Raw genomic sequence first — 922746 nt, 5'->3', positions numbered from 1 at the left:
GGGTATCACCCTCCTCCCTTGTTCCAGAATTCTCCAATGCAATGGTCGCTCTGAATCCTGGACAAATCACCCAGACTCCAGTTAAATCACAATTTGGGTGGCATATTATCAAACTGGATGAGGTTCGTGAGCAAAAGGTTCCAACTTTAGCTGAAGTCAAACCACAGTTGATTCAAATGCTGACTCAAGACCAAAATTTCCAAAAAGCAAAATTTATGGAAATGATGGAAAGCTTTAAATCAAAAGCAAAAATCCAATAAGATTTAAATACTTAGGAATTTTTTGGGTTGAACATTACATTTTTTTAAATGTTTAACCCACCTCTTCGTCGGTAGTCCGGTTTCTTTTCTAAGATATTGGGATCTCTTTTCTACATCATCCCAAGAAATTTCTAAGTGTGGTCCTTTAAATGCAAGAACCACCACATTGCAATCATGTACTTCATTCAAAAGTAGAACTCGATTATCAAATACGTCACAAATGTGATTGATATTGGTCTTAAAACTGGGATGCCTACTAAATAAATTAACCGTCATTACTCCAACTTCCTTTAAGGTCTTGTAGCAGCCTTGATAAAAATCCAAAGAACTTAATGCAGGTCCTGATGCTTCACCATTAAAAATATCCACTTGAACACTATCAAATTGATGATGGTTGTTGGTATCTTTGACATAATGAAGGGCATTATCTTGAATGATCTTCATTCTTGGACTTTGAACATCCAACGAAAACATGGTTTGTGCAGCAACAATAATTCCTGGATTAAGTTCGACTGCAACGGTTTGAATACTGTCGTTTAAACGGTTTGTAAATTTGGTTAAAGCCCCAGTTCCAAGACCTAATTGCAAGGTTTTCTTATTGTTTGCATCCAAAAATAATAACCAAGACATCATCTGTTGGGCATATTCCAACTCAATTGCATAAGGTTTTTTGATACGCATAGCACCTTGAACCCAAGGGGTGCCTAAGTGTAAATAACGGATACCTTGGATTTCAGAAAAGGTAACGGGTTCGTGTTGCATTTTAGTCATCTTTAATTATCAATTGATCCAATAACGTGCATTTTTGAACATTCTCATCCAAGGACTTAAGCCATCCTCCCACGCAGACCATTCAGTCGGTGACCAACTCATTTGCGCTACGCGGAAAACACGTTCTGGATGAGGCATTAAGACTGTAAAGCGACCATCTAGAGTTGTAACACTAGTCAAGCCACCAGGTGATCCATTTGGATTGAGCGGGAATTTTTCAGTGGCTTGGCCATAATGATCGGTGTATCGAAGTGATACCAACTCTTGATTAACTAAGTTCGATAATGAACCTTTATCGGAAAAATTGGCATAACCCTCTCCATGCGCAACGATGATGGGTAACTGGCTACCATGCATTCCGTCAAAAAAGATGGACTTAGAAGGGAGAACTTCCACTTGTACAAGTCGAGATTCGTATTGCTCAGATGTATTTTTCGTAAAATAAGGCCAGTCTTCAGTCCCCGGAATGATTTCAGAGAGTTGAGTTAACATTTGACAACCATTGCAAACACCTAATGCGAAGGTATTTGGCGATTGAAAAAATTGTTCAAAATTATCTCTTAAACGGGTATTAAATAAGATGGATTTCGCCCAACCTTCACCCGCACCTAAAACATCGCCATAACTAAATCCACCACACGCAACCAAGCCGTTAAAAGAACTTAAATCTTGATGACCTTGAATCAGATCAGTCATATGTACATCATAAGCATCAAAACCAGCTAAAGAAAATGCATAAGCCATTTCTTGATGAGAATTTACACCCTGCTCACGAAGAATCGCAATTTTAGGTTTTTGGTTGACACTCAAGTAATGTACAACAGGCTGATCTTTAGGATCAAAACTCAGAATCGGAACCATGCCAGGATCTTTAACATCTTCAACTAAAGATTGCTCACTAAGTGCACATGCAGGATTATCCCGAAGTGAGACGATAGCACTACTTGGCTTTTCCCAAAGCTTTTGAAGGTCTTTGCGTGAGGCTTGGAATATCTGTTGAGCATCACGCCAAATCTCAATCACATCTTTTTGATTAACTTTACCAATGACGTTTGAAAAACCACTCAAGTGATAATGACGCAGAATATCAAAGACCTCATCACGATCGCTTCGCTTGATTTGAATTACAAGACCAAGCTCTTCATTAAATAGTGCTCTTAAGGTATTTTCATCTCTTCTACCCGAGACTTGTTTAGCCCAATTTTTTGCATCTCCATAGTCAGACTCATGACCCTTTTCTAGTACTAAAAGATCGACATTAAGGGCCACTCCTAGATGAGAACAAAAGGCCATTTCACAAATCGTTGCAAGAAGGCCGCCATCCGATCGGTCATGATAAGCAAGGACATAACCTGCATCTTTTAAGATGCTCATTGCTGTAAATGCATTAATCAACAGTTCAGGATTTGCAAGATCAGGACAAACAGATTCTTCTTGATTAAAAACCTGAGCTAAGATACTAGCCCCCAAACGGTTTTCAGCTTGTCCTAAGTCAATTAAGATAATCTCTGTGTCATCAATATTTTGCAATTGAGGAGTAATGGTTTTCAATACATTTTCAACTGGTGCAAATGCAGAAATAATCAATGAAACAGGAGAAGTCACGTTCTTAGATTCTTGTTGATCTTGCCATTGTGTGCGCATCGATAAAGAATCTTTACCAACTGGTATCGAAATACGAAGTGCTGGACATAATTCCAACCCAACTGCTTTGACAGCGTCATACAATTTTGCATCTTCTCCAAAAGAACCACAAGCCGCCATCCAATTGGCCGACATTTTGATGTGAGAGATGTCTCTTACATCGGCACTTAATATATTGGTGATGGCCTCTCCTACCGCCATTCTGGCTGCAGCCGCAGAATTAAAAATTGCAATCGGGGTTCTCTCCCCCATAGCTATCGCTTCACCTCTGTAACCCGCATAATCCATCATAGTCACGGCGCAATCAGCCACAGGCACTTGCCATGGACCAACCATTTGATCACGATGGGATAAGCCACCAACAGAACGATCCCCAATGGTAATTAAAAAAGATTTACTCGCAACAGTAGGGTGTTGCAGCACATGATGAATAGAGTCTTGTAAGGTAAATTCAGACCAATCAGATCGATGAGATACTTGCTCTACTCTTTGAACATCACGATGTGTTAATGGCGGCTTTCCAAGTAATACCTCCATGGGGATATCAATCGGTAAATGCTGACGATTTGATTCATCATAATGTTGATCAAACAAGACCAGTTGACGATTTTGCGTTGTTTTACCAACAACAACAAATGGACAACGCTCTCTTTCACAGATAGCTTGAAAACGATTTAAATCTTTTTCTTGAATAACTAGAACATACCGCTCTTGAGATTCATTACACCAAATTTCGGCGGGACTCATTCCAGTCTCTTCAAGAGGAATGCGTCTCATATCAAAGATAGCGCCTAATTTTGCGCTATCCGCTAATTCAGGAAACGCATTCGATAATCCACCGGCGCCAACATCATGAATTGAAACAATAGGATTATCAGTTCCAAATCGAATACAGGTATTGATGACCTCTTGCGCACGACGTTCAATTTCAGGATTACCACGCTGTACAGAGTTAAAGTCTAAGTCTTGAGCATTTGCGCCAGTGTTCATCGAACTTGCTGCGCCACCACCCATACCGATTTTCATACCTGGGCCACCAAGCTGAATTAAAAGATCACCCTCTTGAATATCTTTTTTATGAGTATGCTCATCACGAATCGTACCTATACCGCCGGCTATCATGATGGGTTTGTGATAGCCCCATCGCTTACCTAAAAGACTTTGCTCAAAAACTCGAAAATATCCACCAAGTATTGGTCGACCGAACTCATTATTAAAAGCTGCGCCACCAATAGGGCCTTGAATCATAATATCTAATGGGGAGGCGATGGTATTGGGTTTTCCATAAGGTGATTGTTCCCAAATCATGGACATATTTGGAATATGTAAATGTGAAACAGAAAAGCCTGTTAAACCAGCTTTTGGCTTACCACCAATACCAGTAGCTCCTTCGTCACGAATTTCTCCACCAGCGCCGGTTGAGGCACCAGGAAAAGGCGATATAGCTGTCGGATGATTATGGGTCTCTACCTTCATTAAGGTATGAACCAAATGATGTCGCTCTTCATATAAATTGGACTGTGGAGATGGTCCCCAAACAGCGGATTCACAACCTTCCATAATGGCTGCATTATCAGAATAAGCAACGATGGTACCTTCCGGTCTTAAGCGATGAGTATTCCGAATCATGCCAAATAAGGTTTGATCCATGTTTTGCCCATCAATCGTCCATGAGGCGTTAAAAATTTTATGACGACAATGCTCACTATTCGCCTGAGCAAACATGATGAGTTCGACATCCGTTGGATTACGATTTAATGTTGTAAAACTTTCTAATAAATAAATAATCTCATCATCAGAAAGAGCTAATCCAAGTTCAGTATTGGCTTGATCAAGAGCTTGCCTACCTGCACTCATGATATCAATCAACTTGAATTCTTGATCGGCTAATACTTGATACTGATGCTCAAGATACGAGGATTCAAGAATCACTGACTCCGTCATACGATCATGAGTCAATTGATATAAGAGCTGCTCTTGTTCTTTAGATAAATTTGCTTTAGAGGCATATCTATACTCAATACCCTTTTCTAGACGGAGTAATTGAAAATTACATAATTTGGCTATTTCAGTAGCTTTACTCGCCCATGGAGAAATAGTTCCTACTCGAGGAATAACAAAATAACTCTTCACGTTCTCAAGTTTAGAAGGATGATTACCTGGCAGATTAAGTAACCGATTGAGCTGACTTAGTTGTTCAGCACTTAATGCAGTCTGCGTCCATATTAAATATTGTTCTCGAGCCTCAAAGGACAGAATGGGCAGATGATACTTTTGAAAAGTATCAATAAGACCTTGCTGACGAAATTGGGAAAGTGCGGGTGATCCGGATAATAGGCAAAAAGTAGGCATATCTAGATTATACGAAATGCCGATGTGCTTGCGTTAAATGATGATCGGCTGATCAGGTAATTCATTCGGGGTAATAACCTCAGCAGGGTAGTGTTGACGTAAAACCTCATGAATCCGTTTAATTCCCAACAAGACACCTTCTTCAAATTGCTGACTTTTTAGTAAAATTTCCATCTCTTTACAAACACTCACCCAATAATCCTGTCCAGCCTTCACATGTATATTTCTATCAGCAATAATTTCAAAGTCATGATCCGCCATAAGAAGATAAATTAATACCCCATTATTTTCAGCAGTGTCCCACACCTGAAATAAGGAAAATATTTCTATAGCCCTTTCTCGAGCAGATTGACGATGATAAAGAGCCATTGGCGATAGAGATGTTTCAACAATAAAACGTATTTGACCGCTGTGCGTCATCTCGCTTTGAGCTATCGCTTGCTCAATTCGCATTAATACATCTTTACTGAAGTATTTTTTTGTATTGCTGTTACTTGCAAATAAGTGCTTTAAAAGTCTTGAAAAATAGTTCATTACCATCCTCCTGAGGCACCGCCTCCACCAAAGCCGCCTCCACCACCGCCGAAACCTCCACCGCCTCCACCGAAACCGCCCCTACCACCAAAGCCTCCGCCACCACTAGGGAAAATAATTGGGCCCCCTCTTCCTCCGAGCCCTCCCATCATCGATGCCACAAATCCAATCAGTCCTGCAATGATGGCTATTCCAATAATTCCAGTCAGAACGAAGGCTAAAAAGCCAACAATTCCAGCAGTTGTTAAACCCCCGAAAGTCTTACCTAAGATTTTTTTCAAGATCCCACCCAAAAAGAGTGACCCCATAAAGGCAATTAATAAAATACCTTCAACTCCACCAGAGTCATTGGCAAAACTGCCTTCGCTACTTTTTACAACCGGTGGGGGTAATTCTTCGCCATTGATAACTGTAATTAAAAGATCAATACCTGCATTAATTCCCTCATAGAATTGTCCTTGACGAAAATACGGGGTAATAATTTCTGCAATAATTCTTTTCGCAGTTAAATCATTGACAGCACCTTCGAGCCCATATCCAACTTCAAAACGTAAGCGACGATCATCCTTGGCTATCAATAATAAGATGCCGTCATCTATTTTTTTTCTACCTAACTGCCATTTCTCTACAACCCTTAAAGTATATTGTTCAATTGCCTCTGGTTGGGTACTAGAAACAATCAAAATAGCAATTTGGCTACCTTTTTGAGTTTCAAAAGCTGCTAATTTTTGCTCTAAAGCACTAATTTGACTCGGCGTCAAAGTTCCAGTTATATCAGTTACCTGAGATTTTAGAACGGGAATTTTTACCAAATCAGCATCTCTTGCAGAACTCTTCTCGTAGGCTACGCCTCGGCCACTTGGAGTGTTACTCAAATTCTGCGCATAAACAGAACCATAAATGGCCAGGAAAAAGAAAAAAAGTGCTAGCAACTGTCGTTCTAGCACCTGCACCAATTTAAGCATGGCTTATTTTTTATCGTTGTTGAACTGCACGGTTGGAGGCTTAGCAATTACTGCTTCATTTTCAACGGTAAAGTTGGGTTTAGCTTTATAACCAAAAATCATTGCTGTTAAGTTATTCGGGAAAGTTCTTACTGTAAGGTTATATTCCTGAACAGCTTTAATGTAACGGTTACGAGCAACCGTAATACGATTTTCAGTACCCTCTAACTGTGCGGATAAATCTCTAAAATTTTGATCAGACTTAAGGGCTGGGTAGTTTTCAGAAACAACCATTAAACGAGATAAAGATCCTTTTAATTCATTTTGGGCCGCAATATATTTTTTGAAAGCCTCAGGATCATTAATAAGTTCTGGAGTTGCTTGCATCGATCCAACTCGTGAGCGAGCTTCAGTAATCTGAGTCAATACTTCTTTTTCTTGAGTAGCATAACCTTGAACCGTTGCCACGAGATTCGGGATTAAGTCAGCGCGACGTTGGTATTGATTGAGTACTTCAGCCCAATCAGCTTTTACTTGCTCATCAGTTGTTTGGAATGTGTTGTAACCACAACCATGAAGAAATAATGTGATCAGTGTTAGTAATGAAAAAATCAAACCACGTTTTAACCTTAAATTCATCATTGCCCCTAAAGAAGATAAATTAATAATTTAAACCCTAATTATGAAAATTAATCGTTTTTCAAACATTCACTCATAAATGCTCTGAAATCAGCTTGATTACGTCCTTTACCCATGGCTGAACATTCCCCCATTTTCATCTGTTGAGTTGTTAATTGTTTACCATTTTTGTCAACATCATTTGGGCCAGGCTTCAGATCACCAATTTTCGCTCTGGCTGCTGCACCCTCAGCAGCTGGGGACCCTGCTGGAGCAGATGATTTTGGAGTTTGCTTTGCAACAGGTGCTTTTTCTTTTACTGGCTCAGGTTCTTTTTTTGGAGATGGAAGTGGTACTGGGTTTGCAGGTGTTTTTACTTCCGATTGTTTAGTAGCTTCTTTGACTTCTTGTTTTTTTTCAGTGGAAGAACTTTCGGCTGCTTTTTTAGTTGAGCTCGCTTTTTCAGTTACTTCGGTCTTCTCTTTCGCTACTTTATCTGACTTTTCTTTTGCAGTAACTTCTTTATCTTCTTTCGCCTTAGTTACTTTTTCCTTTACAGCGGGCGTAGTTTCTTCTTTCGCTTTAGCAACTTTCTCTTTTGCAGCAGGAGTAGTTTCTTCTTTCGCTTTTGCTACTTTGTCAGCCTTTTCTTTTGCTAAAGCCTCTTTATCTTCCTTTGCTTTTGCTGCTTTGTCAGCCTTTTCTTTAGCTATTTTTTCTTTGTCTTCTTTTGCTTTAGCGATTTTTTCAGATTTTTCTTTGGCTGCAGCTTCTTTAGCTTCTTTGGCTTTTGTAGCATCTTGTTCTTTTTTAGCGGCTATGGCTTTTTTTTCTTCAGCAATTCGCGCTTTTTTTTCTTCAGCGGTTTCTTTCTTTACAGCAGTCTCAGCAGCTTGCTTGGCTTCTTTAGGGGAAGCATTTACATCGATGGGATCTTTAGCAAAAGCGAACGACATTGTGAATAAACAAAAAGTAATTAATATTTTTTTCATTATTTTTCCTTTGTTGTATTAAATTCGTTGGTTGGATCTTTCAAACCAAACAACCTGCCTTTAATGTTAAAACTCTATCACATTGTTGAGAAACTTCCATGTCGTGAGTGACCATCACGATGGTAGTGCCAAAATCTTGGTTTAATTCAAACAAGAGTCCAATCACTCTTTGGCCATTTTCAGTGTCTAAACTACCTGTCGGCTCATCTAAAAATAAGATTTTAGGCTTACTTATAAATGCTCGAGCTAATGCGATGCGCTGCTGTTCCCCACCTGACATAGTAGCTGGATAATGATTTGCACGATCCGAAAGTCCGATTCTTTCTAATAAACTCTTGGCAAAATCGATTGATTGTGGATTGATTTGTCCAGAAATTTCGAGCGGTAAGCAGATATTTTGAAAAGCACTCAATTCTGGAATTAATAAAAATGATTGGAATACAAATCCAACATCATTTTTTCTCAAGGCGGAACGTTGATCTTCATTCAAATCTTTTAACTCTTGACCAAATAAACAAACTGATCCTTCATATTCTGGGTCTAGACCTGCCATAATACTTAATAAAGAGGATTTGCCAGAACCAGAAGCGCCTAAGATTGCTATAGTTTCTTTTGTGTATATTGCAAAATTAATATCGCTTAGAATTTTTAGTAATCCAGAATGGGCAGAAACCGTTTTTTGCAAATGTTTGACTTCAACCAATGGATTATTAAGCATAAAAAGCCTACCGATGAATAGAATAAACTTCATTATCTTACAGAAATTGATTTTGCTAATATCCCTGATGTTGTGCGGTATTCATCTGAGTGCTCAAGAGAAAATACCTCATCGCATTCTTGTATTGGGAGATAGTATTTCAGCAGAATACGGTATTCCCGCTGGGACAGGCTGGGTCAATCTTTTACAAGACAACTTAAAGAAAAGTAACTATCAATTTACTTTATTTAACTCAAGCATTAGTGGAGAAACTTCCGCAGGTGGAAAAGTCCGTATCGCAAGTCTATTGCAACAACATCAGCCGAATATAGTTATTTTAGAGCTAGGGGCAAATGATGCCTTACGAGGCTTCCCCCTTAATACTAGCTATCAAAATTTACTTCAGATCATTCAAATGAGTAAGTCCAAGGGAGCTCAAGTACTTATTCTTGGAATGAGGATCCCGAGTAATTACGGCCCTGAATATACTGCGCAATTTGCTAATATGTATGCTGATCTAAGTAAAAATACACAAAGCGCTCTTGTAACCTTCTTTTTCGAAGGTATTGCTACCAAACGAGAGTATTTTCAAGACGATGGCATTCATCCTAATGAAGCCGCACAAAAAATTCTCTTGAGTAATATGCTTCCCTCAGTCAAAAAGTTATTGAAGTGATTTCAACTTTTTAACTGGAAAACGATCTTTCATATTTGAAAAATATGCTGCTAATTCATTTTGCAAATTCAAATCTGCAATTTGTTTGAATTGCTCAATTTGCGCTTTTGGATTATTTTCCTTAGACTCTCTCACTTGATTCACCCTGTAGAGGGCAATACCAGATCCTGGAAGTTTCGCGGAAACGACTTGGGGTAATTTATTTGCGTCAACACCAAAAATCTTCTCAAAGGGCTCACCACTTAAATCTAATGGTTTATTTCTAGAAACCCAAACAGACTTAGAAAATTCTTTGCCTGGTAATTTTGCTTGAGGATCCGTTTGCAATTTTTCTAACAACTGACTACCTTCTTTTACTGCTAAATCTTCTGCTTTTTTGACACGCACAATTTTTTCAATTTCAGTTTTAACCACCTCAAAATTTTGGGTTTTGGATTCATTGAATTGGGTAACATGTAGTGAAATCAAATCTCCATTAGCAAGTTGAACTACTTCTGAATTTTTATTTAATTTCAACACATCATCTTTAAACAAGGTTTTTAAAACTTTTGCTTGATTGACGGGATGGTCCTTGGGAAGGTTCGCTTTACCAGAGATGCTTACTCCTGTAACCCTTTGAATGCTTAGTTTTAAAGTATCCGCTACAGCTTGAAGACTATCTGCCTGTTCATAGACGATATTAGCAAATGAGTCGGCTTTTTGTGTGTAATCTTTATCATCCATTTTTGCATCACGATGCAAAACAACATATTCAACATCTGCAGTTGGAGTTGTCTGGAAATCACTTGGGTGAGCCTGGTAATAATCTTTCAAATCAGACTCTTCTACTTTGATATTTTTCGCATATTGATCTGCCAAGAAAAAAACAACTTGAACTTCTCTTTCTTTGCCATACGCAGCAATTAACTTTTCCGATACAGTATTTGAATTGATACCTTGCTGATTAGAAGCTATCGCATTTTGCAAATCCGCACCCATTAACTCAGAACGTTTGATATTTTGAAATTGATTAACACTAAGGCCATTACTTTGTAGCAGCTGTTTATATTTCTCGGCATCAATCGAACCATCAGCTTTTTTTAAAGCTTGTATTTCAGGAAAACGATTTAATTCATTTGTTAAACGCTCATCAGATACTTGAAGATTTAAAGACTGTAATTCATTTTTGAGGAGTTTTTGTTGAATAATTTGATCGAGAACATTCGATTTAAAGGCACTGGAATTCGCATATTCAGCTGGTAAACCACTTTTTTGCGCTTGATTTTTTACAGTATTTTCAAATTCAACAGCAGTAACTATATCCTTACCCACTTTAGCAATATCAGAATCTTTACTTCCCATACTGGTGTAACTTTCTATGCCAATAAAAGCAAAAGATGGAAGAATCAAAGCAAGTAAAACAATTTGTAGTAATTTTTGATGAGTGCGTACGAATTCAAACATGGAATGAGAATAGTTATTGATTAGTAATGGGTAGAGTATAACGGAGTAAGAAAGTGTGGTGGGTGCTGACGGGATCGAACCGCCGACATTCTGCGTGTAAGGCAGACGCTCTACCATCTGAGCTAAGCACCCTCTTGAAGGGATCACTGAAAATCCCACTTCAGAAAGCTTTCTTGGATTTAATATACGATCCAAGAAAGTCTTCTATTATATATTGAAATTTTTCAGAATTCAATCTTCTTAATGCTTTAATACATCCTCAGTCTCTGGTTTCGCTGGAGTTGCCTCTTGAACCACAACTACCTCTTCCTCTGTAAGAGGTTTTGGCATTGTTTCAAGGGCCATCTCTAATACTTTATCAATCCAGCGAACAGGTACTATTTCGATAGAATTTTTTACATTATCTGGGATTTCAGTCAAGTCTTTAACGTTTTCCTCTGGGATTAACACAGTCTTAATTCCACCACGATGAGCTGCAAGAAGTTTTTCTTTCAATCCACCAATTGGCAAGACTTCACCACGCAAGGTAATTTCACCAGTCATTGCAACATCCGCTTTCACCGGAATACCCGTCAAAATCGAAACAAGTGCTGTGGAGATCGCAATACCTGCCGAAGGACCATCTTTTGGTGTAGCCCCTTCAGGAAAGTGAATGTGAATATCTTTTTTCTCAAACATCTCTTCACGAATCCCTAACTGTCTAGAGCGGGAACGCACAACAGACCGCGCCGCTTCAACAGACTCCTTCATCACATCACCAATAGAACCCGTGCGGATAATATTACCTTTACCTGGCATAAGAGCAGCTTCTATGGTTAATAAATCTCCGCCAACTTCTGTCCATGCAAGCCCAGTAACTTGACCAATTTGATTTTCTTTATTTGCAAGCCCAAAATCATAGCGTTTGACAGATAAGAATTTCTCTAAATTAGCAGAGTCAACAATAATCGGTGCTTGCTCTTTTTTCAGTAGCAATAATTTAACTACTTTTCGGCAAATCTTACTAATCTCGCGCTCTAGAGCTCGAACACCAGCTTCCCGAGTGTAATAACGAATAATATCTTGTATTGCAGATTCTTTTACATCGATTTCACCATGTTTTAAACCATTGTTTTTAATCTGTTTAGGTAAAAGATACTTCATCGCAATATGGGTTTTTTCATCTTCTGTATATCCAGCAAGACGAATCACTTCCATACGATCCAATAATGGTCCAGGAATGTTGAGTGAGTTTGACGTAGCAACAAACATCACATCCGACAAATCAAAATCTACTTCGACATAATGATCCTGAAAGGTATGGTTTTGCTCTGGATCTAAGACTTCTAACATCGCACTTGCGGGATCGCCCCTAAAATCCATCCCCATCTTATCGATTTCATCCAATAAGAATAGTGGGTTTCGCACACCAACTTTTGTCAAACTACTCAGGATTTTTCCTGGCATAGATCCTATATAGGTTCTTCTATGACCACGAATCTCTGATTCATCACGCACCCCGCCTAGCGCCATTCTGACAAATTTACGATTTGTCGCTCTAGCAATGGATTGTCCTAAAGAGGTTTTACCAACTCCTGGAGGGCCAACTAAACATAAGATTGGAGCCTTCACTTTGTCAACACGTTGCTGAACAGCAAGATATTCCAAAATACGTTCTTTGACCTTATCAAGGCCGTAGTGATCATCATTTAAGACCGATTCAGCATGCGTTAGATCGTTATTCACCTTACTTTTTTTCTTCCAAGGTAGATTAATTAACGTATCAATGTAATTTCTAACAACAGTAGCCTCAGCTGACATTGGAGACATTAGCTTCAATTTTTTTAGTTCTGATTCAGCTTTTTTCAGAGCTTCTTTGGGCATTTTTGCGAGTTTAATCTTCTTTTCTAACTCTTCTAAATCAGCGCCCTCTTCACCCTCTCCAAGTTCCTTTTGAATCGCTTTAACTTGCTCATTGAGATAATATTCCCGTTGACTTTTTTCCATCTGACGTTTAACACGCCCACGAATCCGCTTCTCAACTTGTAAGATATCAATTTCACTCTCTAATTGACCCAAGAGGCTTTCAAGACGCTTGACTACATCGCTCATTTCAAGCAATAACTGTTTTTGATCTAACTTGATGGGTAAATGAGCGCAAATGGTATCTGCCAAGCGACTAGCATCATCGATACCTGTTAAAGAAGCTAAAATTTCTTGAGGAATCTTTTTGTTTAATTTTACATATTGATCGAATTGAGCAACTATGGCACGTTTGAGGGCCTCAGTTTCTGATTGATCAACATTGGCAATTGCCTGTGGCGTTGCCTCACAATTAAAGTAGCCTAAGGAATCCTCGATTTGACTCACATCAGCTCGCTGTGTTCCTTCAACCAGTACCTTAACCGTTCCATCGGGTAATTTCAACATTTGCAAAATGTTGGCAATACAGCCAACATGATATAAATCTTGGACCGTTGGTTCATCTTTTGATGCCGTTTTTTGGGCTACTAACAAAATACTTTTACCCGTTTCCATTGCAGCTTCAAGCGCCTTAATGGACTTCGGTCTTCCAACAAATAAAGGCATTACCATGTGTGGAAACACAACCACATCGCGCAAAGGTAGCAATGGTAACTGAATCGGTTCAGTTGGTAAGAGTAGATTGCCAGGCATATTTAAATCTCCAATTAGGCGAAAAGCATTAAATAAGTATATCTAAATAGTATTTAGTGCCAAATGGTTCAATAACAAGATTAGAATACACTTTTTTTATTGAACATGAGAACTTCTAGTCTTTTTCATAGGATCGCTTCATTGCTTAACTGGTAATGAGCTTAAGCTACTGAGGATGGGCTTTGATGAACTAAGGTTGGCTTACCACCGCCAACACAATTTGCATCAATCACTACTTTTTCAATCGTTTTCTGAGATGGCAGCTCATACATAACATCAAGCAAAATACCCTCAAGAATCGAACGTAAGCCCCGAGCCCCAGTATTTCTTTCCATAGCCTTTTTTGCTATAGCTTTTAAAGCGTCTTCGCGGAACTCAAGAGTGACATGTTCAAGGTCAAATAATGCTTGATACTGCTTGACTAAAGCATTTTTAGGCTCAGTCAAAATTTGTATAAATGCATCCTCATCGAGTTGATTTAAGGTAGCAATCACAGGTAAGCGACCTATTAATTCAGGTATTAAACCAAACTTAATTAAATCTTCAGGCTCCACTTGCTCGATAAGCTCACCTAAGTTTTGTGAACTTTTACTTTGTACACTTGCATTAAAACCAATGCCTGCTTTGGATGAGCGTAAATTAATAATCTTTTCAAGACCATCAAACGCCCCACCACATATAAATAAAATGTTCGTTGTATCAATTTGCAAAAAATCTTGATTAGGGTGCTTTCTACCACCTTGAGGCGGTATGGATGCAACAGTTCCCTCAACGAGTTTTAGCAAGGCTTGTTGAACACCTTCTCCTGATACGTCTCTAGTGATGGATGGGTTCTCAGACTTTCTAGAAATCTTATCAATCTCATCAATATAAACAATGCCTCGTTGAGCTTTTTCCACATCGTAACTACATGCTTGCAAAAGTTTTTGAATGATGTTTTCAACATCTTCACCAACATAACCAGCTTCAGTCAATGTCGTGGCATCGGCCATTACAAACGGTACGTCTAAAAGTCTAGCCAAAGTCTGAGCTAATAGTGTCTTCCCTGATCCAGTTGGACCTATTAACAAAATATTACTTTTTGCTAATTCAACTCCATTGACCATGGCGGTCTTACGAGTAGACGCATTGTCTTTATTTTTTAAATCAACTGGCTGAAGATTATTAAGTCTTTTGTAATGGTTATATACCGCTACAGCGAGCGCTTTTTTTGCCTGGCCTTGACCAATGACATATTGGTCAAGAATCGTTTTAATATATTCTGGGGTTGGTAAAGCAGATTGAGATGCGGAAGATGCTGCAGACTTGGCTTGGTCCCCACCTTCGGCAATGACCTCGTTACATAAATTAACACACTCATCACAAATAAATACTGAAGGTCCGGCAATCATCCTCATGACTTCGTCATGATTTTTTCCGCAAAAAGAACAAATCAAATTTTTATTAGAGCTGTCGCTTCCACTAGTCGTCAATTCGGCTTACCTCGAAGCAATCACTTTATCGATTAAACCGTATTCTTGAGCCTGATTTGCCGACATAAAATTGTCGCGATCTGTGTCTTTAGCAATCGTTTCAATGGTCTGACCTGTTCGCTCAGAGAGAATCTTATTCAACTGTTCACGCAAATACAAAATTTCACGTGCCTGAATCTCAATATCAGATGCCTGACCACGGGCACCACCCAATGGTTGATGAATCATGATTCTGGAGTTTGGCAAGGCAAAACGCTTACCTTTTGCACCAGCTGATAACAGAAAAGCGCCCATGCTAGCGGCTAAGCCCATACACAATGTACTAACGTCAGGCTTGATAAAATTCATCGTATCAAAAATTGCTAAGCCGGAGGAAACAGATCCACCAGGTGAGTTGATATATAGGGAAATATCTTTGTCTGGGTTTTCACTCTCCAAAAATAACATCTGAGCAATCACCAAGTTAGCTGTATGGTCATTTACTTCACCCACCAGAAAAACAACGCGTTCTTTTAATAAGCGCGAGTAAATATCATATGCTCTCTCACCTCGACCTGAAGTTTCAATCACCATTGGAACTAAGCCAAGATTTTGTGGCTGGAGTGATGGATCAAAATCTTTTAGCGACATAACTATTTCCTTTAAAAGTAATTTATATATTACTTGATGACGCTTAATTCTTCAAAACTTACCTTTTTATCAATTACTTTTGCTTTTGATAATACATAAGTTACAACATTGTTTTCAGTTACTAATGACTCTACATCTCCAAGTCGACTGGGGTCGCTATAGTACCAACGAGTCACTTCCTTAGGATCTTCATAACTAGCTGCTTGATCTTCAATTTCTGCTTTAATTTGGTCTGCAGTTGCTTTTAAAGACTCATCTTTCACCAATTGATTAAGAATCAAACCTAATTTGACTCTTTGTTCTGCTTGAGGTGTAAACATCCCTGGAGGAATCGGTGCATTTTTGGCGTTCGGTACACCACGTTGCTCCAAATCACTACGCGCCATCTCAATTAAACGCTCTTCTTCTTGGCTGACCAAAAATTTAGGTAATTCTAGAGTTGTAGCATTGGATAAAGCATCTAATGCTTGATTTTTTAAGATGCTTTGTTTTCTGCGTTCGATTTCACGCTCTAAATTCTGACGAACTTCATTACGCACCTTCTCCATACCACCTTCTGCCATACCTAAACTTAAAGCAAACTCTTCATCTAATTCAGGTAAGTAAGGCCACTCCACTTTTTTCATGGTTATTTTAAATTCAGCAGTTTTTCCGGCAACTTCTTTACCGTGATAATCCTCAGGGAAATTTAACGGAAAAGTTTTGTCTGCTCCCTGAACTAAACCAAGGGCAGCTGCTTCAAACTCAGGCAACATTTGCCCTTGACCCAAAACGAACGTAAAGTCATCTGCTTTGCCACCGTCGAACTCAATTCCATCAATCGATCCAACAAAATCAATCGTGACTTGATCTCCGGATTGAGCTGATTGATCAGCCCCACCATCACCGTGACCATGATCTTCGCCACGTGGATGGTAATGAACACGTTGTTTACGAAGTAAATCAATCGTTTTATCAATCTCCGCATCGTTTACTTCTGTATCGTAACGTGTAATTTCAGTTTGACTCACATCACCAATCGTGACTTGTGGAAACACTTCAAAAAAGGCATCAAAAACGATTTGATCAGCGTCTAACTCACTTTTTGGTTCTAAACGTGGTTGACCAACTAATTCAATTTTCTCTGCTTGGGCAAATTCAAAAAAACGATTAGAAGCGTGATCAAAGGACAATTCGAAGTCGACCTGTTGACCATATTGCTGCTCAATCATTTTTAATGGCACTTTTCCAGGTCTAAAACCGGCCATTTTCATATTTTTACCAAGTTGTTTTAATTTTGCTTCGCGCTTAGGCAAAAGTTCAGATTTGGAAAACTCTAAAGAAACTTTTCTTTCCAGAGCGCCAATATTTTCAATTTGAAGTGACATAAGTATTTAAGGTAATAAAACAAGTTAATCATTCTTGGGAAATTCAGCTTTTTATCATTGTATTCAAGCTCATGAAGATCAATACACAATAATAAAAGGCCTATCTTGGTGCGAGGAGGGGGACTCGAACCCCCACACCATTTCTGGCGTCAGGACCTAAACCTGGTGCGTCTACCAATTTCGCCATCCTCGCAACTTCAATTTCTCAAAGTAATCCGACATTTTACAGTGTCTTCGCCTAGAAGGTCATATTTTAGAAATAAGTTCGATAAATTTATTGATTTAAGCTTGGATAATCGGTATAGCCTTTTTCTGATCCGCCATAAAAAGTATCACGAACATATGGGTTGAGGGGTGCGTTTTGCGCAAATCGTTCAACTAAATCAGGATTTGAAATATATAACCTTCCATAAGCAATGGCGTCCGCTTGGTTATTTTGCAGAGCAGCTTCACCAGATTGTCGATCATATCCTCCAGCACTGATAAAAATACCTTTATAAACATTTCTAAACTGATCTGAGGTACAGGGAGCTTCAGTTGCTACTTTGTCATTCGCACCTGCAGATGTAGATCTTGGCTCAATCACATGCAAATAGGCTAATTGATAAGTATTTAACACTTCAATCACATGGGTAAATAAGCCAATTGGATCTTCATCAGAGATATCACCAAATGTTCCAAATGGAGAGAGTCTTACTCCAATTCTGAATGAATCAAAAACGGTCTTTACACGATCCAAAATTTGTTGCATCAGTCGTGTACGGTTTTCCTTAGATCCACCATATTCATCCGTTCTTTGATTTGTCGATGATTGTAAAAATTGATCCAATAAATAACCATTCGCATTATGAATCTCAATACCATCAAAACCTGCTTGTTTGGCATTTACTGCAGCTTGATAAAATTGCTCAATCAGTGCATGAATATCTTCAAGGGTCATTGCTCTTGGGGTCTCATAAGGCACCATACTCCAAGAATTCGTAAATGTTTTTCCTTCAGGTTTAATCGCTGATGGGGCAATGGGTAAGCCTTCATTTTCATGAAAAGAGCTGTGAGAGATTCTTCCCACATGCCATAACTGGGCAAAAATTTTACCGCCTTTAGTATGCACATCTTGAACAATTTTTGACCATGCTGCGGTTTGTTCGGCACTGTATATACCTGGGGTTGCTGGATACCCCTTACCTAAAGGACTAACTTGCGTGGCTTCTGAAATAATTAAACCTGCACTTGCTCGTTGAGCATAATAGGTCTGAGCTAAGGGATTGGGGACATCATTTTCTATCGCACGCATCCGTGTCAAAGGCGCCATAATCAATCGATTCTTTAGTTCTAAAGAACCCATTTTTAGAGGCTTTAATAATTGCAAGTTTTCTTGTGACATGTACATTCCTAATTAATTGTTTGAAGTAATACTATCGCCTGAGTTTCAATTGCCTCAGAATTTCCTAAATAACCAAGACCTTCATTGGTTTTAGCTTTGATGTTGATTCTTGAGGCATCAACAACTAAAGACTCACTAATCTTGGCAATCATACTGGATATATGTGGGGATAGCTTGGGGCTTTGGCAAATAATCGTTGCATCCAAATTGATGAGTTCAAAGCCCTTCTCTTGAACTAGTTGATAGGTTTTTTTTAATAAATCAATACTATTCGCATTTTTATATAGTGGATCTGAATCAGGAAAATGTTTTCCAATATCACCAAGTCCAGAAGCCCCTAACAATGCATCTGTAATGGCATGCAATAAAGCATCTGCATCGGAGTGACCCAATAAACCAAGCTCGTATGGTACCTCCACTCCTCCCAAAATAAGGGCTCGACCTTCAACAAGTCGGTGCACATCATATCCTTGACCAATGCGCATGAATGATTCCTTACGATATAACTTTTCCATGGTAAATAAATCCTCTTGATAGGTAATTTTAAAATTCTCAAGGGAGCCCTTGACTAATTTTGGTGAAAATCCCAATGCTTCCATGGCACTTGCCTCATCTGTGATCTCTGCCCCTCTAGTATGGGCTTGTTCAATCGCTATTTTTAATTGACCGAGTTGAAACATTTGTGGGGTTTGTGCTTGCCACAAGAGATTTCTACTCACTGTCTTTTCAATCAGGGCATGATCCATACTAGATTGCTTAAGGGTATCAGCCACAGGTAAAGCCAAAATACCCCCACAGGCAGATACGTCCTCTAAAACAGCAGAGATTAAATTCTGCACATCTTTTTTCCTGACCCCAGGACGCGCGGCATCATGGACTAATACCCAATCTGTCAATGGGATTTGTTGATCAATCATCCACTTTAAAGTGTTTAAAACGGTTTGTGAACGAGTTGCTCCACCTGTTTGGGTTATATGAATGGGCTTAGATAAAGATGGTATCAATTGCAGGTCTGGATGAGAACTTCCCACCCAAATTGATGAGATTTCTGTCATGGATGCAAATAAGTCCAGCGAATGATCAATTACCCTTTTACCTGCAAGCATCTGAAATTGCTTAGGAATATCTCCCCCAAATCGTGACCCATTGCCTGCGCTTGGTATCAATACGTGGCATCTCGGTGAATTCGGTGCGTTTGACATACAAAAGTTCTTTCAATAAGTTTTTAAGCGAACATGCTTCAATTCTATAATGTAGACAATGTCCGATAACAAAGTTGTAAAAACGAATACTCCGCCAAGCTTGATTCAGCTCACGCCCCCCTTAACTGGACCTGAGCTCGGGAAACGCTTTACCTGGAATCATTGTATTGGTTCAAGTGACGCAGGTGTCATTGCAGAACACGCTAAATTTTATAGAAGTAATTTTTCTATTATGGTGGTGATTTGTAGTGAACCAACGACTGCTCAAAGACTCTCCCAGGAAATACCACTGTTCAACTCCGAACTTCGGGTTTCTTTACTGCCAGATTGGGAGATTTTGCCTTATGATCAGTTTTCACCGCACCATGACCTCATTTCTGAACGACTAAAAACGCTTCATGAAATGATGACAGGTGTTTGCGATGTGGTCATTATCCCTATTAGTTCTGTTCTTACTCGCCTTGCCCCGCCTGAATTCTTAGCTGCTAATACTTTCTTTTTCAAACAAGGTAGTAGCATTAATGAATCTGCCTTACACCACCAACTTCAACAAGGTGGCTATGATCCTGTATCTGCAGTTGTAAGGCCTGGTGAGTACAGTATCCGTGGTGGCTTAATTGACTTATTTCCGATGGGAGCAGCACTGCCCTTCAGAATTGATTTGTTTGGCGATGTGATCGATCAAATCAAAGTCTTTGACCCTGATACGCAACGCAGTCTCTACCCTGTAAAAGAAATTAAACTACTGCCTGGTCATGAATTCCCATTTCATGAACAAGCCCGTAAAGATTTTCGTGGTAAGTGGCGTGAAGTTTTTGAGGGCAATCCTGCTAAATGCCCTCTATACAAAGATGTTGGCTTAGGTATCCCTGGTGCAGGTATTGAGTCCTACCTACCTCTATTTTTTGATCAGACATCGGTCATTTTTGATTACTTACCTAAATCTGATCATCCTGCTTGGATTTGGGGGGTTGGAAACTTACAAGTAGCCATACAGGAGTATTGGAAAGGGATTCAAGAGCGCTATCATTTTTTATCACACGACTCTGAACACCCGATTCTACCGCCGGCAGAACTTTATCAAAACGAAGAGAGTTTTTTCGCTCTTCTCAAACCATTTGCTAGAGTCTTCTTAGATAGTCCAGAAAAAGATTCAGATAATCCTTATTTTTCACCCCCACCAGATGTAGCGGTGATTCGCCGTAATAAAGACCCCATATTGCAATTAAAACAATATGTTCGTGCGTCTACTCATCGAATTTTAATTTGCGCCGATAGTCCCGGTCGTAGAGAAGCGATTAAACAATTGCTCGATGAATCTGTCGAGCCTGATGCCAAAGACAATTTTCATGTTGAAGAATTTTCCAATATTCCTGAATTTTTAGTCAGTGAACAAAGAATTGGTATGGTGGTTGCACCTTTGTTAGATGGTTTTATTTCTAAGCATCTTCAACTTACCCTGCTGACTGAATCAGAAATTTTTGCGAACTCTTCAGAACAAAGAAAAGCTGGAAAAATTGGTAAAAAAGATCAAGCAACAAATGTCGATTACTTGGTAAGAGATCTTTCTGAATTAAAAATCGGCGACCCCGTTGTTCATTCAGAGCATGGGATCGGCCGCTATCAGGGATTATTGATCATTGATCTGGGGCAAGGTGATGAAGAATTTTTACATCTACGATATGCCAATAGCGCTACTTTATATGTTCCAGTTCATCAATTACATTTAATTTCTCGGTACTCAGGTTCTGATCCTGAGAATGCACCTCTTCACAATCTAGGTTCTGGCCAATGGGAAAAAGCCAAAAGAAAGGCCGCTCAACAAATCAGAGACACGGCTGCTGAACTTCTGAATATTTATGCAAAAAGAGCTCTCAGACACGGCCATGCTTTTCAATACTCAAGCCATGATTATGATGCGTTTGCTGAAAGTTTTGGATTTCAAGAAACCATTGATCAGCAAAATGCGATTGATGAAGTAATTAAAGATATGACGAGCGGTCAACCCATGGATCGCTTAATTTGTGGTGATGTTGGCTTTGGCAAAACTGAGGTCGCGTTAAGGGCAAGTTTTGTTGCTGTAATGGGGGGTAAACAAGTTGCTGTTTTAGCACCTACCACCCTATTGTCTGAGCAACATGCGAATACTTGGAAAAATCGCTTTGCCGATTGGCCTGTAAAAATTGTTGAAGTCTCGCGTTTTCAGTCAGCAAAAGAAATTAAAAATGCACTCGAGTCTCTTGAGAGTGGTCATGCCGATATCATTATCGGCACGCATAAACTACTGTCTCCTGAAATTAAATTTAATCGCTTAGGACTCGTAATTATTGATGAAGAACATCGTTTCGGGGTTAGGCAAAAAGAAACGTTCAAAGCATTACGCGCTGAGGTAGATGTTCTAACATTGACAGCCACCCCAATTCCACGCACTTTAGGAATGGCCCTTGAGGGCTTAAGAGAGTTATCAGTCATTGCAACGGCTCCCCAAAAACGTTTAGCAATTAAAACTTTTGTCAGGCGTGAAGGGGATGGTGTGATTCGTGAAGCTATCCTGCGTGAATTAAAACGCGGTGGACAAGTCTATTTCTTACACAATGAAGTTGAAACCATTAGAAACAGGCGTCAAGCACTAGAAAAATTAATTCCAGAAGCTCGGGTTGGAGTTGCTCACGGGCAAATGCATGAGAGAAATCTAGAGCAAGTCATGCATGATTTTGTCGCCAAACGCTGTAATGTTTTACTCTGTTCGACCATTATTGAAACAGGTATTGATGTCCCATCGGCCAACACCATCATCATGCACCGTGCCGATAAATTTGGTTTGGCGCAGTTACATCAATTACGTGGTCGTGTCGGAAGATCTCACCACCAAGCCTATGCCTATTTACTTGTTCCAGATCCTGAGGGTCTAACCAAACAAGCCAAATTACGCCTAGATGCCATTGTCTCGATGGAGGAGCTTGGATCTGGTTTTTATTTGGCTATGCATGATCTTGAAATTAGGGGTGCCGGTGAGGTTTTAGGTGATAAACAATCAGGCGATATCCATGAAATTGGCTTCCAGCTTTATACAGAAATGCTCAACAAAGCAATTTCTGAATTAAAAAAAGGTAAGGAACCTGATTTATTAAGTCCAATGCATGCCATTACAGATATTTCATTAGGCTGTCCAGCCCTATTACCAAATGCATATTGCCCCGATGTTCATGAACGACTATCCTTGTATAAACGGCTATCTAGCGCTAATATTCATGAGGATATTGACGATATCCACTCAGAAATCATCGATCGCTTTGGTGACCTTCCTGAATCTGCTAAAACTCTTTTAGATAATCACCGCCTACGATTGCAAATGGAAAAATTGGGGATTAAAAAAATTGAGGCTTCTGCTGAGGCCATTAAAATTCAATTTATTCCTAAGCCAAATATTGATTCGATGAAGATTATTCAGCTGATTCAAAAAGATCGATTTGTCCAATTATCCGGACCAGATCGACTACGAATTTCCCCAAACCCGGCGAATGGTTTTCAATTACTAGAGCAGCGTACCTTTGCCTTAAAAAAACTGCTCTCTTACCTTTCCTAATCACATGAATCGACTTATTCTCACCCACCTTAGTGAAGTACCTCAACTGCTTGTTGAAGTTATCCTTAGAAACTATGCGGTTAAATCCTATAGGCCTCTTAGCTTGAAGACCATAGAATTTATCCTTAATCAGCCTTGTGATTTACATCATAAAAAAGAATTACAAAAAATTGCCTTTGAATATTCTACAGATACCATTTTTTTAAAAGATACTTTTGATCCTAACCAAATTCGATTGCTCGCTTTTGATATGGACTCCACTTTAATTAATATTGAATGTATCGATGAAATCGCCAGACAATGTGGCAAGGTTGAAGAAGTTAGCAAAATCACAGAAGCAAGTATGCGCGGCGAAATCAAAGATTTTTCAGAAAGTTTAATCGCCCGTGTAAGCCTCCTCAAAGGTGTACCCGCAACTGATTTAGATATCGTTTATCAAGATCGGTTACAACTCAATCCCGGTGCGAAGCACTTAATTCAAGTAGCACAAGCATTAGGCTGGAAAACACTTCTCGTATCTGGTGGATTTACTTTCTTCACAAGTAGAATCAAGGATCTTTTACAACTCGACGAAGCTCATTCAAACACATTAGAAATCATCGATGGGTACTTAACCGGTAGAGTATTAGGTGCAATTGTTGATGGTGCAGCAAAAGCAAACTTTGTGCAGCTTGCCTGCGAACGATTAGGAGTCTTAACTCAAGCAGCTCTAGTAATGGGTGATGGCTCCAATGATCTCCCCATGATGGCAAATGCTGGCTTATCCATTGGTTATCAGCCTAAACCAATTGTGCAAGAAAAAGCCGACGGAACTTTTCAGTTCGTCGGCTTAGATGGTGTGCTTGATTTATTTCAAGCGACTTAATTAAAGACGCTCAAAAATTGCAGCAATACCTTGTCCACCACCAATACACATTGTTACTAATGCATACTTGCCGCCAACTCTGTGCAATTCATAAATCGCCTTCGTTGCAATAACAGCTCCAGATGCACCAATTGGGTGACCAATCGAAATTGCTCCACCATTTGGATTGGTTTTCGTCATATCTAATTCGAGAACCTTAGCAACGGTTAAAGCTTGAGCAGCAAATGCTTCATTGGATTCGATCACATCCATGTGAGCTAAAGTTAGCCCTGCTTTTGAAAGTGCTAGGCGTGTTGCAGGAATTGGGCCTTCTCCCATGACTTCATTGGGTACACCCGCTACGGCATAAGAAACTAAGCGTGCAATCGGCTTTTGCCCAGCTTTTTGAGCTGCCTGAGCAGATGCTAAAACAAAGAACGAAGCGCCATCATTGATGGTCGAGGCATTTCCTGCAGTAACGGTACCATTCTCTTTTAAAAATACTGGCTTAAGTTTACCTAAGCTTTCAATGCTTGTTTCTGCTTTAACGCCCTCATCATTATCAACAATGACGTCTCCTTTACGAGTCTTGACAGTAACAGGAACAATTTGTTCTTTGAAACGACCAGACGCAATTGCTGCAGCAGCTTTTTGATGCGAAGTAACTGCAAAAGCATCTTGCTCTTCACGCGTTATATTCCATTTTTTTGCTAAGTTTTCAGCAGTAATACCCATATGACCAACGCCAAATGGATCAGTCAATGGAGAAACCATTAAATCGATTAATTTAGTATCACCCATTCTGGCACCATTTCTCATTGCTTGAGAACCGTATAAGCCGCGTGACATGACCTCTACTCCCCCACCAATTGCATACTCACAATCACCTAACATGATTTGCTGAGCTGAAGTAACAATACCTTGAAGGCCAGAACTACATAAACGATTCACAGCCATTGCCACAGAGTCCATGGACAAACCGGCTTGGATTGCTGCAACACGAGCAACGTAAGGATACCTAGTTTCTGTCGGAATACAATTACCAACAGTAACGTAATTGATTAATGCTGGATCAACTTTCGAGCGTGCAACAGCCTCTTTCATCACAACTCCAGCTAAATCAGCTGGTTCCATGGCACTTAATGACCCATTAAAACTTCCAACTGCTGATCTTACTGCACTTAAAACGACGACTTCTTGCATAAATCCCCCTTAGAAAATTGAAACTTCAAAAAATACCTATCCTCATATTCAATCACGAAATTATGAAACAAATACGGCATTACGTCTCAAACCACATATTCAAGGGATTGCAACTAAATCATGGCCTTGGGTATCGGCAATCGTGACCTTAATAAATTCGCCACTTCGATAACGTTTTGAAGGACGCTCTGGGGGTTGGACAAAGACAAAACCATCGATTTCCGGAGCATCTGAAAAGCTTCTTGCTATTCCACCCTGTGAATTAACAGAGTCAACTAAAACTCGAATTCTTTTACCAATCACAGCCGACAATTTTTTTGTTGATATTTGTTCTGCCATTTGCATAAATCTTGCACGTCTTTCTTCTCGTACTTCATCAGGTACGGGATTTGCCAACTCATTCGCCCTAGCCCCCTTTACAGGAGAGTATGCAAAACAACCTACGCGGTCTAATTGAGCTTCTTCCAGGAAGGACAATAAATGGGTAAATTCTTCCTCAGTCTCGCCTGGAAAACCAGCAATAAATGTACTGCGAATGACTATATCAGGACAAATTGAACGCCAATTGGCTATTCTTGAAATAGTCTTTTCTCCACCAGCAGGTCTTTTCATACGCTTTAACACGTCAGGGTGAGAATGTTGTAGAGGTATATCTAAATAAGGCAGTAGCCCGTTACCATGCTCTGAAAAATCAGCCATTAAGGGAATGATGTCATCGACATGAGGATATGGATAAACGTAGTGTAAGCGAACCCAAGCATCATGTTCCCTTGCTAATATCTTCAGCTCTTGAACTAATTCGAAGAGTCTAGACTTCATTGGGCGGCCATTCCAAAACCCTGTCCGATATTGAATGTCAACACCATAGGCACTTGTGTCCTGAGAAACAACTAATAATTCTTTTACCCCGGATGTGAAAAGTGCTTGTGCCTCACGCAATACCTCATCGATTGATCTAGAGACTAAACCACCGCGCATATCCGGAATGATGCAAAAAGTACATGAATGATTGCACCCTTCAGAAATTTTCAGATAAGCATAGTGCTTAGGTGTTAATTTAATACCAATGTCAGGAACCAGATCCATAAAAGGATCATGTGGTTTGGGTAAGTTTTGATGAATAGCATCAAGTACTTCATTGGTAGCATGCGGGCCAGTGACAGCCAACACTTTCGGGTGATGTTTAAAAACGGTATTTTGTCCATCATTTTCAGTCTTAGCACCTAAACAACCGGTAACAATGACTCGTCCATTTTCCTGTAAAGCCTCTCCAATGGCCTGCAAACTTTCCTCAACTGCTGAGTCAATAAATCCGCAGGTATTAACCACAACAATTTCTGCATCGCTATAGTTTTTCGCAATTTCATAACCCTCGGCACTCAACCTGGTAAGGATTAATTCAGAATCAACAAGTGCTTTAGGGCATCCTAAAGAGACAAATCCAACTTTTGACAAAACGCAGTTCCTTTATGACTTAAATGGTTTAAATGGAAAACCCGACATCATCTTTGGCGATTGAGTCTGGATTTGGTCCCAAAATTGCGCTCCTGCATTCGTAAAAAATTGCATTGGATTCATCAACTCATTTTGTGACCGATTATTGATAAAACTTAACCAAGACTCTGGGGTAGAAAGCCCACCAATTTTTTGACAATGAAGAACATATTGATTTTGTAAATCAACAAATTGATTGATGTTTTGCTCTAAAAAAGGGGACATCATCCCTTGTAAAGAGTTTCCATAAAAACGAATCATTTGCATCAAACTTTGCGTTGAAAATAGCGGGTGTCCTCCCGACTCTTCCTCCAAAATGATTTGCATCAAAATGCTGCGCGTAATTTCTTCGCCTGTTTTTGCATCTAATACAACAAAAGGCTCTTGTGTCATGACAAGGCCTTTGATATCAAACAATGTAATGTAGGTGCTGTGTTTCGTATCGTAAAGACGACGATTAGGATATTTTTTAATAATCCGCTGACCATGAAACATATCAGAGGTTTCTGATTGATTGTCAGTGGTTTTGGTAGCTGAAGAAGTCCTCGCTGTCGCTGAGGTCTTCTTCGCTGCTACTTTTCTTGCTGGTTTGGTATTTGGACTTGCCATAATCAATCTACGACCTTTATATGCCTAGGGATATGGCTTATTGTAGTCTGATTATTTGTTAGTTCCATTAACTCATATGTAAACCACCATTTAAGGAGAAATCTGCGCCAGTAGCAAAACCACCATCTTCAGAAGCTAACCAAGCCACAATTGAGGCAATTTCTTCAGGTGTACCAAGTCTCTTTACAGGGATGGTTTCAATGATTTTGTTTAAAACATCTTCCCGAATCGCTTTGACCATATCAGTTCCTATATAGCCAGGAGAAACGGTATTGATTGTTACTCCTTTGGTAGCCACTTCTTGAGCCAAAGCCATTGTAAATCCTCTTAAACCTGCTTTTGCAGTGGCATAGTTCGTCTGTCCAAACTGACCCTTTTGGCCATTTACAGAGGAAATGTTTACTACTCTACCCCAACCATTTTCAACCATTCCATCAATAACCTGTTTGGTCACGTTAAAGAGCGAATTTAAATTCGTGTTAATCACTGCATTCCAGTCGTCAGGCGTCATCTTCCTAAAGACGGTGTCTCTCGTGATGCCGGCATTGTTAACCAAAATATCCACTGTACCAATCTCTGCTTTTACTTTGTTAAATGCAGCCACAGTACTATCCCAATCGCCAACATTTCCCTCTGAGGCATGAAAGTCATAACCAATCGCTTTTTGCTCGCTTAACCAACGGTCTTTACGTGGGGAGTTAGGACCACATCCTGCAATCACAATACAGCCATCTTTGTGTAGTTTTTGACAAATAGCGGTTCCAATCCCACCCATACCACCTGTAACGTATGCAATTTTTTTACTCATGATTTCTCCTCAATGTTTTAATTAAACTTTTACTGCTTTTTCTTTTACATAGCTACCGGGTGCGGGCTCGATAACTTTGAACTTAATGTTGCCTAGTTGGCTTTTGGCTTTTATCTTCTTACCACTTTGAGACGCTAACCACTGTACATAATCTGGCCACCAGCTTCCTTCAATCAAATTGGCTGTTGTATACCAATCTTGCGCTTCACGAGGAAGTTTGGTTGATGTCCAGTAATTACGTTTTTTCTTATGGGGAGGATTGATGACCCCTGCAATATGACCTGATGCACCAAGCACGAAGCGTTTTTGACCTTTCAGAATTTGCGTAGAGTTATAGGCTGACTTCCAGGGAACAATGTGATCTTCACGGGATGCATAAATATAAGCAGGACATGCTATTTTCGACAAATCCACTGGGGTAGAACACATCGTTAGGCAATTGGGTATTTTGAGTTCGTTATTCAGGTACATATGTCGCAAATAATAGGCGTACATAGGGCCAGGTAAATTAGTTGAATCACCATTCCAAAATAACAGGTCAAAGCTCGGTGGGGTTTTACCTAATAAGTAATTAGAAACAACATAGTTCCACACCAAATCATTCGGTCTTAAAAAAGAAAAAGTGTTGGCTAATTCAGTTCCACTGAGAAGTCCAAAATTACCATTTTTCCCACCTAAGGTATTTTCACGATGCTCCACCATGGCTTCATCAATAAAAACATCCAACATTCCTGTATCAGAAAAGTCTAAAAATGAAGTTAACAAAGTTAGGCTAGCAATTGGATGAAGATTCTTTGCCGCCAAAATAGCAAGGGCACAGGCAACAAGAGTTCCACCAACACAAAATCCTAATATATTAATTTGAGCTTGTTTCGATATTTCAACACATACCCGAATGGCTTCAATAACTCCAAGTCCAACATAATCATCCCAAGTGACTTCAGCCATGGATTGATCTGGATTTTTCCATGAAACCATATACACCGTAAAGCCCTGACTCAGTAAATATTGAACGAGTGAACTTTGCGGTTGTAAATCTAGTATGTAGTATTTATTGATACAAGGTGGCACCATCAATAAGGGCTTTTCATAAACCAATGCGGTACTGGGCTTATATTGAATCAATTGAAACAATTGATTTTGGTAAACAATAGCCCCTTCTGTTGTGGCAATATTTTTTCCTATTTCAAAGGCGTTGGTGTCCGTTTGAGAAATTTTTCCGATTTGTAAATCAGATAAGAGATTTTTTAATCCATTCGTAAATGATTGGCCATTAGAGTTAATTAACTCTTGAATAGCTTCGGGATTAGTTGCTAAGAAGTTCGTGGGGGACATCGATGAAATCACTTGCTCGGTAGCAAAGATGATGCGATGTTTAATTTTAATATCTGCTTCTACTGCATTTGCTAATGCGGTCAAATGCTGTGAGTTAATTAAATACATCTGATAAACAAATGATGAAAAACCTTCATGCCAAATCTGTGAACGAAAACGGGGATCTTCTAGTGGCTTATCTAACTTACCAGTCCACAATTGATACATATCAGTTGCATATTGATGCTCAATTTCAGATAACTTTTCTTGGGGAATTAAAGCCATATCCATTTCGGAAAGTTTTGGTGAGTTAAATCCACCAAAGGGGAAAGCATGATTATTCAAGAAAAACCTCTAAGAAATGAAATATTACCTATAAGATAACAATTTATTCTTAAAGTTCAAAAATAGTTATCAGCGCAAACCCTATGCCCAATATTTAAATATCACTCAGATTTCCATAAAAAACTGGCGAAGCGACCTGTTTTCTTATCTCTACGATGAGAATAAAACAAATTAGAATGTTCAAAGCAACAGATTTCTTCTGAAAAAATACGCTCTATCCCAAGGTGATTTAATTGAAATTGTGCAATAGCAAATAAGTTGGCGAGATATTTACCAGTCTGAGCGGATGATACAAAAGACGAATCCAATTGCTGCGAATGTAAGATCATAGAAAATGCATCATAAACATCTCCCCCCACTTCAAAATGACTCGGTCCGATGGTTGGTCCTAAATAAACATTGATTTCTGAAATATATCGTTTGGTATCTTTAGGCTGTTTTTTGCGAATCATTTGATCGAGTGTTTTCTGAATTACTCCTTGAGCCAAACCTCTCCATCCAGCATGACAGGCACCCAAAATATCACCCTGCTCATCACAAAACAAAATTGGCATGCAATCGGCGGTCATAATCGTTAACACTTGATTAGACTGCTCTGTCACTGCCCCATCTGCTTCAAGACTAGATTCAAAGCTTGTCCATATCTGAGTTCCATGAACTTGGTTAAGCCATAGCGGTTGTGCAGGTAAAATTTGTTGTAGTAGTTCACGATTTTTCTCGACATCATGGATTTGATCTCCTACATGTTTACCAACATTAAGAGAATCATAAGGTACCTGACTCACTCCACCAATGCGGGTCGAAACAAATGCCTGAACATGTTCGGGTACGAGCCAATTAGGTACTAAAATATCTAAACCATGATTGGTATGTACTAAATTCATCAATCAAATACCTTTTCCCATGCGGTGCGTGGAATATTTAAAAAATCTAGGGTTTGGACAAAAGCGATCGGCGGATCCACATCGAAACGAAGATGTTCTCTCGTTCTTGGATGCTCAAGACCTAATAAACCAGCATGTAAAAATTGACCTGGAAATTGAATGTCATTGTCAAAGAGTTGATTTTTTAAAATTAGAGCGGTTTGATGAGGAATTTTATTTTTATAAATTGGGTCGTTGACTAAAGCATGGCCTAAAGACTCTAAATGAACTCGTATTTGATGGGTTCTACCTGTATCTAATTGACAACTCACTAAAGAAATAGGCTTATCTTCAAATGAAGCGTGATACAGCGTTGTTACATGTGTTGTCGCCTCTTTACCTCCAGCAACTTGCATACTCATTCTTAAACGATCTTTGGAATCTCGACCAATTGCGCCGTGAATGACTTTGCTCAGTGGCGTTTTACCCCAAACCAAAGCAATATATTTACGCTCCATACTGCGGCTTTGGAGTTGTTGAACCAAGCCATTTTGCGCCGCAAGGGTTCTAGCAATCACCAACAAGCCAGAGGTATCCTTATCCAACCGATGGACTATCCCTGCTCGTGGAACTTCAGAACATTCGGGAAAATGGTGTAACAAGGCATTAAGAAGGGTTCCAGACCAATTGCCTGCTGCTGGATGAACAACCAATCCATAAGGCTTATAAATCAAGGCAATATCAGCGTCTTCATAAATAACCTCAAGTGGTAAGTCTTCTGCTTGATAGGCGCTATTTTGTGGGTCAGGAGGAATTGATATCCGGACATGCTCCATCCCCATTGCATGATCTTTGGCTTGAATTTGTCGTTCATTTTCAAATACCAAACCTGCTTCAATCCACTGCTGAATCCTGCTTCTAGAATATGAAGGTATTACTTTGGCAATCGCCTTATCAATCCTTTCACCCCTTAATTCAAGGGGTAAATCGAATTCAATCACCTGTAAAGGGGGAACTTCTTCCCCTCCTTCAGCATCATCGATATAATCAGAGTATTCCATCATGCTCATATAAGGTGAGTGTTGGCTTTTTAACCATGTGTTTTTATTTTTAGAGATTCAATTGTTTACTAATCTATCTAGTTTAAAGCGTATATCAGTATATTCACTATATTTATCACTCATTTTGCTGATGGGAATATTTTCAGGATGTGCAGGAAAAGACGTGGATGAAACTGCTGGCTGGTCTCAGAGCAAATTAATAAGCGAAGCAAAATCTGCTCTTAAAGATAATGATTATCCAAACTGCGTTAAATATTATGAGAAACTCGAGGCCAGATATCCTTTTGGTCCCCTTGCAGAACAAGCACAAATTAATTCAGCTTACTGCAATTGGAAGCGCAATGAGCAAGAACTTGCTCTAGCTTCTATCAACCGTTTTATTCAACTTCACCCAGATCATCCTGACATCGACTATGCCTACTATCTTAAAGGCCTAATAACATTCAATGATAATTTAGGTTTTTTAGCAAAATTTTCTGGGCAAGACCTCAGTGAAAGAGATCCGAAAGCTTCCAAAGATGCCTATGAGGCTTTTAAAGTTCTCACCTTAAGATACCCTAATAGCAAATATACTCCAGATGCCCTTGATCGCATGCGTTATATCGTCAATGCTTTAGCGGAAAGTGATGTTAATGCCGCTCGTTATTATTATCGTCGTGGTGCTTATATAGCGTCCATTAATCGCGCTCAAAATGCCTTAAGGGACTACGACCGAGCTCCAGCTCTTGAGGAAGCCCTTTACCTGATGGTGAAGTCATATGATGCATTGGGTATGAAAGAATTAAGTACAGATACTATGCGTATCTTTACTAGCAACTTCCCAAATAGTGAAATTTTTAAAACTGGCAAAAGACAGGCCGTTACGGCTCAACAGGCTAAGTGGTGGCAGTTCTGGAACACCAGCAATTAAAGAATTTCTTGCCTGACCCGGTTAGCAAGACCACACATTAATTCATAACCGACTGTTTTTGCTGGAAATGCCACATCATCAATAGGGTTAAGTTCTCCCCATAACTCTATTGGCGAACCAATCTGTGCGTGGGCAATGTTTGTAACATCTACCATCATCATATCCATAGAAACTCTACCAACTAAAGGAACAATTTGGCCATCCATCATATTTTCTGATTTCCCAATCCAAACCGGAGTTCCATTAGGCGCACTCCTCGGATAACCATCCGCATAACCACATGCAATGACGGCAATCTTGGTATTTTTCTTGGCCTGATACTGACTCCCATAGCCGACGGTGTCCCCCGCCTGAAGTTCTTGGAAGGCTATTATTTCCGAGCGTAAATTCATTCCAGCCTTTAATCCTAAATTCGCAATATCTTCATACTTTCCTGAAGGTGATGCACCATACAACATAATTCCTGGACGCGTCATGTCAGCATGAGTAAAGGAATGTCCAATGATTGCAGCAGAATTTGCGGCACTCTTTAAACCGTCGACATACTGTGTTGCTTTACTAAAAATTTCCCATTGATCTTTTACAGATGGCGAAACTTGAGGATCGTCTGCATTTGCAAAATGTGTTAGATGATGGACCGTACACCCCATCTGCTTCAAGATTTCATAACTAACACCGTATTGGGCAGATTTAAAACCCAATCGATTCATGCCTGAATTCAGCTTAAGCCATAGGGGACAATTGGCCAAAAACTGAGTTACATTTCCTGAACTCTGTCTTCCAAACCATTGGATTAACCAAGTAACTTGCTGTTCATGATGAATCACTATTTCACAAGATAGATTCAAGGCGTCATCCAGATCGCCCTCAGTAAAGATACCTTCCAATAATAAAATCCGGCCTTGCCAACCACATTCCCGTGCCAGTGCAGCGTGCTCCATATCTAAAAGGGCAATCCCCTCACTATTTTGAAAGGCTTTGAGCGCAGGCTTTAAACCATGTCCATAAGCATTTGCTTTAACCACTGCCCATGTTGGTGCCGAATTGGTCATTTTTTTAACCTTTAAAAGGTTATGACTTAGATTCTGTGTCAAAATCGATGCTTTAGTTGGTCGATGCTTCATGTTTAGTTTGAATTAGGAAATTATTTAATGTTTAACTTATCATTGTACGAATGAAACCAGGTTTTTATTCAATTATGGCAGCGCAGTTCTTTTCGTCGCTTGCCGATAATGCACTTCTCATTGCTGCCATATCTTTATTGATACAAATTCAATCTCCTGATTGGATGACCCCTCTACTCAAATTGTTTTTCGTATTATCCTACGTCTTGCTCGCAGCATATGTAGGTGCTTTTGCTGATTCCCGCCCTAAAGGCAAAGTCATGTTTTTAACCAACTCCATTAAAGTTATTGGTTGTCTTACGATGCTAATGGGAGTTCACCCTCTTTTGGCTTACGCCATTGTTGGCTTTGGTGCTGCTGCCTACTCACCAGCAAAATATGGTATTTTGACTGAATTATTGCCCCCCGAAAAATTAGTCGCGGCCAACGGCTGGATTGAGGGCTTAACGGTTTGCTCGATTATTGCAGGAACTGTCCTTGGTGGGGTCCTCATCAGTCCAAAAATAGCTCAAACACTGCTTTTACTAGATTTTCCTTTGATTGATACACACATTGACACACCTCCAGAAGCTGCTATTGCTCTCATCGTTTTTCTGTATTTAATTGCTGCTTTAATTAATTTACGCATTCCCGAAACTGGTGTTGTTTACACCGCTTCCACTAAAAATCCAATTAAACTAATCAAGGATTTTTCACATAACTTTATGACTCTTTGGAATGATCGCTTAGGACAAATTTCTTTAGCGGTAACCACATTATTTTGGGGCATTGGCGCAACTCTGCAATTCATTATTCTCAAATGGGCTGAAGATGCTCTGGATATGAACCTTTCCCAAGGGGCTATTTTGCAAGCTATTGTGGCCTTCGGCGTGGCCGGAGGTGCTATGTGGGCTGCTGCGAGAGTTCCTCTTAAAAACTCCCTCGTTGTTCTTAAATACGGTGTCATTATGGGCTTTTTAGTCATTACCCTTGCCGCTTTTCAAAAGGAACAGTTTGGTGATTTATTTGTTAATTTAGGCTTTATAAAAATTCATGCCTATTTATTGTTTACCTATATCTTCTTAATTACCATCGGCTGGATGTCAGGCTATTTTGTGGTACCAATGAATGCCCTTCTCCAACATCGTGGTCATGTTCTCTTGTCCGCGGGCCATTCCATTGCGATTCAAAATTTTAATGAAAATTTATCTGTACTATTTATGCTGGGCCTCTACTCATTGCTTATCTGGTTTGATTTGCCAGTTCAGGTAGTCATTCTTTTATTTGGTTGCTTTGTGATTATCACCATGGCTCTAGTGATCTACAGGCACCAAAAAAATCAAGCACAGTATGATTCTTTATACTTAATCGGTGAAGAAAAACACCCCCACGCTTAAGACATCGTATCTAAATATACATTTCTTGCAAAAATTAAGTCATCCCAAAGTTGTTTCTTTTTAACAGCTGCACTCAGTATTTGTCGAACTGAATACGTAACAATTACTGGGATCTCACCTCGTTGCTCACTGCTTGTTTCAAACAAAATTTCTCTTAAATCTTCAACCGAATTTGTTTCTCCAGAAAAGTATTGGCCAGATGTCTGTCCAAAGCAAAATACGATATCCCCTTTTATCTGCGTTGAATTTTTAGCTCCTTGAAAAGGCAATACTTGGGTTTTGACACCAAAATTTTGTACAACAAGCAAAATATTTTTCGTTAAGGTAGTTTGCATCTCATCTTCATCAAAGATCAATGTCCAAATAGGAAATTCTTCAGTTGTCATTACACTCTCCATTTGGGTTGAATTGAATGCTGGTGGCTCTGCAATTGCTTTTGACTTCCAAGAACTAATACCCATTTCTTTTAATAGGATTGCTTTATTCATCTGATTTCCTTAGAAACTTTTCCATAACCAATGCATCTTCTCTAGAAAAGTTATCACCTTTTGCCATTGGATAATAATCTTTTCGGACTCCAATCAATTGGTAACCTAATTTCTCGTACATTCTAATCGCTGAAGTATTACTACGCCTGACCTCTAGTAACATTTTTATATAATGGTGAGTCAAGCCAATTTCCTCGATTGCAGATAAGGCTCTCGAAGCAATATTCTGACGACGAAATTGAGGATGTATGGTGATATTTAACAAATGTAATTCTTCAACCCCGGGCATCACAATACAATATCCAACTTTCTGACTATGAGAACTTTCTTCCAATAAAACATAATTCCAGTATTGATGCTCTAAGCAATCCATGAAGTTTTTTTCACTCCATGGATGTAGGTGAGATGCTGATTCAATTTCACATACTTGACTGATATCACTCTTTTCCATCACTCTAAATTGAAAATTAATACTCATGATCGTCAGTCTAATTAATGTTGATCCTGTAATCGCTGGGCAATGGTTAAGGCAACTTGATCCCTAATGTATAAGGGTTGACAATCCTTTGGCGAATAAATCTGATCACCATTTTTTAACGAGGCTAAATAGGCAATCCCCAGTGCATGCGGGGTTGCAGGAATGAATTGCATTCCTAGCTGAAGCGAGCCATCTTCTTCATAAGATTGCATATCATAAGTGTAATCAATGGATTGCTGTTTGAAATCAATATCTTTTACATCTATCAACTGTATCGCTTGTTGACGATTCAATAGATGATGTTCATCGATTTCATATGAAGCACAGTAAACTTGTTGCATACGAGCATCCAATAGAACGCGATAGGTTTGAGACTGTAAAACCTTGGCGTTAGAAAAAAATAGTGCAAATGCAATCATGCCATCTAAACTAGGTATTGGAATTAAAGGTTTTTGCTGAGCATATGCCAAGCCTTGAGCAACACCTAGACCAAGTCGAATTCCCGTAAATGCTCCGGGACCTTGAGAGACAGCTATAACCCTGATGTCATTCCAAGTAATATTCGCTTCAAGCATAAGATCTTGAATCCACGGCAAAAGAACTTGACTTGCCGTATTACCAACTTTTTCATGACGAACGAGATAAGTCTTATTCGGAAAATAAATTGCCACCGAACACCACTGGGTTGAGGTATCGATGGCAAGAATTGGCATTCTTTCGAATCCAATATTCAAATCAATTAAATTTCTTCGTACAACGGCAGGGTTAAAAACTCTTCAAAGTTCTCACCTGTGGACATATGGTCAAATATTTCAGCTGCACGATTCCAGTGTCCAACTGCTCCTGAATTACTGACTTTCACCAATTCTTCTTTAATAAAACCTTTCACCATTTCAACAGTCACTTTACGACCATCATCTAATACTCCTTTGGGTGAACGTATCCACTGCCATACTTGTGAACGACTAATTTCAGCAGTCGCGGCATCTTCCATTAAATTATGAATCGGTACACAACCATTACCAGCCAACCATGCTCCTAAATAATGAATACCCACATTAATATTCATTCTTAAACCAGCCTCAGTAATTGGTGTTTCAGGTTGAAAGTTTAATAAGTCTGAACCCTTCACTTGCACTTCTGGCTTTTGCTTTTCAAACTGATTGAGTTTATCGCCCAGCACTTTTTTAAACTCAATCATCGCTGGCTCAACTAATCCAGGATGCGCAACCCAACCACCGTCATAGCCATCTTCCGCATCACGCTTTTTATCGGCAATAATTCCAGCCATGGCAATCGCGTTCTTTTCAGGATCGTTTTTAATTGGAATTAAAGCACTCATCCCACCAATTGCAGGTGCTCCACGGTGATGACAAGTTTTCAACAAAAGTAATGCATAAGCACGCATAAACGGTGCGGTCATTGTTACTTTGGCACGGTCAGCCAAACAGAAATCCTTATCAACTTTGAATTTTTTAATGCAAGAGAAAATGTAATCCCAACGGCCTGCATTCAACCCAGCACTGTGATCCCGTAACTCATAGAGGATTTCATCCATCTCAAAAGCCGCCAGAATTGTTTCAATCAGTACCGTAGCCTTAATCGTTCCTTGAGGTAAGCCTAATTCATTTTGCGCCATCACAAAAATATCATTCCATAAGCGTGCCTCTAAATGACTTTCCATCTTTGGAAGATAAAAATAGGGTCCAGCACCACGGGCTAATAATTCACGTGCGTTATGGAATAAAAATAAGGCAAAGTCAAAAATACCACCAGAAACACGCTTACCATCAATAGTTACGTGTTTTTCTTCTAAATGCCAACCTCTTGGACGTACTTGAAGTACAGCAATCTTGTCATTTAATGCATATGTTTTGCCATTCTGCTCAAAACGCAATTCGCGTTTAATCGCACTTCTCAAATTAATTTGACCTTGAATTTGATTATTCCAATTGGGACTATTAGAATCCTCAAAGTCCGTCATATAAGAGTCTGCACCAGAGTTGTAGGCATTAATCACCATCTTGGCATCTACTGGACCAGTAATCTCAACACGACGGCAATGTAGTGCCTCAGGAATTGGAGCAATTTTCCAATCACCTTCACGAATCGCCCTAGTTTCTGGTAAAAAGTCAGGAATCTCACCAGCATCCAAACGTTTGGTTCTTTCAACACGTGCTTTTAAGAGTTCTTGACGACGTGGCTCAAACGCATGATGTAGCTTTGCAACTAAAGCCAAGGCCTCCGGTGTTAACACCGTTGCAAAATCTGGGGTAATTTCGGCATGAATTTCCATACCTTGTGGCAAATTAGACATTCTCTCTCCTGGGAATCAAATTAAAGAATAAGGTCTAATTATGCCAAAAAGACAAAACAACTGATAAAAACCCCCAGTGAAAGTTTTAAATGTGAGTCTGATCAATCACTTCCGGTGGAGCTTGTATCAATTCAATCAAAACACCAAACCCAGAAATGGGAAATTCTTCGTTACTTTTTGGATGAATAAAAATAATGTCATGTCCATCACCACCACGACGAATTCCACCTGGCGCAAAACGCACGCCATTTGCTGTTAACCACTCCACGGCCTTCGGTAAGTCATCTACCCATAAACCAATATGATTGAGAGGAGTTGTGTGGACTGCAGGCTTCCTTTGAGGATCTAGTGGTTGCATGAGATCAAACTCAATGGGATGAGCACCAGCGCCAACTGTAAAAATATCTTCATCTACATTTTCTTTTTCAGAAATAAAGTTCGTCTTAAATGTAAAACCAAGCATATCTTGCCATAGGGTTTTTATTTCATTTTTATTGAGTGCGCCAATAGCAATTTGTTGAACCCCTAAAATCTTAAATGGTCTTTGCATCTTTTTATCCCTTATCAAATTTGATGATCATTTGATCGACTGATAAACTCTCACCTTTTTTCGCCAATATTTGCGCAACAACTCCTTCGTGTTGAGCTAACATCACATTTTCCATTTTCATGGCCTCAATCACTGCCAACTTTTGTCCTACTTGAACCTTTTGCCCAACTTCAACCGATACCTCAGAGAGTAATCCAGGCATTGGTGAAAGGAGGTATTGAGACATATCTGGCGGTGCTTTAAACGGCATGAGTCTTTGTAAATCCGCCTTACTTCGAGACATCACCATAGCTTGAAAACGAATACCGTTATATAAGAGTTCATAAAAAATAGATTGCCGATTGGCTTGTAAAACAATCGGTGAATTATTTACTAATCCCTCAAAAATGATTTCACCTGGACGCCAGTTACTCATAATGTCAAATTCTTTATCTTGAATGACGACATGATCACCATCCCCATCTGCTTCAATCTCAATCGGAATAAATTCTTGTTTACCATGATCACCAATCACAACGGTCAATTGATTGGTTACTTGTGAACTATGACCCTCTAACTGACCGGTAATATTTCCCGATCGATTGACATATTGCAAATGAATCGAGCCAGCAATCGCACTCAATAATAATTTAGTATCGTTATCTAAACTTGCCCCCATAAAACCTTGCGGAAAGTGCTTACTAATAAATCCAGTATTGATTTGTCCTGACTGAAATTCAGGATGCTGCATTAGCGTCGCTTGAAACGGAATATTTGAATCTATTCCCCGAATCACAAATTGATTCAAAGCAATTTGCATTTTGCCAATAGCTTCTTCACGAGTACTACCGTGAGTAATTAATTTAGCAATCATGGAATCATAAAACATGGGGATTTCACCACCTTCATATACTCCCGTATCGACTCTGACGCCATCAGTTTTCCGAGGTGGTTGATACTTTACTAAGCGACCCGTGGATGGTAAAAATTGACGATAAGGATCTTCGGCATTGATTCGGCATTCAATAGCCCAGCCATTTCGCTGAACGTCCTTTTGCCCAAAAGTTAATCTCTCACCTGCAGCAACCCGAATCATTTGCTCCACTAAATCTAAGCCTGTAATCATTTCAGTTACAGGATGCTCAACCTGTAAACGTGTATTCATTTCTAAAAAATAAAATGATTGATCTTTACCGACAACAAATTCAACGGTTCCAGCAGATTGATATTGAACTGCTCGCGCTAATGCAACAGCTTGTTCACCCATGGCTAAGCGTGTTTTTTCACTGATAAATGGGGATGGTGCTTCTTCAATAACTTTTTGGTGTCTTCTTTGAATCGAGCATTCACGCTCCCATAAATACACAATGTTGTTAAATGCATCGCCCAAGATCTGGATCTCAATATGTCTGGGCTCTTCAACAAACTTTTCTATAAAAATACGATCATCACCAAAAGAGTTTCTTGCCTCATTTTGACAAGAAGTGAATCCGTCGAAAGCTTCTTGATCGTTATATGCTACTCGAAGCCCTTTACCCCCTCCTCCAGCAGATGCTTTGATCATGACTGGATAACCAATTTTTTTCGCAATATCGACTGCCAGATCTGCATTTCCAATTGCCTCATTGTGACCTGGGATAGTATTGACTTTCGCCTTTTCTGCTAGTTTTTTGGAAGCAATCTTGTCACCCATTGCAGCAATAGAATGATGTTTGGGCCCTATAAATATAATCCCTTGTTCTTCCACAATGCGGGCAAACTCTTCATTTTCTGAGAGAAAGCCGTACCCTGGATGAATTGCTTGAGCACCTGTTGCCTTACATGCGGCAATAATGTTATGCATGACTAAATAAGATTCTCTTGAGGGCGCAGGCCCTATGCAAACCGACTCATCAGCTAATTCCACATGACGCGCATCTTGATCTGCTTCTGAATAAACAGCGACAGTTTTAATCCCCATTTTTTTTGCTGTTTGAATAATTCGGCAAGCAATTTCACCTCGGTTAGCAATCAGTATTTTTTGAAACATCATTTTTTTCCCATCCGAATTTATAGTGGAATATTGTCGTGTTTACGCCAAGGATTTTCGAGCTCTTTATTCTGAAGCATGACCAAGGATCTTAAAATACGTTTTCTTGTCTCATTGGGCATAATGACATCATCGATATAGCCTCGACGTCCTGCAACAAAAGGATTTGCAAATTTAGCCTTATATTGAGCTTCTCTTGCGGCTAACTTTTCAGGGTCTGACTTTTCATCGCGGAAAATAATTTCTACAGCACCTTTTGGTCCCATCACAGCAATCTCTGAAGATGGCCAAGCAAAATTTACATCCCCTCGTAAATGTTTCGAAGACATCACGTCATAAGCTCCGCCATAGGCTTTCCTGGTAATGACAGTAATTTTTGGCACGGTACACTCCGCGTATGCAAACAGAAGCTTAGCGCCATGTTTAATAATGCCACCATATTCCTGTGATGTACCAGGCATGAATCCTGGTACATCTACAAAAGTAATCACTGGGATATTAAAAGCATCACAAAACCGAACAAAACGTGCAGCTTTGATTGAGGATTTAATATCTAAACAGCCTGCCAAAACCAGTGGCTGATTGGCAACTATACCAATTGTTTGTCCCTCCATGCGACCAAAACCAATAATGATATTTTTTGCATAATCGGGTTGAACTTCAAAAAAATCACCATCATCAACTGTCTTTAATATCAACTCCTTCATGTCATAAGGCTTATTCGGATTGCTCGGTACTAGAGTATCTAAGGAGTAATCTATCTGATCAGAGACTGAGGAGCTTGGACGAAATGGTGGCTTTTCACGATTAGACAAAGGTAAATAATTAAAAAATCTACGCAACATTAAAATCGCTTCAACATCATTTTCAAATACTCGATCACACACCCCAGACTTCGTTGAATGGGTTAGCGCTCCACCCAACTCTTCAGCAGTAACTTCTTCGTGCGTCACGGTTTTAACTACCTCTGGGCCAGTTACAAACATATAGGAGCTATCTTTGACCATGAAAATGAAATCTGTCAGTGCGGGGGAATAAACCGCTCCACCGGCACAAGGTCCCATAATGAGTGAAATTTGTGGAATAACTCCGGAGGCTGTTACGTTCCTCTGAAATATCTCCGCATACCCACCCAAAGAAGCCACTCCTTCTTGAATTCTGGCGCCTCCTGAATCATTTAATCCAATTACAGGCGCACCAACTTTCATTGCTTGATCCATAATTTTGCAAATTTTTTCAGCATGCGCTTCAGACAGTGACCCACCAAACACCGTGAAATCTTGAGAAAAAACAAATACTAATCGGCCGTTAATCATGCCATATCCAGTCACTACACCGTCACTGGGAACAGACTCGTCCGCCATATCAAAATCCGTGCAGCGATGCTCAACAAACATATCCCACTCTTCAAATGAACCTTCATCAAGTAATAAATGAATCCGCTCACGTGCAGTTAATTTACCTTTTTGATGTTGAGCCTGGATACGCTTTTGTCCTCCACCAAGATAGGCTTGTTCTCGTTTTGCCTCTAACTGTTTAATGATATCTTTCATCATAATGCGCGAGAAACCTCGGCATTCATGCCGGGGAGGGATAGCGCGGATTGCAAAGCAATCCCCTTGACTCGACTTTGTTTGCTATCTTGGTTAAACAAATATCCATAGCCATCTGCACGTTGAACTACCTTGCAGTATTTATGCGATACACCTTGAATGACACCAGCGTTGGTGCTGATGTTAAAACTACCTGATTCCCGAATGGCGACCTTGCCAAAATAAGAGCCGATCTTCTTACCTTTAGTGACTTCGGCTCGGACGATATCTCCCGTTGCAAAACCATGTACTTGCTTTTGACGCAGGCAATAGCCGCGCGGGAAACCGTAAGAATCTAATTTGGTTCTTGCGTAGGTTCCACGACCAGAGCACTTGATGGAGAGCGTAGGCTTTTGCCAATCGGAAATGAACTCAACATGACCAGTACAAGCAGCGTCCAGGGCATGGGTTTTGGGTATCTTGTTTTGTAAACGATTAAATTTTGTTTGACCACCGGTGCCTGTTTTCACAACAATACCCATCGTCTTTAGTTCGTTAAACAGCCTCCAGCGCGTGGAGTTCACTGCCGCCGCGTCTTTGAGAGGTGCTTTTGCTTGCGCCAGAATTTTCGCCAAGCGTGTTGGATCGCTTGCTAAAAACTCCCGTATGTCTAGATTATCTTTCTTCTCGTTGCAAGGTCTGCAAGCAAGTGTGAGATTGGAGATACGATTTGAGCCACCTTTTGATTTTGGGTGAATATGCTCAACCTCAAAAGGCACATTCTGAGCATCGCAATAAGCACAAGCACGATGCCACTTGTTGAGTAGATACTCACGCACCTCGTAGCCGAGCAGTGTGCCTTGCTGATATTCGACACCAGATATCTCTGGATTTTCGAGCTTTTGTGTATCGAAGCGGACTAACTCTTGCGTGATAAGAGGCACTGGAGACCAGCGCACGATCCGATCAACCCATGCAGTTGTGGTATTGACGCGGTGCATCAGCGATGGCGCTAACCAGCCTCTTTGCTTGTTGCCACGATTTAAAAAGCGAGCCTGCCGATACCTCGTATGACGATTTCTACGAGTTCTTCGCAGCGCTCGTCTTTGTTCTAACCTCTTGCTAATGAAAGCACCACGATGTATGAGTTCGAACAGATTTAAAACTGCTTCAGTCGAACCATCTACGCGGTTTAATGCCACACCAGTTGTTTTACTGCCTGGATCGAGCTTGAGATTTAACTCTTGGAACTCACAATCCTCTGCAAAGCGGTCCACGAGTCGGATAACCATCGGATACAGGCGATGAACACGTGCACGACCTCGTTCGAGCAAGATTCTTGCTCGGCGCTCCGTGCATGGCATTAAAGGCTTGCCGCGTTTATCTAAAACAAAGACCAACTAAAACTCCTTTTAATAAAAAAATACTGCTACTGCTATTACTGCACTGTTACTACGTATCCCTTACGGGATCTTGTTACGACGCCTAACGGCGTTCTCCCTTCGACAATGTTAGCAGTCAGCTCGTAGCGATGTTTTGCTACCGAAGTAATCGTTGGCAGTTTTACCTTGCTGCTTCTTCGACTACTTCTTGCAGAGCTTGGAACTAAGGAAGCATTCCAAGGTGCGTCTTGACGACTTACTGCTAACGTAGTAGCGGTGTTCTGCTAATGAGTCTGGTCAACCTGGCTCTTAAGGCTTTTGACCCTTCAAGCCCCTTCCTTTAGGAAGGGGTAGTTGACAATTACGCCTTACTTTTGAAATCAGTTTTAAAAACATCTAATATTTTTCTTGCTGCAACTGATGCAGCGATTGATCCCTGTTCAACTTGTTGTTGTAATTCTGGTAAGAGCAAAGATACTCCAGCATGTTCTTTAAACTCTTGTGACAAACCAGATTGGATTCGCTCCCACAACCAAGTTTTTGATTGATTCATCCGCCTTTGACTAAAAAGTCCATTCGATTGTTGTATATCTTGAAACTCTTTCATCTTTTGCCAAAGAGCCTCAAGGCCAGTCCCATCTAGGGCACTCATAGAAATAACTTGTGGATTCCATTGCTGGTTTGATATCGAGAAGTGGTCAACATGACCATGCTGACTAAATATCCGCAGGGAGCCAACAATATGCGCCATCGCTCGCATCGCTGCATCTGGATCGATATCGGCTTTATTAACGACAACTAAGTCAGCAATTTCCATAACCCCTTTTTTAATGGCTTGTAAGTCATCTCCTGCATTTGGTAACTGAAGAAGAACAAACATATCAGCCATTTTTGAGACAGCAATTTCGCTTTGTCCCACGCCAACTGTTTCAACTAAAATAATGTCATATCCAGCAGCTTCACAAACCAACATAGTTTCTCTTGTTTTTTCTGCAACCCCGCCTAAATTACCCGACGAAGGCGTTGGGCGAATAAATGCATTGGGGTGAACAGATAAATGTTCCATGCGTGTTTTATCACCTAGAATCGATCCACCAGAAATACTCGAGGACGGATCAATTGCTAAGACTGCAACACGGTGACCTTGAGCAATTAAATACAAGCCTAAGGACTCGATTAAGGTCGATTTACCAACTCCAGGGACACCAGAAATACCAATCCGAAAGGATTTTCCTGAAGAAGCAATCAACTCATTCAAAATATGATCTGACTCTACTCGATGACTCGCCTTGGTCGACTCAATTAAGGTAATAATCTTTGCCAGTGATCGGCGTGCTGCCGTATTCACTTGCTCTCGACCACTTAATAAGTCAGTCACCAATGGATGAGAATGATCCGTCATGAATTATTTTGTAGCTTCTAGGGCTTTGCGGATATGCTCCAAAACATCTTTAGCAGATGCGGGTATGGGAGTACCAGGGCCGTAAATACCTTTGACTCCTGCTTCATATAGAAATTCGTAGTCTTGTTTAGGTATAACCCCGCCAACAAACACGACAATATCTTTTCCACCTTGACGCTGAAGTTCTTCAATGATCGCTGGAACTAAGGTGTTATGACCAGCAGCTAGGGTCGAGATACCCACTGCATGCACATCATTTTCAATGGCTTGGCGCGCACACTCGTCAGGAGTCTGAAACAAAGGACCCATATCTACATCAAAACCCAAGTCTGCAAAAGCTGTAGCAACTACTTTTGCACCACGGTCATGGCCATCTTGTCCTAACTTAGCAATCATCACTCGTGGACGGCGTCCAAACTCATCACCAAATTGAGCGATTTCTTGTTGTAGTTTTTCCCAACCCTCGGCTGAGTCATAAGCAGCAGCATACACACCGGTCACCTTTTGCGTATCAGCACGATGACGACCATATACTTTTTCTAACGCATCAGAAACTTCACCGATCGTTGCTCTTAGTCGAATCGCAGCAATTGTTAACTGTAATAAATTTCCCGATTGCTGCTCAGCAGCATCTGTAATCTCTTGTAAGGCTTGTGACACTTTGACTGAATCTCGAGCGGTTTTAACTGCTTGCAACCTGGCGATTTGATTATCTCTTACTTGAATGTTATCAACGACTCGAACATCAACTTCACCTTCCTCGTCGAGCTGGTATTTATTAACACCGACAATTACATCTCTACCAGTATCAATATTGGCTTGCTTTTGGGCAGCGGCTGCTTCAATTTTAAGTTTAGCCCAACCACTTTGCACAGCTTTAGTCATACCTCCCATGGCTTGTACTTCTTGGATGATCTCCCAAGCCTTATCAGCCATTTCTTGAGTAAGTTTCTCCATCATATAAGATCCAGCCCATGGATCAATCACGCTGGTTATATGCGTTTCTTCTTGAATAATTAACTGCGTATTTCTGGCTATTCGTGATGAAAATTCGGTAGGTAAAGCAATCGCTTCATCAAAGGAATTCGTATGTAATGATTGCGTCCCACCAAATACGGCTGCCATCGCTTCAATACTAGTACGAACAATATTGTTATAAGGATCTTGTTCTGTTAAGGACCAACCTGAAGTCTGGCAATGCGTTCTCAACATCAATGACTTTTGGTTTTTAGGAGCAAACTCTTTCATAATTCTCCACCAAAGAATTCGGGCCGCACGTAATTTAGCTACTTCAAGATAAAAGTTCATGCCGATGGCAAAGAAAAACGATAATCTACCTGCAAAATCATCGACATCTAAACCCTTATCCAAAGCAGTTTTTACATACTCTTTGCCATCAGCAAGGGTGAAAGCTAACTCAAGAGACTGATTAGCACCTGCTTCTTGCATATGATAGCCAGAGATGGAAATCGAATTAAACTTTGGCATATGCTTGGCGGTATATTCAATAATGTCACCAATAATGCGCATGGATGGTTCTGGTGGGTAAATATAGGTATTACGCACCATGAACTCTTTTAAAATATCGTTTTGTATCGTGCCAGAAAGCTGGTCTTGCTTAACACCACTTTCTTCTGCTGCAACGATATAACCCGCCAAGATGGGTAATACAGAACCATTCATGGTCATGGAAACAGAAACCTTATCCAAAGGAATCTGATCAAATAGAATTTTCATATCCTCGACAGTATCAATCGCCACACCTGCTTTTCCTACATCACCGGTTACCCTTGGATGATCAGAGTCATACCCTCGATGAGTTGGTAAATCAAATGCAACTGATATTCCCTGACCACCACCAGCTAATGCTTTACGATAAAACGCATTGGACTCCTCAGCCGTTGAAAATCCAGCATACTGACGAATCGTCCATGGTCGAGACGCATACATCGTTGCTTGTGGGCCGCGAATAAAAGGCTCAAAACCAGGCATCGTTTTGGTAAACGATAAATTTGCTAGGTCGTCTTGGGTATATAAAGCTTTTAAAAATATATCATCAGGTGTTTTCCAACCAAGCTCATCTGAGTTTTTATTCGGTGATGATTTAGCTGCTAAGGCCTGCCATTCTTCTTTACTTGTTTCTGGAAAACTTGGCCATTGTTGAGGTGTTGACGAATGATCTGACATATATTCTTTCTGCAATTTAAATAAGCATTTTTTATTATAGGTATAAGAATAACATTGACAACTCAAATAATACATAGTTAAATGAATTATGAATTATGAATTCAAATTTATAATTTAGTGTATTGAATATTAAAAAATTAATTAAATATTTCTATAAATTTCATTTAATATCAATAGTTTATAGATTAAATCTCATCAATAATTTAAAGTCAATATGAATCAAACCTTAGCAAGTAAACCTCTCTATGAAGAAGTCGCCGATTTGATTCGAGGAAAAATATTTACGCATGAACTCACACCTGGTAGTTGGATTGATGAAAAATCACTTACTACTCAATTTGGTATCAGTCGCACTCCCCTGAGAGAAGCTCTAAAAGTACTTGCCTCTGAGGGTCTTATTACCATGAAAATACGTCGTGGCGCGTATGTTACGGAAGTCGACAAGCTTGAGATTGCTCAAATTTTCCATGTCATTGCTCTACTGGAAGGTAATGCCTGTAAAGTTGTCGCAAATACAGCAACTGATCAACAATTAGAATGGCTTGATGGGATTCATCTCAGGCTAGAAAAAGCTGCAGCTGATCGAGACATCGATCGTTTTTTTGAATTAAATCAGGAATTTCATGACAAAATCCAAGAAATATCCGGTAATCGCTGGATGCGAAAGGTCATCACAGATCTAAGACAAGTACTGAAGTTGCAACGCAGAAACTCACTCACGAAATTAGGCAGACTCGAGCAATCGCTGCAAGAACATCGTCAAATTCTATCTGCCATCATTGCTAGAAAAGGTGACATTGCTCAGGAATTAATGATCAACCACCTTCAGCAAGGTCAAGTTGCAGCCAGTTAAGACTACTTTTTAAGTACCAAATCACTAGGAAGTGTTGCAATATAGGCTGCCATATCTTTTAATTGCGCAAGATTAAATTGCTTCGCTTGTCCAGCCATGATCGCATTGCCACGACCAACTTGTGGATTATTTTCAACTTGATAGGCTTTTAATGCATAAAAAAGGTAATCTTGATGCTGTCCAGCAATCTTTGGATAATTAGGAGCAATCGGACTTTTTAAGTCAGGTCCATGGCAAGAAGCACAGTTATTTTTTTCAACTAATGCTTTACCAGACTCAATACTCGCAGCAAATGAACTAGAAGCAACAATAAACGATACAGCAACGATAGATACAAAACGTTTCATATTTAACCTTTCAAATACATTTCTTATTTAAGCTTATTGGCTTTGGTTTCGGCATTTTGTGCAGCATAGTAAGCTGCTAAATCAGCCATATCTTGATCTGAGAGTGATCCAGCAACGCTACGCATTGTGGGATGCTTTCTTTCACCTTTTTTGTAGGCTTGAAGCGCAGCAACGATATAACCAGGAGATTGGCCACCAATCAATGGTACCGTATAAATTTCAGGGACGGATGAGCGATAACCGGGAATGGCATGGCATCCAGCGCAAAGTCTGACGTTTTTGGCACCTTGCTCAGCATTACCTTGAATTTCGGCTGCATGAACTGTCAAACTAAGTGCTGTAATGGATAAGGTTAGGGAAAGTAATAATTTTGTAGGGGCTGTAACTTGGATTTTCATCATTTTTAATCTAATTTAAAAAACAAACTTTATAAGATAATAGTATAGAGGATAAGTATGAATGAAGAGTTCATTTGTAGAATTCAAGCAAATTATTTAAGGATTATCAATGACAACGACCAGTCAAAGCTTTCAGGGCTCAACAAATTATGTTGCAACTGATGATTTAAAAATGGCAGTCAATGCCGCAATTACGTTACAACGCCCACTTCTCATAAAAGGTGAACCCGGTACAGGAAAAACGATGCTAGCTGAAGAAGTGGCGGCATCTTTAGGTATGCCTTTGTTACAGTGGCATATCAAATCAACTACGAAGGCCCAGCAGGGCCTTTATGAATATGATGCTGTCAGTCGTCTGCGTGACTCTCAGCTAGGTGACATTAAGGTTCAAGATATTCGTAATTACATTGTTCAGGGAGTTTTATGGCAAGCATTTACCGCTTCCGAACCAACGGTCTTATTGATTGATGAGATTGATAAGGCTGACATCGAGTTCCCAAATGACTTATTAAGAGAACTAGATCGTATGGAATTTTTCGTGTACGAAACTAGGGAAATGATCCAAGCCATTCATCGTCCTTTAGTCATCATTACTTCTAATAACGAAAAAGAATTACCTGATGCTTTTTTACGGCGTTGCTTTTTTCACTATATTGCCTTCCCAGATCCAGTAACTATGCAAAAAATCGTTGATGTGCATCATCCTAATATCAAGAAAGATCTTTTAGCAACCGCTCTACAAACGTTTTATGAGGTTCGAAATCTCCCGGGACTCAAGAAAAAACCATCCACTTCTGAACTTATCGACTGGCTCAAACTTCTCATGGCTGAAGATTTATCTGCTGATGATCTCAAAAGTAAAGATGGCAAAGCATCTATCCCTCCTCTTCATGGAGCACTTTTGAAAAATGAGCAAGATGTACATTTATTTGAACGATTAATTTTTATGAATCGTCAAAATCGGTAAAGTATCTGTATGCTGATTGACTTTTTCTATGCTCTAAAAAAATCGAAGGTGCCGGTTTCGATTCAAGAATTTTTAACCTTGTTAGAGGCTTTAAAAAAGCAAGTAATTACGCCTTCTATCAATGATTTTTACTACCTCGCACGGCTGACACTTGTCAAAGATGAAAAATTTTATGACCGTTTTGATAAAACGTTTGGTACATATTTCAATGGTATTGAAAATTTTCTTGAACTTTACCCAGATATTCCCCTCGAGTGGTTAGAAGAGAAGTTAAAACGTGATCTCACTCCAGAAGAAAAAAACGCCTTAGAGAAATTTACAAGCCCTGAGGAGCTCATTAAGCGTTTAAAAGAGTTATTAGACGAACAAAAAGAACGTCATGAAGGAGGTAGTAAATGGATTGGAACTGGTGGCTCTTCAGCTTTTGGCAATAATGGGTATCATCCTGAAGGTGTTCGCATCGGGGGTAAATCAGCGGGTAATCGGACCGCCATCAAGGTCTGGGATGAACGCAACTTTGCTGACTATGATGACTCAGTCGAATTAGGCACAAGAAACATCAAAATTGCTTTGAGACGTCTTCGTCGTTTTGCTAGAGAAGGCCAACAAACGGAGTTAGATCTTGATCAAACAATTACTGCGACAGCTACGAATGCAGGATTTTTAGATATCAAAATGCGCCCAGAGCGGCATAATCAAGTCAAAGTGCTTCTATTAATGGATGTCGGTGGCTCCATGGATGATCACATCGCCCGGGTTGAAGAACTTTTCTCAGCGGCCAGTTCTGAATTCAAGCACTTAGAGCATTATTACTTTCATAACTGCTTGTATGATTTTGTATGGAAAAATAATCGACGCAGGACGCTTGAAAAAATACCTACGATCGATATTATTCGAAAGTATGGGTCAGACTATAAATTAATTTTTGTAGGTGATGCCACCATGAGCCCCTATGAGATTTTGGCTGTTGGTGGCTCTGTAGAGTACTCCAATAGTGAACCAGGAGCTACTTGGATCAATCGCATGTTAGATCACTATACACATCATGCTTGGCTCAATCCAGAACCGGAACAGGTTTGGCAGTATCGACAATCGGTTTCGATTATCAAAGATCTTATGAAATCAAAAATGTACCCAGTTACTATTCAAGGTCTCGAGAGCGCCATGAGAGATCTATCAAAATAAAACATTATCATAGAGCTATTAGCTAAACTGAATCTATAGGAGTCTCAGATGAACCGAATGATTAACACCCCCTCTCTTTTAACTCAACGTATCAAAGCTTTAGGTATCAAGATTCCAAAAGCAACTTCGCCTACAGCATCATATGTCATGGCAAGCCATGTCGGTAATCTCGTGTATGTCTCAGGACATATTGCCAAAAAGAATAATCAAGTATGGGTTGGTAAGCTTGGCTTAAACATGACTACAGATGAGGGTAAATTAGCTGCGCGGGCTGTGGCTATTGATATCCTAGCAACATTAGATAAGCATTTAGGCGATTTAGATCTAGTGGAGCGCATCATCAAAGTAACTAGTCTAGTCAACTCTACTCCTGAATATACAGAACAACATCTCGTCACGAATGGTTGCTCAGATTTACTGGTAGATATTTTCGGTGATGCTGGCAGACATGCGAGAAGCGCATTCGGTGTGGCTCAATTACCTCTGGGTGCTTGTGTAGAAATTGAGCTAGTAGCAGAGATCCGTAATTTTATTTAAACCTGTTGCAACTTCGCATCTTTAAGTTTAGGTTCAATCGCATGACCTTTCCTGGCCCTTTGCGCTTTAAAATCCATTAAAGTTTTATAAGAGACATTTACGGATGTCGGCTTTCCAGAACGCCCTAAACCATCCATTTGCAAACCTTTTGGTCCAAATGCAATCGCACTTTGCAAAGACTCTTTGGCATCAAGATCCATTAATATAACGCCCTTACCACCTGCTTGAAGTCGTTTTAAATCCGCGGTCTCAAAGGTCAATAAGCGCCCATTACCAGAAAGGCAAGCAACCATATTCATACCTTCACGGACAACTTGTAAAGGCAGCACACGATCACCACCCTCAAATTTTTCATCAACACCAACGAAACTCTTACCAGCCTTATTCCTGGTCACCATATCACTCACGTTGGCTAAAAAGCCATTACCCGATGCTAAGGCAATCAACAGTAAATCATCTCCTGAACCTGCGTAATAAGAAACCATCTGCGTTCCAGGTACTAAATTGATAAATGAGGTGTAAGGAGATCCGTCTCCTCTAGCTCCAGGTAAGTCGGAGACAGGGACGCTATATGCTCGACCATTACTACCAATTCCAATCATGACATCAATAGTTCGACATTCATAGATCGCAAATAATGCGTCACCTGCTTTAAATGCAAATTGTGATACATCATGTCCATGGCCTTGGCGAGAACGTACCCAACCCTTCTGGGAAACAATCACGGTAACTGGCTCATCAATAATTTTCGTTTGGACAACACTACGTTTTTCTTCTTGAATAAGTGTTCTACGATCATCGCCAAAAGTCTTCGCATCTGCTTCAACTTCTTTGATGATTTTTTTACGCATAAGAGTGTCGCTTCCCAACAAACTCTCCAAATCTTCTTTTTCAGACTTTAACTCTGATAACTCTTGCTCAATTTTGATAGCTTCAAGCCTAGCTAATTGACGTAATCTAATTTCTAAAATATCTTCAGCCTGACGATCAGATAATTTGAAGGCTGCCATTAAATCAACTTTAGGCTCATCACTATTACGGATAATTCGAATCACTTCATCAATATTCAACAGGACAAGTTGACGTCCTTCAAGAATATGCATGCGATCATCAACTTTACCTAGACGATGCTGCGTCCGTCGCGTCACCGTCTCGATGCGAAACTGAGCCCATTCTTGAAGAATAGTCAAAATCCCTTTTTGCCTTGGACGTCCGTCTGTGCCAATCATGACAAGGTTGATCGAAGCATTGGATTCTAAAGAAGTATGGGCTAATAAAAAGTTAGCAAATTCTGCTTCGTCAATGTTTTTAGTCTTTGGCTCAAACACCAAACGCACGGCAGCGTCCTTACTTGACTCATCTCGGACTCCATCTAACAGCGCCAAAGTAGCTTGTTTGAGGGAATTTTGTTCTGCTGTTAAAGCTTTTTTACCTACTTTAACCTTTGGATTGGTTAGCTCTTCGATTTCTTGCAATACTTTTTGCGTGGAGGTGTTCGGTGGTAATTCATTCATGACCAACTTCCATTGGCCTCGAGCCATCTCCTCAACGCTCCATCTAGCTCTGACTTTCAAACTACCGCGTCCTACTTTGTATATTTCTGCAATTTCCTCTACGGAAGAAATAATTTGTCCGCCACCGGGAAAGTCGGGCCCCGGAATCAAAGACAAAATTTCATCTTCATTGATCTTTGGATTTTTTAATACCGCAATACTAGCAGCAGCAACTTCTCTTAAATTATGTGATGGTATTTCAGTTGCCATCCCTACTGCAATTCCAGATGCACCATTCAGGAGAACAAACGGGAGTCTTGCCGGCAATAAAGCAGGCTCTTCCATCGTGCCATCATAATTTGGAATAAAATCGACAGTTCCTTGATTGATTTCCTCAAGTAACAAACTGGCAATTTTTGTCAATCTTGCTTCGGTATATCGCATGGCAGCAGCACCATCACCATCACGTGAGCCAAAATTTCCTTGGCCATCAATGAGTGGATATCGAAGACTAAAATTTTGTGCCAATCGAACTAAAGCATCATAAGCAGATTGATCACCGTGTGGATGAAATTTACCCAATACATCACCAACGACCCTAGCACTTTTCACTGGCTTAGCATCAGCTTTTAAACTCATTTCATTCATCGAATAAAGAATTCGACGTTGAACTGGTTTTTGACCATCTGCTAACTCAGGTAATGCACGTCCTTTGACCACACTAATTGCATAATCTAAATAAGCACGCTCTGCATAATTAGCAAGCGTCAATGTATCTGTAGGTTCAGGAGGTATGTTAGAAAATAAATCTGGTTCGTTATTCGACATAAATTATTCTTGATTAAATATCCGCTTCTACTTCATTACCATGCTCTTCTAACCAATTCCTTCTTGCAGAAGATTCTGATTTACCCATCAACATATCCATCATCTTATTGGTGTCGGTTAAGTTAATCTCACCTGTCAAAATCGGTAAAAGTCTTCTTGTGTCAGGATTAAGAGTGGTATCCCATAATTGCTCTGGATTCATCTCACCTAAACCTTTAAACCGAGAAATTTGCCAACTACCATCTTTCAAGCCATCTTTTTTGAGCTTATCTTCAATTGCAGTTAACTCACCACTATCTAATGCATATATTTTTTGTGCAGGCTTTTTACCACGAGCGGGTGCGTCAACACGAAACAATGGTGGCCTTGCAACGTAAATATGTCCGCGTTCAATCAGTTTAGGGAAATGCTTATAAAACAGCGTTAACAATAAGACTTGAATGTGTGATCCATCGACATCGGCATCCGATAAGATACAAACCTTACCGTAACGTAAATTACTCAGATCAGGGTTTTCATTCACGCCGTGAGGATCTACCCCAATTGCAACAGCAATGTCATGAACCTCATTATTGGCAAATAATCGATCTCGCTCTGTTTCCCAAGTATTTAAAACTTTCCCGCGAAGGGGCAAAATAGCTTGATATTCTTTATTACGTCCCATCTTTGCAGATCCACCAGCAGAATCACCCTCGACTAGGAAAATCTCATTAATAACAATATCTTCACTTTCGCAATCAGTTAATTTGCCAGGCAGGACAGCAACTCCTGAAGACTTTCGTTTCTCAATCTTTTGTCCCGCACGGGTTCTAGCCTGCGCTTGTTTAATGACTAATTCAGCTAATTTTTTACCATAATCAACATGTTGATTAAGCCACAGCTCAAGAGCTGACTTTACAAATCCGGAAACTAATCTGACAGCATCACGCGAATTTAATCGCTCTTTAATTTGCCCCTGAAATTGTGGATCTAAAACCTTCGCCGATAAAACAAATGACGCACGTTGAAACACATCTTCAGGCATCAGCTTCACCCCCTTGGGTAAGAGAGCATGCATATCGATAAAACTTTTCACTGCATTGTATAAACCTTCACGTAACCCACTTTCATGGGTACCGCCAGCAGTAGTTGGAATAAGATTCACGTAACTTTCCCGAACTGGAGCGCCCTCTTCTGTCCAAGCAACAATCCAAGAAGCTCCTTCGCCCTGCGCAAAGTTCTCTTCACCAGCACGATCAGGTTCTGCAAAATGCTCCCCATCAAACGCTGGAATGAGCAACTCACTATGTCCAGCTTGCAACATCGCTTCGTCTAAATACCCCTTCAATCCATTCTCATAAAACCAAGACTGTGTTTCACCAGATTTTTCTTGGATCAGGGTTACCTTGACTCCAGGTAATAAAACAGCTTTAGACCTGAGCAAACGTTGTAATTCGGCAAGAGGAATCACAGCAGAATCAAAATATTTAGCTTCTGGCCAAGCACGAACTCGCGTACCTGAAGATTTTTCACCTGAGGCAATCGCTTTACTAGAAATCTTATCTACTAAAAATCCATGTTCAAATGCAAGGGTGGAATATTGTTTATCGCGCCAAACCTGAACTTCTAAGCGCTTAGATAATGCATTAGTAACAGAAACACCGACGCCATGAAGTCCGCCAGAAAATGCATATGCTCCTGCATTGCCTTTTTCGAATTTGCCACCTGCGTGTAATTGAGTAAATACAATTTCTACAACAGGTATTTTCTCCTCAGGGTGCAATCCCACAGGAATACCTCGTCCAAAGTCTTCCACACTGATACTTTGATCAGTATGTAGCGTTAATATGATTTCTTTACCATGCCCCCCCAAGGCCTCATCCGATGCGTTATCAATAACTTCTTGAATAATATGCAGAGGATTATCTGTTCTGGTGTACATCCCCGGTCTTTGTTTAACTGGCTCTAAGCCTTTTAAGACCTTAATGGATGATTCGCTATATTGTTCTTTACGTGTTGCCATAGTTGGAAATTGTAGCTTGAATATGAATCTCTCTAAAAAACCGTGTTTTTTGAGACTCCTTTACTAAATCTTATCAAGTTTCAAAGTCTTTCTGAAACAAGTTCATGATAATAAAATAATCATATATATATCAATTACTTTGTGAATTGTTCTGAAGGATTTACAATGTTGGATGTATGTCCCTGTAGTTCAATGGATAGAATAAGCCCCTCCTAAGGGCTAGATACTGGTTCGACTCCAGTCGGGGACACCATTTAGCAATTATTTATTTTCATTTTTGGTACCTTTTCAATACTTTTAAATACCTTGTCAATACCCTATTAGGATAAATACTAAGATACTTATCCACAGGTTTTGTGGATAAGTAAAACAAAAATCATAAAATATCTAAGAATATTAGGGCTTGAGCTGACTTGCTAATTTTTTAAGCAGCATAAAAAAAACTAATAAATAATTTTTCAGAAATTGATTGCTTTTTTTTAGAGAACACAAATTATTAGTGAAATCCCTAATAAAAATTGGTCCTTACTTTTAACGTAAATGCACATGAATAACTATCAATTAAATACAAACTCGAGATCTGCACTAAGGGAAATTATTGAGACCTCTTTTCGAAATATCCCACATGATTTATTACCCGTTCAGTTGAATGATCAAATCATTGGTTATGTCACTCATACGATTTTTGTGGCGATACAAAATTTCTTGGATCAAGAAGAACAAAATATCAACTTCATTCATTGTGCAAATCAAAAAATCATTATTGATGCTACAACACCAAACCTATTAAGTATTGAACTTCGAATCCTGGCGCAGTATTTAAGAGAGATTCATCTTCTCACGGGCTGGAGAGACGAAGAGTTTTCTTATATTGATGAACATGCTCATGAACGCTTTCGGGTGGAGAGAACTTTCTTTCGTGCCTTCGGCTTTCATAGTCGCGCCATTCATATCAATGGATATACGTATAATCAACAACTATGGTTAGCACGTCGCAGTAATACAAAGCATATCGACCCCAACCTCTTAGACAATATAACTGCTGGTGGAATTGGTGCAAACGAAACATTGCTTAACTCTGCTCATCGAGAATTACGTGAAGAGGCGGGTATTGTCTCTGAACTAGCTCAGCAATTAAACCCGATTAGTTCCATCACAGTGAGAAGAGGTTTAACTGATTCAAGTTTGCATCATGAAACTTTATATACCTATGATCTTGAATTGCCCATCACATTTCAACCACAAAACCAAGATCAGGAAGTCAGTGATTTCATCTTAGTAGATTACGAACAAGCGCTTAAATATGTTCTCAATGAAGAACTAACTATCGATGCTGGTGTGGTTACTGCAGATTTTTTATTGCGGCACTGTTAAGGTCATTAATACATGCTCGATACCAGCTTCCATAAATATTTCTGGATGAGCAATAAAGCCTAATTTTTTATAAAAGAGCTGACTGATACTTTGTGCATGGATACAACACTCAGTTGCCCCTTGTTGTCTTGCATGTTGAATCAATGTCTTCATTAAATATTCACCGTATCCTAAACCACGGTATCTTTTTAAAACACACAATCGACCAATAAAAAAGACATTACTAGTAATTTCTTTTTTAAATACCCTTCCAGTTCCAACTGTAAGACCATCGACCCATAAAAGCGCATGCGTTGCCTCGATATCATATTCATCTAACTCTAAATCTAAGGGTACACTCTGCTCGTTTACAAAGATTTCCGTACGTATGGGAAGTGCGATTTCTTCAGCCTGCTGCCACTTCAGTAATTGAATATCCATGAATTCGTAGTAAAATTTGCGTTGTTGTAAGAAAAAAAGTTATAATACTCTTTTATTCCCTGATAGCTCAGTCGGTAGAGCGACGGACTGTTAATCCGCAGGTCCCTGGTTCGAGTCCAGGTCGGGGAGCCAAAAAATTAACTTTAAATGACCACCTTTTCAGGTGGTTTTTTATTACCCAAAATTTTTAGCTAAACAATTTAAGGGCACTTAATCCAGTGCGATAGACCCCCCAAGCAAGAGGTAATCCCACAAAGCCCCAAGCTAGAACAATTTGCAAGGTAGTTGTTTGATTATTCGAGATACTTGTATTAGATACAGTGGCCAAACTCTTTTCATGCGCCAATCGTTTTTCTTCCGCCAATTCAGCATCACTCATGAACCATTTATCAGCTACTGGTTTAATGAGTAAATTACAAATCAAACCAATGAATAACATCCCCACTAAGATATACATGGTTTGGTTATACACTTGACTTTTAGGTATGCCTAAACCAAGTTGATAGTCGCGCATATAGTTCACTACGACAGGTCCTAAAATGCCAGCAGTTGACCAAGCCGTGAGTAAACGTCCATGAATAGCGCCAACCATTTGCGTCCCAAAGAGATCAGCAAGATAAGCCGGAATCGTCGCAAAACCGCCACCATACATACTTAAAATAATGCCAAAAGCAATAACGAAGGCAAATAGATTTCCGGAGTTCGCACTTGAGGGAACACTTGCATACAGAAGCCCTCCTAGGATGAAGAAAATTGTATAAGTGACCTTGCGGCCAAGCTTATCGGATAAGCTAGCCCAAAAGAATCTTCCAACAATATTAAATAAACTTAGCAAAGCAGTAAAACCAGCCGCTATGCCGGCAATGGTTGTTAATTGAGACTTGTCTAAGTCATTAAATTTAAGATCTAAGCCCATCAATTTTCCAGCAAAAACTTCTTGCAACATTGGGGAGGCCATACCAATCACCCCAATACCGGCAGATACATTCATCATGAGAACCATCCATACTAACCAAAACTGTGGAATCCCCCAGATCTTTTTAACATGTACACTGCGCGAAGTGATCATTGCGTTGCTGGTAGTTTTCTGAGGTGGAATCCAACCTTTTGGCTTCCAATCAGTCGCAGGTATGCGATAACTCATCGCTCCTACCAACATATAAATGATATAAATAACCCCCATTACCAAAAATGCTTTAGCAACACCTACATCAGTTGGTGTGGCGAAATTTTTAATTAATAGCGCTGCAAGAGGAGAGCCAATCATGGCGCCGCCACCAAAACCCATGATGGCCATTCCAGTTGCCATCCCTCGACGGTCTGGAAACCATTTGATCAACGTCGAGACAGGGGAAATATACCCAAGACCAAGTCCAATTCCACCAATCACTCCAGACCCTAAAATCATGATCCAAAATTGATGGGTGTAGATTCCAAAAGCTGAAATCAACATACCACCACCCCAACAGATGGCAGATACTACTCCTGCTTTTCTAGGACCAGATCGCTCCAACCATCCACCCCATATCGCCGCAGAAATTCCTAAAAAGACAAAAAATAAGGTATACATCCAACCTAAGGTGGAGATCTTCCAATCACAACTCGTAGTAAATAACTCTTGGAAAAAACCTACTTCCGGTCCACATTTAATTGCTTCGGTTAAACCTTGTGAAACAGCTAAAGATTTCGATAAAGGTAGCCAAAAAACGGAGAAGCCATATGCCATCCCAATACACAAGTGAATCGCAAGAGCTGCAGGAGGAACTAACCATCGATTAAATCCCGGGCCTGCAATCGTGTACTCTTTATTTAAGAAACTAAACATAGTATTTTTCCGCTTGATCAAGTAATTTAAAAAATAGGTCTTTTAGAAAAGACCTTTAATGGTACCGTTATCATCAATTCCAATGGCATTTGCTGCAGGAGTCTTCGGTAAGCCTGGCATGGTCATGATGTCACCACAAATCGCCACAATAAATTCTGCACCGGCAGACAATCGTACTTCACGAATATTGAGTGTATGACCCGTCGGCGCTCCCCGAACACTTGCATCTCCTGAAAATGAGGATTGCGTTTTGGCGATACAAACAGGATAGTTTGCATATCCAGCACTTTCAAAATAAGTAAGACGCTCGAGTACCGCTTTATCAGCAGTGACTTTTTCTGCGCCATAGATTTTTGTTGCAATTGTTTTGATCTTATCTAATAAAGAGATATTGTCTTCATATACATATTGGAATTGGTTTTCACTTTCAGATAAATTGACGACTGCCTGTGCTAATTCTGCCGCACCTTGTCCACCCTCACCCCAATGCTTGGCAAGGATCACTTCTACACCATATTGTTCGGCTGTTGATCGAAGGAGATTAACTTCTGCTTCAGTATCTTCTGTGCGGTGGTTGATTGCAACGACACACGGTAAGCCGTAATGATTTTTAATATTGAAGATATGTTTTTCTAGATTAACGAGACCTTTTTTAAGGGCCTCTAAGTTTTCATGAGAAGTCTCTTTGACCTCTACTCCGCCATGATATTTAAGGGCTCGAATCTTTGCCACTAAGACAACTGCGGAAGGCTTTAGGCCAGCTTTACGACATTTAATATCAATGAACTTTTCCGCACCTAGGTCTGCGCCAAAGCCTGCTTCAGTAACCACATAGTCAGCTAGCTTGAGCGCAGTTTTAGTTGCAATCACTGAGTTACATCCATGAGCAATATTAGCAAATGGCCCACCGTGTACGAATGCTATATTACCTTCAAGAGTTTGCACAACGTTCGGTGCAAACGCTTCTTTTAATAAAGCAGCCATTGCTCCTTCAGCTTTTAAGTCACTCGCCAAAACAGGCTTTTTGTCTAGGTCATAACCTATTACGATTTTTCCTAAGCGTTTTTTGAGATCAGTTAAATCGTTCGCCAAACAAAATATTGCCATGACTTCAGAAGCAACCACAATATCAAAGCCATCTTCACGCACAAAACCGTTACCTGGACCGCCTAAACCAATAGAAATTTTGCGTAAAGAACGATCATTCATATCCATCACACGTCTCCAAGTAATGCGTCGTGTATCTAAATGGAGTTCATTTCCATGATGAATATGGTTATCAATCATGGCTGAGAGTAAATTATGCGCAGAAGCTATTGCGTGAAAATCCCCAGTAAAGTGTAAATTAATGTCTTCCATCGGAATGACCTGGGCCATTCCACCTCCAGTAGCCCCACCTTTCATGCCAAAAACCGGCCCTAAAGATGGCTCACGCAGACAAATCAAGGTCTTTTTGCCAATAAGGTTTAAGGCGTCACCTAATCCAACCGTTGTTGTCGTTTTCCCCTCACCAGCAGGAGTCGGAGAAATAGCGGTCACAAGTATTAATTTGCCGTCTGACTTGGCTTCAAGCGACTTGATATACTCTAAAGAGAGCTTTGCCTTGTAGTGTCCATAGGGATTAAGATCTTGGTCAGGTATACCTAATTTTTCGTGAACCAGAGGAATAATCGCCTGGATTTTTGCTGCTTGAGCAATTTCAATGTCACTTTTCATAGGTAAGAAGATTATTTAGATTTAATTATTAATCCAATAATATAAACAATTTCACTCAGAAGAAATACTAGGTTTTACGATATCAATCCCTAAAATGTGTTTAAATTATTAAAATTATTTTTTAATACAAGCAATCCGATCCCCCTTTTAAGGAATTCATATGCCAGGCCTACTCCCAAATGTCGATCCAGACGGACTATTAGAATACTCCGTAGTGTATACCGACCGTTCATTGAACCATATGTCAAAAAAGTTCCAAAAAGTCGTTCAAGATATCACGATGGTTTTAAAAGAAGTCTATAACGCGGACACTTGTGCTCTTGTTCCCGGTAGTGGAACTTTTGGAATGGAGGCAGTTGCGAGGCAATTTGCAAATCAAGAAAAATGCTTAATCCTCAGAAACGGTTGGTTTAGTTACCGCTGGACTCAGATTTTTGATATGGGTCATTTCGCAGGGGAATTACATGTTTTAAAAGCTAAGCGACTAGGTGATACCAATCAATCTCCTTTTATGCCCCACCCCATTGATGATGTTGTGGCTTACATTAAAAAAGAGAAGCCAGCCGTCGTATTTGCACCGCATGTGGAAACCTCAGCAGGGATTATTCTGCCAGATGACTATTTGAAACAAGTTGGAGATGCGGTACATTCAATTGGTGGCTTATTTGTTCTTGACTGTGTAGCCTCAGGCGCCATGTGGGTTGATATGAAAGCTTGCGGAGTAGACATCCTAATTACTGCGCCACAAAAAGGCTGGAGTAGTTCACCGTGTTGCGCAATGGTCTGCCTTAGTACCTTAGCTCGCGAAAAAATGGAGCAAACAACAAGTTCTAGTTATGCAATCGACCTAAAAAAATGGACCCAAATTACCGAGGCTTATGCAACAACTAGTTTTGTTTATCACACCACCCTTCCAACTGATGCCCTCAGAATCTTGCGTGATGTAATGCTTGAAACCAGATCATTAGGATTTGATCGTTTAAAGGCCTCACAAGCAGAACTTGGCACAAAAATCAGAAAAGTTTTAGTGGATCATCACTACCCGTCAGTTGCCGCTGAAGGCTACCAAGCTCCTTGCGTTATTGTGAGTTACACCACTGATCCAGATATCCAATCTGGTAAAAAGTTTATTGAGCAAGGCCTACAAACTGCCGCAGGTGTTCCGTTGCAATGCGATGAGGGTGCTGATTATCGCTCTTTCCGACTAGGACTTTTTGGACTTGAGAAACTTCAAAATGTGGATCGCTCAGTAGCATCATTTGCCCAAGCACTAGAAAAACTCTGAAACATTGTTAAATAGTGCAATCTCTGTTCGGCTTTTAGGGAAATCATTATTAAAGATAATGTCATCATAATAAAAATATGATGACATCAACCAATAAGATTGCTCTTTAATATTGACAAATAGTTGGGCTTTGATAGAGTTTTTTGATTACTGAAATCGTTATTTATTAGTATCCTCTAATTTAACTATTGAAAACTATTGGTTGGATTTAATTTGGTGAAAATAATGTAAATGTTTTCTTTTCGCCAAAATTTTTGATATTAGTCCACAATAACTCATCATTTACTAAATGATTAAATTTCATTTGCATATCATGCCAGTTGATCGGATTTCCTGGATGACCTTTTGAAATTGCAACTTCAACCAACTTGCTCTGACCATCTTTTAATTGAGCATGTAATCTCGCTGACGTATAACCCATTTCAATACTTGGCTTAATGCTCACCAAATCTGTCAATTGAATAGTTTCTTGATTATGAATGGCTTGATCACTGAAATCCCCCACCATTAAATCAGAACCTTTTAATGCAAGTGCAACGCAGTACTTCAGATCAAACTTACCCTCCAATGGAGATTTTGGTTTACCAGACTTTTGCCCAGTCACTTGCATAGCCAACTCCCCTACTTCGATTTCTAATGACCGAATGTCTTTTATAGCTGTAAAAGTTAATAGTTTCTTGATTGTGTCAACTGCTGGATGAACCAAATGACATGCCGCATATGGTTTAAAGCTATTGTTCAAAATTTCCCACTGATCAAAATTAACTGCAGTTAATGAAGCTGATTGATCTTGAACAAGCGCTTGTATAAATCCACCATCTAAGGCAAACATATCTTGCTGAGCAACAAATCCATGTTTCGCTAATCTGGCAGCCATCAAACCATTAAACGCCGCTTTTCCAGCATGAAATGGCTTCGCCATTGTTCCAAATGAAATCGTAAAACCACTCGCTTGTGTGGCTGCTGCTGAGAGTGCATTGATGATTTGAGCCTTATCAAGTTGATAAAGAACACAAGCTGCGGCAGCAGAGCCTATTGCACCAAATATCCCCGTGCAATGCCAACCTTTTTCAGTAATGATTTCACCTACGCCATAACCGACTCGGGTCGATACTTCGTAGCCAGTAATAAATGCTCGAAGTATGTTTTCTTCAGATGATCCAAGTTCCTGACCCAAAGCAATTGTGGCGGCAAAGAGTGGTGCACTCGTATGGGTATTCGACTTAATATGCGTATCATCAAAATCTAAGCAATGCGCTAAAGTTCCGTTACATAATGCGGCGGTTAAGGCATCAGCGACGCCGCCTAATAACAAGTTAGATTTCCCTCTATCATGATTTTCTTTAGTGGTTTCATAAACAACCCTTGCTGCATTCTCAGCAATGGCACCTTTGGCAACACACAGCCAATCAGCTAAGCACAGACGACCATAATCTAAAACTTCATCAGGGATTTTTTTTGAATAGTTAGCAAATACATATTCAGCTATTTTTTGTGTGTTTGTCATTTATTCATTAGCTCCTTGATTTCTTCATCTGAATAACCAATATTTTTTAAAATTTCTTCTGAATTTTCTCCCAGTAATGGCGCTGGATGATGAGACTCAATTGCTAAGCCAGACCTTGCCAATGGATTGACCAAGTAGGGAAGTTTTCCTTCGATCGGGTGATCAAGCCAATCAATCGCTCGTCGCTCTTTGACATGCTCTAGATTCATGACATCTTGCGGCGAACATACTGGGGCAATGGCAATACCTGTCTTTAACATATGCTCCATGATTTCATCCCACGTGAATTGTGAGAAGTATTCTTGTAAAGCTTGTCGATATACAATCCCACGCTCACCATGAGTGGATAAACGATCTGCTGGAGTTTCATCCTGAAAAATCAAATCAGGTCGATCAATTTTTAAACAGAACTCCTTCCAAATCTTGAACTCTAAAAGAGTAATGGCAATACTTCTTCCATCTTTAGACTTGTAGATCGAATATCTTGGATTCCCTCCAAATGACTCCATTCTGGGGTCACCACTGTAACCTGCAGATTTTGCAAATGGCGTACTTAAAGGAATTAAACACATATTCAAGAGCGATTCATACATCGATATATCAATATCACAACCTTTACCTGTTTTTGCTCGTTGAGCTAAAGCTGCTTGAATAGCAATTACGCAATATAAAGATCCTGCAAAATCAGCAGACTGCATCCCTGGTACGTTTGCTTGACCATCTGGAGCACACCCTAGCAAACCAGTCATCGACTGAATCACAAGATCATGTCCAGCGATATGGGATAAGGAACCTGTCTTACCAAAGCCAGATATAGAACAGTAAATAACCGCAGGGTTTATCACTTTAGCAACGTCATAATCTAAACCTAATTTTGTCATCAACCCAGGTCGAAACGACTCCACTACGACATCACAATTGGCAATTAAACGTTTAGCAACTTCTTTGCCAGAGGGCTCACGTAAATCAACGGTTATACTTTTTTTGCTCCCGTTAGTCGCATGAAAATATACACTATTTTGTTTATATCTCGGATAAGAATGTCGACTTGGATCGCCAATGTCAGGCTCTTCTACTTTATATACTTCTGCCCCTAATTCAGCTAACATTTGCGTAGCCCAAGGTCCTGGAAGTAATCGACTAAAGTCAACAATTTTGATGCCACTTAATGGTAAGTTGTTTGTTTTCATTTTTGCGTATTTAATAAGTAATTATGGGTTCCTAATGGATGTAAGATCTTGGGCTCATAAACTGGCATACCCAGTGGTGGAGAAATTAGATCTGCCATGTCATCATTTTGCGTTTGAATTTGGTACATAAATCCTCGACAGACTAAAGACTCTTGGATAATGACCTCATCCACTTCTAAAATTTGAACTGCTTGTATCTCTTGCTTTTTTAAATAACCAATGAGATCTTTACAATTGAGGTCTTTCGGATATTCTTGCACACTAGTTGTAGAAACAATCCAACCATCAGTTGCTTGTATTTGAAAACCAGCTATTTCCATCGATGAGTCATTCCACATTAATTGTGTAAGCCATGCAATGGAATCTGACATAGCAATATCAACAATCTGACCACTGCTTATTTGACTTCGCTGAATTAAAGCAGCAACCATTCCTGCTGCTGCAAAATGCCCTGAAAGTTGATCTGCGATTGAATAACCAACACGTATTGGACGGTTACCATCCCCAAAAAGCCCAGTAAGGCCTAGATGACCTTGTATCACTGTATCAAGCGCTCCTAATTTAGGGCCCATTAACCCATAACCAGAAATTGAGCAATAAATTAAATGCGGATTAATTGTAAGTAATTCATCTACGCCAAAACCCAATTTATCCATTGCACCAGGACGCATATTATGCAAAACAATATCAGCCGTTGCAATTAAGTCGTAAAGTTTCTTTTTATTCTCAAGACTCTGTAAATCAATTGCAATAGATTTTTTGCCCGCATTGTAATTAATAAAATAACCACTAACCCCTCCAAATTGAGGCTTAAATTTTCGCCCCTCTTCTCCATGAGGAGCTTCAATCTTAATGACTTCTGCACCTAAGCTGGCTAATAAATATCCTGCCATAGGTCCTGCAGCGTAAGCAGTAAACTCAATCACTTTAACGCCCTCTAAAGGCAGTGTTGAAGCATGGAAAGAAGACTTCGACGGATAAGGCGTCGAGGGGCCTATAGGTGATATTTGTATAGGCATTCTCGCAAATGAGAACTGATCTTCCTGCTGAATAGTCCCAGCTTCTATTAAATCGGCATCAAAAGGTACTTCTCGCGGAATAGCCGCTGGACCACTTGGCAACCCAATTGTTCGTAATTGCTCAGTGATACTCGCAACTTTTAATTGACTAGTCCATGATGTAACAATTTCATCAACTTCTTTTTTATGTTGTCTTCGAAGTGTCACGTTCATAAATCGACTATCGTCAAGTAAATTCTCAAGATTTATTAACTTCAGTAATGCGTGCCAATGGCCATCAGAAGAAGCGCAAATAATTACCCACCCGTCACTTGCTTGATATGCATCCCAAGGACTACAAAGGGGGTGTCCACACCCAAGCCTAAAAGATCCTTTTTTATTGTCTGTCAATAAAGATACATGAGTCCTTAATTGATCTGCCATGATTTCTAATTGACTTAAGTCAATCAACTTTTTCGACGGTGAGTAAATGGCCGTTAATATGGATAAACAAGAAATTACTGCGGCACACATTTCAGAAATTGGAATTTTTGCAAACTCTGGCTTCTCATTCGGCAAGCCACTAACCGCCATCAGGCCACTTAAAGCCTGAATAAATATCTCATTCGATGGCGTAGAAAAATTTTCAATTCCTATACCTTGATCTGTGATGGAGCAGATGACTTGATGTTCATCTTGATCTGGTAAAAAATTATATATCAGCTGCGTTTTTTCGTCATTAGAATCTCCTAAAGAAGTAATGATGACTCTAAACTTTTTAAAAAAAAGATGATGATCTGTACTTGGTAAATTAAGGTAAATTCTGCCCTGCTGTTTCAGCCGCTTTTCAAATGGGGATGAGAATATTTTTCCATCTGTGTCATTAATCACTGTAACTTGTGCACCTAATTCGGCTAATAAAAATCCACAAGCAGAAACAGAAAGCCGCTGAGAAAACTCTAAAACCTCAATACCTTTTAGTGGCTTATAAGTAATCATTAATTAGAGTGTAAATATTCTATTCTGATAAATCACAGAATGGATTTAATTGAATAGTAATAAGACGAAAAGGTAAAAAAATTATTTTAATTTTCTACTTATTTATTCAAAGCAATAGGCTCAACCTTGGCTGCAGAAACAGCTGATTTCCACAACTTTAATTCAGAGTCATAAAAACGATCCATATCGGCAGGTGTTCCACCAATCGGATCAATGGCTTGGATACTCAATTTTTTAATATTTGCAGGATCACTCAACACCACATTCACTTCTTTATTGATAAGATTGATGATTGCATCAGGAGTACCAGCCGGCGCAGATAAACCCATCCAATAACCAGCCACTACAGGTGGCAAACCAGCTTCTGCCAATGTTGGGACATCCGGCATATAGTTCGATCGTTTAGCCGAAGTAACAAATAAGGGCTTTAAATCCCCCTTCTTCACAAATTCTTGTTGTGATGAAATCGTTCCACAATAGCCATTAATATTTCCACCTAAAGTATCTAAAATAGCGGCGGCAGCACCTTTGTATGGAATATGATTGATTTGTATTTGTGCCTTTTCTGCAATTAATTCCATCATTAAATTATGGATTGAACCAACTCCAGATGAACCATAAGAAAATTTCCCTGGATTTTTTTTGGCATAAGCAATCATTTCTGCCGCATTATTAATTCCTAACTTAGCATTGACAGCAAATAGATTGTCAGACACTCCAAGTAAAACAATATTTTTCATGTCCTTTTTAAAATCATAGGGCATATTGGTATACATCCAAGGATTGATCGCACTAACAATATTTGTTAAGTAAATGGTGTATCCATCTGGAGGAGATTTAGCAACAATATTATTCGCAATAATGGTGTTGGCGCCAGGCTTATTTTCAACAATGACTGGAACTTTTAAACGCTCACTTAATCCACGCGCAACTTCACGCGCCAAAAAATCTGTGGATGCCCCAGGAGTAATACCTACAATAATTTTGATTGGTTTGTTAGGATACGGGTCCTCAGCTCGAACGAATGTACTTGAAATAAATAGCCCGAACAAGAATAGTCCTGTTAATACTAATAATTTATTAGATTTCATTGTCTCACCTAGTTTTATTTTTTTTGTTAAATCAGTATACAATCAAAAAAGATATTTTTCAACTCTATTTGCCGGTTACGAATATTTTACAAAAATGTATCTGCAGATAACATCATGAAAAAGGAGCTTATATGATGCATGTAGATGGGTCATGTCACTGTGGAAATATTCAATTTGAGGCTGAGATCGACCTTGAAAAAGTTACTATTTGTCACTGCACCGACTGTCAAAGAATGACAGGTGCTGCTTTTAGAACCGTGGTACCAGCAATCAAACATTCATTTAAGTTATTACAGGGTGAGCCTGCAACTTATCTCAAAATTGCTGAAAGCGGTAATCGCCGGATACAAGGGTTTTGCCCAAATTGCGGAACCTCTGTTTATGCCACTAGTGAATTGAATCAAGAAATTTTTGGGCTAAGGGTTGGAACATTGAACCAAAGAGCTGAGATTATTCCCAAAAAACAAATCTGGCATCAATCTGCCATGGAGTGGGTTTCTGATATCGACCAGCTGCCTACATTCGAAAAACAACCAACTTAATTTCTTTATTTCATCAGCCTTTAATAATGAATTCAGGTTTTAAAAAAGTATGGATTTGCATTTGAAGTAAATAGTGTTTGCTATACTTTTAAAAAATATATCGGAGACCATGAGATTGATCAGTTCGCTGATGAAGAGTTTAATCATTTGATTCAATGCCTTTATCAGACCTTGAGTAACCAATCATCTCTCTATTTTAAATTATGCTAAGTTCTGATGAATCATTTGATTTAATTATTGTCGGCGGTGGTATTGCCGGTCTTACTACTGCAGTTCGTGCTGCAGAAATTGGTCTTCGCCCTCTTTTATTAGAAAAAGGTACAGGGGTCGAGTACCCCAATAATTCCAGATTCTCTGGAGGAATAGTTCATATTGGATTTCATGATCCTTATCGCCCTCCTGAAGAACTAGAACAACTCATTCATAAAATAACTAGCGGGGAAGCCAAACCTGAACTCGCAGCCGCTTTAGCAAAAAATGGTGCCAGATTAATCACATGGCTTCAGGATAAAGGTGGAAAATTCATGCGCTTTAATCCCCAAGAGGGTTATCGCTGGTGTATGGCACCACCTCGCGCACTCCGTGCTGGTAATGACTGGAAAGAACGTGGTCCCGATTTGATGTTAAAACGACTTGTTCTTGCACTCGCAGAACTTGGCGGCAAGATTCAATATGGTGCTCGTGCCACGAATTTAGTGATGCAAGATGGGCAATGTATTGGTGTTCGTGGCATATGCGACGGGCAAGAGACCCTTTGGAAAGCTCCATATACTGTGATTGCTGATGGTGGCTTCCAAACGAATCCTGAACTTTACAAAAAATATATTGGCTCTAATTTTTCATCGGTGTTTCAAAGAGGTGGAAGAACTGGCTATGGTGATGGTATCAACATGGTTCTTGAAGCTGGTGGGGTTGTCAACAACTCAGGGAATCGTTTTTACGGCCATATTTTATGTAGTGATGCAAAACATAATGAAGCTGTTTGGCCCTACCCTGAACTGGATGCTATTGCTACAGCAGGTCTCGTCATTGACGCTCATGGTCGACGGATTGTAGATGAAGGTCGATCTGGTGTGCATCTTGCTAATGAATTAGCAGCAAAAGCAACAACTGAAAAATTATTTGCGATTTTTGATCAAGACATATGGAATGGTCCAGGAACCTCTGCCCGTATTCCTGCCAATCCTTTACTTGAACGTGCTGGCGGAACTATTTTGAGGGCTTCATCATCTGAAGAACTTGCTCAACTGATGTCAGTTCCAAGCGAAATACTCAATCAAACGGTTACAGAATATAACCAAGCGTTAGAAAACGGTTCTTTAGATCACCTACCAATTAAACGCTCTAATCTGATGAAGCCATGGCCGATCAATCCATCCCAAATCATGGCAATACCAATCTGTCCAGGCATCACTTATACGATGACTGGAATCGACATTGATCAACATGCTCAAGTACTTGATCAATCATCAAAGCCAATACCAGGTCTTTTTGCTGTAGGTGCTGCAACTGGAGGACTAGAAGGTGGTACCGACTCCGTTTATATCGGTGGACTCATTAAATCAGGAAGCTTTGGCTTAATTGCAGCAGAACGTATCGCACATTTACAAGGTAAAAACATCGAGATTCAATATCCAAAACGTATCGGTGATGATTCTAAAAATTTAGATAAAGCATCAGATGTAAGTACGAATGTTAGTTATGGCCTTGAACGCTTTCCTGTACTGCGAAGTCTCATTCGTTTTGGTAAGCCCATCGCCATGATACTTGGCATACTTGCAGCCATCATCACATTTAGCCTTCTACCTGCTTCTCTCGGATGGTTAAGTCCACTGTTTGCACTTGGTATTGGCGGATTCATTCTGGTCATCATTTTAGGCGTAGTTGAACTGGTTGTTCTGATTACCGAGTTTTTAATCCCGGACCAGTGAAGCAGATGATCTAAGAATTAATACAATACGACTAACCTAGTATTGTTTTATTATGTTCGCCAAGTTTTGGGTAATCCAAAGACTCTTCATCACGTCGAAGATGATTCACAATCGGAATTGGTAAAGCCATTATTTGACCATCATTGTGATTGATCAACTTCTTGAATATTCCCCTACTTGCAAAATGTTTTGACTGTAATGCCTCATCAAATGTTTTCACAATGACGGAACATACGTCATGTCCTTCAAAAATAACCTCCCACTCATGAGCGGTCTTCGTTTGAATAATATTTGCAATCGCTTCAGATGCCTCTTTGGGCGAGCAAGCAACATCTCTATATCGATCCTCCAAATGAATGAGATGACAAAAGTTATTCCAAAATTTATCCTCTAATGGGGCCGCCGCTAAAAAACGCTCGTCTTTTGTTTTGTAGATTTGATATCTTGGCGTTCCACCAGTAACTAGGCTTGAAGCTGCGCTCGGAGACTTGCCATCTAACTGCTGTTCAGCCATCACCCAATACATAAATGTAAATAAATTATCACTCATGGAAATATCCAAATATGATCCTTCACCAGTAATATCCCGTTGACGCAGCGCTAGCAAAATATTACTAAATGCTGGGTAAGCACCCCCGGCTATATCCGCAATCAATGCTGGTGGAAGTGATGGATAACCATTGGTATCGACTACTAAAGAAAGCATGCCGGTCTGCGCAACGTAATTTAAATCATGTGCTGCCAGCATCGCATCTGGTCCGGTTTGCCCAAACCCTGTAATCGAACAGTAAATTAACTTAGGGTTAATCGCTTGAAGTGTTTCATAGCCTAAGCCAAGTCTTGCCATGACTCCAGGCCTAAATTGCTCAATAAGAATGTCACACTCTAAAATGATTGGCGTTAATTGCGCAATGGTCTTAGGGTCTTTAAGGTCAACAGCGATACTTTGTTTACCTCGATTGAGTATGACAAAGTTGCCACTATCTTCCCCTGCTTTTGGATGATAGCTACGCATTTCGTCCCCACCTTGTGGGCGCTCTACTTTAATCACTTCTGCCCCTGCCTCAGACAAAAGTAAAGAGCATACGGGACCAGGCAATAGAGTACTAAAATCTAAAACTTTTATACCGGTCAGTGGTAACTGTTTAGATAAACTCATCACTAGTTCGATTTAATTTTTTTGGCAACAAGCGCTCTTCTTGCTGGGAAAAAACCGGGGTTACCCAAGGCTTGATACAAACTTTCAGTCACATGCGCATGATGTTCTAGACCCGTTCTTTGCAACATGGATAGTGGACCTTCAGGATATCCCAATCCTAATTTAAGGGTTTTATCCATATCTGTAGCAGTTGCTAAACCATCATCAAGACGTCTCAAAACAGAATTTAAATAAGGTCTAATTAACCGGTCAACAATTCTTCCAGGAGTATCGGCACATACCGCCACAACTAATTCTAAGGACTCAAAAAATGATTTGGCTGTTTCAAGCGAATGAGCATTGCTTTTTGGTTGCTTCACTAATTCAATTAATTTAGTCGCGGGATCACTCCCCATCTTGTATCTAGCAAATCCTAAAACTTGAGAACCCTCTTCTCCAAGAGATTCACCTGTATGTGTGCCAAGACATTCCACACCGAGCTCTAACAAAATGAGTTGATATGCACTCGCATCAGAAATAGCTTTATATGCTTGCTCAACATCTTGTCCGATAATAAGTAAGATATCTGCATTCGTATCAGAGATTAAGCCAAACTCCGCCAAATCAGGAAATGAGCGACTTCGACCTGTATCAATAATTTGTACGTTCAACATGATTAAGCTCCAAACATTTTTGAATCTTTATAGGTAAAAAATCCTCGTCCAGATTTTTTACCAAGATGGCCCGCAGCAATCATTCTTCTGACTAGTGGCGGACAGGCTGCATCAGGCTCATTGGTTAAATTTTGCATTGCATTACAAAGCAGTCTTTGGGTATCCATCCCAACAAGATCCAAAAGCTGCATTGGTCCCATGGCATATCCTAATGCTGTCTTAATCGCTTTATCAATATCTTCCGGTGCTGCAATTCCAGCTTCAACCATACGGATTGCATTGTTATTGAATGGAATTAAAAAATAATTAAGGATAAAGCCCGGAGTATCTTGGGTCTTCACTGGAGATTGCCCTAAATCAATACAAAACTTCCACGCTGCGCTAAAACTTTCTGCACTCGTATTCAGTCCTGGAGACATTTCTACTAGTTTCATTAACTGTGCTGGTAAACAAAAGTGCATACCAACAAAGCGATCATCGCGACCACTTCCACCTGCTATTTCTGTAATCGAAATTGTCGAGGTATTAGATGCAAAAATAGTTTCTTGTTTACAAATAGTATTTAACTTTGAAAACAAATCGTGTTTGACTTGGAGATCTTCAAAAATAGCCTCGATCACAACATCGCAATCTGCTAAATCGGCCATGTTTGAAGTGGCTTTTAACCGTTGAAGAGTAGGCTTAAGATTCTCGACCTGCATTTTTCCACGGGCTACAGATTTTTCAAAAAAATCTTTACTTTGCTTGGATAAATTTTCAAGATTTTTACTATTTGTATCATATACGTAAGTTTCAAATCCAGCTCTAGCAGCCACAATGGCTATACCTGAGCCCATAGTGCCACTGCCCACTACACCGACTTTTTTAATTGAGCTCACAGTACCTCCTTATTTTTGAATAAAGTGCCTACCAACTAGTTGGCGATGAATTTGATTAGTGCCTTCCCAAATTTGGGTGATTTTGGCATCTCGCATCAGTCGTTCAGCCCGATAATCCTGACAATACCCATATCCGCCCAACAAACCAACAACATCAGATGTGATTCGCATCGCTGCATCCGTAGCTCGGTATTTAAGAATCGAGGCTTCAATACCAAAATCTTTGCCACCGTTATCCACTAATCTTCCAATGGTCCACATGAGGTTTTCACATAAATATAATTCACTGGCTAAATCCGCCAATTGAAATTGAATCCCCTGAAACTCAATAATTTTTTTGCCCGATTGCTTGCGCTGATTAATATACTCAACACCGTCCTCAAGTGCCGCACGTGCTATTCCTAAAGCATGGGCAGCAACACTTGGACGCGACTTATTGAGTGATGACAACAGGATTTTTAAGCCATCACCAGGGTTCATCAATAAATTAGCACGTGGTACGCGACAATTATCAAAGGCTATCGCTGCTGTACTTGCTGCACGGTGTCCCATTTTCTTTTCAATACCGAGAACGGAAAATCCTGGAGTCCCTTTTTCAAATACAAGAGCACTGATGGCTTCTTTAGATCCTTCAATTTCAGACCACTTCCCAAATAAAAGATATAAATCAGCAAAGTCACCATTGGAGATAAAGATCTTACTGCCATTGACGATAATGTCATCGCCATCTGGAGTAAAACTTAATTTCATGCCAGTGGCATCTGATCCTGCTGAGGGTTCGGTAATCGCCAATGATCCTAGTCCACCGTCTGCAATTCTGGGAAGCAATCGTAATTTCTGTTCCTCATTACCAAAATCAATTAATGGCTTCATACCATGAAAATTAGTTGCCCAAATAATACCCGTCGAAGCACAGGCTTTACTAATCTCACGCACGCAAGCAAGGTAAGCGGTGTAAGACAATAAGGCGCCGCCATATGCCTCAGGAACAAACATGGCATTTAAACCAAGTTCATTAATAGCTTTGATATTTTCCCAAGGAAACTCTTTCGACTCATCAAATTGAGCAGCATTCGGCGCGATGACATTTCGACAAATGTCCTTCACACTATCTAGTAATTGCTTTTCTTCAGAATTAAGCAATATCGATTCATCAAGTCTTTCTAATATATTCATAGGATTCTCTTTAGTGTGCGATGGCGTGAGCACCATCTAGATAGATGGTTTCACCTGTTAGAAACGACATATCGTCTTGGACAATTGCAGCAACCACGGTCGCAACTTCTGCTGGAGTGCCTGGCGTTTTCCTTGGAATACGCTTTGCCAAAAACTCACCAAGGGGACCATTCATTGCGTCAATATTTAGTTCGGTCGCAATATAACCTGGAGCAACATCCATGACTCTTACACCCTTACTCGCCCACTCAACGGCTAGACACCTGGTAATTGCGCCAACAGCTGCCTTTGATGCGCAATAGGCTAAATTGTTTTTCACTCCCATCTTGTCAAAAAAAGATCCCATATTGATAATGACACTAGAAGTTTGTTGTATCAGAAAAGGATAGGCTTCTCGACAACTCATGAATACTGCACGTGCATTCGTTGACATCACATCATCCCACATCTCATTTTTCATCAAATGTGATTTTTCTTGTTCATGTATACCAGCATTATTGACCAATCCATCTAATCGACCGGTTTGCTCAACTAAATATGTAAATGCTTTTACTAAAGATTCATCGGAGTTGACATCACATGCAATATGAATGACTTGGCTCTGTAACTCTTGAGGCAAACTACCATCTTCTACTCCCTGCCCCTTCCGTGATAAACAACCGACAATCCAGCCATCATTTGCCAGTTTTTTGACAATCGCCGCACCAATTCCTCGACTTCCTCCAGTAACGGCAATTACTTTCTTGCTTTTATCTGATCCTTGCATTATAAATCCTTAAAGATAGGTTTTCTTTTTTCAACAAAAGCATTCATACCCTCATTGGCATCTTCTAATGAATAGGCGAGTGTCGATAAGTTAGACTCTAGATGAAGCCCTTCTTGTAAGGTAACATCACCCGCTCTTCGAATCGCAGACCTTGCAAACGACAGCACTGGCAAACTATAAGATGAAAATGTTTTACAAAATTCAAAGGTTTTTTCTAATGCATTTTCTGCTTCAATAATTTGATTCAAGATTCCATACTGAAGAGCAGTTTGAGCATCAATCGTCTTACCTGTCAAAATCATTTCATTGGCTTTTGTCTGACCAATCACTCTTGTTAAACGTTGCGTTCCCCCATAACCTGGAATCAAACCCAATTTAACTTCAGGTAAACCCATCTTCGCATTCGGCGTTGCTAAACGAAATGTACACGCTAGCGCCAACTCTAAACCACCACCAAAGGCAAAGCCATTGATCAATGCAACAGATGGCATTGGTAAATTTTCTAATTTAGAAAAAACCTGTTGCCCTAGTTCAGATCCACGTTGTTGCTGCATCCGTGACCGATTCATTAATTCTTTAATGTCCGCACCAGCACAAAATGCTTTTTCTCCTGCTCCAGTAATAATCAGAGCTCGAGCAGATGACGTTGCTATTTCATCAATTAATTGGGAAAGTTTTTGAATAATTTCAAAAGAAAGAGCGTTTAGTGCTTCTGGACGATCTAGAGTAAGAATGAAATAGTCGTCAATTTGCTTCGCATGTGGATACATAATAGAGCTCTATTTTTTAGGTTCGATAAAACGAACGGAATTTAGTTGAATTGTCCCAGATTGATACTGTTCTTGAATTTCACGTTTTAAGATTTTGCCGCTAGCTGTTAAAGGGAAAGATGTAAAAATACCAAAATACTCCGGCATATCATATTTAGATAGGCCTGCAACATACAGGTGATTTAAAAACTCTTCACCAGTCATGGTTGGCACACCATCTTTGAAGATAATACCTAGTGCAACTTTTTCTCCAAGTCTTGTATCCGGAACACTAAATGCAGCACATTTCAAAACGGCTTGGTGTCTATAACTTAACTCCTCAATATGGCTTGGATGAATATTGTGTCCACCACGAATAATTAAATCTTTTTTTCGTCCAACAATTCTTAAACAATTATTTTCATCCAGTGTGCCTAAGTCCCCTGATAAAAACCAACCATCTCGATTAAAAGAGTCTTCCGTTGCGACTTGGTTGTTGTAATATCCAAGCATTAAGAGCGCACCCTTTGTGGCAATTTCTCCAACTTCACCAATTCCAACATCGATATCTGGGTTATTTTGATCAACAATCTTGGTCTGATAACCATAAGCTGCTCGACCACATGTTTCAACAATCGTTTTTGCATCATCTCCTGGAGATGTGAATTGATGAGAGCCATTCTCGGTCATTCCATAAATATTTTGTGGCGTAATACCCATATCTAAAAATGCCTGAGCTACCTCAATCGGAATCACAACACCTGCCATATAGAATATTTTGACATCACCTAATGTGTTTAGATTCTTTTTTGCTAAATCTTCTAAGATATTCATCGCATGCGTTGGTACACCCATCAAATAAGTCGCTTTGGTATACACAATCCAATCAATGATGGACATTTTTTCTGGCAAATGATTGAGAACTAATTCATAAGCTCCAACAATCCACTGCTCAAGTCCTACAGTCCCAATATGATGACTCATCGGACTTAAACTCAAAATCACTGTATTTTCTGGATACTTCCAATCTTGAACCATCGCTCTGCCATTCGCCAACAAGGTATTGCTCGAATGCATGACACCTTTTGGGGTACCAGTTGTTCCTGATGTAAACGCAAGATAAACAATCGCTTCTGGATCATGTGTAGCGTCAACTGAAGTATTTATTTGCTGATTGATCTGCGGAAAATCTTGTACGGAATCATCTGCAACTGGCTCAACCGATAATACTAACTTCATATCAGATAATTGAAAAGCTTCGGCAGCAAATTGAGCGGTATCTTTATTTGCTCCATAACCCGGCATCAGAACGAGTGCCGCAGCGCGACTACGTTTCAAAAACTCTAGGATTTCATTGGCAGTATAGTTTTGATGAAGGGATGGACATGCTACATAACCATTTCTGGAGCAAGCTAAAAAAGTTGCCACGCCCTCCACTCTTGATGGTAACCAAATAGCAACACGATCACCCTGCTTCAATCCAGCTTGATGCAGAACTTCACTAATCGAGTCCACCCAATGCAATAAACCCTTCCAAGTAATTCGCTTTAAGCCATCGCGCAGTGCAAATGAATCGCCTTTTTCTTTTGCATGGTTTACTAGCAAAGAATACAAAGTATCGTCTTGCCAATATCCGGCGGCGTAATATTCTTGCGCTTTTTGATAAGAAAGAAGAGTTAACATCATCGTAATTAAATACCAAACTTATCAGAATTAGGTTTTCTTCGCTCAGCAAAGGATTCTCTCAGTTCATGCGACTCATCCGTATCCAAATATGGGCGCAAGAGTAAATCATGCGTCACGCGAGATAAACCACTTACTCCGCCATGACGCGCTGAGAATGCTGCCTTAATAGATGCAATTGCAAATGGCCCTCTATCCGCAATTTCAAGTGCCATTTTGCGTGTTTCTTCTTTGAGTTGATCATCTGGCACAACTCGATTAATCAGACCCATGGCTAAAGCATCTTTAGCGCTAATTCGGGGATTGAGCATCCACATTTCTTTTGCTCTTTTTTTCCCTATCAAATCTTCAAGATACCAAGTTCCATAGCCTGCATCAAAGCTACCCATCATCGGTCCTACTTGCCTAAAAATAGCACTTTCCTTGGCAATGGTTAGGTCACAGACCACCTGAAGAACGTTACCCCCACCAACAGCAAAGCCATTAACACTGGCAATCACGGGTTTTTGAAGACGCTCAATCGCTTCATACATCTCCAAAGTAGGCAATACGCCTGCATATAAATTCGTTTCTGGCATGCCATCTTTTCTACCACCAATACAAAAAAACTTATCTCCAGCGCCCGTTAATACGACTACTCGAGTTCTGGTTTCACGACGTATTTCATTGATACAGTCTCTCAGCTCATGACACATTGTCTCGGTAAACATATTGCCATCGTCAGGACGATTTAGAGTAATCCAAGCAACTGGCCCTTCTTCTTCAAACAATATGGTTTCGTAAGTCACTTGATGCTCCTTAATATGAGTTCTATGGGTTAAAAATATGGATTACTTGATCTTTTGCAAATTGAAAGATTTCTTCTTTAGATAAGCCTAACCAATTTTCAAAGATCACTTGTGTATCTTCGGCTAGCCTTGGTGGTGGTTTCTCACAATAAGAACTTGAACCATCAATACGTATTCCAAAACCAATTTGAGGAATTCGCTTACCTTCTCGTTCAACTTCGTAAAACATGCCTCGTGCATGCATTTCTGGATCAGCAGCAATTTGATCTAAACGATTAATCGGTCCTGCAGGAATTCCTGATTTCTGGAATAGTTCCAACCAATATGCGCGTGGTTGAGTTAACAGGCGCTTTTGAATCTCATTTACCAATTCACTGCGGCATGCTCTTCGATCAGTATTACTGAGATACTTTGAATCAGTAATGAATGATTCCTCTCCTAAAATCGTCCAAAAACGTTTCCAGATTGCGTCATTTCCGAGGCCTAATGTGATTAATTCATCTGCCGTTTTAAATACTTGATAAATAGCGATGACACTCTCTTTTGCACCATCTCTTCTGGGCAAAATACCTGACCCTAAATAGGATGAAAGTCTTGGTGCCATAAAGCGCGTCATACTATCAATCATGGCAATATCAACAGAGTACCCTTTACCATCTTGATTTCTTTGAATAATTGAAGCCATAGCAGCCAAGGCCAAATCCATACCGGCTAATAAATCTGCGGCAGGTGTGCCTACTTTTTGCGGATCTTGATCGATTTCTCCTGTCATTTCCATGACGCCACTATAGCCTTCGGCAATGAGGTCATAACAAGGGAATGAACTTCGTGCGCCCTCTAAACCAAAACCTGTAAGGGATATATGAATCAACTGTGGATTAATCAACTTTAATGTTTCATAATCAACTTGCAATTTCGTTTGCAATCTCGGTAAAAAATTAGTAACAACAATATCTGCTTCTTTAGCTAATCGATGCAGTAACTCTTGCCCTTTTGGGCTAGTCATATCAATGACAACACTTGATTTATTGCGATTTACACTTAAATACCAAAGTGACTGATCATCTAAAAAAGGAGGACCCCAAGCTCTTGAGTCATCACCACCATTGGGCTTTTCAATTTTGACAACTTCAGCACCAAAATCAGCTAATATTTGACATCCATAGGGTCCTGCAACAGATGTACTAAGGTCAAGAACTCGAATTCCATTTAAAGCACTAAACCTCGAATTCTCTTGTGCAAGAGGCAACTTAACTTGTGTCATAAAACGATCTAAGCTGCCATCAAACCTGCATTGATTAATGCTTGTTTAATTTTTGCACGTTCCGTATCATGAATTTTTACAAGTGGTGGGCGCACAACTGCTCTGGGTATCTTACCCATCAGAACAAGTGCTTCTTTCATACGGTTATGCATATCCACCCAAGGACTTGCATAAAATACATCTGCCGCAAATGTAATTTTTTGATGAAGTTGGCGAGCTCTGACTAAATCATTGGCATTAATTGCGTCAAACAACTCAGATTGAAATGCTGCAATCACTGAACCACTACCTGAAAGCAAACCATGACAACCTAGTACTAACGAACTAAATAACCAAGCGCTATGTGTGGAGAGAACATGCACTGGATTTTTTCTAGATTGAAGGATTTGGATTTGAGTATTGTGCAAAGCAGGATTTGAGATCCAGTCTTTAATCGCTCTCACTTGAGGGACTTTGTCGCATAACTCTAATAAAGTATCTAAGGGATAGCTTTGCGGTGAATTCTGAGCGTATTGAAATGCAATTAATGGCAGACCACTCGCATCAGCAATGCGTCGATAATGATCAACCACCATTTCAGGGCGATGCCCCATTGTGAGTGGCCCTGGAGGAAATACTAGTAAGCTCGCAGCACCACCGTCTGCAGCCATTTTTGCAATCTTGGCAGCTTCTAAACTTCCTTCAGCATATACTCCATTCACGATAGGCATGGAATCGCCAATTTCATCCTGTGTAATTTCTAGGACACGCTTTTGCTCATCAAATGTGCAAGACCCTACTTCTGTAGAATGCGCATTAATCGTTACCGCACTGAGCCCTTTCACAGATGCTACATCACGTAAGTGGGATCTAAAAGAAGCCTCATCGATTTCGAAATCATCAAAAAATGGCAGAATAACCGCAGGAATAACCCCTTTGGGCTCAAAGTTTGGGCGGCGCTTCATCATAGTCTCCAGTTATATTATTTTTCTTAATTATCAATGGGGTAATGAATCTTGTCAAGGATATGATAACGTAAACAAAAAATAATATGTATTTTAAATATCAATGACTGAGAGCGAAGTTACCCTCAATGAATCTACTCAGTTATCTGTGATGTTTTATTTTCAACAACTACTGATTTACTCCTCGACTGACTTAGATGCTGAGTGAAGAGTCTTCCAAGAAAATCGGTTTTACACTTGAATTCAACTATATAACTTACTGTCTATGTAGCAAGAACCACCAAATAGTTGATTCTCCATTTCGTGAGCAAAGTTTAATAAGGATTTTTCCGTAAAAGGTCTGCCAATAACCTGAATACTGATCGGATGTTCCTGATCATCATTGCCGATAGGAAAGCTAATTGCAGGCAATCCTAAATAATTGACCCAGCCCATCATATGAAACAAACTCAAATAAGCTTTTCTAGAAAATTCCGGATGACCAATTTCTACTTCCTGCCATAAGGGAATAGACCCCGTCATACACGGCACAATTAAAAAGGATCCATTACTTAAATAACGATCGATAAAGTGACTTGTCAATTGTGCTTTTATCTCAATACAGTTTTCGTAATCTTTTTGATTGATTTGGGATGCCAACTTTCCAACGGCTTTTAAACCCTTAGGAGCATCGGGTGATTCAATTATTTTTGCATAATTACGATTTATTTCGTAAGCCATAACAATATCTGCAGCTTGTTTTATTTGAGAAAACCCCTCGATATCAATTGCATCTGTATGCTCAACTCGAGATAAAAAAGACATTACATGAGAGGCAATGTCAGGATCCATTACGTCTTTCGGTAGCCAATAATTGAAATGACTAATTGCTTCCAGCGGCTCTAGGCTATGACTGATGGCTACGTCAAGAATCAGCTCAATATCCTTCGCATATCGGCCCAATAGTCCAACAGTATCTAAAGATTCGGATAAAGTAGTTACCCCTTGAAGACTAATTAACCCTTGAGTGGTTTTTAATCCGGTGATACCACAAGTTGCAGCAGGGATTCTGATAGAACCAGCTGTATCACTACCTAAGGATACGTAACTCATTTTAGAGGCGACAGCAATAGCCGACCCACTAGATGATCCTCCAACTGCATAATGTTCATTAAGAGGATTACGACATTTAGGAAAATAAGGGTTTTGCGATGTCGCGCCGCAGGCATAGGGTGCCATAACAAGAGTTCCTAAAATTCCACAGCCCGCTTGTTTTAATTGCGCAATGACTTGGGCGTCTTCTTGTTCGGGATTCTTCATCCCTAACGAATGACCAAAGCCAGGGGTTCTTCCAGATAAATTAAATAAATCTTTATGTAATAACCCAATGCCTTGTAATGGACCAGTCAAGGTTTCATCGATTACTAAAGTTTCTACAATCGCCGGAAATTGTTGATTTAACTGATTGATATGGTTTATTTGATCGCGCAGACAATCCAAGGGCTTGATCTTAGCACTCTGTATCAATGTTTGTAATTCAGTAAGACGATCTGGAAATTGAATCACTATAGGCTTTGAATGAGATGAGCTTCCTAAAACATGAATAAAATAAACCAACTCATTTAATTATCTCAGAAGGAGTCTAGAAAGCTTTACATTGTGGGGCTTTTAAACTCGCCACCAAGATGAACCAACCCAAAAGGAATGAACTGCGCATCTAGATTAAATACTACGTGCCCAGCGGAAGCATGCGCATCTCGAAAACGGCGCTCAAAACTATTTTTTTCGTAAATTCCATTTGCTCCTAATAATTCGTGCATGATATCAACTGCTTCATTCGCCATCTTCATCGCCATGGCCGTATTACGCTTATAACGTAATTTTGTTGGTGTATCAAATTCAATATGATTTTTATAGGCAATTTCTGCCTCAATTGTGTTGGCTGTTAACCATTCATAGGCTGCTTCGATTTTGCCATCTGCTGTGGCAATTTTCATTTGTAGGGTCGGTATTGCTGACATCTTTGCCCCTGTATAACTGGTACTTTTTGATTTTATCCAGTTAGTCGTCTCCTCCAACATCATCTTTGCATTTGCAATCATGGCGCCAGCTATTCCATTACCTCCAACAGAACTTGTTGGTACCTTAAACATGGGATTTTGATGAATCTTAAAACCAGGAAACTCGTGTTCAGGATGATGAATATTCATGGATAACACGCGATGCGCTGGAACAAAAATATCTTGACACTTCACACTCCGACTACCAGTCCCACGCATACCCATGGTCTGCCAGTCATCAATAATTTCATAATCATTTCTCGGAACTAAACATACACACCAATCGACTGTCTTATCGCCATCTTTCACTTGGCAGGAGAGCATATTCCACTCGCAGATATCTACGCCTGAAGAAAATCCCCAATTTCCGGATAACAACATACCGCCATCAACCCGCTGACCAGCCCCTTGAAAATAAGCCACACCTGACGCTATTAAAGCATTTGGATTTTCACCCCAAATATCTTCTTGGGCTTGAATCGGCCACTGGGCTAACTGGCGATTATGAGAGGCAATATTGGCAAATACCCATCCAGTTGATGGACACCCTAACCCTAATAAATACGGTATCTCCATGAAACCACGAAAATCGACCTCCATGCCACCCCACATCTTGGGCTGTTGATAACGAAATAAGCCACTCTCATGTAAGGCATTAACGACCGCATCAGTTAAATACGTTCTATTTTCAGTTTGATCCTGCTCAGCACTTAGTAACGGAATGAGATCTTTCGCGCGCTGCACAGCCTCCTCATAAGAAACATCCTGAAATGACTTGGCAGATTTAGATAAGCTTGATTGAATGATCGGTTCTGGCGCGTTCATGAAAAATTACATGTAAGGTAAATTAGTAAATATAGATTGATAGTATTTTTTAGTTAGCCAATTGTCAATACAATTCAATTAAAAATGATTAGGACATACCCTAACCTTCCATTATAAATATGTAAACAATTGTTTTATATAGAAATAAATTAATCAAGATAAAATGGTATTTGTTAGTACAAGAAAAAAACAGGCGTAATATATTAAAAATGAATAGTTACATTTTGTCCGACCAAGTTTCAATTAAATGAGGTAAATAGGATGCCAATACTTGGATTTGCTCATGTAAATGTCAGTACTCAAGATTTAGAAAAATCTCGTAAGTTCTATGCTGAAATCTTAGGCTTAGTGGATGGTTACCGCCCGCCATTCGGTCGAGTTGGTGCCTGGATGTATTTAGGTGATCAACCCATTGTACATATCTCCACTTCCAGAAACCCTACCCCACAACCGAAAAAGACTGATGCCTTTGATCATCTGGCTCTTTGGACAAAAGATATTCATCACTATCGTGAAACTTTAAATAGACATGGGATTAAATTTGTTGAATTTGGAGTTCCTGAAAATGATCAATATCAACTATTTTTTAAAGATCCTGATGGCACTGAAATTGAATTGATTTTTAGTGGTGAGGAGGCTCGTCTAGCAAGTCAAGCAGAGGGCGCGCATGTAGATGGAAGTTTTGGTAGAAATTTATAATCGATCAAAACAAGTAATACAATTCTATTTATGGTTGAAAAAGCACTTCCCCTGCATTTACAAATCTATCATCGCTTACGAGAAGATATACAAAAGGGAGTCTATCCTTTAGGGAGTCGCCTGCCGACTGAAGAAGAATTATCTACAAGTTTCAACGCCAGCCGCCCTACTCTTCGTCAAGCGCTCACAAGTTTGTCCAACGAAGGTCTTATTATGCGTCGACCGCGAACTGGATCGACCGTGGTTGCCAGTCAACCACAAGTGGTGCTTTCTCACTCGGTCAACTCTGTTAATGAACTCTTAGACTATCCAGGACAAATGACGCGAGAGATTTTAGATTCCGGCTTTGTCAAGGCAGATCAAGAACTCGCTAAGGAACTTCACTGTCCGTTACATATGGAATGGTTTCGTTTAGTAACTCTAAGATTCCAAAATCATGCATCACTTCCTTTATGCCTTACCACCTATTACATCCTTCCCAAATATGCAGGTGTTATCAAACATAAAAAACATTTGACGATTCCCATTAGTGAGCAAATTGTTGAAATGTTTGACGAAGCAATTCTACGGGCTAAGGTTGAGGTCTATTCAGAAATCATTCCAAAAAAATATTTCTCTGCTTTACAAATCACCAACCAAGATTCTTCATTAGTGGTGATGCGTTCCTATATTGGTAAAGATCAACAAACGTTTCAAATTACAACAAGCCACCACCCACAAGATCGATATCGCTATAGCTTTGAACTCATCCGCGAACAACGCTCAGCTAACTCTGGCCTGCGCAAGAGCTAAAAAAAATCCCCACTAAAAAGTGGGGATATGGTCAAGCTTAATTGCTTATACTGGTGCAAACATCTGACCACCGTCAACGTTAATTACTGAGCCACTTAGATAACCGCAGAGTGGTGATGCGCAAAATGCTGTTAGGTGAGCAATCTCATCTGGCTCTGTCATTCTGCCAAATGGTAATTTTTGCGTGAGTTCAGTCCAACGCGCTTCATCACCTAATTTATTTTTCGCATTCGCCTTCATCATATTTTCCATACGATCACTGCGTGTTGGTGATGGGTTAATACCAAACACACGAATACCATTCTTATGACTTGTAGCACCAACTGCTTGAGTAAATGCCATCAAAGCAGCATTCGCTGTTACACCGCAAACATATTCTGCTCGTGGTGCTGCACCGGCCATACCAATAATGTTACCAATCACGCCAGAGCCTTGTTTTTCCATGGCAGCAAGGTAAATACGAGTTAAATTAATATAACCAAATAATTTAAGTTCCCATGCATTACGCCATTTTTCTTCATTGATATCAGCAAGTGTCCCACCAGGAATAGCGCCAGCGTTATTAATCAAAATATCTACATTACCAATTTTTTCAAAAAGTGCCTCTGCAGATTTAGGTGCAGCTAAATCTAATTCAACTGTTTGACAAGCAACCTTATAGGTTGATTCGATATGGTTTTTACCATTCTCTAGATTTTTGGCATCACGTGAAGTAATAATTGGTAAAGCACCTTCGGCGGCAAAAGCTGCTGCTACTGCTAGACCGATTCCTTTTGAACCGCCTGTAACTAAAACTTTCTTGCCTTTTAATTGCAAATCCATTGTATTTCCTTTCTAAGCACTTCTTAACGTTAAAAAATTATTTAAAACCTAAAATACCTGTTCCTAATGAGCGTCCATCACGGAGTGTCCAACGACCAGCCAATATCGTAAAATAAAAATCGGATAAATGACGATTAAACAAATCAGGATCTTCAATATTGTTGGTATGACCCGCCTTTGGAAATACCACAAGCGATGCACTTGGAATATTTCGTTTCATCAATAACGCAGGCTCAAGACATGGGTCATCCTCATCTCCTGTAATAACCAGGGTTGGAACAGTGATAGTCTTCATACCATCTATCAACTCCCATAGGGATGGGCGCATTTTTTGTACACCCCTCAAGGTATTCGCTGAACCAATCGCAGGATGCTCAAGCATCTGCTCAACAAACTCATTAAAGCCACGTGGATCTTTGTTTTGATATTGAACTCTTGTTGGCCCAAGTGTATATTTTTTTCCACCATCAACTGGACCAAGTTCAAGGAACATGTTGGCGGCAGCTTCCAATTCCGCTTGGAAATTTGCTTTTTTAGCAGGCTCAGCCCCATAGCCGCAACCAGCAATGACCAATGAAAGTAGTCGATTTGAATAAGAAATTCCCATATGCAAAGCGGCAAATCCACCCATCGATAAGCCACAAATATGTGCTTTTTCAACCTGCAAATGATCCATGATCGCAACAATATCTTTTACAGCTCTCTCTTGAGAATACATTTTTGTATCCTCTGGAACGTCAGATGGCAAATAGCCTCGAGCAGAATATGTAACGCATCTAAAATAACGGGCAAAATGACGCATTTGATTTTCCCAACTGCGATAATCACCCGCAAATTCATGGACAAAAATCAAAGTCTGGCCAGATCCAGCCTCTTCATAATATAAATTAACGCCATCGTCTGTTTTTGCATACGGCATACATCGTCTCCTATCTAATTTTTTTTAATTTCTTAAGATTCTACGTCATCATAATTTAAGTTGATAAATATTGCTTTGAATATCGACTTTCAATGAATGGCGCGAAGCAATTCTTGATGAAGAATAAAATCATCAAATGCCTTTAGTCCTAAATACTCTGCTTGAAATGAAAAATCTTTTTTTATACGTTTTATGCTCATAGGTGACCTAGGTAATGGTCCATTCTGCCCTATGGTACATTCCTCTAAATGCTTGGTAAATCGATATTGAAATGCTGGATAAAGTCTTTGCAAATTTTGTAACCAAAACTCTAATGACCAAGATTTTCCAGTAGCGAGGTGATAAAGCGGCTCTGGCGAATGCCCCTTTGTCAACATCAGAGCAAGACCTTTTGCAATATCCGTACCATAGATATAGTCCGAACCGCCATTTTCATGAAGAACAATACTCTCGCCCCGAACTGCACTCCAGTAAGTCTGGAGAGGCAAACTCAAGGTATCTCGGTGACCTGTATCGTACTCCCAACGCCCATATCCAAGACCTAAACGGACTGTAGTGACGTTCAAACCCCTTGTCTTACGATACCTTATAGCTAACCGCTCTGCGGCTAACTTACTAATACCATAAACCGTTTCAGGCAAGACTGGGCTGGTCAGTTCATCAATTACCTCATCATGAGTACCTACATTTCCGAAAATCGAACCTGAAGATAGTTGAATCATTTGATCCACAGAGTACCGTAAGGCATATTCAAATATATTGACGGAGCCCATCAAGTTTGTCTCTAAAATTTCCTTCGTATGTTGTTGTTCCCGATCTTGATCGGCGGTAATGGCTGCGGCGTGGATGATTTTTGAAATCTTATATTGATCAAAGAGTTTTTGAAGATCATCCTCATGATCCACTCTTCCCTGAACAAATTCATAAGCTATATTTTTTTGAGAGAAAGCCTGCTGGAATTTTGAAGGCAAGTCACTGGGACCAAAAATAACTAGGGTTTTCACTAGCGAGGATAATTCCTCAATAAGGTTCAAACCTATAAATCCTGCACCACCAGTGATCAATATTGTCATTGTCTCAATTTTTTTTCTGTAGGATATGGATATTACACCTACTTGTTAAATCTATTTATTTCGACTAAAGTACTTTTACAACATTTTATTAAAAAACTTGGAGACACTATGTTTAGTTTTGTACGCGTACCTTCACAAAAAAATGCCATACTGCGCAACTTGAATGGTTTGATTTTAGGATCAGCATTTGTTGCGATGTCCTTTGCTAGCCATGCACAAGAAAAAGTGGTTCGAGTTGGAGCCTTATTACCTGCTTCTGGACCTGGCTCTTACTTCGGTGTTATGGGAAAACAAGGTGCTGATCTAGCTCTTGAAGAAATCAATAAGAACGGTATCAACGGCTATAAATTAGCCATTGAATATGGTGACTCTCAGTGTGCTCCACTTGCTGCTACCAATGTGGCAAAAAGAATGCTTGAGACTTTTAAGCCTCATGTTGTGATTGGTGAAGAGTGCTCAGATGCGACTTTAGCTGCAATGTCTGTATTAGAAGAAGCAAAAGTTCCATTACTGAACGCTGGCTCTGCAACGAATAAATTTACTGACTCTGGTTTTAAATACGCTTTCCGAATTTTCCCAAGCGCTCAACAACAAACAGATAGTCTTGCAACAAATGCAGTAAAGAAAATGAATGCTAAAAATGCAATTCTTCTAAACGTAAAAACAAATGCTGGAATCGATATTTCCGATAACTTCGAGAAAACCTTTGTAGCCAATGGTGGAAAGGTGTTAGGTAAAATTGACTTTGCTAATGATGTAAGTGACTTTACTTCGATTGCCACTCGTGTCGCATCGATGGGTAATGTAGATGTCCTGTTGGTGTCTGCACTTGAAGGTCAAACCATCAAGCTCGCCCAAGCTCTAGCTCAAGCAGGTGTTACTAAAGGCGGTGGTGGTAAAGCTGTCATGATTGGAACGATTTGGGTACCTTGGGGCTTTGATCAAAAAGCTGGTAAAGCTTCTGTTGGTTACACAAGAATTTCACAGTTCGATCCAAATGATCCACGTCCAGTCGTGCAAAACTTTGTGAAAAACTTCAAGGCTAAATATGGTGCAGATACTGTTCCAACACATATTAATGCGCATGCCTATGATCAAATCTTAATCATCGCTGAAGCTGTGAAAAGAGGCGCGAAAGATTCCGAAGGCATTCGTAACGAATTCACAAAAATGAAAGATGTTGAAGTAACTACAGGTAAAATTACTTTTGGCCCAACCGGTCAAAATCAAAATTTATCCGTAATCCACTATGTTGAAACTAACCCTGATTTAAGTTGGAAAACACTTAATTGGTAACTTAAGGTTTAGTAGATAAAAAAAGTCCACTTTACATTTGAAGTGGACTTTTCAACACTAGTTTTCAACATTTAGGATTTTTATGTCTGATTTTTTGAACTTGTTTGCCCAACAAGCAATCAACGGTATCGTGATGGGCTGCTTATACGTCATGGTTGCACTTGGTTTAACCCTGATTTATGGGGTCATGAATCAAATCAATTTTGCCCATGCAGACTTTGTCACACTCGGTGGTTTTGCTGCTTACTTTTTTGTTCAATGGTTTGGTGGAGGCTATTTATTAAGTATTGTTGTTGCCTTTATTGCTGGTGGAATATTAGGTTATTTAGTTAATTTAACTATCTTTGCTCCTCTGCGAAATCGAGGAGATGAACTTCGCCCCTTGATTGCAACTATTGGTGTTTCTGTACTCTTAGAAAATGGTGCTTTAGTTCTTTTCGGTCCGGTTCCTTATCAATTTAATAGTCCTTATGATGAAACGATTCGTTTTGGAAAAATCTTCTTCACCACACAAAGTTTATTAGTGGTTGTTGTCGCCTCAAGTGCAATCGCTGCGCTTTATTTCTTTATGAAATATACCTTTACTGGAAAAGCTCTCAGAGCTATTTCACAAGATCGCGAAACTGCTGGTCTGATGGGTATTAATCAAACATTTTTAATCATGCTAACGATTGTGATCGCTTCAGCGATGGCGGGCATGGCTGGTGCGATGTTAGGCCCAATTCTCGTTCTCACGCCTTTTGCTGGTGCATCTGTGATTGTTAAAGCTTTTGCAATTGTGATTATCGGTGGCTTTGGCAATATGGCGGGTACGATTATTGCAGGACTTCTCGTAGGACTCATTGAAGCATTTACTACTCAATATCTTGGCTCAGGTGTCATTGATCTAGTCGTATTTGCTCTCCTACTCGTGATGTTACTCGTCAAACCAACGGGTCTTATTGCAGAAAAGAAAGAAGAAAATGTCTAAGCTCTTATCTAACTCTAAAAAAATTCCAAGTTGGGTCTATTACGGTCTTACGGTCCTTATTATTCTTGCTTTACCTATAGTATTGGGTGGTTCAGCTTATTGGCGCAGTATTCTGATTACGATTGCTTTAAACATTATGTTGGCTATTTCGCTGAATCTGATCCTCGGATACACTGGCCAGCTCCATCTTGGTCATTCAGGTTTCTATGGTGTAGGTGCTTACGCAACAACTTTACTGATTAAAAAGGCCGGGTTTAGTTTTTGGATTGCGGTTGCAGCAAGTTCTCTTTTGGCTGGTATTGTAGGTGTCTTATTAGCTTTTTTTGCAACGCGTTTAAAGGGTCATTACCTAGCTATTGCATCGATGGCTTTTGCTATTATTTTGCATCAAATCCTTTTAAATTGGGATACGATGACTTCTGGACCATTAGGCATTTATGGTATCCCGCCACCTCCTCCAATGAATATTATGGGAAATGAAATTAAATTTAGCAATCAGGTCAATTTATTTTATTTAATCTCATTTGTGGCTCTTCTAACCTATATTGTTTGGGGTAACATATTACGTTCTCCCATCGGCGATACGCTACGAGCTATTCGTGAAGATGAAATTTCAGCTGCTTCTTTGGGGATCAATACCAAACTTTGGAAAATCTTTTCCTTTGGAATTGGCGCCATGATTGCAGGTCTAGCCGGCTCATTCTACCCGAGCTTTGTTGGCACACTTGTACCAGATGCCTTTGTAGTTTCAGAGTCGTTCACTTATCTTGCCATGGTCATTGTTGGTGGATTGGGGACCATGATTGGTCCAGTCATCGGGGCAATTGTTTTAACACTCTTGCCTGAACTGCTCCGCGGTATAGGTGATGCACGACTTTTGGTCTATGGTATTTCACTCACATTGGTCGTGTTATTTATGCCAGGAGGAATATTGCAAGCAATGCAAACCTTAAAAGCAAAATTCATTAAAACCAACAAATAAATATTGAATCTATGTCGAATCCTATTTTAGAAGTTCAAGGTCTTTGTAAGTATTTTGGCGGGGTCAAGGCGGTAGATGGTATTACTTTAAAAATACCTCAAAATGCTATTCAAACGATCATCGGTCCTAATGGTGCTGGCAAATCAACCACTCTCAATCTTTTGTCCGGAACCTATTTTCCAACCCACGGAAAAATTACCTACAACCAAGCCGATGTTACGTCTCTCAAACTGCATCAACGTGTGCATCTTGGTATGGCAAGAACGTTTCAAAAAATTCGGTTGTTTAAACAATTGTCTGTTCTAGAAAATGTCATTGCCGGTTTTCATATTCATCATCAAATACCTGCATGGCAATACCTAATTCCTGCTGGTGCTTTTAAGAAAAATCGAAGCGATTGTCAAAATGAAGCGATGGCCTTATTGGAGTTTCTTGGTCTTTCTGACAAAGCCAATGAACGTGCTGGATCACTTCCTTATGGCACACAACGTTTACTTGAAATTGCAAGGTCGCTAGCCACCCGTCCAAAATTATTTATGCTGGATGAACCCGCTGCAGGTCTGAATGATACTGAGGTGCAATTTTTAATGGGTCGTTTAAAAGACCTACAAAATCAAGGAATGACAATCGTTCTGGTTGAGCACAATATGAAGCTTGTTATGAACGTTGCTGATGAAATCTTTGTGATGGATCATGGTGAATATTTATTCGATGGTAAACCTGCGGAAGTTCAGTCCAATCCCAAAGTCATTGCGGCGTATCTTGGTGCCGATGGAGTTCAAGTATGAGTATCCTTCTTGAAGCTATTGATCTAGAAATTGCTTATGGTGATGTCGCCGCTTGTAGTGGTATTAGCTTTACCGTAAGTGAAAAAGAAATTGTGACACTCATTGGCTCTAATGGTGCTGGAAAATCCACTACGATGCGAGCTATTGCAGGTGCCATGTATCCTCGTAAAGGGAAAGTTCTTTTTGAGGGAGTTGACGTCACTAACATGCCATCCTTTCAAAGAAACCAATTAGGTATTGCTCTTGTACCTGAAGGTCGTCACGTATTTCCCTTCTTGACTGTTTTAGAAAATCTTGAAATGGGTGGCTATTGTCATCGTAACAACCGTGCAAAAATGAATTCTCTCATTGAAAAAATGTATGCGATGTTTCCTCGCTTAAAAGAACGCTCAAAACAAAATGCAGGCACATTATCTGGCGGGGAACAACAAATGCTCGTCATTTGTCGTGCCTTAATGTCTGAACCAAAATTGCTTTGTTTAGATGAACCTTCTCTGGGCTTAGCACCAATTATTGTGCAAGATATTTTTCGGACGATTCGTGAGATTAATGCTTCTAATACCAGTGTTTTGCTCGTTGAGCAAAATGCCCACTATGCTCTTTCAACAGCAGCTAGAGCTTACGTTTTACAAACTGGAAAAATCTTAACTTCAGGTAAAAGTAGTGAACTCGTCAACGATCCAAAAATAAAAGAAGCATATCTAGGTAGTCATTAACTATAGGGGACAATCATGGAAAATATACTCGACAAATATTCCTTAAAAGGAAAAGTTGCCATTGTTACTGGAGCTGGTCAAGGGATTGGTCGTGCAATTTCCATCGCCTTTGCTCAAGCAGGTGCTCAAGTTGGCTGTTTAGACTTTCTTGAAGAAAATGCAAAGCGAACCGCCGCTGAAATTACTGATATGGGCGGTCAAGCAATTGGAGTTTATGTAGATGTGAGTGATGAGCCAGCGACGCAAGCTGCTGTAGCAACAGTTGCCAAAGCCTACGGAAACTCGATTCATGTCCTCATGAATGGTGCCGCAGCAAAAGATCCTAGTGGTAGTGTTGCTGACTATTCCCTAGTTGATTGGAATAAGGCTATTTCTGTCAATTTGACGGGTGCTTTTTTAATGAGTAAGGCCACCATTCCACACATGATTGCCGCAAAATCAGGATCAATTATTCATATTGCATCTCAACTTGGTAGAGTTGGTACTGCAAATCGTGCAGTGTACTGCGCCATAAAAGGTGGCCTTATTAACTTAGCTCGCGCGATGGCAATTGATCACGCTGCAGATCAAATTCGCACCAATACGATCTCTCCAGGTGCTGTTGAAACGGAGCGGATGACGCTCCGTTTTGGTACGATGGAAAAGGCAAGAGAGGCTTTAGGCCCTATGCATTTATTAGGCAGACTTGCGCAACCCGAAGAAATCGCTCTCGCAGCAGTCTATCTAGCCAGTGATGCATCTGCATTTGTAACTGGTTCAGATATATTGGTTGACGGTGGATATGCAGCTCAATAAAACAAACTGACTATTTAAAATTTTCCTTATCATTAACGGGGCTTGTTATCACCAAAAAGACCAAATTTTCTAAGCCCGTGTTGTGTAACTCATGGACAACGCCAGGAGGAATATAAGCCACATCATGTTCACCCATGATGTATTTTTTATCATCCAGTATTAACATCCCTTCGCCACTTAAAAAGTGATAAATCTGTTCTTGTACTTGATGAACGTGACTTTCTACAAAGGCTCCAGGTTGATAGGTGGAGATCCGATAATCAAAAATCTTACTATCTGTCGTATTCGGTGAAACAATTTCTTTCGATAAAGCCCGATCAAAATGACCTGGATACTGTATCCAAGGTATTTCAGATAGATGACGAATAACTGCTTGACGGGTTTTTGTTTTTTTCATCAATTACTCCATTAGTTGGGTTGCCATGGTTTACCAAAGACGGGTTCTCTATAGGGTATTGGTGGTAATTGCCAAGTTCCTGTTGATGGGGGTTTGATATCAGCACTGACATGGACATCAATCACCGTTGGTCTTTTATTTTGAATGGCTTGCGCTAAAACACCCCGAAAATCTTCACTTCTGGTCACCGTGTAACCATCGGCTCCACAAGCTTTCGCCCACATCGCAAAATCAGGATTATATTTTTCGCCACCAGGACCCTGAGTCCCTTTATAAAATGCCGTGCCAATCTCACGTCCTTCAAACATGCCTAACTGAATATCCCGAATCGCTGACCAAGCAAAATTATTCCAAACGACCCAAATACAAGGCAGATTATATTCAACCGCAGTTGCGACAACATGGGGTGCCATCATAAATCCACCGTCACCAACTACAGCAATACAGGTTCTTTCTGGCGCAGCAAGCTGAGCACCTAACACCCCACAGACACCAAATCCCATAGAGGAATAGCCCCAACTATTGAGCATACTTTGTGGTCTTTTTGGTTTCCAAAACTGCATAAACCAATTGTGATGCACTCCTGAATCTAATAATAAAATTAAATCATCTGGCGCTACATCATTGATGCTAGCCACAATATATTCAGGACGAATAGGCGTCTCAATTTTAGAGAAATTGGGATTCATGAACTGATTCCACTCCTGTTGCCAAACAGCAATTTCTCCATGCCACGCTAAATAAGTATCAGCTTTTATTTGGGTCTCATTTGCAAGCCCTTGCAGAAGTTGTCGCGTAAAGACTTTCGCATCTGCTATTAAGCCTAATGTTGGTGGATAGTTACGCCCTAATTCAGCTGGATCAATATCCACTTGAATGAGTTTTGTCGATGGAAAGTTCCATGAATAACCAGGATGCCATGATGATGAAGAGCGATCATCAAAGCGTGTACCTATACAAATTACTAAGTCTGCATGACGTCCTGCTTGGTTCGCAGGATAAGCGCCATTTCGGCCAATGAAGCCCAGTGTTAATGGATTATCCATTGGCACGCACCCCATACCATTGGGTGAAGTAATCACAGGTATGCCAAATGATTGGGATAGCTCGGTAATCTCTGGACTAGCTTCCGATAAACTCACCCCTTGACCAATAAATAGTACAGGCCTGCTGGATGCTTTAATTAACTGCACCACCAATGCAATATCTTGTGCATTCGCGCCAGGACGATGCTCACCTAGGCGATGTCCAGGAGCTTGTAATTCAACATCATCGGATTCTTGAAAAACATTATAGGGAACATCAATATTCACAGGTCCTGGTCTGCCAGTAAGCATCGTATCAAAGGACTGTCGCATCGCAAGGGGCAACATATCTACTCGAGAAGGCTGAAAAGTACGCTTCACAACAGGTCGCAACACTTGGGCAAAATCTGCCTGATTATGCGCGTATAACTCTTGAAATGGCGCACGATTAGCTTGTGATGTAGGCACATTCGCCGTGATCGCTAAAAATGCAGAAGAGTCAGATAAGGCTGTTGCTAATGACATAACCAAATTAGCAGATCCTGGGCCAGTGGATGTTAACGTTGCAACAGGTTCATGCTTCACCCTAAAATACGCATCAGCCATATGACCAGCGCATTGCTCATGCCTCGGTGAAATCAAAGTAATTTGATCTTTAAGATGATATAAAGCATCTAAAATACCAACGTTACCGTGCCCACAAATACCAAAGATATAGGGAACTTTTTGCTTAACTAAGTACTCGGCTATGACTTCTCCACCATTCATTTTTGGCATCGTATCTCCATATTTTTTATATTCATATCAGCATAACTTATTTTATAAAAAATTCATTATAAAAAGGAATTGCATATTTCTTCTATGTTAATCTACATGCATAACAAGGAGACACTAATGACTCAATTCTTAAAAAGTTTTGTGCTTTGCCTTTCTGTCATATTCACAACCAATTCTTGGCATGTCAATGCCAATGAATTTCCGAATAAACCTATTAAAATAATTGTACCCTTCGCTCCTGGTGGATCCAATGATGTCGTCATGCGCCTATTAGCTCCTTCTCTTTCAGAAGAGTTAGGTCAAAGTGTCATTGTCGAAAATCGTCCTGGTGGAGGGGCAACCATTGGCATGGACCTTGTTGCCAAATCTAAACCTGATGGTTACACATTAGGTGTTGCCAATACAGCATTTGGAGCAAACCCGTTTGTTATCAGTAAAATGCCATTTGACACACAAAAAGATTTAACTCCAGTATGTCTGGTAGGAAAAGTTCCTCTAGTGGTGATTGTAAATCCGCAATTTCCGGTTCGAAGTATCAAGGAATTAATTGAGTACGCAAAGAAAAATCCTGAAGCGATCAACTATGGATCCGCCGGAAACGCAAGTGCACCGCATTTGGCAGGCGCCTTATTCGAATACTCTACAGGTACAAAATTAACGCACATCCCGTATAAAAGTGGTGGTGAGGCCACTGCGGCAATTTTGGGTAATGTTACCCAACTTCAGTTTGCTGCCGTTCCATCAGCGATTCAACAAATCCGTTCGAACCGCTTAATACCTTTAGCCGTAACAACCTTGGATCGCGATGAGAGCTTACCGGAAGTGCCGACGGTTGATCAATCTGGAGTAAAAGACTTTGACATGTCTGATTGGATCGGTATTGTGGTGCCAACAGGCACACCTGATATTGTTGTTAAGAGACTCAATGAAGCTTTCGTAAAAGCTCTTGCAAAACCAGAGAATCGTGCCAGCCTATCAAAGGCAGGAGCTAGACCTATTGGTAGCTCTCCTGAGGAATTAAAAAATTTAATCAATAAAGAATCAAATACTTGGCAAAAAGTTGTTAAAGCAGCAAATATAAAAGTTAATTAATCTCATCAGGACTTCATATGATTCATCGCATCGGCATGTTATTACCTGCCACTAACATTGCAGTAGAAATTGAATTCAACCGTGTTCTACCAAAAAATTATCAGCTCTTTATCTCACGTGTAAAAGTGAGCTCTGTCGATGAAATTGGCTGGAAAGAACACGATGCAGATATCAACTATCAAACAGAATTAATTGGCACGATTAAACCTGAGGTAATCATCCTCTTACAAACTGCCGCAAGTCTTTATGGTCCAGAAAACTACGATGCTGATATTGTTCAAAGAATTACGGAAATTTCAGGAGTGCCTGCAGTAACTACTGCGCATTCTATTGGAAGAATCTTAAGAGCAATCGGAGCAAAGAATGTCGCAATGCTTTCACCATATAACAGTAGTTTGGCAACAAATGCCAAAGCATACTTTAGAAAAATTCATGGTGTAGAAATCACCTCCGTTGATTTTTTTAACCTAACGGACGTGAAAAAAATTATTGAACTCGGTCCTGAACCTGCAGAAAAAGCGATTGCAAAACTGGCAGCAACTAAACCAGATGCCATTATTCTCGCAGGAGGGGCATATCAAATCATGGAGCACATTGATGCCTGGGAGAAAAAATACGACTGCACGATAGTCTCAACCAATCAAGCTGCTATCTGGGCTGCAATTCAAGCGTGTCATGGTACTGAGAAAATAATTGGTAGCGGGAAAATATTAGAACTCATGCCTAAGGGTTAAGAATTCCCCCTCAGCAAAAAAATGGGCAGCTATGCTGCCCATTGAACAATCAATTAACCTAAACTATCCGCCCAAATATTTCGAGCCCAACCCCATGCATATACTCCCTCTAAAACACTAGGTTCAGGTGACAACCCTCCAGAGCCTGGAACAGTTTTAAATGTTTTCTCAGCTGGATTATATTGATGAACACTGGCCACATGCACCACCTTTTGAGCATCAATAAAGCTGTAACAAGTATTGGTTAAAACTGGTGCTGGATTAATATCCCAGCCGTTGAGTTCAGCAACAATTGCAGCAGCTGCAACTTTGGCATGGGAGTTGGCCATATGCCCTGATTTAGGCATGAGAGGCGCAATTTGAATAGAGTCCCCAAGCACATGAATATCTTTCGCAGAAGTTGATTCAAAGTTCAAAAAGTTCACTTCAGCCCAACGACCATTCGCATTTGCAATTCCTGCATTGACTGCAATATCTCCAGCGCGCATAGGTGGCAAAATATTCAAAACATCCGCTTTGATATCCTCTTGCACTTCAAACTTGATGGTCTTTGTTTTACCATCAACTTCAGTAACGTTAAATTGTGGGCGATATTCAATCATGCCAGGATACTCTTCTGCCCAAGCTTTTTTAAATAGCGCAGGTTTAGATACGATATCTTGATTCGCATCTAAAATAAGGATCTTGGACTTGGGTTTATATTTTTTAAAATAACTCGCAACCTGACACGCTCGCTCATAGGGGCCTGGAGGGCAACGATAAGGCGCAAGTGGGATACTGATCGCAAACACTCCACCGTCTTCCATCGCTGCTAATTGTTGATGAAGCGCAACAGTATCCGCTCCCGCTTTCCAAGCTTGAATAGTTGCACCAGATTGATTAGCACTGGCAAGACCTTCAATTTTGTCAGTCATCATACTCACGCCGGGAGATAAAAGGAGTTTATCGAACTTCACTGTACTCCCAGACGCGAGTTTGAGTGTCTTTTTATCACGATCAATGGAAGCAACATAATCTTTGATGACTTTAACTCCATGACGAGTCTTTAAATTAGCATACGAAGATGTGAGATCACCAATTGATCTTGAGCCACCCACAACTAAATTAGATAATGGACAAGAAACAAACTGCGCATTAGGTTCAATCAGGGTTACTTTTGCCGTGTAATTGGAAAACAGTCGTAGGTATTTAGCTGCAGTTGCGCCGCCATACCCTCCTCCAACAACAACAATTTCTGCTTTATTTAAACTCGCAGCACTTCCTATCGATGGGTAAGCAGCAAGTGCACCAAGCGTTCCTAAAAAATATCGGCGATCCATAGCGATTCCTTTTTATTATTTTTTACCGAGATAATCGGCAATCGTTTGTATTTGCTCATCGGTATAGCCTTTTGCTAACTGCGGCATGATGGTACCTGTTCTAGCCCCACTTTTAAATGCTTTTAACTGAGTCAATATCTGCTCACTTGTTAACTGATCTATTTTAGGCATACTAGCGTTTTCTTGACCCTTGCCCTCTGTTCCATGGCAATTGGCACAAGTGGCCGCAAGACCTCTTTGATAAAGTTCTTGAGCAGATTTGGTTTGCGCCATTACAGTAATATTCAAAAAAAGCATGCTAAAACTTGTGATGAAGAATGCCTGAACCAACTTATATTTTTTTAAATTCATTTTTTACCTTTAAAACTTTATTTTTAGATAGATATATTAATCTGCATCGACATATAAATATGTTGTAAGTCAGCACTTTTTTAGATTGTTTTCTTATTATCTTATAACTTAGTTTTTATCCAAAACACGTCACAAAACCCCTTGCTTTAGCTGGGGGATAAGTGACGTAAAATGATGTAAATGTTGATATTTAAGGTCTGCACTGTTAAAATATACAGTATATGGTAATGACAAAAACCCTTTCATTACGCGTTAAGGATAAGCACGCAAAATTCCTACTCTCTCAAAGTAAGGAAGTTAATTTCATATGGAATTTCGTTAATGACTTGTCCTATACTCATACCAAAAAAACAGGCAAATTCTTTTCGGCTTACGATTTAAGCCAATACACTACTGGTGCAACAAAAGAAGGCTTGAGTTTGCATAGCCAATCAGTCCAAGCGGTTAATGAGGAATTTGTAACGCGTAGAAAACAATTCAGAAAAGTAAAATTGCGATGGAGAAAGTCTCATGGTTCTCAACGCTCACTAGGATGGATTCCATTCAAGAAGTCTGCTATCAAATATAAAAATGGACAGGTTCACTACCAAGGAAAAGCAATCAGTCTTTGGGACTCTTACGGACTCTCAAATTACGAACTTGGTACCGGATCGTTCTGTGAAGATTCTAGAGGTCGTTGGTATTTCAATACAACAGTGAAAGTCAAACTAAAAGCCAATGAGGCATCCAAGTCTGTTGGTATTGACCTCGGTTTAAAGGAGTGCGCTGTAACTAGTGATGGGCAACGTCTTGAAGGTAGAAACTACCGTAAGTTAGAAGATGCCTTGGCAGTTACTCAACGAGCGAATAAAAAGTTAGAGGTAAAAAACATTCATGCGAAGATTAAAAATCGTCGCAAGGATGAGTTACATAAATTTAGTACCATGCTCACCAAAGAGTATGGCGCAATATTTGTCGGGAATGTATCAAGCAGTCAATTAGTAAAAACGAAGATGGCTAAATCTACGCTAGACGCTGGATGGTCATCACTCAAAACCATGTTGGTATATAAAAGCCGTCAGGCTGGCGTGATATTTGAGGAAGTGAATGAAGCGTATTCAAGCCAAATCTGTTCGAGTTGCGGAGAAATCTCCGACAATAGTCCGAAAGGTAGAGCTGATTTGAATAAGAGAAGTTGGAAGTGTCATTGTGGATCTGTTCACGACAGGGACATCAATGGAGCTCTCAATATTCTTGCGTTCGGACATGAACGTCTAGCGGTAGGAATCCCCGTCCTTTAGGGCGGGGAGGATGTCAAGGATTTTTATCTGCCACACACCGAAAGCCGATATACACCACGGCAATATCAGCTGACTTCGATTCAATATCTGCTTCTTGTTGTCTTTCTGGCCCATACCACCAAGATGCTCTACGAGTGATATAGCCGCCATTACGTTGCGTCGACGTCCACTCCCAAACATTCCCCCCCATATCAAATAAGCCATTCACTCCAGGTAGGGTGGTTTTTGTTAGTACATGTCCAGTTCCTCTATTTAATGCACCAAGGGGTGCAAGTCCTTGATAGTTTCCACAACCATTTAAACAATGGGCATTCAGGGGATTACTCCCTCCAGGATATGGATAGCGTTGACCTTTCACAAACCCTGCTGGAGGGTTAGGTCTTTGTTCTAAAAATGCCGCAGAAGTCCACTCATCATCTGTAGGTAATCTTTTGCCGAAGAATCGGCAAATCTTTTCTGCTTCATTTTGATTGAGGTGAACCGCAGGTTCATGTTCATTTGCCGATACTCCATAAGGAGTTTTCCAGGTCCAACCCGGTTTTTTAACAAATCCTGCCTCATACGATAGTCCTCCACCATTTTTTTCGGCTTGACTAATAAAACCGGTTGCGCTTGCAAAAATCTGAACATCCTTGATCGTCATCTCAGACTGATCCCATGACAAATTACCAATCTGTACCAATGGTATGCTGGACTTTGGCGGGCTATTTGCTAGGGTGTGCTGTACAGCAATAAAGAGAATGAACAAAATAGATACTTTGAAAGTATTCAAATAAAGGTGAGGTATTTTCATAAAATCAAACCTTCATATGTGGTCAGTGATAAATTTGTGTCAATATGGATATCTTAATAAAGAAAGTAATTCATGACGAATTTTATCCAAAAATTAATTGATATTTTAGGTCCTTCGGGTGTCATGACTGACCCAAACGAAACGAAACCTTACCTCTCGGATTGGCGTGGAATTTTTCAAGGTACTGCTCTTGCAGTTGTTTTTCCTAAAACTACTGCAGATGTTCAATTGATTGTTCAGTTATGTATCAAACATTCCATCGCAATTATTCCTCAAGGCGGTAATACCAATTTAACTGGCAGCGCAACTCCTGAACCTATTGGTCAGCAAATTATTCTTTCACTCAAACGCCTGAACCAAATCAGATCAGTTGATCTAGAAAACCAAACGATGACCGTTGAGGCGGGTTGTATTCTTCAAACAATCCAAGAAAAAGCATCTGAATTAGGCTCTTTGTTTCCATTAAGTTTAGCTGCTGAAGGAAGTTGTACGATTGGTGGCAATCTTGCCACCAATGCAGGCGGTATTAATGTCCTGCGCTATGGCAATATGCGAGATTTATGTTTAGGGATAGAGGTGGTAACTGCTTCAGGTGAGATACTTCATAGTCTTCGTGGTCTTCGTAAAGATAATACGGGCTACGATTTACGTAATTTATTGATTGGCTCTGAAGGTACTTTGGGGATTATTACTGCCGCTGTAATCAAACTCTATCCTGCTCCGATCAACCGTTGTGCCGCACTGATTGCAATCAATGATTACTCAGTCATGGTCAATTTATTGCAAGAGCTACAAAGAAAAGCAGCTAATGAGCTATGCGCTTTCGAGATGATGTCAAGGGAATCACTTGATTTAACTGTTCACCATTTTCCACAATTTGCCAATCCAGTATTTCAACTATCTAGTCATACTTTACTCATTGAACTAGCTGAGTTCTCAACAGAATCTCGGGCCTCTCAAATATTTGAAGATATTCTTGGAAAAGCCCTTGAAAAAGATCTCATCCAAGATGTAGTCATTTCAACATCACTGACTCAAGTCAAACAATTTTGGGGTATCAGAGAACACATCACTCTTGCTCAAGCTAAAGAAGATGCAAATATTAAATTTGATATCTCTTTTGAGATTTCAAAAATTGGTGACTTTATTACGCATACTTGCGATTTACTCTCTAGAAATTTCCCCGGCATTCGAATCATTAATTTTGGTCACTTTGGCGATGTTAATCTGCACTTCAATATGTGCGCACCAATCGGTTCAGATAAAGGTTTTTTAAAAATGAATGAGGATGAAATCCATCGCATCGTTTATGCGCAAATAAAAAAGTATCAAGGTTCCATCTCGGCTGAACATGGCATCGGTCAATTAAAAAGAAATGATCTTCAGAATCATCGTGGGCAAGTTGCTTATCAAATGATGCAGAATATTAAGCAAGCACTAGATCCACAAAACCTCCTCAACCCTCATAAGGTTTTGCTTTAGTTGCTTGAGTTGCTTTTAATCGACTTTGATGTGGGCTTTAGCAACAACCTCTTTCCAGACCCCTTGTTGTTGCGTAATCAGCGCGGCAAAATCTGCAGAAGGTCCACCGCCTATCACAGCATCTTCACTGGCGAAACGCTCAACTACTGCCGGCGATCTTAAAGCCTTATAAGTTTCTTCTTGAAGTTTTTTGACGATTCCTTCAGGGGTCTGTGCTGGAGCCATGATGCCGTACCATTGCACGGACTCAAATCCTTTGTAGCCTTGTTCCGCAACGGTTGGTAAATTAGGTAATGAGGGTATGCGTTGAGGTGTTCCAGTTGCAATTGCTCTTAATTTTCCACTTCGAATGTATTGCAATAAGGCAGGAGTTCCTGCAGAAAATACTTGTATTCTGCCGGCGAGTAAATCTGTAAGAGCTGGACCTGTTCCTTTATAAGGGATATGCAGTAACTCTATGCCTGTTGCTAATTTAAGATATTCCATTGCCAAATGACCAGCGCTGGCATTTCCTGCGGAGCCGTAATTTAATTTACCTGGATACTTTTTGGTGTATGCAACTAATTCTTTCAGATTATTTACGGGTAAGTCCGGATGAACCACAAATAAACTTGGTACTTTTGCAATTAATGTAACAGGTACAAAATCTCGATTCACATCATATCCAGTATTCGTAAAAATATAGGGATTGACCGCCATCGAGCCAACATGACCCAAAATGATGGTATGCCCATCGGGAGCTGATTTAGCAACTTCTAACATTGCTGGCACTCCGCCACCACCTGCTTTATTTTCAATCATCACTGGATAAGGCAATAACTTCGATAACTCCTGGGCTGTTAAGCGTGAAACAATATCCGAAGTACCCCCTGGTACAAAGGGTACGATAAAACGAATCGGCTTTTGTGGCCAATTCGTTTGAGCCAATGAATGATTGAACATTCCAGCACTGGCGGTTAAAAAGGAGGTTTTTAGTACGAGTCGTCGAATCTGGTTCATGGTTATATCTACTGGTTAATTTAAACAATACCTCTATAAGACCCACCATCAATCTGAATATTTTGCCCAGAAATAAATGAGGCTTGCTTACTACACAAATAAGCACACATATCGCCAAACTCTTCCGTCTTACCAAAGCGTTTTGCGGCAATGGTTAGTTCAATTTTTTTTCTTGCATCAGCAAAAGAAATGTTATCAATCTTCGCTTGTCGCTCTGTCATTTGGATTTGACGACCTGTGTCGATGCGTTCTGGCAATAAATTATTAATGGTCACATTGTCTTGCGCTACATCTCTAGAGATAGCTTTACAGACGGCTGTTAGAGCGGTTCTTGCTGCCGTAGATAAACCTTGATGAGGCAATGGTGACTTTACCATCGCAGAAGTAATATTGACGATACGGCCAAATTTTCTTTCGCGCATTCCAGGCAATACGCCACGAATCATCAGAACAGGTCCCAGCATATTCGCATCAAATGCTTCTAAATACTCATCCCTACCCCAATCAGCAAAGTTTCCTGGTTTTGGTCCTTCATTATTAGTCACCAAAATATCCGCATCAGGACATCCTGCTAGAAGGGCAAATCTTCCCTCCTCTGTCCGAATATCTCCCGCTACTCCATGGATTCGTACTCCTGTGGCTTGATAAATTTCTTCAATCGCCTGATCAATCGTCGCTTGAGTTCGTCCATTAATAGTGACTAAAACACCTTCTTTGGTAAGGGATAAGGCGCATGCTTTTCCAAGTCCTTTGGATGACGCACAAATAATTGCTTTTTTACCTTGTATGCCTAAATCCATTTTTTTGCTCCTTATTATTGCGCTCTATTTAAGAATATCTCTTACCAAACTAAATAAATGCTAGTCAGTATCTTAAAATTAGAAGTTCCAACCGTGACAAACATTTCAGGATTTACAAAGGCAGTCTAACGGGCATTCCAGTGGCAACAGCTTTTTCGATTGCTAATGTAGTTTCTAAATTTCTTCTAGCTTGCATTGGATTACAGTGCATAGTTGCCTGACCGGTGACTAATTGATCAAGCCAAGAACGTGTTTCGTTCCCTAAAGGCCCCCAAAAATCTCCACACGCCCAATCACCAGCAGTATTACTGCCTAAAAATGCCATGTTGACTGCATGATCAGGTACATAGGCATGAGGAATCCCTCTGTCAGAATACAGCAGATGATCCATGTGATCATCATCAATGATCATCGTTCCTTCAAGACCAAGTAACTCAAGTCGATCAGATTGACCAAGAGTTGGGTATTTTGCTGGTAAAGCATAGCTAATACCTAAATTAATGACTGCACCATCTGAAAAAGTCACAATGGCCCAAGTGACATCATCTGCTCCAAATCCTGCTTCCTTGAAGATTCCAGCTTGACCACGTGCAATAATTTCTACTGGATGGCATTGATCTTCCAATAACCAACACATTAAGTCCACATAGTAGGTCAGTACATCAACTACTGGAGTTGCATGCGGATCTCTTTTTAATATTGAAAACGCTTGTGAACGGGAGTTATACACGCGAGCCTGCCCACCAACAATTTTTCCTAAACGTTGATGGTTCATTTGTTCTTTGGCGCGAAGATAACACTCTTTGAATCGCCGACTGTATCCAATATGTAAACTTCCATTGGTTTCTTTTAAAACTTTCAACACTTTGTCAGCATCTTCTAAATTCATAGCCAAGGGCTTTTCAACAAGTACTGGTTTGCCTAACTCCAACGCTCGAATGATTGGTGCCACATGGTAATTTTCTGGTGTCGAAACAAAAACAGCATTTACCTGAGGATGTGATATCACGTCATCATTGTTAGACGTATAAAAGTCTGCTTGACATGTTTGGGCCAATTGCTTTGCTTTTGCTTCGTCTTGGTCAGATATGGCTAAAAAACCTACCGAGGGATGTTTGGATGCCAATCTAGCGCGTAAAGTACCAATCCTGCCAGAGCCTATAACTCCAATACCTAATGGTTTACCCATGATATGTCTCCTTTTTTTATAAGAAGATTTTACACTTACTTATGTATAAACGAGGTGAATTCCTAGTACCATCATTTTTGAATATAATGAATTCATCAAAATTAAAAAATACGGAGACATACGGTAGTTATCCTCAATAGATAACAACTTAGTGTGTTTGGTTTTACCAAAACATAAGGAGTGTTTATGAAGGTATTCATTGCATTATTTTTTGTAGTTCAAAGTCTTTTTATATCCGTAGGTCATGCGGCAGATCCTTATCCTACAAGACCTATTAAAATAATCGTACCACTTGCACCTGGAGCAACTGCTGATTTTCTAGCACGCAATCTTGCCGTCGAACTTTCTAAATCATTAGGTCAAACAGTCATTGTGGAAAACAAACCTGGTGGTAATCAAATAATTGGCAATAATGAAGTTGCAAAAGCTACTCCAGATGGCTATACGATTGGCTTAGGAATTAGTTCTTTAGTGATTAATCCGTATGTTTCCAAAAATATTCCCTTCGATGTCATGAAGGACCTGATACCGCTTGCGATGCTTGGCATCATGCCTGGTCTTATGACAGTTCATCCGAGTATTCCTGTAAAAACCTTCCCGGAATTTATCGCTTATGCAAAAGCAAATCCTGGTGTTTTAGCTTACGGTCAACCTGGTGGCTTATCTTCAGGACACTTAACGATGGAATACCTCAAGAAAGAGGCCGGTATTGATGTTTTAAGTGTTCCCTACAAAGGTGGTGGTCCTGCACTAACCGATTTTCTGGGGGGTAGATTCCAGGTCTTTATTAATAGTCCAACTGCAACAATTCCACATGTCAAATCTGGAGCGATTCGTGCTATTGCAACTACGGGCTCCAAAAGACCCCCCGCATTAGCAGATGTCCCAACGATTGCCGAGTCTGGATATCCTAATGTGGTTACCAACGAATGGTATGCATTATTCTTGCCTGCGAAAACTCCTCCAGCAATTGTGAATCAGTTAAATACTGAAATTGTCAAAATCATGAATAGTCCTGCCATGCTTAAAAAATTAAATGATATTGGCGCAGAGACATTTACCGACAACCCAGAACAATTCGCTAAATTTATTGCCAAAGAAAATCAATTCTGGGGCAAAGTCATTCAATCCCTCAACCTCAAACCTGAATAGAAAATAACTTATGTCCGTCATGTATTCTGATTTAAAAAATAAAATTGTCATCGTCACTGGAGGCTCAAAGGGTATTGGTTTTGCCATTGCCAGAGCTTTTGCCGCTCAAGGATGTGCAATTCGTCTTGTTGCAAGAGATTCAGTCTCGTTAGAAAAAGCCCATCAAGACCTTGTTCACGAGTTTGGTGTCGATGTTAAGTCAATGGCGGTCAATCTTTCTGACGACAAAAATATTGATTCACTCGCGCCGTTTTATGAGGATGCCGATATTTTGGTGAATTCTGCAGGTGCCATGGGTCGCGGAACTCTCAAAGATATCGATCCTGCAAAATTTCGTGATGCTTGGGAAGGTAAAGTCATGTCTACCATATTCCTTACACGAAGAATTTACCCATTTATGCAAAAGCGTCCTCATGGTGGGGTCATCATTAATATTATTGGTATTGCAGCTGATCGCCTCAATTTCAAATCAATTGGCACCAGTACTGCAAACGCAGCACTTGCCGCGTTTACGAAAGCGATGGGGTCAGAAAGTACAAACGACAATATTCGTATAGTCGGTATCCATCCTGGCTTAATCCGCACGCCTAGAACAGAGGTATTGGTTAACCCAACATCAGATGCCGACCGTAAAGCTTATGAAAATTTAATGAAAAACTTACCCTACGGCCGTATGGGCGAACCATCAGAAATTGCCAACCTCGCCCTCTTCCTTGCTTCAGAGCAAGCTGCTTATATTAGTGGTGAAGTCATGAGTGTGGATGGCGGCTCACGCTATAGATATTAATTCTTCTTATTAGGAAACCCTATGAAATATCGCTTACTTGGACCTACTGGTCTTTATGTTTCAGAACTCTGCTTAGGAACCATGACCTTTGGTAACCAAGGATTTTGGTCTGTCATGGGTGGACTCCAGCAAAAAGATGTCAATCAATTAGTTCAGACTGCTTATGATGAAGGTATTAATTTTATTGATACAGCCAATGTTTATTCATTTGGTGAGTCAGAATCTTTTTTGGGTCAAGCGATCAAAGACACGCGTATAACTAGAGATCAAATCGTTATTGCTACAAAATCAACTGGCATCATGGATGAAACTCCAAACGGTCGTGGTCAATCAAGATTCCATATTTTTAATGAGGTAGACGCTAGTCTCAAACGTCTTCAACTCGACTATATCGATTTATATCAAATACATGGCTTTGATCCTTTAACTCCTTTAGAAGAAACATTGGGTGCTTTAAATGATGTGGTTCGGAGTGGCAAGGTTCGTTATATTGGTCTTTGTAATATGGCTGCTTGGCAAATCATGAAATCACTGGGAATTTCTAGAGCAAAAAACTATAGTGAATTTATCAGTGTTCAAGCCTTCTATTCCATCGCTAGTCGTGATCTGGAGCGTGAGGTTTTCCCATTATTAAATGATCAAGGTTTGGGCTTGATGGTCTGGAGCCCTCTCGCTGGTGGCTTTTTATCTGGAAAATATCAACGTAACGTAAATGCTCCAGCAGGCTCTAGACGATCTGGAGAGTTTGATTTTCCGCCAATCAATAAAGATCGAGCCTACACCTGCATCGAAGCCATGGAACCAATCGCTAAAGCCCATGGTGTTTCAGTTGCCAGAGTTGCATTGGCTTGGGTTTTAGCTAAGAAAGAGGTTTCTTCAGTCATTATTGGTGCCAAAACAAAGGAACAACTGTTAGATAATGTCGAAGCTTCTTCTCTGGTTCTAAGCCCTGATGAAATCGCTCAACTTGACTCAATCAGTGCGATTCCTAAGGAATATCCTGGCTGGATGATCGATTTTCAAGCCGCTTACCGAGCAAATCCACCAGTAAAAGTAAAGTAAAACCTTAATTTATGTTAAATTAAGGCTTGGATGAAACAGGGGTGCTAATAGATGTCTATTGGCTGAGAAATACCCTTCACTCGAACCAGATAATGCTGGCGTGAGGAGTTTCAAAAATTGATCTCTGTTCATCCCAATGCATTGCTACGGAGATCAATCATGAATAAACCCCAAGAACTTACTTTAGGTAGCCTAGAACAAGACCTCGGTCAAAAGTTCGCCTATCCAGCATCTACTAAAAGATACCTCACTGGCTCTCGCCCAGATATTTTGGCACCGTATCGTGTGATTGAACAAACTGCTACCAAAACTTCAACAGGGGAATTACTAGAAAACCCCCCGATTCCTGTCTATGACACTTCAGGCCCTTACAGTGATCCCGAGGTAGTCATTAATTTAGAAGAAGGTTTACCAGTTCCAAGAAAACCTTGGATTATTGATCGAAATGATACGGTTGAACTCGCAGGCCCAACTTCCATATACGGAATAGCGCGTGCTCAAGATGCCAAAACGAAACATTTACGTTTTTCGCACATAGCCCCTCCTCGCGTTGCGAAGGAAGGTCACAATGTGAGTCAAATGCATTACGCAAAAAAAGGCATTATTACTCCTGAAATGGAATACGTTGCCCTGCGGGAATCTTTAAATCTGGCTAGTCTGCGCAAAGATCCTCGTTATCAACAAATCCTCAAACAACATCCTGGTCATTCCTATGGAGCCAATCTTCCTGAAGAGGTTACTGCAGAGTTTGTGCGTCAAGAAATTGCTGCTGGACGCGCTATTATCCCGGCCAATATCAATCATCCCGAATTAGAGCCAATGATTATCGGTCGTAACTTCCGTGTCAAAATCAATGGCAACTTAGGTAATTCCGCTGTCACGTCTTCCATCAATGAAGAAGTTGAAAAAATGATTTGGTCGATTCGTTGGGGCGCAGATACGATCATGGATTTATCTACTGGCGATAACATTCATGAAACCCGTGAATGGATAATTCGTAACTCCCCCGTTCCGATTGGTACGGTACCGATTTATCAAGCTTTAGATAAAGTGGGTGGTGTTGCTGAGGATCTCACTTGGGAAATTTTCAAAGATACGCTGATTGAACAGGCTGAGCAAGGTGTCGACTACTTTACGATCCATGCGGGTGTTTTACTCCGTTATGTCCCGCTAACAGCAGACCGCATAACAGGTATCGTTTCTCGTGGTGGATCAATTATGGCTAAGTGGTGTCTTGCACATCACAAAGAAAACTTCCTCTACACACACTTCAATGAAATCTGTGAAATCATGAATGCCTATGACGTTTCATTTAGTCTTGGCGATGGACTTCGCCCTGGTTGTATTGCTGACTCAAATGACGCAGCCCAATTTGGTGAACTTCGCACACTTGGCGAACTAACGCAAATTGCTTGGCAGCATGACGTACAAGTCATGATTGAAGGTCCTGGTCATGTGCCAATGCAACGCATCGAAGAAAACATGCATGAAGAACTCAAGCATTGTTTAGAAGCTCCCTTTTATACGCTTGGCCCTCTTATTACTGATATCGCTCCTGGCTATGATCACATTACCAGTGGCATTGGCGCTGCACAGATTGGTTGGTACGGTACTGCCATGTTATGTTATGTCACGCCTAAAGAGCACCTTGGTTTACCAAACAAAGAAGATGTTCGTGTGGGAATCATTACCTACAAAATTGCCGCTCATGGTGCAGACCTTGCTAAAGGTATGCCCGGTGCTCAGTTACGGGATAATGCCCTTTCCAAATCGCGCTTCGAGTTCCGCTGGGAAGATCAATTTAATCTTGGATTAGACCCTGAACGTGCGCGGGAATATCATGATGCAACTCTGCCCGCTGATGGCGCAAAAATTGCTCACTTCTGCTCGATGTGTGGTCCTAAATTTTGCTCAATGAAAATCACTCAAGAGGTACGTGATTACGCTGCTAATCAGGGAAATAATCCTCAAGAGGGTATGCAAGAGAAATCGATTGAATTCCGTAAAAAAGGTTCACAAATTTATCAATAAGCATCTAAGTGACTCCTTCTCGCAAAAACATCGCAATTCTGGGCGCTGGATTATTAGGTAGACTGCTTGCAGTTGAGTTAGCAAATGCAGGCTGCCAAGTCAGCGTCTATGACAAAAGTAGCCCTCAAAGTCCGCAGTCTGCGGCTTTTGTCGCTGCTGCTATGCTTGCCCCTCTTGCCGAATCTGTCAGTACCGAAGAGAGTATTGTGAGGATGGGTTACTACAGTTTAGTCCGCTGGCCGAAAATCCTTAAACTCCTAAAAGAGGATGTTTTCTTCCAACAAAATGGTTCATTGATTGTTTGGCACCAACAAGACGCTTCTAGTGCACAACACTTTAAAAACCAATTAAAAAAAACCACCGAATCCCTTACCCATTCGCACCTTGTGCAAAATCTCAACAAACTCGACTTAATCCAACTTGAGCCACAGTTAAGTCGTCAATTTGAGGAAGGTATTTTTCTACCGGAGGAAGGTCAGTTAGATAATCGGGAGCTATTGGATGGCCTCCTCAAAAAAGGTATTGAATTGGGAGTGCAATATCAATGGCAGTTCGCGGTTAATGTAGAGGAATTTCCTACAGATACGTTTGATCATGTGATTGACTGTAGAGGCTTAGGCGCAAAGTCCAATGTACCCGACTTAAGAGGGGTCCGCGGCGAAGTTATCCGTATCTATGCTCCCGAAGTAAAGCTTACTCGCCCTGTTCGTTTAATCCATCCTAAGTACCCAATTTATATTGCCCCAAAAAGAAATCATGTTTATGTGATTGGCGCGACAGAAATTGAATCTGAAGATGATTCACCGATGAGTGTGAGGTCTGCTCTAGAGCTACTGAGTGCTGCCTATACCGTTCATTCTGGATTTGCAGAGGCACGCATCCTAGAATCAGGCGCTCAGTGTCGACCTAGCTTTAAAAATAACTTACCCAAAATAATGCTTCACAAAGACCATCGTTTCATTCATGTCAATGGCTTATATCGTCATGGCTTTTTAATTGCGCCTGCCATCGTAGATCGTCTGTTAAACATTCTTCTAGAGGATAGAAATCCTTTAGCAAACCAATTAGATATTGAAATCCAAGACTTATCTTATGATCATATTTGTTAACCAAGTCCGCAGAGAACTTTCTGAGTCCATGCAACTTGATGAGTTACTTCATGAGTTACAACCAAAAAATCCTTTTGCGATTTCGATTAATTCTCAATTTATTGCAAAAGCACATTATGCGATGACCATGGTGCAAGAAAATGATTCCATCGAAATCATCTCACCGGTCACAGGAGGCTAATGATGTCCAATTTGAATGATTCTGGTTTTACTCTATACGGTCAGACTTTTTCAAGTCGACTTTTACTGGGAACTTCACGTTATCCGTCACCACAGATTTTGGAGGATGCTATTCAGATTGCGCAACCTGCCATGGTCACTGCTTCACTACGTCGTCAAGGTGCAAACCCTTCTGAGATCTCTAGTGGCTTTTGGGACCTGCTAAAAAAACTTCATATTCCTGTATTGCCCAACACGGCAGGTTGCCATCGACCCGAAGAGGTGATTCAGATTGCTCACATGGCCCGTGAGGTGTTTAATACTGACTGGCTTAAATTAGAATTAATCGGTGATGACTACACCCTGCAACCGGATACTTTGAATCTCGTCGAAACAGCCAAGATCTTAATAAAAGATGGTTTTAAAGTACTACCCTACTGTACGGAGGACTTAGTCGTTTGCCAACGTTTGGTTGATGTCGGTTGTGAAGCAATCATGCCTTGGGCGGCACCGATTGGCACTGGCATGGGGCCAAGTAATCCTTATGCATTACAAATTTTGCGTGAGCGTATCCAGGTTCCCATGATTGTGGACGCTGGCTTAGGACTGCCCTCTCACGCCACGCAAGTGATGGAGTGGGGATATGATGGGGTTTTACTCAACACTGCAGTTGCCTTAGCGCAAAATCCTACGCAAATGGCTCAGGCGTTTTCCTTAGCAGTCATTGCTGGACGACAAGCCTTTCATGCAGGTGCCATGCCCGCCAATCATATCGCTCAGCCAAGCACTCCAACTTTGGGTACCCCATTTTGGCATCAAAGTTAATGTCTCTTTTAAGTTCTAAAGAACGCATTCTCGCCGAGAAAATCCTTGAGGCACATCACGCGCTAAAAATTGAGCAAAGAGATACTGATCAACATATTGTATTGACAAGCGAGGACACGATCTATCGAATCGTCAAAGTCGCTTGCTTTGAACTAGGGTTTATTCAGCAAGATGCTGAACTAATTGCAAAGGCTTGGTCAAAGCAATCATCAAAATCGTCCTTCGATCCTGAAAAGTGGCCTGGTGATCTGCAAGATTTTGATCGCCATCCCAACCGTTTGTCGCCATTTGCTAACTGTCCTCAACAATTAGGCCTGTATGTTGTAGCACCCACCGCAGAATGGGTGGCTAAACTAGCTCAAGCAGGTGTCAAAACGATTCAGCTACGTTTTAAATCATCGAGTGAAGAACTCATCTATGAAGAGGTTCAAGCGGCAGTTAAGAGTGTTCAAGGTTACCCTTGCCATCTTTTTATCAACGATCATTGGCAAGCTGCGATCAAATACAAGGCTTATGGGGTTCACCTCGGTCAAGAAGATCTCAGTAGCGCAGATTTTGACGTCATCGCGTCGGCGGGATTGCGATTAGGTATTAGTACTCACGGATACGCTGAAATGCTTCGGGCTATTGCTTATCACCCTAGTTATATCGCCTTAGGAGCCATTTTTCCAACCACATTAAAAGCGATGGAGACAGCACCCCAAGGTATTGGGAGATTGCGCCAATATGCCAAACTACTCAAAGATTATTCTTTAGTTGGTATTGGCGGTGTTGACGCAAGTAATATGCGTGAGGTTATTGACTGTCAAGTGGGTTCTGTTGCAGTAGTTCGTGCCGTCATTCAAGCGCAAGACTACGCATCAGCAATTGCACAACTGCAGTCTTATTTTGTGTCTAATTGAGGATACTGCTCATAAGCATGCCAAATGGGACCAGATCCCAAAGTCATTGTTAGTTGCGATCCATGTAATAAAGCTTGTTGCACGAACTCTATAGCAACATCCACCGCTTCCTCAAGAGAAAGTCCACCACCTAAACCACAAGCAATGGCACTCGACAAACTACAGCCCGTTCCATGGGTATTTTTAGTTATCACTTTAGGATGGGGAAAATGCCTAATTTGCAAATTCTCTCCTTGAAGATAAACCAAAACATCATCAAGAGAATCCGTATTTTCCAGATGACCACCTTTTAATAAGACGGCCTTTGGTCCGAGCTGCAGTAAATCAACAGCAGCTTGCTCCATTTGATCGATTGTTTTGATTTGGCGACCTAAAAAAATACTTGCTTCATATAAATTGGGCGTTATAAGGCTCACAATCGGAAACAATTCCGCCACCATCGCTTGAGCGGTCGATTTATCCCCAAGCGCAGCACCTGAGGTAGCTACAAGAACAGGATCTAAAACCGTATGGCTCAAGTTATATTTTGTAATTGCCTGAGCAACACAGTGCACCATTTCTATACTACCGAGCATTCCTATTTTGACAGCTCCCACGCCAAAATCAGCTGTTACTGCATGTATTTGAGTATCCACAGATTGACAACTGAGATGTTCAATCCAGTGAACACCTAATGAGTTTTGAGAGGTTACTGCGGTGATTGCAGTCATCCCAAAAGCACCAAAGGCAGACATCGTTTTTAAGTCCGCTTGTATGCCTGCTCCACCACCACTATCGGAGCCGGCAATCGATAAAATATGAGGTATTCGGTTTGTCATGATTTTCCAATACATTGAAGTTATGTAGCAAAGAAGGTATTACAATCATACCAAAGTGTTTTTAGATAAAGGTATAAATTATGCGTTCTCATCTATTCAAAAAAGTAAGCAGCTTTTTTCTTCTAGTTATGTTGTTATTTATGACTGCTTTCATTCAGTCATTTTCATTTGCTCAAGAAAAATGGCCTTCAAAAACCATCACGATGGTCGTGCCTTTTCCCCCAGGTGGTGTTGCCGATACTGTTGCAAGGCCCGTTGCTGAGGCAATGAGTCGCCAATTAGGTCAACCAGTCATTATTGAAAATAAAGCAGGTGCTGGCGGTGGTGTCGGAATGGCATACGTAGCAAAAGCTAAACCTGATGGCTACACCATCTTGATGACTCTCTCTTCTATTTCCATTATTCCTGAAGCGGATAAAATTTTAGGTAAAGATATTTCTTATCAAATTAATCAATTTAAGCCGATTGCTAGATTTACAGCCGACCCAACGGTTTTAGTTGTGCGTGCCGATAGTCCCTGGATGACTTATGATCAGTTTTTGGCTGATATGAAGAAAAATCCCGGTAAATACAATTTCGGATCATCCGGTAATTACGGAACTATGCACATCCCAATGGAAATGATTAAGCTCAGCGATCATTTCGAGATGAAACATATTCCTTACACAGGAGCAGGTCCTGCAATTGTTGGCTTATTAGGTGGGCAAGTAGATGCAATTGCGACAGGCCCTGCTTCGATTGTGCAACAAATTAAAGCCGGAAAAGTTCGTGCACTAGCTCATTGGGGTAATACGAAACTCAATAGCCTACCGGATGTCAAAAGTTTTAAAGACTTAGGCAAACCTGTTGAGTTTGCACAGTGGTCAGGGTTATTTGTGCCAGCAGGTGTTTCCCCAGAAATAACGGATCGACTTCGTGAGGTAGCTAAGCTAGCGGCTAATGACGAAAAGGTGAAAATCGTGCTCGAAGGTGCTGGCTCTCCGATTCAATATCTTGACGCACCTGCCTTCCAAACCTACTGGAATACCGATGCTAAAAAAATGGCTGATATTGTCAAATCCATTGGTAAAGTCGAATAAATTTGATGCATCCCACCATTGGAGCTCTCCCTTTTGAAAAAGGTTTTTTAGAGCTCGGGCCTGAGTTTTCTACCCGCTTACAACCAACCCCACTACCTCAACCCAGTTGGGTCGTCACGTCCCCTGAATTGGCATCTACAATCGGACTTGATGCAAGGTTTATCGAGGATCAAGAGTCTTTAAACATTCTGATGGGTAATACTGTTCCAGATGGTATTCACCCTTTTGCAAGTGTCTACTCTGGCCACCAATTCGGTGTTTGGGCGGGACAATTAGGGGATGGTCGTGCCATTTCTCTTGGCCAAATTACCCATCAAGATAAGATCTGGGAAATCCAACTCAAAGGTGCAGGGCCAACTCCTTATTCAAGAATGGGTGATGGTCGCTCCGTGCTCAGATCTTCTATTCGTGAATTTTTATGTTCTGAGGCAATGCACCATTTAGGTATCCCAACGACAAGGGCTCTTGCCATCACTTCTTCGACGGCTCCAGTGTTAAGAGAGTCGCTAGAAACTGCTGCAGTTGTGACGCGTATTGCTCCTAGCTTCATTCGCTTCGGACATTTTGAACATTTTGCTGCGAATGGTCTTCATGAACAATTACAAGTCCTTTGCAACCATGTCATTGAGCATCACTATTCACATCTTCTCAAAAGTGATCTGCCTTACCTTGTTTTATTTAAAGAAGTACTCGAACGATCTGCGCACTTGGTTGCCCAGTGGCAATCAGTAGGCTTTTGCCATGGAGTTTTAAATACCGATAATATGTCAATCCTAGGACTGACATTAGATTATGGACCGTTTGGTTTTATGGATAAGTTCTCGATGAACCATATCTGTAATCATACGGACTCTCAAGGCAGGTACTCATTTGCTAATCAACCATCGGTCTTTTATTGGAATCTCGTACGACTTGCCCAAGCTTTACTCCCCGTCATTGCTCATAACGAGAGTGATGAGGCTATGGAGCAAGCGATTGAACAGATTAAACCCATACTTTCCACCTTTTCGGATATCTATCAACAACATTACCGTCAGTTGATGTCTAAAAAATTAGGTTTCCAAGGCTCAGTTGGGCATCAGTCAAACGAACTCATTCAAGAACTCATCAAGATCTTGGATCACAATCGTGTAGACTACACCTTCTTTTTTAGAAATTTGACGAAGGTCATTCTTCAACCAAACAATCCCATTTTGAAAGACCTCATCATTGATAGAAATGCTTTCGATCAATGGTTGCAAAATTACTTGAACTATTTACATACTTTCAACATACCTTTATCAGATATCGCTACACAAATGAATCAAGTGAACCCTAAATATATTTTGCGCCAGCACCTCGCACAAAATGCGATTGCACTATCACAAAGCGGGGATCACTCATTAACTCAAGCTTTACAACGATGCCTCGTTCATCCGTTTGATGAACAACCGGAGTTTGAAGACTTTGCCAAGCTTCCGCCAGAGTGGGCTGAACATCTTGAAGTTTCTTGTTCTTCTTAAGGAATCCACATATGCATGATGATGACGATTTAGAAGAAGACTTCGGCCCTAGTAAATCTGAGGTCAAACGTCAAATGCTTGCAAGGCAGGATTTGGCAAAAACCTTATCTGAATTAAGTAGTGATGCCATCAAATCTTTACCGGTTGATGATCGACTCAAAGAAAAACTCCTAGAAACTGAAAAAATCAAAACCTTCGGTGCCATCAAGCGACATACTTTATTCCTTGGCAAATTAATGCGCGCTTATGATGATGAGGAAATTGCCGCTATTCAGGAGCGTCTAGACGCAATTCAAGGAGTAAATAAAGTAGAGATTGCCAAATTTCATTTTCTGGAACGCTTACGTGATGAACTTGTACAAAGTGATGATCGTTTAACGCAATTTATCAAAGATCATCCCCAAATTGATGTGCAAACGCTAAGAACCTTGATTCGTAATGCGCGTAAAGAAAAAGAACAAAATAAACCACCCAAATCCTTCCGTGAAATTTTTCAGGTGTTAAAGACGCTCGATTTGTGAGTCCGCAAAGTAAATGCCATCGTCTTTGACAATGATCGGTACCGTAATTAACTTGGATCCCTTTGGGCATGGCCCACGCAGGCATTGACCACTTTGCGGATCATACACAGCATAATGAGTTGCACAAATCAGGTGCTGTTGCTCTTCATCAAAAATTTCACCAGGATTCCAATCTAATTCCATCGCGACGTGAGCACAACGATTGAGATAAGCAAAATAGTGATGTTCATATTGAATGATAAAAGCAGGAAGGTAATCATCCGGATCGGCATTCATACCTGGAAAAGATTTGATTTCACCACAGAGCACTTGAAAACGAAAAGCACGTCCACCAGATGATAATTTACTCTGAGGACAAATGATTTGTCCTTTTTTTACTATAGGGTCAGATGGTGGAAGCAAACTAGTATTCATTAAAGATATAAAATAAGTATTCGATTAACCAATTTAAAATTACAACGATGACAAAACAAATTATCCCTTATCAGCCGATTGATCTTGTTGAACCTAAAGCAATTGTTGATGCCGTTCGTGCAAGACGTGGCGGTACATTACTCAATCTTGACCGCATGTTACTCAATAGCCCCAATCTTACACGTGGCTGGAATGCACTCTTAAAAGAAGTTCGGGAAAATCTTTCTCTCGATGCACGTTATAAAGAAATTGGAATGTGCGGTGTTGCGATTTTAAATCGTGCAGAATATGAGTTTTTTCATCATGCCCCAGAGCTCCTTAAAGCAGGTGGGACTCAAGAACAAGTCAATGAATTACGCAAAATCGGAACGGATGCTTTTAACTCTTCTTTATTTAGCGCCATTGAGCAAGATGTGATTGCCCTAACTTTAGCCATGACAAGAGAAATAGAAGTTCCTGAAGAGATTATGGAGCGCTTAACAAAGTCTCTTGGTAACCAAGCGACCGTAGAAATGGTTGCAGTCGTTGCAACCTACAATATGGTATCCAGGTTCTTAATTGCGACTGGCATTGCACCTGAAAATCATTAATTGATCACTTCTTGTACAAAATAAAGATATTTTCGAGTATCCAAGAAATTTCAAGTATTGCTTGGAATTCTTTAATTACTCAACCACATGCATCGCCTTTTATTCGTCATGAATATTTACTAGCGATGGAGGAAAGTGGCAGTGTTAGCCCCAGCACTGGTTGGACACCCTGCCACTTCACCATTTGGGATGAGATGGGTCAGCAACTCCTTGGAGCTATGCCCTTTTATTTAAAATCTCACTCCTATGGTGAGTATGTGTTTGACTGGGCATGGGCAAATGCCTACAAAGAACATGGCTCACCCTACTACCCTAAACTATTGAGCGCAATACCATTTACTCCAGTAGGTGGTTCTAGAATCTTAGGGTCTGACCAAGTCGTCAATGGTCACTTACTGCAGGCGATTCTTGATTTTGCCAAGGCAAAAGAGATTTCAAGTGTACATATCTTGTTTCCGCCACAAGAAGATGAGAAATCTTTTACTGATCTTGGGTTTTTAAGGCGTGAGTCAATTCAATTTCACTGGCAAAATCAGTCACTTGATCGACCTGGAGAGTTCTTGCATGATTTTGAGGAGTTCTTGTATACCCTAAATAAAAAGCGCCGCAACAATATTATTCGGGAAAGACAATCTGTCATCGATGCTGGGGTCAGTTTTACCCACATACCTGGTGCAGAAATGACCGAGGCTGATTGGGATTTCTTTTATGATTGCTATGCTGCGAATTACTTCAATCATGGTAACGCACCCTATCTGAATCGTGAATTCTTTTCCCGCATCGGCAAAACAATGCCTGAATATATTCATCTAATATTTGCCAATTTAGGGGATAAAGCTATTGCAAGCTCCATGATTTTCAGAAATCGTGATGCCAACTTTCAGGAACGCGCTTATGGTCGATATTGGGGGGCAATTCAAGGGGTTAAAAACCTACATTTTGAAACAGCTTATTATCAAAATATTGAATTTTGTATCCGTGAAAAAATCGCAGTTTTTGAGGGTGGAGCTCAGGGGGAACATAAAATTCACAGAGGTTTAATCCCCGTCAACTTATATTCGATGCATTATTTGGTCGATGAACGCTTTTATGATGCTGTTCAACAATTCCTAAAAAGGGAAGGAATGTCGATGTATCGCTACATCGACGAACTTTCAGATCATCACCCAATCAAACAATCTTCTTGATGATTACTGATGGTTGGAATTGACGTAATCAAAAATCAACTTTTCTACTTCGTATAAATTACTCGGATTTTGACTTTTAACAAAAGCCTCACATTTACTTTGACTTGATAAAAAATCAAAAGTTTTAGAAATTTGATGGATAAATTTGCTCATGGTACATTCCTTATTGGGGTTAACACCTAAGTATTATCCCTTATCTAAGAAAATATTGCACAGCAACAAATCAAAGTCAGTAAGCAATACTGATCAAAGAATATAGTCCATTGATTTATATAGATTTTTTAAGAAGCCGGCTATTTTTTGGCAGATTAGCTGCCAAAAATTCCATTTGATCTGCCAAGATATTTCTTCCTTTAAGAATCATATCTTCGTACAAACTAGGTATGTAGGGGGCATAAATTAAGGACATACCTGCTTTTTCAGGAGATCGATTTCCTTTTTTCTGATTGCACTCGCGGCAAGAGATGACTAGGTTCATCCAGGAGTAATCGCCTCCTCGACTGGCTGGGGTTATGTGCTCTGCTTCTGCATCAACTTCAGAAATCTTGTGAGCACAGTAGGCGCATACGCCTTGATCGCGACGATACAACTTACTCTTTGTAATAGCCGGAGTTACATCAAATAAATTAATTCTGGAGGAGCCTTTAGTGGCAATGATCGAGTGAAGTTCGATGATGGACTGTTTACCAGATTGGCGGGAAATTCCTCCCCGCATCACCGCAATCGGTTTACCTAAAGTCCAAGCTATACTTCCTTCTGCATAGTGCTTGGTAGCTTCCTCAGCATTTACCCAACTTTGAGGGATACCACCAACGTCTAGCTTCAATATATGGAGCACGTTTTCCTCAGTTTCTTTTACACTTTGAATTCAACTACACTTTTATATAGTACTCAATATTGAATGACAGTGCTGAAAAGATTTCAAAGTGTGGCAAATCTGCAATTACCTTCCACCGATTTTGAGTTCCTTAAAGACATGTTGATGTTCTCTAGGTAAGCAACGCCAATATTGTTCAACCGCTTCAACCTGCCCGCCAAGAGCTGCTGCAGCCTCCCAACCCCAACGTGGTTTGTATAGGAACGCTCTGGCAAATGCGACTAGATCAGCTTGACCTTGTTCAATAATCGCCTCTGCTTGCAAAGGCTCAGTAATCATCCCAACAGCAATGGTAGGCAAGCCAGTTTTTTCTTTAACCAATTGAGCAAATGGTACTTGATAACCTGGCCCTACAGGGATTTTTTGTCCCGCAGCAACTCCACCACTCGAGACATGAATATAAGAGATTTGATATTCTTTTAAACGCTCTGCGAACACAACGGTTTCTTCAGGTGTAAAACCACCATCAACCCAATCGGATGCAGATACCCGCATACCAATTACCCCATCATAGACAGCTCGAACTGCTGCAGTGATCTCTAAGGGAAACCGCATCCTATTTTCTAGAGAACCACCATATTCGTCAGTGCGATGATTCGCTACTGGTGATAAAAATTGATGTAATAAATATCCATGCGCGCCGTGCAGTTCAATAAAATCAACGCCTGCTCGTTGCGCTCTTTGTGCTGCCTTCGCAAATGCTTGTTTAATATCCTCTATACCTTTTTTATCTAATGACTCTGGTGGATGTTCATGAGGAAGGTGAGGAACATCAGAGGGGCCCAAAGTTTGCCAACCCATGGGGTCGGATGGCGGAATAGATGCACCACTTTGAGAAGGTATATGACTGGAAGCTTTTCTTCCGGCATGAGCTAATTGAATCCCCACTAGGGTCCGAGGCGCAAGTGCCCTGGCTCTTTTTAAGTTATCCGTTAAAGCTGCTTCACAAGCATCATTCCACAAACCTAAACAACGCGGAGTGATTCTGCCAACATCGGTCACTCCTGTCGCCTCAATAATGAAGGCCGCTGCACCACTATTCATCAAATTAGTCCAATGGGTCAAATGCCAATCATTGGCAAGACCATCATGGGATGAATATTGACACATAGGAGCTACAACCATACGATTTGGAAGTGTAAGGCCGCCGTTGGGTGCAGGAAGATGATAGGGTGAGAATAATTGGCTCATATTTTCTATATTTGTTAATTAAATTGACTTATTGTATCTCGAAGAATTAACACAACAATGCAATCCTTTTTGAAAAGATATAGAATAAACCATGAATATCAAATTACCCCTTATTCCCAGTTCCGAAATCACCCCACAACCGGTGTTTGAAAAAAGACGCGAGCTTATGAAACTTGCTGCGGGTGGTGCTTTAGGACTAGAAATGAGCTCTTGGTTTTCTCGTGACGCTTTGGCTCAAACCAAGATGACCGCACCTCTCAATCCTTCATATAACTTGATGGAAAGAAAAACATCTCTAAACGATGTCACTAGCTACAATAATTTTTATGAATTTGGTACTGATAAATCTGACCCCGCAGCTTATGCCTCAAACCTTGTCACTAGTCCTTGGAAGGTAAGTGTCGAAGGACTAGTAGGCAAACCTCGCGTCTTTGACATCGATGATTTACTGAAACTCGCTCCCCTCGAAGAACGTGTTTATAGAATGCGGTGTGTGGAAGGTTGGTCCATGGTCATTCCTTGGATTGGCTACTCCTTAAGCAATCTACTAAAACAGGTCAATCCATTAGGCTCTGCAAAATATGTTGAATTTGTCTCCTTGGCAGATAAAAAACAAATGCGTGGTGTCAATAGCGATATTCTTCAATGGCCATATGTTGAAGGCTTGCGTTTGGATGAGGCAAATCATCCGCTCACCCTCCTGACCCTTGGTCTTTATGGACAAACTTTACCGAAGCAAAGTGGTGCGCCGGTTCGCATGGTGATTCCTTGGAAATATGGCTTTAAAAGTGGTAAATCAATCGTCAAGATTAAATTAGTTGAAAAGCAACCTGCTACCAGTTGGAATATAGCCAATCCTAGCGAATATGGCTTTTATTCGAATGTTAATCCCGAGGTAGACCACCCACGCTGGTCACAAGCTAGCGAAAGACGTATTAGCGATGATAAAAGTATCTTCTCGCCAAAAATTAAAACTCTAAAATTTAATGGTTACGGCGATCAAGTTGCCTCTTTATATGCCGGCATGGACCTTAAAAAACTCTATTAAGGACTTTGGTAAACCCATTGTTTTTTTTCTCGCGCTCACGCCATTCATAAGACTCATCTGGTTTGGATTTCATGATGGGTTAACAGCCAATCCAATTGAGTTCATCACTCGATTTACAGGTACTTGGGCGATTGTAATGCTGTGCATTACTCTAGCCGTTACTCCACTGCGCATCACTTTTGGCTGGAACTGGCTTTTAAAATATCGCCGAATGCTAGGCTTATTTTGTTTTTTTTATGCCTTATTACATTTTTTGACTTGGTCAGTCATCGATCAACAACTAGACCTTCAAGCTATTTACCAAGATTTTTTTAAACGTACTTTTATTACTCTTGGACTCATCGCTTTTATTGGCTTAATCCCTCTTGCCCTTACGTCAACCAAAGGAATGCAAAAACGACTCGGTCGCAATTGGTCCAAACTTCATGAATTGATTTATCCCATTGCCATCTTCGTCGTTCTCCACTACTACATTCATAAAGCCGGTAAAAATAATTTTGGCGAAGTACGTATTTATATTGCCATTCTTGGAGCCCTTCTCACTTGGCGACTTACGCGGTGGCTTTTAAAAAAATATAGGCTTAAAACTTGAGGCCTTTATGTCATTTTTATGGCAAAAGTTGGATTCAGGATTAAAATAAACTTTACTTATGAATTCTTTTTCACCTCCCTATACTCCTTTCTCCCGAAGTGTTACTTACCTTCAAGAAAAGGGCTTTGCACTGATTCGTAGCGAAGAGTTTTTTTCTTTAAGTGAGCACTCTTTAAACGATTGGCAAGAACTCTCGCTCTCTTGGAATAGTCTTGCTGAGGATCAGTACTTAAAGGATGGTGGTAAATACCGTAAGCGCAAGCACGCAAGTGTGATCGTCACGGATAAATCGATCGACATTCCGCCTTATCGTCCGCACTTCCAACCACTTTCTTATAACGCTCTTCATGGCGGCATGAATCGTATTTTCGCACCGTGTGATGATGCGTTTTTGAAACATCCGGCGATGTACGATTTTTTAATGCAATTAGGTGATCTCTTTTCTCAAGTGGTGATTAAGGAAAATAAACATCTTAGCCCTTGGTTTGTGGAGGTTCATCAATTTCGGATTGATACCTCCCATGGTATTGGCAGACCTACCCCAGAGGGAGCTCATCGTGATGGCGTTAATTTTGTTGCTGTACTTTTAGTGGAAAGACATTGTGTCACTGGTGGCGAGTCGAGGGTATTTGATGCTAATGGGCCACAAGGTCAGCGCTTTACTTTAGACCAACCTTGGACGCTTCTTTTACTGGACGACACTAAAGTCTTGCACGAAACTACCCCAATCCAACCTCAAGATCGCAATCATCCTGAAAACACCTGGCGTGACACGCTTGTTTTAACTTATCGTCAAGATAACTTTTTAGAAGCCACCTCGTAAGTATGTTTTATAACGCCACGCCGTGGTATCGATATACGATAACCACGATTGTTCTAGCCGTCATTATCCACTTGGTGTTTGGCTTCATCTTAGGCTTATCTGTCGATGAAGCGCATTACGCTCTTTATGGATTACACCTTGATTGGAGTTACTTTGATCACCCTCCTTTGGTGGGTTGGATCCAGTCTCTCCCCGTCCATTGGAACTGGTCTGACGGTTGGTTACGGTTAATACCTGAAGCTTTATGGCTGATCGGCCTTCTCCTAAGTCTACGTATCGCCCATATTCTTCTTGAACAAAATCGCTATTCTTTTGATTACATTACTGCCAAAGCAGCAACGTTCTGGACTAGTCTGATTCTCATATTAGCTCCCCTGATGCATGTATTGGGTGTGGGTTTATTACCTGATACCCTCCTGTTGGTTTTAGTTCCAGCGATGATGCTCATCACACTCCATCTAAAAGAGATACTCGATCAACGAAAACCACAAGATCTAATGCAATGGATCTTACTAGGCATTGTCCTTGGGTTATCTGGTCTTGCAAAATATACGGCTCTATTTTTTGCACTTGCTATTCCTTTTTGTTTAATGAGTTGGCATGGCTTCAAGATTTTTAAGCGTCCAGGTTTATATCTATGCTTAGTGATCGCAGCGCTCTTAATTACACCAGTTCTTTACTGGAACTATCAACATGAATGGGTTTCATTTATCTATCAATTCGGTCATGGAACAGGTGGCCAGTGGCAGTTGAAAAAAGTTTTCGTTTTTATTCTTAATCAATTGGTGACTTATGGGCTTTTAATCATTCTCGGAATTGCCTGGCGCATTCGTAAAAGATCTTTAGCACCAAAGGCATTACTCAGCTTTTTCTGGATTCCATTTGTTTTATTCGCTTATTTTGCTGGTGGCGGTGGCAGCTTACCCCATTGGACAGCTCCCGCTTGGTTGGCACTTGCCCCAATTGCTGGCATCGGCCTTGCCCAAGCCTGGGAATCAGGTCGTCGCTTCTGGATTGGCTTCGTTGCGTTTGTCCAACTGCTGATTTGTATTCTTGGTTTTACCCTCCTCTTCTTTGGAGGGATACCGCAAATTGATAAGGATCATGCTTGGGGCAAAAAAAATCCAATAGCAGATTTGTATGGGTGGCAAGAAGCTGGGCAGCGCATGAAAGAACTTTCTGAGCAATATGAAATACCTCATCTTGCTGTGCAAAATTGGACGCTAGCGAGTCGCTTGGCATGGTATGCAAAACCTCTTCAAGTGTTCGTATTAGATGAACGAGTGGATCAATTTGACCTATGGTCTGGACCTCTTTCTGTTGGTAGTGACGCACTTTTACTAGACTGGTCACAAATGGCCTTTGTAGTACCTGTATCAACTACTGGCTTTGAATCCTGTGAGGTGCTGGAAACTCAAGCGGTTCATCGTCTTGGTCGGGATATTGCTCAATTTGACTTTATATTATGTAAAAATTGGCAGGGTCATATCTCACCACAGCGACTACCCTAGAACCTAATGATCCCTAATACCCTGCCAACTGAAAAAGTGAAAGAGAGTTTTTGGTCTCGTTACGGCTTATATATTCGCTTACTGATCTCTGTGGTTTTGCTCACCCGTGCTTTTCAATCGATTGATTGGGGCAAAATCGAAAATGCTCTGCCATCGATTGAGATTACTTGGATATTACTTTCCTTAGCCATGTTATGGGTTAGTAATGCGATATCAGGTACGCGTTGGGGGCATATTATGTATCATGCGGGGTTTCAGAAACAACCAATCGCCTATATTCGTTTATATTTTGCTGGAGGTCTGATTAATCAGGGTTTACCAACCACGCTTGGGGGGGATAGCTACCGTGCGATTTCCTCTTTTAAGCAATTACAAACTCCAGAAAAAACTCCCCAATCACTTCCTCAAAGTTTTTTAGGAGTCTTGCTTGACCGGTCTCTTGGTTTTGCTGGTAACAGTATTTTAGGGGCAATTGGACTCACTCTTGGTGGTGCTGTCTTAGGGGCTTGGGTCCCTAATCTAGGTCTTTTCTTATTGATATCCATGCTATTAGGTGCACTTTTAATTGCTACCTTATTGCGGATTCCAAAAACTCAAGAAATGTACCTCCAATTAATGAGTAGACTCAAAATGACTCATGCTTTAAAGCCTACTCAAACTGCTTGGGGATTCCCAAATGTTTGGTGGCAAATTGTTTTAGCTACTGCCATTCATTTTTTAACTTTAGCTGCCTTTTGGGCCTGTCTTAAAGCTTGCCACGTTGAGGCCCCGATTGAGTCTTTACTAATTGGTATTCCTGCCATTGGTCTACTCATGCTTGTCCCGATTAGTATTTCTGGTTGGGGACTTCGTGAAACCTCACTTGCTGGCATGTTAGCCCTATGGGGGGTTGATCCCAGCTTGGTCATATTAAGTTCGCTACTCTATGGCTTAACCATTCTCATTACTTTTTTACCTGGGTTACCCAGAATCATACAAAAGGGCTGATTGACCTGTCATAATAGAGGACATGACTATACGTGTAGACACGATGCGTCGCATCGATCATCTTGCTGGTGTGCCTTTGTGTGCAATATTAACGCCGTTCGTCTACCTGTACGACTTCATTTATCGACTGTTTCATGGATCATCTACCTCGCCGAAAAAAGTTTTATTCATTGAACTTTCAGAGATGGGTAGTGCAATCTTGGTAGACCCTGCGATGCGAGATACGATTGCTCGTGGTGCAGATATTTATTTTTTAATTTTCAAAAGTAATCAAGCAAGCCTTGAACTTCTCCAAACAGTTCCATCTAATCGAATTCTGACGATTGATGCCAGCGGCTTATTCGCGTTAATTCGAACCACCCTTACGACACTCATCAAGATACATCGTTTGAATATTGATACGGTGATTGATCTTGAGTTATTTTCTCGATTTACTGCGCTACTCACCGGTTGCTCTGGCGCTCGGCGACGGGTTGGTTATCATATATTCCATGGTGAAGGTCTCTGGCGTGGTGACCTCCTCACCCATAAGGTTCATTACAACCCTCACATCCATATTGCCAAGAATTTTTTATCCTTAGTCCACGCTGCATTTTCAACAGAAGCTGAATTACCTTTTAGTAAAGTTCCTCTAGCGAATCAAACGATTGAACTGGCACAAGCAAAAGTTTCAGAAGATCAAAAAGCCCAAATCGCTTCTCGTATCCAAACATTGATTCAAGATCGGTTTCCCAGTCTGCCAACAACCATTATCTTAATTAACCCCAATGCGAGTGATTTATTACCGCAAAGACGTTGGGCTCCGGAACGCTTTGCAGAACTGATACAAGCCGCAGCAATCGAGTGGCCGAAAGCCGTTTTTTTAGTGACCGGCTCTCCAGAAGAAAAGCAATATGCACAACATGTAATTGAAATGGCCAATACCCCGAATGCCTATAATTTTGCAGGTATGGTGAAGTTTAATGAATTACCTGCCCTCTATCATGTATCCCATGTAATGGTAACGAATGATTCCGGACCAGGACACTTCTCATCTGTTACCCCACTACCAACCATTGTGTTATTCGGTCCAGAAACTCCAGCACTTTATGGGTCTTTAGGTAAGTCCATACCGATTTTTGCTGGACTAGCCTGCTCACCCTGTGTTTCCGCGGCCAATCATCGTAAGACACCTTGCACGAACAATCTTTGCATGCAAGCTATTACTGTCCCTAAGGTGATCGAAGCGATGCAGCATTGGTTATCTAAATAACCCTATGTTCAAAGATAAAACATCCATATCTTGGTGGATTTACGCCATTCCACTTCTGCCCTTTGCGATTTATTTATCAGATCTTACTTCTTCACAAAATCAAGCATGGTTTATTAGCATCAATCAACAAACAGCACGTTTACCTGACTTTCTTTGGACGAGCCTTTCCATGCTAGGCAATGGTTGGTCGGTATTTGCACTGGCGCTACCAATGCTTCTATTTGCCAGAAAACCTCTTTACGCAGCAATTATTTCTGGGGTATTTGCGGGGATATTTTCTAATCTTGCCAAAACTTTTTTTAATACCAGTCGTCCTGCAGGAGTCATTGATCAAGGTGTGATCCATATTATTGAAAACCCCCTTTTACATTCAGCAATGCCCTCAGGTCATACCATTACGGCATTTAGTATTGCTACTGCTATTTACTTTAGTCTTGATTCTCGTAATAGAAAATTAGGTTTGATTCTATTTATTCTTGCCGCAGGTGTGGGACTATCGCGAATTGCTGTTGGTGCTCATTGGCCAGAAGATGTTTTTGTAGGATGCGCGCTCGGCATTACTTCAGGACTTATCGGCGCTGTCTTAGTGCAATACGTCCCTACGTCTCTTTTTGCAATGAAAGCTTGGCCGGTGAAAGTGATTTTACTTGCCAGCCTCATGAGTCTTTATTTATTAGTGACTGACACCATTGATTTTGTGCTCAACGCCGATCTTCAAATTGTATTGGCGGGTCTGATCGTCATCACATGGATTCAGGCGATTCCTCGAATCATCGATCAAGAGCGATAAGTCGTATGTTTAGTTATCGACATGGATTTCATGCAGGCAATCATGCGGATGTTCTAAAACATCTCACCCTACTCACCTGTCTTGAACTACTTCACAAAAAAGAGACGCCACTGATGTTAATTGATACCCATGCGGGTGCTGGCATCTATAACCTGCAAGATCGCTTTGCAACCACCAGCCTGGAATCAGAGGAAGGAATTGCAAAACTCTTCCAAATGAAATCATCATCTTCTCTGACAGATAACATTCGTCACTATCTTTCTCTGATTGAAAATCTACAAACACCCAGCAATCCCCTCGAAATCTATCCTGGTTCACCGTATCTGCTATGGCAAAGCATGCGCAGCCTCGATAAATTAAGACTGATGGAGCTGCATCCTACAGATTTTCCTGTTTTAAAAAGTAATATCGAATCCATACAACTCAAACGACAAGATATTAAAATTGAACTTACGAATGGCTTTACTCATCTAAAAGCGTATCTGCCTCCTCCATCGCGCCGTGCCTTGGTTTTGATAGATCCATCTTATGAGGATAAGGGAGATTATTTTCAAGTTATCCAAACTTTACAAGAAGCCCTTAAACGCTTTTCTACGGGTGTGTATGTAATTTGGTATCCCATCCTGAGTAGACTCGATGCGCAAGAGTTTCCGGATCGTTTAAGAAAGCTGTGTAGCGAGTTTCAATTACCGTGGCTTAGCGCAGAGTTGCGCATCAAAAATCATCAGGAATTAGGTTTATCTGCTAGTGGCGTTTGGGTCATCAATCCTCCGTGGAAACTCAAAGAGACTTTAGAGCTTGATTTACCAGTTTTACAGTCTATTTTAGAAATCGACGGTATGGGGCAACACTTGATCACCCATCATGAATAACTAGACTTTATATTTAAATGGGTTGAAATCCGTCTTGATATCAAAGTAATCTTCATGTTCTTTTTGTTTTAAAAAGCTAACGATCTTGTAGGTCAGGGGAACAGCTAAGATTTCCCAAGAGGTTTTGAGAATATATTGCACAAATGCCACTGCAATAACTTGCTCTGTTGGCCATATCCCATAAAAGGCAAGCATATAGAACAAAATAGAGTCAACAAATTGACCAACGGCAGTTGAAGTAATAACTCTTAACCATAAATACTTGCCAGAGGATAAAATTTTCATCTTGGCAAGCACATAGGCATTACACAAACTTCCACACCAAAATGCCACCATGGAGCCAAAGACAATACGCCACGTATTACCAAACACTGATTCTAGGCCTTCTTGCAAGTGCGCGTTATAGGCACCAGGTGCGGGCTGTAGGTTGATCACAATTTGTGACATGACTACTGCAAACACTAAAGCGCCAAAGCCACACCACACTGCCCGACGATCATAGGCATAACCATATACTTCGGTAAAAATGTTGCCAAAGGCATAAGAAATCGGAAAAAATAATACCCCCGCCCCAAAGACGACGGTCCCAAATAATGGTAAGTCAACCTGGGCTGCTTTACCTGCGCCAATGAGGTTAGAACACAGCAAGACAGTAACAAAACCAGCTAGCAAAAAATCGTAATATTTAAACGATTTTTTTTCAAGTGGAGGGGTCTGATTGATGTCCAATGTAGGTTTAATATTTATAAATACTCAAATTAGTCTAAACTACTTTATAAAAATATGTTCAACAATTATCACAAATACTAATTCATATGGGCACAAAAATACAATTTCAGTGGGATGATCCTCTTCAAATAAGTTCACAATTAAGTACTGAAGAGCGGATGGTTCAAGATGCCGCTCGTCAATATGCTCAGGATCGATTGACTCCACGAGTGCTTCAAGCATTCCGAGAAGAAAAAACAGATACTGCTATCTTTCAAGAAATGGGCGATCTTGGCTTTTTGGGTCTAACCCTACCAAGCCAATATGGTGGCTCAGAAATGAACTATGTCAGCTATGGTCTTGTTGCCAGGGAAATCGAACGGGTTGATTCTGGTTATCGTTCCATGATGAGTGTGCAATCATCTTTGGTGATGCTGCCTATTTTTGAATTCGGTAGTGAAGAACAAAAACAAAAATACTTACCAGGTCTTGCCAGTGGCAAACTCATTGGCTGCTTTGGTCTGACTGAACCTAATTTTGGTTCAGATCCAGGTAATATGATTACACGCGCAAAATCAGTTCCTGGAGGCTTTCATTTAAATGGCTCGAAGACATGGATTTCGAATGCGCCTTTTGCAGATGTTTTTGTGGTTTGGGCGAAAAATGATGATGGCATCATTCGGGGTTATATCTTGGAGAAAGGCATGAAAGGTCTTTCTGCACCAAAAATACATGGCAAGATGGGTCTGCGTGCTTCAACTACCGGTGAGGTGGTCATGGATGATGTGTTTGTTCCCGCAGAAAATGAACTTCCGCATGTGCAAGGTCTTAAAGGCCCATTTACTTGCTTAAATTCTGCACGTTATGGTATCGCTTGGGGTGCTATGGGTGCGGCAGAATTTTGCTTTCATGCGGCTAGGCAATACACGCTCGATCGTAAACAATTTGATAGGCCTTTGGCATCCAATCAACTCATCCAAAAAAAGCTGGCTGATATGCAAACTGAAATTGCCTTAGCGCTTCAGGCTTGTTTACGTCTAGGTCGGATGAAGGATGAAGGTACTGCTAGCCCTGAAATCACATCCATTCTTAAACGTAACTCCTGTGGTAAAGCTCTAGACATCGCTAGGATGGCACGTGATATGCATGGTGGTAATGGTATTTCTGATGAATATGGTGTGATTCGACATCTTCTTAATTTAGAGGTAGTTAACACCTATGAGGGTACGCATGATATCCATGCCCTCATTTTAGGAAGAGCAATTACCGGAATATCGGCTTTTTAAAGCAAGCCTTTTTGACGCTGGGTTTGCATCATCACAAGAAGTGCCCTCGTACTTTGCAACATGGGCACTGGCACTCCTTCTCGTTGAGCAGCACGAATTGCATGATCTAAAATCGCTTCGATTTCAAGGTCTTGCTTTTTTTCCCAATCAATTGCCATACTGGTCTTATAAGGTGGTGCTTCATAGGTAAGCTTGATGTAATGATCGGGTACTTCGGCTGGTACTTCATTGCCTGTGGCTTTTGCAATTGCTAATACCTCTGACATGATTTGACGAATCAAAGACTCACCTCCCGGAGCACCAAGGATCGCCAAGGTATCAATCGCACCCCCCAAAACAGATACTGGATTGAAGGCAGCGTTCCAGACTAATTTTTGCCAACGTCCCTGAGTAATGTTTTCATTCAAAACAACTGGCACTCCACCTCTCTCAAATAACTCTGCTAATACCCGACACTCTTTACTCACTTCCGATGGAAAGTTTCCCATGGTTAATTCGCCATAAGCATAATGCTCAATCAATCCCGGAGCAATCCTGATCACTTGAATAAAAGCTAAGCAACTGATGATCTGATTATCAGGAAAGGCGGCTTGGATTTCTTGTTCAATCTCAACGCCGTTTTGAATCAATACAATCACTGTATTTGGCCCAACGGCTGGTGCCATTAACTCAACTCGATTAATTCCTTGAAGGACTTTTAAAGAAACAATGAGGTAGTCTGGATGTTTACCCTGGTAATAATGGCAGGAAGGTAAAACTTCGTGAGGGAAAAATAATTGCTCCCCCAAGGTTTGACTGATGATTTTATAACCTTGGGTTTTTAAGAGGGCATATTCTGATCGCGCAACTAATGTGACATGAGCCTGCGCCTTCGATAGTGCATTTCCGTAAAACCCACCAATCGCTCCAGCACCTAAAATCAATACCCGTGGCGTATCATCAGGACTTAATACTCTTGGGGTTGTCACGAAAGTTGGCTCATTTTTTTCAATTCAACCGTCCTGGGTTAAATCTCGATTTTGGCACCAAGCTCAACAACGCGATTCGTTGGTATCTGAAAAAAATCTGCGGGTTTTGCTGAGTTTTGAAACATCCAAGCAAATAATTTTTCACGCCATAAAGCCATTCCAGGAATTGCTGATGGAATCACCGTATCTCTTGCCAAAAAGAACGATGTCTCCATGAGATCACATTCCACACCAAACTCTTTACCAATCAACTCCAAGATTTTAATCACGTCAGGAGTTTCTTTAAAACCGTAAATAGCTCTGACCAAATACATACCCGAGCCCATGTCTTTGAAGGTTAAACGCTCATTGTCTTCTACATAGGGCACATCCCAAACACTAATTTTTAAGAAGATTACACGCTCATGCAAAATACGATTATGTTTTAAGTTATGCAACATCGCAACTGGCACATAGTCGACGTGAGCAGTTAAGAACACTGCGGTACCTTCAACGCGGTGCGGCGGATGCGCTTGCAGAGAATGCACAAAACTTTCTAAAGGAATACCGCTTTGAATCGCTTTTTCACGTAATAAGCGACGTCCCTGGAACCATGTCATCAACAGCAAGAAACAAAGTGCACCTAACAATAGAGGAAACCACCCTCCTTCAGAAATTTTTAAAAGATTTGCAGTTAAGAAAGCAAGATCGACGGCTAAAAAGGACGCAATCACTAAGAAGATCACGATTGGATTCCATTTCCAAACAAAACTCATCACAATCGCTGCAAGAATCGTGGTAATGATCATGGTAGTGGTCACAGCAATACCATACGCTGCCGCCAAATTACCTGAATTCTTGAAAGCTAAAACGATTGCTACAACTACCGCCAATAAAAACCAATTAATAGTCGGCATATAAATCTGACCAATTTCCTTATCAGATGTATAGGAAATTTTCATTTTTGGCACAAATCCTAACAAAATCGCCTGTGAAGTCATCGAATACGCACCTGATATGACCGCTTGGGAGGCAATCACTGTAGCGAGTGTTGCAAGAATCACGAGGGGCAAAGTGAAGGCATCTGGGACCATTAAGAAAAACGGATTCTCAATCGCACTCGGATTGGTTAACAACATCGCACCTTGACCAAAATAGTTCAGTAATAAGGCAGGCATTGCTACAAAAAACCATGCTAAACGTATTGGCTTAGGTCCAAAATGTCCCATATCGGCATATAAAGCCTCAGCACCTGTTAAAACCAGAAAAACCGCACCTAAGACAATGAACGCTTGGACAGAATGCTCATATAAGAACATCACCGCATATAAAGGACGAACTGCTGTTAAGACCAGAGGATTATCAATAATATGATAAATACCCATCAGGCCTAATACGAAAAACCAAATGAGCATGATGGGACCAAATAAACTCCCCACAATATGGGTCCCCGTTCTTTGGATTAAAAACAAAAAGATTAAGATTACTAAGGTAATGGGTATCACGTATCTCGATAGACTCGGAGAAACAATCTCCAAGCCCTCAACTGCAGATAAAACGGAGATCGCTGGAGTAATGACGGCATCGCCATAAAACATACATGCGCCAAAAACACCCAGCATGATAATGATAAGTGAACGTTTTGAGTTTTGCGGAACGGTCCTCAGTGCTAACGCCATCAGCGCTAAGATACCACCTTCGCCATTATTGTTGGCACGCATCACGAACAAGACATACTTGAGTGATACAACAACTAAAAATGCCCAAAACACCATGGACAAAACACCAAAAACACTCTCTTGTGAGAAAGGAATGCCGTGTTCGGGACTAAAACACTCTTTTAAAGCATATAAAGGACTAGTGCCAATATCCCCAAAAACTACTCCCGTGGCAGCTAAAGTAAGCGCTGCTAAATTTCCTTTATTTTCATGAGTTTCGGTATGTAAAGTGATAGGGCGAAGAATTTTTGATTCTGAATACTCAGGATTACTAAGGGACATAAATCACCATATCAATTGAAGTACAGAAATTGTAATCCTAAAAAATGCATAAATGATGATTTATCCTAGCCATACTCCCATCCCTTGTGCATTTAATTCAATATCCGTGCTTAATAACTGATCAATTTTGCTATCACTGAGCCTACATCCATGATCTCTAAGCTCCTGAATATAAAGATTTAATAAACCATTTTTGAGCAACTCATGGCGATGCTCGGCACTTGCTAATGATTTACCTAAGTTTTCTACTTTGGTGAGCATATCGGTGAGTTTTTGATATAAAAGCGGCACTCCAGTGACTTTACTGAAATGGGTGGGATATATACATTCGGGTTTTAAAGCCATGATGCGCTTTAAAGAAACTCTTAACGCCTTGGGATCAAAATGAATGGGGGTGGTTGTCGGAATAATAAATGCGCCCTTTTCTGTATCAAATTCTCGATAGGACAATCCAAAAGTATCCCCAGTAAATGCCCCGTGGGTCATCTGATCCCAAATGGTAATGTGATGTTTTGCATGTCCTGGGGTATCTAAACAAGTCAATATACGACCAGCAAGATTGATCATCATGCCGTCGCTCGCCTCAATCACGCGACCAGACTCTATAGGTATTAAGGTACCGTAATCTTTCTCGACAGTCTCTTCGCCATATACCCCAACAGCACCCGCACGCAGCTGGGATGGGTCAATCATATGTTTGGCGCCTCTTGGATGCACCACCAATTTAGCTTGCGGACAAGCTTGCATGAGTTTGCCTGCCCCTCCTGCATGATCTAAATGAACATGGGTCAGAATAATGAAATCAACTTGTTCAGGATGACACTCCAAATCAGATAAGGTCGCCAAAATTCGAGGAACAGAATAGTTTGTACCAGTATCAATAACGGCAATACGCTCACTTGAGGGCGCTCGTTGGGTAACGACATAGCTCGCATCAAATTGAGGTCTTACAAAGCCTGTGTCAACGGCATATACACCCTCACCTAAATCACTGGCATAACGAAATGAATAATTTGACATCTATTTATTTATGTTTAAAAGAATCATTTTAATCAAGACAATCGTCTAACTGAATTATTAAAACTTTATACTGTGATTATGAAAAAATCTGCAACCTTACTTTTACAAAAAAATGAACTTGATTATTTAGTTGATTGGGTTGACTTTATTTTTGTCTTCATTGAAGTCTCGATTGTTATTTTAGTTGCTTGGTTATTTATTCGTATCATCAGAAAAATTATCAGTGGTATTGAACATCGGGTGTCTAGTCGTGCCTCGGGAGATGATGTTAAAAGAATCAAGACGATTTCAAGAGTACTTCGCTATATTACAACCGTGATTATCGTTGTCCTCACGGTCATGTCTGTTCTGGCAGGATTTGGTGTATCAGTTGCGCCCTTTCTAGCAACAGCTGGTGTAGCTGGCTTAGCCGTCGGCTTTGGTGCGCAAAGTCTTGTAAAAGACTACTTTACCGGATTTGTGATGTTGATCGAGGATCAAATCCGTCAAGGTGATATCGTAGAAATCGCTGGAAAAATTGGTACAGTTGAAGAAGTCACTCTGCGCTATATTCGCCTTAGGGACTACGAGGGTGTCGTTCACTTTGTCCCAAATAGTGTGATTACAGTTGTAACTAATCGCACGAGGAGCTATGCCTACTCGGTCATCGATATTAACGTCTCTTATAAAGAAAATATTGAACACGTAAATGAGGTCTTAAAACGAGTGGCCGCTGAAATGCGTCAAGACCCTGAATTGAAAGATCAAATTTTAGAGGATCTAGAAATCGCAGGAGTTGAGAACTTTGCCGATTCGTCAATTACGATTCGTTCCCGAATCATGGTCGTGGCGAAGTACCAAGGCCCCATCCGCAGAGCCTTTCAAGCAAGGATTAAGGAAGCTTTTGAGCGCGAAAATATCTCAATCCCTTACCCTCACTTGGTTTTGGCTAAAACGCCGCCGGGAAGTACGTAACTTGCATTTAGAGGGTAAACATGCTATAGTAACCCTCTTAGTACAGAACAGACGCGGGGTGGAGCAGTCTGGCAGCTCGTCGGGCTCATAACCCGAAGGTCATAGGTTCAAATCCTATCCCCGCAACCAATAGATAGAAGGCTTTCAGGTTAAACGACTTGAAAGCCTTTTTGGTTTTCTAGACCTGTGTAACCACCATGCAACGCAATTTGGGAAATGGAAATTAAGGTATTAGCTCTACTTGAAAAACTGAATGGTCAGAAATACCCTGTTCTCTTGAGCTATGCAGGTATTGAATACGCGCAACTTTGGAGTCTAACAATTTACTGCAAAACACATGGTCAATTCTGAAACCATTACCATGACTGCATAACTTACTCTACTTTTGAGTTAGGTTATTAATGGGGGGATTACCATCCTAAGTTACATAAACTGTTGTAAGTAAATAATTTCTCAATGAACATGAACAAAACTCTACTTCTCATCATTCTCACAATTACACTTATTGGATGTTCTGTTTCTGATGTATTGATTGACCAATCAAAAAATGGTGATACACAAATCTTTCAAGTCCTTGGGGATGGGGAAGTAATTATCCGAGCAATCACAACAAATAAAGAGTGCCCAAACGTTATCTGGGATCAATTACCTGCTCAACAATTAAAGACTAGAGCTAAAGCGGCAAATATTCCTCTGCGTAAAAAATCAGATGAAGTCGCTTCAAATTTTCCAATTACAACTTGTGAGATCACTTGGCCAAAAGGAGTTCAACAAGCAACAATTAATGGGCAAACTTTACGAGCATTAAAATTGGAAATTCAACGAATTGTGATCATCGCAGATACTGGATGTCGCTTAAAAGCTGCTGATAACTCATTTCAAGATTGCAATGATGGCAATCAATGGCCATTTAAAAAAATCATTCAACATGCATTAAAGACAAATCCAGACCTAGTTGTCCATGTCGGCGATATTCACTACCGTGAAAGCCCATGTCCTGAAGGCCGAGCGGGTTGTAAAAACTCACCATATGGTTATGGCTTCGATACTTGGAAAGCTGATTTATTTGATCCCGCAAAACCACTATTAAATAAAACTCCTTGGTTATTTATTAGAGGTAATCATGAGTCCTGCCAACGTGCTGGTCAAGGTTGGCATCGCTTCATAGATAATCGTCCTTGGGATGACAACCTTAGTTGTAATGATCCCAAAAATGATGCTGGGAGCTTTTCAGAACCATACGCTGTTCCTCTTGGAGCAAAAGCACAAATCGTTAGTTTTGATTCGGCAAATATGCCTTCCAAAGACATGAAACCTGAAGATGTGAGTTATGCGATTTATAGTAAGCAAATCGCTCAGGCAGAAGAACTTGCAAAGAAAAAATCATTCAGTATTTTTGCCAATCACCACCCTATTTCAATTGTTCTTCCGTCTAAGACGGATTCGAAGGATGATCTATCTCTCAAATTAAATAGCCTAGGATTACTGATGAAAAATATTCAAGGTGAAACTCTCTTATCTTCTAATTTTCAAGCATCATTACATGGACATGTTCATACTGTCCAGGCAATCTCCTACGAAAATCCTCATCCTGTAACTATCATTTCAGGTAATGGTGGATCCGCTTTAGAGGAATTAAAAATAAAAAATATCTCCTTAAGCCAAGAACAAAAGAAAAAAATGAAAATTAAAGAATTTGAAAGTTATTTAGATTTTGGTTACGCAACTTTCGATCGACAAGACAAAGAGGGGCTTCAATGGCTATTTACAGAATATAGTCAAGACGGAAATAAAATCTTTAGTTGTGCAATTACTCAAAACAAAATTCAATGTAACCGTTAATTACTCTATTTTTTTCAATTACTTGATGATTGTCAAACTGTGAATTTTCCGTCTCGTTGAGGTCTCCGTAATTAGCAATCAGGAATTGCATCGTTTAAGGAATCTTTACCGTAAGTTCCACAATAATAGAAGTAACCCCAACCACAAGAACTAGTAACAAACAAATAATATCCCAACCACCTATGGAAAAAATCCCAAAATCTATCTACATAAAACATTAAATAAGTTTCTTTGATAAGAGTCCTCGAAGCCTTTTTTTTGCGGATATATAACGGGGCTAGAACCAAAAGTCTTCATAACACGCCCTTTCCCCATGCGATTTTCTGTCCAGGTAAGATTCAATTCTTGCATGCTTCCTTGAAGACAACGAATAGATACAGTAGATACAGCAGATAAACCCCACATTTGAGCGCTTGTTATTTCATCATATGAATCCAAGATCGGAACTGTAAATCCTCGCTCCTTGTCTCCATTAATCCTAGTCCAATCCACAAATGTATTCGAGTATGGAATTGATAATTTTGTCCAGCGGTATGAGGAATAGTCTTGAGCATTAGCAATTTGTAAAATCGATAAAGCCGAAATGACAGCTAATGTAAATGATTTCGAATGTCTCATAATTTATATAATCTAATATGTGTGTATTGAACTGACTGCTAGGTTGCAATCGCTTACAAATAATTACTGAATGATTTGATGGATTACTCTAGTAAGCTTGACCATAATCCTATCAATGCAAGAAAGAGAATTAGCAAAATAAAAACACCAACAACATTCGCGATAAGAGGTTTTTCTTCTACAAAATTTTCACCAAATATAGAACGTAATATTTGCCCCAACAAAGTATGCTTAACCCAAAACAAAATAAAACGTTTCATTAAATCCCCTTTTTATAACAATATCTGTTTATAAGTGTTTCACTTATATTTATTTTCTTGAGTATACCGTTGCTAGTGCGATTAACACAGATGCATGTTCTCATTAAATTCTTGAGGATTGTAATTTAAGTATAAAATAAATATACAAATAAATTTTCAAGAGACAATCAATGTACAAAAACAATATAAAAATATTATTCGCTGGATTTACTTTAACTCTGCTATCTCACTCTGCTCATGCTCAATTTGGTGGCTTACTTGATAATCTCAAAAAACAAGCTGAGCAAATCACGCAAATCAACAAAACAGAAACCCCAGTTAAAGCACCAACTAGTCAAAACAATAGTAAAGAAATAGTCCCTGCGAAAGTTGATGTCCCATCAAATGTCGCAAAGGATTCTAACTCCAACGCGTTTACCCCGAATATCAATACTGCCTTCGCTTGCAAAATAAAAGGTAAACAACTTGTCTACACCAAAAATCTTGATTCAGAAGACCCCAATATTTCAGTTAACTTTAATTTAATAGACGTGACAAGCAATACCTATGACTTTAGATCAACATTCAAAGAACCAATCCTGCTTTCAATTAACGAGGGCAATCGACAAACCATTACAAGCTATTACTTCCAAATAAAACAAATGACCTACGCTATATCTCATTGTGAGGGGATGCAATGCGGTAACCCATCACAACCTTATTGGTTCACTGTATTTGAGAATAATAAGAAAATTAAACAAGATGATTGCGATGAAAATACCGCAACTGACTTTAAATTTCCGATCATTACCGAGAAGAACGGAATGATTAAAACTCAAGATAAAAATGTATTAATTATTAAAAAATCAAATCTTAAATTTGACCCTTTTAATTAATCTGTACTTATGCAGCTAGTAAATTAAATCTTTAACCCTAATACTCTAGCTGCATTTCCAGATAAAATTCCAATACGCTCAGCATCAGTAAGATTAGGTGTTGCCATCACATGATCTACCGGTTGTTCAGCCCATGGTATCGGATGATCTGAACCAATCATAATCTGACTAGCTCCTACTTGAGATTTTAAATAATTAAGAGCCTCGGGTGTGAATACTAAAGAGTCAAAATACATCTGCTTAATATACTCAGTAGGTTTTTTCTTAAGAACAATATTGGGATCACACATGGTTGGCGATACGGTACAACTGTGATCAGATCGTGGGGCATAGGATGGGAAATACCCTCCTCCATGCGCCGCAATGATTTTCAAAGCAGGGAATTTATCTAAAGTTCCATCAAAGATTAAATGCTGTAGTGCAATCGTGGTGTCTAGCGGATTGCCGATGGTATTGGATAACCAGCCATTACCTTTAAATCGCGATGCTAATTGTGGGGTACTTTGTGGGTGAATAAATAATGCCACATTTAATTCTTGTGCTTTTGCAAATACTGGATGATATTTGGAATTCGAGAAATCATCCCCTGCCACACTTCCACCAATTGCTGCACCTACAAGGCCATATTTTTTTACAGCTTCATCTAATTGTTGGACAGCCAAGTCCGGAAACTGCATGGCTAAGGATGCAAAGCCGGCAAAGTGTTCAGAATTTTCCTGGCAAAGTTTTGCTAAATTGACATTATTAATCTTACAAATTGCCTCAGTAGTTTCTCGATCCTTTCGATACCAAAAGGGATTAATACTCAATACTTGCATATCAACACCCTGTGCCTGCATGGCTTGAACTCGCTCAGAAACTTTAATGAAATTCTTATCCTGACCTCTTGTCGGAGCTAAAACAGATTTCGCTTCCGCACCCATTAAATCAATTGCATCTTGGAAAAAACAATGGGCATGCACATCAACCGCTTTGATTTTTTTACCGTTAATGATGACAGGAGGCTTTTTAACCGGAATACTTTGCGCATTGGCTTTGCTTAATAGTCCACAGGAGCAAAAGGTTAATCCCCCAACTAAAGAGCTAGTAGTTTTTAAAAATTGTCGACGAGTAAACATACTTATTTCCTAACGGAGCAACGCTTCTCTTGTGAGCAGTTATCACCAATGACTCCTGTCGCTTGGATTTCAATTTCAATACCGGGTCTTGCAAAATTAGTAACGGTAATCAAAGCACTACCCGGATAGTTACCATTTTTAAAGTAGTCTTTACGCATTTCAACAAATCGATCACCATATCGAGACTCTTTGATAAAGACGGTCATTTGCACAACATTGGCCAGTGATCCACCTGCATCTTTTAATACCTGATCAATTTGTCCAAATACTTGTTTTACTTGAGCTTCAAAATTATTCGAGATGTCTTTACCTTCAAAATCTCTTGTGGCTGTTTGACCTGCCACCCAAACTATCTTGCCCCCTTCAGTAATAACTCCCGGAGAAAATGCTCTTGATAATTGAAATGGCGTTTTATCCATATATTCAGCTGCAAAACTGAGATTACATGTTACGCAGAAAAAAACCACGACGAATTGAATTAATTTTTTCATGAATGTCTCCATTGATTGTTTTAATAACTTCATCTTAATACAAGACCTATTTTTCACAATAGGTTTAATACCTAGCAATGCAAGCTGACAAGTTAATCAGCTCTGATTTTTGCACTTTTGGCAACTTTGGCCCACTTAATCGTTTCTTCTGAAATATACTTCTCGAACTCTTTGCGACTCATTGGCAATGGATCGGCACCTTCACTCGTAAACCGATTTTTAATCTCTTGTTCACTGAGTATTTGATTAATCTCAGTATTCAACTTATCCAAGAATTCATTTGGAGTTCCAGTTGGAGCAAGGATTCCCCACCAATTCATGGCCTCAACATCAATTCCTGATTCTTTGAGTGTTGGTACATTTGGAAATAGTGCAACCCGCTGATTACCCGCAATCGCTAATGCCCTTACTTGTCCTGTTTTAATAAAGTTTTGGTTTTGGATCAAACTACCCATGCAAATTTGTACATGGCCTGCAACCGTATCAAGAAGTGCTGGGCCTCCTCCCTTGTAATGAACCAATGAAATATCTGCATTGGTTTTCATCATCAAAAGCTCCACAGCAAAATGCTGAAAACTTCCAACTCCAGCAGTTCCAAAATTCGTGCTTTTCGGGTTTTTCTTAGAATAAGCTATCAACTCTTTGATGTTTTGAACTGGTAGTTGATTATTCACAACAATAATACTGGGGCCTACTCCTAGCATGGCTACTGGGGTGAATGATTTCACAGGATCATAATTTAATTTCATGATCGCTGAATTCATGACAAAACTGGCTGATGCCAGAAGTAATGTACTACCATCAGGTTCAGATCTTGCTACCATTTCAGCACCGACAGATCCACCAGCACCAGGCTTATTGTCGATGATGACTGAGCGCTTCAATTTAACCGATAACTGTTGAGCAATTGCTCGACCAACAATGTCGTTACTTCCGCCAGCCGAAAATGGCACAATGATTTTGATGGGTTTTGTTTCTTGGGCATTAGCGCCTGAAATACCAATCCAAAAGAAACTGAGAATGAGCTGACCACATATAACCACCTGCTTCATTGGATTCATGAAAAACTGTCTCCTTGATATTAATTGTTTTATCATTTCCTCTGATGGGAATTGTTAAATCCATTATAGAATTATTTTGCGCTCAATTGGAATCCTTTACCTTCATCAACTTCGAATAAAATGAATTAAGTTCGTTATTTAATCATTTACTTCGACTTTTATGAAACTACTCTCTCAAGTATTACTTTGTTTTTTTACTACATCTTTACTGTTCCTCGGAAATGCAAATTCTCAAGAATTTCCTCCAAAGAAAACAGTCACGATGTATGTTGGCTTTGCTGCTGGTGGTGGCGCAGACACCTCTGCTCGTATCATCGCAAAAAAATTAGGTGAAAATATTGGTCAAAATGTTGTGGTTGAAAATCGACCTGGCACTGGGGGAAACATTGTTCACGGTACGGTTGCAACTGGACCTACCGATGGCTCTGTCATTTTATTAGGATCGATTGGCCCCTTATCAATTGCGCCGTACTTGATGAAGCTTAACTATGATCCCGTAAAGGATTTAGCTCCCCTCACAATGGGTGTGGCTTTTCCGAACATTTTAGTTGTACCAACTGATTCCTCGATTAAATCCCTCAAGGATTTTGTTGATCAAGCGAAAAAAGATCCCGGAAAAATTACTTTTGCATCTACAGGCAACGGCTCTGCATCTCATCTGCAAGGTGAGCTTTTCAATAGCTTGGCTGGCATCGATACGACTCACGTTCCCTACAAAGGGGGAAGTCCCGCATTAGTCGATGTTCTTGGTGGTCGTGTCAATAGTTATTACTCTACGATCTCCTCAGCACAACCCCATATTAAAAGTGGCAAACTTAGAGCCATTGCTGTGACAAGTTCAAAGCGAGTGCCCTCTTTACCTGATGTTCCTACCATCGCAGAATCAGGCTATCTAGGCTTTGACTCAAGTAATTGGTACGCATTTGTTGCTTCAGCCAAAACTCCTGAACCCATTTTAGATCGTTGGAACCAAGAAATTGTGAAGGTTTTGAAAGACAAAGAGGTTGCTCAAGTGCTCAATGAACATGGTCTTTTCCCTCTTCCAGGGAGTCGTGACGATTTAAAAAACTACATGGCCAAAGAGTCTCGCGTTTGGAGCAAAATCATAAAAGATAAAAACATCACGAATGATTAAATTGAAGACCAAGCGCCTTTTTTTAACCTGTGCTGTTTTCTGTAGTTTTTTATTAAGCTCCTGTAGTTCAATTCAATTAGCCTACAATCAAATTGATTTTCTGTTGAAGTGGTGGATCGATGATTATGTTGACCTCACCGCCGAACAGTCACAGATATATGATCAAGCTATTCCTCTGGTTGTCAAAAAACATCGGCAGGAAGAACTGCCAAAAGCACTTCAATTCATAAGGCAGTTAAAGGCCAAAGTAGAACAACCTCTACAAATTGATGATGGCATCAATATCGTTAAAGATATCAAGTCATTTTCTAGAACATCTATTAATCTATTACAAGATGATGCTGTCAACCTAGCTCTCAGTCTCCAAGCGAAACAGTTTACATATATGGAAAATGCTTTCGCAAAATCAAATAAAAAGTTTCAAAACGATTTTCTCAAAGGAACAACTGAGGATCGTCTAGAAAAAAGAGTGGAAAAAATTATTGAACGCACAGAATCATTTTCGGGTAATCTCACTAAATCACAGAAAACGCAAATAAAAGAAATTGCACGAGAGTATCTTCTGGATATGGAGATGGTCTATCAAACACGTCTTTATAAACAACAATTGATCATGAAGACTTTGAAAAAAATAGCGCAAGATCAACCTCCTCCTGCGCAAGCAAAAATGATAATCAATCAATTATCTAATGAAATCGAACTCGGCAGTACTCCTGAACAAAAAGAGTTTGAGAAAAAAAGAGATCTTCATAGTGGTATTGTCCTGGCAAAAATTACAGAGTTATTCGATGAACAACAACGAAAGAAAACACAAGCAAAAATCAGGAGCTGGGAACAAGATATTCAGAAATTGATTCAACAAGCTTCCAAAACCTAAATCGTTCATGGATTCCACATAGAATTGACCAATTAGCAGATCAAGAAATTGCCCTTAGATGAAATCCAATAAAAAAATTAGTCAGATCATCATTGCTGGAATAAAGGAAGCTTATACCAAGGACGGGGGAGATTTTTACCATGAAACTCTTAAAGTTTCTCATGGTAAATTTATCGGTATTTTTATTACGATTTTTTTGTCTTTAAATGCTTTTTTTGGATCTTTATATTACTTTATTCCAGGGATGATTTCTGGGCCAGGTGAACCTAATTTTGTCGACTGCTTTTCTTTTAGTGTACAAACGATGGGGACTGTTGGATATGGCACCTACTACCCGAAGAGTTTATTTGCCCATATTTTAGTCACCATTGAGGTCATGATCGGTTTACTTGGCATTGGGACATTTGCGGCTCTTGCTTTTGCACGAATCTCACTACCAAATAGTAAGCTCATCTTTAGTGATAAATTGCTAATTAATCTCGATGAGGGTGAACCCCATTTAATGTGTCGTGTTGCTCATCTGCGGAATAATATTGTTGTCAATGCGCAAATTAGTTTGCAATTAGTACACCCCATCACCAATCGAATGGGTCAGAGCGAAATGGCGATGGAACCACTCCATTTAATTAAAAATAATTATCACATCATGACAGGTGCTTGGATTGTCAAACACCCTCTCACAGAAGGTAGTCCGATTTGTGGAAAATCATCATCTCAAATGAGGCAAGAAAACTGTTCAATCATTGCAACCATTACTGGGATTGATGGGACAACTTCAGAAGCGATCAATCATGTTCACTCCTACTCTCCTGACGATATTATTTGGCATCAACGTTTTAAAAGTATTATCTTTAAGGACCCTCAATCGGATGGTCATATCGTCGATCTAACTATGATTAATGAAATTGAAAGTGCCAAACCGTCAAAAAATAATAGGACTGTTCTTAACCTGGCTGTCCGTGTGGTCGAACCGGAATGGTGGGTTTGATAATCTTATTTTTAATTTCTTGAATATTGATATCGTAGCGAAGGGTATTGGTAATCCCGGTTTGCCCAGGTAGGGTCTCATTACATTCCATACAGGTAATAAAAATCGGCTTAATCACCTCGTAGCCCGTATCTGCCCGTATATAGGTTGATAAGTCGTACTTATTATCTTTTTCTCCAAAAAGAGTTAAAGGGCCATCAATCAAACCGTCAATCCGTATTGGGCCAGCTGATTTATCAAACGATGTTTTGGATACTTTGATGCCGGTCTTTTTAGCACGTGTCATATCGATATCAGAGCCGATCACTCGCTCATTTTTTGAGTCGCCAGTCAGCATCTTAAATGTATCTGAAGTGGCAACAATTAGATTTAGGCCAAGGGTTAAGCCAGTGACCACGATTGTTCCTACTATATCTGGTGGCTTTTTTTCAACGGCAGTTTTTTCAACTTTAGGTGCTTCTAGTTCATCATACTCAGTGATTACTTTGGGATTGACTGTCATCATCCCAAATTCATCAACCTTGACATAATTGATGGCTTTATAGGTCTTTAACGGCAATTTTGGGTCATAGGTTTTTTCGTATCCTATATCTTTTTCACGCACAACGGTTTGGTACTTCGGGAAGGCACACCCTCCTAAAGAAAGAATCAAAATGCTGACGATAAATGAACGAACAAATTTCAAAACCTGAGCCCTTAACCTTAGTTAACTCGTCGATATTCGCCAGCAACACCATTTCTTGGAGAACACGAGTAAAAATCAGCAATAATTTTGGTCTCAGATATATCCACTTTCCAATCATCATCCTTAGGAATTAATTTCCCATTCACTCTTTTTAACTCTAATTCTTCATTACAAATAAAACCCCTTGGGAATGGCTCAGGTCGGTTCATATCCGGCATAAATGAGCCAAACATACTGATATATTGTTTGCCACTTTTTGTATATATCTGAAGTACTGAATCTTCAGGAGTATAGGCACCTGCACCGTTAAAGTACACTTTAGCTAGGCTATAGTTCTGTAGTTCTTGAGTGCGCTGATAGGTTTGCGTTAAACAATTATTTAAGCTCACATTTAGATTTTTATCGTCTGCGCAATATTTATAGTTTGCTAAAAAGGCAATTTGAGAGCTTTTGATAAAACCCTTGACTGGAAAAGTATTCAAGGCGTTTTTATAGGCAATGCCCATGGCTGTATCCGCATCATTGAGGCTAGGGTTATTACAGATTAATAGCTCTAATTTAGAGCGTGCTTTACTACAATCAAAACTCGCTGCTTGACTAACACTCCCCATCATCAAAAGGACGAAGAAAATACTGTATCGGATCTGGGCAAACATACACTCTCCTATTTCATTTATTTAAGCATTATCTCAAATCAATTCATCATGGGCTCAATTCCAATTTTTTTCATGATTTGAAGCGCTGAATCTTGCTTAAAAAATTGGGTTAATTGTTGAGCTTCTTTTGGATACTTAGATCCCTGACTCACACCAGCGGAGAAACCAATCCAGGTTTGTAATTCTGGTGGAATTAAACCTAAATACTGAACTCCAGAAACTCCATAAATGCGAGAGGCAACAACAACGATCATATCAACCTCACCCTTCGCAACACCCTCCACATTATATTCACCGGACATGGGGCGAAGTTTGGTTTTCATTTCTTGCTCAATACCCATACGACTTAACAAACTAAGAAAATACTTACCACTAGCACCATCACCAGGAAATGCTACAGAAGATACTCCAAGTAAACTCTTTTTAAAACTTTCAGTAGTTGAAATATCGAGTTTTGTGGCGTTAGCACCAATTGCGGCACCTACTCCTATCCTTCCAAAGGGCGTTTTACTAGAGGCTATGACTTTTTGGGACTGAACCAACTCATCTAATACTGGAGGGTTCAACACTACCACGTCAACATACTCTCCACCATCGACTCGCTCTCGCACATGCGGATTCACAGCAAATTCAACTTTGACTTGGTGACCGGTTTGCTCTTCAAATAATTTACAAATTTCAATCACAGCGGGACGTGAACCATTGCCACTAAGGACTTTTAACTCTACGGAGTTTGCAGATTGAACTCCAGCAAGCCAAAACCCCAAGATACCGATCAAAATATGAATCATCCGCTGCTTCATTAGATTTTTTTGCATGAAGTCTCCAAAGTCATTGCATGTTGTATTTATCAAGTAATATAAACCAATTACGATATTTCAATTCTTCTTCTGATGCTGCTTGGTTTTGAAAGGACCTTTTTATGGTAAATTTTCTCAATGGGATAGGTCAAGTCACCACAGATCAACTCAGCATCGACGAAAGAATAGCTCTTGGTAAAAAAATACGCCAAGATGTCCCTAGAAGTACTCACGCAAATTACAAATCGTCGAGCTCTAGAAGATACCCAGTCTCAATCATTATGGAACAAGATCAAACTCGTATTGCGGAATTAGTTCCAATTCGCCATGCCAGAATGCTAACATCTTCCTTTGCTTTTTTAAGAGGCACTGCCAAAATCATGATTGAAGATATTGGTAAGCAAACGACGAGCAAGATCCCCGTTCTGGCAAATGGTGATATGCATGTATCCAATTTTGGTATCTATGCAACGGCTGAACGCAATATTGTTTTTAGCATGAATGACTTTGATGAAACCCATCCCGGAGCTTGGGAATGGGATATGAAGCGTTTAACCACGAGTGCAGTGGTATGCGCAAGGTTTCTTGGTGGCGATCAAGTTGCGTGCGAGACCGCTGCACGAGCAGTTGTGAGGTCTTACCGCGAACATATGGCCAACTTTGCAAAAGAAACTAATCTGAGCATTTGGTACAAAACTATTCAAATGCATGAGATTCTGAACACTTTATCAGCAGAGGCGAAAAAAGAAACTGAAGCGATTATTGCTAAAGCTCAAACCCGAACCCAACTCCAGTTATTTGAAAAAATGGCGCATTTGGTCAATGATCGTCCGCAAATCATGAGCACTGGTCCTCTATTAACCCGTGATGTCAATCTAGAATCCAAGCATCAAGTTGAGATATTAGAAGAAGCCATTTTAAAAAGTTATATCGAATCATTGAACTATGATCGAAGAAACTTATTAGAACGCTATCAGGTCTTAGATATTGCTCGTAAAGTCGTCGGTGTTGGCAGTGTTGGAACGCGCTGCTGGGTCATTCTATTGCAGGGTGTGAATGATAAAGATCCTTTATTTTTACAAATTAAAGAAGCTCAACATTCTGTATTAGAGCCATATTCACATACGAAATTACCATTTCCCAATCAAGGTCGTCGAGTAGTCTTTGGACAAAGAACGGTGCAAGGTGCACCAGATATTTTCCTGGGCTGGGGCCAATTACCAGACGGCTTACAATTTTACGTTCGCCAACTCAGCGATATGAAGGGCGGTGTTGAACTCGTTCCTGGAAAAACGAAGCTATCTTTCTTTATGGAGTACTGCAGTATGTGCGGTTGGGCTTTAGCGCTTGCACATGCCAAATCCGGCGATTCCGCAGTCTTATCTGGTTATTGCGGCTCTAGTGATGAACTAGATGCCAGTTTTGCCAAATTTGCGTTTGCCTATGCAGAGCAAAATGAGAGAGATTATGAGGCAATGCAACAAGCAGCTAAATCAGGTCGAATTGCTGTAGCAAAAGATTTTTAAAAGCCCTCTCGGCCAAAATCGGTCTACAATCCAATTGTTATGACACCTCGACAATTAAAGTATTTTCTCCGTATTTCTGAACTAAAAAGCTTTACTAAAGCTGCTGCTGTTTTGCATGTTGCTCAGCCAGCCCTCTCTCGACAAATTCAACAGCTAGAAGCTGATTTAGGGGTACAGCTTTTTATTCGCTCAGATAGTGGGGTAACCCTTACTGATGCAGGTAAAGCTCTCAGTAGTCGCGCAGTTAAACTGCTCGATCATTTAGCCTCGGTTCGCGATGAAATCAGTTCATTTTCAGATGAGATTCACGGCCAACTCAAATTTGGTATTCCGCCATCCTTTTTTGATTTACTTACTTCACCACTGATTCAGCAGTATCGTGCTCAGTTCCCTGCAGTTGAGTTAACCATCATCGAGGATATTAGCTCCACGATCCATGAGCTCATTCTCAATGGTCGTTTGGATATTGGGATTGTTCTGTCCATAGAATCGATGAATGGCTTATCCCACCGCCACTTATTCAATGAACAACTGTTTATCGCTGGTGCACATGGTTTACTCGATGATGAGCAATCAATGCCTCTTGAGGCTATTACTTCTCGACCACTCCTATTGACCCAACAACCCAATTCCATGCGCATGATTTTAGAAGATGCGCTACGCTCTCGTAATATTAGTCATCATGTCATTTTAGAAACCAACTCCACTCGACTGCAAAGTGAAATGGCCGCCGCTGGTCTTGGCTTTACGGTGCTTACCTACAGTGCACTCTCGAAAGAAATCGAAAGTGGTAAATTAACAGCCACACCGCTCGAAGACTTGAAAGTAACGTGGACTTTGGTGTACTCAAAAGATCGTGAGCTCGGCAATGCCGCTCAACAATTTATTGAACTGCTTCTTGAATTGACCGTTGAAAGATCAAAAACCGGAAAATGGCCTGGTCTCACTCTTAGAGCGACATAAAAAAACACCCCGAAGGGTGTTTTCTATTTCGCTTGAACGAATCACTTCAGAATGATTGGATTAATCGGGGATCCTACACCGCCTGTAATTGGTAATGGAGGCGCTGTGAATAAGAACTCATACACCTTATCTTGGTCACAATCATCGGCTAATTCTTTTAAGTTGAAAATTTCACCCATGGTGATTCCAATCATCGGAATCACAATCCAGTGCCAAGGCTGACTCACACCAACCACTTCATTTGGACGTACTTCACATCCCCAAGTATCAGTACAAATGGCAGCAATCTTTTTCTCGAAAATCCATTTACAGGTTTCGAAACGAAGGCCAGGCGCATCACCAGCAGCATAGGAATCCCAATCACCTCTGGCTAAACGCTCTTCCATCATACCAGTACGAACGATTACAAAATCGCCCTCTTTGATTTCAACACCTTGTGCCTTAGCACAGTCATCTAAATCTTGATTAGAAATACCATAACCATCAGCTAAAAAATCACCGCCCTTAAAGCGTGCTATATCGAGAAGAACGCCACGACCAATCATTTTGTCACGGGTTTTTTCAATACCGTTTTTCTTGGCACCAGTAGAATCTACGAGAGCGGCATCATAGCCGTTCCACATTTTGTCGCCATAAAAAATATGGCCTAATGCATCCCATTGTGTACCACACTGCAATGGCAATGAAACCATGTCATCGGCGTAACGTAATCCATGTATGTCTTGATTACCTGCAACTGCATCCGTTCCTGTCGCAAGCATCGTGTGAATTGGATTAAAACGACCACCCCAACCGGTTGTTTGTGGACCGTGTGAATTAAAGTCTAAGCCGAGGGAAATTGCTTTTCCCTTTTTTACCAATTTTGCAGCTTCTTTTAACTGCTCAGGCCCAACATAATTAAGAGTACCAATCTCATCGTCCGGTCCCCATTTACCCCAATTACAAGTGTCTTTGGCCATTTGCTCAATAGCAGCTTTGGTTAAAGTACGATCAATGTTGTTATAGGGTACACCAATCATGCCTGGGGCTGTTTTTTTTGCTGTCATGTATATCTCCATAAGTTATTTTTTTTTAATGATACAAGAATAAACAGTCTTTTATGAAAATACAAATATCAAATTGATATTGATATGATTCGCTTCAGGCATGAAGGCATAGGCTCTTGAATCAACAAGTAATTGCATGTATTCCTCCAAATCTAGGGTTTGTACTGATTAAAAAAAGATGCAACTCATTAAAAATGCATAGTATCAATACTCTTTTGATATTGGTCATTTACAGAATTATTCATTAATCTAGTAAAACTAAAAAACTAGCTTAAAGAGCACTTCATAAAATCATTTGTGGAGGAGACATGATCAAACCCAAGCCATCGCTTGGGTTTGAACTTTCTTCAGACACAAAACATCTAAGAAAGGTTGTTCAAATGTCCGCAAAGCAAAAAAAAGTAATCGTTACTTGTGCGGTGACTGGCTCGATTCATACGCCGACGATGTCACCGTATCTTCCCATTACACCGAAAGAAATTGAAGATGCTGCTGTGGGAGCTGCAGAGGCTGGTGCGTCGATTGTGCATTTGCATGCTCGTAATCCTGAGAATGGCTTACCTGATCAAACTCCAGAAGCTTTCATGAAGTTTTTACCGCAAATTAAAGCAAGATCCAATGTGGTCATCAATCTCACGACCGGTGGTTCACCTACTATGGCTGTTGTTGACCGACTCCAGCCCGCATTAAAACTTAAACCTGAAGTGGCTTCCCTCAATATGGGTTCCATGAATTTTGGTTTATATCCGATGTTAAACCGCTATAAAGAGTTTAAATATGATTGGGAGCAACCCTATTTAGCAGGCTCTGAAGATCGTATCTTTAAAAATACATTTGGCGATATCCGTTTTATTCTAGAGTCATGTGCAGAAAACAATACGCGTTTTGAAATTGAATGCTATGACATCTCCCACCTTTATGTTGCAGCACATTTTGTAGATCGGGGCTTATTAAAAGGACCTTTATTTATTCAATCTGTCTTTGGTTTATTAGGCGGTATTGGTCCTCACCCTGAGGATGTTCTCATGATGAAGCGGACCGCAGATCGCCTCTTTGGTGAGGATTATTACTGGTCTGTCTTAGGGGCTGGTAAAAATCAAATGCCTATCGCTGCGATGTCGGCAGCCATGGGTTCTAATGCCCGCGTTGGTCTAGAGGATTCACTTTGGGATGGTCCAGGCACATTATCTAAAACCAATGCAGATCAAGTTACACGTATCGTGAGTATCTTAAAAGCACTCAATTTAGAACCAGCAACTCCAGATGAAGCACGTCAAATGTTGCAACTTAAAGGGGCAGACAAAGTCAATTTTTGAAGTTAAAAAATCCCTGAACTTTCAGGGGTTTTTACTTTAGAGACGAATCGTATTGGTCGAGTTCAACAAATATGCAGATGAACTCGACATCAACATCATCATCAACACACACAAACCAATCATCGCAAGAACAATGCCAATGGCCCATTGGGACCAACGTCGTTGTACTTTCTGAAAATGCTCCACACTGTCCCAATGGTCATTTTGCCAAGCCCATTCACGACCTTTAAATCCCAAAATAATGTGCATTACAAAACCTACCCCAGGCAGTAAAGCTAGCAAACCAATCCACGTCTTATTGCAAACGGCCCAAAACCAACCAAAAATAAATGCTCCCCATGACCAACCGGCTACTCCTGGAGGAATCGGTACATGATTGCGCTGCGAACTGATTGGCGCTGAATCGATTTGCTCTGCAACAGAATCTATTAAGGGCAATGTGTTTGGTTGAACGATTGCATTCCCACACTGGCTACAAAATTTGGCAGCTTCTTGATTAAGTTTTCCACATTGTTGACAATACATGATCGACTGACCCTAGCAAGTTTTAACGAAATGTTGCAATACCAGCCAATATAAAATATGAAAAGATAGAGAAAATGCCCACTGTCCAAAATATCGTTCTTAAAGTCGCTTTATCCATTAAATAACAGGCAATAAACCCTATTCTGGCAAGAATAAAAATAACAGCAATCACATCAGCTGTCCCCAGCGAAACTCCTTTGATCGCTCCAACGAACACGGCAATTGCAAAAAACGGAAAAGCTTCAAAACTATTCTGTTGTGCGGCATTGGCACGCGCTCGAAATCCTGTCTGCGCAGCTAACCACTGACGTGGATTGTGATTATCAAAGTTCTGAAATCCCCACTTTGCTATCCCAGCACATATATAAGGTAAAACACCTGCAACAAAAACACACCAAAATGCAATTGTCATAATTAATCCCAAGTATTGAAACACAGCCAACATTTTCTTATAGTACAGTACAAGTTGCATTTATTTTACTAACAATAAGGAATAGGGGAAATTATGCAATTTCAAGAATCAGTAAAAACCTGTTTGAACAAGTTTGTTGATTTCAAAGGACGTGCTTCACGTTCTGAGTTTTGGTGGTTTGTGTTGTTTACAGCAATCGTTAATTTTGTCTTGGGTGCCATATCCGATAAGTTACAAGGCGTTGGTGCTTTGATTCTCTTATTACCTTACTTGGCAGTTACTATACGAAGACTCCATGATATTGGCAAAAATTGGTATTGGATTCTCATCGGCATTATTCCTCTCGTTGGATTTTTAGTATTGATTTATTTTTATGTACAAAAGTCTATGCCAACGGCAAATGCGTTCGGTGATGTTCCTGCTGGTGCAGATGTTGCCCAAATCACGCAATAACAGTAGTTATCAGATGACAAAGGCACCTTATAGGTGCCTTTTGTTTATCAGCAAGCGCTAATTAAGCAGTCGTTTTGGTATTACCCAAAAACTGTTTTGCTAATTCAGCAAATTGATCTGCACTTTGTGGTAATTCACCATTGGGTGAGAGTTTGTCTAAAAAGTTAGGCAATGCTTGTGCTAATTGTTCAGAAGCTTGATGATGATCAACGCCTAAAGTTTGAGCAATTTGCGCAATTCGCTCTTGACCGAATACTTTAGTAATGTCAGCACCTTGAACCGCTTGATTTGTGCCAGTCGATAACCATGACTGCACTTGATCACCAAGTCCAGATGTTTTAAACATATTTACCAATGCCATTGCACCAGCAGCTCCAGCAGCTAATTGAGTCATATTCAAACCACCAGCCGCTTGGCTAGTTGGATTGCCAGCTTGTTGCTGACCTGTTGGATTATTTAATAAAGAAGCTAATACTTGTGCCATCGGTGACTGTTGACCTGCAGCAGCATTATTTTGTGATAAAAAACCAGATACTAAATCAAGAATACTCATGGGAAAGTCTCCAAAAAAAGGGTGAAATTTATTATCACAAAGGAATATGACGATAAAACGATGTCATACAAGATTTTTGATATTCGTGCATGACTTTAAATTGTCAAGAAAAGTAGGCTTACAATAGAGTGATAATTCGTTTCAAATTTTACATTTCAGGAGAAAATGATGTTAGAAGCATATCGTGCCCATGTCGCAGAGCGAGCAGCCCTCGGAATCCCCCCACTACCCCTCTCAAAGGCACAAACTGGCCAGTTAGTTGACCTACTCAAAAATCCTCCAGCAGGTGAAGAAGCTACTTTAATTGAACTCATTACACACCGCGTACCTGCAGGGGTGGATGATGCTGCTAAAGTAAAAGCTGAATTTTTGGCATTGGTGGCTTCTGGTCAAGAAAAATGCACTCTCCTAACAAATGTTCAAGCTACCGAATTACTCGGTACGATGCTCGGCGGCTACAACATTAAGCCTTTAATTGATTTACTCGGTGATCATCAATGCGCGCAAACTGCAGCCAATGCGCTTAAAAAAACTCTCTTAATGTTCGACTTTTTCCACGATGTGAAAGAGCTTGCTGATCAAGGTAATACATTTGCAAAAGAAGTCATGCAAAGCTGGGCTGATGCTGAATGGTTTACTAGCCGCCCAACTCTGCCAGAAAGCTTAAAAATTACTGTTTTTAAAGTTTCTGGTGAAACGAATACCGATGATTTATCTCCAGCACCTGATGCTTGGAGTCGTCCTGATATTCCATTACACGCTCTTGCCATGTTGAAAAATGGCCGTCCTGATATTACGCCCGATGAACTCGGTCAACGTGGACCACTCAAGCTGATTGCTGAACTCCAGAAAAAAGGTAATTTAATTGCTTATGTGGGTGATGTGGTTGGTACAGGCTCTTCCCGTAAATCTGCGACGAACTCCGTTCTTTGGTATACCGGTCAAGATATTCCGTTTGTACCAAACAAGCGTTTTGGTGGTGTTTGTATTGGTAGCAAAATTGCTCCTATTTTCTTCAACACGATGGAAGATGCTGGTGCCTTGCCGATCGAACTCGATGTAAGTCAGATGGAAATGGGTGATGTGATTGAACTTCGTCCATTTGAAGGCCGTGCCCTCAAAAATGGTCAAGAAATCGCTCAGTTCAAATTACGCTCCGATGTGATTTTTGACGAAGTACGTGCCGGTGGCCGTATTCCTCTCATCATTGGTCGTGGTCTGACGATGAAGGCTCGTCAAGCGCTTGGCTTACCAGCATCCACAGTGTTCCGCCTGCCACAACCTGCTGCTGATAATACGGCTGGCTTTACTCTGGCACAAAAAATTGTTGGTCGTGCTGTTGGTCTTCAAGAAGGCCTCGGTGTTCGTCCTGGTACTTACTGTGAGCCACATATGACTACCGTTGGCTCGCAAGATACAACAGGTCCTATGACGCGTGATGAATTAAAAGATTTAGCCTGCCTTGGCTTCTCTGCTGATCTCGTGATGCAATCGTTCTGCCACACTGCTGCTTATCCAAAATTAGTGGATATCAAAACACATCGCGATTTACCTGCATTTATGACAAGTCGTGGCGGTGTGTCACTGCGCCCTGGTGACGGTATTATTCATAGCTGGCTCAATCGTTTATTGATGCCAGATACAGTGGGTACTGGTGGTGATAGCCACACACGTTTCCCTATTGGTATCTCGTTCCCTGCGGGTTCTGGTCTCGTTGCTTTTGCTGCGGCTACTGGTGTGATGCCTCTGGATATGCCTGAGTCTGTACTCGTGCGCTTTAAGGGTACTATGCAACGTGGTGTGACTCTGCGTGACCTCGTCAATGCAATTCCGTTATATGCGATTAGACAAGGTTTGTTAACGGTTGAGAAAAAAGGTAAGAAAAATATTTTCTCTGGTCGTGTTCTAGAAATCGAAGGTTTGCCTGATCTCAAAGTTGAACAAGCTTTTGAATTGTCTGATGCTTCTGCTGAACGTTCTGCGGGTGGCTGTACCGTGCACCTCAATCAAGAACCGATTATTGAATACATGCGCTCAAACATCGCTTTAATGAAGTGGATGATCGCCAATGATTACGAAGATGCGCGTACGCTTGGTCGTCGTATCAAATCAATGGAAGACTGGATTGCAAACCCACAATTATTAAAAGCTGATCCAAATGCGGAATACGCAGCGGTGATTGAGATTGATCTTGCTGACATTAAAGAACCGATCCTTGCTTGCCCGAATGACCCAGATGATGTGAAGTTCTTATCTGAAGTTGCTGGCGATAAAATCGATGAAGTATTTATCGGTTCTTGCATGACGAATATCGGTCACTTCCGTGCTGCAAGTACGATTTTAGAAGGTCGTGACGATCTGCCAACCCGTTTATGGATTGCGCCACCAACAAAGATGGATGCGATGATTTTGACGGAAGAAGGTTATTACAGTAGCTTTGGTAAAACCGGTGCTCGTATGGAAATGCCTGGTTGTTCACTCTGTATGGGTAACCAAGCACAAATCCGTAAGGGTTCTACGGCGGTCTCTACCTCAACTCGTAACTTCCCGAACCGTCTAGGTATTGATACACGTGTGTACCTGTCCTCAGCAGAGCTCGCAGCAGTATGCGCACTCATGGGTAAAATCCCAACGGTTGCTGAATACCTTGAGCGTTATGAAGTTCTTGTCAATAAATCAGCAGAGATTTATCGCTATATGAATTTTGATCAAATTAGCGAATTTAGTGACTTAAGCAATATGACGCACGCATAAAAAGTTTTATACGTTTTTCATGAATTTGGCATATACTGTATATAAATACAGTATATGCCAATTATGCACCGAGTCCCCTCCTTTTTAGCCCCTCTTTTTCATGATGCTGTACCAGCAGGCTTTCCTTCGCCTGCCTCGGATTACATCGATCAACGTCTTGATTTATACGATTACTTGGGAGTCCACTCAGAAGCGACATTTTTCTTAAGGGTCCAAGGTGATTCAATGCAAGGTGCTGGTATCTATGATGGGGATCTACTGGTGGTTGATCGCTCCCGAAACCCAAAATCCGGTCAGGTCGTCATCGCAGTCATCGATGGTGAATTTACGGTCAAACGTCTACAAAAGTCAGGGGGGCGAACCTGGCTCAAAGCAGAAAACCCTCTTTACCCTCCAATTGAATTACACGATGGTCAAGAACTCGAGGTGTGGGGTGTGGTCTCACATGTCGTACACAAACCCTAAATATCATGCTAGCCCTCCCCTCAGAACGTGCCATCGCGCTCATTGATGGTAATAATTTTTATGTCTCGTGCGAGCGTGTTTTTAATCCCAAACTGATCACTCAACCACTCGTTATTTTGTCGAATAATGATGGTTGTATTGTGTCGCGTAGTCAAGAAGCTAGGGACTTAGGTATTCCGATGGGGCTGCCATTTTTTAAAGCGAAACATTTTGTGAATAGTCATGGTCTGCAATGGCTCAGCTCAAATTACACTCTCTACGGTGATATGAGTGCCCGCATGATGCATGTGCTTGCGGAATTTTCACCTGATCAAGAAATCTATTCAATCGATGAGTGCTTTTTAGACTTATCACACATGATGAGTAATCAGGCATTAGTGAGTTATGGCAAAACCATCAAAGAACGTATTTATCAATACTTAGGATTACCGACCTGCGTGGGTATCGGCCCTTCCAAAACGCTAGCAAAACTGGCGAATCATATCGCCAAAAAAAATCCTCAATTTGGTGGTGTCTTCGCTTGGTCGGCACTCACCCCCGATGAACAATGGTATTGGTTACAACGTATTGCCGTGGGTGAAGTATGGGGTGTAGGACGGCGTATCAATACGAGTTTAGAGCAAATGGGTATCAAATCTGTTGCGGATCTCGCACAAGCCAATCCTGAGATGATTCGACGTCGGTTTTCTGTTGTCATGGCAAGAACGGTTGCGGAGTTACAAGGTATCTCTTGTCTGGCGATGAGCGATATTGAAGATACACCACCCAAGCAACAGATTATTTCGAGTAAGAGCTTTGGTCAGGAAGTTACCGACCTACAACATTTACAAGAGGCCATCGCTAGTTATATTTGTCGAGCTGCTGAAAAACTCCGTGCACAAGATAGCGTCTGCCAATACGTCACGGTGTTTGTCAGAACCAATCCTTTTGCACAAAACCAAACCCAGTACCGCAACCAAATAACAATTCCCTTATCCATCGCCAGTAGCGATAGTCGTCGCTTAATCAAAGCCGCCTTCTTTGGCTTAGAACGTATTTATCAACCTGGTCTACGCTATAAAAAAGCTGGGGTGATTCTTTCAGATTTATATCCTGCGGCACAACAACAAGAAGATCTTTTTACTAAAATCGATCAAAAAAAATCAGCTCAAGTGATGCAAACCATGGATGATCTCAACCACCTCTATGGGGCCCACACGGTTACGCTAGCAAGTACTGGTGCTACCATCGGAAATGTGCGCAATTGGCGCATGCGAGCCAACCATAAAAGTCAACGCTTTACCACGCGCTGGGATGAAATCCCTCTTGTTCGCGCCTAAATTAGACAATTGATTTGAAAATAGTGAATAATAGAATGATTCACATTAATCAAAAATAACTCCTATGAAAAAACTCTTTTTGTTACCACTATTTCACAAAATTATTCTGACTTTGGTCCTCAGTTTTGGGATGCAGCTTTGTTTTGCTGGTCCACAAGTTTTGTTTAAAACGACAAAGGGTGATTTTGTGGTGGAGCTCGATGATGTTAAAGCACCCAAGAGCGCCGAGAACTTTTTAAATTATGTAAAAAGTGGTTTTTATAGTGGCACAATCTTTCACCGTGTGATTAATGGCTTCATGGTTCAAGGTGGTGGTTATACAAAAGATATGCAAGAAAAACAAACGCGTCCACCGATCGAAATCGAATCCCAAAATGGTCTGAAAAATTATAAATATACGATCGCTATGGCTAGAACGAATGATCCTAACTCTGCTACTTCACAGTTTTTTGTCAATGTGAAAGACAATGCCATGCTCGATTATCCTAGTCGTGATGGCTTTGGCTATACGGTATTTGGTAAAGTGATTTCTGGGATGGCGACGATTGAAGAAATCAAATTTGCACAAACGACCACGCGCAATCGGATGGCGGATGTGCCGGTTGAGCCTATCATCATCCAATCTGCAACTATCGTTAAATAATCGATAGTATCTATGAAATTTTGTACTCAATGTGGCGATGAGGTTCATCTTAGAACACCTGCAGATGACAACCGGGAACGCCATGTGTGCAAAGCTTGTGGTGAAATCCACTACTTCAACCCCAAAAATGTGGTTGGCACAATCCCCCTGTGGGAGGATAAGATTCTACTGTGTCGCCGCGCGATTGAGCCGCGCAAAAACTACTGGACATTACCCGCCGGATTTTTAGAGCTGCATGAAACCACTGCTGAAGGAGCTGTCAGAGAAACATTGGAAGAGACAGGTGCACATGTGGATATCAAAGGTCTCTTTACAATCCTCAATGTTCCTCATATCGGTCAGATTCATTGGTTCTATATTGCTTTGATGAATAGTCCAGAATTTAGTCTATTTACCTCTGAAAGTACGGAAGTAGCCCTATTCACTGAAGCAGAAATCCCATGGGATGATCTGGCTTTTTTAACTGTCAAAACTTGCCTACGTCAGCTCTTTGAGGATCGTCGTGCTGGCAAAGCTCTTGATGCCGAATCGCTACAGACACACCTGATTGATTTACGTCCCGCAACGAGTTAAATCATGACGGCAATACCGTGGATTGAGCTCCATAGCCCATTCTTTCCATCGCCAAGAACGTTTGTACAAGATAACCCAGAATTACCTGATGATTTGATAGCCCTGAGCGATCAGATGGATGAGCGACTATTATTAGCCGCTTATCGACAAGGTATTTTTCCATGGTACAGCGAAGGTCAACCTGTTATGTGGTGGTGCACCTCCCCCCGTATGGTTTTAGATACCCGTCAGATCAATCTCAGCGATAGCCTGCGTAAAAAACTGCGGCAAGTACTAAAAAATCCAACTTGGGAGATCAAAGTCGATACGGCGTTTCGGGAGGTCATCACATCTTGTGCACAAGCACAACGCAAAGATCAAGATGGTACTTGGATTACCGAAGAAATCATCGAATACTATGCCAAGCTACACCAAATGGGGATTGCCCATAGTGTCGAAACATGGCTCGATGGCCGACTTGTTGGGGGTCTATACGGCATTAACCTTGGCACCATGTTTTATGGCGAATCGATGTTCAGAAATGTCACTGACGCTTCTAAAATAGCTTTAGCAGCTCTATGCGCTTGGTGCGTCCAAGTCAATATTCCTCTGATTGATTGCCAACAACAAACAAGCCACCTACAGTCAATGGGCGCACTCCCTATACCTAAAGATGCTTTTTTAGATTGGCTTGAAAGTCATATCGATCAGCCTGCTCCCACATGGAAATGGAATAAGTCAGTGCTTTGTGCCTATAATAAAAACTCTTGAGAGATATGTATGGCAAACCTGAAAGATATCCCCTTTAACTCTTTACAGTTTTATGCAACAGCTCCATATGCATGTAGCTATTTGCCGAATCACGAAGCTCGTTCTCAAGTAGCAACGCCACCACAACTTATCACCACAAAAATTTATGGTGAATTAATCAAGTCAGGATTTAGAAGAAGTGGCCATTTTACTTATCGCCCTTATTGTGATCAGTGTCAATCTTGTATTGCTACCCGGATTCAGGCAAACTATTTCATCCCCAATCGGAGTCAAAAAAGAGCTTTTCTGAAGCACTCCAATTTGCAAGCCAAAATCATGGCCTTGCAATTTATCCCTGAACACTTTGAACTATACAAACAATATCAACAAAGTCGGCACGCCATACAAATTGATGGCAGCGCAGCAGATTCAAGTGATGACGAGGAAGATCAATATCGACAATTTTTAATCCAATCTCATATTGATTCTTTTTTAGTGGAATTCAGGGAAAATGGTGTTTTGAGAATGGTCAGTGTGATTGATGCTGTCAGCGATGGTCTCTCTTCGGTATATACCTTTTATGATGCTTCAGAAACGAAAGCTAGTTATGGTACTTATGGCATTTTATGGCAGATAGAGAAAGCAAAAGAATTACAATTACCTTTTGTGTATTTAGGTTACTACATTCAAGAAAGCCAAAAAATGTCTTACAAAGCTTTATATCAACCGATTGAAGGTTTGGTCAATGGCGTGTGGATGAACTTGAATAACCGCTCTGAAAATTCCTAATGAACTTATATCCTTTTGCTAGACCTTTATTATTTTGTTTCGATGCAGAAACTGCACATCACGTATCTCTAAAAACGATTGATCAGGCGTTTCGTATTGGTTTACTCCCCGCAATCATTGGTCAAGTGCCTCAATGTCCAACTCAATTTTGTGGTTTCAATTTACCTAATCCAGTCGGACTTGCTGCTGGCTTAGATAAAGATGGTAAACATATTGATGCACTTGCTTCCCTGGGCTTTGGTTTTCTAGAAATTGGTACGGTGACGCCTCTTGCCCAACCTGGCAACCCTCTCCCACGCATGTTTCGTCTTCCTGAACAAGATGCCATCATCAACCGTATGGGCTTTAACAATGATGGTGTGGATGCTTGCGTTACTCGCGTGAAGGCTTCTCAGTTTTATCAATCGGGCGGTGTGATTGGACTCAATATTGGTAAAAATGCCCTCACCCCCATTGAGGATGCCAGCAAGGACTATATCACCTGCTTACAGAAAGTCTATGAAGTGGCTTCTTATGTAACGGTAAATATTTCTTCTCCCAACACGAAAAATCTTCGCCAATTACAAGGTGGTCAAGACCTCATTGATTTACTCAATGCTTTAACTTCTGAGCGCGAAAAACTGAGTCAAACTTTTGGTAAACGGGTACCACTTTTTTTAAAAATTGCGCCCGATCTGGAGCATGACCAAATAGAGTCTGTGGCTAACGCACTACTGGAATTTAAGATTGATGCCCTTATCGCGACAAACACAACGCTGACTCGCACAGGTGTCGAACATCTGAAGAATGCCGCTGAAGCAGGTGGGCTTTCCGGAAAACCTGTGAAGCAACTGGCAACGAGGACGATTCAATCTTTTGCCGATCTTTTGCAGGGGAAAATCCCAATTATTGGTGTTGGGGGCATCATGACCGGATATGACGCTCTTGAAAAGCATCATGCTGGTGCATCCGTCGTGCAACTCTATAGTGGCCTTATCTATAAGGGACCACAACTGATTAAGGACGCGATTGTAGCCTTCCAATCGAATTAATTCATGATTTTTTTCATGAATCCATATTTCATGATGTGCAATTAAATAATTGATTGATACAATCAAGTTATGGCTAATATTGAAAAAAAGATTCCAATCTTACCAACGGGTAAAACAGCGATTCAAGTGATTGAGCGGATGATGAATTTGCTGGATGTTCTGGCAGATTCTGATGAGGCTTGTAGTTTAAAGTTCTTATCTGAAAAAAGTGGCTTACACCCTTCTACTGCTCATCGTATTTTGAATGATATGGTGGCTTGTCGCTTAGTCGACCGTTCAGATGGTGGCAATTATCGTTTAGGTCTTCGTCTTCTTGAATTAGGCACACTCGTTAAGGCACGTTTATCCGTCCGTGAAGCAGCTCAATTGCCGATGCGCGCATTACACAAATTAACCAATCAAACTGTCAATTTATCCGTGCGTCAAGGTGATGAAATCGTCTATATCGATCGCACCTACAGTGAGCGCTCTGGGATGCAAGTGGTCAGAGCCATCGGTGGTCGTGCCCCTCTTCACCTGACTTCCGTAGGTAAATTATTTTTAGCGCAAGATGATGCCAATAGAGTCCGTGCCTACGCAACTAGAACTGGTCTTGCAGGACATACTCGAAACAGTATTACGCAAATTGGCCCTCTCGAACAAGAGTTAAATGAAGTAAGAAAAAACAGTACTGCCAACGATAATGAAGAACTCGAATTAGGTGTGAGTTGTATGGCCGCAGGTATTTATGATGACTCTGGGCAAATGGTCGCAGGTCTTTCTTTATCCGCACCAACCGACCGACTACAACGTGACTGGGTAAAACCTCTCATGGATACTGCGATTCAGATCTCGCGTGGTATTGGTTTTAAAGCTTCTAACGATTACAAGCCTTAATCCGCGTATGGCCATCCAGATTCTTTGTTCAACCGCGTTTCATGCCGCAATGCCATCCATATTGGAGGCATTTTCAAAAATTTCTACTCAAACCTGTGAAGTTACTTTTGGTACAACCGTGGCTTTAGTCGAACAGTGTAAATCCATGTCCAATGCTGATGCGGTCATCCTCACAGAATCTGGTATTCAAGAATTATTAAAACATCAAAAGATTCAAGCGCCAACAATCACACCTTTTGCTAAAACAGGGGTTGGGGTGGCAATCGCTAAAGGTGCCTCTCCAGTCGATATTTCTACCAAAGATGCTTGTGTAGAGGCACTCATCAATTGCCAATCAATTGCCTTTACAAAGTTTGGTGCCAGTGGGATGTACTTTGCACAATTAATTAAAACTCTTGGTATCGAAGATGTGATTCTTGCTAAAGCAATCCGCCCTGATGGTGGCCTGGTCGCTGAATTAGTTGCTCAGGGAAAATCGCAACTTGCGGTACAGCTGGTGAGTGAAATCAAGGCTGTACCTACAGTGGACTTATTAGGATTTTTACCCGAGGAGCTCCAAGAATGGAGTATCTTTAGTATTGCGCAGACAACCCACTCTTCACAAACTGATGTACTGTTACTCACGCAACTCCTGCAAGATCCTCGCCTTCAAAAAAAGCTCGAACCCTTCGGTTTAATTTCTTAATTTGTTACTGTCTTTGTATTGGGTAATTTACGAAGAGTGGCATGTTCTGCGCTTTCAATCCATTCTTTGACACGAATGGCATCCGCAAATCGAGACTGTACTCCTACTGAGTCCAAAAACACCATGGTATAGGGCTTATTGTTGACTAAAGCCATCATGACCAAACAACGACCTGCCTCAGATATATAACCGGTTTTCTGAATCAACACTTCCATATCTCCAGATCGTACGAGTCGATTACTATTTAAAAACTGTTGTTCGCGTTGATTGATTTCTTTGGTGTGATTGGGGGTTGTCGTAAATTGACGAATCAATGGATATTGATAAGCAGCATTAACCAAGATAGCTAAATCTTCTGCAGAGGCAACATTTTTACTAGTCAGTCCTGTCGGATCTTCAAAGGAGGCATGTTTCATACCAATTTCTTTTGTCTTACGATTCACGGCTGCCATAAAGGCTTTGATTCCTCCAGGATAGTTTCTACCTAATGTATAAGCCGCACGATTTTCCGAGGACATGAGAGCCAGCAAGAGTGCTTCTTGCCTTGTTAAGGTCGTTCCTTTGACTAAGCGAGAGTTTTTATAAATCGCGGCATCTTGCTCATTGATCTCCAAGGTTTCATCCATTGGCAACTTAGCATCTAACACCACCATGGCGGTGAGCAATTTAGTAATCGATGCTACAGGAAGAGACACTTGAGAATTTTTATCAAAAATAATGTCTTGATTTTGTTGATCAACAATAATCGCTACATTCGATTTTAAATTTAACTCATCGCCTTGCTTACCAAGCCCTAAGGCGGTTCCAGCAGATACTCTTGGAGCTACAGGCTCCCCTTTCTTAACCGTGGATCGAGGAAGAACGGTTGGTCGAACCTCTCTAGGGTTTTTAGGTGATCGAACATTTTTCTTGGACTTATCAGAACTAGTAGATTTTGATTCTTTAGAAGACTTACTTGATTTATTTTTTTCAGCTTGAATATTTTTCTTACTAGCTGCTTCATCGCTTGTTTTAGCATACACATGCGATGAACAACCTAATACAAGAATGAGTGCAGCAGTTAATAGCTTAAAACGTGACTTTTTTGGCATGGGCATCAATAAATGAAGTTTGATAAAACACTATTTTAAATCTTTCACTTTAAGGAAAGATAAAAATGCAGGAAGAGATTGATTAACTAAGAGGACACCAAGTGATGTCACCACAGTACCTAAGATAATGATTGGAGTTAATGGCTCTCTAAAGAAAATCCAAGCCAATACAGCTGTTGTTGGTGGAGTCAAATACATCAAGCTGCTAACTTTAGTCGCATTACCTCTGCGAATAAGAATAAACAGCAAACTGATCGCCCCAATAGAAATACATAAAATAGACCAGACCAATGACCCAATCATTTCATGACTCCAAATAATCTGCCTGGTTTCAAATAAAAATGCACAAATTCCGCTAATCACTCCACTGGTGGCAAATTGAATAAACGAACCAATACGTAAATCAAAACTTGGACAATATTTTTTTTGATAAATAGTGCCAGAGGTTATTGCAAATAACGCAAAAACATTCCAAAGAATATTTGTTAAAGTAACTCCGTCGGTATTGAGCTTAGCGGACAAAACCATCACAACACCTAATAATCCAAAGATCAAGCCTACCCACTGTCTTGATGTAATTTTTTCCGCAATAAAGTAAGCAAACAGAGCTGTTAGTATCGGTTGCAATCCAACAATAAGAGCGGATAATCCAGCGGGCATTCCGCCACGAACGGAGATCCACACGCCACCTAAATAACCAAATTGAATGAGGCTTCCTGCAACTGCAATGTGCATGATTTGTGATTTGCTCGGCCAAGCAAGATTTTTCCAAAAGATGATGGGTAACATCAAGATGCATACGCCAATAAAGCGCAGAGACAAATAGGTCATGGGTTCAGAATATGGCATCCCAAAACGGGAAACAATAAAACCCGAACTCCAAATCAGAATAAAAATGGGATAAATTAAATTACTTTGAGGATTTACCATTGAAATGCAATTGCTTTTCTAATTGTTTGTGCGTGAATTGCTACAGTTTCTTCTATGGTATTGCCATATCCACCTGCCATGGCAATTGCTATAGGGATCTTTCTTGCAAAACACCATTGTAATACCTTCTCATCACGTTTCCCTAAACCTTCAATGGATAAATGGAGTCGTCCCAATCGATCTCCCTCATAGGGATCAGCTCCCGCCAAGTAAATCACAAACTCGGGTTGAAAATTGCTTTGAATATGATCTAAACCATCCTGTAATGCCTTAAGGTATTCTTCATCCGCACACCCGTCAGACAATCCAATATCAAGATCACTACTCTCTTTACGAAAAGGAAAGTTTTTTTCACCATGCATAGAGAAGGTAAACACACTCGGATCATCTTTTAAGATGGATGCTGTGCCATTACCTTGATGTACATCTAAATCAATGATCGCAACCCGAAGTTGACGCTGGAAGTAATCCTGCAATTTTAATTGCATTTTTTTGGCGGCAATCGCTGCATCATTAAAGACACAAAAACCACTTCCTTTATCGGCATAGGCATGATGCGTCCCACCTGCCAAATTAACTCCAACACCATTTTTCCAAGCTGCACTGCATGCAGCAATCGTGGCTCCAGCAGATCTTCGAGAGCGAATAACCATTTGCTCACTCCACGGAAATCCAATCTCTCGTTGTTCAGCGTCTGTTAATTGACCATGCACGACTCTTTCAATATAGGTTTCATCATGCGCTAATAAGAGCTCTTCTAATGATGCAAGTGGCGCTTCCTCTAATTCCACGTCAAGATAGGTGACTACCTCATCGCGCAGCATCTGATACTTCTTCATGGGAAATCGATGTCCAGGTGGCAACGGCAAGACAAAATGATCTGTGTAATAAATTTGCAACATAAAAGTTCAGATTAAAGGGGTTATTTTGATAGTGAATACTTCTCCTATTATCCTCTGCTCTTTGGGGTATTAATTGATTCATCTATGGGGATATTCAAAGTACTATTTTTTGATCTATATCAATCATCTTTAACATGAATCAGTTAAGATTTAATTAAACAATAATATCTACCACCATACCACTTTAAAGGATTAAATTATGCTATTAACTCAGGAACAAATCACTGCAGCCAATAAAGCAAACTTAGAAACTCTTGCACAACTCTCACGCAAAGCATTTGATGGCATTGAAAAATTAATGGAACTAAATCTTCAAGTTGCAAAAACATTAATGCAAGAAAATGTTGATCATTTACAAGACTCATCAAAAGCAAAAGACATCAAAGAGTATATGAGTATGCAAGCTAATTTTGTGCAACCTATGACGGAAAAAGCGATTGCCTATAGCAGACATATTTATAGCATCGCTAATGAAACTCAAGCAGGTATCAACGAAGTTACTAAAGCGGATATCCAAAAGCGTCAAACTGAAATGCAAAAATTAATGACTGAATTAAGCTCACAAACTCCTGGCAGTTCTGATGCAATGGTAAACCTCATTAAACAAGCTGTTGCAAATGCAAGCACTGCATTTGAATCTTCACAAAAAGCGGTAAAACAAGCAATCGATATGAGCGCCCATCAAACTCAATCTGCAACTGAATCGGCTTTAAAAGCAAGTGAGAAATTATTCAAAAGCACTGTCGCTAACTAAGCAATTCTCGAACAAAATATAAAGCCCAGTTCTGCTGGGCTTTTTTTATCTCGTGACAAATTCCGCGACTGTTTTATAGGTTGATGGACCTTGCTCCCAAGGTCTTCTATACTCAAATGTAATACGATATAGCCCTGTGCAATTGGTTTGAAATTGCCACTCTTGCTTACCTGGTGACCCTACTTTTCTGACACCATCGGAAAAACTCTCTTTATCGTCATACACCATATTTCTGCTAACAACATCTAAACAATTCTTCACAGGCTCTTCATATTTCATTTCCCAGCGATATCCAGTGGATGGGTTACTTACAATTTGAATCACATGTTTTTGTCCAACTGTCGAATGAAATCGTTGTAATCCTGAATTAGGAAGCTGAATAGGTGACAATTGTGTAGGCATCGATTGTGAAAGAATTTGTTGAGAACGAATATAAGGCTGCTCTAGTGGTGAAATCTCGGTTGAACATGAACTTATCAACAGCACGCCTGACATAAACAAACTGTGAAATACGATCCGATTGTTCATGACTGATCTAATAAATCAATGGCTTGTTTAATATAAAAACCTCTCAATACTAAAAATACGCCCACTCCAAACAACAACAGAAAAAAAGCCTGCTCATACCACTTAGGATCTTGAATGGCTCGAAAAAAAATAAGAGCGGCTATTACTGAAAATACCAATCCAGCCAATGCGGTCATCCACCAGGAGTTCGATCCTGTATATTGCAGGGTTTCATTACGATACGCAACCACATCAAAAAACTGCTCGGTCTGTACGCCACTGACTCGTAACATATCACCCTCATTAATTTGATAAGGGTCTTGAAACTTAGCGACTATAGGACTGCCCCCCAGTTGGAATTTAGCAATATAGGTATAGGCTTTGAGATCTTTTACCATTGGATCATGGGGATCACCAATATGTCGTTCCTCGACTGCTTTTTCAATACCACTCACCACACCAACTCGCGTCGTAAGAGATTTTCCAAATAAAACACTCGGCTTAATTGACATCAAAAGAACCCCTCCTATTGCGATGATTAATATCATCAATTGTGCAATCAGTTTTTTCTTAGCATTCATAAATTGATTCTACAAAGCAATTTTTACAACTTCACCGTTGATATCGTTTGGGCTGCATCTTTTGCATGCTCACGAGCAAGATCAGTATTTGCCGCACTTGCTAATGCTACACCCATTCGTCTTTTAGTAAATGACTCAGGCTTGCCAAATAAACGCAAGGTCACACCCTCTTGCAATAGGGCTTGATGAACATGCTCAAAACCAATTCCTGGCGCTTGTATACCCCCATAAATCACTGCACTGGCTCCTGGTGTTTTTAATGTCACCTGAGTCGGTAAACCTAGAATGGCTTTTGCATGCAACTCAAACTCGCTCTGCACTTGACTGACTAAAGTAACAAGTCCGGTATCATGCGGTCGAGGACTGACTTCAGAAAACCAAACTTGATCTCCTTTAACAAACAACTCAACACCGAAAATACCTCGACCACCTAAATTGCTGGTAATTTTTTCTGCAATATCTCTTGCGCGCTGAATCGCTAGAGAACTCATTGCCATGGGTTGCCAACTTTCTACATAATCACCATTTTTTTGGACATGACCAATTGGTTCACAAAAACTGGTTTTGATTGTGCCATCGCCACCAAAGGATCTGACTGTCAAAAGTGTGATTTCGTAATCAAAATCAATTAAGCCTTCCACAATGACCCGACCGCTATCCACCCGACCTCCTGATGCCGCATATTCCCAAGCTTTTGTCACATCTTGTGGACCATCTAGTTTGGATTGTCCTTTACCGGAGGAGGACATGACCGGCTTTACAAAGCAAGGATAACCAATCCCATTGTCAATGGCTCTTTGTAACTCTTCTAATGAACTCGCAAAAAAATAAGGGGATGTTGGTAATCCTAATTCTTTCGCCGCCAAATCACGGATTCCTTCCCGATTCATGGTGAGATAAGCAGCCCTGGCGGTTGGAATGACCTCCACTACCCCCTCTTGCTCAAGCTCCATCAATGTTGTCGTGGCAATCGCTTCAATTTCAGGGACAATTAAATGAGGCTTTTCTTTAGCTACCAAATCGCGCAAGGCTTGACCATCCGTCATATCTATCACATAGGAACGATGCGCCACTTGATGTCCAGGCGCGTGCGGATAACGATCAACCGCAATCACTTCAATCCCAAGTCGTTGCAGCTCAATAATGACCTCTTTACCTAACTCACCGCTACCAAGCATCATGACGCGTATTGCGTGATCAGTAAGGGGAGTTCCGATGATTGGAAAGCGTGGGTAATGGTTCATATTGAATCCTAAAAAAAAGACATGGGATATTTTCCCATGTCTTTTACATCTTTCCGAAAAAGCTTATTTTTTTCTTTGTGGAGGCAAATCTGTGCATGATCCATGCGCTACTTCTGCGGCTAAACCGATCGATTCACCCAGTGTTGGATGGGGATGTATTGTCTTACCAATATCCACCTGATCAGCACCCATTTCAATTGCAAGGCATACTTCACCAATTAAATCTCCCGCATTGGTTCCAACAATGCCACCACCAATAATGCGATGTGTGGTCTCATCAAAAATGAGCTTGGTAAAACCTTCACTGCGTCCATTGGCGATCGCACGGCCACTCGCAGCCCATGGGAAAACGCCTTTTTGATAGGCAATCCCTTGAGATTTACATTGCTCTTCTGTCAGACCTGACCAAGCTACTTCAGGATCGGTATAGGCGACTGAGGGGATTTGCTTGACATCAAAATAAGATTTTTCACCAGCGGCTACTTCGGCAGCCACATGACCTTCATGAACGGCTTTATGCGCTAACATTGGTTGTCCAACAATATCACCAATTGCAAAGATATGGTTCACATTGGTACGCATTTGATTGTCCACAGGAATAAAGCCACGCTCATCCACCATGACACCAGCGGCACTGGCTGCTATTTTTTTACCGTTTGGAATGCGACCAACCGCAACTAATACAAGGTCATAACACTGCATCTCTGCTGGTGCTTTAGGTCCTTCAAACTGAATCCAAATACCATCTTCTTTTGCTTGGGCAGAAGCAGCTTTAGTTCCTAACATGACTTGATGGAAACGGGATAAGTTCATTTTCTCCCAAACCTTCACTAAGTCTCGGTCTGCTCCAGCCATCAATCCATCTGTAAGTTCAACAATATCAATTTGTGAACCTAAAGCGCTATAAACAGTCGCCATCTCTAAACCAATAATCCCTCCACCAATCACCAACATCCGTTTGGGGATCGACTTGAGTTCTAATGCGCCGGTACTATCAACAATTCTTGGATCAACTGGTAAAAACGGCAGAACGACTGACTGGCTGCCAGCTGCAATAATGACTTTTTCAAAATGAATCACTTGTTTCTTGCCGGTTAAATCCCAACCTGTTCCTGATGTCTCTTCTAGTTGTAGATGATGGGCATCTAAAAATGTTCCAACACCTCGTATAACTTTTACTTTTCTGGCTTTAGCCATACCAGCCAAGCCTGTTGTCAGTTGACCAATAACACCCTCTTTATGCTGACGCAGCGCATCGATATCCACGGTAGGCGCACCAAAGTGAACGCCGTGTTTCGACATGGATTTTACTTCTTCCATAACCGCTGCTGTATGCAATAAGGCTTTGGACGGTATGCATCCAACATTCAAACAAACACCACCAAGAGTGGCATAACGCTCGACTAGAATCGTCTCTAAACCTAAATCAGCGCCACGAAACGCGGCACTATAGCCACCAGGTCCAGACCCCAACACGAGAAGCTGACATGCATAATCCGCCACTCCAGAATAGCTTCCGGCACTTGGTACGGATACCGGTGTGGGTTGAGGAACTGGAGTTACAGGTGCTAGGGAAGCTGTTGCTTCTTCTTTTTTGGCTGGAGCTTGTGTCGAGACTTCTACTTTCATGATCGGTGTGCCAAAGCTAACTTTGTCACCAATTTTGATATCTACTGATATAACTTTACCAATCACATCACTAGGTACTTCCATTGTGGCTTTATCTGACTCTAAAATTAATAAAGCTTGGTCTTTCACAATCTCGTCACCAACCTTCACCAAAATCTCAATGACTGGAATATCTTTAAAATCGCCAATATCGGGAACCTGTATTGTTTGCGTAGTCATGTTGATTCCTTATAGAGTAACTCGACGAAAATCTGAGATTAACTCAGCAACATAAGCATTAAAACGCGTGGCTAAAGCACCATCTATGACGCGATGATCGGCCGTGAGGGATAAAGGGCAAATCAATCTTGGGACAAATTGCTGTCCATCCCAAATCGGTTTCATGGCCGCTTTGCTCACGCCTAATATGGCGACTTCTGGCGCATTAATGATCGGTGAAAAATAAGTTCCACCAATACCACCAACAGAAGATATCGTAAAGCAGGCCCCTTGCATTTGGTCTGGCTTCAGTTTGCCATCACGCGCTAATTTCGCTAAATCACTGGTCTCTTGGGCAATTTCTAAAACATCTTTTTGATCAACATTTCGAATCACTGGAACAACTAGGCCATTCGGTGTATCAGCAGCAAATCCTAAATGAAAATACTGCTTCAGAATTAACTCTTCCCCATCAAGCGAGCTATTAAACTCTGGATATTTTTTAAGTGCTTTGACACAAGCTTTCATTAAAAAAGCCAGTAATGTAACTTTAACTCCTAATTTTTCATTGGCTTTATTGGTTTGAACTCGGAAGGCCTCTAGTTCAGTAATGTCAGCATCCTCATGATAAGTAACTGCCGGTATCATGGCCCAGTTACGTGCTAGATTGGCAGCTGAAATCTTCTGAATTCGGGAGAGTGGTCTGGTCTGGATTTCACCGAATTTCTTGAAATCAACTTTGGGCCAAGGTAATAATTGCAAACCATTGCCACTCGATGCGGTGGCACTCGAGGTAGTAGATTGGCCGCTTAAAATACCTTTGATATAAGCCTCTACATCTTCTTGGGTAATTCGTCCTTTTGGTCCACTACCTTTGACTTGCGTAACATCAGCTCCTAATTCACGGGCATATTTACGCACCGATGGACTGGCATGACTTGCCTGAGCCATACTACTTACTTCTGCTTTTACACTGATAGGTGTGGCATTCTCGACTGCTTTTGCCACTGGACTGGCTGGCGCCAAGGCCTTGGTTTCTGAAGGTGCCGCTGGCTTTGCCTTTTCTTCGGTATTTGCTGCTGGTATTGGAATTGGCGTTGTATTGCTTGATTGACTTGTGGATGCGTCGGTTTGCTCTAATAAAAGAACAAGGCTGCCTTCAGATACGTTATCACCTAACTTGACTTTTAACTCTTTAACGATACCAGCATGGGCGCTAGGAATATCCATCGTCGCTTTGTCAGACTCTAAAGTAATTAAGGATTGCTCCTTGGCAACTTGATCACCAACTTTGACATGTAGCTCAATAATGGGAATTTCTTTATAGTCACCAATATCTGGAACTTTAATTTCGATCATTTGTGTCATGAAAAGCTCCTTAAACAGTCATTGGGTTTGGCTTCGAAACATCCACACCATATTTAGCAATAGCTTCAGCTACTTTTTTGGCCTCTATTTGACCTTCATCTGCTAAGGCTTTTAATGCAGAAATTGTCACCCAATAACGATCTACTTCAAAGAAGTGACGTAACTGTTCACGTGTATCCGATCTACCATACCCATCGGTCCCTAAAACGGTATAACGTTTACCTAGTTGTTGAATTGCCGGACGAATCTGCTCTGCAAACAATCGTACATAATCAGTAGAAGCAATCACTGGGCCATTCGATTTAGCGAGTAACTCTTCGACATGGGATTTTTGTGGCTTATCTAAAGGATTTAATAAGTTGTGACGATTGACGCGCTGTATATCTCTGGCTAACTCCGTAAAGCTTGGGCAACTCCATAAATCTGAGGCAACCCCCCAATCATCGCGGAGTAATTCTGCGGCAGCCATGACTTCTCTAAAGATTGTGCCACTGCCTAAGAGTTGCACGCGTAATTTAGTTTTTGCCTCGCCTACACTTTGCAGGTGATACATCCCTTTTAAGATGTCTTTTTCTGCACCTTTTGGCATCGCTGGATGGGCGTAGTTCTCATTCATCAAGGTGAGGTAGTAATACACGTCTTCTTGATCAGTCAACATCCGACGCATACCATCTTGAATCACCACCGCTAGTTCAAAACCAAAGGTTGGATCATAACTAATACAGTTTGGAATACCTAAACTAAATAAATGACTATGACCGTCTTCATGTTGCAAACCTTCACCATTGAGTGTCGTTCTGCCAGCAGTACCGCCAAGTAGAAAACCACGGGAGCGCATATCTCCTGCAGCCCAGGCTAAATCACCTATCCGTTGGAAACCAAACATGGAATAGAAAATATAAAATGGCAACATCGGTACGCCATGGGTCGAGTATGAAGTGGCAGCTGCAATCCAATCACACATCGCACCAGCTTCATTAATACCTTCTTGTAATATCTGACCTGTCTGATCTTCTTTATAAAACATGAGTTGATCACGGTCTTGTGGTTCATATAACTGACCAATATGACTCCAAATACCTAATTGACGGAACATTCCTTCCATACCAAACGTACGAGATTCATCGGGCACAATCGGGACTACTCGTTGACCGATGACTTTATCTTTCACAATCATATTCAGTAAACGCACAAATGCCATAGTTGTAGATACCTCTCGACCTTCAACCGTTGCTTCCAATAAAGGCGCAAACGTTTGTAATGAAGGGACATCTAAAGATTCTGCTTTGGACCTTCTTTGCGGCAAATATCCACCGAGATCCATACGTTTTTTGCGCATATACTCAAGCTCTGGACTACCTTCAGCAAATTTAATATAAGGAACGCTTTCAAGCTCCTCATCCTTTACCGGTAAAGCAAAGCGATCGCGGAAAGCCTTAACATCGGTAATACTCATTTTTTTCTGTTGATGGGCAATATTCATTGCCTCGCCAGAAGCTCCCATCCCATAACCTTTAATAGTCTTTGCCAAAATCAAGGTTGGTTGACCTTTATGATTGACTGCCGAATGAAACGCAGCATATACCTTATGGGGATCGTGTCCACCACGATTTAGATTCCAAATATCCTCATCGCTCCAATCAGCAACTAACTCCTGTAACTCTGGTGTATTGAATACATGGGCACGAACGTAAGCACCGTTTTTGGCTTTCATGGTTTGATACTCACCATCCACAATTTGCGCCAAGCGATTCATGAGAAGACCTTTTTTGTCACGCGCAAACAAAGCATCCCAATGGGTTCCCCAAACAACTTTAATCACATTCCAACCAGAACCTCTAAACTCACTTTCAAGTTCTTGAATAATGCTACTGTTGCCTCGAACAGGGCCATCTAAGCGCTGTAAATTACAGTTAATCACAAAAATGAGGTTATCAAGTTTTTCACGGCCAGCCATACCAATCGCACCAAGTGACTCTGGCTCGTCTGTTTCACCATCACCTAAAAATGCCCAAACCTTACGTCCCTCTGTCTTTGTCATGCCTCGATCTTGCATATACTTCATGAAGCGGGCTTGATAAATCGCCATGATCGGACCAAGTCCCATTGAAACGGTTGGAAACTGCCAAAAATTAGGCATTAACCATGGGTGCGGATAACTAGAAATACCCTTACCACCCACCTCTTGACGGAAACTATCTAATTGGTCTTCTGACAATCGACCTAATAAGTAAGCTCTGGCATAAATACCAGGTGCAGAGTGACCCTGTACATAAATTAAATCACCGCCATGTTGGTCAGATGGGGCATGCCAAAAATGATTAAAACCAACATCATATAAAGTCGCTGCGGATTGAAAGGAGGAAATATGTCCACCTACATTCGTGTCTTTGTTCGCACGCAAGACCATGGCCATGGCATTCCAACGCGTATATGAGCGGATTCGGTGCTCTACTTCTTGATCACCTGGGATGCGAGCTTGGCGCTCGACGGGAATGGTATTTATATAGGGCGTTTGCGCATGAAAAGGCTGATCGACACCATTGACTCGGGCAAAAGCAATTTGCTGGTCAATCAAAAAGGCGGCACGCTCCGTTCCTTCAGCATGTATAACCCCATTCATGGCATCAAGCCACTCTCTAGTTTCTAACGGATCAACATCAATTGCATCGATATTTGATAATTTGGAATTAAATTCTGTAGGAACGACTGCCATTTTGATCTCCTTATTAATTTCTCATATTCTAAATTTAGATTAGTTAAACACAAGTTTTTTTTCATATCTTGATAATATTTATCATAATATGAAATTATTTATGAAAATATGTCAAATAATTCAACCTATAAACGACAGTTCAAGCAAAATAAGCCCTATGAAGAAAATGCCTACCTTCTCTTTTAGTCAAATCAAAAAATGGCTTCAACCAAGGTCTTTGAAAAAAAAACTAAGTCAACAATCTGTTGATTATTTATACATGCCGATTATTGCCATCATGTTATTTATGTTGGCTATGTTTGCAATTTTGTGGTCTTTATCATCTCAAGAAAACGAACAAGCAGAAATTATCTTTTATCGTGAAATCGCTTATGCAGAGCAACGATTACAAATTAATTTTGAACAAAATGAAGAAGAACTTGTCAATATTACTAAAAACCTTCGGTTTTCAAACGACTCAAAATGGAATAAAGATTTTTATCGAATCGCTAGCTCTTTAATCAATAAACATAATGAACTTTTATTGATTCAATCGAACAATCAAGCGTCAAAGAATTCGGTTGTGTTTCCGCAAATCGATGAAGGGGATTGGAATTATGATCCATCCATTGCGGCACAATTAAATAAGGCTTTACAAGCCACTCTCAAAGATGCTCAAGCCTCCGGAAGAGGAACTTACTCAAGTTTTATCAATTTAGAACTAAAGGGTAAAAATCCGAACTTTAATCAAGAGCGCTCCATTGTATTTTGGTATGTTCAACCCGCTGCAAAATACGCTGAACAACAGCAAAATATCGCCGTCCTGTATTCTGTACCATTGTTGATCAATCGAATTATCCCGAAGGATATTTTGGCGCGTCATCGCTTCTCTATTTTGGATAATCAAGGTCAAATGATTTATTCACAAAGTAATAGATCATTGGCGAAAAATCATAGTACTTATCAAATCAAATTAACAAAATTTGCTGACAATATCATCCTTCAAGGTGAGAGCTATCCTCTGCCAAGTAATCTTAGTTTTCAAATGCTCTTCTGGCTAGTGATTGGATTATGTTCCTATGTAATTTGGAGCTTTTGGTCCATTTGGCGACAAATGAAATTTAGACAAGATATTCAACGAAGTCTGATTAATGAAACTAACTTTAGAAGAGCCATTGAAGAATCTATGCCCGTGGGACTTCGTGTTCATGAATTGGATGGCAGTATTAGTTATGTCAACCCTGCTTTTTCTAAATTGGTCGGCTGGAGTAGTGAGGAATTACAGGGATTAAAGCCGCCTTTTCCATTTTGGGCCAAGGCCGATGAAGAATCTAACTCCATGAAACTGGAGGATGCCTTTAAAAATAATTTTGGCCCTCCCAACGGTATTGAAGCGATTCTGACGAATCGACAAGGTAAAAAGATTTTTGTCAGAAACTATGTTTCCCCCATGGTCGATGCTAAAAATAAACAAACGGGCTGGATCGCTTCCCTGGTTGATATTTCAGAACCACGTCGTATTCGTGATGAATTGGCAATCTCTCAACAACGTTTTATTACTGTGCTAGAAGGTTTAACAGCTGGTATTTCAGTCGTTAACCCAAAAACAGGTGAAATGCTGTATTCCAATAATTTATACCAAGAAATGTTTGATGCCACTCCTCATGCACATCATCTACTTCTTGGTAGCGAAGCGTTTTCTGAAAACAATCTTGATCTTGATGAGGACAATGTGGACGGTTTTGCCGGCCTTCCATCCGCGGTTCTTACGCCGATCATTGGCGACTCTAGGGAGGTACAAATACCTGATAATCCCAATTGGTATGAAGTCCGAAGACGTTATATTCCTTGGACAGATGGCCATCTTGCACAAATGCTGATCACCACAGATATTACGGAACGTCGCTTAACTGAAGACAGTCTACGCATACAAGAAGAAAAACTGCAGTTTTCGAGTCGTTTAACCACGATGGGAGAAATGGCCTCATCGATTGCGCATGAATTGAATCAACCCCTTGCCGCAATTAACAATTACTGTATGGGGCTGATGAATCGTCTGCGCGCAAAACATGATCCCCAAATTGATCAAGAAATTATTCCCGCGATTGAAAAAGTGAGTACCCAAGCATTAAGGGCTGGAACGATTATTCAACGAATCCGCAATTTTGTTAAAAGAAGTGCACCACAACGTCAATCTTGTCACCTCGAACAAATTATCTATCAATCAATCGAACTCGCTGAGATTGAGGCAAACCGTCAGGGTCTTTATATTGAAAAATCACTTTTACCGAATTTACCTGAGTGTTTTGTTGACCCTATTTTGATTGAACAAGTTCTTGTCAATCTCATTAAAAATGCCATCGATAGTATGTGCGATCAGTATCCTCGCTCCCGTCGTGGCAAGGCGCCTCCAATTAAGGTCATTGCAGACATGGAGAATAATGTTCAACAACCGATGCTGAGAATTCGGATTATCGATAGTGGTAAAGGAATTGCCGCAGAAATCGCTGAACAAATTTTTGATCCTTTTTTTAGTACAAAAGAAGAAGGTATGGGTATGGGACTCAACATTTGTAGGTCGATTATTGAATCTCATGAAGGCCGTTTAATGGCAGAAAACAACTTCCAAACGAACTCTGATCAGCCCCAAGATAACACGCAACAACTGGATCATTTGAATGGTTGTACCTTCACCATTTTGTTGCCTTTAGAAAATTATCTAATACCCCCGTTAAAGAGCCAAGAAACTTCTGCGGAGAATGAATAAAAACCGTTATTATTGCCATAGACACTTTTATTTTTTATTTTTTAGTCAAGGTTACGTATGAATACCATCTATACAGATAAACCCAAAGAAATTATTTATATTGTTGATGATGATGAAGCCGTTCGAGACTCTCTTAGCTGGTTGCTGGAAAGTAACGGCTATTTAGTAAAATGCTTTAGTAGTGCGGAGCGCTTCTTACAAGCGGTTACTGGATCAGATCGTGATGTCACTGCTTGCGCGATTCTAGATGTCAGAATGCCTGGCATGTCAGGCCTTGAACTGCAAGAGCATTTGATTGCAGAGTCGATTCCAATGCCGATTTCCTTTATTACTGGTCATGGCGATGTTTCCATGGCAGTGACTACGATGAAAAAAGGTGCTATCGATTTTATTGAAAAACCTTTTAAAGAGAATGAGTTACAAAACTTGGTGGATAAAATGCTTGCCACTGCCAGAAGCTCATACAAAGAAGCCTCTTTACAGAAAAATAATCAAAGCTTGTTATCAAAACTCACCGGTAGAGAACGTCAGGTACTCGAGCGTATTGTGGCAGGTCGTCTTAATAAACAAATCGCTGATGATTTAACCATCTCGATTAAAACTGTAGAAGCTCACCGCGCCAATATTATGGAAAAACTCAATGTCAGTACGGTGGCCGATCTACTCCGCTTGGCTTTGTCCGAAAAAATTTAATTGATTTATGCCCGCTAAACTTTTAGATGGTACTCTTCTCTCAAAGCAAATTCGTGCTGAAATTGCAACCTCAGCGGCTATTCTGACTGCAAAAGGTACCAAACCAGGTCTTGCAGTTATCCTCGTGGGCGAGAATCCTGCCAGTCAAATTTATGTCAGAAATAAAGTCAAAGCATGCGCAGAGGCGAATATTTATTCTGAGCTGATTCAGTTACCCAGCGATATCTCTGAAGCGAAATTACTCCATCATATTCAAGAACTCAATCAAAACTCAAAGATTCATGGCATCTTAGTACAGCTGCCTCTGCCTGCTCATATTAATACTCATCTGGTGTTGGAGGCGATTGATCCTCTCAAAGATGTCGATGGCTTTCATGTGGCGAATGCCGGCGCCTTAATGACTGGCAAACCTCTTTTTAAACCCTGCACGCCATATGGTTGTATGAAGATTTTAGAAAGTATCGATTACCCGATTCGTGGTGCTCGAGCGGTTATCGTCGGAGCCTCCAATATCGTGGGTAAACCGATGGCTATGCTGCTTTTACAAGCAGGTGCAACCATCACTATTTGTAATAGCAAAACAAGAGATATTGCAACCCATACCAAAGAAGCAGATATTTTGGTGGTGGCAACCGGTATTCCAAAAATGATTTCTGCCAATATGGTCAAACCAGGTGCAGTTGTCATTGATGTCGGTATTAATCGTTTACCCGATGGTAAATTATGTGGCGATGTTGATTTTGATGAGGTCAAATATGTTGCTGGCTGGATTACTCCTGTACCTGGCGGCGTAGGCCCGATGACAATTACGATGCTGTTACAAAATACCCTCGAAGCTGCCACTCATTTCCACCATTAAGAACACCCCCCACATGAGCAATCCTTTATTAGAAATGGGTCATGATTTACCCAATTACTCGGCTATCGAACCTGCCCATATTGAAGAAGCGATTTCTAGCTTGCTTCAAGCTGCTCATCAATCCTTAGATCAAGCAATCGCACTCCAGGTTGCTCCAACTTGGGATAACCTGATTGTGCCTCTGGAAGAAACAAATCAAGCATTAGGTCGAGCCTGGGGTGTGGTCAATCATCTCACTAGTGTGGTCGACTCTACTGATCTTCGAGCGGCTCATGCAAAAATGTTGCCCGAAGTAACTGCCTATTCCAGCGCCTTTGAGCAAAGCTTAGAATTATTTGAACAATATAAAAAAATCCACACGTCAGACCAGTGGCAACAGCTCACCACTGCTCAACAAAAAGTCATTACCAACTCGATTCGGGATTTTCAATTAGGTGGTGCTGAACTACCTGAAGCATTAAAACCTCGTTTTGCAAAAATATCCGAAGATCTTGCCCAACTCACAAAAACCTTTTCGGATCATGTTCTCGATGCGACTGATGCTTTTTTACATGTCGTGAAAGATCTTCATGAACTTGATGGTCTTCCAGAGGATATTCTTGCTGCTGCAAAAGAATTAGCAATAGCTCATAATCAGGAGGGTTGGGCATTTAATTTGAAGTTTCCTTCGTACTACCCTGTCCAACAATTTGCTCGCAATCGCCAGCTACGTCAAACCTTATACCAAGCCTACGTTACCCGCGCTTCTGAACTTGGGGCGCAATATGCTGATGGAAATTTGGATTGGGATAATAGCCAAATCATGCTGGACATACTGAAACTGCGCAGTGAAGAAGCTCATCTTCTTGGATTTGAAAACTATGCGGCACTCAGTATAGTTACTAAAATGGCAAGTTCTGTCAAAGAAGTTCGCTCATTCCTCGGTGAGTTTGCCTCACGCGCGCATGCAAGTGCAAAAAGAGATTTAGAGGAGTTACAACAATTTGCCTCTTCCGAATTAAACATTACATCTCTTGAACCTTGGGATATTAGTTTTGCTTCTGAAAAACTCAAGCAAGCTAAATATTTATTCTCAGAACATGATGTCAAGCAATACTTTCCGATTAATCAAGTTCTTCAAGGTTTATTTCATGTCATCCAAACTATCTTTCAGGTGAAGATTCAAGCAAGTACATTACCTACTTGGCATGCGGATGTGCAGTCATTCGAGGTCCGAAATGACAATAACCAAATCGTTGCCTACTTTTATCTCGATGCCTATGCTCGCAGTGGTAAGCGGGGTGGTGCCTGGATGGATGATGCGCGTGGCAGAATGTTGCTGCAAAATGGCGACGTTCAAACTCCAGTAGCGTACCTTATTTGTAATTTCCCTGCGCCAATTACGGTCAATGGTCAATTACGCTCAGCCACCATCAGTCATGATGATGTCATTACCCTCTTCCACGAATTTGGTCACGGCTTGCACCATATGTTGACTCAAGTAGATGCTCTAGGCGTTTCCGGCATTAATGGTGTGGAATGGGACGCGGTGGAGCTTCCTAGTCAGTTTATGGAAAACTTCTGCTGGGACTATGAGGTGATTCAAAAACTATCTCACCATATTGAGACGGCTGAGGTTTTACCGCAAGCATTATTTAATAAAATGCTTGCAGCGAAAAATTTCCAGAATGGTCTTTTCACGCTCAGACAAATTGTCTTTGCCAGTTTTGATTGGGAACTCCATTCTAGTTTTGATGCTGCTCAGGCAAAGCCGACAGACATCTTAGCCCTATCCAACACCATCAATCAACAGATTCATGTATTACAGCAGTCACCGATTTCGCGCTGGCCTCATTCCTTCAGCCATATTTTTGCCGGTGGTTACGCTGCTGGTTACTATAGTTATAAATGGGCTGAGGTGCTTTCTGCTGATGCATTTGCCGCTTTCGAAGAAAAAGCTTCAAGTTTTGGTTCCATCTTAAATCCTGAAGTTGGTATTCATTACCGCAAACATATCCTCGAAGTAGGTGGTAGTCGTTCTGCAGCAGAATCCTTCAAAGCCTTTAGAGGTCGTCCACCAGAGATTGATGCTTTATTAAGACACGGTGGTTTATTAGAAGAAAGTGCTTAAGCAGATGTCGATGATTCGAGTTGCTACCTGGAACGTGAACTCACTCAAGGTGAGATTACCCCATCTATTGCAATGGTTAAAACTCTGCGATGAGAATCATCAATCGATTGATTTGATCGGTCTTCAAGAATTAAAAATAACGGATGATAAGTTCCCGACTCAGGAACTTGAACAAGCAGGATTTTATAGCTTACCTCTTGGTCAAAAAACTTATAACGGTGTTGCTCTACTTGTACGAAAATCCTCTTTAGCACAACTGTATCAAGATCCTGAAACAGCCTTTATACAAGTACAAAAAAATATCCCAGATTTTGTAGATGAACAGCAACGCCTCATTGCCAGCACGATTCACTTTAAAGAAACTCCCCCAATACGCATGATCTGCGGCTACTTCCCGAATGGACAATCCCCTGAAAGTGATAAGTTTGCTTATAAGATGCAATGGCTAGGCGCTTTAAAAACCTACCTTTCAACTCAACTACAAGAACATCCTCGCCTGGTCTTAATGGGCGATTTTAATATTGCTCCTGAGGATCAAGATGTTCATGATCCAAAAGCATGGGTGGGACAAAATTTAGTATCTCCAGAAGAGCGTGCTTTTTTTAGTCAATTTCAAGAATTAGGACTCATCGATAGTTTTCGTTTATTTGAGCAAGAACCTAAATCATTTAGTTGGTGGGATTACCGTATGATGGGCTTTCGTCGCAATGCAGGTATGCGCATCGATCATGTGATGGTCTCCCCAGAGCTAAAAGAAAATTGTACGGCCTGTAGCGTTGATAAAGTCCCCAGAAAATGGGAACAGCCTTCAGATCACGCGCCTGTGATTCTTACCATCGAAAAATAAGCCGTCTATTCAATACCTAATTCTTGTAATTTTCGCGTAATCGTATTGCGTCCAATACCTAAGCGCTCGGCAGCTTCTACTTTTCTTCCTCTGGTAGTCTCAAGTGCAGCTTCAATCAGGGTCTTTTCAAATTGTTGCAATAGTTCTTGAAACACATTTTCACGACCATCCTCCAACATCTTTTTGGCAATCAAATGTAATTGCTGATCCCACTTGCCCCCTCCAGATGGGGCAGCAAAATGAGTGGAAGCACTCAAATCTTGGCCCTCAGTAAAGGTAGGCATAACATCCCCACCACGACTCATGACAGGTTTAGACAACGGTGGTGGATAGGTTAAATCACGTGGTAAATCCATTGCACGAATCTCAGGCGCAGAGATCATCACGGTTAGCCAATGACATATACTTTGAAGTTGGCGCACATTACCTTGAAACGGTAGCTTGGATAATGCTTCAATCGTTTCAGGCAATAACACCTTCGCCTTGACATTTAATTGTCGCGCACTCATTCCTAAAAAATGCTGCGTCAAAATCGGAATATCTTCGAGACGATCTCGTAGTGACGGCAGTCTTAACCGAATCACATTTAATCGGTGAAATAAGTCTTCTCTGAAAAGTCCATTAGCAACTAAATTTTCTAAATTTTGATAACTCGATGCAATGATTCTGACATTCGCTTGCAGTTGAACATTGCCACCAATCCGGTAAAACTTACCATTTTCTAATAATTGCAGTAATGAACTTTGAATCGATAAAGGCATATCCGCAACTTCATCAAGAAACAAGGTGCCACCATCTGCCAGCTCAATTTGCCCACGTTTCATTGTGTTGGCATTGGGAACTGCACCTCTTTCGTAACCAAATAATTCCCCTTCAATGAGATCTTTAGGGATCGCCGCTAAATTAAGCTCCATAAAGGGAGTATTCGCACGTGAACCATGCTTGTGCAGTGCACGCGCAAGCAACTCTTTACCAGTGCCTGACTCGCCAGTAATGAGGATTGTGGCATTCGATGACGACAACCGACCCACAGCCCGAAATATTTCTTGCATGGCAGGTGCTTGTCCAATTAATTCTGGAACTATATTTTTGCTCTGCAAACCAGTTGGCGCAAATTGAGTTCTAATCTCTTCCGCACTTTTACTTTCTGATATGGCACGTTGGATAATGCTCATCACAGTTGCGATATCAAAGGGCTTTGTAATGTACTCAAATGCCCCGCCTTGAAAAGATGCAACTGCTGAGTCCATATCAGAAAAAGCCGTCATGATTATCACTGGCAGTTTCGGATAATCATGCTTTAACTGTTGGAGTAAGTTAATCCCATTCCCTTTAGGCATCCGAATATCAGAAATCACCACTTGTGGCTTTTCTTTATCTAAGGCATCGAGTACATCATTTGGATTAGAAAAACTTTTGAAAGGAATCATCTCTCTTGTTAAAGATTTTTCTAATACCCAACGAATGGACTGATCGTCATCAACGATCCAAACTGACTTCATAGTTCGCCTCTTAATTCTGAATTATTTAAATACTCTAAAGATGTATAAGGAATTTGAACATGAAAATCGGTATTGCCCGGCTCACTTTGCACACTTATGAAGCCTCCATGCATCTGAATGAACGATTGCGCCAAAGTTAAGCCAAGTCCACTCCCTGATGCTCTACCAGATACTAGCGGTAAAAAAATATGATCAATGATTTCAGTGGGAATACCAGGCCCATTATCAATAATATGAATATTGAGAGCTAATTTAAAACGTTTTTTACCAATCGTGACATTGCGCGAAACACTGGTTTGTAACTGAATTTTTGCATCACCAATCTGACGACGATCTTCTAAGATTTGCGCAGCATTGTGCACAATATTGAGTAAAGCCTGAATCAGAACTTCTTTGTCACCAACGATTTCTGGCAAACTCACATCATAAAAACGCGTAATTGCAAGCCCCGCAGGAAACTCTGCAAGCACCACACTTCGCACGCGTTCGAGCACTTCGTGAATATTTAATTCAGAGATATCTTTTTTACGTTTATGAGGGGCTAAAAGGCGATCAACTAAAGTTTGCAGACGATCAACTTCTTTAATCATGACCTTGGTATATTCTTTCAACGAAGGATCTGGTAATTCATAATCTAACAATTGCGCAGCACCTCGAATACCCCCAAGCGGGTTTTTGATTTCATGTGCTAAATTTCTCATGAGCTCTTTATTGGCCCTTGCTTGAAGGATTAGACGCTCTTCCCGGGCACTCTTCATTTGCTGGTCGATTTCAAACCACTCAAAGACAAGCAATTCCGTTCCTTCAATGGCGGATAAGATCACATAAGCCAAACACTCTTTTTGATCAGAACGTAATGCTCCATGTCCTAAGGTTAAATCAATTCTTTGAGTGCCTCCATCCATGTGAAATTGCGCAAAAAGATCGTCTAGTGCGGGACTATCACCAAACACATCCTTCATTTGATAGCCAAAAAGATTTTTTCGAGAAATTTTTAATGCGACTTCCGCTGCTGAATTTGCATAAACAATGCTCGACAACGCTCGATCTAGCAACAAAATCGAGTTTGGCATTTGGTCCAATACGTCTTGTGGACTAAAAAGGGCAGCCGTAGCTGCCCTGTTTTCAGAAATGCGCATGGCGCTAATTTCTAGTCTTAGAGTGAATAATACATATCAAACTCAATCGGGTGAGTCGTCATACGGAAACGTGTGACTTCTTCCATTTTGAGAGCAATATAAGCATCAATCATCGTATCTGTGAATACTCCACCGCGTGTCAAGAACTCACGATCTTTATCCAAGTACTCAAGAGCCATATCTAAACTACTACATACGGTTGGGATCTTTGCATCTTCTTCTGGAGTCAAATCATAGAGATTCTTGTCCGCTGCTTCACCTGGATGAATCTTGTTCTGAACACCATCAAGACCAGCCATGAGCAAAGCAGAGAAAGCCAAGTATGGATTAGCAAGTGGATCTGGGAAACGTGTCTCGATACGACGGCCTTTTGGATTGGCAACGTAAGGAATACGAATCGATGCAGAACGGTTACGTGCTGAGTATGCCAATTTAACGGGAGCTTCAAAACCTGGCACTAAACGCTTATAAGAGTTTGTACCTGGGTTTGTAATCGCGTTCAATGCACGAGCGTGTTTGATGATACCGCCGATGTAATAGAGAGCGAATTCAGACAAACCAGCATAACCATTGCCAGCAAATAAATTAATGCCATCTTTCCAAACAGATTGGTGAACGTGCATACCAGAACCGTTATCGCCAACTACTGGCTTAGGCATAAATGTAGCTGTTTTGCCATAAGCATGCGCAACGTTATGGACAATATATTTTTGCAAAATAGTCCAGTCAGCACGTTGTACTAAAGTACTGAATTTAGTTCCTAATTCGTTTTGTCCTTGACCAGCAACTTCATGGTGATGAACTTCAACAGGAATACCAACTGACTCTAATAAGAGACACATTTCTGAACGCATATCTTGGAAAGTATCCAATGGCGCAACTGGGAAATAACCACCCTTCTTACCTGGGCGATGTCCTGTATTTCCACCTTCAAATTCAAGTCCTGATGACCATGGTGCTTCTTCAGATTCGATCTTAACAAAGGATCCCTGCATGTCTGAACCCCAACGCACGCCATCAAATACGAAAAACTCTGGCTCTGGTCCAAAGTAAGCTGTATCGCCAAGACCTGTACTCTTCAAATAAGCTTCGCAACGCTTCGCTATCGAACGTGGGTCACGATCATAACCTTTGCCATCAGATGGCTCAACGACATCACAAGTCAACACGAGGGTTGGCTCTTCATAAAATGGGTCAATATAAGCAGTAGATGCATCAGGCATCAAAAGCATATCGGATGCTTCAATCCCTTTCCAACCAGCAATGGAAGAACCATCAAATGCATGGCCACTTTCAAACTTATCTTCATCAAATACAGAAACAGGTACTGAAACGTGCTGCTCTTTTCCTTTTGTATCTGTAAAACGAAAATCAACAAAAGTGATTTCTTTCTCTTTTACCAACTTCATAACGTCAGCAACTGCTTTACTCATCTAGTTCTCCTAATACGATGAAATGCAAAAAATAAATTCCTTATTCATTAAAACAAAACAAGGTCTCTCAAAACAACCAAGATGCACCATAATAGTGCATCTTCGTGCAATTGGTAAATAATATTTTACTAGGTTAAATCATACGTGATGGTGTTGAAGGCTTCAACCCCAACGCGAAGTTCTTTTAAAACTTCTTCAACCAAACCTGCTGGCCCCTTCACCCCTAGCTCCATATGGCGCTGCGACAAAATGCCTTCTTTGGTCGGATCTCCCACCGATGGCAAACTAAATACCTTAATTTCGGGATATTTTTTTTCAATCTCTTCCATCAAAGGGGTAATCGTGGCTTCCATCGCACCAGCAGCAATAAAACTTTTCTCAACAAAATCAATTTGATGAAACAACTCACTATAAAACGTATCCAAAATCCAAATCATCATCGGACCAGCCATCACAGGAAAACCTGGCATGAAATAATGCTCATGGATGTGAAAGCCTGGAATCTTGTTGTAGGAATTAGGAATAATGCTCGCCCCAACAGGGAACTCACCCATTCTTAAACGGGGAACGTTGAGAGGTGAATTGACATCGGCTTTCACAGGGTCACCCTCTGCCATTTCAACAATCCGTTGGCCAATTAATTCTTTTGCCTCTGGATGCAGCTCTAACTCAACACCTAAGGCTTTTGCAGCACATTGACGCGTATGGTCGTCTGGGGTGGAACCAATACCGCCGGTCACAAAAACAATATCGCCACTGGCAAAAGTTCTTTTAAATGTACTAATAATGCGCTGCGGATCATCGGCGATATATTCTGCCCAAGATAATTGCAAGCCTCTTTCTTTTAATAAACCCAAAAGATAAGGCATGTGCTTATCACTTCTTCGTCCAGACAATATTTCGTCACCAATCACAATTAAACCAATGGTTCTATTTTTTTGCTGCGTCAAATGCTTTCTCCTTTTAACTCTCTATAGTTTTTCAGTGCAAATAATAAATAATGCGCAAACCATAAAGCGGCAAATATAAATACTAAACAATAAACCCACATCATGAACATCGATACAAGTGGAAATAATACCAAGACAAAGACAGATGATAACCAAAAGAATGTGGGGGTTGCACCTAAAAGACCTACTAAAATACCTATCATCAACAATGGTCCGCGATGGAGTTGAGTTAATTCGATGCGTTCTGCTTCAGTGGCATGTCTAGATAAGACATCATAGGTCATCAATCGTGTCGTTAACCAGCCCCACAAAACGGGGGGAATCAGGGCAAATATAGGTGGAATCCACCAAATTGGCAGAGTAATCAAGAATAACAATAAGAAAACAAAACAAGAACTCACAGCCACCCAAATGCTACCGAAAACTGAACCACCCTGCTCTTTTTTCAGTCCAATATAAGCGTTTTGTTTTTCTACATGGCGTAAAACTGACGTAATGGAGGTAAAAGATACCAAAACCATCATACTCACAATGACGATCGGCATGATCAGCACAATTGAAAAATACGGGGTAATCACTGCTCGCACGGTTTCCCATCCTACGGAGCTTAATATCTTCTCAATCCAAGCGGAGGCAAAAGAATTCGTTAAAAACTCTTTCATCCAATCGAGCAAGGGTGTCCAAATGACCCATAAAATACCAAACCAAATGACGGCTCCAATAACAAATGGGCGCAAGGTCAGCCAAAGGACCCAGGGATGAAAGATCCCTGTTAACGCTAACCCAAACGATCGCATCATAAGTTTCAAGGAGTTATACCTTCTGAAATAATGATTGCCAACTCATTTTTAAACTCAACCACTGCTGCTTAATCAATGCATTCGGCGGAGAAAAATCCCGCACGCCACTGGGGTAATAAGCTTCATCAAACTGCGCAGTTTTAAACAGCATATCCCACCACGGAAACAGCACCCCAAAATTACATCCCCCAAGAACTCCAGGCTTACCTGGCACTTCATAGCCGAGATCAATCGCATGGTGATAACGATGAAAATTAGGGGTCACAATGACATACTTGAGAAATCCATAATGGTAAGGATAAAAACCATGTTGCCAACTTTGAATCAATCGGCTGGTAATTATCAACATCAAAAATTGACTAGGCTGTACTCCCAAAAATAATCCAATCCCTGAAAATATAAAAGCTCTAAACAAATCATCGACGATATGATTTCGGTTATCCGACCAAGCTGTCATATGCCGCTGACTATGGTGCAGGGCATGTAATCTCCACCAAAAATTGAAGCGATGAGATAAGCGGTGATAGCCATAATCAATCAGATCAAATAAGACTAGGTACAGCACAAAACTCACCACAGGAAGGGATGTGATCCCAGGTAACCAATTCTCCACGTTCATCCGTAAAAACCGGACATCATGCAGCAATCCACCCATCGCGAAAAAAATTCCTGAAAATAATGTAAAAAACATCAGTTGGAATAAGCCAAGTCGATGCAAACTACTGTAAAAAACATCGATTCGTATCGCTCCTTTAAGATCTTTCAGCCATGCATCTTTACTTTGTGTATTGGAATGAAAGACTTCTTCCTCTTTTTTTTCTAATGGTCGCAAAATAAAAGCAATGAAGAGTATTTGTAAGATACCAAATAAGAACCAATCAACGATCAGATCTGCATCATCGGCGTATCCCATCCAATCAAAAAAATACAAGATTTGCAAAACGATTTCTTGTACAAACCACTCATGAATCTGATCGTAGATTTCTATCATAAGGAAGGCTTAATCCAAGGTCGCAAAACAAAAGCCCTGGGCTTTTAAACCAACAATTAAAGGATCCAACACACCCAACGCCCAAGGATCTTTTCTGGACCAGATCCCTAAATGCGCCATGGTGATATCACCATCTTTGATTTCTCCCAAAGATTTTTTAAGTAATTGCTCATTCGGATATTGCGATGAGGAGAGCTCATCACCTAAAAATCCTGTTGGTGCCCAGCCAATATGCTTAAAGCCACAAGCATTGCCCATCTGAATAAGTCTAGGTGAAGTTTTACCGCCAGGGGCTCGCCATATTTTTTTCAAATGAGCTCCTGTGAGTTCATAAAACCGTTGATCAACCAATTTGATTTCATGGCAGACTTCCAGTTGATCCGCTACATATGCCTGACCTGCTCGGGGACCAAATTGAGGCTTTAAAACAACTTCACTTGGACCCTTGCCATCCTTTTGAAAATAAGCATGATGCATGGTATGACTGCCAAATGAGTGCCCTTCTTGCTGGAGTGTTCGCCAAAAGTTTTTCCAAGAGTCATCTAAAGCCATATCGCCACGATTGGTTTTTTCGTTCGCCAAGAAAAACGTCGCCTTCACCTGATGCTGACGTAAGGTATCTGCTACAAATTGCGCAACGGACATATTGCCTGTATCAAATGTTAAATAAACGGTTTTTTGACAAGTTTGTGCAACGGCATGAAACGACAAGAAGGAGATGCAACTCACGCACAAGAGTCGCCAGTTGAACTTCATACTGTTCATCTGAACTCACTGCCAGGCAGCATTAGGGGTAAAGAAAACCCCGTGCGGACTATTCCCCACCTTGATGGTTTTTTCCAGTTCATTCGTGGTCAAATTAATTACACCCACTTTTTTGGAAAACCGAAAAGTCACCCAAAGCTCTTTTTGATTGGGCGTGATATCCATACAATCAGGCCCAGCTGGCAATCCTTTAATGGTGGCTACGTTTTCTAAAGTTTCCATGTCAATCTTACTGATCGTTGCGGCGACGCGATTGGTCACGAATACATATCGTCCATCCCCTAAAGGTCGGAAATTATGAGCACCTTTTCCTGTTTTAATGGTTTTAACGATTTTCTGAGTTTTCCAATCAATCACCTGTACAAAATCCTCACCTGTGACTCCGAGTAACAAATATTTATCCCCAGGAGTCATCCATAAACCAGCCGGCATCTTTCCGACTCGCATTTTCCATAACTCTTTTTTAGCTTGTAAATCAATCGCTACAATTTCATTGGAATCTTGCAAGGTCACAAAGGTGATCTGACTATCACTCGTAAATGCAATATGACTTGGTGTTTGTGGGAGCTTATAGATATCTGGCTTGGCAACGATATTGCCATTATTGACGGGGTAAATATCAACACGATCTAGACGGTTTCCGGCGACAACAAACCATTTATTATTCGGTGCAAATCCAATTTGATAGGGATCAATAATTTTTGGTATTGTCCCTAACTTATTGCCGGTTGTAGCATCTAAAAGTACTAAATTATCCGCCGCAGCATTTGCCACAATTAAATTTTTACCATCCGGCATCATCATCAAATGATGAGGCTCTTTACCAATTGGAAAATCATCGATCACTTCACGTTTTTGCATGTCAATACGAGTGACTGAAGCAGATCCAGAATTGAGAATAATAGCCAACTTGGGCGCTGTTTCTGTATCTGGTTTTGCTATGGGTTTTTCCACAGCCATAACGGCAAACACTAAGCCACATAATAGGCTTGCGAGAATACGATTGATAGTTGAGCGTGAGCAAATAGTCATATTGGTATTTTAACCCCGAATCGCATTTAAAATCTTTTCAATTCGTTTCACGGACATTGGTGTCGGGGTTTTTAATTCTTGAGCATATAAAGCGATTCGAAGTTCTTCCAATTGCCAACGAATATCTTGTAACTCCCGGTTGATTTCAGTATTTCCTTGATTTTTCATGACCTGTACATATTGCCGTTGTAAGAGCTGCCATTGTTTTTGATTGTCTTGATCTCGAGTAAGATTCGATCTTAATTTTTCAACCCGCACCATCATGCCTTTTAAATACCTCGGTAAGTGAACCATTTGCTCATAAGGCGTCTGTGCAACAAATTGACGATTCACGAGTTGTTGATATTGGTTTTGCATATCTTCATATGCTGGTGGACAAATACTCTTTGCTAAATTGAGCTTTTTCGGAATTTCTGCAGATAATTCTAGGCATTGCAAGGCTTGTTTCGCAATATCTTGCGCAATTAAGGAGAGTTTGGTTTTAGCCACTTGCATGCGTGCTTTAAATTCCTCGGCATTTTTTGGTAAGGGTTCAACTAGACATGAACGCTCAATCGCTAAATCCAATATTTGCTGCATGATTTCTTCATGAGTGCCAATTTGCATGAAGAGTAAGCCAATCTCGCGTCCACCAGGTAATTGTTTTTGTAACAGCTTGAGGGTCTCTTTATGGGCAAACGAACAGAGTCGCCTCATCCCACGAAAATGGATCTTTCTGGCAAGCTCAGGATCATCATAGACATTAAGTTCACAATGGGTTCCACAATCTTCAAGTGCGGGATATCCATAAAAACTTTGTTTACCCTTTTGGATTTCTAACATTTCCGGTAACTCACCAAAACTCCAATCTGTTATCTTGGTTGGTTCTGCTTGACCATCTTGGGGCGTCAATGGATGCGTTGGCTTCGATGTGGGCTCGCTACTTCGACTTACCTCTTGTATCGCCATACTTGCTGCTTCTTGAAAAATCTCACGGGCATCTTTGGCATAAAGCGTTCGAAGTTGGGCTAAATTACGATCTAAATCAAGTTGTCGGCCATGCTCATCCATCATTCGGTAATTCATCATGCAATGCGAGGGTAGATTTTCTGGACGAAAATCAGCTCTTGTCACGACAACTTGAGTTTTTTCTCTGATGTATTTAATCAAAGCATCGAACAATTCTCCTTTACCAAATAGTTCATTTTCCAAACAATCGTCAATGAAGTTTTTGGCAAATTCCGGCAAGGGGACAAAGTGACGACGCAATTTTTGCGGTAAAGTTTTTAATAAAAGATGTATTTTTTCCACGCACAAACCAGGCACTAACCAGGCACATCTTCTTTCATCCACTTGATTGAGCAAGGCCAAGGGCACGACCAGTGTCACGCCATCTTTCGGGCTTCCTGGCTCAAAGTGATAATGTAATGCTAATTGAGTACCCATCATCGGCATCTGCTTGGGGTAGCGATCATCACTAATATGCGCGGCTTCATGACGCATTAAATCTTCTTTACTTAAAATCAGTTGTGGTGCGTGACTGGGATGCTTATCTAACCAAGTCTGTAAGGAACTTCGACTTAACACAGTTTCTGGCAATACTTCTGCATAAAACTCATAGATGATTTGATCACCGACCAACACGTCTTGCCTTCTCGAACGATGCTCTAGTGCTTCGACTTGTTGAATGATTTGTTGATTTTTCCAAAAAAATTGAAAAGTTTTACCGGATTGTTTTTGTATTTGACCAATGTCGACTTGACCAAGTAAGGCTCCTTCAACTAAAGCACGCTGAATAAATATCTTACGTGCCTCAATGGGCTCCATCAAAGCATATTTAATTTTTCGGCCATGATACAAACTCAGGCCATACAGCGCACCTTGCTCATGTGCCATCACCTCACCCGTTCTGGTATCCCAAAATGGTTCACTCCAGGTTTTTTGTAAACGATGTTGACAAATTCTCTCGACCCATTTGGGTTCAATATTGGCAATATTGCGGGCATACAGGCGATTCGTCTCTACTAGTTCGCCCGCAACAATCCATGACTTTGGTTTTTTGAGCAGATGATTGCCAGGCCAAAGAGTTAACTTAATCCCTCTAGCCCCCTCAAACCATTGATCTTCATCTGACTTCTTGCCAATATTTCCGAGTAAGCCTGTTAACAAGGATGTATGGATTTGTTCATAAGTAGCAGGTAAAGCGTTCATACGCCACCCTTGCGCAATCAAGATTTCTTGTAATTGTTGATGCACATCACGCCATTCACGCATGCGACGGGGTGATAGAAAATGCTTTTTACATAGTTCATCAAACTGTCGATTACTCGTTTTTTTCTCAGCCGCTTGATGATACCAATCCCACAATTTAATAAAACTGATAAATTCAGATTGCTCATCTGCAAATATTTTGTGCGCCACATCTGCTTGCTGTGCAAACTCCGGCGGCCTCTCTCGTGGATCTTGGAGGGCCATGGCTGAGGCAATGATGAGAACTTCTCTCAGAGCTACGTGTTCTTTTGCGGCAATTAACATGCGTGAGACTCTAGGATCAAGAGGTAACTGCGCCAACTCTTGCCCAATGGGGGTGAGTGTGATTTCTCGGGCACCCTCTTTGTATTGCGCCTCTAATGCGCCTAACTCTTCTAGTAACTGTATCCCATCGCTAATGGCTCGCCCAGTTGGTGCTTGAATAAATGGAAACTCATCAATTTTCGATAAGCGAAGAGACGCCATGCGCAAAATCACGCCAGCAAGTGAACTTCGCATGATTTCCGGATCGGTATACGCAGGACGCAGTCCAAACTCATCTTCACCATATAAGCGAATACATATACCATCGGCGACCCGTCCGCATCGTCCTGCACGTTGATTAGCCGCCGATTGAGAAATAGCTTCAATTTGTAATTGCTCTACTTTGTTCCTGTACGAGTAGCGTTTGATTCTTGCCGTGCCGGCATCGACCACAAATCGTATGCCTGGGACGGTTAAAGAGGTTTCAGCGACGTTGGTCGCAAGAATGATTCTTCTGCCGCGCCCTGTCTGAAATACCCGCTCTTGCTCTGCCACAGATTGTCTTGCAAACAAACTCAATATATCGGGATGATAACGCTGCTGGAGTGGGATACTTTTACGTAACAATTCTGCGCAATCACGAATCTCTCGCTCCCCTGGTAAAAAGACCAAAATGTCTCCCATTCCAGAAACGCCTTGTCCCCATAACTCCATGATGGCGTCTAAAACGCCTTCTGAAATTTCTTTATCTTCTTTGACATTGCCAACTGTTAAAGGCCGATAACGAATCTCTACGGGGAAGAGTCGTCCACTAACCTCGATGATGGGTACTTCTTTACCAAAATCAAAGTGTTTTGCAAACATCGATGCATCAATTGTTGCTGAGGTAATAATGACTTTTAAATCGGGCCTTTTGGGTAGTATCTGCCGTAAATAGCCTAATAAAAAATCAATATTCAAACTGCGCTCATGGGCTTCATCAATGATGATCGTGTCATAAGCGAGCAATAAGGGATCTTTTTGGGTTTGCGCTAATAAGATTCCATCCGTCATCAACTTAATCGATGCGGTGGTACTCGTTTGGTCACTAAACCTAACTTGATAGCCCACATCTTGCCCAATGGGCGTTCCTAATTCGTCAGCAATTCGCTTGGCGGTCGATGTGGCGGCAATTCTGCGTGGTTGGGTATGTCCAATGAGGCGCTTTGTGCCATTGATCCGACCGCGTCCCATGGCTAAGCAAATTTTGGGCAATTGGGTGGTTTTCCCCGAACCAGTCTCGCCACATACAATAATGACTTGATTGGCCTCTAAGGCCTCCATAATTCTCTTGCGCTGTCCGCTAACAGGCAAAAGTTCTGGAAACTCAAGGCGAATGTGAGATTTTTCCAACTGATTCTGAGTATTTTTAGCATTTTGATTCATAAGCATCCTATAATTTTCGCTTATGTCGACAAAATCATCCGAAAACCAATTAAACGAGAGCAATAACTCTGATACTTTTCCATTTGTCAGTTGGTTAAGAACGGTTGCTCCCTATATTCATTCCTTTCATGGCAAAACATTTGTCATCGCTTTTGCTGGTGAACTTGCCACCGATAGTGAATTAGAAAATCTCGTGGAAGATATTGCGATGCTTCACGCAATGGGCATGAACATCGTGCTCGTCCATGGTTCTCGTCCGCAAATTCAGGAACAATTGGCTCTGCACTCAATTGATGCCAAATACGGTCAGGGACAGATGCTAGGCTACCGGATAACGGATGCTGCTACCATGGAATGTGTAAAAGAAGCCGTGGGTGAATTGCGTTTAGATATCGAGGCTTGCTTTAGCCAAGGATTACCAAACACACCGATGGCAGGGTCACGTATTTCTGTGATTTCTGGTAACTTTATTACTGCACGGCCGGTTGGTATTGTGGATGGTGTGGATTTTATGCATACGGGTTTGGTGCGTAAGGTGGATGCTGAGTCCATCAATATGTCACTAGAACACAATAAGATTGTACTTTTATCTCCTTTAGGATTCTCCCCTACTGGTCAAGCATTTAATCTCGCATACGAAGATGTGGCATGTTCCACAGCCACTGCTCTTAAAGCCGATAAATTGATTTTCTTGTCTAGTGTGGACCGACTGTTAGATGCTGAGGGCTTGCCAATTGCAGAAATCGCCCTGCCTGAACTCTCAAAACTGGTGGGTGATGAAGGTTTACCTCCAGGCGAATTACGCTCATTACTTGTTACTGCAGGTAAAGCCGTCAAACTGGGCGTAAATCGTGTGCACATCCTGCCACACAACCGCGATGGCGCAGTTTTAGAAGAATTATTTACACATGATGGTGTGGGCACCATGATTGTTGCTTCTGATATCGAAAACTTACGTGAAGCCAATATGGATGATGTGGGTGGTATTTTACAAATCATTTCTCCTTTAGAGGAAGAAGGTGTTTTAGCCCCTCGTGGCAGATCAGTGATTGAGCGCGATATTTCTAATTTCTCCGTCATTGAACATGATCATGTCATTTTCGGTTGTGCTGCACTATTCCCTTTCTCCCATGGCATGGCAGAACTAGCCTGTCTTGCGGTTGATCCGGATACTCAAGGGGTTGGCGACGGTGAGCGTTTATTGAAACGGATCGAGGCGCGGGCGAAAGATTTAGGCATTAAAAAACTTTTTGTTCTGACTACAAGAACGGAGCACTGGTTCTTAAAACGTGGCTTTGTCAAACGCTCGGTTGAGGAATTACCCAAGGAACGTAAATCTCACTACAACTGGGATCGTAAATCCATGGTTCTGATTAAAAATCTATAATACTTTAATCATCTTATTTATCTTCATTCACAGGAATTTTTATGGCACGTACCGTTCAATGTATTAAATTAAATAAAGAAGCTGAAGGTCTAGAATTTGCTCCAGTACCTGGCGAACTAGGAAAAAAAATCTGGCAACAAGTTTCTAAAGAAGCCTGGGCAGATTGGCTCAAGCAACAAACAATGTTGATTAATGAAAACCGCCTCAATATGGCCGATGCGCGTGCAAGACAATATTTGTTAAAACAAACTGAAAAATTCTTTTTCGGTGAAGGTGCTGATACAGCAACTGGATACGTACCTCCTCCTAGCGCTCAATAATCAATCCTTTTTACCCCTGCAGAGCTACTGACAATCAAGGTATTTGCAGGGTTTAGTGCAAAAATTCCATTGCAAATCACACCGGGGATTTGATTCAGTTCGATCTCCAATTCTTTGGGATGGGCAAGCGTTAAACCACTCACATCTAAAATCCATCCGCCATTGTCGGTAACAAAGATCTCCGAGGCTTGGGTTTTACTATGACGTAATTGCACTTGCCCGCCAAAGCGCTGTTCCAACAGGCGCTGAATATGTCCACTGGCCAATGGTATTACCTCGATTGGTAAGGGAAACTTCCCTAAAATGGCCACTTGCTTACTAGAATCACAAATACAAATAAACCGCTTGGACATCGAGGCCACGATTTTTTCACGGGTAAGTGCCCCACCGCCACCTTTGATCATTTGACCATCTGGATTAATCTCATCTGCACCATCGACATAAGCCACTAAGCCACTGACTTCATTGGCATCTAATACATGAAATCCATGTCCTTGTAATCTTGCAGTACTGGCCTCGGAGGAAGAAACCACTCCTTTAAAATGGTTTGCGTGAGGAGCTAAGGCATCAATTAATAAATTTACGGTTGATCCGGTTCCTATTCCGAGGATTTCACCTGCTGAAATTTCTTTCAAAATCAATGACACGGCTTCTTTGGCAACTAAGGCTTTTTGTTCATCTTGGTGCATCATTGATTCCTTCATATAAATATCAAATTATTTTACCGACTTTCATCGGCACAAAACAGCTTTACTGTATAAAATCATCTATATGAATTTATTAGAACAAATGAAAAAACATACATTCATGGTCGCCGATACAGGCGACTTTGAACGTCTGCATGCTTATCAACCAAAAGATGCAACGACCAATCCAACTCTGATTTTACGTGCTGCGAAATTGCCGTCTTATCAACATTTGATTGCAGAGGTCAAAGCGCAGCATGCCGACTTATCTACCGCCGATAAGATGGATCATCTCTTGGTGCGATTTGGTATGGAAATCTTAAAAATCATTCCTGGTAGAGTCTCCACCGAAATTGATGCTGAATTATCTTTTGATATTGAGGACTCAGTCAGTCGCGCAAGAAAAATCATTGATCTTTATAAAGCCAATGGGATTGATAAAGATCGCGTACTGATTAAAATCGCGGCAACATGGGAAGGGATTCAATCGGCGAAGATTTTAGAAACCGAGGGTATTCATTGCAACTTAACGCTAGTATTTAATTTGCCGCAAGCTCTTGCCTGCGCTGAGTCAAAGGTCACTTTAATCTCTCCTTTTGTAGGCAGAATTACTGACTGGTATAAAAAATCCTTAGGTGATCAGTGGGATGATGCAAGCATGTCCGGTATCAACGACCCCGGTGTGAAATCGGTTTCGAACATCTATAACTATCTGAAACACCATGATTTCAGAACCGAAATCATGGGTGCTAGTTTTAGAAATATTGATCAGATTACCGCTCTTGCCGGTTGTGATTTATTGACGGTCAGTCCTGAACTGTTGGACCAATTACAAAAATCCGAGGGGGAAATTAAACCCAAACTCAGTTTTTTAGCAGCTAAAAATATGCGCTTTGAGCGCATCATGGTGGATGAAAAAGCCTTTCGGCAACTCATGAACGATGATCCTATGGCTACGGAAAAATTAGCCGAAGGAATCCGTAACTTTAAAACTGATATTGATCTTCTAGCAGAACTTTTAGAAAACTAATTATTTGGTTTTTTGAATTCGCTGACGAGCAGCTTCATACAAACATACACCGCTAGCAACGGAGACGTTTAAACTTTCCACGCCACCAAACATCGGAATACTCACGAGTTCATCACAGGTCTCTTTAGTCAAGCGGCGCATACCTTCCCCTTCCGCGCCCATGACAATCGCCACTGGTCCGGTTAAATCAACGTCATAGAGGGTTTTTTCAGCATCATCAGTGGTGCCAATTAACCACACACCCGCTTCTTGAAGCTCGCGCATCGACCGAGCTAAATTCGTCACCGCCACAAATGGCATCGTCTCCGCTGCGCCGCTGGCAACTTTACTCACGGTGGTATTGAGTTGTGCAGAACGATCCTTGGGCACGATAATGGCATCTGCACCTGCACCATCCGCCACGCGTAAACACGCCCCTAAATTATGGGGATCTGTCACACCATCGAGAATCAAAAGTAAGGGTTTTTTATCGCCAATACTATCCAACAACTCTGCAACGTTACGCGCCAACGAGGCAGGTTCAGCAAACGCAACAACGCCTTGATGACGATCATGACCGGCGAGTTGGCGCAGTCTCTCAGAATCCGCTTGATGAACTTTACGGCCAATCGTTTGTTGGGTGATTTCAATAAACTCTTTCATGCGCCGATCACGGCGTGAGACATCGTAATAGACGGTTTTTAAACTATCAGGCGCTTGTCTGATCCGCGCAATCACCGCATGAAATCCCACTAAGATTTGTTGTTCCATTAATGACGGCCTCTAGATTTAGAGCGCGAACTTGCCGAAGTTTTTTCTGCTACTTGTGTGCGCTTGGCATTACTCTTAGCTTTAGGCTTATGCCCGGCTCTTGATGCCCCTGTCTTTTTCGAGGCTGTAGTTCTGCCTACCTGTGGCGCTTTTTCAGGCGGTCGACTTTGTTTCGATGCAGCTCGCTTTTTAGGCTTGCCCATATCATCCATCGTAATGGGAGAGGCAAAACGATTTCGCTCAAAGGTATTTTTAACCAAGCTAAATTCAATCTTACGCGCATCTAAATCAACACGACTGACTAAGACATGGACGCGGTCACCGAGTCGATAACGAATCCCAGTTCGCTCACCGCGTAACTCTTGACGGGCTTCATCATACTGATAATAATCGCCACCTAATTCAGAGACATGGATCAAGCCTTCCACAAACAAGGTTTCTAGTTGCACAAATAAACCAAAGGTGGTCGCACCTGTAATCGTGCCAGCAAATTCTTGACCAAGGCGATCGCGCATAAAGTAACACTTAAGCCATGACTCCACATCTCGAGAAGCCTCATCTGCACGCCGTTCGTTGGCAGAACAGTGCACGCCTAACTGTGCCCAAGAGGCCATATCAATGGTATCCATCGCTGGCTTTTTCCGTCCACGTGGTGCAGGTGCTGACGGTTGCGCTTGCTCATCAGCTAAATTCTTTTTGACTAAGGCCGCATTGACGCGTCCTGGCCCATTTTTTGGCATAGTTAAATTCAGGGGAACATCTTCCGGAATCTGTGGCTTATAGTGTTTTTTCGCCAAAATCGCCTTGATGACACGGTGCACTAATAAATCGGGATAACGTCGAATCGGGCTCGTAAAGTGTGTATATGCTGGATAGGAAAGACCAAAATGCCCTAGGTTCTCCGGTTGATATACGGCCTGTTGCATAGATCTTAGTATCACAGTTTGCAACATGCTGGCATCGGGACGATTTTTAATCAGTTGTATTAATTTGGCATAATCCATCGGATGGGGCTTATTACCACCTTCAAGGGTTAAACCTGCTGAGCGCAACACATCTCGCAAAGCATTGACTTTTTCAATCGTTGGCTCACCGTGCACACGGAATAAGGAGGTATGATTTTTTGCACCAATGAAGTTCGCGGCACACACGTTGGCCACCAACATACATTCTTCAATTAAGCGGTGCGCATCATTCCGGATTCTGGGTTCAATACGTTCAATCTTGCCAAATTCATTACTAATGATTTGTGTTTCAGTCGTATCAAAATCAATCGCACCACGTTTCTCACGTGAACCTTTTAAGACTTGAAACAATTTATAGAGGTTTTGTAATAAAGGCTTTTGTTTGGCAAAGCGTGCGGCCTCAGGACCATTGGTATTACTGATGATTTCCCAAACAATATTGTAGGTAAATCGTTGTACAGAATGCATTAAGCCGGGATAAAACTGATACGCTTGCACAATCCCTTTGTGATCAATAATCGCATCACACACCATACATAAACGATCCACTCCTGGCTTTAATGAACATAAGCCATTGGAGATTTTTTCCGGCAACATCGGTATGACTCGTCTTGGGAAGTACACCGAAGTGCCTCGACGAATCGCATCTGAATCAAGTGGATGCCCAGGTTTAACGTAATGAGAAACGTCCGCAATCGCCACAATCAAACGCCAAGCTTTAGCCCCCTTAAAGGTCATGGGCTCACAATATACGGCATCATCAAAATCTCTAGCATCTTCGCCATCAATGGTGACCAGTGGAATATCTCTTAGATCAACACGACCTTCCAAGTCTTCTTCACGTACTTCATCCGCTAAGGCTGCTGCTTCTTTGGCGCTGGCTTGTGAGAACTCATGAGGCACGCCGTATTTACGTACGGCAATCTCAATCTCCATCCCAGGATCATCAATCTCACCTAAGACTTCAACTACACGACCTACCGCTTGGCGATAACTATCGGGATAATCAATAATCTCACAACTCACAACCTGTCCAAGTTTGGCATTAAGATGTCCTTTGGGGGGGATCAAAATGTCATGGGAAATACGTTTGTCTTCGGGAGCGACGATGAGTACTCCGTTTTCATTGAGTAAACGACCAATCACATGGCGTGTTGCGCGCTCTAATACTTCTGTAATTTGCCCCTCTGGCCTGCCCCTGCGATCAGTACCCAGTATCTTCACCAATACCCGATCACCATGCATGACCCTAGTCATCTCTCGTTCGGAGAGAAAAATATCCAGCTGACCATCATCCGGGATCACAAATCCAAAGCCATCGCGGTGACCTTGTACTGTTCCAATACGATCTTCTTTTTTTTCGTGTAACGCGGCTTGTGGTTTTATCATGGATGAATTCTTAATTTGTTCGATTTTTTGAATATCTCTAATTTAACTCATTTAAAAAGACAGTCATGAAACCCAGAGTTGTTCTAGACACCAATATACTACTTGACCTTTTTTACTTCAAAGATAATAGTGTCACGTACTTGTATGAATGCCTAAAAACTGAACAAGTTCAAGCATTTACCTGTGAACTGATCTGGGAAGAATTTGCAGAAGTATTAATGAGAAAGCCATTTGACCAATCGGTCGAAGAAATCCATGGGATTCGGTCAAGTTATCAGCACGTTTTAACCTGGCAAGCACCAGAAAAAAACAACTCAGGCATCAAGTGCCGCGATCAGGATGATCAGATTTTCGTTGAATTAGCGGTAGAAGTAGCGCCTTGTACGCTTATTACAAAAGACAAAGACCTGCTAATACTGCAGAAAAAATTACAAAAATTTCAGGTCCAAACCGTAAAACAGTATCTACCTGAAAAGTCTGTGCAGAAAACGTTTTAAGCTTTTGTATCAAGGAAAGACCCCTTAGTATCAATCGTTGTCACATTTTGTGACTGTAGGTTTTGACTCATTTGCTGTAAAAAAGAAGCTAATGAAGAACTATTCGTACTATCTACGTTCGCGCTTTTAGCATTGGCACCCATCGAGTTGAGTAAAGACTGATAAGCCGCTTGTAAACCTTCGAAGGTATTTGCACCACCGGCGGGATTAGCGCTTTTGAGCGTTGAAGACAATGTATTTAAACGTGCTGGTAAATTATTTAAGTACGTATTATTTGGACCAGGCGTCACAGATGGTAAGGGCCCAAGTCCCACACTCTTAGAATAAGGATTGGGTTGCACATTACCATTTTGTAAATTTTGAAACAACGAGTAAGTAAAGGCTTGTAGTGCATTACTTGAATCCGCAATAGAAGGCAAAATTGAGTTCGCATCTGCAGCTGTACCTTGAGTCTGTGCTGCAGTAGTTGCAGAACTACCCGCGTTATTTTGATTTTTTTGATCAATTTGGCTTAAAGTCTGAAAGAAAGCAGACAAAACTGGGCTACTTGCACTAGGTTGGACTGCATAATCACTCACCGCATTGGTGGGAGCTGTAGGTGCGGTCTTATTCGCAGTGCTTAAAATAGCGCCGTACGTATTCTGTATCGTAGATGTTGCTACTTGCATTGGATTTTGTAGGATCATGATATTTCTCCAGTCAAGATTTTTCCTTATATGTCTTTTACGACACGAAACTTTAGAACTTAAGGGTTTAGATGAAAAAAATTAATTAGTGCCATTTTTGGCTATTGTTTCGTCTTTTGAGAAGCCAAAACTTCGATACAGTGGTTATATATCTTATATGGAGCGTTTTGTCATGATTCCAGCTATTGCTAGCTTATTGAACCCCGTTTCTTCAATCAAGGGTGTCTCCACTGTCTTGAATTCCATCGGTTCAGCGGATGCCAATATTCCAGAGGTAGATTCCAACGCCAATCCAAGCAAGATGATGCAATCGATTCTGCAGTCTTTATCGACATTGCCAAATACCCCCGCCACTAAACCTGCGAAAGACTCGGGCGATTCCATGCCGAGCTTCATCGACAGCTTATTAAGTGCAATTCAGTCGCAAGATAATCAGCCTAAGTCATCTGGCGGCGCATCTAAGAATACATTTATTGGAAGCGATCCTTTAGAGCGTGGTTTACAAAACTTAATCGACCAAGTGGGTAAATCGAGTTCAGCCACTTCTTCAACTGATTTAAAACAACTCGAACAAAGTGCCAATCAATTATTTGGTGCCATGGGTATTCCTGGTGGAGACCAGTCTCTCAATCAGTTTTTAAATAGCTTCAAACAATCCATGTCAGGTAATAGCCCAGTTGGCAATATTTTGTCGACAAAAGCTTAAAAAACCGTACAAGTTGAGATACAATCTCTCCCTTGCCTGATGTTTTCGGGCCCAGGTGGCGAAATTGGTAGACGCACCAGCTTCAGGTGCTGGCGATGTAAAAGTCATAAGAGTTCGAGTCTCTTCTTGGGCACCAAACCTAGTAATTACGACGTTCTGAGCCTTAAAAAAATAAGGCTTAGGTCTGTGAGTTTGCGTCGCTTACCGTCATCGACCACTGTGTACGAGTTTGCGAATAGGCTGTTTCAAGCTGTTCCAACACGGCTGCTGCAACACTTTGCTCGCATCGCTCGAAATCCCCTGCCAGCGACGCCACCGAATTAAATCCTAGACTTGCCGACGAACCCTTAAGGCTGTGCGCAGCACTACGTCGAGCCGCCATATCCTGCGCAACGACCGCAGCACGGCAGGTTGCCAAAAGGGAATCGCTTTGTGTCCAATAGATGTTAACAGCCTCCGTCCAGAGGTCGATTCCGAATTCTTCGCGCATACGGCTGATGGGCTCAGCATCTATCGGGGCGGAATGTTTTGGGACCTCACCGCCCTCCACGCCATCCGCCTCGACCAAGGCCACTTCAGAGTTTGCCTGGGCTGCTGGGGCATCGACTGACGCCCAAGGCAGATGACGCAGGATGGTTGCATAGAGCGCAGCCCAGTCAATCGGTTTAGTCTGATAGTCGTCAAGGCCACTAGCCATATAAGAATCGCGTAACTCCGGCAGAGCATCGGCCGTAAGGGCAATGATCGGAATTCGGTTGCGTTTGGCATCGGGTAACGCACGGATCGCACGGGTGGCTCCCATGCCGTCGAGCACTGGCATCTGCATATCCATCAGGATCAGGTCGAAATCTCCAGTCGATGCTGCGGCAAGCGCCTGTTGCCCATCATCAACCATCTCCGGTATATGACCAGCGCGGCGCAGGCGGGACTCGATTAGCAGGCGATTCGTTGCGTTGTCTTCAGCCACGAGGATGCGCAAGCTACGCAACCTCGGACTAGCATCAGACGACATGCGCGCAGGCTTTGTCACTGCCAAGCCCTTGGCCTGGGCAAGGGTGAGTTCGACAACAAAGACCGAGCCCTTTCCGACTTCACTTTCAACGCTGATCTGGCCATGCATCGCGTCGACCAAATGCCGGCAGATCGCAAGACCCAAACCGGTTCCACCAAAGCGGCGTGTGGTCGAGGTATCAGCCTGCTGAAAGGGCTGAAAGAGAGTCTTCTGCACCTCGGGGTCGATACCGATGCCGGTGTCACGGACCTCAATGCGCAGCGCCACTCGTCCGTCAGCCTGCGGTAGCTGAGCCGCCAGATGGATAACAATCGAACCACCTTCAGTAAACTTGACTGCATTGCCGACTAAATTAAAGAGTACCTGCTTGACCCGCGCCGGATCCCCATGCAGCATCGGCAACCTATTGTTGCCCCACTCCGCACGAAGGATGTTATGACGCTGACGCGCTACAAGTGAGAACCCCTCCAACACTTCGTTGACAATTTGCGCAGGATCGAAGTCGATTTGTTCGAGTTCGAGGCGACCGGCTTCAATCTTCGAAAAATCTAGAATATCGTTGAGTACCAACATCAGTGCATCGGCCGAATTACCGAGGACTCCAACCAGGCGGTGCTGCTCTGCCGGCAGGTTGGCATCAGCCAGCAACTCAATCATGCCGAGGATGCCAGTCATCGGCGTGCGTAGTTCATGACTCATGACGGCAAGAAAGCCTGCCTTGGCTTTTGCGGCGGCGTCGGCGGCATCGCGCGCCTGACGCAAGCCATCCTCGTAGCGTTGCTGCTCGGTGATATCTGAACAAGTAAATAACATAGCTTCAGCATTGTCCAGATAGATTGGCGTCATCATGATTTCGAGGGGGATTTCACGGCCGTCGAGCGCACGTGCTGCCCAGTTCATGCGACAGGCGCCGAGTTCGCTTGCGATTTTGCGGACATTGCGGAATTCATTCACCAGTTGCAAACCGTTCATTTCCTTGACTGCCAGATCCTCGATCCGCAGACCGAGTAAAGCTCCCTTGACCTCGGCGCCGAACAGTTTGACAGCTGCCTGATTGCAATCGAGAAGCTTGCCCTCTGCAAAAAGCAGAGTCGGCTGGCCTGAGCGCTGAAACAGTGTTCTGAATCGATCATTGGCCTGCTGTTCCTCGGTCTCATCTCGAAAGATGCAGGTCAGCAGCCGCTCGTCCTTGATGGTGACTTCGCTGATGGCATAGGACAGGATCATCTGGGTACCATCACGGCGCCTGGTCTTGATTTTTCGACCATCTGCAAAGACCGGGGCCGAACCAGTGCGCAAGAAGTAGTCAACGAGTGCCTGATAACCTGTGGACTCCTCCGGTGCAAGGAGCATAGAAGCATGGCGGCCAATCGCTTCATTGGACGGAATGCGAAACAACTGTTCGGCCGCTCGGTTGTATTCGTGCACGATGCTGCCGACATCCACCGTGACGATTGCGTCAGCCGCCGAATCGAGAATATTACGCAGGCGCTGTGCCTGGCTCGTGGACTCTTCCTGCATGGTGGCACGTTGCCGCACGGCCCACTGAGCGGCTCGTGTGAAAACGAACAATGCCACCAGTGTCGCAACCATAATCGACAGCGGCGTGATCATCTCGGTTCGCCAGCGTGCCGCAACCTCTTCTTGGGGCAACTTGACTTCGACCACAACGGGGAAGTCGGACGTGGTAGCAAAATAAGCCAACCAACTAGTACCTTCGCGGGTGGTATCTGTAAAGTTGCCAGTTTCTCGGTTCGGCAAAAAGTCCCTGAAAATCGGATGAGATGCCTTATCCGGAGCGACTACACCTTGGCTTGTAGCCAGCAACTTTCCATCATAGCGATAGAGGGTCAGCACATTCGATTCCATCGACGCCATGAAGCGCAGATCACTGATCAGGCTATCAGCCCCGATAACTGCCACCGCAAGCAGGCCCGAAAGATTACCGCCTAGGGGACGCGACAAGGTGATGAAGCCGTCAACCGCTTGATCCGAACCTTCTTGCCTCTGGGAATTGCGCGTGAAGCTGCGACCCGCCTTGGGTTGCCCAATGAACAGTCGCTGGCGTGCCTCAGCTGTTGCAAAGTCATAGCCCGAGACATCAACATCGATGCTGCGTGGGTTTGATGAAGCGATGATGCGGCCGTCGCGATCGACGATTGCTACTTCACGAAGCAGGAAATGCTGGCGGGTCATCGCCTCAAGCCTGGCAATGTAATCAACCGATGCAAGCGTCTTGAGGCCACTGGACATGTTTTCGATTTGTTCCAGCAGGCCGCGGGTTCGCATCAGGCTGCGGTTAACCTCTTGCGTCAAAATCCGTGTCACGGTCTTTACTTGCCCCTGCGCCTCACCACGCATCTCTTCGCGCAGTTGCAGGCCGTGAGTAATCGTGGCGCCAATAATCAGGAGGGCGAACAGGATGCCGGCCACCACGATCATCCGCTCGAAGCGGATGTTGTATTCCGTGGGTAAACGGTCAGAAATGCTCATTGGGTGATGATGATCGGATCCAGCTTAAAGGCCTTGGCGGCATTTAACAGCCGCCCATCGCGCTTGATGTCAGCCACGAACTTATCGATGCGCGCAAGCCAAGCATCATCTCCAGGGGCTACTGCATAGGCATAAGACACCGGGCTAATCGGACGATCCGGAGGAATCACCCGAGCCCAGTCGGCGTTATCGAGTACTCGGCGGCTGTAGGGAAAGTCAGTCATAAAGACATCGGCACGCCCGGACTGCACCTCGCGCTCGCGGGTATTAGGTAACTTCACTAACATCAATTCGGCTTGCTTGAGGCTGGCTTTCATCACCGGTTCCATGAAGGTGCCGGTCTGAACCGCAACCACGCGACCGGGCTTGTCAATGTCGTCCCAGGTCTTGAGCGAGGGATGACTCTTAGTCGTCACCGCGTAAATGTCGCTACGCAGATAGGGTTGGGAGAACTTCACGAGGGCGGCACGCGCCGGCAGGATGCCGACGCCGAACATCGCAATGTCGCAGCGGTCCGCAAGCAGCTCATCCGTGAAAGTTGCGAAGGTGGTATCAATATAGACTGGCTTGACACCGAGTTCGCGAGCAAACTGTTCCGATAGCGTTACGTCGATACCCGACAACTCCCCATTCTTGGGATTACGAAACGAGATGCCATAGTAATCGGGCCATATACACACTCGAAGAGTAGCGCTCGTCTTAATGCGCTCAAGGTGCGGGCTTCTGGCTGTCGCTGCGCTAGATTGTGCCTGAGCACTTGCTGTAAAAACTCCCATTACCAGCGCTAGGGCACCGAGTTGAATTGAAATACGCATGCTGGACAGAATCCCCTCTTTATTGTCAGGACATGAATGTATGGTGGTGTGCCTTTTTTTTTTCAAAATACCATATATGGAAACTAAATTCAACCGCGTGAGGCCTTTCAACATATCAATCAAACAAGAAGCGTGCGAAATATTGGTGCCTATGACGATTTAATCAAACCCAAGGTATCAGTGCACATGTGATTTTTCTAGAAAAATGACCATTTTTTTACTGGTTCTTGAAGTTGGCTTTTCTTTTCTCTACAAAAGCGGCCATACCCTCTTTTTGGTCTTCGGAGGCAAATGCCGAGTGGAACAACCTTCTCTCGAAACGGATGCCCTCAGCCAAGGTGGACTCATAAGAACGATTGACTGACTCTTTGGCCATCAGCACAATTGGTATCGACATTTGTGCGATCTTTTCGGCGACTTTCAAAACCTCTTCACGCAGTTGTGCTAGTGGCACTACTCTACTCACTAGTCCAGACCGTTCTGCTTCTTGCGCATCCATCATGCGACCTGTGAGAACCATTTCCATGGCCTTGGATTTACCAATAAAGCGAGTTAAACGCTGCGTTCCACCAGCACCTGGCAATATACCCAGGTTAATTTCTGGTTGACCAAATTTGGCATTGTCAGCCGCTAAAATAAAATCACACATCATCGCGAGCTCACAACCACCACCAAGAGCAAATCCCGCTACTGCAGCAATCGTTGGCTTACGGAAGGTGGTGATTCTTTCCCAGTTCTTGGTAATAAAATCACCCTGGTACATTTGCATGTAAGTCATGTCTTTCATGGCTTTGATATCTGCACCAGCAGCAAAGGCTTTTTCACTTCCAGTTAATACGACTACAGCAACTTCAGGATTATCTTCTGATTGCGTGAGGACGTCGCTTAATTCCGTCATTAAGTCTGGAGATAAAGCATTCATCGCCTCAGGACGATTTAACGTGATTAACTGTACTTTACCAATCTGCTCAATGATTAAATTAGACATTACCAACCTCCATGAATTTGAATTCCTCAAGTATAGAATCGATTCATGAAGGTTGGAATGCTCAAGCCATTTAAATCTATTTAGGTGGGTTTATCTCCAACCATACCTTGAGTGACCACGCCAACCCCATCCCCAATTTACATTAGGTCGATAGTAGTGTGGGGCTACGTAAGCGCCTTGATATCCTGGATTGACCGCACAACCAACCAAACTTAATGCACCAAAACCAATTGTGATTACAAGTAAATAACCCATCATTCTTTTCATATTTTTCTCCTATGAAATCTATATTTCTTTAACGTTTTCATTAAAGAAAGGGATTACATCGAAAATAAATATTTTTGCTAAGTGAATATATGAATAGAACTTCAGCAAATAATGAAGAGTCCTTTTAAATATTCAGCTTTATTTTTAATTGCTCTGTTTGGTCAAGATATTTTGCAGGATTATCCAAGCTTAGCTTTTCTAAATTTTGTAACTTCCACTTAATCGATGGAAATTCTTTGAAGTCATAGATACTCCAATCCGGTTCTAAATTTTTAACGCTCAGTAAAAATTTCCGATCTTGAAAAGTTAACTTTTCCTGAATCACATCAAGCAGTAACTGCCTAGTATTTTCAAAATCAGCATATGTAAAAGGTTCTAAACTCATTCCATCAAACTGATTCTCGAATGTCTTTCTTTGGTCAAACAAAGGAGGCATAAGAAGTTCATGAATTGGAGAACTACTTGATAAAAGATGATATAAAAAACCTTTCTTGATTTCTTCCGTAAAACCATCATTCAGAAAAAGATATTTGATATCAAATAAATCTCTAGGATGTTGCCGATCCAAAGCAGCACAAATCTTGCCACCATATAACTGACCCGTTGAAACAACGTTCAACTCAACAAATCGATCAAACTCCTCTTGAGCTTTTTCACATAAAACCATTTTTTGAGTTCCAGAAATGACCCCTCTTCCAACAGGATTAACTTCAATTTTAATTTGCGCTTTTTGATTTGAGACAATCAACTTATATGTATCTTGCTGATGCTGGACGAATAACCCAAGCACTTTTTCAATTTTTTTTTGTAGTCTTTCTAATGCTTCATTGATGTGGAAAAGACTTACAGAACGCTCTTCTACCAAACAATAGGTTAAGTCAATATCAACGGAGAGTCTTGGCATATTTCGAACAAAAAGATTAATTGCCGTTCCACCATGCATAGCAAAACAATTCTCCTGAGCAACCATTGGCAGTACATCTAATAAGATCTCAACCTGCTTTCTGTAATTACCCGTCATTCAGCAAGCTCTTTCGGCAAGGTAATTTGATATTTTGTATTTAACAAACCGCCCGAAACAATACTTCGCTTCCCAACTCCAAAATGGATGTTACTCAGATCCACATGCTTTAACCAAGCATGTCCTGCTCTATCGGCCATAAAAACAAACAATCTTTTAACCTTAATTGATTCGCAAGTCTCTAATATTTTTTGGACTTGAAGAGGTCTCAAGTTATTGAGTCCTTCCATTAGTTCATAACACTCTATCAAGTCTTGTTTTTCTGGCGCCAGGTATAAACACTCGAACATTGCTCTGAGTGGGCTCGATATTTTGATTGAAAAATCTTTTACTTCAAAATCGATGACATCAAGATCTGCAGGAAGAAATGAAGATCGATGATATTCAAGTTGCACTCCCCAATCCGTATTTGAAAACCACAAGGGCAAATGCTCCTTCCAATGACCAAACAAAGTTACAAAACGATTATTGAAGTTTAAATAATGCAACCTACCCTGCAACTCTAATGCAGATTTACCCCCAACATGAATCGATGATTGAAGCTGAGATTGAAGCGCATATAAAGCACCTTGATACCCAACTTCATCGCCTATCCTTTTGACAGCACCGCTCCCCACAGACTCTAACCAACCACTTTTTTTATATCTATTAAGTAACTGACCCGATATTCCTGCCTCTTTAAGCCATGACGATACGTAGACCGTGCCAGCAGGCCAATCATGCATTAATTGGTTTATTTTTTTAGGATTTATTAAACTCATGGTTTAATTTTAAAACACTATATAAACTATTGCAATAAAATGGTTTATATTTTTATATAAGAATAAACTTAAGATTTAATTCTATTTAATTATTTAAACTTTAGGAATTTACTTCTTTTTACTAGGAGTCACAACGTCTACGACGGTATCGACTGCACCGGTGACGACATTCACACCGGTAGAGACCACATCTGCGGTAATGGATACCGCAGAACTAGCAACGGAATATACGGCACAAGCCTGCAAGGATAGAATCATCACAAGGCTCATGACGTATTTCATCTTTAGGCAAATGGGTGTTGCAACAAAATCGTTTCTTCACGGTCAGGTCCTGTAGAGACCATCGCGATTGGTGTTTGTGCCAGTTCTTCAATACGACGTAAATAGTTTTGCGCTTCAACAGGCAATTTATCCCACTGAGTAATGCCAACTGTACTTTGTGTCCATCCCGGGAAATACTCATAAATCGGTACGCAGCGCGCTACGGCGTCTGCACCACGAGGTAATACGTCTAAAACTTCACCATCTAAATGATAGCCAGTGCACAAACCAATTTGTTCTAAACCGTCAAGAACATCAAGTTTGGTCATACACAAGCCACTCACACCATTAATTTGTATGGAGCGCTTGAGAGCTGCACCGTCTAACCAACCAGTGCGTCTTGGACGACCAGTGACTGAACCAAATTCTTTACCAACTTCAGCCAAACGAATACCAATGGGATCTTGACGCTCTGGATTATCATGATCATACAACTCACTTGGAAATGGGCCTGCGCCAACGCGTGTACAGTACGCTTTCGTAATCCCTAATATGTATTTCAAACTGCCTGGACCAACTCCAGATCCAGCCGCTGCGTTACCTGCTACGCAATTACTCGACGTGACATAAGGATAGGTACCGTGATCGATATCTAATAAAGTACCCTGTGCACCTTCAAAGAGTAAATTTTTACCGGCACTTTGTGCTGCATATAACGCACTAGAAACATCCACTACCATCGGCTGTAAACGTTTAGCATACGACATCGCTTGATCATAGGTCGTCTGGAAATCAATCGGTGCTACGCCATAATATTTTTCTAAACAAAAATTATGAAACTCTAAATTCTCTTTTAATTTTTCCGCAAACAATTCCGGGAAAAATAAGTCTTGCACACGTAATGCACGACGGGCCACTTTATCTTCATAGGCAGGTCCAATCCCTCTTCCTGTGGTGCCAATTTTGGCACTACCGCGCTTGATTTCACGGGCGTGATCGATGGCCACGTGATAAGGCAATATCAAAGTTGCGGCTTCTGATACTTTGAGTCTGGAGCAAACATCTAAACCAGCAGCCTCTAACTCATCGATTTCTTTAAACAAGGCTTCAGGAGATAGAACCACGCCGTTACCAATGTAACAAACTACGCGTGGATGCATGATCCCGGAGGGAATCAAACGCAAAATCGTTTTCTTACCACCAATGATGAGGGTATGACCGGCATTGTGCCCCCCCTGAAATCTTACGACTCCTTGTGCATGATCAGTTAACCAATCAACGACTTTGCCCTTACCTTCATCACCCCACTGCGTGCCAATGACAACGACATTTCTACCAATATTGAGTTGCTTCATTTGATACCTTTTAAACGTTTATTTTTTGGGCACTACTTGCCATGCTTGATTCTCAAATACCAACTCCCGATCACCATCCATGGTCGATTCATTATGCTCATGCCCAGGAAAGGATTCAATCACGACTTCACCCTTTTGGCGCAATGAACGAATCAAAGACCTAAGCTCATCCGAATCATTCCACGGGGCCATGATGGCATGGGTACTGATTTTTTTATTCGATAGTCCAGCAAGGGCTAGCAGATCGACTGAAAAACCTGTGGCGGGTCTTGAACGTCCAAATGCTAGACCGACCTGATCATACCGTCCGCCTCTTGCGATCGCCACTGGGTACTTTGGTACATACGCCGCACATAAAATACCGGTGTGATACTGAAAACCGTCTAAATCGGCAAGATCAATGTTGAGCTGAATATCTACCGATGTTTTTTTAATTCCAGAACATAATTGCTCAAGATCTTTGATCACCTGCTGAGATACCTCACTCTTCGGCAACTTACTCTTCGCCTGTGTAAGTACATCCTCGGCATTACCACTTAAATCTAATAAAGATAAGATCGTGTTTTTAGCAGATTCATCCCAGCTGTGCATGAGGTTTTGTAAACTGCTACGATCTTTGGCCTGCAAGAAACGATACATCTCCGAGATATCATCTGCGGCTAATTGTTTTTTATCTACAATATCTTTTAATAAGCCTGCATGACTTACATCTAAGGTGATAGGGCCTACCTGCGCAAGAAGCAATGACTGAATCATCAAATTGACGATCTCAATATCCGCTTCAATCCCTTGATGGCCGTATACCTCAGCGCCAACTTGTAATTGCTCACGAGAAAATATTCCTGGAACAACACGTGTTTGAAGAGTTGTTCCCGCGTAGCAGAGCCGAGCAATATTTTGACGATTGAGAATGTGCGCATCGATCCTCGCGACCTGTGTGGTCATATCGGCACGCAATCCCAATGTCCTACCAGACAATTGATCAACTAATTTAAACGTTTGTAAATCCATGTCACTGCCGGTGGCAGTCATCAAGGATTCGATATATTCCAACATGGGTGGTATGACGAGCTCATATCCATAGGACTCAAAAAGATCCAAAATATCCCGACGCAATGACTCCACCAGATTAGATTGACCGGGTAAAACATCTGCAATATTTTCAGGAAGTAACCAGCGGTTTGTCATAGCTATTAAAAGTAAAGTTACTTACTTTTCTTCATAAATTTAAAGAAATCACTATCTGGTGATAACACCATGAGATCTTTTTTATCTTTAAAGGTCGCTTTGTACGCTTCAAGGCTACGATAAAACTGCGCAAATTGAGCATCACGACCAAAGGCATCATTGTAAATAGCATTTGCTTGCGCATCACCCTGACCTTTGATTTTTTGTGCTTCTTTATATGCTTGCGCCAAAATCACATCACGTTGACGTTCTGCATCTGCACGAATTTTTTCAGATTCAGCAGCACCGGTTGAACGTAGTTCATTGGCAACGCGTTTACGCTCTGCTTCCATACGGCGATATACAGAATCACTAATCTCCGCTAACAAATCCACGCGCTTTAAACGTACATCGACGATTTCAATACCAATATCAGCTGTATCGTCAGCCACTTTCTTCTTGATACCTTGCATGACCTGCTCACGTTGCTCAGAAATCAATTCGCGAACAGTACGTTTCGTGAACTCTTCATTCAGGGCAGATTTAACGAGCTGCGATAAGCGGTCTTGTGCCAAACGCTCATCACCCTTGAAACTGATAAAGAATTTACGTGGATCTACAATGCGCCACTTGACGAAAGAGTCAACCAGCAAGTTCTTCTTTTCAGAGGTGATAAAGCGCTCTGCTTCAGGATTATCAATCGTCATAATGCGACGATCAAAAAACTGAACGTTCTGGATGGGTGATGGTAGCTTGATATTTAAACCAGGCTCTTCAATCACACGCTTGATTTCGCCGAAAGAAAACACCACAGCAAATTTACGCTGATCAACTAAGAACAAGGTGGAGGACAACAGGTAAAAACCTGCTAACAGTAATACAAGAATGGAAAGTATGCGTTGGTTCATATATTGTCCTCTTAGCGCAGTTCTCTTTCACGACTTCTGAAAGTTTCTCGTTTATCGAGTGGCGTATTCGCACTATTTTGTGGCACTGAATTCACACCAAGGTTGGAGGAAGGATTGAGGGGCACGGTGACAGAACCACTTGGCGGCTGAGATCCCGTATTTGGAATTCCGCTGTTTGGCGTGGTTTCTGGTGTGGTTTGCTGAATAATCTTATCAAGGGGCAAGTACAGCATCTGATTATTGTTACGCGTATCAATCATAACTTTGGTCACGTTGTTGTAGACCTGCTGCATCATATCGATATACATCCGGTCACGTGTGACCTGTTGTGCTTTAGAGTACTCGGCATAGACTTGCTTAAAGCGCGATGCATCACCTTCTGCGGTTGCCACTACTTTGGCTTTATATCCCTCAGCTTCTTCAATTAAACGTGCGGCAGCTCCCTTAGCGCGTGGAATGACGTCATTGGCATACGCTTGACCTTCATTCTTTTGTCGCTCTTGATCCTGACCTGCTTTAACAGCATCATCAAACGCCGATTGCACTTGCTCAGGTGGTTGTACGTTTTGCACATTCACACTCGTAATATAAATACCTGTCTTATAACTATCGAGAATCTTTTGAATCGAGGAAGCGAGTTCAATACCAATCCGCTCACGACCAACATATAAAACGTCATCCATTTTGCTCTTACCAACAATTTCACGTACAGAGGTCTCAGCCGCTTGAACGACCGCTCCATCTGGATCACGATTATTAAAGATGTATTCGGTTGGTTCTTTTAAACGATATTGAACAGCAAATTTGACATCAATAATGTTCTCATCTTCAGTGAGCATCGAAGAATCTTTTAAGTTCGTCGCTTGAATGACGAACGAACGACCAATTTCTACAGAACGAACATTGGATACACTTACCACTTCATGGGTTTGAATCGGATACGGTAAGCGCCAATTAATACCGGGTTTGGTCGTATATTTATATTTACCAAACTGCAATACAACTCCAGCCTGACCTTCTTGAACAATAAAAATTCCGCTAAATAACCAAATCGCAAAAATACCAAGTCCTATCACTCCAAGACCAATATTCGGGAAACTAAAGCCGTTATTTTTCCCAGAACCGCCTGAACCACCACCTTTATTCATGTTCTTCTTGATCCAGTCCTTTGCCATATTGCCAATATCACTTGGCTTTTTAGAATCTTGATTATTTTGACCGCCAAAGTTAGGTCGGTCTACGGGGGGCTTGGGTTGTTGATTATTTTGTGAGGGATCTTTTGCATTACCACCAAATAATCCGCCAAGACGACGATTAAAGTCTTTCCATAATTCATCTAAATCTGGTGGGCCATCTTCCGCATTTGGGCGTTGGGGCTCAGCTGGTTTTTTTTCATCCTTACCAGAATCTTGTGGTGGTTGTCCTTCCTGCATATAAGCAGGACGGTGAACCCAATCATAAATCGACCATAAAACTCGATTTTTATTGGTACTCATCATTACTTTTACAGGATTTATCACCCGATCAATCATTAATGTCTTCAATTCAAATATCCCTAGGGAGGTAACCAACGTTTATATTTTTTAAGCCATCAACATCATCAGCACCAATAGGTCTTTCACCGACTGATTTTGTCAAAATATCATTATCTCTCAGATCTTTCTTTATTTTATCAGTGTCTTGAGCAATTTTGGCTAAGACCTCACGAAGTAAGTGGAGCCCTTCTCCACTTTGCGCAGATAAGTAGATTTTTGCAACGGAACCATCCTTTTCATAGCGGATCTCAGGCCCTCTCCCCACATACTCAGGCAACTGATCAATTTTGTTCATGATGAGTATGACCGGAATATCTTGTGCACCGATTTCAGCAATAACCTTCTCAACTTCAAGGATTTGCTCATCACGCACAACACTTGATGCATCCACCACATGCAATAACAAATCGGCATGCACGGTCTCATCAAGGGTCGCTTGGAAAGCTTCAACGAGTTGATGCGGTAACTCGCGAATAAATCCCACTGTGTCGGACACGACGGCATTACCATGATCTTGCAGATAGATGCGCCGGGTGGTTGTGTCTAAGGTGGCAAATAGCTGATCCGCTGCATACGTTCCAGCTTTCGTTAAAGCATTGAACAAGGTCGACTTACCAGCATTGGTATAACCTACGAGAGAAATCGAAAAAACTTCTTTTTTTACTCTAGAACGTCGCTGATTCGCTTGTTGCTTTTGTAATTTAGCAAGATCAACTAGTAAACGCTTCGCTTTATTTTCGAGCATACGACGATCCAACTCCATCTGCGTTTCACCGGGACCACCACGCAGACCAATACCGCCTTTTTGTCGCTCTAAGTGACTCCATGCTCGAACCAGACGCGAGAGTCGATACTTTACATTTGCTAGCTCTACTTGTACTTGTCCAATATGAGATTTGGCACGTTGCGCAAAAATATCCAAAATTAAACCGGTGCGGTCAATCACATGATGACCTAAGGCACGCTCCAGATTTCTTTGTTGAGCAGGGCTTAATGGATGATTAAAAATAGCAATCTCTGCATTCTTTTCATTCATCAAATCACGAATCTCCGTAGCTTTACCACTACCAATAAATAAGGCAGGATCAGGTTTTAAGCGTTTGGTGAGAACCATTTCAACAGGATGAGAGCCAGCCGCTTGAGTTAATAGATTTAACTCAGACATGCTCTCGGAAAAATTCGACTGTCCAGAATCAACGCCTACGAGAACAGCGCGAATTTCCTCAGTGTGAGTTGCTTGATTAACTTGCTGCGTCCTCTTCAACGCGGAAGGTTACAGCCTTAGCTGGCACGATTGTAGAAATAGCATGCTTGTAAACCATTTGTGTCACCGTGTTACGTAGTAACACGACGTACTGATCAAAAGAGTCGATATTGCCTTGTAACTTGATGCCATTGACAAGGTAGATCGATACTGGAATGTGCTCTTTTCTGAGCGCATTGAGAAATGGATCTTGCAAAAGTTGACCTTTATTGCTGTTCATAATGCCCTTTTATTTTTTTTGTTGGATCTTAAAATTATTGTAGTTTGTTTTTAATGATTTAATACTGCAAAAAAATGAAACTTTCTTTACACAAGTATTAATATATAACACTTTTACCTTTTATGGGGTGAGATTCCCTGCTCCAAAAAAGGGTTTTTAGTTGACCTGAACTCAATTCGCAGGGGTGTGCCCCTTAATTTGAATTCTTCTCTAAACTTTCCTTCTAAATAGCGCTTATAACTATCAGTAACGCCATCTAAACCATTACCATGAATGATCACAATCGGTGGATTCGATCCACCTTGGTGAGCGTAACGTAATTTCGGTCTAAATCGTCCAACTCGTTTCGGTTGTTGGAATTCCACTGCTTCACCTAAAATGCGCGTGAGGCGTGGTGTTGGTAATTTGGTCATGGCCGCAGCATAGGCTAAATCGACATCTTTAAATAACTCTTTTAAGCCAAATCCTTTAATCGCAGAGATGGTATGCACATTGGCAAAATCTAAAAAGCGTAATTTTCTAGCAATATCGTTTCTAGAAGTTTCTTTTTGATGGGCATCTAGGCCATCCCATTTATTCACGGCAACGACTAATGCTCTTCCGGCTTCGACAATAAAACCAGCAATATGCGCATCTTGCTCAGAAATATCTTGCTGTGCATCGAGCATCAAAATCACCACATTGGCATCGGCAATTGCTTGTAAGGTCTTCACTACGGAGAACTTTTCAATCGCCTCAAAGATCTTGCCTCTTTTACGCAGGCCCGCTGTATCAATCAAGGTATAGGGTTTACTCCCCCGCATAAAGGGAACTTCGATCGCATCTCTCGTGGTACCTGGCATATCAAAGGCAATCACCCGCTCTTCACCTAGCAAGGTATTAATCAGGGTGGATTTACCGACATTGGGGCGTCCCACGACGGCAATCCGCGTCGAGCGATCTTTAGATCCTTCATCGTCTTCATCGGGCTCAGGAATACCGAGTGCATCTAAAGCTTCATCTAAGACGTCTTTAACTCCATCGCCATGCGCTGAAGAAATCGGATACGGTTCGCCAAGTCCGAGTTCATAAAATTCAGCGGCAACGGTTGACCGGGTCATCCCTTCAGACTTATTGACCGCCAAAATCACAGGTCGACCTGTTCTTCTTAAAAAATCAGCAATCACGCGGTCTTGTGGTGCCATGCCTAAGCGGCCATCAACTAAGAAGACGACTAAATCTGCTTCCACCACGGCTTGTTTGGTTTGTTTGGCCATTTCTGCCAAAATGCCCGACTTAGCAACGGGTTCAAAACCACCGGTATCAATACAAATAAATTCACGTTCACCCAGGCGGCCATTGCCGTAGTGACGATCACGCGTCAGTCCAGAAAAATCTGCTACCAGGGCATCTCTTGAACGCGTTAAGCGATTAAAAAGTGTCGACTTGCCGACATTGGGGCGGCCGACGATCGCAATGACTGGTTTCATTGTATTTTGTATGCGGCTAGAGTTCCGCCCTTCGTTTGCACAATCACTAAACCTTGCGATGCAATGGGTGCTGCAGAGATCCCGGTACTATCCACCCGAACTCGTCCTACTATGTCGCCAGTTGACTGAGCAAATAAGTGTAAATAACCCTGTGCATCCCCCGCAAGAATACTTGAGCCAACGGCAAGTGGCTCTCCCACATCACGCCACTGAAGTTTTTCATTACGCCAGAGTTCAGTGCCACTATTGGCATTAAAAGCTGCAAGGTAAGACTTATCATTGACGGCATATACGCCATCGGCGGATTGTGTGGTACCACTAAAGCTTGAATAATCTTTTACCCAAGACATCCGGGCATTTTTAATATCGCCACAACCAATTTTTCCTTGATAAGAAACCGCACACATTCTTGGACCTAATAAAGATGGTTTGGCCGTGATATCGCTGAGGCGCTCAATTTCTGAGGTGCCTCGCGGCGGGGCGAGTAAAGATTCCCATACTGTACTGCCATTGCTAAGCGCTAAAAGACCAAATTGTCCACCACTAAAACCGGTAAAAATGACCTCATTATTAATTGAGGACATGCTGTAACTAGCACGCAGAGATAAAACCGAAGGATTTTTAGCGGTGACCCAGCGGCGCTTACCTGATTGAGCTTCTAAACCAATAAAACGGTTATCAATCGTCCGAATCACCACAACTCCAGCAGCAACTAAAGGTTCAGTTAAGACTTCTGTACCAACGCTGGTATCCCACTTTTTGGCACCACTTTGCGCATCAAAGGCATACACTTCGCCTTTTAAACTACCAACCACTAAGGTATTACCGTCAGTTCCAGGTCCAGTCGACAAGCCTTTAGGCGCAGAGATCGACCAAAATACTTTGCCTGTTGCAGCATCAATACGGTAAATCTCGCCACCTTCAGAACTGGCATAAATATCACTGCCAATCAAGAGCGGTTTGAAGGAGTAGTTGAGTGATTTTCCTAGATTGACTGACCATACACGTTCCAAGTTCACTGGATTAGTAATGGGTGTTAGCTCTGCCGCTAAGCGTCGTTTATTGCCCTGACATCCCTGCAAACCGAGTAAGCTTGCAACACATAATAAAATCAACGCACTGCGCAAAAATGGCCAAGTGTTCATCGTGTTACGCATCAGAAACCTCCCAAACTATCAATCTTCACTTTTAATAAGCGTTGATCAGGTCCTGGATTTTGTTGTTGTAGTTTTTTAAGCGCTGGATCGATTTCTTTGACGCCAGTTCCTTTGGTACGCTCATCTGATAATACGTTCCAAGCAGCGATATAAGATTTTTTGGCATCGTCAAGTTTGTCTTGTGCCCAATACCAATCACCACGACGCTCGAGCTTAAGAGCCTCAAACCCAAAAGCTATTTTGGAATTTAATAACTGATCGGCTTGCGATAAACCTTCAGGTGTTTTTTGATCAATATAGAGGGACGATAAGCGGAGTTTGGCAATGGTTTGAAAACTCTCACTCTTCGCCGAATTAGCAACCCATTTGAGTTGCTCGATCGTTGCATCTTGATCACTCACAGAATAAGCTAAATTGGCAGCCAGTAAGCCAGCCATTCCTGCATAGGCGGTTTTGCCATACTCTTGTTGGATTTTTTTTGCGGTACTCAACACGCCTGGCAAATCATTTTTGGCAGTTTGCTCGAGCAACACTTCATATTGTTTAGACGCGGCCAGTGACTGGCTATTTTGGTAACTTTGATAACCCCAATAGATGGCAGAGCCAATCACGGCAATGGCTACACCAATCAGTATCCAACGGCCATAATCCTGCCAAAATGCTTTTAATTTGGCAAGTTGTTCTTGTTCTTCTAAATCTAAATCCATCGTACTTGTCCTTCTTACTTCTTCAAGAGGTTGAATCGGTTAATCGGAATTGCTTACTAATAAATCGATTACTTTATCTAAAACATCATCTAAAGCAACTTGATCTTGTGCGCCAGTTTTACGTAAATCTTTAATTTGTGCTTGTTGGAGCTTTAATTCATCTTCCCCAATAATAACTGCATATAAAGCCCCACTGGCATCTGCCTTTTTCATTTGGGATTTAAAACTAGGTGTTTGACCATCGGCGCTTGCATGCACGATCACATCCACACCTGCTGTTCTCAGTCGCTCAGCTAATACAAAAGTGGGCTCTAGGGTCGCGCCACCGCCATGGATCATGTAAATATCACATTGTGTTTGTGCTTCTTCGCCTAGGCCCTGCTCTTTCATGAGCTCGATCACGCGCTCCATCCCCATCGCCCAGCCACAGGCAGGAGTAGGTTTGCCACCCATGCGCTCAATCAAGGGATCATATCGTCCGCCACCGGCGACGGTGCCCTGCGCACCTAACTGATCAGTGACCCATTCAAAGACGGTTAAATTGTAATAATCCAGTCCACGAACTAAACGGGGATTAACCTTAAAGTGCAGATTATTGGCTTTGAGAAGTGACTGGACTTGCGAAAAATGCTCTAAAGATTCTTTGCCTAAAAAATCGATTAACTTGGGTGCGGCAGTGACTAATTCTTGCATTGCCGGATTTTTAGTATCTAAAATCCGCAGTGGATTGGTGGTTAAGCGTCGCTTAGAATCTTCATCAAGCTCTGAGGCGTGTTGCTCAAAATATTCGACTAAGGCAGCACGATGCTCTTTTCGCTCAGCTTCATTACCTAAGGAATTAATCTCTAAACGCAAACCCGTTAATCCTAAATCATCCCAAAGTCTGGCACACATCAAAATCAGTTCGGCATCTAATTCTGCTCCGGCAAAGCCTAAGGCTTCGACACCAAATTGATGGAATTGGCGATAACGGCCTCGTTGTGGTCGCTCATGCCTGAACATGGGACCAATATAAAAGAGGCGTTTAGGGCCTTCATAGAGTAAGTTTTGCTCAACGACAGCGCGCACAACTGCTGCAGTGCCTTCCGGTCGTAAGGTTAACTGTTCACCATTGAGGCGATCCTCAAAGGAATACATTTCTTTTTCAACGATGTCGGTGACTTCACCAATCCCGCGCTGAAACACTTCGGTATGTTCCACAATCGGTGTGCGAATATTCTGATAGCCGTAGGATTTGGCGAGGCTCTGAATCGTGCGCTCGACAAACTCCCAGCGATAGGCTTCCTGGGGCAACAGGTCGTTCATCCCTTTGACACCGGTCAGCTTTTGGATTTTGGGACTTGCTGCTGGACTTTTCTTCGAAGAATTGGAATCAGTCATGCTTTAACTTTAATTTGTATCGATCTTTATTTTATTTTGGCGCCATAGCGACGCTCCACATACTCTTGAACAATTTGTTCAAATTCCGCAACGATATGATCGCCACGTAAGGTTTTTACTTTCTCGCCGTCAATAAAGACGGGGGCTGCTGGTGACTCACCAGTGCCAGGTAAGCTAATGCCGATATCGGCATGTTTACTCTCACCAGGACCATTGACGATGCAGCCCATCACGGCTACGCTCATGGATTCGACGCCAGGATAGTGTTGTTTCCACTCGGGCATTTGATGACGCAGGAAACTCTGAATTTTGGAGGCGAGTGATTGGAAGAACGTGCTGGTTGTTCTGCCACACCCAGGACAGGCAATCACCATGGGTGTGAAATGACGTAAATCCATAGTTTGTAAAATTTCCTGAGCAACAATCACTTCGTTTTCACGCGGCGCGCCAGGTTCTGGTGTTAATGAAATACGAATCGTATCACCAATACCTTCTTGTAATAAAACGGCTAATGCAGCAGTAGAGCCAACAATGCCTTTACTACCAATACCTGCTTCGGTTAAGCCAAGATGTAATGGAAAATCACAACGACTGGCTAAATCGCGATACACGGCAATGAGGTCTTGCACGGCACTGACTTTGCACGACAAAATGATTTGGTTCTTCGGCATGCCAATCTCAATGGCACGCTGCGCAGATTGCAAAGCGGACTGTATCAAAGCTTCGACCATCACTTCACGGGCTTCTTTGGGTTGGCTCAGAGCCGCATTTTGATCCATGAGGCCCGCAAGTAAGTCTTGATCCAAACTACCCCAGTTCACGCCAATCCGCACGGGCTTGTTATAAGTGCAAGCCATCTCAATCATTTGCGAGAACTGCACATCACGTTTGGCACCTTGGCCAACATTACCTGGATTGATTCGATACTTAGATAATGTTTTGGCACACTCCGGATAATCTTTTAATAAGGTGTGGCCGTTGTAATGAAAATCTCCCACCAAGGGCACATCCACGCCCATTTTGTCGAGTTGCTCACGAATCGCTGGCACGGCAGCAGCCGCCGCTGGGGTATTGACGGTAATGCGGACCATCTCAGAACCTGCTTTGGCAAGTTCTTTGACTTGGATGGCGGTACCAATCGCATCTTCCGTATCGGTGTTGGTCATGGACTGCACACGAATAGGAGCCTCACCGCCAATAGTGACGATGTTTGAGCCCCACTGCACGGTGGCTTGCTGGGTCTTATGGCGTTGATATTGGTTAATTTGTAATAGGTTAGGATTATTCGTCGTCATCTTCATCTACCTCAAGGGGCTTTGTCCACACAATGCGCTGTTCTGTTCTTTTTGCTAAATTGGTTCGGTCCTGTACATCTCCAGCTAACTGCCCGCAAGCAGCAGCGATATCATCACCACGTGTTTTACGAACCGTTGTGACGATTTTCGCATCTAAAAGTATTTTTGCAAATTGTTCGATGCGCGCCCGTGGCGATTGTTTGAGTCCAGACTCCGGAAATGGATTAAACGGTATCAAATTTAACTTACAACGAATCGGCGCTAAGAGCTTGACTAGCTCTCTAGCCATTTGATCAGAATCATTGACGCCATCTAGCATGCAATATTCAAAGGTTAAAAAATCTCTCGGCGCATAAGGAAGATAACGCTGGCATGCGGCCATTAATTCTTCTAAAGGATATTTGCGATTGATCGGCACCAAAATATCACGCAGTTTATTGTTGGGTGCGTGTAAGGAAACAGCTAAAGCAACAGGCATGTCTCTGGCTAATTTATCAATAAATGGCACAACTCCCGAAGTGGATAAAGTGACCCTTCTTCTGGATAAGCCATAGGCATTGTCATCCAACATGAGACTCATCGCCCCAATCACGGGTTCATAGTTAAGGAGTGGCTCTCCCATACCCATCATCACGACATTGGAGATCACACGCCCTTCGCCATGGGCAAGCTTCGTTTTATCGTAGGTATCAATCCGTTTGACTGCAGATGGATCATTACGCAAATGATGCTCGGCATACCAAAGCTGTCCAATGATTTCACCGACAGTAAGGTTACGGGCAAAGCCTTGTTTACCGGTGGAGCAAAACTGACAGTTCACGGCACATCCGGCTTGGGTTGAGATACACAAAGTACCTCTCTCATCTTCTGGGATGTAAACCATTTCAATGGCATTGCCGTCGCCAACATCGAGCAACCATTTTCTGGTGCCGTCGGATGCGGTTTGATCACTAATGACCGGTAGAGATTTAATCTCTACCGTGCCATCTAATTGCTCACGAAAACTTTTGGCCAAGTCGCTCATCAAATGGACATCATTGACACCACGCTGATGCACCCAGCGCATCAACTGCTTGGCACGAAATGGCTTTTCGTTCAGACCAGCAATGAAAGTTGCTAGCCTTCCCCCATCGAGATCTAATAAGTTCGTACGGGGAATTTGCGTCACCTATTAACGTGAGTAAACTTGCAAGCCAGCAAAGAAGAAAGCGATTTCTTGCGCAGCTGTTTCTGGACCGTCAGAGCCGTGTACAGCATTAGCATCAATGCTTTGTGCAAAGTCCGCACGGATCGTACCTTTGTCTGCTTTAGCAGGATCAGTTGCGCCCATGAGTTCACGGTTTTTAGCAATGGCGTTTTCACCTTCTAATACCTGAATCATCACAGGACCAGAAATCATAAAACCAACTAAATCTTTAAAGAATGGTCTTGCAGCGTGTACTGCATAGAATTGACCTGCTTCTACTTCAGACAAATGCACCATCTTAGAAGCAATCACTTTTAAACCTGCGTTTTCAAAACGTGTATAAATTTGACCGATGACATTTTTTGCCACTGCGTCAGGTTTAATAATGGATAGTGTTCTTTCGATTGCCATGTTTAAAGCTCCTAAAAATAGAATTAAAGTTTAAAAAGGAGATTATACAGACTTATATTAGTTAAAACCCTTAATCGTTTTTGGAGTTTTTATATCTAAGTATCTGTTTTTATTCGAATAACCCTTTTTTTAACAGTGTGATTTATTACATACACCCCTATTGAAATTAAAAAAAATACCTATAATTAGACATCAGTTGGATATCCAACTTTTTACTAAGGAGAATGTTTCAATGAATGATCAAAATACTTTTGGTTATAGTGTTGGTAACTCGCTGTCTGGTGCTCTAGCCACAAACCGTGTGCTACGTAATACCTTTGCTTTACTTGCTCTAACAATGGTACCTACCATTCTTGGTGCATGGATTGGTGTTTCAACAGGATTTTCTTTTTTCCAAACAAGTCCTTTCATGGGCATGATTGTATTCTTAGGTCTAGCCTTTGGTTTTTTCTGGGCGATTGAGAAGAATAAGAATTCTGGAACTGGCGTCCTCTTATTATTAGGCTTCACGTTCTTCATGGGCTTAATGCTCACTGGTCTTTTAACGCACACACTGCAGTTTAAAAACGGTGGTCAGTTAATCATGATGGCGTTCGGTACAACCGGTGTCATTCTTGCTGGTATGGCTACTTGGGCTGCTACTTCTAAATCGAATTTTGATGGTCTTGGTAAATTCTTATTTATCGGTGTGATCTTGTTGATCTTGGCTTATGTGGCTAATATCTTCTTACACATCCCTGCTTTGTCACTCAGCATTATGGTGCTTGCTGTTGGTATCTTCTCTGCATACATTTTGTATGATGTGAAGCGTATCGTAAACGGTGGTGAGACAAACTACGTGATGGCTACTTTATCAATTTACTTAGATGTGTATAACGTCTTCACGAACTTACTGGCTTTATTCGGTATTGTTGGTGGCGATCGCGACTAAGTAACAACAGCTTCAAAGAAAAACACGGGCTTGCCCGTGTTTTTTTATGCTCTTTTTGCTTTGAAATTACATTGAATTAATCCGATTAAATACGGCGATCGACTCTACATGGGAAGTGTGAGGAAACATATTCATGATGCCGGCTTGCGAAAGTTCATAACCAGCCTCGTTGACAAGTATGCCGGCATCTCTTGCTAAGGTTGCTGGATTACAGGAGACATAAACAATCCGTTGGGGTAATAGCTTCAGATTTTCTTCTGTCTTAGTTTGATAAGCATCTCTGAGGGCTTGCACGAGAGAAAAGGCACCGTCTCTAGGTGGATCAATTAACCACTTATCATACGCTCCCCAGTTTTGGAGGTTTTGTAACTCTACTTCAAATAAATTGACGTGTTGGAAATGAATCTTAGAAGTAATGTTATTTTTTACTGCATTGTCTTGTGCGCGCTGGCATAGCTCTTTGCTACCTTCAATCCCCATCACTTCTTGAGCGAGGGTCGCCATCGGTAAGGTAAAGTTGCCAATCCCACAGAAAAAATCAATGACTCTTTCATCCGGCGCAATCTCCAGAAACCGGATCGCCCTTCCCACTAAGACTTGATTCATGGTGTGATTGACTTGGGTAAAGTCCGTCGGATGAAACGGCATGGTAATACCAAACTCGGGTAAGTGATATTGCAACAGACCTTCTAAGGGATAAAAGGGTTTGACGGTTTCCGGGCCCTGGGTTTGGGTCCATACCCATACCCCATGTTCATCAGCAAATGCTCTCAAGATAGCTTCGTCTTCTTTCGTTAAAGGTAATAAGATCCGAATCACCATCGCGGTGACTGACTCACCGCCTTGATCACCCATCGCCAGTTCAATTTGCGGGATACGATCCCGAATCGATAGTTTCATGACGAGTGTGCGTAGCTCTAGTAATAAATTGGACCAGGCTTTGGGCAAGACTTCACAACTGGTCATGTCCGACACATAGCGATTTTGCGGTTCATGAAACCCCACCAAAACTGTACCTTTTTTAATCGAGCGATTGACTACACTGAGCCTTGTACGATAGCGATAGCCCCAATCAGGACCTGCAATAGGACTGAGCATCGTTGATGCTTTGACTTTACCTAAAAAGTGCAAGTTGTCTTCTAAGACCCGTTGCTTCAAAGCAAGTTGTGCGCGTGAGTCGAGATGCTGCATCGTGCATCCACCACAATTGCCATACCAAGGGCAAACAGGGGTTTTACGATACACGGCAGGTTTGATGACCTCGGTTAACTTGCCTTTCAGAAACTTACTTTTGTCTTGGGTAATTTGGTATTCAACTAATTCACCAGGAAGAGCACCCGCAACAAAAATCACTTTATTGGGACTATGTTCATCGTCTTCTGGAACGCGACCAATACCCTGCGCTTCAAGGTCCATGGACACAATCGCAATTTTCTTTTTAAGGCCGACAAGTGGACTGGGTTTAGAGCGACGTACCAATTATTGTGTAAATCCAGCTAAGTATTCGGTCCAGTGCGCACAAGCTTCTTGGGTTGCTTGGACACTCAGTTCTTTTTTAACAAAATCTACTTCGAGAAGATATTCTTCTTCGGTAAACGCCCCACGAAAAAGTTGGTAGCGGCAATACATCAGATACGTATTAACAACATCAGTTTCGCAATAGGCACGAATCTCATTGAGTTGTCCTACCTGAAACGCTGGCCAAACTTGTGAGCCATCCATGCCCATTTTTCCGGGGAAGCCACAGAGCTTAGCGAGGGCATCGAGTGGCGCATTGGCCTTACCTTGATAAAACGCCAATAAATCCATCAGGTCTAAATGACGTAAATGATAGCGACTGATGTAATTGTTATATTTAAAATCCCGGGCATCATGATCACCACTCTCCCCCATCTCCCAATAACGTGACGCACTGACTTGATTGACTAAGGCGCGGTAATTGAGAACGGGTAAATCAAAGCCACCACCATTCCAAGAAACTAACTGCGGTGTGTATTTATCAATCAACTGATAAAAGTCAGTAACGATCTCTTTTTCTGAGCTGTCTAGAGTCCCGAGACTACCCACTTTAAATTGTGGCAAGCCATCTTTGGTGGTTCGGCGCATCACACAGGAGATCGCAACCACTTTTTGTAGATAATGTGGGAAGAATGCATTTTGACCATTAGCAGCGCGTTGCTCAATCACAGCATCCACAACCTGGGCATCTGTGAGATCTGACGCAAAGTCGTTGAGCTTACGCAATCCTGCAACATCCGGAATGGTTTCAATATCAAAGACTAAGACGGTTTTCATGTTTTTAGCTATCAAAATAACCCGTAGGGTCGATTGGCTTACTATCGCGGCGCAGTTCAAAATGTAATTTGATGCGATCGGATTCAGTATTACCCATCTCCGCAATTTTTTGTCCACGCTTCACAGTATCGCCCTCTCTTACAAGGTTTTTACTGTTATGCGCATAGATGGTGATGTAATTATTATTGTGTTTCACAATCACTAAATTGCCATAACTACGCAAACTATTCCCGGAGAAAATCACTTTGCCTTCACCAGCAGCATTGACGGGATCACCCATCTTGCCACCGTAATCAATCCCTTTATTACTATTACCATTAAACACGTCAATCACAGGAGCTGTGGAGGGTTTACCAATCTTAAATCCCGGGTCAGAAACGACAGGCTCTGTTTTGGGTGGTGGTGTTTCTGTAACAGGTTTGGTTTGCTTGGGTTCTGTCTTGGCTGTGGTACTAGGTTTTGATGTTGTCGCCGGAGTTGTATTTGTTGCAGGTTTTTGTGTTGTATTACTTACAGACCAATTAGGGATGACAACAGGCTTAGCTTGATTGATCGGTGTGGATTGATCTTTAATCGGTGCGGGCTTAGGTGTTGAACAAGCAACACAAATGATTGGCAATCCAATACAGAAAAGTCGTTGGATGAGCGTCTTTATGCGGCTCATCGCTTAAATAGTCCCTGACTGCAGTGGTACAAAAAATACTTCATCCATCGTCGTCCTTTGATAACGCTGTGAACTTAAACGTTCGATCAATAACAATTGTTGCTCAGTCTCACTTTTTGCTACAGGTGCTATTAATTTACCACCAATGGCTAATTGATCTAAAAGCGGATCAGGAATCCCTAGTCCTGCGGCAGCCAAAATAATCCCATCAAAAGGTGCTGCTTGTGGCAGTCCACGAATACCATCAGCATAGATTAAGCGTAAGTTAGCAATCCGAAACGGTCGCAGTTTAGCGCGCGCACTATCGTGCAAGGAGCGAATCCGCTCGACCGAATACACTTCTTCCGCTAAAAGACTGAGTACGGCTGCTTGATAACCACAGCCAGTACCAATCTCTAAAACTCGCCCCATTTTCTTTTGGGATTGCATCAGTGCCTGAATCATCTTTGCCACAACGGAAGGTTTGGAGATCGTCTGTTCTCGGCCAATCGGTAATGAAGAATCTTCGTAAGCCTGAGAGACTAGTCCTGGGTCAATAAAGGCATGTCTTGGAACGGTCGCCATCGCTTGTAAAACTTCATGGTGTGTAACGCCACTGCTGGCTAAGCGCTGCGCCATTTGGCGTCTTGCATTGTCCAAAGCTTTGTCGGTCTTGACCACGTTTTACTTAACCCCGATTCCAGTTGGCGGACAACATACTTAAACGACGCTGTTCATCCGACAGATTTAACTGCAGTGGTGTGAGTGACAAATAGCCTTGATTGATCGCATCAAAGTCGGTCCCATCAGAAGCATCTTTCGCTTCACCTGCTGGTCCAATCCAATAGATTGCATCACCTCGTGGGCTTTTTTGCATGATGACGGGCTGTGAGGGGTGACGATTACCTAATCTCGTCACTCGCCAACCTTTGAGAGATTCATAGGAGTGATTGGGTAAGTTCACATTAATCAGGGGGGCATGGTATCCACCACCTGTAGGTAATCCGCCATCCATCGCATGCTTAACGACATCATGGGCTATACGAGCGGCATCTTCAATTTTGGCCCAACCACGATCCACTTGCGAAAACGCAATGCCAGGTATACCAAACATCACGCCTTCAATTGCAGCCGCTACTGTTCCAGAGTACAGCACATCTTCACCCATGTTTTCGCCTTGATTGATCCCAGAAATCACATAATCAGGCATCTCATCTAAAAAGCCTGTCAAAGCGATATGGACGCAATCAGTGGGTGTGCCATTGACAAACAAAAAGCCATCGCGCTCACCACCAGCCACTCGGTGAATCGATAAAGGTCTAGATAAGGTTAAAGAATTAGAAGCACCACTATGATTTTGCTCAGGAGCAATCACCGTGACTTTACCTAGTGGACGCAACGCATTGACCAGGGCTAAAAGTCCTGGGGCCAAATAACCATCATCGTTAGAAACTAAAAAGTGCATGGCAAGTAAATGACCTTATGTCGTATTGTGGAAATTGCTTTTTATGATGTTTCTATTTTACTGATTAAGTTTGACCTTTTTGAATTTTCAGATAAATTCAATACAGAAAAAATGGGTTTAGTTCAAAATCAGCAGATACTGCAACTTTCCGGCTTAACTACCGACGGGTTTACGGTCCATCATCGCGCGCGCCAGTGTACCGGCATCGACATACTCAAGCTCTCCACCAACAGGGATACCTCTGGCAATCCTCGATACCTGAATGCCCTTGGACTTGAGGATTTCGCCTAAATAATGGGCCGTTGCTTCACCTTCACTGGTGAAGTTGGTCGCAAGAATCACTTCCCTGACACTCGGAAATTGTGGATCTTCAGCAAAGATCCGTTGCATGAGTTTTTCAAAATGAAGCTCTTTGGGTCCCTGTCCTTCCATGGGCGATAAACGTCCCATGAGAACAAAATACAAACCACGATAGGCTAAGGTTTGTTCGACCATCAATTGATCTGATGGAGTCTCTACAATACACAGAATCTGACCATCGCGTCGATCATCATCGCAGGTCTTACACAACTCAAATTCTGAAAAAGAATTGCACTTTGAACAATGACCAATAAGTTCTACGGCTTCTTGCAAAGCAACTCCTAAACTCAAGGCACCTTGCCGATCATGCTGCAATAAATAGTACGCCATGCGTTGGGCCGATTTAGGCCCAATACCAGGCATGACCTTGAGTGCCAAAATCAGTTTTTGTAGAGCATCTAATGCATCTCTGGATGTCTCTTGATAGGGTGTCTTCAAAATGGCAACTTAAATCCAGGAGGCATCGGCATACCAGCAGTCGCACCAGACATGCGGCTTTCTGCTGCAGCCTCGGCTTGTTGATGCGCATCAGCAAGAGCTGTCACGAGTAAATCTTCTAACATCTCACGGTCATCCATGACACTTGGATCAATTTGAATACGTTTGATCACATGCTTACCATTCGCAGTTACTTTGACCATACCGCCAGCAGCTTGGCCAACAAGTTCAAGACTAGCTAACTGCTCTTGAGCTTGTTTCATTTTTTCTTGCATCTGCTGGGCTTGTTTCATTAAGCCAGCAATTTGACCCTTCATCATATAACTTCCTCTCTATTTTTTTACTTCACAAATTATGACAATGGTCGTATCGACCCTTCAATGACAGTAACACCAATCTCTTGTTTGAGTTGCTCTAAAAAGGGATCTACGGAAACCGTCTTTTCTAATTCGGTTTTAGCAATCGCTTGATCTTTTGCTTCTAAGTGCGCCACAGTCACCACTTCAGTACTTTTTTCAATGGTAATTTTAAACGGTATGTTGAAATACCTTTGCAATGCATCTGCTAATAGCTGAATCGATGATGGCGTAGCAAGTTGCGGTAAATCAGTTGCCAGTTTGATAAAAATCGTGCCTGATTTATCTTGATAAGAAATCAAGGCAGTTTGCAAAGCAAACTGCCCTTCAAAACCTTTCAGCGCTAATTGATTGACGATATCACGCCATGACTCGGGCGATAACTCTTGGAGTGATCGCGCTCCTGCTGATGGTGGAGTGGTCGTGCTTACTGTATTTGCGGAAGGTGTTGCAGGTGGTGCTATGCTTGGTGATGGTTTGACTGGTACAGCCGGTACCTTGGGTTTATTCAATCCTTGTGGGGCTGGTGGCGCAGGAGACCTTGGCGCTGAAGGTGTTGATAAACTATTGCTCTGACCATCGTCTGGCATAAATGCCAACATTCTGAGCAAGGTCATCATGAAACCAGTCTCTTCTTCTGGGGCTAAAAGTAAATCAGCACGACTGGTAATGGCAATCTGATAGAACAGCTGTACTTCTTCTTTGGAGATCAAGCTCGCTAAACGCACAATATCCTGTGCCTCAGGCCATTCTTCTAGAACAGATTCTGGAATGACTTGTGCCATCGCAATTTTTTGCAATAAAGAAGCCAAATCCTGCAATGCTGTCGTAAAAGAAATACTCATCAGTCCCATCTCAGAACTGACATCAATTAAGTCTTTGCCATTTTTACTTGCAAGAGCATCCACCATGCGAATGAGATAACGATCATCTAATGAGCCGAGCATGTTTCTGACGGCTTCTTCTGTCATATTTGAAGACGAATACGCAATCGCTTGATCGGTAAGTGACAACGCATCACGCATCGAACCTCTTGCCGATTTGGCAATGATGCGCAGTGCCCCTTCATGAATCTCAATCTGCTCGGCAGATAAAACGGTTTTGAGATGATTCACGATCAAGGTAGAAGGCATTTGCTTGAGGTTAAATTGCAAGCAACGGGACAGAACAGTAACGGGTATTTTTTGTGGATCGGTCGTCGCCAAAATAAACTTCATATGCGGTGGCGGCTCTTCCAGTGTTTTTAACATCGAATTAAACGCTTGATTGGTGAGCATGTGCACCTCATCAATCATGAAGACTTTAAATCTGCCACTCGTTGGTCCATAGACTGCTTTTTCGAGTAAGGAAATCATGTCATTGATTCCGCGATTACTGGCCGCGTCCATCTCAACATAATCCACAAATCTACCAGCATCAATCTCGGTACAAGCGGCACATTGTCCACAGGGGGTTGAGGTAGGTTGTGTGATGGGATTATCGATCGTCCCTGTACAGTTAAGGGACTTTGCCAGGATTCGCGAAATCGTAGTTTTACCGACGCCTCTCGTACCGGTGAATAACCATGCATGGTGTAAGCGATTTTGATCGAGTGCATGGCTCAGGGCTTGGACAACATGGTCTTGACCGATGAGAGTAGCAAAGTTACGAGGACGCCATTTTCTGGCTAAAGCTAAGCCAGGAGTGGGTAATTCAGAGGATTCAAATAAAGAGATATCAGACATAAGTTATATTCTAACAATCATCAGAGTACAATAGTAAGAGACGGGCCTCCCCGCATATTGGCATGGCAACCTGGTCAGGTCGGGAACGAAGCAGCCAAACCCATTTCCCAGTAGTGCCGGGGGTAAGGCTCGTCTCTTTTCACTCCAAGTGATTGTTTCAATTGATATTACTAATTTAGATAGCTATTTGTATCAGTTAACGTATTGGGTGAATTAATTACCCGGAGGCACATTGATATATTCATACGGGCAATGACGGCACCGATTACCACAGCATGTGCCACGATTCAGGTGGGCTTGACTCGTTAAAACCATGAAGCCAGATTCTGGATCAATATAGGTTTCTTGACCGTTTTCACAAGCCTGACGATGAAGTTCTTCAATACTTTGCATGTTGGTATTTGATTGAGATTGGATCTTTTATAAATAGGATCCGATAGCTTCCATACTATAGTCCCACAGCTCTTTTTGTAATTGTGTATTTTGTGCAAGGGGTGATAATGCTGCTGGTTTGCAATCTGAAAAATATTGACCATTCGGAAATGTCTCATTTGTTAAAGCACAAAAGAGTGTTGTCTGAGCCCCCTCTTTCGGGTTTTTAAGAACAGGAATCGAAGTTAACAGATTCAATGGTTGAGGCATATGACGCCAAATACCCGTCTTGATTACCCCAGGATGCAAACTATAAGCAGTGATATTCTGATATTCAGGAAGTGTGACTAGTTCTTTAATATGCCAAATGTTCGCCAGTTTGGAAAACCCATATTCGGAAAATGCCGAAAAAGAGGAAGTCTTGGTTCTCATCGCATCCCAATTTGTAAAGTTGGCTGACCGGTGGGCATTACTCGCTACATTGATGATTCTAGAATTGGGAGTGCTGGCGATCATCGGCCTCAACAGATGGGTCAGTAAAAAATGTCCTAAGTGATTGGTGCCAAAGGCTATCTCATAGCCGTCTTTCGTCAAACCTTTTTTACCTAATACGCCTGCATTATTAATCAGGATATCTAGTGGTTCTTGAAATGACAAAAACTCTTGCGCTGCATGTCTCACAGACTGGAGATCATCAAGCTCCAGACGGATATATCGTACTTTCGATTGGGGAGCGACTTGACTTACATGCTGGATGAGCTCTTTTGTTTTATCTTCTGAACGATTCGCCAAAAATAAATTACAGTTTTGTTGAGCCAAGCTAATCGCTGTCTCATAGCCAATGCCCGATGTAGTCCCAGTGATGAAAACGTTTTTCATAATAGTTTTTTAAGTAGGGAGGATACCCCTTTTATATAATTAAGTTAAAGTATGCATGAATACTCACAAATCTTCTTGAGCCATGCCTAAAACATCAAAAATCCTATCTTTAATTGCTCTATTCTTTGCGGCTCAACTACAAGCTGAAGAACTCTCGGTTCAATTACAGAAAACTTGCGTCCAACAACAATTAAGCGAGCATAAAGGCTTAAGCAAGCGTCCACTCAGTGCCAAAGACTTCGCGGCCTATTGCTCATGTGAGACGGAATATATCCAAAAGAATACGTCCGATGAGCAAAAAAATGAGCTCAAGAAGACAAGTAAACCCCCTGAGTTTCTGGGAGAATTAAAGGTCAAGGCTTTTAAGAGTTGCCTTGATGATGGCAAAAAAATCACTTCCTAGTCTATTACCTTCAATCACTTCACTATTGAGAACAAGATGCTACCTAATATAGAAATCAAGCGTATTAACGGAACTTCAGAAAATCTCCAAAACTACAATGACAAAGTCTTGCTCGTCGTCAATGTCGCAAGTAATTGTGGATTTACTGGGCAATATAAAGAATTACAAGCCCTCTATGAAGAGCTTCAGCCTAAGGGATTAGAAATCCTAGCTTTTCCGTGTAATCAATTTGGTGGACAGGAGCCTGGTACATCTGAACAAATCCAAAACTTTTGTGAGAAGAACTATTCAGTCACTTTTCCAGTTTTCGAAAAAATTGATGTGAACGGTTCAGACACGCATCCTGTTTATGAATTTCTGAAGACAGCACTACCTGGACTATTAGGTACTACTTCCATTAAGTGGAATTTCACGAAATTTTTAATTGGTCGTGATGGTGTTCCTGTCAAAAGGTATGACTCAACCACTAAGCCTAGTGCGATCGCTAGCGATATTAAAAATTTATTAGGCTGATTCAATTGGGTTGAGTGATGTGATGGAATGAGGCTGTTAAACACGTTGATTAAAAGCACCCTTTAAAGGCTCTCTTCCAAGCTCTTGACATGTTTTTAAATAATCATCCACAGCTTCATGAAAAGCTTTTTCTAATTCCTCAGGATTAAGCGTTTGGTAGGTAACCAAATCCTCAATAAACAAAATCTTTCCCCTAAAGAGCTTTTGCTCTAAGGAGATTTCGGCAATACCTTCAAAACCTTTATAAGTCAGATATTTTTCCATCACTTTTCAATCAATCTATTTTCAATTCAATGATCTACAACATCGCAGATACTTACCTTATCTAATTTAAAAACTCACTTTCAATTAAATCGATTATTTTAGTAGATGCTCTTAGGATATCTAAATCATTAACCTTATAAAAAACAGGCGATGTTTAAGAATTTTTTAATATGGATAGTAAAAAAGTATCTTAATTAATTAATCAATCAACAATCCTTCATGTTCAATGATCTGAATATCAATTCCACCATTTTATGAATTTCATTTGAGAGTAAGTCTTTAATCAAATGTTCTTGATTAGACTATTAAATGATTATCGTAGATCCTCGTAGTTGCCTTTATATGGAATGACATGTCTGACTCCACCTTTGGGGTATTCAACATCACCTTTTCTGCGGGGGATTAAATGGACATGGCAGTGCCATACGGATTGACCTGCTGTTTGCCCACAGTTCATCCCAATATTAAATCCATCAATCGTAGGATCTAGTTTCAGTAAGAGATCTTTTTGAGTATGCAACAAAGCATGGATGGCATTAACTTCGGGTTGAGACACTCCAAAGTAATCTAAGACATGTCGTTTGGGGATAAACAGTGAATGAAGCTCTGTGACTGGAAAAGCATCACGCACGACAAATGCTAATTCGTTTTCCTCAACAATACGACCACGATCAATGGTTTGAACATCACAAAATAAACAACCCACATGCCTCTCCTGATACTTAACGTTTAATTGACGAAAATCTGTATCGTCATTATTTTTCTTTTGAGCATTACATGTATAACAAAGAGCTTGGTAATTTGCAATATCATCTTTGCCCCCAAGACTTTTTGGCGTGATGTGATCCACTTCTAAATTTTTAAGTTCATTAGATATTCCACACAATTCACATCTACTATTTGCTCTTTTTAAAACCTCATATCGAATTGAACCAGATACCGGACTTCTTGTGCGTCTACGATGATCCCACTGCGCACCTTCTCGCTTAACTTCATAATCAATTATCTTTTGCTCACATAAAGAAATTAATTCTTCAATCTCTATATCTGAAAGGGATTCAATTCCTCTTAGCGAATAAATATCTTTATCTTTGCTTGTGATTTTTCTCTTATTAGTTAAAACATCTCCCACCATTTTTTTGACAATCTGGGAGTAATATTCGACTTGAGATGGGTCTCGATTAAGGATGGCCTGAGCAATTTCTTCAACAGAGGCTATTCCTTTATTCCTTAACAATTCAATCAGCATCACCGGTTGATAGATATGAGACATTGACATATCTTTTGTTATGAATTGAAGGAGTTGTTCGTAGGTCATTTGGTATATATTTGATATTACTTAAATATATACCAAGAATGTAAAAAGTATTAAATCCTCTTGAATTTACAGGGGTTAACTTTGTGAATCGGAATTTCTACCCTGTGAAGTTTTCTTCCTCAAGAATGCTGGCTTGATTGATTCCTCACTGATACTAAACCGAACATTATCCTCTAGTCCAGAAGAGCGATTTTTCATGGAGCGAGAGGCATAGACTAATTCTTTTTCCAAACGGGCTCGATCTTTATCCTCCATTAGTTTGCGCAGATACTTCACACTCTCTTGTACCCATGGATTATTACGAGAACGCTCTTCGAGTTCAATGATCATGCGCTCCACTCGTTCCCAATCACCATCTCGTACCAAGTTTCTTGCTTCTCGTTGGATATCTGCCATCTCCACTTCTTGAAACCGCCTTGCAACGAGTTCATCTTCTGGTGCTTCAAGATACGCTTGGGTACTCACCACCGGCATATCGAGTAATTTCGCAAAGAGATTATGACGACGATTATGGCTATCAGTTACTACGAGTTCAATTTCAAGAATCGAACCATCGTGCTGAATATCGATCACTTCACGCATTGGCATAGAAAATGCTACCCACTTTTCTGAGCCTAAGGCGATACCTGAGATTCTCCAGGTATTTTTCTTGATGGATAGATAGTCATTTCTCATCTTCAATTGACGACCTGCGTAATGCGCAATCACTTCAACTTCTTTAAACACCAGTTGTGATAAATAACTCATTTCTGAATCAAAGGATTCTTGAAGATCTTCCACACGCTCACCATACCAAGCATTACCTTGTCCGGCATTAGCCATCGCGGTCATAAGCTCTTCATTGAAATCGAGTCCAATACCTACCGTCGTTGTAGAAATCCCCACACGTGCAAGTTCAGTCACTTGATCACAAATGCGATCTAAACAAACAATTCCAGTATTGGCTTGACCGTCAGAGAGCAATATCACGCGGCACAGATGATCACCATTAGATTCTGGGGCTAAAATCTCAGCACCTTTTAACCATCCCGCATGCAGATTAGTTCCCCCTCTTGGATGCAGACCCCATAAATGATGCTCGATTAAGATTCGGGCCGATGGCACTGGCATAAGTTCTAAATGTACTTCCACAGTATTGTCGTAAGAAATAACACTGACTAAATCGTGGTCTTGCAAACGGTGAATAATATCTAACGCAGAACGTTTGGCTTGGTCTAATTTACCGCCATCCATGGAGCCAGATCGGTCAATCACAATCGAAATAGCGAGTGGTGTTTTTTTGATTTCCTGACCTGAAGTTTCATGGGCGCGCAGTCGTAACATCACGTCGAGGTTTTGATTGGGGGCATCCACGAGCACTTTTTTACGTGGCGTTAAGAGTACTTCTAAAGCAATAGGGTCAAACATAGTGATCTCTCTTTCTAAAAAGGATTCAGTTGAATGTTGGTACAGCAATTACAGCGATGGTTTTATGTGTTTTTGGAGCTTTGCGGGGGCACTTCGGGTGTTACGTTTGAGGCTTGCGCTCGCTCGGGTGCTGGCGCTCGTTCGGCCTCGATCGGTGGAAGTCGATCATGAATCATTTGTTTGAGCTCGTGGAGCTCTTGATGCCACTGATTGCGTTCTTCTTGGAATTGCTCATGGAGCTGTTGTATAACTCGGTGTAAATCATCTACTTGGTGAAACTGTTTCTGAAACTGTTTTTCAATACGTTCGCTCATCTGCAGCAGGCCATCATCTAGACGTGCTTGCATCCTTTGCATCTGATTTTGTAAACGAGCAATTTCGCGTTGACAATTTTCATCGGCATCATTTTTAGTTGAGTTCGCAGAGATTTTGTTCTCAGACGGCACTTTACTAAATAAGTCGTTCAAATCTTCAGTTAAATCCAACATACTCGACTGAGACTTTACAGAAAACCGAATGTCATTCTTTTCCAAACGTGGAGATTTTTGAGTGGATCGCACTTCTCTCTTCGATTGATTGATACTCTCCAAACCAGTGTTACTCCCTTTAGCAAAAGAAGCGACGAGTAATTCTGCTAAATTGGGTTTTGTGGGATGACTCACAAACTTCTCTAACTCATCGATGTTACGACTGGCAATGTAGGGGGCAACCTTGGCCATAGGGTAACCCGATGCAACTAAATACCGACTTGCTAAAAACTGCAGTAAATGGATGTACTCATACTCCGCATCTCGACCAATCCTTGTGGGACGATCAACTAAACCTTCGGTCACGTAATACCGAATGGTGCGTTCATTGATTTTTTCTGTTTCACCAGGTAGACCCAAGAAGTTAGAGCACTTGATTGCCAAATCTGACAAATCAAGGACATTGCCTCTAAAGTCTTGATAATCTTGGATAAAAAATCCCATACCTACCTTTATAAAAGAATAAATCACATTAAATACAGTATAAACTGTTATATTGACAGCAATAAATGACAGTGTCAATAGGTGTTTTAAGTATTTTTGCTACTTTAGGAAAGATTATTGGATGAGAGGATCATGGGGCGACCCAGGGGAACAAATAAAGTTAAATAAGTAGCAAAATCATTAAAAAGAAGTAATACTATTAACAAAATGATTAAATTCAACTTTCGGATAACCAAGTCTATTTAAAATCATGCAATCAAGATCGATTTTTCAAGAAGTAAATATAGATAGAAAGTTGAACTGATGTCAGTTTAGTACCACGGTTAAAGAGAGTATTCTTATCTTATCATTGGATCATGATTGGTTGATGGTGGATGAGCTTTGGTACTTGGGTTTGTGGTGCTAAAAATTAGGTCAGATCACTGAATATAACCAAGGAAGACCTTTTATCGCTTTGATGCCCATCTTCAATGTTGGTACAAATAGGATATCTATCAACATTGCAATTATTCCCAAAGTATCTCAATTCATGGACGCTGGGGTTATCTTTGCTCAACTCAAGTTCAAAATCTAACTTTTTAAGAATTAAAAAAGTGACGTACGTAGAAGCCTCAAGGTCAATATTAATAGAGGAGCTTTACAAATTTTTATAAAATCAAAAACAGATGATGATCATCATATTCAAACGGTGTAAAGCCATACTCGATATAAAAATCGCGGGCTTGAGAATTTTTTGCATCAACAATCAATGCCTTGGCTCCAACTATTTTTTGTACCTCCTGACAACGAAGTAAGGCTTTTCCGATGAGCAATTCTCCAATACCCTCGCCAAGGTATTCCAAGCTTCTAGCTAATCTCCCTAGTCGAATACAAGGTATCGGATAGCGAGGAAGCTTCTTCTTTAAACCCTCAGAAAAGTCCTGATGGTCGACTTGTGCAGTACTCAAAGAATAAAATCCTACAATGACTGTGGGATTTGAAGGATCAACCAATACAAATGTTTTGGTAATATTCCGTTTCTCTAACTGAGCCGCTTCCTTTTGCAGAAATTGATCCAATAAAGGTTCACCACAACGAAATGAATTTCTGTCATGGATTTTTGAGTTTAAAGGTAAGTCTTCAAGCAATCTCTAAATTCCCTGCCTTTTCCATTGCTCTTTTTAACGCTTTATTAGGTTTGAAGCCACCATTTAAAGCTTTTGCAAACTTGGTAAAATCATCTTCGTTCAAGGATAGGCGCGTTTCTTGATCAATCATTTGACGCGCTTTTTCTTTAGCTGCACTTCTTACGAAGTTAGCCATGGAGGTACCTGCCAACTCTGCCGCAAGACTAATTGCGTTTTTATCAGAGGAGTTCAGAACCATTTCAAAACGTTGCGTATTTTTCATATTATTATTCCAATAGAATTTTACCGTAATTATACCGTAAAAAAATAAATTTTATTGATTTTTTTTGATTTGTTTTGATATCCAACTGTTAAAAAATTAATTTAAGTAGGCTCATTTCATGAGCCTAAAGACCTTCATGATGGAGTTATATCAATGGAGGATCTATGAAAAAAATATGGCTTTTATTTGTTGTCTTTGTCGTTAGCCCAGCATTTAGTCAAATCATCACTTGGGATAACTCTCCAATGAACTATAAAAATTCTGAACTCAATTATCAGAACTCCCCTCTTAACTTCAACAACTCACCTCTCAATTACCAAAATTCCCCTTTAAATACCAATTCAAAGAATGGTGTCTATGACAACAATGGCAATCGAATTGGTTATGAGACAAAGACTGATCAAGGTGTTACTAATATTTTTGACAACAACGGCAACCGCATTGGTTATACCCCGTCCAAACAGAAATAATCACTCCTCATGAAATACTTCATCAGCTGCTTACTTCTTTCAATTTCTATTCTAGGACTTGCCCAATCCAGTAAGCAAGTCTCAATGCGCAAAGAACTTACTAAAGTGAATGATTATTATCAAAAACTTTATGCTCAAAGCCCTAAGATTGATCATCTCTTTAAAAAAATTGTTGAGTATCGCTCTGATCCCGCATTAGGAATCCATGAGTACGCCAGTCAAGATGAGGTAGAGGGTCTTGAATGGTTTGAGGTTCTACAAAAGCAACGTGATCAGGTTACTATTTCGATCTATACCGATTATCAATCTGCAGGGTATGTGGAGCTGATGAATGAATATAACAAAAATCGTAAAGTCTTACGACTGCAATTAACTAACCGAGAGATTACCTGGCGTCAATTTGTGGACGAGCTACAAGTACTGATTCAAAAAAATCAGGCACAAGAAAAATTATATTGGGAAGAATCACCTAGAGCTTCTATGGCAATTTTCATACATTTGAAAATGCTTACTCTTTGATGATCTCACTGCAGATAAGCTTATCGGTTAAGATATTTCTGGATGATTTCAGCTAATTCATTTATCTCAAATGGCTTAACCAAATAATCATTCATCCCACTTCTTAAACTCTTTTCACGATCTTCAGCGGCTATTGCAGCACTGAGTCCAACAATAGGAAGGTCCTTGAACTTTTCATTTGATCTAATCTGGGATGTCGTTTGTATGCCATCAATATTAGGCATTTGGATATCCATCAAAACTAGATCATAGGAATTTTTTTCAATCGCCTCAAGACATTCATTACCATCCAAAACAAAATCAGCATCGATCTTCATAAATTCTAAATAATGTCGAATTACTTCCACATTAATTGGGTTATCTTCAGCAACTAATATGCGTTTTCCTACCAACATATCTTTAGCAATCAGAATCAAACCAGGGTCCTGAGGGTTTGGTTTTAAGTTGATGGAATCTGATTGAAGTTTGGACGGAATCTCTAAACATAATTCAAAGGACGCTTCGGTCCCAACACCTGGTTGGCTTTTGATATTGAGCGGGGAGTTCATGGTGTTTAAAATACTCTGGACAATCGACAAGCCCAATCCGACACCGTCATAATTCCGTGTATTTGTGTTATCCAATTGTCGAAATGGTTGAAATATCTCCTCCATGGATTCAGAAGAAATACCGACGCCAGTATCTTTCACGCTGATGGTTAAGATTACCTTTTGATCCTCAATCTTTTCTAAACGAGCATGTACGTCAATCGAGCCATGGCGTGTAAACTTAATCGAATTACCTATCAAATTGAATAATACCTGGCGCAATTTAAAGAAATCACCCATGAGCACTTCAGGGATCTTAGGGTCAAGATCAAAGCGTAATTCGATTTTTTTATCAGTTGCAGAAATCAAAAACAAATCAGAAACGTCATCAAACAGATGCTTCAATCGAAATGGCTCTATATTGGCTTCAATCTTACCCGCTTCAATTTTGGCGAAAGATAAGATATCGTTTAAAACATACAGCAAGGCTTTTGAGGAATACAAAGCCTTATCTAGTGACTTTTTAATTTCCTCTGACATGGGGGATCGTAAGACAATCGATAACATTCCAATTAAACCATGTAAAGGCGTGCGGATTTCATGCGAAACATTCGCTAAAAACTGGCTTTTGGTTAAATTCGCTTTTTCGGCAACATTTTTTTCTGCCTCTAATTGAGACATTAAGTCATCTTTTTCAGAAGATAATCGGGTGATTTCATCAAGTTGATTATTTTTTCGGATTAGCTGCAATCCAAAAAAGAAAGCATGCTTGATCACAAAGATCATCGTCAAGAGTAACATGGTAAACCAATTAATAAAGCCTGGGTCGAGTGACTCTCCAAAACTATAATACTGAGCTGAAAAGACTCGGATTACCCAAATTAACAATGTAGTCAAATAACAATAAGCAATTAACTCGGCAAATAAATTAGGAATGTGCTTGCGTATTCTAAAAAGTTTGACAAAAATCCATGAATGAAACATGCAGTTAGAAACCCCGACATATAAGGCAATCAGATTTGGATCGTCGTGGCAAGTTTTGAGGTAGATAAAGCCTAATCCATAAAAAACACAGAATAGCTTCATCATGTCGTTTTTTTTATTTGATCCACAAGCCATGTATTGCATCGATCGAAAACACATGAGGTGAGAATAGAAAATTAAAAAATTACCGATGGCATAACCTAAAAATAGAGGAATAAGGGCTCTAGTTGAAGCCAGTAATATGCCTATGGAGAAGTAAAAACATCCCTTAATCCAAAAGTCCACTTCTTTCAGGTTGTCTTTTCTAAATAATCCCCAAAAAATAATGCCGTAAATCAAGTTAATAATAAGCATGACCGGAAAAAGACTGGTCGCGGCAAACTGGAGTTCTCCATTATTCGATAACATATGTACGTTAACGCACCATATAAAGGAACTTGATAATTATTAAAAAGATTTAAATTATTATAGTTAATTGTTTAATCGTTTAAGTAAAAGCATCTGTAGTCTGCTCTTATGAATAGTTTTTTCCTTGTAAATAAAATCACTTAAAAGTTAAAAAAATAGAAAAAAAATGCTATTGGTAGGTATCCCAATAGCACTCTTGTGTTACTGCAGATGATGTTTAACCGTTCTTATCGATCTTACCCATCTGACGTCTAATCACGCGCACGATGGTAGGTATCAAACCAATTAAGATAAACCAAATAATGGATGGGAATGATTTGTTGGATTTTTGTTCGTCTGTCATTTCTAGGATCGCCTTTTGAGTAGATGTTTTTTGCTCTAATTTACTAATCGCTTCTGGATCACATACGGGAGGTACTTTTTTCCATACTTCATGTGGCATAGCGTTTGCTTTTAATTCTTCGGCTTCTTTCAAACACTTCTCTTGGGCTGACTGAATCCCAGATTGTTTACTGCTTTGAGAAAACTGATCATAAAAAGTCGTGGCTAAACCAACAGCAACAAATCCGATAAAGAATTTTTCTGCAAAACCTAATTCATTAAACTTCGATAACATATTTTTCTCCCCTGATTGAATAGCACTACTTTATACAATTTCTTTGACATTGGCATGTTGATCTACAAGTACAGCTCGTACTGGCTTATCTTGGCGAAGTTTCTTCACTAATGCTTGGTAATTTTTGAGTTGATTGTGATATTTATTAAAGAACTCAGTACTCTCTTCTGGAATCGTTAACTTATAGTCCAAGATCACGAGTTCATTTTCTAGCTCTACTAATCGATCGATTTTGAATAAAACTCCTCCTTCACCAATCATTTCTAATTCATTCCAAATAGCCACAATGTGGTGGCCATAAAAATAATCTTTTAAATGGTCCGTATTCAGAATCTTCTGCACAATGGGTATCGCCTTGATAGTTATATCTGTAGGTGCTTTTTGCCCTGTCGCCATTTTCTGGAGGATCTCGAAACTTATCTCACCATGGATAGGTTCTTGGGTAGTTTGCTCAAGAAACCAGTGCACCCAAGTTCCTAAGGCCAGGATCTCTTGCTTCGGTTTGTTTTCTTGGGTACTTGATTGATTGGTTTCTTCAAAGGTTTTATTCTCTTCATCCTGAACTTGCGGCACATCTTTGAATGGTATCTTTGGAATCTCCGGGAACTTCAACCGAGTGTCATTGACAATAGATGTTGCTTGGATTGCTATCGGGAGATGTTCTTCTTCAGGCACAATATCCGCGATGGACTTAACGGCTATTTGCGCCCTCATCATCAGTGCATACCAAGATTTATCTTTTAAATCACCATTGCCACATGCCACAAAACTTTGTTTCGAACGAGTCATGGCCACATAGAGTAAATTGGCATTTTCTCTTTGTGCAATTTGGTTCTCTTCGTCTTTTATCGGCTGTAGGATGGTATTCAAGCCGTCTTTTTGATAAGCGAACATGAGGTTTGGTGCATTTTGATTGGTGGGCCAATCCATTAAAACACCGGTACTGTCTTTTTCTGATGGAACATAGTTGGTATTCATTAAAAACACAAATGGGGCTTCCAATCCCTTCGCCGCATGAATGGTCATGATCTTAATAGCGGTTTGATCCGCCTCTATATCCTCATCGTCTTCTTCATCACTCGCTTCTAGTACTTCCCCCTCATCGGGAGTTTCGGTTTCCAATCCCTTCGTGAGTATTTGTAACTCTTCAATCAATCGACTTAAGGATGGATATCTTCCGCCATTGGTATCTAATGCCAGCTTCAAAAACGCTTCTAGATTCGCAAGCACCTTGGTATGCATCAGCGGCGGGCAAACTCTGGTGTAATTTTTATACACCTCACCCTCTTCATAGATACAATCGAGTAAATCATGTACTGGCATGTGATTCGCAAGTCCTCGCCAACGATTCAGTAAGCGATGCGCTTTTTGCATATTTTCTTGCGGAATATGCTCTAGATGATTCCACCAAGATTGCTTATTCGCCAAACTCGCTAATTGTTGTAACTGTTGCTCATCGCAGGAAAATATCGGACTTCGCAATACTTGAGCCAGAGCCAAATTATTACTCGGAGTGAGTAATACATTGAGGAGCGCACGAATATCGGCTGCCTCTAAGGTTTGCAATAATCCGCCCTTACGGGGACTTTGATATGGCAGTCCATAGATCCTCAGGGCTGTCTCCATTTCTAGGACATGGGTTTTGTTGCGGACTAGAATATAAAAATCACTTGGGTTCGCTGTTCGAACTCCTGATTCACTCTGATCATCTTTTACGTATTTGGTGGCTAACCAATGACGGATGATGCTAGCGACTTGTTTGGCTTCCATTAAGTTTTGCTGTGCGGCTGCTCCTCGGGTGCTATCTAATAGCCCTTCCTGAAATGGATTTCTGTTTTCAGAAGCAGTTTCTGTGCCAATCTTGGGTATCAGCTCTAGGCAAAATACCTCTGTATCGAGAGGCGTCTTTGGATGGTTCTTCCAGAGGGTTTGATGATTGATAAACCGGTAATCGGGAATTTGTTCTTTCACTTGGGTAAAGACTTGATTGACGGCTTGAACAACAGCCGGTGGATTGCGTCTTGTATCGTCTTTATTGAGTAGTTTTGCTTTGTAATCCTTTTGCAGGAAATCTTGTACGGCTTTAAATAAGCGTGCATCTGCTTTACGAAAACGATAAATGGACTGCTTAGGATCCCCCACCACAAATATTTTCGGCAGGTCTCCTGCTGTGCCATACCCACTTAACCAAGCTTTCAGAATCATCCATTGGGTAGGATTCGTGTCCTGAAACTCATCAATCAAGATATGTTTATATTTGGCATCGAGCCTTACTTGAATATAACTCGCAAGCACTTCATCTTTTAATAACTGCGCGACATTCATCTCAAGATCATTGAAGTCCAGAATGCGGTGATTCTTTTTATATTCTCGGAAGTGGTTCGCAATCGAGGTTCCTAAGATGATCCATGACTGATTGAGTTGATAAAGGTTTTGTTCTTTTTGCCAATCTTTATATCTATCCAGTAAATCAAGCCAAACTCTAAATAGCCTTGGAATTTCAGTCTGCAAATCTGCTCGTCCGGCATCTGTCAAAATATTATTTAAAGCTGTAGAACAATTTAAGACAACCGGTTTTGGGTTGTGAGGTGCTGTTTTATTAAGTAATGCCGACTTGAGCAGATGGATTAAAGTTTCTTCCTGAGCTCCTGCTTGTTGAGCATCTAATAATTGTCTTAGGGGTATTGTTAGCTTCACATCGTTACTAGCCAAACTTTGCGAATACCATTGATAGCATGTTCGTAAACCTTGCCAATCAAATTGAGTTTCGTCTTGTAAATTGTGACAAGGACTTGGTTGATGCAAAAGAGGTAATTTTTCTTCTAGCATTTGTAGTGGATCTTTACCTCCTGGTAACGAATCCACATACTGTTGCCAAGCGCTCAATTGCTCCAAAATACTCGAAGGACCCTCTAAAAACGCGTCAGCTGTTTTTTTAGAAATCAATTCCAATAGGCGTAAGTAATGTTCTTGTAGTATTGCAAACTCACCTTCGCCAGCACCAAGTTGCTTCCACCAATCGGCCATCGCTTCTTTTAATAAGCGTTGTCGATCTTCTCTAAGACTTCCTTGATTGACAATGCCAGAGGTAATTGGTGCAGCTGAGCTCACTCTGCTAAACCAACCATGGAAGGTTTCCATGGCAATCACTTGGGGCTGAGTTAATACTTCTTCATATAGGGCTCTAGCATGGGGTAATTGTTGCTGAGCTTCTTCTGCACTTAAGCCCCGAATCATTAACTCTTGGAGGACTTCGGCATCTGGTTTTTGATGCATCTCTAATAGAAGTGTGGCCAAACGATCATTCATCTCCTGCGCGGCTTTGCGAGTAAATGTGATAGCTAAAATTTGACTTGGTTTAACACCTATCAAGAGTAAGCGAAAGATCCTAGAAATAAGCAGCCAAGTTTTACCACTACCTGCACAGGCCTCCACCACAACAGATTCTTTAGGGTCACAGGAAATTTTGGTCAGTTCGTCAATCATGCTTCCCACATTCCTTTTCTGCAAATGCCACGTGCATCACAATACTTACAAACCTGCTGAGGGCCATTCGCTGGCATGGCTATACCTGTCCAAACTTGATCCAGATCCTCACGGATTTGATTTTCCATCTTATCTAAGATGTCTGGAGTGACAGCCAACTTGAAGTCTCTTTGTGCTTCTTTCGCTTCTCGTAAACTGACCCAACCCGCCTGCTTCACATTTTGATGGCGGTAATGATGGGTCTCCGAAAGAGCTTTACTGTAGATCAAGATCTGCGGATTATCCCAGAGATGCTTATTAAATATTTTTAAATCTTTACCATCTTTCAATTTATAGTCCCAAACTTGTAGCTCTGAATTATCATTGCTATCCACACGATCTACCCGACCATAAATGGTAATTAATTCACCACTACTCAGTTGCAACTTAAACTCTACGTCTTTTTCTGATTCTACAAATGTAAAGCTGTTCTTTTCTAGGTCCAATTGCCAATCCACTAAAGACTCAATTTGTTTGAACCACTTTTGTTGATCTGCAAATAATTGCCCATTTTGTTCGATAAGAATTTTCCACTGCTCTTTTGAAATTCCTTCCAAATGATCCATCATCCATTGACGCTGACTGATTGGGTCTGAAAATGTTTGTTGTTGATACTCTTGATAAAACTGGTGCAAGATGGCATGCAAGGCACTCCCAATTTGCCCAAACTCAGATGGATCTTGTAAAGCTTTCGGGGACCTTAGTCCCAATACATACGATACATAAAATTGATATGGGCAAGCGCGCAAGGCTTTATATGCACTTGGACTGAGTTTGTTGGGTAATAGCCCTGGCAAGAGAATCGGTGTGCTCGATTGGGGTTGGGGTTGACTTTGTTCATCACCTTCATAAATAGCAATCGATTTATCTAAAGAAGGCATGTCGATTTGCAATCTTGCTAACCAAGGACATATGCGGTTTTTTTCTTGTGCTTGTTGATACTCTTGCCATAACAAATCGACATGTGCATGGGTGGTGAGTAACTGCGAGAGATCTCTGGCTTGTTGAATGTACTCTGCTTCTGGTAAATCTTGATCAAGCTCTTTTAACATCGCCCTTGAAAAGATGGAGCCGTAATCTTTATTACTTGGCAACTGCTTTGCATCACAACCTATAAACACCACGGCTGAATAATGATGAAAACGAATCGCGGATAAGGTAATAAAAGAAATATTGACGGATTTTTTGGGGGATTTTTGGGTATAGGATGCTTGATCAATCCACTGATCTAAAAGACTCGTCCATGCGCTATTCTTTAGAGTTTCTTCTTGTAATTCACGTAACTCATCCAACATGTTCAAATAACTTTGACCTGCTTCATCTTCGGTTAAGGTATCAATCATGCCAAAACTGTCTAAATGCTCCTTTAATCGATCCACCCATTCTTGACTAGTGGATTGTGAATTTTGCCAAGCAATACTAAAACTTTGTAATTGGGTGAGTATTGCCTGAGCAATCTGGCGATAATCCGCACTCTGTGAATGTTCATCATGTCTACTCTCTTGTGCAAAAGCGGACTGTAACTCTTGCCACCCTATTCCGACTTGGTTCGCTAAGAGTCGACTTTCCATCCACCACGAAAAATCAAGATGATCGATGGTTTGATTTTGTGTATGTGCTGCAAGCAAGACTTGCCAATCCAGCATCGGATTTTTTAAAAAACCAATGAAGGTCACAAGACTCGGCCCTTCAGAACTAGCAATCAGTTGCAGATAACTCTGCACCGCTGCTGCCGCACTGGTAGTGGCGAGTTTCCAACCGGTGGGGTCTTTGATGGAGATGCGATCGCCATAACGCGCCAGCAACGCTCGTACTCTTCTTGCAACTAATCGATCTTGGGCAACGATAGCAATGTCGTTTCGTTCATGTTGGATGTGCTCTTCTATACACGCAAGTGCCGCCCAGGCCATCTTCTCAAAATTTGGCTGTTTGATGATGCGCCATGTTGGCTGTTGATGTTTCTGACGATTCGTTTGTATTTGTGCAATAGTTGCGGCGTCAAAGTCACTGGTTGTTTTTGTGATGCACTCTGGCCATAAGGCACTTTGTTGCCAATTGATCCCAATCTTAAGTACTGCTTGATGCTGAGCATACGCATTTAAGAATTCAGCTTGAATAGTCTGTACGGTTTTGGTTGGTGTTGCCATGTCTAACCACACGAGGGGTGGTGGGTTTGCTGTTGCAAGTTCTTGTTGACGATATTGATATGCCATGCGCTCTCGCACCAAAGAATCTTCTGTACGTGTGAGGTATTTCCAAAAGGCAAAAATAAGTTGCCCTTCTTCATTAGCATATGCCGTATCATTTTTATAAGCCTGATGAATGATGGCATCTAATTGCGCTTGCACGTGTTCGTAGGTTTGATCTTGATGCTGGGGTTTTGGGGGAGCAAAGGCAATATTGGCTTGTGTTAAAAAATCACATGCCTGCACAATCGCTTTGGTCAACGCCCATCGTCCACCTTCGCCAATGACGCCAAACTGACGTTGAATTTTGGGATGCTTTGCAAGCTCACCATACACTTTTTCCCATCGCTGCAAAGAACTGAGGACTGGGGGAAGTGTGAGCAAACTCGGTGTTTTTTCCAACCAATCAGACACACTGAGTATTTTGGGTAAAAAGGCAATCTTCGGATCAATCGCAGTCGGCCTAGATGTTTCGAGTAGTTTTCGTAGATCGGTAATGGGGCCTGAAGTCGATGTTAAAACAATGGGTGATTGACCACATTGCTGTGCATGCGCCCAGATTGCTTTTGCCACATCTTGCAATGCACCATGATGCGCTAAGACACTTCTTTCTATCAATGACATATTAAAAATATTTTTCTAGCGAGAGAATTAAAGTGTTTTAGGTTAAGATATTCAATATAGTTAAATAAATCTAACTCTTATCTTACAAGTATTTCGTATTACTTTTAAATAATAATGAAGGAAGCATCATGAGCGAAGCAATTAAACATATCACAGACAGTTCATTTGAAACCGATGTCGTTCAAGCCGGTAAGCCCGTCTTATTAGACTTTTGGGCGGAATGGTGCGGCCCTTGCAAAATGATTGCCCCAATTCTGGAAGAAGTGGCAAAAGAATATGGTGACAAAATTCAAATTGCAAAAATTAATGTTGATGAAAATCAAGAGATTCCAGCAAAATTTGGGATTCGTGGTATCCCTACTTTGATCCTGTTTAAGAATGGCGAAATCGCTGCGCAAAAAGTCGGTGCTCTCGCAAAATCACAATTAACAGCATTTTTAGACTCCCATTTGTAAAACAACCATTCCCCTACTGTTGTTTTTTAGTGGGGGAAATTTGTAGCTATTGAATTTATAGTGTTAGAATCATCTCAAACATAGATTTAAGTGTGATGTTAATTTAAGTCTACCTGTTGCCATTCGGCTACCTCCCCCTCTTATTATTGGTGTTTTATATTTATAGTTTCTCAACCCTCTCTCATCTAGCCAATCTCAATATGGCAATTCTTTAATCACTACAACTACTCCAGACTATGCAACTAACTGAATTAAAAATTCTGCACGTTTCTCAACTTTTAGAAATGGCCGCCTCCCTTGAAATTGAAAATACCCAAAGGATGCGTAAACAAGAACTGATGTTCGCGATTCTGAAGAATCGTGCCAAAAATGGCGAAACGGTATTTGGTGATGGTGTTTTAGAAGTGCTGCCAGATGGATTTGGTTTCTTAAGATCCCCTGAATCTTCCTATCTTGCCTCCCCTGATGATATTTATATCTCCCCTGCCCAGATTCGTCGTTTTAATCTGCATACGGGTGATGCCGTAGAAGGTGAAGTCAGAACACCAAAAGAAGGTGAACGCTACTTTGCTCTTGTCAAAGTAGATAAGGTCAATGACATCGCTCCGGAAGCACTGAAGAACCGGATCATGTTTGAAAACTTAACGCCGCTTCATCCTGATCGTCCAATGCATTTGGAGCGCGATATTAAGGCGGAAGAAAATTTAACGGGTCGTATCATCGATATGATCTCCCCAATCGGTTTTGGTCAGCGTGGCTTAATTGTTGCTTCGCCTAAATCCGGTAAGACGGTCATGATGCAACACGTCGCCCATGCAATCTCTACCAATCATCCTGACGCTATTTTGATTGTGTTACTTGTCGATGAGCGTCCTGAGGAAGTCACCGAAATGCAGCGCTCCGTGCGCGGTGAAGTGGTTGCCTCTACCTTCGATGAACCTGCTGTGCGTCACGTGCAAGTTGCTGAAATGGTGATCGAAAAAGCTAAACGTCTCGTGGAAATGAAAAAAGATGTGATTATTTTGCTTGACTCTATTACGCGTTTAGCTCGTGCCTACAATACGGTCGTACCTTCTTCCGGAAAAGTGCTCTCTGGTGGTGTGGATGCAAATGCGCTGCAACGTCCAAAACGTTTCTTTGGTGCAGCCCGTAATATCGAAGAAGGTGGATCACTCACGATTATCGCTACAGCTCTAATTGAAACTGGTAGCCGTATGGATGATTTGATCTATGAAGAATTTAAAGGTACGGGTAACTTAGAGGTGCACTTAGAGCGTCGCTTAGCGGAACGTCGTGTCTATCCTGCGATTAACCTCAATAAGTCCGGTACTCGTCGTGAAGAACTCTTGATCAAACCAGATATTTTGCAAAAAGTGTGGATTTTGCGTAAATTACTCGCCGATATGGATGACATCGAAGCGATGAACTTTATCGTTGATAAACTCAAATCGACTAAAAATAATGCGGAATTCTTCGACTTAATGCGTCGCGGAGGCTAATTAGGTCAGTTTTTTGGCATAAAACTGCCTTTTTGTGTAGTTTTATGTCATAATTATCGTTTTCGTGGGAAAGTATTGGATTGTGTCAGTTGACCTTTGCAATGGCTACCTCATCATTTAAGGAACTATCATGAAACCAGGTATTCACCCAGATTACAGAGAAGTTGTGTTTGTTGATGTATCAAACAATTTCAGCTTTAAAACTCGCTCTACGATTTCTACTCGTGAAACAATCAAGTGGGAAGACGGTAAAGAGTATCCTCTTTCAAAAATTGAAACTTCTTCTGAATCACATCCCTTTTATACGGGTACCCAAAAGATTATGGATACCGCAGGTCGTGTTGAGAAGTTCAAACAAAAATTCGGCTCCAAAGCTAGTGGTAAAGCTACTGCTAAGTAATGATTGGATAACCAAACAAAGGCAGCCGGATGGCTGCCTTTTTTGTTACTATGAATAAAACCCTCAAATTATCTGCTGCAGCAACCGCCAGTATGCCCCGCATTATTATGGTGGCACTAACACTGGTGTATGCCCTCTCTGGTCTGTTTTCTCATGACCCTTGGAAAAATGATGATGCGGAGGGTTTTGGTGTCATGTGGACCATGGCACATGGCAATCTACAAGATTGGCTCTTCCCTCATATTTCTGGTCGTGATGCGATTGCGGGGCCACCTTTGCCTTATTGGATTGGTGGCTTATCGATTCATTACTTGGGGCCGATCATTGGTGAGATCAATGCCGCTCGTTTAATCTCTGGTTTGTGCTTTTTAGGCACTACATTACTTATTTGGTATGCCACCTACTTATTGGCGCGTCGCAGTGAGGTTCAACCGATGGCATTTGCATTTGGTGGTGAACCAACGCCAAAAGAATATGGCAAAACGATTGCGGATGGTGCTTTATTAATCTTCCTAGCCTGTATTGGTCTGGCGATTCGGGTACATGAGGCGTCACCTCTGATTGTCGAACTGCTCGGTATTAGTCTCTTACTCTATGGCTCCATGCGAGGCTTTGATAAACCGATTCAGGGGGGCTCTATTGCCGGTACTGCTCTTGGGGTGATTGCCTTATCCGGAAATCTTTGGACGGCTATTCTGTTATGTCTTGCAAGTCTGGTGAGTTTTCATCTTCGTAAAAAGAACATTGTTTATGCTTGGGTCGCCCCTCTGCTAACTGCTTTTGGTCTGATGCTCAGTCTTTGGCCGATTCTGTGGACACTCAACCATGCTCCTGCAGATCGCATTCATGAAGCCATGGATGTTTGGTGGGGAATCTATCAATTTCATGGGTTCGTTACTCTCAATAGTCTTGAGTTCTTGGGAATTAACTTTTGGAGTTATACCTGGCCTGTTTGGCCTCTGTGTTTTTGGAGTATTTATATTTGGACCAAAAATGGTCGCGCAGGTCTTAATGCTTCTCATCTCATTATTCCTGGATTGATCTTATTAGCGGAACTGATTCTGTTTTTATTTAATCAAGACTTGAGTGAGCGCTATCTGATGCTCCTCATTCCAGCGATGTCGATTTTGGCTGCTTTTGGTTTACCTTTTTTACGTCGCGGTTTAATCAGCTTTATTGATTGGCTCTCCCTACTCTCATTTACGGTAGTTGCGGGTTTTATTTGGATGATTTGGCTGGCTAAATTAACTGGCTATCCTGAGGCTACAGCTAATAATGTAGCGCGTTATTTACCAGGATTCGTAGCTAAGTTCGATGCTTTGGATTTGCTCGTTGCAATGATGATTACCGCAATTTGGTTTTTGATTATTCGTTGGCGCATGTCCCGAGCTCCTAAAGTCATTTGGCGTTGTTTGGTGATTTCTGCATCGGGCACAACCTTGATGTGGGTGCTTCTCATGACTTTATGGTTACCGACAATCAATTACGCTAAAACCTATCAACCTGTGGCACAGCGTTTTGCCAAAGCCCTGCCAAGCAAGTTTCGGTGTATCGATAGTTCCTTTTTAGGCGATTCGCAATTAGCATCATTTGTATATTTCACGAGATTGCCCTTAAAGGATGATCCAGAATGTGATCTGATGCTCACCCACTCCGCAGAAGAAGCGAAGGCTTCAGCCATCCTCAATCAACAACGCTTAACTTTACTGTGGGAAGATCGTCGTGATAGTGACAAAGACGAACGTTTACGTCTTTACTCAGTGAAATAACATCTTAGGTACTTCATGACTTTTTCTTTAGCATCGATTTTCTCTCGTTTAAAGCGAGATGTTCCAAAAATTCTTGATCTAGCAATTCCGATTCTTTTAGGTCAGTTGGCGGTGATTACCTTTGGCGTAATGGATACGGCGATGGCCGCTCGATACTCAACCGATGATTTGGCAGCCTTGGGTATGGCTTCTTCGATCTTTATTAGTATTTATGTCGGGCTTACGGGTATTTTGTCAGCTCTGAACGCGATTGGTGGGCAACTGTATGGTGCCAATAAATACCCGGAGATCGGTGAAGATACGAGACAAACACTTTGGCTCGCCTTGTGTACTTCGGTTGTGGGTATTTTTGTGCTGCTCCATCCCGGTCCGTTTCTGGCTCTTGGTGATGTCTCTCCTAGTATTGAAGCAAAAGCCCGGCTCTATCTGGAGATTCTGGCATGGGGCACCCCTGGAACGATGATCATGCGTACCTATATGGCATTGCATAACGCGATCTCTAAACCAAAGGTCATTACCAAACTTCAAGTCATCGGTCTGTGCTTAAAGATTCCGCTCAATTATTTATTTATCTTCGGTGGTTTTGGGATTCCGGCGATGGGTGGTCCTGGTTGTGCTTTGGCTTCTGTCATCGTGCAATGGTTTTGGGTAATCTCGGTGACGGTACTGATCTGCACACAAAAAAGTTATCAACCTTATGGCATATTTTCAAAATTTAGTCTGCCAAACTGGCCTAGAATTTGGAACATCCTTAAACTCGGTGCGCCGATCGGTTTTAGTTATTTGATTGAGGTAACTTCTTTTGCTTTTATGGCACTCTTTATTGCACGATTCGGTACGAGTGTTTTAGCAGGTCATCAAATTATTGCCAATATGGGCACGGTTCTTTATATGATTCCGTTATCTTTGTCGATTGCAACGATGACGGTGATCGCCCAACATCTTGGTGCAAAAGAAACACGCAATGCTGAAGAAGTGGGTTGGTCTGCGGTGATTTTTATTACTTCTGTGAGTGTTGGTTTAGGCATTCTGGTTTGGTTCTTTCAAGACTTTTTACTTGATCTTTACTCACCAAAACCAGAAGCGCGTGCCATGGCACATAAATTATTTATCTTTATCGCTATCTATCAAATGGCAGATGCCTTGCAAGTGACCGCTGCATTTATTTTGCGGGGTTATCGTGTAGCCTTCTGGCCAATGCTCATTTATGCGGGATCTTTGTGGGGCGTGGGACTGCTTGGTGGCTATTTAATGGCCTTCCAACATCTATCCTTTGTGCCTGAATACTTCCATGGCGCGGCGGGATTTTGGACGGGTAATAGTATCAGTCTAGCCATTGCCGCCTGCTTTTTACTGGCACTCTTTAAATATACCGCCCGCGGTATTCAGCGTAAAGGTGTGGAACTGCCGCTCTAAGTGATTTACTAAGTGAATTATTCAGGGCGGATGTTTTGGCGCTGGGCTACTTTAGACAAGCTCTCAATATCTCTGGCAACTCTTGCCTTAAATTCCATCGGGGAACTGGCATAGGGTTTGCCACCAAAATCAATGAGGCGTTGTTTAAATTCTGGTTCATTTGAAATCGAACGAATCTCTTTATTTAAACGCTCCACGATCGCTGGTGGCATATTCGGGGGTCCAGAAACACCTAACCAAGACTCATAAGTCACTCCAGGATACAAATCGGCTACGGTTTGCGCATTGGCAACGGGACTGGCACCTTTAGGTGCAGTAGTGGCTAAAAGCTTAACGCGTTTATCTTTGAGGAGTGATGCGGTCAAGGTCATGGTATCAATCATGACGTCTACACGACCACCTAACAACTCCTGAAACGGTTGTGTGCCACCTTTAAAGGGTACATGCACGACATTGACTTTGGCTTCTGAGAAGGTCCACTCACCGACGAGATGCATCGCTGATCCAACGCCAACGGATGAGTAAGTATATTTACCTGGCTCATTTTTTGCAGCCTGAATGAAGTCCGCTAAATTATTAAATTTAGAGTCTGGCAATACGGTAAACGCAATAGGATAGGTGGTGACCATACTGATCCAAGAAAAATCATTCACGGGGTCATAGGGGAGCTTGGGACGAATGGCCGCAGTACTGGCATGAGCACTCGGTGCAAAATATAGGGTATAGCCGTCTGGGCTGGCTTTTGCCGCAAGATCGGTAGCAATGGTACCGCCAGCACCAGGGTGATTTTCTACCAAGACGTTTTGTCCTAAGCGATCACCAAGACTTTTTGCCACTAGGCGCGCTACGATATCCGAACCTCCACCAGGTGCATAACCAAGCAACATCCGTATCGGTTTATTCGGCCAATTAGATTCTGCGGGCTTTTGTGCCCATAGTGCGGATGAAAAACTAAGTCCTAAACTTAAAAAAATAATCGATAAGCGTTTCAATGTGATTCTCCTGGATTCATTTTGAGGTGCATCTTTGCCAACCACTCTTCTCTTGAACAAAAGCCTGGTCTAGACGAGGCGCTTTGATAGGCGATTTGCATGATGTCTTCTTCAGATAAGTCAAAGTCCACTATTTCACGTAATGGTTGTTCACAATACCAAGGGGTATCAAAAAAGATTTCAACTCGGTTACCTTCGGGGTCTCGAAAATAAATCGATAAGGCATTGCCATGACAAATACTCACCAAATCATGTGTGCCAGCATTGGCCAAGGCACGCTGGCGAAACATTTTTAAGTAGGCCAGATTCGGTACCCGAAACGAAATCTGATTGATCGGATTGAAGGCGAGTTGTTCAGGTCTACCGTTGGCCATCACAATCTGATGGTGCTCTTTTTCGTTACGCGATAAAAAGACCAGGCTAACCGCTCCCAATTGTCCTTGATCGGTGATCTTAAAATCCAGTACTTCTTGATAGTAGGATGCCATCTTCTGTATATCATGTACTGCAAACCCCATATGACTTAATTGCAATGCGTCCTGTGGGAGTGAAGTGGTCATTGTCATTTCTTTTTAATCAGCTTTGATATGGTTGTCTTTAATTAATATGGCGTATTTGACTTTCTCAAGTTCGATCGCAACAGCTTAAGTCCATGACTTTCCGAGTTTTTGCCCTACGACAGGGGTCATGATGTCGGAACTACCACCTGGTGGATAAGTAACGATAACTTGTATCGGCAGAGGGGGAATGTTTTGTGCTTGTACGACACCAACAAACAATAATACAAAAATAAATATTACTGGTTGAAGCATCAAATGCGATTTTTTTAAAGAAGCTAAAACATCAATCAGGGCTGTTAATTTCAAGAGGGAGTCTCCACTTTTAGTATTTTTTATGGATTACATTTTTTATTTGTAAAATACTAGCACATGATGTATTGAATACGAACTAGGTAAAACCTTTATAAAGAGACACACTACTATGCAAGCACCACAAGCCAGCGCCAAATCTGACCAAACTCTCTCGCGTAATATGACCCTTCTTGCTCACCATGAATTAGGTGGCTTTGGTGGCTTAGGTGAAGGAATGGGCTTACAAATCACCAAAGATGGTCGCCGCATCATGTGGTTGGCCCACGAATCTGCCCCGAAGAATTTCTCTGGTGTGGATGTCACAGATCCAAAGAATCCCAAGCTGATCGTACAAACGGATTTGCCCCATATGCAACTGCGCTCCAACTCTTTAGATGTTTGGGGGGACATCCTCGCTGTGGCTTACCAAACCCAAACGGTGGGGCTCAAACCAGCAGGTGTCGATCTGTTTGATGTGAGCGATCCTGAACATCCACAACTGCTCTCCCACTTTGACTGCTCAGGCCCATTCTCCCGCGGGGTACACGCCTTATGGTTTGTGGATGGCAAATATATTCATATGTCTTCTGGATCTGAGGATTTTGAACCGACTCACCCATTAGATGATCAGTTCTACCGCATTTTAGATGTGTCCGATCCAAGAAATCCTGTTGAAGCAGGTCGCTGGTGGTATCCGGGTACTCGCGTCGGTGACTCTGCCCCTCCTCCACCGCGTCATCCTAAATTTGATACGGGCTATCGTGTGCATAACACCAATGTGTTCCCGCGTGAACCGAACCGTGCTTATGTTGGTTATATCGATGGCGGTGCTTTTGTATTAGATATTTCGGATATGAAAAATATTCAAGTGGTTTCTCATTGGAATCACTCGCCACCTCTGAATGGCTTCATCCATACGGTACTGCCTTTATTTGATCGTAACTTATGGATTGTGAGCGATGAGTGTGTGTTTGATGATGGCATCGATTGGCCAAAATTGGTCTGGGTCATCGATAGTAGTGATGAAAAACACCCTCTCTCGATCTCCACCTTCCCAATGCCGCCAGTGGAAGTGTTTAGTCAACGAGGAGGTCGCTATGGTGCGCACAACTTGCATGAGAATCTTCCTGTTCCCGGATCTTTTTATTCCGATACGATCATCATTGGTACCTTCTTTAATGGTGGTATCCGTGTATTTGATACAACGGATCCTTACCGTGTGGAAGAAATCGCCTACTACGTCCCTGGCGCTCCGAAACTCTCTCCTGCAGGTGCTGTCCAAATCAATGATGTCTATGTCGATGAAAATGCCATCGTCTATGGTGTGGATCGTTTTAGTGGTGGTCTGTACATCTTGGAGATGAATATTTAACTCATGAATTTTCAGAGGGATGTACTCGCGAGCAAAATTCCAGTAACGATCATTACTGGTTTTTTGGGTAGTGGTAAAACAACTCTGATTGCACAATTAGTTCGTCACCCAGAAATGAATCGGGTGGCTCTAGTGATCAATGAGGTAGGTGAAATCGGTATTGATCACGATCTAGTACAAAGCTCAACTGAAAATATCTCGCTTTTATCGAATGGCTGTATTTGCTGCTCAGTGCGTACGGATATGCAAGAAACGCTGCGGGATTTATTTGCCAAACGCTCGGTCGGTGAAGTCTTCGATTTTGACCGTGTGATTATAGAAACCACGGGGCTTGCGGATCCAGCACCAGTTCTACAAACCTTAGTCAGTGATACTTTATTAGAAGCACAATTTCGGTTTGATGGCTTGGTGACTTTAGTCGATGTCGTCAATTTCCCCTCGATGGTGAAGACCCAAAAAGAAATCGTCAAACAAATTGCCATTGCCGATAAGCTCTTTTTAACCAAATCTGATTTAATCGAAGCTTCTGCCTTAGAGTCCATTCAGGGGAGCATTCGGGAACTCAATACCACAGCACCGATGATTCCAGTTACCAATGGCAAAGTCTCACCATTGGAACTGATGAACTTGGGTTTATCTACCACGAAGTCTTCCAGCAAGATCCTGTCCTTTTTAGGCGAAGAGTCAGAATCGGGTGCGTATTTAGGGAAGTTTGTCCAAGCACATGACTCGGGCATCCAAACTCTGTCGTTACGCTTTAACGATCCTTTTACCTGGGAGGCTTTCTCAAGTGCCCTCGATTTACTGAGTAATCTGCGAGGTCCTGATCTACTGCGCATGAAAGGCATTGTCAATGTCTCAGGCAATCCCGTCGTGGTACAAGGTGTGCAACATATCTTTCATCCGCCTGTGCATCTGAAGCATTGGCCCAGTGATGATCATGACTCTAGAGTGGTGTTTATTACGCGCAATATCGATGCGCAACTCATCAAAAACTTATTTGATACGGTGCGCTTGTTAAACCTCTGATGATTGTGATTAAGAGTTTTTCTTTAGCCAGTCTTGTAACTGGCCTTCGAGCAATTGATACTCTTTGAGGATAGTCTCAAACGCAGGTTGATCCATCGTGCCACCACTTTTTAAGAGCCCATTGAGATCATTGAGGATCGTGGATAACCTCACTGAACCTACTTGGCGTAACAATCCTTTTAAAACATGTACGACTGCTCTGGTTTCAATCCAATTTTGCTCTTCAATGGCTTCACGTAATAACTTGAAATAATTGGGCATGTCATTCATCGCACCATGCAGTAAAACACTGGCGAGTTTTTTGTGATTCAAAACAAAAGCCGTTAACCACTCTTGACTAAATATCTCTTCCTGACGATTTTCAATTAAATTTCTTAAATTGATTTCGGAGTTATTCGTTTGCAATGCACTGAGATCAATTTTTTTGATGTTCAGGTATTTTTCAACTGTTTTGGCTAAGGTTTTTAAGTCTGCTGGTTTAAACATGACATCATTCATGCCAGCATCCATGCAACGTTTAATATCTTCAGCAAAATCGAATGCTGTCACGGCAATAATGGGAATCGCACTCAGCTTTTTAATCTCTTCCCACTCACGAATCACCACCGTTGCCTCTATGCCATCCATAACGGGCATCTTGACGTCCATCAAAATAAAATTAATCGTGGGGTCGGCTTTAAACATCTCAACTGCTTCTTTGCCATCAACCGCTTGTAAACTTTCAATTTCTAGTGTTTCAAGTAAAGATGAAAGAATCAAGCGATTGGTCTTGATATCTTCAGCAATTAATACTTTGCCTTTTTTAGGCTTTGCCTCATCTGCAAAGGCATCGAATGCATCATCAACTGGATTGTTTGACAAAGGTGAATCCTCTTGATTTATGAAATTTCATTTATATATAACAGATTATATAAATGTTTATTACAATAAATCAAAATACTTTGGAGAATCCCTATGAATGACTTTATTAAAGATACGCAAGCCTTAATCCCAGAATCTTCTTTTAATCGTCGTGACTTTATGAAAACATCCGCTTTGGGTGGTCTTGGTTATGCCGTCGCTTCTGCTCCTGTGATGGCGCAAGCGATTAAAACTGACTTTAAGGGTCTGAAATGTTCTGATGAAACCGTTGCCTATGGCGACTCCAAATTACCTATTTATGTTGCAAGGCCAGAAAATGCCAAGGGCCCTTTGCCAGTGATGATTGTGGTCAGCGAAATCTTTGGTGTGCATGAATACATTGCCGATGTGGCACGTCGCTTTGCCAAACTAGGTTACTTAGCCATTGCTCCTGAGTTCTTTTACCGTGCTGGTAATCCACAACAAATTGCAACAATCGCTCAGATTCAGAGCGATATCGTGGCCAAAACACCTGATCAACAAGTCATGACGGATGTGAAAGAAACTCTCAACTGGGCAAAAGAGCATGGTGGCAATATGTCACGTGTAGGTATTAATGGCTTTTGCTGGGGTGGTCGTATCGTCTGGTTGGCTTGTGAATCCCTTCCAAGTTTCAAAGCTGGGGTTGCTTGGTATGGTCGTTTAACAGGTGATAAATCGGCGAATTTCCCCAATCACCCGATCGATCTAGCAACGCAATTAAAAGCTCCTGTATTAGGCTTATATGGCGCGAAAGATACGGGTATCTCCGTTGCGACGGTTGCCACGATGCAAGATGCTTTAGTGAAACAAAAAACCAATCGCGCCGCACAACAGTCACAGTTTGTGCTCTACTCTGCGGCAGGTCATGCCTTCCATGCTGACTATCGCCCAAGTTATGTGCCTGCAGCTGCAGCAGATGGCTGGGATAAGGCAGTTGCTTGGTTTAAAGAAAAAGGCGTTTAAGCAGTTCGCTCTAAATACCGTAGCCCCAAAAATACGCCGAGTATCATGGCGGCTACGGTTATAAATGAGGATAAGGCTAAGGTGGACATACCACTTAAGCCTTGTCCAAATGTACATCCCAAAGCGGTCACGCCGCCAATCCCCATGAGTGCGCCACCAACGAGGTGATTGAGGGTATCCGCGGTATTTGAAAAGCCTTGGAGTCGCCACTGCCCTTGTAACACTGCACCTAGACACGATCCCGCAATAATGCCAAGCGCAATGACAATGGCAAAGCTAATGGTTTTAGAGGTGTCACTGAATAGGGTTAAATAATCCAAGAGATAAGCCATGGGTGCAACTAGCGAGGCACTTTCCATGCGTCCACTATTGGTGGCAACAAAAAGAGGCTCTAGGGTATTGGGATCCTCTGGCACAAATCCTAAATGACCAGAAATGAACCAAAAACCAACAATTACCACTCCAACAAGGATACTTACCCACCACTGCCCCTCATCACGAAAAAGTCGATCTTTGAATGCAAAGGCGAGTAATACTCCTGCAAATACAATACTGATCATAAGCGATATCACGGGAATCGAAAACGGCAATGTCTGACTGAGGAGGGAACCGAGATCCTGATAGGTCGGTAATTGAAGGAAAATGCTATCAACGGTATTCACGCGCAAGACACCAAAGACTCCCCGCAAAGTCATTTGCGCAAAGATGCCCATGACGAGTAACACCACCAGGGATTTAAGGCTACCTGCGCCTAAACGGACGAGATTTTTAGCCCCGCATCCAGAGGCAATCGACATCCCAATCCCAAATAAAAGACCACCAACCAGATGCGATAGCCATAATAATTTGGGATTGGTGTAAATGGTTTGGTGAATATCAATCCACCCTCCCAAGTACAACAAGCTGGTCCCAATAACGGCAATAGCGAGTGCCACACACCACTGACGAGCGCGACTCCAAGACTTCATAACAAAGACATCACTGATGGCACCCATGGAACAAAACTGGGTTCTTTGCATGGCAAAGCCCAAAATTGTGGCGAGCGAAAATGCACTCAGGAGAACGATGTATTTGAGTTGTATAAGATCCATTTGTGTATTTTACTACCCCACCTCGCTAGGCTATAAAACGCAAGAATTGCCGGTGGCGTTCACATTGACGACGCGCTTGTTTTGAATCGTAAAGGTGGTGCGACATTCGCTGGTATAGGAGTATCCGGGGCTTCCTGGAATGGGGCGCGTAAATACGGCATCACCTTGACGAATCACTTGCACCGATGACGGCGTTGGTGGAATGTAATTTTGTTGGACTTTTTCATAAGTCAAATACTTGGCCTGATCGGTTTGGTAGTTACTTGTTGGCGCACCCCAAGTGGCAATTAAGGTGTCTTCATCCACACCAACCCATTGATTAATCATCTTGGTATATTTTTCAGCAGAGACACAAGCCGTGAGTAACATAACACTCACTCCAAGCATCATCATTCGCATAATCCAAACGTTTTTTTGCATATTATTTCCTCTTGAATGTTTCAAGTATAGAAGTATTTTCAAATTAAAAAAGGACTTGAAAAATTGGAATTCAAGTTCAAGATTGCTTTGATGAAATCATCATAAAAAATTCATGAAAATCGTGATAGCAATTTTTGTCTATTAGGCACATGATTCGAATAAGCGCCATATGTTTACTCATACTCATCAACGCTTAAAGTCGTTGGTTTTTTCTATAAGGAAATTAATGATGAATCTACATTGGCTGAGCTATGCATTAAAAGTCACCGCCCTCTTTAACGTGGCTGCGGGTATTTTAAATCTCATGATTGAGAGCTACTCCTGGGCAATCGGCAACTTCATGTTTGCGCTCATCCTCATGGTCAGCGCTATGATGGCGGCTCATCTGTTTGGACAATTTGCCAATGTCAAAGTAGCAAAAATCAAGAAGAAACCTTGGCAACCCTAGGACTAATTCATGAAGGTAGGCAGTATTGACTGCACGCAATCAATTTTAGTCATGTTCCACAGCTGTGTGAAAAGGGTTTTCATTTCTGCTTCTGAGGCAGCACCACTAAAAAGTGCTAATCGAATCGCCTTCTCTTCTATCTCGGCGCGGGATAAGGTATTGCCTGGATCACCCTTGGGCTCATCCACTCGACCATGGAGGATTCTGCCGTCTTGTGTTTTAACGGTAACTTTACCAATCCAGCGTGCGGGATATGCGGCGTCTACTTCAGGATCTAGTTCCATGGTGATGCGCGAACATAATGCTTTGATCTGTGGGTGATTGAAATAGCGCTCGAATTCATTCAGGCCTGCATATCCATACTGCGCTGCTAGTGCTAAGACAGTCCCCATCGAAAACTTCGATTGATGGACTGTTGTTGGATTAACCACTGGCCCTAATACATCAATTGCACCCTGATGAACAAGCGTTTTAACTTCAACAATCTCTTCCACCTTGAGGTGATGATTCTGCATGACCTGTAATAAAGCATCTGCAGCTGGATGGGTGTGACGACAGGAGGCATGATATTTAAAGGAGGTCTCGACCAATGCCCACCGAGTACCTAAACGATCGGTGAGTTTTGTTATATCTGAATCACTCGACATCCCAGCGGCCATCCCTTGTGAGCCTTCTAAAATCTTTTTAGCTCCTGTAAAACCATCCTTAGCTAAATAGGCTGCTGTCAAACCAGCCCCTGCGGCATGGGCGGTATGTAATTGCTTGGAGTCTGCAGCATCTTTTAAAAACTCCCACAAACCTGCGGCTTGAGTTCCTGCAGATCCAAAGGCATGCAACATCTGCTCAGGGGATAGTTTTAATAAACGACCGACCGCTGCCGCAGCTGCAATCGTGCCGGCAGTTCCTGTCGTATGAAAGACTTTGTAATGCGAGCGCCCTAAAAACTCTCCAACACGAATACCAACTTCATAGCCGGCAATGCATGCAACCATAAACTCTTCACCACTGGCCTTGATTGATTGCGCTACAGCTAATGCGGGAGAAAAGACGACAGTTGCTGGATGAAATACCGAGGCATTATGCACATCGTCTTGCTCGACCACATGGGATGCGGCAGCATTGACCATCGCGGCAAAATACGGTGTGGTGTGCGTGCGATCAATGAGGATTTCTGAGGGGCCCGTAGTAGGTCCCATCTGCTTAGTAAAGCGATTGACGATTTCAACGGCGCGAGCGCCCTTCCCTGCGAGAGTTGAACCGACCCAATCCACCAGTAAATCCTCAGCTTTACGAAAAACGTCTTGCGGAATATGCTGCGCTTGTAAATTAGCAGCGAAGGTGGATAGTTCTTGGGAGGGAAAGGAGCTTGATGTGTTCTTCATCTTTTTTTATTTGTCTCTTTTAATTTAATTTTTTTAAAAACTTTACATTAATCATATTGATTGTAATAAAGATTCTAAAAATCTTAAATATGTTATATTTTGGTGAGTTCAATTACCCTGACATCACCCTTCATGACTTCTTCTCAGCGTCTTCGATATCAATGTCATCACTGCTTGGAAGAGGCGAAAATTGCTACGCCTGGATGTAAGACTTGTGGCTCAACGAGTACCAGTCATTTTGTATTAGACCCTCTCAACTCCAATACCACCCTTGTTTGTAATGCTTGCAACGAAGTCCAAACTTCTCAGGATCGACCCCCTATCGATTGTTTAAATTGCCATCAAGGCATGTTTGATTGGTGGGATAGTCAAGAAAATACTTGGTTTAAATTAGATCTTCAACCTAAAACAACTAGTACAAACGATGTATGGGTCAAGGGAGACTTTGATGGTGATTACGAGGGAGTCCTCAAACCTGAATTTAGAACCAAATCAGAAACTCCTGGTAATGCTCATTATTTTGATATTTTATTTAAACATTCATTTTTAAAAAATATCGTTCGTATCCCAAGTCCGCCAACAACGATTGGCCCAAATGAGATAAGACCTTTTACGAGTCCACTGATCTTCCCTGTCGATGTACAAACTCCTCATCTGAATTCTGAGGAACCACAGGTCAATCGTGTGGCTCTTCGTGATTTTCGGCTCCACGAATGGGAATTTGTTGGTAGTGTCGAGTCTGCTGCGCATGATGCAACCAAACGCTTTGGTCGCATCAAAGGAACTGGCTATGGGATTGTGCAAGAACATGATCCTAAAGAAGATGTAATAGAAGAAGAACCGAAAAGCATCGTTGAACAAGCTGTCACCAAAGTTCAAGAGTTTAGTAAAGGTCCGCAAAAAGAAACTGTTGTGGATGATCAAGTCATCACAGAGCCAGAATACCCTTACGATACCTGCTTTAGTTGCTCGACCTTCTTACATATCCTTCTTTTTATCCTGATTTGGATCACCTGCACACTAAAAATCGCTGGTTTATTTATTCTCTTTATTACTATTGTGTGTTGGCTAGATGAGGCACTTGGCAAAAATGATTTACAAATCAAAAATCGATTCTTAAGCATCCTCTTTGGACTTATCTTATTAATTGCCTCTGGCGCTGCTCTAACCATTGGCTATTGGCCTTCATTTATTCAACAGTGTCATGAGCTAAGTCAACAGGCTTTAATTGTGACGGCGGTAGCTTTCCTACTGAGCGCCTTTTTAAGGTCATGCTTTGTGAAGACTTTACTGCTGGCTTTCTTGGTGGTTGCCCTAATATCTTGGTGCAAAATCCATGATCGGGACTGTCGATTTACACCAACAACGAATTCTTTTGAGATTGCTGCAAGTCACATCCAACAACAAGTGAATATCCTCACCGATCATGATGTGAACTCTGAAATGATCAATGATGCCTCACAAAATAACCCGAATGGTCAACGCATATCCTTAGATCAAGCAAACCAAAAGCCAGAATTACTCGATAACTGCAATAATCGAATTTATATTCCGTTTGCCTTTAATAGTTCAGACATCGACCCCAACACCAATATCAAACTTTACCGCTTGGGTATGATTTTGAAACAATATAATCCTGAGAAAATTATTATCTCTGGATATACCAGTAAAGATCTTGGCGATGAAACACCGAATGGATATGTGAACAACATTAACCTGAGCGTGGAAAGAACCAACGCCATTAAAACTTACTTAGTCGAAAACGATTTTATTAGTGCCGAGAAAATTGAAACTCGAGGCTTTGGCTATAGCTTACCCATTCTTCCGAATGACGTCGCCAATTCCATCAACCGCCGGGTTGAGGTAAACATTCAATGCGCAAACTTTAAGACCCAATAATTAGCCATGAACTACTTTCGCCCTCAAATTACTGCAATCGATTTTCCTCATATTGTTAGGGGATCAGGTCCTTTTACGCGCTTACAAGTCCAAGTATCAGGCTGGGGACGACTCAAGGTCTCAACGCTTGAAAATGAATCAATCCCATTCTCGCAATGGGTTTGGTGGAAATCACGTGTTTACGAATTAGACGTTCCAAAGAATCAAGCGATTACGATTAGTTTTAAAAATCTTTTTGGACATATCCGTCAGCAAATTCAATCTCCAAGTAACAACCTTGATGTTGCCCTCGTCCAACCTGCAGTCTTAAAGGTTGGACCCTTGCCGCAACCTAAGCTGAGTCGCTTGAAGAGCCAAGTGCAGGGTTTAAAAAGTGTTTTCTCAAAAAGTTTGTCAGCCAAAATCACGGTTCCAAGAATCCGAATTTTTTCACCCAAAATGCAGCTTCGCCAATCGGTTAAGCAAGAACATTTAAGTACTTACCGTTTTACTGCCCCACCTCTTAAAGCCAGTATCAATTATCAAGAAATTAAATTTATACCAAAATCGAATAAACAACATCAGAAAGGGAGTTAGAAATGAGCCTTGTTGAGAGTATTGACCAATATAGATACCCGGATGAGGGTGAGTTACATCAAAGCAAAATCAGTAAGTTTTTATGGTTTTGTGCAGGCGCTGATCTGCAATTATTAAAACATTGTCCGCAATCTGAACGAATTAAAGAAGAAGGTATTGGTGGGGTTGTATTAGCAACAGGGGTTTTGGCCTTCATATCTTCCTCTTATGCCTTTTATATTGTGTTTAGAGATCCAAATATCAGCGGCCTGATTACCTCTATTATGTCTATTGCATTTGGTTTTGTTTGGGCATTGATTATTTTTAATCTCGACCGCTTTATTGTCTCCTCCACAGGTCATGGTGATGGTACTGAAAAAATTACATGGGAAGAGTTCACGGGTGCGATTCCACGTTTAATCATGGCCTTGATTATTGGCTTTACCTTATCCAAGCCGCTTGAAATTCGGATCATGAAATCCGAATTAGAAGCCATCTATCAACAGAAAAAAGATGAGTATATTCAAAATAGAACTCCTATTGAAAATGAACGCTATGAAAGTGAGCATAAAATTTCTCAAGAAAAGTTTGACACGGTCAGTGCTGATCGCGTCCGATTTGAAAAAGAAAGACAAGAACTGCAAGATAAAGCTGTTCAAGAACGGGTCGATGCCAATAAAGAGGCTTCCGGAAAAAATGGTAATGGCGTTTCCGGAACAGGCCCTATCTATAAAGCACGGATGGCAAATGCTGATAACTTAGAAGCTCAAGCTCAGAAAAAAGCGGATGATATCAAAGCCTGGGATGAACAGCATAAAGATGAAGTGGATAAATTTAAAGATGAAATCGATGGCATTGACAAAAAACACGCAAAAAAACTAGCTGAAATCAATACAAATGGTGAGAAACTCAATGGTCTGGTCAATCAAATTATGTGGGCACATGAAGCTTATCCTGTCGTTTCATGGGCATTAACACTGCTCTTACTTTCTATTGAAATAGCCCCTATTCTTTATAAATTGATGATTCGTAATGGCCCTTATCACTATTTAACTGAGAACCAAAGAGAGATTGTGGCTGCAAGATATGCCGTTGAAAGAAAAGCCATTACTATGTCTGGTAATTATGGTCAACAAGCAGAAATTGAGATATTTCATCAAGCAGAGGCATCTCTAAAGTCTTCGATTGCCCATTTAAATTCCGAAGCACGATTATCGTCGCAAGCTTTGGAGCAGTTTGAAAATCTCGTGAGTAAAGACATTTCAAATAGTCCGGAAAAATACGTGCAATTAGCTCCATCAAAAAAGGTCTAATGTATTTGACTTAAGTCGATATGTTTTTTTCCAAGCTCTCCGGGTTTGATATTTCAAACCTCGTTAAACTTCCTGCGCCAGATCGCAGGAAGATTGAGCTATACAGTCTTTGGTCTATTATCAGTTGCATATTATGTGCACTCTCGGCAGTCTATCTTTTTAAAATCACTACCCAATCATATCTCGTAACCATCATTGCGGGACTCATAGTGTTGGTTTGCTTTATTGCGATTCAAGGTCTTTTAATCTCCAATCGCGGGGAGCATTTTGGAACCCAAAAAAGTGATGACATTGCTAGTGAGCCGAATCGTTTTAATATATTTATTTATTTACTACTCACGGTCTTATTCACGCAACCAATCTTAATTTATATCAGCCACCAATTCGATAAAGACAAAGTTGCCAGCCTCAACCAACTCGAATACCAATTACGTATCCAAAGCTTAGAGGATTTACATAACGCTGAATACGCCGATGCTAAATTTGATCTGGCAAAAATTCGTGAAAAAATTAATTCTCTAGGTGGAAATTTAAGTCTCTATATTCCGCAAAATGATACCCAAGTTGCGAATAATCAAAATGCTAATGGCTCATTGGATATTTCTCGTTCGGCTCGTAAAGCACTTGTATTTGGAAATCAAGCATATCCCCAAGATCCTTTATATAACCCCATCAACGATGCTAAGGGTATTAGTGCTAAATTAACTAAGATGGGATTTCAAGTGACTAAGGTTTTGGATGCTAAAAGATATGACATGGAATCGAACATCGATACTTTTGTGAACTCTTTACAGCCTGGTGATGTGAGTTTTGTCTACTACAGTGGTCATGGTACTCAAATAGATCAATATAACTATTTTGCTCCAATTGACAGTGGATCTGATTTTGAGGCACTTGTTAAACTCAACAATATCATGCAAAAAATTAGCGACAAAAAGGTATTAGCTAACATTTATGTCATTGATGCTTGTAGATCTAACGCAGCAAATAAAAATGAGTCGGGTTTTGCCACTCAAGGTGCTGGCCCAAATACATACATTGCGTTAGCTGCAGCTGCAGGTGAAACCTCTAGCGATGGACCAAGAGGAACTAATGGTGTATTTACTAGACCTGTCATTAAATACATTAATGAAGAAATAGATATAGATTCTATTTTTAAGAAAGTTCAGGCTGAACTTGCGAAAGACTTTTGGGTCCAACAACATCCTACTTCGATTAATTTTCTCGAAGAGCCGTTAATTCTAGCAATTCAAAATGCAAAGCAACAAACCAATGAAGTTGCAAAAATCAAACCGGATCAAAAAATATCAAATAACAAATGTCAAAATACAAAAATATCTAATGACCCCAGCTTTGATAGGCAGGACCTTTTATTTAACTGTATTAGCGAATATGTCAAAATTTCCGAGGACTTAAAACAAGATTTGACTGCAAGTGAAAATAATCGGAAAAATAAGATTGAAGAGAAATTTAGTGAGGATCACTTCAACCCGCTTTACTACTACTCTTACTTATGGTCAAACCAAACCTTAGGTGATGACGATGGCTCATCTATCAAGCCCTCCCATCGCTCTGCACTTCTGAGTCTTCTTATTTGGTTTATTCTCGCGGGCGGATTTATTTATCGTGAAAACATGGGGGTGGCTTTAATGAACTATCGTCGCTTCAGAAATGAAGAGGATAGTGTCAATCTAAACTCTCTATTCCATCAATACCAACTCAAATCGAAAGAGAACTACACTAACTTTAAAAATAGAGTGAGAGATAAGATCTCTTCAAGGTCCCTACTCAATGAGTCCATCAATACGCAACTACCTAATCCTTTTTCTGAAAATGCAGATGTTTTAGAACGTCGAAATAAAAATATTCGGACTGGACGTGAAGCGGTCGACGACCTGTATCAGGCTTTGGGAAAATCATGAGCTTAGGACACTTTCTACAACGAATTGCTGGAAAAGATAATCATCTTCTCGACCTATCCTCAGATGCTGAACGTGTGATGTACAACTGTTTAGGGATCTTGGTTTTGGTTATCTCTCTTCTTGCCTTATGCTCTATTAGTTATTCATTATATTTAGTCCATTTCCCTAAGGGATTCAATCAAACGACGCGAGATTTTTTTAATATTATTTTTATTGTTTTACTTTCGTTTGTTTGGACCTTAATCGTCTTTAACTTTTATCGTTTTTCTCTATCCTCAGTCTCTACCCACAAACAAGAATTTACGATTGGATTACTTCCGCGACTCACTATTCAATTATTTTTTGCCATATTAATTGGCTTATCCATCAGCATACCTCTCACCGTAGTGGTTACTCATCACGAATACAAAGAAGAGGTTTTAAAAAATGAAGCCGATATATTAACTAAGCTTAACCAAAGTATCGATCAAAAACACAATGCTCAACTATTAAAACTATATAAAAATTTAATTGTTCTTGATGCTAAAGCCAACACCAATCAATCTCAATTACAGGACTTAGAATCAGTCACACTAAATGTAAAAGATCAAGTCACCCAACTGCAAGAGGAATCAACAAAGTTAAGTGAAGATTCTGAGGCGGTAAAAACTGAAATTGAAACACTTAGATCGAAAATTAATTTTGAAAAAGAACAACTAAAAATTGCTATCCAAAATGATGATGGCTTAATTAAAAATATTCAGAAAGCATATGCTAAAAATAGGAAATTAATGCTCTTAATATGCATATTCATTTGTCTGATTCTGGTGTTTCCGTCTTTATACCAAGCACTTTATATCCCAGGTATCTACGATTATCTGGTGGAATATGAAAATCATGAAACTTTAAGCAATCACGGTGTGCTTCCAGAATCTAGGAACGTCTTTGTCGGAACTGAGTCTGTTCATATTCCTTACTACACTCTTCCCGAAGAATTACTTCGTGAGAAAAAACTGGAACTTGAACAATTATCCAAAAAGGATGCGCAGTCTATTCTTCAGAAAGAATCATCTACTTCAGTTTGACGTACTGCTGGATATTGGTATTGATTTCTTTAATACAAAAATTAAACATTTGCTCTGTTGGATTTTTAACCTTGCGATATTTCGTGTCTAAGCATTTGAGGACTGCACCAGCACATAAATCTCTAGACTTTTCTTCCGATCTTTTAAATTGACTTTGTCTGTTCTCATTCGCTTTATAAATTTTCATGGCGCACTCCTTGGTTTCATTACGCACTTTCTTCTTTGCGTAATCTCCAAATCGTCTTGCCAATTCATTCTCTAATTTTGTATCGACAGGTACGCCAATCATCCTTTTAAACCATTTAAAAAAATCGTCTGTAACTCCCGATGTGTCGTCAATTACTTTGCCACCATTCGCCAAAATTTTGCCTTCTTCTTTCACAATAACGCCCTCAGCAGGAGCTGCTGCCTTAGAAAATAATCGAAAGATACCATCAATGACTCCCGCATTGACTGGGGTACAAATTACTCCAAACGAGAGAATAATTGTCAGAGTAAGTTGTTTTGTTTTTAGTAGCGACATCTCGCTTCAGATTTATAGTTCGTAAAATGAACAATTAAATCTGCCTCTGACTTGTATTTGGTGTAATAAATAACTGCCCGAGCCTCGCTCTTGTAATTGGTAAAGTACCAAACTCCGGATCCTGTATCGGATTGATATTTGGTCTCATACACAATACAGTTCGCCTCAGACTGATAGGTGGTTACATACACTTTTGCCTGCGCTTCAGAAGCATAATCAGTCACAAATATTTTGGCTGCATACGTATTCCAGGACAAACTCAGCAAAGTGCCGATGAGCAATCGTCTAATCAATGGAATCATAGCTTCTAGGTCTTTCATAAAGAGGTCGAATGTTATACTTTAAACAAAAGTTTAACTTATTTTCAAATCCCCTTCTATGACAGACTCCGAACTTATTTCAAACTACTTAGCCTTGGGCTGGGAAACCTTTTCTGACGAAGGCTTTATGCAAATTGCAGGTCCATTCTTCTTCAAAACAGATGGTCCCAACATGCACTTTCTTTTTCCTTCCGGAATAAAACATAAAAATCTCCGTGGCATCGTCCAAGGCGGTGCTCTAATGACATTTACCGATCGCGCATTCGGGGCATTTGCCCGTCACAGCACAGGCACCAAAGCAACGGCAACCATTCAATTTAATTACAACTTTGTAGATGCGGTCAAACTCGGTGAAGTTGTTGAGCTAACTCCTATAGTGACCAAAATTACCAAAAGTATGGTGTTCTTAAACGGTCAACTCTGTGTGGGCGATAAACCAGTGGGATTTGCTACAGGTGTTTGGAAAAGGTTTGATTAGTAAACCTTTTCCATAAAAGCATCGAGTTACTTGATCGATACTGGTGCTAAGGCACGAGATAAACTAGCTTCACCTCTGCCATAAACTGCAGCATTGTAGTTTTTAACTGTATCTGTACGTGCTGTAGTTAATAACTGATTGGTGATCGCAGTTGGGGTCGCGGTTGTAAACTTACTACCCAAAATAGATGCATATCCGGAAATAATCGGTGCCGCAAAGGATGTTCCTGCAATGCCCATTTTTGAACTATCCACGCCAACAACTAAAAATTGTTTTTGTGTTGTTAGATCCGTTCCCGCTTTATTAGAATAAGAGGCCATGGACGCTTGACTGGTTGTTGTTCCATTGCTTGACAAGGCTCCTGCGTAAATGGTCGTTGGTAAACCTTTTAAAGATTTATTCAGTGCGTCAAAGTTACCGGAGGCATTAACAGTCCCCATGTTGATGCCATCATTACCAGCTGCTTTAACGATAATTGCGTTTCCGCCTTTAGCGTAGTTAACCATGGAGGTCTCTTCTGCGCCATAGGAAAAGTTATAGTTAATATAAGCACCTGGAGCATACATACCGTAACTTGCGTTAATCACGTTCAAACCTTTTGCGGCAAGGGGCACTGCCGTATTTCTGCCAGTATTAAAGTCTTGACGATTAATTGTTGCAGAATAGGCAATTAACCCAGTTTGTTGGGATGTCCAATAACCGTGGCCTTGGTTTTGTACCGTACCATTGATATTGCCACTAAATTTAGAGGCATTCGAGTAATCATCGACTACAGTAATCGTCGTTCCTTTACCTGAAAATCCAGCTGACCAAGCCGCAGAAACATCAGAACTCATCCAATTTTGGGATTTAGGTATCACTACAGCAGTCGTTGCCATTGCTGATGGGTTACTTCCAATAGCTGTGGAAACTAAATCAGATTGAGCAAAAGAAATCGGTGCAAAAACCATGAAAGATGCGCTAAAAATAATTTTGGAAGATAAGGGAAGTGCCGCAGATTTCATGATGACTCCGAATAAATTGATTGGTATCTACGTTAACGGCAGTTCATTGGAAAACTTGATACGTTTAAAAATATAATTTGTACTCGATTGAAACAACCGTCTGGTTGTAGGGTCGATCATTAAATAGATACTGAAGTGTTTCAGATGGTGGTATTGGACTAGCGGCTAAGCGGCAATTGACCATTTGTACTCCACCAATCTCTCCATAATCGGCCGTACAGGGATACTCGGTCAAATTACCACTCAAAATGGTCGTAGCCTTCAAAGATAGGGTTGAGTTTTGTCCAAGCTTCTCAAAATAGGCGATTCCTATCTTCAAACTAGGATAAATCTTATATTTATCACCATGCTCTCCACTACTCATGCCCCAGATAATGCCGATAGTTTCTGAAATTTGTGTCATAAAAGTGACTCTGGCATCTGTCCAATGATTGATATACCAAGGGGTATAGGAGATAAAACTACCGTTTGCAGATTCATATCCACCCACGGTGTAAAAATTGACCTTGTCGGACAACTCAGATCCTTGCCTTATTTCTATTAAATGGGTTTGATCGATGAAATCAAAACCATGTGCGGAAAATGACATGGAGATATACAAAACGATTAAAACCCCCAGCTTTTGTAAAAGGTTTGGGGCTTTATATAAACATCGCTTGAAATAAGTCAATTTAAAACTGGGCACAAAGAAGTAATCCGTAAAAATAGATATACCTGTTACGGATGATTTTGCTAAAAATCAAATCAAAAAAACCACCGTCATCAGAGGTTTAATTCATAAGCAGGATCTTTAAAGGGCATCTGTAAAATCAATATTTGTAATCCTTGATTCCCAGTTTGTAATGGATAACTTTGTTCTTGTTGATGTAAATACACAGTTTCATTTTTTCTTAAGATTTGATTTGTCACAATCAGTGCTCCTCGCATGACAACCAGAAAAATACCTGCGATGTTTTGCAATACCGCCAACTGATATTCGGTGTTTTTGGGTAACTTGAGGATACCAACGCCTAAACCACTAGGCTGATCTTGATGAATCCAGTTCATTTGCGCATGATCCAATTGATCTAACACTTCCTGCGACTCTTCTTCGATCGAAGGTGAAGTGTAATGATGCTTTGGACCCTTTTTAAAGAGCTCCATTTGAGCCGGTAGAAACTTAGCGCCAAGATCTCGACTACCTCTTAAGGTGAGGTAATCAAGTCCTTGTTCACACCGCAATGATCGGTCCGTAGCCAGTATAGGCCCCTGCATAATGCACAACGTAAGGATTGACTTCATGTCGACCAAAGCTACCCGATCCTTCAATAAAAACCTGAAACTGATTTTGCGCATGAAAATGCAATGGATTCGTAATGTTGGGTAATTGTTTGATTAAGTAGGATTGCGGACAATTTTCTAGATCATCGTGGATATCAAAATAATCGTATCGATAATATTTCAGGCCATTGTCATGCTCATAGTATTTTCAACTGCTCGCCAGCCTTAAGTCCCAATAATACGTCTTTACTCATTCAATCTTTGCTCCAGATTCTTTTACACGCTGTCCCCATTTAATATATTCATTTTGAATAAATTCTTCAAATTCGGCAGGATTTTTACTGAGCAAGGTTTCTGAACCTAAGCCTTGTAATTTTTTCACGACCTCGGGTTCTTGCATCGTTAGATTTAGTTCTCGATGCAGTCTTTCCACAATCGCTTTTGGAGTCCCTGCTGGGGCGAACAAGCCTAACCACGCACCACCATTAAACCCTTTAAGTCCAAGCTCATCGACGGTTGGCACATCCGGCAAAAATGAGGTTCTCGTTAATCCGCCAGTTGCCAAAGCTTTTAATTTGCCAGCTTTAATATGTGGTTGTAATGTCAGAACAGTATCAAAAGTAACATCCACCTGACCTGCAATCACGTCGGTTTGTGATTGAGAACTCCCTTTATAGGGGACGTGAACCATCTTAATGCCCGCTTGACTACAAAACATACTCATCATGAGATGCGTAGTGGCACCATTACCAATTGAAGCATAGGTGTACTTATCTGGCTCTGCTTTGGCTTTGTCAATTAAATCTTGAAGACTATTGATGCCTGATTTTGGATTGGTCACCATCACATACGGCAACCATGTCACTAAACCAATCGGGGCAAAGCTTTTTCTAGAGTCATAGTTGAGTTTGCTATACAGGTGAGGATTCGTGGCAAATGGAGCAGTAGCGCTGAGTAATAAGGTATGCCCGTCAGGTGCTGACGCAGCTGCAACTCCAGCACCTAAACTTCCACCTTGTCCAGGCTTATTATCAATGATGAAAGGTTTACCAAACTTGACAGCAAAACGTTCCGCCATAATACGAGCAACGGTATCTGTCGCAGTCCCTGGTGGAAACCCGACAATCATCGTAACGTTTTTATCAGGATAGTTCGTTTGGGCTTTGGCTTGCATGGCTACTACAAAAAAACAAAGCAAAAGAATCATCTTATTCATGTGAGTCCCCTTCTATTTTTATTTATAGGGTTTAGCTTATCACACCCCCCTATTTTTTACTCCTCTTGTAAGGCTAAGCAAAAAGCACTTTGAATAGCTCCATCACTCTTGCCAGGTGTTTTAGCATCGCCAATGATGTGCACTTTAGGTGCAATCTTCTTATCGATCATCCAAGTAGGGAAGTTTGGTGAGCGTGCTTTGTAATAAAACCAGTTCTTGAGGGCCTCAGATGTAAAAATACTTGCTATCAAAGGCAACTTTGCAATCCAAGGATGGAGTAACAGATTGACTAGCCATGACAACCTAAAACGATAGGTGGCTCCTGAAGCGATCACGATGCGATCAAAACCAGATAATCGCGCATCATTTTCTTGCAAATGAACTCCCATTTGGAAGTTGACTCCCTGCATCTTGCAGGTTTGCTGGAGTTGTTGGCAAAAGTTTTCAAATGATGCTGGATTGGTTTTTACTTCCTGAAATCTAGGGGCCTTTGCTGCCAATAACCATGCCCCACCTACTTGCAGGTTCTTATCAAAAATGGTCACATCATTGTTGGTCGATACGATGGCTGCGTAAGATAAACCTGCTGGGCCCGCACCAATCACTGCGATACGCTCTCCTACCACCTTGGGTGTCATGTTTGGATACTGCAGCTCATGAGCCGCTGTGGGATTGACTAAACACCCGAGTTGTTTGCCGCCTCGCATTTCATTGACACAGGTATTACACGCAATACACGGACGAATAGGAACAGAAGCGGCAGCTTTATTAACCCACTCAGGATCTGCTAACAAGGTTCTTCCAAGCGCAATAAAATCAGCTTGCCCCTTCTCTAGAAGTTGGTTTGCAATCGCAGGATTGCCAAGTCGGCCTACTGTAATAACAGGTATGTCCACCACATCTTTAATCTGCCGTGCAAAATCAGCAAATGTGGCCTCGGGATAGTTCATTGGCGGAATCATTCGCTCGGCTGAGGGTAATGACTTATAGTGCCCCGCAGTGATGTGGATTGCATCTATACCACTTTTAGCCAATATTTTAGCCATCTCAAAGCCATCGCTAAACTGTAATCCTTGCGGAAATAAATCATCGACATTTAATCGGTAAATCAACGGAAAATCTGGTGCAACGGCTTTAATACCTTGAATAATTTCAAGCGAGATACGCAATCGATTGTGGATGGAGCCTCCATATTCGTCTTGACGTATATTTTCTGCTGGGCATAAAAATTGCGATAGTAAATACCCATGCGCACCATGGATTTCTACACAGTCAAATCCGGCTTTTTGCGCCCGTAGCGCCGCCTGCACAAAAGTCTCAACCGTTTGCGCAATGCGCTCTTTAGAAATTTCATCGGGCATGATGGTTTGCATCGTCACTTCATAGACATCATGCGGCAATGCAGAAGGCGCTAATGGGGTTAATCCTGAGATATCCTTGCGGGTGTGTCCACCGGCATGGCCCAGCTGTATCGAAGCTTTTGCCCCACTAGCATGAAGAGCATCAACTAAACGGGTAAGGCCCGGTATGTATTGATCCCCATAAATACCCAACTCATGTGCCCGATGACGGCCCTCGATTTCTGGGGAAGCCATCTCAACAGTAATTAAGCCAACCCCACCTCGTGCTCGTGCACAAAAATAAGCAATCGAGGCATCAGTGACATATCCATCTACAGTAGCCAACCGAGTTGTCATCGGCGCCATGATTACGCGATTTTTAATCGTCAACATACCAATCTTAGCAGGGGTATGTAAGGTCATCATGGTGCTATTTCAAACAGAAAACTGATCTATTTATCGACCCCGACCGGCCGCTTTTTTCATAACCTTACCTGCACCAACAGGCGGGGGGGTTCTTTTTGCCGATTTAGCGTCGCCTTTGCCATCTTTGGATTCTGGATGCGCAGCCGCTTGTTTTTTGGCTAATGCTTCTTTAATACTTGAAGAAAATGATTTTTTGACTTCAGTCATGACGTACTCCTTAATATGTCTCATCTAACCGATGTGATACCTCTATGATATTCCATCTTACTTAAGAAGTGCGTTTTATATCGAACTACTTATTGCGGTAGGAAGGTTTTTAATACCTTGGCAGTTCCATCTTGGTTGACTTGAACCAAAACCATCTCTCCGGAACTGGTATTCACACCGGTATAGGCCAAAATATTGACCTGGTGAGTGACCATGATCTGAGGCTTACTATTGGGCTTTTTCACATGCGCTTGCATCCATTCAATCAGACTCTTTTTGGCGGGAGTGGCGTAATCTTGCTCATTAAAAGTGGAGGCGATGGCTTCCAATATTTGAGGCGAACCAAGATTGAGTAACTTAGCAGTGTCGATACAACGGCACCAAGGGCTTGAATAAACAGTTGCCTCTGTTAATCCTTGTGCGCGTAACCATTTACCAATCGATTGGGCTTGGTTCATCCCCTCTTGATTCAGATTACGCTGGGTCGAACAATCATTGAGTTTAAAGTTCGTCGGATCGCCAACACCTGGCGCGTAAGCATGGCGCATCATCAGGACCATATTACCTTGTTTCATGAGTTCGGATAACTCACTCGCACATACTTGTGGCCCGATGAGAATCAGCGTTAAGAAAAAAAAGAAAAATTTGTTGGTGAGTGTATTTAGCATATGATTATTTTAAGGGCCTCTAAGAATATTTTCACGGCACAAAAAAAGAACCCGAAGGTTCTTTTTTGATTGATAGCTTTTGTAACTTATTTCGCTGGTGGTGCTGTTACTTGTACAGCAATGTTTTGTGTAATGATCGCTTCAATTTGATTTCCGACTTTAACTCCTTTTAATATTTCCGGAGTTAGCGCTACTTGCACGGTTTTATAAGGTCCCTTGAGGGTTACGATATTTTTCTTCGCATCAATTGCAGTCACATCAGCAACTAGCTTTACTTGATGTTCAACAATACCAGCTGGCTTGTCACCAGTTTTTGCGCGTGAATAAGATAGTGTCTCTTCTCTTTCTTTAATACCATTGTTGATGACTTTGACATCAGAAACAATCACTTTAGTAATCGTCATTGTCACAATATCACCCACCTTGATCTTGTCGAAGTTTTTCACTTCATCACCTAAGATGGCTTCTAATTCACGTCCTTCTGGTCCAACAATAACCACTTTACGTGTTTTAGCATCAACGGATTTAAATTTTCCCTGAAACTGAACACCTTCTAATGCATTCAACATACCAGGACCTGCATCAACCGCAATGATTGCTTGTGGTTTATTTTGCGCCATGACTGGGCTCATACCAGTAATCGCAACCAACATCGAAGCAATAATTAATTTTTTCATTACAGAATCCTTTTTTATGATTGAAAAAGTAGTGTAGTCGCTTAGTGTGATTAACAAGTGAAGATTCATTACACTTTTTATAATGAATATTTACTCATTTGGTCATTTAAAACTTTAAAGTGTCTCCTGGCTTCATCACCATCACTTGCGTTTTGGTTTTGCCAAGTGCAGCAATAAATTCTTCAGGTGTGCCAATATTGTAAGGATTGGTTTTAAAGTGCATCGGAATAGCAAATTTCGGTTTTAAATAGTCATTAATGGCCATGGCTGCACCTTTTGGATCCATCGTAAAATTGCCGCCAATGGGTAGCAAAACGAGATCAGGATGATATCTTTTCTGAATTAATCCCATATCGGTAAATACATCTGTATCACCTGCATGGTAAATCGTAAAACCATTCTCTAACTGAATAATGAAACCTAAAGGCTCTCCTCCAGGATGACTTTCGTCTTTATCCGTTTGTGGGTTTCGCCAAACATAGGTAGATGAATGCTCGGCGCGAACTGCTGAAATCTTAACACCCGGAAATGGCGAAATCGTGCCACCTTTATTCATGCGAGGTAATTGCTTAGCTGGCAAAATATTTAGATTCATGAAGGTTTGGTTTAAGTCCCCTGGTCCATATAAGGGAGCATCATTCATTTTGGCGATATCTGGAGCGTCTGCCATATGATCCCAATGCGCATGGGTCACTAAAACAAGGTCAACTTTGCCGATTTTTTCTAAATTCTTCAACTCTGGTGGTGTGACAGGGTTTTTTAAGATCCAAGGATCAATCATGATCACTTTTCCAGTTTGCGTCGTAATTTTAAAAGCGGACTGACCGTACCATAAGAGTTCGGTTGTAGCTTGGGCATGCACTAGACTTTGCAGAAAAAATCCACTAAGGATCATCAGCACTTTTATAAGGGTCGATTTCATTGGCTCTCCATTGATATTGATTAATTGGCTCGATTCATCCCAATGATGACCAAGTTCTCATGCATAATATATTTATATCACTAAAACAATAACGGGAGAATAGTAATGGCAGTCACACTTTATGGATTTTGGCGTTCTTTAGCAGCGTATCGTGTTCGAGCGGCACTCAACTACAAAGAGATACCCTTTACAGAAAAGATCATTAATTTACTGGAAGGTGATCAATTCTCAGAGGACTATCACAAACTCAATCCGCAACACGTCATCCCTCTTCTCGAGCATGATGATCGCAAAATCACCCAATCCATGGCAATTCTGGAATACCTCGAACAGGTGTGGCCGAGTCACTCGATTCTTCCTAAAGATGCTTACGAGCAGGCTTACTTACGTTCCATCTCGATGATCACGACTGCTGATACTCACCCCTTAGTCGTCCCCAGAATCCGCGCCTTTTTACTCAAGAACTATGGCCAAGATGATGCAGGTCAAGCTGCTTGGGCTCAACATTGGTTCAATGAGGGTAGCAAAGCAATTGAAGCCCGTTTACATAATGAGAAGCTATTTGGTGAGTTTACCTTGGGCAATCAAGTCACGCTTGCAGATTTCGCCTTATGTTCTCATGTGATTGGGGCACGTTTATTTGGCGCTGATTTAAGCCATGCACCTCAATTAGTTAAAATTGCTGATCACTGCTTAACTCTTGATGCTTTTGCTAAGGCACATCCCATGAATCAACCAGGTGCTCCTGTCAAAAAATGATCAAAGAGTTTTTAAGCGGATATGTTCGTCGTATGGAATATGATCCACAAGAAAAACAATTAGATATTCAGTTTGACAATTCCAACACCCTTGCTTACAAGGGTGTTCCTCTTTGGGTTTTTGAAAAAATGAGTCGCGACCCCAGTCCCAAGTCCTTTTGGGAAGACAACATTAAAGATGAATACTCACCCACGCAGCCGAAAAAAACATCGAGCTCTTCCTCGATGGATTCACTCAAGAACTTATTTGGTGACCCTTCATAAGTTTTGCTTGGAGGAAACATGGTGACTCACAATCTGCCATTGATCCTCGCAATAAACCAACACATGGGTGATACGGAGTTCAAGTGGTGTTTGCGAAGAGCGTTGGAAGTTGGCACTTCCAGCAATGCTAATGACATCTGGAGTGACTCTTTTTATATACTCTGGCGTGAAAACTACACCCGTAAATAACTCAGGTGGTAAGTTCTCAAAATACGATTGGATCGCTGTCCTTCCAATATAGGGCGGAATCCGACTACCAAACAGAACAGCATCTTCGGCATATAGATTTGCTAATGATTGTGAATTGAGTGGCGCAAAATGCTGCTGCCACTGTTCATAGACCTGCGCAACAATTGCCTGATCAGTTTGACGATTCATTTGATTGACTCCTTGGAAGATATCAATATAACGGATATCTTCCAAGAATCAAAACAAGCTATTTGAATTTATCTTGTGCAGGTATTGTTGATCGCTTGAGTGGATACGACTTTCATTTGACTGGGTACTTTTTTTCCAGTAAAACTCATGGACTTCACTTCATCTTCGTGCAGATAAAAATCTTTCCAATGTTTACCATTTTTTGCGTTTTGAATACTGATACAGCGATCTTCATGAAGCTCATCTTTCACTTCAATAAAAGTTCTACCAAAGACATCACATTTACGCAGCAATACATCTCCAGAACTCATCGCACTCTTCTGCCAATTTGCCTTACCATCACACTCTGATGTCTCACTGGCGGATACTGAAAATACACTAGCGCTCATCAAACAAACTAAAAACAATTTTTTCATATAAAACTTTCTTGATTAAAGATGATTTATCCTATCGAAATGAAAAAAATATTAGATGAATGGTTGGTGATATTTTTAAGAAGATATGATGATGATTCAGATGGTGCAACGTGATTCATCTAAATTTCATTAAAAAGATGTTGAGGCCTTATCATTTATAAATGAATCAATTCATCCATACGAAAGAATTTCATCATGGCTCTTCTCCTCAATGGATTTACTCCGGGACAATTCTCCTACACCCATCCGACCGATGGTGAAATCACGATTGCCTATCAAAAGGCTGGTAATGGACCGCCATTACTTCTTCTGCATGGTTTTCCGCAAAGTAAAGCCATTTGGCATTTAATTGCCCCACAACTCAGTGAGCGCTTTACTGTCATTGCAAGTGATTTGCGTGGCTATGGCGAATCGTCTAAGCCAACTGGAAATTTGGATCACTCCAATTATTCAAAACGGTCCATGGCCATGGATCAAGTTGAACTCATGAAACATCTAGGTTTTAAGGATTTTTCACTCTTAGGTCATGATCGTGGTGGTCGTGTGTCACACCGACTCGCGGTAGATCATCCTACATGCGTAAAAAAGCTGATGGTGCTCGATATCTCACCCACTCTCGCCATGTATGATCAAACGAGTATGGCATTTGCGCGTGGCTATTGGCATTGGTTTTTCTTGATTCAAAAAGCACCTATTCCTGAAACCATGATCGGTGCTGATGTCGAGTTCTTCCTCAAACAATTTATGGGTGGTCGCTATGCAGGTCTTGATATTTTTGCCAAAGAATGTTGGCATGACTACGTGAGTGCCATGCAAGATCCCGCATGTACTCATGCCATGTGCGAGGACTATCGAGCTGCTTCAACCATTGATCTCGAGCACGACCGCGTTGATATCGCTGCTGGTAAAAAACTACAGATGCCTCTGCGAGTCCTTTGGGGAGAGCACGGTCTAGTCAATGCCTGCTTTACACCACTGAGTGATTGGAGTAAGGTCGCATCTCATGTTTCTGGAAAAACCGTCAATAGCGGTCACTACATTCCAGAAGAAGCTTCAGAGGAACTTCTCACTGACGCTCTAGCCTTTTTTCAATAAAGCCGATGTGTATTAGTTTTGCATCGACTTACAATCAAGTTTGGGTGAAGAAGAACTTTGATGTTGACTTACCCAGCCCTTATCCAGCGGAGGCTTTTCCAGGATATGCCGCTCCTTTAATTGTCAAAAGTCAACAATCAGGAAGAATCGCCTGTGGTTTGGCGCAATTTGGCCTCATACCGCATTGGTCCAAAGATCGCAAAATCCAAAAACATACCTACAATGCTCGCCTAGAAACGATTGCCGAAAAACCTTCTTACCGAACCGCTTGGAAATCAAGACGCTTTGGGATTGCTTTGATGGACCACTTTTATGAGCCTTCTTATCTTTCTGGTAAATCAGTTCGAACTGCCATCTCCTCCTCGAACGATGAACCTTTGGGTGTTGCAACGATTTGGGACACCTGGATGGATACCACCAGTGGCGAAATCATCACAAGCTTTTCACTAATTACCATCAATGCTGATGAGCACCCCTTCATGAAAAACTTTCATCGTCCAGATGAAGAAAAAAGAACGATTGTGTGCCTAAAGCCTCATTTATTCCATGACTGGTTATCCACCACGCCTGAACAAGCTTCTCAATTTTTAAACCATGCATCCATGACGGAATTACAATAAATTATGGCCATCAAACCAATCCTCAAAATGGGCGAACCCCTATTACTTCAACAGGCAATTTCTGTTCCTCTAGAAGCGATTGCCTCGACAAAAATCCAAGGTTTCATTGAAGATCTGCTTGATACGATGAAGCATGCGAATGGCGCTGGACTTGCTGCGCCACAAATAGGTATTTCATTACAAATTGTCGTTTTTGGCTTTGAGAAAAATGTGCGTTATCCCAATGAAGATCCGATTCCCCAGACGATTCTGATCAATCCGGTGATTACTCCGCTCAGCCCTGAACTAGAGAGTGGTTGGGAAGGTTGCCTATCGGTTCCTGGGCTACGTGGCTTAGTCCCACGTTATCAACACATTCGTTATCAAGGGCTAGGTGAACAGGGGCAAATCATTGATCGCACGGTAAGTGGCTTTCATGCGCGTGTAGTACAACATGAATGTGATCACTTAATCGGCACACTCTACCCCATGCGGATCGAAGATATGACCAAGTTTGGCTTTACGGAGATTCTATTTCCAAATCTATAAGCTTTCATTCAGAATGGATGGAAATGAATTATAGTTACTAGAACTAAGGGAGATAAAAATGCAATTAACCGTCAATAATCAGGTTCACAATATCGACGTTGAACCTAATATGCCCCTTCTATGGGCGATTCGTGAAATCATCGGCTTAACTGGCACCAAATATGGTTGTGGTATTGCTCAGTGCGGCGCATGTACGGTCTATATGAATGGCGAGCCTGTACGCTCTTGCTCCATTCCTGTTTCTGCTGTGGGTAGCATGAAAATCACCACGATTGAAGCTCTCTCTCCTGACAATACTCATCCTGTGCAAAAAGCATGGATCGCTCTAGATGTTCCTCAATGTGGCTATTGCCAATCGGGTCAAGTGATGGCTGCCGCAGCTCTTCTGAAGCGGATTCCTAAACCAACGGATGCTGATATCGATAATGCGATGTCTAATATCTGCCGTTGTGGAACTTACCAAAAAATCCGTGATGGAATCCATGTGGCATCGGGTAAGAAAAAATTAGCCGATGTGCTCGCTCAATATGATGCAACACCCCAAACACGCGGTTAAGGAGATACATATGACTACAAATACAATTAATAGTACTTCACGTCGCCGTTTTATTATTGACACATCACTTGCTGGTGGTGGTCTGATGATTGGTTTTGGCACAATACCTCTCACGGCTTTGGCACAGAAAGCAAAGACTACAGCCTATAACCCGAACACCATCATGAATGCGGGTGATCCTGAGGTCAATGCATGGGTCAATATCAAACCGGATGAAACTGTTGTGATTCGCTTTGTAAGATCTGAAATGGGTCAAGGTACACGAACTGGACTATCTCAGTTAGTGGCTGAAGAACTTGAATGTGACTGGAAACATGTGATTACGGAATCTCCTACTCCGGGTCAAAGTGTTGCACGTAAGCGCGTCTGGGGCGAAATGGGAACTTTCGGCAGCCGTGGCGTTCGTACTTCGGAGGACTATATTCGTCGAGGTGCAGCAGCAGCTCGAATGATGCTGATGCAAGCAGCCGCTAATGAACTCAATGTTCCTGTCAGTGAGCTCACCGTCAATAAGGGTGTCATTACACATGCCAAATCTAGTAAAAAAACGACCTATGGTCGTGTTGCAGAAGCGGCTTCTAAGCTAACGCCTCCTGATCCAAAATCCATCACCTTAAAAGATCCAAGAACTTGGAAAGTAGCAGGTAAGCCAATTACTCGCCTAGATACAGCAGACAAAGTCAATGGCACCAAGGTTTATGGTGCTGATCTGCAATTACCAGGTATGCTCTGTGCTGCTGTCAAAGCCTGTCCTGTCTTTGGTGGCAAGGTGGTTAGCTACGATGAAGCGAAAGTGAAAAACTTACGCGGCGTAAAAGGTGTTGTTAAAGTCAATGATTCCACCATCGCTGTCGTTGCAGACACATGGTGGCGAGCCAAAACGGCTTTAGATGCTCTTCCAATTGTTTGGGATGAGGGTAAAGGTGCCGCAGTTTCTTCTAAAGAAATTGATCAAATCATGCTGAGTAGTCTCAATGAATCTGGTGATTTTGCTCTGCGTAAAGAGGGTGATGCTTTAAACGCCATTAAAAACTCTTCAAAAACTATAGAAGCAATTTATTACACACCATATCAAGCGCATGCCACGATGGAGCCCATGAATGCGACCGTGCGCTGGACACCAGACCGGGCAGAAGCTTGGGTACCTACGCAAACTGGCGAGGGCTCATTCGCGGCCTTATCAGAAACAGCAGGACTTCCTTTGGAAAAATGCGAATTATATAAATTAGATGCGGGAACGGGACTTGGAAGACGCGCCGCGGCCCAAGACTTTGTGCGCTTGGCTACCTTGATTGCAAAAAACTTCCCTGGTGTTCCTGTAAAAATGCTCTGGAGTCGCGAAGAAGATATGACGCATGACTTTTACCATCCCTTAGCCGTTGCAAAAATGTCTGCAGGTCTTGACGGAAGTGGCAATATCACAGGAATGCATATGAAGGTTGCAGGTCCTTCCATACGCGCAACCTTATTTCCAATGGCTTTAAAAGACAATAAAGATGCCTTCCAAATGCAAGGTCTTTATGCAGAACCTGATGATGCTCAGTTAGGTTACCAATTCCCTAATCTGCTAACTGAATATGTCATGAAAAATACCCATGTTCCTGTGGGGCATTGGCGTGGGGTGAACACCAATCAAAATGCAATTTTTACTGAATGCTTTATTGATGATTGTGCAAAAGCCGCTGGCAAAGATCCTCTAGCGTTTCGTCAAGCCATGATGCAAAAGTTTCCAAAACATTTAGGAGTTTTAAATGCTGCGGCAAAAAAAGCCAATTGGGATAAGCCATTACCATCTGGAGTTCATCGAGGCATAGCCCAGTTTATGGGATATGGTAGCTACTCAGCGTGCGTGGCAGAAGTGTCAGTGAGTGGCAATATGGTCAAAATTAAACGATTAGTTTTTGCTCTGAATCCAGGGCATGTCGTTAATCCATGGTTAGTTCGTGAACAAATTGAAGGTTCTGTTGTCATGGCTCTTGGTGCCATATTTAATCCCGAAATAACGATTGAAAATGGCCGGGTCAAACAAACGAATTTTGACTCCTACCCGCCACTGCGCTTAGCCTCAGTTCCCAAGGTGGAATCCGTACTTGTTCCGACCTATGATTTCTGGGGTGGTGTTGGTGAGCCAACGATTTGTGTTGTAGGACCTGCTGTCATTAATGCAATCTCGAATGCCATCGGTCGACCACTGCGTAACTTCCCACTGCATAAAGAAAATTTAAATCTTGCTTAATGTAATAGGTATTCATAGACAAAGATTGATTGCACTCATATGAATAAAATAAGTTCCAAAAAAATGGACGATGATGCACTTTTACTAGAACTCCAAATAGAACTAGTAAAAATGCAAAAACATATCATCGAAAATAAAGAACGCGTTCTAGTGATCTTTGAGGGACGCGACGCCGCAGGTAAAGATGGCACTATCAAACGTGTTGTGGAATACTTAAGTCCTAGAGAAACGCATGTTGTAGCTCTGAGTAAACCCTCCGAGCATGAAAATGGTGAGTGGTATTTTCAGCGCTATATCAGTCATCTCCCTGCACATGGTGAATTGGTCTTTTTTAACCGCAGTTGGTATAACAGGGCTGGTGTAGAGCCTGTCATGGGTTTTTGTTCGGCATCTGAATATCAACGTTTCATGAAAACTGTCAATATATTTGAGACCATGCTGGTTGATGATGGTATTACTATCATCAAATACTATTTAGATATCTCTAAAAAAGAACAAGCGGAACGTTTATTGGATAGAAAAAATAATCCTCTAAAACAATGGAAGACTAGCCCAATTGATGAAGTGGCCCAAAAAAAATGGGGCACCTATAGTAAATATAGAAACAGTATGTTGTTAAAAACGAATCACATCTCAGCGCCGTGGAACATTATTCATGCGAACAATAAAAAATTAGCTCATCTCAATGTAATTCGAGATTTACTGTCCAAAATTAATTATCCAAATAAAAATAAGAAAATCCTCAAATTAGACCCAGATATTATTTGCACATGGAAGCCAGGCGCTGCTGAGTTACCAGCCTTAGAAAAATAATCTCTAAAAATTGATAATTATTTCTCTTTCTTACCTACTAATTTGCTAGTTTTGTAATCATAACGATCAAATCCTGAAGCCATATCTCTAGTCATATCAAGTTCAATATCATGAATGATTTGATCTTTATCCTGAAAACTAAATTTTAATTTTTCACCTTCAAGGCTAGGCTTCATGATGGGATAAGTTTGCTGTTCAATCGTTAAAGTACCTCCCACACGCTGTTGATATTGGACCAATTGCAAACTCGCTTTTTGTGTTGGATGTACACCATAGACTCCCCACGTACCTGCAATTTTTGCAGGTACTACCCAATAGTAAGCGCGGGTAGGATTACCAATCTCGACATCTGGCTCCCAATCGCCCATATGAAAGGTATTCGAGACGATCCGTGTGCCCGGTTTCATATTCAAAATAATAGGCTTTAACTGAAGATTTAGCTCTGGTAATAAATAAAGCGTTAATACGGTTGCTGATGAAAAATCTTCTTTAAAAATATCTCCATTGATGATTTTTACTCGCTCCCCTACTCCTGCACGGTCAGCATTTCTTTGGGCAAGTCCTGCCATCTCGGGATTAAACTCAACACCAAACGCTTTTGCACCAAAATCTTTCGCGGCTGCAATCGCAATTTTTCCATCACCAGCACCTAGGTCATAGACGATATCGTTTGATGTGACTTTCGCTGTGCGTAACATTTGAGTGACTAAATCTGTACTCGTTGGTAACCAAATGACATCTTTACCCGATTGCCCTAAGCGAGGCTCATATTTTTCATCACCGTATTTCGTGTTGTACTGAGCATGACTACCTAAGCTGATACAACAAAAAAGTGCAATGAGCACCTGTTTTACAAATAAAGTTTTATGATTCATTAATTTCATTCACATCACCTTTTATCAAGATATCTCAAACTAACTTATCGTCCAATTGGACCAAATTGCGGCGGACTAATGCGCCTCTTTGATGCTGCCTCGTAAGCACTCGCAATCGCAATCAGTGAGTCTTCCATGCCAGGCTCAACTCTAAAAACCAATGAAAATGGTAATCCTGGTTCAGCTAATTGCGTTGGCTCTGCAGAGGTTTTACCTATATAAGACTGTCCATCTTTTGCTAACACATAGTGGGCATCATAGGCTGTCTGAACATAACCTGCGGGAACTAAAATCTCCGTTAAACCTGCATTAGGTCCATACAGCATTTCATTACGAATCTGATTGATTTCCCCTGGCTCTTCTGGCCAGCCGATCTTCGCAGGTGGTAGTGGTGTGTGCAGCCTTACCAATACATCGAGTTGATTCTCCAAAATCACCATCATATCGACACGCCGTAATAATTCTCTAAGCATGATTCGTTCATCAACTCCCTGCCTTCCACCAAGAAGATTTCTGGGATCAGTTGTCTCTTCCCAGTTCTTAAATGCTGCACGTTGGTCATCGCCCCAAAATTTAGAGCGCTTATTGAGCGTCGGCCAGTCAATGAGCGTCTCCCGAAAGCCCGCAGCCTGCCAATCAGTTGCCCTTCGAGTCAAATATTGTTTGATATGAAATCTAAATGAATTGGCTAAGATTTGATGTTGAATCGTCGCAATATTCAAATTTTTGGGGGGTGCTATGTTTAAATCAGCCAGTTCCACAAGGTAATCGATTGGAGCCATGGTTCCAGTACCAAATACTTTTCCAGGCGCAAACTCAGTTGGGATGATTGCTTTTTCAAACTCAGGAAATAAAGGTTGACCTACTTCATCTAAACGAAACAATATATCAGGCATAAACACAGGAACAAGCCTTGATAGAGCTTTTGTAAAGTCGATATCCATTTGCTCCATGGCAGAATCTTTTTGCCAAAGTGGATGTGTGGACTCTACTAAAATTGCACCTAAATGATTGCCAAGTACGTCTTTAATTTCTTTGGAAGCCGCGCTAATAATAGGCTCAACAGCTTTAATACCTGGATTAATCATAGACTCACGAACCACGCCAATCCGCTTCCCACTTAATGAGCCCGCCTGTGCATGATGTGTGATGTGATCTTGATAACGTGTTCGCAAAATAGAACTTCGCGGCACAGTTGTATAAGGGTCTCGTGGATCATAATAACCATGCTCAGAATCCTTTAGAGCATCTAATATTTTGGTACAGTCGGTTAATGTTCGACCTAAGATACCCGTTCGATCACAATAGATATCCGCCCCAATGGCTCCTCCATCAAAACCTAACATGGCTTTATGAGGAAGTATCAATGCTAACGAATTATGATTTGCTGGGCCACGCGTGGACATTCTGGTCTCTTCACCTAAACTTGCCATGACGAAGTTCACACTGACCGAAACTCCAGAACCTGAACTAGACCCTAATGAGGCCGATCGAGTGGTGTCATATGGATTTGAGGGATTGCCTCCCCATGTAGAGCGCTGATATCCCAATACAGAAGGTAATACTTTTTCTGGATGATTTTTACCACCTGGATCACCTGCTCGTCCGTTATATTCTGTCATCACTGCTTTGGCCATAATAATGGCCCCTTTTTTGCGCAGTTGATCTACTAATAAATGATCACGAGCTGGAAAATCAATATCGTATGCAGCATCACCACCACCCGTTGAACGCATATCCTTGGTATCAAAAGCATCTTTAAATGAGAATGTCACACCATATAAAGGTAATTTTTCAAGGTCTGGATTTGAACCATACTCTTCATCTAAAGCCGCCGCTTGCTCTAACGCATCTGGGTAGTGCCTAAACATTTCGCACACAGGTGGAGCACCTTTTGGTAAAGGCCCTAAAGACGGATGTAAATCATAATCACCCCGACAAGTGACAGAGCGCTCACCGCGAATATTTAATGTGGCGAGTGCATTGACTTGTCCAGCATTAGGCTTCCCGACGATCATGCCAAATTGTTGAACGACCTCTGGCTGTGATACGGTAGATTCCATTCTGCCAAATTCTAAAGGTGGGCCTTGATAAGATTCTAAATTAGGCAATAATTGACTTGCTTTGACAGTTGCTTGATCAAACTGAATAGGCTCTCCAGCTCGAACGGTACCACTACTTGGAGGTATATCAGCGCCGTCTTGGGTCACTAATAAACTCGATGGGCCGTTATATTTTTTGATGCGAGCTAGATATTGTTTGACTACGTCAACACAGGTCGTTCTACCTGCTTGAATTGCTTGATGAAGATCCGCAATGCTTGCCTCTTCCACAATGAAGTTTGTGTTTGAACTTCTTTCTTCCATTTTTATCTCCACATATTTTTATTTTTTAGCTTGTTTTATTTCTACCAAACTACTTGATCATCTATCGCATACTACTTGCCATTGGATTGAGCCTTCTTTTCACATCGACTCAAAGCACCTTTAAGTCGATTATCCAAACTATATTCCCAGCCAAAATTTCCAGTCTAGCTAATTGCAATATCTTTAGGATATGGCTTTTTTAATTACAAATTATATGCCTGCCTCCCCTAATGATTGATAAGTAGCACTTGATCAACTTGAGAAATTCTAGCAAAGCCACTGAGGGGTGGACTTATCATTTTAGGAGAAGCCTGGAAATTTGCATTCACCAATTGGAATGGCAGATCAACTGATTGAAGAAACCTCTCCATATAGGGCTCCCAAATAGGTCTTCCTGTCTGCCTAGTGAAAAGTAAATGGGAGTCTTTTTCAAATTGCCCAAATGTGACAAATTGAGAATTTGGATTTCCTTTTGAATATTGCTCGAACATAGGGTTTGAAAGAGACCGAGGAAAAAAGCTGTCATTATCACCATAAAACCAAATAGATGGGGTCTGAGTAGTTAAGCCAAATTTTTGTGAACCTTCAATCAAGGTATTTTGCCAACCGACACAATCGTCTTTTTTTAATCCGCCCGCAAAATTGACAATTCCTCTTACGGCAGGATTTTTGTTCATTGAACCAAATGCTAGGGAAGTCCAACCTCCATGAGATTGACCTACTACTAATACTTGCTCCTTATTTACATCCGGGAGGTTAAGAGCAAATTCCAGAGTGGCTTGCACATCCGCCGCTTGAGCAATTCCATTTGAAATGATGTTACAACCAGGATCAATATATGAGCCCTCAGATTTAGAAAAGCCCTGCCTCATGGGAACTAGAACGATATAGTTTCTTTCTAAAAAATACCTCACCGGGGATAAGGGGCGATATCTAGGCTGAAAATGGGTATTACCTGGTGCTTTTCCATGATTAATAATGACTAAAGGATGAGGTCCTATTCCAACTGGCTTAAACATGGTTGTCTCTAACTTGGTCTGAACCTTCATTCCCAAAATGTTAGAAAACTTCGGTATAAAAATCACCTCTTCTGGCAATTCATTATCGGCGATTACGCTAAAAATACTGAATGCAAATGACAATAACAAGAGAGGTTTGATCAATCTACGATTCATCCGAGTATTGTAATTATTTATCAAGTAATTGACAATCTAAGAAGAGTCCCCGAAATACTTAATCTATCGGAGAGCTTCTCACTTTAAGCGAAGTACTCACGAATCTTTCCCCTGTTTCTATCGCCCTGATACGATGATCCATACTAGGATGCGTCGCACTATTATTAAATCCAATAATGGCTGACAATTCTTTAAAACCACTGATACCACTCAAACCGATTTCATTGGCTAAGCGAATACCGTACAGGTCAGCCACATATTCTTTTGACCAATTTTTTTCGGTATAAGATAAGCGGCTAAAGGCATGAGATAAAGGCTCAGTCTCACAATGCCCCATTTCATGACCAATCACCACAGCAATTGCACTTTCTGATAATTGATGGTTCTTTATATATTCCGTATTCAAGCGAATATGACACACGCGCATCGGTAAAGTATTTCTAGATAAGTCTTGTTCAAATACTTTGGTATTAGCCATAGGTCCTGTTTTTTGCAGTGTCAGAATAAACGGAGGACTCCCTCTTCTATCATTCAATCCACTAGCGATTTGATGAACATAGGCATAGTCTTCCTCTGCAAATAAAACTGGAGGGTATATAAGAAATTGAAAATATAAAAAGATGAATAAATTTCTATATTTTTTATAAAAAAGAAATAAGCCGTACATGTTATGGTTACGGCATTTCTTGACATTATTTTAACTTTATATATTTTTTATTCACCATCAAGTTTTTGGAAATGATGCCGTAAATAAAGGGTGGTTAAAAAGATATATCAAAATAAAAAGCCCCATACGACTGAACTGACCGATGGGGCTTTGATAGTACAAGTAGGATTAACTGAATACTAAAAGTAATAACTTCCTTTTAACCACAACTGAACTGTATTGTAATTACTATCAACATTCAGCTGCTGACCACTTTGGTTATAAAGTGGGTTATCGCCAAGGCGAAGTGCCAAAACACCATTAATCTCCGCTTTTTTCTTATAGCGATATTTTGCTGTCAAACCAGTTGCATACAAATTGTAATTATTGCCTGCGTTTGTTTGACCCTGCCAATTGGTATAGGTATTTTTATATTGCTGAATGTAGCCCAAATCAATAAACGCCCCAATTTGTACATTATTGGGATACGTATGATTAATTTCAGCAGAGATAATCGCCCCCTGAGAACCACCCCCTTGAGAAACCGGATACGCTCTCACACCATATGGTCCGCCTAAATATAACTGCTCAGAGGTATTCAAATTCGTGGTGGCTAGCTGACCATTGAAGGTGAGTATTAAATTAGTCGATTTAATGGGCAATGGCTGAGTCAGAGAACTGTATATCGCAAGTTTTCCGTAAGGACCGCTTATATTGGCGCTAAATTGATCACTCTGTGCCTGAGATGGATTCATGATGTTTACTGTCCCAACAACTAGGTTACTTGACCATAACCAACTAGCATCTCCAACCAATCGGTTTCCTTGTATACCTAAGGTTGCGCTGTTAATACCATAGTGACTGACCTCAACACTGTCAGTCGTATTGTAGTATTGACGATTTTCCAAGCTAAAGTTAATGGTTTTGTTTGACTTGGCAGTTCTTTGCAAGGCGTAGTTGGAGTAAAAACCAAATGCGTTGGCTGTTCCGTAGAAATTAGTCGCTGAAAAATTAGCAAGCGTGTTGTAACTTAACATCGATGCTCCAAGACCAACTCTTAATCCATCAGCATTACCAGGAATAAAGTAACGTGCTTGTCCAAAAATAGAACCTTCCGAACCAATGATATCGATTGTTCCACCATCACCAATACCTGCTAAATCATTTAAATTGATACTGGCAACTGCTTGAGCTACGCCTGTACTTGCTGATCCATAATTCGATAAATCAGCTCGACCGGATACTCGAGATAATTCATCTACAGTCAACATAATGTTGGAAGTACCATCTTCCTGTCCTGGTTCAAGGGCTCCTTCTACGTGAATCCCAGGCAACTCATTCAACAAGGACAAACTTCTCTCTAACGCATCAAGATCAATTAACTGGCCCTTGGAATTGTGATATGAAATAAAGTTATCTACTACTTTTGAAGAAATTCTAGGAGGATCTTCTTCAAAGGCAGGTTCAATCACAATCTTACCAACTCTACCCTCTAAGATCTTAATTTCGACAATGCCATCTTTTATCTGCTGAGGAGGAACAACTGACTGCGCTATACGCCCTTTTTCTTTATAAAAATCATCAATGGCAAATGCAGCCTCGTTAATTTGAGCTAAGGTTAATTTACGATTAATGAACGAAGAAGTAATCTCTTTCGCCTGTTCCTCTGATATAAACGTGTTTCCAGAAAATTTAAATCCCTTGATGTCAATCAAGGTTTGATTTTTTGATGGAGGCGTTGGAGTAGGCTCTTTCTTCTTTAACTGAGACTCCATTTGTACTTCATTTTGCTCATTCTCAATTTGACGTTGTAGGTTTTGTTGCAAAGCTCCAGCATCCGGACCGGCAGCAAAAACAACGTTTTCAGTTAAAAAGAAAAAGCCAGCCAAAAGGGCCAGCTTGCTTCGAGTAGGTTTCATTATTATTTTTTAGGTAATGTAACAAATGACAGTTTAACAACTCCTGCAGCCTGTGACAATCCCATCATCTCAGCAACTCGACCATAAGGAACACTTTTATCGGCGAATATTTGTAATTGGAATTCAGGATTCGAGGAACGACTTTTTAAAGCAGCACTTAAATCACCCTCAGTAATAGGCTTTTCATCAAAGAGGAGCGATCCATCTTGATTAATGACTAACTGTCCATCTTTGATCTTACTATCTAGAGAAGTTGATTCAGTCTTAGGCAAATTCACTTGCATATTTTGTGGAACAATGAGTGGTGCTGTAATAATAAATACAACCAACAACACCAACATCACATCAACTAATGGAGTAACGTTAATCTCTGTAAAAGCACTATCTCCACTATCACCTTTTTTTACTTGCATGATGAGTCCTATTTATTTTTAGCGTTGATTGAAGCAAGTCTTAAAAAAGCCTCGACAAATGTTTCCATCTCTATCGATTGCAATTTCAACTTACGTACTAAATAGTTGTAAAAGAACACGGCTGGAACCGCAGCACCGATACCAATCGCTGTAGCAATCAAAGCTTCACCAATCGGACCTGCAACTACATCAATACTTGCCTTACCACTTTCGCTAATTGCGGTCAAAGCATGCATAATTCCCCAAACCGTACCAAACAATCCAATGAATGGTGCTAAGGCGCCAATCGAACCTAGTTCTGCTAAACCTCTTTCTAAACGACGTGCAATGCTTTCTTGAGTACGATTCATCGCTCTTTGCAATACATCACCTGGATCACCAACGAATTTAAGTCCCTCAGGGTGCTCCATATAGGCTCTAAATTCTGCATATCCAACTCTGGCTAATTGACCATTGAGGCTATTGTTGTCTTGCACAAAAGCTTCACCTGCCGCCCAATCCTTCGCTTCCCAAAAACCAGCCTCAAACTGCGCCGTACTTTTTTTAATCTGGCGAAGTTGCCATAGTTTCCAAATACTGACCCCCCATGTATAAATAGATAAAAGTATGAGTAAAACAAGAACGAAATTAACAACTGTAAATTCCATATAAAGCCTTTCTGACTAAAGTAAAATTATCGTAATTTGAATGTGATTGGAACCCGAACATACTGCACAACTGAGTTACCACCTTGAACTGCTGCGGTAAAACGCCATTTTTTAACGGTTGATAATGCAGACTCATCTAGCTCATCATTACCACTGGACTTGGATAACTCCACTGTGCCAACCGTACCGTCCTCTAACACTTGCACTCTCAACCAAACAGTCCCCTGAATTCCTTCACGATAGGGCCCCATTGGATAACGTGGTTTAGGATTTTTAGAGTAATCTGCATATTTATCAGCATCAACCGTGGGGGCACTCTTCTCTCCTGTTATTGGAGGTGGCGCAACAGGTGCTGGTGGGGCGGGCTTAGCTTCCTCTGCCTTAGGCGCAGGGGCTGGTATCTTCGGTTGATCACTTGACTCTGTTGGTTTCTTCGGCTCTGGTGATGGTTTTTTTACATCATCGGTCGTCGGCTTTTTCGCTTCTGGTGGCGGTGGTGTTTTTTTGGTTTCACCTTCAGAAACGCCACTCTTTGGCGCAACAATTTCAATGGTCAACGGTGGTGGAGTTTTTGGAAGTAAGTTGAGCTTTTGAATAATGCTCCCAACAAAAAATAATCCATGTATGGAAAGAGCAATAAATAAAAATATCCAAAAAAACTTAAGCCACTTCTCATCCAGTTTTTTTAGACGTTCAAACTCTTCAGGATTAAAGTATGCAAATAACTCTAATCGCGATGAACTAATAATACTCATTTAATTAACCTCACTTTTCATCTTGTTCAAGCCCACCAACTTCAACAACAGCCACACCTAGCGGCGCTCTATCTGCAGCAAGAGTTGGCACTGAATCTTTATTCGTCGATGAACCAAATAATGACATCAAACCACCTAGTGAAATAGCGCCTAATGAATCACCTGACTTCGCTGGTGCAGGACTATTGGCTTCAACTACTTTCACAGGAGGAATTGATGTTCCACCGGAGGAAGAGCTCGAGGATCCTGAAGAAGTACTTGGCGTAGATGAACTCGAGGTGCTTGAGCCACTTGATGATCCACCACTATTTGAACCACCAGATGAGTTACTTCCGCCACCAGCATTACTTCCACCACCGGAATTATTACCTCCACTATTTGTGCCTCCACTGGAGCTATTACCACCGCTTGAATTTGTTACACCACTGGAACCACCGCCCGTAGAAGTTGTACCACTTGACGGGGCTGAGAATCCACTACCTCCAGAGAAACTTGTCTCTCCAGTTGGCGTACCATTCACAGCAACTGTAGATGTGGTCGATGGATTATCAATGGTAGGCGGTGAGGTAACCAAAATTCTGACAAAACCTGGCGTACTTCCATTGGTAATTCCATAACTCGTAGGATTAAAAGTAAATGGTGTTAGTAAAGTCAATTTACCTGGAGGAGAATGTTGGATCGGTTGATAGTTTCTTGCCATACTCCATACATTATCTGTACGGTAGGTTTGATCGGAGGCGGTAATCATTTGCTGATTATTAAAGTTCACACTACCCCAGAAAGTGCCATAAGGATCCCAACGATCGATTACCTGAGCATTAATTGATGCTAAAGGACGAATGTTCCCAGATCCTTTGTTAAAGTTAATCTGCGGATAGTACTGCCAATTTTCGGCGATAGCAGCGACTAATAAAGTGTGCGTTGGAGTGGCATCATAATCATTCAAGTTACCATTAAAGGTAACGAATGGATCTAACGAAATCAGAGTACGTATGTTACTTGTTGCAGTTGAAGTCACATGACTATGCCACTGCTGATAGTTGTAGTTAAAAGTTGTATAGAATTGATTCGCAAGGAAGCTACTATTCACACCACTCATTGTTTGAGTTAACGCAGACCTGACTGGTACAGCCATATCAGATCTTAAGCTTGCATTGATCGCCGGTGCAACATTACTTCCACCACCAATCCAAACATCGGCATTATAGGTTTGTCCATTACCTGAGTAGACATCACCAAATACATACGCATTCGTTGCATTTACTGTAAAGGCATCAATTTGTTGATTTTGACCAATATGACCCATGATGTAAACACCATTGGTAGCATTGATATTGAGTGAGAAGAGTTGGCCACTTGGAATGATAGTGCCATCTTGATTTGCACCGTCAACTGTGCCTAGTAAATAAATATTGGAATTCGCACCTGATGCAGTTAAGGTCGTTATATTGGAACGCGCCCATGGATTAAGAATCAGATTTGCTTTATATACTTGATCGCCACTAGTAGTTACTGAGGCAGGTAATTGCGCAGTATTACTATCGACTACGAAATAAGCTAAAGATTGATTAGAACCAATATTGCCACCAAAGATTACTTCTCTTGGAGCAGTAACGTAAAGTCCATAAGTGCCGTTGTTGGCACTATCAATCGCAGAATGGAAGGTGATAGAGTTCAACGCACTTAAGGCCACATTAGCACCTAAAGTAACTGCTCCCTGATAGGTCTGATTTACAAGAGCTGATGCATCTAAATTGTTACCTAAATAGGTATTTCCAGTAACAGTTAAATCCGTAATGTTGGTCAAGACTAAATGAGTACCCTGCCCAATGGTGAGGTTGCCAAATGTAAATTGTCCGTTATTAGTGGCATTATCTCTGGGCAAATAAAGCGATCCATAATTGACGGTCACATCACCAAAGTTGCGGCGTAAATTAGTAATGGTGATGGCATCTACACCGTTCTTCGTAAATCCTTGAACGTCAGATAAATAAGATCCACTAATGGTGACGGCTCCCCTACTCCACTGAATTCCTGCACTACCCGTCAAACTACCTGAACTATTCGTTGTGTTCGACGCTAATGACAAGACGCCAATATGACCCAAAGTGCCGTTAATAAAATACTGTCCTGTACCACTATTTAAACTGAGGTTAGAGACACCATGCTCAACAGGAATACTGAGAATCACAACACCAGAACCACCATTGCCCGGTGTACTACAACACCATCCACCGCCGCCACCACCACTACCGGTGTTGGCTTGTCCATTACCACCTGGCGTCCAGTAATAATATGGCAATCCAGGCGCAGGATTATTACCGGTGTAATAAGACCCTTCTCCTCCACCACCGATTCCGCCGGGCGATCCAGTCGGCCATGAGTTGTTGCCGTTCTGACCACCATCTTTGCCACCACCACCGCCGGCGGCATAGTAAACCACTTGTCCTGTGATGTTATTGGCAATACCAGCGCCGCCATTACCACCACTATTGCTAGATGTTCCTATTGGATTGCCCCATGGATTACCGGGTGTGGTTGTATAAGTTGGAGTTCCACCGGCTCCACCACCGCCGCCGGATTGCCAATAGGCATAACAGCCGTTTTGACACCAAGGTGCATTGAAGATGAGCGTTGCACCACCCCCTGCTGAGCCTTGGCCTAATGTACCCATAGTGCCATGCTGATCCCAATTATTGATCGCATTACCGCCCGCAGATCCACCAGTCTGACCAGGCAACCAACAACAACCATTACCATTCGGGCCTATGAGACCACCGCCACCACCACCACCGACTGCGGTATTTTGCGCAAATTGAGAATTACCACCATTGTTGCCTGAACAGTAAGACGAATTACAACCGTTATTACCACCCGCACCAACAATCACTTGATAGGCTTGTCCATTACCAACGGCAATCCCTGAGAGATACTGAACGCCACCACCGCCACCACCACCCATGCCACCAGCTCCGCCTCCACCCACTAAAAGAGCATTGATCGATGCATCATATGGCGCAGTCCAAGTATAGGTATCTGTATTCGGGTCATAGTCTACTTGTACGCCAGCAGGTGCTGCACTACCTGATCCAACAACATAATTAACACCCTGATAACGATAGTTGCCAAGTCCGAAGAATTGCAAAATCGCTTGATATACGCGATCACCCAAAACATTACCATTGATCGTAATGTTGCCATTGACTGAATTTAAACTTGTATGATCAACCAATGTGACATCGCCGTTATACGTCTGATTACCGGTCGTATTAATTGTGCCGCCAAGGTTAGATGCCCCATTCACGGTTAATGACAACAATGGTCTTAACTCACCAAGCTCGCCACGAATAGTGGATGTTCCGGATGGTGAAAGTACCATCGTATGTGTGCCACTGACTACATCATTGATCGTTGAATAAAAACTAATCGAATTACCATTTTGCGTTTCAAATACGGCATTAGAGGCAATTTGCACAGGCCCATTAAATACCTGAGATCCCTCTGTATTTAAAACTCCACCGATGGTTGCAGAACCATTGACGGTAATGTTGTCTACTTTAAGAAGATTACCTCCCGTGAAGACAAATCCGCCTAATACTAAGTTCTGATTGGTGCCTAAATCAAACGTACCACCCAGAACATGTAATGCACTTAAATAGATGGTACGAGTGCCATCATCTGGTGCCAAGATTTTTCCATCAGTTACGCCAACAAAATTACCATATGAATTCGTTTGCGTTAAGGTCAGCGTACTTGAACCGCCTTTAATAAACCCTTGTGTACCGGTCAAACGAATTGCATTTAAAGCAAAGTTGGTATTGGTGTTAACTGTCAATACTCCAAGCGATTGGAATTGTGTTGATACACCAATTGGATTAGCACTACTGTTAGGAACATTTAAAGTCAAACTTGGCGTGTTCTGGATTTGGAGTGCCACAATGCCAGAGCCACCACTTTGTGATACCGGTTGTGCACAACACCACCAAGCACCACCGCCACCACCGCCGGTATTAGCTGTCCCTGCGGTTGGTTGAATCCAATCATAAGCCCGAACACCTGTTGGTGGATTTGGACCCGAGTAATAACCACCATTACCACCACCGCCAATACCACCAGTGGTTCCTGGAGCCCACTGATTAGGTCCTACTTGACCACCATCAACTCCACCGCCACCACCGCCACCGTAATAAACCGTTGTACCAGTGATATTACTTGCCAAACCAGCTCCACCATTACCTGTGGCATTGGTTGCAACGACCGTTGGTTGACCCCATGGATTATTGTTGCCGGTTTGTCCTGGCCAAGTCGCTGTAACTGGCGCAGTTGGTGACCCACTAGCTCCTCCGCCACCACCCGCTTGCCAATATGCATAACAACATTGGAAATTATTAGCTTGGTTGTATGTCCAAACTAAGGTACTTCCGCCGCCGGCAAAACCTTGACCATGTGTACCTGCACCACCTGGAACATTCCAATTATTTTCTGAACCACCGCCACCGGATCCACCGGCGTTCCCAGCCATCCAACAACAGCCAACATAGTTCGCTCCATATAAACTACCACCGCCACCACCACCAACAGCAACTAAGTTTCCGAATTGTGAATTACCACCATTACCACCAGGCATTGCTCCATCATTCGGTCTTGTACCGCCTGCTCCAACCACCACGGTATATAAGGAGCCAGCACCTAAGGTAAAGTTATTCGTTAAAAGAACGCCACCACCTCCGCCACCACCAAGAGCTCCAGCTCCACCACCTCCAACTAACAAGATTTGCGCGGTGCCAACAAATTGTGTACCAAAGGAGTACTGTCCATTTGCTGCATAAGTTAAGCTAAGGCCACCACCCAAATTGATGGCATTCGTGGCACCTGCAGTCATCGTTTGGCCATTATTTAAAACGTATTGACCATTACCCAGGAATTGCAAAGCCGCACTAAAGCCAATAATCTTTCCACCAAAATTAACATTGCCAGTGACACTAGTTAAGGTCGTATCTGCCCATAAAATCACATCATTGTTATAGGTTTGATTACCAATCGATGAAATACTGGATCCTAAATACGCCTGCCCAGTCACGGTCACAGATTGTGCATTGGTGATAGGACTATTGGCATAAGTAGTTAAATTGTTAATCGTTAAATCTTGCGGATGAGAAGCATCTAAAGCTAAGCCGCCACCTTGTAAGACGAGCGTATCAATCGATAAGGTATTACTTGGTGAATTAATTAAAGAAAGTGTTCCACCCATGACTGAAATCGTATGGGTGTAATTACTGAGTCCACTAATCGTGACAGTACCTGTGCCACCGGTGGTTAAACCAGTTGTGTTGGCATTGGTGACAATACCTGTAGATAGGGTTTGGTCGTTACGATTAGTGAAGATCGATAAGGTACCAATGTTATTAAAGACCTTACCACTTGCAAAATGAATGAGTCCTGTATTGGTTGTAATGGAGAGGTTTGCCCTTGAGAAAGAAGCAAGAGTGCCATTCAGAATCACAACTCCAGAACCACCAGAGCCGGCTTGACCACAACACCAATAACTTCCGCCACCACCACCACCCGTATTGGCAACACCATTCGTTGCAACGACCCAACTTGATCCGGTGTAATAGGCGCCATTACCGCCGCCACCTAAACCACCCAATGCAACAGGCGCCCATTGATTTGGTCCAATTTGACCACCATCAACACCACCGCCTCCTCCACCAGCATAATAAACAGGTGAACCAGTTATATTGATTACCTGACCAATACCACCTACACCTGTAGCATTCGTTGTAACTACACCCGGTTGACCCCAAGGATTATTATTGCCTGTTTGACCACTGTAGGTTGCTGTTGGCTGAGATTGGGGTGAGCCACCTGCTCCACCGCCACCGCCAGCTTGCCAATAACCATAGTTATTGCCATTGACAATATTCCAAACCAATGTGGATCCACCACCTTGGTTACCTTGACTAGCTGTACCAAGTCCACCAACTTGATTCCAACTATTGGTCGGCGCACCACCACCAGAACCACCAACAGCACCTGTTAACCAGCATCCATTCGGACAATTACCCGTCGTATTAACTACCGCTCCACCACCTCCGCCACCAATCGCTATGACTGATCCAAACTGTGAATTTCCACCGTTTTGTCCCATCCAATAAGAATCGTGCGGATTTGTACCGCCTGCACCAATAGCAACTTGATACGTGTTTCCAGAAGTAATTCCATAACCAGTGTTATAAATCACGCCACCAGCACCTCCGCCACCTTGTCCACCAGCACCACCACCACCAACTACTAATAAATCAACATTTCCAGTATCAACGTTGTTCCATGAATACTTACCAGAGGTGGCGTCATAAGACAAACTAATTCCAGAAGCAGGATTGGTTGACGTATTAAAACTTGCACCATTAATCGAATAGTTGCCACTTCCTAAGAATTGCAAAACAGTATTCTTAAAGCCAGTCACATTGCCATTGAAATTGACATTGCCAGTAACTGTGGACATGGAGATATTATTTAAAACACTTTGAGAATTCGTCAACGTTAAATCATTGATGTAAGTTTGATCTCCAACGGTATTGATCGATGTTCCAATAGTTGCTAAACCATTCACAGTTAAACTGCCGATTGGCTGGGTAGCACCAATCGCACCATTTAATGTCATCGCACCAGTTGTATTAGCAACTGTCAACACCAAGTTACTTAAACCCGCTTGCAAATCATCGACTGATGCATTCAGGGTAATTTGACTGCTAGATCCAGTGGTCTGAATCAATGTATCGCCACTTAGCAACATGTTACCGTTATAGGTTTGCGATCCCGGGGTAATAATGCTTCCGCCAAGAGAAGCTAATTGATTGACAACTAAACTATTTAATCCTAATAAATGTGCACCTGAATCCATGAATAAGGAATTGATGGTCAAATCAACCAAACTTGGATTACGCAAATCAAATGTGGAACCATTATTGATGGTCAATGAGTTCATGACTAGACTAGTATCAGAACCATGATTCGCAACAACACTTCCACCATTAATAATCAAAGCAACTGATTTAGCAAAAGCTGAACTAAAGCCAGACAAACTTAGAGTTCCTAGACCACCTTTTGTGAATAAAGTGCTATTAGCAATTTGATTTGCAGACAAGCTAAATGCATTATTCGAGTTGACCGTTAACGAACCAATTTGGAAACTAGCGGATGGTCCTGCAGAGAATGTACCTGCAGAACTACCTAATCCAACATTAATAGTAAGCGTAGATAACTGGCGAACAACAATGATGCCTGAGCCACCATTTTGATTACCGGAACCTTGTTGTGCACAACACCAGAAGCCACCACCGCCACCTCCGCCGGTATTAGCCGCTCCTGCAGTTGGCTGTATCCATGTATTAGCGGGTACTCCGGAAGTTGGATTTTGTCCAGAATAGTATGCACCATTACCGCCACCACCCATACCGCCGGTAGTTCCAGGTGCCCACTGGTTTGGTCCAATTTGACCACCATCAACACCTCCACCACCACCACCTGCGTAATAGACTGTGGTGCCTGTGATATTACTGGCTAAACCTGGTCCACCATTACCCGTGGCATTGGTTGAGACAACCGTTGGTTGACCCCATGGATTATTGTTACCTGTTTGTCCAGGCCAAGTAGCTGTCACAGGCGCAGTTGGAGATCCACCTGCTCCTCCACCGCCGCCGCCTTGCCAATAGTTATAACAACACTGGAAATTATTGGCCAGGTTATATGTCCAAACCAAAGTACTACCTCCACCGGCATAACCTTGACCAGGTGTACCAGCTCCACCCTGTATATTCCAGTTATTCGTTGAAGCTCCTCCACCAGAACCACCCGCACTACCAGACATCCAACAGCAGTTGTAATTAGAAGCGTATAAAGATCCACCACCGCCGCCACCAATGGCTGTTAAATTTCCGAACTGAGAATTACCGCCATTACCACCAGGTAATGCACCATCATTTGGTCTTGTACCACCTGCACCAATCGATGCAATATAGGAGGTGTAAGGAGCAAGAAGTGTCGAAACTAAATTCACACCACCACCTCCTCCGCCACCAAGTCCACCAGCACCGCCACCACCAACAATCAGAATCGATACTGCATTTAATGAGGAATTCGTGACATTGAATTGATTATTAGCATAAGTAATCCCCATTCCCAAACCACTGATATTGGTTACTGTTGTATTGGCAGTGCCTGAAACCACATTACCTGCAACTGAATATTGGAAATTACCGTTGTCTAACAGTTTTAAATAATTTGTTTGATTACTGTATTCAGTTAAACCACCAGCAAAATAAATATTTCCTGTTGTACTAGTTAAGACCATATTGGCACCAACACGAACTGATTGTGTTGGGTCGGTACTGTTATATTGTTGATCACCGGCAGTTGTGATGTTTGAGCGAAGAATCGCATTGCCCGCAACAATTAAATTGTTGACCTTGGTAATGACGCTATTTAAACCTAGTGTGAAAGTGCCGCCTACTGTTAAATTGACTGGTACTCCCGAATAAACTAAATTAACAGTAGCGCCTGCTGGTTGGTCATTACCAACTGCAAAATTCATGACCTGAATCGTTGCTCCACTTGCATTCAGATTCATCGTGCCACTATTGGTAATAATCGAACCAGTACTGTAGTTCCCCATATTATTAATAGTGATGGTATTGGAATTGAGTTTAATAAGTCCGGAAATTCCGCTGATTTGACTAAAGTTAATCGTCTTATCTGATGGTGTATCTAGGGTCAATGCTCTACCAGATACATCTTGTGTCAACGTTCCGAACAATAAATTACCCGCGTAATTCTTCAAAGTCACATCACCATTTAACTGAATATTGTTAAATGATTGCCCGAGCGCAGTTGTAATATTGCCGGCAAGTTGGGATGAACCACTCACGGCAATGGTACGAATACCTTGTTGTGAAACACCTAAAGTATTGAGGAACGGTGTACCAATCGACTGTGCGGAAAAATTACCGTTCACCGTGATGGTATCCAAACCTAAATGATTTATATCAAAGTTGGAGTCATTCACCGCTGCCCCAAAGTTAACTGTAGAGCTATGACCAGCGGTAAAGATTGGACTTCCAGTTAAAGTCATAGCACCAGAGTAGGTTTGACCATAATCTGAAGTAATGTTACCGCCAATAATAGTTGTACCATTTACAACTAGTCCAGTTGAATTGGAAATATTCAACAAGGCGCCCGTAGGTAATACCAAATTATTCATCACTATTTGATTTTGGGTACCAACTAAATTTAAAGCACCTGCCAAAATTGAAATATCTTGACCAAAGTTACTGACGCCTGTGATCGCTAATGCACCAGTTCCATCTTTAACGATTCTTAAAACATCAGAGATCTGACTAACAGCAATGGTTGATGGTGTGTTGGAATTGACCTTGTAGCCAAATTCATTAATATGCGAAACACTTCCAGAAATCCCCGCTTGGCCAGAATTACTAGATAGGTATAAGCTAGCTCTGCCATGTGGGACCGGTACATCAAGAATCACAATTCCGGATCCACCATTACCGGCGTTACCACAGCACCAATAAGAGCCGCCACCACCGCTACCCGTATTTGCTAATCCAGAAGTTGGCTGAATCCAAGAACCATTGCCGTTGTAATAGGTTCCGTTACCGCCACCACCAATACCACCTAGAGAGGCTGTTGGCCAAGAGTTGTTGCCATTTTGTCCACCGTCTTTACCACCAGCACCACCAGCACCATAGTATTGAGTTGTGCCTGTAATACTGCTAGCAGCACCTGGTCCGCCGTCACCTACGTTCGAATTTGAAGCCCACCCACCCCATGGATAACCATTAAAGACAAAAGGTATCTGAGCGGGACCAGTTCCTCCTGCACCTCCTCCACCTCCCGCTTGCCAATAACCCCAAACCTGACCGTTACTGTTTCCAGTACCAACCGTAATCGAATTACTGCCGTTATAACCCTGACCTGGAGAACCTAAGCCACCAGGATTGGATGTGTAAAAGGATGCGCCACCACCAGATCCGCCACTATTTCCGCCAAACCAACAGCACTGTGAACCATCATTACTGTATGGTCCACCACCACCGCCACCACCTTTAGCAATTAAGACATCAAATTTGGAGTCTCCACCATTACCACCAGCTCTGCCACAACAGTTTGGAGCAATGCCACCGGCACCAACAATCACCGTGTATTGGGTACCAGCAACAGTGGCATAGTTATTGACCGGGATGACGCCACCGCCACCGCCACCACCCATGCTACCTGCACCACCGCCACCAACGATTAAAGCATTGATGTTTGCATTGTAATTAGCTGTCCACGTATACTCTCCCAGAGTAGAATCATACGAGACTAGAACTCCTGGGGCTTGTGTCCCAGTGCCTGCTTGGTATACGGTATACGTTGAGTTGTTATTAACACCAAGTGTTTGGTAGGCGTAAGAGCCGTTACCTAATAGTTGAATAATGCCTGGATAAAAAGCATCGCCTAATACATTTCCATTAATTTGAATATTTCCAGTGACCGCATTCATCGCGGTATCCGCTATCAAGCGAATATCACCGTTATAGGTTTGATTGCCAGTCGTATGAATTGCTCCGCCAATGGACGATGGACCATTAATGGTTAGTGAGGCCAGGGCATAAGTACCGCCAATCACACCATTGAGATTAACCATTCCAGTAGAACTCACTCCAGAATTTAATGTCAATGTATGCGTACCAGCAACAACATCATCAATGCTTGAGTTGAAGGTAATCGGTGCAACTCCAGAAGTTTGCACTGTCACATTAGCAGAAATCTGGACAGGACCACTATAAGTTTGTGAACCTGATGTACTGATGTTTCCACTCAGGGAAGCAAGACCAGTGACATTTAAATTATTAATGTTTAATAAATTACCGCCATTGACCATCGTGAAACTACCAAGATTTAAATCTTGCCCACTTGGAGTTCCCAGATCAAATGTTCCACCATTCGCCAAATACAAGGATCCCATGGTCAGTGGACCTGTTAATCCCGGGGTAACTATGGTGCCGCCTAAAACGCTAATGGATCCTGCATAGGAAGTAATGTTGTTCAGTGTCAAAGTTCCCGAACCCATCTTCGCTAATCCTGCTGAGCTTGCAATTTGACTAGCTGCATTGAGGCTAAAGTTCGCGCTGGTATTAACTGTCAGAACTCCAATATGACTGAAGTTCGTGCCAGTGAGGATCCCAGAGTAATTAATTGATGGTTGAGCGGCAATGGTTAAGTTGGGAGCAATACCAATGTTCAGAACAACAATACCCGAGCCACCATTCGCCGCATTACAACACCACCATCCGCCACCGCCACCACCACCAGTATTTGGGGCACCTGGGGTTGAGGAAATCCACTGATAATTATTTGGACCTGTGTTGTATCCACCATTACCACCGCCACCTAAACCACCAATAGTTCCAGGATTTGTCCAATCAGGTGATCCACCACCGCCACCGCCACCATAATAGGTTGGCGTTCCAGTAATGTTTGAACGAAGTCCAATACCACCATTACCCGTCTGATTACTTGAAGTGTAGTTAGAGCCGGTATTTACAGGTGATCCACCAGCACCACCACCGCCACCCGCTAACCAATATTGACCGTATTGACCGTTACCAATAGTTGAAGCTCCACCACTATATCCCTGACCAGGAACACCTGAACCACCTTGAGTCCAATTCCAGAATGCGCCGCCACCACCAGAGCCACCGGCGTAACCAGACATCCAACAACAGCTTTGTCCATTTGGGCCGACAACACTTCCACCACCACCACCACCGAATGCAATAAGTTGTGTACCAAATCTTGAATCGCCACCGTTACTGCCAGAGCAATATCCACCACAATTCGTGTTACCACCTGCACCAACGACAACAGAATAAAGACTGTTACCATCAATCGAGAAATTAGTTTGAAGTACGCCACCACCACCACCGCCACCAAGGGCACCCGCTCCACCGCCACCAACAATTAAGGCAATACCTTGACTGCTGAAGGCCGATTTAAATCCATACTGACCTAGGACTGAATCATAAGAAAGTATGAATCCACCAGGTAAAGTTGCAGCATTGCTGACCGTACCATTCGTATTCGTTCCATTCGGATCTTGGAAAAGGTAATCCCCGTTCCCTAAGAATTGCAGTGTAGAAATATATCCAACAACTTTGCCACCAAATACTACATTACCGTTCGAACTGGTCAGCGTTGTATTACTCCACAGGGTGACATCATTGGCGTAAAACTGATCACCGCTAGATGTAATACTTGAACCTAAGTTCGTAACACCATTGACTGTAACTGTCTTTGCGTTGGTAATTGGACTATTAGCATACGTAGATAAGTTATTGACAACTAAATCTTGTGGACTTGCAGCGTCCAGTGCTAATCCGCCACCATTCAGAACTAAGTTATTAACATTGAAAAGATTGTTTGGTGAATTAATAACAGATAAAACACCACCCGTTACGGTTAAGGTATTTGCGTAGTTACCTAAGCCATTGACTACATAGGTATCAGTTCCACCCTTTGTAAAGTTAGTCGTTGATTGCACCAAACTCAAGGGAATATTGATCGGTGTTGATGAGCCAGAACTTGAAGATAAGGATAGATTATTGATATTAGAAATATTCTCAATACCAATAATTGCCCGACCACTATTAATTATTAAATCTGTAGCTTGTCCGTAAGTTGGTCGAGCAATAATCACTGTTCCTGAACCACCACTAGCTGCTCCAGGGCCATTCCAACAACAAACAATGGGTCCTGCACCACCGCCACCGCCAGTATTTGCTTGACCAGCTGTACCAGCAACCCAGTTTGCGGAATTTCCTTGATCACCGGGGTTGCCTGTAATGTAACCACCGGCACCACCGCCACCTATGCCACCAACAGACTTGGCAGACCCAGGATTACTTCCCCAATCATAAAATGGCGATGCACCTCCGCCGCCACCGTAATACATATTGGTACCGGTGATGTTACTAGCGACGCCAGAACCACCATTACCTGAGTTTGCATTGGCCACGTTCGAGCCATTCGTTGGAATGACTGGTGAGCTACCTGCACCACCACCACCGCCACCCATCCAATATTGACCATTGACCCAAGTTGAAGATGTGCCAGCATTACCTTGATTTAAAGTACCTAATCCAGAAGTCCCGGGATGACCATTCCAACCCCAGTTGTACCATTGAACAGAAGATCCACCACCGGAGCCGCCATCATTACCACCACCCCAGCAGCATCCACCACCGCCACCACCACCGAGTGCAACGATCGCTGTACCAAATTGTGAATTACCACCATTTTGACCTTGACTACCAGGCCAACCATTTGGATCAAAATAACCGCCAGCACCAACACGAATGGTGTAAGTTGTATTCGGCGCAAGAGATACTCTTGGGTTAAAAAGAACACCACCGCCACCACCGCCACCACCAGATCCGCCGCCTGCTCCGCCACCAGCAACTGCAAGAACCTTCACTACATCGTAATACGATGGTAACCATTGATATGAGTTGGCATTGGCATCAAAAGTAACATTAGCAATTTGGGTGCCACTGAAAGCTGTCGTGTCAGCAGTGTAAGTAATCCCTTGATATATATAGTCGCCATTACCTAGGAACTGAATCAAATCACTCGGCGTTACCGATGCGGCATTGCCGGTAACGTTCGCCATGAACTGGACATTACCGCTAACTGTATTAATCGTAACTGCATCTAACAGCAAAACACTATTGTGATAAATCTGATCACCAATCGTATTAATCGATGTTGTTAAATTTGCTGTTCCGTAAACATTCAAACTTCCAAATGGACTCCTAGAACCAATCGGGGAAAACACATTGATCGCTGATGAACCTGCCGAAATAATCAAGTTGTGAGCATCTGCAGTAACTGGAGCATCATCAACTGTTGAATTAAACGTTATTGGACTATTTTGCGTAACAATATATAAGCATGAGCCATTCGGACACTGTGTACTAACTGTTTTAAACGGAATAGATGTTGTACTAGTTTTGGTAAAGATGACTGGACTATTCAACTCAATCGTACCTAAAGGATTGTTATAGCCAATTGAATCACCAATCAGAATCGTGCCTGTCCCAGCATTCAGAGTTAAACCATTGATACCAACACCTGCACTCGAAGCATCAATCGTCGAGGTAAAAGTCATCGTGGCACAACTCACGGGTGTTAAACAGTCACTAGGCGCATTAGCTGCCAGGATAGTCACTGGAGCATACAACTGAACTGGGCCATCCAAGGTAATGGATTTGAAAATATTTGTTAAGCCAATATTTCCGGTAAGGGCAATGCCACCACCGCCATGAATTACTAAATTGGTATTGCCAGTTTGATTCCATGAAGCAACATCATCAATCGTTGAACTAAAACCAATAATAGAAGGTGTAGATAAGGTTAAGATACTCCCCTGCTGAACAGATCCATTGACTTGCACTGTTGAGGCGTAGGTTTGATTACCATTGGTAACAATATCTTTAGTGATGTAGACGGGACTGAGAATCGTCAGGTTACGAATTGGACTTAAATTTCCAATTGAGTCATACAAATTGACTGTACTTGTGCCAGCATCTAAAGTGAGGCTATGGCCCAACTGTCCTTGAGCTACGACTGATTCATTCACCGATGAATACATATAGATCGGTGCATTTTGCGTGGTCATGGTGGTATCACCTGACAAGAACACATTCGTTACGTTGTATTGCTGATAACCAGTTGTATTGATCGAGCCTTTGGTAAATAGACTATCACCAGTAACGATTAGACTATTCAGAGGTGTAGTTGCTCCAACTGAACCACCCAATGAAACGGCTGCAGGATATTGTGTAGACAAGTTCAGTTGATTACAGCCACTACAAATATCGTCAACGGTCGAACCAAAAATAATGTATCCACCATAATTACTATTGAGACTTGGGTTGTTATTGATCACTACCGGACCGTTATAACGCTGATTAGATGAGGTGGTGACATTCGCCGCTATATTAATCACCGCACCTTGAACGAACAATTCACTTGCGATACCACCTAAAAAGATACTCTGATTAATATTGACGGCTCCAACCGCTCTTAAGGTCAAGGAACCATCTTGAGAATTGATGGGAGCATTGACGGAAATATCACCATTTCCGGAACCTGAACTACCGATCGTTGTGATGGTGATCACTTGACCAAGGTTCAATGCTCTTACGAGATTGTCAACATTGATGATTGAAGTACTACTAGAATTTGGGGAGTACAGCTGATCGGAGGTGGGGGTTACTTCTGAGTTACGGCCTGTTGCAAAACTGTTTGGTACGTTGTAAGAAATGTTTGTTGCGGTATCTGAATCGTAAGAAATAATAATGTCGGTTGGGTCAAGCAGCCAAATTCCGCCACGACCAGCATTAATAGCAGATAATAAATGTAGAGTATGTCCTGAGGTTTCAATATATCCACCAGGACCATTTACAGAAAATGCATTAATCATTGTTTGATTATCGATACTCGTAATAATAGAAAAAGGCAATGTGCCATATTGTGCATCATTGCCTATTTTGATAATCCCCCCGACTGTGTTACCTATTGCCCGAATATTAGCCGCAACTAAATTCGTGCTGAGCAGTCCAGAGATATGAATTGCTCCACCACGACCATTTCCACCATTCGTTTGAATTAATGCATTTTCAATAACCACACTACCTTGATTCGATATGAATGTTATCGACCCACCATTATCACCATCGGAGATAATCGAAGCATTAGGTCCAACATAAACTAAATCAGTTCCACTGACTAAAATCTTGGCACCATTATTGTCCGTAGAGTTATTTTGTGCGCCAAGTGTATTTACTGAATTCGTATTACTTGACCCACGCGCAGAACCATTCATCGAACCTAAAATTCGAATAATTGCACCAGCTAAATTAATTTCAGAATTACTACCACTACCGACATTTATCGAACCATGAGAATTAATCGCAACCATGGTGGCCTGAATATGTACGGATGAAGATTGAATATTACTGTCAATAATAATACTACCGAGGGCATTTAAACTGAGAGTTGTACTATTATTAAAACTAATAATATCTGCATTAGATTGAATATTAATATTATTAGAGGATGTATTAATAATATTAACTACATTAATTATATTTGAATTAATATTATCGATTAATTGATTCATGTTACCTGCATTGATGGTCACACTCGAAGTTCCCAAAGCTTGTGAGATGACATTCGCTGTAGGGGTATCAATCGTCATGGCAGGTGTGTTCACAATCCAATTACCCACAACACCCATCGGAGCAGATGTATCCACACGCAGTGTATTTGCCGTTACTACTGTTCCTGCAGATCCAGTGGTAATCGTTCCTCCATTACCACTCAACTGCCCACCTTTAGCATTCAAGAACCCTGCCAAGGTTGTAGTCATGGTCGACCAAATATTGATCGATCCACCATTGCCAACTTTAGTTGCTGAAACATCCACTATCGCACCTGCTGCAACTTGAACCGTTTGTGCCTGGAGTGATGACTGCGAAGGATTTGAAGAACTGGTACCAAGATTAATCGTTCCACCACCCTGAGTACCGGTTGCGGATGTCGTGGATTTACCGCTTAAATTAATCTGATTACCATTTAGGGTAATAGTTCCACCAACACCAGCAAGGGAAGAATTTACCGTACTAGATGAGGCAGATGATGCGTTTGATGAGCTTGTTACAGATGCACTCGAAGTGTTCTGTGAAATGTTCGGTTGCGATACAACTGTAGTTTGATTCGAAGTTGAGGTGCTAGTCTGTGCTAAAGGTAAAGCTGGAGCTTGAACTGGAACCGAAGGTGTCACATTTGGAGTAACTACATCAGAAGTAATTGAATTTGCTGAAATTGTTCCTGACTGATTGACTGTTCCAGCGGTCAAAGTAACTACCCCACCCTGGACATTAACGCCATCAGCAGAAACTGTTCCCGTGTTTTTAATCACAGATCCCAACAAAGCATTTGCTGAATTAGCAGCAATGATCACTTGGCCACCATTGACCTGAATTAATCTTTTGTTTGAAATCAATGAGTTAATCACTGAAGCATCTACGGAGACTTTTACTAATTGATGCTCAGAAAAAGTTAAGGTTACTTTTTGACCGCTCACTAATGCAACGGCATTTTGACCAGATAATGTCGCTAAAATGGCGCCTTCATTTCTGACTTCTGGGGCCATTAAAGCGATGAAACCTTTTACATCTCTGACCGTAATGCGACCTTGATTTACAACTGCTCCAGTTGTTCCACCAGAAAATGACATCGAGTCTTTTCCAGCCATAAATTCGTCATTAGAAATACTCATCGTGGTAGCAACCATACCGCCCACATTGACCTCTGCACTTTTACCAAACACAACGCCATTTGGGTTCACAAAAACAACTTGACCGTTGGCATTTACAGCCCCGTTAATCATGGATGGGGTTGCACTATTTACTCGATTAAGCGTAACGGCTCCAGCATTTGGCTGATTGAAGTTCACTGTATTACCTTTTGCAACATCAAATGACGACCAACTGACGACAGCGCGCTGACTAGATTGATTCACGTTCATAGTCGAACTATTTGGTTGTGAAATCGTTGCCTGACCTGCCTCAACTTTACCGCCAGTAGGTAGTGGCGCAGCTAAGCTTTGTGTGCTTAATATTACTGCTGTAGTTGTAAATATAAATAAAGATTTTGTCTTACAAAAATTTATAAAGGATTGTTTAGTATTGCGTTGCAATTGATCAGAAAAAGAATGCAAAAAGCCCTGCCATGCTTGGCTGGAAAGCTTTTGAGACACATCAGAGACAAACTTTTTCAAAAAATTAAACGCGTGTATAAATATGGAATTCAAACTATACATCAAATGTAAGATTTATGTAAATCTTTTTGTAAGAATTACTTACATTTAATTAAATTTAGTATATATAATGAAATCATTCTAATATCAATAACAATTTAATTATAGAACCAAATAAAGTTTATGCGCCATATTAGTGCATAAACTTTAATACATATCAAGGAGTGAAAACGTGTTTTAATGAGCGGATTAAATAGCTCAAATGAACTTCAAAACCTATTTAAGTAAAGTGTATCTATTGAGATTTATTTAAGAAATTGATTAAATAATAAGAATTGAATCAATTAAATGTGCATAATTTATGTTGTACTACTTACCTATTTTATATATGTAGATATCATTTAAATTAATTATGTTAGGAATATCTTATAGAAAATGATAAATAACAAATAAATAGAATGGAAATTGAATCGATTCATTCTCTAAAGGTCGCAATTCATATATTTAATAATTAATAAATTTTTAATCAATTTAATAAATATCTTTAAAAAGATAAATATTTATTAATAGAAACTAAAAATAGAAATATTAATATTAGCGGAGTGGACAAGAGTCTAAAACCAATATCTTATTTGGCTCTACTACCTAAATTCAATAAAAACACTGTAAAAAAATATTTACTTTATTTATAGATAATCTCCCAAATCAGTTATTTATATAATGGATAGTGGGGGGATTATTTAGGCATGCTGACTTAAACTTCTTCGAAAGTAAGTTAATTACCATTCGACTAAAAGGGAGTCATTTGCTCAACTTAGAATATGCTTGCATAATAACAATTATTCAATGAGGTTTTACAAATGATTGATTGGTTGAACTGCCCTGCTGTTGGTCAATTAATACACTGTTGAAAATCTGCTGAACCGGGAACAAGCCCCAAGCGGATACATTTTTGACGCTTGATATCTTGTGCGTTATTGACAGATGGTTTAGGAACTACTGGCGGAGGCACTGCTGGAGGAGTTTGCGCTTGAACGAACTTGTCATCTCTCCATAATCCTTGTTGTTTAATCGAGCCGTCGGCATTGTGTAAAGTTCCAAATCCATCATATCTACTACCTTTCCATTGCCCATCGTATTTCCTCCCATCTGCATATGTAAAAGTTCCTTGCCCTTGAAAGCTGGTTTCAAACCATTCCCCTACGTATTTCCTCCCATCTGCATATGTAAAAGTTCCTTGCCCATTAAATTTTTCATCTTTAAATTGCCCTACATATTTATTCCCATTATTAAATACCTCGGTTCCTTGCCCGTTTTGTTTGTTATCTTTAAACTCCCCTGAATACACACTCCCAAAACGGGACTCACGGACTTCAAAACAATTATTCCAATAGTCACCACTACAGGGCGGTAAATTACTCTGTGCATATGAAATGCACGATATGAAGAGGCTAAAAAAGATTAGAAATGATTTTATAAACATTAGACTATCACAAGTTATTTTCAGTATTGTTTGCGCAGATTAGTGCGTAAGGTGAGGTAGGTACCATCAAACCAATTTTAGGGGGTGGGGGTACGGTGGGGTAGAGGTATTCCAAAACAGCAAGGTATACCCACCCATCGGCGAATCAAATTTGATGCTCAAGAACTAAAACCAGCGACTCCATAACAATTAGAATTTCGTGCTTGTTTGGTCAGGAGTCAAATCTCTTTGGTATGTTTAATGGTATGTATAAATAAAAATAGCCCGCTAGGGCTTTATCTGTAAGAATGTTGGCGGAGCGGACGGGACTCGAACCCGCGACCCTCGGCGTGACAGGCCGATATTCTAACCAACTGAACTACCGCTCCTTCTTTTGCCTTTTATGGCGTCCCCAGGGGGATTCGAACCCCCGTACTCACCGTGAAAGGGTGATGTCCTAGGCCTCTAGACGATGGGGACCTAGCACTACGGAAAACTATTTATTCACTGTCACCTGAACAAACTTAAAACAATTTTTTAATCACTTTTTGGTGGAGCTAAGCGGGATCGAACCGCTGACCTCTTGCATGCCATGCAAGCGCTCTCCCAGCTGAGCTATAGCCCCGATCGTATTAGCTCTAAATCTGGCACTACTTAAAAACGATCGTTTTATTAGCAATCAAAACAATCTAGTATTTTAGCCTATTTTTCTAAACATTGGCAAGTATTCCCCTACTCCAAACTTTAAAAGCTTATACACAGTTAATTAATTCTAAAAGTTCTGGGTATTGATCCAAGATAAAAAATAGCTTAATCAAGGCGATGGGTGGTTTTGATTTGCCGTTTTCATATCTAGAAAATGCGTTGACGCCCCCTCCAAATATTTTTCCAGCTTCTTTTTGATCTAAATTCAATTTTTTTCGCACTCTAGATATCAAACTAGGGTCAAACAAACTTTCATTCACTTTTTTATTAAATTTCAATAATTTTGCGTTAAATTTTTGACCGTCAATATCGTTAAAGTAAACCTCACCGCATGAATCGCAATAATCCCCTTTAATTTTTTTAAAGATGATGGTTTGGTTTTTGTATTGATAGGGGTAATCTCTGGTATCAGTGATTAATTGTGCTCCACCACAACTGGGACATTTCATCTTATAACTCCTTAAAGGATACGACAGCAACTTGCTCAATAACTGTAATTTTTAAATAAATATTTATCTCATCAAATTTCGTTCTATAAACATCTTGCCAAATTTTATGGTCCTTATAGGTAGTCATACTTTTATAGAATTGCTTTGGCGTTAATTCACTAACAATTTTTATGATGTCCGACTTATCCAAACCCAACCTAGCAGCTCCTTCATAAGCCACATTTGAAATCATGACTTTTTTCTGTACTAACAATCTTTTAACAATAATTAACTTACAGTGTGGTGTTGATTTTTCCATGGGCAATAATAACCTACTAGGTTAGTATACACAATTAGTCCTACCATTACTAGGGAATTAATTAGACGATAGAAAGTCTCTTAACGACTTCTTCTTTGCCGATAATGGCCATCATTGCATCAATTGCTGGGGTTTGCGTGGTTGCAAACATCAGGTATCGGATGGGCATGGCTAAAGCTGGCATTTTGATCGCATGCTTGGTCAGCGTGGCTTTCATGGCTGCAGCAATCGCTTCTTTGGTGCCATCACTTGTCTGCAATTGCTCAACAAAATCATGAATCGCTGGATAAATAGCTGGTTGAACCATTTTTCCAAACTCTTCTGAGTTCTTATCATGTACTGGAGTATCTATATAGAAGAGCTTTGCACCTTGAGCGATTTCAATTAAGGTATTGGCACGTGCTTTGAGCAAATCCACCACTGCCACAAAATCAGGTCCACCCTTGACTTGCTCACCATCAAAAACAATACCCTCTTTTTTTGCAAACGGAATCGTTCTTATTGCTAAATCTTGGCTATCGGCATGTTGGATGTAGTGATGATTCAAAAAGACCAACTTCTCAGGACTAAATTGTGCAGGAGACTTCCCTAAACTATCTAAATCAAACCAGCCAATAAACTGCTCTTTTGTGAAGATTTCTGCATCGCCATGCGACCAGCCTAAACGAGCTAAATAATTGAGAATCGCTTCTGGCAAATACCCTGCTTCTTGATAATCCCGAACACTCATAGCGCCATTGCGCTTACTCATCTTCTCGCCTTGCTCATTGAGCACAGTCGGTAAATGTCCATACACTGGCAACTGCCCTCCTAGCGCATGAATGATATTAATTTGTCTAGGGGTATTATTGATATGATCATCCCCTCGTATCACATGGGTGATCTTCATATCTAAGTCATCAACCACTACACAAAAGTTATAGGTCGGGGTACCATCGGGTCTTGCGATCACTAGGTCATCTAACTCTTCATTCGAAATCGAAATCACACCCTTGACCGCATCTTTCCAAACAACATTGCCATCGATCGGGTTTTTAAATCTCACAACAGGTTTTACCCCTTGTGGAATTGGTGGTAATTGCTTACCAAGTTCTGGTCGCCAAGTGCCGTTGTAGCGTGGCTTTTCTTTATTGGCGATTTGCGCATCACGTAGAGCATTCAACTCCTCTTCACTCATATAACAATAATAAGCAAGTCCAGCATCAATCATTTGCTTCAGCGTTGCTTGATAACGATCCAAGCGTTGCATTTGATAAAAGGGGCCTTCGTCAATATCAAGTCCTAACCACTGCAAACCCTCGATAATGACATCGACCGCTTCTTGGGTTGAACGCTCTTGATCGGTATCTTCAATCCGTAAAATAAAATCACCGCCCTTGGCTCTTGCAAATGCCCAAGGATACAGGGCACTTCTTAAATTACCAAGGTGAATAAAACCTGTGGGGCTAGGCGCGAATCGGGTACGTATACGTGTGCTTGAATTTTCCATAGCATCTATTATCCCATGCTTATAGGTGTTGCTCAACGCTCCTGAATCAGAGATTTTTGTTGAAAGCTGATGTAACTACCAATGAGTAATATGGTTCCAGAAAATAATAGCCCCACGCCCAAACTACCTGTTAGATCAGATAAATACCCCACCATCACTGGTCCAATAATCTGTCCAATAGCAAAGGCAATCGTAAAAATACGAATTCCGTAGAGCCAATCTTCAGCTGGCAAATTGTGTTTAACAAAAGCCGTTGTTGAAGCGACTGCTGTAACAATACTAGAGCCAAACATCATCGCAGACAAAAATATAAGAATAATCTGCCACATCCGTACTTGAGATGGATCACCTGTTAAAGCAATAACGGCAGGAATAAAACAAGCAATAGCTAAAACAAGATTTACTTTGCCAAGAACTGCACCATCTTTTTTTTGATCTAATTGAATAGACCAAATCTTGGAGGAAAACATAATAAAAATGCCGAGTAAGCCATAAAAATAATCTAACTTACTTCCAGTAATGCCGATTTCTCGAACGAGCGCTACCGAAAAGGTCATGTATCCGATATAACCCAAGCCATATAAAAAGTAACCCGCATTCATTGGCAACATTTTTTTTAAGGAAATACGTTCATTTAGATGCGTAACTGCAATGGGATACTTCATGGATTGCACTGGGCTATATATGAGCATTCCCATGACCAATGAAATAATAGCTAAACCCCACCAAGCGTATTGCCAAGCATGTTCATACCCTAAACTACTTGCCCAAGACTCCATCGGATGAACAAAAATACTGGAGAGAACAATCCCAAAACCAACTCCACCATAATAAATACCTAAGATCCAACCAGAACGCTTGGGATGCAATGCACTTACTTTAGCGGCTAACGCCCCACCACCAACAAATACCCAAGTACTCGTCGCGCCCACCAAAAAACGGATAGCGAATAAAGGGGCGATGTCTGTAAAAAAACCCATCAACATAATCAAGCAGATGGTCGCAAAGGTACTCCATAAAAACACCTTATTTAATGCCATCCGCTCGAATGCCCAATTACAGGTAAGTGCTCCAACTAAATAACCGATGGCATTAGCTGTATTCATGTTCCCGGAGATGAAATAACTCCAGTTCAAATCTTCCCGCATGAGAGGTAAAAATAAAGTGTAGGAAAAGCGCGAGATACCCAAGGCGATTGCCGCCCCTAAAGCTAGTGCAATTGCACACCAAATGGGATATTGTTGCTGAAATTTAATAGAATTGTGCATTAACCAATACAATAACAAATTATTCTCAATATTCTGCCTATTTTATTCATGAGCAACTCCCCAAATTCCCCATCTACGCCAGAATTTGATGTGCTACAGACTTTTTTATTCGAAAAGAGTCAAGTACGGGGAGAGATTGTTCGCTTGAATTCTGCTTGGCAAACGATTCAACAACGAAGAAGCTACCCACCAGCCATTAAACGCCATCTTGGTGAGATGGTGGCAGCTGGTGCTTTACTGAGTGCCACTTTAAAATTTGATGGCACACTGATTATTCAAGCGCAAGGCACTGGAATTGTGCGCCTGCTCGTCGTCGAATGCAATGCAAACTTGGGTTTACGAGCAACGATTAAATTAGCGCCCAACATCGATGGCTCTCTCATCGATGATCAAATATCATTGGCTGAGTTGATTAATCCAGATGGGCTTGGCAAACTAGCGATTACGCTTGATCCATCCAATCGGGGTGAAGGTCAACAAGCGTACCAAGGGATTGTGCCCCTGATGTATCAAGGCAAACCCGTTGAATCCATTGCTCAGGCTATGATGGCTTATATGCATCATTCGGAACAATTAGAGACGCATATCTCCCTATCGTGCAATGATCAATACGCAAGCGGTATTTTGATTCAGAAACTGCCGCAAATGGGTGGCAAGGTGTTAGAAAATATCTCGCAAGAGGAGTTATTAGACGACTGGCATCGATTTCATCTGCTCGTCAACACCGTCTCTGATGAAGAAATGTTAAACACTCCTCCAGATATTTTGATGCAACGCCTGTTTTCAGTTGAAGCGAATGATCAAAAGGTCATGGCATTTGAACCACGTCCTGTCTATTTTGAATGCCAATGTTCCAGAACGCGTGTAGGCAATATGCTCCTCATGCTAGGTCATGCTGAGGTGCTGAGTATTTTGGAAGAACAACATCAAGTAGAGACGACCTGCGATTTTTGTGGGGAGGTCTATCTGTTTGATCCTGTCGATTGTGAGCAACTATTTAAGGCTCAGAATTTACTTGATGGTATACGCCCCGCTCAAGGCAAACACTAATTCTTATTGCGCTACTTTTTCGGTAGGCGCTTCTTTCTCTTTGCTCGAGTTTGGTGCTGGTTTTGCTTTGCTGACTTTAGTTTCTTTTGAAGCGCTTGTATCTTTAGTTGCTTCTTCTTTCTTTTCAGCCTTTGGCTTTGTTACGGCTTTTGGTAACTCTTCATCACTTTGCACGATTTGCACCATGGTTTCATTTTCTTTCACCATGCCATGCTCGATTCTGGCACGCTCTTCTACTGCGCGTGTCCCTTGACGCAAGTCATTTACATCACCAGCTAATTTATTATTACGATTTTCTAATTGATTATTTTTCGCTTGTTGTGCCTGAACTTCTTTATCCATTTGATAGACATGCAACCATCCACCTTTACCAATCCACAATGGGTATTGGATCGCAATGAGTAATCCTAAAAGGCCATAAACGATATAACGCAATTAATACCCTAAATTATAAAAAGTGGATTTACCTGGATAAGAAGCAACATCACCTAAATCTTCTTCAATACGAAGCAGTTGATTGTATTTAGCAATCCGATCAGAACGAGATAATGAACCCGTTTTGATTTGACCAGCATTAAGACCAACAGCAATATCCGCAATCGTCGTGTCTTCAGTTTCACCAGAGCGATGACTAATTACACTGGTGTAATTGGCACGCTTGGCCATTTCAATCGCAGCAAAAGTTTCTGTGAGTGTGCCAATTTGATTAATCTTAATCAAGATCGAATTCGCAATTCCTTTTTGAATTCCCTCTTTTAAAATTTTCGTATTGGTTACAAATAAATCATCACCTACCAATTGAATCTTATTGCCTAAACGTTGTGTCAGAGTAGCCCAACCATCCCAGTCACCTTCATGCATACCATCTTCAATCGAAACAATCGGGAACTTGTCAGCTAAGTTACCAAGGTAGTCCGTAAATTCACTAGAAGTTAATTGCAAGCCTTCTCCAGCTAAATGATATTTACCGTCTTTATAGAACTCACTTGCAGCACAGTCAAGGGCGAGAAGAACATCCTCACCTGGACGATATCCTGCTTTTTCGATGGCTTGCAAAATTGTATTTAAACACTCTTCATTACTTTTGAAGTTCGGCGCAAAGCCACCTTCATCACCAACTTGGGTTGGCATGTTTTGATCATTAATAATTTTCTTGAGCGCATGAAACACTTCTGCACCACAGCGCAATGCTTCTCTAAAACTAGTCATGCTTACTGGCATGATCATGAATTCTTGAATATCTAAACTATTATTGGCATGCGCACCACCGTTCACAATATTCATCATAGGGACTGGTAACTGCATAGCACCCGATCCACCAAAGTAACGATATAGTGGCAGTCCGGCTTCTTCTGCAGCAGCTCTTGCCACTGCCATAGAAACAGCCAATGTCGCATTCGCACCTAAACGAGCTTTATTGTCAGTGCCATCCAAATCAATCAAGGTACGGTCTAAAAAGGCTTGCTCAGAAGCATCTAAACCCATGATGGATTCAGCGATTTCGGTATTGATATTGTCTACTGCACGTCTAACACCTTTACCAACATATCTACCTGGCTCACCATCACGCAACTCAATCGCTTCTCTTGAACCCGTCGATGCACCAGACGGAACTGCTGCTCGCCCCATCACTCCAGACTCTAACAATACGTCACACTCCACGGTAGGGTTGCCACGGGAGTCTAAAATTTCACGGCCAATAATGTCAACAATTGCACTCATGTGTTTCTCTCAAAATAATAATTAAGTTTAATTTAATTCAAAATGATCTTCTGAAAATTGACCAGGCGCTTTGACGAGTTGATCAATCCCTTTTAAAGACTCAAGTAATTCTTTCATTTTATGCAGGGGCACAGCATTCGGGCCGTCCGACATGGCATTGGCTGGGTCTGGATGGGTTTCCATAAAAATACCACTAATTCCAACTGCAATCGCAGCTCTTGCAAGAACCGGCACAAATTCACGCTGACCACCACTACTTGTGCCCTGCCCACCAGGGAGCTGCACGGAATGCGTGGCATCAAAAACCACAGGGGCCTGGGTTTGACGCATAATCGCCAAACTTCTCATATCGGAAACTAAATTGTTATATCCAAAGCTTACGCCACGCTCACAAGCCATAAAATTATCTTCATCAAGGCCAGCTTCTTTTGCTGCGGCTCTGGCTTTATTAATCACATTGATCATATCGCCAGGAGCTAAAAACTGACCTTTTTTAATATTGACCGGTTTACCACTCTGGGCACACGCATGAATAAAGTCCGTTTGACGACATAAAAATGCAGGCGTTTGAATGACGTCCACGACTTCACAAACGGGTTTAATCTCATCAATGGCATGAATATCCGTCAACACATGCACGCCTAATTGTTTTTTGACTGTTGCCAAAATCTCTAAACCTTTTTCCATCCCCAAGCCACGATAAGAAGTGCCTGATGAACGGTTGGCTTTATCAAAGGATGATTTATAAATAAATGGAATATTGAGGCTAGTTGTGATTTCTTTTAAAGCACCTGCGGTATCAAGTGCCATCTGCTCAGATTCAATCACACAAGGTCCGGCAATTAAAAAAAAGGGGTGATCTAATCCAACTGGAAATCCACAAAGTTTCATGCTGTTTCCTTTTCAGAAACGGTGACACCTGAATGCATCAATGCAGCTCCAACAAAAGCATTAAACAAGGGATGGCCATCACGTGGGGTTGAAGTAAATTCTGGGTGAAATTGCACACCAAAAAACCAGGGATGCATTGCTTGTGGAAGTTCCATCATCTCAGGCAATTCTTCGGCTGGTGTTCTTGCGGAAATCACCATTCCAGCAGCCTCTAACTGATTGACATAGCCATTATTGACTTCATAACGGTGGCGATGACGTTCATTCACTTCTGGACCATAAATATCTGCAGCCATCGTTCCATGCTTGACCGGACATTTTTGTGAACCGAGTCGCATCGTGCCACCCAAATCTGAATCATCCGTTCTTGTCTCTAATGTGCCATCACGATTCTTCCATTCCGTAATAAGAGCAACTACAGGATGTTCTACTTGTTCATCAAACTCGGTGCTGTTAGCATTTTTGAGACCCACAACATGTCTAGCGAATTCGATCACAGCGAGTTGCATACCTAGACAAATGCCTAAATAAGGAATTTTATTCACTCGTGCATATTCAATCGCCAAAATCTTACCTTCAGTTCCACGCTTGCCAAATCCACCCGGAACTAAAATCGCATCCAAGCCCGCTAGGCAATCAACGCCCTCTTCTTCAATGACCTCAGAATCTAAATAATTGATGTCGACTTGCGTCTGATGATGGATTCCGGCATGTCTTAAGGCTTCAATTAATGACTTATATGACTCAGTTAAATCCACATACTTACCGACCATACCAATGGTGATGTGATGTTTTGGATGCTCCATCCGCGCCACCAAATTACTCCAAACAGATAAATCAGCCGGAGGAGGATTTAAATGGAGCTCTTTACAAATGATGTCATCTAAACCTTGCTCTTGAAGCATTTGTGGAATCTTATAAATCGTATCCACATCCCATACCGAAATGACCGCTTCTTCGCGCACATTGGCAAAAAGAGATATTTTTGCTCTTTCTTCATCGGGAATCGGTCGATCAGCACGACATAACAACGCGGTTGGAATAATACCGATTTCCCGCAATTTTTGAACCGAGTGTTGGGTTGGTTTGGTTTTTAACTCACCCGCACTAGCAATATAGGGCACTAAGGTCAAATGAATAAACGCGGTATCACCACGGTCTTTACGAAGATTCATCTGTCTAGCGGCTTCCAAGAACGGCAAAGATTCAATATCACCCACGGTGCCACCAATTTCACAAATCGCAACATCAGCTTGACCGTGATGACTATCTGCTGCACCACGTTCAATAAATGCCTGGATTTCATTGGTAATATGCGGAATCACCTGAACGGTTTTACCTAAATATTCACCGCGGCGCTCTTTTCGAATCACCGAGTCATAAATTTGACCTGTCGTAAAGTTATTGCTTTTACGCATTTTGGCAGAAACAAAACGTTCGTAATGTCCGAGATCTAGGTCGGTTTCAGCACCATCTTCTGTAACAAATACCTCTCCATGCTGAAATGGACTCATCGTGCCAGGATCAACGTTAATATAGGGATCTAATTTTAAGAGGGTGACTTTTAGGCCGCGGGATTCAAGAATCGCAGCCAAGGATGCGGCTGCAATTCCTTTCCCGAGGGAAGAAACCACACCGCCTGTAACGAAGACAAATTTGGTCATCGCATGAGCTCTATTGGTAATACTGAATTATATACAAGACTTGTTCAAATCACGAAAAATTCTCGATTGTTGACTACCATGGTATGTTTTTTATTCCAGAAAATACGTTTCTTTTATTCTCAAACGCATGTGCCACTTGATACAAAAGGTATTCGTCATGATATTGGCTAGCAATCTGTAGGGCCAAAGGCATGCCATGAGCGCTAAACCCCATAGGTAAGGTGATGGCAGGATGACCAGTCAAACTATACAGCCGATTGCAGGTACTCCTCGCTCCAGTGGGATGCTGATATAAATCAGCCATCGTTTGCGCTGGTGCTTCCCGACCAACAGATACAATCACGTCAATATAGGATTCTTGTTGACGATTAAATGCTTGTGTTAACTGCTCAGCATAACTTTGTGCTGTCAAAATAGCATCTTGATAATCCATCTGACTGACTTTGCTAGATAGGTCTAGTTTTTTTTGCAATCCTAGTCCAAGGCTTTCTTTTTGTTCTTCATAAAAGCTTTTTAATTCTTGCCATCCTTCATAGTTGATGATGGTATTGGCTACTTGAGCAATCGTGTTTAAATCAGGCAATCGTATCGATACAATGTTTGTACCTAATGTTTTCAATATTTCAAGAGAATCTAAAAACGTTTTTCTGACTTCATCGGTAATATCAGGACTCTCCAAATGAGCAAAATCCACTCCAATCCGAATGCCAGGCAATTCGGGGCGTAATTCATTTAAAAAAGCCTGATAATCTGAACCTAAAATCGCACACAGCATGATCAAGTTGTCACGTACATTCCGCGTAATAATGCCTACGGTATCTAAACTTGGCGCTAAGGGAATTAAGCCTTCTTTAGAGATGAGATCTCTGGTTGGCTTGAAACCAACTAAACCACAGGCTGCGGCTGGATGACGTACTGATCCGCCAGTATCCGATGCTGTGGCAGCATAACAGTAACCTGCCGCAACTGCTGTTGCGGATCCACTGCTAGAGCTTCCCGGCATATGATCGGGGTTCCAAGGATTGCGAGCGGCAGGGAAAAAATCATCTTCCGCCGGTGAACCAAAGGCAAACTCATGGCAATTGGTTTTGCCAATGGATATCGCTCCTGCGTTATCTAAAATTTGTATGATATGGGCGCTGATATCCGGTTTAAAGTTACTCAGGACTCCTGAACCTGCAGTAGTTCTTACACCAGCTGAAAAGAAAACATCTTTATGCGCAATCGGTATACCTGCTAAAACGCCCAACATATCTTGCGCACTTCTTGCTTGATCAATTTGGTGAGCCTTCGCTAAGGCATCTTCTCTAGTAACCGTAATCAGCCCATGCAATTGACTATCTTTTTGATGTACTAATGCCAAAGCATGTTCTAACAATTGAGTAGCACTGATTTGCCCACTTTGCAAGACAGTAAGTGCTTCTTCTAGGGTTTTTGGATAGTTCTTATGGATATCCATACTTCGCACTAGATGTTTTTCTGGGTTGATTCATACCAATCACAAATTTGCGTTCCATTCCAAAATACAACTCCTGGTAACTTACGCAAATACTCAAGCATCATTTCAAAATACTTGATGCGGTGGGTTGCTCCCGTGATATACGGATGCACTCCAAATGCTAGGATCTTGGCACCTTGCGATGATTCCTCTAAAACCCTTTCAATCGAATCTTTCATCCGAATGAACAATGCATCTGAATCTTGCAAATTCGTCAACATAATCGCAATATCATTTAATTCAACTGTATAGGGAACCGAGACTAATGGTCCATGCTTGGTTTTAACCATTTGTGGCTGGTCATCTAACACCCAATCACCAAACCACCGAAATCCCGCTTCCTTCACATAATCGAGTGTGGCAAAAGTTTCACTTCTGCCGGGACCTAACCATCCTTGTGGTTTGTTACCGGAGAACTTTTCAATCACTTCAATGGTTTGCGCAATCATCGCACGTTGATCAGCAATTTTTTGAATCGGAATTTGTTCATAGCAATGCGCCATGATTTCCCAACCATGATCTAAGGCCGTTTGTGGGACGAGTGGCCTTGTTTCACAGACCTTCGCATTAAGAGACATGGTTGCTTGAATATCGTACTTTTTAAATGCCTCAAAAATACGCCATATTCCAACTCGCATACCATATTCATGCCAAGTCCAATTCGGCACATCGGGAACAGGCGGAACTCCTCCAGGAGGAGGGGAGGCCATCCGTGGCATGGGGCGAGTAATATCCCACTCTTCAATATTTACCACCGGCCACACGACAACTTTGGCATTGCCAGGCAGTTGAATGGGCTGGCGGGTAATTATTGGACTGTAGTCAAGCCGCTCATGCGGCTTCATTGCAGTAGCTTCTTCTTGTAAAAATGTTTGATTAGGTTCTGTCATAGTTATTTTGATTTATTTTATGGTCATGGATTTCCCTAATATAATGGAATTTATTCATTAAAAATAAATTTCTCCTAAGGAATCTGTATGAGACAACTTGCAAGTCGTGTGCTATCCGTCATTTTATTGACATTGGTCCTCACCCTATCTTTTACCAATACCCCTAGCTACGCCCAAAATTATCCCAAGAAAAATATTGTCATTGTTGTTCCATTTGGTCCTGGTGGGTCGGCTGATTTAATGGCTCGTACTTTTGCTCAATACCTAGAGGCAGCTCTTAAGCAAACAGTGATTGTGGACAACAAACCTGGTGCCGATGGCATGGTGGGTACTGAGTTTGTCAAAAATGCTGCGCCTGATGGCCATACGCTATTGCTTACCACTAATACAACCATGGCTGCAAATTCGGTATTTTATAAAAAACTACCCTATGAACCTTTTAAAGATTTTGACCATATTGGCCTCTTTGGACAAGCTGCCTCCGTTGCCATCGTCCCGAAAGATTCCCCCCTCAATACAATTGCTGATCTAGTTGCGGCTTCTAAAGCAGCTCCGGATAAGTTTTTTTACGGTCATTACAATTCTGCATCGCGGATGACGGTGGAAATGCTTAAAACGCGAACTGGCGCTAAATTAACTCCGATTCCTTATAAGGCTGTCGGAACCGCCCTTCAAGACTTTTACGGTGGACAAACCCAAGTTCTTTTTATTGAATATCCACCAGCAAAAGCTCAAATCGCTGGCGGTAAGATCAAGGCTCTTGGGGTTACAGGGTCTACTCGTTTTAGAGAATGGCCCCAAATCCCAGCGATTAATGAAACCTATCCTGGCTATGAACTTGGTTTTTATCTGGGATTTGCCGCTCCAACTGGACTTCCGGCAGATGTCTTACAAACTTTAACGAACACTCTCGAAACGGCCCTAAAAGATCCAGCTTTTATTGCTAAAGTCAATAATTTAGAGCTCGACCCCGGCAAACTCAATCGTGAACAGTACCTTCGATTTATGCGCAATGAAAAAGATCGCTGGGCCAAAATTGTTCCTGAAGCAGGGATACAACCAGAATAGGCTTTTCTCTTTAAAATACTGATTACCTCTTAACAAGAAAGTTCAACATGCGTCTCGGATATTTCACAATGCCACTCCATCCTCTTCATCGGGATGGCACAGAAACTTTACATGAAGATCGTCAAACCATTATTCATGCCGATCAACTTGGTTTTTATGATGCGTTTGTTGGTGAACATTTAACTGATCAAGCAGAAAATGTCACAAATAGCATGATCTTTTTAGCGACGCTGATTTTTGAAACGAAAAACATCAAATTAGGCACTGGAACTTCTAATTTATCTCATGCACACCCGACGCTCATCGCGGCTCAAGCGGCAATGTTTGATCGTTTAGCAAAAGGTCGTTTTGTATTTGGTATCAGCCCTGGTGCACTCGCCTCAGATGCTGAAGCGTTAGGCATGTTATGTGAAGATCGCGGCAAGATATTTGCTGAAGCAATCGATGTGATTTTAAAAATTTGGGAGGGAGAACCACCTTACAACATCGACCTTCCAGACAACCGCTTTAAAGTGAGTGTCCAAAATACTCAAGTATTAGAAATTGGTCGTGGTTACATGATGAAGCCTTACCAACAACCGCGTCCAGAAATCGTCGGTACCGTAGTTGCACCATTTTCAAAAGGTGTGATCGCTATGGGTAAAAGGGATTTCCATCCGATGTCAGCCAACTTTCTTCTTAGAAACTGGCTGCCTTCTCACTGGAAAAATTACTCAGAAGGAAAAGAATCTGTTGGTGAAGTAGCTCAAGTCAAAGACTGGCGTGTTGCACGTACGGTATTTGTTGGTGATACTTCAGCGATTGCAAAATCCTATGGCAAAGATGATGCCAATAGCCCATACCGCTATTACTACAAACAAATGTATACCAAAATGAAGCTCTCGAACCGTCATGTGATTTTTAAGAAAAGCCAAGAAGCAGACGACAGCACGATTACTCTAGATGGTATTTTGGATGACTTAGTCATTTCCGGAACAGTGAATGAAGTGGTCGATCAGATTTTGGCGATGCAAGAAGAAGTCGGTAATTTCGGTGAAATTGTTTATGCTGGAATGGATTTAGTCGACCCAGTTTTAGGTAGAAGATCAATGGAACTGATGGCGCATGAAGTGATGCCAAGAGTCAATGAAGCGATGGGTCTTGGGTATGTCACTAATGCGGATGCTAACAATTAAGGTTTTGAAGTTTCATTTCTGAACTTTTGGATTCTGAACCAATCACCTTCGGTACGCCAAATCTGAGCTCCAGTATTCACTGTATCTAGTAAATCAATTTTCCCGTCTTGATATCTTTCAAGGATATCTGGATGGGGATGCTGATAGCGATTTTTATATCCCGTTTGCGAAAATGCAGATTCTGGGTCTAAATATTCTAAAAAAATAGGCGTCGACGATGTCTTACTGCCATGATGTGGGGCCATGAGAATTACATTTCTGTTTTTGATTGCATGTAGTTGGTTTTGATCCTGCGTCAAGCGTTCAACGATCAATCGCTCCGCATTCTTTTCTACATCACCGGTCAACCAAATGGAGTGATGGGTATGCCGCACTTCAATCACACAACTCATATCATTGGGTTTGGTAGTTTTATATTGAGAACGCGGATCTTCTTGAAGTTGGGGATGCCAAACATAAAATTCAATTCCGTCCCAATGCCAAGACTGGCCTACTTGGCATTTCTCAAGTAGTATTTTGTGTTTCTTCAATAATTGTTGAACTTGATGATCAGGGGCTATCGATCCCATGACATGTTGAATCGGAAAGTTTTCTAAAAGATATTTCAGTCCACCAATATGGTCAGCATCTTGATGACTAATCACTAACTGATCAATGTTTCTTATACCCTCAGCTTTTAAATGAGGAACTATTATTTTTTCTCCTGGATCAAACTTCCCAAAACTGATAGGACCTGTATCAAAGAGTAAGCGATGGGACTTTGTTTGAATCAGGACGGCATTACCCTGCCCAATATCCCATACGGTCATCTCTAGCTCTCCATGAGGTATTCCACCTAGAAGATATTCCTTTGGTATGAAAAGAGTTAAACACATCACAAAGCCAAGTATTCTAGATTTCCAAGATTCAATGAGTACTCCAGGTCGAATACAAATGACAACCCCAATGAATGAGATTAGTAAAAGCCATCCAGATGGTTTAGCACCTGTAATAGAAGCCCACTCCCATTGCGCTAATGGCCGAATCAAGATCATCAATACAGAAAATATCGTATGGGCAATCCATAAGAAAACATCTCCCAAAAACCATGGCAAGAATGCACCCAACATGGCAAATGGCGTAACTAAAAAGCTGACTACCGGTATTGCTATTGCATTGGCAATTGGTGAAATCAAGGAGATTTGATAGAACCAATACAACGTCAGGGGAATTAATGCAATGGTGACGACAGCTTGCACGCGAGCAGCTTCGCTAAAAGATGTCTTCAATTTTTCCAGAAACAAAGCATCAATATCGATTACTTGTTGTGGATCATGCGGTAATGCAAAGATCATCGCTAGCACCGCACCAAAAGATAACCAAAAACCCGGTGAATAAACTGCCCAAGGATTACAAGTGAGGACGATCAACAAAGCCCAAAACCAGATATCCATGGGCTGTAATCGCCTTCCTAAATACAGCGCTAATGCAGCGATACCCACCATGTAAGTAGTCCTTTGCGCTGGAATCTGAAATCCGGCTAACCAGGTGTATATGAATGCGGTCAAGAACCCAATACAACTTGCAATATATTGTGCTGGTTGCCAATAAATCAGTCGTGTTCGTTTGACGAATAAAAGGCTTAACCATGCCCCAAAGCCAGCCAACATGGTCACATGCAAACCCGAAATAGAAATAAGATGTCCGATACCTGTTGCTGAAAATACTTTCCAATCCTCAGGGTGAATCATCTGTTGATCACCAATGACTAAGGCACTCATCACTCCAGCGTATGGCGAATCTTGTCCTAATGATTTCTGAATTTTTTGACGAATCTGAAAACGTAAACTTTCAAAGGTGATTTTAAAGTCGTGAGGGGTCGCATCTAATAACCGTATGCCACCTTTTTGAATGATTCCTTGGGCATCATAATTTTGGATATACATCCACTCTTCTACATCAAATCCATACGGGTTTTTGAGCCCACGGATCTGTTTTAATTTGACCTTTAACTCCAAATATTGCCCAGGTTTTAATACCTGAACCAGATCATTTGATGGGTAAAGTAAGGAAACACGCTTTGGGAAATCTTGATCACTCTCTGGTTTTTGTTTGGCGTACGGAACTTCCCAATGCGTTACCTTAAAGCCAAACTGCACAGATTTGTCTGAGACTCTAGGTAACTCATCAATATACCCTTGAAGGAGGGTCAGTCTATTATCAAATTGAGCACTTAATTGCTGCTGCGGTTTTTCAGTTTTCAAATACTCTACCCAGAAAAAACCTGCGCATGCAATACAGCTTGATCCTAGAAGATATAAGCCAATGAGTTTGTATTGAAAATCTTTACTTATTTCATAGAGCAGATAAACTAATCCACAGCATCCAAATGGAATGAGTACATCCCATGGAACATGCGAGTAGTCAATGAGTAAAGAAAACATCTCCCCGGCAATCCATGCCGTGATCAACATGCGCATAATGTTTTAAAGGAAGTTTTTGGTGCGTGGTAAAACGCGTTTGATATTATCTAAATTCGCTTTTGCTAATGTGTCTAGATCAATCGATCTTTCTTTAGCAAAAAACTCTGCAATCCTTGGCAAATGGGCAGGCTCATTTCTTCTATGATCCTCATCCATTAACCACGATGGCGGAATATCAGGACTATCTGTTTCAAGCACATAAGACTCTAGGGGATATTCTTTGGCCAATCTTTTAATTTGCAGTGATCTCTCATAAGTAATCGTTCCGCCAAATCCAAATACAAAATTTAGCTTGAGAAAATGTTCAGCTTGAACAAAACTGCCATTAAAAGCATGGGCAATGCCACCGGATACTGGAATCATTCGTAATCTTTTGAGGAGTTGGTCTTGTGATTTGCGGACATGCATAACGATGGGCAAATCAAAATCTCTCGCAATTTTTAATTGTTCTTCAAAAAACCACTCTTGTTTTGTATTGTCTAGAAAATCTACAAAATAATCTAAACCAATCTCACCAACAGCAACCATTCTTGGATGATGCATATATTTTTCAATCGCATCTCTTGTTGCAGCAATGTCGGACTCGACTGCTTCATTGGTATATAAGGGATGTACTCCAAGTGAGAAACAGATGTGCGGAATTAACCCACTCCACAGATCAACGATACTCACCACTTTTTCATAATCTGCTACCCGAACAGCAGGTATTAATATCCCTGTTACGCCCTGTTCTGCTGCCCTAGCAAGAACTAAAGACAAATCATCTTTAAATTCTGGCGCATCAATATGGCAATGCGTATCAAACCACATGATCTATCCGTTTTGGACTTCTTCGGTTACATCAATCAAACCACCTTGGGTCAACTTCAGAATGCGATCACATCGTTTCGCACGCAGAGGGTCATGTGTCACAATCACAAAAGCAGTTCCTAAACTTTGTGCTACTGTCATCATTAAATCAAATACTTGATCAGCGGTTTGCGTATCCAAATTACCCGTTGGTTCATCAGCTAAAACACAACTTGGGTTACCCACCAAAGCTCTTGCAACTGCGACGCGTTGCCGCTCCCCACCGGAAAGCATGGCTGGTGTATGCTCAAGCCGATTTGCAAGCCCTACTTGCTCAAGCATTGTCTTTGCCATCGCAAATGCTTGTTGGCGTCCAAAGCCCCGAATCCGTATTGGCATAGCGACATTTTCAAGGGCAGTAAACTCAGGGAGAAGATGATGAAACTGGTAAATAAATCCCAATTGTTGGTTGCGTAATTGATTCCGAGAAACTTCATCAATATCTGAAAACCTCACTCCACCAAGTTCAATATTGCCACTTGTGGCTTCATCTAAGCCTCCCAGAATATGTAATAAGGTACTTTTACCGGAACCAGAGGCGCCAACGATGGCGACCTTTTCACCTCGCCTGACTTGTAAATCAATACCATTGAGAACCTCTATAGCCTCGACGTCACTTCCAAATACTTTTCGTACTCCTGATGCAACAAGTGCATAAACTTCATTATTCATAACGCAGTGCCTCCGCAGGTTTTACTTTCGCTGCGCGGTAGCTAGGGTATAAGGTTGCTAATAAGCTCAATATAAATGCCATACCCCCAACCTTCACCACATCCTCAAGATGAACATCCGAAGGTAGCTCACTAATAAAGTAGATGTCTTTGGGTAAAAAATGTACTCCAAATAAAGACTCAATAGCAGGTACGATGACGTCGATATTCGTCGCAACCAATAACCCTAAAAGAACGCCAAAAATAGATCCTAAAATACCAATTGCCATTCCTTGAACAAAAAATATTTTCTGAATCATGCGCGCAGAAGCTCCCATGGTTCGCAAAATGGCAATGTCCGCTTGCTTATCCGTAACCGTCATCACGAGTGTAGAAACTAGGTTAAATGCCGCAACGGCGATAATCATCGCTAAAATAATAAACATCATTCTTTTCTCGGTCTTCACCGCAGCAAACCATGTCCGATTTTGCATCGACCAGTCCATGGCTACCATCCCAGGTGGTAATGCGCCATTCAGATTGGAGGAAACTTCTGGGGCTAAATACATATTATCTAATTTGACCCGAAGTCCGGTTGGGAAGCGATTTTGCGTTAAGGCAGCGGCATCCTTCCAATGAATCACAGCAAGGCTACTGTCGTATTCAAAATGACCGCTATCAATCAGTCCAACTACCGTAAATGACTTTTGTCTTGGCAAAACGCCTGCTGGAGTTAAATCCCCTTGAGGCACCATCACAGAGATCCTATCTCCCTTTTGAACTCCAAGGCTCTGCGCCAGCTCAACCCCTAAGGCAATATTAAAGGCACCTGGCTGGATTAACGCAATTGCTCCACCTGAGATTTGCGCTGGTATCTCAGAAACTAATTTTTCCGTATCAGGTTCAATACCACGAAGCTCCATACCCCGCATCATGCCGTTTCGGATAATCAAACCTTGGGTGTAAAGGATCGGTGATACTCCAATAATATGATTTTGCTTTGACAAGAATGTCGCCATTTCTTGCCAATTTTCAATACCACCTTGGGATCGAATCTCAACATGGGATAAGACCGATAACATCTTATCCCTTACTTCTTTTTGAAAACCATTCATCACAGACAGAACAATAATTAAGGAGGCAACTCCTAAAGCAATACCAACCATCGAAAGAGTCGAAATAAATGAAAGAAAGCCGTCTCTTCTTTTGCCTACCGATTTACGTTTGGCGCTGACATAACGTAAGCCAATCTCCATAAAAAGGGGTAATTCGAAAGGTAATATTTTGTTTTGCATTCCTATAGTTTAGTGTTTTATTAATTCCCTCATAAAATATGTCTTATGAATACTCAATTAAGTTTCCTAATCCCTGAATTTTCTTTAAATTCAACAGATTTACCTGAATCAGATGATGCTATTTTTGAACAAAAAGGCAGCTCTGAGGAAATTGTACTTTTAGGCAAAAACGTCCCAATTGCAGCCAAGTTGTATCATTCCCCAGGGAGTAAGTCTTTAGCTTGCCTGGAATTAGTGCACTTGCATGCCACTCGCGACCATGTAGTCCTCATGGATCCCTCTCTTCTTCAAATCACGCCGGAAGAAGAAATTGCATTAAGAACGAGTGTGAAAGAAACCTTAGACCATTATTTAGGGCCTGTAGGTGAGTTTTATCCTCATCGCTGGATTTATCCAGCGGAAGAGTTTACTGAATTACTGACCCATACTCCCAGCTTGGCATCTGGTCTGAATATTGATATATGGATGCCAAAAGATATACATTCTTTAGGTCTTGCAAAAAAATGGCGCAGACTCCAAAATGAAATTCAGATGATTTGGCATGATCATCCAATCAATGAGGCACGCTTAGAGCGTGGTGAACTTAGTATTAATTCCGTATGGATGTATGGCATTGGGTCGCATGCTGATATTGCACAACATCCTATACTCAAGGATATTCATCGAATTTTCAGCAATCACCTCTTAGGGTCTGCTTTAGACGATAGGATCACCCCACTATCACTTGATCACATTATTCCAGGCCCTACTCAACATCACTTTGTTTTTGCGCAAGATCTCAAACTATCCCAATGGGAAGATTACTGGGATCAAAGTGTGGCGGCCTTTCAGAAAAAAAAGGTCGATGAGATTCATTTATATCGTTTTCATCACGGAAAACTCCAACGTCATATTCTGCAGTCTCATGAATTTAAACTTGGATTTTTCAAAAATTTATTTCAAAAAAATGTAAATAAAAAACAATTTCCTACTTGGGTAGAGTATGCTAAAAAAATTCACTGGACTGAAGATCACGAATGACGATGCAATTAGTTGAACGCAACACCTCAAGCAACTCCGCTGAAGAATTAATTGCTCATGGTATCCATCCCATCTTAGCAAAGCTGTGGGCTACTCGAGGCATACAATCCTTTGAGCAAACAAGTCTAGAGTTGAAGCATTTAATTCCACCTCAAGAACTCAAAAACTGTGCGGCATCTGCCGTTTATTTGGCTGATGCTTTAGCAAATCACAAAAATATACTCATCATTGCTGATTATGATTGTGATGGCGCTACCGCTTGTGCTGTGGGTATCCTTGGATTAGAGCAACTCGGGAAACCTTATGGTACAAAAATCCACTTTTTAGTCCCCAATCGTTTTACGATGGGTTATGGATTAACGCCAGAGGTTGTCGATCTTGCTGCGCGACAAACGCCTAAACCCGATATTCTCATTACAGTGGATAACGGCATTGCTAGCATAGCCGGTGTCGCACGCGCAAATGAATTAGGAATGGAGGTTATAGTTACAGACCACCACCTCCCTGCAGATGAACTTCCTTCCGCAAAACTTATTATTAACCCCAACCAACCTGGATGTATTTTCTCAAGTAAAGCACTGGCTGGTGTTGGCGTTATTTTTTATATTCTCTTAGCCTTACGAGCTGAGCTTCGCCATCGTGGCTTATTTGATCAAGAAACTCAACCCCGCTTAGAAACACTTTTAGACTTCGTTGCTCTGGGAACAGTCGCTGATGTAGCAAGCCTGGATCGTAATAATCGCATTCTAGTTTCTGCGGGAGTTCGTAGAATGCGTAACGGTCAAATGCATCCCGGTATTCAAGCACTGTTTGAAGCAAGTGGTAGAGACTATCAAAAATCAAATACCTTTGACTTAGGTTTTGGCTTAGGTCCTAGACTAAATGCTGCTGGTAGACTAGCTGATATGACTTTGGGAATTAAATGCTTAATTTCGCAGGATCTGTTTGAAGCAAGAAAATTTGCTAAGGAATTAGATACGATGAATCGAGAGCGTCGGGAGATTGAGGGCTCGATGCAAGAAACTGCACTCATCAATTTAGCAGATATCTCAACGGGTGATACCTACAGTTTATGTATGTTTGATACATCTTGGCATCAAGGGGTCATTGGTATATTAGCCTCTCGATTAAAAGATAAGTACCATCGTCCCGTCATTGTGTTTGCTCCTGGTGAAGAAACTTCCCCTTCAGGCTCTCCCGTTCTGAAAGGCTCTGGTAGATCGATTAGTGGCTTTCATTTACGCGATGCGATTGACTATATTTCGAAAAAAAATCCGGAGATGATTTTAAAATTTGGCGGTCATGCCATGGCTGCTGGACTATCAATTGAGCAGACTCATCTTGCATCCTTTCAACAAGCATTTGAATCGATTGCTAAGGATTGGATTGATGAGGATACCTTGCTACGAAAATTAGTACATGATGGCGAACTTCCCTATGAGATGATTAACGCTCAATTGGCCGAACATCTATCAAATGAAATCTGGGGTCAAGGTTTTCCTGAGCCTGTTTTTACAGGAAAGTTTAAAGTCATCAAACAATCTTTATTAAAAGAAAAACATCTCAAACTGGAATTGCAGGCGTTAGATGGTGAAATGAAAAAAAATATCTTAGGTATTTGGTTTGGACATACGGAACTCCTTCCCCCGCAAACCCACTTAGCCTACCGCTTATTAGTTGATCATTACTTGGGATATCCGCGTGCGCAAGTCCATGTTGAGGCGGCTTTCGATTCTCCAACATAAAAAATAAATCAATTCGCTTACTAGGCTTTATAATATTGCCATGGAAGCTGAACGAATAAATACATTACAAAACAATCTTACTCAACTACGTAATCGTGTTGAAGACCTTCGGGGGTATCTTTGACTACGATACCAAAAGTAGACGCCTCATTGAACTCAATCTTCAATTAGAAGATTCTAAGATTTGGGATGATCCCAAACTCGCACAAGCCCTTGGCAAAGAGAAAAAAATGCTCGATGGCGTTGTCTCGTCTATCAAAAAATTAGATGATGATCTGACGGGAGCTCTAGAACTATTTGAGTTAGCTGCCGTTGAGAGCGATGTTGAAACTTTACAAGCGATTGAAGAGGATGAAAAAGGAATTGAAGCCATTGTTGCTGATCTTGAATTCCGTCGTATGTTCTCCCACCCGATGGACCCTTGTAATTGCTTCATTGATATCCAAGCAGGTGCCGGTGGCACAGAGGCTTGTGATTGGGCCAGCATTTTAATGCGTCAATATTTGCGTTACTGCGAACGTAAAGGCTTTAAAGCGGAGATTCTTGAAGAGTCTGATGGTGACGTGGCTGGTATTAAAAGTGCCTCCATCAAAATCGATGGTGAATATGCCTACGGTTTTTTAAGAACAGAAACAGGCGTTCATCGTTTAGTACGTAAATCACCATTTGACTCCGCCAATGGCCGCCATACTTCCTTTGCGAGTATCTTCGTTTATCCGGAGGTGGATGACTCGATTGAAATCGATATCAACCCCGCAGATATTCGGACTGATACCTATCGCGCATCTGGCGCGGGTGGTCAGCATATTAATAAAACAGACTCAGCAGTTCGCTTAACCCATTTACCAACTGGTATCGTGGTTCAATGCCAAAGCGATCGAAGCCAACACCGCAATCGTGCCGAAGCCATGACGATGCTCAAATCACGTTTATACGAACACGAACTTCGTAAACGTCAAGTAGAACAAGATAAATTAGAAGCTACTAAAACCGACGTGGGTTGGGGACATCAAATTCGTTCCTACGTATTAGATCAAAGCAGAATCAAAGATCTTCGTACCAATGTGGAAATTTCTAACACACAAAAGGTTCTCGACGGTGACCTTGATCCTTTTATTGAAGCAAGTCTCAAAATGAATGTGTAAGCCATGACAGATCAACAAAACCCCAATCCAGAAGAAGTTCTCATTGATGAAAACCATATCATCGCGGAACGCCGTGAAAAGCTTGCCTATCTGCGTGAGCAAGGTGTGGCTTTTCCGAATGACTTCGTGCCGACTCATTTAGCTGCCGACTTACATCAAAGCTATAACGACTTATCCAAAGAAGAACTAGCCGAAAAAAATATTTCCGTCAAAATGGCCGGTCGTATGATGCTCAAACGCGTCATGGGCAAAGCCAGTTTTGCGACAGTGCAAGATCGTTCTGGACAAATCCAGTTCTATATCAATGATCAAGAAACCGGGGCTGATGCTCATAGTGCTTTTAAGCATTGGGATATGGGCGATATTATTGCTGGTGAAGGTACATTATTCAAAACGAATCGTGGTGAACTCTCCGTATCAGTCAAGACCTTACGTTTACTGACAAAATCTCTGCGCCCTCTTCCAGATAAATTTCATGGCTTACATAGTCAAGAACTGAAGTATCGTCAACGTTATGTTGATTTGATTGTTTCCCCAGAAACACGCCAAACTTTCATTGAAAGAAGTAAGGCAATGTCTGCGATCCGCGAATATATGCAACAAGCTGGATTTATGGAAGTTGAAACACCGATGTTGCATGTGATCCCTGGTGGCGCATCAGCAAAACCTTTTATTACGCATCACAATGCCTTGGACATGGAAATGTTCATGCGTATCGCTCCAGAACTCTATCTCAAACGCTTGGTTGTTGGTGGTTTTGAACGTGTCTTTGAAATTAATAGAAATTTCAGAAATGAAGGTGTTAGTCCACGCCACAATCCAGAATTTACGATGATGGAATTTTATGCGGCCTACACCGATTATCAATGGCTCATGAATTTCACAGAAGAATTGATTCGTCATACGGTCATCAAAGCACACGGTACCGCAAAATTAACGTATCAAGGGCGTGAATTAGATTTAGGAAAACCATTTGCACGTCACACGATTACGCAAGCAATACAACTATATGGTCCACAGTCTGGTAAGAATTACACAAATGAGCAATTAATCCATGTTGCCTTTATTCGTAACGAACTCAAATTAGCTGGTGAGCATATTGATGGTCCCGCCCTCAAAAATGCGGGACTAGGCGCTCTGCAACTGGCTCTTTTTGAAGCATGTGCAGAAGAGCATCTGTGGGACCCAACTTACATTATTGATTACCCAATTGAGGTTAGCCCTCTTGCACGAGAGTCTGATACGCGTCCAGGTATTACGGAACGTTATGAACTCTTTATTACAGGTCGTGAAATCGCGAATGGTTTCTCAGAGCTCAACGATTCTGAAGATCAAGCTAACCGATTTCAGCAGCAAGTTCTACAAAAAGATGCGGGTGATGAAGAGGCCATGTACTTCGACCATGACTTCATCCGTGCTCTAGAGTATGGATTACCCCCAACTGGAGGTTGTGGTATTGGAATCGATCGTCTGATGATGCTCATTACAGACTCACCAAACATTCGAGACGTAATTCTATTTCCACATTTACGTCGCGAAGACGTCTAGTAAGTCCATTAAAGATGGACTTACTGTTTATTATTCGACCTTAGCTCCAGAACTAACCACAACAGCAGCCCATTTCTTAACTTCACTTTGTAAAAAAGTACCGAATTGCGCTGAGGAGTTTTTAGTGGATTCCATACCTTGCAAAACAAATTTTTCTTTCGCTTCTGGAGTTTCCATCGCACGATTGATCGCAGCATTCATTTGTTCAACCAAGGCTGGGGGCGTTCCTACCGGAACAAAAAAACCTACCCACGTATAGTCATCAAAGTCTTTATAACCAAATTCTGTCACTGATGGTACATCTGGCAATAATGTAGAACGCTTTGCGCTCGTAACTGCAATTGCTCTGACATTACCTGCTTTAATTTGTTGAACCGCTGGAGGCATCGAGGTAGAAGATATTTGTGTGTGACCGGCAACTGCAGCTCCAACAGCCTGAGCTGGTTGATAAGGCACATGGGTAATATCTACTTTAGCAGCTGTTTTTAAACGCTCCATTGATAGATGGGTGGTGGTGCCAATTCCGGAAGATGCATAACTCAATGGTTCTTTTTTAGCTAATTCAATTAATTCTTTTAAATCTTTTGCAGGTACTTTTGGATTAACCGTAATAATGTTTGGTGTACGAGGCCCAAGTGCTAAAGGTACAAAATCTTTAATCGCATCATAGCCAGCATTGGGATAGAGGGAAGGATTCACGGCATAGGCAACACTATGTACAAGAATTGAGTAGCCATCAGCAGGTGCTCTCTTTACGAATTGCGTAGCGATATTACCACCTGCACCGGGCTTATTCTCAACGACAAAATTACCGCCAGTTGTCTTCGCTAATTCTTGACCAACAATACGCGCAATTACATCAGTAAATGCGCCAGGAGCAAAGGCTACATAAATCGTGACATTTTTTGCTTTAGGCCAGTCAGTTTGGGCAACTACTGAATTTGAAAAAAATCCACATAGTGCAACAAGCATTAGGATTTTTTTAATACTGAATGTTTTCTGAAATGATTTGAACATTTCCTATCTCCTATGAAGTAATAGGTGACAGTTTAATACACTAATAACTCAATCACTACTATTTAATCTAGTGGTTTTCCTTAGCATGATTAATCGAGTATTTAGGAATCTCAATCACGAGATCTTTTTGCGCCACAATAGCTTGACACGACAATCTTGACATAGGGGTTAAGCCCCAAGCTCGATCGAGTAAATCATCTTCATTTTCATCACTAGGATTCAGCGAGTTAAATCCTTCCCGAACAATCACGTGACAAGTTGTACAAGCGCAAGACAACTCACAGGCATGTTCAATTGGAATGTCATTCTCTAGTAAGGCTTCACAAATAGATGTTCCTGCAGGTACATCAATCACGGATCCATCTGGACAATATTCTTCATGGGGCAAAATTACAATTTGTGTCATAGCGTACTCATTTCATTCAATATCATTCAAATTTTTACCGGTTAGTGCTCGGCGTATATTGGCATTCATTCTTCTTGCAGCAAATTCTTCTGTGACTTCGGACAGAGCACTAATGCCCTTTCTTAATTCGTCTACGTCATTCGAGTTTGCAGATAATTGACGTAACTGATTGAGTTCTTTCTGAATATCTGCCTGCTCTTGCGGACTGAGTAAGTTCGCATCCGTTGCTAGCGAATTATTCACAGCATCAATTAAGCGCATCGCTTCTACTTGCTCTTCGCGCAGAGCTCTTGCCAACATATCTGACTCTGCTGTCTGAAAACTCTCCGATAGCATACGAGCAATGTCACCATCTTCAAGTCCATAACTTGGTTTGACGGTAATGGCGGTTTGCACACCTGAGGTTTCTTCTTTGGCACTCACCGACAATAGTCCGTCTGCATCCACTTGATATGTGACACGAATCCTGGCAGCTCCTGCGACCATCGGGGGTATACCTCTTAACTCAAACTTGGCTAAAGAACGACAATCTCCAGCTAATTCTCGCTCACCTTGCAAGACGTGAACTGCCATTGCAGTTTGACCATCTTTGAACGTTGTAAAGTCTTGCGCCCTTGCAACAGGAATTGGGGTATTGCGGGGAATAATTTTTTCTACTAACCCACCCATCATCTCCACACCTAAGGAAAGAGGAATGACATCAAGGAGCAACCACTCATCATCTTTATTTTTATTACCGACCAACAGATCAGCTTGTCTTGCAGCGCCCAATGCAACAACTTCATCGGGATTCAAATCATTTAAAGGAGTTTTCTGAAAATATTGTGCAACTTCCGCCTGAATATTGGGCATTCTTGTAGCCCCACCAACCATCACCACACCCTGAATCTCTTCAAGATCAATCTCAGCATCACGCACTGCTTTTTTAACACTCACTAGTGCTTTTGTGACTAAACTTTGCGTCATTTTTGCAAAGTCTTCTTGAGAAATACTTTTTTGTATAGCGTGTCCATTAGCAAATGTGAATTCAAATAAAACGGCAGGATGCGAACTTAAAGTTTCTTTAACATCCCGACACTTCAAAATGAGTGAACGTTGATCGCCCGAAGAAAGCTCTGTTTGCCCAGATTCTTGCAAAATAAATTGCATTAATGCATGATCAAAGTCATCACCGCCAAGTGCTGAATCCCCACCCGTTGACAAGACCTCGAAAACACCTTTACTTAGACGAAGAATAGAAATATCAAAAGTACCACCGCCTAAATCAAAAATAGCATAAACGCCTTCTGAACCATGATCCAAACCATAAGCTAATGCAGCAGCGGTTGGTTCATTGAGTAGTCTTAGTACTTCAATACCGGCAAGCTGTGCGGCATCCTTTGTTGCCTGTCGCTGCGCATCATCGAAATAAGCCGGTACTGTGATGACAGCACCTTCAATGTCGTCGGAGAATGAGTCTTCTGCTAATTGTCGCAATCTCGCAAGAATTTCTGCAGAAACTTCAACGGGGCTTTTATCGCCCTGCACTGTTTTAATTTTTAACATCCCAGAGGTATCAACAAATTGATAAGGCAGGTTTTTTGCATGACTAATATCCTTGATGCCTCTTCCCATCAAGCGCTTCACTGAAATAATCGTATTTTGAGGATCAATCGCAGCCTGAGCTAGCGCTTCATATCCTGCTTGTGTTTTGTTTCCCGGAAGATACCTAACCACGGATGGCAACATGGTGTGACCCGCTTCGCTTTTTAATACTTCAGGGATAGCATTTTTCATACAAGCAACTAAAGAATTCGTGGTTCCTAAATCAATACCAATAGCAATCCTTCTCTCATGCGGATTTCGGGACTGACCAGGTTCTGCAATTTGTAATAAAGCCATTATTCACTCACGTCTGTAATTCGTTGATCTAGTTCTTCTAAAAACCGTTCCAAAAATAAAGCAGCTCTTAAATTGATTAGAGCTGCTTCTGGTTGCTTCATTTCATCAAACTGCTGTCCAATTTGATTAATTCTTTTTTTAAGTTCAAGACTGACTTCATCTTGTAATTGATTCAGAGCTAGCGGGTCATTTTTCACATCATCCATGGACTCACGTAACTCCATTTGCTGAATCAGAAAGTCCTTTGGCATAGCTGTATTAGTTTCGAGCTGTGGGTCTAAACCATTCAGCTCACATAAATATAATCCACGTTTGATAGATTGCTTAAGAGTTTGATACGCAGTATTTGCAAAAGTAGCAATTTGCAGAGACTGGCGCTTCTCAGAATCAGATGCCCGCGCAAACTTATCAGGATGAACTTCTTGCTGTATTTTTAAATAAGCGGCATCTAAAGCTTTGCGGTCGATTGAGAATTGTTGCGGTAAATGAAAAAATTCAAAATAATTCGCAATATTTGCCCTAAATTCTGAATGATTCACCACACCCACACTCATCCTTCACATTCGGATTCTGAAATTTAAACCCTTCATTTAAACCTTCTCTAGCAAAATCTAATTCTGTACCATCGATATAAGGCAGGCTTTTCGGATCTACGAACACCTTAATCCCATGAGACTCAAACATTTGATCTGTCTCATTTGGCGCATCTACATACTCAAGTTCATAAGCAAGGCCTGAGCATCCAGTGGTTCTTACGCCTAAACGCAAGCCCATGCCCTTACCTCTTTTTTCAAGGTTACGATTGACATGCTTTGCTGCTTTTTCAGTCAAACTAATTGCCATATACTTTCTTTCAACAATTACTTCGTGTGCTTCTCGCGATAATCTTGGACAGCTGCTTTAATTGCATCCTCTGCCAAAATGGAACAATGAATCTTTACTGGGGGTAAGGCTAATTCTTCAGCAATTTGTGCATTTTTAATTTCAAGAGCTTGATCTAAAGTTTTACCTTTAACCCATTCAGTCACGAGTGAAGATGATGCAATCGCAGAACCACATCCATAGGTCTTAAATTTTGCATCTTCAATAATGCCGTTTTCATTTACACGAATTTGCAGTTTCATTACATCACCACAAGCAGGCGCCCCGACCATACCGGTACCGACTGCTTCATCACCTTTTTCAAATGCACCCACGTTACGTGGATTTTCATAATGATCAATTACTTTGTCGCTATATGCCATGATATTTCCTTAAAAATTGGTTAGTGTGCTGCCCATTGAATCGTACTTAAATCGATACCATCTTTAAACATTTCCCACAAAGGTGAGAGTTCTCTTAATTTCGCAATTTTGTTTTTTATCAACTCGACGGTAAAGTCGACTTCTTCAATCGTTGTAAAACGACCTACACTAAAACGAATTGAACTATGTGCAAGTTCATCATTGCGCCCTAATGCTCGTAAAACAAATGATGGCTCGAGTGAGGCTGAAGTACATGCTGATCCGGAAGAAATCGCAACATCCTTAAGTGCCATCAACATGGACTCACCTTCTACATAATTAAAACTGACATTCAGGTTATGAGGCACACGTTGCTCCATATCACCATTTAAATAAACTTCTTCAATTGTTGAAAGTCCTGCCCATAAACGGTCACGCAACATACGAATGCGTTCATTTTCAGTACCCATTTCTAAGCGCGCTAAGCGAAACGCCTCACCCATACCAACAATTTGATGGGTCGGTAAAGTTCCTGAGCGCATGCCACGCTCATGACCACCACCGTGGATTTGAGCCTCAATACGAATCCTTGGCTTACGACGCACAAACAATGCTCCAACACCTTTTGGACCATAAGTTTTATGCGCACAAAAACTCATTAAATCGACTTTTAGTTCGGCTAAATTGATCACAACTTTACCTGTGGCTTGTGCTGCATCCACATGAAAGATGATTCCCTTCTCACGACAAATCTCACCAATTGCGGCGATATCTTGAATAACACCAATTTCATTATTCACATACAAAATGGAAACTAACATCGTGTCAGGTCGTATCTGGCTCTTAAAATAATCCATATCTAAAAGTCCATTTTCCTGAACATCTAGATAGGTCACTTCATAACCTTCACGCTCTAACTCACGGCAGGTATCTAATGTGGCTTTGTGCTCAGTCTTTAAGGTCATGATGTGACGACCTTTGTCTTTATAAAAATGAGCGGCACCCTTGACGGCGAGATTAATACTTTCGGTTGCACCACTGGTCCAAACGATTTCCCGTGGATCAGCACCTACTAGAAGAGCTACCTCGTTACGCGCTTCCTCAACCGCTTCCTCCGCCTCCCAACCATAAGCATGGCTTCTTGACGCGGGGTTTCCAAATTGTTCACGAAGATAAGGAATCATCTTATCCACTACACGTGGATCAATCGGTGTGGTTGCTGAATAATCCATATACACAGGGAAGTGTCTTGCACTAAACATGGGAAGTGGATTTAATTTTGGGGTGTTATGTTCTTGGCTCATTGAATTCTCTTCGATCTTTAGTTTTGTTGTGCCAAATTGAATACTGAATTAACAATAAATCGTTTTGGCGCAGGCTCTTTTTTGGCAGACTTGGCATCCACTACATTGAGTGAAGGGTTTTTATTTGGCGCAATTTGAGCTGGTTTGTTTTGGTTAATAAAAGGCGAAAGGACTACCACTTGACGCTGCTCTTGCTGCGCAACTAAGTCTTTTAAGGTAACCGACTGGAGGTAATCCACCATCTTTTTGTTCAAGTTGGACCATAAATCATGCGTCATACACTGCATATTGAGTTCATCTTGACCGTGACAGTTACCTTTACCACCACACTGGGTCGCATCGATTGGTTCATCAACAGCAGTAATGATGTCTGCCACCGTAATGGTGGATCCATCTCGACACAAGCTATAACCCCCACCTGGTCCACGTGTACTTTCGACGATTCGATCACGGCGCAACTTACCAAAGAGCTGCTCTAAGTAAGATAGGGAAATTTTTTGCCTTTTACTGATTCCTGCGAGTGTCACAGGACCTTCAGCCTGGCGCATGGCCAAATCAATCATTGCGGTTACTGCAAAACGACCTTTTGTGGTTAATCTCATATTTAAACTTTATCTTTCAATCATTTAGCTAAAATCCAGATTGGTTTCTGGGACCTCTAAATACCTCCGCATGCATGGGTAATACCTGACGGATTAACTCAAGTATAGCAAATAGTTGAGTGTTTTGCTTGGGTCTAAGGAAGGGGGTGATCTGGTGTCAGCGCACCAAATGCCATCGCTCTAATTTTACTCAAGCGATCTCTAGCTTGAGCAGCTTTTTCGAACTCGAGATTGCGTGCAAAATCTTGCATCTCTTTCTCTAGTCTCTTGATTTCTTTAGCTAAATCTTTCTCTCCCATATCTTCATATTTAGCTTTTTCTTTCTGCGACTGCCACTGGGATTTCTCATCATCGACATCATAAACACCATCAATAATGTCTTTGATGCGCTTAGTTACCCCTACTGGCGTAATGCCATTGGCTTCGTTAAATGCCGTTTGTTTTGTCCTACGACGCTGGGTTTCAGCAATCGCTCTTTGCATAGAGCCCGTCATTCGGTCTGCATACAAGATAGCTTTACCATTGATATTTCGTGCTGCACGACCGATCGTTTGGATGAGACTGCGCTCTGATCGTAAGAACCCTTCTTTATCCGCGTCCAAAATCGCCACTAAGGAAACTTCTGGGATATCCAAGCCCTCCCGCAACAAATTAATACCAACGAGCACATCAAACATGCCTAAACGTAAATCACGAATAATCTCAACGCGCTCAACGGTATCAATATCAGAATGAACATACCGAACTTTAACGCCATGATCGGATAAAAAGTCCGTTAATTGCTCTGCCATTCGCTTGGTCAAAACGGTCACTAATACTCTTTCGCTCTGCGCAACTCTTAATTTGATCTGATCCAATAAGTCATCGACTTGGGTCGTTGCTGGTAATACCTGGATCTCTGGGTCAATCAGGCCTGTTGGTCTCACTACTTGCTCCACAACATTTCCGGTTTTGGTATTTTCATAATCAGCAGGCGTTGCACTAACAAAAACCGTTTGACGCATTTTGCTCTCAAATTCATTGAATTTAAGTGGTCGATTATCTAAGGCTGAAGGTAAGCGAAAACCAAAATCTACTAAGGTTACTTTACGTGCTCGGTCACCGTTATACATGCCATTGAACTGCCCAATCAAAACGTGGGACTCATCTAAAAACATTAAGGCATCTTGGGGCAAGTAATCAATCAAGGTAGGCGGGGCATCTCCTGGTTTGCCACCGGATAAATGACGTGAATAATTTTCAATACCTTTACAGAAACCTAACTCCGCTAGCATTTCAAGATCAAATCGTGTTCGTTGCTCTAAGCGCTGTGCTTCCACCAACTTATTTTGCGAAATAAGTTCCGCCAATCGCTCTCTTAATTCAACTTTAATGTCCTCAACAGCACGTAAAACGGTTTCTCTAGGGGTAACATAATGCGAACCTGGATATACCGTGAAACGGGCAATACGTTGCTTCGTCTTTCCGGTTAATGGATCAAAAAATTGCAAACTATCAATCTGGTCATCAAAGAGCTCGAGTCGCACAGCTAATTCGTTATGCTCTGCTGGAAAAATATCAATCGTGTCGCCTCTTACGCGAAAAGTACCTCGCGAAAAATCAATTTCATTGCGCTCATATTGCATCGCTACTAAACGTTTAACCGCGTCGCTTTGTGACATCTTGTCACCTTGACGAAGGGTGAGAACCATTTTGTGATAATCCCCTGGATTACCGATACCGTAGATTGCCGATACACTGGCAACAATGATGACATCACGTCGCTCGAGCAAACTTTTTGTAGCCGAGAGCCGCATCTGCTCAATATGCTCATTAATCGATGAATCTTTTTCAATGAATAAATCTCGCTGTGGGACATATGCCTCTGGCTGATAGTAGTCGTAGTAACTGACAAAATACTCAACCGCGTTTCTTGGAAAAAACTCACGAAACTCACTATATAACTGGGCTGCTAAGGTTTTATTAGGGGCAAAAATAATTGCTGGTCTACCCTCCCGTGCAATCACGTTCGCCATAGTGTAGGTTTTACCTGAGCCAGTAACTCCAAGAAGGGTCTGAAACGATTCGCCGTCATTAATCCCTTCCACTAAACCAGCAATCGCAGTTGGTTGATCGCCCGCTGGCTGAAATGGCTGGTATAAGTGAAAAGGAGAGTTCGGAAAATCAATAAACTTGGACTCGTCTAATTGCGGGGCTGAAATCGGCGCTGCGCGCTCTGATTTGCCACTTTTACCTTTAGATTGTCGTGAGGCCATGAGAGTTTGTTTAAAATAGAAGAAGTATGTTTGATTAGTTCTACATTATTGCAGTTTTTTTATATTTTTTATTTGTAATGAGGCTTTCATGTAGCTTGTCTACATTCATTCATAGATCACTTTTTACTTCTTTTTGAATCGATTAATAACTTATGACACTCTTTTCCTCCGTTGAACTTGCCCCTCGTGACCCCATTCTTGGTCTTTATGAAACATTTAATGCAGATACGCGTGCAAATAAGGTGAACTTAGGTGTAGGAGTCTATTTTACGGACGAAGGAAAAATTCCTCTTCTGCGTGCTGTGCAAGTCGCTGAAAAACAAATTTTAGAAAACCCAAAATCTCGTGGCTATTTACCAATTGAGGGAATTGCTACTTATAACAGCGCTGTTCAATCCTTGGTTTTTGGTGCCGATAGTCCAATTATTGCCCAGCATCGTGCCGTGACCTTCGAAGGTCTTGGTGGTACTGGTGCTTTAAAAGTAGGGGCAGACTTTATTAAACGTTTAAAACCTAATTCACAAGTTGCGATTAGCGATCCAAGCTGGGAAAACCATCGTGGACTGTTTGAAGGTGCCGGCTTTACAGTCGTGAACTACCCCTATTACAACCCGGAAACACGTGGCGTGAACTTTGTCGCCATGAAAGAATTTCTTTTAACCATGCCTGCTGATAGCGTCATTGTCTTACATGCCTGCTGCCACAATCCGACTGGCGCAGATATGAGTACTGACCAATGGCAAGAAGTGGTGCAAATCTGTCAAAGTAAAAATTTAATACCATTTTTAGATATGGCTTACCAAGGCTTTGCGGATGGCATCTTCGAAGATGGCATCGCCGTTCGACTCTTTGCCCAGTCAGGTATGTCATTCTTTATTTCAAGCTCATTCTCTAAATCGTTCTCACTCTACGGTGAGCGAGTAGGCGCACTTACCGTCGTTACGCAAAATGCCGATGAGTCATCTCGTGTTGCATCACAAGTCAAACGCGTGATTCGTACAAACTACTCTAATCCCCCAACGCATGGTGGAGCCATTGTTTCGATTGTGCTCAACTCCCCTGAACTGAGAGCGATGTGGGAAGAAGAGCTTGCCCAAATGCGTGATCGTATTAAACAAATGCGTACCCAATTAATTGCAGAACTCAAAGCCGCAGGTGCAACTAAAGACTTCTCCTTTATTGCTGCCCAACGTGGCATGTTCTCCTACACAGGTCTTTCTAAAGATCAAGTAGATCACTTGATCGCTGACCATGGCGTTTATGCGGTTGGAACAGGCCGAATTTGTGTGGCGTCTTTAAATACAAAAAATATTGCCTATGTTGCAAAAGCAATAGCAGCTGTTTTATAGATAAAAAAGGGCTCTTTTATCTAATTGACACAGAAAAATCATTAAGCAAAGTACTGAACTGGTGTAATATCAAGTTGTTGCGATGCAATATATATTGAATTAAAGGTTTAATACCTTCAACTACCTCATTGTGGCAAAGGATTGATGTTATGTTGTATCAACTCCAAGAATTTAATCGTGCTTTATTAGAGCCGCTAAGCTCATGGGCTCAAACGACTGCAAAAGCGTTTATAAACCCTAATAATCCCCTTTCTTATTATCCAATCTCGCAACGTATTGCAGCCGGATATGAACTTTTATACCGACTGGGCAAGGAGTATGAAAAGCCTGATTTTGGTATTAGAACGATTGATGTTCTGGGTAAAAAAGTAACTGTTACTGAGTTCACCTCTTTAAAAAAACCATTTTGTAATTTAATGCGTTTTAAGCGTTATTCTGATGATGTCGATGTGATTAAAGCGATGAAGAAAGAGCCGATCGTTTTGGTTGTTGCTCCATTATCTGGTCACCACTCTTCTTTACTCAGAGACACTGTTTCTGTTTTATTGCAAAACCATAAGGTTTATTTGACTGATTGGGTCGACGCTCGCCTCGTACCAACTTCTGAAGGCAAGTTTCATCTCGATGATTACGTCTACTATATCCAAGACTTCATTCGTTTCATTGGCGCTGATAATTTGCATGTCATTTCTGTATGCCAGCCTACAGTTCCTGTACTTGCGGCGATTTCTCTAATGGCTTCGAATGGTGAAAAAACACCTGTGACAATGACAATGATGGGCGGCCCCATCGATGCACGTAAATCACCAACAGCGGTTAACTCTTTAGCAATGACGAAATCATTCGAATGGTTTGAGAACAATGTGATTTATACCGTACCACCTAATCACACAGGTGCAGGTCGTAAAGTGTATCCAGGCTTCCTTCAACATGCTGGATTCGTCGCTATGAATCCTGATCGTCACTTGCGCTCACATTGGGACTATTTTCAGGACCTTCTTAAGGGTGATGCACTAGACGCAGAAGCACATCGTAAATTTTATGATGAATATAATGCTGTCCTTGATATGGATTCAGCCTATTACTTAGAAACCATTAAAACCGTTTTCCAAGAATTTGCACTCCCTCAAGGAACATGGAAAGTGGGTGGACAACTCGTTCGGCCGCAAGATATTAAAAAGACGGCTCTTCTTGCCATTGAAGGTGAACTCGATGATATTTCTGGTAGCGGCCAAACGAGTGCTGCTCTTGAGCTCTGTGCAGGTATTCCAAAAAATAATAAAGAAGAATTCGAAGTTAAAGGGGCTGGACACTACGGTATTTTCTCAGGCCGTCGTTGGCGCGAAAGCGTTTATCCAAAGATTTCTGAATTTATTCGTAAACACCCAGGCACTCCAATCACGCCAGTGGTTACCAAAACAACTACTGAGGCCATAAAACCCTCAACTCAGCGGGTCACAACTGCAAAGAAAGTAGCTCAACCGGTAGCGGCAAAGAAAACTGTTGCTGTTAAAAGTGCAGCAAAACCTGCTGTTGCAAAAAAAGTGGCTACTAAAGTGACTCGTACAAGAACATCTGCAACTTCTAGGTCGAAGGCCTAAACTCTTTACAAGAGTGACTACGGTTTTATTCCAGCCAAGCTCATCTAGTTTGTTACAACAACTAGATGATGCTTTGCCTCAAACACAATGTACAAAATGTGGCTACCCAGATTGTCATGCCTACGCGCAAGCAATGGCTAATGACGAAGCTACTCAGAATCGTTGTCCGCCAGGTGGGCAAGAAGGTATTATTCGACTCTCAAACATACTCGGTAAAGCCCCTCTTCCTCTCGATTCACAACGCGGTGTTGAGCGACCAAGGCCCTTAGCTGTCATCCGCGAGATGGAATGTATTGGTTGTACTTTATGTATTCAGGCATGCCCGGTGGATGCGATTGTTGGAGCGCCAAAACAACTTCATGTGGTTGTGAGTGAACGTTGCACTGGATGTGATTTATGTGTTCCTCCCTGCCCTGTCGACTGTATTACGATGCTGCCCATCACTGAAAATCAAACCGGTTGGAATGCTTGGTCAGAAGCTCAAGCGAAGATTGCTAAGCAACACTATGAAACAAGAAAAATTCGGCTTGAACGCGAAAAAAGAGATTTACTCAAAAGACAAACTCTAAAAGCAGCTACCAAGCTGAAAGCGATTCAGAAGGAAACTCCTTCAGACTCCAGCATGCTCATTGAACAGGCTCGTAAAAAAGCCATTATTGAAGCTGCGATGGCCAGAGCGAAGGCTAATTTAGAACAACGCGACTCTAAATCAACTGATTAAGTTCGTCAATATAACGATTCATATCAGGTGCGGTTCCAGCGCGTGATGCTTCCCACAACACTTTACCAAGACATTCCATCATCTGATGATGCGCACGATGCTCATCATCATGACGCATCATTAAAACCTGGCTGATTTGTCTGATTCCGACTGGCTGATCAATCTGAATCTGCTCAGATAAGCTCATATGCATTGATAAATGTAAAAAGGGATTCGTTTGACCATTTTCTACAGAAAAATCTTGTGCCTTAGCTTCCTCTGCTTGACTCAATAAAGCATGATACTCAGGATGTTCGACCATCCATCTTGCGGCAATTGATTCAAGGGGAGTTAACACGCCACTATCTTGTTGTTTTTTCCAAGCAAGACAAAAAAAATCACGAACTTGATCTTTTGTCGGATTAAACATAATCGATATTTTTTTCTTTGAATTGACACACTGGTGCTACTGGACAACTGGCACATACTGGTGTTCTTGCTTTGCAAATGTAACGACCTAGCAATATCAACCAATGATGGGCATTGATTAAATAATGAGCAGGCACTCTTTTGAGTAGTTTTTTCTCGACTTCTAAAACATCTTTTCCAGGAGCTAAACCGGTTCGGTTCGATACTCGAAAGATGTGTGTATCTACCGCCATGGTGGGTTGCCCAAAGGCTGTATTGAGGACAACATTTGCAGTTTTACGCCCAACTCCAGGCAACGCTTCAAGTGACTCACGATCTTGAGGAACTACTCCGCCATGCTCTTTCACTAAGATTTGACATGCTTGGATTAAATGTTTTGCTTTGGACCTATAAAGCCCAATAGTCTGGATATATTTGATTAACTTTTTTTCTCCAAGATCTAAAATCGCTTGGGGGGTATTTGCTACAGGAAATAGTTTTTGAGTCGCTTTATTCACAGAAATATCAGTTGCCTGAGCAGATAAGAGAACTGCAGCTAATAACTCAAACTCTGAGGAATACTCAAGTTCTGTTTTTGGATGAGGATTAATCTTTTGCAGCGTCGCAAAAAAAGCTTCACGCTGCGCAGGATTCATGAGCTTAGGCATTGTATTGACTCTTAAAATCAAAGCTACGAATCGCTTCATACAAGTCTTGTGCTTGTTGATGTCTCTCTTGTAAAAGATCATCTGCGATGTCACGTAACTTGGTTCCCCAAATTGATTCAGGGAAATAAGAGTCATCCTCCCAACGAGGAATAATGTGCCAGTGAAGGTGTGGCACAAAATTACCAAAACTAGCAAGGTTCACTTTATGCGGATGCAAGACATCACGAACCAATTGCTCAACTTGACACACCACTTGCATCAAGGCACTTCTGTGCTGAGAGGGTAGATCAGTCATCTCACCAAGATGAGCATTCCAGATCACCCTGATAAGTCCTGGAAACTCAGGTTCTTCTGGAGCGATGATCCGAAGTAAGGCGTTAGAGGCGAGTATATCTCCGCCATCGTTTGTGCATAAAAGGCATTCTTTAGTTTCCATACCTCTATTTTACCGTGTCATGTTAAACAGTTTTAAACTATCCTACCCCACTGTAAAGCCTGATGAATGACCTCTTGATACGGTGTGGTCACGGCTAAATCGACCCCTCGGTCTAAATCACCCTCATTTAAACCAGGCCAATGACCCATCATTTGTGGATTGGGTAACTGACTCCCCATGACAAAAGAAAGTCCTCCATGTCCATGATCAGTGCCGTTACTGTTATTACTTCTAAAACGACGACCAAACTCTGTCAAAACCACGAGGGTATATTTTTTATTTTGCGCTTGCATATCCTGATCAAAGGCTTGTAATCCTTGACTAAGTTGCCCAAGAACATTTGACATTCTGCCTGGCTCACCTTCATGCATATCCCACCCTCCTTGATCAACCCAAGCATATTGCAATCCAATGTTCGCTTGAATCAAACGTGCTACAGACCGAAGGCCAATACCAAGATCATTATTAGGGTAAGGTGTCTGCCCAGCTGATTCATAGGGCTTCACTCTTTTTTCATTGCCCATGAGGAAACTCTGAATTTTATTGAGATTCTCTAAAGTTACTTGAATGTTAGATGAGGCCGGATGGTTTTTATCAGCCATCACTAATTTCTCAAGAATCTTTAGCTGATCTACGCCACCCGGAAAGGGCACACCATTTTGTAAATCTTTAACTGCCATTGCTGGTAGGTTACCCTGCATTGCTCTAGGTAAGTTATTCGATCCAGCATATAAAAATTCAGAATTTTTCATTCCGCTTTGCGAAGCAATCCGGGAGATCATGCCATACGTATCAGGAATTATTTGTAAACTATCAACTCCCCGCTCCATGATTTCTTGCGCTTCAAAATGTGAGCGTGTTTCATTAGTCAGGCCAACAGCATGCCACGGTACTAAACGTTTAGCCTCCATCAGCTGCGCTAGAGGAGCGGCGGCAGGATGCCAATACCAAGTCATAGCACCCTTTTTGACAGTGGTCATGGTTGGCTCAAAACGCATCTGCGGAGGTCTTGCAGCGATGAAGTTGGGATCATCAAGTGGGGATAATATTCCTAGCCCATCTGCACCACCTCGTAAAAAGACAATAATGAATGGGCCGGCTTGGATTACGCTCTTCATTTTTGATGGGGTTTGCGCTAATGAAAACTGGCTAATCCCCGACATCAAACTAAAAACAGAAAAACCTGTAGCGCTCATAAATGTTCGACGATCCATGATCTCTCCTTACCCTTTTTCATTATTAGGAAAAACAACTTCTGTCTGAAAACTCGGCGCACATGCTAGCATACCAACCAACTTACATGCCCTTTTGTTGTCCTTCACAATATCCGCTGGATTTATTTTTAGACCACTCAAAATAACTTGACTTAACTCTGGTCTAAATCCACCGAAGAGTGCTTTTTCCCAGCGAGTCATTAACTCTTGATAAGTACGATCAGAACTCGTTCCAGCAAAGGCATCCCACTCACCGGTACCCCACCAATTTTCTGCCAACCCCTGAATCAGAGTCATCCGTTGACGCATATATGCCGAAGATAAAATCCAACTCATACCATCTGGGGGGCCATCAGGACTAGGCCAACCATACGGTGGTACGCCAGCACCTTCCACATTACCTAGCACTTGCCCCTCACCTAATGTAAAAGGAATATTGGTTACTCTGATAAATTTAGCGGCTAAGCGGGTGGGTCGCATGGCCTTTTGTTTTTTTGTTACAGGAATTTTTTTTGCTTCACTCATTAAATGATTTAAAACGAGCCTGAGTTGCTCTGGATGATTAATCTGATTGATCCAGACTTTTATAGTCGACTGAATAAGTTCTTGAGGCGGAGTATCAGAAATAAAGCGCCGTACTAATTTCTCGGATAAATGCTTGGCAGTGGCAAGATGGGAAGCACAGAGATCAAGCACTTTTCTACCATCGGCCATGGCTCCTGCATAAGGAGAAAATTCTGTAGCTAAAATCCGTTTTTGATAATTATCATGTCGTGACTCGATATAGATAAACTTACCCGAACTTGGTAAATTTTGTTTGCCACCTAATCCAGATCCATCTTCCACCGTCCAACCAGTAAATGCTCTGGCAGCTTCATATACATCCTGATCGATATATCCTGTAGGTTTTCCCGCTTGAGCACCAGGGACTTTTTTCCAGTCTGAGTAAAGAGCATTCAAATATGCGCCCTTGCCTAAAGTATGTAATTCAAATAATTCACGAGCGAAATTTTCATTCGCTGCTCCGGCTTTTGAAGTACGATTATTCAAGTAATACAGCATGGCAGGATGACTTGCTTGCGCTTCTAAAATAGTTCGAAAATTAGTGAAGCAATATTTACGAATAACTTCTTCTTCCCAATGCGGTGTGAATGCTCCGACGTTTTGATCATAGCCATAAATAGAAAAATGATCACGCCAAAAACTCACCCATTCTTCTTCCCATGGCTTCTCAGTCGCAATTGCACGCATCAAAACAGCAACTTGAACTTCTTGGCGAGGACGACTTCTTTCAGGATTGGGAATCGAATCGCCAAAGCCAGTGTAGGGAAACAAAGTTGGCAAATCTGCTTTGAGAAGACCTAGCGGCCTTTTTTCATCAACGTCTGGATATTCGCCTTCACCTTTACGAAACTTTCCACCCTTATATTTTATTTTTAACAAGGTGTTTTCTGGATCAAAGGTATAGGTCATTCGAACTCCCTTAAGTTTTACTTATAACGTCTACATCCAGTTTACGTTGACGAACGAATTTTTACAAAAGAAAAAACCCGAGGATTATGTCCTCGGGCTCTTCTAGCGTTCATAGGTAATGAACAAAAACTATTAGTGGAATTGCTCTTCTTCAGTAGAACCAGTGAGTGCTGTTACAGAAGATGTACCACCTTGAATCACAGTCGTTACATCATCAAAATAACCTGTTCCTACTTCTTGTTGATGTGAAACGAAACTGTAACCACGTTCACGTGCCGCGAATTCTGGCTCTTGAACTTTTTCTACATATGCAGACATACCACGCTGCGCATAATCTTGAGCCAAGTCATACATGTTGTACCACATAGAATGAATGCCAGCTAATGTAATAAATTGATACTTATAACCCATTGCACCTAATTCACGTTGGAATTTTGCAATCGTTGCATCATCCAAGTTCTTTTTCCAATTAAAGGAAGGTGAGCAGTTATAAGCGAGTAATTTACCAGGATACTTCGAACGTACCGCCTCAGCAAATTTTTGCGCAAATGCAAGATCAGGAGAACCAGTTTCACACCAAACCATATCAGCATACGCAGCATATGCAACGCCACGAGAAATCGCTTGATCAAGACCTTTACGTGTTTTATAGAAGCCTTCAGCAGTTCTTTCACCTGTAATAAATGGCTTGTCATTTTCATCATAGTCAGAAGTCAATAAATCAGCTGCTTCAGCATCCGTTCTGGCTAGAATCAAAGTTGGCACACCCAATACGTCAGCAGCAAGACGTGCAGAATTCAATTTTTGTACGGCTTCTGTCGTTGGCACTAATACCTTACCACCCATGTGACCGCATTTTTTTACAGAAGCTAATTGATCTTCAAAGTGCACACCAGCAGCACCAGACTCAATCATCGACTTCATTAATTCAAAGCCATTGAGAACGCCACCAAAACCAGCTTCAGCATCAGCTACGATTGGTGCAAAGTAATCAATGTAACCAGCATCGCCAGGATTTAAACCTTTTGACCACTGAATCTCATCAGCACGTTTAAATGTGTTGTTAATTCTTTCGACGACTTTAGGAACTGAGTCAACTGGGTAGAGAGATTGATCAGGATACATTTCTGCACCACTATTAGCATCAGCCGCTACTTGCCAGCCTGAGAGGTAAATTGCTTTGATACCAGCTTTAACCTGTTGCATTGCTTGCCCACCTGTCAAAGCACCCAAACAATTGATATAAGCCTCATTGTTGACCATATTCCATAATTTTTCTGCACCATGACGAGCTAAAGTATGCTCAACATGTAAAGAACCTCTCAAACGGACAACATCATCCGCAGTGTAGTTACGTTGAATACCTTTCCAACGCGGGTTGGTATCCCAATCTTTCTGAATTTCTGCTGCAGCTTCTTGACGTGTCTTCATTTCATTCTCCAAAAATGTATTACAAAACGGTGATTCATAAAAAGTAAATATGTAAAAGTCTTATATAAGACTGTAAGAATTTTTGCTCTGCAACACAAGCGCAAAGACCATCTTTATTTAATATTTTTAATTATTAAAAATCAATGATTTATACATTACATTTCAAATTATGAAATGAAAATTCATTATTTAAGATATTTTATTAACTTATTGAAGTAGGTATTTTTACTGATAGGAAATGCATTTCACAATGTGAAATTAATTGAGGATTTGACTTAAATAACGGCTAATTTATTTTTATTATGCTGATTTAAGAGGTGAGCCACTAATACAGCAAATAGTTGCAACACTGCAATGGAGTAAAAAATAATCTCAGGACTTTTCCAGTCCATAAAGAGCCCAAACAAGACTGGGCCTGAAGCAGCCCCAAAATCTATACCCGAATAAACTAGGCCAAAAATGCGACCAGAAGCTCCTTTGGGTGTTCCAGCCCGCACCATCAGATCTCGCGCAGGTCCTGCCATGCCACCACCAAACCCCATGAGGGCGAATAAAACTGGAACCGTCCACCCAGGGAATATTCCCATCCCTGTCACAATTGCCATCACCCCAGAAATCAGGAATGCGGTTGTAATCACTCGGTCAGGATCAGATATTTTAGTTGCCACAAAACCACCTGCAATTAAGCCTAGAGCACTACAAATCATGAATAAGGTATAGGAGGATGCCGTCAAACTAATTGGAATTTGGTAAATATCCACCAAAGCGCTAGATGAAAAGCTCTGAATTCCAGCAAAGCCAAATGAGGTTAAGTAAAAAAATAACCAACTCATCCACATGCTGGGCAATTTAAAAATTGCTAAGGTCGCAATCGGTGCATTTTCTTCTAGTTGGTTTTCTTCAACCACATCATCTTCTAGTTGTTTACGTCGGTATAGCAAAATAAGCAAAACAACACCCGCAAGTATTCCAGCGCCAAACTGTGCGACGCGCCAACTATCAAACAAAGCAGTCAAACTCAATAAAAATAAAGGTGCGGCAGCCCAGCCAAGATATCCCGTGACACCATGAACCGAATATGCGTGGGCTAAGTTCTTCTGTTTTACAAGATGATTGATCATGGTGTAATCCACCGGGTGAAAAACTCCATTACCAATGCCGGCAATAGACACCCCGATGAGCAACATGGTGTATGTTTGTGATAACCCAAGTATAAAAGCGCTGATCATCAGGAAAAAAATCCCAATGAACAATAGAGGACGAGCTCCGTAACGATCAACTAGGAGCCCACTTGTAGACTGTACGACTGAGGAAACCACATAGAAAGTGGTCATCAATAATCCTAACTCGGCATACGTTAGGCCAAACTCTTCTTTAATCCAGGGAAATAAAGGGGCAATGATTAAATGAAAAAAATGAGAAATACTATGGGCTAAGCCAATTAAACTAATAATCTCCACATCTTTTTTATTTGAATTCATCCCCCTATTTTACGATTAATGGACTTTTCTGGTGAAAACGAACTCATTATTTTCAACATCAACCGGAATTAAGTCTTTAGGACCAAATTTACCCTCCAAAATCAATTTCGAAATCGGATTTTCAATCGATTGCTGAATCGCTCGCTTCAATGGTCTTGCTCCAAATACTGGATCAAACCCTGCATCCGCAATTTTTAATAAAGCAGCATCACTCACATAGAGCTGCATATCCATCTTCGCTAAACGTTCAATTAAGCGCTGTAACTGAATCTTTGCAATGGATGTAATTTGGGCTTTATCCAATGCGTGGAAAACAACCACTTCATCAATGCGATTTAAGAACTCTGGACGAAAATGATCTTTTACTTCATTCCATACCGCATCATGAATATCTTCTTGAGGCTGACCCACCATCGCCTGAATAATAGGTGAACCGAGATTACTGGTCATGACGATCACTGTGTTTTTAAAATCGACAGTTCGACCTTGACCATCCGTCATGCGACCATCATCTAGTACTTGCAACAAGACATTAAATACATCTGGATGAGCCTTCTCAATTTCATCTAGCAAAATCACACTGTATGGTTTACGCCTAACAAGCTCAGTTAAATACCCACCCTCTTCATACCCCACATATCCTGGAGGGGCTCCTATGAGTCTTGACACACTATGTTTTTCCATGAACTCACTCATGTCAATCCGAATCATATGCTCATCGCTATCAAACAAAAAAGAGGCTAAAGCTTTGCATAATTCTGTTTTACCAACGCCTGTAGGACCTAAAAATAAGAAGGAACCATAAGGTCTCCCTTCATCAGATAAACCTGCCCTCGATCTCCGAATGGCATTGGCGACGGCGGCTATTGCATCATCTTGACCCACCACCCGATCGTGCAACTTTTCTTCCATGCTAAGTAACTTATCTCTTTCACCCTGCATCATTTTCGAAACAGGTATCCCGGTGGCACGAGAAACGACTTCCGCAATTTCTTCAGCCCCCACTTGGGTTCTTAAGAGTTTATTTTTCTTCACTCCAGGAACTTCTTCAGCTGTGGCAGCACTCTTTAACTTACCCTCCAACTCGGGTAATTTTCCATACTGCAACTCCGCTACTTTATCGAGCTTACCCTCTCGTTGTAACTTAACAATATCTGCTCTTACTCGATCAATTTCTTCTTTAATGTGTGCCGTACCCTGCGCAGCACCTTTTTCTGACTTCCAAATTTCTTCAAGATCTGCCAACTCTTTTCCTAGGCGGCTAATTTCCTCTTCAATCAAGTCAAAACGCTTAATAGAAGCTTCATCTTTTTCTTTTTTCACCGCCTCTCGTTCAATTTTTAATTGAATAATGCGACGCTCTAACTTATCCATCACTTCAGGCTTTGAATCAATTTCCATCTTAATTCTTGAGGCAGCCTCATCAATTAAATCAATGGCTTTGTCCGGTAAAAAACGATCGGTAATATATCGATGAGAAAGCTCTGCCGCAGCCACAATCGCTGGATCAGTAATTTCTACGCCATGATGTAACTCATAACGTTCTTGTAAGCCACGAAGAATCGCAATGGTTGCCTCAACACTGGGCTCATCTACAAGTACCTTTTGAAAGCGTCGCTCAAGAGCTGCATCTTTTTCAATATACTTACGGTACTCATCTAAAGTTGTTGCACCAATACAATGTAACTCCCCTCGAGCGAGAGCTGGCTTTAGCATATTGCCGGCATCCATCGATCCTTCTGTTTTGCCAGCACCAACCATGGTGTGAATTTCATCGATGAAAACAATTGTTTGACCTTCATCTTTAGCTATATCAGATAAAACAGCTTTTAAACGCTCCTCAAACTCACCACGAAATTTTGCGCCAGCTAAGAGTAAAGCCATGTCTAAAACTAGCACACGTTTATTCTTTAGTGACTCCGGAACTTCACCATTTACTATCCGCTGCGCAAGTCCTTCAACGATAGCTGTTTTTCCTACACCAGGCTCACCAATCAACACTGGATTATTTTTAGTGCGACGCATTAAAATTTGAATAACGCGACGAATCTCATCATCACGCCCAATCACAGGGTCGAGTTTACCCATACGTGCACGTTCCGTTAAATCGACTGTATATTTTTTCAGCGCTTCACGTTGACTTTCTGCATCATTACTATTCACAGACTGCCCTCCTCGGACTGCATCAATGGTCGCTTCTAAACTTTTACGGGACAATCCTGCTGCTTTAGCAGCCTTTCCTAAATCACCTTTATCATCCGCCAACACTAATAAAAATAATTCAACAGCAACAAACTGATCCCCACGCTTATTGGCCTCTTTTTCTGTTAGGTTTAACCAAGCACCTAGACTTCGACCAACCTGAACATCACCCGAGCCTTCAACCTGAGGTAATTTTTGCGCGATGGTCTCAATACTTTTTTCTAACGCAGAAGTATTGACACCTGCCCTGGTTAATAAACTTCGGGCAGATCCCTCTTTGTCATTTAAAAGAGCCAACAACACATGTTCTGGCTCAATAAATTGATTGTCAGCACTGACTGCCATGCTTTGACCTTCAGCCAAGGCTTCTTGAAACTTAGTAGTTAGTTTTTCAATTCTCACAGGATTCTCCATTCATTAAGAATTTATTCATACCCTATAGATACGTCCAAACCTGAACTTTTCAAGAGCCCGACTAAAATAGATTCATGAAAAATGCGAACACATTAGATAAATCTTGGGTGATATACCTATTAAAGTGTATCGACGGTAGTTTGTATACAGGTATTACAAATGATTTAGAAAAAAGATTGGCCAGTCACAATGCTGGCCTTGGAGCAAAATATACTCGTGGCAGAACACCAGTTACTTTATTGGAATTCAAAACAGTCGCAAGTCAATCAGAAGCATTGCGACTTGAATATCAAGTGAAGAAATTACCTCGATTAAAAAAAAGGCAGTTTTTTAAGTCCTGATTAAAATTATTTAGACCAAGATTGCAATTCATATCTAAGAAAATCTTCTTTCATGTCATTCCTTCTAGATCCCGCCATAATGAAGTATGTTCCACTAGTTTCACGCACTACCCAGCGACCAATTTCTGGAGAATACCAATATCGATCAGTACGCGTTGAATCTAACCTTGATGAATCGTTATGCTGAAACCGAATCAGTTTCTCAATTTTCATTGCAGTAAAAGTGCCGCTAGAAATCGTAATACTTTCCCATCCTAATTGACGAATGGTTATTGCAATTGGCAATCGATAAGAAGAATTTCCAACTTGATAGTTTGTCCTGACGGTGTCAGATAAATTGATTTGATTCAGGTTAAGATAAATAGGCACTGCAGACTGATAGGTCTGACTTGCATCCCAATCCGAATCCGACAATAGCTTGCCATAAGGCGACTGAACTTCATTTCCTAAGTTCTGGCTTTTCTGACCTTTACGGGAAATTATGATCTGCCCGTTTTCAATAGCACTAATTTGATCTTCAATTAATTCAATTGGGTCAGAATTAAATTGATTGATCTTTAAATATTTCCAAGACTGACCTACCCTAGCCTCACGAAGATTTAATGGAGTGGGTTGGAGTGTTGGGGTTGTCTTTATTGGTGGCAATGATTGAATAGCACAGCCAACAAAGGGCAGGCTTAACGGCAAGGTTAGTCCCCCAATAACAAAAGCTCTTCTTGATTCTTTCATTATTTTCTCCATTTCATTAAGCGTTCTTCATCACTAATTCTAGCATCAACCCACCTAGCACCATCGGGTGTGTACTCTTTTTTCCAAAAAGGGGCTGATGTTTTTAAAAAATCCATTATAAATTCACAAGCAGCATAAGCATCACTCCGGTGTGTACTCGCAACCGCAACTAATACAATTTGATCAGTAGGATAAAGTTTACCTACACGATGAATAATCGTTGAATTCAAAACATCCCAACGACTTTTCGCTTGATCGACAATATCTTGTAGGGATTTTTCAGTCATACCAGGATAATGCTCGAGCTCCATCGCCGCTACCTCATCGCCTAGATGGGAGTCACGAACTGTTCCAACAAAAAGGTTAATCCCTCCAATACCAGGCAGTCCATGACGAAGCAGTTCTAATTCAGTAGAAACATCAAAGTCTTCTGTCTGAATAACGATTTTCATTTAACCTCCAGTTACTGGCGGAAAAAAAGCAATTTCTGCACCTTCTTGAATGGGTTCTTCCATCAAAACCATTTCTAAATTTTGCGCGGCTCGAATGTTCTTATGTGGTGCAAGTGCTTCAGCCCATAGAGCATCTTTTTTGGACAAATACACTCTTAAATCACCCATAGTAATAATGTGATTGGGTAGATCTTCTTCTAGACAATCAGTTTTTAAGACTTCTTTGAGAGAGGCAAAAAAACGTATAGAGATTTTCATGACTTAATGCCCTAAGAGTTGTGAAAAGGGAATATATCGCACCTTATCACCTTTACGAATAGGTTGTCCTGCAGGCACATCCGCTAGGCCATCTGCCCATACAGCACTTGTTAAAACGCCTGAACTTTGATTCGAATATAACTCTAATTTTCCATGAGAATTAATTCTTACCCGTAAAAATTCATTTCTTTTATCAGGCTTAATCCAATCAAAATCAGCCTCTAATTCATAACGCGGTTCATCCTTGACTTGCGATCCTTGGAGTGCTCGAATAAAAGGCTTCACAAATAAAAGGAAAGTAACAAAGCTAGATACGGGATTACCGGGCAACCCCATAAACCAGGCTGGCTCTGTCTGATTTCGTTTGATGGTGCCAAAAGCTAAAGGCTTTCCTGGCTTAATGGCAATTTGCCACATATCCAATTCACCTTCTGCCTGAACAGCAGGTTTAATATGATCTTCTTCACCAACCGATACGCCACCGGATGTCACAATTAAATCATGATCTACAGCAGCGGCTCGTAACGTTTTTCTGGTTGCTTCTAATGTGTCTGGAACAATACCAAAATCTGTATAGTCACAGCCCAATGCTTTTACACAAGCAATGAGGGTATCTCGATTTGAATTATAGATACCACCAGGCTTTAAGGGCTGACCAGGTAATGTAAGCTCATCGCCGGTAAAAAATAAAGCTACTTTTACTCGCTCCTTGACTTCCAAATGAGTCATACCAGACGATGCTGCAACGCCTAATTCTTGCGGACGAAGAAATGTTCCTGCTTGCAAAATAACCGTGTTTTCACGAATATCTTCACCCTTTTCACGAATCCACTCACCAACTTTTGGTACGTGATTCACTTTGATCTGATAATTAATTCCTGATGCATCAGGAGAACCTAGCACTTCGCAATCTTCTTGCATCACTACTGCTGTTGCCCCCAAAGGAATAGTCGCCCCAGTAAATATTCTTGCCGCAGTATTCGGCTCTAGGGTCTTTCCAAGATGACCCGCAGGTATCCGTTGAGTCACTGGTAGGATGGTACCTGACTCTGTAATGTCCTCGGCGCGTAAAACGTAACCATCCATTTGGGTATTGTCCATCGGCGGAACATTCACCGTGCTCATCACATCTTTTGCTAAAACTCTACCCAAAGCCTCTTGTAAAACAACTGTTTGGGAATGTTGGACAACCTTTGCCTGCGAGAGCAATATTTCCAATGCCTGAGCTGCAGTTTTCATACTCATTGAGTATTCTCAATAATAAATTCTTTAATCAAGTTGACTTGCGGTGACAAGGTGAATATGCGTTGCGGTAAGTCTTCGATACCAACAAATGCATCTGGTCGATCTGGTAAATAGCCTAAGGCAGTCTCAATGGTTTCAGAAAACTTCACAGGTAGAGCGGTCTCTAAAACCAACATTTTGATGCCTGGTTGTAAATAATTTCTTGCAACCTGAACACCATCAGCAGTGTGCGTATCAATGACAACACCATATTTTCGTGATACTTGTTGAATGGTTTCGATACGATTGGTATGGGTACTTCTACCTGACACAAAACCAAATTGTTGGATCCGCTCACGAGCTGGATGTTGTGAGTAATCAAATCCACCATGTTGTTCCACTTGAGCAAAAAGATCTTTAACTAAAGAACCATCTCGCTCTAACCAATCAAATACAAATCTTTCAAAATTACTCGCCTTAGAGATATCCATAGATGGACTTGATGTATGAAAGGTTTCAGCAGATTTTCTGGCTCGGTAATGTCCTGTTTTAAAAAACTCATCGAGCACATCATTTTCATTGGTCGCAACAACTAATTGATGGATTGGTAGTCCCATCATTCGAGCAATATGACCAGCACACACATTCCCAAAATTTCCTGAAGGGACACAAAACGATACCTTCTCTGAACTAGAAGAAGTAGCTCTTAAATATCCCGCAAAATAGTACACCACTTGGGCAACAACCCTAGCCCAATTAATAGAATTCACCGTACCAATCTTATATTTGGATTTGAACTCCAAGTCGTTACTGACTGCTTTAACAATATCTTGAGCATCATCAAAAACGCCTTGAATAGCAATATTAAAAATATTGGGGTCTTGCAAAGAATACATTTGGGCACATTGAAATGCACTCATTTTTCCAGCTGGAGAAAGCATAAATACACGAATGCCTTTTTTGCCACGCATCGCATATTCAGCAGCACTTCCAGTATCTCCAGAGGTAGCGCCTAAAATATTTAATTCTCGCCCCTCTTTCGCTAGAGCATATTCAAAAAGATTACCAAGTAATTGCATAGCCATATCTTTAAAGGCTAAGGTTGGGCCATTGGATAAACTCAATAAACCAATTTGCGTTCCTGCTTCTTCACCGAACCAATGAACTGGTGTAATTTGAGTTGCATCATCATCCGCACGACCATTACAGTAAACCTTTGAGGTATAGGTCTTGCGCACAATCTGACGTAAGTCTTCCTCAGGAATGTCATCCGAGAATAATCTCAGTACCTCAAAAGCAAGATCGGCATAACTGAGTTTGCGCCAAGAGTCCAAAGTCGCCGAGGATATCTGCGGATAAGATGCCGGCATATATAAGCCGCCATCTGGAGCTAAACCCGCCAACAAAATTTCTAAAAAGGAAAGTTGTTCAGCCCCTCCTCGTGTTGATACATATTTCATGAATATCCTAGCTTAACTCTTCTAATCTGATTTTAGTAACCGAACCTTTAACAGTAACTAGTTGTTCGATCGAACCAATGGCTTGCAACATACATTTTTCTTGAGTTTGATGCGTCAGTATGACAAGGTCAGTTTGACTTTCGCCCTGCGCTGCTTCTTTTTGCAATAAGGCATCAATCGAAATATTATTATCAGCCAGTATCTTCGTAATATTTGCCAAGACGCCTTTTTCATCAGACACTTTTAAACGCAAATAATAACTTGTCGTGATTTCGCCAATCGGCATCACAACTGTAGGCATGACCTTATCTTCTTGGAATGCTAAATACGGGACACGTTTACTAGGCTTTACCGATTCATAACGGACTACATCAACTAAATCTGCAATCACCGCTGATGCTGTTGCTTCAGACCCAGCCCCTTTACCGTAATAAAGGGTTGTCCCAACCGCATCTCCATGAACCTGAACGGCATTCATAGCTCCTTCGACACTGGCAATCAGTCTTTTAGCTGGAATCAAGGTTGGATGAACACGTAACTCGATGCCATGCGATGTTTTTTTGGTAATGCCCAATAACTTGATCCGATAACCTAATTGCTCCGCATATTGAATATCAATCGGCTCTAATTGAGTAATGCCCTCAATATAAGCTTTATCAAATTGAACAGGAACACCAAAAGCAATCGCACTCATAATCGATGCTTTATGAGCTGCATCAATGCCTTCAATATCAAATGTGGGATCGGCCTCAGCATAACCAAGACGTTGCGCTTCTTTGAGGACATCATCAAAGGAAGATCCTTTATCTCTCATTTCTGAAAGAATAAAGTTAGTCGTGCCATTAATAATGCCAGCAATCCATTCGATTCGGTTGGCAGTTAAACCTTCTCTTAAGGCTTTAATAATGGGGATACCGCCTGCAACTGCAGCTTCAAAAGCAACAATCACACCTTTTTCTTTCGCTGCTGCGAATATTTCATTGCCATGCACTGCAATCAAGGCTTTGTTCGCCGTCACCACGTGCTTACCATGCACAATAGCTGCCATGACTAATTCTTTAGCGATGCCATAACCACCAATCAATTCAATCACAACATCAATTTCAGGGTTTTGAATCACCTGATAAGCATCGTTAACGATTTGTGCACGACCCTGCACAATCTCTTCGGCACGTGCTGTATTAATATCAGCTACTATTTTGATCTGAATATCTCTTCCAGCACGACGCTCAATTTCCGTATGATTGCGTTGCAAAACAGAAAATACACCACCACCAACCGTGCCAGCACCTAATAAACCAACTTGTAAAGGTTTCATTTCATTAACCATAAGAGATACAACATATTTGAAAAATTACTTAACCGCTATTTTAAGGGAGTTGGTACCCATCCGCACACGGTAACGAGCCAAAAATTTAGCTAGACGCGCTATGGCTTCTCGTAAGACATCTTCATTCGGTAAAAATACTAAGCGAAAGTGGTCTGGATGAGGCCAATTAAAGCCAGATCCTTGAACTAAAAGAACTTTCTCTTCCTTTAAAAATTCAGCAATAAATTCTTGATCATTTTTAATTGGGTACATCTGCGGATCTAATTTAGGGAACAAATATAATGCCGCATCAGGCTTTACACATGTCACACCAGGAATTTGTGTTATTAAATCATAAGCAAGATCGCGTTGACGTCGTAAACGACCACCTTCGGCAACCAGTTCATCAATACTTTGATATCCACCCAGCGCTGTCTGAATTGCCCATTGACCAGGAACATTCGAACACAATCGCATCGAAGATAACATATTGAGGCCATCAATATAGTCCTTAGCAGGTTCTTTATTGCCAGACACAATCATCCAACCGGCGCGATAACCACAAGAACGATAATTCTTTGATAAGCCATTAAATGTAATCATCAATACATCTTCTGATAATGATGCAATCGAGGTATGGGTTTTACCTTCATACAATGTCTTATCGTAAATTTCATCTGCAAAAATGATCAAGCCAAATTCTTCAGCTAGCGCAACGATCGCTTTTAAAGATTGATCACTGTAAATAGCTCCCGTGGGATTATTGGGATTAATTACGACAATACCCTTGGTATTTGCGGTAATCTTTGCTCTCATATCGTCAATATTGGGCGCCCAATTATGATCTTCGTCACACAAATAATGTACGGGTGTTCCACTAGACAAACTCACTGCAGCTGTCCACAATGGATAATCTGGAGCAGGCACCAAAACCTCATCACCACTATTTAGTAGTGCATTCATTGCTAAAACAATTAATTCGGATACACCATTACCTGTATAAATATCATCTAATGTGACCCCTTTGATATTTTTTTCTTGGGAATAATGCATGATGGCTTTTCTGGCAGTAAAGATTCCTTTGGAATCAGAGTAAGCCGCAGAATTAACCAAATTCCGAATCATGTCTTGTTGGATTTCTTCGGGAGGGTCAAAACCAAATACCCCAACATTACCAATGTTGAGCTTAATAATTTTCTGCCCCTCTTCTTCCATACGTGAGGCAAGTTCCAAAACAGGTCCACGAATGTCGTAACAGACATTGTTTAATTTGTCAGATTTTAAAAAAGTTTTCACAATAATTTAAGTTTTAAGATTTCCAGCTTCATTAACGCTAGCTATAATGACTATATTATGACAGAGCCTACGCCGTGAAACTACAACCAGACCCAAAACAGTCACTCAATACTGTTACTCGCTATGATGCCGAATATATAGAAATCAATGAGCAACGCTTTGAAAACTCAATTATTGTAATGCCCGAGGGGGAAGTACTTCCCTGGAATGTGAATTATTTTGCACAGCTTGAACAACCAGACTTTCATCTGATCCTGGAGAAAAAACCCGCACTGGTTATCTTTGGTAGCGGTAAACGTTTACGTTTTTTACATCCAACCATCCTCCAAGACCTCATTCAAGCAAAAATTGGTTTTGAAACAATGGATACTCAGGCAGCTTGTAGGACCTATAACATCCTCATGAGTGAAGGACGCCTCGTTTTGGGCGCATTTTTAATCGAAAAGTAATGATCATTCAAAACTTCAAAAAAAGCGCATCTTTCTTTTCGAATAAAAATTGGGGTATGAGTCATCTCATTTGGATTTCATTATTAGCAATTGTCTGGTTAGGGTCTTTAGGTTGGCGTCATCTGATTCCGTCGGATGAGGGTCGTTATGCGGAAATTGCCCGAGAAATGCTCCTTAGTGGCAATTGGATCGTGCCGCGCTATAACGGTTATTTATACTTTGAAAAACCCCCATTGCAAATGTGGGCAACTGCCTTCACTTTTCAACTTTTTGGACTGGGTGAATGGCAAGCACGTCTTTGGACTGGACTTACGTCACTCTTTACCATTCTTTTAGTTGGTTATACCGGATATCGATTATGGGGTATTCGAGCCGGCACGATCACGGCTTTAGTACTAGCATCTTGCCCCCTTTGGATTATTGGTGGTCACTTTAATTCTCTCGATATGGGAATTGCATTTTTTATGTCAGCTGCTTTATGTACACTGATCCTTGCTCTTCATGCCACAGAAGACTCACGCACAGAACAGCTTTGGATGCTGACGTGTTGGGCCATGATGGCTCTATCAGTTTTATCCAAAGGACTAATTGGTGTCGTTCTACCTGGTTTAGTACTCGTGGTTTACTCTATCACGGGTAAAGATTGGCACTCTTGGAAAAGGCTTCATTGGCTTTGGGGTATTTTGCTTTTCTTTGTTATCACTACACCTTGGTTTGTATTAATTACTCAACAACACTCCAGCTTTCTTGATTTTTTCTTTATTCATGAACATTTTGAGCGCTTCACAACCAATGAACATCAAAGAAGCGCTCCTTGGTATTTTTTTATTCCACTGATATTAGTTGGCGTTATACCCTGGTTACTGCATCTTCCACGAGCCCTTTTTTTTGGCCTTAATGGCCGACAAGATAACTCAAGCGCATTTAAACCACTTTGGTTATGCTTGACTTGGGTAATCTGTATTACTGTATTTTTTAGCTTATCCAACTCAAAGCTTACTGGTTATATTTTTCCGGTCATTCCTGCATTGGCGATGTTGATCGGTTATTCGATTTGGCTACTTCTAGAAATTAAACAGCGGTTAAATTCTCTCGGCCTCAAGCTCTGGGTTACACAACTGATCATATTTGGCCTTCTATTTTTGATTGGGCTTTTTTTCGTACCAAAAATTGCTGCAATGGGCGAGGTCTATGAAGGGCAAGGTTATGCCTCTTATGCAAAATTGATTGGCGGAGCACTTTTGATTGGTATATTGGGTTGTTTCTTGGCTTGGATATATCGCCAACATGCAATTAAAAGTGTCTTGATTTTTTCCAGTACGATGATCGTGGTTGCCTTAACGGCTGGGACAGGACATGAGACAGTCGGGCGTTTATTGTCAGGCTATGATCTTGCGCAAAAAGCTAAACCATATATACAACAGAGTGATCCGTTGTATGGCGTCAGAATGCTGGACCATACAGTTCCATTTTATTTGGAGCATCCATTAATCATGGTTGAGTTTAAAGATGAACTAGCTTTTGGAATTTCTCAGGAACCTAAAAAATGGATTCCCACCATAGAAGAATGGATGGCACTTTGGCTAGCCAATCCCTACAAAAAGGAGTTCGCATTGATGACCCCTCATCTATATCAGGAGCTTCTTCAAAAAAAATTGCCCATGGAAGTTGTTGCAGAAGATCCTTTACGCATCATAATAAGTAAACCAACTGCGAAATAATTGATGAATCTAACTACGTTTTCTTATCTATTTGCCGGTATTTTACTGAATGCATGCGCACAATTGCTCCTTAAAGCCGGGACACTTCGTTTAGGGGAAGTTTCTCTTGCGCCTAGCACCCTCATCCCGACTCTTGGCCATCTGGCAACCAATCTACCCATTATTGCTGGCTTATGTCTTTACGGCTTATCTGTCATTACTTGGATTGCTGGCCTATCTCGAGTGGATGTTTCCATCGCCTATCCGCTTTTATCCTTAGGCTATGTCGTCAATGCTGTAGCCGCTTATTTTCTTTTTGGTGAAGCTTTGACGCCTCAAAGACTGATCGCAATTGGCATTATTCTTCTTGGTGTTTATATTTTGGCACGCTCTTAAGATCGAACCTCATGAACCACTCTCATTCTTCTTTTCTGCCTTTTACCAAACCCACGATTGATGAAGCAACCATTGCAGCGGTAGGTGACGTTCTGCGCTCTGGTTGGATTACCAATGGTCCTAAATGTCTTGAGTTTGAAAAATTATTGTCCGATTATTTTGGTGGTAGAACGGTTCGCTGTTTTGCCAATGGTAGCGCCACAATGGAAATCGCTTTACGTATTGCAAATGTTGGACCAGGTGATGAAGTCATAACGACACCCATGTCCTGGGTTTCCACTTCAAATGTTATCTTAGCCGTTGGTGCAAGACCGGTATTTGTGGATATTGATCCACGCACGCGCAACATCAATTTAGAACTCATTGAAGCTGCCATCACACCTAAAACTAAAGCCATCATGCCAGTCTATTTGTCAGGACTTCCTGTAGATATAGTACGTCTTTATCAAATCGCCCATCAATACAAACTCCGTGTTGTAGAAGATGCTGCGCAGGCATTAGGTTCAACATGGTTGGGCGAGACCATCGGTAGTGCGAATAATTTACCCTCAGATTTGGTAAGTTATAGTTTTCAGGCCAATAAAAACTTAACAACGATCGAAGGCGGTTGCTTGGTGATGAATAACGAAACAGAAGCTATTCTTGCCCAAAAATTACGCATTCAAGGTGTGACAAGAACAGGTCTTGACGGGATGGAAGTGGATGTTTTAGGTGGAAAACACAATTTAACTGATGTCAATGCTGTCATCGGGATTCATCAACTCAAACGATTGCCTGAATTCATCAAGCAACGTCAAGCTTTGGCAATGCATTACATTGCTTGTTTTAAGAAATCAAACCTTATAGATAAGGGCCTAGAACTCCCTTTAGAGGACTTTACTCATTCCAATTGGCACATGTTTCAAGTGGTTTTACCGATTGAAAAACTCCATCAATTAGGTATGAATCGCGCAACGGTCATGCAAAAACTCAAAGATATGAACATTGGGACTGGTGTTCACTACCCGCTGATTAGTGACTTTAATCTCTACCGAGAGTTGGGGTATAACTCTCATCAAACACCTGTCGCGCAGCGGGTGGGCTCTGCCATACTGACTTTGCCTCTATTTCCCTTAATGACAACTTTCGATGTAGAGCGGGTGGTGCATGCTTTACAAGTTGTCTTGCATGAAATTTGAGTTTTTTCCTATTTTCAAAAATTCGACATAAAATCGAACCATGCAGACAATTTCTGATTCTTTACTACAGCTAACCCCCCAAATTCCATCTAACCCACTGGTTTCCATTGTGATACCTGTATATAACGAGGAAGATGGCTTGGAGCAATTATTTGCTCGTCTCTACAATTCACTAGATAAGCTGGTAGTCGACCTATCGGTTCGTTATGAGGTGGTCTTTGTGAATGATGGAAGTCGTGATCAGTCTGCGGCAAAACTTGCGGCACAATTTGAAAAACGACCAGATACAACTCGGGTGGTCCTATTTAACGGTAACTTTGGCCAACATATGGCCATTATGGCTGGCTTTAGCTACTCAAAAGGTGATTTTATTATCACTTTAGATGCTGATTTACAAAATCCTCCGGAAGAAATTCATCGTATTGTTGAAAACTTATTAAAGGGACATGACTACGTTGGCACGATTCGAGTCGCCAGAAAAGACTCGCGCTTTCGAAGATATGCTTCAAAAGCAATGAATCAATTGCGTGATCGGATTACCAAAATAACCATCACCGATCAAGGCTGTATGATGCGTGGCTATAACCGACGTATCGTCGATCTCATGAAAAAGAGCAAAGAGTTAAATACTTTTATTCCTGCTTTAGGTTTTACTTATGCGAGCAACCCCATCGAAATTAAGATTAATCATGAGGAACGTTTTGCCGGTGAATCTAAATACTCTTTATACCAATTGATTCGTCTGAACTTTGATTTGGTTACTGGATTTTCTGTACTGCCATTACAAGCTTTTTCGTTAATAGGCTTCTTTTTAGCGCTTGGATCTGCCACTTTATTTATCTATCTCATCATACGAAGATTTATTATTGGCGCTGAGGTAGAGGGAGTTTTTACCTTGTTTGCCTTAAATTTTTTCCTGATGGGAGTCCTCCTTTTTGGACTTGGATTGCTCGGAGAATATGTGGGGCGTATCTATCAACAAGTACGTAAACGTCCTCGCTATGTTGTCATGGGAGTATTGGAACAGGATGAGCAACAATAAAGCCATTGTCTTTGCATACCATACGGTAGGCTTCGAATGTCTTCGTACTCTCTTAGATCATGGCTTTGAGATACCTCTAGTCATTACCCATGAGGACTCTCCAACAGAGAATATTTGGTTTCGGTCAGTGCGTGATTTATGTCTCGAACGAAAAATTACATTCATCACTCCAAGTGACTTGAATGATCCCGAATTAATGAATCGCCTGCAATCCCTGGAGCCAGACTATCTGTTTTCTTTTTATTATCGAAACATGATTCCGCTGCAGATTTTAGAAATTGCCAAAATTGCTGCTCTTAATATGCACGGCTCTTTATTACCGAAATATAGAGGTAGAGTACCGATCAATTGGGCCGTGCTCCATGGGGAATCCAAAACAGGGGCTACTCTTCATATCATGGAAGAAAAACCAGATGCAGGGGATATCGTGCATCAAAAAGCTATTCCCATTCTTCCAGACGAAACAGCCTATGAGGTGTTTAATAAAGTGGCCATCCTTGCAAAAACCACTTTAGAAGAAGTGATACCTGATTTACTCTTGGGAGAATTTTCAAGACGTCCAAACCGCTTACAAGAAGGCAGTTATTTTGGTGCTCGTAAACCGGAGGATGGCAAGATTGATTGGCAAAAAAAGGCGCAAGACGTCTATAACCTCTTTCGTGCAGTTGCTCCACCCTATCCCGGTGCTTATACTGAAATAGCTGGTAAAAAATATATCCTTCATCAAGCGATGCTGGCAAGTCCCCCATATCGCCAAAACAATCATTTACTTGGTTTGCAAGTCGTTGATAATCGGATTTATGGCTTTTGTGGGGATGATCGTGCCATCCTCGTGATGCAATTAGTCTGTGACGGTGAAGAGGTTTTACCCGCCGATCTTCAACAAATTCTATTAAGCACAACAAAAGCATAAAATAGAGTTTATTTACCAACGGAATTCACTTATGAGCAAAAAGGTTTTAATCCTGGGCGTTAATGGCTTTATCGGACACCATCTTTCCAAGCGCATTCTTGAAACAACCGATTGGGATGTCTATGGCATGGATATGCAAGACGATCGTTTAGGCGACCTAGCAAATCACCCGAAAATGCACTTCTTCGAAGGTGATATTACGATCAATAAAGAATGGGTTGAATACCATATTCGTAAATGTGATGTGATTTTGCCTTTGGTGGCGATTGCCACCCCTGCAACCTATGTCAAAGAACCATTAAAGGTTTTTGAGCTTGATTTTGAAGCTAACTTACCCATCGTTCGTTCTGCTCATAAGTACGGTAAACATTTAGTTTTCCCTTCTACATCTGAGGTCTATGGTATGAGTCCTGATGCAGAGTTCGATCCTGCGTCATCACCCCTGGTGTATGGACCAATCAACAAACCGCGCTGGATTTATGCCTGTGCGAAACAGCTCATGGATCGTGTCATTTGGGGTTATGGCATGGAAGGACTTCGCTTTACCTTGTTTAGACCCTTTAATTGGATCGGACCTGGATTAGATAGTATCTATACGTCCAAAGAAGGTTCGTCTAGAGTTGTCACTCAATTTTTAGGTCATATTGCTCGTGGTGAGCCGATTAATTTAGTTGATGGTGGGGCTCAAAAAAGGGCATTCACCTATATTGATGATGGTATCGATGCACTCAGTTTAATTATTGAAAATAAAAATGATATTGCCAATGGCAAAATTTATAACATCGGCAATCCACAAAATAACCACTCTGTGAAAGAGTTAGCCAACATGATGATGGAAATCGCCAATCGAATTCCTGAATATCAAGAAACAGCAAAACAAGTGGTTATTCAAGAAACGACTTCAACTCAATACTATGGAACCGGTTATCAAGATGTACAAAACCGCGTGCCTAAAATCGAGAACACCATGCAAGAACTCGGTTGGAAACCTAGTACAACCATGTCTCAAGCTTTAGAGCATATTTTTGAAGCTTATCGCTATGACGTGGTGAAAGCTCGTCGATTAGTCGACCACTAATTGTGGGAAGTATTGCCTTAAAAGTTGATGTTGATACGCTTAGAGGAACGCTCGAAGGTGTTCCTCGTTTGCAACAACATTTTCTGCAAATGGGTGTCCCCGCAACTTTTTTGTTTAGCCTAGGACCTGACCATACGGGTTGGGCCCTCAAACGAATCTTTCGGCCTGGTTTTTTTCAAAAGGTTTCTCGCACTTCTGTCGTGGAGCATTATGGTCTGAAGACTCTAAGCTATGGTGTTCTATTACCAGCACCAGATATTGGCTTAAAAGCAAAACATATTATGCAAGCTGTTGCCAAAGATGGCTTTGAAGTAGGAATTCATACTTGGGATCATATTGTCTGGCATGATCAAGCTCGCTATGCCGATCAAGCATGGACTTTGTCACATATGTCGAAATCATTCGATCGTTTTGTAGATATTTTTGATCAGCCGCCAAAAACACATGGCGCAGCGGGCTGGCAAATGAATCTCGATGCACTTAAACAATTAGATCAATGGCAGATGTCTTATTCGTCTGATGGGAGAGCCCCCATTAACCTCGTCCCCTATCGTATACAGTTTAATGACGGCCCTTCGAAACATATTCAATATCCTACAACACTGCCCACTTTTGATGAACTACTAGGGGTGAACGATATGAATGCTCAAGATGCCGTCAAATATTTATTAAAATTAACCGCCGAAAATCCTAATGATCAGGTATTTACCCTGCATGCTGAACTTGAAGGTCAAAAACTCCTTCCTTTTTTTATGCAACTCGTTAAAGGCTGGCTGGATCAAGGGCATCAATGTGTCGATATGCGTACTTTGCATGCCTCATGGACAGCGACCGGTCAAACGAAACACTTGATCAGTTTGCCACTGTATTTTGATCAGATTGCGAACCGCAGCGGTGAACTAATGATGATGCCAAACTCGTAAAAACAAGAAATAGTAACGAATTCGTCATACAATAGAATGCTTTACAGCTAATTTAGGAGAAAAAGAATGTCCATAAAAATTGGTGACACATTTCCAGCGTGCTCTCTGCCTGCCACTTCTGGATTAACTTTTAGTCCTTCCTCTTGTGAAGGTAAAAATGTTGTTTTATATTTTTATCCAAAAGATGCGACTCCAGGTTGTACGATAGAAGCTGGTAATTTTCGTGACAATATCGATGCTTTCACAAAAGCGAATAGCTTGATCATTGGCGTTTCAAGAGACTCTTTGAAATCTCATGAAAGTTTTAAATCAAAGTATGAGTTACCTTTTGAACTAATTTCTGATGCAGATGAGACTTTATGTCATATTTTTGACGTCATTAAAACAAAAAATATGTATGGAAAACAAGTTCAAGGGATTGAAAGAAGTACTTTTATCTTTGATTCTAAAGGGATTTTACGTCATGAATGGCGTGGTTTAAAGGTTGCTGGTCATGTGGAAGAAGTTTTGAAAACCGTGCTTGCAATGTCTTGAAATATGCGTTAACTTATAGTTAATGCAAAGAAATCGAAGTCTGTTCACTGTTTCAAAAAATCTTGATAACACTTCTCGAGATAGGCAATCTTCCCCCCAAGATTTAAACAAACTTCACTCAAGATCGCATTTCCCGAATTTAAAAAATCGCGTCAATCGATGCGATTTTTTTCATGTTTTCTATCTTTCACTTTTATAACCATAAGGAGCTAGTGCATGCCACTCCCCCCAGCACCAACACAAACAGCTGATGAAATCAATCTTCCTAGAATAAAAAAACCGGAACTTAAAAAACCACCGACACCTCAAGCTATTGCCATTGTTGCTGATGATGAATTAGATGAACTAACCACGCAAGATGTGATCGAAACACCACATGCTTCTCACATAGCACGCGACACGATTAACAAAATGAAACAGGTCGCACCAGCAAAGCCTACAAGGGGCAATCCAAAAAATAAACGTTCGGATATCTCCAATAAAATACGTTTGTTTGTTTTAGACACGAACGTTTTAATGCACGATCCATCTTCTTTATTTCGCTTTGAAGAGCATGACGTTTACCTACCAATGACTACTCTAGAAGAATTAGATAATCATAAAAAAGGTATGAGTGAAGTCGCAAGAAATGCTAGAACCGTAAGCCGCGCTCTAGATGGCTTAATCGATGGTACAAGTGGTGCTCTTGATGAGGGTATTCCGCTATCTAAACTAGGCAACAAAGACGCAACTGGAAAATTATTTTTCCAAACGGATTTAAAAGAAATGAAATTACCTGAAGGCTTGCCCGAAGGTAAAGGCGATAACATGATTTTAAGTGTGGTTCGCTCATTACAAGAAACACACAAAAATTACGGTGAAGTGGTGTTGGTATCCAAAGATATCAACATGCGTATCAAAGCACGTGCGCTAGGTCTTCCTGCGGAAGATTATTTTAATGATCAGGTGCTTGAAGACCGTGACCTGATGTATGCCGGAGTACTTGCTCTTCCTGCAGATTTTTGGCCTAAACATGGCAAGGGCATGGAGAGCTGGAGTGATGGTAAATCAGGCACGATGTACTACCGCATTACTGGCCCCCTAGTTATGTCAATGATGGTCAATCAATTTGTATATCAAGAAAACACGGATGGCAGCACGCCCTTTTATGCTCAAGTCAAAGAAATCAATGGCAAAACTGCATTACTACAAACACTGAAAGATTTTTCTCATCAAAAAAATAATGTGTGGAGTATTACGGCGCGTAATCGTGAACAAAATTTTGCACTCAATTTACTCATGAATCCTGAGATTGATTTCGTGACCTTGTTAGGTCAAGCTGGAACTGGTAAAACACTTCTCGCTCTAGCTGCTGGACTTGAACAGGTTCTTGACAGTAAACGGTATAACGAAATCATTATCACTCGAGCAACAGTTCCTGTCGGTGAAGATATTGGTTTTTTACCAGGTACCGAAGAAGAAAAAATGCAACCTTGGATGGGGGCATTTGATGATAATTTAGAGGTACTTCACCGAAGTGATGACTCCGCTGGAGAATGGGGGCGTGCTGCAACTCAAGAACTAATTCGTTCGCGGATTAAAGTCAAGAGTATGAACTTTATGCGCGGTAGAACTTTTGTGAGTAAGTTTGTAATTATTGATGAGGCACAAAATCTAACCCCAAAACAAATGAAAACTTTAGTAACTCGCGCAGGTCCTGGTACGAAATTAATTTGCCTCGGAAATATCGCTCAGATTGATACGCCTTACCTAACGGAAGGTTCATCTGGTCTGACCTACGTTGTTGATCGATTTAAAGGCTGGCGTCATGGTGGTCACATCACTTTGGCACGAGGTGAACGTTCACGCCTAGCGGATCATGCGGCGGATATTTTATAGTCAATGTCTGATATACAGCCTGGTAGTCGTGCTATCAGGCTGTAGCTCGCTTGTTGGCAACAAAAGTTCATCCACGAACGATGCTAGATTGCCTGACTTTTCTGTTGAGAAAAATGCTGGGCTCGATGATATTTCTGTTGCGGCCGTGAGCCTAATCGGCACCCCCTATAAATGGGGTGGCAATACCCCTCAAAGTGGCTTTGACTGTAGTGGTCTTGTCGTTTATGTCGTGAAAAATACAAGGCAAAAAAATCTTCCACGTACCACGGGTGAATTAGGAAAGTATGGCAAATCACTCGCTCAAGACACACCTGCTCCGGGTGATTTGGTTTTCTTTAACACTTTGGGTGAAAGCCACTCACATGTCGGTATTTACGTTGGTTCTGGACGATTCGTGCATGCCCCAACAACCGGAGGCACAGTACGTTTAGATGAAATCAAAAATCCCTACTGGGCGCCCAGATATACTGAAGCGCGCCGAGTAGTTAATCCTTAATCTTCAAAGGCTTCATCTTCAACGAATTCTTCATCCTCGAGACCCCAAAACTCTTCGAGAAGTTGATTGAAAACTTCTGTTTGCTCAACATTGGATATATGTGATGCATCAGGAATGATGTGCAGCACAGAATCTTTAATTTGTGAATGAATTTTTTTCGCCATCTCCGGTGGAGTGCCATGATCTTCTATACCAACCACAATCATTGTCGGGCAATTGATTTCGTTTAAACGATCAAAGGTATTGATATGGGCAATCGCACTACTACATCCAGCAAAACCCTCTACTGGAGTTGCGAGTATACCCTGAGCAATTTTTTGCAGTTTAGCTGAATTGGCCTCTTTATAGGCTTGGGTAAACCATCTTGATAGGGTACTATCTAACAATCCCTGCATGCCTTGTTCGCGAGCAATATTTGCGCGATCCGCCCACATCTGCACTGCATTATCTGGACGTCGGCTCGTTGTATCCGCCAAGACGATCGAGAGGAACAGTTGTGGCCATTTTAAAATCATGGTCTGACCAATCATTCCCCCCATGGATAAACCCATCCAATGGGTTCTTTGAATACCTAACTCGACCAACAATTCAGCAACATCAACAGCTAATTCATCTAATGAATATGGTGCTGCTGGAACATGACTCTTGCCATGCCCCCTAGTGTCAAAACGTAAGACTTTAAAGTGCTTCGTTAATAATTCCATTTGTGGATCCCACATATGAAGATCGCATGCTAAAGAATGTGAAAGTGTTAGCCACGGGCCATTGCCCTCAATCTCGTAATACAAACCGTTTTTACTAGTTCCCTGCATTTTTTCTCCTCAAATTATTCTGCTGAAATCTTTGCTGCTTTTGCTATACGTGTAAATTCACTCACTTCAGATTTAATCATCTTGTCAAATTCTGTAGGTGTATTGGATACTGGTTCAAGCCCCAAACTTGCATATCGTTCTTTGACATCAGCAAACTCATTAATTCTTTTTACTTCTTGAGCTAATTGTTGCAAGATCTCTTTTGGCGTATTCATTGGCGCAATGAGTCCATACCAAAATTCCCATTTATAACCCGGCACTGTTTCCGATACGGTCGGTAAATTAGGGAACTCTTTACCTCTTTGAAGCGAGGTTATTGCAATCACTTTTGCTCGTCCATCTCGAACCATATTAATGGCGCTGGCATATGGACTAATAAAAAAATCGACGCGGCCAGATAAAACTTCAGTGATTCCCTCCGGAATACCTTTTGTAGGGACATGCAAAAAATCTGTGCCCGTTTTAGCTTTTAAAATTTCCACAGCAAAATGTGACCCACTTCCAATACCTGCTGAGCTATATGAATACTTGCCCGGATCTTTTTTGGCTAAAGCAATTAATTCAGCCATGTTACTAACCTTTAAGTTTGGGGAAACTAAGACAAGTGCCGATCCTGTTGCAGTTAATGTGACACCCTCTAAATCCTTAATCGTGTCAAATGGCAATTTGCTATAAATGGCAGGTGCAATCGCAAACGCATTCGAAACTGATAATAAGGTGTAGCCATCTGGTTTTGAGGTAGCAACTACTTGCGTAGCAATATTCGCTCCAGCACCAGGACGGTTTTCAACAACAACAGGCTGGCCCCACTTATCTGTCATTTTTTGACCGATAACCCTTGCTGATATGTCAGGACCGCCTCCTGGAGAAAACCCTACAACAATCTTGATAGGCTTATTTGGATAGCTTTGTGCGTGAACTTGGAATGCAAAAATAGCACAAAAAAATACACTGATAAGGCATACTTTTTTCTTTAAATTGATAAACATGTGGTCTCCTTAGATACCCTTATAATACTGAAACAATAAGAACTGTTCTAAAACCACTCAAAATTCCACCTCGAAATGATACTTAAAAAAAACCGTTTGACCACTTTATGGATTAGTTTCATTGCAGTCTTTATCTGTTTTTCCCAAAACGTGGTCGCTGATACCTATCCATCTAAACCAATCACTATTGTTGTTCCAACCTCACCAGGTGGGGCAAACGATGCGATGGCACGTATTATTGCTCAGGGACTCAGCCAAAAATTAGGTCAATCCGTCATCGTAGAAAATCGAGCTGGCGCAAATGGTTCTATCGCTAGTGAATTCGTGGCAAGGGCTCCTGCTGATGGTTATGTGTTGATGTTTGGCTATATCGCTACTCATGCAATTAACCCAGCTCTGCAAAAATTACGCTACGACCCTATTAAAAGCTTTGAACCGATTTCTTTAGTAGCAACTTCGCCTACTCTACTTGTGGCCAATAACAATTTACCAGTAAAAAATGCCAAGGAATTAGTCGCACTTCTCAAGTCGCAACCCGGTAAGATTTCCTACGCCTCTTCAGGCAAAGGCACCGCGCCCCATTTATCAGGTGAGCTTTTTAAATTAACTACAGGTACGGATATGCTTCACGTCCCTTACAAAGGCTCGTCACCGGCGATATTAGATACCATCGGCGGCACTACTCAAGTCATGTTCCCAAGCCTCTTTACAGCTTACCCACAAATCAAGGGTAATAAGCTGATTGCCCTTGGTATCGCTGGAAAAAAACGTAGTCCTGTTCTCCCCAATGTACCAACCTTGGCTGAACAAGGTATTCCAAATGTTGAAGTAGATCAGTGGTACGCTATGTTTGCCCCAGCAGGAACGCCTAAACCAATTATTCATTTACTCAACAAAGAATTAATTGCGGTTTTAAATGAAAAATCGAATGAAACTAAAATTGAAGAGCAAGGCGCAACTGTTGATACCTCGACTCCAGAGGAGCTAGCAGACCTTGTAAAAAAAGAAGTTGCTCGTTGGAAAAAAGTGGTTGAATCAGCCAAAATTACTGTGGATTAATCATGTCAAATCAAACTATCTCCGTCATTACATCTGGTGCATTTGCTGCTGCATTAAAACTTCTTGCGCCACTGTACGAAAAAAAATCAGGTCATACGGTCAATCTTTCGTTTGGCTCTTCCATGGGGACTGCCCCAGACTCTATCCCAACGCGACTAGCTCAGGGTGAAGTCTTTGATGTGCTTGTTTTGGCAGGACCCGCACTAGATCAATTTATCAAACAAGGGGTGATTGCTTCTGACTCGAAAGTAGATCTTGCTGGTTCAAGAATGGCCGCTGCAGTAAGAACGGGTGATCCTATACCAGACTTGTCTTCTGTGGAATCTTTCAAACAAGCTCTTCTGAATGCTCCTCGAGTAGCTTATTCCGCTAGTGCAAGTGGTACTTATTTATCGGAAGAAGTTTTTCCAAACATTGGCATTGCAGATCAAATGGCCATTACTGCAAAAAAAATCTTTGGTGAGCGGGTTGGTACTATTTTGATGAGAAACGAGACGGATCTTGGATTCCAACAATACTCAGAATTACTACCCATTGCTGGAATTGATATTATTCGGGATCTTCCTGCCGAAATACAAAAAACTTTCTTCTTTACGGCTGGTATCGGTGCTGCTAGTCAACAGCGTCATTTAGCACAAGACTTGATAGCTTTTTTGGCGTCTGAAGAAGCAGCACCAACTATCAAAGAAACAGGTCTTGATGCTGTGTTAGCACCACTTCCTTGGAGTAATTAAGTCTTTCTTGATTAATTCATCTTTAGTAATAGTACTAATAGGTTATACACCTATGTATTAAAAGACTTTTTTCGTCTACATTAACCTTCTATCATTTATTATGAGAAAAGGTTATTGTCATGACGACGCTCAATGTCAACGGACAATTAGTTGAAATTCAGTCACATCCTAGTACGCCATTGATTTGGGTACTGCGGGAGCAACTTGGCCTCATTGCGACAAAATATGGTTGTGACCATTTTGAGTGTGGTGCCTGCTCAGTTCAAATCAATGGTAAAACGATTCGTTCTTGCTCCATCCCTTTGAGCTCCATGAATTCAAGCGATGAAATTCTGACAGTCGAAGCTTTTTCTAATTATCACTCCCAAAAAACACCTGCAAAAGACCTCTCAATTAGTTTATAAGCAATTAATTGAGAATAATGAAAGTGCAAAGATGATGAAAGTGCCTAGCGCAAGGGCTGCTTCTTCGCATTTGGGAAAAAGAGTTGTTTACCGTCAATCTTATATAGAGAAATGACTTCTTGCTCATCTTTAGAAGTAATCCAATCAATGAAGTCCTGTCCTTCTTTAACCTTTACATGAGGAAACTTTGCTGGGTTAACTAACATGACCCCGTATTGATTAAAAAGTTGGGGATCACCCTCAACCAATATGTCTAGATCGCCACGGTTTTTAAATGACAACCAAGTACCACGGTCTGCCAAGATATAACCATTCATTGCCGAAGCTGAATTTAAAGCTGGGCCCATTCCGCTCCCAGTGTCCTTGTACCAATTCATATCTTTAGTAGGCTCAAGCCCTGCAGCTTTCCAATAACGAAGTTCGGCCGCATGGGTACCGCTCTTATCCCCTCTCGAAACAAACGTGGATTTTGAATTGGCAATTTTTTGTAATGCAACCTTGATATCTTTACCACCTGCAACCCTAGCTGGATCTGACTTAGGTCCAATCAAGACAAAGTCGTTATACATGACGTCGTACCTTCTCAAAGCATTACCTTCTTCCAGGAATTTCATCTCAGCTACCCTGTCATGTACAAAAACGACGTCAGCATCTCCACGACGACCAATGTCTAAAGCCTGTCCGGTACCTACCGCAATCACTTTGACTTCAACTCCAGATTTACTCTTATAAATCGGCAAGAGAAAGCCAAATAATCCAGATTGCTCCGTAGAAGTTGTTGAAGAAAGGATGATGGATTTCTGTGCGAATGATGGAAACGAAAGAGCAACAGTGATTGCTAGCAACCCAATCGAAAATAGACGACGCATGAGGTATTTCCTTGATTTAGTCATTTAAAAAGCTCAAATGAGCTTGCATGGCACCATAAAATTCTAAGCCCTTATGAGGGTGTCGGCCGTTCTAGATGTTGAATCGCTTCATCTTGTATTTCATGCCACTCAGCTTTACTTCCGACAAAAATATGCGAGCTCACTCGCTCAGTAATTTCCGTATCAAGGGTACCTAACCTGACTCTCATTGTTAATGGGGTAGCAGCTCTTTCACTATACAGTTGCGATCCGCAATATGAACAGAAAAAACGATCCACTGCGCCAGGGTTCTCATATTTTTTAATGAGCTCTTTGCCTTGCGTCACTTCAAACTTAGCTCGATGAACTTCTGTCGATGTTACAAATGCAGAGCCACTCGATTTTCTACAGCGTTTGCAATGACAATAAATAATGGGGCCTATTGCCTCATTGATTTGATATTGAACTTCACCACATAGACAACTTCCTTTGATCATCTTTAATCCTAGGTAGATGCACAAGATGGCATTTTTTTATGCCACTGCGTTTGTGTTTGATAAGCATGGCCAATGCGCAAAATGAGTTCTTCACTAAAATCCCGCCCCACCAACTGAAATCCCACCGGCATATCTTGATTCGAGAATCCACCAGGCAGACTGATGGATGGAAGACCTAAATAATTCATAGCTTTGGTAACATGAGTTAACCGCCCCACCCCTTTTAAAACCTCTTCTAAACTGCCTCGGGTACTCTCTTCGATGGTTGGCGTATGTACTTGAATCGTTGGCATGAACATCACATCACAATGCGCAAATACCTGATCATCAAATTGTTGTCGATACTCTTTGCGCAAATCAATCGCTTGACGATAATCTTCATTCGAGTATTGATAACCTAGCTCAATGCGCGCTCTTACTTGATCAGCATAATCATCTGCAAATTGTCTAAGCCATTCATGATGAACTTCTAGAGACTCAACTGCCATGACTACTGCCATCATTTGATTGATTGGCTCCATTGGAGGATTATCAATTTGTACAATCTGCATACCTAGTTCTTTAAACACAGCAATATTCTTAAACAGCACTTCCTGAATATTTTCGTCAACCCCCTCCCAAAAAAAGTGTTTGGGTATACCAACTCTCAATCCCTTAACGGGTAACTCAATTGATTTTTCGTAATTAGTTTGTTGATTTGTTAATACGGTTAGCATCTTGGCGCAATCCCTAGCACTTTGCGCTAAAGGACCAATACAATCCAACGTATGCGACAAGGGGAATGCCCCTTCAGTCGGGACTAATCCTCTCGTGGGCTTGAGTCCAGTCACACCACACATCGTCGCCGGATGACGAATTGAACCACCAGTATCACTACCAATCGCGCCAAAAACCAATCGAGAACTGACAGCAATAGCGGATCCACTTGATGATCCACCACATACATATAAAGGATTCCAGGGATTTTTAGCATGCCCATAGTGCTGATTAAATCCAGTTGGGCCTAAAGCGAACTCGGTCATATGTAATGACCCACAATATACCTGTCCTGCAGCTTCAAAATAGTCCATCACCACCGAATTGTGGTCTGGAATATTTTTTTTCAAAATTTTAGAGCCTACATGCGCATTTCTACCAGCCATAAAAATTAAATCTTTATGGGCAAATGGAACACCATGCAACATCCCTAAAGGTCGATGATGCGCTTGTATATCATCTAATACATTGGCTCTTTTGATCGCACTTTCTTCATCCAAGCGAAATACTGCATTGAGTGGTCCACCAATCTTTTTTAATCGATCAATGGACCATTTGGTTAGCTCTAATGAACTAATTTTTTTTTGTTGAATCGCTTTAACTGCAGCGCATAAGTCCCAATGCAAAATATCATTCATACTATTTCTCAGGATATGCCTGGTTATACCAGTCATAGATTTGCTCGCCGGTCATATGAACGACACCTTCGTGTTTGTTGATGTAGTCATACACTTTCTTGAGATAAGCGATTCTAAAAGGCATACCACTGATGTAAGGATGAATAGCAATTGATAAAATCTTTGGGCGCTCCTGCGCTTCCAAATAATATTGATCAAAGGTATCAATACATTTTTGCGTCCAGTAATTTGCTTCGTGATGTTGTACGATCATCATCGGAATATCATTGTTTTCGACGGTATATGGCAGTGTTACTAACGAGCCATGTTCAGTTTTAATGCGCGTCGGCTCATCATCATACGGAAAATCACCTACATACTTGACGCCTGCTTTCGCTAATAGATCAGGTGTTTCAAATGTCTGTGTAAGTCCAGGCCCTAACCATCCAACGGGACGCTTACCAGTAAATGTCTCGATGGTGTCCATCGATTTAGCAATCATTTCCGCTTGATTTTCAACTTTATGAATCGGCATTTGTTCATAAGAGTGCCCCATAAACTCCCAACCTGAATCAAGGCAAGCTTGTGCTACACGTGGGTAATCTTTACAAACACGGGCATTTAATGCCAATGTTGGTGTGATGTTGAGTGAGTCGTATAAGCTTTTAAAACGCCAAAAGCCAACACGCATGCCATATTCATGCCAAGCCCAATTCGGTACGTCTGGCAACAAAGGAACACCTGTGGGTGCTGGAATGACTTGCCTTGCCATTGGTCGAGAGATATCCCAGACTTCCAAATTAACAATACTCCAAACAATTACTTTTGCACCACCCGGGAATTTAAGCGGCTCACGATCGACAATCGCAGAAAATGGAGTTCTTTCAGAAGGCATCATTGACATATGTTTTCTTTCTATGAATTAAGATACGGAATGGAAGGGATTAAAACCTTGTTGAATAATTTGCGACAAAGTGCAGTACAAATACTTTGCTCCCTGTTGTGAATATTTAGGCTGGCTTTCAGGTAAACCTGGGATTCCCCAAAGGCGTTGATGAGTCTTAAGCTCTTGGATCACCTGATCAATCTCCTCCCATAAAGCTGTCGGTTTCAAATCGCCTTTGAAACCCATACTATGGGATAAATCATTCGGTCCAATTAAAAAACTATCGACATCGGTTGAAGATGCTAAAGATGCAATATTTTTGACCGCATTGACTGACTCTATCTGAGCAATCGTCATGAATTGATCGCTGTTACCTTTACTCACATAATTAACCACTTCAGCAATCATTTTTAAATCTTCTACTGTCTCGGTATGAGGGACAACCAAAGCATCGATGCCCCGATCTAAATATCGAATCAATGTTTCAGGCTGTTGGTTTTCGCTGCGTAGCATCGTAAACATACTATGACTTTTGGCTGCCAATACCATCGGTCTGATACTTTCAATATGAATAGGTGTTCGTTCGCAATCAATAAAAACACACTTAGCCCCAGCATTTGCCAACATATCAATCGTATCAATGGATGAACCACCAACATTAACAGCCCAAGTCATGGGCTGTTGTGTAAGAAATGCTTTAAAAGAATTCATAGAACCTTAATGATCAAAACATACTACTTCTATTGCTTCACTTGATGATTAAACAAGAAGTGATTTTACGCGTTGTGGTGATAAAGGATATTGACGAATTCTGACTTGTGTCGCAGCAAATACGGCATTAGCAATCGCTGCAGGCAAAGACACCAATCCAGGCTCAGCAACACCGCCTGAGGCTTTATCTGGCCGATTTAAAATCACAATATCAACCTTTCCTGGAACATCTTTCATCGAAGCAATTCGGTAAGTATTCCAATCAACACTTGTGACACGATTATCGTCAAATTTCACTTCTTCATATAGCGCTCGACTAATCCCTTGCATAATTTGACCTTCAAGGGCGGCTTTAACTCCCGATGGATTAATGACAAGACCACAATCCATACCAACTACGATTTTCTTGACCCAAATACGACCTGTTTTTTTATTGACCTCAACTTCACAAGCAACGGCGGCATATGATTGGTAACCGTTATAAAGTGCAACACCTCTACCTGTGTAAACATCACCAACTTTCGTCGGTTTGTAATTCGATTCCCAGCCAAATTTCTTTACAACAGCTTCTAAAATCTCTTTTTCACGAGGATCTTGAATATGCTTTAATCTAAATGCAACTGGATCGATATTGCTAGCAAGAGCAACTTCATCAATAAAACACTCCTGCGCAAAGCGCGTCTGCATTTCTTGAGGTGCCCTAAAATGCGCAGTTCTCATCGGGGAGGCTTGCTCTACATAAGGTGCGACAGTTTCCCACCAATGTACATGGTTGGCGAATTTATAACTTTCTTCAGGAATATTGTAGTTATATGCAGTCCATTTTTTATGGCCGGTTTGCATACCCACTAAGGTATGCTCTGGACTTTCTGCATTAAATTTGACATCCCAGCCATTAAATCCTTTAGCCTTAAATAACCAAGCGGTAACATTGTTTTGTGCATCAAGACCGGCTTTTAAAGATAGTACAGCAGCGGGACCTTTTGGACTCCAAGCAATACCTTCTTCTCTAGACCACTGAACCCTTACAGGTTGACCATATTCTTTTGACAATAAAGCTGCCTCATAGGGTGCCTCATCTGCATCAGAACGGCCATATGACCCTGCACCATGCATCCATTTAGCTTCTACTTTTTCTGGATTCCTATCTAAAAATTTAGCAATCCCTTGTCTTTGAAAGTGTGGCTTTTGCGTATCGGTCCAAATTTGTACGCTATCACTCTTTACATCTACAACTCCACAAGATGGTGCAATACGAGCATGCGCCTGAAAAGGGGCAAAGTATTCAGCTTCTAATACCTTAGCAGAAGTTTTAAGCGCATCATAGGTTGGTTGGGCGTTGTATTCTTTTTTACCAAAAAACATAGGTACTGCATTGGTAAAAGTTGGGGTAGCATTTTTGATGTAATTAAACATCTCTTTATCACCACCTTTGAGTGGTTTATTTTCTTTTGTCCAAAGGACTTTTAATACTCTCGCTGCACGCACTGCATCCCATTCAGTATTGGCAACAACTGCCACGAAATTATCTTTCTGAAAGACTCGAACATTTGGCACAAACGCCACTGAATTTTTGTCAACTGAAATGACAGATGCGCCTGCTTGTGGTGGACGAATTGCTCTACCATGTAACACATTATCTGGACGAATGTGAGCGGTAAAGTGCTCTTTTCCTACAACGTGATCTTTAATATCTCTGCGCGGGGCATCTTTACCAACAATTTTATAGTCAGTAACATTTTTGGGCTTTGCTAATCCAGTCACATTTAAATCATTACCGAATTTCTTATTCCATTCAAGATTCGTCGAAAAATCCTTATTCGCAATGATCTGAGAATATGTCAAAGATTTAGTCGGATTGTTTTTGACAAATACTTTGCCATTCACAACATCTAATTGATCTGGGGAAGTTTGCAATTCTTGGGCAGCCATTCCGACCAAAACTCTTCTTGCTTCAGCGGCAGCATTTCTAATCGGGATAGCGCCTTGACGGATTCCAGAACTTGCACTCCCGCCACCTTGATTCGCTGAATATCGAGTATCTCCAAAAAGGACAACCACTTGACTTAAAGGAACATCTAATTCTTCAGCCGCAATTTGCGAGTAAGCCACGTCCAAACCTTGACCACAATCCATCTTCCCAGAATTAATCGTAACTAAGCCATCTTTACCGATCTTGATCCAGGTATCTAATTGCGAGGGATTAGGCCCCAATATGGTTGGCGCAGCATTTTGCGCTAAAGCATCTAAGCTTGGCAAAACACCTGAGACACCAACAACTAAAGCACCTGAACTCTGGAGAAACTCGCGTCGTGTAATATGTGCTGATTTCATCTTGATCTCCTTAAGCTTTCATCGTTTCACGAGCTTTTTTAACAGCTCTTAAAATAGCTAAATGCGAACCGCATCGACATTGCAAATTATCTAAACCTTGAATAATTTGCTCATCAGTAGCTCTAGGATTTTTTTCTAATAAAGAAATGGACTGCATGATCCAGCCATTGGTGCAATACCCACATTGGGCTGCCTGTTCTTCTATAAAGGCTGTTTGCATAGGGTGTAATTTGTCGCCATTTGCTAAACCATCGAGCGTACGAATCTTGGAACTGGCATTGGCAACTGCACTAGTGGGAGTTACGCAAGAACGTACCGCTTGATTATTGACTAGGACGGTACAAGTTCCACACTGTGCCAAACCACAACCAAATCTGGGACCTTTGAACTTTAATTGATCTGTTAATGTGTATAAAAGCGGCTGATCTAATGGCACATCTACTTCATGGTTTACACCATCAATTTGCAAAGTCATTTTTGACATATTGCCTCCTATATTTTTGCTTATTCATATATTTATATCACATTAATACTTTTTGAATAAGGCTTAGAAGCTGACGATGTAACTAATTTTGTACGTATTTTAAAAAGGAACGTTGGAATTATTTGTAGCGGGGCCTTTTTGGAATGGCGGTGTGTATCCCAAAGCTAAGTTATCAAACTTAGTAAACTCGCCCTGCCATGAAAGTTTGACTGGGCCAATCGGGCCATTACGTTGTTTACCAATAATGACTTCAGCAATACCAACTGCGTCAGTTTCAGGGTGATAAACTTCATCACGGTAAATAAATAGGATCACGTCCGCATCTTGTTCGATCGCGCCAGACTCGCGTAAATCAGACATCATCGGACGTTTGTTTTCACGATTTTCTAAACTACGATTGAGCTGTGACAAAGCAATCACAGGACATTGCATCTCTTTTGCTAAAGACTTTAATGAACGAGAAATTTCTGAAATCTCGGTTGCACGATTTTCTGTTGAACCACTACTTTTACCAGACATGAGTTGTAAGTAATCAATGACAATTAGTCCTACATTGCCATACTTTCTTGCCATCCTTCTAGCGCGAGCCCTTAACTCAAGCGAGTTTAACGAACCGGTTTCATCAATCAACATCGGCGCTTTTGTTAATAATCCAATCGAATGGGTCACTCTTGGCCACTCCTCATCATTCAGACGCCCTGTCCGTAATCGACCTTGATTAACTTTCCCCACGGACCCTAACATTCTAGCGGCCAACTGTGAGGCGGACATCTCCATCGAAAAGATCAAAACAGGCAAGCCTTCTTTAATCGCGACATGCTCAGCAATGTTCATGGCAAAAGAGGTCTTACCCATACTTGGACGACCAGCAACAATCACTAGATCACCCTTTTGTAGTCCACTTGTCATACGATCCAGATCAATAAATCCAGTCGCTACTCCCGTGATTTCATTCGATCCACCTCGCGCATACAACTCTTGAATGCGCTGTACGGTCTCAGTCATTAATTTTTCTATTTCATGAAACTCATTTTGACGACCATTATCTTGACCAATTGCAAGAATGCGAGCTTCTGCTTCATCTAAAAGTGTTCTCACCCCTTTTTCGGGTGAAAATGCAGAATTAGCAATACTGTCAGCCGTCTGAATTAAACGTCGCAAAATACTGCGATCACTAATGATTTGCGCATAACCCCGAATGTTTGCAGAGCTAGGGGTGTTCGATGCTAATTGATTGAGATAGGTAATACCAAAGTTCTCTGCAATACCATAAGTCTTTAATTCTTCATGCACTGTAAGTACATCTGCAGGCTTATTATCATTGACTAGTTTGGAAATGGCCTGATAAATAATGGCGTGCTCAGATCGATAAAAATCAATTTCCCCCAATACAGCAGCAACCATATCAAGAGAATTGTTGTCGAGGAGTAAGGCACCTAAAACAGATTGTTCTGCCTCAATGGAATGAGGTGGAACCTTAAGTCCTTGCACAGCCCGATCCTCTTCACCCGTAGGTGTTAATAATCGGAGCGGGCCTGCGTCAGGCATCTGTCTTCCCTAAATGATTGTAGGTGTTAATTAAGCGGCTTCGCCAATAACTTTTACAACTACTTCAGAAACTACATCTGTATGCAATGCGATTGCAACTGGGTATTCACCAACAGCTTTGAGGGGACCATTTGGCAGGCGCACAGCACCTTTTTCAATAGTGAAGCCCTTTAGTGTTAACTGCTCAGCAATGTCATGGTTCGTTACAGAACCAAACAAACGACCATCAACACCAGCTTTTTGATGAATCTCAACTACTATACCTTGCATTTTTTCACCAATTGCCTGGCAAACAGCTAACTTTTCAGCAGCAACTTTTTCTAACTCAGCACGACGTGCTTCAAAGTCAGCAATTGCAGTTTCAGTAGCACGACGTGCTTTACGTTGCGGAATTAAAAAGTTACGTGCAAAACCATCTTTAACACGAACTACATCACCTAAATTGCCTAAATTGGCTACTTTTTCAAGAAGAATGACTTGCATGAATATATCTCCAATTAGTGTTTATGTTGATCAGTAAAAGGTAAAAACGCTAAAAAACGCGCACGCTTGATAGCAGTGTCTAATTGACGCTGATATTTAGCTTTAGTACCTGTTAAACGAGCTGGCGTGATCTTGCCATTCTCACCAATGAAATCTTTTAATGTATCTACATCTTTGTAATCGATCTCAACTACGTTTGCAACTGTGAAGCGGCAAAAACGCTTACGTTTAAAAAGCGGGTTTTGTGCCGGCTTCTTTTTGAGATCTACATTTTTTTTACCAAATGCCATGTTAGTTCCTTTAAATAGAAATATGAGTTATGTGAAAGACGAGAGCTTGTCGTCGAATACTCTGGTGCGCAATAAATCCTTGAAAATTCCCTAATTCACCGATTTGCATTTGGTCTAAGGTATTTACCTCTTGGCCAATTGCAATTGCTAGAATTTTTAAATCTACTTTTCGTTGTATTCCTGCTTCAACCACGTTTCCTGAATACTCTAATTGACACTCAAGAACGGTTTGACCTGCTGGTGTGTAACGAATGGTATCTTTATGTACTAATCTAGCTGTCAGTCGAAAGTCATTAAAAGGCTGACCAGACTTCGTCATTAAGCAGCAGGCGCCTCCACTTGTTGATTTTTACGAGACTCTTCACGCTGAACTTCTTTCATCATGATCGAAGGCTCAGTTTCAGCTTTTTTCATCTGAATAATTAAATGACGCAAAACAGCATCATTAAATTTAAAAGCATGTTCAAGTTCAGCAAGCGTAGCCTGATCACACTCAATATTCATACAAACATAATGGGCTTTTGCTAATTTATTGATCATGTAAGCCATCTGACGACGACCCCAATCTTCAATGCGATGAACCTTACCATTTGCTGCAGTTAGTACAGCTTTGTAACGGTCAATCATCGCGGGCACTTGCTCGCTTTGGTCCGGATGGACGATAAATACGATTTCGTAATGACGCATCAAACACTCCTTATGGTTAATAGCTACCTGGGCGTCAATTCCCTGTTTAGGAATAGTCAGTGTAGCAAGGGTGAAAATTAAATAATTGCAAAATGCAATTTAGCCTCACATTCTAACAAATAACCGCAATTTAACCAAGTCGTTTTTGAATTTATACACTTTAGCTATAAAAAACTTGTACTTATGCGTACTATCTGTATATAATAACAGTGTGTATATAAAGTCAGGTGAAAATATCTCATGGATCAGACTCTCCCCAAATTAACTGCTCGACAAGAAGAAATTTTGCAACTTGTTCATGACTCGATCGCTGAAAATGGAGCTCCTCCTACCCGATCAGAAATTGCTCAAAAATTAGGTTTTGCTTCTGCCAATGCCGCTGAAGAACATTTAAAAGCACTTGCTAAAAAAGGGTATCTTGAATTAAGTCCGGGAACCTCCAGAGGAATCCGTCTTCGCGAATCGATTCGTCAAACAGCCAAGCAACTCCACTTACCTTCCCAGATGATTGCACAACTAACGCTACCGCTCATCGGCAGAGTGGCAGCTGGATCTCCCATTTTGGCGATGGAACATATTGAAAAACAAGTTCCAGTTGATCCTTCATTATTTTCTCAAGGCGCTGATTACTTATTAAAAGTAAAAGGTCTAAGTATGAGAGATGCTGGAATTTTAGATGGTGACTATTTGGCTGTCAAAAAAGCATCAGAAGCACGCAATGGAGATATCGTTGTTGCGCGCATCGAAGATGAGGTCACGGTGAAACGTTGGCTTAAAACAAGAACGAGCAAGGGTGTTCAAATCCAACTCATTGCAGAAAACCCTGATTTTGACCCCATCATTATTGAGAATGATGGCAGAGATTTTTCGATTGAAGGTCTAGCGGTTGGACTCATTAGGCCGAACGGCTTGTAAAATAAAAAAGCCAGACAAAGCGTCTGGCTTTTTTTATATAAGATTCTTACTTCTTCACTGGCTCAACAAATGTCTTTGGTGCCGGAGCATCTTTACCCATTACTTTCAGATCTGAATTGTTAGGATTGATGCCAGCATTTTTTAATTGCTTCACAACATCATTACCTAATGAATCAGTTGCTGACTTGAGAACTTGATTACGGTTGAAACCTTTGGCAGTTGCAGTATCCATTCCTGTGCCACGCGCATTAAATGAAGTAACAACTTTTTTCGTATCATAATCAATCACATCAAACTTAACTGTCGATGTATAACCTTTGTTGATTAACTTCTGGTCATCGCCATAAACATAATTATCTGAGTTTACTGAAGAAACCTTCATAACCGTACCAACCAAAACAAAAGCAGCATTTGCAAAATTACCACTCATATTGGAAACCGCGTCTTGAACACGTGCTTCAGGAGTAGATGCATCAACAACTTTTTTGTCCATTGATTTTGTTTCAAGAACAGAGTAACCATTCTTGGCCAAAACATCTCGTACACCTGCTGTCACTGAATTTAAATCTGCAACGCTAACACCTTTAACATCTGATGCAGCACCAGTTATATAACCAATTTGTGGAACAGCTAAAGTGTTAATAATACGTGGTGTTGTCTTTGGAATGTTGTAATTGTCTTGTGTACGAACAACTGGATTACCTTCGTTCACAGTAACCACTTTGCTTGGTGCAGACTGTGCAAAAGCAGTGGAACCAAATACAACTAAAGATACGATAAGTGCTAACTTGCTTGATTTCATGAAAACCTCCAATATAAATAAGATCAGTGTATTGGGGGTTTGTTAATTCTTATTGACAAATAAATGACAATTTGAAATTGTTAACGGCGTTGCTGCTTTCTGATTTCTTTCTCGTCTTGCCACTCATACGTTCCTGATTCATTATTAATCAAGCGTAGAGTCAAAACATAGTAAACATCCTTAATATTTTTATCAGCCTTAATAATGGAGCTTATATCACCTTCAATACGGTACTGCGCCCCATCCATATTGCCAATCTTAGCTGCTGTCTCTTTTTTGTACATGCCAGAATTTTGACGCGTTAACTCGCCAGTTTGATTCGACATATCTGTCGCCTTTACAGCAAAACGGACCTGTCCACTTTTGAGCAGTTGGGTTTCAATCTTATTCGTTATCAAATTAGTATCGATATACTCATTTGTTTTGTTTTTTACTGGCGCCACTGTAATGATCGGTGGTGTCGGTGAATTCATAATCACACGTGTTTGCAACAACGATCTTGTCATCGATTCCGCCAACACCTGCAAATCATTCACACCATATTCGGCAGAGATAGTCTCAATCTTATTAGGATCTACATAAGATACTTTTGGAGGTGAAGAGCAAGCAACTAAAACTAAACTAGTTGCGCCAATCAATCCAAGCTTTACGTAACGTGTTTGCATAATGTCCTCAATCTTGATTAATACGAATCTAATTCAATTTTATATTCAGAAGCTTCCAAATTCGGCGCCACACCCTCAATCATTGCTGTTCGCCCTTCCGGAATAACCAATGGCTTCCATGCTTCATCACCCCAAACTCTTTCACCTTTATCTCCAAACCATTGGAAGCGATACTGAACAGGTTTTGAATTGCCATTATTTTTAAGCGTTGCCTGAGCAACCAAAAGGCCATTACGATCAAAACTCTTCATATCCTGAATCTTGATATCTCCCGTCTTACCCATTCTGACAGAATGCTTATCAATATAAGAGGAACACGACGCAAGAAACACTACCGCAAATAATGTAGCCAAATTTATAAGTTTGCCTATTTTCATACAAGCACCACTTTCAAATAATTCAAATTAATATTTAACAAATCTAACATATCAACGTTTAATCTCTAACATTGGTTGACTTCCTGGTGGAATTATAGGTGCCGCAGGGTTTTTAAGGACAAAAGAGATCGGTTGTCCAATTGCTCCATAACCAGCCTGAATATCATTACTCGACATGATACTTGCTCGATCTCGAAAAACACGTATATAAACAATGTTTTTATCACCCTGAAAGCTAATTTGTCGTCCGACCATTGCCCCGCCAGGAACACGAATGAGTAAATCTTGAGTACCATTAGGGATTTGTGCCCTAGCTAAAAATACGTTTGCTGGCAAATTAGACCAATGCCGAACATCTGCCGAACTAATCTCAGCCATCGTTAGTCCAGTAATCAGACCTGCAATCGCCCCCAAAGTAGCTTGATTGGAATTGTTAGGATTATTTCCCTGAACAGCGCGCTGAGTGCCTACTTGAGCCAATACTTGTGCCACTGCTCGACTAGCGCCACGAATCATATAACCAGGCATTTCATCTCGTAGATCACGCCTCGCCATACTGTCAACACTAGTGACCATACTCAAATTAACCAATTGACCCCGAATGGCAACTTGCCCAGGGTTATATAACTCGGTATTTGGAGCGATGTAGGGATAAGATACCGTAGCAAAACGAATTTGACCTCCAATCGGAATCGGAATACTCGATTTAAAGTTATCGATAAAAGGTAAAAACCCCGTCTCCACAATAAATAAGGTATCCGTTGTGCCATTGGGTGTTGTGTTGATAGGCTTATTGATATTTGCGTCCAGGTTTTTTAATCCTTCTTGCAAAAATGGCAGGTCAGGACGTAACTCAATAGCCTGACGATAACCTGGTGCCGCTAAAGAAGGCTCGCGTAATTTTTCAAAAATAAAACCTGCTAAGTAATGTGCTGCGGCACTTTGATAGGAGTTTTTCAAACTCAAGGTTTGTGGGTCGGAAATCGAATTGACCGGATAGCCATTAATCATCGGATTTCCTTGAAATATCCGATTATCGACAGTTCCCTGCATACCATTAATTCCCTTGTTCCTAGCCTCTGCAAGGGCTTGATACTTCACATCATTAAAGCTCGCAATATCTTGCTCACGTTTAACCATTTTCATCACTTCAACACGCGCGTTATCCCAATCTCCTAGTAAGACATGATTCAATGCAATCGAGTAAGCCAACATCGTCCCCTCGAACCCCTTCATGATGTAATCCTTCCCAATTCCCTCCGCCAGGAAATAACCGCTAACGTTAGACAAAGAGGATTTAATCGTAGAGCGCGTTAACTCGTTTTGACGCAGGAGGTTATCTGCTGCCAAAAATTCAGCATTACTTTGTGCCAGGCGATAGGTGCCCATCAAACGCAAAATGCTGCCCTGTTCTAGGTTATAGACATTATTTTTTGATGGGATGGACTGCTCAATTGCAGCAGAAGCTGCAGGTAAATTACCCATTGCAAATATCTGTCGCGATTGGTTTACCTTGGTTTGTTGACTTGCACAACCCGAAAGAGTTAGAAGCACTAATACAAAGTAAATACGAAATTGTGTAAAAAAACTCGTCATATCGATTTGGATCATCAACTTATTCAAATGAAAAGGTTACATGATTTTTCATGATAAATCATTTAGATAGGCATAAAAGCCTAGAATCGCTTAAAATAACGCACTATGAACGCTCCGCGCACACTATTTTCGATTCCCTCTGCGCCCCATCTTAATTCTTATCCGAAATTTTGGGCTGAGTGTTACGGGCGCGCCCCGTTTTTGCCAATGTCCAAAAAAGAAATGGATACATTAGGTTGGGATAGTTGCGACATCATTCTTGTAACAGGCGATGCTTATGTAGATCACCCAAGCTTCGGCATGGCGATTATTGGCAGACTTCTTGAATCTCAAGGATTTCGGGTAGGAATTATTTCACAACCTGATTGGCAGTCTGCAGATCCATTCAAGATCCTAGGCGAACCTAATTTGTATTTTGGTGTGACTGCTGGCAACATGGACTCCATGATTAATGGTTATACCGCTGATCGAAAAATTCGTAAAGATGATGCTTATACTGCTGGGGGCATGAGTGGTAAGCGCCCTGATCGCTGTTCTTTAGTATACGCACAACGTTGTAAAGAAGCTTACCCACAAACCCCCATCATTATGGGTGGTATTGAAGCTTCCTTAAGAAGAATCGCCCATTACGATTATTGGCAAGACAAGGTTCGCAGATCTATCTTGGTAGATGCAAAAGCAGATATTTTGCTCTTCGGCAATGCCGAACGCGCTTTAGTGGAAATCACCCATCGTCTTTCTCATGGGGAAAAGATTCAAGATATCACCGATATAAGAGGTACGGCATTTATTCGTCGCACCTCTGCCAAAGACTTTTTAGAAATTGATTCATCTGAAGTGGATGAACCTGGCAAGATTGATGCCCCAATTAATCCTTATTTAATGCCAGATGAACAAGCAGCTGCTCAAGGTGAAACTTGTGCTAAATCTGATTCCACTGATCAAAAAAATGTCACTGAACAACCGATTCAGTTTCAAATACCTAAGAAACAAAAGTTACACCGTGATACCACCGTCATTCGACTTCCTAGTTATGAAGCAGTTAAACGTGATGCCGTTCTTTATGCACATGCCAATCGTGTTTTGCATTTGGAGACGAACCCAGGTAATGCTCGCGCACTGGTGCAGCAGCATGGTGAAGGTGCATCCATTAGAGATGTTTGGTTAAATCCACCGCCCATCCCACTGACCACTGAAGAAATGGACTTTGTCTTTGATCAACCTTATGCTAGGGCTCCGCATCCCGTCTATGGCGATGCGAAAATCCCCGCTTGGGAAATGATTCGTTTTTCTGTCAATATCATGCGTGGATGCTTTGGCGGCTGTACCTTCTGTTCAATTACAGAACATGAAGGTCGCATCATCCAAAATAGATCTTCTGATTCCATCATCCGCGAGATTGAAGACATACGAGACAAAGTTCCAGGATTTACGGGTGTGATTTCTGATCTTGGTGGTCCAACAGCGAATATGTATCGCATTGCCTGTAAATCACCTGAAATTGAAGCCCATTGCCGTAAACCTTCTTGTGTATTTCCTGATGTTTGCCCAAATCTAAATACCGATCACACACCATTGATTCAGTTATATCGCAGAGCGCGAGGTATTAAAGGTGTCAAGAAAATCTTAATCAGTTCAGGTGTACGCTATGACCTTGCAATTAAAGCCCCGGCCTATATCAAAGAACTCGTGACGCATCACGTAGGGGGATATCTTAAGATTGCTCCCGAACATACTGAATCAGGCCCACTCGATAAAATGATGAAACCTGGTATCGGTAGCTATGACCGATTTAAAGAGCTCTTTGATAAATTCTCTAAAGAAGCTGGTAAAGAACAATTTTTGATACCCTACTTTATTGCAGCCCATCCCGGCACAAGCGATGAAGATATGATGCATCTTGCGATGTGGTTAAAGTCCAATGGCTTTCGGGCAGATCAAGTGCAAACTTTCTACCCTTCTCCAATGGCAACTGCTACTGCTATGTACCATACCAACAAAAATCCTCTGCGTAAGGTGACTCGCGATAGTGAAACAGTTGATATTGTTCGCGGAGAAAAAAGGCGTCGTTTACATAAAGCGTTTTTACGCTACCATGATGCCAATAACTGGCCACTCCTGCGTGAGGCTCTCAAAAAAATGGGGCGTGCTGATTTAATTGGTAATGGTAAGCATCAATTGATTCCGAGCTATCAACCAAAAACAGATGGCACTTATCAAAGTGCGCGTAGAAAAAATTCAACGGCAGTTGCAGGCGCAAACCTTGCCAGTCGGACACGAATTGGTTCAAAAACAGTCAATAATCCCCGCGACTTTACTATCCCAGAAAATGAGAAACGATCTTCCAGTCGACCATCTAAGGGAAGTATGTTGACACAACACACTGGCTTACCACCTCGTCCAGGCATTCGCTCAACTCGGAAAAAGTAAATGCATATGTGGCGTGTCATTCAAGAATATTGTTTGGCTTTTCCAATAGAAGCGCCAAAACTTCTCGAGAAAACACGCTTTTTAGAGGTAGTTACTGATCCATTTCCTCGTCATCTTTTACCTGGTCATATCACCGGTAGCGGTATTTTGATTCGGAATGAAAAGATGCTCTTAATTCATCATCGATATATTAAAGAATGGTTTCAGCCAGGGGGGCATATCGACCCTGGCGAATCTCCACTGGAGGGGGCTATTCGAGAAGTTGCTGAAGAGACAGGTTGGCAATCCATCCCATCATCTTTGTGGAAGATTGATTTACCAATTGATATTGATGTTCATGTCATTCCAGCTAACCCAAAAAAGGACGAACCCGAACACCTTCACATCGACTTTGCTTACTTACTTGAGCCAGTATCTGAGGGTATTGCAAGTGATCCAGAGAATGTAGCTTGGTTCGACTTCACTTCTTGTTCTGCAGAGCGTCTTGCACGATGTGTTGAAAAATTTCAACACTTAAATAGAGCCCAATAAGCCACTCGCACCAATCACGGCACCACCTGCCAATAGCCACAAAATATGGATTTTAGTACCCCATACAAGTAACAGTGTTGTCAGCGCTATGAGCCATATCGGCCAGTTATTGGCCAGCACAAAATCGCCACGCACAATCACCCAGCTTGAGACCAACATAGAACCAATCACGACTGGTGCCAAACCTTTTTTAAATGCAACCACACCCATTTTTTCGTTATTGTTCTGTACCCATCTTGTCGCGGTAAAGGTTAAGACACAGGAGGGTGTCAGCGCACATAAAAGACAAGACACAAATCCCATGATGGCAAATACATAATGTGAATATCCGGCTGGAGTAGCATTCATACCAAAGTTCCACCCCATCATAGCTAACATCAAAGCATTGGGCCCAGGAGAAGCTTGTGCTAGGGCAATGCCAGATGAAAATTGTGACTCCGTTAACCATGCATGCTCATCAATAAAGAAACGATGAAATTCAGGAATAAGCGCAATCGCCCCGCCAATCGCGAAAAATGACATCGTTGCAAAATGAAGTAAAACTGTTAACCAATCACTTAACGATATGTTCATTCACCACCCTTTGCAACATGGGAGTGTTTGATCTTCAAGTAAGTGATTAATACACTTGATGTACCCATCAATAATAGAACAGGGATTAAAGGAAACTTAAACACAGCCAAAAGAACAAACGTCACTACTGTAAAAGCAATCGCACCTAAAAAAGTCAATGGATGAGTCTTTAAACTCCCGGCCATTTTGAGTGAAGTTCCACCAATTAAACCTGCAGATACTGCCCCCATGCCATGGAGTGCACCAGCGATCGCAGGATATTCACGAAACTGTTCAAAAAAGATAGCCACTAAAATCAGCAATAAAGCCGGCATTGAAAAAATACCAGCTACTGCCACAAATGCGCCCATGGCACCAAACCACCTACCACCGAACATCACTGACAAATTAACAATATTCGGCCCAGGAAGGACTTGAGCGACGGCCCACTCTTCTAAAAATACTTGTGGGGTAAACCATTTACGCTCTTCGACAAGGACCCGCTGGGCAACTGGAAAAACGCCTCCAAAGCCTTGCAATGCAAGTTTAGTCATTGCCCAATAGAGCTCAGCTAACGATTTGGGACCCTTTTGAGTAATACTGACTTTTTGTTCCATATAATAGTTTTTGAGACGAATAACAAAAGAATACATTAAGATACTATGAAAAGACTAATCATACTTGCCCTCACAACCACACTTCATTTTTTTTCTACTATGACACAAGCCAACTCACTACAATCGATTCAATCAGAACTTGCTCCTTCTGGAAAAATCCGTGCATCTATTAACGTAGGCAACCCGATCTTGGCCAAAAGAGATTCCGAACAATCTGAACCTTATGGTGTTTCGATTGATCTGGCTAAAAACTTGGCGAAGGAACTCGGCGTTCAATTGGAACTCGTTGTTTTTGACTCTGCTGGAAAATCAGTTGATGCAGTTGCTAATAAAAAAGCTGACTTTGGGTTCTTTGCGATTGACCCAGTGCGTGGTAAAGAAATTACCTTTACGAATGCTTATGTTGTGATTGAAGGCGCTTATGTAGTACCAAGTAACTCTGAGATCAAAGCAAATGAAGAAGTTGATCAAGCAAAAAACAGAATTGTTGTTGGCAAAGGTAGCGCTTACGATCTTTATCTCACACGCGAAATTAAACATGCACAAATTGTGCATGCACCTACTTCACCAAAAGTGGTTGAATTTTTTGTAAGCGGTGGCTATGAGGTTGGTGCTGGAGTCAAACAACAATTAGAAATGGATTTAAAAACATATCCCAATTTAAGATTATTACCGGGTCGTTTTATGCAAATTAATCAATCCATGGGTGCGAATAAGGATGTCAGTGATGCCACAATGGCTTATTTAAAAAATTATGTTGAGCGCATGAAAGCATCTGGATTTGTTGCGGATGCATTAAAAAGGCATCAAATACAAGGTGCAGCAGTTGCGCCAGCGCAAGCAGAGTAAACGCTCAAGAAAATTAATATAAATATCGGTCCAACAGTTGCACGACAAAAAAATTGACGATTTGATCAATCGTCTTTGAGTTGTCGTACAGCTTGGATTTTGAAAATGTGTTCCATAGTTTCTCCTCAGCACGAAATGCATCAAACAATTCTTGTTGATAAGACAGATTTCGATCTTTTTCATGAGCATAAAACTCTATTGGGCAATTGATTCTTCTCGCCGCTTTGAGCATTCTTTCTTGATGACTGCGATGGGTCCCCCACTGACCAAAAACTGCGGCACTAATTCTTAAATCGGTAGCGACCACTTCAATACCATAAGCTGTGCCCATCGATATACCTAAATAACCAATACACCTTGAATCAACCTCACTCAGTTCACAAAGAGCATCTAAGGTCAACTTCCAATCCAATACCATCGGCGAAATACTTTCGTCCCCATCCTTCCACAATTGATCAAATTCTTGACCCATTAAATCTTCATCTGTCGTACCAAACCGTCTCTCTCCATGAATCGGTCCATCAATCAGAGCCACAACAAAACCATATTTACCACACATCAATTTAATGAAATCATGAATTTCACTGGAATCTTTATGCTCTGTCTCTTGATGCCCAATTAATAGCAAAGGGCGCATTCCTGAAGACGCTTGGGAGTGCCACACCTTTCCAGCCACAACACGTTTTTCCTGTTCAATCTCGACAGTAAAATCTCGCGTAATCATGCGCGGCTTTAATGAATATACCAATGGAGTATCTAAGGTTAAAAAAGGCATTTTTCTTTTATGGTCAAAATTTTCATGAAATAATATCGGGTATCTATATTAGTTAAATATAGTATGAAATCAATATTTCCTGATGAAAAAGCCTGTCATTAAAAATCCTGTAGCAAAAAATATGGCTAAACTCCATAAAAATGCTGGCGCACATGGAAAATCTGAAAAAGCCAAACGTCGTTCTGAGGCTGTCGAGTTACAAACTAAAGTCGCTCAAGAATTAACAGACAAAAAAAACCACTCTTAAAAAGATGAGCCTGGTTGCTTGAGAAACTCAAGTTCCGTAGGTGTGGACTCTCGCCCGAGAATCTTATTACGATGCGGATAACGACCAAATCTTTCAATGATATTTTGATGTCGTTGTTGAGAGTTTGCATAGGACTCACAACCTGCCTGTGCAAAATACGCCTGTGAGTACTGATGAATTAACAAAGATTCACTATGCATCATGGGCATAAATAAAAGACCTTTTTGATCAGGACTAAGGCCCTCCTCTGCATGTTGCTCTAGAGCCATTTGCGTGAGTGCAAGTGCTAAAGGGTCACTCGCAAACGAGGATGGGGTATCCCGATACATATTTCTCGAAAACTGATCCAAAATAATAATTTCAGCAAGACGCCCAAGCGGCTCTTTGCGCCATTCAAATAATTCGCACTGATTTGCCTTTCGATGAATTTCAGCAAATCGATGCAAAACCATCTGATCAAATTCAATTGATTTTTCCCACCATTGTTTTGGAGATATTTCAACAAACCAAAACTTGATAATAGCTTCAAAACTAGTTGTCACCCGGCCATCCTTTGTCTTTATCTCAATGTACCTAAATTAAATGTCAATTAATCGCAATCATGTTTACAACGATTACCATTCATTGAAAACATAAGTCTATTCATATAAATAACTTAATATTTTATAAATGTGATCTTTATTTTATATTCCCCGAACTCATCCACATCACATAAGGAAAAAAATGAAATTTACGCAAAAATTACTCGTTGCTGCTCTGACCGTTGGTGGCGTTGCTCACGTAAGTGCTCAATCAAAATTTGAAGGTCCATTTGTGCAAGGTGCCGTTGGCTATACCAATGTATCTTCTAAATTCAATGAAACAGTCACAGTTGGTTCACAAACAAGTAATCCTGAAAATTTTTCAGCAAACAACTTATCGGTTCTCACAGGTAACATTGGTGCTGGTTACAACTTTCGTGTTGCCCCACAATGGCTCATTGGTGTGAGCGTTGACTATATGCCGACTGCCTCAGGCTCTGCCAGTACTAATATTAGTTTTGCAAAATTTCCTAGTTTAGGTGTAACAGGTTCTTATCAAATGAAGAACCCATACAACCTTTCTGTGATGCCTGGCTATGAGATTTCTCCAAATCAGTTAGTATACGGAAAAGTTGCTTACACAGGCGCATCTGTTGTGTATAGCGATGCCAATATTGCTGCTACGAGCACGAACATGACAGGCTATAGCCTTGGTTTTGGTTATAAACAAGCCCTTGAAAATCAGTTCTATGTGTTTGCTGAAGGTTTATATACCAAATTCCAAGATCAAACAGCAAGTGTTTCTGGCCCTGCAGGCATCTCCAATCTTTCACTCACGGTTGGCGCTTCAGGTTACACTTTCTTAGTTGGTGCAGGTTATCGTTTCTAAGATTTCTGTTCCAACCAAAAAGATATTTTTATCACTTTTTTAATTAGGAGCCGCCATGTCAGAAGATCATTCTCATATCGATTGGAAGCATCATGGCGTCCGCGTAGTACCTGGTAATCAGTTAGACACGAATACCGCCCAAACTCAAGGCATGAACCGCGCAGCAGCGATTAATTTAGCTAGAGTGGGCGCACAAAAACTATGGGCAGGAACCGTTACTATCCACGCCAATGCTAAAACTGGCGCCCATCATCATGGTGAATTAGAAAGTGTGATCTACATTGTCAAAGGTCGCGCCAGAATGCGCTGGGGTGATCATCTAGAATTTACTGCTGAAGCAGGTCCAGGCGACTTTATTTATGTCCCACCCTTTGTACCTCATCAAGAAATCAATGCGAGTAAAGATGAGGTTCTCGAATGTGTACTCGTTCGCAGCGATAACGAAGCGATTGTGATGAACTTAGATATTGAACCTGTCGAACATCCTGAAAATGTCTTTTGGGTGGATCCAATTCATAAAGATCCAATAGATAAAATTTAATCTAAAAGTTCAGGTTTATTTTTTCTTAGCCAATCTTCAATCCGAATAATCAGCAGGCCTGCTTGTCGCACAGCTTCATTTGCAAGACTTGTACTAACTAAGTCTCCAGAATAATCAATCACGTTTCGTTGTTTACGCATTTGATCAAGTAAGATCATCACATCATTTTCAAGTCCAATCGTTTGAGGCAGGGACTGAATCATGATTTGATGATGTCCTGGCTTACTTGTTAGAGTCCTATAACCATTGGCTTGAAGTGCAATATTTGATAGCTGCATAATTGCTTTTTGACATCCTCCCCGCCCTAAATGACGGGGACTTCTACTGCTAGACGTTCATGTCCGAACGCAAGAATATTGAGAGCTCCATTGATATCCCTGTCGTGAACAGATCCACAATGACACTTCCAACTTCTCTTATTCAAATCAGCTCTACCTTTCGGACTATTGTCGGAGATTTCTCCGCAACTCGAACAGATTTGGCTTGAATACGCTTCATTTACTTCCTCAAATATCACGCCAGCCTGACGGCTTTTATATTCCAACATGACTATTTTTTCAATAACTATAAAGGGTTTCAGTTAATTTTCTGGAAAATAGTCACACCCTAAGTCATTGATTTATATAGCACGCAATATAGCTTTATCCAAACTTTTCGAAATTTAAAAGGTATTTCAAAACCGAGAAAATCATAATGAAATTCAGTATGTGTGAATTTTGCCCATACTGCCAAGGATAAGCTCTTCAAATTTTCAGGTTAAAAATTGTCGTGATTTTTTAAATTAATTCAGAACAAATAAAGTATCTTATTAAACCCCACCAACCTCATAGGTTTTAGAATCTTTTTTATTAATAAATTATTGTTTTATATGTACTTTATTATTTAAAAAATTTACAAAAATAAGACATTAGTGTCTTATTTTTGTATATAATATAAACTTGGAAATATAAGGGAGTTCCATATGGCTAAAGCAACAACCAAAGACCGAATATTGGCAAGCCTGCGCGGCACTAAGAGTAAAGTCTTTTTACGGGATGACTTCAATCGGTTTGGTACTTATCGCCAGGTCTGTCGCGTTGTCAAAGAACTATCCGATGAGGGCAAGTTAATACGCCTTGGCTATGGCACATATGTTAAAGCCCACCCTTCTACCATCTCTGGTAAACCAGTTGCGGATGAAAGCCTCATCAATATAGGACTTGAGACGATGCAGAAATTGGGGGTGAAGGCAGACGTAGGTAAAGACTTACGAGCCCTCTTTCAAGGCGAAAGTACACAAGTACCCATGGTTCCCGTAGTGAATATTGGCAAATCTAGGGTAAGCAGGAAAATTGCTTTAGGAAATAGAAAACTAGTCTATGAAAAAAATTAGTGAAAGACAACGGTTGCTAGTAATCGATCTAATTGCTGAAGAAGGGTTAAGCATTTCCGAATACGCCCTAGAAAAAGATTACATTGTTACCGATGCTCTTCAAGCAATATTTAGCCTTCAGCACCCACAATTTGATTTTGTCTTTTGCGGAGGTACTTGCTTTTCTAAAGCATATGGTGGTTTAGATCGAATTTCTGAAGATGTTGACATCAAGGTAATTCTCAAGCCAGGTGCAGTTCTCTCGAAATCAGAGTTGCGAGATGCATTAAGTAAATTAAAGCCAACTGTAATCTCAGCACTTGTTAAAGCAGGCTTTGATGAACAAGACATTAGCAAACAGGCTAGTGATGAAAACAAGTATCTTGTCTTTGATGCCGATTACGATACACACTTCATCAAAGCTAAAGAGATGCGCTCTAATATGAAATTAGAGCTTAATTACACGACTCTAGCCCTTGCTCCGCAAGATCAAACAATTGGACTTCTTCTTACGGGACTGTCCGATGGCAAGCCATACACATTCCAAACTAAATGCGTTGATTTACGTGAAGGTCTCATAGAAAAACTTATCTCATTTCCAAGAAGATTAGCTATGCATCTTGTTGATTCAAGTCGAGAGTTGGATAAAGCGTTGGTACGACACTTATTTGATGCGCACCAAATTATAAAAGCTCACCCTGGTGTTTTGGATGAAACCCAGCTACTTCAAAACATTTTCATTGGGAAATTAAATCAAGATGCAAAAGATTTTGCTAATCAGCATCCTGAATTTTTAGTTGATCCAATGGGTGAACTTCGTAAGGCGATGCTGTTTGCCAAGGAAAATCCAATAATCTCAACTATGTATATAAACTTTATACGGGATATGGTTTACAGTTCAAACCCACCATCATTTGATGAGGCATTCCAAACTTTTAATCTGAACCTAGAAGGACTATTACCCAAAGGTAAACTAAACTTCACTGCAAATTAAAAAGATGAACTGATTATTGGGGTGGCTGATGGGGCTCGAACCCACGACAACAGGAATCACAATCCTGGACTCTACCGACTGAGCTACAGCCACCATAGAAAAGATTACTATTCTACATCAAGTAGGCTGCGCAAACAATGCTCCTTCTCGAGAATTAAATACTGTCTTTGCAAATCCACTCTTTGCGACCAAACTCACCTAAGCTCTCATCAAAAATGAGCCAAACTAAAAATGATTTCAAACCAAAAGTCATTGTTTTCATGATGTATCTCCTTCGTTTATTGAGATACCAATATACTGTATATATACACAGTATTCAAGTGATTTTTTAGATTTTTGTTGTTTTTTTACTGTTTATATCTACAGTATAAATTATACATTCTTTTTACGATCCGATGGACTCCAAAACTCTACAGGAGCCATATTTTGTGGAAATCTGCCTACTTTTTCTTGATAATGCTGTCGAATCAATGACATATCAAGGGACTCATCACCCTGCAAATAAGCAAATTCAGTTACTCCCACCTCTTTTTTAGCATAATCTAAATAGGCAAAACCTACGGGATAACCTGTCAAAAGGGCTAAACGATAAAACCCACTTCTCCAACCGGGTGTTTTTTTTCTAGTACCCTCGGGTGTGATCACTAACCAAAAATACTCTTTTGATTGCATCTCATTAGCCAACTCCTCCACATAACCCTGAGGACTAGACCGAACTACCGGTATGCCGCCAACACGCTTTAACCACCAACCGACTAGCGGAATCTTAAATAAACTGTCTTTGGCCAAATAGTTGACTGGGATACCTATTGCCCACTTTGTCAAAATCCCTATAAAAAAATCAACATTCGATGTATGTGGATACACAATTAAAATGCCATGATTTCCGGGTAAACCGTCGAAATGTATTTGCCATCCTAGCAATTTCAATATCGAGCGACTCAGGCTACTGCCTGAAAATTGCAGCCACTTACTTTTATCCTGAATCCTATTGTCGGATTGTTCATTAGACATATTTTTTTAATTCCTGACGCAATTCTTGTAAAAACTCATTTCTCAATGAAACATGCATAAATTGCCCAATTTCAACATTCTGTCCCTGATACACCAGTGCAATTAATTTCCGAGGACTTAACAATCGCTCTAACCTTACCCATGTGGGATTAAATACTTGTCTCTTTACACTCCCCGCACTTGATGTCTCAATCACTAATTCACCGGTATTTAAGGTAATGCACTCGTAATCGGTTGCATGGCGTGCATAGATTAATAACGCGATGCCCAAAACAACCAACTCTAAAATGGTGAAGGGTAATACCAACCAAACACCTTGACTTAAAAAAAAGCCTGCGACAATCAAAGACAAGCTGGATTGAGCTAGATAAAATAAACCCACCTGCTTGGGCGTAAACGAGCAGTTTTTTTTAAATACCCATCGAACATGGGCACTCATAGAATTAATCATATTAATGAATTATATAAAAATTACATGTTTAGTGATTGCACTAATAACCCTTTGGGGATGTGATCGTCGCGATTATGTTACGTGGAAGTGCCAACCAAGTTCTCCAACAGAGAAACACTTTACGATGATTCTTGAAGGTTCCAATCTTAAGATCGATCAAAACCAATATAGCTACTGTGGGAGCTTAGGGCCTGTTAGCTACTTCAATCAAGAGTGCCCGCCTATCATTGATCGGTCCGAATTTGTATTTGAACAAAAATTAGGTATATTAATGATAAAAGGTGTACGCTATCAATGTAATCCTTTATAAATAATAAATGAGCCAATTTAAATCACTTCTTGAAAACACCCAAGTCATTGCCGTAGTAGGCTTATCCAATAATCCGGAGAAAGCTTCCTTTCGGGTCTCTGAATATATGCAACAGCGGGGATACACCATTGTTCCTGTGAACCCTAATGAAGTAAATATTTTGGGTGAAAAATGCTACCCTTCCTTAGAGGCAATTCCTCATCCAGTAGATATGGTCAATGTTTTTCGCCCTGCCAAAGATTGCCCAGAAATTGCCCATAGTGCAGTGACCATCAACGCCAAATCCATATGGTTACAACTCGGCATTGTGAGTGAAGAAGCACAAGATTTAGCAGCTCAAGCAGGTCTTGATTTTGTGATGGATCATTGCCTCAAAATTGAATACCAAAATTCATAAATGAAGTTCTTAAATACATTAACTAAGCAAGTAACTGTACAAGTAACTAAGCTATTTACTGTATTCATATTTTGCAGCTCCGTTTCTGCAGCGGGCCAATCCTTTGAACTTCAAGAGCTTAAACCCTATTTAAACAATCCCAAACTCGTTGGTACCGGACCTTTAACCTACTTGGGTTTTAAGGTCTATGAAGCATACTTCTACAGCACAGATGATTTAGGAAAAGCGGGATTTGCACTTCGACTTGATTACGTTCGTAAAGTATCGAATGAAGATTTAGTCAAAGCGACGATAAAACAAATGATTCGATTGGGTGGATCAGAAAATGAAATTGCAAAATGGCAAAACGAATTAGAAAAAATCTATCCCAATGTAGATCAAGGTCATCATATTACTGCGATTTATCAACCATCTGGATCGACTACATTTATCCATAATGGAAAATTGGCTGGAAAAATTAATGATCAACAATTTTCAAAAATATTCTTTAGCATTTGGTTTGATCAAAAAACAAACTCCCCTGATTTACGCACAAAACTTTTAGGGGAATTATGCCCGCCAAGCATTATTTCGAACTCCTGTATAAAATAAAAATATGAGAACACTTTTGACATCCCTAGAACGCAAGAATCTTCAAACCACCATGCCCAGTTGGGAATTTGTTGATGGTATTGATGCTATTCACAAGAACTTTTTATTTAAAGACTTTAAAGAGGCTTTTAGTTTTATGACCAAGGTAGGTGATATTGCTGAAGAAATGAACCATCACCCAGAATGGTTTAATGTTTGGAATCGCGTAGAAATTCGCTTATCAACCCATGACTCTAAAGGCTTAACGCAATTAGATGTCAGTCTCGCCAAACGGATCGACGAGACTTATACACTCATCAAAAATTAAGCTTTTTGACCGATCTTAGTCACTTCGTGATGGATCGCCATCTTATCTAAATCTTCCATCGGCAAATCTAAAAGAAGATCTAAACGGCTACGAAGACCCATTTCAACACTTACAAATGCTTCACGAATTTCTTCTTCGGTACCAGTGACTTTAGTTGGATCAGGAAAACTCCAATGAGCAGAGACAGGATCACCCTTCCATTCAGGAGCTGATTCTTTTGCAGCGTCATCACACAAAGTAATGACAAAGTCCATTTCTGGGGCATCTGGAGCCATATACTCGTTCCAATCCTTTTTACGCATCTTTTGCGTTGAATAACCCATATCATGGACTAGCTCTACAACCATTGGATGAACATCTTCACCTTTAGTGTGCTCAGTACCTGCCGAGTGCCCGATAAAACGTCCATGACTTAGAGTATTGGCAATAGCTTCAGCTAACTGTGAACGTGCAGAGTTACCAGTACACACAAACAGGATATTGTATTTTTTGCTCATTTGTCTTTCCTTTAATTTAATTACCAAACATGATTATTACGAAAGATTGTGAATGTTTTGTATTCCGATTTCTTCTAAGATATCGACTACCAAATCTAAACGCAACCGTGGATTTGCTAGACCTAATAAATGCTCCCGTTGTCCTGCTGACATGGGTAATATCTCACACCAACGATTGGCTACCCAGCCACAGTCATTCAGTAAATAGGGCGCCATAAATGGCATTTGTTGCTCTGTCAATCCTTGCTTAGTCATCGCTTGAATTACTTTTTGTAAAGTATCAGCAGCAACTCTTAACTCAGGTGGTATAGACATTGCCTCATCATCTTCCATCGTCTCAACATCTGCAACCCACAAGCCATTCTTTTTCCGCTCACAACCACGAATCGTAAAACGCGAACCACCTTGGCACTGGATAAAATAGAGACTAGGCTGTACAGCATCAAAATGCGTAATATTAGCAAAAGTTCCAACCCTCGCAAAACTGATTTTTTCATGCGGGGTTCGGACTTCATTCCCTTGGTCAAGAGTCACAATTCCAAAGGGGGTATTTTCTCTGACACAGGTTTTAATCATGTCTAAATATCTAACTTCAAATATCTTGAGACTTAAAAGTCCAGAAGGATAAAGGGTATTTCCTAAAGGAAACAAAGGTAAAGTTATAAATTCAGTGTTGTTCATTATTCAGCATCTCTCCATATTGGATACTTTGCCATAACCTGATGAAACAAATCTGACAGGATGAAGAAGTTTAGCCACTCAGCAAGCTTTTTTAGGGGTAATTCATGAAACTTTTTTGAATCACTTGCCATAAACTGTCGAACGAATGGAAAAAGAGCAATATCTAACATACTGATTTTGTCACCTAATAAAAAAGTTTTGTTTTCCAGTATCTCATTAAGGGGTAGTAAATATAAGTTCATCGCAGCATCTAAAACCTCTGCTCTTACAAGCTCTGGGAATCTTTCTGGATATTTATATTGGTCTAATAGTTGCTTAAATGACCCATCATTGACCTCTATCCACCTCTCCATCTCCAGTCTTTGAAATGAATCTTTTTCCGGCAACCACTGTTGCGGATCATTCTGATCTAAAGCCCAATACATCACATCGATGCTTTGATCAATCACCAATTGATTCTTTGTCAACAAAACTGGTACGGTGCCTTTCGGTGAGATCGTCAACATACTCTGAGGTTTAGAGCGTAATTCAATTTCCCGAATCTCCACATCAATTTTGGCATAAATCAGCGCACATCTTGCTCGCATCGCATACGGGCACCTTCGGTAAGAATAGAGAATGTGTTTCAACTAATCATCCACGCTCAGACGTTGTTGACGCGATGGTAGTTGAACCACGCGTTGTGGTGGTAATGTCTTCAGATATTTCTTGATCATCTTATAGATATCTAAATCAAACTCAGGCTTACCCCCTTGAATTAATTCATACACCTCGTCTTCATTAAAGGCTGAACCAAGATAACACCAATGATCAATAACATGGATTTGGCCTCCCTCTTGAATACCGACGGGTCCACGATAGGGCCAAACTTGCACTTTAAACTTTGATAGTACCGTTTGTAATCGTAAGTGATATTGTGACAACGCTTCTTCGCCTACACAGGCGCCGGAACATTGCTTGACTTGATAACCAAAACAAGGCTTACCAGGTGCAATTTTTTCAAGCCCCAACAAGCCCTCACATAATTGATTCTTTTTCGCCAAACTTTGTAAAGTTTGTAATGCCTCTCTTCTGCTGTAAAAAAGTCCGTATAAGTTTTCTTGAACACCCGGTTGTAAATCTTGATGTCGCACTAATGCAGGAGTTAATACGCCATATTCATTGAGATTCATTTGCCAAGCACATAAGTCTCTTGAACGACGTAACTTCACATTCATACTAGGCAATTGCTCTTTGATTAATCGTGATTCAAGCAATAAGGCACCAATTTCACCTGAAGTTTCTATCCAATCAATGTCTTTCACTTGCATTGCCAACTTCATTTCTTTTCGTACTTTTAAAGCACTCGAAAAATGACTCATGACTCTAGTTTTCATGGAGTTACTTTTACCAATATATAAAGGCCTACGATTTTCAGCATAAAAAATATAGACGCCTGGTTTTTCAGGAATCTCGTCGACTAATTTAGCATCAATGTTTGGTGGCAAAGATGGGCTTTGCAACAACTCTTGAACCGCTTGACGCATTCGATCTTCCCCAAATTGCGCAAGACATGTTTGCCAAAATTGCTGGAGAACATCGGCATCCCCAAGTGCCCGATGACGACTAGATACGTGTAACCCATGAGTTGCAATGATGGTGTCTAAGTTATGCCTTGCCTGAGTCGGAAAAAGAAGTCGGGATAATTTCACGGTACAGATGACTTTTGCTCGAAAATCTATACCCATCCTCTCAAATGAGGCTTTAATAAATCCATAATCAAATCGCGCATTATGAGCAATAAAAATCTTATCTTTTAACTCAAGCAATATTTCAGAACTAAGATCTTCAAAACTAGGCTTACTAATTACCATGGCAGGAGTAATACCAGTTAATTGTTGAATGTTTTGAGGTATTCCTGTACCTGGATTGATGAGCTGTTCCCATTGATGGGACTCGCCTTCGTGATGGGTAATAATACCGATCTCCGTAATGCGATCCCTATCAGGGTTTCCCCCAGTGGTTTCAATATCGACAAAAGCCAGTGGCGGGAAATGATCAATCAGTGAGCGCATCGTAAAACGATAATGGATTTACCATCTTTTCGCTTGTTATATTGATATTTTGTTGTAATCGACGATTCGATGGATACCCATCACTCTTTAACATTTTTGGTAATGTTTGTGAACCTAATAATTTTTGTAATAAATTGTGTGGTGAAACAATTTCTAACATAAAATGATTCTTAGTAAAAAAACCAAGGGAGATGAAGATGCAATTAACTGTTAACAACCAGGTTCACAATATCGACATTGAACCTAATATGCCCCTTCTGTGGGCGATTCGTGAAATCATCGGCTTAACTGGCACCAAATATGGTTGTGGTATTGCTCAATGCGGCGCATGTACGGTCTATATGAATGGCGAGCCTGTGCGCTCCTGCTCCATTCCTGTCTCTGCTGTGGGTAGCATGAAAATCACTACGATTGAAGCTCTCTCTCCTGACAATACTCATCCTGTGCAAAAAGCATGGATCGCCTTAGATGTTCCACAATGTGGCTATTGCCAATCCGGTCAAGTGATGGCTGCCGCAGCTCTTCTGAAGCGGATTCCTAAACCAACGGATGCTGATATCGATAATGCGATGTCTAATATCTGCCGTTGTGGAACTTACCAAAAAATCCGTGATGGAATCCATGTGGCATCGGGTAAGAAAAAATTAGCTGATGTGCTCGCTCAATATGATGCAACACCCCAAACACGCGGTTAAGGAGATACATATGACTACAAATACAATTAATAGTACTTCACGTCGCCGTTTTATTATTGACACATCGCTTGCTGGTGGTGGTCTGATGATTGGCTTAGGTTCTATGCCACTGACTGCTTTGGCACAGAAAGCGAAAACTGTAGCTTATAACCCAAACACCATCATGAATGCGGGTGATCCTGAGGTTAATGCTTGGGTCAATATCAAACCGGATGAAACAGTAGTGATTCGTATAGCCCGAACAGAGATGGGTCAAGGAACGCGAACGGGTTTGGCGCAAATGGTCACTGAAGAGTTAGATTGCAATTGGAAAAACGTGATTACAGAATCTCCTACGCCGGGTCAAAGCGTCGCACGTAAGCGCGCCTGGGGCGAAATGAGCACTGGGGGAAGTCGTGGTATTAGAATCTCAGAAGATTATGTTCGTCGTGGTGCCGCGGCAGCAAAAATCATGCTGATGCAAGCAGCCGCTAATGAACTCAATGTTCCTGTCAGTGAGCTCACCGTCAATAAGGGTGTCATTACGCATGCCAAATCTGGTAAAAAAACGACCTATGGTCGTGTTGCAGAAGCGGCATCTAAGCTAACGCCCCCAGATCCAAAATCCATCACCTTAAAAGATCCAAGAACTTGGAAAGTAGCAGGACAACCCTATGCACGTCTTGATACTGCCAATAAAGTTAATGGCACTAAAATCTATGGTGCCGATTTGCAATTACCAGGCATGCTCTGTGCTGCTGTCAAGGCCTGCCCTGTCTTTGGTGGCAAGCTGGTTAGCTATGATGAAGCGAAAGTGAAAAACTTACGCGGGGTCAAAGGAGTTGTTAAAGTCAACGACTTTTCCGTTGCTGTCGTGGCCGATACTTGGTGGCGCGCTAAAACGGCTCTTGAGTCGTTGCCCATTGTTTGGGATGAAGGCAAAGGTGCCAACACTTCCCAATCCGATATTGAAAAAATGCTCAAAGATGGTCTTCTAGAAGAAGGTAATTTTTGGCAGCGTAAAGAGGGTGATGCATTAGCCGACATTAAAAATGCCGCGAAAAAAGTCGAGGCTGTTTATTTCACGCCATACCGCTCACACGCTTGCATGGAACCGATGAATGCAACGGTTCGTATTGGTAACGACCGTGCTGAGGCATGGGTTCCAACACAAAACGGTGAAGCTTCACATGCGGCTTTAGCTGAAGCGGCAGGTCTGCCACTTGAGAAGTGTGAAATTTATAAACTTGATCCTGGAACTGGTCTCGGTCGTCGTGGCGGTACACAAGAATATGTTAGTCAGGCGGTTGCGATTGCTAAACAGTTTCCTGGTGTTCCTGTCAAAATGCTCTGGAGTCGTGAAGAGGATATGACGCATGATTACTACCATCCAATCGCGATGGCAAAAATGTCTGCTGGTCTTGACGGAAGTGGCAATATCACTGGGATGCATATCAAGGTCGCAGGTCAATCGATTAATGCGACTGTCAGCCCAATGGCCATTAAAGATAATAAAGATGTACGTCAGATGCAAGGCTTTTATGCTGAAGCAGGCGATGCACAACTTGGCTATCAATTTCCCTCACTACTCACTGAATACGTGATGAAAAACACCCATGTTCCTGTTGGTCCATGGCGTGGCGTGAACACCAATCAAAACGGCATTTTTATGGAATGCTTCATGAATGAGTGCGCGGTAGCTGCAAACAAAGATCCTTTAGCTTATCGTCAAGCTCTGATGCAAAAGTTTCCGAAACATTTAGGAGTTTTAAATGCTGCGGCAAAAAAAGCTAATTGGGGATCGACTTTACCAGCGGGAGTGCACCGCGGAATCGCTCAGTTCATGGGATACGCTAGTTATTCTGCTTGCGTAGCTGAAGTTTCCGTCACGGGCAATATGGTCAAAGTTCATCGTTTAGTATTTGCGTTAAACTCCGGACATGTTGTCAATCCTTGGTTAGTTCGTGAACAAATTGAAGGTTCCGTACCAATGGCTTTAGGCTCTATTTTCAATCCAGAAATCACGGTAGAAAATGGTCGTATTAAGCAAACCAATTTTGACTCCTATCCGATGTTAAAACTTGCCTCAACACCGCATGTAGAGTCAGTTTTAGTTCCAACATATGACTTCTGGGGTGGCGTTGGTGAGCCAACGATTTGCGTTGTAGGACCTGCAATTATCAATGCGATTTCTACAGCGCTGGGCAAGCCAATGCGCAACTTCCCTCTTTATAGAGAAAATTTAACCTTGGCTTAAGTTGAGTGATTTTGCTGCATAAAGGGTCACAAATAGTGGCCCTTTTATCTTCTATCTTCTGAGTGATGGTCCATCCCACGGCATTCCTTCAGAACGTTTTTTCAAAAAGAGTTCAAGTGCGCGAAGTTCAGGGCTTTGGGCTGCTGGAACACTCGCTTGAACACCTGAATAACATGCCCGAAGACGACGATCTAGATTACCCATCGTTTGCCATGAAAAACGGTAGATAGGAAATCCCGTTAAAAAGGCTGGACTCACTACATCGGATCGTAAATTTTTACCAATCTGTTGATCATGGCACTGAGTGCAAGATAAATTTAAGCGCCCCTGACGACGGACATAAATCTGCGCGGCTAGATTCATTTGCTCTTGCCAATGTTTTTTTATCATTGGGTCTTGTGGTTCACGCACCTGGATTGACATTCCCTTGGCAGCATCTGATAAAAATACGGACATCGTTAACACTTCAGACGCGTCACTCGATATGGCTTTATCACTTTTTTTAGACCAACATTCTGCAATTTGGTCTTCTAAGTTAATAAGCTTACCTGATGTCGGTGAGGAACTTTTCCAAGTAGGAAACTGTACAACAGCTTTTGCTGTTTCAGATACAGACTGATGACACTCTTGACACTGCGATTTCCATACCTCTTGCCCCTGATCTAACCATAATGAAATGGGACTTAAGCTTGCATCATGTTGCTGTCGCAGCATGTCTGGGCTTAAAAAAGTATTACCAGATTGACGGGATGGTTGTGCCTGAGATTGAAGAGTAATACAAAAAAAACTACAAGAGACAAAGATTGCAAATAACTTCATGCCACTACGAGCATTTTTTCAGCTCGTCCCTGAGCGCCTTGATCATCCAACCACTCTACAGAAACCATGCCACCTTTTGCTGGCACTTCCATAAAGACACTCATTAAAGGATTTGCCGCAATCCCTGTTCCGAGTTTTGCAATCATGATGGGTTCTTGATTGAACTTAATGATAATACTGTCAATGATATTTTTGGGGATGCGTTCATTCCCATCACCACCAAGTCGGTAACCAGTTTCCATCGGGTGAGCAATTAACACTCTGATTTCGACCACTTGGCCAACAATTGGAGTACCAATAATGTTTAAACGAATCGGATGTTGATTGAGAGTTGCCATATTTAGGTTGCGTCAAAACACGCATTTAAAGTAACAACACAATGCAAGGATTGAGCCATTTTCGAGCCATCTTCCAAAGTTGCAATGACCCAAACATCTTGGCTGAGCGCTAAACGAATCCGAGTTGCAAATTGGTAGTTTACTTGAGATTTCGGCAGGGAAACTTTCAAGACCATCGGATTGGGATTTTCTGGAGCAACAATCTCAAATGACTGTATTTTTTGGGGGGCTGGGGCTTTAAAAACAATCCCCATCGGAATTGAGTTCCCAGTATCCGCTAATGGTGGCATATCTATTTTGATGCCATCACTTTTTTGATAGCGTTTTACCAATTCTTTTTGCTCGTATTGCGCCTCACTCTCACTTGCCAAAGCTAGGCCAAAATATGGAACAGTCAAAGATAAACTAATCCCTTTTAGAATCGTTCGTTTGCGGTATTGAACTGACTTCATGGGTTCATTTTAGGGTTAATAATGCCTCAACAACCAAAGCAATTTGTTCTTGAGTCAAGAGTGTATTTGCTTGATTCGGTATTGTAATATCCTCTAGACTACCATAAGGCGGCATGAATGTCTGCGGACGAATTTTTCTTGCATCAGTCACCCACTGAGTCATTAGTGCTTGGTTATATTTACTACCTACTTTACTTAAATCTGGACCGAAATTGCCTTGCTTTTCAAGAGAAATTACAGGATTTGAAGCAGACTTATCAATTTGATGACAGGTGACGCAATTTCCTAAGTTCCTGTTGTAAATAATCTCAAAACCACGCCCTACTCTATCAGCGTAGATGGTTTGAGCATGCGTTATGCTGCAGTTCAACAAAAACCCTAACAGTAAGTATTTTATGTAGTATGTCCGAAGGCTCATCAGCTAATCCCAATAGATTAGCTTATTGTGCCACTACTAGAAAAAAATATCTTTTAGGCTTTCCAGGGGGCTTTTAAATCAGTCAGGCCAGAAAGAACTTTTGGCATCATAGACAAATAACCGCTTTGACGGCCAATGACCCACGCCTGAGCGATATCCACGTGGTCCAAATTACGCTGGGCTAATAACGCTTCTGCTGTCGCTAGATCATTCATTTTCCCAAGCAATTCCTGAGCTCGAGCTAAGGACTTCATGTAACGTGAAATCCTTTTTCTTGGATAAAGCTCCATAAAAAAATCAAATGAATAACGTAGTTTTTTCAGATCGAGGCGCAATTGATGACTTTGCTCTAAATTACGATTAGGTACTAATACTTCCCTCATAAAACGACGATGCTTGCGCCTTAAAAGTCGAGTCGCAAACTGTTGTGTATCTTCTTCAACAATTGGCTCGGTTGTACTTTGACTTTCTAAAATCATTTTTTGACGATTCTTAACTTCTGGATGGGTATCCAAACTCATGACCGCTTCGGCAAAAGAAATTAACTTAACGGAATAAGCACGACTGCTAAAGCTGGCCACAGCATATGTATGTGCTTTAGCGCGCTGTTGGGAAGCAAATTTTTCTAAAGATTCAATCTCTTGATTATTTGGAAAGGCTTCTTTTAAATGTGGCAAGAGTTCACTGCAAAACACATCCCAATTACGTGCATCACCCAATTCGTTGGCTAAATCTCGCCAAACCCCATTCCATTGATTGACAAAACTCATTGGCAATACTGGCGAGAACAATTTAATCGCTGAACGAATTCTACGCATGGCTACACGTGCTTGATGAATATATTCATCATCATCGTCCCTAACAATACCTACATCATTAATTTGCAGATGACTCAAACACTCTAAACAAACGCGCTCAAAAGTTTCTAGAGGCGATGACTTGGGATTAATTTCAAGCGAAGGTGGCTTGAGGGGACTTGGCTGAATATCTTGAAAGAGTTTATAACCCCTAGCAGCTTTAGAATCATCACTGGGGTGCAAACGAACTCTACGACTTAAAACTCTCGCCAAGCTAAACAACGTAACTGGACTTCCCTCTTTAAGCTCAAGTTCAACTTCACTGATTGCTTCTTCATATAGCTGACCATCACGCCTTGTGACAATCGTTCCTTGATCAACTGCAATTTCAATTTTGGCACCACGGAACAAAACTTCCCAAGAACGTCTTATAAAGTCCGTTGTAAAAATAGGAATTAGCTGAGGCGATAATAAAGTCATTTTTTGCGCAATGACTGGATCATCCACTAAAGTCTGAAAATCGAACTGTCCTTGAACAGTTGGAGCCTCCCATTCTGAACGCTGTGATAGACCGCCGGTATTGGTATGATTTATTTTTAAAGTTAACAACAGTTTTCTGAGAATCTTACGTTCCCTAACTGCAATACCCTGACGCATTAAAGTTAACTCGTTCGTATCGTAATAGATGTTGTAAAGCTTTTGCCTCTTTCCAGTAGTTTGTAGTAAAGGATGTTCCAGAAGAAGGGGTAATTCTTTTGCGTTAAAGCTGAGTTTGAGTTCGGTTTCGATAGACACTGTTCTTAATTTACCTTTAAAAATAAAATATAAATTGTTTAAGACGAAATTTTAATCTTTTTGTAACAAAAATACTATCTAGATTTTATAAATGTAAAAGAATTTTTAATGACAAATTCATGTATAGCGAAATTAGTTGATATAAACATAATGGATGTTATCGAAGGAATATGACGACTCTTCTATCAAATGGATGTGTCAAAATAACCATATGCTTAAAAAACTATCTTTCTGCCTATTTTTGGCCTTTATCATTAGCGCTTGCACGACTGGCATTGCGCCTACGATTCAGACCAGTAAAGATCCAAAACCACTCACCCTACTCATTTCGATAGACGGATTTAAACCAGAGTATTTGCAACAAGAATCTTCTCCAACTCTCTATCAACTTGCTCAACAGGGAACTTCATCAAAAGGTATTCAACCTGTTTTTCCAAGCTATACTTTCCCTAATCACTACAGCATCGTCACTGGCCTATATCCGGACCATCATGGCATCGTCAATAACTCCATGAAAGATCCTCAAATACCTGAACCATTTCGTCTTTCATCTAAGTCAGCTGTAGCTAATTCCGCTTGGTGGGAGGATGGTACTCCGGTTTGGGTTACTGCTCAGAAAAACGGTCTTATCACTTCCACCTTATTTTGGCCAGGATCTGAAGCAAAAATCAAAGGAGTCCAACCTAATGATTGGTTGGTCTATGATAAAAACATGTTACCTCCTGAGAGGGTCAAGACCTTACTAGATTGGCTTAATCGCCCCAATGATCGCCGCGCAGATTTTGCAACACTATATTTTGAGGATGTAGACTCGATGGGTCACAGATATGGTCCAAAAAGTAATGAAGTCAAACGCGCGGTTCATGAAATTGATCACGCAATTGAAAACTTAATTCAAGGATTAGACCGCCTCCATCTTTTGCCAACAACCACTATCCTCATTGTTTCAGACCACGGTATGGTAGAGGTTCCCTCCAATCAAAGGATTCAATTAAAAAGCCTTTTAACCTCATTTGATAAACCAAGTATTGAATGGCAAGGACCACTGGCAGGCATCAATCTAAATGGTGAAAAACCACTTCCTGTTCTCAATGCCCTTAACCAGAATAAAAACATACAATGCTGGCAAAAAAATAATATTCCCAGTAATTATCATTTTGGCACCCATAAAAGAATTCCAGATATTGTCTGCCTAGCTAACCTTGGATATGCCATGGTAGATAGTAATCTGCCGTTCACGATTCCAGGTCAGCATGGATTTGACCCAGAATTAAAGGATATGCATGGGATTTTTATCGCTTCAGGCTACCGCATCAAACGCACTCAATTAGATGTCTTTGAAAATATCGAGATCTATCCTCTACTCTGCCATTTACTGAATTTACCAGCAGAAAAAAATGACGCCAAAGATATCTTGTATCGTCAAATCATAAATAAATGATTTATTGCTTGTAGATTGTGGCAGTTTCTGCAGACCAACCACCACCTAGGGATTGATACAAGGAAGTAGTATCACCTAGATAAATAGCATAGGCTTGCAAACTATTAATCCGGGCTTGAAGGTAAGTTTGTTGCGTCAGTAACGCGGCAGCTTCTGATATATATCCTGCTTTGAGTTGTCGATCAGATTGATCATAAATTACTTTATTTGCAGCCTCATTTTCACGCGCAGTTTTATAGTACTTTCCATCGGCTTCGATCGCATATAAAGTATCAGCAACGTTTTGGAAGGCACTTAGTACGGTACTTTTATATTGACCAATCGCAGCATCTAAACCAGCCTCAGCAGCTCTTTTTCTGGCAAATAATGTGCCACCCTGAAAAATCGGCTGTGTAATACCCCCTGTAATACTCCATACCGAATTAGCACTGTCTGATAAGTCACCAAACAATGTTGCCACATTACCTATATTTCCAGTTAAGGATATCTGCGGCAGCATATTAGCAACTGCTACGCCAATTTGCGCATTTGCAGCTCTTACATACTCCCCAGCTATTCTGATGTCAGGTCGTTGTTCTACAAACTGTGAAGGGATCGATGAGGGCAATGGATTAGGCAGCTTAATGGAATCAATACTTGGTAAAAGCAATTTTTCATTAGGCATCTTGCCACATAAAACAGCTAATAAATTTAAGGACTGCTCACGGGCTTTTTCAAGAACAGGAACTTGAGAAACAGCCTGAGCATATAAGGACTCTTGTACAGCTAAATCGACACTACTCGAATACCCTGCAGCGCGCAGACGTCTTGCGTGTTCTAGCTGAAGCTGACTTGCTTTAGCTAATTCTCTCACAGCCTTGACTTGCTCACGCAAGGTTGCTTCTTGAATAGCAGTTGCCACAACGTTATTTGCAATCGTTGTACGCAATGCTTCTAATTGATAAGATTGTGCATTACCCAAAGCTTTCAGAGACTCAACCTGACGTCGGTTCCCACCGAAAATATCAGGCACAAAACCAACCGACAATCCTGCCGTATTTAAATTATAAATTTGCGCTCCTGAATTCACACTAGATTGCAAAACAGGTCCTACATTTTGACGAGTTAAAGAATACCCAGCGCCAATTGATGGAAAGAACAATCCTTGTTGTGCACGCACATTAGCTTGTGCCACACGTAAATTAGCCATCCCACTTTCAATATCGGGATTGTTTTTCAAGGCAAGATCGACTAAAGAATTGATTTCTTCTGAGCCATAAGCCTTCCACCACGACCGATCAATAGATGTTTGATTGGGTAATGTATTTATCCCTAAATTGCCCTCACGCGTAAAGCTCGCGGGGGGATTCATTTCAGGCTTTTTAAAGTCTGGGCCAACTGAGCAAGAGATCAAAGTCATACTACTCATTACGAGTGCTATGGCTTTGAGGTTAAACTTCACGATCATCTCATTACCCCCCAAGTCCTTTTCGACGCATCTTTGGGTTATAACGCTTCAACACTTCATGATAAATAGCTGGAACTACAAGTAGCAAAAAGATAGGGCCAATAATCATTCCGCCAACCACTACGGTTGCTAATGGCTTTTGCACCTGACTACCAATACCATTGGAAATCGCCGCAGGAAGTAAACCAATCGCTGCAGACAAAGCAGTCATCAGTAATGGACGCATCCGCGTTTCATGGGCTTCAAAAATAGCTTCAAATTTACTTTTACCTGAAATAATCAACTCTCGGTAATAGGTTTGCACCAAAATACCATTCATAACAGACACGCCGAGCAATGAGATAAATCCAATAATTGCAGAAATACTGACTGCTTGACCGGTAATAAAAAGTGCAAAAACACCTCCAAGCATCGCAAAAGGCACTCCTGCAACCGTTAACATACAGTCCATCAAGTTATTAAACAATGCATATAAAAGTGCAAGAATCAAGAGAAGGGCTAACGGCACAACGATTGATAAACGTTTTTGCGCTGCTTGTAACTCTTCGAATTCTCCAGCATAAGTGATGCGATAACCCTCCGGTAAAACAATCTTTTTACCAATTTTTTCCTGAATTTCCTCTACAGTACTCCCTAAATCTCGACCTCGAGTACTGAATTTAATCGGAATATAGCGCTCATTTTTTTCGTGATAAATATAACTAGCACCTGTATCCAAGCTGATGTCAGCAATATCACTCAAAGGAATGTAAGCAACTCCACCACTCGAGGTAGTGTATCCAATTCGCAAATTGGATACATCTTCTAGACTATCTCGACTCTCACCTCTCAACCGAACGGTCAAAGCAAATTGTCGAACGCCTTCAATTACTCTTGTCACTTCAGTACCCGCAAAAGCAGCTTGAATCACCGTATTCACATCACCTGTGTTTAAACCATAACGTGCTGCTTTTTCACGATCAATTGAAATATTCAAATTCGGCTGGCCAAGAATGTAAAAAATACCTAAATCTGACACGCCCTCAATATTCGACATTACAAATTTAACGTCATTAGCCAAACTCTCTAAGGTGGCTAAATCCGGGCCAATCACTTTTACTGAGTTAGCGCCTTTGACTCCAGATAAACCTTCTTGCACGTTATCTTGAATGTATTGCGAGAAGTTCGTCGTTACACCAGGAAATTCATTTTCAAAGTCTTTTTGCAAACTTGCCACTAATTTTTCTTTAGTGGAACCCTTTGGCCAATCATCAAAGGGTTTTAGTGGGGCGAATAACTCCACATTATTAAAGCCTGCAGCATCACTCCCATTATCTGGACGACCATGTTGTGAAACAACTGTAACAACCTCAGGATGACTCTTAATCAACTCACGCATTCTGTGAACACTATCAGTACCTGCCTCTAGGTTGATTGTCGAAGGCATGGATGCACGAATCCATAAATTACCCTCTTCCAAGGCAGGAAGAAATTCACTGCCAAGCTGGGTCAACATCACCAAACCAACCAATATTGAGGCGATACCACCAATTAAAACTTGTTGAGTGTGTTGCATCACCCATGTGAGTTTGGGCGTGTAAAACTCTCTAATCGCTTCAACAATCTTCGTTTCATGCTCTTTAACACGACGAGGCAATAAATAACTTGCAATCACGGGGGTAATCGTAAAGGTGGCTATTAAGGCGCCCGCTAATGCATACCCATAGGTCCTTGCCATTGGTCCAAAAATCTGACCCTCAACACCCTGCATGGTGAATAGCGGTAAAAAGGCAGCAATGGTGATTGCCGTTGAAAACAGAACGGATGTATCAACTTGAGTCGAACTTAAAAATATCAACCTTAATCTAGCAGTCCAACCTTTAGAAGGGTCGGTAAGCAAACCATCGGGGCCAAAGGCCATTTTACGTAAGGTTCTAGAACGCTCTTCAGGTGTCTGCTGAAAGTTACGGAATATATTTTCTACCAAAATCACAGCCGAATCGACAATAATGCCAAAGTCTACCGCACCTAGGGATAGGAGATTGGCTGATTCTCCAGTTAAGGTCAGAATGATGATACTGAAGAAGAGCGCAAAAGGAATATTGATACTGACAATCACCGCACTCCGTAAATCCCCTAAGAATACGAGTTGGATAATGAAAACTAATAAGCATCCAAAAACCAAGTTATGAATAACTGTATGCGTCGTAACGCCAATTAAACTGGATCGGTCGTAGTATGGCTCTACTTTGACTCCATTGGGTAAAGACCCATCTGAATTGATTTTATTAATTGCTTCTCTTGCTTTTTCAATAACCTGGTTCGTTTGCAAGGTTCGATTCATAATCACAATGCCAGTAACAACGTCTTTCTGATCATCCCTTCCAGCCTCACCTAATCGAGGCGCATATCCTTCTGAGATCGTTGCAACATCTTTTACACGAATCGCAAAACCATTTTGCTGAGTTAAAACAATGCGTTCAATATCAGATAAGTTTTCTACCAAACCTACGCCACGAATGTTCATGGATTGATCACCAACACTCACGGTTCGGCCACCCACGTTTGAGTTGGAGTTACCAATGGCACTGATCAGTTGTTGGAATGTAATACCAAAACCCTCAAGTCTTTTAGGGTCAACTTCAACGTGATACTCCTTAGTAGTTCCTCCCCACGTAACCACCTGCACAATTCCAGGAGTAGTTAATAAGCGTTTGACAACTACCCAATCTTGAATCGTACGTAAATCAGTCAAACTATAGGTTGATGGACCTTTTAATTGGTATCTGAAAATTTCACCAACTAAGCTTGAGGCTTGTATTTGGGGTTGAACACCATTAGGTAAATTCACATTTTGCGAAAGACCATTGGCCACCTGCGTTAGCGCAAAGTAATAATCGATACTGTAATTAAAGGTAACGCGAACAAATGAAAGTCCCGCAAATGATGTCGAACGAATCACCTCAACTCCAGGCGTTGTCGCTAACCCAATCTCCATTGGACGAGTATAATACCGCTCCATTTCTTCGGAGGATGCGCCAGGATATTGAGCGGTAATTTCAATAATTACTGGAGCTGGATTTGGGTATGCTTCAACGTTGAGCTTTAAAAAAGCAATCACTCCAGCAATAATAAAAGCTAATAAACCCAAGACCACAATTGGTCTTCTTGTTAAGACAAAATAAAGTATGGGTTTAAACATGAAGTTTTAATTCAGCCATTGAACTAGTGTGTAACACTGTATAAATTACTTAAAAATAAAGCTTTATTCAAAGCAATCATTTCACCAGCTTGCAGTCCGTCTAAGACTTGTACGAGACCAGCTTGGGTGATGCCAATACTGACCACACGACGTTTAAATAATTTTCCATCAGATGTCGTCCAAACTACTCTTGTTCCATTGTTTTCTCGAACCACTGCTTCTGCAGGAATCGCGGGATAAGGTTCTGGTTTGGTAATTTCAATATTGAAACTAGCTAACATCTGAGGCTTTAATTCACGCTCAGGATCACGAATTTGTGCATATAAGGTTAAGCGCCGAGTTGCAGGATCAACTGAATCTGCTACATAAACAACTTTTCCTGGGAAAAGTTTATATTTATATGCCTGCACTTTCACAATAACACTTTGACCGATTTTGTAAAAAGGAGCCTCTGACTCTGGGACTTGCGCAACCATCCATAAATTCGTTGTATCAGAAACAGTCATTGGCGCTGGGGCTACCCCTGGTTGAACAAGTTGACCGGTGGCTACATTTCTCGTAATGACACGTCCATTAATTGGACTCTTAATATTAAGCTCTATATCCACTTTTCTAGCGCTAATCACTTGATCAATTTCTGCGTCTGAAAAACCAAACAAAGCCATCGATTTTTTGGCGGCAATATAATTTCCCTCTGCAGTCTGATGATCTGAGATGTTTTGCTCTAACTCTCTTTGAGAAATACTTTTAAATTCATATAAGTCACGAGCACGCTTAAGCGTTTCGTTTGCCTGCTTGTAAACCCCTGCCGCAGATAACAAAGCAGATGAAGCCTGTGCAACATCTGGAGCCAGAACTGTATATAAGGTTTGACCTTTTTTAACGTCACTCCCAGCTTCTACAAAAACTTTATTGATACGCCCTTGATACGGAGAAAATACCTCAGCAGTTTTATATTTATCAAAGTCTATTACCCCGACGGCTTCTCGAAGTTCCTGAAAGTCATAGCTAGCTACCAAGCCTGTCTTAATTTCTTTGGCTTGTTCTACTGAAATTTGTACGGTATTTTCTGCGCTTTGCTTTTCTTCCAAAATGGGCTTTTTATTTAATCCCTGGAGAAGATGAATAAAGCCCCAAATTAAAACTCCAAGGATAAGTACTCCTAAGACAACCAAAAGTGGTTTATTTTTTGAAAACCTTTGAATGGCAGAGCCTTTTAAATTTTGGAAGGACAATTTAGAATTGTTATTAGTTTCATTCATTGAAACACCATTCGTTTTCTTTGGAATTTGTATATTTTAAGAGTTTAATAAAACACATCATATAATAGCTTAGTTTTAAGAAAAATCTTTAAATATTGAACCAATCAACTTTACTTTATGACCATAATGAAATATTTTGATCATAATATAGTTCTTTTAGACGTCGAATTTAGGGAAAGCTTATGTCACAAATGAATCAGGATGATGATCAAAATTATGTTTTAGGGATTGTTGGGGCAGTTATTCTTGCGATCCTAGTTGGTGTGGTCAGCCTTAGCATCAATGTGGCCGACTCCATGAACTCTCCCAATCAATCAGTTCAATCTGAGACCAAAAACCCTATATATTTAGGCAATTTTGATTTTTCAGTATCTAATGGAAAAATTACTCTTGCCGGAGATGTGGTGGATGAGAAAGCTAAAATGAGCCTTCTAAACCCAGCTAGACTTTTATGGGGAAACGACAATGTCGTGGATCAATTAACCATCAAACCTGATGCGCCACGCTTTTGGTGGAATGTAAAACCTTTTGAAGTCTTATCTAAACTTAAGACTGTTCCACAACTGAGTCTCCATTTAGGAAATAAACTCATCACTGGTGAGGCTAGCGTTGGGTCTGAAGATCAGAAAAGTACTTTATTAGCTGGACTTAAAAGCTGGTTTACTTCTGATGCAACAACTGATGTATCTGTGAATGTCGACCCTCAATTGAATCAAGAATCTCTAGACGCGAGTACTCTTCTCAATCTCCCCATCGAATACAACACAGGAGAATCCGAGGTACCAGATAATGTTAAACCCATCCTTAATCAAATTGCCGATATCTTGAAAAATGACACACTCAACGTGTCTATCAATGGTCATACGGATAATGTTGGCAATCCTGAAGAGAATAAAGTTCTTTCACTTACACGCGCAGATAAAATCAAATCCTATTTAGTAAGTCAAGGAGTTGCTATTAGTCAACTCAAAACTGCTGGTTTTGGAGATACAAAGCCCATCGCAGAGAACAGTTCTGATATCGGCAAAGCAAAAAATCGCCGCATTGAATTTTCTACCAAGTAAAAATAGAGAAAGATTCTTAGAGTCTTTCTCAAACACTCATTTCTGGGCTGACCGTTCGATTAAAATCAAATTTTTAGTTGAGAGTTTCTATGTCTAATACTTTTCATTCTTACGAGCCAAAAAATGGGCACGGATTACCACATGATCCATTTAAATCGATAGTTGGGCCTCGCCCTATTGGTTGGATTGCTAGCCAAAGCAGTCAAGGCAACCTAAACCTGGCGCCTTACAGCTTTTTCAATGCTTTTCATGCATCTCCCCCCATTATAGGTTTTGCAAGCACGGGCTACAAAGACTCAGTTAGCAACATTTCTCAAACTCGAGAATTTACTTGGAATTTGGTAACCTTAGATTTGGCTGAACAAATGAATGCCACTTGTGCAGAAGTACCGCCAGATGTGAATGAATTTGAATTGGCAGGATTAACCCCTCTAGCCTCATCGGTTATTCAGGTGCCACGTGTGGCGCAGAGTAAAGTTTCTTTTGAATGTAAATTAACCCAAATGATTCACATGCAAAATGCTGAAGGTAATCAATTATCTAGTTGGCTTACTTTGGGTGAGGTTGTTGCTGTTCATATAGCAAAAGAGTTACTACAAGACGGTATTTTCAATACCTCTACAGCGAATTTCATACTGCGTGGAGGTGGTCCTGCGGATTATTTCAAAATTGGTCCTGAGCAATTATTTAAGATGTATCGCCCAAAATAAAACGAGGGTTAAACCCCTCGTTTTATAACTTCACAAATAAATGCATCTTTAATTGATTTGCTGAATTCCGCACAAAATCCATCCGCTAGAACTGTCCATTGGTTTTGACCAATTCCAAACCTCTGCAAAATCTTCGACTGGTCCATTTACTTCTTCGCGTAAAGAACCTGAGAATCGAACACTTGCCAAATACTCATGATTCTCTTCTTCAACAGCCAATAAGTCAGCTGCCAAAGTTAATACTTGCGTATGACTGATCGCTGTAACTCGAGCAAGCATATCTTTTCTTAAATGAGTGAATAGCTCAGGGCTTGTGTACTCTTTTAAAACATCAATATTTTGCTGATCTGAGGCTTCTTGAAGCTGTAAAAATAATTTCTTCGCATTTTCTAGAAAATTTTCCTTATCGGCAAATGAATTTGGCGTTAAATTCGCTTGAACACTTGATGGCAAATCATGATGAGCAGGCTCAGTGATGAGCGGCATTTGATTTGAACTTGGCATCGTTTGTAATGGTGATACATTAGATGCCTTACTTGCTGGGTAAGAATTTCCAGCATTGATAGAAGCATCAGATTGTTGGAAATTCATGCCAGGAATGCCAGTACTTAATGTGGGTGACGCAGCGCTTCTGCTCATAAACTTTCTAAACAACCACAATCCAATGAATGCAACTGCAATCACAATGAGTAATGAGGAGAACATGGAACCCATCTCTGCCCCCATTCCTAAATGCGAGAACAAGTAACTTAAACCAATACCGGCAGCAATTCCACCTAAAATTCCACCCATTCCACCAAAACGACTAGGTGCTGGTGCTTGTGGAGCAGCAGGAGTTGGTGTAGATGGTTTTGGTGCGGCGTTAACCGGTGCAGCAGCAGGTTTGGGAGGTAGGGCACTTTGGCTGTTTGTAACCGTGTTAGATTGTCGACCCATGCTAGATCCTCCACCTAATTTTTTTGCCTCAACGACCGTTCCACTCAACATAATGGTTGACGTAATTGCAACAACTGCTAAAGCTTTTAAATAACTCAACTTCATTATTGATTTCTCCTAAGAAATTTACATGTAACCTATTAGATACTATCTTCAACAATTTGTCATTAACCCTTTACCCTATAAGGGTTTTCATCGTCAAATATGTGTTCAGATTCAATCTTTTAAATATCAAACCATGCTTAAAGATGCAGAAAAACCCCAAAGACTAATCCTCTATTCATCCACACATCATTCTGAGGCTTTAGATGAAGAATTCCAAAGGTTTCGTTGACATCCTCCCCGTCCTGAAGGACGGGGGATTTCTTACTTAACATTTTGTTAACATATCTAGCTCATGCTGTCGATAGAACCAATCTCTTTCACTAACGTGCATAGGAAGAAATTTGAAAAGTTTTTTGAAAATTATTTTGGGTCTGTTCATTACCATTCAGTTATATTTTTTTGTGCAAGTGGTTTGGTACTTGGAGTTTAACCCCAAAGAAACCGCTTTTATGCATGCTGAAAAAAATCGTCTAAGTTCGCAAAGCCCGCCTCGTTTAATCACTAAGCAATGGGTGCCTTATGAAAAAATATCTTTATCTATTAAGCAAGCAGTGATTGCATCAGAGGATGCTAATTTTACAGTTCATGATGGAGTCGATTGGGATGCTTTAGAAAAAGCCGCGAAAGAAAATGTTGCAAATGGGAAAATCAAACGTGGAGGCTCAACCATTACGATGCAACTCAGCAAGAATTTGTTTTTATCTGCAGAACAAAGCTATATTAGAAAAGCAGAAGAAATGCTCATTACTGGAATGCTCGAAGTCGTTCTAAGTAAAAAACGTATTTTAGAAATCTATCTCAATGTCGCAGAATGGGGTGTTGGTATTTTTGGCATTGAAGCCGCAGCAAAGCATTATTATGGAATTTCAGCATCGCAGTTAAGTCCACAACAAGCGGCTTGGTTAGCTGCCATTCTGCCAGCGCCTAGAAGATTTGATCAAATGAGAAATTCCCCTATGGCATCTCGTAAAGCCAACATTCTGCTATATCGTATGCGCATGGTAAGTGTTCCATAGCCATTTAGACTAATCTAATTTAATATTACCTTTAGCAAATACTGTTTGCCAACGATTTGTCTCCTGACGAATAAATTGCGCAAATTCTGTTGGAGAATCTCCCACAGGTTCTAATCCTAAATCATTCATTGTTTTAATTACTTCAGGATCTTTCATCGCAATTAAAATACTTTTTTGAATCAATTGAACTTTATCTGATGAAGTTTGTTTTGGTGCTGAAAGTCCAAACCAATTCTTCAACACAAATCCTGGAAGAGACTCTGAAACAGTAGGTATCTCTGGCAATATGGATAAACGCTTACTATCCGTGGTGGCTATTCCCTTTAATCTTCCAGATTTAAGGTAAGGTAAGCCAATTGCAATAGCTTCAAAAGTTAATTGCACCTGCCCACCAATGACATCAGTAATACTTGGCGCACTTCCTTTGTAAGGAACATGAATTATTTTTGTGCCAGCGGCTTCATTAAAAATTTCTCCAGCCATATGTGGTAAACCACCATTACCACTTGATGAAAAATATACTTTACCCGGATTTGCTTTTGCATATCCGATTAATTCAGCTACATTTTTAATTGGCAACTGTGGGTTGGTAAAAATAATAAATGGCGAGGAGGCTACCTGAGTAATAGGTACAAAATCTTTTTGCACGTTATATGGCAAATCTTTCACCATAGCAGGAGTAATGCTGTAATTACCTAATGTTCCTAAAAATAATGTGTAGCCATCAGGTTCTGCATTGGCGACAAATTGCATACCAATAACACCTCCTGCGCCACCCTTGTTGTCTATAACTACTGGTTGGCCAAGCTCTTTAGATATTTTTGGTGCTAATACTCTGCCAAGAGTATCAATCGCTCCGCCAGGCGGAAATCCAATCACAATATGGATTGGCTTATTAGGGTAGGTTTGTGCTTGAGATGTGACATGAACCATACCAATAAAAAAACTAAAAAAAACTTGAAGTAGTAATTTTAGGCAATTCATCTTATCTCCTGATATTTTAAAAATGTAATTAGATATAATATAAAGCATTGGATTAGGATACTTCCCATAACAATAGACATTGGAGTCTTTATGAAAAGCCGGGTTGAGGTGTATGCGGGCACTGCCGGTCATTCTGTATGGTTTAGCGATGATGTTGGTGAAAAATTTGTTCACCCCAATAGCCACTCCGGTATGTACCTTGAAGCGAGAGCATGGTGTTTTTCAAGCCACTTAAAACAACCCCAATTTTTACTTTGCGGCACAGACATGGGTTTATTTCAATGGGATGAAAATCTAACCCGCTGGAAACTTCTCGACAGTCCAATGCAAGATGTTTGGGCTTTAGCCCAGGCTCCAGATAATCCAAGCATCATTTTTGCTGGCTCAAGACCTGCTGAACTCTATCGATCGATAGACGCTGGTTTAACTTGGGGGAAAATTGATATTCTAGGTCTTGCCTCTTTTTCAAAAATTAATATGGGGCCAACCCGTTTTACTCAAATTTTATATGATCCAATAGATACTGGAATGATGTGGGCTACCGTTGAAATTGGTGGTATTTTTAAAAGTATTGATGATGGCGCTACCTGGGAAGAGGTTTCTAATGGCCTAATTTCAATTGATGTTCATGGTATATGTGTTACACAAATACCTAATGGTACAAAAATTATTTATGCAACAACGAATCAAGGTCTTCATCGCTCAACAGATAATGGCGCTAACTGGGAATTTGTTCTGTTAGATTCGCCATGGCAATATACCAGAGCAATTGCTATTCAAAAGGACGATCCTTCAACTATTTGGCTTTGTAACGGTAATGGCCCTCCAGGAAATAACGGAAAACTTCTTAAAAGCTCTGATTATGGATATACATGGACTGAAGTAAATTTACCTCAATCTCTTAATTCCACTCCCTGGTGTATTGCCATGCACGAATCCAATGCTAGACTACTATTCCTTTGTACCAACTTAGGGCAATTATTTAAAAGTATAGATAAAGGAATTACTTGGGAGAAGCTACCTCATGAGTTTGGTGAGTTACGCGCTCTTCATTGGCGTACGACTGAATATAGTGATGATCGACCGCCACATTCAATGACTATTCGTCGCCCCCCTCCAACACAATCATAAAATAATAATGAATCCATCTACAAATCCTCTTCATGTCATGTTAGTTGTTCCTGAAAATAATACGACAATGCACCAAGAGCTTTTACATTGGTTACCTAAAGGCTCATCTTGTGAAGTTGTTAAAGTTCCAAGAGGAAAAGGCTTACTCACCACAGAGTCACTACCTGCCTACAAAATCTCCACAATTGAAGTTTGTGAACAAGCTGCCAAACTTGATTTGGATATTGTTGCTTATGGTTGTACTGCGGCTGGATTTATTCTAGGTCCTGAGGGAGATCGTGAGATGGCACAGCGGATTGGAGAAGTTACAGGTAAGCCTGTTGTCACAACAGCCTACTCGATGGTCCAAGCCCTTCAAGAAATTGGTGCGAAAAATATCTCCTTACTGACACCCTATCAAGATCACGTCAATGATCAACTCAAACTGTTTCTCAAATCTGGCGGCATCGAAGTTCGACATTTCGATAGCTTTTATGCTCAGGATGTCATCGCGCTTGGACAAATCACCGCGGAACAAGTTGCAGAAAAGGCTAAAACTTTATTTTCTGATGATATAGATGCCCTTTTTATTGCTTGCTCACAATTACCGACCCAAGAAGTTCTTCATCCTCTATCATTACTCTTAGGCAAACCAGTCTTATCCTCCATACAAGTCACAGCTCAATACCTCAATCAACATTTCTCATAAATGAATATTTCCATGAAAAACCTCTTTCGATTAACCTTACTCTGCTTTGTTGCTCTTTTTAGTATGTCAAACATTGGATATGCTCAAACCAACAATTGGCCAAATAAAGTAATTAAGATAGTTGTGCCCTTTGCGCCAGGCTCATTTACTGATACAGCAGCTAGAGTAATCGGTGCAGAAATTACTAAACATACTGGCCAAACGGTCATTATTGAAAATAAAGGTGGCGCTGGAAGCACGCTAGGTACTGATGCAGTAGCAAAGTCAGCGCCTGACGGATATACTTTTTTACTGACGGATAATTCATTCGCAGTATCAACCGCTCTATACGAAAAGTTGCCTTATCAGCCTTTAAAAGACATAACTCCCGTATCTTTAGTTGCTGATGCTCCAGCTGTTTTAGTAGGTCGTCTCAATTTACCTCAAAAAAACCTAAAAGAAATTGTGCAAGCGGCTCGTTCAAATCCAAATGGCTTTAACTATGGCTCTGGTGGTATTGGATCTTCAGCACATCTGGCAATGGAGGCATTCCTCGTTCAAAATAATCTTAAAATGACGCATATTCCCTTTAAAGGAATTGCTAGTGCGATTGTTGATGTTGTAGCTGATCGTGTAGATCTTGCGATCGGAAGTGTTGGCTCTACCGCTCCCTTTATTCGTGATGGAAAATTAATGGGTGTGGCTATTAGTGGTAATCAAAGACACCCTTTGTTTCCTCAAGTCCCCACCTTTGCACAGGCAGGTTTTCCAAACTATAAAATGACCTATTGGTTTGGGGTCTTGGCTCCAACGGGCACACCAAATGACATTATTGAAAAGATGCACCAAGAAATCGTTCATGCCATTCAAACTCCTCAGGTCATTGAGGTTTTCAAAAATGCGGGGGTAAATCCAACCTCCAACTCACCTGCCGAGTTCTCAAAAATGATCCGAGATGAAAGCACCATGTGGTCAGATATTATTAAAAAATCTGATATTAAAGCAAATCTCAATTAATTGAATATAAGGAACTTTATGTCTTTTAATCCTAGTGAAAAGGTTCAATTTACTGCTCCAGCACATGCTTGTGATGCGCATTTTCATGTCTTTGGTCCAGCAGAGTTATATCCCTATAGCTCTGATTTACGTTATGCACCGCCACATGCTCCCCTTGAGGATTACCTTCAACTCGCAAAGCATTTAGGTATTTCAAGATATGTCTTTGTCCAACCGAGTGCCTACGGTCGCGACAATTCTTGTATGTTAGATGCCATGAAAATCATTGGTACCAAAAACTGCAGAGGCATTGTTGATATTGATGAAAATGCTCCAGATGCTCTAATAGCTTCTATGAATGATCTTGGAGTAAGGGGAGTTAGAGTCAATGTTAGCCCAGTTTTTCCAGAAACTTCAGGGCTTGCAGATCAACTAAAATCACGAATTGAAATTCTTGCTAAACGATGCTCTGAAATTGGTTGGCATTTGGATTTCTTATTACCTGGTTGGTTAACTGCAGAGTTAATGCCTGTTTTTCAAAAACTAGAGCTGCCTTTCTCTATGGCCCATATGGGTATGAATCTTGCAAAAGATGGTGTTGATACACCAGCCTTCAAAAACTTTTTAAATTTACTAAAAGACCCTAATCAACTCGCTTATGCAAAATTTACAGGCATTTACAGAATGTCAAAAACACCTGGGTTTGTTGACGCAGATCCTTTGGCAAAAGCGATTATTGCTGCAGCACCGCAACAAATTATTTGGGGAAGTGATTACCCTCACTTGTCATTTGGTGAAAAAAGCTCAGTGGAACTTTTTAACTTATTAGGACGCTGGACAGACCAAGAAAGTATCAGAAAGCTGATTTTAGAAGACAATCCAGCGCGTTTATTTGGTTTTTAATATTCAATTTTTTGAATTTGTTTTGCTTTTTCTGCAGCGATTGATATTAAAAAAGCCATATCAGTTCCTGCAGAAACGTACCTTGCACCTAGCTTGACATACTTTTCAACTAAATCAGGTCGAGAAGATAATCCCCCGACGCCACACCACTTACCATATTTTTGACATAAGTTAATGGTTAAACGATATGCCTCATCTACTCGTGCATGATCATACTGACCAGCGATTCCCATATCAGCAGTTAAATCATTTGTGCCAATCAATACAATATCAACTCCTGGCGTAGAAATGATTTCCTCCGCTTGATCAAGAGCTTGCTGACTTTCAAATTGAACAATGACTACCGTATTAACATTCAGGATGGGGTAGGACTTGGTAGCGGGAAGTGAATGGTAAGCTAAGTGCGGTAATGCTCCTGCTGCAGATCTCTCACCCATCGGTGGAAATTTAGCAAACTTGACTACTTCTGCAGCTTCTTTTGCTGACCTAATATGCGGCGCTATGATGCCTAAAGCGCCAATATCTAAGACCCTAGAAATCCACTCAGGAGTATTTGCTGGAACCCGAACGAATGGCGCTAATCCAATGCTTAAAGCGGCCATACAAATTTGACTGGTGGTTTCTAAAGAAAAACTACTATGCTCTAAATCAATATAAATCGAGTCAAAACCAGCTGTTTTTGCTATTTGAGCAATTTCAATCCCCTTCACCATCCGTACTGTCATGGACGAAACTAATTCATTATTTTTTAATTTTTGTAAAAAATAATTTGTTAATAGATTTTCATCTTGTTTATTTTGAATAGTCATTTTGATCTCCTGAATAGGTATTCATCAATTATCATCCAATTGAAATTACTGGCAATCAATTCAGCTAAAATAACTTTTATAAACTATTTTTAAAATGAGAAAAAATTGAAAAATATCCTGATTGGCGCCCTTTTCTTGATTATTAGTCCACTGAGTTTTGGGCAAGCATATCCAAATAAACCTGTCACCATTGTCGTAACCTATGCTCCTGGAGGTCTTGGTGATCTTTTAGCAAGACAGCTTGCTGAACAATTAACCCTTAAAACCAAACAATCTTTTATTGTTGAAAATAAACCTGGAGCGACGGGAGCTTTGGGGACGCGCTTTGTAACAAAAGCAAAACCAGATGGTTACACCCTCTTGCTGGGTCAAACTGGGGAAATGGTGATCAATACGCTTGTTAGTAAAGATTTAGGGTATGACCCTTATCAAGATCTCAAACCTGTTGCCCTCATTGGCGAAGTTCCATTAACCTTGGTTGCACCATTAAATTCTCCTTATAACTCTCTTCCAGAATTTATCAAACTGGCGAAATCACAACCTAATAAATTCACCTACGCCTCATCTGGAACTGCCACACCTGGTCATTTAGCTGGGGCATCTTTAGCGCAATTGACTGGTATTGAAATGATCCACGCTCCCTATAAAGGTGCTGGCCCAGCGATGACCGATATTTTAGGTGGACACGTCAATATATTTTTTGCTAGTACACCGTCTGTGATTCAATTTGTTGAAGGTAATAAATTAAAAGCACTCGCAGTTTCTTCACCAAAGAGAACCAATGTTTTTCCTCAACTTCATACTGTTACTGAAGATATTGGTAAAGAGTTTAGCTTTACTCTTTGGGGAGGTGTATTTGCTCCTGCAGAAACTCCAGAGCCAATTCTGCAATCCTTAAATGTACTGATCAACCAAATATTAAATGATCCTCAATTTAAAAAACAATTTGAAAAAGATGGCATTAACATCAAACCAAATACGCGTGAGGAGTTTGCTCAATTCCATCGCACCGAACTCAATAATTACAAAAAAAACCTTCAATCCCTCAACTTAAAATTAGAATAAATTTATGAAAATTGTTGTTATTCCAGGGGATGGTATCGGTCCCGAAACCATGGCTGTCTGTACTCAAGTTTTAGAAGCAGTTTCAGATAAACTTCATCTTCAATTACAGCTAGTTCCTGAGATAGCCGGTCATGATAGTTTAAAAAAATATCAAGCAACTGTAACCCCAGAATTACTTGCTAAAGTAAAAGATGCTGATGGTCTCATGTTAGGACCAATGGCTACATTTGACTTCAAAGATGAATCAAAAGGTGAGATTAATCCTTCTAAATATTTTCGTAAGCAATTAGATTTATACGCCAATATTCGTCCTGCGAAAACTTTTCCAAATATTCCAACGCGTATGAATCCCTTTGACCTGGCTGTGGTTCGAGAAAATACAGAAGGGTTTTATGCAGATCGTAATGTAGAGTCAGGCAATAGTGAGATTTTGGTAACTCCAGAAGTCGGTATCGCTCTGCGAAGGATTACACGCCTATGTTGTGACCGAATTGCTAAATCAGCTTTTGAATTAGCGATGACAAGAAAAAAACATGTGTCGATAATTCACAAAGCAAATGTTTTAAGAATCACCGATGGCATGTTTATGGATAGTTGCTATAACGTCGCAAAAAACTACCCCGAAGTCACGGTTGATGAATTTATTGTAGATGCCATGATGGCTCACGTTGTTAGAAATCCTGAGCGTTTTGATACGATTGTGACGACAAATATGTTTGGTGATATTCTTTCCGATTTGACGGCGGAATTATCCGGCAGCCTTGGCTTAGGCGGATCTCTCAATGCTGGTGACTTATACGCGATGGGTCAAGCTGCGCATGGTTCCGCCCCTGATATTGCAGGAAAAGATATTGCCAATCCTTTTTCTCTCATTACCTCAGCAAGCATGCTCTTAAATTGGTTAGGGCAAAGACATCAACTGCCAACTTATATCCAAGCCGCAAAATTAATCGACTTATGTATGGAGCAAGCAATTGACGCTAAGGAAACGACTAAGGATATTGGTGGATCTCTTGGCACAAAACAAACTGGACAACTTTTTATTCAACGAATGAAAGCTGCTTAATCTGTATTGGGGGTTTTCTTTACTGGCATGTTCGGAATTGCATCGTAACTTCTCCTATCGATGTAGTCCTGATCTCTCTCCATCCATAAACCCTTAGTGGCGTCTAGGGCATTCTTATCCCATTGCTCACTCCAGTCGCCTAGATCATATCCGTACCAAGGAGACTCAGGTCTTAATTCAGGTAAACCAAGTTTTTCCCATAACTTTTTGGCATTTTCCATATATTCTTTTTTAGGAAGCGCTAGAGGAGGCATTGGATACTTCATCGTGGCATCGATGAGCATTGCAGAATCAATCTCAGGCGTATATTCGCTTCTAGGCCCATGCCCCATCTCTCTATACCGAACAATTTGTATATCTTGCCCAGGATCACAGCGGTAGGACATTGCCCACAAAACAGCGTCTATGTTATTCGGATCAATGTCTTCATCAATCGCAATCACAAATTTTCCAATGGCTGCCTGCAATGTCATCGTGCCATTTAAGGCACGCCATATTTCAGTTTTAGCAGTTCCTCTTGCAAACTGTAAGAAAACCACTTTACGTAAATTAGTAAGTGCTTCGTGTAGCGTGACTTTTTTAATCCCTTTAATGGATAATCGGTTTTTTAAATGGCTAAGGTATAAAGGCTCGTATGCTAATTTTTTTATAACACTTGACTCACTCGGTGTGACTTGCGAGATGATGGACATGATCGTCGCTTTTTTTCGCCGAGTGATGGCAGTTACTGTAACAGCGGTATTGTAGTCCTCCAGAGCGACATAGCCATGCGATTCACCAAAAGGCCCCTCAGGCTCCAGAAATTCTGTATCAACGAATCCTTCTATTACAACTTCTGATTCGGCTGGCACCAAAATATCTACCGTATGACCCTTTACCGCTCGAATAGGCTCACCAGCCAAACCACCCGCAACAGAAAGCTCATCTAAACCGATTGGAAGTTTTTGTGGTCCTTGGAAATTAACGAAAGGAGGACAGCCAATCACAATTGCGACTGGCATCTTCTCTCCCCTTGCTTTGTATTTCCGCCAATGCTCTAAACCACCCGCTCTCAAATTAGCAAGCATCATCATCCCAAGTCGGGTAGGTGATTTGATTTGCCCACGATATGTTCCCATATTCTGAACACCTGTATCTGGATCGCGGGTAGTTACACAAGCTGCAGTGATATAAGGAGCAGCATCAAAACCTGGCGTTGAAATTGGAAAAGGAATAGACTCTAAGCCGTTCCCAGAACCCTCTAAGTCTCGACCTTGAATAATCATCTCGTGACATGCTGCATCTTTAGAATCAACAATCATCGGCGGTATGGGATTGGCAATTGCTCTCTCCCAAGCAGGTCCAATATCTTCAAAATTAGCTACATTCATGCCAATTCGATATATTTCTGGATTTGCAGCTAATGCTCCTACGACTACATCAATATCATAGCGCCTGCCTTTACTATCCACTACATTTGTAAATAAAAAAGCCTTTCTCTTTTCTTCCGCTATACCGCCACGAAATTGCCATCTCACTAATGGATGTAACTCTGTATCTTTATTAACTGGCTCATCAATTCTACAAAGCAAACCGGCTTGGTCAAGCCGTTCTATATGTTGTCCTAAATCAACATAACCAAACTGCTTATTTTGTAAGGGATCATTTTTATTCATTGTATCTTTCATTAAAAATTATTCTGGTTTGATATTTGCTTTGTTATAAATATCTTTATTACGTTTAAATTCTTTTGTAATATGCTTTGCTGTATCTTCAGAAGAAACCCAAGCAGTATTAACCCCCAACTCTATAAGCCTTTGTTGTAATTCAGGGTCTTCACTGACTTTTTTTAATTGTTGGCTGATTTTTGATACTTGCGAAGAAGGCACCCCTTTAGGCCCCCAAAAACCATAAGAGTTCTCTAACTCAAATCCTGGCATACCAGCCTCTGCGGTTGTAGGAATATCTTGCAAAGGTGAAAAACGATTTTTAGATGTTACTGCTAAAGCCTTTAATTTACCCGCCTTAATAAGAGGCATCACTGCAAGGGGTGTAACTACCATTAAATTCACATGGCCTCCAGCCAAGTCAGTTACTGCAGGACCAGTACCACGATAATTAATCGTTGATAACGATAAATTAGTTTTCGACTTAAATATTTCTGCACCAAGTTGTGGAGATGAGCCCGCACCTGAAATCGCAAAATTAAATTTCTCAGGATTGAGTTTAATTTCATCGATCAATTGCGTCAAATTGTTAGATTTAACAGAATCTGGATTCACAACAAATATTAATGGCGCTTTAGCAACAAGGGATATAGGGGTGAAGTCATTAATCGCATCATATGGAACAGATTTAATCACCAACGAAGCCATTGAATGAACATCTGCACTAAATAATAAAGTTTTACCATCAGGCTTAGATTTAGCTACATGTGATGCCCCAATAACCCCATTTGCACCACTTATATTTTCAACGATCCAATTCTCATTAAATTTTTCACTAACATATTTGCTATAAACACGAGCAATATTATCTACATTACCACCAGGCGCATACGGAACAATAATCTTAACAATATTGGATTGAGCATTTGCATAGTTAAAAGTAAAAATATGGAATGCCAAAAAAATCATGATATTTTTTAACATATTGAACCTATTACTTTGAACTCAATACTAATGCTAAGGAATTTTTTGCATAATTTGCTGCTTGACCAAACTCATCCAATCGACAATTTGCCAAAAAGTCTTTAACCGTAGCTAATGCAGGAATCGATCTCGCTCTTAACTGGGTAAGCAGTTTGTCTTGAGCAAGTAATAATTCATTGAGTAGCACTACTTCACTCACTAAACCAATTTGACAAGCCCTTTGGGCAGAAATATGCGCATTTGTATAGACAAGCCAACTGAGTGCCTTTGGCCCCACTCGATCCATGACTGTTGCCATTGCTAAAGTTGGCGGCATATCTACTAATAATTCAGGAAAAGAAAATTGTGCATTATCGGCCGCGATAGTGATATCAGCTGATCCTGCTAAAGCAGCGCCAAAACCATTAGCCTCCCCTTGAACAATAGCAACTACGGGAACTTGTATAGCACGCAGTGCAGAATAGACTTTGGTAATTGGCCCCATCATTTTTTCCCTGAGCTGAAGAGGCGTTGGTGGAGTTTCATTCGCTTTTTTCCCACCATCTCGGCCTTGACAAAAATGCTCGCCATGTGCATTTATCACGACCGCTTTCAATGAATGATCTAGGCTAGCTTGTTCTAGTAACTCGCCTAATCTGGTAACAACAGATTGTGGAATCTTGTTGCCGGTATCTGGCATGTTTAAAGTGATAAATGAAACTTGATCAATCGTCTGAAACAATACATTTTCTAACTGTTGTTGCATAAAATTCCCTAAAAATTAAATTTAAACTGGATAAACTAATGAGGTTGGTAAAAGTATTGAATCATAAATACAAATACGATTTCGAAATTTATATTGACCTTCCTCAACCACTATTTCATCCAGATATCTTCCAGATAATAAAATTTGAGTTTTGTAATCAACCACAGTTTCCGCTATCAATACATTAGCCTGTGAGTAAATCACATCATCTTTTATTTGATTAATTGTGACTCCAGAAATTAAATGCCTTAAGTATCTAGGGCGATATAAAGTTGAATCTCTCAATGCTAAAACTCGATCTCGTAACATGGCTTTGCTATCACTATGCCACACAGCAATCGGCATATCCAACTCATGATTCTCACGCGAAATGATTCTATACAAACATTCCTCAGAAAAAAATGAAAGCCACTTATCAAGATTATCTTGATCTAATGCCAAAGCATATTCGTTGTTGAGGGTTTGTATTTTGTGATTTAAAACAATTGCTTCTAATTCTGCCGGTAAAATTTGATTCATAAACCCATTACCTTTGCATAATGTTGATAAAACCCTCTTATTGCAACTTCTGTAATCATGTGTTCCGTGTCTTTAATTTCTCGACCACCCATCTCCAATACAACTTGATCATTATCATAAGGAAACATTCCCGACTGTGACATAGCTAAGACTTCACTATCATCAACGGATACCAAGCCAGATGGCCCCATTAAATTAGCTTGACGAACACGCCGTTTAATCATCTCCTCACTATCACTAGCATAACCAAAAAAGGTCCAATGCAATTCAAATACTCCAGGACTTCTTGTAACAATTTGACGCATAGCTAAGGTATTGGATTGTTGTTGAACAATGATATTGGGAAATAAAGTTAACATCACCACACTATTGTTCCCAGGGAATTCTTTTACAACATCAAGTAAATCTGGATCCTCTAAAGTGAAATTACTTCTTAAATTATTTTTCATCTCTTGAGCTGCTTCAGCAGTAGCTTGACCAGCTCGCCGACTAATTAAAGCACTATGACGACCTGTTTCGTCCATTTCCACAGCAGACTCTTGATCCATCCTAAATAAACCAAATGTCATTAAAAAAACATGTAAAACACTTGCGTGATAAGGATCTTTAATATTTTCAAACATTAACTTCCAATTACAATCGATGCTTTGCCTTTCATACCCAAGTACTTTTAATTCTCGACCATCAAATACTCGATCAAAGTAACTCAGCATGTTAGTTCCAATGTATTCCTCGAAGGGCTCTACATGATGATCAAAGCTAGCAAAAATAACACCATGTCGACTATGGACTTTTAGGGATCTAACCGAGTGCTCATTTAAGTCAAAATCATCCGGCATGCCACCTTGTTTCTTATAACCTCGGCGAAAAGGAATACCCACTAATTTGCCTTTGAGATCATAATTCCACTGATGATATGGACATGTAAAACTTTGTGCATTCCCTCTAGACTCTTTACAAAAGGCGACGCCCCGATGTGCACAACTATTAGCAATCACATTGATTGAGCTATCTTTGTCTCGGACTACGATGACGGGTCTATCACCTATGGAAGTTTTTACAAAATCACCTGGATTGGGAATTTCAGTTTCTAGTGCAACATAGTTCCATGTTGCACCGCCAAATATTTTTTCTTGTTCCCTACGGTAAATTTCATCATCGGTATATACCCAAAAAGGCACCCTTGTGGCACCTCCTTCAGGCCAACGATAATCTGAAGGTGTTCGAGATAATTTACGTATTACTTGTTCCACTGATAACTCTCCATTTACTTTGGTAATATGCCAGCTTTTTTAGCCGTATTTTTTAATGATTCCGCATCTTTATCCAACGCTTTTTTAAATGCTTCGGATCCTTGCCCTATAGGTTCTACACCAATCACGGCCAGCTTTTGAATCATTTCTGGCTCTTTCATGATTTCGGCAAATTCAGAATTTAACTTATCAATCGCTATTTGCGGAGTTCCTGGCCTACCAATCACTCCTAGTAAAAATGCATAATCAAAATCTTTTATATCTTGCCCCATAGGTTTAATATTCGGCGCTAATGGGGATACGTTCGCACTTGCTGAAGCTAATATACGAACACGATCACTTGCTACAAATCCAGCTAACGAGGGCATTGCGGCTAATACACAATCTACCTGACCAGCAATCACCGCAGGAACAGACTGCCCAGTACCTTTATAGGGTATATGTAAAACCTTGATGCCAAACGCAATTTGCATCGCTTCAATCGTTAAATGATGTAAAGAGCCCTCACCCGAGGATCCACAACTAATTTCACCTGGCTTGCTTTTTGCTAATTGAATAAACTCTTCTAAATTTTTGGCTGGTACTTTAGGATTAACGGCGAGAAAAAATGGTGCTTTAGCCACATAAGATATGGGTAAAAAATCCTTTTTCACATCGTATGGAACTTTGCTAAATACGAGCGGTGTAATAGAGAGCATGGCACTATCTGAAAAAATAAAATGATATCCATCAGCTGGTAAATTCATTAATGCCTGCCCCGCATTGATTCCACCAGCGCCTGGTAAATTATCTATAACAACCGGTTGTCCAATTTTTTCTGACAGTCGTTGTCCAACTCGCCGTATAACTATATCGGGCAAGCCCCCTACAGCATATGGAACAATAAACTTAATCGTTCTGGTGGGGTATGCATCTGAGCCAAAAGATATATTGGCTTGAGTAGCAAAGCCAATCCAAAGAAGAAATTTTATCCACTTCATGTTTTGTCTCCTATTTTTTTAGTTTTTTATATCTAACTAATATACTACTTTTTACACTACTGATTTCGCAAATGATCAATTAAAAATTTCATTTGATTGTGATCAATCGTATGCATGAGCTCTAAAAGTTCTCCAAGTTCACCTTTGGGGAACCCTTCCCTTGCAAACCATGCCAAATAATGCCCTGGCAAATCAGCCAGTTTTATCCCAGCGTATTTGCCATAGGGCATTTCCCACTCAATTAATTTCATCAAGGATTCTGGTTGCAATGGAGTAAGCGATCAATGTTAGTATGTTTCAAGGAATAATTCATATGACAAATCATCAAAATACATTTTTACCGGGACAAAAATTACAACACGTAAAAACAGGTGGTTTTTATCGCATTTTACACTTGGCAAAAATAGAGGCTACTTTAGAAGATGCCTATGTCTATGAAGCATTGATTAACCATACCATTTGGATAAGACCCAAGTTAGAAATGGAAGATGGTAGATTTATTTCTATAATTGAAAATAATTAAATCCAAGGAGACTAAAATGCCCCTAAAATTTATGGAACATATTCTCATATTGACGCATGATCCTGAGGGAACAAGAGATTGGTTTTGTAATAATCTTGGTTTTGTGAGTGGTTACCACCCTGAATTTGGCTTCCCAGTCTATTGGCTTTATATCGGTGAACAAGATGTCGTACATATTGGTAAAGCCAAGTTCTCTGATCATCAAGATGTCTATTTAAGTACTCCACAAGATGAGGCTAATAAAGATTATTCTGGTGGTGGCAATCTAGGCTCAGGCCGTATCGACCACGTCTGCTTCAACTGCAGCGGTATGCTCGAATTTATCGAGCGCTTACAAAAAAATGGTGTGGAATATAGTGAAAGAAAAGCGCATAACTCCAATTTGTACCAATTGTTCATGCGCGAACCAATCAACGGCATCAAAGTAGAACTGAACTTTTCTGCTCAAGAAGCCATTCTTGCTGGTCGAGTTCCAAGTTGGACTGATGAAGGTGCTAATACTTAATCAATGCCTGTTCTTTTAAAAAGTACTTTGGATTTGTCAGATTGCAAATACTCAATCAATTGCTGAGTTTCTTTTGGGTGTTTTGAGCTTTTCATCACTGCCCCTGAATAATTGGTGTAATTTTGATAGTCATCCGGCAAAGGTCCAGCTAAAACAACGCCCTTGGACTCATTGAGTTTGATTTCAGCAATTGCACCAAATCCAATTTCATTCACAGTGCCACGAATCACACGTTGTATCGCATCGTCACCATTGACAAAACGCTCAGTTTTACTCTCTAACTTATCTGCTAATCCAATTTTTTTAAATAATTGATCAATGTATAAGCCCGTTGAGGCTTTGTTATAAATAAGCCGATCTGCCTGTGTAACTGCATTTCGAAATGCTTCTGGGTTATTCATAATTGGCAGAGTATTACCTTTTTTTACCATAATACCTACACCACCTTTACCAATTAAAGCCATAGTACCGTCCACTAACCTTGCTTGATTTTCTGGTCGATTCATTAGATTAGTGGCGGTCAACATGAGATCTCCACTTACATTATCAGTCAGTTTTTGCTGCAGTTGAGGCGCCGTTCCATATTCAATGACTAACCGATTCCCTGTGCTGGCTTCAAAATCCTTTGCTAATTCATGAAAAGCTGCTTCAAATGGACCGCCGCTAAATACTTTCAATTCAACCGCAAAAGATGGCTTGATGAGTAATGTGAAAATACCTATTAAAATAGTTTTGAGGAAAATTTTCATGATATTCCTTAAAAATGTTTGGCAATCTCTGGATCAAATTTCCCGTCAATTAAGACAAACAACACCTTACATGGCTTACCAGACCTGTTAGCCCAAGCATGATTGGTGCCTCTTTCGACTAAAAAGTCACCGGTTTTCATCAAGCGCTCTTCTTTATCTAAAACAATATAAATTTCACCTTCCAAAATGAGTGCGTAATCAACAGTTTCGGTGCGATGCATCAAAGGATGCCCCCCCGGTCGATAAGTCGATGCTTTATCTGTACCCATTGCCCCAAATGCGGTCTTTGCCCCATCATTATCCAGCTTTTTTAACCACTCACCCTCGGGCCCAAATTCAATAATTCTGACAACAGAGCCATTTTTAGGTGGTTCAAGTTGTAAGGGCGCCGAAGTTGGATCAGCATCATTATTAATTGGTGCCGGAGTTTCATGGGTAACCCATAAATTCGTTAGATGAAACCCCTCCCGTTTTGGGTTCGTATGCACTGAAGGAGCTGCTCCATCTTCAGTAAAAATCGCATGCCCTTGATCGTCATGTCCCGTGACGATTCTTCTGACAAAACCCTTAACATTCTCCATGGATTACCTTTATATGAATTGTTATTGAATATTTTAAATACTATTATAGTTTTTGATAGTTTTTGGGTAAATAGTATATCCCTAGGTCACGGTTATACCTGAGGTTGACCCCCATCGATCAAAGATCGTTCTCTAAATCTGTTTGTCGAATCATATTTTCTTTTATTAGTTCATCTAAAAATATTTTATAGTCCTTTTCAATTTCGGAAATTTCCATTGGGTCTACAAATAAACCCTGCTTTAATTGATGATCTAATTGAAGAAACTCATTAGCTAAATGATTTGCCCCTAACTGTGCAAACAAACCTTTTAAAGTATGGGTAATTGATTTTGCTTCAACCCAATTCCCCTCAGTAATTGAACTATATAGCTGATCAATGAACTTTGGCATCTCTTGTGTTGCCGATAATATAATATTGACGGCTAATCGACGATCTCCGCCAAGCCTCGTTAACATACCCTCTTTATCGAATATTTGAAGGACGTTTTTTGGTTCAGAATTGATTGGCGCTAAGACACTATCTTGATTAGGCAACCAACTAGTAAAGATTTTTTTAAGCTCATTAATCTCAATAGGTTTTGCTAAAAAATCCATACCCAATGTCAAATACTTTGTTCTGTCCTCAGCATATGCGTAAGCTGTAACAGCAACAATTGGAATTTTTTTCAACCCATTATTTCGCTGGAATTCTCGTATTTTTTGTGAGGCCTCAATACCATCCATTACAGGCATCTGAATATCCATCAAAATGAGATCATAATCTGGGCTCTTCATATATGCTTCTAAAGCTAATTTGCCATTAATTACTTCTTCAATAATCATTTTAGGGGCTATGCTTTTGATCATCGCAGACATAACCAATCGATTCGTTTGGTTATCCTCAGCAACAAGTACTTTTCCGATAGATTCTTGCAATTTCAAATGGTGATCTTGACCCACCGTGATCGCTTCATTTTTTTGAGGTAAATTTGCATCCATCTCCAGACATTTCACTGGAATTCTGAACCAAAAAGTCGAGCCCTTTCCAATAGTCGACACTACTCCATAAACTCCATTCATCAGATTAACTAAATTAGCGACGATGGATAAGCCCAAACCTGAGCCACTTTGAACGGACTTATTGGTAGTATTTACTTGGGAAAATGATTGAAATAGTAATTTTTGGTCATGCTCATTAATCCCCATGCCAGTATCTGTTACTGCAAACTCTAAAACCGCACGATCACCCTCTCGTGTAACTTCCTTCGCCGCAATCCGAACAAACCCCTCATCCGTAAATTTAATGGCATTATTTGCAAGGTTTGAAAGCATTTGCCGCAAACGGACGGGATCAGCTAAATACATTTGATGATTGGGTCCTAGCCAAACTTTCATTAATTCTAAGTTTTTACTTTTAGCAAGTTCAGAAAATAAATCGATCGTTTCTTGAATTAGCTCAGTCGGAACAATCGGTGATTCAAACAATTCAATCTTTCCCGCCTCTACTTTGGAAAAATCAAGAATATCGTTTAAAAGTGTTTGTAAATTTTTACCTGAATTAATAATTGTTTGAATATGATGAGTTTTATCTAAATCGCTTACTTTTTGACTTAATAGAATTTGAGCCATCCCCAAAATACCGTTCAGAGGAGTTCTAATCTCATGACTCATGGTTGCCAAAAATTTTGATTTAGTTTGGTTAGCCATTTCTGCAGAAGTTTTTAACTCTTCTAACTCTTGAAAATTAACTTCCTGCAAATTCAAAGCCCTTATAAAATATCGCATACCAATCGCAATCGCCAAAATACCAGACAAAATAACAAAAGCAATTTGGTAAGCCACTTTATACCAACCACTTAAAACCACATCCATTGGAACGATAATGACATTAATGAGTGGGTATTTTTCAACCAATCTGACGGATGATAATCTAGGCTCTGCAATTCCAGTTGTTACTCGCACATTATTTAATTGCAAGATACCATTTTTCTTTTTCTGAACTTCTATTATCTGATATGCTGCTCCCTCAGTAACCTTCATCCCAATTGCAACATCTTTAGATGGATACCTTGCCAACAAAGAAAAGTCATCTTTGAAAAGATTAATGGTTACACCAGGCCCTAAATTTTCAGCAATTTTTTCATAAAACTCAATTAAATAATCTACTGAAAAACCAACTAAAACTATTCCAACAAAGCGACCTTGAGCGTCATTAATCCGTTTACTTAAATAAAAAGTCCATTTACCATTTCCCTTATTTTTTACAGAATTACTAACATATAAAGGTAAATTTGAATTTTCTTTTTGTGCTTGAAAGTAATCTCTCTCACTTAAATTAATGCCAGTAACTGGATAAAACCTCGAAAAGTTTAGATTATCGCCATTGGCTCCAATGATTGAGACCACCTCAATTTGAGAAAGACCCATTTTTCGATTTTGTAAAATGTCAAAAACTTCTTTTGTTGACATTTTCTTTCTAAAATCATCTTCATCCTTAAACTCATATTTCGTAATTGCATTCACTAACGTGTCTAAAACGACATACCCTGTATCAATGGATTGGGATGTTTGGATAGAAAGTGACAACGTAATGCTCTCGATCTGTCGTTCCCAAGATTCAGTTTGACGTAACCTTGCTGCCTCAATTGCAATATACCCAAATAAAATCAAGGTAAGGATAAGACCCAAACCTAACCAAATCACTTTCTTAGTGGTTTGGCCGTAATTTTTGAGTAAAAAAGGAAATTTCATTTAGTTATATTCATAGTCGTATTACTAATAATATAGGCTATTTGGATGAATAAACAATCTTCAATGTTCACAAACGGCTTTAGCTACTGAACTACTGAGCAACTGAGACTGTAGGGGGTGGTATTTGTGGTGTATATGCCGAAGATGGATCTGTTTGAATAGGCTTCCAAGCTTCTGGGCAAGTCGCCACATTAGGATAAAAGTTGTTTTCTGACTCACAGAAATACCAAATGGAAGGATTGGCTGCAGTGGGAGATGGTATCTGATAATTTGAAACAGGTGGGGCCTGGATCACTATTGGTTGTTGATATATGACTGGCGGCGGATAAGGTTGATAGTAATAAGGTCGAGGATATTGAGATGCAACAACTGCGCCACCTACAAAGCCTGCTCCAACTCCCCAACCCCAACGAGGATGCCAGTTTCTATAAGCCATCGCTTCAGAAGCGACCGTTAAAGACGCTAATATGGCAATGATCGATAAAGCTTTTTTATTGAAGCCTCGCATACTAAATCCCCAATCAAAGAGTAACTTTAATTCTGAAAACAGAAACTACTTAATTCACATTCCATTAACGCTAATCGGCATTAACTAGTTGACATTTATTTTATAGAAGTTATTTTCCCCAACTGAATTGGCAGTTAGTCTCTCAAGTTAAACGAAAAATCAGAAAGAAATCCCCTTCTTTCAGGAAGGAGAGGATGTCAATCAATTTTCACATTACTTTTGGCAACCAAAGGCACCCAACGATTAATTTCATCCTGCAGAAATGCTTGTTGATCTGCTGCTGATACATTTAACATCCTGCCACCGTCTTTTTCTACTAGGGCAATAAATTCTGGGTCTTTGTTGACTTGAGCTAAGGCTTGACGCAATTTGGCAACAACTGGGGCTGGGGTATTTGCCGGAGCAAAAACACCAAACCAACTTTCTCCTTGAAATTTCGTTAATCCTGTTTCATTAATAGTGGGTAATTGCGGAAACAAGGGAGATCTCTTTTCACCTGAGGTTACAAGCCCTTTTAATCGCCCCGATTGAACAAAAGACTTGGATGCTGCCACATTATCAAAAATCATGTCCAAGCGACCTGCCATCATTTCTTGATAAGCTTGTGGTGCACCTTTGAATGGCACATGAGTTAGGCTTAGTCCTAATTGATCAGCCAAAATATTTCCCCAAACATGCTGTAATGTACCAATGCCAGCAGATCCATAGGTGAACTGTCCAGGCTTATCTTTCATTAACTTAACCATATCAGACAAAGAGTTGACGGGCAAATCTGGTCGAACGGACAATACAAATGCATTCGCTGAAATGTATCCTATGGGGATGAAATCTTTGATAGGATCGTAGGGCAAGTTTTTCATCAAGGCCTTATTCATGACCATGTTAAATAAACCACCTACTAATAATGTATAACCATCTGGTGGAGCTTTGGCAACAAACTCAGTACCAATTAAAGAACCTGCACCCGCTTTGTTTTCTACAAATGTGGATTGTGGCAAGATGTCACTTAACTTTTGCGCTACCTTTCGCCCAATAATATCAGTCCCACCTCCTGGAGCAATTGGAACAATTAACTTAATTGGATGGTTGGGGAAGTCCCCAGTTTGAGCGTTTACCTTAGAACAAACGATGAGTAACAATAAGCTTAGCTGCAGCAATAAACATGTTTTAATTTTCATTTTTTTACTCTGATTTATAAGGTTAAGGGGCTTTAATACCTGCGGATTTAACAATTTTCTCGTAAAGCTCAAGATCTGATTTCATTTCATCAGAAAAAGTTTCTGGCGATGTCGGTGTCACCAAAATACCAAGCCCACTTAGCTTTTCTTTTGTCTGCTCAGAATTTAATATTTCGTTGAGGGCTTTATTTAATTGCGCAATCACCGGCCTAGGAGTTTTTGCAGGAGCTAATAATCCTATCCAAGACATGACAGAGATATCTTTAAAGCCACTTTCTATGAAAGTTGGTACGTTGGGTAAACTCGATACGCGACTCTTTGCTGATACTGCAATTGGTTTTAATTGACCACTATCTACATACTGAGTTGCCCCAGCTAAATTAGTGAAAGCTAATGGAACATCCCCACCAATCAAGCCAATCAATGCCTGACCACCACTTTTATAAGGAATCGCAACTAAATTAGCCTTCGTTTTTTGCTTTAACAATTCCCCAGCAATATGCGGAGTTACACCGATACCTGATGTTGCATAGGATAAGCCCTTAGGCTCTTTCAAAGATAAAACAACCACATCTTTTACTGTCTTTGCAGGTAAATTGGGATTTGCCAGCAAGATAAGAGCAGCATCTCCAATCTTACCAACAGGAGAAAAATCATTCATTGTATTGAACGGAATTTTTTCAAAAATATGCGGATTAATCACTAACGTGCCATCAAAACCCACTAATAAGGTATAACCATCTGGCTCAGCTTTTGCGACATAACTGGCGCCTATGTTACCAGAGGCTCCAGACTTATTTTCTGCATAGACTTCAACGCCTAATTTTTGAGAAAGCTGTTGAGCAATATATCGCCCCCCAATATCGGTAACTCCACCGGGCGCAAATGGTATGATCAAATGTATGGGTTTATTGGGAAAATCTTTCCCTTGCGCATGTGCTTGCAAAATTAAAAAATAACTAATGAATAGAGTGATAAAACACTTTGATATAGTAGGTATTACATTCAAATGAGTGCCTCTCTTTTTTTAAATTGGAATCAATATGCTTAAGATAAATCGACTATTGCAAACGATCATTTTTGTTTTTGGTTTATCACATGTATTGTATACATCAGCTCAAGAATATCCTAATAAACCGGTAAAGGTAATCGTACCATTTGCTGTCGGTGGAGGTGCAGATATTGTTGCAAGACTCGTATTCCAGAAATTATCAATACGACTAGGACAATCTTTCGTCATTGATAATCGGGGAAGCGCGGGAGGCATTGCCGGCTCTGATGCTGTCGCAAAAGCCAGTCCTGATGGTTATACCCTTCTTCTAGGACAGACTGGTCCAAATGCCATTAATCCCTCATTATTCCCTCAAGTGCCTTATGACCCAGAAAAAGATTTTTCACCGATTATTCAACTCACTAGTTATCCCTACTTAATCGCTCTGAATAATCAAATTCCATTTAAAAATTTAACAGAATTTATTCAATCAGCTAAAAGCAATCCTGAAAAGTACTCTTTTAGTACAGCCGGCAAGGGAAGTTCTGCGCAAATCGCAGCTGAATTATTTATGCGTTCAACACAAATAAAAATGATTCATGTTCCCTACAAGGGAGCTGGTCCGGCTTTAATGGATGCAATGGCTGGTGTAGTCAGTCTTACGTTTGGTGACGCCGGATCAAGTACTCCCATGGTACAGTCCAACCGAATTAAAGGTTTAGCTGTTACTAGCAAGAATCGCTCTAAACTGCTACCGAATGTTCCAACAGTAGCGGAATCTGGTTATCCCGGATTTGAGGCTGTTGCCTGGCATGCAGTCTTGGCCCCAGCAAAAACTTCTCCAGCTATTATTAATAAATTAAACTCAGAACTCAATGAAGTTCTAAAAGATCAAGAAATTCGTGAAAAACTAATCAGCAATGGTCTTGAGATCGTTGGTGGTAGTCCTCGGGAGTTTAGTGACTATATCCACTCAGAAATTCTAAGTTATAAAAAAATTATTCAAGAAGCGAATATTAAGATTGATTAAACTGTAATTCATGCAACAGGGTTTCTACATCCTTCATTTGATCAATCGACCATGTAAGGTTGATAATTTTTTCTGGGTCTAATTTCAATTGATGATAGTCAATTTGATTTCTCAGTTTATTTTCTAAATCCTCATCAGATAATGGTCTAATGACAGACCCTTTGGCATGATCAATTTGTTTTTCAATGATTCTATCTTTACATAGCAATTGGATTTTGACACCGTCAACTGCAATTGTAGAATCGTCTATAAAAGAGACTTTCGAATAAAACGCTTGAATCTTCTCATTCTTGACTATTTCATCACTAAATTCTTTCAGACCCGCTTGACCAAAATGTAATGCCACAGAAACAGCATGTTGGCCACTGACTTGTGACTGTCTGCCATTTTCAATCGAAGGTCGATCAGTTCGTTGTTTTAATAAAGGATTACCAATAATTCGAATGGCTTGTATTGAGGATAAAAACTCACGGTTAGATTGCTCTTCATGATAGATTTCTAAACAAGCCTCAATCACAGGATTAAGGACAACACCACATGGAAATGGCTTATAGGTATTATTTAAGACTTCCCAGTGGGTTCCTAATTTTTCATTTAAATGATGTATTTGAACATGGTCGCCGAAGACCTGTAAAAAACCTCTCGCCCCCTCCAAAGGATCCTTGGGGCCATCGAAATTTTCGGCCGCGCATATTGCAGATAAAAGTCCGTTTTTTGCAGCATTGCCAACACTTAAGCTCTTTGACATCGTTCCTAGATTTTCTACTAATCCACACGCTTGTGTTGCCGCATTCCCCAATGCCCACAATATCTGTTGTTGATCTAATCCCATCAACTTCGCACTACCAATCGCTGCACCAAACACGCCACAAGTTGATGTAATATGCCACCCTTTGCTGTAATGAAATGGTGAAACAGCATTGCCAATTCGGCACTCTACTTCCATACCTAAAATGAAGGCTAATAAGAACTCCCTACCAGAGGTCATTTTTTGTTGCGCAAGCGCTAATAATGGCGCAGCAACAGGTGCTGTAGGATGAATAATCGTTGGGATATGGGTATCATCAAAGTCAAAGACATTTGCCGCCATCGCATTGATTGCAGATGCTTGCAAGATATCTAACTTGTCTTTAAATCCCATCACATTCGCCTGTGCTTGACCAGAGAACTGACTAAAAATTTGATAAGCTTTAACAATCGTTGGATCTTGATTTGAAGCAATACAAACAGCAAAATAGTTCATTAATGAACGTCGTGCTTCATGCACAACATGACTTGGTAAATCTTCGTATTGACATTGCTCAATATATTGAATTAATTCTTCTGTAATTCTTGACATCGCAAAATGATTCCTATGAATAAGTGGTGTATATTTCTAAATAAGAATAACCTAAAAATAAAGCTTTTAGGCTACAAATGAGACTTCATCTATTTAGATAGGACATGTATATGCAAAATAAAACCATTGGCGTGATTGGCCTTGGCATGATGGGAGTTCCCATGACAAATAATTTATTACAAGCTAATTTTCAGGTAAAAGGCTTTGATATAAATCCTCTAGCTCAAGAAAAAATAACTAAAAGTGCCAATTTCGAATGGTTAAATAGCCCAGAAGAAATTGCCAAAACCTGTCAGATTATTATTTTGATTCTTCCTGATAGCAAAATCATTGATCAATTACTTTGGGGTAATCATCAAGATGGTATTGTGAGTCATTTTCAAAAAGATACTTTAGTCATTGATATGAGCTCTTCAAGACCGACCAATTCAAAAATAAATGCAGAGCGTTTAAAGAGTTTGGGCTTTGGCTTTATTGATGCCCCAGTATCCGGCGGAGTTAAAAGGGCTATCGATGGCTCTTTAGCCATTATGATTGGTGGCGATGAACACCATATTCAACCAGTCATACCTGTTTTTCAAGCCCTCGGAAAAACAATTGTTCATGTGGGTACTGCAGGTGCAGGACATGCGGTTAAAGCTTTAAATAATTATGTTTCTGCAGCCGGTTTATTGGCGGTGAGTGAGGCTTTAGTTGCTGCAGAAAAGTTTGGCATTAATCCACATCTAGCCAACCAAGTTTTTAATGCCTCTTCGGGCAAGAATAATACTACGGAGGTTAAAGTAGAAAACTTTATGTTATCTGGCACTTTTAATTCTGGTTTTGCCATTGCTCTGATGCGAAAAGATATTCAAACAGCAAAAGATTTTATTGAGGAAATGCAATCACCTGGTAGCTTTTCTGAATTATGTTTTCAAGAGTGGGAGGAAGCGGAAAAGTCTCTTCAAAAAGGTGCGGATCATACGGCGATGTTTGCATATATCAAAGATAAAAATCTAGAAAGCTAACTATGAGCTTAGGTACTTGGGAAGTATTTGCTATGCGTTATGCGACGATTAGTCGTAGAAGACTAGAAAATTTTATTGTTCATGATTTACATGATGCACAAACCCAAATGGACTATTATGTTTGGTTTCTAAAAAATGATAAGGAAACTATCCTCATCGATACAGGGTTTGATCAAAAAGCTGCGAATGAAAGAAAAAGAAATCTATTACGGTGCCCAATCCAATCCTTACAAGATGCAGGTATTGCGGTTCATGAAATTAAAGATACTGTATTAACCCATGCTCACTATGATCATGCGGGTAATATAGAAAAATTAAAAAATACTCGCTTTCATCTGCAAGAACGTGAAATGTCCTATTCCACAGGTAAAGATATGCGTCATGCCTTTTGCCGGCATGCCTATGACCCCCATAATGTATGTGAACTTATTTATGCAAATTACGAAGAGCGCGTAGGTTTTCATGATGGTGTTTATGAATTACGCTCAGGAATTGAAGTCTATTGGGTTGGAGGTCATACTCGAGGTCTGCAAATCGTCAGGGTTCATACGAAAAGGGGCTGGATTGTTCTCGCCTCTGATGCAGCGCATTATTTAGAGAATCTTGTTCATCGCTCTCCTTTCCCAATCGTTGCAGACACTGTAGATATGCTCAATGCCTATGAACTGATCGAATCACTTGCTGAATCTGAACAACATATCATCCCAGGTCATGACCCTCTCGTGATGCAATCATATTCAAGGTCAGGTCCTGATCATTTAGAAATAGTCTCTTTAAGCAATCCACAACGCATATGATGAAAAAATACTCCCTTCTGGTTTTATTTATTTTCTGCAATCTGTTTAGTTTATTTACTTATGGCCAAAGTTCTTTTCCGAACAAACCGATACATATGATTATTCCCTTTCCTCCGGGAGGTTCTACGGATGTGCTTGGAAGATTACTCGGTGCCTCCATGTCAAATAATTTAAATCAAAGTGTGATTGTAGAAAACACTGGTGGTGCAGGGGGAACTATTGGCGCCAATAAGGTTGCAAAATCTCAGGCGGATGGCTATACCTTACTGTTCCACAATATGGCTCATGCAAGCGCACCCGCCCTCTATAGCAAATTAACCTATAGTCCTATCCAAGATTTTGAACCTATTGGTATCGTTACTGAAGTACCGATGATTCTTGTAGCGAGAAAAAACTTTCCAAGTAACAACCTCAATGAACTACTTGCTTATGCAAATCGAATGGCGACAAATTAAATTTCGCAAATGCTGGAGTTGGGGCAACATCTCAATTATGTGAAGCTCTCTTAAAAAGTGCAACAAATAGTAAATGGACTAGCGTACCTTACAAAGGTACGGGACCTGCACTGAATGACTTATTAGGTGGTCAAGTTGATTTAATTTGCGACCAACCAGCAAGTACCATTGCACATATTAAAGCGGGTAATCTTAAACCCATCGCTGTTGCGACAAAAAATCGTTTAAAAATCCTGCCTCAAGTACCTACATTTTCTGAGTCTGGTCTGCCAGGTTTTGAGTTAACCGTTTGGCATGGCTTATATGCCCCCAAGGGCACTCCAAAAGAAGTGATAGATCGGCTTGCGATTAGCTTAAGAGAGGCTCTTAAAGATCCAAACATCATCGATCGTTATCAAGAAATGAGTGCCTCTATTGCATCGCCCTCTCAGGCAAATCCTGAAGCTTTACAAGTCTTTTTAAAAGCGGATGTAGATCGTTGGAAAACTGCCTTAAAAGCTGCGGGAATACAGCCTGAATAATCCTCTATTTCAAATCATACTTTTCACCTGAAAAGAAATGGTTTGGACTCATAAACATAGATAAGAAAGTGGCGCCATTCGGCGCTACTGCGATATGCCTACTCCCACCTGGACGCCAAACATAAGTTCCAGGAAAAGCTTTACCCTCTTCATCCTCAAGACTTCCTTCCAACATAAATGTTTGTTCAAGTCCAGTATGTTCGTGAAAAGGGACAATCGCCCCTGGGTCCATTTGAAATAATACGGTAGACATTCCAGATATTGGTTCTGAGTACAAAACTTTAATCTTGATACCCGGAAATGGTGTTGGTGACCAAGTCATTTCATGAGGGTCAATATAGTGCGAACGAAGTGCTTCTTCAATCGGAGTGCTTGTCATTTTTTTCCTGTTAAAGGGTGATTATATTAATTAAGTGCAATGTTTTTTTCACGAATAATTTTTATCCATTCCTGAATTTGATTTTGAATGAATTGATTTCCTTCAGCAACGCTACCTTGATAAACATCACCACCAAGTTGAGAAATTCTGTCTTTCATTTCTGGACTTTGCATGGCTAAAGTGATTGCTTCGGATAGTTTCTTTACAATCGGCTCTGGGGTTCCTGATGGGGCAAAAATAGCATTCCACTCATATACTTCGTAGGCTGGAACTCCTGCCTCAGCCATGGTAGGTACATCTGGCCAGATACTAGATCTCTTTTTACTAGTGACAGCGAATACGTTTAATTTTTTTGCCTCAACATAAGTCTTTGTTGAAGCAATCGTACCAAACATGATTGGCACTTGACCTGCCATCACGTCATTTACAGCTAGAGCTCCACCCTTGTATGGAATTCCTTGCATTTTTATATCTGCCTTGATTTCAAACATAGCCCCTGCCATATGTTGTGCAGAGCCGTTGCCTGAAGTTGCATATGCAATTTCTTCGGGTTTATTTTTAGCCATCGCAATTAGCTCTTTGACATTTTTAGCTGGAAAATTGGGATTTACTAATAAGGCATTTGGAAATAATGCTAACAACCCCAAGACTTTAAAATCTCGGGTGGCATCATAAGGTAGCTTTTTGAATAAGCCTGGATTAACGGCATATGATGAAGCATCTAGCAATAAGGTATAACCATCAGGGGCACTTTTTACAACAAGCGATGCTGCTATTTGACCAGAGGCACCAGGCTTATTTTCAACAATTACTGTCGTACCTAAGGCTTTTCCTAAAGGCCCTGACAAAGATCTCGCGACAGCATCAGCTCCACCACCAGCAGGATAACTAACTACTAATGTGACAGGTTTATTAGGCCAAGTTTGTGAAAAACCCTGTTGGGAAAAGATCAATAAACCAAGAACGACAATACTATTTTTAAGATTCATCTTGTAGCTTTCTCAGGAGAAATTGCCATATTTACTAGGTATACTTTTTTTTATATTAATGCATTTTTAGTCCTCAAACCTACTAGTTGATACCCCTATGAAAAAATCATCTTTAACTAAAATTGAAATCCCAAAACAATTTAAAAAAGTACTCGCATTTCAAGGTGGCGGTGCACTAGGCGCTTACCAATTGGGTGTCTTTAAGGCATTGTATGAAAAAAGAATTGAACCTGACTGGGTCATAGGAACATCAATAGGGGCAATTAATGCCGGAATTATTACAGGCAATCCTCCTGAGTTAAGGCTAAAAAAACTACAAGAATTTTGGGATCAACTACAAAATAAAAATCGCACTTTGGCTGAAAAAAATAAATCTTTATTTAACTTTATGACCGTATCCTATGGGGTAAAAGGATTTTTTACGCCAAGCTTTTCACAATGGGTCAACCCCAACTTACCTTTAGGTATTGAAAAGGCCGCCTACTACAGCACAGACCCCCTAAGAAGTACACTCAATGAACTCATTGACATTGATTATTTAAACTCGAAAAAAGTTCGATTTACTGTAGGTGCTGTGAATGCAAATAGTGGCGAAATGCGCTATTTTGACTCTCATAAAGAAATCATTGAACTAGACCACATCCTTGCTTCTGGGGCATTACCGCCAGCATTTCCAGCCATTCGTATTGATGGGGAGCCTTATTGGGATGGGGGAATATTTTCTAATACCCCGATTGAGGCTGTATTAGACGATACCCCTAGAAATAGTTCGATTATTTTCTCCGTACAGCTTTGGAATCCAGTAAGTGAAGAACCAAAAACAATTAATGAAGTCTTATCTAAACAAAAAGATATCCAATTTTCGAGTCGTGATCATTTTTTAGACAAGGAAAAAAAAATACACCGTTTAAGACACACAATCCGACAATTGACTAGCCTTATGTCAGAGGAAGAAAAAAAAGATCCTCGAGTTCAGGAACTCATGACTTGGGGATGTGAAAGCATCATGCATATTATTCATCTCACAATAGATCGGCTCGATGGTGAAGATCAATATAAAGACATTGATTTTTCTACTCAAGGAATAGAGTCAAGGTCTCAAACTGGTTACAAAGAAACAACTCGAGCTATTGAATCAGAAATTTGGAATGCCAAACATGATGAGCATGAAGGCATTCATATTCACACCCAATTTCGTTAAAACAAATTAGGGTGCTAATCTTACTTCTTTAGATGAATGAGTTGGAGAGTTTCTTGAGTCAATGAACTTTCAGGTAAGGAGGACAATATATCAAGTCTTCTTTGAAGTTCAATTTTGACTTTTTTGAAAGCCCTTCTTTTCAATTCATCACTGCCTTGAATAAGAGCAAGATCATCAAAGGTCCAACTTGCTATGATAGGACTACCCGGCCAATAAGGTTGACCAGTCACCACAGGGCCCTCACAAACAATAATAATAAAGTCCATGTTAGGCGATTCAAAACTAGCATACTCATTCCAAAGTTTAGTCCGCAAGTTATCTCGTGGATAACCACATTCATCGGCAATTTCTAAAGCAAATGGGTTAATAGATTCTGCTGGATGTGATCCAGCAGAATAACCAACGAATTTTTTACTAATATGCGTGTTCGCAATAATTTCACCAATAATCGACCTTGCTGAATTATGTGTACAAAGAAACAATATATTATAAGTTCTCAAAAAAAATCCCTAGATTTAAAATATTATGTGTTCTATCAAATACAGATAAGAATTTACCACATTTAAATAATACGTTTAGTTTGCAGAAATTAACTTAGCTAATTGCTCAGGTTGGCTTAGCAAATCCTCACTTTTACCATGATGGGTTACTTGTCCACGATTGAGAACCAAGACTTGATCCGTGACTTGCAATGCCAATTTTGCTGACTGCTCAACTAATATAACCGTCAAATTTTCTTCTCTTATGAGCTTTTTGATGACATCCATCAACATTTGCACAATGACTGGGGCTAGACCTTCCAGGGGTTCATCTAACAAAAGTAAGCTAGGATCACAAATGAGTGCTCGCCCAACGGCCAACATCTGCTGTTCACCGCCTGATAATTGATTCCCCATATTATCTTTTCGCTCAGCTAAACGAGGGAATAACTCATACACCCTCTCCAGTGGCCAACGACCTGGTCTAGCTGCAATCAACATATTTTCTTCAACAGTTAACGATGGAAATATGTCTCTCGTTTGCGGAACATAGCCAATGCCTAGCCTAGATCGTTCATAAACGGGCAAAGATTGAATGTCCTTACCAAACAGTTCAATCCTGCCAGAATGCAAAGTGGCATGCCCCATGATAGTTGACATCAAGGTTGTCTTACCAACCCCATTCCTTCCCAAAAGGGCTAAAGAGGTGTTGGTTGGGATTTCAATATTAATATTTTCTAAAATATTTAACTCTCCATACCCGGCATGAACACCTTGTAAGCGAAGAGCTATTTTATTTTTATCTTCACTCATTGGGCTCTCCTAAATAAACTTGGTGAACTCTGGAATCATTTGCAATCTCAGCTGGAGTTCCCTCACACAAGACTGCACCTTGAACCAATACAGTAATTTTTGAGGCAAACTGAAATACCAAATCCATATCATGCTCAATCATCAAAATGGCAATATCTTTTGGTAAAACATCTAAAGCCTGCAAAATACGTCCCGATTCCATCGATGGAACTCCAGCCGCAGGTTCGTCTAAAAGTAGCACCTTAGGCTTCAAACCTAAAGAAATCGCAATTTCAACTAAACGTTGTTTACCATATGGCAATTGATTAACTCTTTCATGAGCATCATCGGCAATTCCTAAAAGACTTAAGATTTCTAGTGATTCTTCTTTTAAATGTGTAAATGCGCTTGCATTTCTCCACATTTTTTTTGAAATACCAAGACGTTCTGAAATGCCTAAAGAGACATTATCTAAAACGGTCATCTTATTAAATAATGAGTTAATCTGAAATGTTCGCCCAAGGCCCATCTTGACTCTTTGGCTTTCATTGAGTGAACTAATTTCTTGCCCCATCATTTTTACCTGTCCAGATGATGGCGTTAATCGTCCTGTTAGTAAATTGATAAATGTGGTTTTACCGGCTCCATTAGGGCCAATTAAAGCATGCCTTGCACCCGGCTCTAGTTGAAAATTAATCTGATCGGATACCGTCAAGGCTCCAAATTGTTTAGATAATCCAATCGTCTCTAGAGCTAATGTCACTTACTAGATCTCCCAAGTGCGATTAATTTGTCAAAGACTCCTAAGACTCCACCTTTGGCGAATAAAACCACAATTAATAACATCAAACCGATTCCTAAATTCCAATACTCTGGAAATTGTTTGGCTAAAAAATCCTGAGCAACTAAAAATACGATGGGTCCCACAAATGCCCCATAGATTCTGCCAACACCACCTAAAATCAACATGACAAGTATTTCGCCAGATGGTTCAAAACCTATGACATTAAGGCCTACAAATTGGTTGGTTTGTGCGATCAAAGCCCCTGCAATACCAGCAATCATCCCTGAAAAAGTGTATGCCTTCAATAGATAAGAGTTAACTGGTACGCCAATAGCTTGCATCCTTTGTTTATTCTCTTTAATTCCAGTTAGAGTAATGCCAAACGGCGAATAAATTAATCGTCTCACCAGAAACCAAAAAATAAATAAAATCCCTAAACACCATAGGTAGGCTGTTTTATTCAAAAAATCAAATTTAAATAAACCAAAAACTGGACCGATGATTACTCCAGTCAATCCATCTGCCCCACCCGTGATGGTCGTTGCCTTATTTGCCACCTCAAAACATAATGCCGCGATTGCTAGAGTTAACATTAACTGGGTTAATTTTTGTGTTCGCAAAATAATCAGGCCTGTACTCACTCCTAGCAAACCACAAACGATGGCACTCATCAGAAGAAGTAACAATGGGTCAGTTATACCCAGCTTGGCAGATAAAATCCCACAGGTATAAGCCCCAACTCCAAAAAAAGCTGCATGACCTAACGTCACCACACCAGCATATCCTGTGATCAAATCTAAAGAGAGTGCAAACAAAATATAGGTGAGTATTTGCGCGCCCAATGATAGATAATCCGGCAAAACAAAGAAAACTGCTAAAGCCAACACCCAAGTGATGAGCTCTGAAATTTTTAAGCGTGGATTGGATTGGAAGCCGACTAAATTACTCATGCACGTTTTCCCATTAAACCAAGAGGACGCCACAATAAAATTCCAATTGTCACTATATAAATTAAGAATGCACCTACTTCAGGTATCCAATATTTACACGCCGTATCGAGTACACCGATCAAGAGCGCGGCAAAAAATGGTCCTTTTAAACTACCTAATCCACCTACTGAGACAACAATCAGAAAGAACACTAATTGCTCAAAAGGGTAAGTTGGCTGAATAGCAATAATTTCTGCGCCTAAAGCCCCTCCCATACCAGCAAGACCACTTCCAACCGCAAAAGTAATGCTGAATAGCAATTTGGTATTAATCCCAATGGACTGCGCCATAGCACGGTTATCCACTGTTGCCCTAACCATTGCACCCCATTTGGTATTCTCAACACCAAACCATAAAGCGGCAATGAGGATCGTGCTAAAAATTATAATAAATACTCTATATGCTGGAAAGTCTCTTCCCATCAAGGTAAATTGATCTTTTAAGTACTCTGGCAACACCACAGGCTGTTGCAGAGTTCCGAAAATCAAACGGGCAATTGCTATTGAAATAAAAATTAAGGCAATACTAAATAAAACTTGCTCAAGTTCAGGAGCATCGTATATGTGCTTGTATAACAAACGATCAAGAAAAACACTAAAAAAAGCAACGATTAAAAATGATAGGGCAAGTGCAATTGGAAATGGGATTTGATATTTAGCCAAGGCGGTCACAAGAATATAACCACCACACATCGCAAAAACTCCGTGGGCCAAGTTAGCAATACCCATCATCCCCATTGTGATGGATAAGCCTACGGAAATGACATAAAGAACCATTCCGTAGGCAACGCCATAAAATAAGACACTAACAACGGCAGCAAAAAAAGAGTCCATTCAGTTTAATACTGATGAAAAAAAATAAAAGTTAAAAACAATTATTTCTTTTTATCAAATTCCTTCATTGGGTCTTTAATTCCAGTACTGAGAGTTTCAATCTCAACGTTTGCCAGTTTTCCATTCACTTTACGAACTTCACGTAAATATTCTGGATTAATTACATCTCTCGTCTCAGGGTCGATCGAAAACTCGCCGCGAGGACTTGTTGTACTTTTATATTTCTTCAATAACTCCATAGTTTTATCTGGATCAATTTTTCCATTTTGCTCACGAATGGTATAAAAAATCGCTTCCATGGCATCCCATGCGCCAACTGCCATAAATCCAGGTTCTAAGTTCTCACCAAACTCTTTTTTGTAAGCAGCAACAAACGCACGATTGCTAGCACGATTGGAATTGGCTGAATAATGATGTACCGTCGTCACGCCAAGTGCAACATCACCCATGCCTTGCAATTCTTCATCAGTCACAATATCACCAGTACCAATAAACTTGATGCCAGCTTTGGCTAATCCAAGGTCTGAATAAGCTTTCATCATTCCAGTAGCTGCTTTTCCTGCAGGGTTAAAGCCAAAGATCACATCAGGTTTTACATCTTTAATTTTTTGAATAAATGGCGTGAAATCAGGATTGGCCACAGGGATTCTGACACTTCCAAGAATCTCACCGCCGCCCTCTTTGAAACCTTTGATAAAACCTTCTTCAGCTTCATGACCAGGTGCAAAATCGCTCACAGCTGTGTAAGCTTTTTTATATTTTTTCGCTGCCCATTGTCCTAATGGGTAAGCTGATTGCCAAAGCGTAAAGGATGTACGAGCCATGTAAGGCGCATTAATCATCACTCTTGCTGCAGCAGCGTTCATACTTACGTAAGGCACTTTTGCCTCGGTAGTTAAAGGCCCAATTGCCGCCATGTTAGGGGACCAAACAAAGCCAGTAAGGTAGTTCACTTTTTCACGCACAATCAATTCCTGCGCAACACGCTTGGCAACATCCGGATTTGGTCCAGTATCGTCACGCGTAATAATTTCGACTTTCACACCAGGTGGTAATTTGTCGCCATTCAACTTTATGAAAAGCTTTACACCCTTATCCAACTGATCACCTTGAGCAGCACCTGGGCCGCTATAGGTTCCCATAAATCCAATTTTGACAGTTTGCGCTGATGCAATGGTCATCATCAATCCACTTAAAACTACCAAACCAAGTTGTATGAACTTATTTTTTTTCATCATGCCCTCAATTAATCTCTAAGAAAAAACAATTATTGAAATTTTACATGACAAAGAATAACATGCGATTCTGAGTTTAGGTGACCTTTTAAGGGCTAATGCGGATCAATGCAAAATGGATAAATATTTTGTTTTTATCGTAGATATCAATTAGAAACTAGCTGCAATCCCAATCGAATATCCTGAAATATCTGGGGCAAATTGGTACCGAACCATTAATCTTGCTCGGGTAAAAAAGATATCGTAGTCTTTGATGTCAAGCTCTAAGCCTGTGCCTATGCTTGAAAGGAAGTTAAAACCTAAAGCACCTCTAGAGTCCCCCAAATACTGTGTATGAGCAAATTCGACAACACTCCTAACAGTACTACCCATCAGGGTAAACCCTGTAGGCACTCTTCGGCGCGACCACAAACCTAAACTTTGTGCACTTGAGTGACCCTCAACAGATTTTGAAGAGTCAAAGCTGGTTAATTGAATATTGGTATAACGTAGTTCAAATTCATTTTCTTGATCAGGGCGATAGTCCTCATAATCAAGCACGATAGATCCGCCTAATCCATAAGCATTCAGGCGCCCACTATTTAAGAAATCAAGACTAACGCCAGTTTTATTCTCAATCACTCTTGAGGCAATTGAAATATCACTTTCTACATGACCTAGAGAAACATTAAATATGGGTCTAATTTTAAATTGCTCATTCAATTTAAAATCCCAACCAATCCCACCCGTTCCAGAAATACTATTCCATCTCACTGGGATTGTTACAGGGGTAGTACCACTACTGACAAAAGTCGGGTTATAGCGATTTAAAGCGATTGTGCCCTCTACATATAACGGAAAACTCTCACTAAGTGTTCCCCCGCCACCCAAGGACGTCATTGACAACTCAGGATTACTCAATGCACTATCATTCAATGAGAGTGAACCCGTTGTGACATCGGGGGTCAAAGAATAACTAATAACCGTTAAAAAGGCGTTGGCTCGTTGTTGCAGTAAACCATTGACCAAGCCTTCAGAAAAGGATTGCGGCAACACACTTACTCCGAGGAGAAGTGTAATAATTTTTAAACAATTAAACTTCACTTGATAGAAAACTCATTTGATATGTAAATTGATTGGTTACGGCTAAAAAAATTAAAAATGTAGGTATTGCTAGCCATCATAAAAGTTATTCAAGTTAATTAATTATTCCGACATTATCCTATTTGATGCATAAAATATGTAGGATATGTAAGATTAACTGACCTCAAAGACCTCTTTGGCATGTAAATGGATTTTGACTGATTTTTCATATTCAACGAATAAGGACTTTGGGTTTTCTGTTTTTGCTTGTTTTAATAAGTAATAATTCCAAAAGAGTGTAGTCACTTGATTAATGCGCTCCCAAGTATCAGATTCGCCATCTATACCTACTGGAATATCACGACTAAATGATTGCTCATCAACTGTCTCTCCAGCAAAAGTCATATGATCTGCAGGACTTACAATCCATAACTGACGAGCTCCACGTGGAAGGTTATCGTATACCCATCGACGCTTAGCTAAAGTCATCCCTAAGGTCATTTTCTCAAGTCCCTTTTTAAAAGTAACTTGATTATCATGATCCCCCATAATGCAGAAAAATGGTATTTTGACATTTGCCATTTTTTTAGCACTTGATTCTGTCATGGATCCTGGTGAAAAAGCGATCGCTGCTTTTATACGATGATCAATCATGCCGACACTTCCTTGACCACAAATCGATTGAACAGTTAAGGCACCATATGAGTGGCCAGCAATACCAATTCGCTCAGGATCTATATAGTCCTCCAACTTCAAATCATCTTGAACTAGTCCACCTTTTACTAAAAAAGATGATTGAGACCCCTTTAACAATTCACTAATGACAAACTTACAATCTAATACCCTTAAATCATATTGTGGTCCAGCGAGAGACTGTTGTAATCGATTCGTAAAAGTTGTCTTTTGCGTATCCCAAATAATGTCATTGGTGACTGGATGAGAAATAGTCACGACAATATAACCAGCATTAACCCAAGCTTCACACCAAGATTGTCCATTAGATAATCCACTACCAAGACCTGGTGAATAAATAATTAATGGTGATTTTTTCTTCTCCTGTGGTAAGCGAATTCGAATACTTAAATCACGCTGTGTTTTAGGATCAATGATCTTACCGTCAATAACATTTTTTTTAGAATCACTTTCTACAAGAGAGAGCTTTTTTGTTTGTGCGAAACCAAATGGATTTAGCGAAGTTAAAGCTATCGCGGTTAAAACTTTTCTGCGTATGCTTAAATTGAATGGCATGAAAACCTCATATAATAATTTCATTATAGATAATATAAGGTTTATAAATGTCTGCCAAAAAATATTTCGTTATGCTTTTTTTACTCTTGTCTAGTTGGTCTAGTTTTGTGCATAGTCAAAATGCGCAAACACTTTTTTACTCTCATGGTAAATACGTTGGCGAAGTTTTGAATGGCAAAGCTCATGGCTTCGGAACCTACACGGCCTATAAAAGTGGTGGTATTTATACAGGAAATTTTCAGCAAGATACTTTTCAAGGGCAAGGCACATACACTTGGCAAGATGGATCAAGATATGTTGGCAGTTGGCAAAACGATGCCGGTATTCAAGGAACTATGTTTTATCCGAATGGAGCAACTGCTCAGGGTACTGTCAGAAATGCTGTCTTTATACCAAGTGCTACCCCCTACATTGCGCCAATTATTCCAGTCACTCCTCCAGCAAGCAAGCCCAATAACCCAAATCAACTGAATAAGGCTTTATATAATCAATTGGGTCCATCAGGATGGGCTAATTGCACAGCAGGTCAAGTAGCCATTTCGGCACTGATTGCAAGAGGTGATCAGATCAACCAGACCATCAAAGATACCAACCGATCTCTGGGAACTATTCTTGGATCATTGCGTCAATATATGCTTGCAAATGGTACCCCCGCTTCGACTTTGGATGACTTAATTCGAAACTACAGTTCTCAAATAAAGACTGGAGATCAAGCTTTACGAATCGTCAATGACTGCTCTAGCCAAATTGCACTTGTCAATTATTAACGAATGGCATTCTGAAGTGAATCACGGAAGTTCTTTAGAGCTTTTCAAAATCATACAATTGTGCGGGATTATCTGATAGGATTTTCTTCAATATAGTTGAATCCTTGACCCATTGATTCAGTCGATTTAGCGCATGACCATCATTAATGAGATGGAACGGCTCAACTTCTTCTTTGATTCTTTTCTTTCCGGGTTGCGCCCCTGAATGCGGCCAATCCGACCCCCATACTAAACGATCTTGATTTGCCCCGATTAATTGATTCACAAACTCTGCCATTTGATCGGAATCTGGATCATCAGTAATCCGTTGCGGTGCCGAGAGCTTCATCCAGACATTGCCAGACTTTAACATTTCGAATAATTGCAATATGAATGGCTGATCTAAACCAGCATCGATTGAAGTTCGTGCAAAATGATCCAAAACAACAGGCACTGCACAATGCATGATTTCATGGCTGAGCTGGGTTACCAATTGTGGATTAGAATAAATCTGAATATGCCACCCAAATGATTGAATTAATTGCGCTGTTTGTACCAATTTATTTTTTGCAAAGAGTGGATCTTCAACTCCAGATGTTTCTAGATTTAAACGTGCGCCTCTAAAACCAGCTTGATGCAGTTTCTCAATCTCTTGAATCGTTGCTGTACTTTCATCAATAACAGCCACTCCCCTTGCTTGACTTCCTAGTTCACGAATGGCTTGTAAAGTGCGAGTATTGTCGACCCCATAGGGACTCGGATGTACGACTACAACTCGTTCAATACCTAATTGATGCTGTAATTGCTGCAGCTGTGTAATGCTGGCGTCTGCCGGGGTATATGCTCTTTCTGACCAATAAGGAAATTGTCCCTCAGGACCAAAAACATGTGTATGACAATCACAGGCGCCTCGTGGCATCTCAAATGTAATAGCTTCTTGTTCCTGAATAGACAGCATGTCAGTTTCCTCAATTAAAAAAATAAATAGTAATATATAGAAATAAAAAATATGAGGAGAATTATGAACTACGGTACTAACTTTCCATCTCTTCAAGGATCCGTCAGTCCAGAAGAGTGGCAAACTCGAGTTGAACTCGCTGCATGTTATCGTCTGATAGATATCTATGGAATGACGGATTTAATCTATAACCATATTACTGCAAAAATTCCCGGTACTGAGCATTTTTTGATTAATCTGTATGGTCTACTTTATAAAGAAATCACTGCTTCTAGCTTAGTGAAGATTGATCTAGATGGCAACATATTGGCAAAGCCACCTACGGATTATGGTATCAATAAATCTGGCTATGTAATCCATGGAGCAATTCATGGGGCAAGGGAAGATGTGAACTGTGTGATTCATACGCATACTCGAGCCGGAATGGCAGTCTCCACTATGGCATGTGGCTTATTACCCCTCACTCAAACTTCAATTCGCTTTGTGAACCATTTGGGTTACCATGATTACGAGGGCCCAGCCATCGATTTAGATGAACAAAAACGCTTGGTAGCTGATTTAGGCCCACATAATGCAATGATTTTTAAAAATCATGGTTTATTGACTTGCGGCCCTAGCGTTCCAGAAGCATTCAATACCATGTATCAATTAGAAATGTCATGCCGCGCGCAAGTTGATGCAATGGCTAGCAACACTCAACTCGTCATTCCAGATGAGTCTGTTTTAGCAAAAACCGCTCATCTATATCAACCGGGTACTAGAAGACCCTACGGTGTACTAGAGTGGCACGCGATGATTCGCCTGTTAGAAGCACAATCAAAAAATTCTTCTTATCCTCGTTACGATCAATAACGGAGAACGCTCATGATCACATCAATGATTCGTTATATATGCTTGATCACTAGCATGTTTTTTTCAATCTTTTGCTATGCACAAAGCTCAGCTGATTATCCCAATAAACCTATTCACATCATTGTTCCGGTAGCTGCGGGTGGAAATGTGGACATCGTTGCCAGAACACTGGGTAATGAAATGTCCAAAATACTTGGGCAATCTGTCATTATTGAAAATAAGCCCAGCTCTGCATCGATTGTAGGAACACAATATGTTGCTAAAGCTCCTCCAGATGGCTACACACTACTGGCGCATTCAAGTACCTTTTTTGCAGCTCCTCTGATTTCAAACAATGCTGGTTATGACCCTGTAAAAGACTTCGCACCGATTTCATTAACCTGTAAAGTACCGATGTTCGTAATGGTAAATCCAATCATACAAGCAAAAAATATTCAAGAATTTGTTCAATACTCTAAAGCCAACCCAGGGGTTGCTGTTGCTAGCAGTGGTAATGGTTCTACGGGTCATATTGCTGCAGAAGTATTTGCAAATCGTGCAGGTATTAAATTTACAAATATTTTTTATAAAGGCAATGCGCAAGCGATGATCGACGTTTTTAGTGGGCAAGTACCCATGATGTTCGATCAAATTAGTACCGGTGTACAAAATGTCAAAAGTGGTAAGTTAAAAGCTCTAGCCATTACAAGCTTGGAACGGTCTTCACTGATGCCTGAAATTCCGACGATGGCAGAATCAGGATATCCTGGCTACGAGGACGTCACCTTAAACCTCCTTCTTGCACCCGCTGGCACTCCAAAAGAAATCACCCAAAAATTGCATGCTGCAGTAGTAAAGGCGCTGAATCAACCGGAACTTAAGGCAAAATTTGCGGAAAGAGGAATTGATTTGGTGACCAGTCCAAGTGCTGATGATTTAGGGGTATTGATTAAATCCGAAGTAAGTCGGCTACAAAAACTCGCAAAGTCGGCCGGCATCAAACCTGAATAAAAGTCTCTAGTTCACTCCACTAAATCGGCAGGATCTAAAGGCTGACCACTTTCAAAGCGCGCAATATTGTTAAAGCCATGCTGGACTATTTTAGTCACTGCCTCCTTCACACTTGCTCCAGCATGAGGTGTCACAACGACATTATCTAGACTGAATAGTGGATTATCCATTTGCGGTGGTTCACTCACAAACACATCTAGCCCTGCTCCAAAGAGGCGTTGTTCCTTAATGGCCTGAACCAAGGCAGGTTCATTAATAAGTTCCCCTCTTGCAGTGTTGACAATAATCGCACTTTGCTTCATCTTATTTATTGCTTCATGGGAGATAATGTCACGCGTTTGGGCATTGAATGGGGCATGCAAACTCAACACATCACTCTGCCTAAGTAATGTATCAAAATCCACATATTCAGCTTTGAAAGTTTGCTCAATGTCCAAAGCAACACGTTGGCGACTATGGTAAATAATTTTGGCATCAAAACCTTGCATTTGCTTGGCAACTTGCCGAGCAATATTACCAAAGCCAAATAAGCCAACAGTTTTACCTGTTAACTGTAAACAAATTGTGCGCAACTCTGTGTTTGGCCATTTTCCAGCCATAAAACTTTTTTGTGCATAACTCAATCTTCGTAATGTAGCTAGAGTTAATAAAATAGCTTGCTCAGCAACTTGAGCAGCATTCGATCCATTGGTAATGGCTACTGGAATATTTCTGGCTTTGGCTGCTTGTACATCAATCTTATCAACCCCAATCCCCCACTTCTGAATCATCTTTAACTTGGTTGCTCCTTGAATCAATTCAGCATCTAAATAGCTAGCACCCAAGAAAACATAATCAGCATCTTTTAAGAGCTTTCTATGACACTCTTTTTCATTGACCTCAGCAAATTCAATCGTAAAACCTGACGGTAATAAATTCTGCATCTCAGTTCGTAAAGCTGGAACTGATGGCGTTAAAAAAACAATTTTTTTTGTACTCATTATTTAAAACCCGTAAAGAAGTGCTGGATTACGCACAAGGATTTGCTCTCGATCTTTTTCTGAGGGCAACCAGCGTAATAATAAATTGGTCAAGTCTCCATCATCTGGAATCGCTCGTTCATCAAAATAATTGATATGCGGCCAATCAGTTCCCCACACAACACGCTCCATGTTTGCCTGGATTAAAGCTTTTGCAAAGGGATCTACATCATCATAACTATCCAAAGTGGCACGGATTCGATCCGCTCCTGAAATTTTTACCCATGCAAGACCTTCCCCAACTAAACGAAGTAACTCTTGAAAACCTGGATGAGAGATTCCATTAACTGTATCCATGCGCCCCATATGATCAAACACTAAAGGCAAATGACATGCCAACAACCTTGGAGCCAATTCGAGTATGTCAGGAGCATGTGCCCAAATTTGTGCATGCCAGCCGCGCGCAGCCATTCTTGGAGCCAACTGCTCTAATACCTCTAAACCTACACCGTTGCGATAGACTGCTTTGCCATTTTTACGTAATAAATTAAAGCGCACACCACGAACTCCCAGCGCATGCCAATCATCGAGCTCTGCATCTGTTACATCTGCAGAACACACCACAACTCCTCGGAATTGATCTGGATATTGACGAAGACCTTCAAGTATTGCCCCGTTATTTGTGCCACAAACACTGGCAGTTACCAAAACTCCTCGAGAAAATCCAATTCTCTTTAAGTGGGCCATAAAGTCGTCTGCAGAAAATTCAGCAGGGGTGTAGCTGCGATCATCACTCAGCGGATATTTTGCAAATGGCCCAAATACATGGACATGACTATCACATGCCAGAGGGGGAGGAGTAAAAGCTACCGGTTGATAGCTATTTTTAGGTAGGCAACAAATCTTTGTCATAGGAGTTACTCAGCTTTTAATTTACCGGCTTGCGAAAGTTTTTGAGAGTTGAGAGACTCTTGATTCAGAAGACTCGCCCACTCTTGTGGTGTTGATGATTTAGGGACGCTACCAACGGCTATTAATCTATTTTTATAAGTACTATCATTTACAACTTTATTTAATGCCAAATTTAATATCTTAATAATTTCTGGTGGTGTACCAGGTGGCGCTAATAATCCAGAGGTGGTATTGGCTTCTACGTCTAGTTTGGTCACTTCATTAAAAGTTGGTACTTGAGGAATACTAGAATCCCTCTCCTTGGAAAGTACGGCTAATATTTTTAATTTACCTGAGTCAACAAAGCCCTTAGAACTTGATAATTGGTCAATCATAAAATCTAATTGTCCACCCATTAAATCAGTTAAAGCGGGTGTGGACCCCTTATATGGAATGATATTAAATTCAGTTTTTGCAGCATCTTCGATCCTTAGAATGGCTAGGTGATTGGAAGTGCCCAATCCTGAGTGACCCACGGAGACTCTCGTTGGATCTTTTTTTGCAGCAGTTATCAGCGCATTCACATCAGACAATCGCTTATCATCTGCTCGAACCACAATCACAAGTGGCGAAACAGCCGCTAAACCAACTGGACTAAATCCGGATGGTTTATAAGGTGGTGATTTCATCATATAGGGCAAAACAGAAATGGTATTTGTTGTGGCAAGTAATAAGGTATAACCATCCGGCTCTGCCCGAGCCACTGAGGAAGAACCAATCGAACCACCCGCACCGGCGCGATTATCAACTAATACAGATTGTCCAAGAACAGTACTTAAACCTTGCGCTACTGCCCTAGCAACAATATCGACATTTCCACCAGGTGCAAATGGCGCAACAATCGTAATAGGTTTATTGGGAAAAGTTTGTGCATATGCAGGAAGAAAGTTCATCCACAGAAATGCCAAGGCTAAATACCTTTTCAGATTGATCATTTTGTCTCCGATTGATTATTTTATTTGTTCTTTATGGTTGATTTAATCTCTAAAACTAGGATCTATTCGATCCATCATACGAAGTAAAGCGGGCCACTCCATCACTCCATATGGACGCCTTACTTGTGGCTGATAGTTCATGTAAGTCTCCTGCAATACTTTTTCGGAAACTTCTTGTAATGGCACATGACATGACATCGCCGCTATCTGAGCGCGACAGGAAAGTTCTAAACGATGCATCCAATTAAATGCTTCACCAACCGTTTTTCCCAAGGTCAGTAAACCGTGATTCCTAAGAATTAATGCTTCACAATCACCTAAATCACGCACTAAGACTTCTTGCTCTGCCATATCTAACACCACACCCATATAGTCATGATAGGCAATCTTCAAAAAGCGCATTGAGGTTTGATTGAGTGGCAATAGTCCACACTGTAATGCAGAAACTGCCATACCAGCGTAGGTGTGTGTATGTATAACGCAACCAACTTCGGGACGCGCATGATGAATCGCGCTGTGCAAAATATATCCTGGCTTATTAAATCCATAATCGAGGTCCCCAAAATCAGGCTTGAACAGAATCTCTCCAGCATGTGTGATTTTGATAAAACATGAAGCGGTCATCTCCTCATACATCATGCCATAAGGATTAATCAGAAAAGCGTCATCTTCGCCAGGTACTCTGAGTGTAATGTGATTAGCCACCATATCAGACATTTCGTAATGGGCAACTAGTCGATAACACGCGGCTAGGTCAATTCTGGCTTGCCATTCTTCATCTGAAACGATACCCTGCAAACTCTTTAACTGTAATTTTCCTAATGCCATCATTACTCCTCTATTTGATTAGAAGCAGATTTTCATCTTATGTGGAATATTATACTTTTTAAATATCTTAAAAAAGGACAATTCAAACCATGCATAAAATCATCTCTTGTATCGTATTTATTTTTTCTATCCCGATGGCATTTGGGCAAACATTTGTTTCAGGTAATTCATTTCAAACACCAAGTGGCAACATAGCATGCACCATGGAGGATGCTACTAGTCTGCGTTGTGACTTGATGTCTCAAACCAATCAAAGACCACCTAAACCAGTAGACTGCCCAGTTGAATATGGTGGCGCTTACGCCCTTCAAGCAAAAGGTAAGGCATGGATTCTTTGTCATGGAGATACCATTTATAACCCAAGTTATCCAAAACTACCTTACGGGGCAACTTGGACTAACAATGGCATCATCTGCGAAAGTAAACAAACTGGACTGACTTGTAAAAATTTTGCTGGTCGTGGATTTTTTCTGAGTAAAGCGAATCAACAACTTTTTTAGTTTGATGCAAACGACTTCTGCGTCTTTAAGGGTTTTCCCTCATTTAATTTTGATCAGTCAAATCATTTTTAAAGTAGACTTTATGCATTAAAAAATAAATCAAATAGGGGAAAATTTTGGAAGAAGTTAAAGTTGCAATTGATGCACTATTCATCATGTTAGGCGCACTCATGGTTTTAGCTATGCATGGGGGTTTTGCTTTTTTAGAGTTAGGTACGGTAAGACATAAAAATCAAGTCAATGCCTTAGTAAAAATACTGCTTGATTTTAGCGTCTCAACCATTGCCTATTTTTTTATTGGTTATGGTATTGCCTACGGTGTTGGCTTTTGGGAAACATCAGATGTATTAGTTCAAAAGAGTGGCTTTGAATTACTTAAATTTTTCTTTTTATTAACCTTTGCTGCAGCAGTCCCAGCCATCGTCTCCGGTGGAATTGCCGAACGTGCAAAATTTAATCCTCAATTAATCGCTACTTTTGTTTTAGTTGGATTTGTCTATCCTTTTTTTGAGGGGATTGCATGGAATCAACATTTTGGTTTTCAAGCATGGCTGAAGGTATTTGGTGGCGAAGAGTTTCATGACTTCGCAGGATCCGTTGTTGTCCATGCCATGGGTGGTTGGATTGCCTTACCTGCAATTATTTTATTAGGTGCTCGTCATGGACGATATGGCAAAGATGGTCAGATTTCAGCTCATCCACCGTCAAGCATACCGTTTCTCGCGCTGGGTGCATGGGTACTTGCTGTAGGCTGGTTTGGTTTTAATGTGATGAGTGCTCAAACTATCGATAAAATTAGTGGTCTTGTTGCCATTAACTCTCTCATGGCAATGGTTGGTGGTACTTTATCAGCTTGGTTGATTGGTAAAAATGATCCGGGCTTTGCCTATAACGGTCCTCTCGCTGGTTTAGTGGCTGTATGTGCTGGCTCAGATTTGATGCACCCCATCGGCGCTCTTATTGTTGGCTTAATCGCTGGCGCTCTATTTGTCAAAGTATTTACCCTAGAACAAAATCGTTGGAAGATCGATGATGTATTAGGTGTTTGGCCTTTGCACGGTTTATGTGGTGTTTGGGGCGGACTCGCAGCTGGTATTTTTGGTCAAACTAGTTTAGGTGGCTTGGGTGGTGTTTCATTTTTGAGTCAACTAATTGGAACTTCATTAGGGGTTATCGTTGGGCTCTTAGGTGGTTTGATTGTCTACGGCACTTTAAAAGCCGTAATGGGTCTAAAAATGACTCCGGAAGAAGAACATCGTGGTGCTGACTTATCTATCCATCATATTGCTGCAAATCCTGGACGCGAAACGGATTGGTAATTTGGTATTTAAATAAGACAATCTATGATTTAACAAAGAGTTATACATAAACTCAACATATAAAGAGAGACAAATGATGAACATCAAATTACTGTGGGTTGGCGTGCTGTTTTTTTTATCTCAAACAGCACTCTCACAAACTCCTGGGTGGACCGCAACTAAGCCTGTGCGGCTCATCATCCCTCAAGTCGCAGGGGGTGGAGCAGATGCGATTGGTAGAACCATCGGACAAGCCCTGTCAGAGAAATTAGGTCAACCGGTAATTGTGGATAATCGCCCGGGCACCAATGGTGGGGTGGGCATGGATGTCCTCATGAATGCGCCGGCTGATGGTTACAATCTCATCCTCGTATTTACCTCCATGATGGCGATTAATCCAGCGGTCTATGAAAAAATCAATTATGACCCTTTAAAAGACTTACGCTCTCTCGGTGCTGTTTGTGAAGTTCCTTTAGTGATGATCGCGAGTTCCAAAGTACCTGCGAATAATCTCAAAGAACTTATCTCTTCTTTAAAATCTGACCCTCAAAGTATTTTTGGTGCGTCTAGTGGTAACGGATCTTTTTCTCATATGATGATTGAAATGCTCAATACTAAGATTGGTGTCAAAATGACACACATCCCTTTTAAGGGTGAAGGACCAGCTGTAGCGCATGTCTTAAGCGGTCAGGATTCGATTATTTATATTGGTACTCCAGCAATTATTTTGTCGCAAGTTCAATCAGGAAAGTTAAAGGCACTTGGCGTTACTACGGCAAAACGTATGAGCCAAATTCCGAATGTGCCCACGTTGGCTGAAAGTGGTTTAACTGATTTCAACGAGAGTTTTTGGTATGGTTTAGCTGCTTCTTCAAATACCCCACCATACATCTTAGACGCCTATAATAAAGTTGTGAATGATATGGCGCGCTCAGATAACTTACAAGCTAGTTTAGGCAAAATGGGATGTAATTCATTGCCTTTGAATTCTGCTGAATTTACAGAAAAAGTACGTAACGATATTAAAAAATATTCTGCAATTGCAAAATCAGTCAACATGAAAGTAGACTAATTAATGAAAAAAATTCCGCAGTTAAAACACCTCGGTTTATATGTCGACAACTTAGACCAAATGGAACAGTTCTATACCTCCGTATTCGACCTTATTGTGACTGACCGTGGCCAAGTGCCAAGACTGGGTAATCGTAATATCGTTTTCATGAGTGGTAGCGATGATGCACATCACCAGTTAGTTTTAATTGATGGTAAGGATCCAAAATCTGGTCCAAGCGTAGTCTTTCAGATGTCGTTTTTCGTTGATGAGTTAGATGACTTACGTCGTGTGGAAAAAAGATTAATCAACAACGGCATTACCAGCATCACCCCAATCACTCATGGCAATGCTTGGTCAATCTACTCCCACGATCCTGAGGGTAATGGTTTAGAAATCTATATGGATACTCCATGGCATGTTGCTCAACCTCATGGAAAACCATTCGATTTATCTTTAACCGATGATCAAATTTATGCTTATACAGAAAATATGATTAAAGAAAACCCAAGCTTTAGCTCTCAAGAAGATTGGCGTAGAGTCATGAACTCACGCCTACAAGCACCCAATTAACTCTTACTTTTAACTTCATCTCATACAGGAAATTTTATGAAACTCGTCTCATTTTTACACGCTGGAAAAAATCACTATGGTGTCATTAAGGGTAATAAAGTCATCGATTTAAGTGCACGACTTGGGGGGCTATATCCAGACATCATCAGCTTTATTGCCAATGATGGCAAAGCTGTTGCGCAAACATTAATCCAAGAATCTGCGGGTGATTATGACTACGATAGTCTGCACCTCTTATCAGTCGTTCCTAATCCAGGCAAGACCTTTTGTGTTGGCCTTAATTATCATGATCACGTGGATGAGGCAAATCGCGCCATCGGCAACCGTAAAGCACCAGACAGAGCAATGATTTTTGCGCGTTGGCCAGAGTCATTAACTGGTCATAAACAACCTATCATGCGCCCGAAAGTCTCCCACATGCTTGACTGGGAAGCTGAACTATTGGTCGTGATTGGTAAACCTACTGGACGTTATGTACCTAAAGATAAAGCTTTGAGCTACATATTTGGTTATGCCTGTTTGAATGAGGCTTGTCTGCGTGACTATCAACGTCACTCTAGTCAAATCAATCCAGGTAAAAACTTCGAAAAGACTGGCGCTAATGGCCCATGGATGGTAACTGCCGATGAAATCCCTGATCCAATGAACCTCAATATTGAAATGAGACTCAATGGTGTTGTGATGCAAAAAGCAAATACCGTGCAAATGATTCATTCGATTGAAGCAACGATTGAGTACATCACTGAGTGGACTACCTTACAACCTGGTGACCTCATCGCAACTGGAACAATGGGCGGGGTTGGATTTGCTAGAACTCCTCCTATTTTTATGAAGCCGGGTGACACTGCAGAAGTGGAAATTGAAAAAATTGGTATCCTCTCCAATCATATTGAAGATGAAGCAACGAATTTAGGACCTCTATAATTTTTTTGTAACTACGGGAAGCTAGTTAGCTTCCCGTTTTTTTTCCAATCTTTTTATTTTTTAAAAGTACCTTTTATCCATCCTAATGGAACAGGTTCAATATTGCGATGTGGATCTTTTATCCCTTCAAATACTTCCCATAATTTCTCTTGAACTACAAATTTTGTAAATAAGCCCCGAGACATGCCATAGGCTTCTATTTCCCAGGGATGATTGAAGTAATCTACATCCTCAGCGATCAACTGCCCCTTCCAGCTCGTTAAAGATTCATTGGTCTCGCCATAGACATATTGCTTGATATGCACCATTTCATGGGCGAGTGTGTCCAAAATATCTCTGGCGCCAATATGCGGATTAATCTCAATGAGATAGTGCCTTCTTTTTTTGATCGATGCGCGTTGCTTGACGGAAGCATACCCATATTCTTCAAGCTTGCTATCAAACTGAATCTTTAAATCAATCTGCTGCAACATTTTAGGGGAGATAATTTGCTCAGCAAAATAATAAGCAGCTTTTTTTATGATCGGACTAAAATGCTGACGATCAGGACAACGAATCACACTTAAATGCATCATTCAGAACTCCATAGATTCAAAAAACACACATTACGAAATCTACGATAACTCTAAATCGTATCGAAAAACGGATAAAAATAGGTTTGTAACTGAATCTTCTTGATTGAAACTAATTTGCAAAATAAGTCATTAAAAATTCACTATATATTCAAGAAATTGAAGCAAATAACCCTAATATTTTATTTTTTTGTGAAGAATTCTACTAATTTCATCCCAACAACCATTGCAATCACAAAATACACCACATCCCCATTTCCAAGTCCGATTGAAACAATGGCAGGACCAGGACAATATCCGGCTAGAGCCCACCCAATACCAAACAACACACTTCCCCCAATCAAGGGGAAATCAATGTGTTTTTTTCCCGGTAAGTGAATCGGCTCATTGAGAACTGTGGATTGTTTTTTTTCTAACCAACGAAATGCAATAAATGTAATTGGGATTGCCGCTCCCATCACCAACATTAAGGATGGGTCCCAATTGCCAAACAGGTCCAAAAAGCCAATGACTTTCTTTGGATTGGTCATGCCAGAAACAATTAACCCAACGCCAAAAATGAGTCCTGATAGATAGGCTATAACCAGCTTCATATTAAACCACTATGTAAAATTAGATAAGTAGCAACAAAACCAGCCGTCATGAAACTTAAGGTCGCAATTAAGGACCTCATTGATAAGCGCCCTAGCCCACAAACACCATGCCCACTCGTACAACCTGAACCTAGTCTAGTACCTATCCCAACCAACATTCCTGCAATCATTAATATATCAACTGAGCTACTCGATTTCATCGCTGGCAGCTGGAAAAATAATTGATACATCCAACCTGAGCTAATTAAGCCAATTAGAAATAGGACTCGCCACGGCAGATGTTCTTGGGGGGCACTCTTAAAATGCAGAAGTTGAGAAACAATCCCACTGATTCCTGCAATTCGGCCATTGAATAAAGCTAACAAGCTTGCCGCAATGCCAATCAAAACCCCTCCAATAATTGCACTCCAAGGGGTAAAAGCAATCCAATCGATGGTCATAAAATATTTAAAGGCAATTTAAGATAAGAGACTTGATTAGACTCCTTGGGGGGAAAATGTCCTGCTCGAATATTGATCTGTATCGAGGGAAGGATTAATGTTGGCATTTCCAAAGTTGCATCACGTGTTTTACGCATATTGACAAACTCTTCTTCACTTACTCCATCATGAACATGAATATTCTCTTTTCGTTGCTCTGCAACCGTAGTGAAGCATTGCACCTCTCGACTAGAGGGTGGATAGTCATGACACATATACAACTTCGTTTGATCTGGGAAACTTAAAATTCTTTTGATAGAGCGATATAGGCTCTGAGCATCGCCCCCCGGAAAATCACACCTAGCTGTGCCTACATCTGGCAGAAATAGCGTATCTCCAACAAAGATGGAATCTGAACATTGATACGCCATACAAGCGGGAGTATGTCCAGGAACATCAAAGCATTGAAAAATTAAATCTCCACAAACTAACTGTTCATCATCTTGAATCAAATAGTCAAATTGCGCTCCATCGGCAACAAATGTTCCTTCTAAATTAAAGATATCTTTAAATGTCGTTTGAACTTGTTGGATATGCTGACTCATAGCAACCTTTCCACCAAGCTGCGCTTTTATCAATTGGGCAGCACTTAAATGATCCGCATGCGCATGCGTTTCCAAAATCCATTCTACTTGAAGCTTCTTGTTTTGGATAAATGCAATAACAGGCTCTACAGAGGAAGTATTGGTTCTTCCAGACTTTTGATCAAAATGTAAAACACTATCTATCACTGCGCAAGAACTGCCCTCTTTTTCATAAACAACATAGGTGAAGGTACTTGTTGCAGTATCAAAAAATGAATTCACTATGGGAGTCACGAACTAATCCTCAAAAAAATGATTCACGTTGAATCTAAATAGGCATCTAATATCAGATAAACCTGCATTACTAATGATTATATATTTATAATCACTTCAAGGAAGCATATCAATACACAGAGTATTGATTTTTATCAAGGATCACTGTCCCATGGATCAAAGTATTCTCATTATTTTTCTAGGAATTTTTGTTGGTCTATTGATGGGTCTAACTGGGGCCGGTGGAGGGATTCTTTCTGTACCTCTGCTAGTATTTTTTCTTCATCTTCCCATGGCACAAGCTAGTCCAATTGCGCTATGTGCAATCGCATTTTCAGCAAGTATCGGTGCAATTATTGGCTTTAAGAATCACGTTTTACGCTATAAAGCCGCCATGTTTATGTCCATTTTTGGACTGATACTTTCTCCAGTTGGATTATGGATTGCGAAAATAATACCGAATACGCCGTTACTCATTATTTTTAGTGGTATTTTGATCTATACCTCTGTCCGTCTTTTTATTCAAGCAAGTCAAACCATCAGAGGTATTACACCTCCAGTTAAAACACCTCCCCCTTGCCAACTAGATCAATCAATTGGCAAGCTGATATGGACTGTGCCTTGCGCTCGCGCTTTAATGTACTCAGGTGCAGGAGCTGGTTTTCTATCGGGCTTACTAGGCGTTGGTGGTGGATTTATTATCGTTCCGGCGCTGAAAAAATTTACTGACTTACCAATGAAGTCGATTGTTGCTACTTCGCTTGGAGTTTTAGCCATAGTATCTATGGGTGGTGCAATGATCTCTTTAGCGGCTGGCAATTTAAATGTAGCAATTGCTCTGCCCTTTTCTGTTGGTGCACTCGTGGGTCTATTAATTGGGAAATTTTTAGAAAAGAAAATTACTGGGGCTAGGGTACAACAAATATTTGCCATTTTTACTTTTGTAGTTGCAATTAGCTTAATTATGAAAGCAACCCACCTTGAGAGCTAAAATATTAACCGATTGTTATTTTTTATCTTGATGATAAATTCGCAATCAAAAACTAATTACTTGACTGTTTACTAGACCATTTTTTGATATCTTTAAATTCAACGGATCCTAAAATACGTTCTTTTTTTCCATCTTTACCTATGAGAATAGTCATCGGAATTTCTCCATGCCATGTTCTATCGACTTCAAAATAAATAAATTCATCAAAATTACTCGCTAGATAATAGTGATCGTACTTCTCTAGTTTAGCGCTCTGCAATCTCTTGCGGATCATCGCACCAGAAACATCATCCACCTGCACAAAAATAGCCTTGATATTTTTGTCCAATTTTAAGTACTTGCCCCACTCTGGGAGTTCTGTAATACATGGCCCACAGGTTGTTCCCCAAAAATGGATAGCGACAGCTTGATTGGGATATTTTTTTATTATTGCTGACCAGTCGCCAGATTGATAAGGTTGCAATTTTATCTCTGCATATGCAACAGAAATAGAAATGCAAATCCAAAAGCTCAATAGGCATAATATTTTTTTCATTCTCGATTCATCTCAATCAACTGGTAACCGCTCTGGCGTGTTAACCATGATAAATATACCCTAGCTTTTGAACTGATCAATAAAGGATGGTCAGAATAGCCTGATGTTTCAGATATCAATTTTTTATCACTCCAAGTCTTTCCATCATTTGCAGAAAACTCGGCATACACGCGAGACTTTTCACCATCAAACTCTTTCCACACCAACCAAACTTGATTGTCTAACGATAAAAGATAAGGTCGACCCACATTACTGCCCTCATCTCCTAATTGACGTGGTGAAGAAAAACTTACTCCTTGATTACTGGATTTGGCATAAAACACCCCCGCACGATTAGCTCCTTGCGTAAACCAGGCAGTATGAATCGTGCCATTTTTGGATACCGTCATCGTGGGTCCATGGTGTGGGCAAGTATCTGTTTTCCATTGATCATTAGCGATGGGTAAAATTTTGCCGACTTGTCCATTTGCTTGAATGATTTGCACTGCATGATCCCGAATTCCTTGATCAAAAATAGCTCGGTATATAAAAGCCGGTGATTGATCAGGAATAAGCGCAACACCAATTCGGCAACACTCGCAGGTGCTTGGATTGGCAATCACTTCCTTACCAGCAATTACCCCTTTTTGATCTAACCAACCATAAGCAACTGAGCCACCTAATTTCTTTTTACCTTTTTTATTTTCTTCGGCAATCAAGCGTTTATCAATCCATGTGATAAATACGCCATTCCTACTATTAATCAATGATGGAAATCGTTGACTTGTTTCATCTTTAACAATACTAATTGGTCTAGAAAAACTCTTGCCTTGATTCTCTGATACAACTGTATTCACTTGTGCATTCCAATTACTATCCTTAAAGAAGGCATAAGCAATGACAATTCGTCCCTGAGCATCAATGGCAATTTGTGGTCTTGCATCTCCACCATTATCCAAAGATTTTCCATGCTCAGCCAATCGAGTCGGAGCCTCAAACGACTTTCCTAAATCATTCGATTTTGCTAAAGAGACTACCCCACCGGCTGTCCAAGTTACCCACAACTCGCCATCATTTGTCATAAAAGGAGTGGCTGCGTTAGCACATTCCATGCCAATTGTCGTGCAACTCACAACAGGCTTTTTCATCTCGTGCTGATGGGTTTGAGCATGTGTTAAAGCTGAAATAGACATCAATAGCATCCCCAAAATACCTAGTTGTCTTTTCAGTTGATTGGCCATATTTACAAACATCTCTATTCCGATTCTAAAGTTTAACTATCATCAATTTGCAGGTTAACTTACCATTTAAAATTTATAACGCAATCCAACCATCACTAACCTTGGCATTCCCACGGTGGGAGTTGTTGAAGATGAGCCGCCATCGGTATAGTAACCTTGATTGAGCAGATTGATGCCATTGGCTGTAAGGGTGGTCTTATTGTCATAGTCATAAGACAAACTAAAATCGACCGTTATATATCCTGGCATTTGAACCGTTTGCGCAGTATCAAGATACGCTTGGCTGACCGCACGCGCTTGCCAATAAGTTTTCAGCTTAGGAGTGATCTTCCAGTCAATCCCCAAAATACCCACATTTGGCGAGACACCTCCTAATTGTTGAAAGGCTGGATTTTTTGAAGGGTCAATCGTATTTGTCAAATACGCGTTGGTATACATATAGTTAGCAATTAACGACAAATTACTTGCCAGATGCCACTTTGTACCTAGCTCTATACCATTTGATCTAGAATCAAATTGATCAAGATAGTAATTAAAAGAAGAAGCGGTAATGCCATACATACTTTTAACACTCGAATAATATTGTGCTGCAACGCCAGTTGATGAACTTGACAATGCCATCGAGTAGTTCATGTTTTGCACATAAAGGCTATAGTAAGTGAGATTAAGATCAACCAAAGTAGACTGGTAATCTGTGCCAACTTCCCATCCATAGAGATTCTCTGGAGAAAGATTGGGGTTTGAAATTGAAGTAGAGGTACTCGAAGTACTACCAAAACTTCGATACATATTATTCATACCTGGTGCACGAAAGCCTTTATACGCAGAAGATCTTAAAGATAAATTATCATCCGCAAAATACTTCAGTGACAAGCTAGGATTAAAGCTATACGTCGTTTTATCATCTTGCGCATTTGGATTATTATTAATCGTAATGTTCGCATTTGAGTTTATCCATGAATCTAAACGCAAACCAAGCGTTGCTTCGAATTCATCGATAGGGCGATATTTTTGCTGGTAAAAGGCTCCTATAAACTGCTGGGTAGCTTGAGAAGATATAAAAGTATTGACGGTTGGCGCAACTGTCACAACACCATTAACGACCGTGGGAGCATTGTAATTAAACTGGGAATCTTTGGCACTTAACCGGCGCGAGTCAACACCTAGCGTGCTGGTTCCAATTGAATGATTGTTGGAATATACGAGTGATGCGCCAACTTCGTTATAGGGTTGATAATCCGTTTGTCCAATATATTTATAAATGGGTGCAGCATCTGATGGGACAACACCTGCACTAAATGAGGTACCACAAGTTTTGTTATAGGCGCTTGTTGTAGGCGCATACACACCATTCGTTGTATTGATACCTGGCCAACATCCGGTTGCGTTGTTCTTATTAAAGACAATAGATTGAAACCATAACTTGCCATCAATAGTGCTTTTATCGGACAGTTGCGAAGTAACGCCAGCAGATAAATCATAGGCTTGTTGGAGATTTTGTCCAAGCTCATTGTTGATATATTGATTTTGTTCGTGATAGCCTAACTTAAAAAAGCCAGATGTGGCAGCATCCAATTGATAGTACGAATCAACTCTCAAGTTGGCTTGCTTGTCTGAATTTTCAACTTGCCCAGCACTGAGTTTGTAGGACCCATTAAAAAAAACAGGTGTTGGGATATATCCGTCCGTATGAAAATAATCTGCAGAAATACGCACTTTTAAGTTGTCATTCACTTGCAGATTTTTAGCTGCATAAAAATTTTGCGTATTCATGTTTCCTAGGCTTGCAGAAATCTCTCCGTCAGGACCCTCCGGTTTTTTAGAAATAATATTGATCACACCCGCAACGGCCAAATTTCCCCAAAGGGCAGAACCTCCTCCGCGAACTACCTCGACCCGCTCAATCGAGGCCAAAGGAACTTTAAACCACTGGATTGTCGAATAAAAGGGATCATGAATGGGAATTCCGTCCAACATCACAAGTACTTTGGCATTAGCTAAACCGCGCATCTTCAAACTTGTCCCTGTGGGGTCTGATACGTAGTAAGGCGCTCCTGATAAATTTACAGAACTGATATTGCGAAGTAATTGATCTAAGCTTAATGCAGGACTTTTTTGAATGTCCTCTTGAGTAATCAAAGTTGTAAAGACTGGCATCGATTCTAATTTGGTACTAGACCTACTCGCATCAACAGAAATCTCAGTAACATCTGATTGAACGTTACTTAACATCACTGAATTACCAGGAGAGTTTTGTGCCCAGATGGATGTTGCCCATAGAGCAGTAAGTAAAACAAATAATTGACGTTTATTCATCATCTATTGAATAAATGCCTAAAGGCATTTATTCCCTCCAAAAATTAAAAATATTTTGCTATCGCTAAACTAATTAAGCGATGTGAGGAGGTGCCCGAGAAGGTTGGGTAAGCCATACGATGAATGGCCGAGGAGCTTGCTCATCCAAGATTATAAAAGTGATTGGATAATCTGCAATGAAAGCATGTGTCTGAACTGTGACAGGGATGTATGACACATGTTGTAATGTGCAATAAGGGCAATGCTCTTCACTAGAAAGATCTGTGCCTTTATTAGAGTCAATCTGAATATGATGAGAAATCTTCGTACCAAGTGCAGAACAAACTTCAGCATCAATCGTAGTTACGGAAGCATTCAAATTGATGGCCTGAGAAATCACCGGCGCCATGAGGCTCATCAGAATAGCTAAAACAGCTATCCAATGCACCCATGAAGAACGTTGACTTAATTTCATGAAGAAATTGTAGCATTTCTGACTATCTTGCTAAGGTTAGTCATCTTTGTTTTTAAATTGAATTCAAATACTCTAATTAGTTGAAAATAAAAGAAAAGAACTACTTCTAAGCCCCTTTATGAATCATAATGGGTTTATAACTATAAACAAGAAGAGGTATCTATGAATCCATTACAACAAGCAGCAAAATGCTCTACTTGTGTCATTGGAAAGTTTTGCCTCCCTCTCGGTCTATCAAAAGACGAAGCTGAGCAAATTGATATTTTAGTTAATCAAAAATTAAGAATCAAAAAAGGCGAATACTTATACCGTCAAGGTGATCCTTTTGTTTCTATATATAGTATTCGTTTTGGCTCCATGAAAACAGAACTTCTCTTACAAGATGGTAGAAGCCAAATTATAGGTTTTCATTTGCCAGGGGAAATATTAGGACTCGATGGCATCGGCAATAATCACTATCAGTCAGAGGCCATCGCTCTAGAAGAATGTGAAGTATGTATTATTCATTTCACAGAATTTGAAATTTTGTGTCAAAAAATACCTTCTTTACAACGACACCTCTATCAAATTTTGAGTCGTGAAATCACACAAGACCATCGTCATTTACTGACTTTAGGTAGTTTGAATGCCGAAGAAAAGTTGGCTTATTTATTTATTTATTTATCAGAACGACTTGTGAAACGTGGTCTATCTGCAATTGATTTTAATTTAGCGATGGGTCGTGAAGAAATCGGCGACTACCTAGGTCTTACGATAGAAACAGTTAGCCGCATCTTATCTAAGTTTTCTCAAGCAGGTATTATTGAAATTAAAAATAAACATTTACAAATTCTCAACATTAAAGAATTGTATCGATTGGCTGGATCTGAATTAACCCAGCCAGTACGACAGTAATTAGAACTACTTAGGCATTCAAAATCAAGACGGGTATTTTGCTATGCAAGATAACCTCATGTGCCTCACCCCTTAAAAAGAATCCTTTAATACCTTTTCTTTTGTGGGAAGCCATCATAATCACATCTGCTTTTACTTGTTCAGCCGCATCAATTACACCATCTGCAATATTCGGATGAAATACATGAATGCTACCAACCTCTAAATCTTCCGGAATCAATGCTTTTGATTTGGTAAAGAGGTGCTTTGCAAAATCATTACATGCTTTTTGATGCGCTTTTTCACTTATGACTACTTCATTGACCATATCTGAATACATATACGGTCCTAGTGGGTCAGATACGTAAACTAAAGTAATCTTCGCACCATCGATCTTCGCTAGGCGAATAATTTTTTTGAGTTCTAATTTGGTTAAGTCGTCCCCGCTGACTGGGGCTAAAATATGTTTAAACATGACATCCTCCTTGGTTGATTCCACAATAGCAAATATGCTATTTTTTTATTTGATATAAATCAAATTTTTTGGACTTGATGAATATTCTTTTTGTTCTATGAATTGATGATTAATTCACTAAAATTACGGATCCAATTCCATTTTATAACATCAAAACAATGGATGCAATGGCTTTATACTTTTTCCAATTATTTAGATATTTTTATCCATTAAAAACCCACTCGATAATTTACTTAATTAACCAATACCGGTCTAGTCGAATTAGACCCGCCATTAGGAGTAAAAGCATTCGTAACGCTAATGTTTCCGCTACCACTCAAATTGATATTTTTGACGATAATTTTGCCTATAGGGAGAGTTGTACCACTACTTCCAGTTAAATTAACCCCAGCAGTAGGAGCGTAAATATTGCCGTTTAGTGTTGAGTTTCCACTACCTTTAATATTCATATCATTAGTATTATTTGCTGATTGAAAAAACAACATACCTGCATCGGGACCAGTCATAGGGGCGGATAAGTTAAAACCACCACTTCCTGTTGCATTGAGAGCGCCTGGTGGATAAGTAGCATTGCCAGAGTTATAAATAAGTACGCTAGTTCCGTTGACATTCCCACTTCCAGAGAAGTTTGCTCCTCCGCCGAACACTATATAAGTTCCTGCTCCAAGCGTAACTGATCCACTACCGCTTACATCTATCCCATTGCTGTAGATAACATAATTACCCGGATTAAATTGTAATGATCCAGAGCCAGATGAAGAGATACCTTTGAAATAACCGGGGTTTAAGGTAACATTTCCGCTACCGGTAATAGAAACTCCACCACAGTAATTTCCGAGGGGGACGATTGTCGTACCGCTGTATTTAACTAAATTATTTTGAGTGCAAGTACCTGGTGGTGGGGGATCGAATCCAACTTTGGATGATTGCAATCAGTATTGCATTATTTATTATTTTCTTAGGTCTTTATACGAGTTACGTTTTTTATCAAAATGCTATTCAATACCGATCAAAAGAATTTACAACAATAACATTTGTGTTATCTAAAAATGTTGAACAAATTATTAAAAAAAATGAAACTCAATTAAACAACCTAACTGATTTAATTAATAATCTAAGTTTAAAAAATGCATCAGAATTTAAACGATTTGCCTCAGAAAAAAAACAGTTCGAAAGGCTTGTCGATACACTTAAATCAGATCCAATTATCGATGTTGTCACACTTGTTGATGAAGATGGTTTCGTATTAAATTTTTCAAGAAAATATCCACCACCCCCAATTAACTTATCCGATAGAGATTATTTTATTTATTTAAGGAGTCATACTGATTCAAATACTTTTTTTAGTGCGCCAGTAAAAAATAAAGGTACAGGTGATTGGGTTTTTTACTTAGCAAGGCGGATAAATGGTCCTAATCAAGAATTTTTAGGCGTCGTACTAATCGGTATATCCGTTCAAATCTTCTCAGATTTATTTGCCCAAATAGGTGAAAAACTTGGTCATGGTTCAAGTGTCATTTTATACAATCAAGACAAAATACTGATCAGTAGGTGGCCACTCAAGGAAGAAAATATTGGCAAATTAAATCCAAATCAAATCATTGATCAATCCTTAAAAAATCCAGATCGTAGTAATAACACCATCATTGTTAATGATTTTGGATTTAATCGTGGGACCGATCCTATTGAAAGAATGGTGAATTTCCAACAAGTCCCGGATGTTCCTTTCATTGTGGGGGCTAGTATAGTCAAAGAGGCTTACTTATCTGAATGGTTCAAAAGTGTGCATCTTATATTTCTCTCAACCATCTTTTTCCTCATCTTTATAGTTATCCTGTATTTGGTTTTAGAAAAATCCTATCGTAATAATGTATCGATTCAATTTAGAGCAGATCATGATCCTTTAACTGGTTTATTAAATCGAAGTCTTTTTCAAGACCGTCTTCATCAAGCAATCAGTAAATCAAAAAGGCAAAATCATCTATTCGCTCTACTTTTTGTGGACGTGGATCAATTTAAAAATATTAATGATCATTTTGGTCATCATATTGGCGATTTGACCCTCATTGAAATCGCCGCTAGACTTAAATCCAGTGTTAGAGAAGATGATTCTATTGGCAGACTTGGTGGTGACGAGTTTTTAATTCTTTTAGAAAATATTGATCATCCAAGTAATGCTCTTCAAGTTGCTGAAAAAATTCGGTTAAAGCTTCATCAATTAATGCAATTGAATGAAATATCAATCAATATTAATGTAAGTATTGGAATATCGATTTATCCTCTTGATGGGATTGATGCAGATATACTCATAGATAAGTCGGATCAAGCTATGTACAACGTGAAGCAAACAGGCAGTAATGCTTGTCAATTATTTTCATGATTATCTAAATTAATACTGCTAACGATAGCATGCACAATTACTGTAGTATGCACTGAAAACTGATCGCATCTAAAAGCATTTATATAATTGTTAATTAATAACGATGATCGCTTTTTATAAATTTTTGAAGTAACGAGAATTTTCTTCTACGAAGATAAATATTTAAGCAGTATCTTCGCTAAATCCTCAATCTCAAATGGCTTGCCTAAGAAATCATTCATGCCACTTTGCAAACAAATCTCTCGCTCATCTTCACGAACCCCAGCACTCAGTCCAATGATAGGAATAGCTTTTAATTCTTCTAATTGTCGAATTTTTTGCGTAGCTTGAATACCATCTAAAAGGGGCATTTGAATATCCATTAAGACAAGATCATGAGGATTCTTTTGCAACTCCGCAATACACTCCTCACCATTGGTGACTAATGTAAATTCTATATTTAAATAACCTAAATAATGTCGAATAACTTCTAAGTTGATGGCATTATCTTCTGCTACCAATATCCGTTTATTAACGATGGCATCTAATGCTTCTTGATCCTCTTCGAGGGAAGACAAAACCACTGGTCGAGTAATTGATTCATTACTTGATTTGATTTCTAACTGGAGTAAAAAGGATGCTTCAGTACCTACATTTAATTGACTTCTCATATCGAGATGTGAACCCATTTGCATTAAGATGTTTTGACAGATGGATATCCCAAGTCCCACACCATCATATTTACGTGTATTTGAGTTATCAATCTGATGAAACGGCTCGTAAATATTTTTTATATCCTCTGCAGATATGCCGATACCCGTATCAATTACTCGAAATATTAAATTAGCCCATTGATTATCAATACGGACAACTTCAGCCCTTACCTGAATCGTTCCTTGTTCAGTAAATTTAATTGCATTACCAACCAAATTAAATATGATTTGACGCAATTTATAAAAATCACCCAAAAGATGGGACGGCATATTTTTATCTATATAAAACTGAATTTCAATATTTTTTTCTGATGCGGCGTCTACAAATAAATCGGAGGTGTCGTTAAATATGTTTTTTATACTAAGTGACTCGTTAACAATTCGATATTTACCAGATTCCACTTTAGAAAAATCTAAAATATCATTGAGAATAACCAATAGAGCTTTTGATGAAAATAAAACCTTATTCAAGGACTTTCTAATGTCATTTGACATGGGTGATTTTAGAACTGCTGATACTAGTCCAATTAAACCATGTAAAGGTGTTCGAATCTCATGAGAAACATTTGCTAAAAACTGAGATTTTGCAGTATTTGCTTGTTCTGCTTTTGATTTCTCTACCTGTAATTGAAGAATAAGACTTTCTCTTTCCTTTAATAATTCTTCAATATTTTCTAAATTGGCTGAAGATTGAGTTAATTGCATTGCTCCGTAAAGGAAGTGCTTTAACAAAATAAACATCGTGATGATTGATAAAGTAACCCAGTCCGCAAAACTATGGTCCCCATACATCTGTAATTGATAAAATAGAGATATAAATGATCTAGAGAACCAAACAATCGAAGTGGCTAAGTAGCAAAGGGCAAGTACATTTGAGAATTTATTGACGGCTACTACTCTCATCTTATAAATTTTGAAAAATATCCAAAACTGTAAAATAAAATTTGCTGCTCCCGCATAAGTTCCTACAAATTCAATATAGTCATCATCGACAAGAAAGCTGTAGCCTAGGGCATAAATTCCACAAAACACCTTCATTCCGAGATTATTTACATTTTTACCTTTATTGAAATATTCAATACTTTGGTAGCATAAATAGTGAGAGTAACTCAACAAGAAATTTGCAAAGATATAACCTACAACCACAGGCAGGTAATTACGTGCAGCAATCAAAAATGAACCGATGCAAAAAGAGAAGCATGCATAAACCCAATACTTGACTGAAATGTTATTCTTTTTCTTGAATAAGACTAAGAGCAATAATCCAAACATGAGGTTGATGATAAATAACACCGGAAATAGGCTTTCCGTGGCAAACATCAACTGGCCGTTATTACCGATATACATATTAATTCAAATATTTTAAAAATTAATATGCTAATCATAGCACTTTGATGGCTCCTATTAAGTTGCCCCTCCCAAAGTGATGCACCAGAGTATCACGAATAATCAAAGGGTAGATTTTGTGATCTAGATTGATATTCCAATGGAGTATGAAAGTTAAAAGACTAAATCTAATCGAATTCTCAAATTCCTTACTGAAGATTGATATGAATCAAATTTATTTACATTCTCCATGCTAGGATGAATTCATCGAGTAGTCACCATTTCGTTTACTGATAGTTGCTTACTCGTATAGAGTAAATCTAGTAATTTTGCATATTGTTTTTTGATGATAAAGGAATACACATGAAAGTACTTTTACCCATCGATGGTTCTAAATCATCCCTCAATGCCACAAAGTATGTAGCAAAAATGGCCAAAAATTCTCGTAGTCCAACGATCGTAACTTTAGTAAATGTTCATGACGATTCAGGGCTTGGGTACGTAAAGAAATTTGTGGATAAAAGTATTGTTGATGATTACTTGCGAGAAATTAGCGAAAAAGAATTAAAAGCTGCACAAAAAATCTTAGATATGGCAGGCGTTAAACACAATATGGCTATCTTGCGTGGACATGTTGCTGAAGAAATAATTGCTCTTGCAAACAAAGATAAGGTTGACTTCATTGTGATGGGGGCTAAAGGTAGAAGTGGCTTTTTGGATATCTTGATGGGTTCAATAGCACAACGGGTTAGTAGCACAGCGAAGCAACCTGTTCTACTCATTAAATAGATTGCTTAGTTAGATTAAACCATTTGGTAATGGAGTTAGGATCATCTAACTCCTATCGCAGTAAAAATTCTGCTCATAAATCCAGATATCCGGCGAAATAATTACAGGTGCTTTAATGGTTCATCATTTTTTTGGGCTCATATTCATCATTATGCGCGGTTACCGCACGATAAAGAATCACGAGAATTCCTACCCCAAAGATAATCGGCCTGTACCCCTGAACGTATAACATAAATCCCCCAAGGATTAATGCCAATCCAACAAAACCCCACCCTATATTATTTGCAACTTTGCTCACAACAATCTCCTTTAAGCGCTTAGATAGTATATTTTGACATATTTTTATGATTGGAGTTAATCCAATGGCACGATCATCTGTCATGAATATATTTAAAAAATTAAAAAATAAGCATGGTGAGATTCTATAGATTACGTGATAGGTTATTTAATACTGGATGACGACGGTTCAATTGCAGTGCTGTTACTATAATGTACATGTAACTAAAAGATATCGAGAAATAAGAGTAACAGAACTCTATAAGCTACCAAGTAAATTGATAGCTTATCAAGGCAGATTACGTATTTTATTTTCATACAACTTTGAAGCTAGCATAAATTGAAAATATTCCTGTTCAAATCCAAAGGGTACTTTTTCATTTGAAATTTCTAAGTTCAGTTGATCTATTTCAAAAATGAGCTTTTTATAATCTTCTTCTTGTAATTTATTTACATATACTTTTTTTTCTATTTGTAATAATTTTCTATATCCTTCTCTCAGTTTCATACGGTATCTGATCGCACTCAAACGAACATTAAATTTAGTTAATGTATAAATAATGGTTGCAAAACTAAGCATCAATACCCAAAATCGATTAGCAAATCCTGCAATTGAATGCGGGAAGTACCTCATTATTTCTGGAATACCATAATCATAAAATTTCAAAGCGACTTGACTTGCCTCAATCGTTGCATCCATATATGCCGGAAATTCTTGTCTTTTACTAAAAAACATCATATCGGGATTGCGATTTAGGTTTTTCATAGCTATTAGCATTAAAAACTGTAAGTCTTTATTAAAATCTTTCCGAATTGCCAATGAAGTTGTCGTTGCAATTAACTTAACATCCCGCGGTGGAATCATCCCCTCAATTTCTATAGATCCTTTAGGGATAGTAACTTCCTCTATATGAGGTATTTTTTTCACATATGCAGACGCTAAATCAAAGTTGAATAACTTCACCTGAGGTTCACGAAGTAGTTTTTGAATATCCGGACTTAAGAAAGGTGTGACCACAATAATTGCATCGAGCTTGCCTTCTTGAAAATCGCGATTATTATTATCATATGAGTCAACGATAAAATGTTGATTTTTCTCAATCGAGATCCCCTCTAATAAAAACAATTCTTTAACTAATGGTCTTGTTCCACCTTTTTCTGGACCAACACCAACGCGCAATTTAGATAAATCTTTTAAAGTATTAATTTCTTTACCTAGAGATTTTTGGTAGAAAATCCAAACGGGTTCGTACGCAACACTTCCTAAAGATTGTATTTTAGAAGCCAATTCTTTACTAATTGAACCGCCTTGGATAAATGCAACATCCACATTTGAATGATCAGCAGCTAATAACTCTGCATTCTGTATTGAGCCCTCTGTGGATAATGATTCAACTTCAAAACCTTCTTTTTCGAAATACTCTTTAATTGGCTCTACTAATGATATGTAGCCAGCTACTCTTATTTTCTTTGGCGGTGTCGGCTCTAAGTAGATTACTACCATGATTAACGCGGCTATAAATATGAATGTTAAAAACTTTTGTTCTAGGACAATTTCCTTGATAGTTTTTAGCTCCTCTGCAACTATCTCAAAAAAATAACTTTTAGATTTCATGCTTACTTTCTGTTGTCATCTATTATTTACTTTATTCTTTATCCACTATCAAAAAGACGAATGATTCTTTCTTTTCATTGAATTGATTATTCGCTGGGACAGTTCTATTTCTAATTTTTATTTGGCAACCACTTCAAAATGGCACGTTTTTTTACGTCTCGTAATAAATATTATAGCTCGGTGTAGTTTCAAAAACGACTTACCTTGGGCATGTCGATTAATCCCATATTGATATGTTCAAATGAACTTGTACTACCTAAAACAACTTTGAAATTAGCCTTCTTTGTGAAATTCTAATTTGCCACTAGTAACCTTAAATGGGAAAAGCCTATTTAAAAAATAATGAAAAAATATGTACCAAAAGCAGCGTAAAGCCTCTCGCTTTAGCCATGGGGGAGTAGTCAGGAGATCATTCCATCAGTATGGTAGATATTATTTTATTTTCCTAAGAACTTATGAATTTGAAAAAGAATACCCTTACCCTGCCCTGATTGATTGTTGATAGGAAAAACAGCCTCTGCCGAAAGGTTAAATTCTGATCCAACCCAGACCACACCTGGATTCATGGAACCAGTGACCTGTCCATTGCACATGCCACTCATACAAGTTTGTAATGGAAACTCCACAACAGCTACGAGGCGGTTCCATGGTTCACCCCAGCCTGTTGGCTGAACATACTTATTCAGATATAGAAAACTATATTGAATCGTAAAACCCCAATTGAAAGCAGTTGGTTGAGATTGATTAGTAGATGCCTGATAACCTAACACACCTGTGATTGCCATTGGTTTTAATAAACTCATTGAGTTGGGTAAATCACCAAAGCCTTTAGCATAATAGATTGTAGGCGTATAGGTCGAGGCATTAGAGCTAACTGAAGGGGCAGTTCCCCCAATTTGACCGTTAACTCCTAAGGTTAGGGCAAACTCATGTTGATCGTTAATCGTGAGTTCTTTTTTTACGGTGTAATATAAATTATCAAAACCATTTGCTTCTGGAGTTAAATTAGCATTAGGACTTCGATATACTCCATCAATAGCAATGCCAAAACCATCCATTGGTTCTATGCCACCACCAATCATGAATTGATTAGCCATCTCATTATTAGTCCCTAAACTAGAAACTCTTCCAGCACCTGCATGAATCTCTTTTGCAGCAAATGGATCATCGATGGAAATAGTGGGCGGGAAATACCGATTTCCAGCGATACCATGTGCAAAAACACCTCTTTGACTAAGCGCCAACAGAATAACTAAACTACAGTAAATGTGTTTTTTTGACATAACTCATTTTAATTGACGAGCATGACTATAGTCCCATTCCTATGAATAGAGCTTGAAATGAATTAATCTAGGTAAGTAATGCTAGAGACTGAATTAAACAGATGTTACTGTTTTCATCAGTCTTAATAAATCATGATCATGTTCTGGCATACCGTCTAATACCTTAGCCATTTCTTTGAAATGCTTTGCGATTTGCTCTGCCCCATGAAATCTAAGTTTCCAATTGGGATAACTGCGTTTCTCAATAGAGTTCAACTCTAGACGTCTTAGAATATGATGCCTTTTATCATTGCTGATTCTTTCCCAGACATTCAAGATTTCATATTTATCACCCTCTAAAAGTTGGCAAAAATGGCCATTGTCGTAAAACAAAACTCCAGTAAGTTCGTGAGCTTCATTCCACCTGACGGAACTGTCTAAAATTTGGGTTAAAGAAAGCATCCCCATCAATTGGGTTGCTTTGCTGACATATATGAGTTGAGTAAGATTCATAAAAAGAGTTTTAGACATTCTTCTCTTATTTCAAATTAAAAATACTGTGGGAAACCCTAGTGTAGACATAAGGTTTACCACTAGATAGCGGTTATCAAACAAACATCATTGAAATAGAAAACAGACAGAATAACCAGTTCCAACGCACAACAGAGGTCAATACAGCAAGTGCGCTTCAAGGTGCTCTGCAAAATGGACTCTCAGCAGTGATCAGTAACATGTCTGTATTTTCACAAAGCCAAACCGCTGCTAAGAACCGTATTGTTGATGCCGACTTTGCTGCAGAAACTGCAAGATTATCAAAGAACCAGATCTTACAACAAGCTGGAACTGCAATGCTTGCTCAAGCAAATCAAATACCTTCTTCGGTCTTATCTTTACTCAAGTAATTTTTTGGAGTTTTGGCCTGCCCAGCACGACTCGAACCTGCGAACTTGAGCTTCTTAGACCGTAGGTATTTAATTACCCATTAATTCTTTTTAAAAGATATTTTCTTGAAATTATCTTTTACTAATTGACGCCAACGTCTTTGCCTATAGTGATAAAAACACACTGCAAAAGCCCAAACTACAGGCGTCAAAATACCTGCTTCCACCCGAACATTATCTGTATATGAAGTAACCTCACCTTCAACTTTTATGACAATTCGATGGTCCCAAACTTTTGCTATCCATCCTGAACCATTGTCTCGACCAACATAATAACCATTTGTATTGTGTTCAATTTCAATATTAATATTTTGTAATCCTAACGGAATGAACCCAAATGCGAATAACCATACTTGATAATGTCCTGGCACCCATTTATCAGGAAAGTTGTTTTTATCGCTAGGCAAAATCGTTATCAATGGCCAAGCCACAAATTTCCAAGTGTTCACATACTCAACGTACTTTGCAATAGTTTCTGGCGGGGAGCTAAGGCAGGTAGAAATATTAATATTCATCCTTAGACAATATCAGATTTCCAGACATATACTTGAAGAAATCTCTTGAATGTAGTTAAGTAATTTAAATAGTATTATTTTCACTCATAAAGATTTTTTTATCAAAACACTATTTTTACTAATGATTTCCCGAAAAGCTTCAGAAATAGTTTCCCACTGGACTATGTCAACTTTAAAGGTAAGGTCTGAATTAGAAAAAGCATCCCTAAGATCGGCTAACGAATTCAAAATTAAGGGCGTTTCACCTTTTAAAGCAAGATCTAAATCGGAGTATGGTTTTGCTAAAAACTTAGCTCGTGAACCAAAGGCTAATACTTCTTGATCAGGAACAATCTTCATTAAAATTTCTTCAATAATTTTCCACTCTGAAGAACTAACCTCGATGGGAGGATGAATTTTAGACATTTCTTTTTTGAAGTTGATCTAAAAGTGCTTTTGCTTCTGCAATAAAGTCTGCGATGACAGATACTACCTCTAGTGCAATGTCTTCGTCATAAGTATGACTTGATTTTGATCGCATTTCGCGAAATATCTTCCATTTATTCCAATCACTTAAAAGTAAGGATTGTTCATTGCCGCTTCGGATCAAATCAGCGAACGGCATGGAGTCGAACTGCTCAGGATTTGGGGAAGTTCTTTCAAGATAACGTTTAAGCATCTTATGGCTTATTTCATAAGTAAATTCAAATCTTTGAATTAATCCATCCCGAATTTGGCTATCTTTAATATCTTGTTGATAGCGTGCATAGCCCTCTTGAAGTCTAGCAAGCGCATTCTCAAAAGGAGTTAGATAAAGTTTATCAGTCGACATTTAGAGTATTTCTCATCGGTTCTATTTTAAACTAGATGCTTTGAGCCCTATTAAACCAATTAAAAAAACTTGTGATTATTAGGATTTAAAGAGAAAAGAAGTAATAAGTATGTACTCGGTACAAAGTGTAAAGTATGTGTCCGGTACAGACCTTACAGTTTTGGTCTGCCCAGCACGATTCGAACGTGCGACCTTGGGCTTAAATGGTGTGAAAATTTCGATGAAACAATACACTGCCATTGATTAAGTCAAAATTACGGCAATGATAGACTTGCATGTGTTCAAATACAATTCAACGCATTGTGATGCATATAGAACAAAAGTATTTTATAAAATCAGAACAGATTGGATAGGCATGGAATTTATAAATCAATATAACTTAGGATCCTTGGAGGATACGACAGTGAGTCTTTTGACTGCTTTTATTCTTGGCGGAATCATCGGGCTTGAGAGACAGTTTAGACAAAGAACTGCAGGACTTAGAACTAATGTTCTTGTCGCATTAGGTGCCTCTATATTTGTTGATATTGCAAATCGTATTCATGGTCATGAAGGTGCGGTGCATGTTATGGCCTATGTAGTTTCTGGAATTGGTTTTTTAGGTGCTGGTGTCATGATGCGCGAAGAGGGCAATATTCGTGGACTAAATACCGCAGCCACTCTCTGGGGCTCTGCCGCGGTTGGTGCGGCTTCTGGCGCTGATTTAATTTTTGAAGCAATGGTTGGGACGGTTTTTATCTTAATGGCAAATACCTTACTTCGTCCCGTTGTTAATAGCATCAATAAAAGGCCTATTGACTTAAGTAAAAGTGAGGTTACGGCTACGATTAATATCGTCGCAGAAAAGACTTATCAGAAATTAATTATGTCCAATCTATTGAAACTTCTCAATGAAATTCAATACCCAATTGATGATTTAGATATCACTACATTTGGTTCAAATGATATAGAAATTGAGGCAAAAATGATTTCAACTTCGATGGACAATCATCTTCTTGACCATGTTGTAGAGGAAATGCTAAAAAGTGAACATGTTAGGCAAGCTTTTTGGACTCCCAGCACTACTGAATAAAAAATAAATCCATCTCACTCGATATACTCAATAATAAATAATTTTGAATTAGGTAAGGGTTAAAACAATATATAAAGGGCCAAACCAAATGTCTGGTATAGGCCTTACAGTTTTGGCCTGCCCAGCACGATTCGAACGTGCGACCTTGGGCTTCTTAGACCGTTGTAACTATGAGTTACCGATTTACCAATCTATTAATTTGTATTTTCAAATCTGGCAAATTAACTTGGATGGTTTTCCACAAAATATCTAAGTCAACTTTGAAATACCCATGTGACAAAGCATTTCGCATTTCATAGGCATCAATAAATGGAATATCAGAGTGTTCTTCTATAAATTCAGGAAATAGACGTTCAATATTTCTTGATGCTTCTCCAATAATTTCAAAGTTTCGAATCACTGCATCTTGAATCATTGTATTAGTGATGAAAGCTAATTGATCACAATCTTTTATATAAGACTCAATTCTGTCGATGGCTTGATTGATATGCTTTAGATAGTCATCCAACCTTAGTGGATGTTTAGTCATACTGGTATTGAAGAGGATATCACTTCATCACGAAAGTGCTCAGGTAAAGCATTCGGGGTAAGGACATCCACTGTCACTCCTAGAAGGCTTTTTAATTTCCTTCGAATTGCTCCAATATCAAACAAAGTAGTCTCATTTGTGGGGTCAATCAAAAGATCTAAGTCACTTTGATCAGTGTCCTCACCTTTAGCCACTGAACCGAAAACACGTGCATTACTGGCGTGATGAGAAGCAACAATTTGTCGTATTTGAACTCTATTTTTATTGAGGGCTTCAGATGGCTTCATGGTTCAATTATGCTAATAAATTCATGAAAGAGCAACTTAGGGGTATTTTGGCCTGCCCAGCACGATTCGAACGTGCGACCTACGGCTTAGAAGGCCGTTGCTCTATCCATCTGAGCTATGGGCAGTTAATCAATGATTATATATTTTATAGGCTTTTAAGGCTACATAATTTTTAAGCGCCAAATAAACAATTAGTTGCCTCGGATTCTTTAAATCTTACAAAGGAGATTGCGAGCCTTTTTAAAGTTTGCAACTTTACTTTAAGGAATTGCTAATTCAAATAGGGATATTTTAATAATTTGATCAATGTTTCCTTTTTTCATCTGTAATAAAACTGCATTTTTATTCAAATATGATGCTTAGAAATATTTATTTTTTTAATAGACTGCCTGAAAGTCATCTAAGTTAATTTTTTAATGCCATCTCTTGCTCTGCCAAATTCTTTTTTTGTTTTGGCTATCCTATTACTTCAGATAGGTGTTTTTTACCCTAAAGCATCTCTCTTTGCGTCTGAGCTCGAACAAGACTCTCAAACAATAGAAGCCCCATCAAGCTCCCCTTTATCTTTCAATATAGGAATTGATAGTGATTATCGCTATCGTGGAATATCTCAAACTAAAGGGAAGCCAGCATTAAGCTTTGGCTCTGATTATGATCATTCAAGTGGCTTGTATGTAGGTACATGGGCATCAACGCTCACTTGGCGAAATGATGACTCGCAAATACATTTAGGCCCCTTAGAGCTTGATTTTTATGGTGGATACAAGTTTAACCTTGGCAAGTTAGATTTAGATGTGGGGGTTTTACATTTTGAGTATCCATATAAAAACACTCCCTCGGGACCCGGTCGACTAACACCCTTCGGGACAAACACTACAGATTGGTATGTGGCAACTACCTATAAACAATTAACGCTCAAATATTCACAAAGTTTTACTCTGATTTTTGGTGACCCGGACTTTGTAGGTAGTAAATACATTGAAGCTAGTATCCCATTTGAACTAGGTAATGACTTGAGTCTAATTGCACACATAGGTAGACAAACCTTTCAGAACTCAACCTACACAAAAGCTAGATATACAGATATTTCACTTACGTTAAGAAAAAGCTTTAAAAATGGCATAGAAGCCTCCTTAGTTGCTATATCGACTAACGCACTGCAGGAGGACTATACATCAGACAATGGCAACTTTGACGGAAAACCGGCACTAATTGTTGGTATTAAGTATATTTTTTGATTCTCCCTAAATATATCGCTGAGATACGCTGAGATATATTGGTACTGAGATGTATCGAAGAATTGGTCGGGGCGGTGGGATTCGAACTCACGACCCTCTGCTCCCAAAGCAGATGCGCTACCAGGCTGCGCTACGCCCCGATCATCTAGTATTCTAACCTGTTTTAGAAAACTTTCCTAATTGTTTGTGCATCTTGAGCTATTTATTTTTCCCCAAGCCTCATCAGAGAGGGATTTTCTGTCTAGTCTGCTCTGACATTCTTCCATGATTGCGACAGTAACTTTGATTGGCGCTGCCTTCACGGTATTTGCAATTGATTCCAACAACCCCATATCTCCAATAAATGCAGGGCCATAACTGATTCCCCCACTCTGTAAATCGGTGTAAGTAATAGAAATTGGCTGACAAGCGACCTGCGCTTCTAATGCCGCCTGAAATAAATTCGGCTTAAAAGGTAAAACATGATCCCCAATAGATGAGGTTCCCTCAGGAAAAATACAAATATGATCCCCAGAACCAAGTGCTTGAACCATCTGTTTAGAAACATTTTTAGAGTCGCCTTTTCGCTGACGATCAATAAATAAGGTATTAAGTTGTTTGGCAAACCAACCAAAAACTGGCCATTCCCCAACTTCTTTTTTTGCCACAAAACGCATGGGTTGCCATGCATTGATCACGTGAATATCCAGCCATGAAATATGATTCGATACATAAAGTACTCCAGAAGCTGGTTGGTTTAAATTACCAGTAATTTCAATTTGTACTCCTAAAATACGCAGTAATTTTTGACTCCAATTCTGCAAAAATTGATTTCTGCGCTCTTGATCTGCAAACCGAAATGGCAAAATAACAACATAAAAACCATACAGAACGTGACCAACTATTTCTAAATATTTGAATAAAATCATAGGCTTTTTTAAATAAAATTACATGTAACACAAATGACTTAAATCGTTCATGCTCCAGTCATTGTACTAGGGCTTAATGAATTTCCATGATGCAATATCGCGCAATTTGGATTTCTGATATTCACTTGGGTACCTCTGGTTGCCAAGCGAATTACCTCCTCGACTTTTTAAAACACAACGATGCCCAAACATTTTATCTGGTTGGGGACATTATCGATGGCTGGCGTTTAAAAAAGTCTTGGTATTGGCCGCAAGCACACAACGATGTGATTCAAAAGCTATTACGCAAAGTGCGTAAAGGTGCAGAAGTGTTTTATATACCAGGCAACCACGACGAGGTGGCACGTCAGTTTATCGGTATGTCTTTTGGCGAAATTCAAATACAAAATGAAATGATTCATGTGACTGCCGATGGTAAACGACTCTGGGTCACTCATGGCGATTTGTTTGATAGCGTGATGCAATATGCCAAGTGGTTAGCCTATTTGGGGGATACGGCATATACCTGTATTTTGGTTGTCAATCGTTGGTTCAATAATATTCGCATCAAACTAGGCTTTCAATACTGGTCTTTATCTCAATACCTTAAACACAAAGTAAAAAATGCCGTGAGTTTTATTGCCGACTTCGAGGCAATTATGGCTCGTGAAGCTCGCAAAAGAAAATGTGATGGTGTTGTCTGTGGCCACATTCATAAAGCAGAAATTAGAGATATTGATGGCCTACTGTATTGCAACGATGGTGACTGGGTGGAAAGCCTTACCGCCCTTGTTGAAACGTTTGATGGTGAGTTAAAAATTATCCACTGGCCACATATCCTGCAAGGTTCAGAAGAAGTGGTATTCGAACCTATTGTCATTACTTCACACCAACCTCTGAGTATGCCAGTTAAACCTTTTCCAATACACGCACCAGCTGTTGCAAAAAGCTCCACTCCAATCCCAACCTTAGAGTTAACCGAATGAAAATAATGATCATCACCGATGCTTGGGAACCTCAAGTCAATGGAGTAGTAAGAACTTTGAAGCAAACAAGGAAAGAATTAACTTTAATGGGCCACGAAGTCGACATGATTACGCCATTAGAATTTAAAACCTTCCCATGCCCCACTTATCCTGACATTTCCTTATCGATACTGCCAGCTAAAAAAGTCTCAAGAAGAATCAAAGCATTCAAGCCTGATGCAATACATATATCTACAGAGGGGCCACTTGGATTAGCTGCGCGTTCGTTTGCAATTAGAAACAAAATTCCTTATTCAACGGCATATCACACTCGGTTTCCAGAATATGTTCATGCGCGTATCAAAATTCCATTAGCGTGGACCTATCGATTTTTAAAATGGTTTCATGGCCCGTCATGTGCTGTCATGGCACCAACCCCTGCGGTTATGCAAGACTTACAAAAATATGGCTTTACCAATGTGGTTCTTTGGAGTCGTGGTGTGGACTTAGATCGTTTTCAATTTCAGGAATCGAACATTATTAATCATCCAAAACCTATCTTTTTATATGTCGGTCGTGTTGCCGTTGAAAAAAATATCGAAGCATTTTTATCTCTTGACCTGCCTGGTTCAAAAGTGGTGGTTGGTGACGGTCCAGCTCTTGCCTTACTCAAAGATAAATACCCAAACGCCACTTATCTTGGGGGTAAAGACCAGGCTGACTTACCACCTTATTATTCTTCTGCTGATGTTTTTGTATTCCCAAGCAGAACAGATACTTTTGGTTTAGTTCTCCTGGAAGCGATGGCTTGTGGACTGCCGGTCGCCGCCTTTCCTGTTACTGGCCCCATTGATGTGATTGGCAATTCAGGCTCTGGTGTTTTAAAAGAAGATTTGCGCGAAGCGTGCTTGGAAGCTCTAAAAATCCCCAAGGAAGCTGCGATTGCACATGCAAAGCTATATTCTTGGAGAGCTGCCAGCGAACAATTTGCAAAACATTTAGTGCCAGTTCCAGAGGGACTCGTTGAACATAGTACCGAAATAGAGATCTAATGCCATGAGCGAGAAATACTCCATTGACCAAAACCCGCATAAGGGCAACAAGGGGATAACAAGGGCTTTTCGTGCTGCTGTGAACTCTTGGAATGGATTGGTATTTGCTGTCCGTGAAGAAAGCGCCTTTCGTCAAGAATTAACCCTGGCAAGCGTGTTAGTTCCGCTTAGTTTTGTTTTACCAGTCTCACCAGCAGAACATATTATTTTATTCGGATCCGTCATCTTGGTTTTAATCGTTGAACTACTGAATTCAAGTGTCGAAGCAGCAATCGATCGTATCTCATTTGAAAAACACGATCTCTCACAACGCGCTAAAGACTTTGGTAGTGCCGCAGTCATGCTTGCACTTATTTTGTGTTTATTTTCATGGGTTTGTATCTTATTACCCATCATTTCAAGATGGTCATCTAGCGATTAAGTTTTATAAGCTGTAATCTCTGTGACATTAAATTTAAATATAATTATCATAAATTAAACGAAGAGTTGAACATATGAAAGAAATCCCTAATCCTTTACAGTCATTAAACTCCATTGGAGAAGGGATCACGACGAAAATTGCTGGAAAATTAACTAGTAAATTTTCTGAAATTCAAAAGTTTAATAAATTTGCCAAGATTTTTCCCTTAAAAAAGAAGGCTAAATCTAAAAAGCGCCTCAAACGAATCAAGGCTTTGCGCAAAACATTGGCAGAAACTCCATTAGCAGCTCCCGCCATCAAAACGCAAAAACAAAGCCCAATTCAAGTCTACGTAGCGCGTGATTCTTCTGAAATCAAAGAAGCCCAACGTCTGCGCTATCGAGTTTTTGCAGAAGAAATGGGTGCTAGCCTACCTTTCAATGCTGAGGGACTTGACATTGATTATTTTGATGCCTATTGCGATCATTTAATCGTTCGTGATCGTGAAACCCTTCAAGTTGTTGGTACTTATCGCGTCTTACCCCCTGAACAAGCAAAAATAATCGGTAGACTCTATTCCGAGTCTGAGTTTGACTTAGCTCGACTGAAACATCTTTTGCCAAAAACAGTTGAGATTGGTCGTTCATGCGTGCATGAAGATTATCGTTCTGGTGGAGTAATTATGGCTTTATGGGCGGGCCTTGGTTCATACATGAAGCAACATGGATATGAAATTATGTTGGGTTGCGCAAGCGTTCCAATGGGCGATGGTGGTCATTATGCAGCTAGCTTGAACCGTATTTTTCAAGAAAAATACTTATCGCCAATTGAATACCGTACCTTCCCAAAACTTCCATTACCACTTGATAAATTAAATACCACTCTAGAGGTAGAAGCACCGCCACTGCTCAAAGGCTACTTAAGGGTAGGAGCAAAAATTTGTGGCGAACCAGCCTGGGATCCTGACTTTAATACCGCTGATTTTTTAACAATGTTTAGACTTTCAGACATCAGCCCCAAATACGCTAAACACTTTTTGGCTTAGCACTAACCGATCGTCTTAGTAAAGGTCAAGGATGTACTCGCTGTTGACCTTGGCCCAATCTTCTGCTTCTTTTTTAAGACTAAACTCGGTCAAAGGATGGTCATCTAACCATTTCTTTGGAATGCTTACTTTATATCCTTTAACTGTTTGCTGAACCAATATCTCCGGAATCTCTTCATGAGTTCTTCTTCTAGCTAAAACCAAAGCAAGGCGCAAACAAAACAACATCCGCCAATCGATAAAATGGTTGTTCGATGATACTTTGGCAAGCTTTCCTATATGACCTAATAAGAGAGCCGATAAACGCGCCTGATCATTTTTCGAGAATCCAGGCATGTCTGCATTTGCAGATATATAAGCAGAATGCTTGTGATAACCATTATGTGAAATGGACAAACCAATTTCATGTAACCTGGCAGCCCAACCCAATAAAGAAAGATTATTGATTCGATCTTCATTTTCAGGCATCGGAAATTGCTCTAAAAATAAAGTCGCTAATTGCTCTACGCGCAATGCCTGCTCAATATCCACGGAGTAACGCTTCATGAACTGTTCTACCGTAACAAAGCGCATATCATGGTGCTGTGCTCGACCAAGGAAGTCATATAAGACCCCCATCCGCAACGCCGCCTCTACAATCTCCATTGAATCAATTCTTAATTCGTCAAACGCTGCAATCATAATCGCTAGGCCGCCGGGCAACACTTGCCGACGATCTGGCTTAAGACCAATCAATGTAGAAGCTTGCATCGACTCCGACTCAATCAAAGAACTTTTCAGATTCTCTAAACCGTCCCGAGTTATCAGCCCACTAGAATCAAAGCCTGTATACCCGCCACTCATTCCATCAAATCCATTCAAAACAATGAGCTCAGCAATTGCTTTTGCTGTCCCAGATGAGCCAATCACCTGATCCCAACCTTTTTTGCGATATTCTTTTGCCAAAATCTGAATCTCTTGTCTAGCAGCTAACTCGGCTTGCTTAAAGCTGTAAGCATCCACCGCGCCATTAACGAAAAACTTTTGACTATGAGATACACAACCAATATATAAAGACTCCATGAGCTTTGCTTCATACCCATGACCAATAATAAATTCTGTGGAGCCACCACCAACGTCAATCACTAAGCGATTACCTGAATTAGCAGGTGCGCCGTGCGAAGCACCCACATAGACCAAACGTGCTTCCTCACGACCAGCAATCACCTCAATGGGAAAGCCCAAAGCAAGCTCAGCTTGTTGAATGAATTGGGAGGCATTTCTAGCGACACGCAGTGTATTGGTAGCAACTGCTCGAACTTGCATTGGGGAAAAACTTCGTAAACGCTCCCCAAATCTGCGAATCGAGCTTAAGCCTCTAGCAAATGCCTCAGCATCAAGATTTTTTTCACTATCTAAACCAGCAGCTAATTTAATCGGATCTCTAAGAGTGTCTACTGGACGCAACTGATATCCAGAGGGAGTTTCCAAAATTTGTGCAACAACCATTCTAAAACTATTTGAGCCTAAATCAACCGAAGCAATGAGCTTAGGATCTGATTCTTTTTTAGTCGATGATTGCAGTTCGAAAGACATACCTTCTTTTATATTTATATACAACTGAATAATATTTCATTTTTGTGATACTTTAATGAATTACTATCATCAAGATGAAATATTTAACTGAAACAATGATTTAACATGCTTACTTCCCACATCCCACTGCTCAACCGAGAAATTGGTCTTTTAGAGTTTAACTCTAGAGTATTGGCTCAAGCTGAAGATCTTACTGTTCCTCTTCTTGAAAGACTACGTTACGTTTGTATTGTATCAAGTAACATGGATGAGTTTTTTGAAATCCGCATGGCTGGTCTCAAAGCTCAATTAGCCGAAAATTCTAATAAAACGCTTGAAGACGGACTTACTATTGAGGAATCCTATCAACGGCTTACTGAATTTGCCCATCATTTGGTCAATAAAAAGTACGCGTTGTTACAGCAATCCATCTTGCCAGCACTTGCCTCAGAAAAAGTACTTTTTAAATATCCTTCAACTTGGACCCCAAAACTGCATCAATGGGCTCGGGATTTTTTTCATCGTGAACTAGTTCCATTGTTAACGCCAATCGCTTTGGATCCCGCGCACCCTTTTCCACGGGTGATCAATAAAAGTTTAAATTTTTTAGTATCTCTCGACGGGAAAGACTCTTTTGGACGCAATGCTTCTTTAGCCGTGGTACAAGCCCCTCGATCTTTGCCACGCGTTGTCAGAGTGCCAAAACAATTTGAGTTAAAGGAAGAAACTTGCTTTATCTTGCTTTCTTCGTTCATGCAAGCATTTGTGGGAGAGCTTTTTCCGGGCATTCAAGTAACGGGCTGTTACCAATTTAGAATTACGCGAAATTCTGATCTTTTTGTTTCTGAAGACGATATTACAGACTTAAGAAGTGCTCTTCAGGGCGAGTTACCTACTAGGCACTTAGGTGATGCAGTTCGCTTGGAAATTAATGCAAGCACACCTGATAGACTCGTTGAGCGAATCTTAAATGAGTCAAACCTTCAAGAGTCAGATTGCTATCGGGTTAGTGGTCCCGTCAACTTAGTGCGGTTAGTTCAAATCCCCGATCTAATTGATCGACCAGATCTGAAGTTTGTGGCTGCAACACCTCAATACCCCTCAGTTTTTATGCAAGATCAGACAATCTTCGAAACAATCAGTAAGAGGGATATTCTCCTGCATCATCCTTACGAAAGTTTTGAACCCGTTTTAGAACTGCTTCGCCAAGCTGCTCATGATCCTCAAGTGCTTGCCATTAAACAAACGGTCTACCGAACGGGAGATGAGTCACTTGTGATGGATGCACTCATGGAGGCAGCTAAAAACGGCAAAGAAGTTACGGTTGTTGTGGAACTGTTAGCGAGGTTTGATGAACAAACGAATTTGCAATGGGCGGCTAAATTAGAGGCGGTTGGTGCACATGTGATCTATGGTGTTGTGGGGCATAAATGCCACGCCAAAATGCTACTGATTGTGAGACGTGAAACCATTCAAGGAGCAAGGGGTAAAGGTAAAACTATCCTGAAACGTTATGCCCATTTAGGTACCGGGAATTATCACCCGCGAACTGCAAAACTTTATACGGACTTCGGCATCTTAACGGCTAATGAACAAATTACATCTGATGTTCATTATGTGTTTCAGCTACTGACGGGTACTGGCAAGCAAATCGCCTTATCTCACCTTTGGCAATCCCCCTTTACGATGCAAGAAGAAATTATTAAGCATATTAGAGCAGAAACAAGAGCTGCAAAGGCAGGCAAAAAAGCTCATATTATTGCCAAAATGAATGCTCTTTTAGAGCCAAGTGTGATTCAAGAACTATACCGAGCATCTCAAGCGGGTGTAAAAATAGACCTAATTATTCGGGGTGTTTGTGCTCTTATGCCGGGTGTGCCTGGGTTATCTGACAATATCAAAGTACGCTCTATCATTGGGCGTTTTTTAGAGCATCATCGCATTTATTACTTTTATGCGAATGGTTTGGAAAAAGTCTATCTTTCCAGTGCAGACTGGATGGATCGGAATTTATATCGTCGCGTAGAAGTAGCATTCCCAATCCTTGACCCCCAAATTAAGGCGCGAGTAATTTTTGAAGGTCTCAAAGCACTACTTCAAGATAATCAAGCTGCATGGATCATGCAACCAGAAGGTCATTATCAAAAAATTAAATCCAAGAGTAAATATCCGTTTATCGCACAACTAGAACTTCTCAAAATGATTCAAGGATAAATTAATCAAGTTCTTTTTCTTCTTTACTCATTCGATCTTTATTAAAAATAATAGAAAAGACGCTACCTACCGCTAGGGTACTTTCGATATTCAGTAAAGCCGAATGACGCATCGCTACGTGTTTCACAATAGCTAAACCTAAACCCGTCCCGCCCGTATCTCTAGAACGACTTCGATCAACGCGATAAAACCGTTCAGTGACGCGAGCAATATGTTCAGGTGCAATGCCAATCCCTGTATCTCGCACAGAAAAAATAGCGCCACCATCTTGGGTATCTTCCCAGTACACATGTATCGTGCCACCTTCCGGTGTGTAACGAATCGCATTCGTAAGCAAATTACCAAAAGCAGAAAATAATTCATTCTCGGCACCAAATATATTCTTCTGCGACAAAATAGACATACGAATGATGTGGTTTCCGTTAGATAAACCTCGCCCATCTTCAACGATCCTTTGCACCAAATCAGCAATTTTTACAACCGATGTTTTTGGCGAAATAGGGCTATGATCAAGTCGTGTCAAAATCAACAGCTCCTCTACCAAAGTCAACATACGTGAGGATTGCGCACTCATCATATGGATATATTTTTTTCTTTCAACTTCGTTCAGCGGTAAATCTCGTAAGGTCTCTAAAAACCCATTTAATACAGTCAGCGGAGTACGCAGTTCATGCGAAACATTGGCTACAAAATCTTGACGGATAGATTCATTTTTTTTCAGAATAGTAATATCCTGACTGAGTAACAGTTTCCGATTTTCTCCGTAGGGAAAAACTTGCAGTAACAGCATCAAATTACCATTGACTCCCATGAAGTCTAAATTTAATGGCTCAGAAAAATTGGCCTTGACCATATACTTTACAAAATCAGGATGTCTTAACAAAAAGGTGATGGGTTGACGAGCATCACGCAAGGGGTCAAGCCGCAAATGTTCTTTACAAATATTGTTGCACCACTCAATTTGATCTTCTTCGTCGAGCATTACTAGTCCATTTGGTGATGCTTGTACAGCTTGAATAAATCGCTTGTACTCCAACTCAGACTGAAGAATTTCTTGTCGCCAATCTTTGGCTTTTCTCTCTATGTTTGAAAAAATATCTTGCCAAATACCTAAACCACGTCGATGACCAATAAGATCATCGTCTTTTAATGCTTTTAAAAGACGGTATTGATTCCAGGATTGATAACAGACAAAAATGCTCAGGAAGAAAATACTAAAGTAAAGACCGTATTCAACTGAAAAAAAATGGCCTATAACTGCACTCAGCAGAAATATAGACCCTAAAGAATAAATTGTCCGAAGCCCCATGAGTATCATGGAAGCTATTATTTCACGAAACGAGTGAAGGGTTGCGCGTTAAGCGATAACCGCTGCCACGAACGGTTTCAATCATGTTTTCGCAACCGACTGGCGCTAAGGCTGCGCGTAAACGCTTGATATGAACGTCAACTGTTCTTTCTTCAACAAAAACATGATCTCCCCATACCTTATCTAGTAATTGACCACGAGCATGGACACGCTCAGGGTTCGCCATTAAAAAGCGTAAAAGTCTAAATTCTGTAGGCCCAAGTTCAATTTTTTGCATTTCATCATGATTTTGGAAAGTCACGCGATGCGTAGTCGGATCCAATTTCAGAGCATTAATTTCAATCACTTCATCGGTTAACTGTGGTGATTTGCGACGTAAAACTGCACGTATTCTAGCAACTAACTCTTTGGGAGAAAATGGCTTGGTTAAATAGTCATCTGCGCCAGCATCTAAACCTGCAATTTTATCCATCTCTTCGCTTCGAGCCGTCAAAAATATGATTGGAATATCTTTTGTACGATCGTTATTGCGCAAGTCTTTTGCAAACTGAATACCAGACTTACCAGGAAGCATCCAATCTAAGACGATTAAATCTGGCAACACATCTCTCATTAACATCGCTGCTTGATCAGCCTGAAATGCCCTAACAGGTAAAAAACCTTCGTGGCTTAAATTAACAGAAATGAGTTCTGCGATGGACGGTTCATCTTCGACGATTAGTATGCTACTGGCCATATTATTTATTCGCTTCTTGGATTAATTGTTCATGCGGTAAATGCCTCACGTCCATCCCTTTATCTACATAAATCACAAACTCAGAGATGTTTTTAGCGTGGTCACCAATTCTTTCAACTGCTTTAGCAATAAACAAAATTTCAAGTGCTGTAGAAATAATGCGTGGATCTTCGCTCATATAAGAATTTAACTTACGTACAAAGCCACGGAACTCATTATCAATTTCTAAATCATCTGCAACAATCGTTGCCGCAGCCTTAGAATCCATTCTAGCAAAAGCATCTAATGAACGGCGTAATAAGCCTAATGCCATTTGACCAGCAATACGTATTTCAGCAACGTTGATTTGGTATGGTGCATTAACTTCTGCAATTTTTTTAATTCTTGCAGCGATATGATCTGCCTCATCACCTACACGCTCAAGATTTGAAATCGCTTTTGCAATAGCTAAAACTAAGCGTAAATCTTTTGCAGTCGGTTGACGACGTGCCAAAATTTCAGCACACTCTTTGTCAATATTGATTTCAAAATCATTCACAGCTTTTTCTTTTGCTAAAACCTCAGATGCGAGTTCAGCGTCCATCGTTGAAAATGCCTTCATTGCATTAGCTACTTGAGCTTCAACTAAACCACCCATTTCTAATAAATGAGCACTAATCGTATTTAAATCAGCTTCAAATTGTGAAGATAAATGTTTCTCAGTCATGTCGTTCCCCTATATCCGTATGTAATTAACCAAAACGACCAGTAATGTAATCTTCTGTTTCTTTACGATCTGGCTTTAAGAAAATTTGTTTAGTTTCATTAAATTCAATTAATTCGCCAAGGTACATAAACGCTGTAAAGTCAGAAACACGAGCAGCTTGTTGCATGTTATGCGTAACGATAGCAACTGTATAGTCATTTTTTAATTCATGAACCAACTCTTCTACTTTACCAGTTGAAATTGGGTCAAGAGCTGAGGTTGGTTCGTCAAGTAACAACACTGAAGGCTTCACGGCAACTCCCCTTGCAATGCACAAACGTTGTTGTTGACCGCCAGATAAAGACAAACCACTTTGGTTCAGCTTTTCTTTAACTTCATTCCATAAAGCTGCTTTGTTTAAAGCCCACTCGACACGCTCATCCATATCTGCTTTGTTGAGGTTTTCATACAACTTTACGCCAAAGGCAATATTGTCATAAATTGACATTGGGAACGGCGTAGGCTTTTGGAAAATCATACCAACTTTAGAACGTAATAAATTGAGATCACGCTCTTTATCTAGAATGTTTTCACCGTATAAATTAATTTCACCTTCAGCACGCTGTCCTGGATATAAGTCGTACATACGGTTAAATGTACGCAATAAGGTAGATTTACCACAACCTGATGGCCCAATGAACGCAGTAACTTTATTTTCTGCAATGTTTAAATTAATACTTTTCAGACCCTTAAATTTTCCATAAAAGAAATCCAAGTTACGAACTTCAATAGCGTTTTTCAAGTTATTTGTATCTAGCGTCATGATTTCTCTCTAAAAAATACGCGGGCAAGAACATTCAGGCCCAAAACAGTTAAAGTAATAAGTAATGCACCACCCCAAGCTAAATTCACCCAGTTTTCATATGGACTCAAGGCGAATTGATAAATCACAACGGGTAAGTTAGCCATCGGCTTATTCATATCAGTACTAAAGAACTGGTTGTTAAGGGCGGTAAATAGTAATGGAGCAGTTTCACCACTCACGCGTGCAACTGCCAATAAGATACCTGTCATCACACCACTTTTCGCCGCTCTTAAAATGACTGAAAATGAGACTTTCCATTTTGGAGTACCTAAGGCATATGCTGCTTCACGTAATGTTCCTGGGACAAGACGAAGCATGTTTTCAGTAGTTTTTAAGATCACAGGCACTGCTAGTAAGGATAAGGCCATTGTTCCTGCCCAACCTGAAAAGTGCTTTACCTGAGCAACTAAGATCGCATATACGAAAAGACCGATCACAATCGATGGGGCTGACAACATAATGTCAGTCACAAATCGTGTAATACCGGCAATCTTGCTGCGATCACCATATTCGGCCATAAATATGCCAGCCAAAACACCAATCGGCGTACTGATCAACGTACATGACACAACCATCATGAGCGAACCCACGATAGCGTTTGCAAGTCCACCACCATCAGATCCCGCAGCTGGTGTACTCTGAGTGAAGAAATTGCCACTCAACGCTGCAAATCCTTTTGAAAATAGAATGAATAAGATCCATAAAAGCACAACCATTCCAAGCAACATCGCAACCATCGATAGGGTTAACCCAATCTTGTTGGTGCGCTTCCTTCTGTTGTAAATTCCGATATCCATAAATTAACTCTTCGCTCCCTTTTGTTTTTCCATTCTTACAAGCATCCACTTCGCAGCTGAAAGTACGATGAAGGTGATGATGAAGAGTGCTAAGCCCAATGCAAATAATGAAGCGTAATGTAAGCCTGGTTCTGCCTCTCCAAACTCGTTTGCGAGGGTAGAAGCGATGGATGAGCCTGGTGAGAATAACGAAGCACGAATACGATGTGCATTACCAATCACGAATGTAACAGCCATCGTTTCACCGAGAGCGCGTCCAAGTCCTAACATGACTCCACCAACCACACCGGCTTGTGTGTATGGCAAAACAATGCGTGTGACGACTTCCCAAGTAGTACAACCAATTCCGTAAGCAGACTCTTTTAAAACAGGGGGAACAATCTCAAATACGTCTCGCATCACAGAGGTAATAAATGGCACAACCATGAACGCCAGAATTAAGGCCGCACATAACAAACCAATACCATTTGGTGCGCCTTGGAATAAAGCCCCTATCACTGGAACTTGACCAATCGTGTCTGTCAAAAATGGCTGAACGTAGGTCGCAAACAATGGTGCAAAAACGAACAATCCAAACATACCATAAATAATTGATGGTACAGCTGCAAGTAATTCAACCGCAGTTCCTAAAGGACGACGCAACCAATTTGGACACATTTCTGTTAAAAACACTGCAATACCAAAACTGAGTGGCACTGCAATCACTAGCGCTAATGTTGCTGTGACTAAAGTTCCGTAAATGGAGGTTAAGCCACCAAACTTTTGATTGACAACGTCCCATTCATCACTGAAGAAAAATCCTGGGCCAAACTCTTTCAAGGCAGGCCAAGAGGTCATGATTAAAGAAACTAAAATTCCAGCTAAAACAATTAATACGAGGGATGCGAAAAAGAAAGTTACTTTATGAAAAAGAAAATCTTGCATCTTTTGATTACGTACAATTTTTGCCATTTCAGGCGTGAGTTGTATTCCAGAGGACATACTAGTCATTTTATTTTCCATAAAAAACTGTTTTCAGAGAAATACACCCCGGGAGTCCAGGGTGTATATACCATCAATTACTTAGCGATTTGAGTCCAAACATTCTTGGCAATCATATCTGTTACAGATGCAGGCAATGGAACATATTCAAGATCAGAAGCAATCTTGCCGCCGTCTTTAAATGCCCACTCAAAAAACTTGAGAGCTTCGTTAGATTTTTCTTTGTTAGCTGGGTTCTTATACATAAGGATAAAAGACGCTGCAGCGATTGGCCATGAAGCTGCACCAGGCTGATTTGTCATAGAAATACCCATTCCAGGAACTGAGGACCAGTTAGCACCAGCAGCTGCAGCTTTAAATGAATCCATGCTTGGAGAAACGTATTTACCATCAGCATTTTTCAACTGCAATGTAGTCATTTTATTCAGCTTTGCGTATGCGTACTCAACGTAACCAATTGAACCTTTAACACGAGTTACGTTCGCTGAAACACCTTCGTTACCTTTACCACCTACGTTTGAGTCAGCAGGCCACTTAACAGTAGCGCCTTGTCCAACGCTGTCAGCCCATGCTTTACTTACTTTTGATAAATAATCAGTAAATACTGCAGTAGTTCCAGATCCGTCTGAACGCGTTACAACAGTAATTGCTTGATTTGGTAATTTTTTACCTGGATTAACTGAAGCAATTTGTGGCGCGTTCCAATTTGTAATATCACCTCTAAATACAGCAGCTAATACGTCACCGTCCATTTTTAATTCGCCAGGAGCAAAACCAGGCAAGTTAACAACAGCAACAACACCACCGATCACTGCAGGGAATTGAACCATGCCGTCTTTGTCTAAATCAGCACCTTTTAATGGATTATCAGTTGCACCAAAATCAACTGTTTTTTCGCGGATTTGCTTGATACCACCTGAAGAACCAATTGAAGCATAGTTCACTTTGTTCTTTGTAACCTTTTGATATTCTTCAGCCCATTTTGAATAAACTGGAGCTGGGAAGGAAGCACCGGCACCAGTAATGTCGATTGCCATAGCACTGATTGAAGTAGAAACTAAAGCTCCAACTAAAGCTAATTTTAGAAATTTATTACGCATTTTCATCCTCATTAATTGAAAGTCATATGACTTGATAAAACTTTAATGCTTTAATGTGAGGAAAATATGACAAAAGCATGATTTGTCACGTTAATGAAAAAAAATGTTTAAAAATCAGTTGGTTTGATTATCCAACAGGGATTTTTTCAGCAATTCTCTGTGCAAAAGACTCTGCAATTTCATGGGTTTTAGCTTCAACCATGACCCTTAAAACAGGCTCAGTACCTGATGCTCGCACCAAAACCCGTCCATTTGACCCTAATTCCTCCATTACTCGATTGTGCACCTCTTGCAAAGCATGATCATTTTTCCAGTCAAACGACTTTTTATAACGAACATTGATCAAGACCTGAGGAAACAGTTGCACACTCGACAATCGTTCGCGTATACCCTTACCACTCCGACGAATTGTCGCTAAAACCTGTAGTGCGGCCACAATACCGTCTCCAGTTGTATGCTTATCCAAGAAAATAAGGTGACCAGAACTTTCCCCACCCATCATCCAATCATGCTGCTTGAGTTTTTCCAGTACATAGCGATCACCCACCGCAGCCCTCTCAAATGGCACTCCAAGTTCCTGAAATGCTTTTTCAATGGCGAAGTTGGTCATTAATGTGCCAACTGCCCCACGCACCTCTTTGCCAGACTCAATGCGGTCTTTAGCAACTAAATACAATAATTCGTCTCCATTAAACAAGTTACCTTGGGCATCAACCATTTGCAAGCGATCTGCATCACCATCCAGTGCTATGCCGTAATCGGCTCCTGATGCTTTGACTTCAGATATACAAGCTTGGGGTGCTGTTGCACCAACGCCATCATTGATATTCATACCATTCGGTTGATTACCAATCGCTATAACCTCTGCTCCTAATTCATGAAAAACATTAGGGGCGATATGGTAGGCAGCACCATGGGCGCAATCTACAACAAGCTTGAGGCCATGCAAGTCAAATTGATTAGGAAAGGTACTTTTACAAAATTCAATATAACGGCCAGCAGCATCATCTAGTCGACGAACTTTACCCATCTCCATCGATGTGGCGCAAACAAATGGCTCGTCCAACATACTCTCAATTTGATTTTCAATCACATCCGCCAACTTATCACCGTCAGCTGAGAAAAATTTAATGCCATTATCTTGATAAGGATTATGCGATGCTGAAATAACCACCCCCGCCGATAAGCGCAATGCCCTTGTGAGATAAGCAACTCCGGGAGTTGGGGTAGGTCCACATAAAACCACATCAACACCTGCTGCAGTAAAACCAGCCTCTAAAGCAGATTCCAACATATATCCTGAAATACGGGTATCTTTACCGATAAGTACGGTTGCACGTCCGTGACCACCACCTAGACGAGCAAAGACTTTACCTGCAGCATAACCTAAGCGCATCACAAAGTCGGGAGTAATAGGGGCTATTCCCACCTCACCACGAATACCATCTGTACCAAAATATTTTCTGTTCATTGTTTGATTTTAGTATGAATCAAGTTAACTGCTCTTCATGCATCGCAGACCATACCTGTATTGCTTCCACGGTGGGTTTTACATCATGCACACGGAGAACTTGAGCGCCTCTTTCTACAGCTAATAAAGCGGCCGCCACACTCGCTGTTGTGAGATCAGTCACTCGATCTCCCAATATTTTTCTTAAAGTTTTTTTTCTTGATAACCCCACCAGCAATGTAGTTCCACTCAAGGGGAGTTCAGCCAAACGATGCAACAGAGTCAGATTATGTTGCGTGGTTTTCCCAAAGCCAAAGCCTGGATCAATCGCAACTCGTTCAGGATGGATTCCTAAGCTTGATAATTGCAGAACCTTATTATTTAAAAACTGTCCTACTTCTTGAATCACATTTTCGTAATAGGGCTGCTCCTGCATGGTTTGTGGATTATTTTGCATATGCATAACGCAAAGTCCAACTTCCTTTGAGGCTCTAGCAACGGCAAGATTGGCTTCATCCTCAAATCCACGAATGTCATTCAAAATATCAACACCAATTTCTAGAGCATATTGCATGGTTTGAGATTTATAGGAGTCAAGTGATAAAGCCACACCAGCAGACTGAAGTTGTTCTAACACAGGAAAAATTCTGTCCTGCTCTTCTTGAGCACTTACTGGAATTGCTCCAGGCTTGGTTGACTCACCACCTAAGTCAATTATTTTTGCGCCATCTTCAATCATCTGATAAGCATGATCGATGGCTCGAGTATAGTCAAAATACTTACCACCATCTGAGAATGAGTCAGGGGTAACGTTCAATATTCCCATGACAACCGGTGATGGTGTTACAAGCCAATCAAAATAAAAACGCCCACAGCGCCATGCCGTGGGCTTTATTAAAGGTAAATCCATCATCAAACAACAGTTGCAGGTGCACCACCTTGGCTAGGTGTTGGAGAATTACTGTCACCACCTGACGTATTTACTGGATCCGCAACTTTTGGCGGACGAGGAGGATTACCCGCCATGATGTCATTGACTTGATCTGCATCAATGGTTTCCCACTCTAACAAGGCAACAACCATCGCTTCTACTTTGTCTCGATTTGTTTCAAGTAAGTGTTTGGCTAACGCATATTGAGTATCAACTAAAGAACGAATTTCAGCATCTACTTTTTGTTGAGTTGCTTCAGAAACTGTTTTGGAATTCATGCGTCCAAAAATACTCTCTGATTCTGTATCAACGTAAACCATTGTCCCCAATGACTCACTCATACCATATCTAGTCACCATGTCACGCGCCATTTTAGTTGCACGTTCAAAGTCGTTAGAAGCCCCTGTACTCATCGAGTTCAAGAAAACCTCTTCTGCAGCACGTCCGCCAAAAAGGATTGCGAGATCTTCTAACATGCGGTCTTTATATAAATTGACACGATCAAACTCTGGAAGTTGCCATGTAACGCCCAAAGCCATACCGCGTGGCATGATGGTTACTTTATGAACCGGATCCGCTTTGGGTAATAACTTAGCTACTACAGCATGCCCTGATTCATGATAAGCCGTATTACGTCTTTCATCTTCACGCATGACTGCAGATTTTCTTTCAGGACCCATGTAAATTTTATCTTTAGCATCCTCAAAGTCACTCATATCGACCGCGCGCTTATTTCGTCTGGCAGCAAAAAGTGCAGCTTCATTAACTAAGTTAGCTAAATCCGCTCCAGAAAACCCTGGTGTACCTCGAGCAAGTACCGCTGCATCAACATCTGCATGAATCGGTACTTTACGCATATGCACTTTAATGATCTGTTCACGACCACGAATATCAGGCAATCCAACAAATACTTGACGGTCAAAACGACCTGGCCTTAGAAGTGCTTTATCAAGAACATCTGAGCGATTCGTCGCAGCAATAACAATCACGCCGCTATTTGCCTCAAAGCCATCCATTTCAACCAGCATTTGGTTTAATGTCTGTTCTCTTTCGTCATTACCACCGCCAGTTCCAGCTCCACGATGACGTCCTACTGCATCAATCTCATCAATAAAAATGATGCATGGGGCTTGTTTTTTTGCGTTTTCAAACATGTCACGGACACGCGCAGCGCCCACCCCGACAAACATTTCCACAAAATCAGACCCGGAAATTGCAAAGAAAGGAACTTTAGCTTCTCCAGCAATTGCTCTGGCCAATAATGTCTTACCAGTCCCGGGAGGACCAACCAACAGAACTCCGCGCGGAATTCGACCACCTAATTTTTGAAACTTAGTAGGATCTTTCAGAAAGTCCACCAATTCTGCAACTTCAGATTTTGCTTCGTCACACCCTGCAACATCACCAAAATTAACTGAATTACTATTTTCATCGATTAATCTTGCTTTAGATTTACCAAAAGAAAAAGCGCCGCCTTTTCCGCCGCCTTGCATTTGGCGCATCATAAAGAACCAAAAACCAATAATTAATATAGTCGGTCCAAGGTAATAAAGTGCGGATACGAAAACATTCGGCTCATCTTCTGCTTTACCTGTGACCTGTACACCGTACTTCATCAAATCACCTACCATCCAGATATCTCCGGGTGAAATAATGTTGTAACGATTACCGTCTACCGCAGTAACCTGTAATGTTCTTCCTTGGACATCTACGCGTCTGACCTTACCAGCCTTGGCATCATCCATAAACTGTGAATAAGTAACCTGATTTTGTGAAGGAGTCTTGTCAAATTGCTTAAAAAAGGTAAAAACAACTAGTGCTACGATCAGCCAAATGCCGACTTTTTGCATCGTTTGATTATTCAAAATATCTCCAAAATCCGAAATGTTCGGTACATGTAGAGTAAATAATTCTACTACCCCTTACTTTCAAGTGCTTAAGTAAAAATAAATATCTTTCATTGTTCACTCTTTTAAACCATTTGTCAATAAATACAATAGCTTAGATAAAACACCTTCAGGAAGATTTTAAAAACCTCCCTAGCAGAAAGGTTTCTGCCGATCGATTTCTGGAAGCAAGAGGCTTTCTAGGAGCCACAACTTTGAATACTTTCTTGAATGATTCCACAATTTGACTATAACCACTGCCATGAAAACATTTAATCAATAATGCACCATCCTCTTTTAAGTGCATTTTCGAGAACTCTAATGCAAGTTCCGCTAAATGCCCCATCCGCGCAGCATCTGCAACGGCAACTCCCGATAGGTTTGGTGCCATATCAGATAAAACTAAATCAACTTTTTGCAAGCCAATCTCACCTTCTGGGAATATAACTTTCTCTAATTCATGTATAACCTCGTCTTCTCTGAAGTCTCCCAGCAAAAAAGTAACATCAGCAATTTCCTCCATCGGCAATAAATCAATGGCAACTATTTTGCCGTCAGGTTTACCAGGGTCAACTTTAGAATTATTTTTACCTAATTCCACTAAACGGTTTCTTGCATATTGACTCCAACTACCAGGCGCACTTCCTAAGTCAACAATGATCATACCCGCTTTAATTAAGTGATCTTGATCATCAATCTCTTTTAATTTATAAGCCGCACGAGCCCGATAGCCCTCTCTTTGAGCCATCTTTACATAGGGATCATTGAGATGATCTTGCAGCCAATCTTTGTTAAATTTATTTTTAGCCACGATAGGTTTAAAAAACTCTTTCTGTTAAGGGTTAAGTCAGCGATAATACAAGTATGACTATTTTAGAACTTGATTCAACTACAAGAGCAGATTTACGCTCAAAAGCACATAGTATTTCACCGACTGTGATGATCGGCGCTGATGGTTTAACACCAGGCGTTTTAAAAGAAGCTGAATTAGCACTTGGCTCCCACGAACTTATTAAAATTAGAGTTCTCGGTGACGACAGGGAGCTTAGGCTAGAAATCTATGAAACGATCTGCAATAAGCTACATGCCGCTAAGGTACAACATATCGGTAAACTTTTGGTGATCTATCGCCCTAATCTGACTTCGAATGCATCTCAATCTACCCGAAAATCCACTCGAAATGAAGATGGCTTTGGTAGCCCTAGAACTGTGATGGTAAAAAAGTTTACGCGCAATCCTCAAAAAAGACCTAAAGCAATTGCAACCAAAGTTTTAGGTAATGAACGCGTTGCAGCAGGTGGTCAAATTAAGCGCGTTAAACCTAGACAAAAGAGCGTCAAGAAAAAACAACTTTCTTAGTCTACTCCTGGTTCAATTGTAATCGTGAAGCTAACCAAAATACGCCTGCACATACCATCACTTCTAATGTAAATAAAACACTGGAAAGTTGATGGAGTGTTTTAAATTCTTTAGCTTGTGGAGATTGCATAACTGGCGCACCTTCACTTAAGGCAAGCTCTCTTAAGTCATTCATCATCGGCTGCACGACAAACGTACCAATAAGGGTTAATACAATACTAATCAACAATAACCAACGACTCCATTTGAATTGATGAAGGCCTCTTTTCACTAAAAGGTTCGAGTAAATCAATAAAAAAACACTAATTAACAAACTAAACAGACTTGTATTTTTAAAGATTTCACCAGCAATCATCCCAGCCACTTGCTTATCCGCCAGCACAAAAAATAGACTTGGTGTGACTAGAAAACCTACGGTCGCAAGGCCCCCGAATAAGAGCCCTGAAATGATTAAAAAAATACGTTGTGCTAAAAAGGAGTTAGAACCTTTTTGCATGCTTTTAAATATATTGCACCGAAATAATTTCCACTTCTCTCACTCCACCTGGCGTGGTTACTGTAACAACATCTCCCGCCTCTTTACGAATTAAGGCTCTAGCAATTGGGGAACTAATTGAAATTTTATTGGCTTCCAAATCTGCCTCATCATCGCCAACAATTTGATAAGTCATTTTTGATGCGTCTTCTAAGTTTTCTAATTCAACCGTAGCGCCAAACACAACTTTACCGTCAGCATCAATCAACGATGGGTCAATAATTTGCGCAGCAGCTAATTTACTTTCAACCTCTTTAATCCTACCTTCAATAAATGCTTGCTTTTCTTTAGCAGCATCATATTCAGCATTTTCGGATAAATCACCTTGCGCTCGGGCTTCAGAAATGGCGTTAATAACAGCCGGTCTTTCTACAGACTTCAAACGCTGTAACTCTTCTTTTAGGCGTTCGGAGCCATTTCTAGTAATTGGAATCGTACTCATAAAATCAACTTTATAAAATATAATTATTGTAAGGATTGATGCAAACTTTGCAAATCATAAACCTCTAGTTCGTTGATGGCACGAAGACCCTCAACGGCTGCTAATGCAGCACTAATGGTAGTGTAATAGGTAACTTTATTCGATTGCGACGTAGTTCGTATAGAGCGAGAATCTGCAATCTCACCCCTGTTTTCATCCACTGTTGTAAAGACCAGAGTGATTTCACCATTTTTAATGAGATCAACAATATCCGGGCGACCCTCTTTTACCTTATTGACTGATCGCACAGGAATACCTGCCGCTTCAATCGCCTTAGCTGTTCCGCGAGTAGCCACAAGGGGGTAGCCCATCGCATGCAACATTTTCGCGACTTCAACAGCCCGAGGTTTGTCACTATTTTTTACAGATAATAAAACGGTACCGCTACTTGGAAGTAATGTACTAGCAGCTAACTGGGATTTAAATAGCGCCTCACCAAATGTCCTACCAACTCCCATCACCTCTCCAGTAGAGCGCATTTCCGGCCCTAAAATCGGGTCAACACCAGGGAATTTGTTAAATGGAAAAACTGCCTCTTTGACAGAGAAATAACTTGGCTTAACTTCGTCTCCAATGCCTTGCTCATCTAAAGATCTTCCAGCCATACATCTCGCAGCAATCTTAGCTAACTGTAGACCGGTTGCTTTGGAAACAAATGGGACGGTTCTTGATGCACGCGGATTAACTTCAAGGACGTAAACAATGTCCTCACCATTAATTTGTTGAATAGCAAACTGAACATTCATTAAACCAACTACATGCAGACCCTTTGCCATGGCTTGGGTCTGACGTCTTAACTCTTCAATGGTTGCTTGAGACAAGGTATACGGAGGAAGCGAACAGGCTGAATCCCCAGAGTGAACTCCGGCTTGCTCCACATGCTCCATCACGCCACCAATAAAGACACGCTCACCATCACTTATACAATCTACATCACATTCAATTGCATCGTCTAAAAAACGATCCAAGAGTACCGGTGAGTCATGGGAGACTTTGACAGCTTCACGCATATAGCGCTCAAGATCTGTCCCATCGTTGACGATTTCCATTGCACGACCACCCAATACATATGATGGGCGAACTACGAGTGGATAACCAATTTCTAAAGCTAAACTCAAGGCCTCTTGTTCTGTTCTTGCTGTTCTATTTGGTGGTTGTCTTAAATTGAGTTCATGCAACAGTTTTTGGAAACGTTCTCTATCTTCAGCAGCATCGATCATATCTGGAGATGTACCAATAATAGGTACGCCATTTGCTTCAAGATCAAGTGCTAATTTGAGGGGCGTTTGACCTCCGTATTGCACAATCACTCCTAGTGGTTTTTCTAGAGCAACGATTTCTAAAACATCTTCTAAGGTTAAAGACTCAAAATAAAGACGATCAGAGGTATCGTAGTCTGTAGATACTGTTTCAGGATTACAGTTGACCATAATCGTTTCATAACCGTCTTCACGCATCGCTAAAGCAGCGTGGACACAACAATAGTCAAATTCAATACCCTGTCCAATACGATTAGGGCCACCACCTAAAACCATGATTTTTTGTCTAGCTGAAGGCTTGGCTTCACACACTCCATCTGCATTTTCATAGGTGGAATACATGTAAGCTGTATTAGTCGAAAACTCGGCAGCACACGTATCCACTCGCTTATAAACGGGCCGGATATCAAATTCGTGACGACGAATTCTAACTAAACTCTGATCAGACTTCATTAACTTGGCTAAACGACGGTCAGAAAAACCCTTTTGTTTAACATAGCGCAGCTCTTCTGGGGATAAGGTTTCAAGCTGACGAGTGGCAAGGAGTTGTTCAATTTCAATAATTTCTTGAATTTGAATCAAAAACCATGTATCGATTGCAGTATGTTCATGGACTTCCTCTAAACTCATCCCTGATCTGAAAGCATCTCCTACATACCAAATACGCTCAGGTCCAGGTGATTTAATTTCTAAAATAATTTCATCAACATCCGTTGTTTTCTCATCTAAACCATCCACTCCAACTTCTAAACCTCTTAAAGCTTTTTGTAATGACTCTTGAAAAGTTCTACCAATCGCCATGACCTCTCCAACAGATTTCATTTGAGTGGTTAAATGCTGATCAGCTTCTGGAAATTTTTCAAATGCGAATCGCGGGACTTTTGTCACAACATAATCTATTGATGGTTCAAAAGATGCTGGCGTCGCTCCACCTGTAATTTCATTTTGCAACTCATCCAAAGTAAATCCAACAGCTAATTTGGCGGCAATTTTTGCAATCGGAAAACCTGTGGCTTTTGAAGCCAAAGCGGATGACCTGGAAACTCGTGGATTCATTTCAATCACAATCATCCGCCCATCTTGAGGATTAATCGCAAATTGAACATTCGATCCACCTGTATCAACACCAATTTCACGTAAAACAGCAATCGAGGCGTTTCTCATGATTTGATATTCACGATCGGTCAATGTTTGCGCAGGGGCGACCGTAATAGAGTCCCCTGTATGAACTCCCATAGGATCAAAGTTTTCAATTGAACAAACAATAATACAGTTGTCGTTTTTGTCTCGAACAACTTCCATTTCATATTCTTTCCAACCAAGCAATGACTCTTCGATCAATAGCTCGCGAGTTGGAGATAAATCTAATCCACGTTTACAAATTTCTTCAAACTCTTGACGGTTATACGCAATACCACCCCCGGATCCACCCATAGTAAAAGATGGTCGAATAATGACGGGGTAGCCATTACCACCAATTAATTTAGCAATATTTTGTTGAACCTGTTGGGCAGCTTCCCATGAGTGAGCGACATCTGACTTGGCAGAGCCTAAGCCAATCTTTGTCATTGCCTCTTTAAACTTTTGACGATCTTCAGCTTTATCAATTGCTTGTGGGGATGCGCCAATTAACTCACAGTTGTATTTTTCTAATATGCCATTACGAAACAAATCAAGCGCACAATTCAGAGCAGTTTGACCACCCATAGTCGGCAAAATAGCATCAGGCTGTTCTTTTTCAATGATTCTTTCAAGAACTTCCCAAGTAATTGGTTCAATATAAGTAACATCTGCCATTTCAGGATCTGTCATGATCGTCGCAGGGTTACTATTGACTAAAATAACTTTATATCCCTCATCTCTCAGGGCTTTACAAGCCTGAGCACCAGAGTAATCAAACTCACAAGCCTGGCCAATCACAATGGGGCCAGCTCCTATAATTAAAATACTTTCTATGTCGCTACGCTTTGGCATCTAAACTCTCACATCAACTCAATAAAGCGATCAAATAAATATCCGACATCTTGTGGGCCTGGAGAAGCTTCAGGATGTCCTTGGAAACAAAAAGCTGGACGATCTAGCCAAGCCATACCTTGAAGAGATCCGTCAAACAAGGATACATGTGTAGGCTCAACATTATTTGGCAAAGTTGTAGCATCTACTGCAAATCCATGATTTTGAGAAGTAATGACAACTTTGCCCGTTTTTAAGTCTTTCACAGGGTGATTTGCGCCATGATGTCCAAACTTCATTTTTAAGGTACTTGCGCCAGCGGCAAGTCCCATAATTTGATGACCTAAACAGATCCCGAAAAGTGGGATTTTTTTATCTAAAAATACTTTGGTAGCCGCAATTGCATAATCACAAGGCTGCGGATCACCAGGGCCATTTGATAAGAAAACTCCATCAGGATTCATTGCCAAAACTTCTGCAGCGGAGGTTTGAGCTGGCACTACTGTCACGCGAGCCCCTCTTTGAGCAAGCATTCTTAAAATATTTTTCTTAACGCCAAAATCATAGGCCACTACATGCTTATTCGGTATGACTTGATTAAATCCGGTTTTTTCATCTGATCCTGATAGATGCCACTCCCCTTCTAACCACTCATAAGGGGAAGTAGTGGAAACTACTTTTGCCAAATCCAAGCCAGTCATTCCAGGGAAAGAACTTAATTTTTCTTTGGCCAACTCAATCAGCGACTCTAAAGATTGCCCCAATTTACCTGTAGCAATGGCACCACTTTGTGCCCCATGCTCACGCAAATGCGTAGTCAAATGCCTAGTATCAATCTCGGAAATTCCAACAATCTGCTGCTCTGTCAGAAAATCTTGAAGAGACCTTTGACTTCTAAAGTTTGACGCAATTGGGGATAAGTTCCGAATAATAACGCCTGATGCATATATTTTATTGGATTCGCTATCCTGATCATTAATACCCACATTACCAATATGTGGATATGTCAAGGTAATCATTTGTTGGGTGTAACTAGGGTCAGTAAAAATTTCTTGATAACCAGTCATGGAGGTATTAAATACGACCTCTCCTGAACTGACACCCTGAATACCAATTGATTTTCCAATAAATTGAGTTCCATCAGCCAAAAGAAGCACGGCTGGCGGTAGTTGTGAAGTTAATGTAGTTAGTTTATTTTTTGATAGTGGCAGCAAATCATTCTCCATTACCCTGCTGCCCCAAGATCTACTTCACCCAAAGACTTGTCCCGGAGGTGAGTTTAACGGGAGGAAATTGATCTAAGCGCTAGGGATATGTAGGAAGTTACGAAACATATCTATTATAACAAGCAAAATAATATTTCCTCAAAATTATTGGTGATCCAGTTTTTTAAGCCTTAAAAATCACTTCTTTAATTTGATTCAATACATTTTTATCTTCCATCGTACTAATATCTCCAGTATCCCGATGCTCAGCAATCGCCTGTAATGCCCTTCGAACAATTTTTCCTGACCTAGTTTTTGGTAAAGCGTCGACGATGTAGATTCTTGCCGGTCTTGCTACAGGGCCTAACTGTTGATCAACTACATTCATTAATTCTTTTTCAAAAGTATCTTCATATGAATGGCTTTTAGGTATTGCAAATGCAATGGCTACTTGCCCCTTCAGCTCATCGGCGACACCAACAACGGCTACCTCAGCAATATTGGGGTGACTAGAAATACTCTCCTCTATTTCTCGAGTCCCTAAACGATGGCCAGCGGTATTAATGACATCGTCGGTTCTACCCAAAATAAAGAAATAGCCATCCTCATCTTTAATTCCCCAATCAAAGGTGGAATATACAAGTCTTCCCGCAAAACTTTGCCAGTAAGTACTAACGAATCGCTGATCATCACCCCATACTGTTTGCATACATCCGGGGGGTAAGGGTCCCTCAATCGCTAATAGCCCTTTGGCATTTGCGGGTAACTCTTCGCCAGTTACGTCATCTAACAACTTCATGTTGTAACCAAAAACTGGCACTCCAGGAGAGCCGAATTTATTTGGCATGTCCTCAATGCCCCGCTGCAATGACAAAATGGGCCAACCAGTTTCTGTTTGCCAGTAATTATCAATAATTGGTTTTTGTATGGCGCCAGAAATCCACTGAGCGGTTGGTTCATCGAGTGGCTCACCCGCCAAAAAGAATGACTCTAATGAAGACAAGTCGTAATTATTGATAAATTGAGGATCTTGTTTTTTTAATACCCGAATCGCCGTAGGTGAAGAAAACATAGTTGATACGCGATACTTCTCAACCAAACTCCACCATATGCCTGGATCTGGCTTGAGTGGCGTACCTTCAAACATGATCGTTGCCATACCATGAATCAGGGAGCCGTAAATAATGTACCCATGGCCAACAACCCAGCCAATATCTGAAGTACAAAACATCGTTTGACCTGGCTTTGCACAAAAAATGTATTCCATACTAGTGGCAAGTGCGACAGCATATCCGCCTGTATCTCTTTGAACTCCTTTAGGTTTTCCTGTGGTTCCTGAGGTATACAGAATATAAGAGGGATCGGTAGCATTTAACCACTCACATGGCACCAAATCATCCATATGTTTTTGTCTTTCAACTGCATAATCTACATCTCGACCTGCCACTAATGCGAAATCACAAAGGCCTCTTGAAACAATCAAAACATGCTCAGGTTTGTAAGCAGAAATCTTTATAGCTTCATCTAATAACGGCTTATACGGCACAACCTTTCCAGCTCTCATTCCTGCCTCAGCTGTAATAATGAATTTAGGCTCTGCATCTTCAATTCTGGCAGCTAAACTATGCGCAGCAAATCCTCCAAATACAACTGAATGGATAGCGCCTAAGCGCAATACTGCCAACATGGCAAAACAAGCTTGCGCCACCATGGGCATATAAATCAAAACTCGGTCGCCCTTACCTACTCCATAGGATTTCAGAATGGCAGCCATGCGATTCACTTCTAAATAAAGTTCTTGATAACTATATGTTTGTTCGGTATTGGTTTCTACCGATACGGCAATTAATGCAGTTTGATCAGCTCGGTCTTTTAAATGTCGATCTAATGCGTTGTAGCAAATACTGGTTTTTCCATCAACAAACCACTTCGCAAAAGGTGGCGCAGAATAATCTAGAACCTGCAAAAACGGCTTTTCCCAATAGATTCTCTTGGCTTGTTCGCCCCAAAAAATTTCAGGCTGTTGGATAGACTGTTGATGTGTTTGAAGGTAATTTCCCATTGAACAACCCCTAGTTTATTTACTATTAGATTTTTTTGTGGTCGATGATTTACTTGTTGACTTACTACCCACCTCACTGTTTGGAGGGGATGATTTTGAAGATTTACTCGATGATTTGCTACTAACGTCTTTGGAAGAAGATGCCTTCGGTTGATTGGATGCGCTCATGACCTTTGCACTATCTTTAGAGTTATAGTTGGCAAGATTACTAGGAACAGCAACACATTTCTTTCCTTTACATCTCATCACGATAGGTACAGGTACAAATTCACGCTCTAAACTTAAGCTTGGATTTTGCGCTAACTCAACCGGCACATTACCCTGATGAGTCCCATTTCTAGGAATAATTATGGTTGATCCAGAACGAATTTTCATTCCCTTCGGAATTTTATTTACATCCCGAATTTGATCCGCATCGGTATTTAAGCGACTTGCTAAAGAATCAACAGTATCGGTTCGATCTATCTTCACCACAGTCCAACTAGTTAGTGGGGTTTTGTTAGAACTTAAATTTTTCTTAAATAACTCCGCCTTACCATATGGCAGCAAAATCTCTTGATTAAACCCCGATAAAATGACTGGTCCATAATACGAAGGATTAAGCGCTAAAAACTGTTCTCGGGTTATTTCTGATAGTTGAATTACCTTATCAACGTCAATATCTTGAGTCACTGGGATAGAAACAAAATAGGGATGATTGGCAACTTTAGGTAACTTAAAGCCATATTTGGCAGGTTCATCAATAATTCTTTTATAAGCTAATAGCTTGGGTACATAATTTCTGGTTTCATTAGGCATCGACAAGCTAAAGTAATCTGTTTCTAAATTAGCTGACTTATTCTTTGCAACTGCTCTGCCTACTGAACCTTCACCCCAGTTATAAGCCGCCAAGGCCAAATGCCAATCACCAAACATATCGTAAAGCTTTTGGAGATAATCCAGCGCAGCTCTTGTTGATTTAACTATATCGCCACGTTCATCACGAAAAATATTTTGATCTAACTTAAAATATTTTCCAGTCGCTGGCATAAATTGCCACATGCCTGCAGCCTTAACCGGAGAAACTGCTTTAGGATTGAAAGCACTCTCCACAAAGGGCAATAAAGCTAACTCACTTGGCATATCTCTGGCTTCAACTTCTTCAATAATATAAAAAAGGTAGGAAGACGATCTTTCTAATAAGCGGTCAACGTATGCTGGATTAGACTTCAACTGGCGCACATGACGGTCAATAATTTCTAAATTAGGGTCTTGAACATCAAACCCTAGACGAATCCTCTCCCATAAATCATCGTAAACCTTAACCTCCTTCTTTGGTTTTACAATTTCCTGAGATTTTTTAATCGGCTCATTGGTCCAAGTGTTACTCTCTGTGTTATTGGTTGCACAGCCAGTTACTAAGAGGGTGCAAAACATCGCAATAAAAATAATTCGCGTCATTTAAAAGCTATCTTTCATTTTTCTAATCACAGCAAGTACTTCAGAAGGGGCACTCACCCTTCCTTGTGACGCTCGTTGAGCTATTTCCATCATACTAGGTAAATCACATCTCATAAAGGGGTTTACTTTTTTCTCTAAACCAATTGTGGTTGGGACTGTAGGTAAATGATGCTGACGCAATTCTGCTGCCTGCTTTGACCAAGCTAATAAATCAGGGTTTTTCTCATCCAGGGACAAAGCAAACTTGATATTTGACAAGGTGTACTCATGGGCACAACAAACTAAAGTCACATCAGGTAACTGAGCAAATTTTTTAAGTGATTGGTACATATCTTTTGCACTTCCTTCAAATAACCGGCCGCAACCTGTTGCAAAAAGCGTGTCGCCACAATACAACCGTGGTATTGGATTGAGTGTTGACTGAGATAAATAATAGGCCACATGTGAAAGTGTATGTCCCGGAACTGCAAGCACTCTAGCATTCAATTGAGGAAACAGTTCCACCTCATCTTGATCCTCAATCACTCGATCTAAAAATGTAATCCCAGGATGTAATGGCCCTATGGCAGTCACTGGTGGTTGATTGAGTTTTTTGCTCCATGCCAATAATTGCTCTGCACCGCCAATATGATCCAAATGGTGGTGGGTAATAAGAATACCTTTTAAAACAATGTTTTCTTTTTCAAAAAAACTAATAATAGGAGTAGCATCACCTGGATCAACTACCCAAGCGTGTTGATTTTGTATGATTACCCATAAGTAATTATCATTAAATGCGGGAATTTGTTTAAACTGCAGGGAAGTATTTTCCAATTTATCTTTCAAGAAAATGTCTTAATCACTTTGATTTGAATCACATACCGATGATACCAAGCACTTCAGAAAATTCCAAATACTCTCAAAATGAATGGGATCAGTGGTTAAGTACATCTCCAGGTCAATACGTACTTGATTGGGAGAGTAAGCAATTTAGCAAATCCGTGGAAGATTCTTTTGGTTTTGAAGCATTGCAAATTGGACTTCCCCAATTATCCTGTCTCACAAATAACCGTATTACTCACCGTTGGCAAATGCTATTACCAACTCAGCCTTTTCATGATGAGCTACTGGACTCGAATATACCTATTATTTGTCAGGGATCTATTTACGACCTACCTTTTGCGAATGAAAGCTTTGATTTGATTGCCTTGCCTCATGTCTTGGAGTTCATGGAAAGTCCTCATGAAGCCCTTCGAGAAATTCATCGTATATTAAGGCCAGAGGGCCGAATTGTGATCTCAGGATTTAATCCCTACAGTTTGTGGGGTCTGCGTCAATATAGTGGCAATTTAATTGACCGCCCCTTTCTGCCCAAAGACGGACAGTTTATTAGTCATCGTAGGATTAAAGATTGGCTAAATTTGCTCAATTACTCAATAGATCGTGGCAGATTTGGTTGTTATGGCATTCCGATTAAACATAGCTCACGATTACATGGTCAAACTCTTCTTGATAAAGTGGGAGATCGATGGTGGCCTTTTATGGGCTCGGTATTTATTTTGAGTGCCATCAAAAGAATTCCGGGAACTAAAATGGTGGGGCTGATTAAACCCAATCGCAAAATCCTTCCTACTGCCTTAAAGCCCGTGGCAAGATCCAACTCTAACTATGAACAAAAATAAACACTCAGTCATTATTTATACCGATGGTGCCTGCAAAGGAAATCCGGGACTCGGCGGTTGGGGAGTTGTTTTACGCTCAGGTGATAATGAAAAACACCTTTATGGTGGAGAAAAAAATACGACCAATAACCGTATGGAAATGACAGCAGTGATTGAAGCCTTAAAAGCCCTCAAGTCTTCTTGCCATGTTCAACTTTTTACAGACTCGCAATATGTCAATCGCGGTGTCAACGAATGGCTACAAAATTGGAAAAAAGCTGGCTGGAAAACGGCCTCGCGAGCACCAGTCAAAAATGTAGATTTATGGCAGGTTCTTGACGGACTTTTAAATAGACACGAGATTGAATGGCACTGGGTTAAAGGACACTCCGGAGACCCCGGAAACGATCTCGCAGACGAACTTGCCAATCGAGGTGCCTTCGAGGCTGGAATTACTTAATTTTTAGCACTTTAAACACAAGTTTAATATTTTTAAACTTTTCTAAAAAACTTGTGAGAAAATCACAATTTGAGAATTTCAACGCCTTTACTTGTTGAATTTAAGGCTTTTAATAATTAATATAAGATTCGAATTATTGGAGATTCATGAATACATCAGCAACTAGGCGTTTTACTCTAAAAAAAACGATTATTTACTTCATTGGCTTGGCATTAATTGCTGCTTTAGCCTATTTTCTCTATTCCTCATTTTTAAGTCCTAAAAAAAAGCCAGCTGAGGTAGTCCAAACCGTTGTAACAACCAAAGCTGTCCAACAAGATTTCCCTGTCATTATCGAAACTTCAGGAAATATTGTTGCCACCAATATCGTGGACATTCGTCCTCAAGTAGCGAATGTCATTGCTCAAATCCACATCAAAGATGGTCAAGACATCAAAAAAGGTGATTTACTGTTTACGCTTGATGACAGAGCTGATAAAGCTAATTACGAAAAGTTTAAAGCATTGGCAGAAGATGCTGAGCGTCAATATCAACGATCTTTAGAACTAGCGAAACAAAATTTTATTTCTAAAGCCAGTGTTGAAACTTCAATGGCAAATGCTAACTCAGCTAGAGCTGCAGCCAACTCAGCTCAAGTCACTCTGAGTTATGACTATATTCGCTCCCCAATTTCTGGGCGCGCAGGTGTAATTAATGTATTTCCAGGGTCGCTAGTCTCTCCGAGTAATGCCGTTTCGACCACCTCGCTTGCCACGGCAACTAGTACGCAAAGTTCGATGGTGACGATTAGTCAGTTAAATCCTATCAATGTGCAATTCACTATTCCTGAAGCGTATATGGCTGAACTCATCAAACTTCAACGTTCTTCTACTGGCTTAATTGTCAATGTCGACATTGGTGGAGGTGTTCTCAAAGAAGGCAAGGTATATGTGATTGATAATCAAATTGATCCTGCCGTAGGCTCAGTTCGCGTTAAAGCAACTTTAGATAATTCTGATTACGCATTAGCTCCAGGTAGATTTGTGCATGTCAATTTACAAACCAAACTCCTCAAAGATGCCATCGTTGTCCCTAGTCAGTCTTTAGTCTCCAATACCCAAGGGGATCTTATTTACACAGTAGACGCAGATAACAAAACGGTACTCAACAAAGTTAAGATTCTCAGTCAAGGCAATGGTAACGTTGCTGTAACTGGTCTTAAAGAAGGTGATCGCGTGGTTGTTGAAGGTAAGCAAAACATTCGGCCAGGTCTAAAAGTTGTTGAAGGTTCCGCAAGAAAAGCAACCGAAGAAGAGTCTAAGAAAGCATCTTAATAGGTATTCGAGCCTAATCCAACCAGGAATTCTCTATGACAATTTCAGAATTATGTATCAGACGCCCAGTAATGACAGTGTTGTTATCACTAGCAGTCATTGTTGCTGGAACGATTGCCTATACGAAAATTCCGGTTGCGGCATTGCCGAGTTTTAACTCACCAGTCATTCAAGTATCTGCCTCACTTCCAGGGGCTAGCCCGGAAAATATGGCTTCCAGCGTAGCTTTACCGCTAGAAAAAGAGTTTTCCACGATTGATGGTATCAACGTTATTAGCTCTACGAACTTTCTAGGTAGTACAAGTGTCACCCTGGAATTTAATAACTCAAAAGATATTGATAAAGCTGCCGTAGATGTGCAAGCAGCCTTGTTACGCGCCCAAAGAAGACTGCCTATCGAAATGACAATTCCACCATCGTATAGGAAGGTCAATCCCGCAGATGCTCCCGTTTTATATCTGACCATGACTTCGCCTTCGATGAGTCTTTCAACTATCAATGATTATGCGGAAAATTTACTATCGCCAAATTTATCTACGATTGATGGCGTTGCGCAAGTGATTATCTTTGGCGCAAAGAGATACGCCGTTCGTGTTCGAGCTCTGCCAGCAAAATTAGCCCTGAATAATCTTACGTTAGATGACATTAGTGTTGCCATTAACAAAGCCAACTCGAATTCTCCAGTAGGGTTACTAGAGGGTCCAAGACAATCATTAACGATCTATGCCAATAGTCAAATGATTAAAGCTTCTGAATACTCAGATCTTATTATCGCCCAACGGAATGGTTTTCCGATTCGCTTGGGTGATGTGGCTGAAGTTTCAGAGTCATTTGAAAACGTAAGAACAATGGGTAGGTATAAATCTGATCGCTCAATTACCTTGGCTATTCAAAAACAACCCAATGCAAATACTGTGAAGGTGGTTGATGCCATTAAAGAAATGCTACCGCAGTTTCAGGCGCAACTACCTGCATCCATTCAAATTAACCAACTCAATGATCGTTCAAAGTCGATTAAAGAAGCGATTCACGATGTGAACCTTACTTTAATGCTGACTATTTTCTTAGTTGTGTTGGTGATTTTCCTATTCTTAAAACACGTCTCAGCTACTGTCATTCCTGCTCTGAGTTTGCCTATTTCATTAATCGGTGCTTTTTTCTTAATGTATTGGATGGGGTATAGCTTAGATAACATCTCCTTACTAGGTATTACTTTAGCGGTTGGCCTTGTGGTTGATGATTCGATTGTGGTTTTAGAGAATATTATTCGCTATCTCGAAGAAGGTATGTCTCCTTTACAAGCCGCCTTAAAAGGTAGTAAAGAAGTTGGGTTTACGATTATCTCTATCTCTATTTCACTCGTAGCCGTTTTTATTCCTATTTTCTTTATGCCAGGGCCTGTAGGTCTTCTCTTTAGAGAATTTGCCGTTGTTGTGAGTTTATCTATTCTCGTTTCTGCAGTCGTTTCTTTAACCGTAGTGCCGATGTTATGTAGTCGCTTTTTACCAAACATGGCGAATCACGCGAACCAACCCAAAGAATATTGGATTACCAGAAAATTTGATATTTTGTTCAATGCTATTTACCATGGCTACTCTAGTACTCTTCTTGTAGCTCTCAAGCATAAACAAATCGTTTTAGGTATTGCTTTTGCAACTTTTGCGATCACTATTGCTATGTTTATTTATGTTCCTAAAGGATTTTTTCCAGAGGAAGATATTGGCCAAATCATTGTGACAACAGAGGCATCTGAGGATATTTCTTTTGAATCAATGCTAGCGCTTCAGGACCGTGCAGCAGATATGATTAATCAAAGTCCTTATGTGGAAAGTTTTGTTTCTGTATTGGGTGGCGGTGCTAGTACAGGTATCAACTCAGGTCGAATGTTCCTTAATTTAAAGCCCAAAGGTGAACGTCCGAAAATGAGTAAGTTGCAGGAAGAGCTACGCAGAGAATTTAGAAAAATTCCTGGTTTAGTTGTTTTCATGCGCCCCATTCAAAATCTACAACTAGGTGGAAGATCGAGTAAAAGTAGATTTCAATATATTCTTCAAAGTGTTGGCTTAGAGGGTATTAACGAATGGTCTGAAAAAGTACAAGCACAGATGAAAAAGGACCCGATCTTTAGAGATGTTACAAGCGACTCACAATTAAAAGGACTTAGCTTAAAAGTTGATATCAACCGTGAAAAAGCCGCTTCATCAGGAGTCACGATTCAAGATATTCGAACAGCTCTTTATACTGCCTATGGCGAAAAACAAGTTTCTACTATCTATACTCCGGTGAATACCTATCAAGTCATTCTTGAAGTCACTCCGCAAGATAAACAATTTGAATCAGACCTTAATTCAATTTATATGCGTGGTCGTACAACGGATAAACTAATTCCATTGTCAAGCCTTGCCACATTCAAACGATTTATCGGTCCTACCGCGGTGAACCATCAAGGACAAATTCCAGCGGTTACTATCTCTTTTAACTTAGCACCTGATGTTCCATTAGGCGATGCCACTAAAAAATTAGAGAACATTACTCGGGATATCAAATTACCAAATACAATCCTGACCAGCTATGGTGGTGATGCTGCTGTATTTAAAGACAACCAGGGCGGTCAAGCAATTTTATTGATTGCTGCATTAGGTGTGATTTATGTTTTACTTGGCGTGTTGTATGAAAGTTATATTCATCCACTCACCATTCTTGCTGGACTACCTTCCGCAGCTATTGGAGCTTTAGTCTTTTTGCAAATGTTTGGTATGGAGCTCACCATTATTGCAACAATCGGTATCCTATTATTAATTGGTATCGTGAAAAAGAATGCGATTCTGATGATTGACTTCGCACTAGACGCAAAGAGATCTAGAAACCTGCCCGCTCATGAAGCGATTCATGAGGCCTGCTTAGTTCGCTTTAGACCTATCCTGATGACAACTCTTGCTGCTATGATGGGGGCGTTACCAATTGCGCTTGGTCTTGGTGCCGGCGCAGAATTAAGACAACCTCTTGGTATCGCCGTTGTTGGGGGACTAGCATTCTCTCAAGTGATTACTTTGTACATCACTCCAATCATTTATATTTACTTGGATAAGTATGCTGGTAATGGTCCAATGCAAATCTCGGAAGAAACACTCAAAGGAATTTAAGGTATTCAATTGAAAATTACGCGTCAAATTATTTTAGATACCGAAACAACAGGTTTGCACCCGAATAACGGTGACCGCCTAGTCGAAATAGGCTGTATTGAGCTTATCAATCGCAGAATGACTGGTAACAATTTACATTTTTATATCAATCCTGAAAGAGATATGCCTGAAGCGGCTGCGGCAATCCACGGTCTTCGTCAAGACTTTTTAAAAGATAAACCAGTTTTTGCAGATGTTGTCTCTGAAATTGCCTCTTTTTCTAAAGGGGCTGAGGTGATTATTCATAATGCCGCGTTTGATTTGGGCTTCTTAGATATGGAGTTTAAACGTCTAGGTCTGGATTCTTTTAGTTCCATCGTTGTCGGTGTGATTGATACCCTGACCGACGCCCAAAGGATGTTTCCTGGTAAAAGGAATCGTCTTGATGATTTATGTAACCGGTTTGGTGTAAAAAATGATCATCGCACTCTCCACGGGGCCCTTCTCGACGCAAAACTCTTGACCGAGGTCTACTTGTGCATGACGAGAGGTCAAAATGATTTAATGATGGATTCAGGGGTTGAAACATCCAATCACTCTAGCGTGGAATTGCAGTTACCTTCGGCGTCTGATTTAATTATTCTCAAAGCCTCTTCTGAGGAAGAAATGTTGCATCAACAATTAATGGAAGATATTGCCAAAAAGGCTAAAAATCCTCCGACTTGGTTGCATTAGTTCATACTAGAAAAATTCTCATGAGTCCGATGACTCAATTAGATAATATTCAAGATGAAAACTAGTCCCATCAAAACAAACAATGACAAATATGAAGTACGTGACAATCAATCGATTGAATTGTTAAAAGAGCTTCATATCTTGACTCGTGATGGCAAAATGAATCAAGATAGTCGCAGAAAATTAAAGCAAGTTTTTCATTTGGTGCAGTTTATCGAACCAATCATTGCGGATCTCTCCCAGAAAAAACAATCATTTAATCTTGTTGATTTTGGAGCAGGCAAATCCTATTTGGGTTTTTTACTTTATGATCTAGTTGCTAAGCATCTGCCCCATCCGTTTCAAATCATAGGGATCGATCTCAGAGAGGATTTGGTTCAACACTCCAAAGAATTAGCCCAGCGAATCCATTTTGAGCAGATGCTTTTCTATCACTTAAATACTCAAGAAGCTCTTGTCTCAAAAGATCTTCCCCAACAAATCGATATCGTCACGGCGCTGCATGCATGTAATACGGCTACAGATGATGCCATCAATTTCGCACTCTATCGAAATGTTCCGCATATTGTTTTAGTGCCTTGTTGCCAAGCAGAGCTAGCTGGGTTACTGAAAGAAAAAAAATCTCAGGTATTGAAAAATAATTACTTTTCAGCACTTTGGAAATTTCCAATCCATACTAGAGAATTTGGCAGTCATCTAACCAATGTCATGCGCTGTTTATATTTAGAGTCCTGTGGATATGAGGTCACGGTAACCGAACTAGTTGGCTGGGAACACTCGATGAAAAATGAATTAATCATCGCAAGGAAACTTCAATCCTCCAGCAAATCGCAACAAGCAAGCGAACAACTGAAACACCTTTTACTTGAATTCAACCTAGAAAGCATAGCCCCCAGGTTTAAAATTAATTTGTGAGACAAAAACTGTAAACTTTTTCTGGTTTATGACGTTATACTAAGTAAGAAATCTCACAGAGGAGTTGGTCATGAAAAACCTATTAAAAGTAATGATTACCTTGTGTTTCATCGTGCAAGGAGGTGCATCTGCTGAAGAATGGAGTTCTCATCAACCCTCTTCGCCAGATTTTAAAGCACAAGATCGTGGTTGGAGTGTTTCCACACGACCTAGTTTTCGACCCTTTGAGCCTATTGCTCTTCCAAGAATCATAGTGGTTCCTGTCATTCAATCACACAATCCTAATCTGTATTATCAACAAAGATTTGAGCGTTATCACCGTCACTATAGACACTTTGAGAGACGGTTTTATCGATAATTAACGAAGTGTTAGAGTTTTCGAGTGGCAACAATGAGTGCGTAGTTGCCATCTTTAAAGTAACCAATTCTGAATGGTAATTTTTTTTCGTCGTCGCGAAGCTTATATGCCTTTGCAAGCTCGGTGTTGTAAGTTGAAAATACCTTGTACGCTTTCACAAAGCTGCCGTATAAAACGGTATTAAATTGTTGATTGAGCGGTTGATAATCCAAACCAGTTTCATCTTGAACAACCATCGGTGCATTATTTAACATCTCATCACGAATCATCGTAAATCCCTTGTGCTGAGGTAAATGAGATGCTGCTTTTAACAGGACGGGTGATTTTGCAGACTCACGAAAAAATGCCAAATGAGCAGGGCTATCTTTCATGCCGTCATTTGATAAATCCATTCTCACGTAATCTAAGATGACTGGTCTATTGTCTTTCACGAGATAAAAGCGAACTGAATCCCAAGATTGATCTTCAGTTAACTCTTTGACAGAACCATCAGAATCAATCGATATGGGGACAATTTTCTGGATGGAGAATTGATGCAGATGGGCAAATGAAGCGATTAAAGTAGTCGCCCCAATCTTTACTTTATTCGTCGAGATGTACTTGAATAAATACTCTGTAACAAAAAAACCATCACTACCAAAACTTTTCCAAGCTGAACTTAAAACTTCCATTGTTTGGGATGCCGCACTTGGACTGAGCTGACTTAAATCTACTAAGCGCTCTCCTCTTTGCTGAGCAGACATTACATAATGATCTGCTTGTGGGTAAATTTGATACAAGGTCGTAAAATCTGGTCCAGAAAATGGATAAAACACTTTTTTAGCATCACTATGAACTTCATTACTAGACCAACTCAACATGGGTTTTCCCATTTTGGTGGAATAGTTTGACCAACTCCCCTGAATTAACTCATTAATTTTTTGCCACTCTTCTTGTTTTAAGTTGGCAGGTTTATTTTGTGCCAGCGTATTTCCAGTAATTAAATCAACGGTTCGATCAATACTCGAGGGAATTTGAAGTTGAGGAGAAGAATCTGCGGAAGTGGTACTTTGTTTTGCAGAAATTACTTGCTCAGGTTGCTCTAAAGCCTTTTGTTGATTTTTATTTAAATGCCAGAGTAAAAAAGTAAGTAAACTCGCAAGCAGCATTACAGAAGAGGTGACAAAGGCGGATTTTCGACTCATTATCTATTTTTTTAAAATAAAAAGATATTTTAGCCTTCTTTTATGACGGTTTTTTCGCCAATAAGGTGTAGGACTGTTTCCTGACCTCAAAATCATGAGCCCAAGTAATCACTGCAATTTCTTCAATTCCAAGATCCTGTGAAAGATCATGCATCTTTTGAGTAACTACTTCAGCTGATCCAACGAAGCCTTTTTGACACATGGCTTTAAATTGAGCTTCATCTTGCGCATTTTGCCAATTCCCGGCTTTGTCTGGATGCATCATCGTTCCCAGAATTCCTTTTTGACGGTCGATTTTCCAACGCGCCCTACTTCTAAACTGATAAAAAGCTTCTTGTTCGTCCTGTGCCGCTAATGCCCATAAACAAACAATCACCTGGGGTTCTTGCAGTCGGTCCGAGGGCTTAAATTGATGATGATATAAATCGATCGCTTGTTTTGCACCTTCTCCATCGGTAATAAAGTGAGCAAACACATAGGGCAATCCTAAATATGCTGCAAGTTGTGCCCCATAGTCAGAACTCCCTAAAATCCATAAGTCTGGAAATGTATCCCCCAATGGAAACGCCTGCACGCCTTTAGCTAAATGTCCTGTCGGAAAAGTCTCATTTCGTAACCAAAGATCTAACTCTTGCACTTGCTGCGGAAAATGCGCTGCAGATTGTGCTTGCGGATTGAGTATTTGAGCAGTTCGCATATCACTTCCGGGCGCTCGTCCAACACCTAAGTCAATTCGTCCTGGCGCTAAGCTTTCTAAAACCCGAAACTGCTCAGCAACTTTTAATGCACTATAGTGAGGCAACATCACTCCAGCACTACCTAGTCGAATACGATTTGTTTTTTGCGAGATGGCGGCCATCAATATTTCTGGGGCAGTTCCAACAATACTAGGATGACTGTGATGTTCAGATACCCAAAAACGTCGATATCCCAACTCTTCTGCATGCACAGCTAGATCAACCGCATTCTGAATCACTGCTGCATGAGAAACACCTTCTACCGCAGCAGATTGATCCAGAATCGATAGGTGTTTAAGCATGATTGTTAAATAGCGTCGGCAATAACCTTACCAAAATCCTGCGTATTACCTGTGCCGCCCATATCTGGCGTAAATGGTGCATGCGCTGGACCCGCAGCTAGCACTTTTTCAAAGGCATCCACAATCGCTTTCGATGCTTCAGGATAACCTAAATGTTCAAGCATCATCGCTGCACTCCAAATTTGTCCAATTGGATTAGCAATTCCTCGTCCAGCGATATCAGGGGCTGAACCATGAACGGGCTCAAATAAGGAAGGATAGATTCCTTCAGGATTGATATTGCCCGATGGAGCAATACCAATCGTGCCGGTACAAGCAGGTCCAAGATCAGACAAAATATCACCAAATAAATTACTACCTACGACAACATCAAAATGCTGTGGTCTTTGCACAAAGAAAGCCGTCAAAATATCAATATGAAATTGATCAACTTTCACTTCTGGATAGTGTGTTGCCATATTGGCTACTCGCTTATCCCAATAAGGCATCGTAATGGAGATGCCATTTGATTTAGTAGCAGAAGTTAAATGCTTTTTTTCACGCTTATTGGCTAATTCAAAAGCGTACTTTAAGATTCGATCAACACCTGTTCTAGTCATGACTGTTTCTTGAATCACAAACTCACGATCAGTTCCTTCAAACAAAATACCACCCGCATTGGAATACTCACCTTCAGTATTTTCACGGACAACATAAAAGTCGATATCGCCAGGTTTGCGATTGGCTAATGGACTTGGAACTCCCGGAATCAGTTTAACTGGGCGCAAGTTGACATACTGATCAAAGCGCTTACGAAATTGAATCAGACTTCCCCATAAAGAAATATGGTCAGGAACCAACTTGGGCATGCCAACTGCACCAAAGAAAATCGCATCTTGTCCAACCAATAAATCAAACCAATTATCAGGCATCATCTTGCCATGTTTTACATAGTAATCACAACTTGCGAAGTCATAATGATTCAATTGCAGATCAATACCAAATTTTCTACAGGCCGCTTCAAGTGCTCGTAACCCCTCCGGCATAACCTCTACGCCAATACCATCTCCTGCAATGACTGCAATTTCATGTTTTTTTGTCATTTTTAACTTACCGCCCTATGAATAATTTCTTTTTGTTGATCATCGACATTCTCAATACTTGGTTCAAAAGTTTCTTTTGCGTATTCTTCCATCCTTATTTTATCCTTTGGACAAATAGGTGCTCCATAATCTGCCCAACGCTTCAGAAGACTCACCTCATATCCACATTCAGGACATTTTGCTTTGGCTCTAGTTGCATTACTTGGCCTTGGTGGTGGAAAGTTAAGGGCGCGATGAGGATAATCTCCTAATTTTTGACTAATTGTCATTAATCGAATCTTCAGTGCAGGACCAGCCATTGCCATCCGTGCAGGTCCCTCAAGCCCTACAACCTGTGCAATTCCTTGAAAATCAGCTCCATGACCAGATTGGCAATCATCAACCGCATGGCAGATTTCATGGACTAAAGTGTCTAATACTTCAACTGGATCATCAATTTTTGGGGAAATAAAAATCTCGTTAACCATTTCAGTCGATCTTTGACGAGGCCAGCACTGGCCTAATGTGGTTCTAGGACTGCTTGATGCAGCAAATCCACAGGAAACTTTGAGCGGTGGAATACCATACCCAACAGCTGAAAAAATAGGCTCTAAGGCCTGTACAGCGTTTTGAAGCCATGTCTCTCGATTCACAGGTGCATCCATCTCATTTCGTATCATTGATCAAAAATTCTATTATCGCTCGAATTATTTAAATGCTTTTATAGAGTTTTGTTATTTATCAGCATTAAGTGGTTCAAGAATGTAAAATATTCTAATTATTCAATTGATTTCCTTTGGAGACTTGTATGACAACTGCCGCCTTTACTTCTTCTGATGATGTAGTTCACTATGTTGCCGGACAACGATTTTCTGGAACATCTGGACGCTTTCAAGATGTCTATCATCCAGCGAGCGGTCAAAAAAGTCGCCGAGTAGCGTTGGCAAGTACAGCAGATGTCAATCAAGCTGTTGCAGCTGCTCAAGCAGCCTTTCCTAAATGGGCTGATACTCCTCCGCTGCGCCGTGCTCGCATCATGTTTAAGTATCTTGAACTGTTAAATAAACATCAAAACGAATTAGCGGCAATTATTACTGCAGAACACGGTAAGGTTTTTACAGATGCGCAAGGTGAAGTAACTCGCGGTATCGAAATTGTTGAGTTTGCATGTGGCATTCCAGAACTCCTCAAGGGTGAATATACGGAACAGGTCTCAACGAATATTGATAACTGGACAATGCGCCAACCTTTAGGTGTAGTTGCTGGTATTACGCCGTTCAACTTCCCAGTCATGGTTCCTATGTGGATGTACCCAATGGCGATTGCTAGTGGTAATACATTTATTCTCAAGCCAAGCCCTACAGATCCATCTGCCTCTTTATTTTTGGCAGATCTGTTTAAAGAAGCTGGTCTTCCAGATGGTATTTTTAATGTGGTTCAAGGAGACAAAGAAGCGGTCGATGCATTAATTGAGAATCCTGATGTCAAAGCTCTCAGCTTTGTAGGCTCAACTCCTATCGCTAATTATATTTATGAGCGTAGCGCGCATTTTGGTAAGCGTGTACAAGCGTTGGGTGGCGCTAAAAATCACATGGTCATCATGCCTGATGCCGATATTGATAAGGCGGTTGACGCCCTTGTTGGCGCTGCTTACGGTTCGGCTGGTGAGCGATGTATGGCGATTTCGGTTGCAGTTCTTGTTGGCTCTGCCGCAGAGCGTGTCATGCCCGCTTTGATTGAAAAAACAAAATCATTAAAAATCAAAAACGGTATGGAACTCGATGCAGAGATGGGTCCAATTGTGACGTCTATTGCTAAAAATCGTATCAGCTCTTATATCCAAGCTGGTGTGGATGAAGGTGCAAAATTATTAGTTGATGGTCGCAACTTTACTGTGCCTGGCTTAGAAAATGGTTTTTGGTTGGGTGGTACGTTATTTGACAATGTCACAACTGACATGAAAATCTATAAAGAAGAAATTTTTGGCCCAGTTCTTTCTTGTGTACGTCTAGAAAACTTTAGTCAAGCTGTCGACTTAATTAACGCTCATGAATTCGGGAACGGTGTTGCTTGCTTCACGAGTGATGGCAATATTGCTCGTGAATTTGCGAGACGCATCCAAGTCGGAATGGTTGGCATCAATGTTCCAATCCCTGTTCCAATGGCTTGGCATGGTTTTGGTGGTTGGAAAAACTCATTATTCGGTGATATGCATGCTTACGGTCGTGAAGGTGTGCGTTTTTATACGAAACAAAAGAGCATTATGCAACGCTGGCCTGAGAGTATTTCTAAAGGTGGCGAATTCGTTATGCCAACGATTAAATAATTCTCTACAAAACAAAAGCCCTCAATTTAATTGAGGGCTTTTTTTATATTTAAAAAACTTATTGCAGTGTATTTTTTAACGATGGTGGCACCGGCAACGAGTAAACCTCAATACCCTCATCCATTAGTTCAGCTGCTTCATCAATCGTAGTTACCCCACGAATACTTCTCTCAGGAGATTCTTTGTAATGAATTTTGCGCGCTTCTTCAGCAAAGCATTCGCCCACGTTTTCTGTCTTTTCCATGATTTCACGAACGACTTGCAACATCATGGCCTGCATTTTTTCTTGAAACAGTACTTTTTGCTCAGGACTCAAATGCATCGCATCGCTTGTTGAAGGCATATTGAGTGCTGCCTTCTCAAAGGCATCAAATGTGGAACCGCTATGTTTATGACCTTTACCGCCAATGTATGGCGCAGATGGCATACGGGCAATTTCAACGCTATCACACATCGGACAGCATAATACTGAGCGCTCTTTTTGTGATGAAAAATCTTCCTCAGAGGTGAACCATCCTTCAAATTGATGGTTAAGAGGACAAGCCAAGTTATATACTTTCATATTTTTCATATTTCAAATTAATATTTATTCTAAATTATGACACTAATTCATATTCTATTTAAATAATAGAATATGATTGATTTAACGACTATTAAACTCTTGAAGCCAATAGAAGCTGATAATAGTTTTAACGTCAGTTATTTTTCCTTCTTTAATCCATTCGTGGATTTCTTTTAAAGAAGCACCAAAAATGTCTAAAAACTCACCGTCATCTAGGCTGGCTTGGGTCATTTCTAAATCTTTAGCTACATAAATATCAATAAATTCAGTGGAGTGCGAAATAATCGGGTGTATCTTTCCTAAAAAATACCACTCCTTCGCAATAAAACCAGTTTCTTCTTGCAACTCCCGCTTTGCACAAGTGAGTGTGTTCTCACTTAGATCTAATTTTCCAGCAGGTATTTCGATAAAAGCTTGATGTAAGGGATAGCGATACTGCCTCTCGAGTAAGACTCTGCCATCTGGCAATATCGGTACTATGGCAACTGCTCCGGGATGGATGAGGTACTCTCTACCTGCAGTTTGACGATTGGGTAACTGAACCTGATCTTGAATCAATTTCAAGTAGTAACCTTCATAAACAGACTTTGACTCTACAGTCACTTCACGAAGATGCTCATCACCCTCGGGCAAATCGTCAAGATTGGGAATCAATGGGAAACTCGTTGCCATCAGCCCTGCAGAGATGTTCTCATGGCCTGTAAACAAAGTGTTGTAAGGAATGCAGGGAAGATGCCTGCTAAAAGGATAAAAATCCCGTTAATAGTCAATATTCCTTTTGCAAATCCCTGCCCAGTAATTACACTATTATCCGTTGGCTCTTCAAAATACATTGTTTTTACAACACGCAAATAGTAAAACGCGCCGACTAAAGATGCCATAACGGCAAATATGGCTAAGCCAAGATATCCTGCATCAACCAAAGAATCCAAGATAGATAATTTTGCAATAAATCCAACTGTTGGTGGAATACCCGCTAAGGAGAACATGAGCAACAACATAATGAAGGCCAGTAATGGACTGCGGCGGTTAAGACCCTTTAAGTCATCTATGGTTTCACATTCAAAACCTTTTTTCGACAAAATCATCAACAGGCCAAAGGTGCCGAGTGTGGACAAAACATAAGTGACGGCATAAAAGAAAGAAGCGCTGTATGCAAGCTCATCATATACACAAAGGAATCCAAGCAGCATAAATCCCATATGAGAAATCGTTGAATAAGCCAACATCCGTTTAATGTTGGTTTGAGCAATTGCCGTTAAGTTTCCAACGATTAATGACGTAACGGATAAGAAAATTAAAATCGGTTGCCAATCCACATCCAGATTTTGTAAACCACCAACTAATAATCTAAAGGTAATTGCAAAGGCAGCGATTTTAGGTGCTCCACCTATTAACAGGGTGACAGATGTCGGCGCCCCATCATAGACATCAGGTACCCACATATGAAATGGTGCTGCGCCTAATTTAAATGCAAGGCCTGCAAGCAAAAACACAATACCAAAAGAAAGCACTAAGTGCATCACAGCATCATTGCTGGTGTTACGCAAAATATCGTCTAAATCTAATGAGCCTGTAGCACCATAAATCATGGACATCCCATACAGCAAGAACCCCGATGATAAGGCTCCTAAAATGAAGTATTTCATGCCAGCTTCAATGCCTCTAGGAAAGTTCGGGCGCATAGCAGTTAATGTATACGTCGATAAGGCGAGTAACTCGAGGCCCAGATAGAGGGTCAACATATTCGCGCCTGAAATCATTACGAACTGTCCCAGCAAAGCCAATAAGACAAGTGCAATGTAGTCTATTCTAAAGAGTTGACGATCGATTAAATATTGTTTTGAATAAATGAGTGTCACCATCACTGCAATCGCAGACACGGATTTTAAGACGTTTGAAAATGGATCAACAATGTACAAACCATTCATGATGCGCATAGGTACATCACTCACCCGCATCGCAAACATGATTGCTAATACAAGTAATGTCAGAATTGTTAATTGATAAGCAAAACTAGCTGCATTTGGAGTGAAAAATACATCGTCATCATTTACTTCTTTTTCTTTAAAGAATGGCGTAACTAATAAAATGAAACAAATTACGAGTAATAAAATTAACTCGGGCAAAATTTCTAATAAGTCAATGGCTTGCATGCTAGTTCCAGTTCTTTAAATCTTTGTCATCGCGACATGCTTGAGTAACTCAACCGCCGCTGGATGAATAATATCGGTGAAAGGCTTTGGATAAACGCCCATACCAATGGTTAATATCGCTAGTATTCCAAGAATGAGATACTCTCTTGCATTGATATCAGTTAATTGAGCAACATGATCATTAGTCACGGCGCCAAAAAACACTCTTTTAGTCATCCATAATGAATAGGCAGCTCCAAGGATGAGCGCGGTAGAAGCAAGTACTCCAATCGTGAAATCATAATCAATCGCACCAAGTATGACCATAAACTCACCAATAAATCCTGAAGTTGCAGGTAAACCGCAATTAGCCATCGCAAACAAAACGGCAAACACTGCAAAGCGCGGCATTGTGTTTACGACACCACCGTAATCCGCGATTTCACGAGTGTGCATCCGGTCATATAAAACCCCAATGGAGAAAAACATCGCGCCAGAAATAAATCCGTGTGAAATCATTTGAATAATCCCACCTTCAAGTCCCATCTGGTTAAAAATGAAAAATCCTAAGGTCACAAAACCCATATGAGCGATCGAGGAATATGCCACCAATTTTTTCATATCTTTTTGTACAAGAGCTACCAAACCAACGTAAATAACAGCAATCAAAGATAAAGCAATGATAAATGGTCCCAAATAAATGCTGGCATCTGGTGCAATAGGTAATGAGAATCTTAAGAAGCCATAAGCTCCCAACTTCAGCATAATCGCAGCTAAGACAATCGAACCGCCTGTTGGAGCTTCAACGTGCGCATCTGGCAACCAAGTGTGTACCGGCCACATGGGGACCTTCACTGCAAACGCCATTAAGAATGCAAAGAATATCAATAACTGTTCTGTGAAATTAAGTTGTGCCTGATGCCACTCAAGAATATTAAAAGAGTCTGTTGCGTTATATAAATACAAAATCGCAATCAACGTGAGAAGCGACCCAAGCAAGGTATACAAAAAGAATTTAAATGCTGCATAGATTCTTTTCTTACCACCCCATACACCAATGATGATGTACATCGGAATCAGTGTAGCTTCAAAGAACACATAGAACAGCAAACCATCTAAGGCTGAAAATACACCAATCATTAAGCCTGACAAAATTAAAAATGCTGCCATATACTGCGCAACACGATCCTGAATGACTTCCCAACCGGCAAGAATAACAATCACTGTAATGAAAGAGGTGAGAACAACAAACCAAACAGAGATTCCGTCAACACCCAAATAGTAATTTAGGTCATAACGCTGAACCCATGGAATGTTTTCAACAAACTGCATACCAGCACTCGCCGTATCAAAATCTGTAATGAGCGGAAGCGTAATGATAAAACTTAAGGTCGCTGCAAATAATGCCATCCAACGGACATAGGACTTATTGGTGTCAGAACCACTTCCTAAAATCAATACTCCGAATACAATCGGCATCCAAATTGCTAAAGATAAAATCATAACTGGCCGCTTATTGAATTGAACCCAAATGGGTGAAAAGTATCCAAGCAATCAAACCTACTACGCCAATAATCATGGCAAAGGCGTAATGATATAAATACCCAGATTGAAAATGTCGAACTAATTTGGAGAACCAATCAACGACCTTCGCACTCCCATTGACAATAAATCCATCAATAGCAGCTTGATCACCTAACTTCCAAAATCCATTACCGATGATCTGTGCACCACGACCAAATACAGCTTGGTTGAAATCGTCTAAATAATATTTGTTGTCCAACACTTTTTTGAGTGGTGCAAAGATTTCAGCAATCTTTGCAGGAATCTCTGGCTTGACTAGATAGAAAATCGCTGCGGTTGCTACCCCGGCTATGGCTAACCATAAAACAGGCGATGTCAAAGAATGAACCACCATATTGAATGCTCCATGAAAGGCCCCTTCTAACTCTTCCATTGCTGGATGAGCCTTGGCATCAATGAAAATTGACTGGTCAAAAAATCCACCATATAACATCGGCTCAATCGCAATGTAACCAATAAAGACCGAAGGTATTGCTAATAGAATCAGTGGCAAGGTAACAACTAACGGAGACTCATGTGGCTTTTGCCCGGGAGCTAACCCGTGATGGTGATGGTCATCGCTATGGCTATGATCATCATGAGCATGCCCAAAGCGCTCTTTGCCATGGAAGACTAAGAAGTACATTCTAAATGAGTAAAAAGCGGTTACAAAGACCCCTGCCATAACGGCGAAATAAGCAAAACCTGAGCCATAAATGTGGCTCTCGGCAACTGCTTCAATAATGGAGTCCTTTGAGTAAAAACCTGAAAAGAATGGGGTTCCAATGAGGGCTAGACTTCCAATCAGTGAGGTAATCCAAGTAATCGGCATATATTTTCTGAGGCCACCCATATTACGCATGTCTTGATCATGATGCATTCCCATAATCACACTACCCGCTCCAAGGAATAGGAGTGCTTTGAAGAACGCATGGGTCATTAAGTGAAAAATCGCGACTGGATAAGCCGAAACTCCTAAGGCAACGGTCATATATCCTAACTGGGACAATGTTGAATAAGCCACAACTCGCTTGATATCCGTTTGGACGATACCTAAAAAACCCATGAACAAGGCGGTAATCGAACCAATAATTAAGATGAATGAAAGTGCGGTGTCAGATAACTCAAAGAATGGTGACATCCGCGACACCATGAAAATACCAGCCGTAACCATGGTCGCAGCATGAATCAACGCTGAAATAGGTGTTGGACCTTCCATCGAATCAGGGAGCCAAACATGCAAGGGGAACTGTGCAGATTTACCCATAGCCCCGATGAATAAACAAATACAAGCAACGGTCATTAATTCCCAACTCGTGCCTGGTAATGTTTGGGCTGCAATATTTTGCGCTTGGCCAAACGCCGTTTGATAATCCATTGTGCCAGTATTTGCAAAGATCAATCCAATACCCAGTATGAAGCCAAAGTCACCGACACGATTGACTAAAAAGGCTTTCATATTGGCAAAAATCGCTGTTGGCTTGGTATACCAAAAACCAATCAGTAAATAGGAGACTAATCCTACTGCTTCCCATCCAAAGAAGAGTTGTAGGAAATTATTACTCATCACCAGCATCAACATTGCAAATGTGAATAATGAAATATAGGAGAAGAAACGGTTATACCCCTCATCCTCATGCATGTAACCAATCGTGTAAATATGCACCATGAGTGAGACAAAAGTGACGACGACCATCATCATCGCCGATAGTGGATCGATTAAAAATCCAATATTAAGGACCAGCTCATCACCAAAACGCATCCACTCATACAAATTGCCGTTAAAACGAGCTCCAGCCATCACTTGGGTCAATACATAAATCGATAAACCGCAAGCAATCGCAACGCCAAGAATCGTAATCCGGTGGCAGGCTGTTCTACCAAGTTGATTGCCCATGAATTTGGTGCCCAAAAAACCGGCTAATATCGCACCAATCAACGGCGCCATGGGAATAAGTATTAATAGAGAGGGATTTAATGTTGACGTCATGATGTTTTCTATCGAATAGCCCTATTAACCTTTTAACTGTCCAAGATCTTCTGTACTGACGGTATCACTGCTTCGGAATAGAATCACTAAGATAGCTAGTCCTATAGCAGCTTCTGCCGCAGCAACTGTCAAAATAAAAAAGACAAATACTTGACCTAGCATATCGCCCCAATAATGCGAGAATGCAATGAAATTAGTATTGACGGCAAGAAGCATCAACTCAATAGACATCAATAACACAATGATGTTTTTACGATTTAAAAAGATACCAATGATGCCAATGGCAAATAACATGGCAGCCAAGACTAAATAATGAGCGAGTGTAATCATGATTTTTTTCCAGTCTGACGATTCTCATTTTCTGACTCCATCGATACAATCCTGACTCGATCTGCAGGATTGGTGCGAATCTGTGAAGCAATATCTTGTGTCTTATGATCTTTACGACGACGAAGTGTCAAGGCAACGGCGGCAATAATTGCAACAAGCAGAATAATTCCTGCAATTTCAAAATTAAACACATAGTCCCCATAAATCATCTTGCCAAGACTCATGGAATTACTTTCGCCTTCTGGGGTGGTCTTTGGTAATGGATTAACGGTACCAATAAAGCCTCTCACTAAAACTAATGTCATTTCAGCAACAATTACGGCGCCAACTAAGGAGGCTACAGGTATGAACTGTTTAAATTGATTTCGCAAGTGCGCAATATCTAAATCGAGCATCATCACCACAAACAGGAATAAAACCATCACAGCACCAACATAGACCAAGATGAGCGCAATAGATAAAAATTCGGCTTCTAACAACATCCAAATACCAGCTGCATTAAAAAATGCCAAGACTAAAAACAAGGCTGCATGGACAGGATTTTTTGCTGTAATCACTTTTAATGCTGATAGTACAAGCACTGCGGCAAAGCTATAGAAAAATATTAAGGTAGGATTGAAGTTCATCATTTTTATTCTTATCGATACTTTGCATCTGCTGTTTTATTCGCTGCAATTTCTTTTTCAAACTGATCACCAACTGCTAGTAACATATCTTTTGTAAAGTACAAATCACCACGCTTTTCGCCATGATATTCATGAATGTGTGTCTCTACAATCGCATCAACTGGACAAGCCTCTTCACAAAAACCGCAAAAAATACACTTGGTTAAATCAATGTCATAGCGTGATGTGCGGCGTGTACCGTCGTCACGTAAGTCTGATTCAATCGTGATTGCCATCGCTGGGCAAACTGCTTCACACATTTTGCAGGCAATACAACGTTCTTCACCGTTAGGGTAACGACGCAACGCATGCAATCCGCGAAAACGTGGTGACATCGGTGTTTTTTCTTCCGGATACTGAATCGTAGTCTTCGGCGCAAACAAATAACGACCTGTAAGACCCATGCCTTTAAACACTTCCTTCAGAAGTAAGCTGTTTAAAAATTCGCGGACATTATTTAACATTTGTGGTTCCTGTAGTGTAGAGCGTCATTATTTCCAAACACTCCATGGTGAAACAATCCATGCGCCAACAACGACAACCCAAAAAACGGATAAGGGTATAAATACTTTCCATCCCAAACGCATAATTTGATCGTAACGATACCTAGGCAATGAAGCTCTTAACCAAATAAAAATCGATAAGAGAATAAAAGTTTTAGCAAATAACCAGAAAAATCCTGGAATGTCTCTCAGTATGGGTAAGTCTAAAATTGGTAACCAACCACCCAAGAATAAGGTTGCGCACATGGTCGTAATCAAAATCATGTTGGCATACTCTGCAAGGAAGAACATCGCAAATGCCATTCCTGAATACTCAATCATGTGACCTGCCACAATTTCAGATTCGCCTTCTACAACGTCAAATGGGTGACGATTAGTTTCAGCAACTCCTGAAATAAAGTAAATCATAAACATCGGTAGTAATGGCAACCAATTCCAAGATAAGAAATTAATTCCATGAGAAGCAAAAAAACCTTGCGATTGTGAACGGACAATATCCCCAAGATTAAGGGATCCTGTCACCATTAAAACGGTAACTAATGCAAAACCCATGGCGATTTCGTAAGAAACCATTTGTGCTGAAGCCCGCATGGCGCCCAAGAATGCGTATTTTGAATTCGATGCCCAACCAGCGAGTATCACTCCGTAAACACCTACCGAAGTAATTGCCATCACATAGAGTAGTCCAGCATTCACATCTGCGAGAACCATACCATCCTGAAATGGCACTACAGCCCAAGCTGCAAATGCAGGCGCAATCACCATCACAGGACCCACGATATACAGTAATTTATTCGCACGAATCGGCTGGATGATTTCTTTTAGGAGTAATTTCAAAGCATCGGCAATTGGCTGTAAAAGTCCTAAAGGTCCCACACGGTTAGGACCCATCCGAGTATGCATCCAACCAATCAGTTTACGTTCCCATAAGGTAAGATAAGCAACGCAGGCAAACATCGGCAAAACGATAATAACGATACGTAAAAGCGCCCACACCAATGGCCATGCTTGACCAAATATGGCTTCGCCTTGAGTTGTTATGGTTTCAATCATTTCAAGCACGCTCCACGATTAATTCACCAAAAGAACTTCCAAGTTCTGCACTTGCTGGTGTTCCAGTTGCAATTCTGATAACTCCTGCGGCTAATCCTTTTTGTAATGTGGCCGGTAAAACAACAGAATGATTTCCTTGTGAAACTTTGATCACATCACCCTCTTTGAGCTCAAACTTGGCAAATAAGTCTGGTGATAGTCCTGCCTTCATGGCATTCTTACTATCGACAGTCAAATGCAAAGATGGTGCTCTACGCACAATCGAGTCAGTAAAGTAAATTGGGACATCTGCTACGCGCTCGACACCATTTGTCGTAGGTGATGGACCTTGTGCAAGACTCACTTGAGTTTTATTCGATAAAGATGCTTGAATATCAAGTCCACCTAATGCCGCATTCATTACCTCATCTACTGCATTGAACTGGAAGCCATCTAACTTGAGTAAATCACCTAATACGCGAAGTACTTTCCATCCTGGTCGAGCTTGACCTAAAGGTCTTACAGAGGCTTGAACTGTTTGTACATCGCCAACAATATTGATATAAGTTCCAGCTTGTTCACTGTAGGGCGTGATGGGCAAAATCACATCTGCCAGTTCCAGTAAATCATCCGATATAAAGGAACTCATCGCAATGACTGTCTGTGCTTGTAGGAGGGCTTCTTTTGCTATGCCAGGATTTGCCAAGTCCATACTTGGTTCAACTTGATACAAGACAACTGCTTTTTTAGATCCGTCTAAGATCGGCTGGATACCTTGGCTCGTTGCACCAACTAATTTTGCACCAACAAAATTTGCTCCTTCACCAAGGAAACCTAGTGTCGCGCCAGTTTGATCGGCAATCCACTGCGCCCAAGCTACGATTTGAGTTGCTTGTGGATGTGCTAGAGCTGTATTACCAATGAAAATCGATTTTTGTTCACCACTTAATAAGGCCTGTGCAAATACTGCTGCTTGTACATTCCCTTGGGAACCATTCAAAGGTGCTGAGATGGATTTGGCTGTTGCAACTTCAGTTGCAATGGCTTGCAGAGCGCTCAACCACATAGAGGGTGCAAGTGTCATCGGTTGCGCTGGCATGAACCAATCATCAGCCCCTGTATCCAACCTTAAAACTTGTAAACCAGCTTTCGTTGCTTTACGTAAACGCGTTGCAATGAGTGGATGATCTTTACGCAAAAAGCTCCCGATAATCAAAGCTTTTTGTAATTTTTCTAGCTCTGCAATCGGACGACCTAACCAAGGCACTGCAATATCATTCGTTGGATCTATTTGACGCAGACGTGTTTCAACGTCATCTGAACCTAAATCTTTAATGAGTTTTTGTAACAAATAAAGCTCTTCAACAGAGCTCATCGGATGCGCAATCGCTGCAATCGCTTTCTCGGTATGATCTGCTTTGACGCCAGATAGTCCACTTGCAACATATTCTAAAGCACTCTGCCAATCAGTTTCTAACCACTCACCGTTTTGTTTAATCAGTGGTTGTTGCAAACGGTCTTCACTATTTAAACCTTCATAAGCAAAGCGATCTTTATCAGAAATCCAACATTCGTTAATAGCTTCATTTTCAAACGGCACAACACGCATGACACGGTCAGATTTCGTTTGAATGATGGTGTTACTCCCCATCGAGTCGTGCGGGCTTAAAGATTTTTTCCGACCTAATTCCCATGTTCTAGCAGCGTATCTAAATGGCTTACTAGTTAAAGCACCTACTGGACAGATATCAATCATATTGCCCGACATCTCGGAATCCACCGTTTGACCTACAAAAGATGTGATTTCTGAATGCTCCCCACGTCCCAACATGCCAAGTTCCATCACGCCAGCAATTTCTTGCCCAAAGCGAACGCAGCGCGTGCAATGTATACAACGGCTCATTTCTTCCATAGAAATCAATGGTCCTACATTTTTATGAAACACGACTCTTTTTTCTTCTTGATAACGTGAGGTTGATTTTCCATAACCCATCGTTAAATCTTGTAATTGACATTCACCACCTTGATCACAAATCGGACAATCTAAGGGATGATTAATCAGCAAAAACTCCATCACTGATTTTTGAGCATTAACGGCTTTTTCAGACCTAGTAAAGATCTTCATACCTTTATTAACTGGTGTAGCACATGCCGGAACTGGTTTAGGTGCTTTTTCAACTTCAACTAAACACATTCTGCAATTGGCCGCGATCGATAATTTTTTGTGATAACAAAAATGCGGAATGTACGTGCCAATGCTTTGCGCGGCTTGAATGACCGTTGAGCCTTCCTTGACTTCGACTAATTTGCCATCAATCTCAATTTCAACCATTCTGCTTACTCACTTTGATCTTTAATCATTAAACATATTGCGGAACAAGACAACGCTTATTCTCGACGTGATACACAAACTCAGGCATGTAGTGCTTCAACATGCCTCGAACAGGCATCGCAGCAGCGTCACCTAAAGCACAAATCGTTCTTCCCATAATGTTGCCAGCAACATCATTGAGCAAATCTAAATCCTCAGGACGGCCTTGACCATGCTCAATACGATTGACCATACGCCACAACCATCCAGTACCTTCTCGACATGGAGTACATTGCCCACAAGACTCTTCATGATAAAAATAAGAGAGTCTTAATAAGGACTTGACCATACAACGGGTCTCATCCATCACTATCACCGCTCCAGAACCTAACATGGAGCCAGCTTTTGCAATGCTGTCATAGTCCATATCCGTCGCTAACATCATCTCTCCAGGAATCACGGGAGCTGAAGAACCGCCCGGAATTACCGCTTTAATTTTTTTACCATCTCGCATGCCGCCAGCAAGTTCTAAAAGCTTTGCAAATGACGTACCTAGTGGAACTTCATAATTACCTGGGCGAGTGACGTCGCCTGAGACTGAAAAAATCTTAGTACCACCATTATTTGGTTTACCTAACTGCGCGTATTGATCAGCCCCGATTGCAAAGATGAACGGCACAGCGGCAAAGGTTTCCGTATTATTAATGGTTGTTGGTTTGCCATACAACCCAAAACTCGCCGGAAATGGTGGTTTAAAGCGTGGTTGACCTTTTTTACCTTCTAATGATTCCAGTAAGGCTGTTTCTTCGCCACAAATATATGCGCCATATCCATGATGCGCATGTAATTGAAAGGAGAATTCGGAACCCATGATCTTGTCACCTAAGAATCCTGCAGCTCTAGCTTCATCTAGAGCATTTTCAAAGATAGCGTATTCATTCCAGATCTCACCATGGATATAGTTATACCCAACTGGGATACCCATTGCATATGCTGCAATAGCCATACCTTCAATTAGGGCATGGGGATTGTAGCGAAGGATGTCACGATCTTTAAAAGTACCCGGCTCACCTTCATCTGAGTTACAAACTAAATATTTATCTCCAGGCAATTGACGTGGCATAAAACTCCACTTCAGTCCTGTTGGAAATCCTGCACCGCCTCGACCTCTGAGTCCTGATGCTTTGACGGTTGCGATGACTTGATCTTGAGTAATTTTTTCTTCCAAAATTTTACGTAAGGAAGAATATCCACCTCTAGCTACATAATCTTGTAAATGCCAATTCGCACCATTCAGATTAGCCAAAATTAAAGGCTTAATATGTAAATCATGGAGTGAAGTCATTATTTATCCCGTCACTTTCTGATCAGCAGACAACTCATCCAACAGCGCATCAATTTTGTCGTTTGTCATCCAACTACACATTCTTTTATTGTTCACTAGCGCCACAGGTGCGTCTCCACAAGCCCCCATACACTCTCCCTCTACAAGGGTAAATGTACCGCATGTGGTGGTTTCACCAAATCCAATACCCAGCTTTTGCTTCAAATATTCTGCAGCGCGTTTGCCACCAGACAACTCACATGGGAGGTTGGTACAAACGGATAATTTAAATTTGCCAGTTTCTACGGTGTTATACATATTATAAAAAGTAGCAACTTCTTGAACCCAGATAGCAGGCATGTCTAATATCGTAGCTACCTCAGCAATCGCATCAGCTGTTAACCATCCATACTCATCCTGAGCTACTGCTAATGCAGCCATAACAGCTGATTGCTTTTGCTCAGCTGGATACTTTGCTACATTTCGAGCAATTTCCTTTAAAGAATTTTCCGACAGCATCTCTATTTTCCTAACGATCTATTTCGCCAAACACAATATCTTGGGTGCCAATAATGGTCACAGCATCTGCAATCATGTGACCTCTTGCCATTTCATCTAAAGCCGCTAAATGAGGGAAACCTGGGGCGCGAATTTTTAAACGATAAGGCTTATTAGCTCCATCAGAGATTGCATAAATACCAAACTCACCTTTAGGATGCTCTACCGCAGCATAAGCTTGACCCGGCGGCACATGAATACCCTCAGTAAATAACTTAAAGTGATGGATCAACTCTTCCATATTGGATTTCATATCCACACGATTAGGTACAGCTACTTTATGGTTATCACTAATGACGGGCCCAGGATTCGCTCTTAACCAGGTAATACATTGTTTAATGATGTTATTCGATTGACGCATTTCTTCCACGCGAACTAAATAGCGATCATAACTATCACCATTCACACCAACTGGAATATCAAATTTAAGCTTGTCATAGACTTCATAAGGTTGCTTCTTACGTAAATCCCATTCAATTCCGGAACCACGTAACATTGCGCCAGTAAAGCCTAATTGCAATGCACGCTCTGGAGTGACGACGCCAATTCCAACCAAGCGCTGTTTCCAAATCCTGTTATCGGTAAGCAATGTTTCATATTCGTCCACATAACCAGGAAAACGGTTCGTAAAATCTTCAATAAAATCGAGTAAGGAACCTGTTCGATTTTCATTAATCTTTTTAATTGCTTTTTCACCACGAATCTTATTCGCTGTGTACTGTGGCATTTGATCAGGCAAATCACGATAGACCCCGCCTGGTCGGTAGTATGCCGCGTGCATACGCGCTCCAGATACTGCCTCATACATATCAAATAAATCTTCACGCTCTCTAAACGCGTAAAGGAAAATTGCCATTGCGCCAACGTCTAAGCCGTGACATCCAATCCATAACAAGTGATTGAGGAGTCGCGTGATTTCGTCAAACATGACACGAATATATTGTGCGCGCTCTGGAACATCAATTTGCAATAATTTTTCAATCGCCATGACATAAGCATGCTCATTGGCCATCATCGAAACATAATCGAGACGATCCATGTAAGGCACATTCTGAATCCAAGTTCTTGTCTCTGCTAATTTTTCAGTAGCACGGTGCAATAATCCAATATGTGGATCCGCGCGCTGAATCACTTCGCCATCTAACTCCAAAACCAATCGCAACACACCGTGTGCGGCAGGATGCTGTGGTCCAAAATTTAGGGTGTAATTTTTAATTTCTGCCATTTTAAGCGCCGTAACTTTCTTCACGTATCACTCGTGGCGTGACTTCGCGAGGCTCTATCGTTATTGGTTGATATATGACACGTTTTTGCTCTGGGTCATAACGCATTTCAACCTGACCTGAGACGGGGAAATCTTTTCTAAATGGGTGGCCAATAAAACCATAATCAGTCAAAAGTCTTCGAAGATCATCATGACCTTCGAAAATAATTCCAAAAAGATCAAAAGCCTCACGCTCATACCAGTTCGCGGAGCTCCAAACGCCAGTCAAGCTTGGTATAACTGGAAAATCATCATTAGGAACCAAAACAATCAAACGTAAACGCCAATTATTACTAACTGACAGGAGGTGCGAAACCACGCCAAAACGAAGATCAGTTCTAACCGAATCTCCATAGGACTGATAATCAACTCCACATAAATCAATTAATTGCTCAAAAGCAAAAGTGGAATCACTACGTAATTTTTCAGCTACTGTTAGATATTGGTCAGCAGGAACTGTGAGAGTTAACTCGTTTATACGAGCTTCAATCTTACCTGTACTGCCAAAAGCTTTTTCTAATATCTGCTGCAAATGGATTAGTCGTTCGTTCATCATCAGCAATTACTCTTTTCTTGCAATGGTTGACGTGCGACGAATTTTTGCCTGCAACTGAATAATGCCGTACATAAGTGCCTCTGCTGTAGGAGGACACCCGGGAACATACACATCAACTGGAACGATACGATCACAACCTCTCACAACGGAATACGAATAGTGGTAATAGCCACCTCCGTTAGCGCAAGAGCCCATTGACAATACCCAGCGAGGCTCGGGCATTTGGTCATAGACTTTACGCAGGGCTGGGGCCATTTTATTGCACAAAGTTCCCGCAACAATCATGAGGTCAGACTGCCTTGGAGATGGTCTAAAAACTACACCAAATCGGTCTAAGTCATACCTTGCGGCTCCGGCATGCATCATCTCGACTGCGCAACAAGCGAGCCCAAATGTCATTGGCCATAATGAACCAGTCCTTGTCCAATTAATCAGCTTATCGGCTGACATCGTGACAAAGCCTTCTTTTAATAAACCTTCTAGCGCCATTGTATTTTTATTACTCTTAACTATTCCCAGTCAAGAGCACCTTTTTTCCAAATATAAACAAATCCAACAACAAATTCCAAAAGAAACACAATCATTGACATGTATCCAGCCCAACCAATCTCTTTAAGCGCAACACCCCATGGAAACAAAAAGGCCGTTTCGAGATCAAACAAAATAAACAAGATAGCAACCAGATAGTATCGAACGTCAAATTTCATGCGTGCATCTTCAAATGCATCGAAACCACATTCATACGGGGAAATTTTTTCAGGGTCAGGATTAGAAGGGCCAAGCAATTTGCCCAAAGCCATTGGTACAAGGCCAACGCCTATGCCAACTAAGATAAATAAAAAGACTGGGAGATAATTACCAAGGTTCAATTTTGTTCCACAATTTATTTATGTCAAAAAAATTACACATTCACATATAAGATTGTAGAACATATTTGATGACAGAAATAAAACTTGGTGCCGTCGGCGAGACTCGAACTCGCACAGCCTTAGGCCACTACCCCCTCAAGATAGCGTGTCTACCAATTCCACCACGACGGCATCTGTAAAACAAGGTGTTATTTTATCCCTTTTGATGAGGAAGGGCAAAATTATTTCATAATTATCTATTTATTTTGGTACAGAAGACCCTTGAGTGGAGTCAACTTCTTTTGCTGCAGGTTTTGCTGGATCAGCTCCAGGTTGATCAGGAACAGTAATCGCACTAGGCTTTGATAAAACACCAGCATCAGTTTCATGTTTAGTGCCAACATAACTAATCGAAAGCGTCGACAAGAAAAACACCGCAGCTAAAATGCCCGTTGTTCTGGATAAGAAGTTGGAAGAGCCTGTTGCGCCAAAGATACTGCCTGAGGCTCCAGATCCAAAAGCGGCCCCCATATCAGCCCCTTTACCTTGTTGGACTAATACGAGCCCAATCACGCCAATAGCGGAGATAATTTGCACCACCATGAGTAACGTTTTTAACCATTCCATATTTTTCTACCTTTCCTACGTTATATAACTTTGCCAGCTTGGCAAATTGCTAAAAATTCTGAGACTACTAATGAAGCCCCGCCAACGAGTAAACCATCAATATCAGACATCTCTAATAACTGTTTAGCATTATCAGACTTCACACTTCCGCCGTAAATAATTGGTAAATTTTCCGCAATACTATGGCTTGTTTTGCCAATTGTTTCTCTTAACCATCCATGCACTTCTTGAGCTTGCTCAGCACTAGCTGTTTGACCAGTGCCAATTGCCCAAATGGGCTCATAAGCCAATACGATCTGCTCTGCCTGCTCACCCAAACCCTGCAAAATAGAATCTACTTGCTTCGACAACACTTCTTGCATTTGCAAGGCTTGACGCTGTTCTAAAGTCTCACCAACACAAACTACAGGTATCAAACCTGCAGCAATGGCATTGAGCGCTTTTTTCACAACCACTTCATTGGATTCTTGATGACGCACTCTGCGTTCAGAATGTCCAACTAAAACATATCGACAACCAAACTCTTTGAGCATGACCCCTGAAATTTCTCCAGTAAATGCGCCAGAAATTTCATCAGAAAGATCCTGCCCACCAAAGTAAATTTCTTGATCAAGAATCAAACCATTCAATTGCTGTAAATAAATACTGGGTGGACAAATCACGATCTGACGCCCTGTTACATCAACCTCTTTTAAACCATTTGAAAATGCGCTCGCATACTCTTCATTAAATGACCAATTACCATTTAACTTCCAATTCGCAATAATGAGTATGGGGCGCATTTCAACTACAAAATGAATTACTGTTCTGCAGGTGGTTGCTCTTGAACTACAGGAGCAGCCTCTTCAGCAACAATCGCTGGTTGTTGTGCTACTGGAGGCAATGGACCACCTTCTTCAGGTGACAATGCTTTCATAGACAACTTCAAACGACCACGCTCGTCAGCAGCTAACAACTTCACTTTAACGATTTGTCCTTCTTGCAAGAAGTCTTTTACTTCCTTAACGCGCTCATGAGCGATTTCAGAGATATGTAATAAACCATCTTTGCCTGGAAGAATATTAACTAATGCACCAAACTCTAAAATCTTGACCACTGGGCCTTCATAGATTTTGCCCACTTCGGCTTCAGCAGTTATTCCTTCAATTTGACGCTTTGCCTCTTCCATGCCTGAAGCACTTGTTGAAGCAATCGTTACTGTACCGTCATCTTGAATATCAATACTGCAACCAGTTTCTTTCGTTAATGCCTGAATCGTCGCTCCACCCTTACCAATCACTTCACGAATCTTGTCTGGATGGATCTTAATCGTAACCATTCTTGGAGCATGCTCTGACAACTCAGTACGAACTGTAGACATTGACTCTTGCATTTTTGACAGAATATGCAAACGACCTTCTTTAGCTTGCGCTAAAGCAACTTGCATAATTTCTTTCGTAATACCTTGTACTTTAATATCCATCTGCAACGCAGTTACGCCATTTGCAGTACCAGCCACTTTAAAGTCCATATCACCTAAGTGATCTTCATCACCAAGAATATCTGTTAACACTGCGAAACGGTTACCATCTAAAATCAGGCCCATTGCAACTCCGGCGACATGCGCTTTTACTGGAACTCCGGCATCCATCAAGGCTAAGCATCCACCGCAAACGGAAGCCATGGAAGATGAACCATTTGATTCAGTAATTTCTGATACCAAACGAATACTGTATGCAAAATCTTCAGACTTTGGCAATACAGGAATTAAGGCACGTTTTGCCAAACGACCGTGACCAATTTCACGACGCTTAGGACTTCCTACGCGACCAGTTTCACCTGTGGCAAATGGAGGCATGTTGTAGTGGAACATGAAACGATCACGATACTCACCTTCTAAGGCGTCGATAATTTGTTCATCTCTTGCGGTCCCTAATGTTGCTACTACTAAGGCTTGAGTTTCACCGCGTGTAAATAATGCGGAGCCATGCGTGCGTGGCAATACACCTGTTCTGATTTCAATCGGACGAACTGTTCTTGTATCACGACCGTCAATACGTGGCTCTCCACTGAGAACTTGGCTACGAACAATCTTGGACTCTAAACCAAACAAAATATTTCCAACAGCAACATCATCAACGTCACCTTCGGCAGATAACTGCTCAAGAACTTTAGAAGTTACTTGTTTGAGCTCTGTTGAACGTGCTTGTTTTTGACGAATTTGATAAGCAGCACGAAGACCTTCTTCAGCTAAGGCTGTTACCTTAGAAATGAGTTCTTCATTCTTCGGTGCAGGCTTCCAATCCCATTCTGGTTTACCAGCTTCGCGTACTAAATCTTGAATCGCATCAATGGCTATTTTTGCTTGATCATGTCCGTATACAACTCCGCCTAACATGATTTCTTCTGACAACTCGTGAGCCTCTGATTCAACCATTAACACTGCATTTTGTGTACCAGCAACAATTAAATCTAACTGACTTTCTAATTGCTCTGAACGAGTTGGATTGAGCATGTACTCACCATCTTTGTAACCAACTCTGGCAGCGCCTAAGGGGCCATGGAATGGAATACCAGAAATCGCAAGAGCTGCAGATGCACCAATCAATGATGGAATATCTGCTGGCACTTCAGGATTGATCGACATTACATGAATCACAATCTGCACTTCGTTATAAAAATCTTCAGGGAATAATGGGCGGATCGGACGGTCAATCAAACGGGAAGTTAATGTTTCGCCTTCAGATGGACGTCCTTCACGACGGAAAAAACCGCCTGGAATCTTACCTGCCGCATACGTTTTTTCAACATAATCAACTGTTAATGGGAAAAAATCCTGGCCAGGTTTAGCATTCTTGGCAGCTACTACAGTAGCTAATACAACGGTATCATCCACATTTACTAATACAGCACCACCAGATTGACGTGCAATTTCGCCAGTCTCCATAGTTACAGTGTGCTTACCCCATTGAAACGTTTTTGTTACTTTATTAAACATACTCATCTTTTTCTCCAATTCATGAACAATAGACGCAAAACATCATTGCGTCACTTATCGACGGTGATTTAATTCCCTCGAACATTAGAGCGTGAGATTTATTGATGAAATGAACAAGAAAGGGCATGCCATTCCATTGGTGTTCTATCCATTAAAAAAACAACAATGGAATGACACATACCCAAATATTTCTCTTTAAACCCAAACTCTATTACTACTGATAAAACAATAATGCCCGCATATGAAAGCGGGCATATCTGATTTACTTACGTAAACCTAATTTTTCAATTAACACTTTATAACGATTTAAATCTTTACCTTTGAGGTAATCTAAAAGACGACGACGGCGAGATACCATCTTTAATAAGCCACGACGACTGTGATGGTCTTTTAAATTTGCCTTGAAGTGAGGGGTTAAATCATTAATACGAGCAGTTAAAAGCGCAACTTGCACTTCAGGACTACCTGTATCATTTTCTGCACGGGCGTGCTCTTTTACAATACCTGCTTTTGCTTCTGTATTAACAGCCATTTCTTACTCCTTACTTGCGAACACCAAAGTCTAAACACACCATGTGTTGTAAACCTTTTAAAGTGCCGTGATTAAAAAACTATCCTTATTCAATAGGATAGCTTCCCATTGTAGCAAAATTCTACATTTATTAAAAGATTTATCTTCCTAAGACTCTTTTATACTCCAACCTAAAAAACTAAATATGTAAGAGAATCATCTATTTAACAAGCAACCACACCGAAACAGGTTGCATGACCAGCAACCTGTAGTGAAGTTCATCTTAAAGATAATCGAATTCCTAATTATGGCGCCATCTGAGCATTGAGTTTTTCTAGTGATGGATCGTGTAAGCGATTCAGAGCACCAAGATAAGCTTTAGCAGAGGCTGCAATAATATCTGGGTCTGTTCCCACACCATTCACAATCCTTCCACCTTTCGCTAACCGGACAGTCACCTCACCCTGAGATTGCGTACCGGTCGTAATTGCATTGACTGAATATAGCAATAACTCTGAGCCACTATTTGCCTCTTTTTCGATCGCATTAAAGGTGGCATCCACTGGACCATTGCCATTAGCGCTTGCCTCCCTTTCTAGACCGCCGACCTCCATCACAATCTTCGACTCAGGCTTCTCACCCGTTTCCGAACGTTGGGACAAGGAAACAAATCGATAATGATCAGAGCCGTCTTTCACCTCAGCATTCGAAACAATCGCCAAAATATCTTCGTCAAAAATTTCTGACTTTTGATCAGCCAATGCTTTGAAGCGACCAAATGCCTCATTAATTTCTACTTCTGAATCAAGGCTAACACCTAACTCTTGTAAGCGTTGTTTGAAAGCATTTCTACCCGACAACTTACCAAGAACAATCTTGTTCGCACTCCACCCAACATCTTCAGCACGCATAATCTCATAGGTGTTTCTTGCTTTTAAAACTCCGTCTTGATGAATCCCCGAAGCGTGGGCAAAGGCGTTCGCACCAACTACGGCTTTATTCGGCTGAACAACAAAACCAGTGATTTGAGAAACCATTTTTGAGCTTGCAACAATTTGAGAAATATCGGTATCAACGCTTAAATTAAAATAGTCTTTACGTGTTTTGATTGCCATCACAATTTCTTCAAGTGCTGTATTACCAGCTCGCTCACCCAGTCCATTAATTGTGCACTCTACTTGTCTTGCTCCGCCAATATGAACTCCCGCTAAAGAGTTTGCAACTGCTAACCCTAAATCATTATGACAATGAACTGACCAAATGGCTTTGTCAGAATTTGGTATTTTGTTACGCAAATCCAAGATGAACTCACCATATAATTCGGGTATGGCGTAACCAACGGTATCAGGCACATTGATCGTTGTTGCACCCTCTTTAATGACAGCTTCAAGAACTTGATATAAAAACTCTGGATCAGATCGGTAGCCATCTTCTGGAGAAAATTCAATATCATCCGTAAAATTGCGAGCGAACCTTATCGACTGTATCGCCTGCTCCAGGACTTGCTCCCTAGTCATTCTGAGTTTTATCTTCATGTGCAACTCACTCGTGGCAAGAAACACATGAATCCTTTTTGAATTGGCCGCAGCTATCGCCTCAGCTGCTCTCGAAATATCTTTATCATTGGCTCTTGCTAAAGAACAAATGGTGGAGTCTTTGACGGCTGCTGCTACTGCCTTGATGGCTTCAAAATCACCAGGTGAACTTGCTGCAAATCCAGCTTCAATGACATCAACCTTCAAACGCTCGAGTTGACGGGCAATTCTGACCTTTTCATCTTTAGTCATCGACGCACCTGGGGATTGCTCACCATCTCTTAAAGTGGTATCAAAAATAATGACTTTTTCTTGCGCTACTTGATTCATTCTCGTTCTCCTAAAACTTCATTTCCTAAAATAAAAAACCCCAGCAAATTTGCTGGGGCTGGTATGGTGAGCTTCAATCTAGTGTTTTATTGATGCGCCCTTATACCGGCCCCGATGTTTAGATCAAGTCCTAGTAGGTTTAACAATAATAAAGATTGAAAGATGAAATTCATAGATTTACTATACACCGAAATGACTTTTGTGTCATTTTTCTTATTTAGGACTCGTTTTATTGTGATTAATCGTCTTGAAATACTCCCATACCCACAAAACGTATCCTGATAAGGCATAAACCAGAAAAAAGCAAAAAATAGTCAGTGGTGGATAGGTGGACATTAATACTAATCCCAATATGACAAAAACCATCACACCAAAGGACACCTTGTAGCGAATGTCTAAAGCCTTACCACTATAAAACTTAGCATTAGAAACCATCGTTATACCCGCATAGACCGTTATACAAAACATCGTCCAGGGTATCGCAGCATCACTCACTGGTAAATGATTATCCTCGGCTAACCATACAAATCCCGCCACAATAGAGGCTGCGGCCGGGCTTGGCAATCCCTGAAAAAAACGTTTATCAATGACGCCCGTACTGATATTAAATCTCGCTAAACGAAGTGCAGCCCCTGCGCAATAAATAAACGCAGCAACCCAACCCCATTTACCTAAGCCTTTAAGAGCCCACTCATAAGCAACCAAGGCCGGTGCAACACCAAAGGAAACCATATCAGCGAGGGAGTCATATTGTTCACCAAATGCACTTTGCGTGCGTGTCATACGCGCAACGCGTCCATCCATACCATCTAAAATCAGGGAACAAAATATCGCCATCGAAGCGACTTCCCAATGCTGATTCATCGCTTGAACAATCGCAAAAAATCCGAAGAATAATGCTCCTGTTGTAAAGGCATTTGGTAATAAATAGATGGCTTTATTGCGGGGACGCTCTACTAGCTCTTCATGATCATCTTCAAGCAAATCATCTTGAAACACATTACGTCGTCGATGAACTTTCGTTCGACTAAAAATTCTAGGACGTTTTGGTCTTACTCTAGGCTTCATGAATCCAAATGACTCAAAATAGCTAACAACGTTGTGGTGGCATATACGGTGTCCCCAACAGAAACTAAAGGCTCAACATCTAGGGGCATATACACGTCTACTCTTGATCCAAATCGAATAAAGCCATAACGCTCGCCCTTCTTCACAGCGTCGCCAACCTGCGCGTAACACAATATACGTCGCGCAATTAAGCCAGCCACTTGAACTAGCGTAATATCGTGACCATTTGCATCAATCACAACAGCATTTCTTTCGTTTTCAACAGAGGCTTTATCTAAGTCTGCATTGAAAAACTTACCCGGAAAATACTCAATTGATTTGATACGCCCATTCACTGCAATACGATTGGAGTGAACGTTAAACACGTTCATAAAAATACTAATTTTTAAAGCGTCTCTTTTTGCATATGGATCAAAGGTCTTTTCAACCGCAACAATCCTGCCATCAGCTGGAGCCAAAATTGCATTAGCGGCGATAGGAACCAATCTGGGTGGATCGCGAAAAAACTGCAAAACAAATATAAATAAAATCCAAATCGGCAGGGCGTAATACACCCCAATGAATTTCGTAAAAATGATAGCCAATATCCCTAATCCAATCAGATATGGCCATCCTTCTCGAGCAATAATGGGGTGCTTATAGACTGACATTAATTAGTTCTTGCTTTGATCAACTAATTTGTTTTTTGCAATCCAAGGCATCATTGAACGTAACTTACCACCGACTTGCTCAATTTGATGCTCTGCATTTAACCGTCTGCGAGAAATCAATGTTGGTGCACCTGCACGATTTTCTAAAATAAAACTCTTTGCATATTCACCAGTTTGAATGTCTTTGAGAACATCGCGCATCACTTGTTTAGTCTGTTCAGTAACAACTCTTGGGCCAGTAACATACTCGCCATATTCTGCATTGTTAGAGATAGAATAATTCATATTGGCGATACCGCCTTCATAAATTAAATCAACGATTAATTTAAGTTCATGCAAGCATTCAAAATAAGCCATCTCAGGAGCGTAACCTGCTTCAACTAAAGTCTCAAAACCAGCTTTAATTAATTCAACTGCTCCGCCACATAAAACTGCTTGTTCGCCGAATAAATCAGTTTCAGTTTCTTCACGGAAATTAGTTTCGATAATGCCGGCACGACCACCACCGTTTGCTGTTGCATATGAAAGAGCGATGTCACGTGCAGCGCCTGACTTGTCTTGGTAAACAGCTACGAGATGAGGTACACCACCACCTTGTGCGTATGTACTTCTTACAGTGTGGCCTGGGGCTTTTGGTGCAATCATGATGACATCCACATCATCACGTGGAATCACTTGACCATAATGCACATTAAATCCGTGCGCAAATGCTAAAGCTGCTCCAGCTTTGATATTTGGCGCAACTTCGTTTTTATATACTTCAGCAATTTGCTCATCAGGTAAAAGCATCATCACAATATCAGCGCCTTTAACTGCTTCAGCAACTTCTTTTACTTGTAAACCAGCATTCACAGCTTTGTTCCATGATGCACCATTTTTACGTAAGCCAACAGTGACTTTCACGCCTGAATCATGCAAATTTAATGAGTGAGCATGACCCTGTGAGCCATAACCAATAATTGTTACTTGTTTACCTTTTACTAAGGATAAGTCCGCATCTTTATCGTAAAAAACTTTCATTTTTATTCCTATTTAAATATTGTTTTAATCATGTACTGCAACAACTCATTACAAGTACTACACCCGTAAAATTCTTTCACCACGGCCAATTCCAGAGGCGCCAGTTCTGACAGTTTCCAAAATGGCAGATTTATCAATTGATTCAATAAATGCATCTAACTTTGCAGAATCACCTGTTAATTCAATCGTATAACTCTTATCCGTGACATCAATGACCCGTCCACGGAAAATATCCGTAGTTCGCTTCATTTCTTCACGCTCTTTACCTACGGCACGAACCTTAATCAACATGAGTTCGCGTTCAGTATGCGCACCTTCGCTTAAATCGTAGACTTTAACAACTTCAACCAAACGATTCAAATGCTTTGTAATCTGTTCAATCACTTCATCTGAACCTGCAGTCACAATCGTCATACGTGAGAGAGATGAATCTTCCGTCGGTGCTACCGTCAAACTTTCAATGTTATAACCACGCGCAGAAAACAAACCAACAACGCGTGATAACGCGCCGGGCTCATTTTCTAGAAGTACAGAAATAATATGTCTCATTCGGCATTCTCCGAACCTAAAATCATCTCAGTAATTCCTTTTCCTGCTTGAACCATTGGCCAAACGTTCTCAGATGGGTCTGTTTGGAAATCCATAAAGACTGTTCGATTTTTGAGTGCTAAAGCTTCGCGCAATGCGCCCTCAACGTCTGATTTTTTCTCAATACGCATGCCCACGTGACCATATGCTTCAGCTAATTTCACAAAATCAGGTAAAGAATCCATATAAGAGTGTGAATAGCGTTTGCTGTAACTGAGCTCTTGCCACTGACGAACCATACCTAAATAGCGATTATTAAGTGAAATAATTTTAATTGGCGTGTCGTATTGCAAACAAGTAGAAAGCTCTTGAATACACATTTGTATCGAACCTTCACCTGTAATCGTACAAACAGTTTCATCCGGAAACGCTTTTTTAATTCCCATGGCATATGGCAAACCAACACCCATTGTGCCAAGACCACCTGAATTAATCCAACGACGCGGCTTGTTAAATTTATAAAATTGTGCCGCCCACATTTGATGCTGCCCAACGTCAGAACAAATAAAAGCATCGCCATGCGTTAATTCAGATAATGTCTCAACAACATATTGTGGCTTCACAATCTGAGATTCACGGTCATACTTTAAGCAATCTGTTTTACGCCATTCATTAATCTGATTCCACCAAGCATCTACCGCTAATTTATTTTTTAACGGGCCTGCAGCTCGCAACTGAGCAATCATCTCTTGTAAAACATCTTTTAAATTACCAACAATAGGCACATCTGCACGAACTCTTTTCGAAATCACAGATGGGTCTATATCAATATGAATAACTTTTCTTGGCAAGCTCATAAAGTGCGCAGGATTACCAATCACGCGATCGTCAAAACGTGCACCAATGGCAATCACGACATCTGAATGTTGCATAGTCATATTCGCTTCATAGGTACCATGCATACCAGGCATACCTAGGAAATTAGGGTGCGTCCCTGGAAATCCACCAAGACCCATTAATGTATTGGTGACCGGATAACCCAGCAACTCAGCAAATTCCTTTAATTCAGCAGAAGCATTTGCCAAAATAACACCACCGCCTGTATAGATGTATGGTCTTTCAGCTTCACGTAACAAACTTACTGCTTTACGAATTTGACCTGAATGTCCTTTTAATACTGGACTGTAAGAGCGCATATCTACAGATGTAGGATATTCATAAGTAGTTTTATGGAAAGAAATATCCTTCGGAATATCAATCACAACAGGACCTGGACGACCGGTCTGTGCAATATGAAATGCTTTTTTAATAGTTACCGCTAAATCACGCACATCTTTGACTAAAAAATTGTGCTTCACGATTGGCCGGGTAATACCTACGGTATCACACTCTTGGAATGCATCTTCGCCGATCATATTGGATGGAACATTACCGGTAATGACTACTAGCGGTATCGAATCCATATATGCCGTTGCGATACCTGTAACAGCATTAGTTACGCCTGGTCCTGAGGTAACTAAAGCGACGCCAACATTACCTGATGCTCTTGCATATCCGTCCGCGGCATGCACTGCACCTTGTTCATGTCGAACTAATATATGTTCAAATTTATCTTGCTTGTGGATCTCGTCATAAATATACAAGACTGACCCACCTGGATATCCCCACACATACTCAACGCCCTCTTCGGCTAATGCACGAACTAGGATTTCTGCGCCAATTACTTCAGGGAGATTTGGGGATTTTTGATTCATCGAATCAAGGGGTGTTGCTTCTTTAACTGTATTCATATTCTTTCTATAGTCCTTTGCAATTTTCGGCAAAAAATTGGTTGGTCTGCTCTTGGTTTTGCTTTTGACTAAACTTTGAGCCCTTTGCTTATATTGATCTCAATCCATCTTTTGAAGGGTTTTGTATAAGCGAACTTGTGATTGTATTACATTTTTAGGGTTTTTTTCCACAAAACTTTTCAATTGAAGTCTAAAATTCAGTCTATGGCATCTGAAAAAGAACTATCTGACTTTCTTAAAGCAAGTGAAAAACGCGCGTTTAAGCAAGTACTCTATTCTGTAAGAGATGAAGATGCTGCTTTGGACATTGTTCAAGACTCCATGATTAAACTCGCCCAAAGTTATGGTCACAAAAATATCGAAGAATTGCCATTACTTTTCACAAGAATTGTGCAAAACTGCACGAAAGATTGGTTTAGGCGTCAAAAAGTCCGCAATACATGGGTCACCCTCTTCTCAAAATTTGGTAAAAATGATGATGGGGAAGATATTGATCCACAAGACTTTTTTGAAAATTCTGAAGATTCTAGCTTTGGCAAAGAATCTTCATTACAGATAGAAAGAATGGAATTATCAACAATTTTGGAAAAAGAGATAGAAAAGTTACCTAGACGTCAACGAGAAGCCTTCCTCATGCGTTATTGGGAGGAGTTAGATATTTCTGAGACTGCTGTAGCTATGGGATGTAGCGAAGGAAGCGTAAAAACACACTGTTCAAGAGCTACCCAAACTCTTGCAGCAGCCTTGAAAAAACTTGGAATTACCTTTTAAAATTGAAATTATGAACGCATCGCAAACGAATATTACTCTTATCAACTCTCAAGTAGTCAATCCGTTGACTAGTGATGATCTTTATGTTGATCAAATTGGTAAAACTATTGCTCGGTCACTCGACAAAGAACTAGCGCACCTATCACCCAAGGTGCTTCAACGTCTTGAAAAATCAAGAGAAATTGCCTTATCTCAGCAAAAACATGGGACATCATCAGCTTCACCTATCCGTTCATCAAAGAGTTCATCAAAATCTAGCTTCTTGCCAAAGTTGGGACCATTAAGCCCTATTTTGGTCGTTCTATTATTGGTTTTTGGAATTGCTCAATGGCAACAAAACGCTCGAATCGATAACATCGCAGATGTTGATACTGCTATTTTGACGGATTCTGTCCCTCCAGATGCTTATGCTGATGATGGTTTTAGATTATTTTTGAAAAAGATGATGAGTCCTTCAGAAACAAAACCTGAAACAGATTTAGTAAAGATAGAAGAGTCCTCATCAGCTCCCAAAGAAAATACCCCTGCAAATATTGAGAATCGTGCTCCAGATATCAGTACTAATCAGTAAGCCAATTTAATGAAGGCGAAAAGTTACATATGATCGGTCGACGGTTTTTTCTAGCGTGCGCTGTTTTGACTTTGTTTTTTACAGGGGTATCATATAGCTTCGCCCAAGGGGTCATTCCAAACAATACGTCCTGGTCAAGCTTAACAAGCTCCCAAAAGGAAACATTAGCGACTCTTCAGGAAGATTGGGGCACTCTTTCTGCCGAACAACGCTCAAAGTGGGTTCAATTAGCCAATCGCTACGAAAAACTACCAGAAGCAGATCGCGAGCGCTTGAAATCAAGAATGTCTGATTGGGCAAAACTGTCCACCAATGATCGCAGGGTAGCTAGAGCTAATTTCATTAAAAGTCTCGATATTCCAAATGATAAAAAATCTGAAGCATGGGAAGCTTACCAACAATTAACTCCTGAGGAAAAAAAGCAATTGGCTGATGAAGCTGCAGAGAAGAATAAATCGAAAAAACCTTCTTTAGTTAATTCGCCGACACTCAAATAATCATTAATTATATTTTGCACTTGATCACACCTGCCCCAAGTATTCGTCTACGGATTTGCGTCACTCTTTATGAAATGCTCATACTCGTGGGTGTTTGGGCATTAGGTTATTTAGTACCGTCCCTAATACTCGGTGTCATCTTTCAAGTCCAATTACCTAGTTGGCTTGCATTTGGACATGTATATATTTTGTTCGGGATTTATTTCACTTGGTACTGGACTCATACTGGCCAAACATTGGCCATGCAAACTTGGCATGTAAAAATGGTCGATGAAAATGAACAGCTTCTGAAAAGAAACCAAGCCCTGATTCGCTATGCAATTTCAAGCCTATGGCTATTTCCAACGGTGATTATTTATATTCTTTTTAAACATGTATTTTTGATGCCACTGGGGAATTGGCCAACGATTGAGTTAATGTTTTGTATGGTTCTATTTTTCTGGCCACTTACTTGTCTATTTGATCGATCAAGCCCTCATGGAGCTCAATCTTTAGCCGATAGGCTAGCCAAAACTAAACTTATTTTGGTTCCTAAAATACCGAAGATGGATTAAGTTTTAAGAATCATATTAGGTGAAGTCTGAAGTGTCTTTACCCTTAACCAAATACTTGCCATACTGTTAATTGCAACCCCTAAGAGAATGCCAAACCATATCAGCCATTTGGGGAATGCCATCTCAATCTCCAATATATAGTTGGATAAGTACCATCCAGCAAAGCTAGCAAAAAAACCACTCAAAATACCAGCAATACCTCCGCAAATGAATAACTCTAACAGCCATACTCGAGAGAGATATTCTTGACTTGCACCCAATGTTTTTAAAATAGCTACCTCATTCATTCGCTGTTCTTGAACGGATAAGAGAGCAATCATTAACACTACAAAACCAGCTAATAGGGTAAATAAAAATAGAACTTGAATTGCAAAAATCAATTGTTTCAAAATATCCTGCGCTTGAGCAATCGACTCTTCAATATTGACAGAGGTGATATTGGGAAATCGATAAATAATATCCATATCTACTCTTTGATCAGACTCCTGTCGAAAAGCCATAATCCAACTCTGCGGAGCTTCTTTCAATAAATCAGGAGGCATCATTGCAAAGAAATTAACTCGCATCGAATTCCAGTCCAGTTTGCGTACTGAAGTAATCTTGACTTGATAGGTTTGACCTGCTACTTCAAAGCTTAGAAGATCTCCAAGCTTTAAACGTAAAGACTTCATCATCCCTGCTTCCATAGACACTTGCTGGGTATCAGCGCTTTCAAACCAACGACCTGAGATGATACGATTTTTTACTGGGATTTTATCTGCATAGGAAAGGTTAAATTCCCGCTCTACTAATCGCTGGGTATTTTGATCTGAAAAATCTGCACTCCGAATCTCTCGATCATTAATCGCCATTAATCTACCCCGAATCATCGGGTAAGAATCAAAATCTTTACTCCGCAGTTGCAGCGATAAGATATTCTCTACTGCTTCTTTTTGATCAGGTAAAACATTTAATATAAAGCGATTATTTGCACCAGGTGGAACACTGGTTTGCCAAGCATCCAATACATTAAATCGAATAACAATGAGCAATAAAATGGCAAGCATAGCAATACCTAGCGCCGTAATTTGGAAGCTAATCCAAGACGGGTCACCTGCTATGCGCTGTCCTGCAAATCGAATACCCGGTAAAGAAACATGCCGATTACTTAAAAGCTTGCCAATCCACTTAGCAAGTAAGTAAGCACTTCCGGCAAAAATAACGCAGGCTCCAACAAATCCTCCAAGAACCATCAAGCTCAAGCGCAAGTTATTGGCGATCCATAATAATAAGAAAAAATAACTGCTGATGCCTAAACCTACTGTCAAAAGGTAATTAAACCTAATTTGGGTGCTCTCTTTTCTTAAAACGATGTTAGGCGAAACTTGGGTAAGCGCTAATAATGGGGGAAGTGCAAATCCAAGTAACAAAACACAAGCTACAAGAAGTCCCCAGATCAAGGGCCAAAGGGTCGGACTTGGTAAATCTTTGTCTAACAAATTTTGCATAATTTGGATCAAAACTTCTTGTAATCCATAGCCGAAAGCCACTCCCAAAGTTCCACCCAACAACATTAATAAAAAGAATAAATACAAGTGTGTCTTAATGATTTGAAATCCTGAAGCGCCAAAACATTTTTTGACTACGGTAGAAATCACCTGCTTTTTGGCATATCGACGACTTGCTAAAGCAATACCTACTGCGGCAATCATCCCAGTCAATAACGCAACTAATGATAAAAAACGATTAGCCTGGTCAATTGTTTTACGAAGTAAAGGCTGACCGCTTTCCAGATTTTCAAGATTGACGCCTCGAATCTTATGTTCTTCTATCCAGGATTTTGACCATGTGGTAAAAGCTTGTATCGACTCTTCACTTTGCGTGAGCGATTGATTTTCTGTACCAGCGATTAACAGTCGATAACTTGCACGACTGCCTAGTCCAAGTAATCGTGTTTGGGATAGGTCAGCTTCATGAATCATGGCGCGGGGTGCAAAATTCATAAAACCGGCGCCACGATCTGGTTCACGAATAATCAAATTACTAACAACAAACTGCTTTTCACCTAGGGTGATGACATCACCCATCTTTAATTGATAGATGGACGCCAGCTGAGGATCCAACCACACCTGACCAGGTAATAGAGGTGCGCTTCTATTTTCTAATGTCAAGTTCCCACGCAACGGATAGCTTGATGAAACGGCTTTTAAGGAAACCAACTTACTCTCTTTTCCTACTTGCATCATGGTAGAAAAAATAGTAGTTTTTGCCACTCGTAGTCCCAATGCATTCGCTTTACTTTCAAAAGCTTGGTCTAGGGTTTGATCACCTCTTACAATCGTATCTGCAGCAATCATCTCACGCGCTTTTTGGGAAAATGATTGTTGTAACCTGTCTGACAAAAATGTAACGCTCGTGATAGCTGTGACTGATATCACTAATGCAATCAATAGCCAGATAAGTTCACTGGCTATTGCAAATTTTTTTTTATATTCCAGCAAAACTTCCACCATCTACCCGCAACGTGGTACCGGTAATATAAGATGCTTTCTCACTAGCTAAAAAAGTTGCTGCATCAGCATATTCTTCAGGTGTTCCATAGCGCTTCATTGGTATTGAACTCACGCTACGCTTGGTAATGTCTTCTAAAGGCTTACCTTCATTATTCGATCGTTGCTGATCAAGATACAAAATACGCTCTGTCAAGATTCTACCTGGCAGAATAATGTTTACTGTGACACCTTCACCGGCAACTTCATTCGATAACGTTTTTGTCCATCCATTTAATGCCAAACGTAAGGTATTCGAAATGGCTAAATTGGCAATGGGTGCAATGGTCCCTGAACTCGTTGTTGTAATAATGCGTCCCCATTGACGCGCGCGCATACCGGGTAAAACGCGATCAGTTACTTTCATAATCATTAAAACCATGTGATTGAAGTTGGTCTGCCAAGATTCAATCGATTGATTAAACGCTTGACTCATTGGTGGACCACCTGAGTTATTAATCAAAACATCGACTGGTCCAACTTCATTCTCAATTTGGGTAATTTTTGCATCAATCTGGTCAAGCTGATGTAAATCCCATGGCAATACATAAGCAAACCCACCATTGTCTTTAATCTGTTTGGCAGTCTCTTCCAATAACTCAACACTTCTACCTGTTAAAACTACCTTAGCACCTTCTTTTGCAAGAGATACGGCAATTGCTTTTCCAAGCCCTTTGCTCGATGCCAATACAAGTGCTACTTTGTTATTTAATCCCAAGTCCATCTTGTTCTCCTTTTTACTTTTTAATTCGCCATCAATTCTTCCCATTTTGACATGAGATGATCTAATCGTTTTTGAATTGTTAAAGCCCGTTCCTGAAGTTCTTTCGCTAACTCAGCTTGATCGATATAAATTTTGGCATTACTCAGCTGTTCGGTAATACCCGTCTGCTCTTGCTCTAGTATCTCGATTTCTGAAGTAATTTTATCTAATTCAACTTTTTGATATTTATTGTTCGACTTCTTTTGAGGAGTTGGCTCTTCCTTTGGCTTTGCAAGCTTGGCTGTTTTATTCTCTTCAGCGGGTATGGATTTTTGTAAATCTAAACGACGTTGGTTCTGAATCTTCCAATCTTCATAGCCGCCTTCATATTCTCGCCACTTTCCATCGCCTTCAAAGGCAATCATACTGGTCACTACGTTATCTAAAAATTGACGATCATGACTCACTAGAAACACAGTTCCTTTGTAGTCCTGTAAAAACTCTTCCAACAAATCTAAGGTATCAATATCTAAGTCATTGGTTGGCTCATCTAAGACTAATACATTGGCGGGCTTTGCAAAGAGGCGCGCCAACAATAAGCGATTACGCTCTCCACCTGATAATGTTTTGATCGGTGATCTAGCACGCTGTGGTGAAAACAAAAAATCATTGAGATAACTTTTAACATGCTTACGCTGCCCACCGATTTCAACCCACTCACTTCCGGGGCTAATGAAGTCCTCTAGCGTAGCTTCTAAATCTAAAGATTCTCTGAGCTGATCAAAATAAGCAATTTCAATCATGCTGCCCTGCTTCACTTCTCCTTGATTTGGCTGTAATTCTCCAAGAATAATTTTTAATAGTGTCGATTTACCAGCGCCATTCGGTCCCAATAGACCTACTTTATCGCCGCGCAAAATGGTCCCTGTAAAGTCTTTCACAATCTGTTTATCACCAAAGGCTAAGGAAACATTTTCTAATGCGGCAACGATTTTTCCAGTTTTTTGTCCGGAATTAATATCTAACTTTACCTGTCCAACGAGTTCTCTTCTTTGTGATCGCTGTTCACGTAAGTGTTCTAACCGAGCGATTCGACTCACGCTACGTGTTCTTCTAGCTTCAACTCCTTGACGAATCCAAGCCTCTTCTTGAGCCAATAACTTGTCCGCTCTTGCGTTTGCAAGAGATTCATCCATCAACTGCCGCTCTTTTAAGCCTAAATAGGATTGAAAATTTCCAGGATAACTGCGAATAATCCCTCGGTCTAACTCAATAATCCGCGTCGCCACTCGATCTAAAAATGCCCGGTCATGGGTAATAAAAACTAAGGATCGATTCATGTCAATGAGAAGCTGCTCCAACCATTCAATAGAATCCATATCTAAATGGTTAGTTGGCTCATCAAGCAACAATACATCTGGTTGCGTGACCAATGCCTGTGCAAGCGCTACTCTTTTTTTGTTTCCACCAGATAATTCAGACATCAAGCGTGAACCATCTAAATGTAATTGATGTAAAACTTCATCAATTTTTTGCTCCCAAGCCCAGCCTTGGTTGGCATCAATTAGTCCATACAACTGATCCATGCGATGTTGCACATCATCAGTCCACTCCTGCATGCTCAATTCTTCATATTCAGCTCGACAATTTCTGATTTCTTCAAGACCTTTTGCTACGGTATCAAAAACACTATCTGTGGAAAGAAAGATCGGTTCTTGAGCCACATACGCAATTTTAATCCCCTGTTGCTTCTGAATAAGTCCTGAGTCTGGCTTTTCTAATTCAGCAATGATTTTTAAAAAGGAAGACTTCCCTGCACCATTTCTGCCAATCAAGCCAACTCTTTCACCCTCCTCTAAGGAAAATGAAGTATTTGCGAGTAAATCCACATGCCCATATGCAAGCTGAGCATCACTAATAACGAATAAAGCCATGAAGAGTAAACAATCTATTTAGATGAAGGTAAATCCAGTGGGATTTGCCTGAAGAACGTATTTTAAGCCGAACTTGTGTCGATTGCTTGATAATAGAGGGGTGGAAAAAATACGAATATCTAAATTACTCTCTGAACAAGGCCTCTGCTCTCGAAGAGAAGCAGATTTGTACATTGAACAAGGGCTCGTCACTGTTGATGGTGAGGTTATAACCGAACTCGGCTCAAGGGCTTTTGCTCATCAGAAAATTGAGCTTAAAAAAGAAGCCAAGCTAGCCCAAGCGGCAAGAATTACGATTCTGTTGAATAAACCTGTTGGTTTTATCTCTCATTTAGATGAAGATAAAGAATATGAGCCGGCCGTTGCTTTAATTACCCCAGATCGTTTTTTTAGAACGCATCTAGATGCCAATAAGAACGCGAAAGTCAATACTAGGGGATTAGCTCCAGCGGGTCGATTGGATATTGACTCCACGGGTTTATTAGTCCTTACTCAAGATGGTCGTATCGCCAAACAAATTATTGGGGAACACAGCAATATTGAAAAAGAATATTTGGTTCGCGTAGAGGGATCTATCGACCATACGGGTCTTGCCATGCTTTGTCATGGCCTTTCATTAGATGGTGTGGCACTCCAACCAGCAAAAGTCAGTTGGCAAAATGAAAATCAATTGCGCTTTGTTTTGCGCGAAGGTCGAAAACGTCAAATCCGTCGCATGTGTGAAATGGTTGGTTTGCATGTCATTGGCTTAAAAAGAATTCGGATTGGTCAAATCACTCTTGGCAACTTACCTCTAGGGCAATGGCGCTTTCTTCGTCCAAATGAGAAATTTTAGTGAGGAGTTAGATCTTGTTTTTAAATATCTCAACTTATCGCTTTTGTGAGCTAGAAAATCTCGATAATCTTCGAGAACAACTCTTAGAGCAGTGTTTAATCAAAGAATTAAAAGGAACTATATTGATTGCCCCAGAGGGAATCAATATGTTTTTGGCTGGAAAAGAGAATCATATTCGTGAATTTTTTAAGTGGCTGAATCAATTTCCAGAATTAGCAAATATCGTCACAAAGGATAGCTGGTCAGAGTACCAGCCTTTTAAAAAAATGCTCGTCAAGGTCAAAGACGAAATCATACGGATGAATCATCCAACGATTCAAGCGTTTAAAAAAAGAGCTCCAAGTGTCAGTGCAAAAAAATTAAAGGAGTGGCTATCTCAGGGTTGTGATGATGCTGGCAAACCCATTGTTCTTTTAGATACGCGTAATGCTTTTGAAGTGGAATACGGCACCTTCAAGGATGCCATTCATTTAAATATAGAAAAATTTAGTGAATTTCCGCAAGCACTTGCGCAAGAAATAGAACAGCTGAAAAATAAAACCGTTGTTAGCTTTTGTACAGGTGGGATTCGTTGCGAAAAAGCCAATTTATTGATGCAAGAAATCGGTCTTGATAATACGCTGCAACTCGACGGTGGCATCTTAAAATATTTTGAAGATGTGGGTCAAGATTTTTATGAGGGTGGATGCTTTGTTTTTGACAACCGCATCGCTCTTGACCCTGAGCTTTCTGAGCATCCTTTAGAGAATGCTCCTCGCCGTAATTACTGAGTCAGTAATGTGAAATGCTCGACGACTGGAGGACCCGCAAAGAATGGACCAACAATCTCACGCCATTTTGCATAAGCTGGGGAGTTTCGAAAGTCAACCATATGATTATCTAAAGTTTCCCACTCAATCATGAGTAAATAGCGCTGTGGATTTTCTATCCCTTTTTGGATTTTGAAATTTCTAAATCCTTCTGCTCCTGAAATAACTTCACGAACACCCTTCTCGATAGCAATATCAAACTCAGCGTTTTTGCCAGCTTGGATGGTGATATCTGCGATTTCTAAAATCATATAATTCTCCTTAACCTATTTTTTTAAGATTCTTTTTAAATGAACTTGCGCGTTCAATGTAGTGTTTCGCACTAGTCTCAAGTCGGGCAACATTTTCTGGGCTGAGTTCTCTAGCAACTTTAGCTGGAGCCCCAATGATCAAAGATCCTGCGGGAAACTCTTTGCCTTCAGTGACAACCGCGCCTGCACCCACTAGGCAATTTTTACCAATTACAGCATTATTCAGAACAACCGCTTGAATACCAATCAAAGCTCCATCCTCAATGGTGCAGCCATGCAGCATCACTTGATGCCCGATCGTGACGTTATTACCAATCTTCAAAGGACATCCTTCATCAATGTGCAACACAGTGCCTTCTTGAATACTTGTGCCCGTTCCTATCGTGATTGCGTCGTTATCGCCACGAATGACTACTCCTGGCCATACAGAAGAAAATGCTCCAATCGTTACGTTTCCAATGATCGTTGCTTCAGGGGAAATGTATGCATCTTCATGAATCTTTGGAACTAAATCACCTAATTGATATATTGCCATGTCTGCCTCTTATTTGAAAAGTTGGTAGGTATAAATACCCAAAAATGTCATTACTAATGAACCTATAACGTGAATCATGACGGTTGTTAGGGCAGTGCCTAACTGACCCTCCCCAATCATTCTAGTGACTTCAGCTGAAAATGAAGAAAAAGTGGTCAAGCCACCTAAAAAACCAGTGATGACGAGCAATCGCCATTGCGGTGAGAGTTCAGTATGCATAGCAAAAAAAGCAATTGCGATACCAATGAGGTATCCACCAATGAGATTAGCCGCAATGGTACCGATAGAAATAGCTACATACATGGAATCTAATATTAGACCCAATGACCACCTTAATAAGGCTCCTAAAGACGCTCCAAGACTGATGGCTAAAATAGAATTAAACATATAGTTTTTATATCATCATTCATTGAGTAAATAACTTAAACGCTTGGTCCTTTTTGTCCATGTTTTTCTTTATTGTAAACAACTCAACACATCATTTGAGATTTCAATCCCGAACCTTAAAATTCAACTTGTATTATCATTTTTATGATGATGAAAAATATTTGTGTTTTTTGTGGTTCAAGGCCTGGAATAGACCCTAATTTTGCAACGTGGGCTTATGCCTTAGGCACCCAAATTGCGAATAATAATCAGACACTTGTCTTCGGTGGGGGTGGCGGGGGCCTCATGGGAATTCTTGCTCAAGGTGCTCTCGAAGCAAATGGCCAAGTGATTGGCATTATTCCAAATCAACTACAAGTTCAAGAAGCTTTAGTAGCAAATCTTAGTAAGGTCTACTTCGTACAAACGATGGGTGAGCGTAAACAACTCATGGATCAATTTTCTGATGCTTACATCATTATTCCAGGCGGTATAGGCACTTTAGATGAATTATTCGATGTTTGGGCAACAGCACAAACTGGGTTTCATACTAAACCTATTATTCTTGCCAATTGGTCAGGATATTACGATGGCTTATTGAGCTTTCTTCATCAGTGTGTACAAAATGGTTTTATGTCTACTTCTCATTTTGAAAAAATTCAAGTAGTCAACTCTCAAGAAGAGTTATTACAAGCCCTCTCCCCTCATCTAGAGAAGACTGTGAGCGCAGGCATATCCACTTGACCATGCCCATTGAAAATTATGCCCACCCAAATGTCCAGTGACGTCAACACACTCTCCAATAAAAAATAGCCCTGGATATTTTCTGGACATCAAGGTTTTGCTATCCAGTTCTTTAGTGTCAACTCCGCCAAGCATGACCTCAGCCTTGTTCCAACCCAAAGTTCCTGCTGGTTTCACCTGCCAATGACAAATGAGATCAATGACATTTTGTCGAGATTTTTTAGAAACTTCTACCCATTTTTTGCTATGCAATCCTAATTGTTTTGCAAACTCTTTGGCTAATCTAGCCGGTAAAAACTCAATTAATAATTGATCAAGCGTTTTCATTCTTGAGGTCTCCTGCTCAAACAAATCTTCTAAAGCGGTTTGATCTGTCCAAGTAACATGTATCTCTTGACCCTCTATCCAATAAGAACTGGCTTGTAATACCGCAGGGCCAGATAAGCCCTTGTGCGTAATCAATAAATCTTCCACAAAACTGCCTTTGCCATATCTCTCTTTTGACTGACCTGCAGATATACTCACTTTGGTACTTAATCCTGCAAAATCTTCAATGGCTGAGAAAATTTGGGACGTAAACGCCAAGGGCACTAAGGCTGGTCTTGGTTCAATAACTTTCATTTGAAATTGTTTAGCAATTTGCATGGCAAAATCACTTGCCCCAATTGCGGGAACAGGCAAGCCCCCCGTAGCAATGACTAAATTTTTAGTATTAAAAGTATCTTGATTGGTATGTACTTCCCATTGACCGTCTTTATATGTTACTTGCTCTACTTTGATAGGGTGTTCAATTTGTACTTCACCCTTTTGACACTCGCTGAGCAACATCTCAATCAAATCTTTAGCAGACTCATCGCAAAACAACTGCCCTTGGTGCTTTTCATGAAAAGGAATTCCATATTTTTCAACAAGCGCAATAAAGTCTTTACTGGAATAACGCGCTAAAGCACTTTTAACAAAATGAGGGTTTAATGATAAAAAATGTTGGTGAGTAGTATGCAAATTCGTGAAATTGCATCTTCCACCGCCACTAATACGAATTTTTTCACCAAGATGCTCTGCATGATCAATCAGAAGTACCGACTTTCCAAGCTGACCAGCCGTTCCCGCACAAAACAAACCCGCAGCACCAGCTCCAATCACAACCACATCGAAAGTTTTCACTAGAACCCAATTCTTTAGAATGTCAAAATAGATCCTCTATTGTATTTGTTAGGCGATTTTTTCAACAGTTTTATGAAATCACGGCAAAATAGAGGTTTACAGTATTTTTATAAATTACGCAGGAGATTTTTAATGTCCAAAGACAATAGCCCCATCAACCGTCGTTCACGAAATATTACTGAAGGAGTTGCACGCGCTCCAAATCGCTCCATGTACTACGCCATGGGTTACCAAGAAGAAGATTTTGGCAAGCCAATGATTGGTGTTGCCAATGGGCACTCCACCATTACTCCTTGTAATAGTGGTCTTCAAGTGCTTGCTGATGCTGCTGTGGAGGCGCTAGAAGCTGGCGGAGCAAATTCGCAAATATTTGGAACTCCTACTATTTCTGATGGTATGGGTATGGGTACCGAGGGCATGAAATATTCTTTAATTTCTAGAGAAGTAATTGCCGACAGTATCGAAACCTGTGTCAATGGCTTATGGCAAGATGGTGTCATTGTGATTGGCGGTTGCGATAAAAACATGCCAGGCGGCATGATGGCGATGGCAAGAACAAATGTTCCAAGTATTTACGTTTATGGTGGAACGATTAAACCAGGTCATTACAAAGGCCGTGAACTCAATATTGTTTCCGCGTTTGAGGCCGTTGGCGAATTTACTTCTGGTCGTCTAAGTGCAGAAGATTTAAAGGGTATTGAACAAAACTCCTGCCCAAGTAGTGGTTCTTGTGGTGGTATGTATACCGCCAATACCATGAGCTCAGCTTTTGAAGCTCTCGGTATGAGCTTACCTTATTCTTCTACGATGTCGAATATTGATGAGGAAAAAAGACAGAGTGCGGCAGAGTCTGCAAGGGTTTTAATCGAAGCCGTAAAGAATAATCTTCGTCCACGCGATATTATTACTAAAAAATCCATCGAAAATGCCGTGTCAGTCATTATGGCTGTAGGTGGTTCAACCAATGCTGTACTCCACTTTTTAGCCATCACCAGTGCTGCTGATGTCGAGTGGACGATTGATGATTTTGAAAGAATTCGTCGTAAAGTTCCGGTTCTTGTTGACATGAAACCGTCAGGTAAGTATTTAGCGACCGATTTACATCTTGCAGGTGGTATTCCGCAGGTCATGAAAATACTTCTTGATGGCGGCTTATTACATGGTGATTGCATCACCATTACTGGCAAAACCATTGCCGAAGTATTAAAGGATGTTCCTTCTACTCCGCGCAGTGATCAACACGTTATTCGCCCTCTGAGCAATCCAATCTATGCGGAAGGTCATCTCGCAATTTTGAAAGGTAATCTTTCTCCAGAGGGTTGTGTAGCTAAGATTAGTGGTCTAAAAAATCCCAGCATTACTGGTCCAGCACGGGTATTTGACTCTGAGGATGATGCAATGGCTGCCATCATGGCGAATAAAATCACTCACGGTGATATCGTTGTGATTCGTTATGAAGGTCCTAAAGGTGGTCCTGGTATGAGAGAAATGCTCTCTCCAACATCGGCACTTGTTGGTCAAGGTTTTGGTGAAACTGTAGGGCTCATTACCGACGGTCGCTTCTCTGGTGGTACTTGGGGTATGGTGGTTGGTCATGTCTCACCTGAGGCTTACATGGGAGGAACCATTGCTTTAGTAGAGGAAGGTGACTCGATTACGATTGATGCCCATCAACTCCTTATTCAACTTAATCTTCCCGAGGAAGCAATTGCGAAAAGAAGAGCAAAATGGGTCAAACCAAAGCCACGTTACACCCGTGGGATCTTAGCAAAGTATGCCAAGCTAGCTAGCTCCGCAAGTCTTGGAGCAGTTACTGACCTGAATTTAAATTTAGATCAAGATTAAAAAAACCGCTTCGGCGGTTTTTTTAATGCATCTTCATGCCACCCATTGCATGACTTGGGAATAGGACGTCGACCTTGCCAGATTTTTCAAATTGGAGAGTCATTTTTATTTGCTCACCATCTTTAATTGGACTTTCTAAGCCCATTAACATTAAATGATAGCCTCCAGGCTTTAATTCAACTGAAGCGTTCGCAGGAATTTCAATACCCGTGATTTGGCGCATCATCATTTTGTCGCCATCCATCTTCATTTCATGTAACTGCACTTCTTTTGCTCGAGCATAACTGACAGCTACTAATCGATCTGCAGTAGAACCTTTATTCTCAACCGTCAAATAAGCGCTACTGATCGATTGGCCAGGAGCTGTCGATCTTGCCATCGGCTTCATAATTTGCAAATTACCTACTTTAGTTTGCGCGTGCGCAATCGTCATGACAAGCAAACTTGCAACAATGATTAACAGCTTATTCAATTTCAACATATTCAGCATAATTCCATTAGATAAAGATAAAGGAGTATTTTAAGACAAATTCATTCCTTTCTCTTATGATAAGGAATATGACGAATTCACGAATTGCATTTTTTGCTGATGTCCATAGTAACTTAGAGGCTCTTGAGGCTTGTTTAGATCATGCACGTCAACAAGGTGCTGAAAAATTTGTGTTTTTAGGTGATTTAGTAGGATACAACGCTAATCCAATTGAAGTTCTAGAGCGTGTGATGCAACTGATCAGTTTGGGACAGGCGGTTGCGATTCGAGGTAATCACGATACCGCGTGTTTTGAAAACTATAAAGACCGTATGAACCCAATCGCTCATATGGCAATTGAGTGGACGATCTCCAAGTTATCAGATGAACATATTGAGTTTTTGCAAAACTTACCACTGATTCACCATGAGGAGGATAGATGCTATGTTCATGCCTCGGCATACCAACCAGAAGCTTGGCATTATGTTACGGATGGTTTATCCGCTTGGCGAAGTGCTGAATCATCTGGAAAAATTTATACATTTTCTGGACATGTACATGAGCAAGCCCTTTACTATCAAAGCTCGGTTGGTAAATTAATTTGTTTTACTCCACACCCTGGAGATGGTGTACCAACCGGCCGCCATCGTCGCTGGGTCGCCATTGCTGGCTCTGTTGGGCAACCAAGAGACAACAACCCAAAAGCTAATTATCTGTTATTTGATGCAGAAAATGAATGTACTTATTTTCATCGAGTATCCTACAACCATGTCTTAACTGCCGATAAAATTATGTCGGTAGGACTCCCTGAGGATCTTTCTAAAAGACTCTTAAAAGGTTTATAAGTTTCCCATGTTTTCCCTATTCCAATCAGCTTCACCCTATTCGATTGATATCGAAGCGGTGGATGATATTTTTCAAACAGGCAAAATTGTCGACAATTTTCGAATAGGCAATGAAGTTCATCGGGGTGGGATGGCTACTCTGAAAGAAGCCTTTACCGATGAAAATGAAGAGCCGATTCTTCTTAAAATACCCCGCGTTGGAAAAGATCAACCTGTGGAAAATCTCATTTGCTTTGAAACTGAATTAACTATTTTGAGATCTCTCAATAGTCCCTATGTGCCACGCTTTATTAAGGGTGGCAATTTAGCAAAAACACCTTACATCGCAATGTCAAGAATTCCAGGAGTCGCTTTAGAAAAGATTCTGATTGAAAAAAAACAATTTTCTATTGAAGAAACTATAACCATTGCCCTGAATTTATTAAAGGCCCTTCAAAACTTACACGCTCAAGAAGTGATTCATTTAGATTTAAAACCCGATAATATTCTAGTAGATGACAATCATGAGGTCTATCTAATTGATTTTGGTCTAGCCCATCATTCAAGGTATCCAGACTTATTAGCGGAGGAGATGCGAAAAGGAATCGGTTCTGCACCTTATATTTCTCCCGAACAAATCGTGGGTGTGAGAGAGGACTCAAGAAGTGATATTTTTGCTTTTGGGGTAATCGTTTATGAAATGCTCACGGGCGAATTACCCTTTGATAATCCACAAACACTAAATGGTCTAAAAAAACGTTTTTGGGCGCAAGCAAGGCCTCTCAGATCTGTTCGCGCGGATATACCTCCTTGGTTGCAAGAAATCGTATTACGATGTTTAGAGCCTTTTGCGAAAGATCGTTACCAAAGTGCCACCCATCTTCGTCAACTCCTCAGAGAACCAAGTAGTATCAAATTAACAGAGCGATCGGAACGTTTGGCACCTCTTTCCACTTGGGAAAACATGAAACGCTGGTTTCGTGTTGCTGGTTATGAACCTTCGCCCATATTAAGAAGTGAAATTATTTACGAACAAGCACCCCTAATGGTCGCAGCCATCGACGTCAGCGGAGAAAATGAACAGATGTTTGACAGAATGCAGCGCGCAGCTTCAAACATCATGAAAGTTTTTCCTGAAGGACGTATTTCTTGTATCAGCATTATCACGAGCACTCCTACTTTTGAGGGAGATCGTGAGATTGACTCCGCAAGTGGACAATTTCGTCGACACTTAGTAAGGTTGAAGGATTGGGCCAAGCCCCTTAATATGTCGGAAGAGCGTATTTCTTATCATGTATTTGAAGCATCAGATTCAGCGGCAAAAATTGTCGAATTTTCCAAAGATAATGACGCCGCTGTTATCCTATTAGGAGCAAGTCGTTTTATACCAAACCGAGTTGTTCCGTGGCGCTCCATCATGACTAAAGTCATTGAAGAGGCTCATTGTAGTGTTCATATTGTCAGAATTTAAACCAATCAAACTATGTCTATCGATTCAAAAATTTATTTAAAAAAAGTGTTCCTCATCTGATGTGGGATACGATTTATAAAGCGTTTGTACTCGTTTTTGATCTCGATCCTGAGGTTTGGAATATTGCGTTTACCTCGATCTTGGTGAGCTCCTCAGCACTTATCGTTGGTGTCATCTTAGGACTTCCAATTGGAGCATTTTTAGCTATCGCTAATTTTCCTGGAAAAAAATGGTGTATTGCTTTTGTCAATACCTTCATGAGTGTGCCTACTGTCGTTATTGGCGTCCTAATCTATTTACTTTTATCCAGAAGTGGTCCTTTAGGTGATTTCAGTCTTTTATTCACTAAAACTGGCATGATTATTGCGCAATCTTGCTTAACGATTCCAATCATTGCCGCTGTTTCAAGACAAATTATTGGTGACGCTTGGCAGATTCACCAAGATACTTTTTCTGCTTTGCAATTTAAGTTACGTTATCGTGTGAAATGGATTCTTTGGGACTCAAGATTTTCACTGATTATCGTTATCCTTCTTGGGTTTAGCCGAGCAATTTCAGAAGTTGGCGCTGTGATGATTGTTGGCGGTAATATTGCCCAACATACGCGTACTCTAACGACTGCTATCGCATTAGAAACGAGTAAAGGTGACCTAGTTCTTTCTTTATCCTTAGGTATCGTTCTATTAATGATTGTTTTCGTCATCAATGTCATATCTCACTTTTTAAAAGTGAGTGCTGAGAAAAAATATGGTTAATATTTCTCTGAGTAATATCTCGATTCGTAAACAAGGTCGTCTTGTACTAGATATTCCGCAAATCGATCTACCTTGTCATCGTATTACAGCCATCATCGGCCCCAATGGGGCAGGTAAATCGATGCTTTTAAAGACGATTGCAGGCTTAATTAAGCAACCTGAATTTCAGATATCTACTTCAGCTAAGCAGCTCGGTATTGTTTTATCGCAAACACCATTTATAAAAATGTCTGTACTGGACAATCTTCTTTTTCTAAGAGACGTGCAACCCAGTTTAAGTGTTACTCAAGTCCATCATGCTTTGAAAATATTTTTATTAGATCATCTAAGAGATCAGCCTGCGACCAAACTATCTACGGGTGAAAAACAACGTCTAGCTATTGCGAGGGCATATCTGATGGGATCAGATTTATTGATTCTAGATGAGCCAACGGCGAGTCTTGATCCGCAATCAACTTCATTAATTGAATCCAAAGTAAATGAGTTAGCACAAACGGGCATACGCTTTTTAATTGCGTCCCATGATTTTGCTCAAGTCAAACGCATCAGTGATCACATCATATTTGTCAAAGATGGCAAGATTGTTGAGACGGGTCCAACGGAATTATTTTTTTCTGCGCCAACTACCCAAGCAGCAAAAGAATTTATCACGACTCATCTTTGAAATCTTGAGGTCCCCAAATTAGCGACTCTTTTTAGAAATTGGTAATATGCCAATTGCAAGTGCGGTGCCAAGAATAATAATCACCCCACCCAATACCATATTAAGAGTCGGAACCTCACCTAAAAAGATATCGCCCCACAAAATACTAAATACCGGAACAATGAATGTAACGGTAATGGCAACTGTAGGTCCTGCTCGTTCAATTAGTCGGTAATAAAGCACATAAGCAATCGCTGTAGAACCAATGCCAAGACCAAAAATAGAAAGCCAAGTGAGTGCACTGAGTGGCTGAGTAGGTAAATACATATAAGCTGGGATTGCAAGTAAAAAGGAACCTATCATTAAACTTGAGAATGCGAGGCCAATCGGATGAATGCCAGCACCGTACAACTTGATATAGTTCGTTGCAATACCATAGGACAGCGTCGCGCCTAAACCAGCTAAGACGGGCAATCCAATACCTCCTACATCAAAATGAGCTTTACCCCACATCAAAAAAACAATCCCTAAACACCCAAGGAATAAGCCCAAAATCCGACTAGAACTCAGGCGTTCTTTTAACCAAATAGACGCAATAATCGCAGTCCAAATCGGGGAAGTAGAATTAACAATCGCACCAAATCCAGCGTTTAAATTTTGCATTGAGTAACTAAATAGTGCAAATGGTATGACAGAATTAAAACAAGCAATCATCGTAATTCTGCCGAGATCATTTTTAGAAATCACTAGCTGAGATCGCCAATATTTTTTACACATGGCAAATGCAAAAATACCTAAAGCCCCAATGAGTAATCGTGATTCTGCTATGACAATCGGCTCAACTTGCCCAACAGTGAAGCGCATAAATACATAGGACATGCCCCACAAGGCACCTAGTAGCACAAAAACGATGATGTTATCTGATTTCACATTCCCATTATCCAATAAAAAAACGTGGCATTGGCCACGTTTGTCCTTGAGCAGTTTCTTGTATTAAGACAAGTCCGTCAGAAAAGAGGCTAAAGTTTCTTCTGGTAAATACTCTATATGCATAGGATACTCCGGATGATCACAACCAACCATCATCTGCGCACCTGCTTGTAATGCTTTTTTCATATCAATAGTTAACTCAAAGCGTAAAAAATGTACCGCTGAAGTTTTATGTTCTGTAGAACGCTCCAAATCTTCATCGGCGATTGCGTACACTCGAGCTTGACCTTCAACTTGAACAAACATTTTATGTTCGATATTGACTAATTTTCCGAGTGCAATTTTACGATCCGCTTCATTGGGATACTCTAGCATCATCGTTGCCTTGAAGTTAGAGCCATCTGGTATTAAAGGATTATAGGCATCAAGTTCATCTTGCATGCCTTCTTCTGTAAAGACTTTCTCAACACGTAACATTTCTTGAATCTGATATTTCATCAGAAACTCATTCTCAAAAATTAAGTTTAAGTGGTCTCCTAATGCAACCGTTCGTAATTTACGCATTTCTATCGCTTGCGCACGAATTTGTGGTCTTGCTTTGTGATAGGCCTCTAAAGTCATCAAGTGAGCATGGGTAAGTTTTGACATGTCGATTTCTTTCTAAAATAATTACGATGATTTCTTCAGGCCATAAGCCATCGCAACCAGTGATAACGGATGCTCCATTTGTGCAGACTTCAAGCCCGCTTCAGACATACCTTGCTCAATGTGATGACCCGCCAACTGACAATCCGAACTAATATAGTCAGGCTCATCATTGGCCATATTTTTGAATACTGGTTTACCAATTTTCATTGACATAGCATGGAACTCTTTCTTGACACCCCAAGTACCGGAATGTCCGGAACATCGCTCAACCACATTTACTTCAGTTCCAGGAATCATCTGTAAAGTTTCTGCGGTTTTCTTACCCACATTCTGGACGCGAGAATGGCACGGCACGTGATAACTTACTTTACCCAATGGCTGAGAAAAATCTGTTTTTAATAAGCCATCTTTTTTACGTGCAATGAAATATTCAAAAGGGTCCCACATCGCAGCTTTCACCAATTGCACATCTGCCTCCTCAGGGAACATCAGCGGTAACTCTTGCTTAAACATGAGGGTACATGAAGGAATTGGAGTGACAATCGCATACCCCTCTTTCGCCAATTTTGCCAATTGAGGAATATTGATATTTTTATGTTTTTCCACTTCTTCAAGATCACCAAGTTCTAACTTTGGCATCCCACAACAAGCCTCTTTATCGACGAGCTCATAAGGAATCTCATTATGGGTAAGGATTTGTAATAAATCTTGGCCAATGCCTGGCTCGTTATAGTTGATATAGCAGGTGGCATAGACAGCTACTTTACCTGGAGTTTTCGCTCCGTTCTTCACTTCCCATGACTGAGAATCTTTTGCAACTTGTTTAAATGTTTTTGCTGCAAAATCTGGTAGCCAAGCATTTTTATCAACGCCTAATGTCGACTCCATAACCGATCTAACCATGCTGTTGTGATTCACCGCATTCACCACTTGTGTAACGACGGGAATACCAGCAAAACGCCCAATTTTATCTGTTGAAGATAATAAATTATCCCTAAAGTTGGACTCTCCTTTTTTATGCCCAATCGCCTTAGCACGTAGCATCAAATGAGGAAAATCTAAGTTCCACTCATGCGGTGGAACATAGGGACATTTTGTCATGTAGCATAAATCACAAAGATAGCACTGATCCACAACAGAGGCATAGTCAGCTTTATTAACGCCATGTACTTCACCATCATCCGTGGCATCAACTAGATCAAATAAGGTAGGAAAAGAACCACAAAGACTCACGCATCGACGACATCCATGACAAATATCGAAAACTCGCTCTAACTCAACATTGAGCTTTTCTTCATCATAAAAGTCAGGATTTTTCCAATCCAAGGGGTGACGTGTTGGTGCTTCTAAATTTCCTTCGCGACTCATAGCATTTCCTTTATTGAAGACTTTTTAGAAGATTCCCGATATGCTCAGGAATCTAAAAAAAGTCCTACAAATATCTATTTTATTAATCTACATAAGCATCTAAAGCTTTTTGATAACGGTTAGCATGTGAGCGCTCAGCTTTTGCTAATGTTTCAAACCAGTCAGCGATTTCATCAAAGCCTTCTTCACGGGCTGTTTTAGCCATACCTGGATACATATCGGTATATTCGTGTGTTTCACCTGCTACTGCTGCGGCTAAACAATCTTTTGAAGATTTAATTGGCATACCAGTTGCTGGATCGCCTGACATTTCTAAAAACTCTAAGTGTCCGTGCGCATGACCTGTTTCACCTTCAGCTGTTGAACGAAATAACGCTGCAACATCATTTTGACCTTCTACGTCTGCTTTGTTCGCGAAATATAAATAACGACGATTTGCTTGAGATTCGCCTGCGAAAGCATCTTTCAAGCACTGCTCAGTTTTAGTACCTTTTAAAGTTGGCATAACATTCTCCTTATTGGTTAGAAAAATACGCATATCAAATTCAAGAATAAGTTCCAGAAATGATGGATAAATTGTATCTACAGTCAACTAAATAGAAAAATTGTATTTATAAAAATAATCGATAGTTTTTTACTATCGATTCATTGCTTTGTAACAAAGTTCTTTGTTTTGTATGACTCACATCCTACAGAAGCAATACAATATCTTGATGAACTCCCCACAAAATATAAAGACTTTCTTTAGAAATCAATATCAACCGCCGAATTTTTCTTTTTCAAATGTGGCGTTTGACTTCCAACTCAATCCGATCAAAACAATTGTTTCCTCAAAAATAGACGTAAAAAGAGTGTCTTCAGGATCTTTAGTATTAAAAGGAGAGGATTTAGAGCTGATTTCCTTAAAAATCAATGGCGAACTCTTTAAAACTTATGAATTATCCTCGCATGAGCTAATTCTTCATCATCTACCGGATGTATTTGTCCTAGAAATTATTTGTGTTACTCGACCTGATCAAAACTCTAGTCTGATGGGCCTTTACGTGTCTGAGGGTAATTTTTTTACTCAATGTGAAGCTGAAGGCTTTAGAAAAATTACCTATTTTCTAGATCAACCTGATGTATTAAGTTGTTATCAGGTTCGACTCACAGCAAATAAAATAAATTATCCAGTATTGTTATCCAATGGCAATCTCATTGAGCAAACAGATCTTGATCATGGGATGCATACCGCGCTATGGAATGACCCATTTCCCAAACCTTCATATCTTTTTGCAATTGTTGCTGGTCAATTACATTGCGTCGAAAAAACAATCACTACTTCCTCAGGCGCCAAAAAATTACTCCAAGTCTGGGTGCGAGAGGCGGATCTCTCAAAAACTGCTCACGCCATGGAGTCATTAGTTAAAGCTATTTCATGGGATGAGGCACGCTTTGGATTAGAACTTGATTTAGAACGATTTATGATTGTTGCTGTAAGTGATTTCAATATGGGCGCAATGGAAAATAAAGGTTTAAATATCTTTAATACCAAATATGTACTTGCTGATGCTCAAAGTGCAACAGATACTGATTTTGCCAATATTGAAAGTGTGGTCGGTCACGAATATTTTCATAACTGGACTGGCAATCGAGTCACTTGTCGAGATTGGTTCCAGCTTTCTTTAAAAGAAGGCTTGACCGTTTTTAGAGATCAAGAATTTTCAGCAGATTTAATGGGCTCGGTTTCAGGCAGAGCCGTCAAACGAATTGATGATGTACGTTTATTACGTCAAGTCCAATTCCCAGAAGATGCTGGTCCCATGGCACATCCCATTCGTCCAGATAGCTATCAAGAAATCAACAACTTTTATACCGTTACCATCTACGAAAAAGGTGCTGAAATTATTCGTATGCAACACACGTTACTCGGTGAAGCTGGTTTTAGAAAAGGCATGGATCTCTATTTTGAGCGTCATGACGGTCAAGCAGTTACTTGTGATGATTTTATTCATGCAATGTCAGATGCTAATCAAGTCAATTTAGATCAATTCAAAAATTGGTATAGTCAGGCAGGCACTCCTCGAGTGCGGGTTGAAGAAAGGTTTGATGATCAAAAGCAGTCTTATCATTTGACGCTGAGCCAATCCTGCCTCCCGACTCCCGGCCAAGAGCGTAAGCCACTATTTCATATTCCTTTGAAAACAAAGTTATTGATTCATGATGTTGCGACTGATGAAATGATGATTGAGTTAAAAGATCAAACTCAAACCTTTAATTTTGAAAATTTGACAAGTAAACCCATTTTATCAATCAATAGAGATTTTTCAGCTCCAGTTATCCTTGATTTTGAACAATCGATTGAAGATCTTTACTTTCTTTTTGAACGTGATGACAATCCATTTAATCAGTGGGAAGCTGGGCAAAAAATTGCAATCGAATTAATTCTTTCAAGTAAACAAGCTCCCCAGGAATTATTAGCTATTTGGGAACAACACTTACGTAACCCAAAACTTGATCCCTCTTTTAAAACACTTGTACTTACCTTACCCGCGGAAAGCTATCTGCATGAGCAAGTGCAAGAGATCAATCCCGCAAAAATTCATTTAGCAAGAAGAGCTTTTCGCCATGCAATGGCCGGCTCTCTAAAGCAAACTTGGATAGATATCTTCGAACAAAATCAATCGACGGATGCATACTCCCCAACTCCTGAGCAAGCCGGAAAACGCGAACTAAAAAATATAGCTTTACAAATGATTCTTGAAAATGATGTTACCGAGGGTGGTAATCTTGCAGAACATCAATTCAAAACAAGTAACAATATGACAGATCGTCTTGCCGCATTATCTGCTCTAGTTCAGTATGAGTCTCCTTTAGCAGATGCTTGCTTAGAGAATTATTACCATCGATATGAAGCTGATGATTTAGCGATTGATAAATGGTTCTCAATACAGGCAAGCCGACAAGTCAACAATCACCAGAATCTACTTGAACAAATTTACAAGTTAAAAAAACACCCTGCATTTAAAATTCGTAACCCGAATCGTGTTCGAAGTTTAATTCATACATTTTGTATGAATAATCCGGGTGGATTTCATGACATCTCTGGTGGTGGATATCAATTCTGGCTAGAAAATATTTTAGAACTCGACAAAATTAATCCTCAAGTTGCCGCTCGACTAGCTAGAGCACTGGATCGATGGAAAAAATTTGCGGATCCTTATCAAACTCAAATGCGGATTTGCTTAGAAAAAGCCAATCAACACCCTTTATCCAATGATGTATCCGAAGTCATTCAAAAAGCACTTACTTAATCATTCACTATGGCATCTCAACCAATGACTACACTCTCTGATTTTTTAAACTCTTGTCAAATTGATGCAGATCTCAAATTATTAATTGTTGATATTGCCACGTCCTGCACCTCGATATCTGATGCGGTCCGTAAAGGAGCCCTAGCCAATATTTTAGGCTCAGCAGGTACTGGTAATATTCAAGGTGAGACACAGCAAAAATTAGATATTTTTGCCAATGACCTTCTTTTGAAAAGTAACGAGGCTACTGGCAGACTTGCTGCAATGGCATCTGAAGAAAATGAAGAAATTTATCCCACTCAACAATCAAATGGTAAATATCTTTTACTCTTTGACCCTCTTGATGGATCTTCCAATATTGACGTAAATGTCTCGATTGGTACGATATTTTCTATTCTTGAAAAAAATTCAACTACTCAGGTTACTGAGCAGGATTTTCTGCAAGCAGGTTCTAAACAAATAGCTGCTGGTTATGTTTTATATGGTCCACAAACGATCTTGGTATTAACCACTGGATCTGGAGTCAATATGTTTACCCTTGATCAAGCTAGTCAGGTATTTTTATTGACCAATGTAAATGTTCAAATACCGAAAGATACAAAAGAATTTGCAATTAACATGTCGAATATGCGTCACTGGGCATCCCCGGTTAGCAGATATGTCGACGAATGTTTGGCAGGTTCAACGGGGGTTCGTAATAAGGACTTTAATATGCGCTGGATTGCCTCTATGGTGGCTGACGTTCATCGAATCTTGATTCGAGGAGGTGTTTTTATGTATCCATGGGATCAACGTGAACCAAATAAACCTGGCAAACTTCGTTTAATGTACGAGGCCAACCCAATGAGCTTTTTGATCGAACAAGCTGGTGGTGCTTCGATTAATGGAAAATCAAGAATCTTAGATATTCAACCGAGTCAATTACATGAACGCGTGTCTGTTATATTAGGTTCTGAAAATGAAGTACAACGTCTTATGAATTATCACAACACTAACTAATCAGGAGAAATAAATGGCAAGTGAATTATTTGAAAAAGGCTTAAAAACACGTCGCGAAGTTCTTGGATCTGAATACGTAGATGCTGCAATCAGAAATGCAGACTCTTTTACTCAGGAACTCCAAGAGTACGTAACCTCTCATTGCTGGGGTGATATTTGGAATCGACCAGGTTTGGATCGTCGCACAAGAAGTTTTTTAAATCTTGCCATGCTCACAGCACTCAACCGCCCTCATGAACTTAAACTGCATATTCGTGGTGCAATGAATAATGGTCTTACTAAAGATGATATTAAAGAAGTATTTTTGCATGCATCAGTCTACTGTGGCGTTCCTGCTGCTATAGATAGTTTCCGTGTAGCTAAAGAGGTTTTTAAAGAAATGGGCATTTAATTGGTTGTTTTGTTGTAAAAAGGGACTGAATACTTTCAGTCCCTTTTTTATTGCTATAAAATCACGCTTTGCCCATAGTAAAATGAATATGACATTGCGGCCGATACAATTAAAGAATCAATATCTTTTTGTGGATTTTTTAAAAACCATTGCAGTACAGATTATTATCTTTCATCATCTGTGCAATTATGGAATTATTTCTCTTAAGGTTCACGAACTTTTTCCTCACTTGATCGACTTCGTCGGCTTACATGGTAGATATGCCGTACAAATATTCTTAGTGATTGGCGGCTATTTAACTGCAAAAAGTCTGCCACAAACTCTCGAAAAATTTGGTCTATGGAAAACAATCATTAATCGCTATTTACGTCTTGCTCCAACCTATATCGTAGCAATCATGATTACGCTTCTCTGCGCCATGATTGCAAGAGCTATCCATTATGATGAATATATTGGTGAATCAGAAACCATTTCTCAACTTGTTGCCCACTTCTTTTTCTTACAAAACATTCTTCAATTTGAATCCATTTCAGTTGGGGTTTGGTATGTTGCAATCGATTGGCAACTTTATATTTTTACTGCATGTTTATTATTTTTTATGAAGTCTTTCAAAAAAGTCTTGTTCATTTTACCAATCGTCGTTTTTTTGTCTTTGATGTACTTTAGTCAATATCCTTTATATGAGGATTATTTTATTTACTTTATCGGCGCATATGGTCTTGGAATGATTGCATTTTTAGCAGAGGACTCATCACACCATGAAACAAGACAACCCGCTAGGATTTTATTGCTGATTTTCTTACTTTTAATCCTCAGTGATACTTTTTTTGAGTTACGAATAAAAAATGTCATTGAAATATTATTGGCGGTATTACTAACTCTTTATGGAAAAAGAGCTTACAACTCTAAAAATATGAAGTGGTCTAAGATTTGTATTTGGTTTAGTCAAAGGTCTTATTGTGCATTTTTAATACACTTCTCATTGTTGCTTCTTGGTAATTCTGTTTATTATTATTTTCAATGGGAAAGTCCAATGACAGGTTTGTTCATGATGATTTTGATTTGGATATCTAGTTGGTTTGTGGCTCACTTTCTTTTTAATTTAGTTGAATTTCCCTCTCGGAAAATTCAACTTAAGTCATCTAATGTTACCCAAGTAAGGTCAAAATATCTTTAAATGGTCTTTTTTGAGATTGTGCTACCGCGGGGCAGATTAAGTGATGATCATATACACTCACTCCAGCACGCAGATCACTATGTTCGATGACAGCTTTCTTAAAACCTTTATTCGCTAATTGTTGAATATACGGAAAAGTTGCATTCGTTAAGCCATAGCTCGAGGTTCGTGGAACTGCACCAGGCATATTGGCAACACAGTAATGAATGACTCCTTCACACTCAAAAGTTGGTGAATCATGTGTTGTTGCCTTTGAGGTTTCAAAACACCCTCCCTGATCAATTGCCACATCTACAATCACACTGCCTTTACGCATTGTCTTCAAATGCTCCAACTTGAGTAATTTAGGTGCGCTTCCACCAGGAATCAGAACTGCTCCAATAACAACGTCCGAGTCTTTAATGAGCTCTCCTAAAACTTGATCATCAGAAAATGCTGTTTGAATTTGATTACCATACGTAAGATCTAATTCTCTTAAGCGCTGAATATTTTTGTCAACAATGGTTACTTTTGCCCCCATTCCTACTGCCATTTGTAGTGCATTTAGGCCAACAATACCAGCTCCTAAAATAAGCACCTTTGCAGACTGAACTCCTGGGATACCCGCCATTAAAATCCCACTACCACCCTGCCTTTTTTCCAAGTGATGAGCCGCCGCCTGTATGGACATTCGTCCTGCTACCTCACTCATAGGAGCTAGTAATGGCAAATACCCATTCGCAGTTTTTACAGTTTCATACGCAATTGCTCTGACTCCACTAGCAATTAATAAATTGGTTTGATGAACATCAGGAGCCAAATGTAAGTATGTAAACAATATTTGCTCTGGCTTTAACATAGCAATTTCTTTATCTTGTGGCTCTTTCACTTTAATAATGAGATCAGAACGATCAAATATCATGGAAGCATTGTTGATGGTTGCACCAGCCATAGCATATTCGTTATCGGATATCCCAACACCACAACCCGCATTCGATTCAACGATTAATTCATGACCTTGCTGAACTAATGCCCGGACTTGACTCGGCATTAAGCCTACTCGATATTCTTGATTCTTAATTTCCTTTGGTATACCAATAATCATTTTTTCTCTCCTAAATGTTTGTCGTGACGATGAAGTCCTACTAAATAAAAAACTATAATTAATATGAGCACGATAGGTACGCCAACATAGACTCCTACTCTAGTTTGCTCCTGTATTGCTAATAAAACTAATACAAATGCAATTGCGGATAATGCCACCCATGATCCATATGGGTATAAAAAGCTTTTATATTTCAAAGAGACGGCATCCTCAGAGGAGATTTTTTTTCTAAACATCAGTTGTGTAGATAAGATTGCAATCCACACCATTAAGCCTATAAACGTTACAGCAGAGGTGACAAGTAAAAATGCCTCGTCGGGAACAAAGTAATTTAAGAATGCTCCGATACTAGCAATACTCACGGTGGTTAATATCGCAATATAAGGTACTCCTGTTCGAGATATTTTTTTCATGACTGAGGGAGCATATGAATTGATAGATAAGCCATACAATAAGCGACCGCCACTAAATATTCCTGCATTACAAGAAGATAATGCGGCCGTAATGACTACAAAGTTCACAATCCCTGCGGCTTCTCTTAAACCTAATTTTTCAAACATGGCTACAAATGGGCTGCCAACTTGACCTACTTCATTCCACGGATATATGGAAAGAATGACAAACAAGGCTCCGCCATAAAACACCAAAATTCTGACAATTAATGAGTCAATTGCAATTGGAATAGTTTTCTCTGGATTTTCTGTTTCTCCAGCTGAAAGACCAATCATTTCAATACCAACATATGCAAAAATTGCCATTTGTAAAGATAATAAAAAGCCATCTAAACCTGTTGGAAAAAATCCTCCATGAGCCCACAAATTAGAGATACCAATGGCAACTCCATCATTCCCAAAACCAAAGAATATAACTCCAAAGCCAATCGCTATCATCGCAATAATGGCAACAACTTTAATCAAAGCAAACCAAAACTCAAATTCACCAAACAATCTAACCGCAATGAAATTTAAGCCCCCCATTAAGATTAAAGAACCAACTGCCCAGATCCACTGTGGAACATCAGGAAACCACAAGCCCATATAAATACCAACAGCAGTGACTTCAGCTACTCCCACAATCACCCAATAAAACCAATACCCCCAACCCACTAAATACCCCGCAAGTGACCCCACATAATCGTGAGCATATTGAGCAAAAGATCCCGCTACTGGGTTGTATACAGCCATTTCACCTAAAGCACGTAGTACGATAAACGCAACAATTCCTGACAATAGATAACCTAACAATATGGCAGGTCCCGCTTGAGAAATTGCTGTTCCTGAACCTAAAAACAAGCCTACTCCGATGGTTGATCCAAGTGCCATCAATCGAATGTGCCTTGCCTTTAAATGCCTCTTTAAAGAATGCTGATCAGATAACTCTGATGTGGTTTCTGCTTGATTGAGCAATTTATTCTCCTTTTTTGTATGAACAACAAAGTCTAAAAAAGAGAAGAAAAAATAACTAGTGGTACTAATCCACAAAAATATCAGAAGTAATTTATTTGATTGTGTTGATTAAAAAATATGTTTAATAATCAATCATCATTTGAAATATAAATTTTGAATCTGATATGAATATCAGAAATTTCCTACACATACTTAATCAACAGAATTTAAGGTTTGGTTACCTTTTGCAGGTACTCGAGGGACTCTTCTACCTGATCAATTAAGATTAAACATAAATCATTTGGATTTAATTGCTCAAGGGCAGTGTCAATCGCCAAAAATTCACCACGAATTTCTTCAATATGTTTCGTTTTAGTTGCACCCTCTAAACCTTCACGTAAAAGAGTGATTACCTCACCATCCTCACGGCCTCGTTGGCATTGATCTTGGTACAAAATGACTGAGTCAAAAGCCTCTCCCAAGATCTGTGTTTGACGTCGAATATCATCATCACGACGATCACCTGCTCCAGAAATAACCACATGACGACGCTGTGCTGGTATCGAATTTGTGGCCTGAACTAATGCTCTTATCGCATCTGGATTATGACCATAATCTGCAATCACCGTTGCGCCATTATGCTTAAATAAATTAAATCGTCCTGGGGCAGTTATTACATCACTAACAAAACTACCTAAGCCCTTTTCAATCGTCTGCCAATCAATATCTAATGCCCATGCAGCAGCGATGGATGCTAAGGTATTTTCTATCTGAAATCCAATTTGACCGCCCTCTGTCAATGGAATATTCGCTAATGAAATTCTTCTAACGATACGGTTGCCGATTGCTGCAATAAGGTATTCTTTGTCACGAAAAACTGCTTTCTTACCACGGGCACGGTGGGTTGAAATTACAGGATTATGAGCATTTAATCCAAAGAAGATGATTTGTCCTCGGCAAGATTTTGCCATTTTAACAACCATCGGATCAGCAGCATTCAAGACGGCATGACCTGTGGGAGCAACGTTTCTTACAATCACGCTTTTTACTTCAGCTAATTCTTCAACGGTTTCAATGTAACTCATACCGAGGTGATCACCCTCACCTATATTGGTAATCACGGCAACATCACAAGCGTCATAGCCTAAACCTTCTCGCAAGATTCCACCACGCGCCGTTTCAAAAACTGCTGCATCAACTTCTGGATGCATTAAAACATTTCTAGCGCTTTTAGGACCGCTACAGTCGCCAGAGTCAATTCGTTCATTTTCAACATAAATGCCATCTGTTGTCGTCATACCCACACGATTACCTTGGGCTCTTAATAAGTGCGCAATTAATCGAACCGTAGTCGTTTTACCATTCGTTCCAGAAACAGCAACTACTGGAATTCGGCCATTTTCAGGGCGTGGATATAGCAATGAAATAATGGCTTCGCCAACGGGCTGACTTTTTCCATAAGAGGGATTTAAGTGCATTCTCAGGCCTGGTGCTGCATTGACTTCAACAACTCCACCACCTTGCTCTTCGAGTGGTTTGTAGATTGCTTCACAAACAATATCAACGCCGCAGATATCTAAACCCACCATTTTTGCTGCAGTAATTGCACTTGCAGCTAAATCAGGATGAACATCTTCTGTCACATCAGTTGCACTGCCGCCTGTACTTAAATTGGCATTATTACGTAATACGACTCTTTGACCATTTCGCGGAATTGCATGGACATCTAATTTTTGCTTTGCTAGTGTAGCAATAGCAATATCATCCAAACGAATTTTAGTGAGGGGGGTTGCATGACCATCTCCACGTAGTGGATCTTTATTGATTTCAGCAACTAATTCAGTAATTGTTAATACTCCATCTCCAATGACCTGCGGTGGATCCCTTCTAGCTGCTGCGATTAACTGATCACCAACGACCAACAATCGAAAATCATGGCCGGGCATATACCGTTCAACAATAATTTTTCTACCATAATGTTGTGCAACTGCAAATGCAGCTCTAACTTGCTCCTCAGATTTGATGTTAACCGCTACACCTTTGCCTTGATTACCATCTCGAGGTTTAATCACAATCGTTGAGCCTAATTCTTGCGCCACTTTCCAAGCATCATCGGCGTTATCAACTACCTTACCAAGTGGCACTGCTACACCAGCAGCATGAAGTAAATCTTTCGTCAATTCTTTATCTTGAGCAATCGACTCTGCAATGGCGCTAGTAAGACTAGTTTCTGCTGCCTGAATACGTTTTTGCTTTGAACCCCAACCAAACTGAACTAAACTGCCGTCAGTTAATCTTCTATACGGAATGTTTCTTTCAACAGCTGACTGCACGATCGATCCTGTACTTGGGCCTAAACGCACATCTTCATCTAAACGACTTAAGTCATCTAAAGCATTTTGCAAATTAAAATCTTGATTTTCTCTTGCTGCAATAACCAATTTCCAAGCTAAATCCAAGGCCATCCGACCAACAGACTCTTCACTATATTCCACAACGACTTGATAAATTCCATCTTGATTGGCTTTGACTGTTCGACTAAATGTCACGGGACATCCAGCCTGTGCTTGCAGTCCTAAAACTACATATTCAATAACATGTGCCATCGAAATTGAATTTCTTGAGGGTCCAGTATTCGTAAAATGTAATTGCGGAAATAAAGTTCTTAATTGAATTTCAAAATCAATTAACCCTTGTATGGAGCGCTCTTCTTCCTCACAAAAAATAATTGCTTCAATAGCAGTATGCCTACTCCACAAATTTGGTCCACGTAAGGCTCTTACACGCTGTAATTCCATGATTACGCGACCTCCTCAGGATAAAAAGTTTCTATGCCTGTTTCGATAATTTCAAAAGGTAAACCACTCGCCCATGTAGCCGCAACCGCAGCAAGCATGGCAGACAAATTGTTTGAATTATCGTCTTGATTTAAAAAGTTTGACTCACTTACACCAAAAGAATAAATATGATTGAAGCCTTGTCGAAGGATGATTTTTTGATCTAAGAAAGTCACGTTACGACCACCATTATTCGACAAGTTAGTCAATGCTGTATTACTTGGATCAATACTATAAAACATAACTTCTGCTGGGCTAATTTCTGCCATCTCTACAACGAATGAATCATCTGCATTTAATACAGCAACCCCATTTGCATCGGGTATGACAACATCCACTTGGGTGCGGTAGATAGAAAATAATTGTTTCTCTTCAACAATGGATTGCTCTGGATAAAAAACAGATCGATCAATGCCTGTAACCACTCCAACAGAACATAAATCATAAGGCATACCTTGCATCAAAATTCCTTTGGCAGTTGATTCAATAACTGCTGCCTCTACTAATGGATTCAATAAAGTTCTTCTGCCACAATCCCATTCCGAACCACCATTTTTTTCAACTGGGCGATGATTAAAGCTAAGTCCATGCTGGGTAGATAGTGCTATGTAAAAATTATTTAATTTAAAGAAATATGCGCAGATTTGTGAAACTTGTGCAGATCGATAAGAACCACAAACTCCAATAATAGGAATACGGCTAGTTCGCTCTAAAGGGAATAAATGATTAATAATCGCCTGCCCCACTGGCTGAGCATTACCTTTTGCTGGTTTAATGTGCATGAGAAGCCCTGGACCAGCATTCACCTCTACAATTGCTGCGCCTTGCTCCTCTAAGGGTCTAGAGATATCCATCGCCACTAAATCAACTCCAGCAACATCAAGACCAACTACTTTTGCAGCTAGCACAACTTTTTGGGCTACTGAAGGATGAACCAAATCAGTCACATCAAATGCAACATTGCCATTACGTTGGATTAACACTTGTTTACCATCCTCAACAATACTCTCGGATGTGTAACCTTGACTTTTTAGCTCTAACTCCGCAATCGAATCAATGCGCACATGATTGAGAGGAAAATCTTCTGATGAGCCCCGTCTTGGGTCTGAATTAATTTGAATTTGAATAAGTTCTAGGACGGTGTGTTTACCGTCACCTACCACCTTACATTCCTCACCTTTTGCTGCAGCAACTAAATGATTGCCGACAACTAATAATCGATGCTCATCTCCAAGTATGAACTTTTCAACAAGGACGCCACTGCCTTCGTGTCTTGCAACTTCATACGCGGCGTAGACTTCTTCTTGCGTATGCAAATTAGTAAAAACACCTCTACCGTGATTGCCATCTTGTGGCTTAACGACTACAGGCAAGCCAATTTCTTGAGCAACTTCCCATGCGTGTTCTTGATTTTGAACTAATTCGCCATAAGGTATGGGTACTCCGACAGAGGCCAGTAATGATTTGGTTAAATCTTTATCTCTTGAAATAGTTTCAGCGATCGCACTCGTCTGATTGGTTTCTGCTGTCCAAATTCTTTTTTGTTGAGCGCCATATCCGAGTTGAACTAAATTTCCGGCAGATAAACGAATGTGCGGAATCAACTTTTCTTTAGCAGCATTGACGATACAACTCGTACTTGGACCCAAACAAAGATCATCAATCATTTCTTTCAAATGATCAATATTCGTTTGTACATCGTAATCACGATCTTGTATTAAAGCCAATAACAAATCTCGAGCATAGTGAATCGCTTGTGTTGTTACCTCTTGATGAGGTGTAGCAACAATTAATTTATAAATACCGGTCGTCGTACTTTCTCTTGCACGCCCAAACCCTCCAGCAAAACCTGCTAACCCTTGTAACTCAAGAGTTAAATGTTCCATGATGTGAACTGGCCAGGTGCCTTCTTCGACGCGCTTTAAAAAACCGCCTCTTTCTTCATAACTGCAACGATGTTCGACTAAGGATGGTAGCTTTGCCACTAAGCGATCATAAAATCCCGGAATTTTGTCAGAGGGATATTCTTCTAACTCGCCAATATCAACCAAAGCTTCTAAGACTTCTACCCAACACCACATGTTGGGGCCACGAATATACTTGATATCAAGAATATTAATTGTTTTATCAAGGAGTTGTGGCATCTAATCCAAGCTTTGAAAAAGGGTTAATTTGAAGTTAAAAAATCATTAAAATTGTCTTAAATTCTAACTTATAAATGCTATAACTCTAGAATGCTGAAAAAGTTGACAAATTTGTCCAAATTATGAGCTTTTGTTGAATTCATCGCTTTTACTTTGTTCTAGACTATACTTTTTTAATGTATCATCTGCGACCGTTACCGAACATAACCCCTCCGATTCATCCCCATTGGGAGAAAAAGGTGGATTCATCTTCGAAAATACTCTTAACTTGGGTTGAAATTGATCTTAACAATATCCTTCACTTTGAGAAATTTTTGTTAAGCTTATCGACTCAATCTGACAATAGTTCATCTTTTTATATTTCTCAAACCGATGAACAAGGTGTCGTTACTAATTGGTCAATTGAGGATGACTCCTACCTCAAACTAACCGATCATGCTGGGGTGGGTCATTTGTCACTGTATGGCAATCAAGGACTGATTCACACTTGGCATTACACCTTAGCGATTAACTCTCTAGTAACTCAATTTAAAGATCAGTTCCAAGAACGTCATCTTCTCATTGAAAAAAAACGTGCTCAAGATGCATCTATAGCGTCAGTGACGACATGCCCTAATTGTCAAAGCCCAATACCGCCGGAACAATCAGTGTGTATGGTATGTGATCCAGAAACTGAAATACCCCCATCAACCTTAACTTTGTTCAAGTTGTGGCGCTTTGCAAAGCCCTATAAAAAAGATCTTATTCTTGGTTTTATTCTCACGCTACTCTCAACTGCAGCTACCTTAGTTCCACCTTATATCAGCATGCCCCTCATGGATGATGTCCTCATTCCTTTTCAAACAACCCATGTAATGAACTATGAATTAGCTGCCATGTATTTGGGTGGGCTGTTATTGGCAGCGCTTTTTGCTTGGGGCCTTGGTTGGTGGAAAACGTATATTTTGGCTCTCGTGAGCGAACGTATCGGCATGGAACTGCGTACAAAAACATTTGCGCATTTGATTCATTTATCTCTCGAATATTTTGGTGCAAAACGAACTGGTGATTTAATGGCGCGAATCGGTAATGAAACCGATCGTATTTGTATCTTTTTATCCCTACATTTATTAGACTTTTTAACAGATATGATCATGCTGTTTATGACTGCAGCTATTTTGATCAGTATCGATCCTTTGCTAGCCTTGGTCACATTACTTCCATTACCTTTTATCGCCTGGATGATTCATTTTGTAAGGGATAAGTTACGCTATGGCTTCGAAAAAGTGGACCGCAATTGGTCCGAGGTTAATAACGTTCTTTCAGATACGATTCCAGGTATTCGAGTGGTAAAAGCGTTTGCTCAAGAGGACCGCGAAAATCAGCGATTTATCGTTGCCAATCAACGCAACTTAGAGGTTAATGATCGCGTCAATCAAGTTTGGTCTTCATTCGCTCCAACGGTTACTCTCTTGACCGAGGTTGGTCTATTAGTCGTTTGGGGATTTGGTATTTATCAAGTTGCTAATGAACATATTACGGTGGGTGTTCTAACAGCTTTTTTAGCCTATATCTCAAGATTCTATGGGCGCATGGACTCAATGAGTCGGATTGTTTCCCACACGCAGAAGGCGGCTGCAGGAGCAAAGCGTGTGTTTGATATTCTTGATCATGAGTCAAGTGTGCCAGACACAAAAAATCCAGTCGCCCTACCGAAACAAATCCGTGGTCAGATTGATTTGACGAATGTTGGTTTTCGATACGGCAATCGCGCTGTCACTAAAAATGTTAATTTACAAATAAAACCGGGGGAAATGATTGGGTTAGTTGGTCATAGTGGCTCTGGTAAAAGTACGCTCGTGAACTTAATTTGTCGGTTTTACGATGTTAGCGAAGGTAGTGTCAAAATTGATGGCATTGATGTTCGAAATATTGGAACAAAAGAACTTCGTCAATTATTTGGGATGGTTTTACAAGAACCTTTTTTATTTTTTGGCACGATTGCAGAAAATATTGCTTATGGGAAACCTCAAGCTACTCGGGCTGAAATCGTTCAGGCAGCAAAGGCTGCCAATGCGCATGATTTTATTTTACGCTTGCCCCTGGGATATGACTCCTTAGTTGGTGAGAGGGGTCAATCTCTCTCGGGTGGTGAGCGGCAACGTATTTCTATTGCAAGAGCGTTATTGATTGATCCGAAGATTTTGATTCTTGATGAAGCGACTTCTTCTGTAGACACAACGACTGAAAAAGAAATTCAAAAGGCATTGGATAACTTAGTCAAAGGTCGAACAACTTTGGCAATTGCTCACCGCCTTTCCACTCTCCGAAAAGCTGATAGGCTCATCGTCCTTGATAAGGGTGAAATTATTGAAGTGGGCAATCATGATGAATTAATGGTTGCTGAGGGAACGTACTATCAACTCTATCAAGCACAAGCAAGACACGCCGCAGAAATCGCTGAGTCTATTTGATGAAAGATCTATTGATGAACTTTAACCTTGAAAAAGATACTTTTGGGAATATTCGATTAGTTTTAGGTGATGGTCAGTCGCATGATCAAGTAAGAATTATTCGTGCATTCCCGATTTCTGATCCAGAAAATGGGTTTTCAATTGTGAATCAGGATGGTCATGAATTGGTATGGTTTGAATCTTTCGATCAATTGAGTGCAGAAAATCAACATATTGCTCGTTCATCTCTGGAGCAAATTGAATTTATTCCGGTGATTAGTAAAATCACTGACCTCAATACTTACGCCTTACCTAGCATTTGGGATATCGAGACTGATCGAGGTATAACGAAGTTAAAGTTAAAAACAGAACAAGATATCCGCCGCGTTTCTGCAGAAGCACTCCTCATTACGGATGCCAATGGGATTCAATACTTAATCAAAAACCGTAAAACCTTAGATAAATTTAGTAAAAAAGTTCTAGATCGTTTTATGTGAGTCAATTAATTGTTGCAGAATTTCTGCGGCTGCAATAAAACCAAAGGTTGCGGTAACTGTTACGGCTGAACCAAAACCAGCGCAAGATAATCCGCCACTAGCGACCCCTAATCGAGGCTCTGGTGAGTAAACAACCCGGAGGTTCAGTTTCTTTTTGGGATCTTTTTCAAAGCCGTATTGTTGTCTCAAACTAGCCCTAATTTTTGCCAGCATGGGATCATGTGTCGCCCGAGCTAAATCAACAACTTCAATTTTAGAGGGATCAAGTTTTCCACCAGCACCACCACTCATCACATAAGGTACTTTCTTTTGATGAGCCCATGAAGCTAAAGCTAATTTACTTGCAACATCATCCATAGCGTCCAAAATAGCAGCGCCCGGAGGCAAATACTCCTGGAAATTTTCTGGTTTTAAAAAATCATCGATGCAATTGATTTTTAACTCCGGATTAATCAGGGATAAACGTTGTGCCATAACTTCAATCTTTGATTTACCAAATTCTCCATCAAGTGCATGAAGTTGTCGATTGGTATTACTGATCGATACGTGATCAAAATCTATCAGGGTGATTTCGCCAACAGCACTTCTTACTAATGCTTCTGCGGCCCATGAACCAACCCCACCTAATCCTATAACAACGACATGTGCTTGTTGGAATATGGCATATGCAGAGTCGCCATATAAACGTGCAACCCCGCCCAAGCGACGTTCAACGAGTTCTAAAGTGGTGTCATTTGGAGTATTCATGATTCATTATTATCAATCATCTGTGAATTCGATATACTATCTTTATGCAAAATCTAGCTGATCTCAGAAAAACCTACGCAAGGGGAAGTCTTGCGGAAGAGGATGTTCATCAAGACCCCATGAAACAATTTGAAATGTGGTTTGAACAAGCATCACAAGCTCAGTGCCCTGAACCACATGCAATGACGCTAGCTACTGTCAATGGTGATGGTTCGCCGAGTGCGCGGATTGTTTTACTCAAGGGCATCATTGATCAACAATTTGTCTTTTACACCAATTACTTAAGTCAAAAAGGGAAATCCATCGCGACTCATCCTCAAGTGGCTTTATTGTTCTTTTGGCATGAATTAGAACGGCAAGTTCGTATTGAAGGTACTTGTGTCAAACTTTCTCCCGAGCTAAGTGATGTCTATTACCACTCGAGACCCATCGAATCCAGAATTGGTGCATGGGCCTCACCTCAAAGTGAGGTTGTTGAAAATCGCCATTATTTAGAGGCCCTTGAAAAAGAATATCGGTCACAGTTCGGCGATCATCCGCCAAGACCACCTCACTGGGGAGGCTATTGTGTGTTGCCCCAAAGGATCGAATTTTGGCAAGGTCGTCCCTCTCGGCTTCATGACCGTATCAATTACATTCAAGTCAATCAGTTTTGGAAAATTGAAAGGCTCGCTCCTTGAGCTTATTTCTTTTTCAGCTGTGCAAAAGTTTTACGAAATTTTTCTAACTTGGGTGCGACAACCCCCATGCAATATCCTTGAAATGGATGAGTTACAAAATAGTTCTGATGGTACTCTTCAGCCTTATAAAATGTTGGTGCTAGCATGATTTCTGTAACGATTGGATCACGATAAGTCTGTTGTTCTTTTAACTCTTGAATCACATCAAGTGCTACATTGATTTGCAATTCATCTTCACAATAGATCACAGAACGGTATTGACTACCAACATCATGTCCTTGACGATTCAAAGTGGTTGGATCATGAATAACAAAAAATACTTCAAGAATTTGTCGAAGTGATATCTCTTGAGGATCAAAATGAATTTGTACTACTTCAGCATGTCCAGTGGTCCCGTCACAGACCGATTCATAGTCTGGAAATTCAATAAATCCTCCAGCATATCCGGATATGACCTGATGAACGCCTTTTAATTCTTGATAAACTGCCTCTAAACACCAGAAACATCCACCGCCTAAGGTGATGAGTTGAGTTTGCATGTAATTTCCTTTTTCTTAGCTAAAATATCAATCTATGAATCCCCTACTTTACGACTTTGAACAAAATAAACTGGCTTTTATAGCTGAACCTCATCCAACGATTGAGGTGCGCAAAAATCGAATTCAACGACTCATTACTATGCTAAATGAAAATGAGGAAAATTTGTGTAAAGTCATAGAAGCTGACTTTGGTTACCGTCATCCTGTTGAAACACAACTCGCTGAAATTATATCTATCCGCCAAGAAGCTGCCTTGACGATTAAAAACTTAAATAAATGGGTAAAACCTGTAAAGATTAAAACACCATTTCATTTATGGCCCTCAAAAAGCTACTTAATGCCACAAGCAAAGGGTGTAGTTGGCATTATGAGTCCTTGGAATTACCCGTTAAGCTTAGCTCTTATGCCAACCATCTCAGCCCTTGCCGCCGGAAATCGAGTCTGGCTTAAGCCCTCTGATCGGACTCCAAGAACATCTGGGTACCTTGCCACATTAATTACCCAATACTTCAACCCTTTTGAAATTCAGGTAATTAACGGTGGTCCCGAAACTTCTGAATATTTTGCTAATCTCCCTTTTGATCATTTACTCTTTACGGGTAGTACAGCTACGGGGCAATTAGTATCCAAAGCTGCTGCAGAAAATCTTACACCACTCACTCTAGAGTTGGGTGGTAAATCTCCGGTTGTAATTGATACTACCGCTTCAATTAAAGATTGTGCCAGTCGTCTTTTGTATGGAAAACTCTTTAATGCTGGTCAAACTTGTATTGCTCCGGACTACATCCTTGTTCCTTATGCACTACGAGATGAACTTATTACTCATTTGAAAGATGCTTATGCATTGATGTATGCCGAGCAAACGCAGTTAACCAATGCTATTGATGAAAGACAAGAGTCCCGTTGGGCTGCTCTTTTAGAAGATGCAAAGTTAAAAGGCGCCCAACTCATCCCTCTTGGGGATACGCATCACCCAATGAATCATTTTATGCCTACCCTGATTATTGACCCCATCAGTTCAACGAAAATCATGCAGGAAGAAATTTTTGGCCCGATTCTGCCGATCATTAGTTATGGTGAACTCAGTGAAGCCATCGCATTTATTAACTCAAAACCACACCCGTTAGCCATGTATTGGTTTGGTCGTCATCGTGGTCGGTTAACTCAATTATTAGAACAAACTCAAGCTGGCGGAATAACTGTCAACGATACACTTCTTCACTTTTCCAATCCTTACTTACCGTTTGGCGGTATTGGGGCTAGTGGTATGGGTGGCTATCATGGTCAACATAGTTTTAATACTTTTACACACCTTAAGCCGGTTTTATCGATGAAAGGGTTTTTAGGAATCAGTAGGTTAGGCGGAACTAAGCTTGCCCACCCACCTTATGGGAAAAAAATAGACCATTTGATGAAAATACTTGGTAAGAAACAATAATTTCTTTAAAAATAGCAATATATTAGGGACAACCCTGAGTAATTCGTGCTATAGTCGCTCCTGTAGTATTTTCATCGTCCCCAGCACTGCTGACACAAATTACCTTTTTGGTATGTCTGTAAGTCTTTAAGACGTAGTCGTATCTAGATCTTATGGATAATTTCCCTAGAAATTCGGGAAGCGCCTACTCCTCATGTTGATGGTCGATGCCTTTTGACGACCTGTACCTATTTACGGTACTTACAACTTGGAGATCCCCTTGCGGGGAATTTATATGCCTATTACTTTTAAAGAGTTAAATTTACACCCAGCCATTCTTGAGGCGACAGCCGCACTTGGTTTTGAAAATGCCACACCAGTTCAAGAGAAGGTGATTCCCGCTGCCATTCAAGGTGGTGATTTAATGGTGAGTAGTCAAACGGGTAGCGGTAAAACTGCTGCATTTTTGATTCCACTGATTCATCAATTATTAATCGCCAACCCAAATGGCAAACCAGTACCAGGTCGCGCAGAACCGCAAATTTTAGTTCTCTGCCCGACTCGCGAACTCGCGCAACAGGTTGCTGCAGATGCGATTGAAATTGTTAAATTTGCGCGCGGTATTCGTATTGCCACAATTATGGGTGGTATGCCTTACGGTAAACAAATTGCCTCACTAAAAGGTGCGCAAATCGTAGTTGCAACACCTGGTCGACTGATTGATTTAAATGATAGTCGTGCGATTCGCTTAGATAAAGTGGAACATCTTGTTGTTGATGAAGCAGATCGTATGCTCGATCTTGGATTTGCTGAAGATTTAGAAAATATCCATCAGCGCTGTGAAAATCTCAAACAAACCATGATGTTCTCCGCAACTTTTGCACCAAGAATTATGGAACTTGCCAATGAATTAGTGAATGAACCTACTCGTATTGAGCTTGCTCATGCTGGTGATGTTCATACCAACATTACGCAAACGATGCACTGGGCAGATAGCATGTCGCACAAACATAAAATTCTGCGCCACTGGTTGTCTGATCCAAGTTTAGACCAAGCGGTTGTATTTGCAAGTACCCAAATTGAAAGTGAAGATATTGCTGATAATTTGCGTGCTGATGGTTTTGCTGCAAGCGCACTCCATGGTGCGATGCCCCAAGCCGTGCGTAATCGTCGCTTAGATTCTCTGCGCAAAGGTGTAACCAAAATTTTGGTAGCTACCGATGTTGCGGCTCGTGGTATTGATGTTCCTACCATTAGCCATGTGATTAATTTTGGCCTTCCTATGAAACCAGAAGACTATACGCACCGTATCGGTCGTACTGGCCGTGCTGGACGCTCTGGTATCGCAATTACGATTGCCTTACATAGCGAACGTGTCAAGATTCGTGGGATTGAACGCTTTACACAAAATACTTTAACGCCTTCTATTATTCCTGGACTTGAGCCACAAAAGAAACCTGAATCGAGTAGCTCTCGCCCTGGTGGTCGCTCCGGCGGTCCTGGACGATCTGGTGGCGGTCGTTCTGATCGCTCAGGTGGCGGAGGTAGTGGTCGTTCCGATCGCTCAGGTGGCGGTGGTCGTAGCAGAGCTCCAAATCGCTCAAACAGTGAATCGAACTTTACCAACAATGAACCACGTACAAGTAGCTTTTCTAATCCAAAACCACGTCAAGCTAGCGAAGCTAGCCCATCAAGTGGTCAGGAATTTAAAGATAGCAAATATGGTAAAGGTCAACGCAGCGATGCGAGAAGATCTGAGCCTAAAACGGAGAGCTTTGCCAAAAGTCCATCAAAGCCTTTTGGTGAATTTCCAGCAAAACCAAAAGTGAATGCAAATACTTCCGAACAGCGCTTTACCAAGCCAAGAGGTGAAGGATTTGCTGGTCGTGATAAACCCACTAAATCGTTTAGCAAATCAGGGTTTAAACCACGTTAAACCGAAGGGTGTAATTCCAACATGAGGCGCAATACTTCTTTTTGATGTACTGCGCTTTTTTCATGGTCTTCTATGTTTTCATAGATGCGCATCATACCTAATTCAGCACTAAGCTTCATTTTTGGAGTTGACCGTGAAGAGTCAAGCGTTTGCTGAAAACTAAAAAGTGCTTTACCCCATAATTGGCCATGTTGACATAATTGACCCAAGGCTAAATGAAGCGCTGGATGAGCAGGATCTTTTTGTATCCAATGCTCTAGCTTTTGAATCAAGCCAAGGCTTGGCGTGTTCGAAAGCGGATGGGTTGCACATTGAGGATATACACTCAATAAATCTTCATTCGCTGCAAGTTCTAAAGCATGATCTAAAATTCTTTTCGCCATATCTGAATTACCAACCATTAAAAATCCTTGGGCAAATAACTTTAACCACTGGGGATTTTTTTGAAACTCAGGATCAAACTCATTCCATTGCTTGAGTAATTCATCTTGAGAAATCCGACCACTTTTAATCCATTGCGTTAATGCTTCATGTATCCTGGCCTTACCTAAAGCGGGTGGCAAATATTTCTTTTTTAATAGACTATTTGCAATCTTTAACATTTCTGGCCATTGCTGCAAAATTTGATGTGCCCGCATGGCCAAAGATTGAACCACAAATTGTCGAGCACCACTCTTTTGGATTTGACTTAAACTTTTTAATGCATCACGTGCTTGTCGTTGATCAATCAACATTTGCGCATTTAAAATAAGCTTAGTCGTTTGAAATTGCTCCTCCTCAATTCGCTCCAACCAGCGGTCTCTGTCTTCATACTGTTTCATTTGATGACTCGCCTGAGCAGCCAGCATGTAACTGACTTGTGAAGTGCCCTCAAACCCCATCGCCACTTGCGCAGACTTCAAGGACTTTACATATCGTCCTGCAAATAAATGCTCAGTTGAATTTTGTAGTTCTTGCAGGGATCTTAATTCAAGTTGACGTTGACGATAATGCTTTGCTCGAAGCGGTAATTCAATGAAAAGAGAAATAATTTTAAAAAAATTAAATACAATAAAAAACCCGACAAACCCAAGAATCATAAAAAGATTCATCGATAAGTCAATTCGGTAAATTCGCCAATACATCGTGACATGTCCTTGGTTATTGGCAAATAACCAAGCTGCGAGAACTGCAGTGATCGCTAAAATAGCTAACCAACTAATCAAACGCATTATTTTTTATCACCTATCTCTTGACGATTGGGAGATGCATTTTTATCTAATTCTTGTAAATTCTTAAGAATAAGTTCAATTTCTTCCGTCACTTTCTGGGTATTTACATCATTCAGAAGGAAGTTTTTTTCAACTAAATTTTTTACCGTCATGACTTCTTGACTTGTTTGTTTAATATGCCCATTGAGCAATAAAGTTCTTGAGGTTAATAGACGTACTAAAATTTCTTCACGCAACACTTTTTGACTGTAATCCGTCATTGCTAAGTGCGTCACACTAGAGTCCATTACCTGGATCTTAACCAATTGATTAAAGTAATTCTTGAGAGGGTCCAATATATAGTTCCCTACTCTAGCCCACCATCTCATTTCAGCATTGACCGAGGTTTTATTCATCTCTACAACCTGTTTAGCTTGAGAAACTACTGAAGATGGCGATTGTTCAAACGGACGGATAGGGAGTTGTTCAACCAAGATACTTAAAGTATTTAATTTTTCAAATATCTCAAGTGATGCTTTGATTCCCACTGGAGAACTATTGACATTCTCAGCCTGCACATCTAGTGCATGTCCCAAGATTTGATTAAAGTTAATCAATTGCTGACTATTCGTTGCTAAGACTGCTTCTATTTTTTTGATCTGTTGCGATAAAGAATATATTTTCATTCCACCCCAAATCATCAGAAGAACCACAAGGGTCGCTCCAATCATCAATAGCCAATTCTGAGCTGGATTTTTAATTGGTGAGGCTTTTATGGCCTCGGATGGTTGCGCATCAGTCATGCTGCTTTATTCTTCTCTATCAAGATTAACTTTACTCATTACATCATAATGCTGTTTTACATAGATGAAGCAGGGTTTTAATCAACTCTTCATCTCCTGGCTCAATCATGTCCACAGAGCCCAATCCTAGTTGTTGCATTTTGGCACCAATTCGTGGATGAGAAACAATAGCTTTGTCATGGCTTAAGAAACTAGGATCGATACCTAATTCTGGCAACCTGGTCGCAAGAAAGTCTCCGGCCTGTGATGAATTAAAAACCCATAGAGATGATTGCTTGGGATCGACTAACTTCCATGCGGGATGATCTAAAGACAATGCTTGACGTTGGTAGACGGCAAACTCTTCAATGTGAGCCCCGGCTTCCGTTAAATGCTCTGCGAGAAAATTTCTACCGCCTTCACCATGAATCATCACCATGCGACAATCTTTCCAATCAGCTTGCGTATTTTGTAAAGCTTGCCATAATCCTTCTGAGTCCCAGGCACCTGAATCAGTTGGCTTGACGATCTCCTGAAAAGAAATCCCAGCATCCCTGATACTTTTCTCACTTCCACCGCCAACTACTGCTACATGAAGATGACAAGGCCACTTTAAATCATGCTTTTTTAAAAGTTGATCACTCATCAAAAATGCGTTAGGGCTTACAAAACTGACCCATTTAGCTTGTAATAATGCGCGGTGCATAGCTTGTGCTAAACCTTCTTGATCAACCGGCACAATCTCAATCAGAGGTAAAGAAATAATTGGAACTTCAATTTGATGTTCTAAAAATATTTCAGACAAGCGCTTTTGCAGTTTGATGTTCTGAGCGTGTGGTCTAGTAATCAGGATTTTGGCAAATTGCATTGATTTGAATTTACTTTCCTAAGTCTGCAATCAATTGCTCAGCACCATCTTGAATCAAGGAGTCTGCTACAAGATTCCCTAAATCAATTGCTTGTTGAAAATCCTTTACTTTGCCACTCGACGACGCTTCAATGATCTGTGTCCCATCCATATTTGCCACTAGCGCTTTGAGATGTAGGGTGGTTTGGTAATTATCCCAAGTCGCATAGGCTGCAATCGGGATCTCACAAGATCCTCCAAGCCGTCTAGAGACCTGACGCTCAGCAGTAACTTGATACGTAGCTAATACGTCACGCAAGGGGCTTAATTGCTCTGCTAGATTCTGATTATTGGATCGTATTTCAATACCCAAAGCTCCTTGACCTGCGGCTGGCAACATGTCCTCCGGTAAGATTTTCATCTTCATTCGAGAAGCAAGCTCTAGACGTGTCAGTCCTGCCGCAGCTAGAATCATTGCATCAAACTCACCTCGATCTAATTTAGCTAACCTTGTATCTAAATTGCCGCGCAGTGGCACAACCTCTATATGGGGAAAATTCTTTTTAACTTGAGCTTCTCTTCTTAAACTGGAAGTGCCAAGTTTTGAGCCTTTGGGCATTTGTTTTAGGGAGTCATATTGATTAGAAACAAATGCATCAGAAGGATCTTCACGCTCCAAAATAGCCGTTAATTCAAAACCATCTGGCATTTCCATGGGAACGTCTTTTAGGGAATGAACCGCCAAATCGGCGTGACCTTCTAGAAGAGCATTTTCTAATTCTTTAATAAAAAGGCCCTTGCCGCCAATTTTTGATAAGCTTTTATCCAGAATTTGGTCGCCTTTAGTGGTCATTCCGAGGATAGTAATTTCACAACTTGGATATAATCCTTGTAATAGTGCTTGAACGTGATTTGCTTGCCACATGGCAAGCCTACTTTCACGAGAAGCAATGACTAACCTCTCTGGGGGCATTAAACTTATATTCATGTCATCATCCAATAATTCACTCGATAATAAATCACAAGCGTGGTCAGCACGTTTTTCTGAACCAGTTTCGGAACTTGTTCAACGATATACCGCTTCCATCGGCTTCGATTACCGCATGGCCGAAGTCGATATTCAAGGCTCTTTGGCTCATGCTCAAATGTTAAGTGAACAGGGCATCATCAACTTAGATGACTTCTCTAAGATTCGCTCAGGCCTTCAACAAATTCTGCAAGATATCCAACAAGGTCATTTTACTTGGAAATTGGAGCTGGAAGATGTTCATCTCAACATTGAAGCAAGATTAACCCAATTAATCGGCGATGCTGGTAAACGTTTACATACGGCAAGATCACGTAACGATCAAGTGGCGACAGATATTCGTTTGTGGTTAAGGGATAGTATCGATCAGTCCATTCACCAACTTCAAGAGCTTCGTTTAGGCTTTTGCTCGCTCGCTGAAAAATATGCCCATATGATCATGCCTGGGTTTACCCATTTGCAAGTTGCTCAACCGATTACCGTCGGGCATCACCTCATGGCCTACGTAGAAATGCTGGGCAGGGATGTCAGTCGCCTAAAGGATTGTCGTCAAAGACTCAATTATTTACCCCTAGGCTCTGCAGCATTAGCCGGCACAAGCTACCCAATCAATCGTCAACGTGTTGCTGAACTCCTTGGCTTTGATGGTGTTTGTGAAAACTCCTTGGATGCGGTATCAGACCGTGATTTTGCTATTGAGTTTTGTGCATGTACCAGTTTAGTCATGACCCATATCTCGCGCTTTTCTGAAGAACTCGTTATTTGGATGAGTCCACAGTTTGGCTTTATCCAATTACCAGATCGCTTTTGTACCGGTAGTTCGATCATGCCACAAAAGAAGAATCCTGATGTGCCAGAACTTGCTCGCGGTAAAACTGGTCGAGTCAATGGTAATTTAATTAGTCTTTTAACCCTGATGAAGGGTCAAGCCCTTGCCTATAACAAAGATAACCAAGAAGATAAAGAACCATTGTTTGACTCTGCAGATACGTTGATTGATACCCTGCGCATTTTTGCTGATATGGTGCCTCACATTACATTTAATGAAATGGCGCTGCGTCAAGCGGTGCAAAAAGGATTTGCAACAGCGACTGATTTAGCTGATTACCTAGTCAAAAAAGGCATGGCGTTTAGAGATGCTCATGAAGCAGTTGCCAATGCAGTGAAGGTATGTGCCGCTCAACAGATTGACTTAGCTGATCTGAGTCTTGCTGATCTCAAACAAGCTTGCCATCTCACAAATGATGCCATGATGAGTGAGGATGTGTTTTCGGTGTTAACACTTGAAGGCTCAGTGCAAGGACGCAGCCATATTGGTGGCACTGCGCCCGCACGAGTGATTGAGGCTATTGCTAAAGTTAGAGCAAGTATTGCAAATTCTTAGTGGATTAGGTGTTCTTCACACAATCCACGAAGTAAGTCTTGCGACCATGCACTTCTTCTTTAACCAAGCCATGAATGTCAGTTTCAAAGCCTGGGAACTTCTCATTGAATTCTCTGGCAAATTTCAAATAATCCACGATCCTTTTATTGAAACGTTCGCCGGGTATGAGCAACGGAATCCCCGGTGGATATGGCGTGACTAACATCGCTGTAATGCGATTTTCTAAATCGTCAATATTCACACGTTCAATATCACGGTGTGCCATTTTTGCAAAAGCTTCTGAAGGAGGCATCGCAGGAATCATATCCGATAAATACATCTCAGTGGTCATCCGAGCCACGTCATGACTTCTGTAAAAATCATGGATTTTATTGGCAACATCTTTTAAGCCCATGCGCTCATATTGCGGGAACTTAGTTGCAAAATCCGGCAAAACACGCCAAATTGGCATATTTTTGTCGTAATGGTCTTTAAATTGCTGTAACTCCGCGACGAGCGTATTCCAACGACCTTTCGTAATCCCAATCGTGAACATGATAAAGAAAGAATATAAACCGGTTTTTTCAACAATCACGCCGTGCTCAGCCAGATACTTGGTCACGATACTTGCAGGGACACCTTCTACACCAAAGTTACCTTCAATATCTATGCCAGGAGTCACTACGGTTGCCTTGATTGGATCAAGCATATTGAAGCCTTCAGCTAAATTGCCAAAGTTATGCCAAGTATCATTTTTATGCAAAATCCAATCATCTTGAACACCAATACCTGAGTCAGATAAATGATCCGGGCCCCAAACTTTGAACCACCAGTCATGTCCATACTCTTCATCTACTTTTAACATGGCGCGACGAAAATCAATAGCCTCAGCAATCGATTCCTCAACAAGCGCAGTACCGCCTGGTGGCTCCATCATTGCAGCTGCAACGTCACATGAAGCAATAATGGCGTACTGAGGGCTCGTTGAGGTATGCATCAAATACGATTCATTAAAACACGTTGGATCTAATTTACGATCTTCAGAGTCTTGCACCAAAATTTGCGATGCCTGAGAAATACCCGCTAATAATTTGTGCGTCGATTGTGTTGCAAATACTAAACTTTTCTTTGGACGATTTCGATCACGTCCTACTGCATGCATGTTTTTATAAAAATCATGGAAGGTTGCATGTGGCAGCCATGCTTCATCAAAGTGCAGGGAGTCCACTCTTCCATCTAACATCTCTTTAATCATCTCCACGTTATACACAACGCCATCATAGGTACTTTGCGTAATTGTCAAAACACGCGGCATCACATTTTTATCTTTAATAAATGGATTGTTATCAATCTTCTTTTGGATATTTGCCCACTCAAACTCTTCTTTCGGAATCGGGCCAATAATGCCGAAATTATTACGCGTTGGCATTAAAAATACGGGGATGGCGCCCATCATCATGATCGAGTGCAGTACTGACTTATGACAGTTACGATCTACAATCACGACATCACCTGGGGCTACAGTGGAATGCCAAACAATCTTATTGGAAGTAGATGTGCCGTTGGTCACAAAATATAAATGATCAACACCAAAGATGCGTGCCGCGTTACGCTCAGATGCGGCTACAGGACCTGTATGATCCAACAACTGCCCGAGCTCTTCAACTGCATTACAAACGTCGGCACGAAGCATGTTCTCACCAAAAAACTGATGGAATATTTGTCCAACTGGACTCTTTAAAAAAGCGACGCCGCCGGAGTGACCTGGGCAATGCCAAGAATACGATCCCTCAGATGCGTAATGAATGAGTGATTTGAAAAATGGTGGCGCTAAAGAATCTAAGTAGACCTTCGCTTCACGAATGATGTGACGTGCCACAAACTCTGGAGTGTCTTCATTCATGTGAATAAAGCCATGCAACTCGCGCAAAATATCGTTCGGAATATGTCTAGATGTCTTGGTTTCGCCATACAAAAAGATTGGAATATCTTCATTACGACGACGAACCGCTTTTACAAACAAGCGGATTTCTTCAATGATTTTTGTCATGCCCTCTGGGTCAGGATCAATAAACTCCTCATCATCGATCGACAAAATAAAACAAGAAGCTCGTGCTGCCTGTTGTGCAAATGAAGTCAAATCACCATAGCTGGTTAAACCCAAAACCTCCATACCTTCGTTTTGAATGGATTCGGCTAGATCACGAATGCCAGAACCTGAGATGTTTTCTGAGCGAAAGTCTTCGTCAATAACAACGATGGGAAATTTGAGTTTCATGGATTTCCTTTTAAAAAGGGTTATTAAGTTGGACTTATTATCAACCTAAATTCTTTCAATTGTAAAAAACTATTAACTTAGCTGTGGACAACCCCATTAAGGAGTCATTAACCGCATTTTATGAGGCCCTAATTGATAGAGGTATTGAGGGTTTTGATCTCCTGAATCAGCCCATTACCTTTTTATATTGGGCCTCAACGGCATCAAATATCTCAACTGGAACTGTTGCGACAAACTTCTTACGCCGGTTAGTCGATAGCTTTCCATTTTGTTCCATACAGGTCAGAATTAGCGTATTAAGATCCTTGCCCCGAACATCATACTGATCATCTATAGCACGATAAATGAGATCGTACTTTGCCAAGAACTCCATTTCTTCCCTTAAGTCTTTTTCTAATGCTTGCTTAGCCATCTCCAATCCAAACTCAACACAGGCAGTAGCATTCCAATAGCGATATAAAGAATCATCAGATTTGAATGTCATTCGATAGTCATCACCATCAATCCAAATAACCTCCCAACGCTTGCGCGCGGGTTCAGAAAAGCTCTTAAGAGCAGCAAGGTATAAATCTTCATTACGCTTCATCGCAATAGATACTGGTAGAAGTAAGCCATTCTTCAAAGAACCAGACTGGCACAAAGCATGATGAAATAGAAATCGTGACAAACGCCCATTACCATCCATAAATGGGTGGATGAAAACAAAACCGAATGAAATAATCGAAGCTGCAACCAAGGGGTCAATCTGATTTGGAGATACATTAGCAAAATGGACCAGGCTCTTCATCAAATCATTAACGATCTCATGTGGTGGCGGAACATACGTTACGCCAGCAGCCCCTCGTAACGGGCTACTTAACCAGTTTTGCTCATGTCGATAATGAGTTGCTTTATCTAATGGATTTGTTATGGCGGTATTTTGTAATCCAACCAAGTACTCTTCATTCAATTGCGTTGTTAGGTGCGCTTTTTTCAGCAACTCTACAAATGCTTCTGCCTTAGAAGCACTTGGTGTTTCATGTTCAATCTCAAAAGAGCTTCTGGTCTCGCTTAAATATGCCCAGGACATGGCTCTATCTGATGCTCCCTCACCTAGCTCTGACAGAAATTGATTGGCTTTTTGCAAAATATTGAACTCAAGCAAACTATTAATACGTGCAGTTCGCTCCACCGTTACGCAGTAATCCAAAGAACCCAGGCCATTGAAATTAACCCGCCATTTAGCGTTGCGTATGCTTGGGCCAGTAATGTATTTTTTAGGGTCAAATAAATTAACCATTAGCCCAGTAATTGTTGGCACACCCTTTAACTCTTGCTTATTAAAGGCTTCCCACAAAAAACAAGCCGTACGAATGTATACCCCCGTTGGCGATTCGCTCATGGCAACTAGCATATCTTGGGCTGGGATTTTTCTTAGAGCCTGCGATAGCAATTGGAGATTAACCCCCTCATGCTTTAATGCAAATAAAAGGTGACTTAATGGGCGACCATCCTTGGGGGCTACTTTTGCCGGTATCAATAGCGCGCCTCGGGTGGCTGTTACACTGGTTACCGAGGCAAGGCGTGCGGGTACTAGCGGTTCAAAAGCACTCAGACCAAGCTGACTTTTTACTTGTGAATAGCCTATATCACTCATGTTTTTCTCATGCCACACTTTTTCGTACAAAAACTTATCTTCTCACACTTTTTCGTACGAAAACATACTTTTTCTTACAAAAACATACTTTTAAATACTTTTTCTTACAAACTTCAACAAATTCTTACATTTTTAAACATATCCTCACTTTTTCGTACGAAATAGAGGTCTAAGCACTTTTTTAATATACAGCACCCAAAAGCTTGTATTTCCTTGAATATGCAGTTTTGTTGGCACGTCACCTAATGATCAAGAGAATATGTCAACCGATGAACTGAACCATCGTTTGCCAATGCTCTAGCTAATGGGTCTGCAGAGAAACTTACCAATTTAAACGAATCAGTCAATTACTTTTCCAAGTAATTAAGTCTTCGGTAATGTAACTCCGACTTGTCCTTGATATTTACCATTTCGATCTTTATAAGAGGTCTCGCATACTTCATCGCTCTCAAAGAACAAGACCTGCGCACATCCTTCACCAGCATAGATTTTAGCTGGCAATGGTGTGGTATTGGAAAACTCTAGGGTGACGTAACCTTCCCACTCAGGTTCAAATGGGGTGACGTTCACGATAATGCCACATCTTGCATAGGTGCTTTTACCCACACAAATAGTCAGTACATTTCTCGGAATTCGGAAATACTCAACCGTTCTTGCTAAAGCAAAAGAATTGGGGGGGATAATACAAACATCTCCATGGAAATCCACAAAAGACTTTTCATCAAAATTTTTCGGGTCAACTATGGTGCTATTGATATTAGTAAAAATCTTGAACTCAGGGGCGCAACGGATGTCATAGCCATAACTAGATGTGCCATAACTCACTATTTTTTGTCCGGCATCATTCGTACGAATTTGCCCAGGCTCAAATGGTTCAATCATGCCCTGCTCGGCACACATTTTTTTTATCCAACGATCTGATTTAATTGCCATTTCAGTTATTCTTTACGTTAATTGATGATGTTTAATTATGAAACTTACGCGGTTTGACTTGGTGCTCTAAATTGTATTCTGTTTGCACCTTCATAAACTAAAAAATGTTCTCCAGAACAACGGGCCATGATGGTCATTTTAATTTGTTTTGCAAGAGACAGTCCCATTTGCGTAACTCCTGAGCGAGTGAGCAAAAATGGTATCCCCATTTGTCCGCCCTTAATGACCATCTCAGACGTCAATCTTCCAGTTGTATAAAAAATTAATTGCTCACCTGACATTTGATCTAACCACATGAGTCCTGAAATCGCATCGACTGCATTGTGACGTCCAACATCCTCAATGAAATAAACCAACTCTGGTCCATCTTCATTATTTTTAAATACAGCGCAGGCATGCACTGATCCAGCTTTTTTATAAATAGAAGGATGGGTGCGAATACAGTCAATCACCTTTTCAATATGTCCCTGAGATAAATAAACATCTTCTGGTATCTGAAGTGCTTCTAGCTCACTCATAAAGTCCCCAAACATGGTCCCTTGACCACATCCAGAGGTGACCGTTTTTTTCTCTGTTCGTTGTGCGACTGACTCTGGTGAAACATTGGTTTTAACAGCGACGGAGTCCGTCTCCCAATCCACCTGAATACTCTGTATATCAGTGATCGATGTAACTAGGCGCTGATTTCTTAAATATCCTAAAGTTAGGGCTTCAGGTGCCCCTCCAAGAGTCATCAATGTCACCACTTCTTTTTTATCAAGGTAAATGGTTAAGGGACGCTCACCTGGAATTTCAATATCTTGGATTCGCCCCTTTTCATCAATCACCTGAATTTGATGAGTTAATGGTAGTGCTTCGTTCGAAAGCTGGGGACGATAAGAGTTCATGAAATGATGATACAAGAAAGCCCTTTATGAAGAACATAAAGGGCTTATTAGTAGTTAATTAATTATTTTTTAGCAGTGTCTGCAGGTTTTGCAGGTGCATTAGCCACTTCGGCTGGTTTTGCAGGAGTAGCCGTTGCAGCAACATCAGGAGCCTTGAATTCCCCTGGATCAACACACTCAGGTGTTGAAACCACTTTATCCTTCACAGCATATGTTTTTGCAACTTTATTTTGTGCATTACACAGCAAATAGGCTGCTTTTTTATCACCATGTGCGGCTTTCGCTTTAGCTAAATCAGCAGCTTCTTTTGCTTCAGGAGTTAAATCTGGCAACTTGGCCAAGCTTGCAAAAGAAACGCTCATCGCTAACAAAGCAACGGATGTTAAATAGGTTATTTTTCTCATGTTGTTGTCCTTACTATTTTCTTCGCAATATTACTTAAAGGTGCATTTTCTGGTTCGCGTGAAGCAGGTATTTTTCCAGAATTGATGTCATCTAACCAAATACCATGATGCTGCCTTGCCCAAGATTCATCACAGTAACCGGTTTTCATACCATCAAGGGCACCTTCAGTTCCGATGGTACCAATGTAGATATGGCCCATCACAAACACCATAATGAGGATAGCGCTAATAACGTGCACGATATTAGCAACTTGCATAGTGCCACGCCAATACTCTAAGCCAGGAACAATCATATCTAAGACCCAACCTGAGCCTGCAACAATGGTACCAAGTGCTGTCATACCTAACCAAAAGTAGATTTTCTCACCGGCATTGAATCTTGCGGCATCAACGTGTCCAAAGATTCCACCACCAGATTTTATCCAAGCCCAGTCGCCTTTTTGCGGTAAGTTATCTTTTACTACCATCACAAAAAATACAACAATGCTTACGGTAAACAGTGGTCCAACGATATTGTGTACATTTTTAAAGATAAACAAAATAATGCCATGCACAGAGTGTCCAATAATTGGCATCAAGACATGTTTACCAAATAAGATAAATAAACCTGTTATGGCTAATGTGACAAAACTATAAGCCATTGTCCAATGTACTAATCTCTCAAGAGCAGTGAAACGCTCAATTTTTCGGCCAGTTGGGGGTTCGTTCAGTTTGATTGCACCTTTCATAAAATAGAGCGCTGCAATAGCTGAAACAACTAAAACAAGGAGCCACCCACCAAACACAGTAATGACGCCATTACGCAACAAGCGCCAATCTTGACCTGACTTTTGAATCAAAACGCCCGCTTCTTTATTTGGAATTGAAACATAGTGCGCTTCATCAGAATTCACGGCACGCCACATAGGAGCGTTGTTTGCTGGTTGAGTTACTGCACGTTCCCGCTGCGCTTTTGCATCAGACCCTTTTTCTACATCCATAATGTTTGCAGATTCAACTTTTGGGGCGAGTGTTTGCGCGTGAGCAAAACCAAGCATTGAACAAACGAATACCACCATAAAACTTGCAAGTAATTGTTTGAAATGATTCATGCCTTATCCTTTTTGAAAATTACTCGACGCGAGTATATTCGTCTTGCCCTTTTGCGCGAGACTTTAATTGTACTTCCCAGCTTGTTTTATCGCCTGGAGTCCAATTTTTCTCTACATAACCATTTTTAGCACCCATATAGGATGGCAAATCTACATTTTTACGAGTTCCAATGTTCTGAACTTTTTCTGAACAAGCAACTAAAAATAATAAGCAGAGTAATGTCGCGATGATTTTCATGATTTTGCTCCAGCAGCAGGAGCAGCATCTTTCTTCGGCATACCGTAAGCTGTACCCCAGCCAAATACATCTCCACCCGCAGCTTTACCATTACTTTGACGATGTGTAACACGGTTTCTGAAAATATCTGAAACCACATCACCATCACCAGCTAATAGCGCCTTGGTTGAACACATTTCTGCACAAGCAGGTAACTTACCTTCAGCTAAACGGTTACGGCCATATTTTTCAAACTCAGCTTGTGAACCATGCTCTTCAGGACCGCCGGCACAGAACGTACACTTATCCATTTTGCCGCGCATCCCAAATGTTCCTTGGCTTGGGAATTGAGGCGCGCCAAACGGACATGCATAGGAGCAGTATCCACAACCTATACAGGTATCTTTGTTATGTAATACAACACCTTCATCTGTTTTGTAGAAACAATCTACAGGACATACTGCCATGCAAGGTGCGTCTGAACAGTGCATACAAGCGACAGAAAGGGATTTTTCTGCGCCAATTTCACCGTCGTTAATCGTAACAACACGACGACGATTCACGCCCCAAGGTACTTCGTGTTCGTTTTTACAAGCTGTGACACAGCCGTTACATTCAATACAACGCTCTGTGTCACATATAAATTTCATTCTTGCCATGATATTTTCCTCTGATCTTTTACTGGTTTAGGCAAATTTTTCAATTTGACATACTGTCGTTTTGGTCTCTTGCATCATCGTCACTGTGTCATAACCATAGGTTGTCACGTTATTCACAGGTTCACCACGAACGATTGGGGCAGCACCTTCTGGATAGTATTTCAACATATCTTTGCCTTCATACCAGCCTGAGAAGTGGAACGGAATAAAGGCATGTTCAGCATCGACTCGGTTGGTCACCATTGCTCGAACTTTGATCTTTGCCCCTGTTGGACTTTTAACCCAGACATAATCGTTATTTTTAATTCCGCGATCAGCTGCAGCTTTTGGATTAATTTCAACAAAGTTTTCTTGTTGCAATTCAGCAAGCCAAGGATTCGATCTAGTTTCTTCACCACCACCTTCATACTCCACTAAACGACCTGAAGTAAGAACAATTGGGAACTTCTCATAAACCTTGTCCGCAATATTCTTGTCTTGTACTGTTTTATACAATGTCGGTAATCTCCAGAAGGCTTTTTTATCACCTTGCGCAGGATATTTTGCGGTTAAATCTGGGCGGTTACCATACAAAGGCTCACGATGTTTCGGAATCGGATCTGGGAAGTTCCAAACAACTGCACGAGCTTTTGCGTTACCAAATGGATGACAATTATGTACTTTAATCACCACACGCTGGATACCTCCAGATAAGTCAGTCTTCCAGTTCTTGCCTTCAGCTGCTTTTTGTTCAGCTTCAGTTAAATCTGACCACCATCCGAGTTTTTTCAGTAAGACGTGATCGAACTCAGGATAACCAGTTTTGATGTCGGCATCTTTTGAGTAAGACCCATCATCAGCCAACAAACTAACGCCATCTTTTTCCACACCAAAGTTGGCGCGGAAATTACCACCACCATCCATCACTGTTTTACTTGTGTCATAAAGGTTTGGCGATCCTGGATGTTTAAGTTCGGCGGTACCCCAACATGGCCATGGCAAACCAAAATAATCACCCGTAGTGTCATACCCAGTTTCTTTATCCACTCCACCTTTTGACTTCAATGTCTTAGGATCGAAGAGATGCATGTTACGCATATGCGCCTTAAGGCGATCAGGGGTTTGACCTGTGTAACCAATGGTCCAGCAAGAACGATTGATTTCTGTGAGGATCGATTCAATTTGTGGCTCTTTCCAATCTTTGCCAGCAAATTTAGAGTCCATCATCTTGAAGTTTTTCGATAACTCAGTTCCAAATCCAAGTCGATCAGCAAAAGCTTGCATCAACACATGGTCAGGAACAGACTCAAAGAGTGGGTTAATGACTTTTTCACGCCATTGAATCGAACGATTCGAAGCAGTACATGTTCCGGATGTTTCAAATTGTGTTGCAGCCGGCAACAAATAGACTTGGCGATTGGCGACTGGCGTAGATCCCTCAATCGTCATCGCAGCCATACCTGCAGTAGCACTTGGGTATGGATCAACCACTACTAAGAGCTCTAGTGCATCCATCGCTCTTTGCATATCCACACCACGCGTTTGTGAGTTCGGTGCATGACCCCAAAAAAACAGACCTTTTACATTACTAGGTTGATCGATGAGTTCATTCTTTTCAAGAACTGCATCTACCCAACGAGAAACCGTCGTTCCAGATTTCTCCATCATGCCAGGTGAGTACTGCGCCTTAATCCAGTCGTAATCTACATCCCAAACTTTAGCAAAGTGCTTCCATGAGCCTGCTGCCAAACCGTAATAGCCCGGCAACGAATCTGGATTAGGGCCAACGTCTGTTGCACCTTGCACGTTATCGTGACCACGGAAAATATTCGTACCACCACCAGATTTTCCAACATTACCTAATGCCAATTGCACAAGGCAAGACATTCTAACGATGGCATTACCCGTTGTATGCTGAGTTTGTCCCATACACCATACAAGTGTTGATGGGCGATTTTTTGCCATCGTTTCAGCCACTTGATAGACCTGCGCCTCAGGAACGCCACATGCCTCTTCAACTGTCTTAGGGTCCCACTTTTCTAAAGCTTCTTTTTTAATTTGATCCATGCCATGAACACGAGCCTTCAAATAGTCTTTATCTTCCCAACCATTTTTGAAGATGTGATACAAAACACCGTACAAAAACGGTATATCACTACCAGAACGAATCCGTACATATTGATCAGACTTGGCGGCTGTTCTTGTGTAGCGAGGATCAACAACGATTACCTTACAACCGTTCTCTTTGGCATGTAGCAAGTGCAACATAGATACTGGATGTGCTTCAGCAGCATTCGAGCCAATATACAAAGCGGCTTTGGCATTTTGCATATCGTTGTAACTATTCGTCATGGCACCGTAACCCCAAGTATTCGCTACCCCAGCTACCGTAGTAGAGTGGCAAATTCGCGCTTGGTGATCGGTATTGTTGGTACCAAAGAATGATACAAATTTACGAAGTAAATAAGCTTGTTCATTGTTGTGCTTTGATGAACCAATAAAGAACAATGAATCAGGTCCATTGTCAGCCTTGAGTTGCTTCATCTTGGCAGTAATCTCTTCAAGGGCAGTATCCCATGAGATGCGCTTGTACTTGCCATCAACTAACTTCATTGGATATTTGAGACGATGCTCGCCATGACCATGCTCACGCAAGGCGGCACCTTTGGCACAGTGGGCTCCCATATTGATAGGAGAGTCAAACACGGCCTCTTGTCTTGTCCAAACACCATTTTCAACCACGGCATCTACTGCACAACCTACTGAGCAATGAGAACAGACGGTACGTTTAACAACAATACCTTTTTCTCCACCTGGATTGGGTTTAGAGCCCATGGCATCGGCTTTTTTCACTAATGTCAATTGTGAGCCAGCAATACCAACTCCAACACCTAAACCTGAGCGCTTTAAAAAAGCACGACGGTCCATGGTTGGGATGATGTTATCAAGGCCTCTTGCTAAATGTTGTACAAAATGCTGCGAAGAAGCAGCGCGACTACTGGATTTACGTGTCAGATTCATAGGAAATGTTCCTTAAAAGGGAATGCTTAAACTAAAGTCGTTTTGTAATACTTCTTAATATGTTCCGTGAGCTGATAGCCCTTTTTTTCTGGCTTGAGCACTTCCTCGACCTGAGCAATCACTTTGGTCCCTGGCGCTGTTTTAGAAAGAACAACCGCTGTACCAGCGATTGCAGCGGCACCTGCAAAAAAATGCCGACGATTAAGTTGTTTTGCTGTTGTTTTAGACATTTTAATTTCCTTTATAACTTATTGAATTTATATCTAATTTCTAATTTCTCTTATTATCCAACAATTTTATCGCTTGAGTATCCCCCAGATGCTAGTACTTACCCTAGAGCATGTCAAAAGCCTGACCTTCGATTGCAAAAAAGGTACCTGCTAGCGCTCCAACTAAGGCGTAATATTTTAAATTAGGATGATTTTGAAGGGTCTCAAATAACTCACTAGACCATGTGCGGATGTGTTGGTCAAAAAAGATTTTTTGCTGAGTGAGATTACAAACACCCAAATCTTCTCCCGCAATCAAATACCTCATGACTTCACACAAACAAGCAATGTGATCCTCGGTTTCAGTAATATCTGATGAGGCTTGTAAGCCCAATTTTTGTAGGTCGCCACGCAAGGCAGCCAAGGGTTTTTCATTTAAAAAACCTGTTAAATAATACGATCCGTATAAAAAAATCTCTTGTTTTCCAACGCCAATAAACGCATTTTCATACTCTTCTTGCCAATCTTGGGCCCTGGAATCTTTTGCCATCTCTACCAGATCTAGCCATGGTCCATGTAGCAAGGATGCTTCATCTTGCTGCCCAACTTCGACATCTTGACCAAATTGTGCGATTTTTTCCAAAAGTTCTGTGGACGGTGCTTCATAAAACAATAAAGCAAGTAAGCCATATAAATCGGCTCTCGCCAAATCCTCAGGGGATAAATTAGTATCTAAATCTAGAGATGTTTGCGGATGGTTTTCTGTCATATCAATTTTGAGATTATTTTTAAGATTGCATCATGTCAATCACACGGCAATCACTACACATTTTTAAGCGCTTTTGTGCTTCCCCCGAAAATGCTGGATGCCCACCAATTTTGGCCAACATGGTTTCCATCATTTTTTCGGTAGCAAACGGTTTGGCGCATTTAATGCAATGAAACGGTTTTGTTTCATTTAAAGTGACGCGTGTTTTACGTTGCTCAATCGTTTTTAATCTAGGCTGCAAGGTCAGTGCATTCTCTGGACAAGTGATTTGGCACAAGCCACACTGTACGCAATTTTTTTCAATAAAGCCTAATTGTGGAATCTCTAAATGATCGAGTAACGCCCCCTCAGGGCAGGCACTCACACACGACATACAAAGTGTGCAAGAGTCTTGATTGATTGCAAGACCGCCGATGCAAGAGGCAGAGCTGAGTGGTATAGCTTCATCTTCCCCAAGAGCAAGTGGGGCATGTTCAAGCAAATGTTCTAAAGACATCTCTAAGGTGGCGCGCTTTTCTTTTGCAAAGGCAAAACTAGCTGATGGAACCAAGCACTCTTGAGATTGAAGTTGCGATAGCGATTGATCTAACAAGATAAGATCTTCAAGATGCTCTGGCTTTTTAGTGGCACTCATCTCAATCAGATGAATTCTTTCTTGGTACCCCAAGCCAAGCAAAATCTCTGAACTAATCTTGATTTGATCTTTGAGCATACCAAGATACTGGGGCGATTCCTCGCCGCTAGCTAAGATCGCTATTTCTGCAACGCCATGGGTCAACATCCCTAACCATAGATCGATTCCTGTAGAAGCAATGTGATGAAGAGATATTGGAATGACTTGCGCAGGGATTCCGTTGATTTTTTTGGAGTGTAGTTTAGATGCTCTACCTAAAGCATTGATCCACTGATCTCCCCCTTCCACTCCCGAATGAAAGAGTACTGTTGGAGAGGCGCCAGAAATCGCTGTCTTAGCGAATGTATCAACCATGGTTTTAAATTTTGTACCTAAATACGGCACGGTTGGGTTTGCATAGGTCATCGCCCCAGAGGGACATGCCGTAGCACAAGCTCCACAGCCCATACATAAATGGGGATTAACACTGACTCGGCCTTTACCAGCCTCAAAGATGGAGGTAATTGCCTGTGTAGAACAAATGTCTATACAAGCATTACACCCCACTTGGCCATTACGTCCATGTGCACAAATTTTTTCTTGATAAGCAAAAAAACGGGGCTTTTCAAATTCACCAATGGAGTTATTGACCTGATTCACTACTTGCGCTTGCTTTATAGGATCTAAGCCAGTAAAGAAGTATCCTTTGGGTGGCTCTGGCATTTTCATGCAAGACTCAGGGTGCAAGTCAACAATCACATCAAATTCATCTTCCAAAAGAGTATCTTTTTTCTGAAACTGAATCGCGCCAATAGCGCCACAAGCTTTTTCACATTCCTGATGTGATTTACAAGCTTGCATGTCAATTTGAAAACTTTCATCAATCGCTTGTTCTGGGCAAGCATCAATGCACGCTCCACAACGTGTACATAAATCTAATTGAATAGGATTAGAGGACTGCCACGAAACTTTAAATTTCCCCAAAAATCCCGAGACCTCTTGGATATTTGCATTGACGATCATGTAATTCTTTTGTATTGGCAATATTGCACGATCATTCACAATCACGGTCACCGCTAAATCCTGTGCAAGTTCTTGTGCCAAAGCAAATGCTGTTTTACCCGGTCCAATAATGCATACCCGACCTCGGGTACTGTCGTAACTAACCGTTGGCAATGGCTCTGGTGCTGGTAACTTAGCTAATTCCAGAAGGGTGGCTATTTTCGGTAATGCCTTTTGACTGTCTCGTCCCCAACCTGCTGTCTCACGAATATTGATAAACTGAATCGGTGCAACCAAGGGTTTTTCAGATTGCATGCTAATGGCATTAAATAGTTCACGCTCCTGTGTGCAAGCGACCACAATGGTTTCATCCCCAGCAACTTCTTTAATAAATGCGCCAATTTCCTGTCGGCATAATCCATCATAAATTTTTTCGTGACCTTCTACATACTTTTTAAAAAAAGCATCCTCTAGAGGCATTGTGTGATTACAGCTACAGACGAGTGTCCGAGTCATCAGATAATCCTTTAGTCATCGTTATTTGGTCCTCTTGATTCTCCTGCGAAACATCTTCCATTTCTGCATGATTAACTTGTAGAGCTTGTTCATTTACATCAAGATTGGGTTGATTTTCTGATAAAACAAGATCCGGTAATTTTTCTTCTACCTTGTTAAACAAACCTAACATGGAAGACTGAACCATTTTTTCTAACATTCCCGGTGGCAATGGATCTTCTTTTGAATAATCACCAATATAGATATCTAAGCCATCCATGATGTTGTAATGCGGGTCGGAAAACAGTTTTTTCATGGCGGCATGATGCACATCTTCCCCCACATCAGCATTCACAAATGAAGAAAAATCGGAGTCTTTATTTAGTCTCTCTACATCATCTAAAGTTGGTCCAACACTTTCAGTGATAGATTTTTCTTCTAAATCCTTGACAAGCTGTTGATCAAGCACTTCGGGGCTCAAAGTTTCTTTGACTTCAGTTTGCTCTTCAGTTGGTGTTTCAATAGGTAGTGACTTAGTCTGTGATTGTTTTAAGTCTGACCAACGCTTGAAAAAGTTACTCATTTTATGGCGCCTTTTGATCTACGCCACGAGCTGCGCCTTTAAATGATTCTGGTCGATGTCTTTTTTTCACTTGTGGACGGTAATTTTCTGCAACAAATTGCTGAAGTGACTCCAAGATGAGTGGGTCAAGTGCAATTTGATCTACTTGCTCTCCTCCGTCAAGAAGTCTGGCTGCTTCGTTGTAACTTAACATCACTCGATGAGGAACTGCAGTCGCTTCTTCTAGCGAAGGTATTTCCTCCAAACGCCACATGACAAACCAACATGGTTTTTCACTACTGACATTTAAAAAATAACCTTCTGCCTCATCGACGTAGACATCAAGATCAAATCCTGTGAAAAGCCACCGGCAACCCTGATGATTATCGGACAGTCGATATGCACGAATCTGATCTACAGCAAAAGCTTCTTGAATCGTGTATTCGGCAAATTGCCCCATATCAACACTCACCTCTTCCAAAACCCATTGATGTGTAATCCAGGGATTTTCTATTGGTTGATGTCGCATCACGACGGCAAGCTTGATTCCCATATTAAGTGTTTTGAACCACAATACTTGGAAACTTACTAGTCATGTCTTTTGACATATTTGCAATCTGAATGGCTACTTGTCTTGCAATGGCTTTATAACTTGCACTAATTGCACTATCAGGCTCAGCAACTACGGGCGGACGCCCAGCATCTGACTGCTCACGAATGGATAAATTAAGTGGCAAACTGCCCAAAAATGGCACTTGATAATCTTTACACATTTTTTCGCCACCACCGGTCCCAAAAATATGCTCCGTATGGCCGCAACTTGGACAAACATAAGTGCTCATATTTTCCACAATGCCCAAAATTGGAATTCCGACCTTTTCAAACATCTTAAGACCTTTTCTAGCGTCTAATAATGCAATATCTTGAGGGGTTGTAACAATCACAGCACCTGTTACTGGTACCTTTTGTGACAATGTTAATTGAATATCTCCTGTACCAGGTGGCATATCTACAATTAAATAATCCAATTGCTGCCAATTTGTTTGTCGTAATAATTGCTCTAGTGCAGAAGTAACCATCGGTCCTCGCCATACCATCGGACTATCTTCTTCAATTAAAAAACCAATGGAACTGACTTGAAGACCATGACCTTGCATCGGTTCAATCGAGTTTTCTGCATAGGAGTCAGGCCTTCCGGAGATGCCCAACATCATGGGCATACTTGGGCCATAAATATCGGCATCTAAAATGCCAACTCTTGCACCTTCAGTGGATAAAGCTAGAGCAAGATTGACTGCTGTAGTGGATTTTCCAACACCACCTTTACCGCTGGCGATAGCAATAATATTTTTTACTTCGGGTAAGAGTTTGACGCCTCTTTGAACGGCGTGTGAAACAATCTCCATCGAGATATTCACGCTCACATTTTTTACTCCTGGTAATTCTCGAACAGCCCCAATACAAGCTTTGCGAATGAGATCAAATTGGCTTTTAGATGGATATCCTAGTACAACGTCAAACATGACCTCATCACCATCCACTTTGATGTTTTTAATCGCTTTGGAACTAACCAAATCTTTTTTGGTATTGGGGTCGATAACACCTTTTAAAACTTCCATTACTTGTTCGCTTGAAAGCTGCAAAATCTTCTCCTTAAATTGGCCTAATTTTTCACTAAATTACCCATTACTTTAATGGGATACTAAAATTGAGGTATGAAATTAAATCATAAAAGAATTTTAGTCACTTCTGCCCTCCCTTATGCCAATGGTCAAATTCATATTGGACATTTGGTGGAATACATTCAAACTGATATTTGGGTGCGCTTTTTACGCATGCAAAATCATGAAATCTACTACATCGGTGCTGATGATACACATGGAACGCCAATTATGTTGCGTGCCCAGGCAGAAAATATATCTCCCCAAGAGCTGATTGATAGAGTATGGCACGAACATAAGAAGGATTTTGATGACTTTTTGATTTCTTTTGATCATTACGGCTCTACTAACTCCCCAGAAAATCAAACTCTTTCTGAAGATATCTACAAAAGCCTGCGAAGTGCTGATTTAATTGAGAAAAAATCGATTGAACAAGCTTATGATCCGGTCAAAGGCATGTTTCTGCCAGACCGTTTTATCAAGGGTGAATGCCCAAAATGTCGCTCCAAAGATCAATATGGTGACTCGTGTGAAAAATGTGGCGCAACCTATTCGCCAACTGATTTAATTAACCCTTTTTCAGTAGTCAGTGGTGCCACTCCAATTAAAAAAATCTCTGAACACTATTTTTTCAAATTATCTGATCCAAGATGTGAGGCTTTTTTAAGGGACTGGACGCAGGTGAAAACTCCTTTGCAGCCCGAAGCACGCAACAAAATGAAAGAATGGGTGGGTGAGCCTGGGGAGAGTAAATTAAGTAATTGGGATATTTCTCGAGATGAACCCTATTTTGGTTTTCAGATTCCAGATGCGCCAGGGAAATACTTTTACGTTTGGCTAGACGCTCCAATTGGTTATTTCGCTAGTTTTAAAATTCTGTGCGAGCGCCAAGGTCTAAGTTTTGATGAATGGGTGCGCCCAGACTCCACCACGGAGATGTATCACTTTATTGGTAAGGATATTTTATATTTCCACACGCTTTTTTGGCCAGCAACCCTTCATTTCTCAAATTACCGCACACCAACAAACGTCTTTGCGCATGGGTTTTTAACGGTCGATGGCGAAAAAATGAGTAAGTCGCGCGGCACTTTTATTACCGCCAAAAGCTTTATAGACTCTGGCCTGAACCCTGAATGGTTGCGGTATTATTTTGCGGCTAAGCTAAACGCTTCATTGGAAGATTTAGACTTAAATCTGCAAGACTTTATCGCTCGGGTCAATAGTGACCTTTTAGGCAAATACATCAATATTGCTAGTCGAAGTTCTGGATTTTTAGTCAAATGGTTTGGTGGTGTCATTTCCCCTGAGTCTCTGAATCATCCTTTAATTGATAGTCTAAAAAATGCAAGCCCAGATATTGCCCAACTCTATGAACAACGAGAGTTTGGTAAAGCTCAGCGTTCAATCATGGAATTAGCCGACAGGGTCAATATTTTTGTTGATACGAATAAACCTTGGGAAATTGCCAAATTACTCAAAACGGAAGAAACTCCTGAGAGCCTCAAGCGTTTGCAAGAGGTTTGTAGTGTCACTTTAGAGGCATTTAGGATATTGACTGTTTACCTCAAGCCTGTTTTGCCAGAATTAGCGAAGAATGTAGAGGTTTTTTTGAACATTGAGCCATTGAATTGGTCGAGCGTTGATCAAAGCTTAACAGCGAAGAATGTCATTCAACCCTATCAACATCTCATGAGCCGTGTAGATCCTGCCTTGATTGAGCGTCTCATTGACGCAAATAAGTCGACAAATCCTGTAGCAAGCTAAAATACTAAAAAATTCATGAATAATGCATAAAATAGAGCAAGATGTTCCACTGAACCACTACTGAAGAAACTAGGATATGGCGCACTATCAATCAACGATCACATTGTTTTTGAATGAACTTAAAACTAAAAATCCCGAAATCGAAAAAGGGCAATTAGAGGGTCGCGCTCTTTTATGGGATAAAAAACCTATCAGCATGGATGAACAAAAGCGAAATAAACTTGCAAGAATTCGACAAAAACCTTACGTCTACTCCAATGATTGATTCCACGCCATCCTTAATGGATGGTATGTCGGAATCGTTCGCCAAGCTGTACGGCGAACCCTTGTTTCAGTTACCAACAGACCTTTATATTCCGCCGGATGCTTTAGAGGTCTTTTTAGAGGCGTTCGAGGGTCCTTTGGACCTATTGCTATACCTGATTCGTAAACAAAACTTTAATGTGCTAGATATACCCATGGCACAGGTAACACAACAATACTTAAGCTATGTTGAACAAATACGTCACCATAATTTAGAGCTCGCTTCTGAGTATTTGCTGATGGCTGCCATGTTGATTGAAATTAAATCGCGCATGCTATTGCCTATGAAAAAAGCAGATAGCGATGAAGATGTTGAAGATCCAAGAGCAGAACTCGTGCGCCGACTCCTTGAGTATGAAAAAATGAAAATCGCTGCTCTAGAGCTCGACCGAATTCCGCAAATGGGCAGAGACTTCTTTCGTGCGCAAGGTTTTATTGATCGCACAGTCACGTTAGTTCCTCCTCAAGTTGATCTAGTCGATTTGCAAATTGCTTGGCGTGATTTACTTCATCGGGCAAAACTAACGCAACATCACACCATCACTCGCGAAACTTTATCCGTACGCGACTTCATGACGCGTATTTTAAGACGTCTACAAACACAAAAATTTGTGGAATTTAAAGAGCTCTTTGAGGATGCCATTGAAGCGGGTCAAGGCACGCAAATTCTGGTAGTTAACTTTATTGCGCTTCTTGAACTTTCTCGGGAATCCTTGGTGGAAATTACCCAAGCTGAAGCGTACGCGCCTATTTATGTTCGCTTATCGTTTAATCCCCAATCATGAAAATTATTACCAATATTCATGATTTAAGAAATCATCTTCGCGGCCAAAATCGTGCTTCCTTTGTGCCCACCATGGGCAATCTTCATGAAGGCCATTTATCTTTAATGCGCCTTGCCCGCTTACACGGTGATCCTGTAGTTGCGAGTATTTTTGTGAACCGACTACAGTTTGGCCCTAGTGAGGATTTTGATAAATATCCCCGCACATTTGAAGATGATGCAGCCAAGCTAGAAAAAGAAGGTGTCTATATTCTGTTTGCACCAACAGAAAAAGATCTCTATCCAGAGCCTCAAGATTACCGTGTTGATCCTCCAAAAGATTTGGGCGATATCCTAGAGGGTGAATTTAGACCTGGTTTTTTTAAAGGGGTTTGTACCGTTGTTTTGAAATTATTTTCTTGTGTGCAACCTAATGCTGCGGTTTTTGGTAAAAAAGATTACCAACAACTGATGATTATTAGACGTATGGCACATCAGTTTGCACTTCCAGTTGAAATCATTGGAGCGGAAACGATTCGTGCAGATGACGGCTTAGCACTCTCCTCCAGAAATGGTTATTTAAGCACTGAGGAAAGACTAGAAGCACCGCAACTGTATAGTGCTTTAAATGAGGTTAAATCGGCTTTAAATCAATCATCGTCACTGCAACTTCCCATGATCCAAGAGATTGAAGAGATGGCTAAAAATAAATTAGCGCAACGAGGTTGGGCGCCAGATTACCTCTCCGTGCGCTTAAGACATAATCTACTCTCTCCAAGTATTGAAGATTTAGCAAGTGGTCAAGAGCTTGTAGTTCTTGCTGCTGCGAAATTAGGTAAAACACGATTGATTGATAACTTAGAAATCTAGTAGGCAAATATTTGGAAGCTATCTGCCTGCACTATTGGTTTTAATGCTCGCTGATAAGGCTCCATTTTTACTAAACCATAACTAGACATGGTTTTTAAAGTGCGAGATAAATTACTTTGCTTTCTGCCCGACAAACTGGCTAATTCAGAAATAGAACTTGGCTCCATATTTTTTATCATATTTAATAAAGTACGATTTTCATCGCTGAGAACCTGAGCAAGGGAACTCATGGAAGTGAACCAAATCTTTGGCTCTCCTGATTTAACCTTATATTTACCAGAAGCGATATCAATCATTCTCTGATGGATTTCTTCCTTGGATGCGATGCCAATCTTAAGAATTTTTTTGGTCATTTTTTTGCTGTAAAACTTTGTTAACTTCATTAAAAAAATCAATTAATAATTGTTGTGGTCCTTCAAATTTATATTCAACCACAAGATCTTTACCATTTAAGTGCCTATGATCATAAGGTCGATTTTTAGTAGCACTAAATTTTTTTCTTTTTTCCTTCAATTGATGCGCATTGTCATATCCTAAAATTCGATTCCCATGAAAATCATGAAGCGTCAGTGAGTAACGTATTCCATGAGGAATTTGGTAGGATTTAACAACCTCCCATGCTTCAATTTTTACCCAATATCCTTCATCGTAAGCAATTAATTGTTCATGTAAATCCAAAAGGGTATTAAGTTCAGAATCATTCATCAATTAATTATATCAACTGATGATATAAATATTAACATAAAACCTTTTACATAGTAGTGGTTTGTGAATAAATTTTGATTTCTTTTGAATTCAACATCTCATGACAAATATATTTATTAGAAGTGTCAACTAAACCCTCCCCTGAAGACGTTATTAGCTCATGTTGTAATCCCTTTCAGGAGAAGAGTCATGAGAAAAGTCATTATTAGTATTGCTAGCCTACTTGCTCTAAGTGCAAGTTCACTTAGTTTTGCTTGGGGTCATGGTGGAGGTTGGAATCATCAGCATGGCTTTAATCCAATACCCTATGTAATTGCTGGAGCAGTGATTGGTGCTGGAGGTGCTATTGCTTATAACTCAGTTCCTGGTCCTTATTATGCGCCCCCAAGAACTTATTATGAACAACCACGTACTTATTACGCTCCGCAACCTTACGTGGTTCAACCTCAGGTAATCATGCAACCCCCTGTGGTCATGCCACCTCAACCCTATCCTTATCGTCCTTATTATTAATAAGAAGAGATAAAAAAACCGCCTCCCGGCGGTTATTTTTATGCTCATATTTTTATAAATCAAAGTTGTACTTCAGAGTTGCAAAGAAAGTTCTTGGAGGGGCAGGTTGGTAATTGTATGGTCCGTAAGGCGCTCCATACGATACCTGATTACTGCCATAAACAGCATATTGGGTGTTGGATACATTTCGAATTGTGAAGCGCGCTTCCAAAGAACGCCAGCGATACTCAGCATAAACGTCACCAAAGGCATATGAAGGCATTTTGTTATAGGCGTTTTGCTGGTCCCCATCGTAATACTGCGAACCAACATAATTAATAACTCCACCTAAAGCAAATTGATCATCTAGTTGATATCTTGCCCGCAAGTTCAAAACCAGCTGTGGCACAAAACTAACTAGATAACCATTATTTGCACCATCGGTATAAACTGCCCTCTGATATCTTGCCCCAAAGCCGAGATTAAAACGCAAACTAAGTTGAGATAAGGTATTTAAGTTCACCCCGACTCTACGAATATCTGCATCATTAATATTATTTCCGGAATTAGGGTCATATCGGATTTCGTCATGTGAATTCGTATTAAATATATTCAAATTAATTTTCGACGATGCATAGCTAAAATCTCCACCCGCTTCGTAGGTTTTATTTATTTGTGGGCGTAATACAACTCCATTAAAGAAGGGCTGATAGGTAATTGGGTCAAATCCATAATATTCATCAGTATTAGCAAAACGGTAAGACTGATTGAATTTTGCATAAATACGCTGTCCAGTTGCATAGCGATAATTGATTCCAAAATCGTATGCATTCGCAGCAAAACTGGATAAATAACTGCCGTCTGGAAACCCAAACGTATTATTTGATGAATTTAAAGAAACATCTTGTATTTGACGTCGAACTCCTCCAACCAATTCAAATTTTTCATTGATATTGAAGTTATGTAAAAAATAAAGTGAACGATTTTTCAAATTGACGTGCGACAAAGGTAAAGGCGTTGATGTGGGATATGAATTACCAGCATCTGATTGATTAAAGTCAAAGCCAAGAACGGAAGTTCCAAAGCGTTCCCAATTTGCCTTTAATCGTGGGGTTAAATCAAGTTGTCTTTTATCTTGTAAAGAAGTATTTTTGTTGTAAGTGTCATTGGTCAAACTATAGGCATTCGCGACTGAAATACTCGAAGTGTTACCGTAAGCAGCTTCCATTTCAAATAAGAAATTTTGTGCAATGCTTTTAGTTATTCCCGCCCTTGCCGAACTACCATCCTGCACAAGTCCATTACCTTTTTGATAAGGGTCTAAAAGATATGGGCTCCCTTTACCAACTTCTGCATTTAAAATAGCGTAAGGATAACTGGCTTGCGCATGGTATGCAGATGCCTCAATAAATACTGCATCATTTCCTCCCAAATGCTGAGTCAATCGTCCCTTAAATGAATTTGATAAAGCATCTGAGTTTTCTCGCCAACCATTCGTTTTTGAAGCATTTGCAGAAATGAGAACACTCGTATTATCCTGACGAGTTCTAATACTTGCGTCCCCGATGATGGTGCCAAAACTACCATATGTTAAGGATGCTTGGCTAGATTGCTTGCCACCCTCTTTAGTGATGATATTAATCACTCCTCCAGTAGCATTGTTCCCGTATTGAACACTTGCTCCACCATTAGTAATTTCAATACGCTCTATGGCACTTACAGGTACGGAATTTAATGGAGCACTTGTTGAATCAATAGGATTAATTCTGATACCATCCACCAACACTAATGTATTACTAGAAGCATTTACCCCATATCCACCCAAGTCTGGCGTTGCACCAATGCCCAGTAAACCGCCGCTTTGATTACTCATTGGAACATTGCCAACTTGTTGCAATATTTCCGCAAGATTCGTTGAAGAAGATTGCTGTATTTGTTCTTTTGTAATCACCTGAATATTGGCAGGGATGCGATCAATATTTTCTTCAAAGCGCGATCCCGACACCACCATAGTTTCTAGATTTGACTGAGCGGATACTCCTTGTGATGCTACTAGACCACCGCCTAGGATAAAAGTACAGGCGAGTTTGATCATTTGATGCTGATCAGGCAGTTTTTTTAAAGGCTTCATGAATATTCCAAATAAAAGCATCCTCTGACTTGTTCCCCGACAAGTACACGGATTTTTTGCATTGTCACTTACCCCGTAACAAAGCAATACTTGTTAGGCCGGTATCCGGGCTGACATTCACTCAAACCGCCTTCCCAGCTAAAGCCAGTGGCAAAATGGTCGAGTCGCTAAAACTTCTTAGCAGAATGCTTACCGTTGCGGGGGCAGCTCAGGTGGCCTTAACTTTTAGGGTTAAAGTTCCTGATTCCCGTTTAACTACGACTATAGAATCAAATCGTGAGCACCTTACATCTCGAATTATATACAATATTGGTATGGATCAAAATAATTCCGATATAAATATGGCGAACCCCCAGTCTCTTTCCGAGAGAATGGATGCTATCAGCGTGAAATTAGTAACACTTCAACAACAGATTAAAGTATTAGTTCAAGAAAAATCATTTATGGAAAATAAGATTTCTGATGCGCAAGGTAGGATTCAGAAAATATTGAATAAATTACCTCAGACGACTGATACCCGCCAACTCACTCTTTTAGATAACTCTGCAGAGACCCCTCATGAGTGAGCCTAAATCAATCCGTGTAGATGTTGAACTTGCTGGTCAAAAAATGGCTTTTATGACTTCATTTGAAAATGAAGATAAATTAAAAATTGCTGCACGTGCGGTGAATGATCAAATTGCTCAAATTACCTCAGGCCCTAATAAAAGTATTGAACGAGCCGCGCTAATGACTGCGGTAAGCTTTGCTGCCCAAATACAAGATTTAAAAGAGCAAATCCAAGTTAGTGCAGAACCTGGTGTGTCATCTGCAACGATGAAAGAATTAAGTAATAAATTAGACGCAATAGAAAAAGAAGTTGATATTGCGTTAGACTGTCTATCCCTGCCTGGTTCGCCAAGGTCAATAGTTCCTTGAACCGATGCTAACGCATAAGGCGCTGAACATCTGTAGTGGGCGAGCGCGCCTTGTTTTTATAGAGTATGACTTCGGGTCATATTCTCCCTGGAAATACTGACGTGCCCAAAGCTATTCTGTCGCGCCACCTTGAACTCTCTGGGTTCAGGATGACGACCTAGCGGCCAAGGCGGGGACCCACCTTTTATGAAAGAATCTTCTTGAGCTTTATTCAGATTTTGTTATTGCTGTGTTTAGGCTCAGTCACAGGCCTTATTGCTGGACTGCTGGGTATCGGCGGCGGAATGATCATGGTTCCCTTCTTAACCATCCTGTTTACTTCCTTCGAGTTTCCGCCGGAACACGTTTTACACATGGCCATCGCCACTTCGATGACAACCATTTTATTTACCGCTATTTCATCAGTGCGCGCACAACAAAAAAAGAAAATGATCCGCTGGGATATTGTGATTGCTCTCGCTCCTGGAATCATATTTGGAGGCATCGTTGGCGGTGGAAAAATATTCGCTGTACTCCAAGGCCCTTGGTTAACTGTTTTTTTTGCAAGCTTTCAGTATTTCTCGGCGTATCAAATGCTCGCGAATAAAAAACCCAAAGCAACTCGTACTTTGCCTGGTAAGGTAGGTCTATTTGGCACGGGTAGTTTAATTGGTTCAGTTTCAAGCTTGGTGGGTGCAGGCGGAGCTTTTATCTCCGTTCCTTTTATGACTTGGTGTAATGTACCAATCCATAACGCCCTTGCGACTTCATCTGCTTTGGGTTTTCCAATTGCTGTTGCCAGCGCAATCGGCTACATCATTGGGGGTCTAGAAATCAAGGATTTACCAAGCCATTCTTTGGGCTATATTTATTTACCTGCGGTTTTATGTATTTCTGCGATGAGCATGCTCACCGCATCTGTTGGTGTTCGCATTGCTCATCAACTCAATACCATTCAACTCCGCAGAATCTTCGCTATAGTTCTTATTTGCATCGCAACCTACATGCTTTGCAAAAATGTATTTCAAATCATTTAACTCTATTAAACGGTTCCTGAAGTCTTTAACTCTGCAATTTCTGCTGCAGTTTTATGCAGTACTGTTTCTAAAATTTCTTGTGTGTGCTGCCCAAGTGCCGGTGGGGGTGTTTCATATTGGATCGGTGTCGCGGAGAACTTCATCGGACTACCCACTAAGGTAACTTTACCAGCTGTGGCGTGCGGCAGCTCAATTTGCATACCTCTCGCTTGTACTTGAGGCTCTTCAAATACTTCCGCAATTGTATTAATTGGCCCATTCGCCACCCCTGCATCATCTAATAATTGAACCCATTCTTTGGTGGTTTTTTGAATAAAGATGTTACCCAATAGCTGAGTAATTTCAACACGATGATTCACTCGCTCGCCGTTGGTTGAAAATTTAGGGTCTTTTGCTAAATGCTGGCACTGCGCCACATCACAAAATTTATTAAATAAATTATCATTTCCGCATGCCAAAATGATGGCGCCATCGGCAGTTTTAAAGGATTGATACGGCACAATATTTGGATGCGCATTCCCAATCATCTTTGGAGAATTCCCTGTAGAGAAATAATTCATGGCCTGGTTTGATAAAAGTGCGACGCAAGAATCCAATAAAGCCACATCAATCCATTGACCAACGCCAGTGACAGCTCGGTGGGCAATCGCTGCACAAATCGCAACTGTCGCGTACATACCTGTGGTCATATCAATGATCGGTACACCTACGCGTTGTGGACCACCACCCGGCAGATCATCGCTTTCACCAGTAACGCTCATCAGGCCGCCCATACCCTGCGCCATAAAGTCATAACCGGGACGATCTTTATATGGTCCTGTTTGTCCAAAACCAGTTACTGAACAATAGATGATGCCAGGATTAATCGCCTTCAGGTCTTCATAGCCTAAACCGTATCTCGCCAAATCTCCAACCTTGTAGTTTTCTACAACAACGTCAACTTCTTTGGCTAAATCTTTGACTAACTGCTGTCCTTGAGCACTCGATATATCAATGGTGATTGATTTTTTGCCACGATTGGCTGCGCAGTAATAAGCAGACTCCTTAGTGATATTCCCTTGTTCATCATTTAAAAATGGTGGTGCAAAAGCACGTGAGTCATCGCCTTTTACGGGACGCTCAACTTTAATCACTTGCGCCCCTAAATCAGCTAAATTTTGCGCAGCCCAAGGACCAGCTAAAACTCTAGATAAATCAAGCACTTTAATATGAGATAAGGGACCAGACATAATAATTTCCTAATAATGAATTATTTAAAAAACAAAAAAGCACCTTACCATCAAGGTGCTTTTTAAATTGATTTTTGGTTAATCTAATTTAGCTCCGGAAGCCTTCACCACCGCAGCCCAACGCTTGATATCAGCAGATACAAACTTTGCGAAAGTATCGCCAGTCATATTGGGAGTCTCAGAGCCATTATTCATCCAAATTTCGGTAAGTTCGGGGGAGTTCATTGCCTTCGTTACTTCTGCTTGCATTTTATCGACGATATCTTGCGGTGTACCTTTAGGCGCCCATAAACCGTACCAAGTACTTACTACATAACCTGGAACTCCTGCTTCTGTAGCTGTGGGCACATTAGGGAATGCCGGTACACGTTTTTCTGAAGCAACAGCGAGTGCCTTAATCTTGCCACTTTTGATATGCTGCGAAGAAGAACCTAATCCGTCAAACATCACATCTACTTGGCCAGCAATTAAATCGGCTAATGCAGGACCTGCGCCACGATAGGGGATGTGGGTAATAAATGTTTTCGTTTGCATCTTAAATAATTCACCGGCTAAATGATGCGAACTGCCATTACCAGCACTTCCATAGTTATATTTTCCAGGGTTCTTTTTTAATAATTGAATAAATTCTTTTAGATCATTTGCTGGAACTTTAGGATTGATAACAATAACTTGTGGTGGTGATGCAACCAACATCATCGGGATGAAGCTTTTTTCAATGTCGTAGTCTAGTTTTGGATAAATGGCAGGTGCAATCGCGTGATGTGCTGCACCCATAAAAAAGGTATAACCATCTGGCGCAGCTTTAGATGCAATACTGGCTCCTAAAGTACCACCCGCACCACCTCGATTATCGATGATAATTTGCTTACCAAGATTTTTAGTTAATTGTGCAGACAAGGGTCTAGCAAAAGCATCTGTTCCTCCACCCGCTGGAAATGGAACAATGATCGTAATGGGCTTTGAAGGCCAATTATCTGCAAATGCATTCAAGGCGAAGCAACTCAAAAGTACACATATGAGTTTGTTCAAAGACATTTTTATCATTTGATTTATTTTCAAGATCATCTCCGGTTTCAATAATTAAAGTATTTTGGTAACCAATCGTGAGTAGATGACTTCACCATTCACAAAACGTTCATGATTATCCTCTATTTTGTCCAAATCGTACATATAGTTCACCATCAGACTAGCGGATTGACGTAATCCCTTTTTCGATAAATCACCTGCCCAATTAATTCGATACAACTGCGCGCCATTGCCTAAGTGGAACTTAGCAACTGGATTTCCTCCTCTTCTGACCGAAAATTTTGCTAAGTAAATAGCGCATAGTCCAATTAGCGCATTTTTTTCTTCCTCAGGAGCCGTATCCGGATGCCACCCACTCGATAATTTTTCTGGCCAAGATTGCTTCTTTAAATTAATTTGTTCAAGATACTTTGCCACTTTGGCCAAAACGGGCTGTTCTGTAAAGTTTTCACCTAAATTAGCGCCCGCAATCACCCAATCCATAAAGCCTGGAATGGGCGATAAGGTGACAAAGGTTTTTAAACTTGGGAATTCATTTTTTAAGTAAGTAGCCACTCTCTTGATCAGAAAGTTACCTAGGGATACGCCTTTTAATCCTGGCTCACAGTTACTAATTGAATAAAAAATGGCTGCTTTGAACTGAGAGGAGTCGACAGTCTCTGATTTCTTATTTACTAAAGGCCCAATGGCTGCCGAAATTTCTGGAACTAATGCAACTTCAACAAAAATGAGTGGTTCATCTGGCAACTGCGGGTGAAAGAATGCAAAGCAACGACGATCAGGCTGCAATCTTCTTCTTAAATCATCCCAGCCATCAATCTCATGAACCGCTTCATGCTGGATAATTTTTTCTAAAATATGCGCAGGTGAACGCCAGTCCACTCGGTGCATCTTTAAAAATCCTGGATTAAACCAAGATACAAACAAATGATGCAAGTCGTAATCTAATGGCTTTAAATCGGGTTGTTTGTCGAGTATTTTAATGAGATGGCGACGCATTGCCACAATCTCTTTGGTCCCACCATCAACACGGTTAATGCGTCTTAGTAACTCTTGACGTGGGGCTTCAGTAACTTTCGTTAATTGAATTAAGTTTTTACCGGTAGGATCTTGGGCATACTCTTGCGCAACTTTTAAAACAACGCTTGGATCAGGATTAAATTTTGTTGCAAGGGCGTGATAGAAACTAATTTTTTGCTCTTCATTGAGTAAGCGGTACTGACCTAAAATGTCATTAGCCATACTTGTTGAATTGGCTTCTCCACGCTCCGTCAGAATTTTTTTTGCTGCATTGATTGCTCTGGATAAAGATCTCACTTGAGATATTTTTTGCAATATGGTCATGCGTTTTTTCCCTAAAAAATGAAAGATTCAAAAACTACTAATCGAATATACTAATATAAATCAGTAACTTATTTGTCTTTTTTTGATCGAAGTAGCAAATAAGCTCCCAAAAGAATCATGGGAAGGGATAACCATTGCCCCATCGACAATCCAAAAGATAGGGTTCCTAAAAAACGATCTGGTTCACGTGTAAATTCTGCTAAAAAACGAAAGACGCCATAACCAATCATAAAAACACCGGATGTTTGCCCACTTCTACGAGGATGTCTTGCGTATAACCACAGAATGATCCCAAGCAATATTCCCTCACCAGCAAACTCATATAACTGTGATGGGTGTCGTACCAATTGATCTCCTGCTTGTGGAAAAATCATACCCCAAGCAACATCTGTTGGTCGTCCCCAAAGTTCGCCATTAATAAAGTTACCGATTCGGCCAAATGCAATCCCAAAAGGTACTAAAGGCGCAATCATATCGGCCACATGAAAAAATGGAATCTGACGCTTTCTAGAAAACCAAGCAATTGCGGCAATGACTCCTAAAAATCCACCATGAAATGCCATTCCGCCCTGCCATACTTTGAAAATATCTAAAGGATGACTTAAATAATGGCCTGGCATGTAAAACAAACAATACCCCAATCGACCACCTAAAATAACACCTAAAACAGCATAAAACAAAAGATCTTCTAAATCTTCTTTGACAAAACCCTGAGCCTTGATATGAGGTTGAGCAACTCGTAAACGTCCTAGCAATAAATATTGTATAAATGCTAAAAGGTACATCAGCCCATACCAATGCACTGCAATTGGACCTATCTGAAGTGCTACAGGATCAAATTGAGGATGAATCACTTGGCTCCCTTTTGATCATGATTGAAGAGTTCTACACCCATCGATCGATATTGTTTATAGCGTTGCCTACCAGCCAACACTTCATGCTCTGCAAGGGATACGACTTCAATCACTCGAGCAAAACGATCAGTAATTTTTTCAATATCTTCTAAAAAATCTTGTCCCAAATGAATGAAAACATCTTGATGCGGGATGTTCTGAAATTCCGATTCATCATAGACGGTTGCTAATAGAATTGGGGTGAATTCTGCAGATTCGTCATCGATTAAACAGTGCGGCAAAAACTCTTCCGCACTAAAACTCCAAAGCATTTGATTGAGTTGTTCAATGTCCGCTGATGAACCAACAATAACTATTTTTTTTATTGGCTCAGCTTCCGTGGCAAGTGAACATATTTTTCGCACGAGCCGGCACGTATAAGTTAACTTATCACCAACTTGACTATGAAAATCAACTCGAGCCACGTGCTTATTTCACCTTCATCAAATATTCTGTCAACAATGGCACCGGTCTACCAGTGGCACCTTTTGCAGCCCCACTTTTCCAAGCTGTTCCTGCAATGTCTAAATGCGCCCATGGGTAAGCATGTGTAAATCTGGATAAGTAACATGCAGCTGTAACGCTTCCTGCAGGTCTACCGCCAATATTCGCCATGTCCGCGAAATTAGATTTTAATAAGTCTTGGTATGCGTCATCTAATGGCATATGCCAAGCGGTATCCAAAGAACGTTGGCCAGCTTCTAAAAGATCTTTTACCAAATCATCATTTTTACTAAATAGACCAGTATGTACCCCACCCAAAGCAATCACACACGCTCCAGTAAGTGTTGCAATGTCAATGACTGCTTTTGGTTTAAAGCGCTCCACGTAGGTCAGCGCATCACATAAAATCAATCGACCTTCAGCGTCTGTATTTAAAATCTCAACCGTTTGACCCGACATGGTCACAACAATATCCCCAGGTCGAGTGGCTTTACCTGATGGCATGTTTTCACAGGTCGGAATGACGCCAATGACATTTTTCTTGAGGCGCATTTGCGCAACAGCTTGCATCGTGCCTAATACTGAAGCGGCACCACACATGTCGTATTTCATCTCGTCCATGCCTTCACCGGGCTTTAAAGAAATACCGCCCGTATCGAATGTAATCCCCTTACCAACAATCACAATGGGCGCCTCTTTAGCCAGACCACCTTGGTGGTGCATGATGATAAATTTTGGCGGAGAGTCGGAACCTTGAGTCACCGCCAAAAATGCCCCCATACCCAATTGTTCCATATCCTTACGCTCTAAGATTTGAACTTTTAACGCATGATCTTTACTAATCGTTTGCGCCGTTTTAGCTAAATAGCTAGGGTTGCAAATATTGGGAGGTAAATTACCGAGATCCTTTGCCAAGCTCATACCCTGTGCAACGGCCACTCCAACTCGAATGATTTCTTTCAGTGACTTTTCAAATTGAGTCGTTGTTGCAAAAGCCACGGACTTTAATGTCACGGCAATATCTTCAGGCTTGGTCTTGAATTGTTTGAACCGAACACCAAAACGATAACAAGCTTCTTCGCTCAAACTAATGGTCTGACGAATGATTTGGCTATATACGTGATCTTTTTGCTGATCAATCTCTTGATCTAACAACCAAAGTACAGTTTGAGAATTCGAAGAGATAATTACTCTTAATGCCGAGCGTGTTGCTTTTGTGTATTCGGCTAGTAATTTACTTTCAGACGTTTTTTCCGATAATTGCGTATGTTCACCTAAACCCACAATCAGGATACGTTGCGCATGTATTCCCTTACCCTTCCATGAACTATTTTGGTGAATCATCAAAGTCTCACCTACTTTTCCTGAAAAATCTTTATTTTTAATGGGCGCACTCAAGGCTCCATCAAGTAATTTATCAATTCCTGCTAAGGATTTTGGCAAGACTGACTTTGCCGCCTCTTTCATTTGGCAAAGGGGTAAAATGATACAGTCAACTGAAGAAGATAATTGTGCAGTTATACGATTTTGATCTTCAGGGAAAACTTTGGTTATAAATTTTGTTTGCATCGTGCTTTGCCTACCTCATGTTATGAATATCTCTATTATCCATCTAACTATAAAAAAATGATTTTTGAACAATCTCTCAGGAAAGAACTATCCTACACTACAGGTGCTGTCTTTCTTGTGCTCATGACCATTATGATGACTACCCTTGTGATTCGTATTCTAGGGTATGCCGCAACTGGCTCAATTAATCCGAAAGATGTTGTTATCCTCATTATGTTAGCTGTGATTGGTTACATTGCAGTCATTCTGTCGGTTTCGTTGTTTGTGGCAACTATGATGGTTTTAATTCGTTGGCATAAAGACTCAGAAATGGTGGTCTGGTATGCCAGTGGACTGAATTTAAGAATGCTCTATGGTCCTGTTTTGCGTTTCGCAAGCCCTTGGATTACCATCATTGCGGTCATGGCAATTTTTGTTTGGCCCTGGACCAACGCTAAAACTTCTGAAATCACTCAAAAATTTAAGGGGCGCGATGAAACGGCCATGTTGATTCCGGGTCAATTTTTTGAATCCGTGAATTCCAGCCGAGTTTTTTTTATTGAAAATATCGATGCCGCAACGAACAAAATTCATAATATTTTTGTTGCTGATCATAAAAATGCTCGCTTGACAATCGCCATGGCAGAGTCTGGAAAAATTAATTTTTTAGACAATGGTATTAAGCAGATACAAATTGAAAATGGCAAGAGATATGAGGGAGAGCCAAATAAAGGTGATTTCAAAATCTTAGAATTTGAAGGCTATACGGTTGATATTGAAAAAAAAGCTCCTAAACCACTTAATTACAGCCCTAAGGAATCCACTAGTTTATTTCTGTTAGAAAACCCTAACCCAATCGCCATGGGTGAAATATTGTGGCGCATAGGACTACCATTAATGGCGTTTGGACTTGTGCTTATTGCTGTTCCTCTTGCTTATGTGAACCCTCGCAGGGGTAATTACATCAATCTGATTTATGCCGTATTTACCTATTTAATTTATAGCAACCTTTTAAATATTTCGCAAACATTGGTCTCTGATGGTAAAGAATCCTTTATGAAGGCTTTTTGGCCAATCCATCTGTTTGCTATTTTGATTGCGTTTTTCTTAGTGCAACATCGCATTAACCCAGCCATCAGCTGGAGGAAGCGGCAGATTCCTGGTGGATACAAACTGTAATGTTTTTACTCTTTCCAAAAATCTACGAAAAGTATTTGGCGCGCCAAATCTATACTAATTTCTTTTTTATTTTGTTTGCCTTAATTGCACTCTTTATCTTTTTTGATTACTTGAATGAAGTCAATAATCTGCGTGGCAATTACACGAACTATCTTGCATTTATTCATATTCTATTAAAGTCCCCAAGTCGTTTAGTAGAACTTATTCCCATGGCTGGTTTAATTGGTGCGATTTATGTTTTTGCCCAAATGGCAAGTCAGTCCGAATTTACAATTCTTCGTATGGCAGGTCTCAATACCTCAAAAGGCTTATGGACTCTTTTTAAAATTGGTGTGCCTATCATTATCTGCACCTTTATGTTGAGTGAATGGGTTGGCCCCTATTGCGATACCAAAGCAGAAGAAATGCGCTCAAATGCGTTAAATGAGGCTTTAGGAAATACGCTAAAGACAGGTACTTGGATTAAAGATAAACTATCAGATCCTGATGGTGATGGTCCTAAAAAACCAGGTATTCGGTTTGTCAATGTGGGTAGCATCAAAAATCGTGGAGAAATTTCTGCAATCCGCATGTATGAGTTTGATGAAAATCGTTATCTTCAAGTGATTCGTGAGGCTCAATCCGGCAGTTATGATGAAAGAGGATTTTGGAACTTATCTAAGGTTACTGAAACTCGCGTCATCGAACAACCACAAAAAAATCCTTTAGATACTCAATATCGCTCAGTTAGCACCAGCTTTGCATTACAACGTCTTCAATCAGAAGTAACTCCAGATATCCTCGCTGTTCTTTTAATTTCTCCGGAAAGAATGTCAATCTTCAATCTCAATCGTTTTATTGATCACCTTGATGACAATAAACAAGATAGTAAAACCTATCAATTGGCTCTGTGGAAAAAACTGGTCTACCCCTTTACGATCCTCGTCATGCTCTGCCTCGCTTTGCCATTTGGTTATTTACATGCTCGGTCTGGTGGTATTAGCTTAAAAGTTTTTGGTGGGATTATTTTGGGGATGAGCTTTATTTTATTTAATACCCTGTTCTCACACATCGGACTGTTGGGCTCTTGGCCTCCACTAATGACAGCCATTCTTCCTCTTGGGGTTTATTTAATGATGGCGATCATCGCACTTATATGGGTTTCTAGAAAATGAAAGCTGTTATTTTTTTTGGTCATGGCGCAAGGGATATCAGATGGCGCGAACCTTTTGATCGCCTGGCTCATCTCTGGACTTCTCAATCGCCTGATATTCAAGCAAAAGTGGCTTTTTTAGAATTAATGTCCCCTTCTTTACCAGAGGCAATTGCTGAGTACTGCGCAATGGGTTTGGTTGATGTGGTGGTGATCCCAGTTTTTTTTGGACAAGGCGGTCACCTGCGTAAAGACTTACCTGTTATCTTAGATCAATGTCGCGAGCAATTTCCGGAAATCAACTTAAGCACTTCTCCGGCTGTTGGTGAGAGCGATGAAGTTTTGCAATCGATCATCCACTTCACTATGGCGCAAATCACCTAGTAAGCTTTGTTGTGCGTTGACTCTAGAAAAGGCATCGCCTATCATCAAGATTGCTGGCGCATCTGGATTAGACCACTCATCTAAAAGACCTTCCTGGAGACCTCTCAGGCTCAAAAATAACTTTCTTTCTTTTGCTGTACTAATGGACTCAACAACGACAACGGGAGTATCGATCGATCTTCCTGCTTGGATCAGCTGGCTCGCAATACGCTGTCCATCTTTTCGTCCCATGTAATAAATAAGGGTATCAGCATTGGGGACTTCTTGGAGGGCTGTCGTTTGATCCGCTTTTGCAAGCGTCACAAATGCAACACTTCGGGAAATTCCACGTAAAGTTAATGAGCTTTGCACACTCGCTGCTGCCGCTAGTGCACTGGTAATACCCGGTACTACTTCAAAAGCAATACCGTTATCTTGTAGTGCCACAATCTCTTCATCCGCTCGTCCAAAAATCATGGGATCGCCACCTTTTAGTCGGACGATATGCTCATATTTTTTTGCTGCATCCACTAATTGTTTATCAATAAATTTTTGCGCTGTGGAAAGTTTTCCGCAACGCTTGCCGACTGCAACTAACTTGGCTTGTGGACAAAGCAAAAGCATCTCAGGATCAACCAAGGCATCATAAAAAACAATTTGTGCTTGAGAAAGTAATTTCGCACCTCGAAGTGTCATTAAATCCTGAGCGCCTGGTCCAGCACCTATTAAATATACTTTACCTAAGATAAGACTCATGAATGAATGCCACCTTCACGAATCATGCCTGCCGCAACTGTATGATTGCTGACTTCATCAATCAGAATAAATGCACCTGTACTCAAAGAATCATCAAACTTATCCGCCACAATATTCTTTTGCAAATGAATCTGAATCCGCCCAATATCGTTCATTTGAATCAAATCTTGATGTTGCATATTGGTTACTGTACTCACATCAAATACGTGATCAATCGACTTTATCTTGGCAACTACTTGATTCGTTGTTTGACGCAAAATATATTTTCGTTGCAGCGATAAAGGCTCACGGTTTAACCAACAAATATCTGCCAGTACTTGTTTGGTGATCAGCACTTCATGATTGTTTGCATCAAGGATCATATCACCACGAGAAACATCACAATCTCTATCGAGTTCAATAGCAACCACTTGCCCAGCATGCGCTTGTAAAACTGAATTATCATTCGAATGATGCATAGTGTGATGAGCAAGGTGAATGGTTTTCACTTTGGCAAAGATAGCCGCAGGCTCAATCCTGATTTCTTGACCAACTGTAATCATGCCAGCTTCAATACGTCCTAAATATCCACGGTAATCTTCACTCCTACTGCCATCTTGTCTAGCAACTAGTTGCACAGGAAAGCGTAAATCACTTTTTTGATGTTTTAGCTGAGGTGTGAACTCTAACTGCTCTAAACAAGCCAATAAGGTTGGCCCCTGATACCAAGGAGTCCTTTTACTTGGATCGACCACGTTATCCCCCAATAATGCTGCAATTGGAATAATCGTCACATCTGGTAAATGAAGCTGTTCAACAAGTTCATGAATCGCAGCACTTACTTTTTCAAAATGAGATTGTGAAAATTCATATAAATCCATTTTATTAACTGCAAAGATCAAATGACTTATACCCAATAGCTTCAATATCGCACTATGCCGAATCGTTTGCGCAAGCAATTGAAGCTTTGGACTCGTTAAATCGAGTCGACTAATATCGACTAAGATAACTGCAGCATCCGCTTGAGAAGCTCCCGTAACCAAATTTCGTGTGTACTGTTCATGACCTGGGGCATCTGCAACTATAAATTTACGTTTTGCAGTGGCGAAGTAACGATAGGCAACATCAATCGTAATCCCTTGCTCACGCTCAGCCTCTAAACCATCTGTCAATAAAGCTAAATCAACTGCAGCATCACTTGAGGTAACACGGGCATACTTAGTTTTACCAAGAGCTGCCAACTGATCGGTTAGGACTGCTTTTGTATCAAATAAAAGTCGTCCAATTAAGGTACTTTTACCATCATCAACACTTCCAGCTGTAATGAAACGCAATAATCCTGTTTGCATTAGAAATACCCCTCTTTTTTACGACGTTCCATCGACGCTTCGCTGGTTTGATCATCCATTCTAGTAGCACCTCTTTCGGTCACTTCAGCAATCACCGTCTCGGCAATAATATCTTCAGGATTTTGTGCTTCACTTTCTACTGGGCAGGTACAACTAATATCACCAACGGTTCTAAACCGAACCGAAATCACCTCACTCACATCAGCTTCCTTTTTAGGCGTTAAGGAAGTAACAGGAACAAGGAGTTTTCCTTTTCGGACGATTTCACGTTGATGGGTATAGTAAATGGATGGCAATGCTAATTTCTCGCGCGCGACATATTGCCATACATCGAGCTCTGTCCAGTTCGAGATCGGAAAGACACGCATGTTCTCACCTTTAGATGTGCGCGCATTATATAAATTCCATAACTCGGGTCGCTGCGCTTTAGGATCCCATTGACCAAATTCATCACGAAATGAAAAAATTCGTTCTTTTGCACGTGCTTTTTCTTCATCACGTCTTGCCCCACCCATGAGAGCGTCAAACTCGTGTTCTTCAATCGCTTCGAGTAAGGTTACTGCCTGCGCAGCATTCCTTGAGTCTAGAGGATTCTTTAATTTCACACTACCGCGTCGAATCGAATCTTCAACATGCGCAATAATCAATTGGGCATTAGTTTGCTTGACGATTTCATCGCGAAACTCAATGACTTCAGAATAGTTATGTCCGGTATCCACATGCAAGAGTGGAAATGGCAGTTGAATATTCCGACCACCAAACCAAAATGCTTTTCTAGCTAAATGAAACATCACTATAGAATCTTTACCCCCAGAAAATAGTAATGCAGGACGACTACACTGGGCAACCACTTCACGAATGATATAAATGGATTCCGCTTCTAAATAATCTAAATGTTGATTTTGAATATTGGTTGTTGTCATTTTTCTACACTCTCTGCAACGTGCAAACCACACTCTTTACTATCTTGTTGTAACCACCACCAACGACCAGCTCGTATATCTTCATTTTGTTTAATTGCTCTGGTGCAGGGCTCACAGCCGATACTTGGATAACCTTGCAGATGTAAGGCATGAATCGGCACCTGACGTTTTTGTAAATAGGCCCATATTTCTTTTTCAGAAAAATCAAAAATAGGATTAAATTTAGTTATCCCACGAGCCTGATCTTGTTCTTCAAATTCTAATTGCGCACGTGTCACCGCTTGTTCACGGCGTTGTCCTGTTAACCAGGCATCTGCCCCTTGCAAAGCCTTTTGCAAGGGCTGAACTTTTCTGATATCACAGCATTTTTTTTTCGCATCTTCAGAATGATAAAAGCCGTTAAGTCCGCGCTCAAGAACAAATTGCTTCACTAGTTCTGAATTGGGTTCTATAGCTTGGATATGGATCTTATAGTGTTCTTGTACCAATTGATGCATATCAAGAGTGGATTGATGCAACCTACCCGTATTCAAGGTAAAAAGTTGAATACGGATATTTTCTTTAGCAATCGCATCGGTAATCACCATATCCTCTGCAGCTAAACTCGTTGCAAAACGTACATCTTGATATTTATCTGCAATTTGTTTGAGGCGTGTAACTAATCTTTCGAACAAGTGGTCCACTTGAGCTAAAGTCACATGTGATTCTGGAATAGTCCATAGTTGAGGTTTCAAGCGGCAACTCCTTGTAAGATGGTTCTTTGACTTCGCCAATCGTTTTGCATTTTGACGGGGAATCGTTTTAATTGAATGAGGGCTGTCTCAAGACTCTGATCTTCGCGCAGAACAAAGGCATCAAATCCTACTCTGGCCATTTGAACTAATTGGTCAATCAAGACATCACCAATGGCTCTCAGTTCATGTTCCCAATGAAACTGCTCACGCAATATCGCTGCAGTACTAAATCCTCGACCATCTCTAAAGATTGGAAAATCAATAGCAATTACACCCCATGCTGACATAGCAGATTGAATCACTTCACTTTCTTGAACAATATCATCATCGACTGTAAAAAATATACCCACTTCTTTACGATCCACTTTCGCTTTCAAAGATGCTTGATGCTCTTTCCAATAGGTAAAAGAAACAATCACCCTACCTTCTGGTAAAGATTCAATTGCTAGGCTCTCATCTTTCGAAACAACCCAGGCATTTTTGCCAATTGTTGGCTCGGTACTCTTTGGATATTCTATATATTTAGACATGTTCAACATCCCTTTCAGCCTTTTGATATACAAATTCTTTAAAGGGCTCCATACCAATTCTTTGATAGGTTTCAATAAATGCTTCCTGCGCTAATCGATGCTGCTCAAATACTTCAATGATTTGAGCAATCACCGATGGGATTTGTTCTGCACTAAATGAGGGTCCAATGACCTTACCAATCGCCGTATCATTCCCTTGATCTCCGCCAAGTGTGATTTGATACCACTCGGTACCATCTTTATCCACACCCAAAATACCAATATTGGCAACATGATGATGCCCGCAAGAATTAATACATCCAGAGATATTGATACTTAAATTACCTAAGTCATATAAGTAATCTAAATTGTCGTATTGCTCTGCAATAGCTGCCGCAATCGGCAACGATTTTGCATTCGCAAGGGAACAGAAATCACCACCAGGACAAACAATCATATCTGTGAGCAGACCAATATTGGATCTGGCCAAGCTGTGCTGAGTTAATTCTTGATACAACGCAAAAAGCCTACTTTGTTCAACATCTGCCAGTACTAAGTTTTGCTCATGGGTTACCCGAATCTCTGAAAAACTAAATTCTTGAGCCAACTTTGCTACCGCCATCATTTGCTCAGATGTTGCATCACCTGGCGCACTTCCTTGATGATTTTTTAAACTTACCACCACACTGATATATCCTGAAACTTGATGCTCTTTTGTATTGCGTTCTAACCATTTTGAAAATGCTTTTTGTGCCGTAGCTGAGGATTGATGAATCATATTTTCACGGGTTTGATTACTCAAACTCTTATATGCTGGTTTTGTAAAACTCTTCGCTACACGCGCTAATTCTGAATCTGTAAAATCTGCACTTCGATCACGACTCACTATCCATTGATCTTCTACTTCTTTGGAAAATTGCGTGGCACCTAATGCTTTTACGAGTATTTTAATTCTAGCTTTATACAAATTATCTCTACGACCATAGCGGTTATAAACACGCAATAATGCGTTTAAATAACTGGGCAATTGCTGCCATGGCAAATCACTTTTAACTAAACTGGCTAACAGCGGGGTTCGCCCCATGCCACCGCCTGCATATATATCAACTGTCATTTTTTGGTGCTCATCTTTTTTAAGAAGCAGACCAACGTCATGAGCCATGATCACCGCACGGTCATAGGTTGCACCATTAATGGCAATCTTAAATTTTCTGGGTAAGAAGGCAAACTCAGGATGTAAGGTTGACCATTGACGGAGTAATTCACAGATGGGTCTTGGATCAACCTGCTCATCATGAGCAACTCCCGCAAATGGATCACTCGTAATATTACGTACAACATTGCCTGACGTCTGAATAGCATGCATCTGAACTTTAGCTAGATAGGCCAGGATTTCGGGACTTTCTTCTAACTTAAGCCAATTAAATTGAATATTTTGACGAGTAGTGAAATGCCCATATCCACGGTCGTAGCGATTAGCAATCATCGCCAATTGCTCAAGTTGTCTTGAACTTAAGATCCCATAAGGAATCGCTACTCGCAACATATATGCGTGGCGTTGAAGATATAAACCATTTTGTAAGCGAAGTGGACGGAACTCTTCTTCTGGTAGAGAACCATCTAATCGACGTTCGACTTGATTTCTAAACTCATCAACACGGGCATCTACTAATGCCTGGTCAATCTCATCGTATTGATACATTGCAATCTTTCATTAAAAACAATCTTAAATGTAAGCAAACACTTACAAAAATGATGCGTGATTTATTCTTTTAGAAGTTATTTCCAAGAAAGTCATTTTCCATTGTTCAAATAAGATTTACAAATAATAAAAAATCGTTTTATTATATTGTTTTTGATATAAAGGATATTTCCAATGAATATTCATCAGTTTCGCTTTGTCCGTGAGGCTGTTCGCCAGAACTTCAATCTAACCGATGCAGCAAAAGCTCTCTTTACTTCTCAACCAGGGGTTTCAAAGGCCATCTTGGAACTTGAGGATGAACTGGGTGTGGATATTTTTCGTCGGCATGGCAAACGTATTAGAGACCTGACCGAACCTGGCAAAAAAGTCCTCATTTGCATCGAAAAAATCCTCGGGGAAATTGAAAACCTAAAAAAAATTGGTTCAGAGTACGCCGCAACCGATCAGGGTAATTTTGTGATTGCTACAACCCATACTCAGGCAAGATACTCCCTACCGCAGGTCATCGCTGAATTTAGAAAGCGTTTTCCTAAAGTTAGGGTCAGTATCCAACAAGGAAGTCCTGAACATTTGGCGCAGTTAGTGTTAACTAATCAAGCAGATATTGCGATCGCTACTGAGGGTTTATCGGATCATCCTCAACTGGTTTCTTTACCCGGCTATCAATGGCAACATGCCGTAGTAGTTCCCCATGGTCACCCTCTTTTAGCCAAAAAACCTTTAGCGCTGGAAGATTTGGTTGAATACCCCATCATTACCTATGATCTTGCCTTTGCAGGTCGCCCCAAAATTAATGAGGCTTTTTCCAAGAAAAAATTACATCCTGATGTTGTTCTTGAAGCTATCGATGCTGACGTCATTAAAACCTACGTCGAAAATGGTTTGGGGGTTGGCATTGTTTCCGCTCTTGCTTATGATGCCCAGCGTGATACCGCACTTGAAATGCTACCTGCTGGCCATCTATTTGGTACCAATACGACTCGAATTGCAATCAAACAAGATGCATATCTCAGATCATATACCTACACGTTTATTGAGATTTTTGCCCCAAGCCTCAACAAAAAACTAGTTGATCAAGCGTTACAAAATCGTGGACAGTCTGATGAGGAAAATGCGAGTTATGATATTTAGACCATCCCTCGCACAGAGCTTTATTTACCTAAAATCTTTTCCAAAGCAGCATAAACGGCTTGACGCTCATTTGTTCCAGCATCTTTCTTTGCTTGCTTAACTTGTTCTACTGAACAATTATATTTTTTAGCAACATAATCTAATTCGTGTTTCTCATCGCTAATGGTTGCTGCATCTTGTGCATGTGACATGATTTTTCCTCTCTGATTTTTTTAATGAACTACTACTTCTTTTATAAGGTAATTTGATTAAACAATTATTTCAAAGTTGATATTTTTAGTAGATTGTCATCATAAAAAAACCGCCCGAAGGCGGCTTTTAAGAAAAAATTGAATCTATTAAAAAATTTGACTAAACAGGAAGAAGAGTGATGCGGATAAACACATCGCTACAGGGAGGGTTAAGATCCAAGCTAAGGCTAAGCTACGAATCGTACTTGCCTGCATTCCAGAGCCATTTGCAACCATCGTCCCAGCAACGCCTGAAGATAAAACTTGCGTCGTCGAGACAGGTAAACCATAGTGGTCAGCTGCAAAGATGGTAGTCATAGCAACTAACTCAGCTGAGGCGCCCTGACCGTAAGTTAAATGCGTCTTACCAATCTTTTCACCAACGGTTACAACGATACGCTTCCAACCAACCATCGTACCCAGTCCAAGAGCAATCGCCACAGCAACCTTCACCCAAGTTGGAATGAATTTTGTTGCGGTATCTGTATTGGATTTAAATGCTTTTAAATCGCCAACAAGATCTTTATCTAAATTAGCTAATTCTTTTTTCTTTTCTAAAATCTTAATCGTCTCAGATGCTAAGTACATATCATTTCTGACGTTAGAAACAGAATCCGTTGGCAAACCAGCAATAGAACCACTGTCTTTTACTTGCTTACCAATATTCCCCGCCATTTCACCAAGTGCAGGAATAACATTTGGATTCATCTCTTTTGTACGGACATATTCTGAGAGAACTTCACGACTTTCAACCCTAGCAGAGCCTGCTGCTGGCAGAATATTCGCTAATTTTGTGGACGTTTTTTCTGACAAAGCAACGAATGCAGCAGATTGATCTTGTGTCATTGCAGAATTTAGAGCATAAGCAGTCGGAACACAACCAATTAAGATCAGCATGATTAAACCCATACCTTTTTGACCGTCATTTGAACCGTGAGCAAATGACACACCTGTACAAGTCAAGATAAGCAAGCCACGAATCCATGCAGGCGGAGCCTTACCTTTTTTAGGCTCTGTAAATAAATCTTTGTTCTTCACCACAACCTTCATTGCATATAACAAAAGTGCTGCCGCACAAAAACCAATTAATGGTGAGAGTAATAATGAGTAACCAACTTTTGAAGCTTGTGCCCAATCGACACCACTTGTTGCATCACGACCGTGCATGAGTGCATTTGCCACACCAACACCAATAATTGAACCAATAAGTGTGTGTGAGGAAGACGCTGGTAAGCCTAACCACCAAGTTCCAAGATTCCAAATAATTGCAGCGATTAACAAGGCAAATACCATTGCAAATCCCGAAGAAGAGCCAACTTGCAGAATTAACTCTACCGGTAATAAGGAAATAATACCGAACGCCACAGCGCCACTTGAAACAAGTACACCTAAGAAGTTAAAGAAACCTGACCAAATAACCGCAAAATTGGCAGGTAATGCATTGGTATAAATCACTGTTGCCACCGCGTTTGCAGTGTCGTGAAATCCATTCACAAACTCAAAACCAAGAGCAATTAAAAGAGCAACGCCTAATAAAAGAAAGGGCACCCAATTAGTCACTGGAACGCCATGATTGGTTGCTGTGACGTCATTAGAAATACTATAAGCTGAGTACAACAAACCAGCAACGAGTAAACCAATAAAAATAATTGCCGTAATCATGTTCGGTTTTGCATCCAAATTAGGACGCATTACTTCGTCGTGACCACTATGATGACTTTTTGCCGAAGCGCTCATAAATTCTCCTTATGTTGAGAATTTAAATGCTAATGACAAAAAGTAACAAAATTATGAAAATCTCGTTAAAATCAATCAATCAAGTTATGTATTTAATAATAAATACAAAATTTAGTTATTAAATATAACGTTTAGATACCTCAATTAAAAAAATTAGAGATGTTATTTAATTGGCTTGTAAAACAAGAATTGTATTTGTCATCACACCTCCTCGAATAAGAGGCTCAATCTGAAAATATATTTGAACTTGTTGACCATCTGCTTTAGTTAATACAGTTTGTCCTTCATAAGGTAAAACCTCATGATGCATGGCGGTCATAATTTCATTGATATCAGTCATACTTGAAGCTGGGTCTTGTGACAATTCTTTACCATGACTCCAGCTAGATTGTCCAAATAGAGACATCAAAGAATCGCCCAGTAAATCATGGGCCGCTGGATTAATAAAGACAATTCTACCGCTACGATCATGAACAATAATTCCTTCTTGAACAGAGTCCATAATCAACTGAAAGGTTTTATTTTGATGTTGATTAATCATGTAAGTCTGTATGATATTTTTGAAAGCAACTAAAAAGCCTCTTTCTTCTTGAGTCAATGTTCTTGGATGATCATCAATCAAACAAAGGGTGCCTAAGTTATTTCCTCTAGCACTTTTTATTGGGATCCCTACGTAAAAACGAATTAGTGGATTGCCTGTTACCAATGGATTATCAGCAAAACGTTGATCCTCTAAGGCATCAGAAATTTCAAATATATCGTTTTGTAAAATCACATGTCCACAAAATGAAATATCTCTAGGGGTTTAAGTCGCATCAAGTCCTTGACGAGACTTGAACCATTGTCGATTGGCATCAATCAATGAAATTAAAACGGTTTTGACATGAAAAACATTTTGCGCTAAATGGGTTACCGAATCTAAAAACTCATCAGGTGATGTATCTAGAAGTTCATGACTTAATAAATCTTTCAGTCTTGCAATTTCATCAACTGGATAAGCTGGTCTTTGCATGTCGTAACCCTAAAAATTGAATATAGGAAAATATTAACATTTAATACACCACTACATCTTTATTAGTAAAGCTTAAATAATTTGTGGAAAGTTATCTTTTAGGATTGGTGCCGCGGGTCGGACTCGAACCGACACACTTATTAGGCGGGAGATTTTGAGTCTCCTGTGTCTACCAATTTCACCACCGCGGCATAAAAGTTGACTATTATGACACGTTCAAGGGGTTAAGAGCAATATGACGATGCTCAAAACCCCCTTTTTCATTGATCCACCCCAGTGGCTAGGGTGGATTTTTGAACAACTTTAAGGTATGAGAATGATGGATCCAGTGGTTTTACGTTCTTCCATATCACGCTGTGCCTGCGCAGCTTGCTCTAATGGATAACGATGGGTGATTTCAATCTTCACCTGCCCACTCATGACCCTTTGGAATAAATCTGCCACCATTGGCTCTAAAAGAGCACGATTGAGCACGTATGTTGTCAACGTGGGGCGAGTAACCTTGATAGAGCCCTTCCCTGCCAAAATAGAGAGATCTAAAGGAGGTACAGGGCCAGAAGCATTTCCAAAAGTCACCATGGTACCAAGTGGTGATAAACAATCCAGTGACTTCATGAAGGTATCTTTACCAATGGAGTCATAGACCACTGGTACGCCTTTACCATCAGTAATTTCTCTGACGCGTTTCACAAAGTCTTCATCTCGATACAAAATCGTATGATCACAACCCATTGATTTTGCTAATGCTGCTTTTTCAGGACTACCAACGGTGCCAATGACTGTTGCACCCAATGCTTTTAACCATTGACATGCAATCGTTCCAACGCCACCTGCTATGGCGTGAAATAAAACGGTGTCACCTTTTTGAACTTTATAGGTGCTGTTGAGTAGATACTGTACTGTCATACCTTGTAACATCATTGCAGCAGCTTGTTCAAAGCTAATGGCATCGGGCAACTTCACAATAATGTCAGCAGGCATCACTCGAGCCTGAGAGTAAGAACCTGCAGGTCGACCTGCATAGGCAACACGATCGCCAACCTTTACATGGGTCACATTAGGTCCCACTTTTTCAATGACGCCCGCGCCTTCTTGACCCACTCCAGCAGGCAATGGTGAGGGATATAAACCATTTCTGAAGTAAATGTCTAAGAAATTAACCCCAATAGCGTGATGGCGCACTAACACTTCACCAGGACCAGGCTCCCCTAGCTGAACATCAACATATTCAAGGACTTCTGCTCCACCTGTTTTACTCATTCGGATGGCTTTTACTGTGTTTGTTGTCATGAAATATCTCCTTTTATGGTTTTACTTTAGAAATTGCCTAAAATTAACATATTACACAATTCATACAAAGTTTATTTGAAAGGAAATCTATGGCCGGTCATTCTAAATGGGCCAATATTCAACATCGTAAAGGTCGACAAGACGAGAAGCGCGGGAAGGTTTGGACGAAAATCATCCGCGAAGTAACTGTTGCTGCCAAGATGGGCGGTGGCGATATTAATAACAACCCGCGTTTAAGATTGGCTATCGATAAGGCAAAAGATGCCAATATGCCAAATGAGAATGTGACAAGAGCTATTCAAAAAGGTACGGGGTCGCTGGAAGGGGTCCACTATGAAGAAATTCGTTATGAGGGTTATGGTCCTGGAGGTGTTGCTGTCATGGTGGACTGCTTGACGGACAATAAAACACGAACTGTGGCTGAAATTCGTCATGCATTTTCAAAAAATGGTGGTAATTTAGGAACTGATGGCTGTGTTTCTTATCTTTTCATGCATTGTGGTCAACTCATGTTCGCACCTCATATTGAAGAAAATCAACTAATGGATGCCGCTCTAGATGCTGGAGCAGATGATGTCATCGTGCATGAGGATGCTTCAAAAGAAGTGATTACTTCACCTGTCAATTTTTCTGCAATTAAAGACGCTCTGATTGCCCAGGGTCTTCAACCTGAATTCGGTGAAGTCACGATGCGCCCTGAAACAGAAGTAGAACTCTTAGTGGACTCCGCTACAACCATGCAAAAATTATTAGATGCGTTGGAAAACTTAGATGATGTCCAAAATGTTTACTCCAATGCAAGTTTTGATGAATAATTAGGATTTATATGAAAATATTAGTTGTAGGATCTGGCGGCAGAGAACATGCCCTAGCGTGGAAAATTGCCCAATCACCTAAGGTACAAATGGTCTATGTTGCCCCGGGAAATGGTGGCACTCCATTTGAATCAAAACATCTTCATGGGATTACCAACATTCCAATTACGGATATTGCAGAACTTGCGCTATTTGCGGAAGTTGAAAAAATTGCGTACACCGTCATCGGTCCTGAAAAACCATTATCTGAAGGTATCGTCGATGTTTTTCGTGCAAAAGGATTAAAAGTTTTTGGTCCCACGCAAAAGGCTGCGCAACTAGAGTCTTCCAAGGATTTTGCAAAAGCGTTCATGAAACGTCATGGGATTCCTACGGCAGATTATGAAACCTTTCATGACGCTTTAGCAGCGCATGCATACATCGATCAAAAAGGTGCTCCTATCGTCATCAAGGCGGATGGCTTAGCCGCGGGTAAAGGGGTTGTTGTTGCGATGAATCTAGAAGAGGCTCATCAGGCGGTAGATATGATGTTAAGTGACAATAAATTAGGCAATGCTGGCGCGCGTGTTGTCATTGAAGAATTTTTAACAGGTGAAGAAGCCAGTTTCATTGTCATGGTAGATGGTAAAAATATTTTACCGATGGCAACTAGCCAAGATCATAAGCGCCTCTTAGATCATGACCAAGGACCCAATACGGGTGGCATGGGCGCTTATTCACCGGCACCTGTGGTCACTCCAGAATTACATGCCAAAGTATTGCGTCAAATTATTAAACCTACGGTTGAAGGAATGGCTAAAGATGGTATTCCGTTTACGGGTTTCTTATATGCAGGTCTGATGATTAGCCCCAATAAGGAAGTTAAAACGCTTGAGTTTAATTGCCGTATGGGTGATCCTGAAACGCAACCGATTATGGCAAGACTCAAAAGTGATTTTGTTGATGTTTTAATGCATGCGGATAACCAAACACTTGATCAAGTCGAATTACAGTGGGATCCAAGGGTGGCTCTGGGGGTTGTGATGGCAGCGCATAACTACCCTAATACTCCAAGAAGTGGTGATGAAATTACTGGTATTCCCGAAGAAAGCGAGCACCACATCGTGTTTCATGCCGGCACAAGCTTCAAAGATGGTAAGCTAGTCACTAGTGGTGGTCGAGTTCTGTGTGTTGTAGGTCTTGACGGAAATGTGAAGGGGGCTCAAACTCGTGCCTATGAGGCTTTAAAATCTATTCAATTTAATGGCTCTCAGTATCGAACTGATATTGGGCACCTTGCGATAAAAACGAAATAATGTCTATACAAGTAACTGAACTCAAGCATTTCTTTTGGAATTTACAAGAATATATTACCCAATCGTTCTCTGAACTTGAGCGTCAATCCTTTCTGAGTGATGAGTGGGAAAAACCCGCTGATAGCCCTCTGCAAGGTTATGGCCGTACGATGATTGTTGAAAATGGCCATTTTTTTGAACGTGCTGGTGTTGCTTTTTCCCATGTCAGCGGGAAAAAACTACCTCCATCTGCAACTGCTCAGCGCCCTGAAATTGCAGGCGGTAGTTTTGAAGCGATGGGAGTCTCTTTGGTCTTTCATCCATGGAATCCCAAAGTACCAACGGTTCATATGAATGTGCGATGCCTGGTGGCACAAAAAGACGGTATAGATCCCGTCTGGTGGTTTGGTGGCGGCATGGATCTAACTCCTTACTATGGCAATCTCGAAGACTGTCAACATTTTCACCAAACCTGTAAAAACGTTCTTGATACTTTTGATGAAAAATACTATCCGCTCTTTAAAAAGAACTGTGATACTTATTTTTACTTGCCACATCGCCAAGAACCAAGAGGTATTGGTGGTATATTTTTTGATGACTTCAGCGAACTCGGGTTTGAAAAAAGTTTCGCTCTGACACAGTCGGTAGGTAAATCATTTGTGGATGCGTATCTGCCGATTGCGAAAAAAAATCAACATCAAAGTTACACCGAAGCAGAAAAAGAATTTCAAGAATATCGTCGCGGCAGATACGCTGAATTTAATTTAGTGTACGACCGTGGCACTCACTTTGGTTTGCAATCTGGTGGTAGAGCAGAATCTATCTTAATGTCAATGCCTCCAATTGCAAGGTGGCAATATCAACGCCCTATTCAGCCAGGTAGCCCTGAACATCAACTCACTGATTTTTTCCTGCAGCCACGTGATTGGCTCAACACATGATCGGTATTTTTGGCGGCACATTTGATCCACCTCATTGGGGTCATGTCAAATTAGCGCAAAATTTTATTGAATTACTCAGACTCGATGAACTATTATGGTTACCCGCTGGCCAACCATGGCAAAAAAGTACCCATATCACTTCAGCAAAAATGCGTTATGAGTTAACTCTCGCCGCCGTAGAAGATTTAAAAATTTTATTATTTGATACTGACAATAAAACACACGTTGGCGTCAGCCGAATTGAGCTTGATCGTCAAGGTCCAAGCTATACGATTGATACTGCAAAAGAATTAAGGCAATTGTATGGGGCCAATCAATCAATTGTCTGGCTCATGGGTGCAGATACATATCAAAATATGTCGACGTGGAATGATTGGCAACACCTGCCAGATTATCTCCACCTAGCGGTTGCAAGTCGAAAGCTTTCCCCATCTGTCACAAAAGCTCATATTGATCCAGACCATCCTCAAACCATCGTTGAAATGATTGAACTATTTGATCAAAGGATTACGGATAATGTGAACGACTTGAGGCAAGCGCCGCACGGAAAGGTCTTTTTTGATGAAAATTTTCATGTGGATCTTTCTTCTACCGAATTGCGTGCCCAACTCACCCAACAAGCATCTCGTTCTGAATTAGCCGAATCTTTATCCCCACAAGTGTTAGACTACACGCAACTCCACCATATTTATCAACCGCAAGACTCCACTAATTGATCAGGAAAAATTTTTACGCATGGAATTAAGAAAATTACAACGTACTGTGATTGATGCATTAGAAGATGTGAAAGCCGTCGATATTCGTGTATTTGACACTTCAAAATTAACCGATTTATTTGATCGTGTAATTATCACTACTGGCAACAGCAATCGTCAAACGAGGGCTCTGGCATTTTCTGTAAGTACCAGCGTAAAAGAAAAAGGTGGCGAAGTGATTTCCATCGAAGGTCTTGATACCGGAGAATGGGTACTTGTTGATTGTGGCGATGTCGTTGTCCATATTTTGCAACCTGCGATTCGTGCCTATTATCAACTCGAAGGTATGTGGGGTGGAAAACCGGTTAGAGTTAAATTAAATGCACAAAAAGGCCCCACCAGCGGCCCAATGAACTTTAGTGATGACCTGGATGATGAATGAAACTCTTTGTTATTGCTGTTGGACATAAAATGCCTCAATGGGTTGAAATTGCAATCCAAGATTATGTCAAACGGATGCCCAAAGAAGCTCCTATTCTGATTAAAGAGCTTAAACCGGATGTAAGCCCAGCTAAAGAAGCTATTAAGATTCGGGAACAAATCCCTAAAAATAGTTTTGTTATTGCCCTTGATGAGCGTGGTAAAGATTTAACAACAGTGCAAATGTCTGAGCAATTTGCGCAGTGGCAACAGATGGGTAAAGATATTTATTTAATCATTGGCGGGGCTGATGGTCTAGATAGTGATCTGAAAGCCTCTTGCCAAGCGCTATGGCGTTTATCAAGTCTAACGCTTCCTCATGCACTTGCAAGGTTATTATTAGTTGAACAACTGTACCGTTCTTGGACTATTTTGCAAAACCACCCCTATCATAGAGAATAAAATGTTGTATCTTGCTTCCCAAAGTCCAAGACGCCAAGCGATATTGAATGATCTGCGGGTGAACTTCCAGCTATTGTTGCCCGATTCTTCTGAAAACCCTGAATTACTCGAAACCGTTCTTCCGCAAGAGGCATCTCAAGATTACGTGCTTCGGGTTACTCTTCTCAAGCTTCAAGCTGCGGTTGAACGTCTCAATCGTCAAGGACTACCATGGGCCCCCATCTTGTGTGCAGATACGACGGTCGCACTAACGAAAGACGGGAAAGAGATGATTTTAGGTAAGCCCCATGATGATAATGATGCGTTATCGATGCTCGAGTTACTCAATGGTCAGTGTCATGTTGTACACACGGCGATCGCCATTCAAATGGAGCAAAATCAAGCCCCAGAATATGTGATGAGTTCATCTAAGGTCTATTTTGCCAATAACTCAACGCAAAAATTAAAGTCCTATGTTGCTACCAATGAACCTCTTGGTAAAGCTGGCGCTTATGCTATTCAAGGCTATGGCAGCTGTTTAATCGAAAAAATAGAAGGTAGTCATAGTGCCATCATGGGCTTACCTATTTTCGAAACGAGCCGCCTCTTGGAGAAGGCTGGAATTGGGTTTATCCTATCTCCATGAATGAAGAAATTTTAATTAACTTTACCCCACAGGAAACAAGGGTTGCTCTTGTTCAACATGGTGAGGTACAAGAACTTCTCATCGAAAGAGCGCAAAACCTTGGCATTTTAGGGAATGTTTATTTAGGTAAGGTTGTACGCGTTTTGCCTGGTATGCAATCCGCCTTTGTAGATATTGGGCTTGAAAAATCAGCCTTTATACATGTTGCCGATATTAATAATGGCGCTGACATGCCCATTGAAAAACTCGTCTTTGATGGACAGACTATTCTTGTTCAGGTTCTAAAAGACCCCCTTGGGACAAAAGGTGCTCGCTTAACCACGCACATCAGTATTGCTGGTCGTAATTTGGTGTATCTCCCGCTCGATGAAAAAAATGGTCAAATTGGCATTTCTCAAAGAATTACGGATGAGGCTGAACGGGACCGCTTAAAACAAAGGCTAAGGAGCATCCTTCCTGAAGAGTTAAAAGGCTGTTTGATTATGCGCACAAGCGCTGAGGAAGCAAGCGATAGGGATTTAGAGCAAGATTTAAATTATCTTTTACTGACCTGGTCAAGGATTCATCAACAAACCTTAACCAAGCCTACCCCATCCAAAATTTATGAAGAGCTCAATCTGATTGAGCGTGTCATGCGTGATATTGCTGAAGAATCTACAACCGTCATACGTATTGATTCAGCAGAAAACTGTACGAAACTCCAACAATTTGCTGCAACTTATATGCCGAAGCTAGTGGATAAGATTCAACTGTATCGTGGTGAACGTCCTTTGTTTGATTTATTTGATGTGGAAAATGAGATCAACTTGGCACTCAATCGTAGGGTCAATCTCAAGTCCGGTGGTTATCTGATGATTGATCAAACGGAATCCATGACTACGGTTGATGTGAATACGGGCAGTTATATTGGGGCTAAAACCTTTGTTGATACGATCTACAAAACCAATCTTGAAGCGGCTAAAGCCATTGCGCGGCAATTACGCTTAAGAAATTTAGGTGGCATCATTATTGTTGATTTTATCGATATGCATACGGCAGAACATCAAACCGCCGTCTTGTCTGAACTCAATAAGAGTTTGGCACTAGATCGGATGAAAACGACAGTGAATCAATTCTCGAATCTCGGTCTGGTTGAGATGACGCGCAAACGCACGCGAGAATCATTAGCCCATCAACTGTGTGAACCCTGCCCTGTCTGTGAGGGTAAGGGTGAAGTAAAAACTGCTCAAACGATTTGCTATGAAATACTTCGGGAAATTGTTCGTGAACACCGTCAATTTAATCCTAAAGAATTTAGAATTGTTGCATCGCCCGATGTGATTGATTTATTTCTAGAAGAACAAAGCCAATTCCTAGCTGAACTAGGCGAATTTATTGGTAAACCGATTCGTCTTCGCTCTGAAGGAAGCTTTGCTCAAGAACATTACGATATTGTGTTGCTCTAAGCCTTAGCTGAAAACTGTAATCGATGTAAGCTGGAGTAGAGACCACCCCGCTCAATCAGCTCAGCATGCGTTCCTAACTCGACAATTCGTCCATACTCAAGAACGGCAATACGGTCTGCATTTTCAATCGTTGATAGGCGGTGAGCAATCACTAATGTTGTTCTACCCTGCATCAAGTACTCCAACGCTTCTTGCACGAGGCGCTCTGATTCAGAGTCGAGGGCCGAAGTAGCTTCATCTAGAATAAGAATCGGGGCATTTTTATAAACTGCTCTGGCAATCGCTAAACGCTGTCTTTGACCACCTGATAATCGATTACCGTTATCGCCAATTACGGTATCGATACCATCTGGTAAATCACGAATCATTTCAGATAAATTAGCCGCGGCTATTGCTTCAGCAACCTTCACCCTATCGATATCCTCTTGATGCACAACACCATACGCAACGTTGGCTGCAATAGTGTCATTAAATAAAATGACGTCTTGGCTTACAAAACCGATTTGCAAGCGTAAATCAGCTAACTTATATTCTTCAATTGGATGACCGTCGAGCAATATTCGCCCGGTCGTTGGCGTATAAAATCTCGGCACTAAATTAACTAATGTTGTTTTACCGCTGCCAGAGGGTCCAACAAAGGCAACTACTTCGCCAGGTGCAATGTTTAACTGAATATCACGTAGAACTTCCCGCTGAGGATCAGTCGACTCTTGATGAGCTGCTTGGTATGAGAAACTCACATGATCAAACTCAATATTTCCTTTAGCTGTTTTTAGAGATTTTGCATGCACTTCGTCTACTTGTTTTTCTAAGGGCTGATCAATCAAACCAAAAATCATTTCAGCAGCAATTAAGCCTCTTTGCAGTGGTTGATTAATATCTGCCAAATGTTTAAGCGGGGAAATAATCAGCATCATGGCAGTGACAAAAGCAGCAAACTCACCAACAGTCGTGCCGCCAGTGGATGATTGTAAGATCGCAATCAACAAAACCCCGGATAATGCAATGGAAGCCACAATCTGAGTAATCGGTTGATTTAATCCTCCAGCAATTGAGGAACGAATGGCGAATTTTCTGAGCTGTTTGGCCATTTCCGTAAAACGATACATCTCATAATCCTGCCCACTATTTAATTTAACAACTTTATGTCCAGCACTTGCCTCTTCAACTACATACGCTAATTCACTAGTATATTTTTGTTGATCACGACCTAAGGATCTTAAGCGCTTATTGATTCGACTAATCGTGTAACCAATGATTGGAAAAATGACCATCACAACAAGTGTTAATTTCCAATTGAGATAAAACAAGTAGCCTAATAAACCCAATACAGTTAATGAGTCTCTGACTAAATTGATCGCAACACTACTTAAAATACTCAATACGTTATTTACTTCAAAGACAACGGTATTGATTAGGTTTGCCGCCGTACTTTGTTGAAAAAATTCGGTAGGAGCATGCAATAGACGCGCAAACATTTGTTCGCGAAGAATTAATAAGACTTCATTAATGACCCGGTTTAACCAATAGTTAGATAAAAATTGTGCCGCCCCCCGAATAAAGGCAAGACCAACCAAGAACAAAGGAATTTGCCACAACTTATCGTTTAGTCCACCTGTAAAACCGCGGTCTAATAAGGGTTTCATCAATGCGGGAATTGAGGTTTCAGTGGCAGCTACTACAGCCATTGCCAATAAGGCCAATATAATCATTGACTTATGCGGCTTTAAATAAGATAGTACTCGGAGAAATACTTGATGATGGGGGAGCTTCATATAATGAATTATGCCAATCTTCTGTCACAAACACATCATATTAAAGAAAAATAGTTGATTTCCATAAAATTACCCCACCAATGAAGCCAACATCATTCAAAAAAATATTGATTATTGCCACGCGACAAATCGGTGATACTCTCATTACTACTCCTCTGATCGAACGCGCTCATGAAGTTTGGCCTCATGCAAAAATCGATTTTTTAGGATTTACCAACTCTGTAGGGATTTTAGAGGGCAACCCGTTCCTACATGAAATCATTGGTGTAAGCAAGAAGCCCAAGATCAAGGAGTACATCAAACTTCTTTGTAAAATATTTTTTCAATATGATCTCGCGATTATCACGCAACCTAGCGATCGCGCTTATCTATATGGATTATTTGCGGCACCTTATCGTGTAGGGGTTTGTCATCCTGGAAAAGAAGATCATGGTTGGAAAAAATGGATTACTCAACATCAAGTTCCTATTGATTATTTCTCGCAACATGTGGTGACTGAAAAGCTAAAGTTACTTGACCCTTGGATGAAAGATACTCAAGTGACTCACGAAGTGAAAGTAAGTCCTCCGCAATTTGAGTCATTGCCGGTCGAGCTCCAAGATATTTCCCAGCAATATGTCGTGATTCATCCAAGCCCACTCAATGACTATAAATGCTGGCCAATTGATTCTTGGGTACAAATCATTGAGTATTTTTCACAACAAGAAATCTTGGTGGTGATGAGTGGTGGACCCGATCAAAAGGATCATCTACTTGCAGAAAAAATACTCTCCCGCCTGAGTCCTCATGCAGCACAAATTATTCTCAACATGACGGGCAAACTCAGTTTTGGTGAGTTAGCGAACGTCTTGCATCATGCTAAAGCCTATATTGGGGTGGATACTGCCATTACCCACCTGGCAGCCGCATGTGCAGTTCCAACGATTGCCTTATTTGGCGCTACTCCTCCCACTAATTTTGGGCCTTGGCCTAATGGTTTTTCTCATACACAACCCTATTTATTAAGAGCGTCAAGTCAAACCGTAGGGAATGTAACTATCCTTCAAGGGCCCGGAGAATGTGTGCCGTGTAGAAAAGCTGGATGTGATGACAAGCCAAATAGCCGTAGTCTTTGTCTACAGGAGCTGAGCGCTCCGAGAGTTATCCAAGCCTATGACAATTTGTTTAGAAATACTATCCCTGTAACGCGTATTTAACTTGCAAAGCGGATGTTATGCCTAATTGATGTAGCAAATTACTGAACCCCTGAATCGCTCGGTCATCTGGATACATATTCCAAGTTTGCGGAAACTGAATTTGGCAAACCCCAGAGTTGGAGACGAGATCAGCAGTCATTGGCAAGTTAATGTGTTGTACGGAATCAGCGGATGTTTGGCGAGAGGCATTTTGCTCATGAATGTAGGATTGGGCTTTTTCTTTAAACGTTTTTAGATTCACTTGAGAAGTCATCTCAAAGTGTATACTTTTCGCGTAACGCAACCTTGCTGCTGGCATTGACATCGCGGCTAGGATTGAATGCCTTACACTTCCTGAATAGTTTTCTGTCGAAGGCTGTACCTTGGTCAAGATCTTAGCAATTAATAACTCATCCTCAACAAAACAAGATCGGTAGTTTTCATAGGTGTCTTCATAGACCACCAACTCTATTTGACCCGTACCGTCATCTAGAACAATATTATTCATTACACCACCATTACTGGTTTTTTTGGTTCGTTGCGAAACGATGATTCCGGCAACTAATTTTTCACCACTTTTTGGTGAAATCTTTTCTATTGGAACTCTTACAAATTGTCGAACTTCTTGGGCATAGACATCAAATAAATGCCCTGAAATACAAAACCCTAAGGCAGATTTTTCTTCTTGTAAGCGCATCTTTTTCATCCAAGGTGCGATCGATATATATTCTGGCTCAGAGCCGTCTTCCTCACCAGGCATCGCAAATAAATTCGTCTGATTCGCAGAAGCGATGGCCTGCTCTGCTGCTTGCATCGCGTTGGGAAGGGACGCTAGTAAGGTGGCTCGCCCATCCATACCACCTGGGGCAATGCCATCAAAAGCTCCTGCCCTGATTAATGCCTCAATCGCACGACGATTCACAATGCGACGGTCTACTCGTTGGCAAAAATCAAATAAATGTACGAAAGGTTTTTCAGCTCGAACTCTCACAATTTCTGTGATGGCGTTCTCACCTGTACCCCTTACTGCGCCCAAACCATATTTGATGGTTCGAGAACCTCCTTGGTTTTTTTCTTCTTCTTTTAAGATAGGTAGGAAACGGTATTCTCCTGAATTAATATCAGGCATCAAAATTTCTAGCTGATTATCTTTTGCATCTTCAAATAGAATTTTGACTTTATCCGTATCATCCATTGCCAATGACAAGTTGGCCGCCATAAATTCTGCGACATAATGCGCTTTTAACCAAGCCGTCTGATAGGCCAAAACAGCGTAAGCGGCAGCATGCGATTTATTAAACCCATAGCCAGCAAAGGCTTCCATGTTTTTAAAGATCTCATCGGCTTTTTCTTGGGTGAGGCCACTTTTCATTGCGCCTTCAGCAAATATTTTGCTTTGTATCGCCATCTCTTCTGGTTTTTTCTTACCCATCGCGCGACGCAATAAATCTGCACCGCCTAGAGAATAGCCACCCACGATTTGTGCCATTTGCATCACTTGCTCTTGGTACACCATAATTCCATAGGTTTCTTCAAGAACAGGAATGACTCGCTCATCTGGATAAACAACTACTTGCTTGAGGTGTTTACGCGCGATGTAATCCGGTATCAAATCCATTGGTCCGGGACGATAAAGAGCAACTAGGGCAATAATGTCTTCAAAGCGGTCTGGCTTTGCATCTTTAAGCATATTCTGCATGCCACGACTTTCCAATTGGAAGATGGCAACGGTATTTGCGGCCTTTAAAATATCAAAGGCTTGAGGATCATCGAGTGGAATATCCTCTAATTGCCAATCTTTCTTCTCAGGATAAAGTTGGTGTATATATTTTTGGGTGAGATCAAGTATGGTTAAAGTGGTCAAACCTAAGAAGTCGAATTTGACAAGGCCAACAGCCTCAACGTCATCTTTATCAAACTGACTGACAATACCTGAATTCTGATCATCTTTCCCGGATTGAGAATAGAGTGGGCAAAAATCCGTCAACTTTCCTGGTGAAATTAACACTCCGCCAGCATGCATCCCCACGTTTCTGGTAATTCCTTCTAGCTGTATTGCATGGTCAATGAGGTTTTTCGCCTCTTCATTGTTTTGATACAAATCATCTAAAGCAGGCGTATTTTTCATCGCTTCCTGAATCGTGATTTGTGCTCCAGGCTTAGCTTCTATCAGCTTCGAAATTCCATCAACAAAACCATATGGTTGTTGCAGAGCTCTACCGACATCTTTGATTGCTCCTCTAGCAGCCATCGTGCCAAATGTTGCGATTTGACTAACAGCTTCATGACCATATTTATCTTTCACATACTGAATGACACGGTCACGACCCAACTGACAAAAGTCAATATCAAAGTCGGGCATAGAAACTCGCTCTGGATTTAAAAAGCGTTCAAAGAGTAAGTTATATCTCAGCGGATCAAGATCAGTAATACCCAAGGAATAAGCAACTAAGGAACCAGCTCCAGATCCCCTGCCAGGTCCTACGGGAACTCCATTGTTTTTAGCCCAGGATATAAAGTCCGCAACAATTAAAAAATATCCAGGAAATCCCATCTGAATAATGGTTTTAATCTCAAAATCCAATCGACTGATATATCGATCAGATTCCTGATCGCGTTTTTCAGTATCAGGGTACAAATGCAATAAACGATGCTGTAACCCTGTGTGCGCCTGTTTTTCGAGATAAGCTTCTAGTGTAAGCCCGTCAGGCGTTGGGAAATCAGGTAACTTTGGTTTACCTAACTGCAATATTAAATTACAGCGTTTCGCAATTTCAACTGAATTGGCTAGCGCACTTGGTAAATCAGCAAACAACTCCATCATTTGCTCAGTGGTCTTAAAATATTGTTCTGGAGAAAAACGAACAACCCTTTTTGGATTCCCTAATTGATCTCCATCTGCAACACATACTCTGATTTCATGAGCCCTGAAATCATCTGGTTGCATAAATTGAATGGGATGTGTGGCAACTAATGGAATATTGAGACGACTTGCAATCGCTGCAACTAAGTGGATATATTTTTCTTCCTGCTCTTGCCCGATACGGCTAACTTCAATATAAAAATTTCCGGGAAATAAATCCTGCCATTGACGTGCACACTGCTCAGCAACTTCGAATTGCTCTGAAAGTAATGCTTGTCCAATATCTCCTTGCATACCACCAGAAAGAACAATTAATCCTTCAGATAATGTAAAGGGTTGTTGACTCGCCATGGAGGAGGTACTTGGTAAGGAAAACCAACTAGGATGTATTTCATGACGACCTAAGTGTTGGTTTTCTAGGGTGGCTTTGGATAATAGCTCACATAAATTGAGATAACCCTGGGTGTTTTTAACCAGTAAAAGAGCCCGATGAGCTTTATTGCTTTGTGTCGGATGCGAAATCCAAACATCCGCTCCAGCAATTGGTTTTAATCCTGCACTCCGTGCATTTGAGTAAAATTTAATAAGACCAAAAAAATTCATGAGGTCTGTTAACGCAAGCGCCCCCATCTGATCAGCGACTGCTTGTTTAATGGCGTCATCTAGCCGAACTATTCCATCAACAATGGAATATTCAGAATGCAGACGTAAATGAACAAAATTTGGACTTGGCATGACTTCTATTTTAACGATGTTGAGAACCTCTTATCACGATCGCTTCACACCCTCTCCTACAGGGCTTTTGACCGATGGTTCGCTCGCAACTGCCCTTACTAGTTAGCTCAATACGAAAGTAGCTTGCGGTATATGGCTGACGTGGGTAGAGAATGATTGCAAAAAAGGATAAACCATGTTGTTAGGGGTGGCGTTTGGAGTCCAAGACAACACGAGCGCAAGAGCAAGCAATCGGGGCTTGGCAGTTTTTACTTAGTTTTTTTAGCCCCGCCAAGCAAAGCGCCTAGTGCCTTAGTTGGACTAACTGATTTTGTTATAGATTTCGTTGGTTCATCTACAGGGTTAGTTGTTGAGACCGCTTCTGATTGATAAGGGAGATAGAAAAATGGATCCATATTTTCTCGGGAACTAGTACTCGGCGTTGGTATTTTAATTAACGGTTTTTTAGTTAATTTTTCAATATCAGCAAGTAGTTTCATTTCAGATGGGTCTACTAAGGCGATTGCATCACCCTTAGCTCCTGCTCTGCCCGTTCTACCAATTCGATGAACGTAATCCTCAGCATTGAATGGTAATTCAAAATTAATCACGCACGGCATACTCGGTATGTCTAATCCTCGAGCGGCGACATCAGTGGCAACTAGCGCATCAATTTCCCCTTTCTTGAATTGATCAAGAATACTCATGCGCTCTACTTGACTTTTATCGCCATGAATCGCTTCTGCTTTGATACCGCTTTGACTTAGAGCTCTAGAGAGTCGTGCACAGCCAATCCGACTATTGGCAAAAATAATGCACTGCGTCGGTAATCCTTTTACTTGACGTTGATGCAAAATCGTTTGAAGTACCTTTAACTTATTCGATGAATCAACTAAGTGCACCATTTGAGTAACGGTATCTGCTGTTTGATTTTGTCTCGATACCTCAATAATCACCGGATCTTTTAGGTATTGTTGCGCTAATTTTTTTATTTCTGGAGAAAACGTTGCTGAAAATAATAATGTTTGTCTAAGACCAGATGGGATCAACGACATGATGCGTTGAAGATCCGGCAAAAAACCCATATCGAGCATGCGATCTGCTTCATCTAATACTAATATTTGCACTTGCGACAAGTTCGCATTTTTTTGTGATAAATGATCGAGTAATCTTCCTGGAGTTGCAATCAACAATTCCACTCCAGCTCGCAAAGATTGGGTTTGCGAAGAAATATCCACTCCACCAAAAACTACTGCTGTTCTTAAATCGGTATATTTTGAATATTTAAAAGCATTCTCTGCTACTTGATCACTTAACTCACGGGTGGGAGTAAGAACTAAAGCCCGAATTGGGTGACGCGCAGGAGATGAACTTGTATTGGCGAAGGGAGAAATCTTCTCCAAAATGGGTAAAACAAATGCGGCAGTTTTTCCAGTTCCTGTTTGAGCGGCACCCATCACGTCTTTTCCTGCCAATACGTGCGGTATTGCCTGCTCTTGGATTGGGGTTGGATGGGTATAGCCCTGCTCTTGAACTGCTTGGAGAATCTTTGGACTTAATCCGAGCTGAGTAAACTCAAGCTTTTTTGAGGAAAGTTCAGCTGCGCTTTCCTCGACAGAAAGAGTTGGGGGAGTTGGATTTAATTCGTTCACAGCCCTCTATTATGAGGCCAATTAGGAATTAATCCCTAAAGCGGCGATTCCTGCCTTAGCAATGAGGGCATCGTCAGAGGATTTAACTCCTGAAACGCCAACTGCACCAATGGTATGTCCGTCAACGACAATATTGACGCCACCCTCTAAAACACCATGTAATGCTGGGGTTGCACCCAAAAAGGCAGTCCGACCATTATTGATAATATCTTCATAAATCTTGGATTCACGACGCCCTAAAGCAGATGCGCGAGCTTTTTCTTGTGAAATATAGGCTGTTACAGGCGCTGCACCATCGCGTCTTAATAAGCCCAATAGGTGACCTCCGTCATCTACTACAGAAATCGTCACGGCGAAATTACCTTGCGCAGCATAAGCTTCAGCTGCAGCTAGAACTGCGGAAATATCCTGTTGAGTCAAGTAAGTACGATTTGCTGGCATATTGTTCTCCTTAAAATTGATTTTTTATTTTACCTAATCTTCATGATTGAAAAAAAGACGGCGTATCCACCCCAATGAATACGCCGTTAACGCCAACTAAAACATTTATGCAGTGATTGATTGTTGATTCGCTTCGAAGGATTGTTTATTAAAGCTTTTTTTACCAATTTTTATGTGTAGGAAAAACACAACTCCCGTTAAAGTTCCTGAAACCAAATGCAATAGATGTGCTTGCTCATGAACAACTCCACGTCCGTAGAACAATGCCAAAATCGACCCAATTAAAAGTAAAGATGTGGCGATAAAAGCTCCCCCCATCCATACGTTCTTTTTCATGCGGAGGGTCAATTGCACATGGTGGTACAAAGCCATGCCTAAGATTAATAAAAACAAATGTCCCACAATGCCATGCAAATTGATCCATAAACTTAATTCTTGAATCGGTTTGCCCATCAAATCATCTGATACGAACCAAACTACGCCAGTCGTCAAACTTAAAATAACTCCCATAAAGCTTATATATTTGTGCCATTGACTCATTTTTCCTATTTTTGATGCTGCTAATTGCTGTTTACTTTCCATGTTTACTCCACAATGATTGGTATTGCTCCAAATGTTTCAAAATATGGTGCATGAATATTTTTTTCGATTGCTAATGCTTTTGTTAAGCAATCTGCGACAACGCAGGTTGACGCAACAATCGAATAACTTAAATCATCTTCTATGCACTCCCCTGTTTTCGGATGTATTAAATACGACATTCCCCCTTTCTTGTTATCTCGACCAAACCGAGTGGACGAGGTTGCAACTGCTCCGTCTTTTAACTTCCCCATATAAATATAAGTATCACCATGCAAAGACTCTTTTAAATAAATAGACTGCTCAATTCCTCCGATGATTCTTAAATCTCCTCCCGCATTAATCAAAGCATTTTTAATTTCAAAATTTCTTAATACTTCTATGCCTCTGTCTACTGCATAACCCTTGGCGATTCCTCCTAAATCGAAATGCACATGTTGATTTAATCTAATTTGGTGGTTTTCTAGTAAATCAATTGAAGCTATTCCGCCCTCTTGATGATGATCTGATGATCTTTGGAAGGATGGTGCGAATTGACCAATGCCACAATCAAATAATCCGCCTGTTTCCTTAAAGACTTTCTGAGCAATCATGAATACTTCATATGTCCAGGGATGCACAGAACAGATAATTCCTGATGCTGTTTTGGATAATCGATTTAACTGGGTAATCTCACTAAAAGTGTCATGACTTGACATTAAAGTCTGTACTTTTTCCATTTGTTGGTAAACGACATTTCCAATTTCTTGGTTAAATGCCATTTGCTCTGGATTGATGTAACGATCTTCCTCAATCCACAACTCCACAAATGTACCTAGCATTGGTCTGCTTCTTCTCACGTCAAATCCTACTTAAATGTTCTCGATATAAGACCATCAATCTCTGCACGCCATTAGTGACATGCTTAGAGGAAAGTGTGGCTCCCGTAATATTTTTAATTTCTTGATTAAATCTCAACTGCTCTGAAGCTCCTCTTCCCTTAAATTGTTCTAACCATTTTTTTTCACGTATTTGCTCACCATATGATTCGTTATATTCAAGAATTTCCACTCCCTGAATTTGCCCTTTGTTATTAACTCCAACTGCATAGGTAATCATTTCGTGCTTCCCCACCACTTCGTCAATCAATAACCAAGATCCTTGACTAGATTTCCAAATGTGTTTTTGTTGATAGGCGTGTCGCACGCCAGATTCTTTTCTCATTTTTTCTTTGATCAATTCCGGAACCTCAATGTCGATTTTGGTAAAGACTTCTCCACTAAACATGGCTTGTTTGACTTCATCAACACTGAGATAATGCTTCGCACATACATGACCTAAAGGGGCAGTAGTTGCCAAACAAATAACAGCTAGATAACTAGGGGAATGCCATTGCATTAGAAGGGCATCCCAAATTTAACGATATATTCATTACGGCCATGGCTATCCCACACTTTTCCATCAGAGCATTCGGCTGTTCCTGGAGCCCAGCACTGCCCGCCCACTTGCGTTCTCATAGCAGCAGTTATCCACCAATCTTTTGTTGCGTAATGAACATTAGGGCCTATGAAGTGAGCTCTTTGGGTTTGATTACTCAGTGAGTACCCATCAAAATCATTGTGGAATCGATATTCCAAGCCGGCATTAAGATTGGGCATGAATCGATAGGTAAGACCTGCAACTACATCTAAAATAGTTTCTTCAATAGGCTCTTCATCAAATTTTAATTTTTCTACTTCGTAGACTAAGTTACCCACAAGTTGCAAGCGATCATCTAAAAAGTTGGATTGCAATATAAGTCTTGTTTCTAAGGCATTTTTTAAATGGCCAATGGTTGGCTCTAGGTAAAGTCCTACACCAATGGGTGAGGTTACTGGATTGGTGATACGCCAAATACCTTCTACCGATACGCCATCAATCCCTGTTTTTGCATAGCCACTTCCATGACTTTCACTTCCGGGAACGCCGTACCCTCCTGTACAAGTGGTATTTTCTTGTTCGCAATATTCACTATTCGTGTAATTTTTAGAAGAGTTAATGGAATAACTGTTAAGGTATCCTGCAAGTTGAAAGTCATTACTAACGCCATACTCCATTTCTGTTCTACCTTGCCATAAATCGTATGTGCCACTTGCTTGACCTCTTGTAAGCTGCAAACGTTGTTCAAACTCCCATTTACCCTCAGGCTGAAGATCAAGGCTATACACCCACCCAAAATATCCTTCACCCGCACTGCTATTGAAAGATAAAATACACGCCCCAACACAAATACTTTTTTTAATAAGATTTTTTACTTTATGAGTTTGATTTAGCACTACAACTTCCTTTCTTAAAACAATTTATCAAAAACAAATGATAATCATTCTCATTAAGAAATAAAAGTCACTTTATCAATAAGGCTAAATAACCTTAATTTTTATAGTTCTTTATCAAGTAGATTGATACGACAAAAATAATCCGTAGGCAGCCATTAAAAGGCTCCCCAGAATTAATCCGCGACTAAGACCGCTTTTAAATTTCATCATATAAACTAAACAGATGCAGCAAACCATGATCCGATAAGTCATGGGGACCTGAGCTAAGGCACCAATCGGTAACAAAATCAGTTTGAATGTTAAGGCGCCAACCAAAGCATACGTAACAGCAGACAACCATTTGAATACTTCACTATCTTGTGACACATGACCTGCTAACAATACGCCAAGACCTCTCCAAAAATAGGTCCCCAATACTACAAATAGTAGAACCGCCCACCAACCGAATTCTGCAATAGAAGTTTCAATAGCACTCATGAAGAAGTCTTCCTTTTTCTTCTGAGGTAATCAATGCCATATACAAGACTGCCAAAGCCAAGACCTGATATCAATAATGCATTTTCTGGATAGATTTGATAAAAAAATGCACCTGCAATACCTCCAACAATAATCGCCATTCGATTTAAGGGGATAACAACATCCACAAATGAGAGAAGGAAAAAAAGAGGATTAACAAATACCAGCGGAATCGTTACCCAGATGGGTACATATTCAGATAAGACAAATCCTAAAATAGTGCCAGGTATGGCAAGTATCCAGCACAGAATACCTATTCCTAAAAAGTAACCATATCGAACTTCGGGCTTTATTTTCGGAAAATCTCTCATGCAATAGGCCCAAGCACTCATCGCAACTAAGTGAACCGACAACATTCTAGAAGGCTCTTTGTTTGTTTTTGGTATTTGCGGAAACAAGGTCAATACCATCGTTAAAAAACGGGTTGACGTTAATGCAACGGCAATTGCAACAACACTAGATGATGCACCCATCGACATCATCTCAATAAAGACAATTTGACCTGGCAATGCATACATAAACGTTGAAATAGCTGTAGCCTGTAATACGTTTAAGCCAACACCTTGACTCATCGCCCCAAAGCCAACCATGCCGGCAAGTAAAACAGGACCAGGGCCATAAAGACCTGCTTTTACACCAAGGCGAAAGGCTTGCTTAAAAGTTTCTGCATTTTTTAATTCTTGTATGATTTGATCCATCTGCCTATTGTAATGCTCTATATCTTTAGGCTCTAGAAACTAACTGCCCATTCAATATGCTCATCGACTAAATCATTAATTTTTTGATGTTGTTGTTGCAAAGAATGACGGGCTTGTTGTTTGATTTCTGCACTAGTTGAATCATGTCGTATGAGATTGCCTAATCCCACTGCAATATTACGCATCCACTGTTCATAGCCAATGCGGTAGATAGCACTGCCCTGCATCAATTGCTCAAAAGTCGCTTTGCTCCATAAAAATACATCGAATAATTGCAATTGACCTAATTGATGCCGCTCATCAAAATCTCCAATATTGCTTGAGCTTGCAAATTTATTCCATGGACAAATCAGTTGGCAATCATCACATCCATAGACACGATTACCAATGAGAGGTCTAAATTCGATTGGTATTGATCCACGATGTTCAATCGTTAAATAGGAGATACATTTTCTGGCATCTAATTGATAAGGGGCAACAATCGCTTGTGTCGGACAAATATCGATACAAGCCTGACATTGCCCACAATGATCACTAATAGGTGCATCAATCGGTAAGGGTAAGTCGATTAAGATTTCACCCAAAAAAAACATGGATCCGGCCTCCCTATGGAGTGCAAGAGTATGCTTACCGCGCCAAGCTAATCCTGATTTTTTGGCAAATTCAACTTCCAGCAACGGTACTGAATCAACAGCAACCCGGTAGTTGAGTGGGGATATTTTTTCTTCTATTTGCTGCGCCAATTGCTTGAGTCTACTTCGAAGGACTTTATGGTAATCACGCCCCCTGGCATAAACCGAAACAACTGCAGCCTGAGGATCATGTATTTTGGACCACTCAGTTTGTCTCCAGTCGTTATTTTGCTCAAATAAACTCTTTGGTAAATATTCCATCCGAAATGATAATATTCGTAACGCTTGAGGTAATATCTTTTGCGGGTTGGCTCGCAAATCAGCATGCTCAATCATATAATTCATATCACCATGACGACCTTTTTCCAACCAATCCTGCAAATGTGGCAATGCTTGACTGACATCCAAATCAGTAACACGCATTTCACTAAAGCCAAGTTGCTTAGCCTGGCTTTTGATCCAAAGAAGCAGTTCTTGATGATTAAAGGTTTCCATTAATGAACATTGTAGGCAAAAACTTCCTTTTTGAATTAAGTTCAGAAGATGCGTGTATCGATCTTGCGGAAAAAATCGGGCATATGATCCAATCCACAGCACTTAATCATCGGGGTTTGCATATTTGGCTAATCGGTGACTTAGGTAGCGGTAAAACGACCCTTGTTCGTTATATTCTTAGAGCTTTAGGATATCAAGGCAAGGTCAAAAGTCCCACCTACAATCTTTGCGAACCTTATTCAGTGGTACTCAATGATCGTGAAATCGCCGTTCATCACTTTGATTTATATCGCATGAATCATCCCTTAGAGTGGGAAGAAGCAGGATTCAAAGATATTTTGAATCAATCCGGAATACACTTTATTGAATGGCCTGAAAAAGCTGAAAACACTTTACCTTCAGCTGATCTTATCATTCGCTTGCAATATATTTCTGAGACAGTCAGGAAAGGCTCAATCGAGGGTGTCTCCGCTCTTGGGAGTCAACTTTTAAAAAATATTTCCGAATATGGATCTTAGCAAAAGAAAATCATTACAACAAATAGCCCAAGCTGGAGTTATTGCACCATTCCTTGTTCTCCTCGGCCCTCTCGAATTGGCTTATGGCGCAACACTTTTAGGTGTTCGTGTATGGCCAGCCGAGGACTACACCCGTGTCACCCTTGAATCTGATGAAACCTTGCAAGTTTCACAACAACTATTAAAGGATCCTAATCGTCTTGTTGTGGACATCCAAGGTATTGATTTAAACAATAAGATCAAAGAAATCGTTGCGAAAATTAAAAGTGATGATCCCTTCATCGCAGGGGTTCGGGTCGGTCAATATCAACCCAAAATCGTCCGACTCGTGTTCGACTTGAAAGAGGAAGTTCTTCCTCAACTTTTTCCTTTAGAACCTGCTGGTAGCTACCAACATCGACTTGTTCTGGATCTTTATCCTAAAAATCCGCCTGATGCAATGACTGTTTTTTTACAAAAAAATATCAAAGTTGATGAAGATGATCCGATTGCAGCTATTGCAAAAAAGAATAATGACATCATTGCTCCGACGATTTCGCAAAATAATGCTCCAGCGATTCGGTCAAACAAGTTTAATCGCATTATTACTGTGGCTTTAGATCCTGGACACGGTGGTGAAGATCCTGGAGCGATTGGTGCACGTGGTTCAAAAGAAAAAGATGTTGTTCTAGCAATTGCTAAACGTTTGCAAAATCAGTTAGGGGGGCTTTCTGAGTTCAGAATCTTAATGACAAGAGATTCTGATTTTTTTGTACCTCTTGGTGTGCGAGTTCAAAAAGCGCGTAAAGTCCAAGCAGACTTATTTATTTCCATCCATGCAGACGCCTTTGTTTTACCAAGTGCCAAAGGTGCTTCTGTGTTTGCTCTTTCTCAACAAGGAGCCACCAGCACAACTGCAAGGTGGATGGCAAATAAAGAAAACTCTTCAGACCTGATTGGTGGATTAAATATTAAAACTAAAGATGCTGAAGTTGCAAGATTATTACTTGATATGGCAACGACTGCGCAAATTAAAGACTCATTAAAGTTAGGTAACTCGGTGATTAAAGAAATTGGGGGCTTTGCTAATTTACATAGTAAAGCAGTCGAACAAGCTAGTTTTGCAGTCTTAAAAGCTCCCGATATTCCCTCTATTTTGGTCGAAACAGCCTTTATTAGTAACCCTGAGGAAGAACTTAAACTCTTAGATGATTCTTATCAAAATAAGATTGCTGATGCTATTTCAAAAGGAATTTTTACATATTTGGAAAAAAATCCGCCAATAGTTCGTCAATCCTAAAATAATATTGCTATAATCATTGTTTACCTAATTTGGGACGGTAGCTCAGTCGGTAGAGCAGCGGACTTTTAATCCGTTGGTCGCGAGTTCGAATCTCGCCCGTCCTACCAAATATATAAAGGTCTGTACCGGACACATGGTTTACACTTTGTACCGAGCACATACTTTACACTTTTCCGATCACATCCCGATTACTTTGGGACCAAAAGGATTCTCGATGGCATTCACCTTTCGAGATTCCAGATCAAAGTAACCCATATCGTAATCCATAAAACTCACTAACCAAACATCTTCTTCGACTTGTCGAAGCCCTACATCGTGTCCGGCAAATACGGTACTCAGATGTATCTTCTTGTTATCTAAACAGATTCGACCACAAGTCGTGACGGTGACTGTCTTGTCATGGAAGGGATACGCGACATCTGGTAATCCTTCGTATTTTCGGTTTGACGGCTGATATAAATCAGCTGGTCGCTTCATCGCAAGAGCGTGATGGGGTCGTTCATAATTAAACTCTTGGATGAAGTCCTCAAACTTATCTTGTTGCTGCAGTAAGTTCATACCAGGTGGTTTGGTCGTGGCTTGTTTGAGTGTTAGATGCATGCGCTCATGCCGTCCATTTTGTTGAGGGTTACCCGGTTTAATGCGTTCAATACCAATCCCCAAACGTAACCACCAGACCGATAAACTACTCAAGCCATAGAGTGCGTTTGCGCTAGCAAACGGTACGCCATTATCAGAGCGGATACTGTTGGGTAAGCCATATTCCTTGAACAACCTCTCAAAGACGGTAAAGGCTTGGGCTTCACGCGTACTTTCTAGTCCCTCGTAACAGATTAAGAACCGAGTGGTGTAATCGGTAACAGTCAGAGGGTAACAGTACTGCTTATTGCCCATCATGAACTCACCTTTGTAGTCCGTACACCACAAAGCATTGGGTTGCTGAGCATCAAATAGAGCCGTTCCTGATAACTTGGGATGGCGTCGCTGACGTTTCTTTCGCACCAAACCATGCCGATCGAGTACCGCATGAACGGTACTTTTCGCAGGCAAAGTGATCTCTGGATAATGGGTATGGATCCGTTCTCGGATCTTTGGAGCTCCCCAGTTCGGAAACTCTTTCTTAACATTCACAATCAGTTGTTCGACCTGAAAAGGCAAGCGGTTCGCTTGCCGAGAGGGCCTTCGACTTCTGTCATTAAAAGCCTCTAATCCTGATTCTTTATAACGATCAATGATCTTATGACACGTTACTCTGGAAATTCCAAACTCTTCACAAAGTCGAGAAATCTTTTCACCATCTAAAAAACGTGACACAAATTTAAGCTTTTCATCCATCTTCGTACTTTCATTCCATGGCATAAGTTGGCCCTCCTTATGCTCAAAACTGTAAAGTATGTGTCCGGTATAAAGTGTAAAGTATGTTTCAGGTCGTACAGTGTTTAGGCTGTTCACCATAATCGGGGGATGATCATTTATTAAACACGGCGAGTTTCAAAAGTCATTTCATAATTTGGCTCTTCCAATCCTTCACACTTTAAAGAATGTCTTAAGCCATAAAGAATTTCAAATTACCAATTTGTTTATTTAAGAAAATTTAAAGTTTTATTCGGCAAATAATTCTTGAAGTATATTCAACATAGCACTTAAAGTTTTTGGTGAAACAGTTCCCATCTTTTTGGTTAATCTTACTTTATCAACTGTTCGTATCTGATCAAAAAGAATCAAACCTTTTTTCCCGGCATGAGTCAAGGGTATCCGAAACGGCGCTGAAAACCCTTTAGATGTCATAGGTGCAACAATTACTGTTCTAAGGTGTTCATTTAAGTCTATAGGAGAAGCTATAACACATGGGCGTGCTTTTTTGATTTCACTGCCAATTGTCGAATCAAGGTTTACTAACCAAATATCTCCTCTTTTCACCAAACTAAATCCTTATCTTCAGTGTTAGCAAATTCTCCCAACACAAGCATATCCCCATCCACTAGGCTCACTGCTTTTGCAGCCTCACTCCATCCAGTACGAACAGATTTAGAGGGCTTTCTTAAGATAATTGCTCCATTTTCAATGGACACATCAGCAACTGATTGATCATCTAACCCAACCTGAACAAGCATAGGTTTAGGTATAAGCACTCCCTTACTATTACCAATTTCTCTTATATTAATTTGCATAACCCCTCCTGTTATTACAATGTTATTACTTACTTAAACCTCTGTCAATCATTTGACCTAAATATTTAAATCCGCATTATCCAAAAATACCCATTTTTACTTAAAAATATTCTGCATTGTCTTTAATTTGTAAAGCTTACTTGATTAAAGCGGTTAATTCATCAAGTGAAATTGATTTTCAATATGCATGATTAGTTTGGGACCAAAAGGATTCTCGGTCGACACTACACTCCGATTTTTCGGGGCTTTTTTTAAGGAAATTTCTTAGACCTTATTGAATTGCATAAAGGTTCATTTCGTCTTCGTCTAACTGAGCAATCAGACCAGTCTCCCACTCAAGATAACGGCGCGCTGCTTCCTTATTGCCATCATGCCGATCATGAACGAAAAATAGGAAATCAATACAATCTTCATCAGGTGGCAGAGTTTGCGTAGAAATAATCTCAAACTCTTTTGGAAATCCTGAATCCTCTAATTCATAGATGTGTATATTTAAATTAAATCTATCAAGTTCCAAAAGTGCTCCGTAAGTGAGCGCATGGTCATCTGAAATAATAACGATTGTTTCTTTAGCGTCACGAATGATTTCTTGTAGTCGAGAACGAATGGTCCAAAGAGAATTTGGTAAATGGGCTTTACGGTACTGCATGCTGCCACGAATATCCAATATAGTGACAGACTCATTTTGAACAAGTTGATATAAATCTGATGTCTTAATAGTCGACTTGCCAAGTAAATGATCAATCCGAATGCTTGGTAAGCTAACTTTACTATTTACACCATCTCGTAAAACTGCTACATCATGACCCATCTGTTTTAACCAGCTAGCAACTGTTATTGCCCGCACTCCATCAGAGTCATACAAGACAATTCGTGCATTACGAACGCCAACAAATTGATCAGTAGCCTGAATCAATTGCCCTCCCGGTGTATTTTGTGAGCCAGGTAGCCCATTGAGTGAAAACTCCTCTGCGGTCCTAACATCACAGAGGTATAAAGATCGATCTTCATCATTTTTCCAGAGTAAAAATTGTTCATCTGAAATTAAAGGAATATCAAACTTATTTACCAAGGCCTGTGAGGCGATTAAGATCTCCTCATCAACTATAGGCTTTGCATATTGAGCAACTTTGCCATGATCTAAGACATAATCATTTAGATACCAGCCTTGGGTACCATTCTCTAACGCATAGATTGGATTTTTAATCCCCAAATTAATCAGAGTTTGTGCGCCAATAATGCTTCGAGTTCTCCCGGCACAGTTAATAATGATTTTGGTTTCTTGGTTCAAAACATGGCTTTTAATACGGTAGGCTAGTTCCCCGTTCGGGCAACATTGAGCCCCAGGAATGCTCATCTTTTTAAATTCACTCTGAGGCCTGCCATCTAAGATGATGAAGTCCTCCTGATCGACCATCATTTTCATTAAGTCATGTGCACTCACTCGAGGCGTATGACACTGATGCTCAACCAATTCTCCAAAGGTTTTAGATGGAAGATTTACCCCAGCAAATAAATTAAATCCAGCATTCTGCCAGCACCGCGTACCACCACTCAGCAAATAAACGTCTTGGTAGCCCTGCTCAATCAGGGCTTGAGCCGCCTTAACTGAGACACCCGCACCATTTTCATCATAGACCACTAACCTTACAGATTTACGGGGAGCTAATCGAGCTACTTCATACTCAAGTCGGCTATACGGCACAGATGTTGCCAAAAAAAGATGGGACTCTCCATATTGACCGTGTTCACGCACATCAAACAAAGCAATCTCAGTTTTTCCATGCAACCATTGCTTTAAAGTTTTTGCATCAACTAATTGAATTGCCATTACAAATCCTTAATTGAGGGATCAATTACTCTGCCTTGATATTCAAGCGCTAAGGGCTTTATCTCATTTAAGATAATCTGTATCACCCGAAAAACTAGTTAGTCTTACACCACTTCGTATTTCAAACGCTTCACCTTTGACATATCCGTACCTTCAATACGGATTAGACTTGTCGAGTCTTTGCGCTCAGGTGCATGTAAGTCTCCTTCGTTATACAAGTGCGCTACACCTGGAGTCAGTGCGTAAGTTTTGACAACTTTCACTTTACCTGGTTTGTCAGCACTAGCCTCTTCAATTTTTTGAAAGTCTCGCATTTCAGTCCTACCATGGACCTGCCCATAAATCGCCCAAGAATGCGCATGATCATGCGGGTCAGAGCTTTTCGGTCCCAAATAATTATGAGCCAATATACAAAATCCCAATTCAGGATCTTGATAAATAATTTCACGCTCGCCAGTGGTTGGAGGAAGGTACTTTGCAATAAAATCCTGATCAATCAAAACGTCTTTCAACGCCTCCGCAACTTTTTGACGCCCAATAGGTCCGGGACTATTCTTCAAAAAATCGTGACACTGACTAGCAAATTGTTCTAGTGTATGACTCATGCTTGTTGACTCCTTGATTGTTTTCAATATATTTATCTTACCCCAGTTTAGGTCAAAGGTTCGAAGCTCCTCCGTCCTACCAAATTAATAAAAGACTTTAAAAGAGATTTTCTTTTAAAACCTTTTTTCTTTTTTTATTACATGCATTGGTTATGTATTGGTAGTGCACTAAATTTTAATCATGTAGATTTCCATTGATAACGGGCGTACAAGTAATTATTTTTGAATAACTTGATCTTTTTCAATCTGAAACGTCATCAAATCTTCACCAATCACCAATGGCCCAGAGTAGGTTTTTCTGGCCATATCAAATACTTCTTTTTCAGTGACCGCAGGTATTCCAGGACCTGCCAGCAATACATAGTGATAAAACACAGCAAGTTGGGGTTTGACTTTACTAAACAGAGTACCCGCTTCCTCTGGTGATGTGTGGTGATCTAGGATTACTTTAATCACTGGGTTTTTTAGTAAAGCTTCTTTTGCTGCAGCTACTTGGTGAATGATCAAGTTAGAACCCATGGCGTGTTTGATTAGGTTTTCGCTATAACGTGTATCTCCAGAGATCGTGACTGATCGATTGTCATAGTCGATGCGGTATCCAAATGCAGGTTTTAGTAAGTCGCCATGATCCACTTCAATGGCAGTGACCGTGAGACCATCTTTTTTATATACAACACCCGCATTGACTTCAGTTACGACTGATTTGATGTTTTCAGGTTTGAGTCCTTGATCAGCGACTCTTGCTTTGATGTCCCACTCATAGGCTTGTTCCAAGCCATTCATTAATTGTTGACTACCTTTTGGGCCATAAACAACAAAGGGGCCATTGCGCTGTGCGTAGTTCGTCTCTAACCATCCTGTAAGCCATAAGTCGGGGAGTCCCACCACATGATCAGAATGCAGATGAGTGATGAAAACTGCATCGATCAAGCCCAGCTTAATACCCAATTGCCAAATTCGCTGAGTTGTTCCGCGACCACTGTCAATTAACAAATGCTTTCCACCTGCTTGTATCAAGACCCCTGGACCAAAACGTGTCATTGACGGTGTTGGACTTCCAGTGCCCAACAAGGTGACGCGAAATTCTTGAGGTTGTAAGGGCGGAAGTTTGCTTTGTGCTTGCGCAAAAAAACCGACTAAAGAAAAAAATAAAATGAAAATAAAACGCAACATTTATGATCCTTTATTTTATGTTGGGTAATTTAAATAAAAACAACCAGGTAAGTCTTTTTTGAATTGGCTTTGGTTCGCCAACCTGGACTGGAGGCAGGGACCTGCAAATTAACATTGCCACACCCTAAAACCATAAGTAGATTGCCTTCATTCAGGTTTAATTTGAGCAACTTTCACAATTTAGCTGATTAAATAAATCTCTTTGAGTAGTCATTTATCTCCCGAATTATTTTTATTTGCTTGAGTCTATTCTTCTATTTACTTAGCATAGTAAATTTTATAAAGTAATAATCTAAAATTAGTATAAATTAAAACTTATCTAATAACCAAAGAAATGCTGGTTGACTGCTTCATCTTTTAATGATTAGACTCAATCTTCATATGCGAATTGAATAATGACCCAGACCTATTCTTACAAGATACGAATTATTCATTGGCTTACTGCTCTGTTGATTATCGCTCTCCTGACTTTAGGCTTCTGGATGACGAATCGATCAGCTGCTAACTTATGGGATGAACTAACGAATACTCTGTATTCATGGCACAAGTTGATTGGTTTTTCTGTTCTTTTAATTACTGGACTGCGGGTTCTTATCAAACTGAACTCTAAAAGACCTCCATACCCTATTGGGCTTGCCCTTTGGCAAATTCAAATGGCAAAATCAGTACAAATTGCGATGTACTTACTATTGGTGATAATTCCTTTATTTGGCTGGGCCGGTGTTACTGCATATCCAGCGCTTATTACCGTGGGAGGTTTTCACCTGCCAGGATTGCCAGGTATTCCTCAAGATCAGATCTTAGCAAAGCAATTGTTTGAGATCCACGGCTACATAGTACTCGCGCTCATTTCGATTACTTTATTACACGTGATTGCAGGTCTGAGCCATTTGTTTTTTAAAAAAGATGGGGTGTTTGAGCGTATTTGGTTTAAGCTCTGAACTTATTAATGAACCCTACAGAATAAGGGCTGTGCAATGTGGGTTTAGAATGCGGCAATTTCTAAAATAAATGACCACTTTTTTTAGCCTTTACATCGAGATAAGCCTCATTATGTCTATTTGAAGGATAAATATGTGGCACACGCTCCACCACTTCAATATTGTGCTTACCTAAAGAGGTCATCTTCGCTGGATTATTTGTCATCAATTTAACTCGACTAACACCAAGCATGCGGAGCATTTGCGCTGCGGGCAAATAATTACGCTCATCGGCATCAAAACCAAGTTGTAAATTAGCATCTACTGTATCAAAGCCGGCATCTTGCAATTGGTATGCGCGTAATTTATTAACGAGTCCAATACCGCGTCCTTCTTGTGCAAGATATAAAAGAATTCCACTACCTGCCAACGCCATTTCATTAATAGCACCGCGTAATTGATTGCCACAATCACATCGTAAAGAGCCCATTAAATCTCCAGTAAAGCACTCAGAATGAAGTCTTACTAGAACCGGTTCTTCGGTGTTAATCTCGCCGACAATAATTGCTAAGTGCTCGATACCACCATCACGTGGGCGAAAGGCTACTATACGAACATTTTCCGCATTCTCTAAGGGAACGCGCGCCTCACTTACCTTGATCAAAGATTGTGCTGCAATGGTCATATAAGATTGGATTGAGCTCTCCTGAACTGAGAAAGTATCAGAATTGCCATCACTTTCGACGATGAGTGCGGCAGGCAAAAGGCGTGACAATTTTGACAAGGTAACACATGCATTTGCTAATGAGTCTGCATCCTTTATTTCCAAATCTGTCATATCAGGCTGGGCCCTCAAAATCGCTAGAGGATTTGCTAAATATTCAATCAAATCAAGGGATAAGCCCTGAGGATGGGAAACTATACTGACTGGACGATCTGATTTATCAATACCGAGAACATTCAACCGATTGCCGGTCAATACTAATTTAGGCGCAGTAGTACCTATCTGGGTCAATATATGTAGATTATCCGGAGTTAAAGCATCAACTGCTAAAGCCACGAAACTCATATTGGTGTCGTAAACGCGCACCATTGCGCCTCGGCGTAATTCCGAAATAGCGCGGTCAACTTCTATCAAAGGATCAGGTATCGTCATTTTTTAAAATCTAATATTTATATTGCTCAAAAACCAAGTAACAAGCCAGAAATTACATGTATGCTTATTTAACTAGTAAACTAATTATCTATTATCTCACTCTACGAAAAATTGCTTTGGAGCTGCTGCGTTTTCAAAAACATTGAATAAGGCCTTACGATTGTGACCTCACCCAAGCTACAGTCACCTGTACTCAATAACAAGATTTCGGCTGAGCCGAATCCTGAGTGGGATCACTTTTTGGAAAACTTTTTTAGTAAAGAACAGCTTCCTTTTTCACCCTTACAGGCCATTTTTGGACCATTACAACAGCCGACTGTAGATAGTATGTTCGTTGTAGGTCAAATTGGTCAAACTATGGATGGGAGGATTGCAACGGTCTCTGGCCAATCGAAATATGTCAATGGGCCTAGGGGATTAACCCATCTGCATCAATTGAGGGCTCTAGTGGATGCCGTTGTGGTTGGAGTAGGCACGGTTCTTGCAGATAATCCCCAACTGACCGTTCGAAAGATTAATGGAAAAAGTCCTGCTCGGGTGGTCATTGATCCAAGAGCACGACTGACGCAACATCACTTCATTTGGCAAGATGATGGTGTACAAAAAATATGGATCGTGGCAAAAGGAACCTCTGTTACCCCTCCTCCTCAAGTAAGTTTGCTTGAACTACCCTCAACAAACGGTGCTATTGATCCAGCACTTATATTAAAAAACTTATTTTCTCGAGGACTGAAGCGCGTTTTAATAGAGGGTGGTGCAGAAACTATTTCGCGCTTCATCGTGGCCAAGTGTCTTGATCGTCTTCATCTGATTGTTGCCCCTATTGTGATGGGATCAGGACGACTGAGTTTTAATTTACCCCAAATTGAGCACATGGATCAAGCTTTACGCCTTGAAGTTAAGACACATCTATTAGGTACCGATGTTCTTTTTGATTGCGACTTGCGCAACCAAAGAGTTTTAATCATGACGGAACAAGATGATTCAGTGCAGTCGCAAAATTCTGAATAGCATCTTCCCATGTCGGCTGCAGACGCGCTGCTTGAAGTGCTCCGGATGCAAGTTGAGCACGATATAGTGGATCTAGTATCAGTGTTTTTAACGCCATAGTTAAAGCAGGAATATCTCCTGGCGCAACTAATAAACCTGCCTCTTGGGGTACGGTATCCGGAATTGCACCGCCCGTTGTCGCAATAATCGGTAGACCATGAGCCATGGCTTCAGCATACACCATGCCATAGCCCTCAAAAAGTGATGCCAATACAAATATGTCTGCTTTAGCATACAGGTTTTCTAGGTCCTCATTGGTTACTACGCCAAGTACAGTAACCCGGTCCTCTAAATGGAAATACTTAATATCCATCATCAAGCGCTCATAAGCTTCTGGGTTATGGGAAGTATCCCCTGCAATCGAAAGAGTCCAAGGTAAGTCAATTAAGGGCTCGAGCGCAGGGATCAGATCATGAAACCCTTTACGAGGAATAATAGAACCGACAGACAGTAAATTGATTGGACTACAGTCATCTCCACTCATTTGAGATCTTGGTTCAAGTCGATGATTTAGATCAGTGCCTGGTAAGACCACTCGCACTCTATCTAAGTTCATACCATAGTGCTGATGTAAATCGCGTGCGGTCGCTGGACTGTTTGCGATAACGCCCACTACATTTTTTAGTGCTTGGGTCTCGCTTTGCTTCAGGTGTTTTACTTCAGGATCCTTTAATCCATATTCAAATGCTAGGGGGTGGTGGATCAAAGCGATCAGGGGATGCCTGCTTGCAATTTCAGGAGCAAGATCTGGCAGTACTCCTAAGGCTAAACCATCGATTACCATGGGCACACCTTTAGCTAGGCTCAGTAACTTATTTCTTGCATAGTCCCTTTGAGTTTGGTCTATAAAAGGATAACCATCTCCAAGACTAATTAACTGAATCTGCCAGCCAAGGCGTTCAAGTCCCTCAATCATCCGCCGATCATAGGCATATCCACCGGTAGGGGTCGTTAGGTCACCTGGATAAACAAAAATCAAGTGCTTCATTGAACTACCGCTTGATTTCAATGAATTGCAGCCTCATACCATGCGCGGGCAATATGGGATTCTGAAATTGTTACTCGAATAGCACTCAGTTCTGAACCCTTTCGACCTAAACTATCTGTGCGAGCTGCTGTCGCTAGTTTGTCAAAGATGTACTTCGTCAAAAACTCTGTTGTGGTATTGACGCCCTTAAACTCTGGTAAATCATCTAAATTGCAATAATTAATTGGCTTGAGGGTTGCCTTCAAAACATCAAGCGCTAGCCCAATATCAATCACAATACCGTTTTCATCAAGCTCTTTTGCAATAAAAGCTGCATCAACTACAAATGTTGCTCCATGCAAAGCCTGTGCTGGCCCAAAGACTGCCCCACGAAATGAATGGGCAATCATAATATGGTCACGAACTTCTACTGTAAACATCTTAACTCCTTAAGGATATCGAATCAAACAACACAACGCATCACTTTGCGCTCCAAGAAGATCGGGTAATCGATCGGGTAAATCAGCAAAATCAACTGCGGTTTCGAGCAAAGCATCTAGTCTTGTATCAGTCAACATATTGAGAGCTGCTTGCAATCTTCGACGATGAGTCCAGCGTGGGCGATGAGATGAGGATACATGGCCAACTTGACTTGACTGCAAGCGAATTTGACGGCTATGAAATGCTCCTCCAAGTGGCGCCTGGACTAAATTAGCTCCATACCAACTCAACTCCAAAACGGTTGCCTCATTGCCCGCAGCATCCATTGCAGTAGCTAGTCCAGCAACACTTGCACTACAGTGAAATACGACATCACAATCGGACGGCGCCGTCTCTGGCAAAGAAAAATGAACTCCTAATGATTTTGCTATCGCAGCTCGATTTGGATTGATATCGACCAAAGTCACTTCAGCACCTGGTAAGTGTCCACATAAATAGGCTATTAAACAACCGACAACTCCGCCTCCAATTACTGTAATACGATCACCAGGTCCTGGAGTGGCATCCCAAACTGCATTTAAGGCTGTTTCCATATTTGCTGCTAGAACTGCACGTTCGACACTTACTCCCACTGGCAAAGGCACAACATCTTGAGTGACTGTCTGGTAGATTGTTTTATGAGGTTGAAGTGCAAAAACATACTTTCCAATCCAATCGGCTGGCCCGTCTTCAACTATTCCAACGTTTGAATAACCATATTGCACTGGAAATGGAAAGGTTCCTCCCATCCATGGGGCTGCCATGCGCGAGAACTCTGACTCTGGAACGAGTCCACGATAGACTAGGGATTCAGTACCGCGGCTTAATGCGCCAAAAAGAGCGCGTACACGAACGCTTTCATTTGTCATTGGTGCCAAAGGCTCAGAGCGTATTTCAGCATGCCCCGGTGCAACATACCAAAGTGACTGGCTCAAAATTACATTCGGTGTATTTACTGCATTTTGTGACACAAATTAATCCTAGGTGTTAAGTGAAAAAGTGTTAGTTAACCTATACTATACAAGCGTTTTGCATTGTATAAATGAGCTAGAGCGAGTCCTTTGAATCCCCATGTAAATATTGCCCCTGATTTGACCATCACTGTTAGGCGAGTGATTTTTTTTGTACTGACCCTTAGTACTGCGCTATTGATGTTGTTCCTCGTGCATCAAACTCTAGCAGCCACGATTCCACTGGTAATTCGAATCACAATTCTAGGACTATTTGCATTGACCTTACCATGGATGGTGGTTGGATTTTGGAATGCCATTATTGGTCTTCTAATTTGCCAATGTGTCAAAGATCCTATTGCTATTATTCTTCCAAAAAACATGCAAGTGAGCGACACTTCACCGATAACCCACTCCACAGCTATCTTGCTGTGCATCCGAAATGAATCTCCAGCGCGATTGATTCGCAATCTTCAAGTGATGCTGGAGGGTATAGTGCAGGATCAACTTGGTTCATTTTTTCATGTGTATATATTGAGCGACACCAATGAAGCCATTATTGCTGAAGAGGAAAGGGTTTCCTTTGAAGAAATGCGTGCGCAGTGGAGTGAGCAAATTCAAATTACGTACCGTCGCCGTGAAGATAATACTGGTTTTAAAGCAGGTAACATTGCTGATTTTTGCGAGCGCTGGGGTAAAGATCACGATTTTGCACTCGTACTTGATGCCGATAGTTTTATGGCAAGTAGCGCCATCACGAGGCTCGTACTAATGATGCAAGCCAATCCTCGTCTGGGGATTCTGCAGGGCTTAGTGATTGGTCTTCCATCCACGAGTGCATTTACCCGTTTGTTTCAGTACGGTATGCGTCTTGGTATGCGCTCTTACACCATGGGCTCTGCATGGTGGCAGGCGGATTGTGGGCCCTACTGGGGGCATAATGCATTGATTCGGCTAAGTCCATTCATGGAGTTTTGTGATTTACCAGTTTTAAAAAATCGCTCTGGTGTACCATATTCGATTTTGAGTCATGACTTGATTGAAGCAATCCTCATGCGGCGTGCTGGCTATGAAGTCCGAATTTATCCTCAGGAAGATCTCAGCTGGGAAGAAAATCCCCCTACGTTAACTGAATATATTCGTCGGGACTTACGTTGGTGTGAGGGAAATTTACAGTATAGAAATTTACTGACACTTCCTAATCTTCGGCCAGTGAGTCGTTATCAGCTGTTGCTAGCAATCGCGATGTTTTTAGGATCTCCAGCATGGATTTTCTTGATTATATTTTGTACGATTGCTATCGGACTAAGTATGAATCCAGCGACTTTAGTGAATATAGATTACTTCTCAACTCTGCTACTCGTTACTTTAGTTATGTGGTATTTGCCAAAAATCACTGGCGCAATCGATGTTCTATTACGAACTTCAAAAAGTAAACTCTTTGGTGGTCGCTGGCGCTTCTTAATCAATTTGGTTTTGGAGATGATATTTTCTTTATTAATGACGCCGATTACTTGGTTGAATCACACCATCTTTATATTTAGTCTCGCATTTGGAAAAAAAGGTGGGTGGTCTGCGCAAACGCGCGATGACCATAGTATTTCTATAACACATGCTTTGTTGCAATTTTGGCCGCATACCATCCTTGGCCTAGCGCTAACGAGTATGCTGTATTACACACACCCTGAGGCTCTTCCTTATGCAATGCTTTTTTTTGGTGGACTCCTGTTTTCAATTCCACTCGTTGTCATCACATCACAGCCTTGGCTTGGGCGCTTTATGATACGTCATCGACTTTTATCCTTACCCGAAGAAATCATGCCTGCTAAAGAATTACTTCCGTTACAACTAAGTGCTCTGCAAGATAGCGCTAAAACTCCACACAATATCTAATGGGATTTTTTCACCTCTACTATCGAGCAGTCAAATTACTAGGCTCTGACCAGCGTCTCGGGTGGATATTATCGATTGCAAACGTTGCACTAGCCTGTGTTCTATTCGCAGAGCCTATTTTGTTTGGCAAGGTAATTGATACCTTATCGCATTCATCTAATTTACCAAGATTAGAAACATGGCATGCGGTTTGGCCTCTATTAGTTATTTGGACTGGCTTTGGTCTTTTTACAATTGTATGCTCTACTACAGTAGCCTTATTTTCAGATCAACTAGCCCACCGCCGCCGACATTTCGTATTGAGGGAATACGTTGAACACGTGCTTCATTTACCCTTAGCGCAACAGACTAGAACCCATTCTGGACGGCTAATGAAAATTATGCATCAAGGTATTGATACCCTTTGGTGGCTTTGGTTGAGTTTTTTTCGCGAGCACCTAGCTGCGATTATCTCGCTAATCATTTTAATTCCGATAGCACTTTATATTAATTGGCGGCTGGCGCTTGTTCTAATCGCATTGTGTCTAATATTTAGTTTTTTAACTCATTTTGTTTTACGTAAAACTCAAGGTCTTCAACAGCAAATAGAAAGTCACCATTCTGATTTAGCTGAACTCACCTCAGATACCCTTAGTAATATTGCTTTAATCCAAAGTTTTTCTCGTATACAGATCGAATTAAACTCATTACATCAAATTAGCCAACGTGTTTTATTGGCGCAATTCCCGGTATTGTCATGGTGGGCGATAGTGACGGTACTGTGTCGAACTGCAATCACGATTAGCATTTTATGTATTATTGTTCTTGGGGTGTGGTTATTTACACAATCATTGATCACTATTGGTGAAATCGTAACTTTTGTTGCCTTTGCTGGCATCATATTTAGTCGCCTTGAGCAGGTGGTAGGATTTGCAAATAAGCTATCAACGGACGCGCCTCGATTAAAAGAATTTTTTGATGTGCTAGATACTGCTCCAGTAATTAAAGATATTCCAAATGCAATCGATCCCGGTAGGTGTAAAGGCTTAGTAGAGTTTCATCAAGTTTGCTTTTCCTACAATCCGAAGAAATTAGCTGTCGACAACATGAGTTTTGTGGTGAAGCCAGGGCAAACTCTTGCCTTAGTAGGTGCATCGGGAGCAGGTAAATCTTCAGCTCTCAGCCTTCTCTATCGAGCCTTTGAACCTCAGTCCGGATCCATTAGGATTGATGGAATAGACATTCAACAATTTCAGCTTACAGCTTTAAGGCGCAATATTGGAGTTGTCTTTCAGGAACCACTATTGTTTAACCGCTCGATTGCAGACAATCTTAGAATTGGGTGTCCAGATGCAAGTGATGAAGAACTGCGAGCCGCATGTGTGCGCGCTCAAGCACTAGATTTTATAGAACAACAATCTGACGGCTTTAATACGATTATTGGTGAGCGTGGAAGGACACTTTCAGGTGGCGAACGCCAGCGTTTATCCATTGCTCGCATTCTGCTAAAGGATGCGCCTATCTTAATTTTAGATGAAGCTACCAGCGCTCTAGATACGCTAACCGAGGCAAGCCTAATAGCCGCGCTTAAAGAAGTAACACAATCCCGCAGCACTTTGGTGATTGCCCATCGATTGAGCACTATTCGTGAAGCAAATCATATTTTAGTCATAGATGCAGGAAAGGTTGTTGAATCAGGCAGCTTTGAGGGACTATATCAACAAGGTGGCCGATTTACTAAAATCATGCAACAGCAATATGGCCTGTCAAATCTTTAGTAGTAAGCCAATAATATTTAGCGAATGGATGACTCATGAGTGAATTTTCAGCGCAGTGGCTTGGGTTACGAGAACCGGTAGACCACCGATCACGCAATCAAGATCTTCAAGCACAAGTAATGAGCTACCTTGCGCAGATCAAAACCGTTCACCCTGGTTCAGTGCGTTTAACCGATTTAGGATCTGGCACTGGGTCTAATCTACGTGCGCTAGCTCCCCAATTGAATTCGATGCAGCACTGGACCTTAATTGATTATGATGCTGCGCTCTTACATACTGCACGCACCACCCTACTTGCTTGGGCTGATAGTGAAATACAGACAAGCATTCTTGGGCTTGCAGTTAATCCTTCAGCCCAAGTTAAGCCCCTATCCATCATCAAACAAAATAAAACAATCGTAGTGGAGTTTAAATGTATAGATTTATACAAAGACTATCGAGCGATTCTGGATGAACCTGCCGATATCATTACTGCTGCAGCTTTTTTTGACTTAGTAGCAGAGCCTTGGCTTTCAGAATTCTGTACTTATTTATCCAAACCTCTTTATACAGTATTGACCTACGATGGTATCGAAAAATGGTCTCCACCTGAAATGATGGATGTTGAGATTTTAAAAGCTTTTCATCAACATCAAAGAACTGATAAGGGTTTTGGTTCTGCCTTAGGCCCATCTGCAGCAGAGCGTATGCAATCACTTCTTCAAGGTCGTGACTTTAAGGTGGTGAGCGCTCAAAGTAATTGGATGATGGATGATCACGACCGCGATCTAATTGAACAATTAGCAACTGGCACTGCAAGAGCCCTTCGAGAAATAGGCACTTTGCCAAATCTTGTGGTAGATCAGTGGGAGAAAAATAGACGCCAAGCTAGCAATTGCGAAATCGGGCATGTGGATCTTTTTGCTTACAAATAATAAGCTTAAGCCTCAACCAAAAATTACTGCCGCACTTTTGATTGACCCTTTATTTTGAACTATTTAAGTATTAATTAATTTGGGAATTAAGATAGCTTTCAATTTTTTCAAAGCTGGCGATCTAGAATTTCGTTTGCATAACTAAATAAAGTTGGTGTGTGCCATAAGCCTTATTCAGTACATAATTCTTGAAGGGTGGATTTTTAAAAAAATCTTGTAAGCAATTATTTTATTAAGCAATTGGGGCGCATAAGCGCCTTTTTTTATGTTTGAAAGACGTGGCTATTTAGATTTTAGAAATAATTTGGTCTAGTTCTATGTAAGTTTTATATCCAACAACAGGCATGAAACTTCTTGGTGAAAAATTTCTCTCGCCGATTGTCATTGCCGGAATTGCATGAAAACCTAAAACTTTAAACTCTTTCTCATCAAGAAGAACTTGTTTAGTATAGATTGCATCATCAAGTACTTCGTTTAATTCTGCACTATCTAAACCAATACTTTTAGCTATTCTAATAAGTTCATCTTGATCACTGATATCGATTCTGAGATTAAAAAATGCATTAAATATGGCATTTGCCATTTCTAGGGAAAGATCTTGCGTATCTGCATAATAAATACTCTCCTGGGCAAGTCTGATATTGGGAAGTATTTTAGGCTTTAAAAAATTTAGGTGATGTTCCTTTGCAATCAACTCGTTAGAGGCAATCTCCAAATTATTTAGATAATCCTCCGAGGGAGTCGTAAAGTTTTCACGCGTGTTCATCTCGACTGATTTCCAGCAAATAAGTAACTTTTCTTGATATTTTTCTTTTAACTTCATTAAAACAATCGTTTGAAGGTAAGAAAATGGGCACTCAAAGTCGCCCCAAATTTGCAATTCAATCATAAGTCCTTAGGTAAAAATTTTATTCATTAGATACAAGTATCCTCCAATAATTAAAACAATGGGCTGACATCTTCAAATTTTCCGTACCACTATTGATCTTTATCATCATCTTTTACGCAAGGTGCTAAAAGAGATATTGGATAGTTGATCTATCGCAGCTCATCAAGTGACGGGAGTCGCAAACTACAAATTTAGTCTATCCTAGAGCTTCTACCCTATATGCATTGATTAATACACATTTATTCATGACACAAAGTCTCTTATTTGAACCCTTCTCAAAAGATTGCTTACTCAATTTATTACCAAAAAATGGATCTGTATATTACTATCCGGAGGTTTTTGATGAAGCTAGCTCATCTAATTTATTAAACGTACTACAAGAATCACTTCTCTGGAGTTCGGATCAATTAATGATGTTCGGCAAACGGATAACAACCCGTCGAAAGGTAGCTTGGGTCGGAGATCCAAATTGCCCATACACTTACTCTGGAGTACAAAAAAATCCGCAAGCATGGACTGCGGATTTACTTTTAATTAAGGAAAGATTAGAGAAAATTTCTGCCTCTGAATTTAATTCTTGCCTTCTCAATCTCTATCATGACGGCAATGATGGGATGGGGTGGCATAGTGATGACGAAAAAGAGCTTGATGCCAATGCTCCAATTGCTTCATTGAGCCTTGGTGCTACCCGTAAGTTTGCCTTTAAAAATAAAGAAGATAAAGGTAGTTTCTCAATTTTTTTAGAAAATGGAAGTGCTTTAATCATGTACCCACCAACCCAAGAGTTTTGGCAACACAGCTTATTAAAAACTAAAAAAACGATAGGGCTTCGGATTAATTTAACGTTTAGAAAAATTATCCCTCATGATAAAAATCCATTATTCTAAAACTCTCAATACTATTTTACGACTCTCATCTTATGATTACTTCTTGTATTGAACTAAAAGATCTTCAGCTTCAGACTCAAATTGGAACCTATGGTTTAGGGGACACCATACCTAGGCAGCATCTCTTGGATTTAACTCTTTGGATTGATTCAAAGCTGGTTTTAATTGCCACAGATACCATGGAATATGTTTTTGATTACGATCCATTAGTAGTTGAGATTGGCCGTTTGGCTGGTGACTGTCACTATGAAACCCAAGAAAGGCTGATCACTCGGATAGTTGAGGCTTGCGCAAAATACTCTGAAATTAACTCAATGGAAATCGCTCTCAGAAAATCACCCATTCTTGGTGAATCTGGCTCATTAGGAATTAGACTCGCAGTCGATCAAGCTACATTGGCTGACATCACAACTTTAAAGACCATTACTTAACTAAAAGGCAAATATCATTGGCTTGAGGGATAAATGATTTTTGCCTCATCATTTGACTTAGCAGAATAACTTGTAAAAAAACGCCCGAAGGCGTTTATTACATCATTTATGATTGTTTCATCGGTTACAAAGAACTATAGTTTGCTCTTTACATCAGATTTCACATCACCTAAGCCAGCCTGAACTTTTCCTACATTTTTCTGGATATTACCTTCTGCTTCAAGCGACTTATTACCCACTACTTGTCCCGCTACTTCCTTTACCTTGCCTACAACTTCTTCTACACGGCCTTTAACTTGATCTTTATTCATGGTAATCCCCTTATCAAACGTTAAACAACGAAACTTAAAATGCTAATTTATTTATAAAATGGGTTGTTAGTACCTTTAACCCGCATATCGTTCTTAACTGAGGTCACGCCAGGAGTACCTTTAGCTATCTCAACAGCTTTTTCCGTTTGCGCAATACTACTCACAAAGCCACTAAGTTGAACGGCCCCTTGAAAAGTTTTCACTGTGATTTCAAATGAATTTAATGTGGATTCGGCTAGGATAGCGGCTTTAACTTTAGTTGTAATGACGACATCATCAATATATTGGCCGGTGCTTTCATTATCAGCTGAGGTGGCGTTAGCCGATAGTAAGATTAAAAGACCCGAAAAAAATAAAGTGAAAAATTTCTTATTTAGGCTCATTTAATTCTTTCATGTTAAAAGTTGACTACCGAAATAGCTATTAATTTTTTAAGATCATTTTGAGTTTAAGTTAAAAAATTTCTACATTCTGTTCGCTATCAAACTTATGAAATTTTTTTTAACTATGTTGGCTATCAGACATTTGCTGATGCATATAAATCTTATAGTTATTAGTACCTGATACTCATTTCTATAAGGTTGAGCCTTCGCAAAGAAGTTTCAACTAAAGTAGCTCTGAAGTTTCAGAAAGAATAGTACTTAACGAATAACCACAAAAAAGGAAATTGATATGCTAGTTAACATTGCTGTCGTACTACTCATTCTTTGGGTGCTTGGCTTAGTGTCATCAAATACTTTGGGTGGATTTATACATATTTTGTTGGTCATTGCCGTTGTTATGGTACTCATAAGATTGATTCAAGGCAATGGGATTTAGTTACCGAAAAACTTTGGTAGAGATCCAATTTTTCAGCCGCAAGATCAGAGGTAGAGCCATTAATAAAGAAACTAGATCTCTTAAAAGCTTCCCTCGAGTATAAAAATCTCATTAGTGACAAGGCTGTCTTAACCTCATTTTAAATCTCAGGATTATTAAGTCTCTGATTAGCTAACTGGGTAGCTTTTACAATTCCTGAATATCCTGTGCACCGGCATAGGTTTCCAGACAACTCATTACGTATTTCGCTCTCTGTGTTACATTTTTGACGCACAATCATATCTCTGACAGTGATGAGCATTCCTGGCGTACAAAATCCACATTGCAAACCATGTGCTTCAGAAAAACACTCTCGAATCACTTTCATCTTGCCATCATCTTCAAAACCTTCAATCGTTTGCACGGACATGCCAGATACTGAAGCCGCTAAAGTAATGCATGAACGTATTGGCTCACCATTGACTAAAACCGTACAGGACCCACAAACCCCTAACTCACAAGCCAAATGAGTACCGGTAAGATTAAGGTTATTACGAAGAAGATCAGCTAGCGTCAATCGATCATCAATTTCTGTTTGAAGAACTTGATCATTGACATGAAGTGAAATTGAACTCATTTTTTTAAAGCCTCCATAACTGCTTTTTTAATAATTGATCGATGTAGATTAAATTCATAAGACGATGGCAAATGATACGTATTTTCAAGAAGGTCGCTTTCTAATAAGTTATTCAACTCTTTATCTAAATCAGTATTTTTAATATTTGCAGACATAAGATATTTAGATAATCGAGGCAATAAAACTGGCTTATCTCCTGCAGCGCCTAAAGCTGCATTGAAAAGTCCCAACTTTGGATCAATAACAATCGCCGCAATAGAATGCGCAAACTCTCCAACCTTATGACAAAACTTAACATAAGACCACTTGGCTTCATTTGAAAGCTCTGGTACTAAAACCCCTTTAACCAAATCAGACTCTTTTAAACTCGTTTGCATCAACCCACACTGAAATTCCCCCATAGGAGTTTCTATCTCATTGGTATGATTTTTAATAATTACCGTCGCACCAAGTGCAAGAAGTGCTGTCGGCCAATCTGCGGCTGGGTCGGCATTGACGATACTTCCCCCAATGGTCCCTTTATTTCGAATACCACGATACGCAATACCTTGCGCAACGTATTGAAGGTAACCTTTGGTTATATCTTCAACTTTGCCATCTTCAATCATCGCATGCGTCACAGCGGCACCGATAAAGAAACGGCCTTTGATAGAAAATAATCTGTTTAAATCAGGTATTTTGGAAACGTCAATGACCTCTTCACTAAATACTAATCGTAGACACATCATTGGCATCAGGGATTGTCCGCCTGCCATGTACTTTGCATTTCCTTCGTGAGTTTGATTCAAAGCGATAGCTTCATCAATACTTTGCACGCTGTGATAGTTGACCTTTCCTGATTTCATAAAATCACCTCAGACTGTTTAGCCAACTTTTCTCTCGCCTGCACAATGGCTGCATAAACTCTTGGAGGAGTCATTGGTGTTTCATTCAATTCAGCGCCAATCGATTTAAGGGCGTCTCGAATAGCATTTGCAATCGCAGCTGGTGGTGCAATAGCCCCACCTTCACCCATGCCCTTCATGCCATATTCGGTATGCTCTGATGGTGTAACCATATGACCTATTTTTATGGCCGGTATTTCTGTTGCTCCTGGGATTAAATAATCTGCCAAGGTAGTTGCTAAGGGTTGACCAGTTTCATTATATGGAATCTCTTCATAAAGAGCTGTTCCTATACCTTGAGCAATACCGCCAATAATTTGTCCGTCAACAATTAAAGGATTTACTACCGTGCCACAATCTTCAACAATTGCATAATCTAAAATATCAACTTTCCCAGTATCAACATCAACGGCTACAACGGCTACCTGTGTTGCATAGGTAAATACTCCAGTATCAATATTAGGTTCATAAGTAACAAGAACCTCTAGTAAAGGATCTACACCTTTTGGTAGAGCCTCCTGCCTTAAATGCGCTATTCGAGCAACTTCTTTTAACGCGATAGAACTTGAAGGACCATGAATTAAATCATCTTCAAAACGTAAATCCTCTAATTGACAACTCAGTAAATGCGCTGCAATGACTGCAATCTTATTTTTTAGGAGTCGGCAGGCTTTCGCAACAGCACCACCCGCCATGACCATACTTCTTGAGGCAAATGTTCCCATACCAAACGCACTTGTTTGTGTATCTCCATGACGAATGCTTACATGGATTGGATCAATCCCTAGCTCTTCACAAGCAACCTGGGCAAGGGAGGTTTCCATTCCTTGTCCATGTGAAACAATTCCCACTGAAATAATCAATGAGCCATCCGTCATCATCCGTGCAGATGCAGTTTCATATCCTGGAATAACAGGTACTCCGCGAGAAACCCATTCCCCGCAGCCATGGGCTGTCTGCTCCGTAAAAGAAGCAAACCCGACACCAATTAATCGGCCGTCAGATTCACTTTTTTGTTGACGTAATCGAATCTGATGAAATTCAATTAATGCTGCTGCTCGACGTACCGATTCTGCATAATTACCACTATCAAATAATAAGCTGGTAATGTTTCGATATGGCATCGCTTCTACAGGTACCATATTTTCCATTCGAACCAGATAAGGTTCACGTCCAACGGCATGAGCAATTTCATCAATAATTCTTTCAATCGTAAAGCACGCTGCGGGTCTTGCAACCCCTCGGTATGCGCCAATGGGTGATTTATTGGTAGCTACTGTATATGTTTTGACGCGATAGTTTGGAACGACATAAGGTCCTGGAATATTTCTAGAAGCCATACCAGTTTCCATAAAAGGGCCATTAGGCCAATGTGAGTAAGCACCGGCATCAACATGTATATCGACATCTAGCCCTAGTATTTTTCCTTGAGAATCAGCGTATGCGGTCACTTTATGATGATGCTCTCGGCAATGAATCGCAGTCATTAAATGCTCTCGCTTATCATCAATCCACCGAACAGGTTTTTTAAGTTTTAATGCCAAAGCAACAACCATTAGCTCCTCAGGATACAAAACTCTTTTAGCACCAAAAGCACCTCCCATATCCGGCGTAATTAAGTGTAATTGGTTTTCATCAATCCCTAAAGCCTGAGCCATCCCAACACGAGTTTGGTGCGGAGATTGAGATCCGATATAGACAACTAACTCATTTAAACGATGATCCCACATAGCCAAAATAGCACGCCCCTCTAAAGGGGCAGCTGACTGTCGATTCATTTTAAAACTTCTCTGAACCGTGACAGTTGCATGTTGCTTTGCAGTCTCTATATCTCCATATTGACTATGTTTAGAAACATAAATATTGTCACCCCATTCTTCACGAATCAAAGGCGAGTCAGTATGGGTTGCCTTTAACAAATCGACTACAGCTGGTAATTCTTCAATATCTACATAGACAGAATCTGCTATATCTTCAGCGATAGACCGATTGGCGCCGATGGCCATTGCAATTGCCTCACCCGCAAATCGAACACGCTCCGATGCTAATGCTGGGTGCTCAGAGTATTTAAAACCTTCAACCTTAGGCACTGCAATAATTGGTTTTACATTAGGAAAGTCACTTGCCTGAAAAACCTGGTCTTTAAACTCCTCCGGAACTTGCAGACTCTTAATGATTCCATGCGCGTACGAACTTCGGACAAAAGCAACTTCAATAATCCCTGGAATCTCAATATCAGAAACGAATTGACCCTTACCGTGAAGATGACGAAAATCCTCTTTTCTTAATACTCGCGCTCCAACACCCTTGCCTGGTTTATCCAATTTAACTATCCTTCACAAGATTATTCATTGACTTCTGTTAAACACAGAAATTTTTCTTTACTCGAAAACAACTCTCAAGACTGCAATGATTCTTTATAAAGGCTTCAAGCCCATCTCTTTCACTAATTTGCCATACTTTTCAATATCAGCATGGCGTAAAGCCTTAAATTCATCAGGAGATGTCAAATAAATCTCAGCACCAAGGGTTTCAATTTGTTTACGCATTTCAGGAGTATTCATAGCCTCTTTTAAAGCTAGATTTAGTCTATATACAATTTCTTTAGGTAATTTTGCTGGCGCTTCAATTCCCATCCAAAAATTCATAGTTGCAGATGGAAATCCTACTTCCTTAGCTGTTTTAACGTCCGGCAATGAGGGCGTTCTTTTTTCAGACATCACGAGTAGTGGTCGAACTAAACCTCCTCGAATAAATCCAATTGTAGATGGTAAAGAATCAAATACCATAGATACTTGTCCCGAAATAACATCTGGAAAAGCCTGCCCTGATGACTTATAGGGTACGTGCACCATATTTAGCCCAGTAGCATTCAATAAAATTTGCCCAGATAAATGGCCTGTACTTCCAGGACCGGCAGATGCAAAACTTAAATTATTTTTTCCAGATCCTTTACCATAAGCTACCAAATCCTCAAAAGTTTTTACAGGTAAATTATTATTCACCACCAGTATATTCGGGGTGACGATAATGGTCCCAATAGCCGTAAAGTCATCTTCATTCTGATAAGTTAAGTCTTTTAACAATACGGGAGCTACAGAAATCATTGGTGGACTTGTCAATAAAAGAGTGTAACCGTCAGCAGCAGCTTTGGCCACCACAGCTGCTCCAATTGTGCCACCTGCCCCACCTCTATTTTCGACGATCACAGCTTGCTTAAGAACATTGCCTAAACTTTGGGCAAGCACTCTACCTATCGTATCGGATACACCTCCGGTAGCGTAAGGTACTATTAATTTAATGGGCTTTGACGGATATTCACTTTGTGCAAATACATTAAAACTTATACAAATAAAGATTACTGGAAACTTTATAAACCTTTTTAAGTTAAACATTTATTTCTCCCATTTATCAATTCAAATTTAACTAAATTGCTGCCATCGCTGTTATTTCAATTAGGCATTTTGGATCATTAAGTTCAACTTTTCCACAACACCTTGTTGGAGTTTCATTCGGTATCACCCAAGCATCCCACACTCGATTCATTGCAGCAAAATCATCCATCGACTTTAACCAAATTTGAGCTGATATTAAGCGTGATTTATTAGTTCCCGCCTCCTCAAGCAAAAGATGAATTTTTTCTAAAACCTGGCGTGTTTGATCTTCAATGGTTGTACTTCTGTCATCAGGAACTTGCCCTGAAATATAAACAATACCATTGTGAATCAATGCTCTACTGCGCCTTGCATTTTGATCAATCCGGATAAAATCGCCCATCTTTAAATTTCCTTAACGTTTAATTATTTAAAAATTACTCAGTGCAAAATGATTTCTATTTCCATCAAATACCGTATGCTCCACCACCCGCCGTTTCCATTAAGACCAAATCTCCAGGTTGTAATGTTTTTGGTTCTGTAGGATCAACATCAACGCCATTAATTAATAAACGTCCTTGTAATCCTCCGCCGCCTCCAGCAAGTCCAGACGGAACAGATTTAAGTTGCGTCATTAAAAATGAAGCAGTAACACCTCTAGCTTCCTTCAAAAGTTCAAATTCAAAACTAATTCCATCACCACCATTATGTATTCCTCGACCACCACTATTACGACGTATTTCTCTTCGCAATACTCTAATTGGTGCAGAACTTTCCATGACCTCTACGGGAGTATTTCCTAAATTACCAGGGAATGACATTGCGGAAAAACCAGCTCTACAAGCGGTTGCTCCTTGACCAGCATTTAAAAAATTAACGACTGCAAATCTCTTGCCTTGCCACTCACCAGACATGGTCATAGAAGAATTTGGAGACCCGCCTGCCCAAACTTTATCCGGCAATACTTCAGCTAGGGCTTTAAAAACAGCCGCTGGAAGTAAATGCCCAATTGCACTCCGACCGCCAGATGCAGCAGGATAAGTGGGATTAAATAATGAGCCTAGTGGCGCTGAAGAAGTAAATGGCATAAAACAGCCTTCGTTGTTTGGAATATCTGCACACAACAAAGCTTTCAATCCGTATACCGTGTAAGCAAATGTATAAATTGGAACAACATTCACTGCACGTGCAATCTGTGGACTAGATCCAGTGAAGTCAATATGGATGCTGTCACCTTGCACATCTAATTGACATTGAATAATGAGGGGTTCTTCAAATCCATCATGTTGAACGGTGGAACGATAAATACCATCTGGTATTTTTCGAATGGCATCTCGCATTGCTTTTTCAGAACGCTTTCGCAATTCTGCACCAAGAATTTTTAAATCAACGACCTGCAATAAATCCTGCAATCGTTGGGACATCATTTTACAAGCAGATACTTGTGCCCAAATATCTCCCATACCTTGATCAGGTACTCGAATATTTTGAGTAATCATTTCAATCAGAACCAAATTTGGCTCTCCCGCATTAAGCAGCTTCATCATTGGGATCTGAAGTCCCTCTTCATAGATCTCCCGAGAACTATTACTACGTAATTTCCCACCAATATCCGGAAGGTGTGAAACAACTGCGGCGAAAGCAACTAACTTTTCTTCATGAAATATAGGTCTAACCGTTGTTACATCATGAATATGACCAGAACCCTTCCATGGATCATTCGTTATAAAAACATCTCCAGAAACCATTGTCTCTGGTGGATACTTATCTAGAAAATGCCGGACCGTTGCCGGTAAACAACCAATGAATCCAGGCAAACTCATCGTCGATTGCGCCAAAGAGCGACCTTCCACGTCAGTCAATACAATCGCAAAATCGTTACCATCTCGGACCAAGGTAGAAAAACACGTTCGCACAAAGGCAGCTGACGCCTCATCGACAACGCTAATTAATCTCTTCCATAGGATTTCAAGCTCAATTGAACTTAAATGTTGCGCTTGTTGGATATCTTTAGGGGAGTTCTGTTCAATTAATCGATTCATTTATTCAAACTCCTTAATGACGATCGAGACTGTTAAATCCGAAAGAATCGTGACTTCTGATGCTACAGGTACCACAATCGTAGATTCACGCTCTTCCAAAATCAACGGTCCATGAATGCTTTGTCCTGCTTTTAATGAATAACGGTCATAGACATTTACCAAACCATAAGCTTTTTTAAGGGGTAGATAAATAGTTCTCGTTTTTAATTCTTGACTAGAAACCCGTGTCCGATTGTCACCCCATTCAAAATGATGACCCACAACTTTTTCACTTCCTGTCAATCGCCATGTAATGATCTGTGGATTAGCATTGGGCACTAACCGACCATATAGTTTTTGATATTGATCTTCGAATAAACTCAGGATAATTTTTCCCGTTTCAGGGGTTAACGATTGCCAATCAATCGCAATAGATATATCTGCACCTTGTCCGTAATAGCGCATTTCAAGTCCGATTTGCCAATGTATGTTTTCAGCATTGGCCATTTCTAATTCTTTCTCAGCATCCATTCTGAGAGTCGTTAAAGTTTGCTCAATGACTGACCAATCACAATTAGCAAGTAATTGAGGATTTGACCAAGCGCGATCTGCACGAGCTGGGGCTGCTAACATGCCTAAGCATGAACCTGCACCTGCTGCAATTGGAATCAATACTCTTGGTATACGAAGATTTCTAGCTACTTCAACAGCATGCACGGGGCCTGCGCCTCCGGTTGCCACCATGGAAAAGTCTCTAGGATCGTAGCCATTTTCCGCAATATGGATACGAGCGGCACTTGCCATATTTTCATTAACCATATTGTAAATACCCCAAGCAGCATCGGTCATAGTGACCTCTAATTGATCTGCTAACTGAGTCATTTCAACTTCTGCTTGGCGAATATTTAAGTTCATCTCACCGCCTAAAAAATTATCAGCGCTAAGATAACCCAAAATTAAATCCGCGTCAGTCACCGTGATGTTTTTTCCCCCTTGGTCATAACATACTGGACCTGGAACAGATCCGGAAGATTCTGGACCGACATTTAAAAGACCTAATCGGTTGACATAAGCGATCGATCCTCCACCTGCACCAATTTCAATCAGTTCTATACTTGGAATTAAAATCGGCAAACCTGAACCACGTTTAAATCGCTGTACACGAGCACACTCAAAAAAATGCGCTATAGGAGCTTGCCCATCTACGGCAACACAGGCTTTTGCGGTTGTTCCACCCATATCAAAAGCTAATACGTGTTGTACGCCATTTTGACGGGCAGTATTCAGTGCAGAAAGGACTCCGGCCGCTGGGCCAGACTCTAACAATAAAATAGGCGTCTGAGCAGCAGCTTTTGCTGAAGTAAAACCTCCACTAGAAACCATGACTCTTAGAGGAACATCTTTTTGTATTTTCTGAATTCGGTCTTCAAGCTCTTCGAGATAAGATGCCACGATGGGTTTTACATACGCACTAGCGACCACAGTTGAAGTACGCTCATATTCCTTGATTTCTGAAGCTACGTCAGAGGACAAGGAAATTGCAATTCCCGGAAAAGCCTTTTGTAAGAATTGGCCCATCTGCTTTTCATGAACATCATTCATGTACGAATGTAAAAAAGATACTGCAATCGAGTCTACTTGCGTCTTTTTTAATTCTTTTGAAACTCTTTCTATTTCTAATGCTGACAAAGGCTCAATGACTTGCCCTAATGAGTTCAAGCGCTCCTTTACTTCAACATAACAATTGGAATCAACTAAAGCTTGAGGTAACTCGATATCTAAATCGTAAATATCGTAACGCCACTCTCGTCCAATTTCTAGTATGTCGCCCATACCGGTAGTTGTGACCAGTGCGGTTTTAGTTCCTTTACGCTCTATTAATGTATTGGTAATTAAGGTTGTACCGTGAACTATTTCAGATAATTGAGGCGTCTCAGAATTTAATGACCGGCCTACTTGCTCTAGCAAATTCAGGATTAGCTTTGAAACAGCTTCTCCAGGGTCACTTGGTGTTGTTGGAGTTTTTCCAACCCAAATAAGACCGTTGGACGACAAAGTTGCAACTCCATCCGTAAATGTTCCACCGATATCGACAGCAATACGTAATTGATGGGGAGTATTAGAAGATTTGTTCATGAGCTTATGTTTGATTTTTTAATTTTGTACATTACATAGTTTCTGTATATCAATACGCAATCGTAATTAAACGCTCTTCAGTCATTTCACGAGTAGCGTAGGCAGGTCCTTCACGTCCAAAGCCACTATTTTTTACACCTCCAAATGGCATGACATCTGCACGGGCACTAGAAGCTTCATTAATATGAATACCACCAAACCTTAACTTTCTAGCAGTCTGAAAAGCAGTAGAAAGGTTACTTGTGAATAAACCTACAGCCAAGCCAAACGGACTATCATTAGCACGCATGACAGCTTCATCGATATCATCAAACTCTAAAATACTAATCACAGGAGCAAATATCTCCTCGCAATAAACACGCATTTGATCTTTAACATTAATTAGAATTGTGGGTTCCATCACATTACCTACACAGTTTCCACCTGTGAGTAGTTGAGCACCAGATTCAATTGCTTCATTGACAAATGACATCGCTCTCATCGCATGAGCATGACTTATCATAGGACCAATCATGGTTGCTGGATCAGCTGGATCTCCCGCTTTAGCTAATTTTGCTGCAGCAATCAATTTTGGTATAAATGTTGCTGAAATACGGCGATCAATTAATAATTTTTGCACTGACGTACAAACCTGTCCTGCTTTACGGAAACCAGCATTAATAATTTTAGGGATTGCCATGTCAATATCTGCATCGTGACAAACAATCGTACTAGCAATACTGCCAAGTTCTAGTTGGAGACCTCGTAACCCAGCCGCTTTTTGAATCTCTAGTCCAACACGCGTACTTCCCGTGAATGCATAATAAGCAATTCTTTGATCAAGTAATAATTGTCGTCCAATCGTTTCCCCTGAACCATTCACCAAAGCTAACAATGAAGATGGTAAACCTGCATCAATTAATATTTTGAAAAGTTCTACAGAAGTTAATGGTGTGATTTCTGAAGGCTTTAAAATTACTGCATTTCCACCTGCCAATGCAGGTCCTACTTTATGCGCAACAGTATTGAGTGGCGAATTAAAAGGCGTAATTGCACAAATCACGCCACGTGGCATTCTTAATGTGTATCCCATCCGGTTTTTCATTCCAGAAGCGACCTCCATTGGAATTAACTCTCCATTGAGATGTTTTGCAGCTTCAGCAGATAATTCAAGGGTTTGCACACAACGTCGAACTTCATTTTCAGCATCTGGCAAGGTAAACCCCGCTTCATTTTTCATCAGTTCCGATAACATGCTGATTCGTTCTTTTGTTAATCGTGAAGCTTGCATGAGGATCTGATAACGATCATAGGGGCTTAAATGAGAAGATTCAAAACCCTGCAATGCCCCATCAACTGCTTCTGTGACTTGAAGAACAGACGCAATGGCCATTTGGCCATACTCTTTTTCACTATATTTATCTTTTAATACTTGTACTGATTCACCATCAACCCAGTGACCTTTGATAAAAAGTTGAGACATACAAGTTCCTCTTATTGGTTTAAAGATAAAGCTTGCATAAAACCTAAACGAATCTTTACAGGGTCACGATCTGTAGAAGCAACTGGGGTTTTATCATCAATTCGCGTTGCTATAAAATGCGGTCCATCTTCAGTCAAAGCCTTATCAATTAATTTCTCAAAGTGTGCCTCATCTTTGACCCAACAGCTTTGAGTGATGCCAGAGCCTTGTGCAATACTAACTAAATCAACACACGAATTAGTTAAGGTTGCTTGCTTTCCCGTAATTTGATACATGCCATTATCAAAAATAATCATTGTGAGATTTTTGAGGGAAGATCTTGCAACGGTTCCCAATGCTCCCAACTGCATTAAAAGGGAACCATCTCCTTCTAAAGCAAAGACTCTGCGCTCAGGTTGAGCTAAGGCAACACCAAAGGCAATCGGAATAGTCAAGCCCATGCTACCTAACATATAGAAATTTTCAGGTCGTTGACCATTCGCCCAAAGATCAAAATTATTATTACCAATACCACCAATCACAGCTTCTTTGGCAAGCAATTTTGAAACAAGTCTCTTCGTTAAATCAAACCGATTCATGACTAGAGCGTTTTCGCGTGAATTAGATTGTCGAGTTAAATTAGTCATATTCAGTTTTGCGCAGATCGTTTAGTTAAAAGAGGTGACAAAATCATTGCCGCTGGCGCCTGTGTAGCAAAAGCTTGCTTAATCATATTGTCAACAATAAATTCCACATCATGAAGTCTTTCAATTGCATAATTTTCAATTCCTAACGTATTCAGAACAGGACGCATCGTTCTACAAACAATTGCCTGACCAACCTGAAACTCCCCTAAAGTTCCTCGCTCTGAAATCATCATTAACACTGGGATCTGAAATGGAACTGCTAAAGAGGCAAGAACATTAGCTAAAGTAGCAAACCCACTTGTTTGCATTAAAGTAATACCTCGCAATCCTGCCATATAACTTCCAGTAATAATTCCAATTGCCTCCTCTTCGCGCGCTGGGGCAATTACCGTAAAGTATGGGTCAGCATGTAATACTTTTATTAATGGGGCTAATACTTTATCTGGAACATACGTAATTAAAGATACGTCATTACTCTTCAGAACGCGCAGTACGATTTCATACCAAGTTTCTGCTTGAGTTTTAGAGGATTTTTCGATAGTCATGAGTTCTTTAAATCATTTCATTTTTCAATAGTGTTGGATCAAGAAGGCTTTGTATTTTCTTCAGGAAGAGGCATTACATAGGTTCCTCGACCACTAGCAATTAATTTATTTTCTAAATCATAGATGTAAGCTTCACACACAGAAAACTGCTTACCCAATTTAATTACTTTTGCCTTCACGATTAAATCTCCAGGCTTTGCCATACGGTGATAGTCAACCCGTAAATCAATCGTTGGAACAGGTTTTCCAACCGTTTCAAACAATACAAAATCTGCTGCAAAATCAATTAAAGCGGCTAATATCCCTCCTTGAGTCTGCATTAATTTAAGATTTGCTACCCATTCTTCTCGCCAAGTCGCACGGACTTCAATCGTCTCTTTATCAATACTCAATACTTTCAGACCTAACCAACTTAAATAGGGCCCTTTATCAATAACTCCCTGAACTTGCTCAATACTCATGAAAGCTCCATCATTATTTTTTAGTAGGTGTAGTTTCTGAAACGTTTACTTGACCAGCGTTATACATATCAATCCCTCTAACCTCTAAAGTCTTGCGATCGATCTTACCAATGGTGTTGAGGGGGAGTGCGTCAACAAAAAATACTCGACGTGGATATTGATATGGCGGAGCACTTTTCAGCGCATGCGCTTTAATATCCTCTTCAGTGAGTTTGGAGTCTTTATTAAGAACAACAAAGACAACTGGTAAGCGATACTTAATTTCATCAGGAACAGGAACAACGACAGCTTGAGCAATTTCAGGATGACGCTCCAGCATCAACTCAACCTCTAATGGATAAATATTATGTCCACTAGAAACAAACATATCGTCAGAGCGACCCACGAAGAAATACCAACCAGCCTCATCCTTTCGAAGAATATCTCCAGTGTTGTACCAACCGTCTTGTAATTTTTTATGAGTCTCATCAGAATTATTCACATACCCATTCATCATGCCAGGACTTCTAACATACAAAACTCCTTGACTCTCATTTTCTCCGCCAACAAACTTAAATTCGTTATCTGCAATTGGCCAACCAATTGAATGCCTTGGACGTATCAAATTACTTTTATGATTAGAGCCAAATAAGGCAGAACTAGCTTCGGTGATGCCATAAATTTTAACAATTTCAGCTTTGGGGAACTTTAGTGCAACCTGATCTATCAGTACATCGGATGCTGGTGCCCCACCTAAAGTTGCAAGTCGCACAAAACTATAATCATTACCCTCTAACAATTCTTGTTGCTGCATCATCATGGCAAACATAGTCGGCACACCGGAAACTACCGTTGAACGATATTCTGAAATGTACTCAACATATTTTTTTGCATCAAATTTGCGCATTAAAATTACGGTTGAACCACCAACTAGAACGCATTTAATAGAATTCATTGCGTGCTTATGGTACAAAGGTGCAGCCACAATCATACGGTCATCAGGGCAAAAGTTGCGATCACGTGAAATCGTTTCAGCAACAAAAACATGTGCTCGATGAGATAAACTAACTCCTTTAGGGCGACCTGTTGATCCAGAAGTGTAAGCCTGAAAAGCTTCTTGGCTAAATGTTGGAGTTACAGCGGTAAATTCACCATAATCTTTAAAAGCTTCATATCCAGTTGGACCGTTATCATCAATTTCAATAAGTTGAATATTGGCAGGACATTTATCCCTTGTAACCGATTCACAAAATATCAGTTGTACATCAGAGTTTTTAACCATCCAATCTAAATTATCTTGTGTTTGAAGAATGTTTAAAAGAACAGGCACGACTCCAGCACGCATAGATCCATAAAATATTTCTAAAAATTCTGCTCGATTTCCCGACAGGATTCCAATTCGAGTACCCTCTTTTAGTCCTAACTTCAATAATCCTTTTGCCACTGCATCACAAGAAGCGTGATAGTCCTGATAAGTAATTTCTCGTTTTTTTTCTGGATTAGTTAAATCAATAATGACCGGATAAGTTTTATCTCGATATTCAGAAGCTATACAACCTAAATTTTGTATCACTGTGCTCATATCTCAATAATCACTTTGCCAAATACACGACGCTCTTCTAAAAGACTTAAACCTTCTGCTGCCTGAGCTAGTGGAAACACTTGATCAATAACTGGATGTATTTTTTTATCTGCAGCAAATTGAAGACACGCACGAATATCATCAGGCACATAAGCTCTAGAACCAATGATTTCCATCTCTCTAAACCATAAAAAACGAATATCAACTGTACACAGATGATCTACTGTTGAACCACAAGTAATAATTCTGCCATTTACTGCCATGCTTCGTTGAGTAGGTATCCATGTATCTCCACCAGTAAAATTAATTGCGACATCTACACCTTTTTTACCCGTTGCAGCCCATACGGCTTTGGAAAAATCTGGCTCGCTAGAATAATTAATTACGTGATCAGCGCCCAGCTCTTTTAATTTTTGACTTTTTTCTTCACTACTTGTACACGCATAAACTTCACACCCTGCCATCTTTGCAAACTGCAAGCAAGACACACCAACACCACCACTTGCTCCAAGGATCAGTACTTTCTCGCCTGCTTTTAAACGTCCACGTGTAAATAACATGCGGTGAGAAGTGCCATAAGCAATTGGTAAAGCTGCCGCTTCAACATCACTTACACCATCAGGGATTTCAATTAATTGACGTTGATCTACGCAGATAAATTCACATAGGCCACCATTGCCGTTCTCCCCTAGTACACCACCTTCAGGAAACCTTGGAAATAAGACAACTCTCTTGCCAACCCAATCATTAGAAACACCTTCCCCAACCTCACGGACTATTCCAACCACATCGCCGCCAGGAATACGGGGCATCTTCGTCGGTAAATCTGGCATGCCATGAAGGACAAATACATCCATGTAATTAAGCCCACAGGCTTTAACCTCAACAATCGCATAATTTACTTTGACTTCAGGTTTAGGCCATTGATCTAACTTCATCTGCTCTACACCACCATGTTGCTGGATCGCAACCACTCTCATTTGATCTGTCATGCTCGCCCTTAAATATCGATAACTAAGACACTCACTTTGCCTTAGTACTTTTAGTCTAATATTTTTGTTTATTCAGCACAAATCAATAATTTTTGCCTATTATTCGTTTTTTTTAATAAATAAGGGTGGGCTCTCTGTGCTTCAATAGAGATTAGATATTGATAATCCAGTCAACGTAATGATTAATCCAATTTACGAATGGTTTCCATCAAAACATCTAAAATTCGTTGAGTATTCGGTGAAAATGAGCGCAAATGTCTTGTAATAAGGCAGATTTCACGTTGAATAAGTGGTTCTGTTAACTCTGCAAATAAAAACTCCTGCATTGGACCTGCTTTTGCTGCCAAAGAAGGCAGCACAGAAATTTTGCCACTTAACCTTAACATGGCATACAAGGAAGTAGTACTTGAAGCACGATCATGAGGATCTGAGTTTTGTCCAAAAGATATTTCCGGATAAGTTTCAAGTAAGGCACCAATCCCAGTATCAGAAGTGAGGCCTATGTAAGAGTGATTCGCTAGATCCGCCCACTTTAAGGGGCGATTTATTTTAGCTAAGACGTGATCATGAGGCATAACAACACCAAAGGTATCATGAAGTACTGGGCGGTAATCTAGCTCAGGATAGTTAAGAAGACGACTCGTTAATCCAAAATCAACTTCACCATCAAGTACCGCACGCTCAATTTTTGCTGAGCCAGCATCTTGAATTGAAATATTAACCTCAGGGTAATGTTGACGAAATGTAAGTAGGGCTGGAGATAAAATATGCACAGCCATAGACGGTGCCGCAGCAATTCGAATTAAGCCTTGCTGACTTTTGGAAATAGCCTGTAAGTCATTAAGCGCATTATCAAAATCACGAATAATTTTTTCAGCGACAGGTTGGAACTTGATTGCATCCTCAGTCAATTCAACCCTTCTAGTCGAGCGCTCAAAGAGCTTTAGCCCAATTTCTTCCTCAAATTGTTGAATGGTCGCGGTTAATGTAGATTGAGTCTGAAATAATCTAGCTGAGGCTAAAGTAAATGATCCCGTTTTTGCAACGGCTAAAAATGAACGCAAGTGACGTAAGCTAATTTTTCTAATCATTTTAATGACGGATGCCTTCTGGAAAACATTCCCCTCCCAATGAATTACTACTTATATTTTAAAAACTATTTCTTTAACTTCATACTTAATCAAAACTTGAGGATTTTTTTATATGTCATTTTAATCAAATGTGAATTAATAAACTATTCGGGTTCAGTTACTTAGAAGCATTTTCTGATGAATCAAACTGTAATCTTCGCTGCCATAATGACATCTTTCCAGCGAGCAGTATCCTCAGCCATAAATTTGGCCATTTCTTCAGGAGTATTACCTACAGGTTCAGCACCCATATCAGCCATGCGAGCAATAATATCTGGTTGATTTAATATTTCTCGAACATAGTTAGAAATCTTTTTAGTAATTTCTGTTGGTGTCCTCGGGGGAGCTACCATCGCAAACCAAGTAGAAGCTACCATACCAGGAACATCATCTTGAATGAGAGGAACGTTCGGGAATGACTTAACTCGCTTGGCGGTAGTCATGGCTATGATTTTTAATTTACCAGCCTTAATGTAGTTACTTGTGGCGCCTAAATTACCAAACATCACATTCACTTGACCTGCTAACAAATCAGTAAGTGCTGGTGCATCACCTTTATAAGGAACGTGTAACATTTTGGTGCCAGTTTTCAGTTGAAATAATTCTGCAGTTAGATGTGCAGTGGAACCACTTCCTTGTGATGCGTAGGTGAGTTCCCCAGGACGATCTTTAGCATATGCAATAAATTCTTTAACAGTGTTAACTGGAAGTGAAGGATGAACAATAAGAGCATTGGGTACAGAAGCAATGATTGATATCGGTACAAAACTGGAGGGAATGTAATTGAGCTTTGGGTAAAGCGATACATTAATTGTCAAAGAAGGCGGAGGAGCTGACATAATCAAATAACCGTCAGGTTCTGCATTGTACAAAGTTTCAGCAGCAATATTTCCGGCAGCACCCGGCTTGTTGTCAATAATTACAGACTGCCCTAGTTTTTTGGCTAGCTCTTGAGATATCAGTCTTGGCAATAAATCCGCAGTACCCCCAGCCGGATTTGGTACAAGAATATGTATAGGTTTATTAGGCCATGCATTTTGCGCAAAAGTAGATTGTCCATACCAAAGGCTTGGTAATAAAGCTGATGACTGAATGATTGCGCGACGAGTTAAATTTATTTTTTTCATATGAAGTTTTAGAGTGGAATAACCAAGAGAGTTTCTATCACACGGGAATCAAAAACTAATAAACGTTCTTTAAATGTTGCATCAGATTCATGAAGTTCAATGACATCTTGTGCTTGACCAGTAAAAACAACTTTAACTTCACCATCAAGATCCATCGTTCGAACCACCATGAAGTTTGATCGTGTATGAATGATCTTACCTTCACGACCCGTGACTTGTATCCCCGAAATAATATGACGATAGTGCTGAGGCTCATAGACATTGGCGAGACGCATCGACAGAATTCGGTCACGCAGTTGGGCCGCACTATGACAATCAATCACTGCCAAGGGTAAATCACGATCATGATTAAATCGTGATTTAACGGTATAACGCCCTTGACTATCAAGCAGTTTGGCAATGTCTTCGACACGATTTTCATCAATCGCTCGTGCCCACTCAAATATCAAATCTTGAATAATGAAGTATTCGTCAGGTTGAATAAGGTCTGCTTTTTTGAAATGTGTAGTATTCAATTACAGCCCCATATCTTGACGATAATTGTGCCAAAAGTTTCGAATGGCACGCTCAGAGAGTTTGTGTGAACCACCACTGGTGAGATCCGTCCCACCCATTTCAATAAATGATTCGCCGTGTTGACCATCAGCAATGGCGCGATAGGTCATCTCGCACACTGCGGCATCTTCAACTGAAATCATACCGGCGGATCCAGCTAAATTGGTTTGCAATAAACGTGTTTTTGTCATTTCAGGAGAGTCATCTTCAAAGCCAAAATAAGTCCAGACTAAATCTAATTGACCTTGACCTTTTGGAAGAAGTTGGCGGGTGGCTAAACTATTTGCAATTTGATGTAATACAAAGGAAGGATAGAGCGACAGAATTTGCACGCTCACACCATCACCGATTTCATCAGTCCATTTAAGAATACTTGAATCCTCAAGACGGAGCTGATCATTCACTGAACGCAATTCGGTTTTGGTGGCATCGTAATTGGTATCTTTTTTCTCAGTACCTGCCTTTGTATAAAAGTACACATTACGCCCTGTTTTATCCAACACCATACCAGACTCTTGGGTTTGCCTAGAAAGGCCAAAGGTGCCATAAAACGTATGCAAAATGTTGGCGTGATATGAGTCTCTTGGATTCTCATGGTAATTTTTCCAATTCGAATGAATACGTTGGGTATCGTAACCAAGTACTTTCAGCGGACGATTGAGTAATCTTTTGATTCCGTATCCCACATCCCCGAGCCACGATTCAAAATCCTCAGTATCTTCTTGAAAGGTTGCAAATACTAAGCCACAAAAACGAGCTACGCGAAGTTTTTGTAATCCATGATTCTTTTTATCAAAATCTTTTGGTAAACCACCCTGACCGTTGAGGCCTTGACTAAAAGCTGCATTACTTAAATCGCCATTGAGTTGATAGCTCCACGCGTGATAGACGCAATATAGTCTTTTAGCTGAGCCAAACGCTTCACGGCAGACCATATTGCCCCGATGAGCACAACGATTAATGAGAGCATGAACTTCACCATCCTTAGTGCGAGTCAGCACCACTGAAGTCTCTCCAATATAAGTGGTTTTATAGTTGCCAGGCTGCGGAACTTCTGCTTCAAGGCCTACATAGTGCCAAGATTTTCCTCGAAAGATATTTTCTTGTTCACGTGCATAGATACCAGAATCGGTATATATCCAATAGGGTGCGCGTGAAACCCCTTCTTCAGGCCATACTTTAGGATTGATCATAGCTTTCATTTTGGTAAGATATTTAATAGTTATTATGGTTCGGTTTGATGAAATTCTAAAAGTATAATTTAAACTATTTAGAGCAAATATAGTCTCCTAAATCTTTGAGAAAAAAGGTCAGCTTAATTAAACAAAAGCTAAATAATCTATTTAGTGAATATGCAGTCCGCCATTCACATCTATAGATGCTCCAGTGATATATGTTGACAGAGGTGATGCCAAGAAAAGACAAGCGCCAGCGACATCTTCTGGACCTCCTAATCGACCTAGGGGTACTTGCGATTTAAATTGTTCACAGGTTGCATCGTCAAATATATGAAGGTTAAGTGATGTCAAAATCAATCCTGGATTAATCGCATTTACACGAATACCTAAGGGACCTAGCTCTCTAGCCATCGCACGCATAAGACCTAAAATACCCCCTTTGGATGCTGCATAATGCGCTCCCCCAAGTAATCCTCCACCACGTTGGGCCGCAATTGAAGCCATACAAATAATAGCTCCTTCGCGAGGTAGGTAAGGGATACAAGCTTGCGACATATGAAGTGTCCCTCGCAAATTGACATCCAGCACAGCATCATAGGCCTCACGAGTAATTTGAGTAACTCTTTGAGCACCTACTACTCCTGCATTATTCAATAATATATCGATGGAACCCCACTTTTTATGGACTTGCTGGGCAACTTCTTTACAAGCCTCTTCAGAGCGGACGTCTGCTTGAATACCTATCGCATTTGCGCCAAGAATTTCTGCGGCAAAGGTAACCGCGGCTTGATCCAAATCTACAAGAGCCACTTTTGCCCCATTGGAAATAAAGAGTTGAGCGGCCGCAAAACCAATCCCTAATTTATTTCCAGCCCCAGTAATAATCGCTACTTTATCCTTTAACAACATATTTCGATTCTCCTAAAAATATTTTAATATTGAACTTATTATTTGCAAAAATTCTAGTATTAGATTTTTGGAAGTATTTTTTCTGAACGATATCTTGCAAGACCAGCAAGTATGTCTTCTTGAGTATCAATAAATTGCTCGAATCCAAAGCTGCGGGCTTTCAACATGGAGGACATATCATCCCACTCACCCCGAAAGAAAAAATCCGCCCACTTCCAACTTACGATTCGATCGATTTTATTAGGTATTAACCCATTCTCTAAAACAATTTGATCCCAGGTTGATCCTTTTTCAAGCATGTAATCCGATAATTTCGTAGTCACAACCTTACCGCAGCTCATCCCTAAAGCATCCGCTAACATAGGCCAGACATTACACCATCGAAAATAATCGCCATTGTGAATATTAAAATCATGATTCGCGCAATGTGGCGAAATAGATGCCCATAACATGGAAGCGTTTACGATTGACACGTCAGAAACCATCGTTAAAGATTCATAAGCAGCTAATGTTCCAGGAAAATCTAACGGCTTACCTTGTGCGCGTTGAACAGCAGCATAGGCGCCAATCGCCGCCATCATATTATTAGGGTTGCCGACATTAAACCCATTAATAAAATGCGGTCTAATTGTTGAAAAGCTCCAATCTCGATTTTTTTGAGCACTAGTTAACCAATCATATTGATCGAAATAGAAGTTTGGGCCTTGATGTCTTGAATCACCCTCTCTTGCTGGAGTTCGGTATGGCCCAAGATGACTTCCGTACCATTTTGTTCCGTGTACTAAACAAATATGTTTAAGGTTTTTTAACGGATCTAGTAATGGTGTCACAGCGTTTTGAAGCATCGTTAAATTTGGAATAATTTGATCTTCTTGAGTACCTCTTACATCCAAGGCACTAAAATACAAATAATCTACTGGACCAATACTATTAATTGCGTTACTGCTTGAACTCTCATCAAGTAAATCTGTAACCACACCAATCACATTTGAAGTTTGAGTAATAGGCCTTCTAGCCAGGCCGTATAATTTCCATTTAGTTTTTTCGCGAAGGTGTTCCAGCATATTGCTTCCAACGATGCCATTAGCACCAACCACGAGCGCAACACGTGACTCATCCTCGAGTTCATTTTTAATCATTACGAGATATTACCTTTTTGAAGCGTCACCCTAATACTATGAATTTCTAAGGGTGACGCATATTTTGATTAGTCTAATTGAATACCAGCTTCTTTAATTACGCGACCTAACCTTACTGACTCAGATTTAACATAAGTATCCATCTCTAATGCAGTGCTTTGTAAAGGCTCAATTCCCACCTCTACTAAAGTTTTTCTAGTTTCTGGATCATTTACAGCATATATATAAGCTTCACGAATTTTGTCAATTATCGGTGTTGGAGTTCCCTTAGGGGCAGCTAATGCTATCCAAAACCATGCCTCAAAGCCTGGATATAGTGACGCTAGGGTTGGTATTCCAGGAAGAATTGGGGTTGGCTGTGTTGAGGTTACTGCTAGCGCACGGAGCTTACCCCCTGAGATTTGCGCCTTTGCTGGAGCATAATCCATAAACATCATTCCAATGTTACCAGCAAGAAGATCAGGTAACGCCGGTCCTGAACCCTTATAAGGAACATGAATTAAGCTAACGCCTGCAGCTCTAACAAACATTTCAGCAGCGAGGTGAGATGGTCCACCATTGCCTGCACTTCCATAGTTAACTGTTCCAGTTGGAGCCTTCTGGATTGATGAAATAAAATCCTTAAGTGAAGTTTGCGGATGAACCTTAGGATTAACTAAGAGGAGATATGGGGAACGACCTGCCAGAGTTATTGGCGTCAAATCACGAGGGTCATAACTTAGTCGTTGATATAAATGGGTATTCGTTGAAAAAGTAGAAACGTCGCCTAACAAAATACGATACCCATCTGGCTTTGCACGCGCAACATCAGATGCGGCAATCGCAGTTCCGCCACCAGCCTTATTTTCAACCACAATAGGTTGTCCTAATTTCTCACCCATTTTTGGTGCAATGGTTCGTGTGAAAATATCTGCCCCCCCACCTGGGCCATATGGCACAACAATGGTTACTGGGCTTTGGGGAAAATTCGTCTGAGATAAGGCTGAAAATGAAGAACTAATTGTAAAAAGTGCCGCGGTTAAAAACTGATGATGAATCCTCATTGTTTGTCTCCCTTTATAAGGTTGTAATTAATTTATTTTTTTAGATACTTAAACTTAATATTACATTACATTTTTAGGAACATTTATAGTGATTTGAGAATAATCTTCTCAATGCCCTAAAGTGTATGGCGAAATACTTAGGGTAAATCCTTGTTGAATATCAAAATATAAGTGTTAAATTGAAAAGATAAAAATTTTTATCACGAGACAAAATAGGGAAATCTTTGTTATTTGTAATAACACCTAAAGTGATTATTAACTAACGGGTATTGTTTCTATGCTTAAGTATTTCTATTTATGACACAACCTATCCTTGCACTGCGTTCCATTAGTAAACACTTCCCAGGTATTACTGCACTAGATCAAGTCTCCTTTGATGTTTATCCAGGTGAAGTGCATATGCTGTTAGGCGAAAATGGCGCAGGTAAATCCACATTAATGAAAGTTCTTTGTGGCGCATACCAAGCTGATGGTGGTGAAATTTATTATCAAAGTCAACCGGTCAAAATTCAATCTCCAAGTGATGCTAGGGATCTAGGAATTGCAGTTATTTTTCAAGAGTTCTCTTTAGTTCCCTATTTAAATATTGCCCAAAATATTTTTTTGGGCAGAGAATATTCTGGTAGCATTCCTGGGACGCTTGATCATGCTCGAATGCACAAGGAAGCCAAACATTGGCTAAGTGTGTTGTCTTTAGATATAGATACTCACACATTAGTTCACACCCTTGGTGTAGCTCAACAACAAATGGTTGAGATTGCAAAGGCGCTGTCACAAAATGCGAAGATTTTGGTCATGGATGAACCAACAGCGGCACTCTCAGACCGTGAGACAACTTTATTGTTTGAGATGATTCGCAAATTGCAATTAGAGGGTGTCGGAATTGTTTATATATCTCACCGAATGGCAGAGGTCTTTCTTTTGGGCGATCGCATTACAGTACTACGTGATGGAAAACTAGTAGGAGACGCCGATCCTAAAACCACATCTCCAGAAGAACTAGTACAAATGATGGTTGGACGTAGAGTAGATATGGCATATGCGCGAAATTATATTAGCAATCCGGGTGAAGTTGCATTAAAGATTTCTCATTTGTACTCTGATAATGGTATTCAAGATATCTCTTTAGAGGTGCGAGTGGGTGAAATTGTTGGTCTTGCAGGCCTCGTTGGAGCAGGACGAACGGAAGTTGCAAGAGCGGCTTTTGGTGCCGATCATGTTAACTCTGGATCAGTTGAGATTTTTGGTAAAAATCGTACAGGAGAACCTTTTCAATCTGTTGAGATGGGGTTAGCCTTGATACCCGAAAGTAGAAAGACGGAAGGATTGGCTTTAATCAGATCTGTGGAGGAAAATATTATTCTTTCTGGTTTAAAAAAAATCTTTCCAAGTACTTGGATGAGCAGTCAAAAAGCCCAACAAATTAGCGAGGACTTAATTCGAAAACTTCGTATTGCCTCGCCATCTGGGAAACAGTCAACTCATCTCTTAAGCGGTGGAAATCAACAAAAAATTGTGATTGGCAAATGGCTAACAACTGATTCTAAGATTTTTATATTTGATGAGCCAACGCGCGGTATTGATGTAGGTGCAAAGGCTGAAATTTTTGCTCTTATCTACAAATTAGTTGAGGATGGTGCCGCAGTTTTAATGATTAGCTCTGAACTATCAGAAATCGTCAATGTATGTGATAAAGCATATGTCATGCGTGAAGGAAAAATTTCAGGATTATTAGAAAAAGACACATTAACTGAAGAAAATGTTTTAAAGCTAGGAATGACTAATGCTTGATAGTACTTTAAAAAAATCATTACCAATATCTCATGTATTAAAAAATATACCGGGAGTTGCAGTGATGCTATTCCTTTGTGTATTGATATTTACTATATTAAATACTGATTTTTTATCTCTGAGAAATTTAACCAATATCGGCGCCCAGTCTGCAATACTTTTAATCATCTCGTTGCCAATGACATTGGTCATCATGACAGAAGGGATTGATATGTCGATTGGCGCATTGCTAACTTTCTGCGGTGTGATTGTCGCCTATTTTTTAGCTCAGACTCACAACTTGCCACTGGCCATATTGATGGCTTTATTAGTGGGCCTCATCATCGGAATCACTAATGGCATCATTATTGTTTACCTCAACATTCCCCCGTTTGTCGTCACTCTAGGTATGTTGGGTATTTGTACTAGCCTGGCATTAATTGTGACCGATGGACAAACGATTTCTGATTTGGGAGATACTATTGGTATGGCCTATAACGGCCATTTACTTGGAATTCCGTTTCCAATTTATTTTGCTCTTATTAGTTATGTAATTGTCCATGTATTGCTTTACCATACGCGCTTTGGAACTTATATATTTGCAATTGGGGGCAATCGTGACGCTCTTAAGCTTGCCGGCGTGCGAGTTAATATTCATCATATTGCTGTTTACGCATTAAGCGGGATCATGGCAGGTGTAGCTTCTATTTTATTGACGGCCCGCATGAATTCAGGACACCCTACTGCAGCAATTGGCATGGAATTTGATGCTATAGCAGCGGTAATTGTGGGCGGCACTTCCTTTGAAAAAGGTAATGGATGGTTATTTGGAACTTTCTTAGGTGTCATTACCGTTGGGGTATTGCGAAACGGGCTGAATTTAGTTGGTGTGCAATCCTCTGTTCAAGTGGCAAGTATTGGACTTTTAGTTTTAGTTGCACTATTGCTTGATAGTTTCAAAAGTAAGGCTTAGGAATCACATTGAATAATTTATTTCAAGAACTTAAAAATTCATCGCAACTGAAAAATTTATTTTTTCGGATGCTTGTTGTAGTAATGATTTGTATTGTTTTGTCTTTGCTAACTGAAGCTTTTTTTACAACCAATAATTTGCTCAATGTTTTAAGACAAGCAAGCCTTTTATTTTTAATGGCATCAGGCCTTACTCTAGTTCTCCTTACCGCTGGAATTGACTTATCTGTTGGCGCAAATGTTGGTATGTCTGCCTGTGTAGCAGCGGTTGTAATGACGAATACCGGATCAACGACCTTAGGATTCATATCAGGTATTGGTTGTGGAATGTTAATTGGCATTGGTAATGGGCTATTAGTTACTGCCTTAAGGTTGCCTTCCTTTATTGCCACATACGGTATGTTGTGGATCTTGCACGGATTAACTTATTACTTTATGGCGGGTACTACCATCAATGGCTTTGAAAAATCATTCCGGTTTATTGGCAGTGGTTATTTATATGGGATACCGGTACCGATCTATATCATGAGTGTTTTTTTAATCCTAGGTTCTATCTTCACCAAATACTCAATATATGGTCAACAAATTTATGCTGTAGGAGCCAATCCAATTGTGGCTCGTTTATCAGGCGTTCCCGTCAATCGTCGTTTAATGCTGGTGTATATCTTAAGTGGTATGGCGGCAGGACTGGCAAGCTTGGTTTTTTTAGCTCGATTAAATTCTGCTGAAGGTGATATAGGCGAAAGCTTAACTCTGCCAGCAATTGCTGCTGTCTTGATTGGTGGAACTTCATTATTTGGTGGAGTTGGGACAATGTTCGGCACCTTGATTGGGGCGCTCATATTGACATTAGTTTTAAATGGGATGAATATTCTCACTATTGATGGGAATTATCAGGCCTTAGTAACGGGCATCATTATTATTCTTTCTGTATTTTTAGATTTACTCTTTAGGAGAAAGGCCTCTTCTTAAATTGCCTCATCATATCGTTGTAAAAATTTATACTTATTAACTAGGAGACTTTGCACACATGAAGAATTATCAATTTTTATTGACATCCGCTGTATTTCTTTCTTTTGCCTCTGGCCAAGCTTTTGCTGACGGTGAAAAAATTGCTGTTTTTACTAAAAACCAAACTAATCCATATTTTCAAGCTTTTCGCTTAGGTTCAGACTCAGCTGCTAAGCAGATGAATGCATCAACAACACATTACGTCCCAACAAAACCTGACAGTATTCCTGAGCAATTGGGTGCAATTGATGATGTGATTGTAAAAAAACCAACGGGTATTGTTTTAATCCCAGTGGATTACAAAGCGATAAATCCTGGAGTAAAAAAAATTAATGATGCAGGAATTCCTGTAGTCAATGCAACTGATCGGGCTGAGAGTGGTAACTTTGTCAATTGGGTAGGTGCTGATGATTTCTCAACTGCAAATGCTGCAGGAAAAGCCTTGGTTAAAGCCTTAAATGGTCAGGGTAATGTGGTCATTCTTGAGGGTGTGAGAGGTGTTATAGGAAATACCAATCGTGTCAATGGTTTTAAAAAAGCAATTGAAGAAGCTCCGGGAATAAAACTCTTAGCATCGCAACCTGGTAACTATCAACGCTTGCAGGGTTTACAAGTGATGGAAAATTTATTACAAACCTATCCAAAAATCGATGGTGTCATGGCTGCAAACGATGCCATGGCAAGTGGCGCAATCGAAGCTTTAGAAGGTGCAAATCGTAAAGCATTAATCGTGGGTATCAATGGCAGTAAAGAAGCCGTTGAAGCTATCAAAGCTGGCAAAATGCTAGCGAGTGGCGATGCCGCTCCTTTCTATCAAGGATGTTTTGCAACGATGTCATTGATTCGCTCCATTCGGAATCTGCCAGTCCCTAAAGAGATTGTTTTCCCGCCAATGGTTGTTGAGAAAGCCACTCTTGCTAATTATGATGTCGCACCAGATAAACAAACCTGCCCAGCTTGGAGCACGATTGTTAAATAATTAAATAACTGTTAACCGAAGGCTTACTCAGATGAAATGTAAGCCTTTTTTAATTTTAGAAAGTAAAGATGCATACAAAATATTTTGATCCAGAACACATGTTTTCAGTTGCGGGTAAATCTATCCTCATTAGTGGTGCCACTGGAGCTCTTGGATCTGCAACCGCACTAGGTTTAGCAAAAGGGGGTGCGCATTTAACCTTGGCTGACAATAATGTCGATGGCCTAGAGAAACTTGCAAATGAGGTTAGGGGCTTGGGTGCAAAAGTAGCTGTTGCTCCATACTGGCCAGATACTGAAGAACATGCAAAACAAATGGTTCAAACCGCAGTAGATCATTTTTCAGAAGTTAATGGCATGTTAATTACCAACGGTACTAATTTTGTTGCGGATATTGTAGATATGCCTGTTGATTCTTGGCAAAGTGTGATGGATGCTAATTTACGGGGTCCATGGTTGGCATGTCAAGCAGTTGGTCGTCAAATGATTGCTCAAGGTAAAGGGGGTAGCGTAGTAGTTCTATCCTCTACGCGAGGTAAGTTAGGCCATCCCGCAGGATATACCGCTTATTGCACATCTAAAGGGGCAATTGACGCTTTAGTTCGCACACTTGGTTGTGAATGGGGTAAACATGGTATTACGATTAATGCGGTTGGTCCGACAGTGTTTCGTTCGCCAGTTTCTGCTTGGATGTTTGCCGAAGATGGTCCAGGAAAGGCTACTAGAGAGGGTATGCTAAGTCGAATTCCATTAGGTCGTTTAGGTGAGCCCGAAGATATTGTGGGTAGTATTTATTTTTTATTAAGTCCAGCTGCTCAATTTTGTACTGGCCAAACTTTATATGCTGATGGTGGTTATACCGCAGGATAAAAGTCTACTCAATTAAGGAATCTATGAAAGCTGCTGTTATCGGTTTGGGTTGGTGGGGTAAACAAATTATCACTTACCTAAAAACAAGTGAAAAAATACATGTAACACATGGCGTTGATTTAAATATTGCTCACTTGGATGATTTTGCAAAAGAAAATCACTTGGTCTTGGTAAGTGAAATGGACGATGTTTTAAAAAACCCTGAAATTGATGCCATTATCTTAGCAACGCCTCACAGCATGCATGAGGCACAAGCCCTCAAAATAATCGCGGCAGGTAAGCAACTTTTTTGTGAAAAACCATTAGCTCTTTCTAGCCAAGGAGCAAAACGTATATTAGATGCCTGTAGTCAAGCTGGTATTGTTTTAGGAATCGGTCACGAAAGACGCTTTGAACCTGCTCTTGAAGAGGTTTTTCGTCGGGTAAAAGGTGGTGATCTAGGCCAAATTTTGCATGTAGAAGCTAACGTAAGCCATAATTTATTTGCCAAAATGGATGCGGGTAATTGGCGAGTGCAAGATCAAGATGCTCCAGCAGGAGCAATGACAGCATTAGGGGTACATTTAACTGATTTCTTTATTTCAATGCTTGGTTGCCCAACTCAAGTGCGTGCAAAAACACGTCGAGTACTTCATGGAGCTGTTGGCAAAGATCAAGTTTTAGTTCAACTAGATTTTGCTGATGGTGCTACTGGCGCAATCACCTGCTTATCTACCACCCCATTTCATGGTCGTATTACTATATTTGGTAGTTTAGGTTGGATTGAAATTAAAGAAAATGGGAATGTAGACTGGGGTTTACCAACGGAGCTCACCATTTCAAATAGTGAAGCAAAAAGAAGTCATCAAACTTTCCAAGCAACAAATGTAGTTCTTAAAAACTTTGAGGCTTGGGCTGATGCTGTAAAAGGTAGTTCAACCTATCGTTTTACCCCAGAACAAATTTTAAATAATATTCAAGTGCTTGAAGCCATTGTTCAATCATCTAATAATGATTCATCCTTAATCATTATTTAATTACTTGATAAAACTAATTTAAACAACATTAGAGTATTTTTTGTATCGATATTTTACTTTTTTAAAATTTTTGGAGATGTTATGTCACAAACACTGATTCGTAATGCCACGATTATTAGTATGGATGAATCTATCGGGGATTTAGAACATGCGGATTTACTCATTGAAAATGATCGAATAAAAGAAATAGGTCAAAAAATAAATGCTCCAGATGCAAAAACGATTGATGGAACAGGCTTTATTGTTATCCCAGGTTTAGTCAATGTGCACATGCATACTTGGCAAACAGCACTCCGAAGTGTTACGAGTAATTGGACTCTTTTAGAGTATTTTAAAAATATGCATGCTGGTTTAGCTACCAATTTCAAACCTAGTGATATTTTCATTGCCAACTATATGGGCGGACTCAATCAAATAAATTGCGGGACGACCACTCTAGGAGATTGGTGTCATAACAACCCAACACCGGATCATACGGATGCTGGAATAGATGGACTTGAGAAATCTGGAGTTAGGTCCGTATTTTTTCATGGGTCACCAAAGCCTGATCCTAAACCAGGTCAAAAACACTTTAGCGAAATCCCTCACCCGCGATCTGAAATTGAAAGATTATTAAATACAAAATTTAAAAATAAAGATAGTTTAGTTTCTTTGGGTATGGCGATACTTGGGCCTCACTACTCTACTTATGATGTTGCTGTACATGATTTTAAACTTGCACGAGAGCTAGGACTAATTGCCAGCATGCATTGTGCTGGCGCTGCCGCCAAAACTCCTGACGGCTGGGATCGCCTTGCGGAAGATGGTTTGCTCGGTAGTAATAATAATATTGTTCATGGCAATAACCTGACTGACGATCAACTGAAGATGATGATTGATCTTGGCGTAACTTTTTCAATTACTCCAGAAGGTGAAATGACCCAAGGACACGGTTATCCAATTACAGGAAGATTATTACGTCTTGGATCTGCCCCTTCTTTGGGGGTGGACTTAGAATCTGGATTTTCAGGAGATATGTTTACAGTAGCAAGATTGGCTTTAGGTATGCAACGTGCAATCGATAATGCCGAGTCAAGAGAGTTGAAAAATAGTTTACCTGAAACTTCAACTATTTATTGTAGGCAAGTGCTTGAATGGATCACGATTCAAGGTGCTAAAGCTCTCAAGTTAGATCATGAGATAGGATCATTATCCGTAGGAAAAAAAGCAGACATTGTCATGATTCGTGCAGATGAATTAAATATGTGGCCGATTCACGACCCAGTATCTTCCGTAATCATGCAAACTAGTTTATTAAATATCGATACAGTGATCATTAACGGCGAAATTAAAAAACAATCTGGTAAATTAATTCATGATGGAATTGCTGAAGGCAAAGCTCTTCTTCATGAGTCTGGAATGCGTTTAATGAAAGAGTTACGAGCATCCACACATTAAATCAATCATGAATTAAACAAAGATTGTTATTCCACATAAAAATACAAATATTCACTTCCGTATACCTATTTATATCTTATTCACCAAAAAAAGAATGAATCCATTCATTTGTTTTTAAGGGTAAATTTGGATTTTTTTCTAACTGCTCACCTAAAGCAACAACAGAATTTTTTAAGTTTGGCGCAAAATCCTTGGATAAAAAATCAATCTTTTCTAATACTGTATGACGTTCTAAAGGTCTAGCAGAACTCCCCAAAGCAGCTTCACAGAATTCAGTTAATTTGTCGCCATTTTTCAACTCAATGGTGACTTTTGCCGGGCGATCATAAGGCCAAGGTCGCACATCCTTCATTTCTTGCATCAACACTTTATTTCTCATATTGGCAATATGGGGATTAGACATACTTTCATGTAAAAAATTTTCAGTGGCTTTCGCACCATTAATAATGGTGCCGGCTACTGCATGAGGTATTGAAAATTTTGCAGCTATAGTTGTTGCTGGATTGATGTTATTAAAGTTCATTCCCATTTTTGAAACTTCTATCAATACAGAACGAATCTCATCTCCACCGCGAAGATTTGGGTGCTCACTGAAGATTTTCTCTATTGCTTCCATCGATGCATGTGCGTGATGACAAGATCCATAAAGCTTATGATAGCCCGCAGTAATGGTCCAATCTGACCCCAAGTCCATGCAAAGATGCTCGGGCTTTGAAGTTGCACCAAAACCCATTTGATAAACATCGTAAGGGCCAGTAGCTGTCCCATAAATATTAGCTTGTGCCATCTGACAGGCGAAGTACCCTAACCAGGCACCCGCTGCTGGCCAAGCATTACGAATCAATGCGCCTTCAATTGGGTGACTATAAGGGCCGGGCGAAACCATCGTGCAAGCCCCAGTTAATGCATTCATGAAAAGTGTTTTATCAAATTTCATTAAACTCGCATAACCAGCTGCTGCACAAACAACATTAAACACCCCATGAGGATGTAACCTGGGTAATGTTTCAGGCCAAGATCTTGCAAAACGAGTACCCACCTCATAGGCAACAACTACAGCCCTTAGTGTCTCTTGAATCGATAGATTATTTGCTTGAGCTGCAGCTAAAATAAGAGGTTGGCTCAGTGCTCCTGGATGAATGGCAGTCCGAGTATACCCATCATCCAACTCATTCCAAGTAATCGCTAAACCATTTGCAAGTGCGGCATTCATAAAAGAAGTCTTCGGGCCACTCTTCCTAAATACAGATGCTTCCTCGCCAACAATTTGACTCAGCAATTGACTATGATAGGTGTTGACTTCAGGCTCATTAGACGCGGACATCGTTGCTGCGATGTTATCCCCTAGAATCAATACTGCATGTTGTAAAACTTGATTAGGAATATCTTCATAGCGAAGACTAGTTGCCCAATCTGATAATTTAGATAAATTTTCAGCGACGCTATTTTTAATAGCTACTTGATCAACGGCATCCATGATTGGTCTTTTCTTAGTTAATTTTTTCTGAGCGCATGCCAAATTTTATTTGAGGTGAATGGCATTTCCACACCTCGAATACCAACAGAGCCTAGTGCATCTATCATCGCACTAGTGATAGCAGCAGGAGCACCAATAGTTCCAGACTCACCACAACCTTTAACACCTAATGGGTTATGCGTACATGGTTGAGTTTCATCTGCTTCAGAAATAAAGTCAGGCAATATATCGGCTCTGGGCATCGCATAATCCATGAATGAACCCGTCATGATTTGACCAGTCTCTGGTTCATAAATAGCACTTTCAAATAACGCTTGGCCAATACCCTGAGCAATAGCGCCATGAACCTGTCCTTCAACAATCATTGGATTAATCACCGTACCGACGTCATCGATGGCAATATAAGAAAGTAAGGTTGTAACGCCAGTTTGTGGATTAATCTCTATTTCACAAGCTTGCGCTCCATTTGACCAAGTTAAGTTTGGCGGATCAAAGAAAGCGTTTTCGTGAAGAACGGGTTCCATTCCAGGAGGCAAATCATGCGCATATGTAGCAGCGCGAGCAATTTGATACCAATCTAATTTTTCTTTTGTTGTTTGACAAACAAAATAGCCTAGGTTATCAATGATTTCATGCTTCACATCAGCAAGTTCACAAGCAAGAAGATGCGCTGCAAGTAATTTTGATTTATCAATGATTTTTTTACAAGCCATAGTAATAGCTCCACCAGCAATTACCATTGATCTTGATCCAAAGGTTCCAGTTCCATAAGGAACTCTTCCCGTATCCCCTTCAACCAACTCAATCATCGATAAAGGTAGACCTATATGTGAAGCAATGACTTGAGGAAATGTTGTTGCATGTGCTTGACCATGACTATGTGTCCCGCACATCAAAAGAATACTGCCATCCGCTGAAACTCGAATATCGGCTGAATCAAAAAATCCAGCTCTTGCACCGAACATTCCTGCATATTTAGAAGGAGCTACTCCTGAGCTTTCCAGGAAATAACAAATACCAAAACCGCGTATCATCCCATTTTCTTTAGAAAGGGCGCGGCGTTTTTCAAAACCAGCAAAGTCAGCAACTACAAGAGATCTCTCAAAAAGACGTTGAAAATCGCCACTGTCGTAAATGGGCCCTAATGGTGTTGAGTAAGGCATATCAGTCGATTTTATGAAATTTTTACGGCGCAGATCCATCCGGTTCATACCGGTTTGAACTGCGGCCTCTTCAATTAATCGTTCTAGTACGAAACACGCTTCTGGACGTCCTGCGCCACGATACGCATCTGTTGGGACTGTATTGGTAAACATGGCATCAACTTCAGCAAAAACTGCAGGAATCTTATACGGTCCAGATAAAACAGCGGTGTAAACCGTCGTCGGAACTGCTGCTCCCACAGTTGATATATATGCCCCAACAGCAGCGTAGGTTTTAACTCGGACTCCTAAAATATACCCATTTTCATCTAGAGCCATCTCTGCAGTGGTCATATGATCACGTGCTTGGTAATCACTAATAAATGCCTCACTTCGCGTTGAGGTCCACTTTACGGTGGTCTTTAATTTCTTACAAGCCCAAGCTAAAATCGTTTCTTCTGGATACAACTTCCCTTTTGTTCCAAAGCCACCGCCCACATCTGGTGCAATCACACGTATTGAGTTTTCAGGCAAGTTCAATTGCTCAGAGGTCAGCTTACGAATATGATGCGGTACTTGCGTGGCAGACCAAATGGTCAGCTCATGACCATCATCGCCATGAGAAGGAGATACTTGGGCAACAACCGCTCTCGGTTCGATTGCGGCACATACAATCCTATGGTTCTTAATTTCCACTCGGATGTGATGAGCCGCTTTTGCAAAAGCAGCATCAACAGGTTCTTTGGAGCCACGGTGGAACTTTACACAAAGATTATTCGGCGCTTGAGAATGAAGCTGTGGCGCAGAGGCAAGCGCAGCTTTCTCAACGTTAACCACAGAATCTAGAACCTCATAGTCCACTTCAATTAATTCAGAAGCGTCAATTGCTTGATGAACTGTTTTAGCAATCACCATCGCTACTATTTCACCAACGTGACGTACACGATCTACTGTAATGGAATAACGTGGCGGCTCATTCATTTGAGAGCCATTAGCGCCAGGAATCATCCACAGTGGCGTCATCTTACCAACGCCATCGTTCAATAAGTCTTGCCCAGTAAATACAGCAATTACCCCTAAAGATTTTTGTGCAACAGAAACATCTATGCTCTTTAAGAGTGCATGTGCATGAGGCGATCTTAAAAATGCACAGTAATATGTATTTTCAGGAAGAACATCGGCGACAAATTGTCCCCGACCGGTTAATAGTCGATTATCTTCTCTGCGCAATACTGATTGACCAATACCTTGTGGATGCATGAAATTCTTTCAAATAATTATTTTAAAAAAGGAGTGTAAAAAATTTAAATTTAATAGCACAAGTCTCAAAATAATGTTATCTTACTTTTAAAACATGCACAAGAAATTCAAAAATTAATAAAATATGGAGATTGTATGAACCTCAAGAAAAGTTGTTTTATATCCCTAATCATTTTGTTGTTAGCTAGTTTTTCTTCATTAAGTATGGCTCAACAGAAGATGAAAATGGGGCTATTTATTGCTTCATCAGCACTGCCTTATTTCATCGCAAAAGAGCGTGGTTATTTTGCTGCAGAGGGACTTGATGTTGAGGGAATACCCTTGGCAACTCAACCCTTAGTTGTCCAAGGTATCGTTACTGGCGATTTAGATGCGGCGTCTAATTTACTTTCTCTTGAAGGTGCAAACATCAATGCGTTAAGACCTGATACGTTAAAGTATATTTCTTTAAACTGCCAAAATACAAAATATCAACTCGAGGCATACGTTGTTCCTATTAACAGCCCAATTAAAACCTTAGCAGAATTAAAAGGTAAACGAATCATGTCTGCGCCAGGCCCAGGAAATCTGTTTGTCGCAAAAGGTGTCCTAAAGGGTGTTGGTTTAGATGAAAAAGATTATCAAATGCAAGAACAACAAATGAGTGTTCACATTGGCGGTATGCAGTCTGGCCAATTTGATGCTGCTTACACACTTGAGCCAATCGTAAGTATGATGGTTTCTCAAGGTGTTGGTCGTAAGTTAGAAAGTGGCGTTATTGCTAAATATATGTTAGGTAGACCTGATGCATGTGCTGTTCTTGGCGGCGGCGTCCTCAGCTCTAAATTTATTAAAGAGAATCCGCAGGCAGCAGAGCGCTTTGCTCGCGCTTGGTCGAAAGCTTTGAATGATGGCAACAATGATCCTAAGGCTCGTGATTTATTGGTGAAACATATGAATACATCAGCGAGCATTGCTCAAACTGTGCCTTTGTCTTATTACAAGATGGCTCGTGATTTGACTGCCCAAGACATTGCCGATTTTCAGAACTTAATTGATCAAGCTACAACATACGGTTTAGTCAAACAAAAAATCGATGCGAAATCATTTTTAAAAGTATATTAATTTTTAATGACTGCAATGCCTTACAAAAAACTTTTAGAGCCTCTGACGCCATTAATTGGGGCTTTAGTTTTTGTCTCAATTTGGTGGTTGTGCACAGCATTTAAATTGGTTGACCCTTTTTTATTGCCTTCTCCACTTGCCGCAGGAAAAGCAATGTGGACGGGTATAACTAATGGAACCCTGTCCCTCGATATGCTGATTACTATTCGTCGAACAGTCTATGCATTTTTAATCGCTGTAGTCATTTGCGTACCTCTCGGACTTATTTTAGGAAGCTCTGAACGAATTTATCGATCCTGCGAATTTGTGATTGATTTTTTTCGTTCAACACCAGCCTCGGCTTTGTTCCCTCTTTTCTTGGTGATACTTGGTGTTGGAGAAAATACAAAAATTGCAGTAGCAGCATTTGGTGCAGGACTTTTAATTTTATTTAATACTGCATACGGTGTAATGAATGCTCGGAAAGTAAGGCAAGCAGCAGCTCGAGTTATGGGCGCATCAAGCCTTAAAATTCTATATGGGGTAACACTCCTTGAATCGCTTCCTCAAACCTTTGTTGGAATGCGTTCAGGGATTTCATTTTCACTCGTGATTGTGATTGTTGCAGAAATGTTTATTGGCTCTACAGATGGATTGGGTCAACGTGTCATTAATGCCCAAATGATTTTTAATATGCCTGAAATGTACGCCACTATTTTTAGTGCTGGGGTATTGGGCTACGGGTTAAATCTTCTTTTTATTCTTGCGGAAAGGCACTTTGTCCATTGGGGCGGAAAATAAACGTGTATTTCCCAATTTAATCAATTTATTATGACTGCACATATCCAAATTCGTGGATTAAGTAAAACTTTTGCTGGACAGACACTGTACTCAAATTTTGATCTTGATTTTTCTCACGGGAAAATAACTTCTATCTTTGGTCCAAATGGTTGCGGTAAATCAACCTTGATCAATATGATTTCTGGACTAACGCCAATGGATGCTGGCGAAGTACTTTTTGACGGCAAAACTTTAGCTCAAACCGTTATAGGCTATGTATTTCAAAATTATCGTGATGCACTTTTCCCTTGGAAAAAGGCGATTGATAATATTAAATACCCTCTCCAAATTGCCAAAAAATCGCCAGGCGAGATTGAGGCTAGAACTCAAGAGTTAATTGAATCGTTTGATGTCCGTTTTGATCTTAATCGATACCCTTATGAACTATCTGGGGGGCAACAACAATTAATTTCCATCATGAGAGCGCTGGCCCCAAATCCTGAAGTGCTTTTTTTGGATGAACCATTCTCTGCGCTTGACTATGAAATGACACTGTTTATGCGGGATAAATTACAAGCAATTTTTGAAGCCACAAAAACAACGATGATTCTTGTCTCGCATGATCTTGATGAGGCTGTTTATTTATCTGATCATATTTTGATGTTGACACGTCGACCGACGCAAATTGCCCGTGAGATAGAGTTTAATGCCCCAAGACCTCGTCAAACGAGCACTCTGACATCGGAACTATTTAATGAAGTCAAAGGACAGTGTCTTGAAATCTTCCAAAAAGAGATCAAAGTAATCGATTAGAATTAATTAATTTATATTATAAAGGAGATGATCCATGAGCATCCAAGTATCGATGATCATTAATGGCAAGTCAGTACAACATGAAGTTGAAGAGCGCACACTCTTAGTCAATTTTATTCGCGATACATGTCGTCTAACAGGAACTCATGTTGGATGCGATACAGCACAATGTGGCGCTTGTACAGTTCATTTAAATGGCCGTGCAATCAAGAGTTGTAGCATTCTTGCGATGCAAGCAGAAGGCGCAACTGTTACCACTATTGAGGGAATTTCAACGGATGATCAGTTACATCCTATGCAAGAAGCCTTTAAAACACATCATGGCTTGCAATGTGGTTATTGCACACCCGGAATGATTATGAGTGCAATTGATCTCGTAAATAACTGCCCCAATCCTAGTAAAGAAGATATCCGTGAACAACTTGATGGAAACTTATGTCGTTGTACTGGCTATCACAATATTGTCATAGCGATCCAAGAGGCCGCCAAAGTGATGAGCCCTACTAACTAATTTTTCGGAGTGATTTATGTATCCATTTGCATTTCAGCACACTAAAAATATTAAAGATTCCGTATCTGCCAAAAAAGAACATGCGGATGCAAAATATATCGCTGGTGGTCAAAGTTTAATTGGTGTGATGAAGCTTAGACTTGATCAGCCATCGCAATTAATTAACTTAGGATTAATTCCTGAACTAGCAGGAATCTGCGTCGAAGGAAGTACATTAACGATTGGAGCAATGACTAGGCACGCTGAAGTTGCTGCATCTGCTGATGTAAAAAAATGTATACCGGGTCTTTCTCAACTTGCAGGTCTCATTGCAGATCGAATGGTTCGAAACATGGGTACTATTGGCGGGTCTGTCGCTAACAATGATCCCTCGGCAGATTATCCATCTGCTTTATTAGGATTGAATGCAACTATCATTACTAACCAGCGCGAAATTAAAGCTGACGATTTTTTTCTTGGCATGTTTGAAACAGCCCTTGAAGGAAGTGAGTTAATTCAATCAATCCGTTTTACAGCCCCAATTAAATCAGCCTACGCTAAATTCAAACACCCAGCATCAAGATATGCGGTCGTAGGAGTCTTTGTTGCGCAATTTGCGGATGAGGTAAGAGTTGCTGTAACAGGCGCTGGCTCATCCGTGTTCCGACTCTCAGAAGCTGAGAAGGCGCTTTCTAGCAATTTTTCTGCTGACGCATTAAAAGCAATTCATATTTCTGCTGATGGACTTAACTCTGACTTTTTTGCAGACTCAGAATACCGTGCCCATTTAATTAAGCTAATGGCAATACAAGCAGTTAACCAGGCAAAATAAACTTAACCGGGAATTACTATGGCAATTGATGTTGTTAAAGTAGAAATTAAAAGCGTTTCTGATGCCTCTGGGCTTCATCATCATCTTGAGTCTGGAAGATTTAAGGCGGACGACATCATTGCCGTTATAGGAAAAACCGAAGGAAATGGCGGCGTTAATGACTTTACGAGAATCTTATCTGATCAAGCTTTTCGGGCGGTTTTATTAAAACACGGTACACGAACTGAAGAACAGATACGCCAAATTCCTATGGTTTGGTCTGGGGGGTGTGATGGGGTCATTACACCGCATGCCACTATTTTTGCAAAAGTAGCTGACTCTTCAAATTCAAAAGAAAGCCGTCTTGTTATTGGAACTGCTTTAAGTCCACGTATTTATCCCGAAGATATTGGTCGATTGTCGATGGTAGAAAAAGTTCGCCAAGGGGTGCTTCTAGCGATGAAAATTGCTGGGATTGATGATCCTAAAGATGTTCACTATGTACAAACTAAAACACCACTTCTCACCATTGAGTCTGTCCTTGACGCCAAATCACGTGGTAAGACACTAGCCTGTGAAGTTCATGATTCAATGGGAGTTTCTAACGGCACGACTGCTTTAGGAATTGCTGTAGCTCTTGGCGAAATCTCCATGCCAACGGAAGAAGATATCTGTGAGAATCATGACTTATTTTCATCCGTATCATCATGCTCTTCTGGAGTTGAATTAGATTTCGCTCAAATAGTTCTACTTGGAAATAAAGTAGGAGCTGGTGGACGTTTCAGCATCGGCCATGGCATTATGCGTGACGCCATTGATATCGATGGAATCTATGATGCTATCCGATCTGCGGGGTTAACTTTACCTGACCGTCCTAGAGCAAGTGACTTAAACGGCAAATTGGTTAATTGCTTTATTAAATGTGAAGCGGATCAAACAGGTAAACTTCGTGGTCGCCGGCAAATTATGTTAGACGACTCCGATGTTCACCATCATCGCCACTCAAAAGCAGCTGTTGGCGGAGTTGCAGCTGCAGCGATTGGTGATCCTGCTGTATTTGTATCGGTTGACGCTATGCACCAAGGACCACGAGGTGGGGGACCTGTGATTGCGATTGTTGACCTTGGTAATTAAAAAGTCTTTTTATTTGTAGACTTTAGGGTCAAAGAAACTCGAACCAGCAATATAGCGCTTACCATCTGACATATCGGGTAGCGGCCCCTTCTCAATTTTTCCTTCAAAGGTTAATTCGAGTTGGACGCCACTTGGATCATAAATAAACAGCTGCCAAATGGTCGTGTTGGGTACTAAAAATTCACGATAAGGTAATTTCATTTCGATAAATTTTTGACGATACTCATGATACCCAGAACAAGAAAATGAAATGTGGTCAATTGCAGCGGTGCCTAACTCCGTTTTACCATCGGCGCCCAACGCTGGTCCACCAGCATAACAATGAAGTATGGCTTGTCCACCCGGGATCGGGGCTGCAAGCCATGCTCCAGGGAATCCAAAGTCAGGGCGATAAATATCAATCAATCCTAACACCTTGATATAGAACTCTTTAGTTGCCTCTAAGTTGTTTGTTTTAACCGCGATGTGAAACAAGCCGTTCGTAATCATAAATTCCTTTTATTTATACTTTATCTATCAAACTAACATGAGCGGAAACTATTCTCCAACCTTCCGGTGTTCTAACCCAAGTCTGAGATTGACGCCCCATTTTTCCTGGAACAGTATCTCTTTCAAATAAGGTATTAGCTGTTGCTAGATCATTGCCAAAAGTAGTGATGACCGTTCTACTGATGCTTCTTAACAAGCCTTTCGAAGGCCTTGCGGCGCGAAAGGCAGCTATCTCGTCAAATCCATATAAATTTTCATTCATGCCATAACGAATCACTAATGGATTATTCCAAAATGAATTATCCAAAATATCAATCTTATTGTGAATCAAGGCATCTTCATATTGATCAAAAAGGGCTTGTACTTCAGCATGTACGCTTGGAAGATTAATTTGCATTTAATGGTCTCAAAATTATTAATTAGTAAAACCCATATTATTGTGCAACGTAAAGGAAATATCGAATTTATGTACTCTTAATATGGGTCGATATTGTTTTATTATCTTATCACTGCATCAAGGTAGGTTCAATAAAGTTGAGTTTACTCTCTACATTTTGTTAAATAGAATGATTTATTAAACATTTAGCAGCTGCCACAATATCTAAAAAGATGGATTCTGGCAGGAACAAGTCGTAAAAATTTAATGCCATGATTAAAAAACTTGATTTATTTTGACACAAATTAGAACTATCCGAAAAGTATCAAATAAAGTTTTATCATTCTTCAAATATTTTGTTAATATAAGACATAAAAAAACAAATGGAGACACAATGAAAAGCTCATTGGCGAAGTGTATTCTCGTATTAACTCATCTTGTATTTTGTACAACCCACATTTCATTCGCTCAAGAATATCCATCAAAGCCAATTAAAATTGTTATTCCATTTCCACCTGGTGGCGGTGCTGATGTTTTAATGCGCCCCTTAAGCAAAAAACTATCTGAGTTATTGGGCCAAACCATCATCTTAGATAATAAGCCAGGAGCTAATGGAAATATTGGCGCTGATTATGTTGCTAAATCCTCACCAGATGGATATACCTTACTCTTAGGTAATAGTTCTTTGCCCATCAGTAGCGCGCTATACACACAACTTAACTTTGATCCTATTAAAGATTTAACTCCGATAGCAATGATGGTCAACACTCCCAGTGTTCTCGTTGCAAACCCAAAATTTAGAGCCAAAAATATTTCAGGATTAATTGCAGTTGCAAAAGAAGATCCAAAAAAAATCAATTACTCTTCTGCTGGAATAGGCAGTACTCCTCACTTGGGTATGGAAGTGCTTGGTCTTGCAACTGGGACTCAGTATTCACACATTCCCTATAAAGGTGGGGGTCCTGCAGTATCTGCCGTTCTTGCCAACGAAGTCGATATATTGATTACGAATACCTCAACAGTACTTGCCCAAATACAAGCGGGAAAGTTAGTTCCACTAGGAACGACAACATTAAAACGAACTCCAGTTCTGTCCTCTGTTGCTAGTATTTCAGAAACCATACCAGGTTATGAACTGAATACATGGTATGGTCTTTTTGGCCCTGCGGGGTTACCCAAAAATATTGCGCTACGTCTTAACCAAGCCTTTATACAATGCTTAAATAGTCCCGAAATCAAACAACAATTAATTGCACTAGCTTATGATCCTGATCCTGGATCTGCAGAAGTTCTAGCTGCCTTATTAAAAAAAGATACTGCTCATTGGGCTAACGTAATCAAAATTACGGGGATTAAAGCTGAATAATTTTCAAAAATTTCCATCTTCTCTCATCATTAAAAAAGATTACTTCCATGTCTAACACCTCTGTTTTTCAAAATCCACAACCACATAAAGATACAACAAAGCCCAACATAGTCTTACCCAAGAACGCTACGGATTGTCACTGCCATCTATTTGATGATCCTATTAAATATCCTTTAATTAAAAATCCTGCATATCTGCCTCCTTCCGTTTTGATTGCTGATTATTTAAAAGTGATCGATACGATTGGTATTGAGCGAGCAGTGATTGTTCATGCCAATGTATATGGCCTTGATAATTCTCTTGCCTTAGATGTTATCGCTAGTGCTCCAGATCGGTTTAGGGCGATTGGTCTTGTTGATGAATCCATTACCGACAAAGAACTTGAGCGCCTTCATCTTGGTGGAGTCAGGGGGTTTCGCTGCAACTTGGTGAATCAAATCGGCTTATCACTTGACGCCGCAAAAAAATTAGCTCAGCGAGTCAAACAATATAATTGGCATACACAATTTCTTCTTGATGTAGAAAAGTTTCCGAACTTAACTGAAACCTTTGCCGACTTTCCTATTGATGTAGTGATTGATCATATGGGTCGACCAGTGATTGAAAAAGGTGTTGAGGAAAAGGGCTTTCAAAGCTTAATTGCCTTCTTAAAAACCGGTAAAGGATGGTCCAAGTTTTCTGCCCCTTATAGAACCTCTAAGGATCCTCTCCAGTATCGAGATATCATACCTTTTGCCCAAGCTCTTGTGGAAGCAGTACCAGATCAATTGGTCTGGGGTTTTGATTGGCCACATGTCAATATGGCACCTGGCACTCCGATGCCAGACGATGGTGAATTAGTCAATCAAATTGCACAATGGATTGAAAACCCTAGCAGCTTACAAAAAATTATGGTTGACAACCCTACCTATCTTTATGGATTTTAATGATTAGGAGTAAGAAGAAATAGATTAATAAGTAATTTCTTTTGACAACTAGATTTCAAGTAATTAATGATGGGAAATAGTTCTATCTTCAACTTAAAATTATGTGCTATGGGGAACGTTTTTTAAGCCATTGATGATTTCAATATTACGTATCTTTTTCACTATCCTTGTTGCATTGATTGCTGCACTTATTTGTGAATCCTTACATACTCCCCTCCCATGGATGATAGGTCCATTAATAATTACCGCAATCCTTTCCATCTCAGGTCTAAGAACTCTTAGTTGGACTCCCTTTCGTAACTCTGCTCAATGGATCATAGGCACAGCTTTAGGGCTTTATTTCACTCCACAAGTCAGTGCTTTAGTGGTGAGTTTATGGTGGATGGTCGCAATTATTATCATTTGGTCATTGACTGTTGGTTATGGGTATGGTCTTTGGTTATATAGGTACAACTCTCCGAGAATTCCCGATCTAGATCGAAAAACCACTTACTTCGCTAGTTTAATTGGCGGTGCATCAGAAATGACTTTATTGGCCGAAAGAGAACATGCTAGGACAGATTTAGTTGCATCAGCACACAGTTTGCGAGTCTTCATCGTTACCATCTCTGTGCCCTTTATAGTTCAGTGGATTGGGTGGCATGGCTTAGACTACACTCCTTCCCATACACACCAGTTTGACTTAATTGGTCTACTTTCTCTCGGTCTTTTAACTGGAATAGGCGGGCTCATCATGAAAATTTTGGGCCGCTCAAATGCTTGGTTCATTGGTTCCTTAATAGTTTCTATTGTGTTAGCAACTAATGAAATTGAACTTTCCGGTGTGCCTCCAATTCTCTCCAATGCAGCTCAATTACTGATTGGCATTAGCCTAGGGGTTCGGTTCAATCCCGCTTTTACTCGAACTGCACCACGCTGGTTAATCAGCGTTGGAATAGGGACATTTTTCATGGTTGGGATGTGTTTTTTAGTCAGCTTTGGACTTAGTCAATTCATATCTCTTCCAATGGCAACCATTGTTTTGGCATCTGCCCCGGGAGGAATAGCAGAAATGGCAATTACTGCTAAAGTAATGCAGCTTGGTGTAGCAATTGTTACTGCTTTACAAGCTTGCCGAATCATTGCTATTTTACTTTTAGCTGAACCTCTCTATCACTGCCTAAAACGTTTTAAAATATTAAGTTCCTAAGTTGCTCAGATGACAATCCCTGTTTTACTTGCTAATCAGATCACTGAGTCAAACTGCTTTCTTATATCCATTTACAATATAGTTTAATAATTCACATAAATATATAAATTATCCGGAGCAAAAAATGATCAAATATCTCAAACGTGGTAAGGATGTGCAAATTCGTTTAGACGAGGACGTTAAAGTCCGCCAAACTGTTGAAGGCATCATTAAAGATGTTGAAGTAAGGGGTGACGAAGCAGTCAGGGAATATAGTAAAAAATTCGATAATTGGGACCCTTCTGATTTCAGATTAAGTCAGGCCGAAATTGAAAAAGCGCGTAAATCACTTTCCCCTCGTGAAATCGAAGATATTACCTTCGCCCAAAAACAAGTGCGTAACTTTGCACAAATTCAACGGGACTCGATGAAAGATGTCGAAGTTGAAACTTACCCAGGCGTCATTCTTGGTCACAAACATATCCCAGTCAATGCGGTTGGATGTTATATCCCTGGTGGTAAATATCCTCTTCTAGCCTCTGCGCACATGAGTGTTCTGACTGCTAAAGTTGCTGGGGTTAAACGTGTTATTTCTACTGCACCTCCGTTTCAAGGTGTACCTCACCCAGCGATTGTTACCGCCATGTCGATGGCTGGTGCTGATGAAATCTATGTTTTAGGTGGTGTTCAAGCGGTTGTTGCAATGGGAGTTGGTACACAAAGTATCGCTCCTGTCGATATGCTCGTTGGCCCTGGAAATATGTTTGTTGCAGAAGCAAAGCGCCAACTCTATGGTCGCGTAGGTATCGATTTATTTGCAGGCCCAACAGAAACTTTAGTGATTGCTGATGAGTCTGTTGACGGCGAATTATGCGCTGTCGATCTTTTGGGGCAAGCAGAGCATGGACCAACATCTCCAGCGATTCTTCTCACTAATAGTGAAAAACTTGCAAGAGACACGATTGCTGAAGTTGATCGCCAATTAGCTATCATTCCAACAGGAGCAATTGCTAAACAAAGCTGGGCTGACTATGGTGAAGTGATTGTTTGTGATACGTATGAAGAAATGCTACAAAAGGCTGATGAGTTAGCCTTTGAGCACGTTCAAGTCATGACGAAGGATCCTGATTACTTCCTTAACAATATGACGAATTTTGGTGCCTTATTCCTAGGCCCAAGAACGAACGTTAGCTTTGGTGATAAGGTGATTGGCACGAACCACACTTTACCTACCAATCGTAATGCTCGTTATACAGGTGGACTTTGGGTTGGAAAATTCCTCAAAACCTGTACCTATCAAAGAGTTCTTACCGATGAGGCAAGTACAACAATGGGTGAGTACTGCTCACGTCTTTGCCATATGGAAAACTTTGCTGGTCATGGTGAGCAGGCGAATATTCGTGTTCGTCGCTACGGCAACCGTCCGGACCTCGCTTGGTATGAACCAGTTGCAGCAAAATAATGACGATGCAAGCGCCTAACTTTAGAGTAGATGGTCAGCGTGCACTAGTAACAGGGGGCAGTCGTGGCATCGGTTATTGTGCCGCACTTGCCTTAGCACAAGCTGGTGCACAAGTAACGATGGTTGCAAGATCTCTTGACACACTTGAGTCCTCGCAAAAGGAATTACTATCCGCTGGTTTTACCAGCGAGATTGTGCAACTTGATGTCACGGATCCTGCCGCGGTTGATGATGCACTTGGCGCTCTTGAACCCTTTCAGATTTTGGTCAACAATGCTGGCATGAATCGCCCAAAGCATCTTGTTGATGTTAAAAATGAGGATATCGACGCTGTTTTTGATCTCAATATCAAGGCTGCTTTTTACGTCACCCGTCAAGTAACACAGCAACTTTTAGCGGCAAAACTTCCCGGTTCGATTATTAACATCTCTTCTCAAATGGGTGTGGTAGGTAGTCCAAGACGCACTCTGTATTGCGCAAGTAAACATGCTTTGGAGGGTATGACAAAAGCTTTAGCCTGGGAGCTTGGGGAGGCAAATATTCGTGTAAATACGATTTGTCCAACCTTTATTGAAACTGCTATGACCGCCCCAATGTTTGCTGATGAAACGTTTAGAAAATGGGTTATTGAAAAGATTGCTCTTGGACGACTTGGTCAACTCGAAGAAATCATGGGCGCAATTGTTTTCTTGGCAAGCCCGGCTTCTAGCCTCATGACGGGAAGTGCATTGATGCTGGATGGCGGCTGGTCAGCTGCATAAGGTTTATTCTAGTCAAATTAAAAAAATTATTTTTATCTGACTAAAAGCATTTGATATCCGGTGTTTACTGTCAAGAATTCGATGGGAATTTATCTTTATTTTTTATAAGTATTAGAAAATAAAATTCAAGAAAGCTAACAAATATTTGCTCTACTCAAATCATTAGTACTGTTCTAACGTCAGAGCTTGTTGTATTCCACACCTGAGAAACTTCACTTAACGGAATTTTTTCAGTCTTGATCTGAAATCCAGCCTCAGGTGCATGTTTGATGAGGTCGGATACTGCACTTAACATTTGTGCGATAGAAAGACTACCTAAGCCACTTCCCATGACTTTAAGCCCGCTAGACCTGAGTGCTGATGCAGGAAATGGAATCGTCGCCCCACCAATTGATCCAATTTGAACCAATTGCATACTGAATCCCTGCGGACTATGTTTGGCTGAACTTTGAATGATTGAAAGAGCACTAGGTCCCCATAAATAATCAAGCAAGATATGAACACCCTGTTGAAAAACAACTTTCAAAGAGTTCTCCAAAATGCCCGTTTCTTCTGTTAATTGAATACATTCATCTGCTCCAAGAGCAATCATCTCATCAAACAATTCGGATCGTCTTGCTGTGGCAATAATTTTTCCAGCGCCTAAATACTTAGCAATTTGAATAGCTAATCTTCCAGAAATACCGTTTGCACCATTAATCAACACCGTTTGCCCTGGAACCATTTTGGCTTGATCAATCAATGCTGCCCACGAAGACATTCCTGGGATGGCCATTGCTGCGAGGATATCCGAACTTAGTGTTTGCGAAATTTTTACGCAATGCTTTGTATCAACAACACAATATTCAGCCATCGCTCCAAATGGATTTTGCGGTAACAAAAAATAGACCGTGGAGCCATCTTCTAAGGTTCCTACGCCATCAAAGCCTGGGATAAACGGTACTTCATTGTCTGAACTGTAATGGGTTACAGAAGCTCGTGCCTTGGTAATTTGACTAATGGAGGATGCTCGAACACGGACCAGGTTCTGACTGGCATCAGGTAGCGGATTTTTGAAATCTGCAAAGACAGGTGGCTGATCTTTTTGCAGAACAACAGCAGCTTTCACATGAATCCTTTAATCGGCAGTTGCACCAGATTCTTTTACGGCTCTTGCCCACTTCGGTACTTCGGCTTTCATATACTGTTTGAACTCATTGGGTGATAAAGACTTTGTATCAAGTCCTAAACCAGTAAGTTTATCCTTCACATCTTTTGTTTCAATTGCCCGATTAATTTCAGCATTTAATTTATTCACAATTTCCGGTGGGGTTTTACTTGCCACCCAAAAACCAAACCATGTGGTGTCATCAAACTCCGGAAACCCTTGCTCAGCCATGGTCGGAACATCTGGCAGAGCAGATGAGCGCTGTGCGCTCGTCACTGCCAATGCCTTTAACTTACTAGCTTTAATAAACTGTACTGTAGGTGGCATCGATGTGCTTGAAATTTGTGTATGCCCGGCTACTGTTGCACCAACTGCCTGAGCTGGTTGATACGGCACATGTACAAAATCAGAATTTGTCATATTTTTAAATCGTTCAATTGTCAAATGGGTGGTAGTTCCAATGCCTGATGACGAATAACTTAATTTCTCTTTTTTGCCATAGGCAACCAGTTCTTTTAAGTTATTTACTGGTAAAGCAATATTAAGGCCAATCACGTTGGGTGAACTTGCACCTAGGGCAATCGGCTCAAAATCAGCAATCGCATCATATCCAGCATTTTTATAAATACTAGGATTAATGGCAAATGACACACTATGAACCAATACGGTATATCCATCAGGATTTGATCTTTTCACATAGACACATGCAATATTCCCACTCGCACCTAATTTATTTTCGACAACTATATTCCATCCTAAAGTTTCGGTTAATTTAGCTGCTACTAGTCTAGCCATAGAATCTGTAGAGCTTCCTGGACCGGTTGCCACGATCAAGGTAATTGGTTTTTGTTTTGGAAAATCTGCTTGTGCAAAAACGAATGGACTTATTAACAAAAATACGATCGAAGAGATAAATCTTTTCGTTTGAAGTGTACTTCTTAAAAAATAAATACATTGAGTAATCATCTTTGTCTCCTAATGAATTAGAGTATTTTTTGTGAACGATCAGAATAATTCAGTTGAATGGTAATAGTGCCTTCATTCAATAACCAAGGTCTCACTTTGAAAGACCTAGCACCACACTGATGCATTGGATCTTGTGCTGCTATCTCTTGAGCAGCCTTTAAAGATTCTGCACGAATAATCACCATACCTTCACCATTCCAATCAGACTCATTATCAGCAAAGAATGGACCCGCCCCGAACATGATTCCTTTTTTTTCAAGACCAATTTGAAACTGTAAGTGTTGCTCTAGATTCTCCATCACAGGACCTAGGCCATTGGTTGGAGTAGTAAAAACCACATAAAGCTCTTTACACAACATATCTTTACAGGCTTGTAAAATGTCTGCTTTAGTCACTGATATAGAACTCAAGGTTGTCTCCCTATTTTTATATTTACCTCAATCTTATATTGAGATTGTCTTATTACTTAAATACCTTCGTTGAGGTTAAAACACTCATTAGGCTTTATTTATTTATTGATTCTAATCCATCTAGCAAGTAGCAAAAGAGTTCTTTTATCTAAAATGGATACCTACTGGGGTTTATACTTAGGTAATGCTTATATCTTTGCAATGTGATTTATCTCTAAACAACATTTAGTCGTCAGTCTGGCCAACTCTGTAATAATGAAACTCACTAACACCTTCTAAATCAAAACAAATGAGTTCATTTCTTCCTCGTAAGAATCATTTATTTTCTATTATCGTAATTTCAGTTCTATTGTCTGGAATTTTTTGGCTCATCAGCTTTTCTCTTGCATTCGAAAAATCTGTATTCCTTCGTGATCGTGCGTTTCTTTATCAATTATTTTGGTTTCCATTTCATATCCTACTAGCCTACTTCTCAATCATTGTCTACAAAAGATTGGTTGCAGGTACGCACTATAAAGATATTAGTATTAAATCCATCATTAAAGATCTTCACAAAAATTATCGTGCAGTCATTATTTCTCTAATACTGATTACTCCGTTCATGATTGAAGACATCATTGAGGGTTCAGTCAAAGCTCAAGAAAGTTTCGCTCAACTTGGCTATGCCTCTTGGGTCATGATTGGCCCCATATGGATCATTGAATGGTTAATGCTTGCTGTCATTTGGTCCAGGGTACTAGCAACTATTCGATTAACGGTCAAAACATACTCTCCTAGTTATGTTGATGATCATTTAGATGATCTCCTCATACTGAATCCAAATACGCCTCATTTACAAGCAGGGGTTGAGAATGCTCTGATTAATTTCTTTTATGCAATCTCTACCCTAGCTTATATTCAACTCACCGGGGGTGAGACTTCAGATTTTCAGACTTGTTTGATTTCTGGAGTGCTTGTTTTGTTTAGTTTTCTCGCTAGCTTTTTCTTTCTCCGTATGCGCATCAATGATGCGCTAGAACGAATCACTGCAAGGCACGCTAAACATTTAGATCAATATTATAAAAATCCAAATCAAGCTTTTACTCAAGAGTCTTTTCAAGATCTCAAATTGAATCCGCTTTTAATTGATGATTTTGTTTTGAATAAACCAGCCAAATTTTCGAGTCGTGCAACTGAGCGAATGAGTATTGTGCGTGCAAGCTTATTAATTGAATCCATTCAAGAAACTGGTAATGCGGATCATATTAATGTAGCGAAAGGTTTAGAAGCCATAAGGTATTATCAATTTGAGCAAAAACTGTCTTCCTTAGGGATCATGGAATTACAAGGTGTATTAATTCGTTTAGGTTCTCCAATTATTATGTTGTTGGCTAAGTCAGGGGTGTTATCGTCTTTGCATTAAATTTTATTCATCATTGAGGGTAAAATTTTTTATATTCATTCTTTATAGAATAAATTAAATGTTCTTTAATACGGAAAAATATCATGGATAAACGTCAATTTTTATCAGCTAGCTCCCTTGGTGCCCTGCAGTTTCTGATTCCTTCTGTTTGGGCACAAAAAGATGCTCTCAGTTCTGAGATGAAAATCCTCAGTGAATATATGGCGCAAGCCATGCATAACAAACTTACTCCTGAAGTAGCTCTTCAAGCAAAATTTCATCTGCTAGACACGTATGCAGCCATCATCTCAGGCTCTGAACTTGCCGCAGGCATTTCAGGTTTGAACTACATCAAACGTTATGCCAGCATCGGTAAGTGTACTGTCATGGGCAGCAAATTAAAGGCAAGCCCAATCGATGCAGCTTTAGCAAATGGCATGATGGGTCATGCAGACGAAACAGATGACTCCCACAACAGGTCTAGATCACATCCTGGTTGTTCAGTGGTGCCGGCTGCCACTGCTGGGGCTGAGCAATTTAATATCTCTGGTGAACATCTTCTTCGTGCAGTTACTCTTGGCTATGATGTTGGGACACGCGTTGTGATGGCGATGGGAGGGCCAGAATTTAGTTATACCAGTCACAAAAGTTCTCACAGTATTGCGGGTATCTTTGGCTCTGCCGCAGCGGCTGCATGTACGGCCAAGTTGAATGACCAACAAATGCGCTGGTTGTTAGATTACACTTCGCAACAATCCTCTGGTATTTATGCTTGGGGTAGAGACACTGACCATATTGAAAAATCTTTTGTATTTGGTGGAATGCCTGCCAAAAATGGTATTACATCAGCATTAGTTGTCGAAACAGGCTGGAATGGTATTAATGATATTTTCAGTGGAGCCGATAATTTTTTTATGGCTTATGCGCCCAATGCAAATAAAAGTCTTTTAGTTGATCAGCTAGGTCAACGATTTGAAATTACTCTCACCGATATTAAAAAATGGACGGTAGGTTCTCCGATTCAAGGACCACTAGATGCTCTTGAATTAATTCGGGCAAAAAAAGACTTTGCCGCTTCAGATGTGGATAAGGTGAAGGTGTTTTTAGAGCCTGCAACTGCTAGGGTCGTGAATAACCGAGAAATTCCAGATATTTGTTTACAACACATGGTCGCTATCATGCTCCTAGATAAAACTGCGAGTTTTAAAGCCGCCCATGATGTTGAACGGATGAAAAGTTCAGCGGTATTAGCGCAACGTGCAAAAGTAGAGCTTGTACCTGATGAAAATCTAAAACAATTTATGCCAGTCAGAGTGGCTATCGTAGAAGTTTATTTAAAAGATGGGACTGTTCTAACTGAACGTGTTGATGCGGTCCGTGGCACTCCTAGAAATCCAATGAATGAAAAAGAGGTCGTCGCAAAAGCAAGTGATTTAATGGTGCCGATTCTGGGAGTAAAACAATCAAACAAACTCATTAATACCGTTCTCAATATTGAAGGTTTGAAAAATATTGCTTCCCTAAGTAAGTTGTTGCAAAAAAGTTAACCTAGATGACTTGATGTTGCGTATTTTGTGTTCCTGTTTTTTGGAATCAACACAGATCAATCAGTTCAGATTGCTCTACCGTCTCTGAAAACCAGGTACGTATTCCAGCCACACGTTTACCAATATACACTGGCTGATTGTGTTGATCTAAACCCATCGTCAGATCATGACCTGGGATTAGGATGTTTCCAGGTTTTGATAACCACTTTTCCCAAATCAATTCGATTGAGCGAGCACTCTCAGTGGCATCATCTGTGTCAATGACTTTTCTGGAAAGTAATTCCGCACGATTTTTGGCGGCATCACCAGAAAACAAAACATCGTGCGTGCCATTATCTAAAACAAAGAGTAAATGTCCTGGAGTGTGCCCTGGAACTTCATATGCAGTAATACCTGGCAAAAACTCTTCTTGATCTTTGACCCTAATGACTCGAGATGAGTGCGCTAATTCTTTTACATAGAGCTCAGGAATCGGATTAAACCCTGGCTCTTGCTGGGTAGCCCAGTTCATCTCCACATCACCAATCCAAATCTTGGCATTGGGAAACAAGGTGAAATTGACGATATGGTCATAATGCGCATGGGTCAAAATCACATCCGTGACTTGCGATGGAAGCACCCGATGTTCTTTTAGACTTTTCTCAATGGGTTTGCGCATACCAAAAGCACCTACATCGAGCAAGATGATTTTTCCATGTCCTCGAATGAGGGTGACAGTACTCCACCCCAACCCACCATGACAAACCCCTCTTCCTGGAAAGCCCTGAGTTAAAACATCAATTTGATAAGGCGTGGTCATTGTTTTAATCTGCCTGAATATTGGCATCACGAATCAACTTGCTATAAATCTTTAATTCTGACTGAATTAATTGCGCAAATTCTTCTGGTGAACTAGCCACAATTTCATTACCACCCTCTTCAGCTAATCGTTGATCAGCTTGAGGCGTTTTTAATGCCTTGACCATTTCTGTATGCAATTTTTTAATAATCGCAGGATCTGTACCAGCAGGTGCTAACATGCCTTGAAACTGGGTAATGTTATAGCCTTTAAATCCTAATTCATTGAGGGTAGGTAAAGTCGGAATCGATTTACTCCGTTTATTTCCTGTCACTGCAAAGCCTCTCAACCTCCCCGCCTTGATCATAGGTACTGCTGTGACTAATGGCTCAAAATTGAACGATAATTGACCACTTAATGTATCCGCTAATGCAGGCGCTGCACCCTTATATGGGATATGACTAAATTGCACACCAGTCATTTGCGCGAGTAGCTCTCCCGCTAAATGTCCGCCACCTCCAATACCTGTGGAACCATAACTAAGAGCACCAGGTTGTTGTTTCGCTTGATTAATTAAATCTTGTACAGAATTAATTTTTGATGAACTATTCACAACGAGAGCATATTGATAAATAGTACCCATACTGATAGGCGCAAAATCTTTCACTGGGTTATAGGGTACTTTCTTGTAGAGTGAGGGATTAACAACTAAGGGTCCACTTGCAGTAAATAACAGGGTATAACCATCTGGGGCAGATTTAGCAACGACGTCTGTGCCGATCATCCCATTAGCGCCCGGGCGATTATCAACCAAGATGGGCTGACCCATGCTTTCCGACATGCTTTGCGCAATTAAACGAGCACTGATATCTGCAGCCCCTCCTGCTGGATAAGGCACGACGATTTTGATCGGCTTATTAGGGTAAGCGGATTGAGCCTGCACCGAATGTGTCATTAGACTTAAAAAAATACATGCGCTAAATAAAAAAAGTCTTGTTAAAGAATTGTGTGAGTTTTTTAAGCTTTTTTTCATGCAAAAATTCCTATCATTTATTCAAAAAATACAGCTTTAAATATAATTTTTTACCTGCATTAAAAGGTCGGGATTCGTTTGTAACTTGCCATCTTCAATCAATTGATTCATTTTAGTGACTACTTTGTTATAGGGTGTGGGGATACCAACTAACTCACCTTTTTTTACTACTAAACCATTAAGATATCCTACTTCAGTTTTTCTACTTTTTGCATGGTCTTGAACAACCGCATTCCTTGAGTTCTTGCCTAAATGTAAAAGAAGCGTATGAAGTAACTTATTGATCACATCTGCACTTGATCCCAAAAAATCTTCTTGAGTTAACCCAAAAATCGGCTCAATTTCTATGCCTAGCGCTCTACCCACATCATATGTCTCTTTGCCAACTTCAAAAGCCAACTCAAAAAAACCTGGTAACTGCCCTGCCTCATAGGACTTAATCCCTAACATGCCAATAGGTCCTTGTGTCATCGTATTTGAGATTAACTTAGACCACTTAGCACCCCAAATATTGGAGGTCATCTGCGCGGTTGCGGTATTCTGAAATAAGTCTTCTAACGCCTTAAGTCTTGGTGTTTTAAGTCCATGGAGCTCACCTGGACTAAACCAGGTCGTTGTTCGAGTGGTGTTTCTAACAACATAGCCAGGCTCAATCAATTCTCCCGACAATTCAATCACACATCCAATCGTATTGGGATAACCCATAATAGGGGCAATGATTTCCTCATTCATACTATTTTGTAAGCCCACGATGATTCCTGTAGGTTTTAAATAGGGTTTGATAAAGTGTGCCAGCCAAGCACTGTCATAAGATTTTGCTGCAAGCAATACCAAATCAAATTGTGGCTGCATGGAATATATTTCATGCAAATGAAATGCTTTTACCGGAATTTGTAAATCAAGGTCTGTCATTTTTATATGAAGACCTTGTTTCTTCATGACTTCCACATGGGCTGGCCAATGATCAATTAAAGTAACGTCTAGTCCTGCATCGGTTAAATCAGCGCCAACACTGCTCCCAATAGCACCACAGCCCAATATCGCAATCTTTTGAAACATCCTGTTGCCTCCTAAATTCTTGAATTTTTATATTTTTTGAATGAATGGGATATATACTAACAGTAGATAAAAAATCCGTTAGATGATTTTTAATAAAAAATTGGAGACATGTAGTGAGGTACTTTTCTCAACGTAATCAGTTATATCGTTCTTTTGTATTAACCATATTCACTTTTCTGTTAAGTTCAAACTCGTTTGCACAAAACAAAGAGGCTAATTCATCAAGCTCTTACCCAAACCGAACTGTCAAAATCGTCGCTCCTGGAGCTGGCTCTGGAACAGATATAACAGCCCGTATTTTGGCTAAATATTTAAATACAGCTTGGAAGCAATCTGTCATTATTGAAAACCGGCCTGGCGCAGGTGGCTCCATAGGTATCAATGCGGTCATTAACTCTCCGCCAGATGGATATACTCTGCTAGCAAATTCTGCAACTTACGCAATTAACCCGGCAGTCTATAAAAAACTTCCATATGATGCGGTAAAAAGTTTAGCTAACGTCAGTATGCTAACTACCACCCCTTATGTTCTCATTACGAATGCTAATAGTCCTTATAAAACTCTAGGAGATCTCATTCAAGCCTCCAAAAAATCCAATAACAACCTTTCCTTTGGATCTGCTGGTATTGGCAGCTCAACTCATCTTGCTGCAGAATATCTTCATCAAGTCACTGGCATGAAGAATACCCACATCCCTTATAAAAGTTCTCCAGAGGTAATTCAGGATGTTCTGGCGGGAAGAGTTGATTATTTTATGGCTCCATTTGATACTGCTCTTACTTATTTAAATACGGGTAAGCTTCGCTCCTTGGGCATCACTTCCAAAGAAAAACTGAGTTATTTTCCTCAATATTCCACTATCGCTGAACAAGGTTACTCCGGTTTTGATATTGATTTTTGGGTGGGTATTTGGGCTCCCATTGATGTGCCTCAAGACATCTTAAGAAAGATCAATCATGATATTAACAAAGCCATGCAAGATCCTGAGATTAAGGCAACATTTGATAAAGCAGGCATCCAAGTCCGTGAAATGGATCAACAACAATTTCATCAATTCGTTACGAATGAAATGAATAAATATGCAAAGATTGTGAAATTAGCTGGTATTGCTCAGAATTAGTAGTTGGACGTTGCGAGCCATCTAGAATGGCTTCATCAATAAAACAGAATAAATCAGGGAGAAGCATTCAACATGAAAATCTATTGGGCTTGCAGTTGCTTTAATTTAATAAGGCATAAGTAAAGATGGCTAAATTACGACATATTACGCTGACAGTCCCAGATCCTGAAGCTGCTGCTGAATTCTATATGCAGGCCTTTGATATGCAGCGCGTGGGGGGTACCGATTGGGCAAATGCCAAAGGTGTTTATCTAAGTGATGGTACGGTCAATTTAGCTTTATTAAATTATAAAAATGACACATCTGCTGGTGAGCGTGGTGCAGATTTTGTTGGTATTCATCACTTGGGGTTTTGGGTCGATGATGTTGGGAATACGCGCAAAAAAATTGAGGATCTTGGCGGAACCTACTGGATGGGTGATGTGAAACATGACGGTGGATTTTATGAGGTGAAGTATTTTGATCCCAATGGCGTGGTAGTTGATATTACAGAACATGGATGGAAAGGTGCCACAAAGGATGTTGTTCCATCGCCTATCAAAACTCAAGAGGAGTAAAACGATGCTGAAAATATTTGGCTTGTTATTTTTTGGACTGATTTCCCAACTTGCCCTGTCACAAAGTTATCCCAATAAAACGGTCAAAATGGTAGTTCCTTTTGAGACTGGCACTCCTGACTCCATTGCGAGAATCTTAGCTCCACAGTTAACTAGTCTAGCCGGTCAATCCTTTTATGTAGAAAATCATCCTGGTGCGAACGGTATGATTGGTGCTGACCTTGTCGCAAAAGCAAAACCTGATGGTTACACGCTTTTAGTAACTTCAACATCCATTACAGTTAATCCAAGTTATTACAAAAAGCTCAACTATGATTTAAAGAAAGATTTAATTCCGGTAACGAATCTAGGTAATGTGGAAGCACTTCTCATTGTCATAAATGCAAAATCGCCAATTAAAAATATTAACGAATTTTTAACGTACGCAAAGAATCCAGAGAATAAGGTCTCCTACGGAAGTCCTGGTAATGGTAATCATCTGCACATATCGAGTGCATTATTCAATCAACGCATGGGTCTTAACATGGTTCATATCCCTTATAAGGGTGCGGGTCCAGCGACAACAGCATTAATTGGGGAACAAATCCAAGTCCTCATCACCACCCCATCCTCCGTATTACCATTTATCAAAGATGGGCGATTAAAAGCGATTGGCTTTACAGGTTTAAAGCGCTCTACTTTATTTCCGGAAGTGCCTACGGTTGCTGAGCAAGGTTTTCCGAATTTTGAAATTGACGGTGGGTGGTTTGGTTTATTTACTACGGCAGGAACACCCAAGGAAACCGTCTTGAAAATCCAACAACTAGTTCGTCAGGCATATGATAAAAAATCTGTAGCTGATAGCATCATTCAAATTGGTTTAGATCCCGTCGCTGACTCGCCAGAACAATTCAAAACCTTCACCGATGCTGAGGTCTTGAAATATGCCAATCGTCTGAAATCATTAAACATTCAAGCTGAGTAAGCGCCTGAATGTTTACTCTAATTTAGCGCCAGATACTTTTACCGCTTCCATGAGTGCTGGCGCTTCTGCTTTTAATTGGCTCATAAATTGCTCAGGACTTTTAGAAATGGTTAAGTCCATTCCCTGAGAAGCCAATCGATCCTTCGTAGCAACTCCAGTCATCCCCTTTTGTGTTGCTTGAAATATTTTCTGAATAATCGCATTGGGTGTCCCAATCGGCGCATAAAGTCCATACGAGAAAGTAGAGTTATATCCTGCCAGTCCTGCTTCTTCTGCTCCAGAAATACCTGGGATTGCAGGGGATGATTTAGCAGATGTCAATGCAATTGCTTTTAGGGATCCATTCTTAATAAATCCCATCACGGTTGGTGGTGTAGCAAACATCAACTGAGTATCGCCGGCAATGGTCGAAACTGCTGCAGGACCACCCCCTTTAAATTGAATCGTCGAAAATTTAACTTGTGCAATATTACTAAAAAGTGCAGATGCAATATGCGGGGTCGATCCATTGCCAGAGGATGCATTGAAGATTTTGTCTGGATTGGCTTTTGCAAACTGGATCAGTTCTTTGAGATTTTTATAAGGTGCTTGTGGGTTTGTACAAATAATCATTGCACCTGTGGCTAAATTGCTGATTGGTATAAAGTCTTTTTCAACATCTAAAGCCATCTTTGGATAGAGTGCACGAATTTGTGCATGCGGTCCTGACATCGAAATCGTATAACCATCTGGGGTTGATTTTGCTGTTAAGTCTGCCGCAATTGCACCACCTGCCCCTGGTTTATTTTCTACAACAACAGACACTCCAAGCTCTTTACTTAACTGATCTGCGGTAACGCGTGCCACAAAATCGGCAGCACCGCCGGGGGGGTACCCCACCACTAACCGAATTGGACGATCAGGGAAATTAGTTTGTGCAATGCTTGAATGTATACCTAAAACACACAAGGTAATCAAAAGCAAACATTCAAGTCGAAAATTCCATACTTGCCGAAACAGAATATTCATTAAATGCTGCCAACCTGTTTTAGTGCAGCAATTTTTTCTGCAGTAAAGCCTAGTTCTGTCAATACTTCTTCAGTATGTTCGCCTTTCATTGGCGTACTGGTTTTTAAAGAGGCCGGTGTTCTCGATAAACCAATGCTTTGGTTTAAAAGAGTAAGCTCTCCTAAAGTAGGGTGAGTTACCTTTGCAGATGCTTCGATGTGTTGTACTTGTGGATCTGCAAATACTTGATCCATGTTATAGATGGGACCACAAGGGACTCCATGTGCCAATAAATGATCAACCCATTGGGCCGTTGAACGTGTTCTGAGTGTGCGACTGATTTCAGCATTCAGACGAGCGCGGCCATCAGAGCGTCCTTTTGCTATTTTAAATTCTTCATCATTGAGTAAATCATCACGACCAAGTGCCGCAGCAAATTTTTCCCATACGCCCATACCCGTGGCCGCAACATTCATGTAACCATCTGCAGTGGGATAGGCGGACGTCGGCATAAATGTCGGATGATCATTACCTACTTGTTTAGCGACTTCACCTTTCATGGTGTAACGTGCCGCCTGAAAATCTAATAATGTAAGTCCTGCTTGTAATAAATTCGATTGAACCCACTGACCTTCGCCACTCTGATCTCGTTCGACGAGAGCAGTTAATATGCCCATCGCAGCTAATAAGCCAGCAGCAACGTCAGTAACAGCTCCGCCAACACGCATTGGCCCCTCTCCTGGAGTTCCAGTAACCGACATGAGTCCTGACATGCCCTGGGTGATTTGATCAAATCCAGGACGGTTCACGTAGGGTCCATCTTGACCAAATCCAGAGATACTCGCATAAATAATACGCGGATTAATTATTTTCATGGATTCATAATCAATCCCTAACCGAAACTTCACGTCAGGTCGATAATTCTCAACAATCACATCTGCTGTTTTAACTAATTGCTTGAATACCTCAAGTCCGTCATCAGACTTCAGGTTTAAAGTCATCGACCGTTTATTACGATGGAGATTTTGAAAATCTGGTCCTTCTCTTGGTCCTGCATAAGACTCTTCACTGACGTTTTCAATTTTGATGACATCTGCACCAAAATCCGCCAAATGTCGAACGCATACTGGACCCGCACGAACCCTAGTTAGATCTAAGACCCGAAGATGGGATAGGGCCTTAGAAGCTTCAATTTTTGCCATCTTAATTGACTTAATTCAATTTGCCGATTTTTTTAACGGCATTGACCATGCGATCACCATCTTCTTTGGCAAATTTTCTGAACTCTGCCATATCAAGATATTCATAAATCATACCTCTTTGTGTCATCGCAGTTTCCATCTCACCAGAGTTCGCTGCTTCACGTACCGCGTCGCGTAATGTCTTAATAATTGGCTCTGGTGTACCTTGAGGCACAAAGACTCCATTCCAAATATTAAACTCAGCGTCATATCCAGATTCACGATAGGTAGGGATATTCGGTAATTGCTTAATTCTTTTTGGCCCAGAAACAGCTATTGCACGCACTTTTCCTGATTGTATTTGTGGAATAGCGACCGATGGAATAGCTGTCGTAATCTCTACTTGACTACCTAGTAATGCCATCATAGACGGTCCACCACCACCAAATGGAACCTGTGTTAATTTGATGCCTGCGGCATGCTCAAACATCACAACTGATAAATGAATCGGGCCAAAATTACCTGAGGATGAGTAATTAATCGTATTGGGTTTTTCTTTGGCAGCCTTTACTACATCAGATAATGTTTTCCATGGCGAACTAGCATTAACGAGCATGACCATCGGGTCATTAGAAATCATTGCCACAGGAACTAACTGATCCACTTCATAGAGCGAAGTCTTACCTTGAACTCGTTCAGCATCTGGTGAGACCATGATGGAAGATAGCCCCATCAAAATGTTGTAACCGTCTGGCTTTGACTTTGCTACAAATGAATTGCCAATCTGCCCGCCAACTCCAGGCTTAAATGTAACTACCAAAGGTTGCTTCAATTGCTTTTGTAAAAGCTCACTAAGAACTCTTGCATTAGCGTCAGACGATCCTCCTGGAGGATTAGGCACAATAAGATTAATTGGTCTATTTGGATATGGATCCTCAGCAAATGATGAACTGGTGATGAAAGCGCAAAATAATATTGCCAAAAGCTTCATAAATTTCATTAATATCTCCTAATTATTTTTTGTATTGTTAATTCTATAACTATTCTTTAGAACAGGCTAGTCGCTCACTAATTTCCCAAATCGTTGCTCTAATAAACTCCATAACTGCGGGCCTAATTGCTGCTTCCATCCTGAATAAAAATCACCTTTTAAACAAGCTCTAAATGTTTGGGTATCCGCTTGATTAAAAATCATTCCTTTAGAGATTAAATCTTGCTCTAATTGTGCATTGAGTGCAATCGTATACTGGCGTTGCTTTGCCACATAATGTGTCATGTTACTTTGAATAATTTCTTGAATATCCCTAGGCATACTTTGCCAAAAGGGCAGATTCCCAATTAAATTAAATCCTGACCACATGTGCGCTGTCTTCGAAACATAAGTTGTCACTTCATAAAGTTTTAAAGAATCTAATATGGCTAAAGGGTTTTCTTGCGCGGTTACTTTTCCTGTTTTTAATGCGTCATATAACTCGAGAACAAACAACGGAACTGGATTTGCGCCTAAGGATTTAAAAGTATCTTCAAATACTTTTCCTTCAGGAATTCGTATCGAAACACCGGCTAAATCTGATGCTTTGTAAATAGGCTTATCTGAACACACGATGTGTCGAAAGCCATTTTCCATCAAGCCATGAGGAAATAAATAAATGCCATGGGGTATCAGCTCTTGTTTTAAATATTCGCCAATCTCACCGTCCATAGCGTCATAGACGTCATCGTTGGTACCAAAGATAAAGGGCAAACTTTGTATATTCATTACTGGGGCAATAGGCCCCAAAATACTTCCCATCAAAGCATAAAACTGAATCTTACCCTCGATCAGATCTTGGACGATCTCGAGATGGGAATGTTTTAAACCACCATTGTTAGCACAAACTTCAATCTGTACTAAGCCATCAGTTTGAAGCTCAACTGTCTTCCATAAATCAACTAAAAAAGGATGTACATGGCTCTTTTCTGGTTGGTAATGATATTGAAAACCACTCCAACGGGCTTTAGATGATGTGGACATCCTTTTAATCAATTGTTCATACGTAACAACTACTTTGTTTCCGGTTCAATTTTTGCTTCAGTCACAATGCGGTTAAATTTTCTCATCTCGGATTGGAAATAACTTTGGAAGTCTTCTGGAGTTCCACCTTTAGGATAAATTCCTTTGGCTTCCAATTTTGCTTTATTCTCAGGATCGTTGATTGCAGCTTGAAAGGCTTTATTTAAGCGCTCAACAATAGGTCTTGGTGTATTGGGCGGAAGAAAAATACCAAACCATGTGTCAATTTTAATGCCAGGGTAACCCATTTCTCCTACTGTAGGAATATCTGGTGCATCTGGTAAACGATTAGGCGCCGCAACCGCTAAAGGGTGCAAACGGCCTGCTTTGATTTGCGGAATCGCCAGCGATGTGGTTTGGAAAGTTACTTGAGTTTGCCCAGAAATGGCTGCAGTAACAGCCTCTGGTGATGACTTGTACGGAATATGGGTTAAGTTAATCTTGGCTTCAATATTTAATAACTCTGTCGCTAAATGCCCCATACCACCAACACCCCATGAGGAATAATTAACAGTTCCTGCTGGCTTGGTTTTCACCAACTCAACAAACTCTTTTAAATTTTTAGCCTTGACATCAGAATTTGCCAACAAGATCAAATAAACGTTACCTAAATAAATAACGGGTACAAATTTTCTCGGGTCATAATTGGTTTTACGTAAAAATGGATTTGCTGCAACAGAGGCTGAAGAAAAAATGAGCGTATAGCCATCTGGCTTAGCATTAAATCCTAACTCTTCTCCTAAAACTCCATTAGCTCCGGACTTATTATCAACAATCATCGGCTGACCAAGATAATTTGCCATAAAAGGCTGGATGGTCCTGGCAAACACATCAGAAGTTCCGCCTGCTCCCATCGGTACGATCCAAGTAATAGGTCGATTCGGATAATTTGCATCCTGAGCATTTGCTATCAAACAATTAGCCGCAAATGCGATTGTGATCAGTTGTAAAAAACGTCTCATGTGTTGATCTCCAGTGTTATTGAATACTGTCTTTTTAAATAAATGATTTAGGAATAGATATCGTCTTTTGCATCAATCGGTAATGCTACTGGGCGTTTTAATCTAGCAGATAGATCAAAGGCTTTAGTCATCATTAAATTCTTATGGGCATCAGCTACAGTTGCAGCAGGTGTTGGCAGTCCTAAAGAAACGCGATTTAACCAAGAGTCCGTCTCTTCACGCATCGGGCCCCGAAGTTCGCCTAAGGCCATATCTCCCGGGGGATAACTGCCCATAAAGTCAACACGTCTTGTAGCATCTGGAGCATAACCCTCGCCCTGGAACTTGGAGGTTGCTAAAACGATATCGCGATGCGTATCGTCAATCGTTAGCACTCCTTCAGTTCCAACAATACCCACATCTAAGCTATAGACGGCACCCGGCCACACTACCGGCAATGCCCATGAAATCGTCGCTTGGTAAATTGTTCCATCAGAAAAAGTGACTACACCGCTGGTGGCATCAATTCCTTTGTACTCTGGACCTAATGCCTTATCAATTGCGCGTGCATAGACCTCAACAGGTGTCTTACCTTGCATCATCCACATCACGATATCAAGTGCATGTGTCCCTGAAATAACCATCGGTGAAATACGCTCTGGATGGGTTGTGCGCTTGTAATTATCGATCGCAACTAAACGATTCATGAACGCACGCGATGTTACCAGCGTGATATCACCTAATTGTCCAGCAGAAACTTTTTCTTTGGCAGCTAGCCAACGTCTTCTAAAGCGCTGGGTATAACCAACGACCGCATCAATTCCAGCTGACTCGATTGCAGCAAGTACTTTTGCTGAATCGGCTAATTCTGTTGCCAATGGCTTCTCGATCAACATGGGTATACCATGTTCAACTGCTTTCATGATTGGGTCTACGTGAAGATGCTCATCTGTAGAAATAATGGCAGCATTTACTTCAGGACGGCTAAGTAATTCTTCATAGCTGTCCGTAACAAAATCAGCCTTTAATTTTTCTGCAACTAGTTTGGCTCGCTCAGGATTTTTTTCCGCAATTCCAATCCACCCAACTTGGGGATGACGGGCAGCTACTTCACCACGAAATAATCCTACTCTTCCTGCGCCAACAATTGCTAACCCAAGATTTTTTGCTTGACGATCCCGCATGGTTTATCCATTCACCGCACGAAGTTTTTCTTGAGAAATCGGTAAATATACTGGTTCACCAGTTTCTGCAGAGATATCTGCAGCCATATACACTTCCATCACTTGACGAGCTTGCTCACCTGTCACTAATACGTCGCGATCTAATGCAACCGCCTCAAGGAAGTGAATCGTTTCATATGCCATAGGTCCTGCGTAAACGTGATCAACCTGTTCACCAGGCATTGTCGACATTGGAAGTTGCATACCATTTTTCATGGTATTCAAAACAACATCTTTATGACTATCATCAACTAAAAGTGCACCTTCACTTCCAATGAACTCAATCCAAGTAGATGAGAAATTAGGATATCCTGGGGGCAAACTCCAACCTCCACCAACGACAAATGACAAGCCATTGTCCATCGTGACCATGATCCACTGTGTATCTGGAATATCTCCACCAGTCGATTCACGCATAGCACCATAGTTCACTTGTGAATACACTTTTACTGGTTTTGCTGGCTCTAAACACCAAAATACAAAATCTAAATCATGCGTCGATTCCATGGCTGCAGGAGATAACTTCACTCGCCCACTAATTTTCTTACCAAGACTTCGCGTGATATGGCGGCTTACTAAAATACTGACGGGACGACCAATCGTGCCATCGTTGATTGATTTTTTGACATAAGCATATTTTGGATTAAAACGTTGTGAATAACCGATAGTGAATTTAAGGTTTTTTTGCTTTGCAATGGCAATTAGCTCATCAGCTTCCTCTAGGGCAATCGCAATCGGTTTTTCTAAGAACACATGTTTACCAGCTAACAAAGATTCTTTCGCAATCGGGAAATGGGTTGTTTCTGGTGTTGCTGAGATCATGACGGCATCGATTTCAGCTATTTTGAGTAATTCACGATAATCTGTCGTCGCAACCACAGGCTTGACTTTATCTGTCATCTCTTTGAGACGAATTTCGTTCGTTTCAGCAATATAGAGGTTTTTAACTAATGGGTTTCTGTGGGCTGTTTCAGCACGAATACCGCCACACCAACCGGTTCCAATAACAGCAACATTAATTTGCTTCATACAAGTCTCCTTTAATACGATTTTTATTTGATTTATACGAAAGTATATTACAAGCTAGGTGAATTTAGTACATTAGCCAAAAGAATCACTTCGTTAGCGAAATCTCTCTGAGACCTGAATTTTTAACCATGTCATTGATTTGCCCTTGCTGCATTGCCCCGTCAATCCACTCATTTATCTTTGGTATTGCCGCAGCTCGTTCCTTCGGGATCCCAATCGACATGGATTCATATCCAATCACATCAGCTAAGACTCGTGAACCAGGAACGGCATCAGACATTTCATACAAAATTGCCTTGTTACTGGAAAAGACATCGATGCGACCCGCTTTTAACATGGCAACCGCGCTCGTGGTGGAGGTAGTTGTGACAATTTGAGCATATTTAATGACTTTGGCGAGCTCTTTTTGTGAACTACTTCCCTCACTTACACCAATTTTTCTACTGGGTACGTCAATGTCAGCAATGTTCTGTATTCCTCGTTGAGAGCCAATCAGATACCCTTTTTCTATTTTCAAAATTGGTTTAGAAAATGCAAAATCATCCGCTCGATCCGGTGATACGTTTGTAAAAATCATATCTACTCGCCCTTGTTTTGCCGCAGCCAAAACATCTGCATTTTTTTCAAAAATGATAGGTGTATAAGCAAAGTTAAAATCCTGAGCAAATAATTTACCAAGTTCATAGCCTACGCCCTTGGAGTCCTCAAAGGTTTTACCAGGCAAAATCGAAGTTGGAGAGCCTTTATATACTCCCATCCGCAATTTTCCATTGGTGCCTACTGGCGGACTAGGTTGGGTAGCACACCCCGCAATGGCTGAAATCAGCAAAAGTAGAAGTATGTGTGTAATTTTCCGAATCATATGTTTATTCCACAAAAGAGAAGGCAAATAAGAAATATAGTCTACACCGAGATGAGGAAAATCAGACACTCGGCAAATCAATTGGGCTCTAAAAGATAGGATGGCCAGTCACTACTGAATAAGCGTTCACATTCTGCTCCTGACAAACTTCGTCCATTGAAAGTGCGGGTTCGCATAACATACTGAAACTTACCCATAGCTTGGTTTCTTTCCAGTGAGGTCATCTGATTCATGATTTTTACGGTCGTTTGGTAAGCTGAAAAATAATTCTTGTTTTTAAAATTATTAAAGCAACTCTTCATCGCCCCAGAAAAACTACCGACATTTTCAGGATCATATTGAAGCTTGGAATCCACCTCAATCAACAATTGGTTGTTTTCTGTTTGCGCTCGAGCCTCCAAATAAAACGGGGCAGAAACACACATCATCAAAAAAAATAAAACTAATTTTTTCATAAAAAAAGGAGTGAAAGATCACTCCTTAATTAAAACATTTCTTTGATGAAAAATGTTTTTTATTTCATCAACATTTGATTCATTCGGCGTACAAATGAGGCTGGATCAGCAATATGTCCTCCCTCAGCAAGAAGTGCTTGATCGAATATAAGGTGCGACCAATCTTCAAACTGTTCTGTATCCCCTTCCATTTTTTTAAACAAAGGATGATTCGGATTGATTTCTAATATAGGCTTTGTCTCAGGCGCTGCCTGACCCGCCGCTTTTAACATACGCATGAGATTGCCAGACAATTCATTTTCATCAGCAACAAGACACGCTGGTGAATCTGTTAGGCGGAAGGTTACTCGAACATCTTTTGCTTTATCAACTAGGGTAGTTTTCATTTTCTCTAATAGATCAGCAAACTGCTTTTCAACTTCTTTTTGCTCTTCTTTTTCTTTTTCGTCCTCTAAAGAGCCTAAGTCCAGCCCACCTTTTGCAACAGAAACAAGCGGCTTTTCATTAAACTCTGTAAGGAAAGAAAGCATCCACTCATCTACACGATCAGTCAGTAATAAAACTTCAATACCTTTTTTCTTGAAGATTTCTAAATGGGGGCTATTTTTTGCTGCAAGATAGGTTTCGGCAGTAACGTAATATATCTTGTCTTGACCTTCTTTCATGCGTGATACGTAATCTGCTAATGAGACATTTTGCACATCTGAGTCATTGTGGGTACTTGCAAATCTAAGTAATTTAGATAATTTCTCCAAATTAACTGAGTCCTCCCCAATACCTTCTTTCAGCACTTGGCCAAATTCATTCCAAAAGAGTTGATATTCATCGCGCTTTGCTGCGTCTTCATGATTAGCCAACTCTTCAAGCATTGCGATGACTCGCTTGGTAGAGCTTTCTCGAATAAATTTGACATCACGTGATTCTTGCAATATTTCACGGGAAACATTGAGGGGCAAATCTGCGGAGTCAATGACCCCTGAGACAAAACGTAAATAAGTTGGAATCAACTGCTCTGAGTCTTCCATGATGAACACACGTTTTACATAGAGCTTAATGCCGCTTCGCTTACTACGATCCCATAAATCAAAGGGAGCTTTTTTCGGTAAAAACAGTAATTGCGTAAATTCACTTCTGCCTTCTACTCGATTATGCGAGTAACTCAAAGGAGCTTCAAAGTCCCGAGAAATACTCTTATAAAATTCGTGATATTGCTCTTCAGTTATATCCGATTTGTTTCTTGTCCAAAGCGCACTCGCCTCATTGACATTCTCAAACTCAGATCGAGTAACCATCTCTTTTTTTTCTTCATCCCATTCTTCTTTTTGCATTTGAATTGGAATCGAAATATGATCTGAGTACTTTTGAATAACGGTCTTTAACTTCCAATTGGATAAGAATTCATCCTCACCATCTTTAAGATGAAGAATAATGGTGGTTCCTCGAGTTGGTTTTGCAATCGTCTCAATCGTAAAATCGCCAGAACCAGAAGATTCCCAGCGCACTCCAGTCTCTTGACCCAGTCCAGCGCGACGAGTCTCAACGGTTATTTTGTCAGCAACAATAAATCCAGAATAAAACCCAACACCAAATTGCCCAATTAAGGAAGCATCTTTTTGCTGGTCACCCGATAACTTAGAGAAAAACTCTTTTGTGCCCGACCTTGCAATTGTTCCAAGATTAGAAATGACCTCTTCACGACTCATCCCAATACCATTATCAGAGATACTGATTGTCCTTGCTGCTTGATCAAAACTGACCTGAATGTGCAACTCGGGATCACCTTCAAATAAGTTTGCTTGATGGATTGCTTCAAATCTGAGCTTATCTGCCGCATCTGAAGCATTGGAAATCAGTTCGCGAAGAAAGATTTCTTTATTGGAGTACAAAGAGTGAATCATTAATTGCAGTAACTGCTTTATTTCTGCTTGAAAATCAAGGGTTTGCTTCTCTACGGTCGTCATTTTTTTCCTCTAAGTATCAAATGAGATTACAAATAATTTAATGTACTTTGAACTTAAGGGTGAATTCCTCAATTTCAAGTGTTTAGGTGCGATTTTTTGATTGATTTTGTCAAATTCAAGATGATTTGGTATAAACTCAATTCATTAAATAAGAGGCATACATTTGCCCTAATAGCTTTTAGTGGAGACGACTAGTGCATATTGTGATTGCCGACGACTATCAAAATTGCGTCAAAGACCTTAAATGTTTTTCCACCCTTCAAGGTAACGAAATAACTGTTTGCGTTGAACCATCGAAAGATAAGGCAGAACTCATCAAGCGTTTTATCAACGCCGATATTATTGTTGTGGTGCGCGAAAGAATCACAATTGATGAAGAACTTCTAAAGTCTCTACCCAAGCTCAAGTTAGTGGCCTTAGTTGGCAGAAATAGTAAGTTTATTGACTATGCTGCCTGCACTAAATATGGTGTGGCTGTAACGCATGGAGAGGCGTCCTCACATCTTGCTCCAGCAGAGTGTGCTCTTGCTTTAATGCTTGCCGCCCGCAGAAATATCGTTTTAGAAGCTGCGCGCATGAAAGCTGGTTTGTTTCCAATTACTTTATCCCATCGTTTGAATGGCTCTACTTTAGGGATTTACGGACTTGGTGAAATCGGTGAAGTAGTTGCCAAAGCTGCTCAAGGTTTAGGTATGCATATTTTAGTTTGGGGACGAGAGGGCTCTTTTGATCGTGCCCAAAAATTAGGCTTTGAGGTGGCAAATTCTCGAGAAGATTTCTTTTCGCGATCTGATGTCATCAGCATTCATCTACGCTATAACAAAGATACTTTCGGGATGGTTAAGTTGGCAGACTTAATGATGATGAAACCTACCGCACTTCTAGTCAATACGGCAAGGGCCGAGCTGATAGAGAGTGGTGCTTTAGAAAAAGCACTGGAAAGTGGGCGACCAGGTTACGCGGCCGTCGATGTCTATGAAAACGAACCGATTCTCAATGGCGACCACCCTCTATTAAAGATGGACAACGTGGTTTGCTTACCTCATTTAGGTTGGGCTGATCACGATACCTTTGAATTATATTTTGGTGAGGCTTTTGATCAAGTTGATCGTTTTCTGAAAGGTCAACCGCTTCGACTTGTGAACAAAGATGTTGTTTTTAAAACGTAAATATTAACTAGAAAACTGACAGGGATAAGAAACATGATGCAATTATTTCATCGTATTTTTGTGGTGGCTTTATGCCTTACTGGCTTGATGATCAACTCTTTCAGTTTTGCTCAATCTTATCCAAATCGTCCCGTCAAAATCATCGTAGCTCAAGCTCCTGGTGCATCTCCTGATGTTGTTGCTAGAACACTCGCAAGTAAATTATCGGATGTATGGAAAACCTCTGTCATTGTGGAAAACAAACCTGGAGCAAATGGCAATCTGGGGATGGACATTGTCGCAAAGGCGCCCCCTGATGGCTATACTTTGGGCCTTGTAGTGCCAAGCGTTATGGTCATTAATCCGTTTGTATACAAAAATATGCCTTTTAAGCCTCTTGAAGATCTTGCCCCCATCACGCAAGTTTCTTCGATTATTTTTTCTTTGGTAAGTAATCCGCAACGCCCTTACCAAAACGTCGATGAGTTAATTGCTTATGCAAAAAAACGTCCCGGTGAAATCAATTACAGTTCTGCTGGCGTTGGCAATTTACAGCATTTAGCCGCTGAATTATTTTCTTCAAAAGTTGGTATCAAAATGAATCACATCCCCAATAAGGGTGACTCCGCAGCGCTGGTGGATGTGATGGGTGGGCAAACTGACATCATGTTTGTGCCCCTCCCTTCAGCCATTAATCAAATTAAAGCTGGCAAACTCAACTTAATGGCGCTTGCGAGTAAAAAAAGAGTGAGTCAATTTCCGAATGTACCGACAATGAATGAATTAGGCCAGCCCGATGTTTTGATTGAAGGTTGGACAGGTCTAGTAGCGCCAAACGGAACACCTGATAATATCTTAGAGGATATTCAAAAGGCAGTGCATCAAATTATTATTGATGCCAATACAAAAAACTCTATTGAATCGCAAGGTTTTGAAGTGGTGGGTTCTACCCCAAAAGAATTTAAACAATTCTTAAGGCAAGAATCAAGTAAATGGGGTGGTGTTATTCAAAAATCAGCGATTAATTTAAGTAATTAATTTTTTTAAAGGAATTTAAAATGAAATTATCTGTCCTCGCAATCATTGTCTCTTCTCTAATCAGTATGCAGAGTTTTGCAAATGAATACCCAACCAAGCCAATTCAACTACTGGTGCCATTTGCACCTGGTGGTACCACCGATATCATCGCTCGGGTCATTTCTGAACCACTATCCAAAAGCTTAGGGCAAACAGTGATTGTGGTGAATAGACCAGGTGGTGGCGGTGTTGTTGGTGCCAATGAGGTCGCCAAAGCAGCTCCTGATGGCTATATCCTAGGGGTCGCTACAGTTTCAACTACTGCCGCAAATCCGGCGATTAATCCCAAAACCCCTTACAACCCACTGACGGATTTTGCTTCGATCACCAATATCGCTGCAACCCCCAACATTATTGCTGTTCACCCTTCTTTTCCGGCAAGGGACTACAAGGGATTTGTGGCTGAACTGAAAAAAAATCCAACAAAATATTCCTATGCATCCTCTGGTACTGGTGGTATTGGACACTTGCAAATGGAACTTTTTAAAAGTATTGCTAATGTTTTTATTACGCATATCCCTTACAAAGGTGCTGGTCCGGCACTGAATGATGTTGTTGCAGGTCAAGTTCCTGTCATTTTCGATAATATGCCGTCAGCATTACCATTCATTTTAGATAATCGTTTGGTACCTATTGTGGTTGCTGCTCCGAGTCGTATCAGTGCGCTTCCTAATACACCAACGTTTAAAGAAATGGGTGCGGAACCAGTGAACAGAATGGCTTATTACGGGATTGTTGGCCCCAAAGGCCTGCCAAAAGAGATCATTACTAAAATCAATGCTGCAGTGAAACAAGCGGTAGAGATTCCAGCCGTTAAAAAACGGATTGAGGATACTGGCTCAATTGTGATTGCAAACTCTCCCGAAGAATTTTCGGCACAAATTAAAGCAGAATTAGAAACCTACCAAAAGGTTGTGAAAGAGCAAAAATTAACTTTAGATAGTAATTGAGTAAATATGCAAAGAAGAAATTTCTGCAAAGTTATTGTTGGAACAATACTTGGAAACTCTATTACTCCATGGTCATTTGGCGATGTCTATCCCTCACGAGCAATCACCATCATCGTTCCTTTTACTGCAGGAGGAAGTATTGATTTAGGTGCTCGGCTTATGGGAGAAATCATCACAAAAGCTACAGATCAAACCACTATCGTTGAAAACAAAGTGGGCGCTAATGGCTCTATAGGATGGACCAGTGTTGCAAAAGCAAAGCCCGATGGGTACACTCTTTTGAGTACTGACACCTCTTTTACTATTGCACAAAGTTTATCTAAATCAAATGCCTTTGATGCTATTCAAAGCTTCAGCCACATAGTCACTGCAATTAGTGTGCCCAATGTTCTTGTGGTAAATCCCAGTCTGCCTGTAAAAAATATCCAAGAGTTTATAGCGCTGGTAAAAGCTAATCCCGGTAAATATTTTTATGGTTCAGGTGGAGTAGGGACAAACAACCATTTAAGTGTTGAACTCTTTAAAGATGCTGTCGGTGGTCTTTCAATTGACCATATCGCATATAAAGGAGCTTCTGCTGTGCAGCAAGATTTAATTGCCGGAAGAGTTCAAGCATTTATGGGGCCGGCACCAACAATTGCTTCACAAGTTAAAAGTGGTCAATTAAGGGCTCTACTAGTTACAGGTGATAAACGAATTTCTTCGATGCCTGAAATCCCCTGTGCTACTGAGTCCAATTTAAATCAGTTAAACATCAAATTTTGGGTTGGATTAGCTGCCCCTGCAGGCACTCCTTCTGAAACTATAAACAAGCTAAATTCTATATTGGTAGCTGGATTACGATCACAATCAACTTCCCAAAGATTAACGGATATGGGGTTTGAACTTGTAGGAAAATCTCCTGCTGAAACCACACGATTCATTAAGGAAGAGGTTGATCGTTGGGCTGGAGTTGTTAAATCTCGCAATATTCAACTTGAGCAGAGTTGAATTAGCCCAACTTAATTTAGGTAGTTTTAAAAACTTTCTTAAACCACTTTATTCACAACAAATTCTGAAATTTCATCTTCAGAGTACTGTAACTCTCTCAAAATATCTGCTGTGTGCTCCCCAAGTTCTGGTGTAGCACTCTTAACTTCTGCTGGAGTCCTAGTTAACTTTAGAGCCTGATTGACTAATTTGAGATTTCCTAATTTGGGGTGATTGACCTCTGCAACCATGTTTTGAGAAATCACTTGTGGGTCTTCAAACACTTCGGACAAATCATAAATTGGACCTGTAGGGACACCAACTTGATTTAACAAATCGACCCAGTATGATTTTTCTTTTACCTTAAAAATATCAATTAGGATCTTATTTAAATCATCACGATTTTTTACTCGAAGGGGTTCAGTAATAAAACGTGGGTCTTCTTTTAGCTCAGGTTTACCAATTGCATCACACAATGCGAGCCACATGACTTGGCCAGTCGCTGCAACATTAATATAACCATCTAAACACTCGTAGCATGATGTTGGCATGCTAGTAGGGTGATCATTCCCCACTTGAACAGGAATCTCCCCTTTTTGTAAATATTTAGCCGCCTGAAAATCCATCATTGCAACCCCAGCTTGTATGAGAGAGCTCTGAACCCATTGTCCCTGACCAGAAACTTCTCGTTCAAGAAGGGCTGTTAATATGCCACATGCAGCAATATAGCCAGCGGTAATATCAGTAATTGCTACACCGGCACGAATTGGACCACCGCCAGGTTTACCAGTGACGGACATAATACCGCTCATACCTTGTGAGATTTGATCGAACATGGGTCTTTTAACATATGGGCCATCTTGTCCAAAGCCAGAAATTGACGTCAAGATAATTCTGGGATTAATCGCTTTTAATGTTTCATAATCAATACCCAAACGAAACTTCACATCTGGACGATAATTCTCAACCACAACATCAGCAGTTTTAACGAGTCGATAAAAAATCTCTCTTGCCTGTGGGTTTTTCAAATCTAAAGTAATCGATCTTGAATTACGATGCAAATTCTGCATATCAAAACTATGACGATCTCCGCTTAATTGATTTCGCTCACCACCATCTGCGGGTTGTTCAACCTTAATTACATCGGCTCCAAAATCGGCAAACTGTTTTGTTGATGTTGGGCCAGCTCGAGCTCGTGTTAAATCTAAAATCCGAAACCTTGATAATGCGCCCATGAGATGTCCTTAAAAATAATCTGATTGTGATGAACTTCTTTAGTCAGCTAAAGCCATTTGATAAGAATAAACCAATTCCAAAATTATATTTAATTTTTGACTGTCAATTTTTAGCTAGATTGATCATCTTTTGAGTTGGTCTGACTAGGGATTTAACCCTAGTTTTAAAGCCAGACTTAGTCTTTATAATAAATTTATAAAAATAATTTTCAAAATAGGGACTCATCATCAACATGTTAAAAAAAATTTTATTTGCTCTTTTTTTATGCTTTGATATAAGCCTTACATTTGCAGCTGATTTACCTAATGGATATCCAAACCGTCCAATCCATATCATCATTCCTCTTGCTGCGGGAAATTCGATTGACAATGGCGTAAGAATTATTACCCAAAAAATTACCCAAAATTCTGGTATGCAATTTGTGATTGAATCATTACCGGGAGCCGCAGGCTCAATAGGTGCCGACAAAGTGGCGAAAGCTGTACCAGATGGTTATACCTTGGGCGTATTTAATGACAGTATCTTAACCATGGTTCCCAATATCCAAACAAAAATTACCTGGGATCCTATTAAAGACTTTAGTCCGATTACCATGGCAGGTAAAATTGAATTAGGCCTGATAGTTGCTCCATCAAATCCAGCCAATTCTGCCGCTGACCTCATTGCATTTGCGAAAAAAAATCCTGGGAAATTAAATTATGGATCTGGCGGAAATGGCAGTCCTCAACATATCGCGATGGCCTTATTTAACTCACAGGCTGGCACATCGATGACTCATGTGCCCTACAAAGGCATTATGCAAGCCGCAACCGGCGTGGCAGGTGGAGAAGTGGAACTTGCGTTGATAGCTGTCTCAAGTCTAAAAGGACTCTCAGACGCTGGTAAATTAAAGTTTATAGGGGTTGCAAGTCAACAACGTTTGGCACAATTTGCTAATACTCCCACCATATCTGAGTCTGGCCTTCCAGGTTTTGAATTTACCGCATGGTTCGCTTTTATGGCCCCTCAAGGCACTCCAAAACCGATCGTTCAATTAATTAACTCTGAAGTAAAGAAAGCTTTAAGCGATAAAGACGTTCGAGAAAAAATGCTCATCCAAGGTCTTTATCCAGCCAACAATACTCCAGAGGAATTGCAACAATTAATCCGCTCACAATTAATCAGTTATGGCACACTCATAAAAAAAATGGGGCTACAGCCCGAATAACTTATATTCCATCAACAATAAATGCGTTGAAGTCACAAGCTCCAATTCTTTTTTCTTTTGCCAATAAATATTCTGGCGATTCAAAAAAAGCTTTTGCAGTTTCTCTATCTTTAAATTCTGAAATAACAACTCTTGCATGAGGCATGCTTCCTTCAACCACTTCAAGACCGCCTCCTCTAGTGACAAATTTAGCGTTAAATTTTTCAGTTGCGGCTGCAGTTAAACTGGCATACTCTTTAAATTTTTCTGGATTGGTAACTGTGATTAATGAAACTAAATATGCTGGCATGGTAATTTCTCCTGATGTTATGCACTTTTTAAAATAAATTGGGCCACTTTTTTCTTACTAAATCTTCGATGTCTTTACTCACATCTACCACTTTTGGAAAATTATTTAAATACTCATAAGGCCGGCATGCATCAATAATCGCCTTGGATGCAAAATGTACTTTAGACGTGTTAAATACACTTAATGGGTCGCTTTGTGAACCCACACCTCTTTGAATAAAATCAATATCTCTTACTGGGTCAGAGCGTGTTGCAACTGCCCACATCACTTCATTTAAATTTGATGGATCAATATCTTCATCAACCACGATGGAATAGCGTGACATATATGCCCCTACTCCACATTGACTTAAAATGTGTCCCGCTTGTTTAGCATGTCCTGCATATTTTTGTTTAATTGAAACCACATTAAACATGCGAGATCCACCAATTTCATGAGCCCACACACTTTGGACATTAGGTACACCAGACGCCACTAAAGAATTAAACAGTAGCGCTGAACGCATAACTGATTTTGAATACGAATAGTCATTAGGTGGCTTAGATGGTGGACTACCTAAGATAATGGGTTGGTTTCTAAAGTAAACTTTTTCTACCGTAACTACTGATGCTAATGAAGCCTCTGAAGTGTAATATCCTAAAAATTCTCCAAAGGGTCCTTCGGGCAATTGATCTTCTGGATAAACCCAACCTTCTAAAACTAATTCTGCGGCACTGGGGAAAGGCAGTCCAGTCACATCGCCGTTTATCACAGACAGTGACTGTCCCAAAATAGCCCCCATATAGTTCAACTCAGAAACCTCATATGGCACTTCAATACCTGAGATCAGGTAACTTAATGGATCGGCCCCCAAAACAATCGCCACAGGAAAAGGTTTTTTAGCCTCTTTATATTTCGCATGCTGAATATCCCCATGCTTTCCTGGAATCATCATTAATCCAACACGATTTTTATCGTGTAGCATCACTCGATACGTCCCCACATTGACCCAACCAGACTCTAAATCTTTAGTAATTACCGAACAACCTGTACCAATGTATTTACCCCCATCATTTTTATTCCATTGAACAGCAGGAAATTGAAGGAGATTAACATCTTGACCGATCATGGTGTTTTCTAAAACAGGCCCATCCGACACCTGCACAGGTGAATATTGATGGGCTGTAGATTGCCATTGAGCAGGCTTATCTCTTAATGACTCTATCAGCGCTTGATGTGAGTCTGGATCTGGCAATCGTAGAATCGAGGCTAATCTTCTTTTGCTGCCTGTAGTGCCGGTGATGACTCGATAACCATTAGCGTATCCAGGTATTTCATCAAACATTAATGCTTTATGGTTACTTCGCTTGACGTTTAATTGACTAATAGCACCGATTTCTAAATCAGCCTTAGCCCCTAAACACAAATCTAACTCACCTAATTTCTGAATATGTTCAAGCCATACCCGAAGATCTAAAGGATTGAGTGCGGTGTTCATTTCTTAGAAAGGATATGCTGCGCTATTTCAAGGCGAGTCCCAACCCAAACATCCTCTGCACTTGTAGCTGCTTGAATAATCTTTTCATAGAAATAAGCGCCTCTAGGCCTTCCAAAGATATGTGCGTGACTTGTGACATCAATAATACAAACTTCATCTTGCTCTCTAGCAATATCTAAATTTTGCATAAATGATTGCAACATCAGTTCAGGTGGATTACCAAACTTCATAAACGGCATATCATTCACATCCGTTCCTAGAGGGATAGCAACAATTTTCTTGCCATCAAACTCTTGAATATATGGTAAATCGGAATCAAAAACATCGCCATGCCATGTATATCCAGCCTGCGCTAAAAATTTTGCAGAATGTGCGCTTGGAGTACCCCTAGGGCTTAACCACCCTTTGATAGGAGCCCCAGCCGCATTACTCAATAACTGCGTGCAACGCTCAATATTCTTTTTCTCTTCATCTTCAGTGAGCATCACCGGGATTACATCCATTGCATAAGAGTGTGAAAGTATTTCATGACCACCCTGTGCAGTTGCTTTGACAGCTTCTGGATGGCGCTCAGCAATGATGCCGTTTACCATCATGCTTGATTTAGCGCCATATTTAGCAAAGCTATCTAAGATTCTATAGATTCCTTTTTTAGGCCCATAAGATGCCCATGAAATCGCCATATTATCAAGATACCCTGCAGGCAACGGATTACCCATTGGACTAATACCTGGAGCTTTACCATCTGACCAAGCTTCTAAACAAACATTAAAAACAACTGCGATTTTTTTATTCTTTGGCCAAACCCAATCTACACTTTGCATGATTACTTCCTTTTTAATTTAATTATTCAACTTGGACCTGCATACCTTTAATCATTTTGGATGTTTTATTGATATCACTCCGTACCATATCATCAAATTCTTTAACAGTATTACCAACGGGCATATACCCCATCCCCAAAATCTTTTCTTGCATTTCTTTTGTCTTTAGCAATGAACTAATTTCGCTATTCATACTATTAATCATACTTGCGGGCGTTCCTTTTGGAGCTACTATCCCTAACCAAATATCATAAGTACACTCCCCCATTCCTAATTCATTCAGCGTCGGTATTTCGTTATATCCTGGCCATCTTTCTGCGGAAGATACTGCTAAAGCTCGTAACTTCCCTGACTTAATATATGGGCCCAATGACGCTAAAGAAGACATCACTAACGGAATATGCCCTGCAACCGCATCAAACACAGCGGGAGCCCCACCTTTATAGGGAACATGCTCGAATTTCGCACCAGTAACTGGCTTTAAACACTCTCCTACTAGATGCGCTGCACTACCTACACCAATCGATCCATAACTTACTGGCTTAGTTTGTGAAAGGGTAATTAATTCTTTCATAGAATTAAAAGATGTTTGTGGATGAACAGCGATCACTGTAGGTCCTCGCGCGACTTGCACAACAGGTAACAGATCTGACAATGTTGCGTAACCTGGATCTTTATATATAAATGGATTAATCGTATGATTATTCGATGTCATTAAAAATGTAAGGCCGTCTGGCTTTGCGCTAGCCACAAACCTGGAGGCAATGTTACCTCCTGCTCCAGGCTTGTTCTCGACAATAATATTTTTATTTAAGGCGGGGCCTAATTTTTCTGCAACAATTCTGGCTGCTTGATCTGCAGCCCCGCCAGCTGCAGTAATCACAATTAATTTAATCGTATCGTTTGAAGTCTGATTTTGAGCTCTTGCAACGATGGAAATAGACCCGCAAGCTGTCAAGATCATGAAAAGACTTATTCTCTTAATCAGAGATTGATTGGTCAAGCGAGTGATGGAGTTCATGAACGATCCTCTGACTAAAGTAAAAATACTTAATTTCCTAACTTCGTGTTAATGGATTTTGCAACAGGTGCCCATTGAGTAATTTCTTTCTGGAAAAATACTGTAAATGCTTCTGGATTCATTTCTGTAACTTCAGCTATACCTTCACTACCCAACTGTTCTCGAGCATCTTTCTCACGTAATGCTTTGATCACTTCTTCATTAATTCTATTGACTATATTAGGGTTCATGCCAGCAGGGCCAGATAACCCCGACCAGTTATAAGTCGTCAGGGACGGATAACCTAATTCATTAAAAGTGGGAACTTGAGGATAGTCACTCAGTCTTTGTTGTGAAGAAATTGCTAAAGCCCTTAACTTTCCAGCTTTAATATTAGTAGCCGCTGTTGTTAGAGTCAAAAATCCTACTTGAACGTGCCCGCTAATTAAATCTAATAAAGCAGGTCCTCCACCTTTGTAAGAAATATGAACTAGATTTGCATTTGTTTTTAACTTAAAAAGTTCACCTATTAAATGGTTATGTGTCCCCGAACCGGGAGATGCGTAACTCATTCCACCATTTTGTTTATTTGCTAAGACCACAAGTTCTTTTACGTCTTTTACTTTTAAACTTGGATGAATGACCATTACTAATGGGGGACCTCCCAAGTTAACAATATGGGTAAAACTTTTCATAGGGTCAAAAGGTGTACTTGCGAGATTTGGTGTAATGACGTGAGAGGCCATACCAGATGCCACCAGTGTATAGCCATCAGGCGCAGCTTTTGCCACTAAATCTGAGCCGATAATTCCTCCTGCCCCAGGATGATTTTCTACAATAAATGGACTTTTAAAGCTGATCGTTAATTTATTCGCAATAAATCTCGCCAGAGTATCTGTCACTCCACCAGTAGCCCAAGGAACAACAATTTTTACGGGTTTATTTGGCCAGTTTGATTGGCCATAACAGGGTACTAAAAACCAAATAAACGGTAATAACAAAATAGTTTTTTTTATTACCTGTAATCTATTCATAGCAAATTTTTACCTACGATAAATTTTAATCAGAACGGTTTAAAACCTAAAGCAGATCTAAATCTGTTTTTAATATAAACTCCATCTCGTGGAGGTAGGGCCTTAGGATATTCTTCAGCTTTAATCAACACGTTTGCTAACCCTGTACCATTTTTGGTATTCACATGGCTTGCGATTGTTGATATCGCATCCATATCTTTTACCTTAAATGCCCAATCTAGACCGCAAGATAAAGCCACTCCAACTAAGTCAGTACCAAATGATGTATGACTTTTTTGCATGCCCGTCTCTGCGTAATGCCCATTATCTAAAACTACGATGGATAAGTTTTTTATTTTTTGGGCTCCAATACTTGCTAAATTACCTAAGCCCATTAACTGTTCTCCATCGCCTGTAATAACCAATACAGGTTTTTGGGGTTGAGCAATAGCTAATCCTAATGCCATTGCTGAAGCGCCCCCCATTGCGCCCCACAGATAAAAATTTCTGTCTCTATCTCCTGCTGCAAATACATCATAGGATGGTGAACCGAGGCCTGTTACTATTAAGGCCTCTGGGCATGCGTCTATTAATTTTTTTACAAATACCCGACGATCTATTTCTCCATAACTTGATGAGGAAGTAGTGTTCATTTAACACCCCATTTCTTACGACCAATTAAACTTTGTGATAATAATATTGCTACTGCGTCTCCTCCTTCAAATGCAGCATCAAAGCCTGCACTGACTACTTCCCCAACTTTCTCCGGCTGATCTGCCCGAAGAACATTAATTCCCATCATTTTGAATGCTTCTTCTGTAGCACTTCCCATTGGTGTTTGCCATTGATTAAATTCCGCCCATTCGCCACGCATAGTCACGAGGGTGAGAAATGGGAACCTACAATTATTGATAATTGAGAACATATTTACACAATTACCAACTCCACTACTTTGCATCAACAATACTGCACGTTGCCCCCCCAACCAAGCACCACAAACACTTGCGACACCCTCTTCTTCAGTAGTTACTGGTATGGCAACCATTTCTTTATCAGCCCATACATTATTAATAACTTGAGCGTGGCCCGCATCAGGGACATAGGCTACTTGGCTAACGCCGCCAGTTTTGAAAATTTGAAAGATTTCATCTTTCCACGGATGAATCAAGGATTGTTCTGGTGAGTCCATATTTTTCCTAATATAAATATGTTCAGAGTATTAAGCATGAATTCAAATTCGTCCAATAGAAAAAAAAATTCTAAGGTATCCAATTTCGACATAATTGTCTCCAAGGGTTTTACAATGCTTAAAATAAGCCGTGCATTAATCAATCAGGGAGCGATTTTGGAAATCAAACAGTTGCGTACTTTTTTAGCTGTAGCAGCCTATGGAAGTGTGACTCGTGCGGCGGAAAAATTACATATTGTTCAACCAGCGCTATCCAGGCAAATACAAATGCTGGAGGAAGATTTAGGCGCCCCCCTATTTCAACGTGTTGGTCACGGTATGCAATTGACTGATGCGGGTCATTTACTGATGATTAGGGCAAAAAAAGCGCTTGACGAACTAGAGCAGGCAAAACATGAAATTTCTTCTTCGCCACAAGTCATCAGCGGCACGGTCGTTGTAGGGCTTTTACCTAGCGTAAGTGATTTAATTGCTGGCAAACTGATTAACTCACTTCAATCCCAATATCCAAATCTTTCTATTCGTATCTTGGTAGGTTATGTTGGCTATTTACAAGAATGGTTGGCAAATGATGAAGTTGATATGGCGCTTCTTTACGCTCACAAACCCTCACCATCGATAGAAATTACCCCACTCCTTAACGAAAAACTATATGTGGTTGGTCCACCGAGTGCCGATTTAAGATTGGATTGTCCCGTTTCACTTCGAGATTTAAAACAACACTGTTTTATTATGCCAACCCATCCACATGGTCTTAGAACCTTGTTGGATCATGCCTGTGGAGTTTCAGGGATTAACTTAAATATTATTGCAGAGACTAATTCTATGAATACCCAAAAAAGTCTCGTGCAATCCAATGTGGGCTACACCATTCTCCCTGGCTTGGTTGTATTCGAGGATATCAAAGAACGCAAACTAACTGCTGCTCCAATTATTGACCCAGAAATTAACCGCCAAATATCTCTAGCTCTATCCGTCACTCGTAAACCTTCTTTAGCTGTTCGAAAAGTGGTTGATGAACTGAAGCAAATTATTCATCAATCCATCATTGACAATCAATGGCCTGGATCAACACTGATAGACTAATCGTTTACCCTAGTTTAATTAGCTATGCTTGAATTTGATAGGGTGAATCATCATTTAAGCATTAGACTTGCTCTTTTAAATTCCATAGAATGGGTTAGGAAATGTATAAACACCCTAATACCCTTTATTACCTAATATAACTAAATAACATGATTCTTTCTGGAGAAATACTTGTCGACGCCCCTCAAGAGGCTGTTTTTAATAAGTTAAATGATGTTCCTTTCTTTGCTTCATGTGTAGAGGGCGTCAGCGATCTAGAGCAAATCAATGAAAATTCTTATAAGGCAATTTTAACGACCAAAGTTGCATACATTCAATTTAAGTTTCAGGTGTTAGTTGAAATCACAGAAAATATCTTTCCTGAAAAAATTACTGCAAAAACAGAAGGAAACCCAATTGGTGTGATTGGACGACTTCTTGCAATTTCATCAGCAAACATCATCAAGGCTGATGACAAAACGATGATTCAATATTCAATTGATTTAAAACTTACTGGCAAGCTAGGCAGCATGGGTCAGCCTGTTCTTAAATCTAAAACAAAGGAATTAGAAAAGCAGTTCGCGAAAAATTTGCAAGCTGCTTTTGTTTAGTTCTTATGAGGGCTCAAAATGAAACCATTTGAAATTCAATTTCCTGAAACAATTGAACAAACTGTATCTTTGTTATCAGACAATAATTCTCAAATCAAACCTATGTCAGGTGGCACTGCTTTAATGCTCATGATGAAAGCGGGTGTTTATGAACCAGAATCCTTAATTAGCTTAAGTAAAGTCAACATCCTCAAGGGTATAAGCATGAATGATAATGGTGACTTACTAATCCCTGCAATGACAACCCTAAGTGAGATTGAGCATTCAAATCTAGTACAAAATCACTTTGGCGTTATTTCTAAGACAATGAAACATTTAGCCAATGTGCGAGTCCGAAATGTAGCTTGTATTGGTGGGGCTCTAGCGCATGGAGATCCGCATATGGATATGCCGCCATTAATGACCGCTCTAGGTGCAATGATTCACATAAAAAGCAAAGATGCTTCTAGGAGTATTCCCATTGAGGGATTCTATGAGGGTTACTACACCACTAAATTAAAGAGTGATGAAATCATCGAGTCTATTTCTATTCCTTCTATCAAAAATCGTCACTGTGTTTACATCAAATGTACAACGCGAGTGGTAGATGATTGGCCAACGCTTGGCGTGGCTATTAATTCAAAGTTAAATAATCAAGTTTTTGACTCACCCAAAATCGTACTTAGTGCAGTTGTAGAAACGCCTACGAGACTTTTATCGGTAGAAAATCTTTTACAAGGCAAATCGCCATCGGATCAATTACTTCAAGAAGCTGGCGAATTAGCCTCTACTTCAATAGATCCCCAGGATGATGCTCGAGGTTCTTCTGCTTACAAACGTCAATTAATCAAAATTTATGTACGTCGAGCCATTCAAAAAAGTTTACTAGAAAAGGCCCAATCATGACAACAAAACACACTGAGTTTGGTCGCTCTATTCCCAGAATTGAATCAAAACAAAAAGTATCAGGTACCGCTGAATATATGCATCACTTCACGTTACCCGGCATGTTATATGGAAAAATCTTTAGAAGCACCATTTCCCATGGAAAAATTATCAGCATTAATACTGATGCAGCTCAATCTTATCCAGGTGTTGTGAGTGTCATCACTGGGGAAGATATTAAAAAAATAATTCCGTCACCATACTACGGGCCAGCATTTTTAGATCAACCGATTCTTGCTTTAGATAAGGTCCACTTTATTGGTGAGCCTGTAGCCGTAGTCGTATCACACAGTCCACATATCGCCGAAGCTGCTTGCCAACTAATTGAAGCAGATTACGAAGAATTAGAAGCTGTTTATGATGAGATAGAAGCCCTTACTTCCTCAGCAATCGTTCATGATGAACTTAAACCCTCGGGCACCTTTCCTGACTTAAAACACTTAGTAGGTCGCAAAAACACGAATATTGCATTAGATTTTCATTTAAGACACGGCAACTCTGATGATGCATTTGTAAATGCCAAACATGTTTTTGAACATGTTTTTACGACTCAGCAAGGCATGCATACCCCTTTAGAGCCGATGGTCTCGATTGCAGTACCTGGTGACCAATCAATTACGCTTCATAGTGCAACTCAAATGCCTTCTTTTGTCCGTCTAGAAATAGCCCGCTTATTAGGCTGGAAAGAAAATCAAGTACGTGTAAAAAGTGCTCATTTAGGTGGTGGATATGGCGCAAAAGTTTATATTAAGTTAGAGGCCCTGGTTACTGCAATCGCACTTATATTAAATAAACCTATCAAGATTTCTTTAACAATGGAAGAGCAGTTTTACACGATTTGTAAACATGCGACCACATTCAAAATAAAAAGCGCTCTTGATGAGTCAGGAAAAATTATTGCTAGAGACTGTAAAGTCTATTGGAATGGCGGTGCTTATGCAGATATTGGTCCTCGGGTTGCACAAAAATCAGGTTTTACTGCAGCTGGACCCTATGATATTGATCACGTTTCTATAGACTCCTTTGAGATTTATACCAATCGCCCTCCAGCAGGCGCAATTAGAGGATTTGGGATTCCTCAATTGGTTTGGGCTTATGAATCTCATACTGATATGTTGGCCCACGAGTTAAAAATGGACCCTCTAGAATTTAGAACGAAAAATATCTTGAAGAATGGTGCGCAACAAGCAACAGGTACTGTCATCGAACATATGGAGACAGAACTCGTTCTGAATACCCTCGCAGAAAAAATGAATTGGGGTGAAACCTTCGATCGTGGCACAGGATCCATACGTAAAGGACGGGGCATTGCAATTGCCTTCAAAGCGTCTGTTTCTCCGACAACGTCAACAGCTGCTATAACAATTCATGGCGATGGCAGTTGCCTACTAGCAATGAGCACAGTTGATATGGGCCAAGGATCAGATACTGCCATGGCGCAAATCGCTGCCGAAACTTTAGGAATCTCTACTGAAAAAGTCAAAGTCATCCGCCCCGATACAGATATCACCCCTTACGATATGGGAACTCTTGGATCTCGTTCAACTTTTCATATGGGAAATGCCGTCAAACTTGCGGCGGAGGATGTGTTAAAAAAATTTCAACACATGGCGGATAAAGCGGGATTAGATAAAAACCTGACACACTCCCCTGATGTCATTCTACAAAAAACGTATGGAATGCAAGCTGGCACAGTTGTAGGGTTTGGCAGTTATAAACCAAGTTATGCTCCTACTGATTTAAAAACTGGCGCTTCAAGTAATGTGACACCTTTTTGGATGGTTGGCGCTACTGGAGTAGAAGTTGATGTCGATATTGAGACTGGTCATGTCAAAGTTAACAAAATGATTAATGTCGTGGATGCAGGTGAATTAGTAAATCCAAAAATAGCAAACACACAAATTTCTGGGGCAGCTGTGATGCAATGTGGCTTCACCTTTAGCGAAGAAATGCTTTTTGATGAGGGTCAACTGACCAATGGTTCTTTTGCAGATTACAAAATCCAAGGAATTCATGATGTCAATTTTCCGATGGAAAATATTTGCGTCAAAAGTAACCATCATGGCGGGCCCTATGGTGCAAAAGGAATAGGCGAAAGCGGCACATTTGGTGTCTCACCCGCTATTGCAAATGCGATTTATGACGCTGTTTGCGTCAGAATAACGAGCTTACCAATAACACCTGAAAAAGTATTTCAAGCCATACACATGAAGAACGAGGGTTAATCTCAAATGAACAACAGCAAATCGATTCGGTTTCAACTCAATGGTCAAACCATCTCTACCGTTGTAGAAAACCATATTAACGTCATTGAATTACTCAATCAATTTCAACTAAAGGGCGCAAGAGAGAGCTGTGGGCAAGGACTATGTGGCGCATGTACTGTATTAGTTGATGATTTAGCTGTTAGTGGTTGTCTCATGCCGGCAGTCATGTTGGATGGAAAGTCCGTTGAAACTGCAGAAAGTCTAAGTGGTCTAAATGAATCCTTACATCCAATTCAACAAGCTTTTGTAGATCATGGTGCCTTCCAATGTGGTTTTTGTACTCCAGGTTTTATTATGATGACCAAACATCTTCTGGATTTAAATCCCAACCCAACAGATGACGAAATCCGTGACTTTTTCGCTGGAAATCTATGCAGATGTGGTACCTATCCGGAAATTATTACAGCTGTAAAACAAGCCGCTCAAAGTCGTCAACAACCATCTGCTCTCTAAAAAAATATGAAAAAATACGATTTATTTATTGATGGTGCCACAACACCTCCTGAATCTGGTCAATATTTTGATAGTTTTAATCCCTTTACAGGACAAGTATGGGCACAAATTGCTCAGGCTTCTAGCAAGGATGTAGACCATGCTGTCCAAGTTGCTCATCGAGCATTTTCTGAAGGCCCATGGGCTAGTATGACGGCAACACAAAGAGGACTTCTTCTCCACAAGTTGGGTGACTTAATTGCAAGAGACGCAAAAGAATTAGCGACGATTGAAGTTCAAGATAATGGCAAGTTATTTGCCGAAATGTTCGGACAACTCAACTATATTCCACAATGGTTTTACTATTATGGTGGCTTAGCTGACAAGATCGAAGGCAATGTTATTCCATTGGATAAAAAAGGTTTTTTTAGCTATACACGTAATGAGCCACTTGGGGTGGTGGCCGTTATAACACCATGGAACTCTCCCCTGATGCTAACCGCATGGAAAATTGCTCCTGCATTGGCGGCTGGTTGTACAGTAGTAATTAAACCATCTGAATTTACTTCAGCTTCGATACTTCATTTTGTTAAACTTTTTGAAGAAGCTGGCTTTCCTCCTGGAGTAGTCAATGTGGTTACTGGCTTTGGTAAAGAAACTGGATCTGCTCTCATTGAACATCCTTTAACCAAAAAAATTACTTTTACTGGATCAGACGCAACCGGCAAATTGATCAATCAACAAGCGGCCGGATTATTAAAATATGTCAGTTTAGAGCTTGGGGGTAAGTCCCCTAATATTGTTTTTGCAGATGCCAACCTCGATGATGCTGTCAATGGTGTGGTTGCAGGAATTTTTGCTGCAACTGGTCAAACCTGTATTGCCGGTTCAAGGTTATTGGTTCAAGAATCTATTTATGATGAATTTGTAAGTAAATTAGTGACCCTTTCAAAAACAGCAAGAATGGGTGATCCTATGAATAGTGATACTCAAATAGGTCCTGTAACTACTAGACCTCAATTTGAAAAAATTCTTTCATATATAGATATTGCAAAAAAAGAAGGTGCAGAATTACTTTTGGGTGGGCAAATTGCAACACGACCCGAGTGTGGAGATGGTTGGTTTATAGAACCAACTATTTTTGGTCAAGTTACGAATCAAATGCGAATTGCTCAAGAAGAAGTTTTTGGTCCAGTTTTATCCATTATTCGATTTAAAGATGAAGAGGATGCTGTAAGAATTGCAAATGATTCAAAGTTTGGTTTGGGTGCTGGGGTTTGGACGAGAGATATTGGTCGTGCTTTTAGAATGTCAGAGAAAATTATGTCCGGAACTGTTTGGGTCAACACTTACCGAGCAGTAAGTTTTATGGCGCCATTTGGAGGTTATAAAGAATCTGGTCTAGGAAGAGAAAATGGTATCGAAGCCATTCAATCCTATTTACAAACCAAATGTGTTTGGATTAATACTGGAGCTGCTAGCGCTAACCCATTTACGATGCGCTAATTTTTTTGAAAAACACACATTTCACTGCAACATCCCAACAATGTAATCAAGGTGTAAGTTGTCAAATATTTGATAGATATTTAACAAAATCTACGCCTTTTTACCTTAAGCTTTAAAATAAATCATCAAGAAATAAAATTGACATAAAGGATAAAATACATGGGCGTTATCAATTACTCCAAAAATCAACACATCGCATATATCGAAGTCAGCGATCCTGAAAAATATAATGCTGTCAGTCTATCGATGTGGATTGATATAAAAAAAGCAATTGATGACATCAATGCAGACCACCAAATTCGTGTTTGTATCATGCGTGGCAATGGCGAAAAAGCTTTTGTTTCTGGTGCTAACATCTCTGAATTTGAAACTCAAAGAGGCTCCAAAGAAGCTTCCGATAATTACAATGTCGCTGTCGAAGAGGCTCAATTAGCTATTTCTGAGTGCCGGGTACCGGTGATTGCTGCAATTAGTGGTATTTGCTATGGTGGCGGTCTTGGCCTAGCCCTGTCTTGCGATATGCGCTATGCAAGTCCAAACTCGAAATTTAGAATGCCTGCTGCAAGATTAGGTCTTGGTTACGGCTATCGCAATATGCAGCAATTCTTGGCTAATTTAGGTCCGATCTTCACATCCGAGGCATTTTTCTCTGCCAATGTTTACACAGCTGCTCAAGCTGAAAAAATGGGGATCATTAATACGGTTCAAGATGATGTTTTTGCATACTGCCAACAACTCGCTGAACAAATCGCAACAAATGCTCCCTTAACCGTCCAAGCGGCAAAAAGAGCGATGCGCAATATTATTCGTAATGATCCATCACAAATTGATAGCATCACTGCGCAAATCAATGCTTGTTTTGTGAGTAAAGATTATGCGGAAGGTCGTAAGGCTTTTGCAGAAAAAAGACTTCCTGACTTTAAGGGTGAGTAACTCAATATCTACTTTTTTGATTGATTCATTATGTCTAACTTACCAACTACCCAAGAGATTTCCGCTGAGGAAATTGCTCATCTCAAAACATGGATTGGAAAAACTGAAACACTGCATGATGTAGTGACTTTATTTCCGGTTCAAGCATTAGCTACGACCTTTAACCAATCTTCGCAGTACAAAGAAGGTGATGTTTTGCCTGAGCTTTGGCATTGGTTGTATTTTTTACCAAATGCTCCAATGTCGGAGGTTGGTCCGGATGGTCACCCGAAAAGGGGAGGTTTCTTACCTCCAGTTCCTCTTCCACGCAGAATGTGGGCGGGTAGTCGTTTAACTTGGCATCACCCCCTCAAAGTTGGTGACAAAATAACGAGGCGCTCAACGATTGCCTCTGTGACTCACAAAGCAGGTCGCTCCTCTGGTGATTTGATTTTTGTAACAGTTCAACATGAAATCTCAAATGCTGAAGGTTTGGCCATATCTGAAGAGCACGACATTGTGTATCGCCCTGTGCCAAAAGATACTGATCAGTTAGCTGCGCCTGTCATCATTGATGAGACTCCTGACTGGACAAATGACATCGTTCCAAGCGAAGTACTTTTATTTCGATATTCAGCGCTCACATTTAATGGTCATCGCATCCATTACGATCGTAAGTATGTCAACGAAGTTGAAATTTATCCCGGTCTAATTGTTCATGGTCCAATGATTGCCACCATGCTGGTTGAATTACTTCATCAGCATCTGCCAAATCGCCGTTTAAAGCATTATGAATTTAAAGCCATTCGTCCACTCTTTGATATTCATCATTTTGCGGTCAATGGTAAAGTCCAAGAAGATGGAAAAATTTCTCTTTGGACAAAAAACCATGAGGGTTACGCCAGCATGAAAGCTACAGCTACCCTTGCTAACTAATTATCAATAACTATTCACCCTATGCACAATATACCTACCCCTGATCAATACCAAGAAATCCGTGAAGCTCTTCGTGATCTTTGCTCTAACTTCGACTCTCACTATTGGCAAAAAGTAGATGAAGCAAGGGGTTATCCTGAGACGTTTGTGAATGCTCTGACTGAAGCAGGTTGGTTAGCAGCCTTGATTCCTGCCGAATATGGTGGCTCTGGACTAGGTTTAGCAGAAGCCTCTGTCATTATGGAAGAAATTAACTTTGGTGGAGGCAACTCCGGCGCCTGTCATGGCCAGATGTACAACATGGGTACGCTTCTGAGACATGGATCAGATGAGCAAAAGAAATTTTATCTGCCGAAAATCGCGTCGGGAGAATTACGTTTGCAGTCCATGGCCGTTACAGAGCCAACTACCGGAACAGATACAACTAAGCTAAAAACAACCGCTGTCAAAAAAGGTGACAAATATGTTATCAATGGTCAGAAAGTTTGGATTTCTAGGATTCAACATTCCGACTTAATGATTCTGTTAGCTAGAACAACACCCTTAGCCGAAGTGAAAAAGAAATCTGAAGGGATGTCTATTTTCATCGTCAATTTAAAAGATGCGATTGGTCATGGTATGACGGTTTCACCGATATTAAATATGGTCAATCATGAGACCAATGAAGTGTTTTTTGATAACCTAGAAATCCCCGCAGAAAATTTGATCGGTGAAGAAGGCCAAGGCTTCAAATATATTCTTGATGGTCTGAATGCTGAACGCGTTTTAATCGGCGCAGAGTGCTTAGGTGATGCTTATTGGTTTATCAATAAAGCGCGCCATTATGCGAATGAGCGTATTGTCTTTGATCGTCCGATTGGTAAAAATCAAGGGGTTCAGTTCCCGATTGCCGAGGCTTATATAGAAACTGAAGCAGCAAATCTGATGCGTTTTCGGGCTTGTGAGTTGTTTGATCAACATTTACCGTGTGGCGCAGAAGCAAACATGACCAAGTATTTAGCTGCTAAGGCATCCTGGGAAGCTGCCAATATGTGTATCCAAACCCATGGTGGATTTGGTTTTGCTTGCGAGTATGATGTAGAACGTAAATTCAGAGAAACGCGTCTGTATCAAGTGGCGCCTATTTCAACGAACTTAATTCTTTCTTATGTTGCAGAACATCTACTTGATCTTCCAAGATCGTTTTAATCGATGATTCGTCCACTTGATGGCATTACCGTCATTTCCCTAGAGCATGCGATCGCAGCTCCTTTTTGTACCCGCCAACTCGCTGATTTAGGTGCGCGGGTCATCAAGATAGAACGTCCTGGAACGGGCGATTTTGCAAGAGACTACGATCAACGTGTCAATGGAATGTCGTCCCACTTTACCTGGACCAATCGCTCCAAAGAAAGTCTTTGTCTTGACCTAAAAAATGAAAAAGCTTTTGCTGTACTTTTGCAACTCTTAAAAACAGCAGATGTTTTAGTCCAAAACTTAGCTCCTGGAGCTACAGAGCGCATGGGCTTGTCATCTGAAAAATTAAAAGCGATGAACCCGCGCTTGATTGTCTGTGATATTTCTGGTTATGGAAATGATGGTCCTTATAGAGATAAAAAAGCTTATGATCTTCTCATCCAAAGTGAAGCTGGTTTTTTATCTGTCACAGGGACCAAAGATAGTCCATCTAAAGCAGGTAACTCAATCGCCGATATTTCAGCGGGCATGTATGCTTATACCAATATCTTATCTGCTTTGATTTTGCGTGATAAGACTGGAGTTGGTTCTCATATTGATGTTTCTATGCTCGAAGCATTGGGTGAATGGATGGGCTTTCCGATGTACTACGCGTTTGAAGGGGCATCTCCTCCACAGCGATCTGGGGCATCTCATGCAACGATTTATCCTTATGGTCCATTCCCGGTGGGTGATGGTAATACCATTATGCTGGGCTTGCAAAATGAACGGGAGTGGCTCGTCTTTTGTGAAAAAGTACTCCAAATGCCTGCTCTTGCGTTTGAAGTAAGATTTTCTCTAAATTTCAAACGCCATGAAAATCGTACTGAATTAGAAAAAATTATTGTGGATTGTTTTTCTAAATTCAATATCGATCAAATTACTCAATTGCTTGAGCGTGCTCAAATCGCAAATGCCAGGATGAATGACATGCAAGGTCTTTGGCATCATCCACAACTAGCTTCCAGAAATCGTTGGGCTCAAGTTGATTCGCCGGTCGGCGAAGTTCCAGCCTTAATTCCTCCGGGGGTCAACAATCAATACTCCTACCGTATGGATGCAGTTCCAGCTGTAGGTGAACATTCTGAAAAAATCTTGACTGAACTTGGCCTAGACTCCACGAGTATTCAAGAATTAAAAGACGCAAAGGCAATTTAATCGATGGATAAATTAACTTCTCATTTGGCATTAGCACAAACTTTTTTATTTTCTCCTGGACATCGTCCAGAATTTTTTAATAAAGCTTTAGCTAGCGCTTCAAAAGCGATCATCATTGATTTAGAAGATGCAGTTCCACCTGCGCAAAAAAAGCAAGCGCGTGAACATATTCAAACATTTTGGCAGTCCTGCTCCATGGAGAATCGCCAACGAGTTTTAATTCGTATTAACCCAATCGATACCGATTTTACAAATGATGATATTGCTTTTTTAAATGTTCTAGAAGGTCCCATTAATGTTGTTGTACCTAAAGTTGAATCTCTTCAGCAATTAATGCTATTGACTCAACAAGTCCCTTCTCTCAATTCCGTCATCGCTATCATCGAATCAGCTCGTGGCATCGATTCTGTTAAAGAAATCGCTACCCATCCACTCGTCTTAAGACTTGCACTCGGAAATATCGATACTCAGGCGGATCTTGGTCTTCGTTGTGATGAAAATGAAACAGAACTTTTGCCAGTTAAGTTTGCCATCAACTTAGCTTCTCGTCTTGCAGGGATTGCGCCGCCTATTGATGGAGTAAGCACTGACATCCATGACTCTGAACTTCTTGCCAAAGATACGCATCGCGCGAAACGGTTAGGGTTTGGGGCTAAGTTGTGTATTCACCCGAAACAGGTGGATGTCGTCATGTCCTGTTTTACCCCTACGGAAAAAGAAATTGACTATGCCAAACGTGTGGTCGAGGCAGACTCTAACTCCCAAGGTGCTGCAGTCCAACTCGATGGAAAAATGATTGATCGTCCAGTCGTTCTTTTAGCTAAAAGAACATTGCAACTGGCAAATCTGATTTAAATATCTTCTGGGGTTCGATGAATATATTCCCCGTTACCTGATTGGTTATAGTGAATATGATAAATATCACAATTACCGGGATTGGGGAATTGATCAAACCATTCATAGGGTAAATGCAGCCAGCGCATGATAAATGCCCTTAGTGTATTGCCGTGACAAACAATAATGAGATTATTAAACTTGTAACGCTCCGAGTCCCGGTGAAAGGTCCCAAATGCTTCATGCACTCGAAGCGCGAGGTCAAAGCGACTTTCACCTAGTGGCATTCTTGCCCAAAACTTACCTCCATGTTTTTCTGCAAACGCATAATGTGCTTCTTCATGTGGAAATTTTTCTTTAATCTCCTCATCGGTTAAACCGTCAAACAATCCAAATTGCTGTTCGCATAAATTGATATGCTCCCTAGTTTGTAACTGCGGAAATTTACCAATGAGCTCTTGTCTAATTTGTTCGGTGGTTTGACGTGTTCGCTGATAGGGACTAGTCCAAATCCTGAGGGGTTCGTTTTCAGGTAAAACAATCCAATTGCGCAGTGCAATACCTGCTGCGGTTGCTTGTCGCAAACCTTTTTCTGATAGTGGAATATTATGATCTGGCGTTGTTTTATATGCCAACTGATCAATGTTGCCAAGACTTTCGCCATGTCGGACTAAATAAATATTTTCTATCATGAAAATTCACCTACTATAACTATGAAAATAGTTACATTAACAAAACTTCATGACACGTTATTACTAGAGCGATTTTTTTAAACTCTGACTTCTTGACCTAAATTTGAAGCATCTTCAAAGTTGCTTGATGAAGTCCTGATTCTGTCTGAGCGAATGCATCCATCAAATCAAAATGATTACATCCAGGCATGCTGATCTCGCCTTGAAAGTTCTCAGGCCATGATGTTGCAATCAACTCATTCTGACGATGAAACTCTGCTGATTCATCTGCCCCAACACATGTCCAAAAAGGAATATTGTTGAATGGCCTATAGTAAATGGGGCTGAGTTGCTGCGCTCTTGAAATATCTAATTGCAAAACCGTGTTTAAAAAACTTGCCTGAACTAAAGGCTCCAGATCAAATAAACCACTGAGAGTGATAGCTCCTTTAATCATAGAGTCCTGCTGATTTGCCCAAGACTTTGTCATCATCATTGCAGTGAGATGTCCTCCAGCAGAGTGTCCTGTTAGAAATAGTTGCTCTGCATTGCCGCCATATTGTTGTGCATTGTCATAGACCCACTGCACTCCTCTTTGCACTTGAGAAACAATCGTCTCTAATGTCACCCGAGGTGCTAATCCATAATTGAGTAGAAAGACCGTCGCACCTGCCCTCGCAAATGCTTTAGCAATGAATGAGAATTCCGACTTGTCAGAACCACGCCAATACCCACCATGTATAAAAATCAAACACGGTGCATATGGTTGAGATGCAATAAATACATCAAGCTTCTCATCTTGATCTGGGCCATAAGCCAGATCTAAATGACACTCCCAAGTCGCACGCGCATATTCTGATTTTCGTTGCCAACCTTGCATGATTTCAAGATGGTTTTTTACACTCATGCGAGGGTTGTATTGCTGATTACAAAACGCTTCCGTATACATCATTTTTTAAATTACAAAGACTTTAATGCGCGCTCATAGTATTTCAAGTCTACAAGTTTCTTTTCATCTAAAGGACGCCCCTTACCAAAATCAGTCCTGATAGAAAGTAAGTTATCAAATCCCTTTTGTGAAAATTGTGCATCCTTATCTAAGCCAAATCCTGGAGTAACTAACAACTGATAGGACTGCTCAATAATCACTGGGTCAAGCTTCAAATTTTTCGTGAGGATTTCGATGGCTTCATTTTTATTCGCCGGATTTAATGACCAACGTACCGCCAAGATCCAAGCGGCAATATATCGTTCAATCACTTCAGCGTTCTGATTAATCCATGGGCGCATAGCAAACATCCCTTGCCCTTGATACGCCCCCACTAAATCAACTAGTCTTCCCATGCTTTTTAAACCTGCTTGTTTGGCTTGAATTGAAAATGGTGGATTTAAAGGTGCTGCGGCATTTTCTTTATTATTTTTCATTGCCTCGAGTCTAAGGGCTGTGCGACCTACGGGATTTAATTTGTATTCTGTGTCAGGAATACCTGCTAGTGCTAAAGCTTTTTTAACCTGTAATGCATAGGCTGTGTTGGGTGCATCAACTACTAATACTTTGCCACGAATATCTTGTAAGGTTTTTAATTCAGGTTGATAAAAAAGTTCGTTTAAGCTTGAGTCACCACCCATCAAAATAACTGACTCTTGTTCTTTATAGTCCACAATCGCAACAGAATTATCCACTGCAGAATGTGCAATATCAAATTTACCATTCGCTAAACCATCTCTTAATTCGGTGGAGTTCATCGTATAGGTAAGTTGTACATCTACTCCTTTTGCTTTAAAGAATCCCTTTTCAAGAGCTACCCACATCGATAAATTTTGCGCCCCAGGAAAAACAATGACCTTGACTGTATTGGTGTTAGCTAATGATGTTTGGTGAAATGTCGATATCAACACACCCCCAGCAATGGTGTTGATGAATTGTCGTCTTTGCATGAATGTCTCCTTTAATATAATGAAAGTATAGCGACTCTTGAACTATTGGTTCTATCTTTGGCCGTGAGCTAAAATTAATCAAGATTAAAACATCGTTGCCGATTAATAGCTCTTTTGAAGGATTTTCATGAACTTCCATTGGAATAATCCATACCCTACCACGCGTATTCCAGTATTTGCGAGAAATATTGCGTCTACTTCACATCCTCTTGCCTCTCAAGCCGGCCTTAGAATCCTCCAGCAAGGCGGTAATGCAGTAGATGCAGCAATCGCTACTGCGGCAGTTCTGATGGTTGTCGAGCCAGTGTCCAACGGCTTAGGGAGTGATATGTTTGCCATTATTTGGGATGGAGAAAAACTCCATGGCCTCAATGCTTCTGGTACTGCACCAAGTGCTTGGAGTCCGGAGTACTACGAAAATAAATACGGTATCGACACAAATGGCTTAGCAAAACGGCCTATGCGTGGCTGGGATACGGTCACCGTTCAAGGTGCAATCGCGGGTTGGGGAGCTCTACATGAAAAATTAGGGAAATTGAGTTTTTCTGACATCTTAGCTCCTGCTATCGATATTGCAAACCGCGGTCATGCGATTGCGCCAATTGTTGCCCATAAATGGGCTGCGGGTATTCCTGATCTTGAGAATCAACCTGGCTTTAAAGAAATGTTTATGCCTAAAGGTCGTGCACCTCATATTGGTGAACGTTTTACTGCCTCTAATATGGCTAAGGCTTTTGAACGAATTTGTCAGTTTGGTGTGCAGGATTATTACGAAGGAGAAATTGCACACGCGATTGTGAATCACTCCAAAACTCATGGTGGATCCATGTCTTTGAATGATCTTAAAAACTATCGTCCTGATTGGGTTAATCTAATTTCCACAAATTATCGGGGCTATGATATTCATGAAATACCGCCCAATGGACAAGGTATTGGCGCCCTGATTGCTTTAGGTATTTTAGAAAATCTCCATCTTGAAGACTATCCCGTTGATAGTGTTCTGAGCCAACATCTACAAATTGAAGCCATGAAACTTGCCTTTGCTGATGTGTATCAATATGTTGCTGACCCAAAAAGTATGAGCGTCAAACCCAGTGAGATGTTAGATCCGGGTTATTTAAAAGAACGTGCCAAATTAATTAAGCTTGATCAAGCGACTCATTTTAATTTTGGTTTACCACCATCTGGTGGAACTGTGTATCTCACCACTGCAGATAGTTCAGGCATGATGGTTTCGTTTATCCAAAGTAATTACATGGGCTTTGGCTCTGGTGTTGTCGTCCCAGAGTTTGGTATTAGCATGCAAAATCGTGGGGTTGGCTTCTCCCTTGATCGTCAATCAGACAATATCGTAGCGGGCGGTAAGCGTCCTTTCCACACGATCATCCCTGCATTCATGACCAAACAAGTGAATGGCAAAACCTTTCCACAAATGAGTTTTGGTGTCATGGGTGGTGATATGCAACCACAAGGTCATTTACAAACGGTGGTGCGTATGTTGAGTTACCAACAACAACCGCAAAGTGCGTGTGACGCACCTCGTTGGAAGGTTAATCGTGACTTTACCCTTGACGTTGAGTCTAACTTGAATCTAGACACTGTTGCGGGTCTCAAAGCCTTGGGTCATGAACTCAAAAGTATTGAAGATCCTTATATGGATTTTGGATCCGGTCAATTTATTTGGCGTCAGTCTGACGACTTAAACGATGGCTATGTTGCAGCGAGTGACTCACGCCGTGATGGTCTTGCTGCAGGATTTTAGGAGATGATATGCGTACTGAATTAATCACTATTGAAACTGACACGATTCCTATCGAAGGTTTGTACTATGAACCTCAAGGAAAGATCAAAGGCGCTGCTTTATATTTTCATGGCAACACCATGAATTTCTATACGGGCGGGGCAAAATTTCTTGCACCACACTTGACTGAAGCAGGTTTCGCATTCTTCGCTTTTAATCGCCGTGGGCACGATATATTGTCAACTCGCGCCAGTCGTGATCCAGTTGGTGGAGCTTTTCAAACGATTGCAGAATCCTTTGCGGATAACGACTATGCCCGACAATTTTTGTCCCAAAAAGGATTTGATCAACCAATTTTGATTGGTCATAGTAATGGCGGCATGCTCGCTGTAGCTCATGCAGAAAAGTATCGCAAGACGCCGGCAATGGTTTTAATGTCTGCTCCACGGGGTGGTGTTGGTCAGGACCTCAAAGCGGGATCTGAAAAACTCTTTGCCATGGATCAGGCTGAGCAAATTACTGCAAAAGCAAAAGAACTCGTTGCTCAAGGCAAGGGGCGTGAGTTAATGAATCTTCCAGGCTGGTGGTACCTTATTAGTGCTGAAAGTTATCTGGATCGCCTTGTTTCCATTCCGAACACGATTGACCTTGCACCACAAATTACTTGTCCAGTTTTAGCAATTCGAGGCGATCAAGAAGATCAACATCGTTATCCTGCAGAGGAATATCAAGCTGCGAGCCCAGGAAATTGTGACGTCAACATTATTGAAAATTGTGACCATTTTTATAATGGTCGAGAAGATGCGGTCGCAACCTTGATCAGTCAATGGCTCAAGAGGAAGCTTGCTTAAAAATAGATATAAAGAAAAACGTACGGGATTACCCGAAATCCCCTACGCTTTTACCAAGTTTGTTTTGAATCTACTGAAAATATCACGTAAACTAATTTTCATTCAATGAATGGAGACAAAATGAAAATTTCAAAAATATCCTTGCTTTTGATTTCTTGCTTATGGAGCATGGGTTTTACAAACTTCTCCTTGGCGCAAAATTTTCCTAACCATCCTATCAAATATATTGTGCCATTTCCAGCAGGTGGAGCTACTGACAATATCGCACGACCTGTTGCCGCAGAAATTACAAAAAGTGCTGGGTGGAATGTCATTATCGAAAACAAGCCCGGAGCAGGAGCCAATATCGGAGCAGATTATGTTGCTAAATCCAATCCTGATGGATATACCTGGCTAATGGCTTCTGTTGGAACCCATGGCATCAATCAACCTCTCTATACACAAGGTACGAATAAATTACCTTTTGATCCAGTCAAGGACTTCCTACCGGTTACTCTAGTCGCTGAGTTACCTAACGTTCTTGTTCTTAATGTTGCCTTTGCAGAAAAAAATAAAATTAATACGGTTAAAGATTTAATTACCTACGCTCGAGCCAACCCCGGAAAAATCAATATGGCTTCTAGCGGCAGTGGCACATCCATCCATATGGCTGGGGAATTATTTAAGTCAATGACAAAAACCTATATGGTCCATCTTCCTTATAAAGGTAGCCCACCAGCACTAACTGATTTAATTGCAGGCAACACAGATATCATGTTCGACAATTTACCTTCTAGTATTAATTTTATTCGTGCCGGTAAATTAAAAGCAATCGCAGTAACGAGTGCCAAGCGCTCTCCTCTTTTTCCAGACCTACCAACCATTGCAGAAGCCGCTGATCTTCCCGGCTATGAAGCCACTTCATGGTTCGGTATTGTCATTCCAGCAAAAACACCGCCTGATATCGCTGCAAAAATTAGTGATGTGATCATCAATGCTGTCAGAAGTCCTGCTGTCAAAGAACAACTCTCAGCTATCGGTGCTGAACCTATTGGAAATACCAATGAACAATTTGGCGAATACATTAAAAAAGAAATCGCTAAATGGACCAAAGTGGTGAAAGACTCTGGGGCTAAAGTCGATTAGACTACGACAGTTCTGAAAGTTTCTTGGTGGGTGTGATTGCCTCTGGTTCGGTAACCAACTCAATGACAGCACCAAGGTCATTCTTGATAGCTTCTTGTAAAGCCTCAAAAAATGTACCTGTTGTCTGAACACGATAACCTGGCATACCAAAACTATTGGCAAGCATCACAAAATCTGGATTGGTGAGATAGGTTCCCGATACGCGTGATTTAAACTCACGCTCTTGATGCATTCTGATCGTGCCATACATGCCGTTGTTCAATATCAATATGATGGGCTTAATGTGATATTTCATGGCAGTTGCCAACTCTTGGCAATTCATCATGAAATCACCGTCACCCGTCACACCAATCACGACTCGTTCCGGATGAATTAATTTTGCGGCGATTGCAGCAGGTAAACCGTAACCCATTGAACCATTGGCAGGTGCCAATTGAGTCCGAAATCCGCCATACGGATAAAACCGATGTAACCATGTCGAAAAATTACCCGCTCCATTGGTCAAAATGGCATTTCTAGGAATGTATTTTGGTAGTTCCGCAAAGATGTTTGCAAGTTGAATATCCCCGATAATCGGAACGGGTTGCATAAAGTTAACTTGATCTTGCCTGGCTTGTTGATGATATAACTTATCAACTTTCAAGTGCTGAGTATTGTGTGTGAGAGCTTCTACAAATAACTTGGGGGAGCAGTTAAGGGCATAGCTAGGGCGGTATACTTTACCAAGTTCTTCAGCGCCTGGATGAACATGAATCAAGGTTTGCTTTGGGTGTGGCACATCAAATAGGGTATAGCCCATCGTGGTGATCTCACCTAATCGATCGCCAATGACCATCACCACATCAGCTTGCTTACAACGATCAATTAATTTTTGATTGGCACCTAAGCCTAAAAATCCTGCATAAGCTAGGCTTTGATTATCAATTAAATCTTGATACCGAAATGATGTCGCCACTGGTACATGATTTTTCTCTGCCCATTGTTGTAGTTGTTGACACGTATTTGCACCCCATGAACTACCACCAATAATGATCATTGGCTGTGTCGCTTCATCAAAGGCACTCATGGCTTGTGCAAACACTAAAGGATTTAAACCCGGTTGCACAATATGTGCTGGCAAAGTAGGCTTATCCTCTCCTTGGGCAAATAAAATGTCTTCCGGAAGAGCAAGGACAACGGGGCCTTTACGTCCTGCCTGTGCCATATGAAATGCTCTAGAAATATATTCATCAATACGGTCTACGCGATCAATACTTCCCACCCATTTGGCACATTCAGAAAACATTTTTCTTAAATCGACTTCCTGGAACGCCTCCCGCTCTGCCATATCTGTACCTACTTGACCAACAAGTACTACCATCGGTGTGCTATCTTGATAGGCGGTATGCAATCCCACCATGGCATTTGATGCTCCTGGTCCACGCGTTACCATCAAAACACCCACTTTACCTGTTAGCTTGGCATACGCCTCAGCCATATAAGCAGCGCCACCTTCTTGACGACAGGTAATAAATTGTAGGGTTTTTTCATGTTCTAGCAAACCATCTAATAAGGCTAAATAACTTTCGCCAGGAACGCCAAATGCATACTCTACCTGTTGACGAGCTAAGGAATTGGCTAAAATTTTTCCGCCGTGGATGGTTGTCATTGTTTTTATTCTTAAGTTGTTATTTACAACATTGTAATTGCTGACAATTTTATTCTGCTTTGATATTTTTTTCTCGTATCACTTTTAACCAAATCTCTTTTTCATCACGCATCATTTGACCAAACTGGGCTGAGGTATTAGCAACAATATCGTTACCGCCTTTCAGAGCAAATGCAGAAACTTCAGGCATTGCCATAATTTTGACGAGTTCATTGGTTAATTTGTTTTGGATGTCATTTGGTAAGTTCGGCGGTGCAAGCATTCCTAACCAAATATAGGCGGCAAGTCCTGGCAAGCCCATTTCACCCATGGTAGGAACATCAGGAACGACACTGGATCTTTTATCAGCAAAGAGTGCTAAACCGCGCATTTTTCCAGCATTCACCATTCCCTGAGAATTACCAACGCTATCGCAAAACATTTGTGTTTCACCACCAATCAGCGCAGCTTGGGCAGGGGCAGCCCCTTTATAAGGCACATGCACGACATTAGTCCCTGCAGCAATATTAAATAGCTCACAAGCTAAGTGTCCACCACTCCCAATACCCACACTGGAATAATTAAGTTGATTCGATTTATTTTTTGCATATTGAATAAATTCCGGAATCGTTTTTGCGGGTAATGCGGGATTTACTAACAAATACATGGGGTATTTAATAACCATCGATAAGGGTGTAAAGTCTTTCACCGAATCATAGGGAACTGGGCTTTTTAATAATGGTCCAATTAAGTGCGCACTATTGGAAGTAAACAATAATGTATAACCATCCGCTGGTGCATTCATGACGGCTAAGGTACCGGGCGCTCCTGTACCACCTGCACGATTTTCGACAATGACTGGTTGTTTAAAATCTTCCTGCATTTTGCTAGCAATCAATCTAGCGTAGTTGTCTGTAGGGCCTCCCGGTGGAAATGGCACAATAACTTTAATCGGACGATTTGGATACGTATTATCTGCCGCTTGCACAGGCAAAGCACTAACAGCAAATGATAAGCTGAGTAAACCACAAATGAGTCTTAACCCTTGGTGCATCTTGTCCCCCTAATTTTTTATATTTCTATTAGGGTAATCTAAAAACGGGGATGTTTCAATGAGTAGTTAAATCCTTTTAGCCAAGAAATTCTTCTCGCCAAAATCCAAGAGCTTGTTGTGCTGCGCGATCAGTAAAACTAAATACATAGGTGTTTTCTGAAGACTCGATGCGATAGGTTTCCCAAGAGGGCACTACAAACACATCGTGTGTTCTCAATTGGTGTCGTTGCCCGCCAAGCTCTAATACGCATTCTCCTTGAAAAACATTCAAGACGGTGCTTTCTGTCGTTCTGTAAGCTTTACCAACAAATCCCGCAGGAATCAGTTGCATAAAAGCAGACACGGTTGGTAACGGATCTTTTTGTGTAACAGGATCGGTATACCTTAATTTATATGCATGGGTTGGGTCGGGTGTCGCACCCACCAAATCTTGTAAATTCTTCGCCATCTCTTTGAATGGGAATAAAAAGCTTTTGGAGGCTTCATCTGGCTCAAGACTGATATGTGAAACTGGGTAGGTATCTTGTGGATAATTTTCTCGAAAATGCGCACCAAATAAACTTGTAAATGGGGTATCCAAACCATCCATCCAAACGACAGCTTCATTGCCTAAATTACCATGATCATGCCATGTCCAATTGGGTGTAACAATAAAATCTCCAGGACGCATCATCATCTTTACACCATCAATACTGGTATAGGCGCCCTCTCCCTCGACGATAAATCGAAAGGCATTCGGCGTATGACGGTGCGAAGGTGCAATCTCCCCAGGCAGAATAATTTGTTGTCCAGCAAATAAAGATTGTGCGATAAAAGAACTACTTCGAAGTGCTGGATTTTCCATCACCAATACTCGACGATCAGCATCTTTTTTTTCTATCAGATGCGTAGCTTCTTCTAACAGAGGTTTAACGATTTGATAGGGCCAATGGGCCGGCACACAATCAGATCCTGGAACTAGTTTGACTTTTCTTTCCCAAAGGGGCAAGAGATTCACTAGATGAACCTGTTCCTTAAACACTTGAAGCTTGGCTAACTGATCTGGATTCATGGGCAAGTGATCCAATACTTAAACAACAGGTGGTGCAAAGATGGAGGCTTTACCACCCTGACTTTGTGAGACTGAAACGTTCATTGATCCAATCCGCTCGAATTCTATTTTGACTTGATCGCCACCTTTAATTGGCCCTACTCCAGCAGGTGTTCCAGCGGCAATAATATCTCCAGGCTCTAGCGTCATAATATGCGAGGCAATCTCAATCATGCCAGGGATATCAACAATCAAATCTCTGGTGTTTGCGTCCTGACGCAATTCGTCATTCACCCACAAACGACCTCGCAACTGTGTTGGATCACCTAATTCATCGGCAGTCATAATCCATGGTCCAACAGGACAAAATGTGTCGTAGGCTTTTCTTGCGACGCGCTCCTCTTTCCCACGCACCACAATATCCATAAGACATGAGTAGCCAAAGACATACTCTTGCCAATTTTCTCTTGGAATATCTCTGCCACGTTTGCCAATAATAATGGCGAGCTCACACTCATGGTCGATTCTGCGATCTGGTAAATCCGGCAATACGATCGCATCACCCGCACCACTCAGTGATGATGGCGGTTTTAAAAAGAAGCCTAAATTATTAGCTTTGACCTCACGCCCCATCTCTGCCGCATGGTCATGGTAGTTAATAGGATAAGCAATCACTTTTGAACTAGCAGGTATTGGTGTTAGTAATTTGACATGACTTAACGGAATCCGTGGACGATCCAAAGCTTTTTCTAATAACGGGGCATAACTAGAAAAATTAGCAATCAAGCGATTCATCGCAACAAGTGGCCATGCTGCTAAATCATGGGATACCAAATCATTGACATCAATGACATCATCACCAACCACGATACCAATCTGACCTTCGTTAAATCGCACTAGCCTCATTTTTTTACCTTATTTTTTTACTTGCTTTTGATGAATATGATTTTTGAATTACTGTAATTTATTTTTCAATTTATACTTGATTATATAAATAAAGAACTAATTTAGTTGAAATCAAACTCCAAGAGACAATATTCATGACGCACTTCAAGCAAAGTAGTTGCAAACCGTTCTACCATTATTTCCTTTTATTGATTAGTTTAGTTTTATTTTCTGGACTCTCTTTTGCGCAAAATAACTATCCAAATAAGCCGGTTACTTTGATTGTTCCCTACACAACGGGAAGTACTGCTGATTTATTAGCGCGGAATATGGGCAATAAACTCTCTGTCAAATGGGGAGTACCCGTCATTGTCGATAATCGACCTGGAGCAGCGGGTGTAATTGGTACAGACTTTGCGTCTAAAGCTGCTGGTGATGGATATACATTTTTATTTACCGCAACTTCACATGCATCTGTACCAGCAATCAAAACAAAAATTCCTTATGATCCGCTGAATGCTTTTACTCCGATTATTCTTTTATGTAATAGCGCAATGGGGCTAGTCATCAATTCCAATTTACCTTTTCAAAAATATTCTGAATTTGAGGCTTATGTTAAATCTCATCCAAACGCCTATAGCTATGCTTCTCCTGGTACTGGCACAACGCAACATTTGGCGATGGAGCTGCTAAAGCAAAGAACGGGTATGGAAATCCTTCATGTTCCATATAAAGGTATCTCCGGTGCCATTACTGACATCCTTGGTGGTCATGTGCAAGCAGGTATCGTTTCTTTACAGGCTGCAAGTACGTATTTACAAAGCGGTCAATTACGTATGCTTGCGGTTTTGAGTGAGGATCGTTCGAAATCATTTCCTACAATACCAACACTCAAGCAACAAGGCATTAATGAAGTAGTAGATACTTGGTATGGTGTTCTTGCTCCAGCAAAACTATCTCCAGCAATCGTTTCCAAAATAAATGCAGATATGAACCTCGTATTACAAACAACAGAAATTCAGGAGTTGATGGATAAACAAGGTCTCGTTGCTGTCGGTGGGGATTCCAACAAAATGAAAACTCTTTTACAAAATGAAATCCCGAAGTGGAAAACTGTAGTTAAAAAAGGCAATATTCAAGCTGAATAAAGGATAGATGATGAGCATTATTGAAGATTTAGTTATAGCTTCACGTGTATGTGTAGAGCATGGTGTGATTGATGCCTATGGTCATGTGAGCGCCAGAAACCCAGATAACCCAAATACCTACTTTATTTCTAGAGATCTCGCCCCTGAATTCATCACAGAAAATGATATTTTAGAAATGGATATGGATAGTGTTCCCGTGAATCCCAATAGTCCGAAGAGCTATAACGAGCGTTTTATCCATAGCGAGATCTATAAAGCTAGGCCTGATGTGATGTCGATTGTGCATAACCACTCACACTCTGTTGTTCCGTTTAGTTGTACAACGTGTGAGTTACGCCCCATCTTTCATATGTCAGCTTTTATCGGTCTTGGTGTTCCAAACTGGGATATCCGTGAAGCGCAAATGGGTACAGATATGCTAGTCAGGAATAGCTTTTTGGGGAAGTCTTTAGCCGATAAGTTGGGCCCACATCCTGCAGCACTCATGCGCGGTCATGGCTCGGTTGTTGTTGGTCACAAAATTCAAGTGGCGGTTGGCAGAACGATTTATTTAGATCAAAATGCCAAAATGCAATATCAAGCTATGATGATGTCTGGTAATCCAATGGAAGTTGTTTATATGGATGACTCTGAGGTTGCTGCTAACGTTTCTTGGCAAGAGTACTACCGCTCTTGGGATTTATGGAAGCGTAAATGGCAAAAGAGATTAGCTGAAGAGAGACTTTCCGCCAAATCAGGAGCATGATGTATTCATCTGAAACTGTTAGTATCTTTAAATCAAACTTGATTAATTAACTCTACTTGGAGATGTTATGAATAAATCTTTCAAAATTGCATTAGTTGCTATTTTTACAACGGTTATTGCTGGTACAGCACTCGCGCAGTTTGCAAGACCTGATGCTGCGATTAAATATCGTAAAGCCACGTTCACTGTCATGAGCACTCACTTTGCCAGAATTGGTGCTGTTGCAAAAGGCGAAGTTCCTTTTAATAAAGAAGAAGTTGCTAAAAATGCAGCCATCGTTAATGCCATGGCAAGTCTTCCTTGGCAAGCATTTGGTCCAGGAACAGAAGGCGGCGATGCTTTACCTTCTGTTTGGTCTGATGAAGCGAAGTTTAAATCTGCTCAAGAAAAACTGATCGCTGCAACTGCAAGTTTATCTAGCGCAGGTGATTTAGACGCTGTTAAAAAAGCGACAGCGAATGTTGGTGCCGCTTGCAAAAACTGTCATGACGACTTCAAAAAGAAATAATTAGGTAAGTACAAAATATCTAAATATTACGATTAGTACTATTAGCAATACCCCTGCCAGTACTCGAATCTTGACATCATCTTTAGATGCTAAGGTTTGATCTACTGGCTGATTTTTTGGATCAATTTCTTTATCCCCATAAACCATCGGTCCAATCAGATTATTCTTCTTGATTCTCTGATAATAAAAAATAGCAATGAAATGCAATGCAACAATGCCATACACCAATACATGATTGGTCTCATGAATCTGGTTCATGAATTTAACCATGTCCTCCGATAAAAACTTAGATAATGGCCCTTGAAAGCTAATCTCATCATCAGTGAATAATCCGGAACTGGCCTGCACTAATACAATGAGTAGCATGGCTATAACAGATAAAGCTCCCAGTGGATTATGGCCTAAAGGACTTACCGTTTGATCTTTTAAAAATGCTTTGAGACTAGATACTGAAGGCACGAATGATGAAAATCGTGCATGATGTGGCCCTACAAATCCCCAAATGATTCTAAAGATAACCAAGACTAATGCTGAATATCCAAAGTAACTATGCAATGTAATATTTTCTAATAAATCAGTAACTATAGCCCCTAGTACAGCGACAGCAAATAACCAATGAAACAGTCGCGTTGGCAAATCCCAAAGTCGTATTTTTTCCATTTGATTTTATCCTTTTTAGTATTTTTGTTAGTTTAAATGATAATGATTATCATTTCAAGTAACCTTACTATGTTCATGGATTTTGACTTTTTAATGAAAAGCCCCAAAGTTTTTAATGCTTTGGGGCTTAAGTCCAATACTTACTTATTTTGTGAATAACTACTTCAATACTATTTAACCGCCAGGAATAATTCCCGGAGGGAGTGTTAAGCAGTAATTTGCTACATCCATGGGTCTTGCCTTCCAAACACGATCAGCATGCGGGTGCTCTAAGCAATGTTTTAATGCTAATCTTAGATTACGTAATCTGAAGGGTTGGCCAAAAACATAAGGGTGTATCGATACATTCATAACTAATGGATGGCGCTCTGACTGCTCAATCATTTCATCAAACTGGTCAACAATCATGTCGCAAAAGTCTTTGCCATCTTGCTTACGATGAATGATGACTTGTGAGTCATTTAATTCGACTGGGTAAGGTATAGATAAGATTGGGCCACTTCTGGTCTTCATCCAAATCGGCTGATCATCCATCGGCCAATCCATTAAATACTTAAAACCTGCTTCTTTGAGTAAATCTGGGGTGTGGGATGTCTCATAAGCGCCTGCCCCCATCCAACCCATTGGAGCTGCTCCTTCGTGTTTCACAAAGGTATCCACCACTTCTTGAATCAATCTTTTTTCATCGGCTTCCCACATACCTCGCAGGTTTTCTGCATTAGTCCTGCCGTGTGCAACAAACTCATCACCACGCTTTCTAATAGCGTCCATCACTTGAGGAGCATATTCATAAAGCAAGCTATTGACGTTATGCCCAGCAGGTATACCCAATTCATCAAAGAGTTCAAAGAAACGCCAAATACCGATTCTGTTACCGTAGTCTCTCCAGGAATAATTTCTGTGGGTTTGTGGCTCACCAGTTTTTGCTGGATCGTGACCCATACCCGCACCAAAAGCAAAGCATTCAACATTGGTTGTCATCACAAAAGCTAAACGTTTGCCCTCCGGCCAGCTATAGTCTTTTCGCTCTGGAAGAGGAATGTAATCATAACGTTGATGTTTGGGTAATAAATTAGTCATTGATATTCTCAGTCTATTAATCAATGTGTGCGCCTGCCACTTTGACAGCCTGCACCATTTTAGTCACATCTTGATTCATTTGGGCCGTAAACTCAACAGGTGTATTGATAATCGGATCTGCTCCAATCGATGCGTACACTTGGCGCATATCTAGACTATTGACCACTTCAGCGAAAATTTGATTGATTTTTTTCACCAAATCAGGTGACATACCTTTGGGGCCCAATATCCCACTATATAAAACGAATTCATAACCAGGTATGCCAGCCTCACCAATCGTTGGCACGTCAGGCGCGGCGCCTACTCTTTTTTTGGTAGTAACGCCGAGTGCAATTAATTTTTTACCTTGAACTAAACTGAGTGCTGGGGGCATTGTCGAGAATGTAAAGCCAACATCGCCCGCTAAAACGGCTTGTGTTGCTGGTGAACTTCCTTTAAATGGCACATGAACTGGAGTGATCCCTAAGGTCTTGTTAAATGTCTCAGCGGCTAAATGAGGGATAGTTCCATTACCTGAGGATGCATAGGCTAAAGCATCACCTTTTGACTTAGCATACGGAATAAATTCTTTAAGGGAACTCACTTTTAAGCTTGGGTTTACTACCAACATCAGGGGTGTTGAAGCAACTAGGGTAATTGGTGAAAAATCTTTAATTAAGTCATACGGTAAGTTTTTGTATAGCCCAACATTAATGGCATGCGTAGTCATATCCTGTAAAAACAAGGTATAGCCATCGGGTGCAGATTTGGAAACAAAATCTGCGGCAATCGTAGTCCCAGCACCAGGTTTGTTTTCTACAATGACGCCATGGCCAATAACATTCGATAATTTGGCTGCTAGCGCTCTTCCTAATACATCAGATATTCCGCCAGCAGAAAATCCTACAATTAAGCGAATCGGCTTATTAGGGTATGAACTGACATCTTGAGCTTGAGTTAAAGTACCTGCAAAAACACCTAAAAATATAAATACCGAACATATAAACTTTTTATAAACTGCTACGGATGTTTTCATTGATTTCCTCAAATGGTTGAAAGTGATGATGTACTCGACAGCACATTACAAGATTAACTGATTTGATTGGCCTAAGGAAAATTTGTATGCACTTTTTTGAACACATCTGAATGAAAATGCACTCGTAAGCAACATATATTATTGAGAATCAATTGAAGACTAATCAGAGATCAAACCAAAAAAATCCCCACCGAAGTGAGGATTTAAGCATTGATACTGTCTTCTTAGAATTTATAACCGATACCAAATTTGATTTCCATTGCGCTGGCTGAAACAGTACCGTTGTTAACAGCTGTAGAAGTTATTGTTGAGGCAAAAAAGTTTGTTGGTAAATCACCGTCACCATATTTCGCATAGGCAACTTCTGCAAATCCATAGAGGTTTTTATCAAAATTGCGCGTATAACCAGCGGCGAACATCATTCCTGTTAAATTGACTGACGCTGAGTCTACATTGGTTGACAAGCCTGTATAACCAACTTTTCCGTAAACCGTACTATCCTTATCAATGACATACGATGGTTTAACAAATAATGAATAGGCATTGTTAAACCAATATCTACCCTGAGTAGTCTTTCCTAAAGGATTAACAGTCAGGGATTGATCACCTGTCTTACTATTAAATGGAGCATACGTTCCACCTACACCGATTAACCAACTATCATTGATTGCATAATCATAGCCAAGTCCTAAAAAGAATAACGGAGTATTTAAATTATCAGCTGAAGTAGTATATGAAGTCGTATATGCAGATGCGCCCGTAATAGTTCCACCAGAAGCTGTTGTTTTAACCTGAGCGTAACCAGCTCCTAATTCAGCTTTAAATCCCTCAAAGTTTTTTGCTTGAGCTGATGCGAAAATAGGGCTTGCTAATAATGCTGCGCCAACTGTAGCGATAATTAAATGTTTCATATACATATCCTTTAAAAAAATTTATCCAGTAATTATAATCAATTTATAGCAATAACCTATTAGGGCTTTTACCTAGTTCATCAATATGTTGTTTTTAAACAATGTACTTTAATTTAGACTTTAACCCGCTCTAGAACCTCTTTGACAAAGATTTCTTCTGGCTTCATATGGCGCTTGGTAATTCCTTGCTCAAAGGCATACTGAGTAAACGCTTCTAGAGTGCTTCTATTCCCCTCAATACCATAAGGCCAATAATCCTCGCCCATGATGTTTTTAGATATTTGGGTATAGTCAGGCACCCATGGAATTGGGTAATAAGAAGCCGTAATGTCTGAGGCTCTTTCTAAAGATCTTTCTTTTGCCTCTTCAAAGGCATTCATTAAATTCCCGGCAATCCAAGGGTTTTTCTCATAGGTTTCACGTTTGATAGCGATGACGTGCATGATCGGAAAAATGTTGGTCTTTTCCCAATACGCCATTTCTAACTCACGATAGTTCGGCAGCAAGCGCTCAATTTGATCACCATGCTGTAAAAAAGCATTGGGTGGCCTTGCACTTAAGGCTGCATCAATTTGTCCATCGAGAAGCATTTGAGATAGTGAGTTTTCTGGCTTTGCGGTATAACGAATCCCGTGGGGTAACTGTAATGTCACTTTTTCTTTTCTGCCTGGATCATTCACGCCTGCCTGAAACCATTCAATACTCGTCAAATCAACGCCGTATTCATGCGCTAATAAACCTCGTGAATAAATGGACGCCGTTTGAGCCCACTCAGGAATACCAACTTTTTTCCCTGCTAGGTCTTGGGGTGTTTTAATCCCAGAATTTTTTCTGACGTAAATGGAGGAATGACGAAATGCTCGTGACGGAAATACTGGAATCAATACTAACCAAGGATTCTCTTGCGAAACTAAAGAAAGTGCTTTGGCAAAAGATACTTCGGATACATCAAACTCATGATATTTAATAAACCGGAAAAAGGTTTCTTCAATCGATAAATTGATCGCATGAATATCAATACCTTCAGCACGGACTCGACCGTTCGTGAAATCTCTCAGTTGATCGTAATCGCCAATGGCGACTGATAGTTGTAAATTGGACAAAGTAAAACTCCTTGCTGATTAATCTAACTGTAAATTCAAACTGCGAATGATTGTGCTGTATTTGTTTTGATCTTTTTTCATCAAGTTTGCAAACTCTTCAGGAGTTGTAATAAGGGGTTCAATGCCGCCTGCTTTATTTAAAGCTTCGATCATGCCTGGATCTTTCAAGGCTTTATTCACTTCCGTACGCAGTTTCTGAACAATCGCATCCGGCACATCTTTAGACGCAAATAATCCAATCCAAATCGTGTTATCAAAGCCAGGATAAGTTTCAGCGATGGTTGGGACATCAGGCATTTCTTTTGATCTTTTCACCCCAGATACTGCAAGTGCTTTTAACTTGCCTGATTTGATCAAACCAGCATTCGATGTTCCAGAAAACATCGCAACACTATCGCCTCCCATAGTAGCAGTCGTGGCTTCAACTCCTCCCTTAAAGGGAATATGAAGTAAGTCGATGCCTGAGCGAGCTTTAAGCATTTCCATCGTTAAGTGATGCTGACTACCATTCCCGCCTGATGCATAGGCAGGGGCTGGCTTTGTCTTTTTCACATAGTCGACAAATTCTTTTAGGTTGTTTGCGGGTACTTTGGGATTGATTGCCAATACAAATTCATTGGCAGCTAAGGTTGCTACTGGTTTAAATTCTTTATTCGCATCTGGTACTTTTTTATACAAAAATGGATTGATGACAAACAAGCTATCCATGCCCACTAAAAGAGTGTAGCCATCAGGCACTGCATGTGAAACAAAATCCGCAGCTATATTGCCGTTCGAGCCCACTTTGTTTTCGACAAAAACAGATAGTCCTAATTGCTTTGTCAACGTTGCAGCTAAAGATCTCGCCACAAGGTCTGGAGCACCGCCAGGAGGAATTGGAGATATGAGACGTATTGGCTTTTCAGGATACTGTTGCGCCTGCACAGAAGACACTCCGACGCAAAGCATCACGCCAGCAATGATTAACTTTTTAAACATAAGTACGATGTTAAATTAATCGGCTTTAATGTTGGCAGATTTGACTAATTTGGCATAACTCACTAAATCGTTACGGATTAATTTAGCAAGATCTGAACCGTTACCACGATATGACTCAACACCTGCATTCGATAAATTTTGCTTCACTTCAGGCTCATCTAATATCCTGTTCACTTCATTCTGAATTTTAGTCACAATATCTGCTGGCATATTTGCTGGTCCCATTAAGGCATACCAAACTGCAAAGTCCATATCTTTAATACCCTGCTCTTTAAATGTCGGATTATCCGGCATCAAAGCATAACGATGTGCGGTAGTCACGCCAACCGAATTGAGTCGCCCAATCTTGACGTACTGAGATACTAAGTTGGCACTCACAATGGCTAATTCTATTTGGCCACCAACCACATCAGTAACTGCTGGAGCACAGCCTTTATAACCGATGTGTGAGGCCTTTACGCCAGTTTGTTCTTTAATGATTTCAACCATAAAGTGCTGTGGTGTCCCTACTCCACAAGAACCATAATTGATACCTGTAGGATTTTTCTTGGAGTACTCAATCAAATCTTTGAGATTCTTAATCTTTGTTTTTTCTGCGGCAGCTAAAGACATTGGGGTTAAGCCCAACAACATAATTGGTGTAAGGTCTTTTTCAGGGTCGTAATTTAACTTACCGGCTAAAGCGGCACTGGTCACCATCGTTGAATTTTGTAACAACAAGGTATAACCATCATTCGGTGAGCGAACGACTGCTTCGCTACCTATGTTGCCGGAGGCTCCTGGGCGGTTATCCACCACAATAGCTTGGCCCCATAAATTTTGTAATTTCACGCCAATTTGTCGTGCCAATATATCTGATCCACCGCCAGTGGCATAAGGCACAATTAATTTAATAGGCTTGTTAGGATAGTTGCTCTGCGCTTGGACGTTTGCAACAAGTAATAAACCAACAATGATAGATAGTATCTTTTTCATGGCAAAAACCTTTTTAAATTAAGCCTTCTTCTTGTTGACACCACAAATCCCAAGCCCGCTTGATCTGGCCTTCATTGGTATTCATGGCATTGTGGGCTTCTTTGTCATTTAAGAACGTAATCGGTGAATTAAAGGACATGGATGTGAGTTGTAATTTGGCATTGGACTCAGCATAGTAGGCTCTAAATACAGCTACTTCAACCGTTGGGGCAGCAATTGTCGCGCCATGACCGCGCATTAAAACAAAGTTCTTACGTCCAAGAGATGTTGCTAATGCCTCTCCGAGATTTCTGTCTCGAATGAGTAAGTCATTGTCCTCGCCGACAGCATCTCGAATCTCAAATCTTGCAACTCCACCTCCTAAAAAGCCACTCATGTGATAAATGGGCTTTAGCTCAACATCCGTCACTCCAAATGGAATGATATTGGCTGAGTGACTGTGCACAACAGACATCACATCTGGACGTTGGCGATAAATTTCACTATGGATATACCGCTCTAAATAGGAGCGTTTGTCTGTCTCCATCGCTAATTCACCTTGCATGTCATAAATCAAGATGTCTTCAGGAGCAACTAACGCTGGCGCACGGTTGCAGGAGAGTAAAAAGTGGTCAGGAGAATTATCCATCCTGGCACTGATATGGCCAAAACCATCCAAAATGCCTAATTTATAAAGGATTCTATTCGCTTTTGCGACCTTTTCGACTAGATCGGGATTTGCTTGAAGTGCCATAAATAAATCTCCATATAATATTTTTGATTTTGAATCATCATATCACTTTTGGCTGTGACTTCTATTCACATTCAAGCTCTTTTTGTTTCATAGAATTCCTAAGTACCCTTGTTTCAAAATAGATTAAACTCATCAAATAAGGAGACATTTATGCCAAAAAGAATATATCAATTATTCTGTGCAATCGTTTTTTGCACAGTTACAATCAGTCCATCATTCGCTCAATCTTCCGCAGCAAACTATCCCAATAAGGTGGTTACTCTGGTTGTGCCATTTACCTCAGGAAGTGGCAGCGATACGATTTCACGCATTATTAGCCCAAAACTTAGTGAACGATGGAAACAACCGGTGATTGTTGATAATCGTGCTGGTGCAAGTGGCAATATTGGGACGGACCATGCTGCTAAGGCAACTCCGGATGGCTATACCATTCTGATGGCAATTGATACGATGACGATGACGCCAGCGGTTTATAAAACATTGCCTTTTGATCCTATCAAGGATTTAGATCCTATCGCGCGTCTTGCTACATCGAGCTACGCCTTAGCTGTCACCAATACATTACCAGTTAAAGATGTTAATTCCTTACTTGCTCTTATCAAGAGTAAGCCAGGACAACTCAATTATGGATCCCCAGGTAATGGCACTCCTCACCATTTGTCGATGGAATTATTAAAGAGTTTAAAAGGTATTGATATCGTTCACGTCCCCTATAAGGGTATCGCTGGTGCAACTACTGACTTAATTGGTGGTCAAGTTCAAGTGATGTTTGCAACGTTTAACTCGATGATTCCGTTTGCTAAGGCTGGGAAACTAAAAATGATTGCCGTCACAGGTGCTAAGCGCTCAGACCTCATGCCTGATGTCCCTACTTTTACTGAACAAGGAATCCCAGAATTAGAAAACCTCTATCCTTGGTACGGGGTTCTTGTTCCTGCAGGTACTCCAAAAGATATACAAAATAAAATCTATAACGACTATACCGCTGTCATGAAACTGCCTGAAGTTGAAAAACAACTCAACGACCTCGGTATCCAAGTTCGACTTTCAACAGGCGATCAACTCAAAGACATTATCCAATCCGACATAGCCCGTTGGAAAAAAGTAGTAAAAGACGCCAATATTCAAGCTAATTAAATCTATGACAAATCCTACACAATCTTCCCAGCCAGTTATCGATATCTATAACCATGTAATGCCGCCTCTCTATATGGAGGAGTTGAAGAAATACAGTAAAGATCCTGGCTTACTGAAAAGAATGTCCTCGCTTCGTCTGCTGTGGGATATTCCTGCGCGTGTTGAAATGCTCAAAAAATGGCCTCAAGTCAAACAAGTTTTAACCCTTGCAGTGCCCTCACCTGAAATGTTAGTTGACGGAGATTTATCTCCGAAGTTAGCGCGAATTGCAAACGAAGGTATGTATGAGATGTGCCAAACTTGGCCAGATTTTTTCCCCTGCTTTGCTGCGACTTTGCCAATGAACAATCCGCAGGCAGCTCTAGAAGAAATGGATTACGCGATTAAGAATTTTGGTGCCCGTGGCGTTCAAGTTCTCTCAAGTGTCAATGGTGTTGCGCTTGATCATCCAGATTACTTCCCTATCTTTGAGCGGATGGCGAATCATCATCAATTGCCGATTTGGATGCACCCGATCCGTTTAGCTAAAAAGCCAGATTACGTGGATGAGGAAAAATCAAGATACGAAGTTTGGCAAGTGCTCGGCTGGCCTTACGAGACAAGTGTTGCCATGTCGCGTATTGTCTTCTCTGGTCTACTTGAAAAATTACCGAATCTCAAAATGATTACACATCATTGTGGTGGCATGATTCCGTTTTTTGGTGGTCGTGCTGAAACCTTGTGGGCACAACTCGGTTCACGGAGTGCAGATAATAGCGAAGCTGATGTTCTGAAATCTTTAAGTAAACCGCCGATTGATTATTTCAAAATGTTTTATGGCGATACGGTTCTTGGTGGTTCTGCTTCCGCACTGCGTTGTGGCCTCGACTTTTTTGGAACTGAGCACGTGGTATTTGCAAGTGACTGCCCTTTTGATCCGGAAGGTGGGGAGATGTATATTCGTGAAGGAATTAACTCGGTTTTTGCCGTCGGTCTTTCTCCACAAGAAATCCATCAAGTTTGCTGCTCTAACGCAAACGAGTTAATGAAAACGACTCTTTTTTCAGGAAAATAATATGTTGATCGAAACCAATGGCATACAGACACACTATGTAATCGATGGTGATGCATCAAAACCATGGCTCACCATGGTTACTGGCATTACGAACGATACTTCGATGTGGGATGGTCAAATTGATACCTTAAAAAATGATTTTCATATCCTGCGTTATGACTTGCGTGGTCAAGGAAAATCATCTAGCACCCACGGCGCCTATTCTGTTGAATTACTCTGTGATGATTTACTCGCTTTGTGGGATAAATTAGATATTAAAAAAAGTCATTTAACGGGTCTTGGGCTTGGTGGATCCATTTGTTTAGCTATGGGTATTAATCACTCCGACAGAATCCTCAAATTAGTTCCATGTTGCTGCAGATCAAAAATGGTTCCTGGCTTTGCCAGTATGTGGCATGGCCTGTTAGATCAGGTTAAAAAGGATGGTATCGAATCGATTGTTGAAAATACAGCACAACGCTGGTTTTCTGATAGCTTTAAAACGCAGTATCCTGAAAAACTAGACGCAGTTCGACAAATGATTCGTGGGACAAGTGCCGACGGATACCATGGCGTTGTGAGTGCTTTTATTCATTTGAATATAGAAAGTGATTTAGGAAAAATCACAGTACCAACGATGCTCATGGGTGGTGCAGAGGACAAAGTGGGTGGCCCTGAAGATATCATGCGTGAAATCACTGCACACATTCCTGGTGCGACGTATAGTCCTGTTCCTGGTGCTGCTCATATTGCAAACCTACAAAACCCAAGTGGCTTTAATGACATCCTTTATCGCTTTTTAACTCAGGCTTAAAACAGGGACTTACCATGAAATCTTTCTTTAAAAAAATTACCCTACTTAGTTTGTTATTGATGTTTCAGGCGCATGCAGATATTTATCCTTCAAAAATGATTCGTATTGTCGAGCCAGCCGGTCCAGGAAGTGCTGTCGATAATGCTGCGCGTGATCTTACCCAAGGGATGTCTGATCTATTAGGGCAACAAGTGATTATTGATAATAAGCCAGGAGCGAATAGTGCGATTGGTGCCAATGAAGTAGCAAGGGCACCAGCGGATGGTTATACCTTGCTCCATGGCAATGTGAATAATGCTTTGAATGATTTACTGCTCAAAAATAATTGCTGTAAATTAGGTGAGGCCCTGATTCCTGTGACCCGAGTAGTGAGCGTGCCTTTAGTCATGGTTGTTCATCCTTCATTACCGGTGAACAATATTAAAGAATTTATTGCTCTTGCAAAATCCGATCCTAAAAAAATCACGAATGCTTCTGGTGGTGCTGGTTCCATTACCCAACTTTTAGGTGAATTAACAAAATCAAAAGCTGGTATCTCTATGACAGAGATTCCTTACAAAGCCATCGGCGCTGAAATGCCTGATCTTCTCGGTGGGCATGTCATGGTGGCATACTTAAATCCTGTAGTGATTGCGCAGCATATTAAATCAGGTAAATTAAAAGCCCTTGGGGTTGCTGGAAATAAAAGAATCTCTATCATGCCCGATGTACCAACTCTTGCAGAGGCTGGACTGCCTGGTGTTGAAGGTGCCGGATGGAACGGTATTTTTGTTCCGAAAGGCACTCCTGATGCGGTAGTAAAGCGTTTATTTGCGGAACTAAATAAGGTAATGAACACGCGTACTTATAAAGAAAAAGCCGCAACTTATGGATATGACGTCGGTAGTGACAACCCCGCTCAGTTTGGTCAATTTGTGAAAGATGAAATTACCAAGTGGGGCAAAGTGATTAAAGATGCCAATATTAAGATTGAAAATTAAGAAAGTTTTTTATGCCTTTTGCAAGTATCCGCTCTGTTCAAATATTTTATGAAACATTTGGTGATCATGGGCCGTGGTTAGCCCTTAATTCTGGTGGACGAAATAGTCATGCTGAAATGGCTCCTTTTGCAAAGCAAATTGCCGAACAAGGCTTTCGTGTTCTAGTGCATGATCGTCGTAATACGGGCGCATCGCAAATGCTGTTCGAAGGCACTGATGGCGAGGAAGAAATTTGGGCGGATGATCTTTATGAACTCATGCAATCTCTCAACGCCCTTCCTGCTTATTTTGGCGGCTCTTCCGCTGGTGCACGTTTATCGATGCTGATGCGCAGAAGACATCCTGAGGCGGTCAAAGGGCTTCTTTTGATGCGTGTCACTGGTGGTGCTTTTGCCGCCGGCAGATTACCCAATATGTATTATTTACAATTTATCAAAGCTGCTCAAGAAAACGGTATGGAAGGCGTATGTCATACAGATTGGTATAAAGAACGCCTAGCTCTGAACCCAAGCAATCGGGATTACCTAATGTCTCTTGATCCAAAAGATTTTATTGCACAACAAGAGTATTGGCTCAGTAAATTTTTACAGGGGCCAAGATCACCGGTCATGGGCATGGAGAACGCAGAGTTGGCGCAGTTTAATTTACCTGTCTTAATTGTTCCTGGAAATGATAAAACGCATGCTAGCGAAAATGGTATTGCGGCTCATCAATTGATTCCAGGTAGTGAGTTATATCAATTACCCACTACGGATCAAGATGTCGATTTAATTGCTTTTCCGCTTTGGAAGGAATTTTATCCTCTGCTGACCAAGCGCTTTGTCGAATTCATGCGCGCCCATCCCTGAAATTACCAAGCAGGATCAAGGCCAAATTTTTTGATAAATGGCACTGCAGCATCCGATTGTAGTGTCTTCATCCAAGCTTTTGTGGCAGCAACGTCTCCCACTTTTTCATGGATACCAAAGGCAAAGGTAGTAATGCTCTGAATCTCCGCTGGCAACGGTCCAACAAAGTCGATGGCAGGAACTGCCAGAATCTCAGGCACTTGCTGAAGTCCAATCTCAGCTTCGCCACGCTGTACAACTGCACCGACTGGTTCCCCTTGAATGACTTTTAACTTAGGGGCAAGTTGGGCTGTAATACCCATTTTTTCAAAAAGAGACACTAAATAAACGCCACTAGGTCCAGTTGAGTAAGCTACTGATTTAGCATTAAGCAATGCGGTTTTAACAGCTTCTGCAGTACTGAGATCAGGCTTGACTGATCCTTTTTGCATACCTATTCCAATTCCAGACTTGACGTAATTCTGACGTGAACCCGCCTGTAATTTACCTAATTTGGTCAACTCATCAATACCTGATCCAGCGATGATGACTAAATCTGCAGCTTCTCCACCCTTGAGGCGATTCATGATTTCAACGGTGGGTAACCATAAGGTGGTGACCTTGTGACCTGTGGATTTCTCAAAATCAGGCACCATCGCTAAATAAGCATCTTTAAATGCAACGGAAGAAATAACTTTGATTTCAGATGCCATTGCAGAACTCCCCATTAAACCAACTACACAAGCAATTGCAATCATGATTTTTTTGATGTTCATACATGTCTCCTCGTAAGCTTTCTTTTTAATTAATGTCCAACATGTAAAGCATTTAATAATCGCGACACCATGTTGTATGCTGAAATAGTTGTGACTACCTCTAAAATTTCGCGATCATTAAAGTGGACTTTGACCTGGTCATACAATGCATCCGGTACCTGAATATCTCTGGTCATCACATCTGTCAATTCCATCACTAGTATTTCTACTTCAGTAAAGCCAGAAGTTATTTTTTCTTGTTGAACTAAAGTGATTTGCTCTTCAGATACCCCTGCATTGATTGCATGTGGGCGATGAGCATCAAATTCATAATTCGCACGATTCAGAACGGCGACCCTTAAAATCATGAGCTCTTTTAAACTTGCTGGTAAAGAACTGCGATTACGCACTGCTGTTAGCAATGCTTCCCAGCCTTTGGCAATTTCAGGGCTATTGAGCAGGGTGCGATAAAGGGGTGAGATTCTACCCCGCTCTTGAAGAATATTCGCTTCAATCTCAGCCAGTTCTGGTCGAGTTCCTGGTTCTACTTCTTGGATTCTTTTAGTCATCTTTTTACTCAGGTTTGATATTTTTAGCTTTAATCAATTTAGTCCATTTGTTAATGTCATTTTTCACTATAGTGCCTAATTCATCAGCACTTGATCCAACAGGATCAGCACCGGACTGTAACAAACGATTTTTAATATCTTCTTGCGCGAGTACTTTTTTCACAGCCGCATTGATACGATCAATTTCAGCTTTGGATGTGCCAGCTTTGGCAAAAAGTGCGTACCAGTTATTCGAATCAACACCAGGAACACCCATTTCCGCAAAAGTCTTTACATCTGGTAACGCTGGACTTCGTTTTGGTGCTGCGATACCGATTGGCTTTAACTTGCCTGATTTAATGTAACCAATTAATCCAGGGATGTCGCCGAAGAATCCATCTACGTGCCCGCCGAGAACATCGGTAATAGCTGGTGCGGCACCTTTATAGGGGATATGCAATAACTTACCCTTCGTTGAGTCCGCAAGTTGCTCCATGGCTAAATGGGGAACACTACCTGTACCAGAAGATGCCATCGTCACTTCTTTTTGTTTAGAAATCGCCACAAATTCTCCGCCTGTATTGGCAGGGTTATTTGGGTTGACTACCAATACTTCAACGTTATTCACCACCAATGAAATAGGAGCAAAATCACGCAGTGGGTTGTAGGATAACTTTTCATAAAGTCCGGGATTAATAGCAACTGCGCCAGCACTGGTAAACCAAAGAACTTTGCCATCTGCTGGAGCATTCATCATATATTCCGCAGAGATTGAGCCATTACCACCTGGTTTGTTATCAATAATAATTTGTGCTCCAAGTTCTTTACCTAAGGGCTCAGCAATGGTTCGTGCTACAAAATCAACTGGGCCTCCCGGCGGAAAAGCAACTAACATCTTGATGGTATTCGACTGTGCGAAAGAACTACTTGCGACGACAAGGCCGATTGAAGCGAACACTACTTGAATAGCTAACTTTTTCATATCTCTCATTTCAGTAAAAGAATTTTGTTAATCACATTTAGCGGACATACCGCCATCTACAACAATTTCTGTTCCAGTAATAAATCTTGCTTCCTCAGAGGCTAAGAATACGGCCGCATTGGCGGTATCCATGCCATCCCCCATAAACGGTAGTGGAATCCGCGCTTGACGCTGCTCTAAAATCGTTGCTACATCACCACCCGTTCTTTGCTTAGCTAATCTAGTCTCAACCATTGGCGTATGTAATTGACCAGGAACAATGGTATTCACACGAATACTTTGTTTGGCGTATTGCACTGCCAATACTTTCGAGAATTGAATAATTCCAGCCTTCGTTGCTGCATAGGCAATTTGCGCAGATCCTGTCCAGCGGGTTCCTGAAGTTGATGCCATATTAATAATGGCTCCAGAACCCTGTTCAATCATGTGGGGTAAGGTGTATTTACAAGTTAAAAACACGCTCTTTAAGTTGTAATCGACCTGAGTATCCCAAACCTCTTCCGACATTTCTACTGGACCACCTTTAGCAGAACCGCCAACGTTATTCACCAGAATATCAATCCGGCCAAACTTCTCAATACAGTCTTGTACCATCTTTTCGATAGAGGCTGATTGCATCACATCCACAATTCCGGTTTTGATCTGAGAGACAGCATCGCCAGCATACGTCAAAGTTTCATCTAATCTTGCTTGATCAATATCTGCGGCATAGACTTGTGCGCCTTCTTGAGCAAAACGAACAGTCATTGCACGACCATTACCCCAGCCCGGACCAACAGATCCAGCCCCGGTAATTAATGCAATTTTTCCTTGTAGACGATTTGACATTATTCTTCTTTATTGATGTTTAAATTGGTAAAAACTTTCGGGATTGGAAACCATTATATGCTCGATTTTTTTATCAGAGTCCGCAATTTGACTAATGGTATCTACTAAAATTTCATCATGAGGGATGTGGTGGTGATTTGGATGTGGCCAGTCGGTTCCCCAAACGCATTTTTCTGTAAAACGATCCACTAATATTTTGGCAAGTTTTACTCCTTCAGTGTAATCACTGCTGCTCACAATACGATCTACACCACTAACTTTCATGTGCATCTTTGGATCATCCATCAACTTTAATAATGCTTCAAAATCTTCATGATGTGGTCCTTTATTAGCGTCAACACGTCCCATGTGATCAATCATGACTGGAGCAGCAGATTGCTTTAACTGTGGCGCCAACTCATGTACCAAGTCACTGCTAAAGTGTACTTGGAGATGCATACCTAATGGCTCTAAGCGTTTACTTAACGCCAGGATATCTTCCATCGAATCACTATTTTTCAGATGCGCCATAAAGTTAAAACGTACTCCACGAAAACCTTGTTGATACATATCTTTCAGTTCCGCACTTGTCACTTTTGCTGAGGATAATGCCACACCAAAATAAGATCCTGGCTTTGCCTGCATGGCATCGACCACAACCGAATTATCAAAACCATGTAATGCTGTTTGGACGATGACACAACGCTCAATACCTAAGGTGTGATGCAAAGCAAATAGTTTTTCTTTAGGAGCGTCTACTGGCGTGAATGAACGATCTGGTAAGTAGGGAAATCGCTCTGCAGGTCCAAAGATATGGCAATGGGCATCGCAAGATAAAGCTGGTAATTTGAGTTTGGGTACTTGCACGTCTTCCCAATAGGTTCTTTTAAGTTCCGTCATGTCGATCCTTTTTTTCGAGTAAATCTTGAATATGTAAATTTCGAATAGGTGCGCAAAATTGATAAAAACCAATTGCGACTAAAAGGGTTACAAATCCGCCAAAAGCAATCGAGGGAACAAGTCCTAATATGCTTGCCGCAAACCCAGACTCTAGTGCGCCTAGTTCATTGGAAGAGCCCACGAATATACCATTAATGGAACTGATTCGACCCCGCATATGATCTGGGGATGTTAATTGAAAAATGGCGATCCGAACCACGACAGATACTGAGTCAAAGCAGCCCGTCAGAAACAGAAAAAAAGCACTCATCCATACCGTGGTCGATAAACTAAAACAAATAATGGAGATCCCAAATCCAGCAACTCCAACCAAGACATATTTTCCAGAGTTAATCAAAATAGGATTTCTAGCAAAATAAAATCCTGTCAGAATAGCGCCAATCGCTGGAGCTGCACGTAATATTCCAAGGGTTTCAGGGCCTTGATGCAAGACTTCTTTTACAAAGGCTGGCAACATCGACACCGCACCCCCAAATAAAACAGCTAACATATCAATGCTCATAGCAGACAAAATCAGTCGATGATTTTTGACATAGACAATACTCTCTTTAAAACTTTCCCAAAATGGGGCTGTATTTTTTTCTCTTTTTAAATTTTTCAAATGCACCATAAATACGCCATACTGACCTAGAAGCGCACATAGTCCGGCAATGAAGTAGGTATAGTCCAAGCCAATTGTGGCAATAAAGATTCCGGCTAACGCTGGTCCAGTGACCACACATGCCTGAAACGCCGATGAGGCATAAGCGGAATATTTTGGTGTTAAATCGCGAGGTATCACTTGCCCAAAAATGGACTGATAGGCCGGTCTTAATAAGGCTCTGCCAACGCCTAAAATCGCTACCGATAAATAAATATAAAACTCAGCTGGCTCAAAGATGCCGCGTGCGACAAACATCAAAAAAATACCAATCGCTACATGCATCACACTAGAAATAGTTGCAATCATTCTCCTAGAGTGCGTATCGACCCAATGCCCAGCAAATAAGGCAAAGATGAAATATGGAATTAGTTCAGCTAATCCGAGTAAGCCTAATGACATCACACTATTGGTGATATCAAATAGATGCCACCCGACAGCAACCATCAACATTTGATAACTGAGGGTACTTCCTACTCGGTAAATAAGGGTGGCAGTAAAGTCGCGACGTATGGCTGGCGTGGATTCCATAACGACAGTTTAAGCGAAGTAAGTGTTCAACTCGACTTCGCTAGTGGCTGGCGCTTGGCTCTGGCGTTTCATGTCCGCCTGTCGGGTCACTACTCGTTGATGATTGACGTAAATGATGATCTTCTGCCAAGAATAAATACATCGCTGGCACAACAAATAGGGTAAACAAAGTACCAATGGATAAGCCTGTGAAAATCACAATACCCATCGACTGACGTCCAGCTGCTCCAGCTCCAGAGGCTATTACCAGAGGCACTACACCAAAGACCATCGCAGCAGTTGTCATGAGAATAGGGCGCAGTCTTGTTGCACTTGCTTCAACAATCGCTTCCAACTTCGTCTTGCCTTGTTGTTGAAGATGATTTGCAAACTCCACCATCAAAATACCGTGTTTACTAATCAAGCCCATGAGGGTCACAATACCTACTTGGGTATACACATTAATACTGGTTAAGCCAAGATTAATAAAGATTAACGCACCAAAAATCGCCATTGGTACGGATACCAAAATCACAATCGGATCCCTAAAACTTTCAAACTGAGCAGCCAAAATTAAGAAAATAATAATGATCGCAAAAAACATTGTGCCAACAAAACCACCAGATTCTTTTACAAACTGACGAGAAGGTCCCGCATAATCTACCGAATACCCAACTGGGCCAGCCTCTTTAACAGCATTTTTAATGAAGTCAATGACCTCTGCTTCAGAAACAAATGGTGTTTTAACTCCAGAGATCGTCGCAGAATTGAGCTGTTGGAAGTGATTAATCGAACTTGGCACAACACGTCGTTCAATATGCGCCACATTACGCGCCTGAATTAAATTACCACTTGGCGTACGTATGGTTTGATTTAAGATTTGATCTGAATTTAATCGGTTCACTTGTAACACTTGTGGAATCACCCGATAAGACCTGCCGGCAACTGAGAAGTAATTAACATATCCACCACCCATCGCCGCAGATAATTCATTGGCAACATCTTGTTGAGTCATGCCAATCGCTGCAACTTTATCACGATCAATGACCAGCACATCTTGCGGTTTATCAATTTTTAAATCTGAATCAACGAAGAAGAACATACCACTCTTACGTGCTTTATCCAGTACGGCTTGAGAAACTTCATTGAGGTTTTCATAAGACTCTGTCGTGTTAATCACGACTTGAACAGGCAATCCCTGGGCACCTGGCAATGCTGGAAATTGGAACGCGGCCACCCTTGCACCGGCAATCGTGTTCCATTTTGTTTGCATCTCTTTTTGGAATGTGGTCGCATCTTTCTTGCGCTCATCCCAATCTTTCAGGATGACGCCGCCGAAGCTACTGGTAGGACTGGTAATCTGGAACATTTGCTGGTATTCGGATTCTTTGCTAGACATCTCAAAGATTTGATTGGCATAGGATTGCATCTGATTAACCGTTGCATTTGGTGGACCAGACGCTTGCATCAACACAATACCTTGATCTTCTGTCGGGGCTAATTCTGATTTCGATGTAGAGAATAAATAAACAACGCCAAAGAGCAAGAGCACACCCATCACCACCATGACTTGCCATGTGGAAAGGATGCTATGCAGACGTCGTTTATACCCACTCTCCACTTTCCCAAATATCGAGTCGACCTTTTGTAAAAATTTTCCTGGGTTTGCATCATGCTTCAAAATACGTGAACACATCATCGGCGATAGTGTCAATGCAACTACTCCTGATACTGCAACTGAGCCCGCTAAGGTAAAGGCAAACTCAGTAAAGAGTGCGCCTGTTAAGCCTCCCTGAAAACCAATCGGTATGTATACGGCGATCAACACGACGGTCATCGCCAAAATCGGCATACCAAGTTCTCTGGCTGCAAGAATCGATGCTTCTCTAGGTGTCTTACCCTCTTTTAAATGTCGGTCAACGTTTTCAACCACAATAATTGCGTCATCAACCACTAAGCCAATGGCAAGAACTAAAGCTAAGAGGGTCAACAAATTAATCGAATAGCCCAGTACTTGCATCATAAAGAACGTACCGATGAGAGAAAGTGGCATCGCAATAATTGGAATAATAACGGCCCTAAAACTACCCAAGAATAAAAAGATCACAATGGTAACAATGACCAAAGCTTCTACTAATGTTTTAATCACTTCATCAATCGAAGTGGTAATAAATTTAGTCGAATCATAAACAACCTCACCAGTGAGTCCAACGGGTAATTGTTTTTGAATATCCGGCAAGACATCTCGCACGCGCTTTGCAACATCTAATAAGTTTGCTTCAGGCGCAACTTTAATACCTATAAATACCGATTGTTTTCCGCTAAATGCCACATTGGTTGAATAGTCTTCAGACCCTAAAGAAACAGTAGCCACTTGATCTAGACGGACAATGTCTGTGCCATTACTTTTAATGATAAGTTTTTTAAACTCATCTAAGCTATGTAAATCTGTTCCAGCGACTAAGTCAACACCAACCATATCGCCCTTAGTAGAGCCAACTGTAGATAAAACATTATTGGCAGCTAAAGCTTTGTAGACATCACTTGCGCCCACACCCAAACCGGCCATTTTTTCTTGATCAAGCCACGCTCTCAGGGCAAATTTTCTGCCGCCTAAAATTTCCGCAGTTTGAACTCCTTCAACTGAGTCCAACTTCGGTTTGACAACGCGAAGCAAATAATCCGTAATACTATTGTTAGGTAAAACATCACTCGCGAAACCCATATACATCGCATCTGTAGATTGTCCAACTGCTACAGTTAAAACAGAGGCTTGTGCCTGAGGTGGTAATTGATTTTTAACAGAAGTGATTTGTGTATTAATTTGCGTTAAAGCAGCATTGGAGTTGTAGTTCAACTTCAGCGTTGCAATAATTGTCGATATACCACTGACACTCGTTGATGACATATAGTCAATACCTTGAGCCTGCGCAATCGCACCCTCTAAAGGTTGTGTGATAAATCCAGCCACTGTTGCAGGATCAGCACCGTAATATGCTGTTGTAATCGTAACAATGGCATTTTCAGTTTTAGGATACTGACTGACAGGTAATGAGCCGACGGCTTTAAACCCTAATAAAAGAATTAATAAACTCACCACAATTGACATGACCGGTTTTTGTATAAAAATGTCAGTCCATTTCATACTAGCACCTCGTAATGTTGACTCAATATTCTGATCATGATGTTCTTATTCTTGTGGCTTAGGATTAGCATTGTTTGCGGGAATTACTGCATTATTCACAATCAATGGTGTGCCATTCTTCAGCTTCAGTTGTCCACTAGTAACAATCGTATCTCCTACTTGGATACCTTTTAAGATTGCCACTTGATCACCACGAGTAGGTCCAGTAGTCACAAATACTTGCTGAGCCTCTAAGCTCGCTTTTCCGTCTTTATCTTTGCCTGCGCCCTCTTTAGCAATGTAGATCACAGATCCATAGGGGTTATAAGTCACCGCTGTTTGAGGGACAGTGATATAACGTAATTTTTCTCCACTATCGATTTTTAAGTTGGCAAACATTCCAGGCAACAACTTTTTGTCAGGATTACTCACCAAAGCTTCTACTTGAATATTTCTCGTATTCGAATCAACCTTTGGACTGATGGCTGTAATTTTTCCTTTAAAGGTTTGATCCCCAAATGCATCTGAATTAACATTGACGATTTGATCTTTCTTTATCTGTGCAACGAGACTTTGTGGAAGGGTAAAGTCTACAAAGACTGGATCAATCGTTTGCAGAGTCATTATTTTGTCTCCACTATTAATAAACTGACCAGGGTTAATAGACACAACACCAACTCTTCCAGAAAATGGTGCCTTCAAGTTCTTTTTGGCAACTAGTGCAGCTTGTTGGTCGACCTGCGCTATCTTCGCCTTATAGTCAGCACTACTCGAATCAAATGCATTTTTACTGATTGCTTCAATGGCCAATTGTTGACGATCGCGTTCATTGACTACTTTAGCAAGATCAGCTTGTGCTTGTAATGCTTGTAACTGAGCACGGTCTGAATCTTGCACCATCGCCATTAAGAGATAACCTTCTTTGACATCCATGCCAGACTTGGCGTAGACGTTTTTTACGAGCCCATTCACTTCTGTACTTAACTCTACACCACGATAAGCCCTTAAGCTCCCTGATGCTGTAAGCTGCGGTTGCCATTCGTCATCAGCAACAACCATCGTGGTCACCGTTGCAGGAGGAGATCCCGCCCCAGCCAAATATTTTTTAATCATGACGGTCTTAAATAAATTAAAACCAATAATGAGTCCCATTAAGACAAAAACACCAATCAACATCCAAATCATTCTTTTACGAAGAGGTGACTGATTGCTATTCGAAGAAACAGAAGATGTAGACTTTTTGAAGATATTCATAGTTATTTCACTTCTTGTTGTGCTGGAGATGTGGTTGAAGATGAAGCTTGTTCACGCCCAAGGTATGCAGGGCCAGAGCGATTCCACCAACCACCTCCAATAGCGGCATATAAAGCTGCGGTGCTTGTGTATCGGTCTGCTTGTGCTTGAATTAAATTAATCTTTGCCTGCTGATACTGGGTTTGCGAATTTAATACGGCAAGGTAATTGGTAGTACCTAATTTATATTGCTGTGTGACTAAATTTAAATTAATCCCTGCATTTTTTTCAGCACTTGCAGCAGAGGCTAAAGTATTCGCAGAAGCTTCTAATGATTTGAGTGCATTGGCTACTTCTTGGAAAGCATTCACAACAGTACCTTCGTAATTTGCAGCAGCTTGCTCATAAGCCGCTTTTGCAGCATCACGTTGGGCTCTTAATGTGCCACCCTGGAATAATGGCTGAAATATCCCGGCGCCAAGATTCCACATGGCAGTTCCTGGTCCAAACAAAGCGCTGGTTGTTAGCGCTTCAGAGCCATAAGCAGCAGTGATGTTTAACTGTGGCAATAAGTTAGCTGTGGCCACTCCAACTTGTGCGTTAGATGCGCGCAGAGCTGCCTCTGCAGCACGAATATCTGGACGTTGTCTTACTAAATCTGTGGGAATCACTTTTGGAATTTCACTTGGCAACTGTAAATTCGCCAATCGAAATTGGGGTAAATTTGCTGAACCTGGATAACTGCCTGTATAGGCTATCAACATATTGCGTGTTACTGATAAGTTTTTGTCAAAACTATACAGTTGTGACTGAGAGTTAGCTACTAGCGTGTTTTGTGAACTCGTATCAATTCTTGATACTGTACCAATGGCAAACTGCTGATCAATTAACTTGGCTAAGTTTTGCTGAGATTGCAAAATAGTTTGAGTGGCTTCGAGTTGCTCCCTTTGCGCAGCCTCTCGAATGGCTGCATTCACCACATTCGTAGTTAATGATAGGTAGGTCGCTTCTAATTGAAATTGCTGGTATTCAGCCTGAGCCTTGGCACTTTCAACGAGTCGACGTGATCCCCCGAATAAGTCTACTTTATAAGCAACACTGATATTAGCGTTATATAAATTATAAATATTTGGCTCACCTGTTGATTGTCCAAAAAACGCTGGTGGAACTTGCTGCCTAACTCCTGAAGCATTAATCCCAACAGATGGAAAATAAACACCCGTCTGAGCTCTAGCAGTAGATTGAGCAGATCTCAAAGCAGCATCAGCTGCTTGTAAATTAGGATTTTTGTGAAGCGCCGAGTCAACAATGCGGTTTAAATCATTTGACTGAAACAATGTCCACCAATCCGCTGGAACCTTGAGTTGGTCCACATGTGCTTGTGAGCCGCCTCCAACCATGTTAGGAACGGAAGTTAATTGAGTGGGTAGCGGGTTCGATGTCAGCTTCGCCTGATTAGATAGAGCTGGGGCTTCAAAATCTGGACCTGCAGCACAACCTGTAAGAAGAAGACATACAGCAAAAATGGGTAATAAGTGCTGTTGTATGCCAATTGTAAAACGCATCATAGGGTATTTACTCAGAAAGTTACAAGTTGGGTATAAAGACATCTTATCACCCTCACATGAAAACTGCTAAATACCCATACCATTGAAAGTATTAATGTTTTGGGAAGTTGATAGCCTCTTTGGACAAATCTTCCTCTAGTTCAGCCAAAATCCGCGCTAAAGCATTTTGTTGAGCCCGAGCAATACTTTTTGCTGAATTATCTGAAATCGGCTCACGTTGTTGGTATTTTTTTCTAAATATCACATTGTTCTTTTTCAAGCCATCGGCATTACTTAGGTAGTATTCAAGCTTAATGACTGCGGCTGGTGTTTGGCCAGCCCTAAAATCGGTGTATAACTCATCAACGGTTCCTTGAAGGAGATAAACCGGCAGCAATGCATTGCTATTACCAACCGCAAATTGAAATATTCCGGCGTCATTCAACCATTGCCGGGTTGCAGTTGCCATCATATCGCTGGGGAGGGTGACATAGTCGTTATAAAAGTCTTTTTCGTACTTTTGCTCGTCTAAACGATAAACGAGTGATTTTGTATCAAATGGAGAGGTAACACTGATGGTGCCTTGCGTAACCCAATATTTAATTTGAGTATTTTTAGTAGCGCTAGCTCTCTGTGGCATTAATCTCCAATGAGAAATTTCTAGTGGGGGTTGCTTAATCGAGCAGGCTTCTAGGCCTAAGAAAAGCATGGCCAGAATCAAAAGTTTAGTTTTCATTTTGCAACAACCTCGGGTAAATTAATTTTAGGTGGGGGTGTCCCCAATACAATCGAGGATGGATTACGGCTTAAGTTTCTCGATAAATCATTCAGTTGTTCTGTAGTTTGCTTAATCTGCTCCATCGAAAGTTGCGAGTCACCTTCAATACTATTTAATTTTTGACGGAGCGCAAACGCACTACTGGATGCCTGCGCTGTAAAGGCTTCAATATCTTTATTAGAAACTATCTTATTTAACTGATTAATCAATTGATTTAAATCGTTCGCTGATTGCACGAGGCCAGGTTGTTTTTTGCCATCTCCCGCAACGAGCTGATTTAAATTGGTAATTAATTGATTCATTTTTTCTTGAGTATCAGCCAAATGAACGTCATCCACCATCTTCAATGCTTTTTGTACTCCGGCTATGACCATATCTGCTTGACTTGGTAATGAAGGCACAACTGGGTATTTCGGCTGCCAGTCATAGGCCAACTCTGGATAGTTTTCAGCATCGGCTAAAGAGTCAAATTCAATATAGTTTACGCCTGTGATTCCAGCTGCTCTGACTCTCGCGCGAAGATTTTTCTCCACTAAGTTAGTTATTTCAGAAGCAATATCATCTTGAGTCTGATCATCGCGTTGCAAAATTTCAATACGAATCACCACGTATTGTTTTTGGTCAGCGATGGGTACTTTACGTTCGTAAATTGGCCCGGAAAGTGCAATTGAATTCACACTACCAATTTTTACTCCCCTATATCTTGCAGGTGCCCCTACCTCTAGGCCCGTCACAGATCCTGAAACATAGGTCTCAACAATCGTCGTTTTTTTATTAAAGTTCCCTGCCCCAAAAATTAAAGTAAGGGCAATTAATAAACCAATTCCAATGAGGACAAATAAGCCCAGACGGAAATAATTTTCATTTTTTTGACTCATTATGTACTCGCACTAATTCGGTTAAAAAATTCATACGCTTTTTTATTTTCCTTTTGGGTCTTTAAAATTTTAGGGTCACCTTGCGCAATAATGCCCTGAGCTTCTTTATCTAACATAATTACGCGATCTGCAATTGCCTCAATACTAGCAAGTTCATGCGTCACAATCACAAATGTGATTTGTAGGTTGCGCGCCAAATCAATAATCAGTTGATCAAGGCCTGCTGAAGTAACAGGATCAAGGCCGGCCGAAGGCTCGTCCAAAAATAAAATTTTCGGGTTTAAAGCCATTGCTCTGGCGATTGCTGCACGTTTTTGCATACCACCACTGATTTCGCTAGGCATCAAGGATTCATAGGGTAAAAGCCCCACTAGATCTAATGTACACCTTGCGATGAGATCCATTTGATCTTCTTTAAGTGCCGTGTACTCTTGAAGTATTAATTTGACATTTTCTAGCAATGTCATCGAACCAAATAATGCACCTTGTTGGTACATGACGCCAAAATCTAACATTAAATTTTGTCGTTCTTGGCCTTGCGCTTTCGTTAAATCTTTACCTTGGATCAAAATTTGGCCACTCATTGGCTGATACAGACCAAATAAATTCTTTAATAGGCTTGATTTTCCGCAACCAGAACCTCCAAGAATCACAAAGATTTCGCCTGGGTGCACGACAAAGTTCAAATGCTTAGAGAGAATCTTCTCGCCATACCCAACGGTCAAATCGATAACTTCAATAGGGTTAGTTGTTGTAGTGGTTTTTGCTGTGGGGTTTATTTCTATCGTGTTCATTTAAAAGCCTGTCTTATAAGAAATAAAGGCGAAAATTCCATCCACAAAAACAATCAACACAATACTGCTCACAACGGCTCTTGTCGTTGAAATACCAACAGCCGCGGCACCAGTGCCTGTTTGCATGCCCCTTAAACAACCCACACTCGATACAACAATACCAAAAATCACTGATTTGATGAGTCCAGAATAGATGTCACTTAAATTCACCATATTCAACAAACCGTTATAGGAGGTAATGAATGGAATTTTGTAGAGAGTCATCGTAAAAGTAACGGCACATACGCTGATTAAATTAGCAAAAATGGTCAAAATAGGTACAACCAAAATTCCCGCTAAGACTCTTGGCATAACTAAAAATCGTATCGGATTAATACCAGCTGTCGTTAGAGCATCGACTTCATTATTAACTGTCATGGTACCGATCTCAGCAGCAAACGCTGCAGATGATCTACCAGCAAATAAAATGGCGGTTATCAGTGGTCCGAGTTCACGAAAAATTCCTTTGGAGACCAAAGGGGCAACATAGGTCGTAGCACCAAAGGGCATCAGTCCAATTGCCGTCTGAAAGGCTAAAATCACACCAATTAAAAATGCTACCAAAGTAACAATAGGTAATGCAAATATTCCCGCTTGTGAGGCCACTGTAACTAAATCATTCCAACGCAATTCGTGAGGTTTACGCAGTATCCATAAAAAACCCGCAGTTATTTTCCCAATGAAAATAATTAACTCCCGAACATCGTTATACATTCCATAACTAGATTTACCTAAAGATGTAATCCAACCTTCTTTTTCATTTTTGACAGGCTTGGGATACAGAGTCTCTATTGGATGAAAACGACTCAACAAGGCTTGATACTTAGAGTCAAGTCCGATCAGCTCAAACTGCCCTTGATTCATTTCTAGTTGATGCTGTATGTCAATTAAAAAGGCTACTCCAGATCCATCTAAATAGCTAATATTTGAGGCATCAATGGTTAAATTTTTAGAACTAGATGAATTATTTTTCATCCAAAGCGCTTGCCGCTCAGTGACGTCTTTCCATATTTTTGCAATGGAATGAGTATCAAGACTGCCGGTTAAGGTGAGTTTCGCTTTTTGTGGGGATAGCACCTCCCACTGTATTTGAGGGGATACTTCAGAACTCGTATTATTTTTCAATGCCTGATCTTATTGAGTTGAATATTTTCCAATTGTATGTCAAGCGTATGAAAAAAAATCAAGCTTGCATCGCAAGCTTGATTTCATTTAAACAAAGACTTTTACTTTTTCGGAATAATCGGCAATAGGATATAGGCTTGATGATTAGGGCCTGTATGCAAACTGACTTCACCATCAAAAATCTCTGGGGGACGATCTCCAGGGTGATTATGGGTAAATGGTCCAACGCCTGTAAATGGATATTTCATATTGGATAGTCTAGCGCCTGTTGCTCCAGGGTAAACATAATCTTTTCCACGCACTGTAAGCCCAATTCTGTATCCCGCAGGTACAACAATGCTCGTTGGCAAAATCTCAATATCCAACTCATAGACCTCGCCGGGCTTTAATGGCTCTTTTTTCGTATGTGGGTGATACGGGCGATATGGCAAAGAAAGCTTTGGATCTAACTCACGATGCGATGCGCGGAGCCAACCTTGCGCAATCGGTGTATTTGGATCTAAAGCACCTTGGAAGGTGATTTCTTTCATATTTGGATCAAAAATACGCATGATCAAGAACATGTCTGCATCATTAGTGCTTGAGGAGACGAATAATTTAGCCGCCAATTGTCCTGTGATTTCCGTTTCTTGCGCAAGTGGCGATGTTAAGAACGTCACCCCTTCAGATAAACCACGATAAGTCACTTTACTTTCTTTATCAATCGTTGAAGTGCCAAGCGATGAACTAGTGGTATCTAAATACATTTTGGTCCATTGTGTTGAAGCTAATGGCCATGTAGTTTCCGCCCGCTGTGTAAATTTTTCGCCAGGGTGACGAACGTTTAACAAGACCTTAGGCTGTTGATCCCAGCCATTTTTTTCGCCCTTGAGAAAATAATCAAAAAACTTGAGTTGCATCAATCTACCGTAATCAGTATAAAAATGCGTCCAATGTTCAATGCCATGCATTTCTAACCACTTTTGATCAGATGCGGAGCGAACAAAACCTTCTACGTTTCCACGTGTGTGCAATCCCTGCCCACCCCAATTACCTGCAGATAAGAGCGGTACTTTAATCTTGTTATAGTCTGGGGTACGCGAAGTCCAAAACTCATCATCAAACTCATGCTTGAAGGTCAAGCCGCCAAAGTCAAAACGGTTTGCGCCTAACTCTTCTGTTGTGAGGGTGTCTGGTCCAGAGACCCAATCGCCGGTAATTTTACTGCGATGACCATTTTTACCTAAACCATATTGAACGGTTTTGACCTGCATGTCATACCAGTTCTCAATAAAGTTACATAAAATTCCACCATGATGGCTTAAGTCGCGATAAAAATCATTCGCACCTTCCCAAATACACATGGCAGCTAAATGTTTTGGTTGCAAGGCAGCCACTTGCCATTGATTCATACCATAGTAAGAAATTCCGTTAATACCTACTTTGCCATTCGACCAAGACTGTGTTCCAGCCCAATCGATACAAATAGCGAAGTCTTGTGCTTCACGGGCACTCCAAAGTTCTACATACCCGGGTGATCTGCCACAGCCACGTGAATCAACTCGAATGACAACATAATCTTCAGGTACCCATTTTTCTGGATCAACCACTTCCCATGACTGAAATTGATTGGTTGAGTTCGCCCCAACTTCTGGATACGTCTCAATCATTCTGTCCCAGCATGTCTTATAAATTTGTTCAAAATGTAAATACTTTGCGTATGGGCCGTATGTAATGATTACAGGATATTTTCCTTCTTTGATTGGACGAAAAATATCAGCTCTTACTTCTAAGCCATCATCCATTTTGATGGGAACGTCCCAATCAATTTGCATTCCAACACGCACCTCTGATGTAAAACTACCCATACTTCCTGTCTCCTAATATTGTTATATAAAGATAAATTAAATGGTTCTGATTACAAGTTAATGACTTAAATTGTTTTTATTCCCAAAACACGCTTTGCATTGGCGCTTAATAAAGCAACGCGCTCTTTATTTGACATTGGCGTAGACATCACATGACCAATTGGATCTAGATTCCATGGAATCGGTTGGTCTGTACCAATCATGAGTTGACTAGTTCCCACTTGATTAGCTAAATGACGCAATGCCTCAGGAGTGAATACCAAAGTATCAAAATACAGTTGATTTAAATATTCTGTTGGTTTTTTCTTGAGCACAATCTTTGGATCACAATTGCTTGGCGATACAAAACAACTGTGGTCCATTCTTGGAGCATAAGAACCTAAGAAACCACCGCCATGCGCCGCGATAAATTTCAAATTAGGGAACTTATCTAAGGTACCTTCGTAAATTAAATGTTGTAATGCAATTGTCGTATCTAAAGGATTACCTATTACATTCGACATCCAACCATTGCCCTTGAATCGTTTCGCGAGTTCAGGTGTGCTTTGTGGATGCATGAATAAAGCAGCTCCTAACTCTTGTGCTTTTGCCCAGATTGGATCAAATTTCGGATCGGAAAACTCTTCACCAGCAACGTTCGCCTGAATCGCAGCTCCCACCATGCCAGGAGTTTTCATAATAGCTTCTAACTGTTTTACGGCTAGGTCAGGAAACTGCATCGCTAAACATCCAAATGCAGAAAATCTTGTAGGATGTGCGGCGCATAATTTAGCTAAGTTATCGTTATTAATGCGGCAAATCTCAGTCGCGAGTTCGCGATCTTTTCTGTACCAGAAGGTATTAACGGATAATACTTGCATATCAATACCCATCGCATCCATCGAGGCTAAGCGAGTTTTTACAGCTGCATCATTTTGCAGTGCGATGTAGTGTTGTGGTCCGCCTCTAACCGCACCATTAACGTTAGTTCCAGTACCACCAAGCTCTACAGCCTCTTGGAAAAAACAATGGGCGTGCACATCAATTGTCTTCACTACTTTGCCGTCAATAATTGTTGGGGCACGTTTTGTGCCTTGTAAAGGGTGCGTGAAATTGAGAAGTGGGTCATTGCCAGGATCTTTCCCACCGAGATCTCTTGCCGTTTGGGCAATGGCAGAATCCAACATACTGCATGAACAAAATGTCAGGCCAGAAAATACTGTGTTTTTTAAAAAACTTCGTCTAGAACTCATGTTATCTCCAATCAATTATTATTTAATATGTTTTAGTTACTCATAACATCGTAATGATGCTTAACTACAACTACTATGGGGGTTTTCGCTGAGTTTGGTTAATGAAGAATGGTTTTCATTAACTGGTATAGCTCATTTTGACCCTCAAACCCAATACCCGGACGATCTGACAAACTAATCTTTCCGTCAACCAGAGAAGCATCGTCATTAAAACCTGCAAAAACACCAAAGACATCTGGATATGCTTCACACCCTCCTAAACCAAAGCCCGCCACAATTGCCAAAGTCATCAAATTTCCACCATGCGGAAATACAGAATGTCTACTCCAGCCGAGATCTTTCATCATGTCTAAGGTTCTAGAAAACTGCACAATTCCATAAGACTGTGGAACATCAATTTGAATAATGTCAGACGCAGATCGCAGGCGCCCAAATTGAATCAAGTTACGAATATCTTGCGTTGAAAATAAGTTTTCTCCTGTAGCAATTGGGGCATCATAAAACTCGGTCAATTCACTGAGGAGTGCAAAATCTAATGGGTCGGTGGGCTCCTCTAACCATTTCAGATGGTAAGGGCGTAAGGCTTTGGCGTATTCAAGCGCAGCGGGTCTTTGCCAAGCGGCGTTGGCATCCACTGCCAAGTTTTGCGCTGATCCTACAATTTCAATGGCAGCATCTAATCGTTTCAAGTCCTCAGCAAGTGGTGCCCCGCCTACTTTCACTTTCATGATTTGATAACCTTCATCCATGCGTTTTTTGATTTCCGCTTGCAGTTCAGGAATACCTTTTCCGGGTGCATACCATCCCCCACCCACATAACAGGGAACTTGTTTCGGTATATTTCCTTGATTAAACTCTTTTGCTAAAACTACATAAAGGGGCTGTTGCTCGATTTTTGCGACTAAATCCCAAATCGCAACTTCAATAGTTCCAATGGCGACTGAACGCTCTGTATGACCACCAGGCTTCTCGCGTTGCATCATGCATTTAAGAAGCTTTTCTGGGGAAAAATTAGTACCTGTTTCGTTCAGATAATCTTCAGGATTAGTTTTTAATATTCTGGGTATAAATCGATCACGCATCTGTGCGCCACAAGCATATCTTCCTGTCGAATTAAATGCATACCCAACAAGTGGCTTGCCATCCCGAACAACATCTGAAATTACGGCAACGACAGAAGTGGTCATCTCAGAAAAATCAAACACTGAGTTTCTGAGATTGGACTTTAAGGGAACGCTAATTTCTCGAATATCAACGATTTTCAAAATGAGTCCTTAGACATTAAGTCAGTGGTGCAGTGGAGTATTTTTGATATCCTGGGCGTTTCTGAACATTGGCATACCAAGCCTCAAGATGCTGCATTGCTGGGCGTTCAATCGGTAAGTTAAACCATCGATAACACAGTAATGCAATTGGAATATCTGCCATCGTAAAGTGATCGCCAGCAATGTAATGGGTTTTACTTAATTGCTGATCCAACATCGTCGCAACCAAAATAAAACTTTGGCGAATCTTTTCGAGTTCTTCAACATTTCGCTCAGCGGCTGGCGTTCTAATCCAACCCCAAAATAAGTTCCTCATCGGAGGCCAACCAACGGTGTTATACCAATCTAGCCATTGATCAATCCTTGCACTCACCTGCAAATCCTCAGGGTAAAGAGAGTGACTTTTGTCGAACTTTCTTGCTAAGTAGCGCATGATTGTGTGAGATTCCCACAAAATAAATCCATCATCATCAATCGTTGGTACTAAACCATTCGGATTTTTACTTTTGTACTCTTCAGTTTTATTGACCCCAAACTCCATCCCAGCATCAATCCGCTGAAACGGTAGTTGCATGTCTTCACACAACCATAATACTTTTTGTACATTGATGGAGTTTAAACGTCCCCAGATCGTCAGATTACTCATTCATGCCTCTTTTATATTTTTTATAGATATTACTAGTATCGTTGATTACTTTGAATAATCATATAATAATGCCAAATATAACTAAAAGTTGAGACATTATGAATAAATATCTGCACTTATTTCCGATTGCTTTGTTGTCACTGTTGCTTTGCATAGTTGGTATCTTCCATGCACCTTCAGCCAAAGCTCAAGAATATCCAAATCGTGTAGTTAAAATCATCGTACCCTTTGCCCCAGGTGGTCCTTCAGACATCATTGCACGCCTTTTATCGCAAAAACTTTCTGAGAATTTGGGTAAATCATTTATTGTTGAAAACAAACCCGGTGGTTCTGCCAATATTGGTATCGCACAAGTGGCTAAATCTCCTGCGGATGGCTATACACTTCTTTTGGTGAGTAGTTCTTTTGTTATCAACCCTTCTTTATTTGGTAATCAAGGTTTTGATGTTTTTAAAGATTTTGCTCCAGTTGGTCTTCCAGTCAGTTCTCCCAACATCCTTGTAGCTCACCCATCCTTCCCTGCAAAAAACTTGAAAGAGTTAATTGCTCTTGTAAAAGCTAATCCGGGTAAGTTTGATTATGCTTCGCCAGGCAATGGCACAGGCCCTCATCTAAGTGCTGAACTTTTAGTCTTAAAAGCCAATATTGATATGAAACATATTCCATACAATGGTGGTGGTCCTGCTTTGCAGGCAGTTTTAGCGAATCAAGTGCCGCTGGGCTTATCAGCTCTGCCGCCTGCCATGTCTCAGGTAAGTGCTGGTAAGTTAATTCCGATTGCATTAACCAGCAAATCCCGTATCGCAACATTACCTAATGTCCCAACGATAGCTGAATCTGGCTTTCCGGACTTTGAGGGTGATACGCAGCAGTTTGTAGCCGCTCCAGCAGGAACACCTAAAGCAATCGTTGATTTATTAAATACGGAAATATCAAAGATCGTCAGCTCTCCTGAGATGAAAGAGAAATTGACTTCAATGGGTTATCTGATCTCTACACCGACGCCAGATCAAACCAACCAAATCATTAAAACTGAAGTAGACAAATGGTCAAAAGTGATTAAGTCAGCAAACATTAAGCCAGATTAACAATGCGGTCTAAAAGCTGTTAATTTTAAAAGTACGAATTTTTAATATCTATAAAAGCTAATGTTCACTGTCAAACCACAAGAACTCACCGTGTTTAAAGCCACTCCTTGAAGATTATTTTTCCTTAGGAATTATCGGTAATAAGAAATATGATTCATATTGTCCGCCAGTATGAATCGTATTCGTGCCCGTATTGTAATCGGCGTGATAATGCATATATCCTGCACTACCAACCCCATCCCTTGGCTGAATATCCACCCTCATTTTGTGGCCTTTTCTAAACACCATAGATGTTGGCCAAATTTCAACTTGTACCTGAACAATCTCTCCAGGCGTTAAACGTAAACGACGTTGGTGTTGGTGGTAAGGGCGATAAGGTAAGGATTTTTTTTCATCTAACTCACGATGAGATACTCTCAACCATCCCTTTGCTACAGGGACAGGCGTTCCTTGTTGTCCGGTATCCATGATTTCAATACCACTTTCATCATAATGCCGAATCGTGATAAAAATATCCATATCCTCACTAGAGCTAGATACCCACAAGCTTGCACTGAGTGGTCCCGTTATTTCAACATCCTCTGTCATTGCTTCTGTATAAAATGCAACTCCCATATCTGGCTTGATTCCACCACCCATGACTTGAGATGAAGCCGCTGATGTTGACCCCATTGAACCAAAGCCTGTTGCGGCGTATGTGCAGGCTGCTTCCTTTTCAGGATTCTTCGAGCTAATCCTGGCCGTATAGGGTCCATTTTGCTTTGCAGTTTCTTGCACATCGATATACCACTTGGTCCACTGCGTGCGCGCTAATGGCCATTCATTTTCTTGACGCCACTGTATTTCATCATTGCCATATCGAATCGCTAACTTGACTGGAGGCTCTTGCATAATCCCGTTATCAATACCTTTTAACCAATAATCTAGAAAACGCATTTGATCTTTACGACCCTCAGCTGTATAGAAAGGATGGACGTGACTACCATTTTGCATTCGAAGTTTTTTATTCTTAGATGGAGACAACATAAATGCTTCTGTGTTTCCTCGAAGATGTAATCCCATTCCTGTCCAATTGCCTACGGAATAAAAAGGAACATTAATCTTGCTCCAATCTGCTTGAGATCCTCTAAAGGCGCCAGTATCGAGATTGTTCCCGAGCCAAAAAGAGAGGATGTTTCTTTCCCATGGATTTGGCACTGTTTCAGATGCACGACCTAAATTATGGTGCAATAAATGTGCTGTAAACCAGTTGGTCATGAAGACATTTAAAATGCCACCGTGATAAAGGCCATCTCGGTATAAATCTGCAAAGCCTTCCCAAGGAATAATAGCCTTGAGTGATGGCGGTTGAATATTGGCGACAAACCATTGGTTAATTGCGTAGTAAGAAATGCCTAATAAACCTACGTTACCATTACACCAAGGTTGTTTTGCCGCCCACTCAATAGCATCATAAAAGTCTACCGCCTCCGCAAATGACCACGGATCATATTGTCCAGGAGATTTACCAGACCCTCGTGCATCAACACGAACGGAAACATAGCCCTCTGGCATCCATATTTCTGGATTGACCGTCTCCCAATTCATAAAAGGATTACCTTTTTCTTCAAGTGTCGGAGGGGTTGTCCACAACTTGTCTTTTTGATAGGGTCCTAAATTAAGAATAGCTGGATATTTTCCATCGGTTGTAGGCCTAAAAACATCAGCTTTCAAAATCGCAGAATCTCGCATAGGGATATCAACGTTTTTTTCTAAGATAAAGTGCGGATGATTTTCTTTACTGTATTGCGAACTCATTTCGATTCCTCTAGTTTTAAAAAATTTTTATACTCTGGTTGTCTCTAGATAAATAGATATTTTTCACGACTAAAAATGAAGGTTAAGTATGTTCATTTAGGCTCCAATCCTATTGCCTTAACAATAGCACCGTATCTTTCAAAATCTTTACGATTTAGTTGATCAAAATAACTAGCTGACTCAGCCGCTCCAACTAACCCATAAGAAGTTAACTTATCTCTCACTTCCGGAGATTGAATAGCGGTATTAATAGCCTGATTTAAACGCGTCACCATATTCATGGGAGTTTTAGCTGGGGCAATAAACCCAAACCAGCCATTGACAGCAAAACCTGGGACGATATCACCCAACAAATTAACTCCAGGCCAATCTTCCACGGGAGTTTTATTAGTGATAGCGATCAAACGAATTTTATTTCCCTTTGCCAAGCTAGAAAATCCAGAAATCCCGTCGGCACCAGCCATAATTGCTCCAGATACCAAATCTGCGGAGATATTTGCTGTCCCTTTGTAAGGCACGTGAGTATATTCAAATTTAGCCTGACGACGAAAATCTTCAAACCATAAATGCGCAAAGCCACCCTCACCAGTGGTACCAACGGTTAGCTTTCCAGGATTTGCTTGAGCCCAACTAACCATCTCAGGAAGATTCTTAAAAGGGGCTGAAATTGATCCTGCAAGGGCATTGAAGTTCCAAGCAGATACTGCAACAGGTACAAAGTCTTTGATGGTGTCATAGGGTAAATTTTTAACGGTATGAGGTTGAACGACCATTGGTCCACCTTGAGATGCACCAAAGGTGTAACCATCAGGATTAGCGCGAGCAATCGCTGCCATACCGATTTGTCCATAAGCGCCACCAATATTTTCAATATAGACACTTTGACCTAATTCTTGCGAAACTCTAGGCTGCACCAAGCGCGCAAGGATATCAATCGTATTACCTGGAGGAAATGGCACAATTAATTTAATGGTTTTATTTGGCCATGTTTGCCCCCAGGCGGGCACCGTGGCAGATGCTGCTGTTAGTAATACTGTTTTAATTACCTGTCTACGGGTTTCAAAATGACTGGTCGCTCTCTTTTTCATACATGTCTCCTATTTTTTACATGCTATGTGCGCCAACTAAAAGTTTGTTACTTTATGATTTAGAAATAAGCTTGCCCTCGATGAATTGGTGGATCCCATTCACAATCCCCCCATGGGCCATCAGCACTTTCTTTGATATAGGAAATCTTGCCCTCTGTAGTAGGTAGGTTTTTGCCTGCAAAGAATCCTTGTAACCAATCAAAGACATAATCATGGCAATCCATGCCACCTAAATTCGAGATGCCCCATAAAGGATGGTATTGGTTCTCAAAAACCCACATTTCTTTTGGAACTTTTAAGTCTTCAAACGCTTCCACCGCCTCTTCCAAGGGACATAAAGGATCAAATTCACCGGTAACTAATAAAGTGGGGCATTTAATCTTATCTAAATGACCTCTAACCGTCATGCCTTTTGCGACTTCTTCATCAAATCGTTCCTCGTCTTCATATCCAGCCATATACATGAACATTTGTTTAAATCTTGGCGATGACTCTGTAAAGATCGTGTTGTTTGGGTTAAAGCATGCAACCGATGAAACGACTACGGCTGCGCGATGATCATAGCTAGATAATCTTAGTGACCAATAACTTCCCATACTAATGCCGTAGATTGCAATCTTGTCGCCATCAATTTCTGGTCGGCTTTTTAGGTAAGTAATTACTGCCGCACCAGCTCTCTCATAATTGTCGCCAACGGATCTAATTTTTTGTATATTTGAGTTGCCCTGCCCTGGTCCATCCATGGCTAATACATGGAATCCTCTTTCTATTCCAATGTTATGGTATGCCTTTGGAAACACTTCTTTCGTTTGATCCATTCCTGGAACGTAAATGACAACAGGGGCTTTACGACGATCCGGGAGCAGATGTAACAAACAAGAGATGGTTTTGCCGTCATCAAACTCGACTTCAACCCTCTCAATTGGATAGGGTGCAGACTTAGTTCGTAAATCAACCATCTCACTTAATTTGCTATATAAGTGTTGCTTGACTGGATGATCATCGAAGTAGATAGGATGCTGCGCCATACGATAAGCTTCAACCGCATGATCAAAATGATAGGTTGCAGAAGAATGCGCGCCTCTCGCCTGAGCATTCTTGGCTAAACGCTCATGTCTTTCTCCCGCCTCACGCCAAATTTTAGGGTACATACGATAATTTCGTGCCCGCTTGCCACTCGGAACTTCAGGATCATCGCGTTCAAAGTTTTGCACTCGTCCACGCATATTGAGAGCGAGATCCAGCATCCACTGCTGATTATCTCGCCCAGTTCTGAGCTTTTTAATCATTTTGTCCCCAATTTTTTATTTGATATGGTTTTAAAGTATATTGTTATTCATAAATAAAAATAATGTCAAGCAATTATCAATGGAGAACACAAATGTTAAATCTTATTAAATTTTTTCATCAAAACTTATTAGGTATTACTTTTCTTATTCTTTCAACCATCACTTGTAATATAAGTTTTGCTGAAGATCCTTTTCCTAGTCGACCGATAAAAATGATTGTTCCCCTGGCTCCAGGAGGTGCAACAGATACCGTAACACGCATTGTCGGCAAACAAGTATCTCAAATTCTGAATACACCAGTGATTGTTGAAAATCGCATTGGTGCTGGTGGACTCATTGCTATGGAGTCGATGACGAAAGTTAGTCCTGATGGCTATACGCTTTTTGTGGGTAATCTTTCGACAAATGCTTTAAATCAAACTGTTTTTGCCAAAAAGATGAAATTTAAACCTGAAGATGAATTAACAGGAATCTCTATCTTAGCGACTATCCCTCATATTTTAGTGAGCTCCGCCAAGCTTGATGCAAAAGATTTTAAAGAAATGATGGCGTACATCAAGGCAAATCCAAAAAAAGTTAATCATGCATCTCCAGGTGTTGGCACCTACTCCATGATTGATATGCTTACTTTAGAAAAAGCAGCCGGTTTAGATATGACGCATATTCCATACAATGGCGGTGCAGGACAATTCTTAATTCCGATGGTCAGTAATGATGTGCAAATCGCTTTTATTAATGCCTCGTCAGTGATTGAGATGATTCGGGCTGGAAATCTTCGCGCACTTGCGGTAACTACTGATAAACGTTTACCCGAACTTCCTAATACACCAACCATGGCAGAACTAGGGTATCCCGGTATCGGTACGAATGCTTGGCAGGGATTATTTGCTCCTAAAAAAACACCGCCCGCAGTTGTCTCTAAAATCCACGCGGCTGTATTAGAAGCATTAAAATCTGAAGAGGTGAAAGAAGCTTTTAAAAAGCAACTGATAGTTCCTTTGGGTAGTAATACTCCAGAATACTTTAACCAATTTATCAAATCAGAAGTCAATCGATGGGCAAGCATTGTGAAGTCCGTCAACCTGCCAACAGAATAAGGAAAGCAAAAAATGGTAAATGATGTAGAAATATTATTAGAAAAACAGCGTATTCGTGAGGTTGTAGAAAACTGGGTTGTTTGGCGTGACTCTGGTCAATGGGAAAAGTTTAAAACGGTCTGGCACAGTGATGGTGTCATGATGGCAACTTGGTTTCAAGGTCACTTCGAAGAATTTATCAAAGTATCGATCGAAGGCTGGAATAAAGGTGTTAGTATTTTGCATTTTCTTGGTGGTTGTAGTGTTGAAGTAAATGGTGATCGTGCTATCGCTCAAACAAAAATGACTATTACCCAGCGTGGTCCTGTCGATGGCGTCATGTGTGATGTGGTGTGTACTGGTCGTTTTTATGACTTCATGGAAAAACGTGAGGGTAGATGGGGTGTCGTGCTTCGTCAACCGATCTATGAAAAAGATCGTCTCAATCCGCTCGATCCTGCAGCCAATCTGCAACTTGATCAAGAATTACTCAATCGTTTCCCAGAAGGCTATCGTCATTTAGCTTATATTCAAACGAAATTAGGTTTTACTGTTAAGCCAGACATGCCGCAACTGAAAGGTCCGTCAGTTGAAGCTCTTTATCAACGTGGTCAAGATTGGTTAAATCATGTTAAGTAAATTATCTACACTTCTTAAGTCAAGTGTATTCGTTGTATCTATCCTTGCTGGTTCTGCAATGGCGCAATCTGGCTTTCCGGATAAGCCACTTCATATCGTTGTTCCGCAACCGCCAGGGGGAGGTTTTGATTTTGTTGGGCGCGTGTTGGCAGATAAGCTAGCGCCGATCATGAAGGAAAGTTTTATTGTTGAGAATAAGCCCGGTGTAGGTACTGTTGTGGGAACGGATTATGTGGCAAAACAACCTGCAGATGGCTATACCGCAGTGGTGGGCTCGATCTCAAATATCGTGATGAACCCTTGGCTCTATAAAAACTTGCCTTATGATCCGATCAAAGACTTTGTTCCTGTCGGACTAGTCACAAGTTATAGCTACACCCTGATTGGGCGTAAAGGATTACCATTTAATGATCTCAAAGGATTGATTAAATACGCTCAAGATAATCCTGGTAAATTAACCTACGCTTCTGGTGGCAATGGAACTGGTCAACATGTCTTAGCCGCAGCTCTTTGGAAAAATGCTGGCGTAGACTGTGTTCATATTCCCTACAAAGGGGCGCAAGCAGCGTATACGGATATCATCGGCGGTCGTGTCGATTTATTCTTTGATCTTTCACCAACAGCAAAACCACATATTGATTCCGGAAGTGTTGTGACTTTTGCGACTTCAGGCGCATCTCGTAATCCGAACCTGCCGAACGTGCCAACTGTCATTGAAACAGGTGTTTCCAATATTCAGTTGGAATCTTGGTTTGGTTTGTTCTTGCCAGCTAAAACACCAGCAGCGATTGTTAATAAATGGCAAGAAGCATTCAGTCAAGTCGCCAATCAGTCAGAGGTTAAAGATCGTTTTGAAAAAGCAGGTGGTAAACCTATTGCCCCTTCACCAGCTGAAGTCAAAAACATGGTACAAAATGATTACAACCGTTGGAAGCAACTCATTACTGCAGCGAATATCAAGGCTGATTAATGTCTTCGCAAGTTAGTCAGAACCTACACTGACTGACTTGCCCATTTTGACTTCAATCGCATTTTTAAGTAAAGCAGCACTTCGGAATATGCCGTGTGCAAATTTACCGTAGGGCATCATCAGAAAAAATCCCATGACAAAGCCAAGGTGGACGCACAATAATATGCCCATCAACGGCGTATGTCGCAAAGCTAGTAGTGCAATACCAGAAACACTGATAGCAAGTAATGACGCAATAAACCCGATATCCATTGGTTTTTGCGCAGCATCACCATGCAAGGGGTGACGGTTTAAGTTGAGGCACAGTAAGCCAATGGGTCCAACAATTAAACCTAGGCCACCAACCGTGCCCAATATGACTGGCAAACTGGTGTAGGAGTATGGAGCTTCCCAACCCAAGAAATAATGAAACAAGGTGGCTACACTGGTCGCAGCAAAACATAGTAAAAAACCATAAAAAGTCATGTGATGAAATCTTCTTCTCCATAAAGAAAAAGCGTCATCGGCTTCATTACATCCTTGTTGATGCCCACCACCTAAATTTTTTAAAGTCAGCATATCAAGTGTTGCATCTTTTGCGGCACCAAGCATCATGGGGTCTGTCGACACCTGACGCCAAAAGCCACGAACGCCAAGCGTGAGGGCCAACACCATCACTAGAAATACACTTCCAAAAATCATTGCCAAACTATTATGCGGAAAAATCGCATAAAAATTAGCATCTGTATTGGTATTAAAGAGTCCTGTACTACTCGTTTGCAAACTCAGTAAAAATAAAATAATAGCAATGGAAGTCAGCATGGTCAAAGCAAGGCCATTCTTTTGATAGATCGATCCCAACTGCTTCGGCCATGCATAGGTTTGATAGGTTTCAAGACGAACTTTAGCCATTGCTTGCGGAATATTGACCCCGAATTCATTTGGGGGTGCGTATTGGCAAGCATGCAAACATGCCCCACAGTTATGGCATAGGTTAGCCATAAAGTGCACGTCCGCAACATTGAAGTCTAAGCGTCTTGTCATCGACTGAAACGTTGCACAAAAGCCTTCACAATAACGACAGGCATTACAAATTTGCAATACACGTTGTACTTCCATCACTGACTCGGATGGTTGATTAAAGTTCTTCGCATCAGCGATCAATGTATTAAGCGTGAGCATGGGATTCTTTCATTTTCTTGACTGCATCAGCAGCGGATTGGCCGGCGATTCTGCCAAAAATAGTACCAATCGACATGCCAATACCTGCGGTATATCCTTTACCTAAAACGTTACCCGCCATCAGCTCTCCAGCAACAAAAAGATTCGGGCTGGCTTGTTCGTTAAAGAACACTGCAGCAGTTTCATCCGTTTTTAAACTGAGATAGGTAAACGTAATACCTGGGCGCAAGGGGTAAGCATAAAACGGCCCCTGATCAATGGGTAAGGCCCAGTGAGTTTTTTCAGGGGCGATGTTTTCGGTATGACAATCATCAAGGATATTGTGATTGAAGGTCCCGACGTGACAGGACTGATTAAACTCATTCACGGTTTGATTGAGCTGATCAACATCTAAATTAAGTTGCTGGGCGATTTCAGAAATCGTATTACCTTTGATCGCAGAAAATACGGGAGGCATAAAGCGACCAATGGCTTTGGAGTCAATAATGGAATAAGCGATTTGTCCTTGTTGCAGTGCCACTAAACGCCCCCAAATTGCATAACGCTTGGGCCAAAAATCTTCGCCTTCATCATAAAAACGTTTGGCAAATTGATTGACAACGATACCCAAAGATACGCAATCTAAACGGGTACAAATTCCGCCATCGTATAAAGGTGAGCGTGCATCAATGGCCACACAATGTCCCTGCGTCACATCACCAATTTGATCTGCACCTTGGTCTAATAAGTTTTTAAGAACATCGCCGCGATTAAATTTAGTGCCACGAATCAGAAAATTATCTGCTGGCCACTCACCGTTTTCGTTTTGACCCCAGGCTTCTTTTAACCATTCACGATTGGATTCAAAACCGCCACAAGCGAGCACACAAGATTTACCAGAAATGACTTCACCATTATCTAAAACAACACTTTCAAATATGCCGTCTTTCACGTTGACATGCTTGACAGTCGTTTCATAACGAATCTTGATACCTAACTGCTCAGCACTTCTAAAGAACGCATTGACTAGTGCTTTGCCGCCCCCCATAAAGAAGGCATTCGTCCGCGCCACATGCAAAGTGCCGGATAAAGACGGTTGAAAATGCACGCCATGCTTGCGCATCCAATCACGAACGGTAGAAGTACCCCTAATAATAATGCGTGCAAGTTTTTCGTTAGTTAAGCCGCCTGTGACTTTTAGCAAATCTTGCCAAAACTCTTCTTCAGGATAGGCTTCAACTAAAACGTCTTGAGGGGCATCATGCATACAACGTAAATTGCGCGTGTGCACTGAATTACCGCCACGCCACTCAATCGGAGCTGATTCTAGAATGAGAACTGAGGCGCCACCCTCTCTTGCTGTTAATGCGGCACACAGTGCAGCATTACCGCCGCCAACAACAATCACATCAAACATGTCTAACCTATTGTGTATTAATATTTTATGACAATTATAGCGTTTTAATGATCAGCGTTTGTTTGAAGTCGGTTTGTTTATCTAGATCTTAAAGCCAGCAAAAGTTTCTTTCGCAAAGATCTCTTCCATCGTAAATGATTGCTTTAAAAGAGCCTGTTCACAGGAATAACGCATTAATGTTTCGATATTGTGTTTCGTTCCCGCAATATTCCACGGCCAATAATCTTCACCCATTTCACTACGTACCTGATCGAGGTAATAATTCATCCAAGGAAACATCGTTTTTAATACAACGGTTTCTTTCATGTCTTGATAGACTAATTTTTGCGAAGCTACAAAGGCCTTATACAAAGACATTGCAATCCATGGATTGGCTTCATAAACGCTGCGCTTAACCACGATCACATGCATGATCGGGAAAATTTTTGACTGTTGATAATAAGCCCGCTCTACGTCTCCATAATGAGGAAATAAACGCTGTATGTGTGGATTAGAGGGGTTAAAACATGAAGGCGTTCGCGCAGTATAAAGTGCATCAATCTCGCCATCTTTGAGCATTTGAGATAAGGTCTGATGCTGCTCTATGGGCTTGACTTTGATGTTATCTGGCAATTGCAACTTGATCTTCTCACTTCTACCAGGTTGCTCCGCACCACCAGTGAAATAGTTCAGCTGATCAAAGGGTACGCCAAAATCATCTTGCAATATGCCACGAATCCAAACAGCGGCTGTCATTTGATACTCTGGCGTACCGACCCGTTTGCCAATTAAATCCTTTGGCTCACGAATCCCAGAATTGGTATTAATAAAAATACCTGAATGCCGAAATGCACATGACGGAAATACGGGTATCGCAATAAAAGGCTTTTCTGGCTTTTGCAAAGAAAGCAAATAGGATGACAGTGATAACTCTGCAACATCAAACTCTTGATTGGCGAGGGTGCGAAAAAAAATCTCTTCAACAGGTAAGCTTAAATAGTTGAGATCAATCCCTTCAGGAACAATACTCCCCTCCATTAACGCCCGAGTTCGATCGTAGTTCCAACAAGCGAGCGTTAATTGCAGTTTTGACATCGCTTAAGCCTTGTATCCAGTTTTTTCATAAAAATAAACGAGTGCGGCTTCAGCCACGACTTGGTCTTCCACCGCGGTACCTGAACTGATACCGATACCACCAACGATTTGTCCGTCTACAAATACCGGAAATCCACCACCAATAATGCTAAAGTGCCCGCCATTGGTTACATGAATACCAAATGTTGATTTACCTGGCACACATAATTCGTTATAAACATGTGTCCCCTTACGCGCAACCGCACCAGTAAACGCTTTATCAATGGCAATCGGTGTACTACTCACTTTGCCACCGTCCATGCGATCAAACGCCATCAAATGTCCCGACTCATCTGTAACAGCAATACACATAGGGATATTCATTTCTACTGATTTGTGGGTTGCCCCGTCAATCAATATTTTTGCTTCTGCAAGGGATAAACGTTTGATGGTTAACATGGGATGCTCCTTTAGGTATAAGTTATTCTTTGACTATATTTTGTGTTGCTAATATTTTTTGATATTTAACAAAATCACTTTGTAACATTTTATTAAATGCATCTCTTGAAATACTTTTCGGCTCTAAACCTTCTTCAATCAATCGCTCACGAATGGTGGGATCTTTGACGATTTCATTGACTTCTTTATTTAATAAATCCAAGACGGCAACAGGTGTTCCCTTAGGTGCAACTAGGCCAAACCAGCCAGAGGCGTGATACCCAGGTAACGCATCAGAGATTAATGGAAACTCTGGATACTTAGTCATCTTAGAAGTACCAGCAACTCCTAAAATTCGTAATTTGCCACTACGTTCATGCTGAATGATGGATGGCATTGGGTTAAACATAAATTGCACACTCCCCCCAAGCAAATCATTTAATCCTTGTGAACTGCCTTTATATTGGACTTGAGTGGTTTGTATACCTGCAGTCATGCCAAACAATACCCCTGCTAGACCCTGTGTCGAAGCTGTTCCACCAGAAGCCCAGTTCAGCTCATTCGGATGAGACTTACCGTATTCAACCAATTCCTTCACAGATTTGACTGGCAATTTAGGGTTAACAGCCAAGACTAAAGGGGCATCAGTAAATATGGCAACACCTGTAAAATCTCCCAATGGATCGTAAGGCTGATTTTTAATAATCGATGGTGTCATTAAGAATGTTGGTGTAGCAAGTCCCAAGGTATATCCGTCGGCTGATGACTTGGCAACAAAATTCATGCCAATGGTGTTACTACCTCCACCACGGTTTTCAATCACCACAGATTGTTTCAGGCGAAGGCTTAATTGTTGACCAATTAAGCGCGCTACTTGATCAGCACCCCCACCTACTGCATAAGGAACAATGATCGTAATAGGTTTCTTGGGATAGTCCGTTTGTGCCGAAGACACTCCTGATATACAAAAGAAACTCAGAGCAAATACTTTTGCCCAGTCAATAAACTTCACTTCTTACTCCCTTACTTATTTAATTAGAAAATCCGTTGTCTTCAGATAGGCCTCTAACGCTTTTAAATCCTCTCCGCCAATGGGGGGATGCGGCGGATAAGGATCTCCAGCAGAAAGACCCATCAATTTAAAGGAAGCTTTCATGGTTGGTGTTAGACCATGTCCCATCCAACGATTCGGGTAACTAGCAAATTGTAACTGTAGACGCGTCGCTTCTTTTAAATCACCTTGAATAAACGCCTGCACTACTTTATTCGCTAAATAGGCTGCTGGAGGAGGTAGAGTAATTCCGGATCCACCTAACTGTAATGTAATTAACAACATTTGCATGGTTGTAAAGTAACGAGCGTGTCCTGCAAGTTCGATTTCAGCAATCAGTCTTGAAACGCGAGATAAATCACGTGAACTTTCCTTGATGTAATCAATCCCTTTGAGTTTAGATAAGGCAATTGTCGTAGGGATCGAAGTATTCGCACCAGGTCCAGGATTGAGATACAGAACCATTGGAACTTTAATTTGTGCTAACACTGCTTGAAAATAATCTAATGTTTCTTGATGAGATGGTTCTCCACCAAATGCACGTAAAGGTGCTAAAAGCTGTACCGCCTGGGCTCCTAAATCTTGAGCATAGTGGGCAAGTTCAATCGCAATTTTATAGCTTGGATGAGAAATCCCCACAGCAACGGGACATCTATTACCAACAAACTCGATTGTTTTTTTAATGAGTTCTTTACGTTCTTCTAATTTGAGGTAGTGATATTCTTGCGCCTCAACTCCTGCAGCAATGACCATCGCAGCATTACAGTCATCGACTACATAATTAACGCCTTTTTCTAATAATGCATAGTCAACTTGTTGTTGATCATTAAAAGGTGTTAACGGCGGAATAATCAATCCTGGTAATTTTAGTTCTAAACTCATTTGTCTCCTCCAAGTTATTGTTACTGCACTAAACGTATGCTGGCTTTTGGTCTAATTGTTTGACTTGAAACCCTGCCACATTTTTATAATCGTTTAGTATAGCTTCCATTTCTGATTGACTGATAACGTCTTCAATCTTATTAAAGCGTTTGCCACCCGTTCGCTCGTGTACCACTTTTAAAATGGTATCTGGCGGGTTTGCTCGGTTCATCAATACCACCTTACCAGTAGCGGCAACTCGCTCTTTGTCATATTCTTGCAGAGCAGTTTCATTCACTCCATGACGTTTGAACGCACCTGTTAAAAATCTTGCATCAAGAATAGTTTGACCAGCGCCATTCGAACCCCTTGGATACATTGGATGTGCCGCATCTCCCATTAAGGTAACGCGACTATTGGTCCAGGTTGGTAAGGGATCACGGTCTACCATTGGATACACCATGAATTTTTCTGTTTTTTTGAGTAGGCCTTTGATGTCTAGCCAATCAAAATCCCAACTGTCATAGGCGTCATAAAAATCTTCTAATTTAGCAGCGCCATGGAAATTCCATTTTTCTGGCTTTGGACGAATCTGTGTTGCCACAAAGTTCATCAGTTGATTACCCTCATCATCAATATTGTTCCGAATCGGATAGATCATGATTTTTCCAACTGGCATCCAACCGGCACGAATCGTATCCGCACCGCTTAAAAAAGGCTTAAAGGGTGTAACACCGCGCCAAATCGTGTAACCAGAATATTTCGGCTCACCTTCATTGGGATATAACAAACCTCGTAACACGGAATAAATGCCATCACACCCAATCATGACCGAGGATCTGACGGATGGGAGAGGTTCACCATCACGATTGACAAAATGTGAGGTAACACCATCCGCGTCTTGATCGTAGCCGACAAATTTATGATTGGTTGCAATCACATCATCACCCAGGCGCTCTTTAGCAGCTTCGAGTAAAAGCATTTGTAAATCACCGCGGTGAATTGAAAATTGTGGCCATTTGTAACCTGCCGCTTGACCAACAATTTCTCGATAAATTAACTGACCATGATGGTTGTAGTACGAAGCATCTTTTGTACGAATACCCACACGGTCAAGTGCCGGTAATAAACCTAGTTCTTCTAGTTCGCGCACAGCGTGGGGTAACAAATTAATACCTGCCCCCAATGGTTGTAACTCTAATACAGACTCATAAACGCGACTTTTTACACCGATCTGATGCAAACTAATCGCTAAAAATAGTCCTGCAATACCTCCACCCACAATGGCTACTTCAGTATCTTTTTCCATTTTTTATCCTTTTTGTATTTCTATTAATATATTCCATATAAAAAAACTTGTCTAATATCTAAAAAATGCTAAATTAATACTTTTAAGATATCGATAGGCTTTTTTGTGGAATTAAGACATTTACGATACTTTGTGGCCGTTGCTCAGGAAGAGCACATGACACGCGCAGCTGCCAAATTAGGTATCCAACAACCACCGCTCACGCAGCAAATTCAGCTTCTTGAAAAAGAACTCGGGGTCAAGTTATTTCTTCGAGAATCCCGCCGTATTCAACTCAGCCCCGCTGGCCGAGTTTTTTTAACGGATGCTCAGGCCATCCTGGCGAGTGTCGACCAAGCGGTTCTTCGCGTCCAACGTTTTGAGTTAGGTGAAGAGGGTAACCTTCGATTAGGCTTTACGAGTTCTGCTTCCATGCATCAAATGACGCCTGATTTAGTGCGTACTTTTCGGCATACATATCCTCTCATCCAACTGGATATTGAGGAAGGTGCGGCTCACGACCTGATGAACGCACTGGCTCAAGAAAAAATCGATGTCGCTTTTTCGCGCTCGTCTGTCAAGCCATATCTAGGTATTGCAAGTGTCGAACTTCTCAAAGAGGATATGGTGGTCGCCATTCCAATGAATCATCCTTTGAGCTCGATTCCTAATGGGGTTCTTAGCCTAAAAGATTTACGTGATGAGAATTTTATTTTCTACCAACAAGTAAACGGCTCAGGTATTAAAGAGAGCTTAATCAATGAATGCGCTAAGGTGGGCTTTGAACCAAAGTCAGCGCAAGTGGTTTACCGCATTATGGGTGCGTTGCATATTGTGGCTTCTGGCCTAGGTATTGCCATCGTGCCAAAGTCGATGCAAGCGATCCAGCCAGACAGTGTGGTGTATAAAACTTTTCATCCGAACTCGGTATTGACTGTGCCGTTGAGCCTTGCATACCGAGAAAACTCTTCGAAGCTCGCAGTAAAACGATTTCTGAAGCTTGCTCATGATTTCACAAACGATTGGCTTCTAAAGCATTAAGATATCGTTTTAAGGGATTTTCATGTCAAGTACCAAAGCACCTGCATTTGCTGCCTTCAAATTTGTTGGCTTTCGATTTCATGTCATCACCTACATGCTAGCAATGATGGCCGATAGTGTTGAACATGTCATCAGTTATTGGATGCTGTATCAAAAATTCCACTCCCCTGAACTTGCAGGCTTTGCAGTTTTGTCTCATTGGCTACCTTTTTTATTCTTTTCAGTTCCTGCAGGGGCGCTCGCGGATAAATATGATCCTCGTCGTCTAATTCAGGCAGGTATTGCTTTATTTATGATTTGCTCTTTGTCATGGGCCTATCTTTTTATTACGGATACGGTTGAGCAATGGCATGCGATGATTTTATTGGTCTTACATGGCTTTGCTGGCGTCTTGTGGCATACGATTTCGCAAATCCTGTTGTATGACATCGTTGATGCCTCTGTACTGCCCAGTGCGGTGCGTATTCTGGCTAGTGCGCGTTATTTAGGCCTATTAATCGGCCCAGCAGTTGGGGCAGGACTCATGCTCACGGTTGGCCCTAAATATGGCCTGATTGTGAATGCATTTTTATATTTACCTACAATCTTATGGCTAGCAACCGCACCTTATGGTCCTGCATTCCGTGTTGGTGAAGCTCCAGTCAAACGCGCTGTCAAAGGTTTCCAAGATATCGTGCAAACGATTCGTGATATTTCTGGGAAAAGTGTGATTGTCTCCATGATTCTTCTTGCTGGAACTGCCTCATTTTTTGTCGGTAATGGCTATCAAGCACAAATGCCAGGCTTTGCCCAAGACTTGGGACACGGAGATCCGGGTCTTTTATATAGTCTTCTTTTAGGTGCTGACGCTGCTGGTGCCTTGATTGCTGGTATTGTTTTAGAGAGTCGTGGTTTCTTAAAACCACATCCTCGAACTGCATTGATATTGGCTATTTGTTGGTGTGTGATTTTGCTAACCTTTGCTCTGAATCAAAGTTATTACTTTGCAATTGCCTTGTTGCTAGTGTGTGGATTTTTTGAATTAGCATTTAACTCCATGGCGCAAAGTATTGTGCAAATCAATGCCCCAACAGAAATTAGAGGGCGTGTGATTGGACTTTACAACATGGCAGCATTAGGTATGCGCGCTGGTTCTGGAATTACGGTTGGACTCGTCGGTGGCATGATCGGGATTCATGCATCTTTAGCAATTGCTGCTGCGACTCTCTTGTTCATCATTAGCTTTATTTTGATGCGCTATGGTCGTTCACTTTAGTAATGTAGGTTTGACTTGTGCGAATGGGGTAACCTGCTCCCAGGCAAATCCCATTTGCAAAAGTTCCATCTCGCCTTGTGGCTTACCAATCAACTGTAACCCAAACGGAACACCTTGGTGAAACCCTGCCGGTAAAGATAAAACAGGCAAGCCTGCTAACGTCGGTCCAAAAACAACCTCCATCCAACGATGATAGGTATCCATGGTATGTCCCGCAATGGTTTTTGGCCATGTCTGCTGCGCATCAAAAGCAAAGACCTGTGCGCTCGGCAAAACAAGTACATCATATGTCTGAAATAATCTTTGTAGTTCTTTTGTCCATGCTGTTCGGATCGCTGATGCTTGAAAAACTTCACTTGCTTTGAGTGCAATCGATTGTTCGATTTCCCAAATGGCCTCAGGTTTTAGTAGAGCACGTTGTTCCGGATTTTGGTAAAGCGACATTAACTTTCCGCCCGTTACAAAAGCTCTTAAAACTAACCATGCTTGCCATAACTGATGCATATCAAACTGGGGAATCACCTGTTCAACAACACAACCCATAGCTTCAAAATATTTGAGGCTTTGGATCAATTGATCGAGTAAGCCTTCTTCCATGGGCAAGTACCCACCAAAATCACCAAGCCAGCCAACTCGCTTACCCTGCATGGTTGCTTCTAGTGATTGTTGATAGATTGCTGGTGAGCTTTGCAAGCTTAAGGGGTAGCGTGGGTCATGACCAGCATGTATCGCTAACATCATGGCTAAATCCGAAACGTTTCTTGCCATGGGACCATCGGTTGGTAATTGATCGTAATACACTTCCATACCGGTTCCTGATGGAACTCTGCCTTGTGATGGACGTAAGCCATAGACATTATTCCAGGCACTTGGATTACGCAATGATCCGCCAAAGTCGCTGCCATCCGTAATGGGTAACATATGCACTGCTAGCGCAACTGCTGCGCCACCACTACTACCTCCAGCCGATTTGGTTTGGTCATAACTGTTCAGCGTGGTGCCAAACAGCGTATTGTAGGTATGAGACCCAAGTCCGAATTCAGGGACATTGGTTTTGCCAATCAAAATGCCGCCAGAAGCACGCATGCGCTCCACGACAACTGAGTCTTGTGCGTTTATATTATTTTTAAAGATGGGGGAACCCAAGGTTGTTGGAATGCCCCTTGTTCCAGCCAAATCTTTTGGCGCAAGCGGAAATCCATACAAAAATCCCTTGTTAGATATTTGATGAAATTGTTGATCTTTTTCACGGGCTTGTTGTAATAGTTGTTCTTCATCTTGTAGCGAAATAATCGCATTGACATGGTGATTAAGGTGCTGGATCTGTTGGAGATAAGCGCGCATGACTTCTTCACAAGACACGCCTCTCTGATGAATCAGTTGAGATAGTTCAATCGCTGATAAGGCAGTAATGTTTTTCTCTAACATATTAAATTTCCATCAAATAAAATTGATTCTACCCAATTTAACTCCACAAACTCAATTTCATGCATCGGCAGTAAAATGAATTAAATATGTCATTCAAATCTTTTACTTCCGCCCTATCTAAAGAAGAAATCTGGTGGGCCCCGCTGAAGAATCGTGTCTTTAGCATGCTATGGCTCGCCTGGATGACTTCCAATATCTGTATGTGGATGAATGATGTCGCAGCTTCTTGGATGATGACTGATCTAGCGGCATCTCCAACATTAATTGCTCTGATTCAAACGGCATCTAATTTGCCTGTATTTTTATTAGGCTTGCCAAGCGGGGCTTTCGCAGATATTTTGAATCGGAAAAAGTATTTTATGGCAACCCAGATTTGGATTGCCTTCAATGCTGCGGTGTTGTGTTTTATGACTTTTACCAATTCGCTTAACGCACCATTATTATTGTTTTTAACCTTTACCAATGGTATTGGTCTTGCGATGCGTTGGCCTGTCTTTGCCGCTATCGTGCCTGATATTGTGAATCGCGAGCAACTTCCTTCAGCACTTGCTCTCAATGGTGTAGCTATGAATGCTTCACGTATTATTGGGCCACTCGTGGCAGGTGCTTTAATTGCGAGTGCTGGAACTGAGTATGTGTTTGCCCTCAATATGGTGCTCTCGTTAGGTTGTACCGTTCTCATATGGCGCTGGAAATATACATCCAACGTCTCACCTCTTCCGGGTGAGCGATTTTTAGGTGCTATGCGTGCTGGGATTCAATACGTAAAATCCTCCGCACGAATGCGCGCTGTGTTACTCCGAGTTTTTATCTTTTTTGTTCAATCATCAGCGTTAATGGCTCTTTTACCTGTGATTGCTAAAGATCACTTTAATGGTGATGCAAAAACTTTTACGATCTTATTATCCTGTTTAGGATTCGGGGCTATTGTGGCTGCGTCGCAATTACCTCGGTTGCGTCATCGCTTCGACAGAAACCAATTAGTCCCTATCAGCCAAATTTTGCAAGCAGTCGCCTCTATTGGAGTGGTTCTAGCCCCTTCCTTATGGTTGGCAGCCATCATGATGATGTTTAGTGGTGGTTTTTGGATTTTGACGGCTAACTCTTTATCCATTTCTGCTCAACTTGCTCTACCCAGTTGGATCAGGGCGCGTGGAATGTCTATTTTTCAGATGTCGTTAATGGGTGGTAGCGCTATAGGTGCGGCCATTTGGGGGAAACTCACGACTCACTCAAGCGTTACTTTTAGTGTCATTTGCGGATCCATCTTTGGCATCATGGCTGTGATGTTAACCAAACACCTGAAGATAGAGGGTGGTACTGAGGAAGATATGACTCCGGTTTGTCCGATTGAACACCCGATACCTGATCGTGATATTGATCCCGAAGCTGGTCCAGTAATGATTTCTTTGGAGTACAAAATTGGGAGTGAGAATATTGCAGCCTTTAAAGAGGTGATGCAACGTTCGCGAGATGCTCGATTGCGTCAAGGGGCTATGTCATGGAGCCTGTTTGAAGATGCAGAAAAAGTCGGGATGATGGTCGAAAATTTTGTCTTTGAAACTTGGGCTGATTATTTAAGACGTTTTGATCGTTTTACGACCAATGACCTCAATCTTCAAGAAGAACGCTATCAATATCATGTGGGTGCTAAACATCCGAAAATTACGCGTCGAGTGGCGACTTCTTTTTCTGATAGTAACTAAAAAATAAGTTAAGTTTTATTGATGTTTTGTTTAGCTAACTTAGCAAGATGCGCCATGTGAACATCGTCTTCAAGCACACTATTTTCTAACTGATCTAAAACAGCTAAACGATCTACTTCTTGACGATTTTGGCTTAATTTGAGTTTCCCAACCATGGATTCTATCGAAATTTCTAAACCACACAAAACGGAAATCATCGCATCTGTATAGTCTTGAGGTGCATCACTCACTTGCCATTCTGATCCACGCTTAGGTTCATGCCAGTTCGTTACGTTTTCTACATGAGCTCTTATCCAGGTCTTATCTTCCTTGAGAGAGATTTTTCCGCGCACATGAACTACAGAATAATTCCACGTAGGAACGACTTTACCAGTCTCTTTTTTCGTTGGATACCAACTAGGGGTGATATAGGATTGGGGTCCTTGAAACACTACTAGAACATCCACACTACCCACGCTTTTTAAAAAAGAATATAGAGGGTTTACTTTCGGGATATGCGCTTCTAAAGCCTCTTCTTTGTAGAAAAAAGGCAAGTGATTGACTTGTGGAATGCCCTGTTCAACAGTGACTAATAGGCCTAATGGATATGTTTGAACAATGGGCAACAAAATTTCAAGGCGCTCTTCCTTAAAATGCTGAGGTAAATACATCTTTATTTCCTAATGGGTATATTGAAAACAATTCTTTTCAATATACCCTATTTGAAATTTACAACCAATGGATCTTTTTAAAACGTCTAAATAAGAGGAAACAGCCTCCAAAAATAACTCCTAATGCCATCGGATATCCAAACTGCCACTGCAACTCAGGCATTCCTTCAAAGTTCATCCCCCAAATTCCGGCAAAGGAAGTAGCAAGTCCAAAAATACCTGCCCACGCAGCAAGTCGTTTGGTAATTTCAGTTTCATCAATCGTGACTAATGAAAGATTCACTTGAATCAATTGTGATAAAGCACTTTCTAATGTGTCGATACGATCAACAACACGTTTTAAGTGATCCTGTAAATCACGGAAATATTCATTTAACTCTCCACCTTCAAGAACAGCAGGTAATCTTCCGCCACTAAAGTTGGCAAATTTTTCAAGTAAAGGAACACATGCATGTTTTAGTGTCGATACTTTACGTTTCATATAGTACAAAGTTTCTACGTTACTGCGCCCTTTGACTTTGGTTTTGGTGAAGACGTCTTCCTCAATCAGATCTAAATCTAGCTCCATCTCATTCAGAACTTCAAAGTAATGATCGACAACATAATCGACGAGCGCATATAAAACATATCTAGAACCCATTTTCAGAAGGTGGGGCTCTTTTTCACAACGGGCTCTAACGCCTAAGAAATCCTGTGGGCTATTTTTACGGATCGATAAAATAAAGTTTTTACCTGTAAAAATATCCAATTCGCCTATTTGCAATTCTTTATCAGGTAGTAAGGTAATTAAATGCGCCACTGAAAAGAGGACATCGCCATACTCTTCTTTTTTTGGTCGTTGATTACTGTGGCGTACATCTTGAATCGCTAAATCATGCAAGTCAAACTCTTCTTGCATCATCTTAATTTCTTCATCGCCTGGATCTTTTAAAGCAACCCAAACAAATACATTTTCTTTTTTCAGGTATTCACTAACATCAGCAAAAGTAATATCAGCTAACTTATAGCCGTCTTTGTATGCAACGCAATTAACTAACATAAAAAAATCCTTTACAGTTTCCTGTAAAGGATTTTAATCAGTCTATACGAAAGTTTTAAGTCAGGGTATTAAGCCTTCGCTGCAAAGGCACTGCACCAGCCATTACCAGCAACTTGTTTACCAGGGAAAATCTGGCAACCACCAGCTGCTGATCCAGCAGCACCTTTGTATAAAGAGCAACCACTGCACTTTTGTGTAGGCTTATGCTTTGGATATTTAGCTGCGTCAACTTTTGTTGAATCTGCTTTGTAGCCTAAACCAACGGCTTGAGGATCTGTCTCAGGGAGCATTGGATCTGCTGCAAATGCTGTTCCAGCTGATGCTACCGCTAAGCTAGAGGCAGATAAAATCATGAATTGGCGACGATTGGTTTTCATTGCGTTTCCTTTCAAAGGGGTTTTAATTAAATCTAAAATGAAGCATAAATGATAATAATTATTTCTGTAAATTTTTTATAAGTAATTGTTTTAATTGGTTTTTTAAATGAAAATGATTCTCAATTAAACTTCATCCTTCTATTTATATCGACTGCCCAGTAAGGATAAGAATTCACGTCGTAGGTTAGGGTCTTTTAAGAAAGTGCCACGCATCACACTGTTCAACATCTTCGAATCAGAGTCTTTCACGCCCCGCCATTGCATACATAAATGGTCTGCATCCATCACGACTGCTAAACCGAGTGGTTTCATTTTTGCCTCTAAAACATCGGCCAATTGAATCACGGCTTCTTCCTGAATCTGCGGTCTGCCCATAATCCATTCGGTCATGCGCGCATACTTGGATAATCCGATTAAATTACTATCTTTATTGGGTAAAACTCCAATCCAGACCTTACCCATAATCGGACATAGGTGATGGGAGCAAGCACTTCTAACGGCAATAGGGCCAATTACCATCAGCTCGTTCAGATGCGAAACGTTGGGAAATTCCGTTAATGTTGGCATCGGTAAATAACGACCAGCAAATACTTCTTTGATAAACATTTTGGCAACACGGTTCGCCGTGTCCTGCGTATTGTGATCGCCTTCGGTATCAATTACCAAGCTGTCAAGAACCTCTTTCATTTTGGTCTTGACTTCAGCAAAAATGGCATCAATTTCGCCTGGCTCTAAATGCGCCGAGATATTATCATTTGCATGAAAGCGAACTTGCGCTTTTTTTAGTCTTTCACGAATTTTTACTGAAACAGGAATTCCGACATCTTCAGTCATTTGGTTTTCTTTTTTTGAGCTCATAGTAAGTATAAATAATAATTATTGAATGATTGTCGCAGTAAATGTATTTAATTTCTTGAGAGGTCTTTTTTTACTTTTTTTGGCCAATTTTTCCTTCACTACCATTCATCAATTGTTGAATATTCGATTGATGTCGCCAAATCAGTAAAACGCCAATAGCCAGAACTGCAATGCATACATCTTGATGAACGGTCTTATTGGTAAAGAAAAGAAAGTAAGCGTACAACGGCGCAAAAATGGCAGTGGTTAAAGCAGCCAAGGATGAATACCGAAAAAAGAAAGCAATGATTAACCAAGTACTTAAAGCGGCTAATCCTAAAATCCAGTGAATCCCAAATAAAACCCCAGCAGCAGTAGCAACTCCCTTACCCCCCTTGAAGCGATGAAAGATCGGAAATACATGTCCTAAGAAAACAGAAAATGCAACGCAGGCAATAACCCATTGCCAGGTATCTTGATGAAGAATCAAACTTTTAGCAATCATGACGGCAACAAAGCCTTTGAGAGCATCGCCAAGTAAAGTCAAAATCGCTGCTTTTTTATTACCTGTCCGCAGTACATTTGTAGCTCCAGGATTTCCTGACCCGTAGGAGTAGGGATTTGGCAAACCCATAGCTTTACTCACTAAAACGGCAAAGGAAATGGATCCTAAAATGTAAGCGCCAATGATGAGTGCTACAGCTAACCATGTTGTCATGTCATCCTCTAGGGTGATGTTGTTGATGAATATTTTTTAAACGTTCTCTTGCAATGTGGGTATAAATTTGTGTCGTCGATATATCCGCATGCCCTAATAATAATTGAACTACGCGTAAGTCAGCGCCATGATTGAGTAAATGCGTGGCAAAGGCATGTCTTAAGGTGTGTGGCGAAAGATGCCCCTGTATACCTGCAATCACGGCATATCGTTTGATGACATACCAAAATGCCTGGCGCGTTAAACAGTTCGCTGTATGACGACCAATAAATAAATACTCACTCGTTTGATGAGCAAGCAGTGTTGGTCTTGCTTGCTCTAAATACTGCCCTATCCAATTGGCTGCTTCACCGCCAAATGGGACTAAGCGTTCTTTATTTCCTTTACCTCCAACAATATGAATAATGCCTTCATTCAAACGTAAATGAATCAGCTTGAGCTGAATGATTTCAGATACCCTCAAACCGCTTGCGTACATCAGCTCAATCATGGCTCGATCACGTAGCCCTAAGTCCTCTTCAATATTTGGCGCATTGATTAATGCTTCAATTTGGGACTCGGTCAAACTCGTCGGAAATCTCATGGCTTGTTTAGCAGGTCTTATATTGATGCAGGGATCTTCTTCCAATAAGTTTTGCCGAATCATGTAACGAAAAAATCGTTTTAAAACAGTTAACCGTCGATTGGCGGATGTGGCTTTATCGGCTCTTCTTTTTGCCATGAAATCAGTGATTTCTACAGTCGTAGATTGAAGGATATTTTTTTGATATGCCTGATCAAGCCACTGCGCAAAAATCTCTAAATCACTTCGATACGCTCCAAGTGTGTTTTTTGATAAGCCATCTTCCAACCAAAGTGCATCTATAAAGCTGCCAATGTATTGTGTGCTTTGCCGTAAAATAGGCGATTGTTCATTAATTTTATTCATCGACCTTACAATTTTCTTTTGAATACCGCCTTTATACTTCTCCCTGATTTTATGCTGATTTTATTGGCATGGTGTTTGAATCGCTATACCTTTATCAAGCAATCAATTTGGGAGGGCGTAGAAAAATTAGTCTATTGGGTCTTATTTCCTTGCCTATTATTTAATGCTGCCGTCAACGCCAAATTAGTTTGGGCAGATAATTTCCTCATGCTATTACTTTTAGCTACCTGTATGAGCATCATGGGTCTATTAGCTTATAGTGCCCGCTGGTTATTTAAGCCAGATCCTATCAATCTTGTTTCTGGTATTCAAACAACTTTTCGATTTAATACCTATATTGTTCTAGCAGTTGCAACCCGCATATTAGATGCTCCAGGTCTAGAACTCATGGCTATCACCATCGCATGTCTCGTGCCAATCTCGAATGCTTTATCCGTTTATAGTCTTGCCCATCGATCAGGTCAAAATACCTTGTGGGAAATTATTAAAAACCCTTTTGTGATCGCTACTACTTCAGGTTTACTGTTGAATTTCCTAGGATTTCATTTACCTGAAATGGTCCAACTGAATATCTCTCGCTTAGGTAACTCCTCAATTCCTTTAGGCTTACTCTGTGTTGGCGCAAGTCTAAGATGGGTTAGTACGAAGAGTGATGGTGTGCTTGTCATGTACTGGACATTTTTAAAACTGATGGCGTTTCCAGCTCTTGCTCTGTTAGGAGCCAATCTCTTGCATTTGCCGCCTGAGCAAAAGTTCAATGCAGTTCTCTTTGCCTGCATGCCAACTGCGAATGCTGCTTTTGTTCTGGCTAGTCGTATGGGTGGTAACGGGCCTATTGTGGCCGTTACCATTTCTTTAATGACGCTCCTAGCTGCAGTGACAATTCCGTTTTGGATTTATCTCGCTAAATAAGCTTTAGTCTCTAAAATTATTGAAGTTGAGCGGAGACTCTGGTACTTCTTTACGAAGAAGTGCCATGGTGGCCTGCAAGTCGTCTCTTTTTGTTCCTGTAACCCGAACTGCATCTCCTTGAATACTTCCTTGAACTTTGATTTTGCTGTCTTTAATCACACGAATAATTTTTTTGGCTAAATCACCCTGTATACCTTTTTGTATCTCTACTACCTGTTTGATTTTATCGCCAGAAATTTTATCTTTTTTGCCGTCTTTTAAAAAACGTACATCCACTTGGCGTTTTGACATTTTATTCAGCAATACATCTTTGACTTGAGCCAATTTAAAATCATCGTCAGCAAACATCGTGAGCTCTTGTTCTTTGAGTTCAACTCTTGAATCAGACCCCTTAAAATCGAAGCGTGTCGAAATCTCTTTATTGGCTTGCTCTAAAGCATTTTTTACTTCAACCATATCTGGTTCTGAAACGACATCAAATGATGGCATCGAATTTCTCCTTCTGTAAATGAATTCAGTAATAATATCTCTCTGTGCAGATATTATTCAATTTTCCTCTCAAATCGTTGAATTCTTTTGGTTTTGATGTCAAAGCAAAAGAATTTGTTCGTATTCATCATACTCAAGATTTGCTTGAAGCACTTGAGTACGCAAATTCCCAGCAAATGCCTTTTCAGATTCTCGGCGGTGGTAGTAATGTTCTTTTAAAAGAAGATTTACCGGGTCTGACAATCCATCTTGAGTTATTGGGGAAGTCGATCATCCATCAATCGGCTACTCACACCTTTATTGATGTTGCTGCTGGCGAAAACTGGCATGAGTTTGTGGCCTGGACTCTTGAAAATCATTCTCCTGGCCTAGAAAACCTGGCTTTAATTCCAGGAACCTGTGGAGCAGCGCCGATTCAGAACATTGGTGCTTATGGTGCGGAAGTGGCTACTTGGATTGATTCTGTTGAAGTGCTTGATCTACACCACTTGGGCGATGATCAGGCATGGCAGACTTTATCTCGTCAAGACTGTCAATTTACCTATCGGCAGAGTATTTTTAAAAAGGTGCCAAATCGTTATATCGTTACCCAAGTGCGCTTTGCGATTCCTAAGGCATGGCAAGCCAATCTTCAATATGCTGAACTTGCTAATTATTTCCTGCATCAACCCACACCATCAGCACAAGAGATTTTTACAGCGGTCTGCCAAATTCGGAGTAACAAACTTCCAAGTCCTGAGCTCTTAGGTAATGCTGGAAGCTTTTTCCATAATCCGCAAGTCAATCAAGCAACTTACTTAGCCCTTAAGGAAAAATTTCCGCAACTGGTTGCCTATGCGGGAGATTCTGTCAATGGCGATACGCTCTATAAGTTGGCCGCGGGATGGATGATTGATCAATGTGGCTTCAAAGGTTTTCGTCAAGGGAATGTCGGTGTCTACGAAAAACAAGCTCTTGTTTTAGTCAATCATGGCAACGGCACCGGTCAAGAAATGCTGGTTTTAGCAAACCTGATCAAAGAAAAAATCCACGCTGTTTATGGCGTGGATTTAACTCAAGAACCGATCTTAATGCCTAGTTGATCGGCAGCTATTACTTAAGCAAAGTTTGCTGCAGCAAAATCCCAGTTCACGAGATTCCAAAAAGACTCTACATATTTTGGACGTGCATTGCGGTAATCAACATAGTAAGCATGTTCCCATACATCACAGGTTAATAATGGCTTTGCATCGGTTGTGAGTGGTGTACCTGCATTGCTTGTAGATACTAAATCTAAGCTACCATCTGCTTTTTTCACTAGCCATGCCCAACCAGAACCAAATGTACCAACAGCACATTTTGTAAACTCTTCTTTAAACTTGTCAAATGAACCCCATTTAGCATTGATTGCATCCGCTAATGCACCTGTAGGTGCGCCGCCGCCTTGTGGCTTAAGCCCCATCCAGTAAAACGTGTGGTTCCATACTTGTGCTGCATTGTTAAAAATACCGCCTGTAGATTTTTTTACGATTTCTTCCAAACTTAAACTCTCAAACTCGGTACCTTTTTGTAAATTATTCAGATTCGTTACATAAGTCTGATGGTGTTTGCCATAGTGAAACTCTAAAGTTTCTTTTGAGATGTGTGGCGCTAAAGCGTCTAATGCATACGGTAGTGTTGGTAATGCGTGTTCCATGTCTTCTCCTAGGGGTTAAATCAATCAATTAATAATTCATTTTAAGCAGATATTTTGAAGCTTGCATATTTTTACAATTATTACCGTTTTCACTGTTTATTCATCAGAGGATAGTTCAATGGTCTTGAGCGTCAATTGCGCACTTCCTTTTGCCATGGCAACTGTATAGGTTTTTTCCGTATGTAAATCTTTTGGGTCACGCACTGCCATAGTCTCATCCAGAATCAGTGAGTACCCTCTTTCTAGAGTACGTTGTGGGCTGAGGGTTTCAATCTGAAACAGGTAGTGCTCTTGTTGCTGACGCCAATAACGCAGTTTTTCTTGCCACACACGCGTTAAACGTTCTTGTAACTGATTTTGTCGCTGGCGCATTTGTGTTGGATTGGGGATGGCGTGTTGTAAGCGCATACTTAATTGATCAATGCGTTGTGCTTCTCGCTCGAGCTTTTGTCTCATCATGCGCTGCATGAAATCGGCATATCCCTGAATTTGGCGCAGTAATTCTAAACGGTCAGGGGTTGCCATCTCCGCCGCGGCAGTCGGAGTAGGTGCTCGTAGATCAGCCACAAAATCAGCAATAGTGAAGTCTGTTTCATGCCCAACACCTGAAATAATAGGAATCGTAGAGCTGGCAATGGCATACGCTAGTTGCTCATCATTAAAAGCCCATAGGTCTTCAATACTCCCGCCACCCCTCACCAATAAAATAACATCGACTTGATTGCTTTTTTGGGCTTGTGCGAGTGCTTTTATCATGCCCGGTGCAGCCTCTGGTCCTTGCACAAGGCTTGGATAAATGATTACTGGGATGTGACTTGCTCTTCTTGCTAAAGTAGTTAATACATCTTTTAAGGCCGCTGCCTGAGTAGATGTGATGATACCGATGGCTTTTGGATGTAAGGGGATGTCTTTTTTATGAGAAACATCAAACAGACCCTCTTTTTCGAGTTTAGCCTTCAGCTTCATGAAGGCTTCAAACAGGGCTCCTGCCCCAGCCTTACGCATTTGCTGGACGGTAAGTTGCATATCGCCCCTGGCAGCATAAAAACCTACTTGCGCCGCAACTTCGACCTGATCGCCATCTTTTGGCTGAAAATCAACGGAATAGTTTCTTCCTTTGAACATCACCCCATTAATTTGGCTTTGTTCATCTTTTAATTTGAAATACCAATGACCGCTGGGATAACTTTTAAAGTTAGAGATCTCCCCTCTTACCCAAAGCGTATCAAAGGAGGCACTAATCAGCCCTGATATTGCCTCGTTCAGTTGGCCAACCGTCAGGATTTCGCTATTAAGTTCCATAGTTTTTAAGGGTAAATGTAGATTTTATAGGGGTTTTAGGGGTAAAAATGTCCACAGGCTTTGAAAACACAAGGAAAATGAAAATTAAAATTGACATCAATTTGTATTAACATGGTAAGTAATTGTTTTTAAATAGGATTTGTATTTTAGTGAGTTTCTTTTACCACCGATTTATGACATCTTCAAGGATTAAATTTTTTTTATTTAAAAGTTTTGCACAGGGTTATCCACAGATAAATCTAGTAAAGTGTGATTATGTTAACAATTATTTCAGCTTCCGGGTGGACCATCTGGCCTCTCCTGTTTATTTCTATGATTGGTCTTGCAATCATCCTTGAGCGGCTTTGGTTTTTGAGAAAAAACAAACTTTCTCCTACGGAAGATTTAGAGCGAGCACTTACATATTTAAGAAAAATTCATGTAGGACAAAGTCTGCAATCTTCTGATTTAGAGGATTTAGGCCATTCCTCACCCCTAGGAATTATCCTCTCTCAAGGACTTGCTGCTTTTATGAGCAAAGCGGGTCAATTGCAATGTTTAGAACTGATGCGTGATACTGCTTCGCCGATCCTTGTGCGTCTGAATCAATACCTCAGTACACTCGCCACCATTGCCACCATTGCCCCACTCATGGGTTTGTTTGGAACGGTTCTTGGCATGATTGAAATTTTTGGCAGTCAAGGGGCTAATGGATCACCCCAGCAATTGGCACAGGGTATTTCGATGGCTTTATACAATACCGCTTTTGGACTCCTGATTGCGATTCCGGCGATTGCCGGTTGGCGGTATTTACGCAATTTAGCAGATGCGCGGGCACATGAACTGAATGAGGCAACGCGCGTACTTTTGAAAAATATGTTTCCTCAATAATGCTCCAACATCGACCACTTCTCGATAGTCCTCAGAATAGCGACGCTGACCGCCTGGATATGGCTCACCTGGCTCCAGAAATTAATTTAATTCCATTTATTGATGTGCTCTTGGTCATCTTGATTTTTTTGATGATCTCAACAACCTTCACACAGTATCAAGAACTTGCCATTACTTTACCTAGTGTTGCGGGTGAAAGTTCTGCCACCAGCGTCAAAGAGATTCGGGTAGCGGTCAGCCGGGATGGTAAATACGCTATCAATGGCAACGTGGTGGAAACCACCGCATTAGCGGAAAAAATAAGTCTTATCAAAAATCAAGCCATGCAAAATAATGAAGCTAATGTCGATAACCTTAGGGTTGTTATTTCGGCGGATGCTAAAGCATCTCATCAAGCGGTCATGCAAGTACTCGAAATTGCTAGCCAAGTGGGGTTAAACAATATTGTTTTTGCAACTCAAGATACTCAGGCTACGCCTAAAAAAAGGTAAGTTGATTCTATGCAACTGCAAGCTCCTCAGTTTTGGGAATCTAAGGGACTCTTCTCCTACTGTCTATGGCCGCTTTCCTTCGTCTATGGGCTTGTCATTACTGTCAGAAAATTACTTTTCAAAATCAAGGTATTGACGAGTAATCGGTTACCTGTGCCAGTTATCTTTGTGGGTAACCTGCGCGTGGGTGGCACTGGGAAAACTCCCTGCGTCATCGCTTTAGCCAAAGCCCTTGCGCAACAGGGATTTCAGCCAGGGGTCATTACGCGTGGTTATCGTTCACAACTCCGGGGTGATGAAACTCAAGAAGTATGCACGACTGACCATGCTTTAGCGGTTGGCGATGAAGCTCTTCTGATGGCTCAACAACTTCAGTCTTCGCAGATTCCGGTATGGATTGGTTCGAATCGTTACTTGGCTGGTCTTTATCTGCTTAAAAAACATACATCTTGTAATGTCATTATTAGTGATGATGGGCTGCAACATCTAGCTTTAGCACGACAGGTGGCAAGGGATGGTGGTCAAGATATTGAAATCGTTGTGCGTGATGATCGGGGCGAAGGAAACGAATTACTATTGCCCGCTGGGCCACTTCGGGAACCTACAACGAGGCCTAGAGATTTAACCGTAAACATGAAAATCTATAGTGCAGAACATCATGTTAACTTAAATGATGTTGTAATGGCTCCACAGAGTTTTGAGATTGCTTGCTATATGCGTCAAGCCTATCAACTCATCAACCCTTCAATCCAGCAAGATCTCAACTATTGGCTAGGTAAACGTATCTTAGCAGTTGCAGGTATTGCTTTTCCTGAGAAATTTTTTAAGCCCTTGAGAGACTTAGGTCTTGATCTTGAATGCCTAGCACTTGAGGATCATGCGGATTTATCGTCATTCAACTGGAATCAATATCCACGAAGCTCAACAGATGTAATTTTAATGACTGAAAAAGATGCCGTAAAATGTCAACATCTTCAGGATGACAGAATTTGGGTTATTCCTCTAGAGGCTGTCATACCAAATGGAATGATGGATTGCATCAGAGAAATTTTGCATCGCTAACCAACGAGCTCATCATGGAAAAACGTTACTTAAATATTTTAGTTTGCCCCAACTGTAAAGGCAGTTTATCGCTTGATGAGGTCGCAAATGAGTTAATTTGTGATTTGGATAAATTGGCCTTCCCGGTTCAGGATGGTATTGCTGTGATGCTGATTGATCAGGCACGTCAAATCATGCCGGCTGTGAATCCTTAATTTGATGGAGACACCATTTGTTGCGGTAATTCCGGCAAGACTGTCTTCTACACGCCTGCCTCGTAAACCACTCGCGGATATTGGTGGTGCACCAATGGTGGTAAGAGTGGCGGAACAAGCGGCTAAAAGTGCTGCAAGTCGGGTGGTGGTGGCAACCGATAGTGATGAAATCATGGCCGTTTGTCAGGCACATCGCATTGAGGTGGTCAAAACCAAAGACTCGCATCCAACCGGCACCGATCGTCTGAGTGAGCTAGTATCACTCTTGGGGTTGGCTCAAGATGAGATTGTAGTGAATGTGCAAGGTGATGAGCCTTTTATCCCACCCCAGTTGATTAATCAAGTAGCGCAAGCCCTATCACAAAATCATGGGTGTGCGATTTCAACTGCCGCTGTGCAGATTGAGGACCATTTCGAGGTTAACAATCCAAATGTTGTCAAAGTAGTTTGTAATCTTCGCTCAGAAGCTCTTTACTTTTCACGCGCAGGGATTCCGTTTGCAAGGGATGTCCAACATACTCAATTCCCCTATTTACGACATCTAGGTATTTACGCTTATAGGGTGCATTTTTTGCAAGATTTTGCAAATCTCCCCCCAGCACCTATCGAACAAATCGAAGCTCTTGAACAACTGCGAGCCTTATATAATGGGTATAAAATACACGTTCAGGTTTTTCATGAAACACCGCCTCCTGGCATCGATACCCCTGAAGATTTGAAACTAGCCCAATTAAAATGGGCACAATTGCATCAAAAATAAAGTTATGATGTTGTAACGAATTTAAAAGGAATTAATCATGCGGCTCATTTTATTAGGCGCTCCTGGCGCAGGCAAAGGTACCCAAGCAAAATTTATTTGCGAGAAATACTCTATTCCTCAAATCTCCACAGGTGACATGCTGCGAGCTGCTGTAAAAGAAGGTACTCCTTTGGGTATTGAAGCAAAAAAAATTATGGACTCCGGTGGTCTAGTTTCTGATGACATCATTATTGGTTTAGTGAAAGATCGTTTGATGCAGCCTGATTGCGTTAAAGGATATTTATTTGATGGTTTCCCAAGAACCATTCCGCAAGCACAAGCGATGAAAGACGCTGGTGTGCCAATTGATTATGTTGTAGAAATTGATGTTCCATTTGAGGCGATTATCGAACGCATGAGTGGTCGTCGTGTTCACGTTGCTTCCGGAAGATCCTATCATGTCCGTTTTAATCCTCCCAAAATGGAAGGTAAAGACGATGTAACCGGTGAAGATCTCATCCAGCGTGATGATGATAAAGAAGTAACTGTGCGTAAACGTTTAGATGTCTATGATGCTCAAACAAAGCCTTTAATTGAGTACTACTCGTCCTGGGCAACGAAGGGTGATCCTCAAGCCAAGATTGCAGCTCCCAAATACTCAAAGGTTCATGGCACTGGCTCTGTCGACGAAATCACTAGTCGTGTCTTCGCTGCTCTTCAGGGTTAAGCAATCTACTTACTTGAGTTCTTTTAGAGCACTCTCAAAGGACTCAATATCCTCAAAGCTTCGATAAACGGATGCGTAACGAATATACGCCACCTTATCGAGTCGTTTGAGCTCTCGCATCACCATCTCACCAACCCGCGAGGTTGGAATCTCTTTTTCGCCTAGTCCGATGACTCGCTCTTCTAGGTGAGCAATTGCCGCATCTAGGGCATCCGATGATACTGGTCTTTTTCTTAAGGCTAAACGCATCGAACTGATGATTTTATCGCGACTGTATTCCACACGACTGCCATCTTTTTTGACGAGTGTAGGCATCGATAACTCCACTCGCTCGTAAGTGGTAAAGCGTTTGTCACACTTTTCACAACGGCGACGACGTCTAACTGCCCGCCCGTCTTCAGAAACTCTTGAGTCTAAGACTTGAGTTTCTTCATGTGGGCAAAATGGACAATGCATTGTGGTAAGTTATGCTCCGTAAACTGGGAAGCGTTTGGTTAACTGCTCAACTTCAGAACGCACACGATCAATCGTGGCTTGATCATTCGGTTGATCCAAAATGTCGGCAATCCAATTTCCAACCTGAACGGATTCGGGAACCTTAAATCCACGCGTCGTCATGGCTGGCGAACCTAAACGAATGCCGCTCGTCACAAATGGCTTTTCAGGGTCATTTGGAATTGAGTTTTTGTTCACGGTAATATGTGCTAAACCCAAAACTCTCTCAGCTTCTTTACCGGTGATGTTTTTGGCGCGTAAATCAACTAACATCACGTGAGACTGGGTTTTTCCAGAAATAATTCTGAGTCCACGGCTAACTAAAGTCTTCGCTAGTGCATCAGCATTATCTAAAGTCTGTTGTTGATACACTTTAAAGTCTGGTTGCGCTGCTTCTAAAAATGCGACAGCCTTTGCAGCAATCACATGCATGAGGGGGCCGCCTTGTAATCCCGGAAAAATCGCTGAGTTAATCGCTTTTTCGTGTTCAGCCTTCATGAGGATGATTCCGCCTCGGGGGCCACGCAGCCCCTTGTGCGTTGTTGAGGTAACAATATCAGCATGCGGGACTGGGTTAGGATACACACCAGCAGCAATCAAACCTGCATAATGCGCCATATCGACGAGGAAAATCGCTCCAACTTCTTTTGCTACTTTTGCAAATCGAGCAAAATCAATATGTAAAGAATATGCAGAGGCACCGGCGATAATGAGTTTAGGACGATGTTCACGAGCTAAGCGCTCCATAGCATCATAGTCAATGGCTTCATTGGCATCTAAACCGTAAGGAACAATATTGAACCATTTACCGCTCATATTTAATGGCATACCATGAGTTAAATGGCCGCCTTCAGCCAAGCTCATCCCTAAAATCGTGTCACCTGGCTTCAAAAATGCCAAAAATACTGCTTCATTCGCAGATGCACCACAATGTGGTTGCACGTTTGCAGCATCTGCGCCAAATAAGGTTTTTACGCGATCGATCGCCAGTTGTTCAGCAATATCCACGAATTCGCAGCCGCCGTAATAGCGCTTGCCTGGATAGCCTTCGGCATATTTATTGGTTAATTGTGAACCCTGGGCCTCTAAAACCGCTGGGGAAGTATAGTTTTCTGAGGCAATCAGCTCAATATGGGCCTCTTGACGATGATTTTCTGATTGAATGGCATTCCATACTGCGGGGTCAGTGATAGCGAGGTTTTTACTTCTTTCAAACATCTTTCAATTCCTTCATGAATTAGGGATAAAATACCAATCAATCCTATATGATACAAAACATGCTCAAACTTCACATGAAAGTTCAATTAATTCCGCTGTTTTTGTGGTTTAACACTATCTAACTAAATATTACTCATACACTCATGCAACACGAAGATCTTTCAATTATTAGCCTTGTCCTGAATGCCAGTATTGTCGTTCAGCTGATTTTGGTACTGCTGGTTTCCTTATCGATTGCATCTTGGTCTATCATCATTCGTAAGGGCTTTGCACTTGGCTCAGTCAAAAGAGCTACGGAAGATTTTGAAAAGAACTTTTGGTCAGGTGGCGACCTCAATACACTTCTCGAGGCAGCTCAGCGCAATCAGAAGAGTTATGCCAACTCTTTAGAAAGAATTTTTCAGTCGGGGATGCAAGAATTTTTAAAAGCAAGAGACATTGATCCAGCCCGTCGCGCGATGAAAGCTACCTACCAAAGAGAAATGGACTCACTCGAATCTAATTTGCCTTTTTTAGCATCGGTAGGCTCAGTATCCCCTTACATTGGTTTGTTCGGGACGGTTTGGGGGATTATGAATTCTTTCCGCGGCCTTGCCAATGTGCAACAAGCCACCTTAGCAAGTGTTGCTCCAGGAATTGCAGAGGCACTGGTAGCTACTGCGATTGGTCTCTTTGCTGCGATTCCTGCTGTCGTCTTTTATAACCGTAGTGCTTCTGATGTTGATCGTCTAGCGATTCGATTTGAGACGTTTATCGAAGAATTTACTAATATTTTGCAACGACAAACTCATGGCAAGTATCCAACGAAGTAGTCGCAGCGGCCGTCGCCGCGCCATGTCTGACATCAACGTCGTGCCCTATATTGATGTCATGTTGGTCTTGCTTGTCATCTTTATGGTGACTGCGCCGTTTGTTAATCCAGGGGTCGTGAATCTACCAAGCGTTGGTGGCGCGACAGTTCAACCATTACCCCCGATATTTTTAAATATTAATGAAAAAGAGCAAATTAAAGTGAATGAAAATGGTGCCGCAACTCGCACGCTAACGCGCACGCAATTAGGTGCCTTTGCACGTGAGCTCTCTGACAAAAACCCTGATCAACCGATGGTCATTGCAGCTGATAAGTCGATTCGCTATGAGGTCGTCATGGACGTTATGTCACAACTCAAAGAAAACGGCGTCAAACGCGTTGGTTTAGCCGTTAAGAGTAAATAAGTCATGGCTATTGCTCCGGCGATGCGCTATTCGCGGTGGGAACACCCTGAACCAGGAACGAGAAAATCTTTTCTACTCTCTCTAGCCGCGCATAGTCTATTAGCTCTCATGTTTATGGTCGGCCTCAATTGGAAGACAAGCTCTACACCCGCTGGAGTAGAAGTAGAGTTATGGGATAACTCCCCACCCCAAGTGATAGAAACAACGCCAATTGAAAAAGTGGCGCCTATCATCGATGAAAAAGCTGAGATTGTGATCGAAAAGAAAAAAGTGGAACCTAAAGTCGAACCACCTAAAAAAGTCGAAGTAAAGCCAGTCACACCCCCAAAACCAGTTGAAAAAGAAAAACCCAAGGCAGAAGTTAAACCCAAGCCAGAGCCTAAAGTAGAACCCCCCAAAGAAAAACCCAAGGCTAAAGAAGAGGTAAAAGAAAAGCCAAAAGCTCCGCCAGTCGATGCAAAACAAAAAGCGGCTGAAGAAAAAGAACGAGCAGACAGGATTGCAAAAATGCGCGCTGATGCTGGCGCCGAAAGCGGTGGATCGGGTGGTACAACAGGCTCTGGAACTGGCACTGGAGGAGTTGCATCGCCAGGTTATGCGGATAAAGTGCGCCGAGCGATTAAACCACGAATTGTTTTTGGCAACGCCGCTCAGGTGGATGGTAATCCAGCCGCAAATGTGGCAGTGGAATTAGCGCCTGACGGCAAAATCTTGAGTAAAAGACTAGCCAAATCAAGTGGCTTACCTGATTGGGATGCGGCGGTATTAAGGGCAATTGATGATGCTGGTAGCTTACCCAAAGATGAAAATGGTACCGTCCCAAAATCGATTATGCTTATTTTTAGACCGAAAGATTAATTCCTTTAACGTGGATTACAAATGAAAAAAATACTTGCTTGGTTATTACCTACTCTTGCTCTCTTGGGCCTTGGCTCAAATGCTTTTGCACAAATGCAAATCGAGATTACGGGAGTCGGACAAACACAATATCCCATCGCCATCACCCGTTTTTTAAATGAATCCGGCTTACCTTCTTTTGTGACCGATGTGGTTCGTTCAGACCTTGCGAATAACGGTAATTTTGCAAATGTAGAACGTGGTGAAACAGAAGTAGCTGAAAATGCCAAGCCTGATTTTTCGATGTGGAGTTCGCGTCGTGCTCAAGCTTTGGCCATCGGGACTGTGACGCCTTTGCAAAATGGTCAATATGAAGTGAAATATCGCTTGTATGATGTGGCAAAAAATCAATCCTTGGGTGGCACAACCGTTACTGTTGATCGCAATAATCTTCGCAAAGCTGGACATGCCATTGCGGATGATATTGTGCAACGCTTAACGGGTGAGAGAGGTATTTTCTCGACTCGCTTGTCTTATGTTGTTAAAAACGCTGGTCGCTATCAACTCATGATTTCTGATTCTGATGGTCAAAATCCACGTGAGGCACTATCCAGTACAGAACCTATTATTTCGCCTTCATGGTCGCCGGATGGCAAACGTGTAGCTTATGTTTCTTTTGAAAGTAAAAAGCCGGTGATCTATGTGCATGAATTAGCCACTGGTAAGCGCATTATTCTTTCTAACGAAAAGGGCAATAACAGTGCCCCTTCATGGTCACCCGATGGCTCGAAACTAGCGGTCTCTTTGTCACGAGACAACAATACCCAAGTGTATGTCCTCAATGCGGATGGTACTGGTTTAAAAAGAGTTTCAAGAAGCTCTGCGATTGATACGGAACCTCAATTCTCAGCCGATGGTAAATCGATTTATTTCACTAGCGATCGGGGCGGTTCTCCACAAATTTACCGCATGGGTGTAGATGGAGAAAGTGGCGCAAATGCCACACGGGTCACCTTTAAGCATGCCTACGCCACAAGTCCACGCTTATCACCTGATGGGAAATATTTAGCTTACATTGCTCGCTCGGGAGGCTTTCGTCTACAGCTGATGGAGTTGCGTTCTGGCGAAGTCACTGCTTTGACGCAAACCAATTATGATGAAACGCCTACTTTTGCGGCTAATGGTAAATTTTTACTATATGCAACTCGTGTCAATGGAAGACCCGTTCTTGCCGCAGTTTCAGTCGACGGTCAGGTGAAACAAGTGTTAAGTATTCCTGGTTCGGTCGTGCGTGAACCAGCTTGGGGACCATTTTTAAATTAATAGGTGTTTCAAAGATCAAAAAAAATGTACTAAAATACTAATAGTCACTCTTCTAAAGCTAAAGGGAATCTCATGTTCAAGCATTTATTTAATCGTCGCACAAGTTTAGCTGTACTCACGCTCATTACTCTTGGACTGGGTGCGTGTTCCTCCGGTGTTAAGTTGGATGATGTTGAAGCTGCCAAGAAAACTGGTAGCGGCTCCACAGATTCCAAATATGCAAATGAGCCATGGAATGATCCTGCAAGCCCTATTTACCAAAAAAGTTTTTACTTTGATTTTGATAGTTACACGGTTAAATCAAGTGATCAATCGTTAATTAATTCACATGCTCAGTTTTTGAATTCAAATAAAAGTCAAAAAATTGTGATTCAAGGTAATACGGATGATTCTGGTACTACAGAATACAACTTAGCTTTAGGTCAAAAGCGTTCTGATGCGGTACGTAAATTACTCAGTCTTCTAGGTGTTTCAGAATCACAAATGGAAGCCGTTAGTTTCGGTAAAGAAAAGCCTAAATCAACTTCACCTGATGATTCTGGACGCGCTGAAAACCGTCGCGCTGATATTGTTTACATCAAATAATATTTCTTAGTGACTTTCTACGTGAGATACACACGTTATTGGATGATTGGTTTGGTCCTGGGGTCCTTGACTGGGACTTCACATGCGGCACTGTTTGAAGATGGTGATGCAAGGAAACAAATCAATGTTCTTACAGAGTCCCTCAAAACGAATCAAAAAGCAGTTCTAGAATTATCGATTTCGAACGACAAACTGAATCAGGAAAACCAAGAGCTTCGCGGTCAAATTGAAGAGTTAAAGAAAGGTCATGAAGAACTCACTGAAAGTTTGAAAAGCTACTACACAGAACTCAATGCGCGCTTACAAAAATTTGAGCCGCAAGATGTAGAGATAGAGGGTGTCAAAGGAACTTCTCAACCTGGTGAAAAAGATGCTTATGATTTGGCACTGAAGGATTTTCAGAATGGTGATTTAAGTAAAGCTAACAAATCCCTCTCTGATTTTATTAGTAAGTATCCGAGTAGCCCTTATTGGCCACTTGCTAAATATTGGCTAGCCAATACCCAATACGCTCAAAAAGATTACAAAGCAGGTATATCTACTGCGCAGTCTCTGATCAAACGATATCCAGAACATAAACGTGTTCCAGAGGCTCTCAATACAATTGCCAATTGCCAAATTGAATCTGGTCAAAAGTCAGATGCTCGTAAAACTTTAGAGTCGATTACCAAAAATTATCCAAACACCAAAGCTGCAGAAAATGCTGCCTCGGCCTTAGCTAAATTGAAGTAATGACCCTCATGTCAGATTTTTCTCAGTTCTCCCCGCGCAAAATTGGAGACAGCGCAGTTGTCTTACTTTCTGGGGGATTAGATTCTGCAACGGTTTTGGCTTTAGTAAAAAGTCTAGGTTACACGCCCTATGCTTTGTCTTTTCGCTATGGTCAAAGGCATTCTTCAGAACTTGATGCTGCTAGCCGTATTGTAAGCGAACTCGGCGCCATTCGTCATGAAATTATTGATTTAGATCTGCGTCGTTTTGGTGGCTCAGCACTAACGGATATGGCGCTAGAATTACCTACTTCCAAAACAAACACGCCTCATCAAAATATTCCTATTACGTATGTCCCTGCCCGGAATACGATTATGCTCTCCTGCGCATTAGGCTGGATGGAAGCCCTAAGTGCAACAGATATTTTCTTTGGGGCAAATGCGGTTGATTATTCGGGTTATCCAGATTGTCGACCTGAGTATGTCAAGTCATTTGAAACGCTTGCCAATCTTGCAACACGCGTGGGTGTGGAGAATCATACGGTTAGAGTTCATGCTCCGATTATTTCCATGACAAAAGCACAAATCATTCAAACGGGTATTTCATTGGGTGTTGATTTTTCTCAAACGGTTTCCTGTTATCAAGCTAATGAACAGGGATATGCCTGTGGAATTTGTGAATCCTGTGGACTCAGGCAAACTGGCTTTAAGGAAGCAGGGGTAGTAGATCCAACCCTCTATCAAAAATAAAGATGAGCACTTTCGATACTCAAGATCAATCCTTTATGCTCCAAGCATTGCAATTGGCCATAGAGGCAAGGGGTGTCAGTGATCCTAATCCAAGGGTTGGTTGTATCATCGTAAAAAATAACCAAATTATTGGTCAAGGATTTACTCAAGTAGTAGGCAGTCATCATGCGGAAATCATGGCATTACAAGATGCGAGGCAACAGGGCCATAATCTTCAAGGGGCCACGGTCTATGTCACCTTAGAGCCTTGTTGTCATCATGGCAAAACGCCTCCTTGTACCAATGCTTTAATTGAAGCAAAAATCGCAAAGATCTTTATCGCTACATTAGACCCTAATCCACTTGTGAGTGGTCAAGGTGTGGCACAGCTTCAAGCCCAAGGAATTGAAGTACATTTTGGTCTTTTTGAGTTGCAAGCCATGATGCAGAACTTGGGCTTTATGAAGCGCATGAAAGAGGGGTCTCCCTGGGTACGCTTAAAAATGGCTTCCAGTATAGATGGTGTTACCGCTTTACCGAATGGTCAAAGTCAGTGGATTACGAGTGAACAAGCAAGGGCTGATGGACATCTGTGGCGCTCTCAAGCCAATGTCTTATTAACCGGTATCGGTACTGTTCTTGCTGATAATCCACAGCTAAATGTTCGGGGTGTGCCCATCATGAAGCAACCTTTAAGAGCAATCATTGATTCTAAATTAGATGTACCGCTGGATGCCCACATGCTCCATAACGGCGCGACTATTATTTATTGTGCCTCCTCTGAATCTAGTCCATCGAGAGAAAAAAAGTCGGCGTTAATTGACATGAATATACAAGTCATAGAAATTCCGAATCAAAATGGTAAGGTTGACCTTCCCGCAGTTCTTAAACACTTAGCGGCCAACTATGAAGCTAATGAAGTTCATGTTGAAGCGGGTTTCAAATTAAATGGCTCCCTCATCCGTGAAAACTGTGTGGATGAGCTCTTACTTTATTTGGCTCCACAGCTTCTGGGATTTGGATCAGGACTAGCCAATATAGGTCCTCTAGAATCTTTACCAAATAAAAATGCTTGGGAATTTATCGATCAGCAAATTCTTGGGAGTGATCTTCGCGTGCGACTCATGAAGTCGCAATAGCATCCTCAATCAGCAAATCTGTGTCCCTTCGTGGATAATAGAGGGATGTTTACAGGAATTATCGCCTCAATCGGCAAAATTACTCATGTTCATCCTTTTGGGGATGGGTTTCGCTTAAGCATCGATGCTGGAAAACTCGATTTATCCGATGTGATTCTAGGCGACAGTATTGCAATCCAAGGTGCTTGTATGACGGTGGTAGAACTTACTCCCTCTTCGAACTCTTTTGCGATTGATATCTCTGCAGAATCTATCTCCAAAACTTCTGGCTTATCTGTCCCCGGTCCTGTCAATTTAGAAAAGGCTTTGCGATTTAACGATCGCCTAGGTGGACATTTAGTCAGTGGTCATGTGGATGGTATCGCTACAGTCGCAGAGTTTTATGTAGTTCAAAGTGATGCCGATGCCTCGCAAAATTCGAGCTCTTGGCATTTATCTATTGATGCGCCTTTCTCACTGGCTAAATACCTTGCTTACAAGGGTTCAGTGGTCATCAATGGGACATCTTTAACCGTTAATCAAGTTGAAGACATGAACCATGAAGGTCAGCAATTTTGCCGTATTCATATCAATTTGATTCCTCACACTCTTGAGAACACCACCTTACAATTTTTAAAGGTTGGTGATCAAATCAATCTAGAAGTAGATTTAATCGCTCGCTATCTAGAAAGAATGTTAACCGTAGATCCCAGCATGGGTAAAAAACAATGACGAACGAACTATCTCAATATTTAAGTCCTACCACTGACATCATTGCCGATATGCGCGCGGGCAAGATGGTGATTTTGATTGATGAAGAAGACCGTGAAAATGAAGGTGATTTAGTGATCGCCGCCGAACATGTGACTGCTGAGGCCATTAATTTTATGGCGCGCTTTGGTCGAGGCTTAATTTGCTTAACTCTGACAAGAGAACATTGTGAGCAGCTAAAGTTACCACTCATGGTTCGGGATAATGGTGCTTCGATGGGGACCAACTTTACAGTTTCTATTGAAGCTGCCCAAGGGGTTACGACGGGGATTTCTGCTGCTGATCGCGCCCACACCATTTTGACTGCCGTAGCAAAAGATGCTGGTCCACAAAGTATTGTCCAGCCTGGGCATATTTTTCCACTCATGGCACAGCCTGGTGGTGTTTTAGTTCGATCAGGCCATACCGAGGCAGGATGTGACTTCGCTGCTTTAGCAGGATGCAAACCAGCTTCTGTGATTTGTGAAATCATGAACGATGACGGGACAATGGCTCGCCTACCTGATTTAATTGAATTTGCTAAAGAGCATCAAATGAAGATTGGCACGATTGTTGATTTGATTAAATATCGTAGCCAAAATGAAAGTATGGTCAAAGCCATCGGTAAAAAAACCTTTAAAACCGCTTGGGGTGAATTTTTAGGGACACTGTATCAAGATGTCCCTAACCAACATTTACATTTAGCCCTCTCCGTAGGTACCCCTCGTCCTGATGAGCTTACTTTGGTTCGTGTGCATGAACCCACTATTTTTTTGGACTTTTTAGATCAAGGCGCACATTTTCATTCATGGCCTTTAGATAAGGCTTTAGAAAAAATTTCAAATTCGGCCTGTGGCGTCGCTGTTTTATTAAATGTGGATTCTGACAAATCTCAATCCCATCATTGGTTTAAAGAATTCGAATCAAAAACTGAACAAACACTAAATTCCCCGGCAATCCGCAAGCATGACTTTAGGACTTACGGTATCGGTGCACAAATACTTAAAGATCAAGGGGTTGGCAAAATGCAACTCATGAATAAGCCTGGTCCACTCTCCGGAATGGCCGCTTATCAGCTAGAAGTTGTTGGATATGTAGAAGTTCAGTAATACTTGTTATATAGTCTTACTTTATCGTCCACTTCACCTTAAGGAAATTTGATCATGAATGAAAATCAGCCCAATGAAGAAATCGGACAAATCGACTTTTTAGAGCCCAACTTAGAAGGTGCGCAGATTAGTATTGCTATTGTGCAAGCAAGATTTAACGAAGAGTATTGCCATGCACTTACACAAAGTTGTATCCAAGAACTCCTACGTTTAGGCGTTTCTACCGATGATATTTTGCTCACCACCGTGCCAGGCGCATTAGAAATACCCCTTGCCTTACAAAAATTAGCTGAATCCGGTGAATTTGATGCCTTGATTGCCTTAGGTGCCGTGGTGCGAGGTGAAACTTATCATTTTGAGCTTGTATCCAATGAGTCTGGTGCTGGCATTACTCGTGTCAGTCTTGATCTTGGCATTCCGATTGCCAATGGGATACTAACGGTTGATACGGATGAACAAGCACGCGCAAGAGTTGAACAAAAAGGTAAGGACTGCGCCTTGGCTGCCGTAGAAATGGCTAATTTTTGTATCACCATACAGGATGGGGAAGATGCCTCCTAGTCCGTATCTTACTGAGCAGCATAAGTTAGTTTCTTCGACCCAGATAAAACGTTCATTAACTCCTCGTAGAAGAGCGCGTGAATATGCTCTTCAGGGTGTGTATCAATGGTTGATGATCACCAAATCTGGTGGACTTCCCACGACACATCTAATTGCTAAACAACTTGGCGAAGATCCAGCTTTTATAAAAGCGCAATATGCATTATTTGAGTCTGTTTTCGAAGGGGTTTGTGAACATGTTGACCAACTTCAGTCAGAGATTGCTGAATTTTTGGATAGACCCATTGAGGAACTATCTCCCATCGAGCTTGGTTGCATGATGATTGGTGCTTTTGAACTTAAATACGATTTAGCAACGCCTTATAAAGTTGCCATCAATGAGGCTGTTGAGCTCACCAAAACCTTTGGTGGAACGGATGGCCATAAGTACGTGAATGGTGTACTAGATCAAATTGCACAGAAAGTGCGTTCTCAAGAAATCTTCGCTGATAAATAAGAATGGCTTGGGGGTAAGCTGCTCTTGAAGTCCTGCTGGCTTGATTGAATAATCTCAACCCCCTTAGTTGGTTTTGTCCGTTTAATCAGTAAAAATCCCCGCAAGATATTATCTTTACGGGGATTGCATGGCTTACTTAAAGAGTGATTAAGATTCTTGCTCTTTAGACTCTGCGACTTCAATTGTTGTCGGAGTTGGCAAAGTGAGCTCTAGCTTACTCTCAGGTTTGACCACTACATTCGTAGGAGGAGGTAATACTTTAGTGAATTGTGCAGAAGATACTTCCAAAGGAATTTCTTGGATTTGAGTATTCTTCAGGAGCGCAATTAACATGTCACGCTCACGCATCACTTTACCCGCATAACCACCATCGCCGACAGTTGCACCACCTACGTAATAACGTAAACCACCTTGCAATGATCCAGCTTGAGCAATAAAGTACTTCAAAATATAAGCGCCTACACGAATATTCGCTTCAGGCTTAAATGCTGCGGCAGGACCACCATAAGGCACAAATTTATCAACGTGGACACGTGTCAACACTTGCATCAAGCCCTGTGCACCCATATTACTTTGGATGTTTGGATTAAAGTTTGACTCAATCGCCATCACAGCCACCAGCAATATCGGGTCAAGTTCGACTTCCTTAGCAACTAAAATCGCATGTGACACATACTGATTGATCGCTTTAGGATCTACACGGTACTTATTGGCCATCACGTTGGCAACTTTTTGCTGGTCAGCGATAGAACTCATTAAACGAGTATCTTGAGCTGCCGGATCAATTCTTCCAGGAATTTGCTTTGCTAAAGGTGCAATCGATGGCACTGGAGCACGTAAGACTTCAGGGCTAATTAATGCATCACCTGATTTAGAGGTGTCCAAATCCATCTTACCCATTGAAACAGGTTTCATCGTCGGCGCAGAATCCATGCTCTCGACATTGACATTTGCAAGTTCAATATTTGGACTAATCGATTTTGCGAGCTCTGCACGCAATGGCTCATTCACGGCAACGGCAACACCCATGAACACACCAATAATCGCGGTTGAGTTACCAACTCTTGCGATAGTTGCTTTGAAATTGGTTTGGGGTTGAGCTTTATAAACTTTATAATCAGACTTCTGAGCATAAGTGCTTAGCTTCTTACGAGCACCACCCAAGAGGTCTAAAGACTTCTTTTGTGTCTGTTCATAAAAGTTAATCAACTTTGTTTTCATCAATTCTTACCTGCTGCTTTGTTAACGAATGCCAATCTTAGGTGACTCTTTATACCAAGTCAAGAATATAGAAATCAATATCTATATACAAAAGTTATGAAATGACTCCTATTATTACTATGTTGATACTCACTTACTAAAATTTGTTTTGAATTCAAGCACGAAAAATGTTAGTGCTTACTAATTTTATTATGTGAAAAAACCCTATTTTTGGAGATGTTTAGCTAAATTTTTACACTGTGAAACAATTTATTGGTTTTTTTAAGAATTGTTTCACGAGATTCTTAGAAGGTTCAGTTTTTGCAGTTTGACCACCTGGTCATTTAGTACTTGTACTTTTCAATAACTAAATTAGCTATAGGTATCTAAAGAGATTAATTGATTAGCCAGATCGCTTAATGAAATAACATCAATGTCCTCTGCAATTCGATACGACTCTTCGCCAGGGTAAACGACAAACTTTCGACTGGGTTTAACATCCTCACATGCCGAATAAAATCCTCTCTCTAGTTTCGGCTTGAGACTCCGCTTGATTTCAATTGCCCATATTTTTCCATCGGGCAAATTGAGTAAAAGATCTATTTCTGCACCGCCACTGGACCGGTAATAATAAGCTGAAGCTTCTTTAGGTAAACAAGATAGTAGATTTTCAATAACAAAACATTCCCAACTATTTCCAAGTATGGGATTTGATAAAAGACTTTCTTTATCTTTGATATTTAACAAAGCATGAACTATTCCACTATCCCTAATCATAACTTTTGGCGTTTTAGAAATTCTCTTTCCTAAATTGGTATGCCAGGGTTGTAATTTTCGAACTAGCATTAAATCAACCAATAAGTCCAAATAGGCATTCACCGTTTTTACATTGATGCCGAGACTGCGGCTTAATTCAGATGAATTCATTGGACAGCCCTGATGATGGCAAAGCATCGTCCAAAATCTTCGAAGATTTTCCGATGAAATATTAAACCCTAATTGAGGGATATCCCTTTCAATATAGGTGCGAATAAAATTCTTTCGCCACAATAAGCTCGATTCATTATTTACTGCCAATAAACTATTCGGAAAACCCCCTCTAACCCATAAGTTATCCTGCCAAGATGGGGAAACCTCAATGATGTTTATCGGATCTAATTCTAGATAAGCTACTCTACCAGCTAAAGATTCGCTTGATTGTTTTAACAGTTCAAATGATGCCGATCCTAAAAGCAAAAAAGAACCATTCACTTTCCCTGCACGTCTTCTTTTATCGATGACTCCCCTTAAATTTGGAAATAATCCAGGCGTGCGTTGTACCTCGTCAAGGATGATAAGCTGGTCTTTGTGATCCTCTAAATAAAGTTCAGGTTGTTCAAGCTTGGCGCGATCTGACTCAGATTCTAAATCTAAATATACTGCATTAAACTGATTACTAATGTCAAAAGCTAAGGTTGTTTTTCCAACTTGTCGTGGACCCAACAGTACAACTGCTGGAGAGTACTCTAGTTCTTTGAGCAGTTTTTTCTTTAAATATCGATCAATTGTATTCATTATCCTTGCAATTCTACCAGTCTTATGGACGAATTGCAAGGATAAATGGAATGTTATCCCTTAAGTGAAGGACTTTGCTTCAATTACGGTCAAACTTGCATGTGATATTTATGCGCAAAATATAGGCCTCTTTTTTTGTAACAGACTCTCATCACTCATGTTAAATTAGTGTTTCTAATTATTAAACAAAAGCCTATTCAATAGGCTCATTTTGGAGATCCGTTTTATGAATGCACCAGAGCGTATGGCACAACCATCAATTCCTTCACTGTTAAAAAATCCTGCCTTGTTTCAGGAACAAAGCTTTATTAACGGTGCTTGGAAATCTTCCACTAGCGGTGAAACTTTTTCTGTCAATAATCCAGCAACGGGTGACATTATTGCCAAAGTTGCCAATATGCAAACGCAAGATGCCTTGGCAGCTATCGACGCCGCTCATGTAGCATTTGCATCTTGGAAAAACAAATTGGCAAAAGAGCGTTCTGCCATTATGCGCAAATGGTTCAATCTCATTGAGGCCAATGCAGATGATTTAGCCAAACTCATGACCATTGAACAAGGCAAACCTTTAGCGGAAGCAAAAGGTGAGATTATGTACGGCAACTCATTTATTGAGTGGTTTGCAGAAGAAGCTAAGCGCGTAGCTGGAGCTGTTCCGTCTACGACTTGGTCAGACAAACGCCTCGTGGTCCTCAAGCAACCCATTGGTGTTTGCGTAGCGATTACGCCTTGGAATTTTCCGACGGCAATGATTACTCGTAAAGTAGCCCCTGCGATTGCTGCGGGATGTACGATTGTGATTAAACCTGCTGAACAAACACCCCTATCTGCTCTAGCCTTGGCTGTTCTTGCTAAAGAAGCAGGGATGCCAGATGGTGTTTTTAATATTATTACGGCTGATGCAGATCGCTCCATTGAAATCGGCAAAACCTTGTGCGCCTCCAAGTCTGTGGCGCATTTATCTTTTACAGGCTCAACCCCTGTAGGTCGTATTTTGATGGCGCAGTGTGCGCCAACGGTTAAAAAAGTGGCTCTTGAACTTGGTGGTCATGCCCCTTTTATCGTTTTTGAAGATGCGGACATCGATGCTGCAGTAGCTGGTGCAGTGGCTTCAAAATATCGTAATGCAGGTCAAACTTGTGTCTGTACGAATCGTTTTTATGTCCATGAAAGTTTGCATGATGAGTTCGTAGAAAAACTCGCGAAAGCATCTGCAGCTCTTCCCGTCGGAAATGGTTTAGATGCCGGCGTTAATCAAGGGCCACTCATCGATGAGCAAGCGATTGAAAAAGTAGAGCGTCATATCGCTGACGCCGTTAGTAAAGGTGCTTCATTAAAAACAGGCGGTAAAAAACATGCATTGGGCGGACTTTTCTTTGAACCAACTGTTCTTGCTAATGTCACTAATGATATGCAGATTATGACTGAGGAAACCTTTGGTCCAGTCTCAGCTGTGGTCCCCTTTAAAGATGAGGCCGATGTGATCGCTGCTGCAAATAATACAGAATTCGGCTTGGCGTCTTATTTTTATAGCCGTGATATCGGTCGTATCTGGAGAGTCGCTGAACAACTCGAATACGGCATGGTTGGTATTAATACGGGCTTATTCTCAAATGAAGTTGCGCCATTTGGTGGTGTCAAACAATCCGGCCTAGGTCGTGAGGGTAGCATTTGGGGTATGGACGAATATATGGAAATGAAATACCTCTGTATTGGGCTGTAAACTCCAAGCTAAAAATGTTAACCAAGGTTAACATTTTTAGATAAAATTAAGTATAATGTTAACTATGAGTAACTTTATACTGAGTTTTGATGATTTAGCAAAAGAATTTAAGGCTGAAAGAAAAGCTTTGGGATTCACGCAAGCACAAATTGCAAAAAATGCTGGGTTGCGCAGAGAAACTATTATTCAAATTGAGGCCGGGGAAAATGTTCAAGTCTATTCCCTACTCAAAGCAATCTCCGCTTTGGGCAAAGCGATTGAAATCGTCGATCGAAGAATAGATTATGATCGTTTAAAGGAAATGTTTGATGAGTCCTGATCGCGTCAAACAACTTCAAGTGATCTCTCCTCAAGGTTTGTCGGGCTCGATTACTAAGGATGCGCGCTTTGTTTTTAACTACTTAACAACGAATCGTGATGCGGAGGTTTCTCTTAGCCTTCCTATCAGGGCAGAAAGTTACGCAAGCGGAGGCTTATTTTCTGTTTTCCAAATGAATAAGCCAGAAGGCTATTTACTAGAATTCTTAAAAAATAGATTTTCTAAGTCTATGTACTTAGATGACATGATGCTTCTCAAGTTAACTGGTCAAAATCAAATAGGTAGGCTCACTTATATAGACCCTCTTCAAGAAGAAATGACTCCCTTGAAGAGTCAAGTGAGTGCCGAAGAACTTATCCAGTCTAATACATCGGAAGATCTCTTCGAATTCCTTGTTGATACCTACTTTAGTTCGGGCATATCTGGCTTTCAGCCTAAAGTGATCGTTCCTGTGGTTGATAAAAAAACAATCTTAACCACCCAATACATAGTCAAAGCCTCTGGGGAGGATTACCCTCTTCTTGCTCAAAATGAATTCTTATGTATGGAAGTAGCACGCGTTGCCGGTATTAGCGTCCCTGAGTTTTGGCTATCTAATGATGGTGGTCTTTTTATTATGAAAAGATTTGATAGGACTAATAGTGGGGAAAAGCTTGGTCTTGAGGATATGCTGACATTAATGGGCAAAGGGATCGATGAAAAATATCATGGAAGCTACGAAAGCATTGCCAAACTGATTGATACCTATTGTGGCATTCATGCTAATGAAAGTAAAGCACGATTATTCGAGTATCTATCGGTCTCTGTTTTACTTCGCAATGGCGATGCTCACCTTAAAAATTTCTCATTACTCTACGATTTACCAAGAGGAAATATTCAACTTTCTCCCCTGTATGACGTTGTGACAACATCTATTTATACCATCACAAATCCTAAAACTGGTGGTACCAAAGTTGATAATACGATGGCTCTGAATTTAAATAAAAGTAAATCGTACCCTCTCCAAGATGCACTTATAGCGTTTGGTCAAAATGTCTGTATGGTTAAAAATGCAAAAGAAGTGATTGATAAAATTGAAGATGCCAAACGGACGGTTCTTCATGATTGTGCCCACCGCGCAGATGATGATCTTGTTAAAAAACTAAAGCTTGCCTGGTTAGTAAATTAATTTTTATGGTTACTTTTGTTAAATGAGCATAACTCTATAAATTTTGACAAACAACTAAACTAATATCCGGCAAAATAACCGGCAATATAAATCTATAAATCATGTCTTGTATTAACATTAAGTAATTGTTATTATTTTATTTATTAATAAATATTAACCGGCAAAATAACCGGCAAAAATGGTCAAAGTAAACAGTCCCTATTATGATAGTATTCGTCAATTTGAACCTTTGCTCCCAAAACAAAGGATAGATGAATTACAGGCTCAAACTCTAGAAATCGAGGAAAAGTCTTCTCGTCTTGGTAGCGGCGTTCATTTAACAACAATCAACTCCATTCAAGAGTTAGTGCGCTCTATGAACTCCTACTACTCCAATCGCATAGAGGGACAAAGTACCCATCCAGCTAATATTGAGCGGGCTTTAGCTCGTGACTTCTCAGATAAGCCTGATATCGCAAAACTTCAAAGGGTGGCAATTGCCTATATCGATGCGGAAAAAGAACTTGAACGCAATAACGGTAGAGGCCTCGAAAACAACTTGCGTTCAAGCATACTTATTCAGGCTCATCGTGCTTTATATCAAAAACTAGACTCTCTGGATAGAAATATACCTGAGGGTCGTGTCATTGAACCTGGCCAGATTCGACAAGAGCAAGTAACAGTGGGGAATCATATACCCCCTATTTGGAGCAACATTCCCAATTTTTTAAATCGTATGGATGAAGTATATGCAAAGCAGGCTCCAAGTCATCAAGGACTTATTTACATAGCATGCGCTCATCAAAGAGCAATGTGGGTGCATCCATTTTTGGATGGCAATGGCAGGGCTGTTCGATTACAAACTCACCTTGCCATGTTAGATATAACAAATGGATTATGGTCAATGAATCGAGGGCTTGCTCGGAATCGAGAGGCTTATTATGCCTATCTTTCAGGGGCGGATGATCCAAGACATGGCGATTTGGATGGTAGAGGAAATTTAAGCGAAAAAATGTTGCATGAGTGGTGTCAATGGTTTATCGGCATCGCGCATGATCAAGTGAGCTTTATGGATAAAATGCTTAACCTTTCTGAAATGAGGAAAAACCTAGAAGCACTGATTTCTTTTCGCTCAAGTCAAGATAAAGAAATTCGTAGGGAGGCGATTGTCCCTCTTTACCATCTTTACCTCGCTGGTCCCACAAAGCGCGGAGATTTTTTACAAATGACTGGTTTAGGCGAGCGAACAGCCAGATCTTTACTTTCTAGGTTGTTAAAGACGGGGATCGTAACTAGCGCAAATCATAAAGCGCCTATTCAGCTTGCATTTTCCTTAGATAGTCTGCAATTTTTATTACCCAATCTGTACCCCGAGGCAGCAACTTTAAATATGAATTAAAAAGGCACGTATTACGAATAGGCTTTTTTAACGAACACCAAATCCCATACACCGTGACCGAGCTTTAATCCTCTATTTTCAAACTTGGTAATTGGGCGATAACTAGGTCTTTGTGCATATCCCAAGACGACCGTTCCATCGACTAGGGTTTCCTGACTTGTTGCAGTATTTTGTAATTGCGACTCACTACTTAATACCTCCAACATTTGCTGAGCATATTCCTCCCAATCGGTTGCTAGGTGAATGTATGCTCCCGTTTTTAGTTTTTTACACAGCTTGGAAATAAATTCGCTCTGGACTAATCTTCTTTTATTGTGCTTTTTTTTATGCCAAGGGTCTGGGAAAAAAATATGTACACCGTCTAATACATCATCGGCAATCATGTTCTCAAGGACATCTACTGCATCATGACGAATGATACGAATGTTCTCAATTTGTTCCTCACCAATTTTTTTCAGAAGTGCACCTACCCCTGGCTCATGTACTTCAAGGGCTAAAAAATCATCACTATTTCTGAGTTTGGCGATATGAGCCGTTGTTTCCCCCATACCAAACCCTATCTCGAGGATTTTAGGTCGCACACTATCTGATGTTGAAAACACACTTTCCCAACGCAGGAGTTCTGGTGTGTACGGGATCAGAAATTTGGGACCTAGTTCATTAATGGCGCGTTGTTGACCCTGCGTCGTGCGTCCCGCACGCATCACAAAAGATTTGATGCGTCGCGGGATAAGATTTTTTTCTTCTTCAGAATGTTCAATAAGATCAGGCATCACTATTTTTTATGCACCCCAGTTAATCCAGCCCATGACTGAAGTCAAAATGACCACCAAACCAAAAGCAATTCGGTAATAAGCAAATGGCTTGAAATTATGATGGCTCACATAACCGATCAACCATTTAACACAAAAGAATGCCGAGATAAATGAAGCGATAAATCCAACTCCTAAAACAGGGCCAAAGCCTGTGATATCTAAAAGGCTAGTGTCATGACGGAGTTTATATAACTCGTACACAGTAGCTCCAGCAATGACAGGTATCGCTAAGAAAAAGGAAAACTCAGTAGCAACCTGGCGCGGCAGTCCAAATAACATCCCGCCAATAATCGTGGCACCTGATCGTGATGTACCTGGTATGAGTGCTGCACATTGCGCAAGTCCGACTTTAATCGCATCTTTAATACTTAAATCTTCTACATGCTCAATGCTCGACAGAACCACTTTACGACTACTATGTTTGGCTTTTTCCAGATGCTCCGCCCACAGAATAATGAATCCACCCACAATAAAAGCTGTCGCAACTGGAATTGGAGCAAATAAATGCGCTTTAATATATTTACCTAGTAAGAGTGCCAAAACAATCGCCGGAATTGAAGCTACGATGACATTCAAAGCAAAGCGGTTGGAGAGTGGTCTTCTGCCAAGACCAGAAATCACATCTATTATTTTTTTCCGGAACTCCCAACACACCGCCAAAATTGCGCCTAATTGAATAATGACTTCAAAAGCCTTGCCACGCTCATCATTAAACTGCAAGAGATGACCAGCAAGAATTAAATGTCCTGTACTGGAAATGGGCAAGAACTCAGTGAAACCTTCTACCACTCCTAAGATCAATGCTTTGATGAGTAATGCAATATCCATGAATTCCCTTGAATGAGTTTAATTGATCGATCTTGATAACTTAAATTATCGATATGTTTCTTTACGCATGCCTAACCGAACTGATTATCCATGAATTGCAATATGTGTTGCGCGGATATTCAATCAAGTTTTTTTAGTAGTTTTCTAGCAGAGTCAATGAATTTAATGATCCAAGCCAAGCTCGTCCCTAACCTCACTTGAAGAATACAAAACTACTTCCCCTTTGCGAACACGCTCCATTGTGGCTACTGCTAAATAAAAATCCTCTAAATCTTCTAATTCATTTTCCATGAGATCTCGATTTTATAAAATAAAAAACCCCTAAACAATTTTTCCAATAATGGATCAACAGTAGGGGGCCGTATGCTTGGAATTATACGATTTTTTATTCTCCAATAAAACAAGATCTTTTAAGCAATCACTCTTTAAGAGATGAAGAAGTTTGTATACAGAGTAACCCCTCTAAAATATTTTATTTATGAGGCAATATTAAAAGTTACTTACCTCTTATTAGCATTAATTATTCGTATCGTAAGGCTTCAATCGGTTGCATCTTGGCTGCCTTTTTTGCTGGGTAATACCCAAAGAAGACACCAATTGCTGCTGAAAACCCTACTGCGAAAATAATCGATAAAAGATTTAAGCTAATACTCCAGCCGGCAATATAGGCTACTAGCCAAGAGATCAAAACTCCAAGCAACACCCCAATTGCTCCACCCAAAGTTGCAAGTGTCATCGCCTCTACCAAAAACTGCATCATGATGTCACGACCTCTTGCACCAACCGCAAGTCGTAGTCCAATCTCTCGAGTACGCTCTGTGACGGAGACCAACATGATGTTCATAATGCCAATACCACCAACCAGAAGACTGACCGAAGCAACTGCAGCCAGTAACATTGACATCACCTTACTCGCCGCTTCTTGTGTTTTTAATATTTCTGTTAGGTTTCGAACTTGAAAATCATTTTCCATACCTGTTTGAATCCGGTGGCGCTGTCTGAGTAATTCAGTAATCCGCGCCTCCACTTCCTGAGTATCGGAACCCTCTTGCGCTTTAATCATGATGGTACCCACCCGTGCAATTCGACCTCTAGGTTCGCCAAATAAGCGATTGCGGCCGGTTGTTAGAGGCACAAAAATCACATCGTCTTGATCTTGCCCTTGAGAGCTTTGTCCTTTCGATTCCATGAGGCCAATAATCTCAAACGGAATCCCTCGAATACGCACGACTTGACCCACTGGATTATCTTCACCGAATAATTGATTCGACACTGTTTTACCTAGAATCGCGACTTTGCCAAAGCGCGTGATTTCTCCTTGATCAAAAAAACGACCTTCAGCAAGATTCCATTCGCGCACATCAAAATAATCGTTATAAACACCATTAATATTGGTAGCCCAATTGGTGTTACCAAAAACAACTTGGGCATTACTTCTTGTCAGCGGCGCTGCAAATGCCACATCGGAGATTTCTGTCGTAATTGCTCGCGCATCTTGTTCCGTTAAGGTTTGTGCATTACCAGCACCTAATCTCGCTCCTGATTGAATAATCGATCCTGGAACAACAATCAATAAATTAGATCCCAAGCTAGCAATTTGTTCTTGAAGGCGTTGTTGCGCACCACCACCAATGGCAATCATGGCAATCACTGCAGCAACACCAATCACGATTCCTAACATCGTCAGAATCGAGCGCATTTTATTGACACGCAGTGCCTGCATGGCAATTGATAGATTCATGAGTGAGGCGATTTTCATGATGGGTCTTGTGCCATTTCTGATTTACCTACAGGATGATCATTGATATGAATATCAATGATCTGACCATCTTTAAATGTCACTACCCGATTAGCATACGCAGCAACTTCAGGTTCATGTGTCACGACGATAACGGTCATCCCTTCATGATTGAGTCGGCGCAGTAAATGCATGATGTCAATGGTCATCTTCGAGTCTAGAGCACCTGTTGGCTCATCTGCCAAGATGAGTGCCGGATCATTAACCAGCGCTCGTGCAATCGCCACGCGTTGTTGTTGACCGCCCGATAGTTCGGCAGGGGTATGGTGTAGTCGATCACCAAGCCCTACCTGCTCGAGACGGTGTTTGGCATGCGCTAACTGTTCTTGTTTCGTCAAATTTGACAATGGACCTTCCCTTGCGTACAAGAGAGGCATAGCAACATTTTCTAAAGCCGAGGTACGTGCTAATAAATTAAATTGTTGAAACACAAAACCAATGCGACGATTACGCACATCCGCCAATGCATCGACACTCAGCTCACTTACCTGTTGTCCAGCGAGTTCATATACGCCACTAGTCGGCTGATCAAGGCAACCAATCATATTCATGAAGGTAGATTTACCAGAACCAGAAGCGCCAATAATCGCCACAAAATCACCCAGCTCAATATCTAAACTAACCCCGTTCAGAGCACGAACCTCAAGATCACCCTGACCATAGGATTTAACGAGATGTTGAGTAGATATGAGTGCCATTGAACTATTGACCCCAAATGATCTGTTGTTGGCGCTCTAAACATTGTTTCACTTTTGTAATCAATGAATCGCTACCGCCATGCGCTTGAATATTGTTGATTAATTGCTTTGGGATGATTGCTTGAAGATCTTGAATGAAACTATTCGCTTGCACATCACTCATGCCTAACAAAGGAGCAATCTCCAAGGCATAGCTCATCTTCGAATGATGTTTGCTAGGCATGATGGCTAATTCTTGATAGCCTAAATTCGTCATTTGCATCACCAAATCAAAGGCAGGACTTAATCGATATTGGCCATTCTCAACATGTAATACACCATGGTTTTTGACATGATCATCCGTATTATCAATGATTAAATTAAATACTAGCCGAAGAAATAATTGCTCTAAATCTTTTGCAGGCTGAATAGAAATTTTTCGGAGCATATTGGCAAACTCCAGGTAACTACCCTCATGACTCTCGTAAGGAACATTCATTAATGCTGAGGCTGACAAATAATGTTTTTTTGTTTCTTGCCCAATGAGTCCCTCACGATCAAAACGAGACACTAACAGTGCATGTCCTTGCCCCACGGGCAGCAATAAGGATGGCGCTACCTCAATGCCGCATAACTGTGCAAGATCAAGAATACATTTTTCTAAAAGTTCAACATCATGATCATCGCCTAATGCAGGGAATTTAGCTAAATATCTTTTTTGCTCGTGCACAATGGTGGTTTTTGGTCTTGCACCACCGAGCGAGCCGCCATGCTGCAACAAGCGTCGCATCTCAGGAGAAACCTCCATGGAGAGTTCAAGTTGTCTAGTTGCTTTGGAGATATCTTCCAGCAAAAATGTAGTTTGATTCATTTTTGGCACAACGATGGGTAGCGTTTGAGAAAACATCAAAGCACCAACGCGATCTTCATTCGTAATACAGAGGGTCTCAATATCAGATAATTTTTTTTCAAATTGAGCCTCTAAAACTTTTCGTCCCCAAGAGTCTGGTAAAGCGTCTTGAAATGTCAGGGGTAATGCGCCGCCATCTCTTAAACGCTTCTCTGGAATTTGAAATGCTTCTTTTCTTAAGGGGAAGATTTCTGGATGAATCGCAATGGCACTTTCAGACAGAAGATAGTTCTTGCCATAAATAAACTCTCCAGACTCAATCATTCCTTGTCGCTCAAGTTTGAGCAACCCCACAGGTAAAGCCTCCGAGGTGCCTACATCAAGCCCAACGAACAAGTTCTGCTCAGAAGTCACGCTCGGCCTCACTAATCAATCTACCTAGTCCCATGTTTTTTCGGGCACGAACTCGTTTAACGGTCACTGCCTCAATCGGTATCGGTGCGACCGTATTAAGCGTATCCACTTGACCAAATAACCACAAGGCACTAGCCATCACCCCAAGACTAGCAGTTGGTTTACCCATTTCAATGGATCGGTAGGTATTTTGTGAACAATACAGTCGTTCTGCCATTTGTTTAATTGTCCACCCCCGTGCGATGCGCTGGGCACGTATTCGCTGGCCAAGATGAAGCAAAGACTCTATAGCCTCAGGATGGATCCCATCGTTGGCAAGTGAATGTTTCGACATAAGAGTATTATAAGTCAATAAAATGAATCTTAATTAAATTAACGATCATTTTATTGACTTATTTTCGCTCAAGTCTTTAAAACATCCGTGGACCACTACTACGTTGTGTATTGCTGGTAGCATCTTGCTTCGTAGCACCTTCAATCCCCACAATCACCTGATCGCCCACTTTTAACTCATTCGGTTGATCTTTTTTGAGGGGAAGTATTTCAGAGTATTCTCCATCAGAAAGCCCTAAACGAAATGCTTTACGAACAGGTTTAGCCGCGCCTTCATCACCCTCTAAAACATACACACTCCTGTAATTACTGATTCCACCCGCAGGCCTTGGAGGCGGTTTAGGGCTATCTTTGTTCGTTGCGGTCGCAGGCTTAGCATTTTTGTCGATTGGCATTCTGAAACGAAGTGCCGCATTAGGAATTTTTAAGGCTTTTTCATGCTCTTCGACCACAATACGGGCATTGGCAGTCATACCAGGCAATAGCTTTAAATCGGGATTATCTGCACTAATTAATACCGTATAGGTTACGACGTTCTGAATATTGACAGGAGCCTTTCTGATTTGTTTGACTTTACCTTTAAAGATTCTTCCTGGAAAAGCATCTACCGTAAAGGTCGCCTCTTGGCCTTCAATGATTCGTCCCACGTCGGATTCATCAATCGAGGTTTCTACTTGCATCTCCGCCAAATTTCTGGCGATGATAAAAATTTCTGGGGATTGCAAACTTGCAGCAACGGTTTGTCCCACCTCGACACTGCGTTTGACGACCACACCATCGACCGGCGAGCGGATTAAAGTATCGTCTAAAGATTTTTTGGCCAGGTTAACAGCTCCAAGAGTAGCTTTCAGAGCTGAGTCCGTCGTAATTAATGCTTGCTCAGAAATAAACCCTTCTTTCATCAATTTTTCGTTGTATTGATGATTTCGAAGAGCTAATTCATAATTTGCCTGAGCTTGGTCAAACTTCGCCTGAAACTCACGCTGATCGATTTTTGCAATGATTTGACCTTGTTTAACACGATCATTAAAGTCGACAGTTAATTCACGGATCATCCCAGAAACACCGGTACCTATCGTTACTGATCTCACAGGATTGAGCGTGCCACTGGCTCGAATGGTGGCAACTAGTGGCCCTTCTTCAACACTCACCGTTGTGTACTTCGTTTGGGAAAAACCGATATATTTTTTACCAAAAAACCATCCAGCCCCAAGAACGCTGATGAGGACAAGCAATAAAATCAACCACTTGATAAAAGATCGACTTTTTACATCTTTTTGCGATATTGAAGTATTAGAATGTGTTATCAAAATAATGAAACAAACCCATGTTGTATTTGTAAAAAAAGGACGAACCGTATGACTAACTCTTTGAACCCTTTAAACCAAAATGATACTCCCGTTTGGAGTATTTCAAGTGCTCGTCACAAAATGATTGAGCAACAGATTCGTCCATGGGGGATTTCTGAAACAAAATACTTAGATGCCTTGGAAATTGTCAAAAGAGAATTATTTGTGGATGAGTCCCAAGTACCTCTGGTATTTTCAGATTTGCAACTGCCAATCCATGGTTCGCAAGAAGTCATGATGGAACCTAAAGTAGAAATTCGTGTTTTGCAGGCTCTCGCCCCCACAGGTAAAGATGAGGTTTTAGAGGTAGGTACTGGCTCTGGTTACATGGCGGCCCTTTTGGGATATTTTTCCAAAACGGTCAAAACCGTGGATATTCATCCGGAGTTAGTCGATTTTGCCATCTCCAACCTCAATAAATGCCGTATTCCAAATGTTCGAGCTGAAGTTGGTGATGCCGTTAAGGGATGGAATATCGAAGCCAATCAAAGTTTTGATGTGATTTGTGTGTCTGGTGCTGTAGTCACGATTTCAGAAGGACTCAAGTCACAATTAAAGATTGGCGGCAGGCTATTTGCTTTTGTAGGCCAAGAACCTCTGATGAGTGCTACTTTAGTTAAGAGAATTAGCCATGACTATTTCCAATCACAGGTGCTTTTTGAAACTTTAGTGCCAATGTTGCATATAGATCAAGCAGAACTCAGTACTTTTGAGTTCTAAAACAGACACTCTATGTCATTTTTTTGCTTACTGAGCGAAAAAATGGATAATATGGGGTGATAACTAGAACATTTATTAAAAGCTTGAATGTATAACAACAAAAGACACTCGCCCACCTTGATTCAACCTGCAACATCTTCTTCTGATCACGGCTTCAAGCTTGGGACTCGATTGTTGGTTGGTGTTCTATCCTCTGTCATTGGTCTTACACCTTTTACAAGTTCTTTTGCGCAACGTAAAAATGCGCCAAATCCGAACAGCTCAGCAAGTGTTGTCATGCAAGCACCTGCACAGGATCTTGGTCCACGTCTGGTAGATCCTAAAAATCCTCAAGCGATGGATTTAATTAAGTTGTTTCAAGAAGCAGCGCAATATGATCCTGCTTTTTTAAGCGCTAAAAATGCCTATATTGCTGGTAAAGAAGCTTATTGGCAGGCGTTTGCTGTTTTATTTCCGCAAATTACTGGCACCTATTCCACGGGTCATACCGATTTACGCTTTGATCCTAATATAGGAAAAGTGGATTATGGTTACTCTGCTTCAGGATGGGGATTACAACTTACCCAGCCATTATTTAATTGGTCCGTCTTTGAAAAATATAAGCAAGGTGATTTACTTACCGGTATAGCTGAAACAAACTTTGCTTTGGCACAACAAGATTTAATCTTAAGAGTTTCACAAGGATATTTTGACGCATTAACATCGCAAGACAATCTTGATCTGTATCGTAATAAAAAAGGCTTGATCAAACAACAGTTAGATCAAGCTAAACGTAACTTTGAAGTTGGTACTGCGACGATCGTTGATACGAATGAAGCACAGTCACGTTATGACCTCGTCATCGCTCAAGAAATCGCTGCCCAGTCTGATTTGCTCGTCAAAAAAGCAGTGCTTGAACAAATTGTAGGTAAACCCATCGATGCCATTTTGCCTTTAGCCAAACAAGCAAAAATAGAACAAGTAGTTGAAGGAAGAAGAATTAAGTTCCTGAAAAAAGATAAAGGTGAATTTGCGAGTAAAGATATTGTTGAATCCCTTCACCTTCCCACAGGTCAATCGATTGATGATTGGGCAAGACAAGTAGAAGAAGTGAACTACAACGTCATTGTCAGTCGCCTTAATTCTGAAATCGCCAAGAGTAATTACAACAGTTCCCGCGCAAGTCGTCTGCCGACAGTCAATTTAGTTGGCTCAACTGGTTACAACACGCAATTAGGTAGCTTAACTTCTGCACTACCGAACACCTATTATTCAACTCAATACGGTTTGCAATTATCGATGCCGATCTTTACCGGTGGTTATATTTCATCGACGATTCGTCAAAATGCTGCCTTATATGATCAATCGATAACTAACCTTGATTTAGTGAAAAAAACCAATGCGACCGCTGCAAAGCAAGCTTATCTTGGGTTCAATAGTGGCTTATCACAAATCAAGGCTTATGAAGCTGCTGAAAAATCTGCTCTATCTTCTTTACAGTCAAATAAAGTGGGTTACGAAGTAGGTGTCAGGATTAACATCGATGTTCTGAATGCTCAAGACCAATTAATTACCACGCAGTCTTCCCTATATAAATCACGCTATGACACCATCATGAGTGGCCTAAGACTCAAAGCCTTAGCCGCTGTTCTCACCGATGATGATTTGATTGCTGTCAATGCTTTATTGCATTGAACTGTTCTAAAGTTAAATTCTAGTTTTTCTTCATTCAATTTGGATCTTCATTACCTTTTAAGGAGTTTTTGTCATCGATAATTTTGAAATTGATTTAACTCAAAACCCAATGGACTCTGATTGGGAAGAACTTTTATCAGTAATAAAATCATCCCCTACGCCTGATGGCTTTTTAAGTTCTCAAGACAGAAATACAGTTGAGAAACAGCGTGACCCCTTTCATGGATTAAATGAATGAGCAAAACGAAGCTTTTGAACAATTCCTAGGTAAGGAGACAGGTAGCTGCTGTAATAACTTCTTCTAAAGTTGGAGCTTGCTGCTTATCTCCAAGATTGATGACTTGATGACTCCAATAACCTTCTGTCTTCCATCTAGGTGAATCGATATAGAGTTCTATCGTGGGAACACCCAAAACCGCTGCTAGATGGGTCAAACCAGTATCCACACCAATGACTAATTTGGCTTGTGCATTAATGACAAAAGCATCCTGAATCGAAAAAGCTTCAGGAACGATGGCATTAGGAACCTCTTTAGCCAGTTGTTCACTGATGAGTTTTTCCTTAGGATTACCCCAAGGAAATACCATGATTAAACCTCGAAGTGATAATTCTTTTGCAATTGCAATCCAATTATCATTCGACCAACTTTTAGCAAGTCTTGCCGTCGCATGAAAACACATGACATAAGAACCCCCATCAAGCCCAAGAGGATTAGGCAGATGAGCAAGAGAATTGATTAATGTGGGTGGATAAAACTGCGGTGGCGACTCATCCCTATTAGGTAATTGAGTTCCAAGTCCTCCAGCCGCAACGGCTCTTGAACGATCAACGGCATGATATTGGAGTGGGACCTTGACGCTCTTGGTATAAAACAATCTAGATAGAGGCTCATAACCAGAGTCTTCAGTACGATTACCGATACCAGAAACAATTGCTTGAGATGATTTTTTTGCCAAGGCTGTAATCAAAGCAGATTTAAGAAGACCTTGGGTTTCTATAACAACATCGTACTGAATAGCTTGTAACTGTTTCTTTTGCGATTGAATGTCTTGCAAGATGGAACTCCAACCCCGATACTTAAGTTCTTTACGGAGTCTGCGCAAACTTAAAGGAATGATGTGGTCAATACCTTTGAAGTTCTGGGTTGTAAGAAGTGGTGTAATCAGTTCCACATAGGCTTCTTCTATCACCCAATCTAACCTGGCATCAGGATACTGCTTGCGTATATCCCACACAATCGGTAAGTTATGTAGAACATCTCCTAAAGAAGATAATTTAACAATCAGAATATTCATGCCATCTGCTCAAGAATGGTCTTTACTGCGTCTCCAGGGGTAATAGGATCACCTGTTGGAGTATGTAACTGTTCATGAGTCCAATCTAGCCAAATGGTTTCTAGGGTAGTAATAATGGATTGGCTGTCCAGTGTATGACTCAAATAATGGTGTCGATCTAGTAAGATTTGATCCAGTTCTGGATTGCGATTGGTAATTCCCCAAATCGGTCGAAATGCCCAAAAGTAATCATACATTTTGGATGGAATATATTCTGCACACCACTCGTAGTCGCCATGTAACATCAACAACACATCCGAACTACGCATAATTTCCATAATGCGCTCTCGGCCTGACTTGCCTGAAACAGGATCATTTTCAATACGACCATGCGCCACGAGATTTTGAGCATAGGGAGAGCCTTGAACAGCTTGTTGGGTTTTTTCATCTAACCCTGCACCGTACACATCGATTTGTAAATGACTCTGCGCTTCTGGGTGCTTCATAAAGAACTCAGGTAGAGCATAAATCACGGTTGAGATGGATCTATCATTAGCCAGCGATCCAAAATGCGCAATATGTAGCTTTTCAGTTTTCTTATAAGGTGGTAATTGTTCATTAGAGCCTGGTGGGTTTGCTCCTGGGAACACCACAAAACCTTTATTTCCTAGTTTTGGATGACGGTGCTTAGCATAGTCCAAAGCCCCTTGAGTAAACCACCAAATATGGTCAGCATCTTGACAAATCAAGCGCTCAAGTTTTTGTAAAAAACGAGCGTCTTTTCTTTTTCTAGGGCGCGTTCCGTCATCATGAACATCATCACGAATCACCATCGGGTCATGAATTTCTGCAATCCATTTTTTTCCTGTTGCTTGTTTAATCATCCAAGCGGCGTAATGTGCAGACCAAGCTCCTCCGGATGAATAGATGAAATCAATATCTTTAGTTTTAATGAGTTGCTTACCCTTGTGTGCAGCAGCGTAAGACCATGATGATTGACTCGATAAACCAACAAAGAGTTTTTCGAGAGCAGTGAAAGGAAGCAACATCAAAGACAATAGAGGTGTAAATACTTTATAAAAAAGACCTCGCCCATATTTTTTAGCAACCCAGTGTCGAAAATCAAAACGAAGTCCTGATGGACCCCAGGGCAATAACTGGTAGTGCTCTAACTGTTGATCTTGATGGCCCGTTATTGCACTTAAAACAATAGGCTCTACACCAGCCTCTAGCAAAAAGGGGATTTTATCTGTAACCGTCAAGCTAGCCGCACGACCATCCATGTTAAAGCCATGGGAAATTAGTAAGCAGTTTCTTTTTTCCATCATGTCAAATTTGTCTATTCATGAAGATGAAAACAATTAGAAATAGACCTTTTAGCATACTCATTTTTTGATGCAATACTTTTTTGCAGTCTTTTAAGGATTTGAACCCGATCAGCAGGTGGTATTGCATCCATTTGTTTTTTAACATCATCCACTCGAAAGGTGTTTACTGCAAGTCGAGGATCAAGGTCATAAATCGCTTGATAATACCCAAATGGCTGATAGGGTGTACTTGCAGGAACTAAGGGTAAACTTCCAGCGCAAATAATCTCATAAAAACGAAAACAGTCTTGATTGACGTGCCCATTGGGACAAAGTGCGAATTCGGACGATTTCAATAATTTCACATAGTCTTTGGATGATAATGAGCCCTGCCCCCCGGGCCCCCAAGATCCAGAATAACCATGTGAATACCCAAGTTGTTGTGCGGTTTTACTAGCCATGATTCGCTCTGCAGAATGGGTCGTTCCTGCAAAAGAAACTGGAATCGATTTAGCAATCACTTCCTCAGTCTCTCCATCTAAATAAAAGTTAGTTTCATTAAGAGGAAAACCTATCACTTTCGCAGATACTTTACGAATCAATAAAGCCATTCTCATTTGACGCAATAAATACCGTCTAGATAAAAAAGTATGCCTTACCATATCGAGGTTTTTGGAAATTGACTGCTCTTTAACCCAGTAAACTAAAGCCCATTTAATGAACCAATACAACCATTTGAAAGAATGTATTAACAAAAAAGAGAACGGAAATACTTCATTGTTTCGAACGATTAAGCTTATTTGCGGATGTTGATATAAACGGCATCGTTTCACATCATAAGCCTCATCCGATAAATGGATAAGGATGATTTTGCGTTTTGCGGTATCAAAGATAGTTTGATATCGCGGTAAGTCACTGGCAATAATAATTATTGGTTCATTAGTTGAAGAACTAGCCAAAGTAACTAAAGCTTCGAGATCCACCACTTGTTCTGTAATGCCTAAATATTTTTCAAGAGCCCTAGTCTCATATCTGCCAGGTTCAAAAGAGTAGCCCTGATAGCTCATAAATGACTTTCTTCTCACATTAACTTTATTAGATTATCCCATAAGGAAATATAAGTTTAGAATATCAAGAACTCATCAATTAATACCTTTATTCGTAAGAAAACTTTGAATCCTTTTAATTTAAACATTGTCGTTATTTCATTAAAAAGAGCAACTGATCGAAGAATTGCTGTTGAACAACAATTCATAGGATTCAATTTGGATTGGGAATTTTTGGATGCAACTGACGGCTATCAATATCAACCCTCAGTAAAGGAATATAACTCAAAGAAAGTCCAAAAATTACAGGGCTATCAAATTACTTCAGCGGAGATTGGATGTTTTGTATCACACCGAAGAGCGTGGGAACTTTGCGTACTAGAGCATCGTCCAACACTCATACTTGAGGATGACTTTGTTCTTCTAAGTACATTCATGGATGCCTTACAACTTATCTTCTCTTCTAAAACACCTTGGGAAGCGCTTAGAATTCAAGGTCTTCAAGGTACTGGACACTCTGTGATTGAGAATATGGGTAATTTTGATATTGTTAAGAACAATGCCGACCCAATTGGATTAGCGGCATATATTTTGAAACCTGAAGGTGCAAAAAAACTAATCACTAATGCTCAAGAAATTTATGAGCCTGTGGATCATTATTTTGAGCACTTGAAGAAACATCATTTAGTCGTTTATGCACTTAAACCTTATATCGTTGAGGTTTCTTTAGCGCCATCTACCATTGATGATCGGCCAGATCGAAAGCCTGTAAAGGGTTTTAAAAAGACGTTACGATCAATTGCTCGGCAGTTGGATAGAATGACTAGTCCCCAACCTTGGTACCCCAAATAATCTTACAGATCTTGAATGATTGCTCCTAAAGCACCAACAAGATAAATATGTTTATTTAAAATTAACTAGCCTAGATTATTATTGTAGTTATGCAATCTTTTATTCTTTTCTGCAAGTCTTTTAAAGATGATGTCCTCAGGACCAAAAGATTAATGGAGTCCATTGCGACTTTTAATCAAGATAAAATTCCATTCTATCTATCTGTTCCTGCTGCAGATTCGAAATTATTCCAATCAACAATTAATTTTGTAGCATTAAATGATTTAGATAAGGGTGCCTTTCACCTTATTCTTGATGAAGATATCGTTGGCGCAATGCCAAACTCATCATTGGATGATTATTACAATATGAGAGGTTATTGGAATCAGCAAGTGGTTAAATCTGAGGCTTGGCGTTTTCTTCATTGTGAGAATTATCTCTGCTTAGATTCCGATGCTTACTTTACTAAACCTTTTCAATTAAAAAATTTCATGCATGAGGACGGTTATCCATATAGCCTCATGCATGATGCACATGAATTGCTTGACCTTGCCAAAAATTTAGGCCAGTTAGATGTTATTAATGGGTTCATTTCAGATAGTCAACAATTAAAAACCGAATTCCAAAGAGAAGGTCCAGACTATGATTTTGGTCCACCACCAATGATTTGGTCTGCCAAAGTCTGGGAAAGTCTCTACTCAAACTATCTTCTCCCCAGAAATATGAGGTTATGGGATGCGATTGAAAAAATTCCTATGGAAATTCGTTGGTATGGAGAAGCTCTTCTTAATTATCAAGCCATTCCCATTCACCCAATTGGGCCTATTTTTCATTTTTACCATTATGAATGGCAATATCAATTCCATCAAAATAACCCCACCAATCAAATAAATGAGAAGATCATTGGGGAAGTTAAGCAATCCTATTGGGATGAGTCTTTACGTCCAGATTTTGCAAAAAAATCTTGGTCTTCAAGGGCTTGGAAAAGAATAAAAAAACTGTTAAAAAAAGGGTAATAAAGTTTTCGTTATTACCGCTTTACAAAATTTTTAGTCGACCTTTAGTCAACCTCTTTATTTTATAAAGACGCTAAAGTAAACCAATACCTTGGTCAATTAAAAGTTGAATCCTAATTGCTCAAATTGCTTTCGCACTTTCTTTACTTTAATCTTCCAAATCCATTTTTTCCAAAAACTTCTCGGATTATCATTGTCTGCCATCTGAAACCGTAACTTAATGCGGGACTGAATTTCTTTTTCGGATAATTGCTCTAGGGATAGGTTTAGGTAATGATTCAAAACCATCAAATTATCTAACCTACGATGACGCAATTGAGCTTTTGGGAATTTGCTCATGAATATCTTTTTATTATTTTTAATTAAGGCTTTTTGATTTGGGTCTTGTTTGAAAGAAGCACTGCCCTGATGATATACAAATACATCTTCTAATAGCAAAATACAATAACCAAGAGCTTTTGCTCTCATGCAAAAATCAAAATCCTCGTAATAACCCCTACCGTAACTTAGTGATAAACCATTCAGCTGATCCCAAAGAGATTTTCGAATGGCTACACAGAAGAAGTCTGCGCGATATAACGGTACATTTAAACCGCTTCGAATAGGGTGATTACTTTCATAATGAGCCAAAATCTCCTCTGATTTCTGACTAAAATCGATCATTTGAGATGTGCCAGCTTCATTCGTAACGGGTCCGACTATACCTATATCTGAGGACATCATTTTTAATTCTGAATAAAGAATTTCAAATGCTCCTCTAGAAAATATTGTGTCACTCCCCAAAAGCAAGACCCACTCAACAGGCATTAAATTTGCTCCAAAATTCATGCCCCCTGCAAAACCTAAATTGTCAGGAAAAACTACTGAATTTAAATTTGGGTGTTGAGTGGCATAGATCTCTTGTTGAGTTGCTGCATCATCAGGAGAACCATTATCAATAACAGTAAATAGAACATCTTGACGTTTGAATTCACTAACAATGGAGTCTAAGCATTTCTTACTAGTTTGGCTAAAATTTGTATATCCTAAAATGATTACGTGGATAAATAGACTATCTTTTGAGTCTAATTTAGACAAAAGTTTCTCCTTCGATTAGGCAAGTCGATACTAAAAGGTCCTAAAACCATCACTATGGTCAAATGGCTTGCAGATAAAAGTATATTTCTTTTGCCAGTTTTTCATTTGATCATTAATATGAAGTCTTAGAAGAAAATTTAAGCTTATTGCGAATTAGAGTAGTCCAAGCATGCGATTTTGACATAAAGGGGAGCTCAATCAATCTATAAGTTAGGTAGCAAATACTAGTTAAAATTGGTACCAAGAATAAAAGCAATAAACAGTACTCCAATGCACTAAATTGGCTAATTACTTGCACTCCAATGATGAGTTTAAAAAATATATACAACACCATCATATGCGACAAGTAGATTCCAAAAGAAATATTACCTAACATCTTTGCAGTTGGTAGCTTTAATAATCCAAACAGGTCAGTTCCACTTGCGATTAAAACAAAACAAATAAATAAGATACATATAGAAAACACGGAAAAAGGTTTTACCTCAAAAAAAATCAATGCGCTCATCAATAAAAGCACTACTAAAGAAGAAACTTTGGTCTGAGAAAAACGAATCAGATGATCTTTTTTACTAATCCAAACTGAAATTGCTCCACAGAAAAAAGCAAAAAAAACTACCAAGTTCATGTTCTTAATTAGTAAAGCCAACCCAACCAAAATAAATACCCACACATACTTCGGCGGTTTTTTTTGGAATAAACCTAGAGCAAAAAGAGGTAGCAAAAAATAAAACATCCACTCATACGGCAAGGTCCAAAGGACCGTACTTAAAATGAGTTCGGTATCAATCCCGTTAATATTTTGAAGAGTAAGTAGGCTCAGCATCAACCAATGAATAATATCCTCAATCAAGTCTGGTAAGGGTTGAATTAAGTTAAATCCAGTCTGTATGATCACCAGAAAAAACATGCAAAATACCAAAAAATAATAAAGTGGAGCAATTCTTAAGAATCTTGATATATAGAATTTAAGCCAATCGATTGGCTTGTCTTTGCTATTGTTCAAAATAGCAAAGAAGAGGAAAGCGGTGACCATAAAAAACATGATGACACTACCCGAACCCAGATACCAAAATAACGTCGAAGGTGGAGTTTGCCATGCATTACCGTGAGAATAAAAGTACCATATTGATGCGTGATGAAGAAAAACAAAAAAAGCTAGAAAGCCTCTTAAACCTTCAATAGTTTCGTATTGTTTGGTTTTTTCAAAATATGGCGAAATTCTGAGTATTACTTTTAAGGTAATATGTGCAATAAATATTGCAAATGGAATAAGAAATAAGAAAGGGGTTGGCAAAATTAGTCTTAAATTTATTTGGTTAAAGGTTATTTATTTAGATATAAACACTTTAATTTTAATTGATATTTACAACTACTATTTATGCAAGTTTTTACCAATTAAAAATTAACCCCCGGTATATTGAAGGCACCATCTCTTACGATAATTTTTTGAGAAGCCCTCCCCAAAAAATAGAAAATATTTACATCAACAAGACTACCTCAAAGTAGATCAGGAAATACATAGAAAATAACCCCCAAGAAAATAGTAATCTTTTGAAAGCTCTCAATATTCCTCGAAAAAGACTTACAAAATATAGTATTTTTTCGTTGAAGATATTATTTAATTTTCAATTTTAAAATCAATTATTTAGATAAATTGAGATCTGTCAACCAAGTCAATTATCATTGATGCTATATCTTCAAATATTAATAACTTTATCTATGATGTTATCAAAAGAACTATTTCCTAATGAGCCTTATGACTATTTTTCTAGGTTAACTATCGTTGAAAAATTAGCACTCATCAGTGTTTGTTTATTACCTATATTTCATCTTACATTTAATGATTGGACAGGATATTGGATTGTCTTAAGCTCTTTTTTTAGTTTGGTAGCTATATCTCAAAACCCAAAATCGATTAAAGAAGTTTTCAGTGATTCCAGATCTAAATGGGTAATACTAGGTTTAATCGCCTATATCTTGGCAATTTTCATGTCCCAATTATGCAGATGGTCATTTACCCATAAGGCATATTTAGACACGAGTCCATTTTTATATTTCATTCCAGTATTTATCTTTGTTGTTTGGAGAAAAATAGATATGGGTAAATGGCTTCAATGGGTTCTTCCAATAATCATCATAGGAGCATTTTGGTCTACCTTTTATCACCATCGAGAATTAGCTAGACCTGATTGGATTCAGGATCGAAGATTTGCACCCTACTTTTCAGACCCTCTAGCATTTGGTCAAATCAACCTCACCCTCGGGCTCATGGGTTTATCCACCATCAACTTTTCAGGTTGGACTCTCAAAGAAAATATGATGAAATTATGGGGCTTACTTGGATTCTCATTCGGTATTTATTTATCTATTCGTTCTGGGTCTAGAACAGGTTGGCTAGCTATTCCAATAATATTGATCATGATTGGTTGTGTAAAACTTGATTGGTCAAGAAGTAAAACTCTTCTATTTTCTTTTTTTACTACTGCTGTAATTATTGTAACTATTTATGTTATTTTTCCTTCAGCGCAAGAAAGGATTGCATTAGCAATTCATGAAATTATTTCTTACCCCTGGCAGGGTGGTATTGCTCCTGATACGTCGGTTGGTTTAAGAATTACTTTTCAACGATTAGGTTTTTTTTATTTTTCTGAAAGTCCCATTTATGGTTGGGGAACTGCTGGATATACAGCGATTAAAGATGCGATCGAAGTACAAAACTATTCGACAGAATATGCAAGAAATTTTGTCTATAGCGCATTATTCCATAATGAAATCATGACCCAAATGGTTAGATATGGCATATTCGGTATTGTTGGATATATCCTAGCAGTATTAGTTCCTTTGGGCTTGGCATTCCATAGTCTCAAGTCAAAAAATGGCATTGTTAAACGAAGCGCCTTACTTTGTTCCATATTTTTAATTTGTCAGATAGTTGCTGGATTTTCAGATGAATTTATCAACCTAAAAGGAATGGTTGCATTTTATGCATTTATGATAACGGCCCTTTTAGGTACTTGTATAGCTTATTCTTATAATACAAAAGTAGCCATCCAATTAAACTCTTGCAGTTAAACAAATTTAATCGATTGCTCCCAAGCTTTACCTAAAGCATCTTTAGGATTTAAATTAGGTGAAACACCTTCTGGTAGATGCCAATCAATATTTAAAGTTGTGTCGTTCCAAATAATGCATTGCTCACTGGCTTGATGCCAATAATCAGTAGTTTTATAAAGAAAATGAGCCTCATCTGATAAAACCACAAAACCATGAGCAAAGCCTTCTGGAACCCAGAACTGTCGTTGGTTTTCTCCACTTAGTTCAACCCCTGTCCATTTTCCATAGGTGGGAGAATTTTGTCTTAGATCAACAGCTACATCAAACACTCTTCCTTGCGTGACACGCACTAATTTTCCCTGAGTTTGCTCCATCTGATAATGCAATCCTCTTAGAATGTATTGCTTTGAGAATGAATGATTATCTTGAACGAATGGTTTTTGAATGCCAGTTTTTTTAGAAAACTCTTTTTGATTAAATGACTCAAAAAACCAGCCTCTATCATCTCCAAAAACTTTGGGCTCAATGATGAGTACGTCGGGTATTTCTTTTGTTGGGGTAACGATGATAGGCATCGAATCAATTCTTTTAGGTTATGTGCTCTGTAAGCATTTTTAATAAATATTGACCATAGGCATTTTTCTTTAAGGGATGTGCAAGTTTTTCAACATCTTCTGTACTAATCCAACCTTGATGAAATGCAATTTCTTCTGGACAAGCCACCATCAAACCTTGACGTTTTTGTAAAGTGGATATAAACCCGGCGGCTTCAAGCAAAGAGTCATGAGTTCCTGTATCCAACCATGCATATCCTCTTCCCATAATCTCTACTTGTAGTTGTTGTTGTTCTAGGTAAATACGATTGACGTCTGTAATTTCATATTCTCCTCTAGCGCTCAGCTTGAGGGAAGCTGCAATATCGCAAACTTGCTCATCATAAAAATAAAGCCCTGTAACAGCATAATTACTTTTAGGATTTAATGGCTTTTCTTCTATAGAGATTGCTTTAAAGTCACCATCAAACTCTACAACCCCATATCTCTCTGGATCTGAGACATGATAAGCGAATACAGTTGCTCCAGAATCTTGATGATTTACAGCTCGAAGTTGATCTGCCAACTCATGACCATAAAAAATGTTATCTCCTAAAATCAGAGCGCTTGAATGATTGTTGACAAAATTCTTTCCCAACACAAATGCTTGAGCAAGGCCTTCTGGGGAAGGTTGAACTTGATAATCAATGGATAGTCCCAACTGAGATCCATCACCTAACAATTCTTTAAATCGAGCGGTGTCTTGTGGAGTAGAGATGAGAAGAATTTCTCGAATACCTGCCAACATCAGGGTTGTTAATGGGTAATACACCATAGGCTTGTCGTACACAGGCATGAGCTGTTTTGAGACAGCTTGAGTCACTGGATACAAACGTGTACCAGAGCCACCTGCCAAAATAATGCCTTTTCGATTTGAGATACTTTTTGTGAAATTCATTGATTCAATATGATTTTTGTTCAGATACTACCTTTTTAACATACTCGGCTACTTGATCTTTCCATTGAGGGAAATGTTCTACGTGAAGAGCATCTTTTAATTTACGGTTATTCATTCTTGAATTGTAAGGTCTTGGTGCTGGTAAAGGGTAATCCGTTGCTGGAATTGCCTGAATCGCATCATGAGCAACTTTAATCGGATAGCCTAGTTCCGTGGCCGTTTGAACAACAAAACTTGCTAGACCATGCCATGTAGTCTCACCATCTGTAACCGTATGATAAATACCGCTCTTTACATCACTCGATAACAAGTCAATTGCTTTTTGTGCCAACCAATCTGCACTAGATGGGACACCATATTGATCGGCGATCACTTTAAGTTGATCTCTTTCAGAGGCTAATCGAAGCATCGTTTTAATAAAATTACCACCATCGCCATAAACCCAACTCGTTCTTAAAATCAAATATCTAGCC

Annotated in this window: 889 protein-coding genes, 15 tRNA genes, 2 other RNA genes, 2 pseudogenes and 2 riboswitches (2 of these 910 cut by a window edge); of the genes and pseudogenes, 339 read left to right on the top strand and 569 right to left on the bottom strand. The window is 40.8% G+C overall.

The window, feature by feature from the left end:
* Positions 1 to 260, top strand: the final stretch of a protein-coding gene (locus QMN06_RS06070) for a peptidylprolyl isomerase (RefSeq protein ID WP_281971651.1). Its footprint begins 535 nt before the window's first position; the window shows 260 of its 795 coding nt (coding positions 536-795); its start codon lies off the left edge, out of view; it ends in the stop codon at positions 258 to 260.
* Positions 261 to 263: 3 nt separating this feature from the next.
* On the opposite strand, the gene QMN06_RS06065 is transcribed toward QMN06_RS06070, so the two are convergent.
* The 7 genes from QMN06_RS06065 to QMN06_RS06035 are packed head-to-tail and all read right to left on the bottom strand — an operon-like array spanning position 264 to position 8833.
* Positions 264 to 1022, bottom strand: coding sequence for a spermidine synthase (locus tag QMN06_RS06065; protein WP_281971650.1), 759 nt, complete (start codon positions 1020 to 1022; stop codon positions 264 to 266).
* An 18-nt stretch (positions 1023 to 1040) separates the two neighbouring features.
* Entirely contained in the window at positions 1041 to 5027 is a 3987-nt protein-coding gene (purL, locus tag QMN06_RS06060) for a phosphoribosylformylglycinamidine synthase (protein ID WP_281971649.1), read from the bottom strand.
* Positions 5028 to 5060: 33 nt separating this feature from the next.
* On the bottom strand, positions 5061 to 5561 hold the full coding sequence (locus QMN06_RS06055) for a TPM domain-containing protein (protein ID WP_281971648.1): 501 nt from the start codon (positions 5559 to 5561) through the stop codon (positions 5061 to 5063).
* Entirely contained in the window at positions 5561 to 6526 is a 966-nt protein-coding gene (locus QMN06_RS06050; RefSeq protein WP_281971647.1) for a YgcG family protein, read from the bottom strand. The genes QMN06_RS06055 and QMN06_RS06050 overlap by 1 nt, the downstream gene beginning before the upstream one ends.
* Positions 6527 to 6529: 3 nt before the next feature.
* Positions 6530 to 7147 (bottom strand): LemA family protein, encoded by a 618-nt coding sequence (locus tag QMN06_RS06045; protein ID WP_281971646.1) that lies wholly within the window; start codon positions 7145 to 7147, stop codon positions 6530 to 6532.
* Between the two features lie 47 nt (positions 7148 to 7194).
* Complete coding sequence (locus tag QMN06_RS06040; protein WP_281971645.1) at positions 7195 to 8115, bottom strand: PsiF family protein; 921 nt, start codon at positions 8113 to 8115, stop codon at positions 7195 to 7197.
* A 40-nt stretch (positions 8116 to 8155) separates the two neighbouring features.
* On the bottom strand, positions 8156 to 8833 hold the full coding sequence (locus QMN06_RS06035) for an ATP-binding cassette domain-containing protein (RefSeq protein WP_281971644.1): 678 nt from the start codon (positions 8831 to 8833) through the stop codon (positions 8156 to 8158).
* 52 nt (positions 8834 to 8885) lie between these two features.
* Here QMN06_RS06035 and QMN06_RS06030 point away from each other — a divergent pair, with 52 nt between their 5' ends.
* Positions 8886 to 9488, top strand: coding sequence for an arylesterase (locus tag QMN06_RS06030; protein WP_281971643.1), 603 nt, complete (start codon positions 8886 to 8888; stop codon positions 9486 to 9488).
* Here QMN06_RS06030 and QMN06_RS06025 read toward each other — a convergent pair.
* The 9 genes from QMN06_RS06025 to ispF all read right to left on the bottom strand — a co-directional run bounded on the left by QMN06_RS06025 (position 9477) and on the right by ispF (position 19641).
* Entirely contained in the window at positions 9477 to 10931 is a 1455-nt protein-coding gene (locus QMN06_RS06025; protein ID WP_281971642.1) for a SurA N-terminal domain-containing protein, read from the bottom strand. The genes QMN06_RS06030 and QMN06_RS06025 overlap by 12 nt on opposite strands.
* 56 nt (positions 10932 to 10987) lie before the next feature.
* Positions 10988 to 11063 (bottom strand) — tRNA-Val (locus tag QMN06_RS06020).
* Between the two features lie 108 nt (positions 11064 to 11171).
* On the bottom strand, positions 11172 to 13586 hold the full coding sequence (gene lon / locus QMN06_RS06015) for an endopeptidase La (protein WP_281971641.1): 2415 nt from the start codon (positions 13584 to 13586) through the stop codon (positions 11172 to 11174).
* Positions 13587 to 13747: 161 nt separating this feature from the next.
* The gene (clpX, locus tag QMN06_RS06010; protein ID WP_281971640.1) at positions 13748 to 15058 is read right to left on the bottom strand and encodes an ATP-dependent protease ATP-binding subunit ClpX; all 1311 of its coding nucleotides are present in this window, start codon (positions 15056 to 15058) and stop codon (positions 13748 to 13750) included.
* Positions 15059 to 15064: 6 nt separating this feature from the next.
* Positions 15065 to 15688 (bottom strand): ATP-dependent Clp endopeptidase proteolytic subunit ClpP, encoded by a 624-nt coding sequence (clpP, locus tag QMN06_RS06005; protein WP_281971639.1) that lies wholly within the window; start codon positions 15686 to 15688, stop codon positions 15065 to 15067.
* 29 nt (positions 15689 to 15717) lie between these two features.
* A complete protein-coding gene (gene tig, locus QMN06_RS06000) occupies positions 15718 to 17055 on the bottom strand; it encodes a trigger factor (RefSeq protein ID WP_281971638.1) in 1338 nt (445 codons plus the stop codon).
* A 106-nt stretch (positions 17056 to 17161) separates the two neighbouring features.
* A tRNA-Leu gene (locus tag QMN06_RS05995) sits at positions 17162 to 17248 on the bottom strand.
* 81 nt (positions 17249 to 17329) lie between these two features.
* Complete coding sequence (locus QMN06_RS05990; protein WP_281971637.1) at positions 17330 to 18439, bottom strand: alkene reductase; 1110 nt, start codon at positions 18437 to 18439, stop codon at positions 17330 to 17332.
* Between the two features lie 8 nt (positions 18440 to 18447).
* On the bottom strand, positions 18448 to 19641 hold the full coding sequence (ispF, locus tag QMN06_RS05985) for a 2-C-methyl-D-erythritol 2,4-cyclodiphosphate synthase (RefSeq protein WP_281971636.1): 1194 nt from the start codon (positions 19639 to 19641) through the stop codon (positions 18448 to 18450).
* A gap of 58 nt (positions 19642 to 19699) precedes the next feature.
* Between ispF and mfd the strand changes: the two genes are divergently transcribed.
* Together mfd and serB are read left to right on the top strand one after the other, a co-directional pair.
* The gene (mfd, locus tag QMN06_RS05980) at positions 19700 to 23227 is read left to right on the top strand and encodes a transcription-repair coupling factor (protein WP_281971635.1); all 3528 of its coding nucleotides are present in this window, start codon (positions 19700 to 19702) and stop codon (positions 23225 to 23227) included.
* A gap of 103 nt (positions 23228 to 23330) precedes the next feature.
* Positions 23331 to 24092, top strand: coding sequence for a phosphoserine phosphatase SerB (gene serB / locus QMN06_RS05975; protein WP_281971634.1), 762 nt, complete (start codon positions 23331 to 23333; stop codon positions 24090 to 24092).
* On the opposite strand, the gene QMN06_RS05970 is transcribed toward serB, so the two are convergent.
* From QMN06_RS05970 to QMN06_RS05940, 7 genes are all read right to left on the bottom strand, one after another.
* Positions 24093 to 25274 (bottom strand): acetyl-CoA C-acyltransferase family protein, encoded by a 1182-nt coding sequence (locus tag QMN06_RS05970; RefSeq protein WP_281971633.1) that lies wholly within the window; start codon positions 25272 to 25274, stop codon positions 24093 to 24095.
* Between the two features lie 99 nt (positions 25275 to 25373).
* The gene (gene rimO, locus QMN06_RS05965) at positions 25374 to 26729 is read right to left on the bottom strand and encodes a 30S ribosomal protein S12 methylthiotransferase RimO (RefSeq protein ID WP_281971632.1); all 1356 of its coding nucleotides are present in this window, start codon (positions 26727 to 26729) and stop codon (positions 25374 to 25376) included.
* 12 nt (positions 26730 to 26741) lie between these two features.
* Positions 26742 to 27263 (bottom strand): polyhydroxyalkanoate synthesis repressor PhaR, encoded by a 522-nt coding sequence (gene phaR / locus QMN06_RS05960; RefSeq protein ID WP_281971734.1) that lies wholly within the window; start codon positions 27261 to 27263, stop codon positions 26742 to 26744.
* A gap of 181 nt (positions 27264 to 27444) precedes the next feature.
* Positions 27445 to 28185, bottom strand: coding sequence for a 3-ketoacyl-ACP reductase (locus tag QMN06_RS05955; RefSeq protein WP_281971630.1), 741 nt, complete (start codon positions 28183 to 28185; stop codon positions 27445 to 27447).
* A 21-nt stretch (positions 28186 to 28206) separates the two neighbouring features.
* A complete protein-coding gene (gene phaC / locus QMN06_RS05950; protein WP_281971629.1) occupies positions 28207 to 29844 on the bottom strand; it encodes a class I poly(R)-hydroxyalkanoic acid synthase in 1638 nt (545 codons plus the stop codon).
* Positions 29845 to 29945: 101 nt separating this feature from the next.
* Positions 29946 to 30728, bottom strand: coding sequence for a peptidoglycan editing factor PgeF (gene pgeF / locus QMN06_RS05945; protein ID WP_281971627.1), 783 nt, complete (start codon positions 30726 to 30728; stop codon positions 29946 to 29948).
* Positions 30728 to 31771 carry an RluA family pseudouridine synthase gene (locus tag QMN06_RS05940; RefSeq protein WP_281971626.1) on the bottom strand — a complete coding sequence of 348 codons (1044 nt, stop codon included), beginning with the start codon at positions 31769 to 31771 and terminating at the stop codon, positions 30728 to 30730. The genes pgeF and QMN06_RS05940 overlap by 1 nt, the downstream gene beginning before the upstream one ends.
* Before the next feature lie 58 nt (positions 31772 to 31829).
* Between QMN06_RS05940 and QMN06_RS05935 the strand changes: the two genes are divergently transcribed.
* Positions 31830 to 32678, top strand: a complete 849-nt coding sequence (locus QMN06_RS05935; protein ID WP_281971625.1) for an outer membrane protein assembly factor BamD — start codon at positions 31830 to 31832, stop codon at positions 32676 to 32678.
* Here the strand turns inward: QMN06_RS05935 and alr are convergent.
* Positions 32675 to 33802 carry an alanine racemase gene (alr, locus tag QMN06_RS05930; protein WP_281971624.1) on the bottom strand — a complete coding sequence of 376 codons (1128 nt, stop codon included), beginning with the start codon at positions 33800 to 33802 and terminating at the stop codon, positions 32675 to 32677. The genes QMN06_RS05935 and alr overlap by 4 nt on opposite strands.
* 50 nt (positions 33803 to 33852) lie before the next feature.
* Between alr and lplT the strand changes: the two genes are divergently transcribed.
* Complete coding sequence (gene lplT, locus QMN06_RS05925) at positions 33853 to 35178, top strand: lysophospholipid transporter LplT (RefSeq protein ID WP_281971623.1); 1326 nt, start codon at positions 33853 to 33855, stop codon at positions 35176 to 35178.
* Here the strand turns inward: lplT and QMN06_RS05920 are convergent.
* The 10 genes from QMN06_RS05920 to scpA all read right to left on the bottom strand — a co-directional run bounded on the left by QMN06_RS05920 (position 35175) and on the right by scpA (position 47522).
* Positions 35175 to 35666, bottom strand: a complete 492-nt coding sequence (locus tag QMN06_RS05920; RefSeq protein WP_281971621.1) for a hypothetical protein — start codon at positions 35664 to 35666, stop codon at positions 35175 to 35177. The genes lplT and QMN06_RS05920 overlap by 4 nt on opposite strands.
* Complete coding sequence (gene rimI, locus QMN06_RS05915) at positions 35659 to 36144, bottom strand: ribosomal protein S18-alanine N-acetyltransferase (RefSeq protein ID WP_281971620.1); 486 nt, start codon at positions 36142 to 36144, stop codon at positions 35659 to 35661. Before rimI ends, QMN06_RS05920 begins: the two co-directional genes overlap by 8 nt.
* A 14-nt stretch (positions 36145 to 36158) precedes the next feature.
* Positions 36159 to 36857 (bottom strand): tRNA (adenosine(37)-N6)-threonylcarbamoyltransferase complex dimerization subunit type 1 TsaB, encoded by a 699-nt coding sequence (gene tsaB / locus QMN06_RS05910; RefSeq protein ID WP_281971619.1) that lies wholly within the window; start codon positions 36855 to 36857, stop codon positions 36159 to 36161.
* Positions 36858 to 36883: 26 nt separating this feature from the next.
* Positions 36884 to 38461 (bottom strand): malate synthase A, encoded by a 1578-nt coding sequence (aceB, locus tag QMN06_RS05905; protein ID WP_281971618.1) that lies wholly within the window; start codon positions 38459 to 38461, stop codon positions 36884 to 36886.
* 85 nt (positions 38462 to 38546) lie between these two features.
* Positions 38547 to 39011 (bottom strand): VOC family protein, encoded by a 465-nt coding sequence (locus QMN06_RS05900; protein WP_281971617.1) that lies wholly within the window; start codon positions 39009 to 39011, stop codon positions 38547 to 38549.
* A 4-nt stretch (positions 39012 to 39015) separates the two neighbouring features.
* Entirely contained in the window at positions 39016 to 41019 is a 2004-nt protein-coding gene (accC, locus tag QMN06_RS05895) for an acetyl-CoA carboxylase biotin carboxylase subunit (RefSeq protein ID WP_281971733.1), read from the bottom strand.
* A gap of 20 nt (positions 41020 to 41039) precedes the next feature.
* A complete protein-coding gene (locus QMN06_RS05890; protein ID WP_281971732.1) occupies positions 41040 to 42572 on the bottom strand; it encodes an acyl-CoA carboxylase subunit beta in 1533 nt (510 codons plus the stop codon).
* On the bottom strand, positions 42572 to 43951 hold the full coding sequence (gene iscB, locus QMN06_RS05885; RefSeq protein WP_281971616.1) for an RNA-guided endonuclease IscB: 1380 nt from the start codon (positions 43949 to 43951) through the stop codon (positions 42572 to 42574). Before iscB ends, QMN06_RS05890 begins: the two co-directional genes overlap by 1 nt.
* A 343-nt stretch (positions 43952 to 44294) precedes the next feature.
* Positions 44295 to 45335, bottom strand: a complete 1041-nt coding sequence (meaB, locus tag QMN06_RS05880; RefSeq protein WP_281971615.1) for a methylmalonyl Co-A mutase-associated GTPase MeaB — start codon at positions 45333 to 45335, stop codon at positions 44295 to 44297.
* Positions 45336 to 45338: 3 nt separating this feature from the next.
* Positions 45339 to 47522, bottom strand: coding sequence for a methylmalonyl-CoA mutase (gene scpA / locus QMN06_RS05875; RefSeq protein ID WP_281971614.1), 2184 nt, complete (start codon positions 47520 to 47522; stop codon positions 45339 to 45341).
* 214 nt (positions 47523 to 47736) lie between these two features.
* Here scpA and QMN06_RS05870 point away from each other — a divergent pair, with 214 nt between their 5' ends.
* Entirely contained in the window at positions 47737 to 48375 is a 639-nt protein-coding gene (locus tag QMN06_RS05870) for a GntR family transcriptional regulator (protein WP_281971612.1), read from the top strand.
* A gap of 2 nt (positions 48376 to 48377) precedes the next feature.
* Here the strand turns inward: QMN06_RS05870 and QMN06_RS05865 are convergent, their stop codons facing one another.
* Positions 48378 to 48722: a cytochrome c gene (locus QMN06_RS05865; RefSeq protein ID WP_281971610.1), complete on the bottom strand. Its 345-nt coding sequence runs from the start codon at positions 48720 to 48722 to the stop codon at positions 48378 to 48380.
* Positions 48723 to 48745: 23 nt separating this feature from the next.
* Complete coding sequence (locus tag QMN06_RS05860) at positions 48746 to 49123, bottom strand: cytochrome c (RefSeq protein ID WP_281971609.1); 378 nt, start codon at positions 49121 to 49123, stop codon at positions 48746 to 48748.
* A gap of 106 nt (positions 49124 to 49229) precedes the next feature.
* Here QMN06_RS05860 and QMN06_RS05855 point away from each other — a divergent pair, with 106 nt between their 5' ends.
* Genes QMN06_RS05855 through QMN06_RS05845 form a run of 3 tightly spaced genes read left to right on the top strand, consistent with a single transcriptional unit; the run spans position 49230 to position 51809 of the window.
* Positions 49230 to 50087, top strand: a complete 858-nt coding sequence (locus QMN06_RS05855) for a MoxR family ATPase (RefSeq protein ID WP_281971608.1) — start codon at positions 49230 to 49232, stop codon at positions 50085 to 50087.
* Positions 50088 to 50096: 9 nt separating this feature from the next.
* Positions 50097 to 51272 (top strand): VWA domain-containing protein, encoded by a 1176-nt coding sequence (locus QMN06_RS05850; RefSeq protein WP_281971607.1) that lies wholly within the window; start codon positions 50097 to 50099, stop codon positions 51270 to 51272.
* Between the two features lie 48 nt (positions 51273 to 51320).
* Positions 51321 to 51809, top strand: a complete 489-nt coding sequence (locus QMN06_RS05845; protein WP_281971606.1) for a RidA family protein — start codon at positions 51321 to 51323, stop codon at positions 51807 to 51809.
* On the opposite strand, the gene parC is transcribed toward QMN06_RS05845, so the two are convergent.
* Entirely contained in the window at positions 51806 to 54130 is a 2325-nt protein-coding gene (gene parC / locus QMN06_RS05840) for a DNA topoisomerase IV subunit A (RefSeq protein WP_281971605.1), read from the bottom strand. The two genes, QMN06_RS05845 and parC, sit on opposite strands and share 4 nt — an antisense overlap.
* Before the next feature lie 13 nt (positions 54131 to 54143).
* Positions 54144 to 56132, bottom strand: coding sequence for a DNA topoisomerase IV subunit B (locus QMN06_RS05835; RefSeq protein ID WP_281971604.1), 1989 nt, complete (start codon positions 56130 to 56132; stop codon positions 54144 to 54146).
* A gap of 178 nt (positions 56133 to 56310) precedes the next feature.
* On the opposite strand from QMN06_RS05835, the gene QMN06_RS05830 reads away from it, so the two are divergent.
* Together QMN06_RS05830 and QMN06_RS05825 are read left to right on the top strand one after the other, a co-directional pair.
* Positions 56311 to 56385: transfer RNA gene (locus QMN06_RS05830), tRNA-Arg, on the top strand.
* A 293-nt stretch (positions 56386 to 56678) separates the two neighbouring features.
* A complete protein-coding gene (locus QMN06_RS05825) occupies positions 56679 to 57506 on the top strand; it encodes an NUDIX domain-containing protein (protein WP_281971603.1) in 828 nt (275 codons plus the stop codon).
* On the opposite strand, the gene QMN06_RS05820 is transcribed toward QMN06_RS05825, so the two are convergent.
* Positions 57489 to 57926, bottom strand: a complete 438-nt coding sequence (locus QMN06_RS05820; protein ID WP_281971602.1) for a GNAT family N-acetyltransferase — start codon at positions 57924 to 57926, stop codon at positions 57489 to 57491. The two genes, QMN06_RS05825 and QMN06_RS05820, sit on opposite strands and share 18 nt — an antisense overlap.
* A 56-nt stretch (positions 57927 to 57982) precedes the next feature.
* On the opposite strand from QMN06_RS05820, the gene QMN06_RS05815 reads away from it, so the two are divergent.
* Positions 57983 to 58058, top strand: a tRNA-Asn gene (locus QMN06_RS05815).
* A gap of 55 nt (positions 58059 to 58113) precedes the next feature.
* On the opposite strand, the gene QMN06_RS05810 is transcribed toward QMN06_RS05815, so the two are convergent.
* Together QMN06_RS05810 and QMN06_RS05805 are read right to left on the bottom strand one after the other, a co-directional pair.
* Entirely contained in the window at positions 58114 to 59751 is a 1638-nt protein-coding gene (locus QMN06_RS05810) for an OFA family MFS transporter (RefSeq protein ID WP_281971601.1), read from the bottom strand.
* A gap of 42 nt (positions 59752 to 59793) precedes the next feature.
* Complete coding sequence (locus tag QMN06_RS05805; RefSeq protein WP_281971600.1) at positions 59794 to 61467, bottom strand: formate--tetrahydrofolate ligase; 1674 nt, start codon at positions 61465 to 61467, stop codon at positions 59794 to 59796.
* Positions 61468 to 61627: 160 nt separating this feature from the next.
* Here QMN06_RS05805 and QMN06_RS05800 point away from each other — a divergent pair, with 160 nt between their 5' ends.
* Positions 61628 to 62752: an aminotransferase class V-fold PLP-dependent enzyme gene (locus tag QMN06_RS05800; protein ID WP_281971599.1), complete on the top strand. Its 1125-nt coding sequence runs from the start codon at positions 61628 to 61630 to the stop codon at positions 62750 to 62752.
* 208 nt (positions 62753 to 62960) lie between these two features.
* Here QMN06_RS05800 and QMN06_RS05795 read toward each other — a convergent pair whose 3' ends face one another.
* The 4 genes from QMN06_RS05795 to QMN06_RS05780 form a co-directional block, all read right to left on the bottom strand.
* Positions 62961 to 64259 (bottom strand): MmgE/PrpD family protein, encoded by a 1299-nt coding sequence (locus QMN06_RS05795; RefSeq protein WP_281971597.1) that lies wholly within the window; start codon positions 64257 to 64259, stop codon positions 62961 to 62963.
* Entirely contained in the window at positions 64256 to 65449 is a 1194-nt protein-coding gene (locus tag QMN06_RS05790; protein ID WP_281971596.1) for a CaiB/BaiF CoA-transferase family protein, read from the bottom strand. Before QMN06_RS05790 ends, QMN06_RS05795 begins: the two co-directional genes overlap by 4 nt.
* Positions 65446 to 67446, bottom strand: coding sequence for a CoA transferase (locus tag QMN06_RS05785; protein WP_281971595.1), 2001 nt, complete (start codon positions 67444 to 67446; stop codon positions 65446 to 65448). Before QMN06_RS05785 ends, QMN06_RS05790 begins: the two co-directional genes overlap by 4 nt.
* A gap of 98 nt (positions 67447 to 67544) precedes the next feature.
* Positions 67545 to 68537, bottom strand: coding sequence for a tripartite tricarboxylate transporter substrate binding protein (locus QMN06_RS05780; RefSeq protein ID WP_281971594.1), 993 nt, complete (start codon positions 68535 to 68537; stop codon positions 67545 to 67547).
* A gap of 131 nt (positions 68538 to 68668) precedes the next feature.
* On the opposite strand from QMN06_RS05780, the gene QMN06_RS05775 reads away from it, so the two are divergent.
* Together QMN06_RS05775 and QMN06_RS05770 are read left to right on the top strand one after the other, a co-directional pair.
* Complete coding sequence (locus tag QMN06_RS05775; RefSeq protein WP_281971593.1) at positions 68669 to 69079, top strand: GFA family protein; 411 nt, start codon at positions 68669 to 68671, stop codon at positions 69077 to 69079.
* Positions 69080 to 69282: 203 nt separating this feature from the next.
* The gene (locus QMN06_RS05770; RefSeq protein WP_281971592.1) at positions 69283 to 71010 is read left to right on the top strand and encodes an FAD-dependent oxidoreductase; all 1728 of its coding nucleotides are present in this window, start codon (positions 69283 to 69285) and stop codon (positions 71008 to 71010) included.
* Positions 71011 to 71041: 31 nt separating this feature from the next.
* On the opposite strand, the gene QMN06_RS05765 is transcribed toward QMN06_RS05770, so the two are convergent.
* The 12 genes from QMN06_RS05765 to QMN06_RS05710 form a co-directional block, all read right to left on the bottom strand.
* Positions 71042 to 72169, bottom strand: a complete 1128-nt coding sequence (locus tag QMN06_RS05765; protein WP_281971591.1) for a CaiB/BaiF CoA-transferase family protein — start codon at positions 72167 to 72169, stop codon at positions 71042 to 71044.
* Positions 72170 to 72171: 2 nt separating this feature from the next.
* Positions 72172 to 72822 carry a 3-hydroxyacyl-CoA dehydrogenase family protein gene (locus tag QMN06_RS05760; RefSeq protein WP_281971590.1) on the bottom strand — a complete coding sequence of 217 codons (651 nt, stop codon included), beginning with the start codon at positions 72820 to 72822 and terminating at the stop codon, positions 72172 to 72174.
* Between the two features lie 2 nt (positions 72823 to 72824).
* On the bottom strand, positions 72825 to 73700 hold the full coding sequence (locus QMN06_RS05755; RefSeq protein ID WP_281971589.1) for a 3-hydroxyacyl-CoA dehydrogenase family protein: 876 nt from the start codon (positions 73698 to 73700) through the stop codon (positions 72825 to 72827).
* Positions 73701 to 73709: 9 nt separating this feature from the next.
* Positions 73710 to 74876 (bottom strand): acyl-CoA dehydrogenase family protein, encoded by a 1167-nt coding sequence (locus tag QMN06_RS05750; RefSeq protein WP_281971588.1) that lies wholly within the window; start codon positions 74874 to 74876, stop codon positions 73710 to 73712.
* A gap of 10 nt (positions 74877 to 74886) precedes the next feature.
* Positions 74887 to 75642 (bottom strand): SDR family oxidoreductase, encoded by a 756-nt coding sequence (locus QMN06_RS05745; RefSeq protein WP_281971587.1) that lies wholly within the window; start codon positions 75640 to 75642, stop codon positions 74887 to 74889.
* The gene (locus QMN06_RS05740) at positions 75642 to 76412 is read right to left on the bottom strand and encodes an enoyl-CoA hydratase-related protein (RefSeq protein ID WP_281971586.1); all 771 of its coding nucleotides are present in this window, start codon (positions 76410 to 76412) and stop codon (positions 75642 to 75644) included. Before QMN06_RS05740 ends, QMN06_RS05745 begins: the two co-directional genes overlap by 1 nt.
* 9 nt (positions 76413 to 76421) lie before the next feature.
* Positions 76422 to 78077: a class I adenylate-forming enzyme family protein gene (locus QMN06_RS05735; protein ID WP_281971585.1), complete on the bottom strand. Its 1656-nt coding sequence runs from the start codon at positions 78075 to 78077 to the stop codon at positions 76422 to 76424.
* A 5-nt stretch (positions 78078 to 78082) separates the two neighbouring features.
* Positions 78083 to 78862, bottom strand: a complete 780-nt coding sequence (locus tag QMN06_RS05730) for an enoyl-CoA hydratase-related protein (protein WP_281971584.1) — start codon at positions 78860 to 78862, stop codon at positions 78083 to 78085.
* Between the two features lie 22 nt (positions 78863 to 78884).
* Complete coding sequence (locus QMN06_RS05725; RefSeq protein ID WP_281971583.1) at positions 78885 to 80126, bottom strand: CoA transferase; 1242 nt, start codon at positions 80124 to 80126, stop codon at positions 78885 to 78887.
* Positions 80127 to 80134: 8 nt separating this feature from the next.
* Positions 80135 to 81073: a dihydrodipicolinate synthase family protein gene (locus QMN06_RS05720; protein WP_281971582.1), complete on the bottom strand. Its 939-nt coding sequence runs from the start codon at positions 81071 to 81073 to the stop codon at positions 80135 to 80137.
* Between the two features lie 240 nt (positions 81074 to 81313).
* The gene (locus tag QMN06_RS05715; protein ID WP_281971581.1) at positions 81314 to 82615 is read right to left on the bottom strand and encodes an amidase; all 1302 of its coding nucleotides are present in this window, start codon (positions 82613 to 82615) and stop codon (positions 81314 to 81316) included.
* Between the two features lie 86 nt (positions 82616 to 82701).
* A complete protein-coding gene (locus tag QMN06_RS05710) occupies positions 82702 to 83934 on the bottom strand; it encodes an acyl-CoA dehydrogenase family protein (protein WP_281971579.1) in 1233 nt (410 codons plus the stop codon).
* A gap of 261 nt (positions 83935 to 84195) precedes the next feature.
* On the opposite strand from QMN06_RS05710, the gene QMN06_RS05705 reads away from it, so the two are divergent.
* Both QMN06_RS05705 and QMN06_RS05700 read left to right on the top strand, forming a co-directional pair.
* A complete protein-coding gene (locus QMN06_RS05705; protein ID WP_281971578.1) occupies positions 84196 to 84633 on the top strand; it encodes a VOC family protein in 438 nt (145 codons plus the stop codon).
* A gap of 30 nt (positions 84634 to 84663) precedes the next feature.
* Positions 84664 to 85425, top strand: a complete 762-nt coding sequence (locus QMN06_RS05700; RefSeq protein WP_281971577.1) for a GntR family transcriptional regulator — start codon at positions 84664 to 84666, stop codon at positions 85423 to 85425.
* A 45-nt stretch (positions 85426 to 85470) separates the two neighbouring features.
* Here QMN06_RS05700 and QMN06_RS05695 read toward each other — a convergent pair whose 3' ends face one another.
* From QMN06_RS05695 to QMN06_RS05685, 3 genes are all read right to left on the bottom strand, one after another.
* Positions 85471 to 86247, bottom strand: coding sequence for a short-chain dehydrogenase/reductase (locus QMN06_RS05695; protein WP_281971576.1), 777 nt, complete (start codon positions 86245 to 86247; stop codon positions 85471 to 85473).
* Between the two features lie 37 nt (positions 86248 to 86284).
* Positions 86285 to 87166: an alpha/beta hydrolase gene (locus QMN06_RS05690; protein ID WP_281971575.1), complete on the bottom strand. Its 882-nt coding sequence runs from the start codon at positions 87164 to 87166 to the stop codon at positions 86285 to 86287.
* 89 nt (positions 87167 to 87255) lie between these two features.
* Entirely contained in the window at positions 87256 to 88239 is a 984-nt protein-coding gene (locus QMN06_RS05685) for an NAD(P)-dependent oxidoreductase (RefSeq protein ID WP_281971574.1), read from the bottom strand.
* Positions 88240 to 88347: 108 nt separating this feature from the next.
* On the opposite strand from QMN06_RS05685, the gene QMN06_RS05680 reads away from it, so the two are divergent.
* The 6 genes from QMN06_RS05680 (at position 88348) to QMN06_RS05655 (ending at position 93786) form a co-directional block, all read left to right on the top strand.
* Positions 88348 to 89535 carry an ABC transporter substrate-binding protein gene (locus tag QMN06_RS05680; RefSeq protein WP_281971573.1) on the top strand — a complete coding sequence of 396 codons (1188 nt, stop codon included), beginning with the start codon at positions 88348 to 88350 and terminating at the stop codon, positions 89533 to 89535.
* An 82-nt stretch (positions 89536 to 89617) separates the two neighbouring features.
* Entirely contained in the window at positions 89618 to 90505 is an 888-nt protein-coding gene (locus QMN06_RS05675) for a branched-chain amino acid ABC transporter permease (protein WP_281971572.1), read from the top strand.
* Positions 90498 to 91487 carry a branched-chain amino acid ABC transporter permease gene (locus QMN06_RS05670; protein ID WP_281971570.1) on the top strand — a complete coding sequence of 330 codons (990 nt, stop codon included), beginning with the start codon at positions 90498 to 90500 and terminating at the stop codon, positions 91485 to 91487. Before QMN06_RS05675 ends, QMN06_RS05670 begins: the two co-directional genes overlap by 8 nt.
* A gap of 11 nt (positions 91488 to 91498) precedes the next feature.
* Positions 91499 to 92275, top strand: coding sequence for an ABC transporter ATP-binding protein (locus QMN06_RS05665; protein WP_281971569.1), 777 nt, complete (start codon positions 91499 to 91501; stop codon positions 92273 to 92275).
* Positions 92272 to 92991: an ABC transporter ATP-binding protein gene (locus QMN06_RS05660; protein ID WP_281971568.1), complete on the top strand. Its 720-nt coding sequence runs from the start codon at positions 92272 to 92274 to the stop codon at positions 92989 to 92991. The genes QMN06_RS05665 and QMN06_RS05660 overlap by 4 nt, the downstream gene beginning before the upstream one ends.
* Positions 92992 to 93006: 15 nt before the next feature.
* Complete coding sequence (locus QMN06_RS05655) at positions 93007 to 93786, top strand: SDR family oxidoreductase (protein WP_281971567.1); 780 nt, start codon at positions 93007 to 93009, stop codon at positions 93784 to 93786.
* A 10-nt stretch (positions 93787 to 93796) separates the two neighbouring features.
* Here QMN06_RS05655 and QMN06_RS05650 read toward each other — a convergent pair whose 3' ends face one another.
* A complete protein-coding gene (locus tag QMN06_RS05650) occupies positions 93797 to 94183 on the bottom strand; it encodes a cupin domain-containing protein (protein WP_281971566.1) in 387 nt (128 codons plus the stop codon).
* A gap of 11 nt (positions 94184 to 94194) precedes the next feature.
* Positions 94195 to 95985, bottom strand: coding sequence for a thiamine pyrophosphate-binding protein (locus QMN06_RS05645; RefSeq protein WP_281971565.1), 1791 nt, complete (start codon positions 95983 to 95985; stop codon positions 94195 to 94197).
* 117 nt (positions 95986 to 96102) lie between these two features.
* Here QMN06_RS05645 and QMN06_RS05640 point away from each other — a divergent pair, with 117 nt between their 5' ends.
* Both QMN06_RS05640 and QMN06_RS05635 read left to right on the top strand, forming a co-directional pair.
* Complete coding sequence (locus QMN06_RS05640) at positions 96103 to 97077, top strand: tripartite tricarboxylate transporter substrate binding protein (protein ID WP_281971564.1); 975 nt, start codon at positions 96103 to 96105, stop codon at positions 97075 to 97077.
* Between the two features lie 17 nt (positions 97078 to 97094).
* On the top strand, positions 97095 to 97811 hold the full coding sequence (locus tag QMN06_RS05635) for a hypothetical protein (RefSeq protein ID WP_281971562.1): 717 nt from the start codon (positions 97095 to 97097) through the stop codon (positions 97809 to 97811).
* Positions 97812 to 97864: 53 nt separating this feature from the next.
* On the opposite strand, the gene QMN06_RS05630 is transcribed toward QMN06_RS05635, so the two are convergent.
* Positions 97865 to 99130: an NAD(P)/FAD-dependent oxidoreductase gene (locus QMN06_RS05630; protein ID WP_281971561.1), complete on the bottom strand. Its 1266-nt coding sequence runs from the start codon at positions 99128 to 99130 to the stop codon at positions 97865 to 97867.
* A gap of 15 nt (positions 99131 to 99145) precedes the next feature.
* Entirely contained in the window at positions 99146 to 99481 is a 336-nt protein-coding gene (locus QMN06_RS05625; RefSeq protein ID WP_281971560.1) for a c-type cytochrome, read from the bottom strand.
* 227 nt (positions 99482 to 99708) lie between these two features.
* Between QMN06_RS05625 and QMN06_RS05620 the strand changes: the two genes are divergently transcribed.
* A complete protein-coding gene (locus QMN06_RS05620; protein ID WP_281971559.1) occupies positions 99709 to 100761 on the top strand; it encodes a transposase in 1053 nt (350 codons plus the stop codon).
* 13 nt (positions 100762 to 100774) lie between these two features.
* On the opposite strand, the gene QMN06_RS05615 is transcribed toward QMN06_RS05620, so the two are convergent.
* Positions 100775 to 101554 (bottom strand): formylglycine-generating enzyme family protein, encoded by a 780-nt coding sequence (locus QMN06_RS05615; protein ID WP_281971558.1) that lies wholly within the window; start codon positions 101552 to 101554, stop codon positions 100775 to 100777.
* A gap of 72 nt (positions 101555 to 101626) precedes the next feature.
* Here QMN06_RS05615 and QMN06_RS05610 point away from each other — a divergent pair, with 72 nt between their 5' ends.
* Positions 101627 to 103036, top strand: coding sequence for an FAD-binding oxidoreductase (locus tag QMN06_RS05610; protein ID WP_281971557.1), 1410 nt, complete (start codon positions 101627 to 101629; stop codon positions 103034 to 103036).
* Between the two features lie 15 nt (positions 103037 to 103051).
* On the opposite strand, the gene QMN06_RS05605 is transcribed toward QMN06_RS05610, so the two are convergent.
* From QMN06_RS05605 to QMN06_RS05595, 3 genes are all read right to left on the bottom strand, one after another.
* Positions 103052 to 104035 (bottom strand): tripartite tricarboxylate transporter substrate binding protein, encoded by a 984-nt coding sequence (locus tag QMN06_RS05605; protein WP_281971556.1) that lies wholly within the window; start codon positions 104033 to 104035, stop codon positions 103052 to 103054.
* 20 nt (positions 104036 to 104055) lie between these two features.
* Positions 104056 to 104835, bottom strand: a complete 780-nt coding sequence (locus QMN06_RS05600) for an SDR family oxidoreductase (protein WP_281971554.1) — start codon at positions 104833 to 104835, stop codon at positions 104056 to 104058.
* A gap of 112 nt (positions 104836 to 104947) precedes the next feature.
* Positions 104948 to 106024, bottom strand: a complete 1077-nt coding sequence (locus QMN06_RS05595) for a Gfo/Idh/MocA family oxidoreductase (protein ID WP_281971553.1) — start codon at positions 106022 to 106024, stop codon at positions 104948 to 104950.
* A gap of 186 nt (positions 106025 to 106210) precedes the next feature.
* Here QMN06_RS05595 and QMN06_RS05590 point away from each other — a divergent pair, with 186 nt between their 5' ends.
* The 8 genes from QMN06_RS05590 (at position 106211) to thiE (ending at position 114051) form a co-directional block, all read left to right on the top strand.
* The gene (locus tag QMN06_RS05590) at positions 106211 to 107176 is read left to right on the top strand and encodes a tripartite tricarboxylate transporter substrate binding protein (protein WP_281971552.1); all 966 of its coding nucleotides are present in this window, start codon (positions 106211 to 106213) and stop codon (positions 107174 to 107176) included.
* Between the two features lie 10 nt (positions 107177 to 107186).
* Complete coding sequence (locus QMN06_RS05585) at positions 107187 to 107963, top strand: short-chain dehydrogenase/reductase (RefSeq protein WP_281971551.1); 777 nt, start codon at positions 107187 to 107189, stop codon at positions 107961 to 107963.
* Positions 107964 to 107984: 21 nt separating this feature from the next.
* Positions 107985 to 109025, top strand: a complete 1041-nt coding sequence (locus QMN06_RS05580; RefSeq protein WP_281971550.1) for an aldo/keto reductase — start codon at positions 107985 to 107987, stop codon at positions 109023 to 109025.
* 27 nt (positions 109026 to 109052) lie between these two features.
* Positions 109053 to 109149: riboswitch (TPP riboswitch) on the top strand.
* A gap of 35 nt (positions 109150 to 109184) precedes the next feature.
* Complete coding sequence (thiC, locus tag QMN06_RS05575) at positions 109185 to 111056, top strand: phosphomethylpyrimidine synthase ThiC (protein ID WP_281971549.1); 1872 nt, start codon at positions 109185 to 109187, stop codon at positions 111054 to 111056.
* Positions 111057 to 111064: 8 nt separating this feature from the next.
* Positions 111065 to 112165 (top strand): FAD-dependent oxidoreductase, encoded by a 1101-nt coding sequence (locus tag QMN06_RS05570; protein ID WP_281971548.1) that lies wholly within the window; start codon positions 111065 to 111067, stop codon positions 112163 to 112165.
* Entirely contained in the window at positions 112149 to 112346 is a 198-nt protein-coding gene (gene thiS / locus QMN06_RS05565) for a sulfur carrier protein ThiS (RefSeq protein WP_281971547.1), read from the top strand. The genes QMN06_RS05570 and thiS overlap by 17 nt, the downstream gene beginning before the upstream one ends.
* Positions 112346 to 113149, top strand: a complete 804-nt coding sequence (locus QMN06_RS05560; RefSeq protein ID WP_281971546.1) for a thiazole synthase — start codon at positions 112346 to 112348, stop codon at positions 113147 to 113149. The genes thiS and QMN06_RS05560 overlap by 1 nt, the downstream gene beginning before the upstream one ends.
* Positions 113134 to 114051: a thiamine phosphate synthase gene (thiE, locus tag QMN06_RS05555; RefSeq protein WP_281971545.1), complete on the top strand. Its 918-nt coding sequence runs from the start codon at positions 113134 to 113136 to the stop codon at positions 114049 to 114051. The genes QMN06_RS05560 and thiE overlap by 16 nt, the downstream gene beginning before the upstream one ends.
* Here the strand turns inward: thiE and thiD are convergent.
* Positions 114033 to 114869: a bifunctional hydroxymethylpyrimidine kinase/phosphomethylpyrimidine kinase gene (gene thiD / locus QMN06_RS05550; protein ID WP_281971544.1), complete on the bottom strand. Its 837-nt coding sequence runs from the start codon at positions 114867 to 114869 to the stop codon at positions 114033 to 114035. The genes thiE and thiD overlap by 19 nt on opposite strands.
* Positions 114870 to 115009: 140 nt before the next feature.
* Between thiD and QMN06_RS05545 the strand changes: the two genes are divergently transcribed.
* From QMN06_RS05545 to yjgA, 3 genes are read left to right on the top strand one after another with little or no spacing between them, the layout of a single operon-like run.
* Positions 115010 to 115948: a tripartite tricarboxylate transporter substrate binding protein gene (locus tag QMN06_RS05545; RefSeq protein ID WP_281971543.1), complete on the top strand. Its 939-nt coding sequence runs from the start codon at positions 115010 to 115012 to the stop codon at positions 115946 to 115948.
* Positions 115949 to 115953: 5 nt separating this feature from the next.
* Positions 115954 to 117450 carry a protein adenylyltransferase SelO gene (locus QMN06_RS05540; protein ID WP_281971542.1) on the top strand — a complete coding sequence of 499 codons (1497 nt, stop codon included), beginning with the start codon at positions 115954 to 115956 and terminating at the stop codon, positions 117448 to 117450.
* Positions 117451 to 117461: 11 nt separating this feature from the next.
* A complete protein-coding gene (yjgA, locus tag QMN06_RS05535) occupies positions 117462 to 117971 on the top strand; it encodes a ribosome biogenesis factor YjgA (RefSeq protein ID WP_281971541.1) in 510 nt (169 codons plus the stop codon).
* Here yjgA and QMN06_RS05530 read toward each other — a convergent pair.
* The gene (locus QMN06_RS05530) at positions 117951 to 118373 is read right to left on the bottom strand and encodes a Rieske 2Fe-2S domain-containing protein (protein WP_281971540.1); all 423 of its coding nucleotides are present in this window, start codon (positions 118371 to 118373) and stop codon (positions 117951 to 117953) included. The genes yjgA and QMN06_RS05530 overlap by 21 nt on opposite strands.
* A 59-nt stretch (positions 118374 to 118432) precedes the next feature.
* On the opposite strand from QMN06_RS05530, the gene QMN06_RS05525 reads away from it, so the two are divergent.
* Together QMN06_RS05525 and QMN06_RS05520 are read left to right on the top strand one after the other, a co-directional pair.
* The gene (locus QMN06_RS05525) at positions 118433 to 118975 is read left to right on the top strand and encodes a carboxymuconolactone decarboxylase family protein (protein WP_281971539.1); all 543 of its coding nucleotides are present in this window, start codon (positions 118433 to 118435) and stop codon (positions 118973 to 118975) included.
* Between the two features lie 11 nt (positions 118976 to 118986).
* Positions 118987 to 120162 (top strand): GNAT family N-acetyltransferase, encoded by a 1176-nt coding sequence (locus QMN06_RS05520; RefSeq protein ID WP_281971538.1) that lies wholly within the window; start codon positions 118987 to 118989, stop codon positions 120160 to 120162.
* A 3-nt stretch (positions 120163 to 120165) separates the two neighbouring features.
* On the opposite strand, the gene QMN06_RS05515 is transcribed toward QMN06_RS05520, so the two are convergent.
* The 3 genes from QMN06_RS05515 to QMN06_RS05505 form a co-directional block, all read right to left on the bottom strand.
* On the bottom strand, positions 120166 to 120315 hold the full coding sequence (locus QMN06_RS05515; protein WP_281971537.1) for a hypothetical protein: 150 nt from the start codon (positions 120313 to 120315) through the stop codon (positions 120166 to 120168).
* 115 nt (positions 120316 to 120430) lie between these two features.
* Positions 120431 to 121000 carry an HNH endonuclease gene (locus QMN06_RS05510; protein WP_281971536.1) on the bottom strand — a complete coding sequence of 190 codons (570 nt, stop codon included), beginning with the start codon at positions 120998 to 121000 and terminating at the stop codon, positions 120431 to 120433.
* A 105-nt stretch (positions 121001 to 121105) separates the two neighbouring features.
* On the bottom strand, positions 121106 to 122230 hold the full coding sequence (locus QMN06_RS05505; RefSeq protein ID WP_281971534.1) for an NADH:flavin oxidoreductase/NADH oxidase: 1125 nt from the start codon (positions 122228 to 122230) through the stop codon (positions 121106 to 121108).
* A 91-nt stretch (positions 122231 to 122321) separates the two neighbouring features.
* Here QMN06_RS05505 and msrP point away from each other — a divergent pair, with 91 nt between their 5' ends.
* The 8 genes from msrP to rlmJ are packed head-to-tail and all read left to right on the top strand — an operon-like array spanning position 122322 to position 130105.
* Positions 122322 to 123278 carry a protein-methionine-sulfoxide reductase catalytic subunit MsrP gene (gene msrP / locus QMN06_RS05500; protein WP_281971533.1) on the top strand — a complete coding sequence of 319 codons (957 nt, stop codon included), beginning with the start codon at positions 122322 to 122324 and terminating at the stop codon, positions 123276 to 123278.
* On the top strand, positions 123247 to 123870 hold the full coding sequence (locus QMN06_RS05495; protein ID WP_281971532.1) for a protein-methionine-sulfoxide reductase heme-binding subunit MsrQ: 624 nt from the start codon (positions 123247 to 123249) through the stop codon (positions 123868 to 123870). The genes msrP and QMN06_RS05495 overlap by 32 nt, the downstream gene beginning before the upstream one ends.
* A gap of 58 nt (positions 123871 to 123928) precedes the next feature.
* Positions 123929 to 124693, top strand: coding sequence for a 2OG-Fe dioxygenase family protein (locus tag QMN06_RS05490; protein WP_281971531.1), 765 nt, complete (start codon positions 123929 to 123931; stop codon positions 124691 to 124693).
* A 2-nt stretch (positions 124694 to 124695) separates the two neighbouring features.
* A complete protein-coding gene (locus tag QMN06_RS05485; protein WP_281971530.1) occupies positions 124696 to 126204 on the top strand; it encodes a glycosyltransferase family 39 protein in 1509 nt (502 codons plus the stop codon).
* A gap of 6 nt (positions 126205 to 126210) precedes the next feature.
* Entirely contained in the window at positions 126211 to 127191 is a 981-nt protein-coding gene (locus QMN06_RS05480; protein ID WP_281971529.1) for a lysylphosphatidylglycerol synthase transmembrane domain-containing protein, read from the top strand.
* A 22-nt stretch (positions 127192 to 127213) separates the two neighbouring features.
* Positions 127214 to 128443 carry a glycosyltransferase family 9 protein gene (locus QMN06_RS05475; protein ID WP_281971528.1) on the top strand — a complete coding sequence of 410 codons (1230 nt, stop codon included), beginning with the start codon at positions 127214 to 127216 and terminating at the stop codon, positions 128441 to 128443.
* A 4-nt stretch (positions 128444 to 128447) separates the two neighbouring features.
* Positions 128448 to 129233 (top strand): phosphatase PAP2 family protein, encoded by a 786-nt coding sequence (locus tag QMN06_RS05470; RefSeq protein WP_281971527.1) that lies wholly within the window; start codon positions 128448 to 128450, stop codon positions 129231 to 129233.
* A gap of 5 nt (positions 129234 to 129238) precedes the next feature.
* Positions 129239 to 130105 carry a 23S rRNA (adenine(2030)-N(6))-methyltransferase RlmJ gene (gene rlmJ / locus QMN06_RS05465; RefSeq protein WP_281971526.1) on the top strand — a complete coding sequence of 289 codons (867 nt, stop codon included), beginning with the start codon at positions 129239 to 129241 and terminating at the stop codon, positions 130103 to 130105.
* Here the strand turns inward: rlmJ and QMN06_RS05460 are convergent, their stop codons facing one another.
* Positions 130106 to 130828, bottom strand: coding sequence for a queuosine precursor transporter (locus QMN06_RS05460; protein WP_281971731.1), 723 nt, complete (start codon positions 130826 to 130828; stop codon positions 130106 to 130108).
* Positions 130829 to 130920: 92 nt separating this feature from the next.
* On the opposite strand from QMN06_RS05460, the gene QMN06_RS05455 reads away from it, so the two are divergent.
* Positions 130921 to 132099 carry an acyl-CoA dehydrogenase gene (locus QMN06_RS05455; protein WP_281971525.1) on the top strand — a complete coding sequence of 393 codons (1179 nt, stop codon included), beginning with the start codon at positions 130921 to 130923 and terminating at the stop codon, positions 132097 to 132099.
* Here the strand turns inward: QMN06_RS05455 and QMN06_RS05450 are convergent.
* Genes QMN06_RS05450 through QMN06_RS05440 form a run of 3 tightly spaced genes read right to left on the bottom strand, consistent with a single transcriptional unit; the run spans position 132096 to position 136066 of the window.
* On the bottom strand, positions 132096 to 133067 hold the full coding sequence (locus QMN06_RS05450) for a 2-dehydropantoate 2-reductase (protein WP_281971523.1): 972 nt from the start codon (positions 133065 to 133067) through the stop codon (positions 132096 to 132098). The two genes, QMN06_RS05455 and QMN06_RS05450, sit on opposite strands and share 4 nt — an antisense overlap.
* A gap of 38 nt (positions 133068 to 133105) precedes the next feature.
* A complete protein-coding gene (locus QMN06_RS05445) occupies positions 133106 to 135046 on the bottom strand; it encodes a potassium transporter Kup (protein ID WP_281971522.1) in 1941 nt (646 codons plus the stop codon).
* A 60-nt stretch (positions 135047 to 135106) separates the two neighbouring features.
* Positions 135107 to 136066: an MBL fold metallo-hydrolase gene (locus QMN06_RS05440; protein ID WP_281971521.1), complete on the bottom strand. Its 960-nt coding sequence runs from the start codon at positions 136064 to 136066 to the stop codon at positions 135107 to 135109.
* Positions 136067 to 136144: 78 nt separating this feature from the next.
* Between QMN06_RS05440 and QMN06_RS05435 the strand changes: the two genes are divergently transcribed.
* The 3 genes from QMN06_RS05435 to QMN06_RS05425 all read left to right on the top strand — a co-directional run bounded on the left by QMN06_RS05435 (position 136145) and on the right by QMN06_RS05425 (position 138862).
* Complete coding sequence (locus tag QMN06_RS05435; protein WP_281971520.1) at positions 136145 to 137020, top strand: mechanosensitive ion channel family protein; 876 nt, start codon at positions 136145 to 136147, stop codon at positions 137018 to 137020.
* Between the two features lie 52 nt (positions 137021 to 137072).
* Positions 137073 to 137149: transfer RNA gene (locus QMN06_RS05430), tRNA-Met, on the top strand.
* Positions 137150 to 137476: 327 nt separating this feature from the next.
* Entirely contained in the window at positions 137477 to 138862 is a 1386-nt protein-coding gene (locus QMN06_RS05425; protein WP_281971519.1) for a metallophosphoesterase, read from the top strand.
* 201 nt (positions 138863 to 139063) lie between these two features.
* Here the strand turns inward: QMN06_RS05425 and QMN06_RS05420 are convergent, their stop codons facing one another.
* Both QMN06_RS05420 and QMN06_RS05415 read right to left on the bottom strand, forming a co-directional pair.
* Entirely contained in the window at positions 139064 to 139480 is a 417-nt protein-coding gene (locus tag QMN06_RS05420; protein WP_281971517.1) for a hypothetical protein, read from the bottom strand.
* A gap of 83 nt (positions 139481 to 139563) precedes the next feature.
* Positions 139564 to 139740, bottom strand: coding sequence for a hypothetical protein (locus QMN06_RS05415; protein WP_281971516.1), 177 nt, complete (start codon positions 139738 to 139740; stop codon positions 139564 to 139566).
* A gap of 170 nt (positions 139741 to 139910) precedes the next feature.
* Here QMN06_RS05415 and QMN06_RS05410 point away from each other — a divergent pair, with 170 nt between their 5' ends.
* Positions 139911 to 140615 carry a hypothetical protein gene (locus QMN06_RS05410; RefSeq protein WP_281971515.1) on the top strand — a complete coding sequence of 235 codons (705 nt, stop codon included), beginning with the start codon at positions 139911 to 139913 and terminating at the stop codon, positions 140613 to 140615.
* Positions 140616 to 140638: 23 nt separating this feature from the next.
* On the opposite strand, the gene QMN06_RS05405 is transcribed toward QMN06_RS05410, so the two are convergent.
* From QMN06_RS05405 to QMN06_RS05395, 3 genes are all read right to left on the bottom strand, one after another.
* Positions 140639 to 141733, bottom strand: a complete 1095-nt coding sequence (locus QMN06_RS05405; protein WP_281971514.1) for an amidohydrolase family protein — start codon at positions 141731 to 141733, stop codon at positions 140639 to 140641.
* Positions 141734 to 141735: 2 nt separating this feature from the next.
* Positions 141736 to 142224: a RidA family protein gene (locus QMN06_RS05400; RefSeq protein WP_281971513.1), complete on the bottom strand. Its 489-nt coding sequence runs from the start codon at positions 142222 to 142224 to the stop codon at positions 141736 to 141738.
* 92 nt (positions 142225 to 142316) lie between these two features.
* Entirely contained in the window at positions 142317 to 143285 is a 969-nt protein-coding gene (locus tag QMN06_RS05395; protein ID WP_281971512.1) for a tripartite tricarboxylate transporter substrate binding protein, read from the bottom strand.
* A gap of 160 nt (positions 143286 to 143445) precedes the next feature.
* Between QMN06_RS05395 and QMN06_RS05390 the strand changes: the two genes are divergently transcribed.
* The 3 genes from QMN06_RS05390 to QMN06_RS05380 are packed head-to-tail and all read left to right on the top strand — an operon-like array spanning position 143446 to position 146285.
* On the top strand, positions 143446 to 144420 hold the full coding sequence (locus QMN06_RS05390; RefSeq protein ID WP_281971511.1) for a tripartite tricarboxylate transporter substrate binding protein: 975 nt from the start codon (positions 143446 to 143448) through the stop codon (positions 144418 to 144420).
* Positions 144413 to 145297: a DUF6279 family lipoprotein gene (locus QMN06_RS05385; protein WP_281971510.1), complete on the top strand. Its 885-nt coding sequence runs from the start codon at positions 144413 to 144415 to the stop codon at positions 145295 to 145297. The genes QMN06_RS05390 and QMN06_RS05385 overlap by 8 nt, the downstream gene beginning before the upstream one ends.
* Positions 145298 to 145355: 58 nt before the next feature.
* On the top strand, positions 145356 to 146285 hold the full coding sequence (locus QMN06_RS05380; RefSeq protein ID WP_281971508.1) for an ion channel: 930 nt from the start codon (positions 145356 to 145358) through the stop codon (positions 146283 to 146285).
* Here the strand turns inward: QMN06_RS05380 and QMN06_RS05375 are convergent.
* Genes QMN06_RS05375 through QMN06_RS05365 form a run of 3 tightly spaced genes read right to left on the bottom strand, consistent with a single transcriptional unit; the run spans position 146242 to position 148444 of the window.
* Positions 146242 to 146970: a hypothetical protein gene (locus QMN06_RS05375; protein WP_281971507.1), complete on the bottom strand. Its 729-nt coding sequence runs from the start codon at positions 146968 to 146970 to the stop codon at positions 146242 to 146244. The two genes, QMN06_RS05380 and QMN06_RS05375, sit on opposite strands and share 44 nt — an antisense overlap.
* Positions 146971 to 146987: 17 nt before the next feature.
* Positions 146988 to 147626, bottom strand: coding sequence for a hypothetical protein (locus QMN06_RS05370; RefSeq protein WP_281971506.1), 639 nt, complete (start codon positions 147624 to 147626; stop codon positions 146988 to 146990).
* Positions 147627 to 147664: 38 nt separating this feature from the next.
* On the bottom strand, positions 147665 to 148444 hold the full coding sequence (locus QMN06_RS05365) for a substrate-binding domain-containing protein (protein ID WP_281971505.1): 780 nt from the start codon (positions 148442 to 148444) through the stop codon (positions 147665 to 147667).
* Positions 148445 to 148548: 104 nt separating this feature from the next.
* Between QMN06_RS05365 and QMN06_RS05360 the strand changes: the two genes are divergently transcribed.
* Positions 148549 to 149952: a DUF2252 domain-containing protein gene (locus QMN06_RS05360; RefSeq protein WP_281971504.1), complete on the top strand. Its 1404-nt coding sequence runs from the start codon at positions 148549 to 148551 to the stop codon at positions 149950 to 149952.
* A 39-nt stretch (positions 149953 to 149991) separates the two neighbouring features.
* Complete coding sequence (locus tag QMN06_RS05355) at positions 149992 to 150915, top strand: LysR family transcriptional regulator (RefSeq protein WP_281971503.1); 924 nt, start codon at positions 149992 to 149994, stop codon at positions 150913 to 150915.
* A 41-nt stretch (positions 150916 to 150956) separates the two neighbouring features.
* On the opposite strand, the gene QMN06_RS05350 is transcribed toward QMN06_RS05355, so the two are convergent.
* A complete protein-coding gene (locus QMN06_RS05350; RefSeq protein WP_281971502.1) occupies positions 150957 to 151961 on the bottom strand; it encodes a cyclase family protein in 1005 nt (334 codons plus the stop codon).
* A gap of 380 nt (positions 151962 to 152341) precedes the next feature.
* Between QMN06_RS05350 and QMN06_RS05345 the strand changes: the two genes are divergently transcribed.
* Positions 152342 to 153277, top strand: a complete 936-nt coding sequence (locus QMN06_RS05345; protein ID WP_281971730.1) for a 3-keto-5-aminohexanoate cleavage protein — start codon at positions 152342 to 152344, stop codon at positions 153275 to 153277.
* Positions 153278 to 153313: 36 nt separating this feature from the next.
* Here QMN06_RS05345 and QMN06_RS05340 read toward each other — a convergent pair whose 3' ends face one another.
* On the bottom strand, positions 153314 to 153802 hold the full coding sequence (locus tag QMN06_RS05340) for a zinc ribbon domain-containing protein (protein WP_281971501.1): 489 nt from the start codon (positions 153800 to 153802) through the stop codon (positions 153314 to 153316).
* A 22-nt stretch (positions 153803 to 153824) separates the two neighbouring features.
* Positions 153825 to 154214, bottom strand: coding sequence for an MAPEG family protein (locus QMN06_RS05335; protein WP_281971500.1), 390 nt, complete (start codon positions 154212 to 154214; stop codon positions 153825 to 153827).
* A 93-nt stretch (positions 154215 to 154307) separates the two neighbouring features.
* Between QMN06_RS05335 and QMN06_RS05330 the strand changes: the two genes are divergently transcribed.
* On the top strand, positions 154308 to 154667 hold the full coding sequence (locus tag QMN06_RS05330) for a DUF805 domain-containing protein (RefSeq protein ID WP_281971499.1): 360 nt from the start codon (positions 154308 to 154310) through the stop codon (positions 154665 to 154667).
* A gap of 61 nt (positions 154668 to 154728) precedes the next feature.
* On the opposite strand, the gene QMN06_RS05325 is transcribed toward QMN06_RS05330, so the two are convergent.
* Positions 154729 to 155220 carry a YidB family protein gene (locus tag QMN06_RS05325; RefSeq protein ID WP_281971498.1) on the bottom strand — a complete coding sequence of 164 codons (492 nt, stop codon included), beginning with the start codon at positions 155218 to 155220 and terminating at the stop codon, positions 154729 to 154731.
* 168 nt (positions 155221 to 155388) lie between these two features.
* Here QMN06_RS05325 and acnB point away from each other — a divergent pair, with 168 nt between their 5' ends.
* The 10 genes from acnB to QMN06_RS05275 all read left to right on the top strand — a co-directional run bounded on the left by acnB (position 155389) and on the right by QMN06_RS05275 (position 165084).
* Positions 155389 to 157974 carry a bifunctional aconitate hydratase 2/2-methylisocitrate dehydratase gene (gene acnB, locus QMN06_RS05320; protein ID WP_281971729.1) on the top strand — a complete coding sequence of 862 codons (2586 nt, stop codon included), beginning with the start codon at positions 155389 to 155391 and terminating at the stop codon, positions 157972 to 157974.
* A gap of 54 nt (positions 157975 to 158028) precedes the next feature.
* Complete coding sequence (gene umuD, locus QMN06_RS05315; RefSeq protein ID WP_281971497.1) at positions 158029 to 158439, top strand: translesion error-prone DNA polymerase V autoproteolytic subunit; 411 nt, start codon at positions 158029 to 158031, stop codon at positions 158437 to 158439.
* A 5-nt stretch (positions 158440 to 158444) separates the two neighbouring features.
* Positions 158445 to 159758 (top strand): Y-family DNA polymerase, encoded by a 1314-nt coding sequence (locus QMN06_RS05310; protein ID WP_281971496.1) that lies wholly within the window; start codon positions 158445 to 158447, stop codon positions 159756 to 159758.
* A 130-nt stretch (positions 159759 to 159888) separates the two neighbouring features.
* Positions 159889 to 160401 (top strand): peptidylprolyl isomerase, encoded by a 513-nt coding sequence (locus QMN06_RS05305; RefSeq protein WP_281971728.1) that lies wholly within the window; start codon positions 159889 to 159891, stop codon positions 160399 to 160401.
* Positions 160402 to 160413: 12 nt separating this feature from the next.
* A complete protein-coding gene (locus QMN06_RS05300) occupies positions 160414 to 160974 on the top strand; it encodes an NUDIX hydrolase (protein ID WP_281971495.1) in 561 nt (186 codons plus the stop codon).
* A gap of 3 nt (positions 160975 to 160977) precedes the next feature.
* Complete coding sequence (aat, locus tag QMN06_RS05295) at positions 160978 to 161724, top strand: leucyl/phenylalanyl-tRNA--protein transferase (protein ID WP_281971494.1); 747 nt, start codon at positions 160978 to 160980, stop codon at positions 161722 to 161724.
* A gap of 9 nt (positions 161725 to 161733) precedes the next feature.
* Positions 161734 to 162492, top strand: coding sequence for an arginyltransferase (locus tag QMN06_RS05290; RefSeq protein ID WP_281971492.1), 759 nt, complete (start codon positions 161734 to 161736; stop codon positions 162490 to 162492).
* On the top strand, positions 162492 to 163523 hold the full coding sequence (locus QMN06_RS05285) for a quinone-dependent dihydroorotate dehydrogenase (protein ID WP_281971491.1): 1032 nt from the start codon (positions 162492 to 162494) through the stop codon (positions 163521 to 163523). Before QMN06_RS05290 ends, QMN06_RS05285 begins: the two co-directional genes overlap by 1 nt.
* Positions 163524 to 163592: 69 nt before the next feature.
* Positions 163593 to 164399 (top strand): IclR family transcriptional regulator, encoded by an 807-nt coding sequence (locus QMN06_RS05280; RefSeq protein ID WP_281971490.1) that lies wholly within the window; start codon positions 163593 to 163595, stop codon positions 164397 to 164399.
* Between the two features lie 7 nt (positions 164400 to 164406).
* Positions 164407 to 165084 carry a substrate-binding domain-containing protein gene (locus tag QMN06_RS05275; protein WP_281971489.1) on the top strand — a complete coding sequence of 226 codons (678 nt, stop codon included), beginning with the start codon at positions 164407 to 164409 and terminating at the stop codon, positions 165082 to 165084.
* Here the strand turns inward: QMN06_RS05275 and QMN06_RS05270 are convergent.
* Genes QMN06_RS05270 through QMN06_RS05260 form a run of 3 tightly spaced genes read right to left on the bottom strand, consistent with a single transcriptional unit; the run spans position 165081 to position 168007 of the window.
* Positions 165081 to 166175: a serine hydrolase gene (locus QMN06_RS05270; RefSeq protein WP_281971488.1), complete on the bottom strand. Its 1095-nt coding sequence runs from the start codon at positions 166173 to 166175 to the stop codon at positions 165081 to 165083. The genes QMN06_RS05275 and QMN06_RS05270 overlap by 4 nt on opposite strands.
* 30 nt (positions 166176 to 166205) lie before the next feature.
* Positions 166206 to 167105 (bottom strand): DMT family transporter, encoded by a 900-nt coding sequence (locus QMN06_RS05265; RefSeq protein ID WP_281971487.1) that lies wholly within the window; start codon positions 167103 to 167105, stop codon positions 166206 to 166208.
* Complete coding sequence (locus tag QMN06_RS05260) at positions 167099 to 168007, bottom strand: histone deacetylase (protein ID WP_281971486.1); 909 nt, start codon at positions 168005 to 168007, stop codon at positions 167099 to 167101. The genes QMN06_RS05265 and QMN06_RS05260 overlap by 7 nt, the downstream gene beginning before the upstream one ends.
* A 199-nt stretch (positions 168008 to 168206) precedes the next feature.
* Between QMN06_RS05260 and QMN06_RS05255 the strand changes: the two genes are divergently transcribed.
* Positions 168207 to 168761 (top strand): phasin family protein, encoded by a 555-nt coding sequence (locus tag QMN06_RS05255; protein WP_281971485.1) that lies wholly within the window; start codon positions 168207 to 168209, stop codon positions 168759 to 168761.
* Between the two features lie 45 nt (positions 168762 to 168806).
* On the opposite strand, the gene QMN06_RS05250 is transcribed toward QMN06_RS05255, so the two are convergent.
* The 6 genes from QMN06_RS05250 to aceE all read right to left on the bottom strand — a co-directional run bounded on the left by QMN06_RS05250 (position 168807) and on the right by aceE (position 177004).
* Complete coding sequence (locus QMN06_RS05250; protein WP_281971484.1) at positions 168807 to 169289, bottom strand: protease inhibitor I42 family protein; 483 nt, start codon at positions 169287 to 169289, stop codon at positions 168807 to 168809.
* On the bottom strand, positions 169286 to 169780 hold the full coding sequence (locus QMN06_RS05245) for a hypothetical protein (protein WP_281971483.1): 495 nt from the start codon (positions 169778 to 169780) through the stop codon (positions 169286 to 169288). Before QMN06_RS05245 ends, QMN06_RS05250 begins: the two co-directional genes overlap by 4 nt.
* A gap of 92 nt (positions 169781 to 169872) precedes the next feature.
* Entirely contained in the window at positions 169873 to 171093 is a 1221-nt protein-coding gene (gene purT, locus QMN06_RS05240) for a formate-dependent phosphoribosylglycinamide formyltransferase (RefSeq protein WP_281971482.1), read from the bottom strand.
* Positions 171094 to 171156: 63 nt separating this feature from the next.
* The gene (gene lpdA / locus QMN06_RS05235; RefSeq protein WP_281971481.1) at positions 171157 to 172941 is read right to left on the bottom strand and encodes a dihydrolipoyl dehydrogenase; all 1785 of its coding nucleotides are present in this window, start codon (positions 172939 to 172941) and stop codon (positions 171157 to 171159) included.
* Positions 172942 to 172950: 9 nt separating this feature from the next.
* Complete coding sequence (gene aceF / locus QMN06_RS05230) at positions 172951 to 174288, bottom strand: dihydrolipoyllysine-residue acetyltransferase (protein ID WP_281971480.1); 1338 nt, start codon at positions 174286 to 174288, stop codon at positions 172951 to 172953.
* Positions 174289 to 174298: 10 nt separating this feature from the next.
* Positions 174299 to 177004, bottom strand: coding sequence for a pyruvate dehydrogenase (acetyl-transferring), homodimeric type (aceE, locus tag QMN06_RS05225; RefSeq protein WP_281971479.1), 2706 nt, complete (start codon positions 177002 to 177004; stop codon positions 174299 to 174301).
* Between the two features lie 157 nt (positions 177005 to 177161).
* On the opposite strand from aceE, the gene QMN06_RS05220 reads away from it, so the two are divergent.
* Genes QMN06_RS05220 through xth form a run of 5 tightly spaced genes read left to right on the top strand, consistent with a single transcriptional unit; the run spans position 177162 to position 184259 of the window.
* The gene (locus QMN06_RS05220) at positions 177162 to 179750 is read left to right on the top strand and encodes a PAS domain S-box protein (protein ID WP_281971478.1); all 2589 of its coding nucleotides are present in this window, start codon (positions 177162 to 177164) and stop codon (positions 179748 to 179750) included.
* A 57-nt stretch (positions 179751 to 179807) separates the two neighbouring features.
* Positions 179808 to 180443 (top strand): response regulator transcription factor, encoded by a 636-nt coding sequence (locus tag QMN06_RS05215; RefSeq protein WP_281971477.1) that lies wholly within the window; start codon positions 179808 to 179810, stop codon positions 180441 to 180443.
* 7 nt (positions 180444 to 180450) lie between these two features.
* Positions 180451 to 181302, top strand: coding sequence for a bifunctional methylenetetrahydrofolate dehydrogenase/methenyltetrahydrofolate cyclohydrolase FolD (folD, locus tag QMN06_RS05210; RefSeq protein ID WP_281971476.1), 852 nt, complete (start codon positions 180451 to 180453; stop codon positions 181300 to 181302).
* A 13-nt stretch (positions 181303 to 181315) separates the two neighbouring features.
* The gene (locus tag QMN06_RS05205) at positions 181316 to 183412 is read left to right on the top strand and encodes a M3 family metallopeptidase (protein ID WP_281971475.1); all 2097 of its coding nucleotides are present in this window, start codon (positions 181316 to 181318) and stop codon (positions 183410 to 183412) included.
* Positions 183413 to 183425: 13 nt separating this feature from the next.
* On the top strand, positions 183426 to 184259 hold the full coding sequence (gene xth, locus QMN06_RS05200) for an exodeoxyribonuclease III (protein ID WP_281971727.1): 834 nt from the start codon (positions 183426 to 183428) through the stop codon (positions 184257 to 184259).
* Positions 184260 to 184264: 5 nt separating this feature from the next.
* Here the strand turns inward: xth and QMN06_RS05195 are convergent, their stop codons facing one another.
* From QMN06_RS05195 to hrpA, 9 genes are all read right to left on the bottom strand, one after another.
* Positions 184265 to 185761: a sigma 54-interacting transcriptional regulator gene (locus QMN06_RS05195; protein WP_281971474.1), complete on the bottom strand. Its 1497-nt coding sequence runs from the start codon at positions 185759 to 185761 to the stop codon at positions 184265 to 184267.
* Positions 185758 to 186900, bottom strand: a complete 1143-nt coding sequence (glnL, locus tag QMN06_RS05190; RefSeq protein WP_281971473.1) for a nitrogen regulation protein NR(II) — start codon at positions 186898 to 186900, stop codon at positions 185758 to 185760. The genes QMN06_RS05195 and glnL overlap by 4 nt, the downstream gene beginning before the upstream one ends.
* Positions 186901 to 186917: 17 nt before the next feature.
* Positions 186918 to 188333: a type I glutamate--ammonia ligase gene (gene glnA, locus QMN06_RS05185; RefSeq protein ID WP_281971472.1), complete on the bottom strand. Its 1416-nt coding sequence runs from the start codon at positions 188331 to 188333 to the stop codon at positions 186918 to 186920.
* A gap of 128 nt (positions 188334 to 188461) precedes the next feature.
* Positions 188462 to 189283 carry a molybdopterin-binding protein gene (locus QMN06_RS05180; protein ID WP_281971471.1) on the bottom strand — a complete coding sequence of 274 codons (822 nt, stop codon included), beginning with the start codon at positions 189281 to 189283 and terminating at the stop codon, positions 188462 to 188464.
* Positions 189280 to 190083 (bottom strand): EI24 domain-containing protein, encoded by an 804-nt coding sequence (locus QMN06_RS05175; RefSeq protein ID WP_281971470.1) that lies wholly within the window; start codon positions 190081 to 190083, stop codon positions 189280 to 189282. The genes QMN06_RS05180 and QMN06_RS05175 overlap by 4 nt, the downstream gene beginning before the upstream one ends.
* A gap of 13 nt (positions 190084 to 190096) precedes the next feature.
* A complete protein-coding gene (locus tag QMN06_RS05170) occupies positions 190097 to 191074 on the bottom strand; it encodes a sterol desaturase family protein (RefSeq protein ID WP_281971469.1) in 978 nt (325 codons plus the stop codon).
* A 9-nt stretch (positions 191075 to 191083) separates the two neighbouring features.
* Entirely contained in the window at positions 191084 to 191830 is a 747-nt protein-coding gene (locus QMN06_RS05165; RefSeq protein WP_281971468.1) for a polysaccharide deacetylase family protein, read from the bottom strand.
* A 15-nt stretch (positions 191831 to 191845) separates the two neighbouring features.
* On the bottom strand, positions 191846 to 192871 hold the full coding sequence (locus QMN06_RS05160) for a cytochrome D1 domain-containing protein (RefSeq protein ID WP_281971467.1): 1026 nt from the start codon (positions 192869 to 192871) through the stop codon (positions 191846 to 191848).
* A 9-nt stretch (positions 192872 to 192880) separates the two neighbouring features.
* Positions 192881 to 196789 carry an ATP-dependent RNA helicase HrpA gene (hrpA, locus tag QMN06_RS05155; RefSeq protein ID WP_281971466.1) on the bottom strand — a complete coding sequence of 1303 codons (3909 nt, stop codon included), beginning with the start codon at positions 196787 to 196789 and terminating at the stop codon, positions 192881 to 192883.
* Between the two features lie 22 nt (positions 196790 to 196811).
* On the opposite strand from hrpA, the gene argA reads away from it, so the two are divergent.
* Both argA and QMN06_RS05145 read left to right on the top strand, forming a co-directional pair.
* Positions 196812 to 198176: an amino-acid N-acetyltransferase gene (gene argA / locus QMN06_RS05150; RefSeq protein ID WP_281971465.1), complete on the top strand. Its 1365-nt coding sequence runs from the start codon at positions 196812 to 196814 to the stop codon at positions 198174 to 198176.
* A 41-nt stretch (positions 198177 to 198217) separates the two neighbouring features.
* Positions 198218 to 198496, top strand: a complete 279-nt coding sequence (locus tag QMN06_RS05145; protein ID WP_281971464.1) for an oxidative damage protection protein — start codon at positions 198218 to 198220, stop codon at positions 198494 to 198496.
* Here QMN06_RS05145 and rpiA read toward each other — a convergent pair.
* Positions 198490 to 199185 (bottom strand): ribose-5-phosphate isomerase RpiA, encoded by a 696-nt coding sequence (rpiA, locus tag QMN06_RS05140; protein ID WP_281971726.1) that lies wholly within the window; start codon positions 199183 to 199185, stop codon positions 198490 to 198492. The two genes, QMN06_RS05145 and rpiA, sit on opposite strands and share 7 nt — an antisense overlap.
* 82 nt (positions 199186 to 199267) lie before the next feature.
* Here rpiA and tal point away from each other — a divergent pair, with 82 nt between their 5' ends.
* A complete protein-coding gene (tal, locus tag QMN06_RS05135; RefSeq protein ID WP_281971463.1) occupies positions 199268 to 200212 on the top strand; it encodes a transaldolase in 945 nt (314 codons plus the stop codon).
* Here tal and rlmB read toward each other — a convergent pair whose 3' ends face one another.
* Both rlmB and rnr read right to left on the bottom strand, forming a co-directional pair.
* The gene (gene rlmB / locus QMN06_RS05130) at positions 200213 to 200962 is read right to left on the bottom strand and encodes a 23S rRNA (guanosine(2251)-2'-O)-methyltransferase RlmB (protein ID WP_281971462.1); all 750 of its coding nucleotides are present in this window, start codon (positions 200960 to 200962) and stop codon (positions 200213 to 200215) included.
* Complete coding sequence (gene rnr, locus QMN06_RS05125; RefSeq protein WP_281971461.1) at positions 200962 to 203316, bottom strand: ribonuclease R; 2355 nt, start codon at positions 203314 to 203316, stop codon at positions 200962 to 200964. The genes rlmB and rnr overlap by 1 nt, the downstream gene beginning before the upstream one ends.
* A 65-nt stretch (positions 203317 to 203381) precedes the next feature.
* On the opposite strand from rnr, the gene QMN06_RS05120 reads away from it, so the two are divergent.
* Positions 203382 to 203813 (top strand): putative toxin-antitoxin system toxin component, PIN family, encoded by a 432-nt coding sequence (locus tag QMN06_RS05120; RefSeq protein ID WP_281971460.1) that lies wholly within the window; start codon positions 203382 to 203384, stop codon positions 203811 to 203813.
* Here QMN06_RS05120 and QMN06_RS05115 read toward each other — a convergent pair.
* Complete coding sequence (locus tag QMN06_RS05115) at positions 203810 to 204499, bottom strand: hypothetical protein (RefSeq protein ID WP_281971459.1); 690 nt, start codon at positions 204497 to 204499, stop codon at positions 203810 to 203812. The genes QMN06_RS05120 and QMN06_RS05115 overlap by 4 nt on opposite strands.
* A gap of 172 nt (positions 204500 to 204671) precedes the next feature.
* Between QMN06_RS05115 and QMN06_RS05110 the strand changes: the two genes are divergently transcribed.
* Together QMN06_RS05110 and QMN06_RS05105 are read left to right on the top strand one after the other, a co-directional pair.
* Positions 204672 to 205205: a hypothetical protein gene (locus QMN06_RS05110; RefSeq protein ID WP_281971458.1), complete on the top strand. Its 534-nt coding sequence runs from the start codon at positions 204672 to 204674 to the stop codon at positions 205203 to 205205.
* A gap of 49 nt (positions 205206 to 205254) precedes the next feature.
* Positions 205255 to 205341 (top strand) — tRNA-Leu (locus QMN06_RS05105).
* Between the two features lie 42 nt (positions 205342 to 205383).
* Here the strand turns inward: QMN06_RS05105 and QMN06_RS05100 are convergent.
* The 20 genes from QMN06_RS05100 to ndk all read right to left on the bottom strand — a co-directional run bounded on the left by QMN06_RS05100 (position 205384) and on the right by ndk (position 226877).
* Complete coding sequence (locus tag QMN06_RS05100; protein ID WP_281971457.1) at positions 205384 to 208710, bottom strand: ATP-binding protein; 3327 nt, start codon at positions 208708 to 208710, stop codon at positions 205384 to 205386.
* Positions 208707 to 209639 carry an ABC transporter substrate-binding protein gene (locus QMN06_RS05095; RefSeq protein ID WP_281971456.1) on the bottom strand — a complete coding sequence of 311 codons (933 nt, stop codon included), beginning with the start codon at positions 209637 to 209639 and terminating at the stop codon, positions 208707 to 208709. Before QMN06_RS05095 ends, QMN06_RS05100 begins: the two co-directional genes overlap by 4 nt.
* A gap of 103 nt (positions 209640 to 209742) precedes the next feature.
* Positions 209743 to 210519: an enoyl-CoA hydratase gene (locus tag QMN06_RS05090; protein WP_281971454.1), complete on the bottom strand. Its 777-nt coding sequence runs from the start codon at positions 210517 to 210519 to the stop codon at positions 209743 to 209745.
* Positions 210520 to 210603: 84 nt separating this feature from the next.
* Positions 210604 to 210780: a hypothetical protein gene (locus tag QMN06_RS05085; RefSeq protein WP_281971453.1), complete on the bottom strand. Its 177-nt coding sequence runs from the start codon at positions 210778 to 210780 to the stop codon at positions 210604 to 210606.
* Between the two features lie 124 nt (positions 210781 to 210904).
* On the bottom strand, positions 210905 to 211801 hold the full coding sequence (locus tag QMN06_RS05080) for a nucleotidyl transferase AbiEii/AbiGii toxin family protein (protein WP_281971452.1): 897 nt from the start codon (positions 211799 to 211801) through the stop codon (positions 210905 to 210907).
* Positions 211798 to 212562, bottom strand: a complete 765-nt coding sequence (locus QMN06_RS05075) for a type IV toxin-antitoxin system AbiEi family antitoxin (protein ID WP_281971451.1) — start codon at positions 212560 to 212562, stop codon at positions 211798 to 211800. Before QMN06_RS05075 ends, QMN06_RS05080 begins: the two co-directional genes overlap by 4 nt.
* Before the next feature lie 108 nt (positions 212563 to 212670).
* A complete protein-coding gene (locus QMN06_RS05070; protein ID WP_281971450.1) occupies positions 212671 to 212832 on the bottom strand; it encodes a hypothetical protein in 162 nt (53 codons plus the stop codon).
* 14 nt (positions 212833 to 212846) lie between these two features.
* A complete protein-coding gene (locus tag QMN06_RS05065) occupies positions 212847 to 214178 on the bottom strand; it encodes an adenylosuccinate synthase (RefSeq protein WP_281971449.1) in 1332 nt (443 codons plus the stop codon).
* Positions 214179 to 214196: 18 nt separating this feature from the next.
* Complete coding sequence (locus tag QMN06_RS05060; protein WP_281971448.1) at positions 214197 to 215366, bottom strand: ATP phosphoribosyltransferase regulatory subunit; 1170 nt, start codon at positions 215364 to 215366, stop codon at positions 214197 to 214199.
* 17 nt (positions 215367 to 215383) lie between these two features.
* On the bottom strand, positions 215384 to 216253 hold the full coding sequence (gene hflC / locus QMN06_RS05055) for a protease modulator HflC (protein WP_281971447.1): 870 nt from the start codon (positions 216251 to 216253) through the stop codon (positions 215384 to 215386).
* An 11-nt stretch (positions 216254 to 216264) separates the two neighbouring features.
* Positions 216265 to 217686, bottom strand: a complete 1422-nt coding sequence (gene hflK / locus QMN06_RS05050) for an FtsH protease activity modulator HflK (protein WP_281971725.1) — start codon at positions 217684 to 217686, stop codon at positions 216265 to 216267.
* 112 nt (positions 217687 to 217798) lie between these two features.
* Positions 217799 to 219052 (bottom strand): GTPase HflX, encoded by a 1254-nt coding sequence (gene hflX, locus QMN06_RS05045; RefSeq protein ID WP_281971446.1) that lies wholly within the window; start codon positions 219050 to 219052, stop codon positions 217799 to 217801.
* Positions 219030 to 219272, bottom strand: coding sequence for an RNA chaperone Hfq (gene hfq / locus QMN06_RS05040; protein ID WP_281971445.1), 243 nt, complete (start codon positions 219270 to 219272; stop codon positions 219030 to 219032). The genes hflX and hfq overlap by 23 nt, the downstream gene beginning before the upstream one ends.
* A gap of 113 nt (positions 219273 to 219385) precedes the next feature.
* Positions 219386 to 220741 (bottom strand): ribosome biogenesis GTPase Der, encoded by a 1356-nt coding sequence (gene der, locus QMN06_RS05035; protein ID WP_281971444.1) that lies wholly within the window; start codon positions 220739 to 220741, stop codon positions 219386 to 219388.
* On the bottom strand, positions 220738 to 221898 hold the full coding sequence (gene bamB / locus QMN06_RS05030) for an outer membrane protein assembly factor BamB (RefSeq protein ID WP_281971443.1): 1161 nt from the start codon (positions 221896 to 221898) through the stop codon (positions 220738 to 220740). Before bamB ends, der begins: the two co-directional genes overlap by 4 nt.
* Positions 221898 to 222605 (bottom strand): tetratricopeptide repeat protein, encoded by a 708-nt coding sequence (locus QMN06_RS05025; RefSeq protein ID WP_281971442.1) that lies wholly within the window; start codon positions 222603 to 222605, stop codon positions 221898 to 221900. The genes bamB and QMN06_RS05025 overlap by 1 nt, the downstream gene beginning before the upstream one ends.
* A 39-nt stretch (positions 222606 to 222644) precedes the next feature.
* On the bottom strand, positions 222645 to 223985 hold the full coding sequence (gene hisS / locus QMN06_RS05020) for a histidine--tRNA ligase (protein WP_281971441.1): 1341 nt from the start codon (positions 223983 to 223985) through the stop codon (positions 222645 to 222647).
* Positions 223986 to 224011: 26 nt separating this feature from the next.
* On the bottom strand, positions 224012 to 225280 hold the full coding sequence (ispG, locus tag QMN06_RS05015; protein ID WP_281971440.1) for a flavodoxin-dependent (E)-4-hydroxy-3-methylbut-2-enyl-diphosphate synthase: 1269 nt from the start codon (positions 225278 to 225280) through the stop codon (positions 224012 to 224014).
* Entirely contained in the window at positions 225267 to 226439 is a 1173-nt protein-coding gene (rlmN, locus tag QMN06_RS05010) for a 23S rRNA (adenine(2503)-C(2))-methyltransferase RlmN (RefSeq protein WP_281971724.1), read from the bottom strand. Before rlmN ends, ispG begins: the two co-directional genes overlap by 14 nt.
* Positions 226440 to 226451: 12 nt before the next feature.
* Positions 226452 to 226877, bottom strand: coding sequence for a nucleoside-diphosphate kinase (gene ndk / locus QMN06_RS05005; RefSeq protein ID WP_281971439.1), 426 nt, complete (start codon positions 226875 to 226877; stop codon positions 226452 to 226454).
* 232 nt (positions 226878 to 227109) lie between these two features.
* Here ndk and QMN06_RS05000 point away from each other — a divergent pair, with 232 nt between their 5' ends.
* The gene (locus QMN06_RS05000; protein WP_281971438.1) at positions 227110 to 227808 is read left to right on the top strand and encodes a Bax inhibitor-1/YccA family protein; all 699 of its coding nucleotides are present in this window, start codon (positions 227110 to 227112) and stop codon (positions 227806 to 227808) included.
* Between the two features lie 66 nt (positions 227809 to 227874).
* On the opposite strand, the gene rlmD is transcribed toward QMN06_RS05000, so the two are convergent.
* The 8 genes and pseudogenes from rlmD to dnaX form a co-directional block, all read right to left on the bottom strand.
* Positions 227875 to 229287, bottom strand: a complete 1413-nt coding sequence (gene rlmD, locus QMN06_RS04995) for a 23S rRNA (uracil(1939)-C(5))-methyltransferase RlmD (RefSeq protein ID WP_281971437.1) — start codon at positions 229285 to 229287, stop codon at positions 227875 to 227877.
* A complete protein-coding gene (locus QMN06_RS04990; RefSeq protein ID WP_281971436.1) occupies positions 229288 to 230103 on the bottom strand; it encodes a 3'-5' exonuclease in 816 nt (271 codons plus the stop codon).
* A 4-nt stretch (positions 230104 to 230107) separates the two neighbouring features.
* The gene (locus QMN06_RS04985; protein WP_281971435.1) at positions 230108 to 230767 is read right to left on the bottom strand and encodes a M23 family metallopeptidase; all 660 of its coding nucleotides are present in this window, start codon (positions 230765 to 230767) and stop codon (positions 230108 to 230110) included.
* A 3-nt stretch (positions 230768 to 230770) separates the two neighbouring features.
* Positions 230771 to 231409: pseudogene (locus tag QMN06_RS04980) on the bottom strand (protein-L-isoaspartate(D-aspartate) O-methyltransferase); the annotation flags it as partial.
* A 25-nt stretch (positions 231410 to 231434) separates the two neighbouring features.
* Positions 231435 to 232211: a 5'/3'-nucleotidase SurE gene (gene surE / locus QMN06_RS04975; RefSeq protein ID WP_281971434.1), complete on the bottom strand. Its 777-nt coding sequence runs from the start codon at positions 232209 to 232211 to the stop codon at positions 231435 to 231437.
* A 153-nt stretch (positions 232212 to 232364) separates the two neighbouring features.
* Positions 232365 to 233009 carry a recombination mediator RecR gene (gene recR, locus QMN06_RS04970; RefSeq protein ID WP_281971433.1) on the bottom strand — a complete coding sequence of 215 codons (645 nt, stop codon included), beginning with the start codon at positions 233007 to 233009 and terminating at the stop codon, positions 232365 to 232367.
* A complete protein-coding gene (locus QMN06_RS04965; protein ID WP_281971432.1) occupies positions 233006 to 233329 on the bottom strand; it encodes a YbaB/EbfC family nucleoid-associated protein in 324 nt (107 codons plus the stop codon). The genes recR and QMN06_RS04965 overlap by 4 nt, the downstream gene beginning before the upstream one ends.
* A 32-nt stretch (positions 233330 to 233361) precedes the next feature.
* Positions 233362 to 235089, bottom strand: coding sequence for a DNA polymerase III subunit gamma/tau (dnaX, locus tag QMN06_RS04960; RefSeq protein ID WP_281971431.1), 1728 nt, complete (start codon positions 235087 to 235089; stop codon positions 233362 to 233364).
* A 39-nt stretch (positions 235090 to 235128) separates the two neighbouring features.
* Here dnaX and ffs point away from each other — a divergent pair.
* Positions 235129 to 235226: signal recognition particle sRNA small type (gene ffs, locus QMN06_RS04955), an RNA gene on the top strand.
* A 76-nt stretch (positions 235227 to 235302) separates the two neighbouring features.
* On the opposite strand, the gene QMN06_RS04950 is transcribed toward ffs, so the two are convergent.
* Both QMN06_RS04950 and QMN06_RS04945 read right to left on the bottom strand, forming a co-directional pair.
* Complete coding sequence (locus tag QMN06_RS04950) at positions 235303 to 235482, bottom strand: DUF5522 domain-containing protein (RefSeq protein ID WP_281971430.1); 180 nt, start codon at positions 235480 to 235482, stop codon at positions 235303 to 235305.
* Between the two features lie 27 nt (positions 235483 to 235509).
* Positions 235510 to 236340: an SDR family oxidoreductase gene (locus tag QMN06_RS04945; protein WP_281971429.1), complete on the bottom strand. Its 831-nt coding sequence runs from the start codon at positions 236338 to 236340 to the stop codon at positions 235510 to 235512.
* Between the two features lie 82 nt (positions 236341 to 236422).
* Between QMN06_RS04945 and QMN06_RS04940 the strand changes: the two genes are divergently transcribed.
* Positions 236423 to 236743 carry a hypothetical protein gene (locus QMN06_RS04940; protein ID WP_281971428.1) on the top strand — a complete coding sequence of 107 codons (321 nt, stop codon included), beginning with the start codon at positions 236423 to 236425 and terminating at the stop codon, positions 236741 to 236743.
* Positions 236744 to 236779: 36 nt separating this feature from the next.
* Positions 236780 to 237256: a glutathione peroxidase gene (locus tag QMN06_RS04935; RefSeq protein WP_281971427.1), complete on the top strand. Its 477-nt coding sequence runs from the start codon at positions 236780 to 236782 to the stop codon at positions 237254 to 237256.
* A gap of 36 nt (positions 237257 to 237292) precedes the next feature.
* On the opposite strand, the gene QMN06_RS04930 is transcribed toward QMN06_RS04935, so the two are convergent.
* From QMN06_RS04930 to QMN06_RS04905, 6 genes are all read right to left on the bottom strand, one after another.
* Positions 237293 to 237520, bottom strand: coding sequence for a DNA repair protein (locus QMN06_RS04930; RefSeq protein WP_281971426.1), 228 nt, complete (start codon positions 237518 to 237520; stop codon positions 237293 to 237295).
* Between the two features lie 313 nt (positions 237521 to 237833).
* Positions 237834 to 238793: an HIT domain-containing protein gene (locus QMN06_RS04925; protein ID WP_281971425.1), complete on the bottom strand. Its 960-nt coding sequence runs from the start codon at positions 238791 to 238793 to the stop codon at positions 237834 to 237836.
* Positions 238794 to 238913: 120 nt separating this feature from the next.
* Positions 238914 to 240245 (bottom strand): VWA domain-containing protein, encoded by a 1332-nt coding sequence (locus tag QMN06_RS04920; protein ID WP_281971424.1) that lies wholly within the window; start codon positions 240243 to 240245, stop codon positions 238914 to 238916.
* A 62-nt stretch (positions 240246 to 240307) separates the two neighbouring features.
* Entirely contained in the window at positions 240308 to 241216 is a 909-nt protein-coding gene (locus QMN06_RS04915; RefSeq protein ID WP_281971423.1) for a MerR family transcriptional regulator, read from the bottom strand.
* Positions 241217 to 241863: 647 nt separating this feature from the next.
* Entirely contained in the window at positions 241864 to 242274 is a 411-nt protein-coding gene (locus QMN06_RS04910) for a GNAT family N-acetyltransferase (protein WP_281971422.1), read from the bottom strand.
* Between the two features lie 61 nt (positions 242275 to 242335).
* Complete coding sequence (locus QMN06_RS04905; protein ID WP_281971421.1) at positions 242336 to 242605, bottom strand: DUF1778 domain-containing protein; 270 nt, start codon at positions 242603 to 242605, stop codon at positions 242336 to 242338.
* Between the two features lie 164 nt (positions 242606 to 242769).
* Between QMN06_RS04905 and QMN06_RS04900 the strand changes: the two genes are divergently transcribed.
* The gene (locus QMN06_RS04900) at positions 242770 to 243075 is read left to right on the top strand and encodes a hypothetical protein (protein WP_281971420.1); all 306 of its coding nucleotides are present in this window, start codon (positions 242770 to 242772) and stop codon (positions 243073 to 243075) included.
* 84 nt (positions 243076 to 243159) lie between these two features.
* Complete coding sequence (locus QMN06_RS04895) at positions 243160 to 243594, top strand: hypothetical protein (protein WP_281971419.1); 435 nt, start codon at positions 243160 to 243162, stop codon at positions 243592 to 243594.
* Positions 243595 to 243614: 20 nt separating this feature from the next.
* On the opposite strand, the gene QMN06_RS04890 is transcribed toward QMN06_RS04895, so the two are convergent.
* From QMN06_RS04890 to QMN06_RS04875, 4 genes are all read right to left on the bottom strand, one after another.
* Positions 243615 to 245513 (bottom strand): response regulator, encoded by a 1899-nt coding sequence (locus QMN06_RS04890; RefSeq protein ID WP_281971418.1) that lies wholly within the window; start codon positions 245511 to 245513, stop codon positions 243615 to 243617.
* A gap of 217 nt (positions 245514 to 245730) precedes the next feature.
* A complete protein-coding gene (locus QMN06_RS04885) occupies positions 245731 to 246129 on the bottom strand; it encodes a hypothetical protein (RefSeq protein ID WP_281971417.1) in 399 nt (132 codons plus the stop codon).
* A 30-nt stretch (positions 246130 to 246159) separates the two neighbouring features.
* Entirely contained in the window at positions 246160 to 249615 is a 3456-nt protein-coding gene (locus QMN06_RS04880; protein WP_281971416.1) for a UvrD-helicase domain-containing protein, read from the bottom strand.
* Positions 249612 to 252464, bottom strand: coding sequence for a PD-(D/E)XK nuclease family protein (locus QMN06_RS04875; protein WP_281971415.1), 2853 nt, complete (start codon positions 252462 to 252464; stop codon positions 249612 to 249614). Before QMN06_RS04875 ends, QMN06_RS04880 begins: the two co-directional genes overlap by 4 nt.
* Before the next feature lie 128 nt (positions 252465 to 252592).
* On the opposite strand from QMN06_RS04875, the gene trxA reads away from it, so the two are divergent.
* The 5 genes from trxA to QMN06_RS04850 all read left to right on the top strand — a co-directional run bounded on the left by trxA (position 252593) and on the right by QMN06_RS04850 (position 258003).
* A complete protein-coding gene (gene trxA, locus QMN06_RS04870; RefSeq protein WP_281971414.1) occupies positions 252593 to 252919 on the top strand; it encodes a thioredoxin TrxA in 327 nt (108 codons plus the stop codon).
* 236 nt (positions 252920 to 253155) lie between these two features.
* Positions 253156 to 254418: a transcription termination factor Rho gene (rho, locus tag QMN06_RS04865; protein WP_281971413.1), complete on the top strand. Its 1263-nt coding sequence runs from the start codon at positions 253156 to 253158 to the stop codon at positions 254416 to 254418.
* 130 nt (positions 254419 to 254548) lie between these two features.
* Entirely contained in the window at positions 254549 to 254818 is a 270-nt protein-coding gene (locus QMN06_RS04860) for a type B 50S ribosomal protein L31 (protein ID WP_348649143.1), read from the top strand.
* 29 nt (positions 254819 to 254847) lie between these two features.
* Positions 254848 to 256587 (top strand): hypothetical protein, encoded by a 1740-nt coding sequence (locus tag QMN06_RS04855; RefSeq protein ID WP_281971412.1) that lies wholly within the window; start codon positions 254848 to 254850, stop codon positions 256585 to 256587.
* A gap of 15 nt (positions 256588 to 256602) precedes the next feature.
* Positions 256603 to 258003, top strand: a complete 1401-nt coding sequence (locus tag QMN06_RS04850; protein WP_281971411.1) for an MATE family efflux transporter — start codon at positions 256603 to 256605, stop codon at positions 258001 to 258003.
* Positions 258004 to 258020: 17 nt separating this feature from the next.
* Here the strand turns inward: QMN06_RS04850 and QMN06_RS04845 are convergent, their stop codons facing one another.
* The 3 genes from QMN06_RS04845 to QMN06_RS04835 all read right to left on the bottom strand — a co-directional run bounded on the left by QMN06_RS04845 (position 258021) and on the right by QMN06_RS04835 (position 259861).
* A complete protein-coding gene (locus QMN06_RS04845; RefSeq protein WP_281971410.1) occupies positions 258021 to 258995 on the bottom strand; it encodes a tripartite tricarboxylate transporter substrate binding protein in 975 nt (324 codons plus the stop codon).
* Positions 258992 to 259555, bottom strand: a complete 564-nt coding sequence (locus QMN06_RS04840; RefSeq protein WP_348649142.1) for a VOC family protein — start codon at positions 259553 to 259555, stop codon at positions 258992 to 258994. The genes QMN06_RS04845 and QMN06_RS04840 overlap by 4 nt, the downstream gene beginning before the upstream one ends.
* An 84-nt stretch (positions 259556 to 259639) precedes the next feature.
* Entirely contained in the window at positions 259640 to 259861 is a 222-nt protein-coding gene (locus tag QMN06_RS04835) for a hypothetical protein (RefSeq protein WP_281971408.1), read from the bottom strand.
* A gap of 115 nt (positions 259862 to 259976) precedes the next feature.
* On the opposite strand from QMN06_RS04835, the gene QMN06_RS04830 reads away from it, so the two are divergent.
* Both QMN06_RS04830 and QMN06_RS04825 read left to right on the top strand, forming a co-directional pair.
* Positions 259977 to 261218: a hypothetical protein gene (locus QMN06_RS04830; protein ID WP_281971407.1), complete on the top strand. Its 1242-nt coding sequence runs from the start codon at positions 259977 to 259979 to the stop codon at positions 261216 to 261218.
* A 3-nt stretch (positions 261219 to 261221) separates the two neighbouring features.
* Positions 261222 to 262247 (top strand): GTP-binding protein, encoded by a 1026-nt coding sequence (locus QMN06_RS04825; protein ID WP_281971406.1) that lies wholly within the window; start codon positions 261222 to 261224, stop codon positions 262245 to 262247.
* Between the two features lie 9 nt (positions 262248 to 262256).
* Here the strand turns inward: QMN06_RS04825 and QMN06_RS04820 are convergent, their stop codons facing one another.
* Positions 262257 to 263108 carry a hybrid sensor histidine kinase/response regulator gene (locus QMN06_RS04820; protein ID WP_281971405.1) on the bottom strand — a complete coding sequence of 284 codons (852 nt, stop codon included), beginning with the start codon at positions 263106 to 263108 and terminating at the stop codon, positions 262257 to 262259.
* Between the two features lie 93 nt (positions 263109 to 263201).
* Between QMN06_RS04820 and QMN06_RS04815 the strand changes: the two genes are divergently transcribed.
* Positions 263202 to 264092 carry a dienelactone hydrolase family protein gene (locus tag QMN06_RS04815; protein ID WP_281971403.1) on the top strand — a complete coding sequence of 297 codons (891 nt, stop codon included), beginning with the start codon at positions 263202 to 263204 and terminating at the stop codon, positions 264090 to 264092.
* On the opposite strand, the gene QMN06_RS04810 is transcribed toward QMN06_RS04815, so the two are convergent.
* Both QMN06_RS04810 and QMN06_RS04805 read right to left on the bottom strand, forming a co-directional pair.
* On the bottom strand, positions 264089 to 265183 hold the full coding sequence (locus QMN06_RS04810; protein ID WP_281971402.1) for a YeeE/YedE family protein: 1095 nt from the start codon (positions 265181 to 265183) through the stop codon (positions 264089 to 264091). The two genes, QMN06_RS04815 and QMN06_RS04810, sit on opposite strands and share 4 nt — an antisense overlap.
* A gap of 30 nt (positions 265184 to 265213) precedes the next feature.
* Positions 265214 to 265603 (bottom strand): hypothetical protein, encoded by a 390-nt coding sequence (locus QMN06_RS04805; RefSeq protein ID WP_281971401.1) that lies wholly within the window; start codon positions 265601 to 265603, stop codon positions 265214 to 265216.
* 226 nt (positions 265604 to 265829) lie between these two features.
* Between QMN06_RS04805 and QMN06_RS04800 the strand changes: the two genes are divergently transcribed.
* Positions 265830 to 266051: a hypothetical protein gene (locus QMN06_RS04800; RefSeq protein ID WP_281971400.1), complete on the top strand. Its 222-nt coding sequence runs from the start codon at positions 265830 to 265832 to the stop codon at positions 266049 to 266051.
* A gap of 2 nt (positions 266052 to 266053) precedes the next feature.
* Here QMN06_RS04800 and QMN06_RS04795 read toward each other — a convergent pair whose 3' ends face one another.
* Positions 266054 to 267433 (bottom strand): MmgE/PrpD family protein, encoded by a 1380-nt coding sequence (locus QMN06_RS04795; protein ID WP_281971399.1) that lies wholly within the window; start codon positions 267431 to 267433, stop codon positions 266054 to 266056.
* A 132-nt stretch (positions 267434 to 267565) separates the two neighbouring features.
* On the opposite strand from QMN06_RS04795, the gene QMN06_RS04790 reads away from it, so the two are divergent.
* From QMN06_RS04790 to QMN06_RS04770, 5 genes are read left to right on the top strand one after another with little or no spacing between them, the layout of a single operon-like run.
* On the top strand, positions 267566 to 269332 hold the full coding sequence (locus QMN06_RS04790; RefSeq protein WP_281971398.1) for an OmpA family protein: 1767 nt from the start codon (positions 267566 to 267568) through the stop codon (positions 269330 to 269332).
* Positions 269333 to 269338: 6 nt separating this feature from the next.
* Positions 269339 to 269908 carry a hypothetical protein gene (locus QMN06_RS04785; protein WP_281971397.1) on the top strand — a complete coding sequence of 190 codons (570 nt, stop codon included), beginning with the start codon at positions 269339 to 269341 and terminating at the stop codon, positions 269906 to 269908.
* Between the two features lie 2 nt (positions 269909 to 269910).
* Positions 269911 to 271200 (top strand): DUF4407 domain-containing protein, encoded by a 1290-nt coding sequence (locus tag QMN06_RS04780; RefSeq protein ID WP_281971396.1) that lies wholly within the window; start codon positions 269911 to 269913, stop codon positions 271198 to 271200.
* A 20-nt stretch (positions 271201 to 271220) separates the two neighbouring features.
* Entirely contained in the window at positions 271221 to 273122 is a 1902-nt protein-coding gene (locus tag QMN06_RS04775; RefSeq protein ID WP_281971395.1) for a caspase family protein, read from the top strand.
* Positions 273119 to 274186: a DUF4407 domain-containing protein gene (locus QMN06_RS04770; protein ID WP_281971394.1), complete on the top strand. Its 1068-nt coding sequence runs from the start codon at positions 273119 to 273121 to the stop codon at positions 274184 to 274186. Before QMN06_RS04775 ends, QMN06_RS04770 begins: the two co-directional genes overlap by 4 nt.
* On the opposite strand, the gene QMN06_RS04765 is transcribed toward QMN06_RS04770, so the two are convergent.
* Entirely contained in the window at positions 274173 to 274709 is a 537-nt protein-coding gene (locus QMN06_RS04765) for a hypothetical protein (protein ID WP_281971393.1), read from the bottom strand. The genes QMN06_RS04770 and QMN06_RS04765 overlap by 14 nt on opposite strands.
* Complete coding sequence (locus QMN06_RS04760; RefSeq protein ID WP_281971392.1) at positions 274697 to 275011, bottom strand: DUF6150 family protein; 315 nt, start codon at positions 275009 to 275011, stop codon at positions 274697 to 274699. The genes QMN06_RS04765 and QMN06_RS04760 overlap by 13 nt, the downstream gene beginning before the upstream one ends.
* Positions 275012 to 275201: 190 nt before the next feature.
* On the opposite strand from QMN06_RS04760, the gene QMN06_RS04755 reads away from it, so the two are divergent.
* Positions 275202 to 275507, top strand: a complete 306-nt coding sequence (locus tag QMN06_RS04755) for a PaaI family thioesterase (protein ID WP_281971391.1) — start codon at positions 275202 to 275204, stop codon at positions 275505 to 275507.
* 26 nt (positions 275508 to 275533) lie between these two features.
* Here the strand turns inward: QMN06_RS04755 and QMN06_RS04750 are convergent, their stop codons facing one another.
* The 9 genes from QMN06_RS04750 to QMN06_RS04710 form a co-directional block, all read right to left on the bottom strand.
* Entirely contained in the window at positions 275534 to 276511 is a 978-nt protein-coding gene (locus QMN06_RS04750) for a S8 family serine peptidase (RefSeq protein ID WP_281971390.1), read from the bottom strand.
* 64 nt (positions 276512 to 276575) lie between these two features.
* On the bottom strand, positions 276576 to 277100 hold the full coding sequence (locus QMN06_RS04745; RefSeq protein ID WP_281971389.1) for a hypothetical protein: 525 nt from the start codon (positions 277098 to 277100) through the stop codon (positions 276576 to 276578).
* 173 nt (positions 277101 to 277273) lie between these two features.
* Positions 277274 to 277792: a hypothetical protein gene (locus tag QMN06_RS04740; protein ID WP_281971388.1), complete on the bottom strand. Its 519-nt coding sequence runs from the start codon at positions 277790 to 277792 to the stop codon at positions 277274 to 277276.
* Between the two features lie 229 nt (positions 277793 to 278021).
* Positions 278022 to 278987 (bottom strand): tripartite tricarboxylate transporter substrate binding protein, encoded by a 966-nt coding sequence (locus QMN06_RS04735; protein WP_281971387.1) that lies wholly within the window; start codon positions 278985 to 278987, stop codon positions 278022 to 278024.
* Between the two features lie 56 nt (positions 278988 to 279043).
* Entirely contained in the window at positions 279044 to 280753 is a 1710-nt protein-coding gene (locus QMN06_RS04730) for an NAD(P)-binding protein (RefSeq protein ID WP_281971386.1), read from the bottom strand.
* A gap of 30 nt (positions 280754 to 280783) precedes the next feature.
* A complete protein-coding gene (locus QMN06_RS04725; RefSeq protein ID WP_281971385.1) occupies positions 280784 to 280960 on the bottom strand; it encodes a hypothetical protein in 177 nt (58 codons plus the stop codon).
* Between the two features lie 89 nt (positions 280961 to 281049).
* Positions 281050 to 281628, bottom strand: a complete 579-nt coding sequence (locus QMN06_RS04720) for a histidine phosphatase family protein (RefSeq protein ID WP_281971384.1) — start codon at positions 281626 to 281628, stop codon at positions 281050 to 281052.
* A gap of 86 nt (positions 281629 to 281714) precedes the next feature.
* On the bottom strand, positions 281715 to 282305 hold the full coding sequence (locus QMN06_RS04715) for a hypothetical protein (RefSeq protein WP_281971383.1): 591 nt from the start codon (positions 282303 to 282305) through the stop codon (positions 281715 to 281717).
* Between the two features lie 106 nt (positions 282306 to 282411).
* Positions 282412 to 283227, bottom strand: coding sequence for a metal-dependent hydrolase (locus tag QMN06_RS04710; protein WP_281971382.1), 816 nt, complete (start codon positions 283225 to 283227; stop codon positions 282412 to 282414).
* Between the two features lie 105 nt (positions 283228 to 283332).
* Between QMN06_RS04710 and maiA the strand changes: the two genes are divergently transcribed.
* Both maiA and QMN06_RS04700 read left to right on the top strand, forming a co-directional pair.
* Positions 283333 to 283986, top strand: coding sequence for a maleylacetoacetate isomerase (gene maiA / locus QMN06_RS04705; protein ID WP_281971381.1), 654 nt, complete (start codon positions 283333 to 283335; stop codon positions 283984 to 283986).
* On the top strand, positions 283983 to 284249 hold the full coding sequence (locus QMN06_RS04700) for a KTSC domain-containing protein (RefSeq protein ID WP_281971380.1): 267 nt from the start codon (positions 283983 to 283985) through the stop codon (positions 284247 to 284249). The genes maiA and QMN06_RS04700 overlap by 4 nt, the downstream gene beginning before the upstream one ends.
* Here the strand turns inward: QMN06_RS04700 and QMN06_RS04695 are convergent.
* On the bottom strand, positions 284244 to 284627 hold the full coding sequence (locus tag QMN06_RS04695; protein ID WP_281971379.1) for an SgcJ/EcaC family oxidoreductase: 384 nt from the start codon (positions 284625 to 284627) through the stop codon (positions 284244 to 284246). The two genes, QMN06_RS04700 and QMN06_RS04695, sit on opposite strands and share 6 nt — an antisense overlap.
* 68 nt (positions 284628 to 284695) lie before the next feature.
* Positions 284696 to 285043 (bottom strand): hypothetical protein, encoded by a 348-nt coding sequence (locus tag QMN06_RS04690; RefSeq protein WP_281971378.1) that lies wholly within the window; start codon positions 285041 to 285043, stop codon positions 284696 to 284698.
* 195 nt (positions 285044 to 285238) lie between these two features.
* Here QMN06_RS04690 and QMN06_RS04685 point away from each other — a divergent pair, with 195 nt between their 5' ends.
* From QMN06_RS04685 to ppk2, 6 genes are read left to right on the top strand one after another with little or no spacing between them, the layout of a single operon-like run.
* Positions 285239 to 286138 carry an alpha/beta hydrolase gene (locus tag QMN06_RS04685; protein WP_281971377.1) on the top strand — a complete coding sequence of 300 codons (900 nt, stop codon included), beginning with the start codon at positions 285239 to 285241 and terminating at the stop codon, positions 286136 to 286138.
* Positions 286139 to 286143: 5 nt separating this feature from the next.
* The gene (locus QMN06_RS04680) at positions 286144 to 286758 is read left to right on the top strand and encodes an SOS response-associated peptidase family protein (RefSeq protein WP_281971376.1); all 615 of its coding nucleotides are present in this window, start codon (positions 286144 to 286146) and stop codon (positions 286756 to 286758) included.
* 3 nt (positions 286759 to 286761) lie between these two features.
* On the top strand, positions 286762 to 287286 hold the full coding sequence (gene def / locus QMN06_RS04675; RefSeq protein WP_281971375.1) for a peptide deformylase: 525 nt from the start codon (positions 286762 to 286764) through the stop codon (positions 287284 to 287286).
* Positions 287287 to 287344: 58 nt separating this feature from the next.
* Complete coding sequence (locus tag QMN06_RS04670; protein ID WP_281971374.1) at positions 287345 to 287842, top strand: (2Fe-2S)-binding protein; 498 nt, start codon at positions 287345 to 287347, stop codon at positions 287840 to 287842.
* Between the two features lie 10 nt (positions 287843 to 287852).
* Positions 287853 to 290078 carry a molybdopterin cofactor-binding domain-containing protein gene (locus QMN06_RS04665; RefSeq protein WP_281971373.1) on the top strand — a complete coding sequence of 742 codons (2226 nt, stop codon included), beginning with the start codon at positions 287853 to 287855 and terminating at the stop codon, positions 290076 to 290078.
* A 39-nt stretch (positions 290079 to 290117) separates the two neighbouring features.
* Positions 290118 to 290891 (top strand): polyphosphate kinase 2, encoded by a 774-nt coding sequence (ppk2, locus tag QMN06_RS04660; protein WP_281971372.1) that lies wholly within the window; start codon positions 290118 to 290120, stop codon positions 290889 to 290891.
* A 17-nt stretch (positions 290892 to 290908) separates the two neighbouring features.
* Here the strand turns inward: ppk2 and QMN06_RS04655 are convergent, their stop codons facing one another.
* The 17 genes from QMN06_RS04655 to QMN06_RS04575 form a co-directional block, all read right to left on the bottom strand.
* Complete coding sequence (locus QMN06_RS04655; RefSeq protein ID WP_281971371.1) at positions 290909 to 291775, bottom strand: methyltransferase domain-containing protein; 867 nt, start codon at positions 291773 to 291775, stop codon at positions 290909 to 290911.
* Positions 291776 to 291810: 35 nt separating this feature from the next.
* Positions 291811 to 294132: an amidase family protein gene (locus tag QMN06_RS04650; protein WP_281971370.1), complete on the bottom strand. Its 2322-nt coding sequence runs from the start codon at positions 294130 to 294132 to the stop codon at positions 291811 to 291813.
* Between the two features lie 227 nt (positions 294133 to 294359).
* On the bottom strand, positions 294360 to 295307 hold the full coding sequence (locus QMN06_RS04645; protein ID WP_281971369.1) for a dienelactone hydrolase family protein: 948 nt from the start codon (positions 295305 to 295307) through the stop codon (positions 294360 to 294362).
* A gap of 58 nt (positions 295308 to 295365) precedes the next feature.
* Positions 295366 to 295785 carry a hypothetical protein gene (locus QMN06_RS04640; RefSeq protein WP_281971368.1) on the bottom strand — a complete coding sequence of 140 codons (420 nt, stop codon included), beginning with the start codon at positions 295783 to 295785 and terminating at the stop codon, positions 295366 to 295368.
* Between the two features lie 368 nt (positions 295786 to 296153).
* Positions 296154 to 297872, bottom strand: coding sequence for a ShlB/FhaC/HecB family hemolysin secretion/activation protein (locus QMN06_RS04635; RefSeq protein WP_281971367.1), 1719 nt, complete (start codon positions 297870 to 297872; stop codon positions 296154 to 296156).
* Between the two features lie 2 nt (positions 297873 to 297874).
* Entirely contained in the window at positions 297875 to 298285 is a 411-nt protein-coding gene (locus QMN06_RS04630; protein WP_281971366.1) for a biopolymer transporter ExbD, read from the bottom strand.
* A gap of 8 nt (positions 298286 to 298293) precedes the next feature.
* Positions 298294 to 298932, bottom strand: coding sequence for a MotA/TolQ/ExbB proton channel family protein (locus tag QMN06_RS04625; RefSeq protein WP_281971365.1), 639 nt, complete (start codon positions 298930 to 298932; stop codon positions 298294 to 298296).
* A 26-nt stretch (positions 298933 to 298958) separates the two neighbouring features.
* Positions 298959 to 299687 carry an energy transducer TonB gene (locus QMN06_RS04620; RefSeq protein ID WP_281971364.1) on the bottom strand — a complete coding sequence of 243 codons (729 nt, stop codon included), beginning with the start codon at positions 299685 to 299687 and terminating at the stop codon, positions 298959 to 298961.
* A gap of 10 nt (positions 299688 to 299697) precedes the next feature.
* Complete coding sequence (locus tag QMN06_RS04615) at positions 299698 to 317574, bottom strand: glycine-rich domain-containing protein (RefSeq protein WP_281971363.1); 17877 nt, start codon at positions 317572 to 317574, stop codon at positions 299698 to 299700.
* An 892-nt stretch (positions 317575 to 318466) separates the two neighbouring features.
* Positions 318467 to 319057 carry a hypothetical protein gene (locus QMN06_RS04610; protein WP_281971361.1) on the bottom strand — a complete coding sequence of 197 codons (591 nt, stop codon included), beginning with the start codon at positions 319055 to 319057 and terminating at the stop codon, positions 318467 to 318469.
* 291 nt (positions 319058 to 319348) lie between these two features.
* A tRNA-Asp gene (locus QMN06_RS04605) sits at positions 319349 to 319425 on the bottom strand.
* A 15-nt stretch (positions 319426 to 319440) separates the two neighbouring features.
* Positions 319441 to 319516: transfer RNA gene (locus tag QMN06_RS04600), tRNA-Glu, on the bottom strand.
* Positions 319517 to 319585: 69 nt separating this feature from the next.
* Positions 319586 to 319661: transfer RNA gene (locus tag QMN06_RS04595), tRNA-Ala, on the bottom strand.
* Between the two features lie 127 nt (positions 319662 to 319788).
* Entirely contained in the window at positions 319789 to 320190 is a 402-nt protein-coding gene (locus QMN06_RS04590; protein WP_281971360.1) for a type II TA system antitoxin MqsA family protein, read from the bottom strand.
* 1 nt (position 320191) lies between these two features.
* The gene (locus QMN06_RS04585) at positions 320192 to 320488 is read right to left on the bottom strand and encodes a type II toxin-antitoxin system MqsR family toxin (RefSeq protein WP_281971359.1); all 297 of its coding nucleotides are present in this window, start codon (positions 320486 to 320488) and stop codon (positions 320192 to 320194) included.
* A gap of 61 nt (positions 320489 to 320549) precedes the next feature.
* Positions 320550 to 321977 carry a glutamate--tRNA ligase gene (gltX, locus tag QMN06_RS04580; RefSeq protein ID WP_281971358.1) on the bottom strand — a complete coding sequence of 476 codons (1428 nt, stop codon included), beginning with the start codon at positions 321975 to 321977 and terminating at the stop codon, positions 320550 to 320552.
* A gap of 32 nt (positions 321978 to 322009) precedes the next feature.
* Positions 322010 to 323245 (bottom strand): YbfB/YjiJ family MFS transporter, encoded by a 1236-nt coding sequence (locus QMN06_RS04575; protein ID WP_281971357.1) that lies wholly within the window; start codon positions 323243 to 323245, stop codon positions 322010 to 322012.
* A 48-nt stretch (positions 323246 to 323293) separates the two neighbouring features.
* Here QMN06_RS04575 and QMN06_RS04570 point away from each other — a divergent pair, with 48 nt between their 5' ends.
* Entirely contained in the window at positions 323294 to 324295 is a 1002-nt protein-coding gene (locus tag QMN06_RS04570; RefSeq protein ID WP_281971356.1) for an Hsp33 family molecular chaperone HslO, read from the top strand.
* Positions 324296 to 324298: 3 nt separating this feature from the next.
* Here QMN06_RS04570 and ftsB read toward each other — a convergent pair whose 3' ends face one another.
* The 6 genes from ftsB to QMN06_RS04540 all read right to left on the bottom strand — a co-directional run bounded on the left by ftsB (position 324299) and on the right by QMN06_RS04540 (position 330960).
* Positions 324299 to 324730, bottom strand: a complete 432-nt coding sequence (gene ftsB, locus QMN06_RS04565) for a cell division protein FtsB (RefSeq protein WP_281971355.1) — start codon at positions 324728 to 324730, stop codon at positions 324299 to 324301.
* A complete protein-coding gene (eno, locus tag QMN06_RS04560) occupies positions 324731 to 326017 on the bottom strand; it encodes a phosphopyruvate hydratase (RefSeq protein ID WP_281971354.1) in 1287 nt (428 codons plus the stop codon).
* Positions 326018 to 326044: 27 nt separating this feature from the next.
* On the bottom strand, positions 326045 to 326908 hold the full coding sequence (kdsA, locus tag QMN06_RS04555) for a 3-deoxy-8-phosphooctulonate synthase (RefSeq protein ID WP_281971353.1): 864 nt from the start codon (positions 326906 to 326908) through the stop codon (positions 326045 to 326047).
* On the bottom strand, positions 326905 to 328572 hold the full coding sequence (locus QMN06_RS04550) for a CTP synthase (RefSeq protein WP_281971352.1): 1668 nt from the start codon (positions 328570 to 328572) through the stop codon (positions 326905 to 326907). The genes kdsA and QMN06_RS04550 overlap by 4 nt, the downstream gene beginning before the upstream one ends.
* A 73-nt stretch (positions 328573 to 328645) precedes the next feature.
* On the bottom strand, positions 328646 to 330031 hold the full coding sequence (locus QMN06_RS04545) for an amidase (RefSeq protein WP_281971351.1): 1386 nt from the start codon (positions 330029 to 330031) through the stop codon (positions 328646 to 328648).
* An 8-nt stretch (positions 330032 to 330039) separates the two neighbouring features.
* Positions 330040 to 330960, bottom strand: a complete 921-nt coding sequence (locus QMN06_RS04540) for a polysaccharide deacetylase family protein (protein ID WP_281971350.1) — start codon at positions 330958 to 330960, stop codon at positions 330040 to 330042.
* An 87-nt stretch (positions 330961 to 331047) separates the two neighbouring features.
* On the opposite strand from QMN06_RS04540, the gene QMN06_RS04535 reads away from it, so the two are divergent.
* Both QMN06_RS04535 and QMN06_RS04530 read left to right on the top strand, forming a co-directional pair.
* Complete coding sequence (locus QMN06_RS04535; RefSeq protein WP_281971349.1) at positions 331048 to 332028, top strand: tripartite tricarboxylate transporter substrate binding protein; 981 nt, start codon at positions 331048 to 331050, stop codon at positions 332026 to 332028.
* A 47-nt stretch (positions 332029 to 332075) separates the two neighbouring features.
* Entirely contained in the window at positions 332076 to 333203 is a 1128-nt protein-coding gene (locus QMN06_RS04530) for an LLM class flavin-dependent oxidoreductase (protein WP_281971348.1), read from the top strand.
* Here the strand turns inward: QMN06_RS04530 and QMN06_RS04525 are convergent.
* From QMN06_RS04525 to QMN06_RS04510, 4 genes are read right to left on the bottom strand one after another with little or no spacing between them, the layout of a single operon-like run.
* Positions 333200 to 335656, bottom strand: coding sequence for a DNA internalization-related competence protein ComEC/Rec2 (locus tag QMN06_RS04525; RefSeq protein ID WP_281971347.1), 2457 nt, complete (start codon positions 335654 to 335656; stop codon positions 333200 to 333202). The two genes, QMN06_RS04530 and QMN06_RS04525, sit on opposite strands and share 4 nt — an antisense overlap.
* A 12-nt stretch (positions 335657 to 335668) precedes the next feature.
* Complete coding sequence (locus QMN06_RS04520) at positions 335669 to 336475, bottom strand: TatD family hydrolase (RefSeq protein WP_281971346.1); 807 nt, start codon at positions 336473 to 336475, stop codon at positions 335669 to 335671.
* A 3-nt stretch (positions 336476 to 336478) separates the two neighbouring features.
* The gene (locus QMN06_RS04515) at positions 336479 to 337186 is read right to left on the bottom strand and encodes an ATP-binding cassette domain-containing protein (protein ID WP_281971345.1); all 708 of its coding nucleotides are present in this window, start codon (positions 337184 to 337186) and stop codon (positions 336479 to 336481) included.
* The gene (locus QMN06_RS04510) at positions 337179 to 338459 is read right to left on the bottom strand and encodes a lipoprotein-releasing ABC transporter permease subunit (RefSeq protein ID WP_281971344.1); all 1281 of its coding nucleotides are present in this window, start codon (positions 338457 to 338459) and stop codon (positions 337179 to 337181) included. Before QMN06_RS04510 ends, QMN06_RS04515 begins: the two co-directional genes overlap by 8 nt.
* Positions 338460 to 338504: 45 nt before the next feature.
* Here QMN06_RS04510 and QMN06_RS04505 point away from each other — a divergent pair, with 45 nt between their 5' ends.
* The 4 genes from QMN06_RS04505 to lysS all read left to right on the top strand — a co-directional run bounded on the left by QMN06_RS04505 (position 338505) and on the right by lysS (position 343917).
* Positions 338505 to 339479: a hypothetical protein gene (locus QMN06_RS04505; protein ID WP_281971343.1), complete on the top strand. Its 975-nt coding sequence runs from the start codon at positions 338505 to 338507 to the stop codon at positions 339477 to 339479.
* Entirely contained in the window at positions 339476 to 341224 is a 1749-nt protein-coding gene (recJ, locus tag QMN06_RS04500) for a single-stranded-DNA-specific exonuclease RecJ (protein ID WP_281971342.1), read from the top strand. The genes QMN06_RS04505 and recJ overlap by 4 nt, the downstream gene beginning before the upstream one ends.
* Positions 341225 to 341264: 40 nt before the next feature.
* Positions 341265 to 342369, top strand: a protein-coding gene (gene prfB / locus QMN06_RS04495) for a peptide chain release factor 2 (RefSeq protein ID WP_281971341.1) whose coding sequence is annotated in 2 segments (ribosomal slippage) — positions 341265 to 341345 and positions 341347 to 342369 — 1104 coding nt in all. Because the reading frame shifts where the segments join, the coding sequence is not laid out codon by codon here.
* Positions 342370 to 342372: 3 nt separating this feature from the next.
* The gene (gene lysS / locus QMN06_RS04490; protein ID WP_281971340.1) at positions 342373 to 343917 is read left to right on the top strand and encodes a lysine--tRNA ligase; all 1545 of its coding nucleotides are present in this window, start codon (positions 342373 to 342375) and stop codon (positions 343915 to 343917) included.
* A gap of 30 nt (positions 343918 to 343947) precedes the next feature.
* On the opposite strand, the gene QMN06_RS04485 is transcribed toward lysS, so the two are convergent.
* The 9 genes from QMN06_RS04485 to uvrB form a co-directional block, all read right to left on the bottom strand.
* A complete protein-coding gene (locus QMN06_RS04485; RefSeq protein WP_281971339.1) occupies positions 343948 to 344934 on the bottom strand; it encodes a tripartite tricarboxylate transporter substrate binding protein in 987 nt (328 codons plus the stop codon).
* 67 nt (positions 344935 to 345001) lie between these two features.
* Positions 345002 to 345340: an ISC system 2Fe-2S type ferredoxin gene (gene fdx, locus QMN06_RS04480; protein ID WP_281971338.1), complete on the bottom strand. Its 339-nt coding sequence runs from the start codon at positions 345338 to 345340 to the stop codon at positions 345002 to 345004.
* 12 nt (positions 345341 to 345352) lie between these two features.
* Entirely contained in the window at positions 345353 to 347221 is a 1869-nt protein-coding gene (hscA, locus tag QMN06_RS04475) for a Fe-S protein assembly chaperone HscA (RefSeq protein ID WP_281971337.1), read from the bottom strand.
* Complete coding sequence (gene hscB, locus QMN06_RS04470) at positions 347221 to 347763, bottom strand: Fe-S protein assembly co-chaperone HscB (protein WP_281971336.1); 543 nt, start codon at positions 347761 to 347763, stop codon at positions 347221 to 347223. Before hscB ends, hscA begins: the two co-directional genes overlap by 1 nt.
* A complete protein-coding gene (gene iscA / locus QMN06_RS04465) occupies positions 347741 to 348064 on the bottom strand; it encodes an iron-sulfur cluster assembly protein IscA (protein ID WP_281971335.1) in 324 nt (107 codons plus the stop codon). The genes hscB and iscA overlap by 23 nt, the downstream gene beginning before the upstream one ends.
* Before the next feature lie 17 nt (positions 348065 to 348081).
* On the bottom strand, positions 348082 to 348465 hold the full coding sequence (gene iscU, locus QMN06_RS04460; RefSeq protein ID WP_281971334.1) for a Fe-S cluster assembly scaffold IscU: 384 nt from the start codon (positions 348463 to 348465) through the stop codon (positions 348082 to 348084).
* A 20-nt stretch (positions 348466 to 348485) separates the two neighbouring features.
* Positions 348486 to 349706 carry an IscS subfamily cysteine desulfurase gene (locus QMN06_RS04455; protein ID WP_281971723.1) on the bottom strand — a complete coding sequence of 407 codons (1221 nt, stop codon included), beginning with the start codon at positions 349704 to 349706 and terminating at the stop codon, positions 348486 to 348488.
* A gap of 59 nt (positions 349707 to 349765) precedes the next feature.
* Positions 349766 to 350350 (bottom strand): Fe-S cluster assembly transcription factor, encoded by a 585-nt coding sequence (locus tag QMN06_RS04450; protein ID WP_281971333.1) that lies wholly within the window; start codon positions 350348 to 350350, stop codon positions 349766 to 349768.
* Positions 350351 to 350484: 134 nt separating this feature from the next.
* Positions 350485 to 352605 carry an excinuclease ABC subunit UvrB gene (uvrB, locus tag QMN06_RS04445; protein WP_281971332.1) on the bottom strand — a complete coding sequence of 707 codons (2121 nt, stop codon included), beginning with the start codon at positions 352603 to 352605 and terminating at the stop codon, positions 350485 to 350487.
* Between the two features lie 152 nt (positions 352606 to 352757).
* On the opposite strand from uvrB, the gene QMN06_RS04440 reads away from it, so the two are divergent.
* The 3 genes from QMN06_RS04440 (at position 352758) to rsxB (ending at position 356276) form a co-directional block, all read left to right on the top strand.
* Entirely contained in the window at positions 352758 to 353954 is a 1197-nt protein-coding gene (locus QMN06_RS04440; RefSeq protein ID WP_281971331.1) for an amino acid aminotransferase, read from the top strand.
* Between the two features lie 149 nt (positions 353955 to 354103).
* Positions 354104 to 355555, top strand: coding sequence for a polyhydroxyalkanoate depolymerase (phaZ, locus tag QMN06_RS04435; RefSeq protein WP_281971330.1), 1452 nt, complete (start codon positions 354104 to 354106; stop codon positions 355553 to 355555).
* 13 nt (positions 355556 to 355568) lie between these two features.
* Complete coding sequence (gene rsxB, locus QMN06_RS04430; RefSeq protein WP_281971329.1) at positions 355569 to 356276, top strand: electron transport complex subunit RsxB; 708 nt, start codon at positions 355569 to 355571, stop codon at positions 356274 to 356276.
* Here rsxB and QMN06_RS04425 read toward each other — a convergent pair.
* The 8 genes from QMN06_RS04425 to clpB all read right to left on the bottom strand — a co-directional run bounded on the left by QMN06_RS04425 (position 356260) and on the right by clpB (position 365970).
* Positions 356260 to 356685 carry a DUF1841 family protein gene (locus QMN06_RS04425; RefSeq protein ID WP_281971328.1) on the bottom strand — a complete coding sequence of 142 codons (426 nt, stop codon included), beginning with the start codon at positions 356683 to 356685 and terminating at the stop codon, positions 356260 to 356262. The genes rsxB and QMN06_RS04425 overlap by 17 nt on opposite strands.
* Complete coding sequence (gene nth / locus QMN06_RS04420; protein ID WP_281971722.1) at positions 356678 to 357319, bottom strand: endonuclease III; 642 nt, start codon at positions 357317 to 357319, stop codon at positions 356678 to 356680. The genes QMN06_RS04425 and nth overlap by 8 nt, the downstream gene beginning before the upstream one ends.
* A gap of 4 nt (positions 357320 to 357323) precedes the next feature.
* Positions 357324 to 357767: an HIT family protein gene (locus QMN06_RS04415; RefSeq protein WP_281971327.1), complete on the bottom strand. Its 444-nt coding sequence runs from the start codon at positions 357765 to 357767 to the stop codon at positions 357324 to 357326.
* Between the two features lie 32 nt (positions 357768 to 357799).
* Positions 357800 to 358981, bottom strand: a complete 1182-nt coding sequence (locus tag QMN06_RS04410; RefSeq protein WP_281971326.1) for a DUF1501 domain-containing protein — start codon at positions 358979 to 358981, stop codon at positions 357800 to 357802.
* Positions 358982 to 358990: 9 nt separating this feature from the next.
* Positions 358991 to 360454, bottom strand: coding sequence for a DUF1800 family protein (locus tag QMN06_RS04405; RefSeq protein WP_281971325.1), 1464 nt, complete (start codon positions 360452 to 360454; stop codon positions 358991 to 358993).
* Positions 360455 to 360586: 132 nt separating this feature from the next.
* Positions 360587 to 361885: an isocitrate lyase gene (gene aceA / locus QMN06_RS04400; RefSeq protein ID WP_281971324.1), complete on the bottom strand. Its 1299-nt coding sequence runs from the start codon at positions 361883 to 361885 to the stop codon at positions 360587 to 360589.
* Between the two features lie 275 nt (positions 361886 to 362160).
* Entirely contained in the window at positions 362161 to 363366 is a 1206-nt protein-coding gene (locus QMN06_RS04395) for an MFS transporter (RefSeq protein WP_281971323.1), read from the bottom strand.
* Positions 363367 to 363381: 15 nt separating this feature from the next.
* Positions 363382 to 365970 (bottom strand): ATP-dependent chaperone ClpB, encoded by a 2589-nt coding sequence (clpB, locus tag QMN06_RS04390; RefSeq protein ID WP_281971322.1) that lies wholly within the window; start codon positions 365968 to 365970, stop codon positions 363382 to 363384.
* Between the two features lie 86 nt (positions 365971 to 366056).
* Here clpB and QMN06_RS04385 point away from each other — a divergent pair, with 86 nt between their 5' ends.
* Complete coding sequence (locus QMN06_RS04385; protein WP_281971321.1) at positions 366057 to 366323, top strand: GIY-YIG nuclease family protein; 267 nt, start codon at positions 366057 to 366059, stop codon at positions 366321 to 366323.
* A 6-nt stretch (positions 366324 to 366329) separates the two neighbouring features.
* Here the strand turns inward: QMN06_RS04385 and QMN06_RS04380 are convergent, their stop codons facing one another.
* Genes QMN06_RS04380 through QMN06_RS04350 form a run of 7 tightly spaced genes read right to left on the bottom strand, consistent with a single transcriptional unit; the run spans position 366330 to position 373051 of the window.
* On the bottom strand, positions 366330 to 367052 hold the full coding sequence (locus QMN06_RS04380; protein ID WP_281971320.1) for a hypothetical protein: 723 nt from the start codon (positions 367050 to 367052) through the stop codon (positions 366330 to 366332).
* Positions 367052 to 367504, bottom strand: a complete 453-nt coding sequence (gene moaE, locus QMN06_RS04375; RefSeq protein ID WP_281971319.1) for a molybdopterin synthase catalytic subunit MoaE — start codon at positions 367502 to 367504, stop codon at positions 367052 to 367054. Before moaE ends, QMN06_RS04380 begins: the two co-directional genes overlap by 1 nt.
* Positions 367505 to 367762 carry a molybdopterin converting factor subunit 1 gene (gene moaD / locus QMN06_RS04370; RefSeq protein ID WP_281971318.1) on the bottom strand — a complete coding sequence of 86 codons (258 nt, stop codon included), beginning with the start codon at positions 367760 to 367762 and terminating at the stop codon, positions 367505 to 367507.
* 3 nt (positions 367763 to 367765) lie between these two features.
* Positions 367766 to 369001: a gephyrin-like molybdotransferase Glp gene (gene glp, locus QMN06_RS04365; protein WP_281971721.1), complete on the bottom strand. Its 1236-nt coding sequence runs from the start codon at positions 368999 to 369001 to the stop codon at positions 367766 to 367768.
* A 2-nt stretch (positions 369002 to 369003) separates the two neighbouring features.
* Positions 369004 to 370446 (bottom strand): threonine synthase, encoded by a 1443-nt coding sequence (thrC, locus tag QMN06_RS04360; RefSeq protein ID WP_281971317.1) that lies wholly within the window; start codon positions 370444 to 370446, stop codon positions 369004 to 369006.
* A gap of 7 nt (positions 370447 to 370453) precedes the next feature.
* Complete coding sequence (locus QMN06_RS04355) at positions 370454 to 371764, bottom strand: homoserine dehydrogenase (RefSeq protein ID WP_281971315.1); 1311 nt, start codon at positions 371762 to 371764, stop codon at positions 370454 to 370456.
* Positions 371765 to 371800: 36 nt separating this feature from the next.
* Positions 371801 to 373051: a pyridoxal phosphate-dependent aminotransferase gene (locus QMN06_RS04350; RefSeq protein WP_281971314.1), complete on the bottom strand. Its 1251-nt coding sequence runs from the start codon at positions 373049 to 373051 to the stop codon at positions 371801 to 371803.
* Between the two features lie 74 nt (positions 373052 to 373125).
* On the opposite strand from QMN06_RS04350, the gene QMN06_RS04345 reads away from it, so the two are divergent.
* From QMN06_RS04345 to QMN06_RS04295, 11 genes are all read left to right on the top strand, one after another.
* Positions 373126 to 373500 carry an Mth938-like domain-containing protein gene (locus QMN06_RS04345; protein WP_281971313.1) on the top strand — a complete coding sequence of 125 codons (375 nt, stop codon included), beginning with the start codon at positions 373126 to 373128 and terminating at the stop codon, positions 373498 to 373500.
* 56 nt (positions 373501 to 373556) lie between these two features.
* Positions 373557 to 375221, top strand: coding sequence for a glycosyltransferase family 39 protein (locus QMN06_RS04340; protein WP_281971312.1), 1665 nt, complete (start codon positions 373557 to 373559; stop codon positions 375219 to 375221).
* 3 nt (positions 375222 to 375224) lie between these two features.
* The gene (locus QMN06_RS04335) at positions 375225 to 375596 is read left to right on the top strand and encodes a 4-amino-4-deoxy-L-arabinose transferase (RefSeq protein ID WP_281971311.1); all 372 of its coding nucleotides are present in this window, start codon (positions 375225 to 375227) and stop codon (positions 375594 to 375596) included.
* 11 nt (positions 375597 to 375607) lie between these two features.
* Positions 375608 to 376774, top strand: coding sequence for a DegT/DnrJ/EryC1/StrS aminotransferase family protein (locus QMN06_RS04330; protein WP_281971310.1), 1167 nt, complete (start codon positions 375608 to 375610; stop codon positions 376772 to 376774).
* Between the two features lie 40 nt (positions 376775 to 376814).
* Positions 376815 to 377816: a glycosyltransferase gene (locus tag QMN06_RS04325; protein WP_281971309.1), complete on the top strand. Its 1002-nt coding sequence runs from the start codon at positions 376815 to 376817 to the stop codon at positions 377814 to 377816.
* Entirely contained in the window at positions 377803 to 378729 is a 927-nt protein-coding gene (locus QMN06_RS04320; protein ID WP_281971308.1) for a formyltransferase, read from the top strand. The genes QMN06_RS04325 and QMN06_RS04320 overlap by 14 nt, the downstream gene beginning before the upstream one ends.
* A 31-nt stretch (positions 378730 to 378760) precedes the next feature.
* A complete protein-coding gene (locus QMN06_RS04315) occupies positions 378761 to 379807 on the top strand; it encodes a bifunctional UDP-4-keto-pentose/UDP-xylose synthase (RefSeq protein ID WP_281971307.1) in 1047 nt (348 codons plus the stop codon).
* Between the two features lie 2 nt (positions 379808 to 379809).
* Positions 379810 to 380730, top strand: a complete 921-nt coding sequence (locus QMN06_RS04310) for a 4-deoxy-4-formamido-L-arabinose-phosphoundecaprenol deformylase (protein ID WP_281971306.1) — start codon at positions 379810 to 379812, stop codon at positions 380728 to 380730.
* 66 nt (positions 380731 to 380796) lie between these two features.
* Complete coding sequence (locus tag QMN06_RS04305; protein WP_281971305.1) at positions 380797 to 381264, top strand: peroxiredoxin; 468 nt, start codon at positions 380797 to 380799, stop codon at positions 381262 to 381264.
* A 216-nt stretch (positions 381265 to 381480) separates the two neighbouring features.
* Positions 381481 to 383142 carry a PhoH family protein gene (locus tag QMN06_RS04300; RefSeq protein ID WP_281971304.1) on the top strand — a complete coding sequence of 554 codons (1662 nt, stop codon included), beginning with the start codon at positions 381481 to 381483 and terminating at the stop codon, positions 383140 to 383142.
* 88 nt (positions 383143 to 383230) lie between these two features.
* Positions 383231 to 383638 carry a C40 family peptidase gene (locus QMN06_RS04295; protein WP_281971303.1) on the top strand — a complete coding sequence of 136 codons (408 nt, stop codon included), beginning with the start codon at positions 383231 to 383233 and terminating at the stop codon, positions 383636 to 383638.
* Here QMN06_RS04295 and pcaD read toward each other — a convergent pair.
* Positions 383635 to 384450 (bottom strand): 3-oxoadipate enol-lactonase, encoded by an 816-nt coding sequence (pcaD, locus tag QMN06_RS04290; protein ID WP_281971302.1) that lies wholly within the window; start codon positions 384448 to 384450, stop codon positions 383635 to 383637. The two genes, QMN06_RS04295 and pcaD, sit on opposite strands and share 4 nt — an antisense overlap.
* Before the next feature lie 14 nt (positions 384451 to 384464).
* Positions 384465 to 385439 (bottom strand): tripartite tricarboxylate transporter substrate binding protein, encoded by a 975-nt coding sequence (locus tag QMN06_RS04285; RefSeq protein ID WP_281971301.1) that lies wholly within the window; start codon positions 385437 to 385439, stop codon positions 384465 to 384467.
* A 75-nt stretch (positions 385440 to 385514) separates the two neighbouring features.
* Between QMN06_RS04285 and QMN06_RS04280 the strand changes: the two genes are divergently transcribed.
* From QMN06_RS04280 to QMN06_RS04270, 3 genes are all read left to right on the top strand, one after another.
* On the top strand, positions 385515 to 386498 hold the full coding sequence (locus QMN06_RS04280) for a tripartite tricarboxylate transporter substrate binding protein (protein WP_281971300.1): 984 nt from the start codon (positions 385515 to 385517) through the stop codon (positions 386496 to 386498).
* A 2-nt stretch (positions 386499 to 386500) separates the two neighbouring features.
* Positions 386501 to 387232, top strand: a complete 732-nt coding sequence (locus QMN06_RS04275) for a substrate-binding domain-containing protein (RefSeq protein WP_281971299.1) — start codon at positions 386501 to 386503, stop codon at positions 387230 to 387232.
* A gap of 119 nt (positions 387233 to 387351) precedes the next feature.
* Positions 387352 to 387636 carry a 2Fe-2S iron-sulfur cluster-binding protein gene (locus tag QMN06_RS04270; protein WP_281971298.1) on the top strand — a complete coding sequence of 95 codons (285 nt, stop codon included), beginning with the start codon at positions 387352 to 387354 and terminating at the stop codon, positions 387634 to 387636.
* A gap of 44 nt (positions 387637 to 387680) precedes the next feature.
* Here the strand turns inward: QMN06_RS04270 and QMN06_RS04265 are convergent, their stop codons facing one another.
* From QMN06_RS04265 to rpsF, 12 genes are all read right to left on the bottom strand, one after another.
* Positions 387681 to 388505: a substrate-binding domain-containing protein gene (locus tag QMN06_RS04265; RefSeq protein ID WP_281971297.1), complete on the bottom strand. Its 825-nt coding sequence runs from the start codon at positions 388503 to 388505 to the stop codon at positions 387681 to 387683.
* 71 nt (positions 388506 to 388576) lie between these two features.
* Positions 388577 to 388981 (bottom strand): GFA family protein, encoded by a 405-nt coding sequence (locus tag QMN06_RS04260; RefSeq protein ID WP_281971296.1) that lies wholly within the window; start codon positions 388979 to 388981, stop codon positions 388577 to 388579.
* A gap of 8 nt (positions 388982 to 388989) precedes the next feature.
* Positions 388990 to 390375, bottom strand: coding sequence for an amidase (locus tag QMN06_RS04255; protein WP_281971295.1), 1386 nt, complete (start codon positions 390373 to 390375; stop codon positions 388990 to 388992).
* Position 390376: 1 nt separating this feature from the next.
* The gene (locus QMN06_RS04250) at positions 390377 to 391258 is read right to left on the bottom strand and encodes a polysaccharide deacetylase family protein (protein ID WP_281971294.1); all 882 of its coding nucleotides are present in this window, start codon (positions 391256 to 391258) and stop codon (positions 390377 to 390379) included.
* 18 nt (positions 391259 to 391276) lie between these two features.
* Positions 391277 to 391951, bottom strand: a complete 675-nt coding sequence (locus tag QMN06_RS04245; protein ID WP_281971293.1) for an aldolase/citrate lyase family protein — start codon at positions 391949 to 391951, stop codon at positions 391277 to 391279.
* Between the two features lie 48 nt (positions 391952 to 391999).
* On the bottom strand, positions 392000 to 394285 hold the full coding sequence (locus QMN06_RS04240) for a molybdopterin cofactor-binding domain-containing protein (RefSeq protein ID WP_281971292.1): 2286 nt from the start codon (positions 394283 to 394285) through the stop codon (positions 392000 to 392002).
* Between the two features lie 10 nt (positions 394286 to 394295).
* Entirely contained in the window at positions 394296 to 394769 is a 474-nt protein-coding gene (locus tag QMN06_RS04235) for a (2Fe-2S)-binding protein (RefSeq protein WP_281971291.1), read from the bottom strand.
* Positions 394770 to 394868: 99 nt separating this feature from the next.
* Positions 394869 to 396317: a replicative DNA helicase gene (dnaB, locus tag QMN06_RS04230; RefSeq protein WP_281971290.1), complete on the bottom strand. Its 1449-nt coding sequence runs from the start codon at positions 396315 to 396317 to the stop codon at positions 394869 to 394871.
* A gap of 30 nt (positions 396318 to 396347) precedes the next feature.
* Positions 396348 to 396800, bottom strand: a complete 453-nt coding sequence (rplI, locus tag QMN06_RS04225) for a 50S ribosomal protein L9 (RefSeq protein WP_281971289.1) — start codon at positions 396798 to 396800, stop codon at positions 396348 to 396350.
* Between the two features lie 14 nt (positions 396801 to 396814).
* Entirely contained in the window at positions 396815 to 397090 is a 276-nt protein-coding gene (rpsR, locus tag QMN06_RS04220) for a 30S ribosomal protein S18 (RefSeq protein ID WP_281971288.1), read from the bottom strand.
* Between the two features lie 10 nt (positions 397091 to 397100).
* On the bottom strand, positions 397101 to 397409 hold the full coding sequence (gene priB / locus QMN06_RS04215; protein WP_281971287.1) for a primosomal replication protein N: 309 nt from the start codon (positions 397407 to 397409) through the stop codon (positions 397101 to 397103).
* The gene (rpsF, locus tag QMN06_RS04210; protein WP_281971286.1) at positions 397409 to 397777 is read right to left on the bottom strand and encodes a 30S ribosomal protein S6; all 369 of its coding nucleotides are present in this window, start codon (positions 397775 to 397777) and stop codon (positions 397409 to 397411) included. The genes priB and rpsF overlap by 1 nt, the downstream gene beginning before the upstream one ends.
* Positions 397778 to 398017: 240 nt before the next feature.
* Here rpsF and lexA point away from each other — a divergent pair, with 240 nt between their 5' ends.
* Positions 398018 to 398692, top strand: coding sequence for a transcriptional repressor LexA (gene lexA / locus QMN06_RS04205; protein ID WP_281971285.1), 675 nt, complete (start codon positions 398018 to 398020; stop codon positions 398690 to 398692).
* Positions 398693 to 398738: 46 nt separating this feature from the next.
* On the opposite strand, the gene QMN06_RS04200 is transcribed toward lexA, so the two are convergent.
* The 4 genes from QMN06_RS04200 to QMN06_RS04185 all read right to left on the bottom strand — a co-directional run bounded on the left by QMN06_RS04200 (position 398739) and on the right by QMN06_RS04185 (position 402147).
* A complete protein-coding gene (locus QMN06_RS04200) occupies positions 398739 to 399494 on the bottom strand; it encodes a hypothetical protein (protein ID WP_281971284.1) in 756 nt (251 codons plus the stop codon).
* A gap of 80 nt (positions 399495 to 399574) precedes the next feature.
* On the bottom strand, positions 399575 to 400159 hold the full coding sequence (gene lpoB / locus QMN06_RS04195; protein ID WP_281971283.1) for a penicillin-binding protein activator LpoB: 585 nt from the start codon (positions 400157 to 400159) through the stop codon (positions 399575 to 399577).
* Between the two features lie 17 nt (positions 400160 to 400176).
* Entirely contained in the window at positions 400177 to 400536 is a 360-nt protein-coding gene (locus QMN06_RS04190) for a YcfL family protein (RefSeq protein ID WP_281971282.1), read from the bottom strand.
* A 51-nt stretch (positions 400537 to 400587) separates the two neighbouring features.
* Positions 400588 to 402147, bottom strand: coding sequence for a hypothetical protein (locus QMN06_RS04185; protein WP_281971281.1), 1560 nt, complete (start codon positions 402145 to 402147; stop codon positions 400588 to 400590).
* Positions 402148 to 402237: 90 nt separating this feature from the next.
* Here QMN06_RS04185 and QMN06_RS04180 point away from each other — a divergent pair, with 90 nt between their 5' ends.
* Together QMN06_RS04180 and QMN06_RS04175 are read left to right on the top strand one after the other, a co-directional pair.
* Positions 402238 to 404562 (top strand): YgiQ family radical SAM protein, encoded by a 2325-nt coding sequence (locus tag QMN06_RS04180; protein ID WP_281971280.1) that lies wholly within the window; start codon positions 402238 to 402240, stop codon positions 404560 to 404562.
* Positions 404563 to 405093 (top strand): NUDIX domain-containing protein, encoded by a 531-nt coding sequence (locus tag QMN06_RS04175; RefSeq protein ID WP_281971279.1) that lies wholly within the window; start codon positions 404563 to 404565, stop codon positions 405091 to 405093.
* Here the strand turns inward: QMN06_RS04175 and QMN06_RS04170 are convergent.
* A complete protein-coding gene (locus QMN06_RS04170; RefSeq protein ID WP_281971278.1) occupies positions 405076 to 405666 on the bottom strand; it encodes a chromate transporter in 591 nt (196 codons plus the stop codon). The genes QMN06_RS04175 and QMN06_RS04170 overlap by 18 nt on opposite strands.
* A complete protein-coding gene (locus QMN06_RS04165; RefSeq protein WP_281971277.1) occupies positions 405663 to 406262 on the bottom strand; it encodes a chromate transporter in 600 nt (199 codons plus the stop codon). Before QMN06_RS04165 ends, QMN06_RS04170 begins: the two co-directional genes overlap by 4 nt.
* Positions 406263 to 406361: 99 nt before the next feature.
* Here QMN06_RS04165 and QMN06_RS04160 point away from each other — a divergent pair, with 99 nt between their 5' ends.
* Complete coding sequence (locus QMN06_RS04160; protein WP_281971720.1) at positions 406362 to 407111, top strand: ABC transporter substrate-binding protein; 750 nt, start codon at positions 406362 to 406364, stop codon at positions 407109 to 407111.
* Between the two features lie 13 nt (positions 407112 to 407124).
* Here the strand turns inward: QMN06_RS04160 and QMN06_RS04155 are convergent, their stop codons facing one another.
* A complete protein-coding gene (locus QMN06_RS04155; protein ID WP_281971276.1) occupies positions 407125 to 407886 on the bottom strand; it encodes a hypothetical protein in 762 nt (253 codons plus the stop codon).
* 82 nt (positions 407887 to 407968) lie between these two features.
* Between QMN06_RS04155 and QMN06_RS04150 the strand changes: the two genes are divergently transcribed.
* Positions 407969 to 408133 (top strand): hypothetical protein, encoded by a 165-nt coding sequence (locus QMN06_RS04150; protein WP_281971275.1) that lies wholly within the window; start codon positions 407969 to 407971, stop codon positions 408131 to 408133.
* Here QMN06_RS04150 and QMN06_RS04145 read toward each other — a convergent pair.
* Positions 408130 to 408675: a DUF924 family protein gene (locus QMN06_RS04145; RefSeq protein WP_281971274.1), complete on the bottom strand. Its 546-nt coding sequence runs from the start codon at positions 408673 to 408675 to the stop codon at positions 408130 to 408132. The genes QMN06_RS04150 and QMN06_RS04145 overlap by 4 nt on opposite strands.
* A 181-nt stretch (positions 408676 to 408856) precedes the next feature.
* On the opposite strand from QMN06_RS04145, the gene QMN06_RS04140 reads away from it, so the two are divergent.
* Positions 408857 to 409543 carry an outer membrane beta-barrel protein gene (locus tag QMN06_RS04140; RefSeq protein WP_281971273.1) on the top strand — a complete coding sequence of 229 codons (687 nt, stop codon included), beginning with the start codon at positions 408857 to 408859 and terminating at the stop codon, positions 409541 to 409543.
* 55 nt (positions 409544 to 409598) lie between these two features.
* Positions 409599 to 410084, top strand: a complete 486-nt coding sequence (locus QMN06_RS04135) for a cupin domain-containing protein (protein WP_281971272.1) — start codon at positions 409599 to 409601, stop codon at positions 410082 to 410084.
* Here QMN06_RS04135 and QMN06_RS04130 read toward each other — a convergent pair.
* Positions 410081 to 410362 carry a hypothetical protein gene (locus tag QMN06_RS04130; protein ID WP_281971271.1) on the bottom strand — a complete coding sequence of 94 codons (282 nt, stop codon included), beginning with the start codon at positions 410360 to 410362 and terminating at the stop codon, positions 410081 to 410083. The genes QMN06_RS04135 and QMN06_RS04130 overlap by 4 nt on opposite strands.
* A gap of 26 nt (positions 410363 to 410388) precedes the next feature.
* Positions 410389 to 410631, bottom strand: a complete 243-nt coding sequence (locus tag QMN06_RS04125; RefSeq protein WP_281971270.1) for a transposase — start codon at positions 410629 to 410631, stop codon at positions 410389 to 410391.
* Between the two features lie 414 nt (positions 410632 to 411045).
* Between QMN06_RS04125 and QMN06_RS04120 the strand changes: the two genes are divergently transcribed.
* Both QMN06_RS04120 and QMN06_RS04115 read left to right on the top strand, forming a co-directional pair.
* Entirely contained in the window at positions 411046 to 411456 is a 411-nt protein-coding gene (locus tag QMN06_RS04120; RefSeq protein ID WP_281971269.1) for a DUF6088 family protein, read from the top strand.
* Positions 411443 to 412429, top strand: coding sequence for a nucleotidyl transferase AbiEii/AbiGii toxin family protein (locus tag QMN06_RS04115; protein ID WP_281971268.1), 987 nt, complete (start codon positions 411443 to 411445; stop codon positions 412427 to 412429). Before QMN06_RS04120 ends, QMN06_RS04115 begins: the two co-directional genes overlap by 14 nt.
* Positions 412430 to 412446: 17 nt before the next feature.
* Here QMN06_RS04115 and QMN06_RS04110 read toward each other — a convergent pair.
* The 3 genes from QMN06_RS04110 to QMN06_RS04100 all read right to left on the bottom strand — a co-directional run bounded on the left by QMN06_RS04110 (position 412447) and on the right by QMN06_RS04100 (position 413882).
* A tRNA-His gene (locus tag QMN06_RS04110) sits at positions 412447 to 412522 on the bottom strand.
* 279 nt (positions 412523 to 412801) lie between these two features.
* Positions 412802 to 413443, bottom strand: coding sequence for a 1-acyl-sn-glycerol-3-phosphate acyltransferase (locus tag QMN06_RS04105; protein WP_281971267.1), 642 nt, complete (start codon positions 413441 to 413443; stop codon positions 412802 to 412804).
* Positions 413436 to 413882: a DUF2244 domain-containing protein gene (locus QMN06_RS04100; protein WP_281971266.1), complete on the bottom strand. Its 447-nt coding sequence runs from the start codon at positions 413880 to 413882 to the stop codon at positions 413436 to 413438. The genes QMN06_RS04105 and QMN06_RS04100 overlap by 8 nt, the downstream gene beginning before the upstream one ends.
* Positions 413883 to 414211: 329 nt before the next feature.
* On the opposite strand from QMN06_RS04100, the gene QMN06_RS04095 reads away from it, so the two are divergent.
* Genes QMN06_RS04095 through QMN06_RS04085 form a run of 3 tightly spaced genes read left to right on the top strand, consistent with a single transcriptional unit; the run spans position 414212 to position 415499 of the window.
* The gene (locus QMN06_RS04095) at positions 414212 to 414601 is read left to right on the top strand and encodes a CoA-binding protein (protein ID WP_281971265.1); all 390 of its coding nucleotides are present in this window, start codon (positions 414212 to 414214) and stop codon (positions 414599 to 414601) included.
* Positions 414602 to 415192 carry a chalcone isomerase family protein gene (locus QMN06_RS04090; protein WP_281971264.1) on the top strand — a complete coding sequence of 197 codons (591 nt, stop codon included), beginning with the start codon at positions 414602 to 414604 and terminating at the stop codon, positions 415190 to 415192.
* Between the two features lie 4 nt (positions 415193 to 415196).
* Positions 415197 to 415499 carry a 4a-hydroxytetrahydrobiopterin dehydratase gene (locus QMN06_RS04085; RefSeq protein WP_281971263.1) on the top strand — a complete coding sequence of 101 codons (303 nt, stop codon included), beginning with the start codon at positions 415197 to 415199 and terminating at the stop codon, positions 415497 to 415499.
* Here QMN06_RS04085 and QMN06_RS04080 read toward each other — a convergent pair.
* From QMN06_RS04080 to QMN06_RS04060, 5 genes are read right to left on the bottom strand one after another with little or no spacing between them, the layout of a single operon-like run.
* Positions 415496 to 415996, bottom strand: coding sequence for an arsenate reductase ArsC (locus QMN06_RS04080; protein ID WP_281971262.1), 501 nt, complete (start codon positions 415994 to 415996; stop codon positions 415496 to 415498). The genes QMN06_RS04085 and QMN06_RS04080 overlap by 4 nt on opposite strands.
* Positions 415997 to 416032: 36 nt before the next feature.
* On the bottom strand, positions 416033 to 416677 hold the full coding sequence (locus tag QMN06_RS04075; protein ID WP_281971261.1) for an LON peptidase substrate-binding domain-containing protein: 645 nt from the start codon (positions 416675 to 416677) through the stop codon (positions 416033 to 416035).
* Entirely contained in the window at positions 416677 to 417306 is a 630-nt protein-coding gene (locus QMN06_RS04070; RefSeq protein ID WP_281971259.1) for a glutathione S-transferase N-terminal domain-containing protein, read from the bottom strand. The genes QMN06_RS04075 and QMN06_RS04070 overlap by 1 nt, the downstream gene beginning before the upstream one ends.
* Entirely contained in the window at positions 417307 to 418731 is a 1425-nt protein-coding gene (locus QMN06_RS04065; RefSeq protein ID WP_281971258.1) for an exonuclease domain-containing protein, read from the bottom strand.
* Positions 418715 to 418891 (bottom strand): hypothetical protein, encoded by a 177-nt coding sequence (locus QMN06_RS04060; protein ID WP_281971257.1) that lies wholly within the window; start codon positions 418889 to 418891, stop codon positions 418715 to 418717. The genes QMN06_RS04065 and QMN06_RS04060 overlap by 17 nt, the downstream gene beginning before the upstream one ends.
* Before the next feature lie 37 nt (positions 418892 to 418928).
* Between QMN06_RS04060 and QMN06_RS04055 the strand changes: the two genes are divergently transcribed.
* Together QMN06_RS04055 and QMN06_RS04050 are read left to right on the top strand one after the other, a co-directional pair.
* A complete protein-coding gene (locus QMN06_RS04055) occupies positions 418929 to 419426 on the top strand; it encodes a (2Fe-2S)-binding protein (RefSeq protein WP_281971256.1) in 498 nt (165 codons plus the stop codon).
* Between the two features lie 10 nt (positions 419427 to 419436).
* Positions 419437 to 421662 carry a molybdopterin cofactor-binding domain-containing protein gene (locus tag QMN06_RS04050; RefSeq protein WP_281971255.1) on the top strand — a complete coding sequence of 742 codons (2226 nt, stop codon included), beginning with the start codon at positions 419437 to 419439 and terminating at the stop codon, positions 421660 to 421662.
* A gap of 51 nt (positions 421663 to 421713) precedes the next feature.
* On the opposite strand, the gene soxA is transcribed toward QMN06_RS04050, so the two are convergent.
* The 5 genes from soxA to QMN06_RS04025 all read right to left on the bottom strand — a co-directional run bounded on the left by soxA (position 421714) and on the right by QMN06_RS04025 (position 425281).
* The gene (soxA, locus tag QMN06_RS04045) at positions 421714 to 422481 is read right to left on the bottom strand and encodes a sulfur oxidation c-type cytochrome SoxA (protein ID WP_281971254.1); all 768 of its coding nucleotides are present in this window, start codon (positions 422479 to 422481) and stop codon (positions 421714 to 421716) included.
* Positions 422478 to 422819: a thiosulfate oxidation carrier complex protein SoxZ gene (gene soxZ, locus QMN06_RS04040; RefSeq protein WP_281971253.1), complete on the bottom strand. Its 342-nt coding sequence runs from the start codon at positions 422817 to 422819 to the stop codon at positions 422478 to 422480. Before soxZ ends, soxA begins: the two co-directional genes overlap by 4 nt.
* Before the next feature lie 2 nt (positions 422820 to 422821).
* A complete protein-coding gene (locus tag QMN06_RS04035; protein ID WP_281971252.1) occupies positions 422822 to 423271 on the bottom strand; it encodes a thiosulfate oxidation carrier protein SoxY in 450 nt (149 codons plus the stop codon).
* A 4-nt stretch (positions 423272 to 423275) separates the two neighbouring features.
* Positions 423276 to 423641 (bottom strand): sulfur oxidation c-type cytochrome SoxX, encoded by a 366-nt coding sequence (gene soxX, locus QMN06_RS04030; RefSeq protein ID WP_281971251.1) that lies wholly within the window; start codon positions 423639 to 423641, stop codon positions 423276 to 423278.
* 101 nt (positions 423642 to 423742) lie between these two features.
* Complete coding sequence (locus QMN06_RS04025) at positions 423743 to 425281, bottom strand: CYTH and CHAD domain-containing protein (RefSeq protein ID WP_281971250.1); 1539 nt, start codon at positions 425279 to 425281, stop codon at positions 423743 to 423745.
* 211 nt (positions 425282 to 425492) lie between these two features.
* Here QMN06_RS04025 and QMN06_RS04020 point away from each other — a divergent pair, with 211 nt between their 5' ends.
* Positions 425493 to 426722 (top strand): ectonucleotide pyrophosphatase/phosphodiesterase, encoded by a 1230-nt coding sequence (locus tag QMN06_RS04020; protein ID WP_281971249.1) that lies wholly within the window; start codon positions 425493 to 425495, stop codon positions 426720 to 426722.
* Position 426723: 1 nt separating this feature from the next.
* Here QMN06_RS04020 and QMN06_RS04015 read toward each other — a convergent pair whose 3' ends face one another.
* From QMN06_RS04015 to QMN06_RS04005, 3 genes are read right to left on the bottom strand one after another with little or no spacing between them, the layout of a single operon-like run.
* The gene (locus tag QMN06_RS04015; RefSeq protein ID WP_281971248.1) at positions 426724 to 428163 is read right to left on the bottom strand and encodes an efflux transporter outer membrane subunit; all 1440 of its coding nucleotides are present in this window, start codon (positions 428161 to 428163) and stop codon (positions 426724 to 426726) included.
* 10 nt (positions 428164 to 428173) lie between these two features.
* A complete protein-coding gene (locus QMN06_RS04010) occupies positions 428174 to 431350 on the bottom strand; it encodes a CusA/CzcA family heavy metal efflux RND transporter (protein WP_281971246.1) in 3177 nt (1058 codons plus the stop codon).
* Between the two features lie 23 nt (positions 431351 to 431373).
* Positions 431374 to 432612 (bottom strand): efflux RND transporter periplasmic adaptor subunit, encoded by a 1239-nt coding sequence (locus QMN06_RS04005; protein WP_281971245.1) that lies wholly within the window; start codon positions 432610 to 432612, stop codon positions 431374 to 431376.
* A 182-nt stretch (positions 432613 to 432794) separates the two neighbouring features.
* On the opposite strand from QMN06_RS04005, the gene QMN06_RS04000 reads away from it, so the two are divergent.
* Both QMN06_RS04000 and QMN06_RS03995 read left to right on the top strand, forming a co-directional pair.
* Entirely contained in the window at positions 432795 to 433676 is an 882-nt protein-coding gene (locus tag QMN06_RS04000; RefSeq protein ID WP_281971244.1) for an OmpA family protein, read from the top strand.
* An 89-nt stretch (positions 433677 to 433765) separates the two neighbouring features.
* Entirely contained in the window at positions 433766 to 434386 is a 621-nt protein-coding gene (locus tag QMN06_RS03995) for a flavin reductase family protein (RefSeq protein ID WP_281971243.1), read from the top strand.
* Between the two features lie 48 nt (positions 434387 to 434434).
* Here the strand turns inward: QMN06_RS03995 and QMN06_RS03990 are convergent, their stop codons facing one another.
* Entirely contained in the window at positions 434435 to 435427 is a 993-nt protein-coding gene (locus QMN06_RS03990; protein ID WP_281971242.1) for a TIM44-like domain-containing protein, read from the bottom strand.
* A 341-nt stretch (positions 435428 to 435768) separates the two neighbouring features.
* On the opposite strand from QMN06_RS03990, the gene mtgA reads away from it, so the two are divergent.
* A complete protein-coding gene (mtgA, locus tag QMN06_RS03985) occupies positions 435769 to 436443 on the top strand; it encodes a monofunctional biosynthetic peptidoglycan transglycosylase (protein ID WP_281971241.1) in 675 nt (224 codons plus the stop codon).
* A gap of 9 nt (positions 436444 to 436452) precedes the next feature.
* Here mtgA and QMN06_RS03980 read toward each other — a convergent pair whose 3' ends face one another.
* Entirely contained in the window at positions 436453 to 437427 is a 975-nt protein-coding gene (locus QMN06_RS03980) for a tripartite tricarboxylate transporter substrate binding protein (protein ID WP_281971240.1), read from the bottom strand.
* 90 nt (positions 437428 to 437517) lie between these two features.
* Between QMN06_RS03980 and QMN06_RS03975 the strand changes: the two genes are divergently transcribed.
* Genes QMN06_RS03975 through QMN06_RS03960 form a run of 4 tightly spaced genes read left to right on the top strand, consistent with a single transcriptional unit; the run spans position 437518 to position 441124 of the window.
* Positions 437518 to 438558, top strand: a complete 1041-nt coding sequence (locus QMN06_RS03975; protein ID WP_281971239.1) for a sialidase family protein — start codon at positions 437518 to 437520, stop codon at positions 438556 to 438558.
* Positions 438559 to 438565: 7 nt separating this feature from the next.
* Positions 438566 to 439246, top strand: a complete 681-nt coding sequence (locus tag QMN06_RS03970) for an aspartate/glutamate racemase family protein (RefSeq protein WP_281971238.1) — start codon at positions 438566 to 438568, stop codon at positions 439244 to 439246.
* Between the two features lie 12 nt (positions 439247 to 439258).
* On the top strand, positions 439259 to 440242 hold the full coding sequence (locus QMN06_RS03965; protein ID WP_281971237.1) for a tripartite tricarboxylate transporter substrate binding protein: 984 nt from the start codon (positions 439259 to 439261) through the stop codon (positions 440240 to 440242).
* 18 nt (positions 440243 to 440260) lie between these two features.
* Positions 440261 to 441124, top strand: a complete 864-nt coding sequence (locus QMN06_RS03960; protein WP_281971236.1) for an amidohydrolase family protein — start codon at positions 440261 to 440263, stop codon at positions 441122 to 441124.
* Here QMN06_RS03960 and QMN06_RS03955 read toward each other — a convergent pair.
* Positions 441121 to 441933: an aldolase/citrate lyase family protein gene (locus tag QMN06_RS03955; protein WP_281971235.1), complete on the bottom strand. Its 813-nt coding sequence runs from the start codon at positions 441931 to 441933 to the stop codon at positions 441121 to 441123. The genes QMN06_RS03960 and QMN06_RS03955 overlap by 4 nt on opposite strands.
* A gap of 105 nt (positions 441934 to 442038) precedes the next feature.
* Here QMN06_RS03955 and QMN06_RS03950 point away from each other — a divergent pair, with 105 nt between their 5' ends.
* Both QMN06_RS03950 and QMN06_RS03945 read left to right on the top strand, forming a co-directional pair.
* Positions 442039 to 442998, top strand: coding sequence for a tripartite tricarboxylate transporter substrate binding protein (locus QMN06_RS03950; protein WP_281971234.1), 960 nt, complete (start codon positions 442039 to 442041; stop codon positions 442996 to 442998).
* A 4-nt stretch (positions 442999 to 443002) separates the two neighbouring features.
* Entirely contained in the window at positions 443003 to 444064 is a 1062-nt protein-coding gene (locus tag QMN06_RS03945; protein ID WP_281971233.1) for an isocitrate/isopropylmalate family dehydrogenase, read from the top strand.
* Here the strand turns inward: QMN06_RS03945 and QMN06_RS03940 are convergent.
* Genes QMN06_RS03940 through QMN06_RS03910 form a run of 7 tightly spaced genes read right to left on the bottom strand, consistent with a single transcriptional unit; the run spans position 444061 to position 450460 of the window.
* The gene (locus QMN06_RS03940; RefSeq protein WP_281971232.1) at positions 444061 to 445719 is read right to left on the bottom strand and encodes a UbiD family decarboxylase; all 1659 of its coding nucleotides are present in this window, start codon (positions 445717 to 445719) and stop codon (positions 444061 to 444063) included. The genes QMN06_RS03945 and QMN06_RS03940 overlap by 4 nt on opposite strands.
* Before the next feature lie 18 nt (positions 445720 to 445737).
* Positions 445738 to 446694 carry a tripartite tricarboxylate transporter substrate binding protein gene (locus QMN06_RS03935; protein WP_281971231.1) on the bottom strand — a complete coding sequence of 319 codons (957 nt, stop codon included), beginning with the start codon at positions 446692 to 446694 and terminating at the stop codon, positions 445738 to 445740.
* 10 nt (positions 446695 to 446704) lie between these two features.
* Positions 446705 to 447439: an enoyl-CoA hydratase/isomerase family protein gene (locus QMN06_RS03930; protein ID WP_281971230.1), complete on the bottom strand. Its 735-nt coding sequence runs from the start codon at positions 447437 to 447439 to the stop codon at positions 446705 to 446707.
* A 21-nt stretch (positions 447440 to 447460) separates the two neighbouring features.
* Positions 447461 to 447958, bottom strand: coding sequence for an aromatic-ring-hydroxylating dioxygenase subunit beta (locus tag QMN06_RS03925; protein ID WP_281971229.1), 498 nt, complete (start codon positions 447956 to 447958; stop codon positions 447461 to 447463).
* Positions 447955 to 449211: a Rieske 2Fe-2S domain-containing protein gene (locus QMN06_RS03920; protein WP_281971228.1), complete on the bottom strand. Its 1257-nt coding sequence runs from the start codon at positions 449209 to 449211 to the stop codon at positions 447955 to 447957. Before QMN06_RS03920 ends, QMN06_RS03925 begins: the two co-directional genes overlap by 4 nt.
* Before the next feature lie 14 nt (positions 449212 to 449225).
* Entirely contained in the window at positions 449226 to 450191 is a 966-nt protein-coding gene (locus tag QMN06_RS03915) for a tripartite tricarboxylate transporter substrate binding protein (protein ID WP_281971227.1), read from the bottom strand.
* A 56-nt stretch (positions 450192 to 450247) separates the two neighbouring features.
* Complete coding sequence (locus QMN06_RS03910) at positions 450248 to 450460, bottom strand: DUF3820 family protein (protein ID WP_281971226.1); 213 nt, start codon at positions 450458 to 450460, stop codon at positions 450248 to 450250.
* Positions 450461 to 450504: 44 nt separating this feature from the next.
* On the opposite strand from QMN06_RS03910, the gene QMN06_RS03905 reads away from it, so the two are divergent.
* Together QMN06_RS03905 and QMN06_RS03900 are read left to right on the top strand one after the other, a co-directional pair.
* The gene (locus QMN06_RS03905) at positions 450505 to 450714 is read left to right on the top strand and encodes a hypothetical protein (RefSeq protein WP_281971225.1); all 210 of its coding nucleotides are present in this window, start codon (positions 450505 to 450507) and stop codon (positions 450712 to 450714) included.
* A gap of 16 nt (positions 450715 to 450730) precedes the next feature.
* Complete coding sequence (locus tag QMN06_RS03900; RefSeq protein WP_281971224.1) at positions 450731 to 451219, top strand: VOC family protein; 489 nt, start codon at positions 450731 to 450733, stop codon at positions 451217 to 451219.
* Here QMN06_RS03900 and QMN06_RS03895 read toward each other — a convergent pair.
* The 6 genes from QMN06_RS03895 to QMN06_RS03870 all read right to left on the bottom strand — a co-directional run bounded on the left by QMN06_RS03895 (position 451216) and on the right by QMN06_RS03870 (position 457864).
* The gene (locus QMN06_RS03895) at positions 451216 to 451968 is read right to left on the bottom strand and encodes a substrate-binding domain-containing protein (RefSeq protein WP_281971223.1); all 753 of its coding nucleotides are present in this window, start codon (positions 451966 to 451968) and stop codon (positions 451216 to 451218) included. The two genes, QMN06_RS03900 and QMN06_RS03895, sit on opposite strands and share 4 nt — an antisense overlap.
* Before the next feature lie 8 nt (positions 451969 to 451976).
* Positions 451977 to 452549, bottom strand: a complete 573-nt coding sequence (locus QMN06_RS03890) for a cupin domain-containing protein (protein WP_281971222.1) — start codon at positions 452547 to 452549, stop codon at positions 451977 to 451979.
* A 118-nt stretch (positions 452550 to 452667) separates the two neighbouring features.
* Positions 452668 to 455280 carry a hybrid sensor histidine kinase/response regulator gene (locus QMN06_RS03885; protein ID WP_281971221.1) on the bottom strand — a complete coding sequence of 871 codons (2613 nt, stop codon included), beginning with the start codon at positions 455278 to 455280 and terminating at the stop codon, positions 452668 to 452670.
* A gap of 91 nt (positions 455281 to 455371) precedes the next feature.
* Positions 455372 to 455788: a hypothetical protein gene (locus tag QMN06_RS03880; protein ID WP_281971220.1), complete on the bottom strand. Its 417-nt coding sequence runs from the start codon at positions 455786 to 455788 to the stop codon at positions 455372 to 455374.
* A 197-nt stretch (positions 455789 to 455985) separates the two neighbouring features.
* Positions 455986 to 456966, bottom strand: coding sequence for a tripartite tricarboxylate transporter substrate binding protein (locus QMN06_RS03875; protein WP_281971219.1), 981 nt, complete (start codon positions 456964 to 456966; stop codon positions 455986 to 455988).
* A 22-nt stretch (positions 456967 to 456988) separates the two neighbouring features.
* Complete coding sequence (locus QMN06_RS03870) at positions 456989 to 457864, bottom strand: tripartite tricarboxylate transporter substrate binding protein (RefSeq protein ID WP_281971218.1); 876 nt, start codon at positions 457862 to 457864, stop codon at positions 456989 to 456991.
* Positions 457865 to 458009: 145 nt separating this feature from the next.
* Between QMN06_RS03870 and QMN06_RS03865 the strand changes: the two genes are divergently transcribed.
* Positions 458010 to 458987, top strand: coding sequence for a tripartite tricarboxylate transporter substrate binding protein (locus tag QMN06_RS03865; RefSeq protein WP_281971217.1), 978 nt, complete (start codon positions 458010 to 458012; stop codon positions 458985 to 458987).
* On the opposite strand, the gene QMN06_RS03860 is transcribed toward QMN06_RS03865, so the two are convergent.
* Positions 458974 to 460326: an MmgE/PrpD family protein gene (locus tag QMN06_RS03860; RefSeq protein WP_281971216.1), complete on the bottom strand. Its 1353-nt coding sequence runs from the start codon at positions 460324 to 460326 to the stop codon at positions 458974 to 458976. The two genes, QMN06_RS03865 and QMN06_RS03860, sit on opposite strands and share 14 nt — an antisense overlap.
* A gap of 110 nt (positions 460327 to 460436) precedes the next feature.
* Between QMN06_RS03860 and QMN06_RS03855 the strand changes: the two genes are divergently transcribed.
* The 4 genes and pseudogenes from QMN06_RS03855 to QMN06_RS12500 all read left to right on the top strand — a co-directional run.
* Positions 460437 to 461333, top strand: a complete 897-nt coding sequence (locus QMN06_RS03855) for an NAD(P)-dependent oxidoreductase (protein ID WP_281971214.1) — start codon at positions 460437 to 460439, stop codon at positions 461331 to 461333.
* Positions 461334 to 461335: 2 nt separating this feature from the next.
* A complete protein-coding gene (locus QMN06_RS03850) occupies positions 461336 to 462130 on the top strand; it encodes an N-acyl homoserine lactonase family protein (protein ID WP_281971213.1) in 795 nt (264 codons plus the stop codon).
* A gap of 95 nt (positions 462131 to 462225) precedes the next feature.
* Complete coding sequence (locus QMN06_RS12505; protein ID WP_348649141.1) at positions 462226 to 462585, top strand: tripartite tricarboxylate transporter substrate-binding protein; 360 nt, start codon at positions 462226 to 462228, stop codon at positions 462583 to 462585.
* Between the two features lie 35 nt (positions 462586 to 462620).
* A pseudogene (locus QMN06_RS12500) lies at positions 462621 to 463106 on the top strand (tripartite tricarboxylate transporter substrate-binding protein); the annotation flags it as partial.
* A 4-nt stretch (positions 463107 to 463110) separates the two neighbouring features.
* Here QMN06_RS12500 and QMN06_RS03840 read toward each other — a convergent pair.
* Complete coding sequence (locus QMN06_RS03840) at positions 463111 to 463485, bottom strand: cupin domain-containing protein (RefSeq protein WP_281971212.1); 375 nt, start codon at positions 463483 to 463485, stop codon at positions 463111 to 463113.
* A gap of 26 nt (positions 463486 to 463511) precedes the next feature.
* Positions 463512 to 464474 (bottom strand): tripartite tricarboxylate transporter substrate binding protein, encoded by a 963-nt coding sequence (locus QMN06_RS03835; RefSeq protein ID WP_281971211.1) that lies wholly within the window; start codon positions 464472 to 464474, stop codon positions 463512 to 463514.
* A gap of 97 nt (positions 464475 to 464571) precedes the next feature.
* Here QMN06_RS03835 and QMN06_RS03830 point away from each other — a divergent pair, with 97 nt between their 5' ends.
* Entirely contained in the window at positions 464572 to 465675 is a 1104-nt protein-coding gene (locus tag QMN06_RS03830) for a patatin-like phospholipase family protein (RefSeq protein ID WP_281971210.1), read from the top strand.
* Between the two features lie 20 nt (positions 465676 to 465695).
* On the opposite strand, the gene QMN06_RS03825 is transcribed toward QMN06_RS03830, so the two are convergent.
* From QMN06_RS03825 to QMN06_RS03790, 8 genes are all read right to left on the bottom strand, one after another.
* Complete coding sequence (locus tag QMN06_RS03825; protein WP_281971209.1) at positions 465696 to 466175, bottom strand: arsenate reductase ArsC; 480 nt, start codon at positions 466173 to 466175, stop codon at positions 465696 to 465698.
* Positions 466176 to 466250: 75 nt separating this feature from the next.
* The gene (locus QMN06_RS03820; protein WP_281971208.1) at positions 466251 to 466967 is read right to left on the bottom strand and encodes an ABC transporter ATP-binding protein; all 717 of its coding nucleotides are present in this window, start codon (positions 466965 to 466967) and stop codon (positions 466251 to 466253) included.
* Complete coding sequence (locus QMN06_RS03815) at positions 466960 to 467709, bottom strand: ABC transporter ATP-binding protein (protein ID WP_281971206.1); 750 nt, start codon at positions 467707 to 467709, stop codon at positions 466960 to 466962. Before QMN06_RS03815 ends, QMN06_RS03820 begins: the two co-directional genes overlap by 8 nt.
* Positions 467706 to 468680: a branched-chain amino acid ABC transporter permease gene (locus QMN06_RS03810; protein WP_281971204.1), complete on the bottom strand. Its 975-nt coding sequence runs from the start codon at positions 468678 to 468680 to the stop codon at positions 467706 to 467708. Before QMN06_RS03810 ends, QMN06_RS03815 begins: the two co-directional genes overlap by 4 nt.
* On the bottom strand, positions 468677 to 469552 hold the full coding sequence (locus QMN06_RS03805; protein WP_281971202.1) for a branched-chain amino acid ABC transporter permease: 876 nt from the start codon (positions 469550 to 469552) through the stop codon (positions 468677 to 468679). The genes QMN06_RS03810 and QMN06_RS03805 overlap by 4 nt, the downstream gene beginning before the upstream one ends.
* Positions 469553 to 469593: 41 nt before the next feature.
* Entirely contained in the window at positions 469594 to 470790 is a 1197-nt protein-coding gene (locus tag QMN06_RS03800) for an ABC transporter substrate-binding protein (protein WP_281971200.1), read from the bottom strand.
* Positions 470791 to 470937: 147 nt separating this feature from the next.
* Complete coding sequence (locus QMN06_RS03795; RefSeq protein ID WP_281971199.1) at positions 470938 to 471822, bottom strand: hypothetical protein; 885 nt, start codon at positions 471820 to 471822, stop codon at positions 470938 to 470940.
* 201 nt (positions 471823 to 472023) lie between these two features.
* Entirely contained in the window at positions 472024 to 473097 is a 1074-nt protein-coding gene (locus QMN06_RS03790; RefSeq protein ID WP_281971198.1) for a hypothetical protein, read from the bottom strand.
* A 47-nt stretch (positions 473098 to 473144) separates the two neighbouring features.
* On the opposite strand from QMN06_RS03790, the gene QMN06_RS03785 reads away from it, so the two are divergent.
* Positions 473145 to 473864 carry a hypothetical protein gene (locus tag QMN06_RS03785; protein ID WP_281971197.1) on the top strand — a complete coding sequence of 240 codons (720 nt, stop codon included), beginning with the start codon at positions 473145 to 473147 and terminating at the stop codon, positions 473862 to 473864.
* A 34-nt stretch (positions 473865 to 473898) separates the two neighbouring features.
* Here the strand turns inward: QMN06_RS03785 and QMN06_RS03780 are convergent, their stop codons facing one another.
* Positions 473899 to 474801, bottom strand: coding sequence for an amidohydrolase family protein (locus QMN06_RS03780; RefSeq protein WP_281971196.1), 903 nt, complete (start codon positions 474799 to 474801; stop codon positions 473899 to 473901).
* 63 nt (positions 474802 to 474864) lie between these two features.
* On the opposite strand from QMN06_RS03780, the gene QMN06_RS03775 reads away from it, so the two are divergent.
* Together QMN06_RS03775 and QMN06_RS03770 are read left to right on the top strand one after the other, a co-directional pair.
* On the top strand, positions 474865 to 475653 hold the full coding sequence (locus QMN06_RS03775; protein ID WP_281971195.1) for a class II aldolase/adducin family protein: 789 nt from the start codon (positions 474865 to 474867) through the stop codon (positions 475651 to 475653).
* A gap of 54 nt (positions 475654 to 475707) precedes the next feature.
* A complete protein-coding gene (locus QMN06_RS03770; protein ID WP_281971194.1) occupies positions 475708 to 476643 on the top strand; it encodes a tripartite tricarboxylate transporter substrate binding protein in 936 nt (311 codons plus the stop codon).
* 11 nt (positions 476644 to 476654) lie between these two features.
* Here QMN06_RS03770 and QMN06_RS03765 read toward each other — a convergent pair whose 3' ends face one another.
* The 4 genes from QMN06_RS03765 to QMN06_RS03750 are packed head-to-tail and all read right to left on the bottom strand — an operon-like array spanning position 476655 to position 480319.
* A complete protein-coding gene (locus QMN06_RS03765; RefSeq protein WP_281971193.1) occupies positions 476655 to 477623 on the bottom strand; it encodes a 2-hydroxyacid dehydrogenase in 969 nt (322 codons plus the stop codon).
* A 3-nt stretch (positions 477624 to 477626) separates the two neighbouring features.
* A complete protein-coding gene (locus tag QMN06_RS03760) occupies positions 477627 to 478514 on the bottom strand; it encodes an amidohydrolase family protein (protein ID WP_281971192.1) in 888 nt (295 codons plus the stop codon).
* A 5-nt stretch (positions 478515 to 478519) separates the two neighbouring features.
* Positions 478520 to 479488 (bottom strand): tripartite tricarboxylate transporter substrate binding protein, encoded by a 969-nt coding sequence (locus QMN06_RS03755; protein WP_281971191.1) that lies wholly within the window; start codon positions 479486 to 479488, stop codon positions 478520 to 478522.
* Between the two features lie 42 nt (positions 479489 to 479530).
* Positions 479531 to 480319 (bottom strand): class II aldolase/adducin family protein, encoded by a 789-nt coding sequence (locus QMN06_RS03750; protein ID WP_281971190.1) that lies wholly within the window; start codon positions 480317 to 480319, stop codon positions 479531 to 479533.
* A gap of 86 nt (positions 480320 to 480405) precedes the next feature.
* On the opposite strand from QMN06_RS03750, the gene QMN06_RS03745 reads away from it, so the two are divergent.
* The 5 genes from QMN06_RS03745 (at position 480406) to QMN06_RS03725 (ending at position 484662) form a co-directional block, all read left to right on the top strand.
* The gene (locus QMN06_RS03745; RefSeq protein ID WP_281971189.1) at positions 480406 to 480816 is read left to right on the top strand and encodes a DUF6636 domain-containing protein; all 411 of its coding nucleotides are present in this window, start codon (positions 480406 to 480408) and stop codon (positions 480814 to 480816) included.
* Positions 480817 to 480932: 116 nt separating this feature from the next.
* Complete coding sequence (locus tag QMN06_RS03740; RefSeq protein ID WP_281971188.1) at positions 480933 to 482135, top strand: ammonium transporter; 1203 nt, start codon at positions 480933 to 480935, stop codon at positions 482133 to 482135.
* 73 nt (positions 482136 to 482208) lie between these two features.
* Positions 482209 to 483186 (top strand): tripartite tricarboxylate transporter substrate binding protein, encoded by a 978-nt coding sequence (locus tag QMN06_RS03735; protein WP_281971187.1) that lies wholly within the window; start codon positions 482209 to 482211, stop codon positions 483184 to 483186.
* A 3-nt stretch (positions 483187 to 483189) separates the two neighbouring features.
* On the top strand, positions 483190 to 483738 hold the full coding sequence (locus QMN06_RS03730) for a VOC family protein (protein WP_281971186.1): 549 nt from the start codon (positions 483190 to 483192) through the stop codon (positions 483736 to 483738).
* Between the two features lie 36 nt (positions 483739 to 483774).
* A complete protein-coding gene (locus tag QMN06_RS03725; protein WP_281971185.1) occupies positions 483775 to 484662 on the top strand; it encodes a fumarylacetoacetate hydrolase family protein in 888 nt (295 codons plus the stop codon).
* A gap of 53 nt (positions 484663 to 484715) precedes the next feature.
* On the opposite strand, the gene QMN06_RS03720 is transcribed toward QMN06_RS03725, so the two are convergent.
* The 4 genes from QMN06_RS03720 to QMN06_RS03705 form a co-directional block, all read right to left on the bottom strand.
* A complete protein-coding gene (locus QMN06_RS03720; RefSeq protein ID WP_281971184.1) occupies positions 484716 to 485237 on the bottom strand; it encodes a SprT-like domain-containing protein in 522 nt (173 codons plus the stop codon).
* Positions 485238 to 485416: 179 nt separating this feature from the next.
* Positions 485417 to 485827 (bottom strand): DUF6691 family protein, encoded by a 411-nt coding sequence (locus tag QMN06_RS03715; protein WP_281971183.1) that lies wholly within the window; start codon positions 485825 to 485827, stop codon positions 485417 to 485419.
* Positions 485824 to 486267 carry a YeeE/YedE thiosulfate transporter family protein gene (locus tag QMN06_RS03710; protein WP_281971182.1) on the bottom strand — a complete coding sequence of 148 codons (444 nt, stop codon included), beginning with the start codon at positions 486265 to 486267 and terminating at the stop codon, positions 485824 to 485826. The genes QMN06_RS03715 and QMN06_RS03710 overlap by 4 nt, the downstream gene beginning before the upstream one ends.
* Positions 486264 to 487124, bottom strand: coding sequence for an MBL fold metallo-hydrolase (locus QMN06_RS03705; protein WP_281971181.1), 861 nt, complete (start codon positions 487122 to 487124; stop codon positions 486264 to 486266). Before QMN06_RS03705 ends, QMN06_RS03710 begins: the two co-directional genes overlap by 4 nt.
* Before the next feature lie 151 nt (positions 487125 to 487275).
* Here QMN06_RS03705 and QMN06_RS03700 point away from each other — a divergent pair, with 151 nt between their 5' ends.
* Positions 487276 to 488094: a sulfite exporter TauE/SafE family protein gene (locus tag QMN06_RS03700; protein WP_281971180.1), complete on the top strand. Its 819-nt coding sequence runs from the start codon at positions 487276 to 487278 to the stop codon at positions 488092 to 488094.
* 52 nt (positions 488095 to 488146) lie between these two features.
* Here QMN06_RS03700 and QMN06_RS03695 read toward each other — a convergent pair whose 3' ends face one another.
* From QMN06_RS03695 to QMN06_RS03680, 4 genes are all read right to left on the bottom strand, one after another.
* Complete coding sequence (locus QMN06_RS03695; RefSeq protein WP_281971179.1) at positions 488147 to 488629, bottom strand: hypothetical protein; 483 nt, start codon at positions 488627 to 488629, stop codon at positions 488147 to 488149.
* Entirely contained in the window at positions 488626 to 489849 is a 1224-nt protein-coding gene (locus QMN06_RS03690; protein ID WP_281971178.1) for a sialidase family protein, read from the bottom strand. Before QMN06_RS03690 ends, QMN06_RS03695 begins: the two co-directional genes overlap by 4 nt.
* Before the next feature lie 66 nt (positions 489850 to 489915).
* Positions 489916 to 492168, bottom strand: a complete 2253-nt coding sequence (locus QMN06_RS03685) for a TonB-dependent receptor (RefSeq protein ID WP_281971177.1) — start codon at positions 492166 to 492168, stop codon at positions 489916 to 489918.
* A gap of 70 nt (positions 492169 to 492238) precedes the next feature.
* The gene (locus QMN06_RS03680; RefSeq protein ID WP_281971176.1) at positions 492239 to 492619 is read right to left on the bottom strand and encodes a DUF2946 domain-containing protein; all 381 of its coding nucleotides are present in this window, start codon (positions 492617 to 492619) and stop codon (positions 492239 to 492241) included.
* Positions 492620 to 492781: 162 nt separating this feature from the next.
* On the opposite strand from QMN06_RS03680, the gene QMN06_RS03675 reads away from it, so the two are divergent.
* On the top strand, positions 492782 to 493513 hold the full coding sequence (locus tag QMN06_RS03675) for a cyclic nucleotide-binding domain-containing protein (RefSeq protein ID WP_281971175.1): 732 nt from the start codon (positions 492782 to 492784) through the stop codon (positions 493511 to 493513).
* 10 nt (positions 493514 to 493523) lie between these two features.
* Here the strand turns inward: QMN06_RS03675 and QMN06_RS03670 are convergent, their stop codons facing one another.
* Together QMN06_RS03670 and QMN06_RS03665 are read right to left on the bottom strand one after the other, a co-directional pair.
* Entirely contained in the window at positions 493524 to 493967 is a 444-nt protein-coding gene (locus QMN06_RS03670; protein ID WP_281971174.1) for a universal stress protein, read from the bottom strand.
* Between the two features lie 233 nt (positions 493968 to 494200).
* Entirely contained in the window at positions 494201 to 494899 is a 699-nt protein-coding gene (locus QMN06_RS03665; RefSeq protein ID WP_281971173.1) for a hypothetical protein, read from the bottom strand.
* Between the two features lie 104 nt (positions 494900 to 495003).
* On the opposite strand from QMN06_RS03665, the gene QMN06_RS03660 reads away from it, so the two are divergent.
* Positions 495004 to 496347 carry a diguanylate cyclase gene (locus QMN06_RS03660; RefSeq protein ID WP_281971172.1) on the top strand — a complete coding sequence of 448 codons (1344 nt, stop codon included), beginning with the start codon at positions 495004 to 495006 and terminating at the stop codon, positions 496345 to 496347.
* 146 nt (positions 496348 to 496493) lie between these two features.
* Here the strand turns inward: QMN06_RS03660 and QMN06_RS03655 are convergent, their stop codons facing one another.
* Positions 496494 to 498386, bottom strand: a complete 1893-nt coding sequence (locus QMN06_RS03655) for an ATP-binding protein (protein WP_281971171.1) — start codon at positions 498384 to 498386, stop codon at positions 496494 to 496496.
* Positions 498387 to 498728: 342 nt separating this feature from the next.
* Between QMN06_RS03655 and QMN06_RS03650 the strand changes: the two genes are divergently transcribed.
* A complete protein-coding gene (locus QMN06_RS03650; RefSeq protein WP_281971170.1) occupies positions 498729 to 499154 on the top strand; it encodes a universal stress protein in 426 nt (141 codons plus the stop codon).
* Between the two features lie 112 nt (positions 499155 to 499266).
* Here QMN06_RS03650 and QMN06_RS03645 read toward each other — a convergent pair whose 3' ends face one another.
* The 4 genes from QMN06_RS03645 to QMN06_RS03630 form a co-directional block, all read right to left on the bottom strand.
* Entirely contained in the window at positions 499267 to 499536 is a 270-nt protein-coding gene (locus QMN06_RS03645; RefSeq protein ID WP_281971169.1) for a hypothetical protein, read from the bottom strand.
* Between the two features lie 183 nt (positions 499537 to 499719).
* Positions 499720 to 501045, bottom strand: a complete 1326-nt coding sequence (locus tag QMN06_RS03640; protein WP_281971168.1) for a TAXI family TRAP transporter solute-binding subunit — start codon at positions 501043 to 501045, stop codon at positions 499720 to 499722.
* A 437-nt stretch (positions 501046 to 501482) separates the two neighbouring features.
* Positions 501483 to 502328, bottom strand: coding sequence for a hypothetical protein (locus QMN06_RS03635; RefSeq protein WP_281971167.1), 846 nt, complete (start codon positions 502326 to 502328; stop codon positions 501483 to 501485).
* A 93-nt stretch (positions 502329 to 502421) separates the two neighbouring features.
* Entirely contained in the window at positions 502422 to 502838 is a 417-nt protein-coding gene (locus QMN06_RS03630) for a BLUF domain-containing protein (protein WP_281971166.1), read from the bottom strand.
* An 86-nt stretch (positions 502839 to 502924) separates the two neighbouring features.
* Here QMN06_RS03630 and QMN06_RS03625 point away from each other — a divergent pair, with 86 nt between their 5' ends.
* A complete protein-coding gene (locus QMN06_RS03625; protein WP_348649144.1) occupies positions 502925 to 503209 on the top strand; it encodes a flagellin in 285 nt (94 codons plus the stop codon).
* A gap of 80 nt (positions 503210 to 503289) precedes the next feature.
* Here the strand turns inward: QMN06_RS03625 and QMN06_RS03620 are convergent, their stop codons facing one another.
* The 3 genes from QMN06_RS03620 to QMN06_RS03610 form a co-directional block, all read right to left on the bottom strand.
* On the bottom strand, positions 503290 to 503763 hold the full coding sequence (locus QMN06_RS03620; protein WP_281971165.1) for a hypothetical protein: 474 nt from the start codon (positions 503761 to 503763) through the stop codon (positions 503290 to 503292).
* Between the two features lie 84 nt (positions 503764 to 503847).
* Positions 503848 to 504168 (bottom strand): nucleotidyltransferase domain-containing protein, encoded by a 321-nt coding sequence (locus tag QMN06_RS03615; protein WP_281971164.1) that lies wholly within the window; start codon positions 504166 to 504168, stop codon positions 503848 to 503850.
* Positions 504161 to 504574 carry a nucleotidyltransferase substrate binding protein gene (locus tag QMN06_RS03610; RefSeq protein WP_281971163.1) on the bottom strand — a complete coding sequence of 138 codons (414 nt, stop codon included), beginning with the start codon at positions 504572 to 504574 and terminating at the stop codon, positions 504161 to 504163. Before QMN06_RS03610 ends, QMN06_RS03615 begins: the two co-directional genes overlap by 8 nt.
* Positions 504575 to 504683: 109 nt before the next feature.
* Between QMN06_RS03610 and QMN06_RS03605 the strand changes: the two genes are divergently transcribed.
* Both QMN06_RS03605 and QMN06_RS03600 read left to right on the top strand, forming a co-directional pair.
* Positions 504684 to 504821 carry a hypothetical protein gene (locus QMN06_RS03605; RefSeq protein WP_281971162.1) on the top strand — a complete coding sequence of 46 codons (138 nt, stop codon included), beginning with the start codon at positions 504684 to 504686 and terminating at the stop codon, positions 504819 to 504821.
* A 108-nt stretch (positions 504822 to 504929) separates the two neighbouring features.
* Positions 504930 to 505646, top strand: coding sequence for an MgtC/SapB family protein (locus QMN06_RS03600; RefSeq protein WP_281971161.1), 717 nt, complete (start codon positions 504930 to 504932; stop codon positions 505644 to 505646).
* Between the two features lie 175 nt (positions 505647 to 505821).
* On the opposite strand, the gene QMN06_RS03595 is transcribed toward QMN06_RS03600, so the two are convergent.
* The 3 genes from QMN06_RS03595 to QMN06_RS03585 all read right to left on the bottom strand — a co-directional run bounded on the left by QMN06_RS03595 (position 505822) and on the right by QMN06_RS03585 (position 506587).
* Complete coding sequence (locus QMN06_RS03595; protein WP_281971160.1) at positions 505822 to 506175, bottom strand: DUF86 domain-containing protein; 354 nt, start codon at positions 506173 to 506175, stop codon at positions 505822 to 505824.
* On the bottom strand, positions 506172 to 506462 hold the full coding sequence (locus tag QMN06_RS03590; protein ID WP_281971159.1) for a nucleotidyltransferase family protein: 291 nt from the start codon (positions 506460 to 506462) through the stop codon (positions 506172 to 506174). Before QMN06_RS03590 ends, QMN06_RS03595 begins: the two co-directional genes overlap by 4 nt.
* A gap of 48 nt (positions 506463 to 506510) precedes the next feature.
* Positions 506511 to 506587: transfer RNA gene (locus QMN06_RS03585), tRNA-Arg, on the bottom strand.
* Positions 506588 to 506878: 291 nt separating this feature from the next.
* Between QMN06_RS03585 and QMN06_RS03580 the strand changes: the two genes are divergently transcribed.
* Positions 506879 to 507700 (top strand): TorF family putative porin, encoded by an 822-nt coding sequence (locus tag QMN06_RS03580; RefSeq protein ID WP_281971158.1) that lies wholly within the window; start codon positions 506879 to 506881, stop codon positions 507698 to 507700.
* Between the two features lie 63 nt (positions 507701 to 507763).
* Here QMN06_RS03580 and QMN06_RS03575 read toward each other — a convergent pair.
* A tRNA-Pro gene (locus tag QMN06_RS03575) sits at positions 507764 to 507840 on the bottom strand.
* Positions 507841 to 507876: 36 nt separating this feature from the next.
* On the bottom strand, positions 507877 to 508608 hold the full coding sequence (locus QMN06_RS03570) for a lysophospholipid acyltransferase family protein (RefSeq protein ID WP_281971157.1): 732 nt from the start codon (positions 508606 to 508608) through the stop codon (positions 507877 to 507879).
* An 86-nt stretch (positions 508609 to 508694) separates the two neighbouring features.
* Between QMN06_RS03570 and QMN06_RS03565 the strand changes: the two genes are divergently transcribed.
* From QMN06_RS03565 to QMN06_RS03550, 4 genes are all read left to right on the top strand, one after another.
* Positions 508695 to 509573: a UDP-2,3-diacylglucosamine diphosphatase gene (locus QMN06_RS03565; RefSeq protein WP_281971156.1), complete on the top strand. Its 879-nt coding sequence runs from the start codon at positions 508695 to 508697 to the stop codon at positions 509571 to 509573.
* Positions 509570 to 510604, top strand: a complete 1035-nt coding sequence (locus QMN06_RS03560) for a glycosyltransferase family 1 protein (protein WP_281971155.1) — start codon at positions 509570 to 509572, stop codon at positions 510602 to 510604. The genes QMN06_RS03565 and QMN06_RS03560 overlap by 4 nt, the downstream gene beginning before the upstream one ends.
* 4 nt (positions 510605 to 510608) lie before the next feature.
* Positions 510609 to 511025, top strand: coding sequence for a diacylglycerol kinase (locus QMN06_RS03555; RefSeq protein ID WP_281971153.1), 417 nt, complete (start codon positions 510609 to 510611; stop codon positions 511023 to 511025).
* A 295-nt stretch (positions 511026 to 511320) separates the two neighbouring features.
* Positions 511321 to 512049: a GNAT family N-acyltransferase gene (locus QMN06_RS03550; protein ID WP_281971719.1), complete on the top strand. Its 729-nt coding sequence runs from the start codon at positions 511321 to 511323 to the stop codon at positions 512047 to 512049.
* A gap of 15 nt (positions 512050 to 512064) precedes the next feature.
* Here the strand turns inward: QMN06_RS03550 and QMN06_RS03545 are convergent, their stop codons facing one another.
* Positions 512065 to 513624, bottom strand: a complete 1560-nt coding sequence (locus QMN06_RS03545) for a Ppx/GppA phosphatase family protein (protein ID WP_281971151.1) — start codon at positions 513622 to 513624, stop codon at positions 512065 to 512067.
* A 105-nt stretch (positions 513625 to 513729) separates the two neighbouring features.
* Here QMN06_RS03545 and ppk1 point away from each other — a divergent pair, with 105 nt between their 5' ends.
* On the top strand, positions 513730 to 515817 hold the full coding sequence (ppk1, locus tag QMN06_RS03540) for a polyphosphate kinase 1 (protein ID WP_281971150.1): 2088 nt from the start codon (positions 513730 to 513732) through the stop codon (positions 515815 to 515817).
* A 1-nt stretch (position 515818) separates the two neighbouring features.
* Here the strand turns inward: ppk1 and phoR are convergent, their stop codons facing one another.
* From phoR to QMN06_RS03485, 11 genes are all read right to left on the bottom strand, one after another.
* Positions 515819 to 517126 (bottom strand): phosphate regulon sensor histidine kinase PhoR, encoded by a 1308-nt coding sequence (gene phoR, locus QMN06_RS03535; RefSeq protein ID WP_281971148.1) that lies wholly within the window; start codon positions 517124 to 517126, stop codon positions 515819 to 515821.
* A 22-nt stretch (positions 517127 to 517148) separates the two neighbouring features.
* Positions 517149 to 517862 (bottom strand): phosphate regulon transcriptional regulator PhoB, encoded by a 714-nt coding sequence (phoB, locus tag QMN06_RS03530; RefSeq protein WP_281971147.1) that lies wholly within the window; start codon positions 517860 to 517862, stop codon positions 517149 to 517151.
* A gap of 1 nt (position 517863) precedes the next feature.
* Complete coding sequence (gene phoU, locus QMN06_RS03525; RefSeq protein WP_281971146.1) at positions 517864 to 518568, bottom strand: phosphate signaling complex protein PhoU; 705 nt, start codon at positions 518566 to 518568, stop codon at positions 517864 to 517866.
* Positions 518569 to 518593: 25 nt separating this feature from the next.
* A complete protein-coding gene (pstB, locus tag QMN06_RS03520) occupies positions 518594 to 519370 on the bottom strand; it encodes a phosphate ABC transporter ATP-binding protein PstB (protein WP_281971145.1) in 777 nt (258 codons plus the stop codon).
* Positions 519367 to 520209 (bottom strand): phosphate ABC transporter permease PstA, encoded by an 843-nt coding sequence (pstA, locus tag QMN06_RS03515; RefSeq protein ID WP_281971144.1) that lies wholly within the window; start codon positions 520207 to 520209, stop codon positions 519367 to 519369. Before pstA ends, pstB begins: the two co-directional genes overlap by 4 nt.
* A gap of 3 nt (positions 520210 to 520212) precedes the next feature.
* Positions 520213 to 521199: a phosphate ABC transporter permease subunit PstC gene (pstC, locus tag QMN06_RS03510; protein ID WP_281971143.1), complete on the bottom strand. Its 987-nt coding sequence runs from the start codon at positions 521197 to 521199 to the stop codon at positions 520213 to 520215.
* Positions 521200 to 521267: 68 nt separating this feature from the next.
* Positions 521268 to 522290, bottom strand: coding sequence for a phosphate ABC transporter substrate-binding protein PstS (gene pstS / locus QMN06_RS03505; RefSeq protein ID WP_281971142.1), 1023 nt, complete (start codon positions 522288 to 522290; stop codon positions 521268 to 521270).
* Positions 522291 to 522417: 127 nt separating this feature from the next.
* Positions 522418 to 523761, bottom strand: coding sequence for a phosphoglucosamine mutase (gene glmM, locus QMN06_RS03500; protein ID WP_281971141.1), 1344 nt, complete (start codon positions 523759 to 523761; stop codon positions 522418 to 522420).
* Between the two features lie 19 nt (positions 523762 to 523780).
* Entirely contained in the window at positions 523781 to 524650 is an 870-nt protein-coding gene (gene folP, locus QMN06_RS03495; protein WP_281971718.1) for a dihydropteroate synthase, read from the bottom strand.
* Between the two features lie 2 nt (positions 524651 to 524652).
* A complete protein-coding gene (gene ftsH / locus QMN06_RS03490) occupies positions 524653 to 526536 on the bottom strand; it encodes an ATP-dependent zinc metalloprotease FtsH (RefSeq protein ID WP_281971140.1) in 1884 nt (627 codons plus the stop codon).
* A gap of 151 nt (positions 526537 to 526687) precedes the next feature.
* Positions 526688 to 527368: an RlmE family RNA methyltransferase gene (locus QMN06_RS03485; protein WP_281971139.1), complete on the bottom strand. Its 681-nt coding sequence runs from the start codon at positions 527366 to 527368 to the stop codon at positions 526688 to 526690.
* 53 nt (positions 527369 to 527421) lie between these two features.
* On the opposite strand from QMN06_RS03485, the gene QMN06_RS03480 reads away from it, so the two are divergent.
* On the top strand, positions 527422 to 527916 hold the full coding sequence (locus QMN06_RS03480; RefSeq protein WP_281971137.1) for a YhbY family RNA-binding protein: 495 nt from the start codon (positions 527422 to 527424) through the stop codon (positions 527914 to 527916).
* 1 nt (position 527917) lies between these two features.
* Here QMN06_RS03480 and QMN06_RS03475 read toward each other — a convergent pair whose 3' ends face one another.
* From QMN06_RS03475 to gloB, 7 genes are all read right to left on the bottom strand, one after another.
* Positions 527918 to 528412, bottom strand: a complete 495-nt coding sequence (locus QMN06_RS03475) for a DUF4149 domain-containing protein (RefSeq protein ID WP_281971136.1) — start codon at positions 528410 to 528412, stop codon at positions 527918 to 527920.
* 4 nt (positions 528413 to 528416) lie between these two features.
* Positions 528417 to 528893, bottom strand: coding sequence for a transcription elongation factor GreA (gene greA, locus QMN06_RS03470; RefSeq protein WP_281971135.1), 477 nt, complete (start codon positions 528891 to 528893; stop codon positions 528417 to 528419).
* A gap of 23 nt (positions 528894 to 528916) precedes the next feature.
* Positions 528917 to 532165: a carbamoyl-phosphate synthase large subunit gene (gene carB, locus QMN06_RS03465; protein WP_281971134.1), complete on the bottom strand. Its 3249-nt coding sequence runs from the start codon at positions 532163 to 532165 to the stop codon at positions 528917 to 528919.
* 8 nt (positions 532166 to 532173) lie between these two features.
* Positions 532174 to 533355 (bottom strand): glutamine-hydrolyzing carbamoyl-phosphate synthase small subunit, encoded by a 1182-nt coding sequence (gene carA, locus QMN06_RS03460; RefSeq protein ID WP_281971717.1) that lies wholly within the window; start codon positions 533353 to 533355, stop codon positions 532174 to 532176.
* Between the two features lie 178 nt (positions 533356 to 533533).
* Positions 533534 to 535411 carry a propionate--CoA ligase gene (locus QMN06_RS03455; protein ID WP_281971133.1) on the bottom strand — a complete coding sequence of 626 codons (1878 nt, stop codon included), beginning with the start codon at positions 535409 to 535411 and terminating at the stop codon, positions 533534 to 533536.
* 15 nt (positions 535412 to 535426) lie between these two features.
* Positions 535427 to 536851, bottom strand: a complete 1425-nt coding sequence (locus QMN06_RS03450) for a transglycosylase SLT domain-containing protein (RefSeq protein WP_281971132.1) — start codon at positions 536849 to 536851, stop codon at positions 535427 to 535429.
* The gene (gene gloB, locus QMN06_RS03445; protein ID WP_281971131.1) at positions 536852 to 537676 is read right to left on the bottom strand and encodes a hydroxyacylglutathione hydrolase; all 825 of its coding nucleotides are present in this window, start codon (positions 537674 to 537676) and stop codon (positions 536852 to 536854) included.
* A 38-nt stretch (positions 537677 to 537714) separates the two neighbouring features.
* Between gloB and QMN06_RS03440 the strand changes: the two genes are divergently transcribed.
* The 7 genes from QMN06_RS03440 (at position 537715) to QMN06_RS03410 (ending at position 545394) form a co-directional block, all read left to right on the top strand.
* On the top strand, positions 537715 to 538512 hold the full coding sequence (locus QMN06_RS03440; protein WP_281971130.1) for a class I SAM-dependent methyltransferase: 798 nt from the start codon (positions 537715 to 537717) through the stop codon (positions 538510 to 538512).
* Positions 538499 to 538951 carry a ribonuclease HI gene (rnhA, locus tag QMN06_RS03435; RefSeq protein ID WP_281971129.1) on the top strand — a complete coding sequence of 151 codons (453 nt, stop codon included), beginning with the start codon at positions 538499 to 538501 and terminating at the stop codon, positions 538949 to 538951. The genes QMN06_RS03440 and rnhA overlap by 14 nt, the downstream gene beginning before the upstream one ends.
* A 146-nt stretch (positions 538952 to 539097) precedes the next feature.
* On the top strand, positions 539098 to 540264 hold the full coding sequence (locus QMN06_RS03430; protein WP_281971128.1) for an efflux RND transporter periplasmic adaptor subunit: 1167 nt from the start codon (positions 539098 to 539100) through the stop codon (positions 540262 to 540264).
* Between the two features lie 35 nt (positions 540265 to 540299).
* Positions 540300 to 543407, top strand: a complete 3108-nt coding sequence (locus QMN06_RS03425; protein WP_281971127.1) for an efflux RND transporter permease subunit — start codon at positions 540300 to 540302, stop codon at positions 543405 to 543407.
* 9 nt (positions 543408 to 543416) lie between these two features.
* Complete coding sequence (gene dnaQ, locus QMN06_RS03420; protein ID WP_281971126.1) at positions 543417 to 544121, top strand: DNA polymerase III subunit epsilon; 705 nt, start codon at positions 543417 to 543419, stop codon at positions 544119 to 544121.
* A 54-nt stretch (positions 544122 to 544175) separates the two neighbouring features.
* Positions 544176 to 545036, top strand: coding sequence for an SAM-dependent methyltransferase (locus tag QMN06_RS03415; protein WP_281971125.1), 861 nt, complete (start codon positions 544176 to 544178; stop codon positions 545034 to 545036).
* 70 nt (positions 545037 to 545106) lie between these two features.
* Positions 545107 to 545394: a hypothetical protein gene (locus QMN06_RS03410; RefSeq protein ID WP_281971124.1), complete on the top strand. Its 288-nt coding sequence runs from the start codon at positions 545107 to 545109 to the stop codon at positions 545392 to 545394.
* 11 nt (positions 545395 to 545405) lie between these two features.
* Here QMN06_RS03410 and QMN06_RS03405 read toward each other — a convergent pair whose 3' ends face one another.
* From QMN06_RS03405 to QMN06_RS03390, 4 genes are read right to left on the bottom strand one after another with little or no spacing between them, the layout of a single operon-like run.
* Positions 545406 to 546578, bottom strand: coding sequence for a hypothetical protein (locus tag QMN06_RS03405; RefSeq protein ID WP_281971123.1), 1173 nt, complete (start codon positions 546576 to 546578; stop codon positions 545406 to 545408).
* A 40-nt stretch (positions 546579 to 546618) separates the two neighbouring features.
* Positions 546619 to 547617: an LLM class flavin-dependent oxidoreductase gene (locus QMN06_RS03400; RefSeq protein ID WP_281971122.1), complete on the bottom strand. Its 999-nt coding sequence runs from the start codon at positions 547615 to 547617 to the stop codon at positions 546619 to 546621.
* 5 nt (positions 547618 to 547622) lie between these two features.
* Positions 547623 to 548699 carry a tartrate dehydrogenase gene (locus QMN06_RS03395; RefSeq protein WP_281971121.1) on the bottom strand — a complete coding sequence of 359 codons (1077 nt, stop codon included), beginning with the start codon at positions 548697 to 548699 and terminating at the stop codon, positions 547623 to 547625.
* Positions 548700 to 548701: 2 nt separating this feature from the next.
* Entirely contained in the window at positions 548702 to 549358 is a 657-nt protein-coding gene (locus QMN06_RS03390) for a SprT-like domain-containing protein (RefSeq protein WP_281971120.1), read from the bottom strand.
* Positions 549359 to 549486: 128 nt separating this feature from the next.
* On the opposite strand from QMN06_RS03390, the gene QMN06_RS03385 reads away from it, so the two are divergent.
* Positions 549487 to 551004: a CoA-acylating methylmalonate-semialdehyde dehydrogenase gene (locus tag QMN06_RS03385; protein WP_281971119.1), complete on the top strand. Its 1518-nt coding sequence runs from the start codon at positions 549487 to 549489 to the stop codon at positions 551002 to 551004.
* 58 nt (positions 551005 to 551062) lie between these two features.
* On the opposite strand, the gene QMN06_RS03380 is transcribed toward QMN06_RS03385, so the two are convergent.
* The 27 genes from QMN06_RS03380 to QMN06_RS03250 form a co-directional block, all read right to left on the bottom strand.
* The gene (locus tag QMN06_RS03380) at positions 551063 to 551566 is read right to left on the bottom strand and encodes a DUF1178 family protein (protein ID WP_281971716.1); all 504 of its coding nucleotides are present in this window, start codon (positions 551564 to 551566) and stop codon (positions 551063 to 551065) included.
* 81 nt (positions 551567 to 551647) lie between these two features.
* Positions 551648 to 552238, bottom strand: coding sequence for an NUDIX hydrolase (locus QMN06_RS03375; protein ID WP_281971118.1), 591 nt, complete (start codon positions 552236 to 552238; stop codon positions 551648 to 551650).
* Complete coding sequence (gene nuoN / locus QMN06_RS03370; protein ID WP_281971117.1) at positions 552238 to 553722, bottom strand: NADH-quinone oxidoreductase subunit NuoN; 1485 nt, start codon at positions 553720 to 553722, stop codon at positions 552238 to 552240. The genes QMN06_RS03375 and nuoN overlap by 1 nt, the downstream gene beginning before the upstream one ends.
* Before the next feature lie 15 nt (positions 553723 to 553737).
* Entirely contained in the window at positions 553738 to 555204 is a 1467-nt protein-coding gene (locus tag QMN06_RS03365; RefSeq protein ID WP_281971116.1) for an NADH-quinone oxidoreductase subunit M, read from the bottom strand.
* Positions 555205 to 555214: 10 nt separating this feature from the next.
* Positions 555215 to 557254 (bottom strand): NADH-quinone oxidoreductase subunit L, encoded by a 2040-nt coding sequence (gene nuoL / locus QMN06_RS03360; protein WP_281971115.1) that lies wholly within the window; start codon positions 557252 to 557254, stop codon positions 555215 to 555217.
* Between the two features lie 24 nt (positions 557255 to 557278).
* Entirely contained in the window at positions 557279 to 557584 is a 306-nt protein-coding gene (gene nuoK / locus QMN06_RS03355; RefSeq protein ID WP_281971114.1) for an NADH-quinone oxidoreductase subunit NuoK, read from the bottom strand.
* Entirely contained in the window at positions 557581 to 558210 is a 630-nt protein-coding gene (locus QMN06_RS03350) for an NADH-quinone oxidoreductase subunit J (protein WP_281971715.1), read from the bottom strand. Before QMN06_RS03350 ends, nuoK begins: the two co-directional genes overlap by 4 nt.
* Positions 558211 to 558221: 11 nt before the next feature.
* The gene (gene nuoI, locus QMN06_RS03345) at positions 558222 to 558713 is read right to left on the bottom strand and encodes an NADH-quinone oxidoreductase subunit NuoI (protein WP_281971113.1); all 492 of its coding nucleotides are present in this window, start codon (positions 558711 to 558713) and stop codon (positions 558222 to 558224) included.
* Between the two features lie 27 nt (positions 558714 to 558740).
* On the bottom strand, positions 558741 to 559805 hold the full coding sequence (gene nuoH, locus QMN06_RS03340) for an NADH-quinone oxidoreductase subunit NuoH (protein WP_281971112.1): 1065 nt from the start codon (positions 559803 to 559805) through the stop codon (positions 558741 to 558743).
* A 1-nt stretch (position 559806) separates the two neighbouring features.
* Positions 559807 to 562116, bottom strand: coding sequence for an NADH-quinone oxidoreductase subunit NuoG (nuoG, locus tag QMN06_RS03335; protein WP_281971110.1), 2310 nt, complete (start codon positions 562114 to 562116; stop codon positions 559807 to 559809).
* A 28-nt stretch (positions 562117 to 562144) separates the two neighbouring features.
* A complete protein-coding gene (gene nuoF, locus QMN06_RS03330; RefSeq protein WP_281971108.1) occupies positions 562145 to 563440 on the bottom strand; it encodes an NADH-quinone oxidoreductase subunit NuoF in 1296 nt (431 codons plus the stop codon).
* A 3-nt stretch (positions 563441 to 563443) separates the two neighbouring features.
* Complete coding sequence (gene nuoE / locus QMN06_RS03325; protein WP_281971107.1) at positions 563444 to 563938, bottom strand: NADH-quinone oxidoreductase subunit NuoE; 495 nt, start codon at positions 563936 to 563938, stop codon at positions 563444 to 563446.
* 10 nt (positions 563939 to 563948) lie between these two features.
* Positions 563949 to 565202: an NADH-quinone oxidoreductase subunit D gene (locus tag QMN06_RS03320; RefSeq protein ID WP_281971714.1), complete on the bottom strand. Its 1254-nt coding sequence runs from the start codon at positions 565200 to 565202 to the stop codon at positions 563949 to 563951.
* A gap of 1 nt (position 565203) precedes the next feature.
* On the bottom strand, positions 565204 to 565794 hold the full coding sequence (locus tag QMN06_RS03315; protein ID WP_281971713.1) for an NADH-quinone oxidoreductase subunit C: 591 nt from the start codon (positions 565792 to 565794) through the stop codon (positions 565204 to 565206).
* Positions 565795 to 565803: 9 nt separating this feature from the next.
* Positions 565804 to 566286 (bottom strand): NADH-quinone oxidoreductase subunit B, encoded by a 483-nt coding sequence (locus tag QMN06_RS03310; protein ID WP_281971106.1) that lies wholly within the window; start codon positions 566284 to 566286, stop codon positions 565804 to 565806.
* A 20-nt stretch (positions 566287 to 566306) separates the two neighbouring features.
* Positions 566307 to 566666, bottom strand: a complete 360-nt coding sequence (locus QMN06_RS03305) for an NADH-quinone oxidoreductase subunit A (RefSeq protein ID WP_281971105.1) — start codon at positions 566664 to 566666, stop codon at positions 566307 to 566309.
* 85 nt (positions 566667 to 566751) lie between these two features.
* Positions 566752 to 566837 (bottom strand) — tRNA-Leu (locus QMN06_RS03300).
* A gap of 69 nt (positions 566838 to 566906) precedes the next feature.
* Positions 566907 to 567272, bottom strand: a complete 366-nt coding sequence (gene secG / locus QMN06_RS03295) for a preprotein translocase subunit SecG (protein ID WP_281971104.1) — start codon at positions 567270 to 567272, stop codon at positions 566907 to 566909.
* Between the two features lie 20 nt (positions 567273 to 567292).
* Positions 567293 to 568054: a triose-phosphate isomerase gene (tpiA, locus tag QMN06_RS03290; RefSeq protein WP_281971103.1), complete on the bottom strand. Its 762-nt coding sequence runs from the start codon at positions 568052 to 568054 to the stop codon at positions 567293 to 567295.
* A gap of 17 nt (positions 568055 to 568071) precedes the next feature.
* Entirely contained in the window at positions 568072 to 570255 is a 2184-nt protein-coding gene (gene pnp / locus QMN06_RS03285; RefSeq protein ID WP_281971102.1) for a polyribonucleotide nucleotidyltransferase, read from the bottom strand.
* Positions 570256 to 570511: 256 nt separating this feature from the next.
* The gene (rpsO, locus tag QMN06_RS03280; RefSeq protein WP_281971101.1) at positions 570512 to 570781 is read right to left on the bottom strand and encodes a 30S ribosomal protein S15; all 270 of its coding nucleotides are present in this window, start codon (positions 570779 to 570781) and stop codon (positions 570512 to 570514) included.
* Between the two features lie 284 nt (positions 570782 to 571065).
* Positions 571066 to 572625 (bottom strand): 2-isopropylmalate synthase, encoded by a 1560-nt coding sequence (locus QMN06_RS03275; RefSeq protein WP_281971100.1) that lies wholly within the window; start codon positions 572623 to 572625, stop codon positions 571066 to 571068.
* Between the two features lie 213 nt (positions 572626 to 572838).
* A complete protein-coding gene (gene pssA / locus QMN06_RS03270) occupies positions 572839 to 573693 on the bottom strand; it encodes a CDP-diacylglycerol--serine O-phosphatidyltransferase (protein ID WP_281971099.1) in 855 nt (284 codons plus the stop codon).
* On the bottom strand, positions 573690 to 574343 hold the full coding sequence (locus QMN06_RS03265) for a phosphatidylserine decarboxylase (RefSeq protein ID WP_281971098.1): 654 nt from the start codon (positions 574341 to 574343) through the stop codon (positions 573690 to 573692). The genes pssA and QMN06_RS03265 overlap by 4 nt, the downstream gene beginning before the upstream one ends.
* A 3-nt stretch (positions 574344 to 574346) precedes the next feature.
* Entirely contained in the window at positions 574347 to 575363 is a 1017-nt protein-coding gene (ilvC, locus tag QMN06_RS03260) for a ketol-acid reductoisomerase (RefSeq protein ID WP_281971097.1), read from the bottom strand.
* A gap of 57 nt (positions 575364 to 575420) precedes the next feature.
* A complete protein-coding gene (ilvN, locus tag QMN06_RS03255; RefSeq protein WP_281971096.1) occupies positions 575421 to 575912 on the bottom strand; it encodes an acetolactate synthase small subunit in 492 nt (163 codons plus the stop codon).
* The gene (locus tag QMN06_RS03250) at positions 575909 to 577645 is read right to left on the bottom strand and encodes an acetolactate synthase 3 catalytic subunit (protein WP_281971712.1); all 1737 of its coding nucleotides are present in this window, start codon (positions 577643 to 577645) and stop codon (positions 575909 to 575911) included. Before QMN06_RS03250 ends, ilvN begins: the two co-directional genes overlap by 4 nt.
* Before the next feature lie 240 nt (positions 577646 to 577885).
* Between QMN06_RS03250 and QMN06_RS03245 the strand changes: the two genes are divergently transcribed.
* Genes QMN06_RS03245 through QMN06_RS03230 form a run of 4 tightly spaced genes read left to right on the top strand, consistent with a single transcriptional unit; the run spans position 577886 to position 580074 of the window.
* Positions 577886 to 578452, top strand: coding sequence for an RNA polymerase sigma factor (locus tag QMN06_RS03245; RefSeq protein WP_281971095.1), 567 nt, complete (start codon positions 577886 to 577888; stop codon positions 578450 to 578452).
* Between the two features lie 10 nt (positions 578453 to 578462).
* Positions 578463 to 579023: a DUF3619 family protein gene (locus QMN06_RS03240; protein ID WP_281971094.1), complete on the top strand. Its 561-nt coding sequence runs from the start codon at positions 578463 to 578465 to the stop codon at positions 579021 to 579023.
* Between the two features lie 29 nt (positions 579024 to 579052).
* On the top strand, positions 579053 to 579520 hold the full coding sequence (locus QMN06_RS03235) for a DUF3106 domain-containing protein (RefSeq protein ID WP_281971092.1): 468 nt from the start codon (positions 579053 to 579055) through the stop codon (positions 579518 to 579520).
* Between the two features lie 20 nt (positions 579521 to 579540).
* The gene (locus tag QMN06_RS03230) at positions 579541 to 580074 is read left to right on the top strand and encodes an RDD family protein (protein ID WP_281971091.1); all 534 of its coding nucleotides are present in this window, start codon (positions 579541 to 579543) and stop codon (positions 580072 to 580074) included.
* Here QMN06_RS03230 and QMN06_RS03225 read toward each other — a convergent pair.
* From QMN06_RS03225 to QMN06_RS03215, 3 genes are read right to left on the bottom strand one after another with little or no spacing between them, the layout of a single operon-like run.
* The gene (locus QMN06_RS03225; RefSeq protein ID WP_281971090.1) at positions 580071 to 582554 is read right to left on the bottom strand and encodes an FtsX-like permease family protein; all 2484 of its coding nucleotides are present in this window, start codon (positions 582552 to 582554) and stop codon (positions 580071 to 580073) included. The genes QMN06_RS03230 and QMN06_RS03225 overlap by 4 nt on opposite strands.
* Positions 582541 to 583326: an SDR family oxidoreductase gene (locus tag QMN06_RS03220; protein ID WP_281971089.1), complete on the bottom strand. Its 786-nt coding sequence runs from the start codon at positions 583324 to 583326 to the stop codon at positions 582541 to 582543. The genes QMN06_RS03225 and QMN06_RS03220 overlap by 14 nt, the downstream gene beginning before the upstream one ends.
* A 20-nt stretch (positions 583327 to 583346) precedes the next feature.
* Positions 583347 to 585239 (bottom strand): ATP-binding cassette domain-containing protein, encoded by a 1893-nt coding sequence (locus tag QMN06_RS03215; protein ID WP_281971088.1) that lies wholly within the window; start codon positions 585237 to 585239, stop codon positions 583347 to 583349.
* 100 nt (positions 585240 to 585339) lie between these two features.
* Between QMN06_RS03215 and QMN06_RS03210 the strand changes: the two genes are divergently transcribed.
* Together QMN06_RS03210 and QMN06_RS03205 are read left to right on the top strand one after the other, a co-directional pair.
* Positions 585340 to 586074 carry a pseudouridine synthase gene (locus QMN06_RS03210; protein ID WP_281971087.1) on the top strand — a complete coding sequence of 245 codons (735 nt, stop codon included), beginning with the start codon at positions 585340 to 585342 and terminating at the stop codon, positions 586072 to 586074.
* 14 nt (positions 586075 to 586088) lie between these two features.
* Entirely contained in the window at positions 586089 to 586844 is a 756-nt protein-coding gene (locus tag QMN06_RS03205; protein ID WP_281971086.1) for a sulfurtransferase, read from the top strand.
* Here the strand turns inward: QMN06_RS03205 and QMN06_RS03200 are convergent.
* The 3 genes from QMN06_RS03200 to crcB are packed head-to-tail and all read right to left on the bottom strand — an operon-like array spanning position 586838 to position 588056.
* Positions 586838 to 587134 (bottom strand): antibiotic biosynthesis monooxygenase, encoded by a 297-nt coding sequence (locus QMN06_RS03200; RefSeq protein WP_281971085.1) that lies wholly within the window; start codon positions 587132 to 587134, stop codon positions 586838 to 586840. The genes QMN06_RS03205 and QMN06_RS03200 overlap by 7 nt on opposite strands.
* Positions 587135 to 587144: 10 nt before the next feature.
* Entirely contained in the window at positions 587145 to 587669 is a 525-nt protein-coding gene (locus tag QMN06_RS03195; protein WP_281971084.1) for a gamma carbonic anhydrase family protein, read from the bottom strand.
* A 9-nt stretch (positions 587670 to 587678) separates the two neighbouring features.
* On the bottom strand, positions 587679 to 588056 hold the full coding sequence (gene crcB, locus QMN06_RS03190) for a fluoride efflux transporter CrcB (RefSeq protein WP_281971083.1): 378 nt from the start codon (positions 588054 to 588056) through the stop codon (positions 587679 to 587681).
* Between the two features lie 144 nt (positions 588057 to 588200).
* Here crcB and QMN06_RS03185 point away from each other — a divergent pair, with 144 nt between their 5' ends.
* Positions 588201 to 588779: a TIGR00730 family Rossman fold protein gene (locus QMN06_RS03185; RefSeq protein WP_281971082.1), complete on the top strand. Its 579-nt coding sequence runs from the start codon at positions 588201 to 588203 to the stop codon at positions 588777 to 588779.
* On the opposite strand, the gene QMN06_RS03180 is transcribed toward QMN06_RS03185, so the two are convergent.
* Entirely contained in the window at positions 588744 to 589943 is a 1200-nt protein-coding gene (locus tag QMN06_RS03180) for an NAD(P)/FAD-dependent oxidoreductase (protein ID WP_281971081.1), read from the bottom strand. The genes QMN06_RS03185 and QMN06_RS03180 overlap by 36 nt on opposite strands.
* Before the next feature lie 132 nt (positions 589944 to 590075).
* On the opposite strand from QMN06_RS03180, the gene ilvD reads away from it, so the two are divergent.
* A complete protein-coding gene (gene ilvD, locus QMN06_RS03175; RefSeq protein WP_281971080.1) occupies positions 590076 to 591788 on the top strand; it encodes a dihydroxy-acid dehydratase in 1713 nt (570 codons plus the stop codon).
* Between the two features lie 22 nt (positions 591789 to 591810).
* On the opposite strand, the gene QMN06_RS03170 is transcribed toward ilvD, so the two are convergent.
* Positions 591811 to 592269, bottom strand: a complete 459-nt coding sequence (locus QMN06_RS03170) for a copper chaperone PCu(A)C (protein ID WP_281971079.1) — start codon at positions 592267 to 592269, stop codon at positions 591811 to 591813.
* Positions 592270 to 592346: 77 nt separating this feature from the next.
* On the opposite strand from QMN06_RS03170, the gene QMN06_RS03165 reads away from it, so the two are divergent.
* The 4 genes from QMN06_RS03165 to QMN06_RS03150 are packed head-to-tail and all read left to right on the top strand — an operon-like array spanning position 592347 to position 595971.
* On the top strand, positions 592347 to 593102 hold the full coding sequence (locus QMN06_RS03165) for a metallophosphoesterase family protein (protein WP_281971078.1): 756 nt from the start codon (positions 592347 to 592349) through the stop codon (positions 593100 to 593102).
* A 7-nt stretch (positions 593103 to 593109) separates the two neighbouring features.
* Complete coding sequence (locus tag QMN06_RS03160) at positions 593110 to 594552, top strand: serine/threonine-protein kinase (RefSeq protein ID WP_281971077.1); 1443 nt, start codon at positions 593110 to 593112, stop codon at positions 594550 to 594552.
* Positions 594553 to 594611: 59 nt separating this feature from the next.
* Positions 594612 to 595307 carry an ABC transporter permease gene (locus QMN06_RS03155; RefSeq protein WP_281971076.1) on the top strand — a complete coding sequence of 232 codons (696 nt, stop codon included), beginning with the start codon at positions 594612 to 594614 and terminating at the stop codon, positions 595305 to 595307.
* Positions 595300 to 595971, top strand: coding sequence for an ATP-binding cassette domain-containing protein (locus QMN06_RS03150; RefSeq protein WP_281971075.1), 672 nt, complete (start codon positions 595300 to 595302; stop codon positions 595969 to 595971). Before QMN06_RS03155 ends, QMN06_RS03150 begins: the two co-directional genes overlap by 8 nt.
* Positions 595972 to 595989: 18 nt before the next feature.
* Here QMN06_RS03150 and QMN06_RS03145 read toward each other — a convergent pair whose 3' ends face one another.
* From QMN06_RS03145 to QMN06_RS03130, 4 genes are all read right to left on the bottom strand, one after another.
* Positions 595990 to 596880 (bottom strand): DMT family transporter, encoded by an 891-nt coding sequence (locus QMN06_RS03145; RefSeq protein ID WP_281971074.1) that lies wholly within the window; start codon positions 596878 to 596880, stop codon positions 595990 to 595992.
* A 63-nt stretch (positions 596881 to 596943) separates the two neighbouring features.
* Positions 596944 to 597528, bottom strand: coding sequence for a DUF3501 family protein (locus tag QMN06_RS03140; protein WP_281971073.1), 585 nt, complete (start codon positions 597526 to 597528; stop codon positions 596944 to 596946).
* A gap of 21 nt (positions 597529 to 597549) precedes the next feature.
* The gene (locus QMN06_RS03135) at positions 597550 to 598896 is read right to left on the bottom strand and encodes a heterodisulfide reductase-related iron-sulfur binding cluster (RefSeq protein WP_281971072.1); all 1347 of its coding nucleotides are present in this window, start codon (positions 598894 to 598896) and stop codon (positions 597550 to 597552) included.
* An 82-nt stretch (positions 598897 to 598978) separates the two neighbouring features.
* The gene (locus QMN06_RS03130) at positions 598979 to 599401 is read right to left on the bottom strand and encodes a rubrerythrin family protein (RefSeq protein ID WP_281971071.1); all 423 of its coding nucleotides are present in this window, start codon (positions 599399 to 599401) and stop codon (positions 598979 to 598981) included.
* A gap of 208 nt (positions 599402 to 599609) precedes the next feature.
* On the opposite strand from QMN06_RS03130, the gene pepN reads away from it, so the two are divergent.
* The 4 genes from pepN (at position 599610) to QMN06_RS03110 (ending at position 604756) form a co-directional block, all read left to right on the top strand.
* On the top strand, positions 599610 to 602189 hold the full coding sequence (gene pepN / locus QMN06_RS03125) for an aminopeptidase N (RefSeq protein WP_281971070.1): 2580 nt from the start codon (positions 599610 to 599612) through the stop codon (positions 602187 to 602189).
* Positions 602190 to 602213: 24 nt separating this feature from the next.
* Positions 602214 to 603188 (top strand): class 1 fructose-bisphosphatase, encoded by a 975-nt coding sequence (locus tag QMN06_RS03120; RefSeq protein ID WP_281971069.1) that lies wholly within the window; start codon positions 602214 to 602216, stop codon positions 603186 to 603188.
* Positions 603189 to 603201: 13 nt separating this feature from the next.
* Positions 603202 to 603579, top strand: coding sequence for a 4-carboxymuconolactone decarboxylase (gene pcaC, locus QMN06_RS03115; protein WP_281971068.1), 378 nt, complete (start codon positions 603202 to 603204; stop codon positions 603577 to 603579).
* A gap of 82 nt (positions 603580 to 603661) precedes the next feature.
* Entirely contained in the window at positions 603662 to 604756 is a 1095-nt protein-coding gene (locus tag QMN06_RS03110) for an acyltransferase (RefSeq protein WP_281971067.1), read from the top strand.
* On the opposite strand, the gene ald is transcribed toward QMN06_RS03110, so the two are convergent.
* The 4 genes from ald to cphA (QMN06_RS03090) form a co-directional block, all read right to left on the bottom strand.
* Positions 604728 to 605840: an alanine dehydrogenase gene (gene ald / locus QMN06_RS03105; protein WP_281971066.1), complete on the bottom strand. Its 1113-nt coding sequence runs from the start codon at positions 605838 to 605840 to the stop codon at positions 604728 to 604730. The two genes, QMN06_RS03110 and ald, sit on opposite strands and share 29 nt — an antisense overlap.
* The gene (locus QMN06_RS03100; RefSeq protein WP_281971711.1) at positions 605837 to 607162 is read right to left on the bottom strand and encodes an amino acid permease; all 1326 of its coding nucleotides are present in this window, start codon (positions 607160 to 607162) and stop codon (positions 605837 to 605839) included. Before QMN06_RS03100 ends, ald begins: the two co-directional genes overlap by 4 nt.
* A 290-nt stretch (positions 607163 to 607452) precedes the next feature.
* Positions 607453 to 610023 carry a cyanophycin synthetase gene (cphA, locus tag QMN06_RS03095; protein ID WP_281971065.1) on the bottom strand — a complete coding sequence of 857 codons (2571 nt, stop codon included), beginning with the start codon at positions 610021 to 610023 and terminating at the stop codon, positions 607453 to 607455.
* A 2-nt stretch (positions 610024 to 610025) separates the two neighbouring features.
* The gene (cphA, locus tag QMN06_RS03090; RefSeq protein WP_281971064.1) at positions 610026 to 612206 is read right to left on the bottom strand and encodes a cyanophycin synthetase; all 2181 of its coding nucleotides are present in this window, start codon (positions 612204 to 612206) and stop codon (positions 610026 to 610028) included.
* 239 nt (positions 612207 to 612445) lie between these two features.
* Here cphA (QMN06_RS03090) and QMN06_RS03085 point away from each other — a divergent pair, with 239 nt between their 5' ends.
* Together QMN06_RS03085 and QMN06_RS03080 are read left to right on the top strand one after the other, a co-directional pair.
* Positions 612446 to 614659: an ABC transporter ATP-binding protein gene (locus QMN06_RS03085; protein WP_281971063.1), complete on the top strand. Its 2214-nt coding sequence runs from the start codon at positions 612446 to 612448 to the stop codon at positions 614657 to 614659.
* Between the two features lie 14 nt (positions 614660 to 614673).
* Positions 614674 to 615135 carry a DUF1854 domain-containing protein gene (locus QMN06_RS03080; RefSeq protein WP_281971062.1) on the top strand — a complete coding sequence of 154 codons (462 nt, stop codon included), beginning with the start codon at positions 614674 to 614676 and terminating at the stop codon, positions 615133 to 615135.
* Here QMN06_RS03080 and QMN06_RS03075 read toward each other — a convergent pair.
* Positions 615118 to 615882: a tRNA threonylcarbamoyladenosine dehydratase gene (locus QMN06_RS03075; protein ID WP_281971061.1), complete on the bottom strand. Its 765-nt coding sequence runs from the start codon at positions 615880 to 615882 to the stop codon at positions 615118 to 615120. The genes QMN06_RS03080 and QMN06_RS03075 overlap by 18 nt on opposite strands.
* Before the next feature lie 44 nt (positions 615883 to 615926).
* On the opposite strand from QMN06_RS03075, the gene pdxH reads away from it, so the two are divergent.
* Positions 615927 to 616562, top strand: a complete 636-nt coding sequence (pdxH, locus tag QMN06_RS03070; protein WP_281971060.1) for a pyridoxamine 5'-phosphate oxidase — start codon at positions 615927 to 615929, stop codon at positions 616560 to 616562.
* A 2-nt stretch (positions 616563 to 616564) separates the two neighbouring features.
* Here the strand turns inward: pdxH and msrA are convergent, their stop codons facing one another.
* The gene (msrA, locus tag QMN06_RS03065) at positions 616565 to 617101 is read right to left on the bottom strand and encodes a peptide-methionine (S)-S-oxide reductase MsrA (protein WP_281971059.1); all 537 of its coding nucleotides are present in this window, start codon (positions 617099 to 617101) and stop codon (positions 616565 to 616567) included.
* A 34-nt stretch (positions 617102 to 617135) separates the two neighbouring features.
* On the opposite strand from msrA, the gene QMN06_RS03060 reads away from it, so the two are divergent.
* Both QMN06_RS03060 and QMN06_RS03055 read left to right on the top strand, forming a co-directional pair.
* The gene (locus QMN06_RS03060; protein ID WP_281971058.1) at positions 617136 to 618539 is read left to right on the top strand and encodes an aldehyde dehydrogenase family protein; all 1404 of its coding nucleotides are present in this window, start codon (positions 617136 to 617138) and stop codon (positions 618537 to 618539) included.
* 274 nt (positions 618540 to 618813) lie between these two features.
* Entirely contained in the window at positions 618814 to 620454 is a 1641-nt protein-coding gene (locus QMN06_RS03055; protein ID WP_281971057.1) for a DEAD/DEAH box helicase, read from the top strand.
* Here QMN06_RS03055 and QMN06_RS03050 read toward each other — a convergent pair.
* The 4 genes from QMN06_RS03050 to hemC are packed head-to-tail and all read right to left on the bottom strand — an operon-like array spanning position 620451 to position 624261.
* Positions 620451 to 621665, bottom strand: a complete 1215-nt coding sequence (locus tag QMN06_RS03050; protein ID WP_281971056.1) for a heme biosynthesis HemY N-terminal domain-containing protein — start codon at positions 621663 to 621665, stop codon at positions 620451 to 620453. The genes QMN06_RS03055 and QMN06_RS03050 overlap by 4 nt on opposite strands.
* Positions 621665 to 622447: a hypothetical protein gene (locus QMN06_RS03045; protein WP_281971055.1), complete on the bottom strand. Its 783-nt coding sequence runs from the start codon at positions 622445 to 622447 to the stop codon at positions 621665 to 621667. The genes QMN06_RS03050 and QMN06_RS03045 overlap by 1 nt, the downstream gene beginning before the upstream one ends.
* Positions 622448 to 622490: 43 nt before the next feature.
* A complete protein-coding gene (locus tag QMN06_RS03040; protein ID WP_281971054.1) occupies positions 622491 to 623294 on the bottom strand; it encodes a uroporphyrinogen-III synthase in 804 nt (267 codons plus the stop codon).
* 10 nt (positions 623295 to 623304) lie between these two features.
* Positions 623305 to 624261, bottom strand: coding sequence for a hydroxymethylbilane synthase (gene hemC / locus QMN06_RS03035; RefSeq protein WP_281971053.1), 957 nt, complete (start codon positions 624259 to 624261; stop codon positions 623305 to 623307).
* Between hemC and argH the strand changes: the two genes are divergently transcribed.
* Entirely contained in the window at positions 624260 to 625684 is a 1425-nt protein-coding gene (gene argH / locus QMN06_RS03030; RefSeq protein WP_281971052.1) for an argininosuccinate lyase, read from the top strand. The genes hemC and argH overlap by 2 nt on opposite strands.
* A gap of 4 nt (positions 625685 to 625688) precedes the next feature.
* On the opposite strand, the gene QMN06_RS03025 is transcribed toward argH, so the two are convergent.
* The 15 genes from QMN06_RS03025 to apbC form a co-directional block, all read right to left on the bottom strand.
* The gene (locus QMN06_RS03025) at positions 625689 to 627941 is read right to left on the bottom strand and encodes an arginine/lysine/ornithine decarboxylase (protein ID WP_281971051.1); all 2253 of its coding nucleotides are present in this window, start codon (positions 627939 to 627941) and stop codon (positions 625689 to 625691) included.
* A gap of 166 nt (positions 627942 to 628107) precedes the next feature.
* Positions 628108 to 629577 (bottom strand): Fic family protein, encoded by a 1470-nt coding sequence (locus tag QMN06_RS03020; RefSeq protein WP_281971050.1) that lies wholly within the window; start codon positions 629575 to 629577, stop codon positions 628108 to 628110.
* A gap of 363 nt (positions 629578 to 629940) precedes the next feature.
* Positions 629941 to 630510: a dCTP deaminase gene (gene dcd / locus QMN06_RS03015; RefSeq protein ID WP_281971049.1), complete on the bottom strand. Its 570-nt coding sequence runs from the start codon at positions 630508 to 630510 to the stop codon at positions 629941 to 629943.
* Between the two features lie 44 nt (positions 630511 to 630554).
* Complete coding sequence (locus tag QMN06_RS03010; RefSeq protein WP_281971048.1) at positions 630555 to 631397, bottom strand: formate dehydrogenase accessory sulfurtransferase FdhD; 843 nt, start codon at positions 631395 to 631397, stop codon at positions 630555 to 630557.
* Positions 631398 to 631459: 62 nt separating this feature from the next.
* Positions 631460 to 631801, bottom strand: coding sequence for a hypothetical protein (locus QMN06_RS03005; protein WP_281971047.1), 342 nt, complete (start codon positions 631799 to 631801; stop codon positions 631460 to 631462).
* Positions 631798 to 632892 carry a formate dehydrogenase subunit gamma gene (locus QMN06_RS03000; protein ID WP_281971046.1) on the bottom strand — a complete coding sequence of 365 codons (1095 nt, stop codon included), beginning with the start codon at positions 632890 to 632892 and terminating at the stop codon, positions 631798 to 631800. Before QMN06_RS03000 ends, QMN06_RS03005 begins: the two co-directional genes overlap by 4 nt.
* Positions 632893 to 632911: 19 nt before the next feature.
* On the bottom strand, positions 632912 to 633130 hold the full coding sequence (locus QMN06_RS02995; protein WP_281971045.1) for a hypothetical protein: 219 nt from the start codon (positions 633128 to 633130) through the stop codon (positions 632912 to 632914).
* Positions 633127 to 633768 carry a formate dehydrogenase FDH3 subunit beta gene (gene fdh3B / locus QMN06_RS02990; protein ID WP_281971044.1) on the bottom strand — a complete coding sequence of 214 codons (642 nt, stop codon included), beginning with the start codon at positions 633766 to 633768 and terminating at the stop codon, positions 633127 to 633129. Before fdh3B ends, QMN06_RS02995 begins: the two co-directional genes overlap by 4 nt.
* Positions 633769 to 633795: 27 nt before the next feature.
* Positions 633796 to 636768: a formate dehydrogenase subunit alpha gene (locus tag QMN06_RS02985; protein WP_281971043.1), complete on the bottom strand. Its 2973-nt coding sequence runs from the start codon at positions 636766 to 636768 to the stop codon at positions 633796 to 633798.
* A gap of 26 nt (positions 636769 to 636794) precedes the next feature.
* The gene (locus tag QMN06_RS02980) at positions 636795 to 636998 is read right to left on the bottom strand and encodes a hypothetical protein (RefSeq protein ID WP_281971042.1); all 204 of its coding nucleotides are present in this window, start codon (positions 636996 to 636998) and stop codon (positions 636795 to 636797) included.
* Positions 636999 to 637101: 103 nt separating this feature from the next.
* Positions 637102 to 637746: a molecular chaperone TorD family protein gene (locus QMN06_RS02975; RefSeq protein ID WP_281971041.1), complete on the bottom strand. Its 645-nt coding sequence runs from the start codon at positions 637744 to 637746 to the stop codon at positions 637102 to 637104.
* Positions 637747 to 637765: 19 nt separating this feature from the next.
* Positions 637766 to 639877, bottom strand: coding sequence for a 4Fe-4S binding protein (locus QMN06_RS02970; protein ID WP_281971040.1), 2112 nt, complete (start codon positions 639875 to 639877; stop codon positions 637766 to 637768).
* Positions 639855 to 640439, bottom strand: coding sequence for a DUF3306 domain-containing protein (locus tag QMN06_RS02965; RefSeq protein ID WP_281971039.1), 585 nt, complete (start codon positions 640437 to 640439; stop codon positions 639855 to 639857). The genes QMN06_RS02970 and QMN06_RS02965 overlap by 23 nt, the downstream gene beginning before the upstream one ends.
* Before the next feature lies 1 nt (position 640440).
* Positions 640441 to 640971, bottom strand: coding sequence for a DUF3305 domain-containing protein (locus tag QMN06_RS02960; RefSeq protein WP_281971038.1), 531 nt, complete (start codon positions 640969 to 640971; stop codon positions 640441 to 640443).
* A gap of 1 nt (position 640972) precedes the next feature.
* Complete coding sequence (gene apbC, locus QMN06_RS02955) at positions 640973 to 642064, bottom strand: iron-sulfur cluster carrier protein ApbC (RefSeq protein ID WP_281971710.1); 1092 nt, start codon at positions 642062 to 642064, stop codon at positions 640973 to 640975.
* A 69-nt stretch (positions 642065 to 642133) separates the two neighbouring features.
* Here apbC and metG point away from each other — a divergent pair, with 69 nt between their 5' ends.
* The 4 genes from metG to panC all read left to right on the top strand — a co-directional run bounded on the left by metG (position 642134) and on the right by panC (position 645779).
* Entirely contained in the window at positions 642134 to 643843 is a 1710-nt protein-coding gene (metG, locus tag QMN06_RS02950) for a methionine--tRNA ligase (protein WP_281971037.1), read from the top strand.
* Positions 643844 to 643919: 76 nt separating this feature from the next.
* Positions 643920 to 644108, top strand: coding sequence for a DUF3460 family protein (locus QMN06_RS02945; protein WP_281971036.1), 189 nt, complete (start codon positions 643920 to 643922; stop codon positions 644106 to 644108).
* Complete coding sequence (locus tag QMN06_RS02940; protein WP_281971035.1) at positions 644101 to 644931, top strand: ScpA family protein; 831 nt, start codon at positions 644101 to 644103, stop codon at positions 644929 to 644931. Before QMN06_RS02945 ends, QMN06_RS02940 begins: the two co-directional genes overlap by 8 nt.
* Positions 644928 to 645779 carry a pantoate--beta-alanine ligase gene (gene panC, locus QMN06_RS02935; protein WP_281971034.1) on the top strand — a complete coding sequence of 284 codons (852 nt, stop codon included), beginning with the start codon at positions 644928 to 644930 and terminating at the stop codon, positions 645777 to 645779. Before QMN06_RS02940 ends, panC begins: the two co-directional genes overlap by 4 nt.
* Here panC and QMN06_RS02930 read toward each other — a convergent pair.
* Together QMN06_RS02930 and QMN06_RS02925 are read right to left on the bottom strand one after the other, a co-directional pair.
* Positions 645776 to 646132, bottom strand: coding sequence for a MarR family transcriptional regulator (locus tag QMN06_RS02930; RefSeq protein WP_281971033.1), 357 nt, complete (start codon positions 646130 to 646132; stop codon positions 645776 to 645778). The genes panC and QMN06_RS02930 overlap by 4 nt on opposite strands.
* On the bottom strand, positions 646113 to 646484 hold the full coding sequence (locus QMN06_RS02925; protein ID WP_281971032.1) for a DUF6516 family protein: 372 nt from the start codon (positions 646482 to 646484) through the stop codon (positions 646113 to 646115). The genes QMN06_RS02930 and QMN06_RS02925 overlap by 20 nt, the downstream gene beginning before the upstream one ends.
* A 189-nt stretch (positions 646485 to 646673) precedes the next feature.
* Here QMN06_RS02925 and QMN06_RS02920 point away from each other — a divergent pair, with 189 nt between their 5' ends.
* A complete protein-coding gene (locus tag QMN06_RS02920; protein WP_281971031.1) occupies positions 646674 to 646997 on the top strand; it encodes a hypothetical protein in 324 nt (107 codons plus the stop codon).
* 52 nt (positions 646998 to 647049) lie between these two features.
* Here QMN06_RS02920 and QMN06_RS02915 read toward each other — a convergent pair whose 3' ends face one another.
* The gene (locus tag QMN06_RS02915; RefSeq protein ID WP_281971030.1) at positions 647050 to 649107 is read right to left on the bottom strand and encodes a TonB-dependent receptor; all 2058 of its coding nucleotides are present in this window, start codon (positions 649105 to 649107) and stop codon (positions 647050 to 647052) included.
* Positions 649108 to 649185: 78 nt separating this feature from the next.
* Positions 649186 to 649410: riboswitch (cobalamin riboswitch) on the bottom strand.
* Between the two features lie 11 nt (positions 649411 to 649421).
* Here QMN06_RS02915 and QMN06_RS02910 point away from each other — a divergent pair.
* The 3 genes from QMN06_RS02910 (at position 649422) to QMN06_RS02900 (ending at position 651041) form a co-directional block, all read left to right on the top strand.
* Positions 649422 to 649673: a hypothetical protein gene (locus QMN06_RS02910; RefSeq protein WP_281971029.1), complete on the top strand. Its 252-nt coding sequence runs from the start codon at positions 649422 to 649424 to the stop codon at positions 649671 to 649673.
* Positions 649674 to 649986: 313 nt separating this feature from the next.
* Positions 649987 to 650205, top strand: a non-coding RNA gene (ssrS, locus tag QMN06_RS02905) — 6S RNA.
* A gap of 14 nt (positions 650206 to 650219) precedes the next feature.
* Positions 650220 to 651041: a sulfite exporter TauE/SafE family protein gene (locus tag QMN06_RS02900; RefSeq protein WP_281971709.1), complete on the top strand. Its 822-nt coding sequence runs from the start codon at positions 650220 to 650222 to the stop codon at positions 651039 to 651041.
* A 5-nt stretch (positions 651042 to 651046) separates the two neighbouring features.
* Here QMN06_RS02900 and QMN06_RS02895 read toward each other — a convergent pair whose 3' ends face one another.
* The 6 genes from QMN06_RS02895 to QMN06_RS02870 all read right to left on the bottom strand — a co-directional run bounded on the left by QMN06_RS02895 (position 651047) and on the right by QMN06_RS02870 (position 657549).
* Positions 651047 to 652270, bottom strand: coding sequence for a CaiB/BaiF CoA-transferase family protein (locus tag QMN06_RS02895; RefSeq protein ID WP_281971028.1), 1224 nt, complete (start codon positions 652268 to 652270; stop codon positions 651047 to 651049).
* 78 nt (positions 652271 to 652348) lie between these two features.
* Complete coding sequence (locus QMN06_RS02890; RefSeq protein WP_281971027.1) at positions 652349 to 653308, bottom strand: tripartite tricarboxylate transporter substrate binding protein; 960 nt, start codon at positions 653306 to 653308, stop codon at positions 652349 to 652351.
* Positions 653309 to 653353: 45 nt separating this feature from the next.
* Positions 653354 to 654643 (bottom strand): malonyl-CoA decarboxylase, encoded by a 1290-nt coding sequence (locus tag QMN06_RS02885; protein WP_281971026.1) that lies wholly within the window; start codon positions 654641 to 654643, stop codon positions 653354 to 653356.
* 68 nt (positions 654644 to 654711) lie between these two features.
* Positions 654712 to 655497 (bottom strand): prolipoprotein diacylglyceryl transferase, encoded by a 786-nt coding sequence (gene lgt / locus QMN06_RS02880; RefSeq protein WP_281971025.1) that lies wholly within the window; start codon positions 655495 to 655497, stop codon positions 654712 to 654714.
* The gene (locus QMN06_RS02875) at positions 655494 to 655961 is read right to left on the bottom strand and encodes a DNA polymerase III subunit chi (protein WP_281971024.1); all 468 of its coding nucleotides are present in this window, start codon (positions 655959 to 655961) and stop codon (positions 655494 to 655496) included. The genes lgt and QMN06_RS02875 overlap by 4 nt, the downstream gene beginning before the upstream one ends.
* A gap of 4 nt (positions 655962 to 655965) precedes the next feature.
* Complete coding sequence (locus tag QMN06_RS02870) at positions 655966 to 657549, bottom strand: leucyl aminopeptidase (RefSeq protein ID WP_281971023.1); 1584 nt, start codon at positions 657547 to 657549, stop codon at positions 655966 to 655968.
* Between the two features lie 57 nt (positions 657550 to 657606).
* Here QMN06_RS02870 and lptF point away from each other — a divergent pair, with 57 nt between their 5' ends.
* Genes lptF through QMN06_RS02855 form a run of 3 tightly spaced genes read left to right on the top strand, consistent with a single transcriptional unit; the run spans position 657607 to position 660223 of the window.
* Complete coding sequence (gene lptF, locus QMN06_RS02865; RefSeq protein ID WP_281971022.1) at positions 657607 to 658707, top strand: LPS export ABC transporter permease LptF; 1101 nt, start codon at positions 657607 to 657609, stop codon at positions 658705 to 658707.
* Positions 658707 to 659861, top strand: coding sequence for an LPS export ABC transporter permease LptG (gene lptG / locus QMN06_RS02860; protein WP_281971021.1), 1155 nt, complete (start codon positions 658707 to 658709; stop codon positions 659859 to 659861). The genes lptF and lptG overlap by 1 nt, the downstream gene beginning before the upstream one ends.
* Positions 659858 to 660223, top strand: coding sequence for a CbiX/SirB N-terminal domain-containing protein (locus tag QMN06_RS02855; protein ID WP_281971020.1), 366 nt, complete (start codon positions 659858 to 659860; stop codon positions 660221 to 660223). Before lptG ends, QMN06_RS02855 begins: the two co-directional genes overlap by 4 nt.
* On the opposite strand, the gene cobA is transcribed toward QMN06_RS02855, so the two are convergent.
* From cobA to QMN06_RS02825, 6 genes are read right to left on the bottom strand one after another with little or no spacing between them, the layout of a single operon-like run.
* On the bottom strand, positions 660143 to 660958 hold the full coding sequence (gene cobA, locus QMN06_RS02850; protein WP_281971019.1) for a uroporphyrinogen-III C-methyltransferase: 816 nt from the start codon (positions 660956 to 660958) through the stop codon (positions 660143 to 660145). The genes QMN06_RS02855 and cobA overlap by 81 nt on opposite strands.
* Positions 660955 to 662286 (bottom strand): GTP-binding protein, encoded by a 1332-nt coding sequence (locus QMN06_RS02845; protein ID WP_281971018.1) that lies wholly within the window; start codon positions 662284 to 662286, stop codon positions 660955 to 660957. The genes cobA and QMN06_RS02845 overlap by 4 nt, the downstream gene beginning before the upstream one ends.
* Positions 662286 to 663209, bottom strand: a complete 924-nt coding sequence (cysD, locus tag QMN06_RS02840; protein WP_281971017.1) for a sulfate adenylyltransferase subunit CysD — start codon at positions 663207 to 663209, stop codon at positions 662286 to 662288. The genes QMN06_RS02845 and cysD overlap by 1 nt, the downstream gene beginning before the upstream one ends.
* Positions 663206 to 663922 carry a phosphoadenylyl-sulfate reductase gene (locus tag QMN06_RS02835; RefSeq protein ID WP_281971708.1) on the bottom strand — a complete coding sequence of 239 codons (717 nt, stop codon included), beginning with the start codon at positions 663920 to 663922 and terminating at the stop codon, positions 663206 to 663208. The genes cysD and QMN06_RS02835 overlap by 4 nt, the downstream gene beginning before the upstream one ends.
* Positions 663923 to 663939: 17 nt before the next feature.
* Positions 663940 to 664473, bottom strand: coding sequence for a DUF934 domain-containing protein (locus tag QMN06_RS02830; protein ID WP_281971016.1), 534 nt, complete (start codon positions 664471 to 664473; stop codon positions 663940 to 663942).
* Positions 664466 to 666154, bottom strand: a complete 1689-nt coding sequence (locus QMN06_RS02825; protein ID WP_281971015.1) for a nitrite/sulfite reductase — start codon at positions 666152 to 666154, stop codon at positions 664466 to 664468. Before QMN06_RS02825 ends, QMN06_RS02830 begins: the two co-directional genes overlap by 8 nt.
* 174 nt (positions 666155 to 666328) lie before the next feature.
* On the opposite strand from QMN06_RS02825, the gene QMN06_RS02820 reads away from it, so the two are divergent.
* Positions 666329 to 667288 (top strand): CysB family HTH-type transcriptional regulator, encoded by a 960-nt coding sequence (locus QMN06_RS02820; RefSeq protein WP_281971014.1) that lies wholly within the window; start codon positions 666329 to 666331, stop codon positions 667286 to 667288.
* A 20-nt stretch (positions 667289 to 667308) separates the two neighbouring features.
* Here the strand turns inward: QMN06_RS02820 and QMN06_RS02815 are convergent, their stop codons facing one another.
* From QMN06_RS02815 to QMN06_RS02790, 6 genes are all read right to left on the bottom strand, one after another.
* A complete protein-coding gene (locus QMN06_RS02815; RefSeq protein WP_281971013.1) occupies positions 667309 to 667479 on the bottom strand; it encodes a DUF3606 domain-containing protein in 171 nt (56 codons plus the stop codon).
* Positions 667480 to 667626: 147 nt separating this feature from the next.
* On the bottom strand, positions 667627 to 669210 hold the full coding sequence (locus QMN06_RS02810; RefSeq protein WP_281971707.1) for an inorganic phosphate transporter: 1584 nt from the start codon (positions 669208 to 669210) through the stop codon (positions 667627 to 667629).
* Between the two features lie 211 nt (positions 669211 to 669421).
* Positions 669422 to 670048, bottom strand: a complete 627-nt coding sequence (locus QMN06_RS02805; RefSeq protein ID WP_281971706.1) for a GAF domain-containing protein — start codon at positions 670046 to 670048, stop codon at positions 669422 to 669424.
* A 12-nt stretch (positions 670049 to 670060) separates the two neighbouring features.
* A complete protein-coding gene (locus tag QMN06_RS02800) occupies positions 670061 to 670267 on the bottom strand; it encodes a hypothetical protein (protein ID WP_281971012.1) in 207 nt (68 codons plus the stop codon).
* A gap of 105 nt (positions 670268 to 670372) precedes the next feature.
* Positions 670373 to 670458: transfer RNA gene (locus tag QMN06_RS02795), tRNA-Leu, on the bottom strand.
* A gap of 112 nt (positions 670459 to 670570) precedes the next feature.
* The gene (locus QMN06_RS02790) at positions 670571 to 671557 is read right to left on the bottom strand and encodes a quinone oxidoreductase (RefSeq protein WP_281971011.1); all 987 of its coding nucleotides are present in this window, start codon (positions 671555 to 671557) and stop codon (positions 670571 to 670573) included.
* 89 nt (positions 671558 to 671646) lie between these two features.
* Between QMN06_RS02790 and QMN06_RS02785 the strand changes: the two genes are divergently transcribed.
* Genes QMN06_RS02785 through rng form a run of 8 tightly spaced genes read left to right on the top strand, consistent with a single transcriptional unit; the run spans position 671647 to position 678234 of the window.
* Entirely contained in the window at positions 671647 to 672372 is a 726-nt protein-coding gene (locus QMN06_RS02785; protein ID WP_281971009.1) for a YebC/PmpR family DNA-binding transcriptional regulator, read from the top strand.
* Between the two features lie 11 nt (positions 672373 to 672383).
* Positions 672384 to 673667 carry a phosphoribosylamine--glycine ligase gene (gene purD, locus QMN06_RS02780; protein WP_281971007.1) on the top strand — a complete coding sequence of 428 codons (1284 nt, stop codon included), beginning with the start codon at positions 672384 to 672386 and terminating at the stop codon, positions 673665 to 673667.
* Positions 673667 to 674587 (top strand): oxygen-dependent coproporphyrinogen oxidase, encoded by a 921-nt coding sequence (gene hemF / locus QMN06_RS02775; RefSeq protein WP_281971006.1) that lies wholly within the window; start codon positions 673667 to 673669, stop codon positions 674585 to 674587. Before purD ends, hemF begins: the two co-directional genes overlap by 1 nt.
* The gene (gene nadD / locus QMN06_RS02770; RefSeq protein WP_281971005.1) at positions 674584 to 675303 is read left to right on the top strand and encodes a nicotinate (nicotinamide) nucleotide adenylyltransferase; all 720 of its coding nucleotides are present in this window, start codon (positions 674584 to 674586) and stop codon (positions 675301 to 675303) included. The genes hemF and nadD overlap by 4 nt, the downstream gene beginning before the upstream one ends.
* Positions 675304 to 675322: 19 nt before the next feature.
* Positions 675323 to 675724 carry a ribosome silencing factor gene (rsfS, locus tag QMN06_RS02765; RefSeq protein ID WP_281971004.1) on the top strand — a complete coding sequence of 134 codons (402 nt, stop codon included), beginning with the start codon at positions 675323 to 675325 and terminating at the stop codon, positions 675722 to 675724.
* Positions 675721 to 676164, top strand: coding sequence for a 23S rRNA (pseudouridine(1915)-N(3))-methyltransferase RlmH (gene rlmH / locus QMN06_RS02760; protein WP_281971003.1), 444 nt, complete (start codon positions 675721 to 675723; stop codon positions 676162 to 676164). Before rsfS ends, rlmH begins: the two co-directional genes overlap by 4 nt.
* 1 nt (position 676165) lies before the next feature.
* A complete protein-coding gene (locus QMN06_RS02755) occupies positions 676166 to 676789 on the top strand; it encodes a Maf family protein (protein WP_281971002.1) in 624 nt (207 codons plus the stop codon).
* Positions 676786 to 678234, top strand: coding sequence for a ribonuclease G (rng, locus tag QMN06_RS02750; RefSeq protein ID WP_281971001.1), 1449 nt, complete (start codon positions 676786 to 676788; stop codon positions 678232 to 678234). The genes QMN06_RS02755 and rng overlap by 4 nt, the downstream gene beginning before the upstream one ends.
* On the opposite strand, the gene msbA is transcribed toward rng, so the two are convergent.
* Positions 678231 to 680009 (bottom strand): lipid A export permease/ATP-binding protein MsbA, encoded by a 1779-nt coding sequence (gene msbA / locus QMN06_RS02745; protein WP_281971000.1) that lies wholly within the window; start codon positions 680007 to 680009, stop codon positions 678231 to 678233. The genes rng and msbA overlap by 4 nt on opposite strands.
* An 80-nt stretch (positions 680010 to 680089) precedes the next feature.
* Here msbA and QMN06_RS02740 point away from each other — a divergent pair, with 80 nt between their 5' ends.
* On the top strand, positions 680090 to 681205 hold the full coding sequence (locus tag QMN06_RS02740) for a glycosyltransferase family 9 protein (protein ID WP_281970999.1): 1116 nt from the start codon (positions 680090 to 680092) through the stop codon (positions 681203 to 681205).
* Here the strand turns inward: QMN06_RS02740 and dnaE are convergent.
* From dnaE to queG, 10 genes are all read right to left on the bottom strand, one after another.
* A complete protein-coding gene (gene dnaE, locus QMN06_RS02735) occupies positions 681183 to 684782 on the bottom strand; it encodes a DNA polymerase III subunit alpha (protein WP_281970998.1) in 3600 nt (1199 codons plus the stop codon). The genes QMN06_RS02740 and dnaE overlap by 23 nt on opposite strands.
* 248 nt (positions 684783 to 685030) lie before the next feature.
* Entirely contained in the window at positions 685031 to 686413 is a 1383-nt protein-coding gene (locus QMN06_RS02730) for a DEAD/DEAH box helicase (RefSeq protein ID WP_281970997.1), read from the bottom strand.
* Between the two features lie 21 nt (positions 686414 to 686434).
* Complete coding sequence (locus tag QMN06_RS02725) at positions 686435 to 686854, bottom strand: heme-binding protein (protein WP_281970995.1); 420 nt, start codon at positions 686852 to 686854, stop codon at positions 686435 to 686437.
* Between the two features lie 105 nt (positions 686855 to 686959).
* Entirely contained in the window at positions 686960 to 687436 is a 477-nt protein-coding gene (locus tag QMN06_RS02720) for a hypothetical protein (RefSeq protein WP_281970994.1), read from the bottom strand.
* A 2-nt stretch (positions 687437 to 687438) separates the two neighbouring features.
* Positions 687439 to 688254, bottom strand: a complete 816-nt coding sequence (locus tag QMN06_RS02715) for an FAD:protein FMN transferase (RefSeq protein WP_281970993.1) — start codon at positions 688252 to 688254, stop codon at positions 687439 to 687441.
* A gap of 19 nt (positions 688255 to 688273) precedes the next feature.
* Positions 688274 to 688810 (bottom strand): FMN-binding protein, encoded by a 537-nt coding sequence (locus QMN06_RS02710; protein WP_281970992.1) that lies wholly within the window; start codon positions 688808 to 688810, stop codon positions 688274 to 688276.
* On the bottom strand, positions 688810 to 689727 hold the full coding sequence (locus QMN06_RS02705; RefSeq protein ID WP_281970991.1) for a DUF6662 family protein: 918 nt from the start codon (positions 689725 to 689727) through the stop codon (positions 688810 to 688812). Before QMN06_RS02705 ends, QMN06_RS02710 begins: the two co-directional genes overlap by 1 nt.
* A gap of 114 nt (positions 689728 to 689841) precedes the next feature.
* Positions 689842 to 690204, bottom strand: a complete 363-nt coding sequence (locus tag QMN06_RS02700) for an AzlD domain-containing protein (protein WP_281970990.1) — start codon at positions 690202 to 690204, stop codon at positions 689842 to 689844.
* Positions 690201 to 690941, bottom strand: a complete 741-nt coding sequence (locus tag QMN06_RS02695) for an AzlC family ABC transporter permease (protein ID WP_281970989.1) — start codon at positions 690939 to 690941, stop codon at positions 690201 to 690203. Before QMN06_RS02695 ends, QMN06_RS02700 begins: the two co-directional genes overlap by 4 nt.
* Before the next feature lie 32 nt (positions 690942 to 690973).
* Positions 690974 to 692068 carry a tRNA epoxyqueuosine(34) reductase QueG gene (gene queG, locus QMN06_RS02690; RefSeq protein ID WP_281970988.1) on the bottom strand — a complete coding sequence of 365 codons (1095 nt, stop codon included), beginning with the start codon at positions 692066 to 692068 and terminating at the stop codon, positions 690974 to 690976.
* Between the two features lie 2 nt (positions 692069 to 692070).
* Here queG and tsaE point away from each other — a divergent pair, with 2 nt between their 5' ends.
* The 3 genes from tsaE (at position 692071) to QMN06_RS02675 (ending at position 693975) form a co-directional block, all read left to right on the top strand.
* Positions 692071 to 692586, top strand: a complete 516-nt coding sequence (tsaE, locus tag QMN06_RS02685; protein ID WP_281970987.1) for a tRNA (adenosine(37)-N6)-threonylcarbamoyltransferase complex ATPase subunit type 1 TsaE — start codon at positions 692071 to 692073, stop codon at positions 692584 to 692586.
* Complete coding sequence (locus tag QMN06_RS02680; protein WP_281970986.1) at positions 692576 to 693865, top strand: N-acetylmuramoyl-L-alanine amidase; 1290 nt, start codon at positions 692576 to 692578, stop codon at positions 693863 to 693865. Before tsaE ends, QMN06_RS02680 begins: the two co-directional genes overlap by 11 nt.
* A 34-nt stretch (positions 693866 to 693899) precedes the next feature.
* A tRNA-Lys gene (locus QMN06_RS02675) sits at positions 693900 to 693975 on the top strand.
* Between the two features lie 70 nt (positions 693976 to 694045).
* Here QMN06_RS02675 and QMN06_RS02670 read toward each other — a convergent pair.
* The 6 genes from QMN06_RS02670 to QMN06_RS02645 form a co-directional block, all read right to left on the bottom strand.
* Positions 694046 to 695227: an IS481 family transposase gene (locus QMN06_RS02670; protein ID WP_281970985.1), complete on the bottom strand. Its 1182-nt coding sequence runs from the start codon at positions 695225 to 695227 to the stop codon at positions 694046 to 694048.
* A gap of 243 nt (positions 695228 to 695470) precedes the next feature.
* Positions 695471 to 695791 carry a type II toxin-antitoxin system PemK/MazF family toxin gene (locus tag QMN06_RS02665; RefSeq protein ID WP_281970984.1) on the bottom strand — a complete coding sequence of 107 codons (321 nt, stop codon included), beginning with the start codon at positions 695789 to 695791 and terminating at the stop codon, positions 695471 to 695473.
* Positions 695785 to 696039, bottom strand: a complete 255-nt coding sequence (locus QMN06_RS02660; RefSeq protein WP_281970983.1) for an AbrB/MazE/SpoVT family DNA-binding domain-containing protein — start codon at positions 696037 to 696039, stop codon at positions 695785 to 695787. Before QMN06_RS02660 ends, QMN06_RS02665 begins: the two co-directional genes overlap by 7 nt.
* 271 nt (positions 696040 to 696310) lie before the next feature.
* On the bottom strand, positions 696311 to 697870 hold the full coding sequence (locus tag QMN06_RS02655) for a rhodanese-like domain-containing protein (RefSeq protein WP_281970982.1): 1560 nt from the start codon (positions 697868 to 697870) through the stop codon (positions 696311 to 696313).
* Positions 697871 to 697974: 104 nt separating this feature from the next.
* The gene (locus QMN06_RS02650; RefSeq protein ID WP_281970981.1) at positions 697975 to 698475 is read right to left on the bottom strand and encodes a hypothetical protein; all 501 of its coding nucleotides are present in this window, start codon (positions 698473 to 698475) and stop codon (positions 697975 to 697977) included.
* A gap of 216 nt (positions 698476 to 698691) precedes the next feature.
* A complete protein-coding gene (locus tag QMN06_RS02645) occupies positions 698692 to 699648 on the bottom strand; it encodes an MBL fold metallo-hydrolase (RefSeq protein WP_281970980.1) in 957 nt (318 codons plus the stop codon).
* A gap of 395 nt (positions 699649 to 700043) precedes the next feature.
* Here QMN06_RS02645 and QMN06_RS02640 point away from each other — a divergent pair, with 395 nt between their 5' ends.
* Positions 700044 to 700589, top strand: a complete 546-nt coding sequence (locus tag QMN06_RS02640; RefSeq protein ID WP_281970979.1) for a cytochrome b/b6 domain-containing protein — start codon at positions 700044 to 700046, stop codon at positions 700587 to 700589.
* 61 nt (positions 700590 to 700650) lie between these two features.
* Here QMN06_RS02640 and ribA read toward each other — a convergent pair whose 3' ends face one another.
* Positions 700651 to 701724: a GTP cyclohydrolase II gene (gene ribA, locus QMN06_RS02635; protein ID WP_281970978.1), complete on the bottom strand. Its 1074-nt coding sequence runs from the start codon at positions 701722 to 701724 to the stop codon at positions 700651 to 700653.
* Positions 701725 to 701886: 162 nt separating this feature from the next.
* Here ribA and QMN06_RS02630 point away from each other — a divergent pair, with 162 nt between their 5' ends.
* Positions 701887 to 702735, top strand: coding sequence for a RibD family protein (locus QMN06_RS02630; protein ID WP_281970977.1), 849 nt, complete (start codon positions 701887 to 701889; stop codon positions 702733 to 702735).
* Here the strand turns inward: QMN06_RS02630 and QMN06_RS02625 are convergent.
* The 3 genes from QMN06_RS02625 to QMN06_RS02615 are packed head-to-tail and all read right to left on the bottom strand — an operon-like array spanning position 702689 to position 705192.
* Positions 702689 to 703762: a glycosyltransferase family 4 protein gene (locus QMN06_RS02625; protein WP_281970976.1), complete on the bottom strand. Its 1074-nt coding sequence runs from the start codon at positions 703760 to 703762 to the stop codon at positions 702689 to 702691. The two genes, QMN06_RS02630 and QMN06_RS02625, sit on opposite strands and share 47 nt — an antisense overlap.
* 17 nt (positions 703763 to 703779) lie before the next feature.
* Positions 703780 to 704181, bottom strand: coding sequence for a 6-carboxytetrahydropterin synthase (locus QMN06_RS02620; protein WP_281970975.1), 402 nt, complete (start codon positions 704179 to 704181; stop codon positions 703780 to 703782).
* 9 nt (positions 704182 to 704190) lie between these two features.
* Complete coding sequence (locus QMN06_RS02615; RefSeq protein ID WP_281970973.1) at positions 704191 to 705192, bottom strand: zinc-binding alcohol dehydrogenase; 1002 nt, start codon at positions 705190 to 705192, stop codon at positions 704191 to 704193.
* A gap of 90 nt (positions 705193 to 705282) precedes the next feature.
* Between QMN06_RS02615 and mdoH the strand changes: the two genes are divergently transcribed.
* From mdoH to QMN06_RS02600, 3 genes are read left to right on the top strand one after another with little or no spacing between them, the layout of a single operon-like run.
* Positions 705283 to 707064, top strand: a complete 1782-nt coding sequence (mdoH, locus tag QMN06_RS02610; RefSeq protein ID WP_281970972.1) for a glucans biosynthesis glucosyltransferase MdoH — start codon at positions 705283 to 705285, stop codon at positions 707062 to 707064.
* Positions 707064 to 708821, top strand: a complete 1758-nt coding sequence (locus QMN06_RS02605; RefSeq protein WP_281970971.1) for a glucan ABC transporter ATP-binding protein/ permease — start codon at positions 707064 to 707066, stop codon at positions 708819 to 708821. The genes mdoH and QMN06_RS02605 overlap by 1 nt, the downstream gene beginning before the upstream one ends.
* A gap of 35 nt (positions 708822 to 708856) precedes the next feature.
* Positions 708857 to 709735 (top strand): hypothetical protein, encoded by an 879-nt coding sequence (locus tag QMN06_RS02600; protein ID WP_281970970.1) that lies wholly within the window; start codon positions 708857 to 708859, stop codon positions 709733 to 709735.
* A 286-nt stretch (positions 709736 to 710021) separates the two neighbouring features.
* Here the strand turns inward: QMN06_RS02600 and QMN06_RS02595 are convergent, their stop codons facing one another.
* Positions 710022 to 710624 (bottom strand): DsbA family protein, encoded by a 603-nt coding sequence (locus tag QMN06_RS02595; RefSeq protein WP_281970969.1) that lies wholly within the window; start codon positions 710622 to 710624, stop codon positions 710022 to 710024.
* Between the two features lie 245 nt (positions 710625 to 710869).
* On the opposite strand from QMN06_RS02595, the gene QMN06_RS02590 reads away from it, so the two are divergent.
* Positions 710870 to 711511 carry an alpha-ketoglutarate-dependent dioxygenase AlkB gene (locus tag QMN06_RS02590; RefSeq protein WP_281970968.1) on the top strand — a complete coding sequence of 214 codons (642 nt, stop codon included), beginning with the start codon at positions 710870 to 710872 and terminating at the stop codon, positions 711509 to 711511.
* A 32-nt stretch (positions 711512 to 711543) separates the two neighbouring features.
* Positions 711544 to 711942, top strand: coding sequence for a dihydroneopterin aldolase (locus QMN06_RS02585; RefSeq protein WP_281970967.1), 399 nt, complete (start codon positions 711544 to 711546; stop codon positions 711940 to 711942).
* 134 nt (positions 711943 to 712076) lie between these two features.
* On the opposite strand, the gene QMN06_RS02580 is transcribed toward QMN06_RS02585, so the two are convergent.
* Positions 712077 to 712253, bottom strand: coding sequence for a CsbD family protein (locus tag QMN06_RS02580; RefSeq protein WP_281970966.1), 177 nt, complete (start codon positions 712251 to 712253; stop codon positions 712077 to 712079).
* Positions 712254 to 712300: 47 nt separating this feature from the next.
* Positions 712301 to 712636, bottom strand: coding sequence for a BON domain-containing protein (locus tag QMN06_RS02575; protein WP_281970964.1), 336 nt, complete (start codon positions 712634 to 712636; stop codon positions 712301 to 712303).
* A 289-nt stretch (positions 712637 to 712925) separates the two neighbouring features.
* On the opposite strand from QMN06_RS02575, the gene QMN06_RS02570 reads away from it, so the two are divergent.
* On the top strand, positions 712926 to 713072 hold the full coding sequence (locus QMN06_RS02570; protein WP_281970962.1) for a lmo0937 family membrane protein: 147 nt from the start codon (positions 712926 to 712928) through the stop codon (positions 713070 to 713072).
* A gap of 139 nt (positions 713073 to 713211) precedes the next feature.
* On the opposite strand, the gene QMN06_RS02565 is transcribed toward QMN06_RS02570, so the two are convergent.
* The 20 genes from QMN06_RS02565 to QMN06_RS02470 all read right to left on the bottom strand — a co-directional run bounded on the left by QMN06_RS02565 (position 713212) and on the right by QMN06_RS02470 (position 734831).
* Positions 713212 to 713688: a (2Fe-2S)-binding protein gene (locus QMN06_RS02565; RefSeq protein WP_281970961.1), complete on the bottom strand. Its 477-nt coding sequence runs from the start codon at positions 713686 to 713688 to the stop codon at positions 713212 to 713214.
* Entirely contained in the window at positions 713685 to 714533 is an 849-nt protein-coding gene (locus tag QMN06_RS02560) for an FAD binding domain-containing protein (RefSeq protein ID WP_281970960.1), read from the bottom strand. The genes QMN06_RS02565 and QMN06_RS02560 overlap by 4 nt, the downstream gene beginning before the upstream one ends.
* Positions 714530 to 716896 (bottom strand): xanthine dehydrogenase family protein molybdopterin-binding subunit, encoded by a 2367-nt coding sequence (locus QMN06_RS02555; protein ID WP_281970959.1) that lies wholly within the window; start codon positions 716894 to 716896, stop codon positions 714530 to 714532. The genes QMN06_RS02560 and QMN06_RS02555 overlap by 4 nt, the downstream gene beginning before the upstream one ends.
* Positions 716897 to 716989: 93 nt before the next feature.
* Entirely contained in the window at positions 716990 to 717967 is a 978-nt protein-coding gene (locus QMN06_RS02550) for a tripartite tricarboxylate transporter substrate-binding protein (RefSeq protein WP_281970958.1), read from the bottom strand.
* Between the two features lie 31 nt (positions 717968 to 717998).
* A complete protein-coding gene (locus QMN06_RS02545; RefSeq protein WP_281970957.1) occupies positions 717999 to 718349 on the bottom strand; it encodes a RidA family protein in 351 nt (116 codons plus the stop codon).
* 64 nt (positions 718350 to 718413) lie between these two features.
* Positions 718414 to 719988: a hydantoinase B/oxoprolinase family protein gene (locus QMN06_RS02540; RefSeq protein WP_281970956.1), complete on the bottom strand. Its 1575-nt coding sequence runs from the start codon at positions 719986 to 719988 to the stop codon at positions 718414 to 718416.
* Positions 719989 to 722103 (bottom strand): hydantoinase/oxoprolinase family protein, encoded by a 2115-nt coding sequence (locus QMN06_RS02535; RefSeq protein ID WP_281970955.1) that lies wholly within the window; start codon positions 722101 to 722103, stop codon positions 719989 to 719991.
* 49 nt (positions 722104 to 722152) lie between these two features.
* Positions 722153 to 723565, bottom strand: coding sequence for an aldehyde dehydrogenase family protein (locus tag QMN06_RS02530; RefSeq protein WP_281970954.1), 1413 nt, complete (start codon positions 723563 to 723565; stop codon positions 722153 to 722155).
* An 11-nt stretch (positions 723566 to 723576) separates the two neighbouring features.
* The gene (locus tag QMN06_RS02525; RefSeq protein ID WP_281970953.1) at positions 723577 to 724191 is read right to left on the bottom strand and encodes a thiamine pyrophosphate-dependent enzyme; all 615 of its coding nucleotides are present in this window, start codon (positions 724189 to 724191) and stop codon (positions 723577 to 723579) included.
* 2 nt (positions 724192 to 724193) lie between these two features.
* Positions 724194 to 724736 carry a decarboxylase gene (locus QMN06_RS02520; RefSeq protein WP_281970952.1) on the bottom strand — a complete coding sequence of 181 codons (543 nt, stop codon included), beginning with the start codon at positions 724734 to 724736 and terminating at the stop codon, positions 724194 to 724196.
* A gap of 38 nt (positions 724737 to 724774) precedes the next feature.
* Positions 724775 to 725197, bottom strand: coding sequence for a PaaI family thioesterase (locus tag QMN06_RS02515; protein ID WP_281970951.1), 423 nt, complete (start codon positions 725195 to 725197; stop codon positions 724775 to 724777).
* 13 nt (positions 725198 to 725210) lie between these two features.
* On the bottom strand, positions 725211 to 726758 hold the full coding sequence (locus QMN06_RS02510) for a class I adenylate-forming enzyme family protein (protein ID WP_281970950.1): 1548 nt from the start codon (positions 726756 to 726758) through the stop codon (positions 725211 to 725213).
* Entirely contained in the window at positions 726755 to 727750 is a 996-nt protein-coding gene (locus tag QMN06_RS02505) for a zinc-binding dehydrogenase (protein WP_281970949.1), read from the bottom strand. Before QMN06_RS02505 ends, QMN06_RS02510 begins: the two co-directional genes overlap by 4 nt.
* Before the next feature lie 182 nt (positions 727751 to 727932).
* Positions 727933 to 728841 (bottom strand): LysR substrate-binding domain-containing protein, encoded by a 909-nt coding sequence (locus QMN06_RS02500; protein ID WP_281970948.1) that lies wholly within the window; start codon positions 728839 to 728841, stop codon positions 727933 to 727935.
* A 182-nt stretch (positions 728842 to 729023) separates the two neighbouring features.
* Positions 729024 to 730007: a tripartite tricarboxylate transporter substrate binding protein gene (locus tag QMN06_RS02495; protein ID WP_281970947.1), complete on the bottom strand. Its 984-nt coding sequence runs from the start codon at positions 730005 to 730007 to the stop codon at positions 729024 to 729026.
* Positions 730008 to 730015: 8 nt separating this feature from the next.
* Positions 730016 to 730522: an aromatic-ring-hydroxylating dioxygenase subunit beta gene (locus QMN06_RS02490; protein ID WP_281970946.1), complete on the bottom strand. Its 507-nt coding sequence runs from the start codon at positions 730520 to 730522 to the stop codon at positions 730016 to 730018.
* Positions 730523 to 731755: a Rieske 2Fe-2S domain-containing protein gene (locus QMN06_RS02485; RefSeq protein WP_281970945.1), complete on the bottom strand. Its 1233-nt coding sequence runs from the start codon at positions 731753 to 731755 to the stop codon at positions 730523 to 730525.
* A 150-nt stretch (positions 731756 to 731905) separates the two neighbouring features.
* Positions 731906 to 732649, bottom strand: a complete 744-nt coding sequence (locus QMN06_RS02480; protein ID WP_281970944.1) for an SDR family oxidoreductase — start codon at positions 732647 to 732649, stop codon at positions 731906 to 731908.
* Between the two features lie 59 nt (positions 732650 to 732708).
* Positions 732709 to 733788 carry an SDR family oxidoreductase gene (locus QMN06_RS02475; RefSeq protein WP_281970943.1) on the bottom strand — a complete coding sequence of 360 codons (1080 nt, stop codon included), beginning with the start codon at positions 733786 to 733788 and terminating at the stop codon, positions 732709 to 732711.
* Between the two features lie 68 nt (positions 733789 to 733856).
* The gene (locus QMN06_RS02470) at positions 733857 to 734831 is read right to left on the bottom strand and encodes a tripartite tricarboxylate transporter substrate binding protein (RefSeq protein ID WP_281970942.1); all 975 of its coding nucleotides are present in this window, start codon (positions 734829 to 734831) and stop codon (positions 733857 to 733859) included.
* Between the two features lie 297 nt (positions 734832 to 735128).
* Between QMN06_RS02470 and QMN06_RS02465 the strand changes: the two genes are divergently transcribed.
* The 7 genes from QMN06_RS02465 (at position 735129) to QMN06_RS02435 (ending at position 742885) form a co-directional block, all read left to right on the top strand.
* Positions 735129 to 736622, top strand: coding sequence for a sugar ABC transporter ATP-binding protein (locus QMN06_RS02465; RefSeq protein ID WP_281970941.1), 1494 nt, complete (start codon positions 735129 to 735131; stop codon positions 736620 to 736622).
* Complete coding sequence (locus tag QMN06_RS02460; protein ID WP_281970940.1) at positions 736615 to 737574, top strand: ABC transporter permease; 960 nt, start codon at positions 736615 to 736617, stop codon at positions 737572 to 737574. The genes QMN06_RS02465 and QMN06_RS02460 overlap by 8 nt, the downstream gene beginning before the upstream one ends.
* A gap of 8 nt (positions 737575 to 737582) precedes the next feature.
* Positions 737583 to 738545, top strand: a complete 963-nt coding sequence (locus QMN06_RS02455; RefSeq protein WP_281970939.1) for an ABC transporter permease — start codon at positions 737583 to 737585, stop codon at positions 738543 to 738545.
* A 58-nt stretch (positions 738546 to 738603) separates the two neighbouring features.
* The gene (locus tag QMN06_RS02450; protein ID WP_281970938.1) at positions 738604 to 739563 is read left to right on the top strand and encodes a sugar ABC transporter substrate-binding protein; all 960 of its coding nucleotides are present in this window, start codon (positions 738604 to 738606) and stop codon (positions 739561 to 739563) included.
* 68 nt (positions 739564 to 739631) lie between these two features.
* A complete protein-coding gene (locus QMN06_RS02445) occupies positions 739632 to 740432 on the top strand; it encodes an SDR family oxidoreductase (protein ID WP_281970937.1) in 801 nt (266 codons plus the stop codon).
* Positions 740433 to 740455: 23 nt separating this feature from the next.
* A complete protein-coding gene (locus QMN06_RS02440; RefSeq protein ID WP_281970936.1) occupies positions 740456 to 741448 on the top strand; it encodes a Gfo/Idh/MocA family oxidoreductase in 993 nt (330 codons plus the stop codon).
* Positions 741449 to 741529: 81 nt separating this feature from the next.
* Positions 741530 to 742885, top strand: a complete 1356-nt coding sequence (locus QMN06_RS02435; RefSeq protein ID WP_281970935.1) for an amidohydrolase family protein — start codon at positions 741530 to 741532, stop codon at positions 742883 to 742885.
* Between the two features lie 76 nt (positions 742886 to 742961).
* Here the strand turns inward: QMN06_RS02435 and QMN06_RS02430 are convergent, their stop codons facing one another.
* Together QMN06_RS02430 and QMN06_RS02425 are read right to left on the bottom strand one after the other, a co-directional pair.
* Complete coding sequence (locus QMN06_RS02430) at positions 742962 to 744362, bottom strand: MmgE/PrpD family protein (RefSeq protein WP_281970934.1); 1401 nt, start codon at positions 744360 to 744362, stop codon at positions 742962 to 742964.
* Between the two features lie 17 nt (positions 744363 to 744379).
* Positions 744380 to 746764, bottom strand: a complete 2385-nt coding sequence (locus QMN06_RS02425) for a xanthine dehydrogenase family protein molybdopterin-binding subunit (protein WP_281970933.1) — start codon at positions 746762 to 746764, stop codon at positions 744380 to 744382.
* Between the two features lie 135 nt (positions 746765 to 746899).
* Here QMN06_RS02425 and QMN06_RS02420 point away from each other — a divergent pair, with 135 nt between their 5' ends.
* From QMN06_RS02420 to QMN06_RS02395, 6 genes are read left to right on the top strand one after another with little or no spacing between them, the layout of a single operon-like run.
* Positions 746900 to 747868 (top strand): ABC transporter substrate-binding protein, encoded by a 969-nt coding sequence (locus tag QMN06_RS02420; RefSeq protein ID WP_281970932.1) that lies wholly within the window; start codon positions 746900 to 746902, stop codon positions 747866 to 747868.
* A gap of 6 nt (positions 747869 to 747874) precedes the next feature.
* A complete protein-coding gene (locus QMN06_RS02415) occupies positions 747875 to 748648 on the top strand; it encodes an ABC transporter permease (RefSeq protein WP_281970931.1) in 774 nt (257 codons plus the stop codon).
* A 30-nt stretch (positions 748649 to 748678) separates the two neighbouring features.
* A complete protein-coding gene (locus tag QMN06_RS02410) occupies positions 748679 to 749440 on the top strand; it encodes an ABC transporter ATP-binding protein (protein WP_281970930.1) in 762 nt (253 codons plus the stop codon).
* Between the two features lie 34 nt (positions 749441 to 749474).
* Positions 749475 to 749951 carry a (2Fe-2S)-binding protein gene (locus QMN06_RS02405; RefSeq protein WP_281970929.1) on the top strand — a complete coding sequence of 159 codons (477 nt, stop codon included), beginning with the start codon at positions 749475 to 749477 and terminating at the stop codon, positions 749949 to 749951.
* 16 nt (positions 749952 to 749967) lie between these two features.
* Positions 749968 to 750762: a xanthine dehydrogenase family protein subunit M gene (locus tag QMN06_RS02400; RefSeq protein ID WP_281970928.1), complete on the top strand. Its 795-nt coding sequence runs from the start codon at positions 749968 to 749970 to the stop codon at positions 750760 to 750762.
* 18 nt (positions 750763 to 750780) lie between these two features.
* Entirely contained in the window at positions 750781 to 751875 is a 1095-nt protein-coding gene (locus QMN06_RS02395; protein ID WP_281970927.1) for a ring-opening amidohydrolase, read from the top strand.
* A 9-nt stretch (positions 751876 to 751884) separates the two neighbouring features.
* Here QMN06_RS02395 and QMN06_RS02390 read toward each other — a convergent pair whose 3' ends face one another.
* Both QMN06_RS02390 and hpxZ read right to left on the bottom strand, forming a co-directional pair.
* Positions 751885 to 752364 carry a VOC family protein gene (locus QMN06_RS02390; protein WP_281970926.1) on the bottom strand — a complete coding sequence of 160 codons (480 nt, stop codon included), beginning with the start codon at positions 752362 to 752364 and terminating at the stop codon, positions 751885 to 751887.
* A 13-nt stretch (positions 752365 to 752377) separates the two neighbouring features.
* A complete protein-coding gene (gene hpxZ / locus QMN06_RS02385) occupies positions 752378 to 752761 on the bottom strand; it encodes an oxalurate catabolism protein HpxZ (protein WP_281970925.1) in 384 nt (127 codons plus the stop codon).
* 373 nt (positions 752762 to 753134) lie between these two features.
* Here hpxZ and QMN06_RS02380 point away from each other — a divergent pair, with 373 nt between their 5' ends.
* The 5 genes from QMN06_RS02380 to QMN06_RS02360 all read left to right on the top strand — a co-directional run bounded on the left by QMN06_RS02380 (position 753135) and on the right by QMN06_RS02360 (position 758423).
* Positions 753135 to 754106 carry a tripartite tricarboxylate transporter substrate binding protein gene (locus QMN06_RS02380; RefSeq protein WP_281970924.1) on the top strand — a complete coding sequence of 324 codons (972 nt, stop codon included), beginning with the start codon at positions 753135 to 753137 and terminating at the stop codon, positions 754104 to 754106.
* 47 nt (positions 754107 to 754153) lie between these two features.
* Positions 754154 to 755032 (top strand): amidohydrolase family protein, encoded by an 879-nt coding sequence (locus QMN06_RS02375; RefSeq protein ID WP_281970923.1) that lies wholly within the window; start codon positions 754154 to 754156, stop codon positions 755030 to 755032.
* Between the two features lie 133 nt (positions 755033 to 755165).
* Positions 755166 to 756221, top strand: coding sequence for an AbrB family transcriptional regulator (locus QMN06_RS02370; RefSeq protein WP_281970922.1), 1056 nt, complete (start codon positions 755166 to 755168; stop codon positions 756219 to 756221).
* Positions 756222 to 756345: 124 nt separating this feature from the next.
* Complete coding sequence (gene hisD, locus QMN06_RS02365) at positions 756346 to 757662, top strand: histidinol dehydrogenase (protein ID WP_281970921.1); 1317 nt, start codon at positions 756346 to 756348, stop codon at positions 757660 to 757662.
* Positions 757662 to 758423 (top strand): SDR family oxidoreductase, encoded by a 762-nt coding sequence (locus QMN06_RS02360; protein ID WP_281970920.1) that lies wholly within the window; start codon positions 757662 to 757664, stop codon positions 758421 to 758423. Before hisD ends, QMN06_RS02360 begins: the two co-directional genes overlap by 1 nt.
* Positions 758424 to 758577: 154 nt before the next feature.
* Here the strand turns inward: QMN06_RS02360 and QMN06_RS02355 are convergent, their stop codons facing one another.
* Genes QMN06_RS02355 through QMN06_RS02345 form a run of 3 tightly spaced genes read right to left on the bottom strand, consistent with a single transcriptional unit; the run spans position 758578 to position 760946 of the window.
* Positions 758578 to 759531 carry a zinc-binding alcohol dehydrogenase family protein gene (locus tag QMN06_RS02355; protein ID WP_281970919.1) on the bottom strand — a complete coding sequence of 318 codons (954 nt, stop codon included), beginning with the start codon at positions 759529 to 759531 and terminating at the stop codon, positions 758578 to 758580.
* A 9-nt stretch (positions 759532 to 759540) separates the two neighbouring features.
* Positions 759541 to 760536 carry a tripartite tricarboxylate transporter substrate binding protein gene (locus QMN06_RS02350; RefSeq protein ID WP_281970918.1) on the bottom strand — a complete coding sequence of 332 codons (996 nt, stop codon included), beginning with the start codon at positions 760534 to 760536 and terminating at the stop codon, positions 759541 to 759543.
* Between the two features lie 17 nt (positions 760537 to 760553).
* A complete protein-coding gene (locus tag QMN06_RS02345; RefSeq protein ID WP_281970917.1) occupies positions 760554 to 760946 on the bottom strand; it encodes a YciI family protein in 393 nt (130 codons plus the stop codon).
* 289 nt (positions 760947 to 761235) lie between these two features.
* On the opposite strand from QMN06_RS02345, the gene QMN06_RS02340 reads away from it, so the two are divergent.
* A complete protein-coding gene (locus QMN06_RS02340) occupies positions 761236 to 762348 on the top strand; it encodes a hypothetical protein (protein ID WP_281970915.1) in 1113 nt (370 codons plus the stop codon).
* An 83-nt stretch (positions 762349 to 762431) separates the two neighbouring features.
* On the top strand, positions 762432 to 763874 hold the full coding sequence (locus tag QMN06_RS02335; protein ID WP_281970914.1) for an MmgE/PrpD family protein: 1443 nt from the start codon (positions 762432 to 762434) through the stop codon (positions 763872 to 763874).
* Between the two features lie 46 nt (positions 763875 to 763920).
* On the opposite strand, the gene QMN06_RS02330 is transcribed toward QMN06_RS02335, so the two are convergent.
* Genes QMN06_RS02330 through QMN06_RS02320 form a run of 3 tightly spaced genes read right to left on the bottom strand, consistent with a single transcriptional unit; the run spans position 763921 to position 766744 of the window.
* Complete coding sequence (locus tag QMN06_RS02330; protein ID WP_281970913.1) at positions 763921 to 764673, bottom strand: MBL fold metallo-hydrolase; 753 nt, start codon at positions 764671 to 764673, stop codon at positions 763921 to 763923.
* Positions 764674 to 764677: 4 nt separating this feature from the next.
* A complete protein-coding gene (locus tag QMN06_RS02325) occupies positions 764678 to 765685 on the bottom strand; it encodes a tripartite tricarboxylate transporter substrate binding protein (protein ID WP_281970912.1) in 1008 nt (335 codons plus the stop codon).
* Between the two features lie 36 nt (positions 765686 to 765721).
* Entirely contained in the window at positions 765722 to 766744 is a 1023-nt protein-coding gene (locus QMN06_RS02320) for a 2-dehydropantoate 2-reductase N-terminal domain-containing protein (RefSeq protein WP_281970911.1), read from the bottom strand.
* 113 nt (positions 766745 to 766857) lie between these two features.
* Between QMN06_RS02320 and QMN06_RS02315 the strand changes: the two genes are divergently transcribed.
* The 3 genes from QMN06_RS02315 (at position 766858) to QMN06_RS02305 (ending at position 769386) form a co-directional block, all read left to right on the top strand.
* Positions 766858 to 767865 carry a tripartite tricarboxylate transporter substrate binding protein gene (locus tag QMN06_RS02315; protein ID WP_281970910.1) on the top strand — a complete coding sequence of 336 codons (1008 nt, stop codon included), beginning with the start codon at positions 766858 to 766860 and terminating at the stop codon, positions 767863 to 767865.
* Positions 767866 to 767990: 125 nt separating this feature from the next.
* The gene (locus QMN06_RS02310) at positions 767991 to 768422 is read left to right on the top strand and encodes a VOC family protein (RefSeq protein ID WP_281970909.1); all 432 of its coding nucleotides are present in this window, start codon (positions 767991 to 767993) and stop codon (positions 768420 to 768422) included.
* A gap of 4 nt (positions 768423 to 768426) precedes the next feature.
* A complete protein-coding gene (locus QMN06_RS02305) occupies positions 768427 to 769386 on the top strand; it encodes a tripartite tricarboxylate transporter substrate binding protein (RefSeq protein WP_281970908.1) in 960 nt (319 codons plus the stop codon).
* Positions 769387 to 769398: 12 nt separating this feature from the next.
* Here QMN06_RS02305 and QMN06_RS02300 read toward each other — a convergent pair whose 3' ends face one another.
* The 10 genes from QMN06_RS02300 to htpG all read right to left on the bottom strand — a co-directional run bounded on the left by QMN06_RS02300 (position 769399) and on the right by htpG (position 780078).
* Positions 769399 to 770394: a tripartite tricarboxylate transporter substrate-binding protein gene (locus QMN06_RS02300; RefSeq protein ID WP_281970907.1), complete on the bottom strand. Its 996-nt coding sequence runs from the start codon at positions 770392 to 770394 to the stop codon at positions 769399 to 769401.
* Positions 770394 to 771575 (bottom strand): CoA transferase, encoded by a 1182-nt coding sequence (locus tag QMN06_RS02295; RefSeq protein WP_281970906.1) that lies wholly within the window; start codon positions 771573 to 771575, stop codon positions 770394 to 770396. Before QMN06_RS02295 ends, QMN06_RS02300 begins: the two co-directional genes overlap by 1 nt.
* A gap of 10 nt (positions 771576 to 771585) precedes the next feature.
* A complete protein-coding gene (locus QMN06_RS02290) occupies positions 771586 to 772554 on the bottom strand; it encodes a tripartite tricarboxylate transporter substrate binding protein (protein WP_281970905.1) in 969 nt (322 codons plus the stop codon).
* Positions 772555 to 772611: 57 nt separating this feature from the next.
* Complete coding sequence (locus QMN06_RS02285; protein ID WP_281970904.1) at positions 772612 to 773568, bottom strand: TRAP transporter substrate-binding protein; 957 nt, start codon at positions 773566 to 773568, stop codon at positions 772612 to 772614.
* A gap of 29 nt (positions 773569 to 773597) precedes the next feature.
* Positions 773598 to 774569: a tripartite tricarboxylate transporter substrate binding protein gene (locus QMN06_RS02280; RefSeq protein ID WP_281970903.1), complete on the bottom strand. Its 972-nt coding sequence runs from the start codon at positions 774567 to 774569 to the stop codon at positions 773598 to 773600.
* 47 nt (positions 774570 to 774616) lie between these two features.
* Positions 774617 to 775732: a Gfo/Idh/MocA family oxidoreductase gene (locus QMN06_RS02275; protein WP_281970902.1), complete on the bottom strand. Its 1116-nt coding sequence runs from the start codon at positions 775730 to 775732 to the stop codon at positions 774617 to 774619.
* A 3-nt stretch (positions 775733 to 775735) separates the two neighbouring features.
* Complete coding sequence (locus QMN06_RS02270) at positions 775736 to 776800, bottom strand: Gfo/Idh/MocA family oxidoreductase (protein ID WP_281970901.1); 1065 nt, start codon at positions 776798 to 776800, stop codon at positions 775736 to 775738.
* An 85-nt stretch (positions 776801 to 776885) separates the two neighbouring features.
* The gene (locus tag QMN06_RS02265; protein ID WP_281970900.1) at positions 776886 to 777662 is read right to left on the bottom strand and encodes a transporter substrate-binding domain-containing protein; all 777 of its coding nucleotides are present in this window, start codon (positions 777660 to 777662) and stop codon (positions 776886 to 776888) included.
* A gap of 77 nt (positions 777663 to 777739) precedes the next feature.
* Positions 777740 to 778117, bottom strand: a complete 378-nt coding sequence (locus QMN06_RS02260; RefSeq protein ID WP_281970899.1) for a hypothetical protein — start codon at positions 778115 to 778117, stop codon at positions 777740 to 777742.
* Positions 778118 to 778176: 59 nt separating this feature from the next.
* Positions 778177 to 780078: a molecular chaperone HtpG gene (gene htpG, locus QMN06_RS02255; protein ID WP_281970894.1), complete on the bottom strand. Its 1902-nt coding sequence runs from the start codon at positions 780076 to 780078 to the stop codon at positions 778177 to 778179.
* A gap of 194 nt (positions 780079 to 780272) precedes the next feature.
* Here htpG and QMN06_RS02250 point away from each other — a divergent pair, with 194 nt between their 5' ends.
* From QMN06_RS02250 to QMN06_RS02235, 4 genes are all read left to right on the top strand, one after another.
* Entirely contained in the window at positions 780273 to 781247 is a 975-nt protein-coding gene (locus QMN06_RS02250; protein WP_281970893.1) for a D-2-hydroxyacid dehydrogenase family protein, read from the top strand.
* A 33-nt stretch (positions 781248 to 781280) separates the two neighbouring features.
* Complete coding sequence (locus QMN06_RS02245; RefSeq protein ID WP_281970891.1) at positions 781281 to 782264, top strand: tripartite tricarboxylate transporter substrate binding protein; 984 nt, start codon at positions 781281 to 781283, stop codon at positions 782262 to 782264.
* Between the two features lie 65 nt (positions 782265 to 782329).
* Entirely contained in the window at positions 782330 to 783253 is a 924-nt protein-coding gene (locus QMN06_RS02240) for a tripartite tricarboxylate transporter substrate binding protein BugE (protein ID WP_281971705.1), read from the top strand.
* A gap of 6 nt (positions 783254 to 783259) precedes the next feature.
* Positions 783260 to 784243, top strand: a complete 984-nt coding sequence (locus tag QMN06_RS02235; protein WP_281970890.1) for a tripartite tricarboxylate transporter substrate binding protein — start codon at positions 783260 to 783262, stop codon at positions 784241 to 784243.
* Between the two features lie 38 nt (positions 784244 to 784281).
* On the opposite strand, the gene QMN06_RS02230 is transcribed toward QMN06_RS02235, so the two are convergent.
* Positions 784282 to 785457, bottom strand: coding sequence for a CaiB/BaiF CoA-transferase family protein (locus QMN06_RS02230; protein ID WP_281970889.1), 1176 nt, complete (start codon positions 785455 to 785457; stop codon positions 784282 to 784284).
* A 233-nt stretch (positions 785458 to 785690) separates the two neighbouring features.
* Between QMN06_RS02230 and QMN06_RS02225 the strand changes: the two genes are divergently transcribed.
* A complete protein-coding gene (locus QMN06_RS02225) occupies positions 785691 to 786665 on the top strand; it encodes a tripartite tricarboxylate transporter substrate binding protein (protein ID WP_281970888.1) in 975 nt (324 codons plus the stop codon).
* A 1-nt stretch (position 786666) separates the two neighbouring features.
* Here the strand turns inward: QMN06_RS02225 and QMN06_RS02220 are convergent, their stop codons facing one another.
* From QMN06_RS02220 to QMN06_RS02190, 7 genes are read right to left on the bottom strand one after another with little or no spacing between them, the layout of a single operon-like run.
* Positions 786667 to 786954, bottom strand: a complete 288-nt coding sequence (locus QMN06_RS02220) for a DUF1330 domain-containing protein (RefSeq protein ID WP_281970886.1) — start codon at positions 786952 to 786954, stop codon at positions 786667 to 786669.
* Positions 786955 to 786982: 28 nt separating this feature from the next.
* On the bottom strand, positions 786983 to 788431 hold the full coding sequence (locus tag QMN06_RS02215) for a UbiD family decarboxylase (RefSeq protein WP_281970885.1): 1449 nt from the start codon (positions 788429 to 788431) through the stop codon (positions 786983 to 786985).
* Positions 788428 to 789255, bottom strand: coding sequence for a polysaccharide deacetylase family protein (locus QMN06_RS02210; protein ID WP_281970884.1), 828 nt, complete (start codon positions 789253 to 789255; stop codon positions 788428 to 788430). Before QMN06_RS02210 ends, QMN06_RS02215 begins: the two co-directional genes overlap by 4 nt.
* 22 nt (positions 789256 to 789277) lie before the next feature.
* Positions 789278 to 790276, bottom strand: a complete 999-nt coding sequence (locus QMN06_RS02205; RefSeq protein WP_281970883.1) for a tripartite tricarboxylate transporter substrate-binding protein — start codon at positions 790274 to 790276, stop codon at positions 789278 to 789280.
* 29 nt (positions 790277 to 790305) lie between these two features.
* A complete protein-coding gene (locus QMN06_RS02200; RefSeq protein ID WP_281970882.1) occupies positions 790306 to 791289 on the bottom strand; it encodes a tripartite tricarboxylate transporter substrate binding protein in 984 nt (327 codons plus the stop codon).
* 29 nt (positions 791290 to 791318) lie between these two features.
* Entirely contained in the window at positions 791319 to 791921 is a 603-nt protein-coding gene (locus QMN06_RS02195) for a thiamine pyrophosphate-dependent enzyme (protein ID WP_281970881.1), read from the bottom strand.
* A complete protein-coding gene (locus QMN06_RS02190) occupies positions 791918 to 792457 on the bottom strand; it encodes a phosphonopyruvate decarboxylase (RefSeq protein WP_281970880.1) in 540 nt (179 codons plus the stop codon). The genes QMN06_RS02195 and QMN06_RS02190 overlap by 4 nt, the downstream gene beginning before the upstream one ends.
* Before the next feature lie 114 nt (positions 792458 to 792571).
* On the opposite strand from QMN06_RS02190, the gene QMN06_RS02185 reads away from it, so the two are divergent.
* The 11 genes from QMN06_RS02185 to QMN06_RS02135 all read left to right on the top strand — a co-directional run bounded on the left by QMN06_RS02185 (position 792572) and on the right by QMN06_RS02135 (position 804338).
* Entirely contained in the window at positions 792572 to 793543 is a 972-nt protein-coding gene (locus tag QMN06_RS02185) for a LysR substrate-binding domain-containing protein (RefSeq protein ID WP_281970879.1), read from the top strand.
* Positions 793544 to 793692: 149 nt separating this feature from the next.
* On the top strand, positions 793693 to 794133 hold the full coding sequence (locus QMN06_RS02180; protein WP_281970878.1) for an SRPBCC domain-containing protein: 441 nt from the start codon (positions 793693 to 793695) through the stop codon (positions 794131 to 794133).
* A gap of 18 nt (positions 794134 to 794151) precedes the next feature.
* On the top strand, positions 794152 to 795018 hold the full coding sequence (locus tag QMN06_RS02175) for an FAD binding domain-containing protein (protein WP_281970877.1): 867 nt from the start codon (positions 794152 to 794154) through the stop codon (positions 795016 to 795018).
* On the top strand, positions 795015 to 797282 hold the full coding sequence (locus QMN06_RS02170; RefSeq protein ID WP_281970876.1) for a xanthine dehydrogenase family protein molybdopterin-binding subunit: 2268 nt from the start codon (positions 795015 to 795017) through the stop codon (positions 797280 to 797282). The genes QMN06_RS02175 and QMN06_RS02170 overlap by 4 nt, the downstream gene beginning before the upstream one ends.
* A 6-nt stretch (positions 797283 to 797288) precedes the next feature.
* The gene (locus QMN06_RS02165; protein WP_281970875.1) at positions 797289 to 797777 is read left to right on the top strand and encodes a (2Fe-2S)-binding protein; all 489 of its coding nucleotides are present in this window, start codon (positions 797289 to 797291) and stop codon (positions 797775 to 797777) included.
* Positions 797778 to 797783: 6 nt separating this feature from the next.
* Complete coding sequence (locus QMN06_RS02160; protein ID WP_281970874.1) at positions 797784 to 799262, top strand: aldehyde dehydrogenase; 1479 nt, start codon at positions 797784 to 797786, stop codon at positions 799260 to 799262.
* A gap of 159 nt (positions 799263 to 799421) precedes the next feature.
* Positions 799422 to 800195, top strand: a complete 774-nt coding sequence (locus tag QMN06_RS02155) for an enoyl-CoA hydratase (RefSeq protein WP_281970873.1) — start codon at positions 799422 to 799424, stop codon at positions 800193 to 800195.
* A 30-nt stretch (positions 800196 to 800225) separates the two neighbouring features.
* Positions 800226 to 801110, top strand: coding sequence for a MaoC family dehydratase N-terminal domain-containing protein (locus tag QMN06_RS02150; RefSeq protein ID WP_281970872.1), 885 nt, complete (start codon positions 800226 to 800228; stop codon positions 801108 to 801110).
* 21 nt (positions 801111 to 801131) lie between these two features.
* Positions 801132 to 802298, top strand: coding sequence for an acyl-CoA dehydrogenase family protein (locus QMN06_RS02145; RefSeq protein ID WP_281970871.1), 1167 nt, complete (start codon positions 801132 to 801134; stop codon positions 802296 to 802298).
* A gap of 3 nt (positions 802299 to 802301) precedes the next feature.
* On the top strand, positions 802302 to 803483 hold the full coding sequence (locus QMN06_RS02140; RefSeq protein ID WP_281970870.1) for a CaiB/BaiF CoA-transferase family protein: 1182 nt from the start codon (positions 802302 to 802304) through the stop codon (positions 803481 to 803483).
* Between the two features lie 3 nt (positions 803484 to 803486).
* Entirely contained in the window at positions 803487 to 804338 is an 852-nt protein-coding gene (locus QMN06_RS02135) for a CoA ester lyase (protein ID WP_281970869.1), read from the top strand.
* Here the strand turns inward: QMN06_RS02135 and QMN06_RS02130 are convergent.
* The 3 genes from QMN06_RS02130 to QMN06_RS02120 all read right to left on the bottom strand — a co-directional run bounded on the left by QMN06_RS02130 (position 804335) and on the right by QMN06_RS02120 (position 806926).
* Positions 804335 to 805009, bottom strand: a complete 675-nt coding sequence (locus tag QMN06_RS02130; protein WP_281970868.1) for a histidine phosphatase family protein — start codon at positions 805007 to 805009, stop codon at positions 804335 to 804337. The genes QMN06_RS02135 and QMN06_RS02130 overlap by 4 nt on opposite strands.
* A 97-nt stretch (positions 805010 to 805106) precedes the next feature.
* The gene (locus QMN06_RS02125) at positions 805107 to 805940 is read right to left on the bottom strand and encodes an alpha/beta hydrolase (RefSeq protein WP_281970867.1); all 834 of its coding nucleotides are present in this window, start codon (positions 805938 to 805940) and stop codon (positions 805107 to 805109) included.
* 8 nt (positions 805941 to 805948) lie between these two features.
* Positions 805949 to 806926, bottom strand: a complete 978-nt coding sequence (locus QMN06_RS02120) for an ABC transporter substrate-binding protein (protein WP_281970866.1) — start codon at positions 806924 to 806926, stop codon at positions 805949 to 805951.
* Positions 806927 to 807053: 127 nt separating this feature from the next.
* Here QMN06_RS02120 and QMN06_RS02115 point away from each other — a divergent pair, with 127 nt between their 5' ends.
* The 3 genes from QMN06_RS02115 to QMN06_RS02105 all read left to right on the top strand — a co-directional run bounded on the left by QMN06_RS02115 (position 807054) and on the right by QMN06_RS02105 (position 810643).
* Entirely contained in the window at positions 807054 to 808688 is a 1635-nt protein-coding gene (locus tag QMN06_RS02115; RefSeq protein WP_281970865.1) for a gamma-glutamyltransferase family protein, read from the top strand.
* A gap of 8 nt (positions 808689 to 808696) precedes the next feature.
* The gene (locus QMN06_RS02110; protein ID WP_281970864.1) at positions 808697 to 809518 is read left to right on the top strand and encodes an alpha/beta hydrolase; all 822 of its coding nucleotides are present in this window, start codon (positions 808697 to 808699) and stop codon (positions 809516 to 809518) included.
* A gap of 120 nt (positions 809519 to 809638) precedes the next feature.
* A complete protein-coding gene (locus QMN06_RS02105; RefSeq protein WP_281970863.1) occupies positions 809639 to 810643 on the top strand; it encodes a tripartite tricarboxylate transporter substrate binding protein in 1005 nt (334 codons plus the stop codon).
* A 1-nt stretch (position 810644) separates the two neighbouring features.
* Here the strand turns inward: QMN06_RS02105 and QMN06_RS02100 are convergent, their stop codons facing one another.
* From QMN06_RS02100 to QMN06_RS02085, 4 genes are all read right to left on the bottom strand, one after another.
* Positions 810645 to 812291, bottom strand: coding sequence for a thiamine pyrophosphate-dependent enzyme (locus QMN06_RS02100; RefSeq protein WP_281970862.1), 1647 nt, complete (start codon positions 812289 to 812291; stop codon positions 810645 to 810647).
* A 49-nt stretch (positions 812292 to 812340) separates the two neighbouring features.
* A complete protein-coding gene (locus QMN06_RS02095) occupies positions 812341 to 813324 on the bottom strand; it encodes a tripartite tricarboxylate transporter substrate binding protein (RefSeq protein WP_281970861.1) in 984 nt (327 codons plus the stop codon).
* A gap of 76 nt (positions 813325 to 813400) precedes the next feature.
* A complete protein-coding gene (locus tag QMN06_RS02090; protein WP_281970860.1) occupies positions 813401 to 814375 on the bottom strand; it encodes a cupin domain-containing protein in 975 nt (324 codons plus the stop codon).
* Between the two features lie 18 nt (positions 814376 to 814393).
* Complete coding sequence (locus QMN06_RS02085; RefSeq protein ID WP_281970859.1) at positions 814394 to 815260, bottom strand: fumarylacetoacetate hydrolase family protein; 867 nt, start codon at positions 815258 to 815260, stop codon at positions 814394 to 814396.
* Between the two features lie 134 nt (positions 815261 to 815394).
* Between QMN06_RS02085 and QMN06_RS02080 the strand changes: the two genes are divergently transcribed.
* From QMN06_RS02080 to QMN06_RS02070, 3 genes are all read left to right on the top strand, one after another.
* Positions 815395 to 816387: a tripartite tricarboxylate transporter substrate binding protein gene (locus QMN06_RS02080; protein WP_281970858.1), complete on the top strand. Its 993-nt coding sequence runs from the start codon at positions 815395 to 815397 to the stop codon at positions 816385 to 816387.
* Between the two features lie 7 nt (positions 816388 to 816394).
* Positions 816395 to 817132 carry a class II aldolase/adducin family protein gene (locus QMN06_RS02075; protein WP_281970857.1) on the top strand — a complete coding sequence of 246 codons (738 nt, stop codon included), beginning with the start codon at positions 816395 to 816397 and terminating at the stop codon, positions 817130 to 817132.
* Between the two features lie 67 nt (positions 817133 to 817199).
* On the top strand, positions 817200 to 817640 hold the full coding sequence (locus QMN06_RS02070; protein ID WP_281970856.1) for a cytochrome c: 441 nt from the start codon (positions 817200 to 817202) through the stop codon (positions 817638 to 817640).
* Here the strand turns inward: QMN06_RS02070 and QMN06_RS02065 are convergent, their stop codons facing one another.
* From QMN06_RS02065 to QMN06_RS02030, 8 genes are all read right to left on the bottom strand, one after another.
* Positions 817641 to 818300, bottom strand: a complete 660-nt coding sequence (locus QMN06_RS02065) for a cytochrome b/b6 domain-containing protein (protein WP_281970855.1) — start codon at positions 818298 to 818300, stop codon at positions 817641 to 817643.
* Between the two features lie 174 nt (positions 818301 to 818474).
* Complete coding sequence (locus QMN06_RS02060) at positions 818475 to 819380, bottom strand: polysaccharide deacetylase (protein WP_281970853.1); 906 nt, start codon at positions 819378 to 819380, stop codon at positions 818475 to 818477.
* 16 nt (positions 819381 to 819396) lie between these two features.
* On the bottom strand, positions 819397 to 820395 hold the full coding sequence (locus QMN06_RS02055; RefSeq protein WP_281970852.1) for a tripartite tricarboxylate transporter substrate binding protein: 999 nt from the start codon (positions 820393 to 820395) through the stop codon (positions 819397 to 819399).
* 224 nt (positions 820396 to 820619) lie between these two features.
* Positions 820620 to 821312: an outer membrane beta-barrel protein gene (locus QMN06_RS02050; RefSeq protein ID WP_281970850.1), complete on the bottom strand. Its 693-nt coding sequence runs from the start codon at positions 821310 to 821312 to the stop codon at positions 820620 to 820622.
* A gap of 107 nt (positions 821313 to 821419) precedes the next feature.
* A complete protein-coding gene (locus tag QMN06_RS02045) occupies positions 821420 to 822409 on the bottom strand; it encodes a PhnD/SsuA/transferrin family substrate-binding protein (RefSeq protein WP_281970848.1) in 990 nt (329 codons plus the stop codon).
* An 18-nt stretch (positions 822410 to 822427) separates the two neighbouring features.
* Positions 822428 to 823387, bottom strand: coding sequence for a tripartite tricarboxylate transporter substrate binding protein (locus tag QMN06_RS02040; RefSeq protein WP_281970846.1), 960 nt, complete (start codon positions 823385 to 823387; stop codon positions 822428 to 822430).
* A gap of 15 nt (positions 823388 to 823402) precedes the next feature.
* Positions 823403 to 824362, bottom strand: a complete 960-nt coding sequence (locus QMN06_RS02035) for a tripartite tricarboxylate transporter substrate binding protein (protein WP_281970845.1) — start codon at positions 824360 to 824362, stop codon at positions 823403 to 823405.
* A gap of 13 nt (positions 824363 to 824375) precedes the next feature.
* Entirely contained in the window at positions 824376 to 825095 is a 720-nt protein-coding gene (locus QMN06_RS02030) for a class II aldolase/adducin family protein (RefSeq protein ID WP_281970844.1), read from the bottom strand.
* A 150-nt stretch (positions 825096 to 825245) separates the two neighbouring features.
* Between QMN06_RS02030 and QMN06_RS02025 the strand changes: the two genes are divergently transcribed.
* From QMN06_RS02025 to QMN06_RS02005, 5 genes are read left to right on the top strand one after another with little or no spacing between them, the layout of a single operon-like run.
* Positions 825246 to 826232 carry a tripartite tricarboxylate transporter substrate binding protein gene (locus tag QMN06_RS02025; protein ID WP_281970843.1) on the top strand — a complete coding sequence of 329 codons (987 nt, stop codon included), beginning with the start codon at positions 825246 to 825248 and terminating at the stop codon, positions 826230 to 826232.
* A 4-nt stretch (positions 826233 to 826236) separates the two neighbouring features.
* Entirely contained in the window at positions 826237 to 827286 is a 1050-nt protein-coding gene (locus QMN06_RS02020; RefSeq protein WP_281970842.1) for an amidohydrolase family protein, read from the top strand.
* A gap of 1 nt (position 827287) precedes the next feature.
* Positions 827288 to 828079, top strand: coding sequence for an alpha/beta fold hydrolase (locus QMN06_RS02015; protein WP_281970841.1), 792 nt, complete (start codon positions 827288 to 827290; stop codon positions 828077 to 828079).
* Positions 828080 to 828093: 14 nt separating this feature from the next.
* On the top strand, positions 828094 to 829059 hold the full coding sequence (locus tag QMN06_RS02010) for a tripartite tricarboxylate transporter substrate binding protein (protein WP_281970840.1): 966 nt from the start codon (positions 828094 to 828096) through the stop codon (positions 829057 to 829059).
* Positions 829060 to 829070: 11 nt separating this feature from the next.
* Positions 829071 to 829907 (top strand): alpha/beta hydrolase, encoded by an 837-nt coding sequence (locus QMN06_RS02005; RefSeq protein WP_281970839.1) that lies wholly within the window; start codon positions 829071 to 829073, stop codon positions 829905 to 829907.
* A 2-nt stretch (positions 829908 to 829909) separates the two neighbouring features.
* On the opposite strand, the gene QMN06_RS02000 is transcribed toward QMN06_RS02005, so the two are convergent.
* The 17 genes from QMN06_RS02000 to QMN06_RS01920 form a co-directional block, all read right to left on the bottom strand.
* Positions 829910 to 830662: a substrate-binding domain-containing protein gene (locus QMN06_RS02000; protein ID WP_281970838.1), complete on the bottom strand. Its 753-nt coding sequence runs from the start codon at positions 830660 to 830662 to the stop codon at positions 829910 to 829912.
* Positions 830663 to 830691: 29 nt separating this feature from the next.
* Positions 830692 to 831210, bottom strand: coding sequence for a carboxymuconolactone decarboxylase family protein (locus QMN06_RS01995; RefSeq protein ID WP_281970837.1), 519 nt, complete (start codon positions 831208 to 831210; stop codon positions 830692 to 830694).
* 4 nt (positions 831211 to 831214) lie between these two features.
* The gene (locus tag QMN06_RS01990) at positions 831215 to 832171 is read right to left on the bottom strand and encodes a tripartite tricarboxylate transporter substrate binding protein (RefSeq protein ID WP_281970836.1); all 957 of its coding nucleotides are present in this window, start codon (positions 832169 to 832171) and stop codon (positions 831215 to 831217) included.
* 27 nt (positions 832172 to 832198) lie between these two features.
* Complete coding sequence (locus QMN06_RS01985) at positions 832199 to 832999, bottom strand: SDR family NAD(P)-dependent oxidoreductase (RefSeq protein WP_281970835.1); 801 nt, start codon at positions 832997 to 832999, stop codon at positions 832199 to 832201.
* Between the two features lie 9 nt (positions 833000 to 833008).
* Entirely contained in the window at positions 833009 to 833878 is an 870-nt protein-coding gene (locus QMN06_RS01980; RefSeq protein ID WP_281970834.1) for an amidohydrolase family protein, read from the bottom strand.
* A complete protein-coding gene (locus tag QMN06_RS01975) occupies positions 833865 to 835109 on the bottom strand; it encodes an MFS transporter (protein ID WP_281970833.1) in 1245 nt (414 codons plus the stop codon). Before QMN06_RS01975 ends, QMN06_RS01980 begins: the two co-directional genes overlap by 14 nt.
* Positions 835110 to 835149: 40 nt before the next feature.
* Complete coding sequence (locus QMN06_RS01970; protein WP_281970832.1) at positions 835150 to 838233, bottom strand: efflux RND transporter permease subunit; 3084 nt, start codon at positions 838231 to 838233, stop codon at positions 835150 to 835152.
* Positions 838234 to 838278: 45 nt separating this feature from the next.
* Positions 838279 to 839466 (bottom strand): efflux RND transporter periplasmic adaptor subunit, encoded by a 1188-nt coding sequence (locus QMN06_RS01965; RefSeq protein WP_281970831.1) that lies wholly within the window; start codon positions 839464 to 839466, stop codon positions 838279 to 838281.
* Positions 839467 to 839468: 2 nt separating this feature from the next.
* Positions 839469 to 841013 carry an efflux transporter outer membrane subunit gene (locus QMN06_RS01960; RefSeq protein ID WP_281970830.1) on the bottom strand — a complete coding sequence of 515 codons (1545 nt, stop codon included), beginning with the start codon at positions 841011 to 841013 and terminating at the stop codon, positions 839469 to 839471.
* Between the two features lie 91 nt (positions 841014 to 841104).
* Entirely contained in the window at positions 841105 to 841728 is a 624-nt protein-coding gene (locus tag QMN06_RS01955; RefSeq protein ID WP_281970828.1) for an ABC-type transport auxiliary lipoprotein family protein, read from the bottom strand.
* A complete protein-coding gene (locus tag QMN06_RS01950; RefSeq protein WP_281970827.1) occupies positions 841725 to 842648 on the bottom strand; it encodes an MlaD family protein in 924 nt (307 codons plus the stop codon). The genes QMN06_RS01955 and QMN06_RS01950 overlap by 4 nt, the downstream gene beginning before the upstream one ends.
* On the bottom strand, positions 842648 to 843442 hold the full coding sequence (locus QMN06_RS01945; protein WP_281970826.1) for an ATP-binding cassette domain-containing protein: 795 nt from the start codon (positions 843440 to 843442) through the stop codon (positions 842648 to 842650). The genes QMN06_RS01950 and QMN06_RS01945 overlap by 1 nt, the downstream gene beginning before the upstream one ends.
* Positions 843443 to 844606, bottom strand: coding sequence for an ABC transporter permease (locus QMN06_RS01940; RefSeq protein WP_281970825.1), 1164 nt, complete (start codon positions 844604 to 844606; stop codon positions 843443 to 843445). It lies immediately after the preceding gene.
* Between the two features lie 101 nt (positions 844607 to 844707).
* Positions 844708 to 846453 carry a CocE/NonD family hydrolase gene (locus QMN06_RS01935; protein ID WP_281970824.1) on the bottom strand — a complete coding sequence of 582 codons (1746 nt, stop codon included), beginning with the start codon at positions 846451 to 846453 and terminating at the stop codon, positions 844708 to 844710.
* Positions 846454 to 846518: 65 nt separating this feature from the next.
* Positions 846519 to 847685 carry an amidohydrolase family protein gene (locus QMN06_RS01930; protein WP_281970823.1) on the bottom strand — a complete coding sequence of 389 codons (1167 nt, stop codon included), beginning with the start codon at positions 847683 to 847685 and terminating at the stop codon, positions 846519 to 846521.
* A 98-nt stretch (positions 847686 to 847783) separates the two neighbouring features.
* Complete coding sequence (locus tag QMN06_RS01925; protein ID WP_281970822.1) at positions 847784 to 848950, bottom strand: enolase C-terminal domain-like protein; 1167 nt, start codon at positions 848948 to 848950, stop codon at positions 847784 to 847786.
* Positions 848951 to 848966: 16 nt separating this feature from the next.
* Positions 848967 to 849596, bottom strand: coding sequence for a glutathione S-transferase family protein (locus tag QMN06_RS01920; RefSeq protein WP_281970820.1), 630 nt, complete (start codon positions 849594 to 849596; stop codon positions 848967 to 848969).
* A 98-nt stretch (positions 849597 to 849694) separates the two neighbouring features.
* Here QMN06_RS01920 and QMN06_RS01915 point away from each other — a divergent pair, with 98 nt between their 5' ends.
* Positions 849695 to 850684: a tripartite tricarboxylate transporter substrate binding protein gene (locus QMN06_RS01915; RefSeq protein WP_281970819.1), complete on the top strand. Its 990-nt coding sequence runs from the start codon at positions 849695 to 849697 to the stop codon at positions 850682 to 850684.
* A 114-nt stretch (positions 850685 to 850798) separates the two neighbouring features.
* Here QMN06_RS01915 and QMN06_RS01910 read toward each other — a convergent pair whose 3' ends face one another.
* The 3 genes from QMN06_RS01910 to QMN06_RS01900 all read right to left on the bottom strand — a co-directional run bounded on the left by QMN06_RS01910 (position 850799) and on the right by QMN06_RS01900 (position 854858).
* The gene (locus QMN06_RS01910) at positions 850799 to 852481 is read right to left on the bottom strand and encodes a CocE/NonD family hydrolase (RefSeq protein ID WP_281970818.1); all 1683 of its coding nucleotides are present in this window, start codon (positions 852479 to 852481) and stop codon (positions 850799 to 850801) included.
* Between the two features lie 92 nt (positions 852482 to 852573).
* Positions 852574 to 853569 carry a tripartite tricarboxylate transporter substrate binding protein gene (locus QMN06_RS01905; protein WP_281970817.1) on the bottom strand — a complete coding sequence of 332 codons (996 nt, stop codon included), beginning with the start codon at positions 853567 to 853569 and terminating at the stop codon, positions 852574 to 852576.
* Positions 853570 to 853628: 59 nt separating this feature from the next.
* Entirely contained in the window at positions 853629 to 854858 is a 1230-nt protein-coding gene (locus tag QMN06_RS01900) for an alpha/beta fold hydrolase (protein ID WP_281970816.1), read from the bottom strand.
* Positions 854859 to 854950: 92 nt separating this feature from the next.
* Here QMN06_RS01900 and QMN06_RS01895 point away from each other — a divergent pair, with 92 nt between their 5' ends.
* Genes QMN06_RS01895 through QMN06_RS01885 form a run of 3 tightly spaced genes read left to right on the top strand, consistent with a single transcriptional unit; the run spans position 854951 to position 857543 of the window.
* The gene (locus tag QMN06_RS01895; RefSeq protein WP_281970815.1) at positions 854951 to 855955 is read left to right on the top strand and encodes a tripartite tricarboxylate transporter substrate binding protein; all 1005 of its coding nucleotides are present in this window, start codon (positions 854951 to 854953) and stop codon (positions 855953 to 855955) included.
* Positions 855956 to 855967: 12 nt separating this feature from the next.
* Entirely contained in the window at positions 855968 to 856573 is a 606-nt protein-coding gene (locus tag QMN06_RS01890; RefSeq protein WP_281970814.1) for a nuclear transport factor 2 family protein, read from the top strand.
* Positions 856563 to 857543 carry a tripartite tricarboxylate transporter substrate binding protein gene (locus QMN06_RS01885; protein ID WP_281970813.1) on the top strand — a complete coding sequence of 327 codons (981 nt, stop codon included), beginning with the start codon at positions 856563 to 856565 and terminating at the stop codon, positions 857541 to 857543. The genes QMN06_RS01890 and QMN06_RS01885 overlap by 11 nt, the downstream gene beginning before the upstream one ends.
* Positions 857544 to 857555: 12 nt before the next feature.
* On the opposite strand, the gene tcuB is transcribed toward QMN06_RS01885, so the two are convergent.
* The 7 genes from tcuB to QMN06_RS01850 form a co-directional block, all read right to left on the bottom strand.
* Positions 857556 to 858704, bottom strand: a complete 1149-nt coding sequence (gene tcuB / locus QMN06_RS01880) for a tricarballylate utilization 4Fe-4S protein TcuB (RefSeq protein WP_281970812.1) — start codon at positions 858702 to 858704, stop codon at positions 857556 to 857558.
* Positions 858691 to 860100 (bottom strand): FAD-dependent tricarballylate dehydrogenase TcuA, encoded by a 1410-nt coding sequence (tcuA, locus tag QMN06_RS01875; protein WP_281970811.1) that lies wholly within the window; start codon positions 860098 to 860100, stop codon positions 858691 to 858693. Before tcuA ends, tcuB begins: the two co-directional genes overlap by 14 nt.
* An 81-nt stretch (positions 860101 to 860181) precedes the next feature.
* Positions 860182 to 861174: an ABC transporter substrate-binding protein gene (locus tag QMN06_RS01870; protein WP_281970810.1), complete on the bottom strand. Its 993-nt coding sequence runs from the start codon at positions 861172 to 861174 to the stop codon at positions 860182 to 860184.
* Between the two features lie 3 nt (positions 861175 to 861177).
* On the bottom strand, positions 861178 to 861612 hold the full coding sequence (locus QMN06_RS01865) for a heme-binding protein (RefSeq protein WP_281970809.1): 435 nt from the start codon (positions 861610 to 861612) through the stop codon (positions 861178 to 861180).
* A 22-nt stretch (positions 861613 to 861634) separates the two neighbouring features.
* On the bottom strand, positions 861635 to 862603 hold the full coding sequence (locus QMN06_RS01860; protein WP_281970808.1) for a tripartite tricarboxylate transporter substrate binding protein: 969 nt from the start codon (positions 862601 to 862603) through the stop codon (positions 861635 to 861637).
* A 15-nt stretch (positions 862604 to 862618) separates the two neighbouring features.
* Positions 862619 to 863524, bottom strand: a complete 906-nt coding sequence (locus QMN06_RS01855) for a dihydrodipicolinate synthase family protein (RefSeq protein WP_281970807.1) — start codon at positions 863522 to 863524, stop codon at positions 862619 to 862621.
* A gap of 28 nt (positions 863525 to 863552) precedes the next feature.
* On the bottom strand, positions 863553 to 864812 hold the full coding sequence (locus tag QMN06_RS01850) for a flavin-dependent oxidoreductase (RefSeq protein WP_281970806.1): 1260 nt from the start codon (positions 864810 to 864812) through the stop codon (positions 863553 to 863555).
* Positions 864813 to 864917: 105 nt separating this feature from the next.
* On the opposite strand from QMN06_RS01850, the gene QMN06_RS01845 reads away from it, so the two are divergent.
* Both QMN06_RS01845 and QMN06_RS01840 read left to right on the top strand, forming a co-directional pair.
* Positions 864918 to 865832 (top strand): LysR family transcriptional regulator, encoded by a 915-nt coding sequence (locus tag QMN06_RS01845; RefSeq protein WP_281970805.1) that lies wholly within the window; start codon positions 864918 to 864920, stop codon positions 865830 to 865832.
* 22 nt (positions 865833 to 865854) lie between these two features.
* The gene (locus tag QMN06_RS01840; RefSeq protein WP_281970804.1) at positions 865855 to 867087 is read left to right on the top strand and encodes an MFS transporter; all 1233 of its coding nucleotides are present in this window, start codon (positions 865855 to 865857) and stop codon (positions 867085 to 867087) included.
* On the opposite strand, the gene QMN06_RS01835 is transcribed toward QMN06_RS01840, so the two are convergent.
* Complete coding sequence (locus tag QMN06_RS01835) at positions 867079 to 868515, bottom strand: amidase (protein ID WP_281970803.1); 1437 nt, start codon at positions 868513 to 868515, stop codon at positions 867079 to 867081. The genes QMN06_RS01840 and QMN06_RS01835 overlap by 9 nt on opposite strands.
* Before the next feature lie 86 nt (positions 868516 to 868601).
* Between QMN06_RS01835 and QMN06_RS01830 the strand changes: the two genes are divergently transcribed.
* Positions 868602 to 870221, top strand: coding sequence for an MFS transporter (locus QMN06_RS01830; protein WP_281970802.1), 1620 nt, complete (start codon positions 868602 to 868604; stop codon positions 870219 to 870221).
* A gap of 8 nt (positions 870222 to 870229) precedes the next feature.
* Here QMN06_RS01830 and QMN06_RS01825 read toward each other — a convergent pair whose 3' ends face one another.
* The 6 genes from QMN06_RS01825 to xerD all read right to left on the bottom strand — a co-directional run bounded on the left by QMN06_RS01825 (position 870230) and on the right by xerD (position 874770).
* A complete protein-coding gene (locus tag QMN06_RS01825; RefSeq protein WP_281970801.1) occupies positions 870230 to 870871 on the bottom strand; it encodes an FMN-binding negative transcriptional regulator in 642 nt (213 codons plus the stop codon).
* Positions 870872 to 870929: 58 nt separating this feature from the next.
* Positions 870930 to 871910, bottom strand: a complete 981-nt coding sequence (locus tag QMN06_RS01820) for a magnesium and cobalt transport protein CorA (RefSeq protein ID WP_281970800.1) — start codon at positions 871908 to 871910, stop codon at positions 870930 to 870932.
* A 68-nt stretch (positions 871911 to 871978) separates the two neighbouring features.
* On the bottom strand, positions 871979 to 872287 hold the full coding sequence (locus QMN06_RS01815) for a high-potential iron-sulfur protein (RefSeq protein ID WP_281970799.1): 309 nt from the start codon (positions 872285 to 872287) through the stop codon (positions 871979 to 871981).
* Between the two features lie 138 nt (positions 872288 to 872425).
* Entirely contained in the window at positions 872426 to 873121 is a 696-nt protein-coding gene (gene folE / locus QMN06_RS01810) for a GTP cyclohydrolase I (RefSeq protein WP_281970798.1), read from the bottom strand.
* Between the two features lie 94 nt (positions 873122 to 873215).
* A complete protein-coding gene (gene plsY, locus QMN06_RS01805) occupies positions 873216 to 873842 on the bottom strand; it encodes a glycerol-3-phosphate 1-O-acyltransferase PlsY (RefSeq protein WP_281970797.1) in 627 nt (208 codons plus the stop codon).
* A 1-nt stretch (position 873843) separates the two neighbouring features.
* Positions 873844 to 874770, bottom strand: a complete 927-nt coding sequence (gene xerD, locus QMN06_RS01800; protein ID WP_281970796.1) for a site-specific tyrosine recombinase XerD — start codon at positions 874768 to 874770, stop codon at positions 873844 to 873846.
* Between the two features lie 18 nt (positions 874771 to 874788).
* Between xerD and QMN06_RS01795 the strand changes: the two genes are divergently transcribed.
* Positions 874789 to 875682, top strand: a complete 894-nt coding sequence (locus tag QMN06_RS01795) for an AEC family transporter (protein WP_281970795.1) — start codon at positions 874789 to 874791, stop codon at positions 875680 to 875682.
* Positions 875683 to 875685: 3 nt separating this feature from the next.
* On the opposite strand, the gene QMN06_RS01790 is transcribed toward QMN06_RS01795, so the two are convergent.
* On the bottom strand, positions 875686 to 876171 hold the full coding sequence (locus QMN06_RS01790; RefSeq protein ID WP_281970794.1) for a YajQ family cyclic di-GMP-binding protein: 486 nt from the start codon (positions 876169 to 876171) through the stop codon (positions 875686 to 875688).
* Positions 876172 to 876215: 44 nt separating this feature from the next.
* Between QMN06_RS01790 and murB the strand changes: the two genes are divergently transcribed.
* Positions 876216 to 877253 (top strand): UDP-N-acetylmuramate dehydrogenase, encoded by a 1038-nt coding sequence (gene murB, locus QMN06_RS01785; RefSeq protein WP_281970793.1) that lies wholly within the window; start codon positions 876216 to 876218, stop codon positions 877251 to 877253.
* A 14-nt stretch (positions 877254 to 877267) separates the two neighbouring features.
* Here the strand turns inward: murB and sodB are convergent, their stop codons facing one another.
* On the bottom strand, positions 877268 to 877846 hold the full coding sequence (gene sodB, locus QMN06_RS01780) for a superoxide dismutase [Fe] (RefSeq protein ID WP_281970792.1): 579 nt from the start codon (positions 877844 to 877846) through the stop codon (positions 877268 to 877270).
* Between the two features lie 96 nt (positions 877847 to 877942).
* On the bottom strand, positions 877943 to 879148 hold the full coding sequence (xseA, locus tag QMN06_RS01775; protein ID WP_281970791.1) for an exodeoxyribonuclease VII large subunit: 1206 nt from the start codon (positions 879146 to 879148) through the stop codon (positions 877943 to 877945).
* Between the two features lie 255 nt (positions 879149 to 879403).
* Here xseA and QMN06_RS01770 point away from each other — a divergent pair, with 255 nt between their 5' ends.
* From QMN06_RS01770 to adk, 6 genes are read left to right on the top strand one after another with little or no spacing between them, the layout of a single operon-like run.
* The gene (locus QMN06_RS01770; RefSeq protein ID WP_281970790.1) at positions 879404 to 880018 is read left to right on the top strand and encodes a MotA/TolQ/ExbB proton channel family protein; all 615 of its coding nucleotides are present in this window, start codon (positions 879404 to 879406) and stop codon (positions 880016 to 880018) included.
* Positions 880018 to 880509: a biopolymer transporter ExbD gene (locus QMN06_RS01765; RefSeq protein WP_281970788.1), complete on the top strand. Its 492-nt coding sequence runs from the start codon at positions 880018 to 880020 to the stop codon at positions 880507 to 880509. Before QMN06_RS01770 ends, QMN06_RS01765 begins: the two co-directional genes overlap by 1 nt.
* Before the next feature lie 9 nt (positions 880510 to 880518).
* The gene (gene lpxK, locus QMN06_RS01760) at positions 880519 to 881571 is read left to right on the top strand and encodes a tetraacyldisaccharide 4'-kinase (RefSeq protein ID WP_281970787.1); all 1053 of its coding nucleotides are present in this window, start codon (positions 880519 to 880521) and stop codon (positions 881569 to 881571) included.
* A gap of 14 nt (positions 881572 to 881585) precedes the next feature.
* The gene (locus tag QMN06_RS01755) at positions 881586 to 881765 is read left to right on the top strand and encodes a Trm112 family protein (protein WP_281970786.1); all 180 of its coding nucleotides are present in this window, start codon (positions 881586 to 881588) and stop codon (positions 881763 to 881765) included.
* 4 nt (positions 881766 to 881769) lie between these two features.
* On the top strand, positions 881770 to 882525 hold the full coding sequence (gene kdsB / locus QMN06_RS01750) for a 3-deoxy-manno-octulosonate cytidylyltransferase (protein ID WP_281970784.1): 756 nt from the start codon (positions 881770 to 881772) through the stop codon (positions 882523 to 882525).
* Positions 882526 to 882562: 37 nt separating this feature from the next.
* Entirely contained in the window at positions 882563 to 883231 is a 669-nt protein-coding gene (gene adk / locus QMN06_RS01745) for an adenylate kinase (protein WP_281970783.1), read from the top strand.
* 9 nt (positions 883232 to 883240) lie between these two features.
* On the opposite strand, the gene nrdR is transcribed toward adk, so the two are convergent.
* Together nrdR and glyA are read right to left on the bottom strand one after the other, a co-directional pair.
* Entirely contained in the window at positions 883241 to 883687 is a 447-nt protein-coding gene (nrdR, locus tag QMN06_RS01740; RefSeq protein WP_281970782.1) for a transcriptional regulator NrdR, read from the bottom strand.
* A gap of 9 nt (positions 883688 to 883696) precedes the next feature.
* Positions 883697 to 884944, bottom strand: coding sequence for a serine hydroxymethyltransferase (gene glyA, locus QMN06_RS01735; RefSeq protein ID WP_281970781.1), 1248 nt, complete (start codon positions 884942 to 884944; stop codon positions 883697 to 883699).
* Positions 884945 to 885087: 143 nt separating this feature from the next.
* Here glyA and tolQ point away from each other — a divergent pair, with 143 nt between their 5' ends.
* From tolQ to nusB, 12 genes are all read left to right on the top strand, one after another.
* Positions 885088 to 885756, top strand: a complete 669-nt coding sequence (gene tolQ, locus QMN06_RS01730; protein ID WP_281970780.1) for a protein TolQ — start codon at positions 885088 to 885090, stop codon at positions 885754 to 885756.
* Positions 885734 to 886159, top strand: a complete 426-nt coding sequence (tolR, locus tag QMN06_RS01725; protein WP_281970779.1) for a protein TolR — start codon at positions 885734 to 885736, stop codon at positions 886157 to 886159. Before tolQ ends, tolR begins: the two co-directional genes overlap by 23 nt.
* A gap of 3 nt (positions 886160 to 886162) precedes the next feature.
* Complete coding sequence (gene tolA / locus QMN06_RS01720; RefSeq protein WP_281970778.1) at positions 886163 to 887017, top strand: cell envelope integrity protein TolA; 855 nt, start codon at positions 886163 to 886165, stop codon at positions 887015 to 887017.
* A 21-nt stretch (positions 887018 to 887038) separates the two neighbouring features.
* Complete coding sequence (gene tolB / locus QMN06_RS01715; protein WP_281970777.1) at positions 887039 to 888319, top strand: Tol-Pal system beta propeller repeat protein TolB; 1281 nt, start codon at positions 887039 to 887041, stop codon at positions 888317 to 888319.
* Between the two features lie 72 nt (positions 888320 to 888391).
* On the top strand, positions 888392 to 888904 hold the full coding sequence (gene pal / locus QMN06_RS01710) for a peptidoglycan-associated lipoprotein Pal (protein WP_281970776.1): 513 nt from the start codon (positions 888392 to 888394) through the stop codon (positions 888902 to 888904).
* 66 nt (positions 888905 to 888970) lie between these two features.
* Positions 888971 to 889636, top strand: a complete 666-nt coding sequence (gene ybgF / locus QMN06_RS01705) for a tol-pal system protein YbgF (RefSeq protein ID WP_281970775.1) — start codon at positions 888971 to 888973, stop codon at positions 889634 to 889636.
* A 41-nt stretch (positions 889637 to 889677) separates the two neighbouring features.
* Positions 889678 to 890364 (top strand): 7-cyano-7-deazaguanine synthase QueC, encoded by a 687-nt coding sequence (queC, locus tag QMN06_RS01700; RefSeq protein ID WP_281971704.1) that lies wholly within the window; start codon positions 889678 to 889680, stop codon positions 890362 to 890364.
* A 2-nt stretch (positions 890365 to 890366) separates the two neighbouring features.
* The gene (ribD, locus tag QMN06_RS01695; protein ID WP_281970774.1) at positions 890367 to 891482 is read left to right on the top strand and encodes a bifunctional diaminohydroxyphosphoribosylaminopyrimidine deaminase/5-amino-6-(5-phosphoribosylamino)uracil reductase RibD; all 1116 of its coding nucleotides are present in this window, start codon (positions 890367 to 890369) and stop codon (positions 891480 to 891482) included.
* A 45-nt stretch (positions 891483 to 891527) separates the two neighbouring features.
* Complete coding sequence (locus tag QMN06_RS01690; protein WP_281970773.1) at positions 891528 to 892193, top strand: riboflavin synthase; 666 nt, start codon at positions 891528 to 891530, stop codon at positions 892191 to 892193.
* On the top strand, positions 892190 to 893320 hold the full coding sequence (gene ribBA / locus QMN06_RS01685; RefSeq protein ID WP_281970772.1) for a bifunctional 3,4-dihydroxy-2-butanone-4-phosphate synthase/GTP cyclohydrolase II: 1131 nt from the start codon (positions 892190 to 892192) through the stop codon (positions 893318 to 893320). The genes QMN06_RS01690 and ribBA overlap by 4 nt, the downstream gene beginning before the upstream one ends.
* Before the next feature lie 54 nt (positions 893321 to 893374).
* Positions 893375 to 893881 (top strand): 6,7-dimethyl-8-ribityllumazine synthase, encoded by a 507-nt coding sequence (gene ribH, locus QMN06_RS01680; RefSeq protein ID WP_281970771.1) that lies wholly within the window; start codon positions 893375 to 893377, stop codon positions 893879 to 893881.
* Positions 893871 to 894377: a transcription antitermination factor NusB gene (nusB, locus tag QMN06_RS01675; protein WP_281970770.1), complete on the top strand. Its 507-nt coding sequence runs from the start codon at positions 893871 to 893873 to the stop codon at positions 894375 to 894377. The genes ribH and nusB overlap by 11 nt, the downstream gene beginning before the upstream one ends.
* Positions 894378 to 894524: 147 nt before the next feature.
* On the opposite strand, the gene QMN06_RS01670 is transcribed toward nusB, so the two are convergent.
* Both QMN06_RS01670 and QMN06_RS01665 read right to left on the bottom strand, forming a co-directional pair.
* Entirely contained in the window at positions 894525 to 895598 is a 1074-nt protein-coding gene (locus QMN06_RS01670) for a lytic transglycosylase domain-containing protein (RefSeq protein ID WP_281970769.1), read from the bottom strand.
* Between the two features lie 351 nt (positions 895599 to 895949).
* Positions 895950 to 897131, bottom strand: a complete 1182-nt coding sequence (locus tag QMN06_RS01665; RefSeq protein ID WP_281970768.1) for an ATP-binding protein — start codon at positions 897129 to 897131, stop codon at positions 895950 to 895952.
* 226 nt (positions 897132 to 897357) lie between these two features.
* Between QMN06_RS01665 and QMN06_RS01660 the strand changes: the two genes are divergently transcribed.
* The 4 genes from QMN06_RS01660 to QMN06_RS01645 all read left to right on the top strand — a co-directional run bounded on the left by QMN06_RS01660 (position 897358) and on the right by QMN06_RS01645 (position 901719).
* A complete protein-coding gene (locus QMN06_RS01660; protein ID WP_281970767.1) occupies positions 897358 to 898854 on the top strand; it encodes an NAD-dependent succinate-semialdehyde dehydrogenase in 1497 nt (498 codons plus the stop codon).
* A gap of 64 nt (positions 898855 to 898918) precedes the next feature.
* On the top strand, positions 898919 to 899173 hold the full coding sequence (locus QMN06_RS01655; RefSeq protein ID WP_281970766.1) for a helix-turn-helix domain-containing protein: 255 nt from the start codon (positions 898919 to 898921) through the stop codon (positions 899171 to 899173).
* Positions 899163 to 900341 (top strand): type II toxin-antitoxin system HipA family toxin, encoded by a 1179-nt coding sequence (locus QMN06_RS01650; protein ID WP_281970765.1) that lies wholly within the window; start codon positions 899163 to 899165, stop codon positions 900339 to 900341. Before QMN06_RS01655 ends, QMN06_RS01650 begins: the two co-directional genes overlap by 11 nt.
* Before the next feature lie 178 nt (positions 900342 to 900519).
* Positions 900520 to 901719 (top strand): Fic family protein, encoded by a 1200-nt coding sequence (locus tag QMN06_RS01645; RefSeq protein ID WP_281970764.1) that lies wholly within the window; start codon positions 900520 to 900522, stop codon positions 901717 to 901719.
* 11 nt (positions 901720 to 901730) lie between these two features.
* Here QMN06_RS01645 and trmB read toward each other — a convergent pair whose 3' ends face one another.
* From trmB to QMN06_RS01605, 8 genes are all read right to left on the bottom strand, one after another.
* Positions 901731 to 902492, bottom strand: a complete 762-nt coding sequence (gene trmB / locus QMN06_RS01640; protein WP_281970763.1) for a tRNA (guanosine(46)-N7)-methyltransferase TrmB — start codon at positions 902490 to 902492, stop codon at positions 901731 to 901733.
* 9 nt (positions 902493 to 902501) lie between these two features.
* Positions 902502 to 903362 (bottom strand): undecaprenyl-diphosphate phosphatase, encoded by an 861-nt coding sequence (locus QMN06_RS01635; RefSeq protein WP_281970762.1) that lies wholly within the window; start codon positions 903360 to 903362, stop codon positions 902502 to 902504.
* A 162-nt stretch (positions 903363 to 903524) separates the two neighbouring features.
* Positions 903525 to 903653, bottom strand: a complete 129-nt coding sequence (locus QMN06_RS01630) for a hypothetical protein (protein ID WP_281970761.1) — start codon at positions 903651 to 903653, stop codon at positions 903525 to 903527.
* 229 nt (positions 903654 to 903882) lie between these two features.
* The gene (locus tag QMN06_RS01625; RefSeq protein ID WP_281970760.1) at positions 903883 to 905121 is read right to left on the bottom strand and encodes an ABC transporter permease; all 1239 of its coding nucleotides are present in this window, start codon (positions 905119 to 905121) and stop codon (positions 903883 to 903885) included.
* On the bottom strand, positions 905118 to 905858 hold the full coding sequence (locus QMN06_RS01620) for an ABC transporter ATP-binding protein (protein ID WP_281970759.1): 741 nt from the start codon (positions 905856 to 905858) through the stop codon (positions 905118 to 905120). The genes QMN06_RS01625 and QMN06_RS01620 overlap by 4 nt, the downstream gene beginning before the upstream one ends.
* A 4-nt stretch (positions 905859 to 905862) precedes the next feature.
* Positions 905863 to 907101: a type II toxin-antitoxin system HipA family toxin gene (locus QMN06_RS01615; RefSeq protein ID WP_281970758.1), complete on the bottom strand. Its 1239-nt coding sequence runs from the start codon at positions 907099 to 907101 to the stop codon at positions 905863 to 905865.
* Positions 907091 to 907435 carry a helix-turn-helix domain-containing protein gene (locus tag QMN06_RS01610; protein ID WP_281970757.1) on the bottom strand — a complete coding sequence of 115 codons (345 nt, stop codon included), beginning with the start codon at positions 907433 to 907435 and terminating at the stop codon, positions 907091 to 907093. The genes QMN06_RS01615 and QMN06_RS01610 overlap by 11 nt, the downstream gene beginning before the upstream one ends.
* 76 nt (positions 907436 to 907511) lie before the next feature.
* A complete protein-coding gene (locus tag QMN06_RS01605; protein WP_281970756.1) occupies positions 907512 to 908669 on the bottom strand; it encodes an efflux RND transporter periplasmic adaptor subunit in 1158 nt (385 codons plus the stop codon).
* A gap of 123 nt (positions 908670 to 908792) precedes the next feature.
* Here QMN06_RS01605 and QMN06_RS01600 point away from each other — a divergent pair, with 123 nt between their 5' ends.
* Together QMN06_RS01600 and QMN06_RS01595 are read left to right on the top strand one after the other, a co-directional pair.
* Positions 908793 to 909503 (top strand): protein-L-isoaspartate O-methyltransferase, encoded by a 711-nt coding sequence (locus QMN06_RS01600; protein ID WP_281970755.1) that lies wholly within the window; start codon positions 908793 to 908795, stop codon positions 909501 to 909503.
* 87 nt (positions 909504 to 909590) lie between these two features.
* On the top strand, positions 909591 to 911177 hold the full coding sequence (locus tag QMN06_RS01595) for a TolC family protein (protein WP_281970754.1): 1587 nt from the start codon (positions 909591 to 909593) through the stop codon (positions 911175 to 911177).
* 263 nt (positions 911178 to 911440) lie between these two features.
* Here the strand turns inward: QMN06_RS01595 and waaC are convergent, their stop codons facing one another.
* Genes waaC through QMN06_RS01580 form a run of 3 tightly spaced genes read right to left on the bottom strand, consistent with a single transcriptional unit; the run spans position 911441 to position 914825 of the window.
* On the bottom strand, positions 911441 to 912472 hold the full coding sequence (gene waaC, locus QMN06_RS01590; RefSeq protein WP_281970753.1) for a lipopolysaccharide heptosyltransferase I: 1032 nt from the start codon (positions 912470 to 912472) through the stop codon (positions 911441 to 911443).
* Complete coding sequence (locus tag QMN06_RS01585) at positions 912469 to 913779, bottom strand: hypothetical protein (RefSeq protein WP_281970752.1); 1311 nt, start codon at positions 913777 to 913779, stop codon at positions 912469 to 912471. The genes waaC and QMN06_RS01585 overlap by 4 nt, the downstream gene beginning before the upstream one ends.
* An 11-nt stretch (positions 913780 to 913790) precedes the next feature.
* Positions 913791 to 914825, bottom strand: coding sequence for a hypothetical protein (locus QMN06_RS01580; RefSeq protein WP_281970751.1), 1035 nt, complete (start codon positions 914823 to 914825; stop codon positions 913791 to 913793).
* Between the two features lie 105 nt (positions 914826 to 914930).
* On the opposite strand from QMN06_RS01580, the gene QMN06_RS01575 reads away from it, so the two are divergent.
* Together QMN06_RS01575 and QMN06_RS01570 are read left to right on the top strand one after the other, a co-directional pair.
* The gene (locus QMN06_RS01575; protein WP_281970750.1) at positions 914931 to 915656 is read left to right on the top strand and encodes a glycosyltransferase family 25 protein; all 726 of its coding nucleotides are present in this window, start codon (positions 914931 to 914933) and stop codon (positions 915654 to 915656) included.
* 89 nt (positions 915657 to 915745) lie between these two features.
* The gene (locus QMN06_RS01570) at positions 915746 to 916651 is read left to right on the top strand and encodes a DUF6492 family protein (RefSeq protein WP_281970749.1); all 906 of its coding nucleotides are present in this window, start codon (positions 915746 to 915748) and stop codon (positions 916649 to 916651) included.
* A 99-nt stretch (positions 916652 to 916750) separates the two neighbouring features.
* Here the strand turns inward: QMN06_RS01570 and QMN06_RS01565 are convergent, their stop codons facing one another.
* Both QMN06_RS01565 and QMN06_RS01560 read right to left on the bottom strand, forming a co-directional pair.
* Positions 916751 to 917728 (bottom strand): glycosyltransferase, encoded by a 978-nt coding sequence (locus QMN06_RS01565; RefSeq protein ID WP_281970748.1) that lies wholly within the window; start codon positions 917726 to 917728, stop codon positions 916751 to 916753.
* Positions 917729 to 917840: 112 nt separating this feature from the next.
* Positions 917841 to 919022 (bottom strand): acyltransferase, encoded by a 1182-nt coding sequence (locus QMN06_RS01560; protein ID WP_281970747.1) that lies wholly within the window; start codon positions 919020 to 919022, stop codon positions 917841 to 917843.
* A gap of 425 nt (positions 919023 to 919447) precedes the next feature.
* Here QMN06_RS01560 and QMN06_RS01555 point away from each other — a divergent pair, with 425 nt between their 5' ends.
* A complete protein-coding gene (locus QMN06_RS01555; RefSeq protein WP_281970746.1) occupies positions 919448 to 920800 on the top strand; it encodes an O-antigen ligase family protein in 1353 nt (450 codons plus the stop codon).
* Here the strand turns inward: QMN06_RS01555 and rfbC are convergent.
* The 3 genes in view from rfbC to rfbD are tightly spaced (at most 13 nt apart) and all read right to left on the bottom strand, a layout consistent with a single transcriptional unit that may run on beyond the window.
* Positions 920797 to 921357, bottom strand: coding sequence for a dTDP-4-dehydrorhamnose 3,5-epimerase (gene rfbC / locus QMN06_RS01550; protein WP_281970745.1), 561 nt, complete (start codon positions 921355 to 921357; stop codon positions 920797 to 920799). The genes QMN06_RS01555 and rfbC overlap by 4 nt on opposite strands.
* A 13-nt stretch (positions 921358 to 921370) precedes the next feature.
* On the bottom strand, positions 921371 to 922273 hold the full coding sequence (gene rfbA, locus QMN06_RS01545) for a glucose-1-phosphate thymidylyltransferase RfbA (RefSeq protein WP_281970744.1): 903 nt from the start codon (positions 922271 to 922273) through the stop codon (positions 921371 to 921373).
* Between the two features lie 4 nt (positions 922274 to 922277).
* Positions 922278 to 922746, bottom strand: the 3' portion of a protein-coding gene (rfbD, locus tag QMN06_RS01540) for a dTDP-4-dehydrorhamnose reductase (protein ID WP_281970743.1). The gene runs 440 nt beyond the window's last position; the window shows 469 of its 909 coding nt (coding positions 441-909); its start codon lies off the right edge, out of view; the stop codon is at positions 922278 to 922280.

The sequence above is a fragment of the Polynucleobacter sp. SHI8 genome (genome assembly GCF_027944005.1).
In the GTDB taxonomy this organism is placed as follows: domain Bacteria; phylum Pseudomonadota; class Gammaproteobacteria; order Burkholderiales; family Burkholderiaceae; genus Polynucleobacter.
Note: the sequence above shows the minus strand (reverse complement) of the source record. Positions and strands in the feature narration are given on the sequence as shown.

What these genes read in the sequence shown, in the direction of transcription:
- QMN06_RS06065 (WP_281971650.1), bottom strand. Translation starts at nt 1,022, where the DNA reads ATGCAACACGAACCCGTTACCTTTTCTGAAATCCAAGGTATCCGTTAT.
- purL (WP_281971649.1), bottom strand. Translation starts at nt 5,027, where the DNA reads ATGCCTACTTTTTGCCTATTATCCGGATCACCCGCACTTTCCCAATTT.
- QMN06_RS06055 (WP_281971648.1), bottom strand. Translation starts at nt 5,561, where the DNA reads ATGAACTATTTTTCAAGACTTTTAAAGCACTTATTTGCAAGTAACAGC.
- QMN06_RS06050 (WP_281971647.1), bottom strand. Translation starts at nt 6,526, where the DNA reads ATGCTTAAATTGGTGCAGGTGCTAGAACGACAGTTGCTAGCACTTTTT.
- QMN06_RS06045 (WP_281971646.1), bottom strand. Translation starts at nt 7,147, where the DNA reads ATGATGAATTTAAGGTTAAAACGTGGTTTGATTTTTTCATTACTAACA.
- QMN06_RS06040 (WP_281971645.1), bottom strand. Translation starts at nt 8,115, where the DNA reads ATGAAAAAAATATTAATTACTTTTTGTTTATTCACAATGTCGTTCGCT.
- QMN06_RS06035 (WP_281971644.1), bottom strand. Translation starts at nt 8,833, where the DNA reads ATGCTTAATAATCCATTGGTTGAAGTCAAACATTTGCAAAAAACGGTT.
- QMN06_RS06025 (WP_281971642.1), bottom strand. Translation starts at nt 10,931, where the DNA reads ATGTTTGAATTCGTACGCACTCATCAAAAATTACTACAAATTGTTTTA.
- lon (WP_281971641.1), bottom strand. Translation starts at nt 13,586, where the DNA reads ATGCCTGGCAATCTACTCTTACCAACTGAACCGATTCAGTTACCATTG.
- clpP (WP_281971639.1), bottom strand. Translation starts at nt 15,688, where the DNA reads ATGTCGCTAAAAGATTTTGATCCATCACTCCAGCCACAAAATCTTGGC.
- tig (WP_281971638.1), bottom strand. Translation starts at nt 17,055, where the DNA reads ATGTCACTTCAAATTGAAAATATTGGCGCTCTGGAAAGAAAAGTTTCT.
- QMN06_RS05990 (WP_281971637.1), bottom strand. Translation starts at nt 18,439, where the DNA reads ATGTCACAAGAAAACTTGCAATTATTAAAGCCTCTAAAAATGGGTTCT.
- ispF (WP_281971636.1), bottom strand. Translation starts at nt 19,641, where the DNA reads ATGTCAAACGCACCGAATTCACCGAGATGCCACGTATTGATACCAAGC.
- mfd (WP_281971635.1), top strand. Translation starts at nt 19,700, where the DNA reads ATGTCCGATAACAAAGTTGTAAAAACGAATACTCCGCCAAGCTTGATT.
- QMN06_RS05970 (WP_281971633.1), bottom strand. Translation starts at nt 25,274, where the DNA reads ATGCAAGAAGTCGTCGTTTTAAGTGCAGTAAGATCAGCAGTTGGAAGT.
- phaR (WP_281971734.1), bottom strand. Translation starts at nt 27,263, where the DNA reads ATGTTTCATGGTCAGCGGATTATTAAAAAATATCCTAATCGTCGTCTT.
- QMN06_RS05955 (WP_281971630.1), bottom strand. Translation starts at nt 28,185, where the DNA reads ATGAGTAAAAAAATTGCATACGTTACAGGTGGTATGGGTGGGATTGGA.
- pgeF (WP_281971627.1), bottom strand. Translation starts at nt 30,728, where the DNA reads ATGAATTTAGTACATACCAATCATGGTTTAGATATTTTAGTACCTAAT.
- QMN06_RS05940 (WP_281971626.1), bottom strand. Translation starts at nt 31,771, where the DNA reads ATGATGGAATACTCTGATTATATCGATGATGCTGAAGGAGGGGAAGAA.
- alr (WP_281971624.1), bottom strand. Translation starts at nt 33,802, where the DNA reads ATGAAGCATCGACCAACTAAAGCATCGATTTTGACACAGAATCTAAGT.
- lplT (WP_281971623.1), top strand. Translation starts at nt 33,853, where the DNA reads ATGAAACCAGGTTTTTATTCAATTATGGCAGCGCAGTTCTTTTCGTCG.
- QMN06_RS05920 (WP_281971621.1), bottom strand. Translation starts at nt 35,666, where the DNA reads ATGAATAAAGCAATCCTATTAAAAGAAATGGGTATTAGTTCTTGGAAG.
- rimI (WP_281971620.1), bottom strand. Translation starts at nt 36,144, where the DNA reads ATGAGTATTAATTTTCAATTTAGAGTGATGGAAAAGAGTGATATCAGT.
- tsaB (WP_281971619.1), bottom strand. Translation starts at nt 36,857, where the DNA reads ATGCCAATTCTTGCCATCGATACCTCAACCCAGTGGTGTTCGGTGGCA.
- aceB (WP_281971618.1), bottom strand. Translation starts at nt 38,461, where the DNA reads ATGTCTAATTTGCCACAAGGTATGGAAATTCATGCCGAAATTACCCCA.
- QMN06_RS05900 (WP_281971617.1), bottom strand. Translation starts at nt 39,011, where the DNA reads ATGCAAAGACCATTTAAGATTTTAGGGGTTCAACAAATTGCTATTGGC.
- accC (WP_281971733.1), bottom strand. Translation starts at nt 41,019, where the DNA reads ATGTTTCAAAAAATACTGATTGCTAACCGAGGTGAAATTGCTTGCCGA.
- QMN06_RS05890 (WP_281971732.1), bottom strand. Translation starts at nt 42,572, where the DNA reads ATGAAAGATATCATTAAACAGTTAGAGGCAAAACGAGAACAAGCCTAT.
- meaB (WP_281971615.1), bottom strand. Translation starts at nt 45,335, where the DNA reads ATGACGGATCATTCTCATCCATTGGTGACTGACTTATTAAGTGGTCGA.
- scpA (WP_281971614.1), bottom strand. Translation starts at nt 47,522, where the DNA reads ATGTCAGATCATTCGTCAACACCTCAACAATGGCCAAGTTTTCCAGAA.
- QMN06_RS05870 (WP_281971612.1), top strand. Translation starts at nt 47,737, where the DNA reads ATGAATCAAACCTTAGCAAGTAAACCTCTCTATGAAGAAGTCGCCGAT.
- QMN06_RS05865 (WP_281971610.1), bottom strand. Translation starts at nt 48,722, where the DNA reads ATGAAACGTTTTGTATCTATCGTTGCTGTATCGTTTATTGTTGCTTCT.
- QMN06_RS05860 (WP_281971609.1), bottom strand. Translation starts at nt 49,123, where the DNA reads ATGATGAAAATCCAAGTTACAGCCCCTACAAAATTATTACTTTCCCTA.
- QMN06_RS05855 (WP_281971608.1), top strand. Translation starts at nt 49,230, where the DNA reads ATGACAACGACCAGTCAAAGCTTTCAGGGCTCAACAAATTATGTTGCA.
- QMN06_RS05850 (WP_281971607.1), top strand. Translation starts at nt 50,097, where the DNA reads ATGCTGATTGACTTTTTCTATGCTCTAAAAAAATCGAAGGTGCCGGTT.
- QMN06_RS05845 (WP_281971606.1), top strand. Translation starts at nt 51,321, where the DNA reads ATGAACCGAATGATTAACACCCCCTCTCTTTTAACTCAACGTATCAAA.
- parC (WP_281971605.1), bottom strand. Translation starts at nt 54,130, where the DNA reads ATGTCGAATAACGAACCAGATTTATTTTCTAACATACCTCCTGAACCT.
- QMN06_RS05835 (WP_281971604.1), bottom strand. Translation starts at nt 56,132, where the DNA reads ATGGCAACACGTAAAGAACAATATAGCGAATCATCCATTAAGGTCTTA.
- QMN06_RS05825 (WP_281971603.1), top strand. Translation starts at nt 56,679, where the DNA reads ATGAATAACTATCAATTAAATACAAACTCGAGATCTGCACTAAGGGAA.
- QMN06_RS05820 (WP_281971602.1), bottom strand. Translation starts at nt 57,926, where the DNA reads ATGGATATTCAATTACTGAAGTGGCAGCAGGCTGAAGAAATCGCACTT.
- QMN06_RS05810 (WP_281971601.1), bottom strand. Translation starts at nt 59,751, where the DNA reads ATGTTTAGTTTCTTAAATAAAGAGTACACGATTGCAGGCCCGGGATTT.
- QMN06_RS05805 (WP_281971600.1), bottom strand. Translation starts at nt 61,467, where the DNA reads ATGAAAAGTGACATTGAAATTGCTCAAGCAGCAAAAATCCAGGCGATT.
- QMN06_RS05800 (WP_281971599.1), top strand. Translation starts at nt 61,628, where the DNA reads ATGCCAGGCCTACTCCCAAATGTCGATCCAGACGGACTATTAGAATAC.
- QMN06_RS05795 (WP_281971597.1), bottom strand. Translation starts at nt 64,259, where the DNA reads ATGACAAACACACAAAAAATAGCTGAATATGTATTTGCTAACTATTCA.
- QMN06_RS05790 (WP_281971596.1), bottom strand. Translation starts at nt 65,449, where the DNA reads ATGAAAACAAACAACTTACCATTAAGTGGCATCAAAATTGTTGACTTT.
- QMN06_RS05785 (WP_281971595.1), bottom strand. Translation starts at nt 67,446, where the DNA reads ATGATTACTTATAAGCCACTAAAAGGTATTGAGGTTTTAGAGTTTTCT.
- QMN06_RS05780 (WP_281971594.1), bottom strand. Translation starts at nt 68,537, where the DNA reads ATGAAATCTAATAAATTATTAGTATTAACAGGACTATTCTTGTTCGGG.
- QMN06_RS05775 (WP_281971593.1), top strand. Translation starts at nt 68,669, where the DNA reads ATGATGCATGTAGATGGGTCATGTCACTGTGGAAATATTCAATTTGAG.
- QMN06_RS05770 (WP_281971592.1), top strand. Translation starts at nt 69,283, where the DNA reads ATGCTAAGTTCTGATGAATCATTTGATTTAATTATTGTCGGCGGTGGT.
- QMN06_RS05765 (WP_281971591.1), bottom strand. Translation starts at nt 72,169, where the DNA reads ATGAGTTTATCTAAACAGTTACCACTGACCGGTATAAAAGTTTTAGAT.
- QMN06_RS05760 (WP_281971590.1), bottom strand. Translation starts at nt 72,822, where the DNA reads ATGTTGAACGTACAAATTATTGATACAGGTCGAAGTCGCTCATTTCCT.
- QMN06_RS05750 (WP_281971588.1), bottom strand. Translation starts at nt 74,876, where the DNA reads ATGAATATATTAGAAAGACTTGATGAATCGATATTGCTTAATTCTGAA.
- QMN06_RS05745 (WP_281971587.1), bottom strand. Translation starts at nt 75,642, where the DNA reads ATGCAAGGATCAGATAAAAGCAAGAAAGTAATTGCCGTTACTGGAGGA.
- QMN06_RS05740 (WP_281971586.1), bottom strand. Translation starts at nt 76,412, where the DNA reads ATGTATCCACATGCGAAGCAAATTGACGACTATTTCATTCTTACTCTA.
- QMN06_RS05735 (WP_281971585.1), bottom strand. Translation starts at nt 78,077, where the DNA reads ATGATGTTAACTCTTCTTTCTTATCAAAAAGCGCAAGAATATTACGCC.
- QMN06_RS05725 (WP_281971583.1), bottom strand. Translation starts at nt 80,126, where the DNA reads ATGACACAAGTTAAGTTGCCTCTTGCACAAGAGAATTCGAGGTTTAGT.
- QMN06_RS05720 (WP_281971582.1), bottom strand. Translation starts at nt 81,073, where the DNA reads ATGATGAAGCGCCGCCCAAACTTTGAGCCCAAAGGGGTTATTCCTGCG.
- QMN06_RS05710 (WP_281971579.1), bottom strand. Translation starts at nt 83,934, where the DNA reads ATGAACGCGCCAGAACCGATCATTCAATCAAGCTTATCTAAATCTGCC.
- QMN06_RS05705 (WP_281971578.1), top strand. Translation starts at nt 84,196, where the DNA reads ATGCCAATACTTGGATTTGCTCATGTAAATGTCAGTACTCAAGATTTA.
- QMN06_RS05700 (WP_281971577.1), top strand. Translation starts at nt 84,664, where the DNA reads ATGGTTGAAAAAGCACTTCCCCTGCATTTACAAATCTATCATCGCTTA.
- QMN06_RS05695 (WP_281971576.1), bottom strand. Translation starts at nt 86,247, where the DNA reads ATGGATTTGCAATTAAAAGGCAAGAAAGTTTTAGTTACAGGCGGTTCA.
- QMN06_RS05690 (WP_281971575.1), bottom strand. Translation starts at nt 87,166, where the DNA reads ATGCCGTATGCAAAAACAGACGATGGCGTTAATTTATATTATGAAGAG.
- QMN06_RS05685 (WP_281971574.1), bottom strand. Translation starts at nt 88,239, where the DNA reads ATGACAATATTGATCACTGGTGGTGCAGGATTTATAGGTTTGAACCTT.
- QMN06_RS05680 (WP_281971573.1), top strand. Translation starts at nt 88,348, where the DNA reads ATGTTTAGTTTTGTACGCGTACCTTCACAAAAAAATGCCATACTGCGC.
- QMN06_RS05675 (WP_281971572.1), top strand. Translation starts at nt 89,618, where the DNA reads ATGTCTGATTTTTTGAACTTGTTTGCCCAACAAGCAATCAACGGTATC.
- QMN06_RS05670 (WP_281971570.1), top strand. Translation starts at nt 90,498, where the DNA reads ATGTCTAAGCTCTTATCTAACTCTAAAAAAATTCCAAGTTGGGTCTAT.
- QMN06_RS05665 (WP_281971569.1), top strand. Translation starts at nt 91,499, where the DNA reads ATGTCGAATCCTATTTTAGAAGTTCAAGGTCTTTGTAAGTATTTTGGC.
- QMN06_RS05660 (WP_281971568.1), top strand. Translation starts at nt 92,272, where the DNA reads ATGAGTATCCTTCTTGAAGCTATTGATCTAGAAATTGCTTATGGTGAT.
- QMN06_RS05655 (WP_281971567.1), top strand. Translation starts at nt 93,007, where the DNA reads ATGGAAAATATACTCGACAAATATTCCTTAAAAGGAAAAGTTGCCATT.
- QMN06_RS05650 (WP_281971566.1), bottom strand. Translation starts at nt 94,183, where the DNA reads ATGAAAAAAACAAAAACCCGTCAAGCAGTTATTCGTCATCTATCTGAA.
- QMN06_RS05645 (WP_281971565.1), bottom strand. Translation starts at nt 95,985, where the DNA reads ATGCCAAAAATGAATGGTGGAGAAGTCATAGCCGAGTACTTAGTTAAG.
- QMN06_RS05640 (WP_281971564.1), top strand. Translation starts at nt 96,103, where the DNA reads ATGACTCAATTCTTAAAAAGTTTTGTGCTTTGCCTTTCTGTCATATTC.
- QMN06_RS05635 (WP_281971562.1), top strand. Translation starts at nt 97,095, where the DNA reads ATGATTCATCGCATCGGCATGTTATTACCTGCCACTAACATTGCAGTA.
- QMN06_RS05630 (WP_281971561.1), bottom strand. Translation starts at nt 99,130, where the DNA reads ATGGATCGCCGATATTTTTTAGGAACGCTTGGTGCACTTGCTGCTTAC.
- QMN06_RS05625 (WP_281971560.1), bottom strand. Translation starts at nt 99,481, where the DNA reads ATGAATTTAAAAAAATATAAGTTGGTTCAGGCATTCTTCATCACAAGT.
- QMN06_RS05620 (WP_281971559.1), top strand. Translation starts at nt 99,709, where the DNA reads ATGACAAAAACCCTTTCATTACGCGTTAAGGATAAGCACGCAAAATTC.
- QMN06_RS05615 (WP_281971558.1), bottom strand. Translation starts at nt 101,554, where the DNA reads ATGAAAATACCTCACCTTTATTTGAATACTTTCAAAGTATCTATTTTG.
- QMN06_RS05610 (WP_281971557.1), top strand. Translation starts at nt 101,627, where the DNA reads ATGACGAATTTTATCCAAAAATTAATTGATATTTTAGGTCCTTCGGGT.
- QMN06_RS05605 (WP_281971556.1), bottom strand. Translation starts at nt 104,035, where the DNA reads ATGAACCAGATTCGACGACTCGTACTAAAAACCTCCTTTTTAACCGCC.
- QMN06_RS05600 (WP_281971554.1), bottom strand. Translation starts at nt 104,835, where the DNA reads ATGGATTTAGGCATACAAGGTAAAAAAGCAATTATTTGTGCGTCATCC.
- QMN06_RS05595 (WP_281971553.1), bottom strand. Translation starts at nt 106,024, where the DNA reads ATGGGTAAACCATTAGGTATTGGAGTTATAGGCTCTGGCAGGATTGGT.
- QMN06_RS05590 (WP_281971552.1), top strand. Translation starts at nt 106,211, where the DNA reads ATGAAGGTATTCATTGCATTATTTTTTGTAGTTCAAAGTCTTTTTATA.
- QMN06_RS05585 (WP_281971551.1), top strand. Translation starts at nt 107,187, where the DNA reads ATGTCCGTCATGTATTCTGATTTAAAAAATAAAATTGTCATCGTCACT.
- QMN06_RS05580 (WP_281971550.1), top strand. Translation starts at nt 107,985, where the DNA reads ATGAAATATCGCTTACTTGGACCTACTGGTCTTTATGTTTCAGAACTC.
- thiC (WP_281971549.1), top strand. Translation starts at nt 109,185, where the DNA reads ATGAATAAACCCCAAGAACTTACTTTAGGTAGCCTAGAACAAGACCTC.
- thiS (WP_281971547.1), top strand. Translation starts at nt 112,149, where the DNA reads ATGATCATATTTGTTAACCAAGTCCGCAGAGAACTTTCTGAGTCCATG.
- QMN06_RS05560 (WP_281971546.1), top strand. Translation starts at nt 112,346, where the DNA reads ATGATGTCCAATTTGAATGATTCTGGTTTTACTCTATACGGTCAGACT.
- thiD (WP_281971544.1), bottom strand. Translation starts at nt 114,869, where the DNA reads ATGACAAACCGAATACCTCATATTTTATCGATTGCCGGCTCCGATAGT.
- QMN06_RS05545 (WP_281971543.1), top strand. Translation starts at nt 115,010, where the DNA reads ATGACTGCTTTCATTCAGTCATTTTCATTTGCTCAAGAAAAATGGCCT.
- QMN06_RS05540 (WP_281971542.1), top strand. Translation starts at nt 115,954, where the DNA reads ATGCATCCCACCATTGGAGCTCTCCCTTTTGAAAAAGGTTTTTTAGAG.
- yjgA (WP_281971541.1), top strand. Translation starts at nt 117,462, where the DNA reads ATGCATGATGATGACGATTTAGAAGAAGACTTCGGCCCTAGTAAATCT.
- QMN06_RS05525 (WP_281971539.1), top strand. Translation starts at nt 118,433, where the DNA reads ATGACAAAACAAATTATCCCTTATCAGCCGATTGATCTTGTTGAACCT.
- QMN06_RS05515 (WP_281971537.1), bottom strand. Translation starts at nt 120,315, where the DNA reads ATGAGCAAATTTATCCATCAAATTTCTAAAACTTTTGATTTTTTATCA.
- QMN06_RS05505 (WP_281971534.1), bottom strand. Translation starts at nt 122,230, where the DNA reads ATGAGCCAATTATTCTCACCCTATCATCTTCCTGCACCCAACGGCGGC.
- msrP (WP_281971533.1), top strand. Translation starts at nt 122,322, where the DNA reads ATGAATATCAAATTACCCCTTATTCCCAGTTCCGAAATCACCCCACAA.
- QMN06_RS05495 (WP_281971532.1), top strand. Translation starts at nt 123,247, where the DNA reads ATGCCGGCATGGACCTTAAAAAACTCTATTAAGGACTTTGGTAAACCC.
- QMN06_RS05490 (WP_281971531.1), top strand. Translation starts at nt 123,929, where the DNA reads ATGAATTCTTTTTCACCTCCCTATACTCCTTTCTCCCGAAGTGTTACT.
- QMN06_RS05485 (WP_281971530.1), top strand. Translation starts at nt 124,696, where the DNA reads ATGTTTTATAACGCCACGCCGTGGTATCGATATACGATAACCACGATT.
- QMN06_RS05480 (WP_281971529.1), top strand. Translation starts at nt 126,211, where the DNA reads ATGATCCCTAATACCCTGCCAACTGAAAAAGTGAAAGAGAGTTTTTGG.
- QMN06_RS05475 (WP_281971528.1), top strand. Translation starts at nt 127,214, where the DNA reads ATGACTATACGTGTAGACACGATGCGTCGCATCGATCATCTTGCTGGT.
- QMN06_RS05470 (WP_281971527.1), top strand. Translation starts at nt 128,448, where the DNA reads ATGTTCAAAGATAAAACATCCATATCTTGGTGGATTTACGCCATTCCA.
- rlmJ (WP_281971526.1), top strand. Translation starts at nt 129,239, where the DNA reads ATGTTTAGTTATCGACATGGATTTCATGCAGGCAATCATGCGGATGTT.
- QMN06_RS05455 (WP_281971525.1), top strand. Translation starts at nt 130,921, where the DNA reads ATGGGCACAAAAATACAATTTCAGTGGGATGATCCTCTTCAAATAAGT.
- QMN06_RS05445 (WP_281971522.1), bottom strand. Translation starts at nt 135,046, where the DNA reads ATGTCCCTTAGTAATCCTGAGTATTCAGAATCAAAAATTCTTCGCCCT.
- QMN06_RS05440 (WP_281971521.1), bottom strand. Translation starts at nt 136,066, where the DNA reads ATGTCAAATTATTCATTTCGTTATGCCAGTGATTTAGGTGAGGGTGTA.
- QMN06_RS05435 (WP_281971520.1), top strand. Translation starts at nt 136,145, where the DNA reads ATGAAAAAATCTGCAACCTTACTTTTACAAAAAAATGAACTTGATTAT.
- QMN06_RS05425 (WP_281971519.1), top strand. Translation starts at nt 137,477, where the DNA reads ATGAACATGAACAAAACTCTACTTCTCATCATTCTCACAATTACACTT.
- QMN06_RS05420 (WP_281971517.1), bottom strand. Translation starts at nt 139,480, where the DNA reads ATGAGACATTCGAAATCATTTACATTAGCTGTCATTTCGGCTTTATCG.
- QMN06_RS05415 (WP_281971516.1), bottom strand. Translation starts at nt 139,740, where the DNA reads ATGAAACGTTTTATTTTGTTTTGGGTTAAGCATACTTTGTTGGGGCAA.
- QMN06_RS05410 (WP_281971515.1), top strand. Translation starts at nt 139,911, where the DNA reads ATGTACAAAAACAATATAAAAATATTATTCGCTGGATTTACTTTAACT.
- QMN06_RS05405 (WP_281971514.1), bottom strand. Translation starts at nt 141,733, where the DNA reads ATGTTTACTCGTCGACAATTTTTAAAAACTACTAGCTCTTTAGTTGGG.
- QMN06_RS05400 (WP_281971513.1), bottom strand. Translation starts at nt 142,224, where the DNA reads ATGAAAAAATTAATTCAATTCGTCGTGGTTTTTTTCTGCGTAACATGT.
- QMN06_RS05395 (WP_281971512.1), bottom strand. Translation starts at nt 143,285, where the DNA reads ATGAATCCAATGAAGCAGGTGGTTATATGTGGTCAGCTCATTCTCAGT.
- QMN06_RS05390 (WP_281971511.1), top strand. Translation starts at nt 143,446, where the DNA reads ATGAAACTACTCTCTCAAGTATTACTTTGTTTTTTTACTACATCTTTA.
- QMN06_RS05385 (WP_281971510.1), top strand. Translation starts at nt 144,413, where the DNA reads ATGATTAAATTGAAGACCAAGCGCCTTTTTTTAACCTGTGCTGTTTTC.
- QMN06_RS05380 (WP_281971508.1), top strand. Translation starts at nt 145,356, where the DNA reads ATGAAATCCAATAAAAAAATTAGTCAGATCATCATTGCTGGAATAAAG.
- QMN06_RS05370 (WP_281971506.1), bottom strand. Translation starts at nt 147,626, where the DNA reads ATGTTTGCCCAGATCCGATACAGTATTTTCTTCGTCCTTTTGATGATG.
- QMN06_RS05365 (WP_281971505.1), bottom strand. Translation starts at nt 148,444, where the DNA reads ATGCAAAAAAATCTAATGAAGCAGCGGATGATTCATATTTTGATCGGT.
- QMN06_RS05360 (WP_281971504.1), top strand. Translation starts at nt 148,549, where the DNA reads ATGGTAAATTTTCTCAATGGGATAGGTCAAGTCACCACAGATCAACTC.
- QMN06_RS05355 (WP_281971503.1), top strand. Translation starts at nt 149,992, where the DNA reads ATGACACCTCGACAATTAAAGTATTTTCTCCGTATTTCTGAACTAAAA.
- QMN06_RS05350 (WP_281971502.1), bottom strand. Translation starts at nt 151,961, where the DNA reads ATGACAGCAAAAAAAACAGCCCCAGGCATGATTGGTGTACCCTATAAC.
- QMN06_RS05345 (WP_281971730.1), top strand. Translation starts at nt 152,342, where the DNA reads ATGTCCGCAAAGCAAAAAAAAGTAATCGTTACTTGTGCGGTGACTGGC.
- QMN06_RS05340 (WP_281971501.1), bottom strand. Translation starts at nt 153,802, where the DNA reads ATGTATTGTCAACAATGTGGAAAACTTAATCAAGAAGCTGCCAAATTT.
- QMN06_RS05335 (WP_281971500.1), bottom strand. Translation starts at nt 154,214, where the DNA reads ATGACAATTGCATTTTGGTGTGTTTTTGTTGCAGGTGTTTTACCTTAT.
- QMN06_RS05330 (WP_281971499.1), top strand. Translation starts at nt 154,308, where the DNA reads ATGCAATTTCAAGAATCAGTAAAAACCTGTTTGAACAAGTTTGTTGAT.
- QMN06_RS05325 (WP_281971498.1), bottom strand. Translation starts at nt 155,220, where the DNA reads ATGAGTATTCTTGATTTAGTATCTGGTTTTTTATCACAAAATAATGCT.
- acnB (WP_281971729.1), top strand. Translation starts at nt 155,389, where the DNA reads ATGTTAGAAGCATATCGTGCCCATGTCGCAGAGCGAGCAGCCCTCGGA.
- umuD (WP_281971497.1), top strand. Translation starts at nt 158,029, where the DNA reads ATGCCAATTATGCACCGAGTCCCCTCCTTTTTAGCCCCTCTTTTTCAT.
- QMN06_RS05310 (WP_281971496.1), top strand. Translation starts at nt 158,445, where the DNA reads ATGCTAGCCCTCCCCTCAGAACGTGCCATCGCGCTCATTGATGGTAAT.
- QMN06_RS05305 (WP_281971728.1), top strand. Translation starts at nt 159,889, where the DNA reads ATGCAGCTTTGTTTTGCTGGTCCACAAGTTTTGTTTAAAACGACAAAG.
- QMN06_RS05300 (WP_281971495.1), top strand. Translation starts at nt 160,414, where the DNA reads ATGAAATTTTGTACTCAATGTGGCGATGAGGTTCATCTTAGAACACCT.
- aat (WP_281971494.1), top strand. Translation starts at nt 160,978, where the DNA reads ATGACGGCAATACCGTGGATTGAGCTCCATAGCCCATTCTTTCCATCG.
- QMN06_RS05290 (WP_281971492.1), top strand. Translation starts at nt 161,734, where the DNA reads ATGGCAAACCTGAAAGATATCCCCTTTAACTCTTTACAGTTTTATGCA.
- QMN06_RS05285 (WP_281971491.1), top strand. Translation starts at nt 162,492, where the DNA reads ATGAACTTATATCCTTTTGCTAGACCTTTATTATTTTGTTTCGATGCA.
- QMN06_RS05280 (WP_281971490.1), top strand. Translation starts at nt 163,593, where the DNA reads ATGGCTAATATTGAAAAAAAGATTCCAATCTTACCAACGGGTAAAACA.
- QMN06_RS05275 (WP_281971489.1), top strand. Translation starts at nt 164,407, where the DNA reads ATGGCCATCCAGATTCTTTGTTCAACCGCGTTTCATGCCGCAATGCCA.
- QMN06_RS05270 (WP_281971488.1), bottom strand. Translation starts at nt 166,175, where the DNA reads ATGCCAAAAAAGTCACGTTTTAAGCTATTAACTGCTGCACTCATTCTT.
- QMN06_RS05265 (WP_281971487.1), bottom strand. Translation starts at nt 167,105, where the DNA reads ATGGTAAATCCTCAAAGTAATTTAATTTATCCCATTTTTATTCTGATT.
- QMN06_RS05260 (WP_281971486.1), bottom strand. Translation starts at nt 168,007, where the DNA reads ATGTTGCAAATTTATTACACAGATCATTTTGTCTTGCCGTTGCCACCT.
- QMN06_RS05255 (WP_281971485.1), top strand. Translation starts at nt 168,207, where the DNA reads ATGCTATTAACTCAGGAACAAATCACTGCAGCCAATAAAGCAAACTTA.
- QMN06_RS05250 (WP_281971484.1), bottom strand. Translation starts at nt 169,289, where the DNA reads ATGAACAATCGGATCGTATTTCACAGTTTGTTTATGTCAGGCGTGCTG.
- QMN06_RS05245 (WP_281971483.1), bottom strand. Translation starts at nt 169,780, where the DNA reads ATGTCAATTAAGCCGAGTGTTTTATTTGGAAAATCTCTTACGACGCGA.
- purT (WP_281971482.1), bottom strand. Translation starts at nt 171,093, where the DNA reads ATGAACCATTACCCACGCTTTCCAATCATCGGAACTCCCCTTACTGAT.
- lpdA (WP_281971481.1), bottom strand. Translation starts at nt 172,941, where the DNA reads ATGACTACGCAAACAATACAGGTTCCCGATATTGGCGATTTTAAAGAT.
- aceF (WP_281971480.1), bottom strand. Translation starts at nt 174,288, where the DNA reads ATGACACAAATGATCGAAATTAAAGTTCCAGATATTGGTGACTATAAA.
- aceE (WP_281971479.1), bottom strand. Translation starts at nt 177,004, where the DNA reads ATGGCAGTCGTTCCTACAGAATTTAATTCCAAATTATCAAATATCGAT.
- QMN06_RS05220 (WP_281971478.1), top strand. Translation starts at nt 177,162, where the DNA reads ATGAAGAAAATGCCTACCTTCTCTTTTAGTCAAATCAAAAAATGGCTT.
- QMN06_RS05215 (WP_281971477.1), top strand. Translation starts at nt 179,808, where the DNA reads ATGAATACCATCTATACAGATAAACCCAAAGAAATTATTTATATTGTT.
- folD (WP_281971476.1), top strand. Translation starts at nt 180,451, where the DNA reads ATGCCCGCTAAACTTTTAGATGGTACTCTTCTCTCAAAGCAAATTCGT.
- QMN06_RS05205 (WP_281971475.1), top strand. Translation starts at nt 181,316, where the DNA reads ATGAGCAATCCTTTATTAGAAATGGGTCATGATTTACCCAATTACTCG.
- QMN06_RS05195 (WP_281971474.1), bottom strand. Translation starts at nt 185,761, where the DNA reads ATGAAGTCAGTTTGGATCGTTGATGACGATCAGTCCATTCGTTGGGTA.
- glnL (WP_281971473.1), bottom strand. Translation starts at nt 186,900, where the DNA reads ATGCGCATTTCTGAAAACAGGGCAGCTACGGCTGCCCTTTTTAGTCCA.
- glnA (WP_281971472.1), bottom strand. Translation starts at nt 188,333, where the DNA reads ATGAGTAAAGCAGTTGCTGACGTTATGAAGTTGGTAAAAGAGAAAGAA.
- QMN06_RS05175 (WP_281971470.1), bottom strand. Translation starts at nt 190,083, where the DNA reads ATGATGCGATCGTTTGGGTTAGCGTTAACAGGGATCTTTCATCCCTGG.
- QMN06_RS05170 (WP_281971469.1), bottom strand. Translation starts at nt 191,074, where the DNA reads ATGATAGAAATCTACGATCAGATTCATGAGTGGTTTGTACAAGAAATC.
- QMN06_RS05165 (WP_281971468.1), bottom strand. Translation starts at nt 191,830, where the DNA reads ATGAAGTTCAACTGGCGACTCTTGTGCGTGAGTTGCATCTCCTTCTTG.
- QMN06_RS05160 (WP_281971467.1), bottom strand. Translation starts at nt 192,871, where the DNA reads ATGACTATTTGCTCACGCTCAACTATCAATCGTATTCTCGCAAGCCTA.
- hrpA (WP_281971466.1), bottom strand. Translation starts at nt 196,789, where the DNA reads ATGAATCAAAATGCTAAAAATACTCAGAATCAGTTGGAAAAATCTCAC.
- argA (WP_281971465.1), top strand. Translation starts at nt 196,812, where the DNA reads ATGTCGACAAAATCATCCGAAAACCAATTAAACGAGAGCAATAACTCT.
- QMN06_RS05145 (WP_281971464.1), top strand. Translation starts at nt 198,218, where the DNA reads ATGGCACGTACCGTTCAATGTATTAAATTAAATAAAGAAGCTGAAGGT.
- rpiA (WP_281971726.1), bottom strand. Translation starts at nt 199,185, where the DNA reads ATGCACCAAGATGAACAAAAAGCCTTAGTTGCCAAAGAAGCCGTGTCA.
- tal (WP_281971463.1), top strand. Translation starts at nt 199,268, where the DNA reads ATGAATTTATTAGAACAAATGAAAAAACATACATTCATGGTCGCCGAT.
- rlmB (WP_281971462.1), bottom strand. Translation starts at nt 200,962, where the DNA reads ATGGAACAACAAATCTTAGTGGGATTTCATGCGGTGATTGCGCGGATC.
- rnr (WP_281971461.1), bottom strand. Translation starts at nt 203,316, where the DNA reads ATGATAAAACCACAAGCCGCGTTACACGAAAAAAAAGAAGATCGTATT.
- QMN06_RS05120 (WP_281971460.1), top strand. Translation starts at nt 203,382, where the DNA reads ATGAAACCCAGAGTTGTTCTAGACACCAATATACTACTTGACCTTTTT.
- QMN06_RS05115 (WP_281971459.1), bottom strand. Translation starts at nt 204,499, where the DNA reads ATGATCCTACAAAATCCAATGCAAGTAGCAACATCTACGATACAGAAT.
- QMN06_RS05110 (WP_281971458.1), top strand. Translation starts at nt 204,672, where the DNA reads ATGATTCCAGCTATTGCTAGCTTATTGAACCCCGTTTCTTCAATCAAG.
- QMN06_RS05100 (WP_281971457.1), bottom strand. Translation starts at nt 208,710, where the DNA reads ATGAGCATTTCTGACCGTTTACCCACGGAATACAACATCCGCTTCGAG.
- QMN06_RS05095 (WP_281971456.1), bottom strand. Translation starts at nt 209,639, where the DNA reads ATGTTGAAAGGCCTCACGCGGTTGAATTTAGTTTCCATATATGGTATT.
- QMN06_RS05085 (WP_281971453.1), bottom strand. Translation starts at nt 210,780, where the DNA reads ATGAAAAGAATGATGGGTTATTTACTTGTAATCACAATTGGTTTTGGT.
- QMN06_RS05080 (WP_281971452.1), bottom strand. Translation starts at nt 211,801, where the DNA reads ATGACGGGTAATTACAGAAAGCAGGTTGAGATCTTATTAGATGTACTG.
- QMN06_RS05075 (WP_281971451.1), bottom strand. Translation starts at nt 212,562, where the DNA reads ATGAGTTTAATAAATCCTAAAAAAATAAACCAATTAATGCATGATTGG.
- QMN06_RS05070 (WP_281971450.1), bottom strand. Translation starts at nt 212,832, where the DNA reads ATGAGCCTTGTGATGATTCTATCCTTGCAGGCTTGTGCCGTATATTCC.
- QMN06_RS05065 (WP_281971449.1), bottom strand. Translation starts at nt 214,178, where the DNA reads ATGAAGCAACTCAATATTGGTAGAAATGTCGTTGTCATTGGCACGCAG.
- QMN06_RS05060 (WP_281971448.1), bottom strand. Translation starts at nt 215,366, where the DNA reads ATGACAAACCGCTGGTTACTTCCTGAAAATATTGCAGATGTTTTACCC.
- hflC (WP_281971447.1), bottom strand. Translation starts at nt 216,253, where the DNA reads ATGAACCAACGCATACTTTCCATTCTTGTATTACTGTTAGCAGGTTTT.
- hflK (WP_281971725.1), bottom strand. Translation starts at nt 217,686, where the DNA reads ATGCAGGAAGGACAACCACCACAAGATTCTGGTAAGGATGAAAAAAAA.
- hfq (WP_281971445.1), bottom strand. Translation starts at nt 219,272, where the DNA reads ATGAACAGCAATAAAGGTCAACTTTTGCAAGATCCATTTCTCAATGCG.
- der (WP_281971444.1), bottom strand. Translation starts at nt 220,741, where the DNA reads ATGAAACCAGTCATTGCGATCGTCGGCCGCCCCAATGTCGGCAAGTCG.
- bamB (WP_281971443.1), bottom strand. Translation starts at nt 221,898, where the DNA reads ATGCGTAACACGATGAACACTTGGCCATTTTTGCGCAGTGCGTTGATT.
- QMN06_RS05025 (WP_281971442.1), bottom strand. Translation starts at nt 222,605, where the DNA reads ATGGATTTAGATTTAGAAGAACAAGAACAACTTGCCAAATTAAAAGCA.
- hisS (WP_281971441.1), bottom strand. Translation starts at nt 223,985, where the DNA reads ATGACTGATTCCAATTCTTCGAAGAAAAGTCCAGCAGCAAGTCCCAAA.
- ispG (WP_281971440.1), bottom strand. Translation starts at nt 225,280, where the DNA reads ATGACGACGAATAATCCTAACCTATTACAAATTAACCAATATCAACGC.
- ndk (WP_281971439.1), bottom strand. Translation starts at nt 226,877, where the DNA reads ATGGCAATCGAAAGAACACTATCCATTATTAAACCTGACGCAGTGGCA.
- QMN06_RS05000 (WP_281971438.1), top strand. Translation starts at nt 227,110, where the DNA reads ATGAATGATCAAAATACTTTTGGTTATAGTGTTGGTAACTCGCTGTCT.
- QMN06_RS04990 (WP_281971436.1), bottom strand. Translation starts at nt 230,103, where the DNA reads ATGAAAACCGTCTTAGTCTTTGATATTGAAACCATTCCGGATGTTGCA.
- QMN06_RS04985 (WP_281971435.1), bottom strand. Translation starts at nt 230,767, where the DNA reads ATGAGCCGCATAAAGACGCTCATCCAACGACTTTTCTGTATTGGATTG.
- surE (WP_281971434.1), bottom strand. Translation starts at nt 232,211, where the DNA reads ATGCACTTTTTAGTTTCTAACGATGATGGTTATTTGGCCCCAGGACTT.
- QMN06_RS04965 (WP_281971432.1), bottom strand. Translation starts at nt 233,329, where the DNA reads ATGATGAAGGGTCAAATTGCTGGCTTAATGAAACAAGCCCAGCAGATG.
- dnaX (WP_281971431.1), bottom strand. Translation starts at nt 235,089, where the DNA reads ATGTCTGATATCTCTTTATTTGAATCCTCTGAATTACCCACTCCTGGC.
- QMN06_RS04950 (WP_281971430.1), bottom strand. Translation starts at nt 235,482, where the DNA reads ATGCAAAGTATTGAAGAACTTCATCGTCAGGCTTGTGAAAACGGTCAA.
- QMN06_RS04945 (WP_281971429.1), bottom strand. Translation starts at nt 236,340, where the DNA reads ATGAAAAACGTTTTCATCACTGGGACTACATCGGGCATTGGCTATGAG.
- QMN06_RS04940 (WP_281971428.1), top strand. Translation starts at nt 236,423, where the DNA reads ATGCCTAAAACATCAAAAATCCTATCTTTAATTGCTCTATTCTTTGCG.
- QMN06_RS04935 (WP_281971427.1), top strand. Translation starts at nt 236,780, where the DNA reads ATGCTACCTAATATAGAAATCAAGCGTATTAACGGAACTTCAGAAAAT.
- QMN06_RS04930 (WP_281971426.1), bottom strand. Translation starts at nt 237,520, where the DNA reads ATGGAAAAATATCTGACTTATAAAGGTTTTGAAGGTATTGCCGAAATC.
- QMN06_RS04925 (WP_281971425.1), bottom strand. Translation starts at nt 238,793, where the DNA reads ATGTCTCATATCTATCAACCGGTGATGCTGATTGAATTGTTAAGGAAT.
- QMN06_RS04920 (WP_281971424.1), bottom strand. Translation starts at nt 240,245, where the DNA reads ATGTTTGACCCTATTGCTTTAGAAGTACTCTTAACGCCACGTAAAAAA.
- QMN06_RS04915 (WP_281971423.1), bottom strand. Translation starts at nt 241,216, where the DNA reads ATGGGATTTTTTATCCAAGATTATCAAGACTTTAGAGGCAATGTCCTT.
- QMN06_RS04905 (WP_281971421.1), bottom strand. Translation starts at nt 242,605, where the DNA reads ATGAAAAATACGCAACGTTTTGAAATGGTTCTGAACTCCTCTGATAAA.
- QMN06_RS04900 (WP_281971420.1), top strand. Translation starts at nt 242,770, where the DNA reads ATGAAAAAAATATGGCTTTTATTTGTTGTCTTTGTCGTTAGCCCAGCA.
- QMN06_RS04895 (WP_281971419.1), top strand. Translation starts at nt 243,160, where the DNA reads ATGCGCAAAGAACTTACTAAAGTGAATGATTATTATCAAAAACTTTAT.
- QMN06_RS04890 (WP_281971418.1), bottom strand. Translation starts at nt 245,513, where the DNA reads ATGTTATCGAATAATGGAGAACTCCAGTTTGCCGCGACCAGTCTTTTT.
- QMN06_RS04885 (WP_281971417.1), bottom strand. Translation starts at nt 246,129, where the DNA reads ATGTTATCGAAGTTTAATGAATTAGGTTTTGCAGAAAAATTCTTTATC.
- QMN06_RS04880 (WP_281971416.1), bottom strand. Translation starts at nt 249,615, where the DNA reads ATGATTGACGAACTGACCAAAATTTCCTGTGACCCTAAAGAATCTGTT.
- QMN06_RS04875 (WP_281971415.1), bottom strand. Translation starts at nt 252,464, where the DNA reads ATGTCATTGATAGAAAGAAGTGTCTTAGCGCATCATGGTGCATTGCAA.
- trxA (WP_281971414.1), top strand. Translation starts at nt 252,593, where the DNA reads ATGAGCGAAGCAATTAAACATATCACAGACAGTTCATTTGAAACCGAT.
- rho (WP_281971413.1), top strand. Translation starts at nt 253,156, where the DNA reads ATGCAACTAACTGAATTAAAAATTCTGCACGTTTCTCAACTTTTAGAA.
- QMN06_RS04860 (WP_348649143.1), top strand. Translation starts at nt 254,549, where the DNA reads ATGAAACCAGGTATTCACCCAGATTACAGAGAAGTTGTGTTTGTTGAT.
- QMN06_RS04855 (WP_281971412.1), top strand. Translation starts at nt 254,848, where the DNA reads ATGGCTGCCTTTTTTGTTACTATGAATAAAACCCTCAAATTATCTGCT.
- QMN06_RS04850 (WP_281971411.1), top strand. Translation starts at nt 256,603, where the DNA reads ATGACTTTTTCTTTAGCATCGATTTTCTCTCGTTTAAAGCGAGATGTT.
- QMN06_RS04840 (WP_348649142.1), bottom strand. Translation starts at nt 259,555, where the DNA reads ATGACCACTTCACTCCCACAGGACGCATTGCAATTAAGTCATATGGGG.
- QMN06_RS04830 (WP_281971407.1), top strand. Translation starts at nt 259,977, where the DNA reads ATGCAAGCACCACAAGCCAGCGCCAAATCTGACCAAACTCTCTCGCGT.
- QMN06_RS04825 (WP_281971406.1), top strand. Translation starts at nt 261,222, where the DNA reads ATGAATTTTCAGAGGGATGTACTCGCGAGCAAAATTCCAGTAACGATC.
- QMN06_RS04815 (WP_281971403.1), top strand. Translation starts at nt 263,202, where the DNA reads ATGAATGACTTTATTAAAGATACGCAAGCCTTAATCCCAGAATCTTCT.
- QMN06_RS04810 (WP_281971402.1), bottom strand. Translation starts at nt 265,183, where the DNA reads ATGGATCTTATACAACTCAAATACATCGTTCTCCTGAGTGCATTTTCG.
- QMN06_RS04805 (WP_281971401.1), bottom strand. Translation starts at nt 265,603, where the DNA reads ATGCAAAAAAACGTTTGGATTATGCGAATGATGATGCTTGGAGTGAGT.
- QMN06_RS04800 (WP_281971400.1), top strand. Translation starts at nt 265,830, where the DNA reads ATGATGAATCTACATTGGCTGAGCTATGCATTAAAAGTCACCGCCCTC.
- QMN06_RS04795 (WP_281971399.1), bottom strand. Translation starts at nt 267,433, where the DNA reads ATGAAGAACACATCAAGCTCCTTTCCCTCCCAAGAACTATCCACCTTC.
- QMN06_RS04790 (WP_281971398.1), top strand. Translation starts at nt 267,566, where the DNA reads ATGACTTCTTCTCAGCGTCTTCGATATCAATGTCATCACTGCTTGGAA.
- QMN06_RS04785 (WP_281971397.1), top strand. Translation starts at nt 269,339, where the DNA reads ATGAACTACTTTCGCCCTCAAATTACTGCAATCGATTTTCCTCATATT.
- QMN06_RS04780 (WP_281971396.1), top strand. Translation starts at nt 269,911, where the DNA reads ATGAGCCTTGTTGAGAGTATTGACCAATATAGATACCCGGATGAGGGT.
- QMN06_RS04775 (WP_281971395.1), top strand. Translation starts at nt 271,221, where the DNA reads ATGTTTTTTTCCAAGCTCTCCGGGTTTGATATTTCAAACCTCGTTAAA.
- QMN06_RS04770 (WP_281971394.1), top strand. Translation starts at nt 273,119, where the DNA reads ATGAGCTTAGGACACTTTCTACAACGAATTGCTGGAAAAGATAATCAT.
- QMN06_RS04765 (WP_281971393.1), bottom strand. Translation starts at nt 274,709, where the DNA reads ATGTCGCTACTAAAAACAAAACAACTTACTCTGACAATTATTCTCTCG.
- QMN06_RS04760 (WP_281971392.1), bottom strand. Translation starts at nt 275,011, where the DNA reads ATGATTCCATTGATTAGACGATTGCTCATCGGCACTTTGCTGAGTTTG.
- QMN06_RS04755 (WP_281971391.1), top strand. Translation starts at nt 275,202, where the DNA reads ATGCACTTTCTTTTTCCTTCCGGAATAAAACATAAAAATCTCCGTGGC.
- QMN06_RS04750 (WP_281971390.1), bottom strand. Translation starts at nt 276,511, where the DNA reads ATGAAATCTGCGGCACTTCCCTTATCTTCCAAAATTATTTTTAGCGCA.
- QMN06_RS04745 (WP_281971389.1), bottom strand. Translation starts at nt 277,100, where the DNA reads ATGTCATTTTCCGCACATGGTTTTGATTTCATCGATCAAACCCATTTA.
- QMN06_RS04740 (WP_281971388.1), bottom strand. Translation starts at nt 277,792, where the DNA reads ATGAAGTCAATCCTTACGTTGTGCATTATGCAGGGGCCTATACTGGCT.
- QMN06_RS04735 (WP_281971387.1), bottom strand. Translation starts at nt 278,987, where the DNA reads ATGAATAAGATGATTCTTTTGCTTTGTTTTTTTGTAGTAGCCATGCAA.
- QMN06_RS04730 (WP_281971386.1), bottom strand. Translation starts at nt 280,753, where the DNA reads ATGATGACCTTACATACCCCTGCTAAGATTGGTATGTTGACGATTAAA.
- QMN06_RS04725 (WP_281971385.1), bottom strand. Translation starts at nt 280,960, where the DNA reads ATGACTGAAGTCAAAAAATCATTTTCTTCAAGTATTAAAGAAGCATTA.
- QMN06_RS04720 (WP_281971384.1), bottom strand. Translation starts at nt 281,628, where the DNA reads ATGCTAAATACACTCACCAACAAATTTTTCTTTTTTTTCTTAACGCTG.
- QMN06_RS04715 (WP_281971383.1), bottom strand. Translation starts at nt 282,305, where the DNA reads ATGAAAAAATTAATTATTGCTTCGATGTTGGTTGCGATTACTGGTATG.
- QMN06_RS04710 (WP_281971382.1), bottom strand. Translation starts at nt 283,227, where the DNA reads ATGAAATCGACCCTTATAAAAGTGCTGATGATCCTTAGTGGATTTTTT.
- maiA (WP_281971381.1), top strand. Translation starts at nt 283,333, where the DNA reads ATGGCAGTCACACTTTATGGATTTTGGCGTTCTTTAGCAGCGTATCGT.
- QMN06_RS04700 (WP_281971380.1), top strand. Translation starts at nt 283,983, where the DNA reads ATGATCAAAGAGTTTTTAAGCGGATATGTTCGTCGTATGGAATATGAT.
- QMN06_RS04695 (WP_281971379.1), bottom strand. Translation starts at nt 284,627, where the DNA reads ATGAATCGTCAAACTGATCAGGCAATTGTTGCGCAGGTCTATGAACAG.
- QMN06_RS04690 (WP_281971378.1), bottom strand. Translation starts at nt 285,043, where the DNA reads ATGAAAAAATTGTTTTTAGTTTGTTTGATGAGCGCTAGTGTATTTTCA.
- QMN06_RS04685 (WP_281971377.1), top strand. Translation starts at nt 285,239, where the DNA reads ATGGCTCTTCTCCTCAATGGATTTACTCCGGGACAATTCTCCTACACC.
- QMN06_RS04680 (WP_281971376.1), top strand. Translation starts at nt 286,144, where the DNA reads ATGTGTATTAGTTTTGCATCGACTTACAATCAAGTTTGGGTGAAGAAG.
- def (WP_281971375.1), top strand. Translation starts at nt 286,762, where the DNA reads ATGGCCATCAAACCAATCCTCAAAATGGGCGAACCCCTATTACTTCAA.
- QMN06_RS04670 (WP_281971374.1), top strand. Translation starts at nt 287,345, where the DNA reads ATGCAATTAACCGTCAATAATCAGGTTCACAATATCGACGTTGAACCT.
- QMN06_RS04665 (WP_281971373.1), top strand. Translation starts at nt 287,853, where the DNA reads ATGACTACAAATACAATTAATAGTACTTCACGTCGCCGTTTTATTATT.
- ppk2 (WP_281971372.1), top strand. Translation starts at nt 290,118, where the DNA reads ATGAATAAAATAAGTTCCAAAAAAATGGACGATGATGCACTTTTACTA.
- QMN06_RS04655 (WP_281971371.1), bottom strand. Translation starts at nt 291,775, where the DNA reads ATGAAATTAATGAATCATAAAACTTTATTTGTAAAACAGGTGCTCATT.
- QMN06_RS04650 (WP_281971370.1), bottom strand. Translation starts at nt 294,132, where the DNA reads ATGGAAGAAAGAAGTTCAAACACAAACTTCATTGTGGAAGAGGCAAGC.
- QMN06_RS04645 (WP_281971369.1), bottom strand. Translation starts at nt 295,307, where the DNA reads ATGAATCGTAGATTGATCAAACCTCTCTTGTTATTGTCATTTGCATTC.
- QMN06_RS04640 (WP_281971368.1), bottom strand. Translation starts at nt 295,785, where the DNA reads ATGGCTAATACCAAAGTATTTGAACAAGACTTATCTAGAAATACTTTA.
- QMN06_RS04635 (WP_281971367.1), bottom strand. Translation starts at nt 297,872, where the DNA reads ATGAAACCTACTCGAAGCAAGCTGGCCCTTTTGGCTGGCTTTTTCTTT.
- QMN06_RS04630 (WP_281971366.1), bottom strand. Translation starts at nt 298,285, where the DNA reads ATGCAAGTAAAAAAAGGTGATAGTGGAGATAGTGCTTTTACAGAGATT.
- QMN06_RS04625 (WP_281971365.1), bottom strand. Translation starts at nt 298,932, where the DNA reads ATGGAATTTACAGTTGTTAATTTCGTTCTTGTTTTACTCATACTTTTA.
- QMN06_RS04620 (WP_281971364.1), bottom strand. Translation starts at nt 299,687, where the DNA reads ATGAGTATTATTAGTTCATCGCGATTAGAGTTATTTGCATACTTTAAT.
- QMN06_RS04610 (WP_281971361.1), bottom strand. Translation starts at nt 319,057, where the DNA reads ATGTTTATAAAATCATTTCTAATCTTTTTTAGCCTCTTCATATCGTGC.
- QMN06_RS04590 (WP_281971360.1), bottom strand. Translation starts at nt 320,190, where the DNA reads ATGAAATGTCCCAGTTGTGGTGGAGCACAATTAATCACTGATACCAGA.
- QMN06_RS04585 (WP_281971359.1), bottom strand. Translation starts at nt 320,488, where the DNA reads ATGGAAAAATCAACACCACACTGTAAGTTAATTATTGTTAAAAGATTG.
- gltX (WP_281971358.1), bottom strand. Translation starts at nt 321,977, where the DNA reads ATGGAAAATTCAAGCACACGTATACGTACCCGATTCGCGCCTAGCCCC.
- QMN06_RS04575 (WP_281971357.1), bottom strand. Translation starts at nt 323,245, where the DNA reads ATGCACAATTCTATTAAATTTCAGCAACAATATCCCATTTGGTGTGCA.
- QMN06_RS04570 (WP_281971356.1), top strand. Translation starts at nt 323,294, where the DNA reads ATGAGCAACTCCCCAAATTCCCCATCTACGCCAGAATTTGATGTGCTA.
- eno (WP_281971354.1), bottom strand. Translation starts at nt 326,017, where the DNA reads ATGAGTGCAATTGTTGACATTATTGGCCGTGAAATTTTAGACTCCCGT.
- kdsA (WP_281971353.1), bottom strand. Translation starts at nt 326,908, where the DNA reads ATGAAACTTTGTGGATTTCCAGTTGGATTAGATCACCCCTTTTTTTTA.
- QMN06_RS04550 (WP_281971352.1), bottom strand. Translation starts at nt 328,572, where the DNA reads ATGACCAAATTTGTCTTCGTTACAGGCGGTGTGGTTTCTTCCCTCGGG.
- QMN06_RS04545 (WP_281971351.1), bottom strand. Translation starts at nt 330,031, where the DNA reads ATGGATATCCATAAGAACTATCCAAAAACCCTAGAAGAAGCACTTACT.
- QMN06_RS04540 (WP_281971350.1), bottom strand. Translation starts at nt 330,960, where the DNA reads ATGACAGAACCTAATCAAACATTTTTACAAGAAGAAGCTACTGCAATG.
- QMN06_RS04535 (WP_281971349.1), top strand. Translation starts at nt 331,048, where the DNA reads ATGAGACAACTTGCAAGTCGTGTGCTATCCGTCATTTTATTGACATTG.
- QMN06_RS04530 (WP_281971348.1), top strand. Translation starts at nt 332,076, where the DNA reads ATGCGTCTCGGATATTTCACAATGCCACTCCATCCTCTTCATCGGGAT.
- QMN06_RS04525 (WP_281971347.1), bottom strand. Translation starts at nt 335,656, where the DNA reads ATGTTGATCACGGCATGGATTGCCGGGGAGATGTTTTCTTTACTCATT.
- QMN06_RS04520 (WP_281971346.1), bottom strand. Translation starts at nt 336,475, where the DNA reads ATGTGGTTTGATACGCATTGCCATATTGATGCGCCAGAATTTAAAGAT.
- QMN06_RS04515 (WP_281971345.1), bottom strand. Translation starts at nt 337,186, where the DNA reads ATGAATAATGAAGTTTATGCACTTGTTGCATCAGGAGTACGAAAAGTA.
- QMN06_RS04510 (WP_281971344.1), bottom strand. Translation starts at nt 338,459, where the DNA reads ATGCAAAACAAAATATTACCTTTCGAATTACCCCTTTTTATGGAGATT.
- QMN06_RS04505 (WP_281971343.1), top strand. Translation starts at nt 338,505, where the DNA reads ATGAATACTCAATTAAGTTTCCTAATCCCTGAATTTTCTTTAAATTCA.
- recJ (WP_281971342.1), top strand. Translation starts at nt 339,476, where the DNA reads ATGACGATGCAATTAGTTGAACGCAACACCTCAAGCAACTCCGCTGAA.
- lysS (WP_281971340.1), top strand. Translation starts at nt 342,373, where the DNA reads ATGACAGATCAACAAAACCCCAATCCAGAAGAAGTTCTCATTGATGAA.
- QMN06_RS04485 (WP_281971339.1), bottom strand. Translation starts at nt 344,934, where the DNA reads ATGTTCAAATCATTTCAGAAAACATTCAGTATTAAAAAAATCCTAATG.
- fdx (WP_281971338.1), bottom strand. Translation starts at nt 345,340, where the DNA reads ATGACACAAATTGTAATTTTGCCCCATGAAGAATATTGTCCAGATGGA.
- hscA (WP_281971337.1), bottom strand. Translation starts at nt 347,221, where the DNA reads ATGGCTTTATTACAAATTGCAGAACCTGGTCAGTCCCGAAATCCGCAT.
- iscA (WP_281971335.1), bottom strand. Translation starts at nt 348,064, where the DNA reads ATGGCAATTAGTTTGACTGAAAAAGCAGCAAAGCATGTCAATCGTAAC.
- iscU (WP_281971334.1), bottom strand. Translation starts at nt 348,465, where the DNA reads ATGGCATATAGCGACAAAGTAATTGATCATTATGAAAATCCACGTAAC.
- QMN06_RS04455 (WP_281971723.1), bottom strand. Translation starts at nt 349,706, where the DNA reads ATGTTTAGTGCAAGACACTTCCCTGTGTATATGGATTATTCAGCAACC.
- QMN06_RS04450 (WP_281971333.1), bottom strand. Translation starts at nt 350,350, where the DNA reads ATGAGATTAACCACAAAAGGTCGTTTTGCAGTAACCGCAATGATTGAT.
- uvrB (WP_281971332.1), bottom strand. Translation starts at nt 352,605, where the DNA reads ATGGCCTCACGACAATCTAAAGGTAAAAGTGGCAAATCAGAGCGCGCA.
- QMN06_RS04440 (WP_281971331.1), top strand. Translation starts at nt 352,758, where the DNA reads ATGACACTCTTTTCCTCCGTTGAACTTGCCCCTCGTGACCCCATTCTT.
- phaZ (WP_281971330.1), top strand. Translation starts at nt 354,104, where the DNA reads ATGTTGTATCAACTCCAAGAATTTAATCGTGCTTTATTAGAGCCGCTA.
- QMN06_RS04425 (WP_281971328.1), bottom strand. Translation starts at nt 356,685, where the DNA reads ATGTTTAATCCGACAAAAGATCAAGTTCGTGATTTTTTTTGTCTTGCT.
- nth (WP_281971722.1), bottom strand. Translation starts at nt 357,319, where the DNA reads ATGAATCCTGCGCAGCGTGAAGCTTTTTTTGCGACGCTGCAAAAGATT.
- QMN06_RS04415 (WP_281971327.1), bottom strand. Translation starts at nt 357,767, where the DNA reads ATGGAAACTAAAGAATGCCTTTTATGCACAAACGATGGCGGAGATATA.
- QMN06_RS04410 (WP_281971326.1), bottom strand. Translation starts at nt 358,981, where the DNA reads ATGGATCGTCGAACATTTATGAGCGCTACAGGTTTTTCTGTTTTTAGT.
- QMN06_RS04405 (WP_281971325.1), bottom strand. Translation starts at nt 360,454, where the DNA reads ATGACCTATACCTTTGATCCAGAAAACACCTTGTTAAAAATAAAATAT.
- aceA (WP_281971324.1), bottom strand. Translation starts at nt 361,885, where the DNA reads ATGAAGACACGTCAAGAAGCTGCAGCAGAAATTCAGAAAGATTGGGAT.
- QMN06_RS04395 (WP_281971323.1), bottom strand. Translation starts at nt 363,366, where the DNA reads ATGAATTCAAATAAAAAAGATGTGGAGATTATTAGTTTAATTGGCTTA.
- QMN06_RS04385 (WP_281971321.1), top strand. Translation starts at nt 366,057, where the DNA reads ATGAAAAATGCGAACACATTAGATAAATCTTGGGTGATATACCTATTA.
- QMN06_RS04380 (WP_281971320.1), bottom strand. Translation starts at nt 367,052, where the DNA reads ATGAAAGAATCAAGAAGAGCTTTTGTTATTGGGGGACTAACCTTGCCG.
- moaE (WP_281971319.1), bottom strand. Translation starts at nt 367,504, where the DNA reads ATGAAAATCGTTATTCAGACAGAAGACTTTGATGTTTCTACTGAATTA.
- moaD (WP_281971318.1), bottom strand. Translation starts at nt 367,762, where the DNA reads ATGAAAATCTCTATACGTTTTTTTGCCTCTCTCAAAGAAGTCTTAAAA.
- glp (WP_281971721.1), bottom strand. Translation starts at nt 369,001, where the DNA reads ATGAAAACTGCAGCTCAGGCATTGGAAATATTGCTCTCGCAGGCAAAG.
- thrC (WP_281971317.1), bottom strand. Translation starts at nt 370,446, where the DNA reads ATGAAATATGTATCAACACGAGGAGGGGCTGAACAACTTTCCTTTTTA.
- QMN06_RS04355 (WP_281971315.1), bottom strand. Translation starts at nt 371,764, where the DNA reads ATGAAACCTTTACAAGTTGGTTTATTAGGTGCTGGCACGGTTGGTGGT.
- QMN06_RS04340 (WP_281971312.1), top strand. Translation starts at nt 373,557, where the DNA reads ATGAGTCATCTCATTTGGATTTCATTATTAGCAATTGTCTGGTTAGGG.
- QMN06_RS04335 (WP_281971311.1), top strand. Translation starts at nt 375,225, where the DNA reads ATGAATCTAACTACGTTTTCTTATCTATTTGCCGGTATTTTACTGAAT.
- QMN06_RS04330 (WP_281971310.1), top strand. Translation starts at nt 375,608, where the DNA reads ATGAACCACTCTCATTCTTCTTTTCTGCCTTTTACCAAACCCACGATT.
- QMN06_RS04325 (WP_281971309.1), top strand. Translation starts at nt 376,815, where the DNA reads ATGCAGACAATTTCTGATTCTTTACTACAGCTAACCCCCCAAATTCCA.
- QMN06_RS04320 (WP_281971308.1), top strand. Translation starts at nt 377,803, where the DNA reads ATGAGCAACAATAAAGCCATTGTCTTTGCATACCATACGGTAGGCTTC.
- QMN06_RS04315 (WP_281971307.1), top strand. Translation starts at nt 378,761, where the DNA reads ATGAGCAAAAAGGTTTTAATCCTGGGCGTTAATGGCTTTATCGGACAC.
- QMN06_RS04305 (WP_281971305.1), top strand. Translation starts at nt 380,797, where the DNA reads ATGTCCATAAAAATTGGTGACACATTTCCAGCGTGCTCTCTGCCTGCC.
- QMN06_RS04300 (WP_281971304.1), top strand. Translation starts at nt 381,481, where the DNA reads ATGCCACTCCCCCCAGCACCAACACAAACAGCTGATGAAATCAATCTT.
- pcaD (WP_281971302.1), bottom strand. Translation starts at nt 384,450, where the DNA reads ATGCAGGGAACTAGTAAAAACGGTTTGTATTACGAGATTGAGGGCAAT.
- QMN06_RS04285 (WP_281971301.1), bottom strand. Translation starts at nt 385,439, where the DNA reads ATGTTTATCAATTTAAAGAAAAAAGTATGCCTTATCAGTGTATTTTTT.
- QMN06_RS04280 (WP_281971300.1), top strand. Translation starts at nt 385,515, where the DNA reads ATGATACTTAAAAAAAACCGTTTGACCACTTTATGGATTAGTTTCATT.
- QMN06_RS04275 (WP_281971299.1), top strand. Translation starts at nt 386,501, where the DNA reads ATGTCAAATCAAACTATCTCCGTCATTACATCTGGTGCATTTGCTGCT.
- QMN06_RS04270 (WP_281971298.1), top strand. Translation starts at nt 387,352, where the DNA reads ATGACGACGCTCAATGTCAACGGACAATTAGTTGAAATTCAGTCACAT.
- QMN06_RS04265 (WP_281971297.1), bottom strand. Translation starts at nt 388,505, where the DNA reads ATGCGTCGTCTATTTTCGATTGGGTTGCTAGCAATCACTGTTGCTCTT.
- QMN06_RS04260 (WP_281971296.1), bottom strand. Translation starts at nt 388,981, where the DNA reads ATGATCAAAGGAAGTTGTCTATGTGGTGAAGTTCAATATCAAATCAAT.
- QMN06_RS04255 (WP_281971295.1), bottom strand. Translation starts at nt 390,375, where the DNA reads ATGAATGATATTTTGCATTGGGACTTATGCGCTGCAGTTAAAGCGATT.
- QMN06_RS04250 (WP_281971294.1), bottom strand. Translation starts at nt 391,258, where the DNA reads ATGTCAATGATGCCTTCTGAAAGAACTCCATTTTCTGCGATTGTCGAT.
- QMN06_RS04245 (WP_281971293.1), bottom strand. Translation starts at nt 391,951, where the DNA reads ATGAATTCTTTTAAAGCATTTCTTACACAACAGCCCATGACTTGGGCT.
- QMN06_RS04240 (WP_281971292.1), bottom strand. Translation starts at nt 394,285, where the DNA reads ATGAAATCAGCACATATTACACGACGCGAGTTTCTCCAGAGTTCAGGT.
- QMN06_RS04235 (WP_281971291.1), bottom strand. Translation starts at nt 394,769, where the DNA reads ATGTCAAAAATGACTTTGCAAATTGATGGTGTAAACCATGAAGTAGAT.
- dnaB (WP_281971290.1), bottom strand. Translation starts at nt 396,317, where the DNA reads ATGCCTGACGCAGGCCCGCTCCGATTATTAACACCTACGGGTGAAGAG.
- rplI (WP_281971289.1), bottom strand. Translation starts at nt 396,800, where the DNA reads ATGCAAGTCATTCTTCTTGAAAAAGTAGCCAATTTAGGCAATTTAGGT.
- rpsR (WP_281971288.1), bottom strand. Translation starts at nt 397,090, where the DNA reads ATGGCATTTGGTAAAAAAAATGTAGATCTCAAAAAGAAGCCGGCACAA.
- priB (WP_281971287.1), bottom strand. Translation starts at nt 397,409, where the DNA reads ATGACGAAGTCTGGTCAGCCTTTTAATGACTTTCGACTGACAGCTAGA.
- rpsF (WP_281971286.1), bottom strand. Translation starts at nt 397,777, where the DNA reads ATGCGTCATTACGAAATCGTATTTATCGTCCATCCGGACCAAAGCGAG.
- lexA (WP_281971285.1), top strand. Translation starts at nt 398,018, where the DNA reads ATGGATCAGACTCTCCCCAAATTAACTGCTCGACAAGAAGAAATTTTG.
- QMN06_RS04200 (WP_281971284.1), bottom strand. Translation starts at nt 399,494, where the DNA reads ATGAAATCAAGCAAGTTAGCACTTATCGTATCTTTAGTTGTATTTGGT.
- lpoB (WP_281971283.1), bottom strand. Translation starts at nt 400,159, where the DNA reads ATGCAAACACGTTACGTAAAGCTTGGATTGATTGGCGCAACTAGTTTA.
- QMN06_RS04190 (WP_281971282.1), bottom strand. Translation starts at nt 400,536, where the DNA reads ATGAAAATAGGCAAACTTATAAATTTGGCTACATTATTTGCGGTAGTG.
- QMN06_RS04185 (WP_281971281.1), bottom strand. Translation starts at nt 402,147, where the DNA reads ATGATCCAAATCGATATGACGAGTTTTTTTACACAATTTCGTATTTAC.
- QMN06_RS04180 (WP_281971280.1), top strand. Translation starts at nt 402,238, where the DNA reads ATGAACGCTCCGCGCACACTATTTTCGATTCCCTCTGCGCCCCATCTT.
- QMN06_RS04175 (WP_281971279.1), top strand. Translation starts at nt 404,563, where the DNA reads ATGCATATGTGGCGTGTCATTCAAGAATATTGTTTGGCTTTTCCAATA.
- QMN06_RS04170 (WP_281971278.1), bottom strand. Translation starts at nt 405,666, where the DNA reads ATGAACATATCGTTAAGTGATTGGTTAACAGTTTTACTTCATTTTGCA.
- QMN06_RS04165 (WP_281971277.1), bottom strand. Translation starts at nt 406,262, where the DNA reads ATGGAACAAAAAGTCAGTATTACTCAAAAGGGTCCCAAATCGTTAGCT.
- QMN06_RS04160 (WP_281971720.1), top strand. Translation starts at nt 406,362, where the DNA reads ATGACACAAGCCAACTCACTACAATCGATTCAATCAGAACTTGCTCCT.
- QMN06_RS04155 (WP_281971276.1), bottom strand. Translation starts at nt 407,886, where the DNA reads ATGCCTTTTTTAACCTTAGATACTCCATTGGTATATTCATTAAAGCCG.
- QMN06_RS04150 (WP_281971275.1), top strand. Translation starts at nt 407,969, where the DNA reads ATGAAAAAGCCTGTCATTAAAAATCCTGTAGCAAAAAATATGGCTAAA.
- QMN06_RS04140 (WP_281971273.1), top strand. Translation starts at nt 408,857, where the DNA reads ATGAAATTTACGCAAAAATTACTCGTTGCTGCTCTGACCGTTGGTGGC.
- QMN06_RS04135 (WP_281971272.1), top strand. Translation starts at nt 409,599, where the DNA reads ATGTCAGAAGATCATTCTCATATCGATTGGAAGCATCATGGCGTCCGC.
- QMN06_RS04130 (WP_281971271.1), bottom strand. Translation starts at nt 410,362, where the DNA reads ATGCAGCTATCAAATATTGCACTTCAAGCCAATGGTTATAGGACTCTA.
- QMN06_RS04125 (WP_281971270.1), bottom strand. Translation starts at nt 410,631, where the DNA reads ATGTTGGAATATAAAAGCCGTCAGGCTGGCGTGATATTTGAGGAAGTA.
- QMN06_RS04120 (WP_281971269.1), top strand. Translation starts at nt 411,046, where the DNA reads ATGGCTAAAGCAACAACCAAAGACCGAATATTGGCAAGCCTGCGCGGC.
- QMN06_RS04115 (WP_281971268.1), top strand. Translation starts at nt 411,443, where the DNA reads ATGAAAAAAATTAGTGAAAGACAACGGTTGCTAGTAATCGATCTAATT.
- QMN06_RS04105 (WP_281971267.1), bottom strand. Translation starts at nt 413,443, where the DNA reads ATGTCTAATGAACAATCCGACAATAGGATTCAGGATAAAAGTAAGTGG.
- QMN06_RS04100 (WP_281971266.1), bottom strand. Translation starts at nt 413,882, where the DNA reads ATGAGTGCCCATGTTCGATGGGTATTTAAAAAAAACTGCTCGTTTACG.
- QMN06_RS04095 (WP_281971265.1), top strand. Translation starts at nt 414,212, where the DNA reads ATGAGCCAATTTAAATCACTTCTTGAAAACACCCAAGTCATTGCCGTA.
- QMN06_RS04090 (WP_281971264.1), top strand. Translation starts at nt 414,602, where the DNA reads ATGAAGTTCTTAAATACATTAACTAAGCAAGTAACTGTACAAGTAACT.
- QMN06_RS04085 (WP_281971263.1), top strand. Translation starts at nt 415,197, where the DNA reads ATGAGAACACTTTTGACATCCCTAGAACGCAAGAATCTTCAAACCACC.
- QMN06_RS04080 (WP_281971262.1), bottom strand. Translation starts at nt 415,996, where the DNA reads ATGAGCAAAAAATACAATATCCTGTTTGTGTGTACTGGTAACTCTGCA.
- QMN06_RS04075 (WP_281971261.1), bottom strand. Translation starts at nt 416,677, where the DNA reads ATGAACAACACTGAATTTATAACTTTACCTTTGTTTCCTTTAGGAAAT.
- QMN06_RS04065 (WP_281971258.1), bottom strand. Translation starts at nt 418,731, where the DNA reads ATGCGCTCACTGATTGATCATTTCCCGCCACTGGCTTTTGTCGATATT.
- QMN06_RS04060 (WP_281971257.1), bottom strand. Translation starts at nt 418,891, where the DNA reads ATGTTAGAAATTGTTTCACCACACAATTTATTACAAAAATTATTAGGT.
- QMN06_RS04055 (WP_281971256.1), top strand. Translation starts at nt 418,929, where the DNA reads ATGCAATTAACTGTTAACAACCAGGTTCACAATATCGACATTGAACCT.
- QMN06_RS04050 (WP_281971255.1), top strand. Translation starts at nt 419,437, where the DNA reads ATGACTACAAATACAATTAATAGTACTTCACGTCGCCGTTTTATTATT.
- soxA (WP_281971254.1), bottom strand. Translation starts at nt 422,481, where the DNA reads ATGAAGTTATTTGCAATCTTTGTCTCTTGTAGTTTTTTTTGTATTACT.
- soxZ (WP_281971253.1), bottom strand. Translation starts at nt 422,819, where the DNA reads ATGGCAACTCTCAATCAACATCCGATTCGTTTAAACATTATTGGTACT.
- QMN06_RS04035 (WP_281971252.1), bottom strand. Translation starts at nt 423,271, where the DNA reads ATGAAGTCAGTTCAATACCGCAAACGAACGATTCTAAAAGGGATTAGT.
- QMN06_RS04020 (WP_281971249.1), top strand. Translation starts at nt 425,493, where the DNA reads ATGCTTAAAAAACTATCTTTCTGCCTATTTTTGGCCTTTATCATTAGC.
- QMN06_RS04010 (WP_281971246.1), bottom strand. Translation starts at nt 431,350, where the DNA reads ATGTTTAAACCCATACTTTATTTTGTCTTAACAAGAAGACCAATTGTG.
- QMN06_RS04005 (WP_281971245.1), bottom strand. Translation starts at nt 432,612, where the DNA reads ATGAATGAAACTAATAACAATTCTAAATTGTCCTTCCAAAATTTAAAA.
- QMN06_RS04000 (WP_281971244.1), top strand. Translation starts at nt 432,795, where the DNA reads ATGTCACAAATGAATCAGGATGATGATCAAAATTATGTTTTAGGGATT.
- QMN06_RS03995 (WP_281971243.1), top strand. Translation starts at nt 433,766, where the DNA reads ATGTCTAATACTTTTCATTCTTACGAGCCAAAAAATGGGCACGGATTA.
- QMN06_RS03990 (WP_281971242.1), bottom strand. Translation starts at nt 435,427, where the DNA reads ATGAAGTTGAGTTATTTAAAAGCTTTAGCAGTTGTTGCAATTACGTCA.
- QMN06_RS03980 (WP_281971240.1), bottom strand. Translation starts at nt 437,427, where the DNA reads ATGAATTGCCTAAAATTACTACTTCAAGTTTTTTTTAGTTTTTTTATT.
- QMN06_RS03975 (WP_281971239.1), top strand. Translation starts at nt 437,518, where the DNA reads ATGAAAAGCCGGGTTGAGGTGTATGCGGGCACTGCCGGTCATTCTGTA.
- QMN06_RS03970 (WP_281971238.1), top strand. Translation starts at nt 438,566, where the DNA reads ATGAATCCATCTACAAATCCTCTTCATGTCATGTTAGTTGTTCCTGAA.
- QMN06_RS03965 (WP_281971237.1), top strand. Translation starts at nt 439,259, where the DNA reads ATGAAAAACCTCTTTCGATTAACCTTACTCTGCTTTGTTGCTCTTTTT.
- QMN06_RS03960 (WP_281971236.1), top strand. Translation starts at nt 440,261, where the DNA reads ATGTCTTTTAATCCTAGTGAAAAGGTTCAATTTACTGCTCCAGCACAT.
- QMN06_RS03955 (WP_281971235.1), bottom strand. Translation starts at nt 441,933, where the DNA reads ATGACTATTCAAAATAAACAAGATGAAAATCTATTAACAAATTATTTT.
- QMN06_RS03945 (WP_281971233.1), top strand. Translation starts at nt 443,003, where the DNA reads ATGAAAATTGTTGTTATTCCAGGGGATGGTATCGGTCCCGAAACCATG.
- QMN06_RS03940 (WP_281971232.1), bottom strand. Translation starts at nt 445,719, where the DNA reads ATGAATAAAAATGATCCCTTACAAAATAAGCAGTTTGGTTATGTTGAT.
- QMN06_RS03935 (WP_281971231.1), bottom strand. Translation starts at nt 446,694, where the DNA reads ATGTTAAAAAATATCATGATTTTTTTGGCATTCCATATTTTTACTTTT.
- QMN06_RS03930 (WP_281971230.1), bottom strand. Translation starts at nt 447,439, where the DNA reads ATGCAACAACAGTTAGAAAATGTATTGTTTCAGACGATTGATCAAGTT.
- QMN06_RS03925 (WP_281971229.1), bottom strand. Translation starts at nt 447,958, where the DNA reads ATGAATCAAATTTTACCGGCAGAATTAGAAGCAATTGTTTTAAATCAC.
- QMN06_RS03915 (WP_281971227.1), bottom strand. Translation starts at nt 450,191, where the DNA reads ATGAAGTGGATAAAATTTCTTCTTTGGATTGGCTTTGCTACTCAAGCC.
- QMN06_RS03905 (WP_281971225.1), top strand. Translation starts at nt 450,505, where the DNA reads ATGACAAATCATCAAAATACATTTTTACCGGGACAAAAATTACAACAC.
- QMN06_RS03900 (WP_281971224.1), top strand. Translation starts at nt 450,731, where the DNA reads ATGCCCCTAAAATTTATGGAACATATTCTCATATTGACGCATGATCCT.
- QMN06_RS03895 (WP_281971223.1), bottom strand. Translation starts at nt 451,968, where the DNA reads ATGAAAATTTTCCTCAAAACTATTTTAATAGGTATTTTCACATTACTC.
- QMN06_RS03890 (WP_281971222.1), bottom strand. Translation starts at nt 452,549, where the DNA reads ATGGAGAATGTTAAGGGTTTTGTCAGAAGAATCGTCACGGGACATGAC.
- QMN06_RS03885 (WP_281971221.1), bottom strand. Translation starts at nt 455,280, where the DNA reads ATGAAATTTCCTTTTTTACTCAAAAATTACGGCCAAACCACTAAGAAA.
- QMN06_RS03880 (WP_281971220.1), bottom strand. Translation starts at nt 455,788, where the DNA reads ATGCGAGGCTTCAATAAAAAAGCTTTATCGATCATTGCCATATTAGCG.
- QMN06_RS03875 (WP_281971219.1), bottom strand. Translation starts at nt 456,966, where the DNA reads ATGAAAATTAAAACATGTTTATTGCTGCAGCTAAGCTTATTGTTACTC.
- QMN06_RS03865 (WP_281971217.1), top strand. Translation starts at nt 458,010, where the DNA reads ATGCTTAAGATAAATCGACTATTGCAAACGATCATTTTTGTTTTTGGT.
- QMN06_RS03860 (WP_281971216.1), bottom strand. Translation starts at nt 460,326, where the DNA reads ATGTCAAGAATTACAGAAGAATTAATTCAATATATTGAGCAATGTCAA.
- QMN06_RS03855 (WP_281971214.1), top strand. Translation starts at nt 460,437, where the DNA reads ATGCAAAATAAAACCATTGGCGTGATTGGCCTTGGCATGATGGGAGTT.
- QMN06_RS03850 (WP_281971213.1), top strand. Translation starts at nt 461,336, where the DNA reads ATGAGCTTAGGTACTTGGGAAGTATTTGCTATGCGTTATGCGACGATT.
- QMN06_RS12505 (WP_348649141.1), top strand. Translation starts at nt 462,226, where the DNA reads ATGATTATTCCCTTTCCTCCGGGAGGTTCTACGGATGTGCTTGGAAGA.
- QMN06_RS03840 (WP_281971212.1), bottom strand. Translation starts at nt 463,485, where the DNA reads ATGACAAGCACTCCGATTGAAGAAGCACTTCGTTCGCACTATATTGAC.
- QMN06_RS03835 (WP_281971211.1), bottom strand. Translation starts at nt 464,474, where the DNA reads ATGAATCTTAAAAATAGTATTGTCGTTCTTGGTTTATTGATCTTTTCC.
- QMN06_RS03830 (WP_281971210.1), top strand. Translation starts at nt 464,572, where the DNA reads ATGAAAAAATCATCTTTAACTAAAATTGAAATCCCAAAACAATTTAAA.
- QMN06_RS03820 (WP_281971208.1), bottom strand. Translation starts at nt 466,967, where the DNA reads ATGAGTGAAGATAAAAATAAAATAGCTCTTCGCTTACAAGGTGTTCAT.
- QMN06_RS03810 (WP_281971204.1), bottom strand. Translation starts at nt 468,680, where the DNA reads ATGAGTAATTTAGTCGGCTTCCAATCCAATCCACGCTTAAAAATTTCA.
- QMN06_RS03805 (WP_281971202.1), bottom strand. Translation starts at nt 469,552, where the DNA reads ATGGACTCTTTTTTTGCTGCCGTTGTTAGTGTCTTATTTTATGGCGTT.
- QMN06_RS03800 (WP_281971200.1), bottom strand. Translation starts at nt 470,790, where the DNA reads ATGATGAAAAAAAATAAGTTCATACAACTTGGTTTGGTAGTTTTAAGT.
- QMN06_RS03790 (WP_281971198.1), bottom strand. Translation starts at nt 473,097, where the DNA reads ATGCCATTCAATTTAAGCATACGCAGAAAAGTTTTAACCGCGATAGCT.
- QMN06_RS03785 (WP_281971197.1), top strand. Translation starts at nt 473,145, where the DNA reads ATGTCTGCCAAAAAATATTTCGTTATGCTTTTTTTACTCTTGTCTAGT.
- QMN06_RS03780 (WP_281971196.1), bottom strand. Translation starts at nt 474,801, where the DNA reads ATGCTGTCTATTCAGGAACAAGAAGCTATTACATTTGAGATGCCACGA.
- QMN06_RS03775 (WP_281971195.1), top strand. Translation starts at nt 474,865, where the DNA reads ATGAACTACGGTACTAACTTTCCATCTCTTCAAGGATCCGTCAGTCCA.
- QMN06_RS03770 (WP_281971194.1), top strand. Translation starts at nt 475,708, where the DNA reads ATGTTTTTTTCAATCTTTTGCTATGCACAAAGCTCAGCTGATTATCCC.
- QMN06_RS03765 (WP_281971193.1), bottom strand. Translation starts at nt 477,623, where the DNA reads ATGAGTACAAAAAAAATTGTTTTTTTAACGCCATCAGTTCCAGCTTTA.
- QMN06_RS03760 (WP_281971192.1), bottom strand. Translation starts at nt 478,514, where the DNA reads ATGACAAAGATTTGTTGCCTACCTAAAAATAGCTATCAACCGGTAGCT.
- QMN06_RS03755 (WP_281971191.1), bottom strand. Translation starts at nt 479,488, where the DNA reads ATGATCAATCTGAAAAGGTATTTAGCCTTGGCATTTCTGTGGATGAAC.
- QMN06_RS03750 (WP_281971190.1), bottom strand. Translation starts at nt 480,319, where the DNA reads ATGATGGCATTAGGAAAATTACAGTTAAAGAGTTTGCAGGGTATCGTT.
- QMN06_RS03745 (WP_281971189.1), top strand. Translation starts at nt 480,406, where the DNA reads ATGCATAAAATCATCTCTTGTATCGTATTTATTTTTTCTATCCCGATG.
- QMN06_RS03735 (WP_281971187.1), top strand. Translation starts at nt 482,209, where the DNA reads ATGATGAACATCAAATTACTGTGGGTTGGCGTGCTGTTTTTTTTATCT.
- QMN06_RS03730 (WP_281971186.1), top strand. Translation starts at nt 483,190, where the DNA reads ATGAAAAAAATTCCGCAGTTAAAACACCTCGGTTTATATGTCGACAAC.
- QMN06_RS03725 (WP_281971185.1), top strand. Translation starts at nt 483,775, where the DNA reads ATGAAACTCGTCTCATTTTTACACGCTGGAAAAAATCACTATGGTGTC.
- QMN06_RS03720 (WP_281971184.1), bottom strand. Translation starts at nt 485,237, where the DNA reads ATGATGCATTTAAGTGTGATTCGTTGTCCTGATCGTCAGCATTTTAGT.
- QMN06_RS03715 (WP_281971183.1), bottom strand. Translation starts at nt 485,827, where the DNA reads ATGAAGCTGGTTATAGCCTATCTATCAGGACTCATTTTTGGCGTTGGG.
- QMN06_RS03710 (WP_281971182.1), bottom strand. Translation starts at nt 486,267, where the DNA reads ATGACCATCGATTGGATTGCTTTTACCCCTTGGAGTGCAATTATTGGA.
- QMN06_RS03700 (WP_281971180.1), top strand. Translation starts at nt 487,276, where the DNA reads ATGGATCAAAGTATTCTCATTATTTTTCTAGGAATTTTTGTTGGTCTA.
- QMN06_RS03695 (WP_281971179.1), bottom strand. Translation starts at nt 488,629, where the DNA reads ATGAAAAAAATATTATGCCTATTGAGCTTTTGGATTTGCATTTCTATT.
- QMN06_RS03690 (WP_281971178.1), bottom strand. Translation starts at nt 489,849, where the DNA reads ATGGCCAATCAACTGAAAAGACAACTAGGTATTTTGGGGATGCTATTG.
- QMN06_RS03685 (WP_281971177.1), bottom strand. Translation starts at nt 492,168, where the DNA reads ATGATGAATAAACGTCAATTATTTGTTTTACTTACTGCTCTATGGGCA.
- QMN06_RS03680 (WP_281971176.1), bottom strand. Translation starts at nt 492,619, where the DNA reads ATGAAATTAAGTCAACGTTCTTCATGGGTGCATTGGATAGCTGTTTTA.
- QMN06_RS03675 (WP_281971175.1), top strand. Translation starts at nt 492,782, where the DNA reads ATGAATCCATTACAACAAGCAGCAAAATGCTCTACTTGTGTCATTGGA.
- QMN06_RS03670 (WP_281971174.1), bottom strand. Translation starts at nt 493,967, where the DNA reads ATGTTTAAACATATTTTAGCCCCAGTCAGCGGGGACGACTTAACCAAA.
- QMN06_RS03655 (WP_281971171.1), bottom strand. Translation starts at nt 498,386, where the DNA reads ATGTATATCGGTAATAACGGCCAGTTGATGTTTGCCACGGAAAGCCTA.
- QMN06_RS03650 (WP_281971170.1), top strand. Translation starts at nt 498,729, where the DNA reads ATGAAAGTACTTTTACCCATCGATGGTTCTAAATCATCCCTCAATGCC.
- QMN06_RS03645 (WP_281971169.1), bottom strand. Translation starts at nt 499,536, where the DNA reads ATGACAGATGATCGTGCCATTGGATTAACTCCAATCATAAAAATATGT.
- QMN06_RS03640 (WP_281971168.1), bottom strand. Translation starts at nt 501,045, where the DNA reads ATGAAATCTAAAAGTTATTTTTTTGAGATAGTTGCAGAGGAGCTAAAA.
- QMN06_RS03635 (WP_281971167.1), bottom strand. Translation starts at nt 502,328, where the DNA reads ATGTCAAAAAAACACATTTACTGTAGTTTAGTTATTCTGTTGGCGCTT.
- QMN06_RS03630 (WP_281971166.1), bottom strand. Translation starts at nt 502,838, where the DNA reads ATGTCTAAAACTCTTTTTATGAATCTTACTCAACTCATATATGTCAGC.
- QMN06_RS03620 (WP_281971165.1), bottom strand. Translation starts at nt 503,763, where the DNA reads ATGAATATTAATATTTCTACCTGCCTTAGCTCCCCGCCAGAAACTATT.
- QMN06_RS03615 (WP_281971164.1), bottom strand. Translation starts at nt 504,168, where the DNA reads ATGTCTAAAATTCATCCTCCCATCGAGGTTAGTTCTTCAGAGTGGAAA.
- QMN06_RS03610 (WP_281971163.1), bottom strand. Translation starts at nt 504,574, where the DNA reads ATGTCGACTGATAAACTTTATCTAACTCCTTTTGAGAATGCGCTTGCT.
- QMN06_RS03605 (WP_281971162.1), top strand. Translation starts at nt 504,684, where the DNA reads ATGTACTCGGTACAAAGTGTAAAGTATGTGTCCGGTACAGACCTTACA.
- QMN06_RS03600 (WP_281971161.1), top strand. Translation starts at nt 504,930, where the DNA reads ATGGAATTTATAAATCAATATAACTTAGGATCCTTGGAGGATACGACA.
- QMN06_RS03595 (WP_281971160.1), bottom strand. Translation starts at nt 506,175, where the DNA reads ATGACTAAACATCCACTAAGGTTGGATGACTATCTAAAGCATATCAAT.
- QMN06_RS03590 (WP_281971159.1), bottom strand. Translation starts at nt 506,462, where the DNA reads ATGAAGCCATCTGAAGCCCTCAATAAAAATAGAGTTCAAATACGACAA.
- QMN06_RS03580 (WP_281971158.1), top strand. Translation starts at nt 506,879, where the DNA reads ATGCCATCTCTTGCTCTGCCAAATTCTTTTTTTGTTTTGGCTATCCTA.
- QMN06_RS03570 (WP_281971157.1), bottom strand. Translation starts at nt 508,608, where the DNA reads ATGATTTTATTCAAATATTTAGAAATAGTTGGTCACGTTCTGTATGGT.
- QMN06_RS03565 (WP_281971156.1), top strand. Translation starts at nt 508,695, where the DNA reads ATGATGCAATATCGCGCAATTTGGATTTCTGATATTCACTTGGGTACC.
- QMN06_RS03560 (WP_281971155.1), top strand. Translation starts at nt 509,570, where the DNA reads ATGAAAATAATGATCATCACCGATGCTTGGGAACCTCAAGTCAATGGA.
- QMN06_RS03555 (WP_281971153.1), top strand. Translation starts at nt 510,609, where the DNA reads ATGAGCGAGAAATACTCCATTGACCAAAACCCGCATAAGGGCAACAAG.
- QMN06_RS03545 (WP_281971151.1), bottom strand. Translation starts at nt 513,624, where the DNA reads ATGTCTTTCGAACTGCAATCATCGACTAAAAAAGAATCAGATCCTAAG.
- ppk1 (WP_281971150.1), top strand. Translation starts at nt 513,730, where the DNA reads ATGCTTACTTCCCACATCCCACTGCTCAACCGAGAAATTGGTCTTTTA.
- phoR (WP_281971148.1), bottom strand. Translation starts at nt 517,126, where the DNA reads ATGGGGCTTCGGACAATTTATTCTTTAGGGTCTATATTTCTGCTGAGT.
- phoB (WP_281971147.1), bottom strand. Translation starts at nt 517,862, where the DNA reads ATGGCCAGTAGCATACTAATCGTCGAAGATGAACCGTCCATCGCAGAA.
- phoU (WP_281971146.1), bottom strand. Translation starts at nt 518,568, where the DNA reads ATGACTGAGAAACATTTATCTTCACAATTTGAAGCTGATTTAAATACG.
- pstB (WP_281971145.1), bottom strand. Translation starts at nt 519,370, where the DNA reads ATGACGCTAGATACAAATAACTTGAAAAACGCTATTGAAGTTCGTAAC.
- pstA (WP_281971144.1), bottom strand. Translation starts at nt 520,209, where the DNA reads ATGGATATCGGAATTTACAACAGAAGGAAGCGCACCAACAAGATTGGG.
- pstC (WP_281971143.1), bottom strand. Translation starts at nt 521,199, where the DNA reads ATGACTAGTATGTCCTCTGGAATACAACTCACGCCTGAAATGGCAAAA.
- pstS (WP_281971142.1), bottom strand. Translation starts at nt 522,290, where the DNA reads ATGCGTAATAAATTTCTAAAATTAGCTTTAGTTGGAGCTTTAGTTTCT.
- glmM (WP_281971141.1), bottom strand. Translation starts at nt 523,761, where the DNA reads ATGAACAGAAAATATTTTGGTACAGATGGTATTCGTGGTGAGGTGGGA.
- folP (WP_281971718.1), bottom strand. Translation starts at nt 524,650, where the DNA reads ATGGATTTACCTTTAATAAAGCCCACGGCATGGCGCTGTGGGCGTTTT.
- QMN06_RS03480 (WP_281971137.1), top strand. Translation starts at nt 527,422, where the DNA reads ATGACTATTTTAGAACTTGATTCAACTACAAGAGCAGATTTACGCTCA.
- QMN06_RS03475 (WP_281971136.1), bottom strand. Translation starts at nt 528,412, where the DNA reads ATGCAAAAAGGTTCTAACTCCTTTTTAGCACAACGTATTTTTTTAATC.
- greA (WP_281971135.1), bottom strand. Translation starts at nt 528,893, where the DNA reads ATGAGTACGATTCCAATTACTAGAAATGGCTCCGAACGCCTAAAAGAA.
- carB (WP_281971134.1), bottom strand. Translation starts at nt 532,165, where the DNA reads ATGCCAAAGCGTAGCGACATAGAAAGTATTTTAATTATAGGAGCTGGC.
- QMN06_RS03455 (WP_281971133.1), bottom strand. Translation starts at nt 535,411, where the DNA reads ATGGGAAATTACCTTCAAACACATCAACAGTCTATCCAACAGCCTGAA.
- QMN06_RS03450 (WP_281971132.1), bottom strand. Translation starts at nt 536,851, where the DNA reads ATGACGCGAATTATTTTTATTGCGATGTTTTGCACCCTCTTAGTAACT.
- QMN06_RS03440 (WP_281971130.1), top strand. Translation starts at nt 537,715, where the DNA reads ATGATACCAAGCACTTCAGAAAATTCCAAATACTCTCAAAATGAATGG.
- rnhA (WP_281971129.1), top strand. Translation starts at nt 538,499, where the DNA reads ATGAACAAAAATAAACACTCAGTCATTATTTATACCGATGGTGCCTGC.
- QMN06_RS03430 (WP_281971128.1), top strand. Translation starts at nt 539,098, where the DNA reads ATGAATACATCAGCAACTAGGCGTTTTACTCTAAAAAAAACGATTATT.
- QMN06_RS03425 (WP_281971127.1), top strand. Translation starts at nt 540,300, where the DNA reads ATGACAATTTCAGAATTATGTATCAGACGCCCAGTAATGACAGTGTTG.
- QMN06_RS03415 (WP_281971125.1), top strand. Translation starts at nt 544,176, where the DNA reads ATGAAAACTAGTCCCATCAAAACAAACAATGACAAATATGAAGTACGT.
- QMN06_RS03410 (WP_281971124.1), top strand. Translation starts at nt 545,107, where the DNA reads ATGAAAAACCTATTAAAAGTAATGATTACCTTGTGTTTCATCGTGCAA.
- QMN06_RS03405 (WP_281971123.1), bottom strand. Translation starts at nt 546,578, where the DNA reads ATGAGTCGAAAATCCGCCTTTGTCACCTCTTCTGTAATGCTGCTTGCG.
- QMN06_RS03400 (WP_281971122.1), bottom strand. Translation starts at nt 547,617, where the DNA reads ATGCTTAAACACCTATCGATTCTGGATCAATCTGCTGCGGTAGAAGGT.
- QMN06_RS03395 (WP_281971121.1), bottom strand. Translation starts at nt 548,699, where the DNA reads ATGACAAAAAAACATGAAATTGCAGTCATTGCAGGAGATGGTATTGGC.
- QMN06_RS03390 (WP_281971120.1), bottom strand. Translation starts at nt 549,358, where the DNA reads ATGATACGAAATGAGATGGATGCACCTGTGAATCGAGAGACATGGCTT.
- QMN06_RS03385 (WP_281971119.1), top strand. Translation starts at nt 549,487, where the DNA reads ATGACAACTGCCGCCTTTACTTCTTCTGATGATGTAGTTCACTATGTT.
- QMN06_RS03380 (WP_281971716.1), bottom strand. Translation starts at nt 551,566, where the DNA reads ATGAAAGTATATAACTTGGCTTGTCCTCTTAACCATCAATTTGAAGGA.
- QMN06_RS03375 (WP_281971118.1), bottom strand. Translation starts at nt 552,238, where the DNA reads ATGGCAACGAGTTTCCCATTGATTCCCAATCTTGACGATTTGCCCGAG.
- nuoN (WP_281971117.1), bottom strand. Translation starts at nt 553,722, where the DNA reads ATGCAAGCCATTGACTTATTAGAAATTTTGCCCGAGTTAATTTTATTA.
- QMN06_RS03365 (WP_281971116.1), bottom strand. Translation starts at nt 555,204, where the DNA reads ATGATTTTATCTTTAGCAATTTGGATGCCGATTGTATTCGGAGTATTG.
- nuoL (WP_281971115.1), bottom strand. Translation starts at nt 557,254, where the DNA reads ATGACGTCAACATTAAATCCCTCTCTATTAATACTTATTCCCATGGCG.
- nuoK (WP_281971114.1), bottom strand. Translation starts at nt 557,584, where the DNA reads ATGATTACACTCGCTCATTATTTAGTCTTGGCTGCCATGTTATTTGCC.
- QMN06_RS03350 (WP_281971715.1), bottom strand. Translation starts at nt 558,210, where the DNA reads ATGAACTTCAATCCTACCTTAATATTTTTCTATAGCTTTGCCGCAGTG.
- nuoI (WP_281971113.1), bottom strand. Translation starts at nt 558,713, where the DNA reads ATGTTAAATAATGTCCGCGAATTTTTAAACAGCTTACTTCTGAAGGAA.
- nuoH (WP_281971112.1), bottom strand. Translation starts at nt 559,805, where the DNA reads ATGATTGAAACCATAACAACTCAAGGCGAAGCCATATTTGGTCAAGCA.
- nuoG (WP_281971110.1), bottom strand. Translation starts at nt 562,116, where the DNA reads ATGGTTGAAATTGAGATTGATGGCAAATTAGTCGAAGTCAAGGAAGGC.
- nuoF (WP_281971108.1), bottom strand. Translation starts at nt 563,440, where the DNA reads ATGACTTCACTCCATGATTTACATATTAAGCCTTTAATTTTGGCTAAT.
- nuoE (WP_281971107.1), bottom strand. Translation starts at nt 563,938, where the DNA reads ATGCTGTCGGAAAATTCTTTAAAGGAAATTGCTCGAAATGTAGCAAAG.
- QMN06_RS03320 (WP_281971714.1), bottom strand. Translation starts at nt 565,202, where the DNA reads ATGGCAGAAATTAAAAATTACACCCTAAATTTTGGACCACAGCATCCT.
- QMN06_RS03315 (WP_281971713.1), bottom strand. Translation starts at nt 565,794, where the DNA reads ATGAACGAACGACTAATCCATTTGCAGCAGATATTAGAAAAAGCTTTT.
- QMN06_RS03310 (WP_281971106.1), bottom strand. Translation starts at nt 566,286, where the DNA reads ATGGCGCTAGAAGGTTTATTAAAAGAAGGCTTTGTCACGATGTCAGCC.
- secG (WP_281971104.1), bottom strand. Translation starts at nt 567,272, where the DNA reads ATGGAATGGTTAAAAACGTTACTCATGGTGGTGCAAATTATCTCCGCT.
- tpiA (WP_281971103.1), bottom strand. Translation starts at nt 568,054, where the DNA reads ATGCGCCCCATACTCATTATTGCGAATTGGAAGTTAAATGGTAATTGG.
- pnp (WP_281971102.1), bottom strand. Translation starts at nt 570,255, where the DNA reads ATGAGTATGTTTAATAAAGTAACAAAAACGTTTCAATGGGGTAAGCAC.
- rpsO (WP_281971101.1), bottom strand. Translation starts at nt 570,781, where the DNA reads ATGGCTGTTAATACAGAAGCAAAAGCAGGTATTGTAAAAGAGCACGCC.
- QMN06_RS03275 (WP_281971100.1), bottom strand. Translation starts at nt 572,625, where the DNA reads ATGAATCAAGTAGCGCAAGAAAAAGTCATTATTTTTGATACCACTTTA.
- pssA (WP_281971099.1), bottom strand. Translation starts at nt 573,693, where the DNA reads ATGAAGCCTAGAGTAAGACCAAAACGTCCTAGAATTTTTAGTCGAACG.
- QMN06_RS03265 (WP_281971098.1), bottom strand. Translation starts at nt 574,343, where the DNA reads ATGTCAGTCTATAAGCACCCCATTATTGCTCGAGAAGGATGGCCATAT.
- ilvC (WP_281971097.1), bottom strand. Translation starts at nt 575,363, where the DNA reads ATGAAAGTTTTTTACGATAAAGATGCGGACTTATCCTTAGTAAAAGGT.
- ilvN (WP_281971096.1), bottom strand. Translation starts at nt 575,912, where the DNA reads ATGAGACATATTATTTCTGTACTTCTAGAAAATGAGCCCGGCGCGTTA.
- QMN06_RS03250 (WP_281971712.1), bottom strand. Translation starts at nt 577,645, where the DNA reads ATGAATCAAAAATCCCCAAATCTCCCTGAAGTAATTGGCGCAGAAATC.
- QMN06_RS03245 (WP_281971095.1), top strand. Translation starts at nt 577,886, where the DNA reads ATGGCATCTGAAAAAGAACTATCTGACTTTCTTAAAGCAAGTGAAAAA.
- QMN06_RS03240 (WP_281971094.1), top strand. Translation starts at nt 578,463, where the DNA reads ATGAACGCATCGCAAACGAATATTACTCTTATCAACTCTCAAGTAGTC.
- QMN06_RS03235 (WP_281971092.1), top strand. Translation starts at nt 579,053, where the DNA reads ATGATCGGTCGACGGTTTTTTCTAGCGTGCGCTGTTTTGACTTTGTTT.
- QMN06_RS03220 (WP_281971089.1), bottom strand. Translation starts at nt 583,326, where the DNA reads ATGGACTTGGGATTAAATAACAAAGTAGCACTTGTATTGGCATCGAGC.
- QMN06_RS03215 (WP_281971088.1), bottom strand. Translation starts at nt 585,239, where the DNA reads ATGGCTTTATTCGTTATTAGTGATGCTCAGCTTGCATATGGGCATGTG.
- QMN06_RS03200 (WP_281971085.1), bottom strand. Translation starts at nt 587,134, where the DNA reads ATGATTTTAGAAATCGCAGATATCACCATCCAAGCTGGCAAAAACGCT.
- QMN06_RS03195 (WP_281971084.1), bottom strand. Translation starts at nt 587,669, where the DNA reads ATGGCAATATATCAATTAGGTGATTTAGTTCCAAAGATTCATGAAGAT.
- crcB (WP_281971083.1), bottom strand. Translation starts at nt 588,056, where the DNA reads ATGTTTAATTCTATTTTAGCCATCAGTCTTGGAGCGTCTTTAGGAGCC.
- QMN06_RS03185 (WP_281971082.1), top strand. Translation starts at nt 588,201, where the DNA reads ATGATGATGAAAAATATTTGTGTTTTTTGTGGTTCAAGGCCTGGAATA.
- ilvD (WP_281971080.1), top strand. Translation starts at nt 590,076, where the DNA reads ATGTCCAAAGACAATAGCCCCATCAACCGTCGTTCACGAAATATTACT.
- QMN06_RS03170 (WP_281971079.1), bottom strand. Translation starts at nt 592,269, where the DNA reads ATGTTGAAATTGAATAAGCTGTTAATCATTGTTGCAAGTTTGCTTGTC.
- QMN06_RS03165 (WP_281971078.1), top strand. Translation starts at nt 592,347, where the DNA reads ATGACGAATTCACGAATTGCATTTTTTGCTGATGTCCATAGTAACTTA.
- QMN06_RS03160 (WP_281971077.1), top strand. Translation starts at nt 593,110, where the DNA reads ATGTTTTCCCTATTCCAATCAGCTTCACCCTATTCGATTGATATCGAA.
- QMN06_RS03155 (WP_281971076.1), top strand. Translation starts at nt 594,612, where the DNA reads ATGTGGGATACGATTTATAAAGCGTTTGTACTCGTTTTTGATCTCGAT.
- QMN06_RS03150 (WP_281971075.1), top strand. Translation starts at nt 595,300, where the DNA reads ATGGTTAATATTTCTCTGAGTAATATCTCGATTCGTAAACAAGGTCGT.
- QMN06_RS03140 (WP_281971073.1), bottom strand. Translation starts at nt 597,528, where the DNA reads ATGTCAAAACTTACCCATGCTCACTTGATGACTTTAGAGGCCTATCAC.
- QMN06_RS03135 (WP_281971072.1), bottom strand. Translation starts at nt 598,896, where the DNA reads ATGAGTCGCGAAGGAAATTTAGAAGCACCAACACGTCACCCCTTGGAT.
- QMN06_RS03130 (WP_281971071.1), bottom strand. Translation starts at nt 599,401, where the DNA reads ATGCCAACTTTAAAAGGTACTAAAACTGAGCAGTGCTTGAAAGATGCT.
- pepN (WP_281971070.1), top strand. Translation starts at nt 599,610, where the DNA reads ATGAACTCCCCACAAAATATAAAGACTTTCTTTAGAAATCAATATCAA.
- QMN06_RS03120 (WP_281971069.1), top strand. Translation starts at nt 602,214, where the DNA reads ATGACTACACTCTCTGATTTTTTAAACTCTTGTCAAATTGATGCAGAT.
- pcaC (WP_281971068.1), top strand. Translation starts at nt 603,202, where the DNA reads ATGGCAAGTGAATTATTTGAAAAAGGCTTAAAAACACGTCGCGAAGTT.
- QMN06_RS03110 (WP_281971067.1), top strand. Translation starts at nt 603,662, where the DNA reads ATGAATATGACATTGCGGCCGATACAATTAAAGAATCAATATCTTTTT.
- ald (WP_281971066.1), bottom strand. Translation starts at nt 605,840, where the DNA reads ATGATTATTGGTATACCAAAGGAAATTAAGAATCAAGAATATCGAGTA.
- QMN06_RS03100 (WP_281971711.1), bottom strand. Translation starts at nt 607,162, where the DNA reads ATGGCACTTGGATCAACCATCGGAGTAGGCTTGTTTTTAGGTTCAGGA.
- cphA (WP_281971065.1), bottom strand. Translation starts at nt 610,023, where the DNA reads ATGGAATTACAGCGTGTAAGAGCCTTACGTGGACCAAATTTGTGGAGT.
- cphA (WP_281971064.1), bottom strand. Translation starts at nt 612,206, where the DNA reads ATGCCACAACTCCTTGATAAAACAATTAATATTCTTGATATCAAGTAT.
- QMN06_RS03080 (WP_281971062.1), top strand. Translation starts at nt 614,674, where the DNA reads ATGAACTTTAACCTTGAAAAAGATACTTTTGGGAATATTCGATTAGTT.
- QMN06_RS03075 (WP_281971061.1), bottom strand. Translation starts at nt 615,882, where the DNA reads ATGAATACTCCAAATGACACCACTTTAGAACTCGTTGAACGTCGCTTG.
- pdxH (WP_281971060.1), top strand. Translation starts at nt 615,927, where the DNA reads ATGCAAAATCTAGCTGATCTCAGAAAAACCTACGCAAGGGGAAGTCTT.
- msrA (WP_281971059.1), bottom strand. Translation starts at nt 617,101, where the DNA reads ATGCAAACTCAACTCATCACCTTAGGCGGTGGATGTTTCTGGTGTTTA.
- QMN06_RS03060 (WP_281971058.1), top strand. Translation starts at nt 617,136, where the DNA reads ATGAATCCCCTACTTTACGACTTTGAACAAAATAAACTGGCTTTTATA.
- QMN06_RS03055 (WP_281971057.1), top strand. Translation starts at nt 618,814, where the DNA reads ATGCCTATTACTTTTAAAGAGTTAAATTTACACCCAGCCATTCTTGAG.
- QMN06_RS03050 (WP_281971056.1), bottom strand. Translation starts at nt 621,665, where the DNA reads ATGCGTTTGATTAGTTGGTTAGCTATTTTAGCGATCACTGCAGTTCTC.
- QMN06_RS03045 (WP_281971055.1), bottom strand. Translation starts at nt 622,447, where the DNA reads ATGACTGATGCGCAACCATCCGAGGCCATAAAAGCCTCACCAATTAAA.
- QMN06_RS03040 (WP_281971054.1), bottom strand. Translation starts at nt 623,294, where the DNA reads ATGCAATTTGCCAAAATCCTGATTACTAGACCACACGCTCAGAACATC.
- argH (WP_281971052.1), top strand. Translation starts at nt 624,260, where the DNA reads ATGTCATCATCCAATAATTCACTCGATAATAAATCACAAGCGTGGTCA.
- hemC (WP_281971053.1), bottom strand. Translation starts at nt 624,261, where the DNA reads ATGAATATAAGTTTAATGCCCCCAGAGAGGTTAGTCATTGCTTCTCGT.
- QMN06_RS03025 (WP_281971051.1), bottom strand. Translation starts at nt 627,941, where the DNA reads ATGAAACTCAAATTTCCCATCGTTGTTATTGACGAAGACTTTCGCTCA.
- QMN06_RS03020 (WP_281971050.1), bottom strand. Translation starts at nt 629,577, where the DNA reads ATGAGTGATATAGGCTATTCACAAGTAAAAAGTCAGCTTGGTCTGAGT.
- dcd (WP_281971049.1), bottom strand. Translation starts at nt 630,510, where the DNA reads ATGGCAATTAAATCAGATCGTTGGATAAAAAAAATGTGTGCCGAGCAG.
- QMN06_RS03010 (WP_281971048.1), bottom strand. Translation starts at nt 631,397, where the DNA reads ATGAACTCTTATCGTCCCCAGCTTTCGAACGAAGCACTACCATTAACT.
- QMN06_RS03005 (WP_281971047.1), bottom strand. Translation starts at nt 631,801, where the DNA reads ATGAGAAAAATAACCTATTTAACATCCGTTGCTTTGTTAGCGATGAGC.
- QMN06_RS03000 (WP_281971046.1), bottom strand. Translation starts at nt 632,892, where the DNA reads ATGAATCATTTCAAACAATTACTTGCAAGTTTTATGGTGGTATTCGTT.
- QMN06_RS02995 (WP_281971045.1), bottom strand. Translation starts at nt 633,130, where the DNA reads ATGAAAATCATCGCGACATTACTCTGCTTATTATTTTTAGTTGCTTGT.
- fdh3B (WP_281971044.1), bottom strand. Translation starts at nt 633,768, where the DNA reads ATGGCAAGAATGAAATTTATATGTGACACAGAGCGTTGTATTGAATGT.
- QMN06_RS02985 (WP_281971043.1), bottom strand. Translation starts at nt 636,768, where the DNA reads ATGAATCTGACACGTAAATCCAGTAGTCGCGCTGCTTCTTCGCAGCAT.
- QMN06_RS02980 (WP_281971042.1), bottom strand. Translation starts at nt 636,998, where the DNA reads ATGTCTAAAACAACAGCAAAACAACTTAATCGTCGGCATTTTTTTGCA.
- QMN06_RS02975 (WP_281971041.1), bottom strand. Translation starts at nt 637,746, where the DNA reads ATGACAGAAAACCATCCGCAAACATCTCTAGATTTAGATACTAATTTA.
- QMN06_RS02970 (WP_281971040.1), bottom strand. Translation starts at nt 639,877, where the DNA reads ATGACTCGGACACTCGTCTGTAGCTGTAATCACACAATGCCTCTAGAG.
- QMN06_RS02965 (WP_281971039.1), bottom strand. Translation starts at nt 640,439, where the DNA reads ATGAGTAACTTTTTCAAGCGTTGGTCAGACTTAAAACAATCACAGACT.
- QMN06_RS02960 (WP_281971038.1), bottom strand. Translation starts at nt 640,971, where the DNA reads ATGGGAATCAAGCTTGCCGTCGTGATGCGACATCAACCAATAGAAAAT.
- metG (WP_281971037.1), top strand. Translation starts at nt 642,134, where the DNA reads ATGAAATTAAATCATAAAAGAATTTTAGTCACTTCTGCCCTCCCTTAT.
- QMN06_RS02945 (WP_281971036.1), top strand. Translation starts at nt 643,920, where the DNA reads ATGGCGCACTATCAATCAACGATCACATTGTTTTTGAATGAACTTAAA.
- QMN06_RS02940 (WP_281971035.1), top strand. Translation starts at nt 644,101, where the DNA reads ATGATTGATTCCACGCCATCCTTAATGGATGGTATGTCGGAATCGTTC.
- panC (WP_281971034.1), top strand. Translation starts at nt 644,928, where the DNA reads ATGAAAATTATTACCAATATTCATGATTTAAGAAATCATCTTCGCGGC.
- QMN06_RS02930 (WP_281971033.1), bottom strand. Translation starts at nt 646,132, where the DNA reads ATGACCAAAAAAATTCTTAAGATTGGCATCGCATCCAAGGAAGAAATC.
- QMN06_RS02925 (WP_281971032.1), bottom strand. Translation starts at nt 646,484, where the DNA reads ATGAATGATTCTGAACTTAATACCCTTTTGGATTTACATGAACAATTA.
- QMN06_RS02920 (WP_281971031.1), top strand. Translation starts at nt 646,674, where the DNA reads ATGAGAAAAGTCATTATTAGTATTGCTAGCCTACTTGCTCTAAGTGCA.
- QMN06_RS02915 (WP_281971030.1), bottom strand. Translation starts at nt 649,107, where the DNA reads ATGAAGCCTTTAAAAAAACTGCCTGATCAGCATCAAATGATCAAACTC.
- QMN06_RS02910 (WP_281971029.1), top strand. Translation starts at nt 649,422, where the DNA reads ATGGATCAAAATAATTCCGATATAAATATGGCGAACCCCCAGTCTCTT.
- QMN06_RS02895 (WP_281971028.1), bottom strand. Translation starts at nt 652,270, where the DNA reads ATGTCTGGTCCCTTATCTCATATTAAAGTGCTTGATTTATCTAGAGTT.
- QMN06_RS02890 (WP_281971027.1), bottom strand. Translation starts at nt 653,308, where the DNA reads ATGTCTTTGAACAAACTCATATGTGTACTTTTGAGTTGCTTCGCCTTG.
- QMN06_RS02885 (WP_281971026.1), bottom strand. Translation starts at nt 654,643, where the DNA reads ATGACCATATTGCAAAAAATATCTCAAGTGAGATCTTTATCCAGAGCA.
- QMN06_RS02870 (WP_281971023.1), bottom strand. Translation starts at nt 657,549, where the DNA reads ATGCAAACAAAATTTATAACCAAAGTTTTCCCTGAAGATCAAAATCGT.
- lptF (WP_281971022.1), top strand. Translation starts at nt 657,607, where the DNA reads ATGATTTTTGAACAATCTCTCAGGAAAGAACTATCCTACACTACAGGT.
- lptG (WP_281971021.1), top strand. Translation starts at nt 658,707, where the DNA reads ATGTTTTTACTCTTTCCAAAAATCTACGAAAAGTATTTGGCGCGCCAA.
- QMN06_RS02855 (WP_281971020.1), top strand. Translation starts at nt 659,858, where the DNA reads ATGAAAGCTGTTATTTTTTTTGGTCATGGCGCAAGGGATATCAGATGG.
- cobA (WP_281971019.1), bottom strand. Translation starts at nt 660,958, where the DNA reads ATGAGTCTTATCTTAGGTAAAGTATATTTAATAGGTGCTGGACCAGGC.
- QMN06_RS02845 (WP_281971018.1), bottom strand. Translation starts at nt 662,286, where the DNA reads ATGCAAACAGGATTATTGCGTTTCATTACAGCTGGAAGTGTTGATGAT.
- cysD (WP_281971017.1), bottom strand. Translation starts at nt 663,209, where the DNA reads ATGACAACAACCAATATTCAAAATCAACATTTAGATTATTTAGAAGCG.
- QMN06_RS02830 (WP_281971016.1), bottom strand. Translation starts at nt 664,473, where the DNA reads ATGTCTAAATATATAGAATATCCAAAGAGTACCGAGCCAACAATTGGC.
- QMN06_RS02825 (WP_281971015.1), bottom strand. Translation starts at nt 666,154, where the DNA reads ATGTATCAATACGATGAGATTGACCAGGCATTAGTAGATGCCCGTGTT.
- QMN06_RS02820 (WP_281971014.1), top strand. Translation starts at nt 666,329, where the DNA reads ATGAATATTCATCAGTTTCGCTTTGTCCGTGAGGCTGTTCGCCAGAAC.
- QMN06_RS02815 (WP_281971013.1), bottom strand. Translation starts at nt 667,479, where the DNA reads ATGTCACATGCACAAGATGCAGCAACCATTAGCGATGAGAAACACGAA.
- QMN06_RS02810 (WP_281971707.1), bottom strand. Translation starts at nt 669,210, where the DNA reads ATGCGTCCTAATTTGGATGCAAAACCGAACATGATTACGGCAATTATT.
- QMN06_RS02800 (WP_281971012.1), bottom strand. Translation starts at nt 670,267, where the DNA reads ATGCAAAGACCAGCTTATCCAGTTGATGAAATTGCAAGACTGAAAGAT.
- QMN06_RS02790 (WP_281971011.1), bottom strand. Translation starts at nt 671,557, where the DNA reads ATGACAACAAACACAGTAAAAGCCATCCGAATGAGTAAAACAGGTGGA.
- QMN06_RS02785 (WP_281971009.1), top strand. Translation starts at nt 671,647, where the DNA reads ATGGCCGGTCATTCTAAATGGGCCAATATTCAACATCGTAAAGGTCGA.
- purD (WP_281971007.1), top strand. Translation starts at nt 672,384, where the DNA reads ATGAAAATATTAGTTGTAGGATCTGGCGGCAGAGAACATGCCCTAGCG.
- hemF (WP_281971006.1), top strand. Translation starts at nt 673,667, where the DNA reads ATGTCTATACAAGTAACTGAACTCAAGCATTTCTTTTGGAATTTACAA.
- nadD (WP_281971005.1), top strand. Translation starts at nt 674,584, where the DNA reads ATGATCGGTATTTTTGGCGGCACATTTGATCCACCTCATTGGGGTCAT.
- rsfS (WP_281971004.1), top strand. Translation starts at nt 675,323, where the DNA reads ATGGAATTAAGAAAATTACAACGTACTGTGATTGATGCATTAGAAGAT.
- rlmH (WP_281971003.1), top strand. Translation starts at nt 675,721, where the DNA reads ATGAAACTCTTTGTTATTGCTGTTGGACATAAAATGCCTCAATGGGTT.
- QMN06_RS02755 (WP_281971002.1), top strand. Translation starts at nt 676,166, where the DNA reads ATGTTGTATCTTGCTTCCCAAAGTCCAAGACGCCAAGCGATATTGAAT.
- rng (WP_281971001.1), top strand. Translation starts at nt 676,786, where the DNA reads ATGAATGAAGAAATTTTAATTAACTTTACCCCACAGGAAACAAGGGTT.
- msbA (WP_281971000.1), bottom strand. Translation starts at nt 680,009, where the DNA reads ATGAAGCTCCCCCATCATCAAGTATTTCTCCGAGTACTATCTTATTTA.
- QMN06_RS02740 (WP_281970999.1), top strand. Translation starts at nt 680,090, where the DNA reads ATGAAGCCAACATCATTCAAAAAAATATTGATTATTGCCACGCGACAA.
- dnaE (WP_281970998.1), bottom strand. Translation starts at nt 684,782, where the DNA reads ATGCCAAGTCCAAATTTTGTTCATTTACGTCTGCATTCTGAATATTCC.
- QMN06_RS02725 (WP_281970995.1), bottom strand. Translation starts at nt 686,854, where the DNA reads ATGCCAGCAAATCGTACTTACTTGACTCAACAGGATATTTCCGCAGTT.
- QMN06_RS02720 (WP_281970994.1), bottom strand. Translation starts at nt 687,436, where the DNA reads ATGGAAAGTAAACAGCAATTAGCAGCATCAAAAATAGGAAAAATGAGT.
- QMN06_RS02715 (WP_281970993.1), bottom strand. Translation starts at nt 688,254, where the DNA reads ATGCTAGGTACATTTGTGGAGTTGTGGATTGAGGAAGATCGTTACATC.
- QMN06_RS02710 (WP_281970992.1), bottom strand. Translation starts at nt 688,810, where the DNA reads ATGCAATGGCATTCCCCTAGTTATCTAGCTGTTATTTGTTTGGCAACT.
- QMN06_RS02700 (WP_281970990.1), bottom strand. Translation starts at nt 690,204, where the DNA reads ATGAGTGCTATTGAAACTTCTATTGCAGAATTCGGTTGGTGGGCGGTT.
- QMN06_RS02695 (WP_281970989.1), bottom strand. Translation starts at nt 690,941, where the DNA reads ATGGATCAAATCATACAAGAATTAAAAAATGCAGAAACTTTTAAGCAA.
- queG (WP_281970988.1), bottom strand. Translation starts at nt 692,068, where the DNA reads ATGGAAACCTTTAATCATCAAGAACTGCTTCTTTGGATCAAAAGCCAG.
- tsaE (WP_281970987.1), top strand. Translation starts at nt 692,071, where the DNA reads ATGAACATTGTAGGCAAAAACTTCCTTTTTGAATTAAGTTCAGAAGAT.
- QMN06_RS02680 (WP_281970986.1), top strand. Translation starts at nt 692,576, where the DNA reads ATGGATCTTAGCAAAAGAAAATCATTACAACAAATAGCCCAAGCTGGA.
- QMN06_RS02670 (WP_281970985.1), bottom strand. Translation starts at nt 695,227, where the DNA reads ATGCCATGGAATGAAAGTACGAAGATGGATGAAAAGCTTAAATTTGTG.
- QMN06_RS02660 (WP_281970983.1), bottom strand. Translation starts at nt 696,039, where the DNA reads ATGCAAATTAATATAAGAGAAATTGGTAATAGTAAGGGAGTGCTTATA.
- QMN06_RS02655 (WP_281970982.1), bottom strand. Translation starts at nt 697,870, where the DNA reads ATGGCAATTCAATTAGTTGATGCAAAAACTTTAAAGCAATGGTTGCAT.
- QMN06_RS02650 (WP_281970981.1), bottom strand. Translation starts at nt 698,475, where the DNA reads ATGAGTCATACACTAGAACAATTTGCTAGTCAGTGTCACGATTTTTTG.
- QMN06_RS02645 (WP_281970980.1), bottom strand. Translation starts at nt 699,648, where the DNA reads ATGTTGCGTTTTATTTTCATTTTATTTTTTTCTTTAGTCGGTTTTTTT.
- QMN06_RS02640 (WP_281970979.1), top strand. Translation starts at nt 700,044, where the DNA reads ATGACCCAGACCTATTCTTACAAGATACGAATTATTCATTGGCTTACT.
- ribA (WP_281970978.1), bottom strand. Translation starts at nt 701,724, where the DNA reads ATGACGATACCTGATCCTTTGATAGAAGTTGACCGCGCTATTTCGGAA.
- QMN06_RS02625 (WP_281970976.1), bottom strand. Translation starts at nt 703,762, where the DNA reads ATGAAGCACTTGATTTTTGTTTATCCAGGTGACCTAACGACCCCTACC.
- QMN06_RS02620 (WP_281970975.1), bottom strand. Translation starts at nt 704,181, where the DNA reads ATGTTTACAGTAGAAGTTCGTGACCATATTATGATTGCCCATTCATTT.
- QMN06_RS02605 (WP_281970971.1), top strand. Translation starts at nt 707,064, where the DNA reads ATGGGATTTTTTCACCTCTACTATCGAGCAGTCAAATTACTAGGCTCT.
- QMN06_RS02600 (WP_281970970.1), top strand. Translation starts at nt 708,857, where the DNA reads ATGAGTGAATTTTCAGCGCAGTGGCTTGGGTTACGAGAACCGGTAGAC.
- QMN06_RS02595 (WP_281970969.1), bottom strand. Translation starts at nt 710,624, where the DNA reads ATGATTGAATTGCAAATTTGGGGCGACTTTGAGTGCCCATTTTCTTAC.
- QMN06_RS02590 (WP_281970968.1), top strand. Translation starts at nt 710,870, where the DNA reads ATGACACAAAGTCTCTTATTTGAACCCTTCTCAAAAGATTGCTTACTC.
- QMN06_RS02585 (WP_281970967.1), top strand. Translation starts at nt 711,544, where the DNA reads ATGATTACTTCTTGTATTGAACTAAAAGATCTTCAGCTTCAGACTCAA.
- QMN06_RS02580 (WP_281970966.1), bottom strand. Translation starts at nt 712,253, where the DNA reads ATGAATAAAGATCAAGTTAAAGGCCGTGTAGAAGAAGTTGTAGGCAAG.
- QMN06_RS02575 (WP_281970964.1), bottom strand. Translation starts at nt 712,636, where the DNA reads ATGAGCCTAAATAAGAAATTTTTCACTTTATTTTTTTCGGGTCTTTTA.
- QMN06_RS02570 (WP_281970962.1), top strand. Translation starts at nt 712,926, where the DNA reads ATGCTAGTTAACATTGCTGTCGTACTACTCATTCTTTGGGTGCTTGGC.
- QMN06_RS02565 (WP_281970961.1), bottom strand. Translation starts at nt 713,688, where the DNA reads ATGAGTTCAATTTCACTTCATGTCAATGATCAAGTTCTTCAAACAGAA.
- QMN06_RS02560 (WP_281970960.1), bottom strand. Translation starts at nt 714,533, where the DNA reads ATGAAATCAGGAAAGGTCAACTATCACAGCGTGCAAAGTATTGATGAA.
- QMN06_RS02550 (WP_281970958.1), bottom strand. Translation starts at nt 717,967, where the DNA reads ATGTTTAACTTAAAAAGGTTTATAAAGTTTCCAGTAATCTTTATTTGT.
- QMN06_RS02545 (WP_281970957.1), bottom strand. Translation starts at nt 718,349, where the DNA reads ATGGGCGATTTTATCCGGATTGATCAAAATGCAAGGCGCAGTAGAGCA.
- QMN06_RS02540 (WP_281970956.1), bottom strand. Translation starts at nt 719,988, where the DNA reads ATGAATCGATTAATTGAACAGAACTCCCCTAAAGATATCCAACAAGCG.
- QMN06_RS02535 (WP_281970955.1), bottom strand. Translation starts at nt 722,103, where the DNA reads ATGAACAAATCTTCTAATACTCCCCATCAATTACGTATTGCTGTCGAT.
- QMN06_RS02530 (WP_281970954.1), bottom strand. Translation starts at nt 723,565, where the DNA reads ATGTCTCAACTTTTTATCAAAGGTCACTGGGTTGATGGTGAATCAGTA.
- QMN06_RS02525 (WP_281970953.1), bottom strand. Translation starts at nt 724,191, where the DNA reads ATGACTAATTTAACTCGACAATCTAATTCACGCGAAAACGCTCTAGTC.
- QMN06_RS02520 (WP_281970952.1), bottom strand. Translation starts at nt 724,736, where the DNA reads ATGACTATCGAAAAATCCTCTAAAACTCAAGCAGAAACTTGGTATGAA.
- QMN06_RS02515 (WP_281970951.1), bottom strand. Translation starts at nt 725,197, where the DNA reads ATGAGTATTGAGCAAGTTCAGGGAGTTATTGATAAAGGGCCCTATTTA.
- QMN06_RS02510 (WP_281970950.1), bottom strand. Translation starts at nt 726,758, where the DNA reads ATGAGCACAGTGATACAAAATTTAGGTTGTATAGCTTCTGAATATCGA.
- QMN06_RS02505 (WP_281970949.1), bottom strand. Translation starts at nt 727,750, where the DNA reads ATGACAGATCAAATGAGAGTGGTTGCGATCCAGCAACATGGTGGTGTA.
- QMN06_RS02500 (WP_281970948.1), bottom strand. Translation starts at nt 728,841, where the DNA reads ATGATTAGAAAAATTAGCTTACGTCACTTGCGTTCATTTTTAGCCGTT.
- QMN06_RS02495 (WP_281970947.1), bottom strand. Translation starts at nt 730,007, where the DNA reads ATGAAAAAAATAAATTTAACTCGTCGCGCAATCATTCAGTCATCAGCT.
- QMN06_RS02485 (WP_281970945.1), bottom strand. Translation starts at nt 731,755, where the DNA reads ATGATCAATCCTAAAGTATGGCCTGAAGAAGGGGTTTCACGCGCACCC.
- QMN06_RS02480 (WP_281970944.1), bottom strand. Translation starts at nt 732,649, where the DNA reads ATGTTGTTAAAGGATAAAGTAGCGATTATTACTGGGGCTGGAAATAAA.
- QMN06_RS02475 (WP_281970943.1), bottom strand. Translation starts at nt 733,788, where the DNA reads ATGATTAAAAATGAACTCGAGGATGAGTCACGTGTTGCGCTCGTGGTT.
- QMN06_RS02470 (WP_281970942.1), bottom strand. Translation starts at nt 734,831, where the DNA reads ATGAGGATTCATCATCAGTTTTTAACCGCGGCACTTTTTACAATTAGT.
- QMN06_RS02465 (WP_281970941.1), top strand. Translation starts at nt 735,129, where the DNA reads ATGACACAACCTATCCTTGCACTGCGTTCCATTAGTAAACACTTCCCA.
- QMN06_RS02460 (WP_281970940.1), top strand. Translation starts at nt 736,615, where the DNA reads ATGCTTGATAGTACTTTAAAAAAATCATTACCAATATCTCATGTATTA.
- QMN06_RS02450 (WP_281970938.1), top strand. Translation starts at nt 738,604, where the DNA reads ATGAAGAATTATCAATTTTTATTGACATCCGCTGTATTTCTTTCTTTT.
- QMN06_RS02445 (WP_281970937.1), top strand. Translation starts at nt 739,632, where the DNA reads ATGCATACAAAATATTTTGATCCAGAACACATGTTTTCAGTTGCGGGT.
- QMN06_RS02440 (WP_281970936.1), top strand. Translation starts at nt 740,456, where the DNA reads ATGAAAGCTGCTGTTATCGGTTTGGGTTGGTGGGGTAAACAAATTATC.
- QMN06_RS02435 (WP_281970935.1), top strand. Translation starts at nt 741,530, where the DNA reads ATGTCACAAACACTGATTCGTAATGCCACGATTATTAGTATGGATGAA.
- QMN06_RS02430 (WP_281970934.1), bottom strand. Translation starts at nt 744,362, where the DNA reads ATGGATGCCGTTGATCAAGTAGCTATTAAAAATAGCGTCGCTGAAAAT.
- QMN06_RS02425 (WP_281970933.1), bottom strand. Translation starts at nt 746,764, where the DNA reads ATGCATCCACAAGGTATTGGTCAATCAGTATTGCGCAGAGAAGATAAT.
- QMN06_RS02420 (WP_281970932.1), top strand. Translation starts at nt 746,900, where the DNA reads ATGAACCTCAAGAAAAGTTGTTTTATATCCCTAATCATTTTGTTGTTA.
- QMN06_RS02415 (WP_281970931.1), top strand. Translation starts at nt 747,875, where the DNA reads ATGACTGCAATGCCTTACAAAAAACTTTTAGAGCCTCTGACGCCATTA.
- QMN06_RS02410 (WP_281970930.1), top strand. Translation starts at nt 748,679, where the DNA reads ATGACTGCACATATCCAAATTCGTGGATTAAGTAAAACTTTTGCTGGA.
- QMN06_RS02405 (WP_281970929.1), top strand. Translation starts at nt 749,475, where the DNA reads ATGAGCATCCAAGTATCGATGATCATTAATGGCAAGTCAGTACAACAT.
- QMN06_RS02400 (WP_281970928.1), top strand. Translation starts at nt 749,968, where the DNA reads ATGTATCCATTTGCATTTCAGCACACTAAAAATATTAAAGATTCCGTA.
- QMN06_RS02395 (WP_281970927.1), top strand. Translation starts at nt 750,781, where the DNA reads ATGGCAATTGATGTTGTTAAAGTAGAAATTAAAAGCGTTTCTGATGCC.
- QMN06_RS02390 (WP_281970926.1), bottom strand. Translation starts at nt 752,364, where the DNA reads ATGATTACGAACGGCTTGTTTCACATCGCGGTTAAAACAAACAACTTA.
- hpxZ (WP_281970925.1), bottom strand. Translation starts at nt 752,761, where the DNA reads ATGCAAATTAATCTTCCAAGCGTACATGCTGAAGTACAAGCCCTTTTT.
- QMN06_RS02380 (WP_281970924.1), top strand. Translation starts at nt 753,135, where the DNA reads ATGAAAAGCTCATTGGCGAAGTGTATTCTCGTATTAACTCATCTTGTA.
- QMN06_RS02375 (WP_281970923.1), top strand. Translation starts at nt 754,154, where the DNA reads ATGTCTAACACCTCTGTTTTTCAAAATCCACAACCACATAAAGATACA.
- QMN06_RS02370 (WP_281970922.1), top strand. Translation starts at nt 755,166, where the DNA reads ATGATTTCAATATTACGTATCTTTTTCACTATCCTTGTTGCATTGATT.
- hisD (WP_281970921.1), top strand. Translation starts at nt 756,346, where the DNA reads ATGATCAAATATCTCAAACGTGGTAAGGATGTGCAAATTCGTTTAGAC.
- QMN06_RS02360 (WP_281970920.1), top strand. Translation starts at nt 757,662, where the DNA reads ATGACGATGCAAGCGCCTAACTTTAGAGTAGATGGTCAGCGTGCACTA.
- QMN06_RS02350 (WP_281970918.1), bottom strand. Translation starts at nt 760,536, where the DNA reads ATGATTACTCAATGTATTTATTTTTTAAGAAGTACACTTCAAACGAAA.
- QMN06_RS02340 (WP_281970915.1), top strand. Translation starts at nt 761,236, where the DNA reads ATGAGTTCATTTCTTCCTCGTAAGAATCATTTATTTTCTATTATCGTA.
- QMN06_RS02335 (WP_281970914.1), top strand. Translation starts at nt 762,432, where the DNA reads ATGGATAAACGTCAATTTTTATCAGCTAGCTCCCTTGGTGCCCTGCAG.
- QMN06_RS02330 (WP_281970913.1), bottom strand. Translation starts at nt 764,673, where the DNA reads ATGACCACGCCTTATCAAATTGATGTTTTAACTCAGGGCTTTCCAGGA.
- QMN06_RS02325 (WP_281970912.1), bottom strand. Translation starts at nt 765,685, where the DNA reads ATGAAAAAAAGCTTAAAAAACTCACACAATTCTTTAACAAGACTTTTT.
- QMN06_RS02320 (WP_281970911.1), bottom strand. Translation starts at nt 766,744, where the DNA reads ATGTTTCAAAAGATTGCGATATTGGGCTGTGGTGCTATTGGGAGCAGT.
- QMN06_RS02310 (WP_281970909.1), top strand. Translation starts at nt 767,991, where the DNA reads ATGGCTAAATTACGACATATTACGCTGACAGTCCCAGATCCTGAAGCT.
- QMN06_RS02305 (WP_281970908.1), top strand. Translation starts at nt 768,427, where the DNA reads ATGCTGAAAATATTTGGCTTGTTATTTTTTGGACTGATTTCCCAACTT.
- QMN06_RS02300 (WP_281970907.1), bottom strand. Translation starts at nt 770,394, where the DNA reads ATGAATATTCTGTTTCGGCAAGTATGGAATTTTCGACTTGAATGTTTG.
- QMN06_RS02295 (WP_281970906.1), bottom strand. Translation starts at nt 771,575, where the DNA reads ATGGCAAAAATTGAAGCTTCTAAGGCCCTATCCCATCTTCGGGTCTTA.
- QMN06_RS02290 (WP_281970905.1), bottom strand. Translation starts at nt 772,554, where the DNA reads ATGAAATTTATGAAGCTTTTGGCAATATTATTTTGCGCTTTCATCACC.
- QMN06_RS02285 (WP_281970904.1), bottom strand. Translation starts at nt 773,568, where the DNA reads ATGTCCACATCATCTAAAGCCCGTTGGAGTGGTTTTCAATATCATTAC.
- QMN06_RS02280 (WP_281970903.1), bottom strand. Translation starts at nt 774,569, where the DNA reads ATGAGACGTTTTTTACAACTGATCACAATCGCATTTGCGGCTAATTGT.
- QMN06_RS02275 (WP_281970902.1), bottom strand. Translation starts at nt 775,732, where the DNA reads ATGCGGGATCGTCAAGCAAAAAATCTTGGGTTAGCAATTGTTGGCGCA.
- QMN06_RS02270 (WP_281970901.1), bottom strand. Translation starts at nt 776,800, where the DNA reads ATGAAGCAAATTAATGTTGCTGTTATTGGAACCGGTTGGTGTGGCGGT.
- QMN06_RS02265 (WP_281970900.1), bottom strand. Translation starts at nt 777,662, where the DNA reads ATGATTCGGAAAATTACACACATACTTCTACTTTTGCTGATTTCAGCC.
- QMN06_RS02260 (WP_281970899.1), bottom strand. Translation starts at nt 778,117, where the DNA reads ATGAAAAAATTAGTTTTATTTTTTTTGATGATGTGTGTTTCTGCCCCG.
- htpG (WP_281970894.1), bottom strand. Translation starts at nt 780,078, where the DNA reads ATGACGACCGTAGAGAAGCAAACCCTTGATTTTCAAGCAGAAATAAAG.
- QMN06_RS02245 (WP_281970891.1), top strand. Translation starts at nt 781,281, where the DNA reads ATGATGCAATTATTTCATCGTATTTTTGTGGTGGCTTTATGCCTTACT.
- QMN06_RS02240 (WP_281971705.1), top strand. Translation starts at nt 782,330, where the DNA reads ATGCAGAGTTTTGCAAATGAATACCCAACCAAGCCAATTCAACTACTG.
- QMN06_RS02235 (WP_281970890.1), top strand. Translation starts at nt 783,260, where the DNA reads ATGCAAAGAAGAAATTTCTGCAAAGTTATTGTTGGAACAATACTTGGA.
- QMN06_RS02230 (WP_281970889.1), bottom strand. Translation starts at nt 785,457, where the DNA reads ATGGGCGCATTATCAAGGTTTCGGATTTTAGATTTAACACGAGCTCGA.
- QMN06_RS02225 (WP_281970888.1), top strand. Translation starts at nt 785,691, where the DNA reads ATGTTAAAAAAAATTTTATTTGCTCTTTTTTTATGCTTTGATATAAGC.
- QMN06_RS02220 (WP_281970886.1), bottom strand. Translation starts at nt 786,954, where the DNA reads ATGCCAGCATATTTAGTTTCATTAATCACAGTTACCAATCCAGAAAAA.
- QMN06_RS02215 (WP_281970885.1), bottom strand. Translation starts at nt 788,431, where the DNA reads ATGAACACCGCACTCAATCCTTTAGATCTTCGGGTATGGCTTGAACAT.
- QMN06_RS02210 (WP_281970884.1), bottom strand. Translation starts at nt 789,255, where the DNA reads ATGCAAAGTGTAGATTGGGTTTGGCCAAAGAATAAAAAAATCGCAGTT.
- QMN06_RS02205 (WP_281970883.1), bottom strand. Translation starts at nt 790,276, where the DNA reads ATGAACTCCATCACTCGCTTGACCAATCAATCTCTGATTAAGAGAATA.
- QMN06_RS02200 (WP_281970882.1), bottom strand. Translation starts at nt 791,289, where the DNA reads ATGAATAGATTACAGGTAATAAAAAAAACTATTTTGTTATTACCGTTT.
- QMN06_RS02195 (WP_281970881.1), bottom strand. Translation starts at nt 791,921, where the DNA reads ATGAACACTACTTCCTCATCAAGTTATGGAGAAATAGATCGTCGGGTA.
- QMN06_RS02190 (WP_281970880.1), bottom strand. Translation starts at nt 792,457, where the DNA reads ATGGACTCACCAGAACAATCCTTGATTCATCCGTGGAAAGATGAAATC.
- QMN06_RS02185 (WP_281970879.1), top strand. Translation starts at nt 792,572, where the DNA reads ATGCTTAAAATAAGCCGTGCATTAATCAATCAGGGAGCGATTTTGGAA.
- QMN06_RS02180 (WP_281970878.1), top strand. Translation starts at nt 793,693, where the DNA reads ATGATTCTTTCTGGAGAAATACTTGTCGACGCCCCTCAAGAGGCTGTT.
- QMN06_RS02175 (WP_281970877.1), top strand. Translation starts at nt 794,152, where the DNA reads ATGAAACCATTTGAAATTCAATTTCCTGAAACAATTGAACAAACTGTA.
- QMN06_RS02170 (WP_281970876.1), top strand. Translation starts at nt 795,015, where the DNA reads ATGACAACAAAACACACTGAGTTTGGTCGCTCTATTCCCAGAATTGAA.
- QMN06_RS02165 (WP_281970875.1), top strand. Translation starts at nt 797,289, where the DNA reads ATGAACAACAGCAAATCGATTCGGTTTCAACTCAATGGTCAAACCATC.
- QMN06_RS02160 (WP_281970874.1), top strand. Translation starts at nt 797,784, where the DNA reads ATGAAAAAATACGATTTATTTATTGATGGTGCCACAACACCTCCTGAA.
- QMN06_RS02155 (WP_281970873.1), top strand. Translation starts at nt 799,422, where the DNA reads ATGGGCGTTATCAATTACTCCAAAAATCAACACATCGCATATATCGAA.
- QMN06_RS02150 (WP_281970872.1), top strand. Translation starts at nt 800,226, where the DNA reads ATGTCTAACTTACCAACTACCCAAGAGATTTCCGCTGAGGAAATTGCT.
- QMN06_RS02145 (WP_281970871.1), top strand. Translation starts at nt 801,132, where the DNA reads ATGCACAATATACCTACCCCTGATCAATACCAAGAAATCCGTGAAGCT.
- QMN06_RS02140 (WP_281970870.1), top strand. Translation starts at nt 802,302, where the DNA reads ATGATTCGTCCACTTGATGGCATTACCGTCATTTCCCTAGAGCATGCG.
- QMN06_RS02135 (WP_281970869.1), top strand. Translation starts at nt 803,487, where the DNA reads ATGGATAAATTAACTTCTCATTTGGCATTAGCACAAACTTTTTTATTT.
- QMN06_RS02130 (WP_281970868.1), bottom strand. Translation starts at nt 805,009, where the DNA reads ATGATAGAAAATATTTATTTAGTCCGACATGGCGAAAGTCTTGGCAAC.
- QMN06_RS02125 (WP_281970867.1), bottom strand. Translation starts at nt 805,940, where the DNA reads ATGATGTATACGGAAGCGTTTTGTAATCAGCAATACAACCCTCGCATG.
- QMN06_RS02120 (WP_281970866.1), bottom strand. Translation starts at nt 806,926, where the DNA reads ATGCAAAGACGACAATTCATCAACACCATTGCTGGGGGTGTGTTGATA.
- QMN06_RS02115 (WP_281970865.1), top strand. Translation starts at nt 807,054, where the DNA reads ATGAACTTCCATTGGAATAATCCATACCCTACCACGCGTATTCCAGTA.
- QMN06_RS02110 (WP_281970864.1), top strand. Translation starts at nt 808,697, where the DNA reads ATGCGTACTGAATTAATCACTATTGAAACTGACACGATTCCTATCGAA.
- QMN06_RS02105 (WP_281970863.1), top strand. Translation starts at nt 809,639, where the DNA reads ATGAAAATTTCAAAAATATCCTTGCTTTTGATTTCTTGCTTATGGAGC.
- QMN06_RS02100 (WP_281970862.1), bottom strand. Translation starts at nt 812,291, where the DNA reads ATGACAACCATCCACGGCGGAAAAATTTTAGCCAATTCCTTAGCTCGT.
- QMN06_RS02095 (WP_281970861.1), bottom strand. Translation starts at nt 813,324, where the DNA reads ATGCACCAAGGGTTAAGACTCATTTGTGGTTTACTCAGCTTATCATTT.
- QMN06_RS02090 (WP_281970860.1), bottom strand. Translation starts at nt 814,375, where the DNA reads ATGAATCCAGATCAGTTAGCCAAGCTTCAAGTGTTTAAGGAACAGGTT.
- QMN06_RS02085 (WP_281970859.1), bottom strand. Translation starts at nt 815,260, where the DNA reads ATGAGGCTAGTGCGATTTAACGAAGGTCAGATTGGTATCGTGGTTGGT.
- QMN06_RS02080 (WP_281970858.1), top strand. Translation starts at nt 815,395, where the DNA reads ATGACGCACTTCAAGCAAAGTAGTTGCAAACCGTTCTACCATTATTTC.
- QMN06_RS02075 (WP_281970857.1), top strand. Translation starts at nt 816,395, where the DNA reads ATGATGAGCATTATTGAAGATTTAGTTATAGCTTCACGTGTATGTGTA.
- QMN06_RS02070 (WP_281970856.1), top strand. Translation starts at nt 817,200, where the DNA reads ATGAATAAATCTTTCAAAATTGCATTAGTTGCTATTTTTACAACGGTT.
- QMN06_RS02065 (WP_281970855.1), bottom strand. Translation starts at nt 818,300, where the DNA reads ATGGAAAAAATACGACTTTGGGATTTGCCAACGCGACTGTTTCATTGG.
- QMN06_RS02060 (WP_281970853.1), bottom strand. Translation starts at nt 819,380, where the DNA reads ATGACTAATTTATTACCCAAACATCAACGTTATGATTACATTCCTCTT.
- QMN06_RS02055 (WP_281970852.1), bottom strand. Translation starts at nt 820,395, where the DNA reads ATGAAAACATCCGTAGCAGTTTATAAAAAGTTTATATGTTCGGTATTT.
- QMN06_RS02050 (WP_281970850.1), bottom strand. Translation starts at nt 821,312, where the DNA reads ATGTATATGAAACATTTAATTATCGCTACAGTTGGCGCAGCATTATTA.
- QMN06_RS02040 (WP_281970846.1), bottom strand. Translation starts at nt 823,387, where the DNA reads ATGTTTAAAAAGTTAATCATTGCTGGCGTGATGCTTTGCGTCGGAGTG.
- QMN06_RS02035 (WP_281970845.1), bottom strand. Translation starts at nt 824,362, where the DNA reads ATGAAAAAGATACTATCTATCATTGTTGGTTTATTACTTGTTGCAAAC.
- QMN06_RS02030 (WP_281970844.1), bottom strand. Translation starts at nt 825,095, where the DNA reads ATGGCACTTCAAGCAAATCCCGATCTAGTCGAAAAGGTCGCAAAAGCG.
- QMN06_RS02025 (WP_281970843.1), top strand. Translation starts at nt 825,246, where the DNA reads ATGCCAAAAAGAATATATCAATTATTCTGTGCAATCGTTTTTTGCACA.
- QMN06_RS02020 (WP_281970842.1), top strand. Translation starts at nt 826,237, where the DNA reads ATGACAAATCCTACACAATCTTCCCAGCCAGTTATCGATATCTATAAC.
- QMN06_RS02015 (WP_281970841.1), top strand. Translation starts at nt 827,288, where the DNA reads ATGTTGATCGAAACCAATGGCATACAGACACACTATGTAATCGATGGT.
- QMN06_RS02010 (WP_281970840.1), top strand. Translation starts at nt 828,094, where the DNA reads ATGAAATCTTTCTTTAAAAAAATTACCCTACTTAGTTTGTTATTGATG.
- QMN06_RS02005 (WP_281970839.1), top strand. Translation starts at nt 829,071, where the DNA reads ATGCCTTTTGCAAGTATCCGCTCTGTTCAAATATTTTATGAAACATTT.
- QMN06_RS02000 (WP_281970838.1), bottom strand. Translation starts at nt 830,662, where the DNA reads ATGAACATCAAAAAAATCATGATTGCAATTGCTTGTGTAGTTGGTTTA.
- QMN06_RS01995 (WP_281970837.1), bottom strand. Translation starts at nt 831,210, where the DNA reads ATGACTAAAAGAATCCAAGAAGTAGAACCAGGAACTCGACCAGAACTG.
- QMN06_RS01990 (WP_281970836.1), bottom strand. Translation starts at nt 832,171, where the DNA reads ATGAAAAAGTTAGCTATTCAAGTAGTGTTCGCTTCAATCGGCCTTGTC.
- QMN06_RS01985 (WP_281970835.1), bottom strand. Translation starts at nt 832,999, where the DNA reads ATGTCAAATCGTCTACAAGGAAAAATTGCATTAATTACCGGGGCTGGA.
- QMN06_RS01980 (WP_281970834.1), bottom strand. Translation starts at nt 833,878, where the DNA reads ATGACGGAACTTAAAAGAACCTATTGGGAAGACGTGCAAGTACCCAAA.
- QMN06_RS01975 (WP_281970833.1), bottom strand. Translation starts at nt 835,109, where the DNA reads ATGGAATCCACGCCAGCCATACGTCGCGACTTTACTGCCACCCTTATT.
- QMN06_RS01970 (WP_281970832.1), bottom strand. Translation starts at nt 838,233, where the DNA reads ATGAAATGGACTGACATTTTTATACAAAAACCGGTCATGTCAATTGTG.
- QMN06_RS01965 (WP_281970831.1), bottom strand. Translation starts at nt 839,466, where the DNA reads ATGAATATCTTCAAAAAGTCTACATCTTCTGTTTCTTCGAATAGCAAT.
- QMN06_RS01960 (WP_281970830.1), bottom strand. Translation starts at nt 841,013, where the DNA reads ATGATGCGTTTTACAATTGGCATACAACAGCACTTATTACCCATTTTT.
- QMN06_RS01955 (WP_281970828.1), bottom strand. Translation starts at nt 841,728, where the DNA reads ATGAAAACTAAACTTTTGATTCTGGCCATGCTTTTCTTAGGCCTAGAA.
- QMN06_RS01950 (WP_281970827.1), bottom strand. Translation starts at nt 842,648, where the DNA reads ATGAGTCAAAAAAATGAAAATTATTTCCGTCTGGGCTTATTTGTCCTC.
- QMN06_RS01945 (WP_281970826.1), bottom strand. Translation starts at nt 843,442, where the DNA reads ATGAACACGATAGAAATAAACCCCACAGCAAAAACCACTACAACAACT.
- QMN06_RS01935 (WP_281970824.1), bottom strand. Translation starts at nt 846,453, where the DNA reads ATGGGTAGTTTTACATCAGAGGTGCGTGTTGGAATGCAAATTGATTGG.
- QMN06_RS01930 (WP_281970823.1), bottom strand. Translation starts at nt 847,685, where the DNA reads ATGAGTTCTAGACGAAGTTTTTTAAAAAACACAGTATTTTCTGGCCTG.
- QMN06_RS01920 (WP_281970820.1), bottom strand. Translation starts at nt 849,596, where the DNA reads ATGAGTAATCTGACGATCTGGGGACGTTTAAACTCCATCAATGTACAA.
- QMN06_RS01915 (WP_281970819.1), top strand. Translation starts at nt 849,695, where the DNA reads ATGAATAAATATCTGCACTTATTTCCGATTGCTTTGTTGTCACTGTTG.
- QMN06_RS01910 (WP_281970818.1), bottom strand. Translation starts at nt 852,481, where the DNA reads ATGAGTTCGCAATACAGTAAAGAAAATCATCCGCACTTTATCTTAGAA.
- QMN06_RS01905 (WP_281970817.1), bottom strand. Translation starts at nt 853,569, where the DNA reads ATGAAAAAGAGAGCGACCAGTCATTTTGAAACCCGTAGACAGGTAATT.
- QMN06_RS01900 (WP_281970816.1), bottom strand. Translation starts at nt 854,858, where the DNA reads ATGATTAAAAAGCTCAGAACTGGGCGAGATAATCAGCAGTGGATGCTG.
- QMN06_RS01895 (WP_281970815.1), top strand. Translation starts at nt 854,951, where the DNA reads ATGTTAAATCTTATTAAATTTTTTCATCAAAACTTATTAGGTATTACT.
- QMN06_RS01890 (WP_281970814.1), top strand. Translation starts at nt 855,968, where the DNA reads ATGGTAAATGATGTAGAAATATTATTAGAAAAACAGCGTATTCGTGAG.
- QMN06_RS01885 (WP_281970813.1), top strand. Translation starts at nt 856,563, where the DNA reads ATGTTAAGTAAATTATCTACACTTCTTAAGTCAAGTGTATTCGTTGTA.
- tcuB (WP_281970812.1), bottom strand. Translation starts at nt 858,704, where the DNA reads ATGCTCACGCTTAATACATTGATCGCTGATGCGAAGAACTTTAATCAA.
- tcuA (WP_281970811.1), bottom strand. Translation starts at nt 860,100, where the DNA reads ATGTTTGATGTGATTGTTGTTGGCGGCGGTAATGCTGCACTGTGTGCC.
- QMN06_RS01870 (WP_281970810.1), bottom strand. Translation starts at nt 861,174, where the DNA reads ATGTCAAAACTGCAATTAACGCTCGCTTGTTGGAACTACGATCGAACT.
- QMN06_RS01865 (WP_281970809.1), bottom strand. Translation starts at nt 861,612, where the DNA reads ATGTTAACCATCAAACGTTTATCCCTTGCAGAAGCAAAAATATTGATT.
- QMN06_RS01855 (WP_281970807.1), bottom strand. Translation starts at nt 863,524, where the DNA reads ATGAGTTTAGAACTAAAATTACCAGGATTGATTATTCCGCCGTTAACA.
- QMN06_RS01850 (WP_281970806.1), bottom strand. Translation starts at nt 864,812, where the DNA reads ATGGAAAAAGATACTGAAGTAGCCATTGTGGGTGGAGGTATTGCAGGA.
- QMN06_RS01840 (WP_281970804.1), top strand. Translation starts at nt 865,855, where the DNA reads ATGTCAAGTACCAAAGCACCTGCATTTGCTGCCTTCAAATTTGTTGGC.
- QMN06_RS01835 (WP_281970803.1), bottom strand. Translation starts at nt 868,515, where the DNA reads ATGTTAGAGAAAAACATTACTGCCTTATCAGCGATTGAACTATCTCAA.
- QMN06_RS01830 (WP_281970802.1), top strand. Translation starts at nt 868,602, where the DNA reads ATGTCATTCAAATCTTTTACTTCCGCCCTATCTAAAGAAGAAATCTGG.
- QMN06_RS01825 (WP_281970801.1), bottom strand. Translation starts at nt 870,871, where the DNA reads ATGTATTTACCTCAGCATTTTAAGGAAGAGCGCCTTGAAATTTTGTTG.
- QMN06_RS01820 (WP_281970800.1), bottom strand. Translation starts at nt 871,910, where the DNA reads ATGTTAGTTAATTGCGTTGCATACAAAGACGGCTATAAGTTAGCTGAT.
- QMN06_RS01815 (WP_281970799.1), bottom strand. Translation starts at nt 872,287, where the DNA reads ATGAAAACCAATCGTCGCCAATTCATGATTTTATCTGCCTCTAGCTTA.
- folE (WP_281970798.1), bottom strand. Translation starts at nt 873,121, where the DNA reads ATGACTGAAGATGTCGGAATTCCTGTTTCAGTAAAAATTCGTGAAAGA.
- plsY (WP_281970797.1), bottom strand. Translation starts at nt 873,842, where the DNA reads ATGACAACATGGTTAGCTGTAGCACTCATCATTGGCGCTTACATTTTA.
- xerD (WP_281970796.1), bottom strand. Translation starts at nt 874,770, where the DNA reads ATGAATAAAATTAATGAACAATCGCCTATTTTACGGCAAAGCACACAA.
- QMN06_RS01790 (WP_281970794.1), bottom strand. Translation starts at nt 876,171, where the DNA reads ATGCCATCATTTGATGTCGTTTCAGAACCAGATATGGTTGAAGTAAAA.
- sodB (WP_281970792.1), bottom strand. Translation starts at nt 877,846, where the DNA reads ATGGAACACGCATTACCAACACTACCGTATGCATTAGACGCTTTAGCG.
- xseA (WP_281970791.1), bottom strand. Translation starts at nt 879,148, where the DNA reads ATGGAACTTAATAGCGAAATCCTGACGGTTGGCCAACTGAACGAGGCA.
- QMN06_RS01770 (WP_281970790.1), top strand. Translation starts at nt 879,404, where the DNA reads ATGTTAACAATTATTTCAGCTTCCGGGTGGACCATCTGGCCTCTCCTG.
- QMN06_RS01765 (WP_281970788.1), top strand. Translation starts at nt 880,018, where the DNA reads ATGCTCCAACATCGACCACTTCTCGATAGTCCTCAGAATAGCGACGCT.
- lpxK (WP_281970787.1), top strand. Translation starts at nt 880,519, where the DNA reads ATGCAACTGCAAGCTCCTCAGTTTTGGGAATCTAAGGGACTCTTCTCC.
- QMN06_RS01755 (WP_281970786.1), top strand. Translation starts at nt 881,586, where the DNA reads ATGGAAAAACGTTACTTAAATATTTTAGTTTGCCCCAACTGTAAAGGC.
- kdsB (WP_281970784.1), top strand. Translation starts at nt 881,770, where the DNA reads ATGGAGACACCATTTGTTGCGGTAATTCCGGCAAGACTGTCTTCTACA.
- adk (WP_281970783.1), top strand. Translation starts at nt 882,563, where the DNA reads ATGCGGCTCATTTTATTAGGCGCTCCTGGCGCAGGCAAAGGTACCCAA.
- nrdR (WP_281970782.1), bottom strand. Translation starts at nt 883,687, where the DNA reads ATGCATTGTCCATTTTGCCCACATGAAGAAACTCAAGTCTTAGACTCA.
- glyA (WP_281970781.1), bottom strand. Translation starts at nt 884,944, where the DNA reads ATGTTTGAAAGAAGTAAAAACCTCGCTATCACTGACCCCGCAGTATGG.
- tolQ (WP_281970780.1), top strand. Translation starts at nt 885,088, where the DNA reads ATGCAACACGAAGATCTTTCAATTATTAGCCTTGTCCTGAATGCCAGT.
- tolR (WP_281970779.1), top strand. Translation starts at nt 885,734, where the DNA reads ATGGCAAGTATCCAACGAAGTAGTCGCAGCGGCCGTCGCCGCGCCATG.
- tolA (WP_281970778.1), top strand. Translation starts at nt 886,163, where the DNA reads ATGGCTATTGCTCCGGCGATGCGCTATTCGCGGTGGGAACACCCTGAA.
- tolB (WP_281970777.1), top strand. Translation starts at nt 887,039, where the DNA reads ATGAAAAAAATACTTGCTTGGTTATTACCTACTCTTGCTCTCTTGGGC.
- pal (WP_281970776.1), top strand. Translation starts at nt 888,392, where the DNA reads ATGTTCAAGCATTTATTTAATCGTCGCACAAGTTTAGCTGTACTCACG.
- ribD (WP_281970774.1), top strand. Translation starts at nt 890,367, where the DNA reads ATGAGCACTTTCGATACTCAAGATCAATCCTTTATGCTCCAAGCATTG.
- QMN06_RS01690 (WP_281970773.1), top strand. Translation starts at nt 891,528, where the DNA reads ATGTTTACAGGAATTATCGCCTCAATCGGCAAAATTACTCATGTTCAT.
- ribBA (WP_281970772.1), top strand. Translation starts at nt 892,190, where the DNA reads ATGACGAACGAACTATCTCAATATTTAAGTCCTACCACTGACATCATT.
- ribH (WP_281970771.1), top strand. Translation starts at nt 893,375, where the DNA reads ATGAATGAAAATCAGCCCAATGAAGAAATCGGACAAATCGACTTTTTA.
- nusB (WP_281970770.1), top strand. Translation starts at nt 893,871, where the DNA reads ATGCCTCCTAGTCCGTATCTTACTGAGCAGCATAAGTTAGTTTCTTCG.
- QMN06_RS01670 (WP_281970769.1), bottom strand. Translation starts at nt 895,598, where the DNA reads ATGAAAACAAAGTTGATTAACTTTTATGAACAGACACAAAAGAAGTCT.
- QMN06_RS01665 (WP_281970768.1), bottom strand. Translation starts at nt 897,131, where the DNA reads ATGAATACAATTGATCGATATTTAAAGAAAAAACTGCTCAAAGAACTA.
- QMN06_RS01660 (WP_281970767.1), top strand. Translation starts at nt 897,358, where the DNA reads ATGAATGCACCAGAGCGTATGGCACAACCATCAATTCCTTCACTGTTA.
- QMN06_RS01655 (WP_281970766.1), top strand. Translation starts at nt 898,919, where the DNA reads ATGAGTAACTTTATACTGAGTTTTGATGATTTAGCAAAAGAATTTAAG.
- QMN06_RS01650 (WP_281970765.1), top strand. Translation starts at nt 899,163, where the DNA reads ATGAGTCCTGATCGCGTCAAACAACTTCAAGTGATCTCTCCTCAAGGT.
- QMN06_RS01645 (WP_281970764.1), top strand. Translation starts at nt 900,520, where the DNA reads ATGGTCAAAGTAAACAGTCCCTATTATGATAGTATTCGTCAATTTGAA.
- trmB (WP_281970763.1), bottom strand. Translation starts at nt 902,492, where the DNA reads ATGCCTGATCTTATTGAACATTCTGAAGAAGAAAAAAATCTTATCCCG.
- QMN06_RS01635 (WP_281970762.1), bottom strand. Translation starts at nt 903,362, where the DNA reads ATGGATATTGCATTACTCATCAAAGCATTGATCTTAGGAGTGGTAGAA.
- QMN06_RS01630 (WP_281970761.1), bottom strand. Translation starts at nt 903,653, where the DNA reads ATGGAAAATGAATTAGAAGATTTAGAGGATTTTTATTTAGCAGTAGCC.
- QMN06_RS01625 (WP_281970760.1), bottom strand. Translation starts at nt 905,121, where the DNA reads ATGAAAATCGCCTCACTCATGAATCTATCAATTGCCATGCAGGCACTG.
- QMN06_RS01620 (WP_281970759.1), bottom strand. Translation starts at nt 905,858, where the DNA reads ATGGCACTCATATCTACTCAACATCTCGTTAAATCCTATGGTCAGGGT.
- QMN06_RS01610 (WP_281970757.1), bottom strand. Translation starts at nt 907,435, where the DNA reads ATGTCGAAACATTCACTTGCCAACGATGGGATCCATCCTGAGGCTATA.
- QMN06_RS01600 (WP_281970755.1), top strand. Translation starts at nt 908,793, where the DNA reads ATGACTAACTCTTTGAACCCTTTAAACCAAAATGATACTCCCGTTTGG.
- QMN06_RS01595 (WP_281970754.1), top strand. Translation starts at nt 909,591, where the DNA reads ATGTATAACAACAAAAGACACTCGCCCACCTTGATTCAACCTGCAACA.
- waaC (WP_281970753.1), bottom strand. Translation starts at nt 912,472, where the DNA reads ATGAATATTCTGATTGTTAAATTATCTTCTTTAGGAGATGTTCTACAT.
- QMN06_RS01585 (WP_281970752.1), bottom strand. Translation starts at nt 913,779, where the DNA reads ATGATGGAAAAAAGAAACTGCTTACTAATTTCCCATGGCTTTAACATG.
- QMN06_RS01580 (WP_281970751.1), bottom strand. Translation starts at nt 914,825, where the DNA reads ATGAGCTATCAGGGCTACTCTTTTGAACCTGGCAGATATGAGACTAGG.
- QMN06_RS01570 (WP_281970749.1), top strand. Translation starts at nt 915,746, where the DNA reads ATGCAATCTTTTATTCTTTTCTGCAAGTCTTTTAAAGATGATGTCCTC.
- QMN06_RS01555 (WP_281970746.1), top strand. Translation starts at nt 919,448, where the DNA reads ATGATGTTATCAAAAGAACTATTTCCTAATGAGCCTTATGACTATTTT.
- rfbC (WP_281970745.1), bottom strand. Translation starts at nt 921,357, where the DNA reads ATGCCTATCATCGTTACCCCAACAAAAGAAATACCCGACGTACTCATC.
- rfbA (WP_281970744.1), bottom strand. Translation starts at nt 922,273, where the DNA reads ATGAATTTCACAAAAAGTATCTCAAATCGAAAAGGCATTATTTTGGCA.